Origin of the sequence: Paenibacillus sp. FSL H7-0756 (assembly GCF_038006765.1) — a bacterium.
Taxonomy (GTDB): Bacteria; Bacillota; Bacilli; order Paenibacillales; family Paenibacillaceae; genus Paenibacillus_AQ.
The window spans coordinates 864,844-1,787,589 of sequence record NZ_JBBOVT010000002.1 but is presented as its reverse complement, the minus strand read 5'-3'; the positions used below and the strand labels follow the sequence as shown (position 1 = coordinate 1,787,589).

Sequence of the window (922,746 nt, the reverse complement as noted above, 5' to 3'; positions counted from 1 at the left end):
TGGATGCCGTTCGGCGGCTTCTGGGAGATATGTGAGGGCTTGATCGGAATCAGCGTGTTGATATCCGGCACGTTCGGCTCACTGAGGGCATACAGAGCGCCGGAAGCCCCGTGGTATACAGGTCCTAGCGAGCGGTCGGCGAGATCAACCGTTATTTTGGCCGGATTGGTTACCACGACCTCTTCATGCTTGGTCGCTGTATATAATGCGCTGACCTGACTGGCCGTGAGCTGGACATTGTAGATTCGCAGGTCGTCGAATTTCCCCTTGATGTCTCCATCCGAGGTGTAGAGCGACCGGCCGAATGCATTGAACTTCAGGGCGTCCAGATAGTCGCGCGCAAAAAAGTGCTGGAGTACGGAAGTCATCGTTGCACCTGATGTGCTTTTGCTCTGATCCAGGCCCTTGATGCCGACAGGAGCACCGTTCAGGTAAACTTCATAGGCTCCGCTGCTGTTCATCGTGACGGTCACCTGCTGCCACTTGCCCTTGGCCGGGTTGCGGTTCCAGACGACATCGCCTTTGTAGCTGGCTATCTGGCTTGGGTTCGTGCCGGTATAGATCCGGTTGCTGAACGTGCCGTCCCCGGCGATAATAATGAACTCGGAGTCCTGCCAGCCGCTTACCCCGGCATTGCTCAGCCCCTTCTCGGCAATCGTGGAGGACAGCAGACGGTTATAGGCGTTAGCCGAAGAATCGATGTTAGCCCAAAAGGAGACGGACAGCTCATCCTTGATTCCGCTGTAGAGCTGATCGGGCAGCTTCAGCCAGGCAGTACCGTTCCCGCCGCCGGGCAAGGAGAGGACGTCTCCGCGCTGGTCGTCGTAGACAATGGCAGCTACTCCCTTCAGCTCGGCGCGTTCAGCGGCTGCATCGGGGTAGACGCTGTTCACTACCGTGGTACGGTCAAGCACCTGCCCGGAGCGGAAGCTCCACTGGAACAGGGGGGCCGCTTCAGCAGCGGTTTTCATCGGGGCTTGCTCCGGCGCAGTCTCCTGAACAGGAGCAGCCTCCGGCAGTGCAGCAGCGTCCGCCACCGCACCACCATCCGGCTCCGCCGGGGAAGCAGGTGCTTCATCGGAATCAGGTGCCGTAACCGGATCGGTCACTAACACCGGCTCAGTCACCCATACAGCATCCGACGCCGGAACCGGGTCTGCAGGCAGAGCTGTGGAAGCGCTTGCCAAACTGGAGGGCAGGAGAGTCAGAATTGCCAGTATAGATATCAGTGAACGCTTAAGATATAGCCTCAATAGATACTCACCTCTTTTGTTTTTTAGAGATACCTGTCCTGGATAGAATGGTCTGCACACTTGGGGAAATTCTCTATTCACTAATCCTAATCTCCGCTAACTCCGCATAGGCACCGCAACCTCCCTGTCATGGCTGTTTCGCTTCACCGAGAATGTTAAGGGAATGACCCTTACTATAAAATCAAGCTTTTTTACTGTTTTTGTTCCTTTCTTTACGTCTCTGGGTTACTGCTTGGAGCGGGCAGCCCGGGGAGCTTAAGCGGGAGCCGCACAATTCTGCCAGCCCTTCCTCCGTTATCCCCTTACATGTAAAAAAGGGAACGAAAAGAGTAAAAAAAAGACATGCAGAGCAGGGTGGCGGGAACGCAGCCGGGAGTCTATCATTAAAGGTATTCCACAAAACTCTGCTGCCGGAGGTAATGACTTGAAAGCACCCTTCCCCTTGAAGCCCAGCCGCCGTTTTGTGAGCGTGAAGAACAAGATGCTGTTCTTTTTTCTGCTGGCCATTCTGATTCCGGTTGTGATTCTGTTCGTTAACTCCTATATCTCCTCCCAGCAGATGCTTGAACGTAAATATACGGACCTGCTGGCCGATGTGACGAGACAGTCGAATATCCGCATTGAGGAATTCCTGGAGGACACGAAGCAGATCTCCCTCATCGCCAGCTACGGGATTAACAGCTACATCTCAGCCGTGTCCCAGGAGAACTACCCGGTGCAGAATTTCTTGCACGACAGCTCTGTGACGAACGAACTTCAGGCCACGCAGCTGCTGATGAATTACATCACAATGAAGGACCGCGCCATCTCTATCTATGTCTACAATCTGGTGAACGGCAGCGACCTCTATGTGGCCCCGAACAAGCCTGTCGATTATACCTACAACCCCCGCAAGGAGGACTGGTTCACCGAATTCCTGCGTTCTGACGATATTACGCGCGATTTGCCGACCCGGCTGGACCGGCAGACCAAGGCGGACAACAACTGGACGATCTACAATCTGCGCAAAATCTTCGATATGGAGAACGGCAAGCTGCTCGGCGTTATGGCGGTAAGTGTAGACATAGATTTCATCAACCGGCTGAACAAGCGGATGGAGGCAGGCAACCGTTCAGCCTTCACCGTTACCGATGACAGCGGTATGATTATATTCAACAACAATTATAACCTGATCGGCAAGCCGTTCAGGACACTCTTTCCGGTGCGTGAGGAAGAACTCGCCGCAGGTTCAGGCAGGCAGATAGTCCGCGTAGCCGGGAAGAACTATATTCTCATCCAATCGCCGTTTGAGGTCCATAACTGGAAGACTTATATGTATATGCCGGTGGAAGAGCTGGCGGTCGAAGGCGACATCCTGAAGCGCAACCTGTGGACGATTGCTGTTGTGCTTATCCTGTTTGCCCTGGCCAGTTCGGTGTATATGTCGAATCTGATCACCCGTCCGATCAAGCAGCTGATCCGCAATATGACGCTGGTGGAGCAAGGGAAATTCGATAATCTGCCGGCGGTCCGCTCGAATGACGAGATCGGTGTCATGGCCAGCCGGTTCGAGCAGATGTCCGCTGAACTGAAGCAGCTGGTGGAGCGGATCTACGTGGAGCAGGAGCAGAAGGTGGAGGCCGAGATCCGGGCCTTGCAGGCACAGATCAGCCCCCATTTCCTGTACAATACGTTGAATTCGGTCAAATGGATCGCCACCATGCAGCAGTCTGAGAAAATTGTAGAGATGACTGGGGCGCTGATCTCCATGCTCCGCTATACCGCCAAGACGGACAACCGGCTGGTGCCGATCCGTGAGGAGCTGGAGCACATCAGGCATTATATCGTCATTCAGAAGGTGCGTTATTTCAACCGGATCGAATTCCGCTCTGAAGTGGAGGAGACCCTTGCGGAGCAGGAGATTCCGAAGCTGAGCATCCAGCCGCTGGTGGAGAATGCGATCTTCCACGGAATTGCCGACCAGGAGGACGGGCTGCTGTCTATCGGGGTCCGGCGGGCCGGGAATGCAGAACTTACCATTACGGTAAAAGACAACGGTGCAGGCATGAGCGCTGAGGCGGCTGCGAAGCTGCGCAGCAGGCTGGGCGGCGCAGAGGACAGCGGCGGCATCGGCGTGATCAATGTGCATCAGCGGGTACGCCGGTTATACGGCGAGCCGTACGGGGTATCGTTCGAGAGCAGCCCGGAGCAGGGTGCGGTATTCGTGATCACCATTCCCATTCGGGACAGGAAGGGGGGCTATTGAGTATGCTGGGTGTGATTATCGTGGATGACGAGCTGCTGATGCGTATCGGTCTGAAGTCGATTATCCAATGGGAAGATGAGGGATTCACGATTCTGGGGGAGGCCGCCAACGGACGCGAGGCGCTGGAGCTGGCCGGGACGCACCGGCCGGATCTGATTATTACGGATATCAAAATGCCGGTGATGGACGGCCTGGAGCTGATCCGGGAGGCCCGGCGGCTGGACATCGGCGGAGAGTTCGTCATCCTTAGCTGTCTGGAGGAATTCCAGTATGCCCAGGAGGCGCTCCGGCTTGGGGCGGCGGACTATCTGATCAAGAGCGATATGAAGCCGCAGCAGCTGTTGCATGTGCTGGAGACGGTCAAGAAGCGGGCCGTCCGCCTCTCCGCAGGCAGCTCCGGCGGAATGCCGCCCGGCTCCTACAAGGAGAGTATCGAGCATTTGAAGGAGACGCTGTTCAAGGAAGTGCTGAGCGGCTTCAAGGGCACCGAAGAGGTGCTCGCCCGGCGTGAAGCGCTGCACATCCGCCTGCCGGACGGGCCGATGGTGCTGATGAAGCTGAGGATCAACCGGTTCGACCAGCTCCGGCGCAAGTATGTGGAGCAGGACGAGAAGCTGCTGCGCTATTCGGTGGCGAATATACTGGAAGAGATCCTGCCCCGCAAGCGGGCGAAGGAGATCATCGTCATGAATTCTGCGGAATACGTACTGCTGCTTGATCTCGGGGAGGAAGGGCGGATTGTCCGCGCGGAGATCGAGCGCGCCGCTGCCAAGATCCAGGCGGCGATGAAGGATTTCCTGAAGCTGACCCTGTCGATCGGTATCAGTGCTCCGGCCTCCGGCTTCGACCGGCTGAAGCGTGCATACCAGGAGGCCGACATGGCCCTGGAGGCACTGTTCCTGGAGAACGGCAGCGGCCTGTGCTTCTATGATGAGGCCCGCAGCAGGCAGAGAAGCGGAGAACGGCTGACCCTCGACAAGTCTGCCCTGCGGAGATTCAGGCAGGATACAGAGAGCGGCAGCGGGGAGGCGATAACCTTCCTGAACCGCTTGAAGGAGTCCTTGCTGCAAGAAGGCTGCACGAAGCAGGCGGCGCGCTTAGTCTATATCAGGATGCTGGCGGTGATTCAGTCCTGCTTCCCGGCGTTGCCCGAGCCGAATGAAGCCGGGCTGACCCTGTACGAGAGCATTCTCGGGGAGGAGAGTCTGGAGGGGCTGCACGGGCTCATTACCGGTTATCTGGAGCAGTGCAGAGCGCAGATGTCGCAGGGACAATCCTCCCGGAGCTATGCGGAGCAGGCCAGTGAGCTGATGATGCAGCTCTATGCAGAGGATATCTCGCTGCAGTCGGTGGCGGAGCAGATTAACGTGAACGCCTCCTATCTCAGCCGGGTGTTCAAGCAGGAGACGGGCGAGAACTTCGTCAGCTTCCTGACCCGGCTGCGCATGGAGAAGGCCAAGAGCATGCTCAGGGACAGGAACACCAAGGTCTATGAAGTTGCCGAGCGCGTGGGCTATCCGAACACCGCGTATTTCAGCAAGCTGTTCAAGAAGCTGAACGGCATGAGCCCGGAGGAATACCGGGGCTAGATTGGCAATTGTCAAAAAAAGAACAGAGTCTGTAAAAGAAGTGCATCCGCTGAGGGTGCACTTTTTGCCGCTTCCGGGGAATGGTCAAAAAAAGGAAATGTTACGTAAAAAACCGCCATTTCGATACCGTCCGCCTTCGCCTACTATTGGAGGTGCAGCAGATGCAGCACATCCTAAATGGAAGTTGGGGGTAATTCTAGTGAAGAAAAAAAGCTTAGCAACCGTATTATCCATCCTGCTTGCAGCGGCCACCATGACCGCTTGCGGCAATGGTAACAGCAACAGCAATAACGAGCCGGCTGCACCATCGGCAAGCGCGTCCGCAGAGGCAGCGGCTACACAGCAAGCAGGCGGAGAGAAGGTCCAGCTGACCTACGCGATCTGGGATTCCAATCAGGAGAAGGGACTGCGGACCATTGCCGATGAATTCGAGAGCAAGAACCCGGACATCAAGGTCGATATTGAGGTGACCGGCTGGTCCGATTATTGGACGATGCTGGAAGCGGGAGCCACCGGCGGCTCGCTGCCGGATGTATTCTGGATGCATTCCAATGAGATCTACCGCTATGCGAATAACGGCATGCTGCTTGACCTGACTGATCGTATAAGCAAGAGTGAGGACGTCAAGCTTGAGAATTACCCGGAAGGCCTGAACCAGATCTATAATCTGGGGGGCAAGCAATATGCGGTTCCGAAGGATTTCGATACCATCGGGCTGTGGTACAACAAGACGCTGTTTGACCAGGCAGGTGTGAAATACCCGGATGAGAACTGGACCTGGGATGATCTGCACAGTGCAGCGAAAGCGCTCACCAAGGACGGGGTATACGGCTTCCTTGCGCCGATGCACAACCAGGAGGGGTATTACAACTTCGTCTATCAGAACGGCGGCACCATTATTACAGCGGACAAGAAGTCAGGCTATGACGATCCGAAGACGGTCGAAGCTCTGGATTTCTATGTAAGCTTTGTACGAGACGGGCTGTCGCCAGAGGTGTATGGGGATGCCGAGCGTGCCGATCTGCTGAAGAACGGGAAGGCGGCAATGGGCTTGTTCGGTTCATGGAACCTGAGCGGGTTCACAGAGAACGAATTCATGGCGAAGAATTTCGATGTGGCCGTCCTGCCCAAGAAGGCTGTGCAAGCCTCCATCTACAATGGTCTGGGCAATGCGATTGACGCCAAGGCGAAGCATCCGGAGGAAGCGTGGAAGTTCGTAGAATACTTAAGCTCCAAGGAAGGCCAGGAGCGCCAGGCGGAGCTGGGCGTTGCCATCTCGGCGTACAAAGGCGCGGCTGACAAGTGGGTGGATTCGAACAAGACCTTCAACATCAAGGCATTCGTCGATATGGTGGATTATGGCGTAATTCGTCCGTATTCCAATACAACAGCTGTCTGGGAAGACAAGGCTTATGAAGCGCTGAAGCCGGCATTCTCGGGCAAGGTTACCGTGGAGGAAGCAGCCCGTAATGCAGCCACAGTGATGAATGAGAGCCTGGCGGAAGAGAAATAAGCAAGAGTCATATGCCTGCGGCAGCCTCAGGGCTGCCGCAAGTTTGATAGGAGAGGAAAGCAGATGAATCATACCGTCAAGAGGAAAATTGGAGCCAAAACCTGGAATGAATGGTCCTGGGGCTGGTTTCTGATCGCGCCAACGATGATCGGCCTTATCGTCCTCAACTTCATCCCAATAGTGCAAACCGCTTACCTTAGCTTCTTCAAGAGCGGAGATTTCGGCAGAGGCAATATCTACATCGGCGGGGAGAATTACCGCAAGCTGATTCATGATCCCCAGGTATGGCATGCTGTCGGCAATACACTGCTCTACACCTTGCTGGTCGTTCCTGTCAGCATAGCCATAGCCATGCTGGTAGCAGTCCTGCTGAACGGTAAGCTCGCGGGCCGCTCGCTGTACCGCACGATCTATTTCATCCCGATGGTCGCCGCTCCTGCGGCAGTTACCATGGTATGGCGCTGGATGTATAACCAGCACTACGGCCTCATTAATTACGGGCTATCCAAGCTGGGCCTTCCGGCCGTCAACTGGACGACGGACCCGAGGGTAGCGATCTTATCCATTGCGGTGATCGGAATCTGGAGTGTCATCGGCTATAATATGGTGCTGCTGCTCGCCGGTCTGCAGGAGATCCCGAAGGATTACTACGAGGCCTCGGATATCGACGGAGCCAGCCGGATGCGCCAATTTTTCGTGATCACTCTGCCGCTTGTAACGCCAACACTGTTCTTTGTTGTAGTGACCACGATTATCCAGGCCATGCAAGTGTTCGATGTCATCTATATGATGATCGATGTGAGTAACCCGGCCTATGACCATACAGTATCGCTTGTGTATCTCTTCTATAATAATTCGTTCAAGTACTCGAACAAGGGTTATGGCTCAGCGATTGTAATGGTGTTGCTCGCGCTGATCATGATCATCACCTTCTTCCAGATGCGGGCGCAAAAAAAATGGGTCAACTACATGTAGGAGGCGGCACTATGGCCAAACATAAACAACTTAACCGTATCTTAGCCCACCTTGTGCTGCTCCTGGGAGCAGCCGCCATGATTCTGCCGTTCGTCTGGATGGTGCTGACCTCGTTCAAGTCGGTTACGGAGTCCACCTCGATGAATCCGTTTATCTTTTTCCCCAAGACCTGGCGGGTGGAGAATTATCTGGAGGTATGGCGTCAGAATAATTTTTTGATCCTGTACTGGAATACGTTTGCAATGATGGCGCTCAGGGTGCTGTGCGCGGTGATGTTCAGCGCGATGGCGGCGTATGCTTTTGCCAGACTAAGATTTCCGGGGCGTGACTTCTGCTTCAGTCTGGTGCTGTTCCAGATGATGGTGCCGACCCAGATCTTCATCATCCCGCAATATCTGATGGTCGATGCGCTGGGGATGCGCAATACGATCTTTGCCCTGCTGTTCCCCGGGCTGGTCAGTGCCTTCGGCACCTTCTTATTGAGACAATTCTTCATGGGCCTGCCTAAGGAGCTGGAGGAGGCGGCAAAGATCGACGGCTGCAATATCGGCCAGACCTTTGCCAGAATCATGCTCCCGCTGGTCCGCTCCGGTCTGGTGGCCCTCGGGATATTCACCGCCCTCTTCTCCTTCAAGGACTTGATGTGGCCAATGATCGTCAACACAAGCTCGGATGCAGCGACTCTCTCTTCGGCTCTGGCGAAGATTCAGAGCGCCTTTGCCGTAGACTATCCGGAGCTGATGGCGGCTTCCGTGCTGGCGATTTGGCCGATGCTGCTCATCTACATCCTATTCCAGCGGCAATTTATCGAAGGGATTGCAACTTCGGGGGGCAAGCTCTGATTGTCTGTTGACTGCCATCTATCGGATCGGCCAGAATATAACGATAGGGCAAGAATGTTACAGAAGCGAACGGAGAACAGATGAAGGAAGGGGGAAGCGTCATGAAGAAGTGGAGACCCGGTATCGGGTGCAGCATTGTTCTGCTGCTGTTCACGATTGGCGGCTGTGATACCCGGAGCAGTACAGACGCTTCCCTGCTGTCCGGCGGAGGCGGAGCGGCAGACGTCCGCGAACCCGTCACCCTCCGGTACTCCAGCTATCTTTTGGATACGGCACAAGCAGGCAAAGTGTATTTTGACGCGATTGCCGAATTTGAGAAGCTGTATCCCCATATCCAGATCGATGCAGATTTCATCCAGAACAATAATTATACGGCGGGGATCAAGATCCGGCTGCTGGGCGGCGAGAGGGTGGATGTATTCGATACGTGGTCGCCCAGCCTGTTCGAGGAATTCCGCGCTCTGCGGAGCGATATGTACCTGGACCTGACCGGAGCCGATTTCCTCAAGGAATTCTACCCTAACTCCCTGCTGCCGGTTACGGTTGGCGGCCGCGTGTACGGCGCTCCCGAGGTGATGCACAGTGACGGGCTGCTCTACAACAAAACCTTGTTCGACTCTCTCGGGCTGGAGGTTCCGCGCACCTGGGACGAGTTCCTTGCGCTCTGCGTGAAGCTGAAGCAGGAAGGGCTTATTCCGGTGGCAATGGATGCGGAGTGGTCCACAGCCCAGTTCTTCTGGGGGTCTATCATGTCGGATAACGGGGCGGATGCCGCCTGGACGAAGAAGCTGGAGAGCGGGGAGATCCGGACCCATGATCCGGTGTTCGTGGATGCCATCCAAAAGCACCGGGAGATTATCGACCGGGGGTTCGTGCCGCCGAACTGGAAGAGCCTGAAGCATGAGCAGGCCAAGGATCTGGTCGGCACAGGCCAGGCGGCTATGATTATTACCGGGACCTGGGACATTCCCAGCATCAAGGAGCGGAATCCGGCTCAGGATATCCGGTTCATGATGGTGCCGGGCAGTGTGCGGACGGTGCCGAACATCAATGTCGGCACGTACCGGGTGATCAGCTCGCGGACGGAGCATCCCGAGGAGGCCAAGCAGTTCGTGGCGTTCATGAACGGCAGGGCTACGCAGGAGAAGCTGGCCGCAGGCGCTTTGGCAGTGCCTTCGGTCATCTCGGCCCCGACGGACCGGAGCGATTCGGTCTCATCCATTGCCGCTGCGGTAACGCGCGAGGACGCCACGCTCTATTGGCCGCATACGGTATCGACAGAGTCGCTCCAGGTGAAGATTCTGGAGGGCGTCAACCAGTATCTTGCCGGACAGCCCATGGAGACCGCACTGGCTAATATCCAGCAGGCGATTGATGAGGCTGCGGCTAAGCGGCGGAAATCAGAGTGACCTGAGCAGGAGATGGGAGATACCTCTAGAATACAGTCAGGGAGGCAGTTGAATATATAGACTGAAAGGGTAGGACAAAATGGTTAAATACCGAATGGCAGCTCCGCACGAACGCGAGGAATACATAGACTTGGCCAACCTTGCCTTCCGCTTTAATTTTGAAATTTTGATGCCCAAGGCGTATGACAAGAGCGTAGATTCATCAGCGATGCATAAGGTTGCTGTGGATGAGCAAGGCAGGCTGCGCGCGCTGGTGGCTGTTTTTCCAGAGTCTCTGACGGTATGTGATCATACGCTGCGCACCGGCTACCTGGGTACGGTATCCGTTCATCCGCGTGCGCGTGGCGAAGGGCATATGAAGGCGCTGATGAACCTGTGGCTTGAAGAGCTGTGCGGTACATGTGATATGGTTGTATTATATGGACAGCGGCAGAGATATGAGTATTTCGGCTTCACGCTTGGCGGTGTCATGCTCAAGTATACCGTGACAGAGGCCAATGTGCGCCACAGCTTAAGAGGGTTGGATAACACCGGGATCTCCTTCCGTCCGCTGTTTGAGGTTGAGGGAGGAGCAGAATTTGCGCATAACATGAACACCTCGCGGCTTGCTTATGTTGAACGCAGCTTAGAGCAATTGCCGCTGATTTTCGGTACACTCTGTCAAAAGGCACTCGGCATTCTGGATCAGGGCAGGCTGATCGGTTATCTGGTTGCCAACGAAGCGGGCGATGATATAGCTGAATTCGCAGTGGAGAATCCGGACGATATTCTGCGGACAATTAAGGCTTACGTGGCTTACAGCAGAGCCGGGCGAATAACGTTGCACGCGCCGGAATATGACATCCCGCTGAATAAGGCTCTTGGCGGCATTGCCGAAGACTTCGTAATCGAGAATTCGGATATGTATCATATTCTGGATTTCGCCAACGTCCTGAAGGCGTACCTTACGCTGAAGTTCAAGACCACCGGCATTGCCTGGGGGGAGTTCTCAGCAGTGATGGACGGACAGCCGGTGACGGCGCGGGTGGACGAAGTGGGGGTTACGGTTGAGCGGTCAGCCCGGCCGGATGCCGTGATTCTTGACCGGCAGCAGGCCCAGGTCCTGCTGCTCACGCAGCACAGCCGTTATATGGCAGTGGACGCGCCTATAGGCTGGTTCCCGCTGCCCCTGTTCTGGTACAAGATTGATAAATACTGATTCATCCGTTACGTGATAATCCCGACCCGATGCGAGGAATGGACAAGCCGGATAAGAGCGCTTACGCGCCTGCCTCCGGCTTGTTAAACGTATAATATTTTGGGGAGCGCAAACAGTTGGAATCTCTCCACTTGCTGAGGAACAAATGTACCCTGGTAGAACAGCAGTTGGATAAATGGCACTTAAATAATCGCATTTCAACCCAAGCAGCTGAAACCACCTGTAGTAGTTGGAGTTTTTCCACTTGCTTGCCCGTAATCCTCCGAAATCCACAAACTAAGATACATTAATCCACTTACTTATTGTACCAGTGTAGTCGGTATCCCCCAGCGCCCGCCGGTTTGCCATCACTCTTCCATCCAGCTCATATATTTCCCGCAGTAAAGGCTTCACCGTCCTGACAGAAGGATGATGAAGCTGTTCTCGCTTCTCCAGTCTAGATGGACTTGCGGAATTCCGCCGGAGTCATGCCGGAGAAGTTACGGAACAGCTTGATGAAGTAGCTGACGTTGTCATAGCCGAGCTGCTCCGCGATCTCCACGATGGTCAGGTTCGTCTGATTCAGGAGATCGCGGGCCTGCTCCATTTTCATTCTGGTCACGTACTCAATGAAGGTCAGTCCGGTCTCCAGACGGAATAACCGGCTGAAATGGGTGGGGTTCAGGCCCAGGCGCTTCGCCATCTCCTCCATTCCAACCTTCTCGCTGATATGATTCATGACATAACGTTTGGCTTCAGCCACCTCTTTGCGGACATTCTGCTTCCACATGGAGCTCAGCATGAGTATTTTATCCTTCAGGAATTCCTCCAGCCATTCCATGAGCTGCTCCAGCGTCTCGAATTCCTGGATCGAGCGCTGAAGCCGCTCACTGTTGAAGTTGTTAACGAAATTCTGCATGACTACATATTTCAATTCCAGCTCCATCACCATCTTGAGCAGCCAGCTCTTCACACTCTCCACCGGATATTTCTGGTCCCCGATATACTGCTTGATCTCCCTGACCTTGGCCGCTATCTGCGAGCTGTCCTCCTGCTGAATGCAGTCCCTTAGCTGCTGGAGAATCTCCGAATAATGCACGAACAGGTCCTCGCCGCTGGTCTGGACAGGCGTATACTTCATAATCGCTCCCTCGGCGGTATAAAAGCGCAGCGCATGGGAATCCAGCAGCGCCTGAATCTGCTTCTTGATGTCGATCAGACTTGGAGTAGCCTCCCCGTAAAAGAAGGAAATCCCCATCCGCAAATGCAGCTTCGCCATTCTCTGGACATGCCGGAATTTATCACGGAACTCCTCATAAAGATTGCGGACGAGGATATGCGGCAAAGGAATGAACAGGATGAACTGCCGTTCCGTGAGCGCGAACTGGATAATGCCGTCCATCTCCAGGAATTCCTGCAGCACATTATCCATCACGAACTGCAGGTTCACCACTCCGCCAAACCGCCGTTCCAGCTCATAGGAGCGCTCCGGGACGGCCAGTACGGGCAGATACGGTGTGCCCTTGTGCAGGCTGATGCCCATCGCTTCAGCTTGTCCGAACCACTCGGCTTCATCCCAGACCGGCTGCTCCACGAACATGCGGATGAACCTGGTCCGGATGGCGGCGTGGTTCTGGCTGACCAGCTTCTCCATCTGGAGATAGTGGTTACGGGATTTCAGCTTCACCTCCAGCCGGGCCACCGCCTCCGTCAATACAGCAATCACCTGATCGATCTGCAGGCTCTCCTTCAATATATATTCGGCTACATTCAGCTTCACAGCTTGCTGGGCGTATTCGAATTCCCCGTGGCAGGACAGGATAATCGTCTGCAGCTGAGGGTTCATCTCCCGCGCCTTCCGGATTAATTCCAGTCCATTCATCGCCGGCATGCCGATATCCGTAAGCAGAATATCCGGCTGATGCAGCTGGCAGGCTTCCCAGGCCTGTCTGCCGTCCGAGCAGCAAGCCGACAATTCAAGGCCGAGGGTGTCCCAGGGAATCGCAGCGCTTAAATACTCCAGGACAGGATAATGATCGTCTGCTAGTACTACTTTATAGGTCATGAATATCTGCTCCTATCCGCTTCACGGGCATGATTAACTGTACGGCGGTGCGCTCCCCGTGAATGCTCTCAATGTTCATCTCGAAGCGCTCCCCGTAGATTAGCTTGAGCCGCTGGTAGACGTTGATTAACCCGATGCCGTGAGCGGACTCTGCCACTGGCGTCCCTTCAGTACTCATGGCGCCTATCTCCGCATCCTTCTGCCTGATGTGCTGAAGCAGGGCGGCGAGCGTATGCTCCTCCATGCCCGTGCCGTTGTCCTCGATCTGAATGGTCAGCCTGGACTGAACGAGTCCGATGGTGATGACCACCCGTCCTCCGCCCTGCAAGAACCCGTGCTTGTAAGCATTCTCAATAATAGGCTGCAGGATGAACCTTGGCACCATCTCCAGCAGCAGCTCTTTGTCCACATGCACCTCATATTCCGTAGGATATCTCATTGTGAACCGCATTAACTCCATATATTGCTTGGTGAAATCAAGCTCGCTGGCAATGGAGACGAATTCCTCACGGCTGGAAAAGCTGGCCCGCAGCATCGCGGAGAGGGAGCCCACAATTGCAGCATTCTCCTCATCCTGCTTCATTAGCAGCTTCAACCGGATCGAGCTAAGTACATTGAATAGAAAATGAGGGTTAATCTGGGCTTGAAGCATCGCTATCTCCGCCTGGCGCTTCAGTTCCTGCTCGCTCTCCACCTGCTGGAGCATCTGCTGCACCCGGTCCAGCATGTTATCGAAGGAGTGCCCGAGGCTGCCGATCTCATCGGTTCCCCGGATACCCGAGCGCACCATGAGATCTCCGTCCTCCACCCGGCGCGCCGCCTTACCCAGGACAAGCACAGGCTTGGTGAATCTCCGCAGCAGAACAGTAAGCGCGAACAAGAAGCTGACCGCAAACACCGTCTGAATAATCAGGCCGGTCCGGTTTATCCCGTTCAACCGTTCCGTCAGCTGCTCATAGGGAGCAACACTGATCAACCTCCACTTGGCATATTTCAGCGGCAGCGAGAGGAGGAGCTGGTTTTCCCCTTTGAACTTGACGATGTCAGGGAAGGCCAGCTCTTCTACTGGCAGCAGCTTGTCAAAGCTAGTGCCTATCAGCTCCTGGTTCCGGTTCGACAGAATGTTCCCCTCTTCATCCAGCAGATACACATCCTCTTCCAGTGAAGCAAACCGCTCACGGATCGAAGCCTCACTGCGGCTGACAATCAGGTAAGCGTAAGGGGCGGCAGTTGTTTCTTCTCTTAAGGCGCGTGCTGTCATGAAGATATAAGGCTGCTCAGCCCTCAGGGACGTCAGGTAATTGTCTTCTGCTCCCATAAATAAGGTATCATACGGCGGGAGCTGCTCCAGAGTAGCGAACCAGCGCCGCTTCAGAAATTGCCGGGGATCATAATCATAGAAGGAATAATCGGAATAGGCATGTCCTTCCTTGTCCAGCAGGGTAATCCGCAGATCGATGGTATCTCCGGCCACCTGCTCCAGGCGGCTGGTCAGGGTCCGCGCAGCTACGGGATTAGTCTTGGCATCCTCCAGCAGGGTCTTGATCTCCGGATCGAAATGGACGAAGTTCGACACCGACACCATCTCTTCGAATATCACATCAATCTGCGACTGGACAATTCTCAGGGACTGCGTGGACTTCTCCAGGGAATGCTCCCGGATAATCAGCTTGGAATAGACATTGGTAATATAGATCATCCCCAGTGCCGGAATCACCAGGCAGGCGATGGAGGTAAGGATTAGCTTTTGCCGGAAGGAGAGCTGACTGAGCCTGTGCTTTTCTTTCATTAATATCCCTCCCGTAGTAGACCTTCACAGACTTATGGTACTTGATTCTGCGGTTCGGCTCATCCAATAATTTTTTCAATTTAGAAAAAATAATGCTATACAAAGTTTTCGCCACAGATAAATTCGTTGCATGTGCTATGAAATTTGCCCTTCTATAATAAAGCTACAAACATAAAAAGAGGTGGATAAAGTGGAGGTTATTACTGAAGAGGGAACGGCAAAACGGTCCGGCAGCCCCGGGATAAGCAAGATGCGCAAGCAATCCTTTTACGACAATATTGCAGGGTATTTATTCATTGCCCCCATGCTCATTCTGACCGTAACGCTGGTAATTATTCCGATTCTCCTATCCGGTGTGATCAGCTTCTCGAACTGGAACTTTGTATCCGGGCTGGACGGGTTTCAATTTGTCGGTCTGGATAACTACAGCCGGCTGGTGCAGGATGAGTCCTTTCACCGCTCGCTCTACAACAACCTGATCATGATCGCCGTCGTTCCGGTTGCGATGTTCCTGGCGCTGGTACTGGCGGTGCTAATCAATAAGGCAACGTATTTCAAAACCTTTTTCAAAGTGATCTATTTTATGCCCTTCATCTCAAGCTTCGTGGCGATTGCCCTGCTCTGGAGAGTGCTCTATCACCCGAACAACGGTCCGATCAACGGCTTCCTCAGATCTATAGGGTTCGAGCATCCGCCTATGTGGCTGGCTGATCCCAAGTTTGCCCTGATCTCGGTCATGATTATTATGGTCTGGACTTCCCTCGGCTTCAATATGGTCATCTATCTGGCGGGCCTGCAGAATATCTCACGGGATTTGTATGAAGCCGCCGATGTGGACGGGGCCTCACCGCTCAGACAATTCTTCAGAATTACACTGCCGATGCTGTCGCCTACGTCCTTCTTCCTGCTTATCACAGGAGTTGTGGGGTCCTTCAAGGTCTTCGATCTGATTATGGTGTTAACCGGCGGCGGTCCGGCAGGCTCAACCTCAGTTATTGTCTACTATCTGTACGAGGTGGCGTTCGTGAATCTGGAGTCGGGTTATGCTTCGGCGATGGGCATTATTCTGCTGATCCTCATCCTGCTGGTGACCTTGTTTCAATGGGTCGGACAAAAGAAATGGGTCAACTACTAGGAGGTATACACATGCGATCGATCAAGCTTAACCGGGTTATTGTCACCGTCTTCATGGCGGTTGCGGGCATTCTGTTCATTATGCCATTCTTATGGATGCTCTCTGCTTCCTTCAAGCCTGAGCTGGATGTTATGAAATATCCGATAGAGTGGATTCCGGCGAAATGGAATGCGGTGGAGAACTATAAGCAGGTCTGGGCGGGTGCCGTGCCGTTCACACTCTATTACTGGAATACGACGAAGGTTACCCTGATGTCTACAGCGCTGTCGCTGATTATCTCCGCTATGGCGGCTTACGGCTTCTCCAAAATCATTTTTAAAGGGCGGGATATTCTCTTCCTGGTTGTCCTGGCCACCTTCATGATTCCAACGCAGGCCATTCTGGTTCCGCAGTTCATTATGTACCGCTGGCTTGGACTGTTCGACAGCCATTTCGGGCTGGTGCTGCTTGCTGCCTCCGGGGTGCTGGGAACCTTCCTGCTGAGACAGTTCTTCCTTGGAATCCATGATGAAATTATTGAATCGGCGCGGATTGATGCTGCGGGCCACTGGACGATCTTCATGCGGATTGCCATGCCACTGGTGCAGCCAGCCCTTGCTACCTATATGATTCTCCGTTTTATCTGGACCTGGAATGATTACCAGAATCCGCTGATCTTCCTTCGTTCCGATTCATTGTTTACCCTGCAGCTGGGCATCCGGAAATTCGCTGATTTCAGCGGCGAGTTCTACTCCTTGATGATGGCAGGCGCTGTATCGGCCATTCTGCCGTTGTTAATTATTTTCATGGTCGGCCAGAAGCAGGTGATTGAGGGAGTTGCGATGGGCAGTGTCAAAGGCTAGACTAATTACATTACAGGGGGCCAAATCATGTCAAAAGTAAAACGCAATCTATTCATCGCCGTACCGCTGTTATCCCTGCTGGTATCCGGTTGCGGAGGCGCCGGCAATGCAGAGAAGGAGCCGGCGGCAACGGGTGCCGGAACAGGTGCAGAACAAGCGGTAACCATTAAGCTGAGCAACTGGTATGCCAAAAAAATGGACAACTGGGATGTCGTGATTGCCGAGTTCGAGAAGCAGCATCCGAACATCAAGGTGGAATTCGCCTCTGCCGAGGACAACAATTCCAATGAATATTATAAGAAGCTCGATCTCGCAGTCGCGGGCGGCGATGATCTGGATATTATCATGTTCAGTAACATGACCTTCCTGTCCCAGCGGGCGGGGCTTGGCATGATCCAGCCGCTGGATGAGTATCTGGCTAAGGACGGCATTAATTTCAAGGATGAATACACCGCCGATACCAGCATTGACGGCAAGGTCTATGGCCTGCCCGGCAAGTCCTCCCAGGGTCTGGTGATTATCAACGAGGATCATCTGAAGGAGGCGGGACTTGAGCTGCCTAAGGACTGGACCTGGGATCAGTACATGGATTACGCCAAGGCGATGACGAAGAAAACGGGCGATAAAACCCGGTACGGAACCTACTTCCACAGCTGGATTCAATATGGCTACGTAGTGCAGAACTTCGGCCAGCCGGTGAATGCCAATCTGACTACCGATGACGGCAAGACCGCCAATATCGACAATCCGTTCATGCGCAAATCGCTTGAGCTGCGGCTTCGGGGAGAAACGGAAGGCTCCGCAACCCCGTACTCCGAGGTGGTCAGCCAGAAGCTGAACTACAGACCGCAATATTTCAACCAGGATACCAGTATGCTTGTTACGGGCACCTTCCTGATCCCGGAGACTGGCGGAACGGATACCATTCCGGCTACCTTCAAGACTGTGTTCGCTCCGCTGCCGAAGATGAAGATCGAAGATCCGATGTCCTCGAACGTGAGCGGGGATGTCCTGAGCATCTACAGCAAGTCCAAACATAAAGACGAAGCCTACACCTTCATCCGCTGGTTCTCGACTGAAGGGATTGTGCTGCAAGGGAAGAATATCCCGTCCTGGAAAAAAGCTGACTTGAAAGATGTGGTGGACCGGATTATCGCAGGCAGCAAGACCCCGGAAATGATCGACAAGGCTTCGCTGCTCTATGTTCTGGAGAATACTATACCGACTACGGCAGCTACAGCGGTGCCTTATCACGCTGAACTGGAAAAGGTACTCCTGGAGGAATTCGATAAAGTGATGCTGTCAGGTCAAAGCATTGATGATACCATTCAGCACGCACAGACCAAAATACAGAAGATTATCGATTCCAAATCCTAAGAAGCAGATATCACAGAGTAGATAGGAGTGCTAACCGTGCTGTATCCAATAATGACGGAAACCCGCAGTTTGTACGATCTGGGCGGGGTATGGAATTTCAAGCTGGACGATGGCTCCGGCTGGGAGGAGAACTGGCAGGCCTCCAAGCTGACAGATACAATCCCTATGGCGGTACCTTCGGCTTATAATGATCTGGGCGTAAGCCCGGAGATTCGTAATCATGTCGGCTGGGTGTGGTATGAGCGGGAGCTGACGCTCCCTTCGAGCATCCTGAATGAGCGGCTGGTGTTGCGCTTCGGCTCGGCCACCCATAAGGCCAAGGTATATATCAATGGAAGCTTGGTCATGGAGCATGCCGGCGGATTCCTGCCCTTCGAGGGCGTGATTAACGGCTATATCCGGCCTGGAAAGAACCGGTTGACCGTAGCTGTTCATAACGTCGTGGATTACACCACATTGCCTGTTGGCCTGTACACGGAGACCGAAGGCCCGGACGGGAAGAGGAAGGCGAAGAACCAGCCGAACTTCGATTTCTTCAACTTTGCCGGACTCCAGCGGCCGGTGAGAATCTACTCTACGCCGCGAACCTTCGTTCAAGATGTCACTGTCCTAACCGATTACAAGGAGGAGCTGGAGAAGGGGAAGCAGGGAACCGTCCGCTATAAAGTGGACATTAGCGGTGAAGCCGATATCCGGGTTACGGTGCTGGATGAGGAAGGGGTTGCCGTCTGCTCCGCCACGGAATCCTCCGGGGTGCTGGATATTCCCTACGTCAGGTTATGGCAGCCGCTGAATGCCTACCTGTATACCTTGAAGATTGAGCTGCTGCAATCGGGCCAACTAGTGGATGTATACGAGCTGCCGTTCGGTGTGCGGACGGTAGAAGTGAAGGACGGGCAATTCCTGATTAATGGCGAGCCCTTCTACTTCAAGGGCTACGGCAGACATGAGGATACTCCGTTCCATGGACGGGGCCTGGATGAAGCGGCGAACATTATGGATTTCAATCTGATGAAATGGTCCGGGGCCAACTCCTTCCGCACGGCCCATTATCCTTACGCCGAGGAAGTGATGCGGCTGGCCGACCGTGAAGGCTTCGTCGTGATCAATGAGACCCCGGCAGTGGGCCTGGACCTTAATTTCCTCGTGATGTTCTCAGGGGGTTCGAAGAAGGATACCTGGGCAGAGGTCCAGACCTTCGGACATCACCAGCAGGTGATCCGGGAGCTGATCAACCGGGATAAGAACCATGCCTGTGTGGTCATGTGGAATGTTGCGAACGAACCGGCCTCCTATGAGGATGGGGCGTACGAATACTTCAAGCCGCTGATCGAGCAGCTGCGGGAGGAAGATCCACAGCACCGTCCGGTGACCCTTGTGACGCATATCGAAGCCTCACCAGCTAACGATAGGATCTCTGAGCTGATCGATGTGCTGGCCTTCAACAGGTATTACGGCTGGTATGTGGACGGGGGAGACCTGGAGTCTGCGAAGGTTAAGCTGCGGCAGGAGCTGGAAGCGTGGAGCCAGCGGTGCCCTGGCAAGCCAATGATGATGACCGAATACGGAACCGATACCGTGGCCGGAATGCATGATGTGGAGCCGATCATGTTCACGGAAGAATATCAGGTGGCGTTCTACCGGGCGAATCATGAAGTCTTCGATGAGTTCCGGGAGTTTGTGGGCGAGCAGGTCTGGAATTTCGCCGACTTTGCCACCAGCCAGGGTATCATCCGGGTGCAGGGGAACAAGAAGGGCATCTTCACCCGTGACCGCAAGCCCAAGGCGGCAGCCCACGAGCTGCGCCGCAGATGGACGGCGATACCGGATTTTGGCTATAAGAAGTGAAATGAACTTTCGGTTGCAGCGCAAGCTTGCAAACCTGCAAGCCTGCAAGTTTGCAAACTTGCAAGTCTCCAACCCTTCAAGCCTCCCGTTATGGGAGGCTTGTTTTTTTACAACAACCCCCGGCTCGGCTGGGGGGCCTTGATGATTCGTGGCAAGAGGGAAGGGCGGACGGAGTTGGAAAAAAGGCATTTAATTTTGCCGTAATCGAGGGTTAGGGGGAAGTGGTTGGAAAAAGTACACTTAATTCCTGGAATCCGATGGATTTAGCAGAAGTTGGGCTGAGTAAGCTGCATTTTTCCAACTAATTAGTTCACGTAGCCCTTTACCGTCATATTAAATGTACAATTTCCACTTCTATAAGTCCGCCGTCATGAGTCAGACGCTGTAGCCCCCCACCCCCTAATGATCCAGTCCCGCCTTCCGCAGACACTGCGCCTTCCCGCTCCACTTCCCGCGAACATTCTACATTCTGTTTTATTCCTGCTTGGCATATCTGCCCGGGGATACTCCGGCCACCTTGGTGAAGCTGCGGATGAAATTGGCGTAATCGCTGAAGCCGGATTGATAGCAGGCCTCGGTAAGGCTAAGCCCGTCGCGGAGGTAAGCCTTGGCTAACGAAATCCGGCGGTCCAGTATGTAGGAACGCAGCGTCAGGCCTGTGTGTTGTTTGAACTGGCGGCTGATATAGGTGCTGTTCAAATGAAAGATACCGCTAAGCTGCTCAAGCGTGATGGCCTGCCCCAGATGGGCATCAATATACTCCATCGTCCTGCGGACCAGCTCCGGCATGATATCCGCAGGAACGATGCTCGTTCTATGAAATACGGTGTTGGTCAGCACCAATAGTTGAGCAAGTATGCTGTTGGCGAGGATATCTGCCCCATACGCATCCGATGAGAGGACCTGCTCCAGATCGCCGGTCAACCGGAGAATCTGCTGAAGCTCGGCTTCCTCCAGACGAACGATGTTGCCCTTCCCCTTCGGGCGGTAATCGAAGCACCAGGATAGAGGAGTAGCCGGAGTAGACAGGCGGTGCAGATAAGATTTTTGGAGATTGATCGTAATCCGTTCATATTCCGATTCATCCTGGCTGAAGGAACGATGCATTTCTTCCGGATTCAGTACAAGCAGATCTCCGCGCTGCAGGTGGTAGCAGCTGTTCTCAACATAGAACTTGACGTTGCCGCGCAGAAATAAATAGAGCTCATACGCTTCATGGCGGTGATAGAAGGTTCCCATATTGTAGGTGGTTGTCCTGTGCAGGTAGAGGTAATCTTTATGGATAGGGTCATAGTGAAGCTCAAAGGGCTCGTTCATGGGTAACCTCCGGATCATTTCGCGCAATAATAACAGCGGAACCCGCAATGATTCTTCTCTGGAAATACTTTAAAATGACATTATCCTAGCATGCAGGAATAGGATTTGCAACCCTTTTATCGTAAAAGAGCAGACTGGAGGACAGGATAGTGGAACTGATCATAACGGCAAGAAGCAAGACTCAGGAAGGTTCTGAGTATACCAGACTTAACGGGCATGGACTACATGCATCCGTAGAGATAACAGGCGGGGCAGGCAGTGCGCGGCAGCCTTTTCAGGCTCATGTACAGATCACGAATCGGAACAGCACGCCTTGGTCAGGCGTCATTCACGTGGAGCTGCCGTTCGCCAAGGAGGATCCGCGTTTTTTTCTTCCCGCAGTTATGTATGGCCGTAACCGGGGAGAAGCTCCGCAGAATGTCCCGAACGAATTCCCAAGATTAAGGGAGGGCCAGCCCGCGCGTCCTTCTTCTTCCTGGTGGATGGTGCGCAGCGACCGGCTGTCGCACCCTGCAGCGCTTGTATATGACACTGGCAAGGTGTACGGATTATGCGCCAGCCCTTATTTTATATACAGGGAAGGAGAGAAGCTTCAGTGGAAGCCAGGGCTGGAGGGGGAGTTCTTGCAGTATGGCGGCTTCACCTGCTCGCTTGCCAAGGGAACGGTCGGGTATACGCTGGGGTATGAGAATGCTCCGCTTCTGTTCATCAAATCGCATCTCGTCAAGGAGCGGGCACCGCTGGAGGAGAACTGCTTCGAGCTGGCGGCTTCGGAATCTGTAGAGTTCACATTGGATCTGTATGCGTATGCGGCCGGGTCTGAGCTGGGCATCCATGCTGCACTGGAAGAGATCTATTCCAGCTATCATCAGCCACCAAGATCCGGCAGTGATAGGCGGACCGCAGCGGCCGACCTGTCGAAGGCGATCTATCAATATGCATGGCTGCCTGAGGACCGGAGCTACACAACCTTTGTCTATGAGGACAAGGAGACGGGCGGGTACCGGTACAACAAAATCATCTCCACCAGCTGGACAAACGGTCTGACTGTAGCCACTCCTATGCTGATGGCTGCGCTGCGGCTGGGGGATGAGACTATGCGCGGGCAGGCCCTCTCCTGCATTGAGAATATTATCGCGAACTCTCTGAACCCGGCTTCCGGTCTCCCTTACGAGGCCTATCAGGACGGGAAATGGAGCATTCACGGCTGGTGGTTTGACGGGATGCGCACGCCGGGACATTCCGCTTATCTGTGCGGACAGGCCTTATTCTATATTATGAAGGCCTATGAATATGAGAAAAGGCTCAACCATGTCATCCACGAGGACTGGGTGGACTTCGTGCGCAAGATTCTCCCTGTACTGGAGAGAAGCCGGAATTCGGACGGTGAGTATCCTACGATTCTCTCCGAGAGAACCGGTGCCGGGCTTGAATACGATTCCTTCAGCGGGACCTGGATCATGGCTGCAATAGCCTACTATAGCTGGCTAACCGGAAACCGGTCGCATCTGGACAGCCTGAAGCGCAGCGAGCGGCATTATTACGAGACCTATGTAAGACGGCTGGAATGTTATGGAGGCCCGCTTGACACGGATAAAGCGATAGATTCTGAAGGGATTTTGGCGTATATCCGGGCGGTCCGGTATCTGCATGCCCTTACCGGGGATGAGCTGTATCTTGATCATATGAGAGATGCCCTTGCTTACGAATTCACCTTCAAATTCGCCTATAATTCTCCGGTGAAGGTGCCGCCGCTCAGCACGGTGGGCTGGTCCAGCTCCGGGGGGAGCGTGACCTCAGTCGCCAATCCGCATATTCATCCTATGTCGAGCAGCGTGGTCGATGAGCTGTATTATTATGTGAAACAGCGTGAAGATCCGTATGTGAAGCAGCGGATGCTGGATACCGTGGGCTGGGGCTGTCAGACCTACAACAGATATGACCGGGAGTTCGATCATGGCTTGACGGGCTGGATGTCCGAGCGCTTTTGTCATTCCGAGGGTCTGGTGACCGAGACCTACAGTGACGGCTCACCGGCCAGCACCTGGTTCTGTCTGATGCCCTGGGCCAGCAGCAGTATTATTGAAGGTCTGGTTGGCGATTACTGGGAGGCGGACAGCAAGTAGCGCTATTAATTCTCAATGTTGATATTCTGCCAAAAATATAACCGCCCTGCAGAGGGCGGTTAATTAAGCTGTCGTAAATTTCATACCAGCCGTCTGCACTACATTTCCTTGAATTTCAGTGGAACCATCTTCTACGAATACCGGAATTTCAAGTGCTGATATCAACTTAGTCCAGAACTTAACAGCTTTTACATTCGATTTGAACATCCCCACCTCGTAGCGGCCAGAATACAGTTTGAAGATTTGCTTGACAGCATCTTTGGCTATATTCGTGCCTCTGTATTTGGGCAATACAAATAGCTCCTGCACTGAATAGTCCACTTCCTGTGCAACATAAGGAGGGGAGGTAACCAGAATAAACCCAACGATTTTGTCATCAAACTTGATAAAGTAAGGATATAACCGTTCATCCCTATAATACGGCGAGATATCTTCCATTTCGAATGTACCTTCTGCTCCAATATCCTCCTGTGAGTAAGCAGAAAGCTCATAGAGATAATAATTAAATAAGTTTTCAAATTGTTCTTTGTTTGTACCTGTTATTTGTTGAATTGTCGCTTTCATCTCATTAACCCCCATATTTTCTCAGTACCCTAACGATAGAGTATCACACATTACGTCGAACGTAAGGTGAGAAGACAGCTATAATTAACGTTACCTTTTTCAAAAGAATGTCCGGGCACTCAGGACAGCATACTGGCCCGGTATCTGCCCGGGGACATCCCGGCGACCTTGGTGAAGCTGCGGATGAAGTTGGCGTAATCGCTGAAGCCGGACAGCTCGCAGGCGGCTGCGACACTCCTGCCGGAGGTAAGGTGGCTCATGGCCAGGGAGACGCGCTTGTTCACGATATAGGAGCGGACGGTAAGCCCCGTGTGCTCTTTGAACAGCTGGCTTATATATTTACCGCTGTAATGAAATTCCTGCTCCAGCTGGGCGGAGTAGATCGGTTCGAGCAGATGCTCCTCGATGTAAGCCATCGTCTGGCGGACCAGCTCCGGCATGAGATTATGCGGCAGGGCGGCGGAAGACTGCTGCAGAGTGTTGATGAATACTAACAGCCGGGTGGCATAGGAATCGGCCAGCAGATCCTGTCCGTATTCCTCGGAGTGAAGGCTATGGATTAATTGATCCGCCAGTCTGGAATAGAAGGCGCACTGGTCGCGGGAGAGCCGGATCAGCGTGTTCTGCCCGGAGGGAAAGGCATTGAAGCAGGCCAACAGGTTCGTGCGGCTGCTGGATAGCCGCCGCAGGGCAGATCTTCTCAGGTTCAGCCCGATCCGTTCATACATCTGATTGTCGGCACAGACACAGCGGTGCATCTCACCTGGACGGATCAGGAACAGATCGCCGGGGGAGAGCTTGTAGCAGGACTGCTCCACATACATATAGGTATTGCCTCTCAGGAACAGGTAGATTTCATAAGCATCGTGCCGGTGGTAAGGCTGAGCCGGGCTGAGCTGCTCTGTGGTGGTTGATTTGTGGAAGCAGATCATTTCTTGGGGAATCGGAGTGAACTCATACTGGGCAAGTTGTTCCATGGCATCCATTCCTTTAATTGGATATATAAGGATTATTGGTATCCGCGCAATATAGTATCGCTGATATGCAACGACGATATATCAATTATTTAATATAATACAGGAATAGGAAGCGCTTGCAAGTGCTTCAAGGAAAAAGGACAAGCCTGTACAGGGTACAGCTGCCGCTTCGATTAGACAGGAGGTGTGGCGGGAGAAGATCCGGCAGAAGTGACATGAGCCCAATTATATTGAAGAGGAGCTGAAGCAATGAAATCCAAGTTCAAAAAATCACTGTTGACCCTATTGGCTAGTGTGACCATGCTGTCTGCAATGGTAATTTCGCCGCCGCCCAAAGTAAATGCGGCCAGCGATGTGACCGTCAATCTGTCCGATCAAAAACAGGTGATCCGCGGGTTCGGAGGCATCAACCACCCGGTCTGGATCGGCGATCTGACGGCCGCGCAGCGGGAGACCGCCTTCGGCAACGGGGCGAACCAGCTTGGGTTCTCCATTCTGAGAATTTCTGTAGACGATAACAAGAATAACTGGTCTAAGGAGCTGGACACGGCCAAGGCGGCCGTTGCCAAGGGAGCCATTGTCTTCGCTTCACCCTGGAATCCGCCTGCAAGTATGACGGAGACCTTCAACCGCAACGGGAATACCTCAGCCAAGCGGCTCAGATACGATATGTATGGTGCGTACGCCCAGCATCTGAATGATTTCGTGACGTACATGAAGAATAACGGGGTGGACCTGTATGCCATCTCGGTGCAGAATGAACCGGACTACGCAGAGACCTGGACCTGGTGGACGCCTGCCGAAATGCTAAACTTTATGAAGAATTATGCCGGTGCGATTAACTGCCGGGTTATTGCACCGGAATCTTTTCAATATCTGAAGAATATGTCTGACCCGATCCTGAATGACTCCCAGGCGCTGGCCAATATGGACATTCTGGGGGCGCATTTGTATGGCACACAGGTGAACAACTTTGCTTATCCGCTCTTCAAGCAGAAGGGTGCAGGCAAAGAGCTGTGGATGACCGAGGTCTATTACCCTAACAGCAATAACAACTCGGCCAACCTGTGGCCGGAAGCACTGGAAGTGGCATACCATATGCACAATGCGCTGGTGGAAGGGGATTTCCAGGCTTACGTATGGTGGTATATCCGCCGTCAATACAGCCCGATGAATGAGGACGGCAGTATCAGCAAGCGCGGGGACAGTATGGCCCAGTTCTCCAAGTTCGTCCGCCCGGGTTATGTCAGAGTGGATGCCACCAAGAACCCGAATACCAATGTCTATGTCTCGGCCTACAAGGGAGATAACAAGGCAGTTATTGTCGCTATTAACAAAAGCACATCGGCCGTAAGCCAGAAGTTTGTCCTGCAGAACGGGACGGCCTCCAGTGCCTCGGCATGGATCACGGACGCGAGCCGCAAGGTTGCTGCGGGAGCATCCATCAATCTATCGAACGGTTCCTTTACAGCCCAGCTTCCGGCGCTAAGTGTAACGACCTTTGTAGCGGAACTTGGAAGCGGAGGCAGCACCGGAACCGGAACTACTTATGAGGCTGAGACTGGCACCACACTGACGAATGCCGCCGCAGAGACAGTCAATGCCGGTTATACGGGCAGCGGCTACGTCAATTTTAATGCGGCAACGGATGCTGCGATCCAGTGGAACAGTGTGTACTGTGCGGTGGCCGGGACCAAGAATCTGAAATTCCGCTATGCCCTGGAGAGCGGCACAAGAAATCTGGATGTGTATGTGAACGGCAGCAAGGTCATCAGCAATACTGCGTTTACCGCAACGGGTGCCTGGTCCTCCTGGGGGGAGAAGACGGTTCAGGTCCCTATGATTGTCGGCAACAATACGGTAAAAGTGGTGACTACCGGTACGGAAGGCCCCAATGTGGACAGCATTACTGTGACCGCCCAGTAGTCTCTGGAGCCTCAACGGTTCAATAGCCTGAAATTCAATCCTGGCTTGTAGACAGCAGCTTGCACAGTGCTTTTACAGGCCGGGATTTTTAATGGGTACCGCAATACATAAGCCTAAAAAAGGCGATCGTACAAATTTGAAGGTTTATAGTGTTTTTTTATAATCTTTCGTGCATCCCTCTCATACAAATTTGCTTTTTGAATTGTTAAGCTATTACCAGGCAAAATCATGTAAGCGCATACAAGAGGAGGAATCTCTAGGATGAGTAAAAAGATCAGGAGAAAGGCACTCTCGGCTTCAATGGCTGGTGTGCTGCTGTTATCCGTCATTACCCCTATGCCATTCTCTAACCCGCTTCAAGCTGCTCCGGCTGCTGCCGTGCAGGCTGCTATTGCTCCGGCACAGGTAACCGCCGATTGGTACAAGAGCTATCAGACGATGGATGGTGTAGGAGCCGCCTATGCGTATACGGATTCCGTCCATATGCTGCAGCTCGCTTCAGCCGGCCATCAGGATACGGTCCGGCATCTGCTCGATCTGACCTTCAGTGAACAGAAGGGTACAGGCCACGACATTGTCCGGGTGATCATCGGTGACAACGGCGGCCTGACGACTTCCGGGGCTACTGCGGCCAGCCCGGGGTTCAACCCGCTCACCAGTCTCCTGGCCGATGTAAGTAATCCCGGCTTCGACATTGAGGGGAATGCCATTCCCCTGCGCGGAACAGCGGGACAATACGGCTACAAGATCGAAGCGGAGAACCGCTATTATGACGGCAATACCGACAGCATCTGGCCGGTTGAACCGGAGCATGCTCCTGGAACCCTTGTACCTGTGCAAGACTTCATATGGGATTATCCCTCCTGGAATCAGCCGATCGGCAATGACGACGGCGGTCCGACCAATCTTCTCAGCAAGCCCGGTGAACTGCCGGTAGTCATTAAGAACTCCCCGCGTACCCGCAAAGAGCTGTTCGATATCGATCAGGTCTGGACCATGCTCCAGGCGCAGCAGTATGGCGTCAAGCAATTCTACGCCTGCACCTGGACTGTACCTTACTGGATGAGCCAATCCAACACCAATTCTCCCAGCAAAATTATCCGCGGCGACATTGCCACCATCGGCGGAAAACCGGTCAAAATATATTATCAGGCCTATGCAGATTATCTTGTCAATTATATTCGCGGCATGTGGGAGCAGTGGGGCATTCCGATAACCCACATCAATCCTTTTAACGAAGTCGATCTGGCGGGCGGCTCAGCCGCTTATGTTACTGAACTGATTAACGTCTATATCGGGCCTGCCTTGAAGAAATCGATGCAGCCCGGCGGCGACCTCTATGATATTAAGAACCCGGACGGCAAGCTCATCGATTTCATTCCCCAGCTTGCCGCTGTGGACGGCACGAATCTGGGCGCTTCCTTAAGCAGAGGCGGTGAGGTGTTCTCGCAGACCGACCCTGATAATGCACTCGACAAGAATCCCTATCTCGATGTATTCACCACCCATCTCTACGGTACAGTTGGCATCGGTACGGATGAGAACAAGCTGTACCACACCGGCGATTTCTCCAAGGGCCCTCTGGATTACACCAAGGATGGAAGCAAGTATCCCGAATATCTGACGAAGTATAAGCTCTGGCAGGCAGAATTCATGAACCAGGACACCGGTGACGGATCGGCTGGCGCGTATACCCAGCGCTACGGCAATCAGAATATCAATGACGCCGTGCGCTGGTCTAATCTGATGACGAATATGTTCACCAGTAATCCGGGCTTCACCGGCTTTGTCTGGTGGAGTATGTGGGACAGCAACGGCGCGGACGGCTCTGACCTGATCCGCTTCGTGACGACCAACTCCCAGCAGGAGCCGGGACGGATCAGCACACTGACCGGTGAATACCGGTTGTTCAAGCGCTTTTACAGCTACGGGCATTTCTCCCGGTTCATGAATCCCGGCGATGTGCGCTTTGAGGTTACACGCGTACCGGCGCCTGATCTGAATGTGGTCGGCTTCAAGAATCCGTCTACGGGCGATTTCTCAATGACGGTATCGAATGCGAACAATGATGACAGCGTTCAGCCGCTGGAATTCAATCTGAAGGATTTCCCGGCAGGAACGGACAGTGTGACGGTGTTCCGCACCTCGGGAAGCGAGAACCAGAAGAAGCTGGGCACGATTCCGGTATCGGGCGGCAAGTTCGTTATTGATATTCCGTCGGCCAGCGTCGTAACGGTTGTTCCGTCCAAGGGAACCTTTGCCACCTATCAGGGACTGGACGGGGAACGCGATATCTTCTCTACACTGGAAGCGGAGGGCAATGACAACCATGTGCCCGGTGACAGTGCAGGCCAGGCGGGCCGGGCCAATGAGGCAGTGACGCTTGGGGCAGGCGGCTACCTCGCTTACAACAATGTGAACTTTGCAGACGGCTCGGCGAACGGCGGCGTGGTCCGCAGACACTTGCTGTATCTTACCGCCCAGACGAAGTCGGCCCAGGGAGGCAAGCTTGCCGCTTATGTGCTTCCGGTGGGGGCCGCTGCCAGCAGCAGTGCCGATATCCTGTCCCAAGGTACGCGGGTCGCAGAGATTCTGGTACCGGCCAACGACAGCTACGGCAAATTCCAGACTATGGTCGATACCGGTGACCTCAGTGCTTACGGGCATAAGGATTTCTATATTGTGGCTGAGCCGAGCGGGGCCGGGGGTACCATTACCGTTGACCGCTTCCTGTTCGGCGCAGGCGATTCCGACTGGAGTACAGCCGCCAATAACTCGGTCGTGACGATTCCGGGGAACCTGCTGCTGAATGGAGATTTCGATACAGCCACAGGCTCGAATTCCGATCACTGGTCGGCAGGCCGTTACAATAACGGCAGCTTCGAGCCTGCTGTCACCGGGCCTGTGCTTACGGCAGATACAGTGCAGAGCTACTCGGGACTCTCCCGTTACCTGAAGAACAACTCTACCTCCAAGGTGGCCGGGTCCGGGAAGCTTGCGGGCCGCACAGCAGCTGCGGAGCAGTATGACGGCCTCTGGCAGGATTTGACCGGCAAGCTGACCAAGGGAGAAAGCTATAACTTCAAGGGTTATTTTCTCTCGATGATGAGCCGTCCGGACAGCTATGATGTCGCTGCGGAGCATCCAGGGGATGTGGAAGCGGCGCTGGTGTATTACGACAAGGACGGAGTCCAGCTTGGCATGGACCCGATTAATGGGCGCGATATGCCTGAACCCTACGCTGCCCGTGAAGCTGGCGATCCGGCTTACTGGCAGAACGGCAAACTGATCGGACGTATTCTTGAGGGCGGCCCGCTTGGCCTTAGCTCCTTCCAGCCTGCGGATGTGAAGGTGGCGGACTGGCATGAGACGCCTAATCAGCCGTTCACGTACAATGAACCCGCAGGCACAGCAAAGGTAATTCTGGCGGTGTATGCCAAGGATGCCAACATCCTGTATGCCGACCAAATGTCGCTTACTCCTGAGGCGGTTGTCTCCCGCAACCTTTTTATCGATGGCGTTCAGCCGTCTGATTTTGACGAAGCGAAGTACGAATATAAATTTATGGTGAAAGGGAATGCCATTCCGAAGGTTACAGCGGTAACCAGCGATCCGGCTGAGCATGTGAGTATCTCGCAGGCGAACAATGTGCAAGGAACGGCAGTGGTCCGGTTTAGCAAAGGCGAACAAGTGAAGACCTATAGAATCTTCTTCAGTACGAACGAGGTGGTTGATTTCTCGAATGGCCTTCCGGCAGGCTGGGAGGTAGTAAATCCGGCTGATCCGCAGGCGGCACTCCGCTATAGCGCGGATGGTGCAGAGATTCAGACCTTGAAGAGCGGTACGGAGTATCCGGGCAGCCATAATATGCTGCAGCTTCCAGGCTCCGCTGACGGTAACTGGACGCTGACGGCGAAGCTCACCGTTGACAAACCGTTAAATGATCCGTCCATGGGCGAGAACTCCCAGGTGGGTCTTGGCATCAGCGGCAGTTCAAGCGGAGAATTTTACCGGATCAATGCAAGGAAGGTCAGCAGCAATATCAAAGTCAATAATTCAGGCAAAATTGGTACCGAATCCTTCACCAACAACACGAACCAAACCAACTTAAGCGGTACTAACTATTTCTTGCGGATTGTAAAAGAAGGCAATGTGGTGCAGGGCTATTTCTCGACCAACAGCGGCTCTTCCTGGATTACGATGGGCAGTCCGTCCACGTATACTCCGGAATTCTTCAAGGCTGCCAAGGTGCAATTGTATGGAACCAATACGAGCGCAGTAACGGATTTCAAAGTCACCTTCTCGGGGGTTACCCTGGTGAAGACCCTGGGAGAGACGGGGGAAATAATCTGGCCTGAGGGAAGCAAGCTTGAAGCTACCGGTATTACGCGTACAGGGGTTACCTTATCGTGGCCGGCGGCAATGGATAATCTGGGCGTTACCGGCTACCGTATCTACAATGGGATTGATGCCGAGCCGCTGCTTGTAACCGGCATTGAACCGGTGGAGAGCGAAGCCGGAGCCGTATACCGTTATGAGATATCCGGGCTGCTGCCGAATACGCAGTATACCTTCAAGGTGGAGGCAAGAGATGCTGCGGGGAGCTGGAGTAAGGACGGACCGTCCGTTATAGTGACCACCCTGCCGGGTGAAGACATCACACCGCCGGTCTGGGCGGAAGGAAGTACGCTTGCCGCTTCCGGTATCACGAGTGACGGGCTGACGCTGACCTGGTCAGCTACGGCTACAGATGACAGCGGCATCTACGGGTACCGGATTACGAACGGAACCGGAGAACAGGCGATTACGGTTACAGATGCTGTGTACACGGAGACCGTAACAGGTGCTGTATATAGTTATCAGGTAACGGGATTACAGCCGGGTACAACGTATAGCTTCAAAGTGGAGGCAGGAGATACAGGCGGCAATTGGAGTGCCGATGGGCCTTCGGTGCCGGCAACCACACTGTCTGCTGCAGACACCGCACCTCCGGTCTGGCCTGAGGGAAGCATGTTTGATGCTTCAAAGATCACGGCATCGGGCCTGACATTAACCTGGACGCAGGCTGAGGATGATACAGGAGTGACAGGCTACAGAATCTATAAGGGATCGGAGGAGATAGCGGCGTTGCCTGGAAAAGAGCTGCGGTACGAGGTAACCGGGCTTGCTGCGGGAACAGAGTATCATTTCTCGGTGCAGGCCGGGGATGAAGCCGGGAACTGGAGTAAGAATGGTCCCGCCCTATCTGTAACTACGCTAAAAGACAGCGGCGGTCCGTCTGAGCCGACGCCAACACCGACAACAAGACCGACGCCAACACCAACAACAAGACCAACACCGACGCCAACACCGACGCCAACACCGACGCCAATATCTACACCAGCGCCGACATCTGCGCCAGGCTCTATGCCGTCATCTGCACCAACGCCAACGCCTGTGCCTGGAACAGTAGGGTCGCCAGCGCCGTCACCAGCTGTAACTTCGGCACCTTCACCGGTGCCTGTCAGCCCATTCCAGGATGTGCAGGCCAAGTATAGCTGGGCTTCCGAGGCGATTGACATGCTGTACGGGCTGGGTATTATCACAGGAACCTCCAGCACCAAGTTTAACCCGGAGAAGAACATCACAAGAGCGGATTTTGTGCTGATGCTGGTGCGGGCACTGGGACTTGAAGCGGAAACAGAAGTATCATCTGCTTCCAGCTTTGCGGATGTCAATCAGGCAGCCTATTATTATGAAGCATTGGGCATCGCCAAGCAGCTGGGAATCATTCAGGGAGTAGATGGAAGCAGGTTCAATCCGAAGGGGGAAATCACCAGACAGGATATGATGGTCATCGCTGCCAGAGCACTGAAGGCGGTGAACAAATTAACAGTTAGCGGCAGCGCCGGAGATATAAGCAGCTATTCTGACCGGAATGAAGTGGCGAAGTATGCCGTGGATAGTGTAGCTGCTCTGGTTAGAGCAGGCATCGTGCGGGGAGACGGCATATCCATTCATCCCGCCGCAGCCACCACCCGGGCGGAAGCCGCCGTCATGACTTTCCGTATGCTGAAGAAGTGATGAAGTAACACCCCGCAGGTAAAAGCATAGAATCATATCAAATCCCCCTCACGGCCGCTAGCGTCCCCCCATCGGAAGATGGGCCGGATGTCGGCTGGCCGGAGGGGTATTTTTGAGTAATATAAACGTCCACGTCCCAAGAGCAATCCCTCGCCGTACCTGCCACCGAACAACCAGCATACTAATCCTTCCGGGTGATCATGATCCTGCAAACACGAAGCTGCCAGAATCGGAATTAGGATAGGAATTAGTTGGATAAAGTACACTTGCTTCCGTACATCCCTAGGATATCAGCGAAATAAGATTCTTTTTGCCAATTGTTTGCGGCTTGAAGTGTGCGTGGAGGCTACTCCCCGATAATCGCAATGTCCGTGTTGATCCATTTGGCTGTGTCTAAGCCTTTGGCCTGTAGAAGCAGCGTGTTGATGATATCCTCGCCCCAGTTCTGCTCGTTCTGTGAGATTACGCGGGTGATCTGGCCGTTATCCAGCGCCTGCTGCAAGGCAGGGGTCAGGCCGAGGGCGAGGTTATAACGCTTCAGCCCCTTAGCCTTCCAGACCAGGACAGAGCTGGTGCTGGAGACAAAGTCCAGATTGACCAGCGCGCTGAAATGGGGATGGTCCGAGATCATCTGCTCCAGCTGCCCGGCAGCCCGCTCTGCACTGCCATCATTGTGGCGAATCTCCAGTACATCGATGTCTGTATGCTGAGTCAGGTAGGCCTCAAATCCAAGCAGACGTTCCCGGGTGCTCTGCATCCGGGACATCCCGGACTCCACCAGAATCATTCCTTTGCCGCTTAGCAGACGTTCCACCGTCTGTCCCATCACTGTGCCGGTTGCCCGGTTATCCGCCCCGATATAGGCTGCTCTCCGGCTGGCTGGTGAATCCGATTCGAAGCAGACCACAGGTATCCCTTGGGCGGCCGCCTTGTTAATCATCGCGGTGAGCGCCTGCGAATCCACCGGAGCAATTGCAATACCGTCTACGCCCCGTTTAATCATCATCTCCATGATGCGGATCTGCTGCTCCAGATTGGCCTCATCAGGGGCTTGCACCAGCAGCTCCACGTTATGCTTCCGGGCTACCGCTTCCGCTTTTCCGGTGATCATCTCGTAAGTGGCATTCACCATAGGGTAGATAATGCCGAAGGTCAGCGGAGGTTCTTCACCTGCACTTGACGGAGAATCTCCCGCGCCTATCTGAGAAGTATCCGTTGCTCCGGCTGCCTTAAGACAGCCGCCAAGCAGGAAACCTGCCGTCAGCAGCAGGAGAACCACGGACCATCCCCGAAGCCTGTTACCGCTCACGCATTTCCCGCCCCTCTGCGGATCGTGTGCAGCTGCTCCCCGGTATTTCCCTGCCTGCGGAATTCCATGGGCGTCATCCCCGTTACTTTTTTGAACAGGTTGGAGAAATAATGCTGATCGTTATAGCCGACCAGATAGGCGATTTCAAAGGTTTTGTGACCCGTGGATTTCAACAGCTCCTTGGCCCGGTCCATACGTGTAGCCGTCAGGAATTCCGTGATGGTCTGCCCGGTCGCCTGACTGAAGGTCTTGCTCAGATGGCTGGGACTGACCCTGACCACCTTGGAAATGTCATTCAGGGAGAGCTGCTCCTTGTCGTATTGCTCACGGATATATTCCTTCACCCGGTCAATCAGCTCACGGTGCTTGTCTGCTCCTTCGGAACGCCATTCCCATAGCCGCTCGTATAACTGCTTGAGATACTGAAGGCCATCCTCACTACTGGAGATTTGCTTCAGCGGTGTCTGCAATTCCTGGAGGATGCCGGCGTGGCCTGCAGCTGCGCGGAACCCGTTCTTCGCCGTCTGGACCAGCTCCAGGGTGATATCGTTCATCAGGTAACAGGCATATCCTGAGTCCCAGTTCATTTGCTCAAGCTGCTTGGACAGCTCCAGCAGGAAGCCGGACATCTGCCTGTGGTCGCCTGACTTCAGGAACTGGACCAGCCGGCTTCTGTCGAGCAGAACCCCATGGGCACTAGGGTCATAATACGCCTCAAGCATGGCGGCGGAATGCATTCTGGACATCTGCTTGAACATCCGGTCATTCTCGGCTTCCAGATAGGAGAGGTGGATGCCCTGAAGTCGTTCGCAGACCTTGCCCCGGCTGACGGACAGCTCCAGCCCGCAGCCTTCCCTCAGCCGCTGCTTCGCTGCCGCGCACAGGTCATCCAGAGTCTGGTTCATCTGGGCCGGATCACTGCCTTTATAAATCAGGACCGTCTCAGTGCGGCTGCGCTTGTAAATGAAGCTGTCGGCTGCCTCCTTGAGCAGGCTCGCTAACAATTCCTCTGCATCCGGTGAAGCGGGGGGAGGCTCCGGGGACTCCTCCATATTCTGCGGTTGCAAAGTAAATATAGCGGCGGCGTAGTAAGGAGCTGTTAACTGCAGCTCAAGCTGGGCCGCCGCTTCGTAAGCGGCAGCGGTGCTGATCAGGCCTCCGCACAGATCCGCGAACAGATTCTCGGGGGTGTAGGCATATTTGTGCCTGATCCTTAGTTCCTCATCAATCCGGGCGCTGACGCTACGAAGGAGCTGTAGCAGGTCGGCTGCGCTGAACGGCTTCAGGCAGTAGTCCTCCACCCCCAGACGCAGCGCCTTCTGGGCATACTGGAAGTCATCATGGCCGCTGAGAATGATGATTTTGATCTGCGGGAATTTCTGGCGGACGACAGAGGTAAGCTCCAGGCCGTTCATGAACGGCATTTTGATATCGGTAATCAGAATGTCGGGCAGCTGCGCTTCAATGATTGGGAGCGCCAGCTCCCCGTCGGGAGCGTCACCGCAATAGAGGAAGCCCTCCTTCTCCCAATCGATGCATTCCCGGATATTCTCGCGGATCAGGATCTCGTCATCCACCAGCATAATCTTCTTCATCACTAGACCCCCCTGTTCTTGGGTATGCGAACCGTAATCTGTGTGCCATAGCCTTCCGAGCTGTCCAGACGGATACCATATTCGGGCCCGAAATACAGACGCAGCCGCTGATGCACATTCTGCAGGCCGAAGCCGCCCTGGCCGGTGTCCTCGGGTTCCTCCGACTGGATGGGATGCTCGACCGATTCCCGCAGCGCCGCAAGCCGCCCGTCGGGGATGCCGATGCCATTGTCCGAGACCGTCAGCATAATGGTGCCTCCGTCGGTGTACCCGCCTATGCGGATCAGTCCCATGCCCCGCTTATTCTTAATTCCGTGGTACAGGGCGTTCTCGACCAGCGGCTGCAGGGTCATATTCAAAATCGGATACTCCTGCAGATCTTCCGCCACCTCAACCTTGAACTCCAGGATGTCGTGGTAGCGCATCTGCTGGATAATCAGATAGCTCTGCACATGGGCAAGCTCGGAGCGGATCTGCACCCAGTCGCGCCCGTTGTTGAGGCTAAGCCGGAAGAACGCGGATAATGCCTTTACCAGCCGGATCACGCCATCGTGATTCCCCGCTTCGGCCATCCAGACAATAGAATCCAGCGTGTTATATAGAAAATGAGGGTTAATCTGCGCCTGAAGCGTCCGCAGCTCTGCCTTCTGCAGCTGCTGCTGCTTACGGATGCTCTGGGCCAGCAGCTCTTTGATCTGCTCGACCATAATGTTGAAGCTCTGTCCGAGATCTGCGATCTCATCGGTACCGTCCGGCTTGACTTTGGCTTCCAGATAGCCACTTGCGGTCAGGCGCATCTTGTGCTGGAGCAGCTGGATGGGCCGGGTTAGCCGCCGGGTCAGCAGATAATGGAGCGTGATTGCAAAAATAATGCTTAAGCCCACGCTGATAATAATCAGCTGCCTGATCCGGTTCGCCTCGGCCACAATCTCCTGCAGCGGGGCTATGCCGATAATCGTCCAGCCTGTTGCCAGTGAGGAGGTATGGACGATGAACCGGGGCGGGCCGCCCGTCTGAAGCACGAAGCTGCCGCTTCTGCCCCGTTCCCCCGCAGGGATCAGGTTGTCCTGAATAACGGCCAGCTCCCCCGCCCGCACAGGAGGGACATAGAGGGGATTGTTCTGCTCGTCCAGCAGGTAGAAGAATCCGGTAATGCCAATCGTCACCTTGTCGCAAAACTCTTTAATGAAGGAATCATTCAGATCCACTATGATATAGCCGATGACCTCATGCGTAATCCGCTGCTTGACCGCCTTCATTATCGAGATCACTCCCTTATCCCCGTAGGTGAAGCCGTCTACCCGGTCATAGCTGGTAACCAGCGGCGGGGGCACCCGGAGGATCAGCTCGGGATTCTGGGATAACGCCTGAAAATGCGGATTGCGCAGCGGGTTGATACCCGACTGAAAGATTCCCCGGCGTTCGCTGATGCCTTTGCCGTACAGATTAATCAGGCTGATGTTGAGCACATTCTCATACTTGTAGGTGTCCCGGTAGAGGGTGAAGGTCTGCAAAATGTCCTTGGCCTCCTGATAGGTCTCCGACTGCGAGAACAGAAAGTGGATGACCTGAGGATTATTGCTAAGCTCCAGCAGACGCTCGGTATCCTTGAACAGGTTGTCCATATTCGTTCCCAGCATTTCGGCCTGAAGCATGCTTGAAGCCTTGCTGTGACTGGAGATGGATTGGTAGGATTTCTGGTAGGAAATGAGGCCGACGGCAATCAGCGGTATGGTGGACAGCACTATGAACAAAGCCAGCAGTTTGGCTCTAAGACTGGAGGAGATCCAGCGTGTAATCCGCATTATCGGGAATTCCCTTTCACAAGTAGAGTAGATGCCGTTCCTAGTTTTTATTTTATAACAAATATTGGAATACCGAAACAAAAAAGAAAGCGCAAACAAAATATCCACCTTTTGAATAAAAAAGTACACCAAAATACCTGTTCGGAGGGAACAAACCCAAAATTAGAAAGCAAACGCCAAAGGCTGCCCGTATAATGCCCTTCTGTAAGCGTTCTATAATGGGCACAACACCGGAACATGGTGAACGTCAAGGGGGAGGAATAAGGAGATATGAAAAAGCTTGGAAAAGTGGGGGCTGTGCTTGCCCTGACCCTGTCCATGACCCTGCTGGGGGCATGCAGCAGCAATAACGGCGGGAACACGGCGGCGGATGCGGGCAAGACAGACAGTGCAGCAACGAAGGCGCCGGCGGCCAATGCCACCAAAGAGGCCAAGGATATCACGCTCGGCTTCTCGCAGGTGGGGGCGGAGAGCGGCTGGCGCAGCGCGAATACGAAGTCGATTCAGGATTCAGCCAAGGAAGCGGGCTACACGCTGAAATTCTCGGATGCCCAGCAGAAGCAGGAGAATCAGATCAAGGCACTGCGTTCTTTTATCCAGCAAAAGGTCGATGTCATCTCCTTCTCTCCGGTAGTGGAATCCGGCTGGGATACGGTTTTGAAGGAGGCGAAAGCGGCGGGCATTCCAGTTGTTCTGACAGACCGTGCGGTAGATTCCAAGGATACCTCACTGTATGTTACCTTCCTGGGCTCCGATTTCGTGGAAGAAGGCCGCAAGGCAGGGAAGTGGCTGAGCGAGCAGTATAAGGATGCTTCCGGGGACGTTAATATTGTAGAGCTGCAGGGAACTACAGGCTCTGCTCCGGCCAATGACCGGATGGCAGGCTTCGCTGAGACCATTAAGGATAACCCGCACCTCAAGGTCATTGCTTCACAGACCGGCGACTTCACCCGCGCCAAGGGCAAGGAAGTCATGCAGGCCTTCCTGAAGGCCAATAAGAAAATTGATGTGCTATATGCCCATAACGATGATATGGCGCTGGGGGCTATTCAAGCGATTGAAGCAGCAGGCCTGAAGCCGGGCCAGGATATCAAGATTATCTCTGTCGATGCCGTGAAGGACGGAATGCAGGCCGCCAGTGAAGGTAAAATCAACTTCATCGTCGAGTGCAACCCGCTGCTTGGACCTCAGCTGATGCAGGTAGTTAAAGATGTTGTCGACGGCAAGCCGGTAGAGGCCCGCATTGTAACCGAGGAGACCACCTTCACTTCCGAGCAGGCCAAGGAAGCGTTGCCTAGCCGCCAGTACTAAATATTGTATAAGAAGAACTTAAGAAATTAACGAAAAGCAAAAAGAAGCGGAGGGGAAATTTGGAACTTTAGGAGAGGTAGCAACCGCCTTTGTCACCGGATTTCAACCGCGAAGAGCGGATTAAATCAAGAAATCTGGTGACAACAGCGGCCGTAAGTCCAAATGTTCACCGCAGCGATGACCAAGCTTCAAGTTCAAACTTAAGTGCGTGGAGAATAAGGAGTGGATATAGCCTTGAGCACACAGCAGCCCATACTGCAAATGACCCGGATACATAAACGGTTTCCGGGGGTGAAAGCCCTGACAGATGTGAGTCTGCGCCTGTTCCCCGGCGAGGTGCATGCCTTGATGGGCGAGAATGGCGCCGGTAAATCCACCTTGATCAAGGTGTTGACCGGCGTCTATTCGATTGATGAAGGCCTTGTGGAGATGGAGGGTACCGCCATCTTCATGCGCAGCCCGCAGGAATCACAGTCTGCGGGCATCAGCACCGTGTACCAGGAGGTGAATCTGTGCCCCAACCTGACAGTTGCCGAGAATATCTTCATCGGCCGGGAGCCGCGGCGGTTCGGCTGCATCCAGTGGAAGCAGATGAACCTGCGGGCAGCGGAGCTGCTCCGGGAACGGATGAATCTGCACATCGACGTCACCCTTCCCTTGCAGAGTTACTCTGTTGCAGTTCAGCAATTGGTTGCCATAGCCAGAGCATTGAATATCTCGGCGAAGGTGCTGATTCTGGATGAGCCGACCTCAAGCCTGGATCAGAACGAAGTGGATCAGCTGTTCCGCATTATGAGGAAGCTTCAGCAGGAGGGGCTGTCGATCCTGTTTGTGACGCATTTTCTGGACCAGATGTATGAAATCTCCGACCGGGTCACCATTCTGCGCGGCGGCGAGCTGGTCGGTGAATACATGGCGAACGAGCTAAGCCGCATGGATCTCGTACTCAAAATGATCGGCAAGGAGCTTCATCTGCTGGATGAGCTGCCAACGCTTGCGGCACAGGACAAGAACAGCCTGGGCGATGAGCTGCTGAGAGCTGAAGGGCTGGGCCGCCGGGGCGGAATCGAGCCGTTCGACCTGAATATCCGCAAGGGAGAGGTCGTCGGACTGGCCGGACTACTGGGTTCCGGGCGGACGGAGGCGGCCCGCCTGTTGTTCGGTGCCGACAAGCCGGACTTCGGGCAAGTGATCCTGCCGCCGTCCGGCGGTGGTGTGCACTCCCCCCGGGAAGCCATAGGACGGCGGATCGCCTTCTGTTCGGAGAATCGCAAGACCGAGGGGATCATCGGCGATCTGACGGTAAGAGAGAACATTATTTTGGCGCTCCAGGCCAAGGATGGAATGTTCAAGACGATCCCGCGTGGGCGGCAGGAGCAGCTGGCTGGAGAATACATCCGCATGCTGAATATCAATCCTCCCAGCCCGGACCATCTGATCAAGAACCTCAGCGGCGGCAATCAGCAGAAGGTGCTGCTGGCCCGCTGGCTGCTGACGGAGCCGGAGCTGTTCATCCTCGATGAGCCGACGCGGGGGATCGACATCGGAGCCAAAGCAGAGATTCAGAAGCTGGTGCTGACGCTCTCCCGGCAGGGAATGTCGTTCCTGTTCATCTCCTCGGAGCTGGAGGAGGTGTTGCGGGTCAGCGACCGGATCGCCATTCTGCGCGACCGCCGCAAGGTGAAGGAAATATCAGAGAAGGACATGAGCCAGCAGCAGATTATGCAGGCGATTGCGGGAGGCTGAACCAACCATGAGCGTAGTAATGAAGCATCATTTATTCTGGCCGCTGTGCGTACTGGCTGCACTGCTGCTGTTCAACCTGTGTTATTCGCCGGATTTCTTCTCCATCACCGTCCATGACGGGCATTTATACGGAAGCTTAATCGACATACTGAACTTCGGTGCGCCGCTGATCCTGGTAGCTATCGGGATGACGCTGGTAGTGGCTACCAAGGGGATCGACCTGTCGGTCGGTTCCATAGTAGCTATCTCGGGCGCTATCGCCTGCCTGAGCATCAGCAGAGGAGCGGACCAGAACAGTATGGGGCTGATCCTGACCTCGGTGCTGCTGGCCGCAGGCCTGTCCCTGATGCTGGGGGCCTGGAACGGACTGCTGGTCTCCATGGCCGGAATTCAGCCGATTATAGCCACACTGATTCTGATGGTTGCGGGAAGGGGGATCGCCCAGCTTATTACCGGCGGACAGATTATTACAGTAACCAGCACCAAGTATGCGTATATCGGGTCCGGTTCACTGGCTGCGCTGCCCTTCTCTATTTTTGCAGTAGCGCTGGTTCTGGTGATCGCCCTGCTGCTTACCCGGCGGACGGCCCTCGGCCTGTTCATCGAATCAGTGGGCTGTAATCCGGCCGCCAGCAAGATGTCCGGCATCCGTGCCCACTTAGTCATACTGGCCGTCTATGTGTTCTGCGGCTTATGCGCCGGAATCGCCGGCCTGCTGCTCAGCTCGAATGTCTCCAGCGCTGACGGCAACAATGCCGGTCTCTGGTATGAGCTGGACGCTATTCTGGCCGTGGTCATCGGCGGGACGTCGCTGAACGGCGGCCGCTTCTATCTGACCGGCACCGTGATTGGGGCGCTGATTATCCAGACGCTGACCACCACCATCTATATGATCGGTGTGCCGCCGGAGATTACGCTGGTTGTTAAGGCCTGTGTCGTCCTGGCCGTCTGCCTGATCCAGTCGGACACCTTCCGCGCTGCGGTTGCCGCCCGCTGGAAGTCGCGGCATTACCCCGCTGAGAAGGAGATGAGCCGTCATGTCTCTTAACCGCAAGTATATTCCGATCGTTGTCACCATTCTGCTCTTCATCGTCATGTTCACCGCGGGTTCTTTCCGGTACACAGGCTTCTTCTCCCTTCAGGTGCTGATGAATCTGCTGGTGGATAATGCCTTTCTGCTAATCACGGCGGTGGGCATGTCCTTCGTCATCCTGTCCGGCGGCATCGATCTGTCTGTCGGCTCGGTGATTGCGTTATCCACAATGGTCTCGGCGAGCCTCGTGCAGCAGCAGGGCTGGCCGCCCGCCGTGGTTATCCCGCTGGTACTCCTGATGGGCGCCGTATTTGGTACGATTATGGGAGCGATTATCCATTATTTCTCCATCCAGCCTTTCATCGTCACACTGGCCGGAATGTTCCTGGCCCGGGGCTTATGCTATGTCATCAGCATCGATACCATTACTATTGATAACACCTTCTATACCGCCATGGCGCAGACGCGGATTCCGCTGCCGGGCGGCAGCTTCCTCTCCATCAGTGCTGTTATCGCCATACTTGTCGTAGCAGCCGCTATCTTTACGGCTCACTATACCCGGTTTGGGCGCAATGTGTATGCCCTTGGGGGCAGCGAGCAATCCGCACTGCTGATGGGATTGCCCGTGGCGAGAACCAAGGTGCTAGTCTATACGCTTAGCGGACTATGCTCGGCGCTGGCCGGCGTGGTGTTCACCTTTTATATGCTGTCGGGGTACGGGCTGCATGCCGTCGGCTTCGAGCTGGACACCATTGCGGCGGTCGTCATTGGCGGCACGCTGCTGACCGGAGGGGTCGGATATGTGCTGGGTACCTTCTTCGGGGTACTGATTCAGGGCGTGATTCAGACGATTATCAGCTTCGAGGGCACACTCAGCTCCTGGTGGACGAAGATCGTCATCGGCCTGCTGCTGTTCATCTTCATCCTGCTGCAGCGGGTGCTAAGCTCCAGGCGGCTGACCTTAAAAGAATAAGCAGTTCGCATAAAGAGGAGAGACAATTTATACTTGTCTCTCCATTTTTTTGAAATATAATAATGTATAGGCTTCAAGCTATACATTATCCTTCTATTTCTCGCCGAAACGGTACCGTCCTTTAGAAGGAAGGCAAAGCCGTTTCCACTTGCTATATAATTGTAATCGCTATCATATGGAAGGGGGAATCTGCTTGCGAACAGTAAAAGAGTGTCTGGTGCTGCTGGGCATCGTCCTGACACTGCTGCTGCTGGGCGGTTGCACGGGTGGCGGGAATAACGGCGGGCCGCAGGCGCTGCCCATACCTGAGCCTTCTCCTGCGGCGCTTACAGGCCTGCTGCCCTCCGCAGCAGAGACCGCCGCAGACAAGCCAATCGTGCTGGGCTTCTCCCAGCTCGGATCGGAGAGTACCTGGCGGGAAGCGAACACCGCATCGATCCGCGAAGCTGCCGGGGAGGCGGGGATTACGCTGCTGCTGAAGAACGCTGAGCAGGATCAGCAGAAGCAGTTCGAGGCCATCCGTTCTTTTATCCGCAGCGGAGTCGATGTGATTGCCGTTGCGCCTGTGGTGCAGACCGGCTGGGAGCCGATTCTGCTGGAGATTAAGCAGGCCGGAATTCCGGTGATTATCCTGGACCGTTCAGTCAATGTACCGGACAGCTCGCTCTATGTCACGTTCATCGGCTCTGACTTCTATGAAGAAGGAGTGAAGGCGGCCAAGTATGTGAGAGACAAGATGCGCCATCATAACGGGGAGATCCGCATTGCAGAATTGCAGGGAACCGTAGGCTCAACGCCGTCCATCGACCGTGGGCGCGGGTTCCGCAAGATGCTTGACGATCAGCCGAACCTGCAGATTACCCTCAGTGCTCCGGCGGATTTCACGCGCAGCGGCGGTCATGAGGTGATGAAGACTTTTCTGCAGCAGCCGAAGGAGCAGTGGCCGCAGGTGCTCTATTCCCATAATGACGATATGGCAATCGGCGCGGTGGAGGCTATTAAGGAGGCCGGACTTGTGCCGGGAGAGGATATTATTATTGTGTCAGTGGACGGGACGCGGCGGGCGTTCGAGCAGATGGTGGCGGGCAGCATCAACGCTGTGGTCGAATGTAATCCGCTGCTGGGGCCGCTGCTGATGCAGGCCGTGAAGGAGATTATGGCCGGCCGGACTCTGCCGAAGCGGATGGTGACCCCGGAGGATATATACACCCGTGAGCTGGCTGCTATGGAGATCAACAACCGCAAATATTAAGACATAAAAACCAAAAAATTTCAACTTTTCAAACAAAAATCTACATTGTTCATTGGGCAGAAGTATATTAAGATGAACTCGAATAACAAATATTAGTAGATTCGTTCAAGTAATTCAATAGGAGGGGAGGATTGTGAGCTTCCGGCATAAGTAACGCATCCGATTGAAAGGGTTTACACAAATTGTAATGGAGGAGAATGCCAATGTTCAAAAAGCTCTCGGTGCTTGCGATGACCTTTGTTCTGCTGCTGGGTTGCCTGCCTATGCTGTCTGCTCAGGCGGCAGGGAATGCCACAGCCAAACAGCCGGGAAATTCCAATCCGCTGATGGACCACAAGCTGGGTGCCGATCCCTTCGCATTGACGTATAACGGAAGAGTCTATATCTATATGTCGAGTGATGCCTATGTCTATAACAGCAACGGAACCGTGAAGGATAATGATTTCAGCGCACTGAACAAAATCAATGTCATCTCTTCGGCCGATATGGTGAACTGGACAGACCATGGCGCCATCCCGGTAGCCGGAGCCAATAATGTCAACGGTTCTGCGGGCATTGCCAAATGGGCCTCGCTCTCCTGGGCGCCTTCAGCAGCCGTGAAGAAAATCAATGGACAGGATAAATTCTTCCTGTACTTCGCCAACGGCGCGTCAGGCATCGGGGTACTGACAGCCAACTCTCCAATTGGCCCATGGTCCGATCCGCTGGGCAAAGCACTGGTGACTGGCAGTACACCGGGAATGTCCGGGGTGACCTGGCTGTTTGACCCGGCGGTGCTGGTCGATGACGACGGCAGCGGATACCTGTATGCCGGCGGGGGCATCCCCAATACCTCGAACCCGGCGTCTATAGCCAATCCCAAGACAGCCCGCGTACTCAGACTCGGTGCGGATATGACAAGCATTGTTGGAAGCGCATCCACAATTGATGCTCCCTATATGTTCGAGGATTCGGGCATCCATAAGTACGGCGGCAAATATTATTACTCGTATTGCTTCAACTTCTCCGGCACGCACCCGGCTGCCTATCCGGCGGGTGAAATCGGGTATATGGTCAGCAACAGTCCGATGGGACCTTTTACGTACACCGGACATTTCCTGAAGAATCCTTACACCTTCTTCGGGGTAGGCGGCAACAACCACCATGCGGTATTTAACTTCAATAACCAATGGTACGTAGTCTATCACGCCCAGACTGTGGCGAAGGCTGTCCTTGGTGACGGCAAAGGCTACCGTTCTCCGCATATCAACAAGCTGGTCCATAATGCGAACGGAACCATCCAGGAGGTTCAGGGAGACATGGCGGGCATCGCCCAGATTGCCAATCTGAATCCTTACACCCGGGTGGAAGCCGAGACGATCGGCTGGAATGCAGGCATTACAACGGAACGTACGCAGGCTGCGGGCGGTCCGGTTGGCAATATGAATGTGACCAATATTAACAATGGAGACTGGGTTGCCGTGGGCAATGCCGATTTCGGCTCCGGCGCTTCCAGCTTCAAGGCGAATGTGGCTTCCGCCACAGGCGGCGGTAAAATCGAAATCCGGCTCGACAGCGCAACCGGCCCGCTGGTCGGCACGCTGAATGTTCCTAATACAGGAGGAGCGCAGTCCTGGCAGGAGGTACAGACTACGGTCAGCAATGCGGTTGGGGTGCACAGACTCTATCTGGTCTTCACCGGATCAGGCTCCGGTAATCTGTTCAACTTCGATTACTGGCAGTTCTCTACGGGTGGCGATGGCGGCACGACACCTCCTCCGGTAAGCAAGGTGGAAGCGGAGGACATGACGCTCAGCGGAACCTATGCGGGGAAGATTACTTCTCCTTTCAATGGAGTGGCGCTGTACGGGAATGATGACGCTGCTGCGTTCAATCAGTATTATGCCTACGGCACGCATAACTTCTCGGTCCGGGGGGCTTCCAACAATTCCTCTACAGCGCGGGTGGATCTGCTGATCGGCGGAGTGAACGTCGGCTCCTTCAATTTCAGCGGCACAACGCCCTCGGTACAGACGCTGACCAATGTGGCCCATGCCACCGGCAATCAGGAGGTCAAGCTGGTCGTTACCACGGATAATGGAAGCTGGGATGCCTATGTGGATTATATTGAATGGAGCCAGTGACGAGGGAAGCAGGCGGGAGGAGGGGCAATTGAATTCTTATATTTTTAAAAAGGCAGGGCTCTACCTGCTGGCAATATCGCTCATGCTCGGTATCCTGTTCAATCCGTCTACGGCTGCTGCGGCGACCTTTACCAATCCGTTTATTTATGCCGATGCCCCGGACAATGATGTCATCAGGGTAGGCAATGTGTATTACATGACCAGCACCACCATGCATATGACCCCCGGAGTCCCTATCATGAAGTCCTATGATCTGGTGAACTGGGAGATCGTGAATTATGTCTACGATACGTATGCGAACGGGGATGCGCAGAATCTGAACAACGGACAGAATGAGTACGGCAAGGGCTCCTGGGCCAGCAGCCTGCGATACAATAACGGGATCTACTATGTGTCCTTCGGGTCCAATTCATCCGGCCGGACTTATATCTATCAGACTACGAACATTGAAAATGGCCCCTGGACCTCATCGGTCCTGGGCAGCTACTATCACGATGCTTCGCTGCTGTTCGACAATGGGCGGGTCTTCCTGGTGTACGGGGTGGATAATATCAGCCTGATTGAGCTGACGGCAGATGCCAAGGCCATTAAGTCCGGCGGAATCAGTCAGGTCATCATCCCGAATTCCAGTAATATTGCCGGCTCGAACTTCATCGTGAAGGCCGAAGGCGCGCATATCCAGAAGATCAACGGCTATTATTATGTGTTCCTGATCTGCTGGCCTTCGGGAAGCGGACGCACCCAATTGACCTACCGCTCCACCAGCTTAACTGGAGGCTACACAGGTCAGGTGTCGCTGAATGACTCGGGCATTGCCCAGGGCGGCATCGTGGACACGCCTTCCGGCTCCTGGTATGCGATGCTCTTCAGGGATAGCGGGGCTGTCGGCCGGATGCCGTATCTGGTGCCGGTAACCTGGTCCGGCAACTGGCCGGTTTTTGGAAGCGGGGGCAAGGCGCCGCGGACCCTGAATCTGCCTGCCGAAGGGTATCCAGTGAAGAAGGTGTACGCGTCAGACGAATTCACGGCGCCTTCGAGTGGAAACGGATTAGCCAAGGTCTGGCAGTGGAACCACAACCCCGATAACTCGAAGTGGTCCCTGACCCAGCGCCAAGGCTTCATGCGGCTGACCACCGGCAAGGTAAGTACAAGCCTGCTGAATGCCCGGAACACACTGACCCAGCGGACGTTCGGGCCGAAGAGCACAGGCGTGACGGCCCTGGAGACGGGCGGGATGAAGGACGGGGATGTTGCCGGACTGGCTGCTTTTCAGGCTAAATACGGGTTCGTCGGTGTGAAGATGTCCGGTAATTCCAAGTCCATTGTGATGGTTAACGCCAGCTCCGGGTCCATGACTGAAGTGGCGGGTGTGCCGCTCAGCCAGAACAGAGTCTATCTGAAAGTGCTCTGCGATTTCACTAATCAGACGGATAAGGCTTACTTCTCCTATAGTCTGGACGGCAACAACTGGACATCCATAGGGAATACACTGCAGATGTCTTATACGCTGCCTCACTTTATGGGCTACCGGTTTGCGTTGTTCAATTATGCGACGAAGTCAGCGGGCGGCTATGCTGATTTTGATTATCTGCGTCTGGAATAGCTTGTTTGAAGTAGAAACCAATTATGCAAAGGAGATGTATTATATTGAAGAACAGAATCAAGAAGGTTGTGGGCGGACTCGCCTTAGCGAGTGTCCTGCTCACCTCTGTGATGGCAGGCAATGCCAGTGCAGCCATTACCAATGGATCGAAGTTTCTGGGGAATATCATTGCAGGCAGTGCTCCAAGTAACTTCACCACCTATTGGAATCAGGTCACCCCTGAGAACGGTACCAAATGGGGCTCCATCGAAGGCAACCGCAACCAGATGAACTGGGGTAATGCGGACATGATCTATAACTATGCGATTAGCAAAAACATCCCGTTCAAGTTCCATACCCTCGTGTGGGGAAACCAGGAGCCTAACTGGGTCGCCGGCTTATCGGCAGCGGAGCAGAAGGCTGAGGTCAGCTCATGGATTACTCAGGCAGGCCAGCGTTATTCTGCAAAGACTGCTTTTGTGGATGTCGTCAATGAACCGCTGCATGCCAAGCCTTCTTACCGTAATGCCATCGGCGGCGACGGAAGCACCGGCTGGGATTGGGTCATCTGGTCCTTCCAGCAGGCCAGAGCCGCCTTCCCGAACGCCAAGCTGCACCTCAATGATTATGGCATTATCGGTGACCCCAGCGCAGCCGACAAGTACGTGAACATTATCAATATCCTGAAATCCAGAGGACTGATTGACGGAATCGGCATTCAGTGCCACTACTTCAATATGGATAATGTCAGTGTCTCCACTATGAATACCGTGCTCAATAAGCTTGCTGCTACAGGCCTGCCTATCTATGTCTCCGAGCTGGATATTACCGGTGATGACAACACCCAGCTTGCCAGATACCAACAGAAATTCCCTGTGCTCTGGAACCATCCTTCCGTTAAGGGCGTAACCCTGTGGGGCTACATCCAGAATCAGACCTGGGCAACCAATACCCATCTGGTGAATTCTAACGGCACAGAGCGCCCTGCCCTGAAATGGCTGAAGCAATACCTGGGCGGCTCGTCAGCCCTGATGGAAACCACTGACGCCCAGGATCTCACGATCACTGACAGTCTGATCCAGCCGGACAGTGTGGTTGAGCCAGACCCTCAACTGGATCTCCAGCCGGTGCTGGAACCCGTTCCGGCCGAATAAGCTGAAGCAGGCACGCTTTACTTAAGGGCTGCTCCCGTGGCGCAATGCGCCGGGAGCAGCCTTTTCTGTAATCGAAAAACCGAACACATTGGGCGTGACGGAGGCGTGTGAGCCAAATGAACACATTGTGAGTGCAGGCGGAGCGTAAGGAGCTAGTGATCTTCTTCTTGCGTTCGCTGACCAAAAGTGGCACACTGGTAACAGATATATTAAACGTGGCAAAGAATGCCCCGCTCCCTTCTCTTGTAGAAGGAGGCGGGGTTTTGTGCGTTTAGAGATTAATCTCATTGCAGACCGGGGGAATTAAAGTGGGATTTACAGAAGAACATGACCAGTGGGTAAGCAATCATTTGAAACGAAGAAAGGGGGAGCGGCTCGATGCACTTAAGCGGGGGCATAGCTACGGTAACCGCTTATTTGTTGAATGTGTATGGTGGCCACTTACCGGACATTTTCACGGACTCCATCCGGAATATGAAGTTAAGGACTGGCGCGGTAGATCCTATTTTGTTGATTTACTGTGGGAGGTTGGTTCCTCGCGTATTGCATTTGAGATTATGGATTACGGCTCGCATGGTACGGACCGGAGCAAATACCGTATGGATTTGAATCGCGGTCTCTTCCTGCAATCACAGGACTACATGGTTCTCTATATCTCGCTGGATGAGCTGAAGGAGAATCCGTCTTTTGTCCTTTCCACACTGAGGAACGTGCTGACTCCTTATTTGTTGGCAGGAACTGCTAATAGAAGCACAGAGAAATCCTATTCCAGAATTGAACGGGATTTGATGAGGTTAGCTATCCGTAACTATCGTGTCCTTCGTCCAGGTGATGCAGCGAGAGAGCTTGAGTTACATTACACGACAATTATTAAGTACAGCCGTATGCTGGTGGATAAGGGGAAATTCCGTCCTGTAGCTAGAGGGACATCTCCACGAGTTACATATTACGAGTACATTGGTACAATTCAAAGCCCAGATCTGGTCTAAAAAACAGCGTCACCGAATGTAATCGAAAAACTGATCATAATCGGCCGGATGGGTGGTGTGGAGGGAAATGTAATCGAAAAACCGATTACAATGGGCCGGGCGCGGGGTGTGGAGGAAAATGTAATCGAAAAACCGATTACAATGGGCCGGACGGGGGTTGTGGAGGAAAATGTAATCGAAAAATCGATTACATTGCGCCGGACGGGAGGTGTGGGCAGAAATGTAATCGAAAAACCGATTACAATGGGCCGGGCGCGGGGTGCAGACGGAAATGTAATCGAAAAACCGATTACAATGGGCCGGGCGCGGGGTGTAGCCAGTAATTTTGCAAAAAACATAACACGGTATATCAACAGGGGGCTGGTTACCTAAAAAGGATATCTTTCCACCTTCGTCTGAGGGAGATTTTGCTGGGGGAGCGCTCAAAAGACAAAAAAAGCCTTCATCCAATTTAACGTTAACAACACCCGTTTTTTTGGATTGGTCTAGCTTCAGTTGTTTGTCTTTGTTAGTAAAAGAGAATGCGCTCTTTTGTCAGCCGTTTGGGATGGATCCTTGGCCTGCCACCCTTTTTCCTTCGCCCCTTGCTGGTTCGCGTCTTGACCCAGTTAAGATGGTTTAGAAAATCCGTGTATTCTCCAGTCAAATACAACCGGAATACTGCTAATACTCGCCCGATTCGCTGGTGGGGGGCATGGCGCAAACGAAGGTGCTCACATAGCACATAAGCAATCAGATTTAAATAAATCTGGTTCCATACCGCGGCCGGTGTACAACTGCTGTACAGTTTTTTGAGGTGGAGGCTCGACTTCATGAACTTAAAAAAGAGTTCCACCTTCCAACGATACCGGTACAACTCCGCCACCTCTGCCGCCGTCACATCCCAGCGATTCGTCAGGACACGAGCCGGGTGAGATTTTCCTTTCTTGTCCACATAGGTGTACTCCACGAGTCGAAACCTACCTGTTTCCCCGGTTTCCGGCGAAGTGATTTCCACCGTGGCATCCTGTTTCAGAAAAGGCTTCGTGACTTTCCGCGTCCGGAGAACCTTCGCCTTGCTATTGTTCTTCAGACGGGCAACAAACTTGATTCCACTGCGCTCCCAGGCTATAAATTGCGCATAATGGATGTAGCCCCGGTCCAGCAAATAAGTGAATGCTTTCTGGAGCACCAGGTGCTTCAGGACTTCCGAATCCAAGTCCGCCACCGTTCCAGTGGACAGCACCGAAGCAGTAGGAATGGCGCTAGATTCGCCGGTTAACTGCACGCAGGTGTGCAGTTTCACCGCATTCGTCCCGGCTTGCTGAAACGCCCACTCCCCGCGAAGCTTTCCCACGGTTATGGTGGAGGAATCGACGGCTGCTAAAGGACCGAGTTTCTGTAAGTGCTTGGGCAGAGGAGGTCCTTCTCTTTCCAGTAACTGCTGGAGGCGGGAGTGATAGAGGTCTCGCAGCTGTTCAGGTGGTAATTGGCTGAGCCTCCGGTTCAGAGACGATTGGTGGATGGAGGTCACCCCGGTCCACTCTTGATAGCACGGCGTCCGCACCAGAGTGTCTACTATATTTTGTACTCCGGGACGACGACTCAATAGGGCTTCTAAAAAAAGAAAGACAGTACTGCCCCAGTTCAGTTTTTTGGCGTATCGGTCACCGAACAACAAGCGACTCTTCGTTTCTAACCATGAAGTGACTTGACACAACAACCCTTTTTCCGCTAACTTATAAAGCAAGAGATCTCCTTTCGTGGGTGTCGTAACAACTTCTACGATAAAGGAATCTCTTTTTTTGTGCAATTTTTTGGACTTCCATTACATGGTAGGTTGTTTGCAAAATTACTGGGGTGTAGCCGGAAATGTAATCGAAAAACCGATCACATTGCGCCGGACGGGTGGTGTGGGCGGAAATGTAATCGAAAAACCGATTACAATGGGCCGGATGGGTGGTGTGGACGGAAATGTAATCGAAAAACCGATTACAATCAGCCTGATGGGTGGTGTAGCCGGAAATGTAATCGAAAAACCGATTACATTTCGCCCGCCATCGCTCACCGCACAGGCAGCTTGTCCCCGCACCCGCCAATCTCACCCCTCACTCCCATCCGCCGCAGGGAGGGACAGCTTACCCTCCCTATACACCTTCCTGTACTGTGACGGCGTGTAAGAAGTGACCTTCTTAAATATCTTCGAGAAGTACAGCGGGTCGTGGTAACCGACTGAGTAGGACAAGGACTTAACCGACAGCCGCGACTCTGCCAGCAGATCACAGGCACGCCGGATACGCACGGCGGTCAGGTAGCCGGAGATGGAGGTTCCTGTCTCTTTTTTGAACAGCCGGAACAGGTAGCTGCGCTCAATCGTCACATATTCCACCACATCCAGCACTGATAAGGAAGACTTCCAATAGTTACTCTCGATATAGGCCTTCGCTGACCCTACATAGTCCTTCTTGAGACTGGCCTGCCCGCTAGGATAATACTCCATGTAGTACGACAGCAGCAGATGAAGAGCCGCATCCGACCGCTCCCGTGCATACGGCTCCAGTTCGTACCCCTTGACCTGATCGAACATGGCCCTGAAATCCTGCGGGGCGGCCGACACAACGGGCTGCTCCGGTGAGATATGAATCATGGCAAGTAAGCGTAAGGCCTCTGCCCCGTTGAATTCAATCCAGCAATAGGCCCACGGGTCCTGCGGATCAGGATAGTAATACACCTCCGTCTGCGGAAAAATCATAAAGCTCTCCCCCGCCTCCACAGGGTGTACCACCTGGCCAGTCTTCAAGTAACCTCTGCCGCTTACGATATAATGCAGCGCGTATACATCCCGGACGCCGGGTCCCCATCTGTGCAGATTAGGGGGCTTATACCCGTTCCCTTTTACCATTGGACCCTCGTTGAGTCCGTATTCCATAGAGTTCATAGTTGGCACCTGTACCCCTTAAAATGATAATACTACTATTATAAGCTGAATATCAGCCACTGGCTCTATGCCCAGTCGTCACTATAGTGAATATTTGGATTTCCTGCGCAATACCCCAACAGGCTGGCAGAATTAACTGGATTTTATAGGCGTTTATGCAACTATATAGATTGAACTTGAAAACTCAAGTTAAAGGAAAAGGGGCGGAGGGGAATTTTGGAACTGTAGGAGCGGTAGCGTCCGCCTGAAAGCTTTCCGCAGGAAAGCTATCTACGGAAGCATATGCTTGGTTTGGATTTCTACCGCGAGGAGCGGTTTCAATCAGGAAATCCCAATACAACAGCGGCCGGAAGTCCAAAACTTCTCTGGAGTCGCGGCTAATCCCAAAACATAAAAATAATTAGTTCAATTTATATAATAATTTAGATGGAGCCAGTTAAGTATGTCTTAGCCGTATTCAAAAATGACAACGCTTTCTTAAGAATGTGAGCTTACGGCGCCCCTTCCCTGGAAGGTAAACTAAAGGTACGAGGGAGGAGCGCATATGGAATTGGAAACACAGCCAAAAAGTCCCGGAACCGGCGGCGGCCGGCGGTCGTTTTTATGGAAGCGGTTTAAAAAACAGAAAGTACTGCATTTGTTCGTCGGGCTAGGCATGATCTATCTGCTGATCTTCGCGTACACTCCGATGTTCGGCATCCTAATGGCGTTCAAGGATTACAGCATCTCCGGCGGCATCAAAGGAATCTTCACCAGCGATTGGGTCGGGCTGAGGTATTTCGATGAATTCATCCATGACTATCAATTCGGCAAGCTGGTCCGCAATACGCTGGTCCTCAGTCTGCTGAAGGTCATCTTCGCCTTTCCGGCGCCGATCCTGCTGGCGATCATGCTGAACGAAGTGAAGCACATGGCCTTCAAGCGGTTTGTGCAGACGATCAGCTATCTGCCGCATTTTATCTCCTGGGTGGTCGTGGTGGGCGTATCCTATGCCTTCCTGTCCGCCGATGTCGGTGTGGTCAATAAGGCGCTGATGGCGATGGGCTTCACGGATGAGCCGCTGGCCTTCCTGACCAGTCCGAATTATTTTTGGGGACTGGCGGTAGGGAGTGCGGTGTGGAAGGAGATGGGCTGGTGGACGATTATTTTTCTGGCGGCGATATCCGGGATCAGCCCCTCGCTCTATGAGGCCGCAGAGATTGACGGAGCCGGAAGGCTGGCGCGTATCCGTTATATCACCCTGCCGGGGATGAAGGGAACCATCGTGGTTGTCCTGGTACTGACCATCGGGAGCATTCTCGGCGGCGGACTGGTTGGTTCAAACTTCGAGCAGGCCTACCTGCTCGGCAACAGTATTAATAATCCAACCTCAGAGATTGTCCAGACCTACGCATTCAGGGTGGGGTTAAGCGACGGGCGGTTCTCCTATGCAGCAGCGATCGATTTAATTCAATCGGTGATATCTGTAGCGCTGATTTTCTCCAGTAACTATATCGCTAAGCGGGTATCGGGCTCCAGTCTGTTTTAGAGAGAGGAGGGAAGGCTATGCTGAAGAGTCAGCGGCAGAAGGATTTTGTTTTTGACAGCGTGATCTATGTGGTATTGTTCATTATTATGCTCACGATGCTGTACCCGTTCTATTACGTGTTAATAGCTTCATTTAATAAAGGCTCAGACTCGCTGCTGGGCGGGGTGTATCTGTGGCCCCGGAACTTTACCCTGGAGAATTACCGGGTGTTCATGGATGATCCCAAGTGGGTGAAGGCTTTCCTGGTCTCCGTACTGCGGACGGTGTCCGGCACCTTGCTCGGACTGCTGCTCACCAGTATCGTCGCTTACGGTCTATCCCATCGTGATCTGTTATTCAGCAAGGTTTATTTCACAGTGATCGTATTCGCCATGTACTTCTCCGGCGGACTGATCCCTTATTATGTAGTCTTGCGTTCACTAGGCTTGTTAAATTCCTTTGCGGTGTACATCATCCCGTCCATGCTCAGCACGTTCTTCCTGCTCATTGCGATCTCATTCTTCCGTGAAATTCCCGCTGAGCTAAAAGAATCTGCGCATATAGACGGGGCCGGTGAGCTTACGATATTCTTCCGCATCATCCTGCCGGTCTCAACGCCGGTGCTGGCGACTATGGCCTTGTTCATGGGGGTCGGGCAATGGAATTCCTGGCTGGATTCGGCTTATTTCGTCCAGTCCGAGGAGCTGCGTACGCTGGCCTTCCGCATGATGGAGGTCATCAACAAGAGCAACTCTCCGATGGATTCGCTGGCGGTAGCCAACAGTGCCTCGGCGGGGGTGACCAGCTTTTCGTTACAGGTGACCTCAATGGTCGTTTCCATTGTTCCCATTATCTGTGTGTACCCGTTCCTGCAGAAGTATTTCGTTTCTGGAATCATGCTGGGTTCGGTAAAAGGCTAGGCCAGTGCTTCGGTGTTCAAATGTTCCATCGCTCATACAGCCCATTAATTCAATCATGGAGGGATTAGCTTGAACAAAAGCAGAAGCTTCAAGATCGTCGCAGCCGCACTCTCAATGGCCGTAGTGTTATCCGCCTGCGGCGGTAACGGGGGAAATACCGCCCAGCCCGCCCCGTCCGGCAGCCCGGACGCCGCAGCAGGCGGGAATGCACCTGCCAAGCCCGGACAGGTGAAGGAGTTAAGCCTGTTCATTGATGCGTCGTGGTACCCGGTTACGGAATGGAAGGGCCCGGTCGCCGACATGATTACCGAGAAGACAGGGGTGAAGCTGAAGGTTACGGTTGCCACCGATGACAAACAGCTTCCGCTGATGATTGCCTCCGGTGACCTGCCGGACCTGGTGTTCACCTCTTCCAATGTAGACCGGTTATCCGACTCGAAGCTGTCGTATTCCTGGAATGAACTGATTGAGAAATATGCGCCGGATTTCAAGATTGACAAGACCCGGATTGCCATCCATACCATGGATGACGGCAATTTCTATACCGTGCGGAATTCCTTTGCGACCCAGGAGGAGATGAAGAATAGTAAATATTCGTTAGGCAGCGACGGCAACCCTGGCATCGCGGTACGGGAGGATATTCTGAAGGAGCTGGGGAATCCGCCGATTAAGACCCTGGATGATTTCGTCAAGGTGCTGGGCATGGTCAAGGAGAAATATCCCGAGATGGTCCCGCTGATTATGGACAAGGACTGGATCGAGCAGTATTTCCTGGCCCAATTCGGTACGGAGACCCTGCTCGACGGCTGGTATGAACAGGACGGCAAGGTGGAATATGCGATCAGGCAGCCCAAGATGCTGGACTTCTTCAAGTTCATGAATAGCCTGTACCGCAACGGCTATATCCTGGCTGAGAATTTCGCACTGGCCAATGACCAGATTGATGATCAATATGCTACGGGCGGCAAAGCCTTCGCCCATAGCCACACCGTATCCACCGCAGATACCGATAACATCAAGATCAAGAGCAATCAGGGGAATTTCTCCTTCAAGATGCTGCCAAGCGTATTGTCGAAGGATGCCAAGGTAGTCAGCTCAGGACTCGGCTTCTCCGGAACCTTTATCACCAAGAAGAATAAGGACCCGGAGGCCTCCATCAAATTCATCCAGTATCTGGCCAGCGACGAGGGCAAGAAGCTGACGATGTTCGGGGTAGAGGGCGTGCACTGGACCTGGAATGAAGAAGGCCACCCCGATTTCAAATACAATCCGTCCGATGCCGATTTCGTGAACAGCAACGGTATTAAGTGGTGGTATCTCTATAATGATGGAGTTACTGAAGGCATGCTGTCCTATGTTCCTGAGCTGCAGAAAACTCAGGCGCTGATGGATCTGAAGTCGATCCGCATCTACAAGCCGGAGATCGGCCTGATCCAGACTCAGCCGGATTCACAGGAGAAGACCATTAAGACCAAGATCGATGAGATGGTCAAGAATGAGAAGGTCAAAATCTATCTGGCTGAATCGGAGGAAGCCGCAGTAGCAGCCTATGAGAATATGCTGAAGAACGCAGAGAACATTGGCTTGCAGAAGCTCACCGACTGGGCGAATGCAACCTATCAGAAGAAAAAAGAATTGTTCAAGTAAGCGAATTCCTGCCGGTAGAGATCAGTCTCTACCGGGTTTTACATGTTCATGGTAGGATTATAGAACACAAGTCAGGCACCGGAGGGACAGACTGCCGTGAGCATTGTACGCAAAATGATAGCAGGGTATATCCTTCTGATTTTTATTCCGGTAGTTGCGTTTGGTTACTATTATTATAGTAAGATCTATGACAGTGTAAGCGGCCAGTTTGTGGAGAGCCGTCAGAAGATTCTGGAGCAGGCTTATGCCAACATGAAGGCGGACCTGGCCCGGATTGATTCCACGCAGCGGATGCTGCAATACAATCCGTATGTCACAGATTATCTGGACGGCAGCTATGAGACGGACGCAGAGAGTGTATATGCCTACAACCGTTATATTAATCCGGTGATTATGCAATCGCTTAATATCAGTCCTGAGATTGAGGGCATCAGAATCTATCTGACCAAGCAGGGCGTGCTGCCCATTACTGACCGGCTGCTCGAACTATCGGCGCTGGATGAACAGGGTGCCGAGGCTACCCGTATGCTGCGGCCGGGACAGGGCAAATGGATACTCCCCGACTCCAAGGTGGAAGCTCCCCCGCTGGTATTCTATCAGAATATATATAACAATGATTTTACCGAGATTGTGGGACTGCTGGAGCTGCGGGTCGGCAGTGAGCTGATCCGCAAGTTCTACCGGGCGACAGGCGGAGGGGATTGGACCGCGCTGCTGCTGCCGGCGGAGGGCAAGCCGCTGGAGCGGGAAGGCATTCCCGCAGCGGTGGACGATGCCACCTGGAGAAGACTGGCCTCGGGAGAAGCGCAGACCTATTTCATCAACCGGGAGGTCATTGTTAATCAGTTATATATGAAGGAACTGGGCGTACGTGTCGCCGTAATCGGCAAGGTATCCGAAGTGTTCCGCTCGATCCGGAGCCAGGAGCTGGTGATGATTACGACTTTCGCGGTGCTGCTTGCGTTATTGTCGTTTGCCTATTACACACTGGCTTCAACGATTACGAAGCGCGTTCTCCGTCTTGCCAGACATATGCGCAATCTGAATGATGACAACCTGAAGCAGTCGGTCAGCAAGGAGGATAAGCCGGGGCGAAGGGATGAGATCAGCTTCCTGACCGAGACCTATAATTCGATGCTCCTGCGCATGGATGAGCTGATCAACAATGTCCACCGGGCCGAGCTGCGCAATAAGGAAGCCGCTTACAAGGTGCTTCAGGCCCAGATCAAGCCGCATTTTCTCTATAATACGCTGGAGACCATCCGCATGCTGGCCGAATCGAACAACGACAAGGAAGTGGCCGAGATCTCTTACTGGTTCGGCAAGCTGATGCGCTACAGCCTGTCTGCCCAGGACGATCATACCGTTCTTTCCCAAGAACTTGAGACCGTAGTCTTCTACCTCAATATTCACAAAATGCGGCTGCAAAAAAGACTCACCTATGAGGTCGATATCGCTGTGGCTGCCGAGACCCTGATCTGTCCAAGATTCATCCTCCAGCCGCTGGTGGAGAATAGTATTATTCACGGAGCTGCCGTGACGCTGCGGCCGGTCCATATCCTGATACAGGCGAAGGAAACGGCGGATGAGATCCGAATCAGCGTGTCGGACAGCGGTATTGGCATTCCTGAGGAACAGGTACGGCTTATTCGCGCCCGGTTATCCCGCGGGGAAGAGGTGAAGGCTCAGGATGAGACGGAGGGAGGCGTAGGGCTGTATAATGTCAGCGAACGGATTAAATCATTTTATGGCGGGACCTCACGGCTGGTTCTTGAGAGTGAGGAGGGCAAGGGGACCTGCCTGACCATCATCCTATCGAAAGGGGCGGCAGAGCAAGCATGAGAATTCTGATCGTAGACGATGAGCCGATTATCCTTGGAGGGCTGGTGAAGGTGATTGGCGGAGCCGCGCCGGTCGGAGCTGAGATCCGCGAGGCCGGCGACGCCTTCGAGGCGCTTCAGATCATGAAGGAATATATGCCGGATGTGACGGTAACGGACCTGCATATGCCGGAGAAGAACGGGTTCGAGATGATGGAGGAGGCGAAGGAGAACGGTTTATGTGAGCGCTTCATTATTCTTACCGGACATGATGACTTCGAATATGCCCGCCGGGCGCTCCGCTACGGGGTAGTGGATTATCTGCTGAAGCCGGTGGATAAGGAGGAGGTAGCCCGGCTGCTGAGTCAGGTGAACCGGAATCTTCCCTCCGTGGACAGTACGGACTGTCCGCCGCATGCCAAGCGGATTCTTGCCTATACCCGGCTGAATTATATGAATGACCTGTCCCTGGACCATCTGGCCGAGCTGATGAACCTTCATCCGAATTACATTAGCAGCCTGTTCAAGAAGGTCACGGGTGATACGTTCGTCCATTACCTGAATACCACCCGGATCAAGGAAGCGCAGAAGCTGCTGAGCCTCCACCGGGATCTGCCGGTAGTCGAGATCGGACGCCGGGTCGGGTATGAGAACAAGCATTACTTCAACAAGGTGTTCAAAAAATACACCGGCAGCACCCCGGGGGCTTACCGTGACAATCACTGAAGCTTACGTGCGGCCGGAGGCCGGGCGCAAGGATGGGGCATGCTGTACCTACACGCCCCTCTTGGCCTTCATGCACTTGAGCTTGTAGGTACGCCCGTAGGCTTTGCCGTATCTTACGATCCGGTCCAGCATCCGGGTATCCTTCAGCTTGGTGAACGGGCAGGGATCGGGGGCGGTGTTCACCTCCAGAATCCACGGGATCAGCCGCCGGTCCAGAGCCAAGTCGACACCGATCTCCTTAAGGCCGGGATAGGCAGAGCTTAACTGGATGGCGCATTTCACGCCAAGCCTGTGCATTTGGGCAAGCAGAGGCTTGCGCTTCCCGGAACGGGTGTAAGCCTTCAGCAGCGTCTCCACCGGATAGATGGTTCCGCCTTGGCTGCCATTCGTAACCACCTTGTGCGGATGTGCCACGCGTCCCGCCGCTCCTGTAGCCTCCCACTCTCCCTGAGGATTACGCTGCACCATCACGCGGATATCAAAAGGCCGTCCGCCGTAAGTCAGCAGCCGGATGCCCTTTTGCACCAGATAGGCCCGGCCCCGGGTCTCCGTCAGGAGGGCCTCATATGCCTCGGTATAATTACTGAATGTGCTTATCCTTGTCCCTGCCTGATAGCGGTAGGACCGCGTGGTCCCCGAATCAGCCTCGCTTCCTCCAGCGCCGCTACCACTCCGCAGTATCCGCTGTTCAACCCGTATGACCCCTTCGCCTAACGAACCGCAGCAGGGCTTAATATAGACCATCTGATGGTTTTGCAGCATCGCCTGGAGTACTCTCTGGCTTAATTGCCGGGTCTCCGGGATATGCCGCTTTAATTCAGCCTTCTTCGCCAGTACCCTTGTCTTCGTTAATTTATTGGATATCCGGCTGATTTGCTCCTTCATGCTACTCCTCCGTTCATAGACTCTAATAGGCTATAGTACGGTACAGAGCCGGATTTGGCTTGGGCGGATGCCCCGGGGCCGAACACACAGGCAGATGAATACATAGATTATTGAAGGTATTCATCCGGGAGGCTGCGTTCAGGCAACCGGTGCGGGAGGCGTCGAATGGAATGAGGGAGCAGTGGCGGGATCGAGTAAACGAAGTAATCAGGTACTTCCCCTGGTACAAGGATCTTATGGGCAATGAGCACGAGAATTACAGTCTGGAGCATCTTCCCCTGATGACTTCAGATCTGCTGGACACTCATTATTATAATAATGAACCCGATCCTTCTCTTGCCGTCTACCGGACCTCGGGCACCAGTACAGGACGGCGTAAGGCAATCGTCTATTCGGAAGAGGATGAGCAGCATTATATCGATATCAAAACCAGGCTGTTCGGGGAATTGCTTCAGGGCAGCGGATGTGCCAGGGCGCTGGCGGATATGGGAACCGGACATGCTGCGGATACGGCACTGGCTATTTTTGCACGGCTGGGACTGGTGAACAGCTCCATTCCCTTCGAGTTGCCGGTAGAACAGCATATTGAGCGTATTCAGGCTTTCCAGCCCGACCTGCTCTACACAATGCCCTCTATCCTGGATCACATCGTACATGCAGCAGAAGACCCCCTGGCGTTTGGAATCCGCAAAATCATTCTGGTCGGCGAGATCGCTACACAGGAGTGGCAGCAGAATATGGCCCGCCTGTTCGGCCTGAAGCCGGAGGATATTACCGATACGTACGGCTCAATTGAAATCGGCACGATTGCTTATTATTCGCATGAGCTGGGCCGGTATCTGCTGGCTGAAGGCATCGTTGCCGAAGCTGTGGGAACGGAGAGCATAGGAGAAGGACTTGATCCGCTGAGCGAAGGCGAAGGCATTCTCGTACTTACCTCAACCGTGCGTAAGCTGCTGCCAGCCCTCCGGTTTGTCACCTATGATGTGGTGAGGGATTTCAGGACTGTGGAGGTAGACGGGGTGGAGCGGCAGAGCTTCCAGTCCATCGTCAAGCGGGTGGGCCGCGAACTGAAGCATGGGGAGAAAATCAGCATCTACGATATTGAACAGGTGGTCTACCGTCACCTTCAGCAGGCCAGGGTCCGGGTAGGGGTCAGCCATAATGCATTATCCGTGTATATCCAGAGCAGGTCAGCAGATCCTACCTGCGTTCCGGTCATCAGGGAAGAGATCAGGTCATGCATCCCGGAGATTGGTCTGATGATCGCCAATCACCTGCTTGACGATATTGAGGTCATTCTGACGGCAGAGGACGGGGAGCTTGCGGGCGGGCAGGTGAAGAATAAGAAGCTGTATTACCGGAAAGATCAAATGAAGCGGCAGGCAGTGGAGCAGAGGGCTGAGCCGCAGCTTACCAGCGGGATATTATCGGCTATCGGGCATACACCACTGCTCAAGCTGGAGCATCTGTTTCCTGCAAGCAGGTTCAGCGTTTACGCCAAGATGGAGCTGATGAACCCGGGAGGAAGCGCAAAGGACCGCCCAGCCTTGCGGATGGTCCGGGAAGCCTGGAAGGAAGGCCTTATCGGACCGGGGACCGTAATTATTGAATCCAGCTCCGGGAATATGGCCATCAGCCTGGCTATGATATGCAAGCAGCTCGGGATGACCTTCATCAGTGTGGTGGATGCCAGAACTACCGGGATGAATCTTCAGATGCTGAAGGCGCTGGGTGCGGACATTGATTTCATTGACCGCCCGGATCCTGAAACCGGGGAATTCCTGCCGGCCCGGCTGAAGCGTGTGCAGCAGCTGCTCGCGGAGATACCGGGCAGCTATTGGCCGAATCAGTACGCTAGTCCCAATAACTATCTATCCCATTATGATACGACCATGCCGGAGATCGTGACGGAGCTGGGGCAGGTCGATTATCTGTTCTGTAGTGTCAGTACCTGCGGAACGATAAACGGGCTGGCAGAATACGTGAAGGACAAGGGACTGCGGACCCGGATTGTGGCGGTGGATGCAGAGGGTAGTGTTATTTTTGGCGGCCATCCGAAGAAGCGGCTCTTCCCTGGACTGGGTGCCGGTATTGTGCCGCCGCTGCGCAGACTGGAGCTGATCGACCGGATTGTGCATGTGACTGACGCTGATATGGTGAAGGGCTGCCGGGCGCTGGCCCGCAGGGAATCCATTCTGGCCGGAGCCTCCTCCGGGGCAGTGCTTGCCGCTATCCGGCAACTTAAGGAGGAGATCCCTCCCGGCGCAGTCTGCACCGCCATCCTGCATGATAAGGGAGAACGGTATCTCGATACGGTCTACTCGGACACCTGGGTTCAGAGCCAATTCGGAGCGGAGCTGCTGTCAGACACGGAAGAGTTCCTGGTGTGATTACAGGTGGGAACTTTTACGGGCAGCCAAACAAACCTTACCTGAGCTTGGCTTGATCGGCTAGGAGCCGTCGGGTCAAGCTCATAGTCGGAGGGGGGCGGCATTCTTTGGCGGCCTGTACGAGCGGATTCAGATATAGTCATCACCTGGGAAGAAGGCCTATGGTATGATGGACGTAATCGTAATAACAGAACTGCCCGTGATTTTACACCCCATTAACATGCTTCATATGTTCGCGTGATATAACTGAAACAATCGGTTATAAGAGGAGAAGATGAGATGAAGCTAAGCAAAGAGGAGAGATCGTGGATTCTGTACGACTGCGGGAGTTCCGCCTATTCCATGGCAGTCACTACGGCGCTGCTGCCGATTATCTTCGGGATGTTCAATAATGTGGGCAGCAGCATGGATCTGGGGTACTTCAATTCGATCGCCAGTATTCTGGTCGCGGTCCTCAGCCCGATTCTCGGTACGATTGCCGATTATAAGGACCGGAAGAAGCGGTTCTTTATTTTTTTCGCTGCGCTCGGTATCCTTGCCACCGCATCCCTGGCCTTCGTGTCCCCGGAGAGCGGGCAATGGCAGCTGCTTATTGCCTTTTACATTCTGTCAGCGGTCGGCTTCGCCGGGTCTAATATCTTCTACGATTCCTTCCTGGTGGATATTACGGAGGATGAACGGATGGACAAGGTGTCTACCCGAGGGTTTGCCTACGGCTACATCTTCAGTTGTATTCCGTTCGGCATCAGTCTGCTGCTGATCTTCCTGCTGGGAATGGACAAGGCCATCGGCTACCAGATCGGGTTCATCATTACGGCGCTCTGGTGGGGACTGCTGACGGTGCCGATGATCCGGGATGTGAAGCAGAGATATTATATCGAGCCTGAGCCGAAGCCTGTGGCCCGGAGCTTCCAGCGTATCGCTGTCACCTTCAGGAATATCCGCCAGCACCGGATAGTGTTTGTGTTCCTGCTTGCTTACTTCTTCTATATTGACGGAGTGGATACGATTATCAAAATGGTTGTGCCCTACGCCACCTCGGTCCTCGGCACAGATGCCCTGGACACCTTCACGCTGCTGGGAATTCTGCTCATCATCCAGATTATTGCCTTTCCCTGCGCGATTCTCTATGGCAATCTGGCCAAAACCTACTCCGCCCGGAATCTGATTATTGCCGGAATCTTCACCTACGTTATTTCTTGTATCGCAGCGTTCTTCATTAGCTCGGTGTGGCATATCTTCCTGCTGGGTGCGCTGATCGGCTCGGCACAGGGCGGTATTCAGGCGCTTAGCCGGTCCTATTTCGCTAAAATCATCCCGAAGGAGAATTCCAACGAATTCTTCGGGTTCTATAATATTTTCGGCAAGTTCGCGGCGATTCTCGGCCCTGCCTTAATGTCACTGACCACTACCTTGACCGGGGATGCCCGCTATAGTATTTTATCGATCATTCCGCTCTTTCTGATCGGCTGCTTCATCTTCATCACATTGCCAAAGGGGACATAGTATGGAATCTGCCGGATTGCAACCGCAACCACTCTCTGCAGCCAAGCATCTGATCGTCATTTCCTATGATGCCTTCTCTGAAGACCACTGGGAGATGGCCAGCCGCCTGCCCAATCTGTCGAAGCTAATCACCGGCGGTGCCTACAGCAACCGTCTCAGAAGTGTCTATCCCACGCTCACTTACGTGGTGCACACTACCATCGCTACCGGCGTCTACCCGGATAAGCATGGTATTCATCACAACAATCCGCTGCAGCCATTCGTGCCGGAGGAGGAGCAGCGCTGGTTCTGGTTCCGCGAGGCGGTACAGGTACCAACGATCTATGATGCAGCACATAAGGCGGGGCTGAGTACGGCGGGACTACTGTGGCCGGTAAGCGGCAAGTCCTCGATCCAGTATAATATTCCAGAGATCCGGGCGCTAAAAGGGGAGAATCAGGCGCTCAAGATACTGCGAAGCGGCAGTCCCCTGTACTGCGCCCGGCTGGAGCTGAAATACGGACGGATCAGGCAGGGCATCGCCCAGCCGCAGCTTGATAACTTCACCACGAAGTGCGCCGCCGATACAATTAAGCGTCATAAGCCGAACCTGCTCATGATGCATCTGATTGACCTGGATGACACCAAGCATATGTACGGCACGGACTGCGGGGAAGTAGACGATGTCATCCTGCGGATGGACAACCGGCTGGGTGAGATCATGCAGGCGGTAGAGGATGCCGGAATCCGGGAGCAGACGGTGATTATGGTGCTTGGTGACCATGGTCAGTTCAACGTGCGCTACAAGCTGCATTTGAACAATCTTTTGCAGGCTAAAGGGCTGATCTATGACAAGGACGGCGTGATGCACTGGCGGGCTTACTTCCAGAGCGGCGGCGGTTCAGCTTATCTGCATGTACAGCCCGGAGATGAGGAGGCGCAGCGGCTGGCCTTGGCGGCGGTGGATGAATACAGGCGAGATGGAGCACCGGGAATTGAGAGTGTATATACGGAAGAGACGCTGAAGAAGCTCCATGCCAGTCCAGTGGCAAAAGTCATGCTAGAAGCACAGCGGAGCTACAGCTTCGATGAGGCGTTGACAGACACGCTGGTCACCGATCTGCAGGCCGAGGGCATTCGCTATGCTACGCACGGCTACTCGCCGGATGCAAGCGGATACCGCTGCAATCTCGTCATCGCAGGCGCAGGGATCAAGCAGAGCTACCCCATCGGCGATCTGGAGATGGTTGACATCGCCCCGACGATGGGACGGATTCTGGGGCTGGGGTTCGGGCCGGGGGACGGGCGGGTGCTGGAGGAGATTTTTGAAGAATAGAGCAACTTCAATCGGTCTGATCAGGATGTCCGCGCACGCGGCAGCCGGGTCGGGCTTTTTTTATCGTTGGTTGTATCGGCAAATAGGATGATAGCTTGCTCATGCGGTGTTGCGGGGTGGGGTGCGTGTACTCGTAGGCCAAACGTATGCGGAAAAGCAAATACAATCTGCTGGTGCTTAGTAGAGTAGCGTTAGCCTTAGGAAACAGGTGGATTTCCTCCACTTGCTGATGAACGAATGAGCGCTTCCCGGACAACAGTTGTATAAACAACACTTAATTTCAGCCTTTCCAGCCGCAGAAGCCCAAACAAACTATTTCGGTTGTATTATTTCCACTTATTACCTTGTATTTGCCTAAAGCGGGCTTATTAAGATACGTTTTTCCACCTATTTGCCGCTAAGAGGGGGGCGCCGCCCCTGAACATTAATCAACGGCACGACTGTAATTAAAATTTAAATTACCGTTGACAATTTGCCTATGATCAAATATATTATCCATAAGAACAAAAGTTTCCTTAGGGAAACAATTGTGTTTATGAGAAACAATATACACAATAGATTCATCAAATTGCTATATAGATTGAACTTGAAAATATATGTAAAGGGAAAAGTGGCGGAGGGGAGTTTTGGAACTGGAGGAGCGGTAGCGTCCGCCTGAAAGCTTTCCGTAGGAAAGCTCGCATCGTAAGCACCCGCAGTCACCGGATTTCTACCGCGTACAGCGGTTCGAATCAAGAAATCTGGGGACAACAGCGGCCGGAAGTCCAAAACTTCTCTGGAGTCACGGCCAATCCCAAACCAAAAAATCATTAGTTCAATTTATATAGATAGTCCAAACAAGAGACGGGGTGCAGACATGATTCAGATTAAAGGCTTGAACGTTGATTATTTCGGCAATTCAGCGCTGGAAGGAGTGACGCTCGATATCCCCTTCGGGCATTCGGTGGGCATTATCGGGCCCAATGGCGCCGGGAAGTCCACGTTCATTAAGGCACTGCTGGATGTGATCAAGAAGAGAAGCGGAACGGTGAAGGCGGAGGGCAAGGACATTGCCCTGTACAGACGGAATATCGCCTACGTGCCGCAGAAGAACGATATTGACCTGACTTTTCCCATTACAGTTAAGGATACAGTGCTGACCGGAACTTATCCGAACCTGAAGCTGTTCCGGCGTCCGGGTAAGAAGGAGCGGACTATTGCGGAGCGCAGCATGGCGATGGTGGAGATCGGTGACCTTGCGGATAAGCAGATCAGCAATTTGTCCGGCGGGCAGCTGCAGCGGGTGTTTATCGCCCGGGCGCTGGCCCAGGAGGCCAGTGTGTTTTTCCTGGATGAGCCGTTTGTCGGCATTGATATGGTTAGTGAGCGTATCATTGTGAACCTGTTCAAACAGCTCCGCGAGGAAGGCAAGACCATTCTGACAGTGCACCATGATCTGCATGAGGTCGAAGAATATTTTGACCTGATCATTCTGCTCAACAAGCAGCTTATCGCCTTCGGAGATGTGCAGGACACCTTCACCACAGAGAATATCCGCAGAGCCTACGGTACATCTTTGGGCAATGTAATGATCCAGGGAGCAGGAGGTGCCGCTCATGATTGAGTCCTTATCCAGTCTGCTGAATATTCCGGTATACGCGCTGAACGCCGGGTTATCTGCGATTATTCTCGGGATTGTCTCGGGGGCGCTGGGCAGCTTCATCGTTCTGCGCAAAATGTCGCTGATGGGCGATGCCTTATCTCACGCGGTGCTTCCGGGCGTCGCCCTGTCTTATATTCTGGGCATCAACATCCTGCTGGGCGCTTCGTTGTTTGGCCTGTTAGCCGCTATTCTCATTCAATTCATCACCAGCCGCAGCAATATCAAGAGCGATACCTCCATCGGCATCATTCTCAGCTCCTTCTTTGCACTCGGTATTGTCCTGATTACATTTGCCCGCAGCGGGCTGGATCTCACTCATATTCTGTTCGGCAACATTCTGGCCGTCCCGCAGTCCGAGCTGCTGCAATCCTTCATCATCATGCTGGCGGTGCTTGCCATTATTACTCTGCTGTATAAAGAACTGCTGATCAGCTCGTTCGACCCGGTGGTAGCGAAGGCTTACGGGCTGAAGACCGGCTTCTATCATTATCTGCTGATGATGCTGCTCTCCGTAGTGACCGTCTCCTCCTTGTCCCAGGTTGGCATTGTGCTGGTCATCGCCATGCTGGTCATCCCGGCAGCCACCTCGTATCTGTGGTCCAATTCCTTGCTGCATATGATCGTATTAGCCTCCGCAGTAGGGGCAGCCTCGGGGATCATCGGCGTATACGTGAGCTTCCGCTATAATCTGCCGACAAGTGCAACAATCGTGCTGGTAGGCGTCACCCTGTTCAGCATTTCATTCATCATATCGCCCAAGAATAATTTTCTGCGGAAAGGACTGAAGCAAGCATGAGACGTACAAACCGGATTCATTTCGTCAAAATCATAACCGTATCCCTGCTCCTTCTGTTGCTCGCAGCTTGTTCTGACAGCAGTACCAGCAAGGAGGAGGCGGAGGGTGACGGGAAGCTGCAGATTGTAGCCACCTATTCCATCCTTGCAGACATGACCCGGAATATTACCGGAGATAAGGCGGAGGTCTACAGTATGGTGCCTATCGGCACAGACCCGCATATGTATGATCCGCTGCCCGCAGATACAGGCAAGGTTTCCAGCGCGGATCTTATTTTCTATAATGGCTTGAATCTGGAGACCGGCAAAGGCTGGTTCCAGGATCTGCTCAAGGTGACGAAAAAGGAAGCGGCCGCATTTGCCGTCTCCGAAAAGGTCACGCCGATGTACCTGACCGAGAAGGGGAAGGAGTCCCAGGTTGACCCTCATGCCTGGCTGGATATACTGAACGCGGTCAAGTATGTGGAGGTCATCACTGAGCGGGTGATTGAACAGGACCCGGACAACAAGCAGTATTATCTGGATAACCAGACCGCGTACGTGAAGGAGCTGACGGAGCTGGATCAGTATGCCAAGGAAGCTGTGAGCAAGGTCCCGCAGAAGAAGCGCGTCCTGGTCACCAGTGAAGGGGCCTTCAAATACTTTTCCCGGGCCTATGGCTTCGAGTCCGCCTTCATCTGGGAGATCAACACCGACAGCCAGGGAACACCGGAGCAGATGAACCGGATCATCGGCATGATCAAGGAGAAGCAGATTCCGGCGTTATTCCTGGAGACGAGTGTCAATCCCAAGACGATGGAGACGATATCCCGCGAGACCGGGGTGCCGGTCCATTCCAGGATTTTCACAGATTCTCTGGCTAAGGAAGGGGAAGACGGAGACACCTACCTGAAGATGATCAAGTGGAATATCGATAAGGTCGTTGAGGGCTTGTCCCGTTAGACTTCAACAAATAACCCGCCAGCGTGGATGGATTGCTTATCCAGTCTTGGCGGGTTATTTCCGTTATTGTTCATTATTCAAGCGTTAACAATGCCTAACACAAATCCGTCATAGCCCTTGCTGCCCACTGTCTGCAGGGCCGTAGCATCTATGCGCGGCTCTTCCGCGAGCAGATCCATGAACCGGCGGATGCCCTGCACCCGGTCATCTGCACTGTCCGGATTAATCACCTCGCCGTCGCGCACTACATTATCGGCCACAATGACCGCGCCCGGCCGGGCCAGCTTCAGCGCCCACTTCAGGTAATGCGGATTGTTCGGCTTGTCGGCATCAATGAAGATGAAGTCGAACGGCTCCGTTCCCCGGGCTTCCAGCAGCGCCAGCGAATCCAGCGCCGGACCTTCAATGATCTCTGTCTTGTCTGCCAGCCCCGCCATTCTCAGATTATCCTCAGCGACAACGACATGCTTGTGCTCGAATTCCAGCGAGACCAGCCGTCCGTGCTCCGGCAACGCCCGCGCCAGCCAGATGGTGCTGTATCCGCTCAGGGTGCCGATTTCGAGAATGTTGGCGGCCCCCTTCATCTTGGCGAGCAGGTGCAGCAGCTTCCCCTGGTTGGGAGCGACAGCGATATCCGGCAGACCAGCCCCGGCTTGGGCATCCAGTACGGCGTTCAGCACCAGGTCTTCGTCCAGCAGATTGTTATTGAAATAGTCATCGACCTTACTCCATTTGCTTTGTTCGTTCATGTGAATCCCTCCGTTAGTTGTTTTTTTAGTTGTATTGATGTATTGGATCTGCTTTAAATATAAGGTAAAATCATTCATAATACTAATATATGTTTGTACAATTAACATACATTTTGATTATGAATGGAGAATGCTTATGAACCTTCATGCTCTGAGGTTATTCTATTATGTTGCTGAGACGGGCAGTGTTACGAAGGCGTCAGCCTTGCTTAATATCAGCCAGCCGGCGGTGACCAGCCAGATCAAAAAGTTCGAGAAGGAGCTGGGGCTGACGCTGTTCAACCCCAGCGGCCGGGGGATTTCGCTGACGCCCTTCGGTACAGAGCTGGCGAAGCAAGCAGGCAATCTGTTCACCTATGAGAAGCGGATGGAGGAGTTCATAGAGGATTACCGTCAGGGCAGGAAGGGGAAGCTGCGCATTGCCGCCACCTACCTTCCGGCTAATTTCCTGGTGCCGGGTTGGGCGGCCCGGTTCAAGGCCGGGCATCCGGGGGTGGAGATTGAGATCACAACGACGAATTCGCAGCAGGCCTTTGAGCAATTGCAGAGACGTGATGCGGACGTCGCCTTCTATGGGGGCGGGGCCAAGGAGAAGCCGGAGGATGTGGACTGGCTGGAGCTTTTGGAGGATGAGCTGTGGTTCGTAGTGGCCCCTTCCCATCCCTTCGCAGGCCGTACGGTATCGCTGCCGGAGATGATGCAGGAGCCGTTCGTGATGCGTGAGGAGGGCAGCTCCACCCGGGCGCGGCTGGTCTCGTTATGCACGGCCTATGGCCTGAAGCCGCCGCGTGTGACTCTGCAGTTCAGCGGGCTGGGTGAAGTGATCCGTTCAGTGATGGCGGGCTATGGGGCCAACTTCATCTCCTCGCTGGCTGTGCGGGACTATGTGGAATGGAAGCAATTGTCCCGTGTTCATGTGGAGGGCATTCAGCTAAGCAATAACATTGCCGTCTGCACACGTAAGAACGAGACCCTGCCTCTTGCGCTTCAGCAGTTCATAGATATCTGCCGTCAGGAATAAACAATAATAATATATTCTATTTCAATTAAAATATATTGATTAACGATAAATTATATGCTAAATTGAACTCACATTAATAAGTGAGGTGTTTCTTGATGAATCGTAAGCCGGGATCAACGGCGTTTCTGAAGGCGGTCATTATTGTATTTGCGCTGGCGGCGCTGGCCTTGTGCATCTTTGCCGTACCGGCCATCGCGGAGTTTGCCCTGGAGCTGTATCCGGGCCAGAATTACATCCAGGTGCTGGTAATGATCGATCTTTACGGGGCGGCGCTGCCGTTCTTTATAGCACTGTTCCAGGCCTACAGGCTGTTAGGCTTCATTGACCGTAATGAGGCTTTCTCGGAGAATTCGGTACGGGTGCTGAAGCATATCAAGCATGCGGCAGTGTCGATCAGCGGAATGTTCACTTTAGGATTACCGCTGTTCTATCTGCTGGCGGAGCGGGATGATGCCCCGGGCATTATTGTGATCGGGCTGATCCTGATTTTTGCTTCAATGGTCATTGCCGTATTCGCGGCCGTACTTCAGAAGCTCCTGAATGAGGCAATAGCATTGAAATCTGAGAATGATCTGACAGTCTGAGGTGATGACTATGGCGATTATAGTGAATATTGATGTGATGCTGGCGAAACGGAAGATGAGTGTGACTGAGCTTACAGAGCGCGTGGGCATCACTATGGCGAACCTGTCGATCCTTAAGAACGGCAAGGCCAAAGCGATCCGCTTCTCAACGCTGTCCGCCATTTGCAAGGCGCTTGATTGCCAGCCGGGGGATCTGCTGGAATACATACCGGACAACGGTGAACCGGAGGAGCCGGGAACGGGAGGCGGGCCGGAGTGAATCCCATAACACGGCTGCTGCATTTCGGGTATCATCAGGCGATGAGCTGTATTTTTCCTGTGGCGATCTTCGGGACGCTCATTCTTACGGAGACGTTCCGGCTGCCGTTCATCCACCGCTATGATCTGATTCTGCTGATCCTGCTTACTGTGCAGTACCTGATGTACCGGAGCGGGCTGGAGACGCTGGATGAGATTAAGGTGATCGGTGTGTTTCATGTGATTGGTCTGGTGCTGGAGCTCTATAAAATCCAAATGGGCTCCTGGGCGTACCCGGAGCCCGGCTATACGAAGCTGTTCGGCGTTCCGCTGTACAGCGGGTTCATGTACGCCAGCGTGGCCAGCTTCATGTGCCAGATCTGGCGCAGGCTGCAGATGGAGTTGACCGGCTGGCCGGGTCTGGCTTCGGCGGGGCTGCTGGGCGGCGCGATCTATCTGAACTTCTTCACCCACCACTTCATTCCCGATCTCCGCTGGTGGCTGACAGCACTGGTCGTGGTCGTATTCTGGCGGACCTGGATCATTTACCAGGTGCTGGGCAAGACGTACCGGATGCCGCTTGTACTGGCTTTTGCCATTGTCGGCTTCTTCATCTGGCTGGCTGAGAATATCGCCACCTTCCTCGGGGCGTGGCAGTACCCGGACCAGCACGAGCGGTGGCAACTGGTAGGCTTTGGCAAGATCAGCTCCTGGTTCCTGCTTGTGATTATCAGCGTGATCATTGTCGCTCAGCTTAAGCATGTCAAGGCCGGGAGGACCGGGACCAGATAGCCAGCCCGTCCAGCGGGTAACGGAAGGACGAACCGCTTCCGCCTGGAGCTGCCGGGACGAGCGTACACTCTTCCCCTTCGGCATGGAGCGCGAAGAGCTGCTCGATGTGATAGATTCCGGGCTCCGGGGCAGATTCATATAGCCTTAGCGCAACCCCGGCAGCGGTGACGGCGGTTATGGCCGCTTCGTGGACACCTGCAATTCCGTATTCTACCTTAGCAGGCTTGCCATTCAATGACCCGTAGGCGTCTATCTTGACGGCGTAGCCTTCCGAGCCGAAGCTGATGCGGCTGAGTGCCTTGACCGCGAGATTGCGGACCGTCCGGTTACGAAGCAGGCGGGTCAAGCCGGAGCGCCTCAGCAGGGCTGCGGCGGAGGTGGCGCTGCGGGAATCGAAGCAGAGCCGGGTGGAGACCGAAGGGACATTCAGGGTCAGCGGCAGGGTCACCTGATCCGAGAAAGGAAAGCGGTAGGTCCGGTGCTGCCGCAAGTCAAAGCCGAAATCAGCAGCTTTGGCTTCTGTGAAGCTGGAGACGGAACGCGGTCTGCCGTGTTCGGTGATGGTGAAATCCGCCGCGAGGTTGTCCACCGTCCACTCCAGCGCCGCCTGCCCGTGGCTGTCGCCCAGCCCCAGCATGATGGAGATATCAATTGACTCCGTATGCGCAAGCTCCCGGGCGGCCTGCGCGGTAAGCAGATTCGTTAAGCCGGGAGCGAGGCCGACACTGAGCAGGGCAGAGGCCTGGAAGCCATGCTTGACCGGGTCCAGTTGCTGTAACTTAGTCAGGAATTCTCCGTTTGCTGAGACATCTACGTAATGGGTTCCGCTCTGCAGGCAGGCTGCGGCCAGCCGGGTGTCCGCTTGGTCGAGACACATGATGACCAGCCTTGTCTTGTCCAGCAGCTGAGGGTTCATAGGCTGATCCGCTGCCAGCCGGAGCGGCTTCACATGCCCGCCGGTGCTGCGGGAGAACTCTTCGGCACGCTGCAGATTTCTTCCTGCCGCATAGACCTTGCCGGGGTACTTCTCTCCAAGAATACGACTAATCTGTGATCCCACGTGACCGTAACCGCCAATGACTATAATATCTGTTTTCATGATAGAATCCCGTCCTTTATAATATTACGCAGTATCTGCGGTATAATTAGATTAAAAATATAAGGATTTATATGTTGCAGACGATAACTTATCCTTATATTTCTCGCTGAAACGATACCGTCCTTAAAAAAGACGGCAAAGCCGTTTCCGCTTGTGTATTATTATCCGGGGATTACGGGCGATAGACTATCCCACATTTGTGGGATTTCGGAGAGGAAGGAAGATGAACGAGGCGATACGAAGCATTGCGAAGCTTGATCCGGCACGGGGCGGGCCTGACCAGGATTCGATGCAGTACCGGGAAGCGGTGATTGCCAGGCTCCGCCGGCTGGTTCCCTTTAGTGCGGCCTGCTGTACGACCGTAGACCCGCATACGCTTTTAACGACCGGGGCAGTGACGGAGCAGGGACTGGAGGCGGTGCATTCCGTGCTGCTGGAATATGAATATCTGCGTGAGGATGAGATGAACTACGCGCAGCTGGCTATAGCGGACATTCCGGTAGTCAGCTTAAGCGGAGCTACAGGCGGGGAACCGGAGCGGAGCGAACGCTACCGCAAGGTGCTGCAGCCCGCCGGATTCGGGGATGAGCTGCGCGTGGCGCTGCGCACAGGCGGGGTCTGCTGGGGGTTCCTGACCCTGTTCCGGCCGCTGGGGCAACCGCCGTTCAAGGAGCACGAATGCGCCTTGATCGCGGCGGCGGGGCCGCTGATCGCTGAACGTCTGCGCAGCTATGCCTCTGCCCTGCCGGTGACCGCAGCGGATAAGGAAGTGCCGGAGGACAACGGTATCCTGGTGCTGGATGAGCATCTGTCTCCGCAAAGCTCCAATACTGCGGCGGAGAATTGGCTGGCCCGGCTCCGGCAGAAGGAGAAGCTGGCGGAGGAGGCGCTGCCCGGAACGGTACGCGCCGTCTGCCTGCGGGTACTTGCGGAGCAGGAGAAGAAGCCTGCCGGAGCTGAACCTTCACGGGCAAGAATCTGTCTCCAGACCGGAGACGCGGCTTACTTGACCGTAACCGCAAGCCTGCTTGGCGGCCCGGAGCGGCTGCTGGCCGTGTCTTTCGTCAGCGCCCGCTCTGCGGATGTGTTCAGGCTGCTGGCCGAGGCCTTTGCCTTCACCGCGCGGGAGAAGCAGCTCGCCGAGATGCTGTCGCTGGGCTTATCGACCAAGGAGCTGGCCGAGTCGCTTCATATCTCTGCTTATACGGTGCAGGATCATCTGAAATCGATCTTCGCCAAAGCCGATGTATCCAGCCGCCGGGAGCTGATCAGCAGGCTGCTTCCGCGATAAGGGTAGAGAATCATTATTGTAGAACAAATAAGGGGAATCTCCAGCCAGGCGGCTGTGGAGATTCCCCTTGTTTCATGTCTGGGACCTTTACATAACTGGAACGGTTTCGCAACTGGCTGGAAGGAGCGCCCGAATGAACTCTTACTGGCGAAGTGTCTTCAGCGCGCCGCTCCAGGCCAAGACCTGATCCAGCATAGCATTGACGTTGGCGGCATGCAGGTCAGCCGGCTTGAACACCGAGCCGTTCTCGAAATCGGTGAACAGCGAGAGCAGCGGGTGAACACGAACGTCGGCAACGGACAATTCGCCGAGGATTCCGCGCAGATGCTCAGCGGCGCGGGCGCCTCCGGCGGAGCCGTAGCTGACGATCCCGGCAGCCTTGTTATTCCATTCTTCACGGGCAGAATCCAGTGCGTTCTTCAGTGCCCCGGAGAGACTGTGGTTATATTCCTGCACGATGAATACGAATCCGTCCAGCGTAGCCAGCTTAGCTGCCCAAGCCTGGGCTTCAGCGTAGCTGTCGCTTTCCCCAAACATCGGCAGCTTGAAGTCGGCAATATCTACGATTTCGTAATTGGCATCTCCGCGGGCGTCAGCAATTCCCTTCACCCATTGCCCTACCTGCGGGCTAACGCGGCCCTGGCGTGTGCTTCCAAGAATAATTCCGATATTAAGTGTTGTCATTGTAATTCCTCCTCGAATTTTGTTTTCCGTAATTTGTTTTGCTTGATATGTTTTTTATTATAGCTGATAACTTTAATAAAGCAAGTGAAATTTTGAAACCTAGTTAAATTTTTAGCTAAAAATTAAAACGGCCCACTTACATGCATTTTATGGGTATTAGAAATCAACTGATATGTTATTTTGCATAACATTGAATAGTTGATTTTAGGCTTGAATCCAAAATAATCAGCTGGATAATTGATTGTAATGATGAAATTAGCTTAAAATACACTCAACAAGTCAGTTATTCTGACATATAATTAAAGAATCTTATGTACCTATAATATATGGAGAGGTGGGCGCAGCCATGATAGAGGAAAAGAAACGGCAGACAGAGCTTGAACTCCCGCGTGATTGCACCTTCTCGCCTGAAGATTGGCGTATTCTGGCCCGGTACTGGTATCCGGTGGCTACGGCAGCAGAGGTACAGGATCAGCCGGTGGCGGTGAAGCTGCTGGATATGAAGCTGGTATGCTACCGCAGCGGAGGCAAGGTGGTTATTGCCCGGGATCTCTGTTTTCACCGGGGAGCCCCGCTGAGTAAGGGCTGGGTGGAGAACGGGGAGATTGTCTGCCCGTATCACGGGTTCCGCTATAACTGCGAGGGGAAATGTACTGCGGTACCGGCACATCCAAGCGCCAAAATCTCGCCCAAATTGAAACTGATTGTCTATCCGGCCATCGAACGCTACGGTCTGATCTGGACCTGCCTTGCAGATGAGCCGGAGCAGATTCCCGCCTTCCCGGCCTGGGATGATCCCGACTATATTAATATTCTGATCCCTAGCTTCGACATTGCCGGCTCCTCCGGGCGGCAGATGGAGGGCTTCCTGGATGTATCCCATTTCGCCTACGTGCATACGGCAACCTTCGGTGACCGCAATAATACAGAGGTCCCCCAGTACAAGGTGTGGCGCGAAGGGGAGACGGAGCTGGTGGCCGAATACTGGAGCACAGTCAGCAACTATGGCAAAGGGCAGGAGAATCCCGCGCCGGAAGGCTTCCAGTGGCTGCGGGAGTTCCGGGTATTCGCCCCGTTCGCCGCTTCGCTGACGGTCTATTTCCCGGATGAGGGCCGGCTGAAGATTCTGAACTGTGCTTCGCCGGTGTCGGCCCGTTATACCCGGCTGTTCTGCCCGATCTCGCGCAACTTCGACAAGAACGCCCCGATCGAGGATACCATCAAGTTCAATCTCCAGGTGTTCCAGGAGGATGCAGAAATGGTGGAGTCGCAGACGCCGGAGGATCTGCCGCTGGATCTGCAGGCTGAAGCCCACATTCCGGCAGACCGCACCTCCATTGCCTATAGACAGCTGCTAAGCAGCCTTGGGCTGGGGCAGAATTATACGTCCTGATTCATTATTTCAGTTACTTAGGCATTATTAACAGCACACGCCCGGCTGCCGAGATTAGGCTCTCTGCTGCCGGGCGTGTGCTGTTGTGTTGATTAGGTGGAAGCTGCCTGCGTAACGGAGTGTTAGCGGCAGCAGCTAGACCGTATAATTTTCCAGCGTCAGGTCCCATCTTCCATCCACAAGCTCAATTCTGTGCAGGCTGGCATAGGAAGCCGGGAATTTACTGCCCCGGTTATTCCAGTCGATCCCTTTGATGATGTGATAGATGATATTTATAACACCGCCATGTGTAACAATAATTAGGTTATCATCAGGGCCGCTGTCCGCATGCTCTTCGCAGAGCCGGGTGAAGGCCTCTTGAATCCGGGTGAAGAATTCGAGCGGACTCTCTCCGCCGGGGTAACGCTCGTCCATCCGCAGTCCTGAGAAGTATAAGCCGGGGTACCGTTCATTCACGATTTCGTTCGGCATACCGGCGATCACGCCATTATTCATCTCCCGCCAGCCCATGCTGTGCTCCAAGGGTAACTCCAGTTCTCTTGCCAGCTCGCCGGCTGTATCCAGCGCCCGCTGGAGATCGCTGCTGACTATACGTTGTATAGGGAATGAAGCTGAATTCTCTCTCAAAAAACGGCCAAGCTTCTCGGCTTGTCTGTAACCCTGGGTATTCAGTCCCCGCTGGCTCCAGCCGCCGCGATATCCTTCGTCATCCTTGCCGTGTCTTACCAGATAAATCGCCAACTGCTCTTCGGCCTCCTGTTCTATGATGCGTTAGTATGATTCCTTAAAAGATTCCTTCAAGTAGGATACCCTGCTAAGTCTATCACTCACTTTCCAGAATGTTCAAGAACAGAAGTTACAATCGAAGCAACGCAGCATGACAATACCCGGACATAGCTTACTTGGAAGGTTCGGAAACTACTTGTGGGGCGGCACGAAGACAACACGCTGCTGACTGCCCGGCGGAGTCTTCCATACTTCTTCAATCTGAGATAGCGGATAAACGATAGGGTTCGCTGTGAGCTGACCCTCTGCAATGGCATGGATCAACGCCGGGAATTCCGCCAGATATCCGGCTGGCGTGACGGACCCCTGGCCGCTGCCGATGATCTGGAAGTTGGCAGAGCGGAGTGCAGCGGAAGGAATTGCAGCTTCCGCGCCAGCCATGGAACCGATCTGAATCCAGGTTAACAGCCGGCTGCGGTCGGAACGGCGGGTTAATATCGGGAGCATAGCGAGTGCAGCAGGCTCACCCCACAGATAGTCGAGCACGATATCCACTTCGGCTGAGGCTTCGCCGAGGTTCCGGGCCACAGTCCCGGGATCTCCGGCAAGCGATATGACTACATCCGTACCAAGCTGTGTAAGTGAACTGAGCCGTTGCGGGTTCCGCCCGGCGGCGATGATCTGACTGGCTCCCATAAGCTTGGCGATCTGAACGGCCATTTGCCCGGAGTTGCCGGTAGCGCCAAGAATGAGAACCTTGAACCCGGACTTAGCCTGAATCCGGCGGCGGAGAGTCACCCAGGAGGACATGGCCGGATTCATTGCGGCGGCGATGAGCACGGGATCAGCATCTGCGGGTAGCGGGACAGCGCGGCGAAGATCGATGAGGGTCTGGTCTGCGAATGATCCCAGCGCTGTATCAGTTGCGACAAAATAGACCAGCTTGCCATCCGGGAGCCGTCCGACGCCGTCAATACCGGGGATTAGCGGCAGTTCATCCGTACTTGTGTAGTGAGATCCATTGGCTTGTGCCCGGACCCGGAGATGCAATCCGGCAGCGAGCACATCCACCAAAGCTTCGTGTTCTCCTGAAGGTACGGGAGCAGCAATCTTTTCGTATTTCGGACCTGAATCGAATGATCTTACAATAGCAGCGTACATAAATAGGCCTCCAATTTACCAGGATATTTATATCCGGGTGAGTGAATTTGTTTGTGAAACAAACTAAAAAGTTTGTAATACAAACAATATAGTTTGTATTACGTACAATGTCAACGGCTACTGTGGTACAATAGGAGCAAACAAGTCTGAAATATACAAAAGTGCGGAGTGAAATCAATGAGCAGTTACGATAATTCTTTTGATAAGCTGGATGATCTCTCGATGGTAGACAGCCTTGTGCAGCTATCCTTCCTGGTGCAAAATATCCTTGCCCGAATAGGAACGGAGCATGATCTGTCGATTATCCAGATCCGTCTGCTGGGGATACTGCGCGACCGGGAGCCGGGTATGCTGCAGCTGGCCAAGCATCTGGGCCTCGATAAATCCAGCATTACAGGGCTCGTTGACCGGGCACAGCGCCGCGGGCTGGTAGAGCGTACCGTATCACAGATTGACCGGCGGGCATTCAATGTGAGGGCTACGGAGACAGGCTGGAAGATTATTCACGAGGTCGGGGAGCAGATCGAGCGTCAGATTATGGCGGTAACCGATAGTCTTACCGGGGAGGAGCAGGCGCAGATGATTGCCCTGGCCAGCAAGATTCTGGTCACTGCTCCAGGGGTGAGCCGCTGATAAACGGTAGGGTTCTTGACGATGAAGCACATAGGAGGGATTTCCATGGACCAGGAACTGATGGATGAACTGGCGTCTCAATTCAGGAATTCGCTGAAGGTGCTGAACGCGGCCGGTGCCGAGACCCGGCAAGCCATCCTGATGGCCTTGCTGCAAGGGCCGCAAGATCCGGGTATGCGTGTAGGCGAGATAAGAGGGGCCACCCACTTTTCCCGTCCGGTCGTGTCCCATCATCTTAGAATCTTGATAGAGGCCGGAATTGTTAGCGTCCGCAAAGACGGCACCCGCAACTATTACCGGCTGGACTCTGGAAGCAAGCTGATGGTGCTCAAAAGCTTGGTGAACGGGCTGGAGAAGGTTCTGGCACAATGCGAACAAAGCAGCGATTCTCCTGTTAGGGAAGAACTGCTGCTTGAGGACTAGGCTATTACTAATCTGAACTATTAAGGTGTCTTGGTCCGCTCCGCCAGTGCAATAATGGACTTCTTATCCTGCTCGGTCAGCAGTGCCAGGAAGTGCTTGCGTATGGCCGTAGAGACTACCGGAAGTGCCTCATCCAGAATGGACCGGCCGGCGGGAGTAATGTTAATCTGTACACCCCGGTCGGTATCCAGCGGTTTTCTTTGCACCAGACCACGCTTCTCCATCCGTGTCAGATGATGGGATAGCCTGCTCTTGTCCCAGTCCATGGAGTCGGCTAGCTCCTGTTGGCGAAGCTTGCCCTCCCCGAACTGCACCAGCCTGTCTAATACTCCGAAGTCACCCTCGGATAATCCTGTTTGCTCAGACATATCCTTCACAACACGGCCGAAGATTCGTTTGTAGGAGCCTTTCCACATATTCCAAATCCGCATTTCTTCTTCGTTTAATTCGTTCATATTATCCATAGAAGAATCATATCATGGTTGACGTATCAACCACAAGGTGTTACTGTGTATTTATAAGTTGACACGTCAACCAAAGGAGAGATGTATTGTTTTGGTTGATATGTCAACCTATATCTGATATGAAGGGGTGTTTTTATTCTATGGAATATGTGAAGCTTGGAGTAAGCGGATTGGATGTATCAAGGTTAAGTCTGGGAACTATGGGCTTCGGTGTGCCGGAACGCGGCAATACGCCCTGGTCGCTGGATGAAGAGAGCAGCAGACCGATCATTAGAAGAGCAGTCGAATTAGGCATTAACTTCTTCAGTACAGCCAATATGTATTCAGATGGCACCAGTGAAGAAATACTAGGACGCGCAATCAAGGATTTTGCCCGCCGGGAAGAAGTTGTGCTGGCCACGAAGGTGTTCGTCCCCATGCGGAAGGGTCCGAATGCGATGGGTCTCTCCCGTAAAACCATAATGACCGAGATTGACCACAGCCTAAGACGGCTCGGAACAGACTACATTGACCTCTATCAAATACACCGTTATGATCCAAATACGCCCATTGAGGAGACGATGGAGGCTCTGCATGATATCGTGAAGGCGGGGAAGGCGCGTTATATTGGAGCATCTTCTATGCTGGCATGGCAATTTGCGAAGGCCCAGCATGCCGCAGAACGAAATGGCTGGACCCGGTTCATCTCGATGGAGAATAGGCTGAACTTGCTCTACCGGGAAGAGGAGAGGGAGATGCTCCCGCTGTGTAAGGATCAAGGAGTGGGCATTACTCCTTATTTACCACTGGCTGCAGGCCGCTTAACCAGAGATTGGGATCAGTTCACTGAACGTTCAGAGAAGGACCAGGTTGCCAAGGCGATGTTCGCAAGAACGGAAGAGGCGGACCGCAAAGTTGCACACAGAGTAGCAGAAGTTGCTGCTAACCGGGGGATTTCGCGCGCACAAATCGCTCTGGCCTGGCTGCTGCACAAGCAAGAGGTTACTGCTCCGGTCATCGGGTCTACCCGGATCAGCCATCTGGAAGAAGCAGTAGCGTCACTATCTGTGCAATTGACACCTGAAGAAATCATCAGCCTGGAAGAACTTTATATTCCTCATTCATTACAATAAACTATACGGATCTATGAGCGGACACTCTAGCGGTGTCCGTTTCTCGTTGAAGTTAGAAATAATGACTTCGTCTGTTATGGCAGAAGGATATCCGTTAATTAAGCCATCTTGTTCCATACAAACCTATTATGCTATAATTACTTACCGACAGACAGTCGGTCGGTAAATCAGCTATGATAAGCATATTTCCAAGCACAGGCAGAACAATCCAAGCTTCACCATAAGGAGACATGACCATGAGAGTTGTCAAAGAAGCGGAAGCCCGCAGAAATGAGATTCTGGATGCAGCCGGGGAGCTGTTCGGACAGAAGGGCTTCGACGGTACGAGCACTGGCGATATTCTGAGCAAGGTCGGCATTGCACGCGGGACGCTATATTATCACTTCAAGTCGAAGGAGGATATTATGGATGCGCTGATTGAGCGGACGAACGCCAATATCCTTCATGCCGCACAGCAGGTTGCTGAAGATAAGAGTATACCCGTCATTGAGCGGATTCTGCGTGCCGGCATGGCGCTGAACATCAGCAGCGGAAACGGCGGCGGCACGGAGATCATGGAGCATATCCACAAGCCGCAGAATGCGCTGATGCATCAGAAGATTCAGAAGGCGGTCATCCGCGGCGTCCCGCCGATTCTTGCCCCCATCATCAGCGAGGGGATAGAGCAAGGGATATTTCATACTCCCTATCCGTACGAATGCATGGAGATGGTTGTTGTTTACGCCACCACTATTTTTGATAATGACATGGTTGAAATGACGGAGGAGGAGCGAATGTCACGCATTCTGGCCTTCATCGCCAATGTGGAACGGCTGCTCGGTGCCGGGAGCGGAAGTCTGATGAGTGTGATGCAGATGTTCGGCGGCGCAGGTGAAGCCAATGTGGAGCATAGGGATGAATAGCTCCGGCACAGGGTTCGGCAGATTTCTGTTTCTGTGGTCAGGGCAACTGATCTCAGCCATCGGCAGCGGGCTCACCGCGTTCGGGCTGGGGATCTATACCTTACAGCAGACCGGGCAGGCATCGGCGATGGCGCTGGTGACCCTGCTGGCATTCATGCCTTCCCTGCTGCTAAGTCCTGTCGCAGGCGTGCTGGCGGACCGCTATGACCGCAGGCTGCTGATGGTAATTGGAGACAGTCTATCTGCCTTAGGTCTGATCTATATTCTGGTCTGCCTGCTGAATGGAGAAGCGCAGCTGTGGCAGATATGCTTAGGCGTGACCGTCAGCTCGGTGTTCTCCTCTCTGCTTGATCCCGCCTATAAGGCTACGGTAACGGATCTGCTCACCGAAGAGCAGTATACGAAGGCCAGCGGTTTTGTACAGATTGCCGGCTCCGCCAAATATCTGATTTCGCCGCTTATTGCCGGGCTGCTGCTGACAGTGTCTGATGTGAAGCTGCTGCTGATCATCGACATCTGTACATTTTTCTTAACCGTACCGACTACCCTTGCCGTCCGCAGCGGTCTGGCCTCCAAGCAGGCGGAACAGGCACAGGCCTTTATCCGGGAATTCAAAGAAGGCTGGCGAGCGGTCTCCGGGAACCGTGGGGTGCTGGTGCTGGTGATTATGACCTCGGTCATGACCTTCTTCATCGGATTCATTGAGACCTTGTCCATGCCGATGATTCTGGCGTTCTCCAGCAGTGCGGTCTTGGGGACGCTGGAGACGGTCATGGCCTCGGGAATGCTGGTGTCGAGTGTCGTGATAGGGATGCTGCGGATACAAAAGAATTTCGTGCGCATGCTGGCAGTGTCGCTTTTTTGCTCAGGAATCAGTATCGCGGTCTTCGGTCTGCGTGAGAATATTGTGCTGATTGGCGCTGCGGGGTTTATGTTTTTTGCCATGCTGCCCTTCACGAATACTGCCCTGGATTATCTGGTCCGCACCAATATCGATAATTCGGTTCAGGGTAGAGCCTGGTCACTGATCGGACTGCTCTCACAGCTCGGATTCGTGGCGGCCTATATGCTGGCGGGTGTGCTGGCAGATTACGTATTTACTCCATTGCTGGTGAGCGGCGGAGTCCTGGCGGATAGTGTGGGACGGATTATCGGCACAGGCAGCGGGCGGGGGATGGGACTTCTCATTATTATTGCCGGGCTGCTGTTAAGCGCCGCTTCGGTCATGATCTATCGGCTTAAATCCATTACAAGTCTTGAGAGCAGGGGGTAAGCTATGTTTTACCGAATAATCCGCAGCGATATCCGCACAAGCAAGGGAATCACGCTGACGACTATGCTGTTCGTAGCTGCCGCAGCCATGCTCGTCTCTCTGTCAGCCATTCTGGTCGTCAACCTGACAGGGGCCATTGATCATCTGATGACACAGGCGAAGACGCCGCATTTTCTGCAGATGCATTCCGGACAGCTGAATCAAGCCCGGCTCACGGCCTTCGCAGAGCAGAACAGCAAGGTTGAGGATCACCAGGTGCTTGAGTTCCTCAACATAGAAGGCGCGAAGATTGGTATGGACGGCCATACGCTTATTGACAGTGTCCAGGATAACGGCTTCAGCACACAGAGCAGGAAGTTTGATTATCTGCTTGATCTGGACGGGAAGGTGATTGATGTACGGGGCGGCGAGGTGTATGTCCCGATCAGTTATATGAAGGATGGCTCCATCAAGGCCGGAGGGACGGTTACCGTGGGTGACACAAGCCTCACCGTAGCGGGGTTCCTGCGGGATTCACAGATGAACTCGCTGCTCGCTTCGTCGAAGCGGTTCCTCGTCAGCCCGGCGGATTATGCAGAGCTGGCGCAGTACGGAACCACGGAATATCTGATTGAGTTCAGGCTGAAGAACCTGTCGATGCTGGGGGCCTTTGAGACCGACTATACCGCAGCGGGACTTGAGGGGAACGGCCCGGTGATTACATATCCCCTGTTCAGAGTGCTTAATGCGATTTCTGACGGGCTGATGATTGCGGTGATCCTGCTGGCGAGCGTTTTGGTCGTTATTATTGCTTTTCTATGTATACGGTTCACCCTTATGGCTACCATCGAGAGCGATTACCGGGAGATTGGTGTTATGAAGGCCATCGGCCTGCGCGTCTCGGATCTGAAAAGAATCTATCTGGCCAAATACGCAGCGATAGCCGCTCTGGGCAGCCTCCTTGGCCTCACGTTATCATTCATCTTCAGAGGTCTGCTCCTTGAGAATATCAGGCTGTATATGGGCGAAAGTGCGCATCCGGCGCTTGCCCTAGCCTGCGGTGTCCTTGGTGTAGTGCTTGTATTCCTTACTATTGTTGTCTATGTGAACAGGGTGCTGAAGCGTTTCCGCAGGATTTCGGCGGTCGAAGCCATCCGTTATGGCACATCCCAGGAGACCCGGATGGGCTCCAGACGTTTCACCTTGAGCGGCAACCGGCTGCTGAACACGAATGTCTATCTGGGGGTTAAGGATGTTGTGTCCAGAAAAGGTCTATACGCAACCATGCTTGCGGTGCTCGTCATCTCTTCCTTCCTGATGATTGTGCCCCAGAATCTCTATCATACGATTTCCTCCCGGGGCTTCATTACATATATGGGCATCGGTGACAGTGATTTGCGCATGGATATCCAGCAGACTGACCATATTGCTGAGAAGGCCGCAGAGGTTGTGCGGGTCATGGACGAGGATCAGTCGGTATCCCGCTATGCTGTGCTTACCACCCGGGCGCTTAACGTACAGCTCGATCATGGAGCCGGGGAACGGTTAAAGGTTGAGCTGGGAGACCATTCTATTTTCCCGGTGGCCTATTCGGAAGGGCGGAGACCGGAGGCAGCGGATGAAATCGCCCTGTCTGCCGTCAATGCGAAAGATCTGGGCAAAAAGCCCGGGGATTCCCTCGTCCTTCTGCTTGACGGAGAACCGCAGACGCTTACGGTAAGCGGAATTTATTCCGATGTGACCAACGGCGGTAAAACGGCCAAGGCCGTATTCACTACACGATCAGCAGAGGCGATGTGGTCTGTCATCTATGCAGAGCTGGCAGATAAGTCGCTGGTGGGCAGCACAGTCTCCGAATATGCCCGGCAGTTCAGTTATGCCAAGGTGTCAGGGATTGATGAATATGTGACACAGACCTTCGGCTCCACCATCCGTTCAGTCGGTAAGGCCGCATGGGCTGCTCTGGCCGTAATGCTGGTCCTTAATGTACTGATTACCCTGCTGTTTATGCGTATGCTTGTAGCTAAGGACCGTTATCCTATTGCTGTCATGAAATCCATGGGCTTCCGGAATTCGGATCTGACGGTACAGTATTATACGCGTTCTATATTTGTACTTGTGATCGGGATGGTGCTGGGAACCCTGCTGGCGAACACCCTGGGGCAGATTCTTGCAGGGGCTGTGATCTCCTACTTCGGGGCATCGTCCTTCAAGTTCGTGGTCCATCCGCTCTCCGCGTATCTGCTGTGTCCGCTGCTAATGACCGGTTCTGTACTCATCGGGGCGGTTACCGGAACCTCGGGCATCGGCCGCATTCAAATATCCGGCAATATTAAGGAGTAGATCAGGAAGATGAAGAAGATTATTTCGGGTCAAAATATAACCAAACAATATGGCACCGGCGCGGAGCAGCGCAAGGTGCTGGACGGAGTATCTGTCGATATTCACGAAGGTGAATTCGTCTCGGTGATGGGACCCTCAGGCTCAGGGAAATCCACGCTGATGTTTGCACTGAGCGGAATGGACCGGATCGACTGGGGCCTGGTTGCTTTTGAGGGCAGGGATCTGGGAACACTGGAGGGCGATGAGCTTGCGGATCTACGCAGAACGGAGATGGGCTTCGTATTCCAGCAGCCGACGCTGATGAAGAATCTGAACATCCTGGATAATATTATTCTGCCGTCGATGCGCGGTAACCGGCGGAAGGTTGCGGCCATTACAGATAAGGCGCAGCAGCTTATGCACAAGGCAGGGATTGCGGAGCTGGCGAAGCGTAATATTACGGAGGCTTCGGGCGGACAGCTGCAACGGGCGGGCATTTGCCGCGCGCTGATGGGCAGTCCGCGCATTATTTTCGGGGATGAGCCGACCGGTGCACTGAATCTGAAGGCTGCCGAGGAGATCATGGACCTGCTGTCCGGGATCAATGAAGAAGGTACGGCAATCATGCTGGTCACCCATGATGCCACCGTGGCGGCCAGGACGCAGCGGATTATGTTCATGTGCGACGGCCGGATCGTCGATGAGCTGCGCCTGCCGAAATACAGCGGAGGGACGCTGGAATCCCGCATGAACCGGATCACGGCCAAAATGCGGGAGATTGGGATATAATAGAGATTATTTTTGTGTATATTGAACGGCAGTAAGAGCTGAATAATGTCTGTGAGACTACGCTGGAGTTAATGGAGCATTTCACCATAACAGCATGCAACAGGATTACAAGCACATAGACTTGCAAATCGGCATTTAGTTGCTCGTAAGGTGACAATAGAGTTCACCTCTTCCTCTGAAACTGTAAAATTACTGATAGAAAAAATATTACTAAGCATGCTTAGTAATATTTTTTCTATATAATAAAATGTAACTATATTGATATTAAAGGTTTTAATGTTTAAAAAATATAATAATTACAAAGTATTCCAATATATTTGTTTTTGTGCTATATTAATTGCACAAGAAAATGTTACTAGAATTGCTTGTGAAAAAAATCTCATAACTGTTCATTATATTATTATTTTAAGAAAGAGGTGGGGAAATGAGTACACTGAAATGCCATGAGGAAATTGGGCGGTTATTCTCATTGAAACAAAAAAGTGAGATTCAACGATTAGGCAAACTTTTCTCAACGGAAACAAATAATTACTATTATGATACCGGAACGGGAAAGGTCTTACAGTTAGATGATGATTCTTTTAAAATCATGCAGTGTCTCTTTGAATTATCTGATGTTAATGATGTCAATGAGATGTTGAGCGTACAAGAAATAAACATCTCAGCTATTAATGATTTTTGCCAAACGGTTATTAATGAACAGCTATTCCGTGCATTTAAACCCGAACGGTTGTATACGCCAGGGCATAACGAACTTTTAGAGGAAAGGGTTAACAATGAGTTATCACAAGTGATTCTGGAATTAACAGGTCGTTGTAATTTGCGGTGTGGATATTGTATATATAATGAAAATTGCGATTTGAACAGAGATTTTAATCACAGTGATATGAGTCTGGAAATTGCAAAGGCAAGCATTGATTATGCGGCACAACATTCCGGAGAGAAAATAGCGGTTACCTTTTATGGAGGAGAGCCGTTACTCAAATTTGATTTATTGAAATGGGCAGTAGAATATTCTTTAGAAGCTCTTAAGGGAAAAAAAATCACATTTTCCTTGACAACGAATCTGACATTAGTGACAAAAGAAATAGCAGATTTTTTAGCGGCGGTTCCCGGTATGGGGGTAGTTTGCAGCTTGGACGGTCCTGAATATGTGCAAAACGCATATAGAAAATATGCTAATGGCGAGGGCAGTTTTTCTCGGGCAATTCATGGTCTGAAGCTGATGAGTGATGCGTTTTCTAAAAGTGAAAATTCAATCTCCATAAATGCTGTATTTGCACCGCCTTATTCGCATGAAAAGTTAAATGATATTAACTCTTTTTTCTCGGGTTTGGATTTCTTACCGCCTAATGTAGATATTAATATTGGTTATGTTGCAGAAGGTAGTCTTCCAAATACAGAAATTAAACTAAAGAACAAATATGATGCTAAGCCCAAAGTCATGGATCCTTTGTGGTCATGGTTGGAAGAATGTGCCTTAAGTCGTCCAGTAATCAGAGATCATATTAATAATATTTCTTCTTCAGGAATTGAAAGTTCGTTAATCAGCATTGAAAAACGTTATCTTTCGAATAGTCCTGGTGATTTTTATCCTTTTAATGGATGTTGTACTCCTGGAGCGCGCAGACTTTACATAACTACAAATGGAGAATTATATGTCTGCGAACGCGTAGGCAATTCACCTTCCATTGGGAACATTAAGGATGGCATTGATTTTGACCGGCTTAAAAAATACTACGTTGAGGATTATTCCGAAGGATCAATCGAGCAGTGCCAGAACTGTTGGGCAATAAGATTGTGTTCCGTGTGTTATGCGCATAACTATACAGAAACTGAATTTAACGCAAATGAAAAGAACAGAAAATGCAACTTGCGTAGAAGTGTACACCTCAAGGATCTAGTTCTTTATCATACCATGCGAGAAATCTCCCCGGAGAAGTTGGCTTTTTTAGAGCATACTGAAATTTACTGATAATATTTTTCCTCGAATTGAGAGGATTAATATAAATATTTTAATAATAGAGGAGGTGAATGGATATGCTAGTAGTTAACCCATTGTTTCGAAATCAAGATAATGCTGTGACAGCAGCGCATAGATGTAACTGTATTTGTAATGTGGATACTCCTAATCAACATGACAATACACAAGACAGAGCATGGTGGTGGTTTGTTCCAGATTGCGGATGTGGATGTAACAGCAATATTAATGAAAATAAAGAACGTAATACGACTTCAGCAAGTGATGGATCGTAGTAATCTGAACTTATAAGGTGATCTAACTTTATGTTAGCTCACCTTTATTTAATATTCTCTCATCAAGGAGATATGATTTAGCATGGCACCTAAAATATCTTTTCATCAAGAAAATAATATTTATTTTGTAAATGATGAATGTGAGGAAACGTTGGTTATTGTGTGTATTAAAGCCGGATGTGGCCAGGAACCCATGGGTGAAAATGGAGTAGCTCATTTAGTTGAGCATATTTGTCTTTCGTATCGACATTATATTCCAGAATCAACTAATGACTTCAAAATATTCAGTAGGATTCGTTTACGCTCGTCAGGAGTTACCAATTATGGACAAACTGTTTTAATGTTCTCTTTCCCCTCCCGTTTGGAAAATATTCATATATTTCATCAAATTTTAAATTTGGTTCTTGGTACTTCCATTGTAACGAAGGAAACTTTTGCAAAATCTAAATTAGAGATATTAGCTGAATGTAAACAGAAAGGATCGCAGTGGTACTGGCAGCAGGAACTTATCTCATTTATAACTGATGGACTGATCAGTGAGCTTCCAGTAGGAAAAGAAGATGAAATTATGTCATTAAACATGAGGGAAGCAGTCACATTTATTCAAAAATATTATAATCCAGATAATATGGCACTTGTATATTTTTCTGGACTTCAGATGAAGGATATTCTATCAGATCTTTACCAAGAAATACCGATAATGCAAACCGAATTGCCTAAACAATTAAATTATGATGTCGTTTTTAATTACACTAAACAACAGAAATACAACTTATCAATTTGCAGAATGGAGCATCCTTTTAATCATAAAGTAGTAGAAATCTATTATCAACAATTTTATAAGTCTCTGAATCTGAAGGCGAAATTAACAAGGATGTTATTTGAAGTCATTGCGAAGAAAAGTATTGAAGAATATGTGTCTGTATCTTCATATGCTCCTAGATGCTCGGAGATTTCAGCAACAGACAAGCATGTCTCTGATTATCTTTATTATGCTGTATTTACGCTAAACTTTAATAATATAGATGATACTTTATCTTATTTTGCAGAAGATATTGTTGACTATTTAAATCATTTATTGATCACAGAAGAGAGACTAAAAGCATCAAAAGAAAGTATTTCTCCATTTTTGTGTGAACCAGAAAAAGCGAGCAGAAGTCAAATATTTCAGAATATATCCTCGCATATTTTTTATGGTGAACCTATTCATATTACTAGCAATCAATATAATCAGTTAAAGGAATTACTCGATCAAGTAGAAGTAAATGATCTTATAAATTACAAAAATTGGATATTAAATACTCCCTGTAAAATAGTAATCTCTACCTAAAAGGTGATGATAAACTTGAGCGGTAAAATAAAACAATTGAAGCAAAATTGTTGGATTTTCGCAAAGACCCTTGTTCTGCTTTGGAAGACAAATCCGGCTAATTTCATATTTATTTTTTTTGTAGATACAATTATTGGATTAACAGTTCCTGCAAAATTGTGGGTTTGGAAAGAGTTTATAGATGCAGCAACCAAGGTTATTAATGATCCTTCAACTTCCTTGAAAAACATGTTTTTATGGTTAGCAATAAATTTTTTTCTTGTATTGCTTAGCTCTGTGTTAGGTAAGGTCTCGAATTTTGTTCAGAACCTGTATTCAGCCAATTTGAATAAAGCTATAACCGATAAAATACTACATAAAATAATGACATTAGAAATGAAAGACTTGGATGACTCATATACTTATAATCAAATACAAAAGTCCAGTGAAGAATCATTGAACAGAAGTATGAATATTATGAAAACTACGGTTAGCTTTATTAATAATATTACAGCTCTTTTTGGCATTATTGGAATTCTTGTGTTTCTAAAATCTTCTATAGTCATACTTTGCCTTATTTCAGCAGTTCCCATGTTTTATATTAGCATCAGAATTCTGAACAAATGGTTTAGTGTGTTCAATGAACGAGTTGAGAAAAATCGATTTATTAGACATTTAAAAACAATACTAGTTACAAATAATTATGTGAAGGAACTGAAGATTTCCCGTTCAGATCAATTTCTCACCAAAACTATTCTTGAAATAATGCAAAAATACATAACAGAGGATAAAAAAATTAGAAAGCGTTTTTTAATAGAAAACTCTTTGGTAGATATTATAGATAATTCGCTGATGTATATCATTAAGGTTTTTGTAGTTATTATTTGTGTAAAGAACAGCTTAACAATTGGATCGTTAACGATGTATGTAACAGCGGTGGATAACTTAAAGAGTACTGTGTCCAATATCCTTTCATTAATATCTATGGCTTATGAGAATTGTTTATATATGCAAAGTATATTTCAATTGTTAGAAATTCCTGAAGAGAGACAGGATGAAAAGCAAGAATTTCCTGTAACATTTAGTAAAATAGAATTCAGGAATGTTACCTTTAAATATCCAGGTTCAAATTATTATGTACTAAAAAATATTAATATTGAGCTTGAAGCAGGACATTCATATGCACTTGTGGGACTTAATGGATCTGGAAAAACAACATTTATTAAGATGCTTTTGAACTTATACCAACCAACTGAGGGAGATATTTTAGTTGATGGTATAAATATCAATGAGTATAACCGTTCAACTTTGTTCCGGTATGTCGCTGCTGTATTTCAGGACTTTATTCAATATCCGTTTGACGTAAAAACAAATATAGGATTAGGGAATTTGGAGGAGGTAAACAATCTGGACCAAATAATAGATGCGGCCAAAAAAACAGGAGCAGATGAATTTATATCCCGGCTTCCTGAAAAATATGAGACAAAACTAAAAAAGGAATGGTCTGGAAGTGTGGATTTATCGCTGGGTCAGTGGCAGAAGCTGGCCATTACGCGGGCTTTAATGAAGTCTTCCGCTATTCTGATTCTGGATGAGCCCACTGCATCATTAGATGTGGTTTCAGAGCATGAAATATTCAAGCAGTTTCAGGAAATGAAATTCAGTAGACTATGTATAATGGTTACTCATAGATTTGTTAATACAAGGGATGTAGACAACATTATTGTATTAGAGTCAGGAGAAATAAGAGAATTAGGCACGCACGCCGAACTGATGCAGCAGGAAGGATTGTATGCTCATCTGTACAGAATGCAGGCAGATTCATATGAAAAAGAATCTTTTCAGGAGATTCACGAAAAAGTCACAATATAATTCCATTTTTTTACGGATAAATCAGTTATACATAATAAGGAGAGGAGGGAACTTGGTGGATGAGGTGGAGTGGATCCGAAGAATACAGGAGGGGGAGACGCAGTATCTTACACCGCTGATCGAGCATTACTACCCAGGGATTCAGAAGTACTGCTACTACAGGGTCCGAAGTGAGGAAGAAGCTAAAGATCTGACTCAGGAAACTTTCTATCGATTCTGCAGAAGTATTGACAAGTATAGGCATACGGGAAAATGTCTTGCCTATTTATACACAATCGCCCGGAATCTTTGTAAAGATTACCTGCAAAAACGCCGCTCATTATCTTGGGAGCAAGTGCAGGAAGCAGAAAAAGTGCATATACGGCAGACCCCTTCTATTGAAGAACAAGTGGAGGGAGAGCAGCTGGTGACTGAACTGCTGCTGATTCTGCCTGAAGAGCAGAGGGAGATGGTTTTTATGCGATATTGTCTGGATATGACCTTCCGCGACATTTCCCGTGTTACCGGAGTAAACGTATGTATGGTCCAATATCGGGTAAATCGCGGACTAGTTGTATTTAGAAACTATTTAGAAAGGAGTGGATTTGTTGAACAAGAAGCAGCTGCATTTCATCGCAACTACACTAAGAGACTACCCTTCGTTTCCCGTTGATCATAAGCGATTAGAACAAACCGTTCATGGGGCTAATGAGATGCTGCGACAAGCACAGGTCACGCGAAGAACCTCATTACCAGAGTTCTATAAGGCTCAACTTTCTTTTATCAGTTGGAAAGTATGGATGCAACAACTGTTAATTGTCGCTGGAATGGGCGTACTTCTATATCAATTTGTTAATCGACCTCACGGTGATATGGAAATTGTCATGCTGGCTTCTGTTGCTGCTCCATTATTAGTGATTACGGGTTTACAGACACTGACCCGATCTTTGAATTGTCATATGATAGAGATTGAATTAAGCACCTGGCGGAGGCTGGAGAAGTTGACAATGGTGCGCATGAGTCTGCTTGGCGTTGCGGATCTAATCGGCTTGATCATTTTGGCCATTCTCTTGAACACTTGGATAGAGATGGAGATTGTGAGCCTCCTGCTATATCTGCTGGTACCGTTCAATGTGTCATGTCTTGGATCCCTTTGGTTAATGAACCGAGTTCGTAATGCAAATTGTGGATATTACTGTCTGGCATATTGCGGACTGTTGATTATAGTACAGGTTATTTGTACATTTACTCCTTCTTTATCCTTATTTCTTTCATCAGCAACCGGAACGTGGCAGATAGCACTGGTGCTTTCTTTGGGCGGGATTGTCTACGAGACTCGAGGCCTAAGCAGGAACTTTAGAAGTCTCGAAACAGCTGTAAGATTACATTATTAAGCGTATAGCAAACAGATCAATTGTGATTATAAGGAGAAGTGTGTGGAATGCTTGAACTAAAATTAAATCAAGTGAGCAAACAATTTTCTGCCAAAGGGGCGGTAAACGGGATCTCAATACAGCTTACTAATGGTGTCTACGGTCTCCTGGGGGCAAACGGTGCAGGAAAAACAACACTGCTACGAATGATCTGCGGAGTCCTGAACCCTACATCGGGTACGATCCAGATGAATAAAGAGGATATAAGTGACATGGGGGAACGCTATCGTGACTTGCTTGGCTATCTGCCACAAGACTTCGGTTATTATCCTGATTTCAGTGCAGAGGAGTTTCTGTGGTATGTCGGATCGCTAAAAGGATTGACTTTGGCGGCATCAAAAGGGAAAACACGGGAATTACTGGGCATAGTGGCTCTGGAGGATGTGGCCCGGAAGAAAATTCGTACCTTTTCTGGAGGAATGAAGCAGCGGCTGGGTATTGCACAGGCTCTTCTTAATGATCCCCGCATTCTGGTGCTGGACGAGCCCACGGCAGGGCTTGATCCTAAAGAACGGGTCCGTTTCCGTAATTTAATTGCTGATCTGGCCAGGGATAAAATAGTAATTATGTCAACCCATATTGTATCTGATGTGGAATATATCGCAGATCAAATTCTCGTGATGAAAAAAGGGGAGCTGTTGACAAGCGGAACGGTTGATCAGCTGACAGCAACGATGACAGGATGCGTATGGACTTGTCATGTCCCGATGCGGAATGCTGAGGAATGGAATGCCCGATATTGCGTAAGCAATTTGCGTCATGAAGGGGATCTGGTGGAATTGAGAATTGTGTCCGCAGACCAACCGAATGAGACGGCGATATCAGTCGTACCCTCATTGGAGGACTTCTATTTATATCATTTTCAGGATGAAGAAGCTGTCACGGCTAAGGTGAAATAGGAGGTATGATCCATGGATATACTGACCCGGTTCGAACTGCGAAAGATTATTCGACGAAAATCATTTTATACAGGAATTATAATTTTGATAGCGGTAGCGATATTATCATCTGTTGTATTGATTACAAATATGCAAATGACAGGTGAAGACGGGAAATTCTTGAATGGAACGGCAGCCATTCAGCTAGAGAGAGAGTACAATCGGCAGCTTGCCGGTCCATTAACTATAGCAGCAATGGAGGCCGCTGTAAGAAGGCATCAAGACTTACTCCATGACCCTAGTAACCTGGATGAGAAGGGGGAGATGACTGTCGAAGCAAATGCAAAATATGATACAAAGGATAATCAAATTCAATTTTTAATAACGGATGCCTTTTCTCCTGCAAGTGAATACGATTATTATTTAATCGACAAAATCAACCCTGAGGAAATGAAGAGTTTCTATCAGAAACGGCTGGAAAAGGTCCGATTATTTTTAAATAGTAATAAATCTGATAACAACTACACTGCCAAAGAGAAAGCTTACTTTACAAAACTGAACGAGGAGATAACGGTGCCTTTTCAGATGGACTACGTTACCGGCTGGAAAAATGTATTTGAGAATTTACCGAGTCTCTTTCTAATTATTGCTTTTGTTATTGGGTTTTGCCTCGCACCGGTTTTTGCTGGGGAGTATCAGAGAGGAACAGATGCTATAGTTTTATCTACCCGTTATGGAAGAAGCAAAGCCATCGCTGCTAAATTGAAAGCAAGCTTTATAGTTTCTGTAGGACTTATTATTTTTCCGATTTTAATATATACTTTTCTGATTTTAGGGGTGTTTGGATTTGATGGTGGGGGTGCCCATGTGCAAATGATCAAATTTTTGGCCCCTGTTCCCTACACTGTGTTTGAGACCTACCTGTGGGCGGTACTGATCGGCAGTCTGGCATGTCTTATGGTAGGAGCCTTGACACTTTGGTTCTCCAGCCGGATGAGCAATTCATTCTCAGTTATTGTAGCAACCGGAGTCCTGCTTGTAGGTACCCAGTTTATTCCCGAAAGCAAAAATAGTCGTCTATTAAGCTATCTGACAGATCTGCTTCCCGGAAATATGTTTGACAGCTTTAGAAAGATAACTGGTTATGATGTATTTAATATTGTGGGACAGTTAGTTCCAACGTATAAAATAATGGTTGTATTTTCGATAATTGCTATAGCACTTCTGATACCTTTTACTTACCGGGCATTCAAAAAGCATCAGGTTGTATAGGGGGTATGACTCATGGACACGCTAACCCGTTTTGAAATACGGAAAATAATAAAAAGTAAATTATTTTATGTTGCCGTTGGGCTTGTGATGACTGTGGTTTTGCTTTTGGTCAACATGAGGTATACGGGGGCGTACATAACGGATCAAGAGGGGGAGGGGATTAAAGGTTTTTCAGCCATCTCTTTGGGGAAAATGTATGCGCGTCAGCACGCCGGACCATTGTCAACGGAAAAAATAGCAAATGCGATTGAACGTCATAATAAAATTTTGCTTGATCCCAAAAATATTGATGCTAATGGGAATTTAAATAATCGAGCTTATGCTGCTTATGAAGTCCCGGATGAACAGATCAATACGTTAATTCGGTTTGCCTTTTCACCCTTAAGCCAGTTCGATTATTCTGTAATGAATAGATTACATGAGGATGATGCAAAGAGATTTTATGAGAAGCGGATGGAAAAAATCAATGGATATTTAGATTACGATTATTCTTATGGAAATTATTCAGATAGGGAGAAAGCTTTTTTTAATACAATGAACGAAAAACTCCGCGTTCCCTTTCAGATGGATTATGTTACTGGCTGGGAGAAGGTATTTCAAAATCTTCAAAACCTTTTTTTAGTGATCGCTTTAGCTATTGGAATATGTCTTGCTCCAATCTTCGCTGGTGAATATCAGCGGGGCACCGATGCCATAATACTGTCGACCCGCTATGGCAGGAATAAGGTGATCATAGCCAAACTCAAGGCGGGCTTTATTATATCTATAGGTTTACTATTCTTAGCGCTCATGCTATACACACTTCTTCTTCTGGGGATATTTGGTTTTGATGGCGCGAAAGCCAATGTGCAGATTATCGATCTTTTAGCTCCCGTTCCTTATACGGTAATTCAAGCTTATCTGTGGACGATCTTAATTGGTAGTCTAGCCTGTCTGATGGTAGGAGCATTGACATTATGGCTATCTAGCAGGATGAATAGTCCCTTTTCAGTTATTATTGTAATTGGTATTTTTGTAATTGGTCCATTTTTTATTCCTGCAAGCAAGAGCAGCCGTTTGTTTAATCAACTGATGGATTTATTACCGGCTAATATGTTTAATGGTTTCAAAAAAATCACTTCATATGAAGTGTTTGATCTGTTCGGTGCATTAATTCTAGAATATAAGTTCATGACAGGATTCGCTATTATTGTTATAGCCTTATTACTTCCGCTTACATTTAGGGCGTTTAAGAAGCATCAGGTGAACTAGACGAACTAAATGTCTATTTTACATTACTTTAATCAGTTTGCAGGTAACTGATATTTAATAAGAATAATCTTAATAAAAGACGGTTACTCCTGGGGAGCAGTCGTTTTTTTATTGTAATTCACTCTAACATATCTCTAACAAGAACTAACTATAAGAATTAAAAGATGATCGAAAGTGACGAACTGAAATTCGTAACAGGGACGCTTACGCCCCGCATGAACCGGATCACGGCCAAGATGCGGGAGATTGGGATATAATTGAAAATGAACGATCTGCCCGGATGGTTCGTATTATAGTTATTTGCTAACACCAAGGAAGAGGTGAGAGGAAATGCTGACCATCAAGAATTTTACGAAGAGTTACAAAGGCGGGGCAAAAGCGGTGGATGATCTTAGCCTCGAAGTTGAACGGGGTGACATCTACGGCTTCATCGGGCATAACGGCGCAGGCAAGACCACGACGATCCGCGCTGTGGTGGGCGTGCTTGATTTTGAACAAGGGGAGATTGAGATTGACGGTATCTCGATCCGCAAGAATCCGGTAGCCTGCAAGGCGAATATTGCCTACATCCCGGATAATCCGGACCTGTACGATCACCTGACGGGGATTCAGTACCTGAACTTCATCGGCGATCTCTTCAGTGTATCGGGGTCCACCCGGGAGCGGCTGATCAGGCAATACGGCGATGCCTTCCAGCTTACAGCCAGTCTGGGCGATCTGATCTCCTCGTATTCCCACGGCATGAAGCAGAAGCTGGCCATTATCTCTGCACTTATTCATGAGCCGAAGCTGTTAGTGCTGGATGAGCCTTTTGTGGGTCTTGATCCGAAGGCGGCGCATACGCTGAAGACCATCATGGCGGATCTGTGCAGCAGGGGCAGCGCGATCTTTTTCTCCACACATGTACTGGATACGGCGGAGAAGCTGTGCAACAAGATTGCGATCATCAAGGGCGGACGGCTGATTGCCCACGGCTTAACTGAAGCGGTAAGGGGCGAGAACAGCCTGGAGGACGTATTCATGGAGCTGATCGATAATGATTAATGTCTGGAGATTAACGAAGCTGCAGCTGTTGTCCTCCTTCGGCCTCAATCAGGCGCTCCATACGAAAGACCCTGCACGCAGACGCAAGGCGCTGCTGATCAGCCTCTTGGTGATAGCCGGTATACTCATGATAGGAGCCGTGTCATTCGGCTACAGCTTTATGATGGCGAAGTCGTTCGAGCAGCTTGGGCGGATGGAGCTATTGCTGGCTGTGATGATGACAGTCACTTCGCTGGTGAGCTTCTTCACTACGGTCTATAAGGCAAGCGGGGTATTATTCAGCTATAAGGATTACGATATGATTATGTCCCTCCCGGTGAAAACCAGCCATGTTGTGGCAAGCCGGGTGCTTCAGCTCTATGTGATGAATCTGTTCTTCACGCTGCTGATCATGCTTCCGGCGGGGGCGGTGTATGCGATACATGTGAAGCCGGGCGTGCTCTATTATCTGTTTTTTCTAATGACGCTCTTCTTCATTACCTTACTGCCGATTATAGCGGCTACGCTGGTAGGCTCCCTTATTAGCTGGGTCTCTTCCCGGTTCCGGGCGAGCAAAATCCTGAATATGATCCTCACGTTCGCCTTCATCATTGTACTGATGCTGGGCTCGTTCACGCTCAATCAAGGGCAGCAGGCGATTGCAGATGTTGGAGCTGCCTTGGGTGATATGATCTTCAAGGTGTATCCCCCGGCTTCCGTGTATGTTGATGCGGTCTGCTCGTACCGGGTGAGCGCCTTGCTCTTCTTCATCGCGGTGTCTGTGCTGGCCTTCATGCTGTTCTCGGTCCTGCTGGCGACCCGGTACAAGGCGATTCATACAGGGCTTATGACCAGCCGCGCAAGCCGCGGATACACGATGAAGCCGCTACAGGCTAATTCAGCATTCAAGGCCTTGTATCTAAAGGAGCTGCGGCGTTATTTCAGCTCGGTCAATTATGTGCTGAACACAGGGATCGGGATGGTGCTGCTCCTGATGATGTCCATTTCCTTATTATTCGTCAGCTCAGAGCAGCTGGGAGCTATACTAGACATCCCGCAATTGTCAGACTCCCTCAGTACGCTGAGTCCGCTGGTTATCTCTCTATTTGTTGTTCTGAGCTGTACGACAGCCTGCTCTATTTCTCTGGAAGGCAATCATCTGTGGATCTTGACCAGCTCCCCCGTGCCCAAACCGGCGATTGTATTCAGCAAGGTGGCGGTGAATCTGACCATTACCTTACCGGTGATTGCCGTAAGCTGGGGACTGCTGGCCTATACCCTGCATGCCGGGTGGATGGAGGGTCTATTGATGCTTGCCGTTCCGGTTATCTATGCCTGCTATTCAGCCCTGCTGGGCGTTCTTGTGAACCTGAAGCTGCCTAAGCTCGACTGGACCAGTGAAGTTGCGGCGATCAAGCAGAGTGCGTCGGTGCTGGTAACGATGCTAATCGGTGTCCTCACGCTGGCTGTTCCGTTCGTGCTGTTCCTGCTGCTTCATGGGGTGAACGGAAATCTCATTCTGCTGGGATACGGCGTGCTTCTGGTAGCGGTCTGCGCCGGAATGTACAGATATATCCAGATTAACGGGGAGCGGCTGTTTGCGAGGCTTTAGCTGCTGAAGAAACTACTCTTGGAACGGGAGGAGGCCTGACCTGTTCCTGGGAGTGGTTTCTTTGTGTATTCAGAGACAAATGATCACCTATGTCTTAAGTCCGGTCTACGAATAACGTCCTATCCTCGACTTAACCTTCTTAAGCAATGGTCCCGCCAGGGCTCTTGCCTTCCGGGCGCCTTCACTCAAGATTGTGTCGATCTGCTCTGGCGCTGCTATGAGATCATAGTATTTCTTCCGTGGCTCCTCCAGAGCAGCATTAACCACCTGGAACAGCTCCTGCTTGGCCTCACCCCAGCTAATGCCGCTTAGATATTTGTCTCTTAACTCCTGCACTTGAGCGGGTGTCGCAAATTCTTTATATAACAAGAAAATATTAGAGGTTTCCGGGTCTTTCGGTTCCTGCGGAAGCGTAGAGTCTGTTTTGATTTTGCTGATCAGCTTCTTCAGGTTCTCTGCCGTTTCGAACAGCGGAATCGTGTTGTTATAGCTTTTGCTCATTTTCCTCCCGTCAAGACCAGGAATCACCGCTGTGCTCTCATCGACAATATAATCAGGCAGCTTGAACGTATCTCCATAAACCCGGTTGAAGCTTTCGGCGATATCTCTGGCGATCTCCACATGCTGAATCTGGTCTTTGCCGACAGGGACCTTGTCTGATTGAAACAGCAGAATGTCCGCAGCCATCAGAATCGGATAGGTGAAGAGACCCATATTAACACCAGTATCCGCATCCACGCCCAGTTGTTCATTTTGATCTTGGATCGCTTTGTAGGCATGGGCACGGTTCATCAGTCCTTTGGACGTCAGGCAGGCTAGAATCCAGCTCAGCTCAAAGATCTCCGGCACATCAGATTGTCTATAGAAAATCACCCGATCCGGGTCGAGTCCGAGTGCCAGCCAAGTGGCTGCGATACTATAAGACAGATCACTGAACTCGTCTCTATGCTGTATGAAATTTAACCCATGGTAGTCGGCCATGAAGTAGAGTGATGTGCAATCACTGGCCCCGGCGATTTGCAGTGCAGGCTTGATTGCTCCGATGTAGTTCCCCAGATGGACTTTGCCCGTAGGTTTAATTCCTGTTAATACAATGTCCTTACTCATATTATCCCTCCGTCTATAAAATCAAAAAGGGGTCTTCTCATCCTGAAAAGGACGAGAAAACCCCGTGGTGCCACCTTAATTAGTCCGAACGGTGATCCGGACCGCTTGAACGTATCGAAACATCACTATATGTTTGAATACGCGTCTCTTTTAACGACGAGACATTCGCCAAAGCCTACTTCCTGAAGGTTCGGTTTGGATGCTCAGAAGCCCACTTCGGCATATTCCCTACACTGATTCGCACCAATCATCAGCTCTCTGAAGTATTCGTTATGCTTACTCTCTTCATCATTGCAAAGTTATATAATATTGTATTACTGTATTTTTACAGTACTTTTCGGTGAATGTCAACGGATAGTTCAAATAGGGTTAGGGAGTGAGTCTGTGCAGACAAAACGTGCAAAGCTTGAGGGATATACGAATCAGTACCTGAAGCTGTGGAATTTTTACGGCGTGATTCAGGTGATCAGGAAGGGCGAGGTGCTCTTCGAGCGGGCTTGCGGATATGCAAGCATGGAGTTTGGAATTAAAAATACGCTGGCGTCACGCTTCTCGCTCGCCTCTATGTCGAAGCAGTTTACGGCCTTTGCCGTCATACTGCTGCATGACAAGGGGCTGCTGGATGTTGACCAGCCTGCATACCAGTGTCTCCCGGCAGAGCTTGCTATAGACGAGTCCATCACCGTTCATCATTTGTTGTCACATACCTCCGGTCTATATAACTTTTATAATTTTGAGAACGATTTCTTCGGCGGAGATTACCGGCTGGACTATTCCCGGACAAGGTTCTTCCAGCAATACATTAACAAGAAGCCAACCAAGCCAGCCGGAGCAGCGTACGATTATAATAACTCCAACTACAATCTGCTGGCCTGGATCATCGAGCATGTCTCGGGGGAGAGGTACGGGGAGTTTCTGCATCATCATATTTTCCTGCCTCTAGGGATGCGCAGCAGTACGGTGGATGACGGCTGCGCCGTGATTGAGAACAGATCCAGCAACTATATCACAGACTTCGCAGTAACCGTCAAATGTCCGTATTATAACGAGAAGTTCAGTATCGGTGCTGCTGCGGTTGTTTCGGACTGCGGGGATTTGTACAAGTGGTATGTCTGTCTGCGTGACCGGCAGCTCCTGTCATCTGCGGCTTATGAACGATTCTTCCAAGAGAACGAGAACAGCTACTGCTACGGCCTGGAGCATCACCTTCTATACGGGCAAGACAGGTATTCGCATGGGGGCGATCAGCTGGGGATTTGCACGTATATGCAGAATTTTTACGCTGAAGATCTTTGCATTATCATCCTCTCAAATAATGAAGGAATCAATCAGTATAGACTCGGCCATGCGCTCGCGGATATTCTGCATCATGTGGAGGTGGAGGCTCCGACCCGGCATCTTGAGCTTCAGCTCAGTGAGGAATGTTTAAGGGCGTACTGTGGAACCTATCTACCAGACAAAATTCAGATCGAGCTGACCGGCGGGAAGCTCTACTTCACCAGATTCACCGGCAACGTCCATATTGAGCTCTACCCGGTAGGCGAAGGAGAATTTGTCCAGCGCTATTATGACCAGCTCCACCCCTATAAGATCACTGAGAATGCGCAGGGAGAGGAAATTTTTCTCGGATATGCACGATTAGCCCCTTGAAGTTGCCGTTGCGTCAAGTGATAGGATAGGGATGAGATCACAGGAAGGAGGCATAAATGAACAGGAATGTTGTTAGCATACAGCAATTGTCGGAGCTACTGGGGCTGACGAGCCGCACCTTGCGGCACTGGGAAGCGGTAGGGTTGTTTCAGAGTAAGAGAGAGGTATCTTCCGGCTGGCGTACATATGATGAACATGCGCTTAAGTGTATCAGGATCACAGCGCTGCTGCGGAGAATGGATATTCCGATCAGAGAAATACAGCCTATTCTAGATAAGGATTCTGTATCTGCACTTAAGCAGGTTATACAGAACAGGATAAGGGCTCTACAGGTACACCAGGAAGAACTCGGACGGATGGGACAGCAATTACATCAGGTACTCGATTACCTGAATACTTCCAATAAGAGGACCTCCATTCAGGAGGAACTGCTTAGCGAAATGGAGAGGGTATTTATGAGTAATGTAACGGGACAGTCAACTTTCAAAGTGATTACATTGCCGGCGATGAGAGTAGCTTATCATATCGTGGTGGACCAGTCTCCGGAAGACAAAGCGATAGGTCCTATCATGGATTGGTTGGAATCTGCTAATCTTCTGGGCACCGCGCGGTTATTCGGCGGAAATATGAAGCCTATGCCAAGTATTGCAGGTAAACCCTATGGCTATGGAATGTGTGCGACAATTCCTGATGGAACCACCGTGCCGGAACCCTTCAAGGAAATGACCCTGCCCGGCGGGCTATACGCCAAGCTGGACAGCAGTGACGACATTGGAGGCTCCTGGAAAATACTGATGGATCAGTTAGAGCATAGTCCAAAGTACTGCTCGGACCGCAGCAGACTCTGCCTGGAAGAGCATATCCGCAATGACAGCCCTGCGGGCAGTGGCAACCTGTACGATTTATCTTTACTGGAACCCGTAGTATTGAAATAATTGTAGCCAAACCCAAGAAAAGAAGGGAAGTAAATGAGCATTGAGTTCAGTAAGATCAGCCTGTTTGAACGTGGAACACTCCTGGAGCTGTTACAAGATGCCTATTCCTTTGACGGCAGGTATGAGCAGAGCTGTCTGGAGGATTGGCAGGAGTTCGACAATTTTTTCTTTGACAATCTGCAAATTGCAGATAAATATGGGTTCATGACTATGCTGCATGGTAAGGTGATTGGCTTTGTATCCTGGGACCCGAGGCAGTTGCCCCAATGTGCTGAAATCGGCCATAACTGTATTGCGACTGCTCATAAGGGCAAAGGATACAGCACCCTGCAGCTTCAAGAAGCGGTTCATCGTATTCTGCGGAATGAAGTGCAGCACATTCTAGTGACGACTAATGGCGATCTGATCCCCGCCCAGCGGATGTATGAGCGTGCCGGTTTTATTTTGCAGGGGAAGCGGGACATGGGGCCTGGCTCCGTACTTAAGGGTGAGCATTGGGATTACGTCTATAAGGTATAACGTCAGGAGGTACATACTATGAAAAAGTCAGAAGTTACACTAGGTAAAGCTACGGTGAAGGATGCGGCGGATATTCATGCTATGCAGCTTCAGGCCTTTCTTCCGCTCTTGGAGAAATATCAGGATTACGAGACAAATCCGGCTAATGAAACGCTGGAGAGGCTCGTAGAACGGATGAATCAGGAATTTGTTGATTACTATATCATCCGAAACGCCGGAAATGCTGTAGGCAGCATGAGAGTCAAGAAGACAGATGAGCATCATTACTGGCTCAGTCAGATATGCGTATTGCCGCAATACCAAGGTCTGGGCATAGCCCAGCAGGCATTCGCACGGATTGAAGAGATCTATGCGGATGCGCAAACTTGGGGGCTGGCTACCGTCGTGCAAGAGGAGCGTAACTGCTATTTGTATGAGAAGCTGGGCTACAGAAAGACCAGTGAAACCCGGGAAATCAATGATAAGATGACCTTGTGCTTTTATGAAAAAAGGTTAAATAAAGGTTAGCGCTCCAGAGCTATGAAATGCTGCATAAATTGCAACTCCGATTCATTGATATAGTAGTATTTGCGAGGATTGTTGTATAAAAAGCAGGAATAATCCGCTCAGAAGCTTGGTAGATGCGGGAAAACTGCCTTTTGTACAACAATTTTGGTTTTCGGACTTTACAAAGAGATGAAAGTTGCAATATGTGCAGGATTGTGAATGGTAATCTGGGATGTCCGGGGGATGAGAACCCTGCGCGTCAGCGACTTAGCACGAACCTCACGGACTGGAAATCCGTTATTTCGGCGGATTACAGTAATTCCGCAGATGATGCGAACAGAGAATCCGTTAAGTAACCAGAATTGGCCTGATTTCAGCTCCCAAGGGTGGGATAAGGTCCTCTGAGTCCGCAGCGTGAAGAAAATCAGGCTTTTTCGGCGAATAAGGTCCTCTGTGTCCCCATAACACACTATTATTGTCTACATCCGCCCCGGCTTTGGCAGACCGGGCACATTGAGCGCTTCGCCCAGCGTATCGGTGAAGCTCCGGGTCAGCTACATTTACTTGCCCTCCTGATGGCATAGTGTGTAACTAAGATGCTGATTTCAACAAGTACTTGACAACTGTAACTATAGAAAGTAAAGTAAGAATAGTAATTATCTTAACTTAAAGATAATATTTAGCCAAATATCTTAAAGTAAAGATATAATCTGAATGAATCAACTTAGGAGGCAATTCAAATGAACAAGCAAACCATGGGTATTCATCATATCACCGCTATTGTCGGGCATCCGCAGGAGAATATGGACTTTTATGCAGGGGTACTGGGACTGCGGCTGGTGAAGCGAACGGTCAATTTCGATGATCCGGGAACGTATCACTTCTACTTCGGCAATGCTGGCGGGAAGCCGGGAACCATTATTACCTTCTTCCCGTGGGCGGATGCGTATCAGGGTAAGATCGGCGGGGGCCAGGTTGGCGTTACTTCGTATGTGATTCCAGTCGGGGCGATGGCATTCTGGAGAGAGCGGCTCACGGCGTTCAAGGTGGCTTACACAGAGATGGAGCGGTTCGGGGAGCAATACCTGGAATTCGATGATCCGCATGGCCTGCATCTGGAGCTGGTGGAACGGGAGTCGGGTGAGCGTAATGAATGGACCTTCAGCGGGGTAACACCGGAGGTGGCGATCAAGGGCTTCGGCGGCGCGACACTATTGTCCACGCATCCGGAACAAACGGCTGAGCTGCTGGAGAAGGTGATGGGACTTACATTCGAGGGGCAGGAAGGTGATGTCGCCCGCTACCGCTCGGCTGCGGATCTGGGCAATGTGGTTGAGCTGAAGGTAACGGCTGTACCGCGCGGTGAAATGGGGGTCGGCACTGTCCATCATATCGCCTGGAGAGCGAAGGATGACCAGGATCAGCTTGAATGGCAGGAAGTTGTGCATGATAATGGATATGGGGTAACGCCTGTGCAGGACCGGAATTATTTCAACGCCATTTACTTCAGAGAGCATGGGGAGATTCTGTTCGAGATCGCTACCGATCCTCCGGGCTTCGCCCATGACGAAACGCCGGAAACGATGGGAGGCAGCCTGATGCTGCCTGCACAATATGAGCCGCACAGAGCACAGATTGAACAAGTTCTGCTGCCGGTTACTGTAAGAGAGCTTAACTAATCTGATCTGACAATACAAAGGAGGCACGAGCATGATCACTATAGATCCGCAGCAGGGCACCGAACGGGATAATTATAAGCTTCTGGTCGGGACGATTATTCCGCGTCCGATTGCTTTTGTAACTACCTTGTCGGAGGATGGGGTCTTGAACGGTGCGCCGTTCAGCTACTTCAATATCGTATCCTCCAACCCGCCGATGATTTCCGTCTCTATTCAGCATGCCGGGGGTCAGTCCAAGGATACTGCACGCAACATCAAGCAAATGAAGGAGTTTGTGGTTCATATTGTGGATGAGCAGAATGTCGGACAAGTGAATATGACGGCTGTGCCGTTGCCGCCTGATCAGAGTGAGGTCACCATAGCCGGAATGACCCCTGTAGATAGTCTGCGCATTAAGGTTCCCGGCGTTCAGGAAGCGAAGGTGCGGATGGAATGTGTCCTTGAGCATAGTCTTGAATTGCCTAATAATGATCTGATGATCGGCAGGATCGTGCAGTTTCATCTGGACGAGGCGATCTACGAGCAGGGGAGAATTAATCCGGTGGCATTAGGGGCGGTCAGCCGTCTGGCCGGGAATAGCTATGCGGGGATTGGGGAGATTTTTGAGATTGAGCGGCCGGTGTAACGATTAATCTTGGCAAGGCCAGGACGTTAGTTGGATATCCAACTGTTACCCCCGGCATATCCATGAACAGCGCTAATAGGCTATTTAGGCCAAGTAGATACTTTTGGTTCAAAGTACAATAAAACCCTGGCGGAAGCGCCAGGGTTATCTGTGTCATATAAAAGGATTGCATCGTGTCAGGGAATATGTTAATGTTAATAAACTGTCGGCCATTTTAACTTGAAATGGTCAGAGATAATGCATCTTATTTATATCTTAAGTATAGCAAACGGACATCCAGTTTGTCAAGCCGCCAGTGTGGAACGATTTCAGCAAGAAAAAGGAGTGTTCAGAGGATGGAAGAGACAAAGGTCTGGAAGCAGGAGCAGGAGTGGCTGGAGCAGGTGAAGGAGAAGCTGATCGCGGGGATCGCGGAGCTGGAGCCTGAGGTCGGGCAGCTGAAGGAGCAGGCTGCGGATATCCGCCGGGGATTCTGGGAAGAGGTCACAGTCGATACGAACTCACAGGAGGATTTCGAGGAGAGCTTCTTCACCATCACCCAGCAGGAAGCGGTTTTGTCTGAACGGGAACGCAGTCATGCACGCAAGCTCCGGCAATGGAAAAATATGCAGCGGCTGCTGCCGTCACCTTATTTCGGACGGATTGATTTCCAGGAAGAGGGACAGCAGTCAGTAGAACAGGTCTATATCGGGGTCTCCTCCTTCGCGGCTGCAGACGGCCTGAGCTTTCTCATCTATGACTGGCGTACCCCGATTGCGAGCCTGTATTACGACTATCCGCCGGGACATGCGGCCTTCGACACACCGGGAGGACGGATCACCGGCCGGATGGAGCTGAAGCGGCAGTACCAGATCCGCGGAGGCCGGCTCCAGCATCTGTTCGATTCGAGCGTGACGATCGGAGATGAGCTGCTGCAGCAGGTGCTGGGTCAGGGCGCTGACTCCCAAATGAAGAGCATCGTGGCTACGATTCAGGCGGAGCAGAATGCCATTATCCGTAACGACACGAGCCGGATGCTGATTGTGCAGGGAGCGGCGGGCAGCGGCAAAACCTCGGCAGCGCTCCAGCGCGTAGCCTACCTTCTGTACAAACACCGCGAGCGGCTGACGGCCGATCAGATTGTCCTCTTTTCGCCCAATCCGATGTTCAACAGTTATGTGTCTACCGTGCTCCCGGAGCTAGGGGAAGAGAATATGCAGCAGACGACCTTTCAGGAGTATCTGGACAAATGGCTGGGAGCCGCGTTCCGTCTTGGAGATCCGTTTGACCAGATGGAATATGTGCTCACCGCCCAGCAGCAGGAGGGTTATGCCGCCCGTCTTAAGGCCATCGAGTATAAAGCTTCGGAAGCGTTCCTCCACGCTCTTCAAGGATATGCCTACTTGCTGAAGCAGGAAGGGATGCTGTTCAAGGATATTTGCTTCCGGGACCGTGTGCTCATCTCGGGTGAACAGATCCGGGCTAAGCTGTATAGCTACGATCCTTCCATCCGTCTGCCGAACCGGGTGGAGCTGGTGCAGAAATGGCTGCTCACCGAGCTGGCGGCACTACAGAAGGAGGAGCAGGGGGCAGCTTGGGTAGAGGAGGAGATGAATTACCTCGACAATGATCAATACGCTGCAATCCACGGTAAGCTGCACAGAGATAAGGGTGTGTTCGACTTCGCGGAGAAATACCTCCGCCTGCAGGAGCTGCTGGTGCATAAGCGGGAGCAGGATGAAGGGGATTTCGATTACGCCGAGCGGGAGCAGGAGCTGCTGGGAGAGATGATCGTGAAGGAGCAGTTCAGACCGCTGAGACGGGGGATCAGGAAGTTCACCTTTATCGACATGGCCGGGCTCTACCGTCAATTGTTCAGTGATGAAACGGCCTACAGGAAGATGACAGGTGAGACGGAGGTGCCGGAGCTATGGCCGGAGATCTGTGCGCAGACCCGGGAGATGCTGGACTGCGGGACACTCTGGTATGAAGATGCGACCCCATATCTGTACATGCAGGAACTGATTGAAGGCGTGCGGACGAATACGCAGGTGCGGCATATTTTCGTGGATGAAGGCCAGGATTATTCGATGTTCCAATACGAGTTCCTCAAAAAGCTGTTCCCCCGCGCCCGAATGACTGTTCTGGGAGACTTCAGCCAGGCGATCTTCACACAGGCGACGAATCTGTATGGGGACCGTTCACCGCTGCTTCAGCTGTACGGGGAAGAGGAGACTAGCCAGTTCCTGCTGGTCCGCAGCTACCGCTCGACCTTCGAGATTGTGGAGTTCACCAAGCCGCTGCTGCCTGGAAGTGAAGGAATTGTGGCTTTTGAGCGGAGGGGCAGTAAGCCTGTATTGTCTAAGCTGGGGAGCAAGGACTTGAAGGCAGAGCGTATCATGGAGGATCTTGCTAAGCTTCAGGCTGAAGGCTATAGCTCTATCGCTATCATTACGAAGACGGCCGCCGAGAGCAGAGAAGCGTATGAGAGTCTGGCTGCTAGTGGAGGGGTGCAAGAGCTGAAGCTGATTACGAAGAACACACCAACTTTTGAAAAAGGAATACAGGTGATCCCCGCCTATCTCGCCAAAGGCGTCGAATTCGACGCGGTGCTAATCTACGATGCTTCTGCGCAGACGTATCATAGGGAGAGCGAGCGGAAGCTTTTTTATACGGCATGTACTCGGGCTATGCACCGGCTGCAGCTGTATACTGCGGGAGAGTGGACGCCGTTTGTTGACGGTGTGGATGAGGAGCTGTATGAGCAGACCGTAGTTACACTATAGATCTAAGAGTGCCTCTCCAAGTGCTGGAGGGGCCTTTGCATGTTGAGCCTGGTTCAACAATGAGAACGAAGCGAATGGCTCTGTGATACTTTTTTCATATCAAAAGGATCATTTAATGATATTTCACCTATTAATAGTGGTTTGTTACGCTTAAATTACTATTAATTTAGGAGGTAAGAAGATGGAATATCGGAAATTGGGTGCTAGCGGCTTATCGGTCAGTGAGATTGCTTTTGGAAACTGGATTACGCATGGTGCTCAAGTGGATTATGACACAGCCAAAGCTTGTGTCCATGCTGCATTGGATGCGGGAATTACTACATTTGACACGGCAGATGTGTATTCAGACACGAAGGCGGAGACGGTGCTGGGAGAAGTCTTAACAGGAGTGCGGCGGGAAAGCATCGAGTTATGTACCAAGGTCTATCAGCCTACAGGAACAGGGCCCAATGACCGGGGGTTATCCCGGAAGCATATCATGGAAGCTTGTAACTCTTCGTTGAAGAGGCTGCAGACGGATTATATAGATATTTACTATGCCCATAGATTTGATAAAAAGGTTTCGCTGGAGGAGACCTTCCTGGCATTCTCTGATCTGGTGCGTCAAGGTAAGGTTCTGTATGTGGGGATCAGCGAATGGACGGCTGAACAGATCACACAAGCCGCAGTTTTGGCCCGGGAGCTGAGGGTTCCCCTGGTGGCTAGCCAGCCGCAGTATTCGATGTTATGGCGGGTGATCGAAGCGGAGGTTATCCAGGCTTCAGAGCAGGAAGGAATCGGGCAGGTCGTCTGGTCACCGCTGGCCCAAGGAATTCTGTCGGGAAAATACCTGCCGAATCAACCGGTTCCACAGGGGTCCCGCGCTTCGACTTCGGCGGGTTCTCCATTTTTCGAACGATTGGCTGGCCAGTGGCTGCACCCGGAGGTCCTTACGGCGGTCTCCAGACTCTCCTCACTTGCACATGAAGCGGGGCTGACGCTGCCGCAATTGGCCATCGCATGGGTCCTGCAGAATCCGCAGGTGTCGTCTGCAATCATCGGGGCCTCCAGACCGGAGCAGGTACAAGAGAATGTTAAGGCTTCAGGGGTGCGTCTTGAACTTGATTTGCTGGGTGAGATCGATAGAGTACTGGAGGGACTGGTTGAACGTGACCCTGCAAAGACCGGCTGAATAAGTCTGTCTGCTCACCATTCACTTGGAATTATGATCTTGTAAAATCTCTACAAATGCAGAGAGGATGGCCTGATTCGTATCCGTTCTCCAGGCAGCATAGAAGGGAACAGGCGGCGAGTTTTCTTCGAAGGGTCTGAATACGACTCCGCTGCGCTGGAACACGGAAACCGAAGAAGGGACAATGGAAACCCCGAGGTTCGCTGCTACAAGGTTTACAATGGTATACATTTGTACGGCTTCCTGTACAATCTGAGGGTAAACATCATGCTCTGCGCAAAAACCCATAATAAGATCATGAAAAGGAAGTCCGTGCTTACGCGGAAAGAAGATAAATGGTTCGGAACGTAAAGCAGAGACGGGCACCGCCGGCAGTTCAGCCAAGGGATGTTGATCAGGCAACACGGCAACCAGAGTTTCGTTGATCAAGCTGCAATGACTAACATTCTTAGCCGGTTCAATGAAGCGAAGGAATCCAATATGGATGGTACCGTCATGTAAGGCCTGCCATTGCTGGGCAGAAGTCATTTCCAGCAGATTCAGCTGGATTTGAGGGAAGCGTTTCCGGAATATTTTGAGCACATCCACCATGATTCCGCCCTCTGCGGAACCGATGAAAGCAATGTTTAAATGTCCAATGATGCCCTGGCTTGCCAGTTGTACCGTTCGAATAGACCGCTCCAGTTGAGATAAGATCCTTCGGGCTTCCTCCAAAAAGACAGATCCCGCCGGGGTGAGACGGACTTGACGCTTGTTCCGTTCAAATAGCTTCACACCCAGCTCTTGTTCCAGTGCTTGAATCTGCTGGGTCAACGGAGGCTGCGTCATATGTAATTTCTCTGCGGCACGATGGAAATGAAGCTCTTCCGCAACCGCAATGAAGTATTGTAATTTTCGTATATCCATTGTGTTGGACCTCTTTTCCTATCCCTCTTGGCATTATAGCATATGAAGGAGGAGAAGGAGGACGCGTTAAGAAGCAGAGATCCTACGAAGAAGTGAGGGCTTCTTATTGACATTGCCAATAAGTTACACCATACTGTAACCAATACAGTATAGTGTAACTTAATTTTTTGATAAGAAAGGAGAATCCAATGAATACCTACACTGCGAAGCAATTGGCTGAGGTACTGCAGAGTGAAGATCCGCAGATGAATCTGCGGACGGTCCGGTATTATACGCAGATCGGGATGCTGCCGCCGCTTGAGTTGGACGGGAACAAAAGGGTGTACACCGACAATCATCTGCACTATCTGCGCGCCATCCTAGTCTTGTCCAAGAGCGGCGAGACGCTGGCTTCGGCACAGGAGAAATTGGCGGGATTGCCGCTGGATGATGTGATCAAGCTCGGGGATAATCTGCGGCTGTACCAGTCGGATCAGATGCTCCACAGTGAGCTGCATGTTATCAGTGAAGATATAATTCTCTCCGTTAGCCCGCGGATCTCGCCTGCGCTGAAGGAGAAGATGGTTGAGGCCGTCACCCGTTTACTTCAAGAGGAGGGACAGGTATGATCCAAATGCGTTTTGCAAAATCTGCTATTGAGCATGAAGAAGGCATGAATCATCTCTGGATTCAGTTGGCTCTGCCGTGTCCTGTGCAGAATGCCCGCTTACAATTCATCCTTCCGGCAGGGCTTCACCGGTCTCCTGATCTGAGTGGTACTGTTGAAGACGGCAGTGGGAGATTAAGGATTAACGAGATGCTGGCAGTAACGGACCTGTACTTTGAAATCTTCACGCTGGAGCCGATCCCTTGTGGGGAATATACCATTAATGTTGAGCTGTCCTACACGGGCGGCGATGGAACGTTAACCAATGTGAAGCAGGAAATCCCGCTTATGGTCGTGTCTGAGGAAGAGTCGGCTGCGATTCGTACTGATGAGGAAGTAGTGCGCAGAATTAAAGAGCTGCGGGGGATATGCGGCAGCAATGAGCTGAGACAGTACAACGAATACACCCCAGCTAAGCTAATCAGGCTTGATTCCAGCGCTATGTCGGAATGGGAGAAGAAGTACCGCGTTGAAGGGGTAATAAGATAATAATGACTAACCTCTAATTGGCACAATGTATAGTGCGAGCCATATAATTGCATCACAGGCAGGTGAAATCTATGAACTATGAGAACGCCGGGGATATTTTGCCGGAGAAGCTGTTACAGGAAGTGAAGAAATATGCAGCGGGCAAGCTGCTGTATGTTCCGCAGGATAACCATAAGAAGGCCTGGGGAGAGGTTTCAGGCCAGCGTCAAGCTCTGGTCAGACGCAATCAGATGATGCTTAATAAATTTCTGAATGGGACCCCGGTCTGTGAGTTGTCGAAGGAGTACTTTCTGTCCGAGGAGACGGTTAAACGTATTGTGTATTCCAAGAAGGATACGAATAAACTGGATTACCATCCCACTACAAACTCCGCCAAAGCCTACTCGGAAGCAGGCATGCTGGAAGAATGGATTCATACCTATCTGCTGTTCGGCCGCCGTAACAAGGGATTCTCTGACGGATTGCGGCTGATGTGCAGATATTATGCAGGTCCGCTGCGGATGCCGCTCTCCTTGCTGAGCAGATCCAGCGGACCCGAGGGTGGCATGATGTGGAGAGTGGACCGGGATTATTTTGAGCAAAAAGTGTTGCACTGGATGAATGATATCCATGCCGGCCAGGATACTCCGCCGCTTATTGTGAATTACGCACAAGGGGAATTGGAGCTGAATTGCGGCAATCCATTGCTGGAAGCGCTTAAACGCTCTGAGGTGAGTGAGTATCCTGTAATCCTATGGGTTACGGAGCGGGCGGATTACAGCAAGGCGCTGGCGGATTATGCTATGCACGTATAGGCTTATGCCGGGAATAGCTTTAACTATTCTCGTCATATGACCTTTCCCGGCTCTCCGGTATGATGAAGATATCACATAAGGAAAGGCAGACGTTGGGGATGACCTACGGGACTACAGGTTGTGCAATAGAATACGCCCGGCGGGGGGCGATAGAGGAGTGGTTACAGCTCTTTTTGAGAAATGACGGGGGTAATGTGGTATTTGCGGACGGATTACTGCTGGAGCCTAGAACGTATACGGGACCGGTCCGCATGGATATCACAAAGTTTGGCATAGAAGAGGGTCCCCCATCGTATTTGACCAGAGCAGATGAAATTGCCGGCTTTTATGACATTGTTGAGCAGATGACGGAGTGCTACAGCGGGTGGGATATGCCTCCGCTCATTGTTAATTATGCTGACGGGAGATTTGAAATCAATGACGGGCGTCACCGTAACGTGGCCTTGCATCAGATGAATATTACCTATGCCCCCGTGATATTCTGGACGAGTTCAGAGGAGGATCAGCGGTATATTTCGGAATACTTGAGTGAAGAGAGGGCTGAGTACATATGACAGCGACATTGCCATTATTCATTATCACCGGAGCCAGCGGCGTAGGCAAAACAACGGTGATGCACGAGCTAAGGAGACAGATGCCTGAATTTGTGCTGTTCAGCACGGATGACGATAATTTCGGGACGACGGGCCAGAAGCTGGAGTATCAGGACCGGTATAATGTGCTGTTTCATTGTGCGCGTGCCGTTGCGTTGTCGGGGAGAGGAACGGTTATTTGCGGGACGATGATGCCTTGGGATGCCAAGAAATGCGATGTATACGATGCGTTCAGTGAAGTGCACTTTATTAACCTGCATTGTGACGATGCTACCCGCAATGCCCGCCTGCGGGGCCGGGAGGATGCAGCAACCTGGACAGAGGATATGCTTAGGCAGCATCAGGAATTCGCGCAGTGGCTGCTGGACCATGCAGATACGGAGTATGATCCGCCGATGCCGACCTTTGACTCAACCTCTACACCTCCGGCCCGTCTGGCAGAACAGATTAAGGAGTATATCGGGTCAAAATGGAAGGGGAGCGCGGGAATTGTATCATAGCTGTATGTAAAAGTTTAAGGCCATCCCTGCCGGGATGGCCTTTGAACTAGTTTAGCTGGTATAGTCTATCAGATGAATTGGATGCCACCGCTTACGGCTTCATACTATCCCACAGCGCCTGGAAGGCACCGGGCTCAACCTCGAAGAATACCGGCGCATTGCTGTAGCGAACGAGTCCCTGGCTGAACAGGGTCAGCTCCACCCGGGTTTTGTCCTCCAGCTGAAGGTAGACCAGCTTGCGGTCTTCTTTGTCATAGATCCCTTGCTCTATGAGCGGCTCAGCGGCTAGGGGCTTGGCGGTCATGAGGGCGCTCAGGAAGCCGTCAAGCGCTGCGCCTTCGGGCAGCGGCAGGTATTGTTGCTTGCCGTTATTCCAGCTTTCAAAGCTCTCCCACTGGGCGGAGGCGATGCGCCCGTCCAGGTTCAGCTTGCCAATGAGATCGGCTCCGCTGTTCACGGTAATTCCATTCGTATGCTCGTACAGCTCCGCGAACACCTGGCCATCCACTTCTGTATAGGACATGACGAGGAAGCCGGAATCATAGCCCTTGACGGCATAAATATCCGTCTCCCCGATGTTCGAGGCCAGCTCGGTATACGCATCCTTGCTGCTCCATTCATCAATCCCGCTGGTCGTGCGGCCCAGCTTCTCTCCGCGCAGTGCAGCTGCATCAGCCGCTTCCATGCGGATCGCTGCCTGGGTATAGATATTGCCCTGGTAGACGACTAGGCCAATCATATCGGCCACAGCACCGGAGCTTTTATCCGGCAGCTCGATCTTGGGAATAACGACTCCGGCAGAGTTCCCGGCAGCAGGTGTACCCGGATCGACCTGGGCTACTTGATTCGGTGAACCTGTTCCGCCCAGCTGCTTCATTACACTTGGTCCGGCCAGGCCGATCCCGGCAGCAACCAGCACGCTTGCTGCAATATACACCATTTTACGCGGACGGCGCTTTTGTTCCATTTTACCTTCTAACCCTTGCTTCATTTCTCTGCTTGAACTCATAGTATCCACCGCTTTCTTATATTGGTTTCGAAACTGTTCTTCCTTCATTCCGCTTCTGCTCCTTCCAGTTCCAGTCTTAACAGCTGACGCCCGCGCTGAAGTCTCATCTTCACGGCCGACTCGCTGATCTGCAGAATTCTGCTGATCTCCTGGACGGGATAATCCTCGTAATAGTACAGATGAATCACAGTCTTATACTTCACCGGCAGGGCGAGCACAAGCTGCAAGACCGCCAGCTCCTCGGGGTTATCGGCCGTAACCGGCTCCACCCCTTCGAGCTTGACCTCGCGCTTGCGCCAGCCTCTGCCCAGCAGATTCTTGCAATGATTGGTGATGACCCGGATCAGCCAGGCCTTCTGGTGTTCGTCATCCTTGAATACGGGAGCCTTTTCCATCAGCTTGATGAAGGTGTCCTGCGTAGCCTCTTCGGCATCCTGGCGGCTGCCCAAATGAACCAGGGCAATCCGGTACAGCATATCTGCATATTGTTCGTAGCTCTTCATCACAGGATGGCCCGGCCGGGTCATGGGTTGCTGCATGAGGTTATGCCCTCCTTTATCTATAACACCCTTTAGGACGGCATCCGGTCACATTTTGTTTCCGGGAATTTATTCTGCGTGCTCTAAGCTCACCCTGATACAGCAAAAAAAGGGCCATGATTAATGGCCCTATCCCAATTCTTAAGATTCCTCAGATTCCGGCGAACATATCATTCAAGCGGTCCCAGTTGGCCGCGACCCACTGATTCTCCTGACGGAAGCGGACAAGCGGCGGGAATTCATCCTGCCCGGGCACGGCGATCCATTCGGCTTCCTTCCACCAGATTAATTTGAGTGACCGGATGAGTGTACTTGCAGGCAAGGGGGTATATTCACGGTAGCCTGTCACAAACGACCGTACCTGGTCCAGTCCGATCCCTCCTTCAGCCAACGCACAGGAGAGGATCGGCCGGGCTACATCGAACTCCGGATAGACGTAATGCAGCCGGTCGAAGTCCAGGATCGCTGCCACCTGATCTGTACTGAACAGGATATTATCCACGAACAAATCCCGGTGCCCCCAGCCCCGTTCGCAGGCCGCGAAGATGCCGGTGTCCATCCGGTCTATGATCCTCCGCTGAAGCTCAAGCGCCGATATCGTATCCTCGCTCTGCCGGGCAGTGGCCTGAAGATAGCGTGCCTCCCAGTTTCTCACCATAGACGCTTGGCTGCGGACCTCCCAATACAGCGGTAACGAAGCAGGCTGCGCATTAAGCAGCTTGTGCATCTGGCCCACAACCCTGCCCAGTGCATACATCTGCTGCTCCGTGGCCGAGCCGGGGGCAAGACTGTGCCCGTCACACAGAGTCATCAGCACATACCGTTCCTGTGAAGGCGTTCTCAATATATAATTCCCCTCGTATGAAAATAATTTCGGAACAGGAAGGCCTTCCAGGTATAGATGGTCCTGATGGCCTAACGAGATCTCCAGTCCGCGGGTGAGCGCTTCAGGGTAACGGATCTTGCTGTACTGCTTCACGAACAGACGGCCCTGATCACTGTCCAGTCTCCACTTCAGATTCAGGAAGCCCTGATCAATCTGGACCGCTTCCGTGACATGCATCCCGAATCGTTCTGTCATAGAATCCAGGATCTCATCCCGGATTCTTGCGGCTGTATCTGACATACAATATCTCCTCGTCGGGGTAATATAAGGGCTGGGTTAGCGAAGTGTTTACGCTAGTAGAGCATCAGATTTAATGGTGGAGTTGAGGCTTAGCGATGTCAGAAGGGCTGAAGGCGTGGAGCAATCCCCCCTGGGTGTCCCCATACTCAAACAGGGTTCGATCTTAATTGGGCGTTTGGCTCGGCGTTACGGACTGAGGCGCGCTTATTTCGGAGGAAAGTCACAACTTGGGCAAGTGGCGCAGGCAGATGAACCGGCCTCTTCGCAAACTCTCTATGTGAAGAGACAGCAGTGCAGCGACCTATAGGGTTATAGGAATGAGAAAAAAGAGCGCAATAGACCGCGCTTTCTTGGCGGAGACATCAGCCTGCCAGAGGCAACCGGATAAACCTCTTCATGCGGGGAGAGGGATGGACTGCCGGGCTTCTGCATTGTTTCCAGAGATGCGGATAATTGCTTAATCATTACTCGCATATCCTCAAGCTCTGCACGCTGCTGGAGCAGCTGTACCGAAACGATCTCGCTCGCTTTTTGATCCAGTGCGTGTTCAATATACTCGATCCGGGACCATATTTTATTCATAGGGTCACCGTCTGTATTTAGGCTTGGATTCTCCTGCAGCGGTCCCCTTGACAGCTTGTCGTTGGTGAGATCCGGGTCTATCCCTTCCAATGCTTCCCCCTGATTAATACGGTCTTTAATATGATTAAGCTGGCTGATTTGCTGCTCCGAGAAGGTATAGTGTCCAAGACGGTCCTTTGGAAAGAAATCGGGGAACATGGCCGCCCAGCGTTTGATCGTAGTCTGGCTAACGGACAGCAGCTCCGCAGCTTCCTTTGTTTTCAGAATTTCCATTTCAATCCCTCCAGTGTAGTTGTCTTCTATGAGTAATTCGTTATTCTTCGGCGGCCCCCTGCACGGGTGACAAAGGAAGTGCTGATTCGCCAATCAAAGTGTTATTACGACTATTCTTGCTCTCTAGAGAGCGGTGTACATACAGAAGAGTATAATTGTATCCCTGGGGAGTGGTCCTGCCACGCTTCTTTCTTCATGGACCAGAATTATAGTAGGAATACAAAAAAAGCTTTCCATAACCCCTTCCGGGCAATTATGAAAAGCTTTCTTCAGCTCGTTACAGACATTGTGCTGAGCTGCCTTAAGGGAAAAGGCAGGGGTTATAGCAGGGAGAGCTTGAACTTGAACGTATACGGACGGCCCGCAAGCAGCGTGAACTGCTCATGCGTTGGCGCACCCCAGCTGTCGTCGCCGCCGACACCCATTTGCTTGTAATTGACACGCAGCACGGTTTTGTCAGAGGCTGGAAGCTTGTAGCCGTGGTCGCTGGCTTCAAGCTCAGCCGGAGACCAAGGGAGCGCATTAACTTCAAGCGGCAGCGCGCCTTCTACGGATAATCCGTGTCCTTCGTGTCCTGCGGTAACGGAAGCGAACCGGACATCCGTCTTGTTGCCGCATTCCTGAGGGCGGAGGTAATCCGTGAACTGCTCACTGACCTTGCCTGTGTAGAGTCCCAGCGGAGCTCCAGCCTTACGGTCCCAATAGTTCTCATGCGGCCCGCGGCCATACCAGGAGATCGTGTCCAGACTGCTGTCCAGTTCGAAGACCATTCCGAATTCCGGGATCTCCGGCAGGCTGCTGCTGCCCGGGTTCAGCTCCTGGACAATCTCGACAGAACCATCTGTGCGAATCTCGTAATGCACACGCAGAGTGGACTGCGGCTGCGCACCCAGCAGATAGTCGGCGGTCACGAAGCCGAGATTGCCTTCCACGCGGCAGCTGAACCGGGCCAGCTGACGCTCATAGGAGGCTTCCTTCCAGACGGCGCAGCGCTCGGGATGCTTGTTGCCGAGATCGTTGTCGGTTACGGCCCGCCAGAAGTTAGGTCTGGCCGGTGTCAGCAGATACTCCTTCCCGGAGGATTTCAGAGAAGTAAGCGCGCCGGTTGCAGTCTCGAAGGAGAGCGCAAAGGCTTTGCCCTCAAAGGTCAGGAAGCCATCCTGCTCGTTGACCTGTAGCGTATTGCCTGAGCTATCCGGGTTGCCGGATGGAATGTACGGGGTTAACACGAACTGTTCCCAGGCAATTTCATGCGCGGCCTCAGACCAGGCGGTTGTGTTCTCTTGAACAAATGACACCGTTAGCACTGCTTCCTTGTCCGATTCAAGCAGCGCTGAATCCAGAGGAACCGTGAAGCTGGCTGCTTCGCCAGGCGCTGCGGAGAGCGGCAATTGTCCTTCCTGGGCCGCCCTGCCGTTCAGGGCGAGCGTCCATCTCAGCTGATAGTCTGCCAGATCCGTGAACAGGAAGTTGTTGCGGGCCTCGAAGCTTCCGCTCTTCAGATCCAGTGCGGTGATGATAATATTCTGATAGCATTTCTTCACCTCGTAGAGCTTAGGCGTCACGCTGCGGTCCGCGAACAGCAGCCCGTTGCCGCTGAAGTTGCCGTCATGCGGCTGCTCCCCGAAATCTCCGCCGTAAGCCAGATAAGACACGCCTTCAGGAGTGGTTGTGCGGATCGCCTGATCCACCCAGTCCCAGATGAATCCGCCCTGAATGCTGTCATATTTGTCGAACAGCTCGGTGTACAGATGCAGGCCGCCGCAGGAGTTGCCCATGGCATGGCTATACTCGCATAGAATATAAGGCTTCTTCGGATTGCTGAGCGCATACTCCACGACTTCATCCGGCTTGATGTACATCGTTGATTCAATATCGCTGGCCGCGTCCGAAGGTCTGTAATGATAAGTACCTTCATAATGCACCGGACGGGTCGGGTCTGCTTGCTTCAAGTGGTCATACATGGCCAGGAAGTTATCGCCGCCGAAGGATTCGTTGCCAAGCGACCAGATGATGACAGACGTGTGGTTCTTGTCGCGCTGCATCATGGAGTTACAGCGGTCAATGACGTTCGCGCGCCATTCCGGGCGGCTGCCGGGAACGTTGCCCTCATGCAGTTCCTTCTGCCCGTATTGCCAGGAGCCATGTGTCTCCAGGTTCGTCTCGTCGATCACATAGAGACCGTATTCGTCGCACAGCTCGTACCATACCGACTGGTTCGGATAGTGGGAGGTGCGTACGGCATTGATATTGTGCAGCTTCATCAGCTTGATGTCGGTGATCATATCTTCCTTGGAGAGCGCACGGCCGGTATCGCAGGAGAATTCATGGCGGTTCGTTCCCTTGAATACGATCCGTTTGCCGTTGATCTTCATCAGGCCGTCCTGGATCTCGAAGGTCCGGAAGCCCGTCTTGCAGCTGAGCGCCTCCAGCAGCTCTCCCTGATCGTTCTTCACCGAAATCAGCAGGGTGTAGAGGTTAGGCTTCTCCGCGCTCCATTTCAGCGGGTTCTTCACGGCTGCGGACAGCTTAAGGAGCTGAGTTCCCTCCCCTTCAAAAGCAAACCCGGCTGACACAGGCGCTGCCCATGCCGGTTGCTGTTTGCTGTCGTAGAGCTGCACCTCTACGGAATGTGCCCCGGTGACCCGGTTATAATAGTTCTCCAGCGTCAGGTCGACTTGCAGCTCCGCATCGGTGAAGGTCTTGTCCAGCCCGGTGCGGACGAAGAAGTCGGCTACCCGCACCGGAGGCGCAGTGTAGAGATAGACATCGCGGAAAATTCCGCTCAGACGCCAGAAGTCCTGATCTTCGAGCCAGCTCGCATCACACCAGCGGTAGACTTCAACGGCCAGCTTGTTCTCGCCGGGAAGCAGGTAGGCAGTGATATCGAATTCTGACGGTGTGAAGGTATCCTCAGAGTATCCGGCAAGTTCTCCGTTCACCCATACATAAAAGGCCGATTCCACACCCTGGAAGCTGAGGAATACAGGTTGTCCGTCCCAATCCTGCGGAACGCTGAAAGAACGGATATAGGAGCCTACCGGATTGTATACCGTCGGAGCGAAGGGAGGCTTCAGATCCGGCTCGGACACTTCCCAAGGATAGCGGACATTGGTGTACTGGGGATAATCATATCCCTGGAACTGCCAGTGGGAAGGAACGGCGATATCTGCCCAGCCGGCAGCGTCGTAGCCGGTTTTATAGAAGTCCTTGATCCGTGCATCCGGTGTTTCGGCAAAAGCAAATTTCCACGTTCCGTTCAGCGACTGGTAACGGGAGGAGGAAGCTTTATCCCCTTGCAGAGCATCGGCTGCTGCCGGGAAGGACATCATGGAGGCATGGGCGTCTATACGGTTCAATTGAAAAATCTCAGGATTATTGTTCCATTCGGGATATCCGTTGGCAGGCTGCTGATATGAGAGTTTGTTGCGCAAGTTAACATCTCCTTATATTGTTATATTCATATTATAGGATGGGAAATGTTCTGGGTATATATAATGATTTTGTTCAGATATAATAGAATATGAAACTAAGGGGTGCCGGATGGCATCGGAAGGGGGAACGCTATGGATAGCACGATGATCTTTTGCGAGATGGAAGATATGCTTCTGCTGCCGCTGTATGCAACGACCATCGGGTATTGGGAGCATCAGGGGGAGATGGCCCGGCCTGCGGGCTTCCCGGATTATCAGCTGCACCAGGTCCTCGGCGGCAAGGGTGAAGTGAATATCAGGGGCAAGTCCTACCTTGCGGAGGCGGGCGACCTGTTCTGTCTCTACCCCGATGTTCCCCATTCCTATACCCCGCTTAGCCGGGAGTGGGAGTTGGCCTGGATCTCGTTCAACGGAAGAGAAGCAGCCCAGATGCTGCTCTACGCCGGAATCCGCGAGTCCGGGGTCGGACGTCTGCGGGCTGAGCCCATACTTGCTCCGCTGGAAGAGATGCTTACCCTCTCCTCCGGCAATGAGCTGCAGGACAATCTTGAGCGTTCCAAGCTGCTGTATGCACTGCTGCTGGATCTGAAGCGCAGCCTGCTTCCGGCCTCGAATGAGGACAACGAGCTTGCACGGATGAAGCCGGTGCTGCAATATATTGAGCTTCACCTGCACCGCCCGCTGCTGCTGAAGGAGCTGGCCGAGGTGGCGTCTGTCTCGCCGCAGTATCTGTGCCGGCTGTTTCAGCGGACCGTCCGTGAACGGCCGGTGGCTTACATTAATAAGCAGCGGGTCAACCGGAGCAAGCAGCTGATGTTCAGCAGCCGGGGCCAGCGGATCTATGAAATCGCGCAGCGGGCCGGCTTCGAGAATGTCAGCTATTTCTGCGCCGTCTTCAAACGCATTACCGGCATGCAGCCGGAAGAGTGGAGAGGGCTGCACGGATTGGACTAGAGACTGCTATAATTAGAGACAGCGCATTTATACATCTGGATTATCATCCGGGCTTACGCCCACAAATTTTAGAAAACAAGAGAGCGGAGGGATATTATAGTGATCCTAGGACAGAGCAGAGCTTATCAGATCCGCTTAATGGATGAGCCGGCGGCCAGGGAGATTGTCAACTGGAGGTACGAACCGCCATATACCCTGTACAATATGCTGGATGCGGCTGATGCCGCAGAGGATATCGAGGAGCTGCTGGATGGCTCTTATTTCAGCGTAGCTGCTGCGGACGGAGCGTTGATCGGGTTCTTCTGTTACGGGCAGAACGCGCAGGTTGGGGAAGGGATAGAGAGCGGACTCTACCTCGATGGAACGGCCCTCGATATCGGCTTGGGGATAAGACCGGATCTGACGGGGCAGGGCCATGGACTGGCTTTTCTGCAGGCGGGGATGAGGTTTGCAGAGCAGACGTATGACGCGAAGCGATTCAGATTGTCGGTGGCAGCTTTTAACCTGAGGGCAGTCCGCTTGTACAAGAAGGCAGGCTTCGTCCTTTTACATAGCTTTGTGCATCAGCACGGGGAGAGCGAAATGGAGTTCCTGCTGATGGAGACCCCGGACATGGCTGCCCGCCAATAGCGCGAGTGGAGAATACACGGTGAAGTCTGTTAATATAGAATTATGGCATCATCCATATCAAAGGAGAATTCAATGTGAACGAGAACCTGAAGCAAGCGTATGTGCAATTAGGATTACCTGAAACCGTAACCAGAGAGGAACTGAACAAGCGGTTCGACCTGCTCCTGAAGCGAAGACGCGCCCTGACCACAGAGGAAGAGATAGCAGCCTACGAAGCGGATTTCCGGGCGTACAAGCTGATTCTTGATACCTGGGATGAACAGGAGATCCAGAAGGCTGAAGACGAGCGGCTTGCAAAGTATGGACGTTTCTCCGGTACGGCGAGCAAGTGGGAGACCTTCATGCGGCTCTACAAAACACATGTAATCCTCGGCATTATCGGGCTGCTGGTAGTGATTTTTGGCGGGAAGGCCCTCTATGACAATTACCAGCATCGACAATATCTAGCTTCCCTGCCGCCCGTGGATGCGAAGATTATGTTCATCGGCAGCTTCGGTGTCACGGATACGAGCGGCAAGACCGAGGAGCTGGAGAAGGCGATCATCGCGGCTTACCCGCAGTGGAAGCGTGTGGAGACGGTGATGACTTATCTGCCCAGAACGGGCGATGGCTCCGACTCGCTGGACATGAACTATATGCAAAAGGCAGTTGTGGAGCTGGCGGCGAACCGGCCGGATATCCTCGTGCTGGATGAGGCCACCGTCAAGTGGATTGGCGGGCAGACCGGATTCCAGAATCTGGAGCCGATCACGGCGGACGGGAAGCTTGCGGCGGATGATACCCGGATGCAGTGGGGAGTCAATGAGGACACGGGCAAGAATGAGCTGTACGGTGTGGATATTCTGAAATCCCCGTTCATCTCGGAGCTGCCAATCAATTATAATGCGAAATCGATCATTATCGGTGTCCTGAACGACAAGGACAAGGATAAGATGCTGGCGTTCGTGAAGCATATTGCGGAGGAGCCGCCCGTTAAGTAAGCAGGATACACAGTAAAAAGAAGGGGTGTCCCAAAAGCCATGAAATGGCTGCTTGGGACGCCCCTTTGGTTTGGAGAAGGATGTAGGTGTTCACTTGCTGTTTGTTAGCTTGCCTGATTATCCGTTCCGTTCGGCCTTACTGCTCCAGACGGTAGCCCCCGTGGAATACAGGACCGACATATTCATTGAACGCATATCCGTTACGGATAGCGGCGGATACGAAATCCTTCGCCTTCACTACAGCATCCTTCACCGACAAGCCGTTAGCCAGTCCGCCGGTAATCGCTGCGGCGAAGGTGCAGCCGGCGCCATGGTTATGAGCAGGCTCGATCTTCGCAGTCTCAAGGATGAGGTATTCGCTGCCGTCGAAGAAGATATCAATCGCCTTGTCGCCGCCCAGCGCCTTGCCGCCCTTGACGACAACATTCTGGGTGCCCAGCTGATGAATCAGGCGGGCAGCTTCCTTCATCTGATCAAGCGTAGTCAGCTTGCCGAGACCGGAGAGCACTCCGGCTTCGAACAGATTGGGAGTAGCCACCGTAGCCAGCGGCAGCAGCAGATCGCGGATAGCATCCGCACTCTCCGGGTTCAGCACTTCATCCTCGCCTTTGCATACCATAACCGGATCGATCACGACATTGGTCTGCTTGTTGCTCTTCAGGGCCTGTTCAGCCACCTTAACAATCTCGACACTGCCGAGCATCCCGGTCTTCATGGCATCCACTGGACCGCCGGCGAAGATCGTCTTGAGCTGTTCGGCAACGATGGCAGCATCGACAGGGTATACATTATGATGCCAGCCCCGGTCAGGGTCCATCGTTACAATGGTAGTCAGGGCACTAAGGCCGTAAGTGCCGTATTCCTCAAAGGTTTTGAGGTCTGCTTGAATGCCTGCGCCTCCGCTGGAGTCACTGCCGGCAATGGTTAATGTCTTAATGATTTTTGACAAAGGTAACGTCCCCTTCTTGTATATGAATAGTATGCTGCTTATTATAACAAAAATCATCGGCTTAGTCCGCAAAAAAAGTATAAGCTCCAAAAACGCACCGCTGCCCTTGGGTGAGAGCAAGGGTTTGCCGGTTGCCGCACTGCATATCATGGTAGTCTAGTGGATTATTTATTCAGGAGGCTGCCATGATTGAGATCAGTTTATGCATGATTGTCCGTAATGAGGAGAAGAGCCTGCCCCGCTGCCTGGCTTCTGTGGAAGGGCTGGTCGATGAGATCGTCCTTATAGATACGGGATCGGCAGACCGCACCAAGGAGATTGCCGGTGCCTTCGGAGCCGCAGTTTACGATTTTACCTGGATTGAGGATTTCTCCGCTGCCCGTAATTACGCCTTCAGCAAGGCGACCCGGGATTATATCTTCTGGCTGGATGCAGACGACTATCTGAGAGAAGAGGATCAGGCGCTGTTCAGGGAGCTGAAGTCTTCACTGCCGGAACATGTGGACAGTGTGAGTATGCAATATAATCTCGCTTTTGACGGGGAGGGAAGGGTGACGACCTCCTTGCGGCGCAACCGGCTGGTCCGCCGTGCGTGCGGGTTCCGCTGGATCGGTCCGGTGCATGAATATCTGGAGGTCTACGGCCCGTCACTGGCAAGTGCCGTCTGTGTTACCCATGAGAAGGATAAAGCGTACACGGACCGTAATCTGCGGATCTACCGCAAACGGGAAGCGGCAGGGGAGAGCTTCTCTGCACGTGATCAATATTATTTCGCCAATGAGTTGCGTGACCACGGAATTCACAGGGAGGCCTGCCGGTATTATGAGCAGTTCCTCAGCGGCGGGCAGGGCTGGATCGAAGACAATATTCAGGCCTGCCTGCGGCTGGCTGAATGCCTGGAAGCAATGGGGGACAAGGAAGCAGCCTTCACTGCGGTTACCCGTACGCTGCAATATGATGCCCCGCGTGCCGAAGGCTGCTGCCGGCTGGGGACCTGGCATCTGGAGAAGGGCCAGCTTCACCCGGCAATCTACTGGTTTGAGCTTGCCCTTCAGCTGCCCGGACAGGCGGAATCCATGGCGATGAAGAATGAAGCCTTCGCCACCTGGATTCCGAATCTGCAGCTTGCGCTCTGCTATGACCGGCTGGGGCAGCATGAACGGGCCAACCGGTATAATGAGACTGCGCTGCTTCATTCCCCCAGCCATCCCAGCATGCTGTATAACCGGAATTACTTCCAGAAGCTTCTGGGCGACAAGTATGTCTCCTTGCAGCAGCTCTGAGCACCAATAAGCGCTCCCCCGCCAAGGCTGGGGGAGCGCTTATTATGGTCTAAGGATGTCCAGGCATTGCCGCCGGCTCCAGCAGGAGCTGAGGTTCGCTCGTGCGGATGAATTCCAGCACCTTGTCGTAGATAATCCGGTGGCCGTCCCGGTTAGGGTGGATGCCATCCCGGCAGATGAACTTGGTGTAATCCGGCTGCTGCAGGAAGGCGCCCCGGACATCGATAATCTTCGTCTTGGTGCTCTCGGCGACCTTGAGGATCGCGGAGTTGTAACGCTCCTGCCACCAGTAGATCTTGGTGACGCTGCCGAGGAATTTCATAATGTTCACTTCGGAATCGGGATTGTTGCCGCTGACCCACTTGAAGTAGTTGTCCGCATTCAGCGGAGGCAGACTCATCAGGATTGGCGTGATCTCCTGGTTCTTCAGGAAATGAATCATATCAGCCAGCATCCGCTCGAAGGCCGGAAAATCCGTCTTGGGACTATGCTCAGCCTCAGGGTTGCTCGCAATCTCTCCCCAATGGTAGTCGCAGTCATTGCCGCCGTATTCAATCAGCACCACATCGGGCTTCTCCTTCAGGACATCCCGCTTCAGATTGCCGAAGCCCTTCATCAGCGTATTGCCGAATCTGGCAGTATTGCGCATAGCTCCCTTGAGCTTGCCCTGAAGCATAGATACATAGTTATCCTCCAGAATGACATACTTGCTTCGGGTCTCGTCATATACAACGCCCTTGGAGATAGAGTCCCCGCTGACCATATATTTGAACTGAGACCCCATGGACTCTTGCTGCTCCTCATTTCTGTTCATGCTCCCGCCTCCGATAACCCTAGTGTATATACAATCAGTGTAAACCATACATGCAGCCCTGCCTATGTATAGATGTCATGGTTTCTTAGTCCAGTCAGCAGACTGAATTTCCCATAGAATAATGGAGAAGGAATTTGTTACCAGGAGGCCGTGTTGATGACCAAAATCATTGATTTCAGTAAAAGTGCAATTACCAGCTTCAGTCAATCGCTCACTATACCTGTTCCCCTGTCCCCCTCCATCTATACGCTGACCGAATTCGGGCTTGCCACAGTACAAGGCGGAAGTGTCCTGCTCAATGCCACGGTTGGTGTTCAGACAACGCTGGGCAATCCCAATCTGCTGCTTACAATTCTGCGTTCGGGAACACCCGTATTTACCCTGCTGGCAACGGCATCCGGCGGGCAGCAATATGCTCCGTTCAGTTTCTCCTATGTGGACTTTAACTTTACACCGGGGTATTTCACTTATACGTTGACGATTTCACAAGTGAATTCCTCTACGCTGCATTCAGCCAATCTGATAGGTCCTATAGATTTCTCGGGACTGTCCCTGGTGTAAGCGATGACGTTGTCTGCCCTTAGTTTCTTATATTTGTAAAAAAACAGGTCCAGCTGGTTCCTCCAAGCCGGGCCTGTTTTGCCTTGCTATTCTACTTTGTCTATCATCTTTATTCTTCGGAGCTGCCTACCCGTTCTCTGCAAAAGGGCGGCCAACGCGCGCTTTTCCCGCACCGTTCCCGCTTAAAAAGGCGGCAGCCGTCCGCTCCAGGGTTTTAACACTGTTCTCCCAGGTCCATGATTTTGAATCGGCCTCACCGCGCGCGGCGAGCCGGCTCCGGAGTACGGAATCTTGAATAAGCCGCATCACATCCGCCGCAAGCCGGTTCTCATACCGGTAGGACAACAGGCAATTCTCCTCATGGCGGGCATACTCCAGATTTCCTCCCGAATAGACCGAGACTAACGCCGCCCCGCAGCGCATCGCTTCAAGTCCTGGCAATGAACCGGTGTCGAAAATACTAGAGCTCACAAAAATATCAGCACCGTTATAGTGATAGCATAGCTCCTCATCATTGAGCGGGGTGAAGAAGCGGTATTTGCCGCTGTCCATCATTCTTCTCAGGGATTCAGAACTGAAGCATTCATCCGGCGGACTGATGAAATTGATATTGACCCACGGGAAGTGCTGCTTCACGATATCCAGCTGGTTCACCAGATAATTCTGCTCGCGGTGCCAGGAGAACCCGTTCTCCACCTTGCGCAGGATCGCTGTTATGTTCAGCGGCTCCTGAAGCTCTTTACGGATATTCATGTTTCGGAATGAAGCACTGATCCCTACCGGCACAATGCTTCCGCTGATTCCGTGACCCAGTCTAATCAACTCCTGCTGCCATCTCGAGAGGACAATCAGCTTATCGGTAATGTTATAGGAGGGGAAGGAGACCTCGTTCTCTGGCAGAAACAGCGGTTCGTAACACAGAGAGAGGCGGATATGCATGCCCTTGCCGTTCAAGCTGGCTGCCTGTGAGACTGGAACCGTAGTGTAGAAGTTGGAGACGATGATATCACTGACCGGGAAATCGGATTCACGGAGCAGCGTGTGGTCGGTTATCAGCAGAGTGGAATGGACGTCATAGGAAACATCCCCTCCCAGCGGCATGACAATCACAACCTGGTGGCCCCGGGCCGTAAGACCGTTCGTAAGCTCCACAAGCATGCGTTGCGCCCCGCCATGGCATAAGGTAAGAATGGGGAAAGTGAACCGCATCTGTGATCCCTTCCTTTCTGCACAATCGCCCTGCAACAATGCGATAGGTATACTATTTTATTCAGTGAAAAGCGAAAAGTACCGCTAAGCGGTACTTTTGGAGGAAATGGGGTTATGACCGGATGATCAGGAATTGCGCAGATTGCGCAGCAGGTTCACGCAGTCTTGGATCTCCAGGTTATTGACATCCTCGAGCGAGACATCGATCATCGGCTTATGCGCCTCAAGCTTGTCCAGGAACTCAGCGGTGTGGAACAGCCCGGCTCCGGGAGCGCCGTGACGTATGCGTCCGCCGTCCTCGTAGATTCCTTTGAGATGGGCGAGGATGATCCGGTCGCCGAACAGACTGAAGGATTGGTCGACGATCTCATCCTGAAGATGAACCTCTTGACCGATCAGGTTGCACGGATCGAATACGACACCGATGGAGCTGGAGGGCACCTCATCGAGGATTCGCCGCATTTTGGCAGGAGAGGACAGGGTATGGGTGCTGACGCCTTCAAGCCCTAAGAATACGCCCCACTTCTCCGCTTCCTCCGCCAGTTCCTCGACCGTTGCCTTAAGGGCATCCCAGCCTAGCTCCTCATAGCGGTAAGGGTCAAGCTCCTGGAAGGTCGTGAGTGCTCCCGTCTCCGTGGCGACCATAGGGGCACCGAACAGGCGGGCATAGCGCAGATGCTCCTTGAAGCGGTCAATCTCCGCCCGGCGGACCGCAGGATCGGGGTGAATCGGATTGATGTAGCAGCCAAGCACGCCGATGCGGATGCCGGCCTTGTCGAATTGCTCGGCGATATAGGAAGCGAGTCCGGGACTCAGCTTGCCCGGGGAGAGGTCGATATCCTGTATGGCCTTGGACAGAGCGAGCTGTACGAAATCAATATTGTAGGTCTGAAGAGCGGCAGTCAATTCCTTCAGCGGCAGGCAGCCGGCCGTGTGCGCTAACGTTCCGTAACGAATAATAAACAACTCCTTTGGAATTCTATCAATTTATAACTATAATATTAATGACGCTTACATAGACATGCAAGGTTAAAGAGTGCATGCAACAACAGGAGGAATTGAAATGAATGCAATAGAAGCACGTAAGCAAGAGCTGGAGAAGTGCCGTCCGGAGCCTACTCTGGACCGGGAGACGATTGATGAATTTTGGAATGATCTGCTCGCAGAAGATGAGGAGCAGCCGCTGGAGGTGACCCTCACCCCTGAAGAGACCCCGTATCCGGGTATGAAGGTGAGTAAGGTTAGCTACATGAGCTATGGGGAGACTACGATCAATGCCTGGTATATCCAGTCTGCTGTTGATACAGAGGACACGGGAGACCGGCCGTGTATTGTGACCTTTCCAGGGTACACCGGAGACCGGGGATATCCCGAACGTTACGCACATTTCTTGCTGCTTGGATACACTGTCCTGGCTGTAGATGTACGCGGACAGCTTGGCGAGACCGGTAATCTGCTGCCGCAGGAGCACGGGATTGTCAGAGGCTGGATTACCCAGGGGCTGCTGGAGAAGGAGCAATCCTATTATCTGGCGTTAGCTATCGATACGGTCCGGGCTATCGAGACGGCAGCGCAGCTGCCCGGGGTTGATCCGGCACGTATTGCAATTAATGGAGCCAGCCAGGGCGGAGGTATCGCGCTCTTGGCAGGGGCGCTCAGCCGCCGCGTGGCTGCGGTAGCCGCAGACATTCCTAACTTGTGCCGGCTGGATTTCGGAGTGCTGAATTCCACCAGCTCACTCACTGAGATTGCGGATTACCTGAAGCGCTATCCCGAGCACCTTGAGCGTGTGCTGGGAAATCTGGCCTTTTTCGACATCGTTAATTTGGCGCACCGTTTCACCGTCCCTGTTCAGATGTCCGTAGGCTGGAAGGATACAGTATGTATGCCGGAGACGATCTATGCCGCTTATAACCGGATAGAGTCGCCTAAGGAGATTAAGGATTATCCGTTCTCCGGGCATGAGGTGAGCGAATTCCAGCGCAGACAGACGGCACTGTTCTTCCAGGAACATCTGGGCTCCTGAGTGAATTGTTCTAACCCACAGTGATTAGCAGTAAGGGAATGGTGTGAAGATATAGTAAGGGTTGTCGCGAGGCCATGAATAGGCAGTCTAATCACCGGGAGGGAATTACGGATGGATAATCAGACAGGTAAGCTGCCGGCAGGAGTATTGGTGGAGAGCTTTGAGTATGACAAGAAGAATGAGGAGCTTGTGAAAAAGAGCTTCTGGAGCAAAACCCGGAAAGCCGCCGGTAAAATCCCCTTCACCAGAGAAGCGATAGCCATGTACTACTGTGCTATGGATGCCAAAACACCGTTATGGGCGAAAGGGATTGCCTTTGGCGCGCTGGCTTATTTCATTTCCCCGATCGATGCCATTCCCGATGCGCTAATCGGCCTGGGCTTCACAGACGATGCTGCTGTCATGGCTGCGGGCATCCGGGCCATTGCCGGACAGGTCAAGGAGGAGCATAAACAGAAGGCGGAGGAGTTCTTCGAGGATTAAAAATAGCCTGGAAGACAGCGAAGGGATGCAGCGGGTGGCTGCATCCCTATTTTGCTATGCCCCGTTACACTCCGGTGTCTATAGCCGGACTCTCAGAGATCTGCTGCTTCGCCTGATACTCCAGACCCCAATCTCTCATCAGCTTGATGATCGGAATCAGAGACCGGCCGAATTCGGTCAAAGAGTATTCGACCTTCGGCGGCACCTGATGATAGACCTCACGGTGTACAACGCCATCCTCCTCCAGCTCGCGGAGCTGCAGGGTCAGCATGCGCTGGGTGATGCTGGGGCAGATGCGGCGGAATTCATTGAACCGGACTGTGGAATCCATCATATGGTACAAGAGTACCCCCTTCCATTTGCCGCCGATGACATCGAGGGTGAATTCTACAGGACAAGCAAAGGCATTGCCATCAGGGCAGGTGCCGAAACCGCCTTTACGGTCGCGCATCACTGAACACGCTCCTTAGTATCATTTTGTATACTACATCACAAAAATGTGCGTACTTCTAAATGTGTTGTATATCCATTACTATAAGCATGGGAACAGGAAAACGTCAATTCCTTATCATGAACGGTAGACAGAAAGGGAGTATGGAGGATGGAGAACACAAGCACAGTTAGTGAAATGACGAAAGAGCAGATTTTGGCGGCCTATGAGTATAGACATGCGACCAAAGAATTCGACAGCAGCAGAAAGATCAGCGGGGAGGATTTCGGCTTCATTCTGGAGACGGGACGTATGTCACCGAGTTCGTTCGGGTTCGAGCCCTGGAAGTTTGTCGTTGTCCAGAACCCGGAGCTCCGGCAAAAGCTGCTGCCATACGCCTGGGGCGCCCAGAAGCAGCTTCCGACCGCAAGCCATTTCGTGCTTATTCTGGCCAGACAGCCGCGTGATCTGGCAGCTGACTCAGAATATATTCAGAGTATGATGTCGGAGGTGCAGAAGCTGCCGGTTGAGATTGCAGAGGGCAAGCAGCGGGTCTACGGCGCATTCCTGAAAAACGATTTCGGCCTGGCTGGCAATGAGCGGGCGATCTTCGAGTGGGGGGCGCGTCAGACGTATCTGCCCCTTGGCAATATGATGACCGCAGCGGCGCTGATCGGCATCGATTCCTGTCCGGTTGAAGGCTTCGATAAGCAGAAGATGGAGCAGCTTCTGGCCGACGAGGGAATTATGGACCCTGAACATTTCGGACTGGCCTGCATGGTAGCCTTCGGCTACCGCACCGGCGAGCCGCGTACCAAGACCCGGCGGACCGCTTCCCAGGTGATAGAGTGGATCTAAGGGCGGCGTCATCAGCGGGCAGGAGAATCTGCTGAGAATCTAAAAAGAAACGGGTGCAGCCCTCAAGGCAGCATCCGTTTCTTGTTGCAATTTGGAGGACCTGCGGCAGTTCCTGCTTCCGCATCCACCGTAATGAAAATACATAGAAGAGTCGAAAACTTATTGAAAATTTACTGAAAATTCTGCTACTCTTAGGAAGTCAGCCTGCTGCCGGAAAGAGGCTGTTTATGATCGTCATTTCAAGATTGAAGGGATTCCTGCATTATGAAAATCATCCGCATTATCGCCGAGGTCTGCTTGCTGTATGTGTTCTTCCTGGCCGGAGACTATTTGCAAGAGCTGCTTCATTTGCCGATTCCAGGCAGTATCGTGGGACTGTTGCTGCTGTTCGTTCTGCTGCTGCTGAAGATTGTGCCGGTGAAGCTGATCGAGAACGGCTCGTCCTTTATACTGGCTTATCTGCCCATGTTCTTCATCCCCGCCACCGCAGGCATTATGAACCATCTGGATATCTTCAGCGGAAGAGGGCTGCTCCTGATCGGCATTCTTGTCATCAGCAGTGTGCTGACCATGGTTGTCACAGCACATTCCAGCCAGTGGATTGCAGCCCGCAGCGTCAAACGCTTAACACGCCGGACGTACCGTGCCCGTAATCTCCACGGGAAGGGGAAGGAAGCATGAGAATTCTGCTGGCCATTGGTTTCGTGCTGATGAACGTTGTGATCTATCTCTTCATGTCCATGCTGTACAAACGCTACCGTCTTCCTGTCCTCCTGCCCGCGCTGACCGCAACGTTTACGGTTGTTGTTCTGCTCATGGGCTTCCATATCTCTTATGAGACTTATATGATCGGTGGCGACTGGATTAACCGCCTGCTGGGACCAGCCGTAGTGTCGCTGGCCTATCCCTTATACAAACAGCGGCATGTGCTGTGGAAGAACCTCCCCGCCATTCTCGGCGGAACAGTCACCGGACTTATGGTCGGAATGTTCAGCGGACTGCTGATGGCAGCCGGACTCGGCTTCTCCAAGCTGTATGTGCTGTCCATTCTGCCCAAGTCGATTACCACCGCTGTAGCGATCCAGATCTCCAGCAATCTCGGCGGAGATTCATCGCTGACCTCCGTCTTCGTGATGGTTGCCGGCTTCACCGGCGCGATTGGCGGCCCCTATATCATCAAGCTGTTCAGAATCCGCAGCGAGTCGGGGATCGGCATTGGCCTGGGCACAGCTTCCCATGCTCTCGGCACAGCCAAGGCGCTGGAATACGGCGAAGAGTCGGTGTCCATGAGCTCTGTAGCCATGACCGTATGCGCGATTGTCGGCTCCATTGCCGGACCGCTAGTCGCCTGGATCATGTACCATTAAGCTTGCAGTGCTTCAGTAATCAGCCGTTCACGCGCAGCCGGATCACATTCCAGGAAGCAGCCGGAAGCATTGCACTCACCCGGCCGCCGTCTGCGGCTGCCGTTCCCCGGTTGTGCGGAAGCACATTCGACGGGTTGGAGCGGGTATTGGCCGCCTGAAGATCCTCATGCTCAAGAACCGTGTGCTGAATAACCTCTACAGCGCCGAAGCTCCGCAGATCAACCGCCAGCTCCATGCCTTCGCTCAGATGGCGGTTCACTGCAAACACAGTTACCTCGTTCAGCTCCTCATTATATACACTGACCGCTTCCAGATAAGGAACGTCGGTGAAATCCTTGGAGTCATATTTCGCACTTGTAATCAACGGGTGAAGCACTGTTCCCCGGCCGTAGATGGAGGCATGCATGTAAGGATAATAAGTGGTCTGCAGCCAGAGCGGTCCGCCGTCCTCCGTCATAATCGGTGCAATGACATTAATGAGCTGGGCGATACAAGCCATCTTGACCCGGTCTGCATGCTTGAGCAGGCTGATCAGGCAGCAGCCCACCACCAGCGCATCCTCCAGGGTATAGACATCCTCGAATTCAGGCGGTGCAATCTGCCAGTGCTGCTCAGCACGGCTAGAGCCCTGCGACTTCCACACATTCCATTCATCAAGGGAGAGGTAAATCTTTTTCTTGCTTTTCTTCTTAGCCTTGATATAATCACATACTGCTGCTACGCTGTCGATGAACTGATCCATATCGAGCGATTGGGCCAGGAAGTTCGCTGTATCTCCATCATTGTTATTGTAGTAGGTGTGCAGCGATAGGAAATCTACATTATCGTAGGTGAGATCCAGAACTGTAGCTTCCCATTCGGCAAAAGTACTCATATTGCTGCCCGAGCTGCCGCAGGCGACAAGCTCCAGGGAAGGGTCTACCCAGCGCATCGCTTTAGCGGTCTCATTGGCGAGTCTTCCGTATTCGACTGCAGTTTTGGCTCCAATCTGCCAAGGACCGTCCATTTCATTGCCCAGACACCAGGTGCGGAAATTGTGCGGAGTCTTGTAGCCATGGGAGATCCGCAGGTCGCTCCAGTAAGAGCCGGAGGGATGGTTGCAATACTCGACCAGATTTCTTGCAGCGTCGATCCCGCGGGTGCCGAGGTTCACTGCCATCATCACTTCGGAGCCGGCCAGCTTGGCCCAATCGGCGAATTCATTTGTACCTACCTGATTAGTCTCTGTAACCCACCAGGCAAGTTCAAGAGAGCGCTTCCGTTCTTCTTTGGGTCCGACGCCGTCTTCCCAGTTATAGCCGGATACGAAGTTGCCTCCCGGATAACGGATGATTGGTACGCGTAGTGCCTTAATGGCCTCAAGGGCATCACCGCGGAATCCGTTCGCATCAGCGGTAGGATGTCCAGGCTCATAGATTCCGCCATACACGGCCCGGCCCAAATGTTCAATGAAGGAACCATACAGCCTTGGATCTACCTCGGCCAGCTTGAAGTCTTTGTCGACAATCATCTTGGATTGAATGCTCATAGTTTGAAGCTCCTTTTTGTTAGATTAATGAAATAGCTAATCGTTCAAGCCCGTTTATGATTACATGATACGAATTACGGGGTATACTAAGCAATAATTAATTTCAGGATTAACATAATAACTAATTCAAAGAGCGCGGAGGGCTACCGATGTATTTAACCACAGATTCCGAATCGCTGAAGGTCTATGAAGCACTTGCCAGCGAAGTGCGGCTGCGGATCATCGATCTGCTTAGCAACGAGGAGATGCATATCAAGGAGATTGCAGCCCGGCTGTATCTCAGCAGTGCCATTGTCAGCTCGCATGTAGCGAAGCTGCAGAAGGCGGGCATCGTCAGCTCCCAGATGAAGCGGATCGATGGGGGGACTTATAAATTCTGCTCACTTTCTGCGAATTTCTTGCAGATTAAATTATCCGGGGCCAAAGGAATCGCCCGCAAGGTGGTCGAGGTCTCTGTGCCTGTCGGGCATTACACCGATCTGGAAGCCTCACCGACCTGCGGCATTGCCACCACCGAGAAGCTGATCGGGTATTATGACGACCCGCGTTATTTCCTGGACCCGCAGCGGGTGGATGCCGGCATACTCTGGTTCGCCAAGGGATACGCGGAATATAAGGTTCCGAATTATCTGTTCATGGATCAGACGGTGCAGGAGATTGAGATATCCATGGAGATCGGCTCGGAGGCGCCGAGTGTAAACGAGAAGTGGCCTTCGGATATCTCTTTTATGATGAATGGCATTTCACTTGGCAAATGGACCAGTCCCGGTGACTTCGGCGTAATGAGAGGCCGGCTGACCCCTGCCTGGTGGAAATCGGATGTGAACCAGTACGGGCTGCTGAAGGTGCTCAGAATTAATGCAGGAGGAACTTATATAGACGGCCAGCAGATATCGGCAGTTACCATTGATCAGGTGGGCTGGCAGCAGGATCAGTGGAGCTTCAGGTTCACGGCAGAAGACACCACCCGAAGGCGGGGCGGCTTAACGTTATTCGGGCGCGGCTTCGGGAATTATGAGCAGGATATTGTGTTTCGTGTGTATTATGAGTAAGAGGGGCCTGTCCGGCGAATGGCAAGGGAATGGAAAAGACAAGTACATTGGGAGCTTTGTTCAGATGGGATGTTTGCAAAAGGGGTCCGCGGGTAACTATAACTAAGTAATCCAAATCGCGCACAACTTGCATACAAGGAGGAATTCACATGTCAGATCATTCCGGTAATGAAGCAGACATCCGCAACAAAGAGAATAAAGACGGGGATTCACTCGCAGAACGAAAAAAGATGGAAAACGGTGTGGATATTGAACCGGAAGCCGATGATTGGGAAGCCAAACCGGCCGAAACGGCCCATCCTGACCCGCTGCCTAAGAATTAGGAGCTGGGGTATAGGGTATAAGGCAAATAAGGCATAAGCCAAAAGGCAACATAAGGCAACATAAGGCATATGGCTTATGGACGTAGCAGACTGTCCCTCCGGGGACAGTCTTTTTCTAATGAGAAGCCTAAAATGTATGCGAAAACCGAATACAATGTGCTGGTCCAAACGCAGGAAGTTTTATTAGCATGCGGATGGAGAAACATGAGGAACCGCCTGGGAATTGAATAAAACAGCAGCATCTTAACAGGGTCAGCCATGTGCAGGTCCGCCAGATTTTCCCGTCATAACGTCCGGTTCCTGGAGGCATACTAGCTCCAATTGGAAAATTAATGGGACCGGAGGCGTGAATAACGATGACACCGTTACTTTTACAGCAAAGTTACAGTATAGTGGCTGCATCAAGCCCCTATCTGTTCTATTTCACTGTATATTCGTTCCTGGGGTGGGTCCTTGAAGGCAGCTATAACCTCTACAGCACTGGGACTTTTCGGAAAGAAGGATTCCTCAAAGGGCCATTCAAGCCCATGTATGGCTGCGCACCGCTGCTGCTGCTGGCGGCACATGAAATTAGCCTTCCCTTTCCTTTATTCCTCCTGCTTGCTCTTATCGTCCCTTCGGCGGTTGAATTTGTCAGCGGCTGGCTGCTTAAGGGGATCTTTCGTAGGCAGTGGTGGGATTATTCAGGGATGCCGTTTCAGCTGCAAGGGCATATCTGCCTGAAATTCTCGCTGTATTGGTGGGGACTGTCACTGGCTTGCATCTATGGCTTGCAACCGCTGGTACACTTCCTGTATCTGCATATGGAGCGGATATGGATGCCCATACTTCCCATCGTCCTGCTGCTATTCACAGCGGATCTGCTGTGGACCTTCCGCACCCGCCGCCGCGGGCTGCAATTGCTGGATCATCTGTTGGAACCGCCAGAGCTTGGCGAAGGTTGAAGAGTTAGTGAAGAATGGAAACATGAAAATTACAAAGAACCCACAGATATCTCCGCCTTATGGCTGGAGATATTTTTGGGTTATATAACCTGTCAGACAAGGAATATCATGCAACCATGTCAAATATAGTGCTAACCCGGTTTATCCATAAACCGTGGAGCGGGAGGGCACATGAAGAACTTTTTCAGCAAATACAGCCGGGTTATTATTATTCTTGAAACACTACTTATTGCGGTACTTTCACTATTGCTGATACGGGAAGTCAACAAGCCAGTCCCTCTGGTCAGGGACCAGCGGAACTTGATTACGCATTTTGATCAGCTGGATTTGGACAGAATTACAGAAATGATACATAGATTTAAGGAAGGCAAGGGTGATAACCTCACCATGCTTCAGTGGGGTGTTGACAGCGGGCCGTATATTCATGATTTCTACAACGATGGCAGGGTACTGCACTGGACGGTGGACAACAGCCGGGACTGGGCAGGAGACGGCGGGAAGATTGAGTATGTATGCAGAGCGATCCGGCTTGCCGAGACTATGGAATACTATAGGGTAGAGCTGACGGATTGTGAGAATCAATCGGATGATTTCGTGGTTCATCCGGTTTCTTTCCGCAAGGATGAGCTATAGGCTGGAATTAAGAAGGATATAGGGTCTAATTGGATTCAAGTCAGGAGGAAGCTTCATGTCAATGTCTGAGTATTACCGGGAGCTGAGGGGGAAGGCGGGCAACGGGCTGCTAATGATGCCGTCTGTAGCGGCAGTAGTAAGGGATGAACAGGACAGAATTCTGCTGATCCGCAAAAAGGATGAGACGTTATGGGGCCTTCCGGCCGGAGCGATTGAACCTGGAGAGACTCCGTCCAGGGCGCTGCGCAGAGAGGTGTTCGAAGAGACCGGCTTAATGGTGACGCCTGAACAGATTATCGGCGTATTCGGCGGTGAGAAATTCAGATATGAATATAGCAATGGAGATCAGGTAGAGTACACGGTTATTGTATTTGAATGTATCATTGTTAAAGGCCAGCTCAGAAGCCTGGACGGGGAGGCGGAGGAACTGAAGTTCTTCAAGGAAGATGAGTTGCCCGGGCTAACCATCCCGTATCCCCCGAAGCTGTTCGTGCGGGATGATGCTGCGCCCAGGAAGGTTATATTTGATTGAGAGAAATAAAGGAGTAGTTTCCAGTGCGGAATTCATTAATACGATCCAGAATGATCTACTGCGGCGCAGTACTCCTGGCCATTGTACTGGGTCTTGGGACCAGGGCATACGGGAACCAGCTGCCGCACTTTGTCAGCGAACACTTTGGGGATGCGATCTGGGCAGGGATGATCTACCTTGCTTCCCGGGTGCTGCTGGTCCGGCATCCGCTATGGATGTCGCTTGCCCTTAGCCTATGCTTCAGCTTCGGAATTGAGTTCAGCCAGCTCTATCAGGCAGAGTGGATTCTGCATGTGCGTGCTACAACCCTGGGCAGCTTGATTCTCGGCCACGGCTTCCTCTGGGTTGATCTGGTCCGGTATACAGCCGGAATCCTGTTCTGCTGGATGGTTGATCAAATCTTACAAAATTGATTCTGGATTATATAGGAAGAAGAATATATATTAAGTGAGGCGATCCGGTCTGTAATAATCTGGAACAAGAAAGCCGGTCATCTGCCGAATGCTGCCTGATTTGGAGATGAGTAACCGTAAATGACAAATAGTTTGTTGGTGGTATGTCTGTTGACTCTGATTATTCATACGGCGGAAACCTTGTCGTATTCGGTGCGTTTTGCCGGAGTGAAGCTGAACAAGATCGCTATCGCCTTATCCCTGACCGGAATTATCGTGCTGGTCTCCAGAACCGCAAATATGGTACAAGGCCCCTTAACGGCGAAGTTCGTAGATTATGCTAAAGCTGACGACAGCTTCCCGCTGCTCAACTATCTGCGGATTATTATGCTGGCATCTTCACTGGGTACATTGATCGCCATTGCGTTGTTTCCGACGTTCGTAGGACTATTCGCAAGAGTGATCTCCAAGCTGGAGATTGAAGGCTCCATTCCCAAGCTTCTGACAAGTGTAACGGTCAGCCAGCTCAAGAATACGCGCAAATATATCCGTAGACCGAAGGTCAGGCTGAGCAGCTTCCGGTATCTTGGAATTCCCAAGCGCTTCATTGTGATGAATGTCTTCGTGACGGCCTTCTACACGGTAGGCGTGTTATCCTCAATGTATGCGGCCAAGCTGTTGCCTGCGTTCAGCACCACTGCTTCCCAGGCATCAGGTCTGATTAACGGGATAGCAACGATACTGCTGACGGTGTTCATCGATCCGCAGCTGGGAATTATCACTCATAAGGCAACCGAGAATGCGCAGTACCGTGACCAGCTCGGGAAGATCTATGTACTCCTGATGGGCTCGCGCTTCCTTGGGTCGCTGCTGGGCCAAGCCCTGCTGGTACCGGGAGCCTTCATCATCACCTGGCTGGTGAAGCTGCTCTAAGCTTCAGAAATAAGCTACTTCGGCAGCTTCAGCTCTGCGGCATGGAGCGCCGTGCTGATCTGTTGCTCCCAGCCGTACAACTGCCCGGCCATGGTACGGATCTCCTTCATCCTGATGTAAGACAGTTTCATCGCAGCCGCAGCCTGGGTGGCGTCTCCCGCCTGGACAGCGGCTTTGTAGCGCTTGTCGGCTTCGGTTCTCTCTGATTGTGCGGCTGAGAAAAGCTTGTTCTGGGCGGCAATCTGCTTCTTGAGCAGGGGGATCGGGGCAAGGGCATCCTTAGCCGGCTTGTTCTTCGCAGCAGTTAACGCTTTGGCTTCTGCCAAGGCTGAGGCGGCCTTCTTCACTTCAGCCCGTGCTGCGGCAGCGGCAGCCTTCAGCTTATTGCGCTTCAGCTCAAGCACGGTGGCACTCTTCAGATTATTTGCCTTACGGGCAGTGGTAATCTGTTTACTGAGAGCAGTGTACTGGTCCAGGAGCGGAGCATGCTTCTTCTGCACGGCTTCCGAGGCAGACTTAAGCTTGGCGAGCTGAGCGGCGTTAGTAGCTTGAAGCTGCTTGTTCACGGCGGCAAGGGCAGTGTTATTCTGCTTGCGCAATTCCTGATTCCGCTGGAGGTCGGACTTCAGCGATGCCTGTAGACCCGTGTAGTCTGTGTACAGGTTATGAATCTCGTCCAGCGCAGCATCCCACCCGGAATCGGCAGAGACACCGGACAAGGGATAGGCCCACAATGACAGTATGATCACCAGCACAGCCATTCTTCGTACAATTCTCCCCGACAAAGGTGTAACAACTCCCTCACTTCTCCAATTCGTGAAGCTCGTGAATCTAAACATTGACTTCAGCTCCTCTGATTGTTCATTTTGGCAATAGACACAAAGAAGCACCTCCAAGAAAGGCATGAACTGCCTGTCCTGCGAGGTGCTTCTCCCGCTTACCATGTGTTACCTGTGCATTTACTATAACCCCGGTGAACCTGCATAGTCAAGCATTTTTGGGAACATTAGTTCGCGGAATGGGAATTTTATCTTCTTTTTTGTATATGACTCTGCCGGAAAATCTAGTAGAATATATCTGTAGTTTACAATAATATATAAAGTTCGACATCTTGGTACTCACAGGAATGGGAGATGCATTATGCAGCTTAGACATGTGAAAATAAAAGGAACAGGCAAATATTTGCCGGAGCGTGTAGTTAGTGATGCAGAGCTTGATAAGATCCTTGGCACAACACCGGGCTGGGTGAACAAAATCACCGGCGTCGGCACCCGTCATTACGTGGGAACCGATGAAACCGCCTCCTTCATGGGCGCAAGAGCCGCTGAAGCAGCCCTCGCCGACGCAGGCCTCAGCTTCAGTGAGGTCGATTGTCTGGTATGTACGAGCGGAACCAAGGAGCAGCCGCTGCCGAGTACCGCTGTGTTCATTCAGCAGGCCATGGGGCAGGCGGATTCCGGTGTCCCGGCTTTTGATATGGATGCGACTTGTCTCAGCTTTCTGGTAGGGCTTGATGTGATGTCCTACATGGTGGAAGCGGGCAGATATAAGAATGTGCTGCTGGTGGCTACTGAGATTGCATCCGTAGGGCTGAACTGGCAGGATAAGGAGAGCTCAGCCTTGTTCGGTGATGGAGCGGCGGCAGTGGTGATCGGGCCTGCGGAGGCCGGAGATTCCTCGCAGATTCTCCATGCCTCCCTCAAAACCTACAGCAGCGGGGCGCGTTATTCGGAGATTGCCGGAGGCGGGACCAGACTGCATCCCCAGAATTATACAGCCGAGGATGCGCTGCCTTATCTGTTCCATATGGATGGACAGGCTATATTCCGCAAAGCGTCCAAGCTGCTTCCGGATTTCATTGCTGACATGCTGGGCGCCACAGGCAATAAGATGGACGACTTCGCACTGGTCATTCCCCATCAGGGCAGTGCAATGGCTATGCGTCTCCTGCGTAAAAAGCTGGGTATTGCCGAGGAGCGCTTCCTCGACAATACCGCAGGCCATGGCAATACGATTGCAGCGTCCATTCCGATGGGCCTGCATGAAGCTATCCGTCAGGGCCGGATCTCACGCGGAGACCGGATCATGCTGATCGGCACAGCGGCAGGGCTGTCTCTGGGAGGCATGATTATTGATTACTGAGGCCCGGCGTATTCTGATTACCGGCGGGCGCGCTCCGGTGGCCCTGGAGCTGGCAAGGCTGTTCAAGGCCGCAGGACACCGGGTATATGTAGCGGAGAGTGCCGAGTATCACCTGTGCCGGGTATCCTCTGCCGTCGAGGCCAGCTTCCGGGTGCCTGCCCCAAGGCATCAGCCGCAGGCCTATGTCCAGCGGCTGGCTGCGTTAACGGAAGAGCTAGGCATTCACTGCCTGATTCCGACCTGTGAGGAGATTTTCTATGTCTCTGCCGGTCTTGAGCATCTGACGGGGTGCCGTGTACTTACATCAGACCGGAGCATTCTGGCCGGGCTGCACCATAAAGGGGAGTTCATGGTCCTGCTCCGTTCGCTTGGATTCAAGGTCCCGGACACGGTGCTGATCAGCAGTACGGAAGAATGGCGGAGAGCTGTGAAGCAGGCAGCGCAGAGGGGGGAGCATCGGGTCTATAAGCCTGCATATTCCCGCTTTGCGTCGAAGGTCATTCTCCCGGATAAAAGCTCCGCTTCAACTAATCCGCATAGCCGCGTTCCGGGAGAAATAGTGCCTCCAGCCGGACTATCGGCCGAGGCTCCCTGGGTGTCCCAGGAGTACATTCAGGGCAGAGCGGTTTGTACGTACAGCATACTGCACGAAGGCACAGTAGTGGCGCATGCTGCGTATGACAGCAGGTACAGGACGGGGCGCAGCGGGGCCAGCGTGTATTTTGAACCGCTGGAGCATCCTGCGGCTCTGGAATGGGTCCAGCGGTTCGCCGCAGCAACCGGCTTCAGCGGCCAGATCGGATTCGATTTCATCGAACCGGAGAACGGGACGCTGTATCCGATTGAATGCAATCCGCGCGCAACAAGCGGTATTCATCTGTTCACGCCGGAGGAAGGGCTGACGGAGGCGCTGCTGAATCCCGGTCTGCTCGTGCAGAGCGGAACAGTGATTGTTCCGCGTTCAGCCCGTACAGCGATGCTGACACTGCCCATGCTGGGCTGCGGATTTAAGCCGGGACCCGGGGGTCTCCGCAGCTGGAGGCGGGCGCTGCTTGGAGCAGCAGATGTGGTCTACCGCAAGGATGACCGCCGCCCTGCCCGCGAGCAGTTTCGCATAGTATACGCCGCCTGGAAGACAGCCAGGCGGCACCGCATCTCAATCACAGAGGCGTTAACAGAAGATATAGAATGGAATGGTGAGGCATGACCAAAGCGCTGGTAACAGGTGCAACCGGATTTCTTGGACGGCATACCGCCCGGAGGCTGGCCCGGATGGGCTGGGAGGTCTACGCGCAGGGACGCAACCCGGAGCAGGGGAAGCAGCTGGAGCAGGAAGGTGCCGTGTTCCTGGCCGGGGATCTGCGTGACCCGGAGACTGCCTATAGCTTTTGCCGGGAAATGGATGTGGTGTTCCATTGTGCAGCCTTGTCGTCACCCTGGGGCAAATATAAGGAGTTCTATACGTGCAATGTGGAGGCGACAAGCCATATAGTTGAGGGGTGCAAACGGCATCACGTAGGAAGGCTGGTTCATATCTCCACGCCCAGTGTGTATTCCAGACAGCGGTCCCGCTTCGGCATCCGGGAGAGTGATCCGCTTCCCGGCCGTCCGGCCAATGCTTATGCCGCAACGAAGCTGATTGCCGAGCAGGTTGTCCGTCAGGCAGCTCGAGAAGGGCTTGCCGCCTTCATGCTCCGGCCCAGAGCCATATTCGGCCCGATGGACAACGCTTTGTTCCCCCGCCTGCTGGCAGCGAATGAGAGTAAGGGGGTGCCGCTGATGAATGGCGGACAGGCGAGGCTTGATCTCACATGCGTAGATAATGTAGTCGATGCCATGCTGCTCTGCTGTGAAGCCCCGGTCTCTGCAACCGGCAGCGTCTATAATATTACCAATGGTGAGCCGCTAAGGTTCGAAGAGCTGGTTACCCGGCTATTCTCACTGCTCGGGCTGCCGCTGCACACCCGGCGTTTGCCCTACCCGGTAGCTTATACCGCAGCGGCCCTGATGGAGGGGATCTACAAGGTACTGCCTATCCCGGGTGAGCCGCTGCTGACCCGTTATTCTGCAGCCGCACTCGGCATCTCCCAGACACTGGATATTACACTGGCCCGTGAGCAGCTGGGTTATCAACCGCGTATAACAACAGACGAGGGACTTCGCGCCTTTGCAGAATGGTGGAGGGAACAGCAATGATTACAGAAATTCCAGTTGGATTATCTATATTGTCTGCGGGCTATTGCCTGCATCCCGAGCGGCTGACGCTGCGCGGAGGCACACTGAAGCCGGTTGCCTTCCCGGCAGGTTATGCCCTGATCCGGCATCCGGAATACGGCCCCATCCTGTTCGATACAGGCTACAGCGCGCGTTTCTTCCAAGAGACAGCAAGTCTGCCAGCCTCTCTATACCGTAAGATCACTCCGGTTGTCTACAAGGAGGAAGAGAGTGCAATGCGGCGGTTGCAGGCAGGCGGGATCTCGCCGGAGGAGGTGCGGTATGTGGTGCTGTCGCATTTTCATGCCGACCATATCGGCGGGGTACGGGATTTTCCGCAGGCGCAGTATATTTATTTGCAGAAATCTTACGATGCCGTAAGCGGGCTGGGTCCTGTGCGGGCTACGAAGGCGGGATTCCTGCCCGGGCTGCTGCCGGAGGATTTCAGACTCCGCTCCATTCCTGTGGATGAAGCTTCGGCGAAGCGTGCATTGCCGCAAGGCCTTCCGTTCACGGAAGCCTATGATCTGCTCGGAGACGGCAGCCTGCTGGCGGTTGAGCTGTCAGGCCACGCCGCCGGGATGATCGGCGTATTCGTCTCCACCGGTGAGCATGATTATCTGCTCTGCGCAGATACGGTCTGGTCGAGCCGGGCGTTCCGGGAGAACCGCAAGCCGCACCCGGCAGCAGGCCTGATCATGTCCAGCCGGACAGAATACCACCGCAATTTCGAGCGGCTGCGTCAGCTGCATGAACAATTTCCCCTGCTTCGGATTGTGCCCAGCCATTGCCGTGAGGCGCTTGCGCACTGGGGAACGGGAAGTGTGACATGAAGCGGATCAGGCTGGTGATTACCCATTACATTCTCACCAAGTGGGGCAGACGCTGGAAGAACAGGGCAGCACTTGAGCAATGGCAGGAGAAGCGTATCCGGCTCCATGCAGATAAGGTGAGGCAGCACTCGAAGTTCTACAGGGAGCTGTGGGCAGGCATTCCGTCCAAGGATTGGCGGAGTTTCCCCGTGATCGGGAAGCCGGAGATGATGGAGAATTTCGATCAGCTCAACACAGTTGGCATTACGAAGGAGCAGGCCTTTGCCGAGGCCTATGAAGCGGAGAACAGCAGGAACTTCAAGCCTACGCTGCAAGGCGTCACCGTCGGGTTATCCTCGGGAACCTCCGGCAACCGGGGGATTTTTCTCGTGGGAGAAGAGGAGCAGGCGGCCTGGACCGGTACTGTACTGGCGAAGCTTTTGCCGGGTGGACTGTGGAAGCGGGCGAGAATTGCTTTTTTTCTGCGGGCAAACAGTAATTTGTATGAATCTGTGAAGCAGGGACGGCTGCAGTTCCGTTATTTCGACCTGCTGGAGCCGCTTCCCCGGCTCTTGACCCGTATGAAGGAGTACCAGCCGGATATCTGGATTGCACCGCCGTCCATGCTACGTCTGCTGGCTGAGGCACAGCAATCGGGCGATATGAATCTGCACCCCCGCCGGATCATTGCGGTTGCGGAAGTGCTGGACCCGCTTGACCGGCAGCAGATTGAGCAGACTTTCGGGCAGAAGGTGCATCAGGCCTATCAGTGTACCGAGGGCTTCCTGGGTGCGACCTGCAGTCATGGAACGCTGCACCTCAATGAAGATATTGTACATATCGGCAAAGAAATGCTGGATGAACAATCACGCCGGTTCGTACCCATTGTGTCCGATTTCTCCAGAAGTGTGCAGCCCATCGTCCGCTACCGGCTGAATGATATTCTGACTGAAGCGGCAGAGCCGTGTCCCTGTGGTTCGCTGTTCACGGCCATTGAGCGGATAGAAGGACGCTGCGATGATATTCTGTATCTGCCCCATGCGGCAGAGAGCACGCACGTTACGGTATTCCCTGATTTCGTTACCCGGGCGGTGCTGGCGGCTTCCGCAGACATTGAACATTACAGGGTCATCCAGCACAGCCTGACTGAGCTGGAAATCTCCTATCGTACACGGACCGGTACCGATGAAGGCACGGAGCAGCAGATTACAACAGAGCTGACGCGCTTGTTCACGAGGCTATCCTGTCGCCCTCCGCAGTTGACTTTTACCGCTTACAGCTTCGTGCCCGGAACTGTGAAGCTGCGCCGGGTGGAGAGGGGCTGGAAGCTGTGAAGAACCGGGTAACACAGTATGACCGCGATTCTGCTCAGGGGCTGGACTGGCCGGATACGGAGTATGGGCGGTATGCCCGGGAGTATCTTACACCGCTGCTGGAGCGGGGAGCGCAACCTTTTATCGATAATGTGAGTACAACTGTTAAGGTGCTGACCATCGATGGGCTGCCGGTTCCGATTACCGTCAATGAAGCAGACTATGACAACTCGTATGTATGCTCACCCTATACTCACTATGTCAGCTATGCGCGTGAGGAGCTGGCCCTGCTCAATAACCGGATGCTAGAGGGCCTATTGTCACTAATGCTCACAGGAGTGGGCTGGATGCTGCGGCAAGCACGGTTTAACCGGGTGGTTCAGGTGAATAACTGGCTGCTGTCCACCAATCTGTATCCTGCCTTAAGTGCGGAACAGCTGACGGCGATACTTGATTACCTCCGCCAGACTTATCCGGGTCATACCTTAATCTATCGTTCGCTTAGCCGGGAGACCTCGGGAGAAATCATCGGCAGACTGCAGGGGTATGGCTGCAAGCTCGTTCCAAGCCGGCAGATCTACCTGCTGCACCCGGATACCGCTGACTCCAAGGCCAGGTGGCTAGTCAAACGTGACATGAAGCTGCTGGCGAAGCATGGCTATACTGAGGTTGGTCCAGAGGAGATCACGCGGGAAGACATTCCCCGCATTGTGGAGCTGTACAGACTGCTGTATATCGATAAATATTCGGCTTATAATCCGCAGTTCACCGAAGCCTATATTGCCATTGCGCTGGAACGGCGAACCTTGCAGATCTACGGTCTGCGTAAGGAAGGAAGGCTGGATGCGGTGCTGGGCTTCTATGAGCGGGAGGGTGCGATGACGGCGCCATTGTTCGGTTATGACACAAGTCTGCCTCAGTCCCTAGGACTCTACCGTATGCTGTCCGCTGTGCTGATCGGGCTTGCAGGCAGCAGGGGGCTACTACTGCACGAGAGCTCCGGCGTCGGCCAGTTCAAGCGCAACCGGGGAGCGACAGGAGCCACTGAATATTCGGCGGTGTATGACCGGGGGACCACTCTGCTGAACCGCTGCGGCTGGTCGATCTTGGAGCTGCTGCTCCGGCGGATCGGCATTCCGCTTATTCAGAAGCTGAAGCTGTAGGCCGGAACAATGAATGTGAGCCAGGAGGCAGAAGATGAACTTAGCTAACCGTATTACCTTGTTCAGGATATTGCTGATTCCCCTGTTCATTGCGCTTTTCCCCATTTACCCGGAAGGATGGGTCAACCAATTCCCGATCCTGGCCTATTTAGAGGTGCATGGTGTTTTTTATGCATCCATAGTTTTTATTGTGGCTTCTATAACAGATAAGCTGGACGGGTACGTGGCGAGAAAATATAACCAGACTACCAATTTAGGAAAGCTGCTTGATCCGTTGGCAGATAAGCTGCTTGTTGCCGCCGCGCTGATTCTAATGGTGAGTCTGCATATGATCCCGTCTTGGATTGCTTTTTTAATATTGGCGAGGGAAGTTGTAATGATGGGTGTCCGTATCGCCGCTTCAGCGCAGAAGGTAGCTCTGGCAGCCGATAAATACGGCAAATGGAAAATGGTCCTGCAAGTTGCTGCTATCGCGGCAATTCTTTTGAATAACGCGCCCTTCAGCCTGTTCACTTCCTTTCCTGTTGACCAAACCCTGATGTACGCTGCATTGGTACTAACTGTATACTCGGGTTACAACTACGTTAAGAACAATTATCAGCTGCTGCAATTGGAGACTCATACATCACATCATTAAAAAAGGAGGTGCCCCATGAACACTAATTTAGGCCAGCCCCATGGGCATGAGCCGGTTGCGCTAATTACCGGGACCTCCAGCGGATTCGGGCTGCTGACCGCAATTACGCTGGCCCGCAGAGGGTACCGGGTCATTGCCACCATGCGGGATCTTGGCCGCAGCAAGGAGCTGGTTCAGCAGGCTGAGCATGCGGGTGTGCGGGAGCGCATTCATCTGCTGGCGCTGGATGTGACGGACGAAGTCTCGATTGCGTCTGCCGTTCAGGCTAGTCTTGAGCTTGCCGGCAGAATTGATGTGCTGGTGAACAATGCCGGCTTCGCTGTAGGCGGATTCGTGGAGGAGGTCAGCATGGAGGAGTGGAGGCGGCAGCTGGAGACCAACTTTTTCGGCCTGATTGCTGTAACGAAGGCGGTGCTTCCTCTAATGCGGGTCCAGCGCAGCGGCCTGATCATTAACGTGAGCAGTGTCAGCGGCCTGAGCGGATTTCCGGGCTATGGTCCGTATGCCGCCTCCAAGTTTGCGGTGGAGGGGTTCAGCGAGAGTCTGCGGCAGGAGATGCTCTCTTTTGGCGTCCGCGTTGTACTGGTTGAACCGGGCTCCTTCCGTACCCCCATCTGGGACAAAGGGATTACAGGTATGCACAGAAATGAAGGCTCCCCGTATCATACCAAGCTTGAGGAAGTGCTGCGGTACTCCCGGCGTGCGTCCGAGACGGCTCCTGATCCGCAGGAGGTAGCTGACCTGATTGGACGGATCACTGCCTTGCGTGCACCGAAGCTGCGATATCCCGTAGGCCGGGGCTCGCGGGTGCTGATGATCGCCAAGGCTCTGCTTCCCTGGAAGGTGCTGGAGGGGATTATCTCCAAATCACTGCGGGCAATGAAATGATAGCATGACAGAACAAAATGGGGGTGGATGCTTTTGCCGGGAACGGTTGGATTACATATATGCTTTGATGAGCAAGGCCGGGAGATTGAGGTGCTGGATGTGACCCGGGTCGACAAGGATACGTACCGGATTGAGGAGACGCCGATTTTTAACCCTGGGATTGCGCTTGGTGACATTATCCGGGTGAGTGAGCGTGAGGGGATTGCATATTACATTGAGACGGTGAAGAAGTCCGGGCTTGTCCGGTATGCCTGGCTGCTGAGCAAAGAAACGGCGGCTTCCGGCGAGATCCGCAGCTTCACGGAGCGGGTTACAGAGCATGGGGGCAGATGGGAGCAAATCTTCGGCGGACTGCTGGTGATTTATCTGCCTAAGCACTCTGCTGTGGACGCGGAGCTGGAAATGTCGCGGATTATTGAGCATTTTGAAGGCTAATTATACGAATCTGAGGTGAAGGAAGTTGAAGAAATTCTTGAAGCAATGGGTGCCGAGTATAGCCATAGGTATTATTCTATCTCTATTCATCCGCACCTACGTAGCAGAAGCAATGCGTGTGCCTACCGATTCGATGATTCCGACTATAGCAATTAACGACCGGCTTGTGGTGGACAAAATGCTCTGGAATACCTCGCTGAAGCATGGCGATCTCGTGGTGTTCCATCCGCCGGTCGCTGAAGATGCGCATAAGAAATATGTGAAACGGCTGATCGGACTGCCGGGTGATGTGATTGAGATCAAGGATAGCACCCTGTACCGTAACCATGAGGCGGTCGATGAGCCATACCTGCAGGAAAATATGACCTATACCTTCGGGCCGGTCACCGTTCCCGCAGACCATTATTTTTTCCTGGGCGACAACCGTAACGTCAGCTATGACGCTCACTTATGGGAGACTCCATTCGTAGACAAGGATGCGCTGATCGGCAAAGTACTGTTCGATGTGAATAAGTTATTCTAAACCGGATAGTCGACCACCACAACGTTCTCCAGGATTCCGTCCAGCATGGACACGAACTTCTGATGGGCCGGATGAGGCCCGTACTCCCGCAGGGCTTCCTGATTCTCAAAGGTCACGCGAAGCCCCAGCGTATAACCATGGACATTCTGCTGCTCTTCGGTTACATTAATGCCTGCTGTAAGGTCAATGATGCCGGGGATTTGCTTTTTCAGCGCCAGCAGTGCCTGTAACAGGTCTTGCTCCTGGCCTGGTTCGAATTGCTCATTGAAGCGGAAGACGACGAGATGCTCATACATATTGGATGGATCCCCCTTGGACAAAGTGTTGGACTGCATTAGCGATTATACTACAAATTGGACAGATGGAGGTTAATTACGTTGACTGGAGATTTCCTTGCCATAACCGACAGGATCAAAGCGCCTAACCCTGTTAGAGTCTTGATAGGTGTGCTAATTCCCCTAATTATTCTGACATTGACCCCTAATCTCGACCCGGATAGACATTTCTATTTATATTACATCAGACTGGTATGGATTGGACTCAGCATCGCGGCCTGCCTCTTCATTCTTATCAACGCCCTGCGCAAGGAAGGACAGCTTCAGTGGGGGACAGATTCGCTTATTATTCGCAAAAAGCGCATCTCCGCGCAAGGGATTAAAGCCATTTACATAGATGGTCCAATAGTAGGAATATTGCCTGCAGGCAAATGGATTGTCCCGGTTAATCTCTGCTTCAGGTTCACAGAAGACACGGTAGCGGTGAGGAAGAGACTAATGTACTGGGCAGAAGAGAACGAAATTAGGATAAAATACAAGAGATTTGTCAGATGGCTCTGAACAGAATATGGAAAGGCGTCTAAAGACAGGGATTCTATAGAACTAGATTGCTTGGAGTTTGTGACTTTCACCGGATTGTTACTTTACCGTCTGTTGACTATGATCAAGTGGAGCATAACGGAATATTCCTATCATACAAAAGGGGTGCTGGTACTTGAAAGTACATGTCACGGATCTGAAGCACGGTGATTGTCTCATGGCAGACACTTTCAATGGTGTAGGGCTGCACGTTCTCCCCAAGGGGACGCGTGTGGAGCGGGAAGAGATTAGTATCCTGATCCGGCACAAAATTGATTATGTCGATATCGAGCCGCGCAGCGGGCTGAATACGGATGAAGAACCTGCGCCCAGCCACGGGCTGCACGATGATTTTGATCTCGCTATTTTGAATTATGAAGCGATTTTTCTGGAAGCCTTGACGAAAGGCAGCTTCTCGCAATCGGCAGTCGATGATACGCTGAAGCCGCTTCTGGAGACGCTGGAAGGGCAAAAGGATGTTGTCTCCCTGCTGCTTCTGCTGGACCGGGATGACATCGATACATATCACCACTCATTACAGGTGGGCTTATTATCCTATTACATTGCTGCGTGGATGGGTTACTCCAAGGAGGAGCGCTACCAGATCAGCCGTGCCGGCTATCTGCATGATATCGGCAAAAGCCAGGTGCCCCTGTCAATCCTGAACAAGCAGGGTCTGCTTACGGATTCTGAGAAGGAGGAGCTGGCACGCCACACCTTCTATGGTTATGATCTGATCCGCGGCTCCAAAATGGACGAGGTTACCGCGCTGGTAGCTCTCCAGCATCATGAGTATGAGGATGGCTCAGGCTATCCAAATCAGCTGCTCAAAAAAGAGATTCATCCGTACGCCCAGATTGTTTCGGTAGCCAACATCTATATGTCGCTGACCACATCTACTGCGAACCGTCCCAAGCAGGGGCTGGTTACGGTGCTGCGCAAGGTGCATGAGATGGGCTTCGGCAAGCTGAACGAGACGGTGGTGCAGGCATTGACAGGACATTTACTGCCGAGCTTCGTGGGCAAGAATGTACAGCTCAGCAACGGCGAAGTGGGCATGATCGTCATGAACAACCCGCTGGACCTCTTTAAGCCGCTGGTAAAAGTGGGCGAGGGCTTCCGGGACTTGTCGCGTGAGCGCAGCCTGTCCATCGACGAAGTGGTGAACTGAATAACCGGATGAAGAGGCACTGTCCGCAGCGTCCTCTTCTAATGAACGGCCGGACTGTCCTTTTGGACGGTTTGGCTTTTTTTCGTGTGCAGAGAGAAGAAGGGAGGTTGCGTGCAGGAGTCCCTGTGACCAGTGGAAGGTTTGTATTCAAGTCATAGATTGGCTATGATTAATGAGAGAAGGAAGAGTTGCATAGAGATTCTAGTCATTTCTGTGCAGCAGCATAAAGGAGAAATGAAGATGCATACCGACAACCAGTTAGAGAAATTGAAGCAGCTCAAATACGAGCTGACCCGCTTTATGATGATCTATAAGTTCGCTCTTGCCGAGATGGAGACCAAGATTGATATCCTCAAAGAGGAATTCCAGCTGCTTCACGACTATAGTCCGATTGAGCATACCAAGTCCCGGATCAAATCCCCGGAGAGCATTATGAAGAAAATGCTGCGCAAGAACAGTGAGCTGTCCCTCGACCAGATCAGAGCCAGTATTAAGGACATCGCCGGCCTGCGGATCACCTGTTCGTTCATTTCGGATATTTATCAGGTCAGTGCTATGCTGCAGAAGCAGGACGATCTTAAGGTGCTTGAGGTGAAGGATTATATTAAAAATCCGAAGCCGAACGGTTATCAGAGTCTGCATCTGCTGATCGAGGTTCCTGTATTCATGTCTGACTGTCAGGAGCATGTCTGTGTTGAGGTACAGATCCGCACGATTGCTATGGATTTCTGGGCCAGTCTGGAGCATAAAATTTTCTATAAATACAGCCAGGCGGTTCCCGAGCATCTGACCCGTGAACTTAAGAATGCGGCTGACAAGGCGTACGAACTCGATCTGCAGATGGAGCGGCTGCACCGTGAAATTAAGGAAATCAAAGATTCGCAGGAGGACGAAGATCCATTCTCCGAGTTGCGGGATATGATTCTGAACAATCAGCAGTTCAGTCTGCCGGATAATTTTGTTAAGCTGTTGAAGGAATAGAGGATGGCTTGACAGAAAGACATATACATATGGGAGCTATCAAGGGAGCGATTACGGGTTGAGCGACAAGCATCTTCGTAATTGCAGTGAACCAGGCGGTTTGTTCAAGCAGGGGAGATAAGCTTGCCCTGTTCTCTGGGGATACCTCCCGGTACCATGTAATGGATTCAATTGCTGATCAGATAAGGAGACGGGTCCATGCAGTCATTCAAAGTGATTAGTCTGGATATGTTCCAGACCCTGGTGAATATTGAGAGCAGGCGGGCAGAGGTCTGGAGGCCGATTCTCAAGCAGGAGTTCAGTGAAGCAAGGGCACTGCAGCTGGGCAAGCAATTGCTGAGCCGTTATTATGCCGCAGCCTGCGAAGCACGGGATACGGGTACTTTTATCAGCAGCAGAGAAATTTATTACAGAGGGTTTCAGAACGTATTCCAGGAGTCCGGCTTGGATTACGATTGTGAGCAGGCAGTGGATAACCTCTTTGCACAGCACCGGCTGTCTGAAATGTATGATGACACTGAGGCCTTCTTACAGCGCATATGCCGGGATTATCAGGTATGTATTGTGAGTGATACAGATGATCTTATGCTTCCTGAGTTCTACCGGAATTATCCCATCTTACTGTTCACTTCGGAGACGTATCAGTCGTATAAGAATGACGCGTATAACCGTATGTTCACTGAGGTGCTAGCCCACTATGGGGTGGAGCCGGAGCAGATTATCCATATTGGAGACTCTGTATCAGATATTCTTGGAGCGGCCAGAGCCGGAATCAAGTCCTGTTGGCTCAACCGGAACGGTCAGTCCTGGGAGCTTGAAGTCAAGCCTGATGTTACAGCGGGAACACTGGAAGAGGCCTATGGGCTGATATCCAATGAACAATAACAAAGGAGCTGTGAGCGAAATGAACGACAATGTGGAAGAGCAGGAACTGGAGTTGTTAAAATACCCGATTGGAAGATTCGCCGCTAAGGGGAACCGGACAGCAGAAGTGCGGGAAGCATCCGTTGCCGTCTTTAGGCAGCTGGCAGAGGAGCTGCGGGCAGCAGTAGAGCCGCTAACGGCTGAACAGCAGCATACGCCTTACCGGCCGGGCGGCTGGACCGTGATTCAGGTCGTGCATCATCTCGCCGATACGGGGATGTATGCATATCTCCGCTTCAAGCGGGGGCTGACGGAGGAAGCGCCGCTGGTTCCAAGCTACAGACAGGATCTGTGGGCGGAACTGGACGATTCTTCCAATGAACCGGTGGAATCCTCACTTCAGCTCATCGGACTGCTTAATCGCAGATTCGCGACCTTACTGGAATCCTTGCAGCCTGAGGATTATGAACGGACCATCGTAAGCGGTGGTCTGGGTGAGATGACACTGGATGCCGCCGTGGAGAGGTACATCTGGCACAGCCGCCATCATATCGCGCAGATTACAGCATTGATCCAGCGAAGCGGCTGGTAAGTGATAACTTTGTTTTAGCATAAAAAGACGGAGAGGTTGTGTACTCTCCGTCTTTTTATTTTGTCCGGGATAGGAGAAGGGTGTGGAGGCCCGACGAGAAAACGAGGAGTCTTGAATGTATGCGGAAACCGCATACATTCAAGCGGACACTGAGCCTACAGGCAAAATGTATGTGAAAAACAGCATACAATAGAGCGGAAGCGGGCCTCCGGGCAATACGTATGTGGAAATCAGCATACATTCGGGCAGATATGGTCCTCCGGGCAAAATGTGTGTGGAAAACACCATACATATGGGCAGCTACGGGTCCTCCGGGCAAAATGTATGCGGAAAACAGCATACATTAGCATAGGGCGGCTGCGGGCCCTACGAGACGCTGCTCCTTTTAGGGTTGCAGCCCCATCCAGCCCAGCCCGTCCGCCCAATCCATTGTCTAATCGCGCATTCAGCTATTCAATTCCGCTTAAGCTGCAATTTTAGTGTGCGGCGGAGCTATTCATCGTCACCTGGGCATGGGCGGATACATATCCTATAACCAGAACGATAAAAAACGGCCCCGAGGAAAGGACGGATATGTGTGACCTCTTATATGGACTATACGTCGCCCAATACACAGTTTACGTTTGATATGAACGGCAACACCTTATTCAAGAAGGATGATTGCAATTATATCAACGTACTGGGCGTCAAAAATCTGAACACCCTGGAGAATACCTCGCTGCTCGATATCTATCTCAGCAGATCCAATGTGGTCGAGCCGCATTATCATCAAAATGCTGCTGAGCTGGTGTATTGTATCTCGGGCGCGGCTGTGGTGTCGCTGATCAATCCGTTTACAAACGAGCTGCTGCATTTTCCGATCACTCCGGGCCAGGTTGCCAATGTACCGCAGGGCTGGTGGCATTATGAAGTGGCCACGATGGATTGCACCCATCTGCTGGCGATCTTCGATGCCCCTACACCGGAAGTTATCCTCGGCTCGGATCTTCTGAGCCTAACCCCGGCTAATGTGCTGGCACATACCTACTGCCTCAATGAAGCGCTGGTTAAGGAAGCACTCGCTCCGGTGAAGCCTCAGACCTTCATTGGTCCGCCTGCGGATTGCTGTCCTCCTGCGAAGGCGGCAGCCGAGAATATGAAGGGAACCCACCCTGCTTCCGCCAATATGGCTCCGCTGCCGATGATGGCTAATGCCAACATGCCGCCTTATATGCACCAGCAGCAGGCTCCGCAATCCTTCGGCTACCAGCCGATGGCGGTACACGGTTATTGTGCTCAGCCGTACGCCCAGCCCTACCGCCAGCAGCACTACTTCCAGGCTCCTCCGCAAGCTGTGCATGAGGCTGGAGCCGAATAACAGAAATCCACACAGCACAAACGGCAGCGTATTCTGTGAATGCAGAATGACGCTGCCGATTTTTTTGCAAATATAAGAACTTATAGGTTTCACACGATAACTTATCCTTCAATGATGCTTATCTGGAACCTGGAAGGAACGCAGATAATTCTGAATATCCTCCTGCGGGGTTTCGAGCAGACCGGCCAGCATGCTTTGGATAGCGTACAGGGCGGCAACCTTTTCGTCGATTTCGGTGATTTTGTCGCGGACGAGTTCCTTCAGGGTGTCTTCATCCATCTTCGAGCCGAGCAGGGCAAGTGCCGCCTGGATTTCTCTCAGTGAATAACCCAGGGACTGGGCATCCTTAATGAACTTCAGCTTGACCAGATAATCAGCAGAGTAGATCCGGTATCCCTTCGCGGTCCGCTCCGGGGCTGGCAGGATGCCGCTGTCCTCATAGTAACGGATGGTTGCTGCACTCAGCCCCGACTGCCGCGCCAGCTCTCCACGGGTCATTCCCTTCATCTGGTAATCCCTCCTGTATTCGATATCTATCTACTCTACGGTCTCTTGTGCGTGTAGGCCGTGTCAAAGATTACTTCCGGGTATTCGGCCGACGGACCGTTCAGCAGCGCCTGCGGCTCATCTAGCAGATACTGATCGAAGAACGACCGGACATAGGCTCTGCTTAAATCTACAGTATGCACCGGATCAAGACCGTTGGCGAATAAGGAGGGTGACAGCAGGGCTATATCCGTAAAACTCTGGTGAATGAAATGATCCACCGTCAGATAATAGGTATCCCTGGTGCTGCGGCTCATGACCGACTTCAGATCCGGCGTGAATTCTTCATAGATCAAGGGATCTGTATTCGCTTCGGGATGTGCAAGGTGCTGCGCACTCGTTCCGGTCATCATGTACATAAAAGGCTGCGTCAGCCCTTCATGGGCAACTTGTCCCCAGAACCCGCCCTCCAGACTGACACCTGCCTTGAAGCGCTTGTCCTGGGCTAAAGCTTCGGCGGTTGTAGCCCCGCCATAGGAATGGCCGAAGATTCCTGCACGGCTGAGATCAAGCCTGTCCTGGAATAATCCATTCGGGTCTTGGGTATTCCAAGCCGTCAGGGTGTCCAGCACAAAGCTGGCATCCCCTGCACGGATGGCAATTCCGTTCACATTGTAGCTGTAGAGCTCTGCGGAAGTATCAAACTTCGGATCAGGCACGTAATTGACCGAAGCACCGTCCGGGTAAGTGACCTTGGCTGAGGTATAAGGATGATCCAGCCCTACGACAATATAGCCGTGACTGACCAGTTCTTCGATAATTGACATACTCTGAAATCTGGTGGAGCGGATCCCCGGCGAGAACAGCAGGACCGGATAGCGGGCTTCTTGTACCGAGAGCTGCACTCCAGCTGTAACATGTGTAGGAATATGGGTGACATGGCTGAATAGCTGCTTCGGCAACCCGAATACAAGACTGATCGCTTCGCCCAGTGCGGAGGGATAATGCTCCTTAGGCTTACCTGCAGTCTGGTCAGGATCGGCCGGATACCATACATTTACCATCAGCTTCCGATTGCCGCCTTCCTCAGCGCTTAGTGTCTCGTCACGCTGCTCATCGGTAAGCTCCCGCGCAATCGTCCCGATGGCATATTTCCCTGTTGGCTCGGGTAGTGTGAACATGGGCAGCAGCCTGGCCGCATAGACGGATAATCCTGAAAGAAGAAGGACCAGGATAAGCAGGAGACTCTTCCATAGCTTCGCATACCGTTTAGGCTGGCCCGTCCGGGCACGCTTTATAAGTCTGAATCCTAGTATGGTCAACAGTCCCAGCGCTGCGGCGTAGGCCGGAGCCATCTGGATGCGGTAATTCTCCAGCAACCCATGTAGCACCACAGCTATAACGACAGCCAGCAGCATAAGGGTATCCAGCCTCCGGTTTTTCTTTGGGCCAATCATTCCTGCCGTAACAGCCAGAATCACAACTATGACTGCAATCTCAAATAATCTCATTTGACCTACCTCCAACTCTATTCATCTGGAACAATTAGAGTATAAAGGTTGAAGTGTACTTCAAGGTCAAGGCTTAATTTCTAGGATAAGCGGACAAGCACGCGGCCACGGGTGCCCGACTGGAGAATATCCTGAAGTGCCAATGGCAGCTCAGTCAGAGAAATCTCACGGTCCACCAGCGTATCCAGCACCGCAGGCTTCATGTCGCCTGCCATGCGCTGCCAGAGCTGGGCCCGTTTCTCCATAGGGCAAGCTACGGAATCGATGCCGAGCAGACTGACTCCGCGCAGGATAAACGGCAGGACGGTGGTCGGGACAGCCGTGCCTGCGGTTAAGCCGCTTGCGGCCACTGCGCCGCCGTAGGCGATTTTGCTCAGGACAGCAGCCAGCGGGGCACCTCCGACTGAATCTACGGCAGCCTGCCAGAGCTGCTTGTCCAGCGGCTTCACCGCACTGCCCGCGACCTCTTCGCGGGAGATGACCTCAGCAGCACCCAGCGCCTGCAGATATCCGGCTTCAGCCGTTCTGCCGGTACTGGCAGTGACCTGATAGCCCAGCTTCGCCAGGATAGCGGTCGCCGCACCTCCGACACCGCCGGTGGCACCGGTAACGAGCACTTTTCCCTGGTCAGGGGTCATGCCTTGTGCTTCCAGCGCTTGCACAGACAGCGCCGCCGTGAATCCGGCCGTGCCGTAGATCATCGCTTCCCGCAGCGTCAAGCCCTCCGGGAGTTCAACAACCCAATCCGCAGGGATGCGGGCGTATTCGCTGAAGCCGCCGAAGTGGGAAACGCCGATCCCATAGCTGGTGGCAATGACAGACTGGCCTTCGCGGAAACGGCTGTCCTTCGATGAGACTACCGTTCCTGACAGGTCAATCCCCGGAATGAACGGATAATTTCGCACAATATTCCCATTCGGGATGCTTGCCAGCCCGTCTTTATAGTTTACACTGGAATAAGCTACCTTAATTAACACTTCACCAGCGGGCAGTTCCTCCAGGGATACCGGTCTGATCTCAACGGAGAATGGTTCTGTCTTGTCCACTACCAATGCTTGAAAAGGCTTCGTCATATCTTCTCTCTCCTAATTCGTGCTGTATTTGTTCAAACATAAGAATTCATAGGCTTCACACCATTACTATTGTGCCCCGTCAATCTAGGAAACACAATGATATGCCACACTAAATGGTTACAAAGGAGTGTTCATATGAGGGCGAAATTGCATAAAAGCGTGCTTATCGCAGCAATCTGTCTCGTTTTGGGCGGGGGAGCATTGTACGTATCCGCAACATCTGATTCCGGTCCGGCAGTACAGAGGCTGCGTCTAAGTGAGGATGAGCCTGCGCGGTATCTGCAAGGGCTTGCGGCTGTAACTCTGGATCGGCTGGAGCTGACGCTTGGTGATCAGAGCCGTCCGGGTAATTATATCAGTATTCCTAACCATACAGAGCTGCTATGGAGGAAGCCTGTGCAGACACCGGCAGGCCAAGGGGAACTGATCAAGTTCATACAGGAGGGGAGTGCGGTCTATCCAGCCCCTGAAGTTACTTATTATTGGCTCTGTTATCAGCGTCCCGGCAAGAGTGAGAGCGATGATACCGTCACCTACTATATAGAAGCGAAAGTATTGGGGCAAGATGAAGAGGCTGCGGAAGCAGAGCTGCTAGAGCTGGCCGAGAACTGGGAAATTCCCGGTTAACCCGGATTTAATTGTGAACAACAAGTGAACTGTAGTATATTGAGGGTAGAATTCATCCGTCTGATGAGGGAGGCATACTCTATGTCCATTGCAACAACGATGATTATCCGGCTTGAAATCCGTAAGGCAGAAGCTTCTTTTGGCGATGTGGCGTCCAGGCTGGCAGCAGCCGGCGGCGATATTGTAGCGATTGACGTGATCCGTGGCGGCAAGGATGTGACGACCCGTGACCTGACCGTGAATGTGCAGGATGCGGCGAATGAAGAGATTATCAGCGTGCTGAAGAATATGCCTGGAATCAAAGTCATCAATGTCTCCGACCGTACCTTCCTGGCCCATCTCGGCGGCAAAATCGAGGTTACCCCGAAGATGCCGATCAAGAACCGCGAGGATCTGTCGCTGGTGTATACCCCAGGCGTGGCCCGTGTCTGTACGGCGATTGCCGAAGATCCGTCCAAGGCGTATTCCCTGACGATGAAAAGAAATACGGTAGCTGTCGTCACCGACGGCACCGCTGTGCTGGGGCTTGGCGATATCGGACCAGAGGCGGCGATGCCGGTGATGGAAGGTAAGGCCATGCTGTTCAAGCAGCTGGCGGATATTGACGGGTTCCCGCTATGTCTGGACACTAAGGACCCGGAAGAAATCATTCAGATTGTGAAAGCGGTTGCTCCCGGCTTCGGGGGCATTAATCTGGAGGACATCAGCTCTCCGCGCTGCTTTGAGATTGAACGCCGGCTATCAGCGGAGCTGGATATTCCAGTCTTCCATGATGATCAGCACGGAACGGCCGTAGTTGCGCTGGCCGGTCTGTTGAACGCTCTCCAAGTCGTGGAAAAGTCGATTGCAGACTCCAGAATCGTAGTCGTCGGCATCGGTGCGGCAGGCGTATCGATCTGCCGTCTGCTGCTGGCGGCGGGCGCGAAGCACCTCTATGCGGTAGACAAGGAGGGGATACTGAACCGGAACGAAGCCTATACCAATGCTGAATGGAGCTGGCTGGCCGAAGCCACGAATCCTGAGAATCTGAGCGGAGGACTGGATGAGGCGGTGCGCGGAGCAGATGTCTTCATCGGTGTATCCAGAGGAGGAATTTTGCAGGTTAGCCATCTGCAGAGCATGGCCCGGGACAGCATCGTGTTCGCTATGGCTAATCCGACCCCGGAGATTGAGCCGGATCTGGCCGAGCCTTACGTCAGGGTGCTGGCAACCGGCAGAAGTGATTACCCTAACCAGATTAATAACGTGCTGTGTTTTCCGGGGATTTTCCGCGGGGCGCTTGACTGCCGGGCGAAGACGGTGAATCTGGAGATGAAGCTGGCTGCGGCGCAGGCCATTGCATCGGTGGTTCACCCGGATGAGCGGAATGAGCAGTATATTATTCCGAGTATTTTCAACGAGAAGGTTGTAGAGCAGGTACGTCTGGCTGTAATTAAGGCCGCCATAGCGACCGGCATCGCCCGGCGCATCCCGCCGGATGTGAGCTGAGGAGTCCACTGAGTATGGGGAAGGTGAACAAGCTGTGGCCTTAGGCTGCGGCTTTGTTTGCGTCTGCTTTTGAGCAGGAGTATATAGTTGGCCATGTAAAAGCAAGGATGCCAGGGGCCCGGGAGTGATAGATTGAGCGGAGGAAGGCTTACGCCTGTGCTTATGGGAGAGGTGGGAAGGGACGAGTGGCAGGAATTAGATGAATTTTGTACATTTGCTGGTGGCCGTTGGGGGCATGGTAGGGCAACAATTGGATAAACAACACTTAATTATCGTGATTCAAGGAAAGTCTTCAAAAGTTGAGTTAACAGTTGGACTTTTTCCACTTGTCTCCTGGAAATCCCCGATATTCGATAAATTAAGATACGTTTGTACACTTGCTTCCTGCCGGGGAGGAAGAATCCTTTAAGATCAGGCTACGCTGTTTATATATAAGGGGCAGCATGGTAAAATATACAAATGGATACAATGATTCATCATTCAGGAGGGCTTATGTACCGCAGAATTCATATTATGGGAGCTTCCGGGGCGGGAACAACTACCTTGGGCAAGGCGCTGGCGGCGAGGCTTCCGCATGTTCAATTGGACAGTGACGATTATTTCTGGGAGCAGAAGTATACGAAGCAAAGTGTTGTGGCAGAGCGTCTGAACAAATTGCAGGCAGATATGGCGCAGCATGAGCCATGGATTCTGTCCGGTGCGGTTTGCGGCTGGGGGGATTCGCTGCGGGATACCTTCGATCTGGTGATTTTCCTGTGGATTCCTGAGCAGGTACGTCTGGATCGGCTGCGGGCGAGGGAGTATGAACGATACGGTGATGAGGGTCTGCCGGGCGGAGATAAATATGAGGATGTACAGGAATTTATGGCTTGGGCGGCGCAGTACGATACGGCAGGACCTGAGGTCCGCAGCCGCACGCTGCATGAGGATTGGATGGCTGGGATAAACGGTGATCTGTTGCGGCTGGAAGGGGATTTTACAGTGGAGGAGCGGGTGGAGGCAGTACTGCAATTCCTATCCCGTTCAAGCTAATTGAATCTATGGGAAAAGGGGGCTGACCATGAGGACGATACTTCGTGTGCTGCTGCTTCCGGCAATTCTGCTATTGCTGCTGACGTCCTGCAATACGGAAACGACCTATTTCAATTATACGTTCAAGGGCGAGGGGGACACCTGGTCAGGGGTGTATAAGCAAGAGGCCAGCCAGAAGCTGACCAAAAAGAATAAAGTGACCAGTGAAAGCTCCAAGCGGTATAACTTAGTACTGCGTTACAAAGGCGACCAGTCTGATCTCGAAACGATTAAACAGATGAAATATACGTTCAAAGCTAAACATAGCAGCGGCAGCCAGACTATCGAGGGGCCTGTTGAAGTAGCAATGCTGAAAATGGGTGCTTCTGGAAATGGCTCTGTTGAGAAAAAAGACTCCGTCATTAAAGTCACTGTTGAGTGGGACGGGAAGAGTGAGGAGTTTGAGCTCAAGAATGAGAAGTAGGGGGCGTATCCGGCCATGGTAACCATCGAACAAATCGAAATCGCATCACTCGAAGCATTGAACACACTCTACGATGAATTAATGGGCGGACGGGCGGACCCGTTGAAGCTGGAGAATGCCTTTCGGACAATCCGGGAGGATGAACGGTATGTGCTGCTGGGTGCTTTTGTGGACGGGGAATTGTTAGGCTCGCTGATGGGGATCGTCTGCCAGGACTTGGTGGGGGATTGCCGCCCGTTCATGGTCATAGAGAATGTGGTGGTATCTTCGCGCGCACGGCGGCAGGGGCTTGGCAAGAAGCTGATGACTGCGATCGAAGCGATTGCGCATGAACGGGACTGCTACTATATCATTTTCGTGTCGGGAGAGAAGCGGAAGGAAGCGCATATTTTCTATGAGGCGATGGGGTATAGAGAGGAGAAGGTCGAGGGGTACCGCAAGCATCTTAGCTCGCATTAGGGCGGGAACATATGATTGAGGGGAAACTTATAAGTGTAGGAAATCATAAGTTGTATCACAGTATTATGGGTGAGGACAAAGGCTTGCCTCCAGTAGTGTTGGAGCATGGCTGTGGTTCTTCTGCATTGTTCTGGTCACTTGTTGCTCCTGAGGTTGCTAAGGTCACACAAGTTATCGTATATGATCGTGCGGGCTATGGCTGGAGTGAGCCAGGACCGTTTCCGCGTACCAATGAGCAGTGCGTAACTGAGTTGTATGAGCTATTGCAGCAATCTGGAATGAAAAGTCCCTATTTATTGGTCGGTCATTCCTATGGCGGATTAAATGTAAGGCTGTTTACCGGGAAATATCCCGGTCTGGTGGCGGGAGTAGTGCTGGTAGATTCGATGCATGAGGATGAAGTTACAGCGCGGTTTCCGGAAGAGCATGTGAAGGGGCAGATTTTGGCGGAGAGGTTCTATCGGGCCCTGAATTTGCTATCCAGAACTGGATTGTTAAAGGTCTTGTCCGCGTTAAGAAGCTTCCCCGGTTTTTCAGCTACCATTAAGCCTTTTTCGAAGCAGACGCAAGAGTTGTTATGGAGATTATCCTTTCAAAAAAAGACTATAGCGGCCATGCACAGCGAGTTCTCTAATGTTCAGGCCGGCTATGAGCAGGTTAGGGAACTGATGCAAACCGATATTCCATTGACCGTTATCAAATCGGAAATAGTCAATGACTTCTATCCGGGGACTTCAGAAGATACGAAGCGGACCATAAGAGAGAAGCTGTGGGAAGTGGCAAATGAGCTGAACCGTATCATAAGTTGGGGCAAGTTTTTTTTGGAAAAAAATAGCAGGAGTCTTTATTTACAGCATGAGGGCCATTGGAGCAGGGGAGTTCACGCTCCGGTCGGAACATTGCGTAAACGGGCTCCTGCAAGTTTATTTGTACTATAGAATGATGATGTACTTCGAAGGGGCTTTTGCCGATTCACAGCAAAAGCCCCTTCCGCCGTTTCGGCAGAAGGGGCCAGTTCAAAAAAATGTTGTTGCACCTGCAGGTAGAATTCGAGTTCTATGCTTCGCATATCCTTTTGGATGCCGAAGTGAATCTGCCTGATGATGGTCTGGAAGAGAGTCTTCTGTGTTTCTGAGGAGAAGAATGCAGCAGCGAGTGGAATGGCCCAGTAACTGCTGAACCAACTTTACCGGAATTGGGTCGGAGGCGCACTCCATGATCCGCTTCCTGTTAGGGATGGTTGTATAAAACAAGCCGCATTCTTCTTAACGAATTCCCATGCTCTCTTTAGAAAACATTACTTAAGAAAACTTACAATAATTAATGTTAAAAACAGTAAAGGGATTCCAAAAACGATACAATATCCAATATATCTTAATGGTACAGGCAAGCTTTGAAGATCCACTTTTTTTGGTGGGCCACCAGCTTCAATTTGTTGCAAAGGGTTTAGCTGCTCATCTATATAAGTTGATTTTTGTTCAATAATGTTTTTATCGGTTGATTGTGTTTCATGAGTTTTCTGTTCCATTGTAACACGCTCCTCACCTAGTTTAACCATATTATAACATAAAAAAAGATTTATGATGAAATAATCCATTAAACTTGAATTAATTCCCTTATTATGGAATGATATAGATGCAGCTGCAAATCTATAATTTAGAGGTGGAAAAATGACTAAAGTAAAAACACTAATTCTTACGGCAATAATTTTACCAGTGTTACTTATTGGAGGGAATTCAGCCCAATCTGTCCATGCCGCTTCTGTTGATGAAGAATCAGTAATAAAACCGTTGGCATTCTTTCCTGAGGATACTGATCTAATTTCGATTTGGCGGGTTGCAAGTGGAGGATATATTTACTCTCCGGTCAGTGTCACCTCCTACGTAAGTATTTATTCAACAACGTCCGGCTCTAATCTCTTAGCTACAAAAAGAGAACTGGTAAGTAAAACCTTTCTAAGTGCATGGGACGTTTATCCTAATGCGACTTTTGGGCCCGGTATTCTTAATATTAGGGGTTCAAATGTTTCATTGCCCAATTATGGTAGTTATTTGAGTGATCCTAGTTGGGTAATGATAGGCAAATATAATGATACTCAGGCTTTGTATAGTTCCACCTCAGGAAGTGGATATGGACAATCAGTATTTGTTGGAGGCAGTGGGTCTTTTCAAGTAGATACTACAGGACAAGTTGATTTCACTTGGTAAGGGGAGAGGAATTTATGAAAAAAAAAATATATTGCCAGTTTTGCAGTTCTTTTTGCGGGAGTAATTTCTTTTAGTGTTATGTTATCTGCTGAAACTCCATTGGAAACTAAATCTTCACAGATCCCTAAACAAGTTGAAAGTAATTTACAACTTGAGACAAAAACTATTTTTCAACTTGACAAAATTTCAATAACTAATCAAGATGTTGAAAATTTTAAAGCATATCAACAAATAGGAGATTCATCACTAACTGATAAAGAAATAATAGAACAACTAGCAACTGAGCAAATTTATTTGAGCGTTGCTCAACAAAAAAATGTTGCTGCAACTCTAGAAGAGGGTAAACAAGAAGCTCTAAAGAATAGAGAAATTCTAAAAACACAACCTCAAAATATTCAAAATACACAATTAAAATTGATAAAACTCATGGGACTTGACGAAGAAGAGTATTGGAATGATTTTGCTCCAAAAGAATATCAAAAAATTCTCACTGCTCAAAATTTAACTAAACTTCTCTTAGAAGAAAATATTCTTAAATACAACTCTAATCAGCCACAGGAGTTCGGAAAAGAACTTAAAGCTTACAAACACAATCTTTATGTTCAAGCTCTTAAAAAAGCAAATGTACTACCAGAATAATTCAAAAAAGCCGTTCACAGTAAGGCTACGTGAACGGCTTCTTCTGAGATTAGGTGCTTGAACATATGGCAGTCTACAATCAGGTGTTTTTTCAAACTAAAGGGCAATGGAACAAAATTAGAGGAGATTGATTAAACTTTTTAATTTTGGAGGACATTAAGAAATACAACCTAATCCTAAACAAAGATAAGGTCTATGAAAAAGATCCTTGTTTTTTTGTCGTTCAAGATTTGCTATTATTTAAAAACTTGCCGCTTCAGCTATCAGGGTGAGGCATACCTCCACTAAAGGGCACTTGGTTGAAGCACAGGGCAGCGGGCATAATATACATATAGAGAAACCACAGATTATTATTGATGCAATAGTGCAGATGCTGCGGCCCCCTCATTAATAGGCTATTTCCAAAGCTGGGACACACAGGTTCTAGCTTTTTTTGTTGTTACAATTCCAATTCTCCGCTAAGTGTCAGGTATCTTCACAGTGATCCTCCAAAATTTAAGTTTGACCATCTCCATGATAGCGCTTTATAATCCGTTCATGACTGGCATAGGCCGGCGAGGATCACTATGAAAGGCGGGGGAGAAACATGAATCCAATATGTAAGGTGCTGATTGTGGACGATGAAATCCTGGTCCGGCAAGGGATTAAGTATGTGCTGGATTGGGAACAGGAAGGATTTCAGATCGTGGGTGAAGCGGCCAACGGACGGGAAGCATTGAATTCGCTGCAGACCTTGCAGCCGCATATCATCATTACGGATATTGTCATGCCGGTGATGGATGGCGAGGAGTTAACCAGGCTGGTGAAGCGCGATTATCCGGCTACCGAGGTGATTGTGTTAAGCAGCTTCAGCGAGTTCCATTATGTGCGCTCGACGTTCCAGCATGGGGTGGCGGACTATATTCTGAAGCCGAAGCTGGAAGCCGGAGCCTTATTGCAGGTGTTAAAAAAGACCCGGGAACGCATCCCGGAACTGAGTGCCGCCGCAGCATCCATGGAGGAAGCAGAAACCCGGCAGCCGCTGGATACCCTGCTCGGCCGGATGCTATCCGGTTACCGGCTGCCGCCGGAGAGCGAAGCGGAGGTGAAGCGGCAGCTGCCGTATAAGGGCTTCGCGCTGCTGGGCTGGGAGACGCTACAGCCGGTACCGGGCGGCGAAGCCCTTAACCGTAGCTCCGGTAACGCTGCCATGAACAATAGCGCCCTTAGCCTTAGCGGCAATCATGCGGCCATAAGCAGCAGCGCCCGCACTGCATATGAGACGGCATCTGTCACCGTCACCACCGCAATTACCGGAGAACTGGACCGGAGAGTTCCGGGACTTAAGCAGTGCGTCCTTCCAGGCGCAGAGCCTTCGGGCACTACATTCATGCTGATTAATCTGGAGGAAGCCCATTGGCCGCAGTTGCTGGAGGCTGTACACCAGTTAGCCGATACGCTGGCTGGGCAAGAAACGGAAATACGGCTGACGCTCAGCCGGAGATTCAGCTCGCTCAGCGAGCTGGCGGCCATCCAGCAGGAGAGTAATGAGCGACTACAGCAGTGCCGGTTTTTCCGGCCGGAGCAGATCCTGCTCAACCAGCTGGAACGTCCAGATCAGGAGGCCCCGCTGCCCAAGTTCAATCTGACGCAGTTCACAGAACAGCTGAAGCGGCAGCAGCTTACGGAAGCGTTCGGTGATCTGCATCAGCATGTGGATGCGCTCAGCCGCCAGAATGACGGGGATGTGTATCAGTTCAAGTCCTTCCTCAGCAATATCATCTTCAATATTACGAATCAGTTCAGCCATCTGCAGGAGCTGGAGGAGGGGAAATACGGCCTGTTCCGGGCCATCGATGAAGCGGGTACTGCGGAGCAGGCTATGCAGATTCTGGATCATTATCTGACCCGGATCATGGAGCTGACTTCATCGGCAACGTCTGCACCGGGCGGCAATGCCAATATGGCGAAGCTGCTTCAGTACATAGAGGAGCATTATGCCGAGCCGCTGACCCTTACGGAGCTGGCCCGTCATTTTCATTTTAACCCATCCTATCTGTCCAGCCTGTTCACAACTCATAATCGCGAAGGCTTCAAGGAGCATCTCAACACGGTCCGCACGGGCAAGGCGGCAGAACTGCTGCGGGCTGGGGAAGCGCCTATAGCGGAGATTAGCAGTATGGTCGGGTACGGGGACCACAGCTATTTTTGCAAAGTGTTCAAGAAATACACCGGCTTGTCCCCGAGCGGCTACCGGCGTCAGCATTACGGGCAGGAGTAGAGCGCATGCGCAGATACTGGGAACGGTTCAAATTTCACAGCCTGTTCATCAAAATCTTCATCGTCATGCTCATCAGCATCATCGCCGTAGCCATCGCTTCCTCCTGGACAACCGTCCGCATGTCGGAGAAGCTGTTCATGAATACCTTCAGCATTACGAATTCCAAGGTGATCAGCCAGATTAAGTCGAGCTTTGAAGCGTTTCATTATTCGATCGTTACGGCTACCAATAATACTCAGCTAAGCGGCACGATCCGTTCCTTCTTGTCTGAGGAGGACTCGGACTCCCTGCGGATGCTGCGGACCTATTACAATATGACCACGCAGATGAAGAAGATTCAGTCCACGCTCGATGCCTACCAGGTCGGGATCAAAATCATGGGCAAAAACGGCCGCAGCTATTCCACCAATACGAACAATCTGCTAATGAGTGACCGGGAGCTGCAGCAGCATGAGCTGACACGGAATACTTTGGCTGAGCCGAAACGGCTGATGTATCAGTTCTATGAGGAGACGGTGCAGGATGCGCCGAAGAAGGAAGCAGTGATCGTGGGCAGCAAAGCGCTGATGGACAGGACTAGCGGCGATATATACGGGACGCTGTATTTTACCATTCATGAAAAGGATTTCCGCTCCTTCTACGGGAGCTTTGTCAGTACCGGGAACGATGTGGTGATTCTGAATAAGCAGGGGATGATTGTGTCCAGCAACCGGAGTGATCTGATGGGCCGGCAGGCAGGAGATCTATTGCAGGTGGCCAGTGAGATTGAGGAGCAGCAGCTTGCGTACCGGAACATTGATTTTCAGGGCACGGATTCGATTCTGATTGCGGATTACCTGCCGTCTTATGATTTCTATATTGTGAACCTGATCGATAAGCAGACGGCCCTCGGCCAGATGGTCAACGGTAAAATGGTCGTGCTGTTCTGCTCAGCCATCGTGGCCGTGGCCCTGATCGTGGTGTTCCTGATCTTCAGAAGGCTGACCCGCTCGCTCACGCTGCTTACCCGGCAGATGTCCAAGATCACCGAGCGTAACTTCCACAACTACATTACGGTTACGGGGAGCTTTGAATTTCAGGAGCTGGGCCATGCCTATAACTATATGCTGGACGAGCTGAATGAATATGTCGAGAAACTGGTGGAGACGCAGAAGGAGCAGCGGAATGCCGAGCTTGCGGCCTTGCAGCATCAGATTAACCCGCATTTTCTGTACAATACGCTGGCTTCGGTCAACTTCCTGGTGCAGCAGGGCAGCCAAGAGAAGGCGGTGCATACGATTCATGCCCTAATCTCGATGCTGCAGAATGCGCTGAGCAATGTCAGTGAGAGCATCACGGTGACGCAGGAGCTGGAGAATCTGAAGTCTTATGTGTTCATCAACCATGTGCGGTACGGCGAACGGATCAGGGTGAATTTCTTCGTCTCCCCGGACTGTATGGAATACCAGCTGCCGAAGCTGATTATTCAGCCGTTCATTGAGAATGCCTTCTTCCATGCGTTTACGCACAAAAGCGGCGGATATATCCATATCCTAATCTCCCAGGATGCCGGGTCCCTGCTCTGCGAGGTGGTGGACAACGGGGACGGGATGGATACTGGTGCGGCTGATCTGCCTATGCCCGGCCTTGAGGGAAAGCGCCAGCTGTTCACCGGAATCGGTATCCGCAATGTGCATGACCGGCTGGTGCTGATGTACGGCGAAGAATATGGAGTCACGATTAAGAGTGCGCCTGGAGAGGGGACTGCCATCCGAATCCGCCTGCCGCTGATGAAGAAGTGAGATTATTACCATTTTCCAAAAAAAGAACAAATGCCAAACAAGGTAACGCTTACAATCAGGCGATAAAATGACCAATCCCCATAAAGTAAGTTCTAACGGGTCCCCTGGAACGGGTGATAAGATTACTTATGTAATAAATAAGCGCTTACATACAAGCGAAATACAGTAAAGCGCATCAAAGGGGAGGCTTACCAATGAAAAAAGGCTTTGCGTTAGTCCTGATTTGCCTGCTGCTGCTTACGGCCTGCAGCTCGAACTCCGGGTCCAAGAATTCCGGCAACACTGCTGCGGACACGGGAAAGACAGAGAATACAACAGCTACAGAGCCTGCACAGGCGAAGGAAATTACGATTTGGGCTTGGGACCCTGCATTCAACATCGCCGCGCTGGAAGTGGCCAAAGCAGAATATGCCAAGACAAATCCTGACGTGAAAATAAACATTGTGGAATATGCCCAAGCGGATATTATCCAGAAGCTGAACACGGGACTGAATTCCGGAACCACCAAGGGTCTGCCGAACATCGTGCTGATTGAGGATTACCGTTCCCAGAGCTTCCTGCAATCGTATAAGGATTCCTTCTACGATCTGAGCAGCTCGATCAAGGGCACCGACTTCGCGGATTACAAAAGCGGACCGACCAGCCTGGACGGCAAGCAGTATGGGATTCCTTTTGACTCCGGCGTGACCGGCCTCTATCTTAGAACCGACTATCTGGAGCAGGCAGGCTACAAGCTGGCCGATCTGCAGGATATCGACTGGAAGCAATATATTGAAATCGGCAAAGCGGTGAAAGAGAAGACCGGCAAAGCGCTGATTACCCTGGACCCGAACGACCTCGGCCTGATCCGGGTGATGATTCAATCCGCAGGCGAGTGGTACCTGAAGGAAGATGGCAAGACGCCGAATATCGCGGGAAATGCACCGCTTAAGGAAGCTTTTGAAACCTATAAGGAGCTGACCGAATCGAACGTAGCCAAGGTGCATGCAGACTGGAGCCAGTTCGTGGCTGCCCTGAACAGCGGTGATGTCGCCTCCGTGCCGACAGGCAACTGGATTACCCCTTCGATTACGGCTGAAGCGTCACAATCCGGCAAGTGGGGCATTGCACCGCTTCCGAAGCTGACGGTGAACAAATCCGTTCATGCCTCGAACCTGGGCGGAAGCTCCTGGTATGTGATGAATGTGGATGGTAAGGAGACGGCAGCAGACTTCATGGCAAAGACCTTCGGCTCGAATGTGGAAATGTACCAGAAGCTGCTGACGGACATCGGTGTCATTGGGACCTTCAAAGCGGCTGCGGGCGGAGAAGCTTACAGCCAGGCCAATGAATTCTTCAGCGGCCAGAAGATTGTATCGGATTTCGCCGCCTGGACGGAGCAGATCCCAAGTGTCAATTACGGAATCAACACGTATGCGATTGAAGACATCCTGATTGTAGAGATGCAGAATTATCTGAACGGCAAGGATATTGACAGCGTGCTGAGCGATGCCCAGGCCCAGGCCGAGTCACAGATTAAATAGTTAGCTCTTATATAGTGACCTTGGGCGTGGCCAGCAGCTTCCGGGAGTTCAGGAGGCGGGCGGCGTCCGGGGTTTATTTTATAATATTCAGGAAAGGACTGGGCAGCTGTGCATCAAACCAATTCCAAACTAAGATTCCGCACCAAAAGCGTGTTGACCGGATGGTCCTTCGTCCTGCTTGCGGTCATTCTGATCTTCGTCTTCTATTTCTATCCGATGCTTCAGGCACTTATTCTGTCGTTCCAGACGGGAACGGGCAGCAATCTTACCTTCACCGGCTTCGATAACTATTCACGGCTTCTGTCTGACAAGACATTCATAGTATCGGTTAAGAACACCTTCATCTATCTGCTGGTTCAAGTGCCGCTGATGATCATCCTTGCGCTGTTTATCTCGGTGCTGCTGAATGACAGCAAGCTGAGATTCAAGGGGTTTTTCCGGACGGCGATCTTCCTGCCCTGTGTCACTTCACTGGTTGCGTATTCTGTGGTATTCAAGTATTTGTTCTCCGGCAACGGCCTGGTGAATACGATGCTGCTGAAGCTCCATCTGGTCAGTGCCCCGATAGAATGGATCACCGATCCGTTCTGGGCCAAAATCACCATTATCATAGCGATCACTTGGCGCTGGACGGGTTACAATATGATTTTTTACCTGTCGGCCCTGCAAAATATCGATCACTCCATCTACGAGGCCGCCAAAATTGACGGAGCATCGTCTACCCGCCAGTTCTTCGGAATTACGGTCCCGCTGCTGAAGCCGATCATCCTGTTCACCTCGATTACTTCAACCATCGGAACGCTGCAATTGTTCGACGAGGTCATGAATATTACAAAGGGCGGCCCGGGCAACGCGACCCAGACGATCTCCCAGTATATCTACAATTTGTCGTTCAAATATGCAGCAGACTTCGGCTATGCAGCCACCGTATCGTATTCGATTGTCATTATGATCGCGCTGCTGTCGGTCATCCAGTTCAAAGTGGCAGGTGATAAGAATGGCTAAAAGTAAACGGTTCTTCATGTATCTGTTCCTGAGCATCGCGGCCTTTGTCTCGATCTTTCCATTCCTGTGGATGGTCGTCAGCTCGACGAACCAGTCGGTGGATGTCACCCGCGGGCGGCTGCTGCCGGGCACCCATCTGATGGAGAATCTGCGCAAGCTGCTGGACACCACGGACCTGCAGGTATCCCTGATGAATTCAGCGAAAATCTCCATAACCACCACGCTGCTGGCGCTGCTGATTGCCTCGCTGGCCGGTTACGGCTTCGAGGTGTTCCGCAGCCGCTCGAAGGACATAGTCTTCAACATTCTGCTGCTGTCGATGATGATTCCGTTCGCCGCGCTGATGATCCCGCTCTACCGGATGTTCGGCCAGATCTCGAACGTCTTTCCGTGGATGGGTATCGATACGATGACCTCGGTCATTCTGCCTACCGTGACCACTGCGTTCCTGATCTTCTTTTTCCGGCAGAGCACCAAAATGTTCCCGAAGGAGCTGCTGGAGGCCGGCCGGATGGATGGGCTCAGTGAGCTGGGCATCTTCCTGCGCATCTACCTGCCAACCATGAAGACGACTTACGCAGCCGGAGCGATCATTACGTTCATGTCGAGCTGGAACAACTATCTCTGGCCGCTGATCGTATTGCAGACTCCGCAGACCAAGACCATGCCACTGCTCATATCGACCCTCGGCTCAGGCTACGCCCCGGACTACGGCATGATTATGATAGCGATCGTAATCGGCACGATCCCTACTGCGCTGGTATTCTTCGTGATGCAGAAGCATTTTGTGGCTGGGATGATCGGGTCGGTGAAGTAAGGTGAACAGGAGTTACCTCTCTATATTGGGAATAGTCGTGGCTCCGGAGATTGTTTGGACTTTCGGCCGCTGTTGTCTCCAGATTTCTTGATTCAAGCCGCTTCCAGCGGTTGAAATCTGGAGACAAAGGCGGACGCTACCGCTCCTACAGTTCCAAACATCCCCTCCGCCACTCCTCCCAAATAGGGGGAAGCTCAAGTTCACTTACTTTGGGGGTAGGGCAGGGGGAAAGGATAAAGGCAAAGAGAAAAGCAAAAGCAAGGGGGGTTTAAAATCCCTAAAGGAAAACCAATATGTCTTCCGTATTGACATATCGCAAATCATCGATATAATAATGATTATGAATCCAATAGATGTATTTAAGGCTTTATCGAATGAATCCAGGTTACAGATCTTACAATGGCTCAAAGAGCCATACGTCCATTTTAAACCCCACGAAGGAGTGGATATGGAGGAGATTGGGGTTTGTGTAAGTCAAATAACCGACAAGCTGAACATGACTCAGTCAACGGCCTCTCAATATCTTACGATGTTGCAGCGGGCAGGGCTAATCACCACAAAACGTATAGGCAAATTTACGTATTATCAGAGAGACGAAGAAGCTATACGTCAGTTAGCCCAGTATACGATGAGTGAGATGTAAGAGAGATGAAACTGAGTTCTGTACACAGAATTCAGCTTTTTCTCGGCACTATGATTCGACAATTCGCGATATGTCTTTTTAGATATCAAATCGACAATTCACGAATTGTATATTCAAAAATATTCAAAGGAGTTGTATCATTCTATGTCTGTAAGCTGGAAGGTGTATATTTTAGCCATTGTTAGTTTTTTGGTCGGGACGTCGGAGTATATTCTGTCTGGCATTCTAGATAAGGTATCCCTTTCTCTTGGTGTTTCAGTTGCTGCAGCCGGACAATTAATTACGATTTTTTCGCTAGTCTACGCTATATTCACTCCAATTCTTATGGCTGTAACCGCAGGTATAGACAGACGAAAATTAATTATGATGGGTCTAGGTTTGTTTGTGGTATCTAACATTCTCGCTGTTCTTTTGCCCGGGTATGGATTGTTTGTAGTTGCCCGCATCATTATGGCCATAGGCGCAGGGGTAGTGGTTGTTACCGCCTTAAACATCGCAGCGAAAATTGCCCCAGAGGGTAAACAAGCAAGTGCGATTGCAACGGTCGTAATGGGCTTTACAGCATCATTAATCATAGGCGTACCTCTTGGGCGCATTGCAGCGGATACGCTTGGCTGGAAATCTGTGTTCGGGGGAATCGCCCTTTTAGGGATTATCGCAATGATTATACTTTCTTTCGCCATCCCGCGTGTTAAGGGAGATGAACCTATTCCATTAAGGCAACAATTACGTTTGCTACAAAAGCCTAAGGTCGCACTGGGACTCTCGATTACCTTCTTTTGGCTTGGCGGATATTCGGTAGCATATACGTATCTTTCACCGTATCTGCTTGAAGTATCGGGCATAAATGATAAATATCTCAGCGGAGCTTTGCTTATATTTGGAATAGCCAGCATGATAGGCTCCAAAATCGGTGGCTTCAGCACAGACCGGTGGGGGGTTAACCGAACCTTATTCAGCGGGTTGATACTCCATATTGTAATGCTGATCCTATTGTCTTTAGTAACGAATACACTCATTGGTGTAATGGTTGTGCTATTGTTGTGGTCCTTCTCCGCATGGTCCTCTGGTCCAACGCAGCAATATCATTTAACGACAATTGAACCCGAAGCGTCAGGTGTGATGCTTGGCCTTAATCAGTCTATGATGCAGCTTGCTATGGCAGCGGGTGCTGGGATAGGGGGAGTAGCTATTGAAGCAGTCTCGCTTGTATCTATTACATGGATTGGTGCTGTTGGGGTTGCGATTGCTATAATCGCTACGCTCATTTTATATAGAATGAATTCTAAATCAGAGATGAATGTTCAACATCTAGTTCAGAACCAGTGAATGTTGCTAACCTTGCAGAAATACATCTGGTGACAAAAAAACGGTGGCCGGTTATTCCGGGCACCGCTTTTTTCATCCTATTCCCCGACTCTATACCATAGTTCACAATATTCATAGCCATCTGCGCTTGTACCATACATTTCGAAATTGCCGCCATCTAGAATCGTATAGGTTGATGTTGGCAGCCATTCCGAGAAGATACGATTCTTCAAAGACCGTAAATCATACTTGCCGCTGCCATTCCCATCATGGAGTGTTGAGAATACGACCCACGTAGCTGCGGGAACATCAACCACAGTGTATCCTTTCACTTGGCTGCCTGGCGCTTTGTAGCACCCGATTAGGTATGGGAAGGTCGAGTTGCTAGTGAAGGTATAGGCATCGAAGGCAAAGACCGCTCCAAGCTCCTTACTGAAATTGCCTTCGTCTCTCCAAGCCCCGCTTACTGATTGGGCTAAACGTTCGAACTCACCATTCTTGAATATATTTTGCCAGACCTCCGGGATCGTTACGCCCGCTTCATTCGCAATAGTGTCGTAGTGGTAGATATCCTCCAGCCCATACACTTGAAAAGCATCCCGTTTCTCCATCCGGTAATTCATTCCGGTCACTCCCTTTAAGATGATTTGAAAGGAGATGCGGGGATAGGCTCTTAACTCACTTCCGGCATTGCGCGCTAATGTAGGCGTCATTCCATGCAGATTGTGAAATGCACGGGAGAAGGCTTCCGGTGATTCATACCTGTACTTCAAGGCTATCTCCAGCACAGTGTTCTTTCTGTCCTTTAGATCAAACGCAGCCAGCGTCAGTCTTCTGCGCCTGATATATTCGGACAAGGGGACATCAAGAACAAATGAAAACATACGTTGAAACTGGTAAACCGAACATAAGGCGATTTTAGCGATTTGATCGTAAGCAATATCTTGTTCCAGGTTGTCTTCAATATAGCTGATCGCCCGATTCATTCGTTCTAGCCACTCCACGGCAATCCCTCCTTTCGTAAGAAGCATATCATCGGGCAGTAATCGAAGCCTGATTATCGGTGCAGCATATTGTCAGGCTTAGTTTGGGAATAGTTATGGCTCCAGGAATCGTTTGGACTTTCGGACGCTACCGCTCCTACAGTTCCAAACATCCCTTCCGCCACTCCTCCCAAAAAGGGGGACCAAATACGCTTATCGTGTTTCCCTTTGTACTAACACCCAATATGTTCGTCCCCGCATTCGTAATTAATTCTATTTCCGATGTTCCACTTCATGAATAAATTAATATCCTCGATAGAATCTAGGATTCTCCATTTATACTCTTTGTTTTCGCGGAGCTCTCTCAGGACGAGGGGTTTAACGATGTGTTTCTCTAACTGTCCTTTCGTCCGGGCGATGTATGCAAATCCCAAAACGGCATTAGCACGAATAGCAGCTGACTCATGATCCGCAAGCTGGGCACAAGTATCTTGGGCGAACTTCCAGTTCGAATGGTATTCACCGACAGAAAGAGGGAGCGTCAGAAGATCAGCGGCGTCATTTCTTTTTAGACGGTCCTTTATCTCCTCGCTGGTGAGTTCATTGAGCGGTGTATAAATTCTGGACGACTTTAGCATAATTCTCCTTCATCCCCTTGCACTTTGGCATAGCTCATAATATTAATCTCTTTTGCAATAACTTCACTCTAATTATAAATAGATCAAGTAAGTATTCAAATGGCTTCTACGTCTTCAATCAGAGAAAGGGCATGTCACGAAAATGACACTGCCTCCCTGGGCGGTTTGTTAGATTTTAGTAGAGAGGCGCAACTGATGCGGAAATATGGAGTAATAAGAAAGATGGTAAAAATATATGAAATAGAGGAAAAGAGAGGATGTTTGGGATGAAGACAGGTAAAAAAGTGCTGACAGCCTTACTGGCTGCGGGATTGAGCTTCGCTATGTTGACGGGGGTGAATCCGGGGAAGGTAGAGGCGGCGGCCAAGAAATACCCTGCGCTGCTGAAAATTAACGATTACTATGTGCTCTATACGGCACCAAAGGCGCCATATGTGGATGCCAACTACCGGACGATGATTCCGCTTCGCTCCATTAGTGAGCTGATGGGGGCCAAGGTCAGCTATGATGCCAAGGCAAGAACGGCTGCCATCGAAAAAGATAGTGTAACGGTTAAGTTCACAATTGGTTCCAAAACTGTATCGGTTAACGGGGTTGCCGGGTCGATGGATACGGTTCCGGTGATGGAGCAGAATTCGATGTTCATCCCCGTCAGTGTACTCGCCGGACGTCTGGGCATTGTGAGCAAATGGGATCAGGCGAATCAGCTCTACACGCTGACAGGTGAAACCCTGATGCAGACGGATATCATCAAGTATTCTATAGAGGACACTGAGAAAGGTCCCTTCACTTCCCCACCGGGGACGATCATTAGCGACGATGCGTTCCGGCCAGTTTCTTACACCTTTGACCCTGCAAAAGGCAGCTTCACGGTGAAGGCGAAGAATATAACAGGGAAGGATGTTCCTGAAGGAGCAGCGGATGTTGCCGCGTATATTCTTTATGATGATCAATTGATTCAGTTGCCGGCGCAGAAGCGGGAAAGACCGGCTGTCCGTAAGGATGGAACAATTGAGGTTACCGTTAAAACCGAAACACCGAGTACTCCTGCCTATTTGCTTGTAAAAGGGCGCCTGCTCGACCGCTCCGAGAATTAATTTCAATTTCGATTTTGGAACAGAGGTGAATCTATTTGAAGGACACCCATGTTCACATCCTCTGCGGCGACTCGTTCGGGGGCAGTATGAAGCAGGCGCTGAAAGGTCTTGGCTGGACGGATAGCCATAAGCTGATTATTCTTCGGGAGAATTATGCTATAGGTCCGCTGGATCAGTTGGATACACTCGTGGGAAGGAAGCTTAGCAGCGACTGGTTCCGTCAGCATATCCAGGAATACTTTACGGTCTCTGATGAATGTGATAGAGAGTATACGGAGCTGCTCGATAACCTGGAGCAGATTCCCGAACAGGCCAAGATAGTCATCTGGACCGGGAGCAATGCATCCGAGCAGGCGGGGCTACGTCTAACCGTTCATCTGCTGGGGAATAGAGAGAATGAACTCATAGAGATGGACGCCGGGGCCATCTGTGAGGAGCTGTTCAACCGGCCGGATGCCTTCATTAACTACTGTCATTCCGGAGAAATTCCGTCAGACAAGCTTAGGGAAGCGCTTCTGCGAATTGATGTGGGCAGCAGGTTGAGTGCTGCGGATATCGCGCGGCTGTCTCAGGATTGGCTGACGATTTCCGGGCAGTCCGGCGTACTGAGAATCTGGCACAAGGATGTCCTGCTCGAGGTACCGGCTGATTACTACGACAGCTATCTGCTGGAGAAGCTGGACTCGCTTCAGCCGCCAGGGGAAGACGGGTTCCTGAAATCGGCCCGGCTGGTTGGAGAGGCACTTGGACATTGTGAGCAGTATGTCGGTGATGCTTATTTCGAGCACAGGGTGAGAGAGTTGATCTACAGCGGGGTGCTGGAGATGAAAGGAGTTCCTACAGCTATGAGATTCTATAGCATCTGGCGTAAGCAAGGGTAAGGTTTAAAGGTATATAAGAAGCACTAGAGAATTTAACAAAAAGCAAAAAGAAGCGGAGGGGAAATTTGGAACTGTAGGAGCGATAGCGTCCGCCTTTGTGTTTGGATTTCTACCGCTAATAGCGGTTATAATCAAGAAATCCAAACACAACAGCGGCCGGAGGGCCAAATGTTCACCGCAGCGACGGTCAAGCTTGGAGTTCAAATCTTTAGAGGCAAAAGGAGGCCAACCATGCAAACCTTATTTCGTTATAACTGGCAAGTCCGCGAGGAATGGTATCAATGGTGCGAGGAGCTGCCGGAAGAAGAACTGGTGAAGGCACGCATTGGGGGAGTCGGCGGGATTCTGCAGACACTGGTGCATATAGTGGATGTGGAATTAAGCTGGGTACGGGATATGGAAGGCAAGCCGGATATTCGTATAGACTTCCCGGAGTATAACACTTTGCATCAAATTAGAGAGGTGGATGCACGCTTCCGGCCGGAGGTAGAGTCCTTCATAGTAGCCTGGAATGAGGGTTTGGAGCGGAGGATTCTAAGGGAGGATAGACCGGATGGGCAGGTTACCCAGCACACCTGGGGCGAAGTAATACGCCATGTTATCGCCCATGAGATTCATCATATCGGCCAGCTCTCCATCTGGTCAAGGGAACTTGGCCGGAAGCCAGTCTCCCCTAATCTGATAGGCCGGGGGCTGGCGGAGTATCTGCCCGGCAAAGCGTAGGGGCTTGTCCAACCCTATGTCTCTGCCGGGAGTCTTCACCGGCTCCAAAAGTATTAGCTACTTTCTGTTCCGCTACAGCTCCGGCGGAAACCACAGATGGCGCAGATCGACCCAGCCCTGGCTGTTGAAGGTCACCCCGCGCACGGAGGGCAGATAGGCAGTCTCGGCAGGCCGCTCGTACAGAATATGCAGCTGGTGGTCACGGGTTAGAGTATCCTCAATCACCCGGAAGCCTTCCGCCCGTACTGCGGCGTCAGGCTCCCGCGAGATCTGGCGCAGCCTGCCCTCAATGCCCGCGCGGGTGCGCGGTTCAATGTGCTGCGAGAGAGTTAGATACAGGTCGTACAGCCGGAGCTGCTCGTCCTGGTCGCGGAGCAGCGAGAAGACGATCAAGTCGGACTTCAGGCGGATCGGGCCTTTGAATTCCTCCGGCGACACGGATAACACCTTGCAGGAATACCCGTGCTGCCTTAGTCTTGCGGCGATGTATTCGGCATCCCCGGCATACTGCGGGATCGTGGCAATCTGCAAGACTTCAGCCGGAGGCGCTGCGAAATGCCGGAAGGGCACTCTCGGTGCTTCCTGCAGACAGGACAGCAACTCGGCACGGAGAAGGGGATCGCTTAGCGGTCCCTTTTTCTTCGTGTTGCAGGTTACGAATTTGCGGACATAGGACTCAGAGTGGATTCTGCTTAGAGAGTCTGTGCCGGCTGCTGACGGATTCGGGATGACATGGAAGGCAGAGCCGGTCTCTGAGGGCTCCCGGTCAAGGCTCCACGGGACATAGATAATCTCCACACGGTCCAGATGGGCCCGCCCCTGGAAGTAGTAAGGGAACACCTCCAGCACACAGGTGTCCTCATTCATCTCCACGACCTTGAACGGACCGGTGCCCGCCGGTCTGCGTCCAAACAGATTCTCTCCAATGGATTCCAGATCGCGGGGCACAATCGCCGCCCGGCTGGTGCAGAGGAAGGGAAGGAAGAGTTCGTTCGGCTTCTTCAGCAGAATACGGACGGTTGACGCATTCAAGGCCTGGACCTCCTGAATCTCCTTGACAATATAACTGTACAGCATGCGCTGCGAGGTAGACATCATCCGTTCGAAGGAGTAGACGACATCCTCCGCGGTCAGTACCTTGCCGTGATGGAACAAGACCTCCTTGCGCAGATGAAAAGTCCAGGCCGTCCGGCTCCCGTCTGTCTCCCAGGCATGCGCCAGGCCGGGGATCACCTTGCCGCGTTCACCGCTGCGGCCGACCAGCCCGTCAAAAACATGGCTGGAGACAAACGACTCCGCCAGCAAATTCATATACAGCGGATCGAAGGTATGGAGCTGCTGGGTGACCGGCAGCCGCAGCGTATCGATCCGCTTATCGCTGTGCACCTCGGCATGATGCCCGAAGTACGCCAGCAGCCAGCCTTGCAGCGTGTCCTGCAGTGATGAAGTGCGGGCATGTCCGCGGATGCCCTCCAGCGCACTGCTGATATCTTTACTGCTTATCGCCTGCTTCATGGATTCCAGGGCAATGTCCTCGGCCGCCGCGAGGAATACCAGCTTGGAGCGCCGTCCCCGCCCCCGGCTGGGGGTCCAGGTGATCCAGCCGAGATCGGCCATTTTGCGGATCACATGCAATGCATTGCGGTGGGTACAGCCAAGGGTCAGGGCCAGCTCGTCCAGGGTGATGGAGATCTCGGCCGGACCTCCATGCTGCGAATGCAGCTTCAGGAATTGACTGTGCAGCTTCATGTGGGACATTCTCCTCCTGTCAAATCTATAAAATAGGAAATTAATGATAATATATTTCTCTTTTTCTTCTTATTTTATCAGCTAAAATCAGGGTATGACAGTAAAAAGATGGGGGAATTTACCATGGGCGATCAAAATGATTCCAAACGGGGGCTTGGTCGTGTAGCTTTATTAGCCGCATTCCTGCTTGCGGTTGTGCATCAGTATCTGTTTTACGACAAAATGCCGGGAATCTCATATCCGATTTTTATCACGCTATTTTATGCCTTTATGCTCTATTTCGCCAAGGAGCGGCTGCGCAAGCAGACCTGGTTCAGCTATGTTTGGATGGTGTCCATATTTCTGTTGTCCCTGACCTATATGCTGTTCGGCAACTGGTTTTTCTTTGCGCTTAACTTCGTTGTTATTCCGGTGCTCATTCTATTACATATGACGTATATGCTTAGTTACCGCAAGCCCGCATGGAGCGGACTTGCGCTGATCGGCGCGGCACTTGAGCATCTGTTCCCGCAAAGTCTGCGCAACTGGGCCACGGCACTGAGGCTGCTGCGCCGGGGCAAAGGCGGGATGGCGAATGAACGCAAGCAGGTATTGATGCGGGTGATGATCGGCCTGCTGATTTCCGTGCCGCTGCTGCTGATCGTGATCTCGCTGCTCTCTACGGCGGACGGAGTGTTCAGTCAGCTGCTGGCAGCCCTCCCGGGGATTTTTGACAATATTTCGCTGGGGGACTGGATCTTCCGAGGCTTGTGGGTTCTGTTGCTCGGACTCGGCATGTTCGGCTTCCTCTGGGGGTTCGTACAGAGCAAATCCTATATCCGCTCCCCTCTGGTCAGTGAGTTTGATGCGATGGGACAGAAGCTGGAAACGGCTGAAGCAGGGGACGAGGGGATCGGTCTGGATGACCCGGTCATTATCACTACCATACTTACCGCAATCAATGCAGTGTACATGCTGTTTGTGAGTGTCCAGTTCTCGTATCTGTTCGGGGCCTGGGATGGTATTCTGCCGGAGAACAGTACGTATGCGGACTATGCGCGGAGCGGTTTTCTGGAGCTGATTCTGGTCACATCGATTAACTTCGCAATCTTGCTGCTGTCCTTGCTGGCAGTGCGCAAAGCGGGCGGTATCCTGAAACGGGTCATTCAGCTCCTGTTGTATATTCTGGTGTTATGCTCCATGGTCATGCTGTATTCTGCATACTCGCGGCTGACCCTATATGAAGAGGCGTATGGTTACACCTACATCCGGTTCCTGGTGCATGCCTTCATGATCTTCCTCGGATTGCTGCTGGTGCTGGCGGCCGTGCGGATTAGCCGGGAACCCTTCCCGCTTCTAAAATGCTACATTGTGCTCGGTCTGCTCTCCTACGTGCTGATGAACTATATAGGGATGGATCATATCATTGCGAAGCAGAATATCCAGCGTTATGAAGCAAGCGGCACACTGGATGCCGGTTATCTGGCCGGACTCTCTGCAGATGTGGTTCCAGAGCTGATCGGGTTCAGCAAGCAGGAGAAGGGGATTCTGGACGAGGCGCTGCGCAGCAGACTGTCTGATCGCGCCCAGCCCCAGCGGAGCTGGCCTTCGTTCAATCTGGCGAATCACCGGGAGCGCAGAGCGCTTGCGGAGTATTTTGCAGGAGAAGTAATGCAGAAATAGCTTCCGGCCTCAGACTTGTGATACAGTAATTTCAGCAGAAATGACACAAGGAGAGAAGAAGCGCATGCAATCGATTATAAATCCGGAGGCGGTTCGAAGCCTTACCGAGCAGAATGGTCTCACAGCCATGTTCAGCAGCAGCGCCATTGCACAGATGGAGCTTCGGCGTTACGGCGGAGGGGAGGCAGTCTGCTCGGTTGGCGACCGGCTGGAGCATATGTTTTTCCTGATGCAGGGCAAGCTGAAGATTCATACGCTGCTGCCTAACGGCAAGTCGATGCTGGTCCGGTTCGCCCGGCCGATGTCAGTGATCGGGGATGTGGAGCTGCTGCGCCAGTATCCTGTCAAGAATGAGGTGGTCTCCGTAGGGGATAGCCTGCTGCTTGTCGCCGGAAGGAAGCTGCTGCTCCGGGAGATTGAAGACAATACAGCGCTGCTGCGCTTCCTGGTAGGAGAGCTGAGCCACAAAATGTACACGCTTGGGCAGACCTCAGCCATGAATGTGCTCTATCCGGTGGAGAACCGGTTCGCCAGCTATCTGATGTCGCTGTTCGCGGACAACACTGGCGCCCAGCGCGTAGAAGAGATCCGCACCTCCACGCTGACAGAGACCGCCGATCTGCTCGGCACCAGCTACCGGCATCTGAACCGGGTAGTGCGCCGCCTGATTGAAGATGGGATTATTGAACGCAGGAACGGCCGGCTGATTGTGCGGGATGAGGAGCGGCTGGCAATGCTTGCGAACGGGAACCTGTATGATTGAACCGGAATTAAGGGACGTAATTCATAGAACCTCCATTCCTGCTTTTGGCAGGGGTGGAGGTTTTTTTGTGCTCCCGGCAGCATATTTCAGTTTCATTTAAGAATGATGATGTACGATACGTAGAGGTTACACAGTAGAGCTTACATATCGAGTGGAGGTAGTTATCATGTTCAACAGACTTAGAGGAATCCGGGCCAAAATCATGTTTGGTTTCGCCGCTGTAATTATCGTGTTCATTCTCGCTATATTCGGCAGTACTATTTTTCAGGCTAAGGTGACTATGCTTACAGAGCAGATCAACCGCAATTACAGCAAGCTGTCGATGGTACAGAAATTAACTGATGATATCCGGACGGCGGACGGTCTGGCCGCAAGGTATGTGATGAGCAATACCACGGAGGAGCGAACAGCCAATCTCACCGCCTATGAAGCCAAGATACCAGAGATTACAGCCTCAGTCGAAGAGCTTAAGGGAGCTGGTCTGAATGAAGCGGAGCTTGCGGGAATTCAGAAGCTGGAGGGAGAGTGGGACAATTATCTGACGGTGCTGGAGCAGGCTTTTGCCTTGGCCAAGGAAGGGAACTTCCCGCAAGCGCAGAAGTCGTTCACAAGCCTCTCCCTTACGACGATCATCGATTCACAGCTCGTGTTCGAGACGATGCTGCATGATGAAATTATGAAGGAACAGAGCCAAGCGGCAACCCACCGCAGCTCCTCTATGATTACCAGCATGGGGGTGACGGGATTATCCGTGGTACTGGCTCTGTTGATCGCATTCGTATTGTCTGCACGGATACTGAAGCCGGTGAAGGATGTCAACAGGCAGCTTCAGGAGATTGCCGACGGCGATGCCGATCTAACCCGCAAGCTTAGTGTGCAGACGAAGGATGAGATCGGTGAGCTGGCCCGGAATTTCAATACAATGACCGATAATCTGGCAACGATGATCACCCAGGTGAAGCTATCCGCGAACGGTCTGGCGGCTTCTTCAGTGAAGCTGACCTCGGATAGCGGATTGACCGCCGAAACGACCGAGAAGATCTCCGGGATTATGGGTGAGGTCGCAAGTGGTTCGGGCATGCAGATGAATGACCTGCAGACTAACATGAACACCATTATTGAAATGTCGGACGGAATTCAGCTGATTGCTGCCAGTGTACAGGATATCTCGGAAGCTTCCCTGCGTTCTGCAGATTATGCCGTTGCCGGGGATCAATCCCTGCAATCTGCCGTCCGGCAGATGGAATCCATCAACGAATCCATTCAGTCCTTATCGGAAAAGGTTATGGGCTTCGTGAAGCGTTCACAGGACATTAGCAGCATTGTCGGGGTGATCAAGGGGATCGCCTCGGAGACGAATATGCTGGCACTGAATGCGACCATCGAAGCGGCCCGGGCCGGAGAGCACGGCAGAGGATTTGCTGTGGTAGCCGATCAAGTGCGCAGACTGGCTGAGCAGTCCGCAGATTCCGCCAGTCAGATTGCTGAAATGGCAACCGGTATCCAGGCCGATGCAGATCATGCAGTGAAGGTGATGAAGAACAGCATGAACGAAGTGCTGGGGGGAACCCGGATCATAGAAGAGGCCGGGCAGTCCTTCAATGCCATCCGCCATTCGATTGATTCACTAGCGGGACAGGTTCAGGAGGTATCCGGCGCGGTAGAAGAAATCACGGCAGCGACCGAAGAGATTGTAGACTCTATCCGTAACGTTACGCATATCTCGGAGACTACAGCGGCAAGTACACAGCAAGTATCCGCCGCATCACAAGAGCAGATGGCTTCAGTGGAACAGATCGCCTCTTCTGCCAGTGCCCTCAGCATGCTGGCGCAAGGTCTGCAAGGTCTGGTAGCACGCTTCAATGTATAATTAGGCAAGCCCCCAACCTGAACGAAGGGAGGGGGCTTGATCTTGCTTATCTGTTACTTTTTCATATATTGCCGGTACAGCTCTTCACAAGTATCGTAACGCTGGGGCTGCCGGCCGACCCGCTGATATTCCTCCAGATAGTCATCCATTGCCTGGAGGAACCGGTCCTTGAACAGATCCAGATTACTTGCATCAAAATACTGCATGAGTTCGAACTTCCGGGTTCCCCGCGACTCAGTCATTTCATCCAGCAGACCCTGCGCTCCCATGGCGGCGTAGAAGGCGTAAGAAGCATCCTTACTTTCAGCGCTGGCAATGATCTTGTTGCGGTAGTTGCACCATAATTCCTCATAGGTGCCCGCCAGATTATCATAGGTAGGAACAGGCTGTTCCACATATTTCTGATACAGGGTGCTGTACAGATCGAGGATACTTTTGAGCAAAATGCCGGAGGTACTTCGGATCTCGTCCGTCGTCATCGCGCAGATCACATTCATATAGATCGTCTCATAATTCTCAGGGAGGTAGCGGTAAGCTGCGGTGTCCTCCAGGTATCTTTTCAGCCCTCTTTTCAGATAAGTATTGTTCATATGCGTCAAAGCGTTCACCAGATTGTAGACCAACTCCGCTGAAGCCAGCCTAACGGCTCCCTTATCCTCCGCAAGACAAACATTCGCGTATTCCTGCTTCGCCAGATTGATCCATTTCTTCGCCCGTTCCAGAGAATCGCGCCCCATGGGCTTCGCCAGAGTATCTCGCGCCCGTTGCTGATAGACCCTAAGCTTCTCCAGATCCTCAGGCTTGGCATAGTAGAGCACCTGCAAATCTATTAGAGAGGAGATCATCGGACTTTCAAGCGCGGCCTGTTCTTCGATCCGGGTCTCCCAAGGAGTGCAGTAGATATCATAACCGACATCCCCCAGAATGAAGCAGGACGAGATGCCCCAGCCTTGGTTGTTATTATTGATGATGATCAGATCCAGGTCGCTTTTCTCATGATAATCCCCGGTACGGCAAGAGCCCGTAAGCCCGATCACCGCAATCTCCTCTGGATAATCCCGTTTGGCCCGCTCGATCACCATGTTGATCAATTTTTCGTTTTTGGATAATAGCTCCTGCCTGGTACTTTCATTCATAGCTGATTCCTCCTGCGCTGTGGCTTGTTGTTGTATTCATTGTAAAAGCATCTGCCGTCCGCGGGTATGCCGACTTCAGTTAGGTCCATTCTCTCCCTGAGCGCTCCGTATGTACGCACATACTTTTCATAGAATACGCCATCGACCTGAGCCAGGCTCTATCTTATATTATTACCATAATTTGTTTTATGAAAGCGCATACTCGAAGGTGGCACCATAATCTATGGGAGGTGGTTGTCAAATGATCAGCAGAACTAGGTCTTCGGTAGCAAGGACATTCCTGATGTACGGTCTGATGCTTGTGTTATGTGTGGGACAGCTCGCGTTATTTCCGGCAGTGGGGGCGGCGGCAGGCAATCTGGCTCAGGGCAAGACGATCAGCGCAAGCTCAGTCGGTGATGTGTATGTAGCAGCGAATGCTAATGACGGTAACCAGGGTACGTACTGGGAGAGTGCCAGCAATGCTTTTCCGCAATGGATCAAGGTGGATCTGGGTGCCAGCAGCAGTGTGAATCAGGTTGTACTGAAGCTGCCTGCGGGCTGGGAAGCCAGAACACAGACGCTGTCTGTGCAAGGCAGTACGGATGATGCGTCTTACAGCAATCTGGCGGCGTCTGCGGGGTATGCCTTCAATCCGGGCAGTGCGAACTCCGTCACCATCAACTTCACAGCTGCAACCGCCCGGTATGTCAAAATCAACTTCACGGGCAACACCGGCTGGCCCGCAGCACAGCTGTCGGAGATTGAGGTGTACGGCACCACGGCCTCGCCACCCGGAACCTATGAAGCGGAGGCCGCTGCCTTATCCGGCGGGGCCAAGACGAATACCGATCACAGCGGCTATACCGGTGCTGCCTTCGTAGATGGCTACCTGACGCAGGGAGCAGTCACAACCTTCACGGTAACGGCTCCGGCGGCAGGGAATTACAGCGCAGCCCTGAGGTATGCCAATGCCTCCGGCAGTACGAAGACGCTGAGTATCTACGTGAACGGCACGAAGGTCAAGCAGACCTCGCTTGCCAATCTCTCGAACTGGGATACCTGGTCGACACAGGCAGAGATTCTTGCCTTGAACGCCGGAACCAACACCATTGCTTACAAATATGATGCGTCTGACTCCGGCAATGTGAATCTGGATCAGCTTGTGCTGAGCGCTTCCTCGACGCCGACGGCAACGGCAACGCCAGCTCCGACGGCTGTGCCGACCGCAGCCCCAACGGCTACGCCAACCGTAGCTCCAACGATCGCGCCGACCGTTGCACCGACAGCTACACCTACTGTAGCCCCAACGGCGACTCCGGCTCCGACGATCACGCCAACGGCCACCCCGAGCACGGGTCCCGGCTCGAATCTGGCGGTCGGCAAGGCTATCCATGCTTCTTCTTCCGTCTTCACCTTCGTCCCCTCCAATGCCAATGATGGAGATGTCACTACCTACTGGGAAGGTGCGGGCGGCAGCTACCCGAATACGCTGACCATCAGCCTCGGCGCGAATGCCAATGTCACCTCGGTGGTCGTGAAGCTCAATCCGGCAGCCGCCTGGTCAACCCGTACCCAGACGATCCAGGTGCTGGGACATAACCAGTCCACAGGAACGTTCACCAGTCTGGTATCTGCGGCGGAGTATACGTTTAATCCGGCCAGCGGCAATTCAGTGACCATTCCGGTGACCGCTACAGTCAGTGAGCTGCAGCTGAGAATTACGGCGAATTCCGGTTCAGGCGCCGGACAGGTAGCCGAGCTACAAGTCATCGGCACACCGGCGGCGAATCCTGACCTGACGGTAACCGGAATGTCATGGAGTCCGTCCGCTCCGGTGGAGACCGATGCCCTCACGCTGAGTGCCAGCGTCAAGAATATCGGCTCAGCGGCTTCGGCCGCAACCACAGTCAGCTTCTATGTCGGCACCACCCTTGCCGGGACAGCACCGGTGGGTGCGCTCGCCGCAGGAGCTTCCGCGAATGTATCCTTCAGCCTCGGAGCCAAGGATGCCGGAACCTATACGGTAAGCGCCAAGGTTGACGAGAACAACAATGTCATTGAGCTGAATGAGGGCAATAACAGCTATGCCCATCCTGCGGGCCTTACTGTGAACCCAGTATCCAGCTCGGATCTGATTGCTTCTCCGGTCAGCTGGTCTCCCGGCAACCCGGCAGCAGGCAACACGGTCAGCTTCTCGGTAGCCATTAAGAATCAGGGAACGGCGGCCTCAGCCAGCGGTGCGCACAACATTACGCTGACCTTGACCGATGCTACGACAGGCGCAGTCCTCAGAACGTTGACTGGCTCCTATAACGGTGTCATTGCTGCCGGAAGTACTACGGCCCCTGTGGCTCTTGGGACCTGGACGGCGGTGAACGGAAAATATAATGTCAAAACAGAAATTGCCGTGGATGGCAACGAACTGGCGGTAAAGCGGGCCAACAACATCCAGAACCAGTCGCTCTACATCGGACGCGGGGCCAATATGCCTTACGACATGTATGAGGCAGAAGATGGAGTGATCGGCGGCGGAGCTGTCAAGCTGGCACCGAACCGGAATATCGGCGATCTGGCCGGTGAAGCTTCAGGCAGACGGGCCGTTACGCTGAATACCACAGGCAGCTATGTTGAATTCACGACCAAAGCCAGCACGAATACCCTGGTTACCCGGTTCTCTATTCCCGATGCTCCGGGTGGTGACGGCACGACAGCTACACTCAATATCTACGTCAATGGAGTGTTCAACAAGGCCATTACCTTGACCTCCAAATACGCCTGGCTGTATGGCTCGGAGGCCAGTCCCGGCAATTCGCCGAGTGCCGGATCCCCGCGCCACATCTATGACGAAGCGAATATCATGTTCGACAGCACGATTCCGGCAGGCAGCACGATCCGGCTGCAGAAGGATGCAGCCAATACTTCGCAATATGCGATAGACTTCGTGAGCCTGGAGCAGGTATCGCCAATAGCCAATCCTGACCCGTCCAAGTATACCGTTCCGCTTGGATTCACGCATCAGGATGTGCAGAATGCGCTGGATAAGGTCCGTATGGATACAACGGGTAATCTTGCGGGTGTCTATCTTCCTGCCGGAAACTATGAGACCTCGAATAAATTCCAGGTCTACGGCAAGGCAGTGAAGATCATCGGAGCCGGACCGTGGTATACCCGGTTCTACGCTCCGCTCAACCAGTCGAATACAGACATCGGCTTCCGGGCGACGGATTCAGCGAACGGCTCAACCTTCTCGGGGTTTGCTTACTTCGGCAACTATACTTCACGGATTGACGGCCCCGGCAAGGTGTTCGACTTCTCCAATGTGGCGAACATAACGATCGACAACATCTGGACGGAGCATCAGGTATGTATGTACTGGGGCGCGAATACTGATTATATGGTCATTAAAAACTCGCGCATCCGCAATACCTTTGCCGACGGCATCAATATGACCAACGGCAGCACGAACAATCTCGTGTCTAACATCGAGGCCCGGGCAACCGGAGACGACAGCTTCGCCTTGTTCTCGGCGATCGATTCCGGCGGCTCCGACATGAAGGACAATGTCTATGAGAATCTGACGTCCATCCTGACCTGGCGGGCAGCCGGTCTTGCCGTCTACGGCGGGTATGCGAATACCTTCCGCAACATCTATATTGCTGATACTCTCTGCTACTCCGGGATTACGATCAGCTCGCTGGACTTCGGTTATCCGATGAACGGTTTCGGGGCATCACCGACGACGAACTTCCAGAATATCTCCGTCGTCCGCTCAGGCGGACATTTCTGGGGCGCACAGACCTTCCCGGCCATCTGGGTGTTCTCCGCTTCCAAGGTGTTCCAGGGCATCCGGGTCAGCGATGTGGACATCATCGACCCGACCTATCACGGAATTATGTTCCAGACGAACTATTCCGGCTCTACGCCGCAGTTCCCCGTAGCCGATACTATCTTCTCGAACATTACGATTTCCGGTGCCCTCAAGAGTGGTGACGCCTTCGACGCCAAATCCGGTGTCGGCATCTGGGCCAATGAATTGCCGGAGCCCGGCCAGGGACCGGCAGTGGGCAGCGTGGTCTTCAACAACCTGAAGATTCTGAACACGGTAACGCCGATCAAAAACACAACCTCCACGTTCACGATAACGGTGAATCCGTAGATGAAGGTGTAGAGGTCTGACTGAATCTTGCTACTAACGCAGGAATTAATGAGCAGAAGCACTAGAATGCCGTCTCCCGTTTTGCGGGAGGCGGCTTTTGGTGCTGAGGGATTTTTTGGACTTAAAAAGTAAAGGAACGAGTTAGTACAAATAAGACGTTTATTGAAAATCGTGGTCTTTTTTCTTATGGTAACCATTATTTACATGGGTTATAATGTAAATAGTTGCTAGTGAGAGGGAGGTGGATGACTAACATTTTTAGTTGGAAGGTAGTTTTGTACAGCCTGCCAAAATATCATTTAATGGAGGTTAGCCGAATATTATGAAGAAATTATCAAAACTTTTATTTGTATGTATATTAATTTTCTCGTTTGCTCTTCCGGTATATGCTGATGAAAGTGGAGGATCTAATCAGCAGCTTCTTTTATTGCAGGGAGTTATGGACAAAGTAAATGCTGAGTTGGGTTCAACTTACTATATTCCAGAAGAAAATCAGGAAAAAGTACTTAATAGTATTGAAGGAAAAAGCATGGAGGAAGTTGAACTGCTATTAACAACGCAGTATAAAGCGGCCTTTCCAGATGGGCAGGCCCAACAAGATATAATAGATTCTTCCTCCATTTATCTCGATGATGAAAATACTAGTGTTATCACTCCACTGTCCGTAACCGAGCATATTCGGCAGACCACACCCATACAATATAATACTTCAATGTACCAGGATGCTACTGTATTCAGTGGAAGCGGAGCAGCAGGTTCATTCGTATATCAGTCCCTCGGACAGTATGGGACAATAAAATCATCATCACCCGGATTCTTCTTTAAGGTAGACCAGTCCTCCAGACAACTTCACCCGGATCAAAGGCATGTAGGTATAGAATTAATTGGACATCCTGAAGATGAGAATGGTTTTGCACTCGCTCTTCAGCTTATTGCTCAACATGTATTCAATGCTGGATGATCTGGACGTAGAGTAGACCAACAAACAACCAGCGAGAAGCTGGTTGTTTGTTGGTCATTTGAAGTAGTATCCACCCTTCTTTTAATGTAAAATATAGTTGAAGGTTCATTTGAACGTTGCTGGAGGTGAAGATATTGAAATTACTTAGCAAGTATATAGGATTAAGCACCATACTAATGTCGGCGATTTTTATCTTTGGTAAAGCGGATATGATTCGTTCAGAAACAGTTTCTGATCACCAAGTTCCGACTTCAAACAAGTTGACTCAGCAGTATACTAAGTTTTCATATCAGAATGAAATTACTGTTCCGATTAGTGATGAGGAAAAGGGGCTCGTTCAACTCCTGCCGGTTTATAAAAAAGAGAATGCTCCGCAAATAAAGCTTTTGCCGATCCATTAGTTTTTCAAAACAGTCCACTAAGGGCTGTATTTTTTTTGACATCTTAAAATCGACAAATGCTATCCCGTAACTATACAATGGGTGTTATATCGTGCATAGGATAAGGACCGAAACAAAGGAGGCACACCCATGACGAATCGGGTAGTAAGTAATATTACAGAGCTGATTGGCGGCACGCCGGTTGTACGCTTGAACCGGGTCACCGGACCGGAGGACGCGGAGCTGTATGTGAAGCTGGAGATGTTCAATCCCAGCGGCAGCGTCAAGGACCGGGCGGCCTATAATCTGATCCGGCAGGCGGAGCTGGACGGACGGCTGCAGCCGGGCGGGACAATTATCGAGCCGACTAGCGGAAATACCGGGATTGGACTGGCGATGAACGCGGCAGCGAAAGGGTATAAGGCCATCCTGATCATGCCGGATAATATGACGAAGGAACGGATCAATATCCTGAAGGCCTACGGGGCGGAGGTGGTGCTGACTCCGGCGGCGGAGCGGATGCCCGGCGCGATTGCCAAGGCGGTGGAGCTGGGACGGGAGATCCCCGGCAGCTTCATCCCGCAGCAATTCGAGAATCAGGCGAACCCGGACATTCACCGCACCACCACCGCGCCGGAGATTCTGGAGCAGATGGAGGGGCGGCTGGATGTCTTCGTTGCCACTTCCGGGACAGGCGGCACCATCACCGGAACCGGAGAGGCGTTGCGTGCGCGACTGCCGGAGCTGCGGGTGGTTGTCGTGGAGCCGCAGGGTTCGCCGGTGCTGTCCGGCGGCCAGCCCGGGCCGCATAAGCTGGTGGGGACCAGCCCCGGCTTCGTGCCGGCGATTCTGAATACCGGCATTTACGATGAGATCGTGCAGGTATCCGATGAGGATGCCTTGGAGATGGTAAGAGAACTGGCCCGTACCGAGGGGGTTCTGCTCGGACCTTCCGGCGGAGCCGCAGTCTGGACTGCGTTGCAGGAGGCCCGGCGCCTGGGACGGGGCAAGCGGGTGTTATGTATCGCTCCTGATACCGGGGAACGTTACCTCAGCATGGGGATTTTCGACTAAATGATACTGGAGGGCCGATATGAATCAAGCGAAGCACAGTTTCCGGCACGGGGTAAGAGCGGCCGGAAGTCTTATTTTTGCAGCAGCCCTAGTCTTTAGCCTGAGCGGGTGTGCCCGGACGAATAGCAATGACGCTGCCAGCAGTGCAGCAGCATCGGCCGGGCCGTCTACCGGCAGTCCATCGCCAGCTGCTCAGCAGACGGATAGCCCGCCAAGTGCGGTTCCGACAGCATCAGCGTCAGCTGCGGCCTCTCCAGCCCCGGCTGCCTTGCTCGACCCTGCCAAGCTGCAACCTGTCTTTGGATTCGCGAGTGAGACCGGAAGTCATATCATGGTCACAAGGGAAGAGGAGGGCGCCGGGGAGCAGATGAAGTCCCTGAACACTGCCATCGGGAACGGGGGCCAGGTGCTGGCTGTGAAGCTGGAGAAGTGGCAGACGGGTAACGAGAACAACAACGGACGGGAGCTGGCGAATAATATTCCGAACCTGTCCGGCTATCTGTTCAAGGTAGAGGGTGACGCAGCGATGCGGGATGAGACCTATGTTCTGGTTGATTCTGCGGTCTTTCCGCAGGCAGCCTTGCTGGAGCTTCAGCCCGCTGACCCGGCAGGCCCGCAGCTTGCAGCTGGTGATCCGCTTCGTAAGAGTGTAGAAACTGCCAAAGGGCGGAAGATCCAGGCAGCCTGGAAGCTGGCCGGGCTTGGCCCGGACAGACAGCTCTATCTGGTGCAATTCGTAAGACAAGGTAAGGATATGTTGTTTAGCCTTGTGCTGGAGGAAGGCGGGAAGCTAAGCTTCAAGGACTATCCTGCGGAGATTACGGATAATGAATATTCAGTCTGGCGTGTCGATGACGGCGGTGAGGTGAACCCGCAGATGTTCTCCCTGCTGTTCGCGGCACAATCGGCAGAGGGACTACTGCTTGGGCTGAACTGGTGGGGAGCGGAGGGTGTGAACAGCTTTTTCCTGAAGCAGGAAGGCAATGGCTTCACAGAGCTAGCCATCGAATATGGCCGCTATATCTCTCCCTTGTGAGCAGGGCGAACGGACAGCAGGGCTCCCCGTTACTTCTGGGTGACGGAGGAGCCTTGTCTGCCTGACATATAGATCATCATGATTGGCCTCATCAGCATGTATCCCAGTATCCCGCCGAAGGTGTTCAACAGCAGATCATCCACATCAAACGTTCCAATATAGAAGACGGCCTGCGAGCATTCCAGCACCGCGCTTAACGCGAAGGACCACAGCAGGACACCGGTGAAGGAGCCGCTGCCTTTTCCATTCGGGTTGAGCAGCACCAGGAAGATGCCATAAGGGATAAACAAGGCGATATTTCCCAAGAAATTAACGACGGTGCTAGTGCTGATATGGTGATAGGTGTTAGTCAAGGTGGCCAGCGGGATCAGATTTCCGCGTTGCAGACTGGCCGCAATATGGCCCGGGCTGTGCTGAAGCTGCTGCCATAGAAACGGGAGATCCATCGACCCGAATTTGAACAAAATGATTTTAAACAAAATATACACGTAGACGGTAAACAGTACCTGCAAACCGTACTTTGTCTGCTTGTGTGCCTGATTCATTTTACATCACCGCTTTCTGTAGATTGTACTGTTATATGGGTTAGTCATTAAGGATAGACCGTCATAATCACACCATTCATATTGTCGCCGGAGAACTCAACGTGCTGGGCGTCAGGGGTGGGAACAGGAGTGTTCCCGTTAACTTCGATATAGGAAATCTGATATTCAACCCCGTTAACGGTAGTGGCAATCGACTTCTGCTCCTTTAGGAATTCAAGATATTCTTCCAGCGTGAAGTTCTTGTCGCGCATAATCACACTGTGCGGAAGTCCTACATAACGGAAATGCCATGGCTCATACTTGATGCCGGTGATGTCTGTTTTATCCTCAGGATAGCGCAGAATGAAGCCGTAATCCCATGCATGCTCACGCAGCCACTGCCCTTCAGGGGCATGGCTCATGGCCATTTGGGAGGAGCCGATGTCTAGCGACAAGCCCAGGTTATGCTCGCTGTATCCGGGTGGAAGAGCGTAGTCGGCCCCTTTTTCATCGTATAGCTGCTGCTGCTTGTCATTGTCCCTATATCCGCTGCTGATCAGGAAGCTGTTGATGTCCTCCCCGGCTGCAGCATGTACCATCTCTGTGAATTTCTCCGCGACTTGCCTGGAGAGCAGCGTTTTGTGATCCAGCAGCAGGTAGCCGGAAGTCAGCTCCTCATGATCGAGCAGACGGACGATGTCCTGGCTGACTCCTGTATCGTGAACGGGGTAATCCTTGTTGACCAGCAGCAGGTTCCCCTGATAAATTTGGCCCTTCGGGATCACTGTCAGAGTCTTCGAACCATTATCTGCAGAGACTCGTACCGTCTTAATATTCAGGTCTGCCTTGGCATCCTCTTTATCCCGGGACATCCACTCATACCCGATCAGCAAGGCAATCACAATTAACAATAACCATTTCTTCATGTTCTCGTCCTCCTTGTTTCAATGACTTAAGCATAGAGGAGTGTGTTTAAATAGAAGTGGGGGAAAGATAAAGTTTTTCTTAAAAGATAAAACTAAAGCCGTTTCCACCTGAAGTGTCAACGCAAAAAAACCGCCCTTCTAAATTCTAAAAGGACGGCAACACTGCTATAGCAGGACCAGACTAGTGGATCAGACCCGGCAGACGGACCTCGAAGACCGTGCGGATCGTGTCACTCTGTACGGAGATCGTCCCCTGATGCTGCTCGACGATATTTTTGGCAATGAACAACCCCAGTCCCGTACTGCCTTCCTGATGGGTCCGTGCCCGGTCACCTGTATAGAACATATCGAACAGAAAAGGCAGGTCCTCCGCCGGAATCCTATCTCCGTAGTTCATGACCTGGACAACGATCGTCTCACCCTCCGGGTAGCAGCGGACATCGACATAACGGCCGTCTTTGCCGTAACGTACTGCATTGGTCAGCAGGTTCTCGAACACCCGGGCCAGCAGTTCCCCGTCTCCGGTAATTTTGAGCTGCGGAGTGACCTGGGTGCGGGCAGTCAGCCCGTTGTTCTCCAGCAGAGGATACAACTCCTCGTTCAGCTGGACCAGCAGCTCGCTCAGATCCAGGGGGCGCTGCTCCACGGTAAGCATGCCGTAGTTCATCCGGGTAATCTCGAACAGCTCGTCGATCAGCTTTTCCAGCCGCTGTGATTTGGTGTAGGCAATCGTGGTGTAATGTTTCACTTGTTCAGCGGTTAACTCCCCGTCCTTCAGCACCAGATCCAGGTAGCCGAGCACAGAGGTCAGCGGAGTCCGCAGATCATGAGCCAGATTCAGCACCAGCTTGTCCTTGCTATTCTCCGCGAAGTCCCCGCGTTCCACCGCTTCCTCCAGCTTATCCTTGGCCTGATTCAGATCAGCGGCAATATCCTCGAATTCATCGTTAGAATGGATTTGAATCCGGCTTTTGAAATCCCCGTTAGCCAGCAGGCGGATATGATGCGAGATTTCTTTGAAATAGCGGGCATACGGCTTGGTGAACAGGAAGAAGAACAGCAGTGCCAGCGGGATGAAGAAGATCAGGAAGAAATTCAGGTCGCCGAAATCGGCAATCAGATAACGGAAGCGGGTCAGCTTGTCTTCATACTTCACCTGAGAGGTATAATACATTTGCAGGCTTTTGTAGAGTACAAAGGTAATAGCACCGGAGCAAATCATGCTGAGTACCAGCAGCGATATCATTTTGAAGCGGAAGCTGCGGACAAGTTTAGCCATTGAACGTGTACCCTACTCCCCAGATCGTTTTGATCCATGTATTTTTATTCTGGTCATCGCCGAGCTTTTTGCGCAGGGTGCGGATATGGACCATCACGGTGTTCCCGCCTTCATAATAAGCCTCACCCCAGATTTGCTGAAAAAGCTGCTCAGCGCTGAATACTTTCTTCGGGTAGCTGGCGAGCAAATACAGGATGTCGAATTCCTTCGGTGTCAGCTCCACGGGATGTCCGTACAAGGTCACGGAACGGCGGTCCGGATCAACAATCAGTCCCCCGGCTTCCACCACGGCCTTCTGCTCGGTAACCGGCTGGTTCAGCTTCATGGAACGTCTGAGCTGCGCATTCACTCTGGCTACTAGCTCCATGGGATTGAAGGGCTTGGTCATATAATCGTCGGCGCCGATGACAAGTCCGGTGATTTTATCCAGATCCGAAGTCTTCGCGCTCACAAAAATAATCGGCAGCCCATGCTGCTCCCGGATCTGCCGGGTCACCTCATACCCGTCCAGCCCGGGCATCATAATATCCAGAATCGCCAGGTCGATATGCCTGGACTGGATGACCTGCACCGCTGCCGGGCCGTTTGTAACCTTTATGGGGTGGTAGCCTTCTTTTTCCAAATGCAGTCCGATCAGATCGGCAATGTCGGGATCATCGTCGGCGATTAGAATCGTAATCCGTTTCATTTCAATATCTCTCCTGTAGTGTCAGTATGAATGTATTCTTGATTAAATGTTATTCCTAGTGTAACCTATCGGATATTGTTTCGCTAACTGTTATGATAGGACGATGGGAGCTATGAAGAGAATGATTTAACTTTTAAATACTTAATTCTGTAACATATGCGGACGGGCATAGCCCGAAAGAGTCATGCCGGAGATCACCCGGAAATGGTAAAATAACGAACAGAAATTAGGGAGGGAACTGTGACGTATACCCGAATTAAAGTGCTTATTCTGCTGATTCCAACGGTCATGGTGGGTATCTGGGAGTGGGTGAGACATCAGTTCCTGATGCCTTACATCTCTATGGACACAGGCAACTTCTTAACACCTGTATTGGTATTTCTCTTCAGTATTATTCTGCTGCTGCCGCTCTTTCGCCTCATGGAGCGCAATCAGCGGGAGCTGGAGCAGGAGCGGGCGGCAACCGGAGCGATGGAAGCACGGGAGGCACTGGCAAAAGAGCTGCATGACGGCATGGCCCAGTCCCTGTTCCTGCTCTCTGTACGGATCGACCGGCTGGAGCACTGCCGCAAGGATGGCGGGATCAGCGCGGACAGTGTGGATCAGATCAAGAAGACCGTTCACGAGGTTAACCGTTATGTACGTCAGGCTATAGCCAATCTGAAGGTGCCGGTGAGCGGCGCGGAGAGCTTCTCGCTGGAGCGTTCTATTCATGAGCAGTTGGCGGCAATAGCCGGAGAAGTCATGATCGAGGTATCGCTGGACTGGCATCTGGAAGAGCGGGCGCTGACAGCGGCGGAACAGGCAGAGCTGTTGTCCTGCATTCGTGAAGCGATTATTAATGTGCGTAAGCACACACGTGCGGGCAGGGTGTCCGTATCAGGTCAAGGGAATGAGCACGGCTGGCGTGTAACCGTTGCAGATGACGGTGCGGGGATTGAGCATGATGATCCTTTTGCGGTGAGCGGCAGCTATGGCCTGCAGATTATGAGGGAACGGTCCCGCAGTATGGGCTGGGCGCTTAGGCTTCACTCAGGAGCGGACGGAACCACTGTAGAAATTGTAAAAGGGGGTGCGCAGGATGGAACGCTGCCGGGTGCTGATCGTCGATGACCATGCGCATGCACGCGAAGCGATGACCGAGATTGTGGGGCTGGATGAACGGTTTGAAGTGATTGGTGCGGTGGCCAGCGGAGCGGAGGCGATCGTCTGGACCGGGCAATGGATGCCCGACCTGATCCTGATCGATATCGAAATGCCGGGAATGGACGGTCTGGAGACCACGCGGCGCATTAAGCTGGAATATCCGTATGTCCGGATTGTGATCGTCACCGTGTCGGATGAGATCTCTTATCTGTTCGAAGCGCTGAAGCAGGGAGCGCAGGGGTATCTCCTGAAGAACCTGGCTCCGTCTACCTGGATCGAATATCTGCTGGCGATTGTAAGCGAAGAGGTTCCGCTGAGCCGGGAGCTGGCGTTCCAGATTCTGAAGGAGTTCGCGGTTACCTCCGTCAAGGAGGAGCGGGAGGCATTAACCGCGCGGGAGAAGGAGATACTGGGCTGTGTATCCTCCGGGTCCACCAATAAGGAGATTGCCGCCACCCTCGGGATCTCCGAGCATACGGTCAAGAATCACCTGAAGAACATTCTGCAGAAGCTTCAGCTCCAGAACCGCACGCAGCTCACAAGGTACGCCCTGGAGCAGGGGCTGGCTTCGCGGGAGCGGGATTTTCCGGGGAAGAGATAGAGCTTAAGATAGCGTAGACAGGCCCAATATCCATTATTAGAGAATAGGGGAGATTTCATTGAATAGAATGTTTCGCAAAATAGCAGCATTGGCCGCACCGGCAGCCGCCGCACTACTGTTGTTCGCAGCCGTGGCGAGTGCCCACGTAACCGTTAGTCCAGCCCAGTCCAGCACGGGGGCCTGGGAGACGTATACCCTGAAAGTACCGTCTGAAAAAGAAAGCGCCACCGTGCAGGTGGATCTGCGGATTCCGGCAGGCGCGGAATTCAAGCAATATGAAGCCACTCCCGGCTGGGAGGTAACAGTGGACGGGAATAAAGTAAGCTGGATTGCCAAGGATGGCGGCATTCAGGCCGGACAGTTCCAGCGATTCTACTTCACAGCCAAGAACCCGGATTCCGCAGGCGATATCGCCTGGGATGCCTATCAGCACTATGCCGATGGCAGCCTCGTGCAATGGTCCGGCGAACCCGGCTCGGAATCCCCGCATTCCATCACCGCCATCGCTGAAGCCTCCGGCAGCGCCGATGGCGGCCACGGCCACGGTGCCGCAGACATGTCCGGCAACGGCACGATGACCATGGACGAGCATCAGGCCATTGTGGAGAAGGAAGGCACCAGCACCGGCACCTCGCCGATGGTTTACATTACCCTCGGCATCTCGCTGGTCTCCTTCCTGCTGGCAGCGATCGCTTTGCTTCGGGGCCGCACGGAGTAGGCTGGACGTAAGTGGCGGGTTGACTTGTATGGAAGAACCCCGCAGCAGATGTGAAATCTGCTGCGGGGTTGTTTGTGGTTGGTATTAAGTGCTGTTTATCCAATGGCTGCTCAGATGAGAATATCATTTGATTACAATGGTTTTAACACCTATTCCAGAGCTATTTCCGAATGGGTCAGTGGTATAGATGTGAGTTATATAAGTTCCGGTCTCGTAATTGTGTTCACTGAGAGGAATGGTAATCTTCCATGTTCCTGGTGATACTTTTTGTCCTCCGCTTTGTTTTATATCATCTTGACCATGTAACTCGGTCCAAGTATAGAAGGTAAGTTTAGAAATATCTTCACGTACGTTTTTATTGTTATTTCGTATGAACCAGCCCTTGAGCTAACTGTATCTGGAATGATAATCGTATTGGTTTTAACAATGGTGGTAATCCCTCCAAAATACACACCATCAACCCAGACATCGTTATAGTACAACCCGGACTCATTATTATGCTTGTTCAAAGGAACGACAGCTTTCCAAATGCCATCGGAGACTTTCTCACCGGCTACCCAAGGAGAGGCTAGATCGTCATTACCATTGAAAGCCGTCCAAGTGGGGAAGGAAACATTTTTGGCGTCCTTTTTGACTCCATAGGCGTAGACTTCATACGAACTATCCAATAGATATACCTCAGAGTGAGCAATTATAGAGGAATGGACTTGAGTCTGAACACCGATTCCAGTGCTATTTCCGTATAAGTCAGCTGTATAGATATGGGTAGTATATATACCTGTCTCGAAAAAATGATCACTTAATGGGACCGTGATTTTCCACATACCTGGCGATACTTTCTGCCCTTTATTTTGCTTCAAATCATCCTGACCATTGGCTTCAGTCCAAGTGTAGAAGGTCATATTAGTTATCGCTTCACTTACTCCTTCAACGATAATATCATAGGCTCCATCCTTAAAATTTACCTTCTCTGGAAGAGTAACCTTATTTCTTTTAACAACTGTAGTGGTTCCTCCAAAATATACACCATCAACCCAGACATCATTGTAGTACAATCCAGACTCCTGATTATGTTTGCTAAAAGGAATGACAGCCCTCCAGATACCATCCGAGACTTTTTCACCGGCTACCAAGGGTAGAGTTAAATCGTCCTGACCATTGAAGGCAGTCCAGGTGGGGAAAGCAACGTTACGCGCATCTTTTCTAACCCCATAAGCGTAAACCTCATAGGAAGTGTCTAGTAAAGTTGCTTCTGGCGGTGCTAAAACTATCGGCGTTTTAAGGCTGCTTTTAGACGTCAGATTCCCGTTCAAGTCATATTTATAAGTAATAATCGTTCCATCATCATAAGCTACACTACTTAACTGTCCCGTGGAACCTTTGTAATTATACTGAACTGCTAAAGACACGTCGTTGTCCCATATCAAAAAAAGAAGCATTCCCAACACAAACATAATAAATTTTGAACAATATTTATTTACGATTACACCCATTTCTCTTAATCCCCCTAAATAAATTCTTAGAGGATTATAGCCTTTTCGGCAATCTCTGTAAATTATAGAAGTCTCCATTCTGATAATGTGACTAAAACAGTACGCAATCGACAATATAAGTTTTATTTCGACAAATTACAACCGTTTAAATGTGCGGGGCGGTAAATTATGATGAGTGAGGAAGTCAATCAATTAAAGAAAGGACTTAAAACTAACATGAACTTCAAAAAATGCAAAACTCTATTTCTGGTCATTACTATACTTTGTTCATTTATTATTAGTACAAATACTTCCGCAGCTGGAGCCCCCAATCTAAATAAGCATACTGGGTACCTCCCATGGAGCTGGACCACAGCTAGCCGTATGATCGATGACAATAGTCAAATGTGGTTCGAGGATGTGAACGGGGATGGCAAGAAGGATCTGATCTCCAAAGGTGAGGCAGGGGCGTGGAATGCTGGAGTTGTCTATGTTGCTTTAAGCACCGGAACTGGATTTCAGCCATGGACGTGGAATTCCGGCACCCGTATGATCGATGACCATAGCTCGATGTGGTTCGCTGATGTGAACGGGGATGGTAAGGCAGATCTTATCACTAAAGGGGAACCAGGGGCGTGGAATGCGGGGGTTGTGTACGTTTCTTTGAGTACTGGGAACGGCTACCAGCCTTGGACCTGGAACTCTGGCATTCGGATGCTTGATGATCATAGTCCATTATGGATTGAGGATGTCAACGGAGATGGCAGGGCAGATCTAATCTCAGTCGGACAGGCAGGTGCCTGGAATGAGGGATACATATACGTGTCATTAAGCACGGGTTCGGGTTATCAGCCTTGGACCTGGACGTCCTCAATCAAAATGCTCAATCCCCTAGATACAGCTTGGTTTGCAGATGTGAATGGCGATGGTAAAGCAGATTTGATCGCAAAAGGGCATCCGGGCGCAATCAATGCTGGTCAGATGTATGTCTCTTTAAGCACCGGGAGCGGTTATAATCCATGGACCTGGACATCGGGGGTACGAATGGTTAATGACAACGATGTTCAGTGGTTTGCTGATGTCAATGGAGACGGCAAAGCCGATATGATCTCCAAAGGTCAGCCTGGCACAGCCAATGCTGGATATGTGTTCGTCTCATTGAGTAATGGAGCAGGCTATGCCTACTGGACATGGAACAGCGGCAAACGAATGATCGACGACAGCGGAACCATGTGGTTCACAGATATTAATGGCGATGGTAAGGCCGATATGATATCGGTTGGTAAAAATGTGGGATATAACGATGGCTGGTTGTATGCATCCTTGAGTACTGGAAGCGGCTATCCTTACTGGACCTGGAACTCTGGCAGTAGAATGATTGATAGTGATGATTTATGGTTCAGCGATGTGAGTGGCGACGGAAGAGGGGACTTGATTATTAAGGGAAGCGGCCGGGAAGCAGGTTTTGTACGCGTTGCAGTCAGTACGGATTTTAATCAACTCCAGCATGTGTATAATGCAGCAGGCCAGCTTCTGCGTACTATCCTGCCAGACGGATCAACAATCCAATATACATATGATAAGAACGGTAATTTACTGAAAGTGGAGAAGAAATGATTTATATCTTTTATCTCGATGGTTCAAAAAACCTAATTTAAGAGAGGATAGAGATTGAAATGAAAGGCTATAAAATAATGGGTTTGATGTTTTTAATTCTTATTTTAACCTCCATCTCTGTGAATGCTGAATCATCTAATAATCTTAACACGACAATCTATCATTATGATTCTGGGGGGAGCAGACTAGATTACACAATAGATTCAAACAACAATAGTTTCTATTATGTGTATGACCGTAATGGGAATCTCAAACGAAAGATTGCTTCTACAGGATACACTGTTTTTACTTCTTCTAGTATAGAGGGCTGGGAGCCTTACAAACTTAGGGACAACAATTCGGCAACAGTATGGTCAAGTGTAAATAGAGGTAACGAAGGCGATATGGAATGGGTAGCTGCTGACCTAGGCAAAAGTGGTATTGTAGGCGGAGTCGAATTAACTCCAAGGGGGAAGCTATCTTTTCCGGTAAACTTCAAAATACAGTCTAGTGACGACGCAGTGGCTTGGACCGATCTCCCTGGTCAGACCTACAGCAATTTTGTCAATGACGGTTCGACTCATTCTTTTCAGTTTGAAGCACCGGTAATTGCAAGATACATAAGAGTATATGCCACGAAGTTGGGAAAGGACGATAACGGACAATTTTATTTCCAGCTTGCTGAAATTAAGATTAAGCCTTCTACGGTTGCGACTTCATCCACAACTGGGGGGTGGCCTGCGTCCAGACTGGTAGATCAGAATGCTACAACAACCTGGTCAAGCATAGCGCGATATCCGGCTGAGAGTACAGAATGGATCGTCTTAGATTCTGGGAGCATACAGATGATAGGAGGAGTTGAGCTATATCCAAGAGGAACATTGGGATTTCCGGTAGATTTTAGAATACAGAGCAGTAGTGATGCTAAGTCTTGGACAGATATCCCGGGACAGGCCTACAGAGGATATATCAACAATGGATCTGTACAAACATTCAACTTTGATGCTCCTGTCATTGACCGCTATGTAAGGGTTTATGCTACCAAGCTTGGAACGGATGACAATGGAGGATACTATTTTCAGCTTGCTGAGATTAAGGTCAATCTGTCAACTGTAGCAGTGTCTTCTGAAATAAACGGCTGGCCTGCGTCCAGACTCGTGGATCAGAATGCTACAACAACCTGGTCAAGTGTAGCGCGTTATCCAGCTGAGAGTACAGAGTGGATCATTGTAGATTCTGGGAGTATTCAGATGATAGGAGGAATTCATCTATATCCAAGGGGAACATTGGGCTTTCCGGTTGACTTTAAAATACAGAGCAGTAGCGATGCTAAGACTTGGACAGATATCCCGGGGCAGTCCTACACAGGATATGTCAACAATGGATCTGTTCAAACGTTCAACTTTGATGCTCCTGTTATTGACCGCTTTATAAGGGTATATGCCACCAAGCTTGGTACGGATGACAATGGAGGATACTATTTCCAGCTTGCTGAGATTAAGGTCAAATTGTCAACCGTATCTGTCTCTTCTGCACTGAATGGCTGGTCCGCATCAAGGCTGGTAGACCAAAACACTTCAACCATGTGGTCAAGTATTGCGCGCTATCCGTCAACAAGTACAGAGTGGGTAGCTGTAGATTCCGGTATGCTCCAAAAAATTGCTGGCATTCAACTGATTCCAAGAGCAACATTGGGTTTTCCGGTTGATTTTAAAATACAGAGCAGCATAGACGGTAAAGTTTGGACAGACGTAAAGGGACAGTCTTACACCGGCTATGTTAACAATGGGAGTATTAAAACGTTCACCTTCAATGCTCCCATCTTGGCACGGTATGTACGTGTATATGCGACCAAACTGGGTACCGATGATAACGGAGGTTTTTATTTTCAACTTAGTGAGTTCGGGATCAATAAATCCTAATCATACAAGTACAAGAGTATCTAATTTAACCTAAGAATCGAGGAGTCTAATGCGAAAATCTTTATCTGCAAATACATTTGTTTTTACAGTTGTTCTCTTAATGCTTTCTTTCACTATTTTGAATTCTGCGTCTGCCGCTACCTTCTACTATTATGATGCTAATGGTAGATTGGCACAAAAAAGTGAATTGACCGGAGAGACGGAACGCTACTTCTACGATAACAATGGGAATCTAGTATCTAAGAATTCTGGAGAACCGTATTTTGAATTGCAGACAGCCTTCGGTTCCAAACAAGGAGAGAGCAACTGGTATTACCAGCTATGGGACGGAACCCAGTATAAGGACATGACATGGGACCCGGTTGAATCAAGATGGAGAGGGGAACAAAACTGGAACATCGTCAGCAAGGAATGGATGCATCCGGATGGCAATGACGCCGTGCTTAAATGGGTTGCGCCTCAAACGTGTACCATACGTATCGCAGGAAGAGTAGCCAAACATCCGGTTAATCTGCAAGGGGATGGAGTTCGCGTAAAGATTATGAAGAACACCACACAAGTTTGGCCCTCAACAGGTTGGCAGAGTATACAAGGTGATGATGCGATCGGAGTGACAACGGACGTAAACATTAATGTGACCAATGGGGACTCTATCTATTTCATTGTTAATCAAAATGGAACCATAGGATATGATGCCACTCAATGGTCACCGTCAATTACATATATTGAAAAAGCTTCAACAGCATTTGGCTCTGAGCAGGGAAGGAACAACTGGTACTACCAATTATGGAACGGAATCCAGTATAAAGACATGACATGGGATTCGGTTGAATCAAGATGGAGAGGGGAGCAAATCTGGAATATTGTCAGTAAGGAGTGGATGCATCCGGATGGCAATGACGCTGTGCTTAAATGGGTTGCCCCCCAAACCGGTTCCATTCGTATCTCAGGGAGGGTAGCCAAACATCCGGTTAATCTGCAAGGGGATGGGGTTCGCGTGAAAATCTTGAAAAACAGTACACAAATCTGGCCCTCAGCAGGTTGGCAAAGTATAAAAGGCGATGATGCTATCGGAGTGACGGCGAACCTGAATATTAATGTGACAAAGGGGGACTCCCTCTATTTTGTCGTCAACCAGAATGGTGATCAGCTCTATGATGGGACTAAATGGAATCCGTCGATTGCCTATATTGAGAAGATGGCATCCGCATTTGGCCCTGAGCAGGGAAAGAACAACTGGTACTACCAACAATGGGATGGAACCCAGTATAAGGACATGACATGGGACCCGGCTGAATTAAGATGGAGAGGGGAACAAAACTGGAACATCGTCAGCAAGGATTGGATGCATCCAGAAGGTAATGATGCTGTGCTTAAATGGATTGTGCCCCAAACCGGTTCTATACGTATCGCAGGAAGGGTAGCCAAACACCCGGTTAACCTGCAAGGGGATGGAGTTCGTGTAAAGATAATGAAGAACAATACACAAGTGTGGCCTTCAAATGGCTGGCAAAGTATAAAAGGTGATGATGCCATAGGAGTGACAACAGACATTAATGTTAATGTGACAAAGGGAGACTCCATCTATTTTATCGTCAACCAAAATGGTAATTATGGGTATGATGCTACCAAATGGACACCATCTATAAATTATACTTTGCAATAGTTTAATCAAATATATTGCGACAGGAGAACTCATCCATGAGAACTAAATCCTTACTCAATCGCTGGTTGATCATTATTTTATCTATTTCCTTAGTATGGAGCTCGTTTCCTCCGTTACAAGGATCAACATATGCTGAAGCTGCGAAGCAGTCACCTATACCAACGGAAACTGCTGACACCTCTGTACCTTCTGCTGTGCCTAGCCCTGAGCCTTCTGCGAGGGTGGAACCACAGCCTATGCCTACTCCACAGAACTCTACAGAAGATACATTGTCACAAAAAAGTTCTATGTCTAACGATTCTTCTGAATCTTATTTGAAATACAGTGTTGTTCCTGATGGCCCCGTCATTGTAGGAGAGCCTGTAAATGGTATTCAAGTGAAAATTAATGAGATCAAGGCCAAGTATGCGAACCGCAAGGCATCGAATGATTCCAGCAGGATGGCCATAAACAGCCTTCAACCTGAACCCTCTATGACAAACGAACAAATCGCAGAATTAATTAGCAAAGGCGCCACGATTGAAGATATTTATGAAGCGGCTTACTTGAGTATGGAGAGCGGAGTGGACCCCGTTAAGCTCTATGAGGAGTTCAAAAGCAATAAGCTTTATACGACATGGGATCAACTAAGAGAAGCTTATATTCCCTCTTCAAATACGACAGTTACCAAAGATACATATCTCGAAACCTCAGCTTGGGAGGCAAATAGTTTACGTAGTCCCGTATTGGAAAGCGCCTATTCTCCTTATAGAAGCAGTGTTATGAAGGACGTGTATACTGAGACTGGGAATAATCCCTTACTTACCGCTTTTGACTATCGGGTAAACGGTGTCATAGATAAAGATGTAATCAAGCAAATCAATCAGACCTATAAACCGCAATATTCGGATCGGGCAGATTCTTCGGAAACGATAGATCCGATTACAGGCAGCCTGACCTGGAAACAAAACCAATTCACTTTACCCGGCCGCGATGGATTGGATTTCAGCTTGGGGGTAATGTATCAATCCAATCAGGCATTGGCCAGAAGGCCATACGGTAGTAATGTTACATCTGATAACTATCTGAGCAAAAAATATGACTTAGGCACGGGATGGTCATTCCGGTTGCCTAATCTTCAGTTTGATCTTACATTAAGCGACAAGACGATGTACTATCACGATGGGGAAGGCGGAGTCTATGAAATAGGCAGCAAAGATACGGATCCGCTCTCCCAAACCACCCAACTAATCGGATATCCAGGTAAAGACAAGAAATTCGTGTATGATCCCAACCAATCTTTTACAAATGGGACAGAGAAGTCGAATTATTATATAGAGTATGCAGATAAAAGGCGCGAATACTTTGGCGGGAATATGAAGTTATTGCTGGGAATCGTTGACCGGTTCGGCAATGAAATTACGTTTCACTATCAAGAGGTTCCTTACGGATTTATGCCGCTACTGTCGGAAATAAAGGATAGTGTAGGAAGGACAATAGTCTTCCAATATGACCCGCGCTCCAATGTTCAGGTACCTGAGAATGGGAGAGGGCAGAAAGAGGATCTAACCGTTATTGTTAAAGCACCCAATGGGCAAGAATCCCAAAGAGTGGTCTATGAACGGGCCAGAGAAGGATACTATTTCTCATCCTATTCATTGCAACCGGGAGACCATTCCAAAATAACCTATTGGGATCCAGGTCCGATGATTGCCCTTCGATCCATAGTGAAACCGGAAGGGGAGAAAGTTAGCTTTGAGTATGCTGTAAGTGAAGCAACGTTTAACCCGGAATACAAGTATTATGATACGTGGTACTGGGCTACTTATGTTGGAGTATCGTTTTTACTGGACACAACAAGATATAACCACTCAAGCACGAAGTACACTTATGGGCAGATTCCCCGTAATCTGGGCCGGAAAGGGTCTATCAATGAATTTCAAATCACTAACCGATACGATCAATTAATAAAAAATAACACTGACAGCGGTAGAATGAATGAACAAACGTTTGAATATGAAGGGACTGCTGATGGTTTTCCCATCTACTACGAGACTTCTGATATGCAAGAGTCGGATTATTCTATATCTAAAGTAATTAATACAAATCAAACCACAACCCGCAGATTTAACGAAAAACGCCAACTGATTTTTACAGAAACGAAAGCGGCCAATGAGGAACGGACAGTCATTAAGAACACTCAATTCCATAATTCCTTTAAGTACTTACCAACGAAGACAGAGCAATGGCTCTACAACGCGGGGGATACAGATGCTTCTGCTGCGAAGTTCTACCAGGAGACCGGCTACGATGATCTGGGTTCGGTAAATTCTGAAACCAGGTTGTTAGACGAGAGCCAAAATAATGATCCCGGCTTAAAAAGTAAATTCACTACAACGTATGCGTATGAGCCTAATCACCATCAACTGTCATCCAAAGCCTGGTTCAAAGACGTGAACGGCCCTCAACTGCAAGAAACCTATACGTATACACCAGAGGGAAGAATAGCGACCATTACGAATCCTTTAAATGAGATAACTACATTCAGTTACGAGTATCTTCCGGACAAAAAACAAATTACGAGATCCTCTGCAACGAGTGCTAAAGATGGTGCAGTATTCTCGGAAATAAATCAATATTTCACGAAAGATACCGAATACTCATTACCTGCCCAAGAAGATAGAGTATTCACGTCCAATGGTTCCCGGCAGGTAGTAAGCAAATATAACAAATATGATCTAGGTTCGGGAAGAATTGTGGAATTGAAGGATGGCAACAATAACAAGACTACCTATACCTATGATCAATTAGGAAGAATAAAGAAAGAAACCTATCCAACCCGGACGAATGACAACGGAGAGCAGTATCTGGAAGTTGTAGACTATAATTATTATCGTGAGAGTTCTCCTAATTTCGATGCGGTGAATGCAGGCGTATACACCTTGAAGGTAAATAGTATCCATACTGTGACGAAGGTTTCGACGAATCAGTCGATGAGCACCAATTCCGCTATATATTATAACGGGCTAGGGTCGGCACTCATGGAAGAGCGCCTTGATCCCAATGCGAAAACATGGGTGTTCACACACTATCGTTATGATGACCAGGGGCGTCCGGTGTATTCCCGCGATCCAGCCGGAAATACTCTGACCGCCAGCTACGATGCCTGGGGCCGCCAGAACCGTGCCACCAATGCCAACAATGATCAGATGATCAGCGACTACAATTTCAAAACGCGTACCAGCACCAGTTATATTAAGGATCACACTAACGGAGAAGTGTTGAATTACGTAGAGCAGAGCTATGATCCTTGGGGAAATAAGCTGTCAGCGGCAACCTACAAGGATTGGCCAACCAATCAGCAGCGGATTGCCGAATCATACCGGTACGATATTATGGGGAATGTTACAGGGTATACTGACCCTAACCACAATCTGAATGAAGATGGGGTGACTACCTCCTTCGCGTATGATGCTTTAGGCCGGTTAACCAGCCTGAAGGATGCCTTGAATCAGACAACGAACTACAGCTATGACGGGAACGGCCAAGTAACCAAGGTCACGATTCAAGCCAAAGGCGGTACTCCACAAACTCTAAATACAAAGAGCTATAACGAACTCGGTCTGCCTAGCGTCAAGCAGGACGGCGCCTCGCAAAGTGAGAGCTACACGTATAATAGCCTGGGCCAACTAGCCGCCAAAACCGACCGTAATGGCAGCTCATTCGATTATGTATACGATGAAGGCGGCCAGTTGAAAAGCAGCACGATTCGTGGAAATATGAATAATGTAGCGCAAACACAGGTAACGAAAATGATTAGCGGCGACGGCAGCCCGGATAAGCAAACGGTTCGCACCTTTACCAATGGGGTAGAGACCGCTTCACATACCCAAACCCAGAACAGTCTGGGTCAGGTAAGCAGTGTATATTCGAAATCGGGTGCACATGCGGCATCGATCGGTAACCAACTTGATGTCTTAGGACGAATGAAACAGATTACAGATAACTATATGGGGTTCTCTGCGAATTATCAGTATTCTAAGGAACGGTTGGACAAAGTTCAAACGAATGGAAGCTCGACCCTAAATAGTGACCCTTCTGTAAATGCCCAATACAGTTATTATACGAATAACCAGATTCAGCGGATTGTCTATCCGACACTAACGGATGGCAGCCAGTTGATCACGACATATACGTATAATAAAGCACTCGGCTGGACGGAATCGATGGAGAATACTAAGGGAAGCGGAAGCCTGTCCAGTTACAGCTACAGCTATGACAACAACGGGAACCGGGTTGCTGTTAGGGAATCGCGTAACGGAGGAGCAGTTCAAACAACCCATTACAGCTACGATGCGCTGAACCGGTTGATTTCGACCACCCGTCCGGATGGCGGTCAAACCACGTATACGTACGATGTGCGGGGCAACCGCCTAACCTTGTCTGATACAAGTACCGTAAGTTTGGATTCTGCAGATACCAGCTACACCTATGATCTGCAGAATACATTAACAAGCGTCACCAAAGGCGGCGCCAACACTAGCTTCAAGTACTATGCCAATGGAATGCGTTCCATGAAAACCAAAGGCAATATCCAGACTCAGGTGAACTACGACTTCCAGGGTCAAGTGATCTCGGAAGAAAAGCTCGTCAATGGCACCTTTGTAGAACAGGCAAACTTTGTCCGGGGAGACCGGGTGTTGGTGAAGAAGGATAAAAAAGCGGCTAAGGATTATTACTACCTGTACAATGGACATGGTGACGTGGTGCAGATCGTCGATACTAACGGAACAGTAGTGAACAACTACGCCTATGACGAGTGGGGAAATATCACCAGCCAGGATGAGAAAACCTCTAATCCCTTCAAATATACGGGTGAGGTATATGACCAGGAGACTGGGCTGTATTATCTGCGGGCACGGTACTATGACCCGAGCATGGGGCGGTTTTTAAATGAGGATACGTATGAAGGGCAGATTACAAATCCGCTGAGTCAGAATTTGTATACGTATGTGCATAATAATCCGTTGATTTATACAGACCCGACTGGACATTATACATTTAAAGATGACCCAAGCCAGCCAGCAGTAGTTCAGGGTTACGTTGTTAGCACCGACATGCATGCGAGTGAAAAGCTAGTTGAGTTTCTTAAAACATATGAAACATTCTCTGGGCAATGGTATTATGCAACCAAGGAAGAAAAAGAGAGAAATATAAAGACGATAGGTTATGGGCATGTAATTAAACCTGGAGAGGAAAAATTACTTAAAGGAATTACCGAAGAGCAAGCACAATCTTTATTGAAGTCGGATATTCAGAACAAAGCCGAGAATTATATAAATGACTGGGCAGACCGTAATGATATCATTTTTACACAGCAACAGTTCGATGCTCTTGTTAGTTGGAAATTTAATGGAGGTGATTTTTTAAATCGTGATCCAGGAAAAATGTTGAAAGAAGGGGTTTTTTCATCTTCTAAATTTCAAAATGAATTTAAAAATGAAATGCTTTTATGGGTAAAGGGCAGTGGAAAGAAGCTGCCAGGATTATATATGCGTAGATATGATGAATGGGAAATTTTTGTGAATGGTGATTATGCTAGATATTACAACAGAGTGCTCCCCAAGGGGTTTTAAACTAAATTAAGTGGTGATAAAATGAGGAATTTATCAAAGATTGTTATTTTGATTATGTGTTTGCTATTAATTACAGCATGCGGAACAGAAAAAGGAAATGTTGCACAGACGGTAACTCCAGCTAAAGCTACTACTAATACTTCTGTAGTTCCTGATAATTCAAATTCTCGAATAATAAAAAGTTTGATAGGAAAGTGGAAAATAGACAGTCTTTATGCATATGGAGTTGGTGGTTCAAAGAATGACGAAGCAGATATCAAAAAGTTAATCGGAACAGAAATTATATTTTCTTCTGATTCTATTAAATTTGGTAATGAAACTAAAGAAAAACCTATTTTCTATAAAGTGAGTAAAATTTCGGATGAAAGTTTCTTATCCGATATTGATTGGATAAAAGAAAGTACTATTGATACAGATTTAAATCCTCAAACTCTAAAAGAAATAAGCCTATATGAAGATGAACAATATGAGGATTTTTATTATGGTGATGGGAATATTACTTATTACAGTGATAAGGGAGAACTTATTTTAGATCAAGATGGAGATTTGTTTTTATTGGTTAAAATGGAAAATTAAATGCGTCTCCAATTAATTCAGAAAAAACCACATGGCAGTTAAAAACTCCATGTGGTTTTTTCTTTGGGATAAAAGCTTCGACATGCTGAGTGTGGAGGTGTTTGAAATGATAGAGTTACAATTTATAGCTGGCACGTTTCACATGGAGTACAAATCGGTAGCAGAAGCCATCGGGGTTTCCAAACAAACATTTCAGGACTGGATCAAAGAAAGACTGAAGATACCGGAACCACGTCTTGAGCAGTTGTCTGAGTTATTTGGGATCGAGGATAAGTTCCACAGCAATCAGAAGTTAAATAGTGCAGCTTAAAAATGGCTGCCTGGCTATTTAAAGGTTTTGCTGGATTTGAAAATTGATAATTATATTAAAGGAGAGCCAAAATGAAAAGATTTAGCTTAGCAACAACAAAAGAAGCGCAAGAATTTTGTGAAGGCATTGTGATAGAGATGATTCAATTATTTAATATAAGCGAGGAAGAGGCATGGGGTAGAGTGAATGATTTCTGGAAAAGACCTTTTAAAGAAGACTACGATATTAGATACCATGAGACATATAAGTTCTGGGCAAATACCATATATTTTGGACCGGAAGCTGACTGGTGGAAAAGAGAGGGGGATCCAACATTAAAGCCAGCACCTTACCCAAATCAGAATTAATATAAGAAGTACAGTGCCCATGTAGTTTTTGGAGTACTGTGTATGCCGAAGAGAGTTATAATTCGGAAATCGTAATATATTGATGGCGAGCTACTACGGCTTAAGTGATGGGACTTTATTTTGTATGGATAATCAAAGTTAATACCGAACCACATGTGAGTATCCACTCCATGTGGTTTTTTTAATGCAAGTATAGGTTGTTTTTCCATAAAGGACTGGTCTAAATCTAAATGTGGCTGAAATATTACTCAATCGACAAAACAATTTATGATTCGACAAAATACAACCATTCTCAACGTTGGTTAACTCCCTTATGATGGGTGAGGAGGTTATTGGAGGAGAGTGGAAGTGTTGAAAAACGTCAAATGTTCAGTGCATTGGTTACTTATTTGCTTTTTAGTCTTCACATTGTAATCTGGTCAAAGCAAGGTTTCGGCGGCGGAAAATATTATAGCAGTCAACGAATCCTTTGAGGATGGAACATATGCGGGGACGAACTATCTTCCTATTCAGGGAACGATTACAAGAGACCCGTAAAAAGTGGTAAATGGGAAATATTCAGCACTGCTGAGTTCCCTTCTGTCGGAGCTCTGGAAGGAGTTTAACTATACCGATTCAAATCAAGTTAAATTCGAGAAAAATACTACATACAATATTACCTTTGCATACAAGTCTATAGATATGCAGCCGCTAGATTCCAACCGTTTTTTCTATTTTCTTGCCCGTAGTACGAATGGTCAGGAGGATAAGGGCATTACTTCCTGGAATGATGCCAGCGGAAATAAAGGGATCAGGACGATGACGTTTACCACTGGCAACAAGGAGAACTATTATTTGATTTGGGGCATTCATGCGGGAGGAAGCTTGGCGTTGGATGATATTCAGATCGTAAAAGCAGTCCATCCCACAGTTACACATATTTAATATAAAAAAGAATAGGCGGGGAATTTGTTGAAAAAGATAGCATATTTGTTCATTTGCTCATTACTGTTATTGTTATTAATTCTACCGAATGTAGAAGCAAACTCTAGAACGAAATATATTTATAACAAAAATGGACAACTAATTGAATTGAACAACTCCACTAGTAATTATGAGTTTGAATACGATAGAAATGGTAATTTAATTAATAGGTCAGAAAGCAATAATCTATTATCTAATTCAGGGTATGAAAGTTATTCAGGTACTGAGAATGTTGCAGATAGCTGGAATCCATATTTAGGGTCAGGGGTACAAGGAACTTATGAAATTTTAACCACAGGAGCAGCCGAAGGAAAACAAGCCCAGAAATTAACTATAAGCTCCTTTCCGAACTCTGGTGATGGGGCGAATATCTGGCAAGAAATGTTTGTTAAGGACAATCAAAGTTACGACATAAAAGGGATGTTGAAGCTGAATGACATGAAGAATGCGAAGTTCGAGGTGATCGTCTTCTTTTATGACATGAACAATCAATTCGTCGGAGGTCAAACTCCATTTACATACAATCGTAATACTGCAGATTGGGTGGCATTCGCTGGAAATATAACGACTCCGGCTAACGCCATATCGGCACGTGTGCATCTGCACTTAAGCTCAACGGCAAGTCAAGGAAAAGGAACTGTGTTTCTTGATGGAATAACTGCTACATTACAAGAGGATAGTAATCTGACATTTAATAATGGATTTGAATCGGACAAAAGAAATAATGGAGTAGCAGATGGGTGGAATTCATATTTAGAGTCAGGGGTACAAGGAACTTATGAAATTTTAGCCACAGGAGCAACCGAAGGAAAACAAGCCCAGAAATTAACTGTAAGCTCTTTTCCGAACTCTGGTGATGGGGCGAATATCTGGCAAGAAATGTTTGTTAAGGACAATCAAAGTTACGACATAAAAGGGATGTTGAAGCTGAATGACATGAAGAATGCGAAGTTCGAGGTGATCGTCTTCTTTTATGACATGAACAATCAATTCGTCGGAGGTCAAACTCCATTTACATACAATCGTAATACTGCAGATTGGGTGGCATTCGCTGGAAATATAACGACTCCGGCTAACGCCATATCCGCACGTGTGCATCTGCACTTAAGCTCAACGGCAAGACAAGGAAAAGGAACTGTATTTCTTGATGGAATAACCGCTACATTACAGGAAAATAGTAATCTAGCATTTAATAATGGATTTGAAACGGACAAAAGAAGTGATGGAGTAGCAGATGGGTGGAATTCATATTTAGAGTCAGGGGTACAAGGAACTTATGAAATTTTAACCACAGGAGCAGCCGAAGGAAAACAAGCCCAGAAATTAACTGTAAGCTCCTTTCCGAACTCTGGTGATGGGGCGAATATCTGGCAAGAAATGTTTGTTAAGAGTAATCAAAGTTACAACATAAAAGGGATGTTGAAGTTTACAGATATGAAGAATGCGAAATTCGAGGTGATCGTCTTCTTTTATGATGCGAATAATCAATTCGTCGGAGGTCAAACTCCATTCACGTACACTCGCAATATTGTAGATTGGGTGGCATTCGGTGGAAATATAACGACTCCAGCTCATGCAACGTCCGCACGTGTGCATTTGCATTTAAGTTCAACGGCAAATCAAGGGAAAGGGACTGTGTTTCTTGATGATGTCTCACTTAAGAGTTTTTAAATTTGTTAAAGTCAAAAAAGTACTGAATAGCACTAGGTTTTTTAAGATATCATCCCATCCTTAAACTTAAAAAGGAGCGTTAATATTGAACTCGAAAATAATGAAAAGTAAACTGCTAATTTGGCTGTTGTGTGGAAGTATTATAGGAGGCAGCTTTTCTGGTAACATCTCGATAGTGCAGGCAAAAACGGATTCCAACAGACAAGATACGCTCACGTTGAATCGTTCAGAGGAGAAAACTTATCCTGAGCCGGTGCCAACTACTGCACCTCCCGTTGCCAGTAACTATGAAGCAAGATCAGAACTGTCAACGCCGTTATCTTCACGAACGAATGCACCAACAGTTCAATCAGATACATACATAGAGGAAGCGACGAGGCCTATTGCAGGGTTGAATATTATGGCAGACCCAACCATACAAGAACTAGCGGCCAAATATGTTGCTCGATTCGGGACTAAAAGCCCCAATTTAAGTGAAGGAGAAATAGAAGCCTTGTTATCTCAGGGGGCTGAGTATATTGATGTTTATGTAATTGCTTTATTGCAGGATCTTTATCAGACAGAGACGCTAGAGCTTTTGAAAATGAAACAAACGCGCAAGATCACTTGGTTAGAACTGGAGAGTCTTTTGCAATTAAAAGAATCAACAAAAAGTGAGCTCCCTGAAACAGTACCAACAATAGTGTATGGAAACCAGGTAATCGTGCCATCGATATCTTCTTACCTGTTTGCTTCTCCGTTCACTGTGTCTGATGCAGTCTATAAAAATGCGAATTTTGATTTGAGTACTCCATTGAATCTCAATTCAGCATTTGCTCTCTTAAGTACAACCATCAGTTCTGTCATTCAAAGCTCCACAATGTCACAGCTCAACCAAACCTTTAAGGAACAGTACTCTGATCACTATGGAACCAGTGAAACTATCGATCCAGTGACGGGCTCCTTAACCTGGAAGGATAATCAAATCAGTCTTCCCGGTAGAGATGGATTAGATTTAAATGTAGGTGTAATTTATCAATCCAACCAATCTGTATCCGGCGGCCCTTTTAGCTCTTATGAACAAGGCGTCTTCTATAATAATAAATCAGGCTATAACTACGGTGATCTTAAAAGCTATTTAGGCTTAGGCTGGTCCTTTCGCTTTCCTTCTCTTGAACTAAGCAATGATTATTATCGGTTTAATTACCATGATGGTGAAGGAGGGGTATACGAGGCTGAAAAATTAACTGATTTTTCATGGAGATTAAAAGGTTATCCTACAGATGACATTGTAATCAATATTGATTATGAGGGTGTATATACTGTTGAGCATATTGATGGGAAGGTTGAATATTATACGCCAAAAGGTGATTTGATTAAGATTCGAGACCGGTTTGGAAATGAGATTCACTTCAACTATGTTACTCTGGATAATGTTTCTTCCAGTTATGATAAACCAGTCCTTCAAAGTATTACAGATTCATTAGGGAGAAAAGTCGTTTTCACTTATATTCGTCCAGCCCGCTATGACCATGAGGGAGAGAAAGTGATTCTGGACGTGCAGGATGCAAATAACCAATTGATTCAACGCGTCACCTATAGCAAGCATATTAGTGATTACGCAAGGCTCCCTATACTAGCAAGTATTAATGTTGAAAATGGTGATCTAACCTCATTTGAATATGACACTGTCCAATCGAAATTCGACTTTTATCATACCGATTATTATGAGGGAGTCACTAATTTCTTGCCTTATCAATTTTTGAAGAAGATCAAGTATGATCAATCCTCTGAGACGAATTACACTCATGAAAGTGCCAAACACTCTTTTCAATGGGAAGGGTATATCGAACAAGAACGTATCACCCGACGGTATGATTCGATCATGAAAAGCAACGCCGCCCCCCAAATCGTTAATCAAGTAAGTTACTCTTATGAGGCGGAATATAGCAATTATCCTCAGCCATTTGGAAGACCCGATGAACCGCTGCCTGCAGGGTATCAGTATTCAAGCTCGGCAACCCAGATCGGAAGTAATGGACAGCCTCAGAAGGTGACGAAAACAACATTCAACAATCAAAAAAAGACCGAGTCTGTTGAGACAAAGGTGCTAACTGGAGTTCAGGCTGGTGAGCGGAAAACGGTGCTCTACTCTAACTATCACCCCAAATTCAAGTATAACCCAACCACTATCGAGAGCCGTGAGTATAGTAGTGATGCAGACAGCAATCCCCATTCATTATTTACAGATGTAATCTATGATGATGCAGGCTATGTCATTGCCCAAACGGCTGAACTCACGCCAGCCCAACGCAATAATTCGAATTTGCGTGAGAAATATACCACGAGGTATACCTATGATCCTACGTTCCACTTTATAAGCACGAAATCCGGATATCAGAATGAGAGTGATGGTACTCCATTGACGTCAAGTATTACCTACAATGCCCAAGGACGAGTGCAGAGTTCAATCAATTCACTGGGAGAGGTGACAGCCTATACCTACGAGAATGCTCCAGACGGAACAGGGAAACTCCATAAGATGACGGAGACTCAAACATCTGGTGGGAACCTCGTCGCCAAAAAGGTGATCACCTATGGAGCTGAGGCATTATATGCCTATCCGACAAAACAAGAATCCTATATGAATATCGATCAAAGCAATCAGCAGGTTGTGACGAAGACCATGACTTACAATTTGGCAACGGGTTGGCTGCTGAGTGAGAGTGATGGTGTCCATACAACGAGCTACACTTATGACGGGCAAGGCAGATTACTGAAAGTGGCTTCACCAAACTTTACCAATGAAAAAGGTGTTTCCTATAGCGAGGTTGAAGAATATATTTACAAGAAAAACCAAGTGTCCACAAACTTTGATGGAGTGAATGCAGGAACGTACAGCTTCGTTGTAGATACCATACATACCTTAACCCAGATTTCAAATGGAAGCACGGTTAAAACCTATGGGATTGAATTTTACAATGGGCTGGGGCAAACGCTGCTGAAGGAACGATGGGATGAAAATCAAGAGAAATATACACAAACACAATACCACTATGATGAATGGAGCCGTCCGGTGTATGCCATCGATGCTGCCGGAAATGACCAGAAAGCAGGTTATGACGGTTGGGGGAATCAGAGTAGCGCCACGGATGCGCTAGGAAATCAAACGGTGTTGAAGTACGATCTGAAGCAACGAAAGAATATACGTTATCTGCTTACAGCCGGGACCGGAGAGCAACTCAACTATGCAGAGGAACAACTGAATCAATGGGGACAAGTGGTCTCCCGTAAAACCTATCTTGATTGGCCCAGCCAGACGAAGCCAATCAGTGAGTCCTACCGTTATGACCTCTTGGGGAATGTAACGGCATATACAGACCCCAATAATAATCAGAATGATGAGGGTGTAACGACAGCCTACCGATATGATGGCTTAGGCCGTCTGACTAGCCTCAAGGATGCTTTAAATCAGACAACGAATTATAGCTACGATGGGCATGGGCAAATTACGAATGTAAGCATACAAGCAAGCGGCGGAACACCCGAGCAGATCAACCATAAAACTTATAACGCACTTGGATTACCGATAGAGAAGAAGGATGCAGCTTCTCAAAGTGAGACAATGCAGTACAATACGCTGGGCCAACTGCTTCGTAAAACAGATCGAAACGGTAGTGTAAATGAGTATCAATATGATGAGCGTCAGCAACTCATGAGTTTGACCATAAACGGTCTAGTCAATAATACATCTCAGACACAGCAAATCCGCCAGATCTTTGGTGGGGATGGTATTCGCACACGGGTAACGAAGACCTTCACGAATGGAGCTGAGACAGCATCCCAAAGCCTCCTATTAGACAGCTTGGGACGAACCCGTTCGTATCAATCGAAGGTAGGAAGCCGCAGTGTGAATATTCAGAACAAGATAGATATTGTCGATCGGATGATACAAATTGAAGATGTTAACTTTAGCTTCTCTACGAACTACCAATATAACAAAACAAGGTTAGACAAAGTTCAAACTAACGGAAGTGCAACATTAACCAGTGCAGCATCGGCTAATGCGCAGTACACCTATTTCGGCAATGACCAGGTGAAGTCGATCACCTACCCGACGTTGACGGATGGGAGCATACTGAAGACGGAATACACCTACAACAAAGCACTGGGTTGGACGGAAACGATGGAAAATACCAAGGGAAGCGGCAGCCTGTCCAGTTACACCTACAGCTATGACAACAACGGGAACCGGATCTCCGTCAGTGAATCACGTAACGGAGGCGCTGCCCAAACAACGAATTACGGTTACGACGCGCTGAACCGGCTGATCTCGATCACTCGCCCGGGCGGCAGCCAAACCACATATACGTATGACGTGCGGGGCAACCGCCTAACGTTGTCCGATACGAGTACCGTAAGCCTGGATTCTGCGGATACCAGCTACACCTATGATCTGCAAAATACTTTAACGAGTGTGACCAAAGGCGGAGCCAGCACCAGCTTCCAGTACTATGCAGATGGAATGCGGTCTATGAAGACCAAGGGCAATATCCAGACCCAGGTCAACTACAACTTCCAGGGGCAAATCATCTCGGAAGAGAAACTCGTGAACGGCGACTTTGTCGAGCGGGCGAACTATGTTCGCGGTGACCGGGTGTTAGTGAAAAAGGACAAGAACGTCAATGACAACACCGTAAAAGATTATTATTACTTGTACAACGGACATGGTGACGTGGTGCAGATTGTAGATACCACTGGCAAGGTTGTCAACAACTATGTGTACGATGAGTGGGGCAACATCACCAGCCAGGACGAGAAAACGTCTAATTCGTTCAAATATACTGGAGAGGTGTATGACGAGGAGACCGGACTGTATTACCTGCGGGCACGCTACTATGACCCTAGCATGGGGCGGTTTTTAAATGAGGATACGGTTGAGGGGCAGATTGATAATCCGCTGAGTTTGAATTTGTATACGTATGTGCATAATAATCCGTTGATTTATAGTGATCCTACGGGGCATTACGCAGATGTAGGAGGAGCTTCAAGTGGTAATACGCTTGGCAATCTGTCTCATACGGATGCTACTAATCAAGTTATCTCCGCTCGATCAGTGGACGCAGCTACTCAGGCTAAAATTTTAAAATCATTAATTAAAGAATACAAGTATGGATTCTATGGTGATGACTCGGGTGGGATGACTCGAAACCAATTTGAGTTTTTATTTGGGTTAGCAATGGCTACTAGAGGCGGCGATTACAGTAAGGCTAAATGGGCTGTTTCTGAATTAGACTACTACTTCATGTACGGAAAAGATGATAAGACGTCTACAATTGCTTTAACGATTGGAGCAATGGGAGCAGGAGCGATATCAGGAGGGAATTCTAATTGGAAAAGTTCAAAGCAATTCGGGCATGCATTTTTAACTCATGGAGCTGGTGCTAAAAATACACGAAGTTTAATAGATAGAGCCAGAAGTACAGAAAAAAATCAAGGACAATGGTTGGATAATCAAAAAGCAGCTGATTTTATTAATTCTAAAGGTCCAATTACAGAAGCTACAACATTTAATTTACCTGCTGGTATGGGGCAAGTTATTACTCCAGAAGGTGTTATAATACCAGCCACGAAGGCTATTCTTGTTCCATCTTCAACTGGAATAAAAACTGCCTATCCGATTCCATAAATGCCCATTTTGAAAGGACTGAACCCATATTTTTAAAATGAAGTTAACATTCAAAAAGTCGTTAGTAAGTATACCTGAAACAGAACACTTTATCTCTGAGTTAGAACTTGATGATCCACTAGCTATTTTATCTTGTATATGTGAAGCGTTTGAAATATCTCAATCTGTATCATTCGTTGTTGGTGGTTTTGGGCAAGATGTTTGGCCTGTTGATTGCAGAACGGATCTATGTACTATTATTGAACAAGTGCCGGATATATTAATGAAAACAAGAGCGGGTATATATTCCTTCGAATTAGATTTTTTCGAACAGGGAATTGAAAGACGGCTACTATTTGAAGATGATATGGATTTTGTTAAAATCACTTGTAGTAGTCGCACTGATTGGTTACCTAAACCAAGTTCTATAGTAATGACCAAGGCTGAAATTTCAAACATGTTTGAAGCACTATATCAGACCTTCGAAGATTTGGGCAGTGTGATTTGTGAAGGTCTAGTAAATCACTTTCTATTAAACGATTGGAAAGTGTGAATGTTTTTAACACCGAACCACATGGGAGTATCTAATCCATGTGGTTTTTTTGAATTGGAATAGTATGCTCTCCTCTCCAAATGTCTAGTCTGAAATTAAATGTGGCTGAAATATTACTCAATCGACAAAACAAGTTATAATTCGACAAATTACAACCGTTCTCAACGTTGGTCAACTCCCTTATGATGGTTGAGGAAGTTCTTGGAGAAAAGAGAGCGGGGGAATTATAGTGCTGAGCAGCAAACCTAAAATAACATTCTATTTAACACTATTGATCATCTCGACATTATTCATTAACGACACTGTGGTTATGGGTGCGGGAGGAAAGACGTACTATTATGATACCAATGGGAGATTAGTAAACGAGGCATTGCACTCCAATGAGATTATGGAATATCAATATGATCTAAACGGAAATGTAAAGCGGAAGTTTAGAAGTAATAATATGCTTGTCAATCCGAATTTTGAGTTGAATGCCAGTAGAGCCACGGACATAGCCAGTGGTTGGGATAAATGGAGCGATACCGGAAGTGCCTTGTTTCAAGTAATCCCGGCGTCAGTAGTGTCTAAGAGTGTGGCACAGAAAGTTTCAGCCTCGGGGATGAGGCTTGGTACTGCAGCATGGCTATTTCAGGATGTTGCCGTTAAGGGGAACTTGCCGGTTCTGTTTAATGGCGATGTTAGTATCGAGAACATTAACAAAGCCAAGGTGTCCTTATGTATCCAATATTTCGATGCAGCCAATACGCTGCTGTCTCAAAAAACGGTTGATTACCCCTCTGGAGCGTTAAATAGTTATATGACTTTATCCTTGACAGATATCACTCCTCCTAACACGGTTCGTGCCAGAGCCCATGTAGGGATCAGAACGGAAGAAGGGGGAGGAAGCGGTGCTTTTTATGTGGACAACATGGCATTCAGATATGACACCGCAGGCAATATATTGAACAACCCTAGCTTTGAAAACAATCTATCCGGCCAAAAGGAAATCGCTGAAAGCTGGTCACGATGGTCAGACTCAGGCGGAAGTGTATTACAAGTAGTCTCTTCCCCAGTTACTTCAGGTGTAAGAGCTCAGAAATTGACAACGCCAACCATGAAGTCTGGAGGTGCGAGTTGGTTATTTCAAGATGTAATCGTCCAACCTAATGTCCCCATTTCAGCAAGCGGAAATATAGTTGTGGATCAGCTTACGTCCGCGAAAGTCTGCATCGTTATCCAATTTTTTGACGAAAAAAATAAGTTCTTAAGCCAGCAAGCGGTAGACTATCCTGCAGGGATACTCAAAAAGTATATGACGTTAGCTCTAAATACAACAACGCCATCGGATGCGGTTAGAGCCAGAGTGCATGTTGGGATTCAAGCCATTGCTGAGGGAGGCAACGGGGCCATTTATGTTGATCATATGGCTTTAAATCGTGATCCTCAAAGGAACATGTTATCTAACCCAAGTTTTGATACTATTTCAACTGCAAATGTTGGTATCGCAGATAGCTGGCAGACGTGGTCTGACACCGGGAATCATACATTTCAAGTGTTGTCTCCTTTTCAAACAACAAACACCTACGGGCAAAAATTCTCTAGCGTGAATATGAAGAAGGAGAAGAACGGAGCAGTATGGCTGCTGCAAGATGTAGTGGTAAGCGGGAATAAGTTAGTCGAGTTCAAAGGTAATATTTTAGTTGAGAGTGTGGTGCAGATAAAAGTTTCTTTATGCATACAGTTCTTCGATCGTAATGATGCTTTACTCTCAGAGAAGTATGTTGACTACCCTGCGGGAGTGCTACAGAAATTCTCTACGCTGTCATTAACAGAAAAAACTCCCTCCAACGCTGTTAGTGCAAGGGTCCATGTCGGATTACAAGCAACCGCAGCGGGCGGGAGCGGTACCTTTTATGTGAAGCAAATGATATTGAAATAAAGTGAATAATGGAGCGTGGAATATCGTGAGTACGAAAATAGTGAACCTTGTTAAATATATCTGCCTTCTCTTTATTCTGTTCTTAGGATATGCTGCTTCATCCGCTCTTGCTGAGGCATCCAGTACAAACCATATCGTTATTGATGTCATTGGTTCATCTCCCCAGCGTATTTATACCTATAATCAAGGGCGGCTGGATACGGAGATTCTACCGGACCGCACGATTAATCAATATACATATGATGTTAACGGAAATCTGATTAAGCGCAGCCGCGCGAATTCTTCCACACCACCCTACGTATTCGATCTATCTTCAGTATCCTATGATATTTATATCCGCGCGGTTCAGCCTAATGTCCAGCAAGTGCACTTTCCAACTTGGACTGCCTGGAAGGACCAGGATGATGTGGAGTGGATCGTAGGCGAAAAACTGGCCGATGGAGTCTGGAAAGGAACTGTAGTTTTTAATAGACATGGTGGAGAGACAGGTACATATATTACACATATTTATGCAGATGGGAAAATGGTTAGTGATGTTGCTGCAGAAGTCCGGAACAACGGATTAACGGTTACAGCACCTGTACAAGCTTCGCTGGCTGACGGTTTCTATACTGTTCAGGCTAGTGGTATACCGGAGAGTATCAAAGAGGTGCGCTTTCCTACGTGGACAGAACATATGGGACAAGACGACTTGGTCAATCCCTGGATAACAGGCGAAAGACTTGCAGACGGATCTTGGAGAATTAAGATTCCGTTCAGTAATCACAACTTTGAAATGGGGAATTATATTACACACATTTATACGTTTGACCGGTATGGAAACAAGACGGGCGTAGGCGGCAAGGTAGTCAATGTGGCAGGCGGGGCTGGAGGGTCTAAGGAGACTGATCTGTCCGGTGTTTCGCATGACGTATTCATCTATGGGGTAGACCCGTCTATCCAGAGTGTACAATTTCCGACATGGACGGCTAATAATCATCAGGATGATATTGAGTGGATTGAAGGCGTGAAAGTCGGGAATGGCGTATGGAAAGCAACGGTTGTGTACTCCAGGCACAATTCAGAGACAGGTAGGTATATTACTCATATCTATTCCAGTGGCCAGTTCCTTGGAGATTGGGAATTTGATGTGACCAATTCACAAATAGTGAAAGCACCAGCAACTGCTAAGCTCGGTGAGGGCTACTATGAAGTCTCTATTGATGGAATTCCTGCTAACGTAACCCGCATGGAATTCCCAACATGGACGAATCAGAATGGCCAAGATGATCTCATTTGGTATCAAGGGGAACGGGAGAGTTCGTCTAAATGGAAAATCAAGATTCCTTTTGCTAACCATGGGAATGAAACTGGAATTTATATCACCCATCTCTATGCCAGTGACGGATACGGGAATCGACAGGCTATTGCAGGGACTACAGTAAATATTAATCGTTAGTGACATGTTAATGGATTGGGGGAAATGGATGACATGAAGACTGGAAGGAATATGAAAATTCTAATTGGTATTTTTATAGTCTTCTCTCTAATAGTAAAGCCTTCACAGGGTTCGGCTGCTTCTGTAGATGAAGTGTTTAAGATCGTTGATAAAGGCGGAACCATATACAACTATGACCCCTCTGGTAGATTAACGGGGAGTCAAACTCGTAGTGCAGTTGTCAAAAACAAATACGACTTGAATGGTAACCTGGTAACCCGAAAATCGGTGGCGAGAAGCATGACAAAGTGGCAATTGGGAAACGGACTTGGCTCTAATGCTCAATTTATCAATGACGTGAACGGTGATGGAAAGGCGGATGCGGTTCTCTTTTTTAAGGATACGGGAACGTGGTATGTCGCTCTGTCGAATGGTCAAGGAATTAAAGGTTACCAGAGATGGGTTGCCGGCCACGGCGTGGGATCGGATGCCCAGTTTCTGGCCGATGTGAACGGGGATGGTAAAGCGGATGCTGTTATTGTGAATTACGGAAATTGGTATGTGGCACTGTCCAATGGCAGTGGGTTTGAAGGTTATAAATTATGGGTGGCTGGGCATGGAGTGGGGGCTAGTGGTTTGTTCCTGTCTGATGTGAATGGGGACGGTAAAGCCGATGCAGTTATCGAAAATAGCGGAAGCTGGTATGTATCCCTTTCTACAGGTCAAGGATTTCAAGCCTATAGTAGATGGGTTGCAGGATTCGGTGTAGGAGCTAACAAAGAGTTCCTGTCAGATGTAAATGGGGATGGGAAAGCAGATGCCGTTGTATTTTACGAACGGGAAGGTTCTTGGTACATAGCATTATCCAATGGAAAAGGATTTGAAGGATACAAAAAGAGGATGGAAGGACATGGCGTTGGTTCAGCAGATCAGCTTCTGGCTGATGTGAACGGCGATGGCAAAGCGGATGCCGTGATCGTTAATAATGGGAATTGGTATGTTGCGTTATCAAACGGAAGTAGCTTTACAGGCTATGAACCTTGGATTATGGGGTTTGGTGGTGCCGGGTCAAAATTATATAGTTTAGCAGACATGGACGGAGATCGCCGATTAGAAGCGATAGTGATAACCATCGATGACTCTTGGTATGTGTGGGATTATTTATCTGGTTCTAATTGATTAAAAAGAAAATGGGTGTGAATAAGGAGCGAAAGATTTCTATGACCTTCAGAGTGAAAAAGAAAACAATATATCTTCTTGCCTTATGTCTAGTCTTCAATTTAATTGGTATGTTCAGTTCCGATTATATTATGGCGGATGCAAGCATAGGTACAGACAATTTAGTTAAAAACTCTGGTTTTGAAGTAATCACTAATGGAAGTAGCATAGCCGATAACTGGGTCTCACATGGGGTTGGGAGTTTCGAAGTTACCAGTTCAAAGGTCTCTGGAGGAAGTAAAGCCCAGAAGGTTTCCATGAGCAATTTACCGACGAATCAATTTGCTGGGGTGAGCCAAACCTTATCGGTTAAATCCGGGCAACCGTATAATATGAACGGGCGATTTTATATTGAGAGCATATCCAATGCTAAAGTGCAATTATACGCAGATTTCTTTAATGCAGGGGCTTTTGTGGACTGTAAGATTTTTGAATTGCCTAATCAGGCGACAGGACAATTCGTTACTTTAGGCGGAACTGGCAGTGTGCCGGAGGGGGCAACATCCGTTGTCATTTATGCTTTGATTCGTTCTAGTTCTGATGTCAATTCCGGTGCTTTTATTACGGACAATATTTCTTTTCAATATACCAATGATACTAATCTAATTGTTAATTCAGACTATGAGAACTTTTCAAACACGCTTGCCAACTCAGACGATTGGGATTATACGACCTCTTATAACCCGACATTTAGTTCTGTAGCCTATCCATCCTTAAGTGGAGCCAGAGCTCAGAAAATAAAAGTTTCGTCTTTGCCGGTTATTGGATATGCTGGCATCTTGCAAAAAATCAAGGTCGATCCGGGTAAGTCATTTCAAGCAAGCGGAGCATTGTTAATAGAAAGTCTATCGAATGCCAAGGCTCAAATCTATATTGATTTTATGAGCTCCTCTAGCAACTATACGGGGACCACTATTCTCGAATATGCTAAACCGACTAATGGAACATACATGACATTATCTGATTCAGGTCAAATTCCTAAGGATACAACTTATGCTGTTATATACGTAATCATTCGAGGGACAGGGAACAATGGTTCAGGAAGCATGTATGTGGACTCTTTGAATTTTCATTATACGAAGGAAGCTAATCTATTTAACAACGGGAACTTCGAAGCACCTGGTTCTAACGGCTTGGGAAGCGGGTGGTTGCCCAGTTACGGGAATGATAACCATACCTACAGATTAGTTTCGGAAAGCTACGGGAATACCGTTCAGCAAATCGATGCATCTAATATAAAAGCTAATGAGTATGTTGGAATAAGTCAGATGTTAAAAGTTGTACCTGCTAAAAAGTATACGATGAGCGGCAGATTAAAGGTAGATCGTATCAGCAATGCCAGAGTACAACTGTATGCGGATTTTTTTACAGGCTCAGGTGCGTTTATTGATGCGAATATTGTAGAATTGCCTGCTACTACTCAAGGCGGATATATCACAATATCTAATACAGGAACAATACCTTCTAATGCTGATTATGCCCGTGTCTACGCTATCATACGTGCTACCAGTGGGGGCGGGACAGCGAGTATTTATGTAGATGATATGAGATTCAGTTATAGTTCCAACTTAATAGATAACTCTGACTTTGAAGTAAGTAATTACGGGTCAGTAACACCACTGAACTGGACGATTCATAAGCCTTCAGGAGTGGAGGCTGAAATTCGGCTACTTGAGAATAGCCCGCCTAAGGATGTAACTACAAATTCATATTCGGCAGCGGGACGTTTGCTTAACCAGACGCTTATAAAAGGAACACAGACATATAATACTTCTTACAAATATGATCTGAACGGAAACTTAACGAAGAAATCAACGGTAATAGGGACACTAGAGGCTTTTCATGATCAAAAGTCTTTGGAAGTCAGGGGATTCGGGATTCCAGCTAATCAATTTGTTGGCGTCTCTCAGACTCTGCGTGTAATTCCCGAGAAGTCTTATATGGTTTCAGGCAATATTAATATCAGCATGTTGCATCAATCCAAAGTGCAAATGTATATTGACTTTTATGCTATGGATGGGTCATTCGTCTCTAGCAGCATTAAAGATATAACCGAAGCTAGTGGAAAGTATATGTTACTGTCAAATGAGGGAGTAACACCAAGTAAAGCTGTATTCGCAACTGTATATTTTCTGATCAGATCTGTAGGAGATTCTGGGGCGGGGACATTCTATCTTGATTCGGCTAGTTTTGATTATAGATGAAATGATTTTTTAAGGAAGATAGGAGAGTATCAATTGTGTTAAGAAAATTTAATTCAGAGAATGGGGAAAAGAATGAGAAATAGGAAGAGTTCACTTGGGGGAATTGTTGTATTTTTATTTTTTCTTGTTGGCTATTTATCAAATGGTAATTTGATTTTTGCTGATAATGGTAAGAATCAAGAACTTCAATACTTTTATAATCAGAATCGATTGGACTTTATTTATTCAGAAGACAATTCATATTTAGATTTCTACTATGATCGGAACGGAAACTTGATACATAAAATACATAGGGAGTTTGAAGGGTTTGAAAAAGGTAACATCTCGGCAACCAGCTTCATGCCTTTAATAGGTACGCTATCGATGACCCAAGAGCCAAACAAGGTTGTAAGTGGAGCATATTCAGCATATGGAGTCGGGGAAAAGAATGTGGAATGGACAGTATTTATGATTTCAAATTTCTATAAGTTCAAACTCGAACCGAATACGCCATATAGCGTGACGTTCAACTATAAAGTAATAGATAAACCAGCAAGTGGAGGGTATTTCGACTTCTTTGTAAGAAGCTTAACCGGTAATGGAAAGGATGATGTGGGTTGGCTGACTTGGAATGAGGCCATCGGAACGAAGGGAAGTAAAAAGGTAGAGTTTGTGACTGGAGCGAACAGTGATTATTTTTTGAACTTCGGGATGCGTAACGGTGGAGCTATTTCTATTGATGATATTAAAGTTACGAAGGAAGCGGAATCATTTGAAAAAGGGGATGTTACAGCAACCGAGTATATGCCTCTAATAGGTACGCTATCGATGACCCAAGAGCCAAACAAGGTTGTAAGTGGAGCATATTCAGCATATGGAGTCGGGGAAAAGAATGTGGAATGGACAGTATTTATGATTTCAAATTTCTATAAGTTCAAACTCGAACCGAATACGCCATATAGCGTGACGTTCAACTATAAAGTAATAGATAAGCCAGCAAATGGAGGGTATTTCGACTTCTTTGTAAGAAGCTTAACCGGTAATGGAAAGGATGATGTGGGTTGGCTGACTTGGAATGAGGCCATCGGAACGAGGGGAAGTAAAAAGGTGGAATTTGTAACTGGAGCGAACAGTGATTATTTTCTGAATTTCGGGATGCGTAACGGTGGAGCTATTTCTATTGATGATATTAAAGTTACGAAGGAAGCGGAATCATTTGAAAAAGGGGATGTTACAGCAACCGAGTATATGCCTCTAATAGGTACGCTATCGATGACCCAAGAGCCAAACAAGGTTGTAAGTGGAGCATATTCAGCATATGGAGTCGGGGAAAAGAATGTGGAATGGACAGTATTTATGATTTCAAATTTCTATAAGTTCAAACTCGAACCGAATACGCCATATAGCGTGACGTTCAACTATAAAGTAATAGATAAGCCAGCAAATGGAGGGTATTTCGACTTCTTTGTAAGAAGCTTAACCGGTAATGGAAAGGATGATGTGGGTTGGCTGACTTGGAATGAGGCCATCGGAACGAAGGGAAGTAAAAAGGTAGAGTTTGTGACTGGAGCGAACAGTGATTATTTTTTGAACTTCGGGATGCGTAACGGTGGAGCTATTTCTATTGATGATATTAAAGTTACTAAAAGGCCGTAACAGTAGCATCCTTACTATCTTGCTATGTGGAATCGACTTTGTAATGAACTGTTCAGTTTTTCTTGGTCAATTGGACGGCGCTCCAGGGGAATGCTTCAGTTCTGGAAGTCCTCCTGTTTCATACGCTGTGATGACAATGGAGTATCCAATAAACGGGGGTATGACTTATAAAAAGATATGTATTAATTTTATTAGCATTTGCTTTATTTATTAACTCGCAGACTGCCACAGCAATGAAATACACTTATTCAAGAACAGGTGGGTTAAGTCTAATACGAATATCTGAAGAGAAGTATATGAATTTTCAGTATGATAACAACGGTAACTTAATTGGAAAGAAAAACTTAAACTGCAAACCATCAGAATATAAACTATTGAATGTGAATAGTAATAAGGCACTTGATGTATACGCAGGAAATAGTGTGAACGGAACCAAAGTTCAAATAGAAACAGATAACGGAACAGATGCACAGCGGTGGTTGCTCTGTACAACAGAAAACAACCTTTTTAAGCTGATTAATGTTAATAGTGGGAAGGCACTTGATGTAGCAGATGGAGGAACCTCCAACGGAACGAGGGTTCGGATATGGAACGATAATGGAACCGAAGCTCAGATATGGCGCGTAATCGAACAAGAGGACGGGTCTTATGAACTAATAAATATACATAGTAATAAAGCTCTCGACGTTGTAAATGGTGATACAGCGAATGGAACCCCTGTACAGATATGGGCCTCTAACGGAACATCCGCACAGAAGTGGAGACTCATTAAAGCGATTAGCAATGGAGCAGAATACAAAATACTGAATGCTGGTAATGGAAAAGCCTTGGATGTGACAGGGGGAAATACTACTGACGGTACTCCTATACAGATATGGACCCACAATGACACCGCATCCCAAAGATGGAGAGTCTATGATACTGGGGGCAATAACTATAAGTTAATTAATGTGAATAGCGGCAAGGCACTGGATGTGGATGGTGGAGGTACAACTAATGGTTCTGCTATTCAAATTTGGACGGATAACGGTACAACAGCTCAACAGTGGAAATTTAAAGAGAATTCAGATGGATCGATTAGTTTCATCAATGTGAACAGTAATAAATTGCTGGATATAACAAATGGAAATAACGAAAATGGTACCCGCCTACAGATATATGAGAATAACGGAACAAGTTCGCAAAAGTGGAAAATGATTAGATAGCTAAGAACTTAGAATATCTAATACATAGTTCAAGACAGGGTGTGTTTTATTTGAGAAGAATTTTCTTGATATTTGTTTTTTTATTAACTTTAGGTGCAAGTCATGCTTATGCTTATCCCATTAATGAGAATATCAATGGAGGATTTGAGCAGGATCAAAACAACAATAACCTTCCTGATTTTTGGGAAACCGTTTGGAGAAACGGAACCAGTGCTCTCTCAAGTGCTTCATTAGAAAGTTTCGAGCCAGCTGAAGGGAAGTATCATTTTAGACTGTTCAATGGTAGGGGAGATAAAAATTCATATATGTACGCTTTGTCGAATCCGGTTACTATCGAAAAAGACCATTTGTACAAAATTAATGCTTTTATGAGATATACACTGCCTGTTGGAAGAGCAAGCATAACGATCATTGAAACTGACCGAAATAGGAATATTGTATATGAATCCAATCGTTCTTTCTCTAACGGCGCATGGCAATGGCACGATAATTTCTTATATCTAGCCCCCCAAGCCAATACAGAATATATACAAATCCGCTTTGAAGTAGGGGGAGAGGAAAATGCCTATTTAGATATCGATAAGGTCAATATTGATTCTATTGAAATGAATGAGAGTTTTGAAAATGATTTTAATCATAATAATCTACCTGATTTCTGGGAAACAGCATGGAGAAATGGAACGAGCAATAATTCGAGTGTCTCCAAACCAGGTTATGATCCTATTGAAGGAACCTATCATTTAAGAATGTACAATGGAACAGGAGATCCGCAATCCTTTGTTTATTCACTATCGGACCCAATTCCTGTTAGTTCTGGATCTTCATATGACATGAGTGCTTTTATGAGATATACCTTACCAGAAGGTTGGGCGGAAATAACCATTATAGAAGTAGATAGCAATGATCGTGTTGTTACAGAGTATGGAAGAAGTATGAATAACGGTGGATGGAAATGGCATTATCATTCAGTTTTATTTACTCCTAACTATCAGACCAGTTACATACGAATACGTTTTGCTGTAGGGGGAGAAGAGAAAGCTTATTTGGATGTTGATCAAGTTTCTTTGAAAAAAGTTGTAAATCCAGCGGCATGGAAATTAGATATACCGAGTCAAAATCAAATACGCTACTTCTATGATACTAACGGCAGGCTTCAATATGTGCTGCTGACTAATGGTAAGATTCTCGCATTAAAATATGATAAAAATGGATCGCTGATTAAGAAAGAAGTATTATGATCCTATTTTTGTGAAATTAATCAACATAAGACAGGAGAGTATTAGAGTGAAGTCTAATCAAAAAGTAAAATCATTATTCATTTATGTCCTATCCTTGGCTATACTATTTAGCGGATTTCCTAACCTTATGGGCAAGGCGTCAGCTAACCCTGCTATGACAACTGCATCCAGAAGCACAGCAGAATTAGTCAAAAGCAGTCCTGCTCCCTCCCCTTCAGCGCTGCCTGTCTCAAGCCTAGGAGCACTGAAACCTGAACCTACCACAATGCCCATGTTGAGTCCAAGTGTAACTTCTGCGCCGGATAGCTTGGAGCCTTCTAACGCAATTGAGCCCCAAGCGTCGATTGCTTCTCAAAGAAGCATGCAAGCGACGGAAATTAAGGCGTCCGAGGGTTATGATATTCTGAACGACCCCGAACTGAGGGCAATATTTCAAAAGTATCTCGAGCACTATGGTGATCAGGAGGTGCAATTCGATCCGAAGTTTATTCAACCCTTAGTAGATGAAGGAGCCTCCGCTCAGGATATCTATATTATCGCGTTGTTATATCAAATGTATGCTCAAGATCCGGGGGAACTCTGGAAACAAAAACAAAGCGTGCAAGAATCCTGGATTGAACTGGAACAAAAGTTAGAGAAGAATCGTCAAGCTCTCGTTCCCGGTAATGTCACCGCAGACGTGTATGTGCAGCGTGAGGGCCGGATCAGAGTTGAAAAGCAAACAGTAAAAACTGTGGTTTACGAAGAAAATCCGCTGATCTCATCCGAGCAGTTCCGTATCGAATCTAAGGTTTTGAGTGCACTTAGTAGATCAATCAATGATGCTTTGAGTCAGCTGGGACTTAAGGATAAATATCAAACGTTTAATCAACAATTCTCCAACCAGAATTATTCTACGGAAAGCATTGATCCCATTACCGGAATGCTGACCTGGAGAAATACACAGATCAGCATTCCCGGAAAGGATGGGATGGATCTTAATCTAGGTGTTATTTTTCAATCTAATGCTATGAGTCAGTTTTACCCCGCAATAACGTATGACTATGATGAAGGGAGAAGAGTCAATATCGGAGCTTGGGATAATACCCAATTCCATAACTATCTTGGGCTCGGCTGGACGTTCAACGTCCCCGCAATCAAGAATTCCGGTTACTATAGTGACGGGCAGGGTAGTCAATATGAGATCATGTATGTCAGTCCCCAAGACGGCTCTACGCCCTATTATACTTTAAAAGACTATCCTACCGGTGGCGTCAAAATCGAATACGGGATGAATGGTAGTACGACTATTCATTTTCCAGATAATTCCAAACAATATTTCACTTCTGATCTGACGATATTATACGACCGGTTTGGCAATACCATCAGCTATAACTATAATTCTGAAGGGAACATTTCCTATATTAAAGATACTATAGGAAGAAGAATACAGTTTGAGTATCAAGCAAAGATTGATGCTAATACACCTAACATTATTGTAAAAGTGCTGGATGATAATCAGGCAGCCGTCAAGGAAGTAAAGTATTTCGAGCAAGGGTTGGGTTACAGTGGCGCTAGAGGACTCCGGCGTATTGAGCAGACCGCAAATGAAAGCATACAATTTGAGTATTACGAGTATGCGCAAGAATTTGATTACATGAGTAAGACTATTCCGAACAGACAGTCTCTTGCAATTAGTGAGTATATGTTGAAGAGGGTTCAATACAATCAATCTTCGGAGACCGTCTACAATTACGAATACGGACTTCACAATTTATCTGTAGATGGGGTGATTCAAAAATCCAGAGTCAGCGGCCGAAGTGATCGGATTCTCCGGAATTCACAATCTCCTTATGAAGTGAATCGACAATCCATTCATTATAGCGGAGACTACAGTGCCTATGGAACGGGTAGTGATCCTGAAAATGTGCCGGCAGGATACCAGTTTTCAACAGCTGTCTCATCGTTAGATACTCAGGGCAATGTCCAAAAAATTACGACGACAACATTCAACCATCTGAAACAGCGAATCAGCGAAGAGAGCAAAATTGTGGCCGGGAGTCAAGCAGGACAACGGGTATTGACATCATATGCCAACTTTTCGGATACGTACAAGTTCAAGCCAGCCGTAATTGAAGAGCGGACCTATGAAGGAGAGGGAGATAGCAATCCGAATGTTCTGTATACCGACTTGACCTATGATGCCATGGGTTATGTATTGACCCATACCTTGCCTTTACCGCCTGAGAAGCGTAACGATAATAGTATCAAGCTCAAATACACTCGCAGTTATCAGTATGATCCAGTCTTTCATTTTGTCAGTTCAACGAATGGGTACGCCAATGAAAGCGACACAGCCCCCTTATCCGAGACCACAACCTATACTTCGGAAGGAAGAATCGAACAAAGTGTAAATGCAAAGGGGGAAATCACAAAGTACTTTTATGCTAAAGATAACAGCGCTTTTACCGTTACGGCAGAACGATGGTCCGAAGGGCGATTGGTCTCGAAAGTAATGACAGTGTATGGAGAAGCTAATTATAAATATGCCTATCCTACAGAAACGAAGCAATGGTTCAACATAGGGCAACCCAATGAACAAATCATACAATCCCAAATGAGTTATTATAAAGATAGCGGTCTGCTCAAAAGCGAGACGAACAGTGCCAATCAGACAACGGAATACTTCTATGACGAGCTTGGGCGAGTAGTCACTGTGAATAAGCCGAATTTCAGGAATGCATCCGGCGAGCTCTTCTCGGAGAAAGATGAATATACGTATAAATATAATCAAGCCTCCACTCATTTTGACGAGGTTAATGCAGATATAAACAGTTTTGTAGTCGATACCTTCCATACGCTTAAGAAGGTCGTGGATGGAAGTACACTAACGGACCACCGTATTCAATTCTATAATGGTCTGGGACAGACGCTCTTAGATGAACGCTATGATCCCAGCGCAGAAAGATTTACGCAAACCCAATATCACTACGATGAGTGGATGCGTCCTGTCTATGTGAAAGATGCTGCGGGGAATACGCTGTCGATGCGTTATGACGGATGGGGCAGACAGAATAAAGTGTCGAACGCTGATGGGAATCAGGTCGTAAGCGATTATTCACCAAAGGCAAGAAGGAGTACTAGTTATATTCAAGACATCACGACAACCGAAAAGTTCAACTATGCCGAAATAAGTTTTGATGCATGGGGAAATCAGATATCAGCTTCGACCTACAAAGATTGGCCCAACCAGCAACAGAAAATTACTGAAACGTATCGTTACAACCTGATGGGAAAGGTCACGGGGTATACTGACCCAAATCATAATCTGAATGAAGACGGGGTAACAACCTCCTTTACCTATGATGCCTTAGGCCGGTTAACCAACCTGAAAGATGCCTTGAACCAGACGACGAGCTACAGCTATGACGGGAACAGTCAAGTAACCAAGGTTACGATTCAAGCCAAAGGCGGTACTCCGCAAACATTAAATACAAAGAACTATAACGAATTGGGCTTGCCTATCGTGAAACAGGATGGCTCCTCTCAAAGTGAGAGCTACACGTATAATAATCTGGGCCAATTAGCCGCGAAAACGGACCGTAACGGCAATGCTTTCGAATATGTATACGATGAGAGTGGTCAGTTGAAAACCAGCACAATTCGTGGGAACATTAATAATGTAGTACAAACCCAGGAAACCAAAATGATTTTCGGTGATGGCAGTCTGGATAAACAAACGGTCCTCACCTCGATGAATGGGGTACTGACCGCTTCACATACCCAAATCCAGAATAGTCTGGGGCAAGTACGCAGTGTATATTCGGAGTCGGGTGCGCATACCGCCTGGATGGGTAACGAACTCGATGTTTTAGGGCGAATGAAACGGATTACAGACAACTATATGGGCTTCTCTGCAAATTACCAATACCAGAAGGAACGGCTGGACAAAGTTCAGACGAATGGAAGCTCGACCCTAAATAGCGATCCATCTGTAAATGCCCAGTACAGTTATTATGCGAATAACCAGATTCAGCGGATTGTCTATCCGACACTGACGGATGGCAGCCAGTTGATTACGACCTATACGTATAATAAAGCACTCGGCTGGACGGAATCGATGAGAAATACTAAGGGAAGCGGAAGCCTGTCAAGTTACAGCTACGGCTATGACAACAACGGGAACCGGATCTCCGTCAGCGAATCACGCAACGGAGCGGCTGCTCAAACAACGAATTACGCCTACGATGCGCTGAACCGGTTGATTTCGACCACCCGTCCGGATGGCGGTCAAACCACGTATACGTATGATGTACGGGGCAACCGTCTAACCTTGTCTGATACGAGCACCGTAAGCCTGGATTCTGCTGATACCAGCTACACCTATGACTTGCAGAATACATTAACAAGCGTCACCAAAGGCGGAACCAACATTAGCTTCAAATACTACGCTGATGGAATGCGTTCCATGAAAACCAAGGGGAATATCCAGACCCAGGTGAACTACGACTTCCAGGGACAAGTCATCTCGGAAGAGAAACTCATGAACGGCGACTTTGTCGAGCGGGCGAACTATGTTCGCGGTGACCGGGTACTGGTGAAGAAGGACAAAAACGTCAGTGACAACACCGTCAAAGATTATTATTACCTGTACAATGGACATGGCGATGTGGTGCAAATCGTAGATGCCACGGGTAAGGTTATCAATAATTACACCTATGACGAGTGGGGCAACATCACCAGCCAGGACGAGAAAACCTCTAATCCCTTCAAGTATACTGGAGAGGTGTATGACGAGGAGACTGGACTGTATTATCTGCGGGCGCGATATTATGATCCGAGCATGGGACGGTTTTTAAATGAGGATACGTATGAGGGGCAGATTACAAATCCGCTGAGTCAGAATTTGTATACGTACGTGCATAATAATCCGTTGATTTATAGTGATCCTACGGGGCGTATGGCTGCTGCAAACGGAGGCTCAGGTGGAGATCCGCTGTACAATGTATCAACTACTGATGCTACTATGAAAGTTATCTCAGCTCGTTCAGTGGATGCAGCTACTCAAGCTAAGATTTTAAAATCATTAATGAAAGAATATAAATACGGATTTTATGGTGATGATTCGGGAGGAATGACTCGAAATCAATTTGAATATCTGTATAACTTAGCAATGGCTGAGGGTTTAGGAAATTATGATACGGCTATATGGGCTATTTCTCAATTAGATAACTATTTCAGTTATGGGAAAGATGATAAGACTACTACGATTGCCTTAACGATTGGAGCTATGGGAGCAGGGGCGGTATCCGGGGGAAGTTCTAATTGGAAAAGCTCAAAGCAATTTGGACATGCATTTTTAACTCATGGAGCTGGTGCTAAAAATACACGAAGTTTAGTAGATAGGGCCAGAAGTACAAAAAATAATCAAGGGCAATGGCTGGATAATCAAAAAGCAGCAGACTTTATTACTTCTAAAGGTTCAATCACAGAAGCTACAACATTTGATTTGCCTACAGGTATGGGACAAGTAATTACTCCTGAGGGTGTTATAATACCTGCAACGAAGGCTATATTAGTTCCATCTGCAACTGGTATAAAAACTGCTTATCCGATTCCATAATAAGAAATCCACTATGAAAGGGCCGATACAATATTTTTAAGATGGAGTTAACATTATATAAGCCGTTGGAAAGTATACCTGAAACGGAATACTTAATACCTGATTTAGAACTCGATGATTCAGTGGGAATTCTAATGTGTATATGTGAAGCGTTTGAAATTTCACAATCTGTATCATTCATTGTTGGTGGTTTTGGGCAAGATAACTGGCCTGTTGATTGCAGAACAGATCTATCTACTGTTATAGAACAAGTTCCTGATATATTAACGAAAACAAGAGCTGGCATATTCTCTTTTGAATTAGATTTCTACGAACAGGGAATCGAAAGACAGTTAATATTTGAAGAGGATACGAATCTTGTTAAGGTTACTTGCGTTAGTCGTACTAAATGGGTGCCTTACCCAAGTTCTGTATTTTTGGAAAAGACTGCAGTTTCTAAAGTATTTGAAGAAATATATATCAAATTTTTAGAATTTAGTTCTGTGATTTGTGAAGGGCTGGTGAATAATACTCTATTAAACGATTGGAAAGTATGAGTTATCTTGACCTTGAGGGTGTTCTTCCTCAAGGTCATTCTCTAATTAAACTAGTGCCGAATAAACCTGCGGGAAGCTTCTCAAGACTACAACCCACATATTTCTTATAAAATATTCTGCAAGTGCATGGAAATTCTAAATCAATTCAAGCAATTAAATTGACCAAAGATTTAAACGTACATCCCTGTTCGAAACGTAGCATTTTATTTTAATAAATATATACTGATTTCCCTCGGTTTATGGAGTACTCCACCTCATTGACTCACTTACCTCCAGAATACTTCCGGATGAGTTAAAATGATCAGACATCCTTAAAAACACCTGTATGAGGGACTTTGGATTAAACAGAATAGATTAGCCGTATAGAAAATAATCAGTCCCTAAGCGATAGAACGTATGCTACGCACTCAGAAGTCACTCTAGATGGCCGAATCCTTGTAAACGTGAAATTCCGACTGTATAAGCATTAAAATCGTAAATCTCTTGGTTTAAATCGTCTGTAGTCATTTTAGTTTCCAAAACTGAACTTTGGACGAAGCGAAGCGGAGTCTCCGAGCGCAGCGAGGTGTAACAGTACCAAACGTTCCTCCCATTTGCGATTAGATGGACACTATACCGCTCTACGGCGCTGCAGGAGGTGTTTACGTTCGTAAGTAAGGAAAACGTCTGTACTTTCACTAACGCTTGTATTTGCCCTATTACAATCCACTGTATTCATTTAACCTCCCTACAAACGCTCTGCCCCCAAAGCATCTCCGTAATTAACCGTAACTAATCTGTCAAAAATCAATCTTCAACCCATGGCATACACACGGAGTACACTCTTCTTCCCCTGCTTTATTTATGGCAAAGGCTACCCCAAAGGGGCCTTACCCTAAGGAGGAAGAAGAGTATGAATGCTTATAACTGTCAGGCAACATGGATTGGTAACTACTTGAAAGTAAAGATGTATGGGAAACCCATATACCCTGGCCGCATGAAGTCCTACCGAACGATGACTAAGTGTCAAGTGGAAGGGATTAATTCTAACCTTCCCTTGAAACCTGAGTCGCTGGATCTGGGCAACTCCTCACGATATAACAGCACTCCACAACCTAGACGATTGTCATTGGCAGAACGAGAACGATTCGAAAACCTGATTGATCTGAACTTCGCCACGGGTCATAAGTACATCACCCTAACGTATGGAAAAGAGCACGTTTCGCTGGCCGAAGCCAGTAAGGATTTTGAAAACTGGATGAAGCGGATGCGGGAGCGGTATGGGGACTTTAAATATCTTGCTGTACGCTCATTTCAAGGCAGAGGAACGATCCACTTCCACATACTGGCGAATCTTCCCCGAATTCCGAGGGAGGAACTGGCGAATGGTACCTTTAGGTATATCTGGGGCCACGGAAATGTTGACTTTAAGCAAGTTTACGAATTATCTGCAGGAGATCGGAGAAATAAGCTTAAGAAGTATCTCCTGAAGAACCTTCAGGAATTTAAAGCGGATGAGCGCTCCTATGGCAAGCGGCTGTTCCTTCATAGCAAGAACCTAAAGCTGCCTGAAATATTTAAAGGTAACTATGACGAGCTTATGGAGGATTTTCGGAAAATGGGAGTTGAGCTGAGACTGATAGAATCCAGACAATTTCCTGTGGACTATTTGGATTTTATCCGGTTAGAAACACATCAAATTATCGCGTGAACATGAAGCCTAACAGTTTAATGAAACGTGTATAAAAAGCCCCTCTAGGCCCTCAGGCGCACTTGAGTCTAATCTGTTTAAGGTAGCCATAATGTAGAGCTTAAATTAGAGTAACTGCATGGAATTAAGCTCTCCGAAGGCTAATCGGATAGCCTGTATAGGAACTTAATACCAATTAATAACGAAGGAAAGAAAGCTTGAACTCTTCTGCGGAGCGTACTATACTTGCTTTTATTAAAAGGAATTAATTACCAAGTAATAGGCGCTAAACTAAGCTTCCGTTACGGTAATTAAAATTTTCGTTGCGATTGGGAGAAAGCAGATGAACGTAGTTGGGTATATTCGCGTGTCGACGCAAGGGCAAGTCAAAGAGGGATACAGCCTATCGTACCAGCAGGACGAAATCAAAGCGTACTGCAAGGAGCAGGGTTGGAATTTAATCACGATCTATACGGATGCCGGAGTAAGCGGCGCTAAGGTGGATGAAGAGGCCATGGAAGTAGAGCGAGAAGGTTTTCGGATGATGCTGGATGCACTCTCTTCAGGTGGTGTGGATTATGTAGTGGTCTTGAATACAAATCGCCTGTGGCGAAGTGATCTTGTCAAAGTGTTAGTCCACCGGGAGTTTAGGAAATACAGTGTAGACATCAGGAGTATTGAGCAGCCGACATACAGTATTCATCGTAAAGACCCGAATGACTTTCTGATGAATGGACTTATGGAACTGCTCGACCAATATCAGCGATTGGAAATTGCCTTGAAGCTTGGGCGTGGAAGGAATAAGAAAGCACAGCAAGGTGGATATGCCGGAGGTCGCGTAGCTTTTGGGTATTCAGCCAAGCGAGGCACGAAAGTGATGGAGATTAACCGAGTGGAAGCGTCAGCTATTAGGCGACTGTTTGCACTGAGAGAGCGTTATTCGGATTCGACATTGGCAGAGTTAGCGAGACGGTTGAACGCCGAGGGCTTCACTACCCAGCAAGGTAAACTATTTACGAAGGTTCAGGTCAAGCGAATCCTTGATCGCAAAGAGTTTTACGGCGGGATATACCGTTACGGAAACGTGGAGGTTGTCGGTGTCCATCCAGCGATTCTGGAAATGGAGAACAGTAGCATTTCTCATTGATGTGACAATATAAGGAGTGGCTAAAACAGAAGCCAATTTATGAGTCAATGAAATAAAGAGCCGTGTGAAGCCATGAGGGAGAAACAGGATTTTGCTAACGTATCTTTGCGGCCCGTCCGCTCGAACTGAGGATGCAGACCTGTTTCTTTACTCTTGACTTCTCCGGTTGACTTCAAGGAGTGGGCAATCATAATAAAGCCGGATCAGTTAGTGTATGTAGGCGTTGACCTGCATAAACAGCACCACACAGCCGTCATTTTGGATTGTTGGAATCGAAAGCTAGGAGAAATTAAGTTCGATAACAAGCCTAAGGCCTTTCCGCTACTTGAAAAAGAAGTAAAGAAACATACACCGAGGGGAATGTCTGTGGTTTACGGGTTAGAGGATGTAGGCGGTTACGGTAGAGCACTAGCGGTCTACTTGACAGAAAAGGGCTGCTTCGTGAAGGAAGTTAATGCGAAACTGGCGAACAATAGACGAAAGAGTCACGTAACCATACAAAAGTCAGACTCCTGGGATGCAGAATGTGTAGCGAAGGTCGTACGGGATGAACTGCATAATCTACCGGATGCCAAGCCGATTGATCTGTACTGGGCCATTAGCCAACTGGTAACCCAGCGCAATTGGCAGTCCAAGAATTTGACTGATGGGGTCAAGCGGCTACATCAGCAGCTAGGCTATCACTATCCAAGTTACAAAAAGTTCTTCTCAGAAATTGATGGGAAAACCGCCTTAGCCTTCTGGCATAAATACCCTTCCCCAAATCATCTTTCAGGTGTGAAGGTGGAGGAACTGGCCCTGTATCTCCGAAAGCTGAGTAATAATGGTTTATCCACCAAAAAAGCAGAGCAAATCCTGTCTCTTATCGCAGATGATGGCGACACAACTCGTGATTTCCAAGATAAGCGGGATTTCATTGTCAAAGGCCTTGTGCGAAACATCCGCTTTTACAAACGGGAAATGAGACGGGGCGAAGGAGAGATCAGGAAGCTGACGGACCAGTTAGGCTTCCAACTGGAAAGCATGACGGGCATTGACCTTGTCACGGCGGCAGAACTGGTAGCAGAGATTGGTGATATTTATCGCTTTGCTACGCCCGATAAGCTGGCCCGATTTGCCGGAATCGCCCCGGTAATCGTTGGCTCAGGAAACAAGGTCAGAAACTACAAGAGTAAGCAGGGGAATAGAGTATTACACGACATCATTAAATCTCTTGCGATCCGTCAGCTTCTGGTTCCACGTTCTACGAAGGTACCCCGGAACCCCTACTTTCACTGGTACTATGAGCAAAAGTTAGCCGCAGGTAAGACCAAGCAGCAAGCCATTGTGTGCATTATGCGGAAGCTAGTGAATGTGATCTTCTACTTGATGAAAACCAAGAAGACATACGTAATTCCAGAAGTATCCATACCAGAAGCTGGATGATATAATCTGGATGGCGGCGATTGGAAACAGTTGCCGTCCTCTATTTTAGAATAGTCGCTTTATAAACTAGGATACGTATGAAGGGCAGATTGATAATCCTCTGAGTTTGAATCTTTATACGTATGTTAGCAATAATCCTTTGATTTATACAGATCCATCGGGGCATGCAGCTAAAGCATATGATTTTGGAGGAGGTGGAGGCGGATTAATGGATGGTGCCGCCCCAAAAGCTACTTGGGTAAAAGCAGGTGAAGGGGTTTATAGTGCTGTTGATTGGTATACAGGAGGAGCGCTTACAAATTACATTAATTCAAACGATCAACCTTGGAGTGCAGAACATCTCTTAAATGCTGCGAATTTAGCGATTAAGTTTATTCCAATATCAGCAGCTGAAGCGAAAGCTTTACAAATTGGGAAGGCTGCTGAAAAAGCAGGGGTCAGCCTTATTCAAAAAGCAGGACAGTGGATAAAGGTTGTGTTTAAAGGCGAGGCGAATATTGTTAAAGCTATTCCTAAATTGGAGGGTCTGGCAAGCAGTGCCGTTAGTAGTAACAGACCGATAATTGGTATTCTAAGAGAAAAGGGTCAAGTTGATGCATTTGTTCAACCAGAGAATTATGGTGCTTTTTTGAGTCATGAGCAGTTGGGATTAACCAAAAAAGATTTAGGTTTCAGTCTATCTTATCATGATGGTAAGTGGTCTGTTCAGGGCTCTGGATATGCTGCCGGTAAGAATTGGGCTCAGCCAACTCCAGAACAGGCGGAAATGATAAAAAAAATGTTTGGCATAGGAGGATAGAATGAACATAAAGCAATTAATTTACAAACATTATGCAGTGAATTGTCCTAATTGCAAACATGAACTATCTGTTTATGCAATATATTCAATTAATGAATTTGCTGTAAAGTGTAACAGCTGTAAGAAGGGATACATTTTACAGCGAAGCAAAGGTATAAAACTAACACCTTCGGATGCTGTAGATAAGATTAATATGGATTTACTGCAATATGATGAATACCATAAGTATTATTTAGGCACTCCCACTAGCCAAACGCTAATGCCTCAATGGATGAGGAGATTTATTAAGTAAAAGTAATATCAAACCAAGCTGCCACATGCGAGCGTAATAACTGCATGTGGTTTTTCTTTTAGAAAAAGCATTTGACATTCTGAGTATGGCGGTGTTTGAGATGATCGGATTACAATTTATAGCAGACATACTTCACATGGAGTACAAATCGGTAGCAGAAGCCATCGGGGTTTCCAAGCAAACATTTCAGGACTGGATTAAAGAAAGACGGAAGATACCTAAACACGTCTGGAGCAATTGTCTGAGTTATTAGGGATCGAAGATCAAACCTTGTTACTGAAGGAGTTGCTTCCATCTGAAAAGTCGGAAATATGTATGGTTTACTTAACCAAAATAGATGAACATGAGGAAATTGAAATTACCAACTTTGATGATGACGGAAACGAGTACACTACAACACAGCACTATTCGCAGAATTTTAACCTTCTTGAGTATGTTCAAGCAGGACAAAAAAGAGAAAGATTGATCGAACAGGTAAGTTCCTTGCTGAATACTGATCCAATCAACGAAGGCGCAAATTTCAACCTTTTAGAAGATGCAGTTGCGGTAATCCAAGAACAAAATCGTAATAAAAAGAAAGCATTGGAATTGGTCTTATATTATCTCGTTCACCGGGATAACGAATGGGGAGTGCATCCCGATTATGCAAAATACGAACAGAAGCAGTTCTTTGAGAAGCTTGACAAGTTGTTTGAAGAAACAGGAATTAAACCTTAATGAGGTGGTGAGCACGATGAAAAAGATAGACACAAGTTGAACAATAGCCCGACCCTGGATGAGGGTTCTCGTTCTTATAACATCTCCAATCACATCCAATATTTTAGACTACTAGAAGTGAAAGAAGGTTTCATATGTTTGACACTATCATACTGAAAGCAAAACCTATTCCTATTGATCCAGCTATATTGAATCAACATAGCTCTAATTTAACTACATTCTATAGCGAAGAAACAGGTGCATTGAACACAAGCTATACGTTAAAAGGTGAAAAGTTGCCATACATGAAGTATATCGAGGGTAGCCAAACACTCACAGTACAAGTATCCATGCCAAAGTTTCTATATGGAGACAACGTTACGATGCTCACAGAAGCAGACATTCCCTTGTTCTTTGAACAGTTGCAAGAGAGGCAGCTCCAGCTCTTTGATGTGTATATTCCACACTCTGAATGGATAATAAGCCGATGTGATGTCTGTTGCAATTTTCAAGTAGGTAAGAAGGTCAGTGAATATGTGCGGATGCTAAGTAGGCAGCAGCTTGCTTACAAGAATACAATATCATACAACCAAGAACAGACCGTTGAATACCGGAACAAGAGCAGCAGAATTATGTTTTATGATAAGTATAAGCAAACTCGAAAGGAAGAAGAATCAAACGAGATTATTGAACGTTCTAAAGGTATCCTTCGACTAGAAGTCCGACCTAGCGACAATGATCTGAGAAGGTTCTCGCCAACGAGGAAGGCTGTAGAATTACTCCAAAAACCATTCTTTGACTACACGATGGAGAGGGCACTTGCGCAGATTGAGTATCCAGAGGAAGTTAGCGATATGGATTTGTCTTGGCTAATGGAGAACAGAGAAAACATATCGAAGATCGAAACTGTTCTTGGTTTCCAAATACTGCAAAGCATATTCGAAGAGTCCGTATTAAGGCAGCTTTATACATCATCTACGTATGCTAATCGCAAAAACTTGGCAAAAAAAATAGCAATCCCTCAAGGGGACTGCCTAGATCGTCTTGCTATAAATAGCTAGAAGACACATCCATACCGATGGACACGTTATTTTGCCGATAACGATAAAAAGTCCAACATGTTGGATGAAATAAAAATAACATAGTCTCTATTGTACTTGAAAATAAAGAGATTACAACCCCTCCCTTCCGGGAAATGTTCACCATTACGATAGGAAAACACCCGGGGGTGGTTTACATCAAAAAGCATGATTCTTGTTGAGGAATAAGGCGTAGCACATCCAGCGCCCGACCCGACTTCCATTTGAGCACCTTAAGCTTCAGAATCTTCAACAATCAGTTCATGGATGGAGATGTCTAGGGCTTCACAAATCGCTTCCAGCGTTCGGATATAGACTCTGTCTACTGAATCGGAACAGAGATGATTGATCGTTGCGTAGCGAATGTTCATTTGCATAGAGAGTTGACGTTGAGAAATTCCTTTCTCAGCAAGTATTTCTTTTAAGCGAATCTTTAGTTTCATAGGAAAATAATCCTCCAACGTAAAAACGTACTATTAACCGTACTATATCACATTGTGTCCAATCTAGCATTGATATATACGCTTAAAGGTACTATAATCACTATATACTCTTAAAGGTATATAGTGGCGGTGTTACAGCAATTCTAATTCATGTAACGCTAAGATTATGCGGGGAGGTTAACCTAATGAATGTCATAGGCTATGTACGGGTCAGTACACAAGGTCAGGTGAAGGATGGCTACAGTTTGTCCTACCAGCAAGACGAGATTCAGTCGTACTGTGAGCAGCAGGGATGGTGTCTGGTTCATGTCTTTACAGACGAGGGTATCAGTGGAGCGAAAGTGGACGAGGAAGCCTTAGAGGTCGAACGAGAGGGCTTCCAAGATATGCTGACCTATGTATCGAGTCAGAAGGTAGACTACGTAGTTGTCCTGAACACAAGCAGGTTATGGAGAAGCGATATTGTCAAAGTCCTTATCCATCGGGAACTGAAAAAGCGCAGTATCGACATTCGGAGTATTGAACAACCGACATATAGCATTTTTAAGAAGGACCCGTCTGACTTCCTAATTAACGGTTTGATGGAATTGTTGGATGCTTATCAACGGTTAGAGATTGCTATGAAGCTGGGACGTGGACGAAACAAAAAGGCTTCGGAAGGTAAGTTTGCAGGTGGGGGTATTCCTTTTGGTTACAAAGGGAAACGGGGATCAAAGCAAATGTTCATTGACGAACAGAAGGTAGCTACAGTTCAGCGGCTATTTCAATTGAAAGAGCAATACCCTATATGGTCATTGTCGGCTTTAGCCGAGAAGTTGAATGAAGAAGGATTTACAACAGAACAAGGGAAGAGTTTCACCAAAGTACAGGTGAAACGAATCCTAGATCGTAAAGCATTTTACCAAGGAACGTATCGTTATGGGCAGATCGAAGCAGACGGCAAACATCAAGCGATCCTACAGTCTGGGGGGATGTGCTTGTGACGATATTACAAGACAATTATGACTTGCTGGTTGAGCAAGAAAATCAGCTTCTAACAAGTCTCCGAACCACTGCCGCTTATGAAAATGCCATTTTTCAAATTACACATGAACAAGCTGCGGAGATTCACTTGCCGACAGCAGAGAAAATCATAGATAAGATTCACGAGTATACAGAAGAACTGCGGCTAGACCTGCTTTATGTACGTCTGGAGAAGTCACATGTTGCTGGGATGTTAAAACGTACAGCTTTCTAAGCATTAAGGTAAACAAGAGATTGCTAACGTATCTTTGCGGCATAGACCGCTCGAACTGAGGATGCAAACTTGTTTATCCATGATGTTTTCGCCACTCGTTTGAGTGGTTACTAATGGGCTGGATACATACAGATCAAGCGATAAAGACAGCAAAGATTCTTGAATGCAACGAATCGAATCCATTAGTAACAATTCAAATACAGAGGGAGCAAAAGAGAATGATTGAACAACAGAATCTAATCTATGTAGGAGTTGACCTGCATAAACAGCATCATACAGCCGTCATTATTGACTGCTGGAGCAAGAAGTTAGGGGAACTAAAATTCGATAACAAGCCGTCTGCCTTTCCCTTGCTGCTTAAAGAATTAAAGAAGTACATCAAGAAGGGCTTGTCCGTTGTCTATGGACTGGAGGATGTTGGAGGTTACGGTAGAGGACTTGCCGTGTATCTGAAGGACAATCGTTGCTGGGTGAAGGAAGTGAACGCAAAGCTCGCTAACGCCAGACGAAAAAGCCATGTGACCGTTCAGAAGTCGGATAGCTGGGATGCGGAATGCGTTGCCAAGGTGCTCAGAGACGAGTTGGAGCGCCTGCCAGATGCTCAGCCCGTTGACCTGTTCTGGGCGATAAGCCAGCTTGTGACGCAGCGGAAATGGTTGGCTAACAGTTTAACGGAAACGGTAAAAAAGATGCACCAGCAGATCAGCTATTCCTATCCCAGTTACAAAAAGTTCTTCTCTGAAGTAGAGGGGAAAACGGCGCTTGCCTTCTGGGAGACCTACCCTTCACCGTATACCTTGAAGGACATGTCAGAGGAAGCCCTTGCTGCCTTCTTGCGAAAGCACAGCAACAATGGATTGTCTCATAAGAAGGCAAATCAAATTCTTAGTCTGATCGACGCAGATGGAGAAACGTATCGGGATTTTCAGGATTCAAGAGATTCAGTAGTGGTGAGTCAAGTGGAATCCGCTCGATTTTTTCAAGAACAATTGGTCAGTATCGAGGGTAAGATTGAGCATTTGATGCAGCAGCTTGGCTTTCAGCTTGAATCCATGACAGGGATCCATGTGGTGACAGCAGCGCAGCTTGTGGCAGAGATTGGCGATATTCACCGATTCTCTTCCTCCGACAAACTTGCCCGATTCGCTGGCATTGCACCAGTCATCGTAGGTTCAGGTAATAAGTTTCGAAATTGTAAGAGTAAGCAAGGTAATCGGGTATTGCATGAGATTATTAAGAGCCTTGCGATTCGTCAGATTGGTGTCACCCGTACCAAGAGAGAACCCAAGAATGCCTATTTTCATGCTTATTATGAGCGAAAGATAGCAGAGGGGAAGACGAAACAACAAGCAATTGTGTGCTTAATGAGGAAGCTGGTAAACATCATCTACGTCATGATGAAGAAAAAGTCAGCCTACGTGATGCCGAATACACCAGTACAGCAGGCAGGATGATAGAATGGGTGGTAGCTGGGAGTGCTTTCTCAGTTGCCACCTTCTTTATTCAAAGCTCCGCTTTATAAACTAGGATACGGTTGAAGGGCAGATTGATAATCCGCTGAGTTTGAATTTGTATACGTATGTGGAGAATAATCCGTTGATCTATAGTGATCCGACAGGTCATAGAAAAACAGAGTCGTATTACGAAATAGAAATGCTTCTTAATGCTTCAATGAAAGGTAATTCATCGTATAAAAATAATTTACAGAAACTATATGGTAATGTTTATGATGATGGAGGAAACACTTTTAAATACTTATATGGCTTATTAACTCAGACAAGCCCTTACGAAAACTCTGCGGGTAGAGCTTCATGGGCTAAAGGACAATTGCTCAATGCCCTTGAGACTTCACAAGACAGTTATGATAAGAAGTTTGGATACGTGACTGCAGCTTCTGATCTCATTGTTGGAGGAGGAGCAGTTGGATTTTCTAAAAGCTCGATAAGTTTATTTAGAGCGGTCGGCCCTGAAGAATTCTATCAAATCTTTAAAACTGGAACCTTTGAAATAGGTGGCAGTGGTTTTGAAGCAAAACAATTTGGCTATACTCTCGAGGAGACCCTGGCTTTTGCTAATAAATTTAAAGATTATGCAGCAATTATTGAAGTTAAAATATCTAAAAATGCTCTTAAAAAATTAGGAGACTTTACAAGTGTTGATCCTTTTATATTTAAAAGTGGTACTGTAACAATAACACTGGAGAAGTTAGGGGATTTCAATAAAATGATTAAGGAGATCATCCATGCTTTATAATTTGGAGGTTACAAATGCTTTTACTCAAAGCGAAAATATTATTTGATAAGTTAAGTAAAGATATCAGTACTAAATCGATAATAAGACCAGGATTTAATTTTGGGAATAATATTATTATTTCTGGTTCAGTTATACCATTAAATGCTGTAGAGACATTAGCGGAAGGTGAATGGTATGAGGTGGAAATTGAGATGAACACGATTGAAATAGAAGCTATGGAAGCAGTCGCCCATCTTGTAAATATTGGTGGTGAATTTTTTATACAAATTGGAGTACAAAGAATAGGAAAAGGTGAAATTATTGATTTTTTATATTATGACTGAATGAGCGAAGTAAATTATTGTAGGTTAAATAATTTTACACGAAAATGACATATTTTATTTTAGCTAAAATGCTTATACCTTTCGTTGGGGAGTTTTTTGATGGGAAATGCAAAGTGAATATTGTTACATTTGTATAAATATAATCTATAGTGGTAACTGGGAATACCTACCCTCAGTTGCCACTATAGATCTATGTACTGTTATGGAACAAGTGCCTGAACTAATAAAGAAAACAAGAGAGGGCATATATTCCTTTGAATTAGATTTCTACGAACAGGGAATTGAAAGAAGGCTTCTAGTATGTTAACTTATGGAAAGTTGATGAACCCGATGAGTTCTATGAAGCTTTTACTACTTTCAATATTTCAAAAATAATATTAGAGAAAGAGAAAATTTCCCTTGTTATAAATTACAGGTTTGATAATCCAATTGAATATGTGAATACTACTTTAAACGTAATTTTTATGGAAAGATATTTTGCTGAATATTATATTCTTCTTAATTTGAATGGAGAAATTATAGATGATGGATTAAGTTTTAAATAAAAGGAAAAGAGTATCAGATAAGTCGGTACGAGTTAAACAATAATAATTAGGAGAACAATATGGAAAACCTCAAAGTGCTGTACTTAAATGATACTGAACGTTCAGAATGGGAGGGCAAGAGCAAAGGGTATAGGAATGATGTTTACGTTAAGGTAGGGAACAAGTTATTTAACATAAAAGTCTATGATATGGTAAGGCTTCAGCAGGACTACGAATTAGAAATACAAACATATGGATACTACTCCATTGAACCTAATCTGGTTTTAGTAAAAGATGTGAGCAAAGAGGAAATTGAATTTGTTGTCAGAAGATTGTTTGAACAGAACTATTTTGAAAATATACAACCAATCGATGATGAGAATATCTATAGTCATTTTGAAAAAAATGCAAATAACGGTGAATATTGAGTTCATAATTCCAGGTGAAAGCTTTGACTCTAAACTTGTATCAACAATTCGAACTCATAGGGTAGGTATATGGAAATAAAAAAAAGAACAATAGTGAGAGTATTATTTATCATTATGTTTACTATACTTATCGCTACAATAGTCTTAAAGTATAGTTCATTTGAGCGAAGGATCTTGTTGTTTGAAATGTTTCGTGGGATAGTTTCTTTGTATGGACTAATTGTAGAGCTTCCTTTGGCATTCGTTCGAAATCGTAATCAGTTAGATAAGTTATGGAAAAGAGTGGTATTATTACCTGTTCTCATATTTGCAGTATTTAGTATCTGTGTTGCTGGGATAAATACATATAATCTGACCAAAGATGTCTTTACAGGATATCTCGTAAAAGTGGTATCCATTATTGAACGAGAACATGAGTATAGAAGTAGTGACCGTATTTGGGTTAGTGACAATTCTAAGCGTTTAAAGCTATACCTGGCCCCTGGATACGTTAATGTAGACGTTGGAAAAGCTTATACTTTCCGGGTTTTTGAGAATTCTCATATAGCAATTTCTATTAATAAAGTGGAGCAACCTAATGATGATAGCTAAGGAAGGATCTATCTAATAAAAGGAGGAGGGAACGCAGATACAATTAAGACTAGAAAAACTATGGAAGAGGGCACATATAGAAAGAAGCTACTTTAGTTTTATTGAGCGAGGTGATCCCCATAGCGGCTAACTTCAACATAGTCATCTACTCTCGGGACATCATTGACCCGGATAAATTGTTGAGAATTGTGCGAGACAAGGGTTTTGCACCTGCTATCAAACAGATCGAATCAATAAGAAACTGGGAATATGAAGATTCGAGAACTCTCACGATTCAGGGAATGCTGACAGACCCTTTAACCGCTCTTCTTGAGAAAGGGAGAATTATTCTAATCCAGGGCGAAGTCAAGCGGAACAGGTTTGTAGTGCTTTTGAGCAAGTCAGAAGAAGTGTATGAAACAAGAATTTCTATCGATACCCGCCATATAGATTACCTGGATGATGCACTGAATGAACGTAACCAGCCCTTCTATGATGCACTATCAAACCTGTTGTTATCTTCCGAACTGTCGAATGATTTCCTTGTTGCCGCATTAGGTGTTGAAGTGGTGGTAGACTACCATACCGACCCAAACAAGATGATGCGCAATAGTCACAACGTGGTGAAATGGATATTTAACACATAAAAGGAGGCTCCCATAATGTCCCTATCCCGACAACAACTAATTGCTCTTGTAACCAAGATCGTGAACGCTGAAGGAACTGAGGCGGAGCTGGATGAGTGGCTGGAGGTGGTAGCGAGCAATGTGCCTCATCCCGGCGTGAGTGATCTGATCTTCTGGAATGAGCCGGAGCTGACGCCGGAGGAGATTGTGGATGCTGCGCTAGGGTATCAGCCGATTGTGCTGCCGCCTCCAATAGAGAACTAGCTCTGAACTGCCTTGCGATTGCTGATCGCGAGGTTTTTTCATTACACAGTACCCCAATCCCCAAATTCGTCAAGTGTGAAAATGGTGCGCTAATTGCTGACAAAATTCCCGTATAATCAACCGTTTTCTCTCACAGCATCGGCGAAATCTGCTCTATGATGGAAGCGTTACCAAAGTATGCTTGGGGAGGTAAGGATCATGAGTCGAAAACGTATCCGAAGACTAGGAATACTTGTCCTGCTGACAGCGATGTCAGGCTCTTTGTTGAACGTTGCTCCCGCTGTAACCCATGCCGCAGCCACTGAAGACTATAGCTGGAACAGTGTGGTTACCGGTGCGGGCGGCGGTTTTGTGCCGGGGATTATTTTCAACCAGACGGAACCGAATCTGATCTATGCGCGGACGGATATTGGCGGCGCTTACCGCTGGAATGAGGCGGACAAGAGCTGGATTCCGCTGACTGACTCGGTCGGCTGGGCGGACTGGAACAAGAACGGGGTAGATGCGCTGGCTACTGATCCGGTTGATCCGGACAAGGTGTATATGGCAACGGGCACATACACGAATTCCTGGGACGGCAACGGTCAAATTATGCGTTCCAGCGACCGTGGGGATACCTGGCAGTCTACCCCGCTGCCGTTCAAGGTTGGCGGCAATATGCCTGGACGTTCAGCCGGAGAACGGCTGGTGATTGACCCTAATAAGAACAGCATCCTGTTCTTCGGGGCGCGGAGCGGGAACGGTCTGTGGAAGAGTGTGGACTCTGGCGTGACTTGGTCCAAGGTTACCTCCTTCACTAACGTAGGAACGTACATCCAAGATCCGGGGAATGAGTATCAGAGTGATATCGTGGGCTTGTCCTGGATTACTTTTGATAAAAGCACGGGCTCTGCCGGACAAGCGACCCAGACGATCTATGTCGGCGTCGCCGATACCGCCAAAAGTGTGTTCCGCAGCACAGATGGAGGCGCCACCTGGTCTGCGCTGCCCGGCCAGCCTGTAGGCCTGCTTCCGCATCATGGGGAGCTGTCTCCTACCGGCGATCTGTACATTACTTACAGTGACGGGGTAGGTCCGTATGACGGACACAAAGGCGAGGTCTGGAAATACAACACAACCAGCGGGGTTTGGAAAAATATCAGCCCTACAACGGGGGCCGACAACTTCTACGGCTTCGGTGGGCTTGCCCTGGATGCCCAGCATCCGAATACGCTGATGGTCGCCAGTCTCAACGCCTGGTGGCCGGACGAGGTGATCTTCCGCAGTAAGGACGGCGGAGAGACCTGGAGCCGGATCTGGGATTGGGGCTTCTATCCGGAGCGCAACTACAAGTTCGAGATGGATATCACGGCGGCGCCGTGGCTTAATCTTGGACTGACTTCGAGCTCGCTTGATCCTGCACCGAAGATGGGCTGGATGATGGGGGACCTTGAGATTGACCCGTTCAACTCGGACCGGATGATGTACGGCACGGGTGCTACGATCTATGGTACGAATAACCTCGGAGCCTGGGACACCGGCGGCAAGGTCAAGATATCCGTTATGGCTAAAGGGGTAGAAGAGACCGCAGTGCTTGGGCTGATCAGCCCGCCAGCGGGTGCCCACCTGATTACCGCACTTGGCGATGTGTCCGGCTTCCGGTATGAGGATCTGACAGCGGCACCCGTCAAGTTCCAGACCAGCCCTTCCTGGGCCAGCACGAACAGCATCGATTATGCGGAGCTGGACCCGGCCTATGTCGTCCGTGTCGGCGGTGTGGACAAAGAGAAATATCCGAACAGCAAGTCGATCGGGATTTCGAATGACAACGGCAAGAACTGGTATATGCCCAATGCGGAACCCTCCAGAAACGGCAGCACCACGGTAGGCCAGGGCCAGATTGCTGTATCGGCGAGCGGCAATGCGCTGCTGTGGAGCACCTCAGATATCGGGGTCTTTTATTCCAAGACCGGGGGCAATGCCTGGACCGCAAGCAGCGGCGTACCTGCCGGAGCGAAGATTGCCTCGGACCGGGTGAATCCGAATAAATTCTATGGCTTCTATGAGGGCAAGCTCTATGTCAGTACGGATAGCGGAGCTACCTTCACTGCTACGGCAGCCACCGGCTTGCCTGCCAATAACGTGAACGGCCTGCAGCCCAGCCAGGCACAGGTCAGTCTTAAGGCGATGCCAGGCGTTGAAGGAGATATCTGGTTCGCCGGCGGGCATCCGCTGGATAAGTACGGCATCTGGCATTCTACCAACTCAGGTGCCAGCTTCACGAAGTTGAGCAATGTGGAAGAAGCGGACCTGATCGGGTTCGGTAAGGCCGCGCCGGGTGAGAATTATATGGCACTCTATACGGTAGCCCAGATTGACGGGGTTAGAGGAGTCTTCCGTTCGGATGACGCCGGAGCCAGCTGGGTGCGGATTAATGATGATAATCATCAGTATGCCAGAATTAATATGGCGATTACAGGAGATCCGCGCGTCTATGGCCGTGTCTATCTCGGAACCAATGGCCGCGGGACGTTATATGCAGATCCGGTGAACCCTCCGGCAGCAGGCTCCGTCATTACGCCGGTCACTGCCAGCTTTGATAAGAAGACGGGGAATCAGAGCGACATTGCAGTGACGATGACCTTGAACGGAAATACCCTGGATTCCATCACCAATGGTTCTACTACGCTAACTGCTGGCACGGATTATACAGTCAGCGGTTCAACAGTGACGATCCATAAGGCTTATCTGGCAGCGCAGGCTGTGGGAACTAGCACATTAAGCTTCCATTTCAGTGCCGGAGCTGCGAAGACCTTAACGGTTACGGTGGCAGATACGACATCAACGGCTAATGATTCAGCCATAACACCAGTCACTGCCAGCTTCGACAAGAAGACGGGTAATCAGAGCGACATTGAAATAGCGATGACCTTGAACGGGAATACTTTAGCTTCTATCAAAAATGGCCCGGCAGTGTTAACCGCCGGAACCGACTATACAGTGAGCGGATCGGTTGTAACGATCCACAAGGCCTATCTGGCAGCACAGGCTGTGGGAACAACCACGCTGAGCTTCCAGTTCAGTGCAGGGGCTGCGAAGACCCTGGCGATTACAGTAAGCGATACGACAGCGCCGGTGGACGGCGGTCTGAAGGTCCAGATGTTCAACAGCAGCACGGCAGCTGCAACGAATGCCCTCAGCCCGCGGATCAAGCTGGTGAATACCGGTACTGCTGCGGTCTCCCTCGCAGATGTGAAGCTCAGATATTATTACACCAGTGACGGCGAGCAGGCCCAGAATTTCTTCTGTGACTGGTCCCAGATAGGGAGCGCCAATGTGACAGGGACGTTCGTGAAGCTTCCGGCAGCCTTGAGCGGAGCGGACCATTACCTGGAGCTGGGCTTCACAGCAGCAGCAGGCTCGCTTGCTCCGGGAGCCAGCATCGATATCCAGATGCGGGCCTCCAAGGTGGACTGGACCAACTATAACCAGTCCGATGACTATTCGTTTAATCCTACAGGTACAGCTCCTGCGGATTGGGCCAAGCTTCCGGCTTACCTCTCCGGCAGTCTGGTATGGGGGAATGAGCCTTTGTAATCTGTAACGCATAGCCAGGGAGGTTCCGGCGGCAGCACAAGAACCGGTTGCACATGATGAAACTCATGGGCAACCGGTTTTTGATATGTCAGGATGAAATAAATTGCATAATAAGGGAACCTTCGGCCGGTACCGGACCAATATAGAGTGAAGTCAACTTAGAGAGGGGAGAGGAAGATGACTGAAGAAGAGCTTCGGGATTGTCTGCAAAGGCTGGCACAAGGAGATAAAGAAGCCTTCACCGTATTACATAACACCATCCGGCAACAGGTATACGGAACGGTCAGCCTGCTGGTGAACCGGCAGGCTGATGTGGCAGATGTAGTCAATGAAATTTATGTCGAGCTGTTCCGTTGCCTGCCGCAGTATGATGGCACACGCCCCTTCGGCGCCTGGTTGAACGGTATAATCGTCAGGCAATGCAGTAATTGGAACCGCAGAAGCTGGCGCCTGATGCGGCTCATGATCCGCAGCCGGGAGAATACATCTGAGATCCTGTATCCGGGGGCGGATGCACAGCTTCTGATGCAGGAACAACAGGGCGAACTGATGCAGCTGGTCAGCGGACTGCCGCCCAAGCTCCGCAGTGTAATTGTGCTGCGTTACTATGGGGAGTGCAGCTATGATGAGATTGCTTCAGCCTTGGGCATACCACTGGGGACAGCTAAGTCCAGGCATCATAAAGCGCTGCGCAAGCTGCGGCAGCATGCGGCTTTTACGGAGGAAGATGAGATGAAGGAGGAATGGACATGTCTGCCGAGAGTCAACTGAAGCAGGAGTATGCTGAGTATAGACGTACCATAGCCGTACCGGAGCCGCTAGAGCAGCGGTTAGCAGCGAGCTTTGAGCAATTTCATCTGCCGCAGCAGCGGGGAAATACCGGCCGGCCCGTGCGCGTGCGCGGGACAGCGAGGATCGCCCTGGTACTCTGCGGACTGATGCTATTCGGCGGCGTGGTCTATGGTGCGGAGCGGCTATGGCAGGTTACTTATGGTGCCACCAGTTTGGAAGTAGACATTCATGAGGGAGCTAATGAGTCGACAGCCTTTGCGAACCATACAAGGCGAATGATTACAGACATTCAGTCCCAGCTCGCTGATAATGAGTCGGCTATGCTGCTAATTTCCAGGTCAAACGGGATGACGGAGCTCCGTATGATTAACCGCCCGCAGATATTCACAGATATCGATAGCTGGAAGAAGGCTATGGAGCCTGTCACAAGTAAGCTGAGCGTGCCGGGCCGAATGCCGGAAGGGTATCATTTTGCCGAAGGAAGATCCGACAGTACAGTGGGCATTACAGACAGCTCCTGGGTCAAAAAATACACGAATGTCCTAACCAAGCGGCTTAAGCCCGGTGAGCATTATGCCTGGATCAAGAGCTTCAATGTGCCCAACCAGCAAGCCGGGACGGTTAGTCCTGAGCTGGTGTACCAAGGTCCTAAGGGAGAAAATGATTTTATCTCGATTACTTATTCCCCGCTTACTCCGTGGGCACAGCTTACATCTGATGTTTGGGCAAATACAAAGGTTGAGCATCTAAAGGTGAATTCTGAGGAAGCCTTGTATGTTGAGAACCGCCAAGCCTATGAGAATAACAGCAACGGTTATTATGCTTACATCCGCTGGATTGAGGTGCGGGAGGATGAGGAGAGGAATTTGATGTATCAGGTAAGTACCGGCTCGCCTAAAGTCACCAGAGAGATGCTGCTAAAAGTGGCTGAAGGCCTGCGTTAACCTAGAGCGGCGGTAAGACTGTGCAAACACATATAAACCTCTATCGTTGATCAGTACATCAACAATAGAGGTTTATAATGTTACCACTATACCCATGTTAGTCTCAGACTCCTTATCCTATCCTTTGTACTCAGCCGGGTAGAAATGGTCCGAGGCGGCAGTATATTTGCCTATCCTGCACATTCATACTGCTCTAACTGATCCGCTTACCACGATAGGATTGGATGGTGTAGCCTGTGAGCTTTAAGAAGCTCATACCGTTTCGTGCAGGGACTCACTTAAGGCGGGAATGTCAGGATCAAAGATATAGTCTCAGTCACAAGGTGGAGCGCTGCTTAAGATTAGCTGCCGGAGATTCTGCCCTGGCTCACGTTCTTTCTGCAGTATCTGTTTCCTTGAGCTGATATCTGAATTATACCGTCCGTACGGAGAATAGTAAAAAGCCGAAATTTTTAAATTTGCACTTCCTGTTTGGAAAAAGGTCTTGTAAGCGCTATTATTCTGCGATTTCCTTAGAATCTGCTGAATTCAAATCCCACTGCCTTTGCTGTATAATGAAAAGGATGGTTTCAATGCTGCGTATACTCCGGCAGCTTTGCGTGGAGGGAAAGGATACGGAAATGAGCTTGTATGGGGTGAAGCTTGAGGAACCCGGCAGCGGGCTGCTGAAGTCCTTTTTGGAGGATAATTATATATGTGCGGGCTATCCCGGCGTGGGTGATCTGGAGCATCACAGCAGAGAAGAGATTATCCGTAAGCTGGTTGCTGCCAGCTATCACGGACAGGAGCTGGAGAGTGCAGCGAATACCCTGGATATCTTCGTCAATGCGATGCAGGATGGGGATTATGTGCTGATCGCCGATGAAGAGTGGTTATATCTTGGGGATCTTGGCGATTATTTCTATGATACCCGGCACAGCGGAACAGAGGACAGTACAGCACACCGGCGCGGTGTCACCTGGCTGAAGAGTCTGCCCCTCGCTGCTGTTAATCCGGCTGTAACAGAGCTGCTTGCCTCTGACAGCAGAATAACTGTCTATTCCGGAGTGCTGCCCGCAGCCCGTATCGATCTGTGGCTGGGGAATCAGGCTGGTGAAGGCGGGAGTACCGCCGGTACCCCTTCGGTTCAAGTGGATGAAGCTACAGTAGTGCAGGCGCTGGCTGTCCTGAAGGCGGCTTTGCACAGTACGGATGTGGAACGGCAGGAGCGTGCGGCTGTGGCAATTTTGCAGTATGCCCGGTGAGGATGGGGTTATGAATACGGAAGGATGATATAAATAAGGGTCTTTCGGTGTAGTAGCCGGAAGACCCTTTTTATTAGATAAATTCAACAAACTCATTAACCGGCTTGCGGTAGCCGCGCGATCTGATCTTGTGCTGGTTGTCCTTGCCGATCGTAATCAGCATTACTGGAACCATATGGTCGCCCAGACCGAGGGTAGCCTTCACAGCCTCCGGATCGAAGCCGATCATCGGGCAGGTATCCCAGCCCTTATCCTTGGCAATCAGCATGAACTGCATCGCCGACAGAGAAGCATTGCGGATCGCTTCATCCCGCTGGAACGCATCATTCCCGGTATATGCATCATTGATGGATTGAATGGTTTGCTCATAAGCATCTTCGCTCATTGCTCCCAGCAGCTTAAGCCCGCTATAGATTTCAGGAGCCTGCTGATAGGCATTCTTGTCACCCAGCACGACAATAACAGCAGAAGCAGTGTGGATCTTGTATTGGCCATACGCGTCCTTGCGGATGGCTTCCTTCACGTTGTCATCGCTGATTACTTTGTAATGGGCGTGCTGAAGATTATAAGCTGAGGGAGCCAGACGGGCCAGGGAGAACATCTCTTCAAGCTCACTCTGCGGGATGGTAACACCTTCCACGAAATTATTAGCCGATCTGCGGGATTGCACCAATTCGGAAAAAGTACTCATAAATCATTACCTCCATCTAATTATGTATGCTGCTTAGTTAAAATTAATTGCTGATATTAATTAATAAACTTACAATAAGTTACTTGCTTAAGATATCACGACTATCCGTATACGTCAATGAGCAAAAACATAATCATTTGTAAATTTAACCTGATTTAATGACTAAGTTGGATGAAATCGACGAGGAAGTGATAATAATCACAAAAATAGGTTGAAAAGACAAAAAGATTGTGACAATAATAACAAATAGAGTGTTATAATAGTCACATAGTTTTACCTGGATGTCATTATGCAAGAATACGATTTGTAAAAGGAGACTTCGATATGTCAGAAACCCTTACCCAAAATCTTCCTGAACAAGAAATACCAGAAGCAGCCCTTCCCAAAGAGGATGTACTGAAAGAGCTCTTGAAGCCGGAGGTTCAGCAATCTCTGATGGTACTGGTCGAGCAGCTGCCGCAGATCACACAAATGGTCAGTGTATTGTCCAAATCATTAGATTTTGTGCAGTCGGTGGCCACGGATGAAGTGCTTAAGAATGACACAGTCGGTGCGATCAAGGAAATGGCGGGTCCTGTGGTGGGCACAGCCAAGAATCTGGCGGCTACTGTCATTGAAGCGAAAGACCGCGCGGAAGCAAGCAGCGAAACCGTCAGCCTGTTCGGCATGATGAAGATGATCAAGGACCCGCAGGTGCAGAAGGCTCTCCGGTTTATGAATGCCTATCTGCAGGTCAGCGGTGAACGCCAATCGGGCAAATAAGCCCGTAATACTTAATGATGGAGGAATAATCATGTCAAAACATATAGTGATTCTAGGTGCAGGCTACGGCGGTCTGCTTAGTGCCTTAACCGTTCGTAAATATATGAGCAAAGCGGAAGCCAAAATTACGGTTGTCAATCAGTATCCGACACACCAGATTATTACGGAATTGCACCGGCTTGCAGCGGGCAGTGCGTCTGAACAGGCGGTTGCCATGCCACTGGCGAAGCTGTTCGCCGGTAAGGATATTGATCTGAAAATCGCCAAGGTCAACTCGTTCTCCGCAGAGAACAAGCAGGTTATTCTCTCGGACGGCGTTATGCTGACTTATGATGCTCTCGTTGTCGGTCTCGGCAGCACCACCGCATACTTTGGTATTCCGGGACTTGAAGAGTACAGCATGGTGCTGAAATCAGCAGCAGATGCGCTGCGGATCCGCCGTCATATTGAAGACCGGATTCGTGACTATTCCAAAACCCGCAACGCAGCAGATGCTACGATTCTGATCGGCGGCGGCGGACTGACCGGCGTAGAGCTGGTAGGCGAAATTGCTGACATTCTGCCTAAGCTGACGAAGCAATACGGAGTGAATCCTGCTGAGATCAAGCTTCTGCTCGTTGAGGCGGGTCCGAAGATTCTCCCCGTCCTGCCGGATCATCTGATTGAGCGCGCTACGGCCAGCCTGGAGAAGCGCGGGGTGCAGTTCCTGACGGGTCTTCCGGTTACAAAGGTGGTTGACAATACGATTGATCTGAAGGATGGCCAGCAGATTGTGGCGAACACCTTCGTCTGGACCGGCGGGGTACAGGGCAATCCGCTGGTTGGCGAATCCGGTCTTGAAGTCAACCGCGGCCGGGCCACGGTGAATGAGTTCCTGCAGTCCACTTCACACCCTAATGTATTTGTAGCCGGAGACAGCGCTGTTGTCTTTGCACCGGATGGCCGTCCTTATCCGCCAACGGCACAGATCGCTTGGCAGATGGGTGAGCTGATTGGCTACAATCTGTTCGCATATCTTAATGATAAACCGCAGGAAGCCTTCAGCCCGGTCAATTCCGGCACACTTGCCAGCCTCGGACGCAAAGACGGGGTAGCCATTGTCGGCGGTAACTCCACTCCGCTGAAGGGGCTGCCGGCTACACTGATGAAGGAAGCCAGCAATATCCGTTACTTGACTCATATCCATGGCTTGTTCAGCCTGGCCTATTAATCTTTGATCCTAAGATCCCCCTCGGGCTGTCATATGGCAGTCTTAGGGGGTTTTCTAATTTAAAATAGAAGGAATAATTTTCAATGAAAACGTGTCCGCAGGAAAGTCTATTTGCTATAATGATCATGTTTATATAACAGATGTTTTCATAGGAGGATTTCAGGCATGCCATTTCAAAAGAACGATATCATCCTGTTCCAGGGAGATAGTATCACGGATTGTGGACGCAATTACGCCGATGCCTCATCGCTGGGTGTAGGTTACGCGCTGATGGCCGGCGCCCGGCTTGGCCTTCAGTATGCAGAGAAGAATCTTACGTTCCTGAACCGCGGAATCAGCGGCAACCGGGCGGTAGACCTGCAGGAGCGCTGGGAGCGGGATTGTCTTGCGCTGAAGCCAACCTGGGTATCTATTTATATTGGAATAAATGATACCTGGCGCTGGTATGATTCGGGGCAGGAGACTACAGCAGCTGAATTCGAGTCGTCCTACCGTGATCTGATTGAACGGACCAAGCAGCATCTGGACGCCAAGCTGGTACTGGTGGAGCCGTTCGTATTGCCGGTGCCGGAAGACCGCAAGGGCTGGCGTCAGGACCTGGACCCCAAAATCCATGTGGTCCGTGAGCTGGCCCGTGAATACGGAGCGGTGCTGGTGCCGCTGGACGGCCTGTTCGCAGCGGCATCCGTCAACGCTGAACCTGGCTACTGGGCGGCGGATGGCGTGCACCCTTCGCCTGCCGGACATGCCCTAATCGCCGATGCCTGGATGAAGGCTGTAGGTGCAATAAGGTAATAGGTACGTTCATTTCACTCTGCGTAACAAGGCTGTTATACTTGTAGGATACATACTCAAGGTGTAGCTTTGATAACGAGAGGAATGTGAGCAGGGATGACGAGCGAGACGCTCCAGGATATGCAAGGACTGAAAGCGGCGGGTGCAGTGGTAGGCCACACCATCGCGGAGATGAAAAAAAGTGTAGTTCCCGGAATGACGACTGCGGAGCTGGATGAAGTGGGGGCGAAGATTCTGAACCATTTTGGCGCAAAATCTGCTCCAAAGGTAACCTACAACTTCCCTGGAACGACCTGTATCAGTGTCAATGAAGAGGTGGCACATGGAATTCCGGGACAACGCGTCATTCAGGCCGGAGATCTGATCAATATTGATGTCTCCGCCGAGCTGAACGGTTATTTTGGCGATGCCGGGGTATCGTTTCAACTGCCTCCTTATAATGAGAAACTGGTTCACCTCTGCCGGAGTACGGAAGAGACCATGATGAGCGTGATTAATCATCTCCGGGCGGGTATGAAGGTTAACGAGATCGGCCGGGTTATGGAGTCTGAAGCACGGAAGCGCGGCTATAAAGTCGTGCGTAACCTATGCAGCCATGGCATCGGCAAAGCGTTGCATGAGAAGCCGTTTGAGATTCTGCCCTTCTATAATCCGCGTGTTTCGACGGTTCTGAAAGAAGGACAGGTGATTACCATCGAGCCGTTTCTGTCCACGGGAACTGATTTTGTAGAGCAGCAGGCGGATGGCTGGACACTCAGCGTCGCCGACAACAGCCGCGTGGCCCAGTTTGAGCACACCATTGTGGTCACCAAGGGCAAGCCGATTATTTTGACCAGTGCGTGAAGAGATTTAGGAATATTTAACAGTTGTAATGTATGCATTACGCAAGAAACCCTCATACTAAAGATGATGTTATGATTTGGAATGCAAGAATATGTTTCCAGAATCGGAGGGTTATTTAAAGTGGATAATGTACCGCAAGTCAGTCATGCCTTTATGACATTTATGAAGGAAGCGCCGGAGCAGCAGAAAGCCCTTGGCGAAATTGTGAAGAAGCTGGATGCTGCAAGCAGCCTGGATGCCAAAACCGAGGAGATTGCTTATATTTCCGTACTCGCGGCGGTTAGGCTGGAGAGCGGGCTTCCCTTTCATGTCAAGCATGCCAAAGCGCTCGGCGCAACCCGTGACGAGATCATCAGCGCAGTGCTGCTGCCCCTTCCGGCGGTGGGCAATGTGGTGATTCAAGCCCTGCCGGTGGCATTGCAGGCTTATGACAGTGAATAGTGTTCTGTTGTCTGCAAACTCCTCGCGGGATTGACAATTGCTCGAAATGTAACTATTATAGTTGCATCTGGCGGAAGTTTTCCGGCCAGTGTGAAGGAGTGATTGTTATGAACATTAGCACGCGGTTTGCGGTGGCTATTCATATTTTAACCTTAATTGACAGCAACAAAGACGGCAAAAGTACCTCCGAGTGGATCGCCGGCAGCGTGAATACCAACCCCGTAGTGATTCGCCGCCTTACGGGTATGTTGAATAAGGCAGGACTTGTGGAAGTTCGTCCCGGTGTAGCCGGAGCGAAGCTTGCCCGCAGTGCAGCTGATATTACGCTGCTGCAGATTTATAAGGCAGTGAATGCGGTGGAAGAGGACTCTCTGTTCTCTGTCCATGAGCATCCGAACCCGGAGTGTCCGGTGGGCAAGAACATTGCAGGAGCTATTGTTCCTGTGTTCTCTCTTGCACAGAAGGCGATGGAGAATGTGCTGCAGGAGGTCACCCTGGATCAGATCGTACATCAGATTCCTGTAGGGTAAGCCAGGATTTGATGGAAGTGAATTTTAAGGAAACCTTCAGCCCCGCTTTATGTTTTTTTAAGGTTCGGGGAGTATAGTGAAGTTCTCCACCCCCCAGTGGAACCATTTGTGGAAGACCCCGCCGTGCCTCGGCAGGGTTTTTCTTTTTGCTACTATATATATTCATGCATTTTCATTAAACCTTTATGTGTTTTTCATCTGGCCTTAAGCTTCGCTCAGTATAGTAGACCCATGACCCCCTTACAATAGACTTTGGCCCTGCCGGTTACCGGCGGGGCCACTTTTTTTGACGCGTAGCTGTCCTGGCGTTAACTTTACACTGCGATTTCTATCGTTTAGACTGACACATATGTGGCAGGATTACAGGAATATAAGGGGGGATCTCATAATGATTCTATTTCAGAACGGAGACCTCAGTGTCCGCAGGCTGGAACAGCAAGATGCGCCGCTGCTCGTACGATGGCTCTCAGACCCGGAGGTGCTGGAATATTACGGGGGCCGTGACCTTCCGCATGATCAGGAGCTGGTGCAGACGACTTTTTATAATCATGAGGAAGAGGAGATTCATCGGGCAATTGTGCAGTTCAAAGGCAGGGACATAGGCTATATCCAGTTCTATCCTGTCGGCAGGGAGGAGCTGATAGAGTACGGTTACGCAGAGTATATGGGAAAAGTCTACGGAATGGATCAATTCATCGGTGAGCCGCAGAGCTGGAACCAAGGCATTGGTTCACTATTAGTAGGCGGGATGGTGAAGCACCTGATTGAAGTGGAGCAGGCAGACCTGATTGTCATGGACCCGCAGTGCTGGAATCATAGGGCACTCAGAGTCTACGAGAAAAACGGATTTGTCCGCGGCAAGCTTTTACCGGAGCATGAACTGCATGAAGGAAAGTGGAGAGACTGTTGGCTCCTTACGTATAAGGCTGCGCATTAATCTAACATACATATAAGGAGATGCTGTACATGAAGAATCAATATACCATTCTTGGAGCTGCTCTGATTCTGGGCCTGTGTCTGGTTGCCGGCAGCTTCGTAATCGGTGATCGGATTAGGGCGGGTTATGAGATGAAACTGCCGGCACCTGCCGGAGCGCAGACGGAGAGCCAAGCTGAGGATCATCCGTTAATGACACTTGCAGAGACTGCGCAGTTCCTGCGGCTGAGTGAAGATCAGGTGAAGAATATTATGAAGGCGGAAAATGCAATGTTGCGTAATGACGGACCCTTCGAGGGGACGAAGCTCCCTTATCTCAGAATAGATAATGAGTTCCTGTTCAATAAGCAGCAGTTAACCGTCTGGATTCTGGCTGCTTCGCAGGAGCATAGGGTATACGCGGGGGCGAAGCTGGCCGGGAATTAAGGATCGCTACAGAGTGGAGGGAAGGGCAGAATGAAATTTTTCACAATACCCTGGTATGAAGAAATGCAGGTGCGCGGGTTCATGGTCTTCCCGGAGACAGAGCAGGATTGGGTGGAGGATGTGGCCTGGCATGTGGCGGAAGGGATCAGCTACGAGGAGCGGGCCAAGGATTGTCTGGAATATATGAAAAAAGATCTGCTGAAATATCTTCCCGGGTACTTCCACGCTTCGATACATGACGGAACGATAAATTCCACCTATCCTGCGTCTGAGTTCAAGGAACGGGCCTTGCAGTGGGGCAGGGAATACGATGAACGGATGCAGGTGCTTTTCAGGGAATACCGCAAAGGGTACGAAGCTGTTAAGCATGAACTCCCGGAGGGCGCGGTACAGCTAGTCGAGAAGAGTCTGCATGATGCAAGAGTAATCTCTTATGCCATACCTGCAGAAGGGGTGCTGGAGATGATTCTGGACTGCGGCGGGGCAATGCATTACCAGTGTGAGGTGAAGCTAACGTTCAGCGGTGTGAGCGGACTGCGCTTGCCAGAGCCGCTGGAGAAGAAGTATTGGCTGTATGACGAGATCTATGCCGTGGAGCAGGGGTTCGAGCTACGGGTTCTGATGGATTCCCCGCCGAGTGAACTAAGAATTACTGCACAGGATGTATCGATAGAGATCCTTGGGGAACCTAAGTATATGGAATGACTGTGCTTTCGGAGTTTAGTAGAGCATCAGATTAAAAAGGATGGATAAGCTTGTTAAACCCTATCGACCCAAAATCTAACGGACCGGAGAGATCTTATCCCCGCGAAAGCGCCACTTTTTGCAGCTTAACGGACTCCGTGGAGCTTATAGTCTCTCCATGAGACATTTCGGAGTTGACGTGCAAAGGATAAGGCCTGTGTAGTCCGTTACTTGCCCCATTGGCGACTTTCTTCCCAGATAAGAGCACCTCAGTCCGTTACGCTACGCCAAATGCCCCTGAAGAAAAACACCCGCTTGGAAAAAAGATGGAATTCGAAGGGGAATTGCGTCTGCTCCACTATTTTAAATCTGATAAGGTACTGGCCTGTTGGCTGGGCTTTTTTGTTGGACATGACCTGTATTATAAAAGTAATTGACAAACATATAGAATGCTACTAATATTAAGTAAGTTAGTATGTAACGGAAATCGAAATTACCTTTGCATGGACAGGATAGGAACAGTTAACACTAACCGTTAATATGCACCGGGGATTGTATTTGAATTAGCATACATTTATTTCAGGAGGGATTCCTATGACAACAACAGCTATTTTACCGCAACAACTGGAAATTGGACTTGTACAGATTCGTGTAAGTAATTTGGAGCGCTCGCTCAGCTTTTACCAGAATGTGATAGGACTGAAAATCCTGCGGCAGCAAGGGCGAACGGCAGAGCTGACGGCGGACGGCCAGCAGGTGCTGCTGGTTCTGCGGGAGATTGAGCAGGCTCAGGTGCTGCGCCGGAACTCGGTAGCCGGACTGTACCATTTTGCAATTCTGCTGCCGGACCGCCCCTCTCTGGGACTGGTGCTGCGCAATCTGATCGACTCCGGGATATCGGTCGGACAGGGGGATCATCTGGTCAGCGAAGCTCTGTACATCGAAGACCCTGACCATAACGGAATCGAGCTGTACCGCGACCGCCCCCGTGACACCTGGAAGTATGAAGCAACAGGCGAGGTGGTCATGACCACAGATCCGGTGGATGTGGACGGTCTGCTGGCTGCCTCGGAAGGACTGAGCTGGACCGGGCTGCCTGCCGGCACTATAATGGGTCATGTTCACTTCCATGTGGGCGATCTGGCAGAGGCCAAGAAATTCTACGTGGATGCGCTTGGATTCGCGGTGACCGCCCATTATGGCGATGCGGCCATGTTCATTTCGGCTGGAGGCTATCATCATCATATGGGACTGAATACCTGGGCTGGCAAGGGGGCTCCTGCGGCTCCGGCGAATGCGGCGGGTATCGATTATTTTACACTATTGCTCCCTGACATTCAGGAAGTGCATGAAGTGGCTGAACGTGTGAAGCGTGCCGGATACCGTGTTGAAGAAGAAGGCGGTATAGTCACTCTGTGGGACCCGTGGAATATTGGCATACAGCTGCTAGTGAAACGCTAAAATAAAAGGGCGGACAGCATCACGTTACTATTTACTGCTAGACACGCGGCGGACAGCCGTGAATGATAAGGCAACGGAAGGTACGGGCGGAGAATCATAATTTCCGTGGTGCCTTCCGTTTGTTGACGTTAGCCGGGTCACTGCAATATTATAATTGATTATCAGACGGGGAGATGATGGGCTTGGAGACTTTTCTGGCTGTGCTGTTAATGCTTGGATTAATCGCCGTATCGAATATCTTGAACCGCTTCATTCCGTTTGTCCCCGTTCCCCTGATTCAGATCGGACTTGGAATCATTGCTGCACTCATTCCGACGGGAATACATATGCACTTCGAGCCTGAGCTGTTTTTTGTATTATTCATCGCTCCGCTGCTCTTCAATGACGGGCGGCGGACACCGCGCGGTGAGCTGTGGAACCTTAGGGCCCCCATTTTGCTGCTGGCGCTTGGACTTGTGTTTGTCACGGTATTTGTAGCGGGCTATGCAATTAACTGGATGATTCCCTCGATTCCGCTGGCGGCATCCTTCGCTCTGGCGGCTATTCTGTCTCCTACCGATGCGGTCGCGGTGAGTGCGCTGGCTGGAAGGGTTCATCTTCCCAAAAGCATCCACCGGATTCTCGAAGGAGAATCGCTGATGAACGATGCTTCCGGCCTGGTCGCCTTTAAATTCGCGATTGCAGCCATGGTTACCGGTGTGTTCTCTCTGCCTAAGGCCTCGCTCAGCTTTGTGCTGATTGCCGCAGGGGGACTGCTGCTTGGGGCAGTGCTGTCGTTCCTGCTGATCCGGCTCAGCGTGTTCATCCGCAGGTTCGGCATGGAGGATGTGACGATCCATGTTCTGCTGCAGATCCTTACCCCGTTTATTATTTATCTGATCAGTGAGGAGATCGGGGTCTCAGGCATCCTGGCCGTTGTGGCAGGGGGAGTCATGTATGCCATTGAGAAGGACCGGGCAGTCTCTCCGCAATATAAGCTTCAACTGGTATCTGCCAGTACCTGGTCAGTACTGCTGCTGGTGCTGAACGGGCTGGTCTTCCTGATTCTCGGCGTGTCCGTTCCGGATGTGGTCGAGGTTATTTACCGGGATCAGACGCTCAATAACTTCATGGTCGCCGGCTATGTTCTGGCGATCACAGCGCTGCTGATTGTGCTGCGGTTTCTGTGGGTCTATGGGTACTCCTTATGGGAGAGCAAGCGGCTGAAGGCAGAGAAGGCTCCGCTTAAGTCACAGATTATTACATCAATCTCAGGCGTGCGTGGAGCGGTTACCCTTGCTGGTGCTTTTTCGATTCCGTTGGTGCTTGGGGATGGAGTGACGCCATTTCCGGAGCGGGATCTCATTATTGCGCTGGCGGCAGGTGTCATTCTGATGTCGCTGGTCATCGCCAGCATCTTCCTTCCGCTGCTTGCGGACAGTGAAGAGACCATAGTTCAGAGCGCCGGAGCTGTGCACGGGAATACGGAGCTGACGGCCAGAAATGTGGTCATTGACGCCGGGATGTCGATGCTGCGCAGCCTGGTCTCAGAGAGCCCGGAACGTTCAACACAGCCTGTGCTGCTGGAATTCACAGATAAGGTTGACCGGCTGTGTGCTGCCAAACCGGATCATGATCCGGCCCATGAGCAGTTCCTCCGTCTGGGAGTCGAGGCACGCAAGAGTGCGCTCGAAGCTGAACGCACAGAGCTGCGGCGGATTATGGAGAACGGGTCACTGCCGGAGCCTGTTGCTGTGAAAATGGAGGAGCTGCTGGACCATACGGAGTCTCTGCTGTGCAAACGGCTGAATACGCAGATTAGGTTCTCTTTAACAGAAATTCAGCGTCTGTTCTCTGGACTGTTCTCAGGTAAGCTCGGCGGGGAAGAAGGACAGCTCGCTATGCAGAATGCCGAGAGTGCGCGGACGGCGAAGATTGCGATGTGCCAGGCGGCTGTATCCGCCGTTAGTGCGGGAATAAGTGATGAGAATCGGCTCGCCTCACAGAAGGTCATCGACAAGTACGAACGGCTGGAATCCAAGCTGGTACAGGGCGAAGGCTGGATTAATGACGGCGTGCTGGATGATGACAAGCTGGAGCTGAAGCTGCAGGCAATTCAGGAGCAGCGGAATACCGTGCAGGAGATGTACCAGAACGGGGCGATTAATCTTAAGATTGCCGGCAGGCTGCGGCGGTTCGTCGATCAGCTTGAAACCTCAATCTGGGAGGATTAAGCTCAGATCAAGTGGAAACGGCATTGCCGTCCTTTTAAGGACGTATGCAACATATAAATTCTTATATTTGTACAAAGCCCGCTTGCACAAGGACCCGGAGGCCTTGCTGCAAGCGGGCTTGTCTATGCTGCCTGAAGGCTCAGGCTGCTATCTGTGAAATGGAGCGTTACGGTTGTTTGGGCAATTTCCTGAGGCGCATAAAGACTTGGCCCAGCACCTCGCTCAGCACCAGCCCGGTAGCAATGGCCCCGGACAGCAGGAGCGCCTGAACCCCATACTGGATGCCGAGGTTATTATCATTCTCCACGAACCTGCGCATGGCATCATACGCAAGACCGCCCGGCACAAGCGGGATAATGCCGCCGACACTGAAGATGATGACCGGCATCTTGAAGGAACGCGCAAAAAACTGGCTGATCAGTCCAACCACAACGGTAGCACCAAAGGTTGCGACGACAGTATCGGAACTGTAATCCAGCAGCAGGTACAGCATCCAGCCGATCATTCCGGCAAAGCCGCATTGCAGCAGCGCGCGCACCGGCGCATTGAATAGAATGCAGAAGGTTGAGGCAGCGATGAAACTGGTGATCAATTGCAAAATCATGGCAGGAAGACCTCTTTCAAGTGGGTGTTAAAAAATGGACAGGACCAGCCCGATGCCGGTCCCGATGGCGAACGCAGTCAGAAAGGCGTCGGCCCCTTTGGAGATGCCGGATACCAGATGCCCGGCCATCAGGTCACGGACCGCATTGGTGATGAGCAGCCCCGGCACGAGGGGCATTACACAGCCGATAATAATCTTGTCCATCTCCCGTCCCACGCCGAGCTTGACGGAGAAGAAGGCCAGCAATCCAATAATGAAGGAAGCAATGAATTCCGCGAAGAAGCGGATCTGCACCAGACGGTGAAGATAAGTGGCTGCTGCGAAGCCTGTACCGGAGATCAGCAGCGAAGGCAGAGCATCCTGCAGGCTGCCCTTGAACATAACCGTAAAGCAGGCTCCGGTCAAGGCTGCGGCTGCGATCTGTACCCATACCGGGTAAGCATGGGCTGCGTCATCGACCACGCCAAGGCGTTCGCGGGCTTCAGCAGCTGTCAGCTGACGTTCGGTCAGCCGCCGGGAGATGTCATTCACCTCGGATACCTTTTGCAGGTCTGTTGTCCGTTCGGCGATCCGGAACAGCTTCACCGGCTCGGTCCGGCTGGTGGTGAACATAATGACCGTGGGCGTGACGTAGCTATGCGCACCGGGGAAGCCGAGTGCCGCCGCCATCCGGCTCATGGTATCCTCCACACGGTAGGTCTCTGCACCGCTCTGCAGCATGATCTTGCCTGCCAGCAGGCACAGATCGACAATGTCATGTGTGGAAGGGTTGCTATTCGTGCTTGTACTATCCAACTTCGTTAATCCTCCCCGGGAATGTTATCTATTCGATTGTCGCCTGAAAGTCTGAAAATTTCAACCTTTATTCCATAGCTTCCGGCAAATCCCGGGATTTTATCAAAAATAGCGCGGAAATCATGCTTCCGGCGGCCTAATGGTTACTGTCTATTCCTCCAGTGTGCATAATCCTGTAGCCACCCCTCCTGCAATAATCGTCAGAATCGAATGTAAAAAGGTCTCCTTGGAGATCAGAATACCGCCAGCACCGATGATCAGGAAATCCGTCAGGAAGATAATCAGGCCGACATTCAGCGGAAGGTAGCGCTGGATGAATCTGGCGAGGAGGTCGGTTCCGCCTGTACTGGCTTTGAAGCGCAGCATCAGCCCTAGTCCGGTGCCCATCAGGAAGCCGCCGATAATGGCGCTTGAAATGGAGCCCAGCTCAATATAGTACAGGAAATAATACTGGAGCGGAAAGAGCAGCTCGATCAGCAGGGAGGAAGCCAGCAGACCCAGAATGCTGTTGTAAAAGATTTCCCGCTCACGGAACCAGGCCAGCAGGAAGATAGGCAGACTGCATAGCATAATGCACAGTCCGATTTTGGCGCCGGAGATATAATTAATAATGAGGGCAATGCCGATAATTCCTCCATCGAGGATTTTATAGGGGACCAGAAAGAAGTTCGTTCCTGTTGCAATCAGCAGGCTGGCCAGCAGAATAATCACATAGCTTGGGAAGGATCGCATAGTTAACATCTCCGGAATTAAGGCATGTCTTAAACCTTATGCGCCTATTTGGAAAAAAATAGCTAAAATCTCTGCTCTGCCCGAATCAATTGACGATAAAGCAGGTGAAGTCTGAAATGGGTGATTTCTATAAAATACTGGAGACTGATATGGAGCTGCTGGCTGCTGCATTGTCGGAGGTGCCGGTGGCAGTATTGCTGAAGAGCGGATCAGAGGAGCAGCTGGAGACGGGACCGATCAGAGCCTACACGCCGCAATCCGTGCGGATTCGCGGGTTATCCTACTGCCGGGAGCTGCATCAGTTCCGTATCCTTGCCCCGGGTTCCGCCTGGCCATAAACAAACAACCCGGCTGTACCGCTTTGGCGGACAACCGGGTTGTTATGCTTTTATAGGAGTGATAGATAATTAACCGAGAGTGACTACAACCTGGTGTACTGCACCGTCGCCTGCAGGAGCGATAATGTTGCCTTCCACGGCAGTGCCGTCGAGCGTCAGGCTGGCTACGCCTTTGGAGACATGGTTCGGATTCTGGATCGAGATCACATAGGTGTCGCCGCGGAAGACGCGGGTAATCTCGAAGCCGTCCCATTCTGCAGGGATACAAGGGTCAACCTTGAGCCCGGCGAAGTCTGCCTGAATCCCCAGGATAGACTGTGTAATCGCTACATAGTTCCATGCGGCTGTACCTGTGAGCCAGGAGTTTTTCGCTTCCCCGTGACGTACGGCATCTTTACCGGCGATCATCTGGGAGTACACGTAAGGCTCCATACGGTGCACTTCGCTGATGTCCTCCAGGTAGGCCGGAGCGATTTTGCGGTAGATGTCAAAAGCTCTGTCGCCATGTCCAAGCACCGTCTCTGCAATCATGATCCACGGGTTGTTATGGCAGAAGATCCCGGCATTCTCTTTGTAGCCCGGAGGGTACGTGGAGATTTCACCTAAGTTCACATAGTATTTGGAATATGGAGGCTGCTGCAAAACGATACCATAGTCCGTATCCAGACGTTCCTGCACGGAAGTCAGGGCGCGGGCCGCTTCACCGTTCTCTACACCGATACCGGCCATTACGCACATGCCTTGCGGCTCGATGAAGATCTGTCCTTCTTCGTTCTCCTTGCTGCCGATCTTGTCGCCATAGTGGTCATAAGCGCGCAGGAACCAGTCGCCGTCGAAGCCGTGGGACAACGTAATGGCACTCATGTTCTCAATCTTGGCAACAGCGTCAGCGGCTACATCATCCAGTCCGCGCATCCGGCAGATCTCGGCATAGTCCGGTCCTACGAAGACGAACAGACCTGCGATGAACACAGATTCCGCTACGCCGCCTGCAATATTCTCTGTGGTCTGGAACGATTCGCCCGGTTCGGTAGAGAAGCAGTTCAGGTTCAGACAGTCATTCCAGTCCGCACGTCCGATCAGCGGCAGGCCGTGAGGCCCGAGGTTGTTCGTGACATGCTCGAAGCTCAGCTTCAGATGCTCGAACAGGGTTGCAGTATGATCCGGATTGCTGTCAAAAGGAACCTGCTCATCAAGGATCGAATAGTCGCCGGTCTCCTTAATATAGGCTGCTGTACCTGAGATCAGCCAGAGCGGATCGTCGTTGAAGCCGGAGCCGACTTCATTGTTGCCTTTCTTGGTCAGCGGCTGGTACTGGTGATACGCGCTGCCGTCAGGGAACTGGGTAGCGGCGATATCGAGAATACGTTCTCTGGCACGCTCAGGAATCTGGTGGACGAAACCGAGCAAATCCTGGTTGGAGTCGCGGAAGCCCATACCGCGGCCGATTCCGGATTCGAAGTACGAAGCGGAACGGGACATGTTGAAGGTTACCATACACTGGTACGGATTCCAGATGTTCACCATCCGGTTCAGCTTGTCGTCACCGCTCTTGATCTGGTATTTGGACAGCAGATTATCCCAGTGTGCAGCCAGAACCTCCAGAGCAGCATCCACTTGGGCATCTGTAGCGAACTGATCGATGACAGCTTGGGCCGGCTTCTTGTTAATAACGTTCAGGGCTTCCCATTTCTCATCCTCAGGATTCTCGATATAGCCGAGCACGAAGATGAAGCTTTGTTCTTCACCCGGCTCCAGCGTGATGTCCAGAGCGTGGGAGCCGATTGGCGACCAGCCGCTGGCGACAGAGTTAGTAGCTTCACCGGCAGCAACCGCCTGCGGAGCATCCAGGCCATTGTACATGCCCACGAACGATTCGCGGTCCGTATCGAAGCCGGCAATTTCCTTATTTACAGAATAGAAGGCGTAGTGGTTTCTGCGCTCGCGGTATTCTGTTTTGTGATAAATGACGGAATCCTTCACTTCGACTTCGCCCGTGCTGAGGTTACGCTGGAAGTTGGTCATATCATCGTTGGCATTCCACAGACAGAACTCGGCAAAAGAGAAGAGCTTCACAGTCTTCTTCACATCGCCTGTGTTCTTAACGACCAGACGGTGGACTTCCGCATTGTGGCCCATCGGTACAAAAGCAAGCTGATTCACGGAAATGCCGTTACGCTCGCCAGTAATGGAAGTGTAGCCCAGACCATGGCGGCATTCGTAGAAATCGAGATCCCGCTTCACCGGCATCCAGCCCGGAGTCCAGAAGTCCCCGCCATCGTGCAGGTAGTAATAGCGGCCGCCGGTATCCAGCGGAATATTGTTATACCGGTAACGGGTAAGTCTTCTCATCCGCGCATCGCGGTAGAAGGTATAGCCCCCGGCAGTATTAGAGATGAGGCCGAAAAACTGCTCGTTGCCGAGGTAGTTAATCCAAGGATAAGGGGTTTTGGGGGTGTTGATTACATACTCTTTACGGGTGTCGTCAAAAGTTCCGAATTTCATGAGAGACAAGTCTCCTTTCGATTGTGAACGCGCGTTTACAAAGCGGAGAAAAAATTCCCTTGGGGCAAGGGATTTTTCTGTAACCGGATAAGTGCAATATGCGGTAAAACTTTACGGCTTCTTCGGCGGCTGACAGGAATCCCGGGTGATCAGACTCGCCGGGAAACTGATGGTGCTGAAGGTCGGCTGCTGTGAATCACATAGCTCAATGACCTTCTCGACTGCGGCTTTGGACATTTCATAAATTGGCAGACGGACGGAGGTCAGCTTGGGATGAATCCGCGCAGCAAGCTGCACATCGTCGAACCCCGCGATGGAGATATCCTCCGGCACGGAAATGCCATGCTCCGAGAACGCTTCCATCGCCGAAATAGCCATATCATCGTTGGAGGAGAAGAATGCAGTGGGCATCGGTCCGCCGGACTCCAGCAGCTTCTTCACCTCCTGATAGGCGGTCTCCTTGAGAAAATCACCCTGAAGGACGAAGTCCTGCTGCAGGGCAAGTCCATGGCGCTTCAGCGTATCCTCGTAAGCCATGTAGCGCTCCCGCCCGGAATAAGTATTCATCCGCCCGCAGATCATGCCGATCTCCTGATGGCCGAGGCCGATTAAGTATTCAATGGCTTCAACCGTACCTTCATAATCCTTGGAATTCACAATAGCGAGATGATTACGGTCCAGATGCTCGGACATAATCTCCGAAATGTCATAATCGATCAGCACAAGCGGGGAGCCGAGACCCACCATCTCCCTTACAATCTCGATATCCTTCTGGGTGCCGACAATGATGCCGCCGTCAATCCGCTTCTGCAGGAAGGCCTGCTTGACCTTCAGGAAGTCGTCAGGAGAATAGACGGTGTGAATCAGAACATAACAGCCGCGGGCATTCGACGTATCTACCACAGCATCGACGAACGGGGCAAAATAATTATTCTGATAAATCCGCGTTGCATTCTCCTTCTCGTTCATGCTGATGGCAAACAGCCCGATCGTGTCGGTCTTCTTGCCGGCCAGAGCCCGGGCGAAGCTGTTCGGCTCGTACTGATGCTGTTCAATTACCTTCAGCACCTTGGCCCGGGTCTCTTCAGGGACATTGGAATAGTTGTTGATCACACGGGATACGGTGCTTCGCGAAACCCCGGCTAGCTTGGCAATATCTTCGCTTCGCATAATGTACCCCCTCTAATGTAAACGCGCGTTTATGAATTCATTGTAGAATAAATCTGTCCAGCGGTCAATCGTCCGCCGCAACATTTTTGCCATGCGATAAGAGCGTTTCCACTTGCCGGATTCTCTGATCTGCGTTACAACTAGAGACAAATCATAGCTCCACAGAGCTGCGGGGAGAAGGAGGGCTAATTATCTTTTATTCGTTGAAAAACCGCTTGATCGCGTTCTTTGTTGTGCTGCTGGTGCTGTCCTTCGGCACGATGTCGCTGCTGCTGTTCAATCAGTCACGCATGATTATCCGCTCTTATATCGAATCCTCTGCCCTGGAGAAAATGGACGAGTACGGGTCATTTATCAATATGGCGCTGCAGCAGAGCTATGACTTGTCCTCTCTGGTCTATAACAGTGATATTACCCAGAAATGGGATACCCAGCTTACGAATCCCGCTTCTACCGAAGGACAGAAGATGCTCGCAAGCATTACCATGAGCAAATTCCTGACCCAGACGACCAACAATTATTCGATTGTCTCCTCGGTCAGCATCTACCGGGAGGAGGGGCTGCGGGTCGGAGCCGAGAATCAGGTGATTACAGATACCTCCTTCAGGCAGGAGGCCTGGTACCGCAATTTCATTGAACACAGCAATCACTGGGTTCCGGCCCATACCGATCAGGCGGAGATCAAGGGGGCCAAGCCGTACGAGGTGGTGAGCCTGCTGCTGCCGATAGGTATCTTTGAGCCATCGCTGGCGAGGAATGTAATGAAGGTGAATATCAAGGCGGACTTTCTGCTGGAGCCGCTGAATCGCATACACCTGGGTGAAAGCGGTACCATCTTCCTGCTGAATGAGCAAGGCAGCCCCATTCTGTCCCAGGAGGAGTACAGCGCCTATCCGGAAGCGGCGAAGGAGGTTGACCGGGTCCGGTCAGGCCGGACCTTGCAGGGGGTGAGCTACCTGGAGGATCAGCAGGGTGCCTCTCATATTCTGGTCTATAAAAAGCTGCCCATCACCAACTGGCTTCTGGTGGGCTTTGTCTCGGAGAGGGACCTGTATGCCAATCTGTTCAAGCTTCAGAAAAGCATCATTGTGTTCGCTTCGATTATGCTGATAGCCGCCTTTGTACTGGCTTACTGGATCTCCTACGGGATTACCAAGCCGCTGTCCCGCCTGGTGTCGGCTATGCGCCATGTGCAGAAGGGGGACTTCGCCCAGGCCGAGCGGCTGACCCCGCCTGAGCGCAGGATACGGAGCGAGGTCGATTACGCCACCGATACCTTCCGTAACATGGTCCGGCAGCTGCGGCATCTGATCCGGACCGAGTTCGAACAGAAGCTCCTGCGCCAGCAGGCGGAATATAAGGCGCTGCTGATGCAGATGAATCCGCATTTCCTGTTCAATACGCTGGAGCTGATGAGTAGTCTGGCTATCCAGCAGCGGACGAAGGACACCGTTACGGTCATTGATTCGCTGGGCAAAATGCTCAGATTCTCGCTGCGCATCAGCGAGGATCTGATTCCGCTGCGCGAGGAGTTAAGGTATGTCCGCTATTATATGTCCATTCTGGAAATCCGCTTCGGTCCGGGTCTGGATCTGCAGCTGGAAGAGGAGGGGACACTTGACGATCTGGAAATCGTCAAGTTCCTGCTTCAGCCGCTGATTGAGAATGCGGTGAAATACAGCTTCATTCACCAGGCGCATGCCAAGGTGCGGATAATAGTGAGACAGGACGGGGAACGGCTGGTTCTGTCCGTGGCTGACAATGGCATCGGGATGGACCCGGAACTGCTGCGGCAGCAGCATCATCAGGATATGCGTCAGCAGCTGGAGCAGCTTCTGCAGAGCAGAACGCATCAGATTGGACTGCGTAATGTGCTGGCGAGATGCTGGCTCTATTACGGCGATTTGTTCAGCTTCCGGATCGATTCGGATCAAGACAAGCGGGGCACCTCTATTGAGCTGAGCCTGCCCCTGCAGAGGAGGAATGAAGATGTATCGCGTATTGATCGTGGATGATGAGCCGGAGATCCGTCAGGGCCTGCGGCTCAAGGCGGACTTTGCCGGTCTCGGGATGAGCGTAACCGGTGAGGCAGGCAACGGGCTGGAAGCCATGGAACGGCTGGCCCGTGAGCCGGTTGACATTGTGATCACAGATATGAATATGCCTGTCATGAACGGCGTCTCTGTGCTTGAGGATTGCTACAGGCTCTACCCGGAGCTGAAGCTGATTGTGATTACCGGCTATGAGGATTTCCAGTATGCCAGAGCGGCGGTCCGCAATCAGGCGCGTGATTATTTGCTGAAGCCGGTGACCGGGGATGAACTGACGGCGGTACTCCTGAAGGTGAAGGAGGAGCTGGACCGGGAGCGTAGTGAGCAGGACCGGCAGGCCTTCGCCCAGTGGCGTCTGTCCCAGTATTACAAGGAGATGAAGGAGCATTTCCTGGTGCAGCTTGTCAAAGAGGAGGTGGAGCAGGCGGCTGTGCTGAAGGAGCGTGCCGCACTGTTTGAGCTGGGCGAGTGGGATCTCGCCGATGTACGCTTCGTGACAGCCGGACTCCGCGAACGGACAGGGGATGCACCGGAGGCGCTGGAGCGCACGCCCGGTATGTTGCGTCTGCCGTTTGAGCTGCTGGGCAGAGAATTCGCAGGCGGATACGGCAGTCCTTGCGCTGTATTCCGCGATCCGAATTATCCGGGGCTGGTGCATTATATACTGCAAGATGGTGGAACAGATCTGGCACACTTCAGTGCGGAGCTGGCCGGATGTGTCACCGCACATCTCGGCTACGAGCCGGTCATCGGCTATAGCGGACTCAAGCTTGGCTTCAGCCAGTGGAAGGAAGGCTATCTGGAATCGCTGCTGTCCTGGAATCTCTCGGAGAATGCGGCCATCCCCCTGGCCGCAGGAAGGGCGGAGCCGGAACCCGTTCTGACCGATGAGCTGGCACGGACCTTGCGCCGCCTGCTGCTTCAGGGAGAGCGGGACGCCACCCGGCAGACGGTGAGGCGTGAATTGCAGGCAGCCTTCGCCCAGTCGCGGTCCTGCCTGGTGAAGCTGATCTTCCAGCTGTATTTGCTTGTGGATACTGCGGTTGGCGCTGCGGCAAACCGGGGCGGGCAGGCCCAGCAGCTATGGCTGTATCCCGAAATGGTCCATAGGCTGGATTCGGTAGACAAGGCTGAACAATTCCTCATGGAGCTTATAGACCATGCGGACCGTGCGGTGCAGGCTGGCGGAGATGCCGAGGATTCGGTCATCCGTACGGCGACACAATATATCGACAGCAATTACATGTATGATCTCAACCTGACCCAGCTCGCCCAGCGGTTCAATTACAATTCATCGTATTTCTCGGAGCTGTTCAAAGCCAAGGTCGGCCGGAGCTTCATGGCCTATCTGACCGGCACCCGGATGACCCAAGCCACGCACCTGCTGGTAAGTACAACCCTTGGACTCTGGGATATTGCCGAGCTTACCGGGTTCTCGAATGCCAGCTACTTCAGCGCAAGATTCAAAAAGATGTACGGCATCGCCCCGTCGGACTTCCGCCAGAACCCACCCGAAAAATTCAATAGCCAGCAGCCGAAGAAATAGCATTCAAGCAGGTGGCGCTTCTTCCTATAATGAGCCTATATCCATGAAGAGGAGGAGGCGCATATGAAGACAGCACACAGACCGGCTATGTGGAGAAGGAGCGGCACCGCTTACCTGTTCCTGCTCCCGTGGCTGATCGGATTTTTTGGACTGACCCTGGGCCCCATGCTGGGTTCGCTCTATCTGTCCCTGACCAAGTATAACCTGCTGAACGCCCCGGAATGGCTGGGGCTGGCGAATTACAGGCACATCTTCACGGCAGACGAATATTTCTACCAATCGCTGTCGGTAACCTTCCGGTACGTGCTATTCTCGGTCCCGCTGAAAATGGCCTTTGCCCTCTTGGTCGCCGTTGCCTTGAACAAAGGCATCCGGGCGCTGGGCATCTACCGGACCGTCTATTACATTCCCTCCCTGCTCGGGGGAAGCGTAGCGATCGCGATCGTCTGGCGTCAGATTTTTGACGGGGAAGGGCTGGTCAATCATTTCCTCGGCTGGTTCGGGATCGAGGGTCCGGCCTGGATCGCCCATCCCAGCTACATTCTCTCCACCATCGTCACCTTGTCGATCTGGCAGTTCGGCTCGGCGATGGTCATCTTCCTGGCTGGAATCAAGCAGATTCCGGCTGACCTGTACGAAGCGGCGCAGGTGGACGGAGCCGGGAAGCTGCGGCAATTCGCGCGGATTACACTGCCGATGCTGTCACCTGTGATCTTTTTTAACCTGGTCATGGGGATCATTAATTCCTTCCAGGTCTTCACACCGGGATACGTGATTGGGGATGGGCGGGGCGGTCCGGTCAACTCCACTCTGTTCTATACGCTGTATCTGTATCTCAAGGGCTTCTCCTTCTTCGATATGGGCTATGCCGCGGCTCTGGCGTGGATCATGCTGATCATTATCGGCCTGTTCACCTCCATCGTGTTCATAACCTCCCGGTTCTGGGTGTTCTACGGCGACGGAAAGGACGGGCGATAATTCATGGCTGAATCCAAAATGATCTTCAGGCTCGGCAAGCATGGCGTCATTATTCTGTTCGGGCTGCTGATGCTGTATCCGGTGCTGTGGCTGCTGTCCAGTTCCTTTAAGCCGAATGAGCTGATCTTCTCGGAGCCGGGTCTGTGGCCGTCGAGGTTTACACTGGAGAATTATTTGAATGGCTGGAAGGGTCTGCAGGGCATCTCGTTCAGCCGCTTCTTCCTTAATTCCGCTACCATCTCGGTGCTGTCGGTAATCGGCAATATTCTGACCTGCTCGCTGGCGGCTTACGCCTTTGCCCGGCTGGAGTTCCGCTTCAAAGGTGTGCTGTTCGCCTGCATGCTGGTGACGATTATGCTGCCATACCATGTCCTGCTGATTCCGCAATATATTATCTTCAGCAAGCTGGAGTGGGTGAACACATATCTGCCGCTGATCGTTCCCAAATGGCTGGCGCATGATTCGTTCTTCATTCTGCTGATGATCCAGTTCATCCGCGGCATTCCGAAGGAGCTGGACGAGAGTGCGACCATTGACGGTTGCGGCCAGGGCCAGCTCTACTTCCGGATCATTATTCCGCTGCTGGTTCCGGCGCTGATCACTACGGCGATCTTCACGTTCATCTGGAGCTGGGATGACTTCTTCAGCCAGATGATCTATCTGAGCCGGATCAATCTGTTCACGGTACAACTGGGCATACGTTCGCTCTATGACCCCTCGGGATCATCCGACTGGGGCGCGCTTCTGGCGATGTCCGTGCTGTCGCTTGTGCCGATTATGACGATCTTTATGCTCTTCCAAAAGCATTTCCTGGAGGGCATTGCTACAACCGGCCTGAAATGAGCAAGCGATTACAATTACTCTTGGGGGGACTTAATCATGAAAAAGATCTTGGGTCTTACATTGGCTGCACTACTGCTGACGGGAACGGCCGGCTGCTCCGGCGGGAATAGCGGCAAGCCTGCGGCGGCGGGGAATAAGGATTCCGCTGAGCCATCCGGGGATCAGGTGGAGCTGCGGATCATGTGGTGGGGCGACCAGAAGCGGGCGGACAAGACGAACGAGGCGCTGCGCAAATTCGAGGAGAAGCATCCGAACATTAAGGTAGTCGGGGAGTTCGCCCCGAACTCCGGGTACTTTGACAAGCTGAACACGCAGCTGGCTTCGGGAACGGCTCCTGATGTGTTTTTCCTCGGAGGGAATGTTACCGATTATGCCGATAAAGGCGTGCTGCTGGATCTGCAGCCCTATGTCGGCAAAGAGCTGGATCTGACCGATATGGATCAGACGATGATGGAGTACGGCACGCTTAAGGGCAAGCTGGTGCATATCTCGGCCGGAGCCAATGCCAGAGGCATGGTCCTGAATACCGAGCTGTTCAAAAAAGCGGGCATCGAGCTTCCGGCTGACGGCTGGAGCTGGGAGGATTACGCGAGCATCAGCAAAGAGATCTCTGAGAAGCTGGGCAAGGGCTTCTACGGTACCTATAATTTCACAGTCGAGGGCATGGATATCTATATGAAGCAGCGCGGGAAGCAGGTCTATGACATGGAGAAGGACGCGCTTGGCTTCGGCCAGCAGGATGCTGAGGACTGGTTCAACTACTGGAGCGGGCTGGCGGAGAGCGGAGGGATGGTGACCCCATCGATGCAGGTATCCAATCCGCCGGGGGACACGAGTAAATCGCTGGTGGTGACGGGAAAAGTGGCGATGAGCCTGATTCCGTCCAACCAGTTCGCTGCCCATCAGAATCTGATTCAGGACACGCTGACCATGGTGCAGGTGCCGCGCGGACCTAAGGGAACGGGAGTCGTCTTCGAATCCAGCCAAGGGCTGTCCGGGTATGCGAAGACCGCGCATCCGAAGGAAGTGGCGGAACTCATGAACTACTGGATCAATGATCCCGATGCCGCCCGGATTCTGGGCAGTGACCGCGGCGTGCCGGTGACCTCGAAGATGCGCGATCTGCTGATGAAGGATGCGACTCCGCTGGAGCAGACGGTCTACGACTTCACGAGCCGGGTATCGGAAGCGACGAAGAAGGAGCCTTTTGCCATAAGCTATAATCCGCCAAGCTTCACCGAGTTCACCAAGCTGGCCGAAACCGCTGTGCAGGAGATTGGCTTCGGGCAGAAGGATGTGAAGCAGGGAGTAGAGGACTTCTACAATGGGGCGATGCAGTTATTCGGTGCCAAATAGGCATGAAGGGAGAGAAGCGGTCTGCCCGGGCAAGCTGCTTCTCTGCTGCGGGACGGGCAAAGTGAAGATACAGGAGGGGACAGCATGACTGCTGACAGCATATTACAGCAGCTGCGGAAGATTACCGTAGAGGACAGGATCGGAGCGCTTACAAAGGAAGAGGACCGTGAATCTCTGGAGCAATGGAAGCAATCGGGAGTGGTCTTCGCTGCCTCGTCTGCGGACATGGAGAATGTCTACTATTCCGCGGTGCATAAGCTCATGGATTGTATCGTGCCAATGGATGGGGGCGGCCTGGTCCTGCATGAAGGCGGGGTCTATCTCGGGAGCTGGCTGGAGAGTACCGGCACGATCAGCGCGGAACGGCTGTCACGCTTCATGCCGGAGGTGGCGGAGGCGACCTTCCGGCTATTCGCGGAATATCAGCGGGAGGATGGGCTGATCCCTTACAAGGTAACCCCTGCTGGACCGGCTTACCGGCAGATTCAAATGGTGACTCCGCTGGCCCGGAGTGTCTGGAATCATTATATTGGAACCGGACACAGCAAGGCGTTCCTTGCCGAGATGTACCAGGCGATGAGCAGGTTCGACGCCTGGCTGGCCTCCCGGCGCAATACACGAGGAACCGGCTGCATCGAAGCCTTTTGTACGTTCGATACCGGACATGATCTCTCCCCGCGTTTCTGGCATGTGTCGGATACGCCCCATCTGGAGGATGCGGCCAGGGTTCATCCGGATTCGCCGCTGCTGCCCTTCCTGGCCCCTGATCTAACTGCCAATGTCTATTGCCAGCGGCTATATCTGTCCAGGATCGCAGAGGAGCTGGGGGAGAGCGATGCCGGGTGGCGGGCTAGAGCAGCAGCCAGCAGCCACAGCCTTTTCAGCCATTGCTATGACGGGGAGGATGCATTTTTCTATGACCGTGACCAAGGGGGAAGGCTGGTCCGGGTGCAATCGGATGTCTTGCTGCGGGTACTGGCCTGCGAAGTGGGGGACCGGGAGTTCTTTGATGCTGCGCTGCGCCGTTACCTGCTGAATACCGGCAAGTTCTTCGCCAAATATCCGTTCACCTCGCTTGCGATGGATGATCCGAGGTTCGACCCTTCCTCCGGCTATAACACCTGGGGAGGGACGACTAACTTCCTCAGTCTGATCCGTGCGCCGCATGCCTTCGAGCATCATGGGCGTTACGTCGAGCTAACCTGGGTGCTGCAGCCTATTCTGGCGGCATGCTCGCGGATGACGCGGTTTGCCCAGACCTTAAGCCCGTGGACGGGAGAAGAAGGCTATACCGAAGCCTATTCACCGGCCATATTGTGCCTGCTCGATTATGTAGAGCGGTTGTGCGGCATTCTGCCGGCAGGTGGGGGGGAGCTATGGTTCACCTGTCTGCTCCCCTATAATATGGATCACGGCCGGGAGACGGCCCATGAGACAGGCTACCGCCGGATCGTAGATGGAACCGTATTTGAGCTGATTAATACGCATGAACAAGCTGTGATCTACCGCAATGAAGAGGAATACCTGCGCTGTCCGTTTGGAGTGCGTGTGGTGCTGGACCGGGCCGGACACCTGCGGAAGCTGATTGGCATGAGCGTCCGCCAGATTGAAGGAGAGGTCCGGTATCAGGGCAAGAGACTTCCATTTAATGTCAAGGGCAATGAACAGTTGGAGTATGCGGACGGCGGATTTGTCAGCATCAGTGATATCGGAGTGGTCTTGCCGGAATACCGGTAAAGCTTATATAGATATTGCTTGCAATGTGAGGGAAGAAAGGAGAGGCATTCATGATAGATAACCATAACCTGCAGATCAGAGATCCGTTTGTGCTGCCGCTTGCCGGACAGAGGCAGGGAGAGGGACTCTACTATTTATATGGCAGCACCGACAGTAATATCTGGGGCAAGGGGACCGGCTTCAATGCGTATACCGGCAAGGATCTGGAGCATTGGGAGGGGCCATTCCCGGTATTCCGGCCGGGGACGGATTTCTATGCCGAGCGGAATTTCTGGGCACCGGAGGTCTATGAATACGGCGGCAGCTACCTCATGTTCGCTACCTTCCGGCGCAAGGACAATGATCTGCTGGGTACGGCCGTGTTAATCTCGCAACATCCGCTGGGCCCATTCCTCCCGCACAGTGAAGGACCGGTCACTCCGGCGGATTGGAGTTCACTGGACGGAACACTGCACTTAGATCATCAGGGCCAGCCGTGGATGGTCTTCTGTCATGAGTGGCAGCAGACCGGAGACGGGGAAGTGTGCGCTATGCGGTTAACGGAGGATCTGCGGAGCGCGGCAGGAGAACCCGCCGTGCTCTTCCGGGCCTCGGAAGCTCCGTGGACGACTCCGTTCGTATCTGCGCGTTATACGGATCAGCTCAATTATGTAACCGATGGGCCGTTTCTGTTCAGGTCAAGCGGCGGTACGCTGTATCTGCTGTGGGCCAGCTTCATTAATAACACCTATGCACTGGGCATCGCCCGTTCTGGAAGCGGAGAGATTACAGGGCCGTGGATTCATCAGGAAGAAGCGCTCTACCAGAAGGACGGCGGACATGCCATGGTATTCCGCACCTTCAGCCATCAGCTGATGCTGGCGATTCATACCCCGAATCAGACGCCGGATGAACGGCCTGTTTTTGTGGAGCTGGAGGAAGAGAATGGTGTGATGGGGGTAAGGGTGTAAAAAGAAAAACGATTGCCGGTCCCTATCGGATCAGCAATCGTTTCATTGCGGTGCGAAGCTTATTCGATATCAATGCTCCATTGTCCGTCTGCTTCTACAGAAAAGACATAAATTCCGTCGGTGTCGATTTTTTCCGCGGTAGAACCGGAATAATTACCAACTTCATTCACCAGCCCGCTATCATTCAATCTGACGATAAAGTTCGATTCACCTGTATGTTTGGAGGTGAACCGGGTCAGCTTGCTTTGCAGCTTTGCAAACACAACATCGTTACCCTTACCGGATAACTTAACCGGTGCGCTCTTGATATTCTCAGGGATGCTCTGCTTAATATCTGCCTTCCAGGAGCCATCCGACTCTACCTTCAGCATATACTTCCCGTCTTCGGGAATCACCACTAAAGACTTGCCCTTGTATGGTCCAATCTCGTTAACAACATATTCTTCAAAGTCTCCAGTTTCATCATACATGTGGATAATAAAGTTAGAATTCCCGGCGTCTGAGGCCTCCACAATTGCGATCCCGCTATTAAGTTGGAAGAACTCCGTAGCCTGGTCTTTTTTTCCTTTGAGATGAACGGCTTCGTCCTTTGCCGCTGCCGGGGCTGGCGTAGCGGTTACAGCCGTTGCTGAATCAGGTAAGCCTTGGTATAACGGGAGCAGCTCAGCATATAGTTTTTGAACAGTTGCCTTGTCATCTTTTTGAATGGCAGTGGCCATTTCCTTGTATTTGCTTTGGTTTTCCTTAATTATAAACTCCATGCTATGGAGAAAATATGCTGAAATATCATCTTTTATTTCTTGGGTAAGCTCCTTTTCCAGATAGCTTTTGGCTAAATCAAGTCCTCTCGATCCAAACTCCTGGTCTGCTTCTAGGTAGGTCATATCAGTATCCCCGCCAGAGGGTGCATCCGTTTCATCGGGTGTAGGTGTGGGATCCGGATAGCGGGCGGCAACGGAAGCAGGCAGAACTCCACCAATTTTCGTAAAAATCTTCTTTACATTTTGCACATCATTTTTCTCAATAGAGTCAGCAATCTCCAGATAAGTGAAGGTATTCTCTTTATCCTCTCTGGCCTTAATCCGGATGTTCTCGGCAATTTCTTTGGACGACTCAGCATTCCAAGCACTGGTGCCGAAGTTCTCCAGGTATTCCTGCGTCTTATCCTTCACAGAGAAGTTCTTCAGTTCTGGTGCTGGAGTAGGAGACGCAGTCGGTGCAGCAGAAGGAGTCGCGGTTGCAGCTTGCGTAACCTCAGCAGACCCGCCACATCCACTTAATATCACCGGTGACGCTAAAAGAGCAAAAGCTAAAGTCATTTTGGTTAATTTTCCGTACATCAGTAATTTCCCCCAAATGTTTAATCATACTTAGCCAGTATATCAAAATTGGATTATTTCTACAGTAAAATTTATTAGAACTTTGCATTCCTTACACAAACGTGCCAAACTTGATATGATTAGGATATAGACTTGTATCATGTTGAATTAGGGGGATGTAAGCTGTGTATATGACAGGTTTTGGGTCCTTGCTTGCTGGAGGATTCAGTATTTTTGCTCTTTTGCTCTGGTTGACTTGTTTGGGGATGGGGATATATTTATTCGTTCTGGTGGTGAAGCTGGCACGCAGAGGAATTATCGCGCTGGACTTGTACAATCACTCCAAAAATCTGGAAATCCGCGACCGCTACGAATCTGTTGGGCGGCGAGATGGACTCTAAGTGTAGTTTAGAGTACATAGGAGTATCGAATGCCCTGCCGGATTGGCAGGGTATTTCTTTGGCTTGACAGCCTTCTAAGGGGTATGTTGCATCTGGTGGCAGGATTTATTATACTCCCAATATGGAATATTCAAATTTGTTATAAATGGAGAGGAGTATGATCGAATGAAGAAGAAGATGACTGCTGCACTGACTGCATTTGCCGTACTTGGAGGAATGGGCACGGGCGTGTATGCCGGAGCCAACCTGCAGGAGATCAAGGCTTTCCTGAATCCAAGCATCAAATTCAAGATGAACGGCCAGCCCGTACAGCTTAAGAATGGCAGCGGTGCGGTGATTGCCCCAATTTCCTATAAGGACACAACGTATCTGCCGGTCCGTTCCGTATCTGACCTGCTTGGCGTCACTGTCAAGTTCGATGCTGCAACTAACACCATTTCTCTTGGAGAGCAGACGGCAGGTGTGCCGATTGCTACAGGCTTTGACAATATGTATCATACCAAAGACCCGGGCAAGACTGTATACAAGGACAAGGACTACAAGGATGTATTCTTCGATGACGCCAGCAGCGACCGCGGAAGTTCCTTCATGCTGGAGCCTAACAAAAAGTATCAGAAGCTCTATCTTCAGATCGCCGCAATTGGCGGGGAGATCAAAGACTTCACGATTCAAGACGCGGACACCAACACTGTGCTGAAGAAGCAGACCATTGACCCGGCCAGCGGGCTCACGACCATCGAAGTGGATATTGCCGGAGTCAGCAGCTTGTATCTCACCGGCGATGTGAAGAAGGGAACCTCGGTCTTCGTTCCGCTTACGACATCTTATTATAAATAATTTCTGAACTTATAAATTATTCGATTCACCCGGGAGCCTTGGTTTCCGGGCTTCTTTTTGTCTACATTTGTTGTTTGGAGGAATGTGAAAAGGGGTATTATCCGGTAAGCCATTGAATCTAACTGGCGATGTTAAAGTTCCATGAAATCATGAGGAGTGAGAAGATGTACACCAAAAAACTAATAATGTCCTTATCCTTGACCTTGTCCCTGCTGGTCCTGAGTGCGTGCAGTAATTCAGCGAATGCGCCGTCCGCTGAGCCGTCCCAGGAATCCACACCGACAGCCGAAGCGGTGCAGACCCCTGCGGCGTCAACAGAGCCGGAGCAGACACCAGCAGCAACGGATGAACCGGAGCAGACGCCCGCACCATCGGCAGAGCCGGAACAGACGCCTGAACAGTCGGACGCTGGAGGCGGTACTGCTTCCGGCAGCGTAGACATTCCGAAAGAGCTTCCAGAGGATTTTCCGATGCCGGATAATATAACAGAGACTGTGCTGTCCACAACGTCTAAGAACGAAGGCAAAACATCGGTGATGCTGGTTTATAGAACGTCCGATAGTATGGAAGCTGTAACGAAGCTCTATGATGATTATCTGTCTGCCCAAATGGGGGACCAGTCTGTGAAGACCATTGATGCCAAGAATCTAATTATTCAGGGTATGACCAAAGACAACAAACACAGCTGGTCAGTTATTGGCGGTCCGCTTACTTCCCAGGAGGGAATCGTGGAGATTAACATCATCTGGTCCGAAATTTAATTCGAATAGCCAAGCTGTTATATACAGAAGAACATCCGTTGAGACTCGATTCAGAGCATTCAGCGGGTGTTTTTTTGCCTTGAGTAAAAAGTGTCGAATTTTGTAATTAAGTAGTATACGTCTGGTGCGGCGTGGATATATAATTAATCTTGTAAACGAAAATTAGTCAGGCGGTGTTTTGGTTTGTCGTGGGAACCTGTAGGCTTTATGTTTTTTTCAACTATAGAGACGCTTGCGCTCTATTATCTGATTATGTCGCTCTTTCGATTCAAATGGAGATGGTACATATGGCAGGCCCTATTCGTCATTTTGCTGAACAACCTCCAGAGCTATCTATTACGCAATGAACTGGGCATGTCAAATGTCGCACCACTCGTATTAATCCTGATCTTTATCTTATTCTTTGCAGCGGTAGTGAGGATGCCTCTAATCTTGTCCATTATTGCAACGATATCAGGATTTGCTATTTTTGCAGGGATTCAGACGTTGATTCTTTGGAGTGTCTTCGGCTCCGTTTCGAATATCGACAATAAGGCGAACGGGTATTTTCTGCAGGTTGCGACCGCTGCTATTGTCTTTGGAGTATTCGGCTACCTATACCGCAAAGGCAAAGGCTTCACCTTCGATCTGGATAAACTCCGCTTCAAAATAGAGGATATCTTGCTGTCCGTGCTGATTTGTGCATTTGTAATAGTAGTATCTCTCCTGCTCTATTACAATGATATTTTGTTAAATGCACTGATTTTTTTGGTTATGTCTGTCTTCCTTCTATACTATTCCACCCGGAAGGAGATGGAAGATGCTTGAATTCATGTCCGGCAAGCTTGCACTGCGCATCAAACGTATAGTTCCCGAGCATCCGGCATCTGCTACGGTCCTGAAGTTTGCTATTGCGGTCATCCTTAATGCGTTATTTATTATTGGGCTGACACTGGTGTTGTCCCTTCTGACGGGCAGGACAAAGGAGACTATTCAGATTTTGATCTCCTTTGCCTTATTGCGTCAGGTATCCGGCGGGTTGCATCTGAAATCGGGAATGGCCTGTGTCTTGTTTACAGCAACTTTGTTCACGTTCTTGTCCTTCATTAAAGCAGGAGATACAATGATTCTGCTTATGAATGGAATCAGTCTATTGATTGTACTGTGGCTGGCCCCTATCGGAATCGAACGCCAGACCCGGATTCCCAGACAGCACTGGCCTAAGCTCAAAGTCATAGCAGTAATGCTTGTTATGGCCAATGTGGTGGCAGGTTCACCGGTGATTGCTGCCAGTTTTTTGGCTCAATCGATCAGTCTGCTTATTGCTAGAAGGGGGGTGAGAACTGAGAATGAAGGGGTTACAGGCTCTACGACGCACAGTAGTGTATAAACTTGCATCCGGTTTGTCTGCCTTCGCTGCCCTTATCGTGTTGGTTACAGCAAGTGTATTTTACATTAACCAACCCGAGGTTCCTGAAGAGTTACTTAAATAACATTGGAGTTGATCCCTTTGAGCACGATATCTGTTACTAGAGACACAGAGGGAAACACTGGTGTATTCTCACTCGATATTGAAAAAATAACTTTTATGGAATTTGAACGGACTATCTATCGGATCATTGTCCATACGTACGATCAGACCTTTTATACAGTAGGTACGCTGAAATATTGGCTTAATACCCTGGCCAGTTCAGGATATAATTTCGTTCTAGCAGATAGAAACACGTTAATTCAGGTTTCTAACATTATCCAGTTGGATAAGACGTTTCATATTGCTTATTTTGGGGAAGACCACAAAGGAGTCGAGCAAAAGTGTTTTCTGTCAGAGAAGGGCTATAAAGAAATTCTCAAATACGTAAAGACATCCGCATCGGATATTCAATTAGTGGAGCTGCCCCAGTGGTAGCTTTATTTTTTATGAAGGCTTGTATATAAAATAAGGCTGACCCTGCGCTGTTCATTCTGAAGCGCCTGGGGCCAGCCTTTGTTCAGATTATCCTAATCTGCAGCTAATTTAGAATACATACACAGGTCAATGAAGGTTCCGTTGGACCGCTCACTCTGTCTCATTGTTCCTTCCAGCGAGAAGTTTAATTTCTGCAATACTTTAATAGAATTGATATTAGCAGGCTGAGCCTTTGCTTCTATTCTATTGAAGCCCAGTGTATCAAACGCATAATCTATTAGCGCACGAAGGGCTTCAGGCACATAACCTCTTCCCCAGAACTCGCGGCTAAGGTCATAACCGATCTCTGTCTTCGCATTGTCATAGTCCAGCATATTGTAACCGCATGAGCCGATAATCCGGCCGGATTCTGCTTCAATGATAGAATAGCGGATCGCCTGATTCTCATCGGCTAACTTACCAAGCAGCTCAATCATTTCTACGGCCTGACTCTCATCTGTGAAGCTGCTGATATTCATGAAGCGGGTGACTTCAGGATCAGACCAGATCGCGAAAAGGCTGGCTGAATCGGCGGTACTCATTTGTCTTAACACTAATCGCTCGGTACGTAATTCAGTAATCATCAAAGTGTTACCTCCATGAAGTATATATGGTATTGGTGAGGTACAACTATTGATATCTGCGCATAGTTCAGTCCTTTCCGTGTGTAAGCTGACTCTATTATATAGAATGCACGGGAGAAAGTTAAATATCTGGTGTGCGATCCTGACGGCGGTGTTCAAAAGACGCTGACAGTAACGACCTGATTGCTGTAAATTCGTAACCGTCATTATTAGAGGTTGTGTGAGCTTGTGCTCATGCAGTCTTTTTTATGTTTCTTATTCCTCCAAGCATGGTAAGGTTTAGGTAAAAACATCCGGGAGGGCATGATGAGAAAAACGGTACTGGTAATGTTGTTCTTGTTCGTATTGACGGCTTGTGCGGATTCCAAAGACGGGGTAACCACCAAAGACTTAGCCATCCAAAAGGTGAACGATCATAAAGCCATGGTTGAGTATGGTATGAGCCGCGCGGAAGCAGAAGAGGTATTGGGCAAAGGAGAAGATAAGGATATTGCGAATTCAATCATGTACAGCTCTGGCGTAAGAATTATGTACCGTGAGGATAAAGTGGCAGGTATTACTCTGGCGGAGGAATCGAAAGATACGTATGAAACCACTGGCGGTTTTAAAATTGGCATGTCTAAGGATGACTTCAAACAAATCTATGGCGATCAGTATCTGACGGATATGGAGCGCAACCTGGATTATGCTTACGATTCCATCAACAAGCGGTATTTGCATGATAAAGAATGGGCAGCGAAAGCTGAAGATGATACGAAAATATATGTAATTTCAGGCCTGTTCAACGGTAAGGGTGAAGCGGACGGCGTGGTATTGGTGGATAAGCGAATGGCGATAACTTACAGGTGAATGGGAGGGCTGAATATAAAACTGGGCTTGTATGTTTCATAGATCTTTGAAGGGAGAAACAATTTATTCTGGACATTAAAGCCAAGACGGCTGAGGGCAAACGGATCAACATCGAAATGCAACTATTCAATCCATATAATATGGAGAAGCGGACACTTTTCTACTGGAGTGAGATGTATTACCACCAAATTCAAAAAGGCGACGATTACATTCAATTGAAGAAGTGTGTAACGATCAATATTTTGAACTATTCCTGTCTTCCTAATAACCGCCATCATAATATCTTTCGCCTTCGGGAAGATCACACCGGGATTCCACTGAACAATGATCTGGAAATTCATGTAATAGAATTAACAAAGCTCGAGGAGCAGGCCGTCCCATTAACTGGTGGTCTGATCAACTGGTTATTATTTCTGAAGGGTGTTGAGCAACCAAACTGGGAGGTGCTGACCATGAATGAACCGATGTTGAAAAAAGCAATGGATACGCTGGAGTTCCTGAGTCAGGATGCCGCTACAAGGATGGAGTATGAAGCCCGGATGAAGTATTTGCGGGATGAGGCGTCTCGGATGAACGGGGCTAAGGCAGAATAAAACTGTTGCAATGATAACAACGAAAAACGAAGCCGATCATATGATCGGCTTCGTTTCTTTAAGGCTATCCATATATAGGACGGATGGGGTTCGAACCCATGACCCCTACCCTGTCAAGATAGTGCTCTCCCGCTGAGCTACCGTCCTGCAACGAAATTTATAATAACACAGGACGTAAGGGAATGGCAAGAGATTTTTAAATATGCTATAGATGATCAGTTAAGCATGACCCTTCCATACCACCGCAGTGACAAAAACCCACGACACCCCATCCATAGTATATTACAATAATGGCGCTTGTCTGGAAGTTCCTTAACCAACATAAAAGGTGGAATTCTATCATGATCGTAACATTGCATGAAGCGGAGTGCCCTGGGGGGAGTCTCAAATATGTAGTGATTTTTATGAAGCAAGGGAAGGATTGGGTTCTGGTACGGCACCGTGAGCGGTCCACGTGGGAATTTGCCGGCGGGCATATTGAGGCGGGTGAGAGTCCCGGGGAAGCTGCGGTAAGAGAACTCTACGAAGAGACAGGCGCTGAAGATTATGAACTGCATCCGCTATGCATCTATTCGGTCAGAAGTGATGAGCTGGCAGAGAGCTACGGGATGTTGTATTATGCAGATGTCAAAAGGTTCGGAACTTTGCCCCCGTACGAAATGGCGGAGCTTCGAAGCTTCAGCGAGCTGCCGCAGGCTGTGACCTACCCGGGGATCTACCCCACGCTATATGCGAGAGTATGTGAATATGTGAAGCATCTGTGAATCAATCTTAATCGTATTTCTGGTAGAATAGACACTCGATTGGCTGAAAGGAGGCCCAGCTCATGAGCAATGAGATTACGAGGTTTAAGCGTCTTGGCGACTACCTGAGATCACGCCGGGACCGCCTGCAGCCAGAAGCTGCAGGGATCAAGGAAACGAACAGTCAGCGCAGAACACCAGGTCTGCGGCGGGAGGAGGTTGCGGTTCTGGCCGGTCTCAGCAGCACTTATTATACATGGCTGGAGCAGGGCAGGGAGGTTACCGCCTCCAGAGAGGTCATGGAGAGTCTCAGTCAGGCGCTGCGGTTGTCGGCAGATGAGCGCAAGCATCTGTTTGAGCTATGGAATCCCGGCTTGCCGGATACACTTGCTTCTATAGATACGGTCAGTCCGGAGCTGAGTCCGCAGTGGCGGGATATTATCCGGCAATTGACTTATCCGTCTTTTATTACGAATGAGCGGTCTGAGGTACTGGCCTGGAATGATAAAGCGAGTGAAGTGCTTAGTGATTTCGGAGGTCTGTCTGCTTCTGAGCGCATTATGATGCGTCTTCTGTTCCTGGATCTGGAGCTGCGCTGCCGGATGCTGAACTGGGAGGAGTTCGCCCTACATTCAGTAGGTGTGTACAGAACCTATTATGACTTGAACCTGCATGATCCTTGGCACAAGGAGATGGTCGATCAGCTCTTGGAGGACAGTGCGGATTTCGCCGAGATGTGGAAACAGCACAATATTCAGGGGAAAAGAGTCAACCGTGTGGTCATAGAGAGTCTGGGTACAAGTGAGCCTGTAGTCTACGACATCAATTCGATGGCCAATCTGGCGGATCACCCGGGACTGCATATTTGTATCTATACGCCTGTTATAACGTAGCAGACGATTCTCGGGGGACATACGCCATACGTTTCCTCCGCTCCCTGGTAATGATCTTACTAGCATGAACGTACTGTGGCTGCTCCACGGCAGGACGGTTAGAATAAGGACATGTTCGTAAGATCTATTACAGGGACAAGAGGGAGGCAACCATATGCATACAAGAACACTCGGGAACGAAGGGCTGAGCGTATCGGCTCTGGGACTCGGAACGATGATGATGCCGGATAATGAAGAGTCTGTACGAACCATTCATGGCGCGCTTGATCTGGGCGTAACTCTGCTGGACACAGCGGATATCTATGGAGCCTTCGAGCAGCAGCGCTTCGGCGGTAATGAACGGCTTCTCGGGCGGGCGCTTAAGGGCCGGAGAGATCAGGCAGTGATTGCGACGAAATTCGGCATTACGCATACTCAGGGACCCAAGGGAGACCCGGCCTATATCAAAAAATCCGTAGATGCCAGCCTCTATCAACTAGGCACAGATTATATCGATCTGTACTATCAGCACCGTCCTGATCCGAACACCCCTATTGAGGAAACCGCTGGTACCCTGGCTGACCTTGTCAAGGAAGGAAAGATCCGTTATATCGGCTTATCCGAGGCTTCGCCTGAACTGATCCGCCGGGCACATGCGGTGCATCCGTTGACCGCCCTGCAGACAGAGTATTCGCTCTGGAGCCGGGAGGTGGAGGATGAGATTCTGCCGCTGGTCAAGGAGCTGGGCATCGGCTTCGTTCCTTATAGCCCGCTGGGCCGCGGTTTTCTGACTGGACAGATCAAGAGCTTCGATGATCTGCCGGAGGATGATTACCGCCGGCATTACCCGCGGTTCCAGGGAGAGAACTTCACCCGGAATCTGGAGGTCGTCTCGCTGATCGGGCAGATGGCAGCCGAGAAAGGCTACGCTCCGGCACAGCTTGCCCTGGCCTGGCTTCTTGCACAAGGAGAGCGGATTGTACCGATTCCCGGTACGAAGCGGCTGGAGCGGTTAGAAGAGAACCTCGGAGCACTTCAGGTTACCTTGACGGCGGAGGATCTCGCAAGGATTGAGCGGATATCCCCGCAAGGGATTGCAGCCGGAGCACGTTACCCCGGCCAGAACTAAGTTATCACACAGAGCAGACAGCTACTGTGTATCCATCCATATTATTTTCCCGGAGCGTTCTTGCCTGCGCTGCTTGCTTTAGCGGGCGGTATGCGGGAAAGAACGCTTTTTTAACCCATCCCCATCCGCTCCAGCTCCTCTTCTATCCGCTGCACCTCTATCCGCTCAAACAGTAATTCAAGCTCCAATATAGGCCGCCCTGCAAGAATGGATACCGGGTGCCATACGGGCTGTTCTATGGACAAGAAACCTCTAATCTTCCCGCAGGAGAAAGGAATGAACGGGTTCAGCAGGTTTGCCAGGTTGGCAATAATCTGAACACAGGTGTACAGCGTGTTGCCCCCTGCCGCAGGATCATGCTTGATCTGGAGCCACGGCTGCTGTTCATCAAAATACTTGTTGGCCTGGCGGACGTGCGAGAAGATGAATTCCAGGGCTTCTTTGAAGTGTCCTGCTTCAATCAGCCTTCCTGCTTCCCTATACAGGTGATCCAGACTACTCACCCATGCTTCGTCTAAGACTCCATCTGGAACTTTGCCATTCCAGAATTTATTCACGAACACGAGGCTGCGGTTGACAAAATTGCCGAACGCGCCCAGCAGCTCGCTGTTATGGCTATAGATGAACTCTCTCCAGGAGAAGTCGGCATCCCGCTTCTCGGGACCGTTCGCGGTCAGGAAGTAACGGACCGAGTCCGGGTCATACCGGCTGAGAATATCCGGCACCCAGACCGCCCAGTTGCGGCTGGTGGAGAATTTCTGCCCTTCCAGGGTCAGGTATTCAGAAGAGAAGATCCGGTCCGGCAGATGCAGCTCCTCAGCTCCCAGCAGGATAGCAGGCCAAATCAGGCTGTGAAAAGGAATATTGTCCTTCCCGTGCACATAGTAAGCGGTTATAGGGGGCTGCCCATTGTTATCTTGTCTGGACGCTACGGACCAGAAATCCTCCCAGCGGTTGCCCGTCTCGGCGGCCCACTGCTTGCTGGCGGACAGATAGCCGCTGACGGCTTCGATCCAGACATAGATTTTCTTGTCTGCGAAGCCGTCAACGGGGACATCCACGCCCCAGTCCAGATCGCGTGTTGCTGCACGGTCCTGCAGGCCTTCCTGCAGATATCTGCGGGTCAGCCGGACCGCATTGTCTCTCCAGCCCTGCGCGGAATCAGCGTATTCTGTGAGTGCATGCTGGAAGCTGGACAGCGACAGATAGTAATGCTGAGTAGAGCGCAGCACAGGCGTAGAGCCGCAGAGGGCACATATACGCTCCAGCAGGTCCACCGGATCGAGAATCGTTGAACAGTAATCACATTGGTCTCCCCGGGCCTGCTGTCCGCAGACCGGGCAGAGGCCATTGACATAACGGTCCGGCAAGAAGCGCTGGTCCTGCTCACAATAGCACTGGAGACTGGATTTCTGGTACAGATACCCGTGATCCAGCAGCTTAAGAAACAGCTCCTGAACCGTACTGTGGTGATGTGCCTGATCGGTCCGGGTATACAAGTCATAAGTGAAGCCTAAGGCGCGGAAGCAAGCGGCGAACTCCTCATGATACCGGCTGGCGAATTCACTTGGCGATACACCCTCCTGCGCCGCCTGTACAGCAACGGGGGTGCCGTGGCAGTCACTGCCGGATACATAGAGTACAGCGTCGCCTTTGGCACGGTGGTAGCGGGCCAGAATATCTCCCGGAAGAATGCTGGCGAGTCTGCCCAGATGCAGGGAGCCGTTGGCATAAGGCCAAGCCCCGCCAATAAAAATGTTAGTCATATTTCTCTCCTCCTCAAATGATGTGGACGCAAAAAAGGCACTCATCCCCTAAAGGGACGAGAGCCTGTGCTCACGTGTTACCACCCAAATTCATCAATGCCTCGCGGCATCCACCTCTTCAGGTACGTCCGCAGAAAAAAAGCGGGTATACCCTAGCATGGTAACGGATGCGGGTTCCGGCGCAGCCTACGCCCCGTTCATGCCGGGATTCGGTGCGCAGCTCTGAGACCATATTCCCGAGGGTTTTCTTTGCTCCTTTTCACCAGCCGGAGCTCTCTGTGGAAGAATTGCCAGGGTACTCTTTCTCTTCGCAGCTATTGTGGTTATCCTAATTACTGGATATCATATATGCAGGCCGGGAGATTTGTCAACACCATAAGTCTATTTGCAATCCACCGTACTCCTGTGCGACAGTAGAGAGACACAGAGGTCAAAAGGAGATTGAGACTATTGCAGGAAAACAAACAGGAGAAAAAAAGCTCAGGCGCATGGGGATGGCTGGGCAGCGGGGCGGTATTGCTTCTGCTTAAGGGAAAAGCCATTATCTCTCTGCTCAAGCTGGGTAAAATCGCAGGTCCGCTGATCTCCATGATGGTATCGATCTGGGCTTATGCACTGATCTCACCATGGCAGTTCGCTGTGGGCTTCGTGGCGTTATTATTCGTTCATGAGATCGGCCATGTTATCGCTGCCAAACGGATCGGATTGCCGGTAAGTGCACCACTGTTCATTCCTTTTATGGGCGCACTGATTACGATGAAGAAGCAGCCGCTGGATGCCAGAGAGGAAGCGTATGTCGCTTTTGGCGGCCCAATATTGGGGAGTATCGGTGCGCTGATCGTATTCGGAGCGGCCTATTATTATCATAGCCCCTTGTTATATTCACTGGCCTACATCGGCTTTTTCCTTAATCTGATTAACCTGCTGCCGATCCATCCGCTGGATGGGGGAAGAATTGCCACGGCGGTTACACGCTGGTTATGGCTGGTAGGGCTCATTGGAGGATTAGCTGTAATCATCTATCTGAAATCCATCCTGTTCGGCGTAATCTGGGTAATGTTCGCCTATGATATGTATAAGAAGTACATCAGCCGGCGTACGAAGAAGCAGATGCATACTGTGCTCAAAAGCTTCCTGATCCCGATCGGGGATCTGCAGGAGCAAGGGTATCTGATCCCCGGCCCTGAGCATAAGCGGGAGCTGCCGTTCACCACTTACAGTGATTTGAACCGTCAGCAGTTCGTCGGGGTACGCTGGGATAACCTGGATTACTATGGAACGACGACTATGCCGGTGCAGTCTCTGATCGGAAAAGTCAAAGTCGTGCAGCTCGACCAGCTCTATGTGGATGCCAGCCTGCAGATGAAGATGACCTGTGAGATCAGCTTCACAGTATATGACAATGATAAGTATTATGAAGTGCCGGTTGCTTCCCGCTGGAGATATGGGGCTGCATATTTTGTGCTTGCCGGGGTTCTCGGGGGCATGATGTATCTTGTCCATGTAGTTGGCAATGTAAATCTGTAAAGCTTCGTTTATGAACCTCCCGATTCGTCAAAGCTGTAAAGAGCCAAGAAGGATGAGGGGGTAACAACAATGCGCATGGCAAGAGTATGTCTCTTATGGATTGGAGCATGTCTCCTTCTGGGAATCGCCGGATGTGCGGCAGGCAAGGAGATTCCTGAATATACGGATGTTCACAGCATGACCGGACTAGACGGAAGTCTGAATTCACGGGATAGCCTGACCTCGCCGGTTCTGCGGGATGTGTATGACCGCTCGATTCCCGAGGAGGTCTATGACACTCCCTGAAATCAGTGTCCGGCGGTTCCCTGCCCGCTGGCCTTCCCCGGAAACTCTCAGGCTCTATACAGGATATTAATAATTCTGTATAATGCTCCATATTGATTGGACCTATAGAGAGGAGTCAGGGAGATGGCAGTGGAAATCGTACATGTTACTACAGAGGAGCAGCTTCAAATGGCGCTGGAGATCCGCAAGAAGGTATTTGTGGAAGAACAGAAGGTGCCGGTAGAAGAGGAGATCGATGAATATGATGTCATCAGTGAGCATGTGCATCATTTCCTGCTCATGGAGGGCGGACAGCCGGCTGCAACCGGCCGGATGATCTATTATAAAGCGGACACCGCCAAGATGCAGCGGATTGCCGTTCAGGAGGCCTTCCGCGCTAAGGGATGCGGACGTATCCTGCTGCTGGCTATGGAAGAACGCGCACGTGAGCTGGGTCTGCAGGCATCCATTCTGGATGCCCAGTGTCAAGCAGAACCCTTTTACCGCAAGCTTGGCTATGAAGTGATCTCCAAGGAGCCTTTCTATGATGCGGGGATTCTGCATGTCAGAATGAGTAAGGCCCTGTAATCTGCCGGGTACATACTCTTTCGCTGCGATGGACAAGCTAGAATCGGGCCAGGACAGCTGGCTAATTCTAGTGCGAAGGAGACGATCCTAAGTGATGAATCAAGAACGGGAACGCTTTATTGCCGCCAAACGTAACGGTGACGGGGACCTGACCGGGTTCCAGACCTCCTCCGGACGCGTGCTGGATTATCAGCAGGCACTTCAGGAGGTGCAGTCCGGCAGCATCGCAGGCGTCAATGTATTTAAAGGCAAAGATGGTGAAATGTATATCCGCGGCGATGCAGACGGAGATCCTACGAATAATCTGGATCAGCTTCCGCAATTTTAGCCGGGCATAGATAACAGAGGGAACGGCCGGACAGGCGTCTTACAGGCGCTGATGTCCGGCCTTTTCTATGTCCAGAGGAGACAGCAGCTTCTCCAATAATGCTGCGTTAACGTCTGCTGCACATGCCGAAACCGGTTGCTGAAGGGCTTGGTTTTCTTTTCTTCTGCAAAAAGAAATAAATCCCTGAATTCTGCGCAACTTGTCGTTGGCTTAGCAGTATACATTAACAGCATGAATTATTTGGAGGGGCTTTACAATGAGATGGAGAAAAATTGCTCTGTGCACGGTTGTGTTTTTCATGATGGGAAGCTCCTATTTGTTCGCGGACGCTGTGAACCAGAGGATCAAAGTATGGAGCAATGGAAAGGAAATAGCAGACGGCGGCTATTTGATTGACGGCAAGACCTATATTCCCGCCAGGGAGGCCGGGGGTATCGTCAGCTGGGACGGCTCAGGCAGAGTGACGATCCTCAAGCCGAATGTTCATATCGTACTGTTCAAAGGCGACACGGTATTCGGCAATGTCAACACAGGCAAGCTGAAGATGAAGATTCTGACACAGGTGGACAGCCTGAAGGACAGCATCGCTGCCGTGAAGGTGGCGATCACCGATCCTGCCGGGAATGTGAAGGATATTCTCGAGGATGCCGTCGGCTCCAAGAATGAGGATTTCTGGTTCTCCACACCGGAGTTCACCTATGATTTCAAGGAACCGGGCAAATATAGTGTAGGCTTCTTCATGAAGGCGTCTAAGAACGGAGAGTACATTCTTGTGTCCGAGAAGGTAGTTACGGCTTCATCCAAGAATTAAGTCCCTCCTGCAAATTGACCTGTCCTTATCTTACGTGTTACGATACCAAATGTAGGATAATTCAATTAAAGTGAGGTATTACAATGAGCGATCACAAACATGAGCATGGCCATGAACATGGTGAAGCATGCGGTTGCGGACATGATCACGACCATGAGCACGAGGAGTTTGTGCTGACCTTGACGAACGAGCAGGGCGAAGATGTAGAAATGGTACTGGTGGAAACGTTCGACGTAGGCGAGAAGTTGTACGCCCTGCTGCTTGAGCGCGAGAACCCGGAAGCAGACGGAATCATCCTTCGTATGGAAGAAGAAGACGAAGAAATGGTTCTGTACAACATTGAAGATGAAGCTGAATGGAAAGCTGTTGAAGAAGCTTATAACGAGCTGCTTGCCCAGCAAGAATAGATTTCAGGCATTCATGCAAAACCCCGATACTCTATACGTATCGGGGTTTTGCATGTCGCACTGCTATGGGACAAGCCTTAGGAGATAGGCTCTGCTTCAACAATGACTTTTATATTGGTAATGCTGCGGTCCTCGGGTCCTTTGACAGGTAATCCGATTTCTACATGGTCGATGATATAGTCGATATTATCCTGGGTAATAACTTCTCCAGGGAGAAGAATAGGAATACCCGGCGGATAGACGTAGATGAACTCTGCAATGATGTAACCGGCAGACTCCCGGAAGGGAATCAGCTGCGTATCCGCGTAGAAGGCATCTCTCGGGATCAGGGCCAGCTGCGGGATATTCGGTACCTGCACCTTAAGCTCATAGATCTCACCCTTGCTGTAATGGATCGCTGAGAGCACCTGCAGCGCAGCTAGCAGCTTATCTACAGATTCTTTAGTATCACCAGGGGTAATCAGGCAAAGAATATTATACATGTCGCTGAGTTCAACTTCGATATTATACTTCTGCCGGAGCCAATTCTCGGTCTCATAACCGGTAATGCCCAGGTGGCGTACATGAATGTTCAGCTTCGTCGGATCATGATCGAAGGTAGCTTCTGTTCCGAGAATTTCTTTGCCGAAGCTGTACAGCCCCTCAATCTCATTAATTGAATTACGGGCATAGGTCGACAGTGCAATGGTTCTCGCCGCCATCTCATGTCCGTTCAGGGCAAGGTTGCGTCTACTGGTATCCAGAGAGGCAAGCAGAATATATGAGGTTGAAGTGGTGGTCAGCATGCTGAGAATGGTCTGTACCCGTTGTGGGTTGACAAGACCCGTCTTGGCATTGAGGTTCAGTACCGAGCTCTGCGTCATGGAGCCGCCCAGCTTATGCACGCTGGTTGCTGCCAGGTCTGCACCGGCCTGCATGGCCGATACCGGTAAGTCCTCATGAAAATGAATCAGTACTCCATGTGCCTCGTCCACAAGTACGGGAACCCCGTAACTATGGGCCAGGTCGACAATCGAACGGAGGTCGGCGCATACGCCGAAATACGTCGGATTGATAACGAGGACACCCTTGGCATCCGGATGGCGCCTTAAAGCCCGCTCAAGCGAGCTGGTGGTTATGCCGTGGTCTATCCCAAGATTCTCATCCTGTACAGGAGAGACGAAAATAGGCTTGGCTCCGGAGAAAATAATGGCCGACATCACTGATTTGTGAATATTGCGCGGCACAATAATTTTGTCTCCTTCTGAGCAGACAGAGAGGATCATAGTCATGATGGCATTGCTCGTGCCCTGTACACTGAAATACGTGTAATCGGCGCCGAAAGCCTCTGCAGCCAGCTTCTGAGCTTCAAGAATAACCCCGGTGGGCTGATGAAGATCATCAAGCGGTGCAATATTGATCAAATCTATGGATAGAGCGTTATCGCCGATAAACTCACGGAATTCGGCATCGGTCCCGAGCCCCTTCTTATGTCCCGGAATATGGAATTGAACTGGATTTCCGGCGGCATGCTTTTTGAGAGCAGTGAAGAGGGGAGTAGCTTGTTGATTCATTTAATGCTGTCACAACCTTTCGCGAAGAGTGGTTTTTTGATTTCGCTGAAGCAAAAGGTGTCCCCGGAGGGACGGAATCCCCATTTCTACTTGAGCAAGCATCAGTATAACAAATCAATCAACATAATACTAGGATGTGATGAAATGTCTGGCAAAGCAGCGGAACGTATGCATATCAGTTTAGCCTCACCGTTCATATTAGAAATGTGGATCATTATTTTCCTGGTCGAATTCGTCAAAGGATCGCTGCTGGTAGCCCTGCTGCCGGTCTATATGGAGAATATTCTGGGTCTCTCCGTAACGGTGGTCGGGTTCGCCTTCGCGCTGCAGTATCTCGGGGATAACCTGTTCCGCAGCCCGTTCGGCTGGGTGATGGAGCGGATCGGCTACCGTTGGACGATGACAGGGGCGCTACTGCTGCTTGTGGTGGCTGTCGGGCTGATTATCTATGCCAAAGATGCCGTAAGCTTGTCCATCGCCTGTCTGATTCTGGGGATCGGCACCTCGCCGCTGTGGCCTTGTACGATGACAGGCATCACCGAGCTGGCGGGCTCTACCCGGAGCGGCAGCAGCGGTGCAGCCATGGGGGCGGTGGAGATGGCGTCACTGGCCGGAACCGGCGTCGGTCCGATTATCGTCAACTTCATGATGGATCATGGCGGACATGGCTACCGGACGGTCTTCCTGGTGCTGATGGGCTTCGCTGCCGCCGTTGTAGCCGTGGCGCTGTTCCTGCCTTCGAAGATTGGCGGGCATGCGCCGCGCGCTGTCCGCGAGATGTCGGCAGAGGGGCCGCCGGTACCGCGTAAGCCGGTAAGACCCTTGCAGAGTCTGAAGCGGACCTGGAAGCAGGTGACCTCCTCTCTGAAGGTAAGCCGCCTGCTGTTTCCTGCCTTGTTCTTGCAGGCATTTGCGATTGGGCTTATGACGCCGGTGGTTACCCTGTTCGCACGCTCGGAGCTGCATGTCACCCCCAACCAGTTCAGCCTGCTGCTGATTGCCGGGGGAGGAATTACCGTGCTGACACTTATACCCGCCGGGAAGCTGGTCGATAAGGTTGGCACCTCCATCTTCCTCAATATCGGCTTCCTGCTGGCAGCCTGCTCCATGGCCTTCTTCTCACAGGTCCGCTGGCTTCCGCTGGCCTTCGTGGCGGTAGCTCTGGTCGGGATCAGCTATGCGCTGATTCTTCCGGCGTGGAACGCCTTCCTGGCCAAGCAGGTGCCGGAGGGGGAACGCGGGACCGTCTGGGGGCTCTTCCTGACGCTGCAGGGATCAGGAATGGTTGCTGGTCCGGTGGTGTCAGGCAAGCTGTGGGATACGGTCAGCCATGGTGCTCCTTTTCTGGCCAGCGCGGGAGTAATGGTTGTATTATTCGGCCTGCATCTGCTGATCGTCCACCGGACGAAGCTGAAGCACGGCAGGGCGCACTAACAAGAGCGGGCACAGGGGATTGAACCCGGTACAACAATGCAATAAGCCGCAGACCGCCTGAAAAAGAGGAGGAATGCGGCTTTACTGCTGTTTTTGCGTATAAATGGCTGGTCCATAACATCTAAAGCGGGTACCAGCGTTTGGAAAAGGCCGAAAACGGGTAAAAATAGTCAATAAACCAAGTTACCGCTACATAATATGAAGTATAAAATAAGTGTAAGCCACACAAAGAACCAAGGTGCAAGCGGAGGTCCGGCAGTCTGTTCTACTCTTAGGTTAGGCCATGAAGCTGACGATGCTTAAATCAAGCAGTTAGGGGGGAGTGCCGTGAACAAAAACGATGAAGTGGAGTACTGCAATCTGGAGCTGCGGTTTGACAGACAACATATCCAGGATCTAATCAAGGACTTGATCAAGGAAGGTTATTCCCTGTACTGGAGTGAGAACGAGAGTGTTTTTCTTATTTCGGTGCGCACCGGCCGCAAGCTTGTGAAGCTGCGCTTCCAGCGGATTAAGGACGGCTTCAAGCTGGTGGGAGACTACATGATCCGTGATGCGCGCCTGTCAGAATGGATGGAGAAGCTGATTGGGGATATGAGAGGTCATGCCGTTGTCAAGCGCTTCCGTGACCGTCAGATCATTATAGAGAATATTTTATTCGGTGAAGTTATCCGTCTGGTGGAGATTTCCGGTTATCAGCAGCGGGTGCTGTACCAGAAGGGGCCGCTTTTGTCCGATCAGGAGCTGACGAAGCTGTTCTACTCCATAGAGGGCGAAGAGCGAATCCGCGACCGCAGGCTTGCCGTGGATGAACAGCTCGACTTGCTGAATGAAGCTATGCGTGAGTGCGATGCAGACGCGGTGGCGGCCAGCACAGCTAGGCTTGAGCAATTGACCAGGGAGCTTGCAGCGCTGGAGTGGTAGGGAGCGAAGTGAATACATGCGGTTAAGGGCATCCCATCGCGGGGTGTCCTTTTATTGAGCCTTTCTTGAGGACGGGGGTTCACTTCTGTGCACAAAACCGTTAAAATAGTCATTGTGAGCAATTTCCCTGATGGATCGAAGTTTGTCAATGAAATTGATCTCTCTTTCGCAGGCAGAACTTTGCTGTCTCTGACAAAGGGTGGTATTCTTATACTGCGAGAAATGAATTTCACAAAAATACAGGGTGCAAAGGGTGGAGAACCAGATGTCAAAACAACAAATCGGCGTTATTGGCTTGGCGGTAATGGGCAAAAATTTGGCTCTTAACATCGAGAGCAAAGGCTTCAGCGTATCCGTGTTTAACCGTTCCCCGGAGAAGACACATGATCTGGTCGCAGAAGCAGCAGGCAAGAATCTGGTGGGTACGTTCTCCGTTGAAGAGTTCGTAGGGTCGCTGGAAGTACCGCGCAAGATTCTGATCATGGTTCAGGCAGGCCAGGCTACGGATGCCACCATTGAGCAGCTTCTGCCGTTCTTGGATCAAGGCGATATCATCATCGATGGCGGTAACGCTTATTTCCCTGACACAGTACGCCGCAGCAAATATCTTGAAGACAAAGGCTTCCGCTTCGTCGGCACCGGCGTGTCCGGCGGTGAAGAAGGCGCGCTCAAGGGCCCTTCCATTATGCCAGGCGGTCAGGAAAGCGCGTATAAGCTGGTTGAACCTATCCTTACGGCGATTTCAGCCCACGTGGGCGGAGAGCCTTGCTGTACATATATCGGGCCGGACGGTGCAGGACACTATGTGAAAATGGTGCATAACGGTATCGAGTACGGTGACATGCAGCTGATTGGCGAAGCGTACCACCTGCTCAAGGACGTCCTGGGTCTGGATGCCAAGGAACTGCACAGCACCTTCGCAGAATGGAATAATGGCGAGCTCGACAGCTATTTGATCGAGATTACGAAGGATATCTTCGCCCAGTATGACGAAGAGACCGGCAAGCCGATGGTGGACGTCATCCTTGATGCTGCCGGACAAAAGGGTACCGGCAAGTGGACAAGCCAAAGCTCGCTGGATCTCGGCGTGCCGCTGTCCATGATTACCGAATCCGTCTTCTCCCGCTTCCTGTCTGCCATGAAGGAAGAGCGCGTTGAAGCCAGCAAGGTACTGAGCGGTCCTGCTGTGGCTCCTTTCGACGGCGACAAAGCCGAATTCATCGAGAACGTGCGCAAAGCATTGTTCGCCAGCAAGATCGTATCGTATGCCCAGGGCTTCGCACAGCTGCGTGTGGCTTCTGACGAATACGGCTGGAATCTGAAATACGGCGAGCTGGCCAAAATCTGGCGCGGCGGCTGTATCATCCGTTCCCGGTTCCTGCAGAACATCACAGATGCTTATGAGAACAACGCAGAGCTGAAGAACCTTCTGCTTGATCCGTTCTTCAAGGATGTCATGGACAACTACCAGTCGGCATGGCGCAAGGTTATCGCTTCGGCTGTAACGCTGGGTATTCCGGTTCCGGGATTCTCCAGCGCCCTTGCATACTACGACAGCTACCGTACAGAACGTCTTCCGGCGAACCTGCTGCAGGCACAGCGCGATTACTTCGGCGCTCACACCTTCAAGCGTGTGGACAAAGAAGGCGTGTTCCACCACAACTGGCTGGCTGAGTAACAGGCAGCGTTTAGCTTAATGCTCAGGAACCCGAGATGCTTTCCGCTTCATGCGGAGGGCTTTCGGGTTTTTTGCATCTATGAGGCACAGCCATGGCAGGCACAGCCCGCTTCAAAATGAAGGCTGCCGGCATTGTGCAAACTTTTCACCCTGTGTTATGATATGACAAATGTCGCGGCTTGGAGGTTGTTATGGACGATCGAAATATCATTCTCGTCGGGATGATGGCTACGGGGAAGTCTACAGTAGGCGCCATTCTGGCCGAGGAGCTTGACTATGAACTGGTTGATCTGGATGCAGTGATTACCGGAAGAGAGGGCCGCAGTATTGCGGATATCTTCGCAGATGGCGGAGAGCAGGCGTTCAGGCGCATTGAATCAGCGGTGCTTCAGGAAATGTTGCAGGGAGAGCGCAAAGTGATCTCTACAGGCGGAGGGGCGGTGCTTGCGCCAGGGAATGCCGAAGTCATGCTGGAGCATGGATTTGTTGTGGCTCTTACAGCCTCGGAGGATACCATTATTGAACGGGTCAGCGGGGATGAGAACCGGCCGCTGCTCGCCGGCAATGCGGCAAACCGGGTCCGTTCCATTATGGAACAGCGCAGGGAAGCTTACCGTTTCGCGCATTGCACGGTCGATACAACGGAACTGAACGTGGCTGAGGTCTCGCAATACATTTTACTGCGTTACCGCGCTTGAGCTTTTATGTGTGTTGGTGCTTAGGGATCAGGATGGGGCTTATTCCGCCCCGGTATCTTCCCACTCGATCATGCCGCCGCTCAGGTTAGAGCCTTGAATGCCAAATTGCTGCAGATATTCACAGACCCGCTGACTGCGGCTGCCGGAACGGCAAATGAAAATGATCTCAGTGTCTGACGGAAGCTTGTCCGTCTGCTGCGGGATCTGGCCCATCGGGATATGCTGTGCACCTGGAATCATGCCGAAGGCAACCTCATCCTCTTCACGGACATCGATCAGTACAAGCTCTTCGCCGGCAGCGAGCCGCTTACGCAGCTCCTGCGGTGTGATTTGCGGAATTTCATTCATGGTAGTACCCTCTTTTCTGCCCGAATGGGAATGGATTCTCTTCACGCAATGATAACACAACTGCGGATTACCCTGTCAAACAGGACCGTACATACAGACTATATATGATGAAGGAGCGCTTATACTATGGACGTTATTGTTAGGCCTACGCCGACGCTGCAAGGAGAATTCGGAGCCCTGTCCTCCAAAAACTACACCACGCGTTACCTGCTGGTAGCCGCTCTCTCTGAAGGAGTCAGCACGATCTACCATCCTGCCCACAGCGAGGACAGCGACGCGATCCGCAGATGTATCGCCGATCTCGGTGCAGTCCTGACCGAAGATGATGAGAAAATCATAGTGCAGGGATTCGGACGCCATCCCCGTGACATCAAGGAGCTGAATGTCGGGAATGCCGGTGCTGTTCTCCGCTTCCTGATGGCGGTGGCTGCTCTTAGCCCGGAGGTTACCTTCGTAAATACGTATCCCGATTCTCTCGGCAAACGGCCGCATGACGACCTGATTCTGGCACTGGGCCAGCTCGGCGTTGAAGTAGAGCATAATAACGGAAGGCTGCCGATTACGATCCGCGGCGGCAAGCCGCAGGGCGGACGCATTACCGTCTCCGGCGCTGTCAGCTCGCAGTATCTTAGCGCACTCCTATTCCTGACCCCGCTGCTTGAAGAAGACAGTGAGATCATCGTGCTGGATGATCTGAAATCCAAGGTGGTCATCGGCCAGACGCTGGAGGTGCTGGAGCAGGCCGGGATCATCGTACATGCGGCGGATGATTATATGTCCTTCAAGGTGCCTGGACGCCAGAACTATGCAGCCAAGACCTATACGGTGCAAGGCGATTATCCGGGATCAGCCGCAGTGCTTGCGGCCGCAGCGGTGACGAAGTCGGATGTGACTATTCACCGGCTGGCTGAGAGAAGCAAGCAGGGGGAGCGGGCCATTGTCGATGTGCTGCAGATGATGGAGGTGCCGCTCACCCATGAGAACGGAACAGTGCATGTGCAGGGGAACGGCATTCTGAAGGCAGTCGAATTCGACGGCGATGCGGCAACCGATGCGGTGCTGGCAATGGTGGCTGCGGCGGTTTTTGCCGAAGGGACCTCACGCTTCTATAATGTGGAGAATCTGCGCTACAAGGAATGCGACCGCATCACGGACTACCTGGCAGAGCTGACCCGGGCCGGTGCGAAGGTCGAGGAACGCCGGGACGAGATTATCGTGCATGGCACACCTGAAGGCGTGGAAGGCGGCGTAACCATTAATGCCCACTATGACCACCGTGTGATTATGGCGCTTACTGTAGTGGGCCTGCGTGCCCGCCAGCCGCTGCTGATTAAGGATGCCCATCATGTGGCGAAGTCTTATCCGCAGTATTTCGATCATCTGCGCTTGCTGGGTGCGGATGTGGAATGGGTGAAGTGAGCATTCTAGGTTCTTTAAGCATCACACCTCTTGCTCCGGAAGATATCCCTTCCGTATCGAAGCTGTTCAAGGTGACGATCGCCGACGCCTTCGAACGGGAAGGATTGGGGCACCTGCAGGAAGACATCCGGCAGGAGACCGCAGCCAAGATACAGATGGCCAATGCTGCGCTGAATCCGCAGGATACGGATGTGTATTTCTGGCTGGCCAGAAGCGGCGGAGTGGTTATCGGCACGGTTTCTTATGCACCTTGCGGAGAGGACATACGGAACTGCACCGATAACCGCCTATCGGCTGTCGGTGAGCTGGGAAGCTTGTATGTCCTGCCTGAATTTCAAGGGCAGGGTGTAGGCTCAGCTTTAATTGAGGAGGTCACGGTCTTTCTCAGAAAGCGGGGGATTTCCGAATTCTGCCTGGACAGCGGATATAAGCGGGCGCAGGACAGATGGCTGCGGAAATTCGGAACGCCCCATGCAGCAGTGCAGGATTATTGGGGGCCGGATTCCATTCATATGGTATGGCTGTGCAGCTTGGGGCACCCAGAGGATTCGTAGATCCAGATATAAATGAACAGGTTACGTAAGGCTGACGGGAATTTGGAACTTCTGGTGCGGCGCTGTATGATATAGGTGTTGCTGAAAATGACAGAACCGTGGCTGAAGCGGCAAGCAGTGCTGCGGAGGGCATGGACGAAATCAGACGGAAGGGGAAATACACACATGAGCTTTGAGAACCCTAGCAGGGAAGAGATCGGCGAGATACTGGCTGCGGCAGGCAATATCGCTGTTGTTGGCCTATCCGACAAAACAGACCGCACCTCATATATGGTTGCAGGGGCTATGCAGAGCCGGGGTTACCGGATCATTCCGGTCAACCCGTCTGTGGACGGGGAGATCATGGGCGAGAAATGCTACCATACGCTGGCGGAGATTCCGGAGCCGGTGGATATTGTGAATGTGTTCCGCCGCAGTGAATACTGCGCGGCTGTTGCGCAGGAGGCTGCTGATATCGGCGCACGTGTGCTTTGGCTGCAGCAAGGGATCATTAGTCAAGAGGCGGCGGACATTGCCGCTGCCAATCATATGATCGCGATCATGGACCGCTGCATTAAGGTGGAGGAAGCGATTACGATGAAGGGCCGGAGCCGGGGATAAGACGATTCACATGTATGATCAGGTGTGCAGATGCCGGATATACTTGTAGGTCAAAGCTATCCAGATTTAATTTTTCCAAATGTCCCTCAGACCTGGTTGCAGTATTCTTGATTAGTTTTCGCTAACAATTATTGAAATGATTTACACAGACGAAGAACGTCCTTTACTCCATTAACAAGGGGAGAAGGGCGTTTTTTGCATTTTTCGGGAGGGGGAAGATAGATATGGAATTTGAAATGGCACACAGCAGCTTTATGGAGGCACATACGAATGAAAGAACGGGTGAACGGAGAGGGAGGCTGCTGCGCGGACATAACTATGCGGAGAAGCTGTTTCTGCAGAATGTATGGTGGCCGCTATTCGAGTCACTGGAGCATCTGCACCCTGAATATGAGGTGTACGACTGGAACCGGAAGTCGCAGTTTCTGGATTTTGCTTTTCTGCCGCAGAACGGAACCCGCTTTGGCATCGAATGTGACGGTTATCAGAGCCATATCAAGGATATGGACCGGGAAAAATTCAACTATGCGCTGAACCGGGACACCTTCCTGACCGGGATGGGCTGGAAGATGCTGCACTTCTCGTTCGACGATATTCAGCAGCGTCCCGAAGTGTGCCGGATGCTGCTGCAGCTGGCGCTGGCACCGTTTTTGGCGCGGAGTAGAGTGGCTCGAGCACAACTGTTGTCTGGAGAAAAAGACGTATTACGTTTAGCCTGGCAGATTGGAAGCCCCCTTCGTCCTAAGGATGTAACGGATTATTTCGAGATTAACTTTAGAACGGCACACAAACTGCTCAGCGCTCTGAGCGAGAAAGGACTGCTCCAGCCTGTCGCTGGCGGAAGAGGGGTAAGATCCTATGAACTGAGGCCAATGCATCAGGATCAGAGTTGGTGAGGAGACGGAACATCATTGTTTAAAAGGCATTGAATAGTCGCAGCCGCACCAGTGTGAATGTATTTTGTACATTAGAATTTAGTCAAAACCCGCGATTTCGAGCTTCTGTTGCATTTTATACAGTAGAATTTTGATTTATGGTTGGTTATGATGTAATTCTGAGAATTCTAATGTACGAAATACAATAGATCGTGGATATGAGTGGAATTTCGGCCAATCTGTTGTACAAAATACATTCACCGCTCTATTGGTAGGCTGTCTGTGCTCATGCTACACTTTAGCGGGTGCGAAGGGTGCGAAGGGTGCGAAGGGTGCGAAGGGTGCGAAGGGTGCGAAGGGTGCGAAGGGTGCGAAGGGTGCGAAGGGTGCGAAGGGTGCGAAGGGTGCGAAGGGTGCGAAGGGTGCGAAGGGTGCGAAGGGTGCGAAGGGTGCGAAGGGTGCGAAGGGTGCGAAGGGTGCGAAGGGTGCGAAGGGTGCGAAGGGTGCGAAGGGTGCGAAGGGTGCGAAGGGTGCGAAGGGTGCGAAGGGTGCGAAGGGTGCGAAGGGTGCGAAGGGTGCGAAGGGTGCGAAGGGTGCGAAGGGTGCGAAGGGTGCGAAGGGTGCGAAGGGTGCGAAGGGTGCGAAGGGTGCGAAGAGTGCGAAGGGTGCGAAGGGTGCGAAGAGTGCGAAGGGTGCGAAGGGTGCTGACGGTGCCGTCTTCGTAGCGCGCTTCCCCTCCGGTTCATCCCCAGATTCTTTTGACAAAAACTGCTGTAACGCTTACCATTCAATATAGAAAGAAAGGAGAGGGTCGCCTTGAATTGGCTCGGATCTTTGCAGCAGTTGGGCAGAGCCATTATGCTTCCTACCATGGTGCTTCCGGCGGCAGCTATCCTGCTGAGTCTGGGCAGCTTACCGTGGTCTGCATGGGGACTTTCTTCGGTATCCGAAGTGACGACGTACGCGGGGCAAGGAATATTCTATTTCATGCCTTATTTGTTTGCTGTCGGTGTGGCGTGGGGGTTGTCCAATCAGGCCGGACCGGCGGGACTGGCCGCACTCGCAGGGATGTTCACTTATGACCGGATTGTGTCCAACATGGGAGACGGGGCTGTACAGCCTGCAACATTAATTGGTATTATCCTTGGGATTGTAGCCGGTGTAGCGCATAACCGGTTTAAGAATATCAAGCTGCCGGAGGCGATCCAGTTTTTTGGAGGGTCGCGTTTTGTTTTGCTGTTCATGGGCTTATTCTCGGCGCTGTTCGCCTGGATCATGCTCGGTGTGTCTCCGCTCTTGCAGGAGCTGCTCAACGAGCTGTTCAGGGTAGTGCAGCTGACCGGCGGCTATGGAGTGTTTGTGTACGGGGTGCTATACAGGGTGCTGACGGCCTTTGGCCTGCACCATATTCTGAATAATGTGTTCTGGTTTCAATTGGGCTCCTTTACGACGCCTGACGGCAGTGCGGTCGTACAGGGGGATTTGCCGCGCTTTTTTGCCGGTGACCCTACAGCGGGTGTGTTCATGGCCGGGCTATTCCCGATTATGATGTTCGCCCTGCCGGCAATTGCCTTTGCCATCATTCAGGAAGCGCGCGAGGACCTCAAGCCCAAGATCAAGAAGACGTTTTTACGTGCAGCTTTGGTGTGCTTTCTGACCGGAGTGTCGGAGCAGATTGAATTTGCCTTCCTGTTCGCGTCGCCGTATTTGTTTGCCCTGCATGTGGTCATGTCCGGGCTTGCGATGGTGCTGACCTACTCGCTCGGGATTCATCACGGCTTCTCCTATTCGGCGGGGACCATCGACTTCTTCCTCAATATGCATCTGTCCCAGCGGGCCTGGCTGCTGATTCCAATCGGGATCGGCTATGGCATTGTCTATTATAACGTGTTCCGCTGGGCGATCCGCCGGTTCCAGATTCCTACGCCGGGCCGCGAGGAAGGCTCTGAGCTGGGCGACTGGGCGGGCAATATCCCGTATCAGGCTCCGCTGATTCTGGAGGCACTGGGCGGCAAGGAGAATATTGTGCAGGTTCAGGCCTGCATCACCCGGCTGAGATTAACGGTGCATAATGACCGCTTCATAGATACAGGGGCACTGAAGGGGCTGGGCTCCGCAGGCATTATCAAGCTGGGCGGGGGCAATGTGCAGGTCGTCTTCGGTACATATTCGGAGCTAATCCGTGAGGAGATTGACAAGCTGATGCTGCGCGATCTGCCGCAGGTGCTGTTCAGTGCGCCGATCCAGGGACGGATGATGCCGATTGAAGAGGTGCCGGATCATATTTTTGCCGCGAAGCTGGTTGGGGATGGGGTGGCCTTTGTCCCGGAAAAGGGAGAGCTGGTCTCGCCCGTATTCGGCAAAGTGATGCACGTATACCCTACGATGCACGCAGTGGGCATTGCTACGCCCGAAGGGCTCGAGGTGCTCATGCATATCGGGATCGATACTTCGCAGCTTAAGGGCCCGTTTGAGGCGCTTGTACAGGAAGGTGACAGTGTGGAGCCGGGGCAGCTGCTGGTCAAGTTTGATCTGGCCTACTTGAAGGAGCATGCCGCTTCGCTGGCGACACCGATGGTGATTACCAACCCGGACCGGGTCAAATCCTGGAGCTATGCGCCATTCAAAAACGTGAAAAAGGGGCAGTCTTCCGTCATGTCCGTGGTACTACATGAAAGCAATGTTGGAGGGATCGAAGCATGATACAAGGCATAGGCGCCGCAGCAGGTGTTGCCATCGGGAAGGCCTTTGTCCTGCCGAACTGGGAATGGAGTCTGCCGGACACCCAGGTGAATCCGGTGGATCTGGCGAAGGAGTTCGAACGGTTGTACGAAGGCATTCGGACCTCCAAGGACGAAATCGAGTTTATCAAAAAAGAATTCCGCGAGGTCGTCGGACCGGAGGAATCGAGTATTTTCGATGCCCATCTGGCGATCCTGGATGATCCGGTGTTCATGAGCGAAATCCGCGGCATTATCGAACGCCAATACAAGGCAGCCGAGGTGGCGGTCAAGGAAGCGATCGACCACTTCGTGGCGATGTTCGATTTGCTCGACGATGAATATATGAAGGAACGTGCGGTGGATATCAAGGATGTCGGCAACCGCCTGCTGAAGCATCTCCTGGGTGCGCCTGAGGTTACACTGCCGTCGGATACCCAGCCGTACATCCTGGTAGCGAAGGAGCTGTCCCCCTCACAGCTGGCGCATTTGAATCCGGCGTATGTGCTGGGCATAGCGACGATGATGGGTGGCAAAACCTCGCATTCCTCCATCATGGCCCGTGCGCTCGGCATTCCGCTGGTGGCGGGCCTGGAGAACAAGATCCTGACTCCTATCCAGACAGGGGACATGCTGGTGCTCGATGGGGAGACCGGGGCGGTCATGATTCATCCGGATGAATCCACACTGCTTGATTTCAACACCAGACGTGCGAAGCAGCAGCGGAAGCGGGAGCAATTGGAGCTGCTGGCAACTGTCGAAGCGGTCACGAAGGATGGCGTGTCTCTGCGGCTGGCCGGCAATATCAGTTCCGTGAAGGAGCTGAATATGGCGCTGAAATACGGGGCCGAGGGAGTAGGGCTGTTCCGCACAGAGTTCCTGTATATGGACCGCAGTTCTTTTCCGACAGAAGAGGAGCAGTTCGAAGTTTATAAGCTGGTCGCGGAAAAAGTCGGCAAGGAGTCCGTGGTCATCCGTACGCTTGATATCGGGGGAGACAAGCACCTGGATTACTTCCAGCTGCCGGAGGAGCAGAACCCGTTCCTTGGCTACCGGGCCATCCGGATCAGCCTGGACCGCAAGGATATGTTCAAAACCCAGATTACAGCCATTCTGCGGGCCAGTCATTACGGCAATGTGCGGATGATGTTCCCGATGATCTCTTCGGTCGAAGAGGTGCAGGCGGCCAAAGCGGTGCTGAACGAGGTGAAAAGCGAGCTGGACAGCCGGGGAGTACCGTATAACCGCGAGATGAAGGTAGGTATAATGATTGAGGTTCCGGCCGCAGTGATGATTGCCGACCTGCTGGCGGAGGAAGTGGACTTCTTCAGTATCGGCACGAATGATCTGGTGCAGTATGTACTGGCTGTGGACCGGATGAATGAGCAGATTGCCCATATGTATCATCCGTACCATCCGGGAGTGCTGCGCATGATCCGCATGACGGTGGATGCGGCACGCAGCGTAGGCATCGATGTCAGTGTATGCGGCGAGATGGCCGCAGACGAGCGCTCACTGCCGCTCTGGCTGGAGCTGGGGATCAGTGTGCTGAGCATGTCGCCGCAAGCCTTGCTGAAGGTGAAGCACCGTACGCTGAACACCCTGGCTTCTGAAGCCAGAGAGATTGCGAAGGTCTGCTTCCGCAACCGCACCAGCTCGGAGACAGAGGAGCAGCTTACAGCTTTTGTAGGACGGAGCGGATTTCCGCTGGGCGCCGGCGGAGATTCCAAAGAGAAGACGTCATAGCCTTCTTGCGGCATAGAGTTATCAGCATGACAAGGACAAGTTGAACAAGAACATCGATATTAAGTCCGGGGTGAGGGTCAAGGGGGCCATACACACCGGGCTTTTTCAATGATTTTATATGTTTTGGGGTCCCCGCAAAGTATCTGAGTCATCATTGAAGCTAAGCCCCATTTTATGGGGTTATTTTGCTTTTGCAATCACTGGGAACAAGTGCGCTGTCAAAAAAGTAAAACCGTTTGGGCTGCGGGACAGTCAGTATATACAGAAGTCAAAAAAGAAAGGGGAGACTAAGCCTGGATGGAACATACGTGGGAAGGTGAGCAGGTGCGCCACTTGAATGAACAGGAGCAGCTGTTTATCAGCCGGGTACTGGAGCAGAAAAAAATACTCTACAGCATTGCTTACAGCTACTTGCGCAGTGAAGCGGAGTCACTTGAGATGGTTCAGGAAACTACATACCGGGCCTGGGTGAAGCGCGGGAGCCTGAAGGATGAGGACCGGTTCGCACCCTGGCTGACCCGGATTCTGATCAACTGCTGCAAGGATGAACTGAAGCGGAGGAAGCGGCTGGCTGCTCCTGTCCCGGAACCGGCAAGCGCTGGACTACAGGAGATGACCAGTGACCGTAAGCTGGATATGGAGCAGGCCCTGGAAGCGGTAAAACCGAAATACCGTCAGGTGCTTGTGCTGAAGTACTACCGGGATATGACGCTGACAGAAATTGCCGAGGTGCTGGGTAAGCCGGAAGGAACGGTCAAGACCTGGCTGAACAAGGGACTTAAGCAGTTGCGCGACAAAATGAGAATCAAAGGGGGACTATAGCATGGTCAAGACCGAAGAAGAGCTGCTGAAGGAGTACTACCACAGTCTGTCGGCAGAAGCGGATGAGGTTGCAGAGATGAAGCTGAATACGGCAATCCGTAAAGGCATAACGCGTTCACGCAGAAGCTCTATGTCACTAAGGAAGCGTTATGCTCTGGCTACAGCGGCGGCAGTGCTGGGGATTGTGCTGTTATTCTCCTTTCCCCGGGCGGGTGAGGTGTTGAAGACCCAAGGGGCAGCTCCCGATCAGGCAGCAATATATCAGAGCTATGGACCCTTTGAAAAGTACATTCCAGCTGCGATGACCACAAACGCCGTATCTTCGGCAATCGAGGCTGGCCTTGTACAGCGCATTACGGGTGTTACTGCGGAGCAGAATGGATTTGTCCTGACTGTAGACGGAATTGCTGCAGATCAGAAGGGGATTATCATTTTGTATTCCTTGCAGAATAAGACTGATGAGAAGGCCAAAGTAGCACATATTCAGTTAACATCAGCTGTTTCAAATCCTTTGCATACATCCCTGGGGCCTGAGAACTCAATTTCCCCAAATCGTATAACCTATGGTTATGAAGTAAGGCAGTGGGAGAGTGACGGAGGCGCTCTTCCGGATCAATTTACACTGGAATTGGAGCTTGGTAAGTACAAACAGTTCACGCCAGCTTCAGCAGATAGCTCCCTTGCTAAATTGTCTGTAGCTCTTCCGCTAGACCGGGAGGAGATTGCTAAGGCAGGAGAAACCATACATGTAGACAAAACACTGGAAATAGAAGGTCAGAAAATTAAAATTAATCAGGTCTATCTGGCCGCCTCCGGCATTTATCTGGATTATACCTCCGACCCGCTGAACTCCAAACAGATCTTCTCCATGTACAAACCGGGGCTCTTAGCAGGCGGTAGCGGTGATTTTACGTATCTGGCTTTACGCGCTGCCAGCTTTACGGACAGTGGGGGCAGACTGATATTTGCCAACGACAGGAGCTCGGCACAATCGCTCCAGCTGCAAATCAATGGAATTCTGGCGCTGGATAAGAAGGCAACCCAATTAATTGTAGATACGGATAAGCAACAAATTATCAAGGCTCCAGATCAGAATTTGCAAATGTCTGTCCACAACACGGAAAGGGGCTCTACGATGGTGCTGGAATATGATTCTCAGGCACAGAATAACAGTATCTACAATGACTTTAGGCTGGGGCCAACATTTACCGATGGAGCAGGTACAGTTCATTCAACAGATAAGTTTGATATCGATATTCCGCAACGCACGGAGCCGGAGAAAGCGAAGTCAATCCCTCACATGTATTACCTTGGTTTGGGGGGCAATATATATCCGCAGCCGCTGACGTTCGCCATTAAGGCATATCCTGCCCTGATCAAAGAGAAGCTGTCCGTTCCAATCCGGTAACCATCTGGTGAATTAGAACAAGCCCTGAACCTCATCGAAAGATAAGGCAGGGCTTGTTTGTGGCCGTTCCGGCATTAGTCTGCTATTCCAATTCTATTCCGCCTATTCACCAGCAAGCGCATCGCAGAACGCTTTGCCGTAAGGCGGCAGGTCCGGCGGGCGGCGGGCGGAGATGATATGGCCGTCAGTGACGACAGGCTCGTCCTTCCAGATGGCTCCAGCGTTCTCCATATCGTCACGGATGCCCGGTGTGGAGGTGACGGTTACGCCCTCTAGTATCTTCGCGGATATCAGTACCCATCCGGCATGGCAGATCTGGCCAATCGGCTTCTTCGCACTATTGAAATCCTGCACCAGCTTCAGCACTGCGCTGTACCGGCGGATTTTGTCGGGTGCCCAGCCTCCGGGAACGAGGATACCGTCATAATCGGCAGCGTTCAACTCGTCCCAGCTGTATTCAGCAGTGGCAGGTACGCCATACTTACCGACATACGTCTTTCCCTTCTCAAGGCCGGCCAAATGAACCTCGGCCCCTTCCTCGCGTACGCGGTATACGGGATACCACAGCTCGAGGTCTTCAAATTCATCGTCCACCAGCGCAATGACTTTTTTACCTGAAAGTCTCATTCTGTTCAGCTCCCTTCGGCTTAACTTCCTGATATCTATGTCATTCTATCAAAAGAGAGACTTGAAGTCACTTTTCGATATGGAAAATCCTAAAACTATTGCCAATTAAAACATGATATGCAAACTTGCAGGGATTCAGGGGAATAAGGTCGAATAGTAGATAGGGAAAAGGCAGAACTATGCGTTTTTAAAAGATCATTCTGAGGTGTGGGAGATGTATAAGGAACAATTAATGAAGAAGTCTTGTGGCTGCGGCGGGATCATGACCATACATATGCATACGCTGATTTATAGTGCGAAGATCAAAATTACTCATGTCCCTGTATATACCTGCGGGCAATGCGCCCGTTATGAGCCCTTGCCGGTGATTAAGCGTGACCTGGGTCTGCTGATTCGGGAGCTTGGAGAGCGCCCTGCGGGCAAGCTGCATCTGTCCTTTGCGGAACGCAATGAGTGGGCTAGTGTGCTGAAGGATACGCTTTCTGCGGGCCTGTTTGCCGGCGGCCTGCCGGAACTGGAGGAGGCTATCCGCAAGGCTATGCAGAGCCGGATTGATCTGCTGCTGGATGTATACCGCACGGCGGCGGATCTATCCGACAAGAAGTGGATGGAAGAGATTGGCTTGCGGCTCTCCCAGTTGACTGCTCAATCGGCAGAAAGTGCCAAATAAAGAGCATTTTTTGACATTTTGAAAAAAAGTCTGCAAAAACAATGAAAAAGTTTCAACGAATGTTGGATTTTTCACGCGCTTTTTGATACGATAGAGAAAGCATACGGAATTCTTGAAATTTTAAGGGCTTTCAACTGGAAGCTATTGGAGAATCAGGAATTGGCGGAAGGCGTTAAAGCCGCGCCAGGACTGACGTTTCAACCTTTGAAAGAAATTTTGAAAGGAAAATGAAGCGTTATCATTGCACAATTGTACAAAGTGTCGTATCATAATTTTAATTAGTCGAACGATAAAATTTATCGCAATGGAGAGAGTAATTTGACGGTAACCATTTACGATGTAGCTCGAGAAGCAGGCGTATCTATGGCTACGGTATCACGGGTTGTGAATAATAACCCCAACGTGAAACCGCAGACCCGGAAGAAGGTTTTTGAAGCGATTGAGCGTTTGGGCTATCGTCCGAATGCTGTGGCGAGAGGTCTCGCCAGCAAGAAAACGACAACCGTAGGGGTTGTTATCCCAGATATCTCAAACTCGATTTTTGCGGAAATTGCACGCGGGATTGAAGATATTGCCAATATGTATCACTACAACATTATTCTCTGTAACGCTGACAAGCGCAAAGAGAAAGAGATTCGTGTCATTAACACACTGCTCGAGAAGCAGGTGGACGGGCTGCTGTTCATGGGCGGAACCGTTACGGAAGAGCATATTCAGGCGTTCCAGACCTCTGCTGTGCCTATCGTGCTCTGTGCGACCCGCGATGAGAAGGGAACGTATCCTTCCGTGGATATCGACCACGAGACGGCTGCATTTGATGCAGTGAATACGCTGATCCGCCACGGACACCGTGAGATCGCCATGATCAGCGGCACACTGCAGGACCCTGCGAACGGTTATGCACGGTTCCACGGCTACAAGAAGGCTCTGGAAGCGGCAGGTATCGAGTATCAGGAGGATCTGGTACGCATCGGTAACTATCGTTACGAATCCGGTGTCGAAGCCATGAAGTACTTCCTGGGTCTGAAGAAGAAGCCTACAGCTATCTTTGCCGCTACTGATGAGATGGCAATTGGCGCCATTCACAGTATTCAGGATGAAGGTCTCAAGGTGCCGGACGACTTCTCGATTATCAGTGTAGACAACATCCGGATGGCTTCAATGGTTCGTCCGCTCCTCACTACTGTAGCACAGCCGATGTATGATCTCGGTGCTGTGGCGATGAGACTGCTGACGAAGCTGATGAAGAAGGAGACGGTTGAGAATCCGCGGGTTATTTTGCCGCATGAGACCATTCTTCGTCTGTCTGTCAACCATGTCAACAAATAAGATCAGTCGCGTGAACATAGGTTTCTTAAGAAGCTCCTTCGGGAGCTTTTTATGTTTGCGGGCAGAAAGTTCAAGGGGGATATGAAATGAGCGGAGTGCTGGGACTGATTGGCGCAATGGATGAAGAAATCAAGCTGCTGCTGGAAGAGATGGAGGACCGGCAGACCACGGTGAAGGCCGGCATTACCTTTTATGCAGGGAAGGTATTCGGGAAGGCGGCTGTAGTCTGCAAATCAGGGGTAGGGAAGGTGAACGCCGCCGTAACCACCCAGATTCTGCTGGACAGCTTCGACGTAGAGCAGGTGCTGTTCACCGGAGTGGCCGGAGCGCTGCATCCTGAGCTGAACATCGGGGATATTGTTATTTCGTCCTCCTGCATTCAGCATGATATGGATGTTACAGCGCTCGGTTATGCCAGGGGGGTGATCCCCTATCAGGAGATCTCCGCCTTCCAGGCAGATCCTCTGCTGGTGAAGTTAGCAGAAGAGGCTTGTCATGAGCTCAAGCAGAAGTCTGTAACAGGTATTGTGCTGTCCGGGGATCAATTCATTGCCAGCAGGGCCTCAGTAGCTATGCTGCGTGAGCAGCTGGACGGAGCCTGTGCAGAGATGGAGGGTGCGGCGGTCGCCCAGGTCTGCCATATGAACGGGATACCTTTTGTAATCGTACGCTCCATGTCAGACAAAGCAGACGGCTCAGCCCATGTGAATTACAGTGAGTTCACCGTAACGGCCTCGCAGCATTCGCATGCCATTCTGGAGCATATGCTTAAGGCTATGTAACCTGCCGGCAGGCCGCCTGCATTAATACATAAACCGCTGTCTGAAGCGCACCCGGTCGAAGGTCTCGCGGGAGGACAGCGGTACTTCCCGGCCCATGCGGACCATGAGGCAGTTGGCCGGATGCGAGCAGATCTCCGGATCATCGGTGGCATACCACACCATATCTACCGTCTTCATCAGCTTCTCCATCATCTGGCGGTACTCCCATACGGTAAGGCCGCTCCCCTTGAGGTCCCAGTGCCAATAATATTCGGTTGTGAATACAATACAGTTCTCCAGTTGTCCCTCTTCAAAAGCACTTGAAACCAGCAGCTTCGCAAGTCCGCTCCCGCGATACTCGTCAGCCACTTCGATCGCTCCCAGCTCAATCAGATCTTCCATCCCGCCCTGGGACCATAACTCCAATTCATCCGGATAATGAAAGGTGACATAACCCACGATAGCGCCTGAGACCACCGCTGCCACGATGCGTCCTTCAGGTAAGGCCGATATCTCTATCAGTGCTTCAAGCTGCTCCTGCGGCTTACGGAAGGCGTCCAGATCGCGGTGGATGCTTAAGGTCTGAAGTGTTTCGGGCGATAGGGGGCCACGGACAGAAATCAGCCGGCCTTGATGCTCTATCGTATGGGATACAGGAATTTTAAGATGCTCCATGCTTGGGCTCCCTCCGGTTCACTATAATATGGAATGTAACCGCTTCCTGTGATATACTGATTCCGACACGGAATATTCACATTTAGAGCGTTGACGGAATTACTAGAAGTAGATGGTACCCTTAAAGCTTAAAGCAAACCAGTAGGGGAGGCAAGAGTAATGGGGCAAGTTCGAGGTGAAATTTTGCCGGGCCGGGTGCAGCATTCGAATATGGAGGATTATTCCCGGGCAGTTGATGAATTCCGGTGGGAGGATGTCGAGCGCAGCTTCTCCTGGCATGGGACCGGCAAGGTGAATATGGCACATGAAGCGATAGACCGTCATGTCGAGGAGGGGCGGGGGGCTGCTACGGCACTGATCTACAGCGATGCGGTGCGTGAGGAGAGGTACACCTTCGCCGACTTACGGGAACGGTCGAATAAGTTCGGTAATGTACTACGCAAATACGGAATCGGCAAAGGAGACCGGGTGTTCATCTTCATGCCGCGTACCCCGGAGCTGTATTTCAGCCTGCTCGGCATTCTGAAGACGGGAGCAGTGGCAGGTCCGCTATTCGAGGCGTTCATGGAGACGGCGGTCAAGGACCGTCTGGAGGATAGCGGAGCAGTGGCGTTAGTAACCACACCGGAGCTATTGCACCGGGTGAAGCGGGAGCAGCTCCCGGGACTGCGCCATATCTTTGTGGTAGGAGCTTCTGCTGCTGAAGATTCGGGGCTGCTGAATTATGAAGCGGAAATGGCTGAAGCGTCGGCCGAGCTGGAACCGGAATGGCTGAGCCTTACGGACGGTCTGATTATGCATTATACCTCCGGTTCCACCGGGAAGCCCAAAGGTATCTACCATGTGCAGAAAGCCATGATTCAGCACTATTATACAGGCAAGGTAGTTCTGGACCTGCGGCCGGACGATGTATACTGGTGCACGGCCGATCCGGGTTGGGTAACCGGAACCTCTTATGGGATCTTTGCCCCTTGGCTCAATGGGGTAGCGAATGTAGTCCGGGGAGGACGTTTCAGTCCGCTGGATTGGTATAAGACGATTGAGCGCTTCGGGGTGAGCGTATGGTATAGTGCACCTACGGCGTTCCGCATGCTGATGGGGGCTGGCAAGGAGACTCTGGAGGGGGTCGATCTGAGCAGTCTCCGTCATGTGCTGTCTGTAGGCGAACCGCTGAATCCGGAGGTCGTGCGTTGGGGCGACAAAATCTATCAGCAGCGGATTCATGATACGTGGTGGATGACCGAGACGGGAGCGCAGCTCATCTGCAACTACCCGGGAATGGACATCAAGCCTGGTTCCATGGGCCGGCCGCTGCCGGGGATTGAAGCAGCTATCCTTGATGACCGCGGCAATGTACTGCCGCCGTATTCTATGGGTAATTTGGCCATCCGCACTCCCTGGCCGTCTATGATGGCCAAGGTATGGAATAACCAGGCTAAATACGATGAATACTTCCGGATTCCCGGATGGTATATCTCTGGGGACTCGGCGTACATGGATGAAGACGGCTATTTCTGGTTTCAAGGCCGGATTGATGATGTGATCAATTCCTCCGGGGAGCGGATCGGACCCTTCGAGGTTGAGAGCAAGCTGGTGGAGCATCCGGCTGTGGCGGAGGCTGGTGTAATCGGCAAGCCGGATGTCATGCGCGGAGAGATCATCAAGGCCTTCATCTCGCTGCGGGATGGATACAGTCCAACCGCTGAACTGAAGGAAGAGATCGCGGCATTTGTCAAAGCAGGCCTGTCTGCCCATGCGGCACCGCGTGAAATCGAGTTCAAGGATAAGCTGCCCAAGACCCGTTCCGGTAAAATTATGCGCCGTGTACTGAAGGCCTGGGAGCTGCATCTTCCAGCAGGCGATTTGTCTACCATCGAAGACTAGGCAGAGCTGGAGTACGTTGAAAAAAGCCCGTTCCCCTTATCCCGGGGAACGGGCTTTTGAGCTTATATTGAAGTCTGCCTGTTCAGCTTAACGTCCAGAGTTGCCTGTTGCGTTAGTGGTGGTACTGCCTCCGGCATTCCCACCCGTATTCCCGCCGGCATTGCCTGCAGGCTTCCCGCTGTTATTACCTGTGGCATTTCCGCCGCTGTTCCCGCCGGCTGCATTGGTTCCGCCTAACGGAGTTGAAGTATCCGCAGCAGGCGGTTGAACAATGATCATGCCAGGGTCTTCTGTACTGTCCGGGATGATTCCGGCATCCGGTGTCGGCTCTGCATCCGGCGTCTGTTCCGGAGTAGGCGTAGGCTCCGGTGTCGGCTTAATGCCGCCAGCCACACTGCCGGAAGCAGTCTCATGTCCGGCTACGTCTACAGCAGCCACATAGAAGGTAGCATTAGCGCCTGCTGGAGTACCCGGCCTGAAGACGGTGCTCTCTCCAGCCGCGAGAACGGCCTGCTTCTGGAAAGATCCGCCGTTCAGGGAACGGTAGAGGCGGTAGCCGACAACATCCGGCGAACCGCTTGGAGTGAACGTAACTACAGCCTTGCCTGTACTGTAGGAAACCATGACTTCACCGGGAGCACTTGGCCCGTTGCCGTCATCGACCCGCGGATCGACCTCAGTCGGATAGTCGGTCTTGGCATCCTGCGGCATGTAGTACGCCAGGGACTCATGTGATTTCATTGCCGGGAAGGCGGCCAGCAGCTCTTTAACCAGCTCCTGAATCGGCTTCTCACGCTTGACTACAATCTTCTCCTTCAGGAAATCCTCAGGAGTTCCTTCCAGAGGGATGTAGTTCACCCCGTTATAAGTGATATATTTGGCATTGGAGATTCCGTCGTCGCTCTCCTTAGGAACAAATTTCGCGTTGAACAGGTCCGTTGTGAATCTGTCCGTCAGCTTGGAAGGCTTCTTGCCGCTGTATGCCGAGACTGTCGCCTTGACGATACCCTCCGGCTGGGCGAATTGCTTCGTGGTGAACAGCTCGGGACGTTTGTCAATCACTGTATTCATTACCTTGGTCCACAGGGTCTGCGCCTGACGCTTCTGCGTATCCCCCTGAAGGGTATTGACCTGCTCTTTGTAGCCCACCCAAATTCCAAGGGTGACATCCGGCGAATAGCCCATGAACCAGACATCTCCATAGTTCTGGGTGGAGCCGGTTTTGCCGACAATCGGAACTTCCTTGAAATGCTTGTAGTTCCTCTTCACTGTAGTTGCTGTTCCGTCAGTAATTACGGTGCGCAGCATATCCGTCATCAGATAAGCGGTCTGCTTGGAGAAGACCTGCTCCGGGTTAACTTTATGCTGGTAGACGATTTTACCCTGACTATCCACGATCTTCTCGATCATATAAGCATCATTGAAGGCACCACCGTTACCGATGGAGGAATAAGCATTGGTCAATTCTTCCACGGATACCCCGTAACGCAGCCCCCCGATAACCCCGGTCTGAGCGCTATAGTCATTGTCCTGGATGGTGGTAATTCCCAGCTTCTTGGAGAAGGCCCAGGCCTTCTCAATACCCACCTTGTCGTTGAACAGCTTCAAGGCGGGCAGGTTCAGGGATTTGTTCAGGGCATAACGGGCGGTTACCAGACCCTGATAACGGTTGTTGGCGTTCTTGGGAATGTGGTAGCCTTTGCCCCCGTCCTTCATGACAATCGGCGCATCATCCAGAATACCCGCAGGCTGAATGAGACCTGCATCCAGTGCAGGCAGGTATGCTGCAATCGGCTTCATGGTGGAACCGGGCTGGCGGATCATCTGGGTGGCGTAGTTCATCTGCTCGATGTTGAAATCGCGCCCTTCAATCATGCCGAGAATCGCGCCGGTCTTGTTGTTGATCATCATACCGGCCGTCTGTTCCTTGCCTCTGGCTTTGCTGTCCTTGGTGAAATTACTGCTGTCATCCGAGATGCTGTGCATCGCACTGTACACTTTCTTGTCAATGGTGGTGTACACCCGGTAGCCGCCGGTCATTAACTGCTGGCGTGCTTCCTCCAGCGCTTGGGCGGAATCGGCAGCAGAGGCCGCCTTGTCTGCCGTATCCTGGTTCAGCTTCAGCAGGATCTCGGACGCTTTGCGTTCGGTCTCCATCATGAGATAAGGGAAGGTGGCATAGGCCTTCTTGGTATGCGGTGCAAGAGAGCTCTTGATGTCGAAGAGCAGGGCCTCGTCGTACTGGGATGTAGTAATTTTGTTCTCCTCCAGCATCCGCCGTAAGACCAGCTTCTGGCGGTCCATTGCCCGGCCGAAGGCCGTTTCGTTGAATTCGCCTACGCCGTTGAACGCAGAATACTTGGAGGGGAGCTGCGGCAAGCCGGCGAGATACGCCGCCTGGGCCACGTTCAGCTTCTCCAGATCATCCAGGCCGAAGATGCCTTTGGCGGCGGCCTTGATACCGAATACATTATAGCCGTTGGAACCGTTCCCGAAAGGAACCTTATTTAAATAAGCTGTTAAAATTTCCTGCTTGGACAAGAAACGTTCCAGCCGCAGGGACAGCAGAATTTCCTTCACCTTGCGGTCTTCCGTGCGGTCCAGGTTCAGGAACACGCGCCGTGCAAGCTGCTGGGTCAGGGTGCTGCCCCCGGTCTGAACAGATTCATTCAGTACCTTTTGCTTAACGGCCCGCAGGGTGCCGCTGAAATCCACCCCTTTATGATTGTAGAAATTATTGTCCTCTATAGCGAGAACGGCATCAATCACAAGCTGCGGAATATCGTTGAATTCAATAAGTCTGCGGTCTTCTTCTGTGCGGAGCTGGCCGATCGGCTGTCCGTCACTGAAATAGGCAAAGCCGGTAATGGCGTTCAGCCCAACCTGCTGCTGGATTAATTCTTCGGGCCGTACCGGATCGTCCTTCACTATTGAAGTGACGTAGCCGGCTACAGCGCCGCCGGCGAACAGGCAGCCGAGTATACCGAGTATGAACATCCACTTCACAACTGAACCGAACCTGCGGAGCCAGGATCTGCGCGGTGGACGCTGTTTTGCGGTCTTCTTTTTCTTCTCCTCAACCATCGACGATAATCCTCCTTTTAACGGAACTATTATAGCACAATTTGGCGATTTTGAATGCGCTTCTGCCGCAGAGGATTTTTAAAATAACCCCACCAAGCGGGGACTTCAGCTTCGATGATGACTCGGATTCATAAAAAAAGCTCCCGGATAGAAATCCGGGAGCTTTGATCAGATTCCGCTGTAAGCGAATCTTAACGGTTGTAGAATTCGACGATTTGCTTCTCATCGATATCCTGGGACAGCTCGGCACGTTCTGGCAGACGAAGGAATTTACCTTCGAATGATCCGTCAGCATATTCCAGGTAAGCCGGAAGGTGGTTGCGGTTCTCGAGAGCTTCCTTGATCGAAGTCATAGCACGGCTTCTTTCGCGAAGTCCGATAACGTCGCCAATGCTTACACGGAAAGAAGCGATGTCGACTTTTTTACCGTTAACGGTTACGTGGCCATGGGATACCAACTGGCGTGCGCCTGCACGGGAGTTAGCGAATCCAAGACGGTAAACCAGGTTGTCCAGACGGCTTTCGAGCAGGAACATGAAGTTTTCGCCCGCAATACCCTGGAGCTTTTGTGCCTTAGTGAAAAGAGTTTTAAACTGCTTTTCGCCCAGGCCGTACATGTGGCGCAGTTTTTGTTTTTCCAAAAGCTGCATTCCGTAGTTACTTACTTTTCTGCGTTGGTTAGCGCCGTGCTGTCCTGGTGGGAATGGGCGTTTCAGGTCTTTGCCTGTACCGCTAAGGGAAATGCCCAGACGGCGGCTGAGTTTGAATTTAGGTCCGGTGTAACGTGCCATATTATAGTAGACTCCTTTTAATGAAAAAAATTTATTGTAGGGCCTATTTGCGCCGCAATTCGTATCCGTGAAAGCGTTAAATGGTTTCACACTGCCGAGGGAAGTTCAGCCGCTGCCCTGGCAGTAACGAAATGCGTAGAGGGTGACACAACGTTACGCCCAATAAGACTTGTTACAGTCTTGTTCAACAATAAATATTATATGAAAATGGCAGGCAAAGTCAAGCGCAACTTAAAAGAGTTTTTGTCTATCTTTGTCGTTAGTTCTTTGGTCCTAAAAAAAATCCCGGTTTTGCGGAAAATATAATGCAATACCGCAAGAAAGGGAGTAAAATATAACTAATTGGATGTTATCGGAAAACTGTGATTTCAAAATATCCTGACTATATTTACGCTGGATTGGTAATGTCTCTACTATAGAATCAGGGGCCTACTCCGGTCTGGCCTGATTGAAGATGCAAAGGAGGTCCTCTTTATGTCAGAGCAGGAGGCATACGGCCATAAGGATCGGGACGGCCGTATGCTGTTACAGGACATGAGGCAATCCGGCGGAGAGTATGAAGATCCCGCCGCCTGGCTGAAGGAGACGGATATCGTGTCTCACGATTTCCCCTACGCCGCCAGCTTGATTGCCGAGAGTTTCAGGGAATGGCAAGGACAGGGAGTCCCCTCCTTCGCGAAGACCTGGAGCTGGTGTGTGCTGAATTATGAAGGTGATTGGATTGAGCCCGCCTCTGAACTCCGGCAGGGGCGCTGGAGTTCAGAGTGGGAAGAAGCGGCGGGAATCTGCCTGCAGACAGGCGGGATGTATGCTGCCGAGGTTCTGGAGGAAGGACAAGCCTATACCCATCTGGCTCTGCCGGTATTTACGCGCGGACACCGGGAAATATTTGCCGTGCTTGGCTGCAGAATGCCTGCAGAGCAGTATGAGTCGGGAGGGAAGCATACGGCTGAAGCCATGTCGATGCATTTCCAGACCTGCTTTTATCACCGGTTTGAGCATGTGTTTGTCTCGGATCTTGCGGGGATTCATCTGCATGCCGAGCGTGAGGGCAGCCGCCGTTCGCTGCTTTTTCAGATTGTCCAGCGCATGCATGACAACATTGATGTAGACGCCGTACTGACGGAAGTCATTGACAGTATCGCTGCGATGTATCCGGGAGCACGGCTTGATTTGTTCATGTCCCAGGACCATCGCAGCACGCATCCTCAGGTCAAGCCGCTTCCGCTGACATGGGCAAATAATGATGTCTGTGCCCGGGCCTTCAAGGATGGGCGGGTTACGCTTCATACCGGGAGGGAAGAGAACGGGACTGTGGAGGTAGGGCTTCCGCTGGGCGGCAAGCAGGGGGTATACGGCGTGTTTCACATGATTATGGACAAGGCGTCCTTCCATGAGCTGGATCTTAGCTTCCTGACCATGGTCGCGGATACCGCTGGTACAGCCTTCGAGAATGCGAAGCTGTACGAACGCTCCAACCAGCTGATCAGGGAGCTGCGCATGAGCAATGAGCTTACGCAGCGGCTGAATCAGAGCCTCAGGCTCGGCGATATTTTCCAGTTTGCTTTTGAAGAGCTGCTGGACATGTTCGAGGCGGATTATTGCTGTATTCTCCATATGAATGAAGAACGCGGCGGACTTGAGGTGATAGCCTGCAATTATCTGCCGCTGCTGGGTGAAATATTGGATCGCAACCAGGGACTCGGCAGTAAGGTTTACGCTACGGGAGAGCCGCTGCTGCTCTCCGATTACAAGTATGCTGTAGGGCAGACTTCAACGCTGATGGATGCTACCGGCTCAGAGTCGCTCATTGCTACTCCGCTGAATGTGGGCGGGGAGGTGCGGGGAGCCATTATGCTGGCGCATAAGCAGGCCCACTTTTTCTCCTATGACAGCTACAGGCTGCTGCAGGCGATGGCCGGTCATATCGGGCTGGCTGTCGGAAATGCGAGGCTTCATGCGGAGGTGCGCCGCCTGGCGAACCGGGATACGCTGACCGGACTTTTCGCCCGCCACTATCTCGATGAAGAGATTAAGCAGCGGCAGTCCAGTGATTTTTGCGGAACCCTGATTGTGGTGGACATTGACCAGTTCAAGATGGTGAACGACACCTATGGACATCAGAAGGGGGACAAAATCCTGAAGCAGGTCAGCGACATCGTGAAGTCCTCGATCCGTCAGGGGGATGTCGCCGCCAGATGGGGCGGGGAAGAGCTTGCGGTCTATCTGCCTCAGCTTGGAGTGCAGCAGGCCGTATTCGTAGGGGAGCGTATCCGCAAGCGTGTGATGGGAGAGACAGAGCCGCGTGTGACCGTGTCCTGCGGGGTCGCCGAGTGGAGCTGGACCGATGACCGGGTCAGTGTCGAATCTCTCTTTTACCGGGCGGACATGGCACTCTACGAAGCCAAGAACAACGGGCGAAACCAGGTAGTGATCGATAACAAAAACGTTGAGAACAATTCGAAGAATCCTTGGGCTTAGGCCTTAAGGATTTTTCTTTTGAATGGACATCGAAGCTTAAGCGTCACCTTGCAGGGGTGTTTTGCATCATCCGGCGTATAAGCCCAGCATTCAGGGAGACCCTAGGTAGAATACAGCTGCACTCTACTTTTTGCGGAAAGGGCATGATGGCCATGATGAACTTACGACGCGTCCGCACGGAATTTCTTGCACTGCTAATGCTATCTAGTCTTGTATTTAGCGGGTGCACAGTGATGAAGGACAAACCGGCTGCGGAGGATTTGAATCTGGTAATGGCGGGGATGGATGGCACTGATGGGGTGTCCTTCGAAGGAGCGGCTGCGCTGCTGATCGACGGAAAGACGGTCCCGGAATCTTCGCTCTACTATGGAGGGAAGACCATGGATCACAACCAGATCAGCCTCTATTCTCTCCTGCCTGACGGCGGACAACCAGCTCCTGCAGCGGAGTCCGGTCCGCATTCTCTGAAGCAGGGCACAGGTGATGCGCCAGTCTACTATACTCGGATGGTGAAGGAAGACGGGAAATGGACGATGAAGCAGGCCTCTCCGGCCCTTGGCGGCAGCAATCCGCTGGAGGCGCTGAATCCGCTGCGTCAGCTGGAGGAGCTGGAGAAGATGGGCAAGAAGGTGACGGAGGAAGCGGGCAGCGCCAGAGGGACCCGGGTCCTGCGGATTGAATTAACGGCAGAGGAGGCGCGCAGACAGCTCTCGGCAGAGCTTGCACAGAAGATGCAGGCTATTAAACCGGTTGCCAGAATAGACGCTGCTGCGCCTGCTGACACTCACGCTAAGGCACTTGCGGCTAAGAGCGCACTTTGGGAACAGAAGCAGACAGAGCTGCAGCAGAGGCTGAACCAGGCGGATATCCGCACGGTATATTATCTTAAGGTCGACCCGAAGCGGAATCTGCCTACCCGGCTGACCTCGAACCGTACCCTCACCTATCCCGGCAAGGCCGGAGCGACCACGGAAGAGACCTATATTACACAGGTGGATTTCTACGGTTATAAGTGAGCGGTTCTCTTCCCGCAGATGGCTTGCGCTCTATGGCAGGCGTGCTACAATATAACGGTATGTTTATTTTCAGTAAGAGGAAGGAAGAGAGAGACAGATGAATGATCCCCGGATTCAAAAGCTTGCGGCGAACCTTGTAGGTTACTCCGTAAACGTACAGCCTGGCGAGAACGTGCTCGTCGAAATGATCGGCAGTGAACGAGATTTGATCAAAGCCGTTGTGGAGGAAGTGGGAAAGGCCGGAGGCCGTGCATTTGTGCAGCTGACTGACCGCACTGTTCTGCGCAGTATGCTCAAATATGCAACACCTGAAGGAATCAAGACCTGGGCGGAGATCGACCTGAACCGGATGAAACAGATGGACTGCTATATCGGCATCCGTGCCGGTGAGAATGTCAATGATCTGTCCGATGTGCCGGAAGAGAACATGAAGCTCTACAACTCCCTGTATTCCCACCCTGTACATAGCGAGCAGCGCGTCAAGCACACCAAATGGGTGGTGCTGCGTTATCCTAACGCCAGTATGGCCCAGCTCGCCAACACGAGCACAGAGGCCTTTGAGGACTTTTACTTCGAAGTCTGCAACCTGGATTATGCCAAAATGGACAAAGCCCAGGATTCGCTGGCTGAGCTTATGCGCAGAACCGACAAGGTGCGTATATTAGGTCCCGGAACAGACCTTACATTCTCCATCAAGGGAATCGGGGCGGAGAAATGCTCCGGCCAGAAAAATATTCCGGACGGAGAAGTGTACAGCGCGCCTGTCCGCGATTCTGTGAATGGAACGATCAGCTATAATGCCGCATCAATCTATAACGGGGTTACCTTCGAGAATGTGAAGTTCACATTCGAGAACGGCCGGATCGTAGAGGCTACCAGCAATGATACCGCACGCCTGAATGAAATTCTGGATTCCGACGACGGCGCGCGCCATATCGGTGAGTTCGCCATCGGCTTCAACCCTTATATTCTGCATCCGATGAAGGATATTCTGTTTGATGAGAAAATTGCCGGCAGTCTGCACTTCACACCGGGCCAGGCGTATGATGTGACGGACAACGGCAACCGTTCGTCCATTCACTGGGACCTCGTGCTGATTCAGCGTCCTGATTACGGCGGCGGCGAAATTTACTTCGACGATGTGCTGATCCGTAAGGATGGAATTTTTGTGGTGCCGGAGCTGGAAGGTCTGAATCCGGAGAACCTGAAATAAAATGGTACAAAAGCGGTGATTCCAAAAGCACGTAATGCCTGTTTCCAAGAAACACCTTGCGTGAGTAAGCGGATTCAATGTATCATGGAATTGGTAACAAGTGAACATAAGTTTATAATCAAGTTGCGGAGGGATTCCTATGTCCAACAATGCGGCAATCGTGGATATTGCACAGACAGCAAGCCAATTTAATTCATCTATCGTTCTTCAAGCGGACAACAAGTACATTGATGTTAAGAGCATCCTGGGCTTGTTCACTACTCTGGTATCCAGCCAAAGCTACGAGCTGCATGTACATGGCACAGATGCCGAGGAAGCTAAGAAAGCCATGAGCGAAGTTTTTGCCAAACACAATCTGAATTTTACAGTAGTAGCAGAGTAATTCCAGTTTCTTCTCAGACGTCCGGCCTTGCGGCTGGGCGTCTTTGCTGTGCAGCGGGGTGATTTTGCAGGAACTTCAGGAATAACCCAAACTGAAATCTTGTATTAGGTCCTAATTTCGACTAATATTAAGAATAATAAGCAATCGCTGCTGTAACTTTTGGACATGGGGGGGAAAATGCATGACTTCATCGGATTTGCAGGAACAGCTCAATATCAAAGCAATCAATCTTCTTCAAGAAGATGCCGATAAAATTCAGAAGCTCATTGAAGTACAGATGGAGAATTTGGCAACCCGTTACTGCCCTCTCTATGAGGAAGTGCTGGATACCCAGATGTACGGCTTCTCCAGAGAGGTCGATTTTGCGGTCAGAGCGGGGCTCGTGCCGGAGCTTACCGGTAAGCAGGTGCTGAGCAAGCTGGAACGTAATTTGGCCGTACTATACGAGGCACTGAACAAGAAGGCTGAGGAACGGGAGATGTAAGTCCCGCTCATTCATAGAAAACGCACATGAAAGACCCGGGGGTCGATCATGTGCGTTTTTTTATAAAAATATAAGAATGTATAAGCTGTGCGGCTGCTTCACACCAGATAGAACGATACGCCGAGAATCATGTAAACCGCCAGCAGCAGGAGACCTTCGTACCAGTTGGTTGCGCCGTCCTGAATAATCGATTTGGCGATGAACACAGATACGGCAATCGCTACAATCTCAATCGTGGTGAAGACAATCGACATGGTGTTGCCCATGAAGTAACTGGCGAAGATCAGCACAGGGGCGACGAACAGGGCAATCTGCAGACTGCTGCCTACGGCAATCTCGACTGCGGCTCCGATCTTGTTCTTCATGGCGAGCATAATGGCAGCGCTGTGTTCTGCGGCGTTACCGATAATCGCTACAAGGAATGCCCCGACGAACAGCTCGCTGAAGCCGAAGCGTTCGGTGAGCGTCTCCAGCGTTCCGACCAGCCATTCACTGACGAAGGCGACCATCACGGTGGCAAGGACGAGATAGAGGATTGAACGGTTCCGGGACCAGACTGGAGCATGCTCATTCGGCAGCTCTTCCGCCGTATCGTCCGTAACATCTGCCAGATACTTCTTGTGTGTGATCATGGAGAAGACCAGCCAGGCGAGGTAGGCGGCAATCAGCAGGCCGGCGACGACAAGACTAAGCACATTGGTGTCTTTCTCGGTGATGGAATGCGTGTTGAAGAACATGGCCGGGACGAACAAGGCGATGACCGCAACGATCATCAGCGAGCCGTTCAGACCGGCGAGCGTGACATTGAAGTTCTGAACCTTGAACTTCATGCCCCCGGCAAATATACTTAATCCGAGGACGAGTAGCAGGTTACCGATGATGGAGCCGGTCAGACTCGCTTTGACCATGTCAAACAGTCCTTCCTTGACCAGGAAGAAGGCGATGATCAGTTCGGCTGCATTGCCGAAGGTTGCGTTCAGGAACCCTCCAAGCCGCTGCCCGGCGTAGTGGGCTACACTCTCGGTGGCCCGGCCGAGGAAGCCGGCCACGAAGATGACCGAAATCGCAGACAATATGAACTGAAGCGTATGATCCCAGTTCGCGTAATGCCCGATGGCGCTGAGGATGAAGCTGATGACCAGCAGCGCCGGTGAGATCCATTTTTTCAAGGGTAAGCACTCTCCAGTCTCTATATGTAGGTTGAATTCATAATCAATATACCCAAATTGTTCCTGGCTGTAAACGGGGGTGAGAGAAAGTCATTTGCTTTTTAGCCTGCTTTGGAATTACAATAATTGATAATGAGAGTAGGGGGGATATGGCATGGCAGAACAGCTTCAACTGGAATTGGGTAATATACGGATATCGAATGACGTTGTCTCAAAAATTGCCGGCCTGGCCGCGCTTGAGACTCCCGGAATTGCAGCCATGTCTGGCGGTTTGTCAGAGGGCTGGGCAAAGCGCCTGAGCGGCAAGAACGTGCAGAAGGGTGTTACTGTCGAAGTTGGCCAATTGGAAGCTGCAGTAGACTTACGCATCATCGTACTGTACGAAACGCCGATTCATGAAGTGTGCCGCATGCTTCAGCAGAATGTCCGCGAGGCTGTGGAGAGTATGACCGGGCTTCACATCGTAGAGGTTAACGTGAAGGTCGAAGGCGTAGCCTTCAAGAACGACGAAATTTCTTAAGCACAATTAACTTAGGCATCCATGCAAAAGGCAGTCCGGATTTATTCCGGACTGCCTTTCTATTTGGCTCAACCTTCATCTGTATGCAGGTTGCCTCTTAGCGTGCGCGTGTGCCTGCGCTTCTGTTGTTCCGCACCTGTCTGACCGTAGTCACAGACTTCACCACTTCCTCTTTGGCTGGACGGTTGGTCTCCCGTGAGATGCTGAGCATAATCCCCATGCAGAGCATCGTGACGAGCAGGGAGGAGCCACCGTAGCTGATGAAGGGCAGCGTAACGCCTGTAAGCGGAATCGTATTGGTCACACCACCGATGTTGATGAAGGCTTGAATGGCGATCAGGCCCATGATTCCGATACCGACCAGTGTACCGAAGGGATCGGTGCACCGCAGTGAAATCAAAATCCCTCTCCAGATGAAATACAGATAAAGCAGCAGGAACAAGGCGGTTCCGACAAAGCCGAGCTCCTCACCAATGACCGCGAAGATAAAGTCAGTATAAGGGTACCGCAGATAATGTAGCTTCTGAATACTCTGCCCGAACCCGGAGCCTTGTGTTCCACCTTCACCGAGGGCGATCAGGGACTGCATAATATTATATCCGCTGCCCTCGGAATTGGCCTGCGGGTCGAGGAAGGCTTCAATACGGCCCTGTCTGTAATCCTTCTGAAACTCTGCCTTCTCGGTTGGCGGGGACAAGGAGTCGATGGCGGCCTTTGCGCCTATGACGAGGGCCACCCCGAGAATCAGCAGACCGATCGATCCCATGATATGCTTCATGCTGGCGCCGCCGGCATAGATGACAAGACCGCTGGTCGCTACAAGAATGAGGCAGGAACCCAGATCGGGCTGCATCATAATCAGTCCGGCGACAATTCCGACGATAATCATGACCGGGATATACCCTGTCCGCAAATCGCGCAGGCGTTCGCCTTTTTTGGTGATCAGGGCAGCCAGGTAGAGAATGATAGAGATCTTGGCCAGCTCGGTGGGCTGAATCCCAAGGGTCCCGATGCTCATCCAGCTCTTGGCGCCGTTAATTCCCTCGGTGGTTGCTACGAACAGCAGCAGGACGAGGGTAATCACGAAGATCGGAGCATACCACTTCTTGAACTTGCTGTAGTGGATATTCATTACGACGAACATGATGAAGCTGCCCAGCATGGCCCAGAGCAATTGTCTTTTTACGAAAAAAAACGCATCATTGCTGAATTTGCCGCTGGCCAGGGTTAAGCTGGAGCTGGAGCTGAATACCATAAGCAGGCCGAAGCCTACGAACAGCAGAGTGAGAATGAGTAACTGGAAATCGGGCGTTCCTCTTTTGGGCGGGCTGGCCTTGGCGGCCGTCTTTCCCTTCGCGGTACTCAAGCTTCCAGCAGCGCTTTCAATTCACCGATATGCTTCCGGGCTGCCTCAAGCACCGGCTGAGGCACCGGAGATTCATATTCCAGTCCGTGGGGGAATGTAGCCTTGCCCAGGTAGACAGCTTCAATAGCCAGTACCGCGTCCGCCTTCTCTAGCTTCCCTTCCACAGCACGGGTATTAATGCGCAGGAAGTATTCGCCGCCATCCTTGCGGTCTTCTATCTTGCAGTCATAGGTCGCGCGGTAGTATTCCCATTGCCATCTGATGAATCCTGCCTTTGCTGCACTTTCGTCGAGATAAAGAAGGTCGCTCTTTAATCCTTCGAGACCCGTGTTCTCAAATATCATAGCGCACAACTCCCCTTAATGAAGTATAATGATTCATTTGTAATTAAAATTTGTTATTGTTCTTCCTCATGATAGTCTGTTTCCCGGGGTTGTGCAAGGTAGAACGGGCTGATCGATACCCACTTTTTTGTGTTTCTGCTACAATAAAAGAAAGTTGGCAGGCTGCAGAGCGGGCAGAGCTTACGGGCTTGTCCTGATGGCTATCCGCAGGATGCTGCCAGAGAAGGGAATGGAGAGTTATGGAGAGGTTAGAGACCAGGGAGCTGTTCCCGGAAATGGTCAAATGGCGCCGCCATCTGCACCGTCATCCGGAGCTGTCCTATCAGGAGAAGGAGACCTCCGCTTATGTCGGGGCAAGGCTCACGGAGCTGGGGATTGAGGTCCGGCGGAGTGCAGCAGGCTACGGATTGACAGGCATACTTAAGGGCCGGGAGTCCGGCAAAACGGTAGTCCTGCGTGCCGATATGGACGCGCTGAATATTACGGAGGAGAGCGGCCGGGAATATGCTTCACAGCATTCCGGTGTCATGCACGCCTGCGGGCATGACGGGCATACCGCCATGCTGCTGGCTGCGGCGGCGTATTACAGCTCCCGCCGGGAGGAGCTGAAGGGGGAGATCCGCTTTCTGTTCCAGCCGGCGGAAGAGGTCTGTCCCGGCGGCGCAGTGGGCATGATTGCGGAAGGTGTGCTTGCGGGTGCGGATGCCGTCTACGGGCTGCATCTGTGGACGCCGTTCCCGCTCGGGACGGTAGGCAGTGCTCCGGGGCCGCTGATGGCTTCGGCCGATGAGTTCTTCATTGATCTGACCGGCCGGGGAGGACACGGCGGCATGCCGCACCGCACAGCAGACAGCATTGTGGCCGGTGCGGCACTGGTCACCGGGCTGCAGACGATTGTCAGCCGCAACGTTGATCCGCTGCGTCCGGCCGTAGTCAGCGTGGGGACGATTCAAGGCGGTTCGGCGCAGAATATCATTGCCGAGCGCTGCCGGATTACCGGGACGGTGCGGGCATTTGATGAAGAGACACGTCATCTGATCCGCCGCCGCATTGAAGAGTTGGCGGCGTCTATAGCCGCAGCCTATGGTACGGAGGCGAAGGTGGACTATCTGATGGGGTACCCGCCGCTGGTGAATGACGAGGCGGAATATGAACGTTTTGCCCGTGTTGCCCCTAAGGCGCTTGGGACAGATGCCGATGTGATGCTGATGGAGAAGATTATGCCGGCGGAGGACTTTTCCTATTATGTTCAGGAGATTCCCGGCTGCTTCATCTTCGTCGGTGCGGGCAATGCGGCCAAGGATGCTGTATATCCGCATCATCACAGCAAATTTGATTTCGATGAGGATGCCATGCTCTATGGCTTGAAGCTGCTGGTAGGTATGGCCGACTCCTGTCTGAATGAGTCAATTTCCGTATAAATGTTACCGTTACAGGAAAAACTACTCTCAAATGCCACGCTAACGTGGACAGGAGGGTTCATTCTTGAAGACTGTCAAAGAAGTGATGACCGCGCAGCCGGTGTCGGTTACTCTGCTGGACAATATCTATGAGGTTGCCGTCGCTATGAGAGATAGCGGGACGGGCTTCATTCCGGTGGTAGATTCGGCTGACGGGGCAACGCTGATTGGTGTGATTACAGACCGCGATCTGGTCATCCGCGGGTACGCAGCCAAGCACCCCGGCTCAACAGCCGTGGAGACTGTCATGAGCCGGGAGGTCCTATCCATTGAGGAGTCCGCCTCTGTGGAGGAAGCGGCAGAGCTGATGGCCTCCGCGCAGATCCGTCGCATTCCGGTAACGCAGGGCAAGAAGCTGACCGGAGTAGTCTCTTTAGGTGATTTGGCAGACAAGAGAATGTTCGCAGATGAGGCTGCTGAGGCGCTTCATGAAATCTCGCAGCGCCAGCAGCTGCATTAATAGAATGACGAATGGCTCATATCCGGTTAGGCGGAGGTGGGCTTTTTCGTTGTAGGGAGAATGTGGATGCTGGCAGCGGGATGGAAGGTGAAAAGAGAGGGATAAATCCCTTTGGTTCGGATGAGTATAGCCCGATTGAGTTCACCAAGCAAGGGTCGAATGAGCAAATGAGGGGCAGTTGTGCTCCTAGTATACTGGATGCCAACAGAAGTAGGGCAATAGAGATTAGATACAAGGAGGGAACAGGATGAGCGGAGCAGGGGCGGGGCCATGTATCATTCGGAATGACCGGACAATTCTGCTGGAATGCGGACATCCAGGATTTGAGGAGGCGCGGACGGTTCTAAGCGGATGCGCCGAGCTTGTCAAAAGTCCCCCAGCTTACCATACTTACCGGATCACACCGTTGTCCCTATGGAACGCCGCAGCCGGGGGACAGACAGCGGCAGAGGTCATTGAAGGCCTCCGCAGGCTGTCCAGGTGGGGCATTCCTTCCGAAGTCGAGGGGGAGATGGAACTGCTGATGTCCCGTTACGGAAGCTTGCACCTGCATGCGGATGAGACTGATTCACAGCTTGTCAGGTTAACCGCTGACCGGACGAGTCTGCTGGATGAACTGGACGATTCTCAGGAACTGAAGGAGCTGGGCCTGTGCCGGGCCGGGGAGCTGCATAGCCATTGTCCGAAGATGAACCGGGGGCTGCTGAAGCAGGAATTGACCAGACTGGGTTATCCGGTCCTTGATTATGCCGGGTATCGGGACGGGCAGAAGCTGAAGTTAGCCTGGCGGGAGTCTCTGGGGAACAACATCCGAGAAGGCAGCAGCAGTGGGTTCGAGCTCCGGGATTATCAACAGGAGGCTGTCCGAAAGTTCCAGGGGACTGGAGGACATGGCGGGAGCGGAGTGGTCGTGCTGCCCTGCGGGGCAGGCAAGACTGTTGTGGGCCTTGCGGTGCTGGAGCAGCTGCAGTGTGAGACGCTGATCCTTACTTCGAGCACGACTTCTGTAGAGCAGTGGCGCGGGGAGCTGCTGCTGCGGACCTCGCTGAGCGAAGATGAGGTCGGGGAATACACGGGAGAGCACCGGGAGGTGCGTCCTGTAACCGTTGCAACCTATCAGATGCTCACTCATAGGCGCTCTAAAGGAGGAGCGTTTGTCCACATGAATCTGTTCCATGAACGGAACTGGGGTCTGATTATCTATGACGAGGTCCATCTGCTTCCGGCACCTGTCTTCCGTGCGACCGCAGATATTCAGGCTACGCGGCGGCTGGGGCTGACAGCAACGCTGGTCCGGGAGGACGGTCGGGAGGGTGATGTGTTCTCCCTGATCGGCCCGAGATGCTATGACCTGCCCTGGAAGGTGCTGGAGCGGCAGGGATGGATTGCAGCTGTCGATTGCGTTGAGGTCATCGTCCCGATGAACCAGAAGCTGCGGCAGCAATATCTGTATGCCGGGGCGAAGGAGCAATTCCGGCTGGCGGCGGGCAATCAGGCCAAGGCGCAGGCGGCAGCACAGATCGTTGAAGCGCATCCCGCAGCGGCGATACTGGTGATCGGCCAGTATCTGGACCAGTTAGAGCAGTTGGCGGCGCTGCTTGCGGCCCCGCTGATCACGGGCAAGACTCCACAGAAGGAGCGGAACGCGCTCTACGCTGCGTTCAATGAAGGCAAGCTTCCGGTACTGATCGTCTCCAAGGTGGCGAACTTTGCCGTGAATCTGCCGGATGCCTCAGTGGCAATTGAGGTATCCGGCGCCTTCGGCTCCCGCCAGGAGGAGGCTCAGCGGCTGGGCCGCATTCTTCGTCCGAAGCCGGGGGATAACCGGGCGTATTTCTATACGCTGGTCACGGGAAACAGCCGGGAGCAGGATTTCGCTCTGCGCCGCCGGATGTTTCTGACGGAGCAAGGCTACGAATACGGGGTCCGGATGCTGGACCCGGCGGAAGGAGCTGTTTTCTGATGGAACTGAATCCCGCAGATCATATTAGCAGACTATCTTCGGACGCCTGTGAAGTACTGCTGCGGATAGCGGCAGAGCATGCGGCTTCGCCGTGTACAGCAGATTCTATAGAGCGTCTGCGGCCTGAATTCCTGTGCCGGGCCGAGCAGATGCTGGCCCTGGACGAATTGCTTCATGCAGGGATGCTGGAGCTGCGGCAGAAGGTGTGGGGCGAGCGGCTGTATCAGGTTCCTCAGCAGCAGTATCCCTTAATCCTGCAGAGCTTCTGGGCGGGTTGCCCGCAGGTACAGGCAGAGGGGACGGTGCGGATTGAGCATGCGGCGTGTTCAGAACTGGCAGGGGAGTTATTTCAAAGCCTGCTGTTCATAGCCCGGGAAGGCCTGCCGCTGACTTCTAAGGGAGTGATACATAAGAAGCAGCTCAGCAGGTTAGCCGGAAGGTTGTCCATACCGGAGGAGTCTCTTGCCCTGCTTGAGTCCTCCGCCGGTCACCAGAACTATCCGCTGCCGGTTACATTAATCATTGATCTGCTGAGCGCACTGGGGCTGATTACCCGCGACAATAGCGGGTATGCAATAGACAGACCTATGCTGCAAAGCTGGCTGACCCTTACTGCACAAGAGATGACGGATACGCTCTATACCTTGATCATCAGCCGGTACGGTGCTCCGCTGCCTGAAGAGCAGCATTTCAGACACTTGCTCTCGGCAACGGAGTTTTGTCCGGACGAGTGGTTTGCGGTAGAGCCTGTTCTGAGCTGGATGAGACAGAATGGTCTTGCCGGGGAGCAACCTGTACCGGGGAAGGCAGGGACAGACTCAGGGCTTAAGCAGGCAGCACTCGCCTGGATTCGCCTTCTGGCAGCCTTCGGCTGGTGTGAGCTAGGGTCTTCAGCGGAAGGGGAGGAATGCTTCCGCTGGAAGGCACTGAAGCCGCAGCTAACGGAGCGTAGCCTAGGAATAACCCAGCAGAATCAAGGGGGGGCAGAGGAAGCAGATAGTGACGCAGAAACAAGCAGCAGCCCTAGAATATTTGTAAGCAGCTCAAGCACAGCGGAAAGCACCCCAAATACCGCTGCCAGCGGCACCAAACCACAAGATAGAGTCCAAACAACAGTATGCAGAAACCTAGGGCCAGTAGACTGTGACATAGAACCAGCAGGCAACAGCTCAGAACTTGCAGACCTAGACAGCGCCTCCGAAGCTCAAGACACCGTCCTTAGCCCGCAGAGTCCTGTAGCAGCTGAAACTGCGCAGAAGCCGCTGCCGCAAGCAAAGGCTTCAGCATCTCCCGGCTTCATTGTCCAGCCGGATTTCGAGGTGCTGGTTCCGCCCGAGGTCCCTTATACGGTGCGCTGGACGTTGGCCGGATGCGCAGAGCTGCTGCACCACGAGGATATCTGGAGCTTCCGGCTGACCCGGGAGCGGCTGGAAGCGGCAGCGGACCAGGGCTTCGCTCCGGGTGAGGTGATCTCCTGGCTGAACGCCCATGCCGCCGGAGAATTACCGGAGCAGATCGAACTGGCGCTCCGGCAGTGGGCCAGTTCGATCGGACGGACGGAGCTGGCGGAGGTTCTTCTGCTGTCCTGCGCCGGAGAGCAGGAGGGCGAGGATATCGCTGCCCATCCCCGGCTGCAGGATATCGTTACCCGGATCGGCCCGCTCCACTTCATCGTCCGGCCGGAGGCTGCCGGGCAGCTGCGTAAGGAGCTTGCCGCCGCCGGTCTCGCGCCGTCCGTGAGGGCAGGGAACCTGGACGGGCCTGCTCCCCATACCCAGCTGTTTGAACTGTCCGGGCCAGCGCAGCGTTACCTGCTTCCTGCCGCAGCCGGAGAACGGGGCTTGCTGGGAACAGGCCCGCCCCCGAAGCTCCTGCCGCTTGACAGCGGCGGCCCCCCGAAGCTGGAGCTGCCGGGTGAAGAGACCGTGCCGCAGATGTGGTTCAATCAGTGGAGGCAGTATCATGTCACCACAGCGCAAAAGGTAATGGAGCAGGCTCTAAGCTGGGGAATCAAGGTCCGGCTCTCCTATGGCGGCAAGGCGGCGGATTTCATTCCAGAGCGGATCAACGGACGTCCATGGCAGGTGCGGGGCATTCTGCTGCTTCCGGGGACGGAGACGGCAGAGGAGACAGAGCTTGCAGCGGAAGACTGGCAGGAAATTCAGCTGCTGCATCCGCTAAAGGGCAGAAATTCTTCTTCTGCTGAGGCGGGCGGATATGTTATGATAAGGTAGTCTATCGCTGCGGTAGAACATTAAATGCAGAAAAGAGTTGAAGTTCATGAGCGTAGCGGAATTAAATACGGTCGATATGGCCGAAGTGCTGACATACGCCTATGAATTAGGCGATATGATTAATCAATCCGCAGAAGTGTCGGATTACCTATACTGGAAGGGACAGGTGGATAACCATCCCGAAATCCAGGCCATGATCAAGCGGCTGCAAAGCAAGAAGGAGCTGTTTGACGAGACACAGCGGTTTGGTCATTTTCACCCGAACTATCACTCTGCCAAGGATGAGGTTGAGGCCGTAGAGCGGGAGCTGGAGCAGTTCGAAGCAGTGGTCCGGTTCAAGAATGCGGAGAAGACGCTGGATGATATTCTTCATTCCATGTCAGAGGCGATCGCATTCTCGGTCTCGGACAGCATTAAGGTTCCCAGTAACGACCCGTCCCCCAAAGGCGGATGCGGCAGCGGCGGCAAATGCTCCTGCGGATAAGCTGACCCGTGAGGAGATAGAGAAAGAGAGGCGGATGAGCTTATGTTTGCGGAACGGACAGGTTATATTGTATGGGTTAGCGACGTCAAGGCGGCGCGCAACCTGGAGAAGTACGGCACACTGCACTACGTTTCCCGTAAAATGCATTATGCGGTAATGTACGTCAATGCGGAGCGCGCCGAGGAAGTCATGAAGAATGTCCGCAGACTTTCTTATGTGCGCAAGATTGAGCGTTCGTACCGCAATGAACTGAAGACGGAATATACCAGCAACGGACCGGACAAGTCCAAGTACTACGGTCTGTAGTTCAGGGATAAAGGTTATTTAGACAGACGCCGCTGGCGTCTGTTTTTTTAAGGGGGACCCGCAATGAACAAAGAGGAACAGGTCTTAACAGCTTTCCGGGAATTATTCAATAAGATGAACTGGCTGAACAAGTCGAAGATGGAGAACAGTCTTAAGGGGAATAAACCCTCCGAGGTACACTGTATTGAATACATCGGAACACATGCAGACGCCAACGTGACCAAGCTTGCAGAGGCCTTGTACATGACCAGGGGGGCGATCAGCAAGATTACACGGAAGCTCCTGCACAAGGGGCTTATTGAGAGCTACCAGAAGCCGGACAATCAGAAGGAAATCTATTTCAGGCTTACTGTTCAAGGGATGGCTGTATATCAGATTCATGATGAATTGCACCGTGAGTTCCGGGAGCGGGACAGACCTGTGTTTGAGCAGGTGACCGACAGCCAGTATGCCGGTATGCTCAGCTTCATGGAGAAGTACAATAAGCATTTGGATGAAGAGATTAAGAAGCAGGAGCCGGACAATAGCACGGAAGAAGAATAATTTCCCCTCTATGCTCAGGCAGAATAGTTCATCACAGTTACCTTCACCCGGCAGGGTGTTTTTTTATGTTAAATATTTTGTTTCCTTGGAATCAAAAGTGTGTTAGGATGATATTGTTTCTTAGGAAACAAATCACAAGCTCTAAGGAGAGAAGATACATGTCTACATCCAAACCTGCTCACCATCAAGATCAATCTTCAGAATCAAAGGTAGATAAGCACGCGCTTATATTCGGTCTAATCTCTGTATTTTTATGCGGAATAGGCTTCAGTATCATCGCTCCTGTGGTTCCGTTTCTCGTCCAGCCTTACATTAGCGATCCCGAAAAACAAGCGGTGATGGTTACCCTGCTGACTTCAGCTTATGCGGCCTGCCTGTTCTGCGCGGCGCCTGTGCTGGGTGCGCTGAGTGATAAATACGGACGGCGTCCGCTGCTGCTCCTGTGCCTGTTGGGTTCTGCTGCCGGTTACTTCATATTTGGCCTTGGAGGGGCATTGTGGGTGCTGTTCGCCGGGCGGATCATTGAAGGGATCACAGGCGGGAGCATCGGTACGATCTTCGCTTATTTTGCAGACATCCTTCCGCCGGAGCAGCGGACCAAGTACTTCGGCTGGGTGAGTGCTGTGGTCGGAGCCGGGACGATTATCGGCCCGTCATTGGGCGGGCTGCTGGCCAAGTTCGGGTATTCGGTGCCCATGTATGCTGGCGCAGCCGTAACACTGCTGAATGTGGGTTATGGCTTTCTGTTCATGCCGGAGAGTCTGGAGAAAAGCAAGAGACTGAAGGTCATCCCCCTAGTCAGGCTGAATCCCTTCTCGCAGCTTGCGAACCTGCTGTCCATGAAGAACCTTAACAGGCTGTTTGTCTCCGCGTTCCTGCTGTGGATACCGAATGGATCATTCCAGGCTATTTTTTCACAGTTCACGTTGGATAATTTCAGCTGGAAGCCGGTTATCATTGGAGTGATGTTCTCCATCATGGGCTTGCAGGATATCCTGTCCCAAGGATTCATTATGCCGAAGCTCCTGAAAAGATACACTGACAGGCAAATCGCTCTCCTTGGAATGGGCTCCGAAATTGTTGGCTACATTCTGTTTGCGTTGTCGGCTTTGCTCGCCTTTTATCCTCTTTTTATCGCAGGGATGTTTATCTTCGGCTTCGGTGATTCGGTCTTCGGGCCTTCGTTCAACGGAATGCTGTCCAAATCTGCCGCTGCGGGCGAGCAGGGACGGGTTCAAGGGGGCAGCCAGTCGATTCAGGCACTTGCGAGAATGATCGGGCCTCTGGTTGGAGGACAGCTCTACGTGTCCCTTGGACCGGCTGCACCGGCGTTCATGGGGGTAATCCTCATTGGAGCGGCGATCCCTGTGCTCTATACGATCAACCGGGCAGAAGTACTGTCGAAATAAGTCGTTAATGTGAAAAAAATGCGCAGAAGGCCATGCCCCGTCCCGAAGTTTATCCCTGCTTAATAATTCCAATCTATGCTGAGGAGAGTGTTATTGAATTCACGAAGACAAGCAGACGGGGGATTAGATGAATAAGACAGGAACCCTGTCCCGCAAGCTTGCGGCATTGCCGCAATATCTGAGGTATATGAGCGGGAGAGTCAGGGATGAGGTTCAGGAGCTGGGCAGATTAGCTGTGCTGCTGGATATTATGGAGCATGAATTGCTGGATACGTATTTTCAGCCCATTCTGCATTTGCGGACCGGGGAGACGCTGGGACATGAGGCGCTGAACCGTCCGCCCGCTTCGCCGCAGTTTCCGAGCACGGAGCATTTTTATGATTTTGCCGGACGGACGGATCAGATGTTCCGCTTCGAGCCGTACTGCCGGAGAATGTCACTGTCCCGGTACATGGAGCGGCTGCCGGAGGCAGAGTCAGGGAACGGGGAACTGCTGTTCGTGAATGTGCAGCCTGGTGTGCTGTATGACCCCCGCCACAAGAGCGGAGAGACGCTGGCCTATCTGAAGAAGCTGGGGCTTGCGCCGGAGCGGATCGTCTTCGAGCTGACAGAGCGTCAGGCGGTGCAGGATTATGTCCGGTTTGAAAAGGTGCTGTCCCATTACCGCGAGCAGGGCTTCCGCATTGCTGTGGATGATGCCGGCTCCGGCTACAACAGTCTCAAGACACTGGTCTATCTGAAGCCGGAATTCATCAAGCTGGACAAGTCCCTCATCCGGGGAATTCATACCAGCCGGGAGCAGCAGGAGCTGCTGGGACTGGTCCGGGAATATGCCGACCGTTCCTCTACCCGGGTGATAGCCGAGGGGATTGAGACTGCGCCGGAGCTGCATTTTTTACAGATGGCGGGGGTGGAATATGGTCAGGGCTATGCGCTTGGGAGACCGGCTCACCGGCCTGAGCGTGGAGCGCTTCCGTCTCCGGTGCTTCCGTATCCAGTCAAGGGAGGGTGTAAGCATGTTTCTTCAGATCGGTGAAATCGCTGAACAAATCCCGGACATTTCGATTCATCACAAATGCGGGTTTGTGGACCAGATTTTTAAAAGCAATCCCCAGCTCCAAGGCGTAGCCGTCACGGAAAACGGGCGGACTGCCGGATTGATTATGAGGATCAGCTTTTATCAGAAGATAGGCACACTATACGGATATACGCTCTATATGGGCAGACCTGTAGAGCTGGTGATGGACAAAAATCCGCTGGTGGTGGACTATAACACGCCTATTATCGAGGTAAGCAGGCAGGCGATGTCGAGGCAGGAAGAGAATCTGTACGACTATGTGATCGTGACTCACGAGAAGGCTCTGTTCGGTGCGGTTAGCGTACGGGATCTGCTGCTTAATTTCGCGGAGATACAGGCGGTGGCCGCCAGCTTCCTGAATCCGTTAACGGGACTGCCGGGGAATATCAGCATTACCGAGTGGATGGTGAAGACGCTGCTGCAGGATGAATTCAGTGTACTCTACATCGATCTTGACCATTTCAAGGCGTACAACGACACCTACGGTTTCAAGGAAGGCGACCGGATGATTCAGGCTACTGCGGAGCTGCTGAAGCATGAGGCACTGCGGATGAACGGATTCCTGGGGCATATCGGCGGGGATGATTTTATTATTTTCATCAGCAATTATCACTACGAGGAATGCTGCAGAAATATTATCGCGGCGTTCGATACGACAGTTAAGGATTTCTATCATGCCGGGCATCTGGCCCAGAAATACGTGCTGACCGAGAGCCGTTCGGGACAACTGGAGGAGATCCCGCTGGTCTCGATCTCGATTGCCGTGGTTACGAACCGCAGCCGCCGGTTTGCTTCCATTGAAGAGCTGTCGGTAGAGGCGGCCCGCTTCAAAAAAAGCTGCAAAATGATCAGAGGCAGCAGCTACGTCGATGACAGTGATATCAGTATACATAGGACGGGCAGCTGACGTTTCTCACTGCAAGACTCCCGGGGAGAGCGGTATGCTTGAACAACGGTCGTAAGTGCGGTAAGATTGACAACAATAAGAGCATGCCAAGACCCTTTTTACGTGGAGTGTGATGACTATGCAGGGCAAGGGGATGGACTGGTGGGGCGAGCACGAACCCTTCCATATCATGCTGAATAACTACGGGATTGCCGACATCGTGCTGACCCGGCATGCCAGGAGCCGTTATGCGGAACGGGTAGCTGCTGAGGACAGCGGGAATGTGGAGGTGACCGCCTGGATCTGGCAAGCCTTGAAGCAGAACCGGCTGAGGCCTTACTCTAACAGTGATTATAATGCCTATCTGATAGATAATGATACGGTGATCGTGGTTAATTTCAGGCTGCTTGAGGGCGTCACGGCCCTCTCCGGAGAGCCGCTGTATGTCATGGTGATCGTGTCTTTTCTGGGCAAAATATCGGTGACTCCGCAGCTCAGGGATCTCAAGAGATACTATTCCTGGCTGCGTCATTCCCGGCGGATGAAGCTGTCCAAGAAACGCCGCAGGCGCAAGTAGGGTACTTGAAACGAGTGAGGCATGCGGCTTAGGGCTGCGTGCCTTTTTTGCTCTACACTCTACAACTGTAATTAGCGAAGGAGCCAGTAACGTATGAATTTTCATCAGCTTCATATTTTCTATACTGTGTCTGAACGGGGCAGCTTCTCGGCGGCGGCACAGACTCTGCATATGACCCAGCCTGCGGTGACGATGCAGATTCAGGCGCTGGAGGATTATTTCGGAACCAAGCTGTTCGACCGCTCCACCAAAAAAATCATACTCACCGAGGCCGGCCTGACGCTGATGCCGTTCGCGGTGCGCAGCATGCAGCTGATGCGCGAGACGGATCAGGCGATGTCAGCCTTCACCCACATGCTGGAGGGCCGCCTGATGCTCGGAGCCAGCCTGACCATCGGCGAATATGTGCTTCCCCGCATGCTGGGGCCCTTCGGCAAGGAATATCCGAATATCTCGATTATGATGAAGGTGATGAACACTTCTCAGATTATGGATGAGATCCATAAGCATCAGCTCAATTTCGGGCTGATTGAAGCGCCGGTCTCCCATCCGGACATGGTCATTGAACCGGTAATGGGCGATGAGCTGAAGCTGATCGTTCCAGGGGAGCATCCGCTGGCCGGCCAGGTGGAAGTGACGCTGGCGCAAGCGCTCGCCTACCCATTCGTGCTGCGTGAACGCGGTTCGGGCACACGGCGGGTGATGGAGGAGCAGCTTGAGGCTAACGGACTTGATCCAGCGGCGATGCAGATTGTGATGGAGTTGGGCAGTACGGGAGCGGTGAAGTCGGCGGTAGAGGCGGGGCTGGGGATTACGATCATCTCGACCTCCTCGGTCAAGCATGAAGTGGCGCTCGGCCTGCTGAAAATTGTTAATCTGACGGATGCCTCCTTCAAGCGGCAATTCTACGCCATTCATCTGAAATCGACCTTGCTGCCGATCTCGGCGGTAACCTTCCTGAGCTTCCTGCGCCAGCATGCCGGCGGACAGTAACGGATAGGAACAACTACGTATTTGCATAGGAAAGCGCGTGAACTTTAATTGAATGAACGGAGGAATTCCATGACAGAACACAAAAGTCATAGCGGTCAATCTGAGGCAGAGATAGTTACAGCGGGTTTTGCTGATACAGCCGGCAGATGCGACCTGCACACTCATACCCAGGCCTCGGACGGCATGCAGCCGCCTGCTGAGAATGTACGGCTTGGCTATGAGGCGGGATTGGCAGCGCTAGCTATTACTGACCATGATACGGTCAGCGGTGTAGCGGAAGCGCTGGAAGCAGGTAAGCGGTATGGGATTACTGTAGTTCCCGGTGTTGAGATCAGCACACGGCAAGGCGGGAAGGAGATCCACGTCCTCGGTTACTATATCGACATAGAGCAGGAGCTGCTGCTGTCCCGCCTGGAGGAGCAGCGGGGAACCCGGCTAGGGCGGAATGAAGCGATTCTTGAGAAGCTGCGCGGACTGGGCATTGCGATCACTCTGGATCAGGTAGTGGCCGGGCTGGGCCGCGAGCTGAAGCCTGATGAGAGCATCGGCCGGCCGCACATCGCGGATGAGCTGGTGCGGCTGGGTGCAGCCGCGGATATGCGGAATGCCTTCGACAAGTATCTGGGCGAAGGGGCGGCGGCTTATGTCTCGCCTCCGCGCATTACACCAGTGACAGCCTGCGAGTGGATTCGTGAAGCAGGCGGTGCAGCGGTGCTGGCCCATCCGGGAATCTATGGGGATGACGCTCTGGTCCGGAGCATTGTGGAGCAATGTGATCTGGACGGCATCGAGGTGTATCATTCCGACCATGGCCCGGCAGAGCATGAGCGCTACCTTGCACTGGCTGCGGAATTCGGCCTGCGGGTAACCGGCGGCTCCGATTTCCATGGTGCACGGCAGGGCGTTGTTTTCCACGGGGATATCGGCAGTGTGAGTGTGCCTGCCGCTGTGCTGGAGCAGCTTAAGGCTGCTAGAGGCTGACCGCAACACGCAGAGCAAAGGGCATAGGATACAGGATACAAAAAACAGACACAAGGCACCAAACCATGGGACACCAAAAACCCAAAAACCCAAAAACCCAAAAACCCAAAAACCTCCCTCCCTTAGCGCAGGCGCTACAGGAGGGAGGTTTTTGGGTAGGAGCAATCCTTACTGTAAGTAGAGCGCATGTCAGTAAGAGGAAACCACCTGCTATTGTGTTCGGTTTTCCGCATACATTGGGCCCATGCGCTTTGAGCGAGCCTGATGTATGTTGTTTTCCGCACACATTGGGCCCATGCGCCTTCACTCGAACCCATTGTATGCTGTTTTGCGCATACAATATGCAGACTACCTTCGCGCGAGCCCGATTTGTTAGCACACTACTTGAGCCTTAACTCCGCAGCACATTCGGCAGCTGCTTGACCCGCTCTTCATCCGGCGTTACGAACAGTGTGCGCTGATGATCGTAGATGACGAAGCCCGGTTTGGCTCCGCTTGGCTTGCGAACGTAACGGATCAGGGTGCAGTCCACCGGCACGCTGCTGGATTGCTTGGCCTGGCTGAAGTAGGCGGCGAGCTGAGCGGCTTCCTCCAGGGTGGCATCGCCGAATTCCTCACTGCGGATGACCACGTGCGAGCCGGGAATATCCTTGGTATGCAGCCAGGTATCGTTCGGCGCGGCGAGCCGGTTGGTGACATATTCGTTCTGCAGATTATTTTTGCCGACATAGATGTCCACCCCTTCAGAGGAAGTGAAGACCTGCAGCGTGGGTCTGGCAGCTTTCTTTTTCTTCTTGCCTTTCTTGCTGCGGTCGCGCAGATAGCCTTGGCTGACCAGCTCCTCACGGATCTCCTCGATGTCATTCAGTGAGGCATGGGCCAACTGCTGGAGCAGCAGCTCCATGTAGGCGATCTCTTCGTGTGTCTTCTTAACCTGCTCACCGATCACCCGCAGGCTGTTTTTGTACTTGTTATATTTCTTGAAATACCGCTGTGCATTGTCCGTTGGGCTTAGCAGCGGGTCAAGCGGAACGGTAATCTCCGCCTGATTCTCATCATAGTAGTTTACTAGTTTTGCTTGCTTGTCGCCTTTGCTCACAGTGTGCAGGGAAGCGAACAGCAGCTCGCCCCAGATGCGGAACTGGTCTGCATCCTCGGCTTCGTTCAGATCCTTTTGCAGGTTGGCCAGCTTCTTGATGTTCTTGCTGCGCTCGTTGCTGAGGAAGCGGATCAGGTCGCTGACCCGCTGCTTAACGGTGTCCTTCTCCGCCTTGTCCCCGTAATAATCCTCCAGGCACAGGCTAATGGAGCTGTAATGCTTCACATTCCCGCTCATCAGCTTCAGCGGAATGGCTGAGAAGACCGGCTTGCCCTTGGCATTCCAGCCAGTGACCGGAGCGAATTCCTGCTTGCTTACAGGCTCCATGACAGAATGGAAGGCTTCCCAGAGCTGTTCGGGCTTATCCATCCCGCTGCTGTAACCTTCAGCTTCGCCGCTGATCTCTTTGTACCGGTATAGAATCTCCCCGGCGATCAGCGGACTCAGTCCGCTGAAGGCGTGGACCAGCCATCCGGCCGGATCGGCTGAAGGGGCCGGGCCGCCGGAGCCGTCAGCCTGCGGGGACTCAAGCGAGGCCAGCAAGGCTGCGATCTCGCCCTCGATCAACTCCTCCTCCGGCTCCTGCGGATGCTCGGCAGCGTAGCGGGCCGCTTCCTCTGCCGAGGCCAGCAGGGTCAGGAAATCGGGCTGGCTGATCTGCAGGGGATTCAGCTTATGCTGCTGCGGCGGCTGGGTATACGCCGCACCCGGCATAACGACCCGGTAACTGCTGATCGACGGGGTAACATGATGAATGCCGTCGATAATCGTCCCCGTGGCCAGCTCGGTCAGAATGATGTTGCTGTGGCGCCCCATCAGCTCGATGATGATTTTTTTGGCGGAGACATCCCCCAGCTCATCCCGGGTTCTGACGGTGATATGAATAATCCGCTCAAGCCCCACCTGGGTAATGCTCTCGATGGTGCCGCCTTCACAATGCTTGCGCATCAGCATGCAGAACATCGGTGCTTCCGCCGGGTTGATGCTGCTTCTCTCGGTCAGGTGCAGCCGGGGGTAGGTCGGGTTTGCCGACAGCAGCAGCTTGCCGCCGCCGCCCGCACCGCGCAGGGTGAAGATGAGGTCATGTGTGCTGGGTTGATATATTTTGCCGATGCGTGCACCGATGAAGGGCTGAAGCTCATGCACGATCGCTTGGGTAACAATGCCGTCTAATGCCATGATAAGGTTCTCCTGTCGCCTGATAATGAAGTACTCCCTCTATGATGCCACACTTTTACCGTTTCGCGCAAAAGGAGAAACCCAGATGCGGTGATATTTTGGGACGACCATGAATACACTTGGACATGAACAGGTGGAAAAGCTGTGCGCCGCCGGAAGTCAAGAAACGACCGGGAGGGGAAAGATTAGTTATGGAACAAAAAAGCTGGCACCGGCTCGGTGCAGAGGAGCTGCAGGAGATGTTCGGCGTTCAGCCGGGAACGGGGCTAAGCGCCGAGGACGCCGCCGCAAGACGTAAAGAGAGCGGGTACAATGAGCTGTCTGAGGGCAAAAAGGTTTCACCTTTTACGCTGCTGCTCAATCAGTTCAAGGATTTCATGGTACTGGTGCTGATGGGGGCGACACTGGTATCCGGCCTGCTCGGCGAATACTTAGACGCCGTTACGATTATCGCAATTATTCTGCTTAACGGGGTACTCGGATTCGTGCAGGAGTTCCGCGCCGAGCGTTCGTTAAGAGCACTGAAGCAGCTCTCCGCGCCTACGGCCAAAGTGATGCGCGGCGGGAAGCAGGAGGTGCTTCCCGCCAGAATGCTGGTTCCCGGAGATATAGTCCTGCTGGAGAGCGGGGACCGGATACCGGCAGATGTCCGCTGGCTCCAGTGCAGCAGCATCTATGCCGAAGAGTCGGCGCTGACAGGGGAGTCGCTGCCGGTCTCCAAGCATGCCTCGGCGATCTATGCTGAAGATATCCCGCTGGGCGATCAGAAGAATATCGGCTTCATGGGTACGATGGTGACCCGGGGAACCGGCCGGGCCGTGGTCATCCGCACAGGTATGGCGACGGAGATGGGCAAGATTGCTGATCTGATCCAGAATACGGAATCTCAGGAGACCCCGCTGCAGCACCGCCTGGAACAGCTCGGCAAGATTCTGATCTACGTCTCACTGGGACTGACCATTGTTGTGGTCCTGGCAGGAATTATGCATGGTCAGCCTGCTACGGCGATGTTCCTGGCCGGGGTGAGTCTGGCGGTGGCAGCTATTCCCGAAGGACTTCCGGCCATTGTGACGATTGCGCTCGCGCTGGGTGTCCAGCGGATGATCAAGCGCAAGGCGATTGTCCGCAAGCTGCCTTCGGTAGAGACGCTGGGCTGCGCCTCCGTGATCTGCTCGGATAAGACAGGAACGCTGACGCAGAACAAAATGACCGTCACCCAGCTCTGGAACGCCGGACGGACCCTTGAGGTATCTGGGGAAGGCTATGCTCCGGTTGGCAGTGTGCTCCAGAAGGGCCGGCCCGTTGATCTGAAGAATGACCAGAGTCTCCGGCGCATGCTTCAGGTGGGTGCATTATGCAGCAACGCAGAGATTTATGAGAGCTTCCCCGACACGCGCAGTAAAAAGAAAGGCAAAGGCGCAGAGGCCGATAAAGGGGCTAACGCCCAGCCGGTCTGGGAACTGAAGGGCGATCCTACGGAAGGTGCGCTGGTTGCTTTGTCTGCCAAAATGGGACTAACTGCCCAGGCACTTGCCGTAACCTATACCCGGGAGACAGAGTTTCCGTTCGATTCCGAACGAAAGCTGATGTCAGTGGTTGTGAATCACCCCGGCGGCCGGATGATCTGCACCAAAGGCGCACCTGACGTGCTGCTGAATTGCTGCACGTATATGCTCTGGGAGGGCGGAGTCGTGCCGTGTACTCCGACCTTGCGCCAGAAGGTGCTGGATGCCAATGAACAGATGGCTTCGGGCGCGCTGCGTGTGCTCGGGATGGCGTACCGCGATCTGCGGAGCGGAGAAACGGCCGGCAGCGAGAAGGAAGCGGAGAGCCAGCTTGTCTTCGTGGGTCTGGCCGGGATGATCGATCCGCCGCGCAAGGAAGTGCGCGATGCAATCAGCGTGACCCGCCGGGCAGGCATCAAGACAGTCATGATAACCGGCGACCATGGGACAACGGCAGAGGCTATTGCCCATCAGCTCGGCATTCTGCAGCGCGGCGGCACGGTCCTGACGGGCAGCCAGCTTAGCCGGATGGACGATGATGCACTGGATAAGGTCTCCGATAATGTCTTCGTCTACGCCCGTGTATCTCCGGAGCATAAGCTGCGGATCGTCAAGTCGCTGCAGCGCCATGGCCATGTCGTAGCGATGACTGGCGATGGAGTAAACGATGCGCCTGCAATTAAGGCCGCTGATATCGGGATCTCGATGGGAATCACCGGTACGGATGTGACGAAGGAGGCTTCGGCCCTGGTCCTCGGGGACGATAACTTTTCGACCATCGTGGCCGCCATTGAAGAGGGGCGGAATATCTACGAGAATATCCGCAAGTTCATCCGGTACCTGCTGGCCTCGAATGTCGGCGAGATTCTGACCATGTTCTTCGCCATGATGCTCGGGTTGCCGCTGCCGCTGGTGCCAATCCAGATTCTGTGGGTCAATCTGGTTACAGACGGCTTGCCTGCAATGGCACTGGGCGTAGACCAGCCGGAGAAGGATCTGATGGAGCACAAGCCGCGCGGTGCGAAAGAAAACATCTTTGCCCGGCGGCTGGGCTGGAAGATTGTCAGCCGCGGGCTGCTGATCGGTCTCTGCACGCTGGCCGCCTTCTGGCTCACGCTGCGGATTGATCCAGGCAGTGCGCAGCAGCTGATCCGCGCGCAGTCGGTTGCTTTTGCCACCCTTGTGATGGCCCAGCTCATTCATGTGTTCGACTGCCGCAGCTCACGCTCGGTCTTCTACCGGAATCCGTTCCAGAACAGATATCTGGTCCTGGCGGTCCTGTCCTCTGTCCTCTTAATGCTAGCTGTAATGTACCTCCCTGTGCTCCAGCCGGTGTTCAAGACTGTTCCGCTGAGCTTCCGTGAATGGTGCCTGGTGCTGGTGATGTCCGGAATCCCGACCTTCCTGATGGGAGCGGGCAGCGTCTGGGGCGGCAAGAAGAACCGCAGCCGCAGCGGCGGACGCCAGATGATAAAAAGTACAAAGTTTTCAGCATAAAATCAATAGCCTCACTCCACTCCTATAAGGTATGCTGGTTTCACTGAGAAGCTTGGTTTATGATGAATCAGGAATGTGAAAGTAGCTGAGATTACTTATAGGAGTGGACCTGACAATGGAATTTACTAAAATGCACGGTTTGGGCAATGATTTTATTATCGTATTCGGTGAGGATGAGCTGCCTGGCAATGCCCCGGAGCTGGCAGTTAAGCTGTGCAACCGGTTCTTCGGCATCGGCGCAGACGGACTGGTCTACATTCTCCCTTCGCAGCGCGGCGATTACATGATGCGTATCATGAACTCTGACGGCTCCGAGGCTGAACAATGCGGCAATGCGATCCGCTGTGTATCCAAATATGTATATGAGCATGGTCTGGTGGAATCGGAGCAGATTGTCATTGAGACGATTGGCGCCGGAGAACAGAAGGTCTCCCTGAAGGTGAAGGACGGGATCGTGGAGAGCGTAACGGTGGATATGGGCGAGCCGGTCCTGTCCGGACTGCAGATTCCTGTTGCGATTGACGCGGAGCCTGTACTGGACCAGCCGATTGAAGCGGACGGCGCAGCGTTCAGATTCACCGCAGTCTCTATGGGGAATCCGCATGCGGTCATTTATGTGGACGATGCAGTATCGTTCGATCTCGCTACCTGGGGACCGAAGCTGGAGGTGCACCCGCTCTTCCCGCGTAAAGTGAATGTGGAATTCGCCACTGTCGTAAACCGCAGCCACGTGGATATGCGCGTCTGGGAACGCGGAGCCGGTCCTACCCTGGCCTGTGGAACAGGAGCCTGCGCTACCCTGGTCTCCTCCGTGCTGAACGGAGTGACGGACCGCTCGGCGGTCATCAGTCTCAAGGGCGGCGACTTGTTCATCGAATGGAACGAGCAAGACAATCATGTCTATATGACCGGCCCTGCCCAGGTGGTATACACCGGCTCAGTGGATATCTGATATCTGATTTCCATATCACTATTTGCAAACCTCTGCATACCGGATGCAGGGGTTTTTTATGTAATTCAGAGCCAGTATGAAGCTGGAGTGCGAAAGGAAAGCCGAATAATGGCAGGCATATCCGCGAATAATACAACTCTGCATAGAATCAGGGAGGAGGAGCGGAGATGAAGTCAGGGTCCAACCGAAAGGCACAGAAGGCGGGTACAGAGACTGCACCCGGACCGGGACGGCCGCAAGGAGATGTTCCCTTAGGCCTCACAGATACGGTCGCCCAAAGTCTGCTCCACATTCAGACGGAGCTTGGCGACAGCCCGGATCTCCTGATCCGCAGAATCCAGATCGGGGGAGCACGCCGCCTGGAAGCAGCCGCTGTTCATCTGAGCGGGCTGGCGGACTCAGCGTCCGTGAATGAATTCGTGCTGGGCTCGCTGCTGAATCATACAGAGGAGCTGTTCCCCGGCAGCACGGCTGGCGGCGCTGACGGCCCACGGGAGCAAGCTTCGCTCCCGCAGCAGATTCTTAGCCGGGCTATGGAGATAGGTGACGCGGAGCTCCAGGAGGATTGGAAGGAGATCATGCTTGCAATTCTCTCCGGGGACACAGCAATTCTGCTGGAGGGCTGCCGGGCAGCGATTCTGTGCGGGACCAGGGGCGGGGAGCAGCGGGCGGTCAGTGAGCCTTCCTCCCAGCTCGTGGTCCGGGGGCCGAAGGACGGGTTCGTCGAGTCGGTAGCCACGAACATCTCGCTGATCCGCCGCAGAATCAAATCTGCCAAGCTGCGTCTGGAAGTCATGAAGATCGGTTCCGAGACCCATACTCATGTGGCGCTGATGTACATGGAAGGGATTGCAGGGGAGGATCTGATCCGCGAAGCCAGAGACCGGCTGAACAAGATTGTCATCAATGAGATTCTGGAATCCGGATATATTGAGGAATTAATTCAGGACAAGACCTTCACACCGTTTCCGACGATCTACAATACGGAACGGCCGGATGTGGCTGCAGGCAATCTGCTCGAAGGCCGGGTGGTTATTATTGTGGACGGCACACCCTTTGTGCTGATTCTTCCGGCGGTGTTTACGCAGTTTTTTCAGTCTGCCGAGGATTATTCCCAGCGGTTCGACATTGCCATATTAATGCGGCTGGTCCGTTATTTGAGCTTCCTCGTTCTGATTCTTGGCCCTTCGGTGTACCTGGCGCTGACTACCTATCATTATGAGATGATTCCGACCACACTGCTGATTAATCTGCTCTCCCAGCGGGAGAATGTGCCTTTTCCGGCCTTTGTAGAGCTGCTCTTGATGGAGACAGCCTTTGAAATCCTGCGTGAAGCCGGGGTGCGGATGCCGCGCGCCATCGGGCAGACGGTTTCTGTGGTCGGTGCGCTTATCCTGGGAACGGCGGTAGTAGAGGCGGGTATAATTACACCCATCATGGTCATCGTAGTGGCGTTGACCGGGATTGCCAGCTTTGCCCTTCCGGCGTATAACATGGCCATTGCCGGGAGAATTATCCGGTTTGCTTTTCTGATCATGGCCAGTATATTCGGCTTCTATGGGATTACACTGGGTCTGATCCTGCTTGTGGCACATATGAGCAGCCTGAGATCCTTCGGTGTTCCCTATCTCTTCCCCTTCGTGCCGCTCTCCATTAAAGGGCATAAGGACACGCTGCTAAGAATGCCGCTCTGGCTGAGCGGGCCGGATAAGCCGCCGGCGCAGATGCGCGCAGAAATGCCGGACTACATGCTGCTGACGACCGGTCATGAGGAGCAGCTCCCCCCGTTGACCCGCAAGAACAGCAGGGCAAAGGAGGAACGCCGTGAGGAATAGAATTGTCTGCCTGGTGCTGCTGCTTGTCCTTCCAATGCTGCTGCTTACCGGCTGCTGGGACAGTGTTGAACTCAACCGGCGGGCGATTGTCTCGGGGGTGGCGATCGACAGGGGCGATTCTGAGGCTGAGCGGTACAAGCTGTCCTTTCAAGTGATTGTAGCGGAGGAAATCTCCGGGGAGAAGAGCAGAGGCATATCGCCGGTTGCGCTGTACACTGGAACAGGCCGCACGATGTTCGAGGCACTGGCAGACGCTTCCCGCCAAACAGCACGCTTCCTCTCTCTGGGCCATGTGCGGGTGCTGGTGATCTCGGAGGCGTTCGCCCGCGAAGGCATTAAGGATGTCCTGGATGTGCTGGAGAGGGAGAGTGATACCCGGCTGAACAGCCTGATCTTCATCTCTAAGGGACAGCCTGCGCGTGAGATCATGTCCACAATGACCGTGTTCAGCAAAATTCCGGCTAATGATCTGGTGGAGAAGCTGGAGACGACCTCCAAGCAGTTCGGTTATAACTTCCGCATGGCTGTGGATGATGTGATCCGGGGGATTCAGATCAGAGGAGGCGGTCCGGTGATCAACGGGGTATACACCAAAGGAGAGTGGACTCCGTCATCGGGCAGCAATGACAGCCTGAAGAATATCGAGCCCCGGTCGATCCTGAGAGTCTCCTCGCTTGCGGCGTTCAAGGATGACAAGCTGAAGGGCTGGCTTAAGGGTGACGCTGCTCTGGGCACCGTTCTTTTGCATAATCGGATCAAAGAGTTTCCAATTCTGCTTAAGCAGCAGGATGGCGGTTATCTCTCCTTCAATATCTACCAGTCCCAGGTGTCGCTTGCGGTCGAGTCGTCTGACCCGGAGCATCCGGTCTTTACGGTCAAGATCACCCAGCAGGCAGCGCTCAAGGAAGCTCCGAATCCGCTTGATCTTACCTCTCCTAAAGCGCTGGAAGAGCTATCAGACCGGCTTATAAAAGAAAGCGTGAAGCATATCCAAGCAGCTGTCAGCACCGCCAAAGAAATGGGCAGCGATTATCTCGGATTCGGACAGGCATTGCAGCGGAAGAACCCGCGCGGCTGGAAGAAGGTCAGGGACCACTGGGAGGACGTATTCGCAGACTGTGAGATCCGGTTCGATGCGGATGTGGTTATCCGGCATACCGATATGCGCAGCAACTCTTTTCAGATTCATTAAGTATGCCGGTAAAGTAACCGGGTGAGGAGGTCCACGGAATGGGTAAGGTCAAAATTGGACTCGGCGAATTCTTCAGCCTGACGGTGCTGTTCGAGCTGGGCACGGCGCTGGTGGTGAATCTGGGGATGGGGGCGGGCCGGGATGCCTGGCTCTCGATCCTGCTCGGCTGCGCGGCGGGGCTGATCATGTTCACGGGATACGCTTATCTGTACCGCAAGTACCCGGACCAGCCTTTTACAGCCTATACACGGCAAATTCTCGGAAAATATATCGGGGCACCGGTAGGCCTGCTCTATATTATTCTCTACATAAACCTGGCCGCCCGGGATCTGCGCGACGGCAGCACTATGCTCGCAATGGCGACCATGCACAACACTCCGCTGTTCATCTTAAGTGCCACGATGCTGTTATCGGGAGCTTATGTGCTGCACAAGGGGGTGGAGGTACTGAGCAGAACTTCCGTGGTATTTACGTTTGTCGTTCTGGGGATCGGCCTGTTCGGTACAGTGATGCTGATGCTCTCCGGTACGATCAATCTGAACAGACTGCTGCCTGTACTGGAGAATGGCTTCCGGCCCGTGCTAAGCTCGGTGATTCATCAGAATTATATGTTTCCGTTCGGGGAAATGGTGTGCTTCACTATGCTGATGCCGTATCTGTCCAGTGTCAAAAAAGGACCGTGGATCATTGCCGCCGCCATGGTGTTCTCCGCGCTGCTGCTCAGCTTTACGATGGCGCTGAATGTTTCTGTTCTGGGTGCCGACATTGTTGAACGCTCGCCGCTCCCGCTGATGCCGACGATCAGCAAGATCTCCGTTTCGGATATCATCCAGCGGGTGGATATTTTTGTGGTCATGGTGCTGATCATCGGGGTGTTTTTCAAAATGGCCGTCTTCTTCGCTGCCGCGCTGATCGGAATCTCGGACCTGTTCAAGCTTCCATACCGGAGAATGCTCTATCCCTGCGGACTGATCATCCTCTTCACCTCCATGCTGGATGCACGCAGCTTCATTGAACATCTCGATGAGGGCGGGACCCTGCTGTACAGGGTATATCCTTATTTAATGATAGTCATTCCGGTGCTGCTGGTCATCGTGACGGCGGTTCGTGATCATTTCTCCGCTCCCCGGCCGGGCTGACGGCCGCTCACCCAATAGACGGCATCCGGCACGATCAGCAGCAGCACCAGCACAGCTGCAGTCAGCTTCTCCGAGGTAGTATAGAGCAGATAATTCAGAATATAGCGGATATTCTCCGCTCCGTAGCCTAACATCAAGTCCAGCAAGTACAGGTACAGTAGCGAGAGCGCCGACAGCAGGAGAATTACGGTATATTTGCGCAGCAGCAGTTTTCTGGTTTTTTTCTTCATTTATGCAGTCTCCTTCCGTCAAGATTAAGCGTAGTATGAATCAATTGACGGACCGGCATACAAGAATAATGGACGCCCGCCTCTTTTGCCTGCTAAAGCTTATCATCCATCCCGATTTATGTTACATTAGTATGAAACTAATGTCAGTCAAGGGGAGGTTCTTGCGGTGAAGCCGGATTTGCGCTCTGCATGGGAGAAGAACGTATTAGTCGGAGACGGAGCGATGGGAACTTTTTTGTATCAAAAGGGTTTCCCTGTCGGCATCTCCTACGAGGAATTGAATCTGACCTCACCGGAGGTCATTGAGGATGTGCACCGCAGCTATATCAATGCAGGTGCTGTACTGCTGGAGAGTAATACCTACTCCGCGAACTACGACAAGCTGTCGAAGTTCGGATTGGAAGCCAAGGTGGCGGAAATCAACCGTGCGGGTGTCCGCATCGCCCGCCGGGCTGCCGGCGAGAACGGTTATGTGGTCGGAGCCATCGGCTCCATCCGCGCCGGCAAACGGGCGAATCTGTCCTCCTCCGAGCTGAAGAAATTCTTCTCGCAGCAGATTGCTGCGCTTCTTGAGGAAGCGCCGGACGGAATCATGCTGGAGACCTTCTATGATGTCGAGGAGCTTCATCTGGCGCTGAAGGCTGTGCGCAAGCTTAGTACGCTGCCTGTAATCTGCCAGCTGGCTGTGGACGATTCGGCGCGGACGCTGGACGGTTTAACTCTGCCGGAAGCTTTCCATATTCTGCAGCAGGACGGAGCGGACGTAATCGGCTTCAACTGCAACACCGGACCGAACGGAATCAAGCGTGCGCTGGGTACGCTGCAGGGCAAGCTGGCGCTGCCGGTGTCGATCTATCCGAATGCAGGCGTAGCCGATTATGTAGACGGCCAATACCGCTACGGGGCATCACCGGAGTATTTCGGCCAAATGGCACCGGTGTTCGCGGATATGGGCAGCCGGATTATCGGGGGCTGCTGCGGCACCACTCCTAAGCATATCGCTGAAATCTCCGCTGCCTTGAAGGGCTATGTGGTGGAGCCGCTGCCTGAGCCCGCTGCCTTCAGCGCGCCTGAGAGGATTGCGGTGCAGGAGCATTTGGCGGATGACGAGGGGCAGGGAGGCGGCGAACCGACACTTGTCGATCTGGTCAAGGAACGCCACACCGTTATCGTAGAGCTTGACCCTCCGCGCGATCTGGACATCGCGAAGTTCATGAAGGGGGCAGAAGCGCTGCGCCGGGCCGGAGCTGATGCCCTGACGCTGGCCGATAATTCGCTTGCTGTAACCCGGATGAGCAATATGGCGCTGGGGCATCTGGTGCAGGCCCGCACAGGCCTGAGGCCGCTGGTCCATATTGCCTGCCGCGACCGCAACTTGATTGGCACCCAGTCGCATCTGATGGGCTTCGACGCGCTGGGGATTGACCATGTGCTGGCCGTGACCGGAGATCCTGCCCGGTTCGGGGATCTGCCCGGCTCAAGCTCGATCTATGACCTGACTTCCTTTGAAATTATACGTATGATTAAGCAGCTCAATGACGGCGTGGCCTTCTCCGGCAAGCCGCTCAAGCAGAACGCGAAGTTCGTCATCGGCGCAGCGTTCAATCCCAATGTCAAGCATCTGGACAAAGCGGTCGAGCGCCTGGAGAAGAAGATTGCCTCGGGTGCGGATTATATTATGACCCAGCCTGTGTATGATCCTGAATTGATTGCCCGGATGGCCAAGGCTACCGAGCACCTGGATATTCCGATCTTCATCGGCATTATGCCGTTGGCCAGCGGACGCAATGCCGAGTACCTGCATAATGAGGTTCCGGGCATTCAGCTCTCTGCCGAGGTCCGCAGCCGGATGGCCGGACTCGAAGGCGAAGCGGGCCGGGCCGAAGGGGTACTGATCGCTAAGGAGCTGCTGGATGCGGCGGTTGCACATTTTAACGGAATCTATCTGATTACGCCGTTTATGTTCTATGATATGAGCGTGCAGCTGCTGGAGTATATTTGGGAGAAGCAAGGACGTAAGTTATCCCCCTTGTTTCGCTAGTAATAATCAATTACAATAGTGTAATGGATGTGATTCCGTTGTCATATAGTATGACCGGATACGGTCAGTCAGCCCTGCAATCCGGCGGACACAAGATAACGTTCGAGGTCAAATCGGTGAATAACCGGTACTGCGAAGTTGTGCTGCGGTTGCCCAGGGAATGGACGGGGTATGAGGATAGGCTGCGCAGAATGGTTCAGGCTCATATCAGACGGGGACGGGTAGATGTTATTATTAATAGAGAACTCACCGACGGGGCGGCTGACACGCCTGTGCTGGACCGCCGCAGGGTGAGCGCCTATCTTGATGCAGCGGAGGTACTGGTCCGGGAGTATGGCTTCAAGGGAGAGTTGTCCCTGCGGGATATCCTTGCTATGCCCGGTGTGATGGAACCGAAGGAAGAGACGGCTGCGGATGACGCCTCCGGAGAACTTGCAGATCTTCTGGAGCAGGGTCTCCAGCTTAGTCTGGAGGCCCTGCTGGAGATGCGCGGACGGGAAGGCTCCTATTTGGCGGCCGATCTGACGCGCAGACTTGACCGCCTGGAAGAGCTGCATGCCGGAATCAGCAGATATGCGCCTCTGGTTGTGGAGGAGCAGCGCGAGAAGCTGCGGCAACGGCTTAACCTGCTGAATGACGGGAGCTTCCCCTGGGATGAGCATAAATTCGGCATGGAGATGGCTATTTTCGCCGACCGCTGCAATATAGATGAGGAGCTGACCCGGCTTCACAGCCATTTCGGCCAGTGCCGGGCCTTGCTGCTGGGCAGCGAGCCTGCCGGACGCAAGCTTGATTTTCTGATCCAGGAGATGAACAGGGAAACTAACACAATAGGGTCGAAGTGCACTCATCTGGCGGTTGTGAATCTGACGCTTGATATGAAGGCGGAGCTTGAGAAGATTCGCGAACAGGCGGCGAACCTCGAATGACAGGAACCAGTGAGCAAGCTATGATGTTACTTATGGGGGGAACAACCGGAACATGGCAATCAAATTAATCAACATCGGCTTTGGGAATATCGTGTCAGCGAACCGCATTATTTCCATTGTCAGCCCAGAATCGGCACCGATTAAGAGAATTATCCAGGAGGCCAGAGACAGGCATATGCTGATCGATGCCACCTACGGAAGGCGGACGCGGGCTGTTATTATTACCGACAGCGACCATGTGATTCTCTCGGCTGTACAGCCTGAGACGGTAGCTCACCGCCTATCCAGCAAAGACGACGATAACGATGAATAACAACAAATGGAGTGTACTATGTCAAAAGGATTGCTGATTATACTATCCGGCCCTTCCGGTGTCGGCAAAGGTACGGTATGCACAGCGCTGCGGCCGAAGATGCCTGAACTCGTCTATTCTGTTTCTGCCACCACACGCTTACCGCGTGCGGGTGAAGAGAACGGAGTCAATTATTTTTTCAAATCCAGAGAGCAGTTCGACGAAATGATTGAAGGCGACAAGCTGCTGGAATATGCGGAGTACGTAGGCAATTATTACGGTACTCCGCGTGACTTTGTAGAGAGAACCCTGGAGAGCGGAAGAGATATTATTCTGGAGATCGAGGTTCAGGGAGCGCTCAAGGTCAAGGAAAAATTCCCCGAAGGCATCTTTGTGTTCCTTCTTCCCCCGTCAATGGACGAGCTGAAGGACCGCATCCGCGGCCGGGGCACAGAGCATCCTGATGTGATCAGCCACCGCATGTCTGTGGCCGAGGATGAGATCGGTCTGATCCGGCATTATGACTATGCCGTGGTGAACGATGAGATTGATTTGGCTTGCAAGCGAATAGAAAGCATTATTATCGCCGAACATTGTAAGGTTAGATGATCGGTTCAGCAGATGGGTCCATTGCTCCACAGTAAAAGATGAAGAGGTGCCTTACATGCTATATCCATCCATTGATGAAATGATGACTAAGGTTGACAGTAAATACTCCCTGGTTGTAGCTTCAGCCCGCCGGGCCAGAGCACTCCGTGAAGGCGGCAAGACCGATATCGTTGCGCCAAAATCGCATAAATATGTTGGTGTTGCCCTTGAAGAAATCTATGAAGACCGCATTATAGTCACACGCGGTGAAGAATAGGACCAGTTCCGTAGCCTAAGCCTGAAGAGGCTTGGGTCCATTAACTATCCGCACTTGTTACGCTTGAAATGGTGCCGCCATGCTAAGGGCGGCAGGACCATTTCTGCCGGGCAGGCTGCTCATAACCATAATAGCCCGTACCGGGCTGTTCCTGACAACCGGAAGGTTGTTATTTTTTTCTCTATCTTTAGGGAAAGGTTGAGGCTGTATATAGATTCTGTAGCGGGGGGAGAGCACAAATGAAGAGCCTACAAGGGAAGTCAATTATACTCGGAATTACCGGCGGAATTGCTGCGTATAAAGCGGCGGCGCTGACCAGCAAGCTTACCCAGAAGGGTGCCGAGGTGCATGTCATTATGACGTCATCGGCCAAGCAGTTCATTACGGAGCTGACGCTCCAGTCGTTGTCGAAGCAGCGGGTATACAGTGATACGTTCCAGGAGCGTGATCCGTCCTCCATTTCGCATATTGATCTGGCAGATGCTGCCGACCTGGTCCTGATTGCTCCGGCTACGGCTAATATTATCGCCAAGATGGCCCACGGGCTGGCAGACGATATGCTGTCCACCACGCTTCTTGCTACAACAGCGCCTATTATGGTAGCTCCGGCGATGAATGTCCATATGTATCAGCATCCGGCGGTCCTCAGCAATATGGATACCCTCTATAACAGAGGCGTTCAATTTATTGAGCCCGGGGAAGGGCTGCTGGCCTGCGGATATGTGGGCAAGGGACGGCTGGAGGAGCCGGAGGAAATCGTGAAGGTGGTTGAGAACTTTTTTGTGCTGCAGAAGGAGAAGACCTCCGGACCGCTTGCCGGCAAAAAAGTGGTGATTACCGCAGGAGGCACGGTAGAACGTATAGATCCCGTCCGTTATATCTCCAATGATTCCTCTGGTAAAATGGGCTTCGCCCTTGCGCGCGCCGCGCGCGCCATGGGTGCTGCGGTGACGCTGATTGCCGCACGTACCGATGAAGTGCCGCCCCGTGATGCCGGTATTGATCTGGTCCGTGTCCAGTCAGCACAAGAGATGCACGATGCGGTCATGGACCGCTGGAAGGATTGCGATATTCTTGTAAAAGCAGCGGCGGTTGCCGATTACCGTCCACGCGAGAGCAGCGACTCGAAGATTAAGAAGAGCGGCAGCACCATGACGCTGGAGCTGGTGAAGACAACTGATATTCTGGAGAGCTTGGGCAGAATCAAGGAGAAGCAGTTCCTGATCGGCTTTGCCGCCGAGACCGGAAATGCCGAAGCCTATGCCAAGGATAAGCTGGTCCGCAAGAACCTTGATCTGATCGTAGCCAATGATGTGGCCGCAGAAGGCGCGGGCTTCGGCACGGATACCAACATCGTCAAGGTGTATGATGCCGAAGGTCTGGTGCTTGATCTTCCGCTGGCCTCCAAGGATGAGGTGGCGCGCCGGATTCTGCGGCTGGCGGCTGAGCGTGTTGCCGGAGCCTTACTATAATGGATATTGCCAAGGTCATTGTCGATGTTCCTGTACGCAGCACCGACCGGCCGTTTGACTATATTATCCCGGATGCACTGAAGCTGTGGATTGAGGTGGGCAGCCGTGTGGCTGTTCCGTTCGGTCCCCGCACGGTCCAGGGGTTCGTAGTTTCCCTGGAATCGGGCGAGACCGGCAGTGTCTCCCGGATGAAGCCGATTGTAGAAGTACTGGATTTGCTTCCTCCGCTGTCGCCGGAGCTGGTTGAGCTGGCCGACTGGATGAGCCAAAGATACGCCTGCAGACGGATCTCCGCACTGCAGGCGATGCTTCCGACTGCCTTGAAGGGCAAAGCCGAGCGGCTGATCTCGCTTGGGAGTACAGAGGAGGCGGCCAGCGCCCCCGCAGATGAGCTCTTTCCGCTCTTCCTGGAGGCGGATAACGAAGAACAGCAGATCATTGACTTCGTTAGGCGACACAGTGAGGTATCCATGAAGCTGCTGACCCGCACCTTCCCTGAGGCTGCAGAGACGATTAAGTTCATGGTGCGGCGTGGTGTACTGGCAGAGAGCCAGTCGATTAAGGATAAGATGGGCAAAAAGAAGATCAAGGCCGTTGATTTGGCTATTGGATTGTCAGCAGCGCGGGAGTCGCTCGCCAGCTTCCCGGCGCGTTCGGCGCGCCAGAAGGAGGTGCTCTCCTACCTGATTGAAATGGAAGCCCTGCTGCCGATGCCGCTCAAGGATATTCTGGCGATCCTTCAGGTTACTGCGGGCACGGTCAAAGCACTTGCAGATAAGGGTTATATTGAAATCAGTGAAATTGAAGTCTACCGTGACCCCTACCAGGGACGGGACTTCAAGCCAAGTACCCCGCTTCCGCTGACAGCGGAGCAGGAGATTGTATACAAGCGGATTGTGCGCACTGTAGAGCAGCAGACGCATGAAGTCTTCCTGCTGCACGGGGTGACCGGCAGCGGAAAGACGGAGATCTATCTCCAGACGATCCAGCGCTGCATCGAGCAGGGACGGCAGGCAGTGGTGCTGGTGCCTGAGATTGCGCTGACTCCGCAGATGGTGGAACGGTTCAAGGGCCGGTTCGGCAGCGGGGTAGCGGTGATGCACAGCCGGCTGTCTGTCGGCGAACGTTATGACGAGTGGCGCAAGATCCGCGAAGGCAAGGCGATGGTTGCGGTCGGAGCACGCTCAGCCGTGTTCGCTCCGTTTGCCAATCTGGGCCTTATTATTATGGATGAAGAGCATGAAGGCTCTTATAAGCAGGAGGAGAATCCGAAATATCATGCCCGTGATGTGGCTGTCCGCAGGGCAGAGCAGGGCGGGGCCGTGGTTATTCTGGGCTCTGCAACACCTTCACTGGAGAGCTATCATGCTGCCAGATCGCAGAGCGATATCCACTTCTCGCCGATTCTGCTGGAGATGCCGAGCCGTGCACTCGGCAACGAGCTGCCGCAGGTGGCAGTGGTCGATATGCGTGAAGAGCTGAAGGAAGGCAACCGCTCCATGTTCAGCCGCAGCCTGCATGCCGCTCTGGTCAGCAGATTGGAGCGCGGTGAACAGACGGTGCTGCTGCTCAACCGAAGAGGCTTCTCGACCTTCGTCATGTGCCGGAGCTGCGGCTATGTTGCCGGCTGTCCGGAATGCGATATCTCGCTCACCTATCACAGCCGAAGCGACAATCTGCGCTGCCACTACTGCGGGCATGCGCAGCCCGCGCCCAAGCTGTGCCCGGAGTGCGGCAGTGAGCATATCCGCTTCTTCGGGACAGGCACTCAACGGGTAGAGGAAGAGCTGGGCAAGCTGTTCCCCGGCATCCGGGTTATCCGAATGGATGTGGACACGACAACGGAGAAAGGCTCGCATGAGAAGCTGCTCAACCAGTTCAGGGACAAGAAGGCCGATGTGCTGCTGGGTACACAGATGGTCGCCAAAGGACTCGACTTCCCCGATGTAACTCTGGTTGGGGTCATTACTGCGGATTCTGCACTCAATCTGCCTGATTTCCGGGCGGCTGAGAAGACCTTTCAGCTCTTGACGCAGGTTGCCGGCCGTGCGGGGCGGCATCAGCTCCCCGGCGAGGTGGTGGTGCAGTCGTATACACCGGAGCATTATTCGATTATCCATGCCAGCGGGCATGATTACCGTTCATTCGTCCGGGACGAGCTGAAGCACCGCAAAGAGCTGCATTACCCTCCTTATTGCCGTCTGATTCTGGTCACCCTCTCGCATGAGCAGCTTCCGCTGCTGCTGAAGCTTGCGGAGAATTATGCGCTCAGCATTCAGGGCAAAGCCAGACAGCTGCGCTGGTACGGCAGTCTGGACAAGCTCTCCTCGGATGCGCTGGATCTGCTGGGGCCGGTGGCCTCGCCGCTGCCCCGGCTGAAGGGGCGTTACCGGTTCCAGTGCATTATCAAATGGCGCGGTGCGATTGATGCTATTGCGCTGGCCCGCCAGGTGGCGGAGGAGCTGGAGGATTCCGTCCGCGATAAGGGTCTGCAGATCAGCATTGATGTTGATCCGCAGATGTTGATGTAATTCTCCGGCGTGTTACAATAGTAAGGCGGTTTTGCCCTAAGGAATCGATAAGTACTAATGATATGTATAGAACAAGGATGGTGTTAGTGTAAATGGCAATCAGGCTGATTGTGAAAGAACCGGATGAAGTATTGCACAAGAAAGCGAAGACGGTAACCACCGTCACCCCCAATGTACAAAAATTGCTCGATGATATGGCCGATACGATGTATGACGCGGAAGGCGTAGGTCTCGCAGCCCCGCAGGTAGGCATTCTGAAACGGCTGATTGTAATAGATGCCGATGAAGAGCATGGATTGATCAAGCTGATCAATCCCGAGATCGTCAGCATGGAAGGGGAGCAGTTCGGACCCGAAGGCTGCCTGAGTATTCCCGGCTTGAACGGGGATGTCCGCCGTGCGGAGACAGTGACTGTACGCGGCCTGAACCGCGAGGGCGAGGAAGTGACCATTACCGGAAGCGGCCTGCTGGCACGGGCTTTTCAGCATGAGATTGACCACCTGAATGGCGTGCTGTTCACGGATATTGCTGAGAAGGTCTATGAATACACAGCAGAACGCAGTGAAACTGAGGAGTGAATGAAATGAGAATAGTGTTCATGGGAACACCAGCCTTTGCAGTCCCCTCCTTGCGGATGCTGCTGGAAGAGGGCTATGAGGTAGTGGCCGTGGTGAGTCAGCCGGACCGGCCGCAAGGCCGCAAGAAGACGCTGGTGCCATCCCCGGTGAAGGCGGCTGCACTGGAGCTGGGACTGCCTGTCCTTCAGCCTGAACGCCTGCGCCGCCCTGAATCAGTGGCTGAGCTGGCTGCCTATGAGCCGGATCTGATTGTTACCGCCGCATATGGACAGATTCTTCCCAAGAGCGTTCTTGAGCTGCCGGCGAACGGGTGTGTGAATGTTCATGGCTCACTTCTGCCCAAGTACCGGGGCGGTGCTCCGATACAGCGCTGTATCATGAACGGCGAGAAGGTGACCGGTGTGACGCTGATGTATATGGCGGAAGGACTGGACACCGGAGATATGATCTCACGGGTGGAGGTTGCGATAGAGGATGACGATACCTCAGGCACGCTGTTTGAGAAGCTAAGCATTGCCGGACGGGAACTCCTCAAGGCAGAGATGCCCCGGCTGGCAGCGGGCCGTGTAGAAGCTGCCGTGCAGGATGACAGCGAAGCAACCTATGCGCCGAATCTAAGCCGGGAAGATGAACGGATCGACTGGAGCCGTGGCTCGCTGGAGTTGTATAATCAGATTCGCGGTCTGGTGCCGTTCTCGGGTGCGTTCACCCTGTGGAACGGAGAGACCTTCAAGGCATGGGCTGCGGTGAAGCCGCAGGATGAGGAGCAGCCGGGCGGCAGCGCGGCTCCGGGCACCGTGCTGTCCGTGAGCGAACGCGGCGTTGAGGTGAAGACCGGCGACGGGACGCTCCTTCTTACAACCGTTCAGCCTGCCGGCAAAAAAGCCATGAGCGCAGCCGACTTCAGCCGTGGTGCAACCCTTGCACCCGGCACGGTGCTCGGTTGAGCGCGGGCGGCAAGGGAGATGGCGGACAGCGTCCGCGTACTTCCGGCAATCAGCCAGCGGCCTCCGGCAGGAAGCCTGCCGCAGGCAGAACCGGCGGAGCGGGCCGGAACCGGCAGGGCGGCAAGCCCGCTGCGCCGGCTTCTGCGCGTGAGGTTGCTCTTGATATTCTGGTACGCGTAGAGCAGCAGGGCGCGTACAGCAACCTGCTGCTGGGAAGCAGCCTCCAGAAAACGGACCTCAGCCGGGAGGATACGGGACTTGCTACAGAGCTTGTGTACGGAACTCTCTCAAGGATGATTACCCTTGATTATGTCCTCAGCAGCTTCGTCAGCAAAGGGATAGCCAAGCTGGAGCCTTGGGTACGGAGTCTGCTGCGGCTAAGCCTGTACCAGATCATGTATCTGGACCGGGTGCCTTCGCATGCAGCTGTTAACGAGGCTGTGAATATCTCCAAGAGACGCGGCCATCAGGGCATCTCGGGTATGGTCAACGGCGTGCTTCGCAGTGTGCTGCGGGCTGGAGATCTGCCGGTATTGCCTGAGGGGCTGAGCCGGGAAGAGCGGATCTCCATTCTGCATTCCCATCCCCTGTGGATGGTGAAGCGCTGGTCGGCGGAATACGGTCCGGACACAGCAGAAGCCATGTGTGCGGCGAATAATGAGCCGCCCGCAGTCAGTGTACGTGTTAATACAACGATGATTAGCCGGGAGGACATGCTGGCAGAACTGCTTGAAGCCGGTCTGGATGCCGCAGAATCGAAGGTGAGCCCTGCGGGGCTGGTCATCAGAGGCGGCGGCAATCTGGCGCTGACCTCCTGGTACCGGGACGGCTATCTGTCCGTTCAGGATGAGAGCTCGATGCTGGTCGCCGAGGTTGTCGCTCCCGAAGCCGGGATGAAGGTGCTGGACTGCTGCGCTGCTCCCGGCGGCAAAAGCGCCCATATGGGTGAACTTATGAAGGACGAGGGCTCCATACTGGCCAATGACCTGCATGAGCATAAGGCTAAGCTGATTGCCGAGCAGGCAGCACGCCTTGGCCTGGAGTGCATAACCACTGCAAGCGGGGATGCGCTGGAGCTGGGCGTAGCCCTCCAGCCGGAATCCTATGACCGGATTCTGCTGGACGCTCCTTGCTCGGGGCTTGGGGTCATCCGCCGCAAGCCTGATTTGAAATGGCGCAAGCAGCCGGAGGATATTGCAAGCGTAGCTGCGCTGCAGCTTGAACTGCTGCAATCGGTCTCCGGCCTGCTGAAGCCGGGAGGCGTGCTGGTCTACAGCACGTGTACTACTGAGCAGGCGGAGAACAGCCGGGTTGTTGCCTCTTTTCTGGAGCGCAATCCCGGCTTCGCCCCGGTCAGCTTCAAGTCAGCCGTCTGGGAACGGCTGGGAGGAACCGCGCTTGCTGCCGGTGACGGCATGCAGCTGCTCCCGCACCATTATGGCAGCGATGGCTTCTATATTGCCCGGCTGGAGCGACTCTTGTAATATAGCGATTGTGCTTACGGACTACAGCTTCCCGCCCGCAGATTCCTCCGCGCGGCGGGCTTTTCTTTTACCGGTTCTGAGTTTTGTGTTAAAATAGGAAGAATGAGAAACAATACGCATATAATTTATGAAAGCACAGGTGCAAAAATACAATGAAACCTTTAATATATGATTTTTCTTTAGAAGAGTTACAGCAATGGGCTAAGGACAACGGAGAGCCGGCTTTTCGCGGCGGGCAGATCTTTGACTGGCTGTATGTAAAGCGGGTTAATGACTTCGAATCCATGAGCAACCTCTCCAAGGCACTCAGAGCCAAACTGGTTGACCAGTTCAGTATTTCGGCACTCACCGAGATTACGAAGCTGGAGTCCAAGGACGGCACAGTGAAATTCCTGTTCGGTCTACATGATGATCATGCGATTGAGACAGTTATTATGAAGCATAATTATGGCAACAGCGTGTGTGTGACCACCCAGGTAGGCTGCCGGATCGGATGTACCTTCTGTGCATCTACCCTTGGCGGTCTCAAGCGGGATCTGACTGCAGGGGAGATCGTTGCCCAGGTAGTCCGCTCCCAGCAGATTCTTGATGCGCGCGGCGAACGTGTCAGCAGCATTGTCATTATGGGGACAGGCGAGCCCTTCGAGAATTATGATGCAACCATGAGATTCCTCCGTCTGATGATCCATGAGAAGGGCCTGAATATTGGCCAGCGGCATATCACCGTATCCACCAGCGGAATTGTGCCGAACATCTACAAATTCGCCGATGAAGATACTCAGATTAATCTGGCGATCTCGATTCACGCTCCTAATGATACGCTCCGTTCCAAGCTGATGCCGGTGAACCGCCGTTATCCGTTCGACGATGTAATCGAGTCCCTGCGCTATTATCAGGCTAAGACAGGCCGCCGGATCAGCTTCGAGTACGCTTTGATCGGCGGCGTGAATGATCAGAAGGAGCATGCAGAGGAACTGGCCGGTGTGCTGAAGACCATGCTCTGCCATGTGAATCTGATCCCGGTCAATCATGTGCCTGAGCGCAAGTATGTCCGGACTTCCCGCAATGATATCTTTGAATTTCAGCGTATACTGGCCGATCATGGCGTGAATGTTACCATCCGCCGTGAGCAGGGCCATGATATTGCGGCCGCTTGCGGACAGCTGCGCGCCAAACATATGGAGTTGGGGTGAGGATATTTGATCAGAACAGTTCAAGCCAGCGACATTGGCCGGGTACGTACCGTCAATGAGGATTCAGTCTGGATCGGCGCCACGCGCCACGGTTATACCCTCGGCATTATTGCCGACGGAATGGGGGGACATCTGGCTGGCGATACCGCGAGCAGGCTTGCACTTGAGACCGTCAGGGGGATTCTGGACCAGCTGGAGCCTGATCTTCCGGAGGCAGAGCTGAAGGAAGCGCTGACTGCCGCCATCATGGAAGCCAATAACACAGTTCACAGAGAAGCTCAGAGCGATGAGAAGCTCCATAATATGGGGACCACCATCGTTGCTGCACTGCTGAAAGGGTCGGCAGGCTATATCGGCCATATCGGAGACAGCAGGGCTTATCTGATCCGGGACGGTGAAGCCAGGCAGCTAACCGAGGACCATACGCTGGTGAATGAGCTGTTCAGGAACGGCCAGATCAGTCTGGAGGAGCTGGATAACCATCCCCGCCGCAATGTGCTTACCAGGGCACTGGGGACGGATACAGTGGTATCCGCGGATCTGGCATATGTTACGCTTGCGATTGGTGAGCTGCTGCTGCTGTGCAGCGATGGGCTCAGCAATTATGTCAGTCTGGAGCATCTGGGCAAGGTAGCCGGAATAAATGAAATATCTCTGGAAGAAAGAGCAGAGCGATTACTTCAACTGGCATTGCTTGCGGGCGGCAGCGATAATATAAGCGTTGCTATGCTGGAACACCAAGGAGAGGCCGCAGTGCCCGAGACAAAGGAGTGGGAAAGATGATCGGTCACGAATTGGGCGGCCGTTACCAAGTCATCGAACGGATCGGCGGAGGAGGCATGGCGCTCGTCTATAGAGCCCATGATATTCTGCTTAACCGGAATGTTGCTATCAAAGTACTGCGCAATCAATTTGTGCATGATGAGGAATTCATCCGCCGGTTCCGGCGGGAGGCGCAATCAGCTGCTTCGTTATCTCATCCCAACGTAGTCAGCATATACGATGTCGGCCAGGAAGATGAAATTCATTATATTGTTATGGAGTATATTGAAGGCAAGAACCTGAATGAAATTATTAAAGAGCGGGCACCGATGCAGGTGGATGAATCCGTGCGGATTACCTCGCAGATTTGTGATGCGCTGGATCATGCGCATATGAACCAGATTATACACCGCGATATTAAACCACATAATATTCTGATTGGTCGTAACGGGCGGGTTAAGGTAACCGACTTCGGGATTGCCCGGGCGGTTACGTCCACTACGATTACTCAGACAGGGTCTGTGGTCGGTTCTGTGCATTATTTCTCGCCGGAGCATGCCAAGGGTGTAGCTACGGGTGAGAAGTCGGACCTCTACTCCCTGGGTATCGTACTATATCAGATGCTTACAGGTGTATTGCCTTTCTTAGGAGAGAGTCCGATTAGCGTGGCGCTGAAGCATCTGCAGGAGGAATTCGAGGAGCCGCGTCTGCTGAATCCGCTGATTCCGCAAAGCGTGGAGAATGTAATTCTCAAGTCGATGCGCAAGAACCCGGAGGAGCGCTACCAGTCTGCCAAGCAAATGCTGCAGGATCTGGAGACCTGTCTGCTGCCTGAACGGCGCAGCGAAGCCAAAATGCTGTTCCAGGATGATGATGATGAGGACAGAACACGTATCATTCCGGCGATCAAGCCGCTCCAGCGCGGGCTAAGCAGCCGTGGCGGCGGAGAGGAGCGAATCCGCAGTATGGAGGAAGCTCCGCCGCCTGCTGCTGTGAAGCGTAAGGGCCGCGCAGCACTGTGGATCAGCCTTACGCTGGTCGTTTTAATCGCCATGACCGGAATTGTGTGGTATGTCAATTCCAAGCTGTCGGTCGATGAAGTCTCGGTGCCTGCAGTGACAGGGAAGACCTTCCAGGAGGCCAAGGCTGAGCTTGAGGCTGTGGGACTGTTTGCCGAGGAGCCCGCACTGGTTGAGTATAATCCTAATTTCGAAGAGAATATTGTCTGGAAGCAGAACAAGACCAATACGATGGTCAAAGAAGGAACTCATATTATTCTGACGGTAAGTGCCGCCAAGGTTCTTCCTAAGCTTAAGGATGTCTCTAACCTGAGTTATGACGATGCCGTCAAGGAGTTAATTGCGCTTGGCATAGCCCAGAGCAGAATCACTCCTGATGAACGCTTCAGTGAGGAATTTGCCAAGGGGAAGGTCATTAGCTCTGAGCCTGCCGCAAACTCAGAATATGATCCTGAGACGGTGAGTATCAAGCTAATCGTGAGCAAAGGCAAAGAAAACACCCAGATGCCGGATCTCCTAGGGAAGACCGAGAAGGAAGCCAAGGCTGCGCTGGAAAGTGTAGGTCTGGTGCTGGATGCGGTCAAACAAGAGCCGAGCTTCACTTACGAGAAGGGTAAGGTTACGAAGCAGTGGGCCTATGAGGCAGGGGATCTGGTCCCTCCAGGCGAGAAGATTACGATCTACATCAGCACAGGTTACCCTCCGGAAGCTTTGGAATTTACGTTTAATGTTCCGGTAGCACCGGCTGCTGAAGGCAAGAAGAGTAAGATTCGTATCGTGTTTGCCGATGCGCGCAACGGCGGCGAGAACCAGGAGTGGGGCACACGCACGATTGGCAAAAGCCAGACCTTATCCGTGAACATGCTGCTTGCCCCTAATAAAGACGGCATGGTATCAGTATACCGGGACGGGGAGTTCCTGGAGACTTATCCGATCACTTATGTCGATGTCAAAAATAACACTGTGCAGCAGCCTGAACCGCCTCCGGTGGAGACACAGACGCCTGCACCGACGGTTGCTCCTACCGAGCCTGCTCAGCCTACTGAGACTCCAGTTCCCGACCCGACAGCAGAGCCGGCAATTATTCCGCCGGACACCGGAGAAGGAGAGGTGCCGGGCGAGACGGACCAGACGGGTTATGTTCCGGGTAACGGACAGAATAACACTGAACTGGCTTCCGCCCTCAGCAATGGCAACAGTAATGGTAAGGGGAAAAGTAACGGTAAGGGCCCTGACAACAAGCCGGGCAAAGATAAAGTCCATAAATAATAGAACAGATAAGCTTCAGCCGGGCTGCCGGGAATACGGGCAGGGTTGAAGCAGCGAAATGACCCGGGGGACTATACACTTGGGTCATTTGCGCAATATACAGGAGAGGAAGGCTCAGCATGTATGCCAGAAGGAATCATAATTAAAGCGTTAAGCGGATATTACTATGTTAAGCCGCTCAAGGATGAACAGATTGTAACTGAAGAAGAAGCGGTACAGTGCCGGGGGCGCGGCATCCTGAAGAAGAAAGGAATTGCGCCGTTGGTCGGTGACCGGGTAATCTATGTGCTGACTGAGAACGGAGAGGGCATGGTTGATGAACTGCTTCCCCGTGAATCGGAGCTGATCCGCCCTCAGGTGGCTAACGTGAAGCTGGCAGTGCTGCTGTTCTCCGTGCGGGAGCCGGATATGAATCTTAATCTGCTGGACAAGTTCCTGGTTCATATCGAGCATTCAGGCCTGGAGACGCTGATTGTGCTGACGAAGCAGGATCTGGCCGATGATGAAGGCCAGGCTACGGAAGCCGTCAAAGCTCTATATGAGCAGATTGGTTACGAGGTCATGGTCACAAGCTCACTGAACGGATCAGGTGCGGATGAGCTGCATCAGCGACTGGCCGGAATCATCAGCGTCTTCTCAGGACAGTCGGGCGTAGGGAAGTCGACATTGCTTAACCGGCTTGTACCCGGTCTGGCACTGGAGACAGGGGAGATTAGCCTCCGACTCGGACGCGGGCGTCATACTACACGCCATGTAGAGCTGATGGATATAGGTAATGGCGGGTTTGTGGCCGACACTCCGGGCTTCAGCCAGCTGGATTTTCTGGAGCTGGGCGTAGAAGAGCTGTCGGAGTGCTTCCGTGAGTTCGCTTCCTATGCGGAGAATTGCAAATTCCGCGGCTGCAGCCATCTCCACGAACCGGGCTGCAAGGTGATAGAGGCCTGGGAGTCCGGGGATATTGCAGATAGCCGTTACGAGCATTACAAGCTGTTTTATAATGAAATGAAAGATAAAAAGCGGAGGTACTAAACTCATGGTAAAAATTGCTCCTTCCATATTGTCAGCAGATTTCGCAGCGCTTGGCGCAGAGGTGGCCGAAGCGGAAGCCAGCGGTGCGGACTGGATTCATGTAGATGTGATGGACGGACATTTTGTGCCGAATATTACGCTGGGTCCCGCGATTGTGTCAGCGGTGAGAGCCCATACTTCTTTACCTCTAGATGTACATTTAATGATTGAGAACCCGGAACGCTATATTGCTGATTTTGCGGCTGCGGGTGCTTCTGTGATTACAGTTCACGCCGAAGCCTGCGTGCATCTGCACCGAGTAATCCATCAGATCAAGGAGCTCGGCCTGATGGCCGGGGTGGCCATTAATCCGGCTACCCCGGCTGCGGCGGTGCGTGAGGTTCTGGAGGATGTAGATATGGTGCTTGTGATGACAGTCAATCCGGGCTTCGGCGGGCAGGCCTTCATTCCGCGCACACTGCATAAGATTACACAGCTCCGGGAGTGGGCTGAGGAGATCCATCACAAGGGTCTGCATATCGAGGTAGACGGCGGAGTAGCCGAAGCTACGGCGCCGCTTGTAGCTGAAGCAGGGGCCGATGTGCTTGTGGCTGGTAATGCGGTGTTTGGCCGCACCGACCGCGCAGGCGCGATCAAGGCCATTCGTGAGGCGGCGGACAGCGCAGCCCGGATATAGGCGAGGATACCCATTTACTATTGAACGAATTGACCCTCAATCTGCTGCATTCGCATACGGAAGGTATAGGCCAAGTTGTGGTCGCATAAATATGGTTACATGAGCAGAAATCTCATGTAGCCTTTTTTGCGGAGGTCTGCAATCGATGGAATATTCTTCATCTAGACAGGATCGTCTCCTACTGCACGGCATGAATTGATGGGAGGGTTAATCATGAAATTTTACACGTTCAAGCTGCCAAGATTTTTGGGAGGTTTTGTTAAAGCGATTTTGAACACGTTTCAGAAGAGTTAGGTTAAAGAAGACAAGTAAATATGAAAAAAAGCACCTTACGAATGTAAAGGGTGCTTTTTGCTACAAATATAATATCTCTTCTATTCTCGCTGAAACGGATACCGTCTATGAAAGAACGGCATGTCCGTTTCTACTTGGTATGAGATATCGCCAGGCCCGGGAATGATCGGAAACTAGACGCGTTCAACTTTACCGGATTTCAAAGCACGGGTGCTGACGTACACGCGTTTCGGTTTGCCGTTCACCAAGATACGAACCTTCTGAACGTTAACTCCCCAAGAGCGACGGTTGCGGTTGTTAGCGTGAGACACGTGGTTACCGCTGCCCGGTTTCTTGCCTGTTACTGTACATGTGCGGGACATAGATTACACCTCCTTGTTACTTACACCTGCGTAAAACAATACTTGAATATCATATCACAGCAAAAATTGCTTCGTCAACCGATTCAAAAACATTTATTTCTGTAGACTCTTATAGTACAATATAAATTAGTGCATTATGTCCAGTTGATCATTGAATTGATTAGGCATGAAGTTAGGAAGGGGAATTCTCATTGAGTAAGCGTTCTATAAACGGGACAGATTTTACCGCAATGGTACTAGCCGGTGCGGAAATGCTGCAGCAGCATGCCGAGCATGTCAATTCATTGAATGTGTTTCCGGTGCCGGATGGCGATACGGGCACGAACATGAATCTGACTATGACCGCAGGCGCGAACGAATTGAAGAGAAACAACACGGCCTCTGTCGGTCAATGTGCAGGAGTGCTGTCGAAGGGACTATTGATGGGCGCGCGCGGGAACTCCGGCGTTATTTTGTCACAGCTGTTCAGAGGACTTGGACGTTACGCGGCCCAATATGATGAGCTTAACACACAGCAGTTCGCTGCAGCACTGCAGACCGGGGTGGATACCGCCTATAAGGCAGTGGTGAAGCCGGTTGAAGGCACCATTCTTACGGTCGCCAAGGAAGCTGCCAGACATGCAGTGTATTATGCACGCCGCACAACTGATATTATCGAGCTGATGACTGAAGTCCTGGCCAAAGCTAAGGAAGCCTTGGCACATACGCCTGAGCAGCTGCCTGTGCTGAAGCAGGTGGGCGTGGTGGATTCGGGGGGCCAGGGTCTGGTCTACATCTATGAAGGCTTCCATCAGCATCTGATCAGCGGAGCGGTCTCAGCACCTGTGCAGACTCCTGTGCAAGGACAAGCCGCAGCTCCGGTATCTGTACCGGCACCAGTGTTGGCCAAACCTGAGCATGCCATGTCCTCCGTACAGTCTTCCGCGCAATCACAGCTCCATACGGAAGACATTGAATTTTTATATGATATGGAATTTTTCATTAACCGTCAGCTTGGCGCATCCGTGAAAGCGGATTTTGATGAGGAAGCTTTTCGGAAAGCGTTATCAGTTAACGGGGATTCGATCATCGTCATCTCGGATGATGAGACAATCAAGGTGCATGTGCATTCCAAGACTCCCGGAGAGGTGCTTAATCTGGCGCTTGTCCACGGGGAGATTACCCAGATTCACATCCTTAACATGCGTGAGCAGCACCGCGATCTGTTGACTGCCGGTATGGACATCGCTCCGATGCCGGATGTCTTCGCCGATATTCCGGAAGAGAAGGCCAGTGTGCAGGCGCCTGCGGTTCCTCCTGCGGATGATCTGGCGCCATACGGCTTCATTGCGGTCTCCTCAGGAGATGGAATTTCGGATATTTTCCGCAGCCTGGGTGTCGATGCGATCCTGGCCGGCGGCCAGACGATGAATCCGAGTACAGAGGATTTCGTGAATGCGATCTCTTCCATTTCCGCAAAGCATATCTTCATTCTGCCGAATAACTCCAATATCGTCCTGGCTGCTCAGCAGGCCAAGGAGCTGCTGGAGGGCGAACGTGAGATTACAGTGATTCCGAGCAAGAGTATTCCCCAGGGAATCTCGGCAGCCTTTGCCTTCCAGGAGGAGGATGCGGTAGATACCAACACCAGCAACATGCTGGAGGCGATTGCCCAGGTCAAATCCGGGCAGATTACCAATGCTGTACGGGATACCGTGATGGAGAATCTGGAGATCAAATCCGGTCAGTATATCGGCATCGAGAGCTCCAAGATTGTTGCTGCTGCCGATGATTTGCTCACGGTCAGCAAGGAGCTGTTGTCCAGCATGCTGGTCAATGGTGATGAGATCGTTACTGTACTCACTGGTGCAGATACCGAGGCTGACATTACGGATGCCCTCGGCAGCTGGCTGGAAGAGACGTATCCGCAGGTTGAGGTTGAGATTCATGAAGGCGGCCAGCCGCTGTACTATTATCTTTTTTCAGTCGAGCCGTAGAATCTCTACGTGAGTGGCGCAGCCAAATCATAGTATGGGGAGGAACATTATGAATCGTACCGTAATCGTTACCGACAGCACCTCCGATATCCCGCCTGCTCTGGCGGAGCAGTACGGCATTGAAGTCGTTCCGCTGACGCTGATGTTCGGCGAAGAGGCATTTCGGGATAATGTAGATATGACTCCGGAACAATTCTACGAGCGTCTTCCCCGCTCGCCGCAATTGCCGACCACTTCACAGCCGTCTCCTGTAGAATACATGAATGTATACCGCAATATACAGGAGAAGCATCCAGGCAGTTCCATTTTGTCCTTCCATATCTCCTCCGGCTTAAGCGGTACTTATCAGTCTGCTGTCATGGCCAAATCCATGCTGGAAGAGGACGGAGAAGCTATCACCGTGGTGGATAGCCTCTCCGCCTCCTACGGCTTCGGGTTCATGGTTGTGGAAGCCGCCCGGCTGGCAGAACAGGGGCATGCTCCTGCGGAGATTCTGGCGAAGGTGGAGAGTCTGCGTCAATCCCGCAAGCTGTATTTCCTCGTGGATACACTGGAATATCTGCAAAAGGGCGGTAGAATCGGCAAGGCATCGGCCATCCTGGGCACACTGCTCAATATCAAGCCGATCCTGTCCATTGATGCGGAAGGCATTATTTATGCGGTAGAGAAGGTCAGAGGGCGCAAGAAGGCAGTCGCCCGCATGATCGAGCTGTTCAAGGCAGATCTGCCGGGTGTGAATACAATACATGTGGCCGTGGGTCATACGGCTGAACCGGCTTCCGGCGAAGAGTTCCTGCGGGAGTTAGCCGGACATTTCACCTTGAAAGAGAAGGTTCTGACCAATGTCGGCCCTGTCGTGGGCAGCCATGTCGGGAACGGAACCTTAGCCGTATTCATCTGGCCCGCTTAAGGTTAGGGGATGAACATGGTGCTTACTTTGGATTCAATTGAAGTGAAACAAATAACTGGCGTGAGCGCTCAAAAGCAAAGCGAGCTTCACGCCTTTGGCGTCTTTACAGTGAAGGATCTGCTGGAGTATTACCCCTTCCGGTATGAGGACTTCCGTCCGAAATCTCTTAGTGAGGTTAAGCACGGCGATAAGGCAACCGTGGTAGCCAAGGTCATCGGCATTCCGGTGCTCCAGCGCTTCGGGGGCAAATCCCGCATGAGCTGCAAGATGGTGGCGGAGCCGTGGATGTTCACCGCTACGTGGTTCAACCAGCATTATGCGCGTGAACAATTGACGGTCGGCCGTGAAGTGGTGCTGACGGGGAAGTGGGACCAGAAGCGTAATCAGATTACGGTGACCAACTATGAATTCCCGGACCGAGGCGAAGGCAAGACAGGAACGCTACAGCCGGTATACTCCGTCGGGGGCAAGATTACGCAGTCCTGGATTCGCCGGATTATTGGCCAGGCGTTGCAGCAGTACGGGGACCTGATCCCTGAGATTCTGCCGCACAGCATTATGCGCAAATATGACTTCATGTCACGCAAGCGGGCCATAGCCACGATCCATCAGCCGGAGGACACGCGCGAGGGCCAGCAGGGAAGACGCCGGATGGTGTATGAGGAGCTGTTCCTGTTCCAGCTGAAGGTACAAGCCTTCCGCGTGCTGAACCGTGGCCGGATGGATGGCGTGGTTCATACAGTGGACAATGCAACAGTGAGGCAATTCGTGCGCAGCCTGCCGTTTGAGCTGACCGATGCCCAGAAGCATGTGGAGCTGGAGATTCTGCAGGATATGCGTTCAGGGTATTGCATGAACAGGCTGCTTCAAGGCGATGTGGGCTCCGGCAAAACTGTACTCGCGGCCATAGCGCTCTACGCAACTGTAAGATCCGGATTTCAGGGTGCGCTGATGGTGCCGACTGAAATCCTGGCAGAGCAGCATATGCGCTCGCTCACGAAGATGTTCGAGCCCTTCGGTATTACCGTGGGCCTGCTGACCGGCAGCGTAACCGGCCGCAAACGGAAGGATCTGCTGGCCTCTCTACAGATGGGCATGCTGGATGTGGTCGTCGGGACCCATGCGCTGATCCAGGAGGATGTCTTCTTCCGCAGCCTGGGGCTTGTGGTTACGGATGAGCAGCACCGCTTCGGGGTGAACCAGCGCAGTGTCCTGCGGCGCAAGGGGTACAACCCGGATGTGCTGACGATGACTGCCACTCCGATCCCGCGGACGCTGGCGATCACCGTCTTTGGGGATATGGATGTGTCTACGTTATCCGAACGGCCGAAGGGGCGTGTGCCGATTACCACCTACTGGGTGAAGCCGGATCTGATGGAGCGGGTGATGAACCTGATTAGCCGCGAGATTGAACAGGGGCGGCAAGCCTACCTGATCTGTCCGCTGATTGAGGAGTCGGAGAAGCTGGATGTGCAGAATGCGATTGATCTGCATGTGCAGATGTCTCAGGCTTTTCCGGATTACAGGGTGGGCTTGCTTCACGGGAGAATGACGCCGTCCGAGAAGGACGAGGTAATGCGGAACTTCTACAGTAACGAATTGCAGCTTCTGGTGTCTACAACGGTCGTAGAGGTTGGTGTCGATGTCCCGAATGCCACGCTGATGATTATCATGGATGCTGACCGCTTTGGGCTGTCTCAGCTGCATCAGCTGCGCGGCCGGGTCGGCAGAGGGGAGCATGCTTCCTACTGTGTGCTGATGGCTGATCCGAAGTCGGAGATCGGGCGCGAGCGGATGACTGCAATGACAGATACGGATGACGGGTTCGAGGTATCACGGCGGGACCTGGAGCTGCGCGGACCGGGGGATTTCTTCGGAACGAAGCAGAGCGGCCTGCCTGAATTCCGGCTGGCGGATATGACCGCTGACTTCGAGACGCTGGAGCTGGCGCGCGATGATGCTGCGGAGCTGCTGCGGGAGGCTTCCTTCTGGACCTCGGCGGATGTTGCGCCGCTGCGCGGGTATTTGCAGCAGGAACAAATTTTCCAGGGGGATTTAATTGACTGAACAGGCACATCCGGGCACCTGCCTTCATATACTGTGAATGATTGGATATGACAGGAGGTGCTGTACTTGGGTTATCAGCAATATGGAATCAGTCCCCAGCTGGTGGATCGTATCAAGCTGAAGATGAAGAATCCGGCGGTCAAGGAACGCGTCAAGAATATGATTACCGGCATCTCCAAACAGGAGCTGCAGGATACAGCAGTCGTGCGCAAGCTGGTGCGTAATGCCTCGACGGTGATGCATGAGAAGCTGACGTCTGCGCAGGAAGAACAAATTGTGAAATTCGTCATTGCCCAAAAGATTGATCCGAACAATACGTTTCACCTGATCCGCTTATGGGGGATGTTCCGCTGACAAATAGCAGGATTCAGTAGGCTCCGATAGGCGTGTAATCCAAAAAGCGTTCCCGTATGTTACTTACGGGAACGCTTTTTACTTGCTTTGTGCCGCTATGGAAGGCCATAGGGCTTAGCCCGGCGGCTTATTACGGAAAAGCGCTGAGATCCGGTTGTTCCGCGCGGCATTAATCACAATCTTGCTGTCCTGATCACAGTCATGCACGATAGAGGCAAGCTGCTCTTCCTCCAGCCTGCTGGCCAGACAGAATACTGTCCCTGGCTCTCCCTGCGGTCCTGTGGATTTTACGAGCTTCACCTCGCGGTCCAGCGACTGCTGGAGCTTGCGCCGGATCTCCTCGCATTTGCTGCTGGTAATGAACACCGCCTGCGTAAGTGAAAGATCTCTTAAGGAGAACCTCAGCGCTTCAAAGGCGAGCAGGTACGCGATGATACTATACATCGCCTGATCCCAGCCGAATAATGATCCGCCGTAGAGCAGGATGAGCATGTTGAACAGCATAATCGGCATCTCAGCCGATTTGGGCGGTCCTCCGTTCAGCAGCCGTACGCTCTGCTTCTCGCTTCCTGCGGTCAGCCCGCCGAAGCGTACAGAGATGCCCAGGCCGAACCCGAGGCATAGACCCCCGGCAATGGCCGCAGGCAGCGGCTCGCTGATTGCCGCCGGGAAATGGTGCAGTGCCAGAGACCCTGCTGTCAGACAGATCAGGCCAAGCATCGTATACAAGGCAAAGCGGAGATTTATCTGCCTGCGCGACATCAGAATAAATGGAAGGTTGAACAGGAACAGGAATAATCCAAGCCGCATTTCAGTCACATGGGACAGCAGGGCGGATAGTCCGGCAATGCCGCCCGGAAGCAGCTTATGCGGCATCAGGAACAGCTCCAGACCAACGGCAGCAAGTAATCCTCCGCCTACAATGGACAGCAGACGCAAGGTCTTAGAATAACGTAAGGGTGCAGCGTTTCTATATCTGACTTTCATAAGATTTCCTCCTTTCAGCAGGAAACCGGTATTTGTGTTGCGGGTTACGGCGGTTGCTGCTCATTCAGCGTACAGCCGCACTCCTACGAAATGTGAATTATATTTGAGCGGAATCAGCAGCCGCCGCTTCAGCAGAATGTAAATGAAGGGGAGCAGGGATACACAGAGCAGCAGCCCGAAAGGTCCGGACTCCAGCGTCAGAGGGTTCTCACGGGGAGCAAGCCTGACGGCCAGCGCATCATAAATCTGCGTATGATGCACGCGCGCTGGCTGAGCCAGCTTATGCTCATAGCGGTCCGGCCTTACAGAATGCATCTCAGACTCTTGTTCGTGCAGCATCTGGAGGGCCATGATCAGGAAGGTCAGCAGCAGCAGTGGAAGGAACACGGCCTTCAGCACATCCAGCAGTGACAGATGCGTCCAATCTCTCCTCATGAGAACCCCCCTCTTTTGTATATTGTAGTTAAAGCATATCATAGGATCTTAGCAGGGCCAAATATAATAGGCTGTTTTTTCAATGCCTGCGACTGCGGAATAACGAAACCGGAGCTGCTACGCTGCGTATTCTTTAGTAAATTGAACTTTTTGTGAAAAAATTATCGGAAGGAGCGGTTAATTTGCATCATGCAGGCTTATTTAACGGTTTGTACCCGGCAGCGTCCAGCAGCCAGAGCGGATTTTTCACGGAGGGGCCATTCTTGTTAAAGCTCATTCTGCTGCTGATCGCAGGCTTTGTTGCATATACGATTTGGAGAGGGCTCAAGACTTGGATGACCAACCAGACCAGCCCTCTGCAATCAAAGGTAGTCACGGCAGTAGCCAAACGGACAGAGGTCTGGGGCGGAAGAGGCCATATGGGAACCCACACGAGTTATTATGTGACCTTTGAATTCTATAATGGCAGCCGCAGAGAGTTTGAAGTGAAGCCTAAGGCGTATGCCATGATTGTGGAGGGGGACCGGGGGGAGCTGTCATATCAGGGCAGCCGGTTCAAAGGATTCGTGCGTTCGGATTCAGCAATAAATGCAAGGAAGTGAACCGGTCGCTCAGTAAGTGAGCCGAGGCAGTCTTCCTTGCATTTATTGTGTCCGGGTCTAGAGCACGCGCTGCATGTGCAGAATTACATTGCTCCAGTATCCGCTGTCCAGCTCACTGATCTGTACGCCGGGGTCACCCCAGGTGTGAATGAAATTCCCTCCGCCGATGTAGATACCGACGTGACCGGGAACCGCGTCGCTCTCGAAACGTCCGGGTACGGTGAAGAAGATCAGATCGCCGGGCTCCAGCGAGCTGCGCGACACCCGTCTGCCGATGTTGTCCTGATCTTTGGCCAGACGAGGCAGATCCACCCCGAATTTCTGAAAGACATGGCGTGTAAAGGACGAGCAGTCGAAGCGCTTGGTCTCTTCATAGGGGCCAGCGCCGAAATCGTAAGGTACACCGAGAAACTTTTTGGCATAGGAGACCAGCTCTCCCGTGTCCACGCTCGATACACTCTGAATCCGCAGCGGCTTCGCAGCCTCCACCTTGCCGGAGCCCTCTGTACTCTCCCTGTCGGAAGGAGTCGCGATATTGATCTCGCCAGTAACAGGATTCCAGCCGACCTCGGTCTGCAGCAGCTTGGACAAGGCGGTGGGGGTGATATAGATTTGACCTTCACGGCGGACGGGGACATCGGGAAGGGTGATTTTCTGGCCCAATGAGAACACCTGGCTGGAATCCGGCCGCAGCATATACATGACATCACTATAGCCGAGCTTGGTATAGCCGCCGCTTGCCGTGTCATCCTTCATCCGGAAGCCGATGGAGGCGACAGCCGGTTTGAGCGGAATCCAGTACTTGCCTTCCTTGTCGGTAAAAGAATTCTTCTCATAATAGCTGCCCGCAAATGTTCCGGTTGGGGTCAGCGAGTTAACCTTGGGAGTGCTGTCCTTGCTGGTGTAGCTGCAGGCGGTTGTTCCCGTAATGGCGGTAACTAGGATAGCGGAGGACAATAAAATTTTGCTTGTACGCAGATTGATTATTGGCATAGGGCACGCTCCATCTTCAAACTTTAAGGTAAGTTTGTGCAGGACCGCTTTTTTTATGTGCTGCAGGCTTTAGCAAACAATGTCAAGATAAACCGCAGATTGTTGAAGCGAGGAGATACTCATTGTGCGTATTTTGTAAAATATGGACCCCACTTAAATGATTGACGGGAAATCAACCTACATATAATATATGTTTAATAGATTCGGGGAGCGGATGGGGACAGGGTGCGGGCGTTCGCTTTAATGCTTTTAAAGATGAAAGCGATAATGCTGGACCGCTAGCCCAGGTTCTCGCGCTGAACCCGTACAAGAAGAGGGGTTATCTGATGAAAACAAAGAAGATTTGGATGGGGCTAAGTATGGCCTTGATGCTCGTAGCTGCCGGTTGCGGAAACAATAATGCAGCAGTGAAGAATGACGCGGGCACCGGGAATGCCCCGGCCGCAGCGACGGAAGCTCCAGCCTCGAATGCAGGCTCAGGCGATGCCAAGTCCTATAAGATTGCCATCTCGCAATATGTGGAGCATCCGTCACTGGATGCCACCCGCGAAGGATTCCTTGCTGCGCTGAAGGATGCAGGGATTGTTGAAGGGGAGAATTTGAAGGTGGATCTTCAGAACGCTCAGGCCGATCAGGCCAACAACCTGTCCATTGCCCAGAAAATTGCCGGCGACAAGAATGATCTGGTGCTGGGAATTGCAACACCTTCAGCTCAGGCAGTGGTTCAAAAAGTCAAGGACACTCCGATTCTGTTCGCTGCGGTAACCGACCCTCTGGATGCCAAGATTGTCAGTGATCTGGAGCATCCCGGAGGTAATGTATCGGGCGCATCGGATACCAATCCGGAGTCGATTACCCGCCTGATGAACTTCATTGCGACGCAGTTCCCCAAGGTGAAGAAGCTGGGCCTGGTCATTAATGAAGGAGAGCCGAATGCTGTAGTTATGGCGGATATCGCCAAAGGTGAGCTGGACAAGCACGGGATCGAGCTGGTGAAGGCGGCGATTACCAATACTTCGGAAGTGAAGCAGGCTGCGGATTCCCTTGTAGGGCGCGTAGATGCGCTGTACATTACGCTCGATAACTCCGTTGTCAGCGGCGTAGATACGATTATCCAGACGGCTAACGACAATAAGCTTCCGTTCTTCTCGGCTGACCGTGATACGGTAGAGAAGGGGGCTTTTGCTACGGTAGGCTTCAAATACTATGATCATGGCTATCAGGTCGGCCAAATGGCGGTAGAAGTGCTTAAGAACGGAAAAAGTCCCGGTGATATGAAGGTGACGATGCAGGAGAAGCTGGACTTGGTCCTTAATCTCAAGGCGGCGGCAGCACAGGGAATTGAAGTAACGGATGCTATGAAGGCTGAAGTGGCTGATCCGGGCAATAATATTATTCAATAACCTATAGATTTCATAAACAGGGTGCGTCCGAGGGTGGGCGCCCTTTGCCGCTTGAGGGAGGAAGTCAGCAATGTATAATTCATTAATCGGGGCTCTGGAAATGGGCCTGCTCTACGCATTCATGGCGCTTGGGGTGTATATTACCTTCCGTATTCTGGATTTCCCCGATCTGACGGTGGACGGAAGCTTCACAACCGGCGGCGCGATTGCCGCAGTGATGATCAATAGTGGTTATTCTCCGTTATTGGCTACCCTGTGTGCGTTGCTCGGCGGAATGGCGGCAGGAATGTGTACCGGTCTGCTTCATACCAAAGGTAAAATCAACGGGCTGCTGTCCGGGATTCTGATGATGATTGCCTTGTATTCGATCAATCTGCGGATTCTGGATAAGCCGAATGTCTCCCTCATGGGGGAGGATACGTTATTCAGCTCCATGAATCCTCTGCTGGTCATGCCTTTTATCGTTGTGCTGGTCAAAATCCTGATGGATCTGTTCCTGCGCACCGATCTGGGACTGGCCCTGCGGGCCACCGGCGACAACTCGCGGATGATCCGCAGCTTCGGGGTCAACACGGATTCAACAACCATTCTAGGGATCAGCCTGTCGAACGGGCTGGTGGCGCTCTCGGGCGCACTGATCGCCCAGTATTCTTCCTTCGCCGATGCCTCAATGGGGATCGGGATGATTGTGATCGGACTCGCGTCGGTAATTATCGGTGAGGCAATCTTTGGTGCGAAGAACGTTTTCCGGGCGACACTGGCTGTGCTGCTCGGCTCAATCGTGTACCGGATCGTTGTCGCTCTGGCCCTCCGGGTATCTTGGCTCAAGGCTTCCGACCTCAAGCTGATCACTGCAATTATCGTCATTATTGCCCTAGTCTTCCCGTCGGTTCAGCGGTATGTGAAGCAGAAGAGCACGGCCCGCAGACGGACTGCAGAGCTTGCTGAGCTGGCTCAACGCAGCAAGCAGAGAGGAGGGGCCGCTAATGTTGAAGCTTGATAATGTGTGTAAACTGTTCAATCCCGGTTCGCCGGATGAGAAGGTTGCACTGCTGGGAATCGATCTTGAACTGAAAGCCGGGGATTTCGTCACGATTATCGGCAGTAACGGTGCCGGCAAATCTACACTGATGAACATTATCTCAGGCGTGATGAAGCCCGATCTGGGGGAAGCGCGCATTGAGGGCAGCTCAATCAGCCATCTGGCGGAATACCAGCGCGCACGCTGGATCGGCCGGGTCTTCCAGGACCCGATGGCTGGGACTGCGCCGCATATGACGATTGAGGAGAACCTGGCTATGGCCTACAAGCGGGGCAAGTCCCGCGGGCTGTCCTTGGGTGTCAATGCGTACAAACGAACGCTATTCCGTGAACAGCTCAGCCGCCTGGGCATCGGCCTGGAAGACCGGCTGCGTGCTAAGGTGGGACTGCTCTCAGGAGGCGAGCGGCAGGCGCTGAGCCTGCTGATGGCGACCTTTACCCAGCCGCAGATTCTGCTGCTGGATGAGCATACAGCTGCGCTTGACCCATCGCGCGCGGAGCTAATCACCACCCTTACGGAATCCATTGTCCGTGAGATGAAGCTGACTACGCTGATGGTTACCCATAATATGGATCAGGCGATCCGGCTGGGCAACCGGCTCATCATGATGGATAAAGGCTCGATCATCCTTGATTTCGATGAGACGCGCAAGAAGGATCTGACGGTAGAGCGTCTGCTTGGCGAATTCGAAGCGATCAGCGGCCATAAGCTGGCTGACGACCGGATGATGCTGGGCTGATTCGGGATCATCATTCTTTAGCATTACGACTTGATCTGCTGCCGGTTTAACCGTCGCGGGTCAAGCTTTTTTGCTATTTCAGGCGCTATGTTCCGATTCACTTCCAGGTATGAGAGGTAAAGTTAAGGGAAAGAACATAACTTGAACATCAAACACCAATGGAGGCGACTGCACATATGACTGCGAAGAAACTGGAAGGCAAGGTTGCGATTGTTACAGGAGGCGGCTCGGGTATCGGCCGGGCATCTGTGCTGGAGTTCGCCAGAAGCGGGGCCAAGGTGGCACTTCTGGACCGGACGGTGGAGAATGCGGAGAAGGTGGCCGCTAGAATCAAGCAGGAGGGCGGAGAAGCCGAAGTGTTTGAATGTGATATTGCTGATCCGCAGCAGGTGGAGCATGCCGTGAACCAGGTAGTGGAGAAGTGGGGACAGCTGGATGTGGTCTTCGCCAATGCCGGGATCAACGGCGCCATGACACCGATTGAGACGATGGACATCGAGTCCTGGGATCAGACGATTCAGATTAATCTGCGTGGCACCTTCGCCACCGTCAAATATGCGATTCCTCATCTCAAGGAGAAGGGCGGCAGCATTCTGATCAACAGCTCGATCAACGGCAACCGGGTATTCTCCAATGTCGGGTTCTCTGCTTATAGTACGACCAAGGCAGGTCAGGTAGCTTTTATGAAGATGGCTGCGCTTGAGCTGGCCCAGTACAAGATTCGTGTAAACGCTATCTGTCCGGGAGCTATTACCACGAATATAGATGATAATACCTATCCTTCGGACGATCTCAAGGAAGTGCAGATTGAAGTGGAGTTCCCCGATGGCGGACAGCCGCTGGAGAAAGGGCCTGGACGTCCGGATCAGGTGGCCAAGCTTGCGCTGTTCCTGGCTTCTGAGGATTCGGATCATATCACCGGTACGGAAATCTACTGTGACGGAGCAGAATCGCTTCTGCACGGCTAATCCTTCTATAAGTCACTCATCGCTCATATGATGGGATAAGTGAGGTCTTCTCTGAAGCGGACGATGTTCCTTGCCGGAGCCTCAGGCAGTATTGCCTGAAGCTCCCGGTTAGCGGGGATACGCGTCCGTTTCTTTTTTTGAACAGGGAGCAGAAAATTTCAGTAAAGATTGCAGCGCATTTCAGGTATACTGATTCTATGTGCCATGACGGGCGGGAAAGGAGGGAAATGAAATATGAATATGGACCTGCTGCATACGGAATCAATCATTAAGCTGCTGGTGGCCATGCTGTTCGGGCTGTTCATCGGCATTGACCGCCAATTGAAACAGAAACCGCTGGGAATCCGGACCAGTATGGTCATCAGTATCGCCAGCTGTCTGGTTACCCTGGTATCTATTCATGCGTATGACAAATTCGGCGGACCGGAGCATCCGAGCATGGACCCTATGCGTCTGGCGGCGCAGATCGTCAGCGGTATCGGTTTTTTGGGAGCGGGTGTTATTCTGCGCAGAGGCGGAGATGCCATCTCCGGGCTGACCTCGGCAGCGCTGATCTGGACGGCATCCGGTATCGGGATTGCGGTCGGCGCGGGCTTTTTTGTAGAGGCGGGTTATGCGGTTATACTGCTTATGTTCGCGGTTAACGCTGTGCCTCTGCTTATCAAAGCCATCGGACCTGAAGTGCTGAACAAGCACGAGATCTCCATCAAAATCATTATGGAACCGAACTATATCCTGACGGATGTGATCCAGAAGATTGAGCAGCGTAATGTTATTACCGACCAGCGCAAAACACGCAAAACCGGCCGGACCATCCGGCGGATGAAGATCAAGGATCTTGAGGATGGCAGGCAGATGATCGACATGGTCGTTTCTGCGCCGGACAAGGATTATGCTACAGAAATCTATTATGATGTCAAAAAAATCGAGCATGTCATGAGTGTCGAAGTAGAGCAGCTGTAAAAATGGCATGTTGCCATTCCGGCAGATGTGGTACTCTATCTATGAGAGAGTCATTTTGAACATATGGAAGGGGATTAATGTAATGACATCGATTTCAGCATTTGAAGGACACTATGAGGGCGAAGCTGCTGTCTGGTTGAAGGCTGGCCGTTATGAAGCGGCTATACTGCCAGGCATCGGCGGGAATCTGATCTGCTTCCGTGATACTGAGAGCGGTTACCGTTTCTTGCATGAGCCTGGCGCGGAGGAGATGGAAGCATTTAAGGCGAACCCGGGCATTCACGGCATTCCTGTGCTATTTCCGCCGAACCGCTATGAGGATGGAGAGTTCCCTTGGAACGGGCAGACCTACCATCTGCCAGTCAATGAAGCTAAGACCGGCAATCATCTGCACGGCTTCCTACATACAGCTGCATGGGAGGTAGAGGAATTCGGCACCGGCACAAGCGAAAGCTTCGTCACTGTAGCTATTAAGGTGGATGAGAAGCATCCGTCCTATCAGTATCTGCCATTTAAATACACGGTGAAGCTACGCTACACGCTCGGTGAAGGCGGCCTGTCCCAGCAGCTGCTGGTTCACAATGACGGCGATGTGCTGATGCCTTGCCTGCTGGCGTTCCATACCGCTATCAATGCTCCGTTCGCACCAGGCAGCAGCGCGCAGGATTACCGTGTTAAGCTGACGATTGGCGAACGTTGGGAGCTTAATGAGCGGATGCTGCCAACCGGCAAATTCCAGGAGCTTACAGCCGATGAAGTGGCTCTGCGCGGCGAAGGATTGTATCCGTTCTACGCTTCGATGGACAACCACTACACCGCAGCTGCCCAGAATGGCCGCAACCGGATGGAGCTTACCGACCGCAAAGCCGGAGTTACGCTGGTGTATGATGTGGGAACCTCGTATAAGCAATGGATGATCTGGAACAATGGCGCGACTGAGGGCTTCTTCTGCCCTGAACCGCAGATCAACCTGGTCAATGCCCCGAAGGTGGATCTGCCTGCTGATGACATCGGCTTGTTCGGGCTGGAGCCTGGGGAGTATTGGGAGGAGAGCAGCCGGATATACGTGAAGTAGGGGGAGACAAACTGAACTTCAGTTCGTAATCTTAGGCAAAGGCGTCATTCCGGAGAATATTTGGAGTTCCGTCCGCTGTTGTCCCCAGATTTCTTAATTTATACCGCCTAGCGCGGTAGAATTCCGGTGACAAAGGCGGACGCTACCGCTCCTACAGTTCCAAAATTCCCCTCCAATCCTTGGCCTAATTATTAATTATCCTTTCAGTCTATCCTCTGGGATGAGAATAGAAAAGATAAGAGAGCAGCGTCTGAAATTTGGATGCTGCTCTCTTTTTGCTGGGAGTAACTGGCTGTAGGCTCATTGCCTTATTGAGTGCTTTCAGAAGCGGAGACAGTTGGAAAAATCCACTTGCTGATGGGCGGAAGAAGGCTGGTCGAGAAGCAGTTGGAAAAATAGCATTTGTTGAACCAGATTTCCTTCAAAAGAGCCCTAATCCGCTTGTATAGATGTAGTTATTCCAATTGCTTCAGCAAAATCGGTAGAATCCGGAGTATTAAACTACGTTTTTCAACTTGTTATCCTTCAGCTACTTCGCCGATAGCTTTTTTTTGAAGAGGGGGGTATCCAGCAAGCGCACGTTTCCTCCCAAAATCCTAGTGGAACAGGAGAAAAATAGAGGGTGTACCCAATTGGATGCTGAATTTTAAGGCGGTTTTAAGCTAAAAGGCGTATACTACTCCTTTAACAGTTAGGAGTGAATGAACTTGTCACGGTTATTGCCATCGAAGCGTTTATTGTATTTGTTGATTATTTTACTGGCTGTAGGGTTTGGGCTGAATTTATTTTTGCAGGCCGCTTCTTTTCGGATGGATGTGCTTCATGCGCTTAAGTGGGTTGGAGCTTATCCTTGGCTGTATTGTACAGGAAGTCTGTTAATTTTCTTCATCCTGCTCTTAAGCTCAGTGATTGTGCCTAACGCATATGCGGGACCGGCGGTGGTCTCGGCGCTGTTCGTGCTGCTCGGGATTGCCAGTGATCAAAAGCTGGCTACGAGAGGCGAACCGTTATTTCCATGGGATCTGATGCTGCTGAAGAATGCCGGAGAGATGAGTAAAATCACCAGCGGTATGATCTCTCCGCTTGCTATAGGGGCCGCTTTTCTGCTGGTTGCCGGTCTCGTCCTTGTGATTATTAAGCTGCCGAAGAACCGGATCAGATTGTCCCTGCGCGTGACGCTGGCGGGGATCTCTGTAGGGCTCAGCGCATGGTTTCTTGTGCTGGTCACCAGCCAATCTCCCGTGATTGCAGCAATGAGCTATCAGAACATCTTCTGGAATCAGAAGGTGAATTATACGCAGAACGGGTTCGTGTATGCCTTCGCCGGAAATCTGCGGCAGAGCCTGATGGACAAGCCGGAAGGCTACAGCCGTGAAGCCGTTGAAGCGGTGGCTGCCAAGTATTCGGCATTGCCGGATGTGCAGGTGCAGGCCGCGCCGGAGGAACAGCCGAATATTATGTTTATGATGAATGAGGCGTTCTTCGACCCTACGCGCCTGCCTGGGTATACATTAAGCGAAGATCCGCTGAAGTTCATCCATGGGGTGGCGGGCCAGACGCCGTCCGGTTATTTGCTGTCCCCGGAATTCGGCGGCAATACGGCTAATGTGGAGTTCGAGGCCCTGACCGGGCTGTCGATGTATTTTCTGGGGGATGGAACCATTCCTTATCAACAGCGCCTCGTCAAAATGTCCTCTCTGCCGTCGATTGTCAGTATTCTGAAGGACAGAGGGTATGAGGCTCTTGCGCTGCATCCGTTCGATGAGACCTTCTATAACCGGAACCGTGTCTATCCGGTGCTGGGGTTCGACAGCTTCACGAGTGAGAAGGATCTGCCGGATGCTGACCGCCTGACTCCCGAGGGGTATGTCTCGGATAAGGCGGCCGTTCAGGAGGCTGTCCGGCAGCTTCAAGCGGCTTCGGGCCCGGCATTCCTGCATCTGGTGACGATGCAGAATCATTTTCCCTTCACCAAAGGCCTGAACGGACCGAACACGATCACCGTAGAGGGCGGCCTCCCGGATCAGAAGGATGAGCTGGAGACTTATGTACAGGACACCAAGCTGACAGATGAGGCCATGGCTTATCTCCAGCAGGAGCTGCTGAAGATCAAGCGGCCCACCATTGCGGTGTTCTGGGGAGATCATCTGCCTGCGCTCAGCGCCGGGATCTATACCGCAGCCGGCTGGGATCAGGAGCCAAGACTGAAGCATGAGACGAAGCTGTTGGTACTCGCTAACTTTGAGATCGGGAAGGAGCCGCTCGGGACGCTCAGCCCGGCTTTTCTCGGCCCTGCGGTCTTCCGGTTATCCGGACAGACTTTGCCGGCTTTTTACAAGCTGCTTGAGCAGGTACGGGCGGAAATTCCCGGACTCAGCAAGAAGGTGCTAATCGGTCCGGGAGATACGGGAATCCTGAAGGAGCTAACCCCGGAGCAGCAGGCGCTGCTGGCTGACTACCGTCTAGTTGAATATGACCTGCTGGAAGGGGAGAAATACGCGGAGTCTCTGATGTTCTGAGCACTCCGCCAGGGGTTAACGCAGCCCCACATCATGGAAGCGGTTCTCGATCGGCTCCCGCAGCAGCAGACGGATGGACTGGATCGCTGCGGTCTCGATCCGCTGAGCTTCCCGGAGGAGCGGGAGCAGGCCTTCAGCATCAATGGAGCAAGGAGTCTCAGGAGCTTGTACAGGCTTTTGGATTAGAGTGCCGGTAATTTCGTTATATACAGCAGCCAGAGCTGCATAATGTTCTGCAACACCTTCAACTTCAGGCCAGTACAGGCTCGCTTCCCTGGCGTAGGCTGCCGTATCCTGTTTCATTCTTGCATAGAAAATCAACGTCTCATAGGCTCCGGCAGCATCGTAGGTCTTGCCCGCCAAGGCTTCCAGCATGGCATCATAGGCCTTAAGGCCGCAGGCATATTGCGATTCCGGCAGCATCGGATCATGAACCTCTGCCTTGTACACCGCTTGGATGAAGGACTCTCTGATTACCTGAAGAGTATCTTTTTGGACCTGACCTTCATAGATCTGGCCGTACCAATATGGCGACTCATTTCTTCCGAGTTGATCATAAGGCAGCTCCAGCTCTGCGGCAGCATCGCTTTCCTTGTAATAGAAGAGCTGCCGCTCATCATCACAGCGGGTAATCACTACGAAACGGTCTTTCCAGCAGACCACGCCGGTGCCCTGCTCAAGGGATTGGCGGATTGCCGCAATAGCCTGCTTCTGATAGAGAGGGAAGGTGGGACTGAAGTTAAAGCCTGCACCCTGACTGGCGATAATGCCGATCAGATCAGCCGCTACGAAATGTTCAGCTGCCCAGTTATAAGCCGTAGCAGAATCCGGGTGAAGCTGCCTGTGCACGGACAGGCGGAAACATAAGGCCGTCATTCCGGCCAGCATGGGCTTCGAACGCGTGAACCAGCCTTTAGCCGACAGGACCTGATGCATGGCATCCGCAAAAGAAGATGCGAGCGGCACACGCGGCTGATCCGCAGTGGCTGAAACTTGCTTGTTATGATGGTCATTCATCGTGCGGTATGCGCCCCCCATCTTGGCAGAGTGGACCGCTTACGGTCCGGGTACTGTCCAGAGATTATTTTGACCCGCCCCATGGCCTGCTCCTCAAGCTCCAATGCCCTCTCCAAAGCAGCACAGAGGGACGGAAGCTGCTCCTCATTCAGCACCTTGCCGCTGTTATTCTCTGAGATTGCAGCCGCGAGCGGCCCCCTCAGCTCTTCCGCCAAGTCAGCATACAAGTGCTGAACCTCCTCCAGCCCCGGCAATACAGACTGAACCTCCCGCAGATAAGCGGAGATTTCGATCCTTGATGTCAGGTAGGACTCCAGGATGTAGACAGCGCCATAGCTGTCGAATCCGCCCTGCTGAAGCGCCCAGATCAGGAAGCTGTAGGCCAGGCGGCCTGAAGCTATACTCAAGTCGGGTAGTGTTTTGTAAGGCGTATCCCAATCCTCCAGCGCAAGCCGCAGCGACTCCAGCACAGCATCTTTCAGCGGAATCTTCACTCCATCCCCCACATAGTGGCAAAACCAGAAGGGCGTGAAGTTAAGGCCGAAGTTGTCATACAGCACAACCTGTGTCTCGCCGGACCAGCCATCCTGCACATAGAACACCCGGTCATCCTCATCATAACCATGGATCACGCCGAATTCCGGTATCCAGTAGATGCAGGCCCGGCCACGGTCCAGACTCTGCTTGACACTGTCAATAGCGATCCGTTGATACTCCCCGAACGAAGCATGTCTGGTTCTCCCGCCGTCATATTGGAAGAAGATGCCGAGGTTATCGGCGGCCGCACTATGCTCTATGCCCCACTGCCCATAAGCCGTAACGGACAAGGGGAGGAGCTTCTTGTGCACGGTGAATTTGAAGGCCATGCCGCTTAGCCCGGAGAGCATGAATTTTGGACCCTCGAATAAACCGGCGGCAGTGGTTACGGCATAGAGCGCATCGGTAAAAGATTTCGATTCACGCTTCATCTGAACGTCAAGAATTACGCCTGATCGTTTGCTCACTGTTCATTCTCCTGTTCATCCAGCCGTCTCAGTGCTGCTTCGCAGATGCTGCGGAGCTTGTCCTTCAGCCATTTGGGGGACAAGAGGGCATTCCACTCGGCCTGGAGCAACTGAGCAATAAACGCGCTGGTATCATAAAAATCAACCTCATAGACCTCATCAGCGGCGGCGCGGAGCTGATAACCGCCCCATGAGCTATCCTGAGGTATTCCGTTCATACGGATTCTCGCCGTGAATGGCTTCAAGGGTCTGGTCTGTTCTGCCGTTGCCGCCGGACCGTCTTCTCCGGCTGCAAAAACCCTGCCAGTCAACGTTAGCTGGCGGATGCCGGACAGGCTGAAATACTCACTCCGTCCGTCGCCCTCCACAGCTGCCACCAGATAATCTTCCTCTACCCGCCGGCTTAGCTGCTGGGGGCAGAGATACAACTCCTGCGGAGTGTCCTGCCCGTTCCGGTAGAGAACATGGACCACCCTGCGGGCCCGGATCGCCTGCTCCAGCATCTCTATCATCTGTATATGGTGGGCATTCACTTCAAAGACGGGCAGCTTAAGCTCCCTATCCGTAAGAGGCTGTTCGGTGAACCGCTCCAGCAGACTCCCGACCTTGCGGATACTCTGGGCATTCTCATAATCATAATGGCTATACCGGTAAGCCAGATATTTAAGCACCCGCTGCTCCTCGTCCGTAATGTACAGATGAGGCAGCACGAAGCTGTTGTCCTCATATATATATCCGCGCTGCTTCGCCACATACCGGAGCGGAGCCCGGAGGGATTCTGTCAGGTATTCAATATCCCGCTGCGCCTGGCGCCCTGAAATTTCGAACTGCTCCGCCAGCTTCCTGCTGTTCGGATAAGCAAGCTGGCGAATCTGCTGGTCAAACCACTGGATCCGGTGGATATGGCTCATACTGCGGCTCCGCTCCTTTCTGTAAGCCTCCAGTATAGCTGGTGGTGACGCATTAGACCAGAGGTGAGCATTCCCCGTCAAGAAACAAGGATGCTGCCCGGCATCCATGCGCGAAGCATGAAGCAGGGGGCATCCTTGCGTCAGTTTACCGGTTTGCTGCGTCCACTCTAACCTGCGTGGCTTTGTCACAGCGCTTGCAGACCTTCAGGGCGGTGCCGTCGGATTTTATTTTGGTGTAGAGCAGCTTGATTCGGGTGGACCCGCAGACAGGACAGGTGCCGCGTCCACGGGATGGAAGGGTCCAGAGTACCCGTCCGCGTTTGGTTTTTGACATTCTTGTAATCCTCGTTTCATTGAATTGATGGTACCTGTCCAGTATAAATCAGCTGGTACGACATAAAATGTCGCAGCAGATAATGATCTTTTAACTATAGGCCCTGTAACGTAATTGACGGAACGGCTGCCAAGCCAGTAGACTAGATTGGACTTAGATGGAAGAACCTGGGGTTTGCGGACCTTCGGCATTCATGAAAGGGGTTACATATGTGAAAAAGCTTGGGCTCGTCTACGTGCTGTTAATCGGCATCTTCGTGCTCTACGTGCTGAATTACAAGCAGCAGGGGAATGCGGCAGATCCGTGGGAGACTACCGGACTGCGCGGTAATATTGAAGACAAATACGTGATGGTTACGTTCCAGATCGGCATTGATTACTGGAAAAGCGTACTGAAGGGCTTCGAGGATGCAGCAGAGGAGCTTAATGTATCCGTCGAGTATCACGGCTCCACCCAGCACAACGCGAGTGAACAGATGACGGTGCTGGAACAGACCATCGCCAAGAAGCCGGCGGGAATTGCCATCTCGGCCGTGAATTCCAAGCTGCTTACAGCGACGATCAACAAGGCTGTGGAGAGCGGTATTCCGGTAGTGCTGTTTGATTCGGGCGCTGAGGGCAGCAAGGCGTATTCCTTCCTGGGAACAGACAATTACAATGCCGGAACGAAGGCGGCGGATAAGATGGCCGAACTGACCGGGGGCAAGGGCGAGGTCGCCATTATCACCACACCGGAGCAGCATAATCATCAGCAGCGGACGGACGGCTTCACGAATACAATCCGCAGCAAATACCCGCAGATGAAGCTGGTGGCGGTCAAGGATGGGCGGGGAGATCAGGTGGCGTCCAGGGAGGCTGCCGAGCAGCTGCTGGTGCGGTATCCGCAGCTGGCCGGGATTTTTGCCACAGAAAGTAATGGCGGTATCGGGGTTGCGGAAGCCGTGGAAGCCGCCCCAGGCAGCGGACCGGTCCCGCAGATTATCAGCTTCGATACGGATAAGGGCACGCTCGATCTGGTGAAGGAGGGCAAGATTGCTGCAACCATGGCCCAAGGCACCTGGAATATGGGGTATTGGTCACTGACCGAGCTGTTCCATCTGCACCGTGATTTGGAGGCTGATCCTGAAGCCTATGCCAATAACAAGCCCCTGCCTGTCCCCGATTCTGTAGATACCGGAATTGATGTGGTCACGCGGCAGAATGTGGATAATTATTATGCCAAATAGGCTACAGAGGGGGAGCCAGAGATGCGCAAGACCGGCGTGACAATGGAGAAGCTGAAGCTGAATAATATGCCGATCCGCTATAAGCTGATTATTCACTTCCTGCTGATTAGCATCCTGCCTTCCATTGGACTTGGGCTGTTGATTGGCTGGACGGTGGACCGGATCGTGGAGGAGCAGAGCACCGAGAACACGATGCAGCTTATCCGCAAGGTGAATACGGCCATTGAGAGCGACGTAGAGAATCTGCAAAAAATTACATACCTGATCTCGTTCGATCCGGGCGTCCAGAAGTTCCTGAAGGGAGAGCCGCCGGTTCCGGACCAGCCGATCCCTGCAGCAGGTAATGGGGAATCAGCGGAATACAATATCCGCAAATTCCTGCAGGGCTTCACCACGCTGAGCTCGGAGATTGCCGGCATTATGCTGGTAAACCGTGAAGGCGATTTCATCAGCAATGAGATGTATACCCGTTCCGGCACCAGGCTGACGGAGGAGACCTGGTACAAGCAGGCGGCAGAGAATAAGGGGATCTTCCTGATCGTGGGGCATCCGTATGGCCGTGCAGTCAGGTCCCATGTGGACTATAAGGAGAGCGAGGTGGTCTCGGCCGTTCGGGCCATTGTGAATCCTGAGACACAGGTGGTCCAGGGCGTGGTGCTGGTGGATCTGAAGCTGCGGGTAATTGCGGAGACGGCCAGAGATGTCACGCTCGGCAAAACCGGATATCTGACGGTGGTGGATAATCGCGGAGAGATGATTTACGCGCCGCAGCACCCTTTGATGCGTACCATCCCGGCAGGTCTGTTCACCGAGTCCTCGGGCATTACCTCAGAGACCGTAGACGGCCGTGAGCTTCAGCTGATCTACCGGACCTCGCCGTTTACCGGCTGGACCACGATGGGCGTGTTCCCGATGGATGAGTCGGCTTATGGTATCCGCGAGATTACGTTCAATGTTGTTACCTTTGTATTTGTAGTCTGTATGCTGGGCATGACCGCATCGTTCTATCTGGCCTATTCGATCTCCCGTCCCATCGGCCAGCTGGCCTCCTTCATGAGCAAGGCGCAGTCCGGCGATCTGACGATCCGCTACTGGGGCAGCCGTTCCGATGAGATCGGGCTGCTCGGCCGCAGCTTCAATACGATGCTGGCCCAGATTGGCCGGCTGCTATCCCTGACCGAGCTTCAGGCGCGGCAAAAGCGTGAGGCGGAGCTGCGCAGTCTTCAGGCGCATATCAAGCCGCATTTTCTGTACAATACGCTGGATACGATTCACTGGATGGCCCGCAGCAAGGGGGCGGAGGATATCGCCGAGGTGGTGCAGTCCCTCTCCAGGCTGTTCCGGCTGGGCCTCAGCAAAGGGAGCGATATCATACCGCTCTCCGATGAGCTGGAGCATATCGTCAGTTATCTGAAAATTCAGCATGTCCGTTACAGCACCAAGCTGACTTATTCCATTGAAGTGGAGCCGCACTTACAGGAGCTCTATGTGCTTAAGCTGCTGCTGCAGCCGATGGTAGAAAACGCGATCTATCACGGCATCAAGGAGCGGCGCGGCCCCGGACACCTCTATATTGCAGTCGTGGAACGGGACAACGACCTGTATCTTACTGTGCGCGATGATGGTGCAGGGATGTCTGCAGATAAGCTGAAGGAGCTCAGGCGGCGGCTCGAAGCGGTAGGTACAGAAGAATTGGAGCGTACGGACACTGAAATGGCGGGAACAGGCAGCGCAGGCAGCGGCTACGGCATATTGAATGTGCAGGCGCGGATCAGGCTGACCTACGGAGTGCCGTACGGCATCCAGATTGAGAGCGGGCAAGGGCAGGGGACACTTGTAACCGTAAGTCACCCGGTTGTTCGTGAGAATTACCCGGAGAAGCATTAGGATAGAGGAGGATGATCTGTACATGATGGACAAATGGAAAGTAATCATTGCCGATGATGAGCGCATTATCCGGGAGGGCATCCGGCAATGCGTGGACTGGAATAGCCTCGGTATGGAGGTAGCCGCAGAGGCAGAAGACGGGGAGGAGGCGCTGGAGCTGGCCGTTGAGCTTGCCATTCATATCGCCCTGGTCGATCTGAACATGCCGATTATGCATGGCATGGAGCTGATGAAGCGGCTGCGGGAAGCGCTTCCGGGCTGCAAGATTATTGTAATCACCGGCCACGATGAATTCGCTTATGCGCAGGAGTCGATCCGGCTGCAGGTGAATGATTATATTCTCAAGCCAGCAGAGCCCAAGCAGTTGATGCAGGTACTGCGGGGCGTTCGCGATGAGCTGGAGTCCGAGCGGCAGCAGAACCTGCATCTGGAGCAGGCCTCCCGGCAGCTGATGAAGAACTTCCCGCTGCTGCGTGAGCGCTTCTGCCAGGAATGGCTGGACGGTAATCTGAGCCAGGCAGAGATCAGGGAGCAGCTGCAATTCCTTAAGCTTCCTTCGCAGCGGCCGGAGCTGATCGGCATCATCCGCTGGAGGTGGGAGGGCCAGCATCCGGCGATGAAGGAGAAGGAGCGCCAGCTCTTCCTGTTCGCCATCGAGAATATCGCCGCAGAGCTGCTGGACCCGTATCCCAAGGTGATGTTCCGGGACGCCGCCGGACTGATCGTTATCCTGCTGTGGGATGCTGCCGCTGAGCGCATCCTGGCCGGAGTGGAGGCGGCTGTACGCAGCCATCTCAAAATCGCCGTTGAAGTCGGCACCCGGCTGATCCAGGGAGAGATTACAGAGCTGGCTGCCGCTTACCGGAGCTGCCGGATGGCGCTGGTCAAGGAGCAGCCGCTGTCGCCGCTCGTCCGGCGGGCCAAGCAGCATATCCAGGAGCACTACAGCGAATACGGGCTTACCCTGGAGGCGACAGCAGGGCTGCTTCAAGCCTCGCCGGTCTATCTGAGCCGCTTGTTCAAGCAGGAGCTGGGCGAATCCTTCGGCACGTATCTGACCCAGACTCGTATCCGCCGGGCTGCGCAGCTTCTGCATTCTACCGACCTTAGCATTAACGAGGTTGCGGAGCAGTCGGGCTATGAGACCCAGCATTATTTCAGCACCGCCTTCAAGAAGCAGACCGGTGTGGCTCCGCTGCAGTTCCGTAAAGGGGTGCAGGCTGAGGTACGCAAGTAATAGAAGATCAGATTAATAGTGGGGAATGCTTCCGCAGCTATCTATAAGCGAGGGGCATTCCTTTTTGCATATATAAAGTTATATTTTCACAAAAACAGTAGACTCAGTGTAAATACGGCACCTGCTCCCGGTTGCTATACTCGATTTGTCACACGGGATCACCTGTGGAAGACATCAGAATAGTTCAGGGGGTAGTGCAGGAATGAAAAGATATTCAATGATCACGCTTCTGCTAACAATGGTACTCATCTTATCTGCATGCGGCAACAGCGGTAATTCATCCAGCAGTGCCGGCAGCTCTTCCGGCGGTGGGGATACATCCAAGGGCAAGGTGGGCATTGCGATGCCGACCAAATCCTCGGAGCGCTGGGTGAATGACGGCAACAACATGGTCAAGGAGTTCGAGAAGCTGGGCTACGGCACGGATCTGCAATATGCGGAGGATGTTGTCGAGAATCAGGTGTCGCAGATTGAGAACATGATCACCAAAGGCGTGAACGCCATTGTAATCGCTTCAATTGACGGCGAGGCGCTGACGGATGTGCTGCAGAAGGCGCATGACGCCAACGTTAAGGTCATCGCTTATGACCGTCTGATCAAAAAAAGTGAATTCGTAGACTATTACGCAACCTTCGATAATTTCAAGGTGGGCGTGCTGCAAGGCTCCTACATTGAGGAGAAGCTTGGCCTGAAGGACGGCAAGGGCCCGTTCAACATCGAGCTGTTCGGCGGATCGCCGGATGACAACAATGCCTACTTCTTCTTCGATGGCGCCATGTCGATTCTGAAGCCGTACATCGATTCCGGCAAGCTGGTGGTCCGCAGCAAGCAGCTTACGATGGATAAGGTAGCTACGCTGCGCTGGGACGGCGCCGCCGCCCAGTCACGGATGGATAACCTGCTGAGCGCGAACTATGCGAGCGATAATCTGGACGCCGTCTTGTCTCCTTACGATGGCATCAGCATCGGTATCCTGTCTTCACTCAAGGGTGTAGGCTACGGCTCCGGTGACAAGAAGCTGCCGGTGGTCACCGGACAGGACGCCGAGCTGGCTTCGGTGAAGTCGATTCTGGCCGGAGAGCAGACCCAGACGGTATTCAAGGATACCCGCGAGCTGGCTAAGAAGGCGGTGGAGATGACCGAGAGTGTGCTGAAGGGGACCGAAGCCGAAGTCAACGATACCACTACCTACGACAATGGTGTCAAAATCGTCCCGTCCTACCTGCTGGAGCCGGTCTCTGTGGATGCGGACAACGTGGATAAAGTGCTGGTAGACGGCGGGTACTATACCAAGGAACAGCTGGGACAATAGCCGTCATAGCGCAGGTCTAGCGGGCACCGGCGGCAGCCGAGAAGCAAGGAGCGCCGCTGGTGAACCGCTGCACAGTCACAAGGAAAGCTGGGTGAGAGGCACTTGAGTGAGATTATTTTGGAGATGAAAGGCATTACCAAGACATTCCCCGGCGTCAAAGCGCTCTCGGGCGTCAATCTGCAGGTGAAGGCAGGCGAGATCCACGCCCTCTGCGGAGAGAACGGGGCAGGCAAGTCCACACTGATGAAGGTGCTTAGCGGAGTGTATCCGCACGGGACGTATGAAGGGGATATTTTATATCAGGGGCAGGTATGCCAGTTCAAGGATATCAAGGACAGCGAGGGCCTGGGGATCGTTATTATCCATCAGGAGCTGGCGCTGATTCCGTATTTGTCGATTTCGGAGAACATCTTCCTCGGCAATGAGCAGGCCAGACGCGGGGTGATCAACTGGAACGAAACGACGGTCAAGACCAAGGCGCTGCTAACCACCGTCGGCCTCAAGGAATCGCCGTTTACAGGAGTCTCAACGATAGGTGTCGGCAAGCAGCAGCTTGTAGAGATCGCGAAGGCGCTCTCCAAGGAAGTGAAGCTGCTCATTCTCGATGAACCGACAGCGGCGCTGAATGAGGATGATAGCGAGAACCTGCTGCTGCTCATTCTGGAGCTGAAGAAGCAGGGGATATCCTCGATTATCATTTCCCACAAATTGAACGAAATCGAGAAGATAGCGGATTCCGTCACGATTCTGCGGGATGGACAGACCATCAAGACCTTGGATATGAAGCAGGATGCCGTTACAGAGGATGTCATTATCAAAGGCATGGTCGGGCGCGACCTGACGAACCGTTACCCTGAGCGCACACCTAACCCAGGCGAGACGATCTTCGAGATCCGCGACTGGAATGTCTATCACGAGACTCAGGCGGACCGCAAAATGCTGGATAGAATCAATCTCCACATCCGGCGCGGCGAGGTGGTCGGCATTGCCGGGCTGATGGGCGCAGGGCGTACGGAGCTGGCGATGAGCGTGTTTGGGAAGTCCTACGGCAAGCGGATCAGCGGCCAGACTTTTATGCACGGCAAGGAAGTGCACCTGAATAATATCAGCCAGGCGATAGAGCATGGATTAGCCTACGTGACCGAGGACCGCAAGCATTACGGCCTGATCCTGATTGACGATATCAAACGGAATATCTCGCTTAGCAGTCTGAAGAAGCTCTCCCGCCATGGCGTCATTAATGAGAACGAGGAAGTGCTGGTCGCAGAGGAGTACCGCAAGAAGCTGAACATCAAGACCCCCAGCATCCTGCAAAAAACCGTGAATCTCAGCGGCGGCAACCAGCAGAAGGTGGTGCTCAGCAAATGGATCTACGCCCAGCCGGATGTTCTGATCCTCGATGAGCCTACCCGGGGCATTGATGTCGGGGCGAAATATGAGATTTATTCCATTATCAACAGCCTAGCCGCAGAGGGGAAGGGCGTGCTGGTCATCTCTTCCGAGCTGCCGGAAATTATCGGGATGTGCGACCGGATCTACACCATGTGTGAGGGGCGGATCAGCGGGGAAGTGGAGCGGAAGGACGCCACGCAGGAGCTTTTGATGAAATTTATGACACGAAGCAGGGGGTAACACCGCATGGGAGCCATTAGTGAACTGTTTAAAAAAAATATCCGCCAATACGGCATGATTATTGCCTTGATTTTTATTTCGGTGTTCTTTCAAATTATGACGGACGGCATTCTGCTGAAGCCGCTGAACGTGACCAATCTGATTCTGCAGAACAGCTACATACTGGTGCTGGCGATCGGGATGGTTCTGGTGATTATCACCGGTCATATCGACCTCTCCGTCGGCTCGGTAGCTGCCTTCATCGGCGCCCTGTCGGCCATTATGATGGTGGATATGGAGCTGAATCCGGTACTGGCGGTAGTCCTCTCGCTGCTGATGGGTGCGCTGGTCGGGGCCTGGCAGGGCTTCTGGGTCGCTTATGTCAAAATCCCGGCGTTCATAGTGACCCTGGCGGGCATGCTGCTATTCCGCGGCCTGACGATGATCGTGCTGAACGGGCAGTCGATTGCGCCGTTTCCGAAGACATTTCAAAAGATTAGCTCCGGGTTCATTCCTGATGTGGCCAGCGGCGGCTCGCTGAACATACTGACGTTAATGATCGGAATTGTCCTGTCGCTGCTGGTAATTTATCAGGAAATCCGCAGCCGCCGGATCACGGTGAAGTACGGCTTCGAGCAATCTCCGGTCTGGATGTCCGTTGCCAAGGCCGCTGCGCTGGTGATCGTCATCAACCTGTTCACTTATGTTCTGGCGCAATATAACGGGATTCCTAACATCCTTGTGATTCTGATGGTGCTGATCGTGATTTACTCCTTCGTCATGAACCACATGACCATGGGGCGGCATATCTATGCCCTGGGCGGCAATGAGAAGGCAGCAAGCCTCTCCGGCGTCAAAACCAAACGGGTGACCTTCTGGGTCTTCGTCAACATGGGTGTACTCGCTGCCCTGTCCGGTCTGGTCTTCGCGGCCCGCCTGAACTCTGCCACCCCCAAGGCTGGTACCAACTTCGAGCTGGATGCCATCGCCGCCTGCTTTATCGGCGGAGCCTCCGCGTCCGGGGGAATCGGAACCGTGGTCGGAGCCATTATCGGCGGTCTGGTCATGGGCGTCATGAACAACGGCATGTCGCTCGTCGGCCTCGGCGTAGACTGGCAGCAGGGGATCAAGGGACTGGTGCTGCTGCTTGCCGTAGGCTTCGATATCTATAACAAGTCGAAGACAGCTTGATAATAGGATAGAGACTCAGGCCGGGACTGCTCCAGATGGGGCGGCTCCGGCTTGTTGGCCAGAATTTATATGTTTTGGGGTCCCCGCAAAGTACCTGAGTCATCACCTACGCTAAAGCCTCACTTTGTGGGGTTATTTGGCGTACAAGTCTTCCCGCGCAGCTTGCAGCATCTGCCTCTGGCATGGATAATAGCACCTAAGGTACTTTAAATTTCATGCAAGTAACAGGAGGCTACAGATGCAGATTATTGCCATGCTGACCATGCTGATTGACCATGTTGGGCTGATCTTTTTCCCGGGTGAGCTTGCCTGGAGATATGTGGGGAGAATTGCCTTCCCGATCTACTGCTACGCGCTGGCGCAAGGCTATATCCATACCTCCTCCAGACCCCGCTATCTGCGGCGGCTGCTTGTCATCGCTGTGCTGGCGCAAATTCCGTACAATCTGGCGATTCATCCGGGAGGCTGGAACGTCGTATTCACCCTGCTGATCTCAGCGCTGGTCCTTGCCCTGCTTGATAAGCTGCCCAATCTGTGGACGGGTATTCCGGTAGTGGTAGTCGCTGTGCTGCTGATGGATGCGCTGCCGCTTGACTACAACGCCTACGGCCTGCTGCTGGTGCTGATCTTCCGTTATACCCGTTCTTATGTGCTCGTGCTGGCGCATTTGGCGCTGAATGTATTCTATCTGTTCTATTATAATTGGCTGGTGCAGATGGCCAGCATTATTCCGACCGTTCTGATTGCGCTGACCCCGGGTTTTTGGGTGCTGCTGGAGAAGAGACGTCTGCCGCGCTGGGTCTGGTGGAGCTTTTATCCGGCCCATTTAGCAATACTTGCCTTGGTAAAGTTTCTCTTTTTCAAAGAATGGGTATTTATAGAATGGCGGAGTTTATTTAGCGTATGAGGGTTCATCATTTCCAGGTGCTGTATTTACAAATTGATGCTCCTCTGAGATGATGGGTACGTTGCCAAATTATGAGCTAGAGGAGACATGCTATGAAGAAAATGAAAGCAAGAACCAAATGGCTGGTGCCGATTCTCGCCCTGCTGCTGATTCTGTCAGGCTGCCAAGCGGTTGGCGGCTTCGATGTCAATAAGGCACTGCTGGGGGATCTGGATGTTAAATCCTCTGAATCAAGCACTACGATGACCCTGAGCGCTGTTCCTGCCGCAGGCATCACCGCAGAGGACCGGGAAGTTGTTGATCTTATTAATTCCTTATCACTTACGCTCGGCCATGTGAAGGTTCAGGATAACGGCAATGTCTCGGCCACAGGAGTTGTGGGTTACAAGGAGTTCAAGATTCCTTTCTCCCTCTTCACCGACCAGAAGAACCTGGTCTTCACCGCTGAAGGTGCGAAGCAGCCGTTCTACATGCCGCTTCAGAGCAATGAAATGCTGCTTGGCCTGGAAGTAACTGATCCAGCCAAGACTTTGGAATTCACCAAGCTGGCCTCCCAGTTTGTGATCAAGAATCTTCCGAATCCGGGTGCGATCACAGTGACATCAGTAAATGAATCCGTATACGGCCAGCCAACCAGCTTGACGAAGCTACATACGGAAATTACAGGAGAAGAGCTTCCAGTATTGCTTAAGAGTTTCCTGAGATCTGTGTCTAAGGATACCGAAGGCTTCACTGCCCTGATCAGCGGTCTATATGATTATATGTATCCGCTCATCAAAGACAGAGCTGAAGATCTGAACAGCATTGGTCTGGGCGATATTCCGCTGGAGGACAAAGAAGGGGTAGTTACCGTAGTGCATGATGCAGCCAAGCTGGCTGTGGATGCTCTCCTGCTGGTCTATGACAAGCAATTGGAGAACCTCTATGAGAGCACTCCTGAACTTAAGACTGTTCTAGGCAAGGATACCAAGCTGAGCGCGGATATCTTCGTGGACAGCGGCTTCCATGTCCGCAAACAGAACATCGACTTCAATGTCGCTCTTCCGGCCGATGAATATCTGCCGCTGCAGAGCATCAACATGAAGCTGGTATCCGAAACTTGGAATGTGAACGGTCCTGTTACCGCTGATGCGATCAGCACAACAGGTGCAATTGATTACTCCATGGGAGATCTTACTCCAGGGGAGACCCTGAGAAGCTTCGAACCTAATTCACAGGTATATAAGCTGCTCAAAGAAGAGATGGGAATCACCGCTAAGAGCCTGATGATCGCACCGGACGACGATTATTATTATCCGGTTGTGAAGAATGGCACTACCTATGTTCCGCTGCGCTATGTCGCAGAGGATCTGGATGCTAAGGTAGAGTGGGATGGACCTAACAAGTCGATCAAGGTTACCGATGATGTATACGGCGATCAGCTCGTATTCAAAATCGGTTCCGCGCAGGCACTAATTGCCGGCAAGACCGTGAAGCTTCCGTTAGCGGTATTCGTAGATGAGTACGGAGATGCTAATGTGCCGCTGCGTGTATTGGCCGAAGGCCTGCATGCTACGGTTGAAGTAGATGATGACGGCTATATCTGGATCGAACGTCCGTAAGAAGTAAGGCAATAATCAAGAAGCCGGGACCCCTGAGCAATCAGGCGGTTCCGGCTTCTTTTGATAGATAAGAATTTATGTGTTTTGGGGTCCCCGCAAAGTACCTGATTTATCATCGAAGCTAAATCCCCGCTTTGTGGGGTTATTTTGTGCTGGAGGTAACGGGTGTATCCTTGACAATATAGGTTTACTGCAATAGACTTAACATCAGTAGGTCTACTGCAATAAACTTATAAGGAGTGAACAGGATGGAACCCTACAAATTATATGATGCCGAATATAAATTTGCTTGCCTGATCTGGGACCATGAACCGATTAATTCCACTGAGCTGGTGAAGCTGAGTCTAGCGGTACTGGGCTGGAAGAAGTCCACGACCTATACCGTGTTAAGAAAGCTATGTGAGCGGGGAATTCTCAGGAACGAAGGGGCTGTGGTCACCGCCATCATCCCGAAGTCGGAAGCACAGCGGCATGAGAGCCGGACGGTCGTGGACAAAGCCTTTGGCGGCTCGTTGCCGCAGTTTTTGACTGCTTTTCTCGGGGATAAGAAATTATCGGCCAAGGAAGCTGCGGAGCTGAAGAGGATTATCGAGGAGGCCTCTCAATGACGGACCTGTGGATCAGTATTCTGAACATGAGCATTACCGCCAGTTATGTGGCCGTCGCCGTGATGCTGGCGAGAGTCCTGCTGCGGCGCGCTCCCAAAATCTTCTCCTATATGCTGTGGTCAGCAGTAATGATCAGGCTGATCCTTCCGGTTAGCTTCACTTCAAGCTTCAGTATCCTGAAGCTGGCAGGGCCTGCGGGCCCGTCCGGCACAGGGCAGCTGCAATTCGTTCCGAAGAACATCGGGATGCAAGCACAGCCTGCGGTGGAGACCGGAACAGCTTCTCATGGAAGTCTGTTGAACAGCCTGCTTCCGCCGGCTTCACCTGCAGCAAGCGTGAATCCGGTGCAGATCATCCTGTGGGCCGGCAGTATGATCTGGCTGACAGGCGCTATAACACTGCTGCTGTACAGCGTGTTCTCTTATGTAAGAATCATGCGCAGAGTCCGTACGGCAACCCTGGTGAATGGGCATGTTTTTGAGACCGACCAGATTATGACTCCTTTCGTCTTCGGCTTCTTGAAGCCAAGGATCTACATTCCGGCCGGAGTGAGCGAACAGGAGCTGTCCCATATTCTGCTGCATGAGCAGACTCATATTGACCGGCGGGATTATCTGGTCAAGCCGCTGATGTTCCTGCTGGTCATTCTCCACTGGTTCAATCCGCTGATGTGGCTGTCTTTTGTGCTCATGAGCAAGGATATGGAGATGTCCTGCGATGAAGTGGTGATCCGGAAGCTGGGTCCGCAGGTTAAAAGCAGCTACTCAGGCTCCCTGCTTGGCTTCTCAGCCCGCCGGAGCGGTCTTATGACCGGCAGCCCGCTGGCTTTTGGCGAGAGCAGTGTGAAGGCCCGGATCAAGCATATTCTGGCGTACCGTAAACCGACTTCAAGGAGTATGGCCGCTTGTACCCTGCTTATTGTGATCTTGCTTATTGGATGTACAGCCAATCCGAAGACTGTGGAGCCCCCGGCGCAGGTGTTAGATTCCGGTTATGCGGTGGATCAGCTGCTGGAGAGCAAAACAAAGTATATTGGGGACGCCAGCAAAGTCACAGCGCTGCTTGGTGCAATGCCGCTGCCGGAAGGACTGGAGAGGGCAGGCATTGAGCTGACAACCGGCTCCCGCCCGTATGCATTAACCGTCAATTATACAGTGAATGATATTAAGGGAATGTGGAACGATGAGCTTCAGGCAGTAAGCCGTGACCCTCTCCTGAAGAATTCGGTCCTGCTGTTCACCCTCATCGATAATGCAGATATCATTCATTATTCGCTTGCGGATGAAGGGATAAGTTACAGCTTCACATTTACCAGAGAAGAGGTGGATAAGCTGCTGGGCGAGGATGTCCGTCCGTCTGGAGCGGATGAAGCTGGCCTTCGTAGGCTGATCGACCGGCTGGAGAGTGTCAAGCTTACACCATAGAATCATTCAGCCCTGCAACTAGCGTACAGTGAGGCAATACGCACTTTTACAGAACATTTACAGAACACTGCTGTACCTTTTATCTAATGCTTGAACTCGGATGATAGTCTGGAATGAGGTATACATTCTAGGGTCAAGGGAGCAATAGATATGCAAGCAGAGAAGCAGGCGGTGCCGGGAGACCATCGGAGGGGGAAGGCTGGGGTGTTACTTGAGATCCTGCTTGTATCCGCCAAACTGGGTCTTACCTCCTTCGGCGGACCGGTCGCCCATCTGGGTTATTTCCACAATGAGTATATCCGCCGCCGGAAATGGATGGATGAACGAAGCTATGCGGATCTGGTAGCGCTCTGTCAGTTCCTTCCCGGTCCGGCGAGCAGTCAGGTGGGGATTGGCATCGGGATGGTGCGGGCAGGCTGGCTGGGCGGGTTGGTCGCTTGGCTGGGCTTCACTTTGCCCTCTGTCCTGGTACTGGCCGCGTTTGCCTTCCTGCTTCAGGGCTATGATATTGCCGGTGCTGGCTGGATTCACGGACTGAAAATCGTAGCTGTCGCGATTGTTGCCCAGGCCATCCTTGGCATGGGGCAGAAGCTGACCCCGGACCGGGAAAGAGTGACCATCGCGGCTATTGCGGCAGCTGTTACATTATCATGGCAGACCGGCTACAGTCAGATTCTATCGATTGCTGCAGCGGGCATAGCCGGGTTATGGCTGTACCGCCACAGTTCTGCGGAGAGTTTGACGAATGTTCCGGTCCCCATTCGCCGGTCCTCCGGCATCATTTGTTTAGCGTTGTTCGGCTTACTCCTGATAGTACTCCCACTCCTAAGAGGGACGGCGGAGACTGGAGGAATAGCGATATTTGACAGCTTTTATCGTTCCGGTGCTTTGGTATTCGGCGGCGGACATGTCGTGCTTCCGCTGCTGGAACAAGAAGTAGTTCCTACAGGCTGGGTGAGCCCAGCCGATTTCTTGGCGGGATACGGGGCGACGCAGGCTGTACCGGGTCCGTTGTTCACTTTTGCAGCCTATCTTGGAGCAATGACCGACGGTGTTCCCGGGGCCACCCTGGCCACGCTCGCAATTTTCCTGCCAGCCTTTCTGCTGGTTGCAGGCGCACTGCCTTTTTGGAACAGCTTAAGAAGGAGCCCCCGGATTCAAGGAGCCTTAACCGGAATCAATGCCGCTGTGGTCGGTATCCTGCTTGCCGCCTGGTACGATCCCCTGTGGACGACAGCCATCCTCGCGCCGCTGGACTTTGCCTTGGCTATCATTCTGTTCATAATGCTGGTCTTCTGGAAGCTGCCGCCTTGGTTGGTTGTGTTAGCCGGTGCGGCGGGTGGAATGGTGATCGGGGGAATGTGATCGCTCTATATAGAACTGGCCGTTGCAACTTTGCAGGGTCAGTTTTTTGTTGTGGGTTTCTTTTTGCCACCAGAATCATCCAATCCTAACATTGTAAGCCCATTGATCGTATGATAAAATAGTAATATAGATATTGAAATAGGTAACCTAATTCAAAAAAAGAGGAGACAAGTCAAATTGAGTCAAAATGATCTGAAAATAGGTCTTTCCAATAAAGAAGGTCAATTAGGATTCATGTCTGCAAGAGGAGGTCCCCGGGAGGGAGCAGGCCGCAAGAACATAGGTGTAACGAAAAAAGTCTCGGTAACCTTAACTAATGAGCTTTGGGAGAAGGTCGAACAGCATTGCGCAGAGCATAAATTGTCCCGGTCGGAGCTGATCCGATCTCTGATTGAATCTACCGATTTGTAATGTAGTTTATGGAAGCGGGTGAAGCCAGTGCGGGTCAACGTCAGCAAGGATATTCTTCTCAAAGCTCTTCAGCAAGTGTTAAGGGCTGTGCCGGCAAACCATATGATTTCCATACTGACAGGCGTTCATATACAAGCTCGAATGAATGAACTTATAGTTACCGCAAGCAATAGCAGTATGACTATCCAATATCGCATTCCTCAAGAGAATACAACCTTGATGTGGAACATGAAGCTGAGATGGAGAGGCATATTATTATTCCTGGCAGAAATTTAATTGAAGCGGTTAAAATTATGGACGGCGAGGCCAGAACAACAGAAGTTGAAGTAACCAATCGTCATGTTAGATTCACTGCTAACCATATTATGGTTCAATCTGCTTTAATTGAAGGGGAGTACCCGTCCCTGCACCATGTGATTCCGCACACTTTTATATCAGAGATTACAATTAGAATAGATCCTCTGTTAAAAGCGGTAGAACGGACGACGGTATTGGCCAGTGAAAGTATTGTAAGGTTAGAGACCACTGCCGACAGACTACGATTGTTATCCCAAACCGCAGAAATTGGAGATATTGAGGACGAGGTATCTATACTCGAGAAGAACGGGGAGGATTTCACGATCTCGCTAAATGGAAAGTATGTTGCAGACATCCTTCATGGTACGAGTAGCGAGTTCATACGGTTGAGATTCACCGGTAAAATGAGCCCGATAGTCATACATCCGTTGAATGATCTTTCTTCAACTTTTTTTCTAATTACTCCAGTGCGAACCGCAAAGTAAGCGTAAGGCATAGCCCTGTTATCCGTAAATAAAAAGCAAAAATATGTATGACTATTTTTTCCAAGACCTAATTCAACATAATAACAGAGCGCAAGGTAGCGTCAAGAAGTTTGTGTAAATGAGTAGAAGTACCTCCCCGGGGTTACGGGTTGGGGGTGTAGTGTTTCTGGGGGGAGGGGGAACCCCGACCCCCAGAAATTGGATTCATTGGCTACTCTTCTACGACTGTGGGCAACGAAGGGTAGCGGGCTTCATAGAGCTGGCTGAGCTTCTTTTTCACCGTGTCCACCCCAAAGCCAGGGGTGACTCGCTGCCCAAACCTTTCGTTGTAGCCTAACATCTCCAGATACACGATTTTTTCTGCCGCATCCATGTTGGTCAGGCTGTTCATCGGCTTCAGACGTTTGCGGATTTCCTTGTTCATTCGCTCAATGGGATTGGACGTGTAAATCGCTTTACGCATCGGTTCCGGGTACTTGTAGAACGTCAGTAACGTCGAAAGCTGCTCCTCCCAAGACCGCATTTCCTTCGGGTATAACGCATTCCACTTCGCTTTCACCGTGTCAAAGTTCGCCCGGGCCACGACCTCATCTGGTGCATCATACACGGTCTTCAGGGCCTTAATCACATCGGTTTTGTGCTCCACACGGATTTTGGGTAACGTGGCTCGTACTTTGTGCACCACACAATGCTGCACATCCGCCTGCGGGTAGGTTTCTTTAAAGGCCGCATCGAGCCCCGGCAGTCCGTCAAATACACCGAGCAGCACTTCCTGGGCCCCGCGTGCGTACAGATCTTTGAGCACCTCCCGCCAGCCATTCGAGCTCTCTTGACCCCCTACGTAGAACCCCAGGATTTGACGCTGACCTTCTTCGTCGATTCCCATGGCAAAATAGACGACTTCGCCCCGGACCGTGCCCCGTTTAAGCTTCACGTACAGCCCATCCAGGTAGATCACAGAGTAGCGTTTGCTCAGCGGACGTTTCTGCCACTGGTGGATATCCTCCAGCACCGTAGCGGTGATGTTACTGATGGTGGTGGGCGAGTAATGGCTGCCGAACATGCTTTCAATAAATCGGGCCACGTCCCGGGTTCCCATGCCGGATTTATACATCTGGATCACCGCTTCTTCCAGCCAGCCCTCCCGCCGTTGGTAGGGTTCAAACATCTGAGTTTGAAAGAGACCCTGGCGGTCCCGGGGAACCTGAAGATCCTCGATATGGCCGTATCTCGTATGCAGATCCCGTGTATAGTATCCGTTACGGCTATTGCTGGCACCGGCTTCTTCACTCGACATAAACCCTTGGATTTCGGCACGCAGGAGCGATTCCATATTCTCTTTCATGAAGTCTTTAACAAGTTTTTCAAATAGATTATTTAGCATATGTTCGGGTACAATAGTCATCGAGTAGGGCTCCTTCTTGGTGTTGTGGTAAACCCGAGGATACCCTACTTTTTTGGTGCCTGGCTAGGCTCCAAATTGTGGTACACAACTTACTTTACGCCATCGAGCGCAAAGAAACAGTCTATATTTTTTTCCTGGAATGGAATAGAGTAAAGTAGCCGGCAATACAAGAAGAAGCGGAGTGTGGTTACTTGAAATTTCAATGTCATCTGGGGACTGCTGAGTTGCAGGAGTATGTGGAGAAGGTCTTAGGCACGAGTTATACAGTCGTAAAGGTCAGCAGGATGGAGGGCGGTGCCCAGAAGGTGGTCTATAAGCTCGACTGCAGCAATGGGTTCTCCTGTATTCTGTACGTGTGGGACCTGATCATGAATTATTTTCAGGAAGAAATCGTTAATCATAACCTGCATGCAGAGTCCTATGGGAGTGAATTATTTGAGAGTAATAACAGGTTCTTGATAGAGCATGCGATCCGCACACCAATACTCTATGATTTGAATAAGGACAGAGACCGGTACGATTTCGATTATGCGCTGGTTGAGTATGTAGCCGGACAAGAGGCCGGGGGATATTTCAAGCATCCGGACCGTAAGGTTCAGGATAAGGTCTTCCAGCAGGTGGGAGAGATGATTCATGCCATGCATAGGATTCAGAGCAGAACCTACGGTAAACCGGATCAGACTGCGCCTAACAACACACAATGTCATTTGCATCAATTATACAATGGGATCGAACAGCTAACTTACGCCGCAGAGCATGTGGAAGCCATCCGTAAGAATCAAGGGAAACTGCTCGACAAACTATATAGTCTGGAGTCCAAAATAGTACCCCGAAACAGCTACGGATTCATTCACGGGGAGCTTGGACCCAATCATGTGATCGTAACGGATCAGCTGGAGCCTTACCTGATTGATATTGAAGGAGCCGAATTCTATGATATTGAACACGAACACAGCTTCCTGGAGATGCGTTTTGGGAAGCACTACCGCTATCTGAAAGATGTTCAGCTCGATGAGAACCGGAAGCTGTTCTATAAGTTCCATCATCATCTCTCATTAATCTCAGGCGGGTTGAAGCTAGTTCACCGAGGCTTCCCTGACCAGCAGCTCGCACAAGGAATTGCCGATCATCATACAGAGTGTGCGCTCCAGTTCATAGAAGCATAAGCCTGGAACAAGCCTCGCTTTCGTACACCGGAAGGGAGGCTTTGCTGTCAGCTATTGTGTAGTCAGAACCATCTCCAGCGAGGTATTGCTCTCTTCTGCGTGCTCCGCCATACTGCGGATATATCCGGACATGAAGCCGCCCTCCATACTCTCCCACAGCTTGAATCCCGGCATCGCCCGAATCTCCTCCAGCGAATCAGCAGCATTCCCGGCAAAATACTTCACGTTCAGCTTCGACATCACCTCAGCCATCAACTGCTTCTGCGCTTCTGTGAAGCTGCTCTCCTTAAGCCGGCTCATCGCTTTGTCATACGAGTTCTCTGCGAAGATCTGCTCCGCATACGCTTTGAAGTTCAGCAGGTGCGGATCGGTCTTGTGGTTGGCCTTGGCCCAGCCGTCAACATCTACTTGAGTGGTATGGTAGGTCACGGCCCGTGATGCGGGATCGAAGGTCATTCTGCCGTACTGGTGCGGATTCACCGCCATGGCGCTTGTAGCAATATCATAGACAGGTAAGGCCGGATCTATAGAGGCTTCTGGAGGATCGCGGCGGATATCCTGCATATGAATATGCCCGGACAACACCAGATTTAGCCCGTTCCGGCGAAAAGCCTTCATCGTCTCCTGACTGTTATTAAGCTTGAACCCGGATACGGCCATGGAGGTGTGGCTCAGCAGATTATGATGCATCACGGTAATCACAGCTGCATGCTCCTGAGCGGCCAGCTTCACATTATCGTCAATCCAGGCAAGGGTGGAGGGCAGAAGGCGGCCGTCGGTCTGCGGAAAATTATATTCTTCGTTATGAGCATACTGCGCACTGTCAAGCATCAGCAGCCACAGGCCGGGTGCGGCCTTCACCGCATAGCTTAAGCTGTCCGCATCCCGCGAGACCGCCTCGTTATATCCGAAATCGTCATAGATGCGCAGGAAATCCTCTACGTTAATATGCTTGGCCACGACCTGCTTGTCACCGTCGAACGATCTGGCCCAGGGGTTGTTGATATCATGGTTGCCCGGAATGACGTAGACGCGGGTTCCCGCAGCTTCCATCCGGTGCAGCTTCGCAGCCAGCTCCTCATGACTACCTGCTTCCCCGTTATTCGTAAGGTCGCCGCTCAGAATGAGGAAGGCCGGCTTGTTCTGTTCCACATCCCGGACCAGGGCTTCGGTCAGCTCATCGCTGTAAGGAAGCATTTTGCCATCGCCGCCTGTGACATAAGTCTGGAAGGCCTGCCCACCGTCCTCCAGGGCTTTGTCCAGATAATGTGTATCGGTGGCGACCCAGAAGGATACTGGTTCTCCGGGTTCTGTAGCAGGGGTCACGGCCCCGGCGGCGGCTGGAACAGCGTTCAAGGCAGAAGAAGCGGAGTCTTCACACCCGCTGAGGATGAGGAGGGAAGAGAGGAGCATCATTAAGGTGAGCTTCACCATATGAGTTGTGCGGTTATGAAGCGGGACGCGCATAGCTTAACCTTCTTTCTGTATTTTAGCTGAATCATTGTAGCGTATTTATGACAGGGTTGTATATACGATATGTTAGCCGTTGTTTCTAAACCTCCAGAATAGCTTATAGAAAATAGTGGAAGGTGCATAATTGAACTCAATTCAGCGACACTAAGAGCGGATATACAAACAAAGAGCTGGTACAGGAAAAAGTTGTGAATGATGTGTTGTATTCAGACCGGAAAAGTGTTACAATTAAAAAAAGTAAGTTACTTAATTTAATGGAGGTAGTTATTTTATGTCTAAGACTTTTTTTGAAGCGGTAAAAGGCAGACGTTCCATATACGCCATCAGTAAAGAATCCCCAATCTCTGATGAACAAATTCAGAAGATTGTTGAAGAGGCCGTTCTACATAGCCCAACTTCCTTCAACTCGCAAAGCTCAAGAGCTGTCGTATTGCTGGGCGAACAACATGATAAGCTGTGGGATATTACAGCTGAGACCCTGCGCAAGATCGTTCCTACTGAACAATTCGAAGGCACGGCTCAGAAGCTGTCCTCTTTCAAAGCCGGCTACGGCTCCGTGCTATTCTTCGAAGATCAGGCAGTGGTGAAGCACCTGCAGGAGAATTTTGCCCTGTATGCTGAGAACTTTCCGATCTGGTCCAACCAGTCCTCCGGGATTCTGCAATTCGTAGTATGGACTGCCTTCGCAGAAGCAGGTCTGGGTGCATCCCTACAGCACTATAACCCGCTGATCGACGATGAAGTGAAGGAGACCTTCGGTATTGCTGCGGACTGGAAGCTGATTGCCCAGATGCCATTCGGCAACATCCTGACGCCTCCTGGCGAGAAGGAATTCCAACCGATTGAAGAACGCGTGAAGGTCATTAAGTAAGAAAACCCTGCGATAAGCAGTTTAGAACCTCCCTGATCCGGCTAAGTATGAATATAGCCAGATCAAGGAGGTTTTTGTCATGCCATGGAATAAGGAGAACTACCCGGATTCACTGAAGAACTTCACTGCGCCTGTTCGCAACAAAGCGGTGGAGATTGCCAATGCGCTGCTGGACGACGGATATGAGGAGGGGCGGGCCATCGCCATCGCCACTGCACAGGCCAAAGAGTGGGGCGAGAATCACGATAAGCAGATCCGAAAAAAAGGGCAATAGCAGCTCACTCTGCACGAACAATAATTGAGGCAGACATCTGAACACAAATAAAAAGGACAAGCGGATGAACGCTTGTCCTTTTTATTGTAGCCTTCTATATTGTTATAGCTTGTACCAATATCGCAATCTTTATTTTGCAGCAGGAGCTTCCGTTGCCGCAGCAGGAGCTTCACTGGCTGCCGGAGTAGCGGATGCATCCGGTTTGTCGGTCAACGTATTGGTGATCTTGGCATTCTTGTTCAGATCAGCCAGCCACGTAGCAGACATCTCGGATACCTTCTGCGACATCAGAGTTTTCTTGATTTCTTCCTTCTTCTCGGCAAGTGTATATTCTTTGGCTTCCTTGCGGTCAGTAACCTTGATGATGTGGTAGCCGTAATCGGATTTCACAGCGCCGCTGGTTTCGCCAACCTTCAGCTTGAAGGCTGCATCGGAGAATTCAGCAACCATGTCTCCGCGTTTGAAGAAGTCAAGATCGCCGCCCTTGTCCTTGGAGCCGGTGTCAGCGGATTTTTCTTTAGCCAATGCTGCGAAATCCCCGCCGTCTTTGAGCTGCTTCAGAATAGCGTCAGCTTCTTCCTTGGTCTTCACCAGGATGTGGGAAGCGCGAACTTCTTCCTCCTGATTGTATTTCGCTTTGTTTTCTTCGAAGTATTTGGAGATCTCATCATCGGTAACGGTTACCTTCGGTTCTACCAGCTTGCGGATTTCAACCTGGAGCGGCATTTGCTTCTTCAGGTCTTCAATGGTCATCGAGCTCTGTTGCAGAGCGTTATTCAGAGCTTCCTCGCCGCCGAACTGGGTTTTGAGGTTCTCGATCTCCTCGTTGATGTCGGCATCGGTAACCTTAATGTTGGCTTTTTTGGCTTCCTGGCCCACCAGCGTGGTGGTAATCAGGTTTTGCAGGGTGGATTCCCCGCCGGCTTCAAGCAATTTATCATACAGCTGCGCCTTGGTGATGTCTGTTCCGTTCACGGAAGCAACGGCAACTTTGCTGTCATCCTTCTTGAAAGGCTGTACAATCAGCACTACAATCAGTGCTGCTGCCAGTACGAGCGATGCAATCATCCAGCCTTTGCCGCCGCCGGATGGAGCAGGTGAGGATGGGGGAGTACCTCCGCCGCCGACTTTGTTCATTACGGGAACGCTTTCTTCAACTCTTGGAGCTGCTTGTACAGGTTCCTGCGGCACAGGGGCTGTTCCAGCAGGCTCAATTCCTTCTTCCGGAGTAATCACAGAAGTATCATTCTCTTCCGGCGTAAAGCCGTTTTCTAGCTTTTCATTTTCATTGAAATCTTTTTTGTCCATTATAATTAATGACTCCCTTCAATATAGGTGGTGCCTGTCTTTCTACAACTTTACCAGAAAACAGAATTCCAAACCTTAAGAAAGTATAAAAAAGCACAATTACTTTTTAAGATTCCATTAAGAAACAGGTAAAACACAGGAAAAACCGGAGCAGCACGGGTGTCCCCATATGCGCTCCGGCCTGATGAGAGAGACTGTAATCATTCGAATAGAAGAGTACCGTACTGCAAGATGTGTGCGGATAACGTTTCCGGCTTAGGAACTCAGTCCCTTAAGCAAATGGCGGATGTTCTCCTGCTTACGTCTTGGAACCCGTACAGACTTGGCATAGAGGCCCATCTCACCGAAGTAGATGCAGTCGTCCTCTATGGAGCTGATCTTGTTCAGATTCACGTAGCAGCCTCCGTACACATGATAATAGCTGTTGCTCGACAATAAGCGGTTCAGTTGCTCGGCAGTCATTCTCTTTTTAATATTGTAGTTTCTGCCGTGAAAAATGACCAGGTCATGGTCCCCGACCTTAAAGAACAGAATGTCTGTCTCCACCTCGAAGTCCTCATATACATTTCTGGCTTCCAGCAGGCTGCTCATTCGTGTTCCCCCTTTATCTTGATTAATAACATTAATGTTAGCGCTTTCATTATATCATACTCTGAACGGCTTGAGAAGTCTTATTTTTGAAATGTTTTTTGTCACTTTTTCCGTTGCATTTGTCAACCCTCACGAAAAATTGTAAATTATATAGATGGCTGTTTAACTTGAGGAGGAATTCTAGATGAACGAAAAGACGAAGCTGCTGTTATTTACCGGTTCCTACGCCACCGCAGAAGAGAGCGGAATCCAGGTGTTTGCCTTTGACGGTGAAGCCGGAGGCACGCTGGAGCGGCTGGATACCGCAGGAGGCCTGACGAATCCTACGTTCGTCAATGTGGACCCTTCCGGTCGCAAGCTGTATGCCATAGGGGAGAAGCCGAACGGTACGGGCGGTAAGGAAGGGGAGGTTATAACCTTCGCTATCGATCCTGAGACAGGCAAGCTGACCGAATTGCAGCGGATTCAGACTATGCCTTCCGAAGGCAAAGGCCAGAGCACGACCTGTAACATTAACCGGGACGCCAAAAATCAACATCTGGTCGTGTGCAGCTATCACGGGGGATCGGTCGGACTCCTCACGCTGGACAAGGGCGGATTGCCTGTGGCATTGACGGATATCGCTCAGCACACAGGACATGGTGGGACTCCGGGCCAGGACCGTCCCCATCCGCATTCTGCCATCTTCAGCCCTGATGGACGTTACCTGTTTGTCTCGGATCTGGGACTGGATCTGATCCGCAGCTACCGGATAGATGCAGAGGCGGGAACGCTGGAAGCGATTGGAGACACTGCGCTGCATGCCGGTGCAGGACCGCGGCATTTCGTGTTCCATCCAGACGGGAAGTCCGCTTATGTCATTAATGAGCTGGACAGCACGGTGACATCATTCCTATATGATGCTGCGGCAGGAACCCTGAAGACGGCTGCTACTGTATCCACACTGCCTGAAGGCTATGAAGCCGGCCAGAACAGCTGTGCAGAGATCACCTTCTCCAAGGATGGCAAATATCTGTACGGCTCGAACCGCGGACATGACAGCATCGTACAGTATGCTGTGAATCCGCAGACGGCAGGGCTGACCCTAGTAGAGCATGTATCCACCAGAGGCGGACATCCCCGTCACTTCACAGTTACACCGGACGGTGCGTATCTGATTGTTGCCAACCGGGACGGCAATAATCTGGTTGTCTTCTCCCTGGACGAAGGCAGCGGCCGCCTGAGCTTCACCGGCAACACAGCTGAGCTGTCGAAGCCGGTGTGCGTGATGCCGGCGGTTTTCCCCGTGTAGGACAAGCTGGCTGACTCAAAGGAGACAACGGCAAAAGGAACACCGGGATGCTGCTCCGGTGTTCCTTTTGAGTTCCTGGAAGGTTCATTTGTAGTAGCTTAGGTTAAAATGTGCGCCGATCAGACAGCTTATTTGAGTGAGACGGGCTTCAGCGGCACCACGGTGGAGACTGCCGATTTGAAGAGTACGTTCTGTCTTCCGTCACCCTGACCCTGCAAGGTGATCGTATAAGCGTCATAAGAGGTTACCAGTCCCTGCATTTTGACTCCGTTAGTTGTAAAGATCGTCACAGGCATCTTTGTTGAGATGCACTGGTTCAACAAACGTTCCTGCAATTTTAGACTTTCCACTTGGCAGCACTCCATCTTTAATTAAAATAATTTCTCCAGGCCATTATAACACGGGAAAGACCTTCCCAGGAAATGTGTTCTTAAGGCCTGAGAAATAGACAAGGGGGTAGTTATGCTATATTATCATTACTGGTCCCGTGGATTCCGGCGGTTTATATGGTTTTTACTGGCTTTTATCCTGATCGCATTACTGGTTAAGCTGGGCGGAGCCCAGGGCTTCGACCATGCGGTGATCCGGTTCGTGCAATCGATGGAATCTCCGCCGCTTACCGCACTGGCCAAAGGCTTATCATTAGTCGGCTCCTCGAAGCTGGCAATAGGGATCTCCGTGCTGACCATGCTCATTTTGTTCTTCGCGCTAAAGCACCGGCTGGAGCTTGCCCTGTTTCTGTGGGTGGGCCTCGGCTCCCAATTGCTGAACACGCTCCTCAAGCTGTGGTTCCACCGGGAGCGTCCCACCATTCACAGGCTGATTGAGCAGGCAGGCTACAGCTTCCCCAGCGGACATTCAATGGCGGCTTTCTCGTTATACGGGGTCATTGCCTACCTGCTCTGGCGGCATATGCACAGCCGTAGCGAGCGGTTCTTGCTGATTCTGTTCACTGTGCTGATGACCGGAGGAATCGGCTGGAGCCGGATTTATCTGGGGGTGCATTATCCGAGTGATGTGATCGGCGGCTATGCCGCGAGCGGAGCCTGGCTGATGCTGTCGGCGGCCTGCTTCGAAGCTTACCGGAATTACAAAGCGAATCCGCATCACACAAAGAATGCCCGGAAGAAGTAACTCCGGGCATTTCAGTGCCTGTTCTCTTACATACGGTATCCATCCGTAAGGAGGACGGTCTCGCTAGCTTGTCTCCCCCGGGACGGTGCCGTACAGTTCAGGGGGCCTTCGTAGCAGCAGGCGGCGGTGACGGCTTGCCCTGGTGAAGCTGGGCTACGCGGCTGAGGCTGCGCTTGATCAGCGTCGGCAAGCCCGGTTTCAGCTTCGCCGCGTCTTCCTGCGTCAGCTTCCCTTCCTTGACGAATCCATCCAGCTTCAGGCTGGCGGCATCGCTCAGCTTCTGGACATACTGGTCTTCGCTCCAGCCCTTCTTCTCCTGGGCCAGACCTGTCAGGGTCTTACCCGATTTCAGGCTGGCAATCAGCTCCTCACGGCCCATTCCCAGGAGCTCAGCCGTTTCGCTGATAATGAAATGGCCTCCGGCCCTGAGATTCCGGTCCCCGCTGCGGTGAGGGGGATGTTCTCTGCCGGTATGCTCTCTGCCGGCATGCGGTGAGGCCGGAGGAGGGGTGGCTGTGCCTTTGGGAAGCTGCTCGCCGAAGGCGGCTGCTGGAGACAGGGCAAGCATCATGGCTGCTGCCCATGCGGATAGGGTTCGGGTCGTTTTTTTCATGAATACACCTCTTCTGATGGTTATAGTGACTACCCGGTATAACAGTATTCCCTGAAAGCTGAAAGAATCCTGAAGCCCGGCTTAAGACATACTAAAATTCGCCAGCGCAGTTCATGGGTAATAACAAGATATACATAAAGGATGAACATCCACAGTAATTATGATAAGCTTCAAGCTCTTGGGAGGGATGGATTTGGCTTTCGGTGCCCGCATACTCAAAACAGGAATGGCCGTAACGCTTGCGCTTTATCTGTCCGTTCTATTCAATTTCGCTTCTCCTGTCGGTGCGGCTATTGCGGCAATCTTTGCCATGCAGCCGTCCATATACAGATCATGGCGGTATTTCCTCGATCAGATCCAGACCAGCACGATGGGGGCCGTGATTGCGCTGCTTGGCGGAATGCTGCTCTCCAATGAGCCGATTGCGGTTGGACTGGTATGTATCCTGGTGATTATGATCAGCATGAAAATGAACCGTGCCGACACCATCGGCCTGACGCTGGTCACAGTCATCTCTGTCATGGAGGCTTCCGGCCAGTGGCAGTTTGCCTTAACCCGGTTCCTGCTGACCCTGACCGGGATTTTGTCGGCTTTTATTATCAATATCTCTGTATTTCCGCCCCAGCCGCGCAAGCAGTACATCCGGCAGATCGAGAATGTGTTCACCAGCTTATCGCTGCTGCTGCGGACAGCGGTGTCGCATGAGATGAAGGAAAGTGTATTCCGGGATGAGAAGAACGGCCTGGAAGGCGCGATTAAAGCGCTGGCTGACAAATACGCGTTGTTCGAGGAGGAGCAGAAGCAGCTCCGCAAGGCTAAATACAGTCAGACGAGGCAGATGGTTGTCTACAAAAACCTGCTGGGTTCCCTGCAAAAGGGCTATCAGGTGCTTGAGGCGATTGACCGGCATTACTTCCAGGCTGACCGGACGGAGCAAACGGATGAGCTGTTCGACCGCCATCTGGAGCAGCTGATCAAGTACCATGAGTACATTTTGCTGAAATTCGAGGATAAGCTGAAGCCGGGAGCCAATGATTCCGAGCCGCTGGCGGAGGACAATGACCGCTTCCTGAAATCCGCCATCAACGGATATGATCCGCAGAAATCCGGGCAGCTCCGGCTGTCGGTGGTGGCTGCGGCCATCTATGACTACGGCTATCAGCTGGAGCGTCTGGATAAAGTGGCTGACCAAATCCACCGGATGAACGCAGATGACAAGGACAGTACAGTGCTGAGTGAGAAGATTTAGAGCGCGAGATCTATATAGCAAAAACTTGTAAAATGACTAAAGAGTTGGTAACATTGTTAGTCAACCTTCCAAAGGGGATGAAATGAATTGGATAAACATGATCACGAGTGGCAAAAGGAGCAGGAGCGGGTAAACGGCATCACCAAGCTGCTGTCTGCCCATATCCGGCTGCTGTCAGAGGAGCTGGGACTCCACCGCACGGATGTCGTGGATATGCGCAAAGACTTCTGGGAAGAGGTCACAGTGAACTTCAGCAGCCCCGACGACCTGGGGGAGACTTCAACCAGTCTGCGGCAGCAGGCACAGATTCTGAACGAACGCGAACGCCATCATCTGCAATCCAGCAAGGCGCTTAAAAAATATAAAAAGCTGGTAGTATCGCCCTATTTTGGCCGGATTGATTTCTCGGAGGCGGAGGATGCTGCGGCTGATACCATCTATCTGGGCATCGGTTCGCTGATGGAGGATAACGGGACCTTCCTGATCTACGATTGGCGCGCGCCTATCTCCAGCTTGTATTATGACGGGGCGCCGGGACCTGCATCTTATGAGACACCTGGAGGACAGATTACAGGCACCATGGAGCTGAAGCGCCAATTCGTGATTGATAACGGTGAGATTGAAGTCATGTTCGACACGGGCGTCACCATCGGCGATGAACTGCTTCAGCAGGTACTGAGCCATAGTGCCGATGACCGGATGAAGTCGATCGTAGCCACCATCCAGAAGGAGCAGAATGCGGTCATCCGTAATGACCGAAGCCGGATGCTGGTTGTGCAGGGAGCCGCCGGGAGCGGCAAGACATCAGCAGCGCTACAGCGGGTAGCCTATCTGCTCTACAAGTACCGCGAGGTGCTTCAGGCAGATCAGATGCTGCTCTTCTCGCCGAACCCCCTGTTCAACAGCTATGTATCCACTGTGCTGCCTGAGCTGGGGGAAGAGAATATGCAGCAGACCACCTTCCAGATGTACCTGGAGCACCGGCTGGGCCAGGAATTTCAGCTGGAGGATGTGTTCAGCCAGACGGAGAGTCTGCTGAATGCCCCGGACGGGGAGGAAGCCTATATCCGCCGGGAAGGCATTGCTTATAAATCATCAGTAGCCTTCCTTAGCGCCATCCGGCAATATGTGAATCTGCTGGAGCATGAAGGCATGCTGTTCAAGCCATTGATGTTCCAGGGGAAGGCCGTTGCCTCTAAGGAAGAGATGGAGCGCCAGTTCTACAGCTATGACCCGGGCATCAAGCTGGCGAACCGGATTGAACTGATGACGGGCTGGCTGCTCAAAAAAATTGCGGCCTTCGGCGCAGAAGAGCGGAGTGCGGCATGGGTAGACGAGCAGATTGAGCTGATGGACAACAGCGATTATCAGCGGGCCTATAACCAGATGCGCCGCAAGGGCGGAGGGCATAATGACAGCTTCGATGATTATGATGCGGAGCGAATCCTGCTGGCCCGCTACGTAGTCAGCCAGCGTCTCAAGCCGCTGCGCGGCTGGACCAAGCGCGGGCGCTTCGTGGATGTGAAGGCGCTGTACAGCCGTTTATTCGAGGGCCGTGAGCTGATAGAACGCCTGGATACCCGCCAGCCGCTGCCTGAAGCGTGGGATGAGATCTGCGCGCAGACGCTTACTGCAATCAGGGGCAATGAGCTGGCCTATGAAGATGCGACACCGTTCCTGTACTTGAAGGAGCTTAGCCAGGGCTTCCGGACGAACACGCTGATCCGTCATGTCATTGTCGATGAGGTGCAGGATTACTCGCCGTTCCAGCTGGAATTCATGCGCCGCCTGTTTCCCCGGGCCAAAATGACCGTGCTGGGCGACCTGAATCAGGCGATCTATGCCCAAGGCGAGGTGCTGGGAGATCTGGCCGGGCTGGTGAGCATCTACGGCGAAGAGAACACCGAGGTGATCTCTTTGACCCGCAGCTACCGGTCTACGTATGAGATTGTTGAATTCACACGGGCGATGATTCCCGGCGGCGAGAAGATAGTACCCTTTAACCGGCGGGGGGAGGAGCCGCTTCTGACGCTGGTGGACAGTGAAGACGATCTGCTCTCCTCTGTGGAGCAGGATGTGCTTAAGCTTCATGCCCAGGGCTATCATTATGTGGCTGTGATCTGCAAGACCGCAGAAGAGAGCGCACAGGTGCACGGTGAACTGGAGAAACGGCTGCCGGTGCGGCTGGTCACGAAGGAAACGCCTAATTTTCAAAAAGGGACGCTGGTGCTTCCAGCCTACCTCGCCAAGGGCGTCGAGTTCGATGCTGTAATCATCTATGACGGTTCCGCTGAGAAATACGGGCGTGAACATGAACGTAAGCTGTTCTATACCGCCTGTACCCGGGCGATGCATCTGCTTCATATCTACAGTCTGGGACAGCCAAGCCCGTTCATGCCTGCTGCTGTGCGTGAAACGGTAACGGCTGGTACGCAAGAGAAGTGAGCAAATATAAAACCGCCTGCGCGTGTGACGCGAGGCGGTTTTGTTCTTATATTAGGAGACTATAGCTTCCTGCTGCTGTGTAGAAGGTGTGTGTTGGACCAAATGTATGTCAAAAACAACATACATTGTGCTCGCAAGCAGGCGCACGGCCTGGATGTATGCCAAAAACAGCATACATTGTGCTCACAAGCAGGCGCACGGCCTGGATGTATGCCAAAAACAGCATACATTGTGTTCGCGCGAAGGTAATCTTATTTTTCCGTTAGGGTGGTTTTCTCCATTTCACGTTAGCGTAAAGCTATCCCTCTAAGGCAGCTTTGCGCTTACTGTTCTGCCGGGTCATGAGTACCAGAAGATAGATAACGAGCAGCAGCACAGGTGCCAATATCGAGTACCGGTACATCACGGCATAGCTGGTGAACATGGCGACAGCGCCAAGCAGCATGGAGCCGATGGCGACACCGAGATCCAGGGAGTTCAGGAACATTCCGTTGGCTAATCCGCGCTGGCGCGGTTCGACAGACTGGATCATCCACGTCTGGAGCGCAGGCTGCATGGAGCCAAAGCCGAAGCCGTAGCATAGGGCGGCCGGGAACAAGCCTGCTGTTGTGGAGGCGAAGGATAGAAGCAAAAGCCCCGTGGCGATGAACAGGCTTCCCGGGATGAGCAGGGCAGGCGCACCATAGCGGTCGTAGATTCTGCCGGAGAGCGGCCGGATCACGACAATGGCTAAGGCATTGAACAGGAAGAAGTAAGCGATATGCTGGAGGTGCTTCTCTTGCCCGTAGAGCGCCAGGAAGCCGAGCAGCCCGCCGTAAGAGATGGATAAGAGAAAGTTAAGCAGACAGGGAAGCAGCAGCCTGCGGTAAGGATTGCTTCCGGCAGCTGCTGCCGGAACTGCGGACGGCTCCAAATGACCGCCAGGCAGTGACTTCGCCAGGCGGAAGCCCATCGGCAGGATCAGAGCAAGCGCGACAGCCGTCCCCAGCAGCAGGGACCCGAAGCCTGGTCCTTGCAGCAGGCTGAGTCCGATTAGCGGGCCAGCCGACATGGCGAGGCTGGTAGATAATCCGAAATAGCCCATGCCCTCGCCCATGCGGCGGATGGGAATGACATCGGAGGCCATGGTCGGGAACGCCGTGCTGGCCATACCGAAGCCTATGCCGAACAGGATGCGGAACAGCAGCAGGGTGAGGATGCTGCCTGCGAAATAATAGCCCGCCACCGCAGAGAGGGCAATGGCAAGGCCGAGGAAGATCAGCAGGTTGCGCCCGCCTTTCTCCATGGCTTTGGCGGAGATGAGGCGGGAGGCAATCGCACTGAGGGCGAACAGGCTGGTCACAAGACTGACCTGCACGGGTGAAGCATGCAAAGCACTTTCCGCATAAGCAGGAAGGGTAGATAAGGTCATCTGCAGTCCTATGAACAGCAGAAGGTTGCAAAGGGTCAGTGTAATGAAGGATGTGGTCCATAGACGTTCAGAGGTTTGATTCAAGTGGGTTGACTCCTATTCCTGATGTATATTTCCGGTGTTGTGATAGATCTGCTCCAGCATACTGCGGAGATCTTCAAGCTGTTGCGGCTGCAAACCGGCTACAGCCATATCTATAGTCTGCTGCTCCAGAGCTATAGTGTTCTCAATTAACGCCCTTCCCTCTCCTGTGGCATAGAGCTGGAACGCCCTGCGGTCCTCCGGGTTGGCCGTTTTGGTAATGAAGCCTTTCTTAATCAGAAGCTCCACGATCCGGGCGGTGGTGGGCTGGTCTTTGGCGGAGGCAACGGCCACCTCCTTCTGGTTGACTCCGCTGCGGTCACAGATCATCAGCAGGGTGGACCATTGCTCGGGTGTAATGTCATACGGCTTCAACGCCCGGGCGAAGCTCACTGAGATTCTCCGGTGGGTCGAGCCCAGCAGGAAGCCGAGGAATTGCTGGGGAGAGGACAGGGTCATAAATGAATTGCTCCTTTATAATTACTTGTTGTAACAAGTATAAGCATAACAAGTAAATGAGTCAAGGAAAAATGGTAATCCGTCCCACCTAACAACACCAAAAAAGCCCCGCTCCGCAGAATGCGGAAGGGGGGCTTGAAGATTTGCTTTGTTTTTAAACCTGTGGAACCTTCTCCCAGTCCTTCAGGAAGCGTTCGATACCATTGTCGGTCAGCGGGTGCTTCCAGAGCGATGGCAGGAGTGATCCCGGGATGGTAGCGATGTGAGCACCGGCAATGGCTGCTTGCTCCACATGGGCAATGTTGCGGATACTGGCGGCGATGATCTCGGATTTCAGGTCGTAGTTGGTCAGAATCGTCTTCAGATCCTTGATCAGCTTCATGCCGTCTACACCGATATCATCCAGACGTCCGACGAACGGACTGATATAAGTTGCTCCTGCCTTGGCGGCCATGAGGCCTTGAGCAGCGGAGAATACGAGCGTTACGTTGGTTTTGATGCCTTTTTTGGTCAGTTCATAACAAGCTTCCAGACCATCTTCAGTCATAGGGAGCTTGATGACCACGTTCGGAGCCCATTCAGCGATCTCGTAAGCTTCCTTAAGCATCTCTTCAGCCGTAAGACCGATAACCTCAGCGCTTACAGGACCAGGGACAATAGCTACGATCTCTTTGATTACGTCCTTAAACAATCTGCCTTCCTTGGCGATCAGCGACGGGTTCGTCGTTACGCCATCCACTAATCCGAGGCGGGTAATACGTTTGATTTCCTCAATATTTCCGGTATCCAAGAAAAATTTCATTTCCAGGTATCCTCCCTTGATTTCGTATGGATTTGACAAAACAGCAGGCTCCACTTCATTATGAGACATGCCACGTGAAGTTTCAACTGTTAATTTGAATCTTTCAAAATAACTTTATGGAATCGGCGCAAAAAAATGTTTTTACACGGGTAGGACCATTCACGGACACTTCTGTCCATGATACTATAGAAACGGTATTGTTCATTACAGGCGATGGGCTGGTGACAGGAATGTATACTTTAATTGCGGGAGTGGTGCTGTTTCTGCTGGTCACAGCCGGAATTATTGCTTACCAGAACAGCAGAATCCTTGCGGAGCAAGAGTCGGATGCTTCCAGAGCGCATACCGGCAATCTGATGTACTCGGTATATAATCAGAGATTCTCTGCGGGTGAGGAGCTGCCGGAGGCGGTGCCGCTGTTTCAATTCACGGTGGTTGAGCCCGGGGAAGAAGACCTGCCGGACTCAGAAGCGGGAACAACCCGTGCTTTGTGCAGAGTTGCCGCCGGAACGGGCGAGCTCGTGTTATCGGATGCGCAGAATTATATGCTGGGCATTCTCCGCCAGGCCGCAGTGCAGGGAGGCCGGCTTACGCATGTTTCTTTTTCAGGGAAGGCTGCCCGCAGGGGCGAGAAGGAACTGATTCAGGCGCTGGAGACTGCGGCGAAGGAGGAGACCCGCTATGCAGATCAACGTTAAGGATGTAATCCTGTCGGTTCATGAAGGCGATATCACCTCCTGGCAGGGCGAGATGATCGTCAATGCCTCGAATTCCGGTCTGTATGGAGGCGGAGGAGTGGACGGGGCTATACACCGGGCCGGAGGCCCGGGAATTGCGGAGGAATGCGCGGGAATCCGTCAGAAGCAGGGCGGCATTCTTCCCGGCGAAGCTGCGCTCACCGGTGCGGGGCGGCTTCCTTTTCGCGGAGTGATACATACGGTGGGTCCGATCTGGAAGGGCGGTACGGCCGGTGAAGCGGCTGTGTTGGCGAGATGCTATAAGAGCAGCCTTGATCTGGCTTGCACTCATGGGGTGAAGAGTCTCGCTTTTCCGAATATCAGCACGGGCATTTACAACTTCCCGAAGGAGCTGGCCTGCAAGACGGCGCTGGAAACTGTAGTAGGGTATGTCCGCGCGAAGAGCCCGGCAGAGCTCCCGCTGCGGCAGATCGATTTCGTCTGCTTCGAGCATGAGAATGCCGGGCTGTACGAGGCCATGCTTGGGAACTATAGCTGAACAGCGGCTGGAGCGGCTAGAGAAGAGATGAAGGCCCGGAAGTTAGGCGTGATATTTGCCCGCGGGTGCGTTCAGCACCCATTCCAGCATTAGAATCAGATCTTCCAGCCTGGTCAGCTGGGCGTCAAGTGCTGCCCGCTGAGGGTCGCCGGGAGGCAGCGGGGCCAGCCGTGATTCCAGGGATCTGCGCTGGAGCGTCATTTCGTTGATTTTGGATTGGATTTGGTTCTCGGTTCTCATGCGGATGCCTCCTGATGGATAATTAGTGTCAGGCTGATGGGTTAGGATAAGAATTCCTTGTGGACAGGCACAGCCCATTCCACTTCGTTCATTATAACGGATAACATGGAGGGAATAAAATGAGTATCAATGTGAAACAGCTGGCAGCGGAGAAGGCAGTCGAATATGTGCAGGACGGTATGAAAGTAGGCCTGGGAACAGGCTCTACTGCTTACTGGGCCATCCGCAAGCTGGGTGAGCGGGTGAGCGAAGGCCTGCAAATTACGGCCGTAGCTACCTCACAGGCGTCTGAGGATCAGGCTCGCGAACTGGGCATTCCGCTGGTAGCGTTCAGTGATGTGGACAGCCTCGACCTGACGATTGACGGGGCGGATGAACTCGACGGGGCGCTGCAGCTGATTAAGGGCGGGGGCGGTGCGCTTTTGCGGGAAAAGATTGTCGCCATGGGCAGCGCACGCATGATCGTTGTGGCCGATGAGAGCAAGGCCGTGACCACGCTCGGGAAGTTCCCGTTGCCGGTGGAGATTGTGCCGTTCGCCTGGGAGTGGACGGTCGCCGCGCTCGCTAAGCTGGGCTGCAAGACGGAGCTGCGGCGTAGCGGAGAAGACCTGTACAAGACGGATAACGGCAATTATATTGCCGACTGCCGGTTTGAAGCCATTGAATCGGCGGCAGAGCTGGCGCTTGCCCTCCAGCGTATTCCCGGAGTCGTCGAGCATGGACTCTTCATCGGGATTGCCGATCTGGCGATTATCGGTAAGAGCGACGGCACGATTGAAATAGTTGAAGGTGGCCAGGATCGCTAAGCCGAATGCAGGCCGCCGGAAAGGGAAGACTTCAGCCAAGCAGGCGCTTCCGCCCGGACGCCGCTTCCTGGCCTGGCTGCTCCTGATCGCGTATAGCGGAATGCTGCTGTACTGGATGTTCCTTGGATTCGGACGGACGGTTCAGCTGGACGGACCGCTCCGTTACAATCTTGAACCGCTGCGGACAGTGCGTTTATACTTTGATATGACGAATGGATTATCGTATGCCAGCAGGCTGGTGAATCTCCTGGGGAATGTGGCAGTATTCGCGCCTTTTGGCATTCTGCTTCCGCTGGTGGTCACCGGTTACCGCTCTTTTATCCGGCTGACGCTGCTGTCTGCACTGGGCATCATTGTACTGGAGCTGCTTCAGATGCTGCTGCATGTCGGGAGCCTGGATATCGATGATCTGCTGCTTAACCTGCTCGGGGTGTGGACGGGTTATGCGCTGCTGCGGCTGGTGCGGGGATAGCGGGACGTCGGGTCAGGTATACTTTTAGGAGGATGAGACATATGTTGATTGATTTGAAGCCGCTTGTCGGCACACCGCAGGTGAATGAGCTGCTGGCTTATGCGGTTATAGATGACCCGGATGCGCTGATACGCACTTCGGAGGAATATAGTAAGCTTGCGGCCATGCAGCTGTGCGGCTGGGAGGAGGAAGGGCTGCTGGTCGGACTAACTGGATACGAAGAGACGGAAGACGGCTCGCTCGACATCCGCCATATTGCAGTGCTCCCGGAGAACCGGGGCAAAGGGTATGCGCGCGGCATGATTCTTGAGCTGGTCACCTCCCGTCAGCCGCGTTATCTGGTAGCGGAGACAGAGGACGAGATTGCTGCTGACTTTTACCGCAGTCTGGGCTTTATGGTGTACAGCCTGGGCGAGAACGCTGCCGGAATCGAAATGTTCCGCTGTGTCTATGAGGTGGAAGAGACGGAAGACGAGGAGTAAGCAGGCCGAACGTACCAGGATATGCGTTAGGTGAATTCACAGTCTTAGCCACTCTGCACTACACGTGCGGGGTGGTTTTTTGCGTTCTTGAAGCTGTTTAATCGCCCTGCTAAAGAACAATGTAAAATTCATGAAAACCAGTTGACTTTTAATGAAAAGGACAATATAGTTTTACTGTGAAACTGTTCTACACGTGAACTATAAGGACAGAAGGAGGAACCGGCTTTGAGAAAAGATGCAGAGCAATGGATTAACCGCTACGTAGAGGCTTATATGGTCGTTACCAGGCAGATCAACTCGCGGCTCCGGGATATTTTTGGAGAAGGCCTGACCTCGGATCAATTCCGCATTCTCAGGCTGATTGGCGGGCAGGAGAAGTGCACCTCCACCTATCTGGCTGAGGCTGTTGCGGTCGGCAAAAGCTCGATTACGGCCATCATCAACCGGCTGGATGAAGCGGGCATGATTCAGCGGACCCGGGATGAGAATGACCGCAGGCAGGTGTACCTGACGATGACGGAGCGCGGGAAGGATGTGTATGAGACCTCTCAGAAGCAGATGAATGAGCTGATCTCCCCGTATCTGTTCCATTTCGATGATAAGGATATTGAGCATTTTGTTGTGATGTTTGAGAAGCTGGCATTTCTGATGCAGGATACAGGGGGGAAAAGCAATTGAGAACGATTTTGAAGGCAAGATGGGCAGTTATCGCGGTATGGCTGGCGGTGGCGGCAGTGTTATTCCTCACGGCTCCCGGCATGTCGGATCTGGTGCGCGAGAAGGGTCAGATCGCTGTCCCGGCCGGCTATACCTCATCGCGGGCTGCGGAGATTATGAAGGAGGTCGCTGCGGCCAAGGACGGGGAGACGGTGCATCAAGTGGCCCTGGTGTTCCATAAGCCGGAGGGGCTGACGGCCGCAGACACCGAGAGTATTAAGCAGGGTGTGGAGAAGCTGGCCGGGAACAAGGATTCCCTGAAGCTTGGTGCGATTACTGATCCTTTCTCCCAACCTGAGCTGAAGGATACGTTAATTGCCGGGGACGGTAAGACGATTATGGTGGCATTGTCGGTGCAAGGCGGAGAAGCGGCGGTCAAGGAGCTGCCGGGTAAGGCTGCTGAACTGCTAAGTAACGTCACGGCGGAGCATTATATGACCAGCGAAGGGCTGATTACGGAGGATACGATTGCCAGCTCGGAAGCCGGTCTGAAAAAGTCGGAATATATCACAGTCGTGTTTATTCTGCTGATTCTGTTCGTGGTGTTCCGTTCGTTCGTGGCTCCGTTCGTACCGCTGCTGACGGTGGGGCTGAGTTATATCGTGTCCCAGTCGATTGTTGCGTTCCTGGTGGACCGCTTTGACTTTCCGCTGTCGACGTTCACTCAGATCTTCATGGTCGCTGTCATGTTCGGGATCGGGACCGATTACTGTATCCTGCTGATCAGCCGGTTCAAGGAGGAGCTTGCTCATTCGGAGGATACACACAGCGCGATCATCGCCACTTACCGGAAGGCCGGTGGAACGGTGTTCTATTCAGGGCTGGCCGTCTTCGTCGGCTTCGTGGCGATCGGCTTGTCCAAGTTCATGCTCTACCGTTCGGCTGTGGCGGTGGCGGTCGGCATAGCGGTGATGCTGCTTGCACTGGTGACGGTCGTGCCGTTCTTCATGGCGGTTCTGGGTCCTAAGCTGTTCTGGCCCTCCCGCGGCAAGCTGGAGCACAGTGAGAGCCGGATCTGGGGAGCGGCCGGTTCGTTCTCGCTGAAGAGACCCTGGGCTGCGCTGCTGATCGTTGCTGCGGTTGTGGCACCGTTCCTGCTTACCTACAGCGGGAAGCTGAGCTTCAACAGCATGGATGAGATCGGGCCTAACTACGCCTCGGTCAAAGGGTTCAATATTATATCCGAGAGCTTCGGTCCGGGTGAATCCATGCCGGGCAAGATTGTCATCAAGAATGACGACCGGATGGACACTGCTGAATATATGGGACTTGCCGAGAAAATCAGCCGCGAGCTGGAAAAGGTGGATGGCGTTAAGGCTGTGCGCAGCATGTCCCGGCCTACTGGGGAGCAGATTAATGACTTCCTGATTCCTACTCAGGTGGCTACGCTGGCGGATGGTCTGGATCAGAGCAGTGAAGGGTTAACCAAGATCCAGAGCGGGCTGAGCGAAGCAAGCAAGCAGCTGAAGGACAATGGGCCTAAGCTTGCCGAGGCCGCCTCGGGCAGCGCGAAGCTGACAGAAGGAACGGCTGAGCTGAAAAAAGGCATTGACGCGCTGGGCGCTGGCCTAACGCGGATCGAGGAGGGTATCCGCAGCGGCGGGGCCGGAGCGGGAGAGATCAAAGCCGGCCTGGCGCAGGCAGCAGGCAGTGCGAAGCAACTGGCACAGGCCAATGCCGCGCTGCTCGAAGGGTACAAGAAGATCGGCGGCGGCCTGACAGCGCTGAACGGGGGCCTTACCGGTCTGCAGAAACAGCTTCAAGGCGTGGCGGATGCGCTTAATGGTCTGGGAGCCTCATTCACCGGACTGGAAGCCGCCTATCCGGAGCTGCTCCAGGATGTGAATTACCAGACGATTAAAGGTACAGTCACGCAGAGCGGTACAGGAGTTGCGGGCCTGGCCGGAGGACTGGGCCAGATCTCGGCCCAGCTGAGCGGTGCGGCGGCCGGATTGACGGAGGCCAATGCCGGATATTCCAAAGCGGCAGCAGGGCAGGCTGCGCTGGCGAAGGGGCTGGATCAACTGGTAGCCGGTATCGGCAAGCTGCAGTCCGGGCTGAAGCAGGCGGCAGACGGCCAAGGGCAGATTGTCGGCAAGCTTCCGGCGATCACCACCGGGCTTACACAGCTTCAAGGCGGACAGAAGCAGCTTGCCGACGGGTTCGGTGAGCTTACAGGCCAGCTTGGCCAGCTGACGGACGGACTGACCCAAAGTGCGGATGGTCTGGGACAAATCACAGGAGGCTTAAGCTCGGCGCAGGATTATCTCAAGCAGATTCAGGATGCCAAGGATGATGAGCTGAGCGGGTTCCTGGTTCCGGCAGAGGCGCTCAAGGCCAAGGGGATGCAGCAGGTATTCGATACCTATCTGTCCGGGGATCGCAAGGTAATGACCCTGGATGTGGTTTTCGCCGGGAATCCATACAGCGCGAAGGCTATTGACAGCGTCGGACAAATTCAGGCTGCGGTTGACCGTGCCGTGGCCGGCACCAAGCTGGAGAATGCGGAGACAGCCATGAGCGGCGTGACCAGCACCTACAATGATTTGCAGACCATCTCTAACGAAGATTACACGCGTACGGTCATTCTGATGCTAAGCGGTATTTTCATCATCCTGGTGGTGCTGTTCCGCTCGATGATTATGCCGCTGTACATCATTGCCTCATTGTTAATCACTTACTTTACGGCACTGGGCATCACGGAAGCGATCTTCGTGCACCTGCTGAACTATTCGGGAATCACCTGGACGACGCCATTCTTCAGCTTTGTCATGCTGATTGCCCTCGGGGTGGACTACAGTATCTTCCTGATGGACCGCTTCAATGAGAACAAAACCTGGGATGTGCGGGAAGCCATTCTCCACGCCATGCGCAATATGGGAACTGTAATTCTCTCTGCCGTTGTGATTCTGGGCGGCACCTTCGCCTCGATGTACCCTTCAGGGGTGCTGTCGATGATGCAAATTGCCACGGTTGTATTGTCCGGTCTGGCGCTGTATGCCCTGGTATTCCTGCCGTTCTTCGTGCCGGTGATGGTGCGCATGTTCGGCCGGGCCAACTGGTGGCCGTTCCGTCCGGCGGCTACGGACGAACACCCGAAATCACTGGATATGTAACGTTCTTCACTACAAGTGATGAAACAATAAAGAGCAGGCTTCCCGGTTATATGGGGCCTGCTCTTTGGCTGTTTACGCAGAAAACATAAAAAATCACCGTGCCGATGTAACCTTATCGGCTTGTACATCATCTAAAGAGTATATGAAAGAAAGCACTGAATGGGGATGCGGCAGCTTCCCGTTAGAAGGGGGACTATCATATTTGAACACGGGACAAGAGGATCTGGTCAGGCGTGCCCAGGCGGGTGACAGCGAGGTCTTCATCCAACTGGTGAAGAGTCTGGAGAGGCGGATGTACAGTATGGCCAAGTCCATGGTCAGGAGTGACGAGGATTGTGCAGATGCGATGCAAGAGACCGTGCTGAAAGCTTTTAAAGCCATCTCTGGACTGAAAGAAGCGGCTTATTTCAACACATGGCTGTTTCGTATTCTGATCAACGAATGCAACTTGATTCTGCGCAAACGGGAGAGGGTAGTCGTCATGCCTAATCCGCCGGAGAGCGTACAAGCCATATCTTCGTCCGCAGAAGAGATGGATCTTCGTCAGGCCATTGGCAGTCTTGAAGAGATATCAAGAACCATTGTTAAGCTGCATTATTATCAGGGGTTAACCGTGCCAGAGATTGCCGGGCTGCTTGAGCTGTCAGAGAGCGCCGTCAAGACCAGGCTGCACCGCGCCCGTAAGACGTTACAGCAATCCCTGGAGCAACCTGTAGAAAGGAAGGTGAACGGATGAGCCAGCAGCGGTTGGAGAGCAGGCTGGCAGACCTTCAGGAAGAGACTCTTCCTGAACTGCCGGAGCTTGTGCATCTGCGTATGGAGGAGACTTACCGGATCATCAGTGAAAAGGATGAGGCTGGCTTGGAGGCGGCTTCAGAGCATCAGGAGACGCTCAGACGTAAAAGAATGCCCCGGTGGCTGTCCCGGGTGATGATCAGTGCAGCATCTGTGGCCGGAGGGCTGGTGCTCCTGATTAGCCTGGGATTCATCTCCCCGGCCATGGCAGAGACCTTGAAGCAGTTGCCGTTCATGTCAAGCGTATTCCAGCTTGCAGGAGATGCCGGGTTGCGGAAAGCCAATGAAGCAGGGTTAACCACAAATGTTGAGCAGACCGTTACTCTGGATGGAATGACTCTCAGGGTGTCTGAACAAATGTATGACGGAAGCCGCTTCTCGGTGGTGCTGACCCGTGTTGAGGCTAAGGAGGATCAAAAAAAGGAGGGCTGGTGGAATTTATTGACCCAAGGGGGACAGCCAGCGGGAGGAATAAATAATATCGAGTTTTACGTGAACGGGAAGAAGGTCAATACCGGATTCGGTTTTGCCCAGGGAGGTGCCGGCGCACCTGACTCTATCATTGTTTCAGCACTGGATGGACCGAATTTACAAATCCCTGATCAATTTGATCTCACCATGCTGGTCCTTATTAATGGGATGGATGAGAGGTTTCGCTTTGAGTTTCCCGTTAGCAAGAATACTCTGGGCGACCTTGTTCTTGGACCGGGGGAGTTCAAGGTACATGATCATATCCATCTCCGTTATACACGGCTGGAGCTGAGCCAGACATCGACTCGTCTGCTGACCGAAATTAAGGGAGACCCCGGCGCGGATCTCAAGGCTATTGAGGAAGCAATTCCAGATAAATATAAGGATGCGGGGACTTTTATGATCTGGTTTGAGCTGTGGGATGATCATGGGCAAAAGGCTGTTGTGATTAGTGGCAGCGGCAGCGGTAAAGGGGATACGTTCTCATACAGTATGGTCTTTGAACCTTTTGAGAATAGGCCGGAGAGTGTAATTATTAAGTCTTTCGTTATATCAAAGGACGGGGGGAAGCAGTATATTCCCGAACTTGAGATGTCCGTCCCTATACAATAAAACAAACAACCTCCAGGGTCTGCAATGTGCAGTAGCCGGAGGTTGTTTGCTGTCAAAAGGCTATATGCTTATAATCTGCCGCTCACCGCAGCTTCGCGAAATAACTGCGCAGCGCCCAGCCGCGTTCCTGACGCTTCTTATACTTAGGCAGAGAGCGGTAGACAGCCAGCGATTCGTTAAAAGCAAGCTTGGCGTCCTCAGTCCGCCCCAGCGTTTTGAACATCGAGCCAGCCAGATAATAGGCTTCGCTGGAGGAGGATTGAATCTCCTGGAATTGGCTTACATAATGCAGCGCTTTGTCCTGGTCCACATGCCGGAAAATCTCGGCCAGACGCAGGTAAGGCTGCCCGTATTGCGCCCGGCGGTTGATGTCCAGCCCCTTAAGCATCTGCGCTTCGCCTTCGGAAAGCTGTCCCAGCTTGAGGTTGGCGTACCCAAGCTCCACCCAGTATTCAGCGGATGTCTCATAACGGTCAGCGATGGCGGTCAGCAACTCCTTGGCCTCGCTGTAGCGTTTGCGTTCAATTAGCAGCCGGGCCAGATCGAATTTGGCGGTTACATCGTTCGGGTTCTGGGCGATAGTCAGCCGCAGCTTAGACATCTGACGGCTGCGGCGGAATGGCTTGGATAAGCTGGGCAGAATGCCGACATAACGGCGGTCCAGGAAATACAGGACGGCCAGCAGGATAATCAGGGCCAGAATCGGATTACCGAGCAGCCGGTAGAGGAGCAGGAAACCTAGAATTTTAATCATGGATATGAATTCCCTCCGTTACGTGTGTGGTTCGATTGCGCTTCCTGCAAGTTGGATATGAATAGGCAGGGTAATTATACCATATCATCCTTTTTTGAAGCCACGCTAAAAAGAGTCACGGTGCGCTTGTTCGTTAGACCGGTACGATCGGTGGGAGTCTTGCTTCCGCCCTGCACAGCTGTAATTGACAGCCTGCCTTAGAAGTCATAAGCTTTGTGTACAGTTAAATTGTTTCATGGCTATATTAGCTCTTACAGAAAGAAGGATGAAACATGGACACATTGGCAAGCAAGGTCCAGCTGCGTCCGCTGGGACGCTCTGAGCTGTCCGTATCACCACTTGGTCTGGGCTGCTGGCAGTTCAGCCGGGGCAGCGGAATCGTAGGCCGCTACTGGAGCAACATTACAGATGAGGATATTCTGGAGATTGTGCGGGTCAGCCTGGAAGGCGGCATGAACTGGGTGGATACGGCAGAAATCTATGGCGGCGGCAAATCTGAGCAGGCGCTGGCTCATGTGCTGGATCAGCTGCAGAAGGAGGGCAGTCCCCATGCGGCTCCGCTGATTGCGACCAAATGGTGGCCGATGCTGCGGACGGCAGGCTCCATTACCTCGACGATCGACCAGCGCATTGCCTGTCTGGGCGGTAGAGGAATTGATCTCTATCAAATCCATCAGCCGTTCTCGTTATCCTCCATTGCCAGTGAGATGAAAGCAATGGCAGGATTGGTGAAGGCCGGTAAAATCCGTTATGTCGGAGTGAGCAATTATTCCGCCAAGCAGATGACAGAAGCGCACCGGCTGCTGAAGACTTACGGTCTGTCGCTCGTATCCAATCAGGTCAAATACAATCTGCTGCACCGGAGTATCGACCAGAATGGTCTCATGGCGGCTGCCAAGGAGCTGGGGATCTCGATTATCGCGTATTCTCCGCTTCAGCAGGGCATCCTGACCGGCCGCTTCCATAATGATCCTTCACAGGTGGCTGCCGTCTCGCGTCCCCGGCGGATGATGTCCGGCCTGGACGACAAGAGCTTGGCCCGCAGTAAGCCGCTAATCACTTCGCTGACTGCACTGGCTGACAAATACGGGGTTACTCCCGGACAGATCGCGCTGAACTGGCTGATTCATTATCATGGCGACACTGTAGTTGCCATTCCGGGCGCATCCAAGGCCCGCCATGCCCGGGAGAATGTCGGCGCCATGAGCTTCCGGTTGGAGCCGGAGGAGCTGGAGCTGCTGAACGAGGCTTCCTGGGCAGCCCTGAAGTAGTAGCCTGGAAGAAATCCATAAGTCTGGTGGTGAACACAAATGAATGATAAGCATTGGCTCGTGGTACAGTATCCCTTGAAGAGCGCCAAGGGAAGCAAGCGTGATGAATGGCTTAGAGACAAAGTAACCGAATACTTGAATCTGTTCCTGGCGGATGCCGAACTTGGTTATGTGGATGGCTTTGATATGGGCAAGAGTATGGCTGACCCGGCCAAATATGTGCTTAATCTATTCTGCGTAGTGACAGATGAAGCCCGCGGAATTGCTCTGGTCAAGAGAGTCTTAAAAGATCACAGGCTGGACTATACCCGGATCACCATCGCCACGATGCCTTTTGAGGGCGGAGGAACGTATATGCTGAAGTATGCCGCCAAGAAAGGCGTGACTGATTTTTCGATATAAGTCTTTCTTAAAAATATAAGAAATTATATGTTTCACACGATAACTTGTCCTTCTATTTCTCGCTGAAACGGTACCGTCCTTACAAAGGACGGCAAAGCCGTTTCCACTTGTATCAATCAGGGGTTGTGTATCACGTAACGTGATACAGTACGATTGGTGTAAGAGGTGATAGAAATGAACAATATTATAAGAATGCTATCCGTGAACCAAGAATTCAGAATGGCTGTTGCGGATACCCGTCAGATAGCTGCAAAAGCATTAAATGCGTTTACCGGGACAGCCGGCATGCGCAGCCTTTTGCAGGAGATCATAACGAATGGTGTATTATTATCTTCCATTAATGATGCTCCTCCTAAAATAAGCTTTTCTTTTCGTCTTTCTCAAGGCGTCTCAATTTTTTGCCAGATCTCTGATGCGAAGTTTACTATGGAGTATAGTGCAGAAATGAATAAATTTGACGGGGCAGCCGCTGATCTATTTGACGATAAATCTGTGCTGTCGGTAACAACAGGGAATTGGGAGACGGGGATACACACTAGTACAGTTGAGGCGCATATGGATAGCGTTGTTATGCTGTTTTCTCACTTTACAGTACAGAGCGAGCAGCTTCCAAGTCATATTATACTCGGTGAGGACAATGCTTCCAGGGGGATTTTGATGCAGCCCTTACCCTTCGCAGATAACGAATTGATGGGAAAGGCTGCTTATGAAGTGGTATATCAAGCTAAGGAATTGGGAGAACTGCCTTGGGGGCAGGTTCCCGGGAAGTTGTCCTGTTTAGCAAAGGTAATCTCAGAAAATACGATAGAGTAGAGTGTATGACTATGGAAAAATACATTAAAACCAAAGAATTTGCAGAGCTGACTGGGGTCAGTGTGCGTACTTTGCAGTACTATGATGACATAAAAGTTCTCACTCCGGCCTATGTCAATGAGCAGGGGCACCGCTTTTATGACTCAGATTCCTTCTCCAGCATGTTTGTTATTCTTTCACTTAAAAATATGGGGATGACGCTCAGCGATATTCAGCAATATCTCAACAATGACAGCTTTGACGTCAGGCTCTTTATCCGTGAGGAAAAAGAAAGGACTCAGACAGCGCTATCGGATCTGCAGCTTCGATTCATGCGTCTATCCGCTCTTGAGGAGAAGGTTAGTAAGGAGCAGGACGTAACCCCGTATATTCTTCCGCTTTTTTCACCGCTGCCGGATACAGGCGATCTTCCAAAAGGCAAACCGGCTTCCTTTAACCTTAAGCTTTGGAATACCTTCATCAAGGAATTGGATTTCTGTGCGGAACACCGCTTGTCTGCAAAAGATGATAGAGCGGAAAAATGTGTTCAATACTGGAAAAAGAATATTCTTGAGGCAAATCAGGTGCCGGAGGATACGGTAAAGAAATCAGAGGAATATTACCAGCAGAATCCGGCGAATACTTTCGGGATCACGCAGGAAAATTACCGCTATTTAGTCCAGTTGATTGATGAGTATGATGCCGGCTTGTAAGCCATAACAAAGAGCAACGATTCTCCATGAGGGGAGAACCGCTTGCTCTTTTTATTTGGATAAATGTATAGCATCATTACCAATAATTCAGATAAAACTGTTTAGGACTGGAAAGAGCGGTTTAAATAAGGGATAAGAAACTTCGCACTCACGCAAATTCAGGGTGAAGATTATGGAAGGAGGTTGAACTTCAATGAGTATGAGCGTACATAACCTTATGGCTTTTAATCATCAGTTTTTTAGACCTCAGCCCGTTCTAAGTCCGAAAGTGCAGAGACAGGAAGATAAGGTCCAGAGCTTTCAGGAAGTCCTGAATGAGAAGCTGCGCAGCCATGGCGATATGAAGAAATAAGCAATAGAGCCGCAGAACCATTTTTACACAGAAGACCTTGCAGCAAATCATAGAGCCTTCAGCAAAAACAGCAAAAAGGTGCCTCCCGGAACTCGGAAGGCACCTTTTTGCTGCGCACTGGATATGGGAGCACCAGCATCATCCTGCTGATTAACGTTTGCTTCGCACCCGCTTTGATTTGCGAAGCTTCGGTTCGGCGCCTGGCGCCTGCCGCATGATCCATTTCAGATAAGCGGCAATCTGCGGGTCGCTCCGCAGGCTGTCCAGTGTTGTAAGGCCAAGAACAACGAGATCGCTGTTGGTATACAGGGCATGAATCTGCCGGTGGCAAGCCTTGCACAGAAGGGCAGTCGGGAGCAGGCTGCCGCCTTTCTCACGGGGAATCAAATGATGAACGGTAGTTGCAAGAGGAGAACGGCCGCACAGCTCACACGTGTCCAAGGCCCGGGCAGTCATCCTTTAAGGCCGGACTTCGAAGAATTCACAGCGGCTGCGCGAATAATAGGTTAGATCACTGACCCGCGACTGGATCACAACATCCGAATCCGTGAACCGCACTATAGTTGCGCCGGAATTCACCAGATGGTCATCCTGGAAGACGCGGACGGGCAGCTTGCGGTCTATCGCTTCCTGCAGATCCTGGTCAGTGAGTAGTGGTCGGTTGATGGGCATGGAATAAATCTCCTTTAGATAGGGATAACTGCTGCTTCAGCAAATACGATCAGTATACCCGTCTGTCCGCCAGAAATCCACTTAACACTTACTTGGTCTGTTCCTTCACTTTATAAGTACAGGAGGACGGGGTTCCTTGAATGTCATATCGAAGGGTTAGAACGTCATCCTTCCTTTCGGCCTCGACAGAGAACGCAGGAGCTTCCGGGTTGGTCAACTGCACCTCAAGGGACTGATTTTTGCCGGTTGAATAATTTCCGTAAGACATCTGTACAACGTTCCCGTTAGTCTCTTCTATAGAGACAGCTCCTCCAGAAGTAGCAGGGGTTGCTACAAAACGGACTGTCGTATAACAGCCTGTGTCTCCGGAAGACAAGGCCCACTTGCCTTCGATGTCTGCTGCGATGCCTGAGCGTTTCGTGTAGCCATACCAGCCCAGCGCCGCAATCAGCACGATGAGCACGGGAACTATAATTGTCAATTTCTTCATCGCGGAAGCTCCTTTCCTGGTAACTAATACATTATTTACCCGCTGGAAATGGAAGCTAAGCTACTGCGCGGGGGGCAATCAGAATAATTTCCACCATAAATCAGCAATATGCCTCCTCAAAAAAAACAGTGGCCTACGGTACACTAAATCTTGTAAAAGAAACCTTTGAGAGGGGTACAGAGGAATGAAAAAAACAAAGAACCTGGCGCTGGCGCTGGTCTCCATCATGCTCATGAGCTCACTTGCGGCATGCGGAGGAAGTAACAACGGCGGCAACAAGTCTGCGGAAGGAAATACGGGTAACAACGCGTCAAGCACAGCAGCACCCGCAGGTGAAGGAGACAAGGCAGAGAAGGTGGAGCTGTCGTTCTGGACGCTGGGCAATGTGAACTACGAAGAGCTGGCGGCTGCCTACACCAAGGAACACCCTAACGTAACCATTAAAATTCAGAATACCGGTGACCAGACGGCCCACCACAACAATCTGACCACGGCACTCTCGGCGGGTTCGGGCGCACCTGACATTTTCCAGCTTGAGATCGGTTTCATGGAACGCTTCCTGGGAGCCCAGGACAAATTTTACAACCTGAATGACCTCGGAGCGAAAGACATCCAGGCCAACTATCTCGACTGGAAATGGAAGCAGGCTTCCTCCATCGACGGCAGCTTCCAGCTCGGACTTCCGACAGATATCGGCCCGACGGTAGTCTATTACCGTACTGACCTGGCTGAAGCAGCCGGACTGCCAAGTGATCCTGAAGGCTTCGGTGCAGCCATTGATACATGGGACAAATTCGCCACTGTAGCAAAAGCGTTCAAAGACAAGACGGGCAAGTATTTCTCCGACCTGACCGATCTGACGTACAATGCGCTTCGTGACCAGTCGGCGGACGAGATCTATTTCAGCAAAGCAGACGGCAGCTTCATCGGCGATACCAATCCGCAAGTGAAGAAGGCATATGACTTTACCGTTAAGGGTATTCAAGAAGGCTGGATCAGCAATGTTATGCTCTGGTCGCCTGAATGGGGTCAAGGCATGAACGATGGATCGTTCGCCGTAGTGATGGGCCCGGCCTGGATGGCCGGTAATATCAAGAGCAACGCGCCGGACTCCTCCGGCAAATGGAAAATTGCCCAGCTTCCTGAGGGCGCCGGTAACTGGGGCGGTTCATTCATCACGCTGCCGAAGGAAGGCAAGCACTCCAAGGAAGCTTATGATTTCATCCAGTGGCTCGTGAACAAGGATAACCAGCTGGAATCCTTCAAGACCAAAGGCCTGATGCCTTCTATTCCTGCCCTGTACGAAGATCCTGCGTTCGTAGATTTCAAGGATGACTTCTTCGGCGGACAGCAGACGGCGGTAGAATTTGGCAAAGCGGCTAACCGCGTGAAGCCGGTATACTACGGACCGCTGCATGACCAGACCGATACCTTCTTCAAGAATGCACTGAAGAACGTGCTGGAGAAGAAAGCCGATCCGGCCAAAGAGTGGGACGATGCTGTGAAACAGGCAAAAACGCTTGCAGAACGCGGCTAACCTGTAAGTAGCGGGGAACTGGCTTCCCCAACTGTCCGGATTCATGGGGGATTCCCTCTATGAATCCGGATTTAGATATGAATTCCCTGGAGGTGTGACATGGCAGAGCCCGTAATTACAAGTCCGCATGCCGAGAGCAAACGTCCTTTCTTCACTGAACAAAGACGGAGCCGCTTCACTGCGTATACTTTCATTTCACCGTTCTTTATTCTGTTCTCGATATTCGGACTATATCCAATCTTCTTCACATTCTATTTATCGTTCTTCAAGTGGGATGCCTTGGGTCCAATGAAATACGTGGGCTTCAAAAACTTCGAGCTGATCACCACGGACCCGACCTTCTGGATCTCCTTCAGTAACACGCTGATTATGGGGCTTATGGGTACTGTGCCGCAGGTCATGCTGGCGCTGCTTCTGGCGGTGCTGCTGCATTCGGGGATGACCCGGTTCAAGAAGACCTTCCGCATTCTCTACTTCATGCCGAATATCACTTCGATCGTGGCGGTTACGCTGGTCTTCAGTACGCTGTTCGGCAATAACGGGATGATCAACTGGCTGCTTAACGGAATCGGGTTAGAGAGCATGGCCTTTAACTCCGGCTGGTGGGGGGTCAAAATTGCCATCTCCACCATGGTTATGTGGCGCTGGACGGGCTACAATGCCATCCTGTTCCTCTCGGGACTGCAGAGTATTCCAATGGATCTGTACGAATCTGCCAAAATCGACGGGGCCAACCGCAGACAGCAGCTGTTCTTCATTACACTGCCGCTGCTTAAGCCGTTCATTATCTTCGTATCTCTGCAATCCACTATTGGTGCGCTGCAGCTTTTCACAGAGCCTTATGTCTTCCTCGGCCAATCCGGCACCGGATCTACCCGGCAGGAAGGGATTACGATGGTTACTTATTTGTACAGTGAGGCCTTCCGTAACGGCTTCTTCGGCACAGCGGCGGCTACAGCGGTTCTGCTGTTCCTCGTTACGATCCTGTTCTCTGTCCTCAATATGCTGATCTCCAGAGGCGGCGGCAGACAGACTGGAGGGAAAAAAGCGTGAGTACATTGCGTATGTTCAGAAAAAAGCCGGATGATCCCGGATTCTTCGGTAAGCTGGGCTTCTATTTTCTGCTGATTCTCGGGGCGCTGGTCTCCATCTTCCCGTTCTATTGGATGTTTGTGGTAGGGACCAATGACAAGGGAGCCGTGTTCCACGTACCGCCGCTGCTCACCATCGGAGACCAGTTCTTTGAGAACTTCAAGCGGGTGCTGGACAAATCGGACTTCTTCCAGGCGCTCGGCAACTCGCTGTTCGTCTCGTCCATGGTGACCATTTCGGTCGTGTTCTTCTGTACACTGGCCGGGTATGCTTTTGCCAAATATGAATTCCCTGGTAAAAACATGCTGTTCGTCTTCGTTATCGCCACCCTGATCGTTCCGCAGCAGCTCGGCGTATTGCCAACCTATGTCATTATGGCCAAGCTTCACTGGATCGACAGCTTCAAGGCGCTGATAGTTCCCGCTATGGTCAATGCCTTCGGAATCTTTTGGATGCGGCAGTACATCTCCTCGGCCGTGCCTACCGAACTGATCGAAGCCGGGCGTATTGACGGGGGAGGCCACTTCCGGATTTTCTGGAGGATTGCCGTTCCGGTCATTACACCGGCGATGGCTACCTTGGGTATTCTGAATTTCATGACGGTATGGAATGATTTCTTCTGGCCGCTGGTCGTCTTGAAGAACAAGGAGCATTTCACGATTCAGATTGCATTGCAGCAGCTGTTCACTACACGTGACGGTCTTGATTACGGGATGATTATGTCCGCTACCTTCACGGCCACGCTGCCGCTGCTGGTTGTCTTCCTCTTATTCAGTCGCTGGGTGATTGCCGGACTGACTTCAGGCGCCATCAAGAGTTAACCGTCTTTCTATCGGATAAGTAAGAGGATTTACAGAATGCTTTGAAGAATAATACATGGACATAGACCGCAGGAGGAAGGGACCCGTCATGAAGCTCCGCCGCAAAATCTTGTTCGCTATTATTCTTCTTGTATTCATTCCCGTGATTGTTATGGGGATTGTTACGTATGTGAATTATTCGAACGCCATGGAGAAGAAATCAAGCAATTTCTACTGGATCTCCCTGCTGGAGACGGACCGCAAGCTGAAGTTCGCCCTCAGTGAGATTTCATCGATCACCAATTCAGCGATCACACAGCCTGCGATTCAGCAGTCGCTGAAGCAGCAGAATTTCGTCCTTACCTATGACCGCAAGCAGGAAATCAACAACCTGCTGATCAACCATCCGATGATCACCTCGTTCAGCCTGTACGGCAAAGACCGGCTGCTGTACCAATACAATGCGCCGATGTCTTTTGCAGATATGCACAAGCAGGTCTGGTTCGGAGCTATGGAGGCTGCCGAAGGGCGTCCTGTCTGGTCCGGTCCCGGAGAGAACGGTTCGGCCAGCGGCGATAAGCCGGTGCTGGTCCATGCCAGAGTGATTAAGGACTATTATTCGCTGGAGGATATCGGCTATCTGGTTGTATATGTGAAGCCGGATCTGCTCGATCAGATTTTCTGGGAGGCTGCCACCCTGAAGAAAGGGGATATTCTGCTGGTCAACAAGCAGGGCAATATCGTCTTTAACAAGTCCGGGGAGCATATCGGGGAACGGACGGATTTTCCTTTTTTACAGGAGAATTATAACCAGGATCAGGATTATTACATTGACAATTATCAAGGGGAGCGGTCACTGATCACTTTCCTGCCTTCACATAACGCGGACTGGTATCTGGCGGCCATTACGCCGATGAACCTGATCTCCTCCGAATCGGACTCCATCCGCAATATTGCGATTATTCTCGGCATGGTATCGCTGCTGTCGGCCTTCCTGTTCGACCGTTATTTCATCCGCAGGCTGGTCCGCAGCATTAACAGTGCCGTGAACGGGATGAAGCGGGTCAAGCAGGGGATCTTCACCCCGATTCCGGTACCGCTGCGGGCCAATGATGAGAGCGATTCCCTGATTGACGGCTTCAACCGGATGAGCTCGCAGATCAATGAGCTGATTGACCAGGTCCAGACCGAACAGGGACGGAAAAAGGAAGCGGAGATGCAGGCGCTGATGGCCCAGATCAACCCGCATTTTATCTATAATTCACTGGAATCGATTAACTCCATGGCGGTGCTGGCAGGCAACCGGGATATCAGCAAAATGGTCATCTCACTCGGCCGGCTGCTGCGGATCAGCATCAGTCAGAATCAGGACCTGATCCCGCTGCAGATGGAGTTCGAGCATGTCCGCCATTACCTGGATATCCAGAAATTCCGGTTCGAGGATAAGTTCTCCTATGAGCTGGAGCTGCCCGAGCCGCTGAAATATGTGATGACCCAGAAGCTCATTGTTCAGCCGATAGTGGAGAATGCCTTGTATCATGCCATTGAGCAGATGGAGGAGCACGGGACGATTACGGTTACCGCTCAAGAGAACGGCAAGGATATTATCATTATTGTGAAGGATAACGGCCCCGGGTTCGATCTTGAGGTGCTGATGAGCCAGTGGAACAAGGAACGGAGCAATCCGAAGAAATACAGCGACAGCGGGGTTGGGCTGAAAAATGTGCATGAGCGCCTGAACATCCGGTTCGGCAATCCCTATGGTATTCTGGTCTGTTCCTCACCGGGCTTCGGATCAGCCATCTGCATCCGGATTCCGAGGATACAGCCGACATGAGGGGGAGAAGCCAAATGAAGGATCAGCGGCATGTGCTTAGATGGTTGACCAACTGGGGATGGATTCTCCTCTATATTGTGCTGATGTCCGGCGCCGTATGGTTCATTATGCAGGAGGACCGGGAGCAGATTGAGGATACCTCGCCCGAGAAAATCACACTGACCTTCCGGCACTTTTGGATCAAGGAGCATGACCGGCCGCTTCTGGCGATCTTCGAGGAGGTTGTGCGAAGCTACCAGGAGAGCCATCCGAATGTGAAGGTGAACTTCGAGGGGCTGGATCAGAATATCCACCGCGAGCAGAAGCTGAAGAGTGAGATGGTAACCGGCACAGCGCCCGATATGTTCGTTCTGTTCGGCGGGGCGGAGATTGAGCCATATGTGCGTTCAGCCCGGCTGATGGATCTGACCGATTTCACAGCTGAGAACGGTCTCAGCAACCAGTTCAAGGATCTGCATCTCTGGACATTCAACAACCATATCTACGGATTGCCGATTGAGGGCAATGCAGAACCGCTCTACTATAATAAAAAAATTTTCACCAAGCTAGGCATTAATACTCCGAATACGCTGGCCGAGCTGGATACGGTGATGGCGAAGCTGAAGGCAGCGGGCTATATCCCGTTTGCCCTGGGGAACGAAGACCGCTGGCCTGCGGGGATATTCGCCCATTATCTGATGGACCGCTACGCCGGAGCTGACCTGATTCAGAAGCTGGTAACGGGCGAGGACATGTCGAGCTTCCAGAACAGCGGCTACCTGGAAGCGTTCCGGCACCTGAACAGATGGGTGGAGGCAGGCTATTTCAGTGAAGACTCTAACGATACCTCCACTGAGGGGGCGGTCCGTCTGTTTACTGAAGGCAGGGCAGCCATGTACCTGAACGGCAACTGGGATATCAATTTATTCTCGGGAGACAATGCACCGGACGATTTCCAGAGCCGGGTTGGAGTCATTCCCTTCCCGGCGCGGGAGGCCGGGTCAGAGCCGTCCATCGCCGGAGGGTATACGATTGGCATCGGGCTGTCTTCAAGCCTCACCGGAGCGAAGCGGACAGCGGCCCTGGAATTGATGAAGGGCTTCTATACGAAAGAGATTCAGACACGGATTGTCTATGAGGGGCTCCGGATTCCGTCGATGCGGATCGCGTTTGACCCGGAGAAGACCGGGCCGGTCTTCGCCCAGGTGATGGATATGATGGAGGAGAATCAGCAGAGCTTCGTCCCGTATGACAATCTGTTATCGCCTGAAGTGAAGAAGACCTTCCTCAGTGTCATTGAAGAGATGATTGACGGAGGGCTGCAGGCGGAGCAGGCTTTGCAGCAGCTGCAGGATGCATCCAAGCAGTATTGGAATCTGATCCGGAGTTCATCGGGTCAATAAGCCTGGGGGGTGTAACAGATGAAGGAACAGCAGGAGAAATATAAGGTCCTGCTCGTTGATGATGAGCCAATTATACTTCGCAGCCTGAAGGTTGCGATTCCATGGGATGAGCTGGGCCTGAGCATTGTGGGGGAAGCGAAGAACGGCGAGGCCGCCTTGCAGCAGATTCAGCAGACCGCCCCGCATATCATTATCAGCGACATCCGGATGCCGGTGATTGACGGGATCACGCTGATGAAGGAGGTGCTGCCGCGCAGCGCCAAGCTGATCTTTATCTTCATCAGCGGCTACGGGGAGTTCGAATATGCCAGGGAAGCTCTGCGGCTGGGGGCCTTTGATTATTTGCTGAAGCCGATCGACCATGACGAGCTGGTGGAGATGCTTAAGCGGGCCAGGGAGCGCCTGGACCGCCAGAAGGAGAACGAGCAGCTGATGCTCTCGGTGCAGACCTTGTCGCTGCTGGCCCGCGAACGCATGCTGGCCGAATTCACGCTGGGCAATCCGCGGCCGCTCCAGCACCTCAAATGGCTGGAGAACAGTGAGCTGGAGGGCGAATACTTCATGGCGGTGGTCCGTCTGGATGACTACGCCGCGCTGACGGCGAAATGGAGCGCCGAGGAGAAGCGTCTGTGGCTGTTTGCCGTGCGCAATATCCTGGAGGAGTGGTCGCTTACGAACGGGGCATTGTCCATCTTCCCGTTCTATAACGGGGAATGGATTCTGCTCTTCCCGGCGAGCCTGAATGACAGCAAGCAGGAACTCGGAGAGCAGCTCATAGCCGGGATCAAGCGCTATTCCAAGCTGAACTGCTCTGTCGGCATCAGCAGAAGCACCAGCGGGATTGATCAGCTTAGCACGGTATACCCGTTAGCCTCCCAGGCGCTGTACCAGCGCTTCTATTCCGGCCAAGCCGGAGTCTTCCTGGAAGAGGAGACAGCAGCGGCGGGCAACCGCGAGGTGCAGTATCCGAAGGAGCTGGAGCTGTCGCTGATTGAGAGCATCCGCACGTTGAATCTTACGCGGATGCTGGCTCTTTTTGACGAGATGTCCCTCTTCATTGAAGCCCAGAGTCTGCCCCAGCCGCTGGCGGAGCGTCTGATGATTGAGATGAGTGTGGTGCTGTACCGGCAGTTCGCACATCTGAATACCCATAATGACTGGTCCATCGAAGGGCTGCTCAGCAAGCTGAACGGACTCGGCACACTGCCTGCCATGATGGATGTTCTGAAGACCACCTTTGGCGACTGGCTGGAGCAGAGTCATAAGACCGCAGCCCGGGAGGACGGCCGGAGCATCATTGAGAAGGTCCAGCGTTACATTGAATCCAATTACCACAAGGATCTCAGCATCGAGGAGGTATCCGAGGTGGCCGATCTCAGCATCAGCCATTTCTGCACCCTGTTCAAGCAAATCTCCGGCTACACGTTCCTCGAATTCGTTACCCACTGCCGGATGGAGAACGCCAAATACATTCTGCGCAGCAGCAATGTGAAGGTCTATCAGGTCGCGCCGCTGGTCGGCTATCAGGACCCGAGATACTTCACTCAGGTATTCAAAAAAGCGACCGGCAAGACCCCCACGGAGTACCGTGAGGAGCATGTGAAGCAGGCTTAGCACGGGTGAGGGTACAGATATATACATAGACAGAAGATACTTAACGTGTAAAGCGAAACCTGTGTAAGCACCTAAGGAGACTTAGGTGCTTTTTTGTCGTTTGCTGGAAGGGATAAATCCATTTGAATGCGCCGGAAACGGGCGATACGGGGGAAATGAAAGGGATAAATCCCTTTGAATACGCCGAAAGTAGGCGATAGGGAGAAATGAAAGTGATAAATCCCTTTGAGTACTCTGAAAGTAGGCGATAGGGAGAAATGAAAGGGACAAATCCCTTTGAGTACGCCGGAAGTAGCGGTATGGGGAAATGAAAGGGTTTGTCCCAAACGCTCTTGTCCCCAGATTTTATTTTTCTCTTTAGCGGTGAAAATCCGGAGACCAAGGCGACCTCCATCACTTTTAGGCGGGGAGTTCCGTCCGCTCCGCTGGTTCGCCGGTCTTGCCGCCGGACTGTCCAGCCGCTGGGCGTCTTCATCATTATGGAGAATCTGGGCAGAGACAAAAGCTTCCTGCAGTGGGTGATGATGGCGAATGGAGCGGCGATGCTGATGGGCGGAATGTTTATTATGAGTAAAGGCAAAACTATGAAGCCGCAGACAATGTTATCCCTAGGCCTGCTGATTAGTGCGGCCGCAACGGTAGGAATAGGCTGGTCGCATCATACAGTGCTGACGCTGGCGCTCCAGACAGTTAGCGGCTTCTTTTACCCTTGTATTCATATCGGTATCAATACTCTGTTGCTCCGTCATAAAGACACTGCTTATATGGGCAGGGTGGGCGGCATTATGGGGCCGATGTTCATGGCTTCATGGTGATCGGAATGTCTGTAGCTGGCTATGCAAAAGGTATACTCTCCTTATCCGCAGTCTTCACCGTTAGCGGCGTACTGTTCCTGATTGCGGTGCTGATTCTGCTGCCGCTGCTCGGAACGAAGGAGGGGGGCAGACAAGCCATTCAGAGCAGACTATGACATTTGTCATACATCAGAGTTGATATATATGACTTACGGGGATGACACTGTCTTCTTTATACTGGAAATATAAGAAGTGTCCTTGAATGGATGCATCCGAGGAGGAACTGATCCCGATGACCAACAACCAGATACCCCAGCTCTCTACATTGAAGAAAAGCGTAGCCCCTTACGAGAAAACAGACCGCAACACGAGTATAAAACAGCTCATGAATACGCTTGGGCCGCTGGTGCTGCTCTGGGCAGCCGCCTACTTCAGCTTATCCGTGTCCTACTGGCTGACGCTGCTGTTTGCGGTTCCGGCTGCCGGATTTGTCATCCGCACCTTTATTATTTTTCATGACTGCTGCCACGGGTCGTTCTTCAAGAACCGTAAGGCCAATGATATTGTCGGCACCATCACCGGTGTCCTTACCCTGGTCCCTTACCGCCAGTGGAAGCACAGTCATTCGATTCATCATGCCGGAAGCAGCAATCTTGACAAAAGAGGCATTGGGGATATCTGGATCATGACGGTGGAAGAATATATGGCTGCCAAGCCGCTCCAGCAGCTCTATTACCGGATCTACCGCAACCCGCTGGTAATGTTCGTCATCGGACCGATTGCTGTATTCCTTATCCAGTACCGGTTCAATGCTAAAGGGGCAAGACGCAAGGAGCGCATGAATACGTACCTGACCAATGTGTCCATTGCGGCTTTATATACTGGAATTATTCTGCTCATAGGCTGGCAGGCGTTCCTGCTGGTACAGCTGCCGATTGTGTTCGTGTCCGGTTTCCTCGGCATCTGGCTGTTCTATGTACAGCACCAGTTTGAACATACCTATTTCGAGCATGATGAAGAGTGGAGCTATGTGAACGCCGCTGTAGAAGGAAGCTCTTACTATAAGCTGCCGAAGGTACTGCAATGGATTACAGGAAATATCGGGTTCCACCATGTGCATCACTTGAGCCCGAAGGTGCCGAATTATAATCTGGAATTGGCTCACAATGCCAGCCCGCCTTTGCAAAAGGCAACCACCATTACACTCAGCACGAGTCTCGAAGCACTGAAATACCGTCTGTGGGATGAAGAGCATAAGGTCTTCGTCAGCTTCAAGCAGTTGAAGCAGCGCTTGCGGAAGAGTGAGCCTGCCGTGAAAGAAGGGCTGAAGGTAATCAAACCGGGATTCCAGAGCGAATAGAAGAGGGAACATGCAGAAAGACAGATCCGGGGAGCAAGAGGCCGGGTCTGGTCTTTCTTTTTAGAATATACACAGGTTGTTTAGAAGGAAGTTGCCGGTCGGATACTGGTTTATGTTAAAATGGGGGTATAAACTTGCTGGCAAAAAGGATGGCTAACATGCAGAAGTGGCATCATATTTTTCATAAAAGTACGGGACTAAGCCCTTATGTATGGGTTATTTTTTACATTCTTCCCTTCTATTTCATCTTCCGTTCCTCTACGGCGGACCGCTGGGTGTATGGCATCCTGATGATTATGGTCTTCTTCGCCTGCTATGTGCTGTCGTTCAAGTCGAGGGGTTGGGTGGTCTATTTCTGGACGAGTGTGCAGATGGTGGTCTCGATTACGATGACGCTGCTGTTCGGGTATATGTACTTTGCGCTGTTTCTGGCTTTTTTTATCGGGAATATCCAGAAAAGAGCAGCCTTTTTCACCCTCTATCCGATCCACTTGCTCACTACGATTGTAGCGATTAACTATGAGCTGATTATGCGCAATCCCGTCTTCCTCTCGCAGCTGCCGTTTGTACTGGTCAGTATCATTGCGGTGGTGCTGCTCCCGGTCACAACGTATAACCGCAACAGGCAGGATAAGCTGCAGGGGCAGCTGGAGGATGCCAACAAACGGATCTCCGAGCTGGGCATTATGGAGGAGCGTCAGCGGATCTCACGGGATCTGCATGATACGCTGGGGCAACGTCTGTCATTGATCGGACTGAAGAGCGACCTGGCCGGTAAACTGATCACCAAGAATCCCGCGCAGGCCATGATCGAAATTAACGATGTGCGCATGACGGCCCGCAGTGCACTGAAGGAAGTCCGGGAGATGATCACGCAGATGCGGGGCATCCGGCTGGAAGACGAGCTGGTGCGCATCCGCCAGCTTCTCCAGGCCGCTGAGATTGATTATGTGCTGGAAGGCAACACCGATTTGACCCAGACCTCGCTGATTACCGAGAACGTGCTGAGCATGTGTATGAAGGAGGCGGTAACCAATGTGGTCAAGCACAGCGGCGCCACACTATGCCGGATTCAGATCGAATCCTCGCGGACGGAACTGGTCATCAAAGTGAAGGACAACGGCGGAGGGATTGAGGGGACCAAGCTGTACCACAAGGGACATGGCCTGCAGGGAATGAGGGAGCGGCTTGAGTTCGTCAACGGTTCGATGGAAGTGATCCAGGATGAAGGAACTACGCTAGTGATTAAGGTGCCTAATGCGGCTCAGCAGCCGGATATGGAGGTGAACGCGCAATGATATCAATCGTGATAGCTGAAGACCAGCGCATGCTGCTGGGGGCGCTATCGGCTCTCCTGGATCTGGAGGAAGACATGCAGGTAGTCGGTAAAGCGGGCAACGGGGAAGAAGCGGTGAAGCTGGTGAAGCAGCTGCAGCCGGATATCTGTATTATGGATATTGAAATGCCGGCGATGACAGGCCTGGAGGCGGCAGAAGCGTTGAAGGGGGAAGGCTGCAAAATCATGATTCTGACCACCTTTGCCCGGGCAGGTTATTTCGAGCGTGCGGTCAAGGCGGGAGTGGACGCCTATCTGCTTAAGGACAGTCCGAGCGAAGAGCTTGCGCTGTCGATCCGCAGTGTCATGGACGGCAAGCGCATGTACGCGCCGGAGCTGATGGATGAGGCGTACGGGAAGGAAGCGAATCCGCTGACCGAGCGGGAGAAGGAAGTGCTGGGGCTGATCGCGGACGGCAAGAATACGAAGGAGATCGCCAGCCAGCTCTATATCACCACCGGAACGGTCCGCAACTACATCTCGGTCATTCTGGACAAGCTGGATGTGGGCAACCGGATCGAGGCGATTACACGCTTCAAGGAAAAAGGCTGGTTCAAATAAAATATCCCTATCGGGGAAGTATGAACGGCGGCTGTCTCTAGGAGGGCTGGCCGTTTTTTTTGTTCAAATATAAGGTTACATAAACCGCTTAGAACGAGGTTTGACAGGACTGGAATCTAGGACCTACCACCCATTTTTCATCTGAAAGCGGTTACTCTATTGGATCGGACGCCAAGATTTGCTAAAATAAATGCAAACATATGATCCTATTTGTAGTCGTTTCATGTGAAGTTGGGTAATAAATACTTGTGCCCTGTATGCACGTCTATTCATTCTGCTTACATCCTAATTCAGCCGGGAGGAATCTAATTTGCCAGAGCTAACATCCACGTATGTCGATTCACTTGCACCCAATGCTGCTGCGATCAAGAACGGCCAGGGACTGGTCCGCAAAAAGAGTTTTGTGGAGCTCCATCAGTCGGAGAACGGAGAGCTATTATTCGGAAAATGTGCCGGAAGCGGCAAAACGCCCTATGAGTGTTCAGTGGACTTCATCGTATCAGACAGCCCGGTTTTCCGCTGCAGCTGCCCCAGCCGCCAATTCCCCTGTAAGCATGCACTAGGTCTGCTGTATGCCTATACCGAAGGCCAGACGTTCACACCTGCTCCGGTTCCCGAAGACATCGCATCGAAGCGTGAGAAGGCCGAGAAGCGGGAAGAGAACAAGGCCAAGCAGGCGGCTGAAGGGACAGATCCCAAGCCGAAGAAGGTTAACAAATCCGCCCTGAAGAAAAAAATTAACGCACAGCTCGAAGGGCTTGAACTGCTGGAGAAGCTGGTGCTATCCTTTGTACGCAGCGGCCTGTCCACGATTGACAAGTCTGCGGCCAAGACGGTTCAGGGGCATGTGAAGCAGCTCGGGAACTATTATCTGTCCGGTGCGCAGATTGAGCTGCGCCGCTTCGCGAATCTGATGTTCAGCGGCAAGGATCAGGAGCAGAACTATACATATGCGGTGGAGCAGCTGACACGGCTACACGCATTTATCAAGAAGGGCCGGGCGTATCTGCAGGCCCGGAGCGAGGACCCGGAGCTGGCGCTCGATCACGAATCCACTATTGATGAATGGCTGGGCCATGCCTGGCAGCTTAGCGAGCTGAAGGAATACGGGCTGGTGAAGGAGGGGGCGGAGCTGCTGCAGTTATCCTTCTACAGCTACAACGATGCTGCCCGCCAAGAGTTCGTAGACCTTGGCTTTTGGCTGGATCTCACTGCGGAAGGCGGGGAGATCCGCCGGACCTTTAACTACCGCCCATACAAGGCGGCGAAGCTGATGCGTGAGGAAGACAGCTTCTTCGACATTGCTGTGGTTCCACAGCTATACACCTATCCTGGAGACATGAATGCCCGTATCCGCTACGAGTCCATGTCTTCAAGAACGGTACAAGGCTCAGATCTTGAGCGGGCGGCCGCCAAGGCTCACCGTTCATATTCAGAAGTCTTCAAGAAGGTGAAGAACCAGATTAAGAACCCGCTGAGCGACAAGCAGCCGGTCATGCTGCTGCATACCGCAGCTCTGGGCGTTACAGAGAACGGCCAGTATGTTATGACTGACGGGGAAGGTACAAGGCTGCTGCTGGAGGATCTTCCATCGATGCCGCAGGGCACGGTGGGCCTGCTGCCGTTCCTGCCAGCCGGCGCCCGCGAGGATTGTGCGGTTCTGGTCATGTTCGAGCATGACCTGGACCAGGGACGTCTGCGTGCCCAGCCGCTAAGTGTCATTAAGGACGAAGAGATCATTCGTCTGCTGTACTGACAGGAGGGGCGTCTATGAGCACAGCGTTGTTACAGGAGCTGCATCAGGAGTATAGGAGGTTGTATATTGCCGGAAGTGAGCTCGCAGCGGGAGATTTCCGCCTGAAACGGCTGCTTCAGCAGTTTCAGCAGTTCGGTGAGCGGTCGCCAGTCTTCAAGAGACTCGGTGAAGGAATTGCAGTGTTGCTTGAACCCGGCAGTCCTGACGGGCCTGCCCCCGGCGTTCTATTGCAGGAGCAGACTCTGCTGCTGGAATCCGTGCTGTACACCCAAGGGACAACAGCTGTGGAAGGAACCCCAGGCCCCATGCCTCTGAGGAGCTTCACGCTTCAGACTGCTCAGCCGTACCGGAAGCTGGCTCCTGTGCTGGAAGCGCTCAGCACGACGGGCAGCGGCAGATATGAGATCGTGGCCGATGCCTTCCAGAAAGGCGTCTTCGGGGATCTGCGTCTGCTGCCGCTGGCGGTCTCAGCGCTGAATGACTCTTACTCGGAGCTTGCGGATTACGTGAAGGAACATATTCTACCTTCGTATGGGCCGGAGATTAGCGGCTACCTGCTGGAGAGCTTCAATCCGGCAGGCGGTCGGAGTGAGGCCCGTAAGCTGGAGGTCATCGCCAAGGCAGGTGCCGCCGGGCATCTGGAGACGGTCTTTCAGGCTGCTGAGAGCGGCAGCGATGAGGTCAGAGTTGCTGCGATCCCTTGCCTGGCAGAGGATGAGAAATATACACCAGCCTTGCTGGAGTGGTCCGCTGACAAGAAGAAGGCGATTCGTGAAGCGGCTTATAAGGCGCTGGCAGCCGGCGGGAGTGAACAGGGAGCAGAGCGGCTCTACGAAGCTTTCTGTGGCGCAAAGGACCGTGAGATGGTTGCCGAGGTACTCGCTAACCGGCCCGCTGCCCTGGCGGTGGAGAAGCTGGCAAAGTTGTTCATGGAGAAGCTCCGCCAGGCGCCGCAGGATAACAGAGACCCGCAGCAGACGGAGGCTGCCTGGACAGAGATTAAGCAGTTCATGAGAGCGCTGCTGATGGCCCGCAGCCGCAGGCTTGATGAAATCTACAGCTATGTAATCAGCGAATATGATTGCTTCCAGTTGCTGGGATGGAAGTATCTAATCATTCAGGCAGTGCGGTACAAGGAGAGGACAGTAACAGATTCCAGCCTTAGGGAGCTGCAGGAATTGGCGGAGCGTGACTACAACTATCTGCTGTATTATTTCCAGGCCGCCCGGAAAATGATGACTCAACAGGAGCTGTATAACCAGTTCGCCGGGGGCTTGAAGCAAAGGCTGCTCTCCTTCATGAAGAAGGATGCCGCGCAGCGGGAACAGGCACTGATTGACATTCTGGACCGGGTGATTATTAATCCACGGCCACGGTACTATTACAAGGCTGAGGATACCTTTGATCGAATGAGCGCTGAGGCGATTGAAGCCGCCTGGGACCCGCGCTGGCTCGACTGGTTCATCCAGCGGGATGCACATAATCTGGTCTGCACTTTCGCCCGGCCGGGACATAAGGGGGTGCGGGAATATCTGCTGAAGAAGCTGAAGGTTCCCCCGCAACCCATAGATGACGAGGTTCTTCCTAATATTTTCATTGGACTTGAGCGTGCAGGAGTGCCCGAGGCGGAACGCCTGGAGCTGCTTATGTCTGCACTGGAGAGCGGCAGATTCGATCAGACGAAACAGTTTAGCAATTCGCTGACCCGCCTATTGGAGCGGTTGCCGGCCGTATACCGTTCCCGGCTGGAAGCTGCGGCGCCAAGGTACACGTTCGTGGCCAAGCGGCAACTGGAGCACCTGATCAGCATCATGAACTAATTATATTTACTTAGGGAGGACAATCCATGAGCACAGCGTTATTGCAGGAGCTGCATCAGGAATACAGAAGACTGTATATTGCCGGAAGTGAGCTGGCGGCCGGAGATTTCCGCCTGAAGCGGCTGCTTCCGCAATTTCAGCAGCTAGGCGAGCGGTCACCGGTCTTCAAGAAGCTAGGCGAGGGAATTACTGCACTGATTGAACCGGGTAGCCCGGAGGGTCTTGCCCCGGGTATTCAGTTGCAGGAGAATACCCTGCTGCTGGAGTCCGTGCTATACACCCAGGGAACGACAACCGTGGATGGAACTCCCGGACCCTTGCCGGTCCGGAAGTTCACCCTTCAGACGAATCAGACCTACCGGAAGCTTGCGCCTGTGATTGAAGCGCTCACCACTACCGGAAGCGGCAGATATGAGATTGTACTGGATGCCTATAAGGAAGGAGTCTTTCAGGATCTTCGTCTGCTGCCGCTGGCTGTCTCAGCACTGAACGACCCGTATTCGGAGCTGGCGGAATATGCGAAGAACCATATTCTCCCTTCCTATGGGCCGGAGATCGCCGGATATCTGCTGGAGAGCTTCAACCCGGCCGGGGGTCGGAGCGAGGTCCGCAAGCTGGAGGTCATTGCTCAAGCAGGCGCTTCCAGTCACCTGGATGTTATTGTTCAAACAGCCGAGAACGGCAGTGATGAGATCCGGGCAGCGGCCATCAAGTGTCTGGGAGAATATGAGGAATATACAGGACTCCTGCTGGAGTGGTCTGCCGACAAGAAGAAAATCATCCGTGAAGCCGCCTACACAGCGCTGGCAGCGGGTGGATCTGCACAGGGAGCAGAGCGGCTCATTGAGGTGTTCCTCCAGAAGAAGGACCGTGAGATGTTAGCCGCAGTGCTGGCATATGGGGCTCCTGCAGCGGTCTATGCTAGGCTTACGGCATTATTCATGGATGAGCTTACAGCCGCACCGGAGACGAATGCCGATAAGAAAATCACTGAGAAGGCCTGGGATGAGCTGGCTCCCTTCATGGCTGCTCTCCACCAGGCAAAGAGTGCGGAACTGGATGCCATTTATAGCTATGTTCTTAAGGAGTATCAACGTTATACTTCCCTCGGGTGGATTCATCTGATTGACCAGGCAGCCCGATACAAGCAGGAATCAGCGGATAACGCCGCGCTGGAAGAGCTCGCGGAGCTGGCGCAGCGCAGCGTGCGGTATCTGCCGAACTATTTCCATGCCGCGAAAAGGAGGGTCAGCCCGCAGGAGATGTTCGACCGGTTCGCCGGACTCACGGAGACCAAGCTGGTAGGTCAGGCGGCCAAGCAGGCCGCTCAGCGCACACAATTGCTGATTCATACGATCGAGGAGCAGGCCGTGGACCTTTACTGGGACTATGAGGTACGTTGGGATGCCTCGGGCGTAAGACAGTACAACAGACGGATCATGTCGGCTGAAGAGGTTGCTGCGGAATGGGACCCGCGCTGGCTGGAATGGTCTATCAAGCAGGATGCCATGAATCTGGCCTGTGTCTTCGCCCGGCCCGGACATCAGGGAGTACAGAATTACCTGCGGGGCAAGCTGGAAGGAACGCTCAAGCGGTACACGTATGACCGTCTGGCCAATATTTTCAAAGGACTGGAGAGGGCAGAACTGCCTGAGACGGAGCGGCTGGAGCTGCTGATTTCTGCGCTTGAAGAGAACAACGTCCGCAATTTGTATACCTTTGACCACTACTTGTTCGAGATGATGGAGCGCTTCCCGGCCAGCTATGTGGACCGGGTGAAGGAGATCGCTCCCCGGTTCAAATATGAATCCAAGCGCCAGCTGGAATATATACTGGACCAGCTAGTGAGTAAGCAGTAAAGTCTGCAATATACTTACGAGTCAGTACGGAAGAGATAGTCCCGGATAGACGGGGATATACAAAGGAGAGGTGTACATGTCAACAGAACAAGGTCAGCTTCAGGATTATATGCGTCTGCCGGCTGAAATCCTGTACCGTGAGGAGCTGGAGGCTCTGCGCAAGGAGGACACCGGACGTATTCCTGCCGGCTGGCAGATGTCCCCGCGCTCAGTTCTCACCTTCATTACTGGCGGCAAGGCGGGCAAAACCGTGATTACCCCGAAATATATCGGGAACATCCGGCTGATTGAGATGGCCGTTGCCACGCTGGTCACTGACCGGGCACTGCTGCTGATCGGGGAGCCGGGCACCGCCAAATCCTGGCTGTCCGAGAATCTGGCAGCGGCGATCTACGGCAACTCAGGTATGGTAGTGCAGGGGACAGCGGGAACAAGCGAAGAGCATGTGCGTTATTCCTGGAACTACGCCATGCTCCTGGCGAACGGGCCGACGCCGGAGGCGCTGGTCAAGAGCCCGATTATGCGGGCGATGGAGGACGGCGGTATTGCCCGGTTTGAAGAAATCTCCCGTTGTGCCTCCGAGGTGCAGGACGCATTGATCTCCATTCTGTCGGAGAAGACAATCTCCGTGCCGGAGCTGGGCAAGGAGACCAGTGCCCGCAAGGGCTTCTCGATTATTGCCACTGCTAATACTCGGGACCGCGGAGTCAATGAAATGTCCGCTGCTCTGAAGCGGCGATTCAATATCATTGTGCTGCCTGCGCCATCTGACCTTGAGACGGAGCTGTCCATTGTGAAGAAGCGTGTCGGTGAGATCGCCTCCTCCTATGAGCTGCAGGCTGCTGTTCCGGCAGATGAAGCGCTGCTGAAGGTGGTTACCATCTTCCGCGAGCTGCGCAGCGGCATGACCCTCGACAAGAAGGAGAAGGTGAAGACTCCAGCCGGTGTAATCTCTACGGCAGAAGCCATCTCGCTGCTGACGAACAGCATGGCCCTGGCGGCAAGCTTCGGGAGCGGGGAACTGACCGACGAGGATCTGGCAGCGGGACTCCAAGGGGCGATCGTCAAGGATGACGATAAGGATAAGCTGGTCTGGAAGGAATATCTGGATAATGTAATGAAGAAAAAAGGAGCGGACTGGCGCGGACTCTATCAAGCCTGCAAGGAGATGAACGAGTGAGCAGGGCAGCGGTTGCCGGCGTTCATGTCTTCGGAGTCCGGCATCTGTCTCCGGGCGGTGCCAGGCATGTCCTGGAATACTTGAACGAGCTGCAGCCGACCGCCGTCTTGATTGAGGGGCCGAGTGATGCCAGCGGAGAGATCCGTCATTTAACCCATGCGGTAACGAAGCCGCCGGTAGCTATTCTGGCCTTCACCGAGGATTTGCCTGTGCGGACGGTGCTCTGGCCGTTCGCTGTGTATTCCCCGGAATATCAGGGGATGAAATGGGCGCAGGAGCATGGAGCACAGGCAGAGTTCATCGACCTGCCTTCCTCTGTAACACTGGGGCTGCAGGATGCGTTACGGCAGGATGCCGGTGGACGCCCAGAACTGAAGCCTGTGGCTGACGAACAGGGGGAACCGGCGGAAGAGGAAGTTCGTGAGCCGGAGTCAGTATACAGCCGGATTGCCCGGATTGCCGGTGAGCATGACTATGATATGTACTGGGAGCGTAATTACGAGCATAACGCCAGCAGCGGCGCATACCGCGCCGCGATCCTGGCCTTCTCTGCCCAGATGCGGGAGCTGTCGGAGTCCACGGAGCGCGCAGAGCAGCCGCGGGAATATGCATATAACGCATTGCGCGAGTCTTATATGCGGCGGCAGATTCAGCTCAAGATTGACGAAGGGCATGTGCCGGAGAAGATTGTTGTGATCTGCGGGGCATACCACGCCGCCGCGCTGGCCGATCTCTCGGAGGGAATGAGTGATGCGGAGCTGGCGTCACTGCCTTCACGCTCTACCAAGCTGACGCTGATGCCGTATTCCTACTATAAGCTCTCCACTATGTCGGGGTATGGTGCGGGCAACGCAGCTCCGCACTACTTCCAGATGATGTGGGAGCTGATGGCCTCCGGCCGCGCTGAGGAGCTGCCCCATCTCTATCTCTCCTCCGTGGCCCGGATGGTGCGCAGGGCAGGGACGCACCGCTCCACGGCTGAGGTCATTGAAGCGGTACGGCTGGCGGAGTCGCTGGCTGCGCTGCACGGCGGAAGCGCACCTACGCTGCGTGATCTGCGCGATGCCGCCCAGACCTTGCTCGGGCATGGGGATCTGGCTGTTATCGCTGATTCGCTGGCCCGGGTCGATGTCGGTACGAACATCGGAAGGCTGGCCGATGGCGTCAGCCAGACGCCGATTCAGGATGACCTGAACCGGCTGCTGAAGCGCTACAAGCTGGAGAAGTACAGATCGACCGTAGCCAGCGACCTGACGCTGGATCTGCGCGAGAACCGCCGGGTGTCAAGCAGCGAAGCGGCTTACCTCGATCTGCACCGCTCCGTGCTGTTCCACCGGCTGGAACTGCTCGGTATCCACTTCGCCCGGAATGTGCCAAGCGGCCAGTCCGGGGCGACCTGGGCGGAGCACTGGATACTCCAGTGGGCGCCGGAGGTGGAGATTGAGATTGTGGAGTCTACCCTGCTGGGGGAGACCATAGAAGTGGCGGCAGCCTATGTGCTGCGCGAGAAGCTGCTGGAATGCAGCTCCATCGCTGAGGCATCCGCGCTGATTGTCACCGCCTGCGAATGTGCCATGACCACACAGATGGAGGAGAGCAGTCGCGTGCTCCAGCGCCTTGCGGTAGACAGCCGGGATGTCGTCTCGATTGCCACGGCTGCCAGGGAGCTGGCCAAGATCATCGGCTATGGCGACATCCGCAAGGTGGATACGGCCCCGTTCATACCGCTGCTGGAGGAGCTGTTCCGCCGGGGCTGCCTGTTCCTGCTGGATGCCAGCGGCTGCAATGATGAAGCGGCGGCGCTGATGATCGGCGCAATGAATGATCTGAACAACATCTCGCAGGAGCATAGCGAGATTGCAGATACGGCTCTGTGGCTGCAGGAGCTGCTGCAGCTGGCGCAGCGGGATGACCGCAACCCGCGGCTGTCGGGCTTCGCCTGTGCAATTCTGATGGAGCGGGGAGCCATCCCTGCCGGAGAGGTTGCGGCAGAGGTGTCGCGCCGCTTGTCTCCAGGGATACCGGCAGACCTGGGGGCAGGCTGGTTCGAAGGGCTGTCCATGCGTAACCGCTATGGGCTGCTGTCGCGGATGAGCCTGTGGGAGCAGCTGAATGACTATATCAACGCCTTGGAGGATGAGGAATTCAAGCGTGCGCTGGTCTTCCTGCGCCGGGCGTTCAGTACCTTCTCCCCGCGTGAGAAGACGATGATCGCCGAGCTGCTGGGTGAGCTGTGGGGCGTGAACACAGAGCAGGCCGCCGAGATTCTGACAGGAGAACTGAAGGAGGAGGAAGCCAAAATGCTGGATGATCTGAATGATTTTGACTTCGGGGATTTGTAGATGAGTGAAGAAGAACTGAAGGAAGAACTGAAGGATGATAACCGGAACGGAGCGCTTACACGCTGGCGGCTGATTCTGGGGCAGGAAGCAGAAGAGGCCTTGCCCGGCTTCGGCCCGGGCAGCGGACGGATCTTAAGCGAGGAAGAGCTGATTATGGATGCCGCACTGGCGGCTATCTATAATGAGACAGGCGCAGGTAAGGCAGAAGGGAGTGCCGCTGCCGCATCGAAGGGCAGAGGTTCAGGCTCGGGAAAGTCAGCAATTAACCTGTCCAAGTGGCTCGGGGATGTGCGGAATTTCTTCCCGGAGGATGTGGTCTCGGTTATTCAGACCGATGCGATGGAGCGCAAGGGCTGGAAGCAGCTGCTCTTCGAGCCGGAGCTGCTGGCGGCAGTGAAGCCGGATATCCAGCTGGTCGGTACGCTGCTGGCACTTAAGGGTAAAATCCCGGAGAAAACCAAAGATACCGCAAGAATGCTCGTTCAGGCGCTCGTGGATGAGCTGGTCAAGCTGCTGGAGACTGATATCCGCCGTGCAGTTACCGGAGCACTCAATAAGCGGCAGCATTCCCCGCTGCCTTCGCTTAGCGGCCTGGACTGGAAACGGACAATTGAGCGCAACCTGAAGCACTACGATGCGGAGCGGCGGATGATTATCCCCGAACGCTTCTTCTATTTTGACCGGGCCCGCCGCAGCAAGGAATGGACGGTCATTGTAGATATTGACCAGAGCGGCTCGATGGCCAGCTCCGTGATCTGGGCTTCGGTGATCGGCTCGATCTTCGCCAGTATCCCGGCGCTGAACACGCGTGTCGTTGCTTTTGATACCGAGGTGGTTGACTTGACGGAGCAGTGTGCGAATGATCCTGTTGACATGCTCTTCGGCATCCAGCTCGGGGGCGGTACGGATATTCATAAGTCGGTGAAGTATTGTGAGCAGTTCATCGAGGAGCCGAAGAAGACACTGTTCATCATCGTATCGGACCTGTACGAGAACGGCAATCAGGCCGGGCTGGTCCGGCGGATGCGCGAGCTGCGGGAATCCGGGGTGCGGACGATGACGCTCTTGGCCCTCTCCGATGAAGGCAAGCCTTCCTATGATGAACGGCTGGCCGCCCAGCTCGCCCGTGATGGAACGCCTTGCTTCGCCTGTACTCCGGCACTGCTGCCTGTCCTGGTGGAGGGAGCACTCAAGGGCCAGGAGCTGGGTGAGCTGGCGAAGCGGCTGGGGATGACGCGGTGATTTTGTTTAAACAGGAAACACTTACTTTATAATCACATATTGTGTAACATGCCGCTATCATTTATAATCGGTTATTAAAAAGCACCTTTCGCTAGGCGCTGCTTGAAAGGAAATGAATTTCTTATGTCGAGGAAGCTCAGAGCGGGTATTGTTGGCGGTACCGGTATGGTCGGCCAGCGTTTCATTGCACTTTTGGAGAATCATCCATGGTTTCAGGTAACAGCGATTGCGGCGAGCGCGAATTCAGCCGGCAAGTCCTATGAGGAGTCTGTTCAAGGCAGATGGAAGCTGTCCACTCCTATGCCTGACGCAGTTAAAGGCATCATGGTTCAAGACGCCTCCAAGGTGGAGGAAGTGGCTGCGGATGTGGATCTGATCTTCTGCGCCGTAGATATGAAGAAGGATGAGATTAAGGCGCTGGAAGAAGCTTATGCGCGTACCGGAACTCCGGTGATCTCCAACAATTCGGCGCACCGCTGGACACCGGATGTTCCGATGGTGATTCCTGAGATCAATCCGGAGCATCTGGAGGTTATCGCCCAGCAGCGGAAGCGTCTGGGGACAGAGACCGGCTTCATCGCTGTGAAACCGAACTGTTCCATTCAGAGCTATATGCCCACCCTGAATGCACTTCATGAGTTCAAGCCTTCTAAGGTGGTTGTAACCACTTATCAGGCGATTTCAGGTGCGGGTAAGACCTTCGCGGACTGGCCGGATATGGTGGATAACGTGATTCCTTACATCGGCGGAGAAGAAGAGAAGAGCGAGCAGGAGCCGCTGCGGATCTGGGGTAAGGTAACCAGTGAGGGGATCGTCCCAAGCGAGCAGCCGGTAATCACTACCCAGTGTATCCGTGTGCCTGTTGCTGACGGCCATATGGCGGCTGTCTTTGCCTCCTTTGAGCAGAAGCCTTCCCGCGAAGAGATTCTGGAACGCTGGAACAGCTTCCAGGGGCGTCCACAGCAGCTCGGTCTGCCGAGTGCTCCTAAGCAGTTCATCACGTATTTTGAGGAAGAGAACCGTCCGCAGACCCGTCTGGACCGTGACATTGAGAATGGCATGGGCATCTCCGCAGGACGGTTGCGCGAGGATTCACTGTACGATTACAAATTCGTCAGCCTGTCCCACAATACGGTAAGAGGCGCTGCCGGCGGTGCGGTACTGATCGCCGAATTGCTGAAGGCCGAAGGATATATTCAGCCCAAATAAGCATATCTATGCTCTTGGACGGATACCCGTTATGCAGCCTGCCGGAGGCTCTCCGCGCAGGCTGTTTGCAGTTTGACCTGACAATCCGCCCGAAATAATGGTAAGATAGAGTAATGTACGGCGAAAACTGAATATTGACGGAGTGATATTGTGGCAAAAAGTAAAGGCGGCGGCACAGGCAGAGGAACAGGCAGCAAGGGCTGGACCCGCTGGAACAAGACGGCAAAACCCGTGAAGCCGGCCCGAAGCGGCCCTCCCGGCAGCCCAGGTGCCAAAGGAACCAAGCAGGCTAAGACCAGCAGCGGCAGCAACAAAACCGGAGGCGCTAAATAAGCGGGCATCTGCCCCTTGAGGATGACTAAATATAAGGGTTATAGGTTGGAGGCAACATCTGATGGCTATGTGAATCAGATGTTCTTTCATATGTAGGACCTGAAAGCGGGAACTTCATGAGAATTAACAAATACATCAGTGAGACCGGCGTCTATCCGCGCAGAGAGACGGGCCGGCTGATTGCCGCCGGAAGGATCACGATTAACGGGAAGGTCTGTGCGCCTGGAGCAAGTGTTGAACCTGGAGATATGGTGGCTGTAGACGGAATTACTGTGACTCCAGACCGGGAGGAGCGGGTCTATCTGGTGCTGAACAAGCCGGTAGGCATCACCTGTACAGCCGCCCGGCACGTGGAAGGGAATATTGTAGATTATATCAATTATCCCTCCCGGATCTTTGCCGTCGGCAGACTGGACAAGCGCTCGGAAGGGCTGATTCTGCTGACCAATGACGGGTCGATTGTCAACCGGATGATGCGGTCCGAGCATAGTCATGAGAAGGAGTACCGGGTGAGCGTGGATAAGCCGGTCACAGAAGACTTTTTGACGGAGATGTCGGCAGGTGTAGATATTCTGGAGACCCGCACCAAGCCATGCCTCACCCGGCGGATCTCGGAGAAGGAGTTCATGATTATTCTGACCCAAGGGCTGAATCTGCAGATCCGCCGGATGTGCAAGGCGCTGGGCTATCGTGTGCTCCGGCTGGAGCGGATACGGATTATGCATATCACGCTCAGCGGTCTGCCGCAAGGGCAGTGGAGACGGCTGACGGAGGAAGAGCTCGCGGAGCTTCATGCCAGATTGGAAGGATAGCCGCAACTCACATACCAGTTTATGTTTCCGAAGCGGGCTCCGGATGGGTATACAGGAAGTCTTGCTACCACGACACGACATTTAGGAGGATCACATGCGGATTATAAGCTTATTGTTAGCCTTAGCAATCATAGCAGGTTGCTCACGAACAGGGGATGGCGGATCAGCAGATCCGTCTGCAGTGCCAGCCGCTTCCCCGGCAGCGGATCTCTCAGCAGCACCTGGAGGGCATCTTGAGGAAGACGCAGCTGCCGCAGCACTCGCAGAAGTGTCCCCTGAGATTGCAGATGAGTATTCGGGGTTCGTACATATGGATGCGGTTCAGTTGAACGGGCAGATTTTTCAGGTATATTACTGGAACAAGGGAGAATTCAGCTATACACAGTTCGCCATCGTCAAGGAGGGCAAGATGGTCTTTGACAGCAAAAAGGCCGGGCTTACCCTGGAAGGCGGGGACATTTGGAATGAGGAGGAGCAGCTCTGGGCTGAAGCGGTTGTGCAGAACAACCGGAATACCTTCTTGTTCAGTCTGATGGATAACCGTCCTAACTACGCGTCTATTGTGGTCGAAGAGATTGACGGAACGATGCAGGTCACCGTTAACGATCTGTTCAGCGTGAATTATGAGGACGTGGATCAGGACGGAAGCGAGGATCTGCTGGCCAGTCCTTATCCGGGTAAATCGCCCCTGGGTCCGGCGCTGACGGGCATCTACCAGCTGGAAGGGACGAACTATGTACCGGATAAGCTGCTTACCAAGCAATATGCGGACGATCAGCTTCAGCTCAGTGAGCAGGAGTATAAAAACAATCCGTCCGAGCAGACGTTAGAGCAGCTGCTGAACGCCTACCTGATTCTCGGGAAGCGCAGTATCGCACTGACACGGTTCGAAGAGTTCCATGAGTGGGCCGGACAGCTCGCCGGGGACGGCGGTTATGTGGACGAATATCAGCAGCTGCTGCGGAATACAGAGACGGCAGAACAAATCAGCGGCTGGATGGACAAGCTGAAGCCGCTGCGTACTGCGCGGTAAGCCGGGTTGATCGAGGACAAGAAGAGAAGGGATTCCCAGGGCAGGTGATGCTGCTCCGGGAATCCCTTTTTCAAAATATAAGAATCTATTTGTTTCACGCTATACATTATGCTTCTATTTCCCGCTGAAACTGCTTGTTGTACAAATCCCGGTATACCCCATTCTCTGCCAGCAGGGAGGCATGCTGCCCCGACTCTACAATCCTGCCGTCCTGAACAACCAGAATATTGTCGGCTGCCATGATGGTGGAGAGACGGTGGGCGATGACCATGCTGGTCTTGCCCCGCAGCAGTTCATGCATCGCTTGCTGGATGTAATATTCCGATACGGTGTCCAGCGACGAGGTGGCTTCGTCCATGATAATAATGGGCGGATTCTTGAGCAGCACGCGCGCGATGGACATCCGCTGTTTCTCACCGCCCGACAGCTTAATGCCCCGGTTGCCGACTACCGTGTTGTAGCCCTCAGGCAGCTTTAGAATGAAATCATGAATATAAGCAGCTTCACAGGCGGCCGTCAGCTCGGCTTCTGTGGCTTCAGCATTAGCATAGAGCAGATTCTCGCGGATCGTCCCGTTGAACAGGTACGTGTCCTGAGTGACGAGGCCAATCTGCGAGCGCAGCGAATGCAGCGTGAACTCGCGGATGTCCTTACCGCCAATACGTATTGCGCCTGAATCCAGTTCATAGAGCCGGGGGATCAGGTTGGTAATGGTGGTTTTGCCTGCTCCACTGGGTCCGACCAGGGCTGTCAGTGATCCGGCGCTTGCCGTGAAGGAGATCCCGCTCAGAGCGGGCTTGTCCGGGGCGTAGGCGAAATTCACCTGCTCGAAGACGATGTCTTGTCCCTCTACGCGGCTTGGAAGAGCCAGCTTAGTATCCACAATCAGCGGGTCCATATCAAAATAGTCAAAAATCCGTTCAAACAGCGCCACCGAACGGTTCACATCTACATAGAGATTGGTCATCTGCATAACCGGAAGATACAACCGGCCCAGCAGTGCCACAAAGGTGATAATCGCTCCGATGCTCAGCTCTCCCTGGATGAATAAATAACCCCCGTACAGATAAATCAGCATCGGCCCGATAGTGGTGAAGGTGGTTAGGACCAGCATGAACCAGCGGCCGGCCATCGATTCGCGAATTTGCAGCCGTGTTGCCTGGGCATTTACGGTCCGGAAGCTGGCCAGTGCGGTGTCCTCTCTGGTGAACAGCTTCATTAGCATGTATCCGCTGAGGCTGAGCGTCTCCTCGATGATCTGATTCTGCTCCGAGATCTTCTCCTGCGTCTCTTTGGCCAGCTTCCAGCGCACATTGCCCATTTTGCGGGTGGGTACGATGAATAAGGGGATGACCAGGATGCCCAACAGTGCGAGCTTCCAGTTCATAATGAACAGCGTTGCCGCCGTGGAGATCAGAATGAACAGATTGCTGGCACAATTGACGATGGTGCTGTTGAAGACGCCCTGAATTCCGGCAATGTCACTGGTCATCCGGGTGATGACCTCGCCTTGCTTGACGCCTGAGTAGAATTGCAGCGGCATGCTCTGCAGATGGCGGTACATCTGGTTTTTCATATCATGGACAATATTCTGGGAGATAAAAGAGTTCAAATAATTCTGCAGCACGCCCAGCAGTCCGGACACAACCGTTGTAGCCAGCGAGGCGGCAACCAGCAGGAAGAGCAGCTGCAGATTCTTGTCCGGGAGTGCCCGGTCGATAATCTGCTGAATCAGGATGGGAGGGAGCAGCCCCAGCACTGCGGATATGCACAGCACGGTCATCACCAGCAGCGTCTGCTTCCAGTATGGGACAAAATATTTGACAATACGTAATAACAGGGCTTTGGATATATCCGGCTTCGCCTCCTCCTCATTGAACTTTAATTTGCCATGCCCGAAGCCTCCTCCGGGTCCCATGGCTCTGAAGCCTCTCGACAATAGGGTCACCAGCTTTACTTGAATTTTAGGGAAATTATATATGTAAAAATAATCCGGCGCAGGGTCTGACATGGGAATTATACGCCTGGATTTTCTGGATGTAAATGCTAAACTGGATAAGCTCAAACAAAGCTGAGAACGAGGTTGCAGCAGTAACCTTAGGTTCGGGAGGACAGGAACAGAATGATTATAGATGCACAGGAATATGAAAACAAAGGACTCCGCTACATGGTGAGATCCGCCGTGCCGCAGGATGCCCCGCAGTTGTCCGCGCTGAGACTGAAGGTTGACGGCGAGACGGAGAATTTAGACCGGGTTCAGGGTGAAGGATTCATCGACCCGGAGGGATTCAGGTCGCTTATAGCGGCAGATACGGCCAGCAGCACGAACCTGTTCCTGGTTGCAGAGGTGCAGGACAGGCTGGCGGGCTTCGCCAGATGTGAAGGAAGTCCGCTGCGGAGGCTGGCTCATCTGGCCGAGTTCGGAGTCGGAGTGCTCCAGGAGTTCTGGGGATACGGCATCGGCCGGAGTCTGCTGGAGCAGTCTATCAGCTGGGCGGAAGCCATCGGTCTGGAGAAGCTGAGCTTGAAGGTTCTGGAGGGGAATGACAAGGCGATCCGGCTCTATGAGAGCCTGGGCTTCGAGGTCGAGGGTGTCTTGCGCAGAGACAAGCTGCTGGCAGACGGACAATTCTATTCCACTATTGTTATGGGCAGATTACGCGGGGATAGAGGGGGGAGCGTAGGCCGAATGTAATCGGAAAACCGATCATAATTGGATTGGTACATCCTGTACGCGGCTTGAGCATCAACATCGTACCACCCGCAGTGTGCCTGGTCTAAAATTAAGGAGCAGTGATGAGCTGCGCGAATCTCCGCGTGGTCTCGCGTATATCCTCAGCTCCGGCAATGGCCGAGATGATGGAGATTCCATCCGCACCCGCACGGATGACCGGCGGAGCATTCTCCAGGGTGATGCCGCCGATGCCCACCACGGGAATGGTCAGGCCGCTTCGTCTTAGCTCTTCAATGACAGTAGTTCCCCGGACGGCCTGGGCATCATCCTTGGATGAAGTAGGATAGACAGGACCGATTCCGAGATAATCGGCTCCGTCCGCGATAGCCTGCCGGGCTTCCGTCAGATTATGCGCGGAGACCCCGATGATCTTATGCTCACCGAGCTGCTCCCGGATCAGCCGGGCGGGCAGGTCATCCTGGCCGACATGAATGCCGTCGGCATCCAGCGCAGCGGCAAGCTCCAGGTCATCATTCACGATGAACGGAATGTTATAAGCCCGGCATATCTGCCGGAGCTGTTGTCCAAGATGGAGCAGAGCGGCACCTTTGAGCGCGGAGGGACCCTTTTCCCGGAACTGGAACAGAGTAATGCCCCCGTCAGCAGCAGCGGTTAAAGTGTCCTCCGGCGAGAGGCGGCAGTTCACACTGCCCATAATGAAGTACAGCTTCAGCAGCCTGCGTATATCCTCGCTGTCAATCCGTGTCATAGCGTTATCCCCCTTGATCTCATCCGGTTCCTGTAAGCAAAATGATTCGTCGGCCCCTGCCCGGCCCCTATGTTCAGGCTATCCTCAATCGCGGCTTGAATGAAGGCCTTGGCGGTCTGGACAGCTTCTGGCATGGAATGGCCCAGCGCAAGACCTGCCGTCACCGCAGCTGAGAAGGTGCAGCCGGTTCCGTGAGTATGCTTCGTCGCAATCCGCGGGCTGGACATATACTGGAATTCCCGTCCGTCATAGAGCAGATCCACCGCCTCATCTCCTGACGGGTCATGTCCGCCTTTCAAGATAATATACTCGGGTCCCATCTGATGAAGCAGTCTTGCTGCCTTCTCCCGGTCTTTCCTGCCCTGAATCTTCATTCCCGTCAGCATCTCTGCTTCAGGAAGATTGGGGGTAATGGCGAGCGAGAGCGGAAGCAGGCTTGTAATCAGGGCTTGCACTGCCTCCTGGAGCAGCAGCTGTGAGCCGCCCTTGGCGACCATGACCGGATCGATCACCAGCTTTTGCTGCCAGCCGTACTGCTGCACTTTACTGGCAACGATGCGGATAATGTCACTGCTGAACAGCATCCCTGTCTTAATGGCATCCGGCGGCAGGTCACTGCCGATCGAATCCAGCTGGGCTGCAACGGACTCCGGCTCCATCGGATAGACTCCCTGGACACCTAGTGTGTTCTGGGCGGTGAGTGCAGTAAGTGCAGACATGCCGTACACTCCCAGCTCCTGAAAAGTCTTCAAATCCGCCTGGATCCCGGCCCCGCCGCCGCTGTCAGAACCGGCAATGGTCAATGCTTTGCGTATGCTAGTCATCTTGTTCTCTCCTTTGGGGTGTGCGTTTTAGGCTTCGAGCAGCTTCAGCCGGGATCGGCTGTTGTATTGCTCCGGAGTCACCAGTGACAATTGATTCAGGAACAAGGTCTGGAAGCTGCCTGGACCTTGGCCTTCAGCAGCCTCAGCCGCAAGCTCTGCTGCCACGCCGTATAAGGAGAGGGCCTCGGCAGCCGCCTCTAGCACATCCCCGCCGCTTACGGCAAGAAATGCGCCCACTACAGCACTTAGCAGGCAGCCGGTTCCGGTTACCCGGGTCATAATGGAGTGGCCGTTGCTGGCGATATAAGTGCGCTTGCCGTCTGTGATGATGTCTTCCTTGCCGGTGATAATCACAACACAGTTCAGCTTCTGCGCCGCTTTAATGGCTAGAGCGACTACATCGCCTTCGCCTGCTCCGGCATCCACGCCTTTGCTTGCCCAGCTCTCCCCGGCCACATTGGCAACCTCAGCCACATTGCCGCGCAGCGCTGTCAGCTGAAGCTCACTGAGCAGCCCCGCCGTAACGTTCGTGCGGTAGGCGGTAGCCCCGGCTCCAACGGGATCAAGCACTAGCGGCACATGGTGGCGGTTCGCAGCCTTCCCGGCCCGGGTCATGGAAGCGATGGCAGCTTCATTCAGCGTGCCGATGTTCAGCACAACCGCCCCGGACATGGCGGCGACATCCGCTACTTCTTCGATGGCATCGGCCATGAACGGCGAGGCTCCCAGAGCCAGCAGCCCGTTCGCTGTGAAGTTAGCGACTACGATATTCGTGATATTATGCACCAGCGGGTTCGCCTGGCGTACTTTGGACAGATAAGACATATGAATTCCTCCTGAAGGTATAATTTAAAAATTAATAAAAGCATTCTTAATATCCACATCCGCTGCCAGCAAGCCGTTCTCCATCAGCCACTGGTTCACCTGCTCCCATGATGCGCTGTCCTGATAGCCGAAGGGCTGGGAACCGGCATCCATCAGCGGCAGCAGGATCTCCAGACTGCGCTGTTCAATCACTTCATCCAGCGGCGCGGTGTCCTCCTGATGGGCAAGCAGCAGCTTCAGCGCTTCATCCGGGTGACCGGCTACATACTGCTGGCCTTTTCTGATGGCATCCACGAATTTCTGATAAAAGCCCTGCGAATCCTGCAGTCCCTGCTCACTGGCGGCCAGCACCAGCTCATAATAATCCGGGACCCCGTAATCCACGGGATTGAAGGAGCGGACCGGATGGCCTTGCTGCTCCAGAATCAGCTGCTCATGGTTGATGAACCCGCCCATAATTCCATCCACCCGTCCGGTGGAGAGGGCAGGAATCAGCTCAAAACCGACATCCACCAGCTTGAGGGAGGAAGGGTCCCCGCCGTCGCTTTTCACCATCGTATTCAGCATCGCTTCATATAACGGAACGGAGGAATATCCGGCCAGCTTGCCTGACAGCTCTCCCGGGCGGGTAATGCCGCTGTCAGCGGCTACCATGAGATGATTCAGCGGGTGGCGCACCAGCGCGGCAATCGACTTGACCGGAATCTGCTCCCCCCGTGCCATCAACACCTGCGGCTGATAGCTGAGTGCCAGATCCACCTTACCCGCAGCAACCAGCTTCAGCGCATCATTGGTATCGGCCGGCATCTGAATCTCAACCTCCAGACCTTTCTCAGCGAAATAACCTTCAGCCTCTGCCGCATACAAAAAAGAGTGAACCGCATTGGGATACCAGTCGAGCATAATCGTTAGCTTATGGGCTGCTTCTTCAGCTCCAGTACCAGCCGGGGAGCCGGAGGCCGCCGGATTGTTCGTATTGGCGCAGCCTGCCAGGACAGGCAGCATACAGAGGAGCAGAGCGGACAGCAGCATGGCTGGCCTTGAAATTGCATGGTGCAGATAACGGGCATAGCGGATAGTAATCATGAATAACGTCCTCTTTTCTTCAGAATAATCTTCTCCAGTGCGGCGACTGCCAGAAACAGCAGGATACCGAGTAGAGATAATAAGACAACAGCGGCGAACATCTTGGCGCTCTGCAGATTCCCGGCCATTCTGCGGCTGAAATAGCCCAGCCCCCGGCTGCCCCCAAGCCATTCCCCGATCGTTGCACCAATCACACAGTACACAGCAGACAGCTTCAGTCCGGAGAAAAAAGAGGGCAAAGCCAGCGGAACGCCCACCTTCCCGAGAATCTGCCAGCGGCTCGCGCCGTAGGTAAGCAGGAGCTCCCGGTAAGCGTCCGTGTTCTTGGACAATCCGTCATAGGTGCCGATGACCACCGGGAAGAAAGCAGTCAGGAAGACAACGGCGACCTTGCTCCACAAGGTATAGCCGAACCACATGATGAACAGGGGCGAGAGGGCGATCAGCGGAACCGTCTGGCTGATGATCAGCAGCGGATACAGTGCCTTGGCCAGCGGACTGAACAGGTGCATGGCGATCCCCAGCAGGCTGCCGCAGATCACTGACAATGCGAAGCCTGTGAGTACCTCCAGCAGAGTAGCAGGCAGATGCACCCCGAATAACAAGCGGCGTTCCTCCAGCAAAGCCATGCAGATCGCAGACGGAGCCGGAAGAATGAAGGGAGGAATCAGGCCCAGCCGGGCTACTGACTCCCAGACCGCAAGCGCCAGCAGGGCGAGCAGGGCCGCCGGACCGTAATGCTGGAGCAATCTTCTAGGAGCGGCGGTTCTCATATAGCTTCAGCTCCAATTCCTGGCGCAGGGCGGCGAACTGCGGTTCATAGTTCAGACTGTGATGACGCGGACGGGGGAGACCGGCTGAGAATTCCTGCATCCCGCTGCCCTCTCTGCCGGTCATTAGATAGATTCTGTCACTGAGCAAGAGCGCCTCTTCCAGGTCATGGGTGATGAACAGCACCGTTTTGTCCAGCTCCGCCCATAACTCCAGCAGCCAACGCTGCAGCGAGCGCTTCGTAATGGCATCGAGCGCCCCGAACGGCTCATCGAGCAGCAGCAGGTCGTTTCCGGCCGCCACGGTGCGGAGGACCGCCACGCGCTGCCGCATTCCGCCCGACAGCTCCTGCGGATAAGCCGCTTCGGTCCCGTCAAGGCCGAAGCGGCGCAGCAGGGTGCGGATCTCGGCAATAGCGGCTGCTTTGGGCCGGCTGCGCTTGAGCTCCCAGGGCAGCAGACAATTGTCCAGTACGGTGCGCCAGGGCAGAAGAAGATCCTGCTGGGGCATGTAGGCCACACTGCCCAGCCTCTTCGCAGCTGCAGAGGACTCGGCTCCGTTCAGCATAATCCTGCCGCTGCCCGGCTCCAGCAGACCGGCGATGATTTTGAACAAGGTGCTTTTGCCGCATCCGCTTCCGCCTACGACAGAGATGAATTCGCCGCGCTGCACATTCATGGACAGCTCTGAGAAGACGGGGGTCCGGGACGAACCGGTCCCGAAGGCATAGGACAGATTGCTAATATTGATCATAAGACTATGTACGAAGCCTCCTTGAAATTGGTATAGATACTGTGCGGAGCACAAAAAAAGCCCCATTCATTCCCGGAGGCAATGAATGGGGCGGAAGGTACAGTCAGCTGCGGCCCTGTGACGGGAACCACTGATACATTCTGCTCCACTTCCCTCCGCTGGTATGATCCAGATCAGGTTCAAAGGGTCCGGAGCTTAAGCTCCGTCTCAGTCGGCCGACTCCCCTAGTGAATAATGTTGCTATTGAATTCGTAATTGCTACTTAATATACCACAAATTTCCCTCTTGTAAAGGGCAGGCGGTCAGCGCTTCGCCAGACCGGTCACGAACAAAGTGACGATGCCCCTGGAGATGTCCAGCTTGGAGGAGTGGTGCCGCTTCTGCTCATACAGGTACAGATCGGGACTGAGGATAGAGATTAAGGCCGTGGCCGCAAAGGCCGGATCAATGTCAATAATCTCACCACCTGCCGCAGCGCGCTCCAGCAGCTCTGTCATCATCACGCCCAGCCGCTGAAAAAAAGGATGCTCAAACTGGGTCAGCTGCTTCTTGCCGGTGAACTCGGCTTTGATCATATTCAGCAACTCGGCATATTGCTCTATGAAATCGGCAATCTGCTCAATGCTGCTCTGCAGCTGAGCGAGAGCCGGGGCTTCGCCGGCACTGGCAGCCACCTGCTGCTCCAGCCCGGACAGGAATTGGTCTGCGCTGCCCTTCAGCAGGGCAGAACAGATCTCACCCTTATCTGTGAAACGGCGGTACAGGGAGCCTTGCCCTATGCCTGCCCGCTTGGCAATGCTGTACATGCTGACCGCCTCAAGTCCGCTCTCGGTGAACAACTGGCGGGCAGCTTCAAGAATCCGCTGTACATAAGGATCGGCGGACATGGGCGAAGCGGATTCTATGGCTTGCGAAGCTGACGGCTGGAGCTGTGCAGCGTCGGTGTCTGGCTTTTTCATGAGAACCCCTTTCAGAAAAGAATTGACACAACGGACAATTGTCCGTAGACTATGAATTGCACTTACGGACAGTTGTCCGTTCACTCATTATATAGAACAATCTGCCCGCAGGTCAATGAAGAACGCGGACAGCTTTAGGAGGAGAAGAGACATGGATCAGACCTTGAAGCAGGAAGCCGATTTCCGGCTGTCCAGCATTCTGGTTCCGCTGCTGGCCATTATTGCCGGAGTATTTATGGTTGTGCTGGACAGTACGGCGATGAACGTAGCCTTGTCCAGGCTGGTGGTGGATTTCAAGACGGATCTGCATACGCTGCAGTGGGTAGTTACCGGATATATGCTGGCCCAGGCTTCAGTTATCCCGTTGTCAGGCTGGCTGTCTGACCGGTTCGGGGCCAAGACAGTCTTCCTGACGGCGGTAATTGTGTTTACGATAGGCTCGATTCTGTGCGCTACACCAAGCAGCGCCGAATGGCTGATTGTTTTCCGGGTCATTCAGGGACTGGGCGGCGGCTGTGTGCTCCCTGTAGGGATGGCCTATGTGTACAGACTGGCTCCCAAAAGCAAGGTTGGCGTAGTCATGGGCATTATGGGCATTCCCGTCCTGTTCGCACCGGCTATTGGTCCGGTATTGTCGGGCTGGCTGGTTGAATACCATTCCTGGCGCTGGATCTTTCTCATTAATATTCCGATTGGCATCATTGCGGTGCTGATTGGACTGCGCAAGCTGCCGAATGCGGCGAAGAACAGCGTGCCCGGCATGGATAAGCTAGGTATGGTTCTTGGCCCGCTGGCTTTTGCTTCGCTCACTTACGGAGTTAGCCAAGGCGCTCAGAGCTGGACCTCCGAGAAAACGCTGATCGGGCTGCTGCTGGGCGCTGTGGCGCTAATCGCTTTTGTCATCGCAGAGCTGCGCTCCAAGACACCGCTGCTGGAGCTGCGGATTCTGAAATCTGTAGATTTCACGACAGGAATCATCGTGCAATGGATCGCCCAATTCGGCTTATACGGCGCGTTATTCCTGCTCCCGCAATTTCTGCAGCAGGCCCGCGGCTTCGGCGCATTTGATACCGGTCTGACGCTGCTGCCGCAGGCGATCGCTTCCGGGCTGATGATGCCTATTGCCGGGATACTGTTCGACCGGATAGGTGTGCGCTGGCTCGTGGTCTGCGGCCTCAGTCTGGTCTCCGGCGCGTTATTCCAGTATTCCCATGTGGATCTTACCACGCAGAGCCGCGATTTGATTCTTCCGCTGATCATGTGCGGGGCCGGCATGGGTATGATGATGATGCCAATGAACACGCATCTGCTCAACAAGGCGCCAAGCCATCTGGTGAACCGGGTAACCTCGCTGACGAACTCGATGCAGCAGGTAATTACTTCGCTGGCCGTCTCGACGCTGGTTACCATTCTGACCGCAAGAACAACGGCGCGCGGCATAGAGATGCAGGAAGCGGCGGCGGCTGCCGGGAAAAGCACCGCAGGCGCTTCACAGCAAGCGCTGCTGCTGGCTAAGCAAACCGTATTATCTCAGGGCTTCGCGGACACGTTCCACATTATGATGTTTGTCGCGCTTGGCGGTGCGGTCCTTGGACTGCTGCTGCGCCGGGGCCGCCATGCCGGAACTGAACGTTCCAAGGAACAGGCGACGCCAGAAATCATGCACGTGTAGTAATGCCCATATAGAAGTAGAGCTTATGTAGTCCAATGAGAGCGATTCTCCTTTTCCCGGAGAGTCGCTTTTTGTGTTGATTTCTCTTCTGGAGATCCTGATGCAGGAGAAGAAATTGGGGCAAGCTAAGCTATGGAAATCAATATACGGTGTCTATAAAGAAGATACGAGAGGGGATTGATCGAATGAAAAAACTTAGTCTGACTATTATGCTGCTCCTGACCATGGTCACGGCTGCGGCTTGCGGAAGCAACAATACGGACAAGACAGCAACGGGCGGCAATACCGGGGCTGAGCCTACGGCTGCGGCTGCAGAGGGTGCAGCTTCCGGGGAGCAGAACACCCTGGAGGCCGTCAAAGCCAGCGGCAAGCTGCGCATCGGCACCGAAGGGACCTACGCACCGTTCACCTTCCATGATGCTGACGGCAAGCTGACGGGCTTCGATGTCGAGATCGCCGAAGAAGTGACCAAGCGCCTGGGTGTGAAGCCTGAGTTCATCGAGACGCAGTGGGACGGGATTTTTGCCGGGATGGATGCGAAGCGCTTCGATGTGATTTTCAATGAAGTCTCCATTACCGATGAGCGTAAAGTGAAATATGATTTCTCCGATCCGTATATTGTCTCCAAGGCTGTGCTGATCGTGCCGGAGGATAATCAGGATATTAAGACCTTCGCCGATCTGAGGGGTAAAAAAGCCGGCCAGTCGCTCACCAGCAACCTCGGCAAAATCGCCACAGACAACGGTGCCGAGATCGTATCGACCGAGGGCTTCAATCAGGCGATTGATCTGCTGACCTCCGGCCGGATCGATGCTACCGTCAATGACGGCTTGTCCTACCTCGACCTGAAGAAGCAGAAACCGGATGTCAAGATCAAGAAGGTGGATGAGATTGCCGAAGGCTCGCATAGTGCTGCAGTCTTCCTGAAAGGGAATGACGGGCTGGTACAGGCTGTGAACGAAGCGATGACTGCTATGAAGAGCGATGGAACCTACCTTAAGATCTCCGAGAAGTATTTTGGCGCTGACGTATCGAAATGATGGATGACCGCCAAATACAAATATTTCTCGATTCACTGCTGCCTCTGTTCAAAGCGGGGGTGGCTTTTACCCTTCCCCTTGCGGTAGCATCCTTTATTCTGGGGCTGCTGCTGGCGGTGATTACTGCGCTTGCCCGGCTGTCCTCCTGGAGGCTTCCGAGGCTGTTCGCCCGTTTCTATGTCTGGGTGATCCGGGGAACGCCGCTGCTGGTACAGCTGTTCATTATTTTCTATGGACTGCCCGCCGCCGGGATTGTGCTTGATCCGTTCATCGCCGCGCTTATCGGATTCACGCTCAGTGTCGGGGCCTATTCCTCGGAGATTGTCCGGGCTGCCATTCTGTCTATCCACAAGGGCCAGTGGGAAGCCGCGTTCTCTGTGGGGATGAGCCGGAAGCAGGCACTGCGCCGGGTGATCTTGCCTCAAGCTGCCCGTGTGTCAGTTCCGCCGTTATCGAATTCTTTTATTAGCCTGGTTAAAGATACTTCGCTTGCGGCCAGTATTACTTATGTTGAGATATTCAGAAAAGCCCAGCAGATTGTGGCGACCTCCTATGAACCTCTGTTGCTGTATTGCGAAGCGGCGCTGTTCTATCTGCTGTTCTGCTCTGTATTGTCTGCGCTGCAGAATAACTTGGAGAAGCGGCTGGACCGGTATTCGGCCAGTTAAGGTTAAGGAGGCACACGAATGATTGAAATACGCGATTTACATAAGTCCTTCGGGCCGCTGGAGGTGCTAAAAGGTGTGGATCTCACCGTTGAACACGGCCAGGTAATGGTCATTATCGGACCTTCCGGCTCCGGCAAAACCACACTGCTGCGCTGCTTCAACCTGCTGGAGACCCCCGATAAGGGCAGTCTTACGCTGAACACGGTTAAGCTGGATTTCACCCCGGGCGCCAAAATTCCACAGCGTACCGTACTGTCCCTGCGCCAGCAGACAGGAATGGTGTTCCAGTCCTATAATCTGTTCCCGCATATGACGGCACTCGGCAATGTGATGGAGGGACAGGTCACGGTACAAAAGCGTTCCAAGGAAGAAGCGCGCAGCAAAGCGCTGGCCCTGCTGGACAAGGTGGGTCTGGCAGATAAGGCAGACTCGTATCCGCATCAGCTGTCCGGCGGCCAGCAGCAGCGTGTAGCGATAGCACGTGCAATGGCGGTCTCGCCGGAGGTGCTGCTATTCGATGAGCCGACCTCGGCGCTTGATCCTGAGCTGGTCGGCGAGGTGCTGAAGGTCATCAAGCAGCTGGCCCGGGAAGGAATGACGATGGTCATCGTCACCCATGAGATGAAATTCGCGGCCGATGTGGCCGACCGGATCATCCTGATGGATAACGGAGTTATTCTGGAGCAGGGAACCCCCCGGGAAGTATTGGAGCAGACGAAGAACCCGCGCGCCCTGCAATTCCTCAACCGGTTGAGCGGGGAAGCGTGATTGCTTAAAACCAAATAAAATTGGCTGGTACAACGGTACATGAGCTACTGTATGTTAAAAACAGTATACATTGTTCTCGCAAGGAGGCATACGGAGCAATGTATGTGGAAAACAGTATACATTATGCTCGCAAGCAGGCGCACGGTCTAAATGTATGTGGAAAACAGTATACATTGTGCCTGCAAGCTGGTATATGGAGCGAACGTGTGTGAAAAACAGCATACATTGTATTTATGCGAAGGTGAAGTGGGCGGTGAGCGTAAATGAAGAGCAGAAGTGCACTTGAAACTGTGTTTGTAACTCCCCCTGTTAAACAGCGGAGCGGGCGGAATGATTGTGGAGAAGAAGCGGAGCGGTCGCCTTTGTATCCGGATTTTCACCGATTAGGGGAATGAAAAAAATCTGGATGCAAGAGCGATTGGAACAACATTCCGTTTGCGGAGCGTGCTCCTAAGCGTCGCCGTAATTTATACTCCATTTCAAAGCTCCTCATTTTTATAAACTAATTTGCCTGTGTATGTGATGTGATCTTGTGAATGAACCTGGATCGAGCTGCTGCCCAGCTTGGTGTTATCCTTGATGGCTGTAATCTCTAGACTGCTGTCAGAGACAGTGTTTTGAACGGATTTGTCGGTTAAAGGAGGAGACCAGTAGACCGTATCCCCAGGCTTAACAATGGCCTTACTGTTCTGAAGGATCACCTTACCGTCGGCTGGATTCCACAACAGCAATTGTCCCTCAGTGGCCCGTACCTGAATGGTATCTGCACCTTCAGCAGCAAGCTTGATGGGGAAGCCGGGCACACTGCTCATATATAACGAGTACTGGCCAAGCGGAAAATCGACATCGGGTTGAACCGCTACCGTGACGCCGTCTGCCGCATATGCAGTAACAATGAACCCGCTGTACAGGGAAGAAGGGGTAGCTGTTTCGCCGCTGTTCACAAGGAGCGGGCCCCCGATGGCGATTAAGAGGATGATCACACAGGAGAGCACAGTGGTCATAATTTTTCTGCGAAATGTCCAAACTGAGGTCTTATATTTATCCTTCATCCTTCCATTCCTCCATTATCTTAGTCTTCAGCAATGTTTCATTTCACAATAAGCCTACGTATTTCCTGCCAACAAAACAAGGCTGCCCCTAGCCGTAACGGCTTCCGGGACAGCCTTTTATCTATCATACGCGGGGGAACGGTATGAACGAATCCAACTTCCTTTACTTCTGTGTGCCGCCATCGCTAACGGACTTCAAGTAGTCCAGCGTGTTGTACAGCATAACTGCTGCTTCAGCGCGGGTAATCGTGCTCTTCGGATTGAACTTGCCGCTGGCATCGAGAGCAGTGATCTTGTATTTCAGCGCCCGCTGAATGCTGCCCTGGTAGGAAGGGTCCAGCGCGTCTGCATCTGCAAGCGTAGCCGGGACGAGATTGATCATCGGCAGGTTACCGGCCTTCTCCACAGCTTGAACCAGCATACTGGTATACAGCTCTTTAGAAATCGGCTTCGCCGGATCGATATTGGCCGGGATATTCACACCATTATAGTGCGCATTGATGAAGGCTTCCGCGTACCAGGCATTGTCCTTTACTTTGGAGAAAATAGCACTGGCCTGGGGGGCCTTATTGAAGTCAATAGCGGCCAGGCTAAGCTGCAGACCACCGGAGATGAACTGAACACCTTGTGCAGTCGATACTATGGCTCCGGGAAGAAACTGTGTGTCTGATATTCCTTTGATCCGTCCTTGTTCCTTTAGTGTATCTATTTTATCTTTGCCGCTTATACTGCCGATATCCTTAAAGCTGCTGCCGGCTGCAAACATCTGCCCGCCGAACGAGAAGGAGAGAAGGGTGGCTGCGGTTATAGCTGCGATAGTGTATTTTTTCAATGTCATTTGAATTCCACCTCTATTATAGGTTGGGCCGCTTGGCCTGTATCAACTCCCTTGACGGTATAAGGTTAGAAAAGGTTGCAGCGCTCTACATCATTTCCTGAAACAGCAGATTGCGGTAAGGGTACCGGCTGAATCTGGTCTTGAACAGCAGCGCTATTCCGCTTTCTTCAATCGTTACGGATTTCAGTGACGTTGTCTTCACATGGCTGCGCACCATCGCCCTTACCGCCCGGTTATCCTTACGCCGGATGGCGGCAGCCATAGCTTCCGCGAAGCTCCGGTTAACCGCAAGCTCGCGGTACAGCGGGATGATGGAACGCGCTATGCAGCGGTGAGCGTCTGTATTGAAGGTGAACTGAACGGTTCCCGGCGGAATCGTCGTTCCATTGGTATAGAAGGCAACCGGCAGCGGAAAAGGAAAAGAGATAAAATATCCGATCCCGTTCGTTCCGTAATTCTCCGCGTCAGCAAGCGCAGGGATACTGTGGAGCAAGCTGCCCATCAGGTCCAGGTCGGCAGTGACAACCGCAGTTGTCCATTGCCCTGCATAACTGCGGTTTCCGGCAATTTTCCGGTAGAACGGCAGCATGGCCGCAGCTACGCTGCGCAGAACACGGGCTGTTACAAGCCGCTGCGTCTGCTTAGGTTGTACTTTCGCCATCTGGATCATCCTCACTTTGTACAGATTCTTTCCAAGTATAAGCACCTACAGGTTACATTTGATCTTGATATAGAGTATGGGGATAGCGCGCACTTCGGAATGGGCGGACCCGGTTTCGGCAGAAATATTATCTGTGTGCGGAGCGGCAGAGGGGGATATTGTGTGCTAGGGATGTTATACTGGTGTCAGGACTTTTCTTTGACGGGCAAGTTTGTTATGCTTATATCGTAACGATTACTAATTATTCTGCGGGAATTGTTCTGCTTCCGGAAAGGTGGGAACCCGGGTGAACCGAGTGGCAAATATCAGCCAGCAGTTTGCGGCTCATAATTATAAGCTTACACCACAGCGTGAGGCGATAGTGAGAGTGCTGCTGGATAATGAGAAGGATCATCTAAGCGTGGAAGAGGTATACATGCTAGTCAAGCGCAGTTACCCGCATTTGGGGCTGGCGACGGTCTACCGTACCTTGGAGCTGCTGTGTGAACTTCATATTGTGCAAAAAATGAATTTCGGCGACGGCGTCGCCCGTTATGATCTGCGCGACGACGACCATATGCATATGCATCATCACCTGATCTGCAATGTATGCGGTAAGCTGGAAGAGATCAAGGATGATTGGCTGGTGGAGCTGGAGGCGCGGGTAGCCCGTGAATATGGCTTCAGTGTGACCGATCACCGTCTCGATTTCAAAGGCACCTATAATAGTTGTCAAAAGAACGGCTGCAAGGGCGACAAGGACTGCCGCGCCGTCTCATAAGCACATCTGTAACGCACAGAAGGCGCAGGGCTGAACTTCAGCCTGCGCCTTCTTGCAATTATAAGAAGTTACGGAATCTGCGAAATGCGGCTGCTAGGAGCGGTTCGGCACGAAGGATTTGATCCAGGTTCCGAAGCTGCCGGGATTGCGGGTCTGAACCAGGATCACCCCTTCGCCGCGGAACCGGCAGACCAGGGCCTCGCCGCTGGTTAAGCTGTTCAGCCAGCCGGAGGCAGCTTTTTCTATCTTGTATTCCATATAGTCGGGCCAAGCTACAAGATGTCCGTTATCGATGATCATCTCTTCGCCCGGTCCGAGGTTAATGGCGTGAATCGCTCCGAAGGAGGAGAGGAAGACGGTGCCCCTGCCGCTGATTTCGAGAATGAAGAAGCCTTCGCCGGAGAACAGGCCGCGGGTCAGATTCTGCATCTTGGTATTGACCTGAATGCCTTGGGTTCCAGCCAGGAAGCCATCCTTCTGAACAATCAGCTTGTACGACCCGTCCAGCTCAATGGCCTGTACATCCCCGATGGCACCGGGTGAGAGCAGCACCTCACTCTGTCCGCGCGTGGCGGTCAGCTCCTGGAAGAAGAATTTCTCCCCGCTCAGCATGCGGCCCAGGCCGCGCATAATTCCGCCGTCCACGGTGCCTCTGAGCTCCACATTCGGTGACATGGCCACCATCGCCCCCATCTCTGCTTTAACGCTTTCGCCCGGTTCCAGCATGACTTTCAGCATGGCGAAGGCGCCGTCATACAGCACATCATATTTCATATAGTACTCCTCCTCATTCTTGCGGTTATTTGTTATGATCACAGGTATGTATCTTGCTCTTCAAGGATACTGTACCAAGCCGTGAGACTGCAAGCCGGACCTAAGGAAGCAAGGGGCTGGTATGCAGTAACAAATGAATATAGTGAACAGTACCGGGCAGCAGTCAGGATATTGTGTTAAAATGAAGCGGACAGTGCAGCCGCATTGAATCTACGAACGATAAGGAGTGTCGCCGCTTATGGCACGGACAAGAACGCAGAAGGCGCTGCTTAAGGCAGAGCGCTCAGGCACATGGTGTGCAGAAAGAAACCGCAGACTCAATCAGGATTACGGGGCCATTTCCCAGCATGTCAGAGTAACCCCCGGCAAACGGGAGCAACTTAATAAGGTCAAACACAAGGAGCGGATCTTCCATGATGGCGCTCCTTTTGCATGCCTTGCGCATAATTCATCATGCTTAAACCTGTGCCCTGCTGTGAATACGGTACTCCTTGGGCGACATGCCGAACCGGCTGCGGAAAATCCGGTGGAAATAGGTATAATTCGCAAATCCGCAGGTTTCGGATACATGCTCCAGCGGCATGGGGCTGAACGTAATCTTTTCCCGGGCCATATCCAGCCGTACATCATTTACATATTTGACAATCGTGGTGCCGAAAGCTTCCTTGAATAGATGAACTGCCCGGGAGACCGAGATATCTACATGTGCAGCCACATCCTCCAGCCGGAAGGCGTAAGAGGCATGCTCTTCAACGTACTGCTTCATCCGGTAAGCCAGATAAGCCTTCGGTGAAATCGCGGGCTGATCAATCATCAGCCGGTCAATCTCCATACATAGAATCTGCAGATAACAAGAAGAAATGTCCGGTGAGGAGTCTGACAAGCGGCGCTGTTCCAGCACAAGCTGGCGGAAGAGGCCGAGAATATGATCGCTCATCGGCAGGCGGAGTACCGCCGGACGCTGCTTGCGTCCCCACCATTCTTCAATCCATGGACCGCTGCAAAAGATATGATAGTCGCCGCTCTCGATTCTCGGCTTGCCAACAGGATAGACTTCCTTGTCGATACTTAAATAGTAGGGATCATTCGGTGCGAACAGCATGAGATCACCGCTCTCAACGGTCGTGATAGCTCCGTTCTCTCTGGTGCGGCTGCGCCCTTCGGTCTGGAGCCGCAGCAGATAATACTGTACGCCCTCGCTGCGTGACATATGAAACGGTTTGCGGTGGAAGGAGAATCCGGCGGATAGAATGTGGCAAGCGGCAGATGTTGTCATGTGTCCCTCCAAGTCTAATAAATGATAAGCAGATTGTTCATGTTTTAATCATATTATTCATTTTATTATATACGCTTTCATATTACCATGTAGCTAAGCAAAAAACATACAAATGATGTGGAGAAGGCCGTATTGCGGCGCTAATCGCTACATTTACAAACTCTGGAAGCAGTGGATGAAACCAAGAGAACACATCGTTCTCCAATGTTTACAGCCCGTTTGTTCAGGTGATGCACTTTCAGGGAAGATAACCTGTAGTGCGGCGGCAGCAAGCACAGGATAACTCCGGATCATATAAGGAGTGGAAATAACAAATGCTTAAGGTTGGACTGCAGCTGTATACGCTGAGAGAAGAACTGGAACAGGATTTCGAAGGGACTATACGTAAGGTAGCCGAGCTGGGCTACAGCGGTGTGGAGTTCTTCCACTATTTCGGCCGTACGGCCGGGCAGGTGAAGGCGCTGCTTGAAGAGACAGGGCTTGTTGCTGTCGGAGCCCACCGCCCGTACGATGCGATGCTGAATGATACGGAGCAGGAGATCGCCTTCAATCTGGAGATCGGCAACCGCAATCTGATTGTGCCTTATCTGACAGAAGAACAACGGAACTGGCCGGAGGTAGCGGCGGGTCTGCGGACCATCGGCGATAAATGCCAGGCTGCCGGTGCTGTTCTGTCTTATCATAATCATGATTTTGAATTCACGGAGAAGGTTGACGGCCAGCCAGCCTTTGATTATCTGTTCGAAACGGTGTCTGCGGAGCAGCTTCAAGTAGAGATGGATACATGCTGGGTGTATTACGGCGGATATGATCCGGCAGAATATATCCGTAAGTACGCAGGACGCCTGCCGATCATCCACCTCAAAGATCTGAAGAAGAAAGAAGACGGCTCACCGGAGACTGTAGTACTCGGCGAGGGTGAAGTGGATTTGGCTGCGATCATTGAAGCAGCAGCTGCGGCTGGTGTGGAATGGGCAGTGGTCGAGCAGGACTTCTGCAGCCGCTCGCCGCTTGGTAGTGTGGCTGACAGCTTGAACTGGATCAAAACATATGAGAATCAAGGAGGAAGTATTCATGTCTAACAAACTCAAAATTGCTATTATCGGTTGCGGTGGTATCGCAAACGGCAAACATATGCCAAGCCTTGCCCGTCAGGAGGATGCCGAAATGGTGGCATTCTGTGATATTGTGGAAGAACGTGCCCAGGAGGCTGCGAAGACTTACGGTTCAGAGGGAGCTGCCGTATTTACCGATTTCCGTGAGCTGCTGGCAACGGGCGGCTTCGATATCGTGCATGTCTGCACGCCGAATGACAGCCACTCCGAGATTACGGTTGCTGCACTGGAAGCCGGCAATCATGTGCTATGTGAGAAGCCAATGGCCAAGACCACTGCACAGGCCAAGGAAATGCTGGATGCCGCTAAGCGTACCGGCAAGAAATTGTCCATCGCCTATCAGAACCGATTCCGCGCAGACAGTGAATATCTGAAGGGGCTGTGTGAAGAAGGAGAGCTTGGCGATATCTATTACGGTAAGGCTATTGCGCTCCGCCGCCGCGCCGTACCAACCTGGGGCGTGTTCCTGGATGAAGAGAAGCAGGGCGGAGGACCGCTGATCGATATCGGTACCCATGCACTGGACCTGACACTCTGGCTGATGAATAACTACAAGCCGCGTATGGTTGTAGGCTCTACCTTCCATAAGCTGGGCCAGAAGAAAAATGCTGCGAATGCCTTCGGTCCATGGGACCCTGAACAATTCAAGGTAGAAGATTCCGCCTTCGGCTTCATTACAATGGAGAACGGTGCTACAATTGTACTTGAATCCAGCTGGGCGCTGAACGTATCTGAATTCGGTGAAGCGAAGACGATGCTTGCCGGAACGGAAGGCGGAGCGGATATGAAGGACGGGCTGCGTCTGAACGGCGAACGTGCCGGCCGCCTGTATGAGACCAAGGTGGACCTGTCCTCCGGCGGTGTCGCCTTCTACAGCGGAGCTGCGGAGAATGAAGCAGACCGTGAAGCCCGTCTGTGGCTGGAAGCCGTAAGAGAAGACAAAGACCCGGTGGTTCTGCCGGAGCAGGCCTTCGTAGTTACCCAGATTCTTGAAGCAGTGTATGAATCAGCACGTACCGGACGCGCCGTATATTTCGACGGAAGTTCTGACAACTAAGAGCATCTCCGGGTCACGCGACTATTTAGAGAAACAGGAGTGGAATCCATGAGTTCAATCAAACATACTGTAGCCATCATTGGTTACGGCGGAATGGGAAGCTACCATACCCAATTAATCAAGGAGAGTGACCGGGTGGTAGTGACCGGTGCCTTCGATCTGCTGGAGAACCGGCGCGCCTTGGCTGAGGAAGCAGGCTACACAGCGTATTCCAGCTATGAAGAAGTGCTGGCAGATCCGGCTGTGGACATCGTTCTGATCGCTACACCGAATGATGTCCACAAGGACATCGCCCTTCAGGCTTTTCAGGCAGGCAAGCATGTAGTCTGTGAGAAGCCGGTGGCCATGTCCTCGGCTGAATTCATCGAGATGCAGGCTGCTGCGGAGGCGGCCGGACGGGTGCTGATGGTGCACCAGAACAGACGCTGGGATGAGGACTTCCGCGTAATCAGAGAGATGTATGAGCAGGGAACGATTGGATCACTCTTTCAGATTGAATCCCGGGTGCACGGCGCCAACGGAATTCCCGGCGACTGGCGTCATGTGAAGGAGCATGGCGGCGGGATGCTGCTGGACTGGGGCGTGCATCTGCTGGATCAGCTGTTGTTCATGATTGACAGCAAGGTGAGCAGTGTCAGCAGCAGTCTGAGCTTTATCCTCGGCAATAACGTGGATGACGGCTTCGATGCCGTGCTGCAGTTCGAGAATGGCATCAGAGCCATCGTGGAGGTAGGGACAACCAACTTCATCACGATGCCAAGATGGTATGTGAAGGGCACCGGGGGAACCGCTATTATTGAAGACTGGTCACTGAGAGGCAGAATTGTAGCCCCCAACCACGAGTCGGAAAAGATTGAACCGACACCGATCCGCGCAGGTGTAGGCTTGACCAAGACAATGGCCCCTCCTTCAGAAGGTTCAACGGTCCTTGAAGATCTGCCTGCGGCATTAGAGATGCCCTCCAGCTTCTATGATAATCTGGCCGCTGTCATCGAAGGCACGGCGGAGCCGATTGTCAAGAATGCCGAGGTGCTTCGAGTGCTGAAGCTTATTGAGGCAATCTTTGAAGCGGCAGAGCGTAATGAGACGATTAAGAATTTCGATAACTACGGAGCTTAAGCAGGCTACAATACGACCCCTAGGAAAGGTGGAATCTGCAAATGAAACTTGGAGTATTTATGGTGTTGTTCGGCGGCCGCAAGCTGGAGGATGCACTGGATTATGTGGTCTCCAAAGGACTGAAGGCTGTTGAGATCGGTACCGGAGGGTATCCCGGGAACAGCCATTGCAATCCCAAGGAGCTGCTGGAGAATGAAGCGGCCCTGCAGGAATTCAAGCAGCAAATAGAATCCCGCGGCTTGATCATCAGCGCACTAAGCTGCCACGGCAACCCGCTGCACCCGCAGAAGGAGCTGGCAGACAAGGATCATGAGGTGTTCGTAGACACCGTGAAGCTTGCACAGAAGCTGGGCGTCAAGGTTGTGAATACCTTCTCCGGCTGTCCGGGCGATCATGAAGGTGCTAAATATCCGAACTGGCCGGTTGCCCCATGGCCGAATGATTACCAGGAGATTCTGGCCTGGCAGTGGGAGAACAAGGTCATTCCTTATTGGACAGAGCAGGCGGCCTTCGCTACTGCACATGATGTGAAGATTGGTCTTGAGCTGCACGGTGGCTTCTCAGTACACACTCCGGCTACCCTGCTGAGATTAAGAGAAGCTGCCGGGGATGCCATCGGGGCCAACCTTGACCCTAGCCATATGTGGTGGCAGGGAATTGATCCGGTACAGGCCATTCATATTCTCGGCCGTGAAGGCGCGATCCATCACTTCCATGCGAAGGATACCGTTATTGATCCGGTGAACGTCAACAAGTATGGCCTGACGGACATGCAGTCTTATGCGAACATGCTGGACCGCGCCTGGCAGTTCCGTTCCGTAGGCTACGGACACGATGTCAAGGTCTGGGCAGATATGATGAGCGCACTGCGTCTGGTAGGCTACGACTTTGTAGTCAGCATCGAGCATGAAGACGGCCTGATGTCCATTGAAGAGGGCTTCTCCAAAGCGGTAGACAATCTCAAGCAGGTGCTGATCGAAGAGCCGCTGTCTGAGATGTGGTGGGTCTAACCGGTGGAGAGCTTCACTAAAGTCCAATTGAACGACTGGCAGCTTAGTCTCTTGACTGCCGCAGCCTTTGGTACGGATGTGCAGATCGCCAGCAGCAGGGAGCTGACCGCAGGATTCTTTAATACGGCCTATGATTTAGAATTAAGCGATGGCCGGTCGGTCATTCTTAAGGTGGCTCCGGACCCGGAGACAGAGACTCTAAGCTACGAGAAGGATATCATGCGTGCTGAGGTGGAGGCTCTACGGCTGGTACGTGCTGCTGGCGGTGTGCCTGTGCCGGAAGTGTACAGCTATGACGATAGCCTGCAGTTGATCTCCTGTCCGTATTTCTTCATGGAGAAGATTGAAGGACAACCGTATAACGAGGTGAAGGAGAGTCTTACCGAGGAACAACGGTATTCCATTGAATTCGAGCTGGGCCAGTACCAGCGGAGAATCAATGCAATTGAGGGATCAGCCTTCGGGCTGTTCGGCAAAGAGCCTGGCGGAATCGGACTCACCTGGAGGGAGACCTTCAAGTCGATGCTGCTGAATGTGCTTCAGGATGCGGTCAGGCTGGAGGCACGGCTACCGGCCAATCAGCAGGAAATAGAGCAGGTGGTGGAGCTGTATCTGCCGGCCCTGGATGAAGTAACCCAGCCGCGCTTGGTGCACTGGGATCTGTGGGGCGGCAATCTTTTTGTACAGAATGGAGTAATCGTATCGATTATTGACTGGGAGCGGGCGATGTGGGGCGATGTGCTGCTTGAGTATTATTTCCGGCATTTCGAGAGCTCGGCAGCATTCTATGAAGGATATGGGTCGGCTTTTGCCAGCCGGAATGAACTTCTGCGCAAGCAGCTATATGACCTGTATCTGGATTTGATCCTAGTCATTGAATGTTACTCACGCCAGTATAAGGATGAGAATCATATTAACTGGGTGCACGATAATCTTGCGGAATCCTGGACACGATTCACAGCTTTGGTACTATAGCATACCTATAAGGCCGGGTCTCTTATTGAGATCCGGCCTTATAGCCTGTTGATCCTCAGTAACTGTTGCGGATGGCAACAACCGGATCGGTATCAGCCTCATAGTCAACGCCGCCGGATTCGAAGCCGAACAACTGGAAGAACTCGCGCCGATAACCGGCCAGATCGGAATACTCGTAGACATTCTCCGTGCGTAGCAAGGGCCAGATGCGGTTCACTTCTGTCTGCACGGCATGGCTCATCTCATGGTCATCTATCCGGATGCGCCCTTGTGCATCTAACGGAGTCCCTTCCGGATTGTACAGGAAACCGTTATACAACCGGTAGGCTTGCTCAATGCAGCCTTCGTGTACTCCCTGTTCTTTCATGACCTTGTAGAGGACTGCCATGTATAGCGGAACTACAGGAATCGCCGAGCTGGACTGGGTCACCAGACCCTTGCTTACTACTACATAAGCGCGGCCGCCCGTTCGTGATAATTGTGCATTCAGCTGTAAGGCTGTAGCTTCCAGATGGTCTTTTGCCCGGCCGATGGTGCCGTCTCGGTAGATAGCCTGTGTTAACTCTGGACCTACATAGGAGAAGGCGAGGGTAACCGCATCAGCTGCCAGAACGCCGGAATCCCGGAGCGCTTCAATCCATAGCTGCCAGTCCTCTCCGCCCATCACATGAACCGTATCATCGATTTCAGGTTCGGTGGCCGGTTCAATCTGTACGGTGCTTAGTTCTCCCGTATGGAAATTGACGGTTGTATTGGTATAAGTACTGCCGATGGGCTTCAACACAGAGCGATGAACGTCTCCGGTCTGCGGGTCTGTTCTGCGCGCCGAGGCTACACTGTAAATGACCAGATCAACCTGTCCAAGCTCGCGGCGGATCAACTCGATGGTCCGTTCCTTTGTCTCAGCGGTAAAAGCGTCCCCGCATACGCTATAGGAGCACAGTCCCGCCGTGTGGGCCATCTCCTCAAACGCTGCGGAATTATACCAGCCTGCGGAAGCGGTCCGGGTCTCGCTGGCTGTACTCGGCCTATAGACACCTATAGTGGCTGCTCCAGCACCGAAGGCTGCTGCAATTCGGGCGGCAAGCCCGTAACCGGTTGAAGCGCCGATAACGAGCACGTTGCGGGGACCGGTGAATCTTCCTTGGGCCTGTACATAATTTACTTGTTCTTGTACCTGTTGTGCGCAGCCTACCGGGTGGGCAGTCGTGCAGATGAACCCGCGGGTTCTCGGTTTTATGATCATTAGAATAGCTACCTCGCTTTCATCGGTGGTTGCAGGGACTGCTGAAATAAACATACCAGATGACGACTTTCTTTGGCAAAGGGAGAGAAGTGAGGATGATGAACTTTCTTCAATTACATATTGACCTAACAAGCCTGCTGTGGCTATTGCCTGTCTGCTTTATGTTTCATGATTTTGAAGAGATTCTAACAGTCGAGGCTTGGGGAAAGAAGCGCGGACAGGCTGTTACCGCATCGGTTTCCCACGCTTTGCGGAAGCGTATTGCGCCAATGATGAGTGTAACCACCAGGAATTTTGCTATGGATGTGCTCTTCGTGTATATTCTCATAGTAGGGGTAACCTTCCTTGCGGTCTTTTTAGAGTTCTACTGGCCCTACTTAGCTGTCGTCGCTGTATTTCTGCTGCATGTCTTCACACATTTGGCACAAACTATTGTTCTAAAGCTGTATACCCCGGGTGTAGTGACAGCGGTGCTTGTAGCATTTCCGTATTCTTTGTATGCTTTTTACCGCTTGCTGCATGATGGCGTTGTTAGTGAAGCTGACATAGGATGGTCGCTGCTGCTCATGTTGATGCTAACACCGCCGCTTGTATGGGGGTTGATGAAGAAGAGGACAAGACATAAGCACAGCCATGAATAATGATTATTGACGGTGGCGTTTTCAGAAAAATCTTGACGTAAGCCCCCTAAGATAGATAAAATAATAGTATTGCGTGTTTTTCCGATATTAAGAATGAAGATCATACTTGAAAAGAAACAGAGAGGGTGACAGGATGGAGCGCCTTTTAGAGGTAAAAGACCTGGCTATATCATTCAGAACACGCGGAGGAGAAGTGCAAGCAATCCGTGGTGTCAGCTTTCATGTAAATAAAGGGGAGACACTGGCGATTGTTGGCGAATCCGGTTCCGGTAAGAGCGTAACCTCGCAAGCCGTCATGAAGCTGGTTCCTCAGCCTGCGGGCGAATATAAGCGTGGACAGATTCTGTTCGATGGACAAGATCTGATCGGCAAGAATGAGAAGCAGATGCAAAAAATCCGCGGCAAAGAAATCGGAATGATTTTCCAGGACCCGATGACTTCACTCAATCCGATGATGAAGGTTGGCCGGCAGATTACGGAAGTGCTGTTCAAGCATGAGAATATCACGAAGGAAGCTGCTTACAAGCGTGGTGTTGAATTGCTTAATCTGGTAGGGATTCCGTCACCAGAACGCCGTTTCCAGCAGTATCCGCATGAATTCAGCGGCGGGATGCGCCAGCGTGTCGTAATCGCTATGGCACTGGCGGCTAACCCTAAGCTCCTGATTGCCGATGAGCCGACAACCGCGCTTGACGTAACTATTCAGGCACAGATCCTTGATCTGATGAAGGACCTGCAGAAGAAGATTGATACAGCGATCATTTTCATCACCCATGACCTTGGGGTTGTGGCGAGAATGGCTGACCGTGTTGCTGTAATGTATGCCGGACAGATCGTTGAAATGGGTACCGCAGAAGAGATCTTCTACGATCCAAGACATCCGTACACTTGGGGCCTGCTGGCTTCCATGCCAAGTCTGGAGAGCAAGGGCTCGATGCTTACAGCGATCCCGGGTACACCTCCCGACTTGATTAAGCCGCCTAAGGGAGATGCCTTTGCCCTGCGCAGCACGTATGCAATGGCGATTGACATGGAGAAGGAACCGCCAATGTACAAGGTATCGGATTCTCATCTTGTGAAGTCCTGGCTGATGCACCCGATGGCACCTGCGGTAGAGCCGCCGGATGTTGTGAAGAAGCAGCGCCGCGTGTTGAGCAATGCTTATCCAGAGCCAGTACTTGTTGGCAATAGCAGCGATTACTAAGTTTAATTAGATTAGCGTCAGGCCTTCATGGGCCTGGCGTTTTTTTTGTTTTTTAGGAAATTTGTCCGAATACAATCGGTGCTCCTGCATTGAGGAAGGGCCCCTTGCTCCGCAGTCCGTAACATTGTAGAGATAATCCTGCAAGAAGTGCAACAATACTGCCCTATAGAACCCAATGATGCTGAAATCCTGCATAAAATACAACAAAGCCAGCACTTACTTGCTTAAAACACCGGAATTCTTGCAAATGATACAACAATACACCCTAGAATGTAACATTTTTAGAAGAATCCTGCAAAATGTGCAACAATGCAATCCATGCAAACGGCCCGTGAGAGGAAATGCTCAGAATGGGCGAGAGATAGGCGGAGAACCATCATGAAAAGAAGAAGTACTTCAGAACTTCTGCAAAGACCGGCTACAAAGTATGGCCAAAATGGTATACGGGCTGGATATATGTCACAAAAAGCGATGAGAGACGAGCATCCTTCACCCATGGGATGATTTTGTTCTATCTTTATTTTATAGAGGATATATTTCATATAAATATGAAACAAAACTAACTAATATAAATAAAAGTATTGACTAAATCTTATTTGCGCAGCAAAATGTAAGGGTATACATAGGGAGGTTATGATGAGATGAGAAAAAGATCCTTAACGGCATTGATATCCTTATCTCTGCTGTCGGCATGCGGTGGAGGGAATCCGGAAGGGCCGCCGGAGTTCGGGAATGTATCTGTACACGATCCCTCTGTGATTAAGGTGGAGGATACGTATTACGTGTTCGGTTCGCATCTGGCCTCGGCCAAATCCAAGGACCTGATGTCGTGGACGCAGATTTCTTCCGGCGTGACGGACGATAATGTGCTGATACCGAATGTAACGGAGGAGCTTAGCGAGACGCTTAGCTGGGCCCAGTCGGATACGCTGTGGGCACCGGATGTCATTCAATTGGCCGACGGTAAGTTCTACATGTATTACGATGCCTGTAAAGGCGATTCTCCGCTGTCAGCGCTAGGTATTGCCGTGGCCGATAAGATTGAAGGTCCATACAAGAATAAAGGCATTATTCTGAAGTCGGGAATGTCCGGCATCGGGGATGATGGAGAGGTCTACGATTCCACGGAGAAGCCGAATGTGGTGGACCCTGATGTGTTTTGGGATAAGGACGGCAAGCTGTGGATGGTCTACGGCTCCTACTCCGGCGGCATCTTCATCCTGGAGCTTGACCCGGCTACGGGCTTCCCGCTGGAGGGCCAGGGCTACGGCAAGAAGCTGCTCGGAGGGAATCATGCGCGGATTGAAGGGCCGTATATGCTATATAGCCCGGAGACCGACTATTACTACCTGTTCCTCTCCTACGGCGGGCTTGATGCGAATGGCGGTTATAATATCCGTGTCGCCCGCTCCAAGCATCCGGCTGGCCCGTTCGAGGACTCGGAAGGTAAGGCTATGCTGGACGCCCAGGGGACGCCTGGGGTATTGTTCGATGATCCGGCCTACGCACCTTACGGCGTGAAGCTGATGGGGAATCATGAATTTGTGAATACAGATGAAGAAGCCGCCGCCGGATCAGGTACAGGCTATGTCTCCCCGGGACATAATTCGGCGTACTATGATGAGAAGAGCGGGCAATATTATCTGATCTTCCACACCAGGTTCCCGGGTCTCGGAGAGCAGCATGAGGTTCGGGTTCACCAGATGTTCATGAATGAAGCGGGCTGGCCAGTTGTCGCACCCCACCGTTACGGCGGCGAGAGGATCGGCAAGTACACAGTCAAGGATGTGGCGGGTGCTTACAAGCTGGTGAACCACGGCAAGAAGATTACGGCTGAGCTTGCAGAGTCGCAGGTGGTAGAGCTGAACGCAGACGGTACGATTAGCGGGGCCGTAACAGGTACATGGGCCTTGAGCAATGATCATATGGCGAAGCTGACACTAGAAGGTGCGGAGTACAGCGGGGTATTCCTGCGGGAATGGAATGAAGCGACCTCAAGCGAGGTAATGACCTTCACGGCACTTTCAGCGGAAGGCGTTGCAGTCTGGGGAAGCCATGTATCACCGGAGGCCAAGTAAACTAATCCTGCGAGCATTCAAGTCACAACCGGCTTCATACCCTTAACCATTACAAACAGCGGGTCTCCCTTAGAATGGGTGGTCCGCTGTTTGCTGTATATAGGAATTAGCTGCGATTACGATTCATACTTGCGCAGAACGATTACAGCGTTATGGCCGCCGAAGCCAAAGGAATTGGAGATCCCGATCTTCAGGTCTGCTTGGCGGGCTACGTTAGGGACATAATCCAGGTCGCAGGATTCGCCCTGCTGCTCCAGATTAATCGTGGGCGGGATTAGTCCTTCTTGCAGGCTTTTGAGCAGAGCAATCGCTTCCAGACCGCCGGCTGCGCCAAGGGCATGTCCGGTCATCGATTTGTTAGCCGTGACCGGAATCTGGTAGGCCTGCTCTCCGAATAGCTTCTTAATCGCCAGGGTCTCCGAAAGGTCTCCGACCACCGTGCTGGTTGCGTGTGCGCTAATGACATCTACCTCCCCGGGACTGATGCCAGCCTCGCTAAGTGCCAGCTTCATTGCCTGGTAGGCTCCTATCCCCTCAGGATGAGTAGCCACCATATGATAAGCGTCGGAGCTTGCGCCATATCCGGTGACCTCGCCATAGATAACGGCATCTCTGCGCAGGGCATGGGAGAGGGACTCCAGGATCACAATAGCTCCGCCCTCCGCGATGACAAACCCGTCCCTGTTCCGGTCAAAAGGCCGGCTGGCCCCCTGCGGGTCTCCGTTCCGGGTAGACAAGGCGGTCGCATTGCCGAAGCTGGCCAGGGCAATCTCGGTCACCGCCGCTTCCGCACCTCCGGCGATGATCACATCGGCCCCGCCGTAACGGATCAGGCGGAAGGCTTCGCCAATGGCCGTGTTCCCGATGGAACAGGCGGTCACCGGCGATAGTGTAGGCCCTTGTGCCCCGAGCCTGATGCTGATCATCGCTGCCGCCATATTGGAGATCAGCATCGGGATCAGGGTAGGACTTACCCGCTCCGGTCCCCTGGACCGCAGCAGCTCGCCCTGGTCCATTAACGTCTGGATACCGCCTACGCCGGAGCCCACATAGACGCCCAGCCGTTCCCGGTCCAGCTCCTCCAGCCGGAGACCGGAGTGCGTCCAGGCCTCCTCTGCGGCGGCAAGCGCGAACTGGCTGAACCGGTCCATCCGCCGGGCCTCCTTGCGGCCGAATCTGGCATCCGGGTCGAAGGCCTGCACCGAGCCGGCAATCTTGGTTTTGAAATGGGTGGTATCAAAAGAATCAATCGGCGTAATCCCCGATTCTCCTGCCGCCAAACGGCTCCAAAACTGCTCCACAGTATTGCCAAGCGGGGAGATGACACCCATTCCTGTAATTACGACACGTTCCATCTGCTATTCCTCCTGTTATTCTGATTAAGCTTATTTTTTCATGTTGCTTATCCTATTACAAGTTGTAGTTTATACTAGTATAATTACTACTACACTAACAGGCAGACGAACTGTATGACAGGAGGAAGCATGATGTCCAATCAGAACAGGCTTCAAGCATTATCGGAATTCCTGAAAGCAAGACGCGCGGCCATTACCCCGGCATCAGCGGGGCTCCCGGAGGGCACCCGCAGGCGGACGCCCGGGCTCCGGCGCGAGGAAGTGGCGCAGCTCGCCGGAGTGAGCAATACCTGGTATACCTGGCTGGAGCAGGGGAGGGACATTAAAGTGTCCCCATCCGTTCTGGATTGTATTGCCGCAGCATTGCGGCTGACGAAGGATGAGCGGAGTTACTTGTTCGCTCTGGCGCTGGAGAACGGACCGGGAGTCGCAGACTATACCCAGGAGGAGCCTTCGGTGATTCATCCGTCCCTGCAGAAGATTTTGCAGGAGCTGAAGACCTGTCCGACCATCATCTCGGACCGGCACTGCGGCATTGTCGGCTGGAATGAGGCGGCGGCGCATGTGTTTCTTGATTTCGCCAAGCTGGCTCCACAGCAGCGCAATATGATCTCACTGCTGTTCGAACGCAAGGAGTTCAGGCGGCTGGCGGTGAATTGGGAGCAGTTCGTCCGGGGATACTTATCGATCTTCCGCGCCTATTACGGGCAATATCTGGAGGACCGCTGGTACGATGAATTCATCGCGGAGATGAAGGAGCGGCATCCGGAATTCAATCATTTATGGGAAGAGAGCCGGGTCAGCTCCGCGCCGGATGTTGTACTGGAATTCCGGCATGCCAAAGCCGGCAAAATGCTGTTCCATCTCACCTCCCTCCAGGTGCAAGGTACAGCGGATCTGCGGTGCAGCATCTACACGCCAGCGGGTGAATCGGGTACAGAAGCCAAGCTGAAGCAGCTTATGGAGCTTAAGTGAGGTAGGTGATAGATTTTCCTTATGGTTTCATAAAAAACTATAAATATGCAATATAGATTTTGCAGTTTATACTCCTAATATGATGAATTTCTTCCTGCGGGAGGGACCGGAAAAGGGGTAAAGATATAATGGCTAAAGTTACGGGATTAGAAGGCATAGTTGCCGGAGAGACAGCAATTGGATTAGTAGATGGAGAGAAAGGGTATCTGGTATACCGCGGATATTGGGCCAAAGAGCTTGCGGTGAGCAAGAGCTATGAGGAAGCCGCTTATTTGCTCTGGAACGGACACCTGCCTGATGCAGAGGAGCTGACGCAGCTCAAGGCGCAGATGGCAGCGGAGAGAATAATTCCGGAATATCTCTGCAAGATGCTTGATCTGTATCCGGCTTCTGTACCGCTGATGCTGGTATTACAAAGTGCAGTGGCTGCACTTGGGGATGAGGAGAACGCTACCTGGCCGCCCACACTGAAGCAGGCTGTGCGGCTGACGGCTATGCTTCCGGCGATCATTGCTTACAGGTACCGCAGCCTTCAGGGCTTGCCGCCTCTGAAATCGCTTCCTGAGCTTGGCCATGCCGCGAATTATCTGTATCTGCTCACAGGCAAGCTGCCTGAAGAGGCTCATGTGAAGGCGCTCAGCGCCTATATGATTCTCTGTATGGAGCATGGCATGAATGCCTCGACCTTCGCCGGGCGGGTGGTGCTGTCCACGGAATCGGATCTATGTGCGGCCGTAGCCGGATCGATCGGAGCGATGAAGGGTCCGCTGCACGGCGGCGCGCCGTATGAAGTGATATCGATGCTGGAGGAGATCGGGACGAAGGAACGCGCGGAGCCATGGCTGAGAGGGAAGCTTGAGGCCGGAGAGAAGCTGATGGGCTTCGGGCACCGGATCTACAAGACCAAGGACCCGCGGGCGGAAGCCTTGCAGATTGCGACACTTAAGATGATCGGCAAGGACGATTACTTTGATCTTGCGCTTCATGTGGAGGCTACAGCGGTTGCGCTGCTGGAGGAATACAAGCCGGGCCGCCGCCTGTTCACCAATGTTGAGTTCTATGCTGCGGCTATACTGAAGGCGCTGAAGCTGGCGCCGGAGATCTTCACGCCTACATTCACAGCGGGAAGAATTGTCGGCTGGACGGCCCATCTGCTGGAGCAGTCAGCCCATAACCGGATTTTCCGGCCACAATCTACTTATATCGGACCTATGCCTGAATCAGAGACGCTCTGATAGCAGCTGCTTCTCTATTGACGTGCAAAAGCACCCCCGGCCGTCTACCAGCCGGAGATGCTTAACAAGGGAATGTTAATGAGAGAGTATGAGGGGATACTCTTACATTAGATTAGAAATCAGAGGTTGCCACTTCGATTGTGCCGAAGACTGCACCGGCAGCTGTGCTCAGAAGTCCTGCGACCAGCAGGGCATGAACGGATAAAGTGAGACTGTTAAATGCAGGGATCAAATAAGTGACCACTGGAGCGTTGACGCGGTAAATAACGAGATCCACAGGAAACCCGGAATTGTTGTTTACCGTCACAGCCGCGTTGATGCCACCTGCCAGATTTTCATAGTAAGATTTACCTACAGAAGCGGGCAGATTGAAGAATTGTTGCGGTAATAAGATAGCCATTGTAATGTCCTCCTTTTCCTTGTGATAGGATAGTATATTCGGCAAAACTATGATTGCTGTAACGTATGCCATGGGAGATTCACACATTTCAATAGGATACCTTCAGGTTCATAGAGACCCCGAATCTATGGTACACTGGATGTAATCTAGTGACTGGTAAGGGGAAATGACAACGATGAAGCTGGTGTCCTGGAATGTGAACGGTCTGAGAGCTTGTGTGAATAAAGGGTTTAACGAGTATTTCCGGGAGGTTGACGCAGATATCTTCTGTGTGCAGGAGACGAAGCTCCAGGAGGGGCAGATTGTTCTTGACCATGGGGAGGAATATGCTCAGTACTGGAACTATGCACTCAAAAAAGGATATTCGGGTACGGCTGTATTTACCAGAATCAAGCCGCTATCCGTACGATATGGACTGGAGCAGGAGACGGAGGATGAGGGGCGGATCATCACCCTGGAATTCCCGGACTTTTATCTGGTGAATGTGTACACGCCGAATGCCAAGCGCGATCTGTCGAGGCTGGACTACCGGATGGAGTGGGAGGACCGGTTCCGTGCCTATTTGCTGAAGCTGGATGAGCATAAACCGGTTGTCGTGTGCGGGGATCTGAATGTGGCGCATCAGGAGATTGACCTGAAGAATGCGAGATCGAACCGGGGAAATTCAGGCTTCACCGACGAAGAACGCGGCAAAATGACCACGCTGCTCGCAGCCGGCTTCGTGGATACCTTCAGATGGTTCTATCCTGAGCTGGAGGGTGCCTACAGCTGGTGGTCCTACATGCCTAAGGTCAGAGAGAAGAATGTGGGCTGGCGGATCGATTATTTTCTCGCTTCAGAGCGCTTAACCCCGCGTCTGCTGGACGCCGGAATTGAATGTAATGTTCTTGGCAGCGATCATTGCCCGGTAGTTCTCCATCTGGCGGATGCGGCGGAAGCATAGACAGAGTGTATATCTGTGATACAAGTGGAAACGGCTTTGCCGTCCTTTTTAAAGTACGGTATCGTTTCAGCGAGAAATATAAGGATAAGTTATTGCGTGAAACATATAAATTCTTATATTTTAAAAAGAGGCTGTATCCCGGAGTTCGGGATACGGCCTCTTTCAGTTGTAACGCCGGTTGAGGGCCGGCTTGCCCGGTTATTCTGACGGGCTGCCTGGCTCCAGCACCGGCGGCCGCCGGTGCTTCGTGGCCTGTTCGTAACTATAAGCAATCCCTAGCAGCATAGCTTCACTATGCGCTGAGGCACAGAAGGTGATACCTTGCGGCCCCTTGGTAAGATAGCCGCCTGGTGCAACAATACCCGAGCAGGTGTAGCCGGCAGGAACTGTAATCAGCGGATAACCCGCTCTCGCCGCTACTTCACGTCCGTGATCTCCAGGGAAGAGGAGCGCATCCAGACCGTAATGCTCCAGGGCATAATCGATTCCCTGGCTACCGGCCAGCGAACGGGAAGAATGCAGCTGCTCCAGATATTCCTGCTCTGTAATATCATCCCCGGAGGTGTTCAGCCATTCCAGTGTTCCCTGGCCGTATTTCAGTGCCTGTTCGCTATGCTGCTGATTGAAATCTATCAGTTCCTGCAGGGAATGCACAGGAGCGGATTCCGGCAGGCCTCCCAGATAGCGGTTCAATCCAGGCTTGAATTCATATTGCAGAATCGTAGCGTTCCATTCCGCATCCTGACAGGGGAGCTCTACAGGGTCAATGATTTCTGCCCCCAGCTCTCTTAGAGCCGCTATGGCAGATTCCATCATCTTAAGAGCTTCACTATCCAGATCTTTATAATAGAATCGCGGAATTCCGATTCTAGTGTTTCTTACCGCATCCGGCTCCAGACCTGCCGAATAATCCGGTACAACAGAGGAAGCAGAGTCAGCGCTCCCGGCCAATACATTAAGCAGGAGTGCAGCGTCCTTGACCGTTCTGGTCATCGGACCGGCGCTGTCCTGGCTGCCGATTCCCGGTATTATGCCCTTGTTGCTGACCAGCCCCCAGGTAGGCTTCAGACCTACAAGGGAGTTATGGGCCGCCGGGCTGATGATGGAGCCGGAGGTCTCCGTGCCTATGGCGACGGTGACAAGGTTAGCGGCAACCGCCGCCGCACTTCCTGAGCTGGAGCCGCCAATGAACAGCTCCCCCGGGCCGTAGGGGTTCAGTACAAGCCCGCCGCGTGAGCTGTATCCGGCCCACATCGAGGGCGACATGAAGTTGGCCCACTCGGTCATATTGGCTTTGCCCAGAATCACTGCCCCGGCTGTTCTTAGCCGAGTGATAAGCTCAGCATCTTCTGCTGCTATGCACTCTGCAAGCGCCAAAGCTCCTGCACTGGTGTGCAGCTTATCAGCTGTGCCGATGTTATCTTTGACCAGGACTGGTATACCATGCAGCGGTCCCCGGCTACCCTGATCTCTTCGTTCCTGATCGAGCTTCGCAGCAATCGCAAGCGCCTCTGGATTCACCTCCAATACGGAACGGAGGAGACCATCCAACCGGTTGATCCTTTCCAAGTACCAGCCCACCAGCACTTCGGAGGTTAAGCACCCTTGTGCCATTTGCTCCTGAATGCTAGTGATGTCTGCTTCTATTAACCAATCTTGCTCATCTGGAGCAAAGGAGATACGGATGGAATCGTTATTACTCATAAGAGTGCTATACCTCTATTCATTGATTACTGTATTGCCTAGGGTCTCGCTTGCCGCTACCTCATGCCGCTTCGGCCAGCTGATTACATTGCGGGTTCTGCTAAGCTCCTCGTAGATAAGTGGACGGTCACGCTTGATTAACCGCAGCACCAGATGAATGAAGAAGGCTACATCTACCGCCAGGATGAACAATTTCACCACGGCCGTCAATGCTGTGCCGATGCTCAGGAAGATCGCGGAGTCAGGCGGCAGGGCATTCATCCCCCCGAGGACGCCATAGAGTAATCCATATCGTGCCCATACCCTCCAGGGTCTGGCCGGGCCGCCGTCCTCACTCCTAAGCCGGATACGCACAACCCATTTGCCGAAGGTACGTCCGCCTGTGAACAGAGGAATGCTCAGGAAATACACCATACTAACTGCCCACAACGAAATGCTTAGTGAGAGCAAATTGAGGATTACCGTCACCGTGAGCAGCAGAATCGAATCCAGCAGAAAAGCAACAGCGCGGCGGGTGTAGGTCACTCTTTTGGCAGAAAGGTCCTCTTGGCTGTCAAGCTTCTCAATCCTCGGCAGAAGGCCGGAGATCCATAGGGATATCTTGAAGCCGGCAATGCCGCCCAGCGTATTCGTGATCATGTCATCGACATCGAAGATCCGGTAAGGGTGGTCGAAGAATCCGTAAATGCCGGTAATCTGCGTAATCTCGAACAACAGCGACAGCGCAAAGGACAGGATAATGCATGCCACCCAGCGCGTGCGGAAGTAGTAGCCCAGGAACATACCGAAGGGGACGGTCAGCAGTACATTGAAGGCTGCCAGCAGAAAATCCGCTCCGGTCAGCACATTAAGGTAGCTGGAAGGGTCGCTGCGCGTAATTGGCGTATTGTGCAGAATATCCTGGATGAATTGCAGCGGTACAAGCTGGATCATACTCCCGGACGGGGCTGCATTATGCCTGGAATCAGGCAAGGGAAGCAGAACCAGGAAGAACGCATTAAGCAGGTACAGCAGCAGCAGATACAGCACCATGGCCCGGATTTTATTGATATAGCCGTGCCGGCGGTACTGCACAATCAGGAACGGTAAAGTGAAGAATAGTGCCGCAACCGGAAAAGCCATGAATGCATAGGAAATCGGGAATAGATAAGTCTGAAACATGGGTTCACCTGCTGTCTTGTTTTTGTCACAACGATATCATTATAGAATTAAACATAAACCGTCTCAACAGAATTAATCATTCTAACCGTTCTTTCCTGCATAGACATGTTAGGAGAGGAGCGTGAGCACTGTATGGAAAAGAAGGTTCAACAGTATTACAAGCTCAAGACGAAGCAGAAGGAGCTGGAAAAGGAGCTGGCCGGACTCCGGCAGGAGATTCTTGCCCACGTTAATGAAGCGGGGCAGACGGAAGCGGTGTTCGGCAGCTACAAGGTCAAGCTGGTCACGCAAAACCGCAAGGAATATGATGACGACAAACTCTATCAGACCTTGTCCGACCCCGAGCTGTGGAGACTGCTCTCCCGGGCAGATCCGGCCAAGGTAGCCAGCCTGACGAAGCTGAAGGTGATCGCGGAAGAGAAAATCGCCCATACGTACGATGTGAAGACCATTCAGCTGCTGCAGGTGGATAAGCAGTAGCGGAAGCACTGCCGGAAGCGGAGGAGTTACGACATGCTCAGCTTCCGGTTGTACATAGATGATAGATACGTGCCATCTTCGCGGTCTTCCGCTATAATTATACAGAGACAGTGAAGATATGGAGGAAGAGAAGAAATGAAGGATTTTGAGCAGATGCTGGAGAAATACGCAGAGCTGGTAGTCAAGGTGGGTGTGAATGTGCAGCCGGGACAAGTGCTGATGGTTCACGCCCCGCTGGAGACAGCGGAGCTTACCCGGCTGATTGTAGGCAAGGCTTATGACGCTGGAGCGAAATACGTGCTTGTGGACTGGGACGATGAAGCGGTCACACGCATCCGTTACGAGAAGGCACCTGAGGAATCATTCGGGTATTATCCGCAGTGGCATGCCGATATGCTGGAGGGATTCGCTGAAGAAGGCGGAGCTATATTACATATAAAAGTGCCGGACCCGGAATTATTCCGCGGGATTGATTCGGCCAAGGTGTCCACTGCCGTTAAAGCGGCTGCGGTTGCGCGCAAGAAGTACCAGGCCTACACCCGGAACAGCAGAATCAGCTGGTCGCTGATTAAGGCGCCGACACGTGCCTGGGCGGACAAGGTGTTCGCCGATCTGCCGGAGGAAGAGCGGATCGATGCGATGTGGGAAGCAGTCTTCCAGATGAACCGTGTGAACAGCGAAGACCCGGTGGCTGCCTGGCGTACTCATATCGGCGAGTTGAAGCAGAGCCAGGACCGTATGAACGCCAAGCGCTACAAAAGCCTGCACTACCGTGCCCCTGGAACGGATCTGCGTGTCGAACTGCCGGAAGGCCATCTGTGGCGCGGCGGCGGCGGGGAGAATGGGAGTGGCGTTTATTTTGTAGCGAATATGCCTACAGAAGAGATCTACACGATGCCCCACCGCACCGGTGTGAATGGCACCGTCAAGAGTACGCTTCCGCTGAACCTGAACGGGCGGCTCGTCGACGGAATCACACTTACCTTCACAGACGGCAAGGTTACCGCCTATGACGCTGAATCCGGCCGTGAGCACCTGACCTCCCTGCTGGATACGGATGAAGGAGCCTCCTACCTCGGAGAAGTGGCGCTGGTGCCGTATGATTCGCCGATCTCCCGGCTGAACAGAGTGTTCTACAACACCGGAATTGATGAGAATGCTTCCTGCCATTTCGCGCTGGGCAGCGCCTATCCCGTTAATATTGAAGGGGGCACTTCCATGACCAGCGAGGAATTGCTGTCCAGAGGGGCAAACGTCAGCCTCACGCATGTCGATTTCATGGTAGGCTCCGATGCGCTAGATATTGACGGAGAACTGGCTGACGGCACGATTGAGCCGGTGTTCCGTAAGGGGAATTGGGTACTTTAGGTGTATCCTATCTGGAAGTGAAATAATCTCCAGAACAAAATCATCCTAACCGGATGAATAAGACTACCTTTGCGCGAGCACAACGTATGCTGTTTTTAGCATACAATGAGACTGTGTGCCTGCATGTGAGCAAATGTATGCTGTTTTTCACATACATTGAGGGCGTGGGCCTGCTGGTGAGCACAATGTATACTGTTTTTGACATACATTGAGGGCGTGGGCCTGCTTGCGAGCACAATGTATGTTGTTTTCCACATACATTCAGTCCATATGCCTGCTTGCGAGCCCATGTATACTGTTTTTCACATACAATTAGACGTGTGCCTGCTTGCAAGCACAACGTATGCTGTTTTTGACATACATTTGGTCCAGCACCTTCTCCACAGCAGCAGGAAACTATAGTTTCCTATATAACAAGAAAAGCCGCAACATTCCCGGCAGCGGGGGTTGCGGCTTTTCTGTTGTTCGTGGAAGTTATAAAATAATTACCGCAGACTAAAACTGTTTGCATAACCTCTCCGTCTAATTCATGTAAATGTGATGGAGAGGAGAGGGAGAGATGACGATGTCCGGGGCAGAGATGAAGCGGGTAACTGCCGCTGTGCCGCTTGAGGAGACGGATTTTGTCAAAGCGGTGATGGAGCACAGCGACCAGCTATACCATATTGCTTACAGCTATCTGGGCAACCGCAATGACGCACTGGAAGCGCTCCAGGAGACCACCTGCCGGGCCTGGATGAAACGGCGGACCCTGAAGGACCCCAGCGCGTTCAAAACCTGGCTGATCCGAATATTAATCTATGTCTGCATAGACGAGCAGCGCAGAAGAAAAAGGGCAGTCCCTACAGCGGCAGAGAATATGCAGCAGGGGGTCATGCAGAACAGTACGGATGCCATGGAAATGCAGTGGGCGCTCTCGCAGGTGAAGGTGAAATACCGCCATGTGCTGCTGCTCAAATATTATAATGATCTGACCCTGGCTGAGATCGCAGTCCTGCTGGGCAAGCCGGAGGGGACCGTCAAAACCTGGCAGCACAAGGGCCTGAAGCAGCTTAGGGAAATTATGAAGAACCGGGGTGAATGGAATGAACAATAGCAGAGAAGAACAGGCGATGCTGTCCGATGCGCTACGTATCCGTGAGGAGGTGCGGGTGGACTGCGGGGGCAATGAGGTCAGAGGGGCGGTTCAAGCAGGGATCGAGCGCGGACGCCGGAAAAGCTGGCAGGGCAGACTCACCAAAGGCTCCTTCCTCGGAATAGCCGCAGCCGCTATTGCTGTAGTGATTCTGTTCTTCATCCCAGTCATTCATGATGCGGTACCTCGGGCCGCCGTACCTGCCGGAGAAGTGAATTGGGGCGGGCTGGAAATGTTCAAGCGGCTCTATGAATTTGATTCAGAGGCACCTACACTGGATTCGGCGATCCGGCAAGGATACATTCAGGAGATTAATCAGAGTGCAGCCAGCGGGGATTACCGGATTACCTTGAATGCGGTAACGGCGGATGAGAACAAAATCATCTTTTTGTATACAGCTAATGTTGCGGAAGGACAGGAGATCTATGGTATTAGCAGTGCGAGAATCAAGAATCTGGAAACCGGATACGATCTGGACAGCGGCGGTCAGATTGGTGCTAATGCTGAGACAAACGGTCACGACGATTATCGTATTTTCTATGGCCGGAGTGTCATCTATCTGGACCGCAACAAGCCATTCCCGGAACAGGTGGAAGCCAATTTCCTGATTGCCTCGATGAATGAAGGGAAAATGAAAGATCTGGGGAAGAGCAAGGGTGTAAATTTAACCGATGTGCATAATTCTCCAAGACTCAAGATCAGCTTCAAGCTGGACCCGAAATTCAAACAGCAACAGACAGTCATTGTCCAGCCGGAGGAAGATTTCATACTGGAGGGCGTTCAAGTGACACTGGAGCAGGTTGAGCTCTCCCCCTTGATGACCCGCACTATAGTCAAAATTAAAAATGAGTCTGAGGTTACATGGCAGAACCGGCAAAAGATATTTGGCGCCGCACACGGGGGAAAAATTCAATCGATAACGAAGTACGGAACCACCGAGATAGGGATGTCGTCAGGATCAGGCACTTACGAGGGCTTTGAATGGTACTCTGGCAGCAATCTGCTCGATAAGCCGGAAGCAATGAATATGATTATGAAGACAGGGACCGGCAAGAGTACTAGGGATATTAACTTGCCCATTCTGCCGTGAACACTTGTACACGAAAAAGGCTGACTACTGGTATATCCAGCGGGTCAGCCTTTTTGCGGTGAGGTCAGAGTAGTTCTAACCCCCCCGGTTATTGAACCTGAATGCAAGCTTCTGTCCGTCAAAAGTCTCCCCGGTCCGCTCAGAATATTGGCCCTGCGTGTAGCGGGAGACGGTCTTGCGCCAAAATTTCTGGCCGGTGATATTCTTCGCTGCCGGGTTGGTGAACAGCTCCCATTCGCCGCGAAACTGTTCAAACACCAGCACCGCCGCCTGTTCCGCGATTCCCGTCCCTCTGAAGGGCTGCAGCAGAAAGTAGTCGCTCACGAAATAATCGACGCCCTGCGCACAATATGGAGGGGTAGCAATCCGTGCGAAGCCTGCCGGCATCGAATGAGCTTGAATCAGAAAAGAGTACAGAATGCCCGGCTTGTCCCACCAAATATTCTGCACCTCATACTGATCTGCCAGCGTGCGGTATTCGTCCGTGTCCTCAAAGATGCCATGCCGGTTAGGCAGATGCCCCTCCACAAGTCCGTAATGACCTGAAAGATCATGCAGATAGAGCGGTAACATATTTTTGATAATATAGGCTTCATCCGGCCCGGTTAGCTTGATCGATATATTCATTGCCAGCCTGCTTTCTGTAATTATCTATAACACCTACTCCCACTGTATACCGGAAATCATGCCTGTTCATAGGCAAGTCTCTGTTATAAACTGAACTTTATCTATTCGCATTTCTAAAAAAAGCCGAAACTTCCGATATCGGAAATTCCGGCTTATTCTCTCTGTATATTACTTCGCGGAGACCAGCGCTATATAGCTAACCGGGCCAGTGGACAGCTTGGTTTTGGTTTTGCCGTCATTGCTGTACCGGTATAAACAATCGTTATCCAGACCGTTGATATAATACAAGCCGGGAATATTGTTTGTAATTACAGAGTAATCGGATTCTACTCCGCTCAATTTGATCAAGGATGAATCGGCATTCAGCAAGTAAGCATCGGCTGCGGTAAACAACACGGTGGTAAGCGCCGCCCCGTTCTTAACCGTTCGGATATCTTGAACATTCGACAGCGGCAGCGTCTTGGAGGAGGTGACTTTGCCGTTAGCCAGCGTGCTGATGTAGGCTTTGCCTTTGGAGTCTGCATATACCAGTTTATTCGCAGCAATCTCGCTGATGCTGATCACACTGTTCTGGCTTAGCTGCAGGATCTTCCCGTTCTTATCCATCAGGAAGCCTGCGCCTGTACTGTAGTCGAAATCCTCTCCCTCGGCATCCAGCTTGATTCCCTTGTTGAACAAGAAATAATTATTGGACCAGGTCCCGGAGGAGACATCATTGGATTGAAGCGGATTCTTCGCATTGGCTGCTTTGGCAGCTCCGCCGCTTAGAGGCAGGGTGTAGAGCACCATGGAGTTCAGAGAATACTCGGTTTCAGCAGGTTTGTTGTCAATCATAAGGTTAATACTTGTAGCGTAAGGATGATAGAATTTGCTCTTCTGAATAGCTCCGCTGGCAATCCACTGAATGACCCCGCTCCCGTCGCGGGACCTCGAAGCAACCCAGGTTGTGTTGTTCTTCAGCGCATTATAGTAGATCCGCCCGCCCGAGACGTTGAAGGTCCGGAAATTCACATCGGCGTTATCTGCTATAAGGGTAAGGTGTGTATCATCGTCAGCGTCGGCTAAGGTGCGGTAGATGTGCCCTGTATCATCCAGGAAGTACAGATATGGACCCTCGAACAGGTAAAAGAGGATATTCCGGTCCCCGAGGAAGCTTGTAATTAAAGCATCGGGATCGCTAAGGGACAGCCGCTGAATTCCCATACCGTCATCATAGTAAAAATACAAATATTTGCCGGTCGAGTCTAATCCGTTGCCGTCATAGTTCTCTACGATCGTCTGTGTCTCACTTCCATCTGAGGTCACACGGTATAGAACATCGTCAGAGACATAGTACACATATGATTTCGCAGAAGCAGCCGCTGCTGCTGTGTGTGACTGTCTGCCGCCTCCAACTGTACCGAGTGACGCCAGTATCAGCGCGAGCAGAAGGACACCTGTTTTTCTGGATAGTAAGTATAAAGCCTTCATAGTCATTCTCCCCTTCAGTAAGTGTAGATGTGTTGTACATCAATGCGATAAGCAATAGATCAGAATGGCCTGCTGAAGATAGATCAGGCTTTTCTTGAACCCGAATCCGGCAAAATAAGGCGAAGCAATAACCTCTTCACTGACCTCCTCATTGCGGAAGAAGGGAGGACAGGGGTTCAGCAGCGCCCCGGGTCTTGTCTGCTTCATCCGGTCCAGTGTAATCTGGTAGGCATGGATATACTCCGGAGTCAAGAAATCCTTGGGCAATGAATCGGTAAGAATCACATCACTCTCCGGTAACACGCTATCCAGACTCGTATGAAAAGTATAGCCGGGGTGATTGCCGCTGGCCATCTCATGACCTGGCGTGCATACATGATGGAACGAGAGATTCAGGGCTTGCGCCGCCTCCAGCCAAGTTCTTGATATATTGCCGGGCGGTCCAACGAAGGTGTAGGTCAGCTCCCGGTAGTTGTCCCGGAGACTGCGCAGAGCATACAGGTCAGCCAGAATTTCGCAAGGGTGATTATGAGCAGTCATCGCATTAATAACGGGAACAGAGGCGTAGGCGGACAGTTCCTTCAGTTTGCAGAGGTCAGGTGTTCTGACAATAATGCCATCCCCCCAGTTCTCCAGGTAGCGGACGATATCGCCCGGCGCTTCTTTCTTGTCGAGCGTCTCCGGCGGAAAGGGAATGCAGGCCCCGCCCAGGTCGCGGATGCCTTTCTCGAAGCTGACCCTTGTCCGCAGACTGGTCTCCGGGAAGAAGAGAATCATCGTTTTACCTTCGAGCAGTGGTTCTGATTTTCGGAGACGCAGCCGGTCGGTTAATTCAAAGATATCCAGAATCTGCTCTGCAGTAAACTGGTTGATATTCAAAAAATGCATCGGTGTATCCCCCGGTAGATGAGAAATCAGCAATAAATGCCGGTTGAATAAATATACAATAATCAGGAATAGTATACAACCCATTTTATGTTAAAATATTTAGGGGGTTTCATTAATACTTAACCCTGATATTGTCATCCGGAACATTCTACCGGCAGTTGAATCAGAGGGGATGCAGCCATTCAACCAGCAATTGATAGGATTGCGTATGCTGAAATGCTATGCTGTTTCTGGCAGTGCGCACTGTACATATTATAATCTCGGAGGGATATCATGCTCGACTTACGCAGAATTGGGGCTTATATATCGCGGCTTCGCAAAGACCAGGACTGGACCCAGCTGGAGCTTGCCGATCAACTAAATGTAAGTCATCAGGCCGTATCGAAATGGGAGCGGGGCGACTCGCTGCCGGATATTGGAACACTTCCGCAGGTTGCGGGGTTATTCGGCTTAACCGTTGACGACATTTTGAATGCAGGAGACCACGCAGAGCATCGGGAACACCCGCATCTGGGACGGATCGTAGAGGAGATTGCAGAGAACAGGCCGGGCCAGGTTACAGAGATGGTTAATGCCGGTAGGCTGGAGATGGAAGAGCTTGTAGAGGTAGCGCCTTTTGTAAAAGCAAGTGCCCTTAATAAGGTCACAGAGGGTATAGACAGCAGCGTCCTTAGTTTAAATGTAATTATGCGTCTAGCCCCGTTTCTGGGAAGAGATACATTGGATGAACTGGTTCGTCAGGCTGAAAAGAAAGAAATGGCATGGGATGTTATTGCCGGACTTGCGCCGTTCGTCAGCAGCAGAACCTTAAGCCTACTTGTTGATCAAGCAGCAGACGGTTCTAGAGAGGTGAACAATCTTGTGGGCATCGCCCCGTTTCTGGAACGGGAACAGCTGGACCGGTTGGTGCAACAAGCCAGTGGGGACAGCCCCAGCTGGCATTCCATTCAAGGACTGGCTCCCTTTATTAGCAGGGGGACGTTAGGCCTTCTGGTTGACCGCGTGGCAGACGGTACAGTCGATGGAAATCGGCTCCCAGGACTCGCTCCTTTTCTGGATAGGGGGAAGCTTGAGAAGTTGCTTGGTGAAGTCGAAGCGGAACAGCTTAGCCCGGATCTGCTAGCAAGCCTCGCCCCGTTCATCGATCAAGGGACGTTGAGCAGAATGGTGGCAGGCTTGTTGAATACAGGGAAGTAGACAGCAAAAAGAAAATAGACAGACAAAAACAGAGCACCGGCGTATCCGCGTCATGCTCTGTTTTGCGTTAAATATGGGTAGCGTTGCTGCTACAGCCCGAGCGTATTTCCTTTTTCCAGCCGCTGAATCTGCTGTTCGCCGTTATCTGCCAGCTCCCGGAACTGGATAATCGTCTCACGCATCTTGGGGAGCGCTTCCTGCTTGTAGGTACTTATCGAATCCAGGGCAGAGAGGACGTCGGTGAAGGCCTGCTTCAGCGTATCGACCGAAATACTGGTTTCGAGCGATTGCTTGTGAATGGCTGCACCCTGCTCCTTAAGCATTCTGGAGGTGCCACTGATCAGATTATCGGTGGTCTGGTTCAGCAACTCGATTTTTTGGAGAACGATCTTCTGGTTGTATAAGGCGCTGGCTACCGTAACCGAAATTTTAAGCGCAGATACCGTAACATTCCTGGCTCTGTCCACTCCACGGATCAGTTCCTTGTTGTTGCGGATGACAACCTCGATGGCCATAATTCCCTGTTGATTGACCACGAGCATCTGCTGCAGATCCATCACCCGCTGGCGCAGCGGGAACAGCACCTCCTCCGTAATGAACCGCACCTTATCCTCATCTTCACTGCGCTGCTTAGCAGCTTCAATCTGCTTCTCAATCTCCTCGTCCATCAGGATGCCGAGCTGAATCTCCTTCTTAAGGCGCTTGGTCAGCTCCCGCAGGGTCTGCTGTTCAATCTCCAGTGTCGTGTTGTCATTCTTCAGCACGGCTTTGCCTTTATCCAGGGATAGAATAATATCTGAGATGACAGCGTCGGCCTTTTGATATTTGGCGAAATAATTACGCAAGGGATGGAAAAACTTGCCGAGAAACCCGCTTTTGGCGAAATCGACCGCGCTGGGATCTAGATCCTTAAGCTGCTGATGCAACTCGGTTAATCCCTTGGCGACCTGGCCGCCTTCATCCCCGGTCTTGGACAGATTGCCCACCGATACCTGAAGCAGGGAGTTCTTCTCCGACGAGGAGCGCATGGTGCCCATCCCGAAGCTGTCAATGGACTGCAGCACGGCCTTGCGTTTCTCCAGAGACTCGAAGTCCAACTCCAAAATACTGGAGACATTATTAATCGCCTGCTCCTTAAGCTGGGTGACTTCCTCCGGCTCCGGCTGGACCTGCTCCTCGATGACTGATTTCAGCTTCTCGGGGCTGGGAATTTCCATGGTGAATGACATATGAACCCTCCTTCAGAATATAAAGTCTACATTTGCACGTTGAGCAGATTACCGATTTTGTATACTACATCCTCTGTGTCAGCATTGATATTGGCCGCCTCGTTGATGCTGGAGATGCTCTCCAGAGCCTTGATATTGGCGTTATATCCAATGGTGTATACCGGAATCTTGTACGTCTCGATCAGGCCCCGGATATCATCCAGGGAATGGCCTTCGTTCGTCTCCCCGTCGCTAAGCACGAAGATCAGGGGCTTCATATCCGGGTTCACCGCCAGCTCATCCTTCAGCATCTTCATCGCAACCACCAACCCGTCGAAGGTAGCCGTTCCGCCCACAGGCTGAAGGCTGTTAATCGCTCCTACGAACATGGATTGCTGATTGGTGTCATATTTGCCGATGGGCAAATTAATAGTAACATCACTGGAATAAGAGACGAAGCCGATGCTGTTGTCCTTGCCGAGGAATTTCTGGCCCTTCAGCAGGGACTCCTTGAGCCGGTTCAGCGGCTCGCCGGCCATGCTGCCTGAGACATCGGCTACGAACACTGCCGCAATCGGTTTGCTGCCGTTCTTTTTCTCCTTCCAGAGCTTCTGGGCTGAGGAGAGAATGGAGCCGTCAACCGGTGCCAGCTCGGAGACATAGTCGCTCAGGCCGTTGAAGCCCTTGTCGGCAGCTGTCTTCTGGTACTTCTCCTGCTGGACGAATTCGCCGAATTTCTTAATGATCGCCAGCTTCTCCGGCGGCAGCTGCCCTAGTGCATACAGCGGGCTGTCATGTCTTACCCCGAACGGGGTGAATACATAGCCGCTGGTCAGGTCCTTCGCATTGACAAAGGTCTGATACTCAAGCACGAAGGCATCCAGCATGCCGGATTTGGCCGCTTCCCGCATTTGCAGGGTGGTGGAGGCGATGAAGGGCACGTTGGCCTGGAACTTCTCGAAGCCTTGAACCGCCTTGTCTCCCAGCAGATCCGTACTGTCGAAGGTGCTCAGAGCGGTGACCAGGAAATTCAGCCCCGTTGAGCTGGCAAAAGGATCGGTGTACCCCATCGCCAGCTCATTAGCCGCAATGGCATCGGTAATGGTCTTCACGTTGATCGAACCGTATTTGTCGACCAGCTGATCGTATTTCTGCTTGCTCATTACTACTCCGGCTACGTTGCCGGTCAGACGCTTCGTAACCAGCTCGGCCTGCACTCCGCCGGCCTTAACCATCTCGCCCCATAGCTCATTAGAGGGAGTGAAGGCATCAGGCACATATTTGCCGGACCGGATATAATCAGCGGCTGTGCCGGAAGCGATGTTGCGGATTTTGACGGAGGCCGGTTTGCCGTCTATTGTAATACCGGCAGCGTTGAAGTCTGTTGCGACTTCATTCAGCCAGCCGTCATTGCCTGTTCCGGACTTCTCCGTGGAGGAGAAAATCTCGACGTAGCTATCGGTTGTGCTCTCTACGGAGATGGGGAACTTGGAGATATCGGGCAACGAATCGCCGATGGACGCCGGATCAAGATCAATCTGCCCTTTTACAGGCTCAGCACTGGTCACGTTGATATCCTTATAGATGCGGTTCAGTCTTTTGTCGGCGTCTTCGGCAGAGATTTCTGTCTTGGATTTGCCCAGATTGGACGTTAAGGTAATTCCGAAATAGACAAGTGCGAAGACGGATGCGGCGATAATGCCGAGTATGAACAGTGTTTTGCCTTTCCTCATAGGTTCATCTCCCTTTCCTTACTGATAGAGTTTCGTCTGCCCGATCAAGGCGGTTAATTCCTGCATACATGGCATGTCTTCCACATTGGTATAATCTGTGCTGCCCAGCTCGGTGATCTCCAGCAGCAGCTGATCCAGCTTCAGCAGAATTTCCTCGTTGGCCCCGAGGCAGCCTTTGACATAGGAGAGATATTCGTTGTATAACGCGGTTTTCTTCTGAATCAGGGAGCTGGAAAACCGGGTAGACGCGTTATCTGCACTAAATCTGGCGAACTCTGAGGCATCGAATACGCTGAGCTTGCCCAGCAGCCCCCGGATATTCAGATAAAAGAGCTTCTCGACCTCCATAATGACGGAATGAAACTTGCGGAAGCTGAGCTCAGCCGGATCGAACCTGCGGCCCAGCACCTGGAGCAGTGCGGTCTTCTTCTTCTCAATCCGCTCCATCTGGTCCAGGGCGAGGGCGATATCATCCTTCAGCACCTTCACATTCCGGTGACGGCCGAGGCCGGCAATGTAATCCTCCCGCGTCTCTAATTGCACGCTAACGGGCTTGGCAGCCGGGGGGTTGAAGAGCAAGGTGTAACTGCCATATAGGACGACCAGCAGACTGATGATTAACAGGGTTACTGCCGATGCCGTTTCCAGCGGACTTCCGCCGATCTCGACACCGAGCAGGCCGGGAGAGAGAACGATGACATTTAAGATTACAACTCCGGCAATCATGCCGAGGAGCTTAACGGGCCCGGATCTGTTCAGGATCTACACCTCCTCCATAGTAGTATATTTGGGGATAGCAGCTTGAATCACATGAAAAGAGTTAGAATGAAGGCTATTACAGACTGCTACGTATCGAAACTTGTCAATGTTTCAAATTTTTACGATTGCGCCGGATTGAGGACGGGGCTTGACCATATGTAGGCTCCTTTCAAATGATCTGCTGAATTGAGTTATATTTTATCATAATTTGGGAGAGTAGGGTCTGTGTTTGTTATTGTTCATTGGCTGGAGAATTAATTGAAAAGAGGTCTATGTACCCTGAATTTCAAATTTAAAAGAATTAAGGCTTGACGTCAGCTCACTTGGCGTGTAACATATGAACAGTCGTCATTCAGGCGTAACCAGGCAATAATTTCATAACTCTATATTGTTCTCGTATAACCTCGCAGCCATTCCGATGTCACAGGGCGAGGGTTTCTACAGGAAGCCTATTCTTCCTAACTACGATGATAAGGACCGTGAACCAAGCGGTCCCTGTCCCGGAGTTAGGATTTTTTGCGTCTGGCGGTCCTTGACCTTGACGCAACATGATTCAGATTAGAAGATTCAGGAGGCATAACCGACATGAAGGATATGAAATATTTAATCTCCGTACTTGTAGGCGCTATGAGCTACGGCATTTTATCAACGATTGTTGTATTGGCCTACGGGCAGGGTTATAAACTGGGAGAGGTGGTCGGCACTCAGCTCTTAACCGGCTGTATTCTTGCCTGGCTGCTGGCGTTATATACCAAGCTTAGAGCGAACCGCAAACAGCGCAGCACAGTTAACGTTGCGGTGTCCGCTAAGGCGGCCCCCGCCCGGCTGACCTGGAAGCATAGAGTGCTCTTGATGATGGCCGGTGCGCCAACCGTGGTTACGGGGCTGCTGTATTACCAGTCCCTCCGGTACATTCCCGCTTCGCTGGCGATTATCCTGCTGTTCCAGTTCACCTGGATCAGTGTGCTGATTCAGGCGGTAAGCAAACGTCAACGCCCTGACAAAATCACGGTGCTGACGCTGATCCTGCTGTTCGGCGGAACCCTGCTTGCCGCAGGTATTCTGAATCAGGGAGCTGCCGAGTTTAACCTGCTGGGGCTGATGCTCGGTTTGTTATCTGCAGTAAGCTATTCGATGTTCATTATCTTCAGCGGCAAAGCCGTTCCATCGGCTCATCCGGCCTACCGGAGTGCCTGGATGGTAACAGGCGGCCTGGTGCTGTTGTGTATCCTGTTCCCGCCGACCTTCCTGTTTAACGGTATGTTATGGGGACCGCTGCTGCTGTTCGGCTTCCTGCTCGGCTTGTTCGGCGCCTTTATCCCGCCGCTGCTGTTCGCCATCGGGGTTCCGCATATCGGCGGCGGTATGGCCGGTATTCTGGGTGCCGTCGAGCTGCCCGTTGCGGTCTTAATGTCCTCGTTCGTATTGCAGGAGCATGTAAGTCTTCTGCAATGGGCCGGAGTGGTGCTGGTGCTGCTGGGTGTGGTATTGCCGGAGCTGTATAAGCTGCGGTGGGGAAATGGAAATGCCCAGGCCGTGAGTTCGTCATCGGTCTGAGTTCAGGCGGATAGAAGAGGAGTGTTCCCTTTGAATAGGGGGCACTCTTTTAATTTGCAGATTCAGATAATTGTAAGCGCAAACATTTTTGTTGCCAAAAGTGAAATTCAGTGCTATTCTGAATTTGGGATTGTTACTGCAAAGGCAAAACCCAAAACATGGTCACGTGTTTTGGGTTTTGCCTTTCTTTATGTTAAGGGCCCTGCGGGACGCCGTAAGGAACCCTTGACCCGTCTAACATCCCGTAAGCAGTGCCAAATGAAATTCGGGGTAAAGGAGGGCAGCTTGGTTGATTATCGAGAAGATTTTCAATAACAATGCCATTATTGCCAAGGATTCAGGTAAGGATGAATTGGTTGTTATGGGACGCGGCATCGGCTTCAAGAAGAGCCCGGGTGATCCGGTGGATGTCTCTCTGATCGAGAAGACATTTGTGCTGAAGCGAAATGACGCGTCCGAGAAATTCAAGGCCCTAATGGCGGACGCCCCCGCCGAATATGTGGCCTTAAGCTATGACATTATCGAGTATGCCAAGCAGACGCTGAAGGCCCGGCTGAGCGATTATATCTATGTGACCTTGACGGATCATTTGACTCATGCGCTAAGGCTTCATGAGCAGGGCATCCGCAATGACAATCCGCTTCTCTGGGAGATTCAGCGCTGTTATCCGAGGGAGTACGCGATCGGGCATCATGCCATGGGGATGATAGAGCAGTATACCCGTATCCGCCTGCCGGAGGATGAAGCAGGCAACATTGCACTCCACCTGATTAATGCGCAAATGAACAGCTCGGGCAATAAGATCGCAGATCTTACCAGGCAGACCCAGCAGATTGATGACATCCTCAATATTGTTAAGTATTCCTATAACAACGAAATAGATGAGCACACTGTCAGCTACGAACGGTTCATCACCCATCTGCGGTATTTCTTCCAGCGTTCGCGGGGGCAGGAGTCTGAGGAGTCCGTGGACGATTTTCTGCTCAAGCAGGTGAAGATGAAATACAGGAAGGCCCATCAATGTGTGCTCAAAATTGAGAAGTATCTGGACCTGAAGCTCCTGGATGAAGAAATCCTGTATCTAACGATTCATATTCAGCGGGTAACGCAAAGACAAACTGAATAAAACCCACTTGGATTGTTACTGGTCATGCAGGCGAAACCAAATCAGGCAGGAAGCTGCCGGGATGGTTTCGCCTTTTGCTTATCAATCATCAGGAAACGGGAGGATTTACTATGAAATATGAGGCACTAGCCAAGGATATTATCAAGCATGTCGGCGGCAAGGAGAATATCAACGGACTCAGTCACTGCGTGACCCGTTTGCGCTTCAAGCTCAAGAATGAGGCGGCGGCGAATACAGATGTGCTGAAGAACATGGATGGTATTGTAACGGTCATTCAGAGCGGCGGCCAGTATCAGGTCGTTATCGGCAATCACGTATCTGAGGTCTATGCACAGGTAATGACAGCAGGCGGATTACAAGAAGGAGGATCAGAAACAGCCTCCGGTGAGAAAATGGGTCTGTTCAACAGCTTCATCGACATGATCTCTGGCGTATTCTCGCCGACCCTTGGCGTACTGGCTGCAACCGGGATGATCAAGGGCTTCACCGCCCTGTTTCTAACTGTGGGACTCCTTACTAAGGAGTCGGGGACCTACCAGATTCTGAATGCGCTCGGGGATTGCCTGTTCTACTTCTTCCCGATCTTCCTGGGGTATACCTCGGCTAAGAAATTCGGAGCCAATATCTTTATCGGGATGGCGATAGGCGCTACGCTGGTGTACCCGTCCTTCGGCAGCATCACGGCGGCGGGTGAACCGCTGTACACGCTTTTTAGCGGAACGATCTTTGAATCGCCTGTGTACATTACCTTCCTGGGGATTCCGGTCATCCTGATGTCCTATACCTCCAGCGTCATTCCGATCATCATCTCGACTTATATTGGTTCCAAGCTGGAAGCCTTCTTCCGAAAAGTGACGCCGAGCGTGGTGCGCACCTTCCTCGTCCCGTTCTTCACCCTGCTGGTCACCGTTCCGCTGGCGCTGATTGCCATCGGTCCGGTCTCCACCTGGGCCGGACAGCTGCTGGGGCAGGGAACCTTATTCCTTTACAACCTCAGTCCGGTTATTGAGGGGCTGCTGGTAGGCGCGTTCTGGCAAGTCTTTGTCATCTTCGGGCTGCACTGGGGTCTGGTGCCGATTGCCCTCAACAACATGGCTGTACTGAAATCCGATCCGATTCTGGCAGCTTCCTTCGGCGCTTCGTTTGCCCAGACCGGTGCAGTGCTGGCGATTATGCTGCGGACCAAGAATGCCAAGCTGAAGTCATTATCGATTCCAGCCATTATCTCAGGCATCTTCGGAGTTACGGAGCCTGCCATTTACGGCATTACGCTGCCGCGCAAGAAGCCGTTCATCTTAAGCTGTGTTGCGGCGGCAGTCGGCGGCGGTATCGTCGGTCTGATGGGCACCAAGGGCTATATTCTCGGTGGTCTGGGGATCTTCGGCATCCCAAGCTACATTAGCCCTGACGGGATGGATAAAGGCTTCTACGGCGCGATTGCCGCCATTGTGATCAGCTTCATTCTCGGATTTATTCTTGTCTTCTTCTCCGGGTTCAAGGATGAGGAAACGGCGGACAGTAAGAGCGGCGGGACTGCCCGGAGCGTTTTGGTGAAGCAGGAGACGGTTGGAAGTCCGCTGAAGGGCCAGGTCAGAGCCTTGTCGGAGCTGACGGACGAAGCCTTCTCTACAGGCGCAATGGGCAAAGGTATAGCGATTGAACCGCTGGAAGGCAAGGTATACTCTCCGGTTGACGGGGTACTGACCACCTTGTTCGCCTCCGGCCATGCGATTGGCATCACCAGTGATAACGGGGTCGATATTCTGATTCATGTCGGCAAGGACACGGTCAAATTGAAGGGCAAACACTTCACCCCCCGGGCCAAGCAAGGCGACACCGTCACCAAAGGCCAGCTGCTCATGGAATTCGATGTTGCCGCGATCAGAGAGGCGGGCTATACGCTGACCACGCCGGTGATCATCTCCAATTCCGGTGATTATCTAGATGTCATTGAGACGGACAAGAAGAGTGTCGATTACCGGGAGAATCTGCTGACCGTCATGATCTAACTGATATTCTAATCTAATCTGAGGAGGAATTAATATGAATAAGAACGTGAATGTGAATGTGAGCAACAGAAGCTTTCCGCAAAATTTCCTGTGGGGCGGCGCAACGGCTGCGAATCAGCTCGAAGGCGGGTTCGATGCGGGAGGCAAGGGGTTAAGCACGGCGGATGTCATGACCGCCGGAACGCATACGGTCTCCCGGAGAATTACTCCTGTGCTGGAAGCCGGAGCTAATTATCCGAGCCATGAAGCGGTTGATTTCTATCACCGGTACGAGGAGGATATCGCGCTGTTCGCTGAGATGGGCTTCAAGGTGTTCCGCATGTCGATTGCCTGGTCGCGGATCTTCCCGAACGGGGATGATGCCGTGCCAAGCGAAGAAGGGCTGCAGTTCTATGACCGGGTGTTTGCCGAGCTGGCCAAGCATGGGATCGAACCGCTGGTGACGATCTCGCATTATGAAGCGCCTTATCATCTGGCTGAAGCGTATAACGGATGGGCGGACCGCAGAACGATTGACTTTTACGTCCGTTACTGCGAGGTGATCTTTAACCGGTATAAGCACAGCGTCAAGTACTGGCTGACCTTCAATGAGATCAACATCCTAACCATGCCGTTCGGGACCTTTATGGCCGGGGCGATGAAGCCAGAGGGAAATGCCGAGCTGACATCATCCGCGCAAACCGACAATGAGCAGCTAAGATACCAGGCGCTTCATCACCAGTTCATCGCCAGTGCCAGAGCGGTGAAGCTGGGACATGAGATTCATAAGGATTTTCAGATCGGCTGTATGATTGCCTACATGTGCTCATACCCGCTGACCTGTAATCCCGAGGATGTGCTGCTGGCCCAGCAGAAGGATAATCTGAGTAATTTCCTCTGCTCCGATGTTCAGGTAAGAGGCGCTTATCCGGGCTTCGCACTGCGATACTTCCGGGAAAAGCAGATTGAGCTGCAGATGGAGGAGGGTGACGAGCGGATTCTTAAGGAAGGCTGTGTCGACTTCTACACCTTCAGCTATTATTCATCCACCTGCGTGAGTGCAGCTCCAGATCAGGAGTCGATTGGCGGCAATATGTCACTGGGGCTAAAGAACCCGTATCTGAAGGCAAGCGCGTGGGAATGGCAGATTGACCCGCAAGGCCTGCGGTGGTCCCTGAATCATATCTACAACCGTTACGGACTGCCGATGATGGTGGTAGAGAACGGGCTTGGCGCAGTGGATACCGTAGAAGCAGACGGTTCAATCAAGGACGATTACCGGATAGAATATCTGCGGGAACACATCCGGGCGATGGGGGAAGCGCTGGCTGATGGCGTGAACTTAATCGGATACACCTCTTGGGGCTGCATCGATCTGGTCAGTGCAGGCACCGGAGAGATGAAGAAGCGTTACGGCTTCATCTATGTGGATAAGGATAACGAAGGCAAGGGGACGCTGGACCGGTCCCGCAAAGACAGCTTCTTCTGGTATCAAAGGGTAATCGCCAGTAACGGAGCGGAGCTGGAGTAATACGCGTTTGCCGGAAGCTCACTTTTTACAAATATCCGTTTGCTGTTTCAGTCCGCCATCCCTACGGTATATGATAATAAAAAACCGTTAAAGGGGATTTCCGATGATCATAAAAGGGATCGAGAACATGGACGGCGGCAACATTATGAGCCAGATTCAGCAAGGCGGCAAATTTGTGATCTACACGTATTGCTTCTCTGTTGTCCTGATGACGTTCAGACGCAGCTCGGGTATCTATTTCATCAAGGCGGGCGAGGGCTCCGTCAAAAAAGGCTTGAAGTACACCCTGCTGACCTTCTTTGTAGGCTGGTGGGGGATTCCCTGGGGGCCGATCTATTCCATCGGGGCGTTCATTACTAACTTCAAGGGTGGCAAGGACGTCACTAATGAAGTGTTAGCCGCTCTGTCGAATCAGAACGCTTCATAATAGTAGTACAAATACGAGAAGCTATCCCGCCTGCCGTGAAATATGGCTGGTTGGGGCAGCTTTTTGTGATGTGGTGATCTACTGTATCCTAAACGGAATAACCACTTAATTATCTATAGCACCTTATAATATGTTATAATGAATTTCTGATTTCATACTAAGCAGAATAGAGGTCGCCAGAGGATGAAAGTAAAAATTAACCGCAATGCAGCTAAAGTTCTAAAAGATATGCTGAACAGCCCGGAAGCGGAAGGCAAGAAAATCCGCGTGGTCATCACCCAGAATCATGGAGATCACGGACACTATGATGTAGCGCTTGATACACCTACTGAGCACGATGAAGTAGTTGCTACAGACAAGGATATCGAGATTCTGCTGGATACACGCGAACCGCTGCTCGACGGCGTTTGGATTCAGTATTTCTATGTGCCGCAGGAAGGCTTCTTCATTACCAATCCGTCTACCGGATTCCTGGAGAAATAAACAGCAGATCACTATCCTATTGTGTTGCCTTAGGGGCGGCATGTTCTGAATCAGCCTTACCCGGCTGGTCAGACCGTGCCGTCTTTTTTTCAGGGTTAGCACATTTTAATGCGAATGTATGTTCCTTTTATTATATACAATCCTTGGATGATGGAATATAATTACATACGCGTAGTCCGATACTTGAACCCAGGAGGCGATAGAGATTTCTATACCGCATGATGAGGCATTTAAAAAGCTGCTGGAAACATTTTATCAGGAATTCATTGAGCTGTTCTTTCCTGAACTGGGTGCTATGCTGGACTATAGTGAGACCCGGTTTCTGATGCAGGAATTGCTGGTGGATATTGTCGGCGAGGAGGCGCGGGAGCTGGATCTGCTGCTGGAGACCCGCTACAAAGGGCTGGACGGTTATATTCTCATTCACCTGGAGCCGCAATCGTACAGGGATAACGAATTCCGTGAACGAATGTTTATTTACTACAGCCGTTTATTCGAGCGTTACCGCAAAGACCACAAGCTGATCATCCCTATTGCGATTTTTACGTCAGATGAGGTCAGGGAGGAGCAGGATACGCTGGAGATATCCATTCCCGATCATTCCATTCTGCGCTTCCAGTTTCTTAAGGTGGAGCTGCGCAAGCAGAACTGGCGGCGGTTCATCGATTCGGATAATGCGGTGGCTGCTGCGTTATTGGCGAAGATGGGGTATACTACAAGAGAAGCGAGAGAAGTAAGGCGGGAATTCCTGCGCATGTTCATGAAGTTGAGAGCGCGGCTAGATCAGGGTCGGTTGGCGCTGATTATGTCCGTAGCAGATCTGTACTTCAAGTCGGACCGGGCACAGGATGAGGAAATTCTAAGAGAATTAATCGATGACTACCCGGAGGAGGGAGAAGTAATTATGGAACTCATGCCAGCTTGGAAGCGTTGGGGCTATGAAGAGGGTATTGCGGAAGGTATGGAGAAAGGTATTGAGAAAGGCAAAGAAGAAGGCCAGGCGGAGACGATTCGTAAGCTGCTGCTCCACGGTTTTTCTCCTGAAGCGGTATCCAAGGCCGTTGAATTGCCACTGGAAGAGATTAAGAAGCTGATGTGAATACAGATCCGGGCAGATGTTGCCCGGGTCTTTTTATGATAGGCTCTTTTACAGGAATATTATGTTATCCCGTCCTGAAAGTCGTTGCAAAAGTATGTATAATCGTTGAATGCCTATATTAGCGGGGCGCAGATTTTTTATTATACTGTTCTTGTAAGCGATTACACACATATAGCTGGGGGGAAATTCTAGTGAATAAGAAAAAAGCAATGACACTGATGTCCAGTATCCTGATGATCTCTCTGCTTAGCGCTTGCGGAGGCGGTAACGGGAATGCCGGCGGAAACGCAGCGGAGCCGAAGGCCTCAGCCGCAGCAACGGAAGCTACAGGAACAAACGCCCAGCCAGCCAAGGATGCCGGTGCAGTGGATACATCCCAGCCTGTTACCCTGAAGATGATCTTCGTAGGTCCGAAGCCGGTTGATTACGATCAGGTATTCGGGGAGATCAATAAGAAGCTCAAGGAGAAAATAAACGCAACACTCGAAGCCGAATTCCTGGACTGGTCCGACTGGGCGCAGAAATATCCGCTGAAGCTGGCGGCTAACGAGGACTTCGATCTGATCTATGCCGCCAACTGGGCAGGCTATAACGACCAGGCACTCAAAGGCGGGTTCCTGGAGCTGACGAACGAGATGCTGGAGAAATATGCACCGATGACCTGGAAGGCGATGCCTGAAATAGCCTGGGGTCAGGCGAAGGTGAACGGCAAGCTGTATATGGTGCCTCAGAACCGCGGTGAAACCGTAGAGAAGCTGATTCTGTACCGCGAAGACTTGCGAAAAAAATATAATCTGCCGGAGATCAACAGCCCGGAGGCATACGCCAACTATCTCAAGACTATATCCGGTAAAGAGAAGGGAATGACCCCATTCGTACCGGAAACCGGAGACTGGAAGCTGCATAATCTGGACCGGATCCTGCTCAAGCAGCAGAATGAATGGAATCTGTTCGACCTCGATCTGCCGATGGGCTTCAAGCTGGATGATCCGGCCGGTAAAGTATTCAACTTATATGAGACTCCTGAATTCAAGGAGCTTGTCTACTATTATAAAGATCTGGCCGAGAATAACGCCTGGTCAAAGAGCGCACTGAACAGCAAGCTGGATCATCAGCAGGAATTCAAGGCAGGCAAGGCTGCCTCCATCACCCACAATTTGGGTACGCTGGGCGCTTTGATGACCGATATGCGGGAGAAGAACTCCCCGTATGAGCTGGCTCTGGCCGATATTAACCCGGATAAGAAAAAATCCGTTGCCGTCTCTACGCAGAATGGCGTAGCCATTCACTCCACCTCCAAGCAGCCGGAACGTGCACTGATGATGATCGATCTGCTCCAGAACGACAAAGAGCTGCATGATCTGATGATGAACGGCATCACGGCGGTACATTATAATCCGGTCGGTGAAGATAAATTCACGAACGCCGAGAAGAATGCCAACTACACCGGCTTCTCCAACTGGGGCTTCAACTCCCCGCTGAACCGGGATAATGCTTCCTTCCCGGACGAAGCGAACGCCCTGACTGACAAATGGGAGAAAGAGGTCTATCACTATCCGCTGGAGACCTTCGTCTTCGATAACAGCAAGGTGAAGACAGAAGTGGCCAACGTAGGCAATGTGATGCTGCAATACGGCATTCCGCTGGAATACGGAACGGTGAAGGATGTAGATGCGGGTCTGGCTAAGCTCCAGCAGCAGGTAAAGGCAGCCGGTATCGATACCATCATCGCAGAGGTGCAGCGCCAGATTGATGAATTCCTGGCGAACTCAGCCCAGTAAGCCAGGGCAACTCCGTTACACCCTATATGTACAATATGGCAGCGGTTCTCCCTTTATGGGCGAACCGCTGTTTCATGTTTTTTAGGCCTGTTCATCTTCTGTTCATCTTGCCGTCACTCTGGGGACATTTTGGCAGGCTATGCTGTCTGTAGCGCCGAATCAGGCGGCTTGTACCATTAAGATCAAGATAGGAGTAGATGCAGCAATGAAGCTAAGAGAGAGAAGAACCACGAAGACAAGCATACGCACAGCAAGCGCAAAATATTCTTTGGCAGCAGCAGCGCTCGTACTGACTATGCTTGCTCCCATGTCCGCTATGGCTGCACCAGCCGCCGGGGCGCTTGGGCCTGCCCAATACACTGCAGTCCAGAAGCTCGCGGAGGATAAGGCCGCACTGCTGACCGAAACTTACGGTATCCCAAGTGTGCAGTATGCGCTAATTGATCATGGTAAGATTGTAGTCTCTGGCCAGAGCGGCAAAAACGATCTGAACGGCAAGCGTCCCCTTACATCCAATACCATATATGGGGTAGGCTCAACGAGTAAAATGATGCTGACCGCCGCTGTGATGAAGCTTGTAGATGAAGGGAAAGTAGATCTGGATGCTCCCGTAGTGAACTACATTCCCGAATTCAAGATGAAGGACAGCCGGTACACGCAGATTACCCCGCGTATGCTGCTCAATCATTCTTCCGGCCTGCTCGGCAAACCGGGTCCGAATGTGGCGCTCTATAACGATAATGATTCGTACGCACACGATCATTTGCTGGAACAACTGGCCACTCAGAACCTGAAGGCAGATCCGGGAGCCTTCTCCGTCTACTGCAACGACGGCTTCACCTTGGCTGAGATCCTGGTCGAACGGGTCAGCGGCATGAGCTTCACAACATTTTTGCACAAGAACATCACTAAGCCTCTGGAGATGAACCATACCAGAACCCCGCGTGACCCTATGGATCTGAAGGCAATGGCCGGTATCTATTCTCCGGCTTATGAGGGGCAGCTTCCCCAGGAGAATTACGCGGTTATCGGTTCGGGCGGAATCTTCTCTACAGCGGAGGATCTGGTGCGATTCTCGCAGATTTTCACGGCTCAGAACAAGGGCATTCTCTCGAAGAATTCCTTAACCGCCATGGCCCAGCCAGAGTATAAAAAAGGCATGTGGCCTCCGGCAAGCGACGGCTCCTTAGCTTATGGATTAGGATGGGACAGCGTAGAACTGTTTCCCTTCAACCAATACGGAATCCAGGCGCTGGTCAAAGGCGGAGACACTATGTCCTATCACTCCTCGCTAGTGGTGCTCCCGGAATTGAACCTGGCTGCGGCTGTGATCTCTTCAGACGGTTCAAGCTTGATCGATCAAATGATGGCAAGTGAACTGCTCCTCCGTGTGCTTCAGGACAAACAAATCATTAAGCAGTTGAAGCCGGAACAATCCTTCGGGACTCCAGTACCCGCCGTTATGCCCAAGGAAGTCTCGCAATATGCCGGTCTCTATGGCAACTCTGCGTTGTTAAAGGCAGAGATCACTCCGGCAGGGGAACTGTCTGTAGCAGCGAGCGGCGTGCCGGACAGTGCTGTGCAGAAGTATACGTACACAGCCGACGGCTCTTTTGTAAATAAAGAAGGAACGGAAAAAATAAAATTCGTGGTGGAGAAAAATGGGCGTACCTATATGTGGTCCCGTTCTTATATAAGTGTACCGGAGCTTGGACAGGCGGCGACCTCTGAATACACTGCTGAGAAGCTTGATCCCAATCCCTTATCTGCAGAGGTTGCAGACGCATGGGAGAAGCGGGACAATACCCGATATTATTCGATATCCGAGAAGTATTCATCGATGCTCTATCAATACGGGCTGCCGGTTGTACCAGTTAGCTTGGACAAAAATACACCGGGATATATTAACGGCCATAAGATTCTGAGCGCAAATCAGGTATTAAATGAACAGCAGATTCCCGGGATGGCAGGCCGTGACAATATGCAGATCGATTTCTATACAGATAATGGAATAGAGTATATGACGGTAGCAGGCAGCCTGTACGTTAGTGAACAAGCGGTCACAGACCTCTATGCAGGCGCGAAGTCATCCGCAACGGTCTCAGCAAGCGGCTATGCCAAGTGGTACAGTGTGCCGAAGTCAGCCCAAGGGAAGCTTATGACCGTAAAGTTACCTGCGAACAGCTCTTTTGCGGTATATGATCAAGCCGGAATCTGTGTGAACCACACCGTGGTCAGCGGGAAGAATCAGGTCCTGCTGCCAGAGCAGGGTAAGATTGTATTTGCAGGCGGGGCGGGTGCGAAGTTCCAGATTACACTTAAGAAGTAAATGGAGATACCAGGGTAGCGGTATATTTAGAATCAACGAGCAGGCGGGGGCGGCAACCCCCTCCTGCTTGTTTGTGCAAATATAAGAATTTATATGTTTTACACGATAACTTATCTCTCTATTTCTCGCTGAAACGGTACCGTCCTTTAAAAGGACGGCAAATCCGTTTCCACTTGGTAAATCAGCTTGTGGTGCGGGCTGGCGGGATGCTCTGCGGATTGTTGAACACATTGCCTGGATCATATTTCGCCTTGACTCTGCGTAATCTGGCATAATTCGTTCCATAATAGACCGGTCCGGAATGCTTGATGCCCTGGTCAGGCACATTGATATAGCTTCCCACGATGAACGGCTGAAGCTTGCGGCGGGTGTTGCGGACGTAGAATATGTTTTTGGCGGCATCTGCTTTCTTGATCCAGGAGCTGTTCCACTCCACATAGAACTTAGCCTTGCGCCAGTAGAAGGCGGTGGCTTTAGGAGATTTACGGCTTACGGCCCCACCCCAGTTGAGGAAAAAGAAACCGGCGTCTTTCCCCTCCACCTTCTCCAGGAACTCACGCATCGGCTTGAATGCCTGCTGCGGGAACGGTTTTCGTCCGAAGCCGCTGGAGAACTGGTTGCTGAACCGCTGGGTCTGTACCGGATCGGGAGCAAGCAAGAAGCTGACTACCTGCGGATAAGGCAGAGAACGAATCGTTTGGATCGTAGGCGTTCCTACGCTTGTAATGGGCTTCAAGAGGCGGACCGCCTCGGCCTTAGATCCCAGAAAAAGTCCCAGCATGCTGACATTTCCGCCTTTTTTGGGACCGATGGATAATTCGCTGCCCAGTCTCGTATTCACTGCGGGAGCCCAGCGCTGCCAGGTCTTCAGCACTCTCTCGAACTGGCTCCAGGGCCAGGTGATGCGGAATACGGTCGCTGTGGCCGGAGCCGGGCGTACTTTGAATTTGTAACGGGTGCATACGCCGAAATTCCCTCCGCCGCCTCCGCGGGAAGCCCAGAGAAGATCGGCATTATTCTTTTTATTTGCGATAATAATCCTGCCTTTGGCATCGACCATTTCGAGCTCCACAAGATTATCGCTGACCAGCCCCAGGGTACGCTGAAGCGGGCCAATCCCGCCGCCCAGGGTAATGCCGCCGATCCCAACGGTCGGACTATCCCCGAAAGGCGCCATATACCCCTTCCGGGCAAGTGTATGGGCGATTCTCCCTACCGTATTTCCGGCTCCGACCACGGCTGTTCCCGCTTTTGAGTTGAGCTTAATGCTTTTCATTTCACTGACATCAATGACGATGCCGCCGTTCACCTGGGACAGATTGACCTCCAGCGCATGTCTGCCGCCTCTGGGCCGGATGGGAAGCCGGTGCTCGTTGGCATATTTGATGGCATTGGCTACATCCTGCGTCTTCTTCGCGAAGACAAATACCTTCGGGAAGCGGTCGGTATGCGGGTCCCAATTTTTGCGTGCGGTCTCATAACCCGGGTCACCTTTAAAGATTACGCGTCCGGTAAGCTTCGTTCCTGAGTTCACTGGTTTCCAGCTCCTTTTGAGCTAATATTGGCATACATGGAAATGACTTTGACTAGGTTATCGTATGCAGGGCGTTAGTCTATGGCGTGGGCTATAATATGGGGTGTTAATGAGAATGGTTATCAATTATAATGTGATTAACCGGCAAAGAATACAACGAAATAAAGATAAGCGGGGAATAGAGATGAAGCTGAACGAACATATACAGTGGTGGAACCATGCATCGGTCAGGATTATGGATATCCGCAGAGGGAGACTCCCGGCAGGCTCGGCACTTCCGTATTACCAATTGCCTGCGAGTGCATTCCTGTATGCAGCGCAGGGACAGGCACAAGTACAGCTGGATGAGCTACAGACTACCTTGAGACGTAATCAGCTCGTGCATGGCGGGCGGGGAGCGGTTCTTGCGGTGCACGCGGATGAGGCCTTCGAATACTTCCTGGTGCTGTACAAGACAGTGCTGATGCTGCCTCAATCGGGCAGAGGGATAAAGCTGCTGGAGCAGGAGAATCCGGCCAGGCATCAATACAGCTTCAGTCCAACTTACGCGCATCCCCTGCTGGACCGGCTAGAACAGATGCACATAGAATGGTTAACCGCAGATCCGCTGCAGCATCTCTATGTAAGATCGCTGTTTCTTCAGCTTGTGCATGAGGTGCTGGCTCAGATGAAGCAGCAGGGTCTTGTTCCGGTTCAGCCGGACCTGCTGGCCCAGGCTCTGCGGTTCATGCGGGAGCATTACAGGGAGCAGATCACACTGGATACTCTGGCTGATCAATTTGATTGCAGCGTCAGCTACCTGAGCAAGCTGTTCAAGAGCCGGATGCAGGCAGGGCCTATCCGTGTACTTACACAGATCCGCATGGAGAGGGCAGCGCATGATCTGCTGCATAGCGGATATAGCGTGCAGGAGATCGCGGAACGGACAGGTTATCCCGATGCCCATACCTTCAGCCGGAATTTCAAGAAGTACTATGGTAGCCCGCCGGTACAATTCAGAATGAGAATGGATACCCAGCTGCTTGTGCAAGAATCGCCTGTTGTTGATCCGATAACTGCCCTTGTAGCTCATAATTCCAGGTGCTATAGCATCCAAAGTAGTGAGAACTATTATCATTTACGGCGAAAAGGGGGATTACCAGTAATGCGGGGAACGAAGACGGCATCTATGGCTACAGCGGTTTTATTATTGTGCGTAACCCTGCTGCTAAGCGCATGTTCGGGGGCTGGTGCAGGGACACCGGCGAATAATGGTGCGGCAGGAAATAAGGCGGCTCAATCCGTGAGTACGTCCAATCCGGGGAGTGAAGCGGCGGCTCCGGGCTCTACTACAGACAATACGGCTGCAGCAACGAAGGTGTATACTGACGGCAAGGGAGAGGTCACTATTCCAGTAAACCCGCAGCGGATTATTGATCTGACAGGCAGCGCAATCGGCAATCTGCTGGTGCTCGGTGTGAAGCCGGTCGCAGCTTCGGATGACTCCTTGCAGAATCCGTTCCATGCGGGTCAGCTGGATGATATCGTGAATATCGGGGCGGAGCCGAATGCTGAGGCTATTCTCAAGCTGGACCCGGATCTGATTCTGACGTTTGACTATATCGAAGAAGCCCAGTATGAGCAGCTTGTCCAGATCGCTCCGGTGGTCCGGCTGAAATACGGCGGGGGTACTCCGCAGGACCTGTTGCTCGAATTCGGCAAGATTACCGGCAAGGAAGCAGAGGCGCAGCAGTGGATTGACGGGTGGAACGATAGAATCGCTGAAGTGAAGCCGAAGATTACTGAAGTTGTCGGGGACCAGACGGTATCGATTCTCCAGCCCTATGCGAAGGGCATCTATGCCTGGGGCAACAAGGGAGGAAGAGGCGGTGAGATTCTGTATGGGGACCTCGGCCTGAAGGCGCCGGAAATTATCCGGACCACGCTGATTGACGGGGAAGGCTTCGGAGGTGATCTGTCGCTGGAGCTGCTGCCGGAGTATGCGGGAGACTATATTTTCACCAGCAACTGGGGCTGGGATGACGGGGATGCGAATGTGGTCTACGGCAGCAAGGTATGGAAGTCACTCCCGGCTGTAAAGAATAATCGTGTCTATTTCATTAATGAGAAGGGTTCGTATTATAATGACCCGATCTCTCTGGAAGCACAGCTGAAATTCATTGTGGAGAGCTTTTTGGGAACGGGGCAATAATCTGGTCGGTGCGGCTGCGCAACTTGATGTTTACATTTCGTGTAATGTATATATACTTAACTTTTGAAGGATTCATATCTCCGGGTTAACCGGCAAGGGAGGATATTACAGACATGACATCAACCATTAGAGTAGGGATCGTCGGATACGGAAATTTGGGCAAAGGGGTACAGCAGGCCATTACGCAGAACGCCGATATGGAGCTGGTAGCCATATTTACCCGCAGAGATCCGCAGCAGCTGGCAGACATCACAGGAACGCTTACCGAGCACATCTCAGCCGCCGAGCAGTACATAGGCAAGATTGATGTAATGATTCTGTGCGGCGGTTCAGCGACAGATCTGCCGGAGCAGACTCCGCAGCTGGCCCGGTTGTTCAATACGGTGGACAGCTTTGACACGCATGCCAAAATCCCCGACTTCTTCGCTGCGGTGGACAAGTCCGCCCGCGAAGGCGGCAGCGTAAGTGTGATCTCCACAGGCTGGGACCCTGGAATGTTCTCCATGAACCGGCTGCTGATGCAGTCCATCCTGCCGGTAGGCGAGGATTATACGTTCTGGGGTACGGGAGTCAGCCAAGGGCATTCGGATGCGATCCGCCGGGTTCCCGGTGTCAAGGCAGGCGTGCAATATACCGTGCCGGTCCAGGAGGTTATTGACAGCATTCGCGGAGGAGAAACCCCGCAGCTGTCCACCCGCGAGAAGCACCGCCGGGAATGCTACATAGTGGCTGAAGCAGGAGCTGACCGCGATGCCATTACCCGGACGATTGTGGAGATGCCGAACTATTTCGCCGATTATGATACAACGGTCAACTTTGTGTCGGCAGAAGAGCTTGCCGAGAAGCATTCCGGCATGCCGCATGGCGGATTCGTAATCCGCAGCGGAGTGACTGGGGGCGGAAGTAAGCAGATTGCCGAATTCGGACTGAAGCTGGACAGCAACCCGGAATTCACAGCCAGCGTCCTGGCCGCCTATGCCCGCGCTGCTGTGCGCCTGAAGCAGGAAGGCCAGACAGGAGCCAAGACGGTATTCGACATTCCGCTCGGACACCTCTCTCCAAGATCTGCTGAGGAGCTGCGGCGCGAGCTGCTGTAGGCAACAATGAATGGAGCTGTCCCAAAGCCATGAAATGGCTGCTTGGGGCAGCTTTTTATTTTGGAGGAGAATCAACGTGAGCACTTGGGAGGACGCTCCGCTTGTCCACAATTGTTCTGTACGCTCTGCTATTTAAGCGGGAGACGACTCGTCCATCCTTAAAAAAGAAAACTATGGAGGGAGGGCATTTGTGTAAAGCTGTGTTGCCTTAAAAGGCTACGCTTTAGTTATACGCTGAATGAAAGAACCGGAAAGCGTGTTTACAACTGAAGTGCCGAAAGCTGTCTGGAGGGTTGAATGAGAGGGAGAAATCCCTTTGATAGGGCCAGAAGTTGGCTGGAGGGTTGAATGAGAGGGAGAAATCCCTTTGATAGGGCCAGAAGTTGGCTGGAGGGTTGAATGAGAGGGATAAATCCCTTTGGTGGGATCGCGTGTGGCTGTAGGTGAGTAATGAGGTGCATTAGTGCACCTGAATCCGCCGGAAGTCAGCTAAATGAGCGAATAAGGAGCATTAATGCACCTGAAAGTCCAGAACCCTGCCTTTTACACAAAAAAAAGAGGTGTCCCCCAGCCAAATGGCTTAGGGACACCTCTTCTTGTATCAATTGAGTCTATAGCAGGTTACACGATACCCTGCGCCAGCATGGTATCGGCAACCTTCAGGAACCCGGCGATGTTGGCGCCGGCAACCAGGTTACCGGCGACGCCATAATCCTCAGCCGCCTGAACGGTGCTGCTGTAGATGTTTTTCATAATGACTTGCAGCTTCTCGTCCACCTCTTCAAAGGTCCAGGACAGACGCATGCTGTTCTGGCTCATCTCAAGACCCGAGACTGCTACGCCGCCTGCATTAGCAGCCTTGGCTGGAGCAAACAGCACCTGGTTCTCCAGGAACAGCTCCACCGCTTCGAGGGTGGTCGGCATATTGGCGCCTTCGCCAATGGCCTGAACCCCGTTCAGAATCAGCGTCCGGGCAGATTCCAAATCCAGCTCGTTCTGTGTGGCACAAGGCAGGGCGATGTCGCAAGGCAGGCTCCAGATTCCGCTACAGCCCTCAACATACTCGGCATGCGGGTGTTCCTTCACATATTCGCTGATGCGCAGGCGTTCTGTTTCCTTCAGTCTTTTGACGGTAGCCAGATTGATGCCCTGAGGATCATGAATGTAACCGTTCGAGTCACTGCAGGCAATGACGTGGGCGCCAAGCTGCTGAGCCTTCTCGATCGCATAGATGGAGACATTCCCGGAACCGGAGATGACCACCTTGCTGTCCTTGAAGCTTGCTCCGCGCGATGACAGCATCTCCTGCACGAAGTATACACAGCCATAGCCGGTAGCTTCCTTGCGCGCCAGACTGCCGCCGTAGAGCAGCCCTTTTCCGGTAAGAACCCCGGCAGCATGCCCGCCGTGAATCCGTTTGTATTGGCCGAACATATAACCGATCTCGCGCGCGCCTACACCGATATCTCCTGCAGGAACATCTGTATCCTGCCCAATGTGGCGGTACAATTCCGTCATGAAGCTCTGGGTGAAGCGCATAACCTCTTGATCCGATTTATCCTTGGGATCGAAGTCGCTGCCGCCCTTGCCGCCGCCCATGGGCAGGCCGGTCAGCGAGTTTTTGAAGATCTGCTCGAAGCCCAGGAACTTGATAATCCCGAGGTAGACAGAAGGATGGAAGCGCAGGCCTCCTTTGTAGGGACCGATGGCACTGTTGAATTGAATGCGGAAGCCGCGGTTAACCTGCGTATTACCGGCATCGTCCACCCAAGGGACACGGAAGGAGATGCTGCGCTCAGGCTCAACCAGCCGCTCGAGAATCCCGTGCTTCATATACTGCGGGTGGCGGCTCAGAACGGGGGTGATGCTCTCCAGGAATTCCTGGACAGCCTGGTGAAATTCCGGCTCATGCGGATCGCGCTTCTGGACCTCTGCATAGATCCGCTGCACGTACTGCACAGCCTCATTTGATACTTCTGACGTTAGTGTAGGAACGATGGACACTTTGGCAAGCACTCCCTGTCTGATTGTAATTCGGGCTATCCCGTATTAATTAGAATTTAAAAGAATTCTATAAAACCTGACATCAATTTGCCAATCAATTATTTTTGGCAGAGTCATTAAGAAATTCTATGAACCTTACATACTATGCAAGCTAAATGCGGCAGAATGTTAATAAACCTCTGGTCAATTCAGGATTGCAGTTCCCTTTAAATAGGGTATATATAAATATTGGAAACAGCATAAAGCATTGAGAGAGAGGCGGAAGCATATGCACTTATTATCTGTAGCAGAATTAGTAGATGTGGAGAATCATGCCTGGGAAGAGATCAGGGAGCTGCTGAGCCAAGGGCCGCGAACCTACCGGCTGGAGGCCGCAGAGCCGGAGGCAGCCGCGCTGACGCTCGTCCGTCTGCAGGTAAGTACGAGGTCTTATCTGGGAGCCATTGCCTATGAAGCCGGAGGTATTATCTTCGAGCATGGCTGGATTACCTTGCTTGGCGCTGGAGCAGAAGGGGTCTGCGGCAGTCTTGCTTCCTGGAACGGTCTGGGTGATGCAGAGGATACAGTCCCGCTGCCGGGTGTGCTGATTGTAGCATATGATGCGGCCGGAGGCTTCTTCGGCCTGGATACCGGGCGGTTCGGACAGAGCGGGCATATCTATTATTATGCCCCCGATGCGCTAGAATGGGAGACGACGGAATTAACCTATTCGGGCTTCATCGGCTGGCTGGCGGAAGGTGACCTGGATCTGTTCTATGAAACGTTCCGCTGGGAAGGATGGGAAGAGGAGACACAGAAGCTTGCGCCGGATCAGGTCTTCGGGTATTACCCGCCGCTCTGGACGGATAAGGGCAGCGGCTCGGCCAGCAGCAAAGCACCGGTCTCTATTCTAGAGGCATGGCGGGCAGCAAGAAGTGCAGGTGCTGAATGAAGCGGCGTAAGGCTGAACGCGGGCAGCTTAGAGTCTTACGGGTAGCGGAAGAACCGCTGGAGGTGGTCCCCTTTGTCAGTGCAGCGCCCGGCAGCCAGGGAATAATATATAGTGGGCTTCCGATATATCCGGGAGAAATGCAGGGACTGCCGGAAGAGGTGAAGGTGCTGATCGTCGCATCCGATCTTCAGGGAGTTGCCTTGTCTGACAATGGAGATTACAGCGATCTATTGGTGGGTGAGAAGCTTGCCGCCACATTGGAAGGTCTGCTTCTCCGCCATATGCCGGATGTCCGCCCGGATCAGGTGCTGGTCTGTTTATGCGGCGATCTATATGGAGACACTGCAGTAAGAGGTTCTAGCGGTGATCCGCTGCCGGTATGGCGGGCCTTCCGCCGCAGATTCGGTACGGTATTCGGCGTGAACGGCAACCACGATCTTCTGACTTCGGATGGGGAAGCTGAGCTTGCCTCCACACCGGGAATGCATCTGTTCACCGAACCGGCGGTCTTGCGCCATGCGAATATGCTTATCGCTGGACTTGGAGGCGTCACGGGAAGAGCAGGCCGGCCGAACCGCACGCCGGAGAAGGAGTATCTGGAGAGACTGGAGGGGCTGCTGCAACGCGGACCCGATCTGCTGCTGCTGCACCAGAGCCCTGACCTTCCTGGAGCAGGGCTACCGGGACATGCAGGCATCCGCGAGCGGCTGGAAGCCGGGCCGGAGGTACTGGTCTGCAGCGGGCATGTTCACTGGGACCAGCCGCTGGCGGAGCTGGACAACGGTGTCCAGCTTCTGAATACAGACGGAAGGGTGCTGGTATTCACAGCCGCAGGCCTGTGCTAAACGTGCGCTTGTCCGTAAACTTTACAAACAGCATCGGAATAGGTATAATTTAAGTATATTTCAGGGTTTGAAACAACAGAGAGGGGCCTAACGCCATTAGGCTCCTTTTGTATTTCCACCCATGTTAACAGGAGGGCGAAAGTCATTCACAAGGAAAAGATTATGGTATGTGTTCATTATGGGCCGCATGGGGAGCGTCTAATCCGGCGTGGTGTCGAGCTATCTGAGATGCTTGGGGCACCGCTCTATGTGCTTAATGTGGATAGTTCGGACAGCGATGAATATAATCATAGCAAAGAAATGTATATGGCTGTCTGGAAGCGTCTGGCGGAAGAAGCCGGGGCAGAATTTATGGTCCGCAAACGCCGGGGCCGCAAGACAACGGATGTTATTGTTGAAGCTGCAGAAGAGAAAGAGGTCACTCAGATCATTATTGGCCAATCCGCCCAGACCTTGTGGCAGGAGCTGACCAAACGCAACTTTGTCAATGAGCTGATCAGCAAGATGAATATGATGGATCTGCATGTCGTTGCAGTTCAGCGTATGCGCGCCGGTCTCGAAGAGACCCATGAAGAAGGCGTAATCTCTTATCTGGTGAAGAATGAGGGAGTATACCAGCTCAGCGATGAGCCGGAAGGCGACGATTACATCAAAGGCAAATTTTTTCATGAATTGCACACAGAATTTGAGAATGGCTTGTTCAAAATTGAGCAAGATGGTAAAGCGAGATATTTGCATATCTGTGAAGGAACGCTGACCGAGCCATTATAACCGGCTCTTGTTTTCAGGAAGTAAGTACCAGCGTTCACAACCCAAATTGTAGAATGAAAAAGGAGGCTTGCCTTTGCTGCATATAACCGTTCTTGTTCCGTTTCTCCTGGCCCTGATGATAGCGCTTCTGCGCGGGAGGATGCGAAAGCTCCATAGAGGATGGCTTGTATTAGCCGCACCGCTGGCGTTATTCATATATTTCTTGACCCGGATTCCAGTCATCAAGGGAGGGGAGCTCGGATACGAGACCCTGTCCTGGATTCCTTCCCTTGGGATTGATCTGGTCTTCCATCTCGATGGATTAAGCTTGCTGTTCGCCTTGTTAATTACGGGCATGGGTACTCTGGTCTTTATCTATTCCATATTTTATCTCGATAAACGCAAGGAAGAGCTGACGCCGTTCTATGTATATCTGCTGTTATTCATGGGGGCGATGCTTGGAGTTGTGCTGTCCGATAATCTTATGGTGTTATACGGATTCTGGGAGCTAACGAGTGTCTCGTCGTTCCTTCTGATCGCCTACTGGCACCGGAGACAGAAATCACGCTATGGCGCACAAAAGTCCATGCTGATTACCGTCTTCGGCGGTCTGGCGATGTTCGCAGGCTTCCTGATGCTGTATGTGATGACGGGTACGTTCAGTATCCGCGAGATCTGGAGCCAGGTGGGCGATATCAGCGGAGAGACGCTGTTCATTCCTGCGATGCTGCTTATTCTGCTGGGTGCCTTCACCAAATCGGCCCAGTTCCCCTTCCATATCTGGCTGCCTGATGCGATGGAAGCGCCGACTCCGGTCAGTGCGTATCTGCACTCGGCAACCATGGTCAAAGCCGGTTTATATCTGGTAGCACGTTTCAGCCCGGTGTTCGCGGGGCAACATGAGTGGTTTTGGATTGTGTCGGGTGTCGGCCTGATCACCTTGATCTATGGATCGATCCAGGCGATGAAGCAGACGGACCTGAAGGCTCTGTTAGCCTATTCTACAATCAGTCAGCTTGGACTGATTATGGGATTACTCGGTATGGGTTCAGCCGCGTCCTTCTACACAGGGGAAGAGGCTGTATTCTATACCGCCGCAACAACGGCAGCCCTATTTCATTTAATTAATCATGCCATATTCAAAGGTTCGCTCTTCATGGTGGTCGGAATTGTCGACCATGAGACGAATACCCGTGATCTGCGCAAGCTCGGCGGTCTGGTGTCTCTGATGCCGGTCACCTTCACGCTGGCGTTGATCGGCAGCTTCTCGATGGCGGGTCTTCCGCCGTTTGCCGGATTCCTGAGCAAGGAAATGTTCTTCACGGCTGTGCTGAATATCAGACAGCTGGATATCTTCAGCCCGGGGGCCTTCTTCACCCTCTTCCCGGTGCTGGCGTGGATTGCAAGCATATTTACCTTTGCATACAGCATGATTATGGTCTTCCAAACCTTCTTCGGCAAATATCAGCCGGAGAAGCTGGACAAAAAGCCGCATGAAGCGCCCTTCGGCCTTCTGCTTCCGCCAGTGATTCTGGCATTACTGGCCGTAGTCACCGGCTTCTTCCCCAATATACTGTCGAAGTCACTGATCGTGCCGGGGATGAATGCGATTCATCCGCAGATTGCCGCCAGCTCGCCTTTTTATGTGAATATCTATTTCTGGCACGGGTTCACCGCCGAGGTCTGGATGACGCTGGGTGTGATCCTTCTGGGGATTATCGTATACCGCGTATACGGCCGGTTCAGTCTGGTCGAGAAGGAATGGCGCACCGGACTAACGCTGACCCACGTGTATGACGGGAGTATCCGTCTCGTGGAGAGCGTATCCCGTGCAGTGACAGGCCTGTACATGACAGGTTCAATGCGTCATTATCTGATGTACATTTTCACCCTGATTATCGCCGTTGTCGGCGGCACGATGCTGTACTCGGAAGGCATTACGTTCGGCCAGGGGCAATATGCTCCGGTCACATTCTTTGAAGTTGTTGCGGTACTGGTCCTGCTGACAGGCGCGCTTGCCATTCCGTTTGCCAAGTCCAGAGTCTCAGCGATTCTGATGACGGGAATGGTCGGTTACATGGTGACGCTGCTGTTCATCCTGTTCCGTGCACCCGATCTGGCCCTCACCCAGATGATTGTCGAGGTGGTCTCCGTTACGCTGTTCCTGCTCTGCTTCCGGCATCTGCCGAAGCTGAAGCGGGAGAAGGTGAAGCTGCGGGTCAAGGTACCCAAGCTGATCATCGCCTTAGGCTTCGGGATCACGATGACGCTGGTGGCGCTGGCGGCGCTCGGCAGCAGTCCGTTCGAGTCTATCTCAACCTACTATGTGGAGAATAGTTACAAGCTTGGCGGCGGCAAGAACATCGTCAATGTCCTGCTGGTGGACTTCCGCGGCTTCGATACCATGTTCGAAATTACGGTGCTGGGGCTGGCATCGCTGGCCATCTACTCGATGATCAAGCTACAGCTGGAGCAGGATCATACGCCTGTTCTGACCAGAAGCAAACCGGAGTCCTTCACGCGCCGCTATACCCGCAGCAATGATGTATTGCTGCAATCGGTGGCAAAAGTAGCCTTCGTGATCATCATCACGTTCTCCCTGTACCTGTTCTTCGCCGGTCATAATCAGCCGGGCGGCGGCTTTATCGGAGCCTTGATGGCTGCTGCGGCGCTTGTACTGATTGCGATTGCCTTCGGCACGGAGTTTGTAGAGAAGGTACTGCCGGTCGATTACCGCAAGTTAATCGCAGTCGGGATTATGATCGCTTTTCTCACCGGAATCGGTTCCTTTGTCTTCGATGTTCCGTTCCTGACCCAAGCCTTCGGCTACTTCGAACTGCCGGTCATGGGCAAGACGGAGCTAACCACGGCGATGCTGTTCGATCTGGGAGTTTACCTCTCGGTGATCGGTGTCACGATGAATATTATCTTTACGGTCGGGAGGGATAACTAATGGAGATCCTTATTGCCCTGGCGATCGGTGTCTTGTTTACCGTAGGTGTCTATCTGGTCCTGTCCAAAAGTCTGCTCCGCATCCTGCTTGGGACCACGCTGCTGACTCATGGCGTTCATCTGCTGCTGTTGACGATGGCCGGCCTGAAGACGGGCGCTTCACCTCTGCTTGGTGAGAATGCGGACAGTTATGTCGATCCGCTGCCGCAGGCGCTTATCCTGACTTCCATTGTAATCAGCTTTGGGGTATCCGCGTTCTTCATCGTTCTGGCCTACCGGGCTTACCGCTCGGCGGGGACGGATGATGTGGAAGGAAGCAAGGGGGAGAGACCATGAACAACCTGCTGGTACTGCCTTTGCTGATTCCGGCCTTTACGGCGGTCATCCTGATTTTTCTGAAAGAGAAAGTGAAGCTGCAGCGTATCCTCAGTGCCATCAGTGTGCTGGTGAACATCGCAGTAGCGCTTATCATTGTGTACCAGGTCCGTACGGACGGGATTCAAACGCTGTATATGGGAGGATGGCTACCGCCTTACGGCATCGTCTTCGTAGCTGACATGTTCGCAGCGCTGCTCGTCTTGACGACTGCGGTGGTAGGGGCAGCTTGTCTGTTCTTCTCCTTCGCAAGCATCGGTGAGGAGCGGGAACGTTTCTACTATTATACGTTCTTCCATTTCCTGCTCACCGGCGTGTTCGGCTCGTTCCTGACGGGTGACCTGTTCAACCTGTTTGTCTGCTTCGAGGTGCTGCTGGTTGCTTCCTACGCCATGATTGTCTTGGGTGGAACCAAGGTACAGCTGCGCGAGACGCTCAAGTATATCCTTGTCAACGTAATTTCCTCCACCTTGTTCGTAGCGGCGATTGCCTATTTGTACGCTGCGACAGGCACGCTTAATATGGCTCATCTGGCCATCCGTGTGGGAGAGGCCGGGCAGGGCGGAGTGATGAATGTGATTGCCGTGCTTCTGCTGCTGGTGTTCTCGCTCAAAGCAGGTCTGCTGTTATTCTTCTGGCTGCCGGATTCGTACAGTGCTCCTCCGCAAGCGGTAAGGGCATTGTTCGGCGCACTGCTTACCAAGGTGGGGCTGTATGCCATCACCAGAACGTTCTCGCTGATTTTTGTACATGATATGGGCTTGACCCATTCGCTGATCGGCTGGATGGCAGGGGCCACTATGATTCTTGGAGCCATAGGGGCGCTCGCCTATAATGATCTAAGCCGGATCTTCAATTATAATATTGTCATCAGTGTCGGCTTCATCGCCTTCGGCATCTCCGTGGCTACCCAGGATTCGCTTAGCGGGGTTGTATTCTATCTGATGCACGATATGGTTGCCAAGGCGCTCCTGTTCTTCCTGGGCGGGCTGATTGTCGCGGCTTCGGGGACGGAGCAGCTCAGGCTGATGGGCGGTCTGATACGCCGGTATCCGTGGACGGGCTGGATGTTCTTCGTCCTGACGCTGGCGCTGGTCGGTGTTCCTCCGCTTAGCGGTTTTGCCGGGAAGGTCATGATGGTCCGCAGCGGCTTCGGAGAGCAGCACACTGTGCTTGCGCTCATCGCCTTGGCTTCCAGCTTCGTGGTTTTGTATTCGCTGATCAAAGTGTTCCAGCAGGTATTCTGGGGGGGCGAGAAGAGCGATGAAGAAATCCGCCCTCTCCGCTACAAAGCGATGATGGTACCGGCTGCTGTGCTGTTTGTTCTAGTCATCCTAATGGGTATTGGCGCTGAGCTGGTGAACGGCTATGTAATACATGCCGGCGCAGTCCTCGCTGATCCGGCAGCGTACATTAATGCTGTCATAAGGAGTCGATGAAGATGGCCTTTCAAATATTGTTGAATCTCATGATTGCCTTCCTGTGGATGTTCCTGAATAATGACTGGACGGCCTCCGGCTTCATCATCGGTTATGTGCTGGGGGTGGCCGTGCTGGTGGTCATGCGGCGATTCTTCGGCGGACGGCTGTATCTGGGTAAAATATGGGCGGTTCTGAAGCTGGTGGCCCTGCTGCTGCGGGAGCTGGTGGTATCCAGCTATGTAGTGGTGAAGGCGGTGCTTAGACCGAATCTCAATATCCGCCCAGCTATCCTGATGTACCATACAGAGCTGAAGTCGGACTGGGAGGTAGCCGTGCTGATCACAATGCTCTGCCTTACGCCGGGTTCCGTCGTGCTCGAGGTGTCCAAAGACAACCGGACCCTATACATTCATGCCATGGACATCCAGGATGTGGAGCAGTTCGATGCGAATATCCGTAATACCTTTGAACGCGCGATTCAGGAGGTGACACGTTCATGATTCAATCGATTCTTATGCTGGCGTTGTCAATTATGGTCATCTCCATCGCGATCTGTGCCTGGAGGCTGGTTAAGGGGCCATCGCTGCCTGACCGGGTTGCCGCACTCGATACCATCGGTATCAATCTGCTGGCGATGGTGGCAGTCCTCTCGGTTCTGTTCAAGACGCAAGCCTTTATAGAATATATTCTTCTGATTGGAATCCTCTCTTTTATCGGGACGATGGCCTTGGCCAGATATATCGAAAGGGGAGTGGTGTTTGAACATGGACATGATCAAGACGGTCATTGAGTATGTGTTTGTCCTGCTGATTCTGACCGGAGCCTTGCTTAGCGCAGTCAGCTCTGTAGGGCTGATCCGCTTGCCCGATGTCTACTTAAGATCACATGCCGCTGCCAAAAGTGCTACGCTTGGTGTGCTCTGTGTACTCAGCGGCGCCTTCCTGTATTTCGCCTTCTTCCTCGATTTCATCAGTGCGAAGCTGCTGCTCGGAATCGTGTTCGTATTCATGACTTCGCCGCTCTCCGCTCATCTGACAGGCCGCGCGGCCTACCGCTCCGGTGTTCCGCTCTGGAGCCGCCGCGTCCAGGATGATCTTAAGGCGGCGCTGGAAAAGGAGCAGGCAGAGGAAGAGGCAACGGAACGTGTGAAGACTGACGCATCACCATAAAAGAACAGGGATGTCCACAGCGCTTGAGCTGCTACGGACATCCCTGTTGTAATATTGGCTTGGTCATGCGCTCTGAGGAGCTGTCCGTCTGCGGTACAGGTGCAGCAGCAGATACGAGGCGGCGAACGCTGCGGTTACCAGCCACAATGGAATTCTCGGGTCGAGCTTGTAGGCCCAGCCTCCGATAATGCCCGCTGGCGCGGTGAATACCAGGATCAGGACAGACAGCATGGAGAAGACCTTGGCCCGCTTATCATCATCAATGGCGTTCTGCACAGCTGCCTCCAGATAAGGAGAGCTGATCATCAGGCCTACAGCTGCCAGAATGGTGCTCAGTCCGATCCAGATAAAGCTCGCTGTAGGGTAGAGAACCAGCATGGCATTCGACAGAGCAGATAAGCCGAAGCCTGCCATCATAGCGCGGTTAGCGCTCTGATCCGGGATTCTGGGCATCAGCAGCCACAGCGTTAGCAGCATGATGACTGAGGACACGGCCGGGAACAGAGAGAGGATGCCGCTGTCCAGATGGATATAATCTGCCAGATACAGGTACAGGTAGGTGCTTTTCAGCGTAGCCTGGAAGTTGAACAGAATGTATACGCCGAAGATCAGCAGCAGATTGCGCTCCGCCCCGAGGTCACGGAAGGCGCCGCCGTATTCAATCATACTTTCCCTAAGGCTGAGCTCACGGGTCTCCTGTCTTTTGCGGATGCCGGCCTCGGTCTCCCGGGTAGTCAGATGGCGGCCCACGAACTGGAAGGTCATGAAGAGGAAGGCCAGCACGTACATGATCCTCATGCCCGTGACCATGCCATACTGGTGGACAAGCAGACCGCCCAGCGGTGCGAACAGGCCTCCGATCACCCCGATAATTTGCAGCAGTGTGAATACATAGGTCCGGTCAGAGGGGCGGGTATCTTCAACAATCAGGCAGTAAAAGGCGATATGCGGCACACGCTGGAAGCCGTTAATCACCGCAGCCGCCACGAAAAACCACAGGTTCTGTGAGAAGGCCCATAACAAGGTGGCGAGACTCCAGCTAAGCAGGTCAAAATATAATATAGCCCGCTTGCGTCCCAGCCGGTCCGTTAAATATCCGCTGAGCAAAGAGGAGAATACCTGTACGATGAGTCCGATCGTCGTTATCCAGCCGATGTTCAGCTCGGTCAATCCAAGCTCATACATGTACAGGGTGGCATAGGTAGAGAACATGCTAAAGGGAATCAGAAAAAAAGGCTCAAAGGTCAAGCAGCCCCGGCTGTTTCCCTCCAGCCGCGGAAAAAAGGGTTTTGCCATGATGAAATCCTCCAGGTTGTCGATTGTCTACACTATATTTATTTAACACAAATTGGAGCTGAGCGCATGTTTATTATTCTCGGACTGGTATTTATTACGATATATGCCCTGATTGTCTTCTATATTGGCTGGAGCGGCTGGAGCTGGATCAAGCCGGTCGTCTCCGGACGGTTCCGGCTGTTCTATATTATTGCGCTGATCTTCCTGGCCAGCTCGCTGATCCTCTCCAGAGTAGTGGCTGGGTCAGCTGTCTTAAGCGTCATCGGCAGCTACTGGCTGGCCGTATTCAGTCTGCTGCTCATGCTGCTGCCGCTCGTGCATCTTATGGTCTGGCTAACGAAGCTGTCCAAGCTGCCGCGCCGCGCGGTTCAGAAGTGGTCCGGTATCCTGACGCTGGTTATTCTAATCACCCTGATAGGATATGGAAGCTATAATGCGTACAGTCCGGTTGTCCGTTCCTATGAGTTACAGATTGACAAGCCGGGTCCGCCCAGCGGTAAGCTTCACATCGTGATGGCTTCGGATATGCATTTCGGTTATTTATCCGGCAAACGCCATGCAGAGCGGATGGTGCAGGAGATTAACGCCTTGCACCCCGATCTGATACTGCTTCCGGGCGACATCGTGGATGATGACGTCAGGCCCTATAAGGACAAAGGTCTCGGCGCTGTGCTGGCGAAGCTTGAAGCTCCGCTCGGGGTATATGCTTCCCTGGGGAATCATGACCGGTTCAAGGGCGGGACAGAGGAGATCATCAGCCTGCTGGAGGAGAGCGGGATGCAGGTGCTCTACGATGAAGACGTCGAGGTGGGCGGCTGGCTGACGCTGATTGGACGGAAGGATTACAGTGATAAGGAGCGGGCCAAGCTGGCTGACCTGACCAAGGACGTAGACCGTTCCAAGCCGGTATTCATGTTAGAGCATCAGCCGGTGGAGTTCGGGATTGCTGAAGAGCAAGGCATCGACTTGATGGTCTCCGGCCATACCCACCGCGGGCAGATCGCACCAGCCAACCTTATCACTTCCAGGGTGTTCGAGAATGACTGGGGGTATCTGAAGAAGGGACAGCTTCATACCGTCGTCTCTTCAGGCTATGGCTTCTGGGGCCCGCCGATCCGTATCGGCTCGCGCTCAGAGGTGGTGTCCCTTCAGGTGGAGTTTTCTAACGTGAATAAGTAATTTGGAAGGGCTGACCGGGTGTTCGGGTTAGCTCTTTTTTTGGATGATATATTTACAAAAACCATTAGATCAGTTATATTGTACTGGTACAATAAGTACACTGGTCACGCAAGGAGGAAGCGTGTGGAGATTATCATCAGCAGTAACCGGAACAAGCCCATTTATGAGCAGATCACCTCGCAGATTAAGGGCAAGATTATGAGCGGAGAGCTTCAGGCAGGAGACCCGATCCCTTCGATGCGTGCCTTGGCCAAAGCAATTCAGGTCAGTGTCATCACCGTACAGAAGGCGTATGAGGATCTGCAGCGTGACGGATTCATCGAGACGACGGTCGGGCGTGGAAGCTTCGTCTCTGCCGTGAACCAGGATGTCTTTCAGGAAGAGCAGCTGAAGAAGGTGGATGAGCATCTAATGAAGGCAGCCGAAATCGCCCGCGCAAGCGGAATCAAGCTGGAGACGATGGTGGATATGCTGACTATCTTTTACAAGGAGGGAAATCATGAATCTTAGTTTGGAAATCACCGGACTGACCAAGTCCTATGCCGATTCCGGCTTTATGCTGGACAATGTATCATTTGCTATACCCAGCGGAACGATTATGGGGTTCGTGGGGGAGAACGGGGCAGGGAAGACGACAACGATCAAGTCCATTCTGAACACGGTTCAGATTGACAGCGGAACAATCCGGCTGCTGGGCAGGGAGATGACGGATACTGACACGGTCTTACGCGAAGATATCGGAGTGGTGCTGGATTCGGCCAATTTCCCGGCGGTGCTGACCCCAAATAAGCTGGCTAAGGTCATGCGCGGCATCTATAAGCAATGGGACCCGAAGCTCTACATCAAGCTTACAGGGAAGTTCGGCCTGCCTATGAACCAGAAGATCAGCGGGTTCTCACGGGGCATGACGATGAAGCTGGCGATTGCTGCCGCCCTGTCGCACCATCCCAAGCTGCTGATTCTGGATGAGGCTACTTCGGGGCTGGACCCGGTGACCAGAGAGGAGATTCTGGAGGTGTTCCTGGAATTCGTAGAGGATGAGCGTCATGCTATACTGATGTCCTCCCATATCACAAGCGATCTGGAGAAAATCGCTGATTATATCACCTTCATCCATCAGGGGCAGATCATTCTGACAGCGATGAAGGATGAGCTGATCTACGACTACGGCGTAGCCCGCTGTACCAGTGACCAGTTCCGCCGTATTGCAGAAGGAGACAGGCTGGCATACCGGGTGAGGGAGCATCAGACCGATGTGCTGGTGAGGGACAGAAGGAGCTTTGAGGGGCAATACAGCGGGATCACCGTCGATCAGGTATCTATTGAAGAAATTCTGCTGCTGCTGGTAAAGGGGGAGAAATAGGATGCGCGGACTGCTGCTTAATAACTACTACTCGCTGCAAAATACGATCAAGACATCCCTGGGCATCGCGCTGATGCTGGCGCTGGTCCCATTGGCCGTAATTAATAACTCGATACTGAATGCCATCATTGGTGCGCAGATTCTGGTCTTTGTGGTGAGCATCGGGGCCTCCCTGCAGGCGGATGAGGCATCGAAGTGGAACCGCTTTGAGATCACATTGCCGATCAGAAGGCGAACGGTGGTCTATGCCAAGTACTTAAGCTTTCTGCTGCTGATTCTGATGGGGACAGCTACGAGCCTGATTACTATAGGGGTGATCTATGCCAAAGGCGTGGACACCTCGGGCTGGAGCCTATCCACCGGGTTCACCTTCGGTTTATCGCTGGCCATCACAACGCTGGCGGTCTATTATCCGGTTGTGCTTAAATTCGGTGTGGACAAAAGCGAGCTGATGGTGATGGTAGCCGCAGGAATCGCTGTAGTCCTCCGGGTTCTGGTATGGCTGCTGCTGGGCCAGTATATGGACGGTGTTAACTTCAATGGACCAGAGACCGGGTATGCATCTCTGCTGTTGGCGGTTCTCTTGTTCGCCATATCTTATGTGACGGCCGTGCGGATTCACCGGAACAAGGAATTCTGATGCTGAAGAAGCCGGGCTAAGACCCGGCTTCTTCAGCTTTTGCGGCTTCGCATAATCTCCTTATAGACTTCAATAGCCAGCGCCCGGGACCGCTTCAGGTCAACAATGGCATCATCGGCAGGCAAATGAATGGCCTGGTCAGACCAATCCGCGCGTTCCGGCAGCCAGGTGCGGAGATAGCTGCCGTCTGGATCATGCGTCCTGGACTGGGTGACCGGGTTCATCACCCGGAAATAGGGAGAAGCATCGAAGCCCAGCGAAGAGCTCCACAGCCAGCCGCCGCGGTTCTGGGCATTGTCGTAATCGCTGAGCTTCAGCCGGAAATAACGTTCACCGTAGATGAACGGACAGCCCAGATTCTTCGTCAGGAACATCGCCGTAATCATCCGCAGCCGGTTAGGCATCCAGCCGGTCTCATTCAATTGGCGCATGGCAGCGTCGATGACCGGAATGCCGGTCCTGCCCTGAGCCCAGGCCTCGAAGTGCTGTGTTCCAAGCGCAGAGAGGTCATATATTTTCTCATAATTGAAAAAATCCCCATCCAGCCTTGCCTGATACAGATAGAAATCCCTCCAGGCCAATTGCCGCAGCCATTCCTCTCCAAGGTCATCTTCCTCAGTCAGCCTGCGATAGACAGCCCTTGCAGATACAGCCCCTGCATTCAGGTGGCTGCTCATCCGGCTTGTCCGGTCCTCCGCATATTGGTCGCGGGTATCCGGGTAATGCTGGAGTTCTGCCGTAATGAAATCCTCCAAGGTTCGGCCCGGATTCATCTCCCTTGCCGCATCCTTCAGTTGTGCGAGTTGCTGATCTATTTCCTCCGGAAGCCTGAAGGCCTCTCTCATCTCCGGATGAAGGTCTGCCGTCTGCAAGCTGCCCAGTCCCTCAGTGTAAGGGGGCCGGAACCGTTCTGAGAGAAAAGCGCGCCAACGGCGGTAAAAGGGAGTGAATACCTTGAACGGCTCACTCCTGCCGCACCAGTCCATGAAATCTTCCAGGTCACAGAGCATCCGTTCATGCCGGGCATGGAACCGGAGGCCAAGCGAATAAGCGGTATCCTGCAGCACACTGTCCCGCTTCAGAGCATAAGGGGTATAGTCTGCGTGTAAACTGACTTCCTGTATGGGGTGGAGCTGTGCCAGTCTGCGGAGGATTTCCTCCGGCTCCCCGTACAGGAGATGAAGCCGCTTGCCCTGCTCCGCGTATTCCTGCCGGAGGCGGGCAACATGCAGCAGGAAATTCTGACCGCTATGCTCCAGATAACGCTTATTCCTTAGCAGAAACGGCTCCAGTATTAATACATGCAGGGAGTCCTCCTCTGCTGAAGCTATAGCGTCGAAGGCCGGCAGATCAGAAGTCCGCAGGTCCTTGCGGTGTATGAATAGAATCATAGATGATGGATGTCCTTTCAAATAGAAGTATCGTGTCTCTATTCTATATACCCAAATTGTACTTTTACAAGATTATAACACTCAAGTGTCAGGTTTTTTGTTAGAATTAGGAAGGCTGCAGGATTTTACTCGACTAAAGGAGAGGTTTTATTTTGAAACGAGGATTCACACTAGTGCTCATGGTGCTATTGCTGCTATCGGGCAGCATTACAGCATTTGCCGCAGAGCAAGGCAGCGTAGGAGCAGGGGGAGCTACCCCATCCGGCATTCCGCTGACCGGGCTGGAAGCTTTTGTAGACGATTATGTAAAAGAGTACATAGGAAAGCAGACCGTAGGCGCTTCCGTTGTGATGGTGAAGGATGGACAGATTGTTCTGTCCAAGGGGTACGGCTACGCCGATGTGGAGAAACAGATCCCCGTCACCCCGGATACGGTCATGGAATGGGGCTCGATCAGCAAGCTTGCTGTATGGGCATCCGTAATGCAGCTGGCGGAGCAAGGCAAACTGGACCTGAATCAAGATATCCGTAAGCTGCTGCCGGAGAACTTCCTGACTAAGCTGACGTATGATGAGCCGATCACGATGCTGAATTTGATGAACCACAACGCCGGATTCGAAGAGTATATGTTCGATATGGCCTACCAGTCTCCTGAGGAAGTGCGGTCACTGGAAGAGGGGCTGAAGCTGGCTCAGCCCGCACAGATCTACAGACCAGGGGAAGTGGTCGCGTATTCCAATTACGGAAACTCACTGGCTGCCTATATTGTGGAGCGCATCAGCGGACAGCCGTATCATGAATACGTCCAGCAGCATATTTTTGAGCCGCTGGGCATGAAGCATTCCATGGCGTATTCTGTGGTGGAGGACCGCCCGGAGCTGCTGGAGCATAAGGCCAAGGGATACTTCTTCGCCGGACCAGGCTCCTTCAATCAAGGGTCATGGAATTATATGTCCATGTACCCGAACGGCGGAAATAACGGGACGGCGGAGGATCTGGCCAAGTTCGCCATGGCCTTCATGCCTGCCGCCGGAGAGCAATCTCCGCTGTTCCGGAAGTCCGGTACGCTGGATACGATGCTGACCCGCAGTCATTCCGCTGCAGAAGACATGCCGGGCATCGCCCACGGGTTCTGGGAGTATCCGGGAGTTCACCGGACGCTGGGGCATGGCGGGAACACGATTGCTTTTGCCACCAATCTGATGCTGGTGCCTGAAGACCGGTTTGCAGTCGTGATTATGACGAATCAGGCGGGCGAATCCCATATTGTTCATGGTCTGACCAAGGCAGTAGTGGGGCAGAGAGCGAAGACGGAGGCAGCGGTTCTGCCGGATGTATCAGAGGTGGAAGGCCGATTCGTGGCAGCACGCCGTCCCGGACATGGCTTCATGAAGCTGTTCCCTTATCTCACGATGATGAAGCTTGAGCCTCAGGGAACAGATCAGCTTAAGGTGTCACTTGCCGGGATGAGCGGAAGCTATCAGCAGGTTCAGCCTTATCTCTATGCGAAGACGGGCGGAGATTCAGGGCTGGATGCCTGGCCGATGCTGTATACCAAAGTCAGTGAGGGGAAGGTAGAGGCCGTCTCGGTGTACACCTCCGATTATCTGCCGCTGGGTCCGGGCCGGTCCATGCCGGTACTGCTAATCAGTGCAGCACTGGCGGCACTGGCGATTGCCTATTTTGTAATTGCTCCGTTTGTGTTGCTGGTACAGGCGCTTCTGGGTAAAAGGAAAGCGAGTCGTCACCGTACTGCCCCCCGTTCCGCCAACCGGAAGCTGACGGCCGGACTGACTTTAACCGGCACCGGTCTGGTCGTGAACAATCTGGTGCTGGCCTTACGGATGCTGAGCAACAGTGAACGTGCCTATGCAGAGGTCTATCCTCAGATTATAGTGAATATTGCACTGACCGGCCTGGCGGCATTGCTTATCGCTGCGCTATTGCTAACCTTGATGAAGCGCCGGTCCCCGTCTGTCTTACCGGCCCGTAGCCATTGGCCGGCCATCGTGCCCATGGTGATGATGTCGATTCTGCTGGTCCAGCTTGTATTCTGGGAGTTCTACAGTTAAGCAGCAGGGGACAGGCTGAGAAGCGGCAGCTCTGATGGGAAAGAGGCCAGGATGCGATGAGAGCCGGAAACAGGTGGATTTTGTCCACTTGCTTGACCGCAAAAAACTCTTACTAAGCCCCACAAGTGCGGTGATCATTTGCTCGTGGGGTATCGGTAGAATACCTTTCAATTTCTGTACAAACTAGAAACGGCTACGCTATCCTCTTAAGGACGGCATAGCCGTTTCTATTACTATAATAAAGGTTCTATTAGTATTTCGGCTGCTTAATGAAGGGGGATAGCAGCTTCTGAGCAATTGGACGAAGCCAAAAAGCCACCACTGTCGTTCCCGTCCATGAGCTGCGCTTATTCTGGAGATATTGGTCGTTGATGATATAAGTCCGGGTGGAAGCAGGGCTCCTCAGTCCCAGCCGTTCCCATTCAGCCGGATCATTGGACCCGCCGAGCCTGATCAGCATAGCCTCTGCCGCACGTTCGATCTTATCCGGAATCTGATCGAATGCTCCGGTAATCTGCGTATGAAATTCATCGATCGGGCTGCGGCTGGCGATGCTCTCCAGGTGAATGCCTTCGCGGAGATAGGAGACGAAGGCCAGATGGTCAGCCCAGCATTCATCGATATAGAACAGCCGTACCCGCTGTTCCGCAGGGCTCACCCTCTGCTCGCCCAGCAGGATGCTGAGCCGCTCTGTGTAGAGAATCCGCCGCTGGTCCTCGATCATATCCGAATAACGGTTCAGCTCGTTATGGATATCGAAGTTCTGGCTCATTACAATTTGCTGAATACTTGCGATCTTCCGGCCAAGCGAAGGCTCTGCAATAGCTTCCTGCTGTCTGAGCGCATGGGCTGGGGTTGGGGAGCTGAAGCGGCGCATCAAATCGTCTTCCAGACTGACATAGAAGACAGAAGCCCCCGGGTCGCCCTGGCGGCCGGAACGCCCGCGAAGCTGATTGTCAATCCGCACGCTCTCATTCACATGGGTGCCAATGACATATAACCCGCCGAGCCGGGCGACAGCGTCGGCCTGTACCGGGTCACCGCCGCCGAGCCGGATATCGACACCGCGACCCGCCATATTCGTTGAGACCGTTACGGCGCCGAGTTCTCCGGCTCTGGCGATGATATCCGCTTCCTCAGCATCATTCTTCGCATTCAGTACCTGAACGGGAACACCGGCAGCCGCAAGCTCCGCAGCCAGCATGTCCGATTCCTCGACGCTTGCGGTCCCAATCAGTATGGGACGTCCCTCCCTGTGAATAGAGGAGATGTCCTGCACGAGCGCCTGATATTTGACATCCTTGTGTGTGTAGATCCGGTGAGGGTGATCTACCCGGATGTTCGGCTGATTCGGCGGAATCTCCACCACCTGCAGAGCATAGATATCCTTGAATTCCATAGCCGAGGCGCAGGCTGTAGCGGTCATTCCGCAGATTTCCGGATATAGGCTAATGAAGTGTTGAATAGTGATTGTACCGAGAATTTTCCCGCCTGCGGTCCATTTCAGTCCTTCTTTGGCAGTCAGTGCGGCTTGCAGCCCGTCCGGCAAATACCGGTTCTCGGCCACGCGTCCCGTATATTCTTCGATCAGCTCGATAGCACCGCCACGGACAATGTAATCAATGTCCTTCGTTAATAAGGTCTCCACATGCAGCGCACAATTCAGTGAGGTTAGCAGCTGACTGTTCCGGCTATCGTAGAGATTACCGCATCCCAGCAGCTCCTCTACCTTGGCAGCACCAGCATCGTTCAGGTATACGTTCCGTTGGAATTCGTCATAATCGTAATGCTCTCCAGCCAGCAGCTGCCGGGCCAGATCTGCGTATCGCATGCCGTCGCTATGACTGACCTCGGATTCGCCGCTGATTACAAGCGGTACCCGCGCTTCATCAAGCAGCAGGGAATCAGCTTCGTCCACGATGACATAGTGGAAAGGGCGGTGTACCGTAGCGGCTTCCGTGAGCGCAATGGTGTCCCGCAAGTAGTCGAACCCTGCTTCTTTTGCCGTAACATAGGTGATATCGCTCCTGTAGGCCGCCCTTTTCTCGCTCAGACTCATGCCCGCTTGAACCGAATCCACCGATAGTCCCAGGAAGCGGTAGATGGGACCCATCCACTGTGCATCCCGCCGGGCCAAATAATCATTGAAGGTCAGCACATGCACGCCTTTGCCGGTCAGCGCATTCAGATAGGCCGGCATTACGGCTGAGAGGGTTTTGCCTTCACCCGTGTGCTGCTCAATCAGCATTCGCTCGTGCAGGGCGATAGCAGCCATGATCTGGACATCATAAGGCTGTAATCCGAGGGTTCTTGAGGCAGCCTCGCAGACTAATGAATAGGCATCGACCAGCAGCTCGTCCAGAGCTATGCCGGATTGGGCAGCGTGCCGGAGCCGGAGGGACTCCTGCTGAAGCTTGGTGTCATCCCATGTCTGCAAATTGCGTTTGCGGATGTGCTCCGTTTTGTCCCGGTAGACACTAAGCATATTCCGGTTATCGTAATCTCTGAAACGTTGCACGAATCTAGCAGCTATATTCATAGTCATAGTCTCTCCCTGTTCTCCCAACTGCTAATATGAACGTCATCGGGCTACTTTACTGTATATTATAATCTATTCCTGTTTCGGTTTACCAATGTATGGATTATAAGCCCAAGAGACGAGAGTTAGCTGAATAGGAAAGGGGAGTGGGAGCAGCCTTTAGGCACTCAGTCCGCCGTCAACCGGCAGGATGACCCCTGTTACGATTAAAAGCAGCCTCTCACTTGAACTGTATCCCCAATTATTATTGATGTCTAACCTATGTACAATTTATTGGGTTCGTTAGCGATAGAAGTCCACCATATCTCCAAACAGCTGTTTAATAAATTCGAGCTCGCTTTCTTTATATCTTTCCAAAAACTCGTACATTCTTTGCTTTTCCTTCACATGAAGCTCATCATGAGCAGCAAATAGCTTTTTGCCGATAGGCGTTAGCCGAAAATACACTTCCTTTTTGTTGTCGTTGAACTGGGCTTTTCGCACCCAACCTGCCTTTAGTAATTTATTTGCGATCTTGGAGGTATTTCCTTTACTTAAATTGATTCTCTCCGCGATGGAAGTGAGATTGATCGGCTCCTGCTCTCCGATGCACGCAATGGTGTGCAGTTCCGTCATATTCAAGCTGAATTCTGATTCAATATGCTTCCGGATATCCTTCAGGTATGTGGCAGTTATTCGGGTTTCATATTGCTCTTTTTGCTCAAGAAACTGAACGAAAAATTCATGAATGGCAGTTTTGTTTTTACTGGCAGTATCCATCATTATGCTGGCTCCTCGACTTATTTGTTTTATTATATCATAGATTGTTCTCTGAGAAACATACGGAATACCCATATTGGGATTGGGGTTGACATGATAAAGAGTAACCAAGTAAAATGATATTGTTTCGAATGAAACTAAAATTGTATATAATTTTCATCACCCTTGTTTTAACGGGCGATAAAAAAGGTTCTAACGAAACAATAATTGATGAAGGAGGTTTGCCGGGAATACTTGTCCACTTTTCAAGAGGGAATTTATAAATAGGGAAATGGAGCATACCTGCCTATGGAGGTCGTAAATCCGAAGACCTTGACGGATAAGTTTACATCTGTAATTTCTCATGTCGTGGTAACTACTGCCTCCCAATTGGCCTTCATCTCAGGTCAGGTTTCTGTAGATGAAACAGGATCATTGGTCGGTTCAGGGGACTATTACGCGCAAGCGATTCAAGTGTTCACCAACCTTAAGTATGCATTGGAAGCCGTGCGAGCGGATCCCTTGTACATTGTAAAAATGAATATTTTTGTTGTAAACCACAACCCGGAAATGATTCCGATTATTTTTGAGGCAGGATTTCATGTGTTTGGCCCTCACTGGCCGAAGACAGCAAGTACCTATATAGGCGTTCAAGCACTAGCCGATCCTGAATGGCTTATCGAAATAGACGCTATCGTGATCTTCCCATAATGTTTAAGAAAAGAGGCTTTTGATATGAAATATGAAGTCATCCTGATCGGTGGCGGACCTGTCGGCATGATGCTGGCCGGGGAATTGGCATTAGCCGGTGTAAAGGTCTGCGTCATTGAGCGATTAAAAGAGACAACTCCTTATTCACGTGCGCTTACCGTACATCCTCGAACTCTTGAAATATTAGATATGCGTGGACTGAAATCACAATTAATCAGTCAAGGCCGCTTACTTTCGAGAGGACATTTCGCCGGATTAGAAACTCCTTTGGATTTCACGGTGTTGAATTCTTCTTCCAATCACACTCTCTTTTTACCGCAGAGTGAGACGGAGAAGGTGTTGGAGGAATGGGCGCTTAGCCTTGGCGCAGAGGTCTGGAGAGAGGTTGAGGCTCTATCTGTACACCAGGATGAGGATGGGGTTGACGTTAAGGTCGCAGGACCTCATGCAGAAACAACGTTAAGATCAGCTTATGTGGTAGGTACGGATGGAGCCAGAAGTTTGGTTCGCAAGCATGCAAATATATCATTTGAAGGTTCAGATGCGACCTTCACGGCGATTCTGGGGGATGCCGTTCTATCTGATTTGGCTCCTATGAGTGTCATATCCCGGATTACAGAAAAAGGATTGGTCAGCATCATGCCGATCAATGATCATCTGTATCGGGTCTTGATGATCGATATGGAGAGACGTAACATCTCTAAGGATGAGCCCGTTACATTGGAAGAGTTTCGTTCATCGCTCATCCGTACAACCGGAAGCGATCTGGGATTGAACGATGTGAAATGGATGTCCCGTTTCGGAAATGCGACGCGGCAAGCTGGACGCTATCGGAATGGTCGATTGTTCTTGGCGGGAGATTCGGCGCACATTCATTTTCCCGCTGGTGGACAGGGAATGAATGTCGGCTTACAAGAAGCGATGAACTTAGGCTGGAAGCTTGCAGGAGCAATCAAAGGCTGGGCTCCGGACTGGCTATTGGACAGTTATCATGCCGAACGCTTTCCATGGAATACAACCTTGCTCCGGAATACCGAGGTCCAAACCCTGCTTCTGGATGTGACTCCCCCTATCACGGAACTTCGAAGTATGTTAGCTAAACTGATTCAAATACCGGAAGCAAATTATCAGATCGCCGCACAAGTTTCCGCAATGGATGTACTTTATGCTCCAGACGCCGAAGCGCCTCCCCATCCTTTAAATGGGAAACGTTTCAAGGATCTAAGCTTAAAGCTGAAAGACGGGCAATTGATTAACTCCTATCCGTTACTACAAAAAGGTACTTTTCTTCTGCTGCATTTCCATCCTAATGAACAGAATAGCTGTCAATGGGAAACGTTTAGCAACCTTCAAGTTGTACATGCCTCTTTGGCTGAGGCTGACGCGGATTGGAACGACGTCCACACGGCGCTTATTCGGCCGGATGGACATATTGCCTGGGCGATTCCTCTATCCGCTCCAAATCCAATGCAAACCATAAATGAAGGAATCACTCGCTGGTGCGGGGACATTACCGTATAGTAATTCGTTCGAGGTGCGTAACTGATTCGCTACCACGTTCAAGGATCTAATGAATTAGGGCTTGCAATTAAAAACAAGCGACCCTTCAGAAGGCGGACAGCCCCCGGAGGATCGCTTGTTTATTTTAATAGTATTCATTGGATCGTAAGACTTAACCTTTGACCCCGCCGACAACCATCCCTTTGACGAAATACTTCTGCAGGAACGGATAGACGATGATAATCGGCACACTGGCCACAATAGTCATCGTAGCACGGATAGAGGTCGGTGTAACGGTCGATTTGTTGCCCTGCGCGTTCGCAAAGGCATCGGCTGCCGAGGAACTGGACATCGCGGTGTTGGATGTTGACAGCATCTTCATCAGCTCGTATTGCAGCGTACTCAGGCTTGGCGTGGAGGAGTTGTACAGGAAGACGTCAAACCAGGAATTCCACTGATAGACCGCTACGAACAGGGAGACAGTAGCCAGCGCCGGAACGGTCAGCGGAAGCACAATGCGCGAGAAGGTGATGAAGTCGCCTGCGCCGTCGATTTTGGCCGATTCCATCAGTCCCTCAGGCAGTGCCTCAATGAAGGAGCGGATGACGATCATATTAAATACGCCGATGATGCCCGGAATGATATAGACCCAGAAGCTGTTCAGCATGTTCAGCTCTTTGATCAGCAGGTAGCCTGGAATCAGACCGCCGCTGAAGTACATGGTGAAAATAAACGTGACGGACACAAACTTCTTCAGCTTATATTCCGGACGGCTTACCGTATAGGCCAGCATCGCTGTACAGAATACGGAGACCACAGTGCCGATTACCGTCCGTGCTGCAGAGACAAACGTTGAAAAGAAGATGTTGGATTCACTGAATACATACTCGAAGTTGCGCAGTGTCCATTCACGAGGCCAGATATAAATATCACCGCGGACAGAGTCATTCGCTTCATTGAACGATAGAGCAAACATATTCAGGAACGGATAGAGGGTAACAATGACCAAGAGAATCATGAAGATCGTATTGCATATATCGAAGATTCGGTCACCAAGCGATGAATTCCGGTATGAATTGGTTTTGGATTTAGCCATTACTTGTGTCCTCCTTTCTAGTACAATCTGCTTTCGCCCATACGCTTGGCGATATTATTGGCTGCGATCAAGAAGATGAAGCTGACCAGCGTCTTGAACATACCCGCTGCGGTGGCAAGCCCGAAGTTGTTCATCTGCATCCCGTACTTCAGTACGAAGATATCCAGATTCTCCGAGTAGTCGAGGTTCATCCCGTTACCTAACAGGTACTGTGCCTCGAAGCCGGACTCCAGAATATGGCCCAGGTTCATGATCAGAATCAGAACGATAACCGGCTTGATACCCGGCAGGGTAATATAGAACATTCTTTGCAGACGGGATGCCCCGTCAATCTCAGCCGCTTCATATTGAGAAGGGTCGATGGAGGTGATGGCTGCCAGATAGATGATGGTATTCCAGCCGACATTCTTCCAGACTTCCGTAACCCCGAGTATTCCCCAGAAGTACTTGCCTTCGCCCAGCCACAGAATTGGATGATCAATAAGCTGCGCTTTGACCAGCAGCACATTGATGATCCCTTCCGGTGCCAGTGCCATCTGTACAATATTGGCCGCTACGACCCAGGAAATGAAGTAAGGCAGGTAACTGATCGTCTGCACGGTGCGTTTGAAGAACACATTGCGCAGCTCATTCAGCAGCAGGGCCAGTACGATGGCCGTTACAAATCCGAGAACCAGGTTAATGGAGCTCATAACCAGAGTATTACGAAGGACGCGATAGAACTGCTGTTCCTGGAACAGGAATTTGAAATTGTCCCAGCCGACCCACTTCTGGTCGAACAGATCCTTGGCTGGCTTGAATTTCTGAAAAGCAATCGTCCATCCCCATAGCGGGAGGTATTTGAATATAATCACCCATAACAGAAAGGGCAATGACATCAGCATCAGCATTTTCTGTTTAGATAGCTCTTTAAAAAAGGTTTTGAAGCGCGAAGTACCGGTATTATTCGATTTTGCCAACTGCACAGCGGTTTTTCCCACCTGTACCGTCCCCTTTCCAAGCTCCATATTCTCTCTTTGCTAACAAGTGTAGAAGGGAAAAGTGAAGGCAGGCTTCACTTTTCCCGGTTCATCATGCTGCATCTGGGAAGCGGACGCTTACCATTTGCCGTCGATGCGGTCCTTGATCTTGTTAGTCATGAATTCTTCGTAGCCCTTAGCATCGAGCTTGTTGTATTCGGCCAGGTATTCACTCCAGACCTTTTCAAATTGGCCAGGGGCAGCAAGCACCATACGAGGATAGTACTTCTGCTGCAAATCGCCGGCTCTCTGGCTGAAGAGCTGCTCAGGGGAGCCCGGTTCTTTCTCAATACTCCAGGCAGGGTACCATGGACGCTCTACCGGCTCGGCATAGAAGTCGGAGAAGGTCTTCAGGTTGTATTTCTCCAGCAGTGTTTTGTCGCCATCTGTGTAGTTGATCGCTGCAACTTCCGGCTGGTTGAACGGAACGTGGGCGTTGCCGTCATCATACACGGAATTGTCGCCATAACGCGGCCATTCATAATCGAAATAAGCGAAGCCGAATTTACGTTTGAAATCATTGTCGTTGCGGTTTGTCAGCTGTTCTTCGCTCATCACCATACGGCCTTCAGCGTTCTTAGTGTAAGTTTCGCCTTCAATGCCCCACTCGACAAGCTTCTGGTTCTCATCGGTCAGCAGGTTGTCAAAATACTTGATGATGCGGACCGGATCTTTTGCGCTGACAGAGATACCCAGCCCGCGGTTGTTAACGAAGGACGGAGGATCAACATAAGCATCTTTAATGCCTTCGTCAAATACGATAGGAAGGGCAACGTAACGCAGATCGTCGTTACCGGCGGATCTCAGATTGTTCGTGGCGTCGTTGATCTGCCAGGAATAGTTGACATATCCGAGTACACGGCCGGAGGTCAGCTTCGCCAGATACTGGTCTTTGTTCGCTGTGAACGTCTCAGGGTCAACCAGACCCTTGCCGTTCATTTCGTTCAATTTAGCCAGCCAGCGCTTCTCATCTTCGGTTCCCTGGTACAGCTTGGCTTCATGAGACTCCATGTCCACCAGGACGGCGCCTTCATTCGGATAACCGGCCAGATGCATAGGCTGGTTGGTGATGGTGAAGAATTCACCGGCTGTACCGGCGAAAGTAGCGAAGCCGATGGTGTCTTTACCATCCACCTTAGGGTACTTAGCTTGGTATTTCTCAATCAGGTCAAAGTACTGGTCAAGCGTTTTCACTTCCGGGTAACCGAATTCCTTAAGGACGCGTCTCTGCATCCAGAAGGTACTGCTTGGATCTGGCGGCGATAAGTATCCGTTTACATTTGCAGTGAAGGGAAGGATATAGATGTTGCCGTCTTCATTGGTGATCTTGTTCATATAATCGCCGTAGACACGCTTGATGTTAGGGCCATACTTCTCAATCAGATCATTGAGCGGAATGTATGCACCGGCATCGAGCAGCTTGGCGAGCTCGCCGACTGGAGAGATGACATCAGGATAATCGCCTCCGGCAATCATAACCCCGGACTTGGTGCTTCCATCGCCAACTACATATTCCATTTTCCAGTCTACGCCTGTCTGTTCCTGAAGCTTCTTACCGATGGTGGTATCACTGGCCATGGTATCCTTGTTGGCTCCGAAGCCGAAGTAAGTGAACGTTACCGGCTCAGTGCTTACCTCGCCGTCGTTGCCGCTGGCACTGTTCTTGTTCCCGTTGTTGCCGCCCGAGCAGCCGGCAATGAGGAGGGCTGAAGCCATAACAGCAGCCAGTCCGGTTTGCATCCATTTCTTTGTACGCATTTCATATCCCCTTTCTTTACTTTGTGCTATTGAACATCCTCATTATAAAAGAAAGCGTTTAACTTTGTTACAGGGCAAACCTTAGATCAGTCTTTGAATAATTAAGGTATACCCTATATTTATTATTTGTTATCCAGAGGCAACCGCAGCAAAATGCGGGTTCCCGCTCCGGGCTCGCTCGTGATGGAGAAGGTGAACGATTCCCCGTAGGTGATCCTCAGCCGGGTGATTACATTCTTCATCCCGATTGAATCCCCCATGGCGGTCTCATCGTCCAGATAATGCATAAGCTCACTGATTTTCTCCTGGTCCATGCCCACGCCGTTATCTGCAATGACGAAGACAATCTGCCCGTTCTCCTGGGCGATCTGGATATTGATATACCCGATGCCGGCTATATTCTCAATTCCGTGAATACTGGCGTTCTCCACATACGGAAGGAAGGCCATCTTCGGAATTTCAATGTTCAGCAGCGACTGGTCTACCTCGATGTGATATTCAAGCTTGTTGTCGAAGCGGTATTTCTGAATCTCCAGGAAGCTCTCGATTAATTCCAGCTCCTCGCGGATCGTAACGAAGCTGCTCTTCCATGTGATTGATTTGCGGAAAATTTTCGCCATGTTCTGAATCGTCCGCGCCGTCTGGGTCTCACCCTTCATCATACTGCGCATCCGGATCGTCTCCAGCGCATTGAACAGGAAATGAGGGTTGATCTGACTGTGCAGCGCATGCAGCTGGGCCTGCCGCTGCCGGAGTTCCAGCTCCTTCTTCTGTATTTCTGCAACATATACATCATTGATCAGGTTCTCAATGCGTTTACTCATCCGGTTGAACTCAACGGTAAGCTCGCCAATCTCATCCCGCTCCAGGTGGTAGGGGATGAGTCCGAAGTTTTTGTCTTTTACAGACTTCATATGCCTCAGAATGTTCTTAATACGCGTGTGAATAGAACGGGACATGATCATAATTACGATGGTAGGAACCAGGAAGTTAATACCGGCGAACCAGAGGATAAATTGCCCGGATTGTCTGACGTCAGACAAAATAAGGGTCTCATCCAGGACGCCGTAAATCGACCAGCCGCTTAGATAGCGGTTATTCTGGTAGGTTTTGTCGATTACAATGGCCTGCTTAGGCTTGGGAATCTCAGTTGGGGTCAGGGTATGCGCCGCATTAATCAGCCCGCTGGGCTGACCGCTGGAGAGACGGCCGAAGCGGGCCTGGCCCGACGGGTCAAGAATATAGAAATCACCGCTGAAGCTGGATAAATCCAGAATCTGCCGGATATAGTTCATGTTCAGGTCAATTTTGAGCACATGCTCGTAGGTCTCCAGCCTGCGGTCGGTAAGGCGCTGGATCACGCTGATGCTGTCGGGCGTTACATAGAGATGAGGGTGAGTGTTGCTGAACTTACTGATCTGCTTATACCAGTCCTGCTCGCGCATGCTGTCCTCCAGCTTAATGATATGGGCTGAGGCCAGAACGGTTGGATTGTCGGTCATAATCACCGAGGAGCTCAGCACCTTGTTCTCTTTGTCGGTCCGGTTGAACAGATTCGATATGGCGTTCAGCGACTCCACATAGCGGTCTGTTGAAGCATAGGTGGTATTCAGATGCTGGATCAGCTGCCGGTCAATAGAGTAGAGGTAGGACATGCCTGCAGCATCTTCAATGACGGTCCTCAGCTCAGCCTGCAGCAGATTCATCGCCTGCTCGGCATCCGCGGTCTTCTGATTCTTGATATTGGCGGTGGTCACCTGATAGAACATTACATTGGTCAGGATGATCGGGATGAACACGCATACAATGTAGATGACAATCAGCTTGCTTCTAAGCTTCATATGATTCAGACGGAAGTTGAACACGGCAGGGAGCCTCCTTATTTACTGCCCAATCATCATATTGCGATAATCGGTTGGCGTCATATTCTCAAGCTTTTCAAACTGGGTGGCAAAATAATCCGCATTCTGGAAGCCGACCAGCTCCGCGATTTCGTACATCCGCTTCTTGGTTTGCCGCAGCAGGCGTTTGGCCTCCTCAATCCGCAGGGTCAGCAGGTATTCATTGAAATACACTCCGTAGGTTTTGCGGAATAACTGTCCAAGATAGACAGGGTTCATATCGAAATCGGCGGCAATACCCTTGAGGTAGATATTTTCACGGTAATGCCCGTCGATGTATTTTTTGATTTTTTCAATATTGCCCTCGCTCTTGCCGCCGCGCTTCTCTGCGATATATTCTGCGGCTTCGGCGATAAACTGCTGGAATATCTGCTTCAGCTGATTCAGATTTCGGTACTTCAGCGGCCAGTTGAGCAGCTCATGCATCCATTGCAGCGTATTCTCGTCACCTTCGAGCTGCCGGATAATATTAATGATGGCAATCATGCTGCGCCGGATCGTGTTCGTCACCGCTCCGGGGGCGAAGTGGCGCTCTTGGAACAGGGTGAAGATAGCGTCCACAGTTGAGCTGTAACCCTTGTTGTCATTGGCTTCGACCTCGTAAATCAGCTTGCTGTGCAATCCTTCATCGATGTCGAAATAGTATAAGGGCAGCTCCAGCAGCTCGTCCGCCATATAAATGCCTTCGAAGCCGGCGGCAAAACGGTACTGGAGGCATTGCTCGGCACTGGTCCCGGAGTCTGCAATCTGCTTGAGATGGCTTACCGTCCGGCCAACGAACAAAGCGATGCTTGTTCCAAGCTCCCGCTCCAGTGCATCCAGCATTGTGCGGTAGCCTCCCCACGGGGATGGATTAGGATCATCGGCCCAATGGCCGGGCACGATCACCCCGTATTGATTGTTAGTGCGTACATGAAGGAGCAGAGTCTGAGCCTCTTGGCGGAAATAACGCAGCAGCGAGTCCTTCAGTGCAGGCAGGTAATCGACTTCTCCGGCGGGGAGCTGATCCTGCATTTCTGCGATGAGATACGTATAGGAAGAGGTGAGAGGAAGCTCCAGCGCGTAGGCGATCCGCCCCATGACCTGATCATCAGGTTCTGTCTGCAGCAGGCTTTCGATGACCGTCTCAACCAGAGGCTTTTCACGGGTAATGGAGAGGAGCTGTTTCTTGTTCAGTATATGGGCGATTTTGCTGAGCGCAACCGCAAGCTCCTGTTCGTCAACCGGCTTGAGGATATAATCGGACACATTGTACCGGAAGGCTTGCTGGGCATAGGAGAAGTCGGCATATCCGCTCAAAATAATAAAAATCGGCTCCTGCACAAGCTCCGTCTTCACTTTCTTGATCAGTTCCAGCCCGTCCAGCACTGGCATACGGATATCGGCAATCACCAGCTCCGGGTTCAATTGTTCAATCAGGGTAAGCGCTTGCTCCCCATTCTCGGCTTCACCGCAAATTTCGAATTGCGGCGAGCATTCGCTTAAGATCCGGATCAAGCCCTTCCGCACAAAAACTTCATCATCTACAATCAGCACCTTATACAATGGACTTCCTCCTTGGGGTTATTCTGGATTGCTTGGTCCTGTTCCATCCTCGGTCAAGCCGCAGTGTGATCATTATAAGCTAATTTCCTGACAGAATTCGAGTGGAAACGACTTTTTATTCTAGCACCTGCTGGAAAATCTCTTCAACACGAAGAGCCTGCATCGTTTGACACAGGTTGTTCGGTATTGTATTTTCCGCTATGCGCTTAGTTTATTTGTCATTCTGCAGGAGATGCGGGGGCAGCGGATGCTGATGCTGCACCAGCTCGGCTGCCCGGGTCTGAACATTCGCCAGTTCAGCTGAATATTCATCCGTCCACAGATCTCCCCTGGCCAGACGTTCCTTCAATTCGCAAATACAATGCGCCAGAGCGAGGTGTGCGGGCCGACTGAGCAAGGTGTACGTGGTGCTATTCTAATGATATCCTGCCGTATATGGGAGCATCCGTCCGAATGTTTACGAACCCTGTCTGCTGAGTTAGTCTCTTCTAAGCTCAGTACGGCTCACCCTGTGTAAGCCCGGCTGCTCCGCATTGGGTGAGCCGGTTCTTTCCCGTATAATAGTAGACGTTACGCCGGAAGTCATATTTGAGCGTACCCCGGCGTATGAACTCTAAGCATCAGGAAGGGAATGAAGAAACGTTGACTTATACGAAACTGTTGGAACGAAAAGGGGAAATTCTCAAGCGAACCGTGGAAACCTGGATCATGAAAGAGAATCGTGACGGGCTGGACCGTCAAGAAGCCCATATCTACAGGAATATGGTCAAGGAGCTTCATCAGAATGAGCAGGAACTGAATGTGGCGCGTGTGGAGGAACTGGATAAGAGCCCGGATTCGGACACGGATGGAGCAGCTTCCGCGCAGAGAGAGCTTGTATCGCAGGGTGTGTGAAACCGACAGCGAGAAAAGTTGTGTTTATACTAACTAATATAATGGAAAAAGCCGTCCGGAATTCGCGTTAGCGAAGCGGGCGGCTTTTCGCTGTGAATAAACTTCATGTCAAGGCAGCTTGATCCGGTAACAGCTTGCAGCAGTCACTTCAGTGCCCTTGGTCGTAGCGAAAGTATAGTGATCGCTGAAGGAGAAACGAATTCCGCTGCGAGTCACCCAATTACCGCTCACAGCAGCGATTTTGCCGTGGGAGATGGCGTGTTCAATCGTCAGCGCAGTGAGCTCTGGAACTGATGCTGACTTCTGGAGAACGGCAGATAACGGATAATGTTCACTGCCTACAAGTTCTACAGTAGAATTGTCGGTAAGCAGATGGCTTAATGTCTTGGTATCTCCAGTAATAAGAGCAACTGCTAAATCCTCAGCCAGCTTGTTCTTCGGTGAATTTCCGCACATGCCGCTTAATTGAATTTCCATAGCTTGTGTGCCTCCTTTGACAGTGTTTGAGCGAATGGCCTACAGCCTCACAACCCGCCGGTACACCAGGCAATCCAGCAGATCCTCCCATTCCAGCTCGCTCTCATAAGGGTCGCGGAAAGCAGTGGCGGTTGGGAGATACCCGAGAGCAACGCCCTGGCCGCCGTGCAGATTGCAGCCGCCGTCGCCGCCTTTACCTGTGATGCCGCCCTCAGTGAGGACCAGTTCCTTCTTATAGGGATCGCCGGGGAAACATAGCCCAAACCCATTCGGCTGCTCCAGCGGATACGGGTCGGAAGTATTGCCCTCAGCTGCTCGGGATACATGCCTGAGACGCATGGATTCGTCAATCTCGTCACCCCATGGGAACAGCGTCCGGGCGCCTGCGCCGTACAGATACTCCCATTCATCCTCAGTCGGCAGGGCGAAGCCCTCTGGCAGCTCCGCTTCGGACCATTCCTCGAACGATTCGCTGTCGTCGAACAGGAACACTACGACCTGATCACCTTCCCGTTCCAGCCGGAAATACTGGGAGTACTCATAGCTGGTGTGCGGCCCCTGCCGGAATTCCTCGATAGCCTGAAGGACATCCTCGTCCTCTTCCGGGTCCAGCCGGTCCAGCGGACACTCATACCAGCCTGCCGAAGCAGGCTGGCGCTGCACGAGCAATGGCCCGATCACAGCTTCGCGGACGGGAGACATCTCCGCATACATATGTAACTCTGAACGGCCCAGGGTCACCGAGCCGCCAGGCACGTACACATATTCACTGCCCTCGTACTTGAATACCCCTGTTTCCAGTGACTGGCCGTAACGTTCGAACCTCTCTAACCGCAGCCATTTGAAGCCGGCGGGCAACCGCTTAATCAGCTCTTGCATCGCGGTTTGCTTCTCTTCTACCGTTAATTGCCCCCACCCGGCACGGTCCCATGCTACCATATCATCCTCTCCTCCCGGGAATCGGCATTATCAGCCTCTTTACTGTCATTGTAATGGACAGCCCGGGTACTGGCAAACCCGACGGGAATGCTGCCGGGCACACCTGTTAGATAGCATCCATTTATAACCTGTCCTTATTGTCTGCGTGGTCATATAATAATTCAGGTTGGAACATTAATACATAGACAAAGAGGGATAGAAGTATGAATTCAATTCGACTCAAAATCTTCACAGGAGCATTTGCGCTTCTGCTGGCGGCACAGGTACTGCTTCCCGGGCGCTCATCGGCAGCAAAAGTCATTGAACAGCTCCCCAAGCCGGAATGGAGCTATACGCTGCCGGAGGGCCAAACCTTCTGGGGCACCATAGACAGCTTACAGAGCAGCAAGCGGTTATTCGTTCCAATGGTCAAGACAGTCACCGTCTCACCAGCCAAGACGAAGTCTTCCGGTATGCTGTACGCATCCATTGACCGCGTTTACGGTTCTAACAACTGGGTCTATGACTACTCCGACATGGCCAACGACAAGCCGTTTACCGCCCATCGTTTCTTTACGGCCAGTAACGGCTACAGCTATTTCTATAAAATGTGGGGCGGCAAACCCTATGATCTTACCGTTGTTGATCCGAACGGCAAACGGAAATGGACCAAAACCATAACCGGGTCCTATTCGCCGGTGGTGCTGGATAACGGGAATATTGTGATTCTAACCTTGGTTAGCGGCAATGTAGCTTCTCGTGGTATCACCGAGTACAATCAGGACGGGAAGGAGGTACGCAAGCTTAAGCTGACCGGCAAATGGGCCGCAGGGATGCTAGAAGTGCTTCCAAACGGGTATGTGGTGCATACTGAGTACGATAAAAATAAAGTTAGCGTATACCGGAGCCTGGGCGCTCTGACGAAACCGCTGGCTGCCTACACTGCTCCCAAAGCGTTGAGCGATCCTTACTTCCAGGTGCAGCTGCTCAGCGGCGGGTCTTTCCTGATCCAGATGAGTAGTAGGGATACATGGCTGCTACTTGGCTATGATGCGGGGGGCATCAAGAAGTGGGTCCGTCCCTTGAACAAAGCGGATCAAATCAATACGACAGGAAACAACTACCTGATTAAGAGCGACAACGTCTACAGACTGTACAGCAAAGACAACCAATTGCTTGGCAAGCAGCAGATCGGTGAAGCCGGGAACCGCGAATGGTACTACAGGATAACGCCATCGGGTGAGATTACGGTCGAGAAGCAGTACCAATGGCAGGAGCGTCCGGCTGTGATTGATCCTGAGACCTTTGAGGGAGATATAGCGAAGGAAGATTTCTATGTGCTGGACCCGGCCAACCTGCAGATTAAATATCATCTCTCCACAAGCTGGCATGACTACGAAACCGGGCATAATTACATTTATGCGGGAGGCGGCGAGCTGTACATTACGAGGAGCTATGCGCCTAAGACCATAAGCAAATATATGTTAAAATAGGACCGAGCCGAGCATATGCCTCCGAATGATAAAAACAACGCCAAGTGGGACGTCCACTTGGCGTTGTTTTGGCATATTCCGCTACTCCAGCTTGAACTGCCTCAGCTCTTCCTCCAGCTTCTGCGAGATTTCGCTCAGCTCTCTGGACAGTTCAGCGACCTGCTCAATACTGCCTAGCTGTTCTTGCGTGTTGGCGCTAACCTCTTCAGTGGAGGCGGAATTCTCCTCGGTAGTGGACGAGATGACCTCAATCGCCTGCAGAATCTCATCCTTGTGCTTGTGGACAATCGAAGTGTTATTGCTGATCTGCAGCATCCGTACCTTAAGCTCCTCCAGGTCGCTGTTCAAGCTGAAGAAGACCTGCTTCGCATTCTCGACAGATTTGGCATTCTCCTCCGCAATCGTAAGGTTAAGCGTAGTGTGTTCTACGGACAGACTTGTTTTTTCTTCAATGGCGCTGACCTTCTTGTAAATTTCCTCGGTAGCGCGGGCTGTTTGCTCGGCAAGCTTACGTACTTCACCGGCCACCACGGCGAACCCTCTGCCATGCTCACCTGCGCGCGCCGCTTCAATGGAAGCATTAAGGGCGAGCAGATTGGTCTGCGTCGCTATTTGATTCACTGTGCCTACAATACCCGAAATCTCATGACGGCTCAGATCAATATCCTCAATGAGCGATGACATCGCCTGTGTAGATCGGTGATTGTCTTCTGCAGCTTTGGAGAGCTGCTCCACCAAGTCAAGACCGGAACTGCTGAGCTCTGCTGAGTTCTGCACCATGGTTCCTACAGTCTGGGCATCACTGGTAATTTCGTCAATTTGATCCGACAATGCACCGGTTTTGTGAAGAATGCTCTCGGATTCAGCGGACTGGTAGTTGGTAGCATTCGCAATTTCATTGATGGCCGTAGCCGTTTCGTTCATGGTTATCGCAGTTTTGGTAGAGATGGCTTGCAGGTTGTGGGAGGATTGGGCCAACACCTGAGTCGTATTATGGATCACCTGAATCATGCCCTGAATCTTCTGGACCATGCCCGCGATGCCATGAGCAATCTGTCCGATTTCATTGCGAGAGGCGTCACTCAGCTGAACAGTCAGGTCTCCGTCTGCAATCCGTTTGATAGCGGCCAGCAGTTTTGGAATGGAACGTAACAGGTAGCGCAGTGTGAGATAACAGATGAACACCAGGACCAAAGCGGCGACAGCAAAACCGGTGATGGTCGTCCGGGTGAAGGATGTCAGTTCGCTAAGCGCCTCTTGCCGGGTAATGGTTAAGCCTACAGACCATCCGGTATCCTTGCTGGTGGCATAGCCGATATAACGGGGGGCACCATTATCATCAATGAGCGATACGCCAGATTCGCCGTTAATCATTTTTTTGCCGATGGCCCCGAGATCGCCAGGACTGTCTGTAATTTTCTCCTTCAGCACTTTGGCTTTATCCGGGTGGTAGAGAATATCGCCTGAGCGGGTAGCCAGAATGGAGAACCCGGTGCTTCCCAAGGAATAGCTCTGCATGATTTGCGGGATGTCGTCGAAGGCAATATCTGCGGCAATGAAGCCGATCATTTGGCTGCTCTCATTCAGAATCGGATAGAAAATGCCCATCAGCATTTTGCCGCTAATGACGTCGGCGTAAGGTTCAGAATAATAGAGACCCTTGGATTCGGATACGGGCTTGAAGTAGGGGCGGGCGCGGATATCGAAGTCTGATTTAGAGGTCAGACCGTCATTTTGGAGAAAATATCCCTTCCCGGATAACCCGGCCACCCAGGCATCGGCGAAGGAGGGCTCTGATTTTACAATGTCCGCCAGTGTAGCGAGTGCTTCTGCGGCGTGGGGGGAGGTGGTGATTTGCTCTGGTGTAGTGCTCTCAATATATTTTTGGAAAATCGAGTTGGTAGCCATTTGTTTGACCAGTGAGCCCTTCTCCTTAAACAAAGCATCGAACTGGCTGACAATTCCCTGCGTCTTGGTCATCAGCATCGACTCTTGCTGACTGACCAGAATGCTTCGGGTGCTGGAATAGAAGAAGGTACCCAGAATCGAGAAGACGACAAGAATAATGACGAGCAGTACAATGGCCAATGTGTTGGCAATGCTGGTTGAACGGACTGGCCGTTTTTGAATGAGCTGTGACATAGGTCATCTCCCGGATACGTATTAGAGCAAAGGCTCTTAGGTAATATGTCGGAATTTGGCGGATGTTCTTGTAGAGTGAAGCAGGTTAATTTTCATGAAAAAACCGGATGGGAAAATGATCCCAATCCGGTGTGGAATTTTATAAGAGTAGTGTCAGGTTAAATGATGGGGCATCCGCCGCAATAGCCATGATCCACTCTGAGCTTATAAGCCAGACAGCAGGTAGCTTTCACAGATATCGTATCATGCGGAGAGGCGGGGTCCGTCCGGAACTTGGGGGTGATACGCAGCGGATTGCTGCGAAGTCCGAATACCTCCGGTGTCAGCTCCCAGAGGGCAGCTTGGAATTGCCCGTGGATCAGGTTGCGATGGCATTCACTGGGAGCGTCAAGAGCATCCTCTTCGATAAAAGTATACAACTGATTATAGACATGTTTCCACAGCATCACCGCTTTGGTCTGTGAAGCCTCGGCAAGCGCGGCAATAACCGGTCGGACAACGCTGCTGTAGAACATGCCAAGCTCGCCGGATAATTCTTTTCCATCCCCATCACGTTCATAGGTCCCATTTCCCTGATCGTGGATAAGAAAGGCGAATTCGGGATACCCCTCCGTGCGGATGAGCTGCACAGACAGGTTATTCAGCCGCAAGGCATGAGCCAGCGGGTCTGCGGCTGCGAGCAGTGCGTATTTGGCTCCGCAGATCCCGGCGACCCATGTGCAGAAGATGGCTGCAGCGATACGCTTATCCTCTGTCCCGAGCATGGAAGCATAAGTGGTAAGCAGATATTCAGCTTGTGCAGGGCTGCATAATTCGGTCAGCGGTACAGTAGCCACTGCGTTCTCAACAGCTTTGGGGCGGATGTAGTAACGCTCAGCCCCCTGGAGTCTGTCAGTGTCACCCATCTGAAGTCCCCCTTTAATTGGAGTTGCCTTCAAAGGCCTGAAGCACCGCATCCACCGCATAACGGTTAGCCATTGGAGACATCCCCAAGTTGAACCAGTCCTTGCCGGCCATGGTGTAGACCTGGTTCTTTTTGACTGCCGTCATGTTCTTCCATAATGGGCTCTTCAGCAGATCGTCATAGGTTTTCTTCACCCCGGCATCATCCTCGTTATTCAACTGGAGGAAGATGTGATCGGGATTATACTCCGGCAGCTTCTCCAGCGAGATCGATAAGGAAGGATCATTAGCCGGAAAATTCGGGATCATCTCCAGCCCAAGCGTAGTGTGAAGGAATTTTCCGCGGTCAATCTGATCTCCGTAAAGAACGAAGCTGCCCGGCATAACCATCATGTACATCACCGTTTCATTACCCACCAGGTCATCCAGCTTCTGCTTGGCTTCTGCTTCCTGAGCCTCCAGATCCTTGATTACCTTCTCTGCAAGCTCCGTCTTGCCGAGCACTCCGGCGATATCCTTCAGCTCATCGCGCCAGTCATCGCGCTGCGGCAGCAGAACCGTCGGAGCGATCCCCGACAACTGGTCGTAATCCTTAGCCGACCACCATGTAGGAGCGAGGATCAGATCGGGATTGGCAGAGAGGATCATTTCGAAATTCGGGGTCTGGGCAATGCCCATCTTCAGCGTATCCTTGAACGGCTCCTGCAGATAGGTTGGGAACTCCTCCTGGTAGTTCTGCACAGCAACGGGAGTAACGCCTAAGGCCTGCAGGAATTCCGGGTAGACCACAGACAATCCAATCACTCTGGCCGGGTGGGCAGGGATCTTAATCTCGCCTTTCTCACTGTTGACTGTCCGGTAATCAGCTTCGGAGTCTGCGGCTACCTTGGCCTGTCCACTGTTGTTAGAACAAGCTGTCATTACCAATATCAACGCTATCGCCATGCAGAACACCATTCTTTGTCTCATCTGTCGCATATCTTCAATAACCTCCTGAGTATCAATACCTGTCTTCTCACCTGAGAGTGAGAATCAATATCACTGTTAGGAGTATAAAACAATCCGTCTGATTCGACTATTGACTATCACGCCAACATTTCATGTCCGATTACGCCATAGTGTCAGTGCGGAGTCGAGAGACAGCTCTTGGGTGAACGAGTTATACTCTGTCCAAGGGTAGGGAGGGAGGTGCCCAATACGTGAAAACCCTGCGGGATCAGGGGGCAGCAAGGACGCTCTGTCCCGGAATTTAGACCAGACGGCCTGCGAAGCAGCATCCTCATCCACAATGAACAGCAGCTTGTCCGCATCTGATGACCATAGCTCCTCCGGGGTTATGGTCTGATTACTTAGCTTACGGTCCACAACGGACGCCGGGATAAAATGCAGATCATCGTAGAACACCTCAGCTAAGCTTCGGGTAGACAGCACGGTGATAGATTGAGCGGATATACGGACAAGGAGCAGCTTGCCCATAGCGGGTCCTTGTCCCAATTTTACCCGGATGCTCTTGGCCTTACGCTCATAGTTATTCAGCCATGCCGCTGCTTCCGGCGCCCTGCCCACGCATTCTCCAATGAAGTGTAATTGCGAGCGCCAATCCTTCTCGAGCGGAGGCACGAGGAACGTGGGAGCAATTGCCTGGAGCTGCGGGAGCATCCACCGGCTTACCGAAGTCTCCAGCCCGAGAATGTAATCAGGATGGAGAAGAGTAAGCTGCTCTATCCATAGAGTATCCTCCCGGGCAAGCGGCAGCACCGCATCCGTCTCATATTTTCGCCGGTAATACTCAGCCCAGGGATGGTCCGCAGGAGCCGCGCAGGGAATAATATTCAGGGTCAGCAGCGCCCCGGTGAGGCTGCCATGACAAACTGCGATTTTGAGCTTGGCATTGCGCATGAAGGTGGCCGGTGCGACCCCGGTAATCTGCTTGAATTTGCGCCGGAAGTAAGGAACATCCTTGTAACCCACATAAGCCGCAATATCCTTCAGCTCATAATTCGTCTGCGGAAGCATCAGGCTCCTGGCTTGTCTGATCCGGTATTCGGTCAAGTACTCGATTGCGCTGAGACCATAGGTCTGCTTGAATAGCCGGATGAAATGCCTGACGCTGGTGCCTGCTTCAGCAGCAAGCAGATTGATGGATAGCTCTTCACGGTAATGCTGCTCTATATAGAGCTTAGCCCGCTCCATGGCAGTATCGGTATCGGTGGGCTGCATTTGTCCGGCACTGCTCAGCAGACTGTGCAGCAGCTCATAGAACCGGCTCTGGGCAAGCAGACGCTGCAAGGGGGCCGGGCTTCCCATATAACCGCTGATCAACTCACAAAGTTTGCTGTATGTAATCGTTGACTGAATGGCTATGTTTCCGCTCAGAGGGAAGGGGAGATGAAGCTCCGCCGGGCGGGTAGGTTGCTGTTCTTCTGATATACTATGCTGGCTATACACATCAAACCGCAGGGTGTAAACACTTTGTTCAGCTGTGTCCTCCATTGAAGCCTCGATTAATTGCCCCGGCAGACAGACGAACACACATCCCGCCTTCAGCTCGCAGTATTTACCGTCCACCGTGATGGAGCCCTGGCCCGCAATGGGAATTAGCAGCATGTACGATTCCACAAATTGCAGCCGCAGCGGCCACTCTCCCCCTGGATTACGGCCATGCATAATACTCCGAAGCCTGAACCACATCTGATCTAGCTCTCCAAAGGCTTTCGAAGGCGGGAGGCTATTCTTATCGTTCATTTGTTGCACCGCCTTTCTGCTATGTGCAGCTTAATTTCATGGAATTTATTATAGCTCACTTGGCAGACAGATCCTATTTGCAGAGCTACATTGTTGTAACTGATAATGGTTATCAATTATAATAATAGAAATGTACAGTGAACGGATAGCCAGGGGGAAGTTGATGTGAGACTTAGACAGGAAGACAGCATTCGGGCATGGAACCATGTACCGGTTAGAATCATGGATATCCGTCATGTAAACATGAGGCCGGGAGAGCAGCTAAGGTACGTTTTTCCGTCAAGTGTGTTTGTACTCACCAATCAGGGGGAGGCTGAGGTTCGGTTCGACGGGGACGGGCACACTCCAGAGTATGCGCATGTTATTCATGGCGGGAAGGGAGCCGTTCTGGAAATTGCATGTCTGGAGCAGACATTCGACTATTATCTCATCCTGTACAAACCGTGGACAGACACTCCCTTCACAGAAGCGGGAGGGGACAGACCTAGTCCTTTTCAGCAAAAATATACCTTCCAGGGGAGAGACCCATGGGTGATTCTGTCCCTGCTGGAGCGTATGCATCAGCTATGGAAGAGCGGCGGAGAGCTGGAACGGATGCAGGTGACCGGGCTGTTCTATCAGTTCGTAGCCGAGCAATTCCGTCAGCTTGCGCTGGCGGGGGAGCAGGAGCCGGAGACAGATCTGGCTGAGCAGATCGCCCGTTATATCAGGGAATTCTATCACCAGGCCCTGTCCATGAGCACAATGGCGGAGTTGTTTCATTACAGCACCCATCATTTGGTGAGGGTGTTTAAGCGCAAGTATCACTGCAGCCCAATGGAATATGTGAGCCGGACCCGGATGCAGCACGCCAGAAGCCTGCTGGCCGGGACAGATGCGCCGATCCGCGATGTGGCTGAACGTGTGGGATATACGGATTTCTATTATTTTAGCAGACTGTTCAAAAAGGTGTTCAGAGAGACTCCGGCACAGTTCAAAATGCACGCCCCGCTTCTGAAAGGTTCAAATCCTACCAAAGAAATGCCGGAATCGTTCATTGCTCCCCGTAAGGAAGCACGCTATATTGATATCGATGATAATCATTATCAATACAGAAGATGGAGTGTGAATGATTTGAAAGTTAGCCATAAGCCCATGTTTGCGATATCCCTCTTGATCAGCTTGTCTGTGATGCTTGCAGGCTGCGGGGGCGGAGATATGAATGCTGCTGAAGACAAGCCCAATAAGGTATTTACTGATGGCTTCGGCAGAAAGGTAGAGATTCCGGCGGAGCCCGCGCAGGTTGTGGCACTCGCATACGGCGGGTATATGCTTCCGCTTGGACTGAAGCCGGCAGGTGTCAACCAGGAGACACTGGATCAATACAAGGAAGAGATGGCAGATGTGGAGAATGTCGGAGCAGGCGTAGGCAGTGTGGAAGCGATCTCTGCATTGATGCCCGATCTGATTATTATACCGGATTATCTGGGGCAGGATGTCATTGAGACGTATGAGAAGATTGCTCCGACCGTAGCAGTAGCCTGGGGCGGTGACCCGGATGTGGTGAACACACTACGGACCATGGGCGAGATTATGGGCAAGCAGGACGAAGCGGAGAAGTGGATTGCCGCATTTGATAAGAAGCTGCAAGGCATCCGGGATACCATCAATGTGAAGCTTGATGAAGGTACTACCGCCATCTCCTTCGTAATCCATAAAGGGGAAGTGCTGCTTGGAGGCGAGGGTGGCACCTTAGGCAAGCTGATCTATCAGGATTTCGGCTTTACCATGCCTGAACAATTCAAGCAGTATGCTGACGGGGGAACGGTACTGTCAATGGAGATGCTGGTGGACAAGCCGGCGGATTACTTTTTCACGCAGATGACCGATGAAGAGCTGGCTGCCATGCGGGAGCTGTTCAAGGAGCCGGTCTATCAGAGCATACCTGCGGTGAAGAACAACCGGATTATCAACGTCTCACGCGACAACTGGAACAATGGGCCTTATACGGTGGAGCGGGGCGTGGATGCACTGATTGAGCAGGTGTCGAAGCTGCAGGAGTAGGCGGTATGGAGGAATTAGCTGAATAGGCAGCCGAAGACTTCGGCTGCTTCTTCTCAGGGTGCTATAGTTTTCTTACGCGTGCCGAGTTTAACAGAGAACTGATGCAAGGCTCTTGGCAGTCCGCAAAACTCTAAAACTCCTTGGTTAACTAAGCTCCAAATTCTATTGGTAATAAATGGACACCCTACGAATTGGTGCGAAGTATCAAATATTCTAGCGACTACACTCCCCGCGTTAATAAAGCCATTCTCATCTTGTTCTTGCTCTAGTTCAATGACGGAACTAATGATCATTTCGTCCAGTGCAGATTCCTCAGCGCCTTTCACAGAACGCTCCTTCCACAAACGGAGCACATGATTCTCACTTGAGAGCATTAGCCATTCTGATTCATACCGTCTTCTTTGACTAGGATCAAGAGGAACACCTTCATAATATTTTTTAACGATGATCTGAAAATGTTCTCTATCGATTAAACTACTCCAATAAGGTTTGAATTCTTCTTTGTTATGATTGCCTATAGTATTAAAGAGCTCTGTCACATTAACAACATTAACCGGCTGTTTCCGGTCTCTTAACAAATGCATTACGAAACGTAAGCCTGTTTGATCATGTGCGTTATCCGCGCACCAAATGACAATGGTTTTATTTTCGGGAATATTCTTTACAGCCTCTACTATTCTATCAAGCTGATGCTCGGGGTTATAGCTGACGTTTTCATCGTTTTCCGTCAACCAAACTAACCTATTCTGCTGTCCAGTTTCCGTATCCAAGTTAGTTATGGGTCCAACTGAGAACAATTCATTGAATGCCAAGACTTGGCAAAGCTCCCGCTTGCCGATTTTACTTAGCGCTACTTTTAATGAACCTGCATCAGAGAGACTGAAAACAAGATAAACATATTGTTGGAGTTCATCTATTTGCCGTTTATGGTTGTGAACCGCCTCAATATGATTTTGCACGATAGTAAGGAGTCCCTCTGCTAACTTTTTTTCTTCAATACTGCCGTTCGTTTGATAATGCTCTACTGTTTTTAATAAGTTGTAAAAGAAAAACCGCAGGTCATTTCCATCTAATTGATGTAGACGATCGTAGAGCTTCTCCATTGATTTCCTCCTCACAAGGCTGCTCAAGCCCTACACACAGCGCCACGCTTCAAGTCTTCCCTCACTGATATGCAGGAACAGATCGGCTTGCCTATGATACAAGTCTGGTTGAACCGGAAATTCATACATCTGCGGCTGCAGATCCGGCAGGTTCCAGCAGTAGAGGGGCAGGCCGGTTCCCCAGGCGAATAGTCTGCCGGAATATGATGCAGCCAACTGTGCCTGTGGGTGTATAAATACATCTTCCGTATTGGAACTCATGATAAAATTAGGCAGGTCTGTCAGGACAAGCTCTCTGCTCTTTTGGGCCGCATTGTAGACCAGAATGGCTGGACGAATTCCTTCTTCCTGCCAATCTTCTTCATCTACCATCTCTCTATCGATCTGCCCCCATACCGCCAGCCGTTCGTTATCCAGCCATACCATGGGCAGATCCCAATCAATCAGCGGGGTCCAGATTGCGTTCAACTGCTCGCTTCCCCCGGTTGCCGGCTTATTCTGAGCCCCATTCGAGAGATTCCATACCAGGGTGATGCCGGTCGGCGACCATGCCCATCCGGTTTCCGCGATGTAAGTATGACCTGGAGAGACATGAAGCTGCCCGTGAAAATAGTCCAAATCGTCTTCCTGCACATCAGAGCTTGCTTCGGTAAGGCTTATATCAGCAGCAACTGGCCCGGCTTCAGGCAGAACAACAGTAAGCTCCAGCCGGTTCCAATCCACACCGTGAATAAGAACCAAGTCCTGTCCGCGTTCAGCAAAAGCAAGCGGATAGGTGGATACGTTGAAATGATAGGTTCCCCGGCTTAGTTCCAGCAGCGTATGACCGGTCTTCAGAGAGACCACGGTGGCATGGCGCCCGAAGCGGTTGCACACGGCGGCCGCTTGTCCGCATGGGCTAATGACTAGCTGCACCGGATGCTCCGGATGAAAGTCTGGCAGATGAATATCCGCCACAGCGGTGGTGCGGCCGGATATAAGATCAATCTGCCATAGCTGCAGGTGCTCGTTCAGAGCGATTAGCTGAGGCTGTGAGTTCTCCCGGATTCTTGACGGCTGCGGCAGTTCGCAGATCACAAGCAGCTTGCCGGGATCGGGTTGAAGCGGAGGATAGGTACAGCGCTGAATCTCCATCGTCTAACTCCTTTACATACCAAAATACACTGCCATAGGCATTGCCTGCCCCCCAGGTTAGGCAATTTAAGATGCCCCGGGCAGCGGTCTCCAAGCCTTAGGTTTCTTGTGCCGTAGCTACCGGATTTTCCTCATAACTAATCCAGTCACTCCAGCTGTCGTGAAACGTAATAGTGCATTATACATAGTATAAAACATTTACTGTATGACACATAGTCTTGTTGTTCATTTTGGAGGAGAGAAAACAGTAAACAATGTTGTTAACGTCATTATAAGAAATGGCATTGGCACAGATGCCAGTTATATGAACTCTTCACCTATATTATCCCAGCACAAAGAGCCCGCGCAAATGCGGGCACTTTACTTTTACTATTCTTTAATCTATCGTAGTAACACGTTTCAATTCACGGCAAACCTTTTTGGGACGGACTCCAGTATTAATTTACAAGCATCCTCGCGTGATGGATAATTTCAGTAATATTCTAGATAGAAAAGGTGAATCTCGATATGAATCCATTTAAGAGAAAAGTCAATGTTCCTTACGTCAAATTCCGTAAAGCCAACATCCTCCGAAACGACTCTACCCAGCATGACTGGCAGCACTGGGGGGGCTACCGGGATCAGATCCGGCAAGTTCTGGAGCAAACTCTGGAGCATAACCGCTGCGGGCGCGGGCATATTTTATTACTCGGAGCAGGGAACGGAAACGATGTGCCCATCTCGTACATCGAGTCTATATTTGAACGGATCACGATCGTCGATATTGATGGAAAAGCGCTTGACCGCTTTCTGGCCAAGTCGGCGCACCCGGAAAAATACGAACTAGCAATCATTGATCTGACCGGAGTAGGAACGGAAGTGTCTTCGCTGGATGATTTGAAAGAAAAGGTTGACGATTTACGGCCAAGCGTGGATTTCTCGCCGCTGCACCCTCCTTTTGACGTGGTCATGAATTTATGCTTCACGACGCAGCTCATCTCAGCTTTTTTTTACCGGAAGAAAAATAAGGTTGCCCATACGCCAGAATTCAGCGCTCAGCTGGATCGACTGCTTGAACGGATTCATATCAATATCTTTGAATCTTTGCGGGGCCTTCTGGCATCGGACGGGGTGATTGTCCATTTAACCGATACTCTGCTGCTGCAGCACATGAAAACAACCGGCTATACCAGCCCGGCTACTTTTAAGACGCTGGAGCTGACGGGAGGTAATCTCCGTGAAAACTTGGACTTGATTTACGAGCATCTGCCGGAGCTGGCTAAACTAGGCTTGTGTCTTCCGGGGGCATTTGTCCACGTTCATCCGCAAATTATGCGGCTCTATAAAGTTGAATTAAGGTTTTCGCTGCTGTGGGAGTTCGTCCATGACGAATACGAAGACAGGGATTACATTGTGAGCGCACATGTGCTGACCAAGCTGTAGTGAAAGGTACCGGACCGGTCTTAGGTGGGACTGACGAATGGGGAGTGGGGGCTGCTAACCCGGAACGTTTGCAAGTTGTTGGCGGAAAGCCCAAAGAGGGCCGGGAAAGATCACTTCCTCCTAACCTTTTCCAGCCCCCAAGCCCGCGTCCGACGCGGCTTCCCGGTTCTTATCGGCGCTTAGCTTTCGATGATAATGCTGTCCAGCTTGAGATTAACCGGATATGCGAGGGTATCTCCAACTGGACATTTGCTTTCCAGGAATCGTACAAATTCTTCAACCTGTTCTTTGGGCGAATCTGTTTTGATTCGGAATGTATACCGAATGTCAGAATAGCCCGGACGTACCTCCGACCTGTTAAAAAAACCATCCAGGTCAAGATCGCCTTCTACATCCACGAAGAAATCCTTGAGGTTCACGCCGAATTTAGGCGCATACACTCTGGCCACGATAGACTGACATGCTCCCAGCGAGGCCAACAAAGCTTCGACCGGATTCATTCCGGTATCGGTTCCGCCCAAGCTTTTGGGCTCGTCGATAATAAACTCAAAGCTTCGGGATGTTACTTTCACTTGGACTCCGTCTTGCAAATGCGCAGATGCTTTAAAGGTTTGGAGAGCGGCCATTTTTTAAGTCTCCTTTTGAAGTTTAGTTTATAATGAATTAAATCATACTAATCCGCTGTGATTATTTTAGATTAGACACGGCTCATTGTCAATCTTCAAATTACTAACTTGTATATCTCGGGAACCGCGCGGGGACTTGTGATTTATTACTTTCTTAGGGATCTTGTTTGCAGGCTGTTGAGCGAAAATGCCAAAAAAGGGCCGGGAGCAGCCTGCCTCCCGGCAACCTGACACAGCCCCAAAACCGCGTCCGGCGCGGTCTATCAGCTTTTACTCGTCTCCCGCCGCCACTGGATTCTCCTCATAACTAATCCAGTCACTCCAGCTCCCCGCGTACAGCCGCACATTCTTATATCCGGCCTTCTCTAGGGCCAGGATGTTCGGGCAGGCGGTTACGCCGGAGCCGCAGTAGACGATGATCTCGCGGTCTTTATCCAGTCCGGCAAAATGCTCCGCAAGTTCATCGGCGCTCTTGAAGCTGCCGTCTGCATTCTGCGTATCTTTCCAGAAAAAGTTGAGCGCGCCAGGGATATGCCCCGCCTTCTTGTCCAAGGTCTCGTTAAGACCGCGATAGCGGTCATTCGCGCGGGAGTCGATCAGAACCGGTAGAGCGCCAGGTGAGGATGATACACCAGTGCCATCATTTGTCTGGACCTCAGTTGGTGCATCCGTGCCGTCAATAGCGCCAGCACTTGTGCCGGCACGTACCGTTTGCTCCGAAACCTCCCGCACCTCATCAACCCCCGCCAGCATCTGCGGCTGGACATTTGCTACGAACGAGCTGGGCACGCGAACCGGCTGATGATCCGTCACCGGATAATTGCCCTCTTTCCACTGGCTGAAGCCGCCCTCCAGAATGAAGACCTGCTCATGCCCGAGGTAGCGCAGCAGCCACCACAGACGGGCGGCATTCATGCCGTTCTCATCATCGTAGGCCACAATACGCGAGTGGTTGCCGATTCCGAGCTTGGATAGCCGGGATGCCAGCACTTGCGTGTCGGGAAGAGGGTGTCGTCCGCCATGCCCGCCTACAGGAGCAGACAGGTCGAGTTCCAAATCGAGATAGACCGCGCCTGGAATATGCTCTTTATTATAACGTTCTTTGCCCTCCTGAGGCTTGCCCAAGGTGAACCGGCAGTCTACGATGGTCTGTTCCGGTTCATAGAGTCTGGCGAGCAGCCAGCGTTTGGTTACGGTTGAATCCACATGCATCCCATCCTTTACAAGGTTCAAGTATGATATGGAGTTATTATAGCTGATTATTGCATCTCCGCATAACCGCTCCGCCAGTCTAAGCATTTGACACGGTCCTGATCTGATTCTACAATGGCTGGATACATAACCTATTCGTCGAAAGGGGCATAAGCCTATGGAGGCCATCGTGAGTCAGGTCTGGCCTGAATGGAAGGGGACCTTGCGCAAACGGAGCGGGGGCTGGAATAACACCACTTATTTCGTGGAGGGCGGGGAGCGCCGCGCGGTACTGCGGATCTACGACACACATAAGGACAGGAACAAAATAGAATTCGAGCATACGGTCCTCCTGAAGCTGGCCGGTGCAGGTCTGCCGTTCAGTACACCTCTTCCGATCCGTACTGCAAGTGGAGAGACCTTGGTTCAGCTCGAAGACAGCGGGAAATTCGCCTGCTTGTTTGCTTATATTGAAGGCGAATCCCCGTCCGGACAAGCTTCGGATTATTATGAGTCTTTTGGAGAAGCGGCAGGCAACTTGTCCGTTGCACTAGCTGAGATAGATACGGGCATCCCGGCCGTATACCGTCCATACTATGAGCTGCGGACCTCCTATCCGCTGTGCACCCGTGAAGCGCTGCATGGTCTGTTGACAGACCCGCCTGAGTCTCTGAAGGAGCTGATCCCGGAGTTGACCCTATTAGTGGAGGCCTACGACAATGTGGCTGACTCGCTGGAACAGCTTCAGAGCCTGCCGCATCAGCTGGTGCACGGAGATCTGAATGCTTCCAACCTGCTGGTGGATGGAGCGGATACTACCCGGGTGAAGGCGCTGCTGGATTTTGAATTTTGCACCAGGGATGTACGGGTTATGGATGCTGCTGTAATTCTGTCGGCCTTGCTCAGTTATGAGGAATCGGAGAGGATCATTCGTGATTTCTGGAGGGGTTATAATCGCATGGTCACGTTGACTCCCGAAGAACTGGCGGCTATTCCGGTGCTTATGCTCCTGCGTAAGATAGATGTGTTCCTGCATTTTGTCACCCGTTACTGGGAAGGGACCGATGAGGTAAATGTCCTGCAGCAGCAGGTGAGGGAGCTGGCGGCAGAGGTAGCTGCGATGTAGGCGGGAAGCTTCCTTACAGGAAAAGCTGCTGATTATGTATTCTATTCATAAGCTCTCTGCCTGATCGGACGACCTCAGGTTGATGATGGTGAGTACCCCAGCAGATATCGCCGAGGGCCATTTTGATGCAGCATATTTGTATTTCAGCAGTTTGGTTCTTAAGCACTTCAGGTCCATATCCTGCAAAATAGGCATCTCTGGCAGACGGATGATCTATGAAATATCTGGCGAACAGAATGGAGAAGTTGTCCACGGCCAGCCCCCATAACATATTCTCGAAGTCGATCATTCCCGTCAAAATCCCCTGGTCATTCACCAGCCAGTTGCCTGGCGTAGAGTCCCAGCTTATAGGCACAGGTGCGCTATGCCGTAGGATATGAACATTCTGAAGTGCCCAGTCGGTTAAACTTAATTCATCGGCTTGCACCAGCCCCTCATTAACACACTGAGAAGTTAAATCCTGAATGGTATCGGCAACATACTGCACCGGGTCAGCGTTGTGACTTAGCTCTATCGGGTTTCCGTATTGATCGGGGCGGCCAAACCATTGGCCTGCCTGTGAAAGGTGCAGAATCTTTGTTAATTCACCAGCCTTATAAAAAGCAGCATCAGCAGCACTCGGGCTTAGTGCTGTCTCTCTCATAATGGACCCGTCGATTGCAGTAATTAGTATGGCCTGCCACCCCTCACCCTCGTAAGCAGCGACTAACTCAGGCACATATGGCTTCAAGTAACCAACCCAATGACGGTATGCATAGACTTCCGGGTGCCATCTCTGTTTGCGGCTGTATGTTTTTAAGTAATAATAGTTAGAGTCCTGATCGGAGTACAGCTTCCAAACCCCGGTTCTCGCACTATTCTGCCTGTAATTCTCCAAGACCTGAAAGGGGCCAATGTCGGACTGAACCCGCCCGTACAACGCTGATGGATGGATATCCAATGGATTCATGTTCTGCTGGTCCTCCTTGTGTCATGCTAGGTTTCACAGGATATACTACCGTCCAGGTGATGTGGTCTGAAGATCCTATTGAATTTGATTAGCTAAGTCTATAAAGGCGGAAACCTCTAATTTATCAGTGTGGATTGGATCTAGATTTCCGTTGATATAATATACAAATCGCGCCAAAAAGCCGTTCTCCTCTTCCCACCAGATGGATTGAGTAGTTTCGTCTTCGTCATAGTATGCTTCTTTTCCATTATCAAGTTCTAAGCGTTGCTTGCCTTGAATAGAAATTTTCTCCGGTGCACTCATATCCTTACTTAGGATGTATCTTATTTCTTGCAGGGTCTGCTTGTTTTTATAATGAAAAACATACTGTTGAAGCACATTAGGGTTATCCACTGCGATTTCAGTACGAACGTCATCGATCTCAAACGGAAAAAGATGTGGTTCTTTGAAGCTGTAATTCATGTTTATGTTTCGTTCTCCGGTTGGGTTGTTACATCCGCTTATCAGAAAAATAGATACCAGAACGGAAAAGCAAATACTCCGCATGATCTCACCCCCCTATAACTTTAACGAAAAAGAAATCAATTAGTTGTGTGAAAAGTACGTTAATCAAGACAATTAAATGACAAACAGGGCACACTCCGGCTGGGCGATTACCAGAGGGTGCCCTGTTCAGCGTGCGTGTTCTGTTAGATTAAGCGGTAGCCTGCAGGGAGCTCCCCGCTGCTGCGGATACGGCGGATCTGGTCCAGCGTCAGTCTCTGGTTGGTAGAGATGATCGATTCTACGTCATTGCCGGAGATGAAATCATCCAGATCGCGGATGCTGTGGTTGCCGCGGAGCACGCGGAAGCTGCCTCTGAACCGGGTTCTGCTGAACAGGACGAGTGTAGCATTGCTGCTGGTGGAGAAGAAGCGGAGGCTTTCGATGCCATCCAGAATATTGTCCGTATTGCGGATGCCAAGATTGCCTCTGTAGATTCTGCTTCTTCCCCGGAAGTTTTCTTCACTGTACACTGTGAGTCTTGGATAAGTCTGAGAGATATGAACCTCTTTATTCATGTGTATTCCTCCTTGAAGCGGTTTTGGCAAAAGCAGCATGATACTGCCACCTGCAATACTATTCTATGTATGCTGATAGAGACTGGTATGGTTAGAACCCCTGCACGGATAGCCTGTTTACATACAGCTTCAGGAAATTTTTCACAAACCTGCTTTACAAACCGAAATACCTAGTGTACTATTTAACTAACACACCAATACAACGTAGAAAAATACACATGTTTCAGCTCAGTAACACACGTTCCAGCTCAGCAACAACCCGTGGAATACTCCACCTATACCGATCCGCACAAGGAGGCTGTCATGAATTCAACTGCTAATAAGGCTCAGGGGCCGTCTGGCCCGGCACAAGAACCAACCGTACTGGAAATGCAGGGCGTCAGTAAAATGATTAAAGGTAAGGCGATTGTAGATAATCTGAGCTTCAAGATTCAGAAGGGAGAGATTGTCGGTCTGCTGGGACCAAACGGTGCCGGCAAAACAACCACCATCCGGATGATGACCGGACTGATCCGCATGAGCGGAGGGGATGTTCTGATTCATGGACACAGCATCCGGAAGGAATTCAAGCAGGCGATCTCACAGATCGGGGCGATCATTGAGAATCCTGAGTTCTATCCGCATATGACCGGGTACGACAACCTGCTGCAATATTTACGCATGAGTGATGGAGCCGGGGTCTCGCGGATCAAGGAGGTTGTGGAGCTGGTGGGGCTGCAGGAGGCGATGAATAAGAAGGTTCGGGCTTACTCACTCGGGATGCGCCAGCGTCTGGGGATCGCTCAGGCCTTGCTGCACTCACCGAAGCTGCTCATACTGGATGAACCGACCAACGGGCTGGACCCCGCCGGTATCCGTGAGATGCGCGATTATATGCGCAGAATAGCAGAGGTAGAGGGCATTGCCATTCTAATCTCCAGTCATATGCTGGCTGAGATTGAACAGATCTGCCACCGGGCGGTGGTTATTCAGAACGGCAAGCTTGTAACGGTGACACAGCTTACGGAAGCACCGGAGGCGCGGAGTGAGGTAGCGCTTGCGATCCGGGTAGATAAGCTTGAAGCTGCACGGACTGTGGCCGCAGCCTTGCAGGGCGTCAAGGTCACAGGAACGGATGAGGCCCGTTCCGAGCTGCATGTGCAGCTGCCGGATGAAGCCGTACCGGAGCTGGTGGCGGCACTTAGCGAAGCCAAGGTAGGGATTTACCGGATTACTGAGAACAGACAAAGTCTGGAAGAAGATTTCCTGAAATGGACAGGGGGCAACCGCATTGCGTAAATTTAATCTGCTTGTGCTGAATGAATGGCTCAAAATATCGAAGAAACGCAGCAATATCATTCCTTATATCATTCTGCTGGTGCTGTCGCTGGCAGTGGGCTATATCACACGTACATTTGCTACGGATATCTATGCTTCAGCGGCGGACTTTACGGCAGATTCTCTTCAGCCCAGAGGCATCGGTCAGATTCTGGCCATTCTGGTCATCGTCGGAACGGCGGGGATTGTATCCAGAGAATACAGCCAAGGCACGATCAAATTTCTGCTGATCCGTGCCCGCAGCCGCACCGCAATCCTGGCCTCCAAATATCTAACTGTACTGCTGTATACACTTAGCATGCAAGTAGTTGCAGCGGTTGCGCTGTTCCTCACAGGAGCGGTCTTCTTCGGACTCAGCGGAGGGGAAGCGGGAATAGGCGCGATCCTTGCTTCGCTGCTGTATTCAACTGTGTACTGTACCGTCTACGCCACGATTGGCTTCATGCTGGGGATTCTGACAAAGTCGACGGGTGTAACCATTGGGGCGACCATCTTCGCCACCACCATCGACAAGCTGGTCATTTCCCGTGAATTCTACAAATATGTGCTGTTCCCTAATCTTAATCTCGCAGCCTACCAGGATGGCGGTGCGCCGATGCAGGGAATGACACTGACCTTCTCCATTATCCTGCTGTGCATCTACATGACGCTGTTCCTGCTTGCAGGCTTTGCCGTCTTCAGACGCAGGGATGTTGCTTGATGGGAATCGAATTCGATAATAACCAGCCGATTTATCTCCAGATCATGAATTACATCAAAGGAGAGATTATCACCGGCAAGCTGAAGCCTGGAGATAAGATTCCCTCTGTCCGTGAATTGGCCGCTGAACTGCAGATTAACCCGAATACCGTGCAACGAACATTTCAGGAACTGGAGCGTGAGACCATCGTGGAGACCCGCCGCGGCATGGGCAGATATGTGACCGGAAGCGAAGAGACGATTCTGACCGTTAAGAAGGAGATGGCACAGGATGTGCTGGACCGTTTTATCCGCGGAATGCAGGAGCTCGGCTTCCAGGGCGAAGATATTCTAACTGCAGTAGCAGAGAGCATTCATCAGCGGGACCAGGGACAGGGGGAGTAAGAAGAGTGGATGATATACTTGATATTCAGAATGTAAGCAAACAATTCGGTGCCAGACAGGCGTTGAATCAGGTCTCCTTCAAGCTGGGCAGCGGCACCATCACCGGTCTTCTGGGAAGCAACGGCAGCGGCAAAAGCACGCTCATGAAGCTGATCTCAGGACTCGCCTGGCCCGGCTCGGGCCGGATCTCGGTCCTTGGCGTACCCGTGGGCGTAGAGAGTAAGAAGCTCGTCTCCTTCATGCCGGATGTGCCGGTCACAGAGTCATGGATGAATATTGGAGATTCTCTGAGATTCCAGCAGGATTTCTACCCGGATTTCGATCAGGCCAAGGCACTGCGGATGCTGGATTTCATGAAGCTGCGCACAGCGGATAAGGTGCGGACGTTATCCAAAGGGATGAATGAACGCCTGCAGCTGACCTTAGCCCTCTCCCGGCGGGCCCGATTATATCTGCTGGATGAGCCGATAGGAGGCGTTGATCCGGTGGCGCGGACCAAGATTCTGAATGCGCTGATGGAGTTCTATGAGGAGGACAGCAGTATTCTGCTCTCCACCCATCTGGTGACGGATATCGAGCGGATCTTTGATGAGGTGATTTTCCTGAAGGATGGGGAGATTGTGCTGCATCGTCCGGTGGAGGAGCTTAGACAAGAGCACGGGAAGAGCGTAGATGAGCTGTTCAGAGAGGTGTTTGCCGAATGCTGAAGCTATTGAAATATGATCTTAAACGCCGCAAAGAACGCATTCTCGTCTTCATCGTCATTGCGTTGCTCGCTCAGGCCGGGCTGTGGATCTCCAGTGCAAAGATAGACGCGGACTTGGCGTCTCTGAATCTGGCTGTGTACTGTATACTGGCCATCGCAATGATATTTATAACGGTTACCGGATATTTCCGTAATCTTAAATCCTATCAACGGCGGCTTCTGCCGGTTACTGCGCTGCAGACGGTCCTGTCGCCCATGCTGCTGGCGCTGCTGCTGACCGGGGTAGTGATCCTCCTCGGTCTGGCCCATCTGGGGATCTACAAGCTGCTGTACACGATGGATTTCCTGCCTGGAAATCTGCAGACGGTTGGCTTCAGGGCATTGCTTCAGGCGGTCTGGTCCACCTTATTTCTAATGGTGATGGTTATGTTCTCCTTTACAGTAGCCTTGAGTCTGCGAATGAAGGGGAGAATCTGGATTGGCATCGTCCTTCTGGTCCTGCTGGAGAACGGATTCGGTTTTCTGGAGAAGTTTTTCTTCCACACCTATTTCATCAGTTTGGAGAATGCCTTTAGCTTCGAGATCTACCCTGGAAGACTCCAGTCCGGCAGTGATTACACTATAAAATATCTTCCAATCAATCAAGGGGCGCTGCTGTTTGAAGTGGCGGCTGTCTGCCTGATGATCTGTGGAATGGTTACACTGGTGAGGAGAAGAATCGAAGTATAAAGGGATGTTCTTATTTCACGCAAGCAAGGCTCCCCATCAGCCTTGCTTGCGTTTGTGTGCATCCATAAGGAGAGGAATGGCTATAAGCCTTGCGCGCTTCTTCCGCTGGTCCAGAGCTCCAGCTCCCGCAGCAGCTGTTCTTCCTCGTCTTCCTGCAGGTCCAGCCTTACCCCGTACTGGTATTGTCCCAAACCAAACATCCAGCCCCAGCGGACACTGCCTTCGTACTGTAGCTTCTCTTCCGCCAGCTGAAAATGAATAATCAGCTTCGTATCCCCTGCGGTGAAGCGGAGGTTCAGCGAGGTGCGGACCTTGCAGCCGGAGCGGCTAAGGTCAAGCAGGATACCTTCAGTCAATTTTCCCGCTCCCGGTCCCGAATTACTGGCTGGAATCTCAAGCCAGCAATCGATGGGCTGGTTCATTACATATCGGAATGGTTCTTTTCTGCTGGAGTCATCCATCATTTACCTCCGCGATTTTATTTGCTATTATATCGAAACGGCTACACTTGGACAATCTCCTAAAGTAGTATATTTAAAGAATAATATAGTATATGTTATACCATATCTTTGGCCCAATACCCAGATCAAGAGGTGCTTAAACCATGTATCAATTTCATAATGAAACGTTTAATGAGCATAATTTCGATTACGCGGCGCTGCAGGATGGAGAAATAAACGGCTGTACCTTTGAGCGCTGCTCCTTCAAGGGAGCTTCGATGGAAGAGATGACCTCCAGCGGCTGCCGGTTTGTCGATTGCGATTTCACCGGTGCCCTGCTGAATGCTTCGCTGCACACGGATGGCGCATTCACCAACTGCAAGTTCACCGGAGCGAATCTGTTCGTGGCGAAGTTCGAGAACTGCAAGATGGTCGGATCGGATTTCGCCAACGCCCATATGGACGGAATCACATTGAGCGGAGGGGACTGGGCCTATACGAATCTGCGCCATCTGAACCTCAGCAGGCAGGATCTGCGTGGCATCCGGTTCACCGAGGCCGATATGCAGGGCTGCGATTTGCAAAAGGCGGATCTGCGCGGAGCGGATTTAAGCCGGGTTCAGCTTGCAAAGTGCAAGCTTGCAGGGGCGGATCTGCGTGACGCCAAGCTGGAAGGGATTGACCTGAAGAGTCTGGATCTCAAAGGGGTGCGTCTGGATGTGGAGCAGGCAGTGCTGCTGGCCCGCTCTATGGGAGCGAAGGTAGGGTAACGGCTCAAGAAAAAACGGCTGTGTGCCGGAAGCTGTATTATATTTCTGCCGGACTCTTCCGATAAAGAAATATCGACCCGTTTCGACATGTTGCCGCAAGATATCTTCAGTGGTCGGAAGCATGAACAAGGTCATCGGAAGAGGAGAGTTTACATGTCATTAAGTCTTCGCACTTTATTTTCAACAGCATTTGCGGTTATTATCATTCTGCTCACGGCTATCCTCAGCTATGTGATCGGCAACCGCTCCACCACTTCTGTGGAAGTCGGTATCGGCAGCTCCCTGGCCGCAGAGGCCAACCAAATGTCCGAGAAGCTGGATCAGTTCATGTGGTCACGTTCCGGTGAAATAGAAGTTTTGAGTAAGCTTAATGCTTTTCAGGAGCCTGTGGAACCGGCAGAAGCTGGCGGATTGCTGAATCAGCTGAAGAAGAGTCTTCCAGTATTCACCTGGGTAGGTTTTCTGGATAAGACAGGGAATGTAGTTGCTTCCACGGATCGGATTCTACAAGGAACGAATATCAGCCAGAGGCCGGTTTTTCAGCAGGCGCTTAAGGGAACCTTCGTCGGGGATGTCCACGATGCAGTGCTGCTCTCTAAGCTGCTGCCTGCCCCGACGGGAGAAGCGCTGCAGTTTGTTGATGTGAGCGTGCCGGTCATGGACAAGCAAGGACAGACAAGCGGTGTGCTGGCGGCACATCTTAGCTGGGAGTGGTCACGCGAGGTCGAGGCCTCCATTGTGAATCCGCTCAAGGAACGGCTTAAGGGTGTGGAGGTGTTCGTGGTCAGCAAGAAGGATGATACCATTCTGCTGGGACCTGAAGCGCTCACCGGTAAAAGAATGACGGATGCGGTTCTGCAGCAGGCCCGCAGCGGCAAGAACTCCTACGTGATTGAACAGGAGCGGGGCCGTGACTCCTATCTAACGGGATACGCTTATGGCGATGGTTACTTGAACTATCCGGGCCTTGGCTGGACGGTCATGATCCGTCAGCCGGCAGACATCGCTTTTGCCTCGGTCCATCAGCTTGAACGCTTCATATTGATCAGCGGTCTGCTGACCGCAGCAGTCTTCGCACTAATCGGCTGGCTGCTGGCCTCGTGGATCAGCCGCCCGCTGAGGGATATCACCCGTACAGCCGACCTGCTCAGCTCCGGCGCCGATGTGGAGATCCCGGCTTCTACCCGGTTCAAGGATGTGGCGATTCTGTCAGCCTCCCTGCGGGGCCTGGTGAACAACCTGACCAAGACAGAGACCAAGCTAAGCTATATGTCGGATATGGCGCTCCATGATAAGCTTACCGGCTTGCCCAACCGCGCAGCGCTGGATGAGTTTCTGGCCCATGCGGTCAGTAAGGCCAAGCAGAAGCGGACGACGCTAAGCTTTTTGTACATGGATCTGGACGGCTTCAAAAAAGTGAACGACAGCTTCGGCCATGCGGTTGGAGATGCCTTGCTGCAGGAGGTTGCCTTCCGGCTGATGGACTGTACGCGGGACAATGAGATCGTTGCCCGGCTGGGCGGGGATGAATTCTTAATTATTCTGAATACCTCGGCGGGCAAACCGATGAAGGAAGCGGAGGTGGTGGCTTCGCGGATTATCAGCAAGATCAACCAGCCGATTCTGATCAAAGGCGAGGAGTTGCGTGTGGGCTGCAGCGTAGGTGCTGCTGTATGGACTCCGGACGGCGGAGATACCGCCCTGACCCTGCGGCTCGCAGACGAAGCGCTGTATATCTCCAAGCGGAGCGGGAAGAACCGGATTACCTTCGAGGCGGCATCTTAGGATCAGGAGTCAGAAGCAGACAGTAACAACAAACAACCTTTTATCAGCAGGACAGGGGTGCTCCTCTTGTGCCGGATAAAAGGTTGTTTGACGTTATCTCACTACATTCAGCGCAATCGCTTACGTGGATTAGACCATCTCTTTATCCACAGAAATCCTTCATCGTCCCGGAAAAACTTAATGCCTATCCAGCTCAGCGGTGTCCAAATTTCCTTGAAATAATATGAAGGCATAGTAAATTAGTCCCTCCGATATAGTTAATTATTACTAGTTTAAGCCAGGGTGGAAGATTTAACAATACTTTTTATTACATATAAATCCCATATTGTGCGTTCGCCCAGTTTTTTTGGGACTACAGGCATATGATGTAGAGGAATCAAAGCTGGGCATGTGCGTAAGAAAGGAGGGCTTCAGATGAGTGGAGGTCTGAGAACGTCAACGGCGACCATACTGGTGTTGTTTATTTTGCTGATTATTATCCTTAGCGTATTTTAGCGGAGGGGCATATAGGGAGTATTGAAACAGCGCCGGGGCATCCGCTCCGGCGCTGTTTCAATACGTATAAGCTGCAGCCTGCTTCCATATACATCATAACAGGGATAAGCACAGGCAGTTTGGCAGGGCGGCGCATTTAATATAGTAGGAAAGGGAGTGATGCAATGGCAAGCTCCGAATTTATCACCCGGATTGCTTCCTTCGCGGTAGCCGATATGCAGCGCAGCCGTATCGCAGCTTCGCTGACGATTGCCCAGGCGGCGCTGGAATCCGGCTGGGGAACGAGCGGCTTGACGCAGAAGGCTAATAACCTGTTTGGTATCAAGGGCAGCGGGCCGGCAGGCAGCCTGGCGTTTCCGACAACGGAATACAGGAACGGCCAAGCTGTACAGGTGACTGCCCAGTTCCGTTCCTATCATAACTGGGGAGAATCTATAGCGGATCATTCTGCATTGATTACCGGGGGAGTCTCCTGGAACCCCAAGCTGTACAGCAAGGCCATTGGAGTGGACGGCAAAACAGCCGCCCGCGAGATTGCTGCTGCAGGCTATGCAACGGACCCGGATTATGCGGCCAAGCTGACTCAGATTATGGATTCATATAACCTGTATCAATATGACGAGCAGAAGGAGGATGAAGAGATGTCGGCTGAAGATAAACAAAAACTTGCGGCGCTGGAAACCGAGCTGCGGGAGCTGAAGGAGCTGCTGGCAGGATTGTCTGTCAGCAGAGATACACTGAAGGCCGGCGTTCAAGAGCAAGGCCAGTCTATTAAAGGTGTGGCGGAGCGGCTGGCTGTCATTGAGGGCCGTGCTGTGATGAACGTACCGGCTTGGGCTGAGCCTGCGGTACAGGCAGCGTCAGCTGCCGGTCTGCTGGATACGCCTTCAGGAGGCAGCTATGATTTTTACCGGATGCTGACCGTTTTGCACCGCGCCGGTCTTCTGGTTACCAGCAAGGGGGTGTAGCCGTTATGTACAATGATGCACTTAACAATGTACTAGCCTTTGCATCCGTATTGGCGGTATTCGTCATGGCGCTGGTGCAGCTCGTCAAGAACAGTGTGAATCTTCCACGCAATGTGGTTCCTGCGGTGGGGCTGGTCATCGGCCTGCTGGTAGGAGCGGCTGCGTACCCTTTTACAGACATGAATCTCATTCTTCGTCTATGGGCCGGAGGCTTGGCCGGATTATCGGCAACGGGATTGTTTGAACTGGCCTTCAATAAGCGGAGCGGGACGACCAAAGAGGAGTAGGATAATACCGGCTACTTGAGAGGAAATAAAATAGGGTGCAAGGAATGGTAATTCCATCCAATCGGTTTGGTAGGAACGCTAATATACTAGTTAAGAAGAAAGGAGGTGCTTGATATGGGAACTTATGTTGATGGAAGAACCTCACAGAATGCTAGTACAGCCAACTCTATTGCAATACCGATTACAGTTATTAATACGCCACAGCTCTTCGGTCAAATTGGTCTGATCACTGCTGGGGTAGGCGCGAATCCGCGTGTAATTCTGAAGGGAACAGTTTCCGTTTCGCTGCCTCTTGCACTGGTTGGCATCACTGTAACCATCGTTAGAGGAACACTGGCTACGGACCCTCTTGTGTATTCCGCCACTTCCACTTTCAGCCTTAGTGTTCTGGCTCCGCAGGTTATCACCTTCTCTGCAGACGATTTCCTCCCGACGATTACTCCGCAGTTAACCTATACTGCGTTTATCAGCTCGAATCTTTTGGGTACGGTCCGTGTGGGTCCGGAGAGCTTTGACGGCATTCTGGTGTCTGATTAATCTCTTGGCTGTGGGACATCCTGCTCTGCTCTAACATTCGGGCGGGCAGGATGCCCTTGTACATACGCCCCAAATTATGTCCGTTTCGCCCAATCTGATCAGGCCATTTGCTCATATGCTGTTCTGTAGTCAACATTATGAAGGAGGTAATCTCATGGGTGCAGATTGCGGATACGGTGGCAATGTAGGCGGAGTGAATACTTGTGGAGTAAGTCCTTGGACATCGACAGGCGCGATTCTGGTTCTTTATATCCTGCTCGTTATTATTCTGAGTGCCTGCTTCTACTAGGAGATCCCATCAGTCAGCGCAGTCCCGGTAATCCGGGACTGTGCTTTTTTATAGATGCTGGATGGACAAGACATGCTGCCTGACGGTGAATTTAAATTCGCCTTGCCCTGACAGGATGTGCGATAATAGAAGTCATTGTCTTCAGGGCAATCAGTGCTGGCATGAAAGAGGTGTACGATGGAAGAGAAGGAAAAGATATATGCCATCCTTAAGCGGATCGAAGCAGATCAGCCGGTTAATCGGGAGGTAATGGAACTCGAAGCCGAGGCCTTCGCCGATATTATGGAGGAACTCATCGACAGCCGGATGGTGGAGAATGTTAAGATCTCCAGATCAGGCAGCGGGATGGTGACGGTTAGCACCACTGGAATGAAATTGACCCGGCGTGGCCATGATTTTATTTTATTGAAGGAGTCCGGCCGAATTTGACCGGAAAATAGAGGTCATTACCCGGCACTGAAAGAGGCCGGGTTATTTTTTTACTATCCACCCCGCTTGATGAATCAACGCTTAAGATTACTTATTGCTGTATTTCTGCAGAATCCCTTTCTTCTCAAACAACAGATAGACGCGGTCCAGAATGGTTGCCAGTTCTGCCCGGGTAACAGGGGCGAGCGGTCTGTAGTATCCACGGGAATCGGCTGTAATAATCTTGTGAGAATCCATCGCTGCAATGGCGTACACCGGCAGGAAGGTGAAATCTCCAACTAGCGAGATAGATCCATTCGGGTATGTATAAAAAATCGCAGGGGAGAGCTCATCCCCAGGTATGTATGTATTCCATCTGTTGCCGGCCTTCGCTCTTTCTGTATCCATGTATTGATCCATCGCAGTCTCAGTATTAAATTTTTTCAAGGGAATATCCTTGAATTTACTTAACCGCTGGTATAACTCTTTGTCAGGATCATCGGGATTCGCACCCTTATCGAAATCTTCAGCGAATAATTGGTAGAGCATAGACGTTAGCTTGAGTCGTGTCAGCCGGGCATCAGGCTGGAAGATATATTTGCCTGTTGAAGGGTTTTGGGAAATCCCGCCGCCGCTGACCGCAGAGGAATTGTATAGCTCGGATATTTCCTTGTAGGCCCAATGATTCTTGGGGACATCCTGGTAGCCGGTCACTTTCGGTTCATGGAACTGGGGCGCTACATTGGGGCGGTACTTATCGAACAGCCGGTGCAGCATGACGGTGAACTCGGCTTTGGTAACCGTTGCCTCAGGTTTGAAGGTACCGTCGGAATACCCTTTTAGCACATCGTTATCCGTCATGAAAAGAATGGATTCCATCGCCCAGGCATATTTCTGCTCGTTGACATCGGAGTACAGGCTTTGCGCACTTGCGGAAGAAGTTGAGGCAGAGCCGAGCAGCAGCATGCTGATGACGGGGACAAGGATCGTTTTTTTGAACATGGGACCTCCTGAACAATTGAATTCTTATGATGAATGCGGGAGCTTCTGCTCCCTTACCCTAATGAAAGGTATCACCATCATTCCTGAATTGTCAATCAATACGGGAGGTCCCATGCCGGTAACATAAGAATTTTTACTTGGTTGTAATCTCCGACAACGCCTTGTCCATCTGCGTTTCATTCGATTGCACGGCTTCGCTCTCCACAGCATCAATTCCGCGGAAGACATTCTTAGTGTTCTGATAAAAGTCAAAGGCAAACTTCTTAATAGCCTCACCATCAGAGTGATTGCGCTCAACAACGGTAGCCTTGAACAGGTTCGTCAGCATGTATCCGGCATCCTCGCTATGCGCGAGGTAATTCCCGGCGGTGTACTCCTCCACGATCTGGGATTCAAAATCTTTAAGCTCCACAGCCGACGGAGTATACGATTTTGCCAAAACTTCTGCGGCGTCTGCTTTTTGCGTGGCCTCCGTATCCGTAGCCGCGATTTGCTGGATCGCAGATTCCCAGTTCACTGCCCCCTTCCCGGTGGACGGTTCAGAGACAGGCGCAGGGGTTGATTGGGCTGCTGTCGGCTTCGCTGCCACGGTAGGAGTTGGGGCGGCCTGATTAGCCGGAGTGTTGCAGCCTGCGGTCAGTCCGATGGCACCGCCGAATACGATCGCTAGGGCAAGGGACGACATCTTTTTATACAAGGGCTTCTTCATAGCGGTTCCTCCTGAATCTATCTGATATCCATATACTATATATGTAACCTTGTCCGGACGGATTGAATTTATTCGCTAACGTGGCTGATAGATATGAATATTTTGTGAGTCTATAGAACTAAGTCATTTGGCCTGATATAATTGGTAAAAAATAGAATTGTAAAGAGGTGCTACTGTAAAATGAAGCGGAAACTGGCAACGCTCTTTTTGGTGATGATATTAGCGCTATCCTTAAGTGTGCAGCCAATATCGGCAGCAGGCAAGACTCAGAAGGTTAAGGTCACGTTTATTAGTGCAGACCTGGTTGAGAATAATCATGTAGGCAATGAGTGGTGGTGGGGCGGATTCGTCAATGGAGAGGAGCTTGAGGAAGGCGATTCAGTCACGCTGGATGTCAGTTCTACAGGAAGCATCAAGCTTCGGGCTGAAGCGCAGGAACAAGATAAAATTCCCGATGAAGGTTCGGCTAACGCCTCAATTAAGGTTTCCGCCCTGAAGGATACCCAAAACAAATCGCTGACAGTGAAGGTAGTCGAAAACCGCGGGCGGTATTCTGGAAATTCTGCTTCCTGGAAGTTTGTGTTCAAGATCGATAAGGTCAAATGACAAGCAGAAATGAAGTAGAATAATACATTTGGTTCTGGTACAATCTAAATATTAAGTTTGAAGGAGCGGAGCACATGGATGATGATCTGGTACATTTATTACGGTCCGTTATTCGGGAAGAATTAGTTCCTGTTAAGGCGGAATTAGGAACCGTCAACGAGCGTTTGGATCGAATAGAGACAGAGCAGCAGAACATGAAACAAGATCAGCAAACAATGATGCAAGAGCAGCAAACAATGAAGCAAGATCAGCAAACAATGAGGCAAGATCAGGAACAGATTAAACGTGCTGTGCTGGAAACAAACGAGCGGCTCATCAATGTGGAGTCTCTTCTGGAGAATCAGCACAGAATAATCGAACTTCTCTCAGCGCGCTCCATTGAGCAGGAAGCCAAGCTGAAGCGGATTATATAAGTATATACACAGCAAGCCCCCGTATCTTGATTTCAAGGCGGGGGCTTTTTTGAAATATAAGAATTTATATGTTGCACATGCTAAATTATCCTTCTATTTTTCGCTGAAACGGTACCGTCCTTAAAAGGACAGCAAAGCCGTTTCCACTTGCGTAAAACAAAAATCGAGGCTCCCTTTCGGGAGCCTCTTTCATGGGAGAGGAGAAACCGGACGAAGAGCTTATGGGGAAACGTAAGCCTGCTCCGCGGTTGTCTACGACATTTTGTGATGTCGATAGTTACAGGATGACCCGGTTACGGGAGTTTTATACATTTGCTTGCGAATATTCTTCTGCTCCTCATTGTGACAAAGTCGGACAATCTTTTTATTTCATGGAATAATTGTGGTACTATAGGCTTGGACTTATGCCCTGTAATGGCATAGTAATGTAGAGACATAAAGCTAAAAAGCAGGTGGATGATCGGTGAGAGTCATATCGGGAAGTGCAAAAGGCAGGCCGCTTAAAAGTGTTCCAGGCAATGGCACACGGCCTACTACCGATAAAGTGAAGGAAGCGTTATTCAGTATGATCGGGCCTTATTTTGAAGGGGGAACAGTGCTTGATTTGTATGCCGGTACCGGAGGCCTGGGGATCGAAGCCCTGAGCAGAGGGATGGAAGCTGCAGTATTTGTGGACATGGAGCAGAAGGCGATTGACACGGTGCGCGCAAATCTGAAGGCGGCCCGGCTGGAGGTGCAGGCTGAGGTCTACCGCAATGATGCGGGAAGAGCCCTTGCGGCACTTCAGAAGCGTGGGAGAGCCTTTGATCTTGTTTTTCTGGACCCGCCTTACCGTATGAAGCATGGAGACGAGCTGATGGTTACACTGGCGGACAAGCTGCTGCTGAACCCTGATGCAGTGATTGTGCTGGAGCATGAGTCGGGATATGCCTATCCGGAGGATATACCCGGGTTCGTGAGAACGAAGCAATCCGTCTATGGAGAGATTACGATCTCTATCTACCGGTATGAAGCTGCTGTTCCAGAGGCTGCCGTACGCGGCAAGGAGGTTAATGATGAGTCTGCAAATTAGAAAAGAACGTGTCGCCATCTATCCGGGAACCTTCGATCCGGTTACGCTGGGACATATGGATATTATTCACCGGGCCGCCAAACAGTTCGACAGGCTGATTGTGACGGTGCTGAACAACCTCAGCAAGAATCCGTTGTTCACGGTCGAGGAACGCACAGAGCTTCTGCGCCAGGCGACAGCCGATATACCGAATGTTGAAGTGGACAGCTTCCGTGATCTCCTGGTTAACTATGTGAGGCAAAAGGATGCGCAGGTTATTGTCCGGGGAATCCGGACCGTTACCGATTTTGAATATGAGCTGCAGAATGCTTCCATTAATCATAACCTTGACCCTGAAGCGGAAACTATATTTATGATGACCAATCCGAGATACTCCTATCTTAGCTCCAGTGTGGTCAAGGAGATTGCCCACTTCGGCGGGAAGGTCTCGGATTTTGTAACGCCTGAGGTGGAGCAGGCCATGAAGCTGAAGTTCAGCCGGATGGACGGCGGTTTGAAGTAAACAGCTTCACGGCAGCAGACAGCGACAGCAGCAGCGTAACAACCAGGGTCTGAAGTATCAGGATCTGCGGGGTCAGAGTCCATATGTTCAGCGAAAGGGCCGCTTGCGGCAGAGCAGCTGGGGGAGAACCGGCAAGAACCGGCAGCACCGCAGACTGAATATGGAGCAGCGGAGTCCACAGCAGGATTGTGAACGCAAAGGCAAATAGTCCATGCAGCAGCCTGACTGCGGTGAACGGGAGGAAGCGGACATTCGCTGCCTTCAGCAAAGCCAGTGCCTGAAGCTGGGCGCAGATGCCGCTCCAGGCCAGTCCGGCGGACAGCAGTGCCGGGCCAAGAAGACCGCCTATGACGGAGCCTTCGGGACCTGCTGTGGCTGAAGTCATTGCCCGGGCTCCGAGATGAATCTCAAGCATGCTTGCTGCAACCATAGCTGGCAGCTGAGGGAACAACCGGTTAACAATACTTATGACAACCGCGAACATGATCATATAGCCGCCTACAATCATTAGGCTCTGTACAGCGGAGGATACGGATTCACCAAGCACCTTACCGAAGCCCCGTCCGTCCCTTGAACGGGCATCCGCGGCTGCCTGATGGATACGCCCGGGTAAGGATGCTTTTTTGGCGCTGGAGCGGCTTCCGGTATGGCTGGGATCACTTTCTTGCGAAATAGGTGAGGTTATCTTACGGGAGTCATTGAAGCAGGCGGATAGAATACCTGCGGCTACCCCAGACAGCCAGTGAATGGCAAGCAGGGCATATCCGGCGGCTGGACTGTGAAGGAAGGCTGTTCCTACTACAATAAGCAGGGTGACTGGACTGGCATAATGTACGATAGCCGCCAGTCTTCCGGCTTCCATGTCCGTAATGTCCCCTTGCTTGTGCAACTGCATCACTCCGCCGGCTCCTGCAGGGAAGCCGGCGGTTAGGCCAAGTACCAGCGTCCAGCCGCCCGCCCCGGGAAGCCGGAAGCACCGCTTCATCAGCGGTTCAAGCAGAACGCCGATACCATGCACGAAGCCGGATGCGCTGAGCATCTCTGAGAGGATCAGGAAAGGCAGCAGCGCAGGAAAAACCAGGGTCCACCAGAGCTTAAGGCCCGTAAGTGAAGCCTTGAGCGAGGCTTCAGGTGCTATAATAATCGCTACAGCGAGCAGAATGGCTGCAACCCCGGGTATAAATGGAGCTGAACCCGACAGGAAGCGTTTGGATCTAAAGTTTATCATTAGAGTTATCCCCTCTTCATAGCTTAGGACATGGGCAGATCTTGTTACCAATTTATGCAGGGGAGACAACCATCATGCCACAGCCGGAGTGAAGCTCCAGGCTGAGGTACGACATTCTAAGTGCCGGGGCATCATCCGCAGGAAAGAAGGGGAAGAGACTTGAGGCAGTATAAACGCCGGGTAGGCATCCGCGCTTCAGCCTATTTATTTTCATTCGTGGTCATTCTCTATGTTGTCGTCTTTATGAACACGCCTTACATTGTATATCAGCCGGGAAGCGCCTCCGAGGTGGCACCGATGATCAAGGTTGAGAATGCCGATCCGCAGGAGCAGGGAACCTTCATGATGACCACAGTCTCGGCAAGCTATGCGAATGTGGCACTTCTAATCGCTTCCGTGTTCAATTCCAATGCCGAGGTGGTCCTGAAGGAAACCCGCCTGCAGGATAAGACGGAGCAGGAATATGCGGCGGAGCAGGTATTCTATATGAATAGTTCACAGTCCTATGCCGTGCAGGCAGCCTATCATGCAGCGGGCGTACCCTATGAGGATGTCGTGGATTATCTGTATGTGTTCTCTGTCCCTGAGGCTGCCAATCAGGACCGGTTCCAGCCGGGTGACAAAATCATCAGTGTAGGCGGGCAAAAAGCTGCCGATCCGGCCGCGCTGTCCAAATTGCTGTCGGTTCATCAAATCGGGGATAGCGTGGAGGTATCGCTCCAGCGTGACGGCAAAGAAATCAAGGAGCAGGTCAAGCTGGTGGGGGTCAAGGATAAAGAAGCTGCAGCTGCACGGCCGGGCTTCGGAGTTGTAATTGGTGCGGTTCAAAAGGTGGAGCCTAAGGAGAATGGGAAAGCCGTCAGTTTCGTGGATACTAATGTAGGCGGACCCTCTGCCGGACTGATGTTCACTATGGAAATCTACAACCGGCTTACGCCGGGAGACCTCACCAAGGGCCGGAAGGTGGCTGGTACGGGTACGATAGATGCGGAGGGGAACGTGGGGCCGATCGGCGGTGTGAAGCATAAGATTGTAGCGGCTGACCGTAAGGGCGCAGAGATCTTCTTCGTTCCGCTCAAAAACTATGATGAGGCCAAGGCAAAGGCGGAGCAAATCGGCACGGACATGAAGCTGATTCCTGTCTCAACGCTATCCGATGCTCTGAAATATATGGAGGAGCTGCCGGTCATCAAATCCTGACCGGCGGCTCGAGATAATCACTGTACAGATCGCTGCGCAGCGGGTCGGCATAAGCCCCGGCGAACACAGCCGCCGCCTGGAGGTCCCGCTCCAGCATGGGATGGGTATAGCGGGCCGGGCTTGTAATCACCGGAAGCGCCGCAGTCTGCTTCATCTGCTTCAGCAGCTCCCGGCCGCTCTCGCGGAAGCCGAGAACCCTTATGTAGCCGGGCCCCTGAGAGAGAACGGAGGGGGACATCTCTGCTTTGCTGTGGTTCAGCAGGGTGTGGAGCAGCAGACGCTGGAGCCTGGTGAGCGTATATCTTCTGCTCTTAAGCTCCTGCAGCAGGCCGTGGGTTGTGAACTTGTCCAGCTGGGGCAGGCTGCGGAGCAGCCGGTTCTCCAGGCCTTCGTTCATATCCTGCAGCATGTGCAGCTCCGCAGCGGAACGAGTAGAGAGCACATGGCGCAGCGGACCCGCGAAGTCTTCCAGCCGCACTGGGCCCCGGCCTGCGGCACGCTCCCGCTCCAGGATGGAGAGTGCGTACTCCGGCATGTAAGCCGCCGGTGATCCGCCCTCCTGCAGCAGCCTGCGGATGGCTGTTGCACTGGCAATGGCCGACCCGCCCTCCAGCGGGTCGTGGAAGCCCGCGCCGGTACGCGGCACGGTCAAGGGCTTGATCGCGCTGCCCAGCCGCCGCAGCGCGATCAGGTAGTGCAGGCCGAGGGTGTTGTTGGGCTGCCGTAATATATCTTCAGCATCTTCCGGTTTCTCCTCTCCCATGAAAGAGGCCTTCCAGGCCGCCGCAGCCGCCGTGCTGTAGGCGGCGGGGAATCCCGCGCCCTCAGAGAGGCGCGCGCGGATCTCCTCCTTAAGCGCACTGCTCTCTTCGGCCAGGAAGCCGGCCAGCGGCAGCAGCACGCCCAAAGAGCCTGCTTCGGAGCCGAAGCACAGGCTGTCGACGGCGCCGGTCGCCTCCAGCAGGGATACCGCTCCGAAGGCGAACCATTCCGCCGGCTGGACGGCGTACGCCACCGGCAGCTCAATAACCAGATCAGCGCCCATATGCAGCGCCATCTCAGTGCGGGCGCGCTTGCTGACCGCCGCCGGCTCGCCGCGCTGGGTGAACGGTCCGCTCATAATGACAATGGAGCGGTCCGCTCCCGAGATTCTTTTGGCCTCGGTGAAATGATGGACATGCCCGTTATGTAAAGGGTTATATTCGGCTATAATACCTACAGTTGCCACAGTTGCTTCACGCCCCATTCTGGAATCTATATTGTATATCATAAATTGTCACGCCCCCTGAAACAATATAAAGGGAAAGTGGTTGACAAAGTCAGGGAATAATAGGTATAATAAATTTTGTTTGTTTGGAGTGATAACGATGAACATTCACTTTCGCAAATTAGCGAATGCCGACGAGCCTCTGGTCCTCCACGAAGTTGTGGATGTCAGCGGGGTTGTCACAGGGCGCAAGGATATACTTGCTGTTGCACCACTCTCAGTAGACCTTAAAGCGCTGCCCGCGGGAACCGATAGTGTGAACGTGGTGGGAACACTGAACGGAGAAGTGGACATGTTATGTTCACGTTGTCTCGGTGAGGTCAAGAGTAAGCTGAACATTCCTTTCGCTGAGACCTTCAAGTGGCTTAAACAGCCAATTCTTCCGGAAGATGAAGATGAGGAACTCATTTACATCACAGATGAGATTGTGGATCTTATCCCGTATGTGGAAGAAAATTTCGTACTGCACTTACCGGATTCGGTATTGTGCAAGGCAGACTGTCTTGGTCTTTGTCAGAAATGCGGACAGAACTTGAACGAAGGCACCTGCAGTTGCGACAACACAGTGATCGATCCAAGACTCGCTGCGTTGAAAGGATTCTTTACCAAGCAAGATGACTAAGAACAAATCCCAAGGAATTGGGTTACAACCAAATCAGGAGGTGTCTAACAATGGCAGTACCACAACGCAGAACGTCCAAGACTCGCCGTGACAAGCGTCGTACTCACTTTAAACTGGTTGTTCCAGGTATGGTGAAATGCGAACAATGCGGAGAGCTGAAGCTTGCTCACCACGTATGTAAAGTTTGCGGAACATACAAAGCAAGAGAAATCATCAAACAATAGTTTGCACATAAGAGTAGCACTTCATCTGCCGGTGAAGTGCTATTTTTATGGAGAAAAGGAAGCTGGGGCGGAGCTTGTATGCCTTGCACTGCGCGGGTTTTCAGGCGCTTTTCAAGCCAAAGCTTTATTTTTGCGGCGGCATGCTTTATACTACATATTAGTACCTGGTTCTAAATGGTAAGGGATAACAGAGAATCATAACTACAGCGGCCACTCTTGCGGGCCGGTGAGCTGCACATCAGGCCTGTACCGGGAGGTGAGCCGCTATCGAGCGGATGTCCAAGAAGGAACGTCAGCAGCAGCTGCTGGCAATAATTGAAGGGAACCCGTTTGTAACTGACCGGGAATTAACCCGCCAGCTGAAGGTGAGTATCCAGACGATCCGGCTGGACCGGCTGGAGCTGGGGATTCCGGAGCTGCGCGAGCGGATGAAGCAGATGGCGGAGCATTCCTATGATCAGGTGCGATCCCTGCCGGCCGATGAAGTGGTCGGTGATATTGTGGATCTGCAGCTGGACAAGAGCGGGATATCGATCTTCGAGATCCGCGATGAGCATGTGTTCTCCCGTAACGGGATTGCCCGGGGCCATTACGTATTCGGCCAGGCGAATTCGCTGGCAGTAGCCATAATTAATGATGAGATTGCCTTAACGGCTTCAGCCGACCTCCGGTTTGTGCGCATGGTCCGGCTGGGCGAGAAATGCATCGCCAAAGCGCAGGTGCGCTCACTTGCGGGCCGGAACGGCAAGGCTGAAGTGGATGTATTTACATATGTCGGAGAAGAGCTGGTATTTCAGGGCCATTTTATAGTGTATCGTTCAGCAACTGAAGAGTACAGCGAAGGGGGAAACCGGAGTGCGGATCGCCATTGATGCCATGGGCGGGGACAATGCTCCTGAATGTAATGTGGAAGGCGCGCTGGCAGCGGCAGCGGAGTGGAGTGACATAGAAATCGTACTGGTCGGTGATGTAGCGCGGCTTGAACCGCTGCTGAAGAGCAAGCCTTCCAATGTTACGGTACGTCATGCGGGGGATGTGATCGGTTCGGATGAAGAGCCGGTGAAGGCAGTCCGCCGTAAAAAAGACTCATCCATGGTCGTAGCCGGACGGATGGTCCGCGAGGGTGAGGCCGATGCCATGATCTCCTCCGGGAATACCGGAGCGCTGATGACTACAGGACTTCTGGTAGTCGGGAGAATGGAAGGGATTGAACGGCCGGCGCTGGCTCCGATGATTCCGACGCTGGATGATGTCGGTGTGCTGGCCCTGGATCTTGGCGCGAATATGGATGCCAAGCCGCAGCATCTGGCACAGTATGCCCAGATCGGCAGCATCTACCGCAACAAAGTGCATGGCATTGCGAAGCCCCGGGTAGGCCTGCTCAACGTCGGGACTGAGCCGGGCAAGGGAAACGAATTGACTAAGGAAGCCTATCCGCTCCTGGAGGCGCTGCCGGGCATTCATTTTGTCGGCAATGTGGAAGCGCGGGATGTGCTCACAGGAAGCTGCGATGTGCTGGTCTGTGACGGCTTCGCCGGTAATATACTTCTGAAGACGCTGGAAGGAACGGCCGGTGCGATGTTCTCCCTGCTGAAGGAGCAGTTCAGCAAATCGCTGAAGACGAAGCTGGGTGCTGCGATTCTGATGCCGGAGCTTAGAAGTCTGAAGGGCAAGATGGATTATAAAGAACACGGCGGAGCGCCGCTGCTCGGTCTTAGCGGCCTGGTAGTCAAGGGGCATGGTTCGTCCGACGGCAATGCGGTAAAGAATGCGGTAAGACAGGCACGGATTGCCCTGAAGGCTGAGCTGGTGCCTAGTATATCGAAGGAAATTAGCGGGAAGTGAGTGAAGACATGAGACAATTACGTCCGGTAGGAATTATTGGGACTGGTAAATATGTACCTGAGAGAATATTAACCAACAGCGATTTGGAGAAGATTGTTGAAACGAATGATGAATGGATTGTCAGCCGCACAGGAATCCGGGAACGGCATATTGCGGCCCCGGAACAGGCTACCTCTGATCTGGCCTATGAAGCGGCCCTGAAGGCACTGGAATCCGCAGGCATGAAGGCCGAGGAGTTGGATCTGATCATTGTCGCTACAGTTACACCGGACAGTGCTTTCCCGTCCACAGCCTGCATTCTTCAGGACAAGCTGGGGGCCAAGAACGCAGCCGCCTTTGACTTGTCGGCAGCCTGCTCGGGGTTCGTCTACAGTCTGGCTACTGCTACGGGCTTTATCCAGAATGGAATGTATAACAATGCGCTGGTGATTGGCGCAGATACGCTGTCGCGTATTACAGACTATACTGACCGCAACACCTGTGTGCTGTTCGGTGACGGCGCAGGTGCGGTAATCGTCGGCGAGGTTCCGGAAGGACGCGGCTTCCAGTCCTTCGATCTTGGGGCGGAAGGCTCTGGCGGCAGCCTGCTTAATCTTGAAGCCGGCGGCTCGCGTCTCCCGGCTTCCCAGCAGACCGTAGAAGACAAGAAGCACTTCATCTATATGAATGGCCGCGAGGTTTTCAAGTTCGCAGTACGCGTTATGGGATCGGCTACGGAGCGTGTGCTTACCAAGGCGGGATTGTCTAAGGAGAATATCGACTTGTTCGTGCCGCATCAGGCCAACATCCGGATTATTCAATCTGCTATGCAGCGTTTGGATCTGCCTCCGGAGAAGGTTGTAGTCAACGTTGATAAATACGCAAATACCTCCGCAGCCTCCATTCCGCTGGCTCTTGTAGAAGCAGCCGAGGAAGGCCGGATGAAGGCCGGCGATGCTGTGCTTATGGTCGGCTTCGGCGGCGGACTTACCTGGGGCGCTTCTGTGCTGATCTGGTAAGAATCGGGGCATTAATAATAGCAACGCGCAGCAGCTCGATCCGGAGAATATCCGGGTTGGCTGCAGTTAAAGGGAAGGAGCTTTATACCTCATGAGCAAAATCGCATTTGTCTTTCCCGGTCAGGGTGCACATGCAGTCGGTATGGGTAAGGATGTATATGAAGCATTACCTCAGAGCCGTGCGGTCTTTGAAAAGGGTGACGAGGTGCTTGGATTTCCGCTGAGCGGGCTTGTATTTGAAGGGCCGGACAGCGAGCTTAAGCAGACGGTGAACACGCAGCCGGCACTGGTTACGGCCAGTGTGGCTTATCTGGAAGCGCTAAGCGGCCTTAAGGTTACGCCGGATTATGTGGCAGGCCACAGTCTTGGTGAATATAGCGCTCTTGTGGCAGCCGGCGTGCTGTCCTATGAAGATGCTGTAAGGCTGGTCCGCCTGCGCGGACAATTCATGGAAGAAGCCGTTCCCGGAGGACAGGGGGCTATGGCAGCTGTGCTTGGAGCAGACCGTGAAGGGCTTACGGAATTATGCCGAAGTATTACAGCGGCGGGTACTCCCGTTGAACTGGCGAATGTCAATTGTCCGGGGCAGATTGTGGTCTCCGGTTCCGTGGCCGGTGTCGGTGAGGTGATCCAGCGTGTGAAGGAAGCCGGGGGCAAACGGGCGATTCCGCTGGAGGTTAGCGGGCCGTTCCACTCCTCATTAATGAAGGGTGCGGCTGAGCGGCTGGCTGCTGAGCTCGACAAGGTAACCTTCAATGCTCCCGCTATGCCGGTAGTGGTCAATGTGACTGCTGCTCCGGTGACAGACCCGGAAGAAATCCGCAAGCTGCTGGTAGAACAGGTGTATTCTCCGGTACTCTGGCAGGATAGCGTGGAATGGCTTATTGGCGCAGGGGTAGATACTTTTGTAGAGATCGGCTCCGGCAGTGTGCTGGCTGGCCTGATCCGCAAGATTGACAGGAATGTCAAGGTTGTGAATATCAACAGTCTGGAGAGCGTACAGGCTGGCTGGTAAGCAGCTTGAGACTAGCCGCATGATTATCGAAGGGGGACAACATAGCATGTTTGCAGCACTAAAAGGTCAGACCGCCCTTGTAACCGGAGGGTCCCGGGGGATCGGCCGCAGCATAGCCTTGGCACTCGCTGCTCATGGCGTGAAGGTCGCGGTGAACTATTCCGGCAGTCTTCAGGCGGCTGAAGAGACCGTGGCCCGTATTCACGAGCTTGGCTCGGAAGGAATCGCCCTGCAGGGGAATGTCGGCAGCAGCAGTGACGCCGAGAACCTGGTCAAGGAGGTTATCCAGACCTGGAGAAAAATCGATATCCTGGTGAACAATGCGGGCATTACCCGGGATAATCTGATCATGCGTATGAAAGAGGAAGAATTCGATCAGGTCATCGAGACGAATCTGAAGGGCGTCTTCAACTGCCTGAAGGCAGTAACCCGCCCGATGATGAAACAGCGTTATGGCCGGATCATCAATATTTCCTCGGTCGTGGGTGTGACGGGGAACCCGGGGCAGGTGAACTATACCGCTGCTAAGGCAGGTGTAATCGGCATGACGAAGTCTGCGGCCCGCGAGCTGTCTTCACGTGGAATCACCGTGAACTGCATCGCTCCCGGCTTCATTGATACCGACATGACCCGCGAGTTGTCCGATGAGGTTCGCAGCGAGCTGATCAAGGGGATTCCCTTGGGAGAGCTTGGGCGGGCGGAGGACATTGCGAATGCGGCGGTATTCCTGGCTTCGGAAGGGGCAGCCTACATGACAGGCCAGACGCTTCATGTGGATGGCGGAATGTACATGTAAGGCTTCGCAGGGCTTCAGATCATTACGGGGGAAGATGGACAGAGGCGGCCAGGGCAGCGTTTTTTATGCTCTATGGTATTTTGACTTCATATCTCGTATAATACCAAAAGAGGAGGTGAACCGGATGTCCGATGTATTAGAGCGTGTAACACGCATTGTCATCGACCGCTTAGGTGCCGATGAAGCAGAGGTAACATTAGAAGCGTCTTTCAAAGATGATTTAGGTGCTGATTCTCTTGATGTAGTAGAATTGGTAATGGAATTGGAAGATGAATTCGACATGGAAATCTCTGATGAAGATGCAGAGAGAATTACGACCGTGGGTGAAGTTGTGAAGTACATACAATCTCATACCTAGAGTCATATGATTGAGGGTCCCGTTCCTGCCAGGGCGGGACTTCTCCTCATTTTACGGTTCTTTAAGCCAAGCGTCCGCGAAGTGGTGCATGAGCATCTTGATGAAGATAATAACAGAACCGCAGATTAATTAATCTTGCGGCGACTGCAGTTTATATAGACATCTGGCATGTTTGCGTTTACAAATTGTAGAGGTACACAGCCTATAGACGGGGTGATTATGTTTGAATCATAGAGTAGTTGTAACTGGCATGGGTGTAATGACTTCGCTGGGTAAGGATCTTGAGACGTTCTGGGATAGCCTCATGAGCGGCAAGTCCGGAGTATCCCTGGTTGAAGCTTTTGATGTTAGCGAATATCCAACACGAATCGCTTCCTCGGTCAAGGATTTCGATGCGGAAGCACGCTTCGGCCGCAAGGAAGCCCGTAAGATGGACCGGTTCGTACAATTCGCGGTTGCTGCCGGTGAAGATGCGCTGAAGGACAGCGGACTTACGATCGGTGAAGATATCGATGCAGAGCGGATCGGCGTATCTGTCGGCTCTGGAATCGGCGGCCTTGGCACATGGGAAGATAACCACAACCTGCTGCTCGAAAAGGGTCCGAAGCGGGTTAGCCCGTTCTTCATTCCAATGATGATTGCCAACATGGGCTCCGGCCAGCTGTCGATTAACCTCGGGGCCAAGGGACCGAATACAACGACAGTGACCGCTTGTGCGACCGGCAGCCACTCCATCGGGGAATCCTTCCGTCTGATCCAGCGCGGAGATGCGGATGCGATGATCTGCGGCGGTGCGGAAGCGACCATCCGTCCTACAGGAATGGCAGGCTTTTGTGCAATGAGAGCCATGTCTACCCGCAATGACGAGCCGGAGAAGGCCAGCCGCCCGTTTGATGTGGACCGTGACGGTTTTGTCATGGGCGAGGGGGCGGGAATTCTGATTCTCGAATCCCTGGAACATGCTGAGAAGCGCGGAGCCAAGATCTATGCCGAAGTCATCGGATACGGTCTCAGTGCCGATGCCCACCACATGACGGAGCCTGATCCTGACGGTGCAGCACGCTGCATGAAGATGGCGATTCGTGATGCGGGCATTAATCCTGAGGATATCGACTACATTAATGCACATGGTACATCAACACCGGTAGGCGATAAATCCGAGACTGCTGCTGTGAAGAAGGCGCTTGGAGAGCATGCATACAAGGTTGCGATCAGCTCGACCAAATCGATGACAGGCCATTTGCTTGGTGCTGCCGGCGGTGTGGAAGCGATTATCTGCGGGCTGTCCTTGCAGAAGGGTATAATTGCCCCTACCATCAATTTGGACAACCCTGATCCGGAATGCGATTTGGACTATGTTCCGAATGTGCCCCGTCAGGCGGAGCTGAATATCGCGATGTCGAATTCCTTCGGATTCGGGGGACATAACGCAACCGTTATTCTCAAAAAATATAATAAGTAAGGGGAGACAGTGCAGTGAAAGGAGACCTGAAGCAGTTACAAAGCCAACTTCAAATCCAATTTCACGATCCTGTACTTCTGAAGCAGGCTTTCACCCATGCATCTTATGTGAACGAACACCGGTTCAATCAGCATCAGGACAACGAGCGCCTGGAGTTCCTGGGTGATGCGGTGCTTGAGCTGACGGTGTCCGAATATCTGTACAATCTGCTCCCGGACAGACCTGAGGGAGAATTGACCAAGCTGCGTGCTGCGATTGTCTGTGAGCCGTCGCTGGTCCGGTTCGCCGAGACCTTGGGCTTCGGGCGGTATGTACTGCTGGGAAAAGGGGAAGAGCTTACGGGCGGGCGTACCCGCCCGGCTCTGCTGGCTGATGTGTTCGAAGCCTTTGTGGGAGCGCTCTATCTCGATCAGGGTCTGGAAACGGCCCGGAGATTCCTGGATAATCACGTATTCCCGCTGGTTGAAACCGACGGTAAGCTGCAAATGCAGATGAGCGACTTCAAGACAGAGCTTCAGGAACTGATACAGCATCATGGGTTGGGTACGCTGGAATATCGGATTATTGAAGAACGCGGACCGGCGCATGAGCGCGAGTTCGTCTCAGAAGTATATATGGCCAGCCGTTCACTCGGCAGCGGCAGCGGCCGCTCCAAGAAGGAAGCGGAGCAGCAGGCAGCGGCAGCGGCGTTATTGCTTCTGAAGGAAGACGGTGCCTGAAGGCATATCGAAGCAAAGCCCCACTATGTGGGGATAGTTTGCGCAATGCGGAGTAGAGCAGCAATGGTCTGAATGCCGGCGGTTCGGCGGAAGTCAGACTTTTGCTGCTCTTTTTCGAAAGATCAGTGGGGTTGTTTTGGCAAGGAAACACTATGGTATAATGGGTCAGAGGTGAGTGGCGAGTTATGTTTCTGAAACGGATTGAATTAGCAGGCTTCAAATCATTTGCCGACAAAACGGAGATGGAATTTGTACGCGGAATTACGGCTGTAGTCGGCCCGAACGGAAGCGGCAAAAGTAACATATCCGACGGCATCCGCTGGGTGCTTGGGGAGCAGAGTGCCAAATCCCTGCGCGGCGGCAAGATGGAGGATATTATATTTGCCGGAAGTGATGCCCGCAAGGCGGTCAATTACGGCGAGGTCTCGCTGACGCTGGATAATGAGGATCATGTGCTGCCGCTGGATTTCAGCGAGGTGACCGTGACCCGGCGTGTCCACCGCAGCGGCGACAGTGAATATCTGATCAATAAGCAGGCCTGCAGACTGAAGGATATTACAGAGCTGTTCATGGATACCGGTATCGGCCGTGAAGCTTATTCAATTATCGGACAAGGCCGGATTGAAGAGATTCTTAGTACCCGTTCGGAAGACCGGAGGGGCATCTTTGAAGAGGCTTCAGGTATTGTTAAATATAAGTCACGCAAAAAGGATGCCGGCCGCAAGCTTGATGAGACCGAGCAGAATTTGCTGCGGATTCATGACCTGATCAGTGAGCTGGAGGATCAGGTGGGACCGCTCAAGGACCAGTCCGAGAAGGCGATAAGATACAAAGAGCTGCGTGAGCAGCTGAAGCATCTGGAGATTTCGGTATATGTGCATCAGATTGAAGGCATACATACTTCCTGGCAGGAGGGCAACGCCCGCCTGGAGGTGCTTAAGACGGAGCAGCTGGAGCTGTCCACTGTAGTCTCTGCCCATGATGCCAAGCTGGAGAGCGGCCGGGCGGAGCTGCGTAATCTGGAGCAGGAAGTGGAGAAGCTGCAGGAACAGCTGCTGCGCAGCAGCGAAGCCAACGAGAAGAGCGAAGGCTATGGAGAGCTGCTGAAGGAGCGCCGCAGGAATCTGGAGCAGAACCGGGAACAGCTCATGCAGACTCTGGGTTCTGTAGGCGAACGTTCGGAGGGGCGGCAGCGTGAGCTGGCCGAGCTGGAGCATAAGCTGAAGCAGACCAGGCAAGCGCTGGAAGAGCTGCGGGCACAGCTGGCGGATGAGGAATCGAAGCTGCAGGGGGTGGCCGGAGGCATCAGCCAGAGCAAGGAGGAGAAGCTGAAGAGCGCTCTGCTTGAGCTGATGAACCTGATGGCTCAGGCGCGCAACGAGATCCGCTATGCGGATCAGCAGAAGGAGAGCCTGGAGCGGCGGATGAGCCGCAGCCAGGAGGAGAGCGGCAAGTGGACAGCCCGGCTGCAGGAGCTGCTCTCTGCACAGAACGGGCTGAAGGATAAGATTGCCGGGCTCGGGAAGGAAATCGGCCTGCTGCGCGGCGCGTACATTACGGAGAGCGAGCAGACCGGCAAACGGCAGAAGCTGCTCGAAGAGACGCAGAGCGGCCTGCGCAAATGGGAGCAGAAGCGCGAAGCCCAGGTGTCCCGGCATGAGACGATGAAGGAAATGCAGGATGATTTTGACGGCTTCATGCTTGGGGTCAAAGAGGTGCTGAAGGGTGCGCGTAAAGGACAGCTACATGGTGTACACGGTGCAGTTGCCGAATTGATCTCTGTTCCCGAGAAGCTGGAAATGGCGATTGAGACCGCGATGGGCGCTTCCTTGCAGCATGTAGTTATGGAGAATGAAGCGGTGTCCCGGCAGGCGATTGCGTTCCTGAAGCAGCGTCAGCTCGGGCGGGCGACCTTCCTCCCGCTGGATGTCATCCGGCCCCGGCAGATTACCGGCAGTGACCGCAGCATGGTTCAAGGTGCTGAAGGGTTCGTCGGTATCGGTTCGGAGCTGGTCGGCTATGAAGAGAAGTATGGCAGTATTATCGGAAGCTTGCTCGGCAATGTCGTAATCGCCGAGAGTCTGGAGCAGGCGAACCGCATTGCGGCCAAGTGCCAATACCGCTACAGAGTGGTTACGCTGGAAGGCGATGTGGTCAATGCAGGCGGTTCGATGACGGGCGGCAGCCAGCATAAGAAGAACAACAGCCTGCTTAGCCGCAAGCGCCAGCTCGACCAGCTCTCCGGTGAGATTGAAGAAAGCGAGCAGCAGATTGACAAGCTGAAGCAGGGGATCAGCCGCTTGCGCGCCGAACAGGACAAGGGCTCCCAGAAGCTGGAGCAGCTGCGGCATGACGGGGATGAGAAGCGGCTGGAGGAACAGCGCGTATCCGGCGATCTGAAGCAGCTGGAGCAGGAGCTGCGGCATGTGCAGGAGCAGGTCGAGGGCGCAGGCGCGGAGCGGAGCGGCTTCGAGCAGGAGGTCCGCGGCCTGGACGAGGTCCGTAAGCAAGCTGAAGCGGAGCTGGCCCGGCTGGAGAAGGAAGAGGAGGATGCGCATGCAGCGATCCGCAGTGCCGAATCGGACCGCAAGGCGAATGAATCTGCTAAGGAAGAGCTACAGGGCAAGCTGACCGGGATGAAGGTCACGGAGGGCAAGCTGGATCAGGAGATCTTCTCGCTGGAGGAGCAGCTGCGCCGGATGAGGCAGGATGCCGGCTCCCAGGAGAAGGAGCTGCGCCAGAGCCGCAGCCTGCTTATGACCATCGAGCAGGATCTGGAAGAGAATGCACGGGAGACTGTGAAGCAGAAGGAAGAGGTCAACAGTCTGCGCCTGAGCAAGGAAGATACGTCTGCGAGGCTTGACCTGGCCCGTGCCGACCGCGCGGCGATCTCGCGCAAGCTGGAGCTGGCCGAAGGCGAGACCAAAGACCAGCGTCAGGCACTCCGGGCAGTCGAAGACAAGCTCCGTTCCACGGAGGTTGCCGTTGGCCGGCTGGATGTGGAGCTGGACAATATCCTCCGCAAGCTAAGCGATGACTACGAGCTGAGCTACGAGCTGGCGAAGCAGCGTTATCCGGTGCCGGAGGATGTGCCGGCGGCACAGCTGGAGGTGCAGCGTCTGAAGCGCAGCATCTCCGGTCTGGGCGAGGTTAACCTGGGCGCGATTGAGGAGTATCAGCGGGTGCATGAGCGGTATACTTTTCTCAGCGGGCAAAAGGATGATCTGGTAGAAGCCAAAACAACGCTGTATCATGTCATCCATGAGATGGAAGAGGAGATGTCAAAGCGCTTCAAGCAGACCTTCGATGCGATTCGCCGCGAGTTCGGCACGGTGTTCACGAAGCTCTTCGGCGGCGGCCGGGCAGATTTGCAGCTGCTGGACCCTGAGCATATGCTCGATACAGGGATTGATATCGTTGCCCAGCCGCCGGGCAAGAAGCTGCAGAACCTCCAGCTTCTCTCGGGCGGAGAACGCGCCTTGACTGCGATGGCTCTGCTGTTCGCCATTCTGCAGGTCAAGCCGGTGCCGTTCTGCGTGCTGGATGAGGTGGAAGCGGCGCTGGATGAAGCCAACGTGGTGCGCTTCGCCCAGTACCTGCGTGAGTTCTCGGAGCAGACGCAGTTCATTGTAGTGACCCACCGTAAGGGAACGATGGAGGAAGCTGATGTGCTCTACGGCGTGACGATGGAGGAAGGCGGCGTATCCAAGCTCGTATCCGTGCGGTTAGAGGATGAAGAGGCTGAGATAGCTTAATAGATGCAGGATTCATGAAGTGATCCCTATAACCCTTTAGGAGGAAGCATAAGCATATGAGTTTTTTCAAAAAACTGAAAGACAGCATCTCCGGCAAAACGGAAAGCGTAACGAAACAGTTCCGCGACGGTCTGGAGAAAACACGCAAGGGCTTCGTTGAGAAGGTCTCTGATCTGATTATCCGCCGCAAAAAGATAGATGAAGAGTTCTACGAGGAGCTGGAAGAGATTCTGATCGGCGCTGACGTAGGCGTAAATACGGTCATGAATCTGGTGGAGGAGCTGCGTGCCGAAGTGAAGCAGAAGCGGATCGAGGACGCGGCGGAGCTTCAGCCGATTCTCTCCCGCAAGCTGATGGAGCTGCTGCGCGGCGATGACGACAACAGTCTGAACGAGAATCCGGACGGCATTACCGTGATCCTGTTCGTTGGCGTGAACGGAGTCGGGAAGACGACGACCATCGGCAAGCTGGCGCACCGCTACAAGCAGGAAGGCAAGAAGGTTCTGCTGGCGGCTGGCGACACCTTCCGTGCCGGAGCTATTGAACAGCTTGAGGTGTGGGGCAAGCGTGCCGGAGTGGATGTTATCAAGCAGCAGTCGGGCTCGGACCCGGCTGCCGTGATGTATGATGCGGTTCAGGCTGCCAAGCAGCGCAGTGTGGATGTGCTGATCTGCGATACGGCAGGCCGGCTGCAGAACAAGAGCAATCTGATGGAAGAGCTGAACAAGATCTTCCGTGTCATCCAGCGGGAGATTCCAAGCGCCCCGCATGAGGTGCTGATGGTACTGGATGCGACCACCGGGCAGAATGCGCTAACTCAGGCTAAGCTGTTCGGAGAGAAGAGCGGCGTGACCGGTCTCGTATTGACGAAGCTCGACGGTACGGCGAAGGGCGGGATCGTGGTAGCGATCCGCCAGGAAATGAACCTGCCGGTGAAACTGGTCGGCCTTGGCGAGAAAATGGAAGATCTTCAGCCGTTCGACTCCGACCAGTTCGTGCACGCCCTGTTCGCAGGCATGATCTCGGAAGAAGAAGCTGACTCCGGGGAATAACCGTTTAACTATGAATGGATAAGATAGTCAGAACCTATATACAACAGGCTGTGCACTCCCCGGGAAAGGATGAATTTCCGGGGAGTTTTTTGTGTTGTGTGTTGAATGAATCTTACAACCTGAGAGGAGGGTGATGGAAGATTAATGAACAAATTGGTGCTGTCAAAGCAGCAGTTGGGAAAAACACACTTAATTAAGTGTATTTCAGCTAAATAGAAAAAACAAACACTGATAGAAGTAGCTTATCCAATTATTGATTAAACCCAAAACCTAACGGACCGAAGAGAGCTTATCCCCGCGAAAACGCCACTTTTTGCAGCGTAACGGACTCAGGCAACCTTATAGTCTCTTTATGAGACGTTTCGGAACTGAAGTGCAAAGGATAAGGCCTGTGGAGTCCGTTACTCGCTCAATGGACGACTTTCTTCCCAAGTAAAAGCACCTCAGTCCGTTACGCTAAACCAAACGCCCTGAAGAACAAGGCCCATTTAGAAAAAGATGTGATTCGAAGCGGAATTGCGTCTGCTCGACTATTTTAAATCAATAAATCTGATAAGGTACTGTCTTTTTCAAATCTCCTTGAATCCTTGAAGAAATTGCCGGAAAATATAATAAAAATACATCATATGAAAAATTCATAATAGTACTGCTTGTCAGCACTCCGGCATACAATGGGATGTGGAATGAACGCGCAGCACCCCGAAAAGCAAGGTTAAGAGAAAGGAAGCGATTCCAAACGGGCAGAATGATTCGGAAACTCCATTTTGCTGTTATATATATTGACATGGATAATATCATTTACGTATTATGGAGGTAGTAAATCATATTTTCGTGGTGAATTTTTAAATTTTGAACTTATTTGTCAAGAAACATAACACATTATACTGATCCGAGAGGAGTCGGGCTCATGTCCAAACTAGATCCTTTGCCCGGCCTGTCCCCGTATCCGCTGCAGCATTTCTATGATGAGATGTATGCGGATGAACGGAACGTCCGGCCTCATTACAAGCATGTGAACCGCATGTTTACCGGGATGAGCCCCGAAGAGCTGCAAGGCAAGCAAAAGCTGATGCAGCGTCGGATGATGGAAGAAGGCATTACCTTTACGCTGTATAATCCGGCACAGGATCAGCCGATGGAGCGGACAATTCCGTTTGACATGATTCCGCGCATTATTCCCAAGGGGGAATGGGAACGGCTGGAGGCGGGCATCGTGCAGCGGATTACCGCACTGAATCTGTTCATTCATGATATTTACCATGAGCAATACATCGTGAAGGACGGTATAGTGCCGCGGAGAATGATTATTTCGAACTGTTATTTCCGGCCGGAAATGTCCGGACTCCGCGTACCCGGCGGTGCGTACATCACCACTTCAGGAATTGATCTGATCCGGCATCATGACGGCGGGTATTATGTGCTTGAGGATAATTTGCGCACACCCTCTGGCTTCTCGTATCTGTTCAAGGGCAGATCGCTCATGAATCAGCTGTTTCCTGAGTTGTCGTTTGCCAGCTCCATCCGCGATGTCGATCACAGCCTGAACCGTTTCCTCTCTGTACTGCGCAGCCTGTCGCCGTCCCGGACCAAAGATCCGGTCATTGCTCTACTGACTCCGGGGGAATACAATTCGGCTTATTATGAACATGCTTTTCTGGCGCAGCAGATGGGAATTCATCTTGTTGAGGGCCGCGACCTGGTTGCACAGGACCACAAAATCTACCTGAAGGTGATGAACGGGCTGCGCAAGGTCGATGTGCTGTACCGCCGGCTGGATGATGATTTCATTGATCCGCTTGCTTTTCAGCCCAGCTCGCTGCTTGGGGTTGCAGGTCTGATGAATGCCTACCGGGCAGGAAATATCGCGATTGCCAATGCGCCGGGAACCGGGGTAGCTGATGACAAGGCCATGTATGTATATGTACCGGATATGATCCGCTATTACCTTAATGAAGAGCCGATTCTGAGTAATGTGCCGACCTATCTGCTGTCACGGCCGCAAGAGCGCCAGTATGTGCTGGATCATCTGTCTGAAATGGTGGTGAAGGAGACGTCTCTCTCCGGGGGCTACGGCATGCTGATCGGAAGTGAGGCCACGAAGGACGAGATCATAGACTTCCGGCTCAAAATACTGGCAGAACCCGAGCGTTACATCGCTCAGCCGATTATGTCACTGTCCCGTGCGCCGGTCATGTCAGAAGGCAGTATGGCTCCGCGCCATATTGATCTGAGAGCCTTTGTGCTGATGGGGGCTGACCGCAAGCCGCATGTCATTCCAGGGGGGCTGACCCGGGTGGCGATGCGTGAAGGCTCGCTGGTTGTGAACTCCTCCCAAGGCGGCGGAGTGAAGGATACCTGGGTAATGGCCTAGAGACTTTTCTAAGGTAAAGGGGGGGCTAGAATGCTGAATCGCAATGCGGAGGCTCTATTCTGGATCGGCCGATATATTGAAAGGGCTGAGAATCACGCCCGGCTGATCGACGTGCATTACCATATCCAGCAGGAAAAGGATTTCCAGGAAGAGGGGCATAAGTGGTCTCGCCTGATTGACGCGCTTGGGGTGCGAAGCGAATATTTGCAGCAGTTTGAGAGCTTCAACGAGCAGGATGTATTGTCCTTCATCACACTGGATATGGGGAATACCAACTCCCTATTCTCCTGTGTGCATCAAGCTAGGAACAATCTGCGCACCCTGCGCCAGCATCTGCCGAGTGAGCTGTGGGATATAGTCAACGGCTTCAACCTGTGGCTGGGGGAGCAGTCGGTAGCGGATATCATGCGCAGTCCCCATCAATTCTATCAGCAGGTTAAGGAACGGGCGGCGATGTTCCTCGGTGCGGAGCAATCGGTGATGCTGCGGGGCAATGAATGGCATTTCATCGAGAGCGGCCGGTTTCTGGAGCGGGCAGAGAATACGACCCGTATCCTGCAGACCGTCACGGTATCCTGCAAGTCGAAGGATATCAGCTCGATCTATACCCAGCTTCAGGCCGTGCTGAAATCGGTAAGCGGCTATCAATCCTTCCGCCGGTATTATGCGGATGATATGTCGCCGGAGTGTATTCTTGAATTCCTGATCGTGAACCCGTTCTTTCCCCGTTCGATCCGCTTCTCGTTCCACAAGCTGGAGGAGCATCTGGCCAAGCTGGAGCTGGACACGGCAGAGAAGGGCTCGGGGCATGAGAAGGTGATCCGGCAGGCGGGCAAGATCAAGGCGGAGCTTGATTATATGGAGAAGGATGAGATGTCCGGGGACCTGGCCCTGGATGTGCTGGATTCACTCATGATATCCTGTCAGAGGCTCGGCAGAACGATGGACGGTGCTTTTTTTCGCCGTGAAGGAGTCTCGGTATGAAAATACAAATCAATCACACAACCACCTACAGCTACCCCGAGCCGGTGACGGACAGTGTCAATGAGATCCGGCTGACGCCGCGCACGAACTACCGGCAATCCTGCTATCACCATGAAGTAGAGGTGCATCCGGCGGCCAATCTGCTAACGTATGAGGATTTCTTCGGCAACCGGGTCCATGCCTATTCGGTGAATAAGCCGCATACGGAAATGGTGATCCACACCAAAGCTACCGTGGTCACGCTCGACAAGGCGCAAGGCACGGATCTGCCGCATATCCCGCTGGAGGAGCAGGTGAAGCTGCTGAATGACGAGAAGTTTCAGAACCGGTATATAGAGTTTATTCTGCCTACCCGGTACACCGAGGTGACGCCGGAGCTGGTGGAATTCGCGTCGCAGCATCCTTTTGAGGAAGCCGAGGATATGTATGAATGGACTCGGAAGCTGTCGTCCACGATCTATGAGCAGTTTACGTACGATCCTGAGGCGACTAGCGTCAATACTACAGTGAAAAGAGCACTGATGCTCAAGCGCGGAGTCTGCCAGGACTATGCGCATCTGATGATTGCGGTCTGCCGCAGTGTCGGCTTGCCCTCGCGTTATGTGAGCGGGTACCATTTTGTCGGGGATTTGCAAGGGGGCAACGCTAACTTCGAACAGGCCTCCCATGCCTGGGTGGAGACGCATATTCCGGGTACGGGCTGGCTGGGCTTCGATCCGACCAATAATGTTGAAGTGAACTGGCGGTACATCAAGCTTGGCCATGGACGGGATTATAAGGATATTGTTCCGGTTAAAGGCGTATACCGCGGAGCAGCAGGCACGCTTACGGTTAAAGTGGATGTCCGGCAGCTGGAGAATTGAATACGTAGAGGAGACCCCGCAGATGTGGGTTCTTTGCTGTTGCCGGTAAGCTGCACGCTATGCCCGGTTAGCGGATGTGCTGTGCATGTTGCACGAGGTTTGTGCAATTTTTTGCATAATCTGATTATAATCGAGCATCAATTGGGTAATCTTGAAACAGAGCCATTATCAGCAGAATGGTATTCATGGAAGGAGAGTGTACATATGAGCCCCAATATAGCAAAAAAGCAACGTTTTCAAGGGAAAACAGCCATCATTACAGGTGCGGGCTCGGGAATCGGCAGAGCGGCAGCGATCCAGCTGGCACGTGAAGGCGCGAATGTCGCCTTGTTCGATCTGGTGAACGAACGTACCTCTATCCTGGAGCAGAAGCTGAACAAGCTGCGCAAGGACTGTGCCTTAGCCATTGATGTGGATACTTCGGATGCCGGCCGGATGGAGGAAGCGGTGCGCAGAACCGTGGAGCATTTCGGAGGTCTGGATATTGTGTTCGCCAATGCAGGCATTAACGGAGTGGTCGGTCCGATTGAGGAGCTGAGCGTAACTGATTGGGAGAAGACCCTGTCGGTCAACCTCACAGGCACCTTTCTGACGCTGAAATACAGCATTCCTCATCTGAAGGAGAAGGGTAAAGGCAGCATTATTATTACCAGCTCGATCAACGGCAACAGCAGATTTACCAGCTTCGGCTGGTCACCATATAGTACTACTAAGGCTGGTCAGGTTGCTTTTGCCAAGATGGCTGCACTGGAGCTGGCTAAGTTTAAAATCCGCGTGAATGTCATTTGTCCGGGAGCGATTGCCACGAATATTGATGAGAGCACGGAGTGGAACGATGAAGTGGAGTCCATTGTCATCCCGATTGAATTCCCGGAGGGAGCACAGCCGCTGGCAGACGGACCGGGTAAACCGGAGAATGTCGCCGATCTGGTCGCCTTCCTCGCCTCGGATGAATCCATTCATATTACCGGCTCGCAGATTGTGATTGACGGTGCGGAGTCGTTGCTGTCTTAAGCATATTCTGCCTCCCGTTTCTGCTATGAGACACTGCCATGATTGGCGGTGTTTTTCTTTTGCGGAAAATGGTCTAATTAGATACTTGTTAAATAACAAACGAAATGATAATATGTCTATATAAAAGCAAACAAAGGATGTGGTGGTCCAGTTGACAGGAGAGAATGAGGCGGTGCGGATATCAGAAAAATTCTGGAATGCGTCCATTGCAGAATTGAAGCAGGGCTATAATGTGGAGACGGAAGAGCGGACGGAAAAGTACCATTGTCTGGTCTGTGGCGCTGCCTTCGAGAAGGGCTTGATCTATCAGGATGCCGGGCAGTATTACGAAGCGGAGAAGTTCGCCGCTCTGCATGTGGACAGGGTTCATGGCGGGATGTTCAATTGGCTGCTGACACTGGACAAGAAGCTGAGCGGGTTGACCGAATTACAAAAGGGGCTGCTGCAGGCCTTCCGCCAAAGTCTTAGCGATGCAGAAGCAGCCAAGGAGCTGGGAATCGGCAGCACCTCTACGGTGCGTAACCACCGGTTCACGCTTCGCGAGAAGGTGAAGCAGGCCAAGCTGTTTTTGGCGGTTATGGAGCTGGCTGAGGAGAAGCCGGGAGCTTCATCGCCTTTTGTCAGTATTCCGCGTACGGCTGTGATGGTCGATGAACGGTTCGCGATTACGGAGCAGGAGAACGCCGAGATTCTGGGCACCTATTTCAAACAAGGGCCGGACGGCCCGTTGTCAGAGTTCCCTAAGCGGCAGAAGCGGAAGGCGGCTATTCTGCGGCATTTGCTGCAGCGTTTTGAGACCGGGCGCAGGTACAGTGAGAAGGAAATCAATGCGGTACTTGAAGCGGCTTACCCCGATTACGTGACGCTCCGGCGGTATCTGATCGATTACGGGCTGCTGGATCGTGAAGAAGACGGAAGCAGCTACTGGGTGAAATTATAACGGAGATAAGAAGGGGAGAGAAGAAATGACGGATAAAACGAGACGCAAGGAACTGGGATATAATTACGCACACTCGCACAGGCCGATGGGGGTATACCGGATTGTGAACACCGGCAATGACAAAATGTTTGTGGGAAGCAGCCTGAATCTGGACGGGGTCTGGAATAAGCATAAGTTCATGCTGGATATCAAAGGCCATGACAACAAGGCGCTGCAGGAAGACTGGAATGAACGCGGTGAAACGGGCTTCCGCTTCGAGGTGCTGGAGCAGATTAAGCCTGAGGAGGATTTCGTCGCGGATGTGCAGGAGCTGAAGAAGTACCGCAAAATGCTGCCGGAGATGGAGAGTAAATGGCTGGAGCAGCTGTCTCCTTACGGGGAGCGCGGCTATCATAAGCAGAAATAGAGGACAGGCGGGGATGGGAACGGAAGGAATTTGATCAGCGGCTGTGGTAAAATGAGGGCAAAGCGGCGGCAGGTAAGCCGGATGTAATAAGAAGAGATGCTCAGCTGCTGATGAAAGGTGCGGTGTGTATGGCTATATTATCTTGGCTTGCAGAACAGAGAATTCAGGAAGCGATGCGCAGCGGAGAGTTTGCCAATCTGCCGGGGCACGGTAAGCCACTGGAGTTGGAGGATCTCTCCGGCGTACCGGAGGAATTGCGGATGTCCTACAAGATTATGAAGAATGCCGGGCTGCTGCCGGAGGAATTGACGCTGCGGGCAGAGTGCGTAACGCTCGAAGAGCTGCTGGTAGCCTGCCACCGCAGCGGCAACAGTACGGCCGGGGAACGCAAGGAGCTGGAGGGTAAGCTCTCCCTGAAGCGGCTGCGCCTTCAGATGCTTTTGCAGGAACGGGGTCTGGAAGGCAATGCTGCCTATGCAGATTACGGGGATGCGGTCGGGCTGCGGCTGGCCGGGGCGGAACGGGATGGCAGGGAGTAGTCAGTGATATGGCAGGGCGACTGGGCGGATGGAAGATAAATGAATAGTGAAAAGATGAATATGATAGTTGAATGGATGGATAGGCGAGCTAGTGAATAGGGGAACAGATGAGTAGACGAGTATTGAAGTAAATATGAGGCCTCCGGTTCATGAAACCGGGGGTTTTTGTGCAAATAGAAGAATTTGTATGTTGCACACGATAACTTATATCCTTCTATTTCTCGCTGAAACGGTACCGTCCTTTAAAAGGACGGCAAAACCGTTTCCACTTGGAAGATTAGTTGGGAGGGGGGAATAGGTGGATTTCCTCCACTTGCTGATGATCGGATTGGCGTTTCGGGAACAGTAATTGGAAAAAGGGAACTTAAATTATCACAGGTTTCTTTTAATGGTCAACCTAACAGCAATAGTTGCCCTTTTTCCACTTGTTTGCCTCTAATCATACGAAATCAACAAACTAAACTACATTTTTCCACGTATTGTTGAAGACTAAATCCTCGCACAGCAGCAACGAACCGCTTGATATCTGGAATGAATTCGCCGATGATAGGGAGATGGAGATTTAACTTAACCTTTAGCAGATGATGGAGAGATGAAATGAAGCAGCTTCCGATTATGCAGGTGCTCCCTGACCTGAAGAGAATTCTGACAGACCGTGCAGCGGCGGTTCTGATTGCTGAGCCTGGGGCGGGGAAGACCACGGCGGTGCCGCCTGCCTTTTTGGAGGAGCCCTGGCTGGCCGGTAAAACTATTCTGATGCTGGAGCCCAGACGCCTCGCCGCCCGTTCGGCCGCTGCTTATATGGCTGCTTGTCTGGGAGAGAGTGTGGGGCAGACCGTAGGCTACCGTATGCGGATGGATACCCGGGTGGGGCGGAATACACGCATTGTTGTAGTGACGGAAGGTGTGCTGACGAGAATGCTCCAGAGCGATCCTTCCTTGGGGGATGTGGGGCTTGTGATCTTTGATGAGTTCCATGAGCGCAGTCTGCATGCGGATCTTGGACTGGCACTGGCGCTTGAAGCGCAGAGTGTGCTGCGCGAGGATCTGCGCATTCTGGTGATGTCGGCGACTCTGGACGGAGACCGCGTAGCTTCTCTGCTGGGGGAAGCGCCAGTCGTGCGTTGCCCGGGACGCACCTATCCTGTGGATACGATCTATATGCCGGAGGCAAGTAATGTTTCTCCTGAGAAATCCGCAGCCGCCGCTGTCAACCGGGCACTCGCTGAGCAGCCGGGGGATGTGCTTGTTTTTCTGCCCGGGGAGCGGGAAATCCGCCGGACGGAGCAGGAGCTGGCGTCAGGAAGCCTGCCGCCGGGAACGGTAGTGCGGCCGCTCTATGGCCAGTTGCCGCAGCCGCAGCAGGATGCTGCGGTGGCTCCTGCGGTGGACGGCGAACGGAAGGTCGTGCTGGCGACTTCGATTGCCGAGACGAGTCTGACAATCGAAGGGGTACGCTCGGTGATTGACACAGGGCTGCGCCGGACACAGGTATTTTCTGCGCGTACCGGCATGCCGCGCTTAACGACGGTGCCGGTCTCGAAGGCATCGGCTGATCAGCGGCGCGGCAGGGCAGGCCGCACAGCGCCGGGCGTCTGCTACAGGCTGTGGAGCCGGGAGGCGCATGATCATCTGCCGGACGACAATGTCCCGGAGATCATGGAGACTGACTTGGCGCAGCTCGCCCTGGAGCTGGCGCTCTGGGGCGTGCGCGAACCGGGAGCGCTCGCCTGGCTGGACGCGCCGCCTGCCGCGCCTTACGCGCAGGCCACGGCGCTGCTGCGCCAGCTCGGCGCGCTGGACGCCGGCGGCGCCATTACGCCGCACGGCCGCAGCATGGCCGTGCTTGGCGCACACCCGCGCATCGCGCATATGCTGCTGCGCGCGGCAGACCTTGCAGCCGCGCCGCTCGCCGCCAGGCTCGCTGCGCTGCTGCAAGAGCGGGACCTCTTCAAGGGTCCCGCGGCTCTAGACAGCGACCTCACGCTGCGCGTGGAGACGCTGCTCGGGTACGAGCGCTCCGCCAGCAGCGGCGGAGCGGACCCGGCGGCCTTGCGCGCGGTGCAGCGCGAGAGCCGCAGCTTCCTGGCGCAGCTGCAGGCAGCGCCAGGCGAAGGGCCCGGCGACATCAGCCGCAGCGGCCTGCTGCTGTCGTTCGCCTATCCCGACCGCATCGGGCAGGGACGCGGCAATGGCGCGTTCCTGCTGTCCGGCGGCCGGGGGGCGGCGATGCGCGAGGGGCAGCCGCTGGCGCGCTCGCCCTATATCGTGGCGCCCGGCGTGGATGACCGTGCCGGGCAGAGCCGGATTATGCTTGCCGCAGCGCTCTCCGAGCAGGACCTGCTGAAGCATCATGCGGACAGCCTTCTGGAGGAGCGCGAAGTCTACTGGGACAGTGAGAGCGGAAGCGTGAAGGCGCGAAGAGTGACCCGGCTGGGGGTGCTCATTCTGAAGCAGACGACCCATGAGCGGGCTACTCCCGAGGAGACAGAGAGCGTATTGCTGAAGGTGATCGCGGCGGAAGGATTACAGCTGCTGCCTTGGGAGAAAGGGACCACTCAACTGCGGCAACGTATGGAATTCATGCACTCGCTGCGGGCTGACTGGCCCGATATGTCGGATGAGGCATTGACGGATACATTGGACGAATGGCTGGCACCCTTTATGCAAGGGATGCGGAATCTCCGTGACCTGCAGAGGGTGAAGCTGACGCAGGCGCTGGAGGGAATGCTGGACTGGAACAGCCGCCAGCAGCTGAACAGGGAGGCGCCGACACATATAACGGTACCGAGCGGTTCGCGTGTCCCTTTGGATTACAGCAATCCGGGAGCGCCGGTACTTGCGGTAAGGCTCCAGGAGATGTTCGGGCAGATGGATACCCCGCGGATAGGCGGAGGGAAGGTGCCGGTGCTGCTACACCTGCTGTCTCCGGCGAGAAGGCCGATGCAGATTACCTCAGATCTGGCCAGCTTCTGGCAGAACACCTATTTCGAGGTGAAAAAAGATCTGAAAGGCCGTTATCCCAAGCACTACTGGCCGGATAATCCGCTGGAAGCAGTGCCTACCAACCGTACCCGTCCTTCCAAATAGAATAGAGCGGTCCTTGTTCTTAATGTTATTCATAATGCAACCGGAGATACATTTCCTGTTTGGCCGCCGTGTGAACGGGTAATACAATAGCGAACAACAATTACGAAGGAGGGCTTCAAGTGACAGAGAAAATTATTGGTGTATTCGATACGGAACAAGAAGCAACCAGAGCAATTGAAAGTTTGCAGAGTCAAGGGTTCACGAACGATGAGATTTCAGTAATTACGAAGGATCGGGATGACCTGAAACACATATCTGAAGATACAGGAACGATGGCGCCTGAAGGCGTTGCTACTGGAGCGGCTACCGGCGGCGTTGTTGGCGGAATTACCGGACTGCTGGCCGGGATCGGTGCGCTGGCCATTCCGGGAATTGGTCCAATCCTTGCTGCAGGCCCAATCGCAGCTACGTTAACAGGGGCTGCCATCGGAGTAGGAGCAGGCGGTCTGGTGGGCGGATTAATCGGACTCGGCATTCCCGAAGATGAGGCCAGAGATTACGAAGGCTACATCGACAGCGGCAAAATCCTCGTCCTCGTCGATGACAACGGCCGCGGAAGAGATATCCATACCGTGTTCCGGGGTAACCGTTCACTCAACTCGGGCCGGTACGACAGCCTGTACCCGGAGGATACCAGAGTCGGCAACTCTTTGGGCAACAGGGGCGCGATGAACGCAGACCGTGATCCAGACCTTTATAACCGGGACAAAATCTAATCTTACAGCGGTTAACCCCCGCTAATATAGCTTCATCCAACAGCTGCCTGGGACAACCCCGGGCAGTTCTTGTGCTGACTGCCTGGTTGTTCTAGCGGATGATTCTCGTCATGATCAGATCCGTTTGCTCCTCGTCACCCATATAGAAAGAGTGAGCTCCCGTCTGTACGAAATTCATATTGTTGTAAAAAGAAATCGCGTTCCCGTTTTGTTCCCAAACCCCCAGCCAGAGCTTCCTTTTATTCTTTTCGACTGCAAGTTCCACCGCCTTCTCTATAAGAAGTTTCCCTAGCCCCAGCCTGTGAAAGGGCCTTCTAATATAGATCCGTTCCACTTCGAGCGAGTCCTCGCCCATATTTTCAGATTGGGCATCCTCAGCGTTAACCTTCAGGTACCCGGCAATTTCTTCATTATAATAGATGAAATGAAATTCAGAATTGCGGTTGGTGCATTCTTTTTTTAACTGCTCTATATGAAATGCTTTTTTCAAATAAGCTTCTATAGCTTCTGGTGAATTTTGATTTTTGAAGGTGTCTGTAAACGTTTCAATACTAATTTTTTGCAGGGTGCCCAGATCGCCGGAAGAGCATCTCTTTATCAAAACAGCCATCTATAATTCTCCTTTTGTATAATCAATAGTCACTTGTACAATCAATAGTTCCGTTTGTTTCCCTTTTTTACATACTCCCAGTCTTTTTCCACATTGGATCTTACCTTTTGCAGCAGTTTCACCAGGGTAGCTGCCTCACTTTCGGAGAAGCCGGACAGCGCTACGCTGTTGGAATGATCGTTTTCTCTTTTGATCAGAGGGTAGACGGCTTGCCCTTTCTCTGTAGGCATCAGCCGTTTGATTTTTTTGTTATGCTGATCTTCATGTTTTTCAATAAAACCGTTACTCTCAAGCTTCTTTACAGCACGTGCGGCGGTTGTCCGGTCCACCTTAATCATTTCAGCCAGCTTCTCCTGGATGATCCCCGGATGCTCACAGATCCGCACCAGATACAGATATTGGCCCCTGGTTAGGTCGTACTGTTTAAATTCAATATTGCTGATAGAGTCCAGTGCCCGGGCAATCATTCCAACCTCGCGAAGAATCTCCTTCATAGATTGCAGCTCCATTATTCATATATTTTCCAGCCCCTCAACATTTCCCCCAAATCTCCTCCGCCACTTTTTCCTGTCTGTATATTATCAAGAACATTCTCTATGGTTTTAAAATAATATAGGATTTTTGTTGTGATTACAACAAAATTGTTCGTGAGAGGAGGTGAAAAGTCGGGGGATTGAGGTGGAGATTTTATGTTAATTCACCATATGAAAAATTCATAATATTTACAAATACAACATTCCAATAATCGCAATCCCATTTAAGCAGAAGCAGCTAACCATCAACACAATATGAACCGGAAAGCTTTTTAACTAGCTTATAACCTAATTTCATTATATGAAAAATTCATAATAGAAGAAATAAAAAAACAACCCCATCTACCTACAACCCCACATAATCAAACTCCACACCTGTTTATCTCCTTAAACCAGGAAAAAGTGAAAAATAACATCTTCACCCGGCAACGCAAATACCACAAGTGCCCGAAATCTCAAGCTATCTGAACCTTAAGCTTCATGACTAGCGGACTATATTGATGTCGCTTGGATTTTATTCTCAAATTACTTGTTGTGAAGGCTGGGAAATAGGGTTTATACTAGAGACATAGTTTAAATTTGCAATTCTCAAATCGTACAAAAAAACACCCCGGGAGGTGTCCTATGGCGTTCATGATTGCCCAGCGGGCGTTTATAAAGGTATACCTGATTACAATGGTGGAGCAGCACAAAGGGTATGGGTACCAGATGCTTGAGGATTTGCGCAGAGATTTCAAGGCTCATGGCTATTCCCCTCCCCAAAGTGAAATTTACCGAGCTCTGCATGAGCTGGTACAGCAAGGGATACTTTACCGCACCAAGCAGCTTAAGGGAAACGACCCGAAGGTCGATTTCCAGGAGATTGTCCTGTATCATTTCACTTCGGACGGGGAGGAGAAGGCCAAGCTGTATAAGAAGCAAGTGAAAGCTGACCTGGACCGTTGTCTTGGAATTCTTAATAAGGCAGTAGCAGACAACTTCTGATGGAGGATCGACGAGCTGGCTCGCTCATGCTTATCGTTCTAGCCACGATCCGGCGGACTTATCTAAATCAGTCTATCCACAAGCCTTGTAAGCTCTAAACTGCCGGATCAGGAATCCTCATCTTCAGAATCCTGGCCCGGCGGGGTCACCGGCGAGCTTGCGCTGCCATAATCCTCCACGGCTTCCCAGGCACCGGCATCGTCGAACCGTCCGCTATTCTGCTGGCGTCCTTCGCCTGCACCGGCTGGCGGCGGGGTCATGACCTCTTCTTCCACAGGACGTGTGTCAGTGTTATTGCTGGTTGGGGCATGCTCCACGGTATAGCGGGTGTAGGGGATGGCCTCAAGCCGTTCATAAGGAATCTCTTGCTTGCTGGCCTCGCAGATGCCGTACGTTCCGTCATTCATTCGCACAAGTGCAGCCTCGATCTCCGTTAATTCTTCGGATAGCGAGGTGTTGATGGACAGATCGCGGCTGCGTTCAAAGGTCTCCGTGCCTGTATCGGCAGGATGGTTATCGACAGAAGAGAGCTCGCCCGTAGAGAGATTAAGGGAATCACCAAGCAGGCTGTCTTCAGCTCCGTTGCCGGAGAAATGCTGCTCCAGCTCTGCCTTGCGTTCCTCAAGGGCTACCCGGAGTGTATTTAATTGGTCTTTGGTTAAGTGGCTCATGTGTCATCTTCCTTTCAGCTTGATTAGTAGTTACACTGTCGTAATCTTTCCTTACCCTAATGTGTTATAGGGCAATCAGCGGACATCTCTATGCTGAATTGTAACTTTAGTGATATTTTCAGGCTGCTTTCACCCTGTTATAATAATTACTGCCGGATGAAAGCAGCACACACTTGGAGGTTATGAAATGGACGAACATATGAAACGGCGGCTGGATAAGCAGAGAAAGCTGTTCAGCCAGCTCGGTATTACACTTGATGCACTTACAATTCATGAGAAGGAATTCAGTATGAAGCTTCGCGGCTATGATGCCGAAGAGGTGGATACGTTTCTGGACAGCGTAATTAAGGATTATGAACGGTTCTATGCCACCATAGCGGATCTGATGGATAAGTGGCAGGAACAGCAGCTTGAGATGAAAGAGCTGAAGGCAGAGGTGAGAACCTCAGCCACTCCGGCCCCTGTGCCGATAATTAAGGGGATCGATCCGCAGGATCTTGAGGATATCATCATCAAGCTGGAAGCCAATGTGCGTCAGCTCAAGGACAGATTGCCTATGCCCCGCACGGAGGGGTATTTATAAGCCCTGTGCAGCCACAGCGTGAGAGACAACAATATGCAGCATAAGTATAACTCTGGACGGGGGTTGGACCATTGCCGGAGAAGCATGCTTGGAGCTTGAAGATCCGCGGCAAAATCGCACTTGGATATGTCATCATACTATTAATGCTAGGGCTATTTCTGATTATAGTCTCTGGCCGGATTAACAGCCTGGAGAAAGAAACCGTGTTCTTGAGCGATCATGATATAGAAGTTCATGAACTTACATATCAAATTGAGAAAAATGTACTCGATATGGAGACCGGACAGCGGGGGTACGTCCTTACCGATGATGAGTCTTACCTGGCGCCCTATAATGACGGGCTGGTGGAGTGGAGGATTAATGCAGCGAAGCTGAACAAACTCATTGCCGATAACCCGAATCAGGTGCGGAATCTGGACACGATAATGGATAATATCGAGAAGTGGGTCGATGTCGCCGGACAGCATGTGGTTGAGCTGAAGAAGAACGGGCATACGGAGGCGGTCAATGCCTTTTTCCGCAACGATACGGGGAAAAATCTCGTCGACACCATCCGCTCCCAATCCGATTACTTCCGTGACATCGAACGAACGCTCACGAATGACCGGATCAGCAATCTGAAGGACAGCAATCATAAGCTGCTGATCACCATGTACATATTGTGGGGACTGGTGGTCGTACTTGCGCTGCTCATCACTTATCTGCTCTCGGCCAGCATTGTGAATCCATTGCACAGCGTCATACAGGCTATTAACAGCATTGCCTCCGGCGGTAACCGCTCAGAGCGTATTAAGGTGAAGACGCTGGATGAAATCTATGACCTCAGCGAAGCAACGAACGGACTGCTGGATAATGTGCAGCGGGAGCAGTGGATGAGCGAACAGCTCACCTCAATGTCGATTGCCCTGCAAGAAACTGTTGATATGCCTTCACTGTGCAGAATTTTTGTCAGCCGGTTGTCGGTTATGCTGGAAATGCAGTATGCCACTATATACGTCGTGAATAACGATGAACTGTTCGAGCGTATCTACTCCTATGCCGGAGCAGAGAATAAGGAAGAACATATAGGACCGGACATTATTCACCCGGGAGTAGGCCTCGCAGGTCAATGTGCGCTGGATCAGCGGATGAATGTGATCGAGCAATTGCCTGATGACTATATCTACATCAACTCTGCTCTGGGCAGAACGGCACCTAAGTTTGCTGTGATCGCTCCGATTATTTTTGAGAACAAGACCGTTGCCGTACTGGAGATTGCTGCACTGACCCGTTGGGCACCTTATCATTTCGAGCTGCTGAAGGAATTGCTGGACATGATGGGGGTTACCGTGAATTCGGTGAAGACCCGGATGGAAATCCAGAGGCTTCTGCATGAATCGCAGGTGATGAACGAAGAGCTTCAGGTTCAATCAGAGGAGCTTCAGACGCAATCTGAGGAGATGCAGATGCAGACGGAGGAGCTTCAGAGTCAGACCAGCGAGCTGCTCACCGTGAACAAGGAGCTTGAGAATCAGAAATATGTAGCCGAGAATGCCGCGATTGAGCTGGAGCGTTACAATGAACAGCTGGAGCAGAGCTCGCGCTACAAATCTGAGTTCCTGGCCAATATGTCGCATGAGCTGCGTACGCCGCTGAACAGTATGCTGATTCTCTCACAGCTCCTGACGGAGAACCGTAATCATACCTTAACTGAGGAAGAACTGGGCTATGCCTCAGTCATCTACAATTCCGGCAGTGATCTGCTCAATATGATTAATGATATTCTGGATCTCTCCAAGGTGGAAGCCGGCAAAATGCTGGTGGAAATGGATGCCGTTAATCTCACCGAGCTGCCCTCACTGCTGCAGGGTTATTTCGGCAAGCTTGCCGAAGCGCAGAATGTGGAGTTTAACGTGACCCTGAACCCGGAGGTTCCGGATCTGTTCTTCACCGATGAGATGCGGCTGCATCAGATTCTGCGGAATCTGCTGTCCAATGCCTTCAAATTCACGGAGCAGGGCTCAGTGACCGTGGAGATTACCAAGCTGGCGGCATATTCAGATCAGCGTTACATAACAGAGGGACCGGTGCTGGCCTTTGCTGTACAGGATACCGGAATCGGTATCTCCAAGGAGAACCGTGAGCTGATTTTCGAGGCCTTCCGCCAGGTGGACGGAACGACTGCCCGCAAATTCGGGGGAACCGGTCTGGGCTTATCCATCTCCCAGCAATTGGCTCAGCTACTGGGCGGACATATCAGCCTGGAGAGTGAAGAGGGCGAGGGCAGTACATTTACCTTGTATCTCCCTTGCCGTGAACTGGACAGTGAAGAAGAACCGTTCCATCCGGCGGAGCTGGCTCAGACGGCAGCCGGGTCGGAGCACTCCGGGACTGTTCCTGATGAAGGGCAGCCGGGTAATGCCCAGGACTCCCTGTTCGAGAAGGAATATGCCATGCTTCAAGGCAAAACTGTCCTGATTGTAGATGATGATCTGCGCAATATTTATGCCCTCCAGAAGGGTCTGGAGCCTTACGGGATGATCATCATGACCGCTCAGACAGGGTATGAATGTCTTCAAGTGGTTAGAGAGCGGCCGGAGGTGGATATCGTACTCCTGGATATTATGATGCCGGTTCTGGATGGTTATGACACGCTGTCTATTATCCGTGAGGAGATGCATCTCACCGACCTCCCGATCATTGCGGTCTCTGCCAAGACGATGAAGGAAGACCGTGAGCGCTGCCTGGCCGCCGGAGCCACTGATTTCATCAGCAAGCCTGTACTGATGCAGGACGTCATTACACGAATGTGCCGGTACATTTGACTTTTCCAAAAACCCATTGACGGGAATACAAGGTATGCTTTATGATGGGTTCATAAATGATCATTTATATGCAGTGGCGTGTTACCTTAACAGGGCATGAGCCAAGATTCGTACTCAACACTTTGAGTCCAGTCTTGGCTCTTTTTTGTGCAAAAAATCAGGCAATGGGCGGAAAGGAGGGGGAACTTGGCGAGGGACACTGAACAATTTCAGGTGCTGCGGGTGATTGGAAATAATGTCGTAATGGTAGAAGGCGGCAAGAAGAGCAAGGAATATGTAATCATCGGCAAGGGCATCGGGTTTGCGCTTAAGGATACAGGTGTTATTGATTCGGATGATCCCCGGATTGAGAAGCTGTTTCGGCTGGAGGACCGGGAGGAATGGAGCCAGTATCAGATTTTGCTGGAGGATATTGATCCCAAAGTCATGAGGATCACAGATGAGATTATCTCTGATATCGCCCGTGAGTTTCCCGGCAAGTTAAACGACAAGATCTATTTGGCGCTCCCCAGCCACATCCAGTTCACCATTTTCCGCTTGCGCAGCGGGATGGACATTGTGAATCCTTTCCTGGAAGAGACCCGGATGACCTTCCCCAAGGAATTTGAGATCGCTTCCAAGGCGGCGGGGAAGATCAGCGAAGGCTTCGAAGTGCAGATTCCTGAAGATGAGGTCGGTTTCCTTACTTACCACGTCTATTCTGCGGTCAGCAATGTGCCGGTGGGCCAGCTCGTGAAGGCCTCCAATATTGTCAGCGAGCTGATGGAGATGATCCGCAGTGAGCGCAAGATCCGCTTCGAGCAGGGCAGTATGAATCATGTCCGGCTGATGGTCCACTTGAGATTCTCGATTGAACGGATTCTGCAGGGTTCTCTCATCGACAATCCTTTTGTGAAGCATATTAAGAAGGAATACAAGGATGAATACAAGCTCGCCCAGAGGATGGGCAAGGTCATGCAGGGCAAGCTCAGTGTAGACGTACCCGAAGAAGAAATCTGCTTCCTGGCTATGCATCTGTACCGGCTGTTCCAGACCATAGAGAAGAATAAATAACAGCGGCAAGGAGTGAGTTTTATGTTTTCGAGATGGAAAGCTAAAAAAGAAGAGAAACCTACTGTGGCGGTAACCCGCCTGGAGATATACGCTCCGGTCAGCGGACAGTCCGTACCGTTAACGGAAGTGCCGGATGAGACCTTTGCTGGTGGGCATATGGGCCAAGGCATCGCCATAGAACCTATAGAGGGACGTTTAACGGCACCTTTTGACGGGAAAATTGCGCATGTGGTCAAAACTAATCACGCTCTAATCCTGGAGCATGCCTCCGGGCTACAGCTGCTGATGCACATTGGAATTGATACGGTCAGCTTGCGGGGCGAGGGCTTCATCAGCCATATTGCCACCGGAGATGAAGTGCAGGCAGGGCAGACGCTGATCGAATTCGATCTGGAGGCGATCCGGGCTGCGGGCTACCGTACCATTACTCCAGTGATAGTAACTAGTAACGGGGAGGAAACCCCGGAGGTGAATTGTCATTACGGCCAGGTTACGGCAGGAACGAGCAGTATTCTTACCACAGCAGCTTCACAGCTATAGAACATACACTTATTAATATGAAACCAGGGGGATGATTTCATTATGTTGGCTTTTCTACAGAAGTTAGGGAAATCTCTGATGCTTCCAGTCGCAACTTTACCGGCGGCAGCGATTTTGCAAGGGTTCGGACTGATTAATTATGAGAAGGATTTCCATCTGGGCAGTACCGTAGGCGGATTCCTCAACCAGTATGTGGCTCCTTTCCTGAATGCGGGTGCGGGTGCTATATTCGGTAATCTGGCGCTGATTTTTGCAATTGGGGTAGCGATCGGGTTCGCAGGGGATGCGGTTGCCGCGCTGTCTGCCCTCATTGCTTATCAGGTGCTGGACAGTATTCTTAAGGTGCTCCCGGCCCAAATGCCATTCATCGGCGATGATGTGAAGCTGAATATGGGCGTGCTGGGCGGGATTTTTGCCGGAGCCTGGGCCGCTTACCTCTACAAGAAATATCATAATATTAAAATGCCGGACTGGCTCGGCTTCTTCGCAGGCAAACGCTTCGTACCCATTATCACAGCTATCACTACCATGATTCTCGCAGTACTGATCGGTATGATCTGGAGCCCGATTCAGGATGTCATCAGTGACTTCGGTACCTGGGTTGTCGGTCTCGGCGGTGCAGGGGCATTTGTATTCGGGACGGCTAACCGTCTGCTGCTCCCGTTCGGCCTGCATCATGTAATCAACGCCATCGCCTGGTTCCAGCTCGGTGATTTCACGAACGCTGCAGGGGATATTGTTCACGGAGATCTGACGCGCTTCTTCGCCGGAGATAAGACTGCGGGAATGTTCATGACAGGCTTCTTCCCGATTATGATGTTCGCTATGCCGGGTGCAGCCCTGGCATTCATTCACACAGCCAAACCGGAGAAACGCAAAATGGTCGCGTCCATCTTCATCGGCTCGGCGATTGCTTCCTTCCTGACAGGGATCACGGAGCCGCTGGAATTCTCCTTCATGTTCCTCGCACCGCTGCTGTATCTGGTACACGCTTTACTGACCGGGTTTGCCGGATTCCTGATGTATGTGCTGGATGTGAAGCTCGGGTTCGGATTCTCTGCGGGGCTCATTGACTACCTGCTTAACATGAAGCTCTCCACCAATGCGTGGGTGCTGATTCCGGTCGGGCTTGGCTTCTTCGTCCTCTATTATGTGCTGTTCCGGTTCATTATCGTCAAATTCAATCTGAAAACTCCTGGACGCGAGGATGATATGGAAGAGGACCTGATTGATCTGTCCAAGAGCGGAACAACGGTGTCGTCCTCTTCCAGAGCCGCCAAGATTCTGGAGAACATCGGTGGTCCTGGGAACATCCGCAGCATCGATGCTTGTATCACCCGCTTGCGCCTTAACGTAAATGATGACAAGGCGGTTAAAGACTCCGCGCTTAAGCAGCTTGGTGCTTCCGGTGTGATGCGGCTTGGGCAGGGTGCCGTACAGATTGTGTTCGGACCGCAGTCTGAGCAGCTCAAGGATGATATCAAGAAACTGATGTAGCTTGAAGCTTGTTAACAGAGCAGAATAGCATTTTACTGGCAGGCATCCTTCGCGGGGTGTCTGTTTTTTGCACAATTTCACCAATTTTCGTTTTGAATACTTTGCTTCCGGGTAAGGAGATAAAAATCTGTTTGTTTAGCTATCTATAATTTGAGGTCTGCGAAAGGATGGGTATACGTGAGAAAAAGGCGAATGGCCGGACCTGTAATCCGGCGGATATGGACGGCTGTCATCTGGCTGGGGCTAGCCGTAGCACTGAGTGCATCAGCGGGTGAGGCGCAAGCTTCGCCAGCTGCGGGCAAAACGGTTGAGGTCAATCTGGACGATAAACCGTTGTCTTTTGAGAAAGCTCCCTTGCTGGATAAGGGGACAACGCTAGTTCCATTCCGACCGCTATTCGAGGCCATGGGACTAGAAGTAGGTTGGAACCCCGCGCAGCAGACAGTAACCGGTACGAAGGAAGGTCTATCCATCGTCATGAAGATAGGCAGCAAGACGGCCACCGTCAACGGCACCAGTGTTCAACTATTGCAAGCGCCAACAATTATCGATAATTATACAATGGTCCCGCTCCGCTTCGTCGGAGAATCCACTCAGGCACTGGTGGCATGGAACCCGTATAAGCCGCAAATTCTCGTCTACACCGACCCTTATCTGGCGGCGAACGGCCTGACCAAAGCAACGGCGAAAGCGGCGGTTGACAAGCAAATTGCTGAATTCAAAAAAGTATATGATGAGCAGATCGCCAGCCAGCCGCCGCAGCCCAAGCCGCCAGCTCCAGGGACTGTGCCGAATGCTCCTGCCGGAGACGGTTCCTACAAGCCAGCGGCTTCGGACCAGGTGAATCTGAGCAATCTGCAGGGAATGTATTATGGCTTCAGCCCGGACTATGACGGGTATGAATGCGGCGGGATGTGCTGGAATATCATCACCTTCCTGCCGGGTAATAAAGTGGTTGTGGATGCTCCAAAGCAAGGCGGACCGGAAACGATCAACTGCTCGCGTGACGGCTGCCAGACTTACACGATACAGAGTGGTAAGCTGAAGCTAAGTAACGGAGACACTTATGATATTGCGGTCAAATCCGGTAAGCTGCATATTGACGATGTTGAGCTCGGCCGGGTCAAGGCTGTCAAGAACGGGTTGACCCTAAGCGGCACTTATGTTCACCGCGGCTTCCAGGGGCTGGCCGGAATATCAGCCGGATCGACCTCCTGGACACGGACGCTGGTGCTGAACAGTAATGGTACCTTCAGCAGCGATAACCTGATGCTGGGTACTGTTCAGGGCGGGGCGCCTACAACAGGCGGGGCCGGCGGGTCTGACACCGGCTCCTACAAGATAAGCGGGAATACCATCGTTTTCGCTTTTGGCAACGGCAAAGTATCCAGCTCTCTATTCTTCCAGCATGATGACGGCAGTATCCAGGTTGGCGATGAGAATTATGACAAGGAATAGCTAGAGGCAGCAACATAGAACGGTCCACGGGAATATCCGGAGGACCGTTTTTTTTGTGAATATAAGCGTTTTTGTAAATATAAGCGTTCATAGTTGCTCATTCGTACACATGCTCCTTATCGGCCGACGTTGATCACTTTGCGGGTCCAGGACGGCTCGCTGCCAGCCGCACGCAGCAGGCAATCGGCACAGGCAGCATAAGGCAATGCCTGGAGTGGATGTATGCGGGCCGATGGGCCAGCCGTATAATTAGAAGAACTCTGTGCGTATTTAAGCACGGATGCCCGTACGATCACCCAGTCCAATCTGCTGCGCATTACGGCTTGTTCAGCAGCAGCCTTATCCTCAATCGCTTTGCGGAAAATGCGGCGCATCAAGCGGACAGCCCAGCGGTTGACGAGTGACAACTCCTTTCCATCACTCAGATTAATTCCGCTTTGCATCACCAGCCGCTGAACTTCATGATGCTGACAGGCTGCAAGGATATTAGGAACTCCTTCTGACATGACGGTACCCGGCGAGAAGTTGGCCGCCATAACATTTTTACCTGCTTTAAGATTTATAAGGCCCTTATTGCCGGCAGCATCCGGAGAGATGTTGCTTGGAGGACCAATACAACTGATGACGGCTTCGCTTCCGGCAAGGGCGTGGATCATGCTGGATTTGTCGAATACATCCCCTTGCCGGATAGTAAGCCCCGTTGCAGGGGAGAGTGCCTCCGGTCTGCGTACCACAGCTATAACCTCGTGTCCCGCTGCAAGGGCCTGCTCCATTACTTTTCTTCCCGTTCCTCCAGTGGCTCCGATAATTGCAATTTTCATTATAATATTCTCCTTTTAATGCACAGTAGTGTATTAGTGAGCATGTATGTATAATATTAAGCGGAATAAGAAAAGATACAATTCTTAAAAAGCTTGATTCTGTGCATTAATTCACGACTTCAACGGAATTGTGCAGTAAACTGCAGGAAAGCTGGTGAGGATAGAGTGTTAAAGATCGACCGGAGAATACGTAAGTCCCAGGAAGCCTTAAAAAAGGCTGTTATTGAGCTGATGCTGGAGAAGGATTTTGATCAAATTACAATACAGGACATTGCCGATAGAGCGGATGTCAGCCGCAGAACCCTTTATCTTCACTACACAGACAAATTTGATCTTCTGGACAAGCTTATAGAAGAGCATATCGGCAACATACGCGAAATCTGCGAAAGTTCAGATGATGCCGCCGGATATACCGAGATGGGCTTAGTGTGGTTTGAATATTTTGAGCAGCATTCGATGTTCTTCTCTGTGCTGCTGGGGAGTAAAGGCAGCGTGTTTTTCCGCGGACGGTTTCTTGAATTCTTCCTCGGGGAGCTGGAGAAGGATAAGAGCCTGTCCGGTGGGAACGGCAAGGATTCAGCGGTCATCAAAAATGTGGACATCCAGTTTCTAGGATCGGCGATCGTTGGGGTAGTGGAATGGTGGTTCAAGAATGGACAGCCGCTCTCTCCAGACGTAATGGCCCGGCGGATCGGGAGCTTGCTGGAGAGAAATCTTGAGGCAAGGTGATACAAATCTGCCCTAGCCTTCGTCTTACTTATAGCTGCAGCGGATAAGGAGGATTTACCTAATGAATATTCCGGAATCAGACCCATACAAATTCATCTTTTATGAGCATTACCCGAGTGTGCGGCGCAAGCTGGCTGCACTGGTGAGGGACGAGAGTGCTGCCGATGATCTGGCGCAGGAGGTTTTTATCAGACTCTACCGGAATCCGCCGGATGATCCGGCGGCTCTGGGAGCGTGGCTGCATAGAGTACTTACTCGGATCGGATATGATTATCTGAACCAGCGGGTGAGAGAGCGGCGGCTGATCAACAAGCAGGAGCTGTTATATGATGCGGGGGCTTCGGCTCCTACAGGGGAAGAAGTGGTCCTCAGCAAGCTGGATCAGGAAGATGTGCGGAGCTGGCTGGAGGATCTTCCTCAGCGGGACCGGCAAGCCCTGCTGCTTAAGTACTCGGGCTACAGCTATGCAGAGATCGCCCTTGAGCTGGGAGTGAGGCCACCGGTGGTCGGCACCCTGTTAAGCCGGGCGACAGCCAAACTGAAACACCATGCGGTGAAATCCATTCCGCAAGAATAATGAGAACCGGGAGGAAAGAAACCATGAATAGAGCAAACGGGCAGGGACAGCCCCAGAGCACAGATGAAGCCTGGGCTAAATTACAGAAGAAGCTGGGAGATGAGCCGGTCAATCCAGTGTGGGCTACATGGGGCAAGCAAGATACCCTTCTAGAGGAACAAGCTGCCAAGACTGATAGATCAGATAGAACAGAATTGGCAGCAGAGGAAGTGCTTCCGGCAGCAACGGCGGATAACCTTGCAGCAGCGGAGCCAGTGCAGAATACAGAGCGGAAATCACGCCGGCCTATGACCCGCAGCCGCAAGTGGGCAGCAGCGGCAGCAGGCGTAGCGATTTTTGCAGCAATTCTGGCTACTCCGGTAGGGAATACAGCCATGGCAGCCCTGCTGAACCAGTTCAAGATGCAGGAGGCTACAGTTGTTGAAGAAGGCGATCTGCGGGATATGTTCTATCAGATAACAGAGAATGGAAATGACCGCAATATCGAGAAATCCCTTGAGGCCTTCGGTGATGTCTCGGTCACTAATGGTGAGGTGAAGGAGAATGTTGCGCTCAAGGATATCCAAGGCTTGCTGGGCTACGAGCCGCTGAAGGGGTCCGCTATGAATTCAGTTAAGTTTGTCCGGGTAAGCGGCTCCCATGATATCACACTGAACTTGAAGGTGGAGGAAGTGAACAAGGCACTGAAACGCCTGGGCTCGGACAATCTGCTGCCTGCATCTGTAGACGGCAAGCCGATTACGCTTCATATCCCCGAGCAGGTGAATTACGATCTGGGCAGCGATCAGCACTGGGGATCCTTATCGCAGATGAACACACCTGTCGTTACTGTAGATCCTTCTGTGGATTTGGACGAAGCGATTGATGCCGTTGTGAACTTCCCGCTGATTCCCGACAATCTGCGAAGCAGTCTGCAGAAGAGCCGGATCTTGGCCGGAGATCTGCCAATGCCGCTGGTTAAGGGCAGTCATGATGAACAGATTACGGTGGCCGGTACGCCGGTGATTCTTACTGAAATGAATTTCAGCAGCGGCAACAGCTATACGGCTGTCTGGGTGCAGAATGGGCAGTTTCTACAGTTTTATGGCGGAGATATCTATCCTGACCGCGAGCAGTTCATTCAAAAGGTACAGGAGTTGATCACACAATGAGCAGTATCCCTGCGATAGATGCGAACGCCTTAACTAAAGCTTATCCTAACGGGCGGGGTTGCCGGGATGTTACTCTGACTGTGGGGAAAGGGGAAGCCTTCGGCTTCCTCGGCCCCAATGGTGCCGGCAAGAGTACTTTTGTCAAAATGCTGGTTGGACTCATCTCACCAACGGACGGGCAGGCTTCCATCCTAGGCCATCCGCTGGGTTCTATAGAAGCCAAAATGAAGATTGGCTACCTGCCGGAGCTGTACCGCTACCAGGATTGGCTGACCGGTGAAGAGGTGGTCAGGCTTCATGCCAAGCTGTGCCGGATTCCGAAGTCCGTTATGGATCAGAGAATTCCCCAGCTCTTGCAGGAGGTAGGCATAGGGTTGCGCGGAAAGGACCGGGTTAAGCATTATTCCAAGGGAATGCAGCAGCGGCTGGGTCTTGCGTGTGCGCTGGTGAATGACCCGGAGATTCTGTTCCTGGATGAACCCTCCTCAGCCCTTGATCCCATCGGGAGAATGGAAGTGCGGAAAATTCTGCAGAAGCTGAAGGAGCGGGGGATTACTATTTTTCTCAACTCTCATTTACTTGAGGATGTTGAAGTGCTGTGCGACCGGATGGCTCTGCTGAGTAACGGAGCGGTCCTGCGGCACGGCAAAGTAGCGGAGATGCTGAATAAACGGACAAGCTGGCATTTTAAAGTGGGCGGATACACGCCTTTTTTGCTGTCCTGGCTTAATGAGCATACGGGTCTATCCATCCGGCAATCCATGCCTGCAGCGGGTAAATCGGGCAATGCTCCGGCACGGGAGGAGTCAGATTCAAGCGTCGTATGGCTGGAGACGGAGCTGGATCATGAGGAACAGGCAGGCTGGCTGAACGGGCTGATGGTGGAGCAGGGAATGACGCTGTACCAGGTCAACCGCCAGTCTGAACGGCTGGAGGACTGGTTCATGGATGCGGTAGCCGGGCTCAGTCATAGGGGGGAGAAGGAATGAGAACCATACTGGCAATGACCTGGAAAGAAATGCTCCGCAAAAAAGTGATGCTGCTAACCCTGCTGCTAACTCTGGTGTTCCTGATTGCCTTCTGGTTTGTGGCCGATACCGTGGGAACGAACGATCAGGGGGCCGGAACGTTGGGAAATGGCAGCGGGTTGTTCATGCAGTACATGAACGGCGCTTTTATTCTGAGTCTGGGCTTCTTCTTCGGCGCGTTCGTTATTGCCTTTCTGGCCATCTTCAGCTCCTTCTCGGTGATTGCCGGTGAAGCAGAGCAGGGGGTCATGCAGGCTCTCTTGCCCCGGCCGCTGCCGCGCTGGAAATGGTATCTTGGCCGCTGGCTGGGCTTCGTCACGCTGGGAACGATCTATGCCCTCATTCTGTTCACTGCAATTCTGCTGATTACAAGCGCCCACGCGAATGTTCCCAGAGATGTAGTCGTGCTTGCGAAGTCATTCCTGCTGTTCGCCTCTGTAGTTCCCTTATTAATCTCTGTATCTATGCTGGGTTCAGGACTGTTCTCGGCGCTTGGCAACGGTGTGTTCATGACGATGCTCTACGGGGCGGGATTTCTCGGAGGGATGATAGATAAGATTAGCGGGTCGCTGAGACTGGAGGAGGACGGACTGAAGGTACTGGATAATCTGACCGGAATGATCTCGATGATTATGCCCGCAGATACCTTACAGCGCCGAATGACTGTTGAGCTGTTCAGCTTACAGGATATGAATGGTATGGTGTCGATGAATAACGGGGCGCTTAGTCTGATGAATTTCAATTCATTTCCGTCTAATACGTTTGTCGTATACGCTTCAATCTACACGGTGGTTATCTTTGGGCTGGGGCTTCTGCGCTTTCAGCGTAAGGATCTGTAGGGATCAACCATGCTTATTATAAAAACAAACAAAGCAGCGCCCCGAAGGTTCCTGTTCAGGAGCTTCAAGGGCGCTGCTTCGCGTGCCGTGCGGGAATCATTTGGTCACGCCGATCTCGATCCAATCCGTAGACCAGTTACCGATCTCTCCAAGAATGGGGGCGAGTGCCGTACCTTTATCGGTTAACGAATATTCAATTCGTACGGGCATCTCAGGATATACAGTGCGCTGTATAATCCCTTCCGTTTCCATTTCCTTCAACCGGTCTGACAAGACCTTGCCGCTCAGGTTGGACAAGCAATGCTCAATTTCTCCGAACCGCCGCGGACCATCCATCAGAACGAATACGATCAGGGCGACCCACCGCTTACTAAGCACATCTACCGCTTTCTCAAACCGCGGGCACATCTCAAAATCATTCATAAGGATCACCTCAGCATTCATTATATCATAAACTTACAATAAGTAATTATAAATATTTAAATATATATTATAACTTGACGAAGTTACATTACAATGATAAACTAACTTACAAATAGTTACTACAGAAAAACTTAAATATCAAAATTAAAACTAAGTGTATGCTTTCTAAGCAACACTATCAAACTTTTAGGACGGTGCTCTTATGATTAACCCAGATATCCTATCTATACTACAGAACAAAATCAGCCGGATTCCTATGGAAAACTCCACGAATATATTGGTCGGACCTATTACTCTGCCTGTTAATCTGGATGGGGAGACAATCACCTTCAAATGGTACAGCTGGCTGAACGTGACGGACGAAGAGCTTCAGCGCGCTGAAGGCAAGGAGGCTACCGAGCTGCTCATTAGCCGGTTATCTTCGATGAAGCTTGCGGATGGACAGCAGTCCAGCGTCCTGGTCTACGGAGATTTCGAGCATTCCGAGGAAGCGCTGATCCGGATGCACAGCATTTGCCATACCGGGGACATCTTCGGCAGCAAGCGCTGCGATTGCGGCTTCCAGCTGCATCAGTCGATGAAGATGATTGCCCAGCATGGCGCCGGGGCACTCTTTTATCTGGCGAATCATGAAGGAAGAGGGATTGGCCTGTTCAGCAAAGCAATGGCATATCTGCTCCAGGAAGAAGGGTATGATACTGTAGAGGCCAATCTGGAGCTTGGGTTCGCCGATGATTCCAGAGATTACACAGATGCGATCAGCGTGCTTCAACACCTGCGCAGCCATCCGGTGACTCTGATCACCAACAATCCGAAGAAGCTGGAAGCACTCCGGGCTGCCGGAATGAACACAGTGAAGCGGGTGCCGCTATGGGGCGATGTATCGGCCTTCAATGAGAAGTATCTGCGGACCAAGGTGGCCCGTTCCGGACATCTGGAGGCTGTGCCGGGTGCAGAGTTTTTTGAGGGAAGATTGGCTAAATAAGCAGGCTGGACGGATATGCATCCGTTCCATTATAATGGGGTACTGAACCCAATACTTAGTTTAGTGAGGTAACCTATGAATGCTATACAAGTGCAGGACTTGCGCAAGACCTTCAAAGTCCAAAAAAACCGCGAGGGCCTCAAAGGGGCCTTCGCTGATTTGTTTAAGCGGCAATATTCCGAAGTAACGGCAGTGAAGGACATCTCGTTCAGCATTCCCGAAGGTGAAATCTGCGGATATATCGGAGAGAACGGGGCAGGGAAATCTACTACGATCAAGATGCTTACCGGAATTCTTGTCCCTACCGCCGGCAGTCTGACTGTCGGCGGCTTCGTGCCGTATGAGGAGCGCGAGAAGTTCGTGCAGAATATCGGGGTTGTCTTCGGCCAGCGCAGCCAGCTCTGGTGGGATATCGGCGTGATTGAATCGTTCCAGCTGCTGCGTAAGGTGTACCGTGTGCCGGAGCAGGCGTTCAAAAAACGGCTGGATGAGCTGGTCGAACGCCTGGAGCTTCAGGATCTGCTGAACCGTCCGGTCCGTAAGCTGAGTCTGGGCCAGCGGATGCGCTGCGAGCTGGTCGCGGCGCTGCTGCACAATCCGTCCATTCTGTTCCTGGATGAGCCGACGATCGGACTCGATATTGTCGTGAAGTCGGAGATCCGCGAATTCCTGAAGGATATGAACCGGGAGCATGGCACAACCATCCTGCTGACGACGCATGATCTGCAGGATATCGAAGCGCTCTGTTCGCGGGTCATCATGCTGGATGACGGGCGGATTATCTATGACGGAGGTCTGGATGACCTGAAGCAGCGCTGGGGAACCGGGCGTGAGGTGCAGTTCCAGTTCGGAACGGCCACGAAGCTGCAGCAGCTGATCGACTGGACGGAAGGCATGCCGGTGACCTGGACCGCCGAGAATGAGCTGGCAGCCAAGGTCTGGATTCCGCTGGAGCTGAATGTATCGGATGTGCTGGGCCGGGTCGTAGGGCAGGCAGATATTACAGACATCAAAATCATAGAAACGAATACGGATGACATCGTCCGCAGTATTTACCAGTCAGGCTCGGCAGAGAAGCCTGAGGAGCGGATCGCCGCACTCAGCGACGAGAAAGAGGCTATTCATGTCTGAGAAGCTGGCAACGGCAGTTCCCTCCTCTGGCGGTTCTCCGGGCGGTTCCGGGGAAAACGGGCGGAGGCTGCTGCTTGGCGCTTATTTTGATTTTATCCGTATCCGGTTCCTGACGATGCTTGCTTACCGGGTGAATTACTATTCGGGGATTCTGATCTACACGCTTAATATCGGGGTGAACTATTTCACCTGGAGAGCGATCTATGGCGATGGTGAATCGCTTGGCGGCTTTACCGGGGCGCAGATGACCACGTATGTGGCGGTGTCCTGGATGGCGCGGGCCTTCTACTTCAATAATCTGGACCGGGAGATCTCTACGGATATCCGTGACGGAAGCATCGCGATCCAGTTCATCCGGCCTTATAATTATGTGCTGGTCAAAATGATGCAGGGCCTCGGCGAAGGCCTGTTCCGCTTCATGATGCTGATGATCCCGGGCATGGTGATTGCCATTCTCCTGTTTCCGGTGCAGCTCCCTACGGAGCCTTCGGCTTGGGCCGGATTCCTGGTCATGCTGTTCTTCAGCTTCCTGATCAGCTCGCAGATTAATATTATCACAGGCCTGTCCGCCTTCTTCGTGGAGAACAATGAGGGGATGATGCGCATGAAGCGTGTGGTCGTCGATCTGTTCTCAGGCCTGATTGTGCCAATTACCTTGTTCCCGGACTGGTTGTCTTCCGTGCTTAAAGTTCTTCCCTTCCAAGCGATTACCTATCTGCCGGGTTCTGTATTTACAGGCCGGGTGCAGGGGGTAGGCATCTGGAATGTGCTGGGTATCCAGGTCATCTGGTTCCTCATTCTGCTCATTCCGATTGTCTGGCTAAATCACGCAGCGCGTCAGCGGCTGTTCGTGCAGGGGGGTTAAGCTGAGCTATGTACTACCTGGGCTTATTGATTGAATATCTGAAGAATTATATGAAAACACGTTTAACCTACCGCGCGGATTTCTGGGTGGAGGTCATCTCCGACCTGTTGTTCCAGGCGACGAACTTTATCTTCATCCTGGTCATATTCATGCATACCGACAGCCTGGGCGGCTGGAATCAGAACGAAGTGGTGTTCGTCTACGGCTTCTTCATGGTGCCGTTCGGCGTATTCAGCTGCTTCGTCAATATGTGGGGCTTCAGTGAACGGTATATTGTCAAAGGCGAAATGGACCGCATCCTGACCCGTCCGGCGCATAACCTGTTCCAGATCTTCCTGGAAAATGTGGACCCGCCGTCCCTGTTCGGCTCTATCATCGGGCTGATCGTTATGGCGATCAGCGGCAGCAATCTGGGCCTGCCGTTTGAATGGTGGACCTTGCCGATGCTGATACTTCTGACCCTCAGCGCAGTAGCCATTTATACGGGGATCTATACGACACTGACTTCGTTGTCGTTCTATTCGGATGCCCCTACGGGCATTCTGCCGCTGATGTATAACATCCAGACGTACGGACGTTATCCGGTAACGATCTACAACCGGGCGATTCAGGTGCTGCTTACCTGGATTATCCCGTTCGCTTTTGTCGGGATCTATCCGGCTGCCTTGTTCCTGCACCGCGATGAGATGCGGACGATGGCCCTGCTGACCCCGCTGGTTGGCGTGGTCTTCCTCAGCATCGGCCTGATGGCCTGGAGCTTCGGCGTCAGGCGGTATAAGGGCGCAGGTTCTTAACGGACTGGAATCTAATAGAATTACGGGGAGGGTTGTCCCGCAGCTTCGGAAGAGGCTGCCGGGGCAGCCCTCTTTGTCAATAAAATACAGCAAACGCTATCCGTAGGATGTGCGCTTTCAAGTGAAATGTACTATCCATATGCTAGGAAAATACTACTTATCTAAAAGTTGAAAGCGCATAATAAGGTAAGAAGACATACAGCAATCTATCGGGGAAAAAGGTTGGGGCAAGATGAGCAAGTATATAGTAGGAATCGATCTGGGTGGAACCAATATCAAAGCAGGCCTATTCGATGAACATTTCACAGCAGTGGAGGAGCTGTCAATACCCACAGAAGCGCAGCAGGGTCCGGCGCATGTGCTGGAGCGGATCCGGCTTGCTGTTACACAGTTATGTGCAGGAAGCGGGGCTAACGAGTCTCAGATTGCCTGTATGGGCATGGGAATCCCTGGTCTGCTCGACCCGGAGGAGGGACTGTCGGTCTTCTCACCGAATTTTCCCGGCTGGGAGCAGGTCCATGTGGTCAACGAAATGAAGCCTTACTATGACTTCGAAGTCTACATAGATAACGATGTGCGGGTTAATCTATACGGGGAATGGCAGCGGGGGGCCGGACAAGGCCATAAGCATCTGATTCTGCTCACTCTCGGCACTGGTCTCGGCTCCGGGATGGTTCATGACGGCAAGGTGATCTACGGGACAACCTACAGCGCTGGTGAGATCGGACATATGAATATGTTCCGGCAGGGACGGCCCTGCCGCTGCGGAAGCTCCGGATGCCTGGGGCGGTATGTATCTGCGGTAGGGATGGTGAATACCTTCAAGGAGAAGCTGGAAGCAGGAAGGGTCAGCCTGATTCAGACCTGGACCGGGCAGGACCAGGAGCAGATCACGGCGCAGATGATCTCAGAGGCTTATGATCTTGGAGACCCCTTGGCAATTGAGGTCATGCATGAGACGGGAGAACTGCTGGGGTTCGGGCTGGCGAATGTGATCAATCTGCTGAACCCGGAGCTGATTATTATCGGGGGCGGCATGGCCGCAGCAGGAGACCGTCTCCTGAATAGTGTCCGCGATACTGTAAATGCCCATGCGCTGAAGCTGTCCGCAAGCCGGTGCCGGATTGTTCAGGCAGAGCTGGGCAGCAGGGCGGGCACATTGGGTGCGGCTGTGTATGCTTATCAGAAACAGAGCAGGCACAACGATATAGATTGAACTAAAAAATACTAGTGAAGCTGGAGCTAGAAACGGACCGGAGAGATCTTATCCCCGTGGAAACGCTACTTTTTGCAACGTAACGGACTCAGGCGACCTTATAGTCTCGCTATGAGACGTTTCGGAGCTGATGTGCAAAGGATAAGGCCTGTGGAGTCCGTTACTCGCCCAATTGGCGACTTTCTTCCCAAAGAAGAGCACCTCAGTCCGTTACGCGAAGGCAAACGCCCCTGAAAGAACAACGCCCGCTTGGAAAAAAGATGTAATTTGAAGGGGGATTGCGTCTGCCCCATTCTAACTGAGCAGAAATGCGCTGATGCAAAACTATTGAAATTCAATAATTCACCATATGTCCATATAAAAGCCCGGAATCGACATGAATCGTCAAATTAACCCAATGAATATAGTAACTGACAGGCGATATACTGATAACAGTGCAGATAAATGGAATATATATCCTTCTCTTTTAAGGAAGAAGATTGGATGATCCGGTTCTTCCATACTGCGCATTATAATCACGGGCAGATTGAATGAACCGTTAGCAGGTTGCTGAAGGTCTTCATGTGTTCGATAAGGAGCCGTTCATGTTATGAATCTCGTAATTGGGGGTAATGGCGGTCTGGGCCATTCTATCACACAAGAATTACTGTCACGGGGCAAGCTGGTGACAGCTACATACCACCGTTCCAGTCAGGCTCTGCGCAGGCTGAAGGGGCCGCTGCTGACCATGGCAGCAGTAGATGTAATGAATGAGAAGGTGCTGGCTGAAGCGCTGAATGGGGTGACAACCGTCTATTTCTGTCTTAATGTGCCGTATCAGGACTGGTACTCTATCATGCCGGAGGCGCTGGAGCGGGTAACCCGCCTGCTTAGGAGCGGACAGACGCTGGTATTTCCGGGCAATATCTACGGTTACGGCAAGCTCCAATATCTTCCGGCGGATGAACGCCATCCGAAGGAGGCACGAACCCGCAAGGGGAAGCTGCGGAATCAACTGGAGGAGCTGCTGAAGACGGAGGCTGAACGGCGGGGCTTCCGTTACGTGATTCCGCGATATCCGGATTATTACGGTCCCAATGTCACGAACCGGTTATTCGGACCGATCTTCAGCGGAGCCCTCCAGGCCAGAACGATTAAGTGGCCAGTGAAGCTGGATGTCCCGCATGATCTGGTCTATATCCGCGATGCGGCCAGGGCGGCCGTGCTGCTGGCGGAGAGCGGCGAGCAGGGGGAGTGGCATGTGTCCGGCTCCGGAGCTATTGAAGGGCGGCAATTCCTGATGCACATCCAGCAAGCGGCTGGCAGCAAGGGGAAGTGCTGTGCGCTGCCGGCATGGGCAGTCGGAGTAGCCGGTGTGTTCAATAAGGAAGCGAACGAATTCCATGAGCTTCTATATGAATTCGAGTATCCGCTCCTGCTGAATGATAACAAATTCATGATGCGGTTCCCCGAATACAATCCGACATCGTATAAGCGGGCCATTAGGGAAACCATAGAATGGTTCCGCGAAGAGCTGGGCTAGCGGATGAAGCCAAGGGAAATGAGCAGCAGTGCTTGTATAATAAGCTTGCAGAATTGTACGCTGTCCCGGGTAGCATGATATGCTATAGGCAGTAATACACGGGAGGTAATATGATGACACGCGACATACAACATATGCCTTATGGCTATGAACCGCCAGCCAATGAACGTAAGGGAACGCTGATCTTCTATGATTCGTTCGAGCATATATCGGATATGGAGCTGCTTAAGGCGGCGGAGACGGCAGTGGACCGCAGGTTCATGAAGCTGGTGCTCTACCCGCTGCATGAAGAAACCGTCCGGCGGATGACGAAGGAGCCGGTGAAAGCCTGGTATAAGCGGGATGACCGGCTGCATGAGTGGAAAAAAGAGCAGAGACAGTCCTTCATTACCGTGGAGAGCCTCGAAGGTAAGCGGAAGAAGTATACCCCGCTGGATTCGGCACTGCGTCATATCAGTGACATCTATCCTGCACCGTATTTTCTCTATCTGACTCCAGATATGGCGAATCTGTTTGCCTCCTTCTCCTCCTTCGAGGAGTGGATCGTCAAGCTGCGTCTGCTTCTCTCCGAAGCGCCGGCAGAGGTCCATCCGCGCCTGGAGAAGTTCCGTCACCGCTGGGATGTGGCAGGCAGGGAACGCTGATCGGTCTACACCTTAGATTCGAAGCCTAATTCCGTGAGGAGGATAAGCATGGGAGAGTCTTATCAACTGAATGTCGAATTGCAGCCGGGTGAAGTAGTGATGCTGATCAAAGAAGGGATGACACAGCGGTCGGAGCTTCTGTATGAGGAGCTTAACGAGGTGGGGAATGGCCGGATGATCGGGACGCTGATTTATGAACGCTTCTACTTCCGGTCCAGAAATCAGGCGGCGCTGGTAATTATCGTGGATAATCTGCTGCGGGGAACTGTGAGTAATGTCCGTCTCATTCCGGCAGGCGCCTCCCAAGGCCTGATTCTTAAGATGGATTGGGGCGCAGGCCAGAGCTTCGCCTCCACAGTGGAAGAGATCCTTGAAGATTATGTAGTGAAGTAAGCCGTGTAGAAGAAGAGGCAACTCAGGCCAGCCGAGCCTTGACAGTAGTGTTAGACTGCTGCAAGGAATGGCTGGCCTGTTCTGTGAAATGGTGTATAAATGCGCAGCAGTAAGGAAATCCCGGATTATTTGTGAAGCCCGGCCTGCTTGCGTCTATAGGTGTACATTCTCCACTGATAATGAATGAAGCAGCCAATGCAGAAGCCTAGAATAGCAACCGTTGCTGCGATTCCGACCATCATGGTGAAGATATATCCGGGAATTGTCCAGCCGGCGAGAAAGCTGACCAGTCCGCCCGCCAGACAGAAGACGGCAATCTTCTGGTTGAATTGCTGCTGCTCCGGGTCTTCCAGCGCATAGGCGGAGCGCGGCTTCGTCAGCAGCGGGCTGCAGAGCCTGATGACGGGATTATATCCGAAGATTAGGCCAGATAATCCGGCGGCAAGCGGGAGGGCGAGAATCCAGTGGAGACCTGTGAGCAAGGCCAGTAATACAGATATGACAATGAAGGCCTGATTGAGCTTCACTAACGGCCGGGGAATTCCCTGCACTGAAGGCGTTTGATTCATGTAAATCATACCTTTCGTATTGGAATTATATAATTTAACTCGATTATAACGGCAGAACGTGGAAGTAGCAATCCTTATGTGCTACGAGCAAGAAACAGAAATTAAAATTTGAAATTATTATCCATTGACAGGGGAAGTTTTTTTGTGGTTTTATTATGTAGACCAATTGTTATAATCATTGGATCGTCAAGATAAGGAAGTGTAGAGCTTGTCGAACAAGCCTAATGCACGCGAAGCCATTGTGGATACGGCTTCCAGGTTGTTTTTTACACAGGGGTACCATGCTACCGGACTGAATCAGATCATCAAGGACAGCGAATCGCCCAAGGGCTCCTTGTATTATTATTTCCCCCACGGCAAAGAGGAGCTGGCCCTGACCTGCATTAACCGGACTAGTGAAGAGGTAGCCCGTTTATTGCGCCATTATATGGAGGGCGAAGCGGCACCGGCTCAGGCTGTGCAGAATTTCATCATGTCTATGGCAGATGAAGCGGAGAAGTCCTCTTTTGAAGGACTCGTTCCGTTCAGCTTCTGGGTAGCCGTGGAGACCTCCTGTGTCAGCCATGAGCTGCGCACTGCTTGCCAGTGTGTCTTCAGGGATTGGCAGGATATTATTGCAAAGCGTCTGATCCGGGAGGGGGTACAGGAGGAAACGGCAGAGCGCAAAGCTTCGGTGGTGGTGTCCTTGTTCGAAGGAGCGCTGCTGCAGGCGTTGACCTGCAGAAATATTCAACCGCTGGAAGCAGCGGCAGAGTGCATTCCGGCAATACTGGCTTAACCGTAATACGCAAGACCACAGAGAGATATACACAGATACCAGGAGGATACGAGAGTGAACGCAACTATGACTGACAAGGGGTCAAGCAACCCCCGGCAATTCAAGACTTTACCCATTCTGATCTCCCTGCTGATTGCCGGCTTCATCGGCATGTTCAGTGAGACCGCCCTAAATGTAGCTTTAAGTGATCTTATGAATGTCCTGCAAATTACACCATCGACGGCGCAGTGGCTGACTACCGCCTATCTGCTGACGCTGGGGATTCTGGTTCCGATCTCCGGAATGCTTCTGCAGTGGTTTACCACAAGACAGTTGTTCGTAGCTGCCCTATGCTTCTCCATTCTGGGCACGTTCCTTGCGGCAATGTCGCCGAATTTTGAGTTTCTGCTCACTGCGAGAGTGGTACAGGCGATGGGAACCGCGCTGCTGCTGCCGCTGATGTTTAATACGATTCTTATCATCATTCCCGCTGAGAAAAGAGGGGCCGCGATGGGACTTATCGGCTTGGTAATCATGGTAGCTCCAGCGATTGGACCTACGATTGCCGGTCTGCTGATTGAGAGTCTCAGCTGGCACTGGATCTTCTGGCTATCGCTGCCATTCCTGGTGATCGCCCTAATTAGCGGAATTCTCTTCATGCAGAACGTCACGGAAGTGACAAAACCTAAGATTGATGTCCTGTCCATTATTCTGTCCTCCTTCGGCTTTGGCGGTATTGTCTACGGCTTCAGCAGTGCTGGTGAATCGGAAGGCTGGGGAAGTCCGAAGGTTATTATCGCCATCGTGATCGGTGCGATTGCCCTTATTCTATTCTGTATCCGCCAGTTGACGATGAAGCAGCCAATGATTGATCTGCGCGCCTTCAAGTTCCCGATGTTCGTGGTTGGGGTACTGATGGTCTTCATCTGTATGATGGTCATTCTCTCCTCAATGCTGATTCTTCCTATGTATCTGCAGCAGGGACAAGGGTATTCAGCCTTCAAGGCAGGATTACTGCTGCTGCCGGGCGGAATCATCAACGGTCTGATGTCGCCGGTCATGGGACGTCTGTTCGACAAATACGGTCCCAAATGGCTGGTTATCCCTGGACTGGTGCTCGTCGCTGTCTCCTTGTGGTTCTTCTCAGGGATTACAGCTACATCGACCGTTGTCTTCGTAATCGTGCTTCACAGTGTACTGATGATCGGAATCTCCATGATCATGATGCCTGCACAGACGAATGGTATCAATCAGCTTCCGCTGGAATACTACCCGCATGGTACTGCCATTATGAATACACTCCAGCAGGTGGCGGGTGCGATAGGTACAGCGCTGGCGGTAAGCATCATGACCTCCGGCTCCAAAAGCTACATGCAGACCGTCACTAACCCGGCTGATCCGCTGAACATCGGCGCTGCCTTCACTCATGGAGTGCAGAATGCCTTTATCTTCGGTATGGTCATGGCTATTGTAGGTCTGGTGATTGCGTTCTTCCTGAAGCGTGTCATCGTATCGCACAAGACTCAGGCTTCGATGCATTAATTAATCTGCAATTGAATAAGAACCTCTCCTTGCTAAAACGGGCAACCATTTGGCGGGAGAGGTTTTTTTGTTTTGTGGACAATGATGATTTACATACTGGACTTCGTTTGGTTAATACTGTATATTAAGCATAGATTAACGATGTATAGGCGAATCAAACAGGAGGGAATGCCGATGAAGGTCAGCAAGGAAATGCTGAAGGGGAGCACGGGTACGATGATCCTCACTCTGCTGCTGGACAGGCCGCTGTATGGGTACGAGCTGATTAAGGAGCTGGAGCAGCGCTCACAGGGAGTTTTTGCCTTGAAGGAGGGTACGCTCTACCCGATTCTCCATGCGATGGAGAGTGAACGCTGGGTGGAAGCGTATTGGATGGAGATAGACGGACGCAGACGCAAGTATTACCGGCTATTGGATGAAGGCAAGCACAAGCTGCAGGAGAAGAAGGCAGAATGGGCGCTGTTCAAGGGTGCCATGGATACCGTTCTGGGGGAGGGCAGCGGATGATGAAGCAGAGTAAGCAGGATCTGGAGCGTTACCTGGATACAGTATGCGCAGAAGTTAGAGCCAAAGGGATGCATAATGAAATCCGTGACGAGCTAAGCGGGCACTTCGCAGACCTGGTGACGGAGCGGCTGGAGCTTGGTGCTACCGAAGAAGAGGCTCAGCAGTATGCGATCAGGCAACTGGGTGATCCGCAGGCCGTAGGCAGAGAGCTGCACCAGATTCATAAACCGCGCATTCCCTGGGGGCTGCTGGCGGGTGTATTATTGTTGTCGGCGGTTAGTCTGCTGGGGATGGCAGCTGTGGAAGCGGGGTTCACTGAGGACTTTATTCCTAATGCTCTAATGTTGCGTCAATCTGTCTTTATCATCCTTGGTCTTGCAGCCATGACCGGGATGTTCTTCATCAATTTCAAGCAATTGCAGCGGGCCTCAGGTTGGATTTATAGCGGAGCGCTAATATTGATTGTTGCCAGTCTATGGCTCGGTCCAGAGATGATGAATGGCAGCAGGCGCTATGTTTCTATTCTGGGATTCCCCTTTGATCTGATCGGTTGTAGTCCTTATCTCTTCGTTGTGGCGCTAGCAGGAATTTGGAAAAGACCAGGGGGACAGAAGACTGCGGGCGGACGACTGAGGATTTGGATGGAGTTGGGCTTGCTGCTGCTGCCTGCGGCCATTTATATTCTCATCCTTTCTTTTGCCGAGCTGGTTGTATATCTGGTTGTTGCCTTGCCTTTGTATGTATGGATCACCCGGCGGTGGGTAAGAGCAGTCGTTGTTGCTGCAAGCTGTGTATCAGGAGTTGCCCTCTATGTCTGGAGTCAAATGTATTTACGCGACCAGTTCAACCATTATTTCTTTATCAGTGATGCGGAGAATGGCGTAGGTTTTCTTAACCGGATGATTCACAGCGCCCTGACCTCCGCAGGCTGGGGAGGTCAGGGAATAACCGATTTGGCAGTGGAGGAGCGTTTGCCCTATCCGTATACAGATTTTTTCCCTTTGTACCTGGTTCAGAGCTTCGGCTGGGCTGGCGGTCTGCTGCTGCTTGTGCTGGTCTGCTGGTTTGTGCTCAGAATGTTCTCCTACGCCCGCACCGTAAGCGATACCTATGGACGGGCGCTGATCCTGGCACTGGCTCTGATGCTCTCCATTCGTCTAATCTATGGGCTGACTATTCTCACCGGCAGAATGCCGCTGATCTCCATACCGTTCCCGTTCCTGAGCTACGGACAGCATGTGTTCATTGAATTCGCGGCTCTCGGGCTGCTGATGGGGGTCTACCGGCGGAAGGATATGCTCCCAGCGGGTCAAGCTCCATCTTCACTATAGACGCTCCCTGGGGCTGCACCGTATACTTGAAGGGTAAATATGGGATAAGGAAGGTGAGGAGTAAGCATTGTGAACAAGCTGCGATATACAGGCACAAGACTCGGATTACTGTTAGGTGCAATGATTGTAAGCGGGGCTGTGTTTCTAGGTGTCATGACAACAGCTACAGCAGCACCCGTAACTCCTGAGACACCGTTTACACCAAGTACAGTTGTGAAGAAAAACAATCTCCCCGGCGGTTTTGTCTATCTGGATGAGGTTATTCCCTCGGCGCAATATGAGATCCGTTATTATAGTGAGAATAATTTTACCGGCACCAGGGTGGACGGATATAAAGCACCGCTCGCGATCTTCTCGAAGACTGCCGCCGCTGCGCTGAAGAAGGTTAGCGAAGATCTGGAACAGAAGGGCTATATTCTGCGGATCTATGATGCTTACCGTCCGCAGCAAGCAGTGAACCACTTCGTGCGCTGGTCGCAGGATGCCGCCGATCTGAAGATGAAGCCGCAGTATTATCCGAAGCTGGACAAGCGGAATCTGTTCAAGCTGGGCTTCATCGCCAAGAAATCCGGGCACTCCCGGGGCAGCACGATCGACCTGACCCTGGCCCACAAAAGTACAGGCAAGCTGGTGGATATGGGCAGCCCTTATGATTTTTTCGGCGAAATCTCTTACTATAATACGACGCTCATCAGCAGCACCCAGCATGCGAACCGGAAGCTGCTGAAGGATGCGATGGTGAAGCAGGGCTTCAAGCCCTACGCCAAGGAATGGTGGCATTTCACACTAATTAAGGAGCCTTATCCGAAGCAATATTTCAACTTCAAAGTGGAGTAGGGCTGTTCCAAAGCTGTACAGAACGGTTAATGGATAATGTAAGGTTAATCTCTGAAGCATGCGTGCATAATATTGTAATACAGGAGAGGTGGGATCGATTTGTTCAAAAGAATCGCAGCCGTATTCCTTAGTGTAATGTTATTTGCAGCAGGAGCAGGTGTATTGACCAGTCATAATGTTAGTGCCGCCGGCAGCTTGAGGATTATCGTGAACGGTCAGGAATTGCAGCTAGGTGGGGCATCGGCTTATACCGACGGACCGGATGCCATGCTTCCGCTACGGGAGACGGTAGAAGCTCTCAAGTATAAGGTCACCTTCAGTGGAGCTACCGGAACATTCCTGCTGGAACGGTTCCAGGAGAGCGTACAGTTCAGACTATCCGGTCAGGAGCTTGTGCTGGACGGCAAGAACAAAGTACCGTTTACAGACGGCTTTGAGTTAAAGCAAAAAAAGGCATACGCGCCGCTGTCTTTTTTTGCAGCAATCGGGTTAGTCACTTCCTATAATCCGGCAACAGGCCAGGTTGATGTATACTCACCGGAGGTAATGGCTGGTGCCGTAGCAGGTCTGCTGGCAACCGGTAACTATCCGGCGCTGAAGGAGCGGTATTACGCCAAGGATGCAGAACCTGCTCCTCTTCCGGCGCTCCAGCAGAGCTGGGAAGGAATTAACACACCGGCGGGCAGTTACCTGGGAGTGAAATCGACCACAAGCACACAGCAGGATGGAGTAATGACGATTGTGAGCGTATTGTCATTCACCAAAGCGGAGGCCTTACTGACTCTGGAACTAGGCGCTTCCGGCAAGCTCACCAAGCTGACTCTAACACCGGTTCAGGCAGCCAGTGAAGTATTGGCCAGCCCGGCCCAACCCTAGGTTCACATAAAACATAACCTCACTCCCAAGGGAGAATTCCACGGCTTAAGTACAGCTGCAGGAATTCTCCCTTTATATTTCTGTTGACAGAATGCCGTAAAGAGAGTAATTTTAAATTCGAATTAAACAATGTTTAAATCAGTGATTAGATCAAGGATCAAGGATTAAGATTCTGTGACAGAGGAGGGCGGCAATCTTCATTATGGCCAAACCGGACGGTAAGACGGATTCAACGGATAAAGATACGAAGCAGATTATTCTGGATGCCACCGTGGACTTAATCCGTGAGGAGGGATTCCGCTGCATCACCCTGCGCAGTATCGCAGCGAGAGCAGAGACCAATCTGGCGCTGGTGAACTACTACTACGGCTCCAAGGAGAAGCTGTTCGGCGATGCGGTGAAGCAGCTTATGGCGACTTTTGACGATGCCTTTAAGGTCCTGGAGGATACATCTTTGCCGCCAAAAGAGCGCTTGAAGCTGTTCTTCACGCGGTACATTGTCAATCTCAATCGCTATCCCGGCATGGCCCGGCAGATGCTTGACCAGCGGCATCATATCATGGGCTCCCACGATGAATATGCGAAATATTCCAAGCTGATGCGGATTGAGCGGATTCTGGACGCACTTGGGGAGATTACCGGAGAACAGGACCGCGATAAGCTCATGATGATGAATATGCAGATCTACGGGGCGATTGTCTTCCCGGTGATTATGGTGAGCAGTTTCCCGAAGGAGCGTGAGGATCTTCAGCAGATCTTCAGGCTGGCCCCGCTGGAGGAACAGATTGACGGGTTGTTTGAGCTTTACTTTCACAAATATCATTAATTTCTAACAGAGAGAAGAGTGGACAAGAGAATGTCAAAACCTATGAATCCAAGTAACACCGCAGCAGCAGAGGCGCCGTTCTCGCTGAGAGCTATACTGCCATCATTGCTGGCGATTATTGTCGGCATGATCATGGTTATTCTGGACAGCACCGCGGTCAATGTGGCCGTTCCGAATCTGGTGCAATATTTCCATACGGATCTGAAGACTGTTCAATGGGCGATTACCGGCTACACGCTTGCACTCGCTGCTGTAATTCCGCTGGCCGGCTATATGACCGACCGGTTCGGGTCCAAGCAGGTATTCCTAACAACCATTGCCATGTTCGTGCTTGGCTCTGTGTTATGCTCTGTAGCTCAGACTTCGGGGCAGCTCGTCTTGTTCCGCGTCATCCAAGGTCTTGGCGGCGGCATGGTCGCTCCAATCGGGATGGCGATGGTTTTCAGACTCGCTCCGGCAGAGCGCAGAGGCTCTATCATGGGGATGCTCGGTATTCCAATGCTGCTGGCTCCGGCCCTGGGGCCGATTCTTTCGGGATGGCTGGTGGAGTATGTGAGCTGGCACTGGATTTTCCTGATTAACCTGCCAATTGGTATTGTAGGTATTATTCTGGGCCTTAAATATTTGCCGGCGACCGAGAAAAAGGGAAGAGCCCACCTCGATATCTTCGGAATCATTCTGGCTCCGCTCGCCTTCTCGATGCTGGCTTATGGCGTCAATCAGGGCGGCGGGGAGAGCTGGACTTCCACCGGGGCTATCGTAGGCTTGTCGGTTGGCGGAGCCGCGTTGATCGTCTTTGTCATTGTTGAACTGCTGCAAAAGCATCCGCTGCTGGAGCTGCGCGTCTTCCGCTCCTCGGACTTCACGCGCGGGATTATTCTGTCCTGGGTCACACAGGCTGCATTGTTCGGCTCCATGCTGTTCGTTCCGCTGTATCTTCAGCAGATCCGCAATTACACGCCACTTGAGACGGGTCTGATCCTGCTTCCCCAGGCGCTGGCTTCCGGAGTAGGGATGCCGCTGGGCGGCCGCCTGTTTGACCGGATCGGTGCGCGTCCGCTGGTATTCGTAGGTCTCAGTATTATATCGACGGCCTTGTTCCTGCTCTCAGGAGTTACAGTAGACACTAGTCTCCCTATTATTATGCTGTGTCTGGTCATGATGGGCCTCGGTATGGGTCTGTCGATGATGCCGGTCAACACCCATGTCCTGAACTCTGCGCCGCGTGAATGGGTGAACCGGGTTACCCCGCTTACCGCCGCTGCCCAGCAGGTTGTGGTATCGTTCGCTGTTGCCGGCATGACCGGTTACCTTACCAGCCAGATTACCGTGCATATGGGTAAAATGGCGGCCGGAAGCAATCCGCTTGCCGCTGCCGTGCAGGGCTTTGGGGATGTCTTCTTCCTCTCGGGCTGCATCGCTGTAGCCGGTGTGGTGCTCAGTCTGATTCTGCGCCGTCCGAAGACAGCAGGCGCCGCGCCTTCTCCTGAAGAACAGCAGACCGATGCTGCCATGATGATGGGGCATTAATCGGACACCATTGTTAAAGCACAGTATAGATACAAGTATAGTTACAAGTTATATACGCATGTTATAGACATATCAATAACGTCCCTTACTGCCCGTTGGCAGGGGGGCGTTTTTTGGTTGTTCTCAATGAATGATGCGGGGGAGGGAGTGTGTGGGCAGAATGTATGCAGAAAACTGAACATAATGTGCAGCAGCCAAGTAACCTAGGACTAACGTATGTGAAAAACTGAATACAATGCGGGGAGCGCTGGTACATGGAGCAGCACAAACATGAAGGGAGAAGAATGAGGTGCAGAAGTGCACCTGAATTCACGGGATGTGTGAGAAAGGAGCAAATGAAGAGCACTAGTGCACCAGAATAAGCGTGAAGTGGGCTAATGAAGCAAATGAAGAGCACTAGTGCACCAGAATATGCCGAACGCGATCATAAGGAGGAAATAAGGTGCACTAATGCACCAGAATTGGCGGGATGCCCCCAGTATTCGCCGGAAGTTTGGCTAAGGCTGGCTGCATCCCGTTATCGGGCTACAGATGCGCCCGCCGCTTCTTCAGCATCCTTGCCGGCGGCACAAGATGCAGCTTGCCCAGCAGCTCGGAGGCCAGAATGCCCAGCAGGACAAGGGCAGCACCGGTATAGCCCTGGAGCGAGAGCTGTTCGTGTACGAACAAGTAGCCGAAGAAGGCAGCGAATACCGGCTCCAGTGCGAAGATCAGACCGGTGCGGGTCGGTGTTGTGTACTTCTGGGCAACCGGCTGCAGGATGAACCCGCAGGCGCTGCAAAAGATCCCCAGAGCCAGAATCGCGATCCACCCCGGAAGGGTGGACGGCAGCGAGGGGGACTCGAAGATAGCGGATAGAATCAGGGCATAGCCCCCGGCGAAGCCGAGCTGCAGAATGCCGATATTCAATGAGTCGCAGGTCTTGACCGCCCGGCCCGTCACTAGAATCTGCACCGCATAGAATACTGCTGACAGAATGCAGAGGAGATCACCGGGCCGGATTTGCAGCGAGCCGTTCAGCGTGAGCAACCCGATGCCGCTGATGGCGAGAACGGCACCGAAGATCTGCGGGGGCGCGACTTTTTTTCGGAAGACCAGAACCTCCAGCACCGGAACGAACACAACAGTCAGAGCGACCAGGAAACCGGCATTAGAGGTCGTAGTGGTCTTCAGCCCGAAAGTGATGCAGGTGAATACGCCAAGCAGCAGGAAGCCGAGCAAGGCTCCGTATTTCAAGGTTTTGGCATCCACACTGCGCAGCCGTTTACGGAACAGCAGCCCCGCCAGGATAAACGCAAGCCCGAAGCGCAGTGCGATCAGATTGAATTCTCCCAGTGTACCCAGTCCCAGCTTCATGAACAGATAGGAGGAGCCCCAGAATAGTGTTACTACAATGAGCATTAGCTCGGCCTTAAGCGGCTTCATTCAGTCATCATCCTTCTTTATTTCAAGTGAATATAGTATAATACGCACGAATACATAAGGTAACTGAATGTTTATCATAGAATACATGAGAAATTGTCATGCTAAATGAGGGGGCTGGGCATGAGTCTGATTAAGTACGAGGTGTTCCTGAAAGTGGTGGAGCTGGGCAGTCTGACGCGGGCCGCAGAGGTGCTGGGCTTCACCCAATCCGGCATCAGCCACACGCTGAGTAGCCTGGAGCACGAGTTCGGCTTTCCGCTGCTGGTGCGCAGCCGGTCGGGGGTGAAGCTGACGGTGAACGGGGAACAGGTAATGCAGCCGATCCGGGAGATTCTGAACTGGAATGAGCAGCTGAAGCAGCAAGTAACGGATATCCACGGGCTGGAGACAGGGACGATTACGATCGGTACCTTCACCAGTGTCTCTGTTCATTGGTTGCCGGATATCATCAAGCAGTTCCGTGAGGAATATCCGTACATTGAGTTCAAGCTGATGGAGGGCGGGTATCTGGAGATTGAGCAGTGGATCGAGGCTGGGGTGGTCGATTGCGGCTTCCTCTCATTGCCGACAAGGGAGCGGTTCGAAGTCATTCCCTTGAAGCAGGACCGGATGCTGGCTATTCTCCCGCTGGACCATCCGCTGAGCAAGGCGCCTTATATGCCGCTGGCTCAGATCGCCTACGAGGACTTCATCATTCCGAAGCCCGGTTCGGACTATGATGTACAGCGGGTGCTGGAGAAGGCGGGCATCAAGCCGAACATCAAGTTCTCGGCCGGGGACGATTACGCCATTATTGCCATGGTGGAAAAAGGTCTGGGCATGAGCATCCTCCCGGAGCTGGTCACCCGGTTCCAGTATGAACGTGTAGCCATGCTTGAGCTGGAGGAGCGCAGTTTCCGTTCGCTTGGTATCGCGGTCAACTCGATGAAATATGCTTCACCTGCCACCCGGCGGTTCTTGCAGCATGTGCAGCACTGGTCGTCCAGCCAAGGAGCAGTTTAACTTGGTGAAAAGCGCAAAAAAGGCATGTTTCCAAATAGAAAACATGCCTTTTTGCCAAGTGAATCCGCGTATCATCCGCTTAATTTGCGCCCTTCAGGGTCGAGAAACAATAGCTCGTAGTATTTTTTTGGCCGCCCCTTACTGTTGTCCCTTTTTTCAAATACCGTTTGCACTTGTTTACTTTCCTCAATTTTGTTAAGAATTCGGTTGGCACCTTTGACGGTCATGGACAGACACTGTGCAACATCCTCAGAGGATAGCTTGTTGGTTCGCATGATTTCTGCATAGGATATGATTTTCTGCAGGTTGATGTTGTTGATACCGATTCTTTTGGCTAAAGCAATGATTTCCGGGTCTCCCTGTTCTGAGAACTGGATGACATTCATGCTCCGCATGGGGCCGGCAACCGTCTGATTCTCGTCTATGAAAAAGCTGGAACTGCCCGTATAGGCTTCCGCCTGTCTGTGAGCCTTGGTGGCATTAACATTCGCTTGATAATATTCATGCCCCGAGCCCCACCCGATCTTCACTTTGCCCTGTATGCGCTCCTCCAGATACTCCAGCAGGGAACAGTTATGAGCGTTAGAGGTGATTCGCATGAAATTTCCGTAGGTGGTGTACAGTCTGACATAGCCTTCTGAGATTTGGGCCGTGTCTGCCAGATTCACGCTGCGCAGAAAATTGCCGACCAGGACGTTCAGCTCATGAAGCTCCTCTTCGGAGGACTGCTGATCCTTTTGGACCGATAAGCACGCAACCACTGCCCTCTGGTTCTTAAGCTTGAGGATGGTAATTTCGTTGATGATTTCGCTGATGGTCTCTTTAACGCTCTCCAAAGTGGGCCGGATTAAGATATATTTGACGCCGTGCTTTTGGAGTTCTGGAACAAAGTGGCCAAAGGCCGTAATGGACAGATCGATCTTCTTCTCTTCCCACAGCGTGATATGGTTCTCCAGCATGCTCTCCACCCGCTCCAGCAGATTTCCGCTGCTAACGGGCTTTACTTCATGAGTCAGATATTGCTGGAATTCGCTGAAGGACTCGATGACATACGCATAATCCACATAGACCCGGGACATATCAAGTCCAGGTTCTGTAACCAGCAGCCGGAAAAGCTCTCTGTACAGCAGGTTCTCATCATCATGCAAAATGTGAACAGGTACCTTGTCATCCAGGCATTCCTTGTCGATGGCCTCGTAAAGCATCCTCCCGCTGATCACAAATCCATCCACCGAATCCAGGTTTTTGAGATAAATGTCCGTTGTTTCCCGGAAGTTGCTGATGGTAAGGAAGCGGAACTGGCATAGGGGCCGCATTTCTTCTTCAATGGCGCGGAAATAATCCATATGGGACTCTGGCGTGATAATACCCAGCTTGATTTTCATAATAGATTCCTTTCATGAACAGTTCAATCAAAAGAGTTATATCACAATAAATGTGATATTACAATGTTCCGGCAGCCCTTGAAATAATGTTCTTAAAAAGTCTAAAAATATCTTGACAGCGAATGAAAATGCCAGTACGATGAAACTGTTCTTAAAAAGTCCTAAAACATAAAGGGGGTAAGATTTATTCTAACTAAACGTTCATTTAATTTATGTTGCGGGAGATGTTCATTGTGAGTGAAGAAGCTGAAGACTTAATGAGTATGGCTCATCAGCTGCAGGACAAAATGGTCACGTACAGGCATCATCTTCATGCGGTTCCGGAGCTTGATCTAAGTTTAGCTAAGACTACTGCATACGTAAAAGAGGCATTGGAATCGATGGGGCTGAAGCCCACTCTCGTCGGGGAATCAGGGCTAACCGTTACCATTGGCGGACAGCATGAAGGGAAGGTAGTTCTGATCCGTGCGGATATGGACGCTTTGCCCATTTCAGAGGAAACGGAGCTCTCTTACGCGTCGTTGAACGGAAACATGCACGCCTGTGGGCATGACATGCACACTTCCATGCTGCTCGGAGCTGCGGAGATCCTGAAGGCTAACGAAGCTGAGCTTCGCGGGACGGTTAAGCTTATGTTCCAGCCGGGTGAGGAGACGCTGCACGGGGCAAAGATGATGCTGGAGAATGGGATTCTGGACAATCCCAAGGTGGATGCAGCCATGATGCTCCATGTGTTGACCGGAATGCCGCTACCTCTCGGACAATTTGTAGTGCCTGAGGAAGGCGGAGCGATATCTGCTTCTTCGGATTGGTTCGAAATCATCATCCGGGGGAGGGGCTCACATGGCGCTATGCCTGAGGCCGCAGTGGACCCTTTGAATGTGGCTGCTCATCTCCATCTGGCACTGCAAGGAATCCTTAGCCGGGAAATCTCGCCGATTGAACATGCAGTCCTTACCATTGGCGTGATGGAGGGCGGAACTACGAACAACGTGATTCCCGATACGGCCAGATTGAAAGGCAGTGTACGTACATTTAACACCGCATTGCGGGATAAAATGGAGACCCGTATCCGTGAAATTACCGCAGGGATCGGAGAAACTTTTCAGGCAAAAATGGAAGTGATCTATACACGTGGTTGTCCTGAAGTGAAAACGGATGGCGGACTTAATGAGCAAATGAGGGCTTCGATTGCAAATACCTTTGGCGACGGCTCCTATATTGGTATAACTGAGCTGGTACCCGGCGGGAAATTAATGGGCTCAGAAGATTTCGCATTTGTCTCTCAGGCGGTGCCAAGTACCACAGTGTTTCTTAACGCAGGCAATGCCGAAGAAGGTTATAGTTACCCTGTACACCATCCTAAGACGATGTTCGCGGATGAGGTGCTTCATAGAGGGGCTGCGGCTTATGCAGCTTTTGCCAGAGATTGGCTTGAAAGTAACAGTTAAGCTTAAAACCAAACTTAGGAGGAATTACAATGACAGAGAGACGTATGATTGGACCCACCAAATTCGAAGAGTATTCCGAGAAATACAAGGAATTCCTGTTAATGACCCGCCGTGACGGAATCCTTGAAGTGCGTCTGCACACTGATGGAGGTTCATACAAGCACAATTGGGAAGCTCATACCGCCTGGTCTCATGCCTGGTCAGATATTGGCCGTGACCCTGAGAACGAAGTCATGATTATTACGGGAACCGGGGATAAATGGCTGATTGGCGACCCTGAGGTCTGGAATACGAAATTCATGGACTGGCCGAAGCAAAAGAAGCTCGAACAGTATCATGAATCACTGAGACTGCTTGAGAATCTGATCTTCTGCATTGACATCCCGACCATCGGGGCGGTTAACGGACCGGGAACGCACTGCGAACTCGCAACGCTTTGTGATATTACCATTTGTACGGAAGACGCTGACTTTTTCGATCCGCATTATCTGGGAGGCACGCCTCCGGGAGATGGAATGTTGCTCACACTGCAGAACATGATCGGTTTCAAAAAAGCAGCCTACTACGCCTACACCGGCAAGAATATCAATGGACAGACCGCCTTGGACCTGGGCATAGTCAGTGAAGTTCTGCCCCGCGAAAAGCTTCTTCCACGCGCTTGGGAGCTCGCGGAGATGATCATGCAGGCACCGCGTTCAACGAGACATCTGTCTCACTCCATCATCTCCCGTCCATGGAAGCAGGCCCTGGTCGCCGATCAAGGATTCCAGCTGGCCCACCAGATGTACGACATGGCCATAGATGAAGAAGGAGCGCTGGAGCGGCTGAAGAAAATGCAAGGACGCCTGATGGGCAACGATGTTCAATAGAGAGATGACTGGACCTACTAGGCTCGAAGAATACTCTGAGAAGTACAAGGACTTATTCCTCATGACCCGCCGTGACGGTATTCTCGAAATGCGGTTGCACACTCACGGGGGACCTTTACAATTCGACTGGCCGGTCCAAGCCGCATATGGTCAGGTATGGTCAGATATTGGCCGTGATCCTGAGAATGAAGTCATGATTCTCACAGGGACTGGAGAGTTGTGGCAGACCGGCAATCCTGAAGTCTGGACCACCAAATTCATGGATTGGCCGAATCGCCGGAAGCTAGAGATGTATCATGAATCACTTAGAATGATTGAAAATATGGTTCATTGCCTGGACATCCCCACGATTGGGGCGATCAATGGCACAGGCGCACACTGGCAATTGGGAACGCTTTGTGATATTACCCTTTGTACGGAAGCCACAGCGTTCTTCGATGCCCATTATCTGGGCGGTGTACCGCCCGGAGATGGAATCGTTCTGGCACTTCAAAGGATTGTGGGAACCAAGAAAGCGGCATACTATGCATACACGGGCTTGAATATTAATGCTCAAGAGGCATTAGAGCTCGGTTTGGTCAGTGAGGTGCTGCCTCATGATCAGCTTCTTCCACGGGCATGGGAGCTGGCAGAAATGATCATGCAGGCACCCCGCTCTACGAGACATCTTACTCATTCGATTGTGTCACACCCGTGGAAACAAGCTTTTGCGGAGGATCAAGGTCTTCAGCTTACCCACCAATTGGTTGATATGGCTATGGATGAAGAGGGGATTCATGAGCGGCTGATGAAGCTCAAGGAACGTTTTCAGAGAAATGGGTAATAAGCCTGATCAAGCCGCAGGAGGAAATCTTAAGCCAAAGACAACTTAGAAGGGATGAGGGTGCTATGAGATCGTTGACTGAGCTATTTAGGATTGGCAGTGGACCGTCCAGCTCCCATACCATGGGGCCGGAGAAAGCGGCCAGCATCTTCAAGTCGGAAAATGAAGACGCAGACCAGTTCAAGGCACTGATCTATGGTTCTCTTGCCAAAACAGGCAAAGGCCATATGACGGACAAGGCCATTATTCGCGCATTGTCACCCGCTTCAGCGGAGGTTGAATTTGTTCCACAGCCTGACTTTGATCTGCCTCATCCCAATACAATGGATTTGTTTGCTTACAAAGACGGTCAGCAAACAGCCTCCATGCGTGTTGCCAGTATCGGCGGCGGGGAGATCGTGATTGATGGGCGGGAGGAGACGCGGGGACCTGATGTCTATCCGGAGAACAGTTTTGCCGAGATCAGTGCCTATTGTAAAGCGAATCATATCCGCCTAAGCGATTACGTTGAGCAGCGTGAAGGCACACTGATCTGGGAGTTCCTCCAAGGCATCTGGGAAGCGATGAAGCGGTCGATCGACGAAGGGCTGTCTGTCACAGGCATTCTGGAGGGTGGTCTGAATGTCGAACGCAAGGCGAAATATCTGTATCATCAGGGGACTGAGGATGAGAGCCCGGAGACTCGGGAAAATCGGATCGTCAGCGCGTACGCTTTTGCCGTCAATGAACAGAATGCGGCCGCCGGTACAGTCGTAACGGCTCCAACCTGTGGGGCCTGCGGTGTTGTGCCCGCCTCGCTCCGTTATATGCAGGAGAAGCTGCAGGTCCCGGACGAACGAATTCTCCGGGCGCTGGCCGTCGGCGGGCTCATCGGTAATCTGGTCAAGCAGAACGCCTCCATCAGCGGTGCTCAGTGCGGCTGCCAGGCGGAGGTGGGCACGGCTTGCTCTATGGCAGCGGCTGCACTGGCTGAACTGTCCGGGATGGAGATTGACCAGATTGAGTATGCGGCGGAGGTGGCGATGGAGCACCACTTGGGGTTAACCTGTGATCCGATTAACGGACTGGTTCAGATCCCTTGCATTGAACGGAATGCGGTCGGTGCGATGCGGGCGATTAATGCGCAGAGTCTGGCCAAGTTCTTGTCCGGTACCCGTAAAATATCCTTTGATCTGGTTGTACAGACCATGTATGAGACAGGCCTCGATATGAACAGCAGGTACCGTGAAACTTCTGAAGGCGGGCTCGCTAAGTTCTACAACATGGGCAGTTAAATGAAAATGATACCGCTATAGATGAGGAACGTCCCTGGCTGCCGTTTGGCAGAGGGGGCGTTTTTTTGTTTTTTAGGAAATTATGATTTTTATCTAATTTGCTCCGCAGCACGTAACATTGTAGAGAAATCCTGCAAATGGTGCAACAATGTACCTTAGCCCGTTCTGCAAAATGTGCAACAATACGGTTGTAAGGCAGATCTAGCTGTCCGGCAAGAAGGGATTTGACTTAAGCGCAGCCTGAATGAGAAAATGTATGCGTGTACATCGAGTAGTCTATTCAGTGAGGAGGCACCAAATGAAACAGCTACGCATTGGAATGATAGGTTATAAATTCATGGGCAAGGCCCACAGCAACGCTTACCGCAGTCTGCCCATGTTCTTTCCCAAGGCAGTTAAGCCGCAAATGTCGGTCATCTGCGGACGTAATGAGGGAGCGGTACAAGAAGCGGCAGCACAGCTTGGCTGGTCGGAGAGCGTGACGGACTGGAAAGACCTGATCGCACGCAGCGATATTGATCTGGTCGATATTAATGCGCCAAGCAATGCCCATAAAGAGATTGCCCTGGCGGCTGCGGCAGCAGGCAAGCATATCTTCTGCGAGAAGCCGCTGGCCCTGAATTTGGAGGATTCCCGCGAGATGCTTGCGGCTGCCGAAAAGGCTGGAATAGCGCATATGATTGGCTTCAACTACCGTTTCTCCCCGGCGGTACGGCTGGCGAAGCGGCTGATTGAGAGCGGCCGGCTGGGCACCATCTATCATTTCCGCGCGTGGTTCCTGCAAGACTGGATTCTCGACCCGGAATTCCCGCTGGTCTGGCGTCTCCAGAAGGAGGTTGCCGGTTCGGGATCGCATGGGGATCTCGGGGCGCATCTGATTGATCTGGCTCATTTCCTCGTAGGGGATGTGGAGGAGGTAATCGGGATGAGCGAGACCTTCGTCAAGGAGCGTCCGCTGGCAACGGAGATGACCGGGCTTAGTGCCAAGGCTGGCAAGGATGCACCGCGCGGTCCGGTAACCGTGGACGATGCGACCTTGTTCCTGGCCCGCTTTGCGAACGGCGCACTGGGCAGCTTCGAGGCAACGCGGTTTGCCGCCGGACACCGTTCGACTAACTCCTTCGAGATCAATGGCAGTCTCGGCAGTGTGAAGTTTGATTTTGAACGGATGAATGAGCTGGAGGTCTACCTGACCTCGGATGACGAGGATGTGCAGGGCTTCCGCCGGGTACTGGCCACCGATCCGTCCCATGACTATGCGGAAGCGTGGTGGCCGCCGGGCCACACCATCGGGTTCGAGCATACCTTCATTCATGAGATGCTGGAGCTGTCGAATGCCATTGAGGAAGGTCGCCAGCCGGAGCCGAACTTCAACGACGGTGTGAAATGCCAGGCGGTGCTGGAAGCCGTGGACCGTTCCATAGAGCAGCGGCGCTGGGTTCCGATATCTGAGATGTAAGCTGAAGACAGAGAAACACCGCCGGGGGTTTAGTGGCCGGCGGTGTTTTTTGGGCTGCCAGGGGGAAATGGGCGTGTTAGCAGGATGTGTTCGAAAAACCGATCACAATTGGACTGTGCGCGGCGGGCGGGCCAAATGTAGTCGGAAAACCTACCACAATTGGACTGTGCGCGGCGGGCGGACGAAATGTAGTCGAAAAACCGATCACAATTGGACTGTGCGCGGCGGGCGGACGAAATGTAGTCGAAAAACCGATCACAATTGGACTGTGCGCGGCGTGCGGACGAAATGTAGTTGAAAAACCGACCACAATTGGACTGTGCGCGGCGGGCGGTCCAAATGTAGTCGGAAAACCGACCACAATTGGACCGTGCGCGCCACGTAAGCCTGATGGTCGGCCGGAGTGCCCACTTGGATTTACTCTTGTTTCCGTGCCTGGGAAGGGGTCAGACCCTTGTACTGCTTGTACAGCTTGGTGAAGTAATTCGGATTGTCACAGCCGACCCGGCCTGAAATCTCGGTAATGGTCAGGTCCGTCTCCAGCAGAAGCCGCTGCGCCTCATCCATTCTGCAGAAATTCACATAATCGATGAACGTCCGTCCGGTGAGCTTCTTAAAGGTTTTGCAGAAATGAAAAGGGTTCAAATTTACGAACCTGGCAGCGGCCTCAATCGACATCTTCTGATCTGCGTGGTTCTCCAGGTGTTCGAGCAGCGGCTTGAAGCGCTCCCGGTGGACGCCGCCCCGTTCCCCCTGCTCCCGCTCGCTGCGCTGCCGGGCCGGGAAGGCCCGGGACATCAGGGTGAAGAACAGGTGCAGCTGATTCTTCACCACGAGCTGAAAAGCCGGCTGCTTGGCCTCCACTTCGGCAATCACCCGCTCCAGCAAATGATAATACGCGGCGCATTCAGGCTGCTGGGCGGCAGGCATAACAGGGAATTGATTCAGATTATTAAGGTATGGAGCTACGAATTGCTCATGCTGGGAATCCTGGTTCCTGTCCTTGAACAGCGAGGCATGGAACACAATTGAGACATACGACAGGTCACCGCTACACTGGCTATAGCCGACATGAAGCCCGCCGGACGGCACCATCAGGACATCCCCCGGCCCGGCTTCATAAGGCTTGCTGTCCACATGAAAAATGGCCTGACCTTCGCGCATAATGATGATCTCGAAATGCTCATGCCAGTGCAGAAACAGGATGTTCTGTTCAGGAGATACCTCCCGGCAGTTGTTGAAGAACAGACGGAACGGATACGTTTTCTCTTCCAGCCTTGGATATTCCTTAAGTTCCTTCGGATAGGTCATCTTTATTCAACTCCCGCAAGATTCAGCTAGTTTAGCACAAGATAAGTAGAGATTTTGCCCAAAATGAGCGATATACTAGGAATGTTGCATTAACTATAAACCAATATTGGAGTGGCATACAAGATGCAGGATACATTAAGAATCGGAACACTGGTTGGAGGCGGGGATGCGGTCAGAGTTATTCCGCAGATTATAGGGCATGGATTCGAATCCTTCAGCTTAACCTTTTGGCAGACTACAGGAACTACTGATTTGGCAGAAACCGCGGCACGGGTGCGTGAACTGGCTGCGGAGCATGATTTCACGATTTCTTCCGTCGGCATATTCGGGAATCCGCTTACAGGGACAGGTGACAATTCAGATACGGTTGCCAGCTGGGAACGGCTGATCGACCATGCCCACTTGTTCGGGACGGATCTGGTCTCCGGCTTCACTGGACGTCTGCCCGGCGTATCTATAGATGAGTCGATTCCGAAGTTCGCGGAGGTGTTCGGTGAGCTGTCGAAGCGGGCGGCGGAGCGCGGGGTCAAGATCGCTTTTGAGAATTGCTCGATGGATGGGAACTGGCGGGCAGGGGACTGGAATATTGCTCATAACCCTACTGCCTGGGAGAAAATGTTCAACGCGGTGAATGCCGATAATCTCGGCCTGGAATGGGAGCCCTGCCACCAGATGGTGCAGCTGATTGACCCGATCCCGCAGCTGCGCAAATGGACGGACAAGATCTTCCACGTCCACGGCAAGGACGCAACCATCGCCTGGGATATTATCAAGGAATACGGAATCCACGGACCTAAGCCTTATGTGTGGCACCGGACGCCGGGCTTCGGGGATACCAACTGGACAGATGTGATCTCGATTCTCCGTCAAGCCGGATACAAGGGCACGATTGATATTGAAGGCTGGCATGACCCTGTCTATCGTGACGATCTGGAGATGACCGGTCAGGTCCATGCACTGAATTATCTCAAAACCTGCCGGGGCGGCAGCTTCATCCCGAACCCGGTGTAACTTGGAGGAGAGAGTGATGACAGCAGGACATCGTGTGGTTGTGGCGGGCTGCGGGGCTATGGCTAATGAATGGATCAGCTATGCTCTGAAGCATGCTGATGGAATAGAGATTGTAGCGCTCGTGGATATCCGGCGGGAGTCCGCTCTGGCCATGGCAGAGAAGCACGGGCTAACTTGCCCTGTATTTACTGATGTGGAACAGGCAATTGCTGATACAGCGGCTAATCTGGTATTCGATGTGACGGTGCCCGCCAGCCATTACAATATTGCCAGCAGCGCGCTTGAGGCCGGTTGCCATGTGTTCGCGGAGAAGCCGCTGGCGGAGACGATGGAGCAGTGCAACTCGATCGTCAGCATTGCTGAACGTACCGGCAGAAGCCATGCGGTGATGCAGAACCGCCGGTATGATCCGCGCATCCGCTCATTGCGGGAGCTGATAACGTCAGGGGTGATAGGGCGGACAGGCTCTATCAGCGCGAATTTCTTCCTGGCTCCGCATTTCGGCGGTTTCCGGGATGCGATGGACAGCCCGCTGCTGCTGGATATGGCGATCCACACTTTCGATCAGGCCCGCTATATCAGCGGCGCTGATCCGGTAAGCGTGTATTGCCAGGAGTTTAATCCGCCGGGGTCGTGGTATGCGGGGAATGCGGCGGCGGTCTGTATTTTTGAAATGTCAGACGGCTCCGTGTTCTGCTATCAAGGTTCCTGGTGTGCGGAAGGCGCGCCTACCTCCTGGGAAGCTTCATGGCGGGTGCAGGGTGAAAAGGGAGCTGCGATCTGGGATGGACGGGATCTGCCGTATGCCGAGGTGATTAGTGCCGGGAGTGAACACTCCGGCCAGTTCCTCCATGAATATGGGCGGCTGGAAGCGCCGGAGGTACAGATGGAGGAGACCTTCCACCAGGGCTGCCTCGATGAAATGTTCCGTTCGCTGGCCGAAGGTCGTCCGGCCGAGACAGATTGCCGCGATAACCGCTACAGTATGGCCATGGTGCTGGGGGCTCTGGAGAGTGCGCGGACAGGCCGCAAGCTGAGCATTGCCGAATTCATAGAGGGCGCTGAGCTGACGGGGAGGAAGGCGTAGGGGATTTTAGCACGGGAAGCAAAATGGAATGCAAAAAAGCATGGGGAAAGCCCCATGCTTTTTCTTTTACCGCCGTCTTCACAGATCACTAATCTGCTTGTTGGTCTAATTATTTATCCGTCCCCAATAACAAATTCACAACCGTATCCAGTTGCTGCTCCAAAGAATAGGGGTCCTCCATGACAAATTCATCATGATAATGATCCCCGTATAAAAATACTTTGCCATTCTTCACGGCAGGTACACTTTTCCATATATCACTTTCCATTGCTTGGTTTGTAATCTCAGCATCGCCATTATATACAAAGATATAATCTCCTAAATATTCAGGCAGCACCTCAAGGGAGATCGATTCGAACCCCTCTTTCATATGTAAGGCACTTTCTGTTGGCGGCAGCTGCAGCATTTCGTAAATAGTGGAGGAACCGTAATTTCCGCCCGTTGCTGCTAACACATATACTGTTTTTTCGGCAAATTGAACGATGGATACGGTCTCCCCTTCTTTCATGACGTTAGATACCTTTGACCTTGCATCAATAACCTTCTGTTCGTATTCCGCAATCCAATCCTCTGCCTGCTGTTCTTTTCCGAATATCGAGGCTACTCTTCTGAATTTATCAAGCGGACCAGCTGTTGACAGCTCTTCCCAGTATGGCAGAAAAACAGTGGTGCCGATCTTCTCATATGGGTCAATGTAATCTTCAATCGAACCGATAATGAGGTCTGGCTCCAGCATGGTCAATTTCTCCAGATTCATCGGGAATTCCCCCAGATCTTCGATTCTTTCGAGTGTTTCTTGGGGAATCTCCGCCTTGTCCATCCAGCCTTCGTCGAGCATGAACGTTCTTGCACCGACAGGGACAATGCCCAGTTTCAATAAATGACCCATATATTGGTCTGCCGCCACTTTTACCGGCTCTGCGGGTACTTCAATGTCTCCTCTTGGTGTGGCTACGATCCTTGTCTTAGAACTTTCTAGCGAGGCAGCCGGAGTTGCCTGATTTACGTTATTGTTCCCGTTGGAGCAAGCACTGAGCAGGAGGGAGCCGCACAGCAGGATAGCAGCCATGGCCACTGATCTGGTCGGTTTTGATGTAAACATATGTATGTCCCCTTTATCTGTATTCTGATAATGATTATCATTATTAATATACAGATCCGCACGAGGTTCAGAAATAGAGGATATGGGGAAGTTTAATGGACTTTCAGCAACTTTGTGCTGCTGCAGCTCCCTATTTCTATGATGAGCAGGGGCTACACCCTTTCGTTTTTTATAAATTCTGCTGAAATAATACACGTCTTTATACCCGACGCTTGCCGCAATCTCCCCGACAGAAGCATTAGTTGTCATTAGAAGCTCTGATGCAAGGTCAAGCCGGTAGCGGATTAAGTAATCTATCGGACTGATGCCGGTATGCTCCTTAAATAAGGATGACAGGTGATAAGCACTGAAATTGAACACTTCCGCAAGTGAATCTAAGGTAATAGGCGCCGCATAATTCTCACGGATATAAGTGATTATCTGCACTGCAATCGAAGTTATTTTGACCTCGGTCTCATGCTCTTGCAGGCGGAGTTCCTGTAACGTCAGATGAACGAACTGGTAAAAAAGTGCTTTTACCTGAAGACGCTCTTCCGGCTGATCCCATTTCTGATGCATCTGCTGAATTTTGTTATACAGTGAAAGAGGAGCCTCAGGCCTAAAACAATACAGCTCTTGAAAAGGATTCGCTTCATGAAGCAAGGATTTGTAATAAATAATATAGTAAATAAATTTGCCGTTTACGGGAACGATGCTTAGGGTTGCCCCTTCGCCGCAATGCAAAAGTTGAAATCCTGTACAAGCAAACTCAGCCTGGTCTGCCTGAACTTGTGCGCTTCCTTGTACCGATAGCAAAAATAGATTGGCAGGTATTATAAATGGAGGAAGAACTTCGCCTTGCGCTAACTCCTTCTGCCGGATATTTAGCAGCGTAATTGCAGCCTGATCCCAAAGTAATAATTGATTGCTGATGTGCATGATGCGTTATTCCCCTCTATTATCTGTCTACAACTCATTTTAAATGATAACTATTATCAATGACAGTCTGATTAATACATGCGTAATTGAAAGTCACATCACTCCATATCCTCCTCACATCGCTGCATTCCAGATCTGTGTAATGAAGCTTAGAATAAATACCAGATAGTGGATGTAACGAACAAGGGGGATCGCGATGGTTGAGCAGTTAAAAGTTGTAATTGGCAGCGGTGGAAGCCGGCATAACCAGGGATGGCTGCATACGGAGGAGAGGGAGCTTAATCTTTTGCAAGAAGAACAGTGGGCCGTCAGGTTCAAGAAGAGCTCCATACAAGCCATCCTTGCGGAGCATGTCTGGGAGCATCTGACGTATGAGGAGGGGATACGGGCGGCAAGTATCTGCTATCCTTATCTGGCACCTGGCGGGTATATCCGCTGTGCTGTGCCGGACGGGTATTTTCCAGATGAAGCTTATCAGATGATTGTGCAGGTCGGGGGACCGGGTCCCCTGGATCATCCGGCTGCATCCCACCGTATTGTACATACTTACACTACACTTCGCAGCATGTTCATAGCCGCCGGATATGAGGTAAGACTGCTGGAATATTGCGATGAATCCGGGCAGTTTCATTATCACCACTGGGATGAGGGTGGAGGATTTATCTACCGTTCCAGGCGCTTTGACCACCGTAACACAGAGGGAAGGTTAGGTTTTGTCTCGCTGATTGTGGATGCCGTTAAGCGATAACACATAACATCTCCTCCTGACAAAAAGGCTGATCCCCGCAGCACAATTCGCTACGTTAAGATCAGCCTGTTCTTCATTCTATCCGTCCGGGCTAGAAGCCCCGGTACTGCGGTTCTTCCTTTTCCAGCTCGGTTACGCGTCCTTCCACCTGCTGGACAATCTGCTGAGTCTGCTCGGCCGCTTGGGTGAACAGAGTCTTGGCTTCCTCATTCTGTGTCTCCATGGCGAATTGCTCCAGACTGGCCTGGGCGCTCTTCAGCGAAGCTACGCAGGTCTTGACTTGTGAGGCGACAGTCATCAGGCTTTCCCTCCTCCATATTATAGAAATGGATCATCATCCACGGATTCTAGTATCTGCATTCCCGCAGCTCATATTCTGGAAAAATACTCCAGACTCATGAGACATATAACCAACCCGCACAAATCTTATGGTTAATTCCCCCCTGGTTTGACAAATACTGAAGCAGAATGCCTGAGCACACAGAGCATGAAATATCACAACACAGGGGGTTATTCGAATGCCTGAAGCGCTGGAGGTTGTCCTGCGGACCTTGTTTGCAGTGGTCGTAATGTTTTTTCTAACCAAGATACTCGGTAAACGGCAGGTTTCGCAGCTGTCTTTTTTTGAATATATTACGGGAATTACGGTGGGGAGCTTGGCGGCTTATATCTCGCTGGACACGGATAAGACTTGGCATCTGGGCCTGATTGCCTTAGGCGTGTGGGTTGCCTGCTCGCTGGGAATCGAATATCTGCAGATTAAGAGCAAGAAGGCCCGGGATTTCATTGACTTCAAATCGACGGTGCTGATTAAGGACGGCAAGATTCTGGAGAATAATATGAAAAAAGAGCGTCTGAGCGTCGATGAGCTGCTGGAGGAATTGCGCAAAAAGGATGTCTTCAAGGTGGCCGATGTGGAATTTGCGATTATGGAGTCGGATGGTGCGATTAACGTGCTTTTGACCAAGGAGAATCAGCCCTTCACCCCCAAGGATCTGGGAATAAAGGTCGCCCCGGAGAAGGAGACGCTCGCTGTGATTATGGATGGTGAGATTCTGGACGAGCCTCTGGATACGCTGAATCTGTCCCGGAAGTGGCTGCAGACCGAGCTGGAAAAGCTGAATCTGACCGTGAAGGATGTCTTCCTCGGCCAGGTGGACTCTTACGGTGAGCTTACCGTGGATCTCTATGCCGACAATGTGAAGGTGCCGCAGCCGCAGGATAAACCGCAGCTCTATGCGCTGCTGAAGAAATGCGAAGCCGATCTGGAGCTGTTCGGCCTGTCTACGAAGAATAAGGCGGCGAAGCAGATGTACGGAAATTGTTCAGAGCAATTGCAGGAGCTGCTGCAGAAGCTGAAGCCTTTTATCCAGAACTAACAGCCATTGTCCTAAGAGGCATCGGGAAGATTTTCCATTCGGGCGCTGTAGAGGTATACTATAATCGATTTCATAGGATCTACTTCTACTACAAGGAGGATGCTGCCGATTATGGACTATGTGAAGCTGGGAACGACCGGACTGGATGTATCACGGATCTGCCTGGGGTGTATGAGCTATGGGGTGCCGGAGCGCGGGAGTCATCCCTGGTCGCTGAATGAGCAGGAGAGCCGGCCGTTTATCCGCAAAGCGCTGGAGCTGGGGGTTAATTTCTTCGACACGGCTAATATCTATTCGGATGGGACCAGTGAAGAGATTGTCGGACGGGCCCTCAAGGAGTTCGCCTCCCGTGACGAGATTGTGCTGGCTACCAAGGTGCATGGCCGCATGCGTTCCGGCCCCAATGGCGGAGGACTGTCGCGCAAAGCCATCCTGAGCGAAATTGATCACAGCCTGAAGCGGCTGGGCACAGATTATGTGGACCTGTATCAGATTCACCGCTGGGACCCGTCCAGGCCGGTTGAGGAGACGATGGAAGCCCTGCATGATGTGGTAAAAGCGGGCAAAGCCCGCTACATCGGCGCTTCCTCCATGCCTGCATGGCAATTCCTTAAGGCACTGCATACCGCAGAGCGTCATGGATGGACCCGGTTCGTGTCGATGCAGAACTATGTGAACCTGCTGTACCGGGAGGAGGAGCGGGAGATGCTGCCGCTGTGTGAAGCGGAAGGGATCGGTGTCATTCCGTGGAGTCCGCTGGCCCGCGGCCGCCTGACCCGGGACTGGCAGGAGACGAGCACCCGCTCGGAGAGTGATCAGTTCGGCAAGCTGCTGTATTCACAGACGGAGGAAGCGGACCGGCTGGTGGCCCTGCGGCTGAAGGAGATTGCGGAGCAGCGGGGAATTCCCCGCGCACAGGTGGCACTGGCCTGGGTGCTACAGAAGAAGCCTGTTGCAGCGCCGATTGTCGGAGCAACCCGGATGAGCCATCTGGAGGATGCCGCCGCAGCGGTATCGGTTATCCTCACCGATGAGGAAATCCGCCGGCTTGAGGAGCCGTATGTGCCTCATCCGGTGATGGGCTTTTAGCACAGGTATTATATGATAATTTGAGTTGTTGAGTTGAACAGGAGCCGGATGACGGCTCCTTATTTGTGCGTTCTATATAAGGTGAACTAAAAAAAATAACAAAAAAGTAAAAGAAGCGGAGGGGAAATTTGGAACTGGAAGAGCGGCAGCGTCCGCCTTTGTCAACCGATTTCAACCGCGAAGAGCGGATAAAATCAAAGAAATCGGGTGACAACAGCGGCTGGAAGTCCAAATGTTCACCGCAGTGACGACCATGCTTCAGGTTCAAAGCCTCAGTGAGTCTTATATAGCTATTATATAATGTAGACGCTTTCTGGTATGATTAGCTTATATGTACATACCTTTTTTTGGAATAGGATGGTGTTATTATTCATGAATCTTCAAGAAGCAACCGCTCTAATTGGATCGATCCGAAGTAATCTGGCGCAAGTTATTGTCGGCAAAGAGGGCGGCGTGAACCTGCTGCTGACCGCCTTGCTGGCGAATGGTCATGTGCTGCTGGAGGATGTTCCCGGCACCGGAAAGACGCTGCTCGCCAAAACACTGGCCCGTTCCCTGGACTGCACGTTCAAGCGGATTCAGTTCACGCCCGACCTGCTGCCGTCCGACTTAAGCGGCATCAATTACTATAATCAGAAGACCGGCGAATTTCAATTCCGCCCCGGGCCGGTATTTGCCAGCATTCTGCTTGCGGATGAGATTAACCGGGCCACGCCGCGCACCCAGTCCAGCCTGCTGGAGTGTATGGAGGAGCGGCAGATTACGATAGACGGAGTGACGCATGAGCTGGAGCGGCCGTTCCTGGTTATTGCTACGCAGAATCCGGTGGACAGCCAAGGGACCTTTCCGCTGCCTGAAGCGCAGCTGGACCGGTTCCTGATGCGGATTACCAGCGGGTATCCGACATTTGAGGAAGGGATACATATCCTCCGGAGATTCCGCCAAAATAACCCGCTGGAGGATACCGTTGCGGTGGCCACAGCCCGGCAGATTCAGGATATTCAACGCCTGGCTGCGGAGGTTGCCGTCAGTGACGAGCTGCTCGCTTATATGATGCGCGTGGTTGAGGCCACCCGTACCTCCCCGGCGGTCCGGCTGGGGGCAAGCCCCCGGGCTGCCTTCGCCCTGCTGCGCGCCTCGCAGGGGTATGCACTGATCCAGGGCAGAAGCTACTGTATCCCGGATGATATCAAAGAGGTTGCGGTTCCCGTGCTGGCACACCGGCTGATTCTTCAGCGTGGTCCCGGAGTCCGTGAAGGCCAGTCGGCAGAGGTAGTGCTTCAGGTGCTGCGTGAAATCGAGGTGCCTGCTGAGCCTGCGGTCCTGTCCAGAGGCGGAAGGGTGGAGTGATCCATGTCGCTGCCGTGGTTCATAGCAAGCACGTTCATTCTGCTGGTCCTGATCTCGCTGATCTATGACCGGAATGCACTGAAGAAGGTCAGCTATACCCGTTATTTCTCTGCCAAAGCGGTGTACGCCGGAGAACAGGTCGAGATGGTTGAGGAGATTATGAACAAGAAGCTGCTGCCGCTGCCATGGCTGCGGCTGGAATCCAGCATAGCCAAGGGGCTTGAATTCGGTAACCAGGAGAATCTGGGCATCAGCAGTGGAGAGATTTCCCAGAATCATGTCAGCTTATTCTTCCTGAGATCTTTCCGCCATATCAAACGGCGCCATAATATCACCTGCAGGGAGCGGGGGCTGTTCGTCCTGGAGACGGCAACCATGACTACCGGCGATCTGTTCGGACTGAGCCGCAGCGCCAAGACCTTCCCGCTTCATCTGGAACTGCTGGTCTACCCCGGATTGCTGCGTTTCCATGACCTTCCGTTGCCGGTTCACAGCTGGCTTGGAGAGCTGCCGGTCAAGCGCTGGATCGTCGAAGATCCGTTCCTGACCGCCGGTACAAGAGAGTACAGCGCGGGGGATTCCCTGGCGAGCATTAACTGGAAAGCGACCGCCCGGACGGGAAGTATGCAGGTGCATAAGAAGGATTACACCGCCGATTCCCGGCTGGTCATCTGCCTGAACGTAGAGACCAGTGAGTCCATGTGGAGAACGGTTACCGACGTACAGCGCATAGAACTGGGTATCCGCTATGCGGCAACAATAGCCGAGTATGCGATCAGCCACGGGATTGAGGTCCGGCTGCTCAGCAATGGAAGACTGGACGGGAGCGGGGCAAGAGATTCGGTGGACACCTGGTCCATTGCCCATACCGAGGAGTTCCTTGGCCTGCTGGCCAGACTGAATCTGGACCGGACTGTGCCGATGAGCAGGCTGATGGAGATTGAAGCGGACAAGGGTGAGGGAGATATGGATTATCTGATCATTACCTGCCACCGGGGGGCAGAGCTGCAGCTGGCTGCATCAGGGTTAAGCTTCCTTGGGAACGGTGTAGAGTGGCTGGATATTCCGGCAGAAGGGGGCGGTGAGCTATGAATTCCCGAATCCCGGATGCCTTCAAAGAAAATTTCGCCATATGGATGTCAGCCCTCATCGAATGGCTGCTGCTGCTCCCCGTATGGCTGGTACTCCAGACTTATTTCCAGCCGGAGGCCGAGGCGCTGCGCTGGATCTATCTGCTGCCGGTACTGGCCGCAGCTGGTGTACTGCTGCGGAAGATATGCAACCGCCGCTGGAAGCAGCTGCTGGCGGCGCTGGTTCTCGGAGCTATTACAGTTGCTTTAACCGGTACGCTGACACTTATGGGCCTTCCGCTGGCAGCCGGAGCGGCAGTGTCTGCCTTCCTTGGTATGACGGCAGCCACACGGGGGAACCGGCTGTGGCTGTATATCAGCGGGATTATCCTTTATTTTGTCGCTTCGATTGTCTTCTCGCGCATACCCGGTCTCCAGCCGAGTGCAGCGGTGCTCACCTGGAGCGGCAGCTTATGCCTGATCCTGGCACTGCTGGCTACGAACAGCACACACCTGCGGTATAGCTCTTTGAACGAAGGTGCAGGAAATTTGCCACAAGGACTTCGGAGGCATAACCGGATGTTCGTGGCCGGTTTCATTATCCTGGCCGCACTGCTTGCGGCGGGGGGCGGTAAGGCGGTAGGAATGCTGCTATGGAATATGACGCGGGCATTCTTCGCCTGGCTCAGCCGGCTATCCTCCGGTTCCGAGGAGGCACCGCCAGCAGAAGCACCGCCTGAGGCCATCCCTCCCATGCCTGCAGCGGAGCCGGGTGAACCGGGCTTGCTGTCGATGATTCTAAATATAGGCTTCTATATTCTAGGAGCGGCAGCTATTCTTGCGGTACTCTATTTTATCCTGCGTTGGTTATACAGAAATACAGGAGGCATCCTGCGCAGAGCGATGGACAGGCTGTTGTCCCTGCTGCGCAGAGAGACGCCAGCGGCTTCGGGGTATCAGGATGAGGAGACCAGCCTGTTCAACTGGGAGCAGACTGTTCAGGACTTCCGCCAGTACGTGCGTTCCAAGCTGACACCAGCCAGCCGCCGGGACCGCTGGGAGGGGATGGACGGAAGCCGCGAGCGCATCCGTTGGCTCTACCGGCACTGGCTGCGGGCCAGACATGCGGAAGGGTATGAAATGAAGCCTTACCTGACCCCGCAGGAGACAGCTGCGGATGTAGCCGCCTGGTCGCAAGGCAGGAAACGTTCGATCAAGCACCCCGGCAGCGATCAAGCTGTCCACAGCCGCCTGCTCGGCCTATATCATAAGGCCCGATATACCGAGGAGGAGCTGCCTGAACTTACTGACGCTGAGGCGGCAGCGCTTAAGGAGCAGTTGAAGCTGTAGCCGAATCATTACATTCAGCGAATATTGGGAAGGAGCAGCAGCTGTGACCACTTATCTGCGCGGTGAGCTGGCTAAAGAGGCTCAGATTAATATGGAGACGCTCAGGTTCTATGAGAAGAAGGGGCTGATCCCGCTGCCGCAGCGTTCAGCAGGCGGGTATCGGCTGTATCCGGAGGAGACGCTCCTCCGGATTGCTTTTATCCGTAATGCCAAGAACTGCGGGTTCACGCTTCAGGAGATCAAGAAGGCACTCGTTAAATCTGCCGACCGAAGCATTGGAATTGGTGATTTCGTCCAAGTCATTGAGCGGAAGATCGCCGCTGTCGATCTGGAGATTGCCCGGAGGAACGAGACACGCAGCCAGCTTGAAGCGTTAAAGTCCGGCCTTCTGTCTCAAGACAGGCACCCGGGCGTGCAGGATACGCTTGCTATGTTGAACATGAATGATTAATCCGCTGCCACCTGTTAATCGGAGGAATTGCCGCTTGACTCTGTACATAGCTACAGGGTTTATAGTAGGGGCATCTCAGGATAACAGGAGGAATTACATGTATGTTGTATCCGAGCAGCACCCCGATTGAACAGTTGCAGGCCATTTCAGCCTATCTCAAAAGCAATAATAATTACTCTGGAAGAACGGTGCAGGAGATCCGGGCTGCGGCTGCGGAAGCTTCCAGGCAAATCCCCTTACTTGAAGGTGTGAAGGTTGAACCGGTTGGAACGGAGACTTTCAGCGGAGAGTGGGTCCGGGCGCAGGGAGAGAGTCGGCAATGTGCCGGGCATCCGCAACCCGCAGATAACAAGGTAATTCTATATTTTCACGGCGGAGGGTTCGTATCCGGCAGCTGCGAGATTTATAGAGATCTGGCATCCCGCCTCTCTCAAGCAGCTGGGGGAATTGCCGTCTTAACGGTGGAGTACCGGCTTGCACCGGAGTTCTGCTATCCGGCAGCCAATGAAGATTGCCTGGCAGCTTACCACTGGCTACTGGAACGGGGCATTCATGCCGGGAATATCATAGTCTGCGGAGATTCTGCCGGAGCCACGCTTGCGCTGATGACCTTAATAACGCTGCGGGAACAGGGGGACAAGCTCCCTGCTGGTGCATGCCTGCTATCTCCCCATGCCGATCTTGTCCATTTGGACGGAGAGTCTTACGACAGCCGTGCAGGTGTGGACCCGACAGGAAGCCGGAATGCCAATCAGAGAATGCTTGAGGAATATATGGGGGACTTTGGCGGTACGTGGCCTGCAATTTTGTCACCGCTAAGAATGGATCTCCGGGACTTGCCGCCCCTGTTCATACAGGCGGGAGATCATGAGGTGTTGCTTAGTGATGCAGAGCGCTTGGCCGAACAGGCAAGGGCGGCGGGCAATACTGTAGAGCTCCAGATCTGGGAGAACATGTGGTGCGTCTTTCAGCTGATGGCTGCCATGCTTCCGGAAGCTCAGCAGGCCATCGGGAATATAGGCAGCTTCATTAAGAGAGTATTGCAGCTGGAGTGCAGGCAAGATTAGCGCACGTGGTCTGAAAGTGATCGTACGGCGTACCAGTCAACAGAGTCAGAACAGCAGACGCAGTAGCATCAGCGTCACAATACCGGTTATTACAGTGGCCAGCAGACTGCGGGTCTTGATGGCTACCCAGAAGGTGGGGAGGGCGGCGATTAGCTCCACATTGGTGGACAGGACTGCGAACCTGCCGCCGGTTACGAGCAGCTCTTGGGCAACCAGAGCAGCCATGACTGCAATCGGCACATAGCTCAGCCAGCGCATGCCCCATTCCGGGATCGTGATCCGGCTTAGCAGCATCAGCGGAAGGACACGCGGAATGAAGGTAACGAACGCGGCTCCGAGAATGATTATAGCAATATCAAGTCTTATTTCCATTGTTCCATCACTACTCCAATCGTTGAGGCTACCAGCGCGGCAGCTATGACACCCATACTGGGTGACCACAGCACAGAGACGAGCACGGCCACCGCAGCAGCTGCTATTCCGACAGTGATATCCAGTCTATACTTGCGCCGTCCCATAATGGTCAGGACCAGCAGTCCGATGAACATAGCCGGAAGGGCGAAATCCAGTCCCCACTTCTCGGGGCTGGATATCCATTGACCGAGAATAGCGCCGGCGATATTGGCCAGGAACCAGTTCAGATAAGCGGTAATATTCAAGCCGTGCATCCATCTCTCGCTGATTTGCTTCCTTGCGGCACTCTTCTGAATGGCTACGCCGAAGGTCTCATCGGTGAGCAATGAGCCGATCAGCAGGTTGCGCAGCGGGGTCAGATGCCGGAAGTACGGCGACAATGCTGCGCTTAACAGCAGATGACGCAGGTTAACCAGCAGAATCGTAATGACAATCCCGGAGGCGCTGCTCCCGGCGGCAATCATACCAGCGGCAATAAACTGGGCCGAACCGGCATACAGGATAATTGAGATCATGGCGATTTCGGCAAGGGTCAGCCCCGCTGTTTTCTCCACAACGCCTGCGGCGAACCCTATACTGAGATAACCGAGCAGAGTGGGGAGGCAGTCCTTGACCCCTTGCCAGAACGTATCGCTGCTCTCCGGCACACTTGTGCTATCTGTAACCAGGCTGCCACCGGATAGCGGCTCCTGATGAATGGATTCTGGCTTCATAGGTATGCTCCTTCCGGGTAATGGAATAATGACTAGAACAGAGATAGCTTGAAAACTGTAAAAAATGAACCTCAGGGGTGTTAAAGTCTGAGAATGAACATTGAGCTGCTATTATGACGATCCTGCCCCGTCTGCCGTCTGCTACTCTTACATATAAGTATGTGATTGTATTTTATACAATAGAAAATGCATAGCTGACCGTGAAATGAGATTCTATTGTATTTCATACAGTAGAATGTTGTGTTTTGGATGAAAAATAGCCCTTTCTCAACATTCAATTGTACAGAATACAGTAGATTCTATTTCAAAGTCTTTTTTACAGTATTCTAATGTACAAAATGCAGTTGCTATCACTCCAGCGCCAACATACAGCATACGAATGACTGCTGCGGGATTAGCACTGGCTCATTAAGGTCCGGTAATAAATACATTGTATTAATATCTAATAATTCATAGCGAATTGCAAGGGAATATTAGCTGTAACTGTAAAAACTGTGAAAAGGGTTCCGCCGTCCGCAGAGCGATCTGCGGCAGCGGAACCCTTTTGGAGTTCTTGGTTATTTCAAGACGAGTACGCCGAACCCTTCCATCGTATAGCTCCCCGACAGGGTCTGGCCGCTTAAGAGATCCGTCTTGGCTGTCTTAAGCACAATCTGTGCCGGTTCTTCGCTGTAGTTGAGCAGGAAGGCGACACCTGTAGAGGCGTCTTCGCTTGTGGAGCGAATCTGCAATTCAACCTCTGGCGGCAGCTCCGCCCAATCTGCGGCTGGCGAGACCAGATCCAGGCTGCCAAGCATCTGCAGCACAGCAGGCTCATTGAACACGGCGCCGTAATACCACACTTCGCCTTGGCCCCGGGTGTTACGGGTTACTGCCGGTTTGCCGGCATAGTAGTCGGTCGCATAGGTTGCCATAACCTCTACACTGTCCTCTTCCACCTGCAGGATGTCATTGAAGGCATCTGCACCGGTCAGCGCCTCAGGATCATGGTTCCAGCGGATGGAGGTAGGCTTGCGCGTTCCTTTGACCAGCGTGAATTCTTCAACCGTTACCCCGCACAACTCCTGTGCCGCTCCGGGAAAAGGCCGCATGTAGCATTGTCCGGTAATATCCTTATAGCCTGTGCGGCAGCCGAAGACGAGCTTCCCGCCTTGCTGTACATACTGGTCCAGCAGGGCCGCTGTATCATCGGTCATAATCGCCGGATGCGGGTAGACCAGCACCTCATAACGGGCAAGCTCTGCAAGGGTTGTATGGCTGCGCAGGTATAGAACGTCATTCGGAATATGCTTCCGCTGCAGAGCCTTGAACCATTCCTTGTTGCTCTGCCACATGAACGGGCCGTGCCAGACATCATATTCCCCGTCCCACTCATTGTCATAATCACGTACGATTGCAACGCTCGCCTGCGTCCGGCTGCCGATGAACTGCTGCCCGATGCTTGCCAGCTCGCGTCCGATCTGCTCCGCTTCTCTCACCCGCCGGTTAGGCTGGTTATGGTAGTCGTTCAAGCCATGCCAATAGATCTCATTGCCCATCGTGGCGGTCCGCCAGCGGAAATAGAGCAGCATGTCAGCGCCGTGGGCGACGGACTGGTACGTCCAGAGCCGCATTTGTCCCGGCTTCGGTGAAGGCATGTCCAGCCGGTTGACCCAGCCTCCCGGACCGGATTGCTGCTCCATGACACAGAAGTTGCTGCTGACCGAACGTACAGCCGACAGGGACAATCCCCAGCCGCGGTCAAGCATCGGGTTCACCTCTGCCGGATCGAAGCCGATGGTGGAGAACTGCGGGTACGAGTCATAGCTGAAGAAATCCAGCAGCTCGTCATTCAGCTCATGGCTGTCCAGATGCCCGAACAGACCGTTCGTGGTAACCCACTGGTTAGGGGCTAATTTCCGCAGGATATCTGCCTGGATTTTGGCGAAATAGATGGTGTTATCAGAGATAAAGCGCTTCTCATCCAGAGCCTGGTGAGGGTTCGGCTGGTTCGGTGAAGGGGTAGGCCGGGTGAGGCAGACCTGTGACCAGCTCGTATAGGTCTGATTCCAGAACACCGTGCCCCAAGCCTGATTAAGCTTGTCCAGGGTGACATACTTGTCCTGAAGCCAAAGGCGGAAGGCCTGATGATCACTCTCCGAGTAGAATACATTGATCTCACAGTTCAGCTCGTTGTCAATCTGCCAGCCGACAACACCCGGATGATTGCCGTAATGTTCAGCGAGCTTCGTTACGATTCGGGCACAGAGCTCGCGGTATTTGGGACTGCTGTAATTGTAATGGCGGCGCATGCCGTGCTGTAGCGTCACACCTTCATAAGTAACATTGAGAGCCTCAGGGTACTTCTCGGTAAGCCAGGCAGGCGGAGTGGCCGTAGGCGTTCCCAGAATAACCTTCAGCCCGTGGCTGTGAGCCATATCGACCGCACGGTCAAACAGATCATATTGAAACACGCCTTCTTCCGGTTCAAAAATGGACCAGGCGAACTCAGCAAGACGTACAATAGTGAATCCGGTTTCAACCATACGGCGGTAATCGTCAGCCCACATGGATTCAGGCCAGTGCTCGGGATAATAGCAGACGCCCAGTTCAAATCGTTCTGCTGCAACAGGTTTCTTCATCATAACCTCCAAGTGTAAAAATATGCTTTATTTAAGCTACCAATCTATTGTATTATCAGCAGTGTATACACTTATATAACAGAATATTGCTATTATATCATTATATTGCGTGCTTGAGTCAGCGCAGAGCAGGAGGAAATTCACATGAGAAAGCACTGGGTTCTGCCGCAGCCCGCTTATGCCCACTATGTATGTTATCCGGAGATGCTGGGGCATTACAGCGACTTCCCGGAGCATGCAGAGCGCAGAAGCGAGGGGTTCCTGAACAGCTATAATCTCCACATGGTTTTCGGTGGGGAAGGGTATGTATTTCAGGGAGGGGAGCGGATATCCATGAGGCGGGGCAGCGGGTTTCTTTTTCCCAGAGGGGCTTATCAGCAGTACGGTTCTGATCCCGGAGCCGCCTGGGATGTGCGCTGGATGCACTTCGCCACGGCGATGCCTCTGACTATGCTGGAGGAAGCGGATCAGTCACGCGGCTACTTCTTCAACTTCGATCCCGCCAGCGGCTATGAAGCGCTCTTCGAGGAAATGTACCGGCTCAGCGCAGGCTATGAGACCCGGAGTGAACCCCGTCTCTCTACACTGCTCTATGAGATACTGGTTACGCTGATGCAGAACTCCGAACCGCTTCACGGCTCCGTTCCGCTGGGGATCCGGCATTCCATCCGGCTTACCGCCGACAGGATCTACAGTGAGTGTGAGCGGCCCTGGACGCTGGAGTCCATGGCCAGCCTTGCCGGTTATAGCAGCTACCATTTTCTCCGCCTGTTCCGCAGCATTATGGGCAAGACGCCGAACCGGTATTTAAGCGATTGCCGGATGGCCCGGGCCAAGCTGCTGCTGGCATCCACCAAGCTGTCTGTTGCGCAAATTGCGCTGCAGAGCGGTTTTCAGCAATCCAGTTATTTCATCAAGGTGTTTAGACAGTTAGAAGGGATGCCGCCGAACCAATACGGACGTTCCTTCAACTCATAGAATCAAGCTTTTTTAGGACCAAGTATCAAGAAAGTTTGTTACATTTATGGCAGTATTCTCGCCGCGATAGTCTTGGTTGTGTGACAGAAAGTTACAAATGGCAACAAAGGGTTACAAAGTGGATACAAATTCCACGCGCCGAGCAACTATACTATTGCTAGTAAATACATCTGGAGGGAAATAAATGAGAAAGTATAGAGTTACATATGCTGCATTGCTGGTGAGTTCGCTCGTTGCCGGCCAGGTGGCTGGCAGTATCACTGCGCCTGCTGCACATGCAGCCCCGGCGGCGAAGCCTCCCGCAGTATCCGCTCCGGCGGCATTCAAGTTCAATTCCGTTCCCATGGGTGCCGGAGTGACCGCAGTACTGGAGAATATCAACATATGGAGCCAGCCTGGCGGGAGCATTTTGTCATACACACTTAAATATACAAATTCCGGGAATTCAAGCGCCAGCTTAATGCACTATTTCTCACGTGTGGTCACTCCGGGAGGGTCAGTGCTTCCGGGGAATCCCTTAGGTGCGGATGCCCTGAAGAAGAAAGTCGGCGCCAAAGAAAGCCTTAGCGTGACCTATTATGTAAATGTGGGACAAACCTCCTCTTTGCAGGGGATCAAAATCTCGATGCTGGTCTGGGATGCCAAGACGAAAGGGTATCTGAAGCAGACGGGATCTTTTGGAGTGCCCGCTAATTATTCAACAACGGCTCCAGTTGGAACAAGCTTAAGTACAATCATGAACGACATTCCTGTCGCAGCCAGCGCAGACTCTCTCCAGCTCTATAAATACAGCGGCAAGGTCTATGCCAAAGTAGGAGTCAGTCTAACCAATAAGGGCAATAAAGTCCTCAGTGATCCGGGCTATTCGGCGTATCTGGTATCTGCCAGCGGCACTTCTTTCGAGCTGGCGCTGAGCGGCACACAGGCGGATTACAGTATTCAGCCGCAGGAGAAGCGGAGCATTTATTACATTACCGAAATCCCGGCCTATCTCAAAACAGATAATATGAAGCTGCAATTCACGAAGAAGGATGAGACCGCGAAGCTGGAGCTGGCTAAGTCCTCTTATAAGCTGCCGGCAGCAAGCTCGCCTAATCTGGTAGTGGGCAGCGGTGTAGTCAAAAAGATAGTAGTCAATAACAACACAGTAGACACGCTGCTCCGCAACGCTAATGTGTACGCACAGGATGCAGATGCGGTATGGACGTTCCAGATGCAGCTTAAGAATACCGGCAACAAGGCGGTAACCCTGCCAAGCTACGACCTGGCGGTCAAATCGGTCAAGGGTAAGGTTTTTCCGGTGAATTCCAAAGGTGTAAGCGGAGTAACCCTCAAACCGCTAGAGACCAAAATTGTTCCGCTTACGGTCCGCATCCCGCTTGAAGTCGATCAATCCGGATTGCAGCTTATGATGATAGAGTCGGTAGGCGCTGAGAGCATCAGTGCACCAGAACCGGGCGGAACCGGCGAGTCCACCGGAAATACAGGGAATACCGGCACTCCGTCCACTGCAGCTCCTGCAACACCGACTGCCAAAATGATTTTCCCGGTAGCCTACTTCGTCATTCCATATGCATTACGTACGGAAGTCACGTCCGGCCAGGAGTATATGACCACGAATTCATACGGCTCCTTCTCGTACAGCATAGTGTCTCTGCAGCGCTATCCTTGGAGAGATGATGATATCCTGGCTGCCAAATTGAGAATCACTAATACCCAGAACGTGTCTCTTACGCTGCCTGAGCTGAAGGGAACCATTAAGTTGGATAAAGAAAGTCTGCCCGTGACTACCGAGCTGTATATGGACAATAAGGATTCTTCTGTTCTTGCGCCAGGGAAGTCAGTGGAGCTGTATGTACTCGGTAAAATTGCCTATACCTCAGAGTTCCAGGATATGCGGATTGCCCTGAACGGCACACAGAATTCAGAGACCGTCCCGTTCATGGATGTCAGCATCAGTAACTCGATTAACAGTATTCCGACCATCGAGAAGGGCAAGAGCTACATCATTAGCGGCAAAGGCAAAACGGCCAGTGTCGAGGAGAACCGGACTACGATCTATCAAGGGGAAAGCCACAATCTGGTATACACAGAGCTCTATCTGAGCAGTGAAGAGAAAAGACAGAGCAAAATGGCCCGTCTCCAGGCTTACTATAAGACCAAGGACGGCCAATATTTCGAAGCAGGCACCAGCCAGTCGGAGAACAGCGCATCTCCGGGCGCCAAGCAGCTCGTGGTCTTATGGGCCAAGGTGCCCAAGGCTACGGATCTCGCGGATGTCTCGCTTTACCTAGGTTCCGGTATCAAAGAAGGCAAGCTGATCGAGGCCAAGGAAGAAGCGACCGGATTCGTCAATGTGGCTGCGCTTCAGCTGAATCCGCAGGCTAACGTACCGAAGAATACGCTGGAATCAACGGTACTATATCCTTATACGATTTCTGTCCTGACCTCTCAAGGCAAGCGGATGAAGTCATCCGATACCCTGGATATCACGATGAACTACAGCCTGAGAAAGGATAACCTGTACGATGCAGGTGTGCTGGAGCATAAGCTGATTCTGCAGATTACCGATCCGTTCGGCATCGCTACCGAGAAGGTTCTTACCCTGGGCACAGACCTGATTGAAGGGACGAATAACCAGTATTCCTTCTCTCTCAGCAGACCCGTGTACAAGACGATGGACGGCGGAGCTTATAAGTTAGCCTTCTATGATGAATTCCAGGGTGAACGTCTGTTGCTGGGCAGCCAGGCCTTCGGAGTCACTAACGTGGTTCCGAACAAGACAGAGGAATAATTGTCATTCACTCCACTAAAACATTCTTGTATTTTTAAAAAAGGAGCAGCTTCCATGTTGCGTGTTGAAGATATTACGCATTCGTACAAAAGCGGTAATGAATGGACCTCCGTTCTTCATAAAATCAATTTCGCTGTCAAAAAGGGAGAAATGGTTGCTCTGCTGGGCAGCTCAGGCTCCGGGAAGTCAACGCTCCTCAACCTGATGGCCGGCCTGATGAAGCCCACAGAAGGTCATATCTATATTGCTGATCAGGACATTGTGAAAATGGGTGAGAATAAGCTTGCCGAGTTCCGCCGCAAGAATATCGGATTCATCTTTCAGGCGTATGAGCTGATTACCAGCCTGACGGTCCGTGAGAACGTGGAGCTGCCGCTGGTCTTCCAGTCGGTCTCTCCGAGGGCCCGTAAGGCTAAGGCGCTTGCACTGCTGGAGCAGGTAGGGATTCCCGACAAGGCGGATCTCTTCCCCTCACAGCTCTCCGGAGGACAGCAGCAGCGGGTCAGTATCGCCCGGTCACTCATCACAGAGCCGTCGGTCATTTTCGCCGATGAACCGACGGGGAATCTGGATTCCAAGACCGAGGAGGAGATTATCGGCATTCTGCTGAACCTGAACCGGACGATGAAGACGACATTTATTGTCGTAACTCATGAATATAAGGTGGCTGAACAAATGCAGCGGATTTTTACGCTGAAGGACGGATTCCTGGTTACTGAATCGCAGACAGCACCGCAAGCAGAGACGGAACCGCAGATTGAGCTGCAAAAAGAAGTACAGGTTGAAGAGCAAATTGCTGAGGAAGCTGAACCGCAGACCATGGTAGAGGTTGAAGAACAATTAGCTGCAGGAGCTGAACAGGAAGCTGTAGAGCCGCAGACAGCAGCAGCGGATGAAGATCCGCCGGCTGAGGAACCTGAACACCAGACCGCTGCGGAAGCTGATCCTGCAGAGGGAGGGAAGCCGTGAAGATCAGAGACATTTCACGGATGGCCTGGGAACAGGTCAAACGGCGCAAGGTGGTTACGGGTCTGTGTATGACCGGGATATCTATCGGCTGCGCAGCCATTATTGTGGCCCTGAGCGTAGGCCAGTCTGCACAGGTCTATGTTACCGAACAGGTGAATGCCAACTTCAAAATGGATGAGATTATGGTCTCACCGGGCGGAGGGCCGCCAGACATCGGCAAGGGAGCCAGTGCAGGCGGCTCGGGAGAGGTGAATGAGAAGCTCGACCCCGGCAAGCTGACCGATCAGAAGCTGAAGATTATCCAGGGGCTGAATCATGTGAAGGCGGCATCGCCTTTTCATCAGGCAGGATATCTGCAGATGGTAACCATTGATAATAAGATTTCCGATGTTCAGGTCATTGTCGCCGATTTACAGAAGCTGACGGCGTACGACCACAAGTTCAAGCAGGGAGGGGCGAATGGCCAGCCCGGATCAATTGTGCTCAATCACGGGGCTACACTGGGCCTGATTGACCTGGAGACCCGGACGAAGCTGTTCGATCAGATGAGTGCGGATCCGTTCAACCAGGAGCTGTACCAGCAATATGACAAAATGGCCACTGTGCCTACTGAACTGTACCGCAAGCAGGTCCAAATTCAGGCTCAGGATTACAGTTCTACATCACCGGTGTTCAAGCTTAGCTCCCCCCTGCAGATCTCCGGAATTCTGGCGCTTCCCAAGGGTATGGACGAACTGCGGTCATCCTATGAGAAGATTATGTATATGTCTCCCGAGACCGCACAGCAGCTCTCCAAGGAGCTTGTATTCGATAATTCCACCACCAGTGTGCTAACTCTCCCGCCGGAGGGCAGCTATAATTCGATTACAGTCAAGGTGGACGATGTGGCGAACATCAAGCCGGTGGAGCAGATGATTCAGAAGCTGTCGCTGAACGCTCAAGACAATCTGTTCCAGCAGGAGATGCTGAAGGAACAATTCGATATGATCAAAATGGCGGCGCTCGGCATCGGGGTATTCATCCTGATCATCGCCTCCATCTCGATCATAGTGGCCATGACCATGTCCACCCATCAACGGCGGCGCCAGATTGGGATTATGAAGGTCCTCGGGGCCAACATGGGACAGATCCGCAATATGTTCATTACCGAAGCTGCACTTCTGGGGCTGCTCGGGGGCATGCTGGGGGTTGCTTTCTCCTATTTGATTGTCATGGCGCTCAACAAGCTGGTAGGCAGTGCAGGGGACGGGATGAATTTCTTCATTCCAACTATGAATCTGCCGATCGGCATCTCCTTTGCCATTATGACCGGTGTGCTGTCGGGGATCTATCCGGCGATCAGCGCCTCCAGAACCGATGCATTAACCGCTATTAAACGAGACTAACCCTAAGCTAGAAAGGAAGCCGAAACGATGAAGAGGACTCTAAAGAAGAGCCTGAAATGGATCATAATCTTAGGTATTATCGGAACTGCCGGTTATTTCGGATATACCAAATTCTTCAAGGCTGAAGAGACCGCTGATCTCCCGCCTGAACCGATGCAGGTAATCAGCTTCCCGGTAACGGAAGAGACGTTAACCAGCTCCGTGCAGATCAAAGGCAGATCGCAATACCAGAAGGAGACGCTGGTGTATGCCCCCTTTGCTTCCAAGGTGACTGCCTGGAAGGTGGAGAACGGGGCACAGGTGAAGAAGGGGCAGGTGCTTTTCACCCTGGATCAGAGCACACTCCGTAATGAGATTGCCACGGCGGAGGCAACCGCCCGCAAGGCGAAGCTGGAAGGGGAACTGAATGCTTTTGTCGCGCAGCAGGAGGATGATTCCACTACCCCGGCCGGAACAGAAGCGGAACGGCTGAAGGCCTTGGCTGCCCAGGAAACTGCCCGTCTGAGCGATGAGCTGAACCAGGTGAATGCCGAGATTCAAGCCAAAGAGCTTGCGGAGAAGAAGGCGAAGCTGAACACTGCGGTATACCATGCACCGGAGAACGGTATCTTCCTCTTCGACAGCAGTGCAGAACGTCCGCAGACCGTCACCGACAATCAGTACATCGGCAAGATTGTGGACACGAACAAGGTAGAGTTCATAGCACAGGTCGGGGAACAGGATATTTTCCGCATCAAAAAAGGCATGAAGGTGAAGGTGAAGATGACCGCTGTCAAAGATCTGGTCCTGGACGGAGAGGTAACCGGAGTGGCCAAATTCGCTACAACGACTACCGGACAGAACACAGCGGGCCAGCTTCCGCAATTCGAGGTGGTCATCTCCATGCAGCCGGACGAGCATTTGATGGGCGGCCTTAGCCTGAGCGGAGACGTCGAGACCTCTCGCAAAGAGAAGGCAGTAGTTGTATCCAATATCGCAGTCATTCGTGAAGGGGATCTGGCCTTTGTTATGGTGGACAAAGGAAACGGACAGTACGAACGCAAAGAGATCAAGACCGGAATGGAAACGACTGATAAAACAGAGGTGCTGTCGGGACTGAAGGCAGGAGACACCGTGGTTCTGCAGTAGACAGCAGTAGTTGACAGCAGTTGAAACAGTTGAAAGCCCCAAACCCTGATCCCGGGGTTGGGGCTTTTCTGCGGTTTGTGGCCTGTGTGGAGGGCAGCAGTTGTCACTTCCGTATGAACGGCTTGCGCCAAGTCTGGATGTCACTGTTCAGTCCGGCGAGATCAGGTAAGGGCACCGCTTCGTCCGTTAACTGATACTTGTCCTTCAGCGCCAAAATACGGTAGACACTTTCGTCAATCCGTGCTTCGGAGATGGTGCCGTTCCTGACACTGTCCAGGAGTGCGGCGCGTACAGCTTGCTCGTTCTTGTATTCATGGGCAACCAGCAGGATATCGCTGCCAGCCAATACGGATTCTATTGCCGCAACAGGGAGGCTGTAATTCTTAATAATCGCCCCCATAGTCATGTCATCCGTAATGACTACCCCTTCGTATCCCATCTGTCCTCGCAGCTGCTGGCTGATAATAACTTGGGACAGGGAGGCGGGTTTGTCCGGGTCGAGCTTTGGATAAAGAATATGAGCCACCATTACGGCATCGGCCTTCTCGCGGATCGCTGCCTGGAATGGCAGCCATTCCAGTTCTGCCAGCTGGGTCTCTGTCTTGTTGATCACAGGCAGCTCCAGGTGCGAGTCTACCGAGGTATCGCCATGGCCTGGATAATGCTTGACCACGGGAATGACGCCTGCGCGCTCAAGCCCCTTCATCTCGGCAATGCCTAGCCGGGTGACCAGCTCTGCGCTGCTGCCGAAGGAACGGTCACCAATTACCGGATTATCCGGGTTGCTGTTGATATCGAGCACCGGCGCGAAGTCCATATTGAAGCCGGAGGATTTCACCGCCCGTCCGAGCAGCTCGCCCATCGTTCCGGCAGCTGTGGCATCATCTCCGCTGCCGACAGCAGCGTTCGAAGGGAAGGTGGCGTAGTCCTCAGGAAGACGGCTGACCTTGCCGCCCTCCTGATCGACACTCATGAACAGCGGCGCGGGATTTCCTGCGTTGCTCTGCTTCAGGGCGTTGGTCAGCTGCACCAGCTCCTTCAGGCTGCCGACATTATTAGAATACAGAATGATTCCGCCCACCTTATCTTCGGCAATCATCTTCCGCGCTTCAGCACCTGCTGTTTTGCCTTGGACGCCGACCAGCAGCATCTGGCCGATCTTCTCCTCCAGGGTCATTCCGGAGAGCTTCCGGGAGACGGGGTCAGGAGTGACCGAAGCCTCAGGTGATGGTGTCGCTTCTGCTTCGGTTGCTGCTGGTGTCTGTACGGCGGCCGGAGAAGCTGCTGACGCAGCAGGGGTGGAGCCGGTATTGGTACTAACCTGTGCGGAATTTCCATTCCCCTCACAGCCGCTTGCCAGAAGCAGGCAGGCGGAGGCGGCGAGCGGGAGGAGAGAGTGGCGGAGTGGATTATTGTTTATCTTCTGAAGGCTGAACCATTTCATCGCGGGAATCTTCCTTTCGATTGCGGTTTGGCGGATAAGAATGATAGAATGAACAAGACATTACATAAGAACTGCATCAAGCATAATCAATACTATAGGATGAGGTGACCTGTCAATGAAAGAGCAATTAATGAATACGCTTAATGAACAAATGAATTTCGAATTCTATTCTGCGCATGTCTATCTTGCGATGGCTGCGTACTGTTCCGGTGAGAGCCTGGACGGATTCGCCAATTTCTTTTTGGTGCAGGCTGAAGAAGAACGGTTCCATGCCATGAAGATCTACAAATTCCTGAATGACCGTGATTACCGGGCAACCCTTGCGGCAATGCCTGAACCGAACAATGAGTATAGCTCCATGCTGGATGCGTTCGAGCATGCCTTCGCGCATGAGCAGCAGAATACGAAGAAGTTCTATCATCTGGCGGATCTGGCACTGGATGAACGGGAGCATGCGACGATCTATTTCCTGAAATGGTTCATTGATGAGCAGGTGGAAGAAGAGGCGCTCTTCAGCAACATTATCGCCAAGCTCAAACGGATCGAAACCGACAGCAATGCCTTCTATATGCTGGATGCAGAATTTGCAGCACGTTCGTTCACTCCTCCAGCGGAGTAGCAGACAGCCAGTGTAAGCGATCGTACGTAAGCTCAGCGGCATTCTCCTGAAGAGGGGAAGCCGCTTTTTTTGTGCAAATAGAAGAATTTATACGGTACCATTCTTTAAAAGTACGGCAAAGCCGTTTCCACTTGGCCGGCTTAGGATCTCCATATAGTTAGACTACGTTTTACGGGAAAAGTTACATGGCCTGTCAGCAGCAGATGAGCTGCAAAGTTGAACAAGGGCAAAGAATGTTGGGGGCCGCAACTTACTTCCGGGCTTCCAACTCTATTTAGCGGGGTTAACTCTTGCGCTGTCCGGCAACACTGTTTCTCTAGACCCACCCGTAAGCCAGCGTGTAGTATGGAACAATACTAATCTTTGGAGGTCCTTTTTCTTGGAAAATTACAGCGATATCAAACAAAGTGAAAAAGGAGCATGGCTAAGTCTATTAGCATACATACTCTTATCTGCCGTCAAATTATTCATAGGAACGGTGTCAGGCTCTCAGGCACTGCTTGCGGACGGGCTGAATAACAGCACCGACATTATTGCTTCCCTGGCCATTCTGACCGGGCTTAGGATTTCCCGCAGACCCCCGGATTCCAACCATAGCTATGGTCATTTCAGAGCAGAGACAGTTGCCGCACTGGTCGCCTCTTTTATCATGATTGCTGTAGGCTTCCAAGTGCTCTATCAGGGTGTGAACAAATTCATTCAGCCTGTGCTGGAGACCCCTGATCTGATTGCCGCGTGGACGGCTGCTGCCTGTGCTGTGGTTATGATCGCAGTCTACCGTTACAACATCAGGCTTGCCCGCAACCTGAACAGCAATGCAATGCATGCAGTGGCGCAGGATAACCGTTCGGATGCGCTGGTCAGCATGGGGGCCTTCGTCGGCATTATCGGCTCACAGTTCGGCATACCTTGGTTAGATCCGCTCACAGCCACGATTGTCGGACTGCTGATCTGCAAGACGGCCTGGGATATTTTCCGCAAAGCTACACATGACCTCACCGACGGCTTCGATGCCGGTAAGCTGGAACTGATGAAGCAGACAGTGGCGGAGATCGAAGGGGTGGAGTCGATTAAGGATATCAAGGCCCGTATTCACGGCAATAATGTACTTGTGGATACTACAGTGCTGGTGGATTCCAATCTGAATGTAGTGCAGAGCCACGATATTACGGAGGAGATCGAAGATCAGCTTAAGGACCGTCATCAGGTCTCTACCGTACTTGTCCATATCGAACCGATGTGATCAACAGGTGTGCAATAAGAATAGGTTACATGAATTGCCTTGCTTTCGGGTGGGGCAATTTTTTGTTTTTTAAGTATGGACAAAATGGTGCTTTCTCCCGGCAGACTTGCCCGCATTCCATTAACATGTATATAATATCAATATGTTATTAACAACCGATTCCTATTAATTGATTCAAGACAAGGAGAATATCCATGCCAAATCAACCGGTCACTGACTTCAACGGCTTAAACGAGGAGCAATTCCTGAAAAATTATAATGCCGGCAACTACGAGCGTCCGTCCGTCACCGTCGATATGCTGATCTTCACCGTAATGGAACAGGAGCAAAATAACTACCGCAAGCTGGCGGAGAAGTCCTTGCAGCTGTTGCTGATTCAGCGCGGGGAGCATCCTTTTCTGGGACAATGGGCCTTGCCGGGAGGATTCGTAGGGATTAACGAGAGTGTAGAGGAAGCCGCCCGCCGGGAGCTGTACAGCGAGACGAATATCGATAATATCTATATGGAGCAATTATATACGTGGGGCGATGTGGAGCGTGATCCGCGGATGCGGGTCATCAGCTGTTCTTATATGGCACTGGTGGACCGCAAGTCGCTGAAGGTTCAGGCCGGGGATGATGCCGCCGCAGCCGGTTGGTTCGACGTCTCGTACAACATCCTGGAGACCCGCCGCGAGGTGCTGGAGCAGGACGTCCGTCAGGAGACACTGGTGGAGATTATACTGGAGAGTGAGCAGGAGAAGCTAAGCGGGGTGGTCAAGCTTACGGAGACTATTCAGGGGCATGTCCGCCAGGTCAGCCGTGAGATCGTGCGCAGCGCGGGGTTTTCTTTTGACCATCTGCTCATGGTGCAGTATGCCATCGAACGTCTGCGAGGCAAGGCGGAATATACGGATATCATCTTCAATCTCATGCCGCCGCTGTTCACCTTGTCCGAGCTGCAGCGTGTGTATGAGATCATCCTTGGTAAGGAGCTGCTCGCTGCCGCCTTCCGCCGCAAAATCGCAGAGCGGGTCATTGAGACGGATCAGAGCACCCGGGATGCCGGACACCGTCCCTCGAAGCTGTACCGGTATAACCGGGAATGGAATTTATTTTGAGATCACCCTCCTGTCCGGCAACGCCGCCCTGTGATGTTCTTAATAGAACTTTCATAGGGAAAAGCAGACAATTAGTTATATTTTGACTATTGCATTTATGGCAAAGGACAGGGTGAACCTATGATTAGCTGGAAGGATTCGTATGATATCGGAGTAGAGAAGATTGACTGTCAGCACAGACAGCTGCTGGTGAAGCTGAATGATTTTTTCGATGCGTGCAGCAACCAGCAGGGCAAAGAGAAGATCGAAGAAACGCTGAAGTTCCTCAAGGACTATACCGTGGAGCATTTCGGAAGTGAAGAGCAGCTGATGAAGAATATCGACTTCCCGGAGCTGACGGAGCATCAGAAGACGCACGCTGAATTCGTGCAGACGGTGATGGAACTGGAGGAGACTGTTAAGACCAAGGGCGTATCCGTATTATCCACGATCAAGCTGAACCGGACACTGACGGACTGGCTGATTAATCATATTCACAAATGCGATAAGCTCATCGGTGAATGCATCGCGGCTAAGGGGAACCGGGCGGTCTAACTTAACAAAGGAAACTTGGAGATGCCGTGAGGCATTTTCTTTTTTTATGATTCAGCTCTTAAGCGGAAAAAGGGTAACGTTACTTGTTCAAAGACTTGAAGTATGTTTAATCAGAAAGGATAAAATGTTATACTGAAAATAATCAGGAATGGAGTGAGAGGCTCATGCTTGAACTGCTTGATCCGCGGGTAGATGTTATTTTTAAACGAATTTTCGGCAGTGAGCATAATAAGGATGTACTGCTGGCTTTTCTGAACAGCACATTCCGCGAGGCGGGAGAACCCCCTCTGACTGAGATTGTCTTGCTTAATCCTTACACGGAACCTGATAGTCCGAACGATAAGCAATCGATTATGGACATTAAGGCCAAGACGGCGAAGGGCGAGCTTTTAAATATTGAAATGCAGTTATTTAACCCTTATCATATGGAAAAACGTACGCTATTCTATTGGTCTGAAATGTATTATCATCAGATTCCTAAAGGCGGAAATTACAATACGTTGAAGAAATGTGTGACTATTAATATACTGAATTATTCTTGTCTGCCTAATGACCGTTATCATAATGTATTTCATCTTCGGGAGGACCGTACAGGAATTCCGCTGCTGGATGATATTGAAATTCATGTGATTGAGCTGACCAAGCTGAGTGAACATGCGGTAGAGCTCGAAGAAGGCGGGCTGGTGAACTGGCTGCTGTTTCTAAAGGGAGTCGATCAATCCAATTGGGAGGTGCTGACCATGAAAGAGCCGATGCTGAAAAAAGCGATGGACACGCTAGAGTTTCTAAGTCAGGACGCGGCAGCGCGAATGGCTTATGATGCCCGAATGAAGGCGCTGAGCGATGAGCATTCCCGTATTGAAGGAGCCAAGGCTGAAAATAGCAAAGAAATTGCTATTAAACTTCTGGATCGCGGCATAGACCTGCAAACTATTTCCGAAGCCACCGGCTTATCGGTTGAAGACATTAAGGGACTGAGACAATAAGCAAAAGCGAAGGGTCTAATTCAGCTGGTTGCACACAGTTACACACTACTAACTACGCATCACTAATTTAAGCATTCCATGGACGGCAGCCGTAGGGCTGTCTTTCTTTTTTCTTTTTTGTCCAATGGGAACTCAGGTTTATCACAGGTTGACGGCACAGTTTATACCTGGTGAATACTTTGTGTTATGATTTGAAGTAGATAGGATAGAAACTTACTTTAAGGGAGTGGAATGAAGTGAAAAATATGCGGATGCTGGCCGGGGCTGCGGTCATGGTGCTGGTGCTTGGACTGGTGAACGTCTACATTGGATGGCATCTGTCCATATTGCTCCAGGCATGGCTGCCGGGGATGAATACTGCTGCGTACTGGACTGTCTTTCTTGTCATTTCCTTCTCTTATATGATTGGCCGGGTGCCGCTGCCGCAGGCGCTCAGACCGGTAGGCCGGTTGTTCAAGGTGATCGGCTCTTATTATCTGGCTTGTATGGAGTTCGCTGTGATCATGCTGCCGCTGACCGATCTGCTCTATGGTGTGCTGGCGCTCGCAGGCGCGAATCTCTCCGCATTCGTGACGGAAGCCGGGACTACAGTGCTGGTATTGCTCGCCGTCTTCCTGATCTGGGGATCGCGCAATGCCTGGAGTACTGTGGTGCGGACCCACCGGCTTAAGGTGGACAAATCCATCGGAACCAGCGTTCCGCTGACGGTAGCCGTAGCCTCTGACCTCCATCTGGGCAACATTGTCGGCAACCGCCATCTGCGCAGAATGGTCAGGGAGATGAACGCGATGAACCCGGATATCATTCTGCTGGCTGGGGATGTGCTGGATGACAGCATTGAGCCTTTTCTCCGCAATGGGATGGAGCAGCAGCTGAAGCAGCTGAAGGCACGTTATGGGGTCTACGCTGTGCTGGGGAATCACGAATACTACGGCGGTTCGATTGCGCAGTATTCGGAGGTTATGCGGAGTGTTGGCATTCAGGTGCTGCAGGATGAAGTGGTGGAGACTTCGGGAGTCTACGTGGTCGGACGCAAAGACAAGACTGCTGAAGCTATGGAGGCCGGTGGACGGCTCAGCGTAGAAGCTTTACTGGAGGGTCTTGACCGCAGCAAGCCGATTCTGATGATGGACCATCAGCCGACTGGCTTCGGCATCGCTTCAGAGGCTGGAGTAGATGTGCTGCTGTCAGGACATACCCACCGGGGGCAGATTGCACCGAATCACTGGATTACCCGGCGCCTGTTCGAACTGGATTGGGGCTATCTGCTCAAAAACAAGCTGCATGTCATCGTCTCATCCGGCTACGGAACCTGGGGACCGCCGATCAGGCTGGCTAGCCGCTCGGAGCTGATCAAGCTGGAGCTTGTGCTGGATGGCAGCATGAGCTACGGTGAAGAAGCGGTGTCATCTGCGGCTAAGCCTGTCTTAATCTAACAGAATACTGCATCTGGCTGGATTATGAGCCCCCTGTCTTCCCCGTGAAGGACAGGGGGTTTTTCGAAATATAAGAAATTATATGTTTCACACAATAACTTATCCTTCTATTTCTCGCTGAAACGGTACCGTCCTTTAAAAGGACGGCAAAGCCGTTTCCACTTGTATGGATATGGGGAGAGCAGCGCTATGCCTTTGACAATCCTGGCGGAACCTGTTATTCTGTCTGTGAATATAGTTAATCTATTAACTAAATGGAGTTGACCACTGTTCATGGATGATTTGCAAAAGTTTGTGACGGAGCTGCCGCTCGCCAATGAGTTGTTCTTCGCCTTGGTGGAAGCGACAGCAGGAACCGTAGCCGTCTCCGAGAAATACTGGCAGGCGCAGGGGCTTAACGGGGCCAGAATCCGTGTACTCGTGGAGATCGCGAAGCACGGGGGAACGATGTTGCCTTCGCTGCTTGCCGCGAGGATTGGGGTAACCAAGGCCAATATCAGCCTGCTGCTGACTCCGCTGGAAAAGGATGGATATATCACACGGGCTGGTCATGCGCACGATGGGCGTAAGACGGTCATTTCGCTGACGGAAGCAGGCGGGCGCCTGCTTATGGAACAACTGCCGGGGAACCGGGAAGCGGTCGCAGCTGTAATGAACCGGCTGGAGCAAGCGGAGCAGCGTTTGCTGCTGGAGCTGCTGAACAAGCTGGGCGGCTGACAACAGCGGCCGGAAGTCCAAAGATTCTCCGCAGCAACAACTAAGCTTCGAGTTCAAATCTTAAGTGCTGCGTACATTACAGGAGGGAATAATCGTATATGACAATTATGATCACTGGAGCCACCGGACAACTGGGGCGTCTAATTATTGAACAATTACGTCAGCGTCTCCCGGCCGGACAGATTGTTGCCGGAATTAGAAGAATGGAGCAAGCGGCTGATTTCCGGGAGAAGGGGATTGAAGTCCGTTATGCCGATTATGATCAGCCGGCATCACTGGATGAAGCCTTCCGCGGGATTTCCCGGCTGCTGCTCATTTCCAGCTCGCATACAGATGATGAGGTGCGTCTCGCCCAGCATAAGCGTGTTATTGATTCAGCGAAGCGAGGCGGGGTCCGGCATCTGCTTTATACAGGTTTTGCTTTTCCGCAGCATAGTACGGATCGGAGTACTCCAGGGAATGTGCACACTCTGACGGAGCAGGCAATCATAGAGTCCGGTATGGACTATACCTTTTTGCGAAACGGATTGTATATGGACTTTGTAGGAGTACTGGGTCTGAAGGAGGCTATCTCCAGTGGGGTACTGGCTACGGCGCCGGGAGAATGGAGGTTCAATTCGGTAACACGCGCAGACCTGGCTCTGGCTTCGGCTGCTGTGCTTGGGAGTGGGGAGTCCGGCAATCAGGTGTATGAGCTGGCTGCTTCCCGAACCTGGGATTTCGCAGATCTGGCTGAAGTGTTGACTGAGGTTGCCGGGAAGCCTGTTGTCCATGTTCAGGATGCGAGTGTTCAGCACTGGATCTACACTTGGCTCCGCAAGCTGGATACGGCTTCCACCTCCGGGGATTTGGAACGGCTTATGGGCAGACCGGTCACCCCGCTGAGGGACAGTATTCTGCCTTTTATAGTATGATGACATTGATCAGGCAAGCCGGAGGGGGCGTAGGAAATTGAAAAAGATACTGGTAGCCGACGACGATGTTCATATCCGCACGCTGCTGCGGCATGTTCTTACCAGAGAGGGATATCAAGCGATAGAAGCCGGAGACGGGCTGGAAGCGGCGGCACGCATGAAGGAGCAGACAGTGGATCTGGCAGTGGTGGATGTGATGATGCCGCATATGGACGGATTGGAGCTGTGTGCATACATAAGGGAGAACTATGATATTCCCGTCATTCTGCTGACGGCCCGTCAGCAGCTCAGCGATAAGGAGCAGGGGTATCTGCACGGGACGGATGATTATGTGACCAAGCCTTTTGAGCCGGAGGAGCTGCTCTTTCGCATCAAGGCCTTGTTCCGCCGTTATTCCATCGCCTCGGATGACCGGATTCGCCTGAACTCGCTGGTGATCGACCGTAAGAATTACGAGATCACTGACGGGACGGAGGTGCTGCTGCTGCCGGTGAAGGAGTTCGAGCTGCTGGCCCAGCTGGCCCAATATCCGGGACGTCTGTTCACGCGTGGCGAGCTGATTGAGCTGGTCTGGGGAGCGGACTACGAAGGGGACGAGCGGACGGTAGATGTGCATATCAAGCGCCTGCGTCAGCGGTTCAGCGAATACCAGAATGATTTTATCATCCGCACGGTCCGGGGTATTGGCTACAAAGTGGACATGGTGAATTCATGAGATCACTCTATGTACGGATGAGTATCATCTTCTGCTCGGTAATTATGATCAGCAGTGTGCTGGGATTTATGGTCTCCAACCTGTACTATCAGTCCCAAATCAAGCCGAAAAATGATGCTAAGCTGACCCGGATGGCCATAGGTTTGCAGCAGTTCATCGAGGATCACCCGGATTCGGTGGAGGAATATCTCCTGAGTACAGCTTCCCTGGGGTATAAGATGTATCTGGTCAACGCTGACGGGGAAGAACGTTTCTACGGCCTGCCTTTTCGCAAAAATGACCTCAGGGAAGAGGCACTGCACAGTGTGCTGGACGGGGAGATCTACCATGGGGTGGGGAATTTCCCCGGCCAGCTGTTCGTGACAGGCTTCTTCGATAATCAGCTCAGCAATTCCATTGGGGTGCCGGTCCATATTAACGGGGAGACCTATGCCCTGTTCATGCGTCCGGATGCTCAGGTGCAGTTCGGGGAGCTGCGGATCTTTTTTGTCGTGATCATCGGGGTCATTATTCTGCTAAGCCTGTGGTTCATGCTGATTACTGTATTTCATGTGGTGCGGCCGATTACCCGGTTAACTGAAGCCACGCTTAAAATCTCCAAGGGGCGCTACGACATCAAGCTCTACACCGCACGCCGCGACGAGATCGGCCAACTGGCTTCCCACTTCATGACGATGAGCCGCGAGCTGGAGCGCACGAACCGGGCAAGACAGGAGTTTGTCGCCAATGTCTCACATGAGATTGAGTCACCGCTAACCTCCATTCAGGGCTTCGCCCATGCACTACAGGACGGTACTCTGCCGGAAGCCCAGCGTCTGGAGTATCTGTCCATTATCGGGGAGGAGAGCCGGCGGTTGTCCATGCTCAGCACGCAGCTGCTTACCTTGTCCTCACTGGATTATGACGAGCATGCTCTGCAGAAAAGAAGCTTCGATCTGCGCGCCCAGCTGCGTCAGGTGATTCAGATTATGGAGTGGCATCTTACGGAGAAGGAGCTGGCGGTAAGGCTGCATGCCGCAGACATCACGTTTACGGGCGATTCCAATCTGCTCTATCAGGTGTGGATGAATTTGTTGACGAATGCGGTCAAATACACCCCGGTGGGCGGGACCCTCAGCATTGCAGCCCATGTGGAGGGCCAGCAATGTATTGTAACGGTGACCGACAACGGTGCGGGCATTCCGGCAGAGCAGCTGCCGATGATCTTCGACCGGTTCTATAAGGTGGACCAATCGCGGTCCCGTGAGCCGGGTAGCAGCGGGCTGGGGCTGGCCATTGCCCAAAAGATCGTCCAGGCGCATGGCGGAACCATCGAGGTGACGAGCACAGTAGGGGAAGGAACTACGTTCACTGTCACTCTGCCCTGCCACCCTGCCACTATATAGGTTGAACTAATAATTTATAGTTAAGGGAAAAGTGGCGGAGGGGAATTTTGGAACTGGAGGAGCGGTAGCATCCGCCTTTGTCTGCGGATTTCAACCGTTAATAACGGTATAAATCATGAAATTTGCAGAAGGGCAGCGGCCGGAAGTCCAAAACTTCTCTGGAGTCACGGTAATCCCAAAACATAGATCTTTAAGTTCAATCTATATAGTGTAATTCTTTATTCATACTCCGTTCATCTTCACTCTCTAAACTGTGGATATACAGATTAGAAGGAGTGGTTATATGTTCTTGGCAATTCGGGAGATGAGGCACTCCAAAGCACGTTACGGCCTCATTATGGTGATTATGCTGCTGGTATCATTCCTGGTGCTGTTCGTCACAGGCCTGGCCAGAGGTCTGGCTTATGCTAATATTTCAGCGCTGAAAAATATGCCCGCCAATTATTTTGCCGTGCAGAGCGACGCGGATCATACCTTCAGGCGTTCACAATTAACGGATACGGAGCTTGCGGCTGCCCGGTCGGTAGCCGGAGAGGCGAACGCGACTCCACTGGGGGTACAGACCAGTACTATTACAGCGGCCGGTGCGGATGTGAAGGCGGATATTACGTTTTTTGCTGTAGATATGACGGGGATGCTGGCTCCTGAAGTAACGGAAGGTGCCGGACTCACCAATGAGGCTCAAGGCAGCGCGGTTGCAGATTCGAAACTGGAGCAGTCCGGCGTTACCATTGGCAGTACGATCCGTGACCAGGCTTCCGGCATGAGCTGGACGGTTACAGGCTTCGTGAAGGATAGCTCCTACAGCCATACTCCGGTGGTCTATATCAATCAGCTGGACTGGCAGGCGATGAAGCAAGGAGCGGTTAAGGAAGGCGGCAGCGCAGGTAATGCCAATGCCCCGTACAATGTGATCGCGCTGGATGTAACAGCGGCTCAAGCTTTGCAGATTGCGGATCAGCAGCAGTCCATAGAGGTAATTACGCAAAAACAGGCGATTGCCAGTGTTCCCGGTTATTCCGCCGAGCAAAATTCGCTGCTGATGATGATTGTGTTCCTGTTCGTAATTGCTGCAGTAGTTCTTGCTGTATTCTTCTATGTCATTACGATCCAGAAGACCAGCCAATTCGGTATCCTGAAGGCGATGGGGACTAAGATGTCCTATCTGGCCTGGAGTGTAGTCGGTCAAGTGATGCTGCTGTCTGTCGCCAGTCTGGCGCTGGGCATTCTGCTTACGCTTGGGATGAATATGGGCCTGCCCGACACGATGCCTTTTGAGCTGGACGGACAGACGATGGCGATGACCAGTCTGCTGTTCATAGGGATGTCCTTGCTGGGCTCGTTAATTTCGGTAGCAAGAGTAGCCAAGGTGGATGCCTTGGAAGCGATAGGGAGGACTGGAGCATGAGTGCGAAATTAGTGATGAAGCAGGTAACCAAGACTTACGGGGATGGGGACCGGGCTATGACCGTGCTGAACCATCTGGACCTTACGGTGAACGAGGGCGAATTCATAGCAGTACTGGGGCCATCCGGCTCCGGCAAAAGCACGTTTCTCTCCGCAGCCGGTGCGCTGCTCACACCTACCAGCGGAGAGATTCTCCTCGACGGTGAATCGCTGCGTGACAAGGACAAAGGGGCACTAACGGAGCTGAGGCTGAAAAAAATCGGCTTCATGTTCCAAAGTGCGCAGCTGCTGCCGTTCCTGAAGGTAGAGGAGCAATTGCTCTATGTCGCGAAGCTGGCTAAGCTCAGCCAGAAGGAAGCGAAGGTGCGTGCCGCCTATCTGCTGAAGCGTCTGGAAATCTGGGAACGCCGCAACCATTACCCCGAACAGCTGTCCGGGGGCGAGAAGCAGCGGGTGGCGATTGCCCGGGCATGGATGAACAAGCCGGCCATTCTGTTCGCGGATGAACCTACAGCCAGCCTGGATTACAGCCGCGGCCGGGAAGTCGTGCGGATGATCGCCGACGAGGTGCGGAGCGAAGGCAAGGCCGCCGTGATGGTGACTCATGACGAACGGATGCTGGACTGGTGCGACCGGGTGCTGCATCTGGAGGATGGTGTGCTGGTTGAAGCTTAGGGAAGAGATGATCCTGCCCTGCGGGTGAAGAATGTTTGGCCCCCTAAGCCCAAATAGCCCGACTATTCACCACGCGGCGTAAATTGTATTCGGTTTTTCGCATACAAATGGCCTGTCACTTCGCGGCTGAACAAAAAACCTGAACCTCAGAAAACGAGGTTCAGGTTTTTTGTTATTGATATCTCAGGCCTACACGCCGGAATAGGCCATGAAGCCTCCATCCACTGGCACAGTGATGCCGGTAATGAACCCGGACATGTGCTCATCGGCCAGCCAGAGCAGGGTGCCGAGCAGATCCTCCGGTGTGCCGAAGCGGCGCATCGGGGTCTGGGAGATGATTTTGAGCGAACGTTCGGTTAATTCACCCTTCGGGTCCTTCAGCAGCTGTTCATTCTGTGCCGTGACGAAGAAGCCGGGGGCGATGGCATTCACCCGTATGCCGGACTCTGCCAGATGCACCGCAAGCCACTGTGTGAAGTTGTTGATGCCTGCCTTGGCCGCGCTGTAAGCCGGAACCTTGGTGAGCGGCGAAGCGGCGCTCATGGAGGAGATGTTGATCACCGCAGCTCCAGGGCGTCCGAGCATCTGCTTGGCGAAGATTTGGGTTGGAATTAATGTTCCGGTCAGATTGAGGTCAAGGACCGTGCGGAAGCCGTTCACAGACAAATCGAAGAAGGAGACAATATCGGGATTCTCCAAATCTCCCGGCTCCAAGGTCTCCTTGGTGGTAATCGCCGAAGGCTGATTGCCACCGGCTCCATTGATTAACAAGTCGCAGGGACCCCACTGCTTGTGGATCTCATCTGCTGCCTGCCGGACACTCCCGGCATCCATAACGTCGCAGGCCAAGGCCAGAGACTGGCCGCCGCCGGAAGTGATCTGTGCAGCCAGAGCCGCTCCCTTGGCTTCCGTACGGTTCAGAATAGCGACCTTCATGCCTTGGCGGGCCAGCTCCAGCGCCATGGCGCTGCAAAGGGCCCCGGCTCCTCCGGTAATTACAGCAATCTTGCCTGCCAGTGCAGGCTGTAATGCCAACTCGGTCATAATGATCCAACCCTTCTTGGTGAAAGTATGATTAGCGTCAGGTTCTATCAGTCTGCGGATCTTTGCTTATAATATTGCGGATATTTCTCCATCAGCATCTCCTGGTCGGCGATTGTCAAGGCCATATGCTCCTGCATAATCTGATCCCCTTGTAGAATATTATGCTGCTCAATCGCTTCATATAGACTATAATGCTGCCGGTACAGATGCTCCCAGTTGTGATCTGCCGTGAGCTTGAGCATCCGGCTGCGGTTCAGGTGAACCTTGATCTGCTGGATGACCTCCCAGGTGTTCTTTTTATTGCAGCCCATGAAAATCACATGATGGAACTCTTCGTCCAGCATGAACATTTCTTTATAGTCCTGGTCCTCGATGCAGAGCTTCTGCTTATCCAGATTGGCCTTCAGATCAATAAGCTTCCTGGCTTGAAAGGTGTTGCACGCTTCCCGGATGACCGCCCGCTCCAGATGCTCGCGCATGAAGCGGGCTTCTTCCACGAGCTCGGAATCAATCAGCGAGACCACCGTCCCCCGCTGGGGATATACGGCAAGCAGGCCCTCCTGGGCCAGACGGACAAAAGCCTCCCTGACCGGAGTGCGGCTGACACTGAACTTCAGCGAAATCTCCTTCTCCGAAATCCCGGTTCCGGGCGGCAGCTCCAGCAGCAGAATCTGATTCTTCAGTGAACGATACACGATGTCCCTTGTGGAGAGTGCTTGTGTACCTATAGTGTATTCCATCGTGTAACCCTCCTGTTATAGTTATTGTAAGCACTACCATACTACCATACTTGTATGGTAGTATGGTAGTGCTTACGGGCAGAAGCGTCTGCCGTTCGTTTCAGGACGGTATCCGTGGCCCGCCAATATCATAGACGAGAGGCAGGAGAACAATATGAGTACCTCATCTTTTATTCATGACGACTGGCTGCTGTTAAGTTCAAGTGCACAGAGACTGTATCACGATTATGCCGCCGCAATGCCGATTTACGATTTCCACAGTCATCTGAATCCGCAGGAGATCAGCAGTAACCGCAGGTTCCGCAATATCGCTGATCTCGCCTTATCCGGGGACCATTACAAGTGGCGGGCGCTTCGCTGGCTGGGTGTCGACGAACAGCTAATTACCGGGAATGCGCCGGACAAAGACAAATTCATGGTCTGGGCGCGCTCCCTGCCTGAGATGGTGGGCAATCCGCTATACCACTGGACTCATCTGGAGTTGAAGCGTTACTTCGGGATCGACGAGCTGCTCTCCGGGGAGACAGCGGAGAGTGTGTGGGAACGCTGCAATGAGCAGCTCCAGGGAGATGATCTGACTACGCAGGGCATTCTCAAAAAGCTCAATGTCAATGTGGTCTGCACAACGGATGATCCTATTGATTCACTGGAGCATCACATTCAGCTTAAGAAGGATAGCGCACTTCAGACGGTAGTCGCCCCGACCTTCAGACCGGACCGGGTACTGAACATCCGTGATGAAGGATTCAGCGGATACGTGGGCCTGCTTGGTGAGGCGAGCGGTCTTGAGATCCACGATTACGCCGGGTTCCTCGAGGCTGTGACGGCGCGGATCGATTATTTCCATGAGCATGGCTGCCGGCTGTCGGATCAGGCCTTCGGCGAGCTGCCGCATGCCCAGTCTACAGAGCATGAAGCGGCCTACATATTCGCCCGGGCCTTCAAAGGGGAAGAGATCAGCCCGCAGGAGGAACAGAAGTTCCAGAGCCATACGCTGATCAAATTAGGCAGACTCTATCATGAGCGGGGCTGGAGCATGCAGCTGCATATCGGAGCGCTGCGCAACAACAACGCACGGATGTTCAGTACCCTCGGCAAGGACAGCGGCTTCGATTCAATTCTGGATTTCAATATGGCCCGCAGTCTCAACGCGCTGCTGAATGAGCTGGATGCCAGCGGACAGCTGCCGAAGACTATCGTCTACACACTGAACCCTTCGCAATATGAGATGATCGCCACCGCGATTGGCAACTTCCAGGGGGCCGGCATCAAGGGCAAGGTGCAGATGGGCTCCGGCTGGTGGTTCCATGATCAGAAGGAGGGGATGCTGCAGCAGTTGAAGGCGCTCGCAAGCATCGGCCTGATCAGTCCTTTTGTCGGCATGCTGACAGACTCCCGAAGCTTCCTCTCCTTCACGCGTCATGAATACTTCCGTCGCATTCTCTGCAACCTGTTTGGAACGTGGATGGAAGAGGGAGACCTGCCGAGAGATTATACCTTGATCGGCCGGACAATTGAGAATATATGCTACAACAATGCGGATGCGTATTTCGGGATCAAATAGAGATCGGGAGTGCACCATAGCATCCGTTGTTTGAAAAAGCATAAAAAATCAGCAGGTCTCCTAGAGAGGCGTGCTGATTTTTTTATTATTCAGGAATGATGTCTTTCAAGGCACAACACCAGCATAAAAATGAGCAGCGTGCCTAGAATACTCGCAGGGTCATTACGTTCTGATACTTCCGGTGCATTCTATCTCGTACTGCTCCGGTAAGCAGAAGGGGATACGCCGGTCGACTTCTTGAACACCTTGGAAAAGTGGGCCAGCTCCATGCCGACCTGCTCGGCGATACTTGAGATGCTGAAATCGGTGTAGGAGAGCTGCCTCTTGGCCAGCTCCATCCGTTTCAGCTGGACATACTGCATCGGCGGAACACCGATGAATTTCTTGAAGTAGGGAATGAAATAGTTCGGGTGCAGATGGACCCGCTCTGCCAGCTCCTCCACCGTCAGCGGCCGCATTAGCCGTTGATCGATGTAGCCCAGCACATTTGCCAGCTTACCCTGGTCGCTTGTATGCGTCAGATCGTCAAGGAAATTGCTGTAGCCTCCAGATTCCAGACAGAGGGACAGCAGTGTAAGCAGCGCGGCCTGCGTCCGAAGGGTAGCGAGGAAGCCGGTATCCTGAAACCAATCAATCATCTCCGCGAACATCGTCCGGGTGGCCTCCGGGTCAGGCACATCACAGATATAGAGCTTATTCGCTGAATGAAACAGCGGCCATTCCCCAATCTTCGCATCGAAGTGGCAATAGTAGCGTGTATAAGGATCACTACGTGAAGTATCTGTAGTCTGGGTGGAACCGGCGGGCATAATCATCAGCTGTCCGGGTCTCGGATAGTACGCCACTCCGTTGATAATCACCTTGCCTTCGCCGGAATCAATGTAGTAGAGCCGGTTGAAGGCAGGGGTCTCATTCGTCCGGTTCCAGCCCGGGTATCTGCTGGTTAACTGGGCATGGGTAACGGTAACCGTCAGGTTGTGCAGCAGGCGTCCGGTCAAATTGCCATTGCCTTTCGCAGTCATATTCATATCAGGACTCCTTCAAATAAGGCTATAAAGCTATTATAACGCTTTCATTTATCCAATGCATCTTATTATTATACAAATATACCTTAATTACAGTCATGGTCACCACCGGCAAATAGGGTTATCCTCATATCATAAACTGTTTCAGGAAGGGACTGGGAGATGGATAAGGTACGATTTGGAATTATTGGAGTAGGCAATATGGGGCGGACCCATGCACAGAGTCTGCTGAGTGATATTAAGGGAGCTGAGCTTACAGCGGTATGCGACAGCAGCCCTGAGCGGCTGGATTGGGCAGAGGAGCATTTGCCGGATAGCGTGCAGCGCTTTTTGTCGCCGGAGGAGCTGTTCAAGTCCGGGATCATTGATGCGGTGATGATTGCCACCCCGCATTATGACCATCCGCCGCTCGCGATCGAAGCGCTGGGCTACGGGCTGCATGTATTGATTGAGAAGCCCGCAGGCGTGTATACGAAGGCAGTACAGGAGATGAATGACGCCGCAGCGAAGTCTGACCGCAAGTTTGGCATTATGTATAACCAGCGGACTAACCCGCTCTATCAGAAGCTGAGAGACTTGATCCAGTCCGGGGAGCTGGGGGAGATCCGGCGTACGAACTGGATTATCACCAATTGGTACCGCTCTCAGAGCTACTATGATTCCGGCGGCTGGCGGGCAACCTGGGGCGGGGAAGGCGGCGGGGTACTGCTGAACCAGGACCCGCACCAGCTTGATCTCTGGCAGTGGACCACCGGGATGATGCCTAAGCGGGTACGCGCTTTTTGCCAGTTCGGGAAGTACCGGAATATCGAGGTGGAGGATGATGTCACCGCTTATGTGGAATATGAGAACGGTGCAACCGGGCTGTTCATCACCACTACAGGCGAAGCGCCAGGGACCAACCGGTTCGAGATTACAGGCGACAACGGGAAAATCGTTATTGAAGACGGCAAGCTGACCTTCTTCCGCCTTCGCACTCCTGAGCCGCAGTTCAATGCGGAATATACCGGAGGGTTCGGAGCACCGGAGTGCTGGAAATGCGAGATTCCGGTGGACTCGGGGAATGGAGAGCAGCATAAGGGGATTCTGCGCAACTTCACCAATGCGATTCTGCATGAGGAGCCGCTGCTGGCTCCGGGGGAAGAGGGCATTCACGGCCTGACTCTGTCGAATGCGATGTATCTGTCCGCATGGACCGACGACTGGGTGGACCTGCCGATCGACAGTGAGCTGTTCTATGAGAAGCTGATGGAGCATGTGGAGAATTCTACTTTTCAGAAAGCGCCGGTCAGCCAGAAAGCCCTGGATGTATCGGGCACCCACTAGACTAACCTTACTCTCTTACGCAACTCAAACTTATCTAGGAGTGATGAATGCAATGAACCGTTCAACAATTGCCGCCCAAATGTATACCCTGCGAGAATATACCCAGACGCCGGAAGCCTTGCGGGAGAGCCTGCGGAAGGTGAGCAGCATCGGGTACCAGGCTGTCCAGATCTCCGGGATCGGTCCGATGGACCCTAAGCTGGTGAAGGAATATGCGGATGAATTTAATCTGAAAATATGTGCGACGCATGTTCCCTGGGACCGGCTGGTGAATGATCTGGATGCGCTCGCTGCCGAGCATAAGCTGTGGGACTGCAAATACATCGGTCTTGGTTCACTGCCAGGGGAATACCAGACCAGTCAGGAAGGCTATCGTACCTTCACCAAACTGGCTTCAGGCATTGCGCGTACGCTTAAGGAAAAGCATGGCCTGCAATTTGTGTATCATAATCATGATTTTGAATTTGAACGGTTTGACGGTCTGACCGGCATGGAAGTGATGCTGAAGGAGAGTGATCCGGAGGTCTTCGGGTTCGAGCTGGATCTGTACTGGGTGCAGGCCGGAGGCGGAGATCCTGTAGAGTGGATTCATAAAGTGGAAGGCAGAATGCAAGCTGTGCATTTCAAGGATATGGCGATTCTGAACAAGAAGCCTGTGTTCGCCGAGATCGGCGAAGGCAATATGAACTATGGAGCGATTATTGAGGCTTGCCGCAAGACAGGTGTGGAGTGGCATATCGTGGAGCAGGATGTGTGCCAGCGTGATCCGTTCGAGAGCCTGGAGATCAGTCTCCGGAATCTGCATTCCAGATTGGAGGTGAAAGCATGAGCCGCAAGGATGGAATGATGTATGCTCCGGTACATGAGGCGAAGCCTGTGGTGGGACCGGGTGAATTCGTAATCGCAGCGCTGGCATTGGATCATGGGCATATCTATGGAATGTGCAACGGACTGGTAGAAGCGGGAGCCGAGCTGAAGTGGGTATACGATCCTGACCCCGAGAAGGTAAAAGCGTTCCAGAACAAGTATCCCGGCGTCAGAGCCGCACGCTCTGCTGAAGAGATTCTTGAAGATCCTGAGGTCCGGCTCGTAGCAGCAGCGGCCGTTCCTTCGGAGCGTGGTCCGCTCGGTCTGCGGGTGATGGCACACGGGAAGGATTATTTCACGGACAAATCTCCGTTTACTTCTCTGGACCAGCTCGCAGCAGCACGCCTTCAAGTGGAGAAGACGGGACGGAAATACATGACGTACTACAGTGAGAGACTGCATGTAGAGAGCGCTGTTTATGCCGGTCAGCTGGTGCAGCAGGGGGCGATTGGCCGCGTGCTTCAGGTGATGGGGCTGGGGCCGCACCGGTTAAATGCACCCAGCCGGCCGGAATGGTTCTTCCAGCGTGACAAATACGGCGGCATTCTCTGTGACATCGGCAGCCATCAGATTGAACAGTTCCTCTTCTACGCGGGCTGCCGTGATGCCAAGGTGCTGCACAGCAAGGTTGCCAACTACAACAATCCGGCTTACCCGGAGCTTGAGGATTACGGGGATGCTACACTGGTTGGGGACAATGGGGCTACGCAGTATTTTCGTGTGGACTGGTTCACTCCTGCAGGGCTCGGGACCTGGGGCGACGGACGGACGATCATTCTCGGTACGGAAGGCTATATTGAACTGCGCAAATACAGCGATATCGGCCGCTCAAGCACCCCGGATCATGTCTTCTGGGTAGACGGTGAGGGCGAGCATTATGAGCATGTAGCCGGGAAGATTGGCTTCCCGTTCTTCGGTGAGCTGATTCTGGACTGCCTGGAACGGACGGAGAAGGCGATGACCCAGGAGCATGCGTTCAAGGCGGCTGAGCTGTGTCTGGAAGCGCAGCGGCAAGCGGTGAATCTGACCCCGGATACGCTTAAATAGGTGCAGGACAGCTAGCAGAAGATCGGAAGGTGGTTAAGATGAATACTAATGGAGCAGCGATTATCGGCTGCGGGGCGATTGCCCCGCTGCATGCCAGAGCCATTGCTTCCACCCGGAATGCGCGGCTGGTAGCCGTGGTGGACAGTGACCCTGTTCAGGCAGCACAGTCTGCTCAGGATTACGAATGTGAAGGACTGACAGATTACAGGGAGCTGCTGGAGCGAGCAGATATCAGCATCGTCCATCTGTGCACGCCGCATCATCTGCATGCCGGAATGGCGGTGGAGCTGCTGAAGGCCGGCAAGCATGTGCTGACCGAGAAACCTATGGCGCTGGATGTGCCTTCTGCCCGCTTAATGCAGGAGGCGGCGGAGCATTCTGCGGGACAACTGGGTGTAGTATTCCAGAACCGCTATAATGAACCTTCGGTGCGGATCAGACAAGTGATTGATTCCGGCAGCCTGGGCAATCTCCTCTGCATGAAGGGCCTGGTGACCTGGACCCGGACGGAGGAGTACTACACGAACAGTCCCTGGAGAGGCCGCTGGGCTACGGAAGGCGGAGGGGTATTGATCAATCAGGCTATCCATACCCTGGATCTGCTGCAATGGTTCGGCGGTGACATTGATTCCGTGAAAGGCAGTGTCAGCATTGATGTGCTGAACGATGTCATTGAGGTCGAAGACAGCGCGCATGCGTGTATCGACTTCAAGAACAAAGTGCGCGGACTCTTCTACGGGACCAATGCGTATCAGGCTAATTCACCGGTGGAGCTGGAGCTGGTCTTCGAGCAAGGGACTCTGCAGCAGCGCCGGGACAGCCTCTATCTGTGGAAGAATGGTCAGGAGACGCTGCTCTATGAGCCGCAGAGCATCAGCAGCGGAGGGAAATCCTACTGGGGCAGCGGACATTCACGGTTAATTCATGACTTCTACGACCATATCCGTGAAGGCCGCAGGTTCTGGATTGACGGTGCGGAGGGCATCAAGGCGCTCACTCTGATTGCAGAGATCTATAAGTCCTCGGGGAGCCGGAATCTGGTTCCTCAGGTCTAGTATTCATCAACTGGCTGATGCCGGAATATAGGTTGTCTCTTAGGCAGAGTTTTGCTTAAGGGATAGCCTTATTTGTGTTAGCCGTTATAGCTTAATCGCAAGCCAGCAAGCTTCAATGGTCTGCTGAATCTGCTGTTCGTTAAGCGGATACTTTCCGTCCAAATAGCCTTTGATCACAGCAATTAATATTCCGTAGATCAGCTGATAGCACAGGCATACATTCATTTCCCGGATGATTCCCTGCCGCTGGCCTTCTTCAATGATGGAGAAAATCTCTAAGGTGGAGGGAGCGGGTGTGTTCCGCAAATCCTCTGAAATATAGGGCGAAGAGCAATAGTTCTCTGTGAAATCAACCTCTTTGGGGTAGTGAAGCGAGTAGGTGGCTGTATTCTTCAGGAGACTCTTCACACGCTCGTAGATTGTTAACCCGGGATCATAGCCGTTCATGACGAACTCATTTTTATGTATGCGGACCTTTTGGTACAGCTCATTGACCAGTTGCTCTTTGTTCTCAAAATAGTGGTAGAATGTGCTGGAGCCGACATTGGCTCTCTTGAATATTTTGGCAAAAGTAACAGATTGTAAGCCCTCTTCAGTAATCAAATCAAGGGTTGCCTGAAGAATATCATCGCGTTTACCCATCATTACACCTCATTAGCGGAAAAATCATTCTATAAAATAGTACATCCCCTGCAAGGAATTGTCAATTAACAGAATATGTATTCCGCCTTAAAGTATCAAAAAGATAGATTTTGTGGTGAAACAGACAATAGAAAAGCTATATTCTAGTCATTATTCTGCAAAAAGGAATTTCCATTCCGAACATACTTGAAGTTTAATTATTCTCTTTCTGAACTATCAATAGAATAAATATTCTATTTCTAAAGTTTATCTATGGGCAATCAGTCCTAGCGATCAAATTGACTTTCAGGTTATTAGGCTTTATCTTCAGTACAGGATGTAACATGAGTCACTAGATGAGAGACAGGGAGTGGGAGGATGGCTATGGAACAGGCAATGTTTGCCGGAGGCTGCTTCTGGTGTATGGTTACACCGTTCGAAGAGCTGCCCGGCATTCACGGAATTGTATCAGGTTACGCCGGAGGAACGGTAGATAACCCTACTTATGAGCAGGTGAAGACAGGGACAACCGGTCACTACGAGGTAGTGCAGATCACTTATGATCCGGAATTATTCCCTTATGAGCGTCTGCTTGAGCTATTCTGGCCGCAGATTGACCCGACGGATGACGGCGGACAGTTTCAGGACCGGGGAACGCAGTACCGCACGGCGGTATTCTATTATACGGAAGAGCAGCGGCTGGCTGCACTGGCTTCCCGGGAGCAGGTGGCGGTTAGCGGCCGTTTCGAGCTTCCGGTAGTGACAGAGATTCTGCCTGCGCCGGTGTTTTATCCGGCAGAAGACTATCATCAGGACTATCACAAGAAGAATCCGAAGCACTATAAAGAGGACCGCGAGCAGTCCGGGCGGGATACCTTTATTTCGCAGCATTGGGAGTAGCGAATAAGATGTTGAAGCGTAAAAAAGCCTTTAATAACCAGGCGTCTGGGAATTAAGGGCTTTTTGCTATTTTTGCAGCACCAAACCAAAATATGGGAACCAAAATCCGAAATTCTGTGCCTACTAAATAGTTACCAGAGCTACTATAATCATATTTGTAAACGGATACAGAAATGCCAATATCATTCAGGAGGAATGTTAGGATGTCCAAAAAATGGCTAATGACGATGCTTGCGTTCGTGCTTCTGCTCTCATGCCTGCCCTTGTTCAATTCCAAAGCAGCCGCTGCAGACTTTACCCAAGGAGTAGACCTGTCGGGAACCTCGGCAACCATCTGGTTCAAATCTTCAGTCAATACGAGCTGGACCGATGTGCATTACAAAGTAAATTCAGGTACCCAGCTTAACTACCGTATGACTTATAACAACAGTAAAGCGCGTTATGAGCAGGTGGTTACAGGAATCGCCAGCGGCACAGCACTTTCTTACTTCTTCACCTACAACAACGGCACTCCGGCTTACGACACTAGCTGGTTTAGCTACACTGCCGGAACTGCGCCAACAACCGGGCCGACAACTCCGCCGTCAGGCTCTTCAGGCTCCATTTATTCCATTGCTGCTTCTTCAATCCCGACACCGCCTGCAGGCTCTGTCTCCGTCAAGGTCATGAACGGAACAGGCGGCGCTTATCCTGACAGCCAGATCTACTGGGGGGTGCTCGGCATCAACCCGGCCAATGGCAAATGGAGTTATCTGGACCTGAATGGCAATCTCATTCCGATCTCGAATGCGCTGAACAATGCTTCCGGCCATCTGACCAAGAGTGGTGTGAATTATGCTAATATCTATCACACGATTAATCAGGCTTCCTGGGTTACACTGCCCAAAATTACCTCCGGCCGCATGTTCCTCAGTGTAGGCACGCCGCTGTACATCAAGACCTATGACGACGGCTTTGCCGGACCGGATATCGATAATCCGACTGATCCTAACCGTAATCTCTATTTCGACTTCGTTGAATTCACGGTGGATGCTACAGGCTATCATGGCAATACCACCCGTGTAGATGCTTTCGGCTTCCCGATCCAGCACCGGCTGGTCGGCTTGTCCGGCGGTTATGACAAGACGGTAGGCGAACTGGAATCGGAGACGCGGGCCGGGATTTTCACCAAATACCAGAATGAAGTTCCTGCGGCCTTCAAATCGCTGGCAACCGATCAGGCGCCTTACCGGATTATTGCTCCAGTCCATGGATCCTTCAAAGCCGGTGGAGCCAATGCGAATTACTTCGCAGGGTATTCCAGCTATAGCACCCAGGATATTCTGCGCAATGACGGTTCGCTAATCGATGCCGCCACTTCCGCTGCGATCAACCGCCATGTCTACACCACCAGTAACTGGAACAACGTAGCGAACTATTACAATGCGGCTCCCGCCAACTTTTATGCAAAATTCTGGCATGATCACAGCATCAGCGGACTGGCATACGGCTTCCCGTATGACGATGTGAACGGCCAAGCAGCCTACCTGGAAGTTGGTGACCCTAAGGGCTTGATTATCCGCGTGGCTTGGTAAGCATAGAGCCGATGGTTTCCAGCAGCGCAGCTTCCTCAATCATCAGCAAATGAGGGGTATCGTGTAGAGAGCCGGTCCTGAATAGAAGCAGGCTGCCGACTCTCTCACACGATTGAAGCTGGGAGTACAGGGAAGGATCATCATCCATTGAAGGGAAAACTACACTCGCAGGCACGGGCTCATATCCGGCAAAAGCCCATTCAACGATCCGTTCCATCGTTCCAGGATCAAACAGAAAGAAGCGTTCATTCGTATTTTGCGTGATGGCTTGACCGTTCTGAAGATAGAGCATGCCATACCCCGGATAATTGTCTTCTTCCTCATACTCATCTTCGTAGTCCCCTTCGTGCGGGCCCTGTTCCTGTAGCAGCTCCAAGGCTGGATAGGAGAACCGGGCGTACATCTGCGTATCATTCTCCAAGGTGAACAGCTGACGGCCGTCAGGATGCCAAGCCGGCGCAATATAACATCCCTGCGGGAACATCTCCCTGCTATGTAACCCGTCCTGCTGAATAGATAATTCGTACACAGATATACCATCCTGACCAGCCGCAAGCTCCAGTGTCACAGCCTCCGCCCCTGGGATATCCATCAGCCGCAGCGCACTGTCACCGAAGGGATCTTCCAAGTCTAGTGAATGTGCTAACGTTCCGTCCCCGCTATGAAACACCGAAATCCGCAGATGTTCCCCGTCCAGCTTGGCTACAGACCAGATTAGACCCCCATCACGCGAGAAAAGAACACAGACATACGGCCCGGCTTTGCTCCATAGCAAGCGGCCCGTAAAGTCTCCTGTGCCCATTACCGCATCCTGCATAATGAAAGCCGCCAGCTCCCGCTCAGGATGGAATGAAAGAGAGTCCAGGTTAAGCGGTTGCAAGTTATAGAGCTGTCCGGCTTCACGAGGCGTGAAGTCCGCATCCAGGCGGTACACTCTGCCTTCTTTGTCATATACAACAACTTCAGTTCCGGCATTGTTCCTTGCGGCGAAGCGATAGTCGCCTATGAGTATTGTGGCGGGATTAAGCAGTATCATGATATTCCTCCTGCTCCTCGAATTGCCCTGAATTATAGCATCCTGAGGATGGAAAATAAACAGGAAGAAAGGTATGATAGATAGCAATTGCACACGAAGGGAGCATCCGGAAGAGATGAAGAACGGCTTGAAGCACATCTTATTTGATCTGGACGGCACATTGACTGACCCCAAGGAAGGCATTACCAAAAGCGTGGAGTATGCGCTTAACCAATTCAGCATAGAGGTGGAGCATCCTGACCTGCTGATTCCGTACATAGGTCCGCCGTTATACGATTCTTTCATCGAAATTCAAGGCTTCACAGCAGAGGCAGCGGCACAGGCTGTGGAGTTCTACCGGGAGCGTTACCGGACGCTGGGGATGTTCGAGAACCATGTGATTCCAGGCATACCTGAGCTGCTGGAGAGCTTGAAGGCCAAGGGATTCGAGCTGTATGTAGCAACCTCCAAGCCTATTGTGTTCGCAGAGCAGATCCTCCGGCATTATGAGCTGGACGGGTTCTTCAAGTACGCGGCTGGCAGCAATCTGGACGGAACACGCTCGAAGAAGCGCGAGGTGATTCAGCATGTACTGGATGAGAATAATCTGCTTGCTTCGCAGTCGCTGATGATCGGGGACCGGGAGCATGATATTATCGGTGCAAAAGCCTGCGGCGTAGCCTCAGTGGGCGTGTTGTTCGGCTATGGTTCCGAGGAAGAATTAACAGCGGCCGGAGCGGATTATATTGCGCATACGGTGGAAGAAGTGGGGGATATTATCCTGCGGATACAGAGGAATGAGCTGAACGGATTAAAGATTTAAGTGGTCAAGCGGGCAGTGACTTTTAAGTTTTTTTCAGCGCGGTATTGACTTCTGGCGAAGACCGTGCGTATTATGTAACCAGCAACACCATAACCAAGGCAATGACCAGAGACAGGATATCCCGTGAGGACTGACCAGAGAGAGAAGTGCAAGGTGAGAGCTTCTTACAGAGACCAGCCGGATGTTACCCCTCTATAGCCGTGACACTGAACCCTCCTGCTGTTAGCGAGGCTGTAAATGTCACCGCCCCATCCCCGTTAACGGATGCCATGAGGATTGTACTGATCACATTTCCGCCGAACAGCCGGGGGTTAAGTGACGTATAGTCGAATTAGGGTGGAACCACGAGCTTAAGACGCACTCGTCCCTTTCCGGGATGAGATGCGTTTTTTTGTGTTTTTATATACTAACCTAATATAAGAAGCACTTAATAAATAACAAAAAGCGAAAAGAAACGAAGGGGAAATTTGGAACTGGAGGAGCGGTAGCGTCCGCCTTTGTCAACGGATTTTACCCGCAAATTGCGGATTGAATCAGGAAATCTGTTGACAACAGCGGCTGGAAGTCCAAATGTTCACCGTAGTGACAATTACGCTTCTAGTTCCGATCCTAAGTGCGTCTTATATACACTCAAGAAATGGAGGCCAAAATCATGGATATTCAAGTGCAGTTGCCGGATGGAGCAAGTAGGAGGTATTCGCGTAACACCACAATTGCGCAGATTGCGGAGTCGATTAGCGTAAGTCTAAGGAAGAATGCAGTAGCCGGCAAAATCGATGGCAATCTCGTTGACCTTGATTGTCCGGTTGAAGGGGACAGCCTCGTGGAGATCGTGTCAGCGGACAGCAGCGACGGGCTGATGATTCACAGACACAGCACAGCCCATGTGATGGCCCAAGCCATCAAACGGATCTATGGAGAACGGAACGTGAAGCTGGGCATTGGTCCGGTGATCGAGGACGGCTTCTATTACGATATAGATATTGCTCAGCCTCTGTCCAGCGAGGATCTTGCTGCGATTGAGCGGGAGATGGGGAAGATCATCAAGGAGAACCTGCCGATCCGGCGCCGGGTGGTCAGCCGGGTGGAAGCGGTGCAGTTCTTTGAACAGCAGGAAGAGCCGCTGAAGCTGGAGCTGCTCCGGGATTTGCCGGAGGACGCGGTAATCAGCCTATATGAGCAAGGCGAATTCACGGACCTCTGCCGGGGGCCGCATCTGCCCTCCACTGGCCGGATCAAGGCGTTCAAGCTGCTTAGTGTTGCGGGTGCCTACTGGCGCGGGGATGCTGACAATCAGGTGCTTCAGCGGATATACGGCACAGCCTTCCTGAGCGCTGCGGCACTTGAAGCGCATCTGCACCTGCTGGAGGAAGCGAAGAAACGGGATCACCGCAAGCTGGGCAAGGAGCTAGGCTTGTTCATGTTCTCCGAGGAAGCGCCCGGAATGCCGTTTTACCTGGCCAAAGGGATGCTGATCCGCACAGCACTGGAGGATTTCTCCCGCAGGCTGCAGCGTGCCGACGGGTACGAAGAGGTCCGCTCGCCGCTGATGATGAACCGCCGTCTGTGGGAGCAATCCGGACATTGGGATCATTACAAGGATGAGATGTATTTCACGAAGGTGGATGAGACAGATTTTGCATTGAAGCCGATGAACTGTCCGGGACACATGCTGATCTACAAGAACAGCCTCCGTTCCTACCGGGATCTGCCGATCCGTATTGCGGAATACGGCCAGGTTCACCGCCATGAATCCTCCGGCGCGCTGAACGGGATGATGCGGGTCCGTACCTTTTGCCAGGATGATGCCCATTTGTTCGTGCTGCCGGAGCAGATTGAGTCCGAGATTACAAGGGTGCTGGAGCTGATCGATCAGTTCTATTCCATCTTCGGATTCGAGTACAAGGTCGAGCTGTCTACACGCCCGGAGGACTATATGGGTTCCGAAGAGCTCTGGGATCAGGCGGAAGAGTCGCTTGTGCGGGTGCTGAAGAAGAATGGAATCGAGTACCGGGTGAATGAAGGAGATGGCGCTTTTTACGGACCGAAGATTGATTTCCATGTCCTCGATGCCCTGAAGCGGAGCTGGCAATGCGGTACCATTCAACTGGATTTCCAGATGCCCGAGAAGTTCGACCTGACTTATATTGGCGAAGATAACAACAAGCATCGTCCGGTTGTCATTCATCGTGCGGTGTTCGGCTCCATTGACCGGTTCATGGGTATTCTTACAGAGCACTATAGCGGAGCGTTCCCGCTGTGGCTGTCTCCGGTGCAGGTTAAGCTGCTGCCAGTCTCTGTGGTTCATGACGAGTATGCCGAGCAGGTCAGAAGACAGCTGGCAACAGCCGGACTGCGGGTGGAGGTAGATTCCCGGAATGAGAAGCTGGGCTACAGAATCCGTGAAGCTCAGCTGGAGAAAATCCCTTATATGCTGGTGCTGGGAGATCAGGAGCAGAATGACGGGACAATCTCGGTACGAAGCCGTGCGGAGAACACATTATTCACACTGGGCGTGCCGGAGTTCATTCAGCAACTGACTGCTAAGATTGACGGATGGGAATAAATCGCTTCATATATAACAGGTGAGAAGTATAACAGGTAAAAAGATATAGGGGGAAATCAGGTGACGGCAATAGAAACAGTGCAGCATGAAGGCAACGTAATCCGGCTTGTGCCTTTGACGGCGGAGCATAAACCTGAGCTTACCAAGGTGCTGCACAATCCGCTAATTTGGGAATACACCTGGAGACGGATTAGCTCTGAGGAAGAGGCAGGACAACTAGTGGATGCGGCTCTGGCGAATCAGGCAGCAGGCAAGGATATGCCCTATGTGATGGTGGAGCAGGCATCCGGCCGAATCTTAGGGACTACGAGGTTAATGCATCTGGATCGTACGCATCGTAATGCAGAGATCGGCTGCACCTGGATCTCAACGGATTACTGGAGAACAGCGGTGAATACGGAGTCGAAGCTGCTTTTGCTGCAATACGCCTTCGAGGTGCTGGGGCTGATCCGGGTAGACTTCTCCATTGTCAGTGACAATCTTCGCTCGCGGCGGGCCATTGAGCGGATTGGAGCGGCCTTGGAGGGCGTTCTGCGCAAGCACCGGATCACCGCTGACGGTACGGTTATGGACAATGTGCTGTACAGTATTATTGATGAGGAATGGCCTGCGGTGAAGCAGAATCTGCTATATCTAGTGAATGAGAAGTACAATTAGTAGAGAGATCTTATCCCCGCAAAAACGCCACTTTTTGCAGCGTAACGGACTCCGGCGACCTTATAGTCTCGCTATGAGACGTTTCGGAGCTGAAGTGCAAAGGATAAGGCCTGTGGAGTCCGTTACTCGCCCCATTGGTGACTTTCTTTCCAAATAAGAGTACCTCAGTCCGTTACGCTAAGCCAAACGCTCTGAAGAACAACGCCCTCTTGGAAAAAATGTAATTTGAAGGGGGAATACGTCTGATCCACGATTTTAAATCTGATAAGGTACTAGCGTTATACTGTGAATTCGTGCCATAACATAGAGGAGTCCTAACAAGGGCTCCTCTATTCATTTTGCAAATAGCCATATCTATGAAACATTGTTATAATAGAAAGACATGAGAATAGAAACATACATTCCCATTATTTCGGGGTCCTGAGCATTAACAAACTGTCTATAACTGTGTATGTTCCGGCCCAACCTTCACCCTGCGGTGCAGATTTGGGTTTATGTTATGTTGTAGGGAAATTATGAAGTGATGGCGAGGTTGGCAAGAGCATGAACTGGAATGATTTCGGAGAACGGAACAAGCGGCTGAACCCCTTATGGAGTCTGGGCGCAGGCATGAATCTGGGTGAGCTGCAGCCGTATAAGGAAATGATTGCGCTTAGTGTGCTGCTGCAGGTCTATTATCTGGAGCTGGAATCGAATGAACAGCGGGCAAGGGAGGATCTGGTGGATCTGGCCTGGAGCTCGCTGGAACGCTTCGGCATAGCGAAGCTGGGCAGCCCGGAATCGGTCGAACGGCTGGTAGACGGACTGCTGTGGAGCGGCAGCGGCGGGGATTTCGAGGCCCATTATTACGATGACCATACCCGGCAGATCGGGGTTCAGAAGTACAAGTATTTCACTGTGGATGAGGATGCTACACGTATCAGCTGGGAAGAGAACGGGACGACCATCTACCGGCTCTCCGAGTATGCGATGGAGCTGATCTTCATGAGCCACGAGATTATCGATGAGTTCCAGGTCAGCATCAAGCTGCTGGAGATTCAGATGCACATCAAGCATGGACGGGTTACCCGGGCGATGCAGGATGTGAATGAGCTGATCTCCCGCGTGCGCAAAATGACCCAGCAGCAGCAGGAATACCGCAATGCCTTGCGCCGTAATCCGAAGCATATCTTCAGCGAATACGGCACCCAGCGGCATGAGCGGCTGGAGGAGATCCACCAGCAATTTGACGAGGAACGCAAGCATTTCGATAATATCCACCGTTCGCTGGCCCGGCTGGCTAATGACGAGAAGGATGTCATTGATTTCAATGAGCTGCGTCAGCTCTCCGAGCGGGTGGAGCTGTCCCGGCGGGTGCATGATGAGCTGGCCGAGGTCGTGCTGAGCATTTTCGAAGCAGAGACGAATCTGCGGCTGAACTTCCCGGAGTTATTCTGGGGAGCAGCAGGCTTCAACTTCCGCACCCATGTGTGGGAGGAATGGGTGAAGCCCGAAGGGCTGCGGGATGGGGATAGCCTGGAGACGCTGATCAGCGGGCTGTTCTCGCCCAGCCAGGATTTCATCTATCCGCTGGCCTGGGCCTGGGAAGAGCAGGAGGCCGGCTTCTTGCCGGAGGATACGCAGGATGCGCCGGAGGAAGCCGGGGAAGAAGAGGACATCCATTATGTGCCCAGAGGTATTCCCTGGACCGAGGTATGCGAGCTATGGCTGCCGGTTATAGCCGGAGTGACTGCGCAAGGCAGCTTCACCTTCACTGCGGAGGCGTTCACGGAGCAGGAGCAGCGGCGCTGGGCGGATTGCCCGGATGCCGTGGATTTGTGGGTGCAATTTTTCCATACCGTAATTACTGTCGAGGAGCAGGAAGCGGAGGGCCATGGCGTGGCGGACGAATGCCAGAAGCTGCTTCAGCGGCTGATGCTGGACCACCCGGAGCTGGAAGTGCTGCGCGGCGCAAGGCTGCGGACCACCATCTCTTCACAGCAGCAGGGCAGCATCCGTATCCCCGGCCTTGAGATCAGCCCTTATACCATTACTATTGTAGAGAAGTGAGATGATTCGGATATGAGTTATTCCCTAGAGCAAGTTCAGCAGGCTTCCAGGCTGTTCTTCGACCTGCTTCGGCGCAAGGTGATTCCGCTGGATGATCCCGCTGCGGCCGAATGTCTGCAGGATACCGCCGCTCATGATGCCCTGCAATATGTAGCCAAAGAAGCCGGCTGCCGGATTATGAATTCCGGTCACCGCCTGCACCTGCTCGTGAGTCCGATCGGCTCCGGGTTCGCCAGCAACTTCACTCAGCTGCGTAATAAATATTCACGGATTGAGCGCAAGACGCATTTACATATCATTAACGTTATTATCCTCGTCTTCCTGGCGGAGATGGATCAGGATGAGCAGCACTTCAAGCCGGGACAGGACAGCATGTCCTATATTCAGTTGTCAGATCAGGTATCCGAGCTGTTCCAAGGCTGGATCGGCATGGATGAAGACGGCAGCTTCAGCAAGCAGTGGCGGCTGGATATCCAGGCCATGCACAGAGTGTGGACCAGCCTCTATATGCAGACCCGCAGCCAGGAGGAGGGGGATTCGCTGACCCGCGGCGCAGGCTCCCGGATTGGTCTCATTCACGAAGGAATGAAGCTGCTGGAGGAGGAGCATCTGGTGTTCATTTCGGAGAATGAGAAGCGGATTTTCCCAAGGGAAGAGCTGTACGAGCGGATGCGTTATCTCTATCACGATGTGGACCGGTACAAAGAGCTGAAGGCTCTGGTTGGCCGGACACTCAGCGAACAGGAGGGTGAAGCCCATGCCGCGCATTGAGCGGATCCGCATCGCCGGACTCAAATACGAGAAGATGCTGAAGAAATATGAGGATATGATCCTCGATCTGTGTAATGAAGAGGGCCCGGCCAATACCCTGATTACGCTGATGAACGGCGGGGGGAAGGGCGTGCTGCTGCAGTCGATTTTCCAGTTGCTGATGCCTAGAGCCGCCTGGGGTAAGGATAATGAGAACCAGGTCGAAGCCTTCTTCCACAATCACAAAAAACAGCTGAAGCCCTACACCTTCCACGTGGCTATCGAATGGCGGCTTGACGATAAGGAACGGACGGAGTATATCACCACCGGGATCGCGATGACCGCCCAGCATTCCATGGACCAGCTTGAGATCAAAGTCGATTATCTGCTGTACGCGCTGCTGAAATATGAAGAGACGGCTGAGCTTACACTCTCCACCCTGCCTTTGTATGATCATGAGCTGAATACGCCCGCGAGCTTCGAAGCGGTTCAGCAGTTTGTGCGGGAACGGCGGGGTGAGATTAATGTCTACGGCAGCAGCAGCTCCGATCTGAAGAAATATTATGCCTATCTGGCTGACCATGATATCCATATCGATGAATGGCGCAATATGCGCAGAATCAACGGGGAAGAGGGCGGCATCAAGGGCTATTTCCAGAAAAATGATGCCTTCACCAATCATAATCTCTTCGAGCGGCTGATTATTCCAGAGATCGGTTCCAGTCTGGGAGGGAGCCTGCGCGAGGATGAAGGCTCGCTTCAGCGGATGTTCGTGGATACCGCTACAGTTGCACAGCGGCTGCCGATGCTGGAGCAGCGCGAGCGGGCTTTTGCCGAGTTCACCTCTCTTGCGGCTCCTTTGTATGAAGCGGTGAAGCTCGGAACGGAGGCGGATCTCAGCTTCCGGGAGACCGAACGGCTCGGAGCCCAGCTCTATACCGTTATTCATGATGAACTGAAGCAGGCGGAAGACAAGCGCCGCAGAACAGCGGATGAGCTGGCTGGACATTATCTGGAAGCGAAGACGCTCAGATTCGAGAGCGATAATCTGAAGTACCTGCGGCTGAAGGAAGAGCATGACGGCAAACAGGAGCATTTCAGAGCCGTCTCAGACAATCAGACACGGGCCAAGCAGCGTCTGGAAGAATCGAAGCAGAGGGAGAAGTCGCTGGAGGTCGCCCATTATCTGGCCCGGCGCAAGCTGCAGCTTCGTCAGATGGAGCAGTGGCAGAAGGAGATTGAAGCCATCGAAGGGTCGCTTGCGATGAAGGAGCGCCAAGAGGTGATTCAAGGGGCCAAGCAGGAGCTGCGGATACAGTGGGAGCAGGTATACCGGTTATGGCAGGCGAAGAGTCTCTTCTACAGCGCGCAGCAGCAGTCTCATGTAGCGGAAGAGCAGATTCTGCGCAAGGGCAGGGAGGAGCTGCTGCTGGAGCTTGGCAGACTGGATGGGAAGCTGCAGGAATTAACAGCCTTGATCCGTCAGTATACAGAGGATCTGGGTGTGTTCGCTTCCCGCCACGGGCAGGAAGCTGCCCACTCACCGGCAGCCGCCCTTCAGCGCGCGCTGATTGCAGCCAGAGGGCTGACTGAGCAGATAGAGGCCTTGAATGAACAGCGCAAGACCGCTGAGGACCAGAAGCTGTTACTGCATACGCAGCATACCCGGCTGGCCGAGAAGCTGCTGGGGGCCGAGGTTCAGGCAGAGGAGCTAACCGGGCGAATCGAAGCCCAGATGAACAAGGAGTCGCAGCTCTGGTCACAGCTCGTAGTGCTGCTGGAGATGTACGAGGAGCATCAGCTGCTTGGCGCGACAGCTCTATTCGAAGCGAAGCCTCTAATCCAGGAGCGGTTCATCCGCAGGCTGGAGGATACCGAGCAGCAGACGAAGCGGCTGCGGCGGGATTATTATCAGCAGCAGCTGGATGTCGAGCTGCAGCAGGAAGCCTACTGGCTGCCTAACCATGATATCGTAACGGTGAAGGATGCGCTGGATGCCCTCAAGATTAGTTCCATGACGGGCACCATGTATCTGAACGATCAGCCTTATTTGGTCCGCGAGGAGGAGCTGGAACGCCACCCGCTGCTTCCTTACGGCCTGATTGTCACGAAGCGTGAAGCGGCTAAGCTGCAGCCGGAGCTGCTTAAGGAGCTTCTGCTTAAGGCTCCGGTCCCGATCTTCGTGCGCGAGGAGATGGCGGAGGGCGGTACAGACGCCTTCCTGCTGCTGGCACATCAAGGGCCGCAGATGGTCTTGCAGCCGGATCATTTTCAGGAGTGGAAGCGGGGGATGGCCTCCAGACTCCGTGAGCAGGAGGAGGAGCTTCAGGCGCAGGAAGCGTATCTTGCCAAGCTGAAATCCGCCCGGCAGGAATATGAACGTCTCCATCAGGGCGAGCATACTGCAAGTCTGCGGATCAGACAGAAGAGTGCGGAAACCCTGCTGCAGGAGCTTCGCAGCCAGCTGAATGAAATGAACGCAGAACAGACACGCTATGAGGAGGTTCTGGCTGGAATTTCCAGAGACCTGTCAGCCTGCGAAGCGGATAAGTCCGAGCAGGAGACCCGGGAGGCGGCGTTGCGGGAGTGGAGTGAGCGGAGCCGGAAGCACGAGCAGAACTATACAGACAAGCACAAGTCTGTGGAGCAGAAGAATAATCTCAGCAAAGAGATTGCAGTGAAGGACCAGCAGCTCGCCCGGCTGAAGGCGGAGATGGACAGCCTCGCCTTACAGCGCGAGAAATGGATCGGAGATGCCCGTTATTCCGTGTTCCCGCGGCTGCAGAACTGGTTCCCGGACATACAGTTCCCCGGTGAGTCTGCGGGTGCGAAAGTTCAGGGTGCTGATACTGAGACGGATGCTAAGGCAGATGAAGCTGCTGCCGATGAAGTACTGAATGAGACGGTGCAGGACAAGCTGCTGCAGCTGCTCAGTACAGCCGAGAGTCTTCAGCAGTCGTTAAGCCAGAATGAGCTGGAGATCCGCACAAGAACAGCCCAGATCAAGGCGGCCAGAGAACAGCTGGCCGAGCTGGAAGCTGCTGTGCAGCAGGTAGATGCCGGATGGCAGTCTGCCTCTGAGCCGCAGGAGTCACCGGATATGATTCAGTCCGCCAGAGTCCGCCAGAAGAGTGACACGATGATTCTGGACGAGGACTATCAACAGCTCCGTGATTCCTTCATCCGCTGCCAGACCGAGCTTGACAGCCTGCGCAAAGAGCTGGGCAAGTCCGAAAAGGCGATTAAGGAGAAGCATGAGCGGACGGTAGAGCTATGGCATGAGCCGCTGGAACAGAAGGAGGAAGAGATCAGTCAGCGGATCCGGGAGAATGAGCATTTGCTGAATACCAGTAAGCAGGCGCTGGCTTCCATGGATCAATGGCTGCTCATTCTCGGCAATCAGAGCCGGATTATGGATACCCATGTCGAGCACCGTGTGCCGCTCCGGGAGGTGCCGGAAGAAGTGCAGCTGAGTGTGCGGGAGAGCTGCGAGACGCTGGTGGAGGATTGGCTGCAGCGCAGCAAGGAGAGCCGCAGCCAGCGGGCAGAGGTCTCCCGCAAGGTGAAGGAAGAGAAGACTGAGCTGAGCGGCAAGGTGGCCAAGTCCGGCTGGAATGCGGAGCTTGAGACGAAGATTCAGGAACGCCTGAACAATGTTCACTGGGATGATTTCGCAATCGCCTTGCAGGTACTGGATTCCATGCTTCAGAGCTCGCGTGATCAGATGGAGAGCATCCGCAGCGATAAAGAGGATATGGAGCTGTCCCGCAAGCTGTGGGTAGGCCGGGCAGCCAAACGTGTGGTGCAGATCGTTGATATTCTGAAGCGGATGGAACGCCGGATGATCATTCACAATGAGAACGGCCATGCCTTCCCGCTGGTTAAGCTGAATTACAAGAATATTAATGTTCCACGGACGACCGATGACATCGAGCCGCTGGTCAGCGAGTATTTCAACCGCTGCATCAGCAGCCTGCTGGAGCGATTCCCGAAGATGGAGCAGGTTCCGGCTTCAGCCGTCAGAGAGCTGATTAACGATGGACGCATAGTATACGCGGCGCTGCAGAACCGCTTCCCGGTGTTGCAGGTGTATAAGCCGGTGACGGAGAATTACTTCCTGTATGCCGCTCCCGAGGACTATCATTATTCCGATTGGGAGGTTATCAACCGCGGCGCGCTGGATGAGGCGGTGGGCAGCGGCGGACAGCGCCAGTCTGTTCAGCTGCTGGTGGCGATGATGATTATGACGCACAAGCGTGTTAACCGTGAAAATAAAGGCTGGACGGTCTTCCTGTACGATAACCCGTTCGGAGAGATGGTCTCAAATAATGTGCTTGATCCGGTCTTCGAGATTTCGAAGGCGCTGAAGTTCCAGTGGCTGATCGTCACGCCGCCGGAGCTGGTCAAGAATGATGTCAGCATCCGCTTCGGCGTGTACTGGCAGCTGTATTTTGGCGGAGATAAAGGGGATGCTCTGGATTCGACCCTGATCAAAGGCGGCCGCAAGCTGATCCCTGCTTCATTATTCTAGTTAATTCAACAAATCCATTAGACAGGTGGTAGTGTGATTATGATGAACTTAAAATCGGCAACGAAATTAGCTAACGGGGTAGAAATGCCATGGTTCGGGCTTGGTGTCTTCAAGGTACAAGAGGGCCAGGAGGTTATTGATTCGGTCAAAGCAGCCATTAAGGCGGGTTACCGGAGTATCGATACCGCATCCGTGTACGGAAATGAAGAAGGAGTCGGGCAGGCTATCCGCGAGTCGGGAGTAGCGCGTGAGGAGCTGTTCATCACCACCAAGGTATGGAATACGGAACAGGGCTATGATTCTACGCTGGCCGCATTTGACCAGAGCTTAAGCAAGCTGGGACTGGATTATGCCGATCTCTATCTGGTACACTGGCCGATCCGGGCTAAGTACAAAGACACCTGGCGCGCCCTTGAGAAGCTGTATGCAGACGGCAAAGTCCGCGCCATTGGGGTGTCCAATTTCCAGATCGATCATCTGGAGGATCTGCTTACTGTGGCCAAGGTGAAGCCGATGGTCAACCAGGTGGAGCTGCATCCGCTGCTTAACCAGCAAGAGCTTCGTGAGTATTGCAAGGCGCAGGGCATTCAAATTGAAGCCTGGGCCCCGCTGGCCCAAGGGCATCTGCTGGACAATGAGGTATTGGCCGATATTGCAGCGCATCATAACAAAACGCTGCCGCAGGTCATCCTGCGCTGGGATCTGCAGAACGGAATCGTGACGATTCCGAAGTCGGTCAAGGCGGAGCGGATTATTGCGAATGCCGATATTTTTGACTTCGAGCTGTCGGAAGAGGAGATCAGCCGGATCAATGGCCTGAACCGCGATCAGCGCTTCGGCTCCCACCCGGACCGGTTCAATAACGAGTAAGCCCCGGCAGACTCTTTTGAATAATTACTAGATTCGGACATACACATAAGAGAGATGGAACTACAAGTCCATCCCGTGCGTAACCGATATAGTAATAGAAGAGATACGAGAAGCCGGAGGGGATTTAATGAAGCGTGCAAGAATACTGCAAACACTGCTGACCGGTATGCTGATCATGATGCTGCTGCCGTTCATTCCGGGGAAGGCAGAGGCGGCAGTGCCGGCTCATTCGGAAGCCTTTTATGTGAATGACTTTGCGAACGTGATTGATGAGAAGACCGAGAACTACATGGTCAACTATGGGGTGAAGCTCTATCAGGAGACCGGGGCGCAGGTAGTGCTGGTTACGGTGAATTCAACGAACGGCGTATCTATGGAGAAATATGCAACCTCGCTGTTCAATTCATGGGGAGTCGGCTCGGCGGACAAGAATAATGGACTTCTGCTGCTGCTCTCCATTAAGGACGATGATTACTGGGCCGTTCCCGGCAAAGGACTGGAGAAGGAACTGAACAGTGGTGTAATCTCGAAGATTCTCTCTGCATCGCTGGAGCCGGACTTCGCAGCCAAGAAGTACAGCGCAGGTGCTAATAAAACCTATGGCGACTTCATTCAGAAGCTCGGCGGAAGCTACTCGGAAACGCTTGGCACCCGCAGCTATGTCTCGGACAATGCCGGAATTTTCCCGCAAGTTACCAAGGATTATCTGAACCAGTCCAGCAACCGTTACGCGGCTACTACCGGGAGCGGAATCTATGTGGTAACGGTTAAGAATACCGGCGGCAAGAGCCTGCAGGATTATACCTATGCGAAGTTCGCCGGGGTGGCTGCCGGACCCAGAGATGTGATGCTGGTGCTGGATATCGGCGGGGATAACTATCATGTGCTACAAGGCAAGTCGATCGATAGAGTGCTGACGAATGAGCGGATCAGCGGGATTCTGAATACGGTGCTGGAGCCTAAATTTGCGGCAAAAGATTACGCAGGCGGCGTGGTGGGGACGGCGAATGCTTTCTACAGCTTCTTCCTGGCCCGGGCGGATGCTGCTTCGGGACAAGCCGCAGGCAGTTCTGCATCCACAGCAGCCTCCACCGTCAGCAAAGCGCCTGTGGCAGCGAAAGAACCTGTGGAGCTGGTGCCCGTCTCCAGATCCAAGGGGATGGCGATTGCCGGAATATTCCTGGTTCTTGTTGCGCTAATCAGTCTCGCAGCCAGCTCACGCAACCGTTATGTTGCCCGTTACGGGATACGGATCAATCCGCATAGCCCGCGCAATATCCGGCGTTATGGCGCCTGGACCGGCCAGCCCGGCTATGGCTACAGCCAGCGAAGAAGATACCGGCGGCCGCACCACCACTCTTCCTCGGGAAGCAGCTCCAGCAGCTTCTGGGGCAGTAACTCCGGGGGCGGCGGTTCTTCGAGTGGCGGGGGAGCGGGGCGGTACTCCTCCTCTCATAGAGAATCGAACAGTGGAGGAGGGGGTTCTTCCAGCGGTGGCGGCTCTGGCCGGCACTCCTCTGGCTCTTCCGGTGGTGGAGGCAACTCCGGCGGAGGCGGCAGTGCAAGCAGCGGTGGCGGTGTAGGCAGAAACCGGTGAGAATGGCACTCTAAGCCTGAAGTGCAACGCTCACAGAATGGACAAATAGGGGAAGCCGTGCAGGGATGCGCGGCTTTTTTTCAAAAGCACAGTCAACTGGAAAGGAATGATTGACTTTATGAGTATTTCTATAACGGTCCGCCGGATGAAGTCCGAGGACATTACAGGGATACATGAAGGGCTGGCTCCGCATGATGTCAGCAAACCTTTAGAGTATATTGAACAATGCTGGGAAGAGAACGAAGGGGGAAAGCGGCTTACGCTCGTAGCCCTGCGTGAGAATGAGTTTGCTGGCTGGGGACATATCGTCTATAGCTCTCACTACCCTTATTTTGCCGAGAATCACATTCCTGAGATCCAGAATCTTGATGTGATTCCTCCTATGCGCAAGTGCGGCATCGGCAGTGTGTTGATGGACGAACTCGAAGCAGAAGCCTTCGCCGGATTTGACACGGTTGGTATTGGTTTCGGACTGTATGACAGCTATGGTACAGCGCAAAGGCTGTACATCAAGCGGGGCTATGTCCCGGATGGCCGGGGACTTATGTATGACAACCTGCCCGCAGTTCCTGGAAGCCAGGTTCGGGTGGATGATGAGCTCACGCTATACTTGACAAAATCAAGATAGCGCACGAATTACCATTACTACAGCGGCAGTCAGGGGTGTTAGCCCGGGCTGCCTCTGTTTGGTTTCTTTAGCTTTCAGCATCATAGCGTGCTAAGAATTCAGGAACCAATTTATGATTTGTCATCAGCGCCACCGATTCATTTTCTAATTCCTCAGCCAGCTCATCGTCGGTCATGGATACAAAGAAGGTAATGTCCTCTTTGGTTTGATTATATTTTGTGAAGATATCGTCCTTGGTTTCGTTAACAACCTTGGCAATGATTTTGACCATTTCATCTTTATATTGGTATACATTATCCTGTGCATATAAAAAACGGCTGATATGATTGAAATGCGAATGCTCGCCATATTGAAATTCGGAAATTCCCCATTTGTAATAGAGCTCTGTTTCAGCATCTTCACATAACCCTTCACTTGTCATATCGGCAATATGTCTGGCAAGGGATTGCTCTGTATTGACAGCAAGGAACAGAGTGACAAAGTCGCTATCCGTCCCTACTGCGCAGACATACACCTTCTCATGTGCTGTTTCCTCTAAAATCGCTTCAAGGTCAGCCACAAAGTCCTCGCGAATCCGTTGTTCAAATTCAGTTAGAAAAGCGTTCATGATAACCCTCCTTAAATTATGTTTAGGTTGACTTCACTTATAGAATAGTAGCGTAGGCTATAGGTACGCAAGCTCCGGCCTTTATTTCCGGTTAGCGTCCGTCAGCGCATTCTCCCGGATCGTATTCAACTCCTCCGCACTGAATAGTCCGCTTCTGTACAAATTAACGAACTCGTCCGACACACTCTGGTCAAAAATAATCATATCATCCGTGTTCACCGTGACTTTGACGCCATAATCATAGAGCTTGCGGATGGGATGTGACGCATAATTGGCCACCCTGGAGAGCAGAACATTGCTGGTGGGGCAGATGTTAAGCTGGATGTGATGATCGGCAAGCCACTTCATCGTCTCTGGAGATTGCGCTGCTGCGATGCCATGCTGAACCTGATCCAGCTCCAGTTCCTCCACCGCCTGTTTTACCAGATCGGATGTGCCGAACTCGCCTACATGCGCCTTGAGAATCAGTCCCCTTGCCTTCGCCATGCGGAACACCTGCTTAAACCCCGGAACGGCAAACTCATCACCAAAAATATCGAGGGATTTAAAATAGTTATACTCCAGATATTCTTCGAGCATCTCAATGGTTTCTTGAAGCGGCGTATGGGTGAGAAATGCAAGCTCCGGGACAAAATGAATCTCTGGTGCAAACCGCTCGTGAATGCCCTGAATGGTATGGATCAATTCTGCTATAGAATGGTCGAACCACGCTTCCTCTCCTATAGTTACACTCATATGCAGCAATTGGACGCCGTCTGTCTTCGCTTGGACAAAAGCTGCCTCAATCCGCTTCTCATACCCGATCCGCCCAGTCAGCAAAGGCTTGATATAGCGGGCATTCCACCGGTTCATCTCCCCAAGATCCGTAAATATGGGACATTCCGGTACAGCCGTACCGCACCAAGCTGTGATGTAACGTTTGTTGCCTCCCCTGGTGATATGGTTGTGCAGATCTCCTTTGGGCACTTGCCGGATATTCTCTTGACTGTTCTGTTCCAAGGCTGCGATGAATAGCTGTTTCAAGCCGCTGTCCTCCTAGGTTTTAATTGGTCCGGCCTGGACTTATGTTAATCAGTTTACAGTTTTTGGACAGAGTTAAACAAACTGAAACTTTTAAATCCGGAATTTCGTCTATCATGGAAGTTGTGAGTTTGTAGACTTAACCATTATCAGTATGTTAGGGAGGATTTCAGAAGTGAGCTCTTTACCACAACGTTCTACTGTCCGCAAGAAGAAGAAGCCAGCGCCCAAGCGCAAGAAAAGAGGTTTCTTCCGTACACTCTTCAGGGTGTTCATGGTCTGTTTCATTCTGGTTATAGCAGCCGGAGGCTGGCTCTATTTCGCACCGTCGGCCAAGAATACGCGCTTCCTGATCGCAGATACGCTGATTACGACTCAACACCGGCATTGGGCCAAATATATTATCGGCGAAGAAGAGCTGAAGCACCGCGTCAGCGATTATACCAAGCGCTTCGAGGAGATGGGCGACGAGGTAGACACCCATGAGATCAAGCCTGAGCCTGTAAAGGAAGCGGAGCATACACCACTGGTCCAGGTTGAAGAGGTTTCGGGCAGCGGCTATAGCGGCTATGTCATGATTGTGAACGACCCCAAGAAGGTGCGCCTGGGTGTGCCGAGCAAAATCGGCTCCGGGGAAAAGGTATCCAGCATGGTGCAGCGGACGGGGGCTATCGCCGGGGTGAACGGCGGCGGCTTCGCCGATCCGAACTGGAAGGGCAACGGCTTCAAGCCGATCGGGCTGGTGATCTCGCAAGGGAAGCTGTTCTACAATGGATTGGGCGGCAAGAAGTCCACTCAGATTGTCGGCATTGATAAAGAAGGTAAAATGGTCGCCGGTAACTACACTCTGGATCAGCTCAGCAAGATGGGGGTGCAGGAGGCGGTTTCTTTTCAGCCGCGGATTATCGTGAACGGGAAAGGCCAGATCAAGAATGCCGCCGAAGGCTGGGGCATCGCGCCAAGAACAGCTATGGGTCAACGGGCAGACGGTGCGCTCATCTTCGTAGTCATTGACGGGCGGCAGCCGGGCTACAGTATCGGGGCGAACCTGTATGATGTGCAGCAGATTATGCTGAAGCATGGGGCGGTCATCGCGGCCAATCTGGACGGGGGATCTTCGACAGTGCTGGTGAAGGACAATGAGATTGTCAACAAGCCCTCTTCGCAGTATGGGGAGCGTTACTTGCCAACGGCATTCCTGGTATTCGATGACCCTGAGAACGCGAAGATCAAGAATATCTGGGAAGGGCTGGACCCGGCCAAAATCGACGCAGGCAAGAAGCGCACCCAGTAACATCCGCCAGGCCACCTGCTTCAATAATCTATAGTAGATCAGACGCGGCAGGTGTGCTAGGATAACAAGTAAATTCTTATTTTGATGAACCTGCCAGGTGAAGTCCTTGATCGGAGGGGGAAAAGTTTGACTTTGCAGCAGCTCCGCTATGCGATTGAGATTGCGAACAGCGGCTCTATGAATGAAGCGGCCAAACGGCTATTTGTGTCACAGCCCAGCCTCTCGAATGCTATCAAGGAGCTGGAGAACGAGCTGGGCATTACGATTTTTGAACGGAATAACCGGGGAATCAGCATCTCGGCGGAAGGTATGGAATTCCTGGGCTACGCCCGGCAGATTATTGAGCAGACCGAATTCATGGAGAACCGCTATACCGGCAAGAAGCGCAGCCCGATCTATTTCTCGGTATCTACACAGCATTATGCGTTTGTTACGGATGCTTTTGTGAAGCTGATGAAGGAGAGCAAGGTGCAGGAATACAATTTCAGCCTGAGAGAGACGCAGACCTATGAGATCATCGAGGATGTGCGTACCCTGCGCAGCGACATCGGGATTCTGTATATCAACGAGAGCAACTACAAGATCATGAACAAGCTGTTCAGTGACGGGAACCTGAAGTTTACCCCGCTGTTCAATACGAATCCGCATGTCTATGTGCGGGCAGGGCATGTGTTGGCTGCAAAAGAGTGGATCACGGCGGAGGACATTCATCCGTATCCTTACATTACTTTTGAGCAGGGGGACAACAATTCGCTGCATTTCTCGGAAGAGATGCTTAGCTTCACACAGATTGAGAAGAATATTAAGGTGACCGACCGGGCCACGCTGACTCATTTGCTGCTCGGAAGCGATTCGTATACTGTGGGGACCGGGATTATGGCCTCTGAGCTGGATGATGCGGGGCTGATCACGATTCCTTTTGACAGCAAGGAAGTGTTCTCTGTCGGCTGGATCGCCCACAAGGACCGCAAACCGAGTGAAATTATGTCTACATATATCGATATTCTGAATGATCTGGTGTCGGGTAATGCTTTCGAGCTTGAATCTTTCTTATTATAAGAGCAGGAGGGACGTATGAGCAGTCCAGTGATCGGATCGACAAGAAACGCACCGCCCTTCCGCTACGACATTGTCGGGAGCTTCCTGCGTACAGAGGAGATCAAGAATGCGCGCAGCCTATATGCGGAAGGTGAACTAACTGAGGGACAACTGCAGGAAATTGAGACTGTGGAGATTCGGAAGCTGCTGGAGCAGGAGAAGGCGCTTGGGCTGCATGCGGTCACAGACGGCGAATTCCGCCGTTCCTGGTGGCATCTGGACTTCTTCCTGGGGATCGAGGGTACTGGAAAGATCACTCTTGGCGGTACTCCCGGCGCTACCAAAGAACAGGTGAACCGCGCCGAGAGCTTCAGGATTACCGGTAAAATCGCCTTCGGGGACCATCCTATGGTCGCGGAATTCCGCAGCTTGCAGCAGATGGCCGGAGAGACCATGGCCAAAATGACGATTCCTTCCCCCTCTTTGTTCCATTTCGTGCAGGAGTATAACGGCAACGAGATTTATTCCGATACCGAAGCGCTGTATGGGGATATCATTCAGGTGTACCGGACGGCGATTCAGGCCTTCTATGATGCCGGTTGCCGTTATCTGCAGCTGGACGATACCACCTGGGGGACGCTGTGCAGCGGTCGTCATCGTGCACATCTGCGCAGCAGGGGCGTTGACCCGGATCAGCTGGCAAAAGATTACGTCCGGCTGATCAACGAGAGCATTGCCGGCCGCCCGGCGGACATGACCATTGCCCTGCATGTATGCCGGGGCAATCTCCGCTCGACCTGGTTTGCCGCCGGAGGGTACGGGCCGGTCGCCGAGGAGCTGTTCTCGAATACGAACGTGGACGCGTTCTTCCTCGAATACGACAATGAACGCTCCGGCGACTTCGAGCCGCTGCGCTTCATCCGGGACCAGTTCGTGGTACTGGGACTGGTGACCACCAAGCATGGCGGTCTGGAGAGCAAGGAGCAGCTCATCGCGCGTATTGAAGAAGCTGCGCAGTACGTAGACATCAACAAGCTTTGCCTCAGCACACAATGCGGCTTCGCCTCTTCGGAGGAAGGCAACATTTTGACGGAAGAAGAGCAGTGGGATAAGCTGCGGCTGGTGATTGAGACGGCGAATGAGGTTTGGGTGTAGCGCTCAATGGATCGGGATTAATTGGTGTGAATTGGGGAGGATTGCCGTGGATGGCAATCCTCCTTTTTGCGGAGATTGCTAGGCAGCGGGCTGTGCCGGATCATAGGTGGATTTCCTCCACTTGCTGATGAATGAACGGACTTTGCCGGGACAGCAGTTGGATAAACGACACTTAATTTCTCCCATATTCCGCCGTAGCGGCATATCTCGATGCAGTAGTTGCTGTTTTTCCACTTGTTCACCTGAAACTATTAGAAACCGGGAAATTAAGATACTTTATTCCATTTGTTTACTGCGGAGGGTGGGGGTGTTCTGTGTGCTTGCAATTGTAGTCGATGAGGAGGGTAACTGCTGGATACCAGCCCTTATGATTGATGAGCATCATCAAGGACAGGGTTATGGCAGACAAGCAATGGTGAAATTAATCGAGCATATGCGAAATGAAGGGTGTACCCGATTAATGATCGGGCATAGACCCGGCAATCGGATTGCCGGATTGTTGTATGATTCGTTAGGATTCCAAAAGGTCAGTGAAGAGTTATGTGATGGTGAGGTTGTACGATGTTTGGAGCTTAATTACAAATAGCCTTCCAAAGAGCACTGATCGTTTGGGCCATATGAGCCGGGACATTCGATTCTAATAGTCGCATAGACCTGAATCGTGATTTCTTACTGTTACATACTGTTGAGAGCTTTTTCTATTTTAACTCCAAACTCTGTTTCGTTTAGTTTAGGTGTTCTAGTTTTTGAATCGACGAGGGCGTAATACAGAACTAAATATGTTCCGGATTGGTAGACAATTGGTGCGTGGGAACTAAGCAGCTGAATACTTTCTTCAAAGTGTTTTGTTCCATTTTCTCGTTCCTTCTCCGATCCGAAAACGTAAACTTTTATAATTTCCTCATTACTCAGTTTATAGCTAACAGGTTTAATACCCTCAAGCATTTGGTCGTCAGGTGATTCAATTTGTGTAATGTTTTTTTCAAGGGACATCATGGCTTCATTCACGTTAGAATATTTTGGTTGCGAAGAACAAGCAAAAAGAAATAAAAAGCTAATGAAGGTGAAAAACAGATTTTTTTTCATGAATAATCCTCCTTTTTTGTTAATTCAGAATCAATAAATTGTGAGTCGATTTTTGAGCTGATCTCCTTCTCAAGACACAGATAAGGTGAGACGAGACCTGCCTATTATATTTGATTATATTTGACGTTGCATCTTCGTATTCCTTGCTGCCAAAATAAAGAAACCAAGCTTAACCTATTTAAGGTACTCTTTTATCCACTGTTCAAGCGATAATGCCATCCTATAACTTTAATGATGCTTTGGAATGTTGGAATTACGAGTCAGTGATCTTCTATATATCTTTTAACGCCATGAGATTCAATTATGATCATTATATCTTTTATTAACCATAATTTCCTTTTCGGTGAGGGTGAAATCTTCGGTTTTAGAAAGGTGGAAATGTCACCCAGCTTTACGAGTGCAAAAAAAGTCTCATATTGAATTGAATATATAAGGTTTAAATAAAATTATTTGTCGAAAAAACATTACTTATGTACTATAGAGAAAAACAAAATGGTAAATTATACTTTATAAATACATTAAATATAAAAAAAACAAAAAGGAGGTACATCTATGAAGCTAAAGAAATACCTAGCTACTGGAGTTGTAACAGTTGCAGTTTTTTGTGCAGGGGGGCTAACGGCATTTGCGGGTTATACTAGTGATTTCAGCTTTCCAAAATCTACTTACGAATCTATGGTCAAAACATCGGGCAATTATTATTATCTAGCGGCTGCAACTCCTAATTATAACTGTTTAGGATATGCGCTAGGTGATACAAATAACTGGGTATGGCCATGGGGAGGTAGTAACCCTACACTGCAACAAGCCAATAATTACATGACTTCCCAAATGTATAATCCGTATCCATATAGTTCTGGCGCCTCGAATGTAAAGATTATTGCATATGGTACATCTACAAATAATGTCACTCACTTCTCTAAAGCAGAAGGAACTAATTACTCTAATGCAAAATGGGGGAAGTTAGAAAGAATCCAATCTTTAGGATGGGATCCATATACATCGAATGTATACGGAGCAGCATTACAAGTTTATAAATAATGAATAAAATATTTGATTGAGGTGATAAAATGAATAAGAAAATGCTTGTCGGAATTTTCGCCCTCGGCTTTACTGTTACTTCTTCTTTATATGCGGTACGTGCAAATGCATCTGTTGAGAAACAAATTGACCAGAATCTTAATGGTTTGGCCACTCAACTGCAAGCAGAAGTTACTAACAAAACTGAGCTTGCCATGAGTAGTAATCCTTATGATTTTATCAAAAATAGCGAAGAATATACTAATATTGTGAACATTGGACCGGATGCTATTCCAATTTTGGAAAAGAAAATTGATGAAAGTGAAGGTAGTGGTCTATTTGATTATATTTTTGCGGTTGCTATCGAAGAGATTTCAAAAGTTGATTTGAAAGAAGAACAAAGTACGGCATGGGCTTATGGTGATAAATTTTCTGAAAAATGGAAGGTTAAATTGAGTACACTTCCTGCAGAAGTTGAAAATATCGCTAATTCTGATTTATCTGAGAATGAGAAAATTACTTCTTTGACCAAGCTTGGTCTACCAGCAGTTCCATTTATTATGGATCAAGTCGAGTCTGGTAAAACCGAACTCTTTCCAGTAGTTCTGACTTTGGTTCCAGATGCTCAAGCGAAATCCCTGACAGCTATTGACGAAGTACAATGGGCTAAGGATCACAAGGATACATTTGCGGATCTTAAAAAGTATGTTTTATCCAAAAATAATGAGTGATTATCTTTAAATAAAGCGAAATAAAGTCCAAGAAAACCTTAAAACGAGGTAGTTCCTCAGTCATAGAGGCACTGCCTTGTTTTCATTCTTAAAAAAGCTATTTTTCCATGTGGTAGGAACAGTGAATATCTCAATCATAGAGTAAGTGATTTACTCAAAGCTTTAGCATTGATACAGTACTGATTTTCAATTTTCCTCCGTTGACAAAACCATCCACCCCAGCGTAAAATGGCACATAACAACTTACAGCAACAAGCGATGAAGAGAAGAGTAGGCAGGCAAGCAGCGTTCACAGAGAGCCCCTTCGTGGTGAAAGGGGGCAGCGAAGCGTCTGATCCGAATAAAGTCTCCGAGCTGCATAGGGAATTGGGCATAAGTGTCCAAGGATGGTATGCCGGGATCTCCCGTTATAGAGATAGGGTATAAGCGTTATGGCCGTACCCGAAGAGGCGGATAAGGCAACTTGTCCGTGAACAGAGGTGGTACCGCGAAGCTGATTCAAGCTCTCGTCCTCAAGATATGAATCTTGAGGGCGGGAGCTTTTTTGCTTTTACCCCACTATACCAAACAGTAGAGGTGATCAACATGCATTGGGCAGAAAAAATGGCAAACCGGTTAATCGCGGAGCATCCGCAGCGGCAGACATATGTATGTGCATCCGGGATCAGTCCGTCCGGGTCCGTTCATATCGGGAATTTCCGCGAGGTGGTAACGACTGCATTTGTGGCGAAGGCGCTGCGGCGGGCGGGGAAGGAGGTGCGGTTTATTTTCTCATGGGATGACTTCGACCGGTTCCGTAAAGTTCCGGCCCATATCGATCCCCGCTTCGCGCAGTATATTGGGCTTCCTTATTCGCAGGTGCCTTGTCCGTATGGCTGTCATGCTTCGTATGCGGCCCATTTCGAGTCGGAATTCGAGCGGGCGCTTCAGGTATTTGAGATTGAGCCGGAGTTCATTTATCAGAGCCGGGAATATCAGTCAGGCCGTTATAATCCGCAAATTCTGCACGCCCTGCGCCGCCGGGGAGAGATCTACGATATTCTGATGTCTTTTAAAACAGGCGGGAGTTCAGCAGAGGAACGGGCAGCATTCTATCCCATCCATCTCTATTGCGGGCAATGCGGCAAGGACTCGGCCACCATTCTGGATTACGACAATACGGCGGAGACGGTGGCTTACCGCTGCGGCTGCGGTCATTGCGATACCATACATATTCCGCAGGCGGACAATATCAAGCTGCACTGGAAAATCGACTGGCCGATGCGCTGGCAGCAGGAGCAAGTCGTATTCGAGCCGGGCGGCCGGGACCATTCGTCAGAGACAGGGAGCTATAATGTGGCTGCGGTAATCGCAGAGCAGATCTTCGGGTATTCACCGCCGTTGTATGAGCCATATGAATTCATCAGCATCAAAGGCAGCTTTGCCAAAATGTCCAGCTCCTCCGGGCATAATTACACTCCGGATGATCTGCTAGAGGTCTACGCTCCTGAGAACATCCTGTTCCTGTTCGCTAAATACCAGCCGAATGCTGCCTTCCATATCGGGCTGGATGAGGATGTGCTGCGCAATTATACGGAGTTCGAGCGGTATGCTGCGGGAGCACGGGCAGGTACATTAACGGGCGATCTGGCGGCTGCGCTGGAGCTGTCACTGCTAAGCGACTCCCCGGTAAGTGCTGGAACTACCGTTAGCTTCGGCCAGGTAGCCAGTCTGCTTCCCTTAATCAACTTCGACAGGGACAAGCTCCGGGAGTTGTTCACCAGAAATGGTGAGAAAATTGATGAACTCCGCTTGCAGAGGGTGGCAGACCGTGCAGAGTACTGGATCAGAAACTGGATGCCGCACAAGATGGTAACGATTCAGACCACGCCCAACTATGCGTATTATCATTCCCTTACCGGAGTGGAGCTCAGATGGCTGCGGAGCTTGTGCAGTCTGCTGCGGAGCAGGGAGCTGGACGAGACACAGCGGATGACCGAAATCTACGCCATTTGTCAGCATGAAGACAAGAAGACGATGCGCTACCAGCAAAAAAGACTGTTCACCATTGTTTATCAGCTGGTGCTTGGTGCAGAGGAGGGTCCGCGTCTGCCCTGGCTAATCCAGGCTGCCGGGACAGAGCGGATGCTGAACTTGCTTGATTTGTGAAGGAGCATGGACGGCCCTTTACGGGATCGATTGAAGAGAGGTATAATATACAAGACTGTTTTTAATTAAATGTTGGAAAGTGAGCGGTAACCATATGGGTCGTAAATGGAATAATATTAAGGAAAAGAAAGCATCCAAGGATGCTAATACAAGTAAAGTCTACGCCAAGTTCGGGGTAGAAATCTATGTTGCAGCGAAGAAGGGCGAGCCTGATCCGGAATCCAACCGGGCGCTGAAGGTCGTTCTGGAGCGGGCCAAGACCTATAATGTACCGAAGGCGATTATTGACCGTGCCCTGGAAAAAGCCAAGGGCAGCGGCGATGAGACCTATGTTGAGCTGCGCTATGAAGGCTTCGGTCCAAGCGGCTCGATGATTGTAGTGGATGCGCTGACGAATAACGTCAACCGCACGGCTCCGCTGGTCCGTTCCACGTTCAGTAAGAACGGCGGCAACATGGGCGTCAGCGGATCGGTTACGTATATGTTCGATCCGACAGCGGTAATCGGGGTGGAAGGCAAATCTGCGGATGAGGTTATGGAGCTGCTGATCGAAGCAGACCTGGATGTCCGCGATGTGCTGGAAGAGGACGAGGCGGTAATCGTGTATGCTGAGCCGGACCAGTTCCATGCGGTACAGGAAGCCTTCCGCAGTACGGGAATCACGGAATTCACCGTAGCCGAGCTGACGCTGCTCCCGCAGAACTATGTAGCTATTCCTGAAGATGCGCAGGCACAGTTCGAGAAGCTGATCGATGCGCTCGAAGAATTGGACGATGTACAGCAGGTCTACCACAACGTGGATTCAGAAGAATAGAATAGCGGTAACATTAATGAGCGGGCAAGCCGATTTCCAGGCTTGTCCGCTTATTCTTTCGGGAGCGAGAATGGAGGGGAAGAGCTGGAATGGAAGTCTTTCGATTCGTGAGTGTGGTTCATGTGTTTTTGATTCAGGAAGGGCAAGTCCTGCTGCTGCGGCGCGCGAATACGGGACATCATGACGGGGAGTATGGGCTGCCTGCCGGGAAGCTGGATGGCGGCGAGCCGCTTCATACCGCCGCCATCCGTGAGGTCCGGGAAGAATGCGGTGCTGTTATAGCTCCCGCCGGGCTTACCCTGATCGGAACGATGCACCTGCGTACCTCCGGGGATGAGCGGGTGGATTTCTTTTTCAAGGCGGAGCAGTGGAGCGGAGAGATCTGCAACATGGAGCCGGACAAATGTGATGACGTAAGCTGGTTCCCGGTGGATGCGCTGCCGGAGAATATCATCCCGTTCGTACAGGAGGCGTGGAATACATTCAGGGATGGCGTCTGGTATGCTGCTCACGGATGGAATTAGAGGGGGAATGGCGCAGTAATGGAAGACTGGACGCTCAGTATGGTTCTTATATTGGTGGTATGCGGATTTCTGGCCGGGTTAATTGACTCTGTAGTGGGCGGCGGCGGTCTGATCGCGATTCCGGCCCTGCTGTCGGTAGGTATCCCGCTTCACCTGCTGCTTGGCAGCAGCAAATTGGCTGGATCGATGTGCTCGCTGACCAGCACCGCCTCGTTCGTGCGTTCCGGCAAAATCAATTTCAAACTGGTCCGCACCCTCATCCCGTTATCCGTCATTGGCGCGATGGCCGGTACGCTGACTGTCCGTCAGGTGCCTTCCGAGTTCCTGAAGCCGCTGGTGATCGTGATGCTGATCGTAATTACCCTCTATACCTTGTTCAAAAAATCCTGGGGAGATATCTCCACCTTCTCCGCGAAAAACGGCAGGCTGCGCCTGGCCGGAAGCATGGCGGCACTGGTTATCGGCTTCTATGACGGGTTCTTCGGCCCGGGAACGGGGTCGTTTCTGATTTTCGCTTTTCTGATGATGGGGTTCGAATTTGTAACCGCCGCAGGCAATGCCAAAATCCTCAACTTCGCCAGCAATATCACAAGCCTGCTTACGTTCATTGTCTTGGGCTCTGTCAGCTATACTCACGGGCTGATTCTTGGGATTCCGATGGTCATCGGAGCCATTGTCGGCTCCCGGATAGCCATCCGCAAAGGGGCGGCGTACATTCGTCCGTTATTCATTACAGTCACTGTTATATTGATCGGCAAGCAGATATGGGATACGATGCATTAAGCACAACTAATGGAGTGAATGAGATGGAGATCAAGCTTATACATAAGGAAGAAGTCTGGAAGCTGAGGCATGAAGTGATGTGGCCTGAGCGGGAGCCGGATTATATTAAGCTGGCAGATGACGATCAGGGCAAGCATTACGGGCTGTACGTGGGAGGTCGTCTGGTATCGGTGTTATCCCTGTTCATCAATGGAACAGAAGCACAATTCCGCAAGTTCGCTACCCTGGAGCTGGAGCAAGGCCAGGGCTACGGCAGCAAACTGCTGAATACGGTCCTTGCGGAGGCGGAACAGGCGGGGGTGCAGCGGATTTTCTGTAATGCCAGAACCTACAAGGCAGGCTTCTACAAGAAGTTCGGAATGCAGCCAACCGATGAAGTGTTCAGCACAGGCGGCAAGGATTACGTGGTCATGGAGAAGTTCTTCGGACCTGGAACAGATGCGAATGGGGGAGCGTAAGAGATGACCAAGAAGCTATATTATAATTCGGCGTATATAAAAGAATGGAGCACCACCGTGACCTCCGCGATAGAGCGTGAAGACGGGATTTATGTGACGCTTGCGGAGACGGCTTTCTACCCGCACGGCGGCGGACAGCCTTGTGATACGGGAACCATCGGCGAAATTGCTGTGCTGGATGTGGTGCTGGAGGATCAGAAGGTGCTGCATAAGGTAGCGCAGCTTCCCGGGCAGACTGAAGTGGAGTGCGCCATTGACTGGACACGGAGATTCGACCATATGCAGCAGCACTGCGGCCAGCATCTGCTGTCGGCGGTATTCCGTGAGCTGTATCAGGCACTGACACTGAGCTTTCACCTGGGCAGCGACTATGCCACAATTGATCTTGACATGCCGGAACTGTCAGCGGTGCAGCTGGCGGAGGCTGAACAAGAGGTGAACCGCAAGATCTACCGGAATCTAGCGATTACCAGCTACTTCGTGACCGCAGAAGAAATGGCCAAGCTGCCTCTGGTGAAGCTTCCTAAGGTAACAGAAGATATCCGGATCGTCGAGATTGAAGGTGTCGAGCATAACGCCTGCGGCGGTACTCATGTCGCTTCGACCGGGGCGATTGGAATAATTAAGCTGCTGAGGTCCGAGAAGCAGAAGGGTAATATTAGAATTACCTTCAAATGCGGAAGCCGGGCGCTTGCGGAATTCAACGATCATATGCAAATCATGAGTCAGCTGTCCGCCCGATTCAATACTGGCAAGGACGAGATTATGGACCGGCTCGGAAAGTGGGAGCAGGAGCAGAAGCTGCTGGCAGCGGAGCTGGCGGCTGTGAAGGAGCAGAATGACAGCTATCTGGCCCGGGACCTGTCATCTTCTATGGAAGAGGGCGGCGGGGTGCTGACGCATATTTCGGATAGTAGACCTCTTAAGGATCTGCAGAGTCTGGCTGCGAAGCTGACGGCGCTGACCGACCTTCCGGTGCTGCTGCTGAGTGCGGCGGAGAATAAGGCAGTGCTCGCGCATAGCGGATCTGCGGATTTCTCGTGCGGCGCATTCTTCAAGGCTCACCTGGGCGGCTACCAGGGCAAGGGCGGAGGCAGCGACAAGCTGGCTCAGGCCGGATTCCCGTCATGGGAAGACGCACTCGCATTTTACAATTTTGCCAAAGAACAATTCTGATTCATGTCCTGCTGGAGAATTATCCCGGGCAGGTATTTACTTGTTATGGAAGGATAGACGTACCCGCAGAGAGAGAACGTAAGAGCTTAGTACTTTTATCGTAAAGGAGTGGTATTGATGAAGAGGTTAGCAATCCTTACAGTCGGTAAAACGCATAGCGGGAAGACCACATTTGCCAGACAATTAGAGCGGTGCTTACCTGAATCGGTTGTTATTGACCGGGATGATCTGGCTGAATTCATCAATACCCGGTACGAAAGTTTGCTGCCCAAGCAGGGGGCGAATACGCTCAAGGATGCTCTGACCCGAACGTTAGTGGATTATGCCGTCCATGAATCGGAGAAGCACATCATCATGTGTAACAATAACTCTAATAGGGAAGGCCGACTGCGAATGCTGGATTGGTTTCACCAGAAGGGATTGGTTAGTGTGCTGGTATATTTTAATCTGCCGGATGAGCTGCTGTATTTGCGTATAGCGAGTAGTGAACGGAGTACAGCTATCCTTAGAAAATCATACAGCTTCGATGTAGTGCTGACCCGGCAAATCGCGGATTCACAGAAGGGACGGGCGGAGCCGCCAACGGAGAGTGAGTCGGAGCATCTGTTTGTAATCAACGACAGTGATGAAGTACCCGGTATGATTCAGAAGATCGTCCAGATCGCAGGCGGGCGGTGAAATCAGGCCAACAACTGGACCTGACCGCCCAAACCCTTCATAATAAGAAGAGTTGTAAACGGTTCCATGGCAGAGGGTCTGCTGGTAGCCGTTCCTGATTAGAGCTATTGTACATGCTTCATCTAACCATACTAACTCATAAATGGAGGTTCATAGCATGAAATACCGCGAGCTGGGAAATACGGGTCTGTCTGTCAGTGAGGTCAGCTTTGGCACTTGGGCCATTGGCGGGGACTGGGGAAACAGCAAGGATGAGGACGGGCTGAGAGGCTTGCAGGCAGCGATGGAGCAGGGCGTGAATTTCTTCGATACGGCAGATGTCTATGGCGGCGGCCATGCGGAGGAGCTGCTCGCCAAGGCAACCCGTGGGAAGCAGGATGAGATCCATATTGCCACGAAGTTCTGCCGCGCCGGAGATATCCATGACCCTGAGAATTACTCAGCGCGCCGGATCAGTGAATACTGTGAGCAGAGCCTGCGGCGGCTGGAGCGGGAAGCGATCGATCTGTATCAGATCCACTGTCCGCCGATTGAGATTCTGCGCGATGGGAGTGTGTTCGCGGCGCTGGACCAGTTGAAGGCCGAGGGTAAAATCCGTCACTACGGCGTCAGTGTTGAGACCATTGAGGAGGGCCTGCTCTGTCTGGAGTATCCGGGAGTGGAGGCACTCCAGGTGATCTTCAATCTGTTCCGGCAGCAGCCGGCACAGGAGCTATTGCCGCAGGCTGCGGCTAAGGGTGCAGGAATTCTGGTTCGCCTGCCGCTGGCCAGCGGTCTGTTGACCGGCAAATTCACAGCGTCCAGTACCTTCCAGGAGAACGATCACCGGAAGTTCAACGCGAACGGGGAGCAGTTCAATGTGGGCGAGACCTTTGCCGGGCTGCCTTTTGGTAAGGGGGTAGAGCTGGCGCAGAAGCTGGATTGGATCGCTGAAGGACGCGGCAATATGGCCCGGGCCTCCATGCGCTGGATTCTGGACCATCCGGCCGTCAGCTGTGCGATTCCGGGCTTCAAGAATGAGGCTCAGGTGAACGATAATCTGGCCACACTGGATGTATCCTCTTTCAGTCCAGGGGATATGGAGCGCCTGGCTGCCTTTTACCAGTCAGAGGTGGTTCCGCATATCCGTGGAGAGGTGTAGCGCTACCCTATGAATATAACTGTCGGACTGCTCGCCCATGTAGATGCCGGGAAGACGACCTTCGCCGAGCAGCTGCTCTACCATACCGAAGCCATCCGCAGCCGGGGGCGCGTGGACCATCAGGATACGTTCCTGGATACCCATGAGATTGAAAAAGCACGCGGGATCACCGTCTTCGCCGATCAGGCAGAGTTCACCTATAAGGATGCCCGCTATTTCCTGCTGGATACGCCGGGCCATGTCGATTTCTCCCCGGAGATGGAGCGCTGTCTGCAAGTGCTGGACTATGCAGTGGTGATTCTCAGCGCGGTGGAGGGAGTAGAGAGCCACACCGAAACGCTCTGGCAGCTGCTGCGCCAGCACCGGATTCCGACCCTGCTCTTCATTAACAAAACCGACCGTGCAGGGAGTGACCCTGAGCGGGTCCTGGAAGAGATCCGGCAGCTGCTTAGCGGCGATGCCTTGCTGTTGCCGGAGCAGCCGGAAGCTGCGTGGACCGAGGAGATGAAATCGTTCCTTGCCGAACGCGAGGAGACGCTGCTGGAACCTTATCTTGAAGGCAGGCTGACGGACAGCGATTGCCGCAGTGCGCTGAGGTCTATGGTGGAGCGCGGAAAGATTTTTCCGTGTATGCAGGGCTCTGCGCTGCTGGACCGCGGGGTGAGTGAATTTCTGGAGATGCTGGATGCGCTCACGTTCACGGAGTACGATCATACACTGCCTTTTGCCGGGAGGGTCTACAAGATCCGCCATGATGCCAGAGGTACCCGCATCACCTACATCAAAGCGCTGCAGGGCGTGCTGAAGAACCGCGAGAACTTGGCGTATGGACCCGAAGCGGAACAAACCTCCGAACGGATTACCGGAATACGCAAGTATAACGGTACCGCTTATAGCGCTGCTGACTGGGCTGCCGCCGGGGAGCTGTTCGCGGTTGTAGGCCTAAGCTCCGTGCTGCCGGGTGCGGGAGTGGGCGCACTTCAGGACGCGCAGGGGAGCGGACTGATTCCCACCTTGAAATCCAAGGTGCTCTATAAGCCGCCCGTGCACCTGAAGGAGCTGATGCATGCCTTCGGACAGCTTGGCGCGGAAGATCCGTCACTGAATGTAAGCTGGGATGAAGAGCTCCAGGAGCTGCATATTCATGTGATGGGCGGGATACAGCTTGAGATTCTGGAGCAGATCGTAGCAGAGCGGTTTCAGCTTAAAATCTCGTTTGGCCCTCCGGAGATTCTTTACAAGGAGACCATTGCCGGTACGGTCTATGGCTGCGGGCATTTCGAGCCGCTGGGCCACTACGCCGAGGTTCATCTGATGCTTGAGGGCGCGGAACGCGGGAGCGGGATCACGTTCATGAACCGCTGCCACCCGGATGATCTCGCGGCAGGCTACCAGCATCAGATTGAGCAGCATCTGCTGGAGAGCGGCCATCACGGCCTGCTGACCGGTTCCCCGCTGACCGATCTGAAGATCACCCTGCTCACGGGAAGGGCGCATAATAAGCATACGAGCGGCGGCGATTTCCGGGAAGCAGCTTACCGCGCCTTGCGCCAGGGGCTGGAGCAGGCAGAGAATCTGCTGCTGGAGCCGGTCTACGACCTGAAGATCCGGATAGATCCGGACGATGTGGGAAAGGTTATGAGTGACATTCAGCAAGCCGGCGGCCGCTTCCATCCCCCGGATATTTCACCGTCCAAGGCGGTAATTACGGGCACAGTTCCGGCGGCAAGCTTCATGAATTACGGGGTGAGACTGGCGGCGATGACGCAGGGCAAGGGATCGATATCACTCCGAGTGGCCGGATATGAGCCCTGCCACCAGACCGGGGCGGTGGTGGAGCAGCGGAAATATAATAAAAATGCAGACCCGGCCTACTCCTCGGCGTCTATTTTTTGCGCAAAGGGTGAGGGGTATGCTGTACCCTGGGAAGAGGCCGGACAGCATATGCATATTCAAGCAGCAAGCAGGAACGGGTACACTGTTCTTAAACGGGCAGTTCCGTTTCAGCGTGACGTAGAAGGAAAGGTGCAGACTAACAATGAGTAATGTAATAGATAAGGTAGCTTGGATCTATGTTGTGGACGGCAAGGTGCTGGGTGCGCGTTCCACAGGCAAGGATACTTATTATTTCCCCGGCGGCAAGCGGGAGCCCGGCGAGAGTGATGCCGAGACTCTGATCCGCGAGATTGAGGAGGAGCTGTCGGTCCAGATCCTGCCGGAGACGATTGCAGCGTTCGGAAGCTTCGAGGCTCCGGCCCATGGCAAAGCGGACGGCGTACTCGTGCGTATGACCTGCCTGACCGCAGATTTCACAGGCGAGCTTGCCCCGGCTTCGGAGATTGAAGAGCTGGCATGGTTATCCTATAAGGACAAAGACCGTGTGTCGGCGGTCAGTGTTATCATCATGGACAAGCTGCGGGAGATGGGCCTCATCTCCTAAGAGTCAGGTGTGCAATCATCTTGTGCCGAAAAGTCTATGCAAGCCCGTTTCGAGCCGGAATCCGGCCTGAAACGGGCTTGTTGTCTCTTTAACAGGGCGATGCAGGCGGCGCGGCTAGCAGACTTTTATCGAATAGGACATATGTCCTTTTCCAATCCGGCGAACTGGCTTTTAATAAGTACAGAGAAGCAAAAAGAGGAGAGAGACAGATGAGAGGGATCATATTCGCATTTTTGGCCGGGGCCTGTATTACGCTTCAGGGGGTAGCCAATGCCAGAATCAGCCAGGATATCGGCACGTGGCAGGCGGCAACCATTACCCAGCTTACCGGATTCATTATGGCGTTAGCGATAGCGCTGGTGGTACGGGACGGCAAAAAGCACGGCTTCCGCAAGGTACATCCGCTATACATCAGCGGCGGTGGTCTGGCCGCCTTCGTGATTTTCAGTGAGGTAACGGCCATTCAGAACATCGGGGTTACGCTTACGATATCGGCGCTGCTGATTGCCCAGCTCTGCCTGACGTTTATCATTGATATCAGAGGCTGGTTCGGAGTTGTCCGGCAGAAAATGAAGGTGCCGCAGTTTATCGGCATCGGGATGATGATTCTGGGAGTAGTTGTACTGAAGTTTTAAACGAAGGGGGCAAGAGATATGTTAACAGGGTTAGTACTTGCACTGATCGCGGGCGCGCTGGTCAGTTTACAGAATATTTTCAACGCCAAGGTTAATGAGCACACGGGCTCCTGGTCGACCACTACACTGGTGCTGGGCATGGGCTTCGCCGCCTCCCTCGTCATGGGGCTGATTATGGAAGGGAAGAATATGTTCACGTTACAGCACATGCAGCCTTGGTACTGGTTAAGCGGGATGATCGGTGTGGGGGTCGTAATCTGCCTGGTCCAGGCCACCAGAATCCTAGGTGCCACCTATGCCATTTCAATTGTACTTACTGCCCAGCTCGGCTTCGCCTTGCTCTGGGATTCACTGGGCTGGCTGGGCCTGGCAAAGGTTCCGTTCTCGTTCAACCAGCTAATCGGCGTGCTGATTATCGTAGGCGGGATATTGGTGTTCAAGCTGGGCGGCACAAGCGATGCCAAAGATCCCGCCGGTGCCCCCGGTTCCGGCAAGCCGCAGGGGGCCCTGCATACGGATTAACGGAAGTTTTGCAGTAACTGAAAAGAGCGTGCACCGCAGGAATGCGGATGGCACGCTTTTTTTGGGGATGTGTGTGGAAAACCGAATACAATGGTGGGTGCTGGGGTGCGTGGGCCGAATGTATGCGGAAAACCGAATTCATTAGTGGCTGTGAGGGCGTATGGGCCGAATGTATGCGGAAAACCGAATTCATTGGTGGTTGCGAGGGCGCGTGGGCCAAATGTGTGCGGAAAACCGAATACATTGGTGGTTGCGAGGATGGCGGGCCGGACACTAGGCAAAGGGAGTGAATCAGGTGCAGAAGTGCACCTGAATTCGCCAGACGCACCTAAAAGCGGCAAATGAGGTGCAGAAGTGCACCTGAATTTCCAGAAGGCAGCCATACAAGTTTGTGTACACCTCACATAACTGGCGAACGGAGAAGCCAGGCTCTGCCGGCTACTCTCAACCCTGCCCGAGTGAAGCGGCCCTTCTGCCCGTCATTGCGCGCTGCCAGCGCTGATACGTCGCCCAGGCCTGGCCGTTGTCCAGCAGAGGCTTGCAGGTATAGACGCCTTCTTCAATCGAGTTCACACGCCCGGCGGTGTGCAGTCTGGCAGCGGCGTTAAGCAGCGTCTGGTTGTAGTAGGCCATATGCCCGCCGCCTTGCAGGACCTCCTCTGCCGTACGGAGCTGCCGCAGAGCCGTCCATTCCTGCTCCGCAGGGACGGGGACCTCCAGGCCGAGCGACTCGGGGTCGATGATATCCAGCTCCGCCGCACCGTCCTGAATCCGGTATACGCGGTTGGGCCGGTCAATGTACAGATCCTCCGAGCCTTCCACGCCCTGCACCACCAGCCCCCGCTGATAGCCAAGCTTCACAATGAGCCGGGAGATCCGCTCGAATACCGTATTATGGAATATCCCGAATACAATAAACGGTGAACAGGAATAGTCGATCAGCTTCTCCGCCGTATTAAAAATCGTCCGCATCCCAATGTCCTCCCGGAGTCCGCGAAGCTCCCCCAGCGGGGGGCACCACTGCTCCGATTTCACGAACAGAACTCCGCTGGCTTCGGCGGCATGAACCGCATCGCTCCGGCTCAGTACAGCTACATCTACTCCGCTGGCCTGAATGATATCCTGCAGCGTAACCCCCCATTTTGGCGGCAAGCCCGCCGAACCATGCAAGGTAACCGGCAGGCCTGCGGCTGACAGCAGAAAGGCCGTGGGGAAGGTGGCGATGAAGGAATGCACCCTGCCGTCATACGGACCGGCGCAGTCGATTCCCTGATGAACAGGCTCACGGAAGGCGTATTTACGGCAGACTGCTACAAAAGCCTCCAGCTCCTCCAGGCTCTCCAGCTTCATGCGTTCTGCAATCAGGAACGCGCCGATCTGCACCGGCGAAGCGGTCCGGGTGAGTATGGCTTCGGCCGCATATTCGGCTTCCCCGTAGCTTAAATCCTTCGCACCGCGTTTGCCGCGGGCAACTTCCTTCAGAATATTAATCATATGGCGTTCTCCTTAAGTTTGATCCTGCAGCATCTGGTAGACCTTGACGATGGAGGTTGCTACATCCACAATTCGTTTGCGTTCATTCATCGCCTGCTTGCGCAGCAGGTCATAGGCTTCCGATTCACTGATATTCTTGGCCTTGGACAGAATGCCCTTAGCCATATCGATCCACTTGCGTTCCTCAATCCGGGAGAGCAGCTGCTCCCGTTCCTTCAGCCATTGCTTGCGCTCGAAGCATTGCCTGGCACTGAAATGCAGCGTCCAGTGAATCTCCGGCGGCTTCATAGCCGGGGACAGAATGCCGTCCACCATAATATCGTCGCCGCAGGCAGAGACGGAGAGGTTAGCGGTATGCGGGGTACACCACCAGATTACCGGCGCGATCCTTTGCCGTACCAGCAGGGTTCTCCAATGGCTGATATCCGTCACCGGAAGATTAAGAATGAAGGCATCGGCATCGCCGATGAACGGAGCGGCCTGTTCCGGTGACGCCGCGGTTCCAACTACATAGCCGCAAGAGCTTAAGATGTGGTCAGGGCCTCCAGAGGAGCGCGCTTCTGCGGGATTCTCTGTTCCGGCAGGTTCTATAACCAACAGGGAATGCATGGGGGACGACGCTCCTTTTACCTAAGAATAGAGACATCTTGTATGATTGCTGACAATCCAATTACAGGATAGACTATGTTATATTATATAACACGAATTCAGTATTCTTGTCGATAAATTAAATTAATTAAATTTTATATGTCATAATTATTGACGTATCGTAGACGGCTGTAGTATAGTCGTTTTAACAAATTCAACAATTCACGAATACAACGATGTATTCGGCTGAAGCGGCAATGGCGCCTGCTCTCACTTATATCGCTTACGGGAAATGTATCTTTTCCGGGCGGAGTGAAGCGGGCTATTTCTGTTGTTCACCTGGAGAGGAGAGAGATACAGATGACAGTGAAGCGTAAAAAACTGATATTAATCGGCAATGGGATGGCGGGGGTCAGAGCCATTGAGCATCTGCTCAAATTGGCGCCGGAGGCGTACGAGATTACGATTGTTGGCACAGAGCCTTATCCCAACTATAACCGCATCATGTTGTCTTCCGTGCTGGCAGGCGGGGCAAGCCTGGATGAAATCGTAATTAACGATCTCGAATGGTACAGCAGCTTCAATATTACCTTATATACGGGACACACAGTGACTTCTATTGATACTGCTGCACGTACAGTTAATACGGATAAAGGAGTTACCGCCGCGTATGACGAGCTGATTCTGGCGACCGGCTCCAATCCCTTCATGCTGCCGATCCCCGGAACGGAGAAGGAGGGCGTCATTGCCTTCCGTGACATCAAGGATACGCAAATCATGCAGGACGTCTCGCAAAAATACAGCAAAGCGCTCGTCATCGGCGGCGGTCTGCTCGGACTGGAGGCGGCCAGAGGGCTGCTGCATCTGGGGATGGACGTTTCGGTGGTTCACATCCACGAGTATATTATGGAGCGTCAGCTGGACGAGGCGGCTTCCCGGATGCTGCGGGGAGAGCTGGAGGCTCAGGGTATGAAGTTCCTGCTGAAGAAGCAGTCGGAAGCCATTCTCGGCAAAAAGAGAGTCAAAGGCCTGCTGTTCGCAGACGGCGAGATGGCGGAGGCCGATCTGATCGTGATGGCGGTCGGGATCAAGCCGAACGTTATGCTTGCCCGCAGCAGCGGGATTGAGGTGAACCGGGGCATCGTGGTGAACGATTATATGGAGACCAGCCTGCCCGGCATTTACGCCGTCGGGGAGTGTGCAGAGCATCGCGGTATTGCCTACGGTCTGGTAGCCCCGCTGTATGAGCAAGGCGCTGTGCTGGCCAAAAGACTGGCAGGCGCTCCTACAGAGGGCTATGCCGGTTCGGTGACTTCTACGAAGCTGAAGGTGTCCGGCGTCGATGTTTTCTCGGCAGGACAGTATATCGAGCAGCCCGGAACGAAGGCGCTCCGTTTCCAGGATGAGACGGAGGGAATCTACAAGAAGCTGGTGATCCAGGAGGATAAGCTGATCGGCGCTGTCCTGTTCGGCGATACGAATGACGGCGCGCAGCTCTTCTCGATGATCAAGAAGGGCGAGAATATCAAGGGGCGTGAGAAAGAGCTGCTGCTCGGCCTGGAGGCCGATGCGCTGGCTTCGCCCAAGGGCAACCGGCTGGAGGGGATGCCGGATGACGAGATCATCTGCGGCTGCAACGGAGTCACGAAGGGAACCATTGCCGAAGCGATTACCGCCGGCGGCTGCACCAGTGTCGGCCAGATCAAAGCCTGCACCAAAGCATCCGCCTCCTGCGGTGGCTGCAAGCCATTGGTAGAGGGGCTGCTCCAGCTCTATGCCGGAGAGGCGGCCGTTACAGTCAAAGAGGGAATCTGCGGCTGCACGACGCTTGGCCGGGATGAGATTGTCGCCGAGATCAAGCGGATGAAGCTGACCACGGTGAAGGAAGTCATGCATGTATTGTCTTGGAGCAATGAGGAAGGCTGCCCGAAATGCCGCCCTTCGCTGAACTATTACCTGGGTATGCTCTGGCCCGAAGAATACGTGGATGAGAATGAATCCAGATATACGAATGAGCGCTACCATGCCAACATCCAGAAGGATGGGACTTATTCAGTGGTGCCGAGAATCTACGGCGGGGTCACTTCTCCGGCGGAGCTGATCAAGATAGCGGAGGTCGCGGTGAAATACGATGTGCCGCTGGTCAAGTTCACCGGCGGGCAGCGCCTGGATCTGCTGGGCGTGAAGAAGGAGGATCTGCCGAAGATGTGGGAGGAGCTGGATATGCCTTCCGGCCATGCCTACGGCAAAACGCTGCGCACCGTAAAGACCTGCGTAGGCTCTACCTACTGCCGGTTCGGGACCCAGGATGCGCTGGGGATGGGAATTCGGCTGGAGAAAGCTTTTGAACGGCTGAATGCTCCAGGGAAGGTAAAGCTGGCTGTATCCGGGTGTCCGCGCAACTGTGCGGAAGCGACAATCAAGGACTTCGGGGTGGTGGCGATTGACGGCGGCTGGGAGCTGCATGTCGGCGGCAACGGCGGCGTACATGTCCGGGCGACCGATCTGCTCTGCGTGGTGAAGACCGATGATGAGGTTCTGGAATGGGCAAGCGCGTTCCTGCAGTATTACCGCGAGCAAGCCGGATGGAATGAGCGGACTGCACAGTGGATCGAGCGCGTGGGTCTGGACAGCATCAAGCAGGCGCTGGAATCCCCGGAGGAACGGGCGGCGCTGGTGGAGAGAATTCAGAAGACGCTCAGCCTGACTACTGATCCATGGAAGCAGATTGTGAATACCCCGGAGCTGCGCAAGAATTTTGAGGCGATCTCGTTACCCGAGACGGTCTAAGGAGGAACCCGAAATGACAATGACCAAACTGCTAATCGGCAACTTGAATGAGGTGGATATCAAAGGATCACGTAAATTACGGGTAGGCGATACCGAGATTGCCTTGTTCCGGCTAAGCAGCGGAGAGGTGCTGGCTGTAGAGAATAAATGTCCGCACAAGGGCGGGCTGCTCTCGGAAGGCATGGTCTGCGGCTCCAAGGTGCATTGTCCGCTGCATGACTGGCGGATCGAGCTGCATACAGGCGAGGTGCAGGCCCCCGATACGGGACATGTGACCACCTATGAGGTGGAAGTCGATCACGCCACCGGCAGCTTGTACTTAACGATCTAATTCACTCATATAGGGACATGTATAAGGGGGATTCATAATGGACTATGTCAAACCAGGCGAAGTGCTGGGCTCCATGATTGAAGCGGGAAAAAACAAAGCGGAACTGGGCATCATGCAGCTCATTGTCCGCGGCGGTCTCGGCGGTGCCATTCTGGCCTGTGCAACTACACTGGCCTTCACCGCTGCGGCACAAACCAAGATCCCTATGGTGGGCGCCATTCTTTTTCCGGTAGGCTTCGTGATGATTATTCTCCTCGGGCTGGAGCTGGTTACCGGCAGCTTCGCCTTGATTCCGCTGGCCGTGCTGGAGAAGCAGACCACCGTAGGACGCATGCTCGGGAACTATTTCTGGGTCATACTCGGGCATTTGATCGGGTGTGCGGTCTATGCCGCATTATACGGGCTGACGATTACGAAGATGGGGACCGATCTGTCGAACCCCATGGTGCAGACGCTGATTACGGCAAGTGAAGGGAAGACGACGGCTTATCAGAGTCTGGGGGCCGAGGGACTTGGGCTGGCCTTCATCAAGGCGATGCTCTGCAACTGGATGGTTACGCTGGGGGCTGTCATGGCGATGACCTCAAGATCCACCTCCGGCAAAATCCTCGCCATGTGGCTGCCGATCCTGACCTTCTTCGGCCAGGGCTTCGAGCATACGGTCGTCAATTTCTTCGTCATTCCGGCGGGAATGATGCTTGGAGCGAATGTGACTATGGCGGACTGGTGGATCTGGAACGGTATTCCGGTGTTGCTTGGCAACTTCGCCGGAGGGCTGCTGCTCACGGGGCTGTTATTCTACTTATCGCAAAAAGGCAGCAGACCTGGAACTTCTGCGGCAGCAGAGCTTCCGGGACGCGGAGAAGCGGGGCTGCCGGGCACACCTGTCCTGGAGAAAAGCCTATGAAGCAGGGCAGCATATCCATTGTTGGTGCGGGTCCAGGCGATCCCGAGCTGATTACATTGAAGGCTCTGCGCCGCATTCAATGTGCCGATGTGATTCTGTACGACCGGCTGGTGAATGAGGAACTGCTGGACTACGCCAGGGGCGATGCCGTGCGCATTTACTGCGGCAAAGCGCCGGGCTTGCATTCGATGCCCCAGGAGACGACCGAGCGGCTAATGATCCGGCATGCCGAAGCCGGTAGCCATGTAGTCCGGCTGAAGGGCGGCGACCCGTTTGTCTTCGGCAGGGGCGGGGAGGAAGCATTAGCTGCCGCCGCTGCCGGTATTTCCTATGAGGTGATTCCCGGAATCACCTCGGCGGTGGGCGCAGCTGCTTCTGCGGGCATTCCGCTGACCCATCGCGGTGTGGCGGCTTCCTTTGCCATCGTGACCGGTAGCCGCTGCCAGACCCAGGATTCACCGCTGCGCTGGGATGCGCTGGCTCATGGTGTAGATACGCTTGTGATTTATATGGGCGTAAGCAAGCTAGGGGAGATATGCAAGGAACTGCTGGTACACGGCAAAGATCCGCAGACCCCGGTTGCATTAATTGAGAACGGAACAACGGTGCGCGAACGGATCGTAACCGGCACGCTTGGCAATATCGACAAGGTAGCCGCCGCGATGAAGATCAGCAATCCGGCCATGATCATTATCGGTGAGGTGGTCCAGGTCAGGGCGGAGCTGCTGAATCTGGAAGAAGCCGTACGTTCGCAGATCGGGTGAAGCAGAATAGGGCAGGCGCTAACATCTCCAGGCCGCGGGCCGGGTTATGGCAGCGCCTGTTTCTGTGTTATATTCAAAGGGAAGAATTCATCGCTGCTGCGGCATACTGCGCTGATAGTCATATTTTCACATTCACAGTGACTGCTGTCACACGGGTCTGCGCAGATTAAGGACTATACTTGTCGCCTACAGATACAGCATACCGGACAGGTTGTCCTGAGAGGAGTAATTACAGATGCAGATTGAGCTTAATGCAATGACCCGCGAACGGCTGGAGCAGAGCTTGGCCGGGAAGCCCGGGCAATTCAAAATGTTCTATGATACGGAGGATTGCGGCTGTAACGGCGTACTGGTCATCCAGGTAGTCAGCGAGCCTTCGCCGACAGATATTGTGTTTCAGACCGAGCCGTTCACCTTCCTGTGTGACCGCCAGCAGGAATTGCTGTTCGATGACGTTATGCGGCTCGAAGCAGAGGCCGGATATCCGGCCTACAAGCTGACAAGTGATTCCACCTTGTTCGGGAGCAACATTAGAGTGCAGGATGCACGAAGCTGAAGCAGAATAGGGCAGTTAAGAAAGAAGGCCATCTTCCCGCAGCATGGGAGAGATGGCCTTTGCTATGGGTCCATCAACCTTAATAAGCCGTCCACCCGCCGTCTGCGGTAATGACTGCTCCATTCACAAAGCCTGCTTCCTCTGAAGCCAGGAACAAGGCGAGCTGTGCGATTTCTGCGGGCTGGCCCATCCGTGGATTAAGCGCCATACCCGGCTGTGTGCGTTCCATGCCAAAAGGATTGATATGGGTCATAGTGGAACCAATATTGGTTTCGACACCGCCTGGCGCAATCGCATTACAGCGGATTCCCTTGGCAGCATACATGAATCCGGTATTCTTGGTAAAGCCGATAACCGCATGCTTCGAGGCTGTATAAGCTGCACCGGCCCGGGCACCGAACAGACCGCCTACCGAGGCAACGTTAATAATAACACCCTGTTGTTTTTCCAGGAAAATAGGCAGTACCTTGCGCGTAGCACGCATCACCGAAGTTGTATTAACGGCGAGCACCCGCTCCCAGCTCTCATCCTCAATATCACCCGCCGGTTCAAAGTTATCCATAATCCCCGCATTATTCACCAGAATATCTACAGTGCCGTAAGTGTTGACTGTACTGTCGATCAGATTCTGGATGTCAGACTCTTCAGCAACATTTGCTTGTACCGCCAGGGCTTCCCCGCCGCCAGCTTTAATGTCACCGGCCACCGTCTCCGCAGCCTCCAGATGAATATCCGCTACTACCACCTTGGCCCCTTCCTTCGCATAAAGCACGGCAATCGCCTTCCCCATCCCGGATGCCGCCCCGGTAACTACTGCCACTTTGTTGTGAAGTCTCATTTATGTACCTCCGTTTATAGTTATACTTTCTTTGTTCTAGTATCTTTTGCTTCTTAGTGTTTTATTCGCCTGGTTGACGCTATCCTTAGCGAAGGCTTAACATATGGGCTATACAAGAGGGAAGAGGATGGAGCCTATGATTACGGCCGGACTAGATATCGGAACCACATCCATCTCCGGGCTGCTATACGATTTGGAGAAGCGTACGATTCTGCATAGCCTTACGGAAGCGCAAGCGAGTTTGCCTTTCAGCCTAAATCAGGAATGGGAGCGGCTGCAGGACCCGGAATTGATTTTGAAGCAGGTGGAACATATACTTGAACGTCTGCTGGCGCACCAGCCGGAGGTAGCGGGTATTGGCTTAACCGGGGCGATGCATGGGATTGTCTATTTGGATAAAAGAGGAAGAGCTACAGGTCCGCTGTACACCTGGCAGGATGGACGGGCGGGACAGCTAACTAGAGGCACGGGCAGTCCAACCTATGCGCAGCAGTTCAGTGACCTTACCGGTTACACTGTAGCTCCCGGCTATGGACTCGCCACCCATTACTATAATCTGTGCCAACAGCTTGTCCCGGAAGGAGCAGTCGGCTTCTGCACAATTGCGGACTATATTGTGATGAGGCTCGTGAACGTTGATATTCCCCTGATCGATGCAACGCAGGCAGCGGGGATCGGGGGCTTCAGTCTGGGGACAGGAGATTTCGATAGAACCGCGATTAGTATGGCTGGGATCGATTGTTCGTTACTGCCGCAGGTCGTCCCCTCCGGGTCGGCAATCGGTAGCACATCACAAGGCATTCCCGTGTATACCTCGCTCGGGGATAATCAGGCCAGCTTCTTGGGGAGCGTACCACTCCCTGGCGAAACCCTGCTGCTGAACATCGGCACAGGGAGCCAGCTGTCGGCCTGGGTGCCTCACTGCGCCAACATTCCTTCTGCGATGGAGGTACGCCCGTTCCCTGGCGGTGGGGTGCTAATGGTTGGCGCCGCCCTGAGCGGCGGCAAGTCTTATGCCCTGCTGGAGGGATTCTTCCGGCAGTTGATCACCGCATACACTGGAGAAGCACCGGCAGAGGTCTATTCCCTGATGTCCAGGCTGCTCAGTGAAGAGATGCCGGGAAGCGGCAGCACAGGACTTACGGTGAACACTCAGTTTCTGGGGACGAGGACAGACCCGGGGAAGCGCGGCAGTGTGCAGGGCATCACGCTGGAGAATTTTACGCCCGGCGGGCTGGCCCATGCTTTTCTGCAAGGAATGGTAGATGAACTGTACGGCTTCCTGGCGGATCTGGAACAGCAGGGCACGGCCACATTCAGCCGCCTTATAGGCTCAGGCAATGCGCTGCGGACGAATCCGGTGCTGTGCGCCAAGGCAGAAGCAGCCTTCGGGCTACCGCTTGAGCTTGGTGAACATGCTGAAGAAGCGGCGTTAGGCGCGGCGCTCTGTGCCGCTGTCGGTGGCGGTGAGATCTCCAGCTTCAGTGAAGCTGGGGCTTACCTTAAAGCAGAGCCTAGCTGAGTTAACGTGAAGAGGGTTGTTCCAAAAGTGATTTTCTATGAGCGGCGACGGCCCTTAGCAGAAATCGCCGGAGCCCTGATTGTTCTCCAGTTGCCGAGTGATTTTTTGTTTGTTGTTTAAGGATGGAAGAGTCAATTCGCGCTTAAACAGCGGAGCGGGCAGAACGATTGTGGACAAGCGAAGCGTTCGCCTTTGTGTCCGGATTTTCACCGCTAAGGGGGGATGAAAAAAATCTGGACACAACAGCGATGGGAACAACGTTCTGTTTGCGGAGCGTCCACCCAAGTGCTCACGTAGATTCTACTCCACATTAAAGAGTTGTCACAAGCAACAGTTTCATGGACCTTGGGACAGTTCCTTCATATTTGTATCCGCCCATCTTCCCTGACACCGTCTGTCAGGGGAGTTTTACTATAATAGGCTATATCAAATAGTGATGGGAGAGTTGCAATATGCAAAACAGACAAGCTTATCTATACGTATTCAATACGATGTCAGACTGGGAATACGGGTATTTGGCCGCTGAACTGAACACAGGAAGATACTTCAAAAAAGGTACAGCACCTTTAAAAGTCATTACGGTATCCGCCACCAAAGAATCGGTTACAACTATGGGCGGACTGACGGTACAGCCGGATCTCACCCTGGATGAGTGTAGTTTGGCAAGCGGCGATCTATTGATTTTGCCTGGAGGGAATACGTGGGGAGAGGCGGAGAATCAGCCGGTCTTGGATAGGGCTCACGAAGCGCTCAAGCTCGGTGTGGCCGTTGCTGCTATTTGCGGGGCGACCGCGGCGCTGGCGGATAAGGGTTATCTGGATGTTGTGCCGCATACAAGCAACAACCTGGATTATCTGAAAATGGTCAGTCCCAGCTATAAAGGGGAAACTTATCATGAGGATGGGCCTGTAGCTGTCAGCGGGAAGCTGGTCACGGCATCGGGCATCGCTCCGCTGGAATTCGCGAGGGAAGTGCTAAGGGTCTTAGAGGTATTTGCTCCAGCTACCTTGGATGCATGGTACAGTCTTAACAAGACCCAGGAGACCGAATACTTTTTCCAGCTTATGGGCTCGTTAGATCAGGGGTAAACAGGAAATATTGTAACATCTATCATTGACAAAAAATATTATATATGCTATAATTTACATATTAGTATTTTGTGTATATAATAAGGTTCTCCTGGCCAGGGGGAATCTTATTTTTTATGGAGGAACCACCAATGAAGCAGAACAAGTCCAGCATAACTGCCTTAGTGTCCGCATTTGGCCGCGCCTATCACAGTCAATTTGACAGTCCGAAGATCATCGATGATTATGTCGCACAGAAGCTGATATCACCGCAGGAGTTCGCGGACATCCGCAGGAATATGGTGCAAGGGATTACGTTCTTCAATCCTGAGATTGCGGAGAAATACCCGGATGATCCTGAAGCCATCTTGAGATGGATTGTCCAGGTTCAGTTATCCCCCACACCGCTGGCACGTGCTGCCTACTGTGAGAGCATAGTGCTGCATGAGATGAGTCTCGGGCTGAAGCAGTATGTAATTCTTGGTGCGGGGCTGGACAGCTTTGCCTACCGTTATCCTGAACTAGGGGAGCAGCTGGAGATCTTTGAAGTGGACGCTCCTGCTACCCAGGCATCCAAACAGCAGAGGCTTAAGGAAGCACAGCTTGCGGTTCCCGGCAATCTTCATCTTGTTCCCATGGACTTCACGGGCGGATTCGCTTATCCCAGTCTGCTCGCACAGGGGTTCGATCCTTATGCCTTAACCCTATTCAGCCTCCTGGGGGTATCCTACTACCTCACCAAGGAGGAGAATGCCCGCTTGATCAGCGCATTGTTCGCGAATCTGCCTGCCGGAAGCTCCATCGTGCTGGATTATGCAGATGAGCGGCTATGGGAGGAGCAGGGCTTGTCCGGCCGGGTTAGCAAAATGGTTCAGCTGGCTGCCGCCGGCGGCGAACCCATGCAATCCTGCTTTGCTTACGCGGAGATGGAGCAGTTGCTGGCTGAGGCCGGTCTGCTGGTCTACGAGCACCTGTCCCCGGAAGCCATCCAGGACCGGTTCTTCGGTAACCGTTCGGATGACCTTGCTGCTTTTGAGACAATTCATTATATTCATGCGGTCAAGCGGTAGCGTCCAGATGTCATAATCCTGCATTAAGGCGTCACTTCATAGATAAAAGCCTCCACCGCCGCGATTGCAACATTCCTGTCGGGATGGGAGTTGTCAATCTGTGCGACATGCGCAGGCGGAAGCGGCCAGGCTACCGTGCGGCTGCCGAGGGAAGCGCTGAATTGTTCCCAGTGGGTGAACTTCCACGCATCCAGCGGTGAGCGTCTGCCCTCAATCCGCTGACGGTACACGGCGGCATCCGGCAGGCTTACCATGACTACCTTGACCTCAACTTCCTCTAACGTGCACCCTACGCGCGCCAGTTCGCGGCCGATCCACTCCGGATCGGCCGCTTCTTTGGTGAAGGGACCCACCACATAGATATCGCTGGACAGGCCGATATTATCGAGCGCGGCATCCATGGTGATGCGGTAGCCGAGATCGCGGCATAGTCTTTTATACTCATCGGAATCTCTGTCGTCAGGGTCAAGCCCGTGCATAGTCATGATCGCGGTTGCTGCCGGACGCAGCAGAATGTCCATATCGAACACCGCCGCCGGACGCCGGGCCGCAACTGCCTTGGCTAAGGTGGTTTTGCCTGCCCCTCCGGGTCCGAGAAAAAATACCAGCTTATTCATCTGTCTCACTCCTTATCCTACTTGCAAATTCCAGTATAGCAGGCGAATCGTTCAGCGGGAAATGATATGATAGATTAACTGTACATTGAAGCAGGAAACGAAGCAGACAGAGGGTATAAGGAGGACAACCATATGATTACCATCCGTCCCATTGAGCAGAGGGATAATGCAGCCATTGAGGGGATTATCCGGGAGTGCCTGATTGAATTCGGCGGTAACCGTGAAGGCTTGGCCTGGGCAGATGACAGCCTGCATGACTTATATACCTATTATAATAGCGCGGAGAACCGGGCGTACTGGGTTATTGAAGTGGATGGGCAGGTGCTGGGCGGCTGCGGGATTACAGCTTTTGACGAAGCACGGCAGATCTGTGAATTGCAGAAAATGTATCTGTCCGCAGCCATCCGCGGCCAAGGCGTTGCAGCAGGGCTGCTGGATACGGCGCTTGCTTTCGCTAAGCAGCATTACCGCAAGTGTTACCTGGAGACGCTGCTGACGATGCAGGCTGCTGGCCGTTTCTATGTCAAGCACGGGTTCAGCCCGCTGGATGGCCCGCTGGCCGGTTCCGAGCACTATGCCTGCGATGCATGGTATATCCGTGACTTACATATCTGATTGCTGTGAAAATATGGATACTATGTAGTGTCTTCCACGAAGCTTGTATTTAACGAAGATGAAGTCAGGCGCCTGCAAAAGAAAATCGGTCAGGTGAGTCAGGACACCAACCGGCTGTATCTTCAATTGAAGGGCCAGTCCAGCGGCTGGGGCGGCATTCCCATGGGCGACCATCTGGTCAAGGCCCAGGTGCTGATCAATAAATTAACCGTAGAAGCGGAGAAATTAGAGGATATCATCCGTGTTGCCTTGAGAGGCGTAACAGAGATGCAGGAAGAGAATAAACGCCAGGCGGACAGGCTGACAGGCCAATTTAATCTGTTGCTCGCAGCCTTCGGCAGCTTGGGGCTGCAATCAGCCGCCGGACGGGTGTCTATTCCTGAATTTGTGCAGCGAAGTACGACGAACCTCATCACTTCGATTGCCGCTCTACCCAGAAAAGATGAACTCAGCAGCGACCCGGTGGTGCAGCAGCTCAGAAATGTCATTTCAGACCTCCGGCCTGTTGACCGTAGAAAGTATCACTGCACTAAGTAAGCTGAACGATATCTTCGCGGCGCGGAATGAGAATGCCAAGGCACAGATGCCCTTCAAAGTGTATCAGGCATTCGGCAATCAGGCGCAGATGGAGGCTGTTCATGCGAAGGCCGAGGAGGCCCGGCAGAAGCTGGCTTCTCTAGATGTAGCCAACTATGAATCCGGTAAGGATCTAAGCGCCTACTACGATCAACATTTTCTGTTAGCTTAATGGTTCAAATGCGTGACGTTCGCAAAATCTATTAACTCAAACTTTTCTTCACAATATCTAACTTTAGTTATAGAGCATTCTGGGACCAAATAACTTTGCTCTTCTATAAAGTTAGGATACTTTCTAGCCAGTTCTTCGTGGTTAAATTCGTTAGCCAAAAAATCTGTAATCAAACCACCATGAGTCACAATAAGAAAACTTTCATGCGGGTGTCGGTCAGCTAGTTCGAGTAGACATGAAGTCATACGCTCTCCTGCTTTTCTCGCCGAGTCACCGACAGGCGGGGAAAATTCTCTTTCTCTTGTGCATCGATTCCACATCTCAACAAATTCCTCAAATGTTTGTCCAGATAAATCCCCCCAATTGACCCTCTCCCTTAATCGTATATCCTCAGTTAACGCTTTTCTTGTTGTTTTGGAAATTATTTCAGCAGTAATCATTGATCTTTTTAGCGGACTATAAACAATTCTAGAAAAGGGGACTTTTTTAAAGTGCTCTGCAGTCATGTTTGCTTGCTTTAGACCTTCACTAGAAACCAAAACATCACCTATTCCTATTTCTTTTTTTGCATGTCTCACAAGGTAAAAATCCGCGCTCATTTTACCATTCCTTCCACTGAAAACGAATAACATATAATTATATATGTGTCTAATTAGATGTTATATTTGTTTAGATGTTTTGGCAAGAAATATTTTATCCTTTCCGTTCGTATAGCTTGATAAAGCATAGGCAGGGTAAAACTTTATTTCCTTCAAACAATGGTCAGATTCTGCCATAGTTGATCTTTTTTATTCGGGGCTGCTCTCAATGATCACTTTCATTGAATCACCTATCTTTTCCGTAGAAATAGCTCTTAAAGAGTGCTCTGCATTAAACCTATAATGAGTGTGTATTGCAGAGAGGGGAGGGTGGGCTGAGTCAGGCTTTGATTTTGTAATAGTTGTAATCGCTATCATTAGAGGGCTGTGAATATCACTGTGTGTCGTTCCACATCAGATTAAGGAGGAATAGAATGCGCAACAAGTATGTTACATGGTCGCTTGTAGTTACGCTGCTCATCTCAACGCTCTTCATGGCGGCCGGTCCGCTGACCCGTTCGTCGGCTGCTGGCGGAACGAATCTGGTACTTAACAAAACCATTACCGCCAGCGGACAATCCCAGAATTATACCCCGGATAACGTTAAGGACAGTAACCAAAGTACGTATTGGGAGAGTACAAATGATGCTTTTCCCGGGTGGATTCAGGTCGATCTGGGTACGCTCACCAGTATAGACCAGCTTGTATTGAAGTTACCCGTTAGCTGGGAGACACGGACGCAGACACTTGCGGTACAGGGCAGTGCGAACGGCACCAGCTTTACAGATATTGCCGGTGCAGCTGCGTACGAATTTAATCCTGCGGTGGCGGGCAACAGTGTCACGATTAACTTCACATCTGCCAATACGCGTTATGTCCGTCTGCTGTTCAGTGCGAATACTGCGTGGCCTGCGGGCCAGTTGTCCGAGCTTGAAATCTACGGTGCCAGCTCCCCAACCCCTGCGCCTACAGCCGGGCCTACTACATCACCGGTTCCAGCGGGCACCTATGAAGCAGAAGCTGCTGCATTGTCCGGCGGAGCGCAAGTGAACACGGACCATGCCGGATACTCCGGTACAGGCTTTGTTGACAACTATCTGACCCAAGGTCCGGCCACCACCTTCACGGTCAATGTGGCTTCGGCGGGTACACGGAATGTTACACTGAGGTATGCCAATGCAAGCGGAAGCGCCAAGACGATCAGTATCTACGTGAACGGAGTGAAGCAGCGCCAGACAACCTTGCCGAACCTGGCGAACTGGGACACCTGGGGCACGAAGACTGAAGCCCTCCCGTTGAATGCTGGCAGTAATAGCATTGCTTACAAATACGATGCGGGGGATACGGGCAACATCAATTTGGATCTAATTATGGTAGCGTCTGCAATCATCGCCACGCCCGCACCTTCACCTACAGTAGCTCCAACAGCTGTACCTACAGCAACCCCGATCCCTACCAATACAGCGGTTCCTACTTCCACACCTGCTCCATCTGCTACACCAACACCAGTGCCGACAACATCCCCAACGCCTACAGTCACACCAATTCCAACGGCGACGACTTCCCCTGGTGGCAATATTGCACTGGGTAAAACGATCAACGCCTCCTCCAGCACACAGAATTTCGTTGCTGCGAATGCGAACGATAACAACACGGCTACTTACTGGGAAGGCAGCGGGAATCCAAGCACCCTTACGCTCGACCTGGGAGCCAATTATACAATCTCATCAATTGTCCTGAAGCTGAATCCGGCGGCCGAATGGGCGGCCCGGACCCAGAACATTCAAGTACTCGGACACAATCAGAATTCGACGACCTTCAGCAGCCTCGTTTCAGCTCAGAGTTATACCTTCAATCCGGCTTCAGGCAACACGGTCACCATTCCCGTGACTGCAACCGTTAAGCGGCTGCAGCTTAATGTCACTGCCAACTCCGGCGCACCTGCCGGACAGATCGCTGAATTCCAGGTATACGGTACACCGGCAGCGAACCCGGATCTGACGATTACAGGCATGAGCTGGACTCCTGCTTCTCTGGTGGAGACAGGCAGTGTAACTCTGAATGCAATGGTAAAAAACATTGGCAATGCCGCAGCAGCAGCCACCACAGTCAATTTTTATTTGAACAACGAGCTAGCGGGTTCGGCACCAGTAGCGGCTTTGGCGGCAGGAGCTTCGGCATCCGTCTCCTACAATGCAGGAACGCTAACAGCCGGAACTTATCCGCTCAGTGCCAAGGTCGATGAAGCAGGCCAGATTATTGAGCAGAATGAAAGCAACAATAGCTACGCTAATCCTGCTGCCCTGGTCATTGCTCCGGTGTCCAGCTCCGACTTGACCGCAGCGACCTCCTGGTCACCGGGAACACCGGCTGCGGGGAGTAACGTGGCCTTCACCGTCAGTCTCAAAAATCAGGGCAACCTTGCTTCCGCAGGCGGTGCCCACGGAATAACTGTAGCCTTGAAGAATGCCGCAGGCTCTACTGTGCAGACCTTCACAGGCTCCTACACCGGCGTAATTGCTGCCGGGGCTTCGGTAGAGGTCTCTCTCCCCGGTACCTGGGGTGCAGTGAACGGTAATTACACTGTTACTACGACCATTGCCGCAGATGCCAATGAGGTAACAACCAAGCAGGCCAACAACGTGAACACTGTGAACCTGGTCGTATATGCTTTACGCGGCGCAAGCGTTACGTACAGCCGGTATGATACACAGGATGCCAGCCGCGGCGGCTCGGCGGCGCTGAGATCCGCACTGAATTTCGATCAGACGCTGATTGCCTCCGAGGCTTCGGGACAGAGTTATGTGGCCCTGCCGTCTAACGGAGCTTATGCCCAGTGGACAGTGAGAGCGGGGCAAGGCGGTGCCGGAGTCACCATGAGATTCACGATGCCGGATTCGGCAGACGGAATGGGTCTTACAGGTGCGCTTGACGTATATGTGAATGGAACCAAGGCCAAGACCATTCCGCTTACCTCGTATTATGCCTGGCAATACTTTTCTGGAGATCAGCCGGGGGATGCGCCGGGTGCCGGACGTCCGCTGTTCCGCTTCGATGAAGTCCACTGGAAGCTGGACACGCCGCTTCAGCCCGGGGATGTAATCCGCATTCAGAAGAATAACGGAGACAGTCTGGAGTATGGTGTTGACTTCCTGGAGATTGAACCTGTACCGGCAGCCATCGCCCGTCCAGCCAACTCGGTATCGGTCACCGATTACGGCGCAGTGGCAGGTGACGGACAGGACGACCTGGCCGCCTTCAACAGTGCGGTTACAGCCGCCGTCGCCAGCGGGAAAACACTTTATATTCCGGCGGGAACTTTTAATCTGAGCAGCATGTGGGTCATTGGCTCGGTCAGCAATATGATTAACAACTTCACGGTCACCGGTGCAGGCTATTGGCACACCAATCTGCAATTTACGAATCCCAATGCAGCTGGCGGAGGCATCTCCTTCCGTGTTCAAGGCAAGCTGGATTTCAGCAATGTCTATATGAACTCAAATCTGAGATCCCGGTACAATCAGAATGCCATCTATAAAGGCCTGATGGATAACTTCGGCAACAATTCGGTCATCCATGACGTATGGATTGAGCATTTTGAATGCGGCATGTGGGTGGGGGATTACGCGCGGACGCCGGCAATTTTTGCGAACAATCTGCTTGTAGAGAACAGCCGCATCCGCAACAATCTGGCGGACGGCATCAACTTCTCCCAGGGGACCAGCAACTCTACCGTCCGCAATACCAATGTGCGCAATAACGGGGACGACGGACTGGCCGTCTGGCCGAGCAATACGTTCGGGGCGCCGGATGGGGTGAATAACACCTTTTCGTATAATACGATCGAGAATAACTGGCGTGCCGGCGCTATCGGCATCTTCGGGGGCAGCGGTCACAAGGCGGATCACAACTACATTATCGACACAGTAGGCGGCTCTGGTATCCGGCTGAATACAACCTTCCCGGGGGCGCATTTCAACAGTAATACGGGGATGGTTTTCTCGGATACGACGATTATTAACAGCGGCACCAGCCGTGACTTGTATGACGGGGAACGCGGCGCAATTGATCTTGAAGCTTCGTCTGACCCGATCAGGAATGTTACTTTCAACAACATCGACATCATCAACACCCAGCGCGATGCGATCCAGCTCGGATACGGCGGCGGCTTCTCGGGTATCGTATTTAATAACATTAATATCAACGGCACGGGCCTTGACGGGGTGACGACTTCCCGGTTCTCCAGCGCTCATAAGGGAGCGGCCATCTACACGTATACCGGCAACGGCTCGGCGACCTTCAACAACCTGACGACCAGCAATATTGCGTATCCAAGCTTGTATTATATTCAGAGCGGGTTTGGGCTGTTGATTCAGTAAAAGAACAGCGGAAGAAGCCATAAGCAGATTGCTGCTTGTGGCTTCTTTCTTTGTGCCCGGAAGTTCTTCACCAATCGTTCAAAATCAAGCTGTGTCTGTACAGACAATAACGCATATCTATGTTAATATACGTTATGAATGAATTAAATAATATTCATTCATAACCAAAGCGGAAATGAAATTCTATTCTGGAGGGACAAATCATGAAGAAGGTTATCGCAATCATCGGCAATCAGCAAAAGAACAATACGTACAGAGCGGTCTGCGAATTTGAGGCTCAGCTCCGAATCTACGGGGAGGTAGAGGTTGAGTATATTTTTCTGAAGGATTACAGGCTTGAGTTCTGCCGGGGGTGCAAGGTGTGCTTCAATAAAGGTGAAGAATACTGCCCGCTGAGGGACGACCGGGATGTGCTGGTGGAGAAAATGGAGAGCGCGGACGGTGTAATTATGGCGGCTCCCAATTATGCGTTCCATGTTCCGGCAGCCATGAAGAATCTGCTCGACCGGCTGGCGTATGTGTTCCATCGGCCGCAGTTCTTCGGCAAGACGTATACGGCGATCGTCAATCAGGGAATTCACGGCGGCAATGCGATTGTCAAATATCTTAGCAGTATGGGCGAGAACTTTGGGTTCCAGGTGACCCGGGGCTGTGTGCTAAGTACGATGGAGCCAGTTAGCACGGCAGCCGCGCGGAAGAATGCTGTGAGAATCCGCAAGGCTGCGGCCCGCTTCTACAAAGGATTGATGCGTCCGGCACCGCCGACTCCTACACTGTTCCGCTTGCTGATGTTCCGGCTGTCCCGGACCAGTATTCAGCATATGCTGGATGAGCGGTCGAAGGATTTCCGGCATTACCAGGCTAACGGCTGGTTTGAAGCGGCGTATTATTATCCGGTCTCGCTGGGTCCTGTCAAGAGCTTGGCCGGACATCTGTTTGACCGAATCGGTAAAAGAATGGCTAAACGCGCTTAAAAATGAATGAACTATAATATATTCATTCATGATGAGAACGGTTAAGAGGAGGGTTAACATGAAAAAGAAGTGGAAACGCAACCTGCTGCTGCTGTGCCTAACCGTTATTTTCGTGGGACTAATCGGTTCAGGCGCGGCCTTGCTCTATACAGAGAAAGAGCGCCGGGAAGCGCGGAACGTAGAGATTGATCAAGTGAATTTCAACAAGCTGCATGCGGGGGAGTATACAGGTGAATATGCTGGCGGAATGTATAAATGGAGGGCGAATAAGGTTCTGGTTACCGTTACGGCGCACAAAGTTACAGCGATCAAGCTCCTGGAGCATGCGGAGAATCAGTCGGCGGCGTCTGTAGATGAATTGTTCGGCAGAGTGATCCAGGCCCAATCGCTTCAATTAGACAGCATCAGCGGCGCTACGCTTACAAGCAAAGCCTACCTCAAGGCTATTGAGAATGCCCTTCACAAGGGCGTTGAAAAGTAACAAGTATTTTGCAATACTAGCTATAATCATAAGAATCCTATATAAAAAACGAAGGAGCAATGCAGATGCCTAAAGTTTCATTAGCCCCTATCGCGGCGGGATACCGCCATTCTGTACTGCTCCTGCCGGACGGATCAGTGCGGGCTTGCGGCGAAAATACATACGGGCAGTGCGAGGTAAGCAGCTGGCGTGATATGGTTGCGGTTGCAGCAGGCAATGCTCATACAGGGAATTCGCATACAGTAGGGTTAAGGCCGGACGGAACGGTGATCGCGGCCGGATGGAATAAGCATGATCAATGCAACGTGGGCGATTGGCGAGATATCGTTGCGGTTGCGGCAGGCTGGCGGCGTACGGTCGGGCTGAAGGCAGACGGGACAGTGGTTGCGGCGGGAAGAAACAACGAAGGTCAATGTGAGGTAAGCGGCTGGTCGGATATTGTTGCGGTTACCGCAGGAGACTGGCACACGGTTGGACTCAAGGCCGAGGGTACGGCCATTACAGCGGGGAACAACCGCTACGGACAGCGGAATGTGAACGGCTGGCAGGAGCTGACGATGATCGCGGCGGGCTATCTTCATACGACTGGACTTAGAGCAGACGGCACAGTAGTAGCTACAGGGCTTAACAAGCGCGGACAAGGTGAAGTTGGCGGCTGGCGCACAATGAAGGCCATTGCGGCAGGCAGTCATCACACCGTAGGTCTACAATTCGATGGTACGGTGAAGGCTACAGGCTGGAATGATTACGGACAATGTGAGATAAGCGGCTGGACGGATATTGTTGCCATTGCGGCAGGCTGCACCCACACGCTCGGACTTAAGAAGGATGGTACAGTAGTTGCAGCAGGAAGTAATGCGTATGGGCAATGTGATTTTAAAAAATAGCTATGAACGCTGCCTAAAGCAGGGCTCATAGCTATTCATGAACAATTGCAGGAAATTAACCGTTCAACAATTCCGACTTTTTACGGTCAAATTCCTCTTGTGTGATCGCGCCCATATCCAGCAGCTGTTTGAATTTGAGCAGTTCATCAGCCACACTGAAGCTCTCTTTGCCCGCAGCAGATGAGGTTACCGGGTCCTCTTGCTTCGAGTCAAAGCCCAAGTCAAAGAATTCTCCTTCGATCACATTAATCTCTTCATCTTCTGCCGAACGTTTCACTTTCTCGTAATCCTGCTCGAACTGTGCCTCTGAGTAGTCGTTGCTGGCAGCTGACAAGGCCTCACGCAGACGATTACCCATCGGTTTCATCGAGAAATAAGTCATTCCGCCAGAGAGGAGTCCGCCTAGGACGGGTACGAATTTTGATGCACCTTGGGCGAAGGTTTTTTTGGTGATTTTGATGCCGATATAAGCTGAGATTTTCTTGAGAATCGGGTAGTACAAGGTCTGGGTCAAAGCTTTCTGCGGAAGCTTTTTCAATAGCTGCTGAGAGATCTTCGCGGTCAACATTTTCAGCATGGAAGCTGAACCAGCCACTCCAAACATAACGCCCAGATACAAAGTCAGCTCCCGGGTAACTTGCTCTGAATCTGCAGAATCTTCCTCCCACAGGTCCGTGCGGCCATACAGATAAGCCAGCTCTTGAGACAATCGCAGCACTACGCCAAAAAACTGCAGGGTATCTGCCGGAATGGTCGCTGCCATGGCTAAACCGCCTGGAAGTCCAACGGCTGTCGAGGCTGCTGTACTCAGAAGGGTCCGTTTCTCGATTAACGTTTTGGCCATTTTATCAATCACAGCAAGGCTAATTCCGGCTTCAAGCGGCCCTTTGTCCAGTATAGTGTGCATATTCCCATAAGTATCATATTTGGCAAACTGCTGGGCGAGGAATTCACGCCGGTCTACCCGCACTCCGGGAATCTTGATTGCATTCGCCAGAATCACTTCCATGGTTCCTTGTGTGCCATTCTGTTCATTGGTCATCTTAGTAGCTCCTTAGAATCGTATGTAAAAATTATGCTCTGAGCTTATATTCGGGAAGCATGCGGGTTTCCCCTCTATTGACTTACGCCAATCTTAATACAATCTTAATGCCACAGCCGAATCCATAATACTATGCTCATTATGCACATGCTATACTAACGCTACAGTGTATAATGGCTGGTCTAAAGATGGGCTTAGCGGGAAGGAAACCTTCAGATGATAGGGGAAAATACAGCGAAGAAGCGGCGCGGAAGGCTGAGGATATTCTTCAGCTATGTACCGGGAGCAGGGAAGACCCGGACGATGCTGGAGGCTGCCCATGCGGAGCAGAAGAACGGTCAAAAGGTGCTGGCGGGTTACATTGAAGCCCATGACAGAGCAGATATAGCGGAGCTTATTAACGGTCTGGAGCTGTTGCCGCCGCTGGACATTCCTGCAAACGGGACCATCGTACCGGAATTCGACCTGGACCAGGCGATCCGCAGGAGACCTGACCTGATTTTGCTGGATGAACTGGCCCACATCAATGCTCCGGGAGTACGTCATAAGCGGCGGTATCAGGATGTGGAGGAGCTGTTGCGTGCGGGAATAGATGTCTATACTACGGTTAGCATAGAACAGCTGGAAAGTATGACCGATGTTGTAGCCTCCATGACCGGAATGCCTGAGCCCGTGCGTATTCCCGACAGTGTATTCGAGCGTGCCGACCAGGTCGAGTTCATTGATATCAGTCCGGACATTTGGCTGGAGCGTCTGCACGAGGGGCTGATCTTTTCCAAGGAGCCGCTCCGGCAGGAGGCTGATGAACTGTACACTTCCCAGAAGCTGAGTGCTTTGCGGGAAATGGCTCTAAGGTACAGGGCGGATCAATTCAAACGGTATGAGGGCAGGTTAGGGGAACGGGCAGTGGAAGCCAGCTTGTACAGCAGAGAACATATCCTGGTCTGCCTGTCGTCGGCAATATCCAATAAGAAGGTCATCCGCACAGCGGCGAGAATGGCCGAAGCTCTGCAGGGGGAATTCACTGCTCTCTACGTGGAGACCTCTCGAACGAAAGAGTTAACGGTAAGGAACAAGTCGGAGCTGCGGGAGAATCTGCGGCTGGCCGAACAGCTTGGTGCGCAGGTTGCCACTGTGTACGGTGAGGATGTGCCGGGACAGATTGCCGAATATGCCAAAACCAGCCGGGTCTCCAAAATCATCCTGGGCCGGTCGCAGAATCGCAGCCGCTGGTCCGTCGGTTCGAATTTTGTAGACAAACTGACGGCTGCTGCTCCGAATATCGACATCTATATCATCCCGGATCAGGAGTCTGCCCTGCAATCCAAAATTCCGCAATATGCCAGACCTCCGCTTCTCACCTTGGCTGATACAGGCAAAACCCTGGGGATTCTGCTGGTCTGCACGATCATCGGGTTATGGTTCAAGGTTCTCGGCTTCAGTGAAGCGAACATTATCACAGTCTATATTCTGGGTGTTCTGCTCGATGCGATGGTTACAAAAGGACGGCTGTACAGCGCGGTGACGTCGATTTTGAGCGTGCTGGTCTTTAACTATTTTTTCACCGAGCCTTATTTCTCGCTTCAGGCCTATGATTCCGGGTATCCGGTGACCTTCCTCGTGATGCTGGCGGCCTCGTTCATCACCAGTACGTTGACGCTGCGGGTGAAAGAGCAGGCCAGGGAATCGGCACAAAAAGCGTACCGCACCGAGGTGCTCCTCGAGACCAGCCGGAAGCTCCAGCAGGCCAAAGACACGCCCGCCATCCTGAGTGAGACCGCGCTGCAAATGCTCAAGCTGCTGGACCGGAGCATCATTATCTATGAGGTTGTGGGCGATGGGCTCTCAGAGCCGCTGCTGTACAACAAGGACGGAAGTACGATTGACGCTCAAAGGGATACGCTGGAAGCAGAGCGCGAGGTAGCGGAATGGGTGCTGCGGAACAATAAACGGGCTGGAGCGTCTACCGATACCTTCTCGGCGGCCCAATGTCTGTATCATGCGGTGCGAAGCGGCGATACGGTCTTTGCCGTGGCAGGAATTGTGATGCAGCAGGAAGAGCCGCTGGAGGTGTTCGAGTCGAGTCTGATGATTGCTATGCTAGGCGAATGCGCCCTCGCTTTGGAGAAAGACAAGCTGAACGAGCTGCAAAAGGAAAGCTCCCTGCAAATCCGGCAGGAGCAGCTGCGCGCCAATCTGCTGCGCGGCATCTCGCATGATCTGCGCACGCCGCTTACCAGTATTTCCGGCAATGCGGGCATTCTGATCGGCAACTCGGCGGTGCTGAGCGAGGAGCAGAAGCAGGAGTTATACAGCGATATCTATGACGATTCGATCTGGCTGATCAATCTGGTGGAGAATCTGCTGTCGATTACCCGGATTGACAATGGGGCGCTTCATTTGAATTTTCAGGCGGAGCTGCTGGAGGAAGTGATCGCGGAAGCGCTGCTGCATGTGAACCGCAACAAGGAGGATCATGTGATCCGGGTGGTGCTCGAAGAGGAGCTGCTGATGGCCAGGATGGATTCACGGCTGATCATTCAGGTGATCATCAACCTGGTGGATAATGCGATTAAGTATAGCGGGTCTGGTTCACATATTACGCTATCTGCCAGACAGGAGCAGGGGCTTGTTGTGGTCGAGGTCGCTGACGACGGGCCGGGAATATCCCCGGAAGCGAAGTCCAAGGTCTTCGAAATGTTCTATACGGCGGATAACGTGCGGGGAGATGGCAGGCGCGGTCTGGGCCTGGGCCTTGCGCTCTGCAAATCAATTATTCATGCCCATGGCGGGCATATTGAAGTACAAGATCATGCACCGCAGGGAACGGTCTTCCGCTTCACCCTGCTGGCAGAGGAGGTGAATGTCCATGAATAAACCCATGATTCTGGTCGTCGAAGACGACAAGCCGATCCGCAAGCTGATTACCACAACCCTGGAGACTCAGGGCTATAAATACCATACCGCAGAGACAGGGGAAGCATCCATCCTGGAGGCGGTATCCAGTCAGCCGGATCTGATGATCCTGGACCTTGGTCTGCCCGATATGGACGGTGTGGATATTATCCGGAAAATCCGGGCCTGGTCGAACCTTCCGATCATCGTGGTCAGTGCCCGCAGTGAGGACCGTGACAAGATCGAAGCGCTGGATGCCGGAGCCGATGATTATCTGACCAAGCCCTTCAGCGTGGAGGAGCTGCTCGCCCGGCTGCGGGTCAGTCTGCGGCGGATCCGGGGGGACGGCGAGAAGCTGATGAAGGATTCAGCCTTTTTTGCGAACGGAAATCTGCGGATTGACTATGCGGCGGGCTGTGTCTGGCTGGAGGGTGATGAGATCCACCTGACGCCGATTGAGTATAAGCTGCTGTGTCTGCTGGCGAAGAATGTCGGCAAGGTCCTGACCCATAATTATATCCTGCATGAAATCTGGGGCAGTCCTACCTATGATATTCCCGCGCTCCGTGTATTCATGGCTACGCTCCGCAAGAAGATTGAGCGCAGCCCTTCCCAGCCCAAGGTGATCCAAACCCATATAGGTGTGGGCTACCGGATGCTGCAAGCGGGAGACGATAGCAGAGTGATTTGAACCTATTTACGGAATCCGTATAGCACGTTTCATAGTGTTCCTAACCATGCCTGAGCAGGCATGGTTTTTTGCTGTTCCGGGGGATGCTGCAAAAGCGGCTGGAGCGGCGTGCCGGCGGTATTTTAACGTAATCTTAATCTGCTGAAGCAAACCCTAATCCTGAACTAATGGCGGGAGTGGTACGCTGAATGCTGAAGTTAACCTACTGGAGAGAAGGCTTGGAGATGGATGTATGGGTGAGAAATATCGGATGGGTTACGGTGTTGACGGCGCTGCTGGTGCTGATCAAGAGACAATATGACCGGATCTATCTGCTGCAGGAATGCACCTATGAGAATAGCGGGGTGTATGCTGCTGCTGCCCGTTTTGCCGGCGGGGCTTCGGCCCGTGAGGTCAGTGAGCTGCTTGTGACCAGCTTCGAGTTCGATCGTCAGGAGACGGAAGTGATCCTTGCCTGGGCGCTCCCGCACCGGATGGAGGCGGACGGGGGTTATGGTGCTTTTATCGGGGCGGTCAACAGGGTGTTGGGTAAAGAGATTTACCATCCCTCCTGAAGTCTTAATACAATCTTAATGCGCCTGAGGAAACCCTTACCCTGAACTAATGGGAGAAATGATACGCTAGACCGGAAGTTACAAGAGAGAGATTACCATAAGGTGAGGAGTGGCAAAGACGATGATGGATGTGTATATGACGGCAATGCTGGCAGCAATATTCACCGTGTTCTACGCGTTTGTACAATGGTGCAGCCGTGTGACCGATGAGCAAGGAGGGACGGAGTAATGGCGGTTGTCCTTGGAGCTACTGTGCTGCTGTTTCTGTATTTGGGCTATGCTTTGATTCATCCCGAGAAATTCTAACTACTAAGGAGGGCCATCCGTGGGGATTGTGCAGATTGTAGTCGTCATCTTAATACTCGTACTGCTGGTGAAGCCGGTGGGCACTTATCTATATCATGTATTCTCTAATGAACCGAACCGGACAGACCGGGTGTTCGGCGCAGCGGAGAAGGGGATTTATCGTCTGATCGGGCTGAAGCAGCGGGGCGGGATGTCCTGGAAGAAATATGCGCTTAGCTTCATCGTAACGAACATTGTACTGGTGGTATTCAGTTATCTCTTTCTGCGGCTGCAAAAGGGGCTTCCGCTCAACCCGGGCGGGATTGGCAATATGGAAGAGACGCTTACCTTCAACACGGTCATCAGCTTCATGACCAATACGAATCTGCAGCATTACAGCGGGGAGACGGGCGTATCCTACTTCTCTCAGATGGCGGTCATGACGATGCTGATGTTCACCTCGGCTGCCAGCGGCTTCTCGGTCGCGGTTGCTTTTGTCAGAGGGATTACAGGCCGCCGCTCGGTGGGGAACTTCTTCGAGGATTTCGTCAAAGCGCATATCCGGATCTTCATTCCGCTGGCACTGCTTGTAACAATGGCGCTTGTAGCGCTGCATGTGCCGCAAACCCTGAAACCTACGCTGGAAGTGAACACGCTCGAAGGGCAGACCCAGCAGATTGCGATCGGTCCGGTGGCCTCCCTGGAGTCCATTAAGCACATCGGCACGAACGGCGGGGGCTTCTTCGGAGCCAACTCTGCGCATCCATTTGAGAATCCGGGACCGCTGAGCAATGTGCTGGAGATCCTCTCCATGTGGCTGCTGCCCGCATCTCTGCCGTATATGTACGGGAAGTTCGCCGGAAACAAGCGGCAGGGCTGGATGATTTTTGGCGCGATGATGACGCTGTTCGTGGTATTGCTCGGAGTGAATTACGCTGCGGAAAGTGCGGGCAACCCGGCGATTAACGCCATGGGCATAGACGCTTCACAGGGTAGCATGGAGGGCAAAGAGGTCCGGTTCGGCATCGCACAGTCGGCGCTGTTCACCACCGTTACAACGGCGGCCACTACCGGCAGTGTGAACAATATGCATGATACGCTGACGCCGCTCGGCAGTATTACCCCGCTGACCCTCATGATGCTGAATAACGTGTTCGGCGGTAAAGGTGTCGGCCTGATCAATATGCTTATGTATGCGATCCTCGGCGTGTTCCTCTGCGGGCTGATGGTGGGCCGGACGCCGGAGTTCCTGGGCCGCAAAATTGAAGCGCGGGAGATGAAGCTGATCGCCATCGCGATTCTGATTCATCCGCTGATTATACTGGTGCCGACGGCGGCTGCTTTTCTGACAGAGCTTGGTAAAGGCAGTATCAGTAATCCCGGCTTCCACGGAATGACCCAGGTGCTGTATGAATACGTATCGGCTGCGGCCAATAACGGCTCAGGCTTCGAAGGGCTGGCGGATAATACCTCCTTCTGGAATATCACCACTGGGGTTGTCATGCTGCTGGGCCGGTATGTCTCGATGATCGCCATGCTGGCGGTTGCCGGTTCCCTGCTGCGCAAGAAGCCGGTGCCGGAGACCATTGGGACCTTCCGCACAGATAACGGCCTGTTCACTGGCATCCTGATTGGTACGGTGCTGATTATCGGAGCGCTGACCTTCCTGCCGGTGATTGTCCTCGGTCCGGTTGCAGAATATTTGACTTTACGGTAGGGAGAGGGAGAGAAGAGAATGAGTACTGTACACAAAAAGAAGCTGCTGACGAGTCCCATCCTGCTAAGTGCTGCCAAGGATAGTCTGGTGAAGCTGAACCCGGTGACGCTAATGAAGAATCCGGTCATGTTCGTCGTGGAGGTTGGGACGGTTATCGTCTTGCTCATGGTGCTTGCGCCCGGGTATTTCCATGCGGAGCATGCGGTAGGCTTCAATATAACCGTATTCTTCATCCTGCTGTTTACCGTGCTGTTTGCTAACTTCGCGGAAGCGCTAGCGGAGGGCCGGGGCAAGGCACAAGCCGATTCGCTCAAAAAAACCAAACAGGACATCACCGCCAATAAGGTGGCAGGATCAGGAGTCAAGCAGGTGCCGGCCTCTGAGCTGCGCAAAGGCGATATCGTAATCGTCAGCCAGGGCGAACTGATTCCCGGCGACGGGGAAGTGACCGAGGGGCTGGCTTCTGTGGACGAATCGGCCATCACCGGGGAGTCGGCTCCGGTCATTAAGGAAGCCGGAGGCGACTTCGGCTCCGTGACCGGCGGTACCCGCGTAGTCAGCGACCAGATCAAGGTGCGGATCACCAGTGATCCGGGGGAATCGTTCCTGGACCGGATGATCTCACTGGTCGAAGGCGCGAAGCGCCAGAAGACACCGAATGAGATTGCTCTTAACACGCTGCTGATCAGCCTCACGATTATTTTCCTGATTGTCGTCGTCACCCTGCGTCCCATCGCGGATTATATCGGGGTGAAGCTGGAGATTCCGGTCATGATCGCACTGCTCGTCTGCCTGATTCCGACCACCATCGGCGGGCTGCTGTCGGCCATCGGGATTGCGGGAATGGACCGGGTGACACAGTTCAACGTCCTGGCGATGTCCGGGAAGGCGGTGGAAGCTGCCGGGGATATCAACACGATGATTCTGGATAAGACGGGGACGATTACCTTCGGGAACCGGATGGCCAGTGAGTTCGTTGCAGTGGGCGAAGCAACTGTAGCCGAGCTTGCGTCCTGGGCGGCGGTCAGCTCGCTGAAGGATGAGACGCCGGAAGGGCGCTCGGTCCTGGAGCTGGCGAAGAAGCTGGAACTCCAATATGACAGCAGCCTCGCGGACGGCGGGGAGTTCATTGAATTCAAGGCAGAGAGCCGGATGAGCGGGATGGATCTGCGGGACGGGCGCTCAGTGCGTAAGGGAGCGGTCGATTCCGTGAAGAAGTGGGTGCTGTCCCGGGGCGGTGCCGTACCGTCCGATCTGGATACCAACTCGGATGCCATTGCACGGCTGGGCGGCACTCCGCTCGCGGTTGCCGTAGACAACCGGATTTATGGGCTGATCTATCTGAAAGATACGGTGAAGCCCGGGATGAAGGAGCGCTTCGACGAGCTGCGCAGCATGGGGATCAAGACGATCATGTGTACAGGGGACAACCCGCTGACCGCCGCTACGATTGCCCGTGAAGCCGGAGTCGATGATTTCATTGCCGAGAGTACCCCGGAAGATAAGATTGCGGTAATCCGCCGGGAGCAGAACGAGGGCAAGCTAGTAGCTATGACTGGAGACGGAACCAACGATGCTCCGGCGCTGGCTCAGGCCGATGTGGGGCTGGCGATGAACAGCGGGACAACCGCTGCCAAGGAAGCGGCCAATATGGTCGATCTGGATTCTGATCCGTCCAAGATCATCGAGGTTGTAGCTATCGGGAAGCAGCTCCTGATGACACGCGGTGCGCTGACCACGTTCAGTATCGCTAACGATATTGCCAAATATTTTGCGATCATTCCGGCGATGTTCACGCTCGCTATTCCTGAGATGGAAGCCCTGAACATCATGGGGTTGGGTTCCCCAAGCTCGGCAATTATATCGGCGCTGATCTTCAATGCCATCATCATCCCGCTGCTGATTCCGCTCGCTATGCGCGGGGTCTCCTATAAGCCGATGAGCTCCTCCAGACTACTGACGCGCAACATTGTCATCTATGGTCTGGGCGGAGTCGCTGTTCCATTCGCCGGGATCAAGCTGATTGATATGATCGTCAGTATATGGATCTAGAAGAAGTCCGGCAGACGATTGACTATACAAGGAGGGCGTAATCATCATGGCACAATCTATTCATGAGACAACCGGAGAGCAGGACTCCGCTTCAAAAGCTGCTTTTTTCTTCACTACAGTAAGGTTAAGCATTGTATTCATTATTCTCTGCGGAATGATCTATCCGCTGGCTTCCACCGCGCTTGCCCAGGTGCTGATGCCTGCCCAGGCGAACGGCAGCCTGCTGAAGGATACGTCCGGGAAGGTGGTCGGTTCTGCGCTGATCGGGCAGAGCTTCACGAACCAGGCTATGTTCCAAAGCCGTGTGTCGAGTATCGGGTACAAGGCCGAGGCTTCGGGATCGAATAACTACGGGCCATCGAATCCTGATATGCTTCAGCGGACCAAGGATTCCATTGCCCAGTGGAAGCTGGATAATCCCGGCGTCCCAGTAAGTCAGCTCCCTGTGGATCTGATTACGAATTCCGGCTCGGGTCTTGATCCGCATATTTCACCGGCTGCGGCGCTCGTGCAGGTTCCCCGGATCAGCAAGCTGACCGGCATTCCGGCAGATACCCTTGAAGCGCTGGTGAAGGAACATACGGAAGGGCGCGATCTGGAACTGTTCGGAGAGAAACGGGTGAATGTGCTGAAGCTGAATCTGGCGCTGACGGAGATAGCGAAGTAAGCTTAATCCATACAGACCGCTTCCTCCAGTTGTGAGAATAGAAAGAAGGTGAATCCGTGGCGCCCTATAAACGCAAGTCTCCCGAGGAGATTCTATATTCTATCTACCAGCTCCAGCGGGGACGGCTGAAGATCATCATCGGCTCGGTTAGCGGCTCCGGCAAAACCTATCATATGCTGGAGGAAGGCAAGCTGCTGAAGCATCAGGGGATCGATGTCGTGATCAGTGCAGTCTCCACTATGGGCCGGGCGGAGACGGTTCAGCAGCTTGGCGATCTGGAGCGTGTGCCCAGTATTCACTGGCTGAAGGACGGCAAAGAAGAGAAGGATCTGCCGCTGGAGGCTCTGGTGGAGCGCAACCCTGAGGTGCTGCTGGTCGATGGTCTGGCCCACCGTAACCGTACAGAGGCCCGCTTCCCGACCAGGCTTGCGGACATCCGTTATCTGATGGATCAGGGCATCAGCGTAATCACTACTATTAATGTCTATGAGCTGGCTGGTGTGGGGGAGCAAATCTATGAAATGACCGGCATCCGTGCGGATTGCACTGTGCCGCTCAATACACTGGAACTCGCCGATGAGGTACGGCTGATCGATGTGTCCCCGGAGACCATTCTCAAGCGGCTGGAGGAGGGAGTGCTTGGAGAGGGCGCGCACCCGGCTCTATCCCTCAGAGGCAACCTTGGCGTACTCCGTGAGGTGTCGCTGCGGCTGATGGCGGAAGGGGTCAATGATTCCCTGGAAAAGCACCGCGAGGCCGAGGGACTGATAGGCCCATCCGGCGCGACAGAGCGTATCCTGGTATCCGCGCAGTATCACTGGAATGGTTCCCTCTATATTAGAAGAGGACAGCAGATTGCCAAACGGCTGAACGGAGACCTGCTTATCGTTACCTTCCTCCTGCGCGGCCGCCCGCTGACCAAGGATCAGCAGGTATTCAAGCGCTCCATCCGCAAGCTGACAGAACGGATTCAGGCCCGGTTCGAGGAGCTGGAGCTGCTGCGTCTGCGGATGCTGCCCACCATGCTTGTGCGCTATGCCATTCAGAACAATGTCACCCGAATTGTGATGGGGCATTCGCAGAAAAGCCGCTGGCAGGAGAAGTGGCAAGGCTCCATTGCCAGCCGTGTCCTGCGCCGGACGCGTAATATTGACGTGTTCCTGATGGCTGACCGTGCCGAGCAGGAAGGAGAGCGGGTGCTGCCCGTCCGTCCCGCCGTGAAGAAGGCGGCAGAACCGTTCCACCGGCTGACCGGCCGGGAGCTGGAGCGGCGGATCGAAGATATCCGCCGGGGTACCTTCAAGGTGTATATTGGCGCAGCCCCCGGCGTTGGCAAAACCTACAAGATGCTCCAGGAAGGCAATCTGCTGCTGGGCAGGGGCATCGATGTGGTCATCGGGCTGCTGGAGACTCATGGGAGAGAGGAAACCGGCAAGCAGGTGGGCGGGTTAACGATGATTCCGAGAGCGCGGATTGCCTACCAGTCCACCGAGCTTACGGAGATGGACACAGCGGCCATTATCGCCCGCCGTCCCGAGGTGGTGCTGGTGGATGAGCTGGCCCACACCAATGTTCCCGGAAGCCTGACCCGCAAGCGTTACGAGGATGTCATCCAGCTGCTGGAGAACGGGATCTCTGTCATTACCACGGTCAATGTGCAGCATTTGGAGAGCCTGAACGATGCGGTGGAGCAGTTAACCGGCGTGCGTGTGCGCGAGACGGTGCCGGATGCCATTCTGCGGATGGCGAGTGAGGTGGAGCTGATTGATGTCACTCCGCAGATGCTGCAGCAGCGGATGCGGGAAGGGAAGATCTATGCGCGGGAGAAGGTCAATCAGGCGCTGGAGTCTTTTTTCAAAATAGGTAATCTGATCGCGCTGCGTGAGCTGGCCCTGCGCGAGATTGCCGATGATGTGGATGAGCGGCTGGAGGCCTGGGAACGGGAGCCTGCCTTGCGCGGACCGTGGAGCAGAAGGGAGGTCATCTTCGTCTGTGTAGACACAGGGCCGCAGGCTGAACGGCTGGTCCGCCGCGGCTTCCGCATTGCACACCGCCTGAAGGCGGAGTGGCATGTACACTACGTGCACTGTGCCCGCATGAAGACGGTGGAGGAGCAGAAGCGGCTGGATACGCTGAAGGCTCTGACCGAACGGCTGGGCGGGGTAATGGACATTACGGAGGCGGGAAGCCGCAAGCATCTCTATAAGCATCTGCTCCAGCGGATGAATGACATGCAGACTACGCAGGTTATCATCGGCCAGTCCCGCAGACACTTCCTGCGCAGCCTGTTCTCGGTGAGCTTCGTTCAATATCTGCTGCGGCATGCCCGGCATATGGATATGCTGATCGTGGCCGTTCATACGCAGATGATGGAATGAGGCGGCTTGGCGTCATAGGAGCGATAAGGTAATGTACAATTTACACGGGTTTGTTCAGTAATTGACATCCCTGGCACCATTGGCAATTGCGCGATTGAGTCCCCGCCGCTAACATAATGAACAGATGTTCATTTAAATACAACTGTTTGAAGCGGAGAGGGGATTCGAAATGCGAATATTAGTGATCGGTGCAGGGGTAATAGGCAGTTATTTGGCACATGTGCTGGTACGGGGCGGGAATGAGGTCACCATACTGGCCAGAACGAAGCGGGCGGGCCAATTGCAGAAGGACGGACTGGTCCTTCGGCATTATTTTCAGCGCAAAACGACTGTGGATCAGGTGAAGGTGATATCCGAACTGCGGAGGGACGATGTCTATGATCTGATCTTCGTAGTGATGAAATACAATGACTTCCCGGCCGTGCTGCCGGCGCTGGCGGACAACGACAGTAAGAATATTGTGCTTGTCGGCAATAACGGAGATACCCGCGGGATGCAGCAGTTCTTCAACGAGAATAGCCGGATTCCGCAGAATATTGCGTTTGGCTTCCAGATTAACGGGGGGACCCGTGAGGAAGACGGGCGTGTTATCGTTGTAAGCGGTGGCGGCAAGATGGTGCTGGGCAGTCTGGAGGGTGAGGTTCCGTTCAGGACAGAGCTTGCGGAGGCCTTCCGGCAGACGAAGTATAAGCTGGATTATTCTCAGGATATTAACGCGTGGCTCCTGAGTCACATTGTTTCAATTGTCCCGGTGATGTCGGTCATTTATCTCTATGATTTTGATCTGGCAAAAGCAAGCAAAGACTCCGCCCGCTGGAAACAGGCGGTTGCCCTAATGGATGAAGGGTTCCGCGTGCTCTCCGCACTGGGCTTACCCGTTAATCCCGCCTCCCTGGTTAACGGGGCGAAAAAGCACCCGGCACTGCTCGCCCAAGGGTTGAGACTGGTTCAAAAGCTGCCCTTCATGAAGCTGATCGATGGCTCATTTAGCGAGATTGCAGCGCTCTATCAAGCCTTTGAACCTCTGATGCAGCAAGCCCGTCTGTCCACACCGGCGTGGGATGACTTCAAGCAGCAGACGATGAGGAAATATGCGTTGGAGCAGGCCTAGGATGAACGGATTCATGGAGACAAATCGACTCCACCAACGAACAGCTCAGGAAGCTCCGCTTAGGCGGAGTTTGCTGGGCTGTTCTTGCTCTTGCGAGTAGGTGAAGGACCAATGTAATCGGAAAATCGATTACATTGCGCTCGCGAGAGGGCAGATGACTGGATGTAATCGGAAAACCGATTACATTGCGCTCGTGAGAGGACAGATGACTGGATATAATCGGAAAACCGATTACATTGCGCTCGTGAGAGGACAGATGACTGGATTTAATCGGAAAACCGATTACATTGCGCTGGTTAGAGGGCGGATGGCCAATTGTAATCGGAAAACCGATTACAATGTGCTCGCGAGAGGACAGATGACTGGTAATCGAAAAACTGATTACATTGCGCTGGTGAGAGGACAGATGGGTAAGGCTGTTTTTGCCCAGGAGCCCATTCACTTTCAGCATAAAAAAATCATTAACACCATATACATAATGTTCCAATCTACTTATAAAGTATTGTAATATAACGTGCTAAAGAGATATGCTTATTACCATGTGGATACAAATACAACCGAAGGAGTGGACTAACTATGACTATCATCGATACTATTCAAACGAGAAGAACGATCAAAGCCTTCCGGCCGGACCCGATTAAAGAGGAGGAGCTGAATACTTGGCTGGAAGCTGCCAGCTATGCTCCGAACCACCGGATGAATGAGCCGTGGGAACTGCTGTTCATCGGGCCGCAGATCCGGGCGGCGCTGAATCATAAGACCGATTTTGGTGGCGCTCCGCTGCTGATTGGAGTCCTATCCAAGCCTGCTGCTTCTACAATAGAGCGCGAAGAGAACATCATGGCTGTGTCCTGTTACATCCAGAATTTCATGCTGGCAGCTCATGAGGCAGGAGCTGGTGTGTTCTGGTCGTCTCTCGGCGGTACGGCCAAGGGCCGTGAGGTGCTTGGCATTCCTGAAGGGCAGGATGTCATTGGAGTGCTAGCCGTGGGTTATCCCTCGGAGGTCCCTGCGGCCAAGCAGAGAACGCCAATCACTGATAAAATCACCCATTTACCCTAAACAAGCTAACCGGATGCAACGACTGATGAGATGAAGGTGAACTGAATGTGGAAGCTCAGGGGCTTCATGAAGCCGTACGCCCTCTGGAGCGTGCTTGCCCCGCTGTTAATGGTAGTTGAAGTAGTGATGGACCTGCTGCAGCCTGCACTTATGGCCAGCATTGTGGATAAAGGCCTGATGAAGAATGATTTATCGCATATCCTTTCAACAGGCGGAATTATGATTGGAATCGCTGTCATCGGAATGATCGGCGGTGTAGGCTGTGCGGTATGTGCAAGTATTGCCTCACAGAATTTCGGCAATGATCTGCGACTCAAGCTGTTTGAGCATATCCAGAGCTTCTCGAACCGCAATCTGGACCGGCTGAAGACCGGCTCGCTGATCACCCGGCTGACAAACGATGTAGTGCAGCTTCAGACCTTTGTGCAGATGATTCTGCGAAGCTTCGTGCGGTCACCGCTGCTGCTGATCGGAAGTCTCGTCATGGCAGTCCGGATCAGCCCGTCTCTGGCGATGATCCTGCTGGCAGCGGTTCCGCTGCTGTTCATTCTCCTGTTTGTGCTGATCCGGCTTTCTTTTCCGCTATTTGCCCGGATGCAGGAGAAATTGGATGGGGTGAGCAATGTGCTGCAGGAGAATCTCACCGGCATTCGTGTAATCAAGGCCTTCGTTCGTGGAGACCATGAGCAGCAGCGCTTTGATACCGCCAATACCGGCTATACGGATACCGGAATCCGGGCGATCCGCCTGATGGCGCTGAATATGCCGCTTATGATGCTGATTCTGAATGCCAGCATTATAGCCGTCCTCTGGTTCGGGGGCCTACAGAACTGGAACGGGACACTGCCCGTTGGTGAACTAATTGCCTTCATTAACTATGTTACTCAATTGCTCATGTCGATGATGATGCTGAGCACGATGCTAGCCTTCGTATCAAGGGCCAAGGTGTCGGGGGACCGCGTCAATGAAGTATTCGCCGCCACAAGTGAAATTACCGAAGCGCCTGCGGCAGATCAAGCAGCCATTACGCTCGGACGTATTGAATTCAGCAAGGTCTCCTTCGCCTATAACCGCGGGGATGAGAATCTTGTGCTGGAGGATATCAGCTTTGCAGCCAGCCCCGGAGAGACGATCGCTATTCTGGGGGCTACCGGAGCAGGGAAGTCTACCCTGGTTAGTCTGATTCCCAGATTCTATGAGGTCTCGTCCGGTGCCGTTCTGATCGACGGAACAGACATCCGGGAGATTGGCATAGAGCATCTGCGTAGCCGGATCGGGTTCGTAATGCAGCAGTCCCTGCTGTTCAGCGGCAGTATCAGGGATAATATCCGTTACGGAAGGCCGGAAGCAACAGATGAAGAAGTGGAGCACGCGGCTGTGGCCGCAGAAGCACATGGATTCATCACAGCTATGCCGCAAGGCTACGACACGCAGCTCGGGCAGCGCGGGGTGAACCTGTCAGGCGGGCAAAAGCAGCGTCTGTCTATTGCACGCGCGCTGCTGATCAAACCGTCTATTCTGATCCTGGATGACAGCACCAGCGCTCTGGATGCGGTTACCGAAGCAAGCATCCGCCTGCTGCTGAAGACGGAGCTTCAGAATTGCACTGTCGTTATGATTGCCCAGCGGGTGTCTTCTATTATAGATGCCGACCGGATCTTGATTCTGGAGAACGGGCGGATCGCCGCGCAGGGTACACATAGCGAGCTGATGGCAGGCAGCGAGATCTACCGGGACATCCGCCATTCCCAGCTGAAGGAAGAGGAGGAGCCCTATGTCCAGTCATCGTAAAAGAGAACAGGCTCCCGTCGGACCTGGAGCGTTAGGCGGCGGGCCTCCGGGCCGGGCTGGCGTTACACCCAAGGTACGCCCGAAGAACAGTAAGGCAACGGTCATCCGCATCTGGTCCTATCTGAACCGTCAGCGGACAGGGTTGATTATGGTCTACGTATTCACGATTCTGAATGCTGTGCTTGCCCTGATCGGTCCTTACCTGCTGGGAAAAGCCATTGATACCGCGATCCTCCCGCAGGATTACAGTTTGCTCATCCGGTTCTGTCTTCTACTGGGCGGTATTTATCTGCTGGGCAGCGCCGTCTCTTGGGTCCAGGCTTACGTGATGACCTCCGTCTCCCAGCGCACGGTCTATGAGCTGCGGCGGGACCTGTTCGCCAAATACCAGGAGCTGCCGGTCAGCTTTTTCGATACCCATGCTAACGGTGAGCTGATGAGCCGTGCGACCAATGACATCGACAATGTCTCGAACTCGCTGAATCAGAGTGTAACCCAGCTGTTGAACAGTCTGATCACACTTAGCGGCTCTCTGGTCATTATGTTGATGCTGAATGTTCCGCTGACGGGAGTTGCTCTGATAACTATTCCGCTGGTCGTACTGGCGAGCCGCCGGATTACCGGCTTAAGCCGGATCTACTTCAAGGATCAGCAGCAGCATCTGGGTGAGCTGAACGGCTTCATTGAAGAAGCAGTCAGTGGCCAAAAGGTAATCAAGCAATACCGCCGAGAACAGGCGGAGGTCACCAGATTCCGCGGAATAAGCGGGGAGCTTAACAAAGCGGGCATCAAGGCGCAGATTGTATCCGGCCTGGTAGGCCCGGTAATGAACCTGATTAACAATCTGAACTTCGCGCTGATTGCCGGAATTGGCGGCTGGATGGCTTATCATGGGCTGCTTACCGTAGGGGTCATCGTCAGTATGCTGAACTACGCCAAGCAGTTCGGCCGGCCCATCTCCGACCTTGCGAACCAGTATAACCTGATCCAATCGGCAATCGCCGGAGCGGAGCGCGTATTTGAAGTGATGGATATGTCCTCCGAGTACAGCGGGGAGCAGCCTCAGGAGCTGGAGCGGATACGCGGGGAAGTTATTTTCCGGGATGTTGTGTTCGGATATAAGCCGGGCGAGCCTATTCTGAACGGTGTAAGCTTCACTGCGCAGCCGGGTGAGACGATCGCCCTGGTGGGGCCGACCGGTGCAGGGAAGACGACCATTGTCAACCTGCTGACGCGTTTCTATGAAGTGAGCGGCGGTGAGGTGCTGATCGACGGCAGGGATATCCGGGAGTTCAATAAAAACGGGCTGCGCCGCCAGCTCGGAATGGTGCTGCAGGACGCCCATGTCTTCTCGGGAACCATTCGCGAGAATATCCGGTTCGGCCGTCTGGAGGCCACGGACCGTGAAGTGGAAGAGGCAGCTAACCTCGCCAATGTCAGCGGCTTTATAGCGCGGATGCCACAGGGGTACGACACACTGCTGGGTACAGACGGGACCACCTTGAGCCACGGCCAGCGCCAGCTGTTGACCATTGCCCGTGCCATTCTGGCCGATCCGGCCATCCTCATTCTGGATGAGGCAACGAGTAGCGTGGATACCCGGACAGAGATGCATATCCAGCAGGCCATGCGTACATTGATGAAGGGCCGCACCAGCTTCGTGATCGCCCACCGGCTAAGCACCATTCAGGATGCTGACCGGATTCTGGTCATTCAGGGCGGCCAGATCGCTGAGCAGGGAAGCCATAGCCAGCTCCTAGCGCTGCAAGGGATATATTCCGAGCTGTATAACAGCCAATTCAAGCAAGCCTTTGAAGCCGGGTAACCAAGGCGCGCCGATAAGGTACGATGATTAAATAGCAGACAGCGATCCTCCGTTTACTAGAGAATCGCTGTTTTGCGTTTTGGCTTCAGCCGCTATTAGATTTGTGACCGGTCACGCTTTCGTTTTCTTCCTATGGTCATATTGGTCACAAAGTGCAACAATGCGCATAACCCAGCACCACGCTGGGGAATTTCCTGCACTAATTACAACAATGTGTGTTCCTTAAGGGTTAAGTTGACAGATTTCCTGCACAGAATGCAACAATGTGTGTTCCTCAGCTGCATAACTCACCGAATTCCTGCAATAAATACAACAATGTGCATGATCTGAACTCAAACGGACGAAGTTCCTGCAAAAAGTACAACATTTATCCAGCGCGGTGTTCAGTGAGGCGTTTAATGAGGTGTTCAGTGAGGTGTTTAATGAGGCGTTCGGTGAGGCGTACAGTGATGCTACTTTGCCTTTCAAATTTCTGTTCAGTGGGACCATTTTTTCTTTCAGGTTTGTGTTAAGTGGGGCTGCCTACACTCAAACAGCGGAGCGGGCGGAACGACCCGTGGAAAAGCGTAGCGTTCGCCTTTGTGTCCGGATTTTACCGATTAGGTAAAAATAATAAAAATCTGGACACAACAGCGATTGTAACAACGTTCCGTTTGCGCAGCGTCCACCTCAGCTAAGACGTAAATTGAACTCAAAATCAAGGGTCTCCCAAGTAACTCCACCATAGATTTCGGCCAATTATCAATCAATTTCACCCCAGGACACATAAAGGACATAACACTCGACTATGCTGAGAGGTATAAACGGGTTGAAAGCAGGGAGTACATTGAAGAAAAAGTTACTGCTTGTCGAAGACGAGCTGCGTATCCGTGAGCTGGTGTCGGATTACTTCATACAGGACGGCTGGGAGGTGCGCGAAGCCGATAATGGGCAGGACGCGCTCCTGTGGTTCGATTCACTGGTGCCGGATCTGCTGATTCTGGATATTATGATGCCCAAAATGGACGGATTTCAGGTATGCCGGGAGATCCGCAAGAAATCGGCAACCCCGATCATTCTGCTGACCGCCAAATCCGCCGATGATGACAAAATTCACGGCTTCGAGCTGGGAGCCGATGATTATGTGACCAAGCCGTTCAGTCCCAAGGTGCTGGTGGCCCGGGCTGCGGCGCTGATGAAACGGGTCGAAGGCGCACACCAGCCAGAATCCGGTGTAGTGAGATTCGGCTCGGCCATTTTTAATACCATGGCGCACCGTCTTGAAGTGGAAGGCGCCGATGTCGAGCTGACCCCGAAGGAATATGATCTCCTATGGCTGCTGATCCGCAACAAGGGTCATGTGGTCTCGCGGGACACCATCCTCAGCCGGGTCTGGGGAATTGAATTCGAGGGGGACTCCCGGGTCGTGGACAGCCACATCAAGAAACTGCGCAGCAAGCTGGGGTATGAATCCCGCCACATCCGTACGGTCATTGGCACCGGCTACAGATTCGAGGTCGAAGAATGAAAAGATGGGGAATTACCTTCAAGCTGTTCGTGATGACTGTTATCTTCTTCGTCTGTTTTTACGGGATGGTCATCCTCAGCCAGTTCCTGCTGTTCGACCGCTTCTACCAGATACAGAAGGAGTCCCGTGTGGAGAAGCATCTGAAGAGCTTCGGGACAAGCTACACCAAAGAAGCCTGGGGCAGAACCCGCACTTCCCGCGAGCTGGTCCGGTTCATGCTGCGCAACAAGACACAGATGGTCATTATGAAGCCGGATGGCCGGATGAAGTCGGAAGATCCGTTCCGCATGAAGCTGATCGATGAGAAGGGCCAAACTCAGGTGATTCCCATGTCCCTGTTCATGAATCAGTTTGGCGACATGCTGAGATCGGCCCATCTGAAGGAGAATGACCGGGTGACCATACAGGGAGAGCATGTCGTCAGCGCAAGCGAGCTCGGGCAGCTGTTCTATCCGGTTAATATTACTAAACAAGGGGGAACGCCGGTAGGCGAGGAGGCGGATTCGGACAATACCAGCATTACCGGAACCATTACGGAGCTGGTCCTGCCGGATCTGAAAATATGGAGCCCGCGCCAGGGCATCCTGTTCGAGGCCATAGAGGACTGGTTTCCGTTAAATCCGGGTCAGCTGGAGAGCCTGAATAATCTGAACATGGTCAAGGAAGAGTGGACGGCTCCCTGGAGCGGTATCCGCAATTCCGTAATGATTCTGCCCGTGAAGCAGGCCAGCGGAGAGATTGAGCTGTTGTTCTCAGTGACCTCGCTGCAGGATGTTAAGGATTCCAATGAAGCGCTGCGCTGGTTCTTTTTATACCTGGGGCTTGGCGGGTTCGTGCTGATTCTGGTTCTGTCGCTGTTCTATTCCAAGATGGTGACCCGGCCCTTAATCAAGCTCAATAATACGGCCAAACGGATGGTAGCGCTCGATTTCACCGGTCATAACTCCATCCGCCAGAAGGATGAGCTGGGTAACCTGTCCAGAAGCATGTTCACCTTATCCCAAAGTCTGGACACTGCACTGGGCGAGCTTCGGGAGACGAATCAGCAGCTGGTGGAGGAGATGGAGCAGAAGAAGAAGCTGGAGCAGATGCAGCAGGACTTTTTTTCCAGTGCTTCTCATGAGCTGAAGACGCCTCTTAGCATTATCAAGGGCTTCGCCGAAGGGCTGGAGGACGGGGTGAGCGCAGGTAAGCAGGATCATTACATCAAGGTCATTATCGAAGAGGCCGACAAGATGGAGTTCCTGGTAAAAGATATGCTGGACCTGGCCCGGCTGGAGTCCGGCACGATCAAGCTGCGCAAAAGCTCCTTCATGCTAAGCGAAATGACGGAGAAGGTGACCGATAAACTGGTGCATTCCCTTCAAAATAAGCAGCTGGATGTAGTCATTATCCCGGCGAATGAATTGCCCGTATATGCGGATGCTACATGGATTGAACAGGTGCTCAGCAATCTGCTGACCAACGCCATCCGTCATGCCGAAGAGGGCAGTACTATAACTGTTAGACTGGAGAGTCAGCCCAAGAAGCTTTTATTCACCATCCATAACAAAGGGGAGCGAATCCCCGAGGATCAGCTGGCGCATATCTGGGAGCGGTTCTACCGGATCGAGGCTTCACGCAGCCGTCTGACGGGCGGAACCGGACTCGGATTATCCATTGCGAAGCAAATTTTAGATATGCATGGCTGCCGGTATGCAGTGATGAACACCACGGACGGCGTCTGTTTTAGTGTAACCTTTGGAGGCTGAGCCGCCCAATTACTAACTTGTCAGGAAAGGAGTGAACAGCATGAAATGGAGCTGGCTGCCTTCAATGTGCACACTGGGAAACCTGGGCTTCGGATCAATTTCCCTGCTATTCACGATTCAAGAACGTTATGATCTTGCTTTATTAATGATACTGCTGGCTGCGATATGCGATGTTATGGACGGACTGCTCGCCCGGATGCTGCATTGCACCAGTGATTTCGGTAAACAACTGGACTCTTTGGCGGATATTATTTCTTTTGGTATCGCTCCCGTCTTTCTTATTCTGTTATACCGGCTGGAGAACGTGCAGTGGGTCGGACCTGTGGCTGCGGTTGCATTCCTGATCTGCGGGGCGCTGCGGCTGGCCAGATTCAATATCTCGGCTCCTTCCAAGGGCTTCGTGGGCATGCCGATTACGGCAGCGGGATTGCTTCTGTCGATGACCACCCTTATAGGTGAACGGCTGAAGCCTGAAATGCTCATTTTAATAATGGGACTGTTGTCTATACTGATGATAAGCAGGGTCCCGTTCCCTTCGTTCAAAAAATTCGTTAACAGGAAGTGATTGTTCATGCCATGGGTCATCGAGATGATCTCACAATACGGTTATATAGCTATATTCGCGCTGCTGGCGCTCGGGCTTCTCGGACTTCCCGTTCCCGATGAGCTGCTGACGCTGTTCGTTGGCTATCTATCCTCTACCATGGTGCTGGATTTCTCGCTTTCGGTTCTGGTCTGCTTCATAGGTTCAATTACAGGCATGCTGATCAGCTATACCATCGGTCTCAGAGTGGGGCAGCCTGTCGTGGACCGGTACGGGAAATGGGTAGGCCTGACGCCCAAAAGATTCGCCTATGTCAAACGCTGGTTTTTCCGGTTCGGCAACTGGACGATATTCATCGCTTATTTTGTGCCGGGCATCCGGCATGTGACCAGCTACATCTCAGGCATCAGCGCCATGTCCTTCCGGAAATATTTAATGGTCACCCTTGCCGGTGCCTTTATCTGGTCACTCCTGTTTGTCTCGATTGGCTATCTGATCGGATCGAAGCTAACCTTTGTCTAATTAAGTAATATTCTTTTATAATCAAACAGGATCTTACAGTGGCTGATCGTTCTGTTATATACTGCAAGTAGTATTTATGGCTATGAGGCCAGGAATTATAGCGACACGAGGAGGTAGTACTGTAATGCCCGAACTACAAGATATCGTGATTGAAGAATATATACCGGAGAGGCATGCCGCTTCCATTGCCGAGATGTGGAACAGAAGCGCAGAGAGCTGGGGCGGAGACGGAGCGTACCGGACTGAGGAGAGCGTGCTGCGTGAACACGAGAAAAGTCCGATGCTCAAGTTGTTCCTGGCGGTAAGCGGCTCAGAGGTCATCGGATACTGCAGCTTCTCCCATTATAAAGAGGATACCGGAGCGCTCTATATTGCTCTGCTCAACGTGAGACCGGATTACCATGGACGCAAGGTGGGTAAGGCGCTGGTAAGGCGTTCGATCGAAGAGACGATTAAGCTGGGCTGGCCGCGGCTGGATCTTTATACTTGGCCCGGTAATGTCAAGGCAGTGCCCACTTATAAGAAAAGCGGGTTCTTCTGGGAGGACCGGGATGACACCACTCACCTGATGAACTTCATTCCCTCGGTGCTTCAGACCGGAGCGGTGAAGTCTTATTTCGAAAAGATAGACTGGTATAACGACAGCATCCGTGAGATCAAGGTGGAGCCTGACGGTCACGGGGAAAACGGCTTTGACTATTTTACATATGAATGGCTGAAGGATGGTCTGTCGCTGAAAATGGAATATGAACGGACCGGCCGTGGCCTGCGTCTCATTGAGACGGAGGATTACCGGATACAGGTAACGATTCCTGCGCAGCATGAGCTGCCGTTTGGAGCGGAATACCCTGTCATTTACGAAGCCGTGAACAAAAGCGGTAAGCCCCTGGCGCTCCAGATTAGCGGTAAAAGCAATGAGCAAATCCGCATAGAGCTGGACGCTGCTCAGACAATCGAATCCGAGGCACGGATTGAAGGCCGCTTCTTCATCCATCCGGTGAAGGAGGAGCAGGATCTCTATCAGACCCACCCTGTGGTGGAGGCAGAACTGCTCATTAACGGTCTTCCTGCCATCTTCAAGCTGGGCATTAAGCCGAAATTTCCGGTCAAGGTGAAGCTTCAGGTACCTGACAGAACGCTTTTCGCGGGCGAAGAGGTCGAGCTGGATGTAACGGTAGAGAATGAGTACAACACAGACACCGTGTTCAGCTTTGAGCTGCCGGAGGATGAGATTCTGGCGTTCGGCCAGACCCGGATTACCGTAGAGGTTCCGGCAAAGAGCCGGAGAACCGTCACCGCAGCGGCCCGGCTGCTCGGGTATGGCATTTGGCACCATACGGTGAGTATCCACAGTGCAGAAGAAGGAGCCGATTCAGCTATACTGGAACAGGAGCTGAGCCTGGTCTTCTCCGGAGCAGAGACGGCCTTCGGCGGCCCGACCGACAAGGACTGGATCATAAGCAATGGCCGCTATTCGGCCGTACTGAACAAAACAAACCACTGGCTTACCTTTTTTGAGAACCGTAAATATCTGATGAACCTGCCTTATCCTAAGCTGGGCTTACCTTATACGAATGAATTCAAGAAATTCACGGCGCTGGATGTGAAGATCTCCAGGGATCAAGAGGCTATCGTGCTTGAGGCCACTTATGAAGCCGGCATCAGAGATGGCTTGCTGCTGACAATGGTTGTGAAGCTGTTCGGCAACGGGATTGTCTCCCGTTATTTCCGAATCGACAATCTGCAGGCTACCGTTCAGGAGGAAGAGCTGTTCCTGAAGGACAGCTTCCGCTTCGGTCTGCATGGCGGCGTCATCCCTTACCGCGGCAAATATATAGATCTGAGCGCAGGGGTTGAAGCCTCCAGCCCGGATTACTGGGAGGCACAGGATTTCACAGAGAACTGGATGTTCGCTGACGATGAAGGCTTCTCCAGAGGGATTAGCTGGCCGTCAGAGCTTAAGCTGATTCAGGACTCGTGGATGCATGCCGTAGAGCATTCTCTGGGGCGGATTCCCGCCGGCGGGCGTAAGGAGACGCCGCCGCTGCGGATCGCGCTGGGCACCTGGGACCATTGGCAGGATTTCCGGGCCTATGCGCTGCAAAGCGGCAACAAGAACGCTGATGAACTGGCCGCTACAGAACAGCTGGAACTGAGCTTGAATAACGGGAATCCGTTTATAAGCGGAGAGGCTATGCTTTTACTTAAGGACCAGAAGAAGAGCTATCTGGCGGGTGAGATTCGGCTCTCTTCCGATGCAGGCAGCATGGCGGAAGCGCGGCTAACAGTACATGAGGAAGCGAAGCTCAGAGAAGCGGCTCTGCCGCTGACTGTGCCAGCAGGAGCAGCCCCGGATGTGCTGACCCTGCATCTGGATATGGACAGTTATGTGCAGGATCAATCCTTCCTGGTCTTGCCGGTCGCGGATGAACCTGTCCGGCAGGAGAGACTTGTAGCAGAAGGAGCACAGGTACTGGCTGTGGACAACGGCATTCTGCGGATACAGGCCAGCCCTGACTTCGCGCCGGGATTGTTCTCGCTTACCCATCAGGGCGAGGAATGGCTTGAATCTTCTTTTCCGCAGCCGGTTGCGAAATCCTGGTGGAATCCTTGGGTGGGTGGTATCGTAACCAGTGTGGAAGAAATCGCCTTACGCAGCTTCATGGAGGAGCCGTTAACGGCTGATTTCGCGGAGTTGACCGATAACAAGGGGAACCGCTGGTCGGGGATACGGATGAGCGTATCCATTCAGAAGAATGATAAATACAAAGGACTCGTACTGCATCAGTATTTCATGCTGCTGCCGGGCGTTCTGGTGCTTGCTTCTACAGTACATGTGGAGCAGAACACAGGCGGTCCGCTATGCCCGTTGCAGCTGGAGACTTCAACCTTCTATCAGGCTGCTTCTGCCATCAAGGACGGTAGAGGGTACCTCAAGAACAGCAGAGGTGAACAACTGGTATATAAGGCAGGCAAAGTACAGTCAGGAGCTAAAAGTTCTAACGGTCTTCTGCAATTGGGTTCTGAGGAGCGGAAGCAACGCTTGACGTTAATTGCAGCACCTGAGCATTCCTCTCCCTCGCTTATGGTGAATGCAGATGCAATATTGTCATATACGGAGGAATACCTGCATCTGCAGGATGGCAAGGAGCAATTCAGCAAGCCGCAATTCTATCTGATCTCAGATCTCCAGGTACCTGATCAGGCTTATGGCGATCTGCTGTCGATCCGGTTCAAGAAGTGAGTCAGAGAAAGGAAGCTTCTATGAAAATCATTGACGCACATGTGCACTATTCCAATATTGCAGCCTTCCACGAAACGGCGCAGACCTTGGCGCATATCGATTATACCGGCAAGGGACTCCTGGAGGAGTTCCGCCGCAGCGGTGTAATTGCCGGAGTCGGTATGGGAGTGACTGAGACGGTTGCCGGAGCTTTTCCCGATTCCGCTGCCCTCAATCCTATGCTGCTTGACCTGAGCGAGACCCTGCCGGACAATCTGTTCACCTGCGTGGGCATTAACCCGCTCACCCTTCATCTGGAGGGACAGCTTGAAGCACTGGAGCAATCATTGCAGCGGACGGATGTCGTTGGCATCAAGCTGTATGCCGGGTATTACCACTTCAATGTGGGGGATGAAATTTATGATCCGGTCTACAAGCTGGCTGCCGCTTACGGCCTCCCGGTGGTCATTCATGGCGGATTGACTTACGCGGACCAGGGATTGCTGAAGTATTCCCATCCGCTGTCCATGGAAGAGACCTTCCTGAAGCACCGGGAGATTACCTTCATGCTCTGCCACCTGGGCGATCCCTGGGTCATGGACACCGCAGCCCTGCTGGAGAAAAACCCTAATCTCTATACAGATTTATCCGGCTGGATTGTCGGCGATCAGGCCAAGGTGGACCGGCTGCTGACCGAGCAGACCTATACCGATCATTTCCGCCGGGCGCTGGTGTTCGCCGAGAAATACGACCGTCTGGTCTTCGGCACCGACTGGCCGCTGGTCCCGCTGGACGCTTATATTACCTTCGTGAAGCACCTGGTGCCAGAAGCCTACCATGAGGATGTCTTTTATAACAACGCACTCCGCGTGTTCCCTAAGCTTGCGGAGCGGATTAGAGAACTGAATTTGTAATGATGGTTTTTAATGCATGCCCCCGGAATGGTATTCCGGGGGTTTTCGGTTTGTTGCGCGGGGCAGCGGGGCAGGCTACTACTTCTGACGAATGACCTGTGGTAAGCTGAGAGTAGTGCTGCAACAGTTTTACAACTGTTAGAATGAACTTTAGGGTGTTAAAGTCTGAGCACGAACATCGAGCTGATCCTGGGCTGATCCTGGGCTGATCCTGGGCTGATACTGGGCTGATCCTGGATTGATGCTGGGCTGATCCTGGATTGATCCTGGGCTGATCCTGGGCTGATCCTGCACCCTTTACCGACTTCTGCTCTTAAATTCAACTAGCTGATTGTATTTTCTGCAATAGAAAATGCAAAGCTGACCGTAAAATTAGATTCTATTGTATTTCATACAGTAGAATGTTGTGTTTTGGGTGAAAAATGGCCTTTTTTCAGTATTCTATTGCACTGAATACAATAGAAGCTATTTCGAAGCCTTTTTTACAGCATTCTGTTGTACAAAATGCAGTTACTATCATTCAAGTGCCTACAGCATCCGAATGACAACTGTGCAATGAGAAGCTGACTCGTAAAGGTCCGGTAATGGTTTCTTCACATTTACTGAGGGAGGAGTATTATGCCATACATACAGATTAACGAACTTGAAATGTTCTATGAACAGATGGGTACCGGAGAACCGGTGATCTTCCTGCACAGTCATTATTCCCGCAGCATGCTGGCCTTCAGCAGCCAGGTTCTGGACTTCCAGAACCAATACAGATGTTACTTCCCGGATCTGAGAGGGCATGGCAGGACCCGCTGCCGGGATCTGGACTGGTCTACTCCACGAATAGCTGAGGATGTCGCCGGATTCATGGATCGAATGAACATTGAACGGGCACATCTTATTGGATATAGTATGGGAGCGGGCGTAGGGCTATACCTGGCAGTGAATCATCCGGGACGGATTGCTACGCTGACTACGATTGGAACCAGCGGCTTCTGTGAACCGGCTTGAGCCGGGGAGTACGAACCTGAACAGCTGCTGGCGAATCAGCAGCAAGCCTTCATTGATCAGATGATCGAGAGGCATCAGGAGGCCCATCAGGGGAATTGGCAACATTATCTGCGGCAAACGGTGCAAGACTGGATCAGATACCCGGATCTCACGGAGGAGCAGTTAAGTAGTATAACTTGCCCGGCACTGCTAATTTCAGGGGAGCATGATCCGTTCGCGGGAGAGGATAGAACGGCAAAGCTAGCTTCCCTCGTTACGGGTGCAAGGATGCTGATCGTTCAGGGAGCAGGTCACCGCCCGCATATGCTACGAGAACAGCCTATCCTGGTTAACAATACCATTCTTGAATTCCTTGCACAGAACCCTATCCACTAACACAAGGAGATATACACATCCAGAAAGGACGTACAGATGAAGAAAGTCATTGTGATCGGAGCAGGGATTCTCGGGGCCTCGGCAGCCTATCAGCTGGCAGTGATGGGGGCAGAGGTGCTGATTATAGACCGTCAAGACCCTGGACAAGCTACGGATGCAGCGGCAGGGATTATCTGTCCCTGGCTGTCGCAGCGGCGCAATCAGGCCTGGTACAGGCTGGCGAAGGCGGGGGCACGGTTCTATCCCGAGTTGATTAGTCAGCTTATGGAAGGCGGCGAAGCGCATACCGGTTATGCCAGGGTTGGAGCGCTTAGTATACATACGGATGAGAGTAAGCTCGACAAAATAGAAGAGCGGGCACGGATGCGGCTGGCAGATGCCCCGGAGATCGGAGTCATCACGCGGCTTAGCGCACAGGAGACCCGTGATCGGTTCCCGCTGCTGGCGGAAGGATACGCCTCGGTTCATATCAGCGGTGCTGCAAGGGTGGATGGCCGCGCTTTGCGGAACGCTCTGCTTCATTCAGCGCAGCAGCAGGGTGCGGTCATGGTTAGCGGCGATGCTGCGCTCGCCTTTGAACCGAACCGGGTCACTGGAGTCAACGCAGGGGGACACTTTTATCCGGCGGATGAAGTGATTATCTGTGCAGGCGCATGGGCGAACCCCTTGCTCCGGCCGCTGGGCATTGACTTCAAGGTGAGCTACCAGAAGGGGCAGATTATGCATTTGCAGGTATCTGACCAACAAGATACGGAAGTTTGGCCGGTAGTGATCCCGCCAAGCGATCAATATCTGCTCGCTTTTGCCCGGCAGCAGATTGTTATCGGAGCTACTCATGAGAATGACGTAGAAGGATATAATACCAGAGTGACCGCCAGCGGGATGCAGGAGATTCTGACTAAGGGGCTGGAAGTTGCGCCTGGACTGGCGGATGGTACCTATAGTGAAGTGAGGGTCGGCTTCCGTCCGTTCACTCCGGGATTTTTGCCGGTCATTGGGACTGTTCCCGGGTGGAGCGGAATCCTTGCGGCCAATGGTCTGGGAGCTTCAGGACTTACCATGGGGCCGTATATCGGTTATCAGCTGGCGAAGCTGGCACTTGGGAGAGAGCCTGATCTGGAACTGGACGAGTATAGCCTTCATAGAGCCATAACCGGCGGATGATTACGAATACATTTCCTTCATTGGAACATTATGATTCAATTCGGCTGAGCGGATGAATTTTTGTTTGACAGAAGTGAAGGTCTGATCCATAATACAATTCATACTAAACGTATATGATTTATAGGAAGGGTGGATCACACGTGATAAATTTAAAAGCTTCTATGAGAAAAACAGCAGGGCTAGGTACACTCGCGGTACTATTCGTATCGCTGCTTGCCGGCTGCTCCGGGTCTGCCGATCCTGCGGATTCCAATAATGGGGCTAAGGCCAGTACGGCTCCAGCGGCAACGGAAAGTGCAAGCAACGCAGAGCCTGCAATTGGAGGCACCTTCGTGTATGGCCGCCCGGCTTCCGTAACGTCATTTGATCTACATAACCAGATTACATCGAATAACGCATTTGCGATTGATAAAGTGTTTGAGTCGCTGGTTGCTTTTGACAGCAAGGGTGAAATTACGGATCAGTTGGCACAGTCGCATACGATCAGCGAAGATGGCTTAACATACACCTTCGTCCTGCGTGACGGCTTAAAGTTCTCGAATGGTACGCCGGTAACAGCCGCAGATGCGGTATTCTCTCTGGAGCGGCATCTAAAGGTTGGCGGTCCGCTGGCGATTTCGGCCAAGGTGGATACGGTGAAGGCACAGGATGAGAAGACGCTCGTAATCACGCTAAAAGAACCCTACACCCCGTTCATCTCGGAGCTGTCGAACTTCTCGAACGGCATCATTCCGAAGGACTTCGGCGGTGTGACCGAAGAGGAGTTCTTCAAGAAGCCGGTAGGCACCGGTCCATTCGTAATCGAGACATGGGACCCTGCAGGGGATGTGACCTTCACTAAGAATACCAACTACTGGAAGGAAGGCCAGCCTTATATCGACAAGCTTGTCTATAAGCTGATCCAGGACGACAGCCAGGCCATCAACCAGCTTAAAGCCGGAGCGGTGAATGCAGTTGAAGCCCTGTCGCTGCAGAATGCGGGTGAGATCAAGGACGGTTCAGACACTACAGTGGTAACGAACGGCAGTTGGGTGACAGAACAGCTCTTCTTCAACACACTGGATAAGCACTTCTCCGATGTGCATGTCCGCCGGGCACTGGCACTGGCGCTTGACCGTGACGGGCTGACCAAGGCCCTGACCTTCGGCTATGCGCAGACGGCGACTTCCCTGTTGCCGGCAACGATTCCTTACAATGCCAATGACAAGATCAAGGCGCTCACTTTCGATCCGGCGGCGGCCAAGGCAGAGCTGGCCAAATCGGCTTTCCCTGACGGATTCTCCACCAAGCTGCTGGTGGCTTCCGGCAACAGTACCCGGGCACAGGAAGCCCAGATTATCCAGGCCGCCGGCCAGGCGATCGGGATCAAGATTGAGATTGAATCGGTCGAGCTGGCTACCTTCCGCGAACGCTTCTTCGCTTATGATTTCGCCGCGATGCTGAACAGCGGTCAGGCGGATTCCCCGGAAGCGAACTCGATTCTGGCGTTCCAGACCGACCCGGAAGGCTTCAGCAAATCGTACTGGACACATTACACGAATGAGAAGGTAACCAAGCTGTTATATGAAGGCCAGAAGACAGCTGACGGTGAGGGACGGGCTGCCATCTACACCGAGCTTTTACAGACGCTTGCCGATGAAGTTCCTTACATTCCGCTGTACTATCCGGATATCCTGATCGGCGCCCGTTCTTCTGTTGACGGACTTGTGGTTCTGCCTAACGGCAGCATCCGTCTGGAAGATGTCCGGCTAACTAAATGATGAAATCCAAGCTGACCCTGAGCGGTGCAGCTGGAAACAACGGTTCTTACAAGTGGCTGGCCTTAGCCCTTGTAAGAGCCTTACTTGTTATCCTCTGCGTAATGACGGCGGTCTTTTTCCTGATCCGAATGGTACCCGGCGACCCCGCCAAAATGATTCTCGGTGAATACAGCACACCAGAAGCACTTAAGAGTATGCACCACACACTGGGACTGGATCTCTCCCTGTGGGATCAGTTCACCCGGTTCGTGAAGCTGCTGTTCACTCAGGGAGATACCGGAAACTCCATTGTTGCCGGCACCTCGACCAGAGAGCTGATTGCAGAGCGTGCGCCGGTCACACTACTGCTGATTGTAATCGCCTCGGGTCTTGCGATAATTACAGCACTACTGCTGGCAACGGTTGCTGCCACCCACAAGGACAAGCTGCTAGACCATCTGATCCGCATTATTCCAGCGGTCACCCTCGGGATGCCGGTCTTCTGGGTTGGGATTCTGTTCATTCTGTTCTTCAGCGTTCGGCTTGGCTGGTTCCCGGTAGGTGGAATCGGCGAGGGCTGGTCGGGTACGCTCCATAGTCTGGTGCTTCCGGCGGTCACGATTGCTTTTTCACAGATTCCTACGCTGGTCCGCTCGCTGCGTGCACAAATGCTGGAAGTGCTGGAATCCGAATTCGTTGTCACTCTCCGTGCAGCTGGAATCCCGTCCAGAGTGATCCTGTTCAAGCATGTGCTGCGCAATTCGGCATTGCCGACCCTGATGCTGCTTGGAGTAAATGTGTCCTACCTGATCGGGGGAACGCTCGTTGTGGAGCAGGTCTTCGGGATCAAGGGCATTGGCAGCCTGCTGTTCACCTCCATCTCGAATAGAGATTTTCCGGTGATTCAAGGGATTGCGCTCTATTGTGCGCTGGCTGTTGTGATTATCAGTCTGCTGATCGAAATGATCTCCGGGTGGCTTGATCCCAGAACGAAGGGGAAATCATGAATACTACACAGATAGACACAGCCCTGCCGGAACTCGGGAAGCCCGCAAGCGGACTCCGAAGAGTGCTTAACACCCCGTCACTGCTGATCGGAATCATTATGTTCGTTATACTTATACTACTCGCCATATTCATCCCTTACTTAAGTCCGTACAACCCTACGGAGCAGAATCTGAGCGCCTTCCTGCAGCCGCCTTCCGCAGCCCACTGGCTCGGTACCGACCAGCTTGGCCGTGATTTGTTCACCAGACTGATCTATGCCGCCCGGACGGATCTGACGATCATGGTGCTGGCTGAGATTATTCCGTTCTGCACGGGCGTCATGCTGGGTATGATCTCGGGGTACTATGGCAAATGGACCGATAGAATCATATCGCTGATCACGGACACTTTTATTGCCTTCCCTTTCTATCTGATCGTCATTATCGTGGCCTTCGCCAGCGGGGCAGGGGAGCGCGGAATCTATATCACCTTCATTCTCGTAGGCTGGATTGTATTCGCCCGTGTGGTCAGAGGACTTAGCGCGTCCTTCCGGAAGCAGGAATGGATTGCCTCAGCGCAGACACTCGGTCTGCCCGGATACCGAATCCTTCTGCGCCATCTTCTGCCGAATGTATTGCCGCAAGCCGTTGTCGTGCTGATGACAGATATGATCGGACTCCTGGTAGCCATCGTTACGCTGGGTTACCTGGGGATAGGGATTGCCCCGCCTACGCCGGATTGGGGAACGATGATCGCTGACGGACAGCCCTTCATTACCACAGCCTGGTGGTTGTCGGCGGTTCCCGGCTTCGCAGTCGTGTATACGGGAATTGCGTTGTCTCTTCTGGGAGACGGACTGGCTGATGTCTGGAGGAGAAAAGGATGACAACACAACCTGTACTTGAACTCGAAGAACTGACACTAGCTGCCCCGTCCACAGAAATTCTGGTTAACAGCGTTAGCTTCTCCCTTGAGCGCGGCGAAAGCCTCGGACTAGTGGGCGAATCCGGCTCGGGCAAATCGTTGACGCTGCGGGCCATTCTCGGCCTGCTTCCGCGCGGTGTAGAGCAGACCGGCGGAACGGTCCGCAGTAAGGTGAGCAGTGCCATGGTGTTCCAGGACCCCAGAGGGGCACTGGACCCGCTCTGCCCGGTAGTGAAGCAGCTGACCGAGGTTGTCTATTACAGACAGAGAACCAGTCTGAAGGCTGCACGGCGCATTGCCCTGGAACTCCTTGAGCGGCTGGGTCTTCCAGCTTCGCTGAAGACAAAAGACCGCTACCCGGGGCAGCTTTCCGGCGGCCAGTGCCAGCGTGTCGTCATTGCTTTGGCGCTGGCCTGCAAGCCGGGCATTCTGCTCTGTGATGAGCCGACCACCGCGCTGGATGTAACGGTTCAGCGCCAGATTATAGATACGATTACGAATTTGCAGCAAGAGTTGGGCTTCGCTATGGTCTTTGTGACCCACAACCTGGCGATTGCCGCCAATCTCTGCTCCAGACTGGTTGTAATGAAGCAGGGCCGGATCATTGAGCAAGGCGAGACGCATAGCCTGCTGCGGCATCCGGCTGAGGCTTATACACAGATGTTAATGGATTCGGTGCTCCCTCTGCCGGAGCTGGAAGGAGGCGGGGTCTCATGGAAGTAGCACTACAGGTGCAGGATGTAAGCGTTCGTTACGGCGGGTTCACAGCTCTGGATCAGATCCGGCTGGAGCTTGAGCGGCATACCACGCTGGGGCTTGTCGGTGAGTCCGGCTCGGGGAAGTCTACGCTGGCCCGGGTCATCGCCGGACTGATCACCCCGGATGCAGGACAGCTTCTGCTGGGCGCGGAGCCGTTAGGCCGGAAGCGGAGCAAGGCGCAGCATAAGCAGATCCAGATGATCTTCCAGAACCCGGATTCATCGCTGAATCCACGGCATACCGTCCGGCAGATTCTGGCGGAAGCCTTGCTGTTCCACCGGATTGTAGAGCGTTCGCAGGTCGAGCGCAGAAGTAAGGAGCTGCTTAGCCGGGTGCAGCTGGATGCCAGATCTCTGGACAGATATCCGCATGAATTCTCCGGCGGCCAGCGCCAGCGGATTGCCATTGCCCGCGCACTTAGCGTGGAGCCGGGCTTGCTGATCGCCGATGAGCCTACAAGCGCACTGGATGTCTCGGTGCAGCGCAGCGTGCTGGAGCTATTCCATACGCTGCAAGCCGAGCTTAATCTGACGATGCTGTTCATCTCCCATGATCTGGGAGTCATTCATGCCGTCAGTGATACTGTCGCTGTCATGCGTCAGGGGCAACTGGTCGAGGTGAATTCGAAGGATGAGTTCTTCGTCCGGCCCCAGCATGAATACAGCCGTGAGCTATTGTCTGCGGTGCCCAAGATGCCGCAATATTGAACATTCAACACATCAGGAGGATTATATGAACCGCCAAACTACAGGATTCGTACCATTGACGTTATCTGAGCTGGACACATTAACACAGCAGTTGTCCCGGCTATTGGGGACACAGCATCCTCCGGTAATCATTCCGGGGGAGGCGATTCTAGGCATTGAGGCGGTAGCAGCAGGAATTGCAGCGCCTGGACGTACGATTCTGAACGTAGTAACCGGACCTTACGGAAGCTTGTTCGGAGAATGGCTTACGCGCGGCGGGGCCACCGTTAAGGAAGTGAAGGTTCCGTTCGATCAGGTGGTTACAGTAGAGGAGGTCGCCGCAGCAATTGAGCTGCATCAGCCGGTTGCGATTTCTTTGGTGCAGGCAGAGGTGGTTACAGGCGGCTCGAACCCTGCGCAGGAGATCTTCGAATTGGCCCGCAGTCATGACCTGATTACGATAACGGATTCCGTGTCGGCTGTCGGGGGAGAGGCGCTGTCTGTGGATGAGTGGACCGTGGATTTCGCAGTAATGGGTGCGCAAAAAGCGCTCGCCGGTCCTAACGGAATCAGCGCGGTCAGTATTTCTCCCCGCGGCTGGGCCTTCCTGGAGTCGAATGACCAGGCTCCGCGCAATTCAATTCTGTCCTTGCTGGATCTGCAGCCGTCCCCGGATGGAGCAGCACCGCTCCGCGTCCCGCCGAACATCCCGGTCCTGGAAGCCAGAGCACTGATTGAAGCCCTGGAGGCTGTTGCCGAGGAGGGGCTGTCACAAGTGATCCAACGGCATGAACGCGCAGCGGCCTCTGCTGTCGCCGGGATCGCGGAGCTTGGACTTATCCCTTGGCAGAAGGACAGCAGACATTATTCTACGTTGACTACCACTGTTCGAATTAACGAGCAACCGCTTCTGCTGATCAAGCAGCCTGTCGGTATCGTAGCTCCCGGAGACGGGGAGCTATTCGGTCAATTGCTGCGTATTAACCATTTCGGAAATAATGCCAGCCGCGAGAGTGTGGAGGCAGCTGTGCAGACGCTGGCCAGACTGCTGAAGCGGGAGGCTGAACCGGCCTTGCAGGCCGTCCGCCAGGTCTGGGAGGAAGCCGAATGATCCTTAAGCAGCCGCAATTTCAGGCATACACGGGAATCCATATTGCAGGTATCGAGGGGAAACGCTTCGACATCGAGATTACGAACGGACGGTTCACCGTAGTGGCTGAAGCGGGTTCGCAGCCTGAACAGGCGGAAGGCTCCCGGAAGCAGCAGCTATGGATCAGTCCGGGCATTCTGGATTTGCACACCCATCTGGCCTGGACTGACTTCGACCATGAGGATCAGCTCCGCCGGGACCCCCGCGAGATTGAGGTGATGCAGGCGGAGGTCTTCGCTGCTACCTTGCGGACGGGGGTAACTACAGCCCGCGACGCTGGCGGTATTCTGCCGGCCACAATCCGGCATCTCGTGAAGTATTACCAGCAGCCGCTGCGGGTTGAGACCAGCAGTGAAATGCTGGGAGTTGCCGATGCCAAGGGGATCAAGCATTTGGAGAACCGCCTGACGGAGATCTACGCAACCGGGGCAGGCTGGGTCAAAATCATGGCAACCGGCGGTCTCGGCGCACCGACTGAGAAGGTTACGGAGCCGAACTTCTCCGGTGAGGAATTCGCCTTCATCGTCCGTCATGCCCATGCGAACGGCAAGAAGGTATTGGTGCATACCTGGGGCGGGGTGACGATTGACTGGTCGATTGAGGCAGGTGTGGAATCCATTGAACACGGGATGTTCATGACCTGGGATCAGGCCGGGAGACTGGCCGAATCCGGCGTGGCTTACGTGCCGACCACTTCCATTTACCGGATCGCGGCCGATCCGAAGGGAGTGCTGGCGCTGCCGCCAGTCATCTGTGATCGCGCAGCCCGGGCGGCCGATGCGCACGCCATCGCGCTCGGATATGCCAGAGATGCAGGGGTGCGGCTGGGCTTCGGCACCGATTACGCCACCCCTGCGCTGCATGGCTACAACCTGCAGGAATTCGACACCCTGCTGGACTATGGCCTGAGCCGTGCAGAAGTGTGGCGGTCGGCTACAGAAGACGCGGCTGGTATTCTCGGAAGCGGCCATGAGCTGGGCCGGATTGCGGAAGGCTATATTGCCGATGCGGTCATCTACGCCGCCGATCCCTATCAGGCCAAGAATGCGGATCAACTGCGCACAAGTATTGTTACGGTCATTACCGGCGCGCAGGAAGAGGATTTGCTGTAACAGATACGTCAAAAGGCTGTTCCTTCTGATGAAGGACAGCCTTTTTGCGGTCTGATGGCCCGCTGGCATGCGCGATGTAATCGAAAAACCGATTACATTAAGGCGCTACGCTGGTATGTGAGCGAATGTAATCAAAAAACCGATCACAATCGGAACGGACACGCCGTAGTGGCCCAATGTAAGCGAAAAACCGATCACATTCGTAACGTACACGCCGTGGTGAGCCAATATAGTCGAAAAACCAATCACATTGTGCAGCATCTAGGCATGCACCTCGAAACTAACTTCATTCCCCCATTAGGGTCGATATTGTTCCAATCGCTCTAATCAAAGCTCCGTATATTGCTTAACCACTTGATCCAGGTAGGATTCAAGCGCAGGCGTCTTTTGATTACCAAAAGTATTCAGAAGCGTTACCAGCTTGACCAGAATGTTCAGCACTTTGTTATCTCCTGTACCCTCCATCAAGGCGTGGTCGTAGGCCCGGCGCAGCTCAGGGTCGATTTCATTAGTATCGTAATCGTAAGCAGGTGTATTGTCCGAGCCGAGCAGCACTAGGGGAACCGTATAGGACATTTCATTGCGGATCGCCGCCGTCCTGTTCGACTTCGGGTAATCCTGAACGTAATCACTCATGATGGCCGCTCTGCCGATCAGCTCATCCCAAGTGATCACAACAGCGGCATCAAAGGTGGACGGCTTGTTGCTCTCAGTGGCCATGATATCAATATACGCGGCAATATCCTTGCTGATATAGGGCTTGAATACCTTGAAGCCTTCATAATGCATGACCGGATAATACATGCCTTCGCTGCTCTCCAGCTTGTAGCCTTTATCCCAGATTTCTTCCATCAGCTTGCGGACCGCAGGTGCTTTTACCCGCTTCAGGATCTCCGTATAGGTCATGTCGTTGTTAATTTCGGCATCCATTAGCGCCTTTTGCACAGAATCTGTGTATAGCTTCTCAGAGAACCGCTCAAGGCCCGCCTTCTGGGCATTCTCCAATTGAAGGGTCATTACCGTGCCGTACCAGGAGCCAACTTTGGAGATATGGTTCATCAGATATTTGCGTGCCTGCGCCAGGCTTGCGGGATTGCTGACGTATTTACGGAACTGGTTGTAGACCGCCTGGGTATCCGATGCGGATGCAGCTGCTGCCGGCTGTGCACCTGTAAATACTGTGCCGCCTGCCAGAGTCAGAGCTGTACCGAGCAGCACCGCTCTTGCTGTTTTTGTTAAGGATTCTGGTAATGTTCTCATTATGTACCTCCCACGGGATAAGATGCGTGCTAAGATGCGCTATCCTATTTATTTGTACAAATTTAGGGTAAGTGAATCGCACGGCCCCTTCTGAAATAACGCTTGACTTGGAACGCATTTCATAACCTATAGTTCAGTGGAAGACTATACAAAGGGGAGAAGAGGACATGAATCAGAGCAGCAGAAAGATTATTTTCATCGATATTGACGGAACGCTTCTCATGGAGAATGGAATGGTCCCGGAATCGGCAGTGCAGGCATGCCAGCAGGCTCGGAAGAATGGGCATTTGCTGTACCTGTGCACCGGACGCTCTAAGGCGGAAATCTATGATTATATCTGGGAGATCGGGTTCGACGGGTTGATTGGAGCGGCCGGCGGATATGTGGAGAGCCGTGGCGAAATGCTTTATCATAAAAAAGTGACCCCGGAGGATGCGAAGCATTTGATCGATTATTTTAACGCGAACGGGGTCGATTTCATTCTGGAATCCAATACGGCGCTTCACGGCAGCCGCCATTTACAGCCGCATCTGGAACGCAGAATCTATGGCGACTTGCTGAATGATCCCCAAGCCCAGGAGAGAAGACGGCAATCGCCCCATCCTTATATCGCAACACTCACTTACGGGGACGAGGAGTTATATCTGGATGATGTCAACAAGGTATGCTTCTTGGAGAGCAGCCTGCCCTTTGATCAGATTCAGGAGGAGTTACAGGACCGGTTCACGGCGATTCAGTGCTCCATCCCGATCTTTGGCGAGAACAGCGGGGAGCTGATGATGCCAGGCGTTCATAAAGCTGCGGCTATTGCCGATGTCCTGCAGCATTTGAGTATCCCGCTTGAGAACAGTATGGCGATTGGTGACGGGCTTAACGATCTGGAGATGCTGGAATATGTCCAGGTGGGAATTGCCATGGGCAATGCCCGCGAGCCGCTCAAAGCCATTGCTGATGATATCACCGACTCGATCGAAGATGATGGCCTGTATAACGCCTTCCTGAAGCACGGACTGATCTGACTAACGGGTTGATCTCCAGGAAGAGCTGTGTTAAAATGCACTTAATTAAGCGACGGGAGTTGAAGAGTATCGTGCGGACATTTCTTGCGTAATGTAACCAATAAACAAGCGTTATTTGTGGCGCGCAATTTATGGTTGATATGCAGGAAGGGTCTGCCTCTTTTCACTCTGGTCCAAATATCCTTGTTCAAGTCTGCCTGGAGGTAAGTACCCGGGAAACAGATTTGCTGTGTTTATTTGAGCTGCGGGAGGAGAACCTTCTTGCAGCTTTTATTTTTGTGAATACAGGAGGATATGTGTATGTCTTTAATTAATGTGAGCAATTTAACCTTTGCCTATCAGGGCACTTACGATAATATTTTTGAGAATGTGAGCTTTCAGCTGGATACGGATTGGAGGCTGGGCTTCACTGGACGCAACGGACGCGGCAAAACAACCTTTCTGAACCTGCTGCTCGGCAAATATGAATACAGCGGAACGATCTCCGCTAAGGTGGGCTTCGAGTATTTCCCTTATGTGGTTGCTGACCCCACGGCTCTTACCGTGGACGTCATGCAGGAGATTGACCCGGAGCTTGCGAACTGGAAGTTCATGCGGGAGCTGTCTCTGCTGAAGGTGAGTGAGGATGCGCTGTACCGGCCGTTTGAATCGCTGTCGAACGGAGAACAGACGAAGGTGCTGCTGGCCGCTCTGTTTGCGCGCGAGAACCAGTTCCTGCTCATTGATGAGCCGACGAACCATCTGGATGTGAAGGGCCGCAAGCTAGTCAGCGATTACCTCCGCACCAAAAGCGGGTATATTCTGGTGTCACATGACCGGGCTTTTCTGGATAACTGCGTGGACCATATTCTGTCGATCAACAAGACCAATATTGAGATCCAGAAGGGCAACTTCAGCAGCTGGTGGGAGAACAAGTCCAGGCAGGACCAGTTCGAGCTGGCACAGGATGAGAAGCTGCGGAAGGACATCAAGCGTCTGTCCGATTCGGCGAAACGGACCAGCGGCTGGTCGCATGAAGTCGAGAAAACCAAGAATGGCACACTGAACTCCGGATCAAAAGTGGATAAAGGCTATATCGGCCACAAGGCCGCCAAGATGATGAAGCGCTCCAAGTCCATTCAGCAGCGCCAGGAATCCGCCATCGCCGAGAAGTCGAAGCTGCTGCGCAATCTGGAGAACGCGGAGAGCCTGAAGATTGCACAGCTGCCTTATCATAAGCAGCAATTGGTGGAGCTGGAGGATCTGTCGATCCGCTACGGGGATACAACAGTATGCACCGGTGTTAGCTTCACTCTGGAACAAGGTGACCGCATCTCCCTCTCCGGCAGCAACGGCTCAGGCAAATCAAGCATTCTGAAGTTAATCTGCGGACAGGACATTGGCTATACCGGCCGCTTCGCAAGAGACAGCCAGCTGGCGATCTCTTATGTGTCCCAGGACACCTCGCACCTCCAGGGCAGCCTGAACGATTATGCCAGAGATCGGGGAATCGACGAGAGCCTGTTCAAGGCCATCCTGCGGAAGCTTGATTTCTCACGGCTGCAATTCGAGAAGGATATGTCCACGTACAGCGGCGGGCAGAAGAAAAAGGTGCTGATCGCCGCCAGCCTCAGCGAGCAGGTGCATCTGCACATCTGGGATGAGCCGCTGAATTTCATCGATGTCATCTCGCGGATGCAGATCGAGGAGCTGCTGCTGGAATATGCTCCAACCATCCTGTTTGTAGAGCACGACCAGGAGTTCTGTACGAATATTGCAACGAAGCAGGTTCTGCTTGACTAAGCAGGTAGGGCAAATCCGGCGGGAGTGTTAATGAGACTGTAATATACACTATTCTCAGGAAAGCAGGGAACAAGCGAATGGAATATACAAAAATGGGCAATACCGGCCTTGAGGTCTCCAGACTGTGCCTGGGCTGTATGAGCTTTGGCGATGCCAAGCGCTGGGTGCACCCTTGGGTGCTGGACGAAGAGCAGAGCCGGACGATGATCCGTACCGCACTGGACTTGGGCATTAATTTCTTCGATACGGCCAATGTCTATTCTGACGGCACGAGTGAAGAAATGCTCGGACGGGCTCTGAAGGACATGACTACCAGGGATGAGGTGGTGGTTGCCACCAAAGTATTCTTCCCTATGCGAACTGGACCGAACGGCGGGGGATTGTCCCGCAAGGCGATTATGAGCGAGATCGACCACAGCCTGAAGCGGCTGGGCACCGATTACGTTGATCTGTACCAGATTCACCGCTGGGATTATACAACCCCGATAGAAGAAACGATGGAAGCCCTGCATGATGTGGTGAAGGCGGGAAAAGCCCGCTACATTGGCGCTTCTGCCATGTATGCCTGGCAGTTCCAGAAGGCGCTGCATGTGGCTGATATGAACGGCTGGACCCGGTTCGTCTCCATGCAGAATCATCTGAATCTCATCTATCGTGAAGAGGAACGTGAGATGCTGCCGCTCTGTAAGGAAGAGGGCATCGCGGTCATCCCCTACAGCCCGCTGGCTTCCGGCCGGCTAACCCGGGACTGGGCGGAATCTACGCTCCGCTCGGAAACGGATCAGGTACAGAGATCCAAATACGATGCTTCAGCCGATAAAGACCGCCTAATTGTTGAGCAGGTGGCTGCCATTGCGGCGGAGCGCGGAGTTCCGCGCATCCATGTTGCATTAGCCTGGCTGCTGCAGAAACAGCCGGTCACTGCGCCGATTATCGGGGCGACGAAGCTGTCGCATATTACCGATGCGGCGGGAGCGTTATCCCTTCAGCTGACAGCTGAAGAGATTGTCCGGCTGGAAGAGCATTACGTCCCGCATGCCATCGTTGGAGCGCTTTGAAATTCTCCATTCAGCAGACAACGGAATCAGCTTCATCCATTAAGCGCATGCCGGTATCATCCGGTATGCGCTTTTTGCTGCACTGCCACTTCTGCCCTACCCGCCGTACCCCTCTCAAGTGCGCCTCTGCTGGTAAGCGCTTCACAAGATCAAATCAGAACGATAGATATCCAACCGCTGTTATATAGGCGGGGCGGGCAGTTCCTTTTATGATAGAAGTATCAAGGGGGGAGACGATTGTACAACAAATTCTACAAATACCGGTGGCAATATCTGATGATCTTGCCCGGGGTAGTCTTGCTGTTTCTGTTCAGCTATATCCCCATGGCCGGCATTCAAGTGGCCTTCAAGGATTTTCAGATTGGCACCTCGATCTGGGACAGCACATGGGCAGGCTTGGATAACTTCACATTCCTGGAAGACCCGCAGTTCCTGACCGTGGTCCAGAATACGCTGTACATTTCGGTGCTGAAGTTCATCTGCGGCTTCCCGGCCCCGATTCTGCTGGCGCTCCTGATCAATGAAGTTACCCGGCCGGCGTTCAAGCGTTTCGTCCAATCGGTCAGCTATCTGCCGCATTTTTTCTCCTGGATCGTTGTTGCTTATATTCTGCAATCTTTCCTCACGCTGGACGGGGGGCTGGTCAATCAGTTCATCGGGCAGGCGGGAGGGGAGCCGGTGTTCTTCCTGGGTTCGACGGAGTGGTTCCGTCCAATGGTTGTCTTCAGCGGCTTATGGAAAGAAACCGGCTGGAACACCATTCTCTATCTGGCCGCCATTACAACCATTGATCCCCAGCTGTATGAATCGGCGAAGGTGGAAGGTGCAGGCAAGCTGGCACAGATCCGCCATATCACCCTTCCCGGAATCATGCCGACTATCTCCATTGTGCTGATTCTCAGTATTCCAAGCTTAATTACAGTCGGAATGGATCAGATTTATCCGCTCATGAACTCTGCCAATCATAGCGTTGCCGATGTGCTGGATACTTATATTCTCCGCAACGGCTTGCAGCAGGGCTACTTCGGGATGGCGACGGCAGTAGGATTATTGTCTTCGTTCATCAGCCTGGTCCTGGTCGTCTCAACCAATCAGCTGTCCAGAAAACTAAACGGGGAAGGACTGTGGTGAAGGCACATGAAAGCAAGCCGAGGTGAAAAAATAGCAGAATACATCATTATTGTACTGCTATCCCTGTTATGCGTATCGGTGCTGTATCCGTTCCTCTACATGCTGGCAATTTCGCTGAATGACGGTGCGGATGCGGCCAAAGGCGGGGTCTATCTCTGGCCGCGCAGCTTCACACTGATTAATTACGAGATTGTGCTCGGCAACGAGACCATCAGGCATTCCTATCTCATTACAGTGGGCAGAACGGTAATTGGCACTATTGGCGGGCTGCTGGTCACCCTGCTGGTGGCCTTCGGCCTCTCCTACCGGGGATTGCCGCTGCGCAGCACGATTCTCAGCTACATCCTGCTGACTATGCTGTTCAGCGGCGGACTCGTCCCCTTTTACATCCAGCTGAATAATCTTGGCCTGATTAATACGTTCTGGGTGTATATTCTGCCGGGACTGTTCTCCGTCTGGAACATGTTCGTCATGCTGAAGTTCATTCAGGGCATCCCGGAAGCGCTCGTCGAGTCTGCGGAGCTGGATGGGGCAGGACCGGTCCGTATTCTATGGCAAATTATCGTCCCGTTATCGAAACCTATGCTCGCTGCGCTGGGCCTGTTCACCGCAGTGGGCCACTGGAATGACTGGTTCGCCGGAGCCTTCTTCGTCACGAAGCAGAATTTGATTCCTGTGCAGACCTTCCTGCAGCAGCTGCTGTCGGCACAGGATCTGTCGGCCGTGCTGGGCTCCAACAACAATCAGGAGGCGCTGGCCCGCAGCTCGCAGCTACAGAATATTACGCTGATGTCGATCAAAATGTCTGTCGTGATGGTCAGCGCACTTCCGATTCTCTGTGTGTATCCGTTCCTGCAGAAATATTTCGTCAAAGGCGTTCTGCTGGGGTCAGTGAAGGGCTGAGCTCTAAGTTTAATGGCCTAATGGCCGCAGAAGCATTATGCAGTACAATAATATAATAGGGGGAGTATTCTAGTGACAATCAAACAAGCCCGGCTTACAGCTCTGGCCATGACGGCGCTGCTGACTATCGTCAGCGGATGTTCCGGCTCCAATCCCGGCGGAGGGAATACGAAGGCAAGCAACAGCGGTACAGGAAACAAGACTGCAGCTACTGAAGCGGCAAGCGGTTCTACCAGCTTCAACCTCTGGCTTGGCTGGACGGCGACCATCAATAATGACAGTCTGGTACAGAAATATTGGCGGGAAGAGGAGCCGGGGGTGGATGTCAAGCTGGAGGCTACACAGGGCGATGCGATGACAGCGCTTAACCTGAAGATCAATACCGGCGGGTTCGAGGATGCGGCGATCTTCAGCCGGAACGAGACGGTGAAAAGCGCCATGCGGCGCTCCAAGCAGGTGCTGCCGGTGGAGCAATATTTCGACATGCCGGATAAATATCCGGGGCTTGCGGCGATCCCGAAGCCGTATCTGGAGCTAATGAAGGACGAGGACGGCCATATCTGGTCGATTCCGACCTGGTTTGACCAGAACCCGGAAGAGCCTTGGCCGGGCTGGGCATCGCAGGGCTGGTTCGTCAGAACGGATGTGCTGGAGAAGACAGGCATGACTACAGCCGATCTGTCCACAATGGATGGGGTTGAGACCTTTCTGAAGAAGGCCGCAGAGCAGAAAGACGCCTCCGGCAAAACACTGCTTCCCATGTCCTTCCTTATGGACACTAATGATTCGCTCGGGTGGAGTGACGAGAATGCGGTTCTGACTGCGTTTGGAGTCAGTACCGGCGGCAATGGCATTCAGAAGCAGGGGGATCAATTTCTCTTCGCTTATGATAATCCCAATTATAAGGCCGCTTATCAATGGATGAATAGGCTGTACCGGGAGAAGCTGATTGATCCGGAGGTAGTAACTAATAAGGGAGAGCAGTATATTGAAAAGAACAAATCCGGCCGGGTCGCGCTGAATGTAGGCAGCTTCTGGAACATAAACGCTACAGCCTGGGAGACACTGGATGGCCCTACGGAGCCGGGCTGGTTCTATGAAGTCATTCCTTTTCCGAAGGTTGCGGGGGTTGAGAAGCTGGGCATTAACCAGGTCACGAACCCGAATCCGGGGTATGATGTCTATATCAGCCAGAAGACCAAGAATCTTGAGGCCATTCTGAAATTCCTGGATTACAGCCTGCAGCCGAAGCCGGAACAGCAGCAGGTGATGAGCGAGGGACCGGCAGGCAAGTACTGGGACTGGGTGGGCCAGCCGCTGGGCAAGTGGAAATTTACAGATGAAACGTACAAGACCGCCCGCAATTCCGGCGATGCCGCCCAGAAATCCAAAGTTACACCGGAGCTCTACATGACCTCTTCCTACAGTAATCAGTGGTATCCGTGGTGGAACACAGAAGACGGCGGTAAGGCAGGCGCAGCCAAGACGATTCAGTTCACCGAAGCCATCGGGAAGATGGGGACCATCCGCGTAGCAGAGCCTTATGATCTGATCGAGGTTAAGCAGGGCGGGGTATGGGAGAAATACTCCCTGGAGCTGGAGAATATCCGCAAGGAATACCGGGCTAAGCTGCTGATGGCGGGGGATGATACCAAGTTCGAAGCGGAGTGGAACGGGTTCCGGGAAGCGCTGGAGAAACGCGGACATTGGAGTGAAGTCAAGGCCGAGTGGCTTGGCAGATATGAGGAAGAAATATTTTAAAATATGCCGGAGCGCCCTTCACCTGTGAGGGGGGCTCCCTTTATAGTTCGTGGGAGGGCCATATGATCAAACAGAGCATAGAGAAAGCAATTATCCGTATGACCCGGTCCATGAACCTGAGAGGAAAAATTGTCCTGTTCTACGGCCTGATTGTATTCCTTCCGACGGTGCTGCTTGCTGCGGGGGCAGGCTACCTGATGCTGCAGACCGTCCGGGCCAATTATATTCTGACCATCAGGGAAGCAGTACGCCAGAGTGCGCAGAGCATCGAGTTCCGCAAGCAGAGCTATGACCTTCTGGCCACGCGGACAGCGACAGATGGTGAATTGATCTCAAGATTAACGCGGGATTATACAGATATCACAGAACAGCTTGGCACCGTCAATTACGTGGACAGATCCTTCCTGTTTACAAGCAAATACCTTCCGGGTATTGAGAACTTCCGCATCTACCATACCAATGATACGCTGGTGCAGGACGGTGGCCTGTTGTGGAAGCCTGAAGGGCGGATGCTGTCCGGACAGCGTGAGCAAGACTGGTATGCGCAGCGGCTATCTTCGCAGGATAATCTGGTATGGACCAATGCCAAGGATGACAGGAACAAGCTTGTCGTATCCCACAAAATCCTTGACAGCAACGGGGAGGTACACGGGCTGGTCTATCTGCTGCTGGATTATAAAAGCGTGTTCGCGGAATCCTTCGACCATCCCTTTGACGGTGCCGGGGAGATGTATATCGTTGACGGCAGTGAGCGGATCATCGCCTCTTCAGAACCGTCCGAGATCGCTACTTCGTTATCCTCCTCCTCGTTAAGTGAATACTGGGGCAGGGCTGACGGAACTACCCGGACTAATAACGGAACGGTACTGATTACACAGGAGATCAAATCCGGCTGGCGCGTTGGCGCACTGGTGCATCTGGACCGCCTGGAGGAGCAGTCCAGACGGATTCTGTATTATATCGCAGCGGGAATTGCGTTCTTCCTGCTGCTGTCGGTCTTCCTGATCATGATTGTTCTGAAGAATATCATCTGGCGGATACACAAGCTGGGGAACCGGATGGCGGATATCTCGGAAGGATACTTCGAAGTAAAGGTGAAGAACCGTGACAAGGATGAGCTGGGTGAGCTGGAGGTGCTGTTTAACTCTATGTCAGGGCGGCTCGGGAAGCTGGTTGAAGAGCATACGGAAGCGCTGCTTAAGGAGCGTGAGCAATCCTTCCGGGCGCTGCAGGCACAGATTAATCCGCATTTCATCTATAATTCGCTCAGCCTGATCCGCTGGCGGGCGCTGGATCTGCAGGATGAGCTGCAAGTCCGCACGATAGATGCGCTGACGACTTTTTACCGGCTGGCACTGGGCAATCAGGTTAATGTTACCCGGCTGCGCGATGAGCTGGAGCATGTGAAGGCGTATATTGATATCCAGCAGCTCCGCTATCCAGGCCAGGTGTCGGTGGAGTGGGAGGTGGACCCGGAAATTCTTAATCTCTATACCATCAAGCTGATCCTGCAGCCGATTGTAGAGAACTGTTATCTGCATGGCGTCATTACGGCCAGGGAGCATGCTTTTATTCAGATTACGGCTGAACGCAGAGGGGATGAGGTGCGCCTTCAGGTTTTTGACAACGGGCAAGGGATCGGACAGGATAAGCTTGAAAAGATACGCGCCGGTACCTGCAGCGGCACGAGGAACGGGTTCGGCATGAACAATATCAGGGAACGTCTGGCGCTGTATTTCGGTCCCTCAGGCCGCCTTGAAATCGACAGCGCAGAAGACGAATGGACGGCGGTAACCATCCATATTCCGGTCTGCATAGAACGTCCCGAGCTGAAGAGGAAGGAGGGGTAACATGCGTGCATTGATTGTTGACGATGAGCCTATGCAAATTCAAGGCCTGCTCAAGCATATCCGCTGGGAGGCGCTTGGCTACAGGAAGCCGCTTACCGCCCATTCCGGGATGGAAGCGCTTAAGGTGTTGCAGGAGAATAAAGTGGATGTGCTCATTACCGATGTGGCGATGCCCGGGATGACCGGAATTGAGCTGCTCGCCAGAATTCAGGCCGATTATCCGCAGCAGCAGTCTATGCAGGCGATAATCATTAGCGGCTTCGATGAATTTGAATTCGTGCAGGAGGCGATCCAGCTTGGGGCTAAGGCCTATGTGCTGAAGCCGGTCAAGACGGAGGAGCTGGAACAGAAGCTGGAGGCCCTCCGCGCAGCAGCTGAGAAGAAAAAACGGCTGGAGCAGGAAACAGCCCTGCTCAGAGAGAAGGTTACAGAGAGCCGGGAAGTGTTATTGGAGCGATTCATTAATGATCTGACCGGTGGCTGGATTCACAGTGATGAACTGCTGGATTCATGGCGGCGTCTGCTTGATCTTCCGGCAGGAGAGTGGCAGGCTACGCTGTTCCTGTTCGATTGTGACAGTCTTCACCTGCATCATAGCCATGATGCCAAGGAGCAGATTCTACTGGGTGAAGGACTGCAAAATGCGGTGAAGCTTGGGCTGGACGGCTTCTCCGGCGCTTATATCGGGAAAGCGGGAGCAGGTGAGACTGCTGTGCTGGTTCTGGAAGCGATTCCAGAGATACGGGCCAGGCTGGAGAAGCAGCTAAGCTTCATTCAGGAAGTGCTTCAGGAACAATATGGTGCTTCCGTTACGGTCGGAGTCAGCAGAGTGGCGTCCAGTTGGACCGAAATTCCGCTCCTGTACAAAGAGGTGCGGCATATGATTGCCGATGCACGGCTGGCCGGATACGGACAGATTGTATACTGTGACCGGCATCTGATGAATGAATACCAAGACTTCCGGCTGCGTGAGGAGTATATTCCAGAGATCGTAAGGCTGCTGGAGCTTGGGGAAAATAGCAAGGCGTCGGCTTATACAAGCCATGCTTTTGAGATGATGCTGGCCGGAGAGCCGATCTCCTTCTCTTATGTGCAGGCATTTGGAATGGGACTGCTCAGCGAGCTGGCACGCAAGCATAAGCGGGAGCAGGACACGGATACCGAAACGAACATTCTGATGTGGCAGCGTCTAATTGACTGCACCGGAGTGGAGGAGGTGCGGAAGGCCGTTCTGGAATTTCTCGCGCATTATACACAGCATAAGCAGAAGGAGCAGACTGCGCAGCAGCATCATTTGATCCAGCAGGTACGGCAGCATCTGGCCGCAAATCTGCAGGAGAATCTGACGGTGAAGCAGCTGGCCGGGCTGTATCATCTCAATTCAAGTTATTTAAGCGTGCTGTTCAAAAAAGAAACAGGCCAGACAATCTCCGAATATGTCCAGGAAACACGCATGAATAAGGCCAGGGAGCTGCTCCGTGATCCTGGCATCAAGGTGTATGAAGTGGCGGAGCAGGTAGGGTTTCAGACGGCGGCCTATTTCACCTTTCTTTTCAAGAAGACCACGGGTACCACCCCGCAAGAGTATAGAGATTACCATTACTAGGAGTGATAATAGTGCTGTCAAAGATCAGCCTTGAAGGCGAATGGAAGCTGCAGCTGGGAGAGAAGGGAGAGGGACTGGTATTACCTTTTACCGATGCAATCAGGCTGCCGGGTACTACGTCCCACGCCCGTAAAGGGCAGAAGAATAACGGGATTCTCGCAGGTGCACTAACCGATGAATATCTGTTCGAAGGACCGGTCTGGTATTCCAGAGAGGTTGTGATTCCGGAAGAGCTGGCGGATAAGCACTGCTGCTTATATCTGGAACGTACAAGGCTTACCACCCTCTGGGTGGACGGCGATGAGATCGGCAGCCGTGACAGCTTGAACACTGCGCATGTATATGAGCTGCCGCAGCTGCAATCCGGGAGTCATACGCTTACTATCCGGGTGGACAACACCGGCTATCCGACCAAAGGCGGGCATATGACCTCGCCGGATACCCAGACCAACTGGAACGGGATTACCGGCCGGATGGAGCTGCAGTTCTATGGAGAAGCCCGGATTAGCGGCATTAGGCTGGAGTCTGATTTGCCTGCACGTTCGGTACGGATCTCGGCAACGCTGGAGAGCATGCAAGGTGCTACACTCGCGGTATCTGCCAGTAGCTTCAATAGCGAGACAACGCATTCCGCAGAGGAACAGGAATATGTCATCGCACCGGGTTCGTTCACTATAGACTATGCACTGGGTCAGGGTGCGCTGCTGTGGAGTGAATTTGCTCCTAATTTGTATACTGTGACCCTTGTTCTCATGGGCAGTGACGGGATTCCTGTGGACCGGCAGGAGCTGATCTTTGGGCTCAAGTCATTCCGGGCTGAGGGGGACAAGTTCACCATTAATGGGGAAAAAACTTTTCTGCGCGGCAAGCATGACGGCCTGATCTTCCCGCTCACCGGCTATGCTCCGACCGATGTGGAGGAATGGGTACGAATCCTTGGGATCTCCAAGTCTTACGGGATCAATCATTACCGCTTCCACACCTGCTGCCCGCCGGAGGCCGCGTTCACCGCTGCGGATCTGCTCGGAATCTATATGCAGCCGGAGCTGCCGTTCTGGGGAACGATCACAGTAGCGACGGACGAAGGGCATAACCAGGCGGAGCAGGATTATCTAATCAGCGAAGGATATGCCATCTTGCGGGAGTTCGGCAATCATCCTTCCTTCGTGATGATGTCGCTGGGCAATGAGCTATGGGGCAGCAAGGAGCGGATTGATTCCTTCCTTGCAGATTATAAAGCGTTCGATGACCGACCGCTCTACACTCAAGGCTCCAATAACCATCAATGGGTGCCGGAGGTGCTGGAGCATGATGACTTCTTCAGCGGTGTACGCTTCACACGCGACCGGCTGTTCAGAGGCTCCTATGCCATGTGCGATGCTCCGCTGGGACATGTCCAGACCTCGCTGCCAGGTACAATGAAGGATTACGACGACCAGATTGTTCCGCCGGGCTTCGGGAACAGTGAAGGAATGTCCGCCGATGCAGGCGGCGAGATCCTGATCCAGTATGGCACCGAAGCCAAGGCCGTACAATCCGGCAGTGAGTCCGGGGAGTGGATTCCGCAGGTTCCGGTAATTTCGCATGAGATTGGCCAGTATGCTACGTTTCCGGATTTCGCGGAAATCGGGAAGTACACAGGCCCGCTGAAGGCCGGGAACTTCGCCATTTTCCGCGAACGGCTGGAGAGTAAGGGGCTTGGCCATCTGGCCGATGCCTATTTCCGAAGCTCCGGCCAGCTCGCTGTTGCTTGCTACAAAGAAGAGCTTGAGGCTGCCTTCCGTTCCCGCCGGCTAGCGGGGTTCCAGCTGCTGGATCTCCAGGACTTCAGCGGCCAGGGTACAGCACTCGTAGGTGTTCTGGATGCCTTCATGGATTCCAAAGGGCTGATCAGCCCGGAAGAGTGGCGGACCTTCTGTAATGATGCCGTGCTGCTGGCAAGATTTCCTAAGTATAACTACGCCGCCGGGGAGACCTTCGAGGCCCATGTGGAGCTGAGCTGCTTCCGCAGCGGCATGCCGGAGGCCATCGAGCTTCACTGGGAGCTCGCGGTTGAAGGGGGAGTTCGGACAACAGGCTCAGCCGGAGCCTTTATTCCTGCCGGAACCCACCACATTGACATTTGTGATCTGGCGGTTGAGCTTCCGGCAGTTGACCGGATGAGCCGTGCGGAGCTTACGCTCCGGGTCGAAGGAACTGATATTCGTAAGAGCTACGACTTGTGGATATATCCTGAGCAGAGGGATAACCCGCTGGAAGTTGAAGGCTTCCATGTGTTCACAGAGCTGTCTGAGCAGGCAGTCTCCCTGCTGGAGCAAGGCGGCAACGTGCTGCTGATGCCTAAGCCGCAGTCGGTTCAGAACGGAATCGAAGGCTATTATTGCACGGATTTCTGGTGCTACCCGATGTTCCGCTCGATCTCGGAGAGCATGAACCGGCCGGTTCCAATTGGTACGATGGGCCTGCTGATTGATAACGGACATCCGGTGCTGCGCGATTTCCCGAGTGAAGCGCATTCCACCTACCCATGGTGGACAATCGTTCAGAATTCCAAATCGCTTATTATGGATGAGGCAGACCGCAGCTGGAATCCCATCGTACAGACCATTGATAATTTCGAGCGTAATCACAAGCTAAGTTTCCTCACAGAGTGCCGCGTAGGTAACGGTAACCTGCTGCTGTGTGCACTGGATGCCGCTAAGGTAAGCGGAACTCTTGACGGCAGACAATTTTTGACCAGCATAGCCGGTTATATGAATTCTGCTGATTTTAAGCCGCAGTACCAGGCAACGATTGAAGAGCTTCGGGCATTAATTTGTTAAAATGATCTAATAGAGCTGTCCCCAAGCCGTAAAGCGGCTATTGGGGCAGCTCTTTATTTAGGTATAACGCCAGAATCCATAGGCCTCGCGCTATAAATTGTAGGCCGGAACGATAGTAATTGCATTTTGTACAATGGATTGCTGTAAAAAAGGCTTCTAAATAGAATCTATTGTATTCGGTACAATAGAATATTGAAAAAAAGCCCTTTTTCGCCCAAAACCCAACATTCTAATGTATGAAATACAATAGAATCTCATTTTAAGGTCAGCTATGCGTTTTCTATTGCAGAAAATACAATTAGCTACTTGAATTTAAGAGGAAAAGTCGGTAAAGGGGCAGGATAAGACTACTATTAGTTCGATGTTCATTCTCACAGGTTTAAAACAGGTACATGACTACTCTGCTGAACATACTCCAGGAACCTTCTGGAGGCGGGGGACAGATAATGGTCCTTGCGCCATTGCAGACCAACCTCCCATTCCCAACCCGGTTCCTGGATGGGAATCCAGACCAGACCGTCAAGCATCAGTCCCAGCGTCTGCGGAAGCACGGAGACGCCGAGCCCGGCTTTGATGAAGCCGGCCACAGTAATCAGATCCTCAGCATAATAGGTTGAGGACAGCTCAAAATTAGTATTTTGGAAGAGGGAGGTGATGGTGTGCTTGAGTCCGCAATTCGTCTTCAGTCCTACAAACGGCTCACCCGACAGCTCGAACAGACTCAGCGAGGAACGCGCTGCGAACCGGTGGGAACTGGAGACCACAATATAAATCGGTAATCTGCGAAACACCATCCATTCCTTATTCTCCGCCGTAGTCTCTTTGGATGTAATCAGCATATCTGAGGTCCCGTTATCCAGCGCTTCGTCAATGTCCCCGTGATTCCCCTGATACAGATCGAACCGCACCTTCGGATGGTCTGACTGATAGTCTCTGATGAGCGATGGGATCAGGTCCACCCCAAGAATATTCAGATAAGACAGATGAACGGTTCCGCTCTCCGCATTGGACGACTCCTCAATCTCCCGCACCCCATTCCTGATATTGCGCAGCGCTTCTTCGACCCGTGAACTGAACATAACCCCATAGCGGTTCAACTGGACATTGCGGCCCTTACGCTCAAATAAAGGAACCCCCAGCTCACTTTCCAGTTTGGAAATGGCATGGCTCAGGGCAGGCTGCGTAATTCGCAGCGCTTTGGATGCAGAGGTCATATGTTCAAGCCGGGCTACGGTCAGAAAATACTCCAATTGTGTAAGCTCCATGCAGACAGCCTCCTTATATATTACTATTATTAATGAATTTAATGAAAATAATAAATTAAACGCTCATATTAATCAAGTCTAATATATACATATAGACCTCAGGGCGGCTCGCTTCCAGCCTAACCTGAGGAATCCTTAATGAAAAGAGGCTGTAACGATGGCTATAACTTATGCAAGCCCGCTGACAGAATACGAAGGTAAAAGAATCCTGGTAACAGGCGGGACCAAGGGAATGGGACAGGCAATCGCTGCCCGGTTCACAGCGGCAGGAGCTGAAGTTATGACTACTGCCCGGACACTTCCGAAGGAGGGGCCCGCTTCGGATTTGTTCGTCCAGGCCGATCTGTCCACTCCTGAAGGCGTGGAGCGAGTCATTGCAGCAGTCAAGGCCCGGTTCGGGCGGCTCGACATTCTGGTGAATAACGCTGGCGGCAGCTCAACACCAGCTGGAGGATTTCTCGCAGCATCCGATGAACACTGGATGGATGCGCTGAATCTGAACCTGCTGGCAGCTGTGCGGCTGGACCGGGGACTGATTCCGCTCATGCTGCAGCAGGGCAAGGGAGTCGTCATCCACATCTCTTCCATTCAAAGAGTGCTGCCGCTGATCGAATCGACCATCCCTTATGCAGCCGCCAAAGCGGCGTTAAGCAGTTACAGCAAGAGCTTATCTAAGGAATTCTCTCCGAAGGGCATCCGGGTGAACCGGGTCGCGCCGGGCTTCATTCAAACCGAAGCAACCGGGGACTTCTTGAATAGTATCGCCGAGGTGACTGGCAGTGTGGAAAGTGCGCTGCAATCGGTGATGGACGCGCTGGGCGGCATACCCATCGGACGCCCCGGCTTCCCTGAGGAGGTGGGCGAGCTGGTGGCCTTCCTCGCTTCCGACCGCGCAGCATCCATAACGGGTGCCGAGTACGTGATTGACGGTGGAACCGTACCTACGGTGTAAGGTGAAGCGTAACCCTCGCCGGCAATTGTTGCTTAAGTAATCCTCTCCCTAATAGAACAGTCGGTTCAGCCATTTATTGGCTGTACAGCTGTTCTTTTTGTATTGTTCAGTCTATTATTTTCTTGAAAATGTTGAGTATTATTGGAACTGTAAGAAGGTTTACAAACGAAAAGCAAAAAGAAGCGGAGGGGAAATTTGGAACTGGAGGAGCGGTAGCGACCGCCTGAAAGCTTTCCGCCGGAAAGCTCGCATCGTAAGCATATGCTTGGTTTGGATTTCAACCGCGCACAGCGGTCTAATAGAAGAAATCTGGAGTCAACAGCGGCCGGAAGTCCAAATGTTCACCGCAGCGACGACCAAGCTTTAAGTTGTAATGTCAGTACTAATAATTCTTTATCTTTTCTTTAGATTTGGTTTAGACTGGATTAAGAATGGCAGGCTATAGTTACAAAGAGCGCGGCTTGCATGACAAGATAGAGGGGGATTCACCATGTATACCATTCTCATAGCCGATGATGAATCGGAGATTGTTGAGCTTCTGCAGCTGTATCTGGAGAAGGAATATAACATATTGACGGCAGAGAACGGAATCGAGGCCTTGAAGCTGATGCAGAATAACAAGATTGATCTGGCGATACTGGATATTATGATGCCGGGGATGGACGGGCTGCAGCTGCTGAAGCGGATTCGGGAGCATGAGCATTTCCCGGTACTGTTCCTGTCCGCCAAGAGCCAGTATCATGACAAAATCCTGGGGCTGGAGCTTGGAGCGGATGACTATATCGCTAAGCCGTTTAATCCGCTGGAGATTGTGGCGCGTGCCGGGGCCATGCTGCGGCGGGTGCATCAGTTCGATGCCAAGGCAGCGGAAGAGGAGAAGCCGAGTGAGCAGATTGTGCTCGGCAGGCTGACGCTGGACCGGAGCACCTGTCAGGTTGAGGTGGCCGGGGAGGCCGTCGCTCTGACTTCTACCGAATATAAAATTCTGGAGCTGCTGATGCAGCAGCCGGGCCGTGTGTTTACACGCAAGAAGATATATGAGACTGTCTGGGAAGATTTCTATGTCTACGAGGACAACAGCATTATGGTGCACATCAGCAACATCCGCGACAAGATCGAACGAGATTCCAAGAGACCGGAATACCTGAAGACGATCAGGGGATTGGGGTACAAAATTGAAGCACCCATGGAAAAGTAGAGATAACCGCCCGCTGCAGACGTCGCTGACCATCGACTTCCTGCTGTTCAACTGTATGCTGCTTATGCTGGTGTTAGTGGTCTATCTATTCGTCCAAAAGGATATTGCCCAGGTCATCCGGGAGCAAATGAAGCCTGACCCCAATCTCTCTGTGGAGGCCGGAACGTACCGGGAGGAACTGGGCCAAGGGCCGGAGAGTGAGCGTCTGCTGAAGAGCGGTGGCTGGCTGGAGCTGCTGGATTCCGGCAAGCGGGTGATTCAGGTCATTGGTGAGAAGCAGGATGATATTCAAGCTTATGACGAGGACATGCTGTATCTGGGACTGGAGAACCGTAGCGACCAGCCTTTTTACTATTCTATTACGAGTGTTACGGAGCAGGATAGCGGGGCAGCCTGGATGTTGCTTAAGATTCCCCGCGATGTAATCAATATCTCCATTAACAACGAGTTTCTGGTCTCCTATCTGAATCATTCGGTGTTCTTTTATGTATTCCTGGTCAGCGGTTTGATTCTGCTGCTGATTTTTGTGTACAGCTATTGGGTCTCCAGACGGATCAAGAAGCCGCTGCGGGTGCTGAATCTGGGCTTGAACCGTATGATGGAAGGGCATTACAACACGCGGATTGCCCTGTATGCAGAGACCGAGTTCCTGCGGATCGGCCACAGCTTCAACTATATGGCTGATGTGATTGAGAAGACGACTGAGGAGAAGCGTCTGGCCGAGAAAAGCAAGCAGCGGCTGATGGTCGATCTGTCGCATGACCTGAAGACCCCGATTACCAGCATCCAGGGGTATGCGCAGGCGTTGATCGAAGGACGGGTTACCGACCCGGAACGGCAGACGAAATATTTGAATTACATCTACGCCAAGTCTGTGCAGGTCACGAAGCTCATTACGCATATGCTGGATCTGCTTAAGCTGGACTCCCCGGATTTCATCCTGCGGATAGAGCGGCTAGAGCTGGGCGATCATCTGCGGGAGATGATTGCCGACACCTACGGCGAGTTTGAGCAAAAAGACTTCGAGCTTCACCTGCAGGTGCCCGAAGAAGAGGTCTATGCCCGTTATGATCCCGAGCTGTTCGCCAGTGTCATTAATAATCTGATCGGCAATGCGCTGGCCTATAATCCCGAAGGGACGCGCATCCGGGTATCCGTGATTCCCGAGGAGACGCAGATAAGGATCGAGATTGCAGACAATGGCGTCGGCATTCCGAGGGAGCTGTGGTCTACGATCTTTGATCCGTTTGTGCGGGGAGATGAGGCGCGGACGACGGCCAGCGGAGGAACCGGACTGGGCTTGTCCATCGCCAAGAAGAACGTGGAGAAGATGGAGGGTTCACTGCTGCTGGAGAGCAGGGAAGGAGAGCCGACGGTGTTTGTGATCCGTATCCCGAAATAGAGGAAATAATTAACTTCTTGTCGAATGTACTGATCTGGAAGATTCCGGCACCTTGCCGGGACACCTAACTTACATCGGGGGAAGGAATTAGAACATCTATGAAAAAACTTGCATTACTGCTCACCACTCTGCTGCTTGCGCTCGGACTGGTCTATCCGGGTGGCGCTGGACAGGCAGCGGCCGCAGCCGCACCGGCGTACACGGAGATTGCTACGTTTGTCGAAGGCAACCTGCTTATTTCGCCAGTCAAATCTGTACTTGTGAATGGCTCTGCCTATGTACCGGTTAAGCTGGCCGGGCAGATTCCGGGTTTCACTGTGGCTTCAGATGCTACTGGCGTAACTATCACAGGCAGTAAAGGAAGCACCAAGCTGAACAAGGATAACTCTATTTTGTACAAAAGCTCCAATTACGTAGCCTTCAAAACCCTGCTGAAGCTCGGAGCGATCGACGGCAAATATGCCTCCAGTGCCATAGCGTTGTTCGTCTGGAGTACAGAGGATGGTAAGAATAAGAGCAACAGTATGCTCTACGCGATCAGCAAGCTGCCTGGAACGATGGGGACTGCGCTAGGTAAAAAGGTATACTTATATGGACATCCGGGAAGCCACTGGGTGAAAAGTGTACAGTACGTTGATGACAACAATCAGAACTTTGTGATGCAAAATGAGGCCGGAACCGAATGGGTCCTGGATTTGAATGATTTTGTGGACAATACCATGTATTATAGTGAGAATATCGATTATCTGAAGTATTACTATAATGGACAAACGGTGTGGACCCGGAACGCCAAGATTAGTGATAGTCCGTTCAAAAACTTTGAAAAAACGACCATCGCTAACTTCCGCTCCAATCCTGTAAACGGGAATTTAGAGATGATCATCCGCCGGGCCAACGGACAGGAGATTCCGGTGGAGATTGATCCAACTGCGGGTGATTATGGTGATTACGTCGAAGACATCTTATATTTCAAGAATCCGCAAACGACCTTCAAGATCAGCGATAAAATGTGGTCAGCCATCCGTGAAGAGCGGGCGGTCAGCGGCATGACGATCACAGAGCTCCTGCTCTCCTGGGGAGATCCGGACAAGGTTTATGATGGGTATGTAGTGTACGGCGACCAATACGTCTATTTCATCAATGATAAGGTCTTCTCTATAGTTAATCTGTAATTAAGCGTGGACGAGGGGCTTTCCGTCAGCGGGCTTGCTTAAGGAATTCATGGAATTCCTTAGACAGGCCCGTTTTCTTTTGCTTGGACAAGTTAGCGGGTGCAACTCTTCCAGGTTTTGAGCTTCGGGGATTTCATGTATAATGAATGCACTGGAACCAGCTATTCTTTTACACTATAGGAGGACATTATGCAACTCATTCAACCCCAGGCCATTCAGACCCGAATCGACGATTTCGTCTCTGAGGATCTATATATCCATCTTGAGCTCACGACAGGAGCTTATGCCAGTCATATCGACAGCACCCGTCCGCCAGGCTCGGCGTTCATCAGCAATGCGGTGATCCGTTACACGAACGGTTCCATCTCAGGAACAGGACCTTACCGGGTTGGGCTCAAGACTGAGAAGGGCTGGATCTATGCCGAGGGACTTACCCATGTAGATGAGCACGATACGGAGCGGCTGATTCTGGCCGGTCACGACAGTCAGGGCAAGCTGATTGTGGCGTTGCAGCTCAGCCGGAGCCCTTTTTAAACCAATTGGAGGAACAACTAGAGTGAATAATAAATCTATGGACCATGCTAGAATCCTGGTGGCGCTTCCCCATCCCGACGACGAGGCGTACTTCTTATCCGGGACACTGGCGATGTATATCGCAGCAGGTGCAGAGGTGACCTATGCCTGTCTGACGCTCGGAGAGATGGGCCGGAACATGGGGGTTCCGCTCCTTGCGAACCGCACGACCCTGCCGGCCATCCGCCAAGCGGAGCTTGAGGCTTCCTGTAAGGCCATTGGGATTCAAGACCTGAGAATGCTGGGCTTCCATGATAAAATGATCGAGTTCGAAGACCCGGCGCTCCTGGACCACCGGATTGAATCGCTCGTGAAGGAGCTGGCACCGTCGCTGGTAATTACGTTCTACCCCGGATATAGCGTACATCCCGATCATGATGCTACGGGTGCTGCGGTAATTCGAACCATTGCCAGGCTGCCCGCTGCGGAACGTCCGGTTGTACATAGTGTAGCCTTCTCGAACGGCCATCAGCAGCGGATTGGAGCAGCCGATGTAGTCATCGATGTGACTCCTTTTATCACGGTCAAAATCAACTCCATTCTGGCCCACCGCACCCAGTTCCAGCCGGAGAAAGTGCTTGGCGGCCTTAAACCCACCGATCCGGCCATCTGCGGCAAGTACGGTACGGAACGCTTTTGGACCTACCGGTTCCCGGAATGCAAGGAACAACCGGAGGAAGCGGCATTGTGCAGCAATTAAGAATGGAGGCGTAGAAATGACAGAAGAGCGGGTATATATTCGCTTCCCCGAGCCTGAAGATGCCGCTGAGCTGATGGGGATGTACTTGCGTAACCGTGAGTTTTTTGAAGAGCATTCGCCTGACATTAGTGAGGACTTCTACACCGTAGAGTATCAGCGCGAGCGGATTGCGCAGTATGAAGAGGAGCGGGCGGCGGACGAGAGATACGACTTCCTGGTTATTCACAAGGCTGACCGGCGGATCATCGGCAGTGTCAGTCTGTCTTTTGTGGTGCGAGGACCGCTGCAGAGCTGTATGATCGGGTACAGTCTGGACAAGGATTATAATGGTAAGGGTTATATGACGGAGGCGGTGAAGCAGGTCGTGCGCTATGCCTTCGAGGAGCTGAAGTTCCACCGGATTACAGGGGAAGCTTCACCGGATAATCCCGGTTCTATCCATGTACTGGAGAATGCAGGCTTCCATAAGGAAGGCATTGCCCGGCTGAATGTGAAGATCCGCGGCGTGTGGAAGGACCACCAGATTCTCGCAATCATCAACCCGGCGGATATTAGTTAACGGAGTTAACGCACGGATTATTATATAGATTGAACTAAAAATTTTAGTTAGAGGAGAAGTGGCGGAGGGGAATTTTGGAACTGGAGGAGCGGTAGCGTCCGCCTGAAAGCTTTCCGTAGGAAAGCTCGCATCGTAAGCATCAGCAGTATGCGGATTTCAACCGTTAAAAACGGGATAAATTAAGAAATCTGCAGAAGGGCAGCGGCCGGAGGTCCAAAACATCTCTGGAGTCACGGCTAATCCTAAAACCTGAAAATCAATAGTTCAATTTATTAGCTTAAATATTAACATTGTGGAGGATCACCGATGAGCCAGCGTTTACGAATTACCCGTTCCATGCAGGAAGAGAATGCAGAGCAGGCACTAACCCTGGAGGAATGCAAGCAATATTTTTCCGATAAATCCGGCTTCAGTTATTCACAGGTCTACACTGTGCAAGGTGCAGAGAGCACGATGTCGATCCAAGGGGATTTTTTCATGTGGAGTCATGAGGGTGCGGAGTACCCGTTCCGGCTGTACATGGGCGAGCTGTACGTGGCCTTGTCCATGGAGGCGATTGTGCCTGTGATTCTTGAGATCGCCACGGACCTGCGGGCCGATGTGGTGGAGGGATAGGCTGAGTAAAGTTTGGGTTAAGCTGTTTTTTATACAATATATACGCCCCCCCGGATGTTATAGTGATCCAGTGAATATGAGGATCGGGGGAACCAGAGTGAATACATCTCAGAGCAGGGTACAAGAGCTTCATGCGATGCTAACCCGCTTTATAGAGAATGGACCGTTTACCGGACTACAGGTGGGGATCGTTAGTGATGGTGAGGTGCTTTTTACAGGAGAGTATGGCAGCGCTAATGTGGCTACAGGTGAGCCTGTGGTTAGCAGCACTCTTTTTCACCAGGCATCCGTCTCCAAGACCTTCGTAGTTACGGCTGTGATGCAATTGGCGGAGCGTGGGCAGGTAGAGCTGGACTCACCTTTAATGACCTATCTTCCGTATTTCAAAATGAACGACGAACGCTATCATCAGATTACGGTGAGACAATTGTTGAATCATACCTCCGGGATGCCGGATGAGGACGATTATGGCTGGGACCGGCCTGAATATGATGAAGGAAGTCTTGAACGGTATGTCAGAGGCATCCGCCGCCATGGCTTAATGAGTGATCCGGGTACTCATTTTGCTTACAGTAACATCGGTTATGAGATCCTAGGGGATCTGATTGCCAAGGTTAGCGGCCTCAGCTTCGAGGAGTATATGCGGCAGCATCTTCTGGAGCCTGCTGGAATGAGCACGAGTTCATTTTTGAAAATGGAGGTTGAACAGGTGCTGGCTGCGCCCCATGTACTGAGGAACTCTAGAGGGTACGGACCCTATGTAAGCGAAGTGTTCCCTTACCATAGAGCGCATGCTCCCAGCTCCACATTGTATACGAATGCACAGGAGATGTGCCAATATATGCTGATGCACCTCGGGCAGGGGCAGGCTCCAGACAGATATAATGCCCTACAGTCCGGCAGCTATGAACAGATGTGGAGTCCTACTATGGCTACAGGCTGGGGGCCGGAGCATGAAGATGTGGGTCTGGGCTGGTTCCTGGGCCGCTATAATGGCTCCCGGATGCTCTCGCATTCCGGCTGGGATACCGGATTCCTTAGCGAATTGGTCTTGCTGCCGGATGATAATCTCGGCATCTCTGTCATGACCAACTGTGACCATGTGTGGCTGGGCAGTGTCACCCGTCCTATTCTGGATCTGCTGCTGGGCATGGAGGTCCGCCAGCTTAAGCAGTCGCTGGTACATCATCTTGCCAAGACCGTTGCCACCAGCGGCGCAGGGGAGGCCATTAACGAATACCAGCGTATACGTCGCTCAGAGCAGGATACGTATTATGAGGCGGATTTTGAATTTATGCGGATTGCTGATACCTTAAGTTATAGCGGTCACCGGGAGGAAGCAATACGTATTCTTACCTGCGCTGCTGCTATATACCCGGACAGTGAAGCCGTTGCCGGCAAGCTGCAGCAGCTTCAGGACGAAGCCTAGATTTCCGAGCGGGTAAGACCCGTCTTCCAAGCACTCCCTAGCGGTCATCAAGACTGTGAAGGGAGTTTTTGGGCTCTAGAGAACGCCGCCGGGACATGAATACCAGACATAGAGCTATCCCGGTAAGGATCATCCCCAGCACCTGGAAGCCTCTGAAGCTGAACGGATTGCCTATAACGATTCCGATCAGCAGCGAGGACAGGATGGTTCCGAAATATCTGGACGTACTGAATAAGCCGGAGGTAACCCCGATTAGCTCTTTCGGTGAATTGTTGAACAAAGCCGCTTGCATGGCGACATTATTCAGCCCGTTGCTGATACCGAAGGCCGCCAGAGCCAGCAGGATACTGATGACAGGCGATGCCGGATTCAAGAATACGATCCATACCGACCCGATGGCCATTAGGATGGCCGATACGGTCTGCGCGGGCCGGGGCCCGGAGGTATCGATCCATCTTCCGGCCAGCGGAGAAACGGCGAGTGAGCTTAGACCCAGGCTTAACATCAGCAGTCCTGTGTGGAATTCACTAACCTGACGAACGAGCTGCAAATAAGAAGGCAGACCGAAGAAGACGGAATAGAATAGAAGATTAACCAGTATGAATTCTACATTGACCCGGATCAGCCCGGGAGAACTGGCGAAGGTCCGCAGAGGAATGAAGGGCATTGCTGTTCTTAACTCATGCCTTACGAAGATCATAAGCAGGATGAGCCCGGACAGTCCGATGACGATATTGAATAGGGAGACATGACCGGAGGACTTGGCGGAGAGCAGCTGTGCAAGCACAGCCACGAGCCCCGTGGTGAACAGCAGAATTCCAGGCACATCTATCCGGTTCATCCATTGCCTTAGGGACAGCTTGGTTACTATATCTGCTGACGGCTTGTCTTGCGGGATGGTTCTCCAGGCTAACAGGAAGCTGGCCGTTACAAACGGAAGGTTAATATAGAAGATGGAAGACCAGCCCCACACATGGACGAGCACCCCGCCGATAAAAGGTCCTACCGCCGCTGCTCCCGATGTGAACATGGACAGCACCGACAGCGCAGAGGCTTGCTTGTCTGTAATATTCATCCGGATGATCGCCATCCCGACCGCGACCACCATACTGGTTCCAATAGACTGGAGAACCCGCAGAATGATAAGGCCCCCGAAGCCCGGAGACAAAGGCGTGAGCAGGGAGGCTGCGAAGACGATCACCAGTCCCGCCAGAAAAATTCTCCGGCGGCCGAAAATATCGCTCGCTCTGCCCATAACAGGCTGGGCAATAGCACTGCCGATATAGAATGAGAAAATAATCCAGGACACAACGGTAAACTCAAGCTTGAACGCTTGTTGCAGCCTGGGGATCGCCACAGCCACCATCGAAGAGTTAAGCGGGTTAAGCATCATCCCCAGCCCAACAGATATCATTAACCACCAATTCCGTGCATTCATTGTTATTCCCCCTCAAGTACTGTACAGTTATCGTACAGGATAAGAGTTATTTACTCCAACGCATTTCATGGTATGATTCCATAGACTTGAAGGAATGAATGGAGGCGGATATGGAGCTTCTTCAATTGCAGTATTTCATCACGGTTGCCCGCCTGGAGCATATGACCGAGGCTGCACACAGGCTGCATGTGACTCAATCCTCACTGAGCAAAACCATTCAACGGCTGGAGGAGGATCTCGGAGTTCCATTGTTTGACCGGAGCGGGAGGAAGCTGCGGCTTAGCGAGCCGGGGCGCAGATTTCTGCAGCGTGCGGAGAAGGCGCTGTTTGAATTGGAACAGGGGAGGCAGGAGCTTAGGGACCTGTCCAGCCTTGTGTCCAGCACCCTTGAATTAGCGGTGACCACCGCGAGTACCTTGCCCGGTATCCTCCGGGAGTTTCGGCTCAAGCTGCCGGACATCCATTTTCACGTACAAATGCTGCCCATGCAGGAGATGATTTCCCTTCTTCAGAGGGGAGAAGTTGATTTCTGCTTGTCCTCTCCTCCGGTCAGGGGGGAAGAGCTGGAATGTCAGGTGGTCTGTAACGATCACATTCACCTTGCCGTTCCAGCCGGCCACCCTCTGGCAGACCGTAAGAGCCTGAGCTTGATAGAGCTTAAGGATGAGTGGTTTGTGGGTGTCAAACAAGGTTACGGGATACGTGATTTAGTGGATTCAGTCTGCCAGGCTTCAGGATTCCTGCCACGCTATGTATATGAGGGAGACGAACCGGCCCGCTTGATTGATCTGGTGGAAGCCGGAATCGGCTTAGCCTTCATACCGGGTACGGCGAGGAATGCGCGGGATCATATTCGTCTGATTCCGCTGGAAGACGAGGGGCTGGTCAGGGAAATCGCCTTGTTGTGGCATAAGAACCGCTATATTTCGCAGGCGGGCCAGATTTTCCGTGAGGTTGTTATTGAGTATTTCGCTAAGCTATAATGTCACCGGGAGGAATGAACCTATGAACGATACACAGACTACAGAACATAAGCGCATACTGGTGGTGTTCCCGCATCCTGACGATGAGGCTTTTGGAGCGGCTGGCACGATTGCGAAGTATATTGAACAAGGTGCCGAAGTAACCTATGCCTGCCTGACGCTAGGCGAGATGGGACGCAATATGGGGATTCCGCCGTTCGCCAACCGGGTGACGCTGCCGGAGATCCGCAAGGAAGAGCTGCGGGCGTCCTGCCGGGCTATCGGCATACAAGACTTAAGAATGCTGGGCTTCCACGATAAAATGATTGAATTCGAGGATCAGCAGCTGCTGGATCAGACACTGCTGGCGCTGATCCATGAGCTGGCTCCTACGCTTGTGATTACCTTCTATCCCGGTTACAGCGTACACCCGGATCACGATGCTACAGGAGCGGCGGTTATCCGGGCAGTCCGGCAGATGCCGCCTGCAAAGCGTCCGGTGGTTCACTGTGGTGCATTCGCCATCGGCCATGAGAAGCACATCGGCTTCCCGGATGTGCATGTCGATGTCACCGCATTCCTGGACAAGAAGATGACCGCTATCCAGGCACACCGTTCGCAATTCCAGGCGGCGGAGCTTGTCGGCAATCAGGTGCTGACGGCCGAGGAGATTCAGCTCCGCTTCGGACAGGAAGTCTTCTGGACCTACCCCATGAACACACAACACTAAGAGAAGGCAGGAATACCTTATGAATCCTATGAATCAGAAAGACAGAATGCTCGCAGGCTTGCCTTATAAAGCATGGCTGGACGGATTAACCGAAGAACGGACGGCCGCCAGGCTGCTGGTTCATCAGCTGAATTCGCTCTCTCCCGACGCCCATGAGGAGAGAGACGGGCTGATCCGTAAGCTTTTGGGTGCAACGGGGGAGCTTGTGCATATTGAGACTCCCTTCCGCTGCGATTATGGATCGAATATCACTGTAGGGAATAATTTCTATGCTAATTTCAACTGTACGATTCTCGATGTAGGCAAGGTGGTCATTGGCGAGAATGTCATGTTCGCTCCGAATGTATCACTCTATACAGCAGGCCATCCCGTCCATCCCGATTCCCGGAATTCAGGCTATGAATACGGGATTGCCATCACCATCGGCAACAATGTGTGGATCGGCGGCAATGTTATTGTGAATCCGGGCGTGACCATCGGGAACAATGTAGTCATTGGGGCCGGAAGCGTAGTGACTAAGGATATCCCTGATAATGTGATCGCCGTAGGCAGTCCGTGCCGGATTATCCGTGAGATCACGGAAGAAGACCGGAAATATTACTATAAGGATCGGGAATTTGACGTTACGGACTATATGTAGAACGGGTTAGGCCGTCCTTAAGGGAGAGGATTTATTTCAAATCAGCACATAGGTGGCTCTCAGCGGCCCGTGTACCCCGACCACCAGCTTCATTTCAATATCCGCGGAATTGGAGGGACCGGAGATGAAATTAATCGATGAACCCACCGGTTCTCCTGCCTGAATTCTCCGGTTGAGAGCTGCGGCGGCATTCGTGGAGCGAAGCACCAGCTTCTCTCGTTCAATCACCGCTATATAATGGGCAGGAAGGAAATGAAGCGACCGTCCCTGATCGGGGCGGCTCTCCACCACAACCGTTCCAGACTCTGCCAGTGCACAGTCGGCGAAGACTATGGCTGTATTCGACGATTCAGCACGCCTGATATTCTCCGCCCGTCCCGCCGCTTTCTCCCATACAGCAGCATCCGGGAAGGTAAGCCCGTATTCCCTGAACCGGGGATCACCGGAAGTCATCACGTTCCCGCTGCCATTAGCCTCTATCAGATCATCTAACGTTCTCTGCAGCAGCTCCCGCGTCGTTTCAATCACCTGAGTATGGATGAAGAAGCATTGCTCTTTAAGCATCTCTACAAGATCATCTTGAGTAAGCGGACCGTAGCTGTCAGGAATGAACTCATGGACCGCAGGACGCCGGACCTCTGACTTCCGTGCCCGTCCCAGCTTGGCAGCAATGGTATTCAGAAAAGCTTCCTTATTCGTGTTTCTGTTCGCGCTCGTGTTCGGGGTTGCTGTCATTGCTCCGAGCCTCCTTTGCGCTTCTCCAGCCATGCCCGGAAGCTGTCCTGCTGCTTGACGGGCTGTTTCAAGTCGCGTGAATGAATCCACCCCTGAATGATAGCCGGTCCCCGTACAATGCGCCCGTGCTTGCTCATGATGCGGCTGGCCGAATGGGCGAGTCTGAGCGTTTTGCCGAACAGGGCGGGGGAGGAGAGCAGCTTAGCGGCGGCCTTCATCTGGAATCGGTCAGCAGCTCCGGTTCTCTTCTGCTTCACAATATTCTGGCGGTGCATAATAAGCTGCTCATGCAGCGGGATTTTTACCGGACATACATCTGTACACGCCCCGCAGAGGCTGGAGGCATACGGCAGCTCCTTATAGTCGTCATAACCGCCAAGCAGCGGCGTAATGACCGCACCAATCGGACCCGGGTAGATGGAACCGTAAGCATGCCCGCCGATATGGCGGTAGACCGGACAGACATTCAGGCAGGCACCGCAGCGGATACACTGCAAGGCTTCGCCAAATTCACTTCCCAGAATATCCGAGCGGCCGTTATCGACGACCACCAGATGGAATTCCTCCGGTCCGTCGGTCTCTCCCGCCGCTGAGGGACCCATGACCGTGATATAGCTGGTCAGCTTCTGGCCGACAGCACTGCGGCAAAGCAGATTATCCAGGATCTCCATTTCCTCAATCGTCGGGACAATCCGTTCCATGCCCATCACTGCGATATGCGTTTTGGGAATAGCGGCGGTGAGGTCACCATTCCCTTCATTTGTGACGAGATTAATTGCGCCCAGGTTGGCGATGGCGAAATTACAGCCCGTAATCCCGACCTCCGCATCCAGGAACTTCTGGCGCAGGACGGTACGGGCGAACCCGGCCAGCTTCTCCGGCGTCTTATCGCCGGTGTATCCGAGCTTCTCTGCGAAGACGCGCCTGATCTGCTCCCGGTCTTTATGTAGCGCGGGGGCTACGATATGGGAGGGAGGGTCCCAGTCATCCATCTGCAGAATGTACTCTCCGAGATCCGTCTCAATCAGCTCACAGCCGGCTTCAAGCAGCACGTGGTTGAGCTCAATCTCCTCAGTAACCATGGACTTGGATTTGACGACCCGGGTCGCCTGCTTGCGGGCAATGACATCCCGTATATAACTGCTGGCCTCTTCCTTGGTTGCGGCAAAATAGATATGTCCGCCCTGCCGCTCCACATTATCCGCAAGCTGCTCCAGATAAAAGTCCAGGTTCGCCAGCGTATGCTGACGGATCAGCTGGCCGGCCTTCCGCCACTGCTCCCAATCCCCCAGCGCGGTAGCGGCTGTCAGCCGTCTAGTCTTAAGGCTGTCCTGTGCCGACCCCACGGCACTGCGCATGAAGGAATCCCCAAGGCCCTCCGCGGTCCGTTCGCTGAAGCTACGTGAATCTGTTTGCAGGCTCAAGTCAGTTTCCCCCTTTATGATTGGCAGGCATATGCTGGTTGAGCACCTCTGCAATATGCATGACGCGTACAGGTTCACCCTTGCGGGACAGGCGCCCTCCGATGTTCATCAGGCAGCCCATATCTGCACTGATCAGGATATCCGCTCCGGTATCCAGCACACAGCTGCATTTCTCATCGGCCATCTGCCCGGAGATTTCAGGCATCTTCACCGCAAAAGTGCCGCCGAACCCGCAGCAGTTGTCGCTGTTCTTGAGCGGCTCAAGCTTCAGTCCCTTTACCTGCTCCAGCAGCTGGAAGGGTGTTTCCTTCTCGCCCAGCAGTCTGGTCATGTGGCAGGAGCGGTGGTAGGTGGCCGTTCCTTCGAGCGAGGCACCGACATCGGTGACCCCCAGCACTTTCACAATGAACTGGGTGAGTTCATATGATTTTTCTTTTAGCGCAACCGCTTTCAATTCCCACTCCGGGTCCCCGCTGAAGATCTTCGGATATTCATGAAACATAGCAATGCAGGAGCCGGACGGACCTACGACATAATCCGAAGCCTCGAAGGCCAGCATCATGTTCTGCATAGCAAGCTTAGATTCTTGCAGATAACCGCTGTTGTAAGTAGGCTGGCCGCAGCACACCTGTGAAGCGGGGTAATCAATCTCGCAGCCGAGCCGCTCCAGGACCTCTACCATGGCAATACCGGCATCCGGAGCCATAAGATCTACCAGGCAAGTGGAAAAAATACTGACTCGCACTCCCATCCCTCCCATCAATGAAAACTTATACTCACAGCTTAACTCAACAAGTCAATGAAAAACAACACAAAAACAAATAAAAAATGTGAAACTTATTGACAATAAATATTGATAGCGTTTACACTATGGATGGGTAATTGGAGAAATGGAATAATCTACAATGGAATAATCTACCTTGAGGGGGAGAAACGGTGATCAAGCATTTGATGTATATCAACGGCCAATTTACGGAATCCGAAGGCAAAGAGTGGATGGAAGTGACCAATCCGGCAACCGATGAAGTCATCTCACAGGTTCCCAAGGCAACCAGGAATGATGTTATACGCGCCATTGATGCAGCGGAGCAGGCCCAAGCCGAGTGGGAGGAGACTCCTGCGGTAGAGCGCGGCAAGTATTTGCATGCGATTGCTGACGGCATCCGGGCAGAAGCGGACAGCATCGCCAGGCTGATCTCGGAGGAAGTTGGCAAGACACTGGAATTATCGACCGTAGAGGTTCATTTTACTGCGGATTATTTGGATTATATGGCGGAATGGGCGCGGCGTTATGAGGGAGAGATCGTGCAGAGCGACCGTGATAATGAGCATATTTTTGTATTCAAAAGAGCAATTGGCGTCACCACGGGCATTCTGCCCTGGAACTTCCCGTTCTTCCTGATTGCCAGAAAAATGGCCCCGGCACTTATCACCGGCAACACGATTGTCGTCAAGCCCAGCGCGGAATCTCCGAACAATGCCATGGCGTTCAGCCGGATTGTGGATCAGGCCGGATTGCCTAAGGGGGTATTTAACCTGGTCACAGGCAGAGGTGCGGAAGTGGGCAACGAGCTGTCCAGTAATGCCAAGATAGGCATGGTTAGTCTTACAGGCAGCGTACCTGCAGGGCAGAAGGTCATGGAGGCAGCGGCTGAGAATATCATCAAGGTCAGTCTGGAGCTGGGCGGCAAAGCGCCGGCCATCGTGATGAAGGATGCCGATCTGGAACTGGCGGTGCAGGCGATTGTCGCTTCCCGGGTCATCAATACAGGCCAGGTCTGTAACTGTGCGGAGCGTGTCTATGTGCATGAGGATATTAAGGAAGAGTTCACCGCGCGGCTGGTTGAAGCGATGAAGGCTGTGAAGTACGGAGACCCGCTCAAGGACAAGGACATTCAGATGGGCCCGCTCATCAACAAGGCGGCGCAGGAATCGGTACAGCAGAAGGTGGACCGGGCCGTTGAGGAAGGAGCCAAGATCGCTCTTGGCGGTAGAAAAGTTGAAGGAACCGGCAGTTTCTTCGAGCCGACAGTGATCACAGACGCTACGAATGAGATGGAGATTGTGCAGGATGAAATTTTTGGTCCGGTCATCCCCGTCATTTCATTCTCTACCCTGGACGAGGCGATAGCCCTCGCCAATGACAGTGAATTCGGCTTAACCTCATCGCTGTATACCCAGAATCTGAACGTCGCCATGAAAGTCATCAAGCGGCTGAAATACGGGGAGACGTACATCAACCGCGAGAATTTCGAGGCGATGCAGGGCTTCCATGCAGGCTGGAGAAAATCCGGCATCGGCGGCGCTGACGGTAAGCACGGCTTGAACGAATACCTCCAGACCCATGTCGTCTACTTGCAGTACGACAAATCGGTTAACTGAATACGCAGCGATTTTTGCTGCTTGCGAAGGCGGCCCCTTTTTGGGGGCCGTTTTTTGATAGTATGTTTTGGGGTCCCCGCAAAGTACCTGAGTTATCATCAAAGCTAAAGCCCCACTTTGTGGGGCTATTTTGCTGTTTTTGGACATCATAAATACTCCCGCCTGGCTTCAAACTTTTTCACGGTCTGATTCGTCTTGCATAATGAAAGGCGGTATATATAGAAATGCGCGCGCAGTAAAGAAGGAAGAGAGGCCTATGGATGGATAGCAAACTATTTCACAAGATTTTCACAGAATTTATGGTGGATTACAAAGAGAATGTGTACCGGTTGGCGTACAGCTATGTAAAGCATCCGCAGAACGCCATGGATGTGGTGCAGGATTCGATACAGAAGGCGTTGACTAAGAGCGATTCGCTGACAAAACCACAGTCCATGAAAAGCTGGTTTTACCGTATTGTAGTCAATACGGCACTTGATTATTTGCGCAGAGAAAAAAAGCTTGTTCCCGTTGCTGATGAGGTGCTGGAGCAGCATGGAGTGAGTGATCATGATGTGCTTCAGGATTTGCATCTGGCAGAGACCTTAGACGAGCTGCCTATGATGTATCGTGAAGTCATTATTTTGAGGTTCTTCGAGGATATGAAGCTGGAGGATGTGGCCCTCGTTCTCAATATACCTTTAAGCACAGTTAAATCCCGGTTATATCAATCGTTGAAAATTCTTCGTATGAACATGAAACAAGAGGAGGTCTATTAATATGGACAAAAAAATGGAAAAGCTCAAGCAGGATTATATGAATGTGCCCATCCCCGCTGAACTGGATACGCTCGTCACACAATCGCTTCTGCCTGCCCCGCGGCGCAGACGCAGCATCAAATGGTTCCTTGGCTCAGCTGCTGCTGCGGTTGCTCTGTTCGTGTCCGGGGTGAATATAAGCCCGACGTTTGCACAATCCATGTCGGAGCTGCCGGCTGTCAGTGCATTAGTGAAGCTGGTAACCTTCACGGAATATAGAGCGGAGGGGGACGGTTACCATGCGGATGTCAAGGTTCCGGCAATTACAAATATGCCCGATAAGAAGCTGCAAGACATGCTGAACGAGAAGTATATTGCGGAGGATCAAAAGCTGTACAAGGAATTCATGGCCGAGATTGACCAATTGAAGGACAAGGGCAGACCCAATAAAGGAATTGACAGCGGGTATGAGATTGTCACCGATACGGATCAGCTTCTCACTATTCGGCGCTGGGTCGTGCAAACGGCGGCGTCCGCGTATGAAACGATACAATACGACACGATTGACAAAAAAAATCAAGTGCTGCTCAACTTGCCAAGTCTCTTCAAGGATGAAAGCTATGTATCTGTTATTAGCGAAAATATCAAGGAGCAAATGCGTGAGCAAATGAAAACGGACACGGATTTCAAGCGTTATTGGATAAAGGGCGAAAATGAGGATCTTCCGGCAAGTGGATTCGACAGCATTTCGAAGACTCAGAGCTTCTACATTAACGGGGACGGAAATTTGGTTATTTCCTTTAATGAATATGATGTTGCTCCGGGATTTATGGGACCCGTCCAATTTGTAATACCAACAGATGTAATCCGTTCGCAGCTGGTCAGCCAGCAATATGTTAAATAGGGCATAGTAGATAGGGCAGCCTGAAGTGGAGACATTCAGAAGTATCTCCTCTTCAGGCTGTATTTTTTTATTTTTACCCGGGTAATATTGCATTTTTATTTTTACCCGGGTATAATTAATCCGAATTGAAGGGAGGTCAACCTATAACATGAGTACGGGTAATGAACAGACGCATGCTTATTGCACAGCATTTTTGGGAGTGGAGGCCGTTGCCAGCGGTTCCTTACAGCACGTGGTTACGGCAGTGAAAGGGATGCTGAGCGACAGTGAACTGGCCCGGGTGCTTATTTTTGACGATTCCACGGGGAAGCCGATAGATGTTGATTATCACGGGACAACAGATGCTGTGCTTACACGGTTAACAGAGCCTTCAGAAGAGTCAGCCGTTACAGAAGTGAATTCCCAGACTGCGCGCAAGGCAGGCCGGCCCAAGCTGGGGGTCGTATCTGGAGAGGTCACTCTGTTGCCCAGACAGTGGGAGTGGCTCAAAGCACAGCCTGGCGGGGCATCGGTAACCTTGCGCAAGCTGGTTGATGAAGCCCGCCGTGCCGGAGAACAGCAGGGCACGATCCGCAAGTCACAAGAAGCAGCTTATACCTTCATGACAGCTATGGCCGGGGATTTCAGCCATTACGAGGAAGCTCTGCGCGCATTATATGCCGGTGATGCGGAGCGTTTTGACCAATACACTCAGGACTGGGCACCTGATATCCGCAACTATGTGAAGCAGTTAGCTGCAGTTGCATTACAGAAGAAGAATTGAAGGGGAACAGACCACGATGAACATTATACAAACGAACAACATTGAGCTGGCCTATGACAGCTTCGGCAACGATAATGACGAAGCGATCATCTTGATTGCCGGACTGGGCACCCAGATGATCCGCTGGACAGTTCCATTCTGTGATCAACTGGCCGCGCGGGGCTTCCGGGTGATCCGTTTTGACAATCGGGACACGGGCTGCTCCACACATTACAGCCATTACCCGGCAGTGGATTTCAGCGCTTTGGCGGCTGCGCTTCTGTCGGGTCAACGGCCGGACATGCCCTACACGCTCGATGACATGGCCGGTGACGTGATCGGACTGCTCGACGCCCTGGGGATTGACCAGGCACATGTCGTTGGCCGGTCTATGGGCGGAATGATCGCCCAGCTTGTTGCCAGTAAATACCCGGACCGGGTCTTGTCGCTCACGTCTATCATGTCTACTTCCGGGAATCCTACCCTTCCGCAGGCTTCCCCGGAGGTGATGGGGCTGATGACTGTCCCGGGACCTAACCCGTTTGAGGATGAGGCGGGATTTGTGGCGCACAGTATGGCTTTTGCCAAGTGCATTGCCGGGACTGGCTATCCATTCGATGAAGAAGCTTACCGGGGACTCATTGCAGAGGAAGTCCGGCGGGCCTACGACCCAGGCACCGTAGGACGACAGATTGCCGCGATTGCGGTCTCCGGTGACCGCCGTCCGCTGCTGGCAGCTATAGAGGTCCCTGCACTTGTCATTCACGGGATGGATGATCCCCTGTTCGTTCCGGCGTGCGGGGAGGACACCGCTTCTTCTATCCCAGGCGCAGAGCTGATGCTCGTTGAGGGCATGGGACATGACCTGCCGCCCCAGTTATATCACCGAACGATTGAGGCCATCGGGCGTACAGCTCATCACAGTTGACTAACCACTACATTCTGTAGTAGATTATAACTACTACGTAGTGTAGTAATAATGTTATGGACGCATAACAGACATACGAGGTGTTCACGGTGAACAAGATTCAGAAGCTATCGGATACAGAATTAGAGTTAATGGAAGCCATTTGGGCGAGTACGCCGCCAGTTACTTCAACGGAGCTGCTGAACCAGTTCGCGCATAAGGGTAGGGATTGGAAGGCGCAGACGATTTCTACCTTTTTGTCACGGTTAGTGGATAAGGGGTTTCTGACGGCTACCCGGCATGGGCGGCTCAACAAATATGTGCCCGGCATTTCGCCTGAGGACTATAAGCTGGTGGAGACTCAGCATGTCCTGGACGGGCTGTATCAGGGTTCGGTCAAGAATCTGATCTCTGCCATGTATGACGGTGACAAGCTGTCGGACCAGGATATTGATGAGCTGAAGCAATGGTTCTCGGAAAAGTAGGTGATGACGATGAATACCTTGCTAAACCTGCTGATCACGTTAACCGTTGCCGGAAGTGTAGTGACTCTCAGCATCCATGCGCTGGGGAGACTATCGACCGGGCATGTTCCGGCCAGGTGGCGTTATGGACTCATTAAGCTGGCCTTGTTCTTCTATTTATTCCCGATAGCTATTGTTCTGCTGCGGATAGCAGCGCGTCTGAGTACACCGCATGTAGCAACAAGTCTACAGAATACGCAGACTGGCGGACTAACCGGGAATATAGTTGAATCCCTCCGGCCTGCAACATTAACTTTAACAACAAGTACCGCCTTTATCCTTCTGGGCATTTGGGCAGCAGGGACGGTCTCTTTTGCCGCCTGGCAGTGTTATGCTTACCGCAGATTTACCAGAGCGCTTGAACGTACCCGTACCCTCGTACCGGAGGATAGTAGTGCAGCGATTCTGCTGAAGAGTGTCAAGGAGCAGCTTGGCCTCACAAGCAGTGTCCGGTTAATGTACACTCCTGCCGCAAGAAGTCCTTTTCTGGCCGGTCTGTGGAGACCGGTGATCTATCTGCCTGTTCAGAGTCCTGACAATCTGGATATGGAGATGGTGCTGCGCCATGAGCTGGTTCATCTGAAGCGCAAGGATCTGTGGTTCAAGGCTTTGCTGCTGGCCATCCGTGCGCTGCATTGGTTCAATCCTCTCGTGTACACACTGCGGAACGGGCTTCATACCTGGAGCGAGCTGGCCTGTGACCAGGAGGTGGTCCAGAACATGTCCCATACGGAGCGCAAACGCTATGGCGAAACGATTCTGAGTGTTATGGCAGGACCAACAAACCGGCCCGGAGCATTCTATGCCCTACTATCCGGTGACGGCAAACAACTACAAAGGAGATTAATCCATATGCTTAACGTCAAAAAGCTGAACAGACAAACTCTATTCTTATCGGTAGCCGCAGCCCTGTTAATCGCAGGGATCAGCACCTCTACCGCTGCCTTAGCATCCAGGGTTACACCGCAGGTGGTGGCGGACACGCAGAATGAGGATTCACGAACAACCGCTTCCGAAATAGCTCCTTCTAAATCGTCAGAAGGAGGAATAACCGAGCCAGCTCAAGTATCTGGAATCCAGCCTGCCGAGAGTAGTACCATCCCCGTCCAGCAATATAAAGCAGGACAACTCGTAGCTGGGCCCGCTGAATCTGCTGATTCTGTAACGGTTCCCGCTGAAGTGGCTCCCGGAGCTGCTCAAGCAGACAGCACTGCGCAGCCGCTGCCTGAGCTTGTAGCATCCCCAGCTGAAAGTGCTCCTGTAACTGTGCCAAAAGCAAGTGCTGCCCAATCTGATTCCGTGCTTGCCCCTGCCCCGGTCCCTGACCAGAAAGAAGCCATTGTAGTGGCGCTTCCCGAGCTAGTGCCGGCTCCTGCTGAGAGCGTTCCAGCACCTTCTAAGTAATCATCCGGCATTTAGCCTGCCGGGATATAATCACAGCCAGGGGCAGCTTCCACTTGGGAAGCTGCCCCTGATTTTTTTCACAAACACGTTCTAATCTCTTAAAGGTCTAAAGAATTCACGGATGTCATCCGCCAGCGGCCCCGGATCTTCCATCGCAGTGAAGTGTCCGCCGCGGGGCATCATGGTCCACCGTGTAATATTCAGATTGCTTTCAGCCCATGCTCTAGGCGGTAGACAGACATCCCCAGGGTATAGAGCTACCGCTGTAGGCACCTCAATCGGGCCCAGGGGAGGTAAAGTATGTGTATTCTCATAATACAGATTCGCAGACGAGCCCGCTGTATTCGTAACCCAGTAGATCATAATATTCGTAAGCAATTCATCGTCACTGAAGCTCTGCCGCAAGTCTCCCTTGCAATCACTCCATGCCCGGAATTTCTCAATGATCCAAGCTGCCAAGCCGACAGGGGAGTCGGTGAGTCCATAGCCAATCGTCTGCGGCTTCGTCGACTGAATCTGCATATATCCGCCTTCCTCGGCGATCCATTGTGAGGTGTTTCGGATATACAATTGCTCCTCTTCCGTCAGGCCCGACTTATCCTGCACCGCCAGCAGATTCTTGATCAGACCGATGTCAGTTAGGTGAATTCCGCTTAGCAGTTCAGGGTGGTTGAAGGCCAGATACCGGGTCACACCGGAGCCGACATCTCCGCCTGCCGCAGCAAATTTACGGTACCCCAGATGCTCGGTCATTAATGTGGCCCATAGCCCGGCGATATGGGAATTGCTGATGCCCGTGCGCTTCAGTCCGTTCGAGAAGCCGAACCCGGGCACGGAAGGCACGATCACATCGAAGGCATCCTCAGGATTCCCGCCGTAACTCGCCGGGTCTGTAAGCATGGGAATGATTTTCTCGTAACGCAAGAAGCTGTCCGGCCAACCATGTGTAAGGATGAGCGGGTAGGGATTAGGGCCTTTGCCGCGTTCATGCACGAAATGGATATCCAGCCCATCAACATTACAGCGAAAGTGGGATAGGCGGTTCAACTCCGCTTCCCGGGCGCGCCAATCGAACTGGTCCCGCCAATAGGTAACGAGCGACCGCAGATATCCCTGATCTGTTCCCCGGTCCCAGTCAGACGGCTCTAACAAATCGGGCCAGCGAACATGCTCCAGTCTGTATCTCAGATCTTCAAGAACTTCATCAGCCACACGGATTTCAAAACGTTCAATCGCCATCAATGATCTCTCCCTCAGAGTATTAACTACAGCATCTATATGACAACTATACCACCAGAAGGAAGGTTACATGTCAATAAAACGAATCCCAAATAGATCTCTTCGACAGTATGAAGCTCGAATAATTCTTGAAGCTGGCGGAGGGGAAATGCACATTCCTGGAGAAGTACTTTACGTAAAAAAGCGCGAGGTGAGGGAATGGACAGATTAGCCAAGATCAGATCCGAAGAGAAGCTGTATCATGATCACTGTTACGATAACAACAAGTTATTCGAACCAGGCTCCTGGCTGCACAAACCTGTTACAACAGTCGTTAATCTTATCAATCAGTATAAGGATCAAGAATACATTAGCATACTGGATCTGGGAGCTGGAGTTGGCCGGAATAGCATTCCGATCGCCGAATCGATTAAGCCTGTGAATGGAAAAGTTGTATGTGTAGACTTGCTGGAGTCAGCCATAGCGAAGCTGAAGAGCTACAGTCAGCAGTTCGGTGTCGAGCCTTACATTGTACCTGTTCTATCTGATATTGAACACTTCTCTATTGAACCAAATGAATATGATATTATCGTGGCCGTATCTTCATTGGAACATGTGGGCTCGACACAGGTATTGGAGCAGAAACTGAGTGAAATGAATGCCGGGACAAGAGCAGGCGGGACGAATTGTATTATCATCGCGTCCAATATCCGGGAAATGCTGCTAGAGAATAAGCAAGAGCTGGACCCCATGTTTGAAGTGAATCTGTCTACTGAAAAAATGATTGAATTATTAAATCAGCAGTTTGCCGGTTGGGAGATAGAGCAGCTGGTCGTAAAATCCTTAGCATTTGAGATTAACAGAAACGGGCAGCCCGTCAAGCTGACCTCTGATTGTATCACCTTTGTTGCCCAAAAAAGCTGATCTTATAGAGATTGGCTTTTTTTGATAGAAATTAGACTTTTCCTCCCTGCCTGTGACCACACGCACCCCATCTTCCGTGAATTAGGCTACATTAAGAGTATGCCAAATGAAAGGATTCACAAACTTCCGAAATTTGATTTGAATCCTCCTTTTGCAGCGGCTGGCGTAATAGAATGAGGTTGCTGATAAGGATTATCAATCAAATATTGGAGGCTACCACTAATGAGTACACAAACCAGACAAATCGCCGAAGGCATCCACTGGGTAGGCAAAATAGACAACCGTGAAGTTCCGTTCCACCGCCTGATTCTTGCCAAGGGCACCACCTATAATTCCTATCTCCTCAAAACCGGCAAGCCGACCGTCATCGATACCGTGGATATGGAATTCGGCCGTGAATATGCCGAGTGTCTCGCCGGTATGATTGATCTTATGGATATTCATTACATTGTCATTAACCATACCGAGCCTGACCACTCTGGCGGATTGGCAGCACTGGCGGCACAGGCCCTAAATGCTACGATTGTCTGCACTGAGATCGCTGTGCCGGAGCTGCAGGAGATGTATAAGCTGCACAGCCGCAACTTCCTGGTGGTGAAGGACGGGGACACGCTGGATATCGGCGGCAAAACCCTGCTGTTCAAAGAAACGCCGTACCTCCACACCGCAGAGACGATGATTACTTACTGTGTGGAAGACAAAATCCTGTTCCCTTGCGATATTTTCAGTACGCATGTGGCTGCCGAGCATCTGTTCAGCGATGAAGCAGGCTTCGATATCACGGAAGATTACAAAGGCTATTATGCAGCGATTATCCACCCGCACAGAAGATATGTAAGAACGCTGCTGGAAGCAGTGAAGGATCTGGAGATCCGCATGATTGCACCCTCCCACGGGTTCCTGATCCGCGAGGACATTCCTAAGTTCATCGGGCTGTACGCCACCATGAGCCGGGAGACCACCCAGGGCAAGAAGGCTGTCATTGTCTATACCACCATCAAAAACAGCACGAAGAAGATGGCCGCGATCATTGAGAATTGCCTGAAGGAGAACAATATTGAGACAGAAGTCTGGAACGCAGATAAAAGCAGCACTGCGGACATCCTGCGCAGCATCGAATCGGCAGACGCCGTCTTCATCGGCAGCTCCACGAAGTATGCAGATATGATCGGTAACCTGGAGGAAGTGCTGAAGGGTATGCAGGAGATGAATCTGGAAGGTAAGCTCGCTACGGCATTCGGCTCCTACGGCTGGAGCGGTGAAGCGATCGAGGTCATTCAGGATTATCTGAACGGAACGAATATGACTGTGCAGAGCACCGCTGAGGTTATCAAAACCACCGGTATGACCCATGTAGAGTTCCCTGTTCGGGTAAGATTCTCCCCAAGAGAGCCTGAGAAGGTGCAGAAGATTAAGCATGCAACCGAATTTGTCTCGGATCTGCTGCTCAGTTCAATCTAGGGAGGAGGAAGCGAACATGACGAAGCATTATGTAATTGTTGGCGGCGGTGTAACCGCCGTCCATGCCGCCAAAGCGATCCGCGATCAGGACGCGGACTCGGAAATCTCGATCATCGGGGAAGAGAGCGGCCTGCCGTATAACCGGATCAAACTGACCAAGGGCCTGTTCACCGACCTGCACAGCGAGAAGGTTCTGATCAAGAAGGAGAAATGGTACCGCGATAACCGCATCACCGTACAGTCGTCCACCCGCATCGTATCTATCCACCCGGAGCGCCAGACGATAGAGACAGAGAGCGGCCAGTGTGTGGAATACCATAAGCTGCTGCTCTGTATGGGGGCGAAAAACCGCGCATTAACCATCCAGGGCGCCGGACTTGCTAACGTACACACCCTCCGGGAGCTGGCTGACGCTGACCGGTTGAAGGACAGTCTTAAGGAAGGCAGCCGCGTAACCGTCATCGGCGGAGGGGTGCAGGGGATTGAGACCGCCTGGGCGCTTCACGAAGCAGGGTATACGGTAACAGTGGTTGAATACGCAACTGCCCTGATGGGCAGACAGCTGGACAGCTACTCTTCCAAGCATCTGCAAGAAACCCTTGAACAATCCGGGGTGAAGGTGATTCTTCAAGCGTGCGTGGCTTCCGTCGAGGGGACAGAGGTTGTCACTGGAGTTACACTGAATGACGGCACGAGCTTCCCGTGTGACCATGTGGTCTACTCCATTGGGATTGTTCCGAATACTGCTCTGGTTGACGGTTCGAATATTAAGGTGCGCAGCGGCATCATTGTGGATGAACATCTGCAGACAAGTGCTCCGAATATCTATGCAGCGGGTGACGTTGCCGAGTTCGGCGGACTGGTCGAAGGCCTGTGGGGCGGAGCGATGGAACAGGGCAAGATCGCAGGAAGCAATATGGCTGAAGCCCGGAGTGTATACCGCAGAGCGGTGCCGGTGACCTTGTTCAATGCGTTCGGGGTGTCCTTATTCTCCATCGGCAACACCGATGAGCGGAATTGCGATGAGTCAGTATGCGGGGAAGAGAACGGGGCGTATACACGAATTTTTGTGAAGGATCATGTCATTGTCGGGGCGTTGTCTTGGCAGGGCGCTGCGGCTTCGCTGGCTTACAAGGCGGCGGTTGAGCAAGGCGTCCGGCTGAGCGGAAGTGCTGACGGCAAGAGCATCGAAGAGATTATAGCGGAAGCGCAGGCTGTATTGAATTAATTCCCTAACTATAATAACAGGAGCTGATTACGATGAAAAAATATATCTGTACCCCTTGCGGCTACATCTACAACCCGGCGGTAGGTGATCCTGATGAGGATGTAGCGGCTGGAACAGCGTTCGAGGATCTGCCGGAAGATTGGGTCTGCCCGGTCTGCGGTGAGGACACCAGCCACTTTGTACCCGTAGAAGAGAAGAACACAATTACCCAATAGAGGATTAAAGCTAAGGCTTCACATTTCACATTACAGGGGGAATCGGTATGAAAGAGCATTCCTGCCAGCACGCCGCAGAACCTTGTACACGCAAGGTACCGATTTTTGCCGCGCTGACCGATGAGGATCTTACCCGGATCAGCGCCATGATTAAGCACCGCAAATTCACTAAGGGACAGCCGCTCATTCTCGAAGGCGCGCCGTCCGATACGCTGTACATTATTCAGCAGGGACATGTGAAATTATCCAAGCTCACGCCCGAAGGGAAGGAACAGATTTTACATATCCTGACGAACGGGGATTTCTTCGGAGAACTCAGTATTTTCAACAGCGGCGAGCTTAGCAACTTCAGTGCGTATGCGCTGAAAGACACCAATATCTGCCTGTTGACCCGCAGCGATATGGAGCAGATCATGACCGAGAATCCAGACATCTCCCTGCGCCTGCTCTCCAGCGTAACCAAACGCCTCGCCCACACCGAGAATCTGGCACAGAGCCTGGCGACCAAAGACCCGGAAATCCGGATCGCTTATATGATTATGGAGCTGAGTGAGAAATACGGCAAGCCGCGCGGCGGACGTGTTCATATCGACCTGCCGCTGTCCCGCGAAGAGCTGGCCAGTTATGTCGGAGTGACCCGGGAGACGATCAGCAGGAAGTTCTCCAGATTCGAGGATTCTGGCCTGATCAAGCTGATCGGCAACAAGCAGATGGTCGTCATGGACCCGGCCGGTGTGGAGAAGTATGTGGGCTTTTAGAGGAAGCTTTTAGACGACATAAGAGCGGCATTCCTGTCATTATATGATGGGAATGCCGTTTTCACGCGGATCGGAGGTTAATTCCCGCCCCTGCTGGAACCTTACAAATACCTGACGCATATTGTATGGTTATAAGCCTATCAGGCGGCAACGGGAAAGGAAGTGGGTGTATGGCTGCGGGAATTTTAAGATATTTTGCAGACGGGAATACGGCGCTTGGCTTCTACAGTTTGTTCGAATCGAATCTTCAAGGACTCCGGCGGATATTCATCTTGAAAGGCGGTCCCGGTACAGGCAAATCCTCGCTGATGAAAGCAATCGGCACGGAATGGGCGGAGCGGGGTTATCCAATTGAGCTGATCCATTGTTCATCCGATAAGGATTCCATTGACGGGGTGATTATTCCGGCGCTTGGCGTGGGCATTGTTGACGGGACTGCGCCCCGTGTGATCGAGCCCAAGGCTCCCGGAGCGGCTCGGGAATATGTGAACCTGGGAGAAGCATGGGACTCGGCAGCGCTTATCGGCCAAAGGGAGATCATTGAGGAGCTTAACCGGAAGACTGCGGGTGCCTATGAGGCAGCGTACAGCAGATTTGCAGAGGCCCTGAACATTCATGACGAATGGGAAAAGATGTACTTCGGGCATATGGACTTCGGCCAGGCGGATCAATTAACAGCCCGGATGCTGGAACAGTTGTTTGGCGAAGCGCAGCTTCAGAGGCATGCTGACGTGAAGCACCGGTTTTTGGGCGCAGCAACGCCGGCAGGATCGGTCGACTTTGTACCTAATTTGACCGAAGGGGTATCCAGACGCTTCTTCCTCAAAGGCCGGGCCGGAACAGGCAAATCAACCATACTCCGCAAAATCGCCGCTGAGGCGGAAAAGAGGGGCTTTGATACGGAAATCTATCATTGCGGATTTGATCCTAACAGTCTGGATATGGTTATTGTGCGTGAGCTTGACTTTGCGATATTTGACAGCACCAGCCCGCATGAATATTACCCGGAGCGGGAAGAAGATGTAATCATCGATACGTATGAAATCGTTGTTGCACCGGGAACGGATGAGCGCCTCGCCGGTCCGCTAGAGGAAATAAGCGCACAATACAAGGCCACAATGAAAACCGCGATAGCCGCGCTGGCCGAAGCCAAGATGCACCGGGAAGAATTAAAGGAAATATATATCGCAGCAATGGATTTTAGCGTGGCGGATGCGGCCAGGAACCGGATTTCCACAGAACTGGCAAGTATGCTCTCTTAGCAGGTACAATGATCTGAACCAGCCTTGGGGCTTACTCAGCGGAGGTATTCGCCATCCGCATAGTAAGCCTCTTTCTTTGTATATGGAAGAAGGAGCAGAGGCTGACTGCCCTCCTGCCGCAGACGCTTATACTTATCCTTGACGTAATGAAACATAAAAGTTATTATGGACACCTAAAGTCTTTGTTTGAGCTACTTATCAATGAAGGCCGGCAAAACGGATATCAAAAGGAGAGTGAGAAGATGGATGTATTTAAAAGTTAGTATGAAATGATCCCATGTGCGGGAATCGAATATAGGTACATAACACTTCTTTTTTTCAGTCTATCAAAGACATTGTATACCTATAAAGTCTGTGGTATGAAATTTTAACTTTAGGAGTGGATAATATGCAAGCAGCGACAGAAGTACAGCCTAATGTGGTGCAAAAATATAAAGTTATACCGATCATGACAGCCTTACTAATAAGCGGATTTATTGGGATGTTTAACGAGACAGCTTTAAACGTGGTGCTCAGCGATTTAATCGACCAGTTTCATATCACCGCCGCAACGGCCCAATGGCTGACGACGGGTTACTTACTGACCCTCGGCATATTGGTTCCGGTATCCGGGGTGTTACTCCAATGGTTTTCAACCAGACAATTGTTCACGGCTTCGCTCCTATTGGATTTATTCGGCACAGCGGTAGCGAGCGTTTCCCCGGGATTTGAGTTACTCATGATTGCACGGGTCATTCAAGCTGCGGGCGTAGCGCTTATTCTGCCGCTGATGTTTCACACAGTGCTGGTTATAGTTCCACCTGAGAGGAGGGGGACGACCTACGGGCTGATCGGGCTTGTTCTTGTGGTTGCTCCTGCTGTCGGACCTACCCTTTCCGGTCTGTTGATCGAGCAGCTTAGCTGGAACTGGATTTTCGGATTGACTCTTCCGGTTTTGGCCTTTTCTCTTCTGTTTGGAATACGCTATATGCAAAATATAACGACGATTACCAAGCCGAAAATAGATGTTTATTCGCTCATCTTATCCACGCTTGGTTTCGGCGGAATTGTATTTGCTTTTAGCAGCGCCGGAGAAGGAGGACTAGGAGCGCCCAAGGTCGTGATACCGATGATTGTCGGCCTATTGGCGATTGTAATATTTGCGGTACGGCAATTGCGAATGAAGCAGCCGATGATGGATTTGAGGGCATTCAAACAGCCCATGTTCACGTTTGGCATTGTTATGCTTATGATTGCCGTAATAGTGATGATGTCAGCCATGATTATGCTGCCTTTGTATTTGATCAGAGGTCTCGGGCTAAACACTTTTTCTGCCGGACTTGTTTTGTTGACCGGGGGGGATTGTGAACGCGATTACACAACCGGTTATGGGTAGAATATTCGATAAATTTGGGCCGAGATGGGTTGTTCCCGTTGGTATGGCCTTGATATGCGTGGTGCTCTGGTTTCTCTCAGGAATTACGACAACGACAAGCTTAACCCAAATCATTGTGCTGCATACCTTCTTGATGATCGGGATCTCCATGGTCTGGATGCCTTCACAGGCGAATGGTCTGAACCAATTGCCTCCTTCGCTTTACCCGCATGGTAGTGCAATTATGAATACGTTACAGCAGGTTGCGGGTGCGATCGGCACAGCGGTTGCCGTAAGTATCATGTCCGTAGGCATGAGCAATATTCTGAAGCAAACGGCGGACCTGGCGGACCCAGCTCATACCGCGCTTGCTTTGACAGCAGGTGTACAGCATGTGTTTGATTTTGCGATTGTTATTGCGATTATAGGTTTCGTCATCTCTCTTTTCTTGCGACGTGTTCACATAACGGAGCAGAAGTAGCCGATTGTATATGCTCCATATGTTTGATACGATAGATAAGCTTCAAGATGGAAGCCCAAACACTCTCGTGAGTCACGGCTAGCCCATTCTGAATAGAGTATCTTATTATCACACACAAATGGGGACAACAGCATGACGAAGATATTCAGACATAAGGGTTATTTTATCGGAGTGCATATTGTATTGTGTATTTCCTTGTTCTCCACACTGTACGCGTATTCTCCGGTCATCCGGGTGAAGGTGAAGGAAATTATCGAGCCGGCGGACAAAGTCTATACGATTGCCCATCGCGGCGCGTCCGGTTATGCTCCTGAGAATACGATACCGGCCTTCGAGCTGGCGCATGAGATGGGTGCGGACTCGATTGAGCTCGATATCCATTTGACCAAGGACCTGATTCCTGTCGTGATACATGACGAGACGGTTAACCGTACCACGAGCGGCAAAGGCTTTGTGAAGAATATGACCCTGGAGCAGATCAAACAGCTCGATGCAGGCACCTGGTTCAATCAGGCGTTCCCGATGTTCGCCAGGGATCTATACGCAGGGCTTACCGTTCCCACTCTGGAAGAAGTATTTGAGATGTTCGGCAAGGACATGAACTATGTTATCGAAATCAAGGAGCCTGCCCCGAAGTTCGGAATAGAAGCGATCCTGAATGAAACGGTATTGAAATATGATCTTGCCAAAAGGGTATCCGTCCACTCCTTCAGCGCAGCCAGTCTGCGGAAGCTTCATGCGATCAACCCGGATATTCCGCTTTTTCAGCTGGTCTGGAATGATTATGCGGCTACGAGGGTAACTCAGTCCTATCTGGATACCGTGAAGACCTATGCCGTAGGCATCAGCCCCAATTTCCAGGGCATCAGCGCAGCTTATGTAGCCCAGGTGAAGAGGGCCGGACTGAAGATTATCCCGTACACGGTGAACTACCAGCTCAATATGGATAAAGCCTACTCCTGGGGAGTGGACGGAGTGCACACGAACTATCCCGACCGCTTCCTTGAAGTGATTGCCGCCAACAGGGCAAATGCCAAATGGTAGGAGCAGAGGATGGGGGAACAGAGCCGCTCATTTACTATAAAAAGTCCAGAAAAAGGGTCCAGTTCTTGTCCGTGTAGCCGGACAAAGACTGGACCCTTAACGTTGTGCTTAAAATGAGCTTAATATGATATTCCGCAGCTTGCGTGTAATGGGCAGGGTACCGGAGTCCTTCTTTTGGATCATGAACAGGATGGTCAGGCCTTCCAGCGGACAATTGGCAAAGTAAGCTCCCAGCCAGCCGTCCCAGCCGTATTCTCCCAGGCTGCCGAGTCCTCCGGCTTGACCCGGATCGGTCAGGACGCGCATCTGATTGCCGTAGCTGTAGCCTTGCAGCGAATGCCAGGGATTGAAGCCTTGCTGCTGCCAGCTGGTCAAGCTGGCCGAGGTCATAAACTGAACGGTGCGGGGCTTCAGCAGCTGCACCCCGTTCAAGCTGCCTTGATTCATCAGCATGGTGGTGAATTTGGCGGCATCCTCAATCGTTGAGACCAGCCCGGCTCCGCCTGCTTCATAAGCCGCCTCCCGGTCCATATGATGGTTAACGCCAAGGTGACTCTCCGAGAACGGTGTCAATCCGCCTTCACCGTCATCCTGGTAGACGCATGCCAGCCGGCTCCTCTTGTCTTCGGGCAGCCAAAAGCCGGTATCATTCATTTGCAGCGGACTGAAGATCTCCTGTTGCAGGAATTCGCCGTACCGCATGCCGCTGACGACTTCAACTATTGCACCGAGAACATCCGCAGAGGTTCCATACTGCCAGGAGGACCCCGGTTCGAACGCCAGCGGACCCTCCCCCAGCCGGTTAGCGAATTCCAGGGTGCCCATCGGGTTCGTGCCAAGCAGGCGGCTGTTCAGTTCCTGGTACAACGCCTCCGTATACTGACCCGCCAAGTCTTCTCCGCCGTAGACCAGACCTGAGGTCATGTTCAGCAGGTCGTTAATATCAACCTCACGGCTTACGGGCACAAGCTCGCCGTTCTTTCCTACCTTCTGATTCTTGAATCCGGGTATGTACTGGCTAACCGGATCGAACAGGTCAATCTCCCCGCGCTCCAGGAGCAGCATAACGGCTGCGGCAGTAACCGGCTTCGTCATCGAGTATAGGCGGAAGATCGAATCTCTGGACATCTTGCGCCCAGCCTCAATATCGGCAAAGCCGTCTTCGTGATACCAGCTTTCTTGTCCATTTTGAATCACCATGAAGTTCGCACCGGCAATTTCCTTATTGGTAATACTTGCGCTTATCGCTTTGGTGATTAGACGGGTAGTGTTTGAATCCAGCATCTCCAGGTCTCCTTTGATATTTTCACATAGAGAATATTATACGTCTTTCAGAGTGAAATGTAAGCGCATTTCAGTGAAAAAATTGAATAAGTATAGGTTTTCGTTGCTTTGCTTAATTCAATGTTACCTCCCTGGTCATCTATACTAACAGAGAGACTATCACGGGGAGGTAATATTTTGAAACAGAGAACAAGATGGCTTGCGGCGGTTCTTACTTTTACAATGCTAATCATGTCGCTGACTGCACTTGGATTACCGGCACAAGCTGGAGCGGTTCCTATTCCGCAATCCTTCGCCAAGGGCGCAGATGTCAGCTGGCTGCCGCAAATGGAAGCTGAGGGTTACAAATTCTATAACGATCAGGGAGACGAAGCGGACCTGCTCCAGATTCTGAAGGATCACGGCATTGATTCCATACGCCTCCGGGCCTTCGTCGATCCATCCGATGATCCGATTAACGGGCATAACAGCACCGAAGAGATGGTTCAGCTGGCCTCGCGTGTAAGCGCTCTCGGGTTCCGGGTGATGGTCGATCTGCACTACAGTGATTCCTGGGCCGATCCCGGGAAGCAGGTTACTCCGGCAGCCTGGGCCAGCGATAATCTGGAGCAGCTGAAGGCGCATGTCTCGGAGTATACCACAGAGGTGATGCAGGCGCTGAAGACCGCGGGGGTAACCCCCGAATGGGTGCAGATTGGCAATGAGATTAATAACGGTATGATGCATCCGCTGGGCAGCTATAGCAATACGGCGAATCTGGTGGAATTGATCCAGGCGGGATCACATGCGGCCAAGGCGGTTTTTCCTGAGACCAAAATCATTATTCACAGAGCCAACGGAGCAGATAGCGGTGTAGATCCTTTCTATGCCGGTCTGGTCGAAGCAGGGCTTAAGGACAGTGATTATGACATCATCGGGTTATCCTATTACCCGGATTCTATCTACACTTCTTCTATTAATGAACTATCCTCCAACATGAATCTTCTGGCTGCAAAATACGGCAAGGAGGTTATGGTCGTCGAGGTGGGCGGCGATGTCAGCAAGAGTGCAGATAATGTGTATAACATGCTGGTTGCTGTGCAGAATGGCGTGAAGGCTGTACCTGGCGGCCAGGGAACAGGCGTGTTCTATTGGGCACCCGAGGGAGTCTATTTCGGCTATGGACTGTCTGCCTGGAATCCGGACGGAAAGCCTTCCTTCGCGATGGATGCTTTTATTGAAGGTGCTTCTGCAATCAACCGGGTGCCGGTTCAGTCGGTAAAAGTAGAGAAGCAGACCGCTATCCTTGAAGTAGGCGGAACCGGCAGCGTCAAGGCAACGATCAGCCCGGGAAATGCAACCTATAAGGGGCTGACCTTCACCAGCTCTGATGAAGCCATCGTCAAGGTAGACAAGTATAAAGGAACGATCTCCGGGCTTGCTGCCGGGACCTCTACCGTAACAGCGGTTACGTATGACGGCGGATTCACAGATTCAACTGAGATTACAGTCTCGCCAAGCACCAGCTTCATTCAGAATCCAGGCTTCGAGGACGGGCTGAATGGCTGGACCGTAAGCGGCGACAGCACAGCGGTTAATGTGGAGTCAGATGCCCATTCCGGTTCGGCTGCACTGCACTACTGGAGCTCAGGGGCTGCGGAATTCCAAATCTCCCAGACGGTCACCGGACTTGAGAATGGTACCTATCAGTTATCTGCTTGGGTCTCGGGTAACGGCGGGGAAGAGACGGCAGAAATTTTTGCGGGCAATCAGAAGCAGCCGTTCGTCAACACAGGCTGGCAGCAGTGGAGTAATCCAACCATTGATACCGTTGAAGTTACAGATGGAACGCTGACACTAGGCGCTAATCTGAAATATGCGGGAGATAAGTGGGGGAATATTGATGACTTCAAGCTGGTCAAAAAAGCCGGAGCCGTCAGCACCAATAATCTCACAGTGAACGGCGCGAAGTCCGACTGGTATCTGAGCGGCACCAAGCCCGCTACCTTCGGTGACAGCAATGCTTCAGGCGGCTTCGATTACGGGGATGACAAGCCAGTTAACTTCAGCCTTACTCATGAAATTAATGGACTGGAGCCGGGAACCTATACCCTCCAGGCCAAAATCTTCGGGGACAAGGGCGAGCCTTCTCCCGGTTCGGTGATGTATGTGATCTCCGAGGGGCAGACGTATTCAGTACCGGTTACCTATTCAGGCAGTGCCTGGCTGAAGCCCCGGACTCTGACGCTGAAGCATGTGCACATCGGGGAAGACGGAAGTGCATCGCTGGGCTTCAAGGTCATCACAGACTCGGATAATCATTACGGCTACCTGCAAGAGGTGACCTTCGTGCGTAATAGCACAACTGCACCTGAGGTTCCTAGCGAACCAAGTGAGCCAAGTGAACCCAATGAGCCGAGTGAACCAAGCGAACCTGTAACACCTCCAACAACAGAGCCGGTAACACCTCCGGGAACAGAACCTGTAACACCCCCGGTCACAGAGCCGGTGACACCTCCGGCAACGGAGCCGGTGATACCTACGGAAGAGAATCCTGCGCCAAGTGCGGAAGCCAGTCCGGCACCAAGCCCGGCTACGGCACCAGGAACGGGCTCCGGTTCAGGCTGGACAGCTCCGCTGGCAACAGCCCAAGCGTCAGCTGCACCGCAGGCCACGCCGCAGCCGGAGATTCTGACTGTAACGGAGCCGAAGGTGAATGCCCAGAACCAGATTGTGATTCCAATGGCCGAAGGGCAGAGCGAAGTAAGGATTCCTACTGATGCCACAGCCCTTACAGGAGTAGCCACCCTGAAGGTTGAAGGCAAGACAGTAGCTGTAGAGATTCCAGGCAAGGTTGTTGAGCAGCTTCAAGCGTTGGCTGGAAGCTCAGCGAATGGCAGCATGATCTCCGTCGGAGTAACTCCATGGTCTGCGGAGCAAAAAGCAGCCTGGACTCTGCAGGCGAAAACCAAGAGTGAAGCTGAACTGAGAACAGCCGGAGAAATGTTCAATCTGAGTCTGTCTATGCTGAATCAGCAAGGAGTTAAGACTCCGCTGGCCTCCTTCGCGGAACCTGTTACGCTTCGCTTGATGCTTCAGGCGAACAGCAATCCGAAGCTGGCTGGTGTGTACGCGGTAGCAGATGACGGGACGATTGAATATGTGGGCGGAACCAGCGAACAGAGCTTGATGACTGTACAGGTGCCGCAATCCGGCAAGTATGCTGTGCTCGAGTATGACAAGACCTTTGCCGATGTGGGACAGGGGCACTGGGCCTATCAGGCGGTTCGTGAATTGGCAGCGAAGCATATTATCTCAGGCAACGGCGGGGACAGCTTCGCGCCGAAGCGGGAAGTAACCCGTGCCGAATTCGTTACGATGCTTGTACGCGCGCTTGGGCTGAAGGCGGAGGGCATGAGTTCGTTCGCTGACGTAACCAGCAGCAAGTGGTATTCGGCCGATGTGACAGCCGCTTATGAAGCGGGAATCGTGAAGGGAGATGCGGCCGGCCGGTTCGCAGCAGAAGCGCCGGTCACGCGCCAAGAGATGGCAGCGCTGCTTGTGCGAGCTTACGAGCTTCGCTCGGGAAGCCCAGTCCCGGCGGATACTTTGCCAGCTTTTGCCGATGCGGCTAAGATTGACAGCTGGGCTAAAGAAGCCGTGAGTGCTGCAAGTTCACTGGGCTTCCTTGCAGGCAGCCCGGACGGGACCTTCAAGCCCCAAGCTTATGCAACTCGCGCGGAGAGTGCGAAAGTGTTGAGCTTGCTGCTGAATCAGTGAGCTGAAGAGTAACAGCATAAGTAATAGTAGAGTAGAGCAGCGATCTTCCTGTAATGGAGCGCTGCTCTTTTTACTGGCATGGGATCGTGCGGTTGCGAAGGAGCAGGCCATATGTAATCGAAAAACCGATCACATTGGGCAGCGGGAAGGCGAACGGGCCGAATGTAGTCGAAAAACCGATCACATTGGGCAGTGGGAAGGCGAACGGGCGCAATGTAATCGAAAAACCGATTACATTGGGCAGTGGGAAGGCGAACGGGCGCAATGTAATCGAAAAACCGATTACATTGGGCAGCAGGAAGGCGAACGGCCGAAATGTAGTCGAAAAACCGATTACATTGGGTCGCGGCGAACGCAACAGTAGGCGGGCCGCGCGCTTCCTAGGTCTGAAACAGATCTACTCTAGCCTGCAGCTCCGCTCTTACTTCCTCCGGAACTTCCTTCATAGTAAGATCATCTCCCAAGAATAACAACCAATTTGTGATTTCCTTCAGCTCCTCCGTGCGGTTCACCTCGACTTCCATTTTCAGAATAGCGGTAGTTTGGTAGGGGTTAGTGTAGGACAGCGTCACCCTGAACGGGTGATATTTCCGGTATTGGGCAATGGCCCGGGCACCGAGCTCCAGGACAAGGTTGTTCTTCACCTGCTGCTTGCTTACCTTCTCTTGGATTTTTTTCGCGCTTAGCCTCTTGGGTTCGGGGGAGGGGATGACATCCGTGAGCTGGTCAACCGGGATGATCCGTTTTCTGGAGGCGTCCAGGTCGAAGGACTCGATGAGCCACAGGCTTTTCTCCTGATAGAGACGCAACAGATACACAGAATAAGACCTGTTCGTTTGTTCCTCCCGACAGGTAATTAGCAAATAACGGTCCGCCAGCAGGAGCCGGATCAGCTTGTCCAGCATAGGGTGGGGGAGGTCGGACAGGTCGAGCAAATCAGGATTGCCCGGATGGGTGCCCTCGAACAGCAGGATCTGATTGAGAAGAACAAGCTCCTCCTGCTGATTCTCTGAGATAAGCCCCAGTAATTTTTCCGTCAGCGACTGGCGGCTCTTAAGATAAGGAAGCTGGCCGTTTCTTGTCGCCATGAAGGCAATGAACAGCGCTTTGACCTCGTTATCCGTGAACCGGACCACCGGAAGGATAGAGTTACGCATGACGGAATACCCGCCATCCCGGCCCACCTCAGCAACCAGCGGCATTCCGAGCGCCTCAATCTCCCGGATATCCCGCTGGGCGGTCGAACGCGAAATATTGAATTCTTGCATGATTTCCGTCAGGGTAAAATGGGCACGATTGTTAATGTACCGCATGATGATGTTGATCCGTTCTACTTTTTTCATCGCGGCTCCTAAACAGGTTCAATTTTTGACATGATTTAAGGTTATCATATACATAGCAGGTGAGGAACACAAATATGAATAAAGGCGGGATATGACAATGGCAGGATATACTATTGAAGAGAAAGACAGCTTTACAGTGATTGGTCTGGGTGTTGATCTTAAGAGTGACTACACGGACTATGCCGGAATTTATAAGGAGAAGATGGATTTTTGGAAGGCAGTCAGTGAAGATGGCAGGCGCGACCTGTTAAAAGGGATTGCGGCGAATGATTATGTGTTTGTCGTGAACGAAGCGGTGAACGGAAAAATGATGCATTATGCCGGGGTAATGGCAAGCGCAGGTGCACAGATTCCGCAGGAAGCACGGGTGATTCAATTTCCGAAGGGAGAATATCTCGTAGTGGCAGGCGAAGGAGCGACAACGGAGGAATTAAGCAATACCGTGACGGGCCTGGCCTTCGGACAAGCTTTGCCGCAAGCTGAAGGATACGCCTACGTGGGCGGGCCGAATACGGCTGTGGAGATGGGCAGCCGGGACGGTTCGCTGTATGGTGAAATGTGGATTCCTGTCGTCAGAAACTAAAGTAATGTAATGGAGGATAACTAACTATGGCATATACAGTTGATTTCAAAGAGGTGTCTGTGCAAGGTCTGGAGTCGTCGCCTGTTGCTGAGGCGCTGGCAGGCCTGCGTGCGAATGAAGCGCGTTATTTCATGAACAAGTATAAGCATGAATTCACAGTCGTTCCGGCCAGTGAAAGCCAGGAGACGCTGGATTACGTGAACGGGATTCTGAGCAAGGAGCGGGGCCTTGAGTTTGCTGCCAAGCCACTCCAAACGTCACAGTTCCAGGTGGAGAATATCCGGTTCGCCTACGTTTTCTATGAGGATGGTCTTGCGCTTAACGTGATGTACACAGTGGATGATCCCAAGAAGCGGGCAGTCGGATTCAAGCTCTCGGAGGGGATGGAGATTCCGAAGGAGCTGGAGGACAAGTTCAAGTTCGCGCGGCAGAAGTCGAAGATTGCCGGTACGATCCGGGGATCGTTTTTTGTGATTAAGGGAGAGTACTAATAAAAATCCCCATAAAGTGAAGATTAAGCTTGGAAGTTTATTCAGGTACTTTGCGGGGGCCCCAAACCATATAAGTTCTTAAAGAGGGGCTGCCAACTGGCAGCCCCTTATGTCTTTCAAATCTCCTCTGCGGTATAAGTCTTCTGGGTGCGGAGGACCGGGAAGAACCGGTACATCCAGAGCACGGTAATAATCAGGGTGCCAACTCCGCCGATCACGGTTGCAGGCACAGCCCCGACCAGCCCGGCCATGGTGCCGGACTCGAATTCTCCAAGCTGGTTCGAGGTGCCGATGAATAACGAATTCACTGCGTTCACCCGGCCCTGCATCTCCTGCGGGGTGTTGACCTGCACCAGTGTCGAGCGGATAACGACACTCACGACATCCGAGCCGCCGATCAGAACCAGCGCGAACAGGGACAGCCAGAAGCTGTGGGAGATGCCGAACAGCATCGTTGCCAGGGCGAAGACGACCAGCGAGGCGAACAGCATCCGGCCGATGGCCCGTTCCACCGAATAGCGGGTCAGGATAAGCGAGACGATGATCGCACCTACCGCCGGGGCGGAGCGCAGCAAGCCAAGACCGAGCGAACCGGTCTTCAGAATATCCTCGGCGAAGATCGGCAGCAGTGCCGTGGCCCCGCCAAGCAGTACAGCGAACAAGTCCAGCGAGATTGTACCCAGGATAATCTTGCGGGCGAAGACAAACCGCAGGCCGCTGAGGAAGGTGTCCATGCTGACCGCGTCCAGCTTCTTGACGAAGTGGACGGTCTTAACGAAGAAAATGAGCACAGTAGATACCATTAGTGCGGCGAGCGAGGCAATGTAGGCGGCAGCCGTACCCCAGACCACGAGGACACCTCCGAGGGACGGGCCGACGATCATCGCCGTCTGCATAGCAGACGCGGACCAGGCTGCTGCCTTCGGGAGCTGCTCCCGATCCACAATGTCCGGCACCAGCGCTGCCGAGGCCGGACTCTCGAAGGTACGGCACGCACCTAGCACTGCTGCGGCTGCCAGCAGGTGGACCGCGCTGAGCCAGCCCTCAATGCTGCCGAGGACAAGCATCAGCACGATGAGGCACTCTGTAAGCTGGCACAGGAACACAATGGTTCGGCGGTCATAGCGGTCTGCCGTCTGTCCGGCAGGCAATGTCAGCAGCAGCATGGGCAGGAATTGGGCCAGCCCGACCAGTCCAAGCTGGTAGGCGCTGCCGGTCAGCGCATACATCTGCCAGCCAATCGCCACCGACAGCATCTGGAAGGCACTGGTGGAGAAGATCCGCGCGATCCATAGGCGCAGGAAGGAGCGGTTATGCAGTACAGACGGGCGTGGAGTTTTCATATCCGGTGTATTCGGTGTATTCAATGGGTGTCATCCTCCAAGCGACCGGGACTCGGTTCAAGTTCGGGGGCTGGCTTCCGCCCGCGCATCTCTGGGTGTTCCTGGAATATTAAGGAGTAATTCCTGCCATAACGCGCCTCCAGCTCCAGGGCGAAATCCTGCTCTACGCGCATCATCACGACATCGTGATAATAAGACGTCTGAAGGACATCCAGCACAGCAGGATGGTTGCTCTCCAGCGCCGAAGCCTGCGAATGGCGGGTGAAGCTGCCCAGAAGCGAGATCTCCTTATCCAGCAGGAGCGAGAAGTTCCGGGCGGTCTTCGGCCCGCCTGCGGGTACGCTATGTACAATGACACGCGACAGCGCTGTAGGGATGTCACCTATCACCATCAGGTGGACGGCAATGCCCCGTTCTTCGGCGGCAAGCAGCGTGTCTTCTATCCGGTACAGATCCTCCGCCCAGATATCTACCAGGATCTCCGAGCAGGCATTGGCAGCAAGCCGCTTTACCGCCAGATCGACCTGTGCGTCCCCCTTCCAGTTGCTGAAGAAGGGAGGTGCGGCAGGCAGGTGGGTCAGCTCGTTCTCCAGCAGGCGGACTGTGCGCTCAAATTCTGCCTGAAGCAGCTTAACGACCTGCCGGACTGGAATTGCAGCGAAGGTAACCGGCTCGCCTTCGATTGTCCGGCAGACTCCTTTATCTGCGAGACTGCGCAGCGCGGCGTATACATTGGACCGGGACACGGACACCTGCTTGGCGACCTCATAGCCCGAGGAGGGAGGCTGGCCGTGCAGCGCCAGATAACAGCGGGCTTCCAGATCGGATAAGCCGAGCTTGCGTAATGCTTCAATCATGAATGAACCGCCTTTCAGTGAGAGTAAGAAATGCTTCGTTGTATGTAGAAGTATTTCAAAATACTACTCCGATCTTAAAGTACTGTCAAGCAGCAATATCCGGCCGGCCGCAGCACCGGAACTCTCACAAAAATGATTACACCCGGGTGAAATCAGGTAATAACCCTTAAGACAGCTTAGGAACAGTCTCGACTATAAACCAATGACAGGATGAGGACTTATGCGAAAAGCAATTCTTACTACCATGCTCATCTCCAGTCTGCTAATGGCTGGCTGCGGCAATAACGAGGCGGCAAATGGCGGTACGGCGGCTACTCCAGAGACCGGACAAGCAGCGACGGCAAGCCCGGAGGTTACATCGGAAGTCACGCCGGAACCGGCAGCAGAGGCTACCGCAGAGCCTGCACCGGAATCTACGGCACAGGCACCAGCGCAGACGGCCGCACCGGAAACCACGCCGAAGGCCAGTGCGGTGGCGGGGGAACCCTTGCGGCAGACCTATTTTGACAAGCTGGATCAGATTGAAGCGGGTCTTGGCGATCTGAAGGCTCTGTCGGACAGCGGTGTAACGGCAGACATGAAGGAGGCGGCCTCCAAGGAGCATGAGCGCTGGGACAAGGCGCTGAATGAAATCTACCAGGCGCTTAAAGTGCAGCTTCCCGAAGCCGATATGGCGAAACTGAAAGAGGAGCAGCTAAGCTGGATCAAGGAACGCGATAAAGCAGCAGAGGAAGCGGCTGCCAAATATAAGGGCGGAACGATGGAGGGGCTGGAGTACGCGGCGACCTTGGCCTCAGTGACGAAGGAACGTTGTTATAAGCTGGTGGAATTGTATATGAAGTAATCAAAGAGCGCAGCGACTCTCTCGTAAGGAGGGCCGTTGCGCTCTTTTTTGACCATTTGAATGGCTGATCCTTCATAAATACCATATATTGGATCCCAGCTTACCCGCTATAAAAGTCGATTCTGGGCTGAAAGTGCTTTTTTTTGAGCAGAATGAATCCCTATTATTTGTTACGCTCCATATGAATGGTGCCAAGAAAGGAGGCGGGAGCGCCAAGCTTAAGCTGGAAGACAACTATGAGAGCATCTGCACAAGTGTCCCCTGGTTTCTAAATTGACTTTAGAAGAATAGGAGGAATGAAGTACATGGGTAGAAAAAAGAGGTCTGTTCAGAAATCATTGCTCGCATTCTTATTATCCTGTCTGCTGGTCCTACCGCTTGCTCTCCCGCCCGCACCGGCACATGCAGCATCTACCGGAAATCTTCCCGCCCGTCAGGCAGAATATCTGGACCGTGGCTTGGTGGCGGTGCTGACCGATGGCGGCGTCTTTGTGAGCTGGAGGTACTTGAATACGGATTCAAATGAAATCGCTTACAATGTTTATAAGAACGGGATGAAGGTGAACCCGGCGCCTATTGTAAACTCCACTAATTACGTAGACACGACGGGGGCGGACAGCTCGCAATATCAGATTTCTACAATTGTTGCCGGGAAGGAGGAAATGCAGCCGGAGCGGGCAGCAGTGTGGCATAACGCCTATCTGCCGATTCCGCTGGATAAGCCTGCCGATGGCCGGACCAAAGACGGGGGGACGTATTCCTATTATGCCGGAGATGCCTCTGTTGGGGATCTGGACGGGGACGGAGAATATGAGATCGTGTTCTTGTGGAGTCCCAGCAATTCGAAGGATAATTCACAAGCTGGCTATACCGGGAACGTCTACATCGATGCTGTCAAAATGGACGGCACCAAGCTCTGGCGGATTGACCTTGGCGTGAACATCCGGGCCGGGGCGCACTATTCGCAGCTGATGGTGTATGACCTGGACGGCAACGGCAAAGCCGAGGTAGTGGTCAAAACGGCAGACGGTACCAAGGACGGACAAGGTACTGTCATTGGAGACGGCACCAAGGATTACCGCAACGACGGAGGTTATATCCTCAGCGGGCCGGAATATCTGACGCTGTTCGACGGCCAGACGGGTGCTGCTGTATCCACCGTGGACTATGATCCGCCAAGAGGCAATGTAAGCGCATGGGGAGACGGATATGGCAACCGTGTCGACCGTTTCCTGGCCGGAATTGCTTATTTGGACGGTGTGAAGCCAAGCGTTGTGATGGCCCGTGGCTATTATACAAGAACAACGCTTACCGCATACGACTACACGAACGGCGCGTTGGTGAAGCGCTGGAACTTCGACACGAACGAAGCTGGCACACAATATGAAGCACAAGGCAATCACAACCTTAGTGTGCTGGATGCAGACGGGGATGGCAGAGATGAGATCATGTACGGTGCGCTGGCAATAGATGATGACGGCACACTGCTCTACAGCACCGGGCTTGGTCACGGAGATGCGATGCATGCCGGGAAGCTCGATCCGAACCGGGAAGGGTATCAGGTCTTCAGTGTTCATGAGCATAAGGATGCTGCCTACGGGCTGGAGATGCGTGATGCGGCAACAGGCGAGATCCTCTGGGGCCAATTCACCGGACAAGATACCGGGCGGGGAATGTCCGCAGATATCGATCCGGAGCATCCCGGCTACGAGTCCTGGGCGTCCACGATTGTGAATGGGCAGATGGACCCGTTATCCCGCGGCTATGAGGCAGACGGTGAAGTGATCTATGAACAGAATGAAGTCCCGCGAAGCGCGAATTTCGCCATCTGGTGGGATGGGGATCTTCAGCGGGAGCTGTTCGACCACGACTGGAATAACACTACAGCAGAGGGCATTCCGCTCATTTACAAATGGGATTACCAGAATAAGCAGCTGAAGGAGATTCTCCGGGCGGCCGGCACACTGACCAATAATCACACCAAAGGCAACCCGGCCCTTCAGGCGGACCTCCTGGGCGATTGGCGCGAGGAACTGCTACTGCGCAGTGAAGACAGCACAGAGTACAGACTCTATACCACTACGATTCCTACAACCTACAGAATTCCAACACTCATGCAAGATCCGGTATACCGGCTGGGGATTGCCTGGCAGAATGTGGCATACAACCAGCCGCCGCATACAGGCTTCTATCTAGGCACGGAGGCCACCGCTTTTCCAAAAGCAAATCTAACACTGGCCGGAGCGCCGCAACCGCTGGAGCAGCTATACCACTTCGGGTTCGGTACGGAGCCGCTAGCCGGAACAACTTCTGTGCAGGCTACGCCTTACACGGAGGGAACGGGATATGGTTTCGAGAGCATCAGCGGAATCACCTTGGGCGCGAGCCACGCTTCCCTGCCGGAGAACACCAAGTTTGCGGTGGACCTGCCGAATGCCAATTACAAGGTGACGCTCAAGCTGGGCAGCGGAGACGGAGACTCGAACGTAGGGGTCAAATCTGAATTTGTGCAAAAGCTGGCCGTCACCCCAATCGCTGCCGGAGCACCGCTGCTCTATTCCTATGACATTGCGGTGGTTGATGGGCAGTTAGAGTTTATTTTCTCCGGCACGGCGGCCGATGTGCAGGAGATTAAGATTGAGAAATACCCGCAGAAGACGCCGGGAACCGGGACAACACTCTATATGGCCGGGGATTCGACGATGCAGTCCTACAGCGGGATGCAGGCTCCGCAGGAAGGCTGGGGCCAGCAATTCGGCAACTATTTCAGCAGCGGAGTCACGATCCGGAATGATGCCATTGGCGGCAGAAGCAGCAAGTCATTCATGGTGGACGGCCGTCTGGATAGTATTCTGCAGCAGATCAAGCCGGGCGATTATTTCTTCATCTCCTTCGGCCATAACGATGCAAGTGCAGGTATCCCTGACCGTTATGCCTCTCCGGCAGATTATGCAGCGTACTTGACCCGATACGTGAGCGGAGCCAAGCAGCGGGGGGCCACTCCGGTTCTGTTAACGCCGGTAGGACGCAGGGACTTCAATACGATCACTCAGGAATTCAACGTAAGCTTCCCTGAATATGTGAAGGCGGCGCAGGAAACGGCGGCCGCACTGAATGTTCCGCTAATCGATCTGAGCCAGCTCAGCATTGCGGAGTATAACCGTGTCGGCCTGGCGGCTACGGAGAAGCTTTTCCTATATGCTAATCCAGGGGAGTATCCGAAGTACCCGAACGGAGTGAGCGATAATACCCATTTCAGCACCTACGGCGCGCAGGTTATTGCCGGTCTGGTGGCGGGCGCAGTGAAGGACATGGACCTAAGTATATCCCCGTTCGTGATTGATCCCGGTATTACCGAGCCTGAGCCAGAGCCGGAGGTGCAGCAATATGCGGAGGACTTCGAGGGTGACCCAGCCGCAGCAAAGTATTCGATGGTGAATGCTACGGGCACTGCCGGAACGATGGCGGGCACGGTTACCGAAGAGAACGGGAACAAGGTATTGTCTGTGACGGGCTCCGGCTCCGGCAACCGCGCCAAGGTGTTCCGCTTATTCGATGCGGTGAACGGCGATATTGTGAATGTTGATTTCAACTGGCATTCCGGCAATGTCGGCGCTGCCCCGTCAGAGGGGCATCTGAGTCTGCAGGATGCGAGTGAGAATATTATTTTCACCCTGTTCACCAAGACCGGAGCGGCAAGCCCGAATACGAACATTCATTATTTTACTGGTCCATATACGCCTGACTACGGTACCGGCACCACTGCCATTCCAGGGGGCGGAACCGCGACGAATATTCCCAAGAATCAGTGGGTGAATGTCAAGCTGAAGATTGATTTTGCCGGAAAAACCCTTGATCTCACCTTAACAAGTCTCGCTAACCCAAGTGTCACCCAGACGATCCGGGATATACCGCTGAGTCCTGGCGTCTATGCCAATAACGTTAGGGGCTTGCGGTTCCTGGGTACGCGAAAAGGAGGAGGTGGCACGCTGAATTGGACCACCCAGATCGACAATGTAACAATTGAAGGTACAAAGCTGCCGGTGGCAGCAGGCGATATGGCGGCGTTGATTGCGCTGCATCAGGAAGTGAAGGCTATCGACCTGGCATCCTACACGGAAGCCTCTGTAGCTGTGGTGCATAGAGCCTTGAGCGCTGCCGAAGCGCTGATCGGAACAACAGCCTCGCAGGCGCAGATCAACCATACGGTGAATATGCTGACCGTTGCACGCGATTCACTGACCAGCGAGGTTGCTGGGGATGTTAGTACGTATTCCTTTGATTTTGGCTCCGGCAGTGCAGCAGACGGCTATACGAAGGTGGATGCCAAACGGGCCTACGTGGAAGGGAACGGCTACGGGTTCGCCGACACCGCGCTGGTACAGGACGAGAACCGGGGAACCGGCAATCCGCTAACCGAGGACTTTACCCGTGTGAACGGCACTTCGTTTCTGGTGGAGATGAAGCCGGCGAATTACCGGGTGACGATGACCATTGGGGATGCGCAAGAAGTAACCCAGACCGGTGTTACGGTGGAACAGATGAACAAACTGCCAGCCACCACCATCCCCTCCGGCCAATTCAAGGAAGTGACCTATGATGTCGCCCTGATTGATGGCGTATTTGACTTCAGCTTCTCCGGAAGTACGCCGAAGATCAACGCGCTGAAGATCGAGCGACTGCCGGAGCAGGGGGCGGCAGATAAGCCAACGCTCTATCTGGCAAGCGATTCCACCGTGGCCAATTATGCGGAGAGCTACCGTCCGCAGGCGGGGTGGGGCGAGACACTGGGCCGTTATTTTGACACCGACAAGATCACCATTGATAACCGGGCAGTCGGCGGACTAAGCAGCAAAACCTTTCTGAACGGCGGATATCTAAACGATATTCTGCTAGGCATTCATGAAGGGGATTATCTGTTCATGCAGTGGTCACATAATGACTCCACGCCTTCCCGGCCGGAACGTTATCTTACCCCGGAGCAATTCAAGGTGTACTTGAAGGATTATATTAACGGCGCTGTGCAGAGAGGTGCGATTCCAGTACTGGTTACCCCAGTGAACCGGAGGGATTTCAGCGGAGAAGTGCTGAACAAGAGCTTCCCGGCATATGTGCAGGCGATGAAGGAAACGGCGCAGGAGACGGGGACGCTGCTGGTGGACCTGAATCAGGCCAGCTGGGCGTATTTTCAGGAGCTGGGTACAGAGGGCACTAAGTCCATCTTCATGTGGACGGGAAGCACGGAGGACAACACCCATCTGCAGATGAACGGTGCGATTAAGGTCTCGGAGCTGGTAGCGGGGCTGGTGAAGGAGCTGAACATTCCGTTGTCGTCATGGGTCACCTTGGGCATACCGCTGGCGGACGGCGCTCCGGGCCAGCCGGTGTTGTCCGATAATAACGGGCATGATACAGGGCTGCGGGACGGCGATTACGCAATTACGATGAATATATGGTGGGGGAATAATGGTACCCGCTTCAAGCTCTTCGAGAACGGCGAAATGATTGAAGAAGGCGCTCTGACAGACCAGTCACCATCCGCCCAGTCGGTGCAGATTGATATTATCGGCAGATCGAATGGAACATACGTTTATACGCTGGAACTGAGCAATGGGTATGGAGCGGTGACCAGCGAACCTTTGACAGTAACAGTCGCTGATGCTGCCCCGGGGCAGGCGGAGTTATCCAACGATAACTGGGACGAAGACGGCAGCTATGCGGTTACGATGAATATGTGGTGGGGTACGAATGCGATGGAATACCGGCTCTACGAGAATGGCGAATTAGTCGATACCCAGACTCTGCAGGCGCATACCCCGGATGCCCAGTCCACAGTCACTGCCATCTCCGGCAAAGCTCCCGGAACCTATGAATATGAAGCCGTCCTGCTCAACGCGGCAGGCGAGTCCAGATCCGCGAAGATGACGGTAACGGTGAACAAGTGAGCGGCTGGCTGAAGAGCGGAAGTTGTGCTTGATGGAGTGAAATATCTACTGGAAAAGCCCGGGAAACCGGGCTTTTTGGGCTTCAAGAGATACATTACATTCATAGCTTGGGAAGAATTTGGCTGGAGGCTAGCCATGAAGTGTATTAATGCTCCTGAATTTACTGAATACGCGTCAATCGAACCAATGAAGTGCATTAATACCCTTGAATTGGGCAAAGGTAGGCGGCGAGTGTAAATGTAGTGTATTAGTACCTCTGAATCCAGTGAACGCAGGCCAGACAGGCAAATGTAGTGTATTTGTGCACCAGAATCTATCTGCTACAGCCCTCAGTTACAGCAATCTTGCAATAGTACAGTAACATTCCTCTTGGCAGCGTGCTATTCTTGGGCCAGCAACACTGGAATCTAGCGTTCAGTAGCACCCAGTAACGATTATCCAGCACACTATTACCAGAAAAGTTGTTAAAAGGGGAGGGATAACAGATAAGTTGTATGCGTTTACATCAGGATTAGTTTAGTCCGTTTATATTTAAAACGACTGATGAGGGAGGCTTAATAAATGAAGCAAATCAAACATTGGATGCTTGCTCTGGCTATGACACTGCTGCTGACGGTAGTGCCTGCGGGGACGGGGAACGCTTCAGCTGTGCTGGAAGAGGTGCCTTTTCCGATGGATTCCAGCAATCAGGCAGGGTGGTGGTCTCCTCTTGCCACTTATGGGCTTGGTTACGAGTATGCCTATATGGCCTATAACGCCCCGGGGGCCATTCCCGGTAAGCATACCGTAGCTATTGCAAGAAGAGACAACGATGGGGTATGGAGCAAGCTTCCGCTCATGGATGGGACAACCCCGGCGGAATATGTGGACGATCTCGGGCATAACCAGCCTTCTATCGCGAGAGACGGGAGCGGCCGGTTCCACGTCTTTGCTTCCATGCACAGCAATCCCTGGCGCTACTACCGCTCAGATTCGGTGGGAGGGATTCCGCAGAATCACTCGGACGAGCTGCCAACAGGCATGACGGTAACCTATCCGGTAGTGACGACTGCTCCGAATGGAGATCTGTATTTGCTGGTGCGTGTTGACAAAGACCCGGCTGGCAAAAGAGAGGCTGTTCTGTTCCGCTGGAACAATGCCGACTCCGTATGGACTCAGGTCAAGACCATTGCGGCGCATCTGAACCGGTCTGTCTACCCGGATGATTTGGTTTTTGACGCAAACGGCGACCTGCATATCTTGTTCGAGTGGGCGTACTTCGCCGCCAGTCCGCTGCGCCACCAGTTGTCCTATATGAAGTACAGCCCGTCCACAGGCGTATTCAGCAAAGCGGACGGAACTCCGGTTACAGCACCGGTCTCCCTGACTACGGCGGATATTGTGCAGCCGATGGCACCAAGCGAAGCCTATGTGCAGAGCGGCAGCGACCCCGGTGGCCCGGGTGTGCAGAGCGCCAAGATGACGCTTGACTCTGAAGGCCGGCCAGTGATTGCTTACCGTTACCGTGAGGAGGGCAGCACAAGCTTTGCTGTGAAGCAGGCCACTTACGGTGCAGGGGGCTGGAACCTCCAGACCGTCTATAACGCTGCTCCCACCAATGCGGCGATCGATGTGACCTGGACCGGGACAGCAGCCAGAATCTATTATGTCCGAAGCAGCGGAACCGATCGTGCGTTCATGGCAGTGAATACCGGCGGGGGCTGGACGGAGAGCTCGCTTGCACCGGGTATCCCGGTTGAACGGCTGGCGGTAGACCGCAGTCCGAAGGGGATTGACATCTTGTATCTGGTGGATGTAACGAATCTGAAGTTGTACTATGGGCGAAATAACTAGGCGGGTGAGGCGAGTTCCATCACATAGCTATCTACCAAGTGGAAAAGGCATTGCCGTCCTTCTAAAGGACGGCACCGTTTTAGAACGAGAAATAGAATTCAAAAAAAGAACCCGGGTGAGTGTCCGGGTTCTTTCATATTGCATCTATACATACACGATGATATAATCAACTGCGACTATTTTTAATTTTTCGAGAACATAAAAAAGGCATCCTATATTTATATCGTAACACGCCGCTACAAGGATGTCAATTTATTTTTCCGCTCGATTTGTTAACGGTTTACAGATTCTACTTCACAAGTTAGGGGAGATAGGGATGCAATCACTGGTTCTAGGGCTTAAGGACATGGACAATGCACCACTGCTGCTGGTTGGCGGGAAGGGGCTGAACCTGGGCAAGCTGTCCCGAATGGAAGGCATACATGTGCCTGAAGGCTTCTGTGTGACGACGGAGGGTTATCAGGAAGCTATCCGGCACAATGAAGCGTATCATGCTTTGCTGGAACGGTTAACGGTGATGCAAGCCAAAGACCATGACCCGGCGCAACTTCTGGACATCAGCAGAGCAATCCGCCAGACGATTGAAGCATCCGAGATTCCAGCCGGAGTTGTGGCCGCAGTAACGGAGCAGCTCTCCCGGTTTGGGGAGGATCAGGCGTATGCGGTGCGCTCCAGTGCCACGGCTGAGGATCTGCCGCAGGCCTCTTTTGCCGGTCAACAGGATACATTCTTAAATATTGTGGGCCTGGACGCCATTCTGGAGCACATCCGCAAATGCTGGGCTTCGCTGTTCACGGACCGTGCAGTGAGCTACCGGATGCAACAGGGCTATGATCACAGCCAGGTCTATTTATCTGTCATTGTGCAGAAAATGGTCTTTCCGCAGGCGTCAGGTATTCTTTTCACCGCCGATCCCGTCACGAATAACCGTAAGCTGCTGTCCATTGATGCCGGGTATGGTCTGGGTGAAGCGCTGGTCTCTGGCATAGTGTCTGCGGATGTCTATAAGGTACGGGATGAGCGCATCGTGGAGCAGCGGATTGCCTCCAAAAAGCTCGCAGTCTACGCCCTGCCGCAAGGCGGTACAGAAGTCCGTCCGCTTGATCCCGTTCAGCAGGAAGCGCAGACACTTACGGAACCGCAAATTATGCAGCTCGCCCGGCTCGGGAGGCAGATTGAGGCCAGCTTCGGGGTTCCGCAGGATATCGAATGGTGCCTCGCTGATGATACCTTCTATATCGTCCAGAGCCGGCCGATTACAACTTTATATCCCATCCCTGATTCCGGTGATCAGGAGAACCGCGCGTATATCTCGGTCGGCCACGGGCAGATGATGACAGACGCGATGAAGCCGCTGGGCTTATCTTTTCACCTGATGGTTACTCCTGCCCCTATGCGTGTGGCCGGTGCCAGACTGTTCGTTGACGTCACCGCGCATTTGGCTTCACCCGCCAGACAGATGATTATCGATACGCTAGGGAAGTCCGATCCGTTGGTCAAAGATGCGCTGCTAACGATCACTCAGCGGGAGGATTTCATCCCCATGTTGCCAGCACCAGAGCCCGCACCCGGCTCCGCGACAATCAAGCCAGGCATACACATTCCCCAAGAGCAGGCACAGCTCAAGTCCGATCCTGCCATCGTTACCGAGCTGATTAAGAATAACGAAGCCTCGGTAGCGGAGCTGAAGCAGGCCATTCAGGGCAAATCCGGCGCTGCACTGTTTGATTTTATCCGGGAGGATATTAAGGAGCTTAAGCGCCTGCTGTTCAATCCGCAGAGTACGGCTGTATTCATGGCTGCAATGGATGCATCAGCGTGGTTAAACGAACATTTAAACGAGTGGCTCGGCGAAATCAACGCAGCAGATACCTTATCGCAATCGGTGGACAACAACATTACCTCAGCCATGGGTCTTGCGCTGCTTGATGTGGCTGATAGGATCCGTCCTTTTCCGCAGGTTATCGATTATTTACAGGAGCATATACAGGACGGGGATTTCCTGGCCGGACTCCTTCCATTAGAAGGCGGGCAAGTTGCCTATGCTGTGCTGACAGACTATCTCGATAAATACGGAATGCGCTGTACGGGAGAGATCGACATTACCCGAACCCGCTGGAGTGAGAACCCGGCGATTCTGATTCCTATGATTCTCAGCAATATCAGGCAGTTTGAACCAGGGGCCGGCAGCCGGAAATTCCAGCAGGGTCTTCAGGAAGCCAGGGAGAAGGAGCAGGAGATTGTTGAACGCTTGCGGTTGTTACCGGATGGCGAAGACAAGGTGCGGGAGACCAGACAACGAATCGAGCTGGTCCGTAATTATATCGGGTACCGTGAATATCCGAAATACGGGATGGTCAGCCGTTACCTGGTATACAAACAGGCGATGATGAAGGAAGCGGAGCGGCTCGTTCAAGCAGGCCTTGTTCATGACAGGGAAGATATCTTCTATCTACAATTCGAGGAACTATATGAGGCCATTCGCACTGGTGTATTCGATGACGAGCTGATTAAGAGACGCAAGAACGAGTTCCAATTAGCCGAAAAGCTTACGCCGCCCCGTGTCATCACATCCGAGGGTGAAATCCTGTCCGGCCGTTATAAACGGGAGGATCTCCCGCCCGGTGCCCTGGCAGGTCTACCTGTCTCTACAGGAATAATCGAAGGACGGGCTAGAGTGATCCTTAATATGGAGGAGGCAGAACTGGAGGAAGGGGATATCCTGGTCACCTCATATACAGACCCCAGCTGGACACCGCTATTCGTCTTCATTAAAGGGCTGGTTACCGAGGTCGGGGGGCTGATGACACACGGGGCCGTAATCGCCCGGGAGTACGGCTTGCCTGCCGTAGTCGGTGTAGAGCAGGCTACCCTGCGGATTCAGGACGGGCAACGCATTCGTGTAAATGGAAGCGCAGGATATGTCGAGCTGCTATAATGTTTCATTAAAGACTATTATTGCGGCAAGGGGGAGCACCGGAACATGATTATATCACTTGAAAATGTATCCTGGCGGCGTGAGCAGACAATGATTTTGCACGAGATGAATTGGCAGGTGGAGAAGGGACAGCACTGGTGTATAGTCGGTCTGAACGGCTCAGGCAAGACGACCATGCTGAACGTCGTGAATGGCTATATCTGGCCAACCCAAGGTCAAGTAGAGGTGCTTGGCCACCGGTTCGGTGATGTAGACCTTAGGGAGCTGCGCAAGCGGATCGGCTGGGTCAGCACCTCATTGCAGCAGAAGCTGTACGGCCATCAGACGGTGATGAACATTATTCTGAGCGGCAAATTCGCCACGATCGGGCTGTACGACAAGACGGAAGAAGAGGATCTGAAGCAGGCAGAGGAGCTGTTGGAATTCCTGGATTGCTCGGCCCTGGCCACACGTACTTATGATACCTTATCACAGGGGCAGCGCCAAAAGATCCTTATCGCACGCGCGCTGATTGCTAATCCTGAGCTGCTTATTCTGGACGAGCCGTGCACGGGGCTGGATATTTTTGCACGGGAGCAGTTACTGCAGATGATCGAGAAGATCACTAAGCAGGAAGGCGGACCGACCTTACTATATGTGACTCATCATATTGAGGAGATTACGCTCTGCTTCACCCATACCCTGCTGGTTAAGAAGGGGGAAATCTATAAAGCCGATGAGACAGCAGAGTGCCTGAAGTCCGGGGTGCTCAGTGATTTCTTTGACACCCCGGTTGAGGTGCAGGAGCACCATAACCGCAAATGGCTGACATTGGGGTGAAAATACATTGCAGAGAAGGCATAATCGTCTTTTTCAAGCGGGGATTGATCTTCAGAGGCGTTTAACTTAGCGTAACGGACTGAGGTGCTATTTATTTATGGTATCATCGCACACGACAAATAGTGATTCTGTACCCGGGAGACACGCCGTGTCCATTCCATCAAGTCCGCAATATTGTGTAGGGTAGGACCATAAAAACCACAATATTAGGAGGAATGGCTTATGGCAGATGAAGGATGCAATCAGACCGCTTCCGGAGCTTGCTCACATGCAGAGGGGAACTCCACGACCGCCAGCGGGTTTGCTTCTCACGCTGAGGGCTATGAGACAACAGCCAGCGCTTCTGCGGCACATGCGGAAGGTTACCAGACCATTGCATTTTTGGACACGGCCCATGCCGAAGGGAATGGGACACTTGCTACAGCACCAGCCGCACATGCGGAAGGCTACAAGACCTATGCAATCAGTGACGCTGCCCATGCTGAGGGCGGTTTAACTGTTGCTTCCGCACCTCAATCTCACGCTGAGGGTGCGCAGACGACTGCTTCGGGTGTGGCTTCACACGCAGAGGGCAATCAGAGCACTGCAAGCGGTGAATACTCCCACGCCGAAGGCTTCTTGACTGTAGCTGCTGGTCCTGCAGCTCATGCAGAAGGATTCAACACTCAGGCCAATGGGCTTTCTTCACATGCGGAGGGTGCCTTGACTGAGGCCAATGGAACCTTTTCCCATGCAGAAGGTTTTTCTTCAGTTGCAGGTGCTCAGAACTCTCATGCTGAAGGTAATTCTACAGTTGTTCATGAAGAACACCCTAATTCACACATTATGGGCTCGAATGGTGAGACTGTATTTCCCGATTCTTGGCATTTAGCTAATGGGAATGAAGACACTCTTGGCTTGGCTGCTGTTCTTCAAGGGTCTTCCGGAAATCTATTCTTACAAGGCACGGTAATGCCTTTAGGTGCCGATTATGCCGAAATGTTTGAGACAGTGGACGGGTTGCCGATCGAGCCGGGCTATTTCGTAACCACAGAGGGTGAGCAGGTCAGAAAAGCAACTCCGGCAGATCAATACATCCTGGGTGTGGTCAGTGCAAATCCTTCTGTACTTGGCGACTCAAGCCCTTTGAACTGGACGGGCAAATATGAAAAGGATGAATGGGGCAGGGTTAAATATGAAGATCGGGAAGTGAAAGCGGTAATAGACAGCGAGGGCAAAGTTCTGGCGCCTGCGTATACTAAGAGCTCGGCTGTTGTCAATCCTGAGTATGTCCCTTCTCAGACGTATGTGCCACGGATTGATCGTCCGGAATGGGTAGCTGTAGGAACCATGGGCAAGCTTCTTGTCCGGGATGACGGGACCTGCCAGGTGAACGGATATTGTATGCCTGGTGAGAACGGAGTGGCGACTGCTTCAGTCGAAGGGTACCGGGTTCTTGCGAGAACAGCGCCAGATCAAATTAAAATTTATGTGAAATAAATGGTTCTGCAAACGAGCGCAGTTCAAAAATATAAGGCAGCAATTCTCCTGTTACGGAGGTCTGCTGCCTTTGCTATGGAGGTAACCCTAAAATATAGGCTAGAAATTATTGATACTTCGGAAGCCAGTCTCCATGGGCCACGATCAGATCATCGCACATGCTGACAATATCGTCCATCGACAGCTCGGCGGCGGTATGCGGGTCCAGCATAGCGGCGTGGTAGATATGGTCTTTTTTGCGAGTCATAGCGGCTTCTATGGTCAGGAGCTGGGTGTTGATGTTGGTCCGGTTCAGCGCTGCGCACTGCGGTGGCAGATCACCTACGAAGGTTGGCGTTACGCCGCTTCTGTCCACGAGGCAAGGCACCTCGACGCAGGCTTCACGCGGCAGATTGGTGATCAGCCCTGTGTTCATTACATTGCCGCCGATCTTGAACGGCACGTCCGTCTCCATGGCTTCCAGGATGTAAGAGGCATACTCATGGGAACGCTCATGCTTCAGATCCTGGTTGTTCACCAGCTCTCCGCGCATCTGCTCCCACTGCTTGATCTGTTCCACGCAGCGGCGCGGGTATTCGTCCAGCGGAATCTGGAAGCGTTCGATCAGCTCCGGGTAGTTCCGCTTGATGAAGTATGGATGGTACTCGGCGTTATGCTCGGAGGACTCGGTAATGTAATAGCCGAATTTCAGCATCATCTCATAGCGGACCATGTCGTAGTGAGGCTCGAGCTGCTTCTCGGCCGCACGCCGTTTGATCTCCGGGTACAGGTCCTCGCCGTCTTTGGTGACTTCAAGCAGCCAGGCCATGTGGTTGATGCCGGCGATTTTGGCTTGAACACCGGTCTTATCGATGCCGAGGTGATCGAACAATCCAGGAATACACTGCTGTACACTGTGGCACAGGCCGATGGTATTCACGCCGCCGTAGGTATTCATGACATTTGTTAGAACGGCCATCGGGTTCGTATAATTCAGGAACAGCGCATCCGGGCACACCTCACGGATATCCGCTGCAAAATCCAGCATAACCGGAATGGTACGCAGATTGCGGAAGATGCCGCCAATGCCTACCGTGTCAGCGATTGTCTGGCGCAGGCCGTATTTCTTCGGAATCTCAAAATCGGTAATCGTACAAGGATCATATCCGCCAACCTGAATGGCATTCACTACATATTTGGCACCGCGCAGCGCTTCCTTGCGGTCAGTATACGTATGGACGGTACAAGTGCTGCCGCTGCTTTTCTTCAGATTCTGAAGCATGCTGGCAGAGTCATTCAGACGCTGGAGATCGATATCATATAGGGCAAGCTCGAAGCCCTGCAGAGCGGGCGTAGCCATGATATCTCCGAGGACGTTTTTGGCGAATACTGTACTTCCGGCACCGATAAATGTAACTTTAGACATAAGTGATTAGCCTCCTGTAAGATGCGTAACAAGCCTTCCGTCATACGGCCGCTTGCCGAAGAGTTTGACGGAAATGTGCTGAAACAGAAGCTTTTTACGCTAATTTCTACTATAATCACTATAGAATAGAACCGCTGCGCGGGCTATGGAGAAAGACAAGATACATATGGAGGAATGTTGCATGGACCCGGAGCATTATGAATTCACCCTGGGCATCAACCTGAAGCCGGAGGAGCAGGAGCTGTCCGTGCTTTTCAGCGGGGAAGGGAAGCCGCATCCCGGCCACACTGTCGGGCCGTCTGTACATGATTTTTACCTGATCCATACCGTTCTGGAGGGCCGGGGACGGTTCGAGAGCGACACATTCTCGGCGGAGTGCAACGCAGGAGACACTTTCGTGATAATTCCCGGAATGTTATTCAGCTATAAGGCGGATACGGACATCCCGTGGCATTATGCGTGGGTCGCCTTGCAGGGCATCGGCGTGCTGGATCAGCTCCGGGCGGTCGGCATTACAAGGGAGCGGCCCTTCGCACGTTCGGATATGGTCCCGGAGCTGCATCACCTTTATACCGGTATCCGGCAATCTTTCAAGCAATCCGCATATCCAAGGCTGGAGAGCCTGGAAGCTTCCGGCTGGGTGCGGCTGCTTCTTCACCGGATCGGGCGGGACAATCTGGGCGAATTGCCGCCGCACCCGACCGAAATGCCCGAGATGATAGACCGGCAGATTGACCAGGCGATCCGCTGGATTACGCTGCAATTCCACCAGCAGCTCAGCATTGATCACATCGCGTCTTCGCTCGGCTATCACAGGGTTCATCTGTCTAAGGCCTTCAAGCAGCGGACCGGAATGTCACCGAAGCAATATCTGCTCAAAGTGAGGATGGACAAGGCCAAAGAGCTGCTCGCAAGCACGCTGACCATCGAACAGGTGGCCTCCTCGGTCGGCTTTAATGATGCCCTGTATTTCTCCAAGCAATTCCGCAAAGTTGCGGGGATGCCGCCGAGTGAATACCGGGCCGGACTTAGAAACGGAAATTAGTATGAGACCAACCAAGAGGGAGAAAAAATGATGATGAAGCCGCAAGTACAAAGAATCCGCGATCTCACATTGGTGCGCAGAGGAGAGGGCCGCTTGCTGGTTATCGGCTGTGATTCCAGCGCCAGCATCGGGAATAAGCCGATGGATGCGGTGCAGACCCCACCTGCTGTTGCAGGATATTATGCTGCCAGAGTTGCAGTAATGGAGGTGCTCTCTGTGGGGGCGGAGATCTTAACGGTCATCGATACCCTGGCGGTAGAGAAGGAGCCTACAGGGAATGAGATTATCCGGGGCATTCACAAGCTGCTTGCGGAAGCCGGATTAACTGCCGCCCATGTGAACGGCAGCACCGAGGATAATTTTGTGACCTGCCAGACAGGTATAGGAATCACTGTAATCGGGGAAGCGGATGAGACGCAGTTGAAGGTGGGGCGTTCACAGGGCGGAGACTGTATCGTGATGCTGGGCGAACCGCTGGTCGGAAACGCTGTTCTGGAGCAGGAAGCAAGCTTGTGTACCATCCGGCAGCTTCAGCTGCTCGCAGCTGCGCCGGAGGTCCATGATATTCACCCGGTCGGCTCTAAGGGAGCAGGGTATGAGGCGGAGCTGCTCGCGGAGCTGAACGGCAGCGGCTTCCGGCCGGTGCCTGGAATAGCAGATAAGCTACAGGCATCCGGGGGGCCGGCGACAGCGGTGATTTTTGCGGCAGAGGAACGTAGGATTAGAGAACTTCAGTCCAGAATAGGCGGCAAAATGGAGATTATCGGTTATTTGCAGGATTGACCGGCCTGCGGAAGGTGAATACCGGTGCGAACAAGGCGGCTTTGATTAAGCCACCTCTGCCTTGCCGGCAAATAAATGGATAAACGTATCTTAATTTCCCGCTTTCCGAGGAATGTCCTGAAACAAGTGGAAAAACAGCAACTGCTGCTCACGGATTGGGCCGTTTCGGGTAACGTGTAAGTATTTAAGTGCCGTTTTTCCAATTGGTTCTCCAGCGTGGCCCATACGTTCCTCAGCAAGTGGAGAAAATCCAACTAAATGCGCTCCAGCAAACGTACATATCTCAGTTTCATCCTCTATCCAAGCGCAACCTTCACTGCCAGCCCCTTGCAGACTGCGGGGTGGTGTGAGCTGGATGTACAATTCTTCTATTAAGTGTTCAATCAGCATAAGCCACAAAGCGCAGGAATTGACATCATTAAAATTTGAAGTTATTATAGACACGTATTGTCCTTAATCAAGGCAATCCAGATTGCGTGATGCAGATGTGCATTACAGAATGTGAATGTGCAATATAGATCTGCGACACATGTGAGCGATGGTGATGCGTGTCTAATTTTTTGAGATAATTACAGACTACAGAAGTCTCTAATATCCGCGAAAACTGCCCGCTGTCATACATCTCCCCCCAACACCCACCATACACAAGGAGGAATTACAAATGAAGAACCTGGAGAATATCGATGCCGCAAATGAAGTTGCGGATGTAGTCATTATCGGAGGAGGGCCTGCCGGGCTTAATGCTGCGCTGATGCTGGGCCGGGCACGCAAACAGACGATGGTTATTGATGCCGGGCGTCCGCGTAATGCGGTCACCCGGGAGGCGCATGGTTTCCTGACCCGGGACGGAATTGCTCCGTTTGAACTCCGGCGGATTGCCATAGAACAGCTTGGGGCTTATCCGTCTGTCTCACACGTTGAAGATACAGTTGTGTCCATTACCGGGGAGGACGGGGCCTTCCTGCTGCAGACAGCTTCAGGGCTTAAGATCACCAGCAAGAAGCTGCTGTTTGCCGCAGGCATGAAGGACCGCAGGCTGGACATTCCGGGGCTTGCCGAGGTCTATGGGAAAAGCGCCTTTGTCTGCCCGTACTGCGATGGCTGGGAATTAAGAGATCAGCCCCTGGTTGTCATCAGCAGGGGGGCTGCACTCATGCATCTGGCGCCGCTGTTATACGGTTGGACGAAGCAGTTCGCGGTCTGCACGAATGGCCCTGATGAGCTCACAGAAGCGGAACGCGAAGAATTGCGCACTCATGATATCCCGTTATTCGATGCTCCGATTCGCGAGATTTCTTCCAGTGAGGGCATGGTTAACCATGTGAAGCTTAAGGATGGAACAGAGATTCCGTGTACCGGCATCTTCTTCAAGCCCGAGCTGGCTCCGGGAACGGATCTGCCAGAGTCCCTGGGCTGCCGGATAACCGAGATGGGCGTCCTTGAAGTTAACGAGTTCGCTCAGACCAGCGTGCCCGGGATCTACGCCGCCGGAGATGCCGCTACCATGATGCATCAGTCTATTGCCGCTGCCGCATCAGGGGCACTGGCCGCTGCTGCACTGAACGGTGAGCTGAACCGGGCAGCCTGGAAGGCCGGGCTTGCATAATTTTTCCCCCAATAGCACAGGATAACATTACTATGAAACTGGAATTCAAGGCATAGAGCAGGGGGGAGTACACATGAATGCAGCAACGGATAAGGAACAGCATATCCTGTTAACTCGGCGGTTGGCAGAGAACGAGCAGGTCCTGCGCGATGCTTTTGCGGGCTGTGATGATATTGTGTTCCATTCGTTTCAGACCATTAATCGTACTTCCGCACTCTGTGTCTACTGTTCCGGACTCTGTAATACTGAGCGGCTGGAGCAGCAGGTGCTGGCTCCGCTGGAGCAGGCCGGTCTGGAGATTGAACCGGCAGAAGCGTTACCTGCCCAGCTTCCGGTCTCCTCGATTAACCGGATCGAGACAGCAGAGCAGGCCATTGAAGCTGTTCTGGACGGCGAAGCTGTGCTGCTGCTGGAAGGACAGGCTTCAGGTACAGGTTATCCGCTATATAAGGTGCCTACACGGACCCCGGAAGAACCGGCAGCAGAGTCCACTGTACGCGGAGCCCGTGACGGATTTACCGAAACCCTCGCCTCGAATCAGTCTCTGCTGCGTATGCGGCTGAAGACGCCTTCGCTCAAGCTGCACACCAAGAAAATCGGGGAGTACAGCCACACGAATGTGATCCTTGCCTATGTAGAAGGCATTATTCAGCCGGAACTGGTCAATGAAGTCAATAAACGGCTGAGCCGCCTGAATATCAAAGATGTGCTGGAGAGCCAGTATATCGAGCAGGGCATCATTGACCAGCCCTTTTCGCCGTTTCCGCAGATGATTGCCACCGAGCGCCCGGATGTGGTGGTCTCCAATCTGCTGGAGGGCCGGTTTGCACTCTTAATTGACGGGACTCCCTTCAGTCTGATTGCCCCGGTTAACATGTTCTCCATGCTGCAATCCCCTGAAGATTACTACGAGAACATTTACATGAGTATTTTTGTCCGCTGGCTCAGATATATCTTCTATGCCTTATCGCTCCTGCTCCCCTCAGCTTATGTAGCCATCACTACCTTCCATCAGGAGATGATCCCCACCGTGCTGCTGCTGAGTATCGCGCGGGCGAGAGAAGAGATCCCTTTTCCGGCCCTGGTGGAAGCCCTTATTATGGAGATCGCCTTCGAGGCGCTGCGGGAGGCCGGCGTCCGGCTGCCTAAGCAGATTGGTTCTGCTGTCAGCATCGTGGGCGCGCTAATTATAGGCCAAGCTGCTACCACTGCGGGAATTGTCTCTGCGCCAATGATTATTATCGTGGCGATTACGGGCATCGCTTCCTTCATGGTTCCGCGTTATTCAGCCAGTATCGCGACCCGGCTGCTGCGCTTCCCCATGATGGTTCTGGCAGGCACGCTGGGGCTGATCGGCGTTATGCTGGGCATCATCCTGGTGGTCATTCATCTCAGCAGTCTGCGTTCGTTCGGCAGGCCCTATCTGTCACCGGCAGCTCCGACGTTCAGCAAGGGCTTGAAGGATGTATTGTGGATCTCCCAGCCGCGGAGCAAATGACGGCAACCGGACTTCACCAGAGAAGAGGATACTTATGTTGACTGACAAAGGGAAAATATCGGTTACCCAGTTGGCCTTCCTGGTCTTTCCGTCCATTCTCGCTACAGCTATTCTGTCTGTCCCCGGGATCACCATGCATTATGCGGGACATGATATGTGGCTATCGCCCATCCTGGGCTCGCTGGTTGGAGTAACGGTCATTGGGATCTCGCTTGGACTTAACCGGCTTTATCCCGGAAAGACCATTATGCAGTCCAGTCTGTTAATCGCCGGGTGGCTGCCGGGCAAGCTCATCGGGCTGGGTTTTCTGCTCTATCTCCCCCATCTGAACGGTCTGATTATCCTGGAGTATGGCGAGTTTATTCTGAATAATGCGCTTCCTGAGACTCCGCTGCTTGTTATTATAAGCTCCATGGTTATCGTCTGTGCGATCAATGTCAGGCTGGGGATTGAGGTGGTCAGCCGAACCGCGCAGGTGTTCGTTACACTGCTGGTGGTGATGCTCTGCCTAATCTTTGTCCTTCTGACCGGGGAGCTACGGCCTGCGGAGCTGCTTCCGTTCATGGAGAACGGATTCGTGCCCATTGTCAAAGGCGCTGTGGCTCCGTCTGCATGGTTCAGTGAATATATTGTGCTGGCCTTTCTGCTGCCCTATGTCAACAGTAAGAAACACCTTACCCGGACAATGCTTGTCTCACTTGTGGTCACAACTGCGGCGATGAGTCTTACCAATTTGTTCTGCTTGCTGCTGATGGGGGATTTGACGGACAGCTTTGCTTATCCGGTGATGATTGCTGCCCGTTACATTACCATTGCCGATTTCCTGCAGCATATCGAGGCTCTGATCATTGCGATCTGGATCTTCGGGATTTTTGTCAAAATCTCTGTCTTTCTCTACATCTTCGCCGCTTCGGCCGCAGAATGGTTCGGACTGGACGATTATAAACCGCTGGTGATTCCGCTGGCTTTCTTAAGTATTGTGTTCTCGTATTGGGTAGTGTCCGGTGCCTCAGGGGTCGCTGCGCTGGTGAGTGCTTCAGCGAATATATATACCATGCTGTTCCTGGTCGGGCTTCCTGCCGCAGTCTATGGACTGGCCCTGCTGAAGAGGGGGCTGAAGCGGCAGAACAAAGGATGAAGATAAGGAGGGAGGGCTATGCGGGGCTGCAGGACCTTAATCATGCTGCTGCTAAGCAGTGTACTGCTGACCGGCTGCTGGGACCGGACGGAGATCAATGACCTGGCGATCGTACTGGCAACCGGCGTGGATTATAAGGATGGTCAGGCGCAGTTGACGGCCCAGATCTTCATTCCGCGCAAAGGAGGGGGAGGCTCGGAGAGCGGCGGAGCCGGCGAAGGCGCAAGGGGGGTCACTATGATCCGCACCGCTGAAGGGGATAACATTGCGGAAGCCTTGAACCGGCTGCAACGGAAGGTGGCCCGGCATATGTTCTGGGGCCAGTGTGAGGTCATTGTAATCAGTGAAGAGGCAGGAAAGCAGGGGCTGCGCGAGTATATCGACTTTCTCCTGCGTTATCCGCAATTCCGTGAGCATGCATATGTCTTCTCCAGCCAGGAATCTGCCAAGGATATTCTTGCCTTGCTGGACCCGCTGGAGCGGAGCACCTCCGAATCCCTCCGGGAAATGGCGAATATGAACCTGGGCACACGCGTGACGCTGCTGGAATTGTCCCAATCCATTCAAGGTGCCAGCGGCTCGGCTGTTTTAACCCGTATTCTGATTGCTCCTCCAGAACCGAATGACGGTCCTAATGCGACTACACCCTTCCTCAAAGGAATAAGCCTGTATAAACATGGCCGCTATGCACTCACTGTGAAAGAACCGGTCAGCCTTGGGGTGCTGCTGATGATTAATGAACTGAATAACATTATAATACCGGTTAAGCTGGATCAGCAGAAGGGCACCTTCTCGATTCAGCCTAAGAGTATAACCACTACTCTAACCCCGAGAATTGTGAACCGGGAATGGTTGATGAAGATACGGATTGTGGCCAAGGGCGAGGTGGTCATGAATACAACCGATGCCAATCTGACCGATCCGGCGAAGATGATTGAGCTGAATCAGGCGTGGGAAGACAAACTGAAGGAGCTCGCCCGGCAAGCTCTCCAAATGTCTCAGCAAGAGCAGAAAACCGATTTCTTCCGGTTCGCCGATACCTTCCGCAGACATTACCCGCAGGAGTGGAAGGCGAAGAAGGAGCAATGGGAGGCAATGTACCCCCAGTTACAGGTGGATGTCTCCGCCAAGACAAGTATTACTGGTAACGGAAGATCAACCGGCCCTCAGGGCATCCCGGAGCAATCGGCTGACTGACAGAGGCTGCGCCTTAATTCCAGCAACCATAAAAGGATGTGGGAAACATGAAACTGGTAATGATCCTGGGCATTCTGCTGCTGTCCGCTTCAATTATCATTATTGAATTCCGGGGCAGTAAGGATAAGAAAACCAGAAAGGTTATCGCAGGCATCACCCTTGCTACGGCGGGGCTTACCATTCTTCTTTTATTTCAACCAGGATTGCCGGGTCCCACCGAGATGGTGAAGCTGTTGTTCGGCCAGATCGATCTGATCATGAAATGAAGCTTAAGGCAGCTCCTTCACGGGGCTGTCTTTTAAGTTATTACCAAATTCATTTAAGCGATTACATTTTCTTATTCCCGGGCGCAGCTATAATGAAAAACAGGAGAGCTCCTTAATACAGCCGAAGGGATGGTAGAAATGAAAGCGGTTTTAAACAGTCAGCAAGACCAAATCGGATTAGCACGCAAACACACCTTTTGGCTCAGGATCAGGAGAGATGCGATACTTTATATCCTTTTGCTGCTGCCACTCCTGTACATTGCTATTTTTAAATATGCTCCAATCTATGGCTTGGTGATGGCCTTTCAGGATTACAATATTTTTCAGGGGACGAGTGGAAGCGAATGGGTCGGACTGGATGTGTTCCGGTTTATTTTTGAGCAGGACAGCTTCTACCGTGCCCTTAAAAATACGCTGGTCCTGAACGTGCTGGATCTGGTGGCAGGCTTCCCGGCCCCGATTATCCTGGCGATTCTGCTTAACGAGGTCCGGATGGCCAAATTCAAAAAAGTGACACAGACCGTGCTCTATTTGCCGCACTTCATGTCCTGGGTCATCATCGGCGGGATCGTCTATCTGATGTTCTCGAACGGCGGGATGGTCAATCACTTCCTGGATAGTCTGGGGCTGGAGAAGATTGAATTTCTCTCCCAGCGGGTCCCGTGGCTGATCACTTACATTACGGTGGGGGTATGGCAGAACATCGGTTGGGGGACGATCATTTATCTGGCGGCCATTACCGGTATCAACAAGGAGCTGTATGAAGCGTCTGATATGGACGGCTGCAGCAGAATCCGTAAAATGTGGCATATCACCCTCCCCGGCATCAAATCCACGATTAATATCCTGCTGATTCTCCAGATTGGCAGAATGGTCTCGATCGGGTTCGACCGCCCCTTTGTGATGGGGAATTCACTGGTCAGCGAATATTCCGATGTCATCAGTACCTTCGTGTACAGAGTGGGAATCAGTTCGGGAGACTTCTCCCAGGCTACGGCCGTCGGGCTGTTCCAGTCCGTGGTAGGTCTGATCCTGCTGATCGGTGCCAACTTTGTTGCGAAGAGATTAGGTGAGGATGGGATATGGTGAAAATGGCAGACACGATAAGAACGAGACGGATCGGCCGGAAAACAAGTGTGGCGGACATCGCCATTATAGTATTTATTGTAGCTTTATCGTTTACCTGCATCGTTCCATTCCTATACATGATAGCGCTTTCCTTCAGCTCCAACGAAGCGATTATCGCGCAAAAGGTAGGCTTGTGGCCGGTAGGCTTCACCGTCGAGACCTATAAGACGATTCTGAGCGATGTCTCTATGCTGTATACGCTGGGCTATAGTATTGTCCTGACGATTTTTTACACCGTGGTGTGTATGTTCCTGACGATCTGTGCGGCGTATCCTTTAACGAAAAAGCGGCTATGGGGCAGAAACTTCCTGCTATCCGCTCTCGTCTTCACCATGTATTTCAGCGGCGGTCTGATTCCTTCCTACATCCTGATCAAGAACCTGGGGATGATGGATACGATCTGGAGTCTGGTGCTGCCGGGCGCAATGAGTGTATTCAACCTGATTATCCTGAAAACCTTCTTCAGCTCTCTTCCCGAGAGTCTGGAGGAATCAGCCGCCATTGACGGGTGTACGGATCTGGGAATACTTCTCCGCATTGTGCTGCCGCTCTCACTGCCTTCCATTGCCACCTTAAGCCTCTTCTATGCGGTAGACCGGTGGAACGGATTCCAGGATGCCTTATTCTATATTACCAAAAAAGAGCTTTATCCCATGCAGCTCAAGCTGTACCAGATCATCTCAGCCAACCAGCAGCTGGACAGCCAGCAGGGCGGTGAGGGCGGCGCAGGCGCGTTCATTGTTCCGGAGTCGCTGAAGGCGGCAAGCGTCATGTTCACTACCATTCCGATTCTGCTGATCTACCCTAAGCTGCAGAAATATTTCGTAGACGGTGTCATGACGGGCGCGATCAAGGGCTAAAGCGGGTATACTCTGCGGAAGGGGGGAGGCCGGAGCGGCGGAAGTTGAAGCTGCCGGGGCAAGGAAGCTATAATCTTCATTACTATCATGATAAGGGATGAAAGGGTGGTATACCGTGAAGACAGGCATTAAGAAAGTATCGGCTGTTCTGTGCAGCACCGTGCTGCTGGCCGGCGTTGCAGCAGGCTGCGGCGGCAATGATAAAGAGAGTACAGAGCCAGCCGCGCCAGGAGCGTCAAATGCAGCAAAGTCCCCGTCTGATCCTCCTGCCAAGCTGACCGTAGAGGTGTTCGACAGAGGGGTTCAGGGCCAGCCGGATCTGAACAATAATACCTGGACCAAATACGTCAATGAGCATTTCGGCAAGCCGAATAACGCCATTGTGGAATATGTACCGGTCCCCCGGTCGCAAGAGGTCGATAAGCTGAACGTATTAATGGCTGCGGGCCAGGCTCCAGACATCTCGTTCACCTATGACGGAACGCTGGTTACCCGTTTTGCCAAAAGTGACGGTCTCTACACGCTCGACGAGCTGCTGGATACTCACGGCCAGCAACTGAAGGCTTATCTCGGGGAGAACGTTCTCGCTTACGGCAAATATAAAGATAAGCAGGTATCGATTCCGGGTAAGCGTACCCTGCTCGCCTGGAACGGGATGTTCATCCGTAAGGATTGGCTCGACAAGCTGGGAATGCCGCTCCCAACCAACCGAGATGAGCTGTACAATACGCTGGTGGCCTTCCGCGACAAGAACCCTGGCAACGTGAACGGCGTCATTCCGTGGGCAACGGCGGCGGCAGGCATGAACTACACCTTCGGCAACCTGGTTCAATCCTTCTGGGGCGAGATGTCAGAGGAGGAATTCGTCACCATGCCTAACTGGCTGAAGCCGGGCAACAAAGACGCATACAAATGGCTGAACAAGCTGTATAATGAGAAGCTGATCAGCCCTGATTTTGCCCTGGACAAAACGACCAAGCAAGCAGATGCCGATGTCACCAACGGCAAGGTAGGCTTCTATGCCGCCAACTGGGATTATCCGATGACCCAGAAAATCCGTGAACCGCTGAAGCAAAATGCGCCGGACGCCAACTATATTCCGATTGATACCTTCAAAAATGCAGAAGGCAAATACATCAAAGAGGTATATAATGAGAATGGAATATTCTCCTTCATCCCTAAGAGCAGCAAGAATGCTGAGCTGGCGGTCAAATACCTGAACTGGATGGCGGACCCGGAAGTGATGTTCTTCCTGCAGTTCGGTGAAGAAGGCGTTAACCATACGATGAAGGATGGTATCCCGCAGGGGATTTCACAGACCGGCGAGAATATGATGACAAGTAATCTGAATATGGATTATACCGTGATTGTTAACGGCGCTGAGCTGGGCGACACCGAGAAGAACGTCAAAACCTATGCCGCAGCCCTCGCCTCCGGGGATAAGCAATATGAGTCCCTCGCGATGGAATCCTACAAAATCAACACGACAGACGGCTATTCATCCTTCTATTACGGGGTTCCTAACGAAGCTAATATCAAGTACGGCAAGACGCTTGGCGACATGAACAAGCAAATGATTGACCGTCTGATCGTAGCCAAGGAGTCCGAGTTCGACGCCTTGTACGAGAAGCTGGTGAAAGAATACATGGATGCCGGCGGCAAAGCGGTTCAGGATGAGAATGTGAAGAACTACAGGGAAGTCACGGCGAATAAGAAATAACACCTGAAATACGGATAAACCACTGGCTGTTCATCTGCGTGGTTTATCCGCATTTTCTTGGCCTAATCACATCAGAAGAATCCACAGCCGCAGGAGGAGACCCATGTACAAGGTCATGATTGTAGATGATGAGTCGTGGGCGATTAAAGGGATCAGTAACGCCTTTGACTGGGAGCAGTATGGCTTTGAAATTTCGGGACAGTTCACAAGTGCCTCCCAGGCGTGGGAAGCCATCGCCTTGCAGGAGCCGGATCTGGTGGTCACAGATATCCGGATGCCGGAGATTTCCGGGCTCGATCTGATGAAGCTGGCCAAAGCGAAGGGCATAGACACGGAATTCGTCATTATAAGCGGGTATGCGGAATTTGAATATGCCCAGGAAGCGCTGCGCTACGGGGCCTTAGATTATTTCCTGAAGCCGCTGGATGTGGATATGACCGATTCGTTCCTGGCGAAGCTCGCCCTGCACTTCTCCCGGCGAAGTGCGGCGCGCAATCACCTTCTATTGGATGCGCTTACCTCGGCAGATGAAGATGAGATCAGGCGCTGTCTTCCTGCCGGCATGAGTGCAGGCTGCTGCCAGGTGCTTGCTGTCCATTATGAGGCAGAGCGGCCGAAGCTCAGCGAACTGCTGAAGCTGGACGGGCAGCCGGTTCATATGCTGGAGGTAGAGAACGGAGCGAGCACGCTGCTGGCTGTTCTATTAACGGAGCAGAAGAGTGAGCTGGAAGGAATTGCAGCTGAATGGCCTGCGGCCGCGGGCAATCCAGGGTTTTCTGTGGTGGGGATCAGCAGCATCGGCAGCGGGCTCAAGCAGATCAGCAAGCTGATCAAGGAAGCGGAGCTCGCGGCCTCCCGGGTATTCGTGGATGAAGCTTCCGGCGCCGTTCACTACAATCCCAAGCTTCCTCTGGTGAAGCCCTGCATAGATGAGCTGCATACTATTGTACATGGTAATCAGTTCAACAGCATTGAGACCTATACCCTGGGCCTGCAGGAATACTTCAGGCTTCATGAGCTGGGAATGAGCGAGGTTGTCTACTTATGGAATCAGGCTGTCGGACTTCTGATCAGCGCCTATCCTGAAGAACTCAGGGACATGGAGCTGGAATTCCTGAATTATGCCGAGCTGAAGGAGCGGTTCGAAGACCTGGAGTCGCTGTGCTGCTTCCTGCACGACGTTCTTACAGTGCTCCGGCAAGGGAATAGCCGTGCTTTGCAGGAAGGGGATATTCTATCCTGCTTCAACCGGATGATCGCCTATATCGACCGGAATTATGAGCAGAAGCTGTATCTGAAGGAGCTGTCGGTCCAGTTCTTCATCAATCAGGTGTATTGCTGTCAATTGTTCAAGAAGAACCTGGGCAAAACCTTCTCTGAATATGTAGCCGAGCTGAGGATCGGGAAAGCCCGCTCGCTTTTGAAGCAGACAGACCTGTCCATTGAGAACATTGCCATCCAGTCCGGGTATGTAGATTACTATTATTTCAATAAGGTGTTCAAGAAGCACTGCGGGATGACGCCCGCCAAATTCAGAAAAAGGGAAGCCGAACGGAGCAGCAGGCCATGAAGACCGGCAAGGTGAAATTGAAGCATCAGCTATGGCTGTTCATTGTGTGTTCCATCCTGATCTTCATGGTCATGGAGTTCTACTTCTTCTACAGCTTCTCGAATCTGACACAGAAACGGGCGGTCACCTACAGCAATAAGATGATTGAGCAGACCCGCCGCAAGATTGATTCGGTGTTCAATGATATCCGGGTCAGCACCGGCTTTGCGGTCAACAGCAAGCTGATCCAGGAATTCACTCTCGCCGATGATGACTACAAAAGAGCGTTCGACAGTGCTCCTTATGCACTGGATCTCATGGAATATATGCGGTCCTTCAATTCGTATGTGAAAGGCATCATGATCAATGACCTCCAGGGACGGCGCCTCTCCAGCGAGGATTCTGCAAGCGGCGATATTTTTTATATTAACCTGTATGAGACCTTCATCCGCCCGTACAAGAACGATCCCGCGCTTCGCCAGAAGGGGAAGTTCACCGCCATTCTGAGGGATGACCGGACAGGCACAGAACACTTCTTCTATATTGCTCCCATTGTGGAGTCCATCGGGGGCGTCCATTTCTCGCAGATTACAGGTTACTGCATGGTGATGGTCAATATGGACAAAATGCAGGGACTGGTGGCCAACACGGAATTAACGCAGAACTCCACCCTGTATATCCTGAATAACCGGGATGAGGTGGTTGCCTCCACCAATTCCTATGCGCGGGGCAATGTGATCAAAGATGTGCTGTCTATGGACAAGAACCAATTGCTTAACGGGGTAAAAGCAACGATCGGCGGTAAGGAGGTTCTCGTTCAGGTCAAGGGGCTGGAGCAGGCTGACGGGTGGCGGGTGGTCAGTATAATTCCGGTGCAGGAGCTGACTGCCGATATGATCCCCATGCGCAAGGTCAGCATTATCGTGGGCCTTGGTATTATTGTGAGTATGATTATTACAGGCAGCTTCTTCATGCACAATCTGATGCGCCCCCTGATGGGGCTGGTCATGGATATGAAGAAGGTGGCTGGGCGGGACAGAGGCTTCCGGATCAAAGTCCGGTTCACCAACGAGGTGGGCCTGCTTGCCCAGGATATTAACCGGATGATGGATGAGATGGACGAAATGACCCGGGAGATGTTCAATACCCAGGCCAGACTATACGAATCCGAGCTGAGCCAGAAGCAGGCGGAGTTCTCTGCCCTGCAGAGCCAGATTAACCCCCACTTCCTGTATAATACGCTAAATTGTATCAGCAGCATCGGACTGGAGTACGGAAGCCGGGAGATTGCGCAAATTACGTACTGCATGTCTAAGATCTTCCGCTACAGCATCAAGAAGGATGACCTTGTGCAGATCCGGGAAGAGGTGGACTGCATTCAAGCATACATGAAGATTATTCTGATCCGCTACGAGAATAAATTCTCCTTGTCACTCGATGTGGAGGAGAGCCTGCTTGTGCTGCAGACGCCCAAGATGATTCTCCAGCCCATCGTGGAGAATTCGGTCTATCACGGGCTGGAGCGGATGGATCAGGGCGGTAGCCTTCAGATTACCGGGAGAGTGGATGAGTCCGGGGATGTGTGCTTCAGTATTATGGATACCGGCAGAGGAATGGAGCCAGAGGAGCTGGCTGCCCTTCAGGCCAAGCTTGGCCAGGAGCCTAAGGAGCTTGCCCTGACCGGGCAATCGGCGCAGGGCATCGGGCTGCTGAATATTCATAACCGGCTGCGCCATCTGTTCGGAGAAAGCTACGGACTTACCGTTGACAGCCGGTTAGGCTATGGGACAACCGTGAACGTGAAGATTCCGAAGCTGACGGGCAGCCTGGTCCCGGAACAATAGATTACACACAAGTAGGGAAGGTAAGCAGCGCATTTACGGGATGGGGAAATAGCAAGCAAGTGTGGAACAGGGTACCTCCATTTAGCGGGAGGTGCCCTGTTTGGCTGTAAGGGAGGGCTTAGCCGCACACCGCCGCTGTAACGGAGAAGGCCTTTGGATGATTCTGGCGGAATGAGGCAACGGATGATTAAGATCGGAAGGTAAGAGTGATGATTCAAGTTGGAAGGGATGTGTGATGATTCAGGTGGATGTTAGCTGGGATGAGTTGAGCTCAAAGCTATTGAGCAATGAGGTGCATTAGTGCACCTGAATTCGGCGGATAATGGCTAATTGAGCTAATGAGGTGCATTAGTGCACTTGAATTCGGCGGTTATGAGATATTCGGGCGAATGAGGGGTATTTGTGCACCTGATTTAGCCGAATGCAGGCAATATCCAGAAATGAAGAGCACTAATGCACCTGAATCTGGCGAGCTCTCCCTCTGGGACAGGCGGAAGGGGGAACAGTTGGATTTAGTCCACCTGCTGATGGAGATACGTCCGGCCAGGGCGCAGCAGGTGGATAAACAACACTTATTCAAGCCCTATTTACTTAAAGTGCCTGAATCCGTGAGCAGCAGTTGCTCTTTTTCCACTTGTTCCCCTGCAATCGCCAGAAGCCGAGAAATTAAGCTGCGTTTATCCAATTATTTGTTCGCCAAGTATCTAATTGTTTGATACCTGACCTGGCTTGCCGCAACGCTGTAAGTATTTACAACTAAAACGGTTACAAAAACATTTTAAGATCCTCCATTTTTTTAAGCCGCTTCGGAGGGTATTATGAGTACGCCAGACGAGTTGCCATTCGAACGAGAAGGAGATGAAAAAATGAAAGCGGTTAATTCAGCCCGGAAAGAACAGAAGTGGTCCAGAACAAATGTCAAAGCTCTGCTGCTCAGCCTCGTGATCCTGCTCATGCTGCCTCAGTTGGGAGGGGGCGCTGCGGCGGAAGAGTCGGGGCCGATTATGCCGGAGCCGGTAGTGGCTGCACAAGGAGGAACGAACGTGACGGATTTCTACAATGTCATCATGCAGACCGGGGCCGATCCCTGGGTATACAAGCACACGGACGGCTATTATTACAACACCTTTGTCAATGCCAGCGGAGTGATGGTCCGCAGATCGAAGACTATTACCGGCATTGAAGCAGGCGAACGGAGTCTGGCTTGGTCGCCCGTTAAAGGAACCATGTACAGCTCCAATGTGTGGGCGCCGGAGATGCATTATCTCAAGGATACGGACGGTCAGTACAAATGGTATATTTACTTCGCAGCCGATAACGGAACCAACGCCAACCACCGGATGTATGTGCTGGAGAATGCCAGTGCCGATCCGATGAGCGGAAGCTGGACCTTCAAAGGCAAGATTACCGATGCCACGGACCGCTGGGCGATTGACGGCACTGTGCTGACGATCGGTGACCAGCACTACTTCATCTGGTCCGGCTGGGAGGACACCGATGGCAGCTTTCAGAATCTGTACATCGCCAGAATGAGCAATCCATGGACGATCAGCTCGCAGCGCGTGCTCCTGTCCACACCGGAGTATGACTGGGAGACCTCCCCCGGCCGGATTAATGAAGGCCCGCAGATTACGATCAAGGGGAACAAGATCAATCTGGTGTACTCCGCCAACGGAAGCTGGACAGACAGCTATAGTCTCGGATTAATCACAGCCGGCACCAGTGCCGATCTGATGAATCCCGCTTCCTGGACCAAGCGTAATCAGCCGATCTTCGCAAGCGCGAACGGTGTCTATGGCCCGGGCCATCACAGTATCGTGACTTCACCGGACGGTACTGAGGACTGGATCATCTACCACTCCGCCCGCTGGCCGGGCTCAGGCTGGACCCGCAATGTCCGCGCGCAGAAGTTCTCCTGGAACACAGACAACACGCCGAACCTGGGAGAGCCTGTGAATCCGAACAGTCCGATAGCAATCCCATCAGGCGAGCCGGCCCGAATTCGTTATGAAGCCGAACAAGCACTGCTTGTAAAAGATCCGGCTGGCGCTTCATCCCCAGCGGTCCGGCGTGAAAGCTCCGCCTCCGGCGGGATGAAGATTACCAACCTCGCGAACACCTTCGACTATGCCCAGTTCAATGTCAATGTGCCGGAAGCGGGCTTCTATGTGCTGTCCGTGCGTAACAGCAACGGCTCAGCGAATGCGGGGGATGCCTCTCATATCCTGTCGGTCAACGGCGGGCCCGGAGCGTCGATGAATATCGTCTATTCCGGCGCGAACCGCTGGGGAGCCTCTACGGCGAAAATCTATCTTCAGCAGGGAGACAATGTTCTCCGCTTCTTCAAGGGGAACAATCTGGCGGACATCGACAGCCTGGATGTATCTCGGCTGAATACCTCGGAGCTGCTGTTCGGGGCTCCCGGATATACGCTGGGACTTAACGAGACCCGCAGCCTGCCCCTCTATACAGTAACTGGAACTACCTATTCTGCTGTCACGGCAGGCGTGGTCCTGACCTCGTCTGATACGAATGTAGCCGTGATTCAAGCAGGGAATCAGGTGAAGGCCGCCGGGGCAGGAAGTGCAACCATTACCGCCTCCTATAACGGCAAAACCGCAACCGCTGCAGTTAACGTCAAAGCTGATCCGAAAACAGTGCAGTCCTTGGCGCTCAGCGGTCTGGAGCCTGTGCTGATCAGCGGCCAGACCTCCTCACCGCTGCAGGCAACAGCACTTTACAACAATTATGAAGTTCAGGATGTAACCGCGAGTGCGCAGTACACCAGCAGCAATCCGGGAGTGGCGGCCATCGATCCGGCAACCCATACAGTAAATGCTGTTCAACCGGGTACGGCTCTGATTACAGCCTCAACCGGGGGCAAGCAAGCCACCTACAGCATAACGGTCATTGCCGCTTCAGATGCCGTTCAGGTCACTACAACTATGAAGACACCTTCAGGCGTGGTTCCCGCGCTTCCGGGCGTTGTGAATGCTGTCTACCACAACCAGACCGTTCAGGCCCAGGTGACTGACAGCGAGACGGCAGGGCTGGACTTCAGTACCATTGGCACGGTTCAGATTCCTGTGACCCTCAAGATAGGCGGGGAGGAGTTCTCTTCCACGATTTCTGTAGAGGTTGTGCCGGGCTATGGCCTGGATGAGATCGTGAATCAGCTTCGCAGCAAGCTGGCTAATAACTCCTATCCGCTTGGGAACGGGGCAGGCAATTATAGCGCAGCTAAGTATGCTGACTTCGTTGCCGCCGTGGATCATGCAGAGGCGTTGGCGGGCAATGCGGAATTGACGCAGGCGCAGTTTAATGCTGAGCTGAATGCACTTGCTAATGCGGAAGCCGCCCTGCTGAATTCGCTGAATACCACACAGAACGGTATAACGTATAAGGCATACCGTGATTTCTCCGGCGATACGGCAGGCAAATACCCTTATGGCATTACAACGCAGGATCTGACGAATGGCGCCGCCGCTGTGGTTCAGGAGGAAGCAGGTAATAAATTCCTGCGGCTAACCACGACCGCGGTATCAGGCAAAGCCAACCTTTTCCTGCCTTATCTTGGGGAGGTTAGTGCTGAGGGGAATGAGCGCATCGTCATCGAATACCGTGTCCGGTTAAACAGCAACTTCCAGTATGCCAACGGCGCAATGGTAAGAAATGATAGCGGGACCGGCAACTACTCAATGGTGACAGCGTTTGATTCCGGTAAAATCCTGGTGCAAAATGGCGGCTCCAACAAGGTCAAGGTGAGAGACTTTACGCTGGGCACATGGTATGCCATCAAAATGGTCGCCAACTGGGACGCCAAGACCTACAGCGTCTATATCAACAATGAAACCGTTCCGGCTGCAACAGATTTCGCCTTCCGCCATACTGGCGGCAGCACATTGACCGGACAGCTGTTCGGCGTTGACGGCTACGCGAACGCGTCTATCGATTTCGACGACTTCAAGGTCAGTGTTACCGGAGATTAAGCAGCGGAGGGATAGACAACATGGCAAGTCAAGCTTACGAAAAGTTCACGCCGTTACTGAATGCCAAGCTCGTTCTGGGTTATCTGACCTCTATGGTGGATGCGCAGGAAGATAATCTGCCCTATTGGCTTGTACTGCCGCATAAGAAGCCTGCTGAGGCTGCCCACTGCCGGGTGGACGATGCGGAGCTGGTTGGCTCCTGGTATGAGGCTATAGATGCGGTGCGCAAAATGCTAAAGACGGGGGAAGGCGCTGCGGTGCAGCAATCCTTTTACCGTCATCTGATGAAGTCGTGGGGGGAGCACGGCCTGCGCTTTCATGAGCCTTATCCGTGGACGCATACGAATCATAGCTCTTTTCACGAGATGGGCTATATTCTTCCCGCGCTGAACCGGATGCTGGAGAATGATCCCGGGGATGAGGAGGCGGAGAGCAGAGCGGCCGGGCTGGTCAGGGGAATGCGCTCCCTGGTGATCGGGCGGACGGTCCGAACATTCTGGTCGGGGGATTATGAGGAGCAGGAGCCTCTGTACGAATTCCCGAATGATGTGTATTTGAAGGACGGCGGCTTCGATCTGTCCAGGCATACCGGGCGGGGGGAGCAGGCGATCCGCAATGCCATTGTTCTTCATTCTCTGGTGCGCAGATATGAGATTACCGGAGATGAGGCGGCACTTGATCTCGCAACGGGTCTCGCCAACCACCTGCTTGGACCTTCACGCTATTTCAACTATAAGATGGAATTCTTCGGACATGTCCATTCCGCAGGCTGGGTAGCTTCCGGTCTGGTACGTCTGGGCCGGGTAACTGGCAAGGAGCGGTATATTACCGCAGGCAAAGGAATCTATGATTATATCCGCAGCCTGTCTTCCTCCTTCGGTTGGGTGCCGGAATATGCCCAGTGGCATCCGCCGCATGAGGAGCATTGCGAAACCTGCTGCATCAAGGACATGATCGAATGTGCAAATGAGCTGATTCTGGCCGGGTATGAGGAATATTGGGAGGATATGACCCTGTATGCGCGGAACCAGCTGGTGGAAAATCAGCTAAAGGTATCTTCCTACGTGGTCACAGACAACGCCCGGCCTGACGAAGCAGGCATAACCTACAGGGAGATTGATACAAGAATGATCGGGGGCTTCACCGGAGGCTCGCTCGTGAATTCCATGTCGTTATCCAAGTTCCGCTCCATTGCGGGCTGCTGCGTCGGCATGGCTCCGGTAGCTCTGGAGATCATATGGAATCGGGCGGTGGAATTCCAGAATGGCACAGTATTCGTTAACATGCCGGTGGATAAGGAGACGGACGAGGCTGCCGTCACCATGAGCTATCCCGATCTGGGATATATGTCCATTACAGCCAAGCAGCCGTGTAATGTTGCGGTACGGGTCTATGACTGGATGGGGACGGACCTCACCGTTAGGTTAAATGGAGCCGTATGTGCAGCCGCACGGGAAGGAAATCTGCTTGTGATCCGCAGTGTTGGAGCAGGGGATACGGTAGAGCTTACGCATCCGCTGGAGACGGTGGTGGTGAAGGAGACGGTGCGCGGCGAGGAATACAAGGTCTCCTGGCGAGGATGTGATGTCGTGGATATCGCTCCCCGGGGAGAGCACTTGCGGCTGTATCAGCGGGATCTGCGCATCCCGAAAGTGTATCCCACGCCGGAAGATGTTCACTTCACCGGAGCGGCCAATTACGGTCCCACCCAGCAGGCGCAGGGGAGCAAATAACTTCAGCACTGAAGCAATAAGCCGGTAAGTGAAATATATGCCACAACTAAGCCGTAATTGAAAAACCGCACCCCGCAGGCATCGCTTGCGGGGTGCGGTTCGTTTGCGCGTTGGAAGAGAATACGAACTAAGCCGCTAAAGAGGTATTCCTTCAATACTGGGAAGATTGCAGCCATACGCCTACTTGTTATTTGTCTTCCTGATCAGCTCCACGCCATCATATGCCAGACTGTCCACACTTGCCGCCTTCTGCCGGAGGTAATGATCCAAAAAGGTCTTCGTATAGTCTGTAACCAGATTTCGCATCTCCATCGCATCCCGTTCGCCTCTGAGTTCCTCACTAACACCGGTAAAAACGATGTCACAGTAATCTAAGTGCGCCACACGATCAACTGAGAAATAATAGGTCTCTCTGCTATTGTTAGCGCCAATGACCGCATTCATGTTGTAGTTGGGTTCACGATACAGCAGCAGGAAGGGCGTCTTAAGGTCACTGTCGAGGAGACCGAATGCACCGCTGTCTAAGCCAATCCCGCAGGTGAACCGGCCGTCGTCCCGGCAGACCATCGCCGTCGTAAGCCCTCCATACGAATGTCCGACGATGCCCAGGCCGGTGTCAACACGCAATCTGCCTTTAAAGATAGAATCCAGCTCTCCAGCGTCCAGCTTGTACAGATAATCGGCTACAAAACGTACATCTTCTGCCTGTAATTCACTATACTCAGTTACCTTGTCAATTACCGGGAGTGCAAGCACGTTACGGCACATCTGAACGGCAGTTTCATCGTCAGGGTGCAGTTCCATCGTACCTGCCAGCGCCTGCATCTCAGGATCTTCAGACAACGCTATGATGGCTTCCGAGAAACCCTTGGATACATTATAGAGACGCCCGTCTTTACGCTTATACATTGTGCTATCCGGATGCCCGATGCTGACCACAACGTATCCCAAGCTGGCCAAGTCCGTACAGAGTACCGTCCCCCATTCCGGAGAACCGCCCCCGCCGCAGACATAGAATAACACCGGATAGCGCTTTTCCTTCCCGGATAGAGCAATGTTGTCGTAACACCGGGTCTTGAACTCTATAGAGAAAAAATCGCTCGTAACATACCCGGTGACCAGCGGCTGATCCTGTAACATCCCGTAGACTTCAGGAAACATGTATGCTGATGTAGCCTTATCTTCGCTGCTATCAGACGGATAGTAGACGAACGCCGTCAATTCTCTTGTGGAATGATCCGCTGCCGTATACTCCAGATCCATCTGAGTCCGGCCAACAGTATAGCTGCCAATAGGTGCTGGAAAAACCTCATAAGTTTTCATATGCTTGTTCATACACTTCTACTCCTTTGCTTTTTTAATATCGCTAACCAGCTCGGAATATTTATGATCTTCAAGCAGACCATGACCCATAAAGTCAGCAAAGTATTTGCTAAGCTTATGCTGCATCTGAGAATCCTTAATCCCGAATTCCCTATAAAACATGACTAAATTAAACTGCATAGATTCAAACATAAATGAAATCAGGTCATCGTCAATATCAGGCCGGAGATATCCGTCCACCCTCAGCCGCCGTATAATGTCCTTGATCAAGGGGAAGGACTCGCCCTTTAGTACAGTCAGATATACTTTTAGCAAAATGTCCTCGGGGATGTGTAAAAAAGTCTCAGTAAGCTTGATTTCCAGCGCATTCAGCGGCTCGGCCACAGTGCCATTCACATTACCGAATAAGCCGGTAAGGAAAGACCGGAATAGGGAATCTTCAGTGCTGTTATTAAAATACGCAGCTTTTTTCCGGGTCACATTACGTATTAAGAGACAATACAGGTCATCTTTGTCTTCAAAATACCGGTAGAAGGTTCCGGGGTGCATAGACAAGCTATCCAGAACCATCTTCATCGATATATCCTCATAAAGATGATCCACAAAAAGCTGCATAGCCCTATTTGATATTTCCTCGCGTCTGGCTTCATCCAATCGAAAAAACGTATTTTTTGGCATCGCTTCCTCCTTTAATACGTAGTGTGAACTCATTCACACTATATCGATAATCAATTCACGTGTCAAATATCCGGGCCGAAACAACGGCATTAAAAAACCACAACCCGCAAGTAACTCTTGCGAATTGTGGTTTGAGGCGTTAGAGCAGAATACGAACCTCGCCGCTCGACAGATATTCCTCTTCGCCATTCGGATACCGGACCTTCAGGCGGCAGTCATTGTCGATATCAACGGCGGTTGCCGGTTGCTCTTGATGCTCCTTAACAACCATAATTGTCTCACCCAAGGACATCATGCGCTGGCGGTAATCGGGCAGGAACAGCCGTTCCTTAAGCTGCTCATAATAGCCCATGAAGCGGTTCAGCACTTCGGCTGTAAGCCGGTTCCGCAAATCCCCTTCGGGATTGCCTGCCTGATAGATCGGGGCTGCAACCTCTGACAGTTCTGCGGGAAAGCCGCCCGGGGGCAGCGTCACATTGATCCCGATCCCGAGCACAGCATAATCCAGCCACTCGCTCTCCAGAGACAGGGAAGCCTCGGTGAGGATTCCGCATACCTTTTTTCCGTTCATGAATACGTCATTCACCCATTTAATCTGCGTGCTGAGGCCGGACACACTCTCGATAGCCAGAGCGACCGCAACTGCAGCAGAGGTAGTCAGAAGCGTTGCATCTGCCGCCGACAGCCGGGGACGCAGCAGGATGCTCATATAGATGCCCGTCCCCGCTGGGGAAAAGAAAGGCCGGCCTTTCCGGCCCCGCCCGGCGGTCTGCTCCTCCGAGAGAATGACTTTGCCTTCCGCTTCTCCGCCGGAAGCCAGCACCTTCACCAGCTCGTTCGTGGATTCCACGCTCTTGAAAACTTCAAGCCGCAGCTTCTGCCCCCTGGCATCCAGATATTTGGCAACTGCGGCGGCGGACAAAATGTCCGTCTGGGGGGAGAGGGAGTATCCCTTATTGGTGACGGCCTGAATGGAATAGCCGTCGCTCTGCAGCGCTTTGATGGCCTTCCAGACTGCGCTGCGCGTCACGGATAACCGCCCGGCGATATCCTCGCCGGAGAAGTACTCACCCTTATTGCTGTCCAGTAAGGCCAGGATATGTTCTTTGACTGTCATGCCTATAACCCTCCACAAGTCTAACGTTCCGAGCTCATCTCTTTAAGTATATTAACATGCTTAGGATCATTAGAAAAATTAAGACTTTACGTTAATTTCTTTAGTGCATCTTACACACCTCTATTGTGAACCTAATAATAATTAATGGTTTACAATTGAACCATCCTCCACTATAATTCAGCTTGTTGGCTGGACTCCCTAACCGGAAGGGCGTCCAATTCCTGTATCTTATCTCGTGGAGGTTATTGAATTGAGAATCAAAGAGTTGGTCTATGCGGCCTTATTCGCCGCGCTTATCGCGGTGCTGGGCTTAATTCCGCCCGTATCCCTCGGCATTATCCCTGTACCTGTCACTGCCCAGACGCTTGGCGTTATGCTGGCCGGCTGTTTTCTGGGCTGGCGGACAGGCGCGCTCAGCCTGATCATTTTCCTTATCCTCATTGCGTTAGGCTTGCCGGTATTACCAGGCGGACGCGGCGGGCTGGCTATCCTGGTTGGACCGACAGCAGGCTATCTGTTCAGCTGGCCGCTTGCGGCCGGACTGATCGGCTGGTTCGCTGAAGCGGTCTGGCCGAAGCTCCGGGCCTGGAAGCTGTTCGCTGTTAATCTGATCTTTGGCGTTCTGCTCGTTAATCTGATCGGCGCTTCGACCATGGCCTGGATCACGCATACTCCGCTCTGGACCGGACTTGCCGGGTCTGCGGCTTTTCTGCCCGGAGATCTGATCAAGGCTCTGCTGGCCGCCGTCATCACCATGCAGCTCCGGGCGCTCAGTCCGCTTGAAGACAAGAGAAGGGGATAGACAGCTATGAATCTGGCAGAGCTTATTCTGGAGCGTGCACAGCAGGTCCCGCACCGCATCGCGATATCGGACGGACTGGAGGAGCTTACATACGCAGAGCTTACGGAGCGTGTCCGGCGGGTGGCTGGCGGCTTACGTCATGGCGGGCATACGGAGCAGCCGATTGCCATCTTAAGCGGCAACCGGATAGAATTCGCCGAGTTCCTGCTTGGCGCAATCTATGCCGGGTGCGCACCGGTACTGCTGGACCCGATGTGGCCGCAGGCGGTGCTGGAGCAGGTAATCCATCAATGCGAGCCCGGGATGATCATCAGCGAAGCGCAATACGCAGCAAAGCTGGCGGGCAGCAGCTTCTGCGGAATGGCCCGGTTAGTCTTTGACAACGGCCAGTCAACCGGCAGCTACAGGGAGTGGCTGTCCGGCTGCGGGTCAGAGGCATCGGCAGAGAGACACCCTGAACTGTTGTTCATCGGATATACATCAGGAACGACCGGGGTACCCAAAGGCTATATGCGTACCCACCAATCATGGTTCAACAGCTTCAGGGCGACAGAACAGGCCTTCGGCTTGCATCAAATGCAGCATGTGCTTGCGCCCGGACCATTCGTTCACTCCCTGTCGCTGTTCGCCCTGTTGCAATCGCTATACAGTCTGGCCACCTTCCATCTTCTCGCGGAATTCGACGCTGCGCGGGTACTTGAGTTCTGCTCCTGCCATCCGGAGGTGATTCTGTTCGTGGTACCCGCCATGGCCGATGCCATGTTGCACCACGCTGATAAGACGGCCGCCAAGGTAACCATGCAGGCCATAATCAGCTCTGGCGGCAAATGGCCTGCGGCTTCCGCACAGAGATGCCGCGAGAGATTCAAGGGAGCGAAGCTCTATGAGTATTATGGTTCATCTGAAGCGAGCTATATCAGTTACCAGGAGCTGACCGGAGCGGAGCCGCCGGACTCGCTGGGCCGGCCGTTCAGCGGGGTAGAGCTGTCCACCCGGGACGGACAGTTCCGCGAGGTGCCTCCGGGAACCGTTGGTGAGCTGTACGTACGCAGCGGTATGATGTTCGCCGGATATTACGGCCTGCCGGAAGAGACGGCACAGGTCTTTCGGGACGGATGGCTGCGGACAGGAGATTATGCGGCTATGGATGAGGAGGGGCAACTGCGCCTGGCCGGACGCGCAGGCAGTATGATCAAGAGTGGAGGACTGAAGGTGTTCCCCGAGGAAGTCGAGGCCGTACTGCTCCGCCATCCGGCGGTCCGGGAAGTGATGGTGTGCGGCTTTCCGGATGACCGGTGGGGAGAGCAGGTCACAGCGCTCATTGCGTGGAGCGGCCCGCAGCGCCTGGCGCTGGAGGACATCCGCAGCTACTGCCGCCCTTTTCTAGATAGCTATAAGCTGCCGGGGCGGTTGATCTCTGTGAAGGAATTCATCTACACCGGCTCCGGCAAAATCGCCCGCCAGCTCATGAAAAGCCGGGCGGAAGCAGGGATGAAATGAGGGAGGCGGCCCTGGTCCTGGCCAAGCGGACGCCAGTCGGCAGAATTGGCGGACAGCTCTGTACGCTGGAACCGGAGCAGCTGCTGGCTCCGCTGATTCAGCAGTTAATCCATGAGGCCCGTCTGCCTCCCGATTGGATAGACGATGTGATCATTGGCAATGTAGTCGGACCCGGCGGGAACATCGCACGCAAGTCGGTGCTTGAAGCCGGACTCCCCGAGACGGTTCCCGGCGTCACCGTCGACAGGCAGTGCGGCTCAGGGCTTGAAGCCATTATTATGGCTGCGCGCCTGATCCAGAGCGGGGCAGGTGAAATCTTCCTCGCAGGCGGAGTCGAGAGCACCAGCCGGGCTCCCTGGCGGATGCTCCGGCCGGAGACGGTCAGCGGTACGCCGAAGCTGTATACCCGCGCGGCGTTCACACCTGCAGCGCTTGGCGATCCTGATATGGGAGTGGCTGCCGAATATACGGCGGAGAAATACGGTATTTCCCGGGAGGCGCAGGACCGCTATGCGCTGGAGAGCCATATGAAGGCTGTGGAGGCCCAGCGCACAGGCCGATTCACAGGAGAACTCGTGCCTATAGCCCGCGACGGCTTTATTGTAACGGATGATGAGTGCCCAAGGCCGGATACAAGCCTCTTGAAGCTGAGCAAGCTGAAGCCTGCTTTTGTGAAAGGGGGAACGGTCACGGCCGGCAATGCCTGCCCTCTTAATGATGGCGCGGCACTTGTGCTTATGATGTCCCGTGATATATGCGACCGGCTGAACCTGACACCGGTTCTCCGCTTCATTGACTCGCAAGCCTCTGGAGTTGACCCGCATTATCCGGGCATGGGACCGGTCCCGGCCGTTCGGAGGCTGTTGCAGCGTCAGCGGCTTCACATCAGTGAGTTGGATATTGTTGAATTCAATGAAGCTTTTGCCTCGCAGGTATTGGCTTCGCTACAAGAGCTTCAGCTTCCGCCGGATAAGGTCAACCTTGGGGGAGGCGCGCTTGCACTGGGCCACCCTTATGGAGCCTCAGGCGCGATTCTGATGACACGCTTATACGCGGAGATGCTGTACCGCCCATACCGCAGAGGACTTGCCACCCTTGGCATCGGCGGCGGAATGGGGCTGGCTGTACTTGTCGAAGGGATACCCCGCAGATGAGCGGGTATGAAAGTGAAGGATAAAGCAGAAAGGAGCAGCGCCAATGCTGATTTTTGACCAGGTGAATTATGATTACCGGCAGGGGGAGCCTGTGCTCCGCCAGCTTAGCTTCGGGATTCATCCCGGTGAATTCGTAGCCGTCACCGGAGCGAACGGCAGCGGCAAATCCACAGCCGCCAAGCTAATGAACGGATTGCTGCTGCCAAGGGCAGGAGAGGTGCGACTGGGAGCTCTGAGCACGTTGAAGCGCCAGGATCTCATGAGCATCCGCGAGCGGGCCGGACTGGTCTTCCAGAACCCGGACGATCAGTTTATCACGGCGTCGGTGCTGGATGAAGTGGTGTTCGGACTGGAGAATCTGCGGGTGCCGGGAGCAGAGATGAGGCAGCGTGCAGAGGCTGCCCTGCGGGCTGTGCAGATGGAAGCCTACGCAGACGCCGCTCCGCATCAGCTATCCGGCGGACAGAAGCAGCGGGCCGCCGTGGCTGCTGTTATCGCCATGCAGCCGGAGATTCTGATCCTGGATGAAGCAACCTCCATGCTCGACCCGCAGGGGAGACAGGAGCTTCTTCAGCTTCTGCACAGCCTGCACCGGCAAGGCCTGACGATCATCCACATCACGCATCATATGGATGAGGTGCTGGCCGCTGACCGCGTTCTGCTGCTAAACAACGGGGAACTGGCCTATGACGGGCCGCCTTCCCGCTTGTTCAGCAATGACTCTATGGCCGGGCAGGCGCTGGAGCTACCTTTTACAGCCAGATTGTATCAGGCTCTTGGACTAGATGTACCCGTAAGCGCGGACTGGAAGGAGGCGATCAGGCAATTATGGGCTATGCGTTAAGGGATATAAGTGTAAGGCTGGACGGCCGGGATATCCTGCGTTCGGTAAGCTGCCATCTGCAGGAGGGGAAGTGGATCTCGCTGATCGGCCGGACCGGGGCCGGGAAGTCTACTTTTGCCAAGGTGGTTAAAGGGCTGATTCCCTTCTATAGAGGCGAATACACACAGCATGGACAGCCTATGCCAAAAGACCGCCAGGGACGGCTGAAGGTGGTTCCGCAGATCGGCTATGTTTTTCAGTATCCGGAGCACCAGCTCTTTGCGGCGACGGTGGAGCAGGAGCTGGCGTTTGCGCTCACTGTGCAGGGGGTATCCAGAACAAGCGTGGACCAAGCTATTCATGCGGTTATGGAAAAGGTGGGGATACCCGCTGAGCTTCTTCCGCAAAATCCGTTCCAGCTCAGCGGGGGGCTGAAGCGTAGGGTGGCGATTGCTTCGGTGCTGATTGCGGACCCGGAGCTGCTGATTCTGGATGAGCCGGCGGCGGGGCTTGATCCAGGCAGCAGAAGGTCGCTGCTCTCCCGGCTCCGAAGCTGGCAGAAGGAGAACGGGCGGACGGTGCTGTTCATCTCCCATCAACTGGAGGACGTAGCCGAATATTCGGATGAGGTGATTCTTTTTCATGAAGGGCGCAGCTTAGGTCACTACGAGGTGAATGAATTATTCCTGAAGCGCCCGGAGCAGATGGAACAGGCTGGCCTGCCTCTGCCGGAGCCGGTGCAGCTCTTAAGACTCATGGAGCAGTTATCCGGGCAGAGGCTGGAGCCGGCAAGCTGCCGGGAAGCCGATATTATGGAACGTGTCAGGGCAGTCTGGCACGGCAAAGACAAGCTGGCATGAGCACTACGACCGCTTGGGGGCAGTATGTCCATTCCAATTCCGTTATTCACCGGCTTGATCCGCGGACCAAGCTGTTGAGCGTCGTTGTGTTCACCCTGTGCTGTATGCAGCTAAGATCACCCTGCGGATATTTGGCAGCTGCTGTACTTGCAGGGAGTTCCATGCGGTTATCCCGTCTCCCGCTTCGTCTGTACCTCAGCGGCTTACGGCCGGTGCTCTTGTTCCTGCTGCTGCCGCTATGCTATCATCTTCTGTTCAACCGGAGCCAGGGCGGTATCATGACGGAAATATTCAACCTCTGGCGCATTCTGCTGCCGGTCGCGTTTGCCCTGGTCCTGACACGGACCACAAAGCCGCTGGATCTGGCCAAAGGCCTGGAAGTCATGTGCAAGCCGCTCGCCCGTCTGGGGATTCCTGTGGAAGCCTTCGCACTGATGGCCATGCTGGCGGTCCGCTTCATTCCGACCATCAGCCAGGAGCTGGACCGCATTCTTATGGCGCAGAAGGCACGGGGCTGCGAAATTGGGAGCCTCCGAGGCTGCCAGCGGATTCAAGCCTGCCTGCGTTTAATCATTCCGCTGCTGGCGACTACGATCGGCCGGGCCGAGCAGCTCGCTATGACCATAGAGGCCAGAGCTTACGGGGACGGGAGGGGCCGGACCTCGTTCAGAGTGCTGCACTTCTCGCGAATGGATGCTGCGGCAGGGGGAATCATGCTTGTGTATACTCTGCTGATTCTATCAGGCTAGCGGCCGTGGTAAGATGGACAAGAAGTGAACAAGGTTAGAGAGAAGGGATGAGACTTGAACCGGACTGCTATTCTGGAACGGCTCCAGACACAGCTGCGTGAAGGCAACCATATTATCGGCGTCTCGACAGGCACGGGAATTACAGCCAAGGTTGCCGCTGACAGCGGAGCAGACTTCATCCTCATGCTGAATTCGGGCAAGTTCCGGCAGATGGGGAGAAGCTCGCTGGCGGGGTTCCTGCCCTTCTGCAACAGCAATGAGATGGTGATGGATTTTGCCTCGAAGGAGATTGTGCCGCTGGTGAGGGACACTCCGGTGCTGTTCGGGCTGAATGCAAATGATCCAACGAGAGAAATGTCTCTATACATAGATGAGATCAAGGCCAAAGGCTTCGCGGGAGTGAATAATTATCCGACGGTCGGTCTGATCGACGGGGTGTTCAGAGAGGCACTGGAGGAGGATGGCATCAGCTATGAGAGGGAGGTTGAGGCTATACGTCTGGCTCATCAGCAGAAGCTGTTCACGGTGGCTTTCGTCTTCGACGAAGCCCAAGGCGTCCAGATGGCCGAAGCGGGGGCAGATGTGATCTGTGTGCATCTTGGCCTGACCGTAGGCGGATTGCTGGGGGCGCGAAAAGTGGTCTCCCTGGAAGCTGCCAAGGCGAAAGCCCTGCGCATTCTCACTGCCTGCGGGGAGGTTAAGCCTGAAGTCATTAAGATGATCTACGGCGGGCCGGTCAAGACTCCAGTTGACGTTCAGTACATGTACAGCAGCAACACGCAGATTATGGGCTACATTGGCGGCTCTGCCTTTGAACGGATTCCCTCCGAGCAGTCGATTACGGCTATTACCCGCGATTTCAAACGCCTGGGGAAGCTGGATGAGGATGATCTCATGGTCAAAATGCTCAGCGGCATTACCCGGCATTACGATTACGTAGAATTCGTCAAAGAATATGTCGCCCAGAATTACAGCGAGGAAGTAGTGTTCGCAGATCTGGCCAAGGTGGCGCATGTGTCGCGCAGTTATTTGAGCAGCTTGTTCAAAAAGGAAGTCGGGTGCAGCTTCCAGAACTATCTGGTCGGCTTCCGTATGCAAAAGGCTGCCATACTGCTCCAGGCCCCGCACCTGCCATTATCCGAGGTGTCTGCAATGGTCGGCTACCCCGACTATGCCCAGTTCAGCAGAATGTTCAAAAAGCTTATGGGCTGCTCGCCCAAGCAGTACAAATCTAACCTAAACACAAAAACATAGGACATAAAAGCGTTTTCATACATAAAAATGCCCGGTATGATGAATCTATGATTCGTATACGAGGAGGCAGGAGAATGAAGACAATCGCCATATCTGGAACGTTTGATACGAAGGGTGAGGAGTACCTGTACATCAAGCAGCTTGCAGAGGAGCTGGGCCTCAAAGCCCTGATGATCCATACCGGTGTATTCGAGCCGGCCTTCCTTCCCGAGGTGTCTAACCGGGAGGTCGCTTCCGCCGCAGGGGTGGAGCTGGACGAGCTTGTTGCTAAGAAAGACCGGGCGTTAGCTACAGAGGTGTTGTCCAAAGGACTGGAGCGGCTCGTTCCCCGGTTATACCAGGAGGGGAAATTTGACGGCATCATTTCCTTCGGGGGCACCGGCGGAACTTCACTGGTTGCCCCTGCCATGAGAGCCTTGCCGATCGGCGTACCGAAGGTGCTGGTATCCACGGTTGCCTCCGGAAATACCGCCCCCTATGTCGGGACCAGCGATATTATGATGATTCCGTCTGTCGTGGATGTCTCTGGCCTCAATTCGATCTCGACGAGAATATTCAGCAATGCGATGTTTGCCATCGCGGGCATGCTCCTGTTCGAAGCAGACTATGAGCCGGAGAAAAAGCCGCTGGTAGCAGCCACCATGTTCGGAGTGACCACGCCGTGTGTGACCGAAGCACGCAAATACCTGGAGGAGCGCGGCTACGAGGTGCTGGTATTCCATGCTACTGGAATCGGCGGACAATCGATGGAGGCGCTGATCGAAGCGGGCTTCATTGAAGGTGTGCTGGATTTAACCACCACCGAATGGGCGGATGAGCTGATCGGAGGCGTCCTGAATGCAGGGCCGCACCGCCTGGAAGCCGCAGGCCGTAACCGTATTCCGCAGGTCGTTTCGGTGGGCGCCCTGGATATGTGCAACTTCGGACCGGCGGATACCGTGCCGGAGAAGTTTAAGGATCGCAAATTCTATCATCATAATCCTACAGTCACCCTGATGCGGACGACTGTGGAGGAGAATGAACAGCTCGGCAGGAAGCTGGCCGAGAAGCTCAACATGGCGACAGAGAGCACGGTGCTGATGCTGCCGCTTGGCGGCATTTCAGCCATTGATGTGGAGGGGCAGCCCTTCTATGGCCCTGAAGAGGATCGGATGCTGTTCGATACCCTGCACCGTCAGGTGGACCGCTCAAGAGTTGAGCTGATCGAAATGGACTGCGCAATTAATGATCCGGCCTTTGCCGAGGCGGCAGCCCGGAAGCTGATTGAGCTGATGCAGGCCGCGAAGGCCTGAACCACACAATAAGGAGGAGCTACTAAATGAATAAGCAGACCAGAGCTGAGATTATGGATAGATTCAAGCAAGAGGTAGAGGCGGGCAAGATTCTTCTTGGTGTCGGGGCAGGCACGGGGATTACCGCCAAGAGCAGTGAAGCAGGCGGAGCGGATATGCTGATTGTGTACAATTCCGGCCGTTACAGAATGGCAGGACGCGGTTCACTGGCAGGCTTGCTGTCGTATGGCGACGCCAATCAGATTGTGGTAGAGATGGGCTCGGAGGTGTTGCCTGTCGTCAAGGATACGCCCGTTCTGGCAGGGGTATGCGGCACTGACCCGTTCCGGGTGATGGAGGTATTCCTGAAGCAGCTGAAGGAGCAGGGCTTCAGCGGTGTGCAGAATTTCCCGACAGTGGGTCTGATCGACGGCGTATTCCGGCAGAATCTGGAGGAGACCGGAATGGGCTACGGGCTGGAGGTCGAAATGATCCGCATCGCCCATGAGCTGGATATGCTGACCACCCCGTATGTATTTGATCCTGAACAAGCGCGGGCCATGGCAGAAGCAGGCGCAGATATTCTGGTCGCCCACATGGGCCTCACCACCAAGGGCACCATCGGCGCAGTTACCGCGCTGACGCTGGACGATTGTGTGGAGCGTATTGAAGCAATTATCGAAGCCGGACGGGCGGTCAATCCGGAGATTATGATTATCTGCCACGGCGGCCCGATTGCCGAGCCGGAGGATGCGGCTTATGTCATTCAGCGGACGAAGGGTATCCACGGATTCTTCGGCGCATCGAGCATTGAGCGCTTCGCCGCGGAGCAGGGCATTACCCGCCAGACCGAGTCGTTCAAAGCGATTGGGCAATAAGCAAGAAGATAAGATCAAAAATTACAGACCACAGCCCGGCTTCCGCCGGTTGTGGTCTTTTTTTGTTATTATATGCTGCGATGAGGGATGGGGCCCCATACCCGTAACATTTTAGAGAAATGCTGCAAAAAGTGCAACAATGCTGCCCAATAGAAGCGCCAGATACTGAAATCCTGCATGAAATGCAACAAAGCCAGCGCTAACTTGATTTAATCACCGGAATTCCTGCAAATGATGCAACAATGTACCATAGTCAGTAACATTTTTTAGAGAAATCCTGCAAAAAGTGCAACAATGCGATCCATACAAACGCTCCGTGAGAGGAAACGCTCAGAATTGGCGAGAGATAGGCGGAGCACCAGGACTGTACAATGCCAACGGCCGTCGCATGGTGAAGGGGATTGACGGCGAAAGCTTCCGTATGCTGAATTCATTCTGGGGCAAGGATGATCATGAAGTGTTCTTGCTTCAAGACAGGAGACGTGCAGAAGACGCCCGGTTCATCTATACAGTTACGGATAACAATACAATTAATCACATTTTAGACACATTTTTTTGTCCGGGATAGCTAAAATGGGCTATGGTCAGCGGAGCTTCTATTACCTACAATGGGAGCGTTATCATTGCACGGCTGTAAGGCTGGAATTGGGAACATTACTACGTCACTACGTCGAGGGAGTGAACAATGCTAATCTCACAAGGCTTTCGTCCATCCCGTTACACCAAAGTAAGGGCTGTACTGTTGGCAGGCTTGTTCATTATATGCCTGTTCTGCTGCCGTGAGGTCAATGCAGGGAGCAGTGCAGAAGCGGCTCTTCCGCTCCAGCCCATCATCGATTCAGCCCGTGAGGGAGATCTCATCACCCTGGCTCCGGGAACCTATTCGGGTCCGGTCCGGCTGGATAAGCGGGTGACGATTAACGGTAATGGCAAGGCGATTCTGCTGCATACAGCTAAGGACGAACAGGCTACGGTGCTAATCGCAGCAGACGGTGTAAGGCTTGAGAACCTGAAGATCCAGCAGAATAACGACGGGGAAGCAGCGGCTGTTCGTGTTGAAGCGGACAGAGTCACTTTGCAGGGA

824 protein-coding genes, 1 tRNA gene, 4 pseudogenes, 1 riboswitch and 1 other annotated feature (2 of these 831 cut by a window edge) are annotated in these 922,746 nt (G+C 52.2%); of the genes and pseudogenes, 637 read left to right on the top strand and 192 right to left on the bottom strand.

What is annotated here, in order from left to right:
* Positions 1–1,187 carry the start of an S-layer homology domain-containing protein gene (locus NST04_RS24495; RefSeq protein WP_341186550.1) on the bottom strand. The gene continues 4,225 nt to the left of window position 1, outside the view, so the window shows 1,187 of its 5,412 coding nt (coding positions 1–1,187); its start codon is at positions 1,185–1,187; its stop codon lies beyond the left edge, outside the window.
* 490 nt (positions 1,188–1,677) lie between these two features.
* On the opposite strand from NST04_RS24495, the gene NST04_RS24490 reads away from it, so the two are divergent.
* The 7 genes from NST04_RS24490 to NST04_RS24460 all read left to right on the top strand — a co-directional run bounded on the left by NST04_RS24490 (position 1,678) and on the right by NST04_RS24460 (position 11,024).
* The gene (locus NST04_RS24490) at positions 1,678–3,498 is read left to right on the top strand and encodes a sensor histidine kinase (protein WP_341186549.1); all 1,821 of its coding nucleotides are present in this window, start codon (positions 1,678–1,680) and stop codon (positions 3,496–3,498) included.
* 2 nt (positions 3,499–3,500) lie between these two features.
* Positions 3,501–5,087: a response regulator gene (locus tag NST04_RS24485; RefSeq protein WP_341186833.1), complete on the top strand. Its 1,587-nt coding sequence runs from the start codon at positions 3,501–3,503 to the stop codon at positions 5,085–5,087.
* Between the two features lie 199 nt (positions 5,088–5,286).
* The gene (locus NST04_RS24480) at positions 5,287–6,600 is read left to right on the top strand and encodes an ABC transporter substrate-binding protein (RefSeq protein WP_341186548.1); all 1,314 of its coding nucleotides are present in this window, start codon (positions 5,287–5,289) and stop codon (positions 6,598–6,600) included.
* Between the two features lie 63 nt (positions 6,601–6,663).
* The gene (locus NST04_RS24475; RefSeq protein WP_341186547.1) at positions 6,664–7,575 is read left to right on the top strand and encodes a carbohydrate ABC transporter permease; all 912 of its coding nucleotides are present in this window, start codon (positions 6,664–6,666) and stop codon (positions 7,573–7,575) included.
* 11 nt (positions 7,576–7,586) lie between these two features.
* On the top strand, positions 7,587–8,417 hold the full coding sequence (locus tag NST04_RS24470) for a carbohydrate ABC transporter permease (RefSeq protein WP_339313710.1): 831 nt from the start codon (positions 7,587–7,589) through the stop codon (positions 8,415–8,417).
* Between the two features lie 101 nt (positions 8,418–8,518).
* A complete protein-coding gene (locus NST04_RS24465; RefSeq protein WP_341186546.1) occupies positions 8,519–9,826 on the top strand; it encodes an ABC transporter substrate-binding protein in 1,308 nt (435 codons plus the stop codon).
* Positions 9,827–9,905: 79 nt separating this feature from the next.
* Positions 9,906–11,024 (top strand): GNAT family N-acetyltransferase, encoded by a 1,119-nt coding sequence (locus tag NST04_RS24460; protein WP_341186545.1) that lies wholly within the window; start codon positions 9,906–9,908, stop codon positions 11,022–11,024.
* A gap of 436 nt (positions 11,025–11,460) precedes the next feature.
* Here the strand turns inward: NST04_RS24460 and NST04_RS24455 are convergent, their stop codons facing one another.
* Entirely contained in the window at positions 11,461–13,068 is a 1,608-nt protein-coding gene (locus NST04_RS24455; protein ID WP_341186544.1) for a response regulator transcription factor, read from the bottom strand.
* The gene (locus NST04_RS24450) at positions 13,058–14,857 is read right to left on the bottom strand and encodes a sensor histidine kinase (protein WP_341186543.1); all 1,800 of its coding nucleotides are present in this window, start codon (positions 14,855–14,857) and stop codon (positions 13,058–13,060) included. Before NST04_RS24450 ends, NST04_RS24455 begins: the two co-directional genes overlap by 11 nt.
* A 250-nt stretch (positions 14,858–15,107) precedes the next feature.
* Between NST04_RS24450 and NST04_RS24445 the strand changes: the two genes are divergently transcribed.
* The 4 genes from NST04_RS24445 to uidA are packed head-to-tail and all read left to right on the top strand — an operon-like array spanning position 15,108 to position 20,059.
* Positions 15,108–15,992 (top strand): carbohydrate ABC transporter permease, encoded by an 885-nt coding sequence (locus NST04_RS24445; RefSeq protein WP_445667953.1) that lies wholly within the window; start codon positions 15,108–15,110, stop codon positions 15,990–15,992.
* 11 nt (positions 15,993–16,003) lie between these two features.
* On the top strand, positions 16,004–16,834 hold the full coding sequence (locus tag NST04_RS24440) for a carbohydrate ABC transporter permease (protein ID WP_341186541.1): 831 nt from the start codon (positions 16,004–16,006) through the stop codon (positions 16,832–16,834).
* A gap of 27 nt (positions 16,835–16,861) precedes the next feature.
* The gene (locus NST04_RS24435; RefSeq protein ID WP_341186540.1) at positions 16,862–18,211 is read left to right on the top strand and encodes an ABC transporter substrate-binding protein; all 1,350 of its coding nucleotides are present in this window, start codon (positions 16,862–16,864) and stop codon (positions 18,209–18,211) included.
* A gap of 36 nt (positions 18,212–18,247) precedes the next feature.
* On the top strand, positions 18,248–20,059 hold the full coding sequence (gene uidA, locus NST04_RS24430) for a beta-glucuronidase (RefSeq protein ID WP_341186539.1): 1,812 nt from the start codon (positions 18,248–18,250) through the stop codon (positions 20,057–20,059).
* Between the two features lie 474 nt (positions 20,060–20,533).
* Here uidA and NST04_RS24425 read toward each other — a convergent pair whose 3' ends face one another.
* On the bottom strand, positions 20,534–21,376 hold the full coding sequence (locus tag NST04_RS24425) for an AraC family transcriptional regulator (protein ID WP_341186538.1): 843 nt from the start codon (positions 21,374–21,376) through the stop codon (positions 20,534–20,536).
* A gap of 149 nt (positions 21,377–21,525) precedes the next feature.
* Here NST04_RS24425 and NST04_RS24420 point away from each other — a divergent pair, with 149 nt between their 5' ends.
* Positions 21,526–23,502, top strand: coding sequence for a hypothetical protein (locus NST04_RS24420; RefSeq protein ID WP_341186537.1), 1,977 nt, complete (start codon positions 21,526–21,528; stop codon positions 23,500–23,502).
* A 63-nt stretch (positions 23,503–23,565) separates the two neighbouring features.
* Here the strand turns inward: NST04_RS24420 and NST04_RS24415 are convergent, their stop codons facing one another.
* Positions 23,566–24,066 carry a GNAT family N-acetyltransferase gene (locus NST04_RS24415; protein ID WP_341186536.1) on the bottom strand — a complete coding sequence of 167 codons (501 nt, stop codon included), beginning with the start codon at positions 24,064–24,066 and terminating at the stop codon, positions 23,566–23,568.
* A gap of 119 nt (positions 24,067–24,185) precedes the next feature.
* Positions 24,186–25,043, bottom strand: coding sequence for an AraC family transcriptional regulator (locus tag NST04_RS24410; RefSeq protein ID WP_341186535.1), 858 nt, complete (start codon positions 25,041–25,043; stop codon positions 24,186–24,188).
* A 249-nt stretch (positions 25,044–25,292) separates the two neighbouring features.
* On the opposite strand from NST04_RS24410, the gene NST04_RS24405 reads away from it, so the two are divergent.
* Together NST04_RS24405 and NST04_RS24400 are read left to right on the top strand one after the other, a co-directional pair.
* On the top strand, positions 25,293–26,969 hold the full coding sequence (locus NST04_RS24405; protein WP_341186534.1) for a carbohydrate-binding protein: 1,677 nt from the start codon (positions 25,293–25,295) through the stop codon (positions 26,967–26,969).
* A 261-nt stretch (positions 26,970–27,230) separates the two neighbouring features.
* Entirely contained in the window at positions 27,231–33,032 is a 5,802-nt protein-coding gene (locus tag NST04_RS24400; protein WP_341186533.1) for an S-layer homology domain-containing protein, read from the top strand.
* 346 nt (positions 33,033–33,378) lie between these two features.
* Here NST04_RS24400 and NST04_RS24395 read toward each other — a convergent pair whose 3' ends face one another.
* Genes NST04_RS24395 through NST04_RS24385 form a run of 3 tightly spaced genes read right to left on the bottom strand, consistent with a single transcriptional unit; the run spans position 33,379 to position 37,741 of the window.
* Positions 33,379–34,341 carry a sugar ABC transporter substrate-binding protein gene (locus NST04_RS24395; protein WP_341186532.1) on the bottom strand — a complete coding sequence of 321 codons (963 nt, stop codon included), beginning with the start codon at positions 34,339–34,341 and terminating at the stop codon, positions 33,379–33,381.
* Positions 34,338–35,936 carry a response regulator gene (locus tag NST04_RS24390; protein ID WP_341186531.1) on the bottom strand — a complete coding sequence of 533 codons (1,599 nt, stop codon included), beginning with the start codon at positions 35,934–35,936 and terminating at the stop codon, positions 34,338–34,340. Before NST04_RS24390 ends, NST04_RS24395 begins: the two co-directional genes overlap by 4 nt.
* 2 nt (positions 35,937–35,938) lie before the next feature.
* Positions 35,939–37,741 carry a cache domain-containing sensor histidine kinase gene (locus NST04_RS24385; RefSeq protein ID WP_341186530.1) on the bottom strand — a complete coding sequence of 601 codons (1,803 nt, stop codon included), beginning with the start codon at positions 37,739–37,741 and terminating at the stop codon, positions 35,939–35,941.
* Between the two features lie 270 nt (positions 37,742–38,011).
* Between NST04_RS24385 and NST04_RS24380 the strand changes: the two genes are divergently transcribed.
* From NST04_RS24380 to NST04_RS24335, 10 genes are all read left to right on the top strand, one after another.
* The gene (locus tag NST04_RS24380) at positions 38,012–39,052 is read left to right on the top strand and encodes an ABC transporter substrate-binding protein (RefSeq protein WP_341186529.1); all 1,041 of its coding nucleotides are present in this window, start codon (positions 38,012–38,014) and stop codon (positions 39,050–39,052) included.
* 222 nt (positions 39,053–39,274) lie between these two features.
* Complete coding sequence (locus tag NST04_RS24375) at positions 39,275–40,798, top strand: sugar ABC transporter ATP-binding protein (protein ID WP_341186528.1); 1,524 nt, start codon at positions 39,275–39,277, stop codon at positions 40,796–40,798.
* Positions 40,799–40,805: 7 nt separating this feature from the next.
* On the top strand, positions 40,806–41,846 hold the full coding sequence (locus NST04_RS24370; protein WP_341186527.1) for an ABC transporter permease: 1,041 nt from the start codon (positions 40,806–40,808) through the stop codon (positions 41,844–41,846).
* Positions 41,836–42,804, top strand: coding sequence for a galactofuranose ABC transporter, permease protein YjfF (yjfF, locus tag NST04_RS24365; RefSeq protein ID WP_341186526.1), 969 nt, complete (start codon positions 41,836–41,838; stop codon positions 42,802–42,804). The genes NST04_RS24370 and yjfF overlap by 11 nt, the downstream gene beginning before the upstream one ends.
* Before the next feature lie 193 nt (positions 42,805–42,997).
* Positions 42,998–44,056 (top strand): ABC transporter substrate-binding protein, encoded by a 1,059-nt coding sequence (locus NST04_RS24360; protein ID WP_341186525.1) that lies wholly within the window; start codon positions 42,998–43,000, stop codon positions 44,054–44,056.
* 203 nt (positions 44,057–44,259) lie between these two features.
* On the top strand, positions 44,260–46,179 hold the full coding sequence (locus NST04_RS24355) for a carbohydrate-binding protein (protein ID WP_341186524.1): 1,920 nt from the start codon (positions 44,260–44,262) through the stop codon (positions 46,177–46,179).
* Between the two features lie 82 nt (positions 46,180–46,261).
* The gene (locus NST04_RS24350; RefSeq protein WP_341186832.1) at positions 46,262–47,782 is read left to right on the top strand and encodes a glycoside hydrolase family 43 protein; all 1,521 of its coding nucleotides are present in this window, start codon (positions 46,262–46,264) and stop codon (positions 47,780–47,782) included.
* 44 nt (positions 47,783–47,826) lie between these two features.
* Positions 47,827–48,915 (top strand): endo-1,4-beta-xylanase, encoded by a 1,089-nt coding sequence (locus NST04_RS24345; protein ID WP_445667940.1) that lies wholly within the window; start codon positions 47,827–47,829, stop codon positions 48,913–48,915.
* Positions 48,916–49,223: 308 nt separating this feature from the next.
* The gene (locus NST04_RS24340; protein WP_341186523.1) at positions 49,224–49,904 is read left to right on the top strand and encodes a hypothetical protein; all 681 of its coding nucleotides are present in this window, start codon (positions 49,224–49,226) and stop codon (positions 49,902–49,904) included.
* A 57-nt stretch (positions 49,905–49,961) separates the two neighbouring features.
* Entirely contained in the window at positions 49,962–50,276 is a 315-nt protein-coding gene (locus NST04_RS24335) for a hypothetical protein (protein WP_341186522.1), read from the top strand.
* A 136-nt stretch (positions 50,277–50,412) separates the two neighbouring features.
* On the opposite strand, the gene NST04_RS24330 is transcribed toward NST04_RS24335, so the two are convergent.
* From NST04_RS24330 to NST04_RS24320, 3 genes are read right to left on the bottom strand one after another with little or no spacing between them, the layout of a single operon-like run.
* On the bottom strand, positions 50,413–51,696 hold the full coding sequence (locus NST04_RS24330) for an IS4 family transposase (protein WP_341186521.1): 1,284 nt from the start codon (positions 51,694–51,696) through the stop codon (positions 50,413–50,415).
* Between the two features lie 39 nt (positions 51,697–51,735).
* Positions 51,736–51,975, bottom strand: coding sequence for a hypothetical protein (locus NST04_RS24325; protein WP_341186520.1), 240 nt, complete (start codon positions 51,973–51,975; stop codon positions 51,736–51,738).
* A 9-nt stretch (positions 51,976–51,984) separates the two neighbouring features.
* Positions 51,985–52,821 (bottom strand): AraC family transcriptional regulator, encoded by an 837-nt coding sequence (locus NST04_RS24320; protein ID WP_341186519.1) that lies wholly within the window; start codon positions 52,819–52,821, stop codon positions 51,985–51,987.
* Between the two features lie 544 nt (positions 52,822–53,365).
* On the opposite strand from NST04_RS24320, the gene NST04_RS24315 reads away from it, so the two are divergent.
* From NST04_RS24315 to NST04_RS24295, 5 genes are all read left to right on the top strand, one after another.
* Positions 53,366–54,349, top strand: a complete 984-nt coding sequence (locus tag NST04_RS24315; RefSeq protein ID WP_341186518.1) for an ABC transporter permease — start codon at positions 53,366–53,368, stop codon at positions 54,347–54,349.
* A gap of 17 nt (positions 54,350–54,366) precedes the next feature.
* The gene (locus NST04_RS24310; RefSeq protein WP_036695198.1) at positions 54,367–55,248 is read left to right on the top strand and encodes a carbohydrate ABC transporter permease; all 882 of its coding nucleotides are present in this window, start codon (positions 54,367–54,369) and stop codon (positions 55,246–55,248) included.
* A gap of 69 nt (positions 55,249–55,317) precedes the next feature.
* Positions 55,318–56,895, top strand: a complete 1,578-nt coding sequence (locus NST04_RS24305) for an extracellular solute-binding protein (RefSeq protein WP_341186517.1) — start codon at positions 55,318–55,320, stop codon at positions 56,893–56,895.
* A 96-nt stretch (positions 56,896–56,991) separates the two neighbouring features.
* Positions 56,992–58,737 carry a sensor histidine kinase gene (locus NST04_RS24300; protein ID WP_341186516.1) on the top strand — a complete coding sequence of 582 codons (1,746 nt, stop codon included), beginning with the start codon at positions 56,992–56,994 and terminating at the stop codon, positions 58,735–58,737.
* Complete coding sequence (locus NST04_RS24295) at positions 58,734–59,441, top strand: response regulator transcription factor (RefSeq protein WP_341186515.1); 708 nt, start codon at positions 58,734–58,736, stop codon at positions 59,439–59,441. The genes NST04_RS24300 and NST04_RS24295 overlap by 4 nt, the downstream gene beginning before the upstream one ends.
* Before the next feature lie 48 nt (positions 59,442–59,489).
* Here the strand turns inward: NST04_RS24295 and NST04_RS24290 are convergent, their stop codons facing one another.
* The gene (locus NST04_RS24290; protein WP_341186514.1) at positions 59,490–60,326 is read right to left on the bottom strand and encodes a YheC/YheD family protein; all 837 of its coding nucleotides are present in this window, start codon (positions 60,324–60,326) and stop codon (positions 59,490–59,492) included.
* A 170-nt stretch (positions 60,327–60,496) separates the two neighbouring features.
* On the opposite strand from NST04_RS24290, the gene sbnA reads away from it, so the two are divergent.
* The 6 genes from sbnA (at position 60,497) to NST04_RS24260 (ending at position 68,919) form a co-directional block, all read left to right on the top strand.
* Complete coding sequence (gene sbnA / locus NST04_RS24285) at positions 60,497–62,719, top strand: 2,3-diaminopropionate biosynthesis protein SbnA (RefSeq protein ID WP_341186513.1); 2,223 nt, start codon at positions 60,497–60,499, stop codon at positions 62,717–62,719.
* A 279-nt stretch (positions 62,720–62,998) separates the two neighbouring features.
* A complete protein-coding gene (locus NST04_RS24280; protein ID WP_341186512.1) occupies positions 62,999–64,225 on the top strand; it encodes an MFS transporter in 1,227 nt (408 codons plus the stop codon).
* A 16-nt stretch (positions 64,226–64,241) separates the two neighbouring features.
* The gene (locus NST04_RS24275) at positions 64,242–65,540 is read left to right on the top strand and encodes an alkaline phosphatase family protein (RefSeq protein WP_341186511.1); all 1,299 of its coding nucleotides are present in this window, start codon (positions 64,242–64,244) and stop codon (positions 65,538–65,540) included.
* 859 nt (positions 65,541–66,399) lie between these two features.
* A complete protein-coding gene (locus NST04_RS24270; protein ID WP_341186830.1) occupies positions 66,400–67,143 on the top strand; it encodes a metal ABC transporter ATP-binding protein in 744 nt (247 codons plus the stop codon).
* A complete protein-coding gene (locus tag NST04_RS24265; protein ID WP_341186510.1) occupies positions 67,136–67,978 on the top strand; it encodes a metal ABC transporter permease in 843 nt (280 codons plus the stop codon). Before NST04_RS24270 ends, NST04_RS24265 begins: the two co-directional genes overlap by 8 nt.
* Positions 67,975–68,919, top strand: a complete 945-nt coding sequence (locus NST04_RS24260; RefSeq protein WP_341186509.1) for a metal ABC transporter substrate-binding protein — start codon at positions 67,975–67,977, stop codon at positions 68,917–68,919. Before NST04_RS24265 ends, NST04_RS24260 begins: the two co-directional genes overlap by 4 nt.
* A gap of 77 nt (positions 68,920–68,996) precedes the next feature.
* Here NST04_RS24260 and NST04_RS24255 read toward each other — a convergent pair whose 3' ends face one another.
* Positions 68,997–69,668: an O-methyltransferase gene (locus NST04_RS24255; RefSeq protein ID WP_341186508.1), complete on the bottom strand. Its 672-nt coding sequence runs from the start codon at positions 69,666–69,668 to the stop codon at positions 68,997–68,999.
* 136 nt (positions 69,669–69,804) lie between these two features.
* Between NST04_RS24255 and NST04_RS24250 the strand changes: the two genes are divergently transcribed.
* The 4 genes from NST04_RS24250 to NST04_RS24235 all read left to right on the top strand — a co-directional run bounded on the left by NST04_RS24250 (position 69,805) and on the right by NST04_RS24235 (position 72,302).
* Complete coding sequence (locus tag NST04_RS24250) at positions 69,805–70,689, top strand: LysR family transcriptional regulator (protein ID WP_341186507.1); 885 nt, start codon at positions 69,805–69,807, stop codon at positions 70,687–70,689.
* A gap of 95 nt (positions 70,690–70,784) precedes the next feature.
* Positions 70,785–71,273, top strand: a complete 489-nt coding sequence (locus NST04_RS24245) for a DUF2975 domain-containing protein (protein ID WP_341186506.1) — start codon at positions 70,785–70,787, stop codon at positions 71,271–71,273.
* A gap of 10 nt (positions 71,274–71,283) precedes the next feature.
* Complete coding sequence (locus NST04_RS24240) at positions 71,284–71,532, top strand: helix-turn-helix domain-containing protein (RefSeq protein WP_341186505.1); 249 nt, start codon at positions 71,284–71,286, stop codon at positions 71,530–71,532.
* Complete coding sequence (locus NST04_RS24235; RefSeq protein ID WP_341186504.1) at positions 71,529–72,302, top strand: DUF817 domain-containing protein; 774 nt, start codon at positions 71,529–71,531, stop codon at positions 72,300–72,302. The genes NST04_RS24240 and NST04_RS24235 overlap by 4 nt, the downstream gene beginning before the upstream one ends.
* Here the strand turns inward: NST04_RS24235 and NST04_RS24230 are convergent.
* Positions 72,274–73,401, bottom strand: coding sequence for a saccharopine dehydrogenase family protein (locus NST04_RS24230; RefSeq protein ID WP_341186503.1), 1,128 nt, complete (start codon positions 73,399–73,401; stop codon positions 72,274–72,276). The two genes, NST04_RS24235 and NST04_RS24230, sit on opposite strands and share 29 nt — an antisense overlap.
* Positions 73,402–73,624: 223 nt before the next feature.
* Here NST04_RS24230 and NST04_RS24225 point away from each other — a divergent pair, with 223 nt between their 5' ends.
* Positions 73,625–74,692: a helix-turn-helix transcriptional regulator gene (locus NST04_RS24225; protein ID WP_341186502.1), complete on the top strand. Its 1,068-nt coding sequence runs from the start codon at positions 73,625–73,627 to the stop codon at positions 74,690–74,692.
* Between the two features lie 141 nt (positions 74,693–74,833).
* Here the strand turns inward: NST04_RS24225 and NST04_RS24220 are convergent, their stop codons facing one another.
* Entirely contained in the window at positions 74,834–75,376 is a 543-nt protein-coding gene (locus NST04_RS24220; RefSeq protein WP_341186501.1) for an NADPH-dependent FMN reductase, read from the bottom strand.
* Between the two features lie 346 nt (positions 75,377–75,722).
* Here NST04_RS24220 and NST04_RS24215 point away from each other — a divergent pair, with 346 nt between their 5' ends.
* Positions 75,723–76,769: an aromatic ring-hydroxylating dioxygenase subunit alpha gene (locus NST04_RS24215; RefSeq protein WP_341186500.1), complete on the top strand. Its 1,047-nt coding sequence runs from the start codon at positions 75,723–75,725 to the stop codon at positions 76,767–76,769.
* A 135-nt stretch (positions 76,770–76,904) separates the two neighbouring features.
* Here NST04_RS24215 and NST04_RS24210 read toward each other — a convergent pair whose 3' ends face one another.
* Both NST04_RS24210 and NST04_RS24205 read right to left on the bottom strand, forming a co-directional pair.
* Positions 76,905–77,510 (bottom strand): histidine phosphatase family protein, encoded by a 606-nt coding sequence (locus NST04_RS24210; RefSeq protein WP_341186499.1) that lies wholly within the window; start codon positions 77,508–77,510, stop codon positions 76,905–76,907.
* A 177-nt stretch (positions 77,511–77,687) separates the two neighbouring features.
* The gene (locus tag NST04_RS24205; protein ID WP_341186498.1) at positions 77,688–78,656 is read right to left on the bottom strand and encodes a quinone oxidoreductase family protein; all 969 of its coding nucleotides are present in this window, start codon (positions 78,654–78,656) and stop codon (positions 77,688–77,690) included.
* 177 nt (positions 78,657–78,833) lie between these two features.
* On the opposite strand from NST04_RS24205, the gene NST04_RS24200 reads away from it, so the two are divergent.
* Complete coding sequence (locus NST04_RS24200; RefSeq protein ID WP_341186497.1) at positions 78,834–79,289, top strand: MarR family winged helix-turn-helix transcriptional regulator; 456 nt, start codon at positions 78,834–78,836, stop codon at positions 79,287–79,289.
* A 45-nt stretch (positions 79,290–79,334) separates the two neighbouring features.
* Complete coding sequence (locus NST04_RS24195; RefSeq protein WP_341186496.1) at positions 79,335–79,712, top strand: ArsR/SmtB family transcription factor; 378 nt, start codon at positions 79,335–79,337, stop codon at positions 79,710–79,712.
* 20 nt (positions 79,713–79,732) lie between these two features.
* Here NST04_RS24195 and NST04_RS24190 read toward each other — a convergent pair whose 3' ends face one another.
* Positions 79,733–80,143, bottom strand: a complete 411-nt coding sequence (locus NST04_RS24190) for a MarR family winged helix-turn-helix transcriptional regulator (protein WP_341186495.1) — start codon at positions 80,141–80,143, stop codon at positions 79,733–79,735.
* A gap of 173 nt (positions 80,144–80,316) precedes the next feature.
* Between NST04_RS24190 and NST04_RS24185 the strand changes: the two genes are divergently transcribed.
* The 16 genes from NST04_RS24185 (at position 80,317) to NST04_RS24110 (ending at position 99,438) form a co-directional block, all read left to right on the top strand.
* Positions 80,317–81,288, top strand: a complete 972-nt coding sequence (locus NST04_RS24185) for an aldo/keto reductase (RefSeq protein ID WP_341186494.1) — start codon at positions 80,317–80,319, stop codon at positions 81,286–81,288.
* 236 nt (positions 81,289–81,524) lie between these two features.
* Positions 81,525–82,190, top strand: coding sequence for a TetR/AcrR family transcriptional regulator (locus NST04_RS24180; RefSeq protein ID WP_341186493.1), 666 nt, complete (start codon positions 81,525–81,527; stop codon positions 82,188–82,190).
* Complete coding sequence (locus NST04_RS24175; RefSeq protein WP_341186492.1) at positions 82,183–83,463, top strand: MFS transporter; 1,281 nt, start codon at positions 82,183–82,185, stop codon at positions 83,461–83,463. The genes NST04_RS24180 and NST04_RS24175 overlap by 8 nt, the downstream gene beginning before the upstream one ends.
* 3 nt (positions 83,464–83,466) lie before the next feature.
* The gene (locus NST04_RS24170; RefSeq protein WP_341186491.1) at positions 83,467–85,785 is read left to right on the top strand and encodes an ABC transporter permease; all 2,319 of its coding nucleotides are present in this window, start codon (positions 83,467–83,469) and stop codon (positions 85,783–85,785) included.
* A 9-nt stretch (positions 85,786–85,794) separates the two neighbouring features.
* On the top strand, positions 85,795–86,553 hold the full coding sequence (locus tag NST04_RS24165; protein WP_341186490.1) for an ABC transporter ATP-binding protein: 759 nt from the start codon (positions 85,795–85,797) through the stop codon (positions 86,551–86,553).
* A gap of 424 nt (positions 86,554–86,977) precedes the next feature.
* Positions 86,978–88,528 carry a radical SAM/SPASM domain-containing protein gene (locus NST04_RS24160; protein WP_341186489.1) on the top strand — a complete coding sequence of 517 codons (1,551 nt, stop codon included), beginning with the start codon at positions 86,978–86,980 and terminating at the stop codon, positions 88,526–88,528.
* Positions 88,529–88,593: 65 nt separating this feature from the next.
* Complete coding sequence (locus NST04_RS24155; protein WP_341186488.1) at positions 88,594–88,809, top strand: hypothetical protein; 216 nt, start codon at positions 88,594–88,596, stop codon at positions 88,807–88,809.
* An 82-nt stretch (positions 88,810–88,891) separates the two neighbouring features.
* Positions 88,892–90,139: an insulinase family protein gene (locus NST04_RS24150; RefSeq protein ID WP_341186487.1), complete on the top strand. Its 1,248-nt coding sequence runs from the start codon at positions 88,892–88,894 to the stop codon at positions 90,137–90,139.
* Between the two features lie 15 nt (positions 90,140–90,154).
* On the top strand, positions 90,155–91,990 hold the full coding sequence (locus NST04_RS24145) for an ABC transporter ATP-binding protein (protein WP_341186486.1): 1,836 nt from the start codon (positions 90,155–90,157) through the stop codon (positions 91,988–91,990).
* A 55-nt stretch (positions 91,991–92,045) separates the two neighbouring features.
* Complete coding sequence (locus tag NST04_RS24140; protein WP_341186485.1) at positions 92,046–92,642, top strand: RNA polymerase sigma factor; 597 nt, start codon at positions 92,046–92,048, stop codon at positions 92,640–92,642.
* Positions 92,578–93,363: a hypothetical protein gene (locus tag NST04_RS24135; protein WP_341186484.1), complete on the top strand. Its 786-nt coding sequence runs from the start codon at positions 92,578–92,580 to the stop codon at positions 93,361–93,363. The genes NST04_RS24140 and NST04_RS24135 overlap by 65 nt, the downstream gene beginning before the upstream one ends.
* A gap of 47 nt (positions 93,364–93,410) precedes the next feature.
* Positions 93,411–94,301: an ABC transporter ATP-binding protein gene (locus tag NST04_RS24130; RefSeq protein WP_341186483.1), complete on the top strand. Its 891-nt coding sequence runs from the start codon at positions 93,411–93,413 to the stop codon at positions 94,299–94,301.
* Positions 94,302–94,313: 12 nt separating this feature from the next.
* Entirely contained in the window at positions 94,314–95,552 is a 1,239-nt protein-coding gene (locus NST04_RS24125) for an ABC transporter permease subunit (protein WP_341186482.1), read from the top strand.
* A gap of 12 nt (positions 95,553–95,564) precedes the next feature.
* Positions 95,565–96,803 carry an ABC transporter permease subunit gene (locus tag NST04_RS24120; protein ID WP_341186481.1) on the top strand — a complete coding sequence of 413 codons (1,239 nt, stop codon included), beginning with the start codon at positions 95,565–95,567 and terminating at the stop codon, positions 96,801–96,803.
* A 330-nt stretch (positions 96,804–97,133) separates the two neighbouring features.
* The gene (locus NST04_RS24115; protein ID WP_341186480.1) at positions 97,134–97,847 is read left to right on the top strand and encodes an ABC transporter ATP-binding protein; all 714 of its coding nucleotides are present in this window, start codon (positions 97,134–97,136) and stop codon (positions 97,845–97,847) included.
* Positions 97,840–99,438 (top strand): hypothetical protein, encoded by a 1,599-nt coding sequence (locus tag NST04_RS24110; RefSeq protein WP_341186479.1) that lies wholly within the window; start codon positions 97,840–97,842, stop codon positions 99,436–99,438. Before NST04_RS24115 ends, NST04_RS24110 begins: the two co-directional genes overlap by 8 nt.
* 105 nt (positions 99,439–99,543) lie before the next feature.
* Here the strand turns inward: NST04_RS24110 and NST04_RS24105 are convergent, their stop codons facing one another.
* Positions 99,544–100,545 (bottom strand): tryptophan--tRNA ligase, encoded by a 1,002-nt coding sequence (locus NST04_RS24105; RefSeq protein WP_341186478.1) that lies wholly within the window; start codon positions 100,543–100,545, stop codon positions 99,544–99,546.
* Between the two features lie 44 nt (positions 100,546–100,589).
* Positions 100,590–100,846, bottom strand: a binding site (T-box leader).
* Between the two features lie 83 nt (positions 100,847–100,929).
* On the opposite strand from NST04_RS24105, the gene NST04_RS24100 reads away from it, so the two are divergent.
* The 8 genes from NST04_RS24100 to NST04_RS24065 all read left to right on the top strand — a co-directional run bounded on the left by NST04_RS24100 (position 100,930) and on the right by NST04_RS24065 (position 110,375).
* Positions 100,930–102,195 carry a serine hydrolase domain-containing protein gene (locus tag NST04_RS24100; RefSeq protein ID WP_341186477.1) on the top strand — a complete coding sequence of 422 codons (1,266 nt, stop codon included), beginning with the start codon at positions 100,930–100,932 and terminating at the stop codon, positions 102,193–102,195.
* A 56-nt stretch (positions 102,196–102,251) separates the two neighbouring features.
* On the top strand, positions 102,252–103,130 hold the full coding sequence (locus NST04_RS24095; protein WP_341186476.1) for a MerR family transcriptional regulator: 879 nt from the start codon (positions 102,252–102,254) through the stop codon (positions 103,128–103,130).
* 33 nt (positions 103,131–103,163) lie between these two features.
* Entirely contained in the window at positions 103,164–103,649 is a 486-nt protein-coding gene (locus NST04_RS24090) for a GNAT family N-acetyltransferase (protein ID WP_341186475.1), read from the top strand.
* An 18-nt stretch (positions 103,650–103,667) separates the two neighbouring features.
* Positions 103,668–104,156: a GNAT family N-acetyltransferase gene (locus NST04_RS24085; protein ID WP_341186474.1), complete on the top strand. Its 489-nt coding sequence runs from the start codon at positions 103,668–103,670 to the stop codon at positions 104,154–104,156.
* 719 nt (positions 104,157–104,875) lie between these two features.
* Positions 104,876–105,814: a ring-cleaving dioxygenase gene (locus tag NST04_RS24080; RefSeq protein WP_341186473.1), complete on the top strand. Its 939-nt coding sequence runs from the start codon at positions 104,876–104,878 to the stop codon at positions 105,812–105,814.
* Between the two features lie 31 nt (positions 105,815–105,845).
* Positions 105,846–106,439: a flavin reductase family protein gene (locus NST04_RS24075; protein ID WP_341186472.1), complete on the top strand. Its 594-nt coding sequence runs from the start codon at positions 105,846–105,848 to the stop codon at positions 106,437–106,439.
* 335 nt (positions 106,440–106,774) lie between these two features.
* Positions 106,775–109,204: an RNA polymerase recycling motor HelD gene (gene helD / locus NST04_RS24070; RefSeq protein ID WP_341186471.1), complete on the top strand. Its 2,430-nt coding sequence runs from the start codon at positions 106,775–106,777 to the stop codon at positions 109,202–109,204.
* A 181-nt stretch (positions 109,205–109,385) separates the two neighbouring features.
* Positions 109,386–110,375, top strand: a complete 990-nt coding sequence (locus NST04_RS24065) for an aldo/keto reductase family protein (RefSeq protein ID WP_341186470.1) — start codon at positions 109,386–109,388, stop codon at positions 110,373–110,375.
* 21 nt (positions 110,376–110,396) lie between these two features.
* Here the strand turns inward: NST04_RS24065 and NST04_RS24060 are convergent, their stop codons facing one another.
* On the bottom strand, positions 110,397–111,281 hold the full coding sequence (locus NST04_RS24060; protein WP_341186469.1) for a LysR substrate-binding domain-containing protein: 885 nt from the start codon (positions 111,279–111,281) through the stop codon (positions 110,397–110,399).
* Between the two features lie 188 nt (positions 111,282–111,469).
* Between NST04_RS24060 and NST04_RS24055 the strand changes: the two genes are divergently transcribed.
* From NST04_RS24055 to NST04_RS24035, 5 genes are all read left to right on the top strand, one after another.
* Positions 111,470–111,889, top strand: a complete 420-nt coding sequence (locus tag NST04_RS24055) for a MerR family transcriptional regulator (protein ID WP_341186468.1) — start codon at positions 111,470–111,472, stop codon at positions 111,887–111,889.
* Positions 111,886–112,416 (top strand): hypothetical protein, encoded by a 531-nt coding sequence (locus tag NST04_RS24050; protein ID WP_341186467.1) that lies wholly within the window; start codon positions 111,886–111,888, stop codon positions 112,414–112,416. Before NST04_RS24055 ends, NST04_RS24050 begins: the two co-directional genes overlap by 4 nt.
* Positions 112,417–112,487: 71 nt before the next feature.
* The gene (locus NST04_RS24045) at positions 112,488–113,210 is read left to right on the top strand and encodes a CD3324 family protein (RefSeq protein ID WP_341186466.1); all 723 of its coding nucleotides are present in this window, start codon (positions 112,488–112,490) and stop codon (positions 113,208–113,210) included.
* A 59-nt stretch (positions 113,211–113,269) separates the two neighbouring features.
* On the top strand, positions 113,270–113,764 hold the full coding sequence (locus NST04_RS24040; RefSeq protein WP_341186465.1) for a ParB N-terminal domain-containing protein: 495 nt from the start codon (positions 113,270–113,272) through the stop codon (positions 113,762–113,764).
* A complete protein-coding gene (locus NST04_RS24035; protein ID WP_341186464.1) occupies positions 113,761–114,303 on the top strand; it encodes an AAA family ATPase in 543 nt (180 codons plus the stop codon). Before NST04_RS24040 ends, NST04_RS24035 begins: the two co-directional genes overlap by 4 nt.
* 91 nt (positions 114,304–114,394) lie before the next feature.
* On the opposite strand, the gene NST04_RS24030 is transcribed toward NST04_RS24035, so the two are convergent.
* The 5 genes from NST04_RS24030 to NST04_RS24010 form a co-directional block, all read right to left on the bottom strand.
* Complete coding sequence (locus NST04_RS24030) at positions 114,395–115,294, bottom strand: hypothetical protein (protein ID WP_341186463.1); 900 nt, start codon at positions 115,292–115,294, stop codon at positions 114,395–114,397.
* Positions 115,295–115,356: 62 nt separating this feature from the next.
* Complete coding sequence (locus NST04_RS24025; RefSeq protein WP_036729806.1) at positions 115,357–115,851, bottom strand: RNA polymerase sigma factor; 495 nt, start codon at positions 115,849–115,851, stop codon at positions 115,357–115,359.
* Positions 115,852–116,002: 151 nt separating this feature from the next.
* The gene (locus NST04_RS24020; RefSeq protein ID WP_341186462.1) at positions 116,003–116,977 is read right to left on the bottom strand and encodes a phosphotransferase; all 975 of its coding nucleotides are present in this window, start codon (positions 116,975–116,977) and stop codon (positions 116,003–116,005) included.
* Between the two features lie 309 nt (positions 116,978–117,286).
* Positions 117,287–117,832: a MerR family transcriptional regulator gene (locus tag NST04_RS24015; protein WP_341186461.1), complete on the bottom strand. Its 546-nt coding sequence runs from the start codon at positions 117,830–117,832 to the stop codon at positions 117,287–117,289.
* 320 nt (positions 117,833–118,152) lie between these two features.
* The gene (locus NST04_RS24010; RefSeq protein WP_341186460.1) at positions 118,153–121,266 is read right to left on the bottom strand and encodes a glycoside hydrolase family 2 TIM barrel-domain containing protein; all 3,114 of its coding nucleotides are present in this window, start codon (positions 121,264–121,266) and stop codon (positions 118,153–118,155) included.
* 132 nt (positions 121,267–121,398) lie between these two features.
* Here NST04_RS24010 and NST04_RS24005 point away from each other — a divergent pair, with 132 nt between their 5' ends.
* From NST04_RS24005 to NST04_RS23995, 3 genes are all read left to right on the top strand, one after another.
* On the top strand, positions 121,399–122,220 hold the full coding sequence (locus tag NST04_RS24005) for an AraC family transcriptional regulator (protein ID WP_341020904.1): 822 nt from the start codon (positions 121,399–121,401) through the stop codon (positions 122,218–122,220).
* Between the two features lie 99 nt (positions 122,221–122,319).
* On the top strand, positions 122,320–122,850 hold the full coding sequence (locus NST04_RS24000; protein WP_341186459.1) for a GNAT family N-acetyltransferase: 531 nt from the start codon (positions 122,320–122,322) through the stop codon (positions 122,848–122,850).
* A gap of 74 nt (positions 122,851–122,924) precedes the next feature.
* Positions 122,925–123,830, top strand: coding sequence for a hypothetical protein (locus NST04_RS23995; RefSeq protein ID WP_341186458.1), 906 nt, complete (start codon positions 122,925–122,927; stop codon positions 123,828–123,830).
* Positions 123,831–123,966: 136 nt separating this feature from the next.
* Here the strand turns inward: NST04_RS23995 and thiD (NST04_RS23990) are convergent, their stop codons facing one another.
* Positions 123,967–124,779 (bottom strand): bifunctional hydroxymethylpyrimidine kinase/phosphomethylpyrimidine kinase, encoded by an 813-nt coding sequence (gene thiD, locus NST04_RS23990; RefSeq protein WP_341186457.1) that lies wholly within the window; start codon positions 124,777–124,779, stop codon positions 123,967–123,969.
* Positions 124,780–124,964: 185 nt separating this feature from the next.
* Here thiD (NST04_RS23990) and NST04_RS23985 point away from each other — a divergent pair, with 185 nt between their 5' ends.
* On the top strand, positions 124,965–126,062 hold the full coding sequence (locus NST04_RS23985) for a glycosyltransferase family 2 protein (RefSeq protein WP_341186456.1): 1,098 nt from the start codon (positions 124,965–124,967) through the stop codon (positions 126,060–126,062).
* A gap of 49 nt (positions 126,063–126,111) precedes the next feature.
* On the opposite strand, the gene NST04_RS23980 is transcribed toward NST04_RS23985, so the two are convergent.
* Entirely contained in the window at positions 126,112–126,876 is a 765-nt protein-coding gene (locus NST04_RS23980) for an SGNH/GDSL hydrolase family protein (RefSeq protein WP_341186455.1), read from the bottom strand.
* Positions 126,877–127,032: 156 nt separating this feature from the next.
* Between NST04_RS23980 and NST04_RS23975 the strand changes: the two genes are divergently transcribed.
* A complete protein-coding gene (locus tag NST04_RS23975) occupies positions 127,033–127,437 on the top strand; it encodes a hypothetical protein (RefSeq protein WP_341186454.1) in 405 nt (134 codons plus the stop codon).
* Positions 127,438–127,563: 126 nt separating this feature from the next.
* Here the strand turns inward: NST04_RS23975 and NST04_RS23970 are convergent, their stop codons facing one another.
* Both NST04_RS23970 and NST04_RS23965 read right to left on the bottom strand, forming a co-directional pair.
* The gene (locus NST04_RS23970) at positions 127,564–128,646 is read right to left on the bottom strand and encodes a glycosyltransferase family 4 protein (protein WP_341186453.1); all 1,083 of its coding nucleotides are present in this window, start codon (positions 128,644–128,646) and stop codon (positions 127,564–127,566) included.
* Between the two features lie 126 nt (positions 128,647–128,772).
* Complete coding sequence (locus NST04_RS23965) at positions 128,773–129,612, bottom strand: sugar phosphate isomerase/epimerase family protein (RefSeq protein WP_341186452.1); 840 nt, start codon at positions 129,610–129,612, stop codon at positions 128,773–128,775.
* Between the two features lie 97 nt (positions 129,613–129,709).
* Between NST04_RS23965 and NST04_RS23960 the strand changes: the two genes are divergently transcribed.
* On the top strand, positions 129,710–130,672 hold the full coding sequence (locus NST04_RS23960; RefSeq protein WP_341186451.1) for an acetylxylan esterase: 963 nt from the start codon (positions 129,710–129,712) through the stop codon (positions 130,670–130,672).
* Between the two features lie 111 nt (positions 130,673–130,783).
* Positions 130,784–131,155, top strand: coding sequence for a YkvA family protein (locus NST04_RS23955; protein ID WP_341186450.1), 372 nt, complete (start codon positions 130,784–130,786; stop codon positions 131,153–131,155).
* A gap of 64 nt (positions 131,156–131,219) precedes the next feature.
* Here the strand turns inward: NST04_RS23955 and NST04_RS23950 are convergent, their stop codons facing one another.
* On the bottom strand, positions 131,220–131,606 hold the full coding sequence (locus NST04_RS23950) for a winged helix-turn-helix transcriptional regulator (RefSeq protein WP_341186449.1): 387 nt from the start codon (positions 131,604–131,606) through the stop codon (positions 131,220–131,222).
* A 150-nt stretch (positions 131,607–131,756) separates the two neighbouring features.
* On the opposite strand from NST04_RS23950, the gene NST04_RS23945 reads away from it, so the two are divergent.
* From NST04_RS23945 to NST04_RS23935, 3 genes are all read left to right on the top strand, one after another.
* A complete protein-coding gene (locus NST04_RS23945) occupies positions 131,757–132,443 on the top strand; it encodes an NAD(P)H-dependent oxidoreductase (RefSeq protein WP_341186448.1) in 687 nt (228 codons plus the stop codon).
* 264 nt (positions 132,444–132,707) lie between these two features.
* Entirely contained in the window at positions 132,708–133,124 is a 417-nt protein-coding gene (locus NST04_RS23940) for a CidA/LrgA family protein (protein ID WP_036695124.1), read from the top strand.
* The gene (locus NST04_RS23935; RefSeq protein ID WP_341186447.1) at positions 133,121–133,810 is read left to right on the top strand and encodes an LrgB family protein; all 690 of its coding nucleotides are present in this window, start codon (positions 133,121–133,123) and stop codon (positions 133,808–133,810) included. Before NST04_RS23940 ends, NST04_RS23935 begins: the two co-directional genes overlap by 4 nt.
* Positions 133,811–133,829: 19 nt before the next feature.
* Here the strand turns inward: NST04_RS23935 and arfA are convergent, their stop codons facing one another.
* Positions 133,830–135,338 (bottom strand): arabinosylfuranosidase ArfA, encoded by a 1,509-nt coding sequence (gene arfA, locus NST04_RS23930; RefSeq protein WP_341186446.1) that lies wholly within the window; start codon positions 135,336–135,338, stop codon positions 133,830–133,832.
* 149 nt (positions 135,339–135,487) lie between these two features.
* Here arfA and NST04_RS23925 point away from each other — a divergent pair, with 149 nt between their 5' ends.
* The 7 genes from NST04_RS23925 to NST04_RS23895 all read left to right on the top strand — a co-directional run bounded on the left by NST04_RS23925 (position 135,488) and on the right by NST04_RS23895 (position 140,147).
* Entirely contained in the window at positions 135,488–136,390 is a 903-nt protein-coding gene (locus tag NST04_RS23925; RefSeq protein ID WP_341186445.1) for an ArsR/SmtB family transcription factor, read from the top strand.
* Positions 136,391–136,539: 149 nt separating this feature from the next.
* Positions 136,540–136,713: a hypothetical protein gene (locus NST04_RS23920; protein WP_179090391.1), complete on the top strand. Its 174-nt coding sequence runs from the start codon at positions 136,540–136,542 to the stop codon at positions 136,711–136,713.
* 356 nt (positions 136,714–137,069) lie between these two features.
* Entirely contained in the window at positions 137,070–137,657 is a 588-nt protein-coding gene (locus tag NST04_RS23915) for a putative ABC transporter permease (RefSeq protein ID WP_341186444.1), read from the top strand.
* A 345-nt stretch (positions 137,658–138,002) separates the two neighbouring features.
* Complete coding sequence (locus tag NST04_RS23910; RefSeq protein ID WP_341186443.1) at positions 138,003–138,290, top strand: hypothetical protein; 288 nt, start codon at positions 138,003–138,005, stop codon at positions 138,288–138,290.
* A 55-nt stretch (positions 138,291–138,345) separates the two neighbouring features.
* Positions 138,346–138,822 (top strand): NUDIX domain-containing protein, encoded by a 477-nt coding sequence (locus NST04_RS23905; RefSeq protein WP_341186442.1) that lies wholly within the window; start codon positions 138,346–138,348, stop codon positions 138,820–138,822.
* A 23-nt stretch (positions 138,823–138,845) separates the two neighbouring features.
* Positions 138,846–139,235: a ribosomal maturation YjgA family protein gene (locus NST04_RS23900; protein WP_341186441.1), complete on the top strand. Its 390-nt coding sequence runs from the start codon at positions 138,846–138,848 to the stop codon at positions 139,233–139,235.
* 120 nt (positions 139,236–139,355) lie between these two features.
* A complete protein-coding gene (locus NST04_RS23895; RefSeq protein ID WP_076154567.1) occupies positions 139,356–140,147 on the top strand; it encodes a lipid II flippase Amj family protein in 792 nt (263 codons plus the stop codon).
* Between the two features lie 14 nt (positions 140,148–140,161).
* Here the strand turns inward: NST04_RS23895 and NST04_RS23890 are convergent, their stop codons facing one another.
* Positions 140,162–140,986 (bottom strand): hypothetical protein, encoded by an 825-nt coding sequence (locus NST04_RS23890; protein ID WP_341186440.1) that lies wholly within the window; start codon positions 140,984–140,986, stop codon positions 140,162–140,164.
* 301 nt (positions 140,987–141,287) lie between these two features.
* Here NST04_RS23890 and NST04_RS23885 point away from each other — a divergent pair, with 301 nt between their 5' ends.
* The 10 genes from NST04_RS23885 to lepB are packed head-to-tail and all read left to right on the top strand — an operon-like array spanning position 141,288 to position 150,274.
* Positions 141,288–142,289, top strand: coding sequence for a beta-ketoacyl-ACP synthase III (locus tag NST04_RS23885; protein ID WP_341186439.1), 1,002 nt, complete (start codon positions 141,288–141,290; stop codon positions 142,287–142,289).
* Positions 142,279–143,496 carry an ATP-grasp domain-containing protein gene (locus NST04_RS23880; protein ID WP_341186438.1) on the top strand — a complete coding sequence of 406 codons (1,218 nt, stop codon included), beginning with the start codon at positions 142,279–142,281 and terminating at the stop codon, positions 143,494–143,496. The genes NST04_RS23885 and NST04_RS23880 overlap by 11 nt, the downstream gene beginning before the upstream one ends.
* A complete protein-coding gene (locus NST04_RS23875) occupies positions 143,493–144,485 on the top strand; it encodes an NAD-dependent epimerase/dehydratase family protein (RefSeq protein ID WP_341186437.1) in 993 nt (330 codons plus the stop codon). Before NST04_RS23880 ends, NST04_RS23875 begins: the two co-directional genes overlap by 4 nt.
* On the top strand, positions 144,482–145,336 hold the full coding sequence (locus tag NST04_RS23870) for an MBL fold metallo-hydrolase (RefSeq protein WP_341186436.1): 855 nt from the start codon (positions 144,482–144,484) through the stop codon (positions 145,334–145,336). The genes NST04_RS23875 and NST04_RS23870 overlap by 4 nt, the downstream gene beginning before the upstream one ends.
* A complete protein-coding gene (locus NST04_RS23865; protein ID WP_341186435.1) occupies positions 145,333–146,649 on the top strand; it encodes a F390 synthetase-related protein in 1,317 nt (438 codons plus the stop codon). The genes NST04_RS23870 and NST04_RS23865 overlap by 4 nt, the downstream gene beginning before the upstream one ends.
* Positions 146,646–147,791, top strand: coding sequence for a GNAT family N-acetyltransferase (locus tag NST04_RS23860; protein WP_341186434.1), 1,146 nt, complete (start codon positions 146,646–146,648; stop codon positions 147,789–147,791). The genes NST04_RS23865 and NST04_RS23860 overlap by 4 nt, the downstream gene beginning before the upstream one ends.
* 34 nt (positions 147,792–147,825) lie before the next feature.
* A complete protein-coding gene (gene pgsA / locus NST04_RS23855) occupies positions 147,826–148,428 on the top strand; it encodes a CDP-diacylglycerol--glycerol-3-phosphate 3-phosphatidyltransferase (protein WP_341186433.1) in 603 nt (200 codons plus the stop codon).
* Between the two features lie 15 nt (positions 148,429–148,443).
* Entirely contained in the window at positions 148,444–149,316 is an 873-nt protein-coding gene (locus tag NST04_RS23850) for an SDR family oxidoreductase (protein ID WP_341186432.1), read from the top strand.
* A gap of 33 nt (positions 149,317–149,349) precedes the next feature.
* Positions 149,350–149,751 carry a DUF4265 domain-containing protein gene (locus NST04_RS23845; RefSeq protein WP_341186431.1) on the top strand — a complete coding sequence of 134 codons (402 nt, stop codon included), beginning with the start codon at positions 149,350–149,352 and terminating at the stop codon, positions 149,749–149,751.
* A 25-nt stretch (positions 149,752–149,776) separates the two neighbouring features.
* Positions 149,777–150,274 (top strand): signal peptidase I, encoded by a 498-nt coding sequence (gene lepB, locus NST04_RS23840; protein ID WP_341186430.1) that lies wholly within the window; start codon positions 149,777–149,779, stop codon positions 150,272–150,274.
* Here lepB and NST04_RS23835 read toward each other — a convergent pair.
* Positions 150,271–150,570 carry a Dabb family protein gene (locus NST04_RS23835; protein WP_341186429.1) on the bottom strand — a complete coding sequence of 100 codons (300 nt, stop codon included), beginning with the start codon at positions 150,568–150,570 and terminating at the stop codon, positions 150,271–150,273. The two genes, lepB and NST04_RS23835, sit on opposite strands and share 4 nt — an antisense overlap.
* Before the next feature lie 81 nt (positions 150,571–150,651).
* Between NST04_RS23835 and NST04_RS23830 the strand changes: the two genes are divergently transcribed.
* The 6 genes and pseudogenes from NST04_RS23830 to NST04_RS23805 form a co-directional block, all read left to right on the top strand.
* Complete coding sequence (locus tag NST04_RS23830) at positions 150,652–151,110, top strand: hypothetical protein (RefSeq protein WP_341186428.1); 459 nt, start codon at positions 150,652–150,654, stop codon at positions 151,108–151,110.
* A gap of 154 nt (positions 151,111–151,264) precedes the next feature.
* Positions 151,265–152,299: an HD-GYP domain-containing protein gene (locus NST04_RS23825; RefSeq protein ID WP_341186427.1), complete on the top strand. Its 1,035-nt coding sequence runs from the start codon at positions 151,265–151,267 to the stop codon at positions 152,297–152,299.
* Positions 152,300–152,539: 240 nt separating this feature from the next.
* Positions 152,540–153,280, top strand: coding sequence for a GTP pyrophosphokinase (locus NST04_RS23820; protein ID WP_340754267.1), 741 nt, complete (start codon positions 152,540–152,542; stop codon positions 153,278–153,280).
* A 198-nt stretch (positions 153,281–153,478) separates the two neighbouring features.
* Complete coding sequence (locus NST04_RS23815) at positions 153,479–154,165, top strand: HAD family hydrolase (protein ID WP_341186426.1); 687 nt, start codon at positions 153,479–153,481, stop codon at positions 154,163–154,165.
* Positions 154,155–154,736 (top strand): YfiT family bacillithiol transferase, encoded by a 582-nt coding sequence (locus NST04_RS23810; protein WP_341186425.1) that lies wholly within the window; start codon positions 154,155–154,157, stop codon positions 154,734–154,736. Before NST04_RS23815 ends, NST04_RS23810 begins: the two co-directional genes overlap by 11 nt.
* 577 nt (positions 154,737–155,313) lie before the next feature.
* Positions 155,314–155,841: pseudogene (locus tag NST04_RS23805) on the top strand (cupin domain-containing protein); the annotation flags it as partial.
* A gap of 360 nt (positions 155,842–156,201) precedes the next feature.
* On the opposite strand, the gene NST04_RS23800 reads toward NST04_RS23805, so the two are convergent.
* From NST04_RS23800 to NST04_RS23790, 3 genes are all read right to left on the bottom strand, one after another.
* A complete protein-coding gene (locus NST04_RS23800) occupies positions 156,202–156,600 on the bottom strand; it encodes a MerR family transcriptional regulator (protein ID WP_341186423.1) in 399 nt (132 codons plus the stop codon).
* 35 nt (positions 156,601–156,635) lie between these two features.
* Positions 156,636–158,090 carry an alpha/beta hydrolase family protein gene (locus NST04_RS23795; protein ID WP_341186422.1) on the bottom strand — a complete coding sequence of 485 codons (1,455 nt, stop codon included), beginning with the start codon at positions 158,088–158,090 and terminating at the stop codon, positions 156,636–156,638.
* Positions 158,091–158,170: 80 nt separating this feature from the next.
* A complete protein-coding gene (locus NST04_RS23790) occupies positions 158,171–159,163 on the bottom strand; it encodes an acrylyl-CoA reductase family protein (RefSeq protein WP_341186421.1) in 993 nt (330 codons plus the stop codon).
* A 135-nt stretch (positions 159,164–159,298) separates the two neighbouring features.
* Between NST04_RS23790 and NST04_RS23785 the strand changes: the two genes are divergently transcribed.
* The 7 genes from NST04_RS23785 to NST04_RS23755 all read left to right on the top strand — a co-directional run bounded on the left by NST04_RS23785 (position 159,299) and on the right by NST04_RS23755 (position 164,170).
* A complete protein-coding gene (locus NST04_RS23785) occupies positions 159,299–159,790 on the top strand; it encodes a hypothetical protein (RefSeq protein ID WP_341186420.1) in 492 nt (163 codons plus the stop codon).
* An 81-nt stretch (positions 159,791–159,871) separates the two neighbouring features.
* Complete coding sequence (locus tag NST04_RS23780; RefSeq protein ID WP_341186419.1) at positions 159,872–161,278, top strand: NAD-dependent malic enzyme; 1,407 nt, start codon at positions 159,872–159,874, stop codon at positions 161,276–161,278.
* A 199-nt stretch (positions 161,279–161,477) separates the two neighbouring features.
* Positions 161,478–161,687: a hypothetical protein gene (locus NST04_RS23775; RefSeq protein ID WP_341186418.1), complete on the top strand. Its 210-nt coding sequence runs from the start codon at positions 161,478–161,480 to the stop codon at positions 161,685–161,687.
* Between the two features lie 83 nt (positions 161,688–161,770).
* On the top strand, positions 161,771–162,310 hold the full coding sequence (locus NST04_RS23770) for an AAA family ATPase (protein WP_341186417.1): 540 nt from the start codon (positions 161,771–161,773) through the stop codon (positions 162,308–162,310).
* A 28-nt stretch (positions 162,311–162,338) separates the two neighbouring features.
* Positions 162,339–162,773, top strand: coding sequence for a hypothetical protein (locus NST04_RS23765; RefSeq protein WP_341186416.1), 435 nt, complete (start codon positions 162,339–162,341; stop codon positions 162,771–162,773).
* A 15-nt stretch (positions 162,774–162,788) separates the two neighbouring features.
* Positions 162,789–163,232, top strand: coding sequence for a GNAT family N-acetyltransferase (locus NST04_RS23760; protein ID WP_341186415.1), 444 nt, complete (start codon positions 162,789–162,791; stop codon positions 163,230–163,232).
* 11 nt (positions 163,233–163,243) lie between these two features.
* Complete coding sequence (locus NST04_RS23755) at positions 163,244–164,170, top strand: alpha/beta fold hydrolase (protein ID WP_341186414.1); 927 nt, start codon at positions 163,244–163,246, stop codon at positions 164,168–164,170.
* Between the two features lie 359 nt (positions 164,171–164,529).
* Here the strand turns inward: NST04_RS23755 and NST04_RS23750 are convergent, their stop codons facing one another.
* On the bottom strand, positions 164,530–164,760 hold the full coding sequence (locus NST04_RS23750; protein ID WP_341186413.1) for a hypothetical protein: 231 nt from the start codon (positions 164,758–164,760) through the stop codon (positions 164,530–164,532).
* 142 nt (positions 164,761–164,902) lie between these two features.
* On the opposite strand from NST04_RS23750, the gene NST04_RS23745 reads away from it, so the two are divergent.
* The 9 genes from NST04_RS23745 to NST04_RS23705 all read left to right on the top strand — a co-directional run bounded on the left by NST04_RS23745 (position 164,903) and on the right by NST04_RS23705 (position 175,436).
* Entirely contained in the window at positions 164,903–165,439 is a 537-nt protein-coding gene (locus NST04_RS23745) for a hypothetical protein (protein ID WP_341186412.1), read from the top strand.
* Positions 165,440–165,517: 78 nt separating this feature from the next.
* Entirely contained in the window at positions 165,518–166,078 is a 561-nt protein-coding gene (locus NST04_RS23740; protein ID WP_341186411.1) for a hypothetical protein, read from the top strand.
* 586 nt (positions 166,079–166,664) lie between these two features.
* Positions 166,665–168,338: a response regulator transcription factor gene (locus NST04_RS23735; RefSeq protein ID WP_341186410.1), complete on the top strand. Its 1,674-nt coding sequence runs from the start codon at positions 166,665–166,667 to the stop codon at positions 168,336–168,338.
* A 5-nt stretch (positions 168,339–168,343) separates the two neighbouring features.
* Positions 168,344–170,119 (top strand): cache domain-containing sensor histidine kinase, encoded by a 1,776-nt coding sequence (locus tag NST04_RS23730; protein ID WP_341186409.1) that lies wholly within the window; start codon positions 168,344–168,346, stop codon positions 170,117–170,119.
* Positions 170,120–170,313: 194 nt separating this feature from the next.
* Entirely contained in the window at positions 170,314–171,642 is a 1,329-nt protein-coding gene (locus NST04_RS23725) for an ABC transporter substrate-binding protein (RefSeq protein ID WP_340941521.1), read from the top strand.
* Positions 171,643–171,750: 108 nt separating this feature from the next.
* Positions 171,751–172,647, top strand: a complete 897-nt coding sequence (locus tag NST04_RS23720) for a carbohydrate ABC transporter permease (RefSeq protein ID WP_340754232.1) — start codon at positions 171,751–171,753, stop codon at positions 172,645–172,647.
* The gene (locus tag NST04_RS23715) at positions 172,640–173,464 is read left to right on the top strand and encodes a carbohydrate ABC transporter permease (RefSeq protein ID WP_341186408.1); all 825 of its coding nucleotides are present in this window, start codon (positions 172,640–172,642) and stop codon (positions 173,462–173,464) included. Before NST04_RS23720 ends, NST04_RS23715 begins: the two co-directional genes overlap by 8 nt.
* A gap of 340 nt (positions 173,465–173,804) precedes the next feature.
* On the top strand, positions 173,805–174,107 hold the full coding sequence (locus NST04_RS23710; RefSeq protein ID WP_341150994.1) for an ArsR/SmtB family transcription factor: 303 nt from the start codon (positions 173,805–173,807) through the stop codon (positions 174,105–174,107).
* Between the two features lie 144 nt (positions 174,108–174,251).
* Positions 174,252–175,436 (top strand): MFS transporter, encoded by a 1,185-nt coding sequence (locus NST04_RS23705; RefSeq protein ID WP_341186407.1) that lies wholly within the window; start codon positions 174,252–174,254, stop codon positions 175,434–175,436.
* Between the two features lie 77 nt (positions 175,437–175,513).
* On the opposite strand, the gene NST04_RS23700 is transcribed toward NST04_RS23705, so the two are convergent.
* A complete protein-coding gene (locus tag NST04_RS23700) occupies positions 175,514–176,419 on the bottom strand; it encodes an AraC family transcriptional regulator (protein WP_341186406.1) in 906 nt (301 codons plus the stop codon).
* A 212-nt stretch (positions 176,420–176,631) separates the two neighbouring features.
* Positions 176,632–177,036 carry a hypothetical protein gene (locus NST04_RS23695; RefSeq protein ID WP_341186405.1) on the bottom strand — a complete coding sequence of 135 codons (405 nt, stop codon included), beginning with the start codon at positions 177,034–177,036 and terminating at the stop codon, positions 176,632–176,634.
* 266 nt (positions 177,037–177,302) lie between these two features.
* Between NST04_RS23695 and NST04_RS23690 the strand changes: the two genes are divergently transcribed.
* The 3 genes from NST04_RS23690 (at position 177,303) to NST04_RS23680 (ending at position 179,737) form a co-directional block, all read left to right on the top strand.
* Complete coding sequence (locus NST04_RS23690; RefSeq protein WP_341186404.1) at positions 177,303–178,133, top strand: copper amine oxidase N-terminal domain-containing protein; 831 nt, start codon at positions 177,303–177,305, stop codon at positions 178,131–178,133.
* A 35-nt stretch (positions 178,134–178,168) separates the two neighbouring features.
* Entirely contained in the window at positions 178,169–179,014 is an 846-nt protein-coding gene (locus NST04_RS23685; protein WP_341186403.1) for a DUF1835 domain-containing protein, read from the top strand.
* Between the two features lie 231 nt (positions 179,015–179,245).
* Positions 179,246–179,737, top strand: a complete 492-nt coding sequence (locus NST04_RS23680) for a DinB family protein (RefSeq protein ID WP_341186402.1) — start codon at positions 179,246–179,248, stop codon at positions 179,735–179,737.
* Between the two features lie 72 nt (positions 179,738–179,809).
* Here NST04_RS23680 and NST04_RS23675 read toward each other — a convergent pair whose 3' ends face one another.
* Positions 179,810–181,486, bottom strand: coding sequence for an ABC transporter substrate-binding protein (locus NST04_RS23675; protein WP_341186401.1), 1,677 nt, complete (start codon positions 181,484–181,486; stop codon positions 179,810–179,812).
* Between the two features lie 123 nt (positions 181,487–181,609).
* On the opposite strand from NST04_RS23675, the gene NST04_RS23670 reads away from it, so the two are divergent.
* The 3 genes from NST04_RS23670 to NST04_RS23660 all read left to right on the top strand — a co-directional run bounded on the left by NST04_RS23670 (position 181,610) and on the right by NST04_RS23660 (position 185,781).
* The gene (locus NST04_RS23670) at positions 181,610–183,148 is read left to right on the top strand and encodes a DUF4153 domain-containing protein (RefSeq protein ID WP_341186400.1); all 1,539 of its coding nucleotides are present in this window, start codon (positions 181,610–181,612) and stop codon (positions 183,146–183,148) included.
* A gap of 64 nt (positions 183,149–183,212) precedes the next feature.
* The gene (locus tag NST04_RS23665) at positions 183,213–183,911 is read left to right on the top strand and encodes a Crp/Fnr family transcriptional regulator (protein ID WP_209879837.1); all 699 of its coding nucleotides are present in this window, start codon (positions 183,213–183,215) and stop codon (positions 183,909–183,911) included.
* A gap of 166 nt (positions 183,912–184,077) precedes the next feature.
* Positions 184,078–185,781 (top strand): methyl-accepting chemotaxis protein, encoded by a 1,704-nt coding sequence (locus NST04_RS23660; RefSeq protein ID WP_341186399.1) that lies wholly within the window; start codon positions 184,078–184,080, stop codon positions 185,779–185,781.
* A 53-nt stretch (positions 185,782–185,834) separates the two neighbouring features.
* On the opposite strand, the gene NST04_RS23655 is transcribed toward NST04_RS23660, so the two are convergent.
* A complete protein-coding gene (locus tag NST04_RS23655) occupies positions 185,835–186,917 on the bottom strand; it encodes a nucleotidyltransferase domain-containing protein (protein WP_340953572.1) in 1,083 nt (360 codons plus the stop codon).
* Between the two features lie 241 nt (positions 186,918–187,158).
* On the opposite strand from NST04_RS23655, the gene NST04_RS23650 reads away from it, so the two are divergent.
* From NST04_RS23650 to NST04_RS23630, 5 genes are all read left to right on the top strand, one after another.
* Complete coding sequence (locus NST04_RS23650; protein WP_341186398.1) at positions 187,159–191,055, top strand: galactose-binding domain-containing protein; 3,897 nt, start codon at positions 187,159–187,161, stop codon at positions 191,053–191,055.
* Positions 191,056–191,377: 322 nt separating this feature from the next.
* Positions 191,378–192,016 (top strand): hypothetical protein, encoded by a 639-nt coding sequence (locus NST04_RS23645; RefSeq protein WP_341186397.1) that lies wholly within the window; start codon positions 191,378–191,380, stop codon positions 192,014–192,016.
* Between the two features lie 134 nt (positions 192,017–192,150).
* A complete protein-coding gene (locus tag NST04_RS23640; protein ID WP_341186396.1) occupies positions 192,151–192,417 on the top strand; it encodes a hypothetical protein in 267 nt (88 codons plus the stop codon).
* A gap of 129 nt (positions 192,418–192,546) precedes the next feature.
* A complete protein-coding gene (gene cysK, locus NST04_RS23635) occupies positions 192,547–193,470 on the top strand; it encodes a cysteine synthase A (RefSeq protein WP_341186395.1) in 924 nt (307 codons plus the stop codon).
* 19 nt (positions 193,471–193,489) lie between these two features.
* On the top strand, positions 193,490–194,506 hold the full coding sequence (locus NST04_RS23630; protein ID WP_341186394.1) for a hypothetical protein: 1,017 nt from the start codon (positions 193,490–193,492) through the stop codon (positions 194,504–194,506).
* Positions 194,507–194,535: 29 nt separating this feature from the next.
* Here NST04_RS23630 and NST04_RS23625 read toward each other — a convergent pair whose 3' ends face one another.
* The 4 genes from NST04_RS23625 to NST04_RS23610 form a co-directional block, all read right to left on the bottom strand.
* Complete coding sequence (locus NST04_RS23625) at positions 194,536–195,051, bottom strand: VanZ family protein (RefSeq protein WP_036729627.1); 516 nt, start codon at positions 195,049–195,051, stop codon at positions 194,536–194,538.
* A gap of 47 nt (positions 195,052–195,098) precedes the next feature.
* A complete protein-coding gene (locus NST04_RS23620) occupies positions 195,099–195,956 on the bottom strand; it encodes a M15 family metallopeptidase (protein ID WP_341186393.1) in 858 nt (285 codons plus the stop codon).
* 181 nt (positions 195,957–196,137) lie between these two features.
* Positions 196,138–197,235 carry a sensor histidine kinase gene (locus NST04_RS23615; protein ID WP_339313878.1) on the bottom strand — a complete coding sequence of 366 codons (1,098 nt, stop codon included), beginning with the start codon at positions 197,233–197,235 and terminating at the stop codon, positions 196,138–196,140.
* The gene (locus NST04_RS23610; protein WP_339255891.1) at positions 197,228–197,923 is read right to left on the bottom strand and encodes a response regulator transcription factor; all 696 of its coding nucleotides are present in this window, start codon (positions 197,921–197,923) and stop codon (positions 197,228–197,230) included. The genes NST04_RS23615 and NST04_RS23610 overlap by 8 nt, the downstream gene beginning before the upstream one ends.
* Positions 197,924–198,163: 240 nt before the next feature.
* Here NST04_RS23610 and NST04_RS23605 point away from each other — a divergent pair, with 240 nt between their 5' ends.
* The 3 genes from NST04_RS23605 (at position 198,164) to NST04_RS23595 (ending at position 200,388) form a co-directional block, all read left to right on the top strand.
* Positions 198,164–199,036: a sensor histidine kinase gene (locus NST04_RS23605; protein ID WP_341186392.1), complete on the top strand. Its 873-nt coding sequence runs from the start codon at positions 198,164–198,166 to the stop codon at positions 199,034–199,036.
* Complete coding sequence (locus tag NST04_RS23600; protein ID WP_209877779.1) at positions 199,005–199,670, top strand: response regulator; 666 nt, start codon at positions 199,005–199,007, stop codon at positions 199,668–199,670. The genes NST04_RS23605 and NST04_RS23600 overlap by 32 nt, the downstream gene beginning before the upstream one ends.
* A 67-nt stretch (positions 199,671–199,737) precedes the next feature.
* Positions 199,738–200,388 (top strand): DUF1775 domain-containing protein, encoded by a 651-nt coding sequence (locus NST04_RS23595; RefSeq protein ID WP_341186829.1) that lies wholly within the window; start codon positions 199,738–199,740, stop codon positions 200,386–200,388.
* Positions 200,389–200,511: 123 nt separating this feature from the next.
* Here the strand turns inward: NST04_RS23595 and NST04_RS34060 are convergent, their stop codons facing one another.
* Together NST04_RS34060 and NST04_RS23590 are read right to left on the bottom strand one after the other, a co-directional pair.
* A complete protein-coding gene (locus tag NST04_RS34060; RefSeq protein ID WP_445667952.1) occupies positions 200,512–200,727 on the bottom strand; it encodes a GBS Bsp-like repeat-containing protein in 216 nt (71 codons plus the stop codon).
* Positions 200,673–201,881, bottom strand: a complete 1,209-nt coding sequence (locus NST04_RS23590) for a GBS Bsp-like repeat-containing protein (protein ID WP_341186391.1) — start codon at positions 201,879–201,881, stop codon at positions 200,673–200,675. Before NST04_RS23590 ends, NST04_RS34060 begins: the two co-directional genes overlap by 55 nt.
* Positions 201,882–202,049: 168 nt before the next feature.
* On the opposite strand from NST04_RS23590, the gene NST04_RS23585 reads away from it, so the two are divergent.
* From NST04_RS23585 to NST04_RS23460, 26 genes are all read left to right on the top strand, one after another.
* On the top strand, positions 202,050–203,477 hold the full coding sequence (locus NST04_RS23585) for an FG-GAP-like repeat-containing protein (protein ID WP_341186390.1): 1,428 nt from the start codon (positions 202,050–202,052) through the stop codon (positions 203,475–203,477).
* A 59-nt stretch (positions 203,478–203,536) separates the two neighbouring features.
* Positions 203,537–205,378, top strand: a complete 1,842-nt coding sequence (locus NST04_RS23580) for a discoidin domain-containing protein (protein WP_341186389.1) — start codon at positions 203,537–203,539, stop codon at positions 205,376–205,378.
* 49 nt (positions 205,379–205,427) lie between these two features.
* Positions 205,428–207,044 (top strand): RHS repeat domain-containing protein, encoded by a 1,617-nt coding sequence (locus tag NST04_RS23575; RefSeq protein ID WP_341186388.1) that lies wholly within the window; start codon positions 205,428–205,430, stop codon positions 207,042–207,044.
* A gap of 35 nt (positions 207,045–207,079) precedes the next feature.
* Positions 207,080–212,659: an RHS repeat-associated core domain-containing protein gene (locus NST04_RS23570; protein WP_341186387.1), complete on the top strand. Its 5,580-nt coding sequence runs from the start codon at positions 207,080–207,082 to the stop codon at positions 212,657–212,659.
* 21 nt (positions 212,660–212,680) lie between these two features.
* Positions 212,681–213,235, top strand: coding sequence for a hypothetical protein (locus NST04_RS23565; protein ID WP_341186386.1), 555 nt, complete (start codon positions 212,681–212,683; stop codon positions 213,233–213,235).
* A gap of 31 nt (positions 213,236–213,266) precedes the next feature.
* Positions 213,267–213,545, top strand: coding sequence for a helix-turn-helix domain-containing protein (locus NST04_RS23560; protein WP_341186385.1), 279 nt, complete (start codon positions 213,267–213,269; stop codon positions 213,543–213,545).
* Positions 213,546–213,616: 71 nt separating this feature from the next.
* The gene (locus NST04_RS23555; protein WP_341186384.1) at positions 213,617–213,892 is read left to right on the top strand and encodes a hypothetical protein; all 276 of its coding nucleotides are present in this window, start codon (positions 213,617–213,619) and stop codon (positions 213,890–213,892) included.
* A 540-nt stretch (positions 213,893–214,432) separates the two neighbouring features.
* A complete protein-coding gene (locus tag NST04_RS23550; RefSeq protein WP_341186383.1) occupies positions 214,433–214,816 on the top strand; it encodes a hypothetical protein in 384 nt (127 codons plus the stop codon).
* A gap of 27 nt (positions 214,817–214,843) precedes the next feature.
* On the top strand, positions 214,844–216,526 hold the full coding sequence (locus NST04_RS23545; protein ID WP_341186382.1) for a hypothetical protein: 1,683 nt from the start codon (positions 214,844–214,846) through the stop codon (positions 216,524–216,526).
* Positions 216,527–216,611: 85 nt separating this feature from the next.
* The gene (locus NST04_RS23540) at positions 216,612–222,194 is read left to right on the top strand and encodes an RHS repeat domain-containing protein (RefSeq protein ID WP_341186381.1); all 5,583 of its coding nucleotides are present in this window, start codon (positions 216,612–216,614) and stop codon (positions 222,192–222,194) included.
* 37 nt (positions 222,195–222,231) lie between these two features.
* Complete coding sequence (locus tag NST04_RS23535; RefSeq protein ID WP_341186380.1) at positions 222,232–222,726, top strand: hypothetical protein; 495 nt, start codon at positions 222,232–222,234, stop codon at positions 222,724–222,726.
* A gap of 229 nt (positions 222,727–222,955) precedes the next feature.
* The gene (locus NST04_RS23530) at positions 222,956–224,647 is read left to right on the top strand and encodes a hypothetical protein (RefSeq protein ID WP_341186379.1); all 1,692 of its coding nucleotides are present in this window, start codon (positions 222,956–222,958) and stop codon (positions 224,645–224,647) included.
* A 25-nt stretch (positions 224,648–224,672) separates the two neighbouring features.
* Positions 224,673–226,085, top strand: coding sequence for a GBS Bsp-like repeat-containing protein (locus NST04_RS23525; protein WP_341186378.1), 1,413 nt, complete (start codon positions 224,673–224,675; stop codon positions 226,083–226,085).
* Between the two features lie 51 nt (positions 226,086–226,136).
* Positions 226,137–227,243: an FG-GAP repeat domain-containing protein gene (locus NST04_RS23520; protein ID WP_341186377.1), complete on the top strand. Its 1,107-nt coding sequence runs from the start codon at positions 226,137–226,139 to the stop codon at positions 227,241–227,243.
* The gene (locus tag NST04_RS23515) at positions 227,240–229,486 is read left to right on the top strand and encodes a hypothetical protein (RefSeq protein WP_341186376.1); all 2,247 of its coding nucleotides are present in this window, start codon (positions 227,240–227,242) and stop codon (positions 229,484–229,486) included. The genes NST04_RS23520 and NST04_RS23515 overlap by 4 nt, the downstream gene beginning before the upstream one ends.
* Positions 229,487–229,546: 60 nt before the next feature.
* Positions 229,547–231,121 carry a hypothetical protein gene (locus tag NST04_RS23510; RefSeq protein ID WP_341186375.1) on the top strand — a complete coding sequence of 525 codons (1,575 nt, stop codon included), beginning with the start codon at positions 229,547–229,549 and terminating at the stop codon, positions 231,119–231,121.
* A gap of 296 nt (positions 231,122–231,417) precedes the next feature.
* Positions 231,418–232,326 (top strand): RICIN domain-containing protein, encoded by a 909-nt coding sequence (locus tag NST04_RS23505; RefSeq protein WP_341186374.1) that lies wholly within the window; start codon positions 231,418–231,420, stop codon positions 232,324–232,326.
* A gap of 50 nt (positions 232,327–232,376) precedes the next feature.
* Positions 232,377–233,564: a hypothetical protein gene (locus NST04_RS23500; protein WP_341186373.1), complete on the top strand. Its 1,188-nt coding sequence runs from the start codon at positions 232,377–232,379 to the stop codon at positions 233,562–233,564.
* A 46-nt stretch (positions 233,565–233,610) separates the two neighbouring features.
* On the top strand, positions 233,611–239,166 hold the full coding sequence (locus NST04_RS23495; protein ID WP_341186372.1) for an RHS repeat domain-containing protein: 5,556 nt from the start codon (positions 233,611–233,613) through the stop codon (positions 239,164–239,166).
* Positions 239,167–239,207: 41 nt separating this feature from the next.
* Complete coding sequence (locus NST04_RS23490) at positions 239,208–239,702, top strand: hypothetical protein (RefSeq protein ID WP_341186371.1); 495 nt, start codon at positions 239,208–239,210, stop codon at positions 239,700–239,702.
* A gap of 892 nt (positions 239,703–240,594) precedes the next feature.
* Positions 240,595–241,392, top strand: a complete 798-nt coding sequence (locus NST04_RS23485) for a rolling circle replication-associated protein (protein WP_341186370.1) — start codon at positions 240,595–240,597, stop codon at positions 241,390–241,392.
* Between the two features lie 322 nt (positions 241,393–241,714).
* Positions 241,715–242,518: a recombinase family protein gene (locus tag NST04_RS23480; protein WP_341186369.1), complete on the top strand. Its 804-nt coding sequence runs from the start codon at positions 241,715–241,717 to the stop codon at positions 242,516–242,518.
* Positions 242,519–242,704: 186 nt separating this feature from the next.
* Positions 242,705–243,943 carry an IS110 family transposase gene (locus tag NST04_RS23475; RefSeq protein WP_445667951.1) on the top strand — a complete coding sequence of 413 codons (1,239 nt, stop codon included), beginning with the start codon at positions 242,705–242,707 and terminating at the stop codon, positions 243,941–243,943.
* 106 nt (positions 243,944–244,049) lie between these two features.
* On the top strand, positions 244,050–244,742 hold the full coding sequence (locus tag NST04_RS23470) for a hypothetical protein (protein WP_341186368.1): 693 nt from the start codon (positions 244,050–244,052) through the stop codon (positions 244,740–244,742).
* Positions 244,743–245,271: 529 nt separating this feature from the next.
* Positions 245,272–245,751 (top strand): hypothetical protein, encoded by a 480-nt coding sequence (locus NST04_RS23465; RefSeq protein WP_341186367.1) that lies wholly within the window; start codon positions 245,272–245,274, stop codon positions 245,749–245,751.
* A 134-nt stretch (positions 245,752–245,885) separates the two neighbouring features.
* On the top strand, positions 245,886–246,791 hold the full coding sequence (locus NST04_RS23460) for a hypothetical protein (RefSeq protein WP_341186366.1): 906 nt from the start codon (positions 245,886–245,888) through the stop codon (positions 246,789–246,791).
* Positions 246,792–247,042: 251 nt separating this feature from the next.
* Here the strand turns inward: NST04_RS23460 and NST04_RS23455 are convergent, their stop codons facing one another.
* On the bottom strand, positions 247,043–247,252 hold the full coding sequence (locus tag NST04_RS23455; RefSeq protein WP_025694734.1) for a helix-turn-helix domain-containing protein: 210 nt from the start codon (positions 247,250–247,252) through the stop codon (positions 247,043–247,045).
* 185 nt (positions 247,253–247,437) lie between these two features.
* Here NST04_RS23455 and NST04_RS23450 point away from each other — a divergent pair, with 185 nt between their 5' ends.
* From NST04_RS23450 to NST04_RS23390, 13 genes are all read left to right on the top strand, one after another.
* Positions 247,438–248,235, top strand: coding sequence for a recombinase family protein (locus tag NST04_RS23450; RefSeq protein ID WP_341186365.1), 798 nt, complete (start codon positions 247,438–247,440; stop codon positions 248,233–248,235).
* Complete coding sequence (locus NST04_RS23445) at positions 248,232–248,489, top strand: hypothetical protein (RefSeq protein WP_341186364.1); 258 nt, start codon at positions 248,232–248,234, stop codon at positions 248,487–248,489. The genes NST04_RS23450 and NST04_RS23445 overlap by 4 nt, the downstream gene beginning before the upstream one ends.
* A gap of 218 nt (positions 248,490–248,707) precedes the next feature.
* Positions 248,708–249,943, top strand: coding sequence for an IS110 family transposase (locus tag NST04_RS23440; RefSeq protein WP_341186363.1), 1,236 nt, complete (start codon positions 248,708–248,710; stop codon positions 249,941–249,943).
* A 142-nt stretch (positions 249,944–250,085) separates the two neighbouring features.
* On the top strand, positions 250,086–250,742 hold the full coding sequence (locus NST04_RS23435) for a hypothetical protein (RefSeq protein ID WP_341186362.1): 657 nt from the start codon (positions 250,086–250,088) through the stop codon (positions 250,740–250,742).
* Between the two features lie 14 nt (positions 250,743–250,756).
* On the top strand, positions 250,757–251,065 hold the full coding sequence (locus NST04_RS23430; protein ID WP_341186361.1) for a hypothetical protein: 309 nt from the start codon (positions 250,757–250,759) through the stop codon (positions 251,063–251,065).
* Positions 251,066–251,669: 604 nt separating this feature from the next.
* A complete protein-coding gene (locus tag NST04_RS23425; RefSeq protein ID WP_341186360.1) occupies positions 251,670–252,017 on the top strand; it encodes a hypothetical protein in 348 nt (115 codons plus the stop codon).
* A gap of 69 nt (positions 252,018–252,086) precedes the next feature.
* On the top strand, positions 252,087–252,608 hold the full coding sequence (locus NST04_RS23420; protein WP_341186359.1) for a hypothetical protein: 522 nt from the start codon (positions 252,087–252,089) through the stop codon (positions 252,606–252,608).
* 101 nt (positions 252,609–252,709) lie between these two features.
* The gene (locus tag NST04_RS23415) at positions 252,710–253,234 is read left to right on the top strand and encodes a hypothetical protein (RefSeq protein ID WP_341186358.1); all 525 of its coding nucleotides are present in this window, start codon (positions 252,710–252,712) and stop codon (positions 253,232–253,234) included.
* A 15-nt stretch (positions 253,235–253,249) separates the two neighbouring features.
* On the top strand, positions 253,250–253,477 hold the full coding sequence (locus NST04_RS23410) for a hypothetical protein (protein WP_341186357.1): 228 nt from the start codon (positions 253,250–253,252) through the stop codon (positions 253,475–253,477).
* 198 nt (positions 253,478–253,675) lie between these two features.
* Positions 253,676–257,053, top strand: coding sequence for a X2-like carbohydrate binding domain-containing protein (locus NST04_RS23405; RefSeq protein WP_341186356.1), 3,378 nt, complete (start codon positions 253,676–253,678; stop codon positions 257,051–257,053).
* Positions 257,054–257,230: 177 nt separating this feature from the next.
* Positions 257,231–257,824 (top strand): sigma-70 family RNA polymerase sigma factor, encoded by a 594-nt coding sequence (locus NST04_RS23400; RefSeq protein WP_341186355.1) that lies wholly within the window; start codon positions 257,231–257,233, stop codon positions 257,822–257,824.
* Complete coding sequence (locus NST04_RS23395) at positions 257,803–258,789, top strand: hypothetical protein (RefSeq protein ID WP_341186354.1); 987 nt, start codon at positions 257,803–257,805, stop codon at positions 258,787–258,789. The genes NST04_RS23400 and NST04_RS23395 overlap by 22 nt, the downstream gene beginning before the upstream one ends.
* 635 nt (positions 258,790–259,424) lie before the next feature.
* Positions 259,425–260,033, top strand: coding sequence for a hypothetical protein (locus tag NST04_RS23390; protein WP_341186353.1), 609 nt, complete (start codon positions 259,425–259,427; stop codon positions 260,031–260,033).
* A 73-nt stretch (positions 260,034–260,106) separates the two neighbouring features.
* On the opposite strand, the gene NST04_RS23385 is transcribed toward NST04_RS23390, so the two are convergent.
* The gene (locus tag NST04_RS23385; protein WP_341186352.1) at positions 260,107–260,724 is read right to left on the bottom strand and encodes a nitroreductase family protein; all 618 of its coding nucleotides are present in this window, start codon (positions 260,722–260,724) and stop codon (positions 260,107–260,109) included.
* Positions 260,725–261,048: 324 nt separating this feature from the next.
* Here NST04_RS23385 and NST04_RS23380 point away from each other — a divergent pair, with 324 nt between their 5' ends.
* From NST04_RS23380 to NST04_RS23330, 11 genes are all read left to right on the top strand, one after another.
* A complete protein-coding gene (locus NST04_RS23380) occupies positions 261,049–261,486 on the top strand; it encodes a DUF1641 domain-containing protein (RefSeq protein ID WP_341186351.1) in 438 nt (145 codons plus the stop codon).
* Between the two features lie 31 nt (positions 261,487–261,517).
* Entirely contained in the window at positions 261,518–262,696 is a 1,179-nt protein-coding gene (locus NST04_RS23375) for an NAD(P)/FAD-dependent oxidoreductase (protein WP_341186350.1), read from the top strand.
* Between the two features lie 165 nt (positions 262,697–262,861).
* Positions 262,862–263,491: an SGNH/GDSL hydrolase family protein gene (locus NST04_RS23370; RefSeq protein ID WP_341186349.1), complete on the top strand. Its 630-nt coding sequence runs from the start codon at positions 262,862–262,864 to the stop codon at positions 263,489–263,491.
* Positions 263,492–263,587: 96 nt separating this feature from the next.
* Positions 263,588–264,334 (top strand): type I methionyl aminopeptidase, encoded by a 747-nt coding sequence (gene map / locus NST04_RS23365; RefSeq protein ID WP_341186348.1) that lies wholly within the window; start codon positions 263,588–263,590, stop codon positions 264,332–264,334.
* A gap of 153 nt (positions 264,335–264,487) precedes the next feature.
* Positions 264,488–264,775, top strand: coding sequence for a carboxymuconolactone decarboxylase family protein (locus NST04_RS23360; RefSeq protein ID WP_036695137.1), 288 nt, complete (start codon positions 264,488–264,490; stop codon positions 264,773–264,775).
* Between the two features lie 107 nt (positions 264,776–264,882).
* Positions 264,883–265,305, top strand: a complete 423-nt coding sequence (locus tag NST04_RS23355) for an Rrf2 family transcriptional regulator (protein WP_341021047.1) — start codon at positions 264,883–264,885, stop codon at positions 265,303–265,305.
* 388 nt (positions 265,306–265,693) lie between these two features.
* Positions 265,694–266,242, top strand: coding sequence for a GNAT family N-acetyltransferase (locus tag NST04_RS23350; RefSeq protein WP_341186347.1), 549 nt, complete (start codon positions 265,694–265,696; stop codon positions 266,240–266,242).
* Positions 266,243–266,271: 29 nt separating this feature from the next.
* Positions 266,272–266,667 (top strand): hypothetical protein, encoded by a 396-nt coding sequence (locus NST04_RS23345; RefSeq protein ID WP_341186346.1) that lies wholly within the window; start codon positions 266,272–266,274, stop codon positions 266,665–266,667.
* Between the two features lie 30 nt (positions 266,668–266,697).
* Positions 266,698–267,372: a DUF4085 family protein gene (locus NST04_RS23340; RefSeq protein ID WP_341186345.1), complete on the top strand. Its 675-nt coding sequence runs from the start codon at positions 266,698–266,700 to the stop codon at positions 267,370–267,372.
* Positions 267,373–267,945: 573 nt separating this feature from the next.
* Complete coding sequence (locus NST04_RS23335) at positions 267,946–268,812, top strand: VOC family protein (RefSeq protein WP_341186344.1); 867 nt, start codon at positions 267,946–267,948, stop codon at positions 268,810–268,812.
* Positions 268,813–268,994: 182 nt separating this feature from the next.
* Positions 268,995–271,025: a Na+/H+ antiporter gene (locus NST04_RS23330; protein WP_341186343.1), complete on the top strand. Its 2,031-nt coding sequence runs from the start codon at positions 268,995–268,997 to the stop codon at positions 271,023–271,025.
* A gap of 166 nt (positions 271,026–271,191) precedes the next feature.
* Here the strand turns inward: NST04_RS23330 and NST04_RS23325 are convergent, their stop codons facing one another.
* From NST04_RS23325 to NST04_RS23315, 3 genes are all read right to left on the bottom strand, one after another.
* The gene (locus tag NST04_RS23325; RefSeq protein ID WP_341186342.1) at positions 271,192–271,629 is read right to left on the bottom strand and encodes a threonine/serine exporter family protein; all 438 of its coding nucleotides are present in this window, start codon (positions 271,627–271,629) and stop codon (positions 271,192–271,194) included.
* 27 nt (positions 271,630–271,656) lie between these two features.
* Positions 271,657–272,424, bottom strand: coding sequence for a threonine/serine exporter family protein (locus NST04_RS23320; protein ID WP_341186341.1), 768 nt, complete (start codon positions 272,422–272,424; stop codon positions 271,657–271,659).
* 150 nt (positions 272,425–272,574) lie between these two features.
* Complete coding sequence (locus tag NST04_RS23315) at positions 272,575–273,156, bottom strand: YitT family protein (protein ID WP_341186340.1); 582 nt, start codon at positions 273,154–273,156, stop codon at positions 272,575–272,577.
* 104 nt (positions 273,157–273,260) lie between these two features.
* Here NST04_RS23315 and NST04_RS23310 point away from each other — a divergent pair, with 104 nt between their 5' ends.
* A complete protein-coding gene (locus tag NST04_RS23310; RefSeq protein ID WP_341186339.1) occupies positions 273,261–273,494 on the top strand; it encodes a hypothetical protein in 234 nt (77 codons plus the stop codon).
* 69 nt (positions 273,495–273,563) lie between these two features.
* Here the strand turns inward: NST04_RS23310 and NST04_RS23305 are convergent, their stop codons facing one another.
* Both NST04_RS23305 and NST04_RS23300 read right to left on the bottom strand, forming a co-directional pair.
* Entirely contained in the window at positions 273,564–275,999 is a 2,436-nt protein-coding gene (locus tag NST04_RS23305; RefSeq protein ID WP_341186338.1) for a GH36-type glycosyl hydrolase domain-containing protein, read from the bottom strand.
* 111 nt (positions 276,000–276,110) lie between these two features.
* Entirely contained in the window at positions 276,111–277,169 is a 1,059-nt protein-coding gene (locus NST04_RS23300; RefSeq protein WP_341186337.1) for a LacI family DNA-binding transcriptional regulator, read from the bottom strand.
* 191 nt (positions 277,170–277,360) lie between these two features.
* Here NST04_RS23300 and NST04_RS23295 point away from each other — a divergent pair, with 191 nt between their 5' ends.
* The 7 genes from NST04_RS23295 (at position 277,361) to NST04_RS23265 (ending at position 286,630) form a co-directional block, all read left to right on the top strand.
* Positions 277,361–279,184 (top strand): cache domain-containing sensor histidine kinase, encoded by a 1,824-nt coding sequence (locus tag NST04_RS23295; protein ID WP_445667950.1) that lies wholly within the window; start codon positions 277,361–277,363, stop codon positions 279,182–279,184.
* A complete protein-coding gene (locus NST04_RS23290) occupies positions 279,159–280,766 on the top strand; it encodes a response regulator transcription factor (protein ID WP_341186335.1) in 1,608 nt (535 codons plus the stop codon). The genes NST04_RS23295 and NST04_RS23290 overlap by 26 nt, the downstream gene beginning before the upstream one ends.
* Before the next feature lie 63 nt (positions 280,767–280,829).
* Entirely contained in the window at positions 280,830–281,744 is a 915-nt protein-coding gene (locus NST04_RS23285) for a carbohydrate ABC transporter permease (protein ID WP_341186334.1), read from the top strand.
* A gap of 3 nt (positions 281,745–281,747) precedes the next feature.
* Entirely contained in the window at positions 281,748–282,587 is an 840-nt protein-coding gene (locus NST04_RS23280) for a carbohydrate ABC transporter permease (RefSeq protein ID WP_341186333.1), read from the top strand.
* Between the two features lie 36 nt (positions 282,588–282,623).
* Entirely contained in the window at positions 282,624–283,943 is a 1,320-nt protein-coding gene (locus NST04_RS23275) for an ABC transporter substrate-binding protein (protein WP_445667939.1), read from the top strand.
* Positions 283,944–284,027: 84 nt separating this feature from the next.
* On the top strand, positions 284,028–285,680 hold the full coding sequence (locus NST04_RS23270; RefSeq protein ID WP_341186332.1) for an MGH1-like glycoside hydrolase domain-containing protein: 1,653 nt from the start codon (positions 284,028–284,030) through the stop codon (positions 285,678–285,680).
* A 50-nt stretch (positions 285,681–285,730) separates the two neighbouring features.
* Positions 285,731–286,630: a glycoside hydrolase family 43 protein gene (locus NST04_RS23265; RefSeq protein WP_341186331.1), complete on the top strand. Its 900-nt coding sequence runs from the start codon at positions 285,731–285,733 to the stop codon at positions 286,628–286,630.
* A gap of 59 nt (positions 286,631–286,689) precedes the next feature.
* On the opposite strand, the gene NST04_RS23260 is transcribed toward NST04_RS23265, so the two are convergent.
* Positions 286,690–287,970 carry a hypothetical protein gene (locus NST04_RS23260; RefSeq protein ID WP_341186330.1) on the bottom strand — a complete coding sequence of 427 codons (1,281 nt, stop codon included), beginning with the start codon at positions 287,968–287,970 and terminating at the stop codon, positions 286,690–286,692.
* Between the two features lie 170 nt (positions 287,971–288,140).
* On the opposite strand from NST04_RS23260, the gene NST04_RS23255 reads away from it, so the two are divergent.
* The 7 genes from NST04_RS23255 (at position 288,141) to NST04_RS23225 (ending at position 291,833) form a co-directional block, all read left to right on the top strand.
* Positions 288,141–288,350: a hypothetical protein gene (locus tag NST04_RS23255; protein WP_341186826.1), complete on the top strand. Its 210-nt coding sequence runs from the start codon at positions 288,141–288,143 to the stop codon at positions 288,348–288,350.
* Between the two features lie 165 nt (positions 288,351–288,515).
* Positions 288,516–289,187: a stalk domain-containing protein gene (locus tag NST04_RS23250; protein WP_341186329.1), complete on the top strand. Its 672-nt coding sequence runs from the start codon at positions 288,516–288,518 to the stop codon at positions 289,185–289,187.
* A 185-nt stretch (positions 289,188–289,372) separates the two neighbouring features.
* Positions 289,373–289,948: a hypothetical protein gene (locus NST04_RS23245; protein ID WP_341186328.1), complete on the top strand. Its 576-nt coding sequence runs from the start codon at positions 289,373–289,375 to the stop codon at positions 289,946–289,948.
* A 432-nt stretch (positions 289,949–290,380) separates the two neighbouring features.
* A complete protein-coding gene (locus tag NST04_RS23240) occupies positions 290,381–290,755 on the top strand; it encodes a hypothetical protein (RefSeq protein ID WP_341186327.1) in 375 nt (124 codons plus the stop codon).
* Complete coding sequence (locus tag NST04_RS23235) at positions 290,748–291,317, top strand: accessory gene regulator ArgB-like protein (RefSeq protein WP_341186326.1); 570 nt, start codon at positions 290,748–290,750, stop codon at positions 291,315–291,317. Before NST04_RS23240 ends, NST04_RS23235 begins: the two co-directional genes overlap by 8 nt.
* Positions 291,277–291,420, top strand: a complete 144-nt coding sequence (locus NST04_RS23230; RefSeq protein WP_341186325.1) for a cyclic lactone autoinducer peptide — start codon at positions 291,277–291,279, stop codon at positions 291,418–291,420. The genes NST04_RS23235 and NST04_RS23230 overlap by 41 nt, the downstream gene beginning before the upstream one ends.
* 17 nt (positions 291,421–291,437) lie before the next feature.
* Positions 291,438–291,833: a LytTR family transcriptional regulator DNA-binding domain-containing protein gene (locus NST04_RS23225; RefSeq protein ID WP_341186324.1), complete on the top strand. Its 396-nt coding sequence runs from the start codon at positions 291,438–291,440 to the stop codon at positions 291,831–291,833.
* A gap of 92 nt (positions 291,834–291,925) precedes the next feature.
* Here the strand turns inward: NST04_RS23225 and NST04_RS23220 are convergent, their stop codons facing one another.
* Positions 291,926–292,456 carry a GNAT family N-acetyltransferase gene (locus NST04_RS23220; protein WP_341186323.1) on the bottom strand — a complete coding sequence of 177 codons (531 nt, stop codon included), beginning with the start codon at positions 292,454–292,456 and terminating at the stop codon, positions 291,926–291,928.
* 336 nt (positions 292,457–292,792) lie between these two features.
* On the opposite strand from NST04_RS23220, the gene NST04_RS23215 reads away from it, so the two are divergent.
* Together NST04_RS23215 and NST04_RS23210 are read left to right on the top strand one after the other, a co-directional pair.
* On the top strand, positions 292,793–293,305 hold the full coding sequence (locus tag NST04_RS23215) for a hypothetical protein (RefSeq protein ID WP_341186322.1): 513 nt from the start codon (positions 292,793–292,795) through the stop codon (positions 293,303–293,305).
* A gap of 53 nt (positions 293,306–293,358) precedes the next feature.
* A pseudogene (locus NST04_RS23210) lies at positions 293,359–293,895 on the top strand (Rpn family recombination-promoting nuclease/putative transposase); the annotation flags it as partial.
* Between the two features lie 78 nt (positions 293,896–293,973).
* Here NST04_RS23210 and NST04_RS23205 read toward each other — a convergent pair.
* Positions 293,974–294,045: transfer RNA gene (locus NST04_RS23205), tRNA-Val, on the bottom strand.
* Positions 294,046–294,239: 194 nt separating this feature from the next.
* Between NST04_RS23205 and NST04_RS23200 the strand changes: the two genes are divergently transcribed.
* The 3 genes from NST04_RS23200 to NST04_RS23190 all read left to right on the top strand — a co-directional run bounded on the left by NST04_RS23200 (position 294,240) and on the right by NST04_RS23190 (position 296,642).
* Positions 294,240–294,662, top strand: coding sequence for an NUDIX hydrolase (locus tag NST04_RS23200; RefSeq protein ID WP_341186321.1), 423 nt, complete (start codon positions 294,240–294,242; stop codon positions 294,660–294,662).
* Positions 294,663–294,724: 62 nt separating this feature from the next.
* The gene (locus NST04_RS23195) at positions 294,725–295,534 is read left to right on the top strand and encodes a helix-turn-helix transcriptional regulator (RefSeq protein ID WP_341186320.1); all 810 of its coding nucleotides are present in this window, start codon (positions 294,725–294,727) and stop codon (positions 295,532–295,534) included.
* A gap of 154 nt (positions 295,535–295,688) precedes the next feature.
* Positions 295,689–296,642, top strand: a complete 954-nt coding sequence (locus tag NST04_RS23190; RefSeq protein WP_341186319.1) for an aldo/keto reductase — start codon at positions 295,689–295,691, stop codon at positions 296,640–296,642.
* A 110-nt stretch (positions 296,643–296,752) separates the two neighbouring features.
* Here the strand turns inward: NST04_RS23190 and metG are convergent, their stop codons facing one another.
* Positions 296,753–298,408: a methionine--tRNA ligase gene (gene metG, locus NST04_RS23185; protein ID WP_341186318.1), complete on the bottom strand. Its 1,656-nt coding sequence runs from the start codon at positions 298,406–298,408 to the stop codon at positions 296,753–296,755.
* 450 nt (positions 298,409–298,858) lie between these two features.
* On the opposite strand from metG, the gene NST04_RS23180 reads away from it, so the two are divergent.
* The 6 genes from NST04_RS23180 (at position 298,859) to NST04_RS23155 (ending at position 302,333) form a co-directional block, all read left to right on the top strand.
* Positions 298,859–299,935: a site-2 protease family protein gene (locus NST04_RS23180; RefSeq protein WP_341186317.1), complete on the top strand. Its 1,077-nt coding sequence runs from the start codon at positions 298,859–298,861 to the stop codon at positions 299,933–299,935.
* Positions 299,936–300,004: 69 nt separating this feature from the next.
* Complete coding sequence (locus NST04_RS23175; protein ID WP_341186316.1) at positions 300,005–300,220, top strand: hypothetical protein; 216 nt, start codon at positions 300,005–300,007, stop codon at positions 300,218–300,220.
* A gap of 123 nt (positions 300,221–300,343) precedes the next feature.
* The gene (locus NST04_RS23170; RefSeq protein ID WP_341186315.1) at positions 300,344–300,787 is read left to right on the top strand and encodes a GNAT family N-acetyltransferase; all 444 of its coding nucleotides are present in this window, start codon (positions 300,344–300,346) and stop codon (positions 300,785–300,787) included.
* A 91-nt stretch (positions 300,788–300,878) separates the two neighbouring features.
* Positions 300,879–301,115: a DUF3892 domain-containing protein gene (locus NST04_RS23165; protein WP_036695032.1), complete on the top strand. Its 237-nt coding sequence runs from the start codon at positions 300,879–300,881 to the stop codon at positions 301,113–301,115.
* A gap of 256 nt (positions 301,116–301,371) precedes the next feature.
* Positions 301,372–301,926 carry a copper amine oxidase gene (locus tag NST04_RS23160; RefSeq protein ID WP_341186314.1) on the top strand — a complete coding sequence of 185 codons (555 nt, stop codon included), beginning with the start codon at positions 301,372–301,374 and terminating at the stop codon, positions 301,924–301,926.
* Positions 301,927–302,009: 83 nt separating this feature from the next.
* Positions 302,010–302,333, top strand: a complete 324-nt coding sequence (locus tag NST04_RS23155) for a DUF1292 domain-containing protein (RefSeq protein ID WP_019911532.1) — start codon at positions 302,010–302,012, stop codon at positions 302,331–302,333.
* Between the two features lie 77 nt (positions 302,334–302,410).
* On the opposite strand, the gene NST04_RS23150 is transcribed toward NST04_RS23155, so the two are convergent.
* Complete coding sequence (locus NST04_RS23150; protein ID WP_341021098.1) at positions 302,411–303,886, bottom strand: aminotransferase class I/II-fold pyridoxal phosphate-dependent enzyme; 1,476 nt, start codon at positions 303,884–303,886, stop codon at positions 302,411–302,413.
* A gap of 144 nt (positions 303,887–304,030) precedes the next feature.
* Between NST04_RS23150 and NST04_RS23145 the strand changes: the two genes are divergently transcribed.
* From NST04_RS23145 to NST04_RS23130, 4 genes are all read left to right on the top strand, one after another.
* Positions 304,031–305,320: an MFS transporter gene (locus tag NST04_RS23145; protein WP_341186313.1), complete on the top strand. Its 1,290-nt coding sequence runs from the start codon at positions 304,031–304,033 to the stop codon at positions 305,318–305,320.
* 327 nt (positions 305,321–305,647) lie between these two features.
* Positions 305,648–306,244, top strand: coding sequence for a hypothetical protein (locus NST04_RS23140; protein ID WP_341186312.1), 597 nt, complete (start codon positions 305,648–305,650; stop codon positions 306,242–306,244).
* A gap of 265 nt (positions 306,245–306,509) precedes the next feature.
* Entirely contained in the window at positions 306,510–307,922 is a 1,413-nt protein-coding gene (gndA, locus tag NST04_RS23135; protein WP_341186311.1) for an NADP-dependent phosphogluconate dehydrogenase, read from the top strand.
* Positions 307,923–308,113: 191 nt separating this feature from the next.
* A complete protein-coding gene (locus NST04_RS23130; RefSeq protein ID WP_341186310.1) occupies positions 308,114–308,620 on the top strand; it encodes a shikimate kinase in 507 nt (168 codons plus the stop codon).
* A 39-nt stretch (positions 308,621–308,659) separates the two neighbouring features.
* Here the strand turns inward: NST04_RS23130 and NST04_RS23125 are convergent, their stop codons facing one another.
* The gene (locus NST04_RS23125; RefSeq protein ID WP_341186309.1) at positions 308,660–308,968 is read right to left on the bottom strand and encodes a rhodanese-like domain-containing protein; all 309 of its coding nucleotides are present in this window, start codon (positions 308,966–308,968) and stop codon (positions 308,660–308,662) included.
* A gap of 126 nt (positions 308,969–309,094) precedes the next feature.
* On the opposite strand from NST04_RS23125, the gene aroA reads away from it, so the two are divergent.
* From aroA to NST04_RS23080, 9 genes are all read left to right on the top strand, one after another.
* On the top strand, positions 309,095–310,387 hold the full coding sequence (aroA, locus tag NST04_RS23120; protein WP_341186308.1) for a 3-phosphoshikimate 1-carboxyvinyltransferase: 1,293 nt from the start codon (positions 309,095–309,097) through the stop codon (positions 310,385–310,387).
* Positions 310,375–310,941, top strand: coding sequence for a GNAT family N-acetyltransferase (locus NST04_RS23115; RefSeq protein WP_341186307.1), 567 nt, complete (start codon positions 310,375–310,377; stop codon positions 310,939–310,941). Before aroA ends, NST04_RS23115 begins: the two co-directional genes overlap by 13 nt.
* Positions 310,942–311,106: 165 nt before the next feature.
* A complete protein-coding gene (locus NST04_RS23110) occupies positions 311,107–311,541 on the top strand; it encodes a CoA-binding protein (RefSeq protein WP_341186306.1) in 435 nt (144 codons plus the stop codon).
* Between the two features lie 224 nt (positions 311,542–311,765).
* A complete protein-coding gene (locus NST04_RS23105) occupies positions 311,766–312,437 on the top strand; it encodes a hypothetical protein (RefSeq protein ID WP_341186305.1) in 672 nt (223 codons plus the stop codon).
* Positions 312,438–312,684: 247 nt separating this feature from the next.
* The gene (locus NST04_RS23100) at positions 312,685–313,212 is read left to right on the top strand and encodes a hypothetical protein (protein ID WP_341186304.1); all 528 of its coding nucleotides are present in this window, start codon (positions 312,685–312,687) and stop codon (positions 313,210–313,212) included.
* Between the two features lie 20 nt (positions 313,213–313,232).
* On the top strand, positions 313,233–315,119 hold the full coding sequence (locus NST04_RS23095; RefSeq protein ID WP_341186303.1) for a glucose PTS transporter subunit IIA: 1,887 nt from the start codon (positions 313,233–313,235) through the stop codon (positions 315,117–315,119).
* Positions 315,116–316,882 (top strand): phosphoenolpyruvate--protein phosphotransferase, encoded by a 1,767-nt coding sequence (gene ptsP, locus NST04_RS23090; RefSeq protein ID WP_341186302.1) that lies wholly within the window; start codon positions 315,116–315,118, stop codon positions 316,880–316,882. The genes NST04_RS23095 and ptsP overlap by 4 nt, the downstream gene beginning before the upstream one ends.
* A 297-nt stretch (positions 316,883–317,179) precedes the next feature.
* Complete coding sequence (locus NST04_RS23085; RefSeq protein ID WP_341186301.1) at positions 317,180–317,704, top strand: sigma-70 family RNA polymerase sigma factor; 525 nt, start codon at positions 317,180–317,182, stop codon at positions 317,702–317,704.
* A gap of 1 nt (position 317,705) precedes the next feature.
* On the top strand, positions 317,706–319,112 hold the full coding sequence (locus tag NST04_RS23080; RefSeq protein ID WP_341186300.1) for a DUF4179 domain-containing protein: 1,407 nt from the start codon (positions 317,706–317,708) through the stop codon (positions 319,110–319,112).
* A 102-nt stretch (positions 319,113–319,214) separates the two neighbouring features.
* Here NST04_RS23080 and NST04_RS23075 read toward each other — a convergent pair whose 3' ends face one another.
* On the bottom strand, positions 319,215–319,739 hold the full coding sequence (locus tag NST04_RS23075; RefSeq protein ID WP_341186299.1) for a type 1 glutamine amidotransferase domain-containing protein: 525 nt from the start codon (positions 319,737–319,739) through the stop codon (positions 319,215–319,217).
* Between the two features lie 232 nt (positions 319,740–319,971).
* Between NST04_RS23075 and NST04_RS23070 the strand changes: the two genes are divergently transcribed.
* From NST04_RS23070 to NST04_RS23060, 3 genes are all read left to right on the top strand, one after another.
* The gene (locus NST04_RS23070) at positions 319,972–320,409 is read left to right on the top strand and encodes a hypothetical protein (RefSeq protein WP_341186298.1); all 438 of its coding nucleotides are present in this window, start codon (positions 319,972–319,974) and stop codon (positions 320,407–320,409) included.
* 318 nt (positions 320,410–320,727) lie between these two features.
* Positions 320,728–321,738 carry a catabolite control protein A gene (ccpA, locus tag NST04_RS23065; protein WP_036695017.1) on the top strand — a complete coding sequence of 337 codons (1,011 nt, stop codon included), beginning with the start codon at positions 320,728–320,730 and terminating at the stop codon, positions 321,736–321,738.
* 86 nt (positions 321,739–321,824) lie between these two features.
* The gene (locus NST04_RS23060) at positions 321,825–322,520 is read left to right on the top strand and encodes a 5'-methylthioadenosine/adenosylhomocysteine nucleosidase (RefSeq protein ID WP_341186297.1); all 696 of its coding nucleotides are present in this window, start codon (positions 321,825–321,827) and stop codon (positions 322,518–322,520) included.
* Positions 322,521–322,541: 21 nt separating this feature from the next.
* Here NST04_RS23060 and NST04_RS23055 read toward each other — a convergent pair whose 3' ends face one another.
* The gene (locus NST04_RS23055; RefSeq protein WP_341186296.1) at positions 322,542–323,174 is read right to left on the bottom strand and encodes a GNAT family N-acetyltransferase; all 633 of its coding nucleotides are present in this window, start codon (positions 323,172–323,174) and stop codon (positions 322,542–322,544) included.
* A 159-nt stretch (positions 323,175–323,333) separates the two neighbouring features.
* Between NST04_RS23055 and acsA the strand changes: the two genes are divergently transcribed.
* The gene (gene acsA, locus NST04_RS23050; RefSeq protein WP_341186295.1) at positions 323,334–325,058 is read left to right on the top strand and encodes an acetate--CoA ligase; all 1,725 of its coding nucleotides are present in this window, start codon (positions 323,334–323,336) and stop codon (positions 325,056–325,058) included.
* Between the two features lie 87 nt (positions 325,059–325,145).
* On the opposite strand, the gene NST04_RS23045 is transcribed toward acsA, so the two are convergent.
* Together NST04_RS23045 and rpsD are read right to left on the bottom strand one after the other, a co-directional pair.
* Entirely contained in the window at positions 325,146–328,142 is a 2,997-nt protein-coding gene (locus NST04_RS23045; RefSeq protein WP_341186294.1) for a transglycosylase domain-containing protein, read from the bottom strand.
* A gap of 191 nt (positions 328,143–328,333) precedes the next feature.
* A complete protein-coding gene (gene rpsD / locus NST04_RS23040) occupies positions 328,334–328,933 on the bottom strand; it encodes a 30S ribosomal protein S4 (protein ID WP_341186293.1) in 600 nt (199 codons plus the stop codon).
* Between the two features lie 474 nt (positions 328,934–329,407).
* Here rpsD and NST04_RS23035 point away from each other — a divergent pair, with 474 nt between their 5' ends.
* From NST04_RS23035 to NST04_RS23015, 5 genes are all read left to right on the top strand, one after another.
* Positions 329,408–331,414 carry a sensor domain-containing diguanylate cyclase gene (locus tag NST04_RS23035; RefSeq protein ID WP_341186292.1) on the top strand — a complete coding sequence of 669 codons (2,007 nt, stop codon included), beginning with the start codon at positions 329,408–329,410 and terminating at the stop codon, positions 331,412–331,414.
* A 230-nt stretch (positions 331,415–331,644) separates the two neighbouring features.
* Positions 331,645–332,430 (top strand): hypothetical protein, encoded by a 786-nt coding sequence (locus tag NST04_RS23030; protein ID WP_341186291.1) that lies wholly within the window; start codon positions 331,645–331,647, stop codon positions 332,428–332,430.
* A 97-nt stretch (positions 332,431–332,527) separates the two neighbouring features.
* Positions 332,528–333,643 carry an aminopeptidase gene (locus NST04_RS23025; RefSeq protein WP_341186290.1) on the top strand — a complete coding sequence of 372 codons (1,116 nt, stop codon included), beginning with the start codon at positions 332,528–332,530 and terminating at the stop codon, positions 333,641–333,643.
* A gap of 139 nt (positions 333,644–333,782) precedes the next feature.
* The gene (locus tag NST04_RS23020; protein ID WP_036695008.1) at positions 333,783–334,025 is read left to right on the top strand and encodes an HPr family phosphocarrier protein; all 243 of its coding nucleotides are present in this window, start codon (positions 333,783–333,785) and stop codon (positions 334,023–334,025) included.
* Positions 334,026–334,206: 181 nt separating this feature from the next.
* Positions 334,207–334,509 (top strand): YlaN family protein, encoded by a 303-nt coding sequence (locus NST04_RS23015; RefSeq protein ID WP_036695007.1) that lies wholly within the window; start codon positions 334,207–334,209, stop codon positions 334,507–334,509.
* Positions 334,510–334,607: 98 nt separating this feature from the next.
* On the opposite strand, the gene cax is transcribed toward NST04_RS23015, so the two are convergent.
* Entirely contained in the window at positions 334,608–335,678 is a 1,071-nt protein-coding gene (cax, locus tag NST04_RS23010) for a calcium/proton exchanger (protein ID WP_341186289.1), read from the bottom strand.
* Between the two features lie 154 nt (positions 335,679–335,832).
* Here cax and NST04_RS23005 point away from each other — a divergent pair, with 154 nt between their 5' ends.
* Complete coding sequence (locus NST04_RS23005; RefSeq protein WP_036695005.1) at positions 335,833–336,198, top strand: Asp23/Gls24 family envelope stress response protein; 366 nt, start codon at positions 335,833–335,835, stop codon at positions 336,196–336,198.
* Positions 336,199–336,295: 97 nt separating this feature from the next.
* On the opposite strand, the gene ftsW is transcribed toward NST04_RS23005, so the two are convergent.
* Complete coding sequence (gene ftsW / locus NST04_RS23000) at positions 336,296–337,564, bottom strand: putative lipid II flippase FtsW (RefSeq protein ID WP_341186288.1); 1,269 nt, start codon at positions 337,562–337,564, stop codon at positions 336,296–336,298.
* Positions 337,561–337,908 (bottom strand): YugN family protein, encoded by a 348-nt coding sequence (locus NST04_RS22995; RefSeq protein ID WP_341186287.1) that lies wholly within the window; start codon positions 337,906–337,908, stop codon positions 337,561–337,563. Before NST04_RS22995 ends, ftsW begins: the two co-directional genes overlap by 4 nt.
* 239 nt (positions 337,909–338,147) lie before the next feature.
* Between NST04_RS22995 and NST04_RS22990 the strand changes: the two genes are divergently transcribed.
* From NST04_RS22990 to NST04_RS22930, 13 genes are all read left to right on the top strand, one after another.
* Complete coding sequence (locus NST04_RS22990) at positions 338,148–339,329, top strand: amidohydrolase (protein WP_341186286.1); 1,182 nt, start codon at positions 338,148–338,150, stop codon at positions 339,327–339,329.
* A 64-nt stretch (positions 339,330–339,393) separates the two neighbouring features.
* The gene (locus NST04_RS22985; RefSeq protein WP_341186285.1) at positions 339,394–339,828 is read left to right on the top strand and encodes a CBS domain-containing protein; all 435 of its coding nucleotides are present in this window, start codon (positions 339,394–339,396) and stop codon (positions 339,826–339,828) included.
* Positions 339,829–340,075: 247 nt separating this feature from the next.
* A complete protein-coding gene (locus NST04_RS22980) occupies positions 340,076–341,791 on the top strand; it encodes a DNA repair helicase XPB (RefSeq protein ID WP_341186284.1) in 1,716 nt (571 codons plus the stop codon).
* Entirely contained in the window at positions 341,791–344,025 is a 2,235-nt protein-coding gene (locus NST04_RS22975) for a helicase-associated domain-containing protein (RefSeq protein WP_341186283.1), read from the top strand. The genes NST04_RS22980 and NST04_RS22975 overlap by 1 nt, the downstream gene beginning before the upstream one ends.
* Before the next feature lie 46 nt (positions 344,026–344,071).
* Positions 344,072–344,509 carry a YlbF family regulator gene (locus tag NST04_RS22970; protein ID WP_341186282.1) on the top strand — a complete coding sequence of 146 codons (438 nt, stop codon included), beginning with the start codon at positions 344,072–344,074 and terminating at the stop codon, positions 344,507–344,509.
* Between the two features lie 42 nt (positions 344,510–344,551).
* Entirely contained in the window at positions 344,552–344,815 is a 264-nt protein-coding gene (locus NST04_RS22965; RefSeq protein ID WP_036694997.1) for a YlbG family protein, read from the top strand.
* Positions 344,816–344,878: 63 nt separating this feature from the next.
* The gene (locus NST04_RS22960) at positions 344,879–345,358 is read left to right on the top strand and encodes a MarR family transcriptional regulator (RefSeq protein ID WP_341186281.1); all 480 of its coding nucleotides are present in this window, start codon (positions 344,879–344,881) and stop codon (positions 345,356–345,358) included.
* A complete protein-coding gene (locus tag NST04_RS22955) occupies positions 345,355–346,767 on the top strand; it encodes an MFS transporter (RefSeq protein ID WP_341186825.1) in 1,413 nt (470 codons plus the stop codon). The genes NST04_RS22960 and NST04_RS22955 overlap by 4 nt, the downstream gene beginning before the upstream one ends.
* A gap of 127 nt (positions 346,768–346,894) precedes the next feature.
* On the top strand, positions 346,895–347,803 hold the full coding sequence (locus NST04_RS22950) for an EAL domain-containing protein (RefSeq protein ID WP_341186280.1): 909 nt from the start codon (positions 346,895–346,897) through the stop codon (positions 347,801–347,803).
* On the top strand, positions 347,784–348,752 hold the full coding sequence (locus NST04_RS22945) for a GGDEF domain-containing protein (RefSeq protein WP_341186279.1): 969 nt from the start codon (positions 347,784–347,786) through the stop codon (positions 348,750–348,752). The genes NST04_RS22950 and NST04_RS22945 overlap by 20 nt, the downstream gene beginning before the upstream one ends.
* A gap of 112 nt (positions 348,753–348,864) precedes the next feature.
* The gene (locus NST04_RS22940) at positions 348,865–349,308 is read left to right on the top strand and encodes a hypothetical protein (protein WP_341186824.1); all 444 of its coding nucleotides are present in this window, start codon (positions 348,865–348,867) and stop codon (positions 349,306–349,308) included.
* A gap of 93 nt (positions 349,309–349,401) precedes the next feature.
* Positions 349,402–350,301, top strand: a complete 900-nt coding sequence (locus NST04_RS22935; protein WP_341186278.1) for a selenium metabolism-associated LysR family transcriptional regulator — start codon at positions 349,402–349,404, stop codon at positions 350,299–350,301.
* A gap of 69 nt (positions 350,302–350,370) precedes the next feature.
* A complete protein-coding gene (locus tag NST04_RS22930; protein WP_341186277.1) occupies positions 350,371–351,282 on the top strand; it encodes a PHP domain-containing protein in 912 nt (303 codons plus the stop codon).
* Between the two features lie 391 nt (positions 351,283–351,673).
* On the opposite strand, the gene NST04_RS22925 is transcribed toward NST04_RS22930, so the two are convergent.
* Positions 351,674–353,560 carry an Rqc2 family fibronectin-binding protein gene (locus NST04_RS22925; RefSeq protein ID WP_341186276.1) on the bottom strand — a complete coding sequence of 629 codons (1,887 nt, stop codon included), beginning with the start codon at positions 353,558–353,560 and terminating at the stop codon, positions 351,674–351,676.
* 191 nt (positions 353,561–353,751) lie between these two features.
* Here NST04_RS22925 and NST04_RS22920 point away from each other — a divergent pair, with 191 nt between their 5' ends.
* From NST04_RS22920 to NST04_RS22900, 5 genes are all read left to right on the top strand, one after another.
* Positions 353,752–356,562: a calcium-translocating P-type ATPase, SERCA-type gene (locus tag NST04_RS22920; RefSeq protein ID WP_341186275.1), complete on the top strand. Its 2,811-nt coding sequence runs from the start codon at positions 353,752–353,754 to the stop codon at positions 356,560–356,562.
* A gap of 115 nt (positions 356,563–356,677) precedes the next feature.
* A complete protein-coding gene (gene dapF, locus NST04_RS22915) occupies positions 356,678–357,514 on the top strand; it encodes a diaminopimelate epimerase (protein WP_341186274.1) in 837 nt (278 codons plus the stop codon).
* A gap of 167 nt (positions 357,515–357,681) precedes the next feature.
* Positions 357,682–359,349, top strand: coding sequence for a spore germination protein (locus NST04_RS22910; protein ID WP_341186273.1), 1,668 nt, complete (start codon positions 357,682–357,684; stop codon positions 359,347–359,349).
* Positions 359,339–360,541: a Ger(x)C family spore germination protein gene (locus NST04_RS22905; protein ID WP_341186272.1), complete on the top strand. Its 1,203-nt coding sequence runs from the start codon at positions 359,339–359,341 to the stop codon at positions 360,539–360,541. The genes NST04_RS22910 and NST04_RS22905 overlap by 11 nt, the downstream gene beginning before the upstream one ends.
* A 38-nt stretch (positions 360,542–360,579) precedes the next feature.
* Positions 360,580–361,680, top strand: a complete 1,101-nt coding sequence (locus NST04_RS22900; RefSeq protein WP_341186271.1) for a GerAB/ArcD/ProY family transporter — start codon at positions 360,580–360,582, stop codon at positions 361,678–361,680.
* Here the strand turns inward: NST04_RS22900 and NST04_RS22895 are convergent.
* Entirely contained in the window at positions 361,653–361,910 is a 258-nt protein-coding gene (locus NST04_RS22895; protein ID WP_341186270.1) for a hypothetical protein, read from the bottom strand. The two genes, NST04_RS22900 and NST04_RS22895, sit on opposite strands and share 28 nt — an antisense overlap.
* 166 nt (positions 361,911–362,076) lie before the next feature.
* On the opposite strand from NST04_RS22895, the gene NST04_RS22890 reads away from it, so the two are divergent.
* The 16 genes from NST04_RS22890 to spoVM all read left to right on the top strand — a co-directional run bounded on the left by NST04_RS22890 (position 362,077) and on the right by spoVM (position 379,291).
* A complete protein-coding gene (locus NST04_RS22890) occupies positions 362,077–363,951 on the top strand; it encodes a bifunctional homocysteine S-methyltransferase/methylenetetrahydrofolate reductase (RefSeq protein WP_341186269.1) in 1,875 nt (624 codons plus the stop codon).
* 38 nt (positions 363,952–363,989) lie between these two features.
* Complete coding sequence (locus tag NST04_RS22885; protein ID WP_341186268.1) at positions 363,990–364,880, top strand: YicC/YloC family endoribonuclease; 891 nt, start codon at positions 363,990–363,992, stop codon at positions 364,878–364,880.
* Positions 364,881–364,932: 52 nt separating this feature from the next.
* The gene (gene remA, locus NST04_RS22880) at positions 364,933–365,193 is read left to right on the top strand and encodes an extracellular matrix/biofilm regulator RemA (RefSeq protein WP_006209218.1); all 261 of its coding nucleotides are present in this window, start codon (positions 364,933–364,935) and stop codon (positions 365,191–365,193) included.
* Positions 365,194–365,211: 18 nt separating this feature from the next.
* Positions 365,212–365,781 (top strand): guanylate kinase, encoded by a 570-nt coding sequence (gene gmk, locus NST04_RS22875; protein WP_341186267.1) that lies wholly within the window; start codon positions 365,212–365,214, stop codon positions 365,779–365,781.
* 55 nt (positions 365,782–365,836) lie between these two features.
* The gene (gene rpoZ, locus NST04_RS22870) at positions 365,837–366,037 is read left to right on the top strand and encodes a DNA-directed RNA polymerase subunit omega (RefSeq protein ID WP_341186266.1); all 201 of its coding nucleotides are present in this window, start codon (positions 365,837–365,839) and stop codon (positions 366,035–366,037) included.
* 239 nt (positions 366,038–366,276) lie between these two features.
* Positions 366,277–367,509, top strand: coding sequence for a bifunctional phosphopantothenoylcysteine decarboxylase/phosphopantothenate--cysteine ligase CoaBC (gene coaBC, locus NST04_RS22865; protein WP_341186265.1), 1,233 nt, complete (start codon positions 366,277–366,279; stop codon positions 367,507–367,509).
* Positions 367,509–370,040 (top strand): primosomal protein N', encoded by a 2,532-nt coding sequence (gene priA / locus NST04_RS22860; protein WP_341186264.1) that lies wholly within the window; start codon positions 367,509–367,511, stop codon positions 370,038–370,040. The genes coaBC and priA overlap by 1 nt, the downstream gene beginning before the upstream one ends.
* Before the next feature lie 92 nt (positions 370,041–370,132).
* Positions 370,133–370,618 carry a peptide deformylase gene (def, locus tag NST04_RS22855; protein WP_341186263.1) on the top strand — a complete coding sequence of 162 codons (486 nt, stop codon included), beginning with the start codon at positions 370,133–370,135 and terminating at the stop codon, positions 370,616–370,618.
* A 5-nt stretch (positions 370,619–370,623) separates the two neighbouring features.
* Complete coding sequence (gene fmt, locus NST04_RS22850; RefSeq protein ID WP_341186262.1) at positions 370,624–371,565, top strand: methionyl-tRNA formyltransferase; 942 nt, start codon at positions 370,624–370,626, stop codon at positions 371,563–371,565.
* Complete coding sequence (rsmB, locus tag NST04_RS22845; protein WP_341186261.1) at positions 371,562–373,049, top strand: 16S rRNA (cytosine(967)-C(5))-methyltransferase RsmB; 1,488 nt, start codon at positions 371,562–371,564, stop codon at positions 373,047–373,049. The genes fmt and rsmB overlap by 4 nt, the downstream gene beginning before the upstream one ends.
* Before the next feature lie 152 nt (positions 373,050–373,201).
* Positions 373,202–374,242 (top strand): 23S rRNA (adenine(2503)-C(2))-methyltransferase RlmN, encoded by a 1,041-nt coding sequence (rlmN, locus tag NST04_RS22840; RefSeq protein ID WP_036729399.1) that lies wholly within the window; start codon positions 373,202–373,204, stop codon positions 374,240–374,242.
* A gap of 6 nt (positions 374,243–374,248) precedes the next feature.
* Positions 374,249–375,025 carry a Stp1/IreP family PP2C-type Ser/Thr phosphatase gene (locus tag NST04_RS22835; protein ID WP_341186260.1) on the top strand — a complete coding sequence of 259 codons (777 nt, stop codon included), beginning with the start codon at positions 374,249–374,251 and terminating at the stop codon, positions 375,023–375,025.
* Positions 375,022–377,292, top strand: a complete 2,271-nt coding sequence (gene pknB, locus NST04_RS22830; RefSeq protein ID WP_341186259.1) for a Stk1 family PASTA domain-containing Ser/Thr kinase — start codon at positions 375,022–375,024, stop codon at positions 377,290–377,292. Before NST04_RS22835 ends, pknB begins: the two co-directional genes overlap by 4 nt.
* A 123-nt stretch (positions 377,293–377,415) precedes the next feature.
* A complete protein-coding gene (gene rsgA, locus NST04_RS22825; protein WP_341186258.1) occupies positions 377,416–378,321 on the top strand; it encodes a ribosome small subunit-dependent GTPase A in 906 nt (301 codons plus the stop codon).
* A 4-nt stretch (positions 378,322–378,325) separates the two neighbouring features.
* Complete coding sequence (gene rpe / locus NST04_RS22820) at positions 378,326–378,997, top strand: ribulose-phosphate 3-epimerase (protein ID WP_341186257.1); 672 nt, start codon at positions 378,326–378,328, stop codon at positions 378,995–378,997.
* A gap of 213 nt (positions 378,998–379,210) precedes the next feature.
* Entirely contained in the window at positions 379,211–379,291 is an 81-nt protein-coding gene (spoVM, locus tag NST04_RS22815; RefSeq protein ID WP_020431362.1) for a stage V sporulation protein SpoVM, read from the top strand.
* 173 nt (positions 379,292–379,464) lie between these two features.
* On the opposite strand, the gene rpmB is transcribed toward spoVM, so the two are convergent.
* The gene (rpmB, locus tag NST04_RS22810) at positions 379,465–379,653 is read right to left on the bottom strand and encodes a 50S ribosomal protein L28 (protein WP_076074411.1); all 189 of its coding nucleotides are present in this window, start codon (positions 379,651–379,653) and stop codon (positions 379,465–379,467) included.
* Positions 379,654–379,844: 191 nt separating this feature from the next.
* On the opposite strand from rpmB, the gene NST04_RS22805 reads away from it, so the two are divergent.
* The 4 genes from NST04_RS22805 to NST04_RS22790 all read left to right on the top strand — a co-directional run bounded on the left by NST04_RS22805 (position 379,845) and on the right by NST04_RS22790 (position 384,960).
* Positions 379,845–381,629, top strand: coding sequence for a DAK2 domain-containing protein (locus NST04_RS22805; protein ID WP_341186256.1), 1,785 nt, complete (start codon positions 379,845–379,847; stop codon positions 381,627–381,629).
* 49 nt (positions 381,630–381,678) lie between these two features.
* On the top strand, positions 381,679–382,539 hold the full coding sequence (locus NST04_RS22800) for a DegV family protein (protein WP_341186255.1): 861 nt from the start codon (positions 381,679–381,681) through the stop codon (positions 382,537–382,539).
* Positions 382,540–382,554: 15 nt separating this feature from the next.
* Entirely contained in the window at positions 382,555–384,606 is a 2,052-nt protein-coding gene (gene recG / locus NST04_RS22795) for an ATP-dependent DNA helicase RecG (RefSeq protein WP_341186254.1), read from the top strand.
* 66 nt (positions 384,607–384,672) lie between these two features.
* Positions 384,673–384,960 carry a stage VI sporulation protein F gene (locus NST04_RS22790; protein WP_341186253.1) on the top strand — a complete coding sequence of 96 codons (288 nt, stop codon included), beginning with the start codon at positions 384,673–384,675 and terminating at the stop codon, positions 384,958–384,960.
* A 114-nt stretch (positions 384,961–385,074) separates the two neighbouring features.
* On the opposite strand, the gene NST04_RS22785 is transcribed toward NST04_RS22790, so the two are convergent.
* The gene (locus NST04_RS22785) at positions 385,075–385,947 is read right to left on the bottom strand and encodes a YitT family protein (protein ID WP_341186252.1); all 873 of its coding nucleotides are present in this window, start codon (positions 385,945–385,947) and stop codon (positions 385,075–385,077) included.
* A gap of 60 nt (positions 385,948–386,007) precedes the next feature.
* Entirely contained in the window at positions 386,008–386,382 is a 375-nt protein-coding gene (locus NST04_RS22780) for a hypothetical protein (protein ID WP_341186251.1), read from the bottom strand.
* Positions 386,383–386,645: 263 nt separating this feature from the next.
* Between NST04_RS22780 and NST04_RS22775 the strand changes: the two genes are divergently transcribed.
* Positions 386,646–386,984, top strand: coding sequence for a DUF2500 domain-containing protein (locus tag NST04_RS22775; RefSeq protein WP_341186250.1), 339 nt, complete (start codon positions 386,646–386,648; stop codon positions 386,982–386,984).
* 57 nt (positions 386,985–387,041) lie between these two features.
* Here the strand turns inward: NST04_RS22775 and NST04_RS22770 are convergent, their stop codons facing one another.
* On the bottom strand, positions 387,042–387,977 hold the full coding sequence (locus NST04_RS22770; RefSeq protein WP_341186249.1) for a C40 family peptidase: 936 nt from the start codon (positions 387,975–387,977) through the stop codon (positions 387,042–387,044).
* Between the two features lie 326 nt (positions 387,978–388,303).
* On the opposite strand from NST04_RS22770, the gene NST04_RS22765 reads away from it, so the two are divergent.
* The 7 genes from NST04_RS22765 (at position 388,304) to NST04_RS22735 (ending at position 396,686) form a co-directional block, all read left to right on the top strand.
* Entirely contained in the window at positions 388,304–389,380 is a 1,077-nt protein-coding gene (locus NST04_RS22765) for an ABC transporter substrate-binding protein (protein ID WP_341186248.1), read from the top strand.
* A 70-nt stretch (positions 389,381–389,450) separates the two neighbouring features.
* Positions 389,451–390,380 (top strand): ABC transporter permease, encoded by a 930-nt coding sequence (locus tag NST04_RS22760; protein ID WP_341186247.1) that lies wholly within the window; start codon positions 389,451–389,453, stop codon positions 390,378–390,380.
* Positions 390,367–391,161 carry an ABC transporter ATP-binding protein gene (locus NST04_RS22755; protein WP_341186246.1) on the top strand — a complete coding sequence of 265 codons (795 nt, stop codon included), beginning with the start codon at positions 390,367–390,369 and terminating at the stop codon, positions 391,159–391,161. The genes NST04_RS22760 and NST04_RS22755 overlap by 14 nt, the downstream gene beginning before the upstream one ends.
* Positions 391,162–391,337: 176 nt before the next feature.
* Positions 391,338–392,129 (top strand): SDR family oxidoreductase, encoded by a 792-nt coding sequence (locus NST04_RS22750; RefSeq protein ID WP_341021224.1) that lies wholly within the window; start codon positions 391,338–391,340, stop codon positions 392,127–392,129.
* 240 nt (positions 392,130–392,369) lie between these two features.
* A complete protein-coding gene (locus tag NST04_RS22745; RefSeq protein WP_341023281.1) occupies positions 392,370–393,092 on the top strand; it encodes an MgtC/SapB family protein in 723 nt (240 codons plus the stop codon).
* A gap of 82 nt (positions 393,093–393,174) precedes the next feature.
* A complete protein-coding gene (locus NST04_RS22740) occupies positions 393,175–394,167 on the top strand; it encodes an aldose 1-epimerase (protein WP_341186245.1) in 993 nt (330 codons plus the stop codon).
* Positions 394,168–394,874: 707 nt separating this feature from the next.
* Entirely contained in the window at positions 394,875–396,686 is a 1,812-nt protein-coding gene (locus NST04_RS22735) for an LTA synthase family protein (protein ID WP_341021228.1), read from the top strand.
* Positions 396,687–396,701: 15 nt separating this feature from the next.
* Here the strand turns inward: NST04_RS22735 and NST04_RS22730 are convergent, their stop codons facing one another.
* The 4 genes from NST04_RS22730 to NST04_RS22715 form a co-directional block, all read right to left on the bottom strand.
* Positions 396,702–397,703, bottom strand: coding sequence for a hypothetical protein (locus tag NST04_RS22730; protein WP_341021230.1), 1,002 nt, complete (start codon positions 397,701–397,703; stop codon positions 396,702–396,704).
* Positions 397,700–398,707 carry a hypothetical protein gene (locus NST04_RS22725; protein ID WP_341186244.1) on the bottom strand — a complete coding sequence of 336 codons (1,008 nt, stop codon included), beginning with the start codon at positions 398,705–398,707 and terminating at the stop codon, positions 397,700–397,702. Before NST04_RS22725 ends, NST04_RS22730 begins: the two co-directional genes overlap by 4 nt.
* Positions 398,704–399,618: a helix-turn-helix transcriptional regulator gene (locus NST04_RS22720; RefSeq protein ID WP_341186243.1), complete on the bottom strand. Its 915-nt coding sequence runs from the start codon at positions 399,616–399,618 to the stop codon at positions 398,704–398,706. Before NST04_RS22720 ends, NST04_RS22725 begins: the two co-directional genes overlap by 4 nt.
* Before the next feature lie 145 nt (positions 399,619–399,763).
* Positions 399,764–399,952, bottom strand: a complete 189-nt coding sequence (locus NST04_RS22715) for a hypothetical protein (protein ID WP_341021236.1) — start codon at positions 399,950–399,952, stop codon at positions 399,764–399,766.
* A 211-nt stretch (positions 399,953–400,163) separates the two neighbouring features.
* Between NST04_RS22715 and NST04_RS22710 the strand changes: the two genes are divergently transcribed.
* The 14 genes from NST04_RS22710 (at position 400,164) to NST04_RS22650 (ending at position 415,513) form a co-directional block, all read left to right on the top strand.
* Positions 400,164–401,177, top strand: a complete 1,014-nt coding sequence (locus NST04_RS22710) for a substrate-binding domain-containing protein (RefSeq protein ID WP_341186823.1) — start codon at positions 400,164–400,166, stop codon at positions 401,175–401,177.
* 21 nt (positions 401,178–401,198) lie between these two features.
* On the top strand, positions 401,199–403,064 hold the full coding sequence (locus NST04_RS22705; protein WP_341186242.1) for a cache domain-containing sensor histidine kinase: 1,866 nt from the start codon (positions 401,199–401,201) through the stop codon (positions 403,062–403,064).
* Positions 403,065–403,086: 22 nt separating this feature from the next.
* The gene (locus NST04_RS22700) at positions 403,087–404,301 is read left to right on the top strand and encodes a response regulator (protein ID WP_341186241.1); all 1,215 of its coding nucleotides are present in this window, start codon (positions 403,087–403,089) and stop codon (positions 404,299–404,301) included.
* A 202-nt stretch (positions 404,302–404,503) separates the two neighbouring features.
* Positions 404,504–405,613: a multiple monosaccharide ABC transporter substrate-binding protein gene (gene chvE, locus NST04_RS22695; RefSeq protein WP_341186240.1), complete on the top strand. Its 1,110-nt coding sequence runs from the start codon at positions 404,504–404,506 to the stop codon at positions 405,611–405,613.
* Between the two features lie 102 nt (positions 405,614–405,715).
* The gene (gene mmsA / locus NST04_RS22690) at positions 405,716–407,245 is read left to right on the top strand and encodes a multiple monosaccharide ABC transporter ATP-binding protein (RefSeq protein WP_341186239.1); all 1,530 of its coding nucleotides are present in this window, start codon (positions 405,716–405,718) and stop codon (positions 407,243–407,245) included.
* A 6-nt stretch (positions 407,246–407,251) separates the two neighbouring features.
* Positions 407,252–408,415, top strand: a complete 1,164-nt coding sequence (gene mmsB / locus NST04_RS22685) for a multiple monosaccharide ABC transporter permease (protein WP_341186238.1) — start codon at positions 407,252–407,254, stop codon at positions 408,413–408,415.
* 238 nt (positions 408,416–408,653) lie between these two features.
* Positions 408,654–409,322 (top strand): TraX family protein, encoded by a 669-nt coding sequence (locus tag NST04_RS22680; protein ID WP_341186237.1) that lies wholly within the window; start codon positions 408,654–408,656, stop codon positions 409,320–409,322.
* Between the two features lie 92 nt (positions 409,323–409,414).
* The gene (locus NST04_RS22675) at positions 409,415–410,923 is read left to right on the top strand and encodes a copper amine oxidase N-terminal domain-containing protein (protein WP_341186236.1); all 1,509 of its coding nucleotides are present in this window, start codon (positions 409,415–409,417) and stop codon (positions 410,921–410,923) included.
* A gap of 248 nt (positions 410,924–411,171) precedes the next feature.
* Positions 411,172–411,531: a BlaI/MecI/CopY family transcriptional regulator gene (locus NST04_RS22670; RefSeq protein WP_341021254.1), complete on the top strand. Its 360-nt coding sequence runs from the start codon at positions 411,172–411,174 to the stop codon at positions 411,529–411,531.
* A complete protein-coding gene (locus tag NST04_RS22665) occupies positions 411,528–412,955 on the top strand; it encodes a M56 family metallopeptidase (RefSeq protein WP_341021256.1) in 1,428 nt (475 codons plus the stop codon). Before NST04_RS22670 ends, NST04_RS22665 begins: the two co-directional genes overlap by 4 nt.
* 150 nt (positions 412,956–413,105) lie before the next feature.
* Positions 413,106–414,320, top strand: a complete 1,215-nt coding sequence (locus NST04_RS22660; RefSeq protein ID WP_341186235.1) for a chromate transporter — start codon at positions 413,106–413,108, stop codon at positions 414,318–414,320.
* A gap of 177 nt (positions 414,321–414,497) precedes the next feature.
* Positions 414,498–414,731, top strand: coding sequence for a ribbon-helix-helix domain-containing protein (locus NST04_RS22655; protein WP_341021259.1), 234 nt, complete (start codon positions 414,498–414,500; stop codon positions 414,729–414,731).
* Between the two features lie 18 nt (positions 414,732–414,749).
* Positions 414,750–415,007, top strand: a complete 258-nt coding sequence (locus NST04_RS34055; RefSeq protein ID WP_445667938.1) for a hypothetical protein — start codon at positions 414,750–414,752, stop codon at positions 415,005–415,007.
* Positions 414,953–415,513, top strand: coding sequence for a DNA polymerase III subunit beta (locus tag NST04_RS22650; protein WP_341186234.1), 561 nt, complete (start codon positions 414,953–414,955; stop codon positions 415,511–415,513). The genes NST04_RS34055 and NST04_RS22650 overlap by 55 nt, the downstream gene beginning before the upstream one ends.
* Positions 415,514–415,724: 211 nt before the next feature.
* Here NST04_RS22650 and NST04_RS22645 read toward each other — a convergent pair whose 3' ends face one another.
* Complete coding sequence (locus tag NST04_RS22645) at positions 415,725–416,918, bottom strand: IS256 family transposase (RefSeq protein WP_341186233.1); 1,194 nt, start codon at positions 416,916–416,918, stop codon at positions 415,725–415,727.
* Between the two features lie 236 nt (positions 416,919–417,154).
* Here NST04_RS22645 and NST04_RS22640 point away from each other — a divergent pair, with 236 nt between their 5' ends.
* On the top strand, positions 417,155–418,084 hold the full coding sequence (locus tag NST04_RS22640; protein ID WP_341023284.1) for a phosphotransferase: 930 nt from the start codon (positions 417,155–417,157) through the stop codon (positions 418,082–418,084).
* A gap of 51 nt (positions 418,085–418,135) precedes the next feature.
* Here NST04_RS22640 and NST04_RS22635 read toward each other — a convergent pair whose 3' ends face one another.
* Positions 418,136–419,551, bottom strand: a complete 1,416-nt coding sequence (locus NST04_RS22635; protein WP_341021260.1) for a metallophosphoesterase — start codon at positions 419,549–419,551, stop codon at positions 418,136–418,138.
* A 277-nt stretch (positions 419,552–419,828) separates the two neighbouring features.
* Between NST04_RS22635 and NST04_RS22630 the strand changes: the two genes are divergently transcribed.
* Entirely contained in the window at positions 419,829–420,428 is a 600-nt protein-coding gene (locus tag NST04_RS22630; RefSeq protein ID WP_341021262.1) for a nitroreductase family protein, read from the top strand.
* A gap of 79 nt (positions 420,429–420,507) precedes the next feature.
* Positions 420,508–420,702, top strand: coding sequence for a DUF2188 domain-containing protein (locus NST04_RS22625; RefSeq protein ID WP_341021264.1), 195 nt, complete (start codon positions 420,508–420,510; stop codon positions 420,700–420,702).
* A gap of 129 nt (positions 420,703–420,831) precedes the next feature.
* Here the strand turns inward: NST04_RS22625 and NST04_RS22620 are convergent, their stop codons facing one another.
* Both NST04_RS22620 and NST04_RS22615 read right to left on the bottom strand, forming a co-directional pair.
* On the bottom strand, positions 420,832–422,010 hold the full coding sequence (locus NST04_RS22620; RefSeq protein WP_341186232.1) for a peptidylprolyl isomerase: 1,179 nt from the start codon (positions 422,008–422,010) through the stop codon (positions 420,832–420,834).
* Positions 422,011–422,265: 255 nt separating this feature from the next.
* Positions 422,266–422,601: a LytTR family transcriptional regulator DNA-binding domain-containing protein gene (locus NST04_RS22615; protein ID WP_173126417.1), complete on the bottom strand. Its 336-nt coding sequence runs from the start codon at positions 422,599–422,601 to the stop codon at positions 422,266–422,268.
* A gap of 184 nt (positions 422,602–422,785) precedes the next feature.
* Between NST04_RS22615 and NST04_RS22610 the strand changes: the two genes are divergently transcribed.
* Entirely contained in the window at positions 422,786–423,892 is a 1,107-nt protein-coding gene (locus NST04_RS22610; RefSeq protein WP_341021267.1) for a lactonase family protein, read from the top strand.
* A 128-nt stretch (positions 423,893–424,020) separates the two neighbouring features.
* On the opposite strand, the gene hfq is transcribed toward NST04_RS22610, so the two are convergent.
* On the bottom strand, positions 424,021–424,257 hold the full coding sequence (gene hfq, locus NST04_RS22605; protein ID WP_036694444.1) for an RNA chaperone Hfq: 237 nt from the start codon (positions 424,255–424,257) through the stop codon (positions 424,021–424,023).
* Positions 424,258–424,354: 97 nt separating this feature from the next.
* Between hfq and NST04_RS22600 the strand changes: the two genes are divergently transcribed.
* Complete coding sequence (locus NST04_RS22600) at positions 424,355–425,026, top strand: phosphatase PAP2 family protein (protein ID WP_341021270.1); 672 nt, start codon at positions 424,355–424,357, stop codon at positions 425,024–425,026.
* Positions 425,027–425,123: 97 nt separating this feature from the next.
* Here the strand turns inward: NST04_RS22600 and NST04_RS22595 are convergent, their stop codons facing one another.
* Positions 425,124–425,639 carry a hypothetical protein gene (locus NST04_RS22595; RefSeq protein WP_341021271.1) on the bottom strand — a complete coding sequence of 172 codons (516 nt, stop codon included), beginning with the start codon at positions 425,637–425,639 and terminating at the stop codon, positions 425,124–425,126.
* A gap of 193 nt (positions 425,640–425,832) precedes the next feature.
* Here NST04_RS22595 and NST04_RS22590 point away from each other — a divergent pair, with 193 nt between their 5' ends.
* The gene (locus NST04_RS22590; protein ID WP_341021272.1) at positions 425,833–426,888 is read left to right on the top strand and encodes an FUSC family protein; all 1,056 of its coding nucleotides are present in this window, start codon (positions 425,833–425,835) and stop codon (positions 426,886–426,888) included.
* Between the two features lie 87 nt (positions 426,889–426,975).
* Positions 426,976–429,333, top strand: coding sequence for an RNA polymerase recycling motor HelD (helD, locus tag NST04_RS22585; protein WP_341186231.1), 2,358 nt, complete (start codon positions 426,976–426,978; stop codon positions 429,331–429,333).
* 298 nt (positions 429,334–429,631) lie between these two features.
* Here the strand turns inward: helD (NST04_RS22585) and NST04_RS22580 are convergent, their stop codons facing one another.
* From NST04_RS22580 to fsa, 3 genes are all read right to left on the bottom strand, one after another.
* A complete protein-coding gene (locus NST04_RS22580; RefSeq protein ID WP_341021274.1) occupies positions 429,632–430,828 on the bottom strand; it encodes an MFS transporter in 1,197 nt (398 codons plus the stop codon).
* 12 nt (positions 430,829–430,840) lie between these two features.
* Positions 430,841–431,284 carry a MarR family winged helix-turn-helix transcriptional regulator gene (locus tag NST04_RS22575; protein WP_341186230.1) on the bottom strand — a complete coding sequence of 148 codons (444 nt, stop codon included), beginning with the start codon at positions 431,282–431,284 and terminating at the stop codon, positions 430,841–430,843.
* 154 nt (positions 431,285–431,438) lie between these two features.
* Positions 431,439–432,086: a fructose-6-phosphate aldolase gene (gene fsa / locus NST04_RS22570; protein ID WP_036694437.1), complete on the bottom strand. Its 648-nt coding sequence runs from the start codon at positions 432,084–432,086 to the stop codon at positions 431,439–431,441.
* A gap of 230 nt (positions 432,087–432,316) precedes the next feature.
* Here fsa and NST04_RS22565 point away from each other — a divergent pair, with 230 nt between their 5' ends.
* Together NST04_RS22565 and NST04_RS22560 are read left to right on the top strand one after the other, a co-directional pair.
* Positions 432,317–432,784, top strand: a complete 468-nt coding sequence (locus NST04_RS22565) for a hypothetical protein (RefSeq protein ID WP_341186229.1) — start codon at positions 432,317–432,319, stop codon at positions 432,782–432,784.
* On the top strand, positions 432,768–433,322 hold the full coding sequence (locus NST04_RS22560; protein ID WP_341021278.1) for a macro domain-containing protein: 555 nt from the start codon (positions 432,768–432,770) through the stop codon (positions 433,320–433,322). Before NST04_RS22565 ends, NST04_RS22560 begins: the two co-directional genes overlap by 17 nt.
* Before the next feature lie 42 nt (positions 433,323–433,364).
* Here NST04_RS22560 and NST04_RS22555 read toward each other — a convergent pair whose 3' ends face one another.
* On the bottom strand, positions 433,365–433,562 hold the full coding sequence (locus NST04_RS22555; protein WP_036694433.1) for a hypothetical protein: 198 nt from the start codon (positions 433,560–433,562) through the stop codon (positions 433,365–433,367).
* A gap of 125 nt (positions 433,563–433,687) precedes the next feature.
* On the opposite strand from NST04_RS22555, the gene rpiA reads away from it, so the two are divergent.
* The 7 genes from rpiA to NST04_RS22520 all read left to right on the top strand — a co-directional run bounded on the left by rpiA (position 433,688) and on the right by NST04_RS22520 (position 441,033).
* The gene (gene rpiA / locus NST04_RS22550; RefSeq protein WP_341023285.1) at positions 433,688–434,368 is read left to right on the top strand and encodes a ribose-5-phosphate isomerase RpiA; all 681 of its coding nucleotides are present in this window, start codon (positions 433,688–433,690) and stop codon (positions 434,366–434,368) included.
* Entirely contained in the window at positions 434,352–434,840 is a 489-nt protein-coding gene (locus NST04_RS22545) for a VanZ family protein (protein ID WP_341021279.1), read from the top strand. Before rpiA ends, NST04_RS22545 begins: the two co-directional genes overlap by 17 nt.
* A gap of 41 nt (positions 434,841–434,881) precedes the next feature.
* Positions 434,882–435,322 carry a GNAT family N-acetyltransferase gene (locus tag NST04_RS22540; RefSeq protein WP_341021280.1) on the top strand — a complete coding sequence of 147 codons (441 nt, stop codon included), beginning with the start codon at positions 434,882–434,884 and terminating at the stop codon, positions 435,320–435,322.
* A 225-nt stretch (positions 435,323–435,547) separates the two neighbouring features.
* A complete protein-coding gene (locus tag NST04_RS22535) occupies positions 435,548–436,000 on the top strand; it encodes a MarR family winged helix-turn-helix transcriptional regulator (RefSeq protein ID WP_341021282.1) in 453 nt (150 codons plus the stop codon).
* Positions 435,997–439,155 carry an MMPL family transporter gene (locus tag NST04_RS22530; protein ID WP_341186228.1) on the top strand — a complete coding sequence of 1,053 codons (3,159 nt, stop codon included), beginning with the start codon at positions 435,997–435,999 and terminating at the stop codon, positions 439,153–439,155. Before NST04_RS22535 ends, NST04_RS22530 begins: the two co-directional genes overlap by 4 nt.
* A gap of 202 nt (positions 439,156–439,357) precedes the next feature.
* On the top strand, positions 439,358–439,891 hold the full coding sequence (locus NST04_RS22525; RefSeq protein ID WP_341186227.1) for a sigma-70 family RNA polymerase sigma factor: 534 nt from the start codon (positions 439,358–439,360) through the stop codon (positions 439,889–439,891).
* Entirely contained in the window at positions 439,888–441,033 is a 1,146-nt protein-coding gene (locus NST04_RS22520; RefSeq protein ID WP_341186226.1) for a DUF4179 domain-containing protein, read from the top strand. Before NST04_RS22525 ends, NST04_RS22520 begins: the two co-directional genes overlap by 4 nt.
* Before the next feature lie 82 nt (positions 441,034–441,115).
* On the opposite strand, the gene NST04_RS22515 is transcribed toward NST04_RS22520, so the two are convergent.
* Entirely contained in the window at positions 441,116–441,787 is a 672-nt protein-coding gene (locus NST04_RS22515) for a tetratricopeptide repeat protein (protein WP_341168828.1), read from the bottom strand.
* Positions 441,788–442,059: 272 nt separating this feature from the next.
* Here NST04_RS22515 and NST04_RS22510 point away from each other — a divergent pair, with 272 nt between their 5' ends.
* The 5 genes from NST04_RS22510 (at position 442,060) to NST04_RS22490 (ending at position 445,317) form a co-directional block, all read left to right on the top strand.
* Positions 442,060–443,058 (top strand): aldo/keto reductase, encoded by a 999-nt coding sequence (locus NST04_RS22510; RefSeq protein ID WP_341021289.1) that lies wholly within the window; start codon positions 442,060–442,062, stop codon positions 443,056–443,058.
* Positions 443,059–443,097: 39 nt separating this feature from the next.
* Complete coding sequence (locus NST04_RS22505; RefSeq protein ID WP_341021291.1) at positions 443,098–443,460, top strand: hypothetical protein; 363 nt, start codon at positions 443,098–443,100, stop codon at positions 443,458–443,460.
* A gap of 174 nt (positions 443,461–443,634) precedes the next feature.
* Positions 443,635–444,273, top strand: coding sequence for an Hsp33 family molecular chaperone HslO (locus NST04_RS22500; protein ID WP_341186225.1), 639 nt, complete (start codon positions 443,635–443,637; stop codon positions 444,271–444,273).
* Between the two features lie 11 nt (positions 444,274–444,284).
* Positions 444,285–444,965 carry a MerR family transcriptional regulator gene (locus NST04_RS22495; RefSeq protein WP_341186224.1) on the top strand — a complete coding sequence of 227 codons (681 nt, stop codon included), beginning with the start codon at positions 444,285–444,287 and terminating at the stop codon, positions 444,963–444,965.
* 193 nt (positions 444,966–445,158) lie between these two features.
* Positions 445,159–445,317 carry a hypothetical protein gene (locus tag NST04_RS22490; RefSeq protein ID WP_341021297.1) on the top strand — a complete coding sequence of 53 codons (159 nt, stop codon included), beginning with the start codon at positions 445,159–445,161 and terminating at the stop codon, positions 445,315–445,317.
* Positions 445,318–445,467: 150 nt separating this feature from the next.
* On the opposite strand, the gene NST04_RS22485 is transcribed toward NST04_RS22490, so the two are convergent.
* The 3 genes from NST04_RS22485 to NST04_RS22475 form a co-directional block, all read right to left on the bottom strand.
* Positions 445,468–445,773: an HNH endonuclease gene (locus tag NST04_RS22485; protein WP_341021298.1), complete on the bottom strand. Its 306-nt coding sequence runs from the start codon at positions 445,771–445,773 to the stop codon at positions 445,468–445,470.
* A 3-nt stretch (positions 445,774–445,776) separates the two neighbouring features.
* On the bottom strand, positions 445,777–445,989 hold the full coding sequence (locus NST04_RS22480; RefSeq protein WP_209873220.1) for a hypothetical protein: 213 nt from the start codon (positions 445,987–445,989) through the stop codon (positions 445,777–445,779).
* Positions 445,990–446,077: 88 nt separating this feature from the next.
* On the bottom strand, positions 446,078–446,479 hold the full coding sequence (locus NST04_RS22475; protein ID WP_341021302.1) for a hypothetical protein: 402 nt from the start codon (positions 446,477–446,479) through the stop codon (positions 446,078–446,080).
* 184 nt (positions 446,480–446,663) lie between these two features.
* On the opposite strand from NST04_RS22475, the gene NST04_RS22470 reads away from it, so the two are divergent.
* From NST04_RS22470 to NST04_RS22375, 20 genes are all read left to right on the top strand, one after another.
* Positions 446,664–448,016: an ABC transporter substrate-binding protein gene (locus tag NST04_RS22470; RefSeq protein ID WP_341186223.1), complete on the top strand. Its 1,353-nt coding sequence runs from the start codon at positions 446,664–446,666 to the stop codon at positions 448,014–448,016.
* Positions 448,017–448,115: 99 nt separating this feature from the next.
* A complete protein-coding gene (locus tag NST04_RS22465) occupies positions 448,116–449,069 on the top strand; it encodes a carbohydrate ABC transporter permease (protein ID WP_341021306.1) in 954 nt (317 codons plus the stop codon).
* Positions 449,066–449,929 carry a carbohydrate ABC transporter permease gene (locus tag NST04_RS22460; RefSeq protein WP_341021308.1) on the top strand — a complete coding sequence of 288 codons (864 nt, stop codon included), beginning with the start codon at positions 449,066–449,068 and terminating at the stop codon, positions 449,927–449,929. The genes NST04_RS22465 and NST04_RS22460 overlap by 4 nt, the downstream gene beginning before the upstream one ends.
* An 88-nt stretch (positions 449,930–450,017) precedes the next feature.
* Positions 450,018–451,745: a cache domain-containing sensor histidine kinase gene (locus NST04_RS22455; protein ID WP_341186222.1), complete on the top strand. Its 1,728-nt coding sequence runs from the start codon at positions 450,018–450,020 to the stop codon at positions 451,743–451,745.
* 14 nt (positions 451,746–451,759) lie between these two features.
* Positions 451,760–453,127, top strand: coding sequence for an ABC transporter substrate-binding protein (locus tag NST04_RS22450; protein ID WP_341186221.1), 1,368 nt, complete (start codon positions 451,760–451,762; stop codon positions 453,125–453,127).
* 18 nt (positions 453,128–453,145) lie between these two features.
* The gene (locus NST04_RS22445) at positions 453,146–454,741 is read left to right on the top strand and encodes a response regulator (protein WP_341186220.1); all 1,596 of its coding nucleotides are present in this window, start codon (positions 453,146–453,148) and stop codon (positions 454,739–454,741) included.
* Positions 454,742–455,073: 332 nt separating this feature from the next.
* Positions 455,074–455,556 carry a hypothetical protein gene (locus NST04_RS22440; RefSeq protein WP_341186219.1) on the top strand — a complete coding sequence of 161 codons (483 nt, stop codon included), beginning with the start codon at positions 455,074–455,076 and terminating at the stop codon, positions 455,554–455,556.
* A complete protein-coding gene (locus NST04_RS22435) occupies positions 455,550–455,711 on the top strand; it encodes a hypothetical protein (protein WP_341021318.1) in 162 nt (53 codons plus the stop codon). The genes NST04_RS22440 and NST04_RS22435 overlap by 7 nt, the downstream gene beginning before the upstream one ends.
* A 116-nt stretch (positions 455,712–455,827) precedes the next feature.
* Positions 455,828–456,895: a fatty acid desaturase gene (locus NST04_RS22430; protein WP_341023286.1), complete on the top strand. Its 1,068-nt coding sequence runs from the start codon at positions 455,828–455,830 to the stop codon at positions 456,893–456,895.
* 158 nt (positions 456,896–457,053) lie between these two features.
* On the top strand, positions 457,054–458,193 hold the full coding sequence (locus NST04_RS22425) for a sensor histidine kinase (protein ID WP_341021320.1): 1,140 nt from the start codon (positions 457,054–457,056) through the stop codon (positions 458,191–458,193).
* Complete coding sequence (locus NST04_RS22420; RefSeq protein WP_341021321.1) at positions 458,190–458,792, top strand: response regulator transcription factor; 603 nt, start codon at positions 458,190–458,192, stop codon at positions 458,790–458,792. Before NST04_RS22425 ends, NST04_RS22420 begins: the two co-directional genes overlap by 4 nt.
* Positions 458,793–459,102: 310 nt before the next feature.
* Positions 459,103–460,548 carry an SWIM zinc finger family protein gene (locus tag NST04_RS22415; RefSeq protein WP_341186218.1) on the top strand — a complete coding sequence of 482 codons (1,446 nt, stop codon included), beginning with the start codon at positions 459,103–459,105 and terminating at the stop codon, positions 460,546–460,548.
* 14 nt (positions 460,549–460,562) lie between these two features.
* The gene (locus NST04_RS22410; protein ID WP_341186217.1) at positions 460,563–462,368 is read left to right on the top strand and encodes a HEAT repeat domain-containing protein; all 1,806 of its coding nucleotides are present in this window, start codon (positions 460,563–460,565) and stop codon (positions 462,366–462,368) included.
* A 26-nt stretch (positions 462,369–462,394) separates the two neighbouring features.
* Positions 462,395–464,227 (top strand): HEAT repeat domain-containing protein, encoded by a 1,833-nt coding sequence (locus NST04_RS22405; RefSeq protein WP_341186216.1) that lies wholly within the window; start codon positions 462,395–462,397, stop codon positions 464,225–464,227.
* Between the two features lie 76 nt (positions 464,228–464,303).
* Positions 464,304–465,407, top strand: coding sequence for an AAA family ATPase (locus tag NST04_RS22400; protein WP_341021327.1), 1,104 nt, complete (start codon positions 464,304–464,306; stop codon positions 465,405–465,407).
* Positions 465,404–467,749, top strand: a complete 2,346-nt coding sequence (locus NST04_RS22395) for a DUF5682 family protein (RefSeq protein ID WP_341021328.1) — start codon at positions 465,404–465,406, stop codon at positions 467,747–467,749. The genes NST04_RS22400 and NST04_RS22395 overlap by 4 nt, the downstream gene beginning before the upstream one ends.
* The gene (locus NST04_RS22390; protein WP_341021329.1) at positions 467,750–468,991 is read left to right on the top strand and encodes a VWA domain-containing protein; all 1,242 of its coding nucleotides are present in this window, start codon (positions 467,750–467,752) and stop codon (positions 468,989–468,991) included. It begins immediately after the preceding gene.
* 123 nt (positions 468,992–469,114) lie between these two features.
* Entirely contained in the window at positions 469,115–470,200 is a 1,086-nt protein-coding gene (asd, locus tag NST04_RS22385; protein WP_341021331.1) for an aspartate-semialdehyde dehydrogenase, read from the top strand.
* 147 nt (positions 470,201–470,347) lie between these two features.
* Complete coding sequence (locus NST04_RS22380; protein ID WP_341023288.1) at positions 470,348–470,533, top strand: DUF3934 family protein; 186 nt, start codon at positions 470,348–470,350, stop codon at positions 470,531–470,533.
* Positions 470,534–470,649: 116 nt separating this feature from the next.
* A complete protein-coding gene (locus NST04_RS22375) occupies positions 470,650–471,345 on the top strand; it encodes a pseudouridine synthase (protein ID WP_341021334.1) in 696 nt (231 codons plus the stop codon).
* A 128-nt stretch (positions 471,346–471,473) separates the two neighbouring features.
* Here NST04_RS22375 and NST04_RS22370 read toward each other — a convergent pair whose 3' ends face one another.
* Positions 471,474–471,605 (bottom strand): hypothetical protein, encoded by a 132-nt coding sequence (locus tag NST04_RS22370; RefSeq protein WP_341021336.1) that lies wholly within the window; start codon positions 471,603–471,605, stop codon positions 471,474–471,476.
* A gap of 8 nt (positions 471,606–471,613) precedes the next feature.
* Between NST04_RS22370 and NST04_RS22365 the strand changes: the two genes are divergently transcribed.
* Positions 471,614–472,378 (top strand): hypothetical protein, encoded by a 765-nt coding sequence (locus tag NST04_RS22365; RefSeq protein WP_341186215.1) that lies wholly within the window; start codon positions 471,614–471,616, stop codon positions 472,376–472,378.
* A 106-nt stretch (positions 472,379–472,484) separates the two neighbouring features.
* Here the strand turns inward: NST04_RS22365 and NST04_RS22360 are convergent, their stop codons facing one another.
* The gene (locus tag NST04_RS22360; RefSeq protein ID WP_341186214.1) at positions 472,485–474,296 is read right to left on the bottom strand and encodes an ABC transporter ATP-binding protein; all 1,812 of its coding nucleotides are present in this window, start codon (positions 474,294–474,296) and stop codon (positions 472,485–472,487) included.
* Positions 474,297–474,500: 204 nt separating this feature from the next.
* On the opposite strand from NST04_RS22360, the gene NST04_RS22355 reads away from it, so the two are divergent.
* Positions 474,501–475,073 (top strand): GNAT family N-acetyltransferase, encoded by a 573-nt coding sequence (locus NST04_RS22355; protein WP_341186213.1) that lies wholly within the window; start codon positions 474,501–474,503, stop codon positions 475,071–475,073.
* 88 nt (positions 475,074–475,161) lie between these two features.
* Here the strand turns inward: NST04_RS22355 and thiE are convergent, their stop codons facing one another.
* The 7 genes from thiE to NST04_RS22320 form a co-directional block, all read right to left on the bottom strand.
* A complete protein-coding gene (thiE, locus tag NST04_RS22350; RefSeq protein WP_341186212.1) occupies positions 475,162–475,821 on the bottom strand; it encodes a thiamine phosphate synthase in 660 nt (219 codons plus the stop codon).
* A complete protein-coding gene (thiD, locus tag NST04_RS22345; RefSeq protein WP_341186211.1) occupies positions 475,818–476,645 on the bottom strand; it encodes a bifunctional hydroxymethylpyrimidine kinase/phosphomethylpyrimidine kinase in 828 nt (275 codons plus the stop codon). Before thiD (NST04_RS22345) ends, thiE begins: the two co-directional genes overlap by 4 nt.
* Before the next feature lie 27 nt (positions 476,646–476,672).
* On the bottom strand, positions 476,673–477,470 hold the full coding sequence (gene thiM / locus NST04_RS22340) for a hydroxyethylthiazole kinase (protein WP_341186210.1): 798 nt from the start codon (positions 477,468–477,470) through the stop codon (positions 476,673–476,675).
* Between the two features lie 24 nt (positions 477,471–477,494).
* Positions 477,495–478,556 (bottom strand): ABC transporter substrate-binding protein, encoded by a 1,062-nt coding sequence (locus tag NST04_RS22335; protein WP_341186209.1) that lies wholly within the window; start codon positions 478,554–478,556, stop codon positions 477,495–477,497.
* Positions 478,553–479,329: an ABC transporter permease gene (locus NST04_RS22330; RefSeq protein WP_341186208.1), complete on the bottom strand. Its 777-nt coding sequence runs from the start codon at positions 479,327–479,329 to the stop codon at positions 478,553–478,555. The genes NST04_RS22335 and NST04_RS22330 overlap by 4 nt, the downstream gene beginning before the upstream one ends.
* Positions 479,310–480,080, bottom strand: a complete 771-nt coding sequence (locus tag NST04_RS22325) for an ABC transporter ATP-binding protein (RefSeq protein WP_341186207.1) — start codon at positions 480,078–480,080, stop codon at positions 479,310–479,312. The genes NST04_RS22330 and NST04_RS22325 overlap by 20 nt, the downstream gene beginning before the upstream one ends.
* Positions 480,081–480,213: 133 nt before the next feature.
* A riboswitch (TPP riboswitch) is annotated at positions 480,214–480,316 on the bottom strand.
* 66 nt (positions 480,317–480,382) lie between these two features.
* A complete protein-coding gene (locus tag NST04_RS22320; RefSeq protein ID WP_341186206.1) occupies positions 480,383–481,039 on the bottom strand; it encodes a TetR/AcrR family transcriptional regulator in 657 nt (218 codons plus the stop codon).
* Positions 481,040–481,190: 151 nt separating this feature from the next.
* On the opposite strand from NST04_RS22320, the gene NST04_RS22315 reads away from it, so the two are divergent.
* The 4 genes from NST04_RS22315 to NST04_RS22300 all read left to right on the top strand — a co-directional run bounded on the left by NST04_RS22315 (position 481,191) and on the right by NST04_RS22300 (position 485,187).
* Positions 481,191–482,711, top strand: a complete 1,521-nt coding sequence (locus NST04_RS22315; protein ID WP_341186205.1) for a DHA2 family efflux MFS transporter permease subunit — start codon at positions 481,191–481,193, stop codon at positions 482,709–482,711.
* A gap of 185 nt (positions 482,712–482,896) precedes the next feature.
* Positions 482,897–483,751 carry an amino acid ABC transporter substrate-binding protein gene (locus NST04_RS22310; RefSeq protein WP_341186204.1) on the top strand — a complete coding sequence of 285 codons (855 nt, stop codon included), beginning with the start codon at positions 482,897–482,899 and terminating at the stop codon, positions 483,749–483,751.
* On the top strand, positions 483,751–484,419 hold the full coding sequence (locus tag NST04_RS22305) for an amino acid ABC transporter permease (RefSeq protein WP_341186822.1): 669 nt from the start codon (positions 483,751–483,753) through the stop codon (positions 484,417–484,419). The genes NST04_RS22310 and NST04_RS22305 overlap by 1 nt, the downstream gene beginning before the upstream one ends.
* Before the next feature lie 18 nt (positions 484,420–484,437).
* Positions 484,438–485,187, top strand: a complete 750-nt coding sequence (locus NST04_RS22300) for an amino acid ABC transporter ATP-binding protein (RefSeq protein WP_341186203.1) — start codon at positions 484,438–484,440, stop codon at positions 485,185–485,187.
* A gap of 479 nt (positions 485,188–485,666) precedes the next feature.
* On the opposite strand, the gene NST04_RS22295 is transcribed toward NST04_RS22300, so the two are convergent.
* The 3 genes from NST04_RS22295 to NST04_RS22285 all read right to left on the bottom strand — a co-directional run bounded on the left by NST04_RS22295 (position 485,667) and on the right by NST04_RS22285 (position 487,738).
* Complete coding sequence (locus NST04_RS22295; protein ID WP_341186202.1) at positions 485,667–486,239, bottom strand: hypothetical protein; 573 nt, start codon at positions 486,237–486,239, stop codon at positions 485,667–485,669.
* 163 nt (positions 486,240–486,402) lie between these two features.
* On the bottom strand, positions 486,403–487,077 hold the full coding sequence (locus NST04_RS22290) for an S-layer homology domain-containing protein (RefSeq protein ID WP_341186201.1): 675 nt from the start codon (positions 487,075–487,077) through the stop codon (positions 486,403–486,405).
* An 85-nt stretch (positions 487,078–487,162) separates the two neighbouring features.
* Complete coding sequence (locus NST04_RS22285; protein ID WP_341186200.1) at positions 487,163–487,738, bottom strand: hypothetical protein; 576 nt, start codon at positions 487,736–487,738, stop codon at positions 487,163–487,165.
* A gap of 286 nt (positions 487,739–488,024) precedes the next feature.
* On the opposite strand from NST04_RS22285, the gene fur reads away from it, so the two are divergent.
* Positions 488,025–488,498, top strand: coding sequence for a ferric iron uptake transcriptional regulator (gene fur, locus NST04_RS22280; RefSeq protein WP_036694380.1), 474 nt, complete (start codon positions 488,025–488,027; stop codon positions 488,496–488,498).
* A gap of 93 nt (positions 488,499–488,591) precedes the next feature.
* Here fur and NST04_RS22275 read toward each other — a convergent pair whose 3' ends face one another.
* The gene (locus NST04_RS22275; RefSeq protein WP_341186199.1) at positions 488,592–489,272 is read right to left on the bottom strand and encodes a TIGR00266 family protein; all 681 of its coding nucleotides are present in this window, start codon (positions 489,270–489,272) and stop codon (positions 488,592–488,594) included.
* Positions 489,273–489,729: 457 nt separating this feature from the next.
* Entirely contained in the window at positions 489,730–490,548 is an 819-nt protein-coding gene (locus tag NST04_RS22270) for a helix-turn-helix domain-containing protein (protein WP_341186198.1), read from the bottom strand.
* Between the two features lie 314 nt (positions 490,549–490,862).
* Between NST04_RS22270 and NST04_RS22265 the strand changes: the two genes are divergently transcribed.
* Genes NST04_RS22265 through NST04_RS22245 form a run of 5 tightly spaced genes read left to right on the top strand, consistent with a single transcriptional unit; the run spans position 490,863 to position 495,824 of the window.
* Entirely contained in the window at positions 490,863–491,630 is a 768-nt protein-coding gene (locus NST04_RS22265) for a sugar phosphate isomerase/epimerase family protein (RefSeq protein ID WP_341186197.1), read from the top strand.
* Positions 491,623–492,720, top strand: a complete 1,098-nt coding sequence (locus NST04_RS22260; RefSeq protein WP_036729132.1) for a Gfo/Idh/MocA family protein — start codon at positions 491,623–491,625, stop codon at positions 492,718–492,720. The genes NST04_RS22265 and NST04_RS22260 overlap by 8 nt, the downstream gene beginning before the upstream one ends.
* 48 nt (positions 492,721–492,768) lie before the next feature.
* Positions 492,769–493,839 (top strand): Gfo/Idh/MocA family protein, encoded by a 1,071-nt coding sequence (locus NST04_RS22255; RefSeq protein WP_341186196.1) that lies wholly within the window; start codon positions 492,769–492,771, stop codon positions 493,837–493,839.
* Between the two features lie 41 nt (positions 493,840–493,880).
* Complete coding sequence (locus NST04_RS22250; protein WP_209985768.1) at positions 493,881–494,849, top strand: sugar phosphate isomerase/epimerase family protein; 969 nt, start codon at positions 493,881–493,883, stop codon at positions 494,847–494,849.
* A 3-nt stretch (positions 494,850–494,852) separates the two neighbouring features.
* On the top strand, positions 494,853–495,824 hold the full coding sequence (locus tag NST04_RS22245) for a phosphotransferase family protein (protein WP_341186195.1): 972 nt from the start codon (positions 494,853–494,855) through the stop codon (positions 495,822–495,824).
* 55 nt (positions 495,825–495,879) lie between these two features.
* Here NST04_RS22245 and fabV read toward each other — a convergent pair whose 3' ends face one another.
* Complete coding sequence (gene fabV, locus NST04_RS22240; RefSeq protein ID WP_341186194.1) at positions 495,880–497,070, bottom strand: enoyl-ACP reductase FabV; 1,191 nt, start codon at positions 497,068–497,070, stop codon at positions 495,880–495,882.
* Positions 497,071–497,165: 95 nt separating this feature from the next.
* On the opposite strand from fabV, the gene NST04_RS22235 reads away from it, so the two are divergent.
* The 3 genes from NST04_RS22235 to NST04_RS22225 all read left to right on the top strand — a co-directional run bounded on the left by NST04_RS22235 (position 497,166) and on the right by NST04_RS22225 (position 500,993).
* Positions 497,166–497,711, top strand: coding sequence for an HXXEE domain-containing protein (locus NST04_RS22235; RefSeq protein WP_341186193.1), 546 nt, complete (start codon positions 497,166–497,168; stop codon positions 497,709–497,711).
* 133 nt (positions 497,712–497,844) lie between these two features.
* On the top strand, positions 497,845–498,915 hold the full coding sequence (locus NST04_RS22230; RefSeq protein WP_341186192.1) for an ABC transporter ATP-binding protein: 1,071 nt from the start codon (positions 497,845–497,847) through the stop codon (positions 498,913–498,915).
* Positions 498,916–499,556: 641 nt separating this feature from the next.
* Positions 499,557–500,993, top strand: coding sequence for a glycoside hydrolase family 43 protein (locus NST04_RS22225; protein WP_341186191.1), 1,437 nt, complete (start codon positions 499,557–499,559; stop codon positions 500,991–500,993).
* A gap of 116 nt (positions 500,994–501,109) precedes the next feature.
* Here the strand turns inward: NST04_RS22225 and fabF (NST04_RS22220) are convergent, their stop codons facing one another.
* Entirely contained in the window at positions 501,110–502,348 is a 1,239-nt protein-coding gene (fabF, locus tag NST04_RS22220; RefSeq protein ID WP_341186190.1) for a beta-ketoacyl-ACP synthase II, read from the bottom strand.
* 132 nt (positions 502,349–502,480) lie between these two features.
* On the opposite strand from fabF (NST04_RS22220), the gene NST04_RS22215 reads away from it, so the two are divergent.
* Together NST04_RS22215 and NST04_RS22210 are read left to right on the top strand one after the other, a co-directional pair.
* The gene (locus NST04_RS22215) at positions 502,481–503,323 is read left to right on the top strand and encodes a helix-turn-helix transcriptional regulator (protein ID WP_341186189.1); all 843 of its coding nucleotides are present in this window, start codon (positions 502,481–502,483) and stop codon (positions 503,321–503,323) included.
* A 128-nt stretch (positions 503,324–503,451) separates the two neighbouring features.
* Entirely contained in the window at positions 503,452–504,558 is a 1,107-nt protein-coding gene (locus NST04_RS22210; protein WP_341186188.1) for a citrate synthase/methylcitrate synthase, read from the top strand.
* 112 nt (positions 504,559–504,670) lie between these two features.
* Here the strand turns inward: NST04_RS22210 and NST04_RS22205 are convergent, their stop codons facing one another.
* Positions 504,671–504,958, bottom strand: a complete 288-nt coding sequence (locus NST04_RS22205; RefSeq protein WP_036694360.1) for a hypothetical protein — start codon at positions 504,956–504,958, stop codon at positions 504,671–504,673.
* A gap of 175 nt (positions 504,959–505,133) precedes the next feature.
* Here NST04_RS22205 and NST04_RS22200 point away from each other — a divergent pair, with 175 nt between their 5' ends.
* Complete coding sequence (locus tag NST04_RS22200) at positions 505,134–505,901, top strand: exodeoxyribonuclease III (RefSeq protein ID WP_341186187.1); 768 nt, start codon at positions 505,134–505,136, stop codon at positions 505,899–505,901.
* Positions 505,902–506,099: 198 nt separating this feature from the next.
* Here NST04_RS22200 and NST04_RS22195 read toward each other — a convergent pair whose 3' ends face one another.
* Positions 506,100–507,605 carry an amidase family protein gene (locus NST04_RS22195; protein ID WP_341186186.1) on the bottom strand — a complete coding sequence of 502 codons (1,506 nt, stop codon included), beginning with the start codon at positions 507,603–507,605 and terminating at the stop codon, positions 506,100–506,102.
* A 15-nt stretch (positions 507,606–507,620) separates the two neighbouring features.
* On the bottom strand, positions 507,621–508,766 hold the full coding sequence (locus NST04_RS22190; protein WP_341186185.1) for a VanZ family protein: 1,146 nt from the start codon (positions 508,764–508,766) through the stop codon (positions 507,621–507,623).
* Positions 508,767–508,898: 132 nt separating this feature from the next.
* On the opposite strand from NST04_RS22190, the gene NST04_RS22185 reads away from it, so the two are divergent.
* The 4 genes from NST04_RS22185 (at position 508,899) to NST04_RS22170 (ending at position 512,839) form a co-directional block, all read left to right on the top strand.
* The gene (locus NST04_RS22185) at positions 508,899–509,246 is read left to right on the top strand and encodes a hypothetical protein (RefSeq protein ID WP_341186184.1); all 348 of its coding nucleotides are present in this window, start codon (positions 508,899–508,901) and stop codon (positions 509,244–509,246) included.
* Positions 509,247–509,381: 135 nt separating this feature from the next.
* Positions 509,382–510,614: an aminopeptidase gene (locus NST04_RS22180; RefSeq protein ID WP_341186183.1), complete on the top strand. Its 1,233-nt coding sequence runs from the start codon at positions 509,382–509,384 to the stop codon at positions 510,612–510,614.
* Positions 510,615–511,173: 559 nt separating this feature from the next.
* Complete coding sequence (locus NST04_RS22175; RefSeq protein WP_341186182.1) at positions 511,174–511,710, top strand: sigma-70 family RNA polymerase sigma factor; 537 nt, start codon at positions 511,174–511,176, stop codon at positions 511,708–511,710.
* On the top strand, positions 511,700–512,839 hold the full coding sequence (locus tag NST04_RS22170) for a DUF4179 domain-containing protein (RefSeq protein WP_341186181.1): 1,140 nt from the start codon (positions 511,700–511,702) through the stop codon (positions 512,837–512,839). Before NST04_RS22175 ends, NST04_RS22170 begins: the two co-directional genes overlap by 11 nt.
* A 75-nt stretch (positions 512,840–512,914) precedes the next feature.
* Here the strand turns inward: NST04_RS22170 and NST04_RS22165 are convergent, their stop codons facing one another.
* From NST04_RS22165 to NST04_RS22155, 3 genes are all read right to left on the bottom strand, one after another.
* A complete protein-coding gene (locus NST04_RS22165) occupies positions 512,915–513,466 on the bottom strand; it encodes a hypothetical protein (protein ID WP_341186180.1) in 552 nt (183 codons plus the stop codon).
* Positions 513,467–513,634: 168 nt separating this feature from the next.
* Positions 513,635–514,936 carry a DUF5050 domain-containing protein gene (locus NST04_RS22160; protein WP_341186179.1) on the bottom strand — a complete coding sequence of 434 codons (1,302 nt, stop codon included), beginning with the start codon at positions 514,934–514,936 and terminating at the stop codon, positions 513,635–513,637.
* A gap of 39 nt (positions 514,937–514,975) precedes the next feature.
* A complete protein-coding gene (locus NST04_RS22155) occupies positions 514,976–515,824 on the bottom strand; it encodes an ornithine carbamoyltransferase (RefSeq protein ID WP_341186178.1) in 849 nt (282 codons plus the stop codon).
* A gap of 273 nt (positions 515,825–516,097) precedes the next feature.
* Between NST04_RS22155 and NST04_RS22150 the strand changes: the two genes are divergently transcribed.
* Positions 516,098–517,021: a helix-turn-helix domain-containing protein gene (locus tag NST04_RS22150; protein WP_341186177.1), complete on the top strand. Its 924-nt coding sequence runs from the start codon at positions 516,098–516,100 to the stop codon at positions 517,019–517,021.
* 89 nt (positions 517,022–517,110) lie between these two features.
* On the opposite strand, the gene NST04_RS22145 is transcribed toward NST04_RS22150, so the two are convergent.
* Genes NST04_RS22145 through NST04_RS22135 form a run of 3 tightly spaced genes read right to left on the bottom strand, consistent with a single transcriptional unit; the run spans position 517,111 to position 520,688 of the window.
* On the bottom strand, positions 517,111–518,250 hold the full coding sequence (locus NST04_RS22145) for a toxic anion resistance protein (RefSeq protein ID WP_341186176.1): 1,140 nt from the start codon (positions 518,248–518,250) through the stop codon (positions 517,111–517,113).
* 26 nt (positions 518,251–518,276) lie between these two features.
* Positions 518,277–519,962 (bottom strand): vWA domain-containing protein, encoded by a 1,686-nt coding sequence (locus NST04_RS22140; RefSeq protein ID WP_341186175.1) that lies wholly within the window; start codon positions 519,960–519,962, stop codon positions 518,277–518,279.
* 18 nt (positions 519,963–519,980) lie between these two features.
* The gene (locus NST04_RS22135; RefSeq protein WP_341021397.1) at positions 519,981–520,688 is read right to left on the bottom strand and encodes a hypothetical protein; all 708 of its coding nucleotides are present in this window, start codon (positions 520,686–520,688) and stop codon (positions 519,981–519,983) included.
* A gap of 627 nt (positions 520,689–521,315) precedes the next feature.
* On the opposite strand from NST04_RS22135, the gene NST04_RS22130 reads away from it, so the two are divergent.
* From NST04_RS22130 to NST04_RS22090, 9 genes are all read left to right on the top strand, one after another.
* Positions 521,316–522,278: a DMT family transporter gene (locus tag NST04_RS22130; protein WP_341186821.1), complete on the top strand. Its 963-nt coding sequence runs from the start codon at positions 521,316–521,318 to the stop codon at positions 522,276–522,278.
* Positions 522,279–522,567: 289 nt separating this feature from the next.
* On the top strand, positions 522,568–523,404 hold the full coding sequence (licT, locus tag NST04_RS22125) for a BglG family transcription antiterminator LicT (RefSeq protein WP_341186174.1): 837 nt from the start codon (positions 522,568–522,570) through the stop codon (positions 523,402–523,404).
* A 110-nt stretch (positions 523,405–523,514) separates the two neighbouring features.
* Positions 523,515–525,413, top strand: coding sequence for a beta-glucoside-specific PTS transporter subunit IIABC (locus NST04_RS22120; RefSeq protein WP_341186173.1), 1,899 nt, complete (start codon positions 523,515–523,517; stop codon positions 525,411–525,413).
* Between the two features lie 34 nt (positions 525,414–525,447).
* Positions 525,448–526,923, top strand: coding sequence for a 6-phospho-beta-glucosidase (locus tag NST04_RS22115; protein ID WP_341186172.1), 1,476 nt, complete (start codon positions 525,448–525,450; stop codon positions 526,921–526,923).
* 103 nt (positions 526,924–527,026) lie between these two features.
* A complete protein-coding gene (locus tag NST04_RS22110) occupies positions 527,027–527,350 on the top strand; it encodes a hypothetical protein (protein ID WP_076077639.1) in 324 nt (107 codons plus the stop codon).
* 183 nt (positions 527,351–527,533) lie between these two features.
* Positions 527,534–527,833, top strand: coding sequence for a heme biosynthesis protein HemY (locus tag NST04_RS22105; protein ID WP_036729071.1), 300 nt, complete (start codon positions 527,534–527,536; stop codon positions 527,831–527,833).
* 199 nt (positions 527,834–528,032) lie between these two features.
* Positions 528,033–528,932 (top strand): Rpn family recombination-promoting nuclease/putative transposase, encoded by a 900-nt coding sequence (locus NST04_RS22100; RefSeq protein ID WP_341186820.1) that lies wholly within the window; start codon positions 528,033–528,035, stop codon positions 528,930–528,932.
* A 191-nt stretch (positions 528,933–529,123) separates the two neighbouring features.
* Positions 529,124–530,713 carry an ABC transporter substrate-binding protein gene (locus NST04_RS22095; RefSeq protein WP_341186171.1) on the top strand — a complete coding sequence of 530 codons (1,590 nt, stop codon included), beginning with the start codon at positions 529,124–529,126 and terminating at the stop codon, positions 530,711–530,713.
* A 205-nt stretch (positions 530,714–530,918) separates the two neighbouring features.
* Complete coding sequence (locus NST04_RS22090; protein WP_341186170.1) at positions 530,919–533,042, top strand: serine hydrolase domain-containing protein; 2,124 nt, start codon at positions 530,919–530,921, stop codon at positions 533,040–533,042.
* A gap of 181 nt (positions 533,043–533,223) precedes the next feature.
* Here NST04_RS22090 and NST04_RS22085 read toward each other — a convergent pair whose 3' ends face one another.
* Positions 533,224–534,576 carry an FAD-binding oxidoreductase gene (locus NST04_RS22085; protein WP_341186169.1) on the bottom strand — a complete coding sequence of 451 codons (1,353 nt, stop codon included), beginning with the start codon at positions 534,574–534,576 and terminating at the stop codon, positions 533,224–533,226.
* Between the two features lie 184 nt (positions 534,577–534,760).
* On the opposite strand from NST04_RS22085, the gene NST04_RS22080 reads away from it, so the two are divergent.
* A complete protein-coding gene (locus tag NST04_RS22080; protein ID WP_341186168.1) occupies positions 534,761–536,767 on the top strand; it encodes an AraC family transcriptional regulator in 2,007 nt (668 codons plus the stop codon).
* A 113-nt stretch (positions 536,768–536,880) separates the two neighbouring features.
* Complete coding sequence (locus NST04_RS22075) at positions 536,881–537,864, top strand: diaminopimelate dehydrogenase (protein WP_341186167.1); 984 nt, start codon at positions 536,881–536,883, stop codon at positions 537,862–537,864.
* 621 nt (positions 537,865–538,485) lie between these two features.
* Here the strand turns inward: NST04_RS22075 and gdhA are convergent.
* Positions 538,486–539,880, bottom strand: a complete 1,395-nt coding sequence (gene gdhA, locus NST04_RS22070) for an NADP-specific glutamate dehydrogenase (protein ID WP_445667937.1) — start codon at positions 539,878–539,880, stop codon at positions 538,486–538,488.
* A 256-nt stretch (positions 539,881–540,136) separates the two neighbouring features.
* Between gdhA and NST04_RS22065 the strand changes: the two genes are divergently transcribed.
* The 9 genes from NST04_RS22065 to mnhG all read left to right on the top strand — a co-directional run bounded on the left by NST04_RS22065 (position 540,137) and on the right by mnhG (position 548,311).
* A complete protein-coding gene (locus NST04_RS22065; RefSeq protein WP_341186166.1) occupies positions 540,137–540,799 on the top strand; it encodes a DUF2625 family protein in 663 nt (220 codons plus the stop codon).
* Positions 540,796–541,644, top strand: a complete 849-nt coding sequence (locus tag NST04_RS22060; protein ID WP_341186165.1) for a metallophosphoesterase family protein — start codon at positions 540,796–540,798, stop codon at positions 541,642–541,644. The genes NST04_RS22065 and NST04_RS22060 overlap by 4 nt, the downstream gene beginning before the upstream one ends.
* A 162-nt stretch (positions 541,645–541,806) precedes the next feature.
* A complete protein-coding gene (locus NST04_RS22055; RefSeq protein WP_341186164.1) occupies positions 541,807–542,415 on the top strand; it encodes a universal stress protein in 609 nt (202 codons plus the stop codon).
* A 67-nt stretch (positions 542,416–542,482) separates the two neighbouring features.
* Positions 542,483–545,347, top strand: coding sequence for a Na+/H+ antiporter subunit A (locus NST04_RS22050; protein ID WP_341186163.1), 2,865 nt, complete (start codon positions 542,483–542,485; stop codon positions 545,345–545,347).
* A complete protein-coding gene (locus NST04_RS22045) occupies positions 545,347–545,682 on the top strand; it encodes a Na(+)/H(+) antiporter subunit C (RefSeq protein ID WP_341186162.1) in 336 nt (111 codons plus the stop codon). Before NST04_RS22050 ends, NST04_RS22045 begins: the two co-directional genes overlap by 1 nt.
* A complete protein-coding gene (locus tag NST04_RS22040; RefSeq protein WP_341186161.1) occupies positions 545,679–547,160 on the top strand; it encodes a Na+/H+ antiporter subunit D in 1,482 nt (493 codons plus the stop codon). Before NST04_RS22045 ends, NST04_RS22040 begins: the two co-directional genes overlap by 4 nt.
* A 2-nt stretch (positions 547,161–547,162) precedes the next feature.
* Positions 547,163–547,642 carry a Na+/H+ antiporter subunit E gene (locus NST04_RS22035; RefSeq protein ID WP_036694319.1) on the top strand — a complete coding sequence of 160 codons (480 nt, stop codon included), beginning with the start codon at positions 547,163–547,165 and terminating at the stop codon, positions 547,640–547,642.
* Positions 547,639–547,932, top strand: a complete 294-nt coding sequence (locus NST04_RS22030) for a Na(+)/H(+) antiporter subunit F1 (protein WP_036694318.1) — start codon at positions 547,639–547,641, stop codon at positions 547,930–547,932. The genes NST04_RS22035 and NST04_RS22030 overlap by 4 nt, the downstream gene beginning before the upstream one ends.
* Positions 547,907–548,311, top strand: coding sequence for a monovalent cation/H(+) antiporter subunit G (mnhG, locus tag NST04_RS22025; protein ID WP_051493387.1), 405 nt, complete (start codon positions 547,907–547,909; stop codon positions 548,309–548,311). The genes NST04_RS22030 and mnhG overlap by 26 nt, the downstream gene beginning before the upstream one ends.
* Before the next feature lie 63 nt (positions 548,312–548,374).
* On the opposite strand, the gene NST04_RS22020 is transcribed toward mnhG, so the two are convergent.
* Complete coding sequence (locus NST04_RS22020; protein ID WP_341186160.1) at positions 548,375–549,607, bottom strand: MFS transporter; 1,233 nt, start codon at positions 549,605–549,607, stop codon at positions 548,375–548,377.
* 66 nt (positions 549,608–549,673) lie between these two features.
* Between NST04_RS22020 and NST04_RS22015 the strand changes: the two genes are divergently transcribed.
* The 4 genes from NST04_RS22015 (at position 549,674) to NST04_RS22000 (ending at position 552,789) form a co-directional block, all read left to right on the top strand.
* Positions 549,674–550,786, top strand: a complete 1,113-nt coding sequence (locus NST04_RS22015) for a metallophosphoesterase (protein WP_341186159.1) — start codon at positions 549,674–549,676, stop codon at positions 550,784–550,786.
* Positions 550,787–550,909: 123 nt separating this feature from the next.
* Positions 550,910–551,296, top strand: a complete 387-nt coding sequence (locus NST04_RS22010) for a GntR family transcriptional regulator (protein ID WP_341186158.1) — start codon at positions 550,910–550,912, stop codon at positions 551,294–551,296.
* Positions 551,286–552,149 carry an ABC transporter ATP-binding protein gene (locus tag NST04_RS22005; RefSeq protein WP_341186157.1) on the top strand — a complete coding sequence of 288 codons (864 nt, stop codon included), beginning with the start codon at positions 551,286–551,288 and terminating at the stop codon, positions 552,147–552,149. Before NST04_RS22010 ends, NST04_RS22005 begins: the two co-directional genes overlap by 11 nt.
* A gap of 1 nt (position 552,150) precedes the next feature.
* The gene (locus tag NST04_RS22000; protein ID WP_036694313.1) at positions 552,151–552,789 is read left to right on the top strand and encodes an ABC-2 transporter permease; all 639 of its coding nucleotides are present in this window, start codon (positions 552,151–552,153) and stop codon (positions 552,787–552,789) included.
* 32 nt (positions 552,790–552,821) lie between these two features.
* Here NST04_RS22000 and NST04_RS21995 read toward each other — a convergent pair whose 3' ends face one another.
* Positions 552,822–554,180: a cryptochrome/photolyase family protein gene (locus tag NST04_RS21995; RefSeq protein ID WP_341186156.1), complete on the bottom strand. Its 1,359-nt coding sequence runs from the start codon at positions 554,178–554,180 to the stop codon at positions 552,822–552,824.
* Between the two features lie 152 nt (positions 554,181–554,332).
* On the opposite strand from NST04_RS21995, the gene NST04_RS21990 reads away from it, so the two are divergent.
* A complete protein-coding gene (locus NST04_RS21990; protein WP_341186155.1) occupies positions 554,333–556,252 on the top strand; it encodes a serine hydrolase domain-containing protein in 1,920 nt (639 codons plus the stop codon).
* Positions 556,253–556,502: 250 nt separating this feature from the next.
* On the opposite strand, the gene NST04_RS21985 is transcribed toward NST04_RS21990, so the two are convergent.
* Together NST04_RS21985 and NST04_RS21980 are read right to left on the bottom strand one after the other, a co-directional pair.
* On the bottom strand, positions 556,503–558,791 hold the full coding sequence (locus NST04_RS21985) for a preprotein translocase subunit SecA (protein WP_341186154.1): 2,289 nt from the start codon (positions 558,789–558,791) through the stop codon (positions 556,503–556,505).
* Positions 558,792–559,073: 282 nt separating this feature from the next.
* Positions 559,074–559,553, bottom strand: coding sequence for a MarR family transcriptional regulator (locus tag NST04_RS21980; protein ID WP_341186153.1), 480 nt, complete (start codon positions 559,551–559,553; stop codon positions 559,074–559,076).
* 285 nt (positions 559,554–559,838) lie between these two features.
* Here NST04_RS21980 and NST04_RS21975 point away from each other — a divergent pair, with 285 nt between their 5' ends.
* Positions 559,839–560,240 (top strand): RidA family protein, encoded by a 402-nt coding sequence (locus NST04_RS21975; protein WP_341186152.1) that lies wholly within the window; start codon positions 559,839–559,841, stop codon positions 560,238–560,240.
* Positions 560,241–560,264: 24 nt separating this feature from the next.
* Positions 560,265–561,761 (top strand): monooxygenase, encoded by a 1,497-nt coding sequence (locus tag NST04_RS21970; protein WP_341186151.1) that lies wholly within the window; start codon positions 560,265–560,267, stop codon positions 561,759–561,761.
* Between the two features lie 151 nt (positions 561,762–561,912).
* Here NST04_RS21970 and NST04_RS21965 read toward each other — a convergent pair whose 3' ends face one another.
* The 6 genes from NST04_RS21965 to NST04_RS21940 form a co-directional block, all read right to left on the bottom strand.
* The gene (locus tag NST04_RS21965; protein WP_036694305.1) at positions 561,913–562,836 is read right to left on the bottom strand and encodes a carbohydrate ABC transporter permease; all 924 of its coding nucleotides are present in this window, start codon (positions 562,834–562,836) and stop codon (positions 561,913–561,915) included.
* Between the two features lie 17 nt (positions 562,837–562,853).
* Complete coding sequence (locus tag NST04_RS21960) at positions 562,854–563,816, bottom strand: ABC transporter permease (RefSeq protein WP_051493410.1); 963 nt, start codon at positions 563,814–563,816, stop codon at positions 562,854–562,856.
* Positions 563,817–563,933: 117 nt separating this feature from the next.
* The gene (locus NST04_RS21955; RefSeq protein ID WP_341186150.1) at positions 563,934–565,613 is read right to left on the bottom strand and encodes an ABC transporter substrate-binding protein; all 1,680 of its coding nucleotides are present in this window, start codon (positions 565,611–565,613) and stop codon (positions 563,934–563,936) included.
* Between the two features lie 122 nt (positions 565,614–565,735).
* Positions 565,736–567,478, bottom strand: a complete 1,743-nt coding sequence (locus tag NST04_RS21950; protein WP_341186149.1) for a sensor histidine kinase — start codon at positions 567,476–567,478, stop codon at positions 565,736–565,738.
* An 18-nt stretch (positions 567,479–567,496) separates the two neighbouring features.
* Positions 567,497–569,050 carry a response regulator gene (locus NST04_RS21945; protein ID WP_341186818.1) on the bottom strand — a complete coding sequence of 518 codons (1,554 nt, stop codon included), beginning with the start codon at positions 569,048–569,050 and terminating at the stop codon, positions 567,497–567,499.
* A 220-nt stretch (positions 569,051–569,270) separates the two neighbouring features.
* Positions 569,271–569,408 (bottom strand): hypothetical protein, encoded by a 138-nt coding sequence (locus NST04_RS21940; RefSeq protein WP_341186148.1) that lies wholly within the window; start codon positions 569,406–569,408, stop codon positions 569,271–569,273.
* Positions 569,409–569,767: 359 nt separating this feature from the next.
* On the opposite strand from NST04_RS21940, the gene NST04_RS21935 reads away from it, so the two are divergent.
* Positions 569,768–569,953, top strand: coding sequence for a hypothetical protein (locus NST04_RS21935; RefSeq protein ID WP_341186147.1), 186 nt, complete (start codon positions 569,768–569,770; stop codon positions 569,951–569,953).
* Positions 569,954–570,061: 108 nt separating this feature from the next.
* On the opposite strand, the gene NST04_RS21930 is transcribed toward NST04_RS21935, so the two are convergent.
* Together NST04_RS21930 and NST04_RS21925 are read right to left on the bottom strand one after the other, a co-directional pair.
* A complete protein-coding gene (locus NST04_RS21930) occupies positions 570,062–570,430 on the bottom strand; it encodes a hypothetical protein (RefSeq protein WP_341186146.1) in 369 nt (122 codons plus the stop codon).
* 39 nt (positions 570,431–570,469) lie between these two features.
* Positions 570,470–571,369, bottom strand: coding sequence for an SUMF1/EgtB/PvdO family nonheme iron enzyme (locus NST04_RS21925; protein ID WP_341186145.1), 900 nt, complete (start codon positions 571,367–571,369; stop codon positions 570,470–570,472).
* A gap of 203 nt (positions 571,370–571,572) precedes the next feature.
* On the opposite strand from NST04_RS21925, the gene NST04_RS21920 reads away from it, so the two are divergent.
* Positions 571,573–572,841, top strand: a complete 1,269-nt coding sequence (locus NST04_RS21920; protein ID WP_341186144.1) for a hypothetical protein — start codon at positions 571,573–571,575, stop codon at positions 572,839–572,841.
* An 81-nt stretch (positions 572,842–572,922) separates the two neighbouring features.
* Here the strand turns inward: NST04_RS21920 and NST04_RS21915 are convergent, their stop codons facing one another.
* The 4 genes from NST04_RS21915 to NST04_RS21900 form a co-directional block, all read right to left on the bottom strand.
* Positions 572,923–574,983 carry a methyl-accepting chemotaxis protein gene (locus NST04_RS21915; protein ID WP_341186143.1) on the bottom strand — a complete coding sequence of 687 codons (2,061 nt, stop codon included), beginning with the start codon at positions 574,981–574,983 and terminating at the stop codon, positions 572,923–572,925.
* A gap of 158 nt (positions 574,984–575,141) precedes the next feature.
* On the bottom strand, positions 575,142–575,888 hold the full coding sequence (locus NST04_RS21910) for a (2Fe-2S)-binding protein (RefSeq protein WP_341186142.1): 747 nt from the start codon (positions 575,886–575,888) through the stop codon (positions 575,142–575,144).
* Between the two features lie 13 nt (positions 575,889–575,901).
* Positions 575,902–576,855, bottom strand: coding sequence for an ABC transporter substrate-binding protein (locus NST04_RS21905; RefSeq protein ID WP_341186141.1), 954 nt, complete (start codon positions 576,853–576,855; stop codon positions 575,902–575,904).
* Positions 576,856–576,984: 129 nt separating this feature from the next.
* Positions 576,985–578,631 carry a helix-turn-helix domain-containing protein gene (locus NST04_RS21900; protein WP_341186140.1) on the bottom strand — a complete coding sequence of 549 codons (1,647 nt, stop codon included), beginning with the start codon at positions 578,629–578,631 and terminating at the stop codon, positions 576,985–576,987.
* A gap of 165 nt (positions 578,632–578,796) precedes the next feature.
* Between NST04_RS21900 and NST04_RS21895 the strand changes: the two genes are divergently transcribed.
* Positions 578,797–580,674 carry an ABC transporter substrate-binding protein gene (locus tag NST04_RS21895; protein ID WP_341186139.1) on the top strand — a complete coding sequence of 626 codons (1,878 nt, stop codon included), beginning with the start codon at positions 578,797–578,799 and terminating at the stop codon, positions 580,672–580,674.
* Positions 580,675–580,727: 53 nt separating this feature from the next.
* On the opposite strand, the gene NST04_RS21890 is transcribed toward NST04_RS21895, so the two are convergent.
* Together NST04_RS21890 and NST04_RS21885 are read right to left on the bottom strand one after the other, a co-directional pair.
* Positions 580,728–581,777, bottom strand: a complete 1,050-nt coding sequence (locus tag NST04_RS21890; RefSeq protein ID WP_341186138.1) for a DUF1835 domain-containing protein — start codon at positions 581,775–581,777, stop codon at positions 580,728–580,730.
* A 30-nt stretch (positions 581,778–581,807) separates the two neighbouring features.
* Positions 581,808–582,911, bottom strand: coding sequence for a hypothetical protein (locus NST04_RS21885; RefSeq protein WP_341186137.1), 1,104 nt, complete (start codon positions 582,909–582,911; stop codon positions 581,808–581,810).
* A gap of 507 nt (positions 582,912–583,418) precedes the next feature.
* Here NST04_RS21885 and NST04_RS21880 point away from each other — a divergent pair.
* Entirely contained in the window at positions 583,419–584,333 is a 915-nt protein-coding gene (locus NST04_RS21880) for a hypothetical protein (RefSeq protein ID WP_341186136.1), read from the top strand.
* Positions 584,334–584,512: 179 nt separating this feature from the next.
* Here NST04_RS21880 and NST04_RS21875 read toward each other — a convergent pair whose 3' ends face one another.
* The gene (locus NST04_RS21875) at positions 584,513–584,959 is read right to left on the bottom strand and encodes an OsmC family protein (protein WP_341186135.1); all 447 of its coding nucleotides are present in this window, start codon (positions 584,957–584,959) and stop codon (positions 584,513–584,515) included.
* A gap of 270 nt (positions 584,960–585,229) precedes the next feature.
* Positions 585,230–586,165 (bottom strand): sulfurtransferase, encoded by a 936-nt coding sequence (locus NST04_RS21870; protein ID WP_341186134.1) that lies wholly within the window; start codon positions 586,163–586,165, stop codon positions 585,230–585,232.
* Between the two features lie 163 nt (positions 586,166–586,328).
* On the opposite strand from NST04_RS21870, the gene NST04_RS21865 reads away from it, so the two are divergent.
* Entirely contained in the window at positions 586,329–587,276 is a 948-nt protein-coding gene (locus tag NST04_RS21865; protein ID WP_341186133.1) for a phosphotransferase, read from the top strand.
* 13 nt (positions 587,277–587,289) lie between these two features.
* Here the strand turns inward: NST04_RS21865 and NST04_RS21860 are convergent, their stop codons facing one another.
* The 3 genes from NST04_RS21860 to NST04_RS21850 form a co-directional block, all read right to left on the bottom strand.
* Positions 587,290–588,225 carry an aminoglycoside phosphotransferase family protein gene (locus NST04_RS21860; RefSeq protein ID WP_341186132.1) on the bottom strand — a complete coding sequence of 312 codons (936 nt, stop codon included), beginning with the start codon at positions 588,223–588,225 and terminating at the stop codon, positions 587,290–587,292.
* Positions 588,226–588,300: 75 nt separating this feature from the next.
* On the bottom strand, positions 588,301–588,687 hold the full coding sequence (locus tag NST04_RS21855) for a hypothetical protein (protein ID WP_341186131.1): 387 nt from the start codon (positions 588,685–588,687) through the stop codon (positions 588,301–588,303).
* Positions 588,688–588,914: 227 nt separating this feature from the next.
* Complete coding sequence (locus tag NST04_RS21850; RefSeq protein WP_341186130.1) at positions 588,915–589,286, bottom strand: hypothetical protein; 372 nt, start codon at positions 589,284–589,286, stop codon at positions 588,915–588,917.
* A gap of 303 nt (positions 589,287–589,589) precedes the next feature.
* On the opposite strand from NST04_RS21850, the gene NST04_RS21845 reads away from it, so the two are divergent.
* From NST04_RS21845 to NST04_RS21825, 5 genes are read left to right on the top strand one after another with little or no spacing between them, the layout of a single operon-like run.
* Positions 589,590–590,564, top strand: coding sequence for an ABC transporter ATP-binding protein (locus NST04_RS21845; protein WP_341186129.1), 975 nt, complete (start codon positions 589,590–589,592; stop codon positions 590,562–590,564).
* Positions 590,557–591,303 carry an ABC transporter permease gene (locus NST04_RS21840; RefSeq protein ID WP_341186128.1) on the top strand — a complete coding sequence of 249 codons (747 nt, stop codon included), beginning with the start codon at positions 590,557–590,559 and terminating at the stop codon, positions 591,301–591,303. Before NST04_RS21845 ends, NST04_RS21840 begins: the two co-directional genes overlap by 8 nt.
* Positions 591,303–591,686, top strand: coding sequence for a GntR family transcriptional regulator (locus tag NST04_RS21835; protein WP_341186127.1), 384 nt, complete (start codon positions 591,303–591,305; stop codon positions 591,684–591,686). The genes NST04_RS21840 and NST04_RS21835 overlap by 1 nt, the downstream gene beginning before the upstream one ends.
* Positions 591,687–591,691: 5 nt before the next feature.
* Positions 591,692–592,393 (top strand): ABC transporter ATP-binding protein, encoded by a 702-nt coding sequence (locus NST04_RS21830; RefSeq protein WP_341186126.1) that lies wholly within the window; start codon positions 591,692–591,694, stop codon positions 592,391–592,393.
* Complete coding sequence (locus NST04_RS21825; protein ID WP_341186125.1) at positions 592,387–593,121, top strand: hypothetical protein; 735 nt, start codon at positions 592,387–592,389, stop codon at positions 593,119–593,121. Before NST04_RS21830 ends, NST04_RS21825 begins: the two co-directional genes overlap by 7 nt.
* Positions 593,122–593,201: 80 nt before the next feature.
* On the opposite strand, the gene NST04_RS21820 is transcribed toward NST04_RS21825, so the two are convergent.
* Positions 593,202–593,477, bottom strand: coding sequence for a PilZ domain-containing protein (locus NST04_RS21820; protein WP_235218399.1), 276 nt, complete (start codon positions 593,475–593,477; stop codon positions 593,202–593,204).
* A gap of 248 nt (positions 593,478–593,725) precedes the next feature.
* Between NST04_RS21820 and NST04_RS21815 the strand changes: the two genes are divergently transcribed.
* The 8 genes from NST04_RS21815 to NST04_RS21780 all read left to right on the top strand — a co-directional run bounded on the left by NST04_RS21815 (position 593,726) and on the right by NST04_RS21780 (position 599,121).
* The gene (locus NST04_RS21815; protein ID WP_341186124.1) at positions 593,726–594,331 is read left to right on the top strand and encodes a pentapeptide repeat-containing protein; all 606 of its coding nucleotides are present in this window, start codon (positions 593,726–593,728) and stop codon (positions 594,329–594,331) included.
* 153 nt (positions 594,332–594,484) lie between these two features.
* The gene (locus tag NST04_RS21810; RefSeq protein WP_341186123.1) at positions 594,485–596,116 is read left to right on the top strand and encodes a sensor domain-containing diguanylate cyclase; all 1,632 of its coding nucleotides are present in this window, start codon (positions 594,485–594,487) and stop codon (positions 596,114–596,116) included.
* Between the two features lie 414 nt (positions 596,117–596,530).
* Positions 596,531–596,611: a YjcZ family sporulation protein gene (locus tag NST04_RS21805; protein ID WP_245368211.1), complete on the top strand. Its 81-nt coding sequence runs from the start codon at positions 596,531–596,533 to the stop codon at positions 596,609–596,611.
* A 164-nt stretch (positions 596,612–596,775) separates the two neighbouring features.
* Positions 596,776–597,579 carry a glycoside hydrolase family 73 protein gene (locus NST04_RS21800; protein WP_341186122.1) on the top strand — a complete coding sequence of 268 codons (804 nt, stop codon included), beginning with the start codon at positions 596,776–596,778 and terminating at the stop codon, positions 597,577–597,579.
* A gap of 5 nt (positions 597,580–597,584) precedes the next feature.
* Complete coding sequence (locus NST04_RS21795; RefSeq protein WP_341186121.1) at positions 597,585–597,866, top strand: holin; 282 nt, start codon at positions 597,585–597,587, stop codon at positions 597,864–597,866.
* Between the two features lie 114 nt (positions 597,867–597,980).
* Complete coding sequence (locus NST04_RS21790) at positions 597,981–598,403, top strand: hypothetical protein (protein ID WP_341186120.1); 423 nt, start codon at positions 597,981–597,983, stop codon at positions 598,401–598,403.
* 154 nt (positions 598,404–598,557) lie between these two features.
* Complete coding sequence (locus tag NST04_RS21785; protein WP_209873522.1) at positions 598,558–598,692, top strand: YjcZ family sporulation protein; 135 nt, start codon at positions 598,558–598,560, stop codon at positions 598,690–598,692.
* A 177-nt stretch (positions 598,693–598,869) separates the two neighbouring features.
* Positions 598,870–599,121, top strand: a complete 252-nt coding sequence (locus NST04_RS21780) for a YjcQ family protein (RefSeq protein ID WP_341186119.1) — start codon at positions 598,870–598,872, stop codon at positions 599,119–599,121.
* Positions 599,122–599,208: 87 nt separating this feature from the next.
* Here the strand turns inward: NST04_RS21780 and NST04_RS21775 are convergent, their stop codons facing one another.
* Positions 599,209–600,102, bottom strand: coding sequence for an S-layer homology domain-containing protein (locus tag NST04_RS21775; RefSeq protein ID WP_341186118.1), 894 nt, complete (start codon positions 600,100–600,102; stop codon positions 599,209–599,211).
* 133 nt (positions 600,103–600,235) lie between these two features.
* Complete coding sequence (locus tag NST04_RS21770) at positions 600,236–600,811, bottom strand: hypothetical protein (protein ID WP_341186117.1); 576 nt, start codon at positions 600,809–600,811, stop codon at positions 600,236–600,238.
* Positions 600,812–600,991: 180 nt separating this feature from the next.
* Between NST04_RS21770 and NST04_RS21765 the strand changes: the two genes are divergently transcribed.
* The 4 genes from NST04_RS21765 (at position 600,992) to coaD (ending at position 603,404) form a co-directional block, all read left to right on the top strand.
* The gene (locus tag NST04_RS21765; protein ID WP_341186116.1) at positions 600,992–601,417 is read left to right on the top strand and encodes a hypothetical protein; all 426 of its coding nucleotides are present in this window, start codon (positions 600,992–600,994) and stop codon (positions 601,415–601,417) included.
* Positions 601,418–601,491: 74 nt separating this feature from the next.
* Positions 601,492–601,830, top strand: coding sequence for a hypothetical protein (locus NST04_RS21760; RefSeq protein ID WP_341186115.1), 339 nt, complete (start codon positions 601,492–601,494; stop codon positions 601,828–601,830).
* A 463-nt stretch (positions 601,831–602,293) separates the two neighbouring features.
* A complete protein-coding gene (rsmD, locus tag NST04_RS21755) occupies positions 602,294–602,902 on the top strand; it encodes a 16S rRNA (guanine(966)-N(2))-methyltransferase RsmD (RefSeq protein WP_341186114.1) in 609 nt (202 codons plus the stop codon).
* Complete coding sequence (gene coaD / locus NST04_RS21750; protein WP_341186113.1) at positions 602,886–603,404, top strand: pantetheine-phosphate adenylyltransferase; 519 nt, start codon at positions 602,886–602,888, stop codon at positions 603,402–603,404. The genes rsmD and coaD overlap by 17 nt, the downstream gene beginning before the upstream one ends.
* Here coaD and NST04_RS21745 read toward each other — a convergent pair.
* Positions 603,376–604,632, bottom strand: a complete 1,257-nt coding sequence (locus NST04_RS21745; protein ID WP_341186112.1) for a nucleoside recognition domain-containing protein — start codon at positions 604,630–604,632, stop codon at positions 603,376–603,378. The genes coaD and NST04_RS21745 overlap by 29 nt on opposite strands.
* 159 nt (positions 604,633–604,791) lie before the next feature.
* Between NST04_RS21745 and NST04_RS21740 the strand changes: the two genes are divergently transcribed.
* On the top strand, positions 604,792–605,832 hold the full coding sequence (locus NST04_RS21740; protein WP_341186111.1) for a SepM family pheromone-processing serine protease: 1,041 nt from the start codon (positions 604,792–604,794) through the stop codon (positions 605,830–605,832).
* Here NST04_RS21740 and NST04_RS21735 read toward each other — a convergent pair.
* Positions 605,822–607,060 carry a nucleotidyltransferase gene (locus NST04_RS21735; RefSeq protein ID WP_341186817.1) on the bottom strand — a complete coding sequence of 413 codons (1,239 nt, stop codon included), beginning with the start codon at positions 607,058–607,060 and terminating at the stop codon, positions 605,822–605,824. The two genes, NST04_RS21740 and NST04_RS21735, sit on opposite strands and share 11 nt — an antisense overlap.
* Positions 607,061–607,199: 139 nt before the next feature.
* Here NST04_RS21735 and NST04_RS21730 point away from each other — a divergent pair, with 139 nt between their 5' ends.
* The 21 genes from NST04_RS21730 to NST04_RS21630 all read left to right on the top strand — a co-directional run bounded on the left by NST04_RS21730 (position 607,200) and on the right by NST04_RS21630 (position 630,868).
* Complete coding sequence (locus tag NST04_RS21730) at positions 607,200–607,721, top strand: YceD family protein (RefSeq protein ID WP_341186110.1); 522 nt, start codon at positions 607,200–607,202, stop codon at positions 607,719–607,721.
* A gap of 50 nt (positions 607,722–607,771) precedes the next feature.
* On the top strand, positions 607,772–607,945 hold the full coding sequence (gene rpmF, locus NST04_RS21725) for a 50S ribosomal protein L32 (protein WP_019911234.1): 174 nt from the start codon (positions 607,772–607,774) through the stop codon (positions 607,943–607,945).
* A 275-nt stretch (positions 607,946–608,220) separates the two neighbouring features.
* Positions 608,221–608,817 carry a transcription factor FapR gene (gene fapR / locus NST04_RS21720; protein WP_341021524.1) on the top strand — a complete coding sequence of 199 codons (597 nt, stop codon included), beginning with the start codon at positions 608,221–608,223 and terminating at the stop codon, positions 608,815–608,817.
* Complete coding sequence (gene plsX, locus NST04_RS21715; protein WP_341186109.1) at positions 608,801–609,790, top strand: phosphate acyltransferase PlsX; 990 nt, start codon at positions 608,801–608,803, stop codon at positions 609,788–609,790. Before fapR ends, plsX begins: the two co-directional genes overlap by 17 nt.
* A gap of 8 nt (positions 609,791–609,798) precedes the next feature.
* The gene (locus tag NST04_RS21710) at positions 609,799–610,788 is read left to right on the top strand and encodes a beta-ketoacyl-ACP synthase III (protein ID WP_155991613.1); all 990 of its coding nucleotides are present in this window, start codon (positions 609,799–609,801) and stop codon (positions 610,786–610,788) included.
* A 91-nt stretch (positions 610,789–610,879) separates the two neighbouring features.
* Entirely contained in the window at positions 610,880–611,803 is a 924-nt protein-coding gene (gene fabD / locus NST04_RS21705; RefSeq protein WP_341186108.1) for an ACP S-malonyltransferase, read from the top strand.
* Positions 611,804–611,849: 46 nt separating this feature from the next.
* A complete protein-coding gene (gene fabG, locus NST04_RS21700; protein ID WP_341186107.1) occupies positions 611,850–612,599 on the top strand; it encodes a 3-oxoacyl-[acyl-carrier-protein] reductase in 750 nt (249 codons plus the stop codon).
* A 124-nt stretch (positions 612,600–612,723) separates the two neighbouring features.
* On the top strand, positions 612,724–612,957 hold the full coding sequence (gene acpP, locus NST04_RS21695) for an acyl carrier protein (protein ID WP_036694165.1): 234 nt from the start codon (positions 612,724–612,726) through the stop codon (positions 612,955–612,957).
* 223 nt (positions 612,958–613,180) lie between these two features.
* Positions 613,181–614,419 carry a beta-ketoacyl-ACP synthase II gene (fabF, locus tag NST04_RS21690; protein ID WP_341186106.1) on the top strand — a complete coding sequence of 413 codons (1,239 nt, stop codon included), beginning with the start codon at positions 613,181–613,183 and terminating at the stop codon, positions 614,417–614,419.
* A gap of 14 nt (positions 614,420–614,433) precedes the next feature.
* A complete protein-coding gene (rnc, locus tag NST04_RS21685) occupies positions 614,434–615,138 on the top strand; it encodes a ribonuclease III (protein WP_036694163.1) in 705 nt (234 codons plus the stop codon).
* A gap of 185 nt (positions 615,139–615,323) precedes the next feature.
* The gene (smc, locus tag NST04_RS21680; protein WP_341186105.1) at positions 615,324–618,893 is read left to right on the top strand and encodes a chromosome segregation protein SMC; all 3,570 of its coding nucleotides are present in this window, start codon (positions 615,324–615,326) and stop codon (positions 618,891–618,893) included.
* Positions 618,894–618,949: 56 nt separating this feature from the next.
* The gene (ftsY, locus tag NST04_RS21675) at positions 618,950–619,945 is read left to right on the top strand and encodes a signal recognition particle-docking protein FtsY (RefSeq protein ID WP_341021536.1); all 996 of its coding nucleotides are present in this window, start codon (positions 618,950–618,952) and stop codon (positions 619,943–619,945) included.
* Positions 619,946–620,852: 907 nt separating this feature from the next.
* Positions 620,853–622,316: a circularly permuted type 2 ATP-grasp protein gene (locus tag NST04_RS21670; RefSeq protein ID WP_341186104.1), complete on the top strand. Its 1,464-nt coding sequence runs from the start codon at positions 620,853–620,855 to the stop codon at positions 622,314–622,316.
* A 30-nt stretch (positions 622,317–622,346) separates the two neighbouring features.
* Positions 622,347–623,300, top strand: coding sequence for an alpha-E domain-containing protein (locus tag NST04_RS21665; protein ID WP_341186103.1), 954 nt, complete (start codon positions 622,347–622,349; stop codon positions 623,298–623,300).
* Positions 623,297–624,163: a transglutaminase family protein gene (locus NST04_RS21660; protein WP_341186102.1), complete on the top strand. Its 867-nt coding sequence runs from the start codon at positions 623,297–623,299 to the stop codon at positions 624,161–624,163. The genes NST04_RS21665 and NST04_RS21660 overlap by 4 nt, the downstream gene beginning before the upstream one ends.
* Before the next feature lie 204 nt (positions 624,164–624,367).
* The gene (locus NST04_RS21655) at positions 624,368–625,177 is read left to right on the top strand and encodes an SDR family oxidoreductase (protein WP_341186101.1); all 810 of its coding nucleotides are present in this window, start codon (positions 624,368–624,370) and stop codon (positions 625,175–625,177) included.
* A gap of 172 nt (positions 625,178–625,349) precedes the next feature.
* Positions 625,350–626,117: a DUF2087 domain-containing protein gene (locus tag NST04_RS21650; RefSeq protein ID WP_341186100.1), complete on the top strand. Its 768-nt coding sequence runs from the start codon at positions 625,350–625,352 to the stop codon at positions 626,115–626,117.
* A gap of 25 nt (positions 626,118–626,142) precedes the next feature.
* Positions 626,143–626,523, top strand: a complete 381-nt coding sequence (locus NST04_RS21645) for a GIY-YIG nuclease family protein (RefSeq protein WP_341186099.1) — start codon at positions 626,143–626,145, stop codon at positions 626,521–626,523.
* Between the two features lie 128 nt (positions 626,524–626,651).
* The gene (locus tag NST04_RS21640; protein WP_341186098.1) at positions 626,652–627,062 is read left to right on the top strand and encodes a DnaJ family domain-containing protein; all 411 of its coding nucleotides are present in this window, start codon (positions 626,652–626,654) and stop codon (positions 627,060–627,062) included.
* Positions 627,063–627,659: 597 nt separating this feature from the next.
* Positions 627,660–630,152: an ATP-dependent helicase HrpB gene (gene hrpB / locus NST04_RS21635; RefSeq protein WP_341186097.1), complete on the top strand. Its 2,493-nt coding sequence runs from the start codon at positions 627,660–627,662 to the stop codon at positions 630,150–630,152.
* A gap of 119 nt (positions 630,153–630,271) precedes the next feature.
* Complete coding sequence (locus NST04_RS21630; protein ID WP_341186096.1) at positions 630,272–630,868, top strand: general stress protein; 597 nt, start codon at positions 630,272–630,274, stop codon at positions 630,866–630,868.
* A gap of 91 nt (positions 630,869–630,959) precedes the next feature.
* Here NST04_RS21630 and NST04_RS21625 read toward each other — a convergent pair whose 3' ends face one another.
* Both NST04_RS21625 and NST04_RS21620 read right to left on the bottom strand, forming a co-directional pair.
* Positions 630,960–631,478 carry a GNAT family N-acetyltransferase gene (locus NST04_RS21625; protein WP_341186095.1) on the bottom strand — a complete coding sequence of 173 codons (519 nt, stop codon included), beginning with the start codon at positions 631,476–631,478 and terminating at the stop codon, positions 630,960–630,962.
* 41 nt (positions 631,479–631,519) lie between these two features.
* A complete protein-coding gene (locus tag NST04_RS21620; protein WP_341186816.1) occupies positions 631,520–631,972 on the bottom strand; it encodes a MarR family winged helix-turn-helix transcriptional regulator in 453 nt (150 codons plus the stop codon).
* 663 nt (positions 631,973–632,635) lie between these two features.
* Between NST04_RS21620 and NST04_RS21615 the strand changes: the two genes are divergently transcribed.
* On the top strand, positions 632,636–632,995 hold the full coding sequence (locus NST04_RS21615) for a helix-turn-helix transcriptional regulator (protein WP_340753846.1): 360 nt from the start codon (positions 632,636–632,638) through the stop codon (positions 632,993–632,995).
* Positions 632,996–633,102: 107 nt separating this feature from the next.
* Here the strand turns inward: NST04_RS21615 and NST04_RS21610 are convergent, their stop codons facing one another.
* Entirely contained in the window at positions 633,103–633,666 is a 564-nt protein-coding gene (locus tag NST04_RS21610; protein ID WP_341186094.1) for a TraR/DksA C4-type zinc finger protein, read from the bottom strand.
* Positions 633,667–633,853: 187 nt separating this feature from the next.
* Here NST04_RS21610 and NST04_RS21605 point away from each other — a divergent pair, with 187 nt between their 5' ends.
* The 6 genes from NST04_RS21605 (at position 633,854) to NST04_RS21580 (ending at position 641,601) form a co-directional block, all read left to right on the top strand.
* Entirely contained in the window at positions 633,854–634,249 is a 396-nt protein-coding gene (locus NST04_RS21605) for a DivIVA domain-containing protein (RefSeq protein WP_341186093.1), read from the top strand.
* Positions 634,250–634,320: 71 nt separating this feature from the next.
* On the top strand, positions 634,321–637,053 hold the full coding sequence (locus NST04_RS21600; RefSeq protein ID WP_341186092.1) for a CHASE3 domain-containing protein: 2,733 nt from the start codon (positions 634,321–634,323) through the stop codon (positions 637,051–637,053).
* 186 nt (positions 637,054–637,239) lie between these two features.
* Complete coding sequence (locus NST04_RS21595) at positions 637,240–638,106, top strand: PRD domain-containing protein (RefSeq protein ID WP_341186091.1); 867 nt, start codon at positions 637,240–637,242, stop codon at positions 638,104–638,106.
* A 21-nt stretch (positions 638,107–638,127) separates the two neighbouring features.
* Positions 638,128–638,646, top strand: coding sequence for a PTS sugar transporter subunit IIA (locus NST04_RS21590; protein WP_341186090.1), 519 nt, complete (start codon positions 638,128–638,130; stop codon positions 638,644–638,646).
* A gap of 42 nt (positions 638,647–638,688) precedes the next feature.
* A complete protein-coding gene (locus NST04_RS21585; protein WP_341186089.1) occupies positions 638,689–640,143 on the top strand; it encodes a PTS transporter subunit EIIC in 1,455 nt (484 codons plus the stop codon).
* Positions 640,144–640,320: 177 nt separating this feature from the next.
* On the top strand, positions 640,321–641,601 hold the full coding sequence (locus tag NST04_RS21580; protein ID WP_341186088.1) for a stalk domain-containing protein: 1,281 nt from the start codon (positions 640,321–640,323) through the stop codon (positions 641,599–641,601).
* A gap of 116 nt (positions 641,602–641,717) precedes the next feature.
* Here the strand turns inward: NST04_RS21580 and NST04_RS21575 are convergent, their stop codons facing one another.
* Positions 641,718–642,422: an NAD(P)-dependent oxidoreductase gene (locus NST04_RS21575; protein ID WP_341186087.1), complete on the bottom strand. Its 705-nt coding sequence runs from the start codon at positions 642,420–642,422 to the stop codon at positions 641,718–641,720.
* A gap of 165 nt (positions 642,423–642,587) precedes the next feature.
* Here NST04_RS21575 and NST04_RS21570 point away from each other — a divergent pair, with 165 nt between their 5' ends.
* The 5 genes from NST04_RS21570 to NST04_RS21550 all read left to right on the top strand — a co-directional run bounded on the left by NST04_RS21570 (position 642,588) and on the right by NST04_RS21550 (position 646,746).
* Positions 642,588–643,151 carry a TetR/AcrR family transcriptional regulator gene (locus NST04_RS21570; RefSeq protein WP_341186086.1) on the top strand — a complete coding sequence of 188 codons (564 nt, stop codon included), beginning with the start codon at positions 642,588–642,590 and terminating at the stop codon, positions 643,149–643,151.
* A gap of 61 nt (positions 643,152–643,212) precedes the next feature.
* Positions 643,213–643,728 carry a sigma-70 family RNA polymerase sigma factor gene (locus NST04_RS21565; RefSeq protein ID WP_341186085.1) on the top strand — a complete coding sequence of 172 codons (516 nt, stop codon included), beginning with the start codon at positions 643,213–643,215 and terminating at the stop codon, positions 643,726–643,728.
* Positions 643,729–643,751: 23 nt separating this feature from the next.
* Entirely contained in the window at positions 643,752–644,879 is a 1,128-nt protein-coding gene (locus NST04_RS21560; RefSeq protein ID WP_341186084.1) for a hypothetical protein, read from the top strand.
* Complete coding sequence (locus NST04_RS21555) at positions 644,876–645,868, top strand: ABC transporter ATP-binding protein (protein ID WP_341186083.1); 993 nt, start codon at positions 644,876–644,878, stop codon at positions 645,866–645,868. The genes NST04_RS21560 and NST04_RS21555 overlap by 4 nt, the downstream gene beginning before the upstream one ends.
* Positions 645,865–646,746, top strand: a complete 882-nt coding sequence (locus NST04_RS21550; protein WP_341186082.1) for an ABC transporter permease subunit — start codon at positions 645,865–645,867, stop codon at positions 646,744–646,746. Before NST04_RS21555 ends, NST04_RS21550 begins: the two co-directional genes overlap by 4 nt.
* Positions 646,747–646,842: 96 nt before the next feature.
* Here NST04_RS21550 and NST04_RS21545 read toward each other — a convergent pair whose 3' ends face one another.
* Positions 646,843–647,169 carry a winged helix-turn-helix transcriptional regulator gene (locus tag NST04_RS21545; protein WP_036728810.1) on the bottom strand — a complete coding sequence of 109 codons (327 nt, stop codon included), beginning with the start codon at positions 647,167–647,169 and terminating at the stop codon, positions 646,843–646,845.
* Between the two features lie 202 nt (positions 647,170–647,371).
* Here NST04_RS21545 and NST04_RS21540 point away from each other — a divergent pair, with 202 nt between their 5' ends.
* From NST04_RS21540 to NST04_RS21505, 8 genes are all read left to right on the top strand, one after another.
* Positions 647,372–648,154 (top strand): GTP cyclohydrolase II, encoded by a 783-nt coding sequence (locus NST04_RS21540; RefSeq protein ID WP_341186081.1) that lies wholly within the window; start codon positions 647,372–647,374, stop codon positions 648,152–648,154.
* Between the two features lie 75 nt (positions 648,155–648,229).
* Positions 648,230–649,285: an ABC transporter ATP-binding protein gene (locus NST04_RS21535; protein ID WP_341186080.1), complete on the top strand. Its 1,056-nt coding sequence runs from the start codon at positions 648,230–648,232 to the stop codon at positions 649,283–649,285.
* Positions 649,286–649,355: 70 nt separating this feature from the next.
* Complete coding sequence (locus NST04_RS21530; RefSeq protein WP_036730060.1) at positions 649,356–650,150, top strand: ABC transporter permease; 795 nt, start codon at positions 649,356–649,358, stop codon at positions 650,148–650,150.
* Positions 650,151–650,158: 8 nt separating this feature from the next.
* A complete protein-coding gene (locus NST04_RS21525; protein ID WP_341186079.1) occupies positions 650,159–650,944 on the top strand; it encodes an ABC transporter permease in 786 nt (261 codons plus the stop codon).
* Positions 650,945–651,176: 232 nt separating this feature from the next.
* Positions 651,177–652,160: an ROK family protein gene (locus NST04_RS21520; RefSeq protein ID WP_341186078.1), complete on the top strand. Its 984-nt coding sequence runs from the start codon at positions 651,177–651,179 to the stop codon at positions 652,158–652,160.
* Between the two features lie 589 nt (positions 652,161–652,749).
* Positions 652,750–653,682, top strand: coding sequence for an NAD-dependent epimerase/dehydratase family protein (locus NST04_RS21515; protein WP_341186077.1), 933 nt, complete (start codon positions 652,750–652,752; stop codon positions 653,680–653,682).
* Between the two features lie 113 nt (positions 653,683–653,795).
* The gene (locus tag NST04_RS21510) at positions 653,796–654,326 is read left to right on the top strand and encodes a hypothetical protein (protein WP_341186076.1); all 531 of its coding nucleotides are present in this window, start codon (positions 653,796–653,798) and stop codon (positions 654,324–654,326) included.
* Between the two features lie 48 nt (positions 654,327–654,374).
* Entirely contained in the window at positions 654,375–654,719 is a 345-nt protein-coding gene (locus NST04_RS21505; RefSeq protein WP_341186075.1) for a DUF6054 family protein, read from the top strand.
* A 125-nt stretch (positions 654,720–654,844) separates the two neighbouring features.
* Here the strand turns inward: NST04_RS21505 and NST04_RS21500 are convergent, their stop codons facing one another.
* The gene (locus NST04_RS21500) at positions 654,845–655,288 is read right to left on the bottom strand and encodes a DUF4395 domain-containing protein (RefSeq protein ID WP_341186074.1); all 444 of its coding nucleotides are present in this window, start codon (positions 655,286–655,288) and stop codon (positions 654,845–654,847) included.
* Positions 655,289–655,496: 208 nt separating this feature from the next.
* Here NST04_RS21500 and NST04_RS21495 point away from each other — a divergent pair, with 208 nt between their 5' ends.
* The 8 genes from NST04_RS21495 (at position 655,497) to NST04_RS21460 (ending at position 663,494) form a co-directional block, all read left to right on the top strand.
* A complete protein-coding gene (locus NST04_RS21495; protein ID WP_341186073.1) occupies positions 655,497–656,066 on the top strand; it encodes a TetR/AcrR family transcriptional regulator in 570 nt (189 codons plus the stop codon).
* Positions 656,067–656,132: 66 nt separating this feature from the next.
* Complete coding sequence (locus NST04_RS21490) at positions 656,133–657,587, top strand: DHA2 family efflux MFS transporter permease subunit (protein ID WP_341186815.1); 1,455 nt, start codon at positions 656,133–656,135, stop codon at positions 657,585–657,587.
* Positions 657,588–657,761: 174 nt separating this feature from the next.
* Positions 657,762–658,094, top strand: coding sequence for a PadR family transcriptional regulator (locus NST04_RS21485; protein ID WP_341186072.1), 333 nt, complete (start codon positions 657,762–657,764; stop codon positions 658,092–658,094).
* Entirely contained in the window at positions 658,091–659,425 is a 1,335-nt protein-coding gene (locus tag NST04_RS21480; protein ID WP_341186071.1) for an FtsW/RodA/SpoVE family cell cycle protein, read from the top strand. The genes NST04_RS21485 and NST04_RS21480 overlap by 4 nt, the downstream gene beginning before the upstream one ends.
* Before the next feature lie 69 nt (positions 659,426–659,494).
* On the top strand, positions 659,495–660,262 hold the full coding sequence (locus NST04_RS21475; RefSeq protein ID WP_341186070.1) for a M15 family metallopeptidase: 768 nt from the start codon (positions 659,495–659,497) through the stop codon (positions 660,260–660,262).
* A gap of 99 nt (positions 660,263–660,361) precedes the next feature.
* Entirely contained in the window at positions 660,362–661,138 is a 777-nt protein-coding gene (locus NST04_RS21470; protein ID WP_341186069.1) for a stalk domain-containing protein, read from the top strand.
* 202 nt (positions 661,139–661,340) lie between these two features.
* Positions 661,341–661,964 carry a TetR/AcrR family transcriptional regulator gene (locus NST04_RS21465; RefSeq protein WP_341186068.1) on the top strand — a complete coding sequence of 208 codons (624 nt, stop codon included), beginning with the start codon at positions 661,341–661,343 and terminating at the stop codon, positions 661,962–661,964.
* 42 nt (positions 661,965–662,006) lie between these two features.
* Positions 662,007–663,494 carry a DHA2 family efflux MFS transporter permease subunit gene (locus tag NST04_RS21460; protein WP_341186067.1) on the top strand — a complete coding sequence of 496 codons (1,488 nt, stop codon included), beginning with the start codon at positions 662,007–662,009 and terminating at the stop codon, positions 663,492–663,494.
* A 525-nt stretch (positions 663,495–664,019) separates the two neighbouring features.
* On the opposite strand, the gene NST04_RS21455 is transcribed toward NST04_RS21460, so the two are convergent.
* Entirely contained in the window at positions 664,020–664,919 is a 900-nt protein-coding gene (locus NST04_RS21455) for a DMT family transporter (protein WP_341186066.1), read from the bottom strand.
* 120 nt (positions 664,920–665,039) lie between these two features.
* Between NST04_RS21455 and NST04_RS21450 the strand changes: the two genes are divergently transcribed.
* Complete coding sequence (locus NST04_RS21450) at positions 665,040–665,921, top strand: LysR family transcriptional regulator (protein ID WP_341186065.1); 882 nt, start codon at positions 665,040–665,042, stop codon at positions 665,919–665,921.
* Between the two features lie 71 nt (positions 665,922–665,992).
* Here NST04_RS21450 and NST04_RS21445 read toward each other — a convergent pair whose 3' ends face one another.
* Positions 665,993–667,306 carry a transcriptional regulator gene (locus tag NST04_RS21445; RefSeq protein WP_341186064.1) on the bottom strand — a complete coding sequence of 438 codons (1,314 nt, stop codon included), beginning with the start codon at positions 667,304–667,306 and terminating at the stop codon, positions 665,993–665,995.
* Positions 667,307–667,530: 224 nt separating this feature from the next.
* On the opposite strand from NST04_RS21445, the gene NST04_RS21440 reads away from it, so the two are divergent.
* From NST04_RS21440 to NST04_RS21420, 5 genes are all read left to right on the top strand, one after another.
* Complete coding sequence (locus NST04_RS21440; RefSeq protein ID WP_341186814.1) at positions 667,531–668,757, top strand: M20 metallopeptidase family protein; 1,227 nt, start codon at positions 667,531–667,533, stop codon at positions 668,755–668,757.
* A 29-nt stretch (positions 668,758–668,786) separates the two neighbouring features.
* Positions 668,787–669,626, top strand: coding sequence for an enoyl-CoA hydratase/isomerase family protein (locus NST04_RS21435; protein WP_341186063.1), 840 nt, complete (start codon positions 668,787–668,789; stop codon positions 669,624–669,626).
* Positions 669,616–670,449, top strand: a complete 834-nt coding sequence (locus NST04_RS21430; protein WP_341186062.1) for an enoyl-CoA hydratase/isomerase family protein — start codon at positions 669,616–669,618, stop codon at positions 670,447–670,449. The genes NST04_RS21435 and NST04_RS21430 overlap by 11 nt, the downstream gene beginning before the upstream one ends.
* Before the next feature lie 65 nt (positions 670,450–670,514).
* A complete protein-coding gene (locus tag NST04_RS21425; RefSeq protein WP_341186061.1) occupies positions 670,515–671,723 on the top strand; it encodes an L-serine ammonia-lyase in 1,209 nt (402 codons plus the stop codon).
* A gap of 298 nt (positions 671,724–672,021) precedes the next feature.
* A complete protein-coding gene (locus NST04_RS21420) occupies positions 672,022–673,182 on the top strand; it encodes a Gfo/Idh/MocA family protein (RefSeq protein ID WP_341186060.1) in 1,161 nt (386 codons plus the stop codon).
* A 417-nt stretch (positions 673,183–673,599) separates the two neighbouring features.
* Here the strand turns inward: NST04_RS21420 and NST04_RS21415 are convergent, their stop codons facing one another.
* On the bottom strand, positions 673,600–674,493 hold the full coding sequence (locus NST04_RS21415) for a helix-turn-helix domain-containing protein (RefSeq protein ID WP_341186059.1): 894 nt from the start codon (positions 674,491–674,493) through the stop codon (positions 673,600–673,602).
* A 123-nt stretch (positions 674,494–674,616) separates the two neighbouring features.
* On the opposite strand from NST04_RS21415, the gene NST04_RS21410 reads away from it, so the two are divergent.
* Positions 674,617–675,504, top strand: a complete 888-nt coding sequence (locus NST04_RS21410; protein WP_341186058.1) for a sugar phosphate isomerase/epimerase family protein — start codon at positions 674,617–674,619, stop codon at positions 675,502–675,504.
* A gap of 16 nt (positions 675,505–675,520) precedes the next feature.
* On the top strand, positions 675,521–676,591 hold the full coding sequence (locus NST04_RS21405) for a Gfo/Idh/MocA family protein (RefSeq protein WP_341186057.1): 1,071 nt from the start codon (positions 675,521–675,523) through the stop codon (positions 676,589–676,591).
* A 109-nt stretch (positions 676,592–676,700) separates the two neighbouring features.
* On the opposite strand, the gene NST04_RS21400 is transcribed toward NST04_RS21405, so the two are convergent.
* Positions 676,701–678,611 (bottom strand): AraC family transcriptional regulator, encoded by a 1,911-nt coding sequence (locus tag NST04_RS21400; RefSeq protein ID WP_341186056.1) that lies wholly within the window; start codon positions 678,609–678,611, stop codon positions 676,701–676,703.
* Positions 678,612–678,807: 196 nt separating this feature from the next.
* Here NST04_RS21400 and NST04_RS21395 point away from each other — a divergent pair, with 196 nt between their 5' ends.
* Entirely contained in the window at positions 678,808–679,359 is a 552-nt protein-coding gene (locus NST04_RS21395; RefSeq protein ID WP_341186055.1) for a class I SAM-dependent methyltransferase, read from the top strand.
* 91 nt (positions 679,360–679,450) lie between these two features.
* On the opposite strand, the gene NST04_RS21390 is transcribed toward NST04_RS21395, so the two are convergent.
* Positions 679,451–679,657 (bottom strand): DUF1657 domain-containing protein, encoded by a 207-nt coding sequence (locus tag NST04_RS21390; RefSeq protein ID WP_341025047.1) that lies wholly within the window; start codon positions 679,655–679,657, stop codon positions 679,451–679,453.
* 220 nt (positions 679,658–679,877) lie between these two features.
* Here NST04_RS21390 and NST04_RS21385 point away from each other — a divergent pair, with 220 nt between their 5' ends.
* The 7 genes from NST04_RS21385 (at position 679,878) to NST04_RS21355 (ending at position 687,115) form a co-directional block, all read left to right on the top strand.
* Positions 679,878–680,738, top strand: coding sequence for a DUF421 domain-containing protein (locus NST04_RS21385; RefSeq protein WP_341186054.1), 861 nt, complete (start codon positions 679,878–679,880; stop codon positions 680,736–680,738).
* 111 nt (positions 680,739–680,849) lie between these two features.
* Positions 680,850–681,827 (top strand): aldo/keto reductase, encoded by a 978-nt coding sequence (locus NST04_RS21380; protein ID WP_341186813.1) that lies wholly within the window; start codon positions 680,850–680,852, stop codon positions 681,825–681,827.
* Between the two features lie 372 nt (positions 681,828–682,199).
* Positions 682,200–683,177 (top strand): AAA family ATPase, encoded by a 978-nt coding sequence (locus NST04_RS21375; protein ID WP_341186053.1) that lies wholly within the window; start codon positions 682,200–682,202, stop codon positions 683,175–683,177.
* 3 nt (positions 683,178–683,180) lie between these two features.
* The gene (locus tag NST04_RS21370; RefSeq protein WP_341186052.1) at positions 683,181–684,269 is read left to right on the top strand and encodes a DUF58 domain-containing protein; all 1,089 of its coding nucleotides are present in this window, start codon (positions 683,181–683,183) and stop codon (positions 684,267–684,269) included.
* Positions 684,266–685,597, top strand: coding sequence for a hypothetical protein (locus tag NST04_RS21365; protein ID WP_341186051.1), 1,332 nt, complete (start codon positions 684,266–684,268; stop codon positions 685,595–685,597). The genes NST04_RS21370 and NST04_RS21365 overlap by 4 nt, the downstream gene beginning before the upstream one ends.
* A 43-nt stretch (positions 685,598–685,640) precedes the next feature.
* Complete coding sequence (locus NST04_RS21360; RefSeq protein ID WP_341186050.1) at positions 685,641–686,048, top strand: MerR family transcriptional regulator; 408 nt, start codon at positions 685,641–685,643, stop codon at positions 686,046–686,048.
* 101 nt (positions 686,049–686,149) lie between these two features.
* A complete protein-coding gene (locus tag NST04_RS21355; RefSeq protein ID WP_341186049.1) occupies positions 686,150–687,115 on the top strand; it encodes an alpha/beta hydrolase in 966 nt (321 codons plus the stop codon).
* A gap of 45 nt (positions 687,116–687,160) precedes the next feature.
* On the opposite strand, the gene NST04_RS21350 is transcribed toward NST04_RS21355, so the two are convergent.
* The 3 genes from NST04_RS21350 to NST04_RS21340 form a co-directional block, all read right to left on the bottom strand.
* A complete protein-coding gene (locus tag NST04_RS21350) occupies positions 687,161–687,487 on the bottom strand; it encodes an AzlD domain-containing protein (protein WP_341186048.1) in 327 nt (108 codons plus the stop codon).
* Entirely contained in the window at positions 687,478–688,242 is a 765-nt protein-coding gene (locus NST04_RS21345; RefSeq protein ID WP_341186047.1) for an AzlC family ABC transporter permease, read from the bottom strand. The genes NST04_RS21350 and NST04_RS21345 overlap by 10 nt, the downstream gene beginning before the upstream one ends.
* 557 nt (positions 688,243–688,799) lie before the next feature.
* Entirely contained in the window at positions 688,800–690,863 is a 2,064-nt protein-coding gene (locus tag NST04_RS21340; RefSeq protein ID WP_341186046.1) for a beta-galactosidase, read from the bottom strand.
* Positions 690,864–691,007: 144 nt separating this feature from the next.
* Between NST04_RS21340 and NST04_RS21335 the strand changes: the two genes are divergently transcribed.
* The 5 genes and pseudogenes from NST04_RS21335 to NST04_RS21315 all read left to right on the top strand — a co-directional run bounded on the left by NST04_RS21335 (position 691,008) and on the right by NST04_RS21315 (position 698,117).
* Positions 691,008–691,841, top strand: coding sequence for a helix-turn-helix transcriptional regulator (locus tag NST04_RS21335; protein WP_341186045.1), 834 nt, complete (start codon positions 691,008–691,010; stop codon positions 691,839–691,841).
* Positions 691,842–692,025: 184 nt separating this feature from the next.
* Positions 692,026–694,635: a hypothetical protein gene (locus NST04_RS21330; RefSeq protein ID WP_341186044.1), complete on the top strand. Its 2,610-nt coding sequence runs from the start codon at positions 692,026–692,028 to the stop codon at positions 694,633–694,635.
* A gap of 54 nt (positions 694,636–694,689) precedes the next feature.
* A pseudogene (locus tag NST04_RS21325) lies at positions 694,690–695,376 on the top strand (ABC transporter ATP-binding protein); the annotation flags it as partial.
* 224 nt (positions 695,377–695,600) lie between these two features.
* Positions 695,601–696,989 carry an ABC transporter permease gene (locus tag NST04_RS21320; protein ID WP_341186043.1) on the top strand — a complete coding sequence of 463 codons (1,389 nt, stop codon included), beginning with the start codon at positions 695,601–695,603 and terminating at the stop codon, positions 696,987–696,989.
* A gap of 27 nt (positions 696,990–697,016) precedes the next feature.
* On the top strand, positions 697,017–698,117 hold the full coding sequence (locus tag NST04_RS21315; protein ID WP_341186042.1) for an efflux RND transporter periplasmic adaptor subunit: 1,101 nt from the start codon (positions 697,017–697,019) through the stop codon (positions 698,115–698,117).
* A 103-nt stretch (positions 698,118–698,220) separates the two neighbouring features.
* On the opposite strand, the gene nagZ is transcribed toward NST04_RS21315, so the two are convergent.
* Entirely contained in the window at positions 698,221–699,561 is a 1,341-nt protein-coding gene (gene nagZ / locus NST04_RS21310; RefSeq protein WP_341186041.1) for a beta-N-acetylhexosaminidase, read from the bottom strand.
* Between the two features lie 115 nt (positions 699,562–699,676).
* Between nagZ and NST04_RS21305 the strand changes: the two genes are divergently transcribed.
* The 12 genes from NST04_RS21305 (at position 699,677) to NST04_RS21250 (ending at position 711,292) form a co-directional block, all read left to right on the top strand.
* Positions 699,677–700,180 carry a ferritin gene (locus tag NST04_RS21305; protein WP_036694058.1) on the top strand — a complete coding sequence of 168 codons (504 nt, stop codon included), beginning with the start codon at positions 699,677–699,679 and terminating at the stop codon, positions 700,178–700,180.
* Positions 700,181–700,559: 379 nt separating this feature from the next.
* The gene (locus NST04_RS21300; protein WP_341186040.1) at positions 700,560–701,423 is read left to right on the top strand and encodes a cation diffusion facilitator family transporter; all 864 of its coding nucleotides are present in this window, start codon (positions 700,560–700,562) and stop codon (positions 701,421–701,423) included.
* Between the two features lie 194 nt (positions 701,424–701,617).
* A complete protein-coding gene (locus NST04_RS21295; protein ID WP_341186039.1) occupies positions 701,618–702,523 on the top strand; it encodes an NUDIX hydrolase in 906 nt (301 codons plus the stop codon).
* Between the two features lie 120 nt (positions 702,524–702,643).
* Positions 702,644–703,057 carry a bacteriohemerythrin gene (locus tag NST04_RS21290; RefSeq protein ID WP_341186038.1) on the top strand — a complete coding sequence of 138 codons (414 nt, stop codon included), beginning with the start codon at positions 702,644–702,646 and terminating at the stop codon, positions 703,055–703,057.
* Positions 703,058–703,221: 164 nt separating this feature from the next.
* Positions 703,222–704,043 (top strand): Rpn family recombination-promoting nuclease/putative transposase, encoded by an 822-nt coding sequence (locus tag NST04_RS21285; RefSeq protein WP_341186037.1) that lies wholly within the window; start codon positions 703,222–703,224, stop codon positions 704,041–704,043.
* Between the two features lie 245 nt (positions 704,044–704,288).
* Positions 704,289–705,479 carry a metallophosphoesterase gene (locus NST04_RS21280; protein WP_341186812.1) on the top strand — a complete coding sequence of 397 codons (1,191 nt, stop codon included), beginning with the start codon at positions 704,289–704,291 and terminating at the stop codon, positions 705,477–705,479.
* Positions 705,480–705,752: 273 nt separating this feature from the next.
* On the top strand, positions 705,753–706,196 hold the full coding sequence (locus tag NST04_RS21275) for a MarR family winged helix-turn-helix transcriptional regulator (RefSeq protein ID WP_341186036.1): 444 nt from the start codon (positions 705,753–705,755) through the stop codon (positions 706,194–706,196).
* A gap of 98 nt (positions 706,197–706,294) precedes the next feature.
* On the top strand, positions 706,295–707,110 hold the full coding sequence (locus NST04_RS21270; protein ID WP_341186035.1) for an SDR family oxidoreductase: 816 nt from the start codon (positions 706,295–706,297) through the stop codon (positions 707,108–707,110).
* 37 nt (positions 707,111–707,147) lie between these two features.
* On the top strand, positions 707,148–707,825 hold the full coding sequence (locus NST04_RS21265; RefSeq protein WP_341186034.1) for a response regulator transcription factor: 678 nt from the start codon (positions 707,148–707,150) through the stop codon (positions 707,823–707,825).
* Positions 707,822–709,210, top strand: coding sequence for a sensor histidine kinase (locus tag NST04_RS21260; protein WP_341186033.1), 1,389 nt, complete (start codon positions 707,822–707,824; stop codon positions 709,208–709,210). Before NST04_RS21265 ends, NST04_RS21260 begins: the two co-directional genes overlap by 4 nt.
* A gap of 283 nt (positions 709,211–709,493) precedes the next feature.
* Positions 709,494–710,618 carry an ABC transporter permease gene (locus tag NST04_RS21255; protein WP_341186032.1) on the top strand — a complete coding sequence of 375 codons (1,125 nt, stop codon included), beginning with the start codon at positions 709,494–709,496 and terminating at the stop codon, positions 710,616–710,618.
* Positions 710,615–711,292: an ABC transporter ATP-binding protein gene (locus NST04_RS21250; protein WP_341186031.1), complete on the top strand. Its 678-nt coding sequence runs from the start codon at positions 710,615–710,617 to the stop codon at positions 711,290–711,292. Before NST04_RS21255 ends, NST04_RS21250 begins: the two co-directional genes overlap by 4 nt.
* Positions 711,293–711,481: 189 nt before the next feature.
* Here NST04_RS21250 and NST04_RS21245 read toward each other — a convergent pair whose 3' ends face one another.
* Positions 711,482–712,336, bottom strand: a complete 855-nt coding sequence (locus tag NST04_RS21245) for an SDR family oxidoreductase (protein WP_341186030.1) — start codon at positions 712,334–712,336, stop codon at positions 711,482–711,484.
* Positions 712,337–712,383: 47 nt separating this feature from the next.
* Positions 712,384–713,076 (bottom strand): GntR family transcriptional regulator, encoded by a 693-nt coding sequence (locus tag NST04_RS21240; RefSeq protein WP_341186029.1) that lies wholly within the window; start codon positions 713,074–713,076, stop codon positions 712,384–712,386.
* Between the two features lie 154 nt (positions 713,077–713,230).
* Here NST04_RS21240 and uxaC point away from each other — a divergent pair, with 154 nt between their 5' ends.
* Positions 713,231–714,640: a glucuronate isomerase gene (uxaC, locus tag NST04_RS21235; protein WP_341186028.1), complete on the top strand. Its 1,410-nt coding sequence runs from the start codon at positions 713,231–713,233 to the stop codon at positions 714,638–714,640.
* A 188-nt stretch (positions 714,641–714,828) separates the two neighbouring features.
* Here the strand turns inward: uxaC and NST04_RS21230 are convergent, their stop codons facing one another.
* Entirely contained in the window at positions 714,829–715,668 is an 840-nt protein-coding gene (locus tag NST04_RS21230) for an AraC family transcriptional regulator (protein WP_341186027.1), read from the bottom strand.
* A 159-nt stretch (positions 715,669–715,827) separates the two neighbouring features.
* On the opposite strand from NST04_RS21230, the gene NST04_RS21225 reads away from it, so the two are divergent.
* The 4 genes from NST04_RS21225 to NST04_RS21210 are packed head-to-tail and all read left to right on the top strand — an operon-like array spanning position 715,828 to position 719,960.
* The gene (locus NST04_RS21225; RefSeq protein ID WP_341186026.1) at positions 715,828–716,991 is read left to right on the top strand and encodes a Gfo/Idh/MocA family protein; all 1,164 of its coding nucleotides are present in this window, start codon (positions 715,828–715,830) and stop codon (positions 716,989–716,991) included.
* Positions 716,992–717,043: 52 nt separating this feature from the next.
* On the top strand, positions 717,044–717,820 hold the full coding sequence (locus NST04_RS21220) for a sugar phosphate isomerase/epimerase family protein (RefSeq protein WP_341186025.1): 777 nt from the start codon (positions 717,044–717,046) through the stop codon (positions 717,818–717,820).
* The gene (locus tag NST04_RS21215; protein ID WP_341186024.1) at positions 717,817–718,905 is read left to right on the top strand and encodes a Gfo/Idh/MocA family protein; all 1,089 of its coding nucleotides are present in this window, start codon (positions 717,817–717,819) and stop codon (positions 718,903–718,905) included. Before NST04_RS21220 ends, NST04_RS21215 begins: the two co-directional genes overlap by 4 nt.
* Before the next feature lie 38 nt (positions 718,906–718,943).
* Entirely contained in the window at positions 718,944–719,960 is a 1,017-nt protein-coding gene (locus NST04_RS21210; protein WP_341186023.1) for a Gfo/Idh/MocA family protein, read from the top strand.
* Between the two features lie 84 nt (positions 719,961–720,044).
* Here the strand turns inward: NST04_RS21210 and NST04_RS21205 are convergent, their stop codons facing one another.
* Positions 720,045–720,602, bottom strand: a complete 558-nt coding sequence (locus NST04_RS21205) for a TetR/AcrR family transcriptional regulator (RefSeq protein WP_341186022.1) — start codon at positions 720,600–720,602, stop codon at positions 720,045–720,047.
* 363 nt (positions 720,603–720,965) lie between these two features.
* Here NST04_RS21205 and msrA point away from each other — a divergent pair, with 363 nt between their 5' ends.
* Both msrA and NST04_RS21195 read left to right on the top strand, forming a co-directional pair.
* On the top strand, positions 720,966–721,481 hold the full coding sequence (gene msrA / locus NST04_RS21200; RefSeq protein WP_341186021.1) for a peptide-methionine (S)-S-oxide reductase MsrA: 516 nt from the start codon (positions 720,966–720,968) through the stop codon (positions 721,479–721,481).
* A gap of 203 nt (positions 721,482–721,684) precedes the next feature.
* Positions 721,685–723,055 carry a glycoside hydrolase family 64 protein gene (locus NST04_RS21195; RefSeq protein ID WP_341186020.1) on the top strand — a complete coding sequence of 457 codons (1,371 nt, stop codon included), beginning with the start codon at positions 721,685–721,687 and terminating at the stop codon, positions 723,053–723,055.
* Here the strand turns inward: NST04_RS21195 and NST04_RS21190 are convergent.
* Positions 723,036–724,091, bottom strand: a complete 1,056-nt coding sequence (locus NST04_RS21190; RefSeq protein ID WP_341186019.1) for a hypothetical protein — start codon at positions 724,089–724,091, stop codon at positions 723,036–723,038. The genes NST04_RS21195 and NST04_RS21190 overlap by 20 nt on opposite strands.
* A gap of 73 nt (positions 724,092–724,164) precedes the next feature.
* On the opposite strand from NST04_RS21190, the gene NST04_RS21185 reads away from it, so the two are divergent.
* From NST04_RS21185 to NST04_RS21145, 9 genes are all read left to right on the top strand, one after another.
* Positions 724,165–724,893, top strand: a complete 729-nt coding sequence (locus NST04_RS21185) for an HAD family hydrolase (protein WP_341186018.1) — start codon at positions 724,165–724,167, stop codon at positions 724,891–724,893.
* Between the two features lie 652 nt (positions 724,894–725,545).
* Complete coding sequence (thrS, locus tag NST04_RS21180; RefSeq protein ID WP_341186017.1) at positions 725,546–727,459, top strand: threonine--tRNA ligase; 1,914 nt, start codon at positions 725,546–725,548, stop codon at positions 727,457–727,459.
* A 60-nt stretch (positions 727,460–727,519) separates the two neighbouring features.
* Positions 727,520–728,116: a GNAT family N-acetyltransferase gene (locus NST04_RS21175; protein ID WP_341186016.1), complete on the top strand. Its 597-nt coding sequence runs from the start codon at positions 727,520–727,522 to the stop codon at positions 728,114–728,116.
* A gap of 543 nt (positions 728,117–728,659) precedes the next feature.
* On the top strand, positions 728,660–730,165 hold the full coding sequence (locus NST04_RS21170; RefSeq protein ID WP_341186015.1) for a hypothetical protein: 1,506 nt from the start codon (positions 728,660–728,662) through the stop codon (positions 730,163–730,165).
* A gap of 12 nt (positions 730,166–730,177) precedes the next feature.
* Positions 730,178–730,936, top strand: a complete 759-nt coding sequence (locus tag NST04_RS21165; RefSeq protein ID WP_341186014.1) for a DUF6063 family protein — start codon at positions 730,178–730,180, stop codon at positions 730,934–730,936.
* Entirely contained in the window at positions 730,923–735,446 is a 4,524-nt protein-coding gene (locus NST04_RS21160) for a hypothetical protein (protein ID WP_341186013.1), read from the top strand. Before NST04_RS21165 ends, NST04_RS21160 begins: the two co-directional genes overlap by 14 nt.
* 39 nt (positions 735,447–735,485) lie before the next feature.
* Entirely contained in the window at positions 735,486–736,316 is an 831-nt protein-coding gene (locus NST04_RS21155; protein WP_445667936.1) for an aldo/keto reductase, read from the top strand.
* A 127-nt stretch (positions 736,317–736,443) separates the two neighbouring features.
* Positions 736,444–737,913 (top strand): TPM domain-containing protein, encoded by a 1,470-nt coding sequence (locus tag NST04_RS21150; protein WP_341186012.1) that lies wholly within the window; start codon positions 736,444–736,446, stop codon positions 737,911–737,913.
* A 118-nt stretch (positions 737,914–738,031) separates the two neighbouring features.
* Entirely contained in the window at positions 738,032–738,541 is a 510-nt protein-coding gene (locus tag NST04_RS21145) for a GNAT family N-acetyltransferase (protein ID WP_341186011.1), read from the top strand.
* Positions 738,542–738,608: 67 nt separating this feature from the next.
* On the opposite strand, the gene NST04_RS21140 is transcribed toward NST04_RS21145, so the two are convergent.
* Both NST04_RS21140 and NST04_RS21135 read right to left on the bottom strand, forming a co-directional pair.
* On the bottom strand, positions 738,609–739,148 hold the full coding sequence (locus tag NST04_RS21140) for a DUF4303 domain-containing protein (protein WP_341186010.1): 540 nt from the start codon (positions 739,146–739,148) through the stop codon (positions 738,609–738,611).
* An 81-nt stretch (positions 739,149–739,229) separates the two neighbouring features.
* Positions 739,230–740,171, bottom strand: coding sequence for a hypothetical protein (locus tag NST04_RS21135; RefSeq protein ID WP_341186009.1), 942 nt, complete (start codon positions 740,169–740,171; stop codon positions 739,230–739,232).
* A 151-nt stretch (positions 740,172–740,322) separates the two neighbouring features.
* Here NST04_RS21135 and NST04_RS21130 point away from each other — a divergent pair, with 151 nt between their 5' ends.
* The 4 genes from NST04_RS21130 (at position 740,323) to NST04_RS21115 (ending at position 744,241) form a co-directional block, all read left to right on the top strand.
* Positions 740,323–741,462 (top strand): phosphodiester glycosidase family protein, encoded by a 1,140-nt coding sequence (locus NST04_RS21130; RefSeq protein WP_341186008.1) that lies wholly within the window; start codon positions 740,323–740,325, stop codon positions 741,460–741,462.
* A 126-nt stretch (positions 741,463–741,588) separates the two neighbouring features.
* Positions 741,589–742,521: a LysR family transcriptional regulator gene (locus tag NST04_RS21125; protein ID WP_076078080.1), complete on the top strand. Its 933-nt coding sequence runs from the start codon at positions 741,589–741,591 to the stop codon at positions 742,519–742,521.
* A gap of 15 nt (positions 742,522–742,536) precedes the next feature.
* Positions 742,537–743,655: a 5-methyltetrahydropteroyltriglutamate--homocysteine S-methyltransferase gene (locus tag NST04_RS21120; protein WP_341186007.1), complete on the top strand. Its 1,119-nt coding sequence runs from the start codon at positions 742,537–742,539 to the stop codon at positions 743,653–743,655.
* Positions 743,656–743,782: 127 nt separating this feature from the next.
* Positions 743,783–744,241: a GNAT family N-acetyltransferase gene (locus NST04_RS21115; RefSeq protein WP_341186006.1), complete on the top strand. Its 459-nt coding sequence runs from the start codon at positions 743,783–743,785 to the stop codon at positions 744,239–744,241.
* 89 nt (positions 744,242–744,330) lie between these two features.
* Here the strand turns inward: NST04_RS21115 and NST04_RS21110 are convergent, their stop codons facing one another.
* A complete protein-coding gene (locus NST04_RS21110) occupies positions 744,331–744,741 on the bottom strand; it encodes a hypothetical protein (protein ID WP_341186005.1) in 411 nt (136 codons plus the stop codon).
* Positions 744,742–745,293: 552 nt separating this feature from the next.
* Between NST04_RS21110 and NST04_RS21105 the strand changes: the two genes are divergently transcribed.
* The 15 genes from NST04_RS21105 (at position 745,294) to NST04_RS21040 (ending at position 757,811) form a co-directional block, all read left to right on the top strand.
* Positions 745,294–745,782 (top strand): DUF7689 domain-containing protein, encoded by a 489-nt coding sequence (locus NST04_RS21105; protein WP_341186004.1) that lies wholly within the window; start codon positions 745,294–745,296, stop codon positions 745,780–745,782.
* A gap of 29 nt (positions 745,783–745,811) precedes the next feature.
* Positions 745,812–746,492 (top strand): hypothetical protein, encoded by a 681-nt coding sequence (locus NST04_RS21100; RefSeq protein WP_341186003.1) that lies wholly within the window; start codon positions 745,812–745,814, stop codon positions 746,490–746,492.
* A 258-nt stretch (positions 746,493–746,750) separates the two neighbouring features.
* Positions 746,751–746,918 carry a hypothetical protein gene (locus NST04_RS34050; RefSeq protein WP_445667935.1) on the top strand — a complete coding sequence of 56 codons (168 nt, stop codon included), beginning with the start codon at positions 746,751–746,753 and terminating at the stop codon, positions 746,916–746,918.
* A 159-nt stretch (positions 746,919–747,077) separates the two neighbouring features.
* Entirely contained in the window at positions 747,078–748,640 is a 1,563-nt protein-coding gene (gene lysS, locus NST04_RS21095) for a lysine--tRNA ligase (RefSeq protein WP_341186002.1), read from the top strand.
* Positions 748,641–748,734: 94 nt separating this feature from the next.
* Entirely contained in the window at positions 748,735–749,454 is a 720-nt protein-coding gene (locus NST04_RS21090; protein WP_341186001.1) for a YebC/PmpR family DNA-binding transcriptional regulator, read from the top strand.
* Between the two features lie 89 nt (positions 749,455–749,543).
* Positions 749,544–749,978, top strand: a complete 435-nt coding sequence (locus NST04_RS21085; RefSeq protein WP_341186000.1) for an NUDIX hydrolase — start codon at positions 749,544–749,546, stop codon at positions 749,976–749,978.
* Between the two features lie 18 nt (positions 749,979–749,996).
* The gene (locus NST04_RS21080; RefSeq protein WP_341185999.1) at positions 749,997–750,761 is read left to right on the top strand and encodes a TSUP family transporter; all 765 of its coding nucleotides are present in this window, start codon (positions 749,997–749,999) and stop codon (positions 750,759–750,761) included.
* Between the two features lie 23 nt (positions 750,762–750,784).
* Positions 750,785–751,219 (top strand): GNAT family N-acetyltransferase, encoded by a 435-nt coding sequence (locus NST04_RS21075; protein ID WP_341185998.1) that lies wholly within the window; start codon positions 750,785–750,787, stop codon positions 751,217–751,219.
* A gap of 3 nt (positions 751,220–751,222) precedes the next feature.
* The gene (locus tag NST04_RS21070; RefSeq protein ID WP_341185997.1) at positions 751,223–752,395 is read left to right on the top strand and encodes an alanyl-tRNA editing protein; all 1,173 of its coding nucleotides are present in this window, start codon (positions 751,223–751,225) and stop codon (positions 752,393–752,395) included.
* 117 nt (positions 752,396–752,512) lie between these two features.
* Positions 752,513–753,073 carry an AAA family ATPase gene (locus NST04_RS21065; RefSeq protein WP_341185996.1) on the top strand — a complete coding sequence of 187 codons (561 nt, stop codon included), beginning with the start codon at positions 752,513–752,515 and terminating at the stop codon, positions 753,071–753,073.
* Positions 753,074–753,230: 157 nt separating this feature from the next.
* Positions 753,231–754,214: an aldo/keto reductase gene (locus NST04_RS21060; protein ID WP_341185995.1), complete on the top strand. Its 984-nt coding sequence runs from the start codon at positions 753,231–753,233 to the stop codon at positions 754,212–754,214.
* 9 nt (positions 754,215–754,223) lie between these two features.
* Entirely contained in the window at positions 754,224–756,260 is a 2,037-nt protein-coding gene (locus tag NST04_RS21055) for a translation factor GTPase family protein (RefSeq protein ID WP_341185994.1), read from the top strand.
* Complete coding sequence (locus tag NST04_RS21050) at positions 756,253–756,654, top strand: NUDIX hydrolase (protein WP_341185993.1); 402 nt, start codon at positions 756,253–756,255, stop codon at positions 756,652–756,654. Before NST04_RS21055 ends, NST04_RS21050 begins: the two co-directional genes overlap by 8 nt.
* Positions 756,655–756,863: 209 nt before the next feature.
* A complete protein-coding gene (locus NST04_RS21045; protein ID WP_341025126.1) occupies positions 756,864–757,289 on the top strand; it encodes a DMT family transporter in 426 nt (141 codons plus the stop codon).
* Between the two features lie 18 nt (positions 757,290–757,307).
* A complete protein-coding gene (locus tag NST04_RS21040) occupies positions 757,308–757,811 on the top strand; it encodes a DMT family transporter (RefSeq protein ID WP_341185992.1) in 504 nt (167 codons plus the stop codon).
* 444 nt (positions 757,812–758,255) lie between these two features.
* Here the strand turns inward: NST04_RS21040 and NST04_RS21035 are convergent, their stop codons facing one another.
* Together NST04_RS21035 and NST04_RS21030 are read right to left on the bottom strand one after the other, a co-directional pair.
* Positions 758,256–759,305 carry an anthranilate phosphoribosyltransferase gene (locus NST04_RS21035; RefSeq protein ID WP_341185991.1) on the bottom strand — a complete coding sequence of 350 codons (1,050 nt, stop codon included), beginning with the start codon at positions 759,303–759,305 and terminating at the stop codon, positions 758,256–758,258.
* A gap of 12 nt (positions 759,306–759,317) precedes the next feature.
* Positions 759,318–759,914 carry an ANTAR domain-containing response regulator gene (locus NST04_RS21030; protein ID WP_341185990.1) on the bottom strand — a complete coding sequence of 199 codons (597 nt, stop codon included), beginning with the start codon at positions 759,912–759,914 and terminating at the stop codon, positions 759,318–759,320.
* A 339-nt stretch (positions 759,915–760,253) separates the two neighbouring features.
* On the opposite strand from NST04_RS21030, the gene nirB reads away from it, so the two are divergent.
* The 5 genes from nirB (at position 760,254) to NST04_RS21005 (ending at position 765,241) form a co-directional block, all read left to right on the top strand.
* Entirely contained in the window at positions 760,254–762,683 is a 2,430-nt protein-coding gene (gene nirB / locus NST04_RS21025; RefSeq protein ID WP_341185989.1) for a nitrite reductase large subunit NirB, read from the top strand.
* A 19-nt stretch (positions 762,684–762,702) separates the two neighbouring features.
* Complete coding sequence (gene nirD, locus NST04_RS21020; protein ID WP_341186810.1) at positions 762,703–763,014, top strand: nitrite reductase small subunit NirD; 312 nt, start codon at positions 762,703–762,705, stop codon at positions 763,012–763,014.
* Between the two features lie 37 nt (positions 763,015–763,051).
* Complete coding sequence (locus NST04_RS21015; protein WP_341185988.1) at positions 763,052–763,921, top strand: formate/nitrite transporter family protein; 870 nt, start codon at positions 763,052–763,054, stop codon at positions 763,919–763,921.
* A complete protein-coding gene (gene cobA / locus NST04_RS21010; protein ID WP_341185987.1) occupies positions 763,918–764,685 on the top strand; it encodes a uroporphyrinogen-III C-methyltransferase in 768 nt (255 codons plus the stop codon). Before NST04_RS21015 ends, cobA begins: the two co-directional genes overlap by 4 nt.
* Positions 764,686–764,920: 235 nt before the next feature.
* A complete protein-coding gene (locus tag NST04_RS21005) occupies positions 764,921–765,241 on the top strand; it encodes an iron-sulfur cluster biosynthesis family protein (RefSeq protein WP_341185986.1) in 321 nt (106 codons plus the stop codon).
* A 79-nt stretch (positions 765,242–765,320) separates the two neighbouring features.
* Here the strand turns inward: NST04_RS21005 and NST04_RS21000 are convergent, their stop codons facing one another.
* Positions 765,321–766,079: an SDR family oxidoreductase gene (locus NST04_RS21000; protein ID WP_341168652.1), complete on the bottom strand. Its 759-nt coding sequence runs from the start codon at positions 766,077–766,079 to the stop codon at positions 765,321–765,323.
* A 127-nt stretch (positions 766,080–766,206) separates the two neighbouring features.
* On the opposite strand from NST04_RS21000, the gene NST04_RS20995 reads away from it, so the two are divergent.
* The 3 genes from NST04_RS20995 to NST04_RS20985 all read left to right on the top strand — a co-directional run bounded on the left by NST04_RS20995 (position 766,207) and on the right by NST04_RS20985 (position 769,738).
* Positions 766,207–767,601, top strand: coding sequence for a sedoheptulokinase (locus tag NST04_RS20995; RefSeq protein WP_341185985.1), 1,395 nt, complete (start codon positions 766,207–766,209; stop codon positions 767,599–767,601).
* Positions 767,602–768,053: 452 nt separating this feature from the next.
* Positions 768,054–768,689 (top strand): type 1 glutamine amidotransferase family protein, encoded by a 636-nt coding sequence (locus NST04_RS20990; protein WP_341185984.1) that lies wholly within the window; start codon positions 768,054–768,056, stop codon positions 768,687–768,689.
* 131 nt (positions 768,690–768,820) lie between these two features.
* Positions 768,821–769,738: a class I SAM-dependent methyltransferase gene (locus NST04_RS20985; RefSeq protein ID WP_341185983.1), complete on the top strand. Its 918-nt coding sequence runs from the start codon at positions 768,821–768,823 to the stop codon at positions 769,736–769,738.
* A 23-nt stretch (positions 769,739–769,761) separates the two neighbouring features.
* Here the strand turns inward: NST04_RS20985 and NST04_RS20980 are convergent, their stop codons facing one another.
* Complete coding sequence (locus NST04_RS20980) at positions 769,762–770,355, bottom strand: hypothetical protein (RefSeq protein ID WP_341185982.1); 594 nt, start codon at positions 770,353–770,355, stop codon at positions 769,762–769,764.
* A 132-nt stretch (positions 770,356–770,487) separates the two neighbouring features.
* On the opposite strand from NST04_RS20980, the gene NST04_RS20975 reads away from it, so the two are divergent.
* From NST04_RS20975 to NST04_RS20965, 3 genes are read left to right on the top strand one after another with little or no spacing between them, the layout of a single operon-like run.
* The gene (locus tag NST04_RS20975; protein WP_341185981.1) at positions 770,488–770,970 is read left to right on the top strand and encodes a GNAT family N-acetyltransferase; all 483 of its coding nucleotides are present in this window, start codon (positions 770,488–770,490) and stop codon (positions 770,968–770,970) included.
* 27 nt (positions 770,971–770,997) lie between these two features.
* Positions 770,998–771,507: a hypothetical protein gene (locus tag NST04_RS20970; RefSeq protein WP_341185980.1), complete on the top strand. Its 510-nt coding sequence runs from the start codon at positions 770,998–771,000 to the stop codon at positions 771,505–771,507.
* The gene (locus NST04_RS20965; protein WP_341185979.1) at positions 771,476–771,718 is read left to right on the top strand and encodes a hypothetical protein; all 243 of its coding nucleotides are present in this window, start codon (positions 771,476–771,478) and stop codon (positions 771,716–771,718) included. Before NST04_RS20970 ends, NST04_RS20965 begins: the two co-directional genes overlap by 32 nt.
* On the opposite strand, the gene NST04_RS20960 is transcribed toward NST04_RS20965, so the two are convergent.
* Positions 771,715–772,296, bottom strand: coding sequence for a histidine phosphatase family protein (locus NST04_RS20960; protein ID WP_341185978.1), 582 nt, complete (start codon positions 772,294–772,296; stop codon positions 771,715–771,717). The two genes, NST04_RS20965 and NST04_RS20960, sit on opposite strands and share 4 nt — an antisense overlap.
* A gap of 434 nt (positions 772,297–772,730) precedes the next feature.
* Here NST04_RS20960 and NST04_RS20955 point away from each other — a divergent pair, with 434 nt between their 5' ends.
* The 4 genes from NST04_RS20955 to NST04_RS20940 all read left to right on the top strand — a co-directional run bounded on the left by NST04_RS20955 (position 772,731) and on the right by NST04_RS20940 (position 779,017).
* Positions 772,731–776,675, top strand: coding sequence for a discoidin domain-containing protein (locus NST04_RS20955; protein ID WP_341185977.1), 3,945 nt, complete (start codon positions 772,731–772,733; stop codon positions 776,673–776,675).
* Positions 776,676–776,878: 203 nt separating this feature from the next.
* Positions 776,879–777,649: a flavodoxin family protein gene (locus NST04_RS20950; protein ID WP_341185976.1), complete on the top strand. Its 771-nt coding sequence runs from the start codon at positions 776,879–776,881 to the stop codon at positions 777,647–777,649.
* Positions 777,650–777,707: 58 nt separating this feature from the next.
* The gene (locus NST04_RS20945; protein WP_341185975.1) at positions 777,708–778,130 is read left to right on the top strand and encodes an FMN-binding protein; all 423 of its coding nucleotides are present in this window, start codon (positions 777,708–777,710) and stop codon (positions 778,128–778,130) included.
* Positions 778,131–778,195: 65 nt separating this feature from the next.
* Complete coding sequence (locus NST04_RS20940) at positions 778,196–779,017, top strand: RCC1 domain-containing protein (RefSeq protein WP_341185974.1); 822 nt, start codon at positions 778,196–778,198, stop codon at positions 779,015–779,017.
* Between the two features lie 55 nt (positions 779,018–779,072).
* Here the strand turns inward: NST04_RS20940 and NST04_RS20935 are convergent, their stop codons facing one another.
* A complete protein-coding gene (locus NST04_RS20935) occupies positions 779,073–780,059 on the bottom strand; it encodes an SHOCT domain-containing protein (RefSeq protein ID WP_341185973.1) in 987 nt (328 codons plus the stop codon).
* 216 nt (positions 780,060–780,275) lie between these two features.
* Here NST04_RS20935 and NST04_RS20930 point away from each other — a divergent pair, with 216 nt between their 5' ends.
* From NST04_RS20930 to NST04_RS20800, 28 genes are all read left to right on the top strand, one after another.
* Positions 780,276–782,936 carry a sensor histidine kinase KdpD gene (locus tag NST04_RS20930; protein WP_341185972.1) on the top strand — a complete coding sequence of 887 codons (2,661 nt, stop codon included), beginning with the start codon at positions 780,276–780,278 and terminating at the stop codon, positions 782,934–782,936.
* Positions 782,929–783,645, top strand: a complete 717-nt coding sequence (locus tag NST04_RS20925) for a response regulator (protein ID WP_036693936.1) — start codon at positions 782,929–782,931, stop codon at positions 783,643–783,645. The genes NST04_RS20930 and NST04_RS20925 overlap by 8 nt, the downstream gene beginning before the upstream one ends.
* A 188-nt stretch (positions 783,646–783,833) precedes the next feature.
* Complete coding sequence (locus tag NST04_RS20920; RefSeq protein WP_341185971.1) at positions 783,834–784,199, top strand: hypothetical protein; 366 nt, start codon at positions 783,834–783,836, stop codon at positions 784,197–784,199.
* 228 nt (positions 784,200–784,427) lie between these two features.
* Positions 784,428–784,505 (top strand): potassium-transporting ATPase subunit F, encoded by a 78-nt coding sequence (locus tag NST04_RS34045; protein ID WP_445667949.1) that lies wholly within the window; start codon positions 784,428–784,430, stop codon positions 784,503–784,505.
* Positions 784,506–784,524: 19 nt separating this feature from the next.
* Positions 784,525–786,201, top strand: a complete 1,677-nt coding sequence (gene kdpA / locus NST04_RS20915) for a potassium-transporting ATPase subunit KdpA (protein ID WP_341185970.1) — start codon at positions 784,525–784,527, stop codon at positions 786,199–786,201.
* Positions 786,202–786,219: 18 nt separating this feature from the next.
* Entirely contained in the window at positions 786,220–788,253 is a 2,034-nt protein-coding gene (gene kdpB, locus NST04_RS20910; protein WP_341185969.1) for a potassium-transporting ATPase subunit KdpB, read from the top strand.
* Between the two features lie 46 nt (positions 788,254–788,299).
* Entirely contained in the window at positions 788,300–788,920 is a 621-nt protein-coding gene (gene kdpC, locus NST04_RS20905) for a potassium-transporting ATPase subunit KdpC (RefSeq protein WP_341185968.1), read from the top strand.
* A gap of 56 nt (positions 788,921–788,976) precedes the next feature.
* The gene (locus tag NST04_RS20900; protein ID WP_341185967.1) at positions 788,977–791,298 is read left to right on the top strand and encodes a universal stress protein; all 2,322 of its coding nucleotides are present in this window, start codon (positions 788,977–788,979) and stop codon (positions 791,296–791,298) included.
* A gap of 169 nt (positions 791,299–791,467) precedes the next feature.
* On the top strand, positions 791,468–792,409 hold the full coding sequence (locus tag NST04_RS20895) for a ketopantoate reductase family protein (RefSeq protein ID WP_341185966.1): 942 nt from the start codon (positions 791,468–791,470) through the stop codon (positions 792,407–792,409).
* Between the two features lie 576 nt (positions 792,410–792,985).
* Positions 792,986–793,471, top strand: a complete 486-nt coding sequence (locus tag NST04_RS20890; protein WP_341185965.1) for a nitroreductase family protein — start codon at positions 792,986–792,988, stop codon at positions 793,469–793,471.
* A 45-nt stretch (positions 793,472–793,516) separates the two neighbouring features.
* On the top strand, positions 793,517–795,262 hold the full coding sequence (locus tag NST04_RS20885; protein ID WP_341185964.1) for an ABC transporter ATP-binding protein: 1,746 nt from the start codon (positions 793,517–793,519) through the stop codon (positions 795,260–795,262).
* Positions 795,246–797,087, top strand: a complete 1,842-nt coding sequence (locus tag NST04_RS20880; RefSeq protein ID WP_341185963.1) for an ABC transporter ATP-binding protein — start codon at positions 795,246–795,248, stop codon at positions 797,085–797,087. Before NST04_RS20885 ends, NST04_RS20880 begins: the two co-directional genes overlap by 17 nt.
* Before the next feature lie 826 nt (positions 797,088–797,913).
* Positions 797,914–798,594, top strand: coding sequence for a response regulator transcription factor (locus tag NST04_RS20875; protein WP_341185962.1), 681 nt, complete (start codon positions 797,914–797,916; stop codon positions 798,592–798,594).
* Positions 798,591–800,345: a sensor histidine kinase gene (locus NST04_RS20870; RefSeq protein ID WP_341185961.1), complete on the top strand. Its 1,755-nt coding sequence runs from the start codon at positions 798,591–798,593 to the stop codon at positions 800,343–800,345. The genes NST04_RS20875 and NST04_RS20870 overlap by 4 nt, the downstream gene beginning before the upstream one ends.
* A 40-nt stretch (positions 800,346–800,385) precedes the next feature.
* Entirely contained in the window at positions 800,386–800,910 is a 525-nt protein-coding gene (pssA, locus tag NST04_RS20865) for a CDP-diacylglycerol--serine O-phosphatidyltransferase (protein WP_036693913.1), read from the top strand.
* Between the two features lie 6 nt (positions 800,911–800,916).
* Positions 800,917–801,411: a DedA family protein gene (locus NST04_RS20860; RefSeq protein WP_341185960.1), complete on the top strand. Its 495-nt coding sequence runs from the start codon at positions 800,917–800,919 to the stop codon at positions 801,409–801,411.
* 124 nt (positions 801,412–801,535) lie between these two features.
* Positions 801,536–804,655 (top strand): GNAT family N-acetyltransferase, encoded by a 3,120-nt coding sequence (locus NST04_RS20855; RefSeq protein ID WP_341185959.1) that lies wholly within the window; start codon positions 801,536–801,538, stop codon positions 804,653–804,655.
* A gap of 20 nt (positions 804,656–804,675) precedes the next feature.
* Positions 804,676–805,548, top strand: a complete 873-nt coding sequence (locus NST04_RS20850) for an amidohydrolase family protein (protein ID WP_340992858.1) — start codon at positions 804,676–804,678, stop codon at positions 805,546–805,548.
* Positions 805,549–806,166: 618 nt separating this feature from the next.
* On the top strand, positions 806,167–806,547 hold the full coding sequence (locus NST04_RS20845) for an alpha/beta fold hydrolase (RefSeq protein ID WP_341185958.1): 381 nt from the start codon (positions 806,167–806,169) through the stop codon (positions 806,545–806,547).
* Positions 806,548–806,607: 60 nt separating this feature from the next.
* Positions 806,608–806,922, top strand: coding sequence for an alpha/beta fold hydrolase (locus NST04_RS20840; RefSeq protein WP_341185957.1), 315 nt, complete (start codon positions 806,608–806,610; stop codon positions 806,920–806,922).
* 36 nt (positions 806,923–806,958) lie between these two features.
* The gene (locus NST04_RS20835; RefSeq protein WP_341185956.1) at positions 806,959–808,086 is read left to right on the top strand and encodes an NAD(P)/FAD-dependent oxidoreductase; all 1,128 of its coding nucleotides are present in this window, start codon (positions 806,959–806,961) and stop codon (positions 808,084–808,086) included.
* A gap of 161 nt (positions 808,087–808,247) precedes the next feature.
* Positions 808,248–809,846: an ABC transporter substrate-binding protein gene (locus NST04_RS20830; RefSeq protein ID WP_341185955.1), complete on the top strand. Its 1,599-nt coding sequence runs from the start codon at positions 808,248–808,250 to the stop codon at positions 809,844–809,846.
* A complete protein-coding gene (locus NST04_RS20825) occupies positions 809,843–810,832 on the top strand; it encodes an ABC transporter permease (protein ID WP_341185954.1) in 990 nt (329 codons plus the stop codon). Before NST04_RS20830 ends, NST04_RS20825 begins: the two co-directional genes overlap by 4 nt.
* Complete coding sequence (locus NST04_RS20820) at positions 810,829–811,698, top strand: ABC transporter permease (RefSeq protein ID WP_341185953.1); 870 nt, start codon at positions 810,829–810,831, stop codon at positions 811,696–811,698. The genes NST04_RS20825 and NST04_RS20820 overlap by 4 nt, the downstream gene beginning before the upstream one ends.
* Positions 811,695–812,459, top strand: coding sequence for an ABC transporter ATP-binding protein (locus NST04_RS20815; RefSeq protein ID WP_341185952.1), 765 nt, complete (start codon positions 811,695–811,697; stop codon positions 812,457–812,459). The genes NST04_RS20820 and NST04_RS20815 overlap by 4 nt, the downstream gene beginning before the upstream one ends.
* Positions 812,450–813,202 carry an ABC transporter ATP-binding protein gene (locus NST04_RS20810; protein WP_341185951.1) on the top strand — a complete coding sequence of 251 codons (753 nt, stop codon included), beginning with the start codon at positions 812,450–812,452 and terminating at the stop codon, positions 813,200–813,202. The genes NST04_RS20815 and NST04_RS20810 overlap by 10 nt, the downstream gene beginning before the upstream one ends.
* 25 nt (positions 813,203–813,227) lie before the next feature.
* Complete coding sequence (locus tag NST04_RS20805; protein WP_341185950.1) at positions 813,228–814,292, top strand: aminotransferase class V-fold PLP-dependent enzyme; 1,065 nt, start codon at positions 813,228–813,230, stop codon at positions 814,290–814,292.
* On the top strand, positions 814,289–815,443 hold the full coding sequence (locus tag NST04_RS20800) for an amidohydrolase family protein (RefSeq protein ID WP_341185949.1): 1,155 nt from the start codon (positions 814,289–814,291) through the stop codon (positions 815,441–815,443). The genes NST04_RS20805 and NST04_RS20800 overlap by 4 nt, the downstream gene beginning before the upstream one ends.
* A gap of 327 nt (positions 815,444–815,770) precedes the next feature.
* Here NST04_RS20800 and NST04_RS20795 read toward each other — a convergent pair whose 3' ends face one another.
* Complete coding sequence (locus tag NST04_RS20795) at positions 815,771–816,703, bottom strand: hypothetical protein (protein WP_341185948.1); 933 nt, start codon at positions 816,701–816,703, stop codon at positions 815,771–815,773.
* A gap of 167 nt (positions 816,704–816,870) precedes the next feature.
* Here NST04_RS20795 and NST04_RS20790 point away from each other — a divergent pair, with 167 nt between their 5' ends.
* From NST04_RS20790 to NST04_RS20750, 9 genes are all read left to right on the top strand, one after another.
* Complete coding sequence (locus tag NST04_RS20790; protein ID WP_341185947.1) at positions 816,871–817,722, top strand: HAD family hydrolase; 852 nt, start codon at positions 816,871–816,873, stop codon at positions 817,720–817,722.
* Positions 817,723–818,022: 300 nt separating this feature from the next.
* Positions 818,023–819,504, top strand: a complete 1,482-nt coding sequence (locus NST04_RS20785; protein WP_341185946.1) for an Lsa family ABC-F type ribosomal protection protein — start codon at positions 818,023–818,025, stop codon at positions 819,502–819,504.
* A gap of 77 nt (positions 819,505–819,581) precedes the next feature.
* Positions 819,582–820,562 (top strand): aldo/keto reductase, encoded by a 981-nt coding sequence (locus tag NST04_RS20780; protein ID WP_341185945.1) that lies wholly within the window; start codon positions 819,582–819,584, stop codon positions 820,560–820,562.
* A 237-nt stretch (positions 820,563–820,799) separates the two neighbouring features.
* Positions 820,800–821,693 (top strand): ABC transporter permease, encoded by an 894-nt coding sequence (locus NST04_RS20775; protein ID WP_341185944.1) that lies wholly within the window; start codon positions 820,800–820,802, stop codon positions 821,691–821,693.
* A gap of 6 nt (positions 821,694–821,699) precedes the next feature.
* Positions 821,700–822,596 (top strand): carbohydrate ABC transporter permease, encoded by an 897-nt coding sequence (locus NST04_RS20770; protein ID WP_341185943.1) that lies wholly within the window; start codon positions 821,700–821,702, stop codon positions 822,594–822,596.
* Between the two features lie 72 nt (positions 822,597–822,668).
* Entirely contained in the window at positions 822,669–824,357 is a 1,689-nt protein-coding gene (locus tag NST04_RS20765) for a hypothetical protein (RefSeq protein WP_341185942.1), read from the top strand.
* Positions 824,358–824,419: 62 nt separating this feature from the next.
* A complete protein-coding gene (locus NST04_RS20760; protein ID WP_341185941.1) occupies positions 824,420–826,207 on the top strand; it encodes a sensor histidine kinase in 1,788 nt (595 codons plus the stop codon).
* 1 nt (position 826,208) lies between these two features.
* Complete coding sequence (locus NST04_RS20755; RefSeq protein ID WP_341185940.1) at positions 826,209–827,813, top strand: response regulator; 1,605 nt, start codon at positions 826,209–826,211, stop codon at positions 827,811–827,813.
* An 11-nt stretch (positions 827,814–827,824) separates the two neighbouring features.
* Positions 827,825–830,635 (top strand): glycoside hydrolase family 2 TIM barrel-domain containing protein, encoded by a 2,811-nt coding sequence (locus tag NST04_RS20750; RefSeq protein WP_341185939.1) that lies wholly within the window; start codon positions 827,825–827,827, stop codon positions 830,633–830,635.
* A 371-nt stretch (positions 830,636–831,006) separates the two neighbouring features.
* On the opposite strand, the gene NST04_RS20745 is transcribed toward NST04_RS20750, so the two are convergent.
* The gene (locus NST04_RS20745) at positions 831,007–831,900 is read right to left on the bottom strand and encodes a LysR family transcriptional regulator (protein WP_341185938.1); all 894 of its coding nucleotides are present in this window, start codon (positions 831,898–831,900) and stop codon (positions 831,007–831,009) included.
* 157 nt (positions 831,901–832,057) lie between these two features.
* Here NST04_RS20745 and NST04_RS20740 point away from each other — a divergent pair, with 157 nt between their 5' ends.
* The 9 genes from NST04_RS20740 to NST04_RS20700 all read left to right on the top strand — a co-directional run bounded on the left by NST04_RS20740 (position 832,058) and on the right by NST04_RS20700 (position 840,500).
* Positions 832,058–832,852, top strand: coding sequence for an SDR family oxidoreductase (locus NST04_RS20740; RefSeq protein ID WP_341185937.1), 795 nt, complete (start codon positions 832,058–832,060; stop codon positions 832,850–832,852).
* Positions 832,853–833,342: 490 nt separating this feature from the next.
* Complete coding sequence (locus tag NST04_RS20735; RefSeq protein WP_341185936.1) at positions 833,343–834,050, top strand: response regulator transcription factor; 708 nt, start codon at positions 833,343–833,345, stop codon at positions 834,048–834,050.
* Positions 834,028–835,452, top strand: coding sequence for a sensor histidine kinase (locus tag NST04_RS20730; RefSeq protein ID WP_341185935.1), 1,425 nt, complete (start codon positions 834,028–834,030; stop codon positions 835,450–835,452). The genes NST04_RS20735 and NST04_RS20730 overlap by 23 nt, the downstream gene beginning before the upstream one ends.
* Before the next feature lie 98 nt (positions 835,453–835,550).
* On the top strand, positions 835,551–836,624 hold the full coding sequence (locus NST04_RS20725) for a hypothetical protein (RefSeq protein ID WP_341185934.1): 1,074 nt from the start codon (positions 835,551–835,553) through the stop codon (positions 836,622–836,624).
* A 189-nt stretch (positions 836,625–836,813) separates the two neighbouring features.
* On the top strand, positions 836,814–837,158 hold the full coding sequence (locus NST04_RS20720) for a YojF family protein (RefSeq protein WP_341185933.1): 345 nt from the start codon (positions 836,814–836,816) through the stop codon (positions 837,156–837,158).
* A 37-nt stretch (positions 837,159–837,195) separates the two neighbouring features.
* On the top strand, positions 837,196–837,897 hold the full coding sequence (gene bshB2 / locus NST04_RS20715) for a bacillithiol biosynthesis deacetylase BshB2 (RefSeq protein ID WP_341186809.1): 702 nt from the start codon (positions 837,196–837,198) through the stop codon (positions 837,895–837,897).
* Positions 837,898–837,913: 16 nt separating this feature from the next.
* On the top strand, positions 837,914–838,456 hold the full coding sequence (locus NST04_RS20710) for a GNAT family N-acetyltransferase (protein ID WP_341185932.1): 543 nt from the start codon (positions 837,914–837,916) through the stop codon (positions 838,454–838,456).
* 306 nt (positions 838,457–838,762) lie between these two features.
* Positions 838,763–839,071, top strand: a complete 309-nt coding sequence (locus NST04_RS20705; RefSeq protein WP_341185931.1) for a hypothetical protein — start codon at positions 838,763–838,765, stop codon at positions 839,069–839,071.
* 97 nt (positions 839,072–839,168) lie between these two features.
* Entirely contained in the window at positions 839,169–840,500 is a 1,332-nt protein-coding gene (locus NST04_RS20700; RefSeq protein ID WP_341185930.1) for a serine hydrolase domain-containing protein, read from the top strand.
* A 37-nt stretch (positions 840,501–840,537) separates the two neighbouring features.
* Here the strand turns inward: NST04_RS20700 and NST04_RS20695 are convergent, their stop codons facing one another.
* Positions 840,538–841,938: an MFS transporter gene (locus tag NST04_RS20695; RefSeq protein ID WP_341185929.1), complete on the bottom strand. Its 1,401-nt coding sequence runs from the start codon at positions 841,936–841,938 to the stop codon at positions 840,538–840,540.
* Positions 841,939–842,048: 110 nt separating this feature from the next.
* On the opposite strand from NST04_RS20695, the gene NST04_RS20690 reads away from it, so the two are divergent.
* The 3 genes from NST04_RS20690 to NST04_RS20680 are packed head-to-tail and all read left to right on the top strand — an operon-like array spanning position 842,049 to position 844,270.
* Positions 842,049–842,921, top strand: coding sequence for a LysR family transcriptional regulator (locus NST04_RS20690; RefSeq protein ID WP_341185928.1), 873 nt, complete (start codon positions 842,049–842,051; stop codon positions 842,919–842,921).
* Between the two features lie 22 nt (positions 842,922–842,943).
* Positions 842,944–843,630 (top strand): bacillithiol biosynthesis deacetylase BshB2, encoded by a 687-nt coding sequence (bshB2, locus tag NST04_RS20685; protein ID WP_341185927.1) that lies wholly within the window; start codon positions 842,944–842,946, stop codon positions 843,628–843,630.
* Positions 843,631–843,658: 28 nt separating this feature from the next.
* Entirely contained in the window at positions 843,659–844,270 is a 612-nt protein-coding gene (locus NST04_RS20680) for a sugar O-acetyltransferase (protein ID WP_341185926.1), read from the top strand.
* A 36-nt stretch (positions 844,271–844,306) separates the two neighbouring features.
* Here NST04_RS20680 and NST04_RS20675 read toward each other — a convergent pair whose 3' ends face one another.
* The 3 genes from NST04_RS20675 to NST04_RS20665 form a co-directional block, all read right to left on the bottom strand.
* Positions 844,307–845,005: a LutC/YkgG family protein gene (locus NST04_RS20675; RefSeq protein ID WP_341185925.1), complete on the bottom strand. Its 699-nt coding sequence runs from the start codon at positions 845,003–845,005 to the stop codon at positions 844,307–844,309.
* Complete coding sequence (locus NST04_RS20670) at positions 845,002–846,363, bottom strand: LutB/LldF family L-lactate oxidation iron-sulfur protein (protein ID WP_445667948.1); 1,362 nt, start codon at positions 846,361–846,363, stop codon at positions 845,002–845,004. The genes NST04_RS20675 and NST04_RS20670 overlap by 4 nt, the downstream gene beginning before the upstream one ends.
* Positions 846,364–846,430: 67 nt before the next feature.
* Positions 846,431–847,174 carry a (Fe-S)-binding protein gene (locus tag NST04_RS20665; RefSeq protein ID WP_341185923.1) on the bottom strand — a complete coding sequence of 248 codons (744 nt, stop codon included), beginning with the start codon at positions 847,172–847,174 and terminating at the stop codon, positions 846,431–846,433.
* 191 nt (positions 847,175–847,365) lie between these two features.
* On the opposite strand from NST04_RS20665, the gene aldA reads away from it, so the two are divergent.
* From aldA to NST04_RS20630, 7 genes are all read left to right on the top strand, one after another.
* Entirely contained in the window at positions 847,366–848,811 is a 1,446-nt protein-coding gene (gene aldA, locus NST04_RS20660) for an aldehyde dehydrogenase (protein ID WP_341185922.1), read from the top strand.
* 260 nt (positions 848,812–849,071) lie between these two features.
* Positions 849,072–849,569 (top strand): RNA polymerase sigma factor, encoded by a 498-nt coding sequence (locus NST04_RS20655; protein ID WP_341185921.1) that lies wholly within the window; start codon positions 849,072–849,074, stop codon positions 849,567–849,569.
* A 1-nt stretch (position 849,570) separates the two neighbouring features.
* A complete protein-coding gene (locus NST04_RS20650; RefSeq protein ID WP_341185920.1) occupies positions 849,571–850,452 on the top strand; it encodes a DUF3298 domain-containing protein in 882 nt (293 codons plus the stop codon).
* A gap of 148 nt (positions 850,453–850,600) precedes the next feature.
* On the top strand, positions 850,601–851,215 hold the full coding sequence (locus tag NST04_RS20645) for a DUF2239 family protein (RefSeq protein ID WP_341185919.1): 615 nt from the start codon (positions 850,601–850,603) through the stop codon (positions 851,213–851,215).
* A gap of 16 nt (positions 851,216–851,231) precedes the next feature.
* Positions 851,232–852,122, top strand: coding sequence for an alpha/beta fold hydrolase (locus NST04_RS20640; RefSeq protein ID WP_341185918.1), 891 nt, complete (start codon positions 851,232–851,234; stop codon positions 852,120–852,122).
* A gap of 89 nt (positions 852,123–852,211) precedes the next feature.
* A complete protein-coding gene (locus NST04_RS20635; protein WP_036693854.1) occupies positions 852,212–852,586 on the top strand; it encodes a BlaI/MecI/CopY family transcriptional regulator in 375 nt (124 codons plus the stop codon).
* Positions 852,587–852,595: 9 nt separating this feature from the next.
* A complete protein-coding gene (locus NST04_RS20630; protein WP_341185917.1) occupies positions 852,596–854,029 on the top strand; it encodes a M56 family metallopeptidase in 1,434 nt (477 codons plus the stop codon).
* 90 nt (positions 854,030–854,119) lie between these two features.
* On the opposite strand, the gene NST04_RS20625 is transcribed toward NST04_RS20630, so the two are convergent.
* On the bottom strand, positions 854,120–855,268 hold the full coding sequence (locus NST04_RS20625) for an epoxide hydrolase family protein (protein ID WP_341185916.1): 1,149 nt from the start codon (positions 855,266–855,268) through the stop codon (positions 854,120–854,122).
* A 198-nt stretch (positions 855,269–855,466) separates the two neighbouring features.
* Here NST04_RS20625 and NST04_RS20620 point away from each other — a divergent pair, with 198 nt between their 5' ends.
* From NST04_RS20620 to NST04_RS20585, 8 genes and pseudogenes are all read left to right on the top strand, one after another.
* Positions 855,467–856,171 carry a class I SAM-dependent methyltransferase gene (locus NST04_RS20620; protein WP_341185915.1) on the top strand — a complete coding sequence of 235 codons (705 nt, stop codon included), beginning with the start codon at positions 855,467–855,469 and terminating at the stop codon, positions 856,169–856,171.
* A gap of 222 nt (positions 856,172–856,393) precedes the next feature.
* The gene (locus NST04_RS20615; RefSeq protein WP_341185914.1) at positions 856,394–857,632 is read left to right on the top strand and encodes an FprA family A-type flavoprotein; all 1,239 of its coding nucleotides are present in this window, start codon (positions 856,394–856,396) and stop codon (positions 857,630–857,632) included.
* A 16-nt stretch (positions 857,633–857,648) separates the two neighbouring features.
* Positions 857,649–858,860, top strand: a complete 1,212-nt coding sequence (locus NST04_RS20610; RefSeq protein WP_341185913.1) for an NAD(P)/FAD-dependent oxidoreductase — start codon at positions 857,649–857,651, stop codon at positions 858,858–858,860.
* Between the two features lie 32 nt (positions 858,861–858,892).
* Positions 858,893–859,075 (top strand): rubredoxin, encoded by a 183-nt coding sequence (gene rd, locus NST04_RS20605; RefSeq protein ID WP_036693846.1) that lies wholly within the window; start codon positions 858,893–858,895, stop codon positions 859,073–859,075.
* Positions 859,076–859,122: 47 nt separating this feature from the next.
* Positions 859,123–859,833: a Crp/Fnr family transcriptional regulator gene (locus NST04_RS20600; protein ID WP_341185912.1), complete on the top strand. Its 711-nt coding sequence runs from the start codon at positions 859,123–859,125 to the stop codon at positions 859,831–859,833.
* Between the two features lie 170 nt (positions 859,834–860,003).
* On the top strand, positions 860,004–861,095 hold the full coding sequence (locus NST04_RS20595; RefSeq protein WP_341185911.1) for a PRK06851 family protein: 1,092 nt from the start codon (positions 860,004–860,006) through the stop codon (positions 861,093–861,095).
* A 388-nt stretch (positions 861,096–861,483) separates the two neighbouring features.
* Positions 861,484–862,930, top strand: a pseudogene (locus NST04_RS20590) (MDR family MFS transporter).
* Positions 862,931–863,062: 132 nt separating this feature from the next.
* Complete coding sequence (locus tag NST04_RS20585) at positions 863,063–863,974, top strand: glycerophosphodiester phosphodiesterase (RefSeq protein WP_341185910.1); 912 nt, start codon at positions 863,063–863,065, stop codon at positions 863,972–863,974.
* A 108-nt stretch (positions 863,975–864,082) separates the two neighbouring features.
* Here NST04_RS20585 and NST04_RS20580 read toward each other — a convergent pair whose 3' ends face one another.
* Positions 864,083–865,258 carry a serine hydrolase domain-containing protein gene (locus tag NST04_RS20580; RefSeq protein WP_341185909.1) on the bottom strand — a complete coding sequence of 392 codons (1,176 nt, stop codon included), beginning with the start codon at positions 865,256–865,258 and terminating at the stop codon, positions 864,083–864,085.
* A gap of 177 nt (positions 865,259–865,435) precedes the next feature.
* On the opposite strand from NST04_RS20580, the gene NST04_RS20575 reads away from it, so the two are divergent.
* Positions 865,436–869,017, top strand: coding sequence for a glycosyl hydrolase 53 family protein (locus NST04_RS20575; RefSeq protein WP_341185908.1), 3,582 nt, complete (start codon positions 865,436–865,438; stop codon positions 869,015–869,017).
* 380 nt (positions 869,018–869,397) lie between these two features.
* Here the strand turns inward: NST04_RS20575 and NST04_RS20570 are convergent, their stop codons facing one another.
* Positions 869,398–870,360 carry a helix-turn-helix transcriptional regulator gene (locus tag NST04_RS20570; protein ID WP_341185907.1) on the bottom strand — a complete coding sequence of 321 codons (963 nt, stop codon included), beginning with the start codon at positions 870,358–870,360 and terminating at the stop codon, positions 869,398–869,400.
* Between the two features lie 97 nt (positions 870,361–870,457).
* Here NST04_RS20570 and NST04_RS20565 point away from each other — a divergent pair, with 97 nt between their 5' ends.
* Both NST04_RS20565 and NST04_RS20560 read left to right on the top strand, forming a co-directional pair.
* Positions 870,458–870,943, top strand: coding sequence for a GyrI-like domain-containing protein (locus NST04_RS20565; protein ID WP_341185906.1), 486 nt, complete (start codon positions 870,458–870,460; stop codon positions 870,941–870,943).
* Positions 870,944–870,969: 26 nt separating this feature from the next.
* The gene (locus tag NST04_RS20560; protein WP_341185905.1) at positions 870,970–871,434 is read left to right on the top strand and encodes a phage tail protein; all 465 of its coding nucleotides are present in this window, start codon (positions 870,970–870,972) and stop codon (positions 871,432–871,434) included.
* A 116-nt stretch (positions 871,435–871,550) separates the two neighbouring features.
* Here the strand turns inward: NST04_RS20560 and NST04_RS20555 are convergent, their stop codons facing one another.
* Positions 871,551–872,801: an MFS transporter gene (locus tag NST04_RS20555; RefSeq protein ID WP_341185904.1), complete on the bottom strand. Its 1,251-nt coding sequence runs from the start codon at positions 872,799–872,801 to the stop codon at positions 871,551–871,553.
* Positions 872,798–873,634 (bottom strand): TrmB family transcriptional regulator, encoded by an 837-nt coding sequence (locus NST04_RS20550; RefSeq protein ID WP_341185903.1) that lies wholly within the window; start codon positions 873,632–873,634, stop codon positions 872,798–872,800. The genes NST04_RS20555 and NST04_RS20550 overlap by 4 nt, the downstream gene beginning before the upstream one ends.
* Before the next feature lie 220 nt (positions 873,635–873,854).
* On the opposite strand from NST04_RS20550, the gene NST04_RS20545 reads away from it, so the two are divergent.
* The 6 genes from NST04_RS20545 (at position 873,855) to NST04_RS20520 (ending at position 887,492) form a co-directional block, all read left to right on the top strand.
* Complete coding sequence (locus tag NST04_RS20545; RefSeq protein WP_341185902.1) at positions 873,855–874,478, top strand: lysozyme inhibitor LprI family protein; 624 nt, start codon at positions 873,855–873,857, stop codon at positions 874,476–874,478.
* A gap of 305 nt (positions 874,479–874,783) precedes the next feature.
* Complete coding sequence (locus NST04_RS20540) at positions 874,784–880,423, top strand: rhamnogalacturonan lyase family protein (protein ID WP_341185901.1); 5,640 nt, start codon at positions 874,784–874,786, stop codon at positions 880,421–880,423.
* A 561-nt stretch (positions 880,424–880,984) separates the two neighbouring features.
* Entirely contained in the window at positions 880,985–882,256 is a 1,272-nt protein-coding gene (locus tag NST04_RS20535; protein WP_341185900.1) for a BNR-4 repeat-containing protein, read from the top strand.
* 316 nt (positions 882,257–882,572) lie between these two features.
* Entirely contained in the window at positions 882,573–885,194 is a 2,622-nt protein-coding gene (gene ppsA, locus NST04_RS20530; protein WP_341185899.1) for a phosphoenolpyruvate synthase, read from the top strand.
* A gap of 45 nt (positions 885,195–885,239) precedes the next feature.
* The gene (locus NST04_RS20525; protein WP_341185898.1) at positions 885,240–886,013 is read left to right on the top strand and encodes an ABC transporter ATP-binding protein; all 774 of its coding nucleotides are present in this window, start codon (positions 885,240–885,242) and stop codon (positions 886,011–886,013) included.
* A gap of 222 nt (positions 886,014–886,235) precedes the next feature.
* The gene (locus NST04_RS20520) at positions 886,236–887,492 is read left to right on the top strand and encodes a peptidase G2 autoproteolytic cleavage domain-containing protein (protein ID WP_341185897.1); all 1,257 of its coding nucleotides are present in this window, start codon (positions 886,236–886,238) and stop codon (positions 887,490–887,492) included.
* Between the two features lie 106 nt (positions 887,493–887,598).
* On the opposite strand, the gene NST04_RS20515 is transcribed toward NST04_RS20520, so the two are convergent.
* Positions 887,599–888,897: an alpha-glucosidase/alpha-galactosidase gene (locus NST04_RS20515; RefSeq protein ID WP_341185896.1), complete on the bottom strand. Its 1,299-nt coding sequence runs from the start codon at positions 888,895–888,897 to the stop codon at positions 887,599–887,601.
* Between the two features lie 181 nt (positions 888,898–889,078).
* Here NST04_RS20515 and NST04_RS20510 point away from each other — a divergent pair, with 181 nt between their 5' ends.
* Positions 889,079–889,942: a helix-turn-helix domain-containing protein gene (locus NST04_RS20510; protein ID WP_341185895.1), complete on the top strand. Its 864-nt coding sequence runs from the start codon at positions 889,079–889,081 to the stop codon at positions 889,940–889,942.
* Positions 889,943–889,972: 30 nt separating this feature from the next.
* On the top strand, positions 889,973–890,725 hold the full coding sequence (locus tag NST04_RS20505) for an AIR synthase related protein (RefSeq protein ID WP_341185894.1): 753 nt from the start codon (positions 889,973–889,975) through the stop codon (positions 890,723–890,725).
* Positions 890,726–890,815: 90 nt separating this feature from the next.
* Here the strand turns inward: NST04_RS20505 and NST04_RS20500 are convergent, their stop codons facing one another.
* Positions 890,816–891,169 (bottom strand): hypothetical protein, encoded by a 354-nt coding sequence (locus NST04_RS20500; protein ID WP_341185893.1) that lies wholly within the window; start codon positions 891,167–891,169, stop codon positions 890,816–890,818.
* 217 nt (positions 891,170–891,386) lie between these two features.
* Between NST04_RS20500 and NST04_RS20495 the strand changes: the two genes are divergently transcribed.
* The 12 genes from NST04_RS20495 (at position 891,387) to NST04_RS20440 (ending at position 909,253) form a co-directional block, all read left to right on the top strand.
* Entirely contained in the window at positions 891,387–892,331 is a 945-nt protein-coding gene (locus NST04_RS20495) for an NAD(P)/FAD-dependent oxidoreductase (protein ID WP_341185892.1), read from the top strand.
* A 73-nt stretch (positions 892,332–892,404) separates the two neighbouring features.
* Positions 892,405–893,829 carry a spore germination protein gene (locus NST04_RS20490; protein WP_341185891.1) on the top strand — a complete coding sequence of 475 codons (1,425 nt, stop codon included), beginning with the start codon at positions 892,405–892,407 and terminating at the stop codon, positions 893,827–893,829.
* 34 nt (positions 893,830–893,863) lie between these two features.
* The gene (locus tag NST04_RS20485; RefSeq protein WP_341185890.1) at positions 893,864–894,967 is read left to right on the top strand and encodes a GerAB/ArcD/ProY family transporter; all 1,104 of its coding nucleotides are present in this window, start codon (positions 893,864–893,866) and stop codon (positions 894,965–894,967) included.
* An 18-nt stretch (positions 894,968–894,985) separates the two neighbouring features.
* Positions 894,986–896,164, top strand: coding sequence for a Ger(x)C family spore germination protein (locus tag NST04_RS20480; protein ID WP_341185889.1), 1,179 nt, complete (start codon positions 894,986–894,988; stop codon positions 896,162–896,164).
* Between the two features lie 47 nt (positions 896,165–896,211).
* Complete coding sequence (locus NST04_RS20475; RefSeq protein WP_341185888.1) at positions 896,212–896,430, top strand: hypothetical protein; 219 nt, start codon at positions 896,212–896,214, stop codon at positions 896,428–896,430.
* A gap of 138 nt (positions 896,431–896,568) precedes the next feature.
* Entirely contained in the window at positions 896,569–897,519 is a 951-nt protein-coding gene (locus tag NST04_RS20470) for an ABC transporter permease (RefSeq protein ID WP_341185887.1), read from the top strand.
* Positions 897,513–898,418, top strand: coding sequence for a carbohydrate ABC transporter permease (locus NST04_RS20465; RefSeq protein ID WP_341185886.1), 906 nt, complete (start codon positions 897,513–897,515; stop codon positions 898,416–898,418). The genes NST04_RS20470 and NST04_RS20465 overlap by 7 nt, the downstream gene beginning before the upstream one ends.
* 97 nt (positions 898,419–898,515) lie before the next feature.
* Positions 898,516–900,138: an extracellular solute-binding protein gene (locus tag NST04_RS20460; protein WP_341185885.1), complete on the top strand. Its 1,623-nt coding sequence runs from the start codon at positions 898,516–898,518 to the stop codon at positions 900,136–900,138.
* Between the two features lie 103 nt (positions 900,139–900,241).
* Positions 900,242–901,708 carry a response regulator transcription factor gene (locus tag NST04_RS20455; protein ID WP_341185884.1) on the top strand — a complete coding sequence of 489 codons (1,467 nt, stop codon included), beginning with the start codon at positions 900,242–900,244 and terminating at the stop codon, positions 901,706–901,708.
* On the top strand, positions 901,705–903,531 hold the full coding sequence (locus NST04_RS20450; protein WP_341185883.1) for a sensor histidine kinase: 1,827 nt from the start codon (positions 901,705–901,707) through the stop codon (positions 903,529–903,531). Before NST04_RS20455 ends, NST04_RS20450 begins: the two co-directional genes overlap by 4 nt.
* Positions 903,532–904,397: 866 nt before the next feature.
* Positions 904,398–907,520, top strand: coding sequence for a family 43 glycosylhydrolase (locus NST04_RS20445; protein ID WP_341185882.1), 3,123 nt, complete (start codon positions 904,398–904,400; stop codon positions 907,518–907,520).
* Between the two features lie 20 nt (positions 907,521–907,540).
* Positions 907,541–909,253, top strand: a complete 1,713-nt coding sequence (locus tag NST04_RS20440) for a hypothetical protein (protein WP_341185881.1) — start codon at positions 907,541–907,543, stop codon at positions 909,251–909,253.
* A gap of 180 nt (positions 909,254–909,433) precedes the next feature.
* On the opposite strand, the gene NST04_RS20435 is transcribed toward NST04_RS20440, so the two are convergent.
* The 3 genes from NST04_RS20435 to NST04_RS20425 form a co-directional block, all read right to left on the bottom strand.
* Positions 909,434–910,576 (bottom strand): alpha/beta hydrolase, encoded by a 1,143-nt coding sequence (locus NST04_RS20435; RefSeq protein WP_341186808.1) that lies wholly within the window; start codon positions 910,574–910,576, stop codon positions 909,434–909,436.
* 18 nt (positions 910,577–910,594) lie between these two features.
* Positions 910,595–911,254 (bottom strand): TetR/AcrR family transcriptional regulator, encoded by a 660-nt coding sequence (locus NST04_RS20430; protein WP_341185880.1) that lies wholly within the window; start codon positions 911,252–911,254, stop codon positions 910,595–910,597.
* A gap of 139 nt (positions 911,255–911,393) precedes the next feature.
* The gene (locus NST04_RS20425; protein ID WP_341185879.1) at positions 911,394–912,371 is read right to left on the bottom strand and encodes a biotin--[acetyl-CoA-carboxylase] ligase; all 978 of its coding nucleotides are present in this window, start codon (positions 912,369–912,371) and stop codon (positions 911,394–911,396) included.
* Positions 912,372–912,621: 250 nt separating this feature from the next.
* Between NST04_RS20425 and NST04_RS20420 the strand changes: the two genes are divergently transcribed.
* The 10 genes from NST04_RS20420 to NST04_RS20375 form a co-directional block, all read left to right on the top strand.
* Positions 912,622–913,173: a biotin transporter BioY gene (locus tag NST04_RS20420; RefSeq protein WP_341185878.1), complete on the top strand. Its 552-nt coding sequence runs from the start codon at positions 912,622–912,624 to the stop codon at positions 913,171–913,173.
* A 6-nt stretch (positions 913,174–913,179) separates the two neighbouring features.
* Positions 913,180–914,673 (top strand): class I adenylate-forming enzyme family protein, encoded by a 1,494-nt coding sequence (locus NST04_RS20415; RefSeq protein ID WP_341185877.1) that lies wholly within the window; start codon positions 913,180–913,182, stop codon positions 914,671–914,673.
* Positions 914,670–915,827, top strand: a complete 1,158-nt coding sequence (locus NST04_RS20410; RefSeq protein WP_341185876.1) for a thiolase family protein — start codon at positions 914,670–914,672, stop codon at positions 915,825–915,827. The genes NST04_RS20415 and NST04_RS20410 overlap by 4 nt, the downstream gene beginning before the upstream one ends.
* Positions 915,828–915,870: 43 nt before the next feature.
* On the top strand, positions 915,871–916,671 hold the full coding sequence (locus NST04_RS20405) for an ATP-binding cassette domain-containing protein (protein WP_341185875.1): 801 nt from the start codon (positions 915,871–915,873) through the stop codon (positions 916,669–916,671).
* Positions 916,656–917,510, top strand: coding sequence for an ATP-binding cassette domain-containing protein (locus tag NST04_RS20400; protein ID WP_341185874.1), 855 nt, complete (start codon positions 916,656–916,658; stop codon positions 917,508–917,510). The genes NST04_RS20405 and NST04_RS20400 overlap by 16 nt, the downstream gene beginning before the upstream one ends.
* Positions 917,507–918,259 carry an energy-coupling factor transporter transmembrane component T family protein gene (locus NST04_RS20395; RefSeq protein ID WP_341185873.1) on the top strand — a complete coding sequence of 251 codons (753 nt, stop codon included), beginning with the start codon at positions 917,507–917,509 and terminating at the stop codon, positions 918,257–918,259. The genes NST04_RS20400 and NST04_RS20395 overlap by 4 nt, the downstream gene beginning before the upstream one ends.
* A 54-nt stretch (positions 918,260–918,313) precedes the next feature.
* Entirely contained in the window at positions 918,314–919,513 is a 1,200-nt protein-coding gene (locus tag NST04_RS20390; protein WP_341185872.1) for a phosphoenolpyruvate hydrolase family protein, read from the top strand.
* Between the two features lie 74 nt (positions 919,514–919,587).
* Complete coding sequence (locus NST04_RS20385; protein ID WP_341185871.1) at positions 919,588–920,805, top strand: Tm-1-like ATP-binding domain-containing protein; 1,218 nt, start codon at positions 919,588–919,590, stop codon at positions 920,803–920,805.
* 26 nt (positions 920,806–920,831) lie between these two features.
* Positions 920,832–921,662, top strand: a complete 831-nt coding sequence (locus NST04_RS20380; protein WP_341185870.1) for a phosphoenolpyruvate hydrolase family protein — start codon at positions 920,832–920,834, stop codon at positions 921,660–921,662.
* 685 nt (positions 921,663–922,347) lie between these two features.
* A protein-coding gene (locus NST04_RS20375; protein ID WP_341185869.1) for a right-handed parallel beta-helix repeat-containing protein crosses the window boundary here: on the top strand, positions 922,348–922,746 show its 5' portion. Its footprint extends 972 nt past the window's final position; only the first 399 of its 1,371 coding nucleotides appear in the window; its start codon is at positions 922,348–922,350; the stop codon falls past the right edge of the window.

Excerpts from the sequence above, each read along its gene's own strand:
- NST04_RS22925 (WP_341186276.1), bottom strand. The coding sequence starts at position 353,560 with ATGGCATTAGACGGCATTGTTACCCAAGCGATCGTGCATGAGCTTCAG.
- NST04_RS23730 (WP_341186409.1), top strand. The coding sequence starts at position 168,344 with ATGCGCAGATACTGGGAACGGTTCAAATTTCACAGCCTGTTCATCAAA.
- NST04_RS24350 (WP_341186832.1), top strand. The coding sequence starts at position 46,262 with ATGCTCGGTATCCTGTTCAATCCGTCTACGGCTGCTGCGGCGACCTTT.
- NST04_RS21655 (WP_341186101.1), top strand. The coding sequence starts at position 624,368 with ATGAGCCCCAATATAGCAAAAAAGCAACGTTTTCAAGGGAAAACAGCC.
- NST04_RS23925 (WP_341186445.1), top strand. The coding sequence starts at position 135,488 with ATGTATTTAACCACAGATTCCGAATCGCTGAAGGTCTATGAAGCACTT.
- NST04_RS22115 (WP_341186172.1), top strand. The coding sequence starts at position 525,448 with ATGAATAAGAACGTGAATGTGAATGTGAGCAACAGAAGCTTTCCGCAA.
- NST04_RS24415 (WP_341186536.1), bottom strand. The coding sequence starts at position 24,066 with ATGAAAGCGACAATTCAACAAATAACAGGTACAAACAAAGAACAATTT.
- NST04_RS23265 (WP_341186331.1), top strand. The coding sequence starts at position 285,731 with ATGATAGATAACCATAACCTGCAGATCAGAGATCCGTTTGTGCTGCCG.
- NST04_RS21225 (WP_341186026.1), top strand. The coding sequence starts at position 715,828 with ATGGATAAGGTACGATTTGGAATTATTGGAGTAGGCAATATGGGGCGG.
- NST04_RS24115 (WP_341186480.1), top strand. The coding sequence starts at position 97,134 with ATGCTGACCATCAAGAATTTTACGAAGAGTTACAAAGGCGGGGCAAAA.
- NST04_RS20725 (WP_341185934.1), top strand. The coding sequence starts at position 835,551 with ATGAAAAAACTTGCATTACTGCTCACCACTCTGCTGCTTGCGCTCGGA.
- NST04_RS22065 (WP_341186166.1), top strand. The coding sequence starts at position 540,137 with ATGCACTTATTATCTGTAGCAGAATTAGTAGATGTGGAGAATCATGCC.
- recG (WP_341186254.1), top strand. The coding sequence starts at position 382,555 with ATGGTGCTTACTTTGGATTCAATTGAAGTGAAACAAATAACTGGCGTG.
- NST04_RS23280 (WP_341186333.1), top strand. The coding sequence starts at position 281,748 with ATGGCTGAATCCAAAATGATCTTCAGGCTCGGCAAGCATGGCGTCATT.
- NST04_RS22960 (WP_341186281.1), top strand. The coding sequence starts at position 344,879 with ATGAACAAAGAGGAACAGGTCTTAACAGCTTTCCGGGAATTATTCAAT.
- NST04_RS22785 (WP_341186252.1), bottom strand. The coding sequence starts at position 385,947 with ATGAAAGTCAGATATAGAAACGCTGCACCCTTACGTTATTCTAAGACC.
- NST04_RS21060 (WP_341185995.1), top strand. The coding sequence starts at position 753,231 with ATGAAATACCGCGAGCTGGGAAATACGGGTCTGTCTGTCAGTGAGGTC.
- NST04_RS21110 (WP_341186005.1), bottom strand. The coding sequence starts at position 744,741 with ATGAAAAAAAATCTGTTTTTCACCTTCATTAGCTTTTTATTTCTTTTT.
- NST04_RS20830 (WP_341185955.1), top strand. The coding sequence starts at position 808,248 with ATGAGAAAAACAGCAGGGCTAGGTACACTCGCGGTACTATTCGTATCG.
- NST04_RS23775 (WP_341186418.1), top strand. The coding sequence starts at position 161,478 with ATGAATTTTGTACATTTGCTGGTGGCCGTTGGGGGCATGGTAGGGCAA.
- NST04_RS24030 (WP_341186463.1), bottom strand. The coding sequence starts at position 115,294 with ATGAAGCAAGGGTTAGAAGGTAAAATGGAACAAAAGCGCCGTCCGCGT.
- NST04_RS22275 (WP_341186199.1), bottom strand. The coding sequence starts at position 489,272 with ATGAAATATGATGTGCTGTATGACGGCGCCTTCGCCATGCTGAAAGTC.
- NST04_RS23290 (WP_341186335.1), top strand. The coding sequence starts at position 279,159 with ATGTATCGCGTATTGATCGTGGATGATGAGCCGGAGATCCGTCAGGGC.
- NST04_RS24025 (WP_036729806.1), bottom strand. The coding sequence starts at position 115,851 with ATGCAGCAACCCATGACCCGGCCGGGCCATCCTGTGATGAAGAGCTAC.
- NST04_RS20940 (WP_341185974.1), top strand. The coding sequence starts at position 778,196 with ATGCCTAAAGTTTCATTAGCCCCTATCGCGGCGGGATACCGCCATTCT.
- NST04_RS24390 (WP_341186531.1), bottom strand. The coding sequence starts at position 35,936 with ATGAAGAAGATTATGCTGGTGGATGACGAGATCCTGATCCGCGAGAAT.
- thrS (WP_341186017.1), top strand. The coding sequence starts at position 725,546 with ATGGATATTCAAGTGCAGTTGCCGGATGGAGCAAGTAGGAGGTATTCG.
- NST04_RS23370 (WP_341186349.1), top strand. The coding sequence starts at position 262,862 with ATGCCATTTCAAAAGAACGATATCATCCTGTTCCAGGGAGATAGTATC.
- NST04_RS23980 (WP_341186455.1), bottom strand. The coding sequence starts at position 126,876 with ATGAACAGAAATGAGGAGCAGCAAGAGTCCATGGGGTCTCAGTTCAAA.
- NST04_RS22635 (WP_341021260.1), bottom strand. The coding sequence starts at position 419,551 with ATGCGCGTCCCGCTTCATAACCGCACAACTCATATGGTGAAGCTCACC.
- NST04_RS21935 (WP_341186147.1), top strand. The coding sequence starts at position 569,768 with ATGAAAGAGAATCGTGACGGGCTGGACCGTCAAGAAGCCCATATCTAC.
- NST04_RS20670 (WP_445667948.1), bottom strand. The coding sequence starts at position 846,363 with ATGCGCAGTGCCGTGGGGTCGGCACAGGACAGCCTTAAGACTAGACGG.
- NST04_RS23300 (WP_341186337.1), bottom strand. The coding sequence starts at position 277,169 with ATGCGAAGCGAAGATATTGCCAAGCTAGCCGGGGTTTCGCGAAGCACC.
- NST04_RS24445 (WP_445667953.1), top strand. The coding sequence starts at position 15,108 with ATGCGCAAGCAATCCTTTTACGACAATATTGCAGGGTATTTATTCATT.
- NST04_RS22305 (WP_341186822.1), top strand. The coding sequence starts at position 483,751 with ATGGATGACCGCCAAATACAAATATTTCTCGATTCACTGCTGCCTCTG.
- NST04_RS21160 (WP_341186013.1), top strand. The coding sequence starts at position 730,923 with ATGCCGCGCATTGAGCGGATCCGCATCGCCGGACTCAAATACGAGAAG.
- NST04_RS22430 (WP_341023286.1), top strand. The coding sequence starts at position 455,828 with ATGACCAACAACCAGATACCCCAGCTCTCTACATTGAAGAAAAGCGTA.
- NST04_RS20990 (WP_341185984.1), top strand. The coding sequence starts at position 768,054 with ATGCAAAACAGACAAGCTTATCTATACGTATTCAATACGATGTCAGAC.
- NST04_RS21220 (WP_341186025.1), top strand. The coding sequence starts at position 717,044 with ATGAACCGTTCAACAATTGCCGCCCAAATGTATACCCTGCGAGAATAT.
- NST04_RS23350 (WP_341186347.1), top strand. The coding sequence starts at position 265,694 with ATGATTCTATTTCAGAACGGAGACCTCAGTGTCCGCAGGCTGGAACAG.
- dapF (WP_341186274.1), top strand. The coding sequence starts at position 356,678 with ATGGAATTTACTAAAATGCACGGTTTGGGCAATGATTTTATTATCGTA.
- NST04_RS23780 (WP_341186419.1), top strand. The coding sequence starts at position 159,872 with ATGTCCATTGCAACAACGATGATTATCCGGCTTGAAATCCGTAAGGCA.
- NST04_RS21280 (WP_341186812.1), top strand. The coding sequence starts at position 704,289 with ATGCGGATGCTGGCCGGGGCTGCGGTCATGGTGCTGGTGCTTGGACTG.
- NST04_RS22210 (WP_341186188.1), top strand. The coding sequence starts at position 503,452 with ATGGCTAAAGTTACGGGATTAGAAGGCATAGTTGCCGGAGAGACAGCA.
- NST04_RS23025 (WP_341186290.1), top strand. The coding sequence starts at position 332,528 with ATGAATGATCCCCGGATTCAAAAGCTTGCGGCGAACCTTGTAGGTTAC.
- NST04_RS21505 (WP_341186075.1), top strand. The coding sequence starts at position 654,375 with ATGGGAGAGTCTTATCAACTGAATGTCGAATTGCAGCCGGGTGAAGTA.
- NST04_RS23125 (WP_341186309.1), bottom strand. The coding sequence starts at position 308,968 with ATGAATGAAATTCCGCAAATCACACCGCAGGAGCTGCGTAAGCGGCTC.
- NST04_RS20795 (WP_341185948.1), bottom strand. The coding sequence starts at position 816,703 with ATGAGAACATTACCAGAATCCTTAACAAAAACAGCAAGAGCGGTGCTG.
- NST04_RS22330 (WP_341186208.1), bottom strand. The coding sequence starts at position 479,329 with ATGAGAACCGCCGCTCCTAGAAGATTGCTCCAGCATTACGGTCCGGCG.
- NST04_RS22170 (WP_341186181.1), top strand. The coding sequence starts at position 511,700 with ATGAACAATAGCAGAGAAGAACAGGCGATGCTGTCCGATGCGCTACGT.
- NST04_RS22515 (WP_341168828.1), bottom strand. The coding sequence starts at position 441,787 with ATGATTAAAATTCTAGGTTTCCTGCTCCTCTACCGGCTGCTCGGTAAT.
- NST04_RS24205 (WP_341186498.1), bottom strand. The coding sequence starts at position 78,656 with ATGTACGCTGCTATTGTAAGATCATTCGATTCAGGTCCGAAATACGAA.
- NST04_RS23585 (WP_341186390.1), top strand. The coding sequence starts at position 202,050 with ATGATGAGTGAGGAAGTCAATCAATTAAAGAAAGGACTTAAAACTAAC.
- NST04_RS21150 (WP_341186012.1), top strand. The coding sequence starts at position 736,444 with ATGAAGCGTGCAAGAATACTGCAAACACTGCTGACCGGTATGCTGATC.
- NST04_RS23660 (WP_341186399.1), top strand. The coding sequence starts at position 184,078 with ATGTTCAACAGACTTAGAGGAATCCGGGCCAAAATCATGTTTGGTTTC.
- NST04_RS23170 (WP_341186315.1), top strand. The coding sequence starts at position 300,344 with ATGGCAGTGGAAATCGTACATGTTACTACAGAGGAGCAGCTTCAAATG.
- NST04_RS20755 (WP_341185940.1), top strand. The coding sequence starts at position 826,209 with ATGCGTGCATTGATTGTTGACGATGAGCCTATGCAAATTCAAGGCCTG.
- NST04_RS24470 (WP_339313710.1), top strand. The coding sequence starts at position 7,587 with ATGGCCAAACATAAACAACTTAACCGTATCTTAGCCCACCTTGTGCTG.
- NST04_RS23865 (WP_341186435.1), top strand. The coding sequence starts at position 145,333 with ATGAAGCGGATCAGGCTGGTGATTACCCATTACATTCTCACCAAGTGG.
- NST04_RS34050 (WP_445667935.1), top strand. The coding sequence starts at position 746,751 with ATGAAGAGAAGAGTAGGCAGGCAAGCAGCGTTCACAGAGAGCCCCTTC.
- NST04_RS22175 (WP_341186182.1), top strand. The coding sequence starts at position 511,174 with ATGACGATGTCCGGGGCAGAGATGAAGCGGGTAACTGCCGCTGTGCCG.
- NST04_RS20975 (WP_341185981.1), top strand. The coding sequence starts at position 770,488 with ATGATTACCATCCGTCCCATTGAGCAGAGGGATAATGCAGCCATTGAG.
- NST04_RS23110 (WP_341186306.1), top strand. The coding sequence starts at position 311,107 with ATGAGCTTTGAGAACCCTAGCAGGGAAGAGATCGGCGAGATACTGGCT.
- NST04_RS24130 (WP_341186483.1), top strand. The coding sequence starts at position 93,411 with ATGCTTGAACTAAAATTAAATCAAGTGAGCAAACAATTTTCTGCCAAA.
- NST04_RS20440 (WP_341185881.1), top strand. The coding sequence starts at position 907,541 with ATGGCAAGTCAAGCTTACGAAAAGTTCACGCCGTTACTGAATGCCAAG.
- NST04_RS21835 (WP_341186127.1), top strand. The coding sequence starts at position 591,303 with ATGGGAATCGAATTCGATAATAACCAGCCGATTTATCTCCAGATCATG.
- ppsA (WP_341185899.1), top strand. The coding sequence starts at position 882,573 with ATGCAATCACTGGTTCTAGGGCTTAAGGACATGGACAATGCACCACTG.
- bshB2 (WP_341185927.1), top strand. The coding sequence starts at position 842,944 with ATGAACGATACACAGACTACAGAACATAAGCGCATACTGGTGGTGTTC.
- NST04_RS24035 (WP_341186464.1), top strand. The coding sequence starts at position 113,761 with ATGACAGCGACATTGCCATTATTCATTATCACCGGAGCCAGCGGCGTA.
- NST04_RS24295 (WP_341186515.1), top strand. The coding sequence starts at position 58,734 with ATGAGAATTCTGATCGTAGACGATGAGCCGATTATCCTTGGAGGGCTG.
- NST04_RS22770 (WP_341186249.1), bottom strand. The coding sequence starts at position 387,977 with ATGCCAATAATCAATCTGCGTACAAGCAAAATTTTATTGTCCTCCGCT.
- NST04_RS24075 (WP_341186472.1), top strand. The coding sequence starts at position 105,846 with ATGATCACTATAGATCCGCAGCAGGGCACCGAACGGGATAATTATAAG.
- NST04_RS20800 (WP_341185949.1), top strand. The coding sequence starts at position 814,289 with ATGATCCTTAAGCAGCCGCAATTTCAGGCATACACGGGAATCCATATT.
- NST04_RS20785 (WP_341185946.1), top strand. The coding sequence starts at position 818,023 with ATGTCTTTAATTAATGTGAGCAATTTAACCTTTGCCTATCAGGGCACT.
- NST04_RS21875 (WP_341186135.1), bottom strand. The coding sequence starts at position 584,959 with ATGGCCGCTCTCCAAACCTTTAAAGCATCTGCGCATTTGCAAGACGGA.
- NST04_RS22945 (WP_341186279.1), top strand. The coding sequence starts at position 347,784 with ATGTTTCTTCAGATCGGTGAAATCGCTGAACAAATCCCGGACATTTCG.
- NST04_RS24425 (WP_341186538.1), bottom strand. The coding sequence starts at position 21,376 with ATGAACGAGCCCTTTGAGCTTCACTATGACCCTATCCATAAAGATTAC.
- NST04_RS21205 (WP_341186022.1), bottom strand. The coding sequence starts at position 720,602 with ATGGGTAAACGCGATGATATTCTTCAGGCAACCCTTGATTTGATTACT.
- hfq (WP_036694444.1), bottom strand. The coding sequence starts at position 424,257 with ATGGAGTGCTGCCAAGTGGAAAGTCTAAAATTGCAGGAACGTTTGTTG.
- NST04_RS21400 (WP_341186056.1), bottom strand. The coding sequence starts at position 678,611 with ATGCACATCAGCAATCAATTATTACTTTGGGATCAGGCTGCAATTACG.
- NST04_RS23905 (WP_341186442.1), top strand. The coding sequence starts at position 138,346 with ATGTCAATGTCTGAGTATTACCGGGAGCTGAGGGGGAAGGCGGGCAAC.
- NST04_RS22225 (WP_341186191.1), top strand. The coding sequence starts at position 499,557 with ATGAGAAAAAGATCCTTAACGGCATTGATATCCTTATCTCTGCTGTCG.
- NST04_RS22300 (WP_341186203.1), top strand. The coding sequence starts at position 484,438 with ATGATTGAAATACGCGATTTACATAAGTCCTTCGGGCCGCTGGAGGTG.
- NST04_RS22740 (WP_341186245.1), top strand. The coding sequence starts at position 393,175 with ATGACATCGATTTCAGCATTTGAAGGACACTATGAGGGCGAAGCTGCT.
- pssA (WP_036693913.1), top strand. The coding sequence starts at position 800,386 with ATGAAATGGAGCTGGCTGCCTTCAATGTGCACACTGGGAAACCTGGGC.
- NST04_RS21185 (WP_341186018.1), top strand. The coding sequence starts at position 724,165 with ATGATAGATAGCAATTGCACACGAAGGGAGCATCCGGAAGAGATGAAG.
- NST04_RS21100 (WP_341186003.1), top strand. The coding sequence starts at position 745,812 with ATGAATAAGAAAATGCTTGTCGGAATTTTCGCCCTCGGCTTTACTGTT.
- NST04_RS20980 (WP_341185982.1), bottom strand. The coding sequence starts at position 770,355 with ATGAATAAGCTGGTATTTTTTCTCGGACCCGGAGGGGCAGGCAAAACC.
- NST04_RS21455 (WP_341186066.1), bottom strand. The coding sequence starts at position 664,919 with ATGAAGCCGCTTAAGGCCGAGCTAATGCTCATTGTAGTAACACTATTC.
- NST04_RS22195 (WP_341186186.1), bottom strand. The coding sequence starts at position 507,605 with ATGAGTAATAACGATTCCATCCGTATCTCCTTTGCTCCAGATGAGCAA.
- NST04_RS23955 (WP_341186450.1), top strand. The coding sequence starts at position 130,784 with ATGGATAATCAGACAGGTAAGCTGCCGGCAGGAGTATTGGTGGAGAGC.
- bshB2 (WP_341186809.1), top strand. The coding sequence starts at position 837,196 with ATGGACCATGCTAGAATCCTGGTGGCGCTTCCCCATCCCGACGACGAG.
- NST04_RS22520 (WP_341186226.1), top strand. The coding sequence starts at position 439,888 with ATGAGCCAGCAGCGGTTGGAGAGCAGGCTGGCAGACCTTCAGGAAGAG.
- NST04_RS24065 (WP_341186470.1), top strand. The coding sequence starts at position 109,386 with ATGGAATATCGGAAATTGGGTGCTAGCGGCTTATCGGTCAGTGAGATT.
- NST04_RS20460 (WP_341185885.1), top strand. The coding sequence starts at position 898,516 with ATGAAAGGGTGGTATACCGTGAAGACAGGCATTAAGAAAGTATCGGCT.
- NST04_RS24465 (WP_341186546.1), top strand. The coding sequence starts at position 8,519 with ATGAAGAAGTGGAGACCCGGTATCGGGTGCAGCATTGTTCTGCTGCTG.
- NST04_RS22970 (WP_341186282.1), top strand. The coding sequence starts at position 344,072 with ATGAGCGTAGCGGAATTAAATACGGTCGATATGGCCGAAGTGCTGACA.
- NST04_RS21350 (WP_341186048.1), bottom strand. The coding sequence starts at position 687,487 with ATGGAAATAAGACTTGATATTGCTATAATCATTCTCGGAGCCGCGTTC.
- NST04_RS22090 (WP_341186170.1), top strand. The coding sequence starts at position 530,919 with ATGAAGCTAAGAGAGAGAAGAACCACGAAGACAAGCATACGCACAGCA.
- NST04_RS23075 (WP_341186299.1), bottom strand. The coding sequence starts at position 319,739 with ATGAGACTTTCAGGTAAAAAAGTCATTGCGCTGGTGGACGATGAATTT.
- NST04_RS20535 (WP_341185900.1), top strand. The coding sequence starts at position 880,985 with ATGAAGCAAATCAAACATTGGATGCTTGCTCTGGCTATGACACTGCTG.
- NST04_RS24020 (WP_341186462.1), bottom strand. The coding sequence starts at position 116,977 with ATGTCAGATACAGCCGCAAGAATCCGGGATGAGATCCTGGATTCTATG.
- NST04_RS21545 (WP_036728810.1), bottom strand. The coding sequence starts at position 647,169 with ATGAATGATTTTGAGATGTGCCCGCGGTTTGAGAAAGCGGTAGATGTG.
- NST04_RS22755 (WP_341186246.1), top strand. The coding sequence starts at position 390,367 with ATGTTGAAGCTTGATAATGTGTGTAAACTGTTCAATCCCGGTTCGCCG.
- NST04_RS22620 (WP_341186232.1), bottom strand. The coding sequence starts at position 422,010 with ATGGACAAAAAAGATTTCAATGAAAATGAAAAGCTAGAAAACGGCTTT.
- NST04_RS21810 (WP_341186123.1), top strand. The coding sequence starts at position 594,485 with ATGTCATTAAGTCTTCGCACTTTATTTTCAACAGCATTTGCGGTTATT.
- pgsA (WP_341186433.1), top strand. The coding sequence starts at position 147,826 with ATGAACTTAGCTAACCGTATTACCTTGTTCAGGATATTGCTGATTCCC.
- NST04_RS21120 (WP_341186007.1), top strand. The coding sequence starts at position 742,537 with ATGAGCAGTCCAGTGATCGGATCGACAAGAAACGCACCGCCCTTCCGC.
- NST04_RS23885 (WP_341186439.1), top strand. The coding sequence starts at position 141,288 with ATGCAGCTTAGACATGTGAAAATAAAAGGAACAGGCAAATATTTGCCG.
- NST04_RS24435 (WP_341186540.1), top strand. The coding sequence starts at position 16,862 with ATGTCAAAAGTAAAACGCAATCTATTCATCGCCGTACCGCTGTTATCC.
- NST04_RS23260 (WP_341186330.1), bottom strand. The coding sequence starts at position 287,970 with ATGTACGGAAAATTAACCAAAATGACTTTAGCTTTTGCTCTTTTAGCG.
- thiD (WP_341186211.1), bottom strand. The coding sequence starts at position 476,645 with ATGACTAGCATACGCAAAGCATTGACCATTGCCGGTTCTGACAGCGGC.
- NST04_RS24245 (WP_341186506.1), top strand. The coding sequence starts at position 70,785 with ATGAATCGTAAGCCGGGATCAACGGCGTTTCTGAAGGCGGTCATTATT.
- NST04_RS23850 (WP_341186432.1), top strand. The coding sequence starts at position 148,444 with ATGAACACTAATTTAGGCCAGCCCCATGGGCATGAGCCGGTTGCGCTA.
- NST04_RS23255 (WP_341186826.1), top strand. The coding sequence starts at position 288,141 with ATGACAGGTTTTGGGTCCTTGCTTGCTGGAGGATTCAGTATTTTTGCT.
- NST04_RS20870 (WP_341185961.1), top strand. The coding sequence starts at position 798,591 with ATGAAAAGATGGGGAATTACCTTCAAGCTGTTCGTGATGACTGTTATC.
- NST04_RS21090 (WP_341186001.1), top strand. The coding sequence starts at position 748,735 with ATGGGTCGTAAATGGAATAATATTAAGGAAAAGAAAGCATCCAAGGAT.
- NST04_RS24050 (WP_341186467.1), top strand. The coding sequence starts at position 111,886 with ATGATCCAAATGCGTTTTGCAAAATCTGCTATTGAGCATGAAGAAGGC.
- NST04_RS20780 (WP_341185945.1), top strand. The coding sequence starts at position 819,582 with ATGGAATATACAAAAATGGGCAATACCGGCCTTGAGGTCTCCAGACTG.
- NST04_RS22470 (WP_341186223.1), top strand. The coding sequence starts at position 446,664 with ATGAAAAAAACAAAGAACCTGGCGCTGGCGCTGGTCTCCATCATGCTC.
- NST04_RS22390 (WP_341021329.1), top strand. The coding sequence starts at position 467,750 with ATGAGTGAAGAAGAACTGAAGGAAGAACTGAAGGATGATAACCGGAAC.
- NST04_RS23455 (WP_025694734.1), bottom strand. The coding sequence starts at position 247,252 with ATGAAACTAAAGATTCGCTTAAAAGAAATACTTGCTGAGAAAGGAATT.
- NST04_RS21795 (WP_341186121.1), top strand. The coding sequence starts at position 597,585 with ATGTACAATGATGCACTTAACAATGTACTAGCCTTTGCATCCGTATTG.
- NST04_RS20540 (WP_341185901.1), top strand. The coding sequence starts at position 874,784 with ATGGGTAGAAAAAAGAGGTCTGTTCAGAAATCATTGCTCGCATTCTTA.
- NST04_RS24355 (WP_341186524.1), top strand. The coding sequence starts at position 44,260 with ATGTTCAAAAAGCTCTCGGTGCTTGCGATGACCTTTGTTCTGCTGCTG.
- coaD (WP_341186113.1), top strand. The coding sequence starts at position 602,886 with ATGAGTCTGCAAATTAGAAAAGAACGTGTCGCCATCTATCCGGGAACC.
- NST04_RS21080 (WP_341185999.1), top strand. The coding sequence starts at position 749,997 with ATGGAAGACTGGACGCTCAGTATGGTTCTTATATTGGTGGTATGCGGA.
- NST04_RS23770 (WP_341186417.1), top strand. The coding sequence starts at position 161,771 with ATGTACCGCAGAATTCATATTATGGGAGCTTCCGGGGCGGGAACAACT.
- cobA (WP_341185987.1), top strand. The coding sequence starts at position 763,918 with ATGAAGCAGGGCAGCATATCCATTGTTGGTGCGGGTCCAGGCGATCCC.
- NST04_RS22360 (WP_341186214.1), bottom strand. The coding sequence starts at position 474,296 with ATGGGACCCGGAGGAGGCTTCGGGCATGGCAAATTAAAGTTCAATGAG.
- NST04_RS24080 (WP_341186473.1), top strand. The coding sequence starts at position 104,876 with ATGAACAAGCAAACCATGGGTATTCATCATATCACCGCTATTGTCGGG.
- NST04_RS20835 (WP_341185956.1), top strand. The coding sequence starts at position 806,959 with ATGAAGAAAGTCATTGTGATCGGAGCAGGGATTCTCGGGGCCTCGGCA.
- NST04_RS23610 (WP_339255891.1), bottom strand. The coding sequence starts at position 197,923 with ATGAAACGGATTACGATTCTAATCGCCGACGATGATCCCGACATTGCC.
- NST04_RS21510 (WP_341186076.1), top strand. The coding sequence starts at position 653,796 with ATGACACGCGACATACAACATATGCCTTATGGCTATGAACCGCCAGCC.
- NST04_RS23695 (WP_341186405.1), bottom strand. The coding sequence starts at position 177,036 with ATGCTAAAGTCGTCCAGAATTTATACACCGCTCAATGAACTCACCAGC.
- uxaC (WP_341186028.1), top strand. The coding sequence starts at position 713,231 with ATGAGTACCTCATCTTTTATTCATGACGACTGGCTGCTGTTAAGTTCA.
- NST04_RS22190 (WP_341186185.1), bottom strand. The coding sequence starts at position 508,766 with ATGTTTCAGACTTATCTATTCCCGATTTCCTATGCATTCATGGCTTTT.
- yjfF (WP_341186526.1), top strand. The coding sequence starts at position 41,836 with ATGTCTCTTAACCGCAAGTATATTCCGATCGTTGTCACCATTCTGCTC.
- NST04_RS22780 (WP_341186251.1), bottom strand. The coding sequence starts at position 386,382 with ATGAGGAGAGATTGGACGCATCTGTCACTGCTGGATGTGCTGAAGGCC.
- NST04_RS20815 (WP_341185952.1), top strand. The coding sequence starts at position 811,695 with ATGACAACACAACCTGTACTTGAACTCGAAGAACTGACACTAGCTGCC.
- NST04_RS23975 (WP_341186454.1), top strand. The coding sequence starts at position 127,033 with ATGACCAAAATCATTGATTTCAGTAAAAGTGCAATTACCAGCTTCAGT.
- NST04_RS23380 (WP_341186351.1), top strand. The coding sequence starts at position 261,049 with ATGTCAGAAACCCTTACCCAAAATCTTCCTGAACAAGAAATACCAGAA.
- NST04_RS21800 (WP_341186122.1), top strand. The coding sequence starts at position 596,776 with ATGGCAAGCTCCGAATTTATCACCCGGATTGCTTCCTTCGCGGTAGCC.
- NST04_RS23190 (WP_341186319.1), top strand. The coding sequence starts at position 295,689 with ATGCATACAAGAACACTCGGGAACGAAGGGCTGAGCGTATCGGCTCTG.
- NST04_RS21240 (WP_341186029.1), bottom strand. The coding sequence starts at position 713,076 with ATGGAATACACTATAGGTACACAAGCACTCTCCACAAGGGACATCGTG.
- fabG (WP_341186107.1), top strand. The coding sequence starts at position 611,850 with ATGTTTGCAGCACTAAAAGGTCAGACCGCCCTTGTAACCGGAGGGTCC.
- NST04_RS21860 (WP_341186132.1), bottom strand. The coding sequence starts at position 588,225 with ATGAATCCATTGGATATCCATCCATCAGCGTTGTACGGGCGGGTTCAG.
- aroA (WP_341186308.1), top strand. The coding sequence starts at position 309,095 with ATGGACGTTATTGTTAGGCCTACGCCGACGCTGCAAGGAGAATTCGGA.
- NST04_RS23005 (WP_036695005.1), top strand. The coding sequence starts at position 335,833 with ATGGCAGAACAGCTTCAACTGGAATTGGGTAATATACGGATATCGAAT.
- NST04_RS23130 (WP_341186310.1), top strand. The coding sequence starts at position 308,114 with ATGGACGATCGAAATATCATTCTCGTCGGGATGATGGCTACGGGGAAG.
- NST04_RS21790 (WP_341186120.1), top strand. The coding sequence starts at position 597,981 with ATGGGAACTTATGTTGATGGAAGAACCTCACAGAATGCTAGTACAGCC.
- NST04_RS22130 (WP_341186821.1), top strand. The coding sequence starts at position 521,316 with ATGAAATATTTAATCTCCGTACTTGTAGGCGCTATGAGCTACGGCATT.
- NST04_RS21925 (WP_341186145.1), bottom strand. The coding sequence starts at position 571,369 with ATGGTAGCATGGGACCGTGCCGGGTGGGGGCAATTAACGGTAGAAGAG.
- NST04_RS22455 (WP_341186222.1), top strand. The coding sequence starts at position 450,018 with ATGAAGCTCCGCCGCAAAATCTTGTTCGCTATTATTCTTCTTGTATTC.
- NST04_RS22060 (WP_341186165.1), top strand. The coding sequence starts at position 540,796 with ATGAAGCGGCGTAAGGCTGAACGCGGGCAGCTTAGAGTCTTACGGGTA.
- NST04_RS21775 (WP_341186118.1), bottom strand. The coding sequence starts at position 600,102 with ATGTTCAAAAAAACGATCCTTGTCCCCGTCATCAGCATGCTGCTGCTC.
- NST04_RS21780 (WP_341186119.1), top strand. The coding sequence starts at position 598,870 with ATGGAAGAGAAGGAAAAGATATATGCCATCCTTAAGCGGATCGAAGCA.
- NST04_RS23060 (WP_341186297.1), top strand. The coding sequence starts at position 321,825 with ATGAGCGGAGTGCTGGGACTGATTGGCGCAATGGATGAAGAAATCAAG.
- NST04_RS22940 (WP_341186824.1), top strand. The coding sequence starts at position 348,865 with ATGACTATGCAGGGCAAGGGGATGGACTGGTGGGGCGAGCACGAACCC.
- NST04_RS21610 (WP_341186094.1), bottom strand. The coding sequence starts at position 633,666 with ATGAGCCACTTAACCAAAGACCAATTAAATACACTCCGGGTAGCCCTT.
- def (WP_341186263.1), top strand. The coding sequence starts at position 370,133 with ATGGCAATCAGGCTGATTGTGAAAGAACCGGATGAAGTATTGCACAAG.
- NST04_RS22920 (WP_341186275.1), top strand. The coding sequence starts at position 353,752 with ATGGAACAAAAAAGCTGGCACCGGCTCGGTGCAGAGGAGCTGCAGGAG.
- NST04_RS20935 (WP_341185973.1), bottom strand. The coding sequence starts at position 780,059 with ATGACCAATGAACAGAATGGCACACAAGGAACCATGGAAGTGATTCTG.
- NST04_RS21555 (WP_341186083.1), top strand. The coding sequence starts at position 644,876 with ATGAGCAGTATCCCTGCGATAGATGCGAACGCCTTAACTAAAGCTTAT.
- kdpB (WP_341185969.1), top strand. The coding sequence starts at position 786,220 with ATGAGTACTGTACACAAAAAGAAGCTGCTGACGAGTCCCATCCTGCTA.
- NST04_RS21770 (WP_341186117.1), bottom strand. The coding sequence starts at position 600,811 with ATGAAGAAGCCCTTGTATAAAAAGATGTCGTCCCTTGCCCTAGCGATC.
- NST04_RS23795 (WP_341186422.1), bottom strand. The coding sequence starts at position 158,090 with ATGAGATTATTTGAGATTGCAGTCATAGTTGTGATTCTGGCTGTTACG.
- NST04_RS22445 (WP_341186220.1), top strand. The coding sequence starts at position 453,146 with ATGAAGGAACAGCAGGAGAAATATAAGGTCCTGCTCGTTGATGATGAG.
- NST04_RS23835 (WP_341186429.1), bottom strand. The coding sequence starts at position 150,570 with ATGTATGAGCATCTCGTCGTCTTCCGCTTCAATGAGCAATTCGAACCA.
- NST04_RS21155 (WP_445667936.1), top strand. The coding sequence starts at position 735,486 with ATGATGAACTTAAAATCGGCAACGAAATTAGCTAACGGGGTAGAAATG.
- NST04_RS22260 (WP_036729132.1), top strand. The coding sequence starts at position 491,623 with ATGTCTAACAAACTCAAAATTGCTATTATCGGTTGCGGTGGTATCGCA.
- NST04_RS24060 (WP_341186469.1), bottom strand. The coding sequence starts at position 111,281 with ATGGATATACGAAAATTACAATACTTCATTGCGGTTGCGGAAGAGCTT.
- NST04_RS20545 (WP_341185902.1), top strand. The coding sequence starts at position 873,855 with ATGCGAAAAGCAATTCTTACTACCATGCTCATCTCCAGTCTGCTAATG.
- NST04_RS24215 (WP_341186500.1), top strand. The coding sequence starts at position 75,723 with ATGATAGAGGAAAAGAAACGGCAGACAGAGCTTGAACTCCCGCGTGAT.
- NST04_RS21290 (WP_341186038.1), top strand. The coding sequence starts at position 702,644 with ATGATTAGCTGGAAGGATTCGTATGATATCGGAGTAGAGAAGATTGAC.
- NST04_RS20525 (WP_341185898.1), top strand. The coding sequence starts at position 885,240 with ATGATTATATCACTTGAAAATGTATCCTGGCGGCGTGAGCAGACAATG.
- NST04_RS23490 (WP_341186371.1), top strand. The coding sequence starts at position 239,208 with ATGGAGTTAACATTATATAAGCCGTTGGAAAGTATACCTGAAACGGAA.
- NST04_RS21765 (WP_341186116.1), top strand. The coding sequence starts at position 600,992 with ATGAAGCGGAAACTGGCAACGCTCTTTTTGGTGATGATATTAGCGCTA.
- NST04_RS23945 (WP_341186448.1), top strand. The coding sequence starts at position 131,757 with ATGGAGAACACAAGCACAGTTAGTGAAATGACGAAAGAGCAGATTTTG.
- NST04_RS22910 (WP_341186273.1), top strand. The coding sequence starts at position 357,682 with ATGAAGTCAGGGTCCAACCGAAAGGCACAGAAGGCGGGTACAGAGACT.
- NST04_RS22375 (WP_341021334.1), top strand. The coding sequence starts at position 470,650 with ATGAGAATTAACAAATACATCAGTGAGACCGGCGTCTATCCGCGCAGA.
- NST04_RS24475 (WP_341186547.1), top strand. The coding sequence starts at position 6,664 with ATGAATCATACCGTCAAGAGGAAAATTGGAGCCAAAACCTGGAATGAA.
- chvE (WP_341186240.1), top strand. The coding sequence starts at position 404,504 with ATGAAAAGATATTCAATGATCACGCTTCTGCTAACAATGGTACTCATC.
- rpoZ (WP_341186266.1), top strand. The coding sequence starts at position 365,837 with ATGCTATATCCATCCATTGATGAAATGATGACTAAGGTTGACAGTAAA.
- NST04_RS21670 (WP_341186104.1), top strand. The coding sequence starts at position 620,853 with ATGTCCAAACTAGATCCTTTGCCCGGCCTGTCCCCGTATCCGCTGCAG.
- rpmB (WP_076074411.1), bottom strand. The coding sequence starts at position 379,653 with ATGTCCCGCACATGTACAGTAACAGGCAAGAAACCGGGCAGCGGTAAC.
- NST04_RS24170 (WP_341186491.1), top strand. The coding sequence starts at position 83,467 with ATGTTTTACCGAATAATCCGCAGCGATATCCGCACAAGCAAGGGAATC.
- NST04_RS22645 (WP_341186233.1), bottom strand. The coding sequence starts at position 416,918 with ATGACTATTGTACCCGAACATATGCTAAATAATCTATTTGAAAAACTT.
- NST04_RS23505 (WP_341186374.1), top strand. The coding sequence starts at position 231,418 with ATGAATTTTCAGTATGATAACAACGGTAACTTAATTGGAAAGAAAAAC.
- NST04_RS24165 (WP_341186490.1), top strand. The coding sequence starts at position 85,795 with ATGAAGAAGATTATTTCGGGTCAAAATATAACCAAACAATATGGCACC.
- NST04_RS20740 (WP_341185937.1), top strand. The coding sequence starts at position 832,058 with ATGGCTATAACTTATGCAAGCCCGCTGACAGAATACGAAGGTAAAAGA.
- NST04_RS21805 (WP_245368211.1), top strand. The coding sequence starts at position 596,531 with ATGAGTGGAGGTCTGAGAACGTCAACGGCGACCATACTGGTGTTGTTT.
- NST04_RS21075 (WP_341185998.1), top strand. The coding sequence starts at position 750,785 with ATGGAGATCAAGCTTATACATAAGGAAGAAGTCTGGAAGCTGAGGCAT.
- acsA (WP_341186295.1), top strand. The coding sequence starts at position 323,334 with ATGGGGCAAGTTCGAGGTGAAATTTTGCCGGGCCGGGTGCAGCATTCG.
- cysK (WP_341186395.1), top strand. The coding sequence starts at position 192,547 with ATGACGAATCGGGTAGTAAGTAATATTACAGAGCTGATTGGCGGCACG.
- NST04_RS23555 (WP_341186384.1), top strand. The coding sequence starts at position 213,617 with ATGAAAAGATTTAGCTTAGCAACAACAAAAGAAGCGCAAGAATTTTGT.
- hrpB (WP_341186097.1), top strand. The coding sequence starts at position 627,660 with ATGAAGCAGCTTCCGATTATGCAGGTGCTCCCTGACCTGAAGAGAATT.
- NST04_RS21115 (WP_341186006.1), top strand. The coding sequence starts at position 743,783 with ATGAATGAACGGACTTTGCCGGGACAGCAGTTGGATAAACGACACTTA.
- NST04_RS22410 (WP_341186217.1), top strand. The coding sequence starts at position 460,563 with ATGAGCACAGCGTTGTTACAGGAGCTGCATCAGGAGTATAGGAGGTTG.
- NST04_RS22000 (WP_036694313.1), top strand. The coding sequence starts at position 552,151 with ATGCGCGGACTGCTGCTTAATAACTACTACTCGCTGCAAAATACGATC.
- NST04_RS22015 (WP_341186159.1), top strand. The coding sequence starts at position 549,674 with ATGTTTATTATTCTCGGACTGGTATTTATTACGATATATGCCCTGATT.
- remA (WP_006209218.1), top strand. The coding sequence starts at position 364,933 with ATGGCAATCAAATTAATCAACATCGGCTTTGGGAATATCGTGTCAGCG.
- NST04_RS20810 (WP_341185951.1), top strand. The coding sequence starts at position 812,450 with ATGGAAGTAGCACTACAGGTGCAGGATGTAAGCGTTCGTTACGGCGGG.
- NST04_RS21330 (WP_341186044.1), top strand. The coding sequence starts at position 692,026 with ATGAGAAAGTATAGAGTTACATATGCTGCATTGCTGGTGAGTTCGCTC.
- NST04_RS20400 (WP_341185874.1), top strand. The coding sequence starts at position 916,656 with ATGGGCTATGCGTTAAGGGATATAAGTGTAAGGCTGGACGGCCGGGAT.
- NST04_RS22055 (WP_341186164.1), top strand. The coding sequence starts at position 541,807 with ATGGTATGTGTTCATTATGGGCCGCATGGGGAGCGTCTAATCCGGCGT.
- NST04_RS20655 (WP_341185921.1), top strand. The coding sequence starts at position 849,072 with ATGGATAGCAAACTATTTCACAAGATTTTCACAGAATTTATGGTGGAT.
- NST04_RS20745 (WP_341185938.1), bottom strand. The coding sequence starts at position 831,900 with ATGGAGCTTACACAATTGGAGTATTTTCTGACCGTAGCCCGGCTTGAA.
- NST04_RS24200 (WP_341186497.1), top strand. The coding sequence starts at position 78,834 with ATGAGCAGTTACGATAATTCTTTTGATAAGCTGGATGATCTCTCGATG.
- NST04_RS20455 (WP_341185884.1), top strand. The coding sequence starts at position 900,242 with ATGTACAAGGTCATGATTGTAGATGATGAGTCGTGGGCGATTAAAGGG.
- NST04_RS23360 (WP_036695137.1), top strand. The coding sequence starts at position 264,488 with ATGACATTTATGAAGGAAGCGCCGGAGCAGCAGAAAGCCCTTGGCGAA.
- NST04_RS21845 (WP_341186129.1), top strand. The coding sequence starts at position 589,590 with ATGAATTCAACTGCTAATAAGGCTCAGGGGCCGTCTGGCCCGGCACAA.
- priA (WP_341186264.1), top strand. The coding sequence starts at position 367,509 with ATGGATATTGCCAAGGTCATTGTCGATGTTCCTGTACGCAGCACCGAC.
- NST04_RS21000 (WP_341168652.1), bottom strand. The coding sequence starts at position 766,079 with ATGAGACTTCACAACAAAGTGGCAGTAGTTACCGGGGCGGCATCCGGG.
- NST04_RS20790 (WP_341185947.1), top strand. The coding sequence starts at position 816,871 with ATGAATCAGAGCAGCAGAAAGATTATTTTCATCGATATTGACGGAACG.
- asd (WP_341021331.1), top strand. The coding sequence starts at position 469,115 with ATGTCGAGGAAGCTCAGAGCGGGTATTGTTGGCGGTACCGGTATGGTC.
- lysS (WP_341186002.1), top strand. The coding sequence starts at position 747,078 with ATGCATTGGGCAGAAAAAATGGCAAACCGGTTAATCGCGGAGCATCCG.
- NST04_RS22715 (WP_341021236.1), bottom strand. The coding sequence starts at position 399,952 with ATGTCAAAAACCAAACGCGGACGGGTACTCTGGACCCTTCCATCCCGT.
- NST04_RS23315 (WP_341186340.1), bottom strand. The coding sequence starts at position 273,156 with ATGCGATCCTTCCCAAGCTATGTGATTATTCTGCTGGCCAGCCTGCTG.
- smc (WP_341186105.1), top strand. The coding sequence starts at position 615,324 with ATGTTTCTGAAACGGATTGAATTAGCAGGCTTCAAATCATTTGCCGAC.
- NST04_RS23575 (WP_341186388.1), top strand. The coding sequence starts at position 205,428 with ATGCGAAAATCTTTATCTGCAAATACATTTGTTTTTACAGTTGTTCTC.
- fapR (WP_341021524.1), top strand. The coding sequence starts at position 608,221 with ATGTCCAAGAAGGAACGTCAGCAGCAGCTGCTGGCAATAATTGAAGGG.
- NST04_RS21195 (WP_341186020.1), top strand. The coding sequence starts at position 721,685 with ATGTCCAAAAAATGGCTAATGACGATGCTTGCGTTCGTGCTTCTGCTC.
- NST04_RS22400 (WP_341021327.1), top strand. The coding sequence starts at position 464,304 with ATGTCAACAGAACAAGGTCAGCTTCAGGATTATATGCGTCTGCCGGCT.
- kdpC (WP_341185968.1), top strand. The coding sequence starts at position 788,300 with ATGGCACAATCTATTCATGAGACAACCGGAGAGCAGGACTCCGCTTCA.
- NST04_RS22030 (WP_036694318.1), top strand. The coding sequence starts at position 547,639 with ATGATTCAATCGATTCTTATGCTGGCGTTGTCAATTATGGTCATCTCC.
- NST04_RS23270 (WP_341186332.1), top strand. The coding sequence starts at position 284,028 with ATGACTGCTGACAGCATATTACAGCAGCTGCGGAAGATTACCGTAGAG.
- NST04_RS24370 (WP_341186527.1), top strand. The coding sequence starts at position 40,806 with ATGAGCGTAGTAATGAAGCATCATTTATTCTGGCCGCTGTGCGTACTG.
- nirB (WP_341185989.1), top strand. The coding sequence starts at position 760,254 with ATGACAGTGAAGCGTAAAAAACTGATATTAATCGGCAATGGGATGGCG.
- NST04_RS20445 (WP_341185882.1), top strand. The coding sequence starts at position 904,398 with ATGAAAGCGGTTAATTCAGCCCGGAAAGAACAGAAGTGGTCCAGAACA.
- NST04_RS21145 (WP_341186011.1), top strand. The coding sequence starts at position 738,032 with ATGAGTATTTCTATAACGGTCCGCCGGATGAAGTCCGAGGACATTACA.
- NST04_RS21215 (WP_341186024.1), top strand. The coding sequence starts at position 717,817 with ATGAGCCGCAAGGATGGAATGATGTATGCTCCGGTACATGAGGCGAAG.
- NST04_RS23895 (WP_076154567.1), top strand. The coding sequence starts at position 139,356 with ATGACAAATAGTTTGTTGGTGGTATGTCTGTTGACTCTGATTATTCAT.
- NST04_RS23985 (WP_341186456.1), top strand. The coding sequence starts at position 124,965 with ATGATTGAGATCAGTTTATGCATGATTGTCCGTAATGAGGAGAAGAGC.
- NST04_RS20805 (WP_341185950.1), top strand. The coding sequence starts at position 813,228 with ATGAACCGCCAAACTACAGGATTCGTACCATTGACGTTATCTGAGCTG.
- NST04_RS20515 (WP_341185896.1), bottom strand. The coding sequence starts at position 888,897 with ATGTCTAAAGTTACATTTATCGGTGCCGGAAGTACAGTATTCGCCAAA.
- NST04_RS22405 (WP_341186216.1), top strand. The coding sequence starts at position 462,395 with ATGAGCACAGCGTTATTGCAGGAGCTGCATCAGGAATACAGAAGACTG.
- NST04_RS22610 (WP_341021267.1), top strand. The coding sequence starts at position 422,786 with ATGAACGAAAAGACGAAGCTGCTGTTATTTACCGGTTCCTACGCCACC.
- nirD (WP_341186810.1), top strand. The coding sequence starts at position 762,703 with ATGACCAAACTGCTAATCGGCAACTTGAATGAGGTGGATATCAAAGGA.
- NST04_RS22485 (WP_341021298.1), bottom strand. The coding sequence starts at position 445,773 with ATGACTGCCCGGGCCTTGGACACGTGTGAGCTGTGCGGCCGTTCTCCT.
- NST04_RS22420 (WP_341021321.1), top strand. The coding sequence starts at position 458,190 with ATGATATCAATCGTGATAGCTGAAGACCAGCGCATGCTGCTGGGGGCG.
- NST04_RS22490 (WP_341021297.1), top strand. The coding sequence starts at position 445,159 with ATGAGTATGAGCGTACATAACCTTATGGCTTTTAATCATCAGTTTTTT.
- NST04_RS20395 (WP_341185873.1), top strand. The coding sequence starts at position 917,507 with ATGAGCACTACGACCGCTTGGGGGCAGTATGTCCATTCCAATTCCGTT.
- rsgA (WP_341186258.1), top strand. The coding sequence starts at position 377,416 with ATGCCAGAAGGAATCATAATTAAAGCGTTAAGCGGATATTACTATGTT.
- thiE (WP_341186212.1), bottom strand. The coding sequence starts at position 475,821 with ATGACACGGATTGACAGCGAGGATATACGCAGGCTGCTGAAGCTGTAC.
- NST04_RS22150 (WP_341186177.1), top strand. The coding sequence starts at position 516,098 with ATGCTCGACTTACGCAGAATTGGGGCTTATATATCGCGGCTTCGCAAA.
- NST04_RS20890 (WP_341185965.1), top strand. The coding sequence starts at position 792,986 with ATGACTATCATCGATACTATTCAAACGAGAAGAACGATCAAAGCCTTC.
- NST04_RS21615 (WP_340753846.1), top strand. The coding sequence starts at position 632,636 with ATGGCGTTCATGATTGCCCAGCGGGCGTTTATAAAGGTATACCTGATT.
- NST04_RS23765 (WP_341186416.1), top strand. The coding sequence starts at position 162,339 with ATGAGGACGATACTTCGTGTGCTGCTGCTTCCGGCAATTCTGCTATTG.
- NST04_RS21605 (WP_341186093.1), top strand. The coding sequence starts at position 633,854 with ATGGACGAACATATGAAACGGCGGCTGGATAAGCAGAGAAAGCTGTTC.
- NST04_RS22335 (WP_341186209.1), bottom strand. The coding sequence starts at position 478,556 with ATGATTACTATCCGCTATGCCCGTTATCTGCACCATGCAATTTCAAGG.
- NST04_RS21710 (WP_155991613.1), top strand. The coding sequence starts at position 609,799 with ATGAGACAATTACGTCCGGTAGGAATTATTGGGACTGGTAAATATGTA.
- NST04_RS23705 (WP_341186407.1), top strand. The coding sequence starts at position 174,252 with ATGTCTGTAAGCTGGAAGGTGTATATTTTAGCCATTGTTAGTTTTTTG.
- NST04_RS21550 (WP_341186082.1), top strand. The coding sequence starts at position 645,865 with ATGAGAACCATACTGGCAATGACCTGGAAAGAAATGCTCCGCAAAAAA.
- coaBC (WP_341186265.1), top strand. The coding sequence starts at position 366,277 with ATGAAGAGCCTACAAGGGAAGTCAATTATACTCGGAATTACCGGCGGA.
- NST04_RS22295 (WP_341186202.1), bottom strand. The coding sequence starts at position 486,239 with ATGAAGGATAAATATAAGACCTCAGTTTGGACATTTCGCAGAAAAATT.
- NST04_RS20475 (WP_341185888.1), top strand. The coding sequence starts at position 896,212 with ATGAAACTGGTAATGATCCTGGGCATTCTGCTGCTGTCCGCTTCAATT.
- ftsY (WP_341021536.1), top strand. The coding sequence starts at position 618,950 with ATGAGTTTTTTCAAAAAACTGAAAGACAGCATCTCCGGCAAAACGGAA.
- NST04_RS20855 (WP_341185959.1), top strand. The coding sequence starts at position 801,536 with ATGCCCGAACTACAAGATATCGTGATTGAAGAATATATACCGGAGAGG.
- NST04_RS23155 (WP_019911532.1), top strand. The coding sequence starts at position 302,010 with ATGAGCGATCACAAACATGAGCATGGCCATGAACATGGTGAAGCATGC.
- NST04_RS24220 (WP_341186501.1), bottom strand. The coding sequence starts at position 75,376 with ATGACAACACTTAATATCGGAATTATTCTTGGAAGCACACGCCAGGGC.
- NST04_RS22975 (WP_341186283.1), top strand. The coding sequence starts at position 341,791 with ATGGAACTGAATCCCGCAGATCATATTAGCAGACTATCTTCGGACGCC.
- NST04_RS24040 (WP_341186465.1), top strand. The coding sequence starts at position 113,270 with ATGATGAAGATATCACATAAGGAAAGGCAGACGTTGGGGATGACCTAC.
- NST04_RS23405 (WP_341186356.1), top strand. The coding sequence starts at position 253,676 with ATGAGTCGAAAACGTATCCGAAGACTAGGAATACTTGTCCTGCTGACA.
- NST04_RS20550 (WP_341185903.1), bottom strand. The coding sequence starts at position 873,634 with ATGATTGAAGCATTACGCAAGCTCGGCTTATCCGATCTGGAAGCCCGC.
- NST04_RS21140 (WP_341186010.1), bottom strand. The coding sequence starts at position 739,148 with ATGAACGCTTTTCTAACTGAATTTGAACAACGGATTCGCGAGGACTTT.
- NST04_RS20880 (WP_341185963.1), top strand. The coding sequence starts at position 795,246 with ATGTCCAGTCATCGTAAAAGAGAACAGGCTCCCGTCGGACCTGGAGCG.
- NST04_RS21560 (WP_341186084.1), top strand. The coding sequence starts at position 643,752 with ATGAATAGAGCAAACGGGCAGGGACAGCCCCAGAGCACAGATGAAGCC.
- msrA (WP_341186021.1), top strand. The coding sequence starts at position 720,966 with ATGGAACAGGCAATGTTTGCCGGAGGCTGCTTCTGGTGTATGGTTACA.
- NST04_RS21345 (WP_341186047.1), bottom strand. The coding sequence starts at position 688,242 with ATGAAGCCAGAATCCATTCATCAGGAGCCGCTATCCGGTGGCAGCCTG.
- NST04_RS20930 (WP_341185972.1), top strand. The coding sequence starts at position 780,276 with ATGATAGGGGAAAATACAGCGAAGAAGCGGCGCGGAAGGCTGAGGATA.
- NST04_RS20955 (WP_341185977.1), top strand. The coding sequence starts at position 772,731 with ATGCGCAACAAGTATGTTACATGGTCGCTTGTAGTTACGCTGCTCATC.
- NST04_RS21355 (WP_341186049.1), top strand. The coding sequence starts at position 686,150 with ATGTTGTATCCGAGCAGCACCCCGATTGAACAGTTGCAGGCCATTTCA.
- NST04_RS21500 (WP_341186074.1), bottom strand. The coding sequence starts at position 655,288 with ATGAATCAAACGCCTTCAGTGCAGGGAATTCCCCGGCCGTTAGTGAAG.
- NST04_RS21365 (WP_341186051.1), top strand. The coding sequence starts at position 684,266 with ATGAATTCCCGAATCCCGGATGCCTTCAAAGAAAATTTCGCCATATGG.
- NST04_RS23715 (WP_341186408.1), top strand. The coding sequence starts at position 172,640 with ATGGCTAAAAGTAAACGGTTCTTCATGTATCTGTTCCTGAGCATCGCG.
- rpmF (WP_019911234.1), top strand. The coding sequence starts at position 607,772 with ATGGCAGTACCACAACGCAGAACGTCCAAGACTCGCCGTGACAAGCGT.
- NST04_RS20485 (WP_341185890.1), top strand. The coding sequence starts at position 893,864 with ATGTTGACTGACAAAGGGAAAATATCGGTTACCCAGTTGGCCTTCCTG.
- metG (WP_341186318.1), bottom strand. The coding sequence starts at position 298,408 with ATGACTAACATTTTTATTGGCGGGGCTTGGCCTTATGCCAACGGCTCC.
- NST04_RS22160 (WP_341186179.1), bottom strand. The coding sequence starts at position 514,936 with ATGAAGGCTTTATACTTACTATCCAGAAAAACAGGTGTCCTTCTGCTC.
- NST04_RS21050 (WP_341185993.1), top strand. The coding sequence starts at position 756,253 with ATGAGTAATGTAATAGATAAGGTAGCTTGGATCTATGTTGTGGACGGC.
- NST04_RS20480 (WP_341185889.1), top strand. The coding sequence starts at position 894,986 with ATGCGGGGCTGCAGGACCTTAATCATGCTGCTGCTAAGCAGTGTACTG.
- NST04_RS22700 (WP_341186241.1), top strand. The coding sequence starts at position 403,087 with ATGATGGACAAATGGAAAGTAATCATTGCCGATGATGAGCGCATTATC.
- NST04_RS22745 (WP_341023281.1), top strand. The coding sequence starts at position 392,370 with ATGGACCTGCTGCATACGGAATCAATCATTAAGCTGCTGGTGGCCATG.
- fabF (WP_341186190.1), bottom strand. The coding sequence starts at position 502,348 with ATGGAACGTGTCGTAATTACAGGAATGGGTGTCATCTCCCCGCTTGGC.
- NST04_RS23960 (WP_341186451.1), top strand. The coding sequence starts at position 129,710 with ATGAATGCAATAGAAGCACGTAAGCAAGAGCTGGAGAAGTGCCGTCCG.
- NST04_RS20570 (WP_341185907.1), bottom strand. The coding sequence starts at position 870,360 with ATGAAAAAAGTAGAACGGATCAACATCATCATGCGGTACATTAACAAT.
- mnhG (WP_051493387.1), top strand. The coding sequence starts at position 547,907 with ATGGACATGATCAAGACGGTCATTGAGTATGTGTTTGTCCTGCTGATT.
- NST04_RS23220 (WP_341186323.1), bottom strand. The coding sequence starts at position 292,456 with ATGATTACTGAATTACGTACCGAGCGATTAGTGTTAAGACAAATGAGT.
- NST04_RS22355 (WP_341186213.1), top strand. The coding sequence starts at position 474,501 with ATGATTATAGATGCACAGGAATATGAAAACAAAGGACTCCGCTACATG.
- NST04_RS21340 (WP_341186046.1), bottom strand. The coding sequence starts at position 690,863 with ATGAAGAAACCTGTTGCAGCAGAACGATTTGAACTGGGCGTCTGCTAT.
- NST04_RS23820 (WP_340754267.1), top strand. The coding sequence starts at position 152,540 with ATGCATACCGACAACCAGTTAGAGAAATTGAAGCAGCTCAAATACGAG.
- NST04_RS22565 (WP_341186229.1), top strand. The coding sequence starts at position 432,317 with ATGTATACTTTAATTGCGGGAGTGGTGCTGTTTCTGCTGGTCACAGCC.
- NST04_RS20615 (WP_341185914.1), top strand. The coding sequence starts at position 856,394 with ATGAGTACACAAACCAGACAAATCGCCGAAGGCATCCACTGGGTAGGC.
- NST04_RS23650 (WP_341186398.1), top strand. The coding sequence starts at position 187,159 with ATGATCAGCAGAACTAGGTCTTCGGTAGCAAGGACATTCCTGATGTAC.
- NST04_RS21975 (WP_341186152.1), top strand. The coding sequence starts at position 559,839 with ATGGAGGTCGTAAATCCGAAGACCTTGACGGATAAGTTTACATCTGTA.
- NST04_RS21035 (WP_341185991.1), bottom strand. The coding sequence starts at position 759,305 with ATGATTAATATTCTGAAGGAAGTTGCCCGCGGCAAACGCGGTGCGAAG.
- NST04_RS20820 (WP_341185953.1), top strand. The coding sequence starts at position 810,829 with ATGAATACTACACAGATAGACACAGCCCTGCCGGAACTCGGGAAGCCC.
- NST04_RS23055 (WP_341186296.1), bottom strand. The coding sequence starts at position 323,174 with ATGGAGCATCTTAAAATTCCTGTATCCCATACGATAGAGCATCAAGGC.
- NST04_RS23535 (WP_341186380.1), top strand. The coding sequence starts at position 222,232 with ATGAAGTTAACATTCAAAAAGTCGTTAGTAAGTATACCTGAAACAGAA.
- NST04_RS23420 (WP_341186359.1), top strand. The coding sequence starts at position 252,087 with ATGGAAATAAAAAAAAGAACAATAGTGAGAGTATTATTTATCATTATG.
- NST04_RS23910 (WP_341186443.1), top strand. The coding sequence starts at position 138,003 with ATGATACATAGATTTAAGGAAGGCAAGGGTGATAACCTCACCATGCTT.
- NST04_RS21905 (WP_341186141.1), bottom strand. The coding sequence starts at position 576,855 with ATGAGACAAAGAATGGTGTTCTGCATGGCGATAGCGTTGATATTGGTA.
- NST04_RS22625 (WP_341021264.1), top strand. The coding sequence starts at position 420,508 with ATGCCATGGAATAAGGAGAACTACCCGGATTCACTGAAGAACTTCACT.
- NST04_RS20640 (WP_341185918.1), top strand. The coding sequence starts at position 851,232 with ATGAACATTATACAAACGAACAACATTGAGCTGGCCTATGACAGCTTC.
- NST04_RS22215 (WP_341186189.1), top strand. The coding sequence starts at position 502,481 with ATGTCCAATCAGAACAGGCTTCAAGCATTATCGGAATTCCTGAAAGCA.
- NST04_RS20435 (WP_341186808.1), bottom strand. The coding sequence starts at position 910,576 with ATGAAAACTTATGAGGTTTTTCCAGCACCTATTGGCAGCTATACTGTT.
- NST04_RS24385 (WP_341186530.1), bottom strand. The coding sequence starts at position 37,741 with ATGCGGATTACACGCTGGATCTCCTCCAGTCTTAGAGCCAAACTGCTG.
- NST04_RS24150 (WP_341186487.1), top strand. The coding sequence starts at position 88,892 with ATGGCACCTAAAATATCTTTTCATCAAGAAAATAATATTTATTTTGTA.
- NST04_RS20710 (WP_341185932.1), top strand. The coding sequence starts at position 837,914 with ATGACAGAAGAGCGGGTATATATTCGCTTCCCCGAGCCTGAAGATGCC.
- NST04_RS23580 (WP_341186389.1), top strand. The coding sequence starts at position 203,537 with ATGAAAGGCTATAAAATAATGGGTTTGATGTTTTTAATTCTTATTTTA.
- NST04_RS21965 (WP_036694305.1), bottom strand. The coding sequence starts at position 562,836 with ATGGCTAAATCCAAAACCAATTCATACCGGAATTCATCGCTTGGTGAC.
- NST04_RS23570 (WP_341186387.1), top strand. The coding sequence starts at position 207,080 with ATGAGAACTAAATCCTTACTCAATCGCTGGTTGATCATTATTTTATCT.
- NST04_RS22265 (WP_341186197.1), top strand. The coding sequence starts at position 490,863 with ATGCTTAAGGTTGGACTGCAGCTGTATACGCTGAGAGAAGAACTGGAA.
- NST04_RS24120 (WP_341186481.1), top strand. The coding sequence starts at position 95,565 with ATGGACACGCTAACCCGTTTTGAAATACGGAAAATAATAAAAAGTAAA.
- NST04_RS20760 (WP_341185941.1), top strand. The coding sequence starts at position 824,420 with ATGATCAAACAGAGCATAGAGAAAGCAATTATCCGTATGACCCGGTCC.
- NST04_RS20405 (WP_341185875.1), top strand. The coding sequence starts at position 915,871 with ATGCTGATTTTTGACCAGGTGAATTATGATTACCGGCAGGGGGAGCCT.
- NST04_RS21900 (WP_341186140.1), bottom strand. The coding sequence starts at position 578,631 with ATGAACGATAAGAATAGCCTCCCGCCTTCGAAAGCCTTTGGAGAGCTA.
- NST04_RS21915 (WP_341186143.1), bottom strand. The coding sequence starts at position 574,983 with ATGTCACAGCTCATTCAAAAACGGCCAGTCCGTTCAACCAGCATTGCC.
- NST04_RS23815 (WP_341186426.1), top strand. The coding sequence starts at position 153,479 with ATGCAGTCATTCAAAGTGATTAGTCTGGATATGTTCCAGACCCTGGTG.
- NST04_RS21245 (WP_341186030.1), bottom strand. The coding sequence starts at position 712,336 with ATGACCGAGTTGGCATTACAGCCTGCACTGGCAGGCAAGATTGCTGTA.
- fabD (WP_341186108.1), top strand. The coding sequence starts at position 610,880 with ATGAGCAAAATCGCATTTGTCTTTCCCGGTCAGGGTGCACATGCAGTC.
- rlmN (WP_036729399.1), top strand. The coding sequence starts at position 373,202 with ATGAAACCTTTAATATATGATTTTTCTTTAGAAGAGTTACAGCAATGG.
- NST04_RS21450 (WP_341186065.1), top strand. The coding sequence starts at position 665,040 with ATGAGTCTGATTAAGTACGAGGTGTTCCTGAAAGTGGTGGAGCTGGGC.
- NST04_RS23595 (WP_341186829.1), top strand. The coding sequence starts at position 199,738 with ATGTTTCGCAAAATAGCAGCATTGGCCGCACCGGCAGCCGCCGCACTA.
- NST04_RS22035 (WP_036694319.1), top strand. The coding sequence starts at position 547,163 with ATGGCCTTTCAAATATTGTTGAATCTCATGATTGCCTTCCTGTGGATG.
- NST04_RS23335 (WP_341186344.1), top strand. The coding sequence starts at position 267,946 with ATGACAACAACAGCTATTTTACCGCAACAACTGGAAATTGGACTTGTA.
- NST04_RS21410 (WP_341186058.1), top strand. The coding sequence starts at position 674,617 with ATGCAGGATACATTAAGAATCGGAACACTGGTTGGAGGCGGGGATGCG.
- NST04_RS20610 (WP_341185913.1), top strand. The coding sequence starts at position 857,649 with ATGACGAAGCATTATGTAATTGTTGGCGGCGGTGTAACCGCCGTCCAT.
- NST04_RS21480 (WP_341186071.1), top strand. The coding sequence starts at position 658,091 with ATGATGAAGCAGAGTAAGCAGGATCTGGAGCGTTACCTGGATACAGTA.
- NST04_RS22250 (WP_209985768.1), top strand. The coding sequence starts at position 493,881 with ATGAAACTTGGAGTATTTATGGTGTTGTTCGGCGGCCGCAAGCTGGAG.
- NST04_RS22760 (WP_341186247.1), top strand. The coding sequence starts at position 389,451 with ATGTATAATTCATTAATCGGGGCTCTGGAAATGGGCCTGCTCTACGCA.
- NST04_RS23425 (WP_341186360.1), top strand. The coding sequence starts at position 251,670 with ATGGAAAACCTCAAAGTGCTGTACTTAAATGATACTGAACGTTCAGAA.
- NST04_RS22145 (WP_341186176.1), bottom strand. The coding sequence starts at position 518,250 with ATGTCATTCACCATGGAAATTCCCAGCCCCGAGAAGCTGAAATCAGTC.
- NST04_RS22895 (WP_341186270.1), bottom strand. The coding sequence starts at position 361,910 with ATGAAGAAAAAAACCAGAAAACTGCTGCTGCGCAAATATACCGTAATT.
- NST04_RS21130 (WP_341186008.1), top strand. The coding sequence starts at position 740,323 with ATGTTAGGGAGGATTTCAGAAGTGAGCTCTTTACCACAACGTTCTACT.
- NST04_RS22325 (WP_341186207.1), bottom strand. The coding sequence starts at position 480,080 with ATGATCAATATTAGCAATCTGTCCTATGCCTTCGGGACCGGTTCGTCC.
- NST04_RS23560 (WP_341186385.1), top strand. The coding sequence starts at position 213,267 with ATGGCAGTTAAAAACTCCATGTGGTTTTTTCTTTGGGATAAAAGCTTC.
- NST04_RS21970 (WP_341186151.1), top strand. The coding sequence starts at position 560,265 with ATGAAATATGAAGTCATCCTGATCGGTGGCGGACCTGTCGGCATGATG.
- NST04_RS21590 (WP_341186090.1), top strand. The coding sequence starts at position 638,128 with ATGTTTTCGAGATGGAAAGCTAAAAAAGAAGAGAAACCTACTGTGGCG.
- NST04_RS23750 (WP_341186413.1), bottom strand. The coding sequence starts at position 164,760 with ATGGAACAGAAAACTCATGAAACACAATCAACCGATAAAAACATTATT.
- NST04_RS23890 (WP_341186440.1), bottom strand. The coding sequence starts at position 140,986 with ATGTTTAGATTCACGAGCTTCACGAATTGGAGAAGTGAGGGAGTTGTT.
- NST04_RS21335 (WP_341186045.1), top strand. The coding sequence starts at position 691,008 with ATGAGAAAGCACTGGGTTCTGCCGCAGCCCGCTTATGCCCACTATGTA.
- arfA (WP_341186446.1), bottom strand. The coding sequence starts at position 135,338 with ATGAGCATTCAATCCAAGATGATTGTCGACAAAGACTTCAAGCTGGCC.
- NST04_RS23710 (WP_341150994.1), top strand. The coding sequence starts at position 173,805 with ATGAATCCAATAGATGTATTTAAGGCTTTATCGAATGAATCCAGGTTA.
- NST04_RS24320 (WP_341186519.1), bottom strand. The coding sequence starts at position 52,821 with ATGAACTCTATGGAATACGGACTCAACGAGGGTCCAATGGTAAAAGGG.
- NST04_RS24440 (WP_341186541.1), top strand. The coding sequence starts at position 16,004 with ATGCGATCGATCAAGCTTAACCGGGTTATTGTCACCGTCTTCATGGCG.
- NST04_RS20620 (WP_341185915.1), top strand. The coding sequence starts at position 855,467 with ATGGACAGATTAGCCAAGATCAGATCCGAAGAGAAGCTGTATCATGAT.
- NST04_RS20695 (WP_341185929.1), bottom strand. The coding sequence starts at position 841,938 with ATGAATGCACGGAATTGGTGGTTAATGATATCTGTTGGGCTGGGGATG.
- NST04_RS23755 (WP_341186414.1), top strand. The coding sequence starts at position 163,244 with ATGATTGAGGGGAAACTTATAAGTGTAGGAAATCATAAGTTGTATCAC.
- NST04_RS22135 (WP_341021397.1), bottom strand. The coding sequence starts at position 520,688 with ATGATTGCCGGAGTTGTAATCTTAAATGTCATCGTTCTCTCTCCCGGC.
- NST04_RS22080 (WP_341186168.1), top strand. The coding sequence starts at position 534,761 with ATGAAGCTGAACGAACATATACAGTGGTGGAACCATGCATCGGTCAGG.
- NST04_RS22750 (WP_341021224.1), top strand. The coding sequence starts at position 391,338 with ATGACTGCGAAGAAACTGGAAGGCAAGGTTGCGATTGTTACAGGAGGC.
- rpe (WP_341186257.1), top strand. The coding sequence starts at position 378,326 with ATGGTAAAAATTGCTCCTTCCATATTGTCAGCAGATTTCGCAGCGCTT.
- NST04_RS23745 (WP_341186412.1), top strand. The coding sequence starts at position 164,903 with ATGACTAAAGTAAAAACACTAATTCTTACGGCAATAATTTTACCAGTG.
- NST04_RS24105 (WP_341186478.1), bottom strand. The coding sequence starts at position 100,545 with ATGAGTAAGGACATTGTATTAACAGGAATTAAACCTACGGGCAAAGTC.
- NST04_RS23245 (WP_341186328.1), top strand. The coding sequence starts at position 289,373 with ATGTCCTTATCCTTGACCTTGTCCCTGCTGGTCCTGAGTGCGTGCAGT.
- NST04_RS22965 (WP_036694997.1), top strand. The coding sequence starts at position 344,552 with ATGTTTGCGGAACGGACAGGTTATATTGTATGGGTTAGCGACGTCAAG.
- NST04_RS22675 (WP_341186236.1), top strand. The coding sequence starts at position 409,415 with ATGAAGAAAATGAAAGCAAGAACCAAATGGCTGGTGCCGATTCTCGCC.
- NST04_RS22990 (WP_341186286.1), top strand. The coding sequence starts at position 338,148 with ATGGAGAGGTTAGAGACCAGGGAGCTGTTCCCGGAAATGGTCAAATGG.
- NST04_RS21890 (WP_341186138.1), bottom strand. The coding sequence starts at position 581,777 with ATGGAGAAGCTCTACGATCGTCTACATCAATTAGATGGAAATGACCTG.
- NST04_RS24225 (WP_341186502.1), top strand. The coding sequence starts at position 73,625 with ATGAACGAGGCGATACGAAGCATTGCGAAGCTTGATCCGGCACGGGGC.
- NST04_RS21070 (WP_341185997.1), top strand. The coding sequence starts at position 751,223 with ATGACCAAGAAGCTATATTATAATTCGGCGTATATAAAAGAATGGAGC.
- NST04_RS24185 (WP_341186494.1), top strand. The coding sequence starts at position 80,317 with ATGGAATATGTGAAGCTTGGAGTAAGCGGATTGGATGTATCAAGGTTA.
- NST04_RS22730 (WP_341021230.1), bottom strand. The coding sequence starts at position 397,703 with ATGAATGACCATCATAACAAGCAAGTTTCAGCCACTGCGGATCAGCCG.
- NST04_RS21885 (WP_341186137.1), bottom strand. The coding sequence starts at position 582,911 with ATGGAGATTCAGCGCTGTACCTATCCTCCGCTTCAACCCGATCCCGGC.
- rd (WP_036693846.1), top strand. The coding sequence starts at position 858,893 with ATGAAAAAATATATCTGTACCCCTTGCGGCTACATCTACAACCCGGCG.
- NST04_RS23800 (WP_341186423.1), bottom strand. The coding sequence starts at position 156,600 with ATGAAGGGAATGACCCGTGGAGAGCTGGCGCGGCAGTCGGGGCTGAGT.
- NST04_RS22670 (WP_341021254.1), top strand. The coding sequence starts at position 411,172 with ATGGAACCCTACAAATTATATGATGCCGAATATAAATTTGCTTGCCTG.
- NST04_RS24175 (WP_341186492.1), top strand. The coding sequence starts at position 82,183 with ATGAATAGCTCCGGCACAGGGTTCGGCAGATTTCTGTTTCTGTGGTCA.
- NST04_RS23020 (WP_036695008.1), top strand. The coding sequence starts at position 333,783 with ATGTCCAACAATGCGGCAATCGTGGATATTGCACAGACAGCAAGCCAA.
- NST04_RS20490 (WP_341185891.1), top strand. The coding sequence starts at position 892,405 with ATGAATGCAGCAACGGATAAGGAACAGCATATCCTGTTAACTCGGCGG.
- NST04_RS21955 (WP_341186150.1), bottom strand. The coding sequence starts at position 565,613 with ATGCGTACAAAGAAATGGATGCAAACCGGACTGGCTGCTGTTATGGCT.
- NST04_RS23520 (WP_341186377.1), top strand. The coding sequence starts at position 226,137 with ATGAAAATTCTAATTGGTATTTTTATAGTCTTCTCTCTAATAGTAAAG.
- NST04_RS20680 (WP_341185926.1), top strand. The coding sequence starts at position 843,659 with ATGAATCAGAAAGACAGAATGCTCGCAGGCTTGCCTTATAAAGCATGG.
- nagZ (WP_341186041.1), bottom strand. The coding sequence starts at position 699,561 with ATGAAATGGTTCAGCCTTCAGAAGATAAACAATAATCCACTCCGCCAC.
- NST04_RS21625 (WP_341186095.1), bottom strand. The coding sequence starts at position 631,478 with ATGGCTGTTTTGATAAAGAGATGCTCTTCCGGCGATCTGGGCACCCTG.
- NST04_RS23510 (WP_341186375.1), top strand. The coding sequence starts at position 229,547 with ATGGGGAAAAGAATGAGAAATAGGAAGAGTTCACTTGGGGGAATTGTT.
- NST04_RS21520 (WP_341186078.1), top strand. The coding sequence starts at position 651,177 with ATGAGCAAGTATATAGTAGGAATCGATCTGGGTGGAACCAATATCAAA.
- NST04_RS21665 (WP_341186103.1), top strand. The coding sequence starts at position 622,347 with ATGCTGAATCGCAATGCGGAGGCTCTATTCTGGATCGGCCGATATATT.
- NST04_RS24250 (WP_341186507.1), top strand. The coding sequence starts at position 69,805 with ATGAACCTTCATGCTCTGAGGTTATTCTATTATGTTGCTGAGACGGGC.
- NST04_RS22235 (WP_341186193.1), top strand. The coding sequence starts at position 497,166 with ATGATGAACTTTCTTCAATTACATATTGACCTAACAAGCCTGCTGTGG.
- NST04_RS24260 (WP_341186509.1), top strand. The coding sequence starts at position 67,975 with ATGAGACGTACAAACCGGATTCATTTCGTCAAAATCATAACCGTATCC.
- NST04_RS23345 (WP_341186346.1), top strand. The coding sequence starts at position 266,272 with ATGAAGAATCAATATACCATTCTTGGAGCTGCTCTGATTCTGGGCCTG.
- NST04_RS21045 (WP_341025126.1), top strand. The coding sequence starts at position 756,864 with ATGAGAGGGATCATATTCGCATTTTTGGCCGGGGCCTGTATTACGCTT.
- NST04_RS23235 (WP_341186326.1), top strand. The coding sequence starts at position 290,748 with ATGCTTGAATTCATGTCCGGCAAGCTTGCACTGCGCATCAAACGTATA.
- NST04_RS21065 (WP_341185996.1), top strand. The coding sequence starts at position 752,513 with ATGAAGAGGTTAGCAATCCTTACAGTCGGTAAAACGCATAGCGGGAAG.
- NST04_RS20735 (WP_341185936.1), top strand. The coding sequence starts at position 833,343 with ATGTATACCATTCTCATAGCCGATGATGAATCGGAGATTGTTGAGCTT.
- NST04_RS21930 (WP_341186146.1), bottom strand. The coding sequence starts at position 570,430 with ATGGAAATTCAATTAAGCGGCATGTGCGGAAATTCACCGAAGAACAAG.
- NST04_RS24380 (WP_341186529.1), top strand. The coding sequence starts at position 38,012 with ATGAAAAAGCTTGGAAAAGTGGGGGCTGTGCTTGCCCTGACCCTGTCC.
- NST04_RS21305 (WP_036694058.1), top strand. The coding sequence starts at position 699,677 with ATGAAAGAGCAATTAATGAATACGCTTAATGAACAAATGAATTTCGAA.
- NST04_RS23325 (WP_341186342.1), bottom strand. The coding sequence starts at position 271,629 with ATGATTTTGCAATTGATCACCAGTTTCATCGCTGCCTCAACCTTCTGC.
- NST04_RS21815 (WP_341186124.1), top strand. The coding sequence starts at position 593,726 with ATGTATCAATTTCATAATGAAACGTTTAATGAGCATAATTTCGATTAC.
- NST04_RS24095 (WP_341186476.1), top strand. The coding sequence starts at position 102,252 with ATGAACAGGAATGTTGTTAGCATACAGCAATTGTCGGAGCTACTGGGG.
- NST04_RS22105 (WP_036729071.1), top strand. The coding sequence starts at position 527,534 with ATGAAAGTAAAAATTAACCGCAATGCAGCTAAAGTTCTAAAAGATATG.
- NST04_RS23115 (WP_341186307.1), top strand. The coding sequence starts at position 310,375 with ATGGGTGAAGTGAGCATTCTAGGTTCTTTAAGCATCACACCTCTTGCT.
- NST04_RS20720 (WP_341185933.1), top strand. The coding sequence starts at position 836,814 with ATGCAACTCATTCAACCCCAGGCCATTCAGACCCGAATCGACGATTTC.
- NST04_RS21745 (WP_341186112.1), bottom strand. The coding sequence starts at position 604,632 with ATGATAAACTTTAGATCCAAACGCTTCCTGTCGGGTTCAGCTCCATTT.
- NST04_RS21210 (WP_341186023.1), top strand. The coding sequence starts at position 718,944 with ATGAATACTAATGGAGCAGCGATTATCGGCTGCGGGGCGATTGCCCCG.
- NST04_RS20560 (WP_341185905.1), top strand. The coding sequence starts at position 870,970 with ATGGCATATACAGTTGATTTCAAAGAGGTGTCTGTGCAAGGTCTGGAG.
- NST04_RS23875 (WP_341186437.1), top strand. The coding sequence starts at position 143,493 with ATGACCAAAGCGCTGGTAACAGGTGCAACCGGATTTCTTGGACGGCAT.
- NST04_RS23195 (WP_341186320.1), top strand. The coding sequence starts at position 294,725 with ATGAGCAATGAGATTACGAGGTTTAAGCGTCTTGGCGACTACCTGAGA.
- NST04_RS24125 (WP_341186482.1), top strand. The coding sequence starts at position 94,314 with ATGGATATACTGACCCGGTTCGAACTGCGAAAGATTATTCGACGAAAA.
- NST04_RS22765 (WP_341186248.1), top strand. The coding sequence starts at position 388,304 with ATGAAAACAAAGAAGATTTGGATGGGGCTAAGTATGGCCTTGATGCTC.
- NST04_RS20505 (WP_341185894.1), top strand. The coding sequence starts at position 889,973 with ATGATGAAGCCGCAAGTACAAAGAATCCGCGATCTCACATTGGTGCGC.
- NST04_RS21190 (WP_341186019.1), bottom strand. The coding sequence starts at position 724,091 with ATGATACTGCTTAATCCCGCCACAATACTCATAGGCGACTATCGCTTC.
- NST04_RS23145 (WP_341186313.1), top strand. The coding sequence starts at position 304,031 with ATGTCTGGCAAAGCAGCGGAACGTATGCATATCAGTTTAGCCTCACCG.
- NST04_RS22540 (WP_341021280.1), top strand. The coding sequence starts at position 434,882 with ATGTTGATTGATTTGAAGCCGCTTGTCGGCACACCGCAGGTGAATGAG.
- NST04_RS21295 (WP_341186039.1), top strand. The coding sequence starts at position 701,618 with ATGCCAAATCAACCGGTCACTGACTTCAACGGCTTAAACGAGGAGCAA.
- NST04_RS22680 (WP_341186237.1), top strand. The coding sequence starts at position 408,654 with ATGCAGATTATTGCCATGCTGACCATGCTGATTGACCATGTTGGGCTG.
- NST04_RS23645 (WP_341186397.1), top strand. The coding sequence starts at position 191,378 with ATGAAGAAATTATCAAAACTTTTATTTGTATGTATATTAATTTTCTCG.
- NST04_RS23870 (WP_341186436.1), top strand. The coding sequence starts at position 144,482 with ATGATTACAGAAATTCCAGTTGGATTATCTATATTGTCTGCGGGCTAT.
- NST04_RS21910 (WP_341186142.1), bottom strand. The coding sequence starts at position 575,888 with ATGGGTGACACTGACAGACTCCAGGGGGCTGAGCGTTACTACATCCGC.
- NST04_RS23970 (WP_341186453.1), bottom strand. The coding sequence starts at position 128,646 with ATGCGGTTCACTTTCCCCATTCTTACCTTATGCCATGGCGGGGCGCAA.
- NST04_RS20470 (WP_341185887.1), top strand. The coding sequence starts at position 896,569 with ATGAAAGCGGTTTTAAACAGTCAGCAAGACCAAATCGGATTAGCACGC.
- NST04_RS21255 (WP_341186032.1), top strand. The coding sequence starts at position 709,494 with ATGTTCTTGGCAATTCGGGAGATGAGGCACTCCAAAGCACGTTACGGC.
- NST04_RS22930 (WP_341186277.1), top strand. The coding sequence starts at position 350,371 with ATGACAGAACACAAAAGTCATAGCGGTCAATCTGAGGCAGAGATAGTT.
- pknB (WP_341186259.1), top strand. The coding sequence starts at position 375,022 with ATGATCGGTCACGAATTGGGCGGCCGTTACCAAGTCATCGAACGGATC.
- NST04_RS23375 (WP_341186350.1), top strand. The coding sequence starts at position 261,518 with ATGTCAAAACATATAGTGATTCTAGGTGCAGGCTACGGCGGTCTGCTT.
- NST04_RS20985 (WP_341185983.1), top strand. The coding sequence starts at position 768,821 with ATGAAGCAGAACAAGTCCAGCATAACTGCCTTAGTGTCCGCATTTGGC.
- NST04_RS23105 (WP_341186305.1), top strand. The coding sequence starts at position 311,766 with ATGGAATTTGAAATGGCACACAGCAGCTTTATGGAGGCACATACGAAT.
- NST04_RS23440 (WP_341186363.1), top strand. The coding sequence starts at position 248,708 with ATGATTGAACAACAGAATCTAATCTATGTAGGAGTTGACCTGCATAAA.
- NST04_RS21370 (WP_341186052.1), top strand. The coding sequence starts at position 683,181 with ATGTCGCTGCCGTGGTTCATAGCAAGCACGTTCATTCTGCTGGTCCTG.
- NST04_RS22045 (WP_341186162.1), top strand. The coding sequence starts at position 545,347 with ATGGAGATCCTTATTGCCCTGGCGATCGGTGTCTTGTTTACCGTAGGT.
- NST04_RS21730 (WP_341186110.1), top strand. The coding sequence starts at position 607,200 with ATGAACATTCACTTTCGCAAATTAGCGAATGCCGACGAGCCTCTGGTC.
- NST04_RS24450 (WP_341186543.1), bottom strand. The coding sequence starts at position 14,857 with ATGAAAGAAAAGCACAGGCTCAGTCAGCTCTCCTTCCGGCAAAAGCTA.
- NST04_RS23760 (WP_341186415.1), top strand. The coding sequence starts at position 162,789 with ATGGTAACCATCGAACAAATCGAAATCGCATCACTCGAAGCATTGAAC.
- NST04_RS22120 (WP_341186173.1), top strand. The coding sequence starts at position 523,515 with ATGAAATATGAGGCACTAGCCAAGGATATTATCAAGCATGTCGGCGGC.
- NST04_RS22665 (WP_341021256.1), top strand. The coding sequence starts at position 411,528 with ATGACGGACCTGTGGATCAGTATTCTGAACATGAGCATTACCGCCAGT.
- NST04_RS23275 (WP_445667939.1), top strand. The coding sequence starts at position 282,624 with ATGAAAAAGATCTTGGGTCTTACATTGGCTGCACTACTGCTGACGGGA.
- NST04_RS21030 (WP_341185990.1), bottom strand. The coding sequence starts at position 759,914 with ATGCATTCCCTGTTGGTTATAGAACCTGCCGGAACAGAGAATCCCGCA.
- NST04_RS23915 (WP_341186444.1), top strand. The coding sequence starts at position 137,070 with ATGACACCGTTACTTTTACAGCAAAGTTACAGTATAGTGGCTGCATCA.
- NST04_RS23480 (WP_341186369.1), top strand. The coding sequence starts at position 241,715 with ATGAACGTAGTTGGGTATATTCGCGTGTCGACGCAAGGGCAAGTCAAA.
- NST04_RS22575 (WP_341186230.1), bottom strand. The coding sequence starts at position 431,284 with ATGACCCTGTCCTCTCCCCAGCAATTCCTCGGCTTCCTGCTGGGCTCG.
- NST04_RS22230 (WP_341186192.1), top strand. The coding sequence starts at position 497,845 with ATGGAGCGCCTTTTAGAGGTAAAAGACCTGGCTATATCATTCAGAACA.
- NST04_RS21465 (WP_341186068.1), top strand. The coding sequence starts at position 661,341 with ATGGCCAAACCGGACGGTAAGACGGATTCAACGGATAAAGATACGAAG.
- NST04_RS21880 (WP_341186136.1), top strand. The coding sequence starts at position 583,419 with ATGAATCCATTTAAGAGAAAAGTCAATGTTCCTTACGTCAAATTCCGT.
- NST04_RS21760 (WP_341186115.1), top strand. The coding sequence starts at position 601,492 with ATGGATGATGATCTGGTACATTTATTACGGTCCGTTATTCGGGAAGAA.
- NST04_RS23950 (WP_341186449.1), bottom strand. The coding sequence starts at position 131,606 with ATGCGCGACCGTAAAGGCGGTTTCGGCACCTGCCCTGATGGCAATGCC.
- NST04_RS24455 (WP_341186544.1), bottom strand. The coding sequence starts at position 13,068 with ATGACCTATAAAGTAGTACTAGCAGACGATCATTATCCTGTCCTGGAG.
- NST04_RS22600 (WP_341021270.1), top strand. The coding sequence starts at position 424,355 with ATGCTATATTATCATTACTGGTCCCGTGGATTCCGGCGGTTTATATGG.
- NST04_RS23735 (WP_341186410.1), top strand. The coding sequence starts at position 166,665 with ATGAATCCAATATGTAAGGTGCTGATTGTGGACGATGAAATCCTGGTC.
- NST04_RS20510 (WP_341185895.1), top strand. The coding sequence starts at position 889,079 with ATGGACCCGGAGCATTATGAATTCACCCTGGGCATCAACCTGAAGCCG.
- NST04_RS23410 (WP_341186357.1), top strand. The coding sequence starts at position 253,250 with ATGTCCCTATCCCGACAACAACTAATTGCTCTTGTAACCAAGATCGTG.
- NST04_RS22165 (WP_341186180.1), bottom strand. The coding sequence starts at position 513,466 with ATGAATATATCGATCAAGCTAACCGGGCCGGATGAAGCCTATATTATC.
- NST04_RS24255 (WP_341186508.1), bottom strand. The coding sequence starts at position 69,668 with ATGAACGAACAAAGCAAATGGAGTAAGGTCGATGACTATTTCAATAAC.
- NST04_RS24160 (WP_341186489.1), top strand. The coding sequence starts at position 86,978 with ATGAGTACACTGAAATGCCATGAGGAAATTGGGCGGTTATTCTCATTG.
- NST04_RS23035 (WP_341186292.1), top strand. The coding sequence starts at position 329,408 with ATGTCAGAGCAGGAGGCATACGGCCATAAGGATCGGGACGGCCGTATG.
- NST04_RS24400 (WP_341186533.1), top strand. The coding sequence starts at position 27,231 with ATGAGTAAAAAGATCAGGAGAAAGGCACTCTCGGCTTCAATGGCTGGT.
- NST04_RS22180 (WP_341186183.1), top strand. The coding sequence starts at position 509,382 with ATGAAGGATTTTGAGCAGATGCTGGAGAAATACGCAGAGCTGGTAGTC.
- NST04_RS23160 (WP_341186314.1), top strand. The coding sequence starts at position 301,372 with ATGAGATGGAGAAAAATTGCTCTGTGCACGGTTGTGTTTTTCATGATG.
- NST04_RS24485 (WP_341186833.1), top strand. The coding sequence starts at position 3,501 with ATGCTGGGTGTGATTATCGTGGATGACGAGCTGCTGATGCGTATCGGT.
- NST04_RS23630 (WP_341186394.1), top strand. The coding sequence starts at position 193,490 with ATGAATCAAGCGAAGCACAGTTTCCGGCACGGGGTAAGAGCGGCCGGA.
- NST04_RS21055 (WP_341185994.1), top strand. The coding sequence starts at position 754,224 with ATGAATATAACTGTCGGACTGCTCGCCCATGTAGATGCCGGGAAGACG.
- NST04_RS21420 (WP_341186060.1), top strand. The coding sequence starts at position 672,022 with ATGAAACAGCTACGCATTGGAATGATAGGTTATAAATTCATGGGCAAG.
- NST04_RS24460 (WP_341186545.1), top strand. The coding sequence starts at position 9,906 with ATGGTTAAATACCGAATGGCAGCTCCGCACGAACGCGAGGAATACATA.
- NST04_RS21645 (WP_341186099.1), top strand. The coding sequence starts at position 626,143 with ATGACGGATAAAACGAGACGCAAGGAACTGGGATATAATTACGCACAC.
- NST04_RS21040 (WP_341185992.1), top strand. The coding sequence starts at position 757,308 with ATGTTAACAGGGTTAGTACTTGCACTGATCGCGGGCGCGCTGGTCAGT.
- NST04_RS22720 (WP_341186243.1), bottom strand. The coding sequence starts at position 399,618 with ATGAGCCATATCCACCGGATCCAGTGGTTTGACCAGCAGATTCGCCAG.
- NST04_RS22560 (WP_341021278.1), top strand. The coding sequence starts at position 432,768 with ATGCAGATCAACGTTAAGGATGTAATCCTGTCGGTTCATGAAGGCGAT.
- NST04_RS23070 (WP_341186298.1), top strand. The coding sequence starts at position 319,972 with ATGAAGAAGTCTTGTGGCTGCGGCGGGATCATGACCATACATATGCAT.
- NST04_RS21825 (WP_341186125.1), top strand. The coding sequence starts at position 592,387 with ATGCTGAAGCTATTGAAATATGATCTTAAACGCCGCAAAGAACGCATT.
- NST04_RS20950 (WP_341185976.1), top strand. The coding sequence starts at position 776,879 with ATGAAGAAGGTTATCGCAATCATCGGCAATCAGCAAAAGAACAATACG.
- NST04_RS21395 (WP_341186055.1), top strand. The coding sequence starts at position 678,808 with ATGGTTGAGCAGTTAAAAGTTGTAATTGGCAGCGGTGGAAGCCGGCAT.
- NST04_RS21285 (WP_341186037.1), top strand. The coding sequence starts at position 703,222 with ATGCTTGAACTGCTTGATCCGCGGGTAGATGTTATTTTTAAACGAATT.
- NST04_RS22285 (WP_341186200.1), bottom strand. The coding sequence starts at position 487,738 with ATGGCGAAAGTACAACCTAAGCAGACGCAGCGGCTTGTAACAGCCCGT.
- NST04_RS21460 (WP_341186067.1), top strand. The coding sequence starts at position 662,007 with ATGAATCCAAGTAACACCGCAGCAGCAGAGGCGCCGTTCTCGCTGAGA.
- NST04_RS20600 (WP_341185912.1), top strand. The coding sequence starts at position 859,123 with ATGAAAGAGCATTCCTGCCAGCACGCCGCAGAACCTTGTACACGCAAG.
- NST04_RS23740 (WP_341186411.1), top strand. The coding sequence starts at position 165,518 with ATGTTATCTGCTGAAACTCCATTGGAAACTAAATCTTCACAGATCCCT.
- NST04_RS20885 (WP_341185964.1), top strand. The coding sequence starts at position 793,517 with ATGTGGAAGCTCAGGGGCTTCATGAAGCCGTACGCCCTCTGGAGCGTG.
- NST04_RS23690 (WP_341186404.1), top strand. The coding sequence starts at position 177,303 with ATGAAGACAGGTAAAAAAGTGCTGACAGCCTTACTGGCTGCGGGATTG.
- NST04_RS20675 (WP_341185925.1), bottom strand. The coding sequence starts at position 845,005 with ATGACAGCAACCCCGAACACGAGCGCGAACAGAAACACGAATAAGGAA.
- NST04_RS23150 (WP_341021098.1), bottom strand. The coding sequence starts at position 303,886 with ATGAATCAACAAGCTACTCCCCTCTTCACTGCTCTCAAAAAGCATGCC.
- NST04_RS22255 (WP_341186196.1), top strand. The coding sequence starts at position 492,769 with ATGAGTTCAATCAAACATACTGTAGCCATCATTGGTTACGGCGGAATG.
- NST04_RS24265 (WP_341186510.1), top strand. The coding sequence starts at position 67,136 with ATGATTGAGTCCTTATCCAGTCTGCTGAATATTCCGGTATACGCGCTG.
- ptsP (WP_341186302.1), top strand. The coding sequence starts at position 315,116 with ATGATACAAGGCATAGGCGCCGCAGCAGGTGTTGCCATCGGGAAGGCC.
- NST04_RS20630 (WP_341185917.1), top strand. The coding sequence starts at position 852,596 with ATGAATACCTTGCTAAACCTGCTGATCACGTTAACCGTTGCCGGAAGT.
- NST04_RS20430 (WP_341185880.1), bottom strand. The coding sequence starts at position 911,254 with ATGCCAAAAAATACGTTTTTTCGATTGGATGAAGCCAGACGCGAGGAA.
- NST04_RS22320 (WP_341186206.1), bottom strand. The coding sequence starts at position 481,039 with ATGAAAAAGCCAGACACCGACGCTGCACAGCTCCAGCCGTCAGCTTCG.
- NST04_RS24155 (WP_341186488.1), top strand. The coding sequence starts at position 88,594 with ATGCTAGTAGTTAACCCATTGTTTCGAAATCAAGATAATGCTGTGACA.
- NST04_RS22705 (WP_341186242.1), top strand. The coding sequence starts at position 401,199 with ATGCGCAAGACCGGCGTGACAATGGAGAAGCTGAAGCTGAATAATATG.
- NST04_RS21525 (WP_341186079.1), top strand. The coding sequence starts at position 650,159 with ATGTACTACCTGGGCTTATTGATTGAATATCTGAAGAATTATATGAAA.
- NST04_RS23250 (WP_341186329.1), top strand. The coding sequence starts at position 288,516 with ATGAAGAAGAAGATGACTGCTGCACTGACTGCATTTGCCGTACTTGGA.
- NST04_RS23665 (WP_209879837.1), top strand. The coding sequence starts at position 183,213 with ATGCAATCGATTATAAATCCGGAGGCGGTTCGAAGCCTTACCGAGCAG.
- NST04_RS21430 (WP_341186062.1), top strand. The coding sequence starts at position 669,616 with ATGTTCAATAGAGAGATGACTGGACCTACTAGGCTCGAAGAATACTCT.
- spoVM (WP_020431362.1), top strand. The coding sequence starts at position 379,211 with ATGAAATTTTACACGTTCAAGCTGCCAAGATTTTTGGGAGGTTTTGTT.
- NST04_RS21535 (WP_341186080.1), top strand. The coding sequence starts at position 648,230 with ATGAATGCTATACAAGTGCAGGACTTGCGCAAGACCTTCAAAGTCCAA.
- acpP (WP_036694165.1), top strand. The coding sequence starts at position 612,724 with ATGTCCGATGTATTAGAGCGTGTAACACGCATTGTCATCGACCGCTTA.
- NST04_RS21170 (WP_341186015.1), top strand. The coding sequence starts at position 728,660 with ATGAACTGGAATGATTTCGGAGAACGGAACAAGCGGCTGAACCCCTTA.
- NST04_RS21920 (WP_341186144.1), top strand. The coding sequence starts at position 571,573 with ATGAATTCAATTCGACTCAAAATCTTCACAGGAGCATTTGCGCTTCTG.
- NST04_RS21540 (WP_341186081.1), top strand. The coding sequence starts at position 647,372 with ATGATTAACCCAGATATCCTATCTATACTACAGAACAAAATCAGCCGG.
- NST04_RS22935 (WP_341186278.1), top strand. The coding sequence starts at position 349,402 with ATGAATTTTCATCAGCTTCATATTTTCTATACTGTGTCTGAACGGGGC.
- NST04_RS22110 (WP_076077639.1), top strand. The coding sequence starts at position 527,027 with ATGATCATAAAAGGGATCGAGAACATGGACGGCGGCAACATTATGAGC.
- NST04_RS21515 (WP_341186077.1), top strand. The coding sequence starts at position 652,750 with ATGAATCTCGTAATTGGGGGTAATGGCGGTCTGGGCCATTCTATCACA.
- NST04_RS21435 (WP_341186063.1), top strand. The coding sequence starts at position 668,787 with ATGACAGAGAGACGTATGATTGGACCCACCAAATTCGAAGAGTATTCC.
- NST04_RS20625 (WP_341185916.1), bottom strand. The coding sequence starts at position 855,268 with ATGGCGATTGAACGTTTTGAAATCCGTGTGGCTGATGAAGTTCTTGAA.
- NST04_RS22310 (WP_341186204.1), top strand. The coding sequence starts at position 482,897 with ATGAAAAAACTTAGTCTGACTATTATGCTGCTCCTGACCATGGTCACG.
- NST04_RS22020 (WP_341186160.1), bottom strand. The coding sequence starts at position 549,607 with ATGGCAAAACCCTTTTTTCCGCGGCTGGAGGGAAACAGCCGGGGCTGC.
- NST04_RS21425 (WP_341186061.1), top strand. The coding sequence starts at position 670,515 with ATGAGATCGTTGACTGAGCTATTTAGGATTGGCAGTGGACCGTCCAGC.
- NST04_RS23460 (WP_341186366.1), top strand. The coding sequence starts at position 245,886 with ATGTTTGACACTATCATACTGAAAGCAAAACCTATTCCTATTGATCCA.
- gndA (WP_341186311.1), top strand. The coding sequence starts at position 306,510 with ATGTCAAAACAACAAATCGGCGTTATTGGCTTGGCGGTAATGGGCAAA.
- NST04_RS23785 (WP_341186420.1), top strand. The coding sequence starts at position 159,299 with ATGAGGGCGAAATTGCATAAAAGCGTGCTTATCGCAGCAATCTGTCTC.
- NST04_RS24310 (WP_036695198.1), top strand. The coding sequence starts at position 54,367 with ATGCTGAAGAGTCAGCGGCAGAAGGATTTTGTTTTTGACAGCGTGATC.
- NST04_RS22555 (WP_036694433.1), bottom strand. The coding sequence starts at position 433,562 with ATGAGAACCGAGAACCAAATCCAATCCAAAATCAACGAAATGACGCTC.
- NST04_RS24410 (WP_341186535.1), bottom strand. The coding sequence starts at position 25,043 with ATGGAACAACTTGCCCAGTATGAGTTCACTCCGATTCCCCAAGAAATG.
- NST04_RS22290 (WP_341186201.1), bottom strand. The coding sequence starts at position 487,077 with ATGACATTGAAAAAATACACTATCGCAGCTATAACCGCAGCCACCCTT.
- NST04_RS21405 (WP_341186057.1), top strand. The coding sequence starts at position 675,521 with ATGACAGCAGGACATCGTGTGGTTGTGGCGGGCTGCGGGGCTATGGCT.
- NST04_RS24190 (WP_341186495.1), bottom strand. The coding sequence starts at position 80,143 with ATGCGGATTTGGAATATGTGGAAAGGCTCCTACAAACGAATCTTCGGC.
- NST04_RS23655 (WP_340953572.1), bottom strand. The coding sequence starts at position 186,917 with ATGAATGAAAGTACCAGGCAGGAGCTATTATCCAAAAACGAAAAATTG.
- NST04_RS22040 (WP_341186161.1), top strand. The coding sequence starts at position 545,679 with ATGAACAACCTGCTGGTACTGCCTTTGCTGATTCCGGCCTTTACGGCG.
- NST04_RS22465 (WP_341021306.1), top strand. The coding sequence starts at position 448,116 with ATGGCAGAGCCCGTAATTACAAGTCCGCATGCCGAGAGCAAACGTCCT.
- NST04_RS21085 (WP_341186000.1), top strand. The coding sequence starts at position 749,544 with ATGGAAGTCTTTCGATTCGTGAGTGTGGTTCATGTGTTTTTGATTCAG.
- NST04_RS24110 (WP_341186479.1), top strand. The coding sequence starts at position 97,840 with ATGATTAATGTCTGGAGATTAACGAAGCTGCAGCTGTTGTCCTCCTTC.
- NST04_RS23305 (WP_341186338.1), bottom strand. The coding sequence starts at position 275,999 with ATGAAATTCGGAACTTTTGACGACACCCGTAAAGAGTATGTAATCAAC.
- NST04_RS21855 (WP_341186131.1), bottom strand. The coding sequence starts at position 588,687 with ATGAATTACAGCTTCAAAGAACCACATCTTTTTCCGTTTGAGATCGAT.
- fabV (WP_341186194.1), bottom strand. The coding sequence starts at position 497,070 with ATGATCATAAAACCGAGAACCCGCGGGTTCATCTGCACGACTGCCCAC.
- NST04_RS23450 (WP_341186365.1), top strand. The coding sequence starts at position 247,438 with ATGAATGTCATAGGCTATGTACGGGTCAGTACACAAGGTCAGGTGAAG.
- NST04_RS22800 (WP_341186255.1), top strand. The coding sequence starts at position 381,679 with ATGAATCGTACCGTAATCGTTACCGACAGCACCTCCGATATCCCGCCT.
- NST04_RS23230 (WP_341186325.1), top strand. The coding sequence starts at position 291,277 with ATGAAGGGGTTACAGGCTCTACGACGCACAGTAGTGTATAAACTTGCA.
- NST04_RS20585 (WP_341185910.1), top strand. The coding sequence starts at position 863,063 with ATGACGAAGATATTCAGACATAAGGGTTATTTTATCGGAGTGCATATT.
- NST04_RS20945 (WP_341185975.1), top strand. The coding sequence starts at position 777,708 with ATGAAAAAGAAGTGGAAACGCAACCTGCTGCTGCTGTGCCTAACCGTT.
- NST04_RS23565 (WP_341186386.1), top strand. The coding sequence starts at position 212,681 with ATGAGGAATTTATCAAAGATTGTTATTTTGATTATGTGTTTGCTATTA.
- NST04_RS22435 (WP_341021318.1), top strand. The coding sequence starts at position 455,550 with ATGGTGATCGGAATGTCTGTAGCTGGCTATGCAAAAGGTATACTCTCC.
- NST04_RS20465 (WP_341185886.1), top strand. The coding sequence starts at position 897,513 with ATGGTGAAAATGGCAGACACGATAAGAACGAGACGGATCGGCCGGAAA.
- NST04_RS23485 (WP_341186370.1), top strand. The coding sequence starts at position 240,595 with ATGAATGCTTATAACTGTCAGGCAACATGGATTGGTAACTACTTGAAA.
- NST04_RS24045 (WP_341186466.1), top strand. The coding sequence starts at position 112,488 with ATGAACTATGAGAACGCCGGGGATATTTTGCCGGAGAAGCTGTTACAG.
- rpsD (WP_341186293.1), bottom strand. The coding sequence starts at position 328,933 with ATGGCACGTTACACCGGACCTAAATTCAAACTCAGCCGCCGTCTGGGC.
- NST04_RS23045 (WP_341186294.1), bottom strand. The coding sequence starts at position 328,142 with ATGGTTGAGGAGAAGAAAAAGAAGACCGCAAAACAGCGTCCACCGCGC.
- NST04_RS22500 (WP_341186225.1), top strand. The coding sequence starts at position 443,635 with ATGAACAATATTATAAGAATGCTATCCGTGAACCAAGAATTCAGAATG.
- thiM (WP_341186210.1), bottom strand. The coding sequence starts at position 477,470 with ATGTCTTATCTGTCCAAAGTACGCCAGGCGAACCCGCTGGTGCATAAT.
- NST04_RS20845 (WP_341185958.1), top strand. The coding sequence starts at position 806,167 with ATGCCATACATACAGATTAACGAACTTGAAATGTTCTATGAACAGATG.
- NST04_RS22200 (WP_341186187.1), top strand. The coding sequence starts at position 505,134 with ATGAAGCTGGTGTCCTGGAATGTGAACGGTCTGAGAGCTTGTGTGAAT.
- NST04_RS20425 (WP_341185879.1), bottom strand. The coding sequence starts at position 912,371 with ATGACAGTCAAAGAACATATCCTGGCCTTACTGGACAGCAATAAGGGT.
- NST04_RS20520 (WP_341185897.1), top strand. The coding sequence starts at position 886,236 with ATGGCAGATGAAGGATGCAATCAGACCGCTTCCGGAGCTTGCTCACAT.
- NST04_RS22270 (WP_341186198.1), bottom strand. The coding sequence starts at position 490,548 with ATGACAACATCTGCCGCTTGCCACATTCTATCCGCCGGATTCTCCTTC.
- NST04_RS21575 (WP_341186087.1), bottom strand. The coding sequence starts at position 642,422 with ATGAAAATTGCAATTATCGGAGCCACTGGAGGAACGGGAAGAAAAGTA.
- NST04_RS23940 (WP_036695124.1), top strand. The coding sequence starts at position 132,708 with ATGAAAATCATCCGCATTATCGCCGAGGTCTGCTTGCTGTATGTGTTC.
- NST04_RS22505 (WP_341021291.1), top strand. The coding sequence starts at position 443,098 with ATGAATGATAAGCATTGGCTCGTGGTACAGTATCCCTTGAAGAGCGCC.
- NST04_RS21585 (WP_341186089.1), top strand. The coding sequence starts at position 638,689 with ATGTTGGCTTTTCTACAGAAGTTAGGGAAATCTCTGATGCTTCCAGTC.
- NST04_RS24315 (WP_341186518.1), top strand. The coding sequence starts at position 53,366 with ATGGAATTGGAAACACAGCCAAAAAGTCCCGGAACCGGCGGCGGCCGG.
- helD (WP_341186471.1), top strand. The coding sequence starts at position 106,775 with ATGGAAGAGACAAAGGTCTGGAAGCAGGAGCAGGAGTGGCTGGAGCAG.
- NST04_RS21785 (WP_209873522.1), top strand. The coding sequence starts at position 598,558 with ATGGGTGCAGATTGCGGATACGGTGGCAATGTAGGCGGAGTGAATACT.
- NST04_RS20410 (WP_341185876.1), top strand. The coding sequence starts at position 914,670 with ATGAGGGAGGCGGCCCTGGTCCTGGCCAAGCGGACGCCAGTCGGCAGA.
- NST04_RS23680 (WP_341186402.1), top strand. The coding sequence starts at position 179,246 with ATGCAAACCTTATTTCGTTATAACTGGCAAGTCCGCGAGGAATGGTAT.
- NST04_RS24090 (WP_341186475.1), top strand. The coding sequence starts at position 103,164 with ATGAGCATTGAGTTCAGTAAGATCAGCCTGTTTGAACGTGGAACACTC.
- NST04_RS24230 (WP_341186503.1), bottom strand. The coding sequence starts at position 73,401 with ATGAAAACAGATATTATAGTCATTGGCGGTTACGGTCACGTGGGATCA.
- NST04_RS24290 (WP_341186514.1), bottom strand. The coding sequence starts at position 60,326 with ATGAAGGAGCAAATCAGCCGGATATCCAATAAATTAACGAAGACAAGG.
- NST04_RS21270 (WP_341186035.1), top strand. The coding sequence starts at position 706,295 with ATGACAATTATGATCACTGGAGCCACCGGACAACTGGGGCGTCTAATT.
- NST04_RS22475 (WP_341021302.1), bottom strand. The coding sequence starts at position 446,479 with ATGAAGAAATTGACAATTATAGTTCCCGTGCTCATCGTGCTGATTGCG.
- NST04_RS21445 (WP_341186064.1), bottom strand. The coding sequence starts at position 667,306 with ATGAAAATCAAGCTGGGTATTATCACGCCAGAGTCCCATATGGATTAT.
- NST04_RS24055 (WP_341186468.1), top strand. The coding sequence starts at position 111,470 with ATGAATACCTACACTGCGAAGCAATTGGCTGAGGTACTGCAGAGTGAA.
- NST04_RS23675 (WP_341186401.1), bottom strand. The coding sequence starts at position 181,486 with ATGAAGCTGCACAGTCAATTCCTGAAGCTGCATTCGCAGCATGGAGGT.
- NST04_RS22480 (WP_209873220.1), bottom strand. The coding sequence starts at position 445,989 with ATGCCCATCAACCGACCACTACTCACTGACCAGGATCTGCAGGAAGCG.
- NST04_RS21415 (WP_341186059.1), bottom strand. The coding sequence starts at position 674,493 with ATGACCTATCCGAAGGAACTTAAGGAATATCCAAGGCTGGAAGAGAAA.
- NST04_RS23015 (WP_036695007.1), top strand. The coding sequence starts at position 334,207 with ATGACTTCATCGGATTTGCAGGAACAGCTCAATATCAAAGCAATCAAT.
- NST04_RS20580 (WP_341185909.1), bottom strand. The coding sequence starts at position 865,258 with ATGCTGGATTCAAACACTACCCGTCTAATCACCAAAGCGATAAGCGCA.
- NST04_RS23085 (WP_341186301.1), top strand. The coding sequence starts at position 317,180 with ATGGAACATACGTGGGAAGGTGAGCAGGTGCGCCACTTGAATGAACAG.
- NST04_RS22450 (WP_341186221.1), top strand. The coding sequence starts at position 451,760 with ATGAAGGATCAGCGGCATGTGCTTAGATGGTTGACCAACTGGGGATGG.
- NST04_RS24240 (WP_341186505.1), top strand. The coding sequence starts at position 71,284 with ATGGCGATTATAGTGAATATTGATGTGATGCTGGCGAAACGGAAGATG.
- NST04_RS34045 (WP_445667949.1), top strand. The coding sequence starts at position 784,428 with ATGGCGGTTGTCCTTGGAGCTACTGTGCTGCTGTTTCTGTATTTGGGC.
- NST04_RS23620 (WP_341186393.1), bottom strand. The coding sequence starts at position 195,956 with ATGAAGAAATGGTTATTGTTAATTGTGATTGCCTTGCTGATCGGGTAT.
- NST04_RS22205 (WP_036694360.1), bottom strand. The coding sequence starts at position 504,958 with ATGGCTATCTTATTACCGCAACAATTCTTCAATCTGCCCGCTTCTGTA.
- NST04_RS20705 (WP_341185931.1), top strand. The coding sequence starts at position 838,763 with ATGAGCCAGCGTTTACGAATTACCCGTTCCATGCAGGAAGAGAATGCA.
- NST04_RS21620 (WP_341186816.1), bottom strand. The coding sequence starts at position 631,972 with ATGAAGGAGATTCTTCGCGAGGTTGGAATGATTGCCCGGGCACTGGAC.
- NST04_RS24015 (WP_341186461.1), bottom strand. The coding sequence starts at position 117,832 with ATGGAAATTCTGAAAACAAAGGAAGCTGCGGAGCTGCTGTCCGTTAGC.
- NST04_RS22315 (WP_341186205.1), top strand. The coding sequence starts at position 481,191 with ATGGATCAGACCTTGAAGCAGGAAGCCGATTTCCGGCTGTCCAGCATT.
- NST04_RS23400 (WP_341186355.1), top strand. The coding sequence starts at position 257,231 with ATGACTGAAGAAGAGCTTCGGGATTGTCTGCAAAGGCTGGCACAAGGA.
- NST04_RS24405 (WP_341186534.1), top strand. The coding sequence starts at position 25,293 with ATGAAATCCAAGTTCAAAAAATCACTGTTGACCCTATTGGCTAGTGTG.
- NST04_RS22660 (WP_341186235.1), top strand. The coding sequence starts at position 413,106 with ATGCAAGCAGAGAAGCAGGCGGTGCCGGGAGACCATCGGAGGGGGAAG.
- NST04_RS23395 (WP_341186354.1), top strand. The coding sequence starts at position 257,803 with ATGTCTGCCGAGAGTCAACTGAAGCAGGAGTATGCTGAGTATAGACGT.
- NST04_RS21105 (WP_341186004.1), top strand. The coding sequence starts at position 745,294 with ATGAAGCTAAAGAAATACCTAGCTACTGGAGTTGTAACAGTTGCAGTT.
- NST04_RS23625 (WP_036729627.1), bottom strand. The coding sequence starts at position 195,051 with ATGAATCAGGCACACAAGCAGACAAAGTACGGTTTGCAGGTACTGTTT.
- NST04_RS22075 (WP_341186167.1), top strand. The coding sequence starts at position 536,881 with ATGACATCAACCATTAGAGTAGGGATCGTCGGATACGGAAATTTGGGC.
- NST04_RS21565 (WP_341186085.1), top strand. The coding sequence starts at position 643,213 with ATGAATATTCCGGAATCAGACCCATACAAATTCATCTTTTATGAGCAT.
- NST04_RS24195 (WP_341186496.1), top strand. The coding sequence starts at position 79,335 with ATGGACCAGGAACTGATGGATGAACTGGCGTCTCAATTCAGGAATTCG.
- NST04_RS22140 (WP_341186175.1), bottom strand. The coding sequence starts at position 519,962 with ATGAGGAAAGGCAAAACACTGTTCATACTCGGCATTATCGCCGCATCC.
- NST04_RS24180 (WP_341186493.1), top strand. The coding sequence starts at position 81,525 with ATGAGAGTTGTCAAAGAAGCGGAAGCCCGCAGAAATGAGATTCTGGAT.
- NST04_RS20450 (WP_341185883.1), top strand. The coding sequence starts at position 901,705 with ATGAAGACCGGCAAGGTGAAATTGAAGCATCAGCTATGGCTGTTCATT.
- NST04_RS21375 (WP_341186053.1), top strand. The coding sequence starts at position 682,200 with ATGAATCTTCAAGAAGCAACCGCTCTAATTGGATCGATCCGAAGTAAT.
- NST04_RS20825 (WP_341185954.1), top strand. The coding sequence starts at position 809,843 with ATGATGAAATCCAAGCTGACCCTGAGCGGTGCAGCTGGAAACAACGGT.
- fmt (WP_341186262.1), top strand. The coding sequence starts at position 370,624 with ATGAGAATAGTGTTCATGGGAACACCAGCCTTTGCAGTCCCCTCCTTG.
- NST04_RS23385 (WP_341186352.1), bottom strand. The coding sequence starts at position 260,724 with ATGAGTACTTTTTCCGAATTGGTGCAATCCCGCAGATCGGCTAATAAT.
- NST04_RS21380 (WP_341186813.1), top strand. The coding sequence starts at position 680,850 with ATGGACTATGTGAAGCTGGGAACGACCGGACTGGATGTATCACGGATC.
- NST04_RS22980 (WP_341186284.1), top strand. The coding sequence starts at position 340,076 with ATGAGCGGAGCAGGGGCGGGGCCATGTATCATTCGGAATGACCGGACA.
- NST04_RS20645 (WP_341185919.1), top strand. The coding sequence starts at position 850,601 with ATGAGTACGGGTAATGAACAGACGCATGCTTATTGCACAGCATTTTTG.
- NST04_RS20840 (WP_341185957.1), top strand. The coding sequence starts at position 806,608 with ATGATCGAGAGGCATCAGGAGGCCCATCAGGGGAATTGGCAACATTAT.
- NST04_RS21485 (WP_341186072.1), top strand. The coding sequence starts at position 657,762 with ATGAAGGTCAGCAAGGAAATGCTGAAGGGGAGCACGGGTACGATGATC.
- NST04_RS23200 (WP_341186321.1), top strand. The coding sequence starts at position 294,240 with ATGATCGTAACATTGCATGAAGCGGAGTGCCCTGGGGGGAGTCTCAAA.
- NST04_RS22005 (WP_341186157.1), top strand. The coding sequence starts at position 551,286 with ATGAATCTTAGTTTGGAAATCACCGGACTGACCAAGTCCTATGCCGAT.
- NST04_RS21260 (WP_341186033.1), top strand. The coding sequence starts at position 707,822 with ATGAGATCACTCTATGTACGGATGAGTATCATCTTCTGCTCGGTAATT.
- NST04_RS21640 (WP_341186098.1), top strand. The coding sequence starts at position 626,652 with ATGGCTATATTATCTTGGCTTGCAGAACAGAGAATTCAGGAAGCGATG.
- NST04_RS20770 (WP_341185943.1), top strand. The coding sequence starts at position 821,700 with ATGAAAGCAAGCCGAGGTGAAAAAATAGCAGAATACATCATTATTGTA.
- NST04_RS22595 (WP_341021271.1), bottom strand. The coding sequence starts at position 425,639 with ATGAAAAAAACGACCCGAACCCTATCCGCATGGGCAGCAGCCATGATG.
- NST04_RS21995 (WP_341186156.1), bottom strand. The coding sequence starts at position 554,180 with ATGATTCTATTCATACACCGCAAGGACCTGCGGACTTCTGATCTGCCG.
- NST04_RS24005 (WP_341020904.1), top strand. The coding sequence starts at position 121,399 with ATGGATAGCACGATGATCTTTTGCGAGATGGAAGATATGCTTCTGCTG.
- NST04_RS23790 (WP_341186421.1), bottom strand. The coding sequence starts at position 159,163 with ATGACGAAGCCTTTTCAAGCATTGGTAGTGGACAAGACAGAACCATTC.
- NST04_RS23285 (WP_341186334.1), top strand. The coding sequence starts at position 280,830 with ATGAAGACAGCACACAGACCGGCTATGTGGAGAAGGAGCGGCACCGCT.
- NST04_RS23670 (WP_341186400.1), top strand. The coding sequence starts at position 181,610 with ATGGGCGATCAAAATGATTCCAAACGGGGGCTTGGTCGTGTAGCTTTA.
- NST04_RS23935 (WP_341186447.1), top strand. The coding sequence starts at position 133,121 with ATGAGAATTCTGCTGGCCATTGGTTTCGTGCTGATGAACGTTGTGATC.
- NST04_RS23355 (WP_341021047.1), top strand. The coding sequence starts at position 264,883 with ATGAACATTAGCACGCGGTTTGCGGTGGCTATTCATATTTTAACCTTA.
- NST04_RS21385 (WP_341186054.1), top strand. The coding sequence starts at position 679,878 with ATGCCTGAAGCGCTGGAGGTTGTCCTGCGGACCTTGTTTGCAGTGGTC.
- NST04_RS21250 (WP_341186031.1), top strand. The coding sequence starts at position 710,615 with ATGAGTGCGAAATTAGTGATGAAGCAGGTAACCAAGACTTACGGGGAT.
- NST04_RS21985 (WP_341186154.1), bottom strand. The coding sequence starts at position 558,791 with ATGAATATAGCTGCTAGATTCGTGCAACGTTTCAGAGATTACGATAAC.
- NST04_RS20860 (WP_341185960.1), top strand. The coding sequence starts at position 800,917 with ATGCCATGGGTCATCGAGATGATCTCACAATACGGTTATATAGCTATA.
- NST04_RS22630 (WP_341021262.1), top strand. The coding sequence starts at position 419,829 with ATGTCTAAGACTTTTTTTGAAGCGGTAAAAGGCAGACGTTCCATATAC.
- NST04_RS23080 (WP_341186300.1), top strand. The coding sequence starts at position 317,706 with ATGGTCAAGACCGAAGAAGAGCTGCTGAAGGAGTACTACCACAGTCTG.
- NST04_RS20920 (WP_341185971.1), top strand. The coding sequence starts at position 783,834 with ATGCTGAAGTTAACCTACTGGAGAGAAGGCTTGGAGATGGATGTATGG.
- gmk (WP_341186267.1), top strand. The coding sequence starts at position 365,212 with ATGTCAAAAGGATTGCTGATTATACTATCCGGCCCTTCCGGTGTCGGC.
- fsa (WP_036694437.1), bottom strand. The coding sequence starts at position 432,086 with ATGAAATTTTTCTTGGATACCGGAAATATTGAGGAAATCAAACGTATT.
- NST04_RS22495 (WP_341186224.1), top strand. The coding sequence starts at position 444,285 with ATGGAAAAATACATTAAAACCAAAGAATTTGCAGAGCTGACTGGGGTC.
- NST04_RS21275 (WP_341186036.1), top strand. The coding sequence starts at position 705,753 with ATGGATGATTTGCAAAAGTTTGTGACGGAGCTGCCGCTCGCCAATGAG.
- NST04_RS23175 (WP_341186316.1), top strand. The coding sequence starts at position 300,005 with ATGCGCATGGCAAGAGTATGTCTCTTATGGATTGGAGCATGTCTCCTT.
- NST04_RS23615 (WP_339313878.1), bottom strand. The coding sequence starts at position 197,235 with ATGGCTAAACTTGTCCGCAGCTTCCGCTTCAAAATGATATCGCTGCTG.
- NST04_RS21315 (WP_341186042.1), top strand. The coding sequence starts at position 697,017 with ATGAAGAGGACTCTAAAGAAGAGCCTGAAATGGATCATAATCTTAGGT.
- NST04_RS20995 (WP_341185985.1), top strand. The coding sequence starts at position 766,207 with ATGGAGCCTATGATTACGGCCGGACTAGATATCGGAACCACATCCATC.
- NST04_RS22950 (WP_341186280.1), top strand. The coding sequence starts at position 346,895 with ATGAATAAGACAGGAACCCTGTCCCGCAAGCTTGCGGCATTGCCGCAA.
- NST04_RS22615 (WP_173126417.1), bottom strand. The coding sequence starts at position 422,601 with ATGAGCAGCCTGCTGGAAGCCAGAAATGTATATGAGGACTTCGAGGTG.
- NST04_RS20595 (WP_341185911.1), top strand. The coding sequence starts at position 860,004 with ATGGCTGCGGGAATTTTAAGATATTTTGCAGACGGGAATACGGCGCTT.
- mmsB (WP_341186238.1), top strand. The coding sequence starts at position 407,252 with ATGGGAGCCATTAGTGAACTGTTTAAAAAAAATATCCGCCAATACGGC.
- NST04_RS22510 (WP_341021289.1), top strand. The coding sequence starts at position 442,060 with ATGGACACATTGGCAAGCAAGGTCCAGCTGCGTCCGCTGGGACGCTCT.
- NST04_RS23600 (WP_209877779.1), top strand. The coding sequence starts at position 199,005 with ATGGAACGCTGCCGGGTGCTGATCGTCGATGACCATGCGCATGCACGC.
- NST04_RS21865 (WP_341186133.1), top strand. The coding sequence starts at position 586,329 with ATGGAGGCCATCGTGAGTCAGGTCTGGCCTGAATGGAAGGGGACCTTG.
- NST04_RS20850 (WP_340992858.1), top strand. The coding sequence starts at position 804,676 with ATGAAAATCATTGACGCACATGTGCACTATTCCAATATTGCAGCCTTC.
- NST04_RS24280 (WP_341186512.1), top strand. The coding sequence starts at position 62,999 with ATGAAGCTAAGCAAAGAGGAGAGATCGTGGATTCTGTACGACTGCGGG.
- NST04_RS20925 (WP_036693936.1), top strand. The coding sequence starts at position 782,929 with ATGAATAAACCCATGATTCTGGTCGTCGAAGACGACAAGCCGATCCGC.
- NST04_RS20495 (WP_341185892.1), top strand. The coding sequence starts at position 891,387 with ATGAAGAACCTGGAGAATATCGATGCCGCAAATGAAGTTGCGGATGTA.
- NST04_RS21015 (WP_341185988.1), top strand. The coding sequence starts at position 763,052 with ATGGACTATGTCAAACCAGGCGAAGTGCTGGGCTCCATGATTGAAGCG.
- map (WP_341186348.1), top strand. The coding sequence starts at position 263,588 with ATGACGAGCGAGACGCTCCAGGATATGCAAGGACTGAAAGCGGCGGGT.
- NST04_RS20690 (WP_341185928.1), top strand. The coding sequence starts at position 842,049 with ATGGAGCTTCTTCAATTGCAGTATTTCATCACGGTTGCCCGCCTGGAG.
- sbnA (WP_341186513.1), top strand. The coding sequence starts at position 60,497 with ATGAGGGAGCAGTGGCGGGATCGAGTAAACGAAGTAATCAGGTACTTC.
- NST04_RS23920 (WP_179090391.1), top strand. The coding sequence starts at position 136,540 with ATGTCAGATCATTCCGGTAATGAAGCAGACATCCGCAACAAAGAGAAT.
- NST04_RS21980 (WP_341186153.1), bottom strand. The coding sequence starts at position 559,553 with ATGATGGATACTGCCAGTAAAAACAAAACTGCCATTCATGAATTTTTC.
- NST04_RS22995 (WP_341186287.1), bottom strand. The coding sequence starts at position 337,908 with ATGATATTTGAGAACACGGGTCTCGAAGGATTAAAGAGCGACCTTCTT.
- NST04_RS22425 (WP_341021320.1), top strand. The coding sequence starts at position 457,054 with ATGCAGAAGTGGCATCATATTTTTCATAAAAGTACGGGACTAAGCCCT.
- NST04_RS21850 (WP_341186130.1), bottom strand. The coding sequence starts at position 589,286 with ATGAATAAAGAGGTTCATATCTCTCAGACTTATCCAAGACTCACAGTG.
- NST04_RS21165 (WP_341186014.1), top strand. The coding sequence starts at position 730,178 with ATGAGTTATTCCCTAGAGCAAGTTCAGCAGGCTTCCAGGCTGTTCTTC.
- NST04_RS20895 (WP_341185966.1), top strand. The coding sequence starts at position 791,468 with ATGCGAATATTAGTGATCGGTGCAGGGGTAATAGGCAGTTATTTGGCA.
- NST04_RS22155 (WP_341186178.1), bottom strand. The coding sequence starts at position 515,824 with ATGCATTTTTTGAATATCAACCAGTTTACTGCAGAGCAGATTCTGGAT.
- NST04_RS20650 (WP_341185920.1), top strand. The coding sequence starts at position 849,571 with ATGGACAAAAAAATGGAAAAGCTCAAGCAGGATTATATGAATGTGCCC.
- NST04_RS23430 (WP_341186361.1), top strand. The coding sequence starts at position 250,757 with ATGCTTTTACTCAAAGCGAAAATATTATTTGATAAGTTAAGTAAAGAT.
- NST04_RS23810 (WP_341186425.1), top strand. The coding sequence starts at position 154,155 with ATGAACAATAACAAAGGAGCTGTGAGCGAAATGAACGACAATGTGGAA.
- NST04_RS21390 (WP_341025047.1), bottom strand. The coding sequence starts at position 679,657 with ATGACTGTCGCCTCACAAGTCAAGACCTGCGTAGCTTCGCTGAAGAGC.
- NST04_RS21440 (WP_341186814.1), top strand. The coding sequence starts at position 667,531 with ATGTTCATTGTGAGTGAAGAAGCTGAAGACTTAATGAGTATGGCTCAT.
- NST04_RS20565 (WP_341185906.1), top strand. The coding sequence starts at position 870,458 with ATGGCAGGATATACTATTGAAGAGAAAGACAGCTTTACAGTGATTGGT.
- NST04_RS21230 (WP_341186027.1), bottom strand. The coding sequence starts at position 715,668 with ATGAATATGACTGCGAAAGGCAATGGCAATTTGACCGGACGCCTGCTG.
- NST04_RS21490 (WP_341186815.1), top strand. The coding sequence starts at position 656,133 with ATGACTGACAAGGGGTCAAGCAACCCCCGGCAATTCAAGACTTTACCC.
- NST04_RS23340 (WP_341186345.1), top strand. The coding sequence starts at position 266,698 with ATGAAATTTTTCACAATACCCTGGTATGAAGAAATGCAGGTGCGCGGG.
- NST04_RS23590 (WP_341186391.1), bottom strand. The coding sequence starts at position 201,881 with ATGGGTGTAATCGTAAATAAATATTGTTCAAAATTTATTATGTTTGTG.
- NST04_RS20380 (WP_341185870.1), top strand. The coding sequence starts at position 920,832 with ATGAATAAGCAGACCAGAGCTGAGATTATGGATAGATTCAAGCAAGAG.
- NST04_RS21005 (WP_341185986.1), top strand. The coding sequence starts at position 764,921 with ATGCAGATTGAGCTTAATGCAATGACCCGCGAACGGCTGGAGCAGAGC.
- NST04_RS20385 (WP_341185871.1), top strand. The coding sequence starts at position 919,588 with ATGAAGACAATCGCCATATCTGGAACGTTTGATACGAAGGGTGAGGAG.
- NST04_RS21660 (WP_341186102.1), top strand. The coding sequence starts at position 623,297 with ATGAAAATACAAATCAATCACACAACCACCTACAGCTACCCCGAGCCG.
- NST04_RS22900 (WP_341186271.1), top strand. The coding sequence starts at position 360,580 with ATGGGTAAGGTCAAAATTGGACTCGGCGAATTCTTCAGCCTGACGGTG.
- NST04_RS24085 (WP_341186474.1), top strand. The coding sequence starts at position 103,668 with ATGAAAAAGTCAGAAGTTACACTAGGTAAAGCTACGGTGAAGGATGCG.
- NST04_RS22185 (WP_341186184.1), top strand. The coding sequence starts at position 508,899 with ATGGAAAAGAAGGTTCAACAGTATTACAAGCTCAAGACGAAGCAGAAG.
- NST04_RS20415 (WP_341185877.1), top strand. The coding sequence starts at position 913,180 with ATGAATCTGGCAGAGCTTATTCTGGAGCGTGCACAGCAGGTCCCGCAC.
- NST04_RS23725 (WP_340941521.1), top strand. The coding sequence starts at position 170,314 with ATGAAAAAAGGCTTTGCGTTAGTCCTGATTTGCCTGCTGCTGCTTACG.